This window comes from Streptomyces sp. HUAS TT7 (assembly GCF_051550175.1).
Taxonomy (GTDB): Bacteria; Actinomycetota; Actinomycetes; order Streptomycetales; family Streptomycetaceae; genus Streptomyces.
On sequence record NZ_CP196175.1, the window covers coordinates 8,207,755 to 8,900,169 of the forward strand.

A 692,415-nucleotide genomic window follows, 5' to 3' on the forward strand; every position below is an offset into this window, starting at 1 on the left:
GCACGCAGGGCGGCCAGCTCGACATCCACGAGCACGACGGGCAGGCCGCTCTGGAGGCGGCGGGCCTCACCGCCGAGTTCCGCGCGATCATCCACGAGGGCGGCGAGGCCCTGCGCGTACTCGACCAGCACGGAAAGGTGCTCCTGGACGAACCCGACGACGGGAACGGCGGACGGCCCGAGGTGCTCCGCGGGGACCTGCGGCGCGTCCTCCTCGACTCCCTGCCCGGGGAGACCGTCCGGTGGGGGAAGAAGCTCACCGGTGTGGCGGCACTCGGCGACGGCGGCCATGAGCTGACGTTCGCGGACGGATCCGGCGTGAGCACCGAACTCCTCGTCGGCGCGGACGGCGCCTGGTCGAGGGTCAGGGCGCTGCTGTCCGACGCCAGGCCCGAGTACGTGGGCACCACGTTCGTCGAGACCTACCTGTACGACGCCGACGAACGCCACTCCGCGGCGGCCAAGGCGGTCGGCGCCGGCTCGATGTTCGCGTCGGCCCCGGGAAAGGGGATCGCCGCGCACCGCGAGGCGGGGAACGTCCTTCACACATACGTCCAGCTGAACCGCCCCGCCGAATGGATCGCCGGCCTCGACTTCGCCGACTCCGAAGCCGCGACCGCTCGCGTCGCTGCCGAGTTCGGTGGATGGGCCCCGGAGCTCACCGCCCTGATCACCGACGGCGAGACCGCGCCGGTCCCGCGCATGATCCATGTGCTCCCGAAGGCCCACAGTTGGGACCGGGTGCCCGGTGTGACCCTCCTCGGCGACGCCGCGCACCTGATGCCGCCGTCCGGGGACGGCGCGAATCTGGCGATGCTCGACGCCGCCGAGCTCGGCCAGGCGATCTCGGCGCACCCCGGCGACATCGAAGCGGCCCTCACCTCCTACGAGGAGACGCTGTTCCCGCGCAGCGAGTCGGCCGCCGCGAAGGCGCACCTGATCCTGGAGCTCTGCGTCGGTGACCGGGCGCCGTACGGAATGGTCGACCTCTTCACCGGCACCGCCGCCGAGGGAGCCCTCTGAGGACTCCGTACCGCCCGACGTACTTGCCGTCCAAGCGTCAACGCGCGAGGAACGAGCGCAATGCGGCGGTGAGTTCGGTGGGTGCGTCCAGTGCGATGAGGTGGGCGGCGGCAGAGAACTCGACCAGGGTGCTGTCGGGGATCTCGGCGGCGTACCGGCGGGCGATGTCCTGGAAGTCGGGGACGTCGAGCTTGCCGATCCCTACGAGGGTGGGGACGGAGATGGCGGCGAGGTCACCGTTGCCGGGGCCTTGGGAGTGCTTGCCCACGATGTCTTGGTTGACCAGTGACGTCCTTACCGGGCCGCGGAGTTGGTCGGCCAGACCCGGGGCGACGTCCTCCCATCCGCGGGCCGGCCCGCGCAGCCACATGTCCAGGTTCACCTGGACGGCGGCGTCCAGGTCGTGCGCGTCCAGGGCCGCTGTTTCGGCCTCGTCGTAGGCGACCATGTCCGCGGACCAGTCGTATCCCGGCCACGGCGGGGCGAGCAGCGCCAGGGAGAGCACCCGGTCCGGGTTGGTGAGCGTGAAGTCCACCGCCACGCGCCCGCCCCAGGAGGCGCCGACGAGCCGGACACGCTCGTGGCCGAGGTGGTCCAGGAGCCGGCGCAGGTCGTCGCCCTCGCTGAACGGTCCGGTCGGGGGTTCCGACTCACCGAAGCCGCGCAAGTCGTAGCGGATGACGGTGTGCTCTTCGGCGAGGGCGGGCACGACCGCATCCCACATACGGTGATCGGCGACGCCGGCGTGCACGAGCACGAGGGGCGGTCCGTCGCCGTCGAGGACATAGGAAAGGTGGCCAAGATCGTCTGGGCATATGTGCATCCGCAGATGCTGACAGGACGACGGCGCATGCGCCACCCGGACAAGGGAACGTCAGACGTCCCACTCTCGCTTCGCTGTCACGGTCGAGGAGTGCTCAGACGCGTTTGATGGCCTTGCGCAGGACGAAGAGGGCGGCGCCGAGGGCGAGGACCGCCGCGCCGGAGGCGGCTGATGCGGGTGGCAGGGCGAAGGCCAGGGCGATGCAGCCGGTGAGGCCGAGGACGGGTACGGCGCGTGGTGGGCGGGCTTCGGCGGGGGAGAGGGTGAGGGCGGCGGCGTTGGCGATGGCGTAGTAGGCCAGCACCCCGAAGGAGGAGAACCCGATCGCCCCGCGTACGTCGACGCTCGCGGCGAGTACCGCGACGACGGCCCCGACGGCCAGTTCCGCCCGGTGGGGGACGTGGAAGCGCGGGTGGACCGAGGCCAGTACATGGGGCAGATGCCGGTCGCGGGCCATCGCGAGGGTGGTGCGCGAGACGCCGAGGATCAGGGCCAGCAGGGAACCGAGGGCGCCGATGGCGGCCCCGGCGCGCACCACCGGCGCCAGTCCTGGGACTCCGGCCGCGCGGACGGCGTCGGCCAGCGGGGCACCGGAACCTGACAGTTCGTCAGCCCCGAGCGCGGTCAGCGTGGTGACGGCGACGGCCGCGTACACCACGAGGGTGATGCCCAGGGCGATCGGGATCGCGCGGGGGATGGTGTGCGCGGGGTCGCGGACCTCCTCGCCGAGAGTGGCGATGCGGGCGTAGCCGGCGAAGGCGAAGAACAGCAGCCCGGCGGCCTGGAGCACCCCGCCGGCGGTGCCGTCCGTGCCGATGTCCAGCCGGGTGCCGTCCGCGGTTCCGCTGCTCAGGCAGGCGGCCACGACCGCGACGAGCACGGCCAGCACGACGGCGACGACGGCCCGGGTCAGCCAGGCCGACTTCTGCACACCGGCGTAGTTCACCGCGGTCAGCGCCACCACGGCGGCGACGGCGACCGCGTGCTCCTGCCCCGGCCACACGTAGGAGCCGGCGGTCAGGGCCATCGCGGCGCACGAGGCGGTCTTGCCGACCACGAAAGCCCACCCGGCGAGATGGCCCCAGAAGTCCCCCAGACGCTCGCGCCCGTACACATAGGTGCCGCCGGAAGCGGGGTAGCGGGCGGCCAGCCGCGCTGAGGAGGTGGCATTGCAGTAGGCGACCACGGCGGCGAGCGCCAGGCCGAGCAGCAGGCCGGACCCGGCAGCACCGGCGGCCGGTGCGAGCGCGGCGAAGATCCCCGCCCCGATCATCGAGCCGAGTCCGATGACCACGGCGTCGAAGACCCCCAGCCGACGGTTCAGCTCGGAGCCACCTGCTGAGGGCGCTGGCGTATTCAACACTCACTCCTTGAGCGGTGGCCGCGCGGGCCCCGCATCCGTACGGCCGTCGGTTCCGGCGCACGGTATCGAGTCAAGGTGTCGTGCAGGGGCACGCCGTCCATCGAGGCAGTGCCTGCTTGCGACTCTGTGCCTGCTCGCAAGAGCCCGCCAGTCGGTCGTGCCGACCTGCCCGCGTCGAAGGCGCGGACACGGCCCGGCAGGGGCATCGGCGGAGCGCACCTCTCCATTCCAAGCCCCGCGTGGAGGCGGTTGACGCGTGGCCGGATCGCGCATGCCGAGATCCGCGATCCGGCGGTGGTGCTGGTAGCTTCCGCAAGTTGATCTTGCTGCTCGCCGGTAGTGGCGGCCGCGCTCCCCCGAACAAGGAATCCCGAATTGGCTCGTCATCCGCGAAGGCGCCCGTCCGCTCTCGTCCTCAGCATCGCTGTCCCGGCCGTTGTGGCCGCCCTGCTGCCCGCGGCCCCCGCTACGGCGGCTACGGGGCCGGCCGCCCCGCACCTGGACGCCGTCGAGCAGGCGCTCCGTCAGGTCTCTCCGGGACTCGAAGGGCGGGTCTGGGAGCGTACGGGGGGCAACACCCTCGACGCGTCGACAGCGGGTGGAGGCGACTGGCTGCTGCAGACTCCCGGGTGCTGGGGCGACGCCACGTGTGCCGACCGGCCCGGAACGCGGCAGCTCCTCGCCAAGATGACGGAGAACATCTCCCGGGCGACCGGAACCGTCGACATATCCACCCTCGCGCCCTTCCCCAACGGCGCCTTCCAGGATGCCGTGGTGGCCGGGCTCAAGGCTTCGGCAGCGGCCGGCCACAAGCTCAAGGCGCGCGTGCTGGTGGGCGCCGCGCCGATCTACCACCTGAACGTCGTCCCGTCGAAGTACCGCGACGAACTCGTCGGCAGGCTCGGTAAGGACGCGGCCAGTGTCACCCTCAACGTCGCGTCCATGACGACGTCGAAGACCGCCTTCTCCTGGAACCACTCCAAGTTGCTCGTGGTCGACGGCCAGTCGGTGATCACGGGAGGCATCAACGACTGGAAGGACGACTACCTGGACACGTCCCATCCGGTCTCCGATGTCGATCTGGCCCTGAGCGGGCCGGCCGCCGCCTCCGCCGGCAAGTATCTGGACGAGCTGTGGTCCTGGACCTGCCGGAACAAGAACAACATCGCCAGCGTCTGGTTCGCCTCCTCCAACGGGGCCGGATGCATGCCGTCCCTGGCCCGGGACACCGCCCCCGCGGCGCCCTCGGGTGACGTGCCCGTGATCGCGGTGGGCGGACTCGGGGTCGGCATCCAGCGCAACGACCCCTCATCGGCATTCCGGCCCACCCTGCCCAGCGCCCCTGACACCAAGTGCGTCGTCGGCCTGCACGACAACACCAACGCCGACCGGGACTACGACACCGTCAACCCGGAGGAGAGCGCCCTGCGGGCACTGATCTCCAGTGCGGGCCGGCACATCGAGATCTCTCAGCAGGACCTGAACGCGACCTGCCCGCCGCTGCCGCGGTACGACATCCGCACGTACGACGCCCTGGCGGCCAAGCTGGCGGACGGCGTCAAGGTCCGCATCGTCGTCAGCGATCCCGCCAATCGCGGCGCCGTGGGCAGCGGCGGATACTCGCAGATCAAGTCACTCGCCGAGATCAGCGACACCCTCCGCGACCGACTCGCCCTGCTCACCGGCGACCAGGGTTCGGCACGGACCGCGATGTGCTCGAACCTCCAACTGGCCACCTTCCGGAGCTCGTCGAGCCCGAAGTGGGCGGACGGTCATCCCTACGCGCAGCACCACAAACTGATCTCCGTGGACGGCTCGGCGTTCTACATCGGATCCAAGAACCTCTACCCGGCATGGCTCCAGGACTTCGGGTACGTGGTGGAGAGCCCCGCAGCCGCCAAGCAACTCGACACCCAGCTGCTGGCCCCGCAGTGGCAGTACTCCAAGGCTTCCGCGACCGTCGACTACGAGCGCGGAGTCTGCCAGGGCTGACATTGAACTCACCCTGAAATAAGGGGAGTTGGTGAACCAGGGCCTGTCCGGCGGAACTTGCCGGGCAGGCCCTGGTTCCGAGTGGGCTCAGCGCTTGAGCGTGAAGGTGAAGTCGCCGGAGAGCTTGCCGCTCAGCCGGACCGCCGACACGAGGTTCCCCTCGGTGATCAGCCTCTCGACCTCGGCCCGTGAAAGGCCGAAGCCTTCGGCGATCAGTCGCACCGGCCGGACGGGGATCCGCGCCGCGAAGCGGACCGAGATGTCGATGGCATCCCGGTCCAGGTGATCCGATCCGCCGGTGTCGAGGTGCCAGGCATTGGCCCAGTCGAGGGCGATGCGATTGCGGCGCCGTACGGCCGGATCCTGGAGCAACTCGGCCGCCAGATCGAGGTCGTTGTCATGCATTCGGTCAAGGAGCTCGGGCCGTAGGGAGCGCACGTTCATCCGCTCCAGGACCGTGAGCTTTGCCGTTTCCCCGCACCCCGTGCAGAGCACGAGGAGCCAGGCGTCGAGGAGCTTGTGGTTCGCGTTGACGCGGAATTTGCCGTTCGCCCGGAAGCGGTCGGACGCGCAGGCGTGGCAACGGCGGAGGACGAGCGGCAGGCAGGTGGGTGCGACCACCCAGTTTTCGAGCACAGAAGTACACCGATCTCAGTGAGAAGTCCGCAGCAAAAAGCGGCGCGGCGCGAACGTGCGCGACGCGCGACCAATCAGCACTCGGGGGGTCTCACACGGTGTACAACGGGACGTCCTTGCCTGGGCGACTTGGTTCGGCAGCACGGTAATGGCGCACGGCGGCGCCGTTCCACTGAATTATCACCGGCTCCCAGGGGGCCGCTCGTGGAACCAAGGAGCCCGGCAACATCGTCTGTATCGGCGGAAGTTGACGTGTCTCTGCCACGGCTACGTTGTGTGACAGGGCAGTTCTCGCGGGCTCACAGGGGGCATGGATGAGTGGGGATTCGGTGCCGAACCAGGACCACCTCGACCGGGACGGGGTCGCTCAGCAGGTCAGTGCCGCTGCGGCACGGGAGGGGCTGGGGGCGCATCGCGCGGCCTATCCGTCGATCGCGCAGGCTCAGCGTCAGCACGTCAAGCGCGTCCAGATCGCGGCCGCGGTGCTGGCCGTCCTCGTGGTGCTCTGCCTGGCGACCGGCTACGTTCCGCTCGCCTTCGTCGTGGGGCTGCCGCTGCTGATATGCCTGTACGCGATCATGACGTACAGCAGCGCCGCCAACCGGAACGAAGGATCGCGGCTCGACCTGTTCGAGCACGGGCTCACCTCGGCCCATCGCGGTGGTGTACGAGTGGTCCGCTATGCCGACACGAGCGTGCTGCAGAACATCGTCCGGCACACCCAGTACGGCCAGACCACCAGGATCACCTACGCCTACACCGTCACGGACACCACGGGTGCACAGGTAGTTCTCCGGGCGGGCTACGCGCAGCCTCACGAGTGGGGGCCGGCGATCCAGCAAGCCGTCACGGAGGCCCAACTGCCGCAGGCAGTAGCCCAGTTGAACGCGGGCCGACGGCTGGAGTTCGGCCCGCTGTGGCTGACGCCCACGGAGATCGGATCGGGCAACAAGTCCATGCCCTGGCCGCAGGTCGAGGACGTCGAGGTGAAGGACGGATACGTACGGATCCGTGTCGCCGGGCGGTGGAGCGCCCTGTCGATGACGGCGGTGAGCCGCATCCCCAACTTCTTCGTGTTCCGCGCCCTCGCCGATCACCTGCGACGGGGGCCGGCCTCCAGGGGGTGACTGGCCCGCCACCCACCGGCTACGCCTGGTTGAACCGTACGCTGTGCGGGATGGGCTCCCCGAAGACACGTTGATCGCTCGGGGCCATCGTGGTCTGCCGCTGTGCGCAGCCCTGGTCGGTGAAGAGAACGGCGGTGGCGTTCGTGCTGTTGACTGCGCTGATGGCCCCTTGCAGCAGCAGTCGGCACTCCCCGTTGGTGGGGTTGGTGATGTCGAGGCCGCCGGACTCCGGCGAGACGTAACTGAACGTACCGGTGGTGGCGTGCGCCGAGGTCGGCATCGCGACTGCGAGTGCGAGGGCTCCGAAGACGGCGGTGACGGTGCGGCGAAGGCGCATGGGATCAGGCTCCGTGATGTGGCGGGACTACCAACGCGCCGAGGCTTTCCACTGCCTTGGCTCCTCAGCCACGAGAGCGGGAACGTAACGATTCCTCGTCACTCGTTCGGCCTACAGTGCAGGCCAGTTGTCACCTTCGTCAGCCGGCTGCGCGCACATGCCGAGGAGGTGACGGAGTTCCTCGCCGTAATTCGCTTGACCCGGTCATAGGGGCAACGTTGCACTGTGGCCGGGCATCACGCGTCGTGGTGTCGGCATCCCACGGAGGCTCCGTCTACCTCGGCGGCACCGCCCCGAGCACGCTCGTACGTGCCGGACACATCCGCGCCCACCGCCCGGGTGCGGCCACCCTCGCCGACGCCCTCTTCCGCGCCGAGCGCCCGCCACACTGCCTGCACTGGTTCTGACCGCGCGAACTCGGCGCCCGCTATGGCCATTTGATGAGGGAAGCAGGCCGAGAACATGTCATGAAATCTGCCCTGGGCAGGCTACTTTTTCAGATAGATCCACCGTACTTCGCACATCCGCCCGCCTCAGGGCACAGATCCGAAGGAGTACCACCTCTTGACCACTCACCTCCAACACGGCCTCGGCCGCAGGATGTTACGGGCCCTGACCGTGGCGCTCTGCGGGATCCTCGGTGTCACCGCGCTCGGCACGACCCCGGCGGCGGCAGCCGATCAGCGCCACGCGATCTACGCCATCGCGCACCGGGTCGACACCCTGGACGGCGTGGACGCCGCGCTCAACCATGGCGCCAACGGCATCGAGATCGACGTCTGCGCCTGGTGGAACCCGAATGAATGGCGCGCCTATCACGACTGTTCCTCCGCCGGTGACAACCGCTACGGCCCGAGCTTCGACAGCATGATCGACCGGATCCTTTCCAACGCCAAGGCGGGGCGCAAACTGACGCTGGTCTGGCTGGACATCAAGGACCCCAACTACTGCGGAGAAGCGCCCAACCGCGCATGCAGCGTCGCCGGCCTGCGCGACAAGGCGCAGCGGCTGACGGCCGCCGGAATCCAGGTGCTCTACGGATTCTTCGAGTACCACGGCGGAAGCGACCCGGACGTCGGCGGCAGGGGCTGGAAGAGCCTGGAGGGCAAGCTCGGCAGCCTTGAGGGCATCACGAGCACCGGGACCCGCGACCAGGTCGTCGGCGCCTTCGACCGGTCCGGTTCCGGATTCCCGACCGGTCACCGGGCGATGGACTACGGCGACTCCGACATCACCAAGGGATTCGGCAACTGCACGGAAGCCACCTGGAACACGTGCGCCGAACTGAAGAAGGGCGCCGGCGACCGTGCCGCCGGAAGGCTCGCGGCCACGCTGTCCTGGACGACCACCTACAACGACCCGTGGTACGTCGACAAACTGCTGGGCGACGCGCGTGTCGACGGCATCATCGCGGGCTACGGCGCCTTCAACGGAGTGAAGGAGTACGACAACTCCTGGCAGTGCGCCAACGCCATCAAGCTCGTCCGCGACTGGGTGAACCAGCACGGCGCCACGCACCGCATGGCCACCAGCGGCGACCGCCTGTTCAGGTAGCCCGGGCGTCGGCCGGGTCGGTCGTGGTCAGCACACCCTGTTCGTCGCGGAGCCGCCCGACAGAGCCGCGTTGAGCTCGCTGACCAGGATGCGGCCGACCCTGGCCTGGGCATCCGTCGTGGTGGCGCCGATGTGTGGAGTCAGCACCACGTTGTCCAGAGCGGCGAACTCCGGGGTGCCGTTCTCCTGGCTGTGGACGTCGAGGGCGGCACCCGCGATGGTCTTCTCGCGCAGCGCCCGCAGCAGCGCGGCCTCGTCGACGACGCCGGCGCGGGACACATCGACGAGGTAGGAGCCGGTGCCCATCAGGGCGAGTTCCGCCTCGCCGATCAGCCCGCGCGTGTGCTCCGTGAGCGGCACGGACAGGCACACCGCGTCGGCGGTGGCGAGCAGCTCGGGCAGGTCGACCCGTTCGACGCCGCGCTCGCGCAGTGCGGCGTCCCGCTCGGCCGAGGGCCGGGCCACGGAGGCGAGTACGCGCATGCCGAGGGCGCTGGCGAGCTCGGCGATGCGTGACCCGATCGGACCCTGGCCGACCACCCCGAGGACATGGTCGCGCAGTTCGGGGCCCGCCAGGTTCGGCTTGTCCCAGATGCCGTCCCGGATCTGCCGGTCGGCGCGGGTGATGTTGCGGGTCACCGCGAGGAGCAGACCGAGGGCGAGTTCGGCCACGGCTCCGGCCGAGGCACCGGGGATGTTGAACACCTGGACTCCGGCTTCCCGGGCGGCCTCCAGGTCGATGTTGTCGGTGCCGGAGCCGGCCCGCGCCACCACTCTCAGACGCTGCCCCGCGGTGATGACGTCGGCGGTGATGCGTACGCCGCTGCGCACCACGAGGGCGTCGGCCCCGGCGGCGAGGGCCAGGAGTTCGTCGTGGCCGGGGCGGATCCGCACCTCGACCTCGTGGGTCTGGGCCAAGGCGTCCAGGGCGTCCGGATCGACCGGGTCGAGTACGACGATGCGCGCTCTGTTTGTCATTGCTCGCTGTCCATTCCTCTGCGGGCTTCCAACGTGGCTTGATCCTCTCAGGGCGGCGCCGCCACACCGAGGGCACCGTCGAGGTGGTGCGCTTGTCGGCAGTTCCGGCCGCGTGGGGCCGGCCGGGGGGGGCGATGTCAGTGGCGGGCCGCCGTGATGAAGGCGCGGATCAACTCCGTTGATTTGACGCCCCGTTCGCTCTCCACGCCGCTGGAGACGTCCACTCCCCAGGCGCCGGTGACGTCGGCGGCCCGGCGGACGTTGCCCGGGTGCAGTCCACCCGCGAGCAGCCAGCGCCCGGTGGGGGCGGCGAACTCGGGGGAGGCCCAGTTCCAGGGCTTGCCCGAACCGGGGTCGGGCGCGTCGAGGAGCAGCAGGTCCTCACCCAGCTCGCCGAGCCCGGCCGGGACCTCGGTGGCGGCCGTGGCCCGGATCAGCGTGCGGCCCGGCGCCCGCAGCGCCTCGTAGTACTCCGAGCCCTCGTCGCCGTGCAGCTGGACCGCACGGACGCCGCTTTCCTCCGTGAGGCGTCGCACCTCGTCGAGCGGCTGGCCGCGGAAGACCCCCACGGTGAGGATATGTGCCGGTACGCGTTCGGCGAGCCGCCGTGCGGTGGCGGCGTCGACCGTACGCGCACTGGTCGCGAACACGAACCCGACCGCGTCCGCGCCCGCCTCGACGCAGGTGTCGACATCCTGCGCGGTCCGCAGACCGCAGATCTTGACGAAGAGATCACTCATGCCCCGAGTCAATCAAACCGCCTGCCCGCCCGGCACCGGAGGTGGGTCATGCCCCGAAATATCGGGTCGCCGCACGCCGGGGCGCGTTGACCTGGCCCCCTGCGGATTCCGGGCTTGTCCCTTGGCGCGATGATGTCGCCGGTAGGTTCGAGCCGAGCACGTTCCGGGGGGCCTTGCGATGCACTTGAGGCTGTTCGACGTCCGCTTCGACGATCCCGTCCACCAGGAGTTCCTGGTGGGGCAGGAGACGGCGTACGCCCAGCGCGGGCATGCACCGATGGCGAGGTTCGCCCCAACACCCCGTGTTTGGGACGGCATCGACGTCGCCACGCTGCAGCTCGACCGGACGGACCTGACCGGGATGGCCATCGCCAGGCACTGGCCGAACCTCGCCTTTCTCCGGCGGATCGGGGGAGGCGCCTCGTTCGAGGAGGGTGCTCGCAAACTCGTCGTGGCGTCCTCGGCGATCGGTGTCCTGAGCATCCCGGGCACGACACCGGACGCGTACGCGCGGGGAGGACGGGCGCTCCAGCGACTGTGGCTGACCGCCACCTCGCTCGGTCTGGGGGTACAGCCTCTCACCCCGCTGCTCTATCTCCTGGCACGCGTGGAACGAGGCGGCGCCACCGGGCTCGGCACCGACGAGATCACGGACCTGCGAGCACTGCGTGCCAGGCTGGCCAAGGTCCTGCCGCACTGCCCGGCCGACGCCGAACTGCTGCTGTTCCGGCTGTCGTACGCCCTGGCACCCGCGGTCCGGGCGCTCCGCCGCGACGTCGATGCGTGCCTGCGCTTCGCGGGCCCCGCCTGACAGGGCGGGTTCGCCCCGACGGTTCGGCTCAGTGCGCGAGTGGAGGGTTCGACATCACCGTGCGCACAACTGGTCCAGTGCCGACCGGCTCTCGTCGTCCGCGGCGCGGTAGATCACCAACCGTTGGTCGGGATCTTGAAGTGGCACGAGTACTTCGAAATGCACGGCGATCACACCGGCGTGAGGATGCCGTATCGCCTTGTGCCCGCGGCCGTTGACCTTGATGTCCCGCTCGGCCCACAGGCGTGCGAATTCCTCGTCGTGCGTGGTGAATTCGGTGATGAGGTCGGTCAACGCCCGATCGTCCGGATGCGCGGCCCATGCGGCGCGCAGATGGGCGATTCCCTCCCGCACGACGCGTTCCCGGTCGACGTAAAACTCGCGTATCTCCGGATGCATCAGGCACAGCCACATCGCATTGCGCTGCGGCGGAGGCAGGGTGCCGAAATCAACCAGCAGCTTTGCCATTTCGACGTTCCAGGCCAGGATGTCGTAGCGGTGGTTCATCAGCATGGCCGGCAGTGGCGACAGGTCGGTGACGAGGTGGGCCAGCGGCGGCGCTGCCGCGGTGGCCGGCTTATCGGTGGTGCGGGGGCGCTGCCGGGCCAGGTTGAAGAGGTAGTCGCGTTCGGCGGGAGGCAGGCGCAGCGCCCTGGCCAGCGCCTCCACCACGTTCGCCGAGGGCCGCAGCCCGCGGCCCTGTTCGAGCCGCACGATGTAGTCGGTGCTGACCCCGGCCAGTTCGGCGACCTCTTCGCGGCGCAGTCCCGGGGTCCGCCGGGCCTGCCGACGCGACGGCAGACCGAAGTCGTGCGGGTCCAGGCGCTCGCGACGGGTCCGCAGGAACGCGGCCAGCTCCTCTGTCGGGTTCACGGTGCGGGTCATCACCTTCGATGAACAGCCAAGGGTAGGACTGGCATTCCCAGGAATTTCTCTCCCTTATCCCCGGCTCGCGGCGGTCACAGACTTGTCTCCGACAACGGATCACAAGCGCAGGAGGACACAATGTCGCTCACCCTCGACAGCTACCGGCTCCTCGGCCGCTCAGGGCTGCGGGTCTCCCCGCTGGCGCTCGGCGCGGCGACCTTCGGCACCGAGTGGGGCTGGGGCACCGAGCAGGACGAGGCGCGCAAGCTGTTCGACCTCTACGTCGAGCGCGGCGGCAATTTCATCGACACCGCCAGTACATATACCGATGGCAGCTCCGAGCGTCTGCTGGGCGAATTCACCCGCGACAACCGCGAAAGCCTGGTCCTTGCGACGAAATACTCGACGTTGCGCCGGCCCGGCGATCCGAACTCCGGGGGAAATCACCGCAAGGCCCTGTTCGCGTCCGTGGAAGCCAGCCTTCGACAGCTGAATACGGACTACATCGATCTGCTCTACCTGCACGTGTGGGACTTCACGACACCGGTCGAGGAGATCCTGCGCGGCATGGACGACCTGGTCCGGCAGGGCAAGGTCTTGTACGTGGCGATCTCCAACGCCCCGGCCTGGCAGGTGTCGCGCATGCAGGCGATCGCCGACCTGCGCGGCTGGTCGCCGCTGGTCGCGCTGCAGATCGAGTACAACCTGATCGAACGCACCGGGGAACGCGATCTGATCCCCATGGCACGGGAGATGGGGTTGGGGGTGGTCCCGTGGTCACCGCTGGCCGGCGGGGTGCTCACCGGCAAGTACGGGCGCGACACCCTGACCGCGCCGAGCGTCGCCTCCGACGACGGCACCCGCAAGAGCGTCACCATCGCCAGTGGCACGCTCACCGAACGCAACCTCGCCATCGTGGATGTCGTGAAGGAGGTCGCCTGCGAGCTGGGCCGCACACCCGCCCAGGTCGGGCTCGCCTGGACGCTGCGGAACCCGGGCGTGACGGCACCGATCATCGGCGCCCGCACGCCCGCACAACTGGAGGACAATCTGGGTGCCTTGGAGGTCGACTTGACCACCGCCCAACTGGCCCGCCTCGACGAGGCCGGCGCGATCGGACTCGGCTTCCCGCACGACATGCTCGCCAGCGACAGGGGCCGCGCGTTCACCCGCGGCGACCTGAAGGTCGAACCCCGCCGCTGACACCGAAGGACCGCCTTCATGCCCAGCCCGCCGACAGGAAGGGCGGCAGGAAGGGGGATAACTCGCAGAGCCCGGCGGCCAGGTCACCGGCATGGGCGGCGCTGCCACTGCGCAGATCAGCAAACCAGGCCGCGCACCACGCACGACCGCACTCGGTCAGGAGTCCTTCGGCACCATCCGGTGCAGTCCCTTGCGGTCGTAGTAGGAGGCCGCGGCCAGGCCGAAGGCCAGCGCCACCACCGCCCCGACGGAGATCATGACCCAGGCACGGGTGAGTCCGGCCTCGGCACGTGCGTCGAAGTACAGGATGGCTCGTACTCCTCCGCCGAGTTGTCGCATCGGTTCGAACACCGACAGCCAGCGGTAGAAGCCGGGCAACGCCTCCAGCGGAATCGTCGTACCGGAGGAGGGCAGGGCGAGCACGATGAAGACGAACATGCTGACGAGCTGCCCGATGCCGCCGAACGCCGCGTTGACGGACTGCACTCCGAGGCCCACGGTGGCGCTCGCGCAGAACGAGAACACCCACAGCAGCCACAGGTGTGAGGCGTCCATTCCCAGGATCACCACGCAGGCCAGCATGATCAGAGCGGACGTCAGCGCGGCGATCGCGACGGACATGACCCACTTGACGATCAGGGTCCGGGTGCGATTGATCGGTACCACCGGGCGGCGGGTGTGCCAGGGGCCGATCTCGCTGTCCGCGTAGCCCAGGCCCACATCGACGCCGTTGCTGATGATGTTGCCGCCCATGAAGCCGGCGAGCACAAGGAGCAGCGCGTAATAGAAGGCGGTCAGGCCAAGACCGCTGTGCGCCCCGATCGGGTGGCCGACCTTGACGGTGACGCCGATCGGGTCGGCGAGCAGCAGCTGTGCCGCGCTGTTCCCACCGGCAGCAGCCGTGGTGAGCGTCTTGCCGAGTTGCAGTGAGGCCTGGTGGGCGGCCGTCTGGTTGATGTTGCTGGCAAAGGAGGAGGCGAGGCTGCCCACGCCGGGGTTGGTGAGGACGATCATCGTGGGCCGTGCGATGGTCGCCGCCGCGCCACCGGGGAGCGCCGCCACCGCCGTGGTGAAGCCCTCGGGAATCTCAAGGACCCCGTACAGCTTGCCCGTGGCCAGCTGCTGTTGGGCCGCGGACAGGTCCAGCTGTCTCCAGGAGACCCGATCGTCGGGGGCCTTGGCGATCGAGTCGGTGATCTGCGCACCCAGATTGGTGTGTCGCCCGCCCATGACGGCACCGCGGTCGGCGTTGACCAGACCGATGGGCAGATGGCGCATATGGCCGTTGGGGTCGACGATGCCGCCCATGTACAGGAGCGAGAGCAGTAGCACGGCCAGCGAGACGATGACCGTGGGGAACTTCCAGATCTTGGGGTTGCGCAGCACCTGGCCCGGGCGTGCCTGGCCCGGCTTCGCCTCGGCCGCAGGGGGCTGGACAGGGGAAGACATGGCTCTCCAGGGGCTTCGGTGGGCAGCACCGGCAAGCTAACTGCGGCCGCGCCCCCGTGCCCGGCGCCCCGCGCTCGCCCCGCCCGGCGGTTCCACCCGACGGCGCAGCGCATGGGTCGGTGCTGCCCGGGCCGGGCTACCGGATCAGGTGGTCACACTCCTCGACGGTGCTGTCGTAACTGCCCTGAAGGAAGGCGTGGATCGCCGTGAGCTGGTCGTCGGAGAAGGTGGCCGTCAGCAGGCGGCTGCGGGCGTCCATGTGCTCGTAGAACGAGGCGATCCGTTCGAGCCCCGGGGCAAAGGCTTCGACGAGTACGCGGCGGCGGTCCTGAGGGTCCGGTTTGCGCTGGACGTAACCCGCCTTCTCCAAGCGGTCGATCATGTGCGTGACCGCGCCGGTGGAACGCCCGAGCTGAGAGCTGAGAGCTCCGGCGGTACAGGCTCCGGCGCGGTTGAGGATGTGCAGGCAGAGCAGATCGGTCTGCGCGATGCCGAGACGCTGGGCGATCAGGTCGTTGAGCCGTCCCAGGGCTCCGGCGAGGTCCGTCAGGGACGCGATGATCCGGTCGGCCGGTTCGTCGGGCCGGTCGTCCTGGTGGTTGACGCGCATGCGGGGTTCCCATTTACCTTCGTGATTAAGATACTTGGCGATGCAGCTACTGTATCCGGTTCGCTGCCTCCCCGACTTGGCGGGGCGGCGACCGGTCCTGCTCCGATTCGCCCTGTGGGCCTTCGGGCCTGTGGATCCTTGGACCTCTGGAAGGAGTCCTGCCATGGACGGCTGGTACGTGGACGATCGCTGCACCAACTGCGATGTCGCCCGGCAACTCGCGCCCGACCTGATCGTCGAAGCCGACGGAAAGTCGCGGATTCTGCGTTCCCCGCGGGACGAGGCGGAGGCGCGGAGCCTTCACGCCGCGGTCTTCGCCTGTCCCACACGCTCGATTCGAACGACGGCCGGGCGGATCGACCGGGCGCGTGACCCATTTCCGATGGTTCTGGACGACGGCCTGCTGTTATGCGGACACAATTCCCAGCACACCGCAGGGGCCAACTCCTACCTCCTGCTGCGACCGTCCGGCACGGCAATGATGATCGACACGCCGCGCTGGAGCCGTGAACTCGCCGAACGCTACGCGGCGTTGAGCCCGGTCACCGATGTGCTGCTCACTCACCGGGACCATGCCGCACACGGCCGCCATTACGCGGACCACTTCGGCGCGCGCCTGTGGATCCATGAGGGAGACCTCGACGCGGCACCGGACGCCGACCAGGTGATCCGGGGCCTCGAACCTGTGGAGATCGGGGAGGGAGTCATCGCCCACCCCCTCCCCGGCCACACCCGGGGGAGCGTGCTCTACCTCGCGGACGACCGGTACTGCTTCAGCGGTGACAGCTTCTACTGGTCGCGTGCCACCGGCGATCTGGAGGTTGCGGACAGCGTGACCTGGTACTCCATCGAGGAGTTGGCCACCTCCCTGGCCAGGACGGCCGGACGGCTGCGATTCGAATGGGTCCTGCCCGGCCATGGGGACCGGCACCGCCTGGCGGGCGACGAGATGTCCCACCGGCTGCGGGCGCTGGCGGAACGCACACGACTGCTCAGGCCCAGGCCGATCGACTTCACGGCCGTCCGCTGGTGAGGGCGTGCTCCGCTCAACAATGGGGCGCTGCACCCGTCGCCGAGGTGAAGGCCCCGCCTTGACCTGAGGTCGCTTCGACGCCTCCTGCTCGCGCTGACACCGCCCGGCGCTCCCGCGACCTACATGGCATTCGAGTGGCCGGGACCATGTGCGGTCGGCACGGCGATGAGTTTCACAGCCGTGCCGGGTCTATGACTGCGACAGTCCCCGAAGCCCGGCCGAGGAAGAACTTCTATCTGCTTCGCCGCGCCGGTCGACCGCACGTGAGGAGAGCGACATGACCGCCACATACACCTTCGACGTCTTTTCCAGCCTGGACGGCTTCGGTGGCGCCAGCGCCAACTGGACCGGCTACTGGGGCAAGCAGGGCCCCGAGCTGCTCGACCACCGCCTCGCCCTGTACGTACCGGAGCAGCGGATGGTCTTCGGGGCCAACACGTATCGGGCTTTCGCGCAGATGCTGGCCGAGAGCACCGAGGATTCCGATGTGCGTGACCCCTGGGTCACGCGGATGAGGAGCCTGCCCGCCACGGTGGTGTCGACGACACTGGAAGGCCCCCTCGACTGGCCGGACGCCACCGTCGTGAGCGGTGACGCCGTCGACGTGGTCGCCCGGCTCAAGGAGGAGTCCGACGTGCCGTTGCGTTCGCACGGCAGCCTCTCGATGAACCGGGCGCTGATGGCCGCCGGCCTGGTCGACCGCGTGCAGGTGACGCTCTTCCCCGTCATCACCGGCCAGACCGGCCTCGACCGGATCTTCGAAGGTGCGGCCGACTTCGACCTGGAGCTGCTCGAACACCGGACGCTCGACGGTCACATCCAAGAGCTCGTCTACCGGCCCACCCTCCACTGACCCCTGGGGGTGGACGCGTGGCGGCAGGCCATCTCCACCCTCGGTTCCACCCGTGGGTCCAGGTGCGTGAGGCCGGTCGGCAGCAGTCTTGAGGGCATGACAACGACCGACTGGATCACCGACATCGCGCTCGTCCTCGTCGTCTTCCGGCAGCTGCGGGAAGGCCGGCTCGACCTCAAGACCTTCCTGATCCCGCTGGGGATCGTGGCCTTCGTCGCCCACACCTACCTTGACTCGATCCCCACCGCGGGCAACGACCTGGTGCTCATGGGAGCGCTGATGGCCGTGGGCGCGGCGCTCGGCATCGCAGGCGGCGTCTGCACCCGGATCCGCGTCGCGGGGGAGCATCTGCTGATCAAGGCCGGCGCGGTCTCCGCGGTCCTGTGGGTGCTCGGCATGGGCGCCCGGATGGGCTTCCAGGTGTGGGTCGAGCACGGCGGCGCCGACGACGTCGCCCGGTTCAGCATCGCCCACCACATCACCACGGATCAGGCGTGGGTGGCCGCCTTTGTCCTGATGGCGCTGACCGAGGTGGTCACGCGGCTCGCCACAATCTTCCTCCGCGGCCGGATGGTCGCCCAACGGCAGCCGCTCGCGGCGGCGGCGCGAACCGCCCCCACGCTCGACCGTACGGCCTGACCGTGGACTATGGTCACGCCGTGCCCGAAGCCCAGAAACCCCAGGCTCCCGGGCCGGCCTCGCACCACGAGGACGGCCCCCGGGTCGTGCCCGGCCACGACCCGCGCATGCAGTGGGCCGTGACCCTGTTCGTCATCGTGTCCGCGATCTGGACGGTCCGGCCGCTGGACCTCAGCGGCCGGGGCCTGGCATGCGGCGCGCTGCTCCTGGTGAACTGTGTCGCGCTGGCGGCCCGGCACCTGCCCGAGAACAGGTTTCCCCCACGCGTCGCCCTGGTGTGGCTGACCGCCTCCATCGTCGCCGCGGCGGCACTGCTCGGCGTCAGCACCAGCGGATCGAGCTACCTCTTCGCGTACTTCCTCGTCGGGCACATCGGGTTCCGCCTCCAGACCAGACGGGCCCTCGCCCTCGCGGCGCTGTGCAGTGTGCTGTGCAGCGGCGTGCTGTACTTCCGCCTCGGCTCCGGCCACGATCTGCTGCCCTGGGCGCTCGGCCTGACCACCGGCGGCCCGGTCCTGATCGGCATCCTCAACCGCAGCAGCCGGCAGGCCGTACTGGCGGCGATCTCGGCGGCCGAGTCCGCGGAACGGGCCGCCCGCGCCGAAGCCAAGACCGCCGTACTGACCGAACGCGGCCGGATCGCCCGCGACGTGCACGACGTCCTGGCCCACTCGCTTGCAGGCATCAACATGCAGCTGGAGCTGGCGGACGCGCTGATCGACACCGGCGACCTGGACAAGGTCCGCGAGGCGAACAGGAAGGCGCACAGCATGGTCAAGGAGAGCCTGAAACAGGCTCAGTGGACCGTGCACGCGCTGCGTGAGGACTCCCTGCCGCTGGTGGAGAGCCTGACCGCGATGCTGGAGTCGTCCGGCCACCGCGACGCGCTGACCATTACGGGGACGGCCCGCGACGTGCCGTCCCGGGTGACGCAGAACCTGCTGCGGATCGCACAGGAGGCGCTGACCAACACGGCCCGGCACGCGCCGGGCGCCGATGTGCGCGTGGAGCTGACGTACGCCGCGGAGTCCATGAAACTGACGGTGAGCAACGGTGCGGCGACCCGCAAGGTGAGCCCGGGCGTCGGCAGCGGTATGGGGCTGATCGGCATGCGTGAACGAGCCGCCCTCCTTGGCGGAACGATCACGGCGGGCCCGGTGATGGCCGGACCGGACGAAGGTGGCTGGCAAGTGGAGGCAGTGATCCCGGGATGAGTGAACCGACGCAGAACGAGCAGCGGTTGAAGGTGATCGTGGCCGACGACCAGGCCGCCGTACGGGAGCCGCTGGCCGCGGTCCTGGGCCTGTCGGAGGACATCGAGGTCGTGGCGGCCGCCGCCGACGGGACCCAGGTGCTCACCGCGGTCGCCGCGGAGCCGGTGGACGTCGTACTGATGGACCTGCGCATGCCGGTGATGGACGGCATCGAGGCGACGCGACGGCTGACCGAGGAGCATCCGGAGGTCGCCGTGGTCGTCCTGACCACCTTCGCCGACGACGACTCGATCCTGGCCGCGCTGAGCGCCGGGGCCCGCGGATACCTGACCAAGAACGCGGGGCGCGAGGACATCGCCCGCGCCATCCGCGCGGCCGCGGCGGGCCAGTCCGTCCTCGACCGCGAGGTCCAGGACCGGCTCCTGGCCACGGCCCGCACCAAGGCCCCGACGCCCGAACAGCCGCTGCCCGGCGACATCACACCGCGCGAACGCGAGGTGCTGACCCTGATCGGCCAGGGCCTGCCGAACCGGGCGATCGCCGAGAAGCTGTTCATCAGCGAGGCCACGGTCAAGACCCACATCAACAACCTGTTCGCCAAGGCAGACATCAGGGACCGCGCCGACGCCGTGCGCCGCGCCATCGCAGCGGGCCTGGCCTGAACCGGCATCGCGAAGGGGCGGGTCGCCCTGCGGGAAGGATGGGGCATGATGAGACGTCAGCAACCGTACAGAGAAAGGGAGTTGATATGTGTCACGCGGACAGACGCGCCCGCTCGGCCCCTCGCCCCTGCGGTGGGCGTCGTGGGTTGCGGGGGATGACGGAACGTCGCCTTGACGCAGGTGCTCGGTCGACGCCGCCGACCGGGCTGACCGTGATGGCCGGCCCGGGCAGGAGGCCGTGGTGAGTGGATCGGATCCCCATCCCTTGAACCGCCGTGGGCTGCTCGCGGCGGCAGGTGCGATGGCCGCGGCAGGCGCGGCAGCGAGCGCGGTCGGCCCGCCGGCTTCCGCGGCTGCCGCGGAGCCCGGCGCGGCGACGGGGGAGTCGACAACATTCGGGCCGGTGGCGGTCCGTCCGGGAGACACCCGTTACGAAAGCCTGCTGCGTGGCAACAACTTCCGCTTCGTGGGGCGGCCGGACGAGATACGTGTCGTCGGGTCGACGGAGCAGGTGGTGCGCGCGGTCGCCGACGCCGTACGGTCCGGGCGCAGAGTGGCGGTGCGCAGCGGCGGACACTGCTTCGAGAACTTCACCGCCGACCCGGCCGTGCGGATGCTCCTGGACATGTCGCCCATGGACGCCGTCGGCTACGACGCGGCGCGCGGCGCCTTCGCGGTGCAGCCGGGTGCCACGCTCGGGCACGTCTACCGGACGCTGTTCAAGGGCTGGGGCGTGACCATCCCCGCGGGCGGCTGCCCGGAGGTGGGAGCGGGCGGGCACTTCGCCGGTGGCGGGTACGGACCGCTGTCCCGCCGGTACGGATCGGTGGTGGACCATCTCTACGGCGTGGAGGTGGTGGTGGTCGGCCAGGACGGCACCGCCCGCGCGGTGGTGGCGACGCGCGAGCCGGACGACCCGCACCGCGACCTGTTCTGGGCATACACGGGCGGAGGCGGCGGGAACTTCGGGGTAGTCACCCGGTACTGGCTGCGTTCCCCCGGCCCGCGCGGGAGCGACCCGTCCCGGCTCCTGCCCGCCGCACCGCGCGAGCAGCTGGCGTACCTGGTCACCTGGCCCTGGGACGAGAAGATGACCAAGGAGGCGTTCACCAGGCTGCTGCACAACTTCGGTACCTGGCACGAACGCAACAGCGCACCTGGTTCACCGTACGCAGGCCTGTACGCGATCCTCATCCCGATGCACCACAAGGCCGGCGGCTTCCTGATGACCGTGCAGATCGACGCGGACATACCGGGTGCCCGGAACATGGTGAGCGAGTTCGCGCAAGCGGTCGGCGCGGGCACCGGGCTCGCGGGTCAGGAGACCTGGCTGTCGATGCCCTGGCTGCACCCGACCACCTGGCCGGGCACCGGCGAGCCCGGCAACGTCGGCACCCGCCGCTACAAGATCAAGGCAGGCTATCTGCGGCGCTCGTTCACCGATGCCCAACTCGCCGCCATTCACCGGAACTTGACCAACAGCTCCGGTACGGCGGGCGGTGGCATGCTCCTGGTCGGGTACGGAGGCCAGGTCGGCGCCGTACCGGCCGACGCCACCGCGGTCGCCCAACGTGATGTGATCATGAAGGCCGTCTACCAGACGATCTGGTCCGACGAGCGCGACGACGCCACCAACCTCGCCTGGGTCCGCAACCTCTACCGTGATGTGTACGCCGACAGCGGCGGCGTTCCCGTGCCCGGCGCGGTCAGCGACGGCTCATACATCAACTACCCGGACACCGACCTGGCCGACCCCGAGTGGAACACCTCCGGCGTGCCGTGGCACACCCTCTACTACAAGGACAACTACCCGCGCCTCCAACAGGTCAAGGCCCGTTGGGACCCACGCGACGTCTTCCACCACGCACTGTCGATCCGGCCGCCCACCTGACCGGGGCGGCCGGGCAGGTGGTGCGAGGCCTTGATGACGCGACTGGCCGGGGGTGCCGACGGTCACGACCGTGCCGCCCCCGCCGCACACCCGGCCCTGCCGGCCGATGTCGGCCAGGTGGGCGTCGGCGCGGACACCGCCGACGCCGCTGGATTACGGCCGAGAGCAGTCCCGGCATGGCCCGCTCCGCGAGCTTGTGCCGGAACCGACCGGTGTGCGTCAGCCTTCCTCGGCCCAACTGATAGGGCCGATAAGGGGAGTTGATGGCCTCTGCGGGTTTGGGTGTTCGTGTGTGTCGCTGTGGGGTCACGACACCGAGGTCGGCTGCTCCGGTGCCAGCGAGTTGCCCGGTGGGATGTGTCCGCAGTCGGACGGAGCCGGCTTGCCCGCGAACCGGTCTCCCAGCCAGCCGATCGCGCCGGGTGCCCAGGCCGCGGCCACGGGGACGTGGCTGAGCAGGTTGTACTGGTGGTAGGCGATCGAGCCGTTGCCGGTGGCGCAGTACTGCCGGGCGAGCGCGCGGACGTCCCCGGCGACCATGACCCCGTCGCCCGTCCCGATGCCCGGCGGGTTGCCGAACGTCCCCTCGACCACGCCTCCGTTGCCCTGCGCGATGAATCCGGGAACGGTCGGGGTGGCGGCCGAACCCAGGTTGATCTTGTTGACCGCCTCGACGAACGCGGTCACCGAATTCGGATCGGCGTACTGCGGCTTCGCCAGCTTCTTCCAGGTCAGACCGGGGTAATGGCCGAGTGCGTCGAGGAGCGAGCCGTGCTCAAGGTCCCGGTACACCTGCTGACCGTAGCTGTTCATGTACTGCTTCAGGTCGATGCCGTATGACCTGGCGACCCCGATGATCGCCATGGGGGTGACCCCGGACCACACGAGGGAGCCGTCCACGTACTTGAGGTTGTGCGCCGGATCCACGAGCAGGCCGCCCTCGGCGAAGCCCACCAGCTTCTTGTTGACGTCGGGCGCGTACGTCGGTGCCAGCGCCGCCGCCCAGTTGGTCGCGATGGAGCCGCCGGAGTAGCCCATCAAACCGACCCTGGTGTCGGCGTTCATGCCCGTCCCGGCCTCGGGATCGGTCGCGGCGCGGATCGAGTCCAGCGTGTTGGTCGCATACTCCGGTCCGGCCCCGAAGTTGGCGGTCTGCCCTTCGGTGTCGGGGATGACGACGTTGTAGCCCTGCGTCAGCAGCGGCACCAGGAAGAGGTTCTCGGCGTTCGCGATGACTCCGCCCAGGGTGAGGTTTCCGGCGATGGCGCGGGAAGGTCCGTCCTGGGGGTTGAGGGAGTCGTAGAACGACTGGTAGGACACTGCCTTGCTGCTGTCACCCTTGATGCTGCGCACCACGGTGGTCACGTTGGCCGCCGGGCGGCCCTGAGCGTCGCGGGTGCGGTAGAGCAGCTGGATCGCCTTGACCGGAGTGGGTAAGCCGACGATGTGGTACTGCAGCGTCCGCTTCTTCAGCACGGTGCCCGGCGCGTACGAGGACAACGGTGTGCTGCTGTCGTAGGTGTAGAACGGGTCGCTCTTCCCGGCCGTCGACGGCGTGGCGGCGGCCGCGCCCGCCGCCGGAACGACGGTGGCGGCCAGCGCCGTGGCAACTGCGGTCGCCAGCACCCGTGCGGTGTGTCTGAACATGGTTCCCCCGTGGATCGCCAAAAGAGTGACAGGAGTGACCTCAGGAAAGTTACCTAGAGGTAACTGCCCTGTACAGAGCCGCGACTGGTATTTCGTGACCGGGTGCCGGGCGGCCCGCTGTCCGGTTTCAGAGCATGATGAGCAGGCGCGTCTTCGGCTTGAGTTTCCTGTTCACCGAACGGCTCTGCACGTACACCTCCAGCGCGGGATTGTTCCCCGCCTTCACCGAGACGGTCCCCTGGACTCCCGTACCGAACAGAAGGCTGCGGGCCGCATCGCCCGTGTAGGCGCGGTCGGTGTCCTTCTCGACCACGACGACTTCCTTGTTCTGCTGAACCTGAGCCCGGGCGCCCAACTGGTAGTAGCACGCGCCACGTTCGTACACCACTCCCGGATGCGAATCGACGAAGGGGCGGATCTCGATCTCCTTGTCGACCTTCAGGAGCCGGTACTTGTCGGCCGGAATCGGTTCGAGGTTGGCCCGCACCTCGTCCACCGATATGTCCTGACCGACGGCGAACAGGTTCTTCGTGCCGCGCACCCCCTGCTCGCGGCCCCGGAGGAAGCTGGTGGCGGCGGCGCGCACGGTGCCGATCGCCTCCTCGACCCCCTTCTGGGAATCCGCGTCCCAGATGGCGATGTTTCCGGCCGGGAAGCCGTAGTTCTGGGCGGTCCGCTTGGCCAGGGAGTTCGGCACGAGGATCGCCGAAGTCCAGTGCCCCGGAAGCCCGCCCATCGTCGCGGCGATCCTGTCGAGCCAAGGGCCGAGGATGGCCGGGTCGCCGTCGTGCCGCCTGTCTCCGCCGGACGCGTTCTCCTCACCATCCGTCACCACGATCTGCAGGAAGCTGTGCTCGCCGTACTGCTCCCAGATGTGACCCAGGTCGTCCAGGGACTTCAGCGAAGCCTCGATGAGGGCGGTAGCGCCATTGTTGACCTGGTACAGCCCCCGCATGGACGGCAGATGCTTCACGTCCATGTCCCAGACCAGGTTCTTCCTACGGGATGGCGAGGGCGTACCGACCCGGTTCGCTGAGCGAACAGCAGCTCGCCGAGTTCGGAATGGGCTGGGTGGGGGATGTTGGGTGACCGGGGCTGTGGGGGGGGGCGTTGAGCCCGGCGCACATGGAGAGTGCACCAGGGTCCCGAGGCCTGACCAGCCCCGGGACCCGGCACGCCCACGACCCCACCGGCCGGCCCCGCACGCCCGTCCACAGGCGGCGGGGACACCAGACCCCGCCCCTCCGTACTGGTCTAAATGGGCTTAATTTGTGACGTTTTCATCCTGCTCCTCGTTCTGGAGGGCGGCAGGTTTCCCACCGGGCGGACCTGCCACCCCCGCTGATCCACCGAATGGGAGCACAACCGTGATCAAGCAGGTTCTCGCCGGGGCGGTCTTCGCCACGGCCGCAACGATGGCCGTCGCGAGGGCGAGGGCATCGGCGGACACGCCCTCGGCGGACCCAAGGCCGCCTGCAACATCGCACCCGTCGACCAGTACCAGGCCCCACAGAAGCTCCTCTGACCCACCAGAACCCCTGATCCCACCCCACAGCCCCCTGCCCCACAGGGGGCTGTCCGGCATCCCGGACAGCCCCGCAAACCCGAACCAACCCAAGCCCGCCTCCGCCGCGAGCAGCAAAGCCGTAAGAAGCAAGGCGGCGGATGCAGAACCATGTGAGCGGACTGCCCGGCGGCAGGCCAGCGGGCCGGCAGTCATCAGGTCGGTCAGTCGTCAGCGGTGCATCTGGGCCCAAAACGTCTGGGGCGGGTGGTCGGCAAGGCTGCCGACCACCCGCCCCGAATTCCGCAACCCTCATGGACTACACCCAGTCCATTCCGAGTTCGGAGAACCGCGAGTGCCGTTCTTCGTTCAGTTTGTCGGCAGGGTCTCCTGGTGGGAGACTCGTACGCCCAGCTGTACGTCAGAGCAGCTTCTGCGGGGCCTGGAACTGGTCGGCGGGGGCGATGTTGCACTCGTTCTTCAGGCTGCCGAGCCCGTGGCCGCCGATGCCCTCGCCCTCCGGCAGCGGGACCAGGCAGCGTCCGTCGACGCGGCCGAGCGGGGCACCGTGATTGTTGAGGATGCCGCCCGACTCACCGGTGATGGAGGTGTCGCCGTTGATGGTCCCGAAGCCCGTCGCACCGGTGCCGCCGGCGGTCGGACCCTGCACGACACTCGTGGCGAGGACCCTCTGGAGCGCGTCGGTGGGGGACTTGTGGGGCTGGGGCGCCGTGGTGTGTGCCGAGGCCGAGACGGGCATGGCGACAGCCATCGTTGCGGCGGTGGCGAAGGCCGCCCCGGCGAGAACATGCTTGATCACGGTTGTGCTCCCATTCGATGGGTTGGTGAGGAGTGACAGGCCCGCCCTGTGCAACCTGCCGCCCCTAGAACGAGGAGCGGGGAGAACACGTCACGAATTGCGCTCATTCGGACCAACGCTCAACTCGCCGGCCTGATGGTGATCTCCCACCGACACCCCTTCCGCCGTTGGCCAGTAGGCCTGGTTGACGGGGGTTGTGAGTGCGCAGGGTCCCGGGATTGTGCGCATGTTCCGCATCCTCGGGTGAGCGACCTGGTCTTCCACCTCTCGGACAACCTTCAACTCCCGTTCGACAACGGCCTGTTGTCGTTCGCCTCGTCCTCCGGCGAGGTACCGAGATTCGGGTGGGTCGGCCGCCGGTCCCACGGCGGTGGCCGACACGGAGACACGACGGGGCAGGAGCAGGACCGTGGCTCGCTTCCCCGGCTGCCTCCTGTCCCTGTCCGGCAGAGAGGCACGTCCGCCCGTCCCTCTCCGGCAGAGAGGCCGTCCGCACGCTTGGCTGACTGGGCGTGCGCTGAACGGGCGTACGTGGCGCGGCGTATGCGAACACCGTGCGGCGGGCTGTCGAAGCTGGGGTCCTTCCAGCCCCATCGCCGCCCCGTCACCAGGAGGTGCGCACACGATGCGCCGATTCCTCAAGGCCGCAGGCACTGCGCTCGCCGCAGCGGCCTGCCTGGCCGCCTCTGTCCCCGCCGCCTCCGCGGCGGGCCCCACGCCGAGGCATGGTGCCGTCGAGGACCAACCTGCCTCGCCAGCCGACCCGTTGGGCGGCCTGGGAGTGGTCGGCTTCGCCCCGGCCCTGCTGGCCTCGGTGCCGGATCCCGACCGCTCCCCGGCCGGGACCAACGACTTCAGCTGCAAGCCCTCGGCCGCCCACCCCTACCCGGTGGTGCTGGTCCACGGCACGTTCGAGAACGCCTTCGACAACTGGAGCGGGCTCGCCCCGGTGCTGAAGAACGCCGGTTACTGCGTCTTCGCCCTCAACTACGGCGAGACCAGACCCCACGCGCTGATCAAGGCGGTCGGCCCGGTTCCTGCCTCGGCCAGGCAGTTGGCCGCCTACGTCGACCAGGTGCGGGCCGCGACGGGGGCGGCAAGGGTCGACCTGGTGGGCCATTCCCAGGGCGGCGGTGTGATGCCGCAGTGGTACCTGCGCTTCGACGGCGGTGCCGCGAAGGTGCACCAGCTGGTGGGCATCAGCCCCAGCAGCCACGGCACCACCCTGCTCGGCCTGGTCCACGTCGCCGATGCGGTCCTGGCAGTGGCGGGGAGTGCCGGCAAGCCACTCGGCCTGGACAGCCCCGCGGCCAGGGACCAGACGGTCGGCTCCCCGGTGCTCAAGCAGCTCTACGCCAAGGGCGACACCGAGCCCGGCGTCACCTACACCAACATCATCACCAGGACCGACGAGGTCGTGACCCCGTACACCAACCAGTACCTCACCGCCGGACCCGGTGCGACCGTGCACAACATCCTGCTGCAGGGCGTATGCCCGCTGGACCTCACCGGCCACCTGGGCAGCTCCTACGACCCGAACGTGCACCAGCTGGTACTCAACGCCCTGGACCCCACCCACGCCCGTCCGGTGCGCTGCGCCCTCATGCTGCTCCCGGTGTGACCCGCACCGGACCGTGGACACCTTCTCCGTTCCACTGTGGTGCGGTGAAGAACGACTCCCTTCCCGATACCGGGCTCGCCCTGCGTACAGACAATCGCAACGAACGTTCTCAGCAAGCCCTGACCCGCCTTGGCCCGGTCTACGAAGGAACCCCCTCAGACCTCGGGAAGGGACGGATCGGGTGTCCAGGGGTTCGGTGCGGTGGTGGCCCAGCGTTCGTGGTCCCGCCAACCCCCGTCGATATAGAGGTAGTTGGGCGAGATCCCTTCGTAGCGGAAGCCCAGTCGCCGGACCAGGGCGAGGGATGCTTTGTTCGCCGGCTGAATGTTGGCCTCCAGGCGGTGGAGCCGCAGGTCGGTGAAGGCGTGCTGCAGCGTGGTGGTCAGCCCTTCGGTCATGTACCCGTGCCCTGCGGACGGGGCGAAGGCCGCATAGCCCAGGGACGCACCCTGGTAACGGCCCCGGATGATCGAGTTGATGTTGACCGTGCCGGCGGCTGCGCCGGTCTCCCGGACGCGGATCAGATAGCCCCGGTTGGTGCCGTCGACAAAGCGGCGCATCCAGACATGGAACTCCTCTGCGGTCGCGGGTAGTTGCATCCATGGGCGGTGCAGCTCGGAGCTGGCCTGCACGAGCGTGCAGAACTCGTCCTGGTCGGAGAGGGTGAGCGGCTGTAGTTCGACACGTGACGGCATAGTGGGCATGGACCAACGTTAGAGCCTGTGCGTGACGTGTCGCCCGCGTGATTCACCACAGAGGCGATCTCCGTGTGGGTCGTGGTGGTTTGACCGGCTGCGCAGTGGCCCGCGCTGCAGAGACATCCTGGAATGTCCCGGCAGCGGTGCTCACTTGGGGGGCCGACCATGCCGGCCACAAGGCTGGCCCACAGGCCGGAAACGGAGGGACCGGGCAGACTGCTCGCAGCGTTCCGTGAGACCAGGTAGCCGGTTCCGACCACCAGCCCGCAGCCGAGGGCGAGCAGCCCGTCGACCACCGCCGCGGTGTATCGGCGCCACAGGGTTGCCGAGGTGGGACCAACCACCGTGCCGCTCAAGTGTGTTCCGCCTTGGCTGAGTGCCGTGGCCCGCCGGACGACCGTATCCCAGCCAGTCGTTCGCAGGCTGCCGGGGGCCCCAGTCAAGGACCCAGTGGCGGGTCAGTCCCACCAGAACGACCAGAGGACGGCACGTACGTCCATGCCGCGGCAGGGCCCGATCTGCGCGCGGTACCCGTGAATGAGGCTGTCGTACCCCGAGCCACTCCGACTCAGGCGGACGGGCCCTTCGCCAGGGCCTCGATGTACTCGTCGAACGTGGCGACCCTGTCGGCGGGCGGGATCTCTGCCTTGAGGGAAGTGCCGTACTCCGAGTACTCCTCGACGATGCGTTCCTGTCCCTTCTTGCCGGAGCTGACCTCCTGGGACTTGGCCACGAGGTCGTCCTTGCCGATCCACACGTCGATGACGGCCTGCTCCTTGCCGCCCTTGCGCATGACGTCGACGTACCAGTCGTGGCTGTCCTTGTCCATGGCGGGACCCTGGTACTTGGCGAGTTCGGCGATGGTCACGGTGCCCTGGTAGTGGTCGGTGGGGCGCCCGCCGATCTGCTCGGTGCCGACCCACTTGGCGCTGCCCGTGGCGTTGAGGGCGCCGAGGAACTCCGTCAGCAGTCCCCGCGATCGCGACCGGTCGGTCTTCTTGTCGCTGGACGGATCCATCTTGAACCAGTCCTTGCCGGGAATCCTGTCGGTCTTCGTGTATGCCCCGTCGGCCGTGTCGACGAGGTATGTCTCACCGCTCGGGTTGTCCTTGGTCTTCTTCCCGTGGACCTGCATGGAGGAGTAGAAGGGCGTCCGCTGCCAGGCCATGTCGGTGACCCCCTCCTCGGAGGCGCCGCCTGACTGGCGGGTCTTGTACGAGTTCTGCTCGCCGGTCTTCTTGGCGGCGGCTGCGAGTGCGGCTCGCGCGTCCTTGGGCTGCGACGCGCTCGCCCCGCTCTTGTTTCCGTCGCCCCCGCTCTTGCCACCACCGCCGCCGCAGGCGGTCAACCCCATGGCGAGCACGAGCGAGCCGACAACCGGCACAGCGAACTTCTTCATCTTGCGGACGACCTGCACGTTCCCCACCCTTTACCAATTCCTTAACCAAACCAGGGGGAGCATATACAGACGCGGCGCATGGGGCGGAACCAGGAATCAGGGATCAGGAAACGAGGGGGAGTGGGTTGAGGGCTCGGCGTCCTGCGGCCTGTCGGCGGCTTGTCGGTGCAGACACCTGGTTGTCGGTGTTCTGTCGGTGACGCTGCCGAGGATGGGCGCATGGCACCGATTCGGGAGGTCACCATGACGAACAGCATCCGGCCGCACCACTCACGCCCCACCTCGGTCCTCGTCTCCGGCGCGGGCATCGCCGGCACGGCCCTGGCGTACTGGCTGGCGCGCTACGGCTTCCGTGTCACCGTCGTCGAGCGTGCCGCGGACCTTCGCGGCGGCGGACAGGCGGTGGACGTGCGCGGCAGTGCGATGGAAGTCGTCGAGCGGATGGGCCTGTTGGAGGAGCTGCGGGAGGGGAGGACGGGCCTGCGCGGGATGTCGCACGTCGATGCCGATGGTCGCGAAGTGCGGCGCACCCTGGGGTGGACCGCCAGCGGCGGACCCTCGGACGGACCCGATGTGGAGATCCTCCGGGACGACCTGGCCGCATTGCTCGCTCGGGCCGCGGGGAGCGGGGTGGAGTACCTGTTCGGTGACTCCATCGGCACGCTGGTCCAGGAGGACGACGGTGTCCGGGTCCGCTTCGCGAGTGGCGAGGAGCGATCGTTCGACCTCGTGGTGGGCGCCGATGGTCTCCACTCGGCGACCCGTCGACTGGTCTTCGGCCCTGAGGCCGACTATCTGCATCCGATCGGTGTCTACATCGCGTCGTGGAGCGCCCCCAACCACCTGGGCCTCGACCGCTGGGAGGTGTTCCACCAGCCGGGTGTCGACGGCATATGGGGCTGTATGGCCATGACGGTCCGGGACAACACCGAACTGCGTGTCTTCGTGGGCTTCACGTCCGAGGAGGCGTACGAAGAGATGCTGCCGCGTGACCTCATGGCGCAGAAGCGGCTGGTGGCGGAGCGCTGCGAGTCCCTGCGCTGGGAGGTGCCGCGCTTCCTGAAAGCCATGTGGGAGACCGACGCCTTCCACTACGACGTGGTGGCGCAGATCCGGATGGACCGCTGGTCGCGGGGGCGCGTCGCGCTCCTGGGTGACGCCGGATTCTGCTGTTCCCCGCTCACGGGGCAGGGCACCAGTGTGGCGCTGACGGCGGCCTACGTCCTCGCGGGGGAGCTGCACCTGGCCGATGGCGACCACGTGCCCGCCTATCGTGCTTACGAGGAGCGGCTGCGCCCTCATGTGACGGCCAATCAGGCGCTGCTCGGGCTGGGTCAGGAGATGCTGGTCGCCGAGACGGGAGCGTCCGGGCCGGAGGGGGACACGGACTCGGCGCGTCCCGATGGGCCTGGCCGCGAGGACTCGGCGGAATTCCGCGCGGCTGTCGCCTTCGATCTGCCGGACTACTGAGGTGCCTTCGAGGCACGCGGCCAGGCCCGCTCGGCGGCAGGACGGTGCCGCCCTGCCGCCGCCCGTCAGACGGTACTGAGCGGATGGGCCGCCGTGGCGGAGCGTGGCGGCCAGGCGCGGGGGGCGAGGATGCCGAGTACGTAGGCGCGGGCGACGAGGGCGGGACGGGTGTCGGCGCCCAGGAGTTCCCGCAGGCGGCTGAGGTGGTAGTCGACCGTCTGCCGGGACAGCTTGAGCGAGGTGGCGATGTCACCGTTGCTGCTGCCCGCCGCCAGCAGGGAGAGGATGCGGATCTGGGCGGGGGTGAGTGACGGGTGGGGGGCGTGGGCGAGGCTCTGGTGGGTGACGACGGCCCAGACGTGGCGGGCGCGGCCGGCGCAATGGCCGACCGTGGTCAGGTGGAGCTGTGCGCGGCGCTGCCGCCCCTGGGCATCCACGAACACCGCGGACGTCTCCACTCGTCGGGTGCGGCGTGCTATCAGACCGTTCCACCGGCGGTGCAGCCCGTCGAGGCCGGTTTCGGGGGCGAGCAGGGTGTGGGCGCGGCGCCCGACCAGGTCGGACAGGCTGAGGTCGAACAGCTCGGCGGCGGCCCAACTCGCGGTGACCACGCGTCCGTTCGCCGATAGGAGCGCGCAGGGCAGGCCGCTGTGGTCGCGCAGTGCTCGTAAGTCGTCCTCGGCCTCTTGCCGCTGGACCATGGCGCGCAGGTGATCGGTGATGTCCACGTAGATTCCGGCGACGCAGATCCGCGCGTTCTCCCGTACGGGGAACCGGTGGCCCACCGCCTGGCCCGCGCTGCCGTCCGGGCGCCGGTAGTCGAGGGTGTGCCGCACCGGCGTCCCCCGGGTGAGGATCTCCTGGTCGAGGGCGCGGAACTGGGCGGCCTCGGTAGGGGCGTCGTACTCCTCGATGTACTTGCCGACGAGTTTCTCCGGAACGGTGCCGTAGAGGTGTGCGTACGCGTGGTTGGCCCACACATAACGGCCGTCGCTGTCCCGGATGAAGGCGGCCGCCGGGGAGAGGTTGACCAGGCCCGCGAAGGCCGCGTACTGCCGCGGGATTTCAGGGTGGGCGTCGACCTCCACGGCGAGGCCGTGCGTACGGTGGCCGGCGCCGCGCTCGTCCAGGGGCCAGCTCACATCGAAGGTACGGCCGTCGAACCGGGCCTGCCAGCGGCCGCCCTGCGGCGGGTGCCCCGGGGCCGCGAGCTCCCGACGTATCCGGTCGAGGAAGCGCTGTGCCGTTTCGGTGTCGGCGAACGCGCCGCCTCCCCTCTCGCGCACCTGCCACGGTTCGTCGATCTCCCACCAGAACACCGGAAGGTGTTCGAGCAGCGCCTTGAGGCTGGAGTCATCCACAGCGGTCTCTCCGTCCGTATACGGTCCGTACGCAACCGGCTGACGCACTGTCACATCGCCATGGGTATCCCGTCCCGATCCCGTGCATGCTCGGTTCTCGGCCGAAGTGGAAGCCGTTCGGTGAGCCCTCGCGGTACCTCTCGATGCCTCAACCCGGCCTGTGAATCAGGCATTTGCCTGAGGGGCCGGCGTCCCTCGGGGCGATGTGGGCGCCGGTTGCCGTGGTCCCCTTGAGTGTGCGGGTGATTACGCCCCGATATAGACGAATGGAGACGAACTTCAGTGAGCAAGGTGCTGTTAGTGCATGCCAAGGGTGGTCCGCCGCTCGGTCACGTCCTGTCCCGGGCGGCCGCTAGGGCGGAAGTGCACCTGCTGGCGCTCAGCGCCCTTCCTCCCGTTGCGGCACGCACCGCCCGGAGACTGTGCGCCTCGGTCGTGACACCCGCCGGCGCGGAGCGCTCCGACCTGGTGTCCCTGATCGTCTCGCGGGCCGAGGACGTGGGCGCGGAAGCGGTGCTCACCTTCTCCGAGTACGCCGTCGTGGCCGTCGCCGAGGCGTGCGAGGCGCTCGGGCTCGCCGGGGCCGGCGGCGCAGCAGCGCTCGCGCGCGACAAGCGGCTGATGCGCCGCACCTGGCAGGAACGCCGGCTGCCACAGCCCGAGTTCCGTGCCGTGGACACCGAGGCGGACCTGTACGGGGCGGCCGATGCCCTGCCCTTCCCGCTGCTCCTCAAGGCGGCCTGGAGCGCCGGCTCCACCGCGCACCAGATCGTCCACGCCCCGCACGAACTGTCCGCCGCCTGGCACCGCTCGCGTGAAGTCATGGCCGAATCAGCCCAGTTGGGGTACGCCGAACTCCACGTCGCCGAGGCGCAGGGTCACTTCGTGGTGGAGCAGATCGTGACCGGCACCGCGTCGGACTGGTTCGACGAGCCCGGCTGGGGCGACTACGTCAGCGTCGAGGGAGTCGTGGCGGACGGCACCTTCCACCCGGTCTGCCTCAGCGGTCGGATGCCCACCGTCGAGCCGTTCACCGAACGCGCCGGCATCACTCCCGCCCTGCTGTCCCAGGAGGCCCAGGACCGCGTGGTGGCGCTCGCGCGGGAGGCGGTCGACGCCCTCGGCCTGCGGGACTGCGGAACGCACACCGAGATCAAGCTCGGCGCGGACGGCAGCATGTGGCTGATCGAGACGGCCGCCCGGTTCGGCGGCGCGATGACGGTGCCGCAGATCGAGGACGTCTTCGGGCTCGACCTCGTCGGCATGCTGGTGGACCACCTCGTCGGGCGTCCGGTCCACTGGCCCGAGCAGGCCCTCACTCCGGCGCAGGCGCGCGGCGCGGCCGGCTCTCTCGTCGTCCTCGCGGTCGACGGCCGGGGCGAGGCCTGGCGCCACCGCAAGGTGTGGGACTTCCCCGTTGTCGCCAAGGACGTGCCGCTCAGCCGGGGCAGCGAGCTGTCGGTGGTCGAGGAGAGTTCGCTCGCCGACGGAAGCGTCGTACCGGTCTACGACCCGGCCGCGGGCGCCAACACCATGGCGGCCCTGTGCCTGCTCTCCGGCACCGACGCCCGCACGGTGCTCCGCGACTTCGAAACGCTGGTGGATGCCCTGCCGCAGGTCCTGCCCGCCGCGCGGCCCGAGGAGGTCTCCGCGTGACCGCCCAGCTGTTCACCGGCGCCTCCGAGCCGTCCACGGACCGTACCGTCGTCGGCGAGAACCTCTCCCTGCCGCTCTTCCGCACCCTCTCCGGAGTGCTGGCCGGCCACCCCTACCTCAAGGTCGTCGTCGACCGCGTCGAGAACACCTGGCACCTCCTCGACACGGCGGCGCACCCCTTCCACGTCAACTACATCGCCACCCGTGTCCTTGGCATGGAACTCGCCGAACTGGACGCGACCCTGGACGCGTTCAACGCCTCCGTCTACGCCGACCCGGCACGGCGCTTCCTCCTGGGTGTGCTGTCGCTGCACACCGACGAGGACGCGGAGGGCCGCGAACGCACCTTCCTCGTCCTGGAGACGACCGAGGCCGACACCATGAACGGCCAACTGCTGCAATTCTTCTACGAGTTCGTACGGCAACGGGTCGACGGCCGGCTCCCGGTGCTGCTCAAGCCCGCCAACCACGGGCAGGAGGAGGAACTGGCGGCGATCAGCGAACAGCGCCTGCCGCGCATCCTGAGCCACGAACTCTTCGGCTCCCGGGTCCGCACGCCGCTGAACCCCGGCGAGGCCGTCGGGCGGCTGCGGTTCTTCCGGACGGACGAGGAGTACGCGGCCGCGGCGGGCGAGCTCGGCTGGGCGGACATCGTGGCCATGCCGTGCCTGCCGGACGACGTTCCCCGGACGGCCGGATTCCTCAACACCGCGCCGATCACCCCCCTTTCCCACACCAACGTCCTGGCCTCCGGCTGGGGGATACCCAACGCCATCGTGCGCGATCTGGAGCAGCTCGTCGAGAAGGACGACCTGGACGGCGCGTGGGTCCGCTACCAGGTGCGCGAGGACGAGATCTCCCTGGAGCGCCTCGACCGGGAACCGGCCCTGCGGGCGCCGGCCTGGCACCAGCAGCGCATCCGCCTCGAACCGCCCCTGCTCGAAGACGCCCCCGTCCTGTCCCTGCACCGGCTGCGCGGCGCCGACCGTGACCGCTACGGCACCAAGGCGGCCAACCTCGGCGAGCTGCACCACGTACTCGACAGCCGCACCGCCGACCTGACCACCTTCTACGGACAGCCCCGCCCGCCGCGCGACGACCTCTACGGGCACCTCGCCGCCCGGCTCGGCCTCGACGCGCCCCACCTGCCCCAACTCCGGGCCAGGGCGGCAGAGTTCGCGTCGGCGACGGTCGGCGCCCCGGAGGGCGTGGCGCTCCCCTTCGCGCTCCAGCAGCACTTCCTCGCCTCCTCGCCCGCCATCCAGCAGGGCATCGGCAAGCTCAAAATGGCACTCGAACTCGACGCCACCGACGTCCTGGACCCGATCTGTCTGCAACTCCAACAGCTGATCCGGCACACGCCGGTACCCGAGTCCGTCATGCGGCAGATCAGCCAGGCCTTCCCCGCGCCGCCCGCCGAGCACGGGCGTCTGGTGGTGCGCTCCTCGTCCAACGCCGAGGACCTGCCCGGGTTTTCCGCGGCCGGCGTCTACGACTCCGTGACCACGGTCCACGGCACTGCCGAACTCCTGGACGCGGTACGCCAGGTGTGGGCCTCCCTGGTGTCACCCCGCAGTGTGCGACTGCGCCACCAGGTGGGGATCTCCCTCGACGACACATACATGGGTGTGATCATCCAGGAGTACGTGCCCGCCTCCCTCGGCGGCGTCCTGGTGACCTGCGACCCGACCCGGCGCGCGGACTTCCGCAACGTCTACCTCAACTGTTCCCCCGGCTCCCCGGAGCGGGTCGTCGAGGGCTCGGTGCTGCCGCAGCAGTACCTGTACAACACGGTGGAGGGCGGTGGCCGCACCGTCGCGCTCGGATCCTGGGGCGACGACCTGCCCGCCGCCACCCGTGCCCGGCTCGCCGACCTGTCCCTGACCGGGCGGCTCCTGCAGTCCCACTTCAGCGAGGCCGACGTGGACAGGCCGCTGGACATCGAGTGGCTCATGACCGAGCGGGGCGACTTCCGGCTGGTCCAGATCCGCCCGTACGCGCTGTGATCCCGGGCCACACGGATGCGCGGACCGGTCCGACGCACACCGCCCGCCGGATCATCCGGCTCAACTACGGCTTCCAGCTGCTGTTCAACCTGCTGTGGTGGATGCCGGTGTTCTACGCCTACCAGAAGCAGGCCGGACTCTCCGACGGCCAGATCTTCGGCATCCAGAGCATCTACTACGTGGCCTTCTGCCTGTTCGAGATCCCGACCGGGCTGATCGCCGACCGGATCGGCGCCCGCAACTGCCTGCGGGCCGGCGCGGTGGTGATGACGGCGGCCAACCTGGCTCCCGTGGCCAGCGCCTCGTACACCGGCTTCCTCCTCCACTTCCTCGCCATCGCCATGGGCCGCTCGCTCACGTCGGGGGCGGCGAGCGCCTACCTGTACGACGGGCTGCGGGCCGAGAAATGCGAGGAGTACTACCTCAAGGCGGAGGGAACCGCGCGGGCCTGGGGGTTGGCGGCGAAGGTCGTGTGCTGGCCGCTGGTCGGGCCTTTGATGGCGGTTGCCCACACGGCCCCGTACGTGCTCAGTGCCGCCAGCGCCGCGGGTTCCCTCGCCTGCGCGGTCGGGCTGCCCCGGCTCGCCGGGACGGATGGAAGTACGGACGGCAGCACGGGGGAGGCGACCGCCGCTCGGAAGAACGGAGGGCGCAGGGGCCGGGCGTTCCTGCGGGACGCGGGTGCCGCGCTGCGCTGCGTCGCCTCGTCGCGGTGGCTGGGCCTGGTGATGGTGCAGGGCGTGGCGGTCTTCACGCTGTCCCGTATCTGCCAGGTCAACCTGTTCCAGCCGATCCTGCTGGACCACGGCATCGGGGAGGCCTCCCACGGCGGAGTGCTGGCCGCGATGACGGTGGCGGAGGCGGTGGGCTCGGCCCGCCCCCAGTGGCTGAGCCGTCGAGTGACGCCGGTCGCCTGGGTGTCGATCCTCAGCCTCGCCCTCGCGGGCACGCTGGCGGCGATGACGCTGAGCGGCCCGTGGGCCGTGGTCGCCCTGCTCTGCCTGTTCGCCGCGGCGACCGGCTTCGTGTACCCGGTGCAGCGCAAGCTGGTGAACGACGCCGTACCAGCGAACGCCCCGCGCGCCACGCTCCTGTCGGCCGAGAGCATCGTGGACCGCGCGGTGTGCGCCCTGGCCGCGATCGCCGTGGGCGCCTACGTCTCCGCCGGTCACCTGGACGCTTTGCTCTGGCACAGCGCGCTCGCGACCGCGGTGCTGCTCGGGGCCGTTCAACTGCTGCTGCGCAGCGGGGTGGTGAAACGGGACCGAGCCGCGGTCCGGACCCCGGCGGCGGACGTGTGGAGCAGCTGAACGACGGCCAGGGTCAGAGGGTGAGCAGCCGGACAAGCAGCACCGTCACCGTGCCGACAGTGAGGAGCGATCCCAGCACGGTGAACAGCTGATCGACACCCCTCGTGTCCCAGCCCTCGATCGCGAACCGGCGTGGATTGTCCGGGTCGTACCGGACCACGACATGCGCTCCCACGCCGAAGTCACGTCCGACAGTTCCCCGGCCGAACCTGGAGGAGTGCTCGTACGTGCGCCCGTCCCGCGCGGTCCAGGCCGCCACCGGGTGGTGATAGGCGGCGCCGTCGTCGTCCCGCCTGACGTCGTGGCGGACGATCCGAGCCCCGGCAGTGACACCTCTGCGGCGGAGCACGTCGGCGCGGCGGAGGCCGTACACGCCGAAGCTGAGGAAGAGCACGCCGATCGTCAGGGGGATGAGGGAGAAGAGCCATTCACGTTCCACGTGTTGCTTGACGTGTGCATGGGGCTGTCGGTTGCGCGTGGTAGTCGCGCATGGACGGATTGAACGCGTCTTCGTAGGCCAGGAGGCGGTGCTCGACCTTCTCGGTCAGCCGCTCCCCGGTGACCATGAGCCCCGTCCGGAAAGCCCGGACCGCACCGGCGCCGTCGCCGCCACCGGGGCGGCATACTCATCTGTGCGGGGCAAATCCCGTACAGACGCTCGCCCACGGCGGGGCACGGTTCGCCTGACCTCTGGTCGAGACCGGCTTGATCGACGAGTACCGCCTTCTCGTCCACCCGGTCGTCCTGGGCGCGGGCGCGCGGATCTTCGTCGCACCGCTCGTCATCGAGCCGATCAGCACCACCGCCTTCAGGGGCGGCACCGTCGGCCACGTCTTTTCGGCGCATCCGTGATTCCGATGGGTGGCAGCAGTGGAGTCGCGTGATGGAGATCTTCAGAATTCCGCTTGAGCGCCGGTCGGAATGCCCGCGCGGTGACCATCGGTGGGGGCAGGGGGCGTCCCGTGTGCACGGGCGCAGGTGATGGCTCGGCCACGTTCGCCGCAGGTGTGCCACCGCCCGTCCGTGCTGTCGTGCACTCCACCCTGACCTGGGATTTTGCGATGTTGGGCCGTAGCGTCTCCCCTGACGGAAGGGGAACTGTATGGACCGGAACATCTACCGGGTCGAGGACGTGCTGAAGCTCCTGGACGGCCTGTTCGCACCCGAGGCCGATCGCTGGACGAGCAGTGCGGCCACCTGGTGGGACGACTTCTACACCGACCGTTCCAAGCCTGTGCCGTTCTTCGTGGCGAAACCGGACGAGAACCTGGCTTCCTACCTCGACCGCGAACTGATCACTCCGGGCCGGGCGCTCGACCTCGGCTGCGGCCCCGGGCGCAACTCCCTCCACCTCGCCTCACACGGTTTCCAGGTGGACGCCGTCGACCTGTCTCCGACGGCCATCGCCTGGGCCCAAGAACGCGCTCTGCAGGCCGGAGTTGACATCCGATTCCGCTGTGCGGACGCCTTCAGCCTCACTGCGGCCGAGCTGAACGGCTCCTATGACCTCATCTACGACTCGGGCTGCTTCCACCATCTGCCACCCCATCGCCGCCTCAGCTACCTCGATCTCCTCGACCGATTCCTCGCCCCCGGCGGCCATTTCGCCCTCACCTGCTTCGCCCCCGGAGAGAGCGGCGCTTCCACGCTGCCCGACGCGGCCTTCTACCGCGACGCCCGCCTCCACGGCGGACTCGCCTACACCTCCGAGGACCTGCGCAGGATCTTCTCCCACCTCGCCGAGGCAGAGATCCGGCGCATGCACGACGAACCCGCCGAGTCCGCCCACTTCGGTGAACCCTTCCTGTGGACAGCCCTGTTCCGCCGCGAGGCCCAGGTGTATCCGGGGACGGCGGGATCAGGGTGTGGGGCGGAGGCGTGCGGCGGCGGTGGTGATGGCCGGATGGTGGGGGACGGCGGACAGGGAACTGCCGGTGAGCCACTGCTTCCAGGTGAGGTTCCAGTCGCCGTAGCCGTTGTCGAAGACGGTCATGGGGGTGCCGTAGCCGTGGATGACGTCGACGATGTCGCCGGGGCTGATGGTGTCGTAGAACCAGGCGGCATCGTCGCTTGACATGCCGGTGCAGCCGTGGCTGACGTTCTCGGCACCCTGGGATTCGAGGGACCAGGGGGCTGCGTGGACGTACTCGCCGCTCCAGGTGAGGCGGGTGGCGTAGGAGACGGGGAGGTCGTAGAAGTCGCTGGTGCCGCGAGCGATGCCGATCGAGTCGCCCCGCATGCGTACCGTGCGCTCCTTGCCCAGGACCACCTTGATGCCCTCGCGGGTGCGGAAGCCCGGCTTGCCGGTGGTCACCGCGATCGTCCTGATCGTGTGGCCGTTGCGCTTGACGGTCATCTCGTGCGCCGCGACGTCGGTGATGGCTTCGATCCGGTCACCGGTGGTGAGGGTGAGCGGCTGTGAGGGTCCGCCGTACAGCTTGTCGGTGACGTGGACCCGGTCCAGGCCGCTGCGGACCTGGATGGTGGCGTGGGCGGGCCAGTACGTCTGGGGCCGGTAGTGGAGCGTGCTGTCGTTCACCCAGTACCAGCTGCCCTGCACGGCGGGCTCGGAGGTCACTTGCAGGGACCGTTCGACGAGCCTGCGTGCCTGGCGGTCGGCTGCCGGGACGGGCTGGGACAGTTCGGCGACGACGGGCTGCCCCACCCCGTAGACGCCGGGCGTGGGTCCGAAGGCGGCGGTGAGCCTGTTGCCCGGTGGTGGCGGCGCGGTCTCCAGGGCCCAACTGGCCTGTCCGGGCAGGCCGTCCTCGTCCTCGGCCATGGCTCGGAGGAGGTAGCGGGTGCCGGCGCGCAGCGGTGTCGTGCTGTGCCAGCAGGTGCCGTCGTCGCTGATCCGACCCGCCAGGTGTCGCCCCTGCGTATCGGTGACGCTCACATCCGTGAGCTGGCCGTCCGTCCTCAGACGGATCGTCAGCGAGTCGGCAGGATCCGCCAACGGCATCACGGACTCCGGGGCCAAGTCCACGCGCTGGATCGGCATTTGACGTCGTTCGTCGTCATCGGTCGTATGCGGCCGGTCGTCGCCCCCGGACCCCACGGCCCCGCACGATCCGACGGGACAGCTGTTGGTGCACTGACTGCCCGCAGGTTCCTTCCCCGCCACGGCTTCCAGTGCCGTGTCCGCGAGGAGGGGCACTGTTGAGCGGGGATGCAGCGATGGAGTGAGCATGGGCGACGCGGCGGCCATGGTCATGGCACCTGCCGCGACGAGCGCCATGCTCCAGTTCCTGACCCGGGGTCTCACCGTGCGGCCCTCCCAAGCATCGACAGCGGGATGGCGTCATCACAGCAGACCGCGGGACGACCATATGACCGCGTCGTTGCCGATGGGTCCGAACGGGTGCAGCGGACCGCCCGGTTGAACCAACGGCCATGGGCAGGGGGTGGTTGGTCCTGGCCGGTTGGCGGCGGGAGCCCGTCCGTGTCCGGGGCGGGCAGGGTGCGAGGGCTGGTGTCGGCGTCCGGTCCACCGGGGCACGGTTGAGGACCGGGCGCCGACCAAAGTGCGGCCTCCCCCACGGACGGCCGCTCACGCAGCATGTCACGAGCCTCGCGTGCCTGGGAAACATAAGGCATCCAAGTGACTGAAATCGTGTCATGTCTGTGATGAGTGCCCTGCGTGGGTGTCGGGGCTTGGGCAACGTCAGCTCGTCTCTTCGGAGTTGGGTCCTTCGGGGCGTATAGCCAGGCCGGGGCGCCTTGTCGAGGCGTCCAGGGTCGTGGCGCCGAGCGGAGGGGGGCGGCGGGGCCGGGTTTCGGGATGCGGCGGGGCGGGGGAGATCTCTCACGTGGACCTCATCCCCACCGTCGATCTGACTGCTCCCGACCCGGCCCGTATCGACCGCGCTCTCCGGAACGCCGGCTTCCTCCTGGTCAAGGGCCATGGCATCGACCCGTCGCTGCCCGCCGCCATCCGCGAGGCCGCCCGCGCCTTCTTCCGTCTCCCCGCCTCCGCCAAGCAGCCGTACGCCGTGAAGGTGGGCGGGCGGGGGTGGCTCGGCCCGGGTGCCGAGGCCAATGGCTATGCCGAGGGCACCGAGACTCCGCCGGACCTGAAGGAGTCGCTGTCCTTCGCCGCCGAGCAACCCACCGGGGACGCGGCCGTCGACGCGGAGTGGTTCGCGCCCAACACCTGGCCCTCCGAGGCCCCGGACCTCAAACCGCTCATCGACGACTACCTCGCCGGGATGAAGGCGCTCTCCGACCGCCTCCTGGAACTCCTGGCCACGGCCCTCGGCCGCCCCGAGGACTTCTTCACCCGGCACACCGGCCACCCCACCTGGGGGTTCAACATCAACTGGTATCCGGGGACGGACATCGTCGGCGCCCCGCAGCCGGGCCAGTTCCGGATCGGACCGCACACCGACTTCGGGACGGTGACGGTCCTGGACCGGCAGCACGGAAAGGGCGGGCTTCAGGTCTTCACGGACCGGCACGGCTGGCAGGACGCCCCGTACGACCCCGCCGCGCTGACCGTCAACATCGGTGATCTGATGGCCCGTTGGACCGACGGCCGCTGGAAGTCGGGCCGTCACCGGGTACTGCCACCGCCCGCCGACGCCCCCGCGGAGGAACTGCTGTCGCTGGTGTACTTCTACGAGTGCGACCCCGGCACGGACGTCCGGGGCATCGATTCCCACACTTACCTGCGAGCCCAGCTGGACGCGATCACGGCCGGCTGACACAGCCGCCGCCTCCGAGTCCGGTCGGCCGTCCCACGAGCGGTGATCCATGCGGTTGCGGGACTGGTCGGACTGGTCGGACAGGTCCGCCAGTTGCGGCCTCGCCGGCCGGCTGGAACGTGGCCGGGAGTTCCGGGTGAAGGGCTTGAAGCTGCCGCTGCGGCAGCCTCTACCGTTCTGAGCAGGGCCGGAGAAACCGGCCCGGTGAAGCACTCGTGGGGGAGGCGGCGATGGCCTGGCCGATCGCGGAGGTCGCCCGGATATCGGGTGTGACGGCCCGGACGCTGCGGCACTACGACGAGATCGGCCTGCTGCCACCCGCCCGCATCGGCACCAACGGCCGCCGCTACTACGAGGAGCGGCAGTTGCTGCAGCTTCAGCAGATCCTCGTGCTGCGGGCCCTGGGCGTGGGGCTGATGGAAATCGGCCGGGTCCTGGCCGAGCAGGTCGACGAACTGGAGGCCCTGCGCGGCCACCACCGCCGACTCCTTGCCGAGCGCGACCGGCTGGACACCCTGGCCGTCACCGTCGCCCGCACGATCGCCGAACTGGAACGGTCCAGGAAGGACGGCACACCCATGACCAGCATCAACCGACCGGAAAACCTCTTCGAGGGCATCCGGCCCGCCCGCTACATGAAGGGCCTGCGTGACTTCCCGGAACTGGTCGGGGCCATCGAACGGCACCACGCGACGCTGAGCGAGGCCGAGATCGAGGCCGACGAGCGCGAGCGCACGGCACAGATGATCCGGCTGGCCGAGCTACTGGCCGCCCGTCTGCCCGCCGACGCCGATGAGGTACAGGCGGAGATCGACACCCAGTACCGCACGCTGGCCCGGATCCGGCCGGCCACTGCCGAGGAATACCGGGCGATCGGGCGTTCCTGCGTGGAGAACGAACACTGGCGCGCCGCGTACGAGTCGATCGCGGCGGGCCTGGCCGCCTACCAGCGCGACGCCATCGACACGTACGCGACCACGCGGCTCGGCTGAATCGGCCCGGGCCGCCGCCACGAGCCGACCTCGCGGCGACGGCCAGCTGAAGGATCTGCCGTGTCTGGGGCCGGCGGTGCCAGGAGCTACGCGTCCGTCCCGGGGGCGTGTCATCCGCTCGCGGCGTCTTCGGGCTCCCAGCGCAGCAGGTCGCCCGGCTGGCACTTGAGTACCTCGCAGAGTGCGGCGAGTGTGGCGAAGCGCACCGCCTTGGCGCGGCCGTTCTTGAGTACCGCGAGGTTGGCGGGGGTGATCCCTACGCGGTCCGCGAGCTCGCCCACGGACATCTTCCGCCTTGCCAGCATCACGTCGATGTCGACGGTGATCGGCATCAGATCACCTCGTCCAACTCGGCCTGCATGCGGGCGGCTTCGACGTCGCGCGCGACCGCCTGGGCGAGCAGCATCCGCAGCACGAGCACCATGAGCGCGACCCCCAGGATCGCCACGCCGATCCCGGCCATGATGACGCTGACGCCCGGGTCGTCCCGCTGGCCCGGCGCATTGACGATCGTGACCGTGAACCACACGAGGGCCGCCGCCACGATCGCTCCGATCAAGATGTCCACGTACCGGAAGGCGGCGTGGGAGAACACGGTTCCGCGTCGCACCATCGCCACCAGCCGCCATACGCAGACCAGGGCGACCTGGGCCGTCATCATGCCCAGGATCGTGATCACGCGCAGCGAGGTCAGGGGGAGTGACCCGTCCTCCGGGTCATTCCCGGTGACCAACGCCCACACCATTCCCGCCTGTACGAACACGGTGCCGGCGAGCACCACCGCGAGCACGGCGCGCAACGCACGCACTGCCAGTTTTCCCATGACCGCTCCTTCCATCGACTTGCGATGGGAATCTATCGAGTATCGATAGGTGGAGCAAGGGCTGGAACGGCAAGGGCTGGAACGGAGGGTGGGCAGCGGCTTCGTATTCTCCGTGTCGGGAGAAGTCGGCCACCCCCCCGGACCGAGGAGCTCCTCGCACCGGGTGTCGGGCTGGTCGACCGAATCCGGGACTTCGTCACCGGCCGCGGCAAGTAGTCGGCAGCCCTTACCGGGGCGGGGGAGCGTTCGCTGCTTACGACGACCGGTGGGGCGAGGCCGCCGAGGTCAGGTGTGCAGGCGGCTGTTGGGTCCGTCCTGGTCGGCGGGGGTGTCGTCGTCGTTGAACCAGTAGTCGCCGGCGGCCAGGTATCTGAATGAGTGGCTGCTCTTGCTGGGCAGCTCGATGGTGACGGCGCGGCTGCCGTCCTCGCGGGGCGTCAGGGTGTGCATGCCGGGCCGCCAGTTGTTGAAGTCGCCCACCACGCTCACCGGTCCGGGTGGTGTGTCGGCCGGGAGGACGAATGTGACTTCGGTGCGGTTCTTGCGCGGTGTGCGGTTCAGCACCAGCGGGCTCCTGAGGGTGGCGGCGACGGGGATGGGGGACAGGGTTCCATCGTCGGCGGCCTGCGCGCCGGCCGCTCGCCGACACCACCGGAAGGAGCCCGGCGTCAATCGCCCGGCCCAGCCGGTGCACATGCGGTGAATCGCCGGGTTTGGCGGCGCCCACAGCGGGCTGCACGCGTGATGCCGCGACCGCTCGTCGCAGCCGTGGCCTGACCAGCGTTTCGCCTGTCACCGCCCGACGGAGGAGAGATCGATGACCGACACTTCACGTGAGCCGACCACCAGCGATTCCGGTGCTCCGGTGGAGAGTGACAAACACTCGCTCACCGTCGGCCCTGGTGGACCGATCCTGCTGCAGGACTCCTACCTGATCGAGCAGATGACGCAGTTCAACCGGGAGCGGATCCCCGAGCGGCAGCCGCATGCCAAGGGGAGCGGTGCCTTCGGGCATTTCGAAGTGACCAGCGATGTCAGTGCCTCCACCAAGGCTGCTGTCTTCCGGCCCGGTGCCAGGACCGAGCTGGTCACCCGGTTCTCCACGGTCGCGGGCGAACGCGGCAGCCCGGACACCCCACAGCGGCTACCCGCTGATCGTGGTGGGCCGGATGACCCTGGACCGCAACCCCACCGACCACCATGCGGAGATCGAGCAGACGGCCTTCCAGCCGAACAACCTCGCTCCCGGGATCGGCCCCAGCCCGGACCGGATGCTGCTGGCCCGGCTGTTCTCGTACGCGGACGCACACCGGCATCGGATCGGCGGCAACTATCAGCAACTGCCCGTCAACGCCCCGGTCGTTCCGGTGCACACGTACTCCAAGGACGGAGCGATGGCGTATCGCAAGACCGTCGACCCGGTCTACGCACCGAACCTGACGGGAGGCCCCGTGGCCGACACCGGCCGGTACGGGAACCCGCCCAGCTGGCACACCGACGGGGAGATCACCCGGTCGGCCCATGTCTCTCATGCCGAGGACGACGACTGGGGCTGAGCGCATCGAACGGGGGGTGCGCGCCAAGGCGGACGGGAAGGGCCCCAAGGCCGCGGAGCAGAGCAACTCTGCGCGGCGAGACATGCAGGAAAAGGCCTGACCACAGGAACAGGGCCTCGTGGTGTTCTGCGGGCGGCCGCCCGAGCCGGGAAGGCAGCCGTCGGCTGCCCATGGTTTTGGATTCGGCGCGACCGCCGGGGTCGCGGGTGGTTGCCGGTACGGTCGGCCGTGGGACGGGTAGTTACTGGCCATGATCACCATCGGGGTCGAAGAGGAGTACCTGCTGCTCGATCCGGCCAGCGGACACCCTGTGCCTCTGTCGGAGGAGGTGCGCCGCGCCGCGGGACTCGATGCGCTGGCCGAGGACGACGAGGTACAGCTGGAGCTGTTGCAGGCGCAGGTCGAGGCCGCCACGCCTGTGTGCGGCAGCCTGGCCGAAGTAGCCGGCCATCTGCTGCGACTGCGCCATGATCTGGGCACGGCCGCGGAGCGGGCGGGGTGCCGTCTCGCCGCGACCGCCGCCGCTCCGGTGGCGGGCTCGGGGACCGTTCCGGTCACGGACAGGCGCCGGTATCTGGAACTCCGCAAGCAGGGCGGCCATCTCATCGACGGCATGCTGATCAACGGGATGCATGTGCATGTCGGGATGCCGGACCGGGAAGTGGGCGTGGCGGTGCTGAACCGTCTCCGGATCTGGCTGCCCGCACTTCTGGCCATGTCGGCGAACTCGCCGTTCTGGGACGGCAACGACACCGCCTTCGCGAGCTGGCGCACGCCCGTCTTCAGCCGTTGGCCGGTCAGCGGGCCGCCACCGCCCTTCGCCGACATAGAGGACTACGAACGACGCACCGACGCACTCACCGCGTCCGCGACCATCGCCGACGCGGGACAGCTCTATTGGCAGGCACGTCTCTCGGAGCGATACCCCACCCTCGAAGTCCGCTGCATGGACGTCCAACTGCGCGTGGACGACGCCGTGATGCTCGCAGGAATCGTCCGCGCCCTGGCCGCCACCGCCATCCGCGAGCACAAGGACGCCATCCCCGAGCCGGCCTGCCCTCCCGAACTGCTCCAGGCCGCCATGTGGCACGCCGCCCGCCACGGCCTCGGCACCACTCTCCTCGACCTCGGAGGCCGCCCCCGCCCCGCCGGTGACGTCCTGGTCCAGCTGGCCCGGCACATCGCCCCGGCTCTTGAGGAACACGGCGACGGCCGCCACGTCGATCCCCTCCTCCACCGCCTGCTGCGCCAGGGCACCGGCGCCGACCGCCAGCGCCACGCCCTGGCCGAGGGAGGACTCCCTGCCCTGATCGACTTCATCATCGACGAAACCGCCTCCGCCTGAACCGACGTCCACCAGGGCTTTCAGCGGTCAGGCGGGTTCGACCGTTTGCATGAGGCGCTGGAAGGCCGTCATACAGGCCAGGCAGTGGTGGTCGGTCTGGGTGTCCCCGCCGAGGTCGAGGGGCTGGCCGCACAGGGTGGCGCGCTGGCCCTGGGCGACGACATGCCACACCTGGCCGGCGCCGCTGACAGATATGCCGACGTGCATTTCGTACATGACAGTCCTCCGTACCGTGACAACACTCCACGCCATCACGGCTGCGGGTCCCGCGCTCCCTGGCGTGGCATTCGGGTGACCCGTGGACGGCCGCGCCCCTGCTCCCGTGTGATCAGCCGCTGTCGGACAAGGCGGCCAGGCGACGGCGGGCGGGCGCGAGGGAACGGCCACGGCGCAGCGTTTCCCGCCAGGGATCGTGTCCGAGGCGTTCGGACATCGTCGAGTTCGTCCACCTTTTCGCGGTCAGGCCCGGTTCGTTCAGCTCCGACCAGGCCAGGGGTGCGGCGACGGGGGCGCCGGGCAGCGCCCGTACGGCGTACGGGGCGACTGCGGTCTGGGCGTAGGCGTTGCGCTGTACGTCCAGGTAGAGGCGGCCGTGCCGGGCCTGCTTCCTGGGCTCGGTGGTGAGGCGGTCGTGGTGGCGGGCGGCGAGCAGGTCGGCGGCCTCGCGGGCGAAGGCGTGGAGGTGGCACACCGCGGTAGTACCCGGCGAGGTCGGCCTTGGTGATGCCGTCCTCGGGGAACAGCACCTTGTCCGGGCGGTTGATCTCGACCGTGCGGCGGCCGGCTCGCAGCTTCGGCGCTTCACTCATGGTGAATCCTCGCGTCGGCCTCCAGTGGACCACTTGGGCGGCACGCTTGTCATCGCGTAGGCCTAGCAAGCAGGGGTGGCGCAGCAGCCGGCCGATCACTGGCTGCCATGGCGACCGTCCGGCCATGACGGTCGGTGATGGTTCCGGTAGGCGCCCTCGTCCCAGATGATGCCGCGACCGGCGCCGTACTCGCCCTTTGTGTCGGGGGGACGAGCCGGGTTCTTCCTGGGACGCTGGGTATACGCAGGTAAAGAGGTGAGACGGCTCATGAGTGAGAACTGGCCCCTTGATCGAGCCATCTCTCGTCAGCCAGTCCTTCGGCTGCACACCGATCGGCACGCCCCCTCGGTCCGACCGCCAGGGCCGGAGCCGCCACCACGATCGCCGTCGCCGTGGCCGTACTGGTACCGCGTGTGATGCCGACGCTCGACCAGTACCTGTGGGCCTCCGGTGTGCGACTGGGCACGTAGAAGTGCGAGGAGAACCTCATGGACTCGAAGCAGATGGCACGTCAGGTGCTGCATTCCTACGGCGAGACATATGCGCGGGAGGCGGGCATCCGACTGCGCGACACCCCGGCGCCGCTGTACCAACTGCTGGTGCTCTGCGTCCTGTTCGCGGTGCCGATCCGCGCGCAGACGGCACTCGCCGCGGCCCGGGAGCTGTTCACCGCCGGGCTCCGCACCCCACGGGCCATGGCTGATTCCAGCTGGCAGGACCGGGTGGACGCGCTCGGCCGAGCCCACTACCGCCGGTACGACGAGAGCACGGCCACCGCGCTGGGCGACGGCGCGGAGCTTGTCCTCGAACGCTGGCACGGGGACCTGCGCGTCCTGCGGAAGCAGGCCGACGGCGACCTGGGACGGATGCGGGAGCTGCTCCAGGAGGTGCCGCGAATCGGCCCCACCGGCGCCGACATCTTCTGCCGGGAAGCCCAGGCGGTCTGGCCGGAGGTGCGGCCCTTCTTCGATGCCCGAGCCCGGAAGACGGCCTCCGGCCTCGGCCTGCCCCGAAGCCCCAAGGCCCTGGCAGACCTCGTCCAGCCACGCGAGCTGGTCCGGCTCGCGGACGGCCTGGTGCGGGTCGGGCTCACACCCGAGGCGACGGAGAAACTGCGCCACACGTGACACGTCGAGGGGCTGAGTGTGAGGTGCGCGGGGTGGTGTATGAGGGGTGGTGTAAGAGGGGTGGCCGCCCCCGCGCTCATGCCTCCGTAATGGCCTGTTGAGCTTTTGTTTCCTTCTGGGAGTGGGAGGCGGTGGGCCGCTCGGGGCACGTTCCGGGCGGCCCACCACGCCTCATTCCGTCCCGGCGGCTGCGAGGTCGCACCATGCGATCGCGTCCTCCACGAGGCTGCCCAGTACCAGCCGGCCGTCGCGCTCCGCCACGCTCGTCGCCATGCGATAGCGCCGCCCGGCACCCCTTACTTCGCGAACCACTCGGCCGTACGCGTCGATCTCCACGACCTGGGCAGCGTGCGGCGGAGGGGCAGGCAGACGGCGGATCCCGGCCGCCGCCACCCGGCGCACCGGCGGTCCCGTGCGGTGCAGCCGTTCCAGGAGCGGGGTGCGCGGCGCGGCGAGTGCGACCCACAGGCCCCCGCGAGGGCTGAGGGAGATGTTGTCCGGGTAGCCGGGAAGGTCGTCCGCGAACGTGTCGTGCCGACCTGACTCGGGGCCGGTCAGCCACCGTCGGGTGAGCCGACGCGCACCGGTCTCCACCACCACGGCGTACGACTCGTCGGGCGCGAGGGCGACGCCGTTCGCGAACTGGAGCCCGTCGAGGAGGACTTCGGGTTCGCCGCCGGGTGCGAGCCGCAGCAGCAGGCCGGTGGGCCGGTGCTCCACGATGTCGGACAGCCACTGGTCAAGTCCGTAGCGGCGGCTGGAGACGGTGAACAGGACCGTGCCGTCCGCGGCGGCCACCGCGTTGCTGCAGAACCGCAGGGGCGCTCCGGCCACCGTGTCGGCCAGCGCCTCGATGTCCTGCCCGCCGTCCGGGTCCAGGCACAGCAGGCCGCGCTCGGCGTCACACACCAACAGGCGTCCGTCGGGAAGCACTTCGAGCCCGAGAGGCCGGCCTCCTGTACGGCCGACCTCCTGTATGTGGGAGTGGCCTCCGGGGCTCTCGGGCAGCTTGATCCGCAGGATGCGGCCGTCCGCGACACCGGCCAGCGCCCGGCCGAGGCCGTCGAAGACGACGTCCTCGGGCCCGTCGCCACCCCGCAGCGTGGCGCGGGCGGCCTCGGGGTGCAGGCAGGCGGTGAAGGCCATCGCGGTGAGCGGGAGCACCCCGAGGAAGCTGTGGATGTGCTGCTCGATCGGGCGGATTTCGCACTTTCCGGTTGCGAAGCTCACGTCGTAGAGCGCGGTGGCGCCGTGGGCGAGGGCCGCGCCGCCCATGACGGAGAGGACCAGCGGGTTGATCTTGGCCAGGAGTCCCACGGCCACGGGGATGCCGGCCTCGGTCATCAACAGCGCGTGCACCGCCGACTCGCGCGCGCCCGAGGTGTCCTCGACCCTGGTGCGCCGGTGCATCCACCAGCCGGCGATCCCTGGCACGACCCACATCGGCAGCAAGCCGTACGGTCCCGCGCGCCGAAAACCCCTCGGATGAACAGTGGCCGGTCTCCTGCGGCCGCGACGGCGCCGGACGGCAGCCGAGCCGTTTGGAGCCGCGTCCCTCGGCCGGCGGTGTGTGCGCCGTGATGACCCAGCGGCGGGGTGCGGAGCCGTGCGGGGCGTTCCAGAGTGGAAGGTGACCCGGATATCACTGGGTGGTGAAGGAGACAGCATGCCTCGTGGATCGAGTTCCAAGCGGGAGCGCCAGTACGAGCACATCAAGGGGAGCGCCGAGGAGCGCGGCGAGAGCACGAAGCGTGCCAAGGAGATCGCGGCCAGGACCGTCAACAAGGAACGGGCCCGCGCCGGCGAGTCCAAGACCGCGAGCAAGAGCTCCGTTCAGGACATGTCCTCGTCCAAGCGGGGCGGTCAGCGCTCGCACAGTGGCTCACAAGGACCGACGTACGACCAGCTCTATGCGGAGGCGCAGCGCCGCAACATCCATGGCCGGTCCAACATGGACAAGGCCCAGCTCAAGAGGGCCCTCGGCGGGAGCTGAGACAGTCGCCGGGCAGGCCCGGGACCGTTGCGACGACCACGAGAACGGAAGGCGTGCGTCAGCGGCCCGGGCCTTTCGCCGTTCTCAAGGCAGAGCGATTCCTCCGACACGGCTGGCAGCCATGCCTTCCTGGGCTGCGTGCCTTGTCGCCGACTCTTGATCGGTGGGAGTTCTGCGACGAGGATGGAGACGCGGAAGGCGAGATCATCCGGGGGAGGCGTAGTGGGTCTGGGGACGGTGGCGCTGACCGGCGCGGCGGGCAACATCGGCTCCTTCGTACGCAAAGAGCTTCGGCGTGAAGCAACGCGTGTGATTCTGCTCGACCAGGTGCCACTGCTGCCGGAGGCCGACAACGAGGATGTGCACACGGTCGACTTGCGCGACTTGGCCGCCGTGATGTCGGCACTCGCCGGCGCTGACCAGGTGATCCATCTGGGCGGTGTGCCGGACGAAGCGCCTCTCGCGGATCTTCTCGACGCCAATGTGCTCGGCACCCATCATGTCTTGGAGGCCGCGCGGCGTACCGGCATCAGGCGGGTGGTGCTGGCCAGCAGCAACCGCGTCACCGGGTTCTACCCCGTTGCGCACCTGACGGGGCCAAGGGAGCCCGTGCGGCCCGACGGCCTGTACGGGGTGAGCAAGGCAGCCGTCGAGGCGCTGGGACAGCTCTATGCCGACAAGTTCGGCCTGTCCGTCATCAGCCTGCGCATCGGCAGCTTCGAACCCGTTCCCACCGAACCCCGGCATCTGGCGACGTGGCTCAGTCCGCGCGACACCATGGGCTACATCCGGGCCGCTCTGACCGCTCCGCCCTCCACCCGCTTCGTCACCGTGTATGCCGTCTCGGCCAATACCCGCCGTTTCTGGGAACTCCCTGATCCGGCGGTACTGGACTACGCGCCCGTCGACAACGCCGAACTCCATGCCGGCGACATTTCCGGAGCCGACCTCCCGGCCGACCCGGCAGCGCCTCAAGCCGGCCCGTACGCCCTGCCTGACTTCACCATCCCCCACCTCCGGCCCTGACCCGACGCACCGGCGCGCGGGTGGCCACGGTGCCACGGTCGCCCCGCCCGGTGTGTGCCGCGCACCGCAGGGCAAGTGGGCTCGTGTGGGGTGCTTCGGTCCGGTCCACTATCGGTGTCTCGGGGGGTGCGTAGTTCAGTCGATGCGCCGGTGCGATGCCCGCACACCAGCTGGGGCTGTGAGGCCTCGTGGGCTCAGTGTCCTGGCCATGGCCTCGTCGTTGACGAGGCATGACGAGAACTATCAGACTGCGCCACCGTCTTGCGGTGACGCTCGCAGGCCCGCTGTCCCTCCTGCTGGCGTGCGCGGCCACCACGGCCGCGCACGCCGCCGTTGAACCATCCGAGAAGATCAGCCCTGTCGGCGGCTATGCGGCCCTGGGGGATTCGTTCGCCTCGGGCGTCGGTGCCGGTCGCGCCGACGGGGACTGCCGTCGCAGCTCCCTCGCCCACCCCGCGTTGTGGGCCGCCGGGCACCACCCGGGACGGTTCGACTTCGCCGCCTGTACGGGGGCGACCAGCGCCGACGTCACCGCGACGCAGCTGTCCGGGCTCGACCGCAGCACGACGCTGGTCAGCATCACCGTCGGCGGGAACGATGTCGGTTTCGCAGATGTCATGAGGACGTGCACCTTGAGCGGCGAGAGCGCCTGCCTGGAGAGCGTTGCTCGATCCGAGAAGGCCGTGGACCATGACTTGCCCGGAAAGCTCGATGCCGCCTACCGCGCCGTGAAGGCCAAGGCGGCACACGCCCGGGTGGTGGTGCTCGGCTACCCGCACCTGTTCACCCAAGACGCCTGCCTGATGGGGCCGGTGACCGGGCGGGAACAGTCCGCGCTCAACACCGCGGCCGACCACCTCAACAGCGTCACCCGGGACCGTGCCCGCGCGCACGGGTACGTCTTCGCGGACGTCACGGCAGCCTTCGCCGGGCACGAGATCTGTTCTGCCGACCCATGGATCCATGCTCCGTCACTCCTCACCGCGGACGTGGCCTACCACCCCACCGAGGAAGGCCAGCGCGAGGGCTACCTCCCCGCCCTGGCCAAGGCGGCCGGCTCCGGCCATGCCTGACGGGCACGGCGAGGGGGAGATGCTCGGGCGCACCCCGGTCGAGATGCCGACGGTGTCGGCGGCGAACGGCTAGCAGAAGGCGGGTGTGCCGTCCCGGGACCCTGACCGGTCCCGGGACCCGGGTGTGCGGCTGCTTCCTTGACGTCCCGTTCAATGACCCGCAGGTTTCGCTCACGGTCACTGTGTCCATCAGCTCGGCTGTGAGGAACTCCCGTACGGTTCTGGGGAGTTGAGCATGTTGTCCCGCAACTGATCGAGCGTCACCTTCACGGGCGGCGGGGTGCTGCTTCCAGGTGTTCGCGGGCTTGGGTGCGGAGCCAGGTGTGGGCCTGGTCGGTGTCTTAACGGTGGTGCCAGGCGAGGTTGATGCAGACCGGCGTGAGGCTGAGGGGGGGCCAGCAGGGTCGGGCCGAGCTGGACGGCACGATACTCGTCGATCGACCCGCCGGGGTTTCTACCTACGGACCCGCACGGTTGTGCGGACCCCGCCGTCGTGGCCGCTGACCTGGTGGCGGCAGGGTTCACGGTCGAGGAGCAGCAGGAGCTGACGCTGGAGCCCGCGCCGGGCGCTGCCCCTTCTCGCGGGGCTGGGGCTCGGTCGCTGAGCTGCGCCATTCGGGGGAAAGGGGGACAGACGGCCGCGGGTCCGGTCGGCGGGGGGAGGAGAGTGGAGGTGTGAGCCCGCCTGTGGGGTGGCCGTCAAGGGGAGTTGCGGGTGAGCGCTTCGCTTTCGGATGTCCAGCACCAAACGATTGCCGCGATCGTCCGGGCCGTGGGCGAGGGGCGCGGGCACTGTGTCATCCGGCTCCTGGACGAGTTCGTGCAGGAGGCCGACCTGGCCGCGCTGTTCGCCTTGCGCGAGGCCCTCCACGACGCCAGACCCAGCCCCGGGCACCGCTCCCGGACCGTCGGCTCACAGTAGGAACCACTGCTTACGCTGCCGGCAGACGGAGGACGAAGGTGGTGCCGCCTTCCGGGCCGCGGGCGGTCGCTTCGAGGGTGCCGTTGTGGCGGGTGGCGATGGCCAGGCCCAGTCCCAGGCCCGAGCCGCCGGCGTCGCGGTCGCGGGCCTCGCCGAGGCGGGTGAAGCGCTCGAAGACGCGCTCGCGGTCCTCGGGCGCAATGCCGGAACCGTCGTTGTAGACCCACAGCCGGGTGGTGCCGTCCGTCTGGCCGACGGTGACGGTGACTGCGGTGCGGGCGCGGCGGGCCGCGTTGTCGTGGAGGTTGCGTAGCAGGCGGTGCAGCTGGAGGGGGTTGCCCCGGACGGGTGCCGTCTCGGGGAGATGGTTCGTGGAGTACGGGCCGTAGGGGTGGCGCAGGCGGAGCTCGTGGGTCAACTCGCCTGCTGTGCCTGCGAGATCGACCAGGGCGGGGGCCGCCTGCTGTGCGGCCGGCCGGGTCAGCGAAGAGCAGGTCTTCGGTGAGGGCGTGCAGGCGGCGGGCGGCGGCGAGGGACTCGCTCGCGGTCCGCGGTCAGTCGGTTTGTGCGGCTTCGGGCAGGGCGAAGACGTACACCGTGAAGGTTCCCGGCGGGCCTCCGGAGACGGTCTTGTCGCCGGGTCCGGTGGTGATCGCGGCGCCCACCGCGGTGAGGCCGCGGTGGGCGAGCCGGACGGACTCGGCCGGTGGTGGGTTGCCGTCGTGGTCGGCCGTTGCCGCGCCGGTGTGGACGGTGACCGTGGAGCTCCAGTCGTTGGAGGTGCCGACGGGCGCGGAGGACCGGTGGCCAAGAAGGTCCACGACTTGCTCACCGTCGGCTCACTCGTCGAGGTCAAGGGGTCCAGCAGCACGGTGAAAACTGACCCCGGCAACGGTCTTGAAGACTGGCAGGAGACCTGGCAGCAGTGGCAGGACCGCAGTGCCGGATCCTTGGCCGGGTAGCGTCCGAGCTGTGGTCGATTCTCCTTCCGGAGCGACGGATGAGCTGAACTGTCGTCTTCCCCGGAAACATCGGCGGGGTCACGGTGGCATTCGACGCTGTGCGAGGAGTTCCTGTTGAATCGGCGTGTTGAAGTACCGTTCTGACCGGGGGAGATCCACCCATGACCGCTACCGTTGACGCCGAGTTTCTTGCCGCCGCCAGGAACCCCACCGCTGAGTGGCTGGAGTCCTGTTTCGGTCCCGGCGTCCTGTGGCGCCCGAGCCCGGAGTCGCTGCCCGAGGGGCTGAAGCACGTCGGGACCCGGGCGTTCCTCTCGGAGGTCGGCATCCCGGCCACGCGGAATGGTTTCACCGGGTTCGACGGCAAGGACCTGCCCGAGAACGGCCTGTGGGAGGCGGACCCGGACGAGATCTTCGGCCGCCGCTACCCCGACGACGACACTCCGCCGGAGAGCTACGCCTACTGCGTCGGGCTGGTCGACGAGCTGCACCTGATGGTCGACGGCGTCACGGGCTCGGTCGAGGCGTACGACCCGAACGGCTGGGACCACGCCGCCGGCCACGTGGGCTACGTGGCCGACTCGGTGCCGCAGGTGCTGGCCGCGTTCGCTCTGCTGGCCCTGTACGAGGAGCGCTTCGACGACGGCGACGCGACGGCCCTGGCCGAATTCATCGAGCTGCTGGAGCAGTTGGACCTGGACCCGGAGGACGAATTCTGGCAGAACGTGGTGAACGAGCTGCGCGATGGCTACCTGGACGTCGACTGACGCCCTCTCGCTCCCCGAGAGGGCATGAACCCAGGCCTCCGATACCTCGTCCGAGTGGCTGTGGGCGTTCCGGCCCGGCCTCGTCCAGTGTGCGCGAGTCTCGTGCCTGTCGGGTTTCCTGCTGTCCGGGTGAAGTCGTGGAGGCGTGGGTTGGCTCGTACGCGTCGGTCAGGGGGCGTATGCCACGGGGTCACCATGGCCCGGCCTGACGACTCGGTCCCGACCGCCTTCGTGACCCAACTCAGGGATGCATCAGCGGAGTTCGGAGAGCTGTGCAGTCCCGCTGCGTCGTGGTGCACCGTCCCTCGCCGAAGCGCCTTCGGCACCCCGTGATCGGCTTCGTCCCACGAAACAGGACCTGCTCGGGAATTCGCCGGTGCGCACTCGACAGAGGCATGCACCCTCCACGTTGCCGACACCGTGACCGGCGTGGTGCGTGAGGAGCGGTGCCCCGCAGGGGAGCGTCATGGGCTTCGCGATCACGCCGTACGGCACCGGCGCCGTCGCCCTCGACGCCGGCGGCCCAGCTCCAGGAAATTGCGCCGCGCCCTGCTCCCTGATCTGTCTAACCTGTCTGACCCGATGAACTGTCAAGGAGCACCCTCGTGCAGAAGATACCGACCCTGTTCGTGCGCGATCCGGAGGACCGCCGTTACGTCCTCGACCTGGTCACCCCCGGCTGCGAGTGGGTGGCCGCCGGCGAAGGCGTGGCCACTCGGAAGTACGACGGAACCTGTGTCATGTTCGACGGCGCGGCCTGGTGGGCGCGGCGCGAGGTGAAGCCGGGCAAGACTCCGCCGTCCGGTTTCCGGGCCGTCAGTACGGACGGCGTCACTGGTCGCACCGTCGGCTGGGAGCCGGTCGGGCAGTCGTCGTTCGCGAAGTTCCACAGCGAGGCGCTTGCGAACATCGACCGGCTGGTCGGCTCGTCGGAATCATTCAGTCCCGGCACCTACGAGTTGATCGGCCCGAAGATCAACGGCAACCCGGAAGGCAAGCCCGGGCATTGGCTCGTCGCGCACGCTGAAGCCGACGTCATCTCCCTGCCGGGGCGGACGTTCGAGGAACTCCGCGCAACGGTCTTGAAGCTCGCCGAACTCGACCGTGTGGAAGGCCTGGTCTTTCACCACCCCGACGGCCGGATGGCGAAGATCAAGGCGAGGGATTTCCCGGCCTAGGCCGACGGGGCCAGACCGGTGGGATCAGTCCGGCGCGATCAGACCGGCGAGGCAGGCCGTTGGGGTTACCGTCGGGTAGGCGGTGGGGGCCCAATGCCAGCTCCTGGGTCTCCTCGGCACGGCGCACCAGGCGGGGTGATGGCCGTGGCAGTGTCGCCCCGGCCCTCAGTGCCGTACCGCCAGCACCTCGCGTGCGGACGTCTCCTGACGGAGTTGCAGCGCGCTCCAGTTCGTCAGCAAGGCCGAGTGCTGGGTGAGCCAGCTCTTCTGTGCTGCGTCCAGACGGGTGTAGGCGGTCCTCAGGTAGCCCGTGTGCTCCTTGCACCGCACATCGGCCTGGGCGAGGGGGTTGTGGGCGAAGTCGGTGTCCCGTGGGAGGCCGTACATCAGCGCGGCCGGGTCCTTCTGGTCGTATCCGGCGTCGTGCAGGCAGCGGCGCCAGCGCTCCGTGGCCGTACGGAACTGAGGGTCCTGTTCCAGCTGTTGGCGTGCTTCCTTCTCTCCGTCGCCGAGCTGGATCCGGTACTGGAGCCAGTGCAGCCGGTCGCCTCCGAGGAGGCGCTGCTCGGCCTCGGCCTGGCAGCCGTCCGCGGGGCGGGTGACCCGGATCGTCCTGCCGGCGGCGGAGATCCGCTTGTCGGGGTCGCCGAACAGCGCGCGGGCGAAAGCCGGGTCGTGGGGCTCCTCGGCCGGCGCCGCGGCGGGAGGTGCCGATCGCGGCGGGGTGAGGGACTCCAGGCCGAACGTGGTGGGCTGCTCGTCGGCGGAGTCCGCCGGCCTCGCCACCGGAACCGGGCGGTAGGTGAAACCGTGCTGGGCCATGCAGTCGACGGCGAGGTGTCGCTGGGCCTCGGCGACCTGGGTCTGGGCGGTTGTCCGCTCGTAGAGGAGCCCGAAGAACGGCAGGCGCTGGGCCAGTTCGGCAGTGCTGGGGCCGGTGGGCGGCCGTGTGGTGGCTTCCGTCCGGGAAGTGAGCATCCAGGCGGCCGCGCCCGCCGTGAGCACCAGGACCAGGAACACGGCGGCGACCGCACTCCGGCGTGACACCCGCTTCGGCATCTCGGTTCCTCCTTCCGGCCGGGGACGGCGGGCGGTGGCCCGCCGTCCCCGGCCGCCTGCGGGTCAGTAGCAGTGCGTGGACGTCGTCCCGGTGAGCCGGAGCGAACTGGCCAGGTTCGCCTGGCCGCTGGGGAGGTACTCCACGTAGCTGCCCGGGTTCACGCAGAACAGGAAGCTGTTGTAGTTGATGTTCAGGTAGTAGTGGCTCTCGTATCCGCCGGTGGAGGAGTTGCTGGCGGACTCCACGTTGTCGTTCACGTTCTGGCCGTAGCCCGCGCCGCCGCTCACCTGGTTGAAGGTGTCGTTGGTGAAGTTCGCGTCACTGTTGAAGTACGAATGGCGGGCCGAGTTGAGCCCGGTGTAGAAGACGCAGTGGTACCCCGCCGCGCAGTTGGGACCCGCGGACGCGGGCGCCGCGGACACGGCCATGCCGGTGACGACCGCGGCCGCCAGTGCGGCGAGGGTGCCGATCTTCCTGCGCAGCCCCGTTGTGGTGGTGCTCACTGATGTCATGGGTCGCCCCTCCAGTGCGTCGGCCCGTACCAGGGCAAGGACCGGCGTGGCGCCTCGTGCACCATGCACACGCCAGGCTGGTGGTGCGGGACAGAGGCGGCGAGTTCGTATCAGGCCTACTCGGACGGGGATCGGCCCGGTGACGCAAAGGGCATCGGTCACCCCTGTCCGAGCGAGTGCAAGCGGAGGGCGGGAGCCGTCGGAACGGGGTGGCGGCAGTGGCTGATGGCGGCACGGAGCAGCGGAAGAGCCCGTACGCAACGGGAACACAGCGCTACGAATGACGTGCCAGACGAATATGTCGTGAATCGGCGGCATGGGTGCACCCGCGGCCGCTGAGCCTCGCAGCGGGCTCGGCGTCGACAGCGCGGCGCGGGGCCGCCGCTTGTGAGACAGGTCCGTCGTGGTGAAGTGCCCCTGACAGATGGGCACTCGCCATCCGCTGTCGATCACCCATCATGCAAGGCACTGTTCAGAGTTGCCCGTACCTGTTCTTTTCGGCCGGGGGCATGACACATGGCATGCGCTTTTCGGACGTGTTGTTGCCCGGCCCGCACGGCGCATGCGCTGATTCACGCCACTTACCGGTGAAGCCCCTTACTGACTTTGCGGGGGCGTCACGCTCTGAACAATTCGCCCTTCGCATCGGACAGTGGAGTGTTCATGACGCGTACTGGTTCCTCTGCGCCCGTGCTCATCGAAAGTCCCTCGGTCAAGTTCTCCAGCGCGCCTCAACGTGCCCCGCTGCGGCACCTGGGCAGGCCCTCCCTGCGCACGTCCGCCTCGGGCACCCGGCGCCTCGCCCGGGGAGAAGCCCCTCGCGTACTGCTCCTCGTGCCCTCGTACACCCGGGTCGTGGAGCCCTCCCCGGAGAGGAGCAGCTTCCGGGCGCTCGGCCTGGACACCTTCGAGGTCATGAAGCGCGCGGGCACCCCGATCGGCCTGCTGCGCATAGCCGCGAACGCCCGGCTCGCCGGGTTCGACGTCCGCATCGTCGACTCGCCCTTCGCCGGCTGGGAGCAGGAGCACCGGCTCGTCGACCTCGGCGGCGGCAGCAGCCTGGTCCGCTACGGCCTCGACGACTCCCAACTCCGCTCCATCATCGAGGAGTTCGAGCCGGATGTGGTCGGCGTCCAGTGCATCTACACCGTCCAGTGGGGCAACGCACGGGCCCTCGCCGAGCTGATCAAGGACATCGACCCGGCGATCGTGACCGTCACGGGCGGCGCCCACCCCAGCGGAGACTGGCAGTACGCCGTCCCGGACTCACCCTTCGACCACGTCGTCATCAACGAGGCCGACCAGACCTTCACCGCCCTCCTGCAGGCCCTGACGGAAGAGGGCGGCGACGTCGACGCGGTGCCGGGCATCGCCTACCGGCGCGCCGACGGAGCCGTGGTCCGCACCTCCGCGATGTCGCCGTACATGCGGATCCTGCCCAAGCGGCAGGGCCTGGACCAGCGGCTCGCCATGATGCCGCTGCCCGACTTCGGGATGCTGGACATGCGCCAGTACGAGCAGGCGTACCACTCCTCGGGCAAGCGGGTGCGCGACCACGGCTCCTGGGCGCAGATCTTCTCGACCATCGGCTGCAACGTCGGGTGCGACTTCTGCTACATCCCGATGGTGAACGGCCCCTGGCGCGCGCTCGGCACCGACTGGTTCGACCTGCACCTCGCCGAGATCACCAAGCAGGGCGTGACCGAGGTCCTCATCGAGGACGACCACCTGCTGCACGACCCGCTGTACGCGATGCGGGTCTTCGAGCTCCTGCGCAAGCACGATCTGCCGTGGGTCGAGGAGGGCGGGCTGAGCCTGTTCAACCTCGTCCTGCTGCACCTGGGCGCCGAATTCGCGGACGGCATGGACGAGGCAGAGCGGCGCAACCCCAACTTCCGCAATGTCCTGGCGGCCATGCGCTCCGGGCTCACCTGCCGGGACCTGATCAAGGCGATGGCCCAGGGCGGCTGCTACAGCGTCTACCTCGCTGTGGAGAGCGCGAACGAGGACAGTCTGCAGAAGTCCGGAAAACCCCGGCTCAACGCCATTCAGCGGGCCACCGGCGAGATCGTGGAGATGTTCACCGAGTACGGAATCCAGGTCACGGGCGGTTTCATGCTCGGCTTCGTCAACCCGCCCGAGCGGCCCGGGGACGCACCGTACATCGAGTCGCTTGAGCAGATCGAGAAGACCATCGACTACGCGGTCACGCTCATGGACCACGGCATGGCGTACGCCAACCCGTTCATCGTCACCCCGCTGCCGGGCACGAAGATGTGGGACTTCCAGAAGGACTACGTCGTACGCCACTACGACAACGGCTGGTCGCACGAGAAGGCGACGATGGCCACCGACAAGTGGAGCGCCGAGGACGTCGAGCGCATGCGCCTGGAGCTCCTGGTGCGGGCCAACGGCGCCGACAAGGTGACCGAAATGGTGCGCCGCGGGACCTGGCCGGTGGACGCCTGACGCGGCCGGGCCGGGCCCTTCCTCATGGCCGGCGGGGTCCGGCTCGGCGTCGGCGGCGCGCCGAGCGCAAGGTGTCCGACGAGGCCAGCACGGCGCCGCCGGCGATGAGCACACAGGCGACGGCGACGGGCCAGCTCGCCCGGGCCCGTCCCGTCGCGACGAGCAGTGACGTGGACAGCAGCGGGGCGAAGTACGACAGGGTGCCCAGGAGGCGGATGTCGCCGTGCTTGGTGCCGTGGTCCCAGACGTAGAAGGCACCGCCCACCGGGCCGAGGCCCAGGGCAAGCACGGCGAGCCACTGCCAGCCGTCGGGCCGGACCGTGGTCTCGAAGAGGAGGTGGCAGACGGCCGCGAGGGCGGCGGTGGCCAGGCAGAAGAACGCGACCATGTCCGTGGGGACTTGGGGATAACGGCGATTGGTCACCGAGTACGCCGACCACACCAGCGCGCAGACGGCCGCCGCGATGTACCCGAGCAGGTACTCCCCGCGGAAGTGCACCCCTTGGCCGCCGGTGACCAGCAGGAACGTGCCACCGAGCCCGAGCACCGCGCCCGTGATGTGCCACCAGCGCAGCCGCTCACCGGGCAGCAGCGCGGAGAACACGACGATCAGCAGCGGCCACAGGTAGGCGATGAGGCCGGCGTCCACCGCGGGGGCGTTACGCAGGGCCAGGAAGTAGAAGAAGTGGTAGCCGAAGAGGCCGCCGATGCCGAGCGCCCAGGCGCCGACGGGCAGCCCTCGGGCCGTCGCTCCACCGCCGCGCAGGGCCCGGGGCAGGCCGATGATCCCGCCGACCGCAAAGGCCATCGCGGTGAGCTGGAACGGCGGTATCCGCCCGGTCAGCGTGGTGAACAGCGCGAGTGCCGCCCACAGCAGCACCGCCACGGCACCGGTCCCGGTGGCCCTGAGCCGACGCGCCGGGTGTGTCTCGGTGCCGGCCCGGTTCCCCGCCGCGATGAGATCGGCCTCCGTGTCCATGCGCCCCCCAGTACGTCCGTCTCCGGCGACTACCGAGGCATCGTAGTGACGCGCGCCCGATCCGCCCGCGTTTTCCGGACAGCCGACGGAACGGGGGCGGGCTGTGGTGCCCCCGCCCCTGGGGTTGTGGCCTCTGCGCGCCCAGAAGGGCGGCGGCCGGTCTGTGGCCGGGGCGTCAGCGGACGACCTTGCCGCCGAAGTGGTTGCCCAGCCCGGTCCGGCCTCGACCCGGGTCTGCTCGCGCACGGGTGCCCGCCCCGCCGAAGTCGTGGTCCCGTCGCCCCGTCACGCGCGGTCGGGGCGGACCGCGCGGAGGATTTCCTGGAGCTTCGCGCGGCGGGGCTCGTCCTTGAGGGGGCCGGAGTCCGTGACGAGTTGCTGCGAACCCGCCTCGTCCCCGGCGAACCTGCGCTCACCGGTGCCGAGGAGGGCGGTGGCGTGCTGTTCGCACTCCGTGCGGATCGTGTCGAGCTGGTCCCGCAGGGTGCGGCGGCGGGCGCCCGCGGCGGAGCGGATCTGTTCGCGGACCTGCCAGGCGTGCCCGTACAGCGCTTGCACCAGCTGGTAGCGGGCCTCCACGTTGCCCGGATCTGTCTCCCACAGCTCGCGCAGTTCGCCCGCGAGCGGGCCGGCGTCGGCCCCGTCGGGGCGGTCCCGGTGCGCGGCCATGGTCGCCGCGACGACCAGGACCCGGCGGCTGTCGACCGTCTCGGGGTCGCTCCACCGCGCGAGGTCCTCGGCGATGCGCCGGGCCGGGGGCACGTGCCGGCCCGAGCTGATCCAGTGGTTGTACGCCTCGATCAGCAGATAGCGCAGCCGCTCGTCGTCGGAGCCGCCGTCCAGGAGCGCTCGTATCTGCGTGACGGCGTCGGCGTACTCGCCGCGGGCGATGTCGTGGCGGATGAACGACACCGCGAGTCTGCGGCGCCCGAGCTCGCCGAACGCCTCGCGGCGCGCCGTCGAAAGCACCTCCAGGACCTCGTCGTGCCGGTCGAGGCTGGTGAGCAGCCTGGCCAGGGCGCGGGCGGGGCCGGTGGCGCCGGGCAGCCGTGCCACCCACCGTTGGAGACTGGTCACGGCGGCCTCGACGACGCGGCGCTCGGCCTCGTCGCCCGGCACCGCCGATGCCTCCAGGATGGCGAACGCCGACCGGGCGGAGGGATGGTAGAGCTGAGTCGGGTCGTCGAGGAGGTTCGCGTACCGCTCGGGAATGGCGTCGCCGTTGCGCCCCCAGGAGCGGGCGATACGCCGGAACCGCTCGGGGAAGTCCTGGGTGACGGCGCCGGTGGAGGTCTCCTCGGCCGCGTCGTAGATCCGGCCCAGCGCGAAGTTGCAGGCGAGCTGGGCGAGTTGGTTGTGGCGCCCGATGATCTCGGCCGGATCGCCCTGAATGCCGAGGAGCCGCGCGGCGCGCTGCACCACCTCGTTCGCCGGGTCCAGCGGAGCCGCGTCGACGAGGCGCAGGTTGGCGATCACATCGCCGGAGTACTCGGTGAGCGGCCACTCCGCCTCCGCTCCGGTCAGCGCTCGCACAAGCCGCAGCCGCCACAGGATGCGCCCGCGCACCCACTTCTCGTGAGCCTGCTCCTCGGCCTCGTCGCCGGGCCTGCGGGTGCGCCCGTGCGTTTGTGACGCCTCTCGGTACGCCTCCTCGATCCGCTGTCGGCACAGCTTCGCGAACGGCTCCCGCACCCGGGCCGGCAACTCTCGTACGGCCGCCTCGACGGTCTCCGTGCTCCGGTCGCGGGCAGCGGCCAGCTCGGTCTCGGCGACCGAGCGGCCGACGCCGAGCAGGAGGGTCGGACTGCGGTGGGAGAGCGTGTGGTTGAGCTCTTCGAGGCGCAGATGGGCGGTGGCGATCGCGACCTTGCCGGTGCCGGCCAGGACCGGCGGCACCTCGCGCAGGTCACCGTCGAGTTCGCTGTCGGGCACCGACCCCGCGCACAGCGGCGCCGTGCCGAAGGATCCCGCCAGAACGCGGTGCACCTCGGCGCGCTCGGCAGCCCCCCGCCGGATGTCGCCGTGGGCCAGGTCCTTCAGGTACAGCGCTTCGAGATGGCGGCGCCACGCCTGCGCGGCCGGGGCGAGGTCCCCCGCGGAGGTGTGTGCCACCGCGAGGTTGCGCAGTACGCCGGGGTGGAGCGGGTCGTCCTTGAGCATGGTGCTCCAGCGCCGCCGGGCGGCCCTCGTACGCCCCAGGCGCAGATCCGACTCGGCCTGCTGCCCGCCGAGATAGGCGCGCAGCAGCGTGACCGCCTCCCGGTGCTTCAGTTCGGGCGGATAGGCGTCCAGCGTCCGCCAGGCGTCGTCGAAGTTGGCGTCGAGGCGGGCCTCGGCGGCTTCCAGGGCGTGGGCGACGCGTTCACGCGGCCCGGCGTGGGCGGGCGGCGGCGCGGGAGCGGGGACCCGGTCGGCGGGCGGAGCGCCGGCGGCTCCGGTCGCGGTCCCCGGGGGCTGCTCCGTCTCCAGTGCCGACAGGCGCTCCCCGAGGGCCAGCGCGTGGGCGGAGGGAGCGGGCTCGGCCCCCGCGAACTCCTTTGCCCTGGCGGCCAGTTTGCGCTCGACCTTCTTGGCCAGGATGCTGCGCAGACTGCCCAGCGGCTGCTGGAACAGCGCCTCGCACTCCTCCACCCGCCGACGGAACTCCTCGAACTCCATGACCAGACCGGCCGGTTCGGCGTCCTTGAACCGCTGGAGCGCCTCCAGCCACGCCTGCCGCACTCCCTCCAGACGGCTCACCAGGCCGGTCAGGACCTCCTTGTCGCCCGAGGCCCGGGCGAAGTCGGCGGCGTCCCCGAGGGCGCCCTTCGCGAGAGCCTTGGCGTGGCCGAGCGCGTCGTCGCTGAGGGCACCGAGCCGGGCGGCCGCCTCCTCGAACACCGAGAGCTGTTCATCGGGGCCCGCCGGTGCCTCCGCGGAAGCGGCCGGTGCCACCACGTCCCGCATCGGCTCGGGCGGCCCCGCGCCGAGCGCCTTCGCCGCGGACAGCAGGGCCTTCTCGTGCCGGCCGGGGTCGCCGTCCGTGAAGGCCCTGGCCGCTGCGTGGGCACCGAGGTCAGGGAAGCGCAACGGCCGCCAGAACAGCCGCTGCCGATGGATCAGCGCGGCGAGCGTGTCGGGCAGCGACCCGTCCGCGAGGCAGGCCGCGAGCCGCTCGGGAAGTTCGGCGCGGTCGGTCTCGAACAGGTCGCAGACCAGGCACAGCAGGCGGATCGCCGGCCCGTCCTGCTGCGGCAGCCGTCGCGCCAGGCGGCGTACGGTCGCGGTCGGATAGCCGTACACCATCCACTGCACGGCGAGCACGGTGAACGCGGCCGTCCCGCCCCGGCGTCGGCCCGCGAGTTCGGCGATGTCCGCCAGCTCGACGGCGAGTACGTCCCGGCTCCGCTCGGCGGTCCGGCCGCGCAGCCGCCCGTCGGCCGCCATGTCGCGGATGCCGGACCAGCGGCACTCGCCGGGCCGCAGCAGCGGCAGCACGGGTGTCGCGGCCTCCGGCTCGAAGTCGTCGCGGCCCGCGCGGATCGTGTCGGCGATCGCCTCCGCGCGGCTGCGGTCGTCGCCGTTGTAGCCGTCGGATCCGGTGCGGGCCTCGTCGAGCTGCCGGTGCGCGAGGCTCAGATGGGCCCAGACCCGGTGGTTGGCGGGAGACAGTTCGGCGGCCGCCGTCAGCCAGCGGACGGCGGCCTCGATGCGTCTGTGCCGCAGATAGAGCAGCCCCACGTGGTAGGGGTGCTTGGGGTTGGCGTTGTCCAGGCGGTGGGCGCGGGCCAGCAGGGTCAGGGCCTGCGCGGGCTCGGTCCCGGGGTGCACGCCGATCCGGAAGCAGGCCTCGACAAGGGCGTCCAACTGCCCCTGGGTCAGCGGGAGTTGCTGCTCGACGTCGACCCACAGCTGCCCGGTCATGCGCCACAGCACATCGGGCCGGCTCTCCAGTGCCCTCGGTGACTTCACGCCCGCTTCCCCTCCGCCGGGCCGCCGCCCAGCTCCTCGGGCGGCACGACAAGGATGCGTTCGCCGTCCGACACCGCGGCCCGCAGCCCGTCCGCGGACAGGGTCATCGGATGCCTCGACACATACGTCGTACGGCCCTCGCGCACCAGCGCATGCGCGCCGTCGGGGTATTCGAGGACCAGCAGCCATCCGTCCCGGGCGGCGGCCACCGGCCGGGCGCCCGGCACCGTGTGGAAGCCGACGCGTACCGCCAGTTCGGCGTCGAAGCAGACCCCGTGGCCCGCCGCGTCGACGATCGCGGTCAGCTCTCCGCCCGCCAGCGTCCCGGTGACCGCCCCGACGGGCTGGGAGACCTGGAGCAGCCGCCCGCCGGCCGGGTCGAGGCGGTGGATCCGCCGCTCGCCGACGACCAGCACGAAGTCCCGCACCCGGGCCATGGCGAGCAGCAGCGGCTCCAGGGTGTGCTCCGCCCCGGCCCGGCCGCCCGTGTACCGGGTGAGCACGCCGTCCAGGCCGCCCACCAGCAGGCCGTCGCTCTCGGCCGTCAACACCTGCACGCCCGCGCGGTGTTGGAGCACCGGCTCCGGACCGCCGCCGTCGAGCGGCAGGCTCCAGACCGTCCCTCCCCACAAGCCGATGTACAAGGTGTCGTCCGGGCCGAAGGCGAGCGCTCCCGGCACGTTGAACCGCGCTCCGTGCCGCGCCGGCAGGTCCACGGCGCGGACCTCGCCGTCCGGGTCGGCGAGGACCACCCGGCCCGACCAGTCGGCGACGGCGAGACAGCGCCGCCCGCGCGCCCACAGCCGGGGCCGGTCCCGCAACTGAGCGGTGCCGGCGGCCTCGTACCCCGCCGTGTGGACGGTCAGGGTCCGGCCGTCCAGGACGGCGAGTGCCCGGCCGTCGGGGAAGAACACCGGGCGTCCGCGCGCGGCGAGGGCGGGCCGGTCGGCCTCGTCCCAGGAAGGCGGCTCCTCGGGCGCCCGGACCGGGAAGGCCGCGGTGGTGGCGGGCTCGCAGCCCGGGGCGGTCGCCACGAGCCGCACCTCGGCCGAGGCGTTCCGGAACGCGAGGTCGCTGAACACGGCCGCGTTCCGCACGACCGGCGCGGCGAGCGTGCCGGTCAGCTCGGCGTCGGCCGGCTCGGCGCTGACGGTGACCGTGGCGTCGACCGGCCACGGCGGGGTGCCCTCCGGCACGGACCCGGTGACGCTCACGGGCGCCAGCGTGTGGCCGACGACCGCTTCGGTGACCGAGGTGTCGAACCGCAGGGTGGTGCGCGTCCCGGCGGGGAGCAGCCCCACGGCCCCGCGCACTTCGTCGATCCAGTGCGGCCGCGAGGTGGGGATCCAGTTGATCCGGTTCACGATGTACGGAACCTTCGCGGCGGCGCCCGGGTCGATGAGCAGCGGAACGAGCCGCCCGCCCTCCGGAGGGTTCAGCTTGTACGCCTCGTGCAGCTCCCACTGGCAGACGGGCTTGTCGAAGTACGTCTGCGAGTAGAGCGCGACCACATGGCGGCTGCGCGGCAGCGCCTCTTCGAGGAAGCTCTGCCAGTCCGCGCCCAGCGGGGTGCCGCTGGTGCGGGACACGTCGAGGTAGATCCTCGGCGCCCCGCCGTGCGCGGTCACACAGGCGCTGAGGGCGTCGTGCAGGTCCTTGGCCTGGATGTAGTCCTCGCGGGCGTAGCTGATGAACACGTCCCACTGCCCGGCGCCGTCCGCCGCCCCGGCGTTCTGGCCGGCCGTCGTCATCGCAGCGTCCTGGAGATCGTCGCGATCAGTTCGTCGAGCAGCGTCTGGTCGCGGGAGTCCAGCGTGCGCTTGGCGTCGCGGCGCAGCCGGCGCGCGTCCTCGACGATGCTGTTGAGCCGGCTGCGCACCGTGTACGGATCGGCGCGCAGCCGTGCCAGAGGCTCGGACTGCTGCTCGGCCAGTTCGTTGAACCGCCGTACGAGATCGGAGACTTGGATGCCCGCCTTCACCTTCTCGACCTCCGACCGGCGGGAGACCACCAGGGCTGCCAGTTCGTCGAGCTGGTCGCCCGCGCCCTTCCTGGCCGCCTTGCGCGCGCTCTTGACCTCCGCGGCGATCCCGTCCAGCGCGTGCCCGAGCCGGTCCGCGTCGCGCGCGTCGGAGATGCCGCCCTTGACGGTGGACATGAGGCGGTCGTACTTCTCGTAGAGACCGCCCACGACCATGGCGTCGGCGACCTCCACGAGCCGCTGTCCGATGGCCTGCCCGAGCTCGCGGACGATCTGCGCGCCCGTCTCGCTGCGGACGGACGAGGACAGGGCGGGCAGGACGCCCTCAAGCCCGACCAGCCGTTGCCGCAGCGTCCTCAGACGTTCGACGCTCACTCCGCCGCGCACGGATTCCATCGCGGCGACGTACTCGTCCACCACGGGGTTGACGAGCGAGGCCTCCTGCCAGCTCCTGATCGTCTCCAGAAGCTCGCGGGCCTGGGTGAGCGTCGGGTCGCGCAGCGCGATCTCGGCACAGGCGGCCGCCCGGTCCGGGTCTCGCAGCAGCCGGTAGAGGCAGGCGGCGTAGAGGAAGTTGATCCATGGGAAGCGGGGCACCAGCGCGAGCACGTGGGCAAGGAGCCGCTCGGCCTGTTCGGCGCGTCCGGCGCGCATCAGGTCGGCGGCGCGCTGCCCGTCGGCGTCGGCGATCAGCGAGTACAGGTCCTCGGTGCGGTCGGCGGGCAGCCGCGGCGCCGGGGGAGCGGCACGCCTGTCCGCCCGGCCGAGCAGGAGGGCCAGATAGGCGTCGAAGTCGTCGACGGCGACGCTGCGGCGCCACCGGGGTTCCATCCGCGCCAGCTCGCGCCGGGCGCGGTCCAGGTCACCCGTCTTGAACGCGGAGACGGCCGGCGCGGCATGGGGCGCGAGCAGGGCGAGCCGCAGTCTGCGCGCGAAGGCGGCCACCTGCTCGCCGTCGACGTCCGCCTGCGCCGCGCCCCGCTCCGCGGTGTCGAGCGCCCGTTCCAGGTCACCGCCGCGCGCCTGGCCGAGGGCGAGGAGGTAGGACAGGGTGCCCTCCTCGGGGGCCAGCTCCAGGAACGCCTCGACGCGGGCCAGCGCGCCCCGGGGGTCGGTGCGCACGGACTGGGTGTAGGCGGTGACTTCCGGCGGGGTGAGCCGGCGGCGCAGTTCATGGCGCAGCTCCCTGATCCGGTCGCGCAGGCCGTCGTCGGCGAGGGGCTCGTCGCGCAGGGGGCGCAGGATGCGCAGGGCCTCCAACTGGCCCTGCCCGTCCAGGTGGTAGAGGCAGTAGGCGCGCAGATAGCGCCCCTCCTGGTGCTCGGGATGCGCGCCCAGGTATTCGTCGAGCAGCTGGAGGGCGAGGTCGTACTCCTGCGCGGCGGCGTTGGCCCGGGCGTCCTCCAGGAGGTCCTCGTCGCCGCTGCCGAGGTCGAGGGACATCTCCCCGAACTCGGCCAGTGGCGGCGCGAGGACCAGGGCGGTCTCCGAAGCGGCCGCGGCGGCCGCCTCGCGGGCCAGCTCCTCCAGTCGCCGGTCGTGCTCGGCGAAGTCCCCGTGCCCCGTGACCTCGGTGAACTCGAAGTCAGGCGCGTGGAGCGACTGCACGGGGCGGATTTCCTGGAACGTGTGGTCACGGCCGGTGCCGGTCATGCGAGGTGCTCTCCCTCCTGCGGTGCCTCGCCGGGGTCGGGGACCGTGCCGAGCGCGTGCTCGGCCAGCTCCCGGCACAGCAGGTACTCGGCTTCCTGGTCCACCTTCACCAGCAGGAGCAGCACCCGCGCGAGCGAGCTCTGCTCGAAGAGCTGGTCCTCGTCCGCCGCGGGTTTGTGCTCCACGGGCGGCAGCCGGTCGAGCAGCCCGGTGTGGTCGGCCGCCGGATGCTTGCGGGGCAGAAGTCCCTTGAGCAGTCCGGGAGTTGCCCCGGACCGCCGGCTAGGCAGATTCCTGGTCATGGATGTCCTCGGGCTCCTCGGGCAGCAGGATCTCGCCGGTACTGGTGATGAGCTTCCGCTCGGCGCCGTGCAGGATCTCGGCGCCCTCGGCGTAGACCCCGGAGGCCCGGTCGAGGTCGTCGAGCAGTGCCCGCAGTGCGCGCTTGGCCGGGGCGTCGTCGGGTAGGTCGCGGATGCGCGGGTAGACGATCAGCTCGATCCGCCGGCGCAGCGCCTGGGAGCGGCGCCGGTGGTCGTCGGGCGCGGCCCGCTGGTGCACAACGGCACCTTCCTCCAGGTCGCCCGGGTCACCGAACGGCGTGAACTTCGCTTTGAGGCGCCGGAATTGGGCCCGGTCCTCCTCGGAGCGGTCGGGGTCGTCGAGGAGCTCCGCGACGAGGGTGAGATAGCGCGAGAGGGCGTCCCCCTCCCCGCCGAGCGCGCGCTCGCGTTCCATGAGGTCGAGGACCTCGGGCAGCATGATGCCCTTGGCCAGCCCGGTGCCCTCGTCCAGGACCGCGAGGGCCTGCTCGCGCTCGGGCTGGCCGAGGGCGAAGTAGTAGCGCACGAGCCCGTCCACGAGGGCGGCGTCACCGAGCTCGGGGTCCGCCGCGCGCACCGCGTCCACCCGCCGCCGCAGCTCCTCGAAGCCGTCCGCCGAGGGCGCCCCGGACAGCGCGGGCCCGGCCAGCCACTCCCGCAGGAGTGCGACGAGCCGCAGGACGGCGATGCCGGTACGCAGCCGCTCCGCCGTAGCGCGATCCTCCTCCGAAAGGGAGTCCTCCTCGCCCCCGTGCTCCACCTGCTCCGCGAGCCGCCCCAGCCACTCGCCCAGCTGCGCGGGGTCACCGTCCGCCCAGTCGCAGACAAGGAGCCCCAACTCGGCCTGGAACGTGGGCACTTCGCGCTCAACCGCTCTCTCGCGGGCGTCGGTGAACGCCTCCCGCGCGTCGTCGCCGCGCCCGTCGAACACCGCCTGTACGCCCTTGACGAGCTGGAGGTCGTTCACCTCGGGCGGGATGTTCTCGGTGAGCTCGCCCAGTTCCCGGACCCGGTCGAAGTGGTGCAGGGCGCCGTCCGTCTCACGGCGCCGCCAGTGCCCCACGGCCAGCTGGAGGTGCGAGACGGCGGCGATGCGGCGGCTCTGCGGCCGGGCGTCGAGCAGGGTGTGGTGCTCGACGTACAGATCGGTGACGCGGTCGTGGTTGCCGAGGCGCGCCTGGACCCACAGATTCAGGTAGGCGGTGTCCGGCGTGGGCCCCTCGGCGGCGATCAGCTCGTCGAGCACGGTCGCGGCGGCGCCGTAGCGGGCCGGTTCGTAGGTTCCCAGCATGGCCCGCACATAGGCCTGCGCGAAGCGGATCCGGTTCAGCGCCCGGCCCCGTGGCCCCTCGTTGACGGCCTGTCCGAGCAGCCGGTCGGCGCGTTCGAGGGCGTCGCGGTCGTCGCTGGCGAGCAGCGCGAGGGACTCCTCGTACGGCAGCCGCCAGCGGCTGGGCAGGACGAGGAGGAAGTAGCCGGCGCTGGCGACACTTGTCAGGAACAGCACCGGCAGGAGGACGAAGAGCAGAATGGTGGTCACGCGCGTGCCTTCCCGTCCCGGGCCTCGTGCAGCCGGAGGTCGAAGTCCGCGAGTCTCATGCCGTGTTCGTGGATCTCGCCCCGGTCCATCTGGCCGTTCTCCCGCACGCGCCGCAGTCCCGCCCTGACCTGTCCCGAGAGCTGGGCCGCGGCGTCGAGGTGGCCGAGCCCGAGGAAGGTCTCGCCGTAGTCGATCATCAGGTCGAACCGCCACCACATCAGCGTGTCCCCGTCGTGCAGCCACTGGTGCACGAAGGCGTTGGCCTCGGCCAGTTCGCCCTGGCCGAGCAGGCAGGAGGCCATCTCGTGCGCGTGCTCGCGGCGCAGCTCGTGCGGCAGCCGGCCGAAGGCCGCCCGGGCCGTCGCCTGGAGCCGACGGGCGTAGGAGTCGTCGGTGGCCCCGGCGAGGCGGACCTGGACCGCCGACCAGCCGCCGATGATGGACAGCTGTGCCGCGTACGCCTCGGTGCGCTCCGGGTCCGCCTGCACCGCGCGTTCGAGGAGCGACAGCGCCTCCAGGGGTTCGCCCAGGTCCTGGTGGGCGATCTCGGCGGCGAGCAGCAGCAGCGCGTAGCCGGGCCGGTCGACGAGGGCCGCGTGGGCGAGCCCGACCGCCCGGCGTGCCTCGCCCGCGTCACGCAGCGACCGCACCGCCGTCAGCGGGTCCATGGCGCGGCGTGCCCGGTCGAGGGAGTCGGTCAGCTGCCGCACCGCCGCCTCGTCGAGCGCGGTGGCCCGCGGCCCGGTGAGCGAGCCCAGCTCCTCGCGCACCGCGCGTACGGGCTCCACGCGCCGCATCCAGGACGCCAGCCGTCCCTCGCGCCGCGGCGGGGCGAACACGGCGGCGCAGGCGGCGCGTTGGAGCAGTCGCTCGGGGTCGTCGTCCGGCAGGGCCTCGAAGCAGCGCAGCGCCGCGACGCCCAGGCTGTGCAGACCGGGGTCGCGGGCCCCGGCCGGCAGACCACGAGCCCCTTCGGGCGTCAGATGCGCGATCCGCTCCGGCTCGGCGAAGACCTCTGCGAGCGACGGCGCGCCCCAGGCCGGCAGCGGGAGCAGCAGCGGGCGGTGTCCGGCCAGCACGACGTCGGCGGGCAGCGCGACCAGGCCGGCGCCGATCGCCTCGCGCCAGCCGGGGAACGCCCGCAGCGCGGCGGCCACCGAGGCGATCCGGTAGGCGGGCTCGTGCTCGGCGAGGGCGTCGGACAGACTGCGCCCGGCGTCCGTCTCGTAGCTGACGATCTGGAACCAGCGGTCGGCGAACTGCCGCTGTTCTCCGCGCTCTTCACGCACCACGGGGACCAGGTCGGGCCGGCGGGGCCGGGTCTGCCAGGCGAGCAGCTCGGCCCGCTGTTCCCCGCTGACCTCCTCGACCGGGATCAGCCGGTACCAGCGCCGGCGCCGGGGTGCGCGGTAGAGCGAGCCCCACCAGCCGGCCCCCGCGTACTCGGCGCCCAGCTCCTCCTCGATGACCCGTGTCCGGTCACCGACGGCTGTCGTCATATGCGTCCTCTAGCCGGTCGGCGAGATCGTCCAGGGTGTCCTCGTCCTCACCGGCGCGCACGCCGTCCAGGAACGCCCCCAGCGCATCGGTGAGCGCGGCCGGCGCCTGCCCGTCCTTGGCTGCCCGCAGCGCCTTCTTGACCACACGCCGGTACTCGGCCGGCACGTCACCGGGGTCGGTCTCGGCGACGGGTACCGGAGAGGGGGCCGGCACCGGGACGGGACTCGGTACGGGCTCCGGTACGGAGGCGACGGGGCCCGGGAGCGGCGCGGTGGCGGGCGGGGCGACGGGCGCGGGGACAGGCGCGGGGACGGTGAACGCCCCGGGGCCGGCGTCGGGCCCGGTATCCGAATCCGGCCCGGTGCGACCTCGCCGGGGCGCCGCTCCGCCGGGCCGGACGGTGGCGTACAGACCCACCAACACCGCGCGCCGCTCGGCCAGTTCGTCGACCTTGCCGATGGTGGTGCTCTGGTCGAAGGTCGCCTGGTACTCGCGCCCGGTGTTGGTGTGGGTGACCTGTACCCCGAGCAGCCCGTTCACGTCGAGCGAGAACTCGACCTCGAACTGGTGGTAGCCCTCGGGGCGCGGCTCGATCTCGTCCAGGTGGATCGTGCCGATCAGGGCGTTGTCATAGACGTACTCGCCCTCGCCCTGGTAGATCGCCGCCTCGATGCGGTGGGCCTGCTCGGGATTGGTGTACGTCTTCACCTGGCGGGCCGGGATCTTGGTGCCGCGCGGGATCAGCGCGTTGAACCGGCCCTGCTGGACCCCGACGCCCAGGGTGTGTTCGGTGATCAGGGTGACGGTGTAGTCCTGTTCGTCCGCGGACCGCTCGGCATTCGGCCGGGTGGTGAGGTCGAACGCGGGCGACGGCTCGAACCGGTTGGCCACGATGGCGGCGCCCCGGGCGACCAGGGTGTCGGGGTTGGCGTCGCCGCGCACGAACCCCTCGTCCTGGTCGAAGTAGTCGAGCAGCATCTGCTTGACCCGGGGGATGCGGGTGGAACCACCCACGAGAAGCACCGCGTTGATGTGGTCGCGCTCCACGCCCTTGGCGGTCCTGGCGAAGTTCAGCGCCTCGTCGACCTGGCGCAGGGAGCGGTCGAGGATGGGCTGGATCAGCGCCTCGAAGCCGGCCCGGTCGAGTTCGAGGGGGGCGGTGCCGGAGCCGAGGTCGATGGTGGTCGTGGAACGCAGGGACAGTTCGCGCTTGGCGACCTCGGCGGCGGCCTTGATCCGCAGCCGGTCCATGTCCTTCGGCAGCGTCTCGCCGAGGCTCTCGGCGATCCACGTGGCGACCGCGTCGTCGAAGTCGCCACCGCCCAGACGCTGGTCACCGGCGGTCGCGATGACCTCGATCTCGTCGTCCCGGGTCTCGATGATCGACACGTCGAACGTGCCGCCGCCCAGGTCGAAGACCAGGTAGATCTGCCGCTCGGACTCGGCCCGGTCGACCCCGTAGGCGATGGCGGCGGCGGTGGGCTCGGGGATGAGCTGGCGGGGGTAGAGCCCGGCGAGCAGGGCGGCTTCCTCGGTGGCCTTCTTCTGCCGCTCCATGAAGTACGCGGGCACGGTGACGACCGCGTCGTGGATGTCGGCGCCCAGCGCCTGTTCGGCGATCCGCTTCATCCGCATCAGGACCAGGGCGCTGATCTCCTGCGGCCGCAGCCACTCGGTGCCGAGCCTGGCCCGTACCGGGTCGCCGACGGCGTAGCTGCCGTCGGCACCGAAGTGCTGGAGCAGTTCCGGGGTGAACACCGCGCCCATCTCGCGTTTGATCTCCACCAGCGCGTCGCCGGCGCCCGCCTCCTGGCTGATGGCGTCCTTGGCGTCATGGCCGACGACCAGCGCGCCGGTGGCCGGGTCGATCCGTACGACCGAGGGCGTGGCGACGGCGGCCGCACCCTCGTGTTCCGGGTCGGCGAGGATCTTGGGCGCGAAGTCGTCGGGGTCGTAGGCGGAGACGGCGGAATAGGTCGTGCCGAGGTCGATGCCGACGACCCGGTGCAGCTCTTCTTCCATGCGGGATCCTCCGGGGTCAGTCGTCGTTCACTCGTCGGCGAAGCCATCGAGCACGTGGGTGCGGGTGAAGTCACTGGTGAAGTCGGTGCGGGTGGTGTCCATGGGGTGATGGACGCTCTCGCCGGCCGCCGTCAGAAAGGTCTCGATCTCCCGGCGCAGCACGGTGAGCCCGGCGTCCCGGTCGTCGAGGACGGGCTCCCAGGTCGGTTCGAGGCGCAGCAATGGCAGCGGCGGAAAGCGCGCGTCGTGCAGGGCACGGGCCTCGGCGCTCTCCAGGCTGACGGCATGTGCGGCGACGATCTCGTCCTGACTCGCACCGCGAGCCTGGAGCTGGGCGTCGTAGCGGGCGGCGGCCGCGCGGATCTCCTCGGCGGTGGCCTCGGGCGCCACGCCGAGCCGCGCGTACTCGGTCGCCCGCGGCACGACCATGGGCAGCCCGAACAGTTCCCCGCCGCCGGCATCGGCAACCGACATCCCTGAGCCCCCGTTCCCCGTACCCGTACGCGCCCCGCACTCGTACCCGTGACCCGCTCCCGCCGATCCGCGGGCTGGTTTCGTGCCGGGTCGGCCTGCCGTCACTTACGTTCGTCGACATCGGTTGACGCACCACGACCTCGTACGGCCGTGATGTTGCCGTCGATTGTAGAGGCGTGGGACACAACTTGCCTCAGATGTAAGCCAGTTGGGGCGGGTGAGGCGGATGTGGCTGAAACTGATCGTGTCTGGGGGAGCGGCGGTTGTCGCGGACGGCTGGGCGGAATGACGCCCCCGCCCAGTCCGAACGGGGTGGCGCAGTCAAAGCGTGGCGGCCGCGCGTTCGCGCACCTTGGCGCGCAGCCGGTCGGCGTCCGGCAGGCCGAGGTCGTCGAACAGTTCCAGGGCACGCTGCCAGGCGTCGAGGGCTTCTGAGGGCCGGCCTGCCGCGTCCAGGGTGTCACCGAGGTAGGCGAGGCACACTGCTTCGCTGCGGCGCTCTCCTGTCTGCTGGAACAGGGCGAGGGCGCGGTTGTAGCACTCGACGGCCCGGTCGTGCCGAGCGAGGTGCCGGTGGACGTAGCCGAGGCTGTCCCAGGTGTGCGCCTGCCCGCTGAGGTCGCCGATCTCCTCGACGAGCGGCAGGGCTTGGCGGCAGTACACCAGAGCCTGCCCGTAGGCGCCGAGTGCGGCCAGGTACCAGCCCATGTCGTTGAGTGCGATCGCCTGACCGCCGCGGTCGGACGCGGCCCGGAAGTGCTCCAGGGAGTGGCGGGAGTGGTCCAGGGCTTCCTCGTGCCGCCCCTGCGCCCACGCCATCTTGGCCAGGTTCTGCCGGGTGCGGGCCTGGCCCGCGTGGTTGCCGGCGTCAGCGAAGAGGCCGAGGGCGAGCCTGTAGTGCCGACGGGCCTCGTCCGTGTGTCCCTGCTGGAAGCGGGCGAGGCCGAGCCCGCGGTGGGCGGCGGCCTGCCCCGCCCTCTCCCCGCTGCGCCGCGCGGCCTCCAGGGCGGTGCCGTGAGCGGCTGCGAGGGCCTGCCAGTTGCCCTGGCGCTCCAGGAAAGTGGTCAGGGCCGCGGCGAGCTGCCAGGCATGGGCGTCGAATCCGTCCGGCGTCCGCTCCACAGCGGACAGCAGTACGGAGTGTTCGGCGGTGAACCAGGCCAACGCCTCGTCATGGTCGCAGGGTTGACCCGGCAGCGATCCGGTCACCGGCGGCGCGAGCGTCATCGGGTCGCATCGGCGGGTCAGGAGCGCGTCGGCCGCGTACGCCGTGTGCAGGTAGTGGTCGAGGAGGCGGCGGGTCGCCTCGGTGCGGGTGGTCTCGCTGTCCTGCTCGACACCCCGTTCGGTGGCGTAGACGCGCAGCAGGTCGTGGCAGGTGTATCTGCGCGGCCAGTGCTCGGTCAGGAGGTGGGCCGCGGTCAGCTCGGTGGCCAGCTCCCGCGCCCGTTCCGCGGTCACTCCCGCCAATGCGCCCAGTGCCGTCGCGTCCGCGTCGGGTCCGGGATGGAGGCCCACGCATCGGAACAGCCGCGCGGCCCGAGGGCTCAGCATGCGGTACGACCACTCGAAGACCGCCCGCACCCCGGTGCCCGGATCTCCGGTCTCCAGCGGGTCGAGCCGGCAGATCGCTACACCCAACTCATCGGCGAACAAACCCAGTTGTCGATCCGGACATGCGGCCGCCCGGGCTGCTACGACCGCGAGGGCCAGGGGCAGTCCGGCGCATCGCACGACGATCTCGTCCACCGCAGTCGGTTCCGCGGCCACCCGCGCGGCACCGAGGCGGGCGGCCAGCAGATCACGGGCCTCCGCCGGGGCGAGCAGACCCACTCCCAGCAGGTGAGCGCCCTCGGCGGCCGCGAGCCCCGTCAACGGGTTGCGACTGGTGATCAGCGCCAGACAGCCGGGCGCGCCGGGCAGCAGCGGGCGGACCTGGTCCGCGTCGCGGGCGTTGTCCAGGACGACCAGCATCCGTCGTCCGGCCAGCAGGCTGCGGTACAGGCCCACTTGGGCGTCCAAGGTGCCCGGCATGCGCGCGGCGGAGACGCCCAGGGCCTCAAGGAAGTCCCGTACGGCACGCTCCGGACCGACCGGCGTCCCGCCCGGGTCGAAGCCCCGCAGATTGACATAGAGCTGCCCGTCGGGGAACTCGCTGCGCACTCGCTGCGCCCAGTGCAGGGCCAGCGTCGTTTTGCCCACCCCGGCCATGCCCGACACGGCGGAGATCACCATGGCTGTCGGTTGCCGTCGTGCCTGGGCCAGAATCCGGTGCAGCCGGGTCAGTTCGTCCACCCTGCCGGTGAATCCCGGCACAGCCATGGGGAGTTGGGCGGGAACGATGGGCGGAGGGTGCTTTGTGTGTCGCGGCGGAGCGGACGGGTACAGGGCCGCGGGCGGCATTCCGGATGCGGGCGGGCCGATGCTGCTGAGCCTCGGCGTGGAGAGAGCGGCAGGGGCGGGGGAAACCGGTAACGGCGCAGAGCGTACCGGTGTAGTTATCACACGCCTCGCGTCGCGCGGCGGCTGTCCCCGCAGGATGTCCTGGTGCAATTCCTGCAGTCGCCTTCCGGGTTCCGTGCCCAGCTCCTCCACGAGGTGCCGCCTGGTCCGCGCATAGCAACGCAGCGCCGAAGCGGTGTCCCCCGTAGCGTGCAGGGCCCGCATGAGTGCCTCGGCCAGCGGTTCGGTGAACGGGTACTCCCCTTGGAGGTCGGTCAACCGGCTCGCCGCCGCGGCGGGTTCACCGCTGCGCACCTCGGCGCCCGCAAGGCGTATGGCGGCGTCCACGCGCTGTCGGTGCCATGCCTCCCGCACGCGCGCCACCCATGTCCCGTGCAGCCCGGTCAGGGGTTCGCCGCGCCACAGCTCCAGGGCGCCACGCAGCAGAGCGGCCTGCTCGTCGTCGGCCAGGCCGCTCTGTCCGGTCGGTGAGGTCAGGCGTTGGAACCGGTGCAGGTCCACCAGGTCCGGGTCCAGGGCCAGTTGATAACCGCCTGCCCGGCGCAACAGCGACCACCGTCCCTGTCCCGTGCTGTCGAGCCGCTCGGCCAGCCGCCGCAGCCGGGCGACGTGGGCGTACAGGGCACGGCGCGCGCCCCGTGGAGGATCGGCTCCCCAGACCCGGTCGATGAGGACCTCGACCGGCACCGGACGGCCGACGTTCACGGCCAACGCGGCCAGGACGGTGCGGCGTTGAGGGGGACCCGACTCCACCGGCCCCTCTCGGCCCACGAACTCCACCGGCCCTGAAAGACACAGTCGCAGCACCTCTTTCACCCCCCGTGCACGTTGCCTCCACAGTCCTCGCCCCCGCGCGCCGCGACAACCTTTCGGCAACTTCCCGGCCCATGCGCGGCCTTCAGTCTGGAGCGGAGGAGGCCCCGACCCGTGCCGGGCAGCCGGTACAGCCCGCACATCTGCGTACACCCACGAAGGAGGGCACCATGGAGTCGTCCACACCGTCCCGCGGGGACAGCGAGCGTGCCTGTACGCCTCCCGTTGCAGGCGCCCGCATGCGCCGCACCGATCCTCTGACCCTCCTGACCGCAGAGTTCGACGGCGTCCACGACGTGTGGCGCTCGGCGTCGGGCGCGGTGTGCGTGGCCGGTCCGGAAGCCGCTCGTGACGTGCTGGGCAACCGTGCCGCCACCGTGGCCGAGACCTCGGACTTCTACCGGACCCGCCGCGGCGTCTTCGGACCGCGCGACGCGCAGGTCCAGATCGCCCGCTCGGCCCGTGCCCTGCTCCGCCGCCACCTCGACCTACGACGACCCGACCTGCCGCGTCTGGTCGCCGACCGGCTCGTACCGACGAGTGCCTGGCCGGACGCCGGGAACCTGCTCGTCTTCCAGCACCTGCGCGACGTACTGCTGTGCCGGGACGCGCCCGACGAACTGCACGCCGTTGTCGGCGAGATCGTGGCCCGCGCGGTCCTCGCGGGCGCGCGGGCACGGCACTCGGCGCCCTCCCGGCTGATCTTCCGCCGCCGGGCGCAGCGGACACTCCTTGCCGAGATCACCGCTCGTCGAGCGGCACTGCGCCGAGTGCGGCCGTCCGGACAGCAGGCGGAAACCCGCGACCTGCTCGACGCCGTCCTCGTGGGGAGCGGACCCACGGCCGACCCCCGAGATCTCGTCGAGGTCTACCTGTCATTCCTGTTCGCCACCGCCGGGTCCATCGGCTTCGCCCTCGGCTGGTCGGTCTACCTCTCCGGCATGCATCCCAACTCACCTGTTGTGGAACCGAGTTGGACGGTTCGCGAGGCACTGCGGCTGTGGCCGGTGGCCTGGCTGTTCGGCCGTACGCCGAGCCGGGTGCACGACCTGGGCGGGACCACGGTGACCCCGCGCGACCAACTCGCCGTGTGCACCTACCTGGTGCACCGGCACCCCGCCCACTGGGAGCGGCCCGACGAGTTCGTCCCCGAACGCTGGGCGGATCCCGCCGCCGACCCCGCCTTCCTGCCTTTCGGGCATGGGCCGCACAGCTGCGCGGGCGCGACCGTCGCCATGCGGCTGCTCGAAGACCTCGTCCACGTCATCACTCGCGACTGGCACCTTTCGGTCGACCCTGTCGGCGACGGTCCCCACGTGGGCCCCTCGCTCGCTCCGCCGCGTTTCACCGCGGTGCTGAGCGCCCGCGCCGATCGCCCCTGAAGGAGGTGAACCACCATGCGTGCTCTGTATCGCCAGACCATGTCGGCCCTCAACATCCGACGCCTGTACGAATACTTCTGGTACCTGTACCACCACATCTGACCGGCCCGGCGCGGGGAGCCGACGCCCGGTCGGCTCCCCGCGCCCCACGAGGGGAATGCTCACGATGACCACCCCGCAGCACCCCGGCGACTTCCTTCGCCTCATGCGGATGCGCAGTGCCGAGGAGGACGGCATCTTCTGGATCGACGACGAACGCCTCGCCGTCTTCGAGCCGGAGGCGGCCCGCCACGTCAGCGCCACGAACTGGCACCGGTTCGTCATGCACGACCGCCTCCTCGACGTCGTACGCAAGCGCACCAGCACCCCGGTCCACTGGAGCCGGATCCGTTCCGCCTGGATGACCCAACTCCACGCGCTCGCCACCGAGGAGCACCACGGCCGGCTGATCGAGCGCATGCAACGGATCATCGATGCGCGACTCGGCGAGGACACGGACCTGGTGATGCTCACCCAGGACATGGCCGTACGCTCCCTGCTGCCCCTCGCGCTCTCCGGCCTCACCGCCCGCGAGGCAGACCTCGTGGTCCTGGACCTGCACTTGAAACTGCTGCGTCTGGTCTCGCCCGAACCGGGCGGGATCGGGCATCTCCTTCGCTTCAACGCCGTCCAGGTGCGCTCAGGCCTGGTCGTGCGCAGGGTCCTGCGCGAGCGCGCCGGCGGCAAGCGGAATCGTGAGCCGGACCTGGCCGACCCGTTCGTCGACCTGCTGCCCGACCTCGGTATGGACCGCGCGCTCGACGTGGTGACCGCCGTCCTCACCGCCATCGCAGGCCCACCGGGGACGGCCGCGGCGAGCCTGTTGTACGAGTTCGTCCGCAACCCCGAGTGGCAGCAGCGGCTGACCGCCGAACTGGCGGGCGTGGATCCGGCCGCCTTCCGCGCGGCGCCGACGCGGGCGGCGCCGGTGACGCACCGCTTCGTCAAGGAGGTGCTGCGCATGTGGAGCCCGCCGTTGCTGCTGGTACGGCGGTCCAAGTACGCCTTCGACCTGGGCAGCACCCGACTGGAGCCGGGCCAGTGGTACCTGCTGAGCCCGCACATGATCCACCGCGACGAGCGGGTCTGGAAACAGCCCGACGTCTTCGACCCCGACCGGTTCCTGCCCGGCGCGCCGCACGGCCCGGCGGACCGCACCTGCTACGTCCCGTTCGGCTGGGCACCCAAGAGGTGCATCGGCGCCGACATCGCGACGGTTCAACTCATGGCGCTGTGCCACCTGTTGTGCACGCGCTACCGCCTGACGGTCGCCGACCCGGCTGCCGTCACGATGGCCCTCCGCTTCGCCCCGGTCCCGGAGAACTTCCAAGGCCGCCTCACCCTGCGGTAGGCAGCGATTCCGACGGTTGTCCTGCGGATATCCGAGAGCTTGCCCCCGAGCCGCCGGTCGGCGTGGGACGGGATCGACGCGGACGGGGTGCTCAGCGCTCTCCGTGCACACCGCCGTCGTCACCCTTGCCTGGTACCCCGATGCCGGTGGCTGCCCGAGCGCTGCTGAGGGATCCGCGGCCTCCCAGGAGGCATCCCGCGCCGCCCCGGACGAATAGCCGACCACCCCGGCGGCTCCTCGTCCGAAGACACCGGGCAGGGCGGTGGTGCCGGTCCCAGGACGCCCGCCCGCGCCTGCTGCTCGTGCGGCTTGTCGCGGGGCGCGGCGTGGACGTAGCCGACGACGCCGTTCGCCCCGGTCGCGACCAGGCCGTTGCCGGGCGGCACGGTGCCCAGGGACCCGCCGAGCGGCAAGGCGAGGTGCCCTTCGTGTGGACGGCATCCACGCCCTCGTACGGCAGGCCGATCTGCGACCGGAACCGGGACCACAGGCGCCGGCGGCTCCACCCGACCTCGGCCGCCGGATCCTCGACCCTGACCCAGCCCCGGCTCACCTGCCGTCCTACACCTGACGGGCCGGGAGCGTTGGCGGGTGAATGGGTTGGGCCGCTCGGGGGCTGCAGGCCCGCACGTGTCCTGGTGGTCGGGTTTGGTGGGAGTCGTCCCGTGTACGCCGAACCAGGAGCTTTCATGCGTCGTCTCGTTGTTGCCACGGCCCTGGCGGCGGTTGCCGCTGCGGGGTTCGTTCCCGCTGCTGTCGCACTCGACGGTGATCTGCAGATCCCCTCCTATCCGATGGGGCACCACCCCAGGCCGGGTGATGTCGCCAGGGGCGGCGGATCTCCGTACTCGGTGACTCTCAGGAAGGACCGGAAGCCACCCTGCTGGTACCAGCACGGCGACGGAACATTCTCGGCGTACGACTACAAGCAGAGCACTGGGCGGTGCCCTTGGCCGGGCTATGTCGAACTGGCCTGACGGCTCCGCTCGGCCCTCACTGCCCGCGGCGCTGCGCCCAGGCTCTGGAGCACAGGACGTCGCTGGGGCCGAAATACTGCGCCGCTGTCGCGTCGCCGCACGGGGTGGAGTACAGATACGTGGCGTGACCTGTAGCGACGCATGACCGAACGGGAAGCCATTTCGTCGTGTGCCGGGCCGGGCCCTGTTCCCGTGTGCGGAGAGAGCTGGATGCCACGCTCGGGTGCGGGACTGGCCGTGCGGGAATGCCCTTCAGAGCAGGCCCGGCTTATCTCGACCCTGCGGCGCCGCCTGGGGCCGGACGGCGCCGCAGAGGGAGCCGGAGGTCTCCGCCGGGCCGGCTCCGCCAACGCGGTCGGCGAGCCGTGAGGGCACGCGGGCCCGTCGAACGGCAGCCGTGCCCGTTCAGCCGGATGGGTTATCGTGCCTGTTCGACCTTGACCGTTCGCGAACGGGAAGCAGAGATGGAGACGACCGCGGTGTCCGATCTTGGGCGGCTCGTCGCCGACCGGTACCTGCTCGTGGAGCGCGTGGGCAGTGGCGGCATGGGCACCGTGTGGCGCGCCGAGGACAAGCTGCTCGGCCGCCACGTCGCTGTGAAGAAGCTGCGCATTCCGCCGCACCTGCACGACGACGAGGTCCACACGCTGCACGAGCGCACCCGCCGCGAGGCCCGCAGCGCCGCCCGGATCACCCACCCCAATGTGATCGTGGTGCACGACGTGGTCGACGACGAGGGTCTGCCGTGCATCGTCATGGAGTACATACCTTCGCTCACGCTAAGCGATGTCCTGGAGCGTCGGGGTGCGCTGCCAGCCGATGAAGCCGCCCGGATCGGCCGGGCCGTGGCCGCCGCTCTGCATGCCGCCCACGATGTCGGGGTCCTGCACCGGGACGTCAAACCCGCCAACGTTCTGCTGGGAGACGACGGGCGGATCGTCCTCACCGATTTCGGGATCGCCATCGAGTCGGGAACGTCCTCGCTGACCAAGTCCGGCGAGCTGATCGGCTCCATCCGCTATCTGGCGCCCGAACGCCTCAGGAGCGCCGAGCCCGGTCCCGCCAGTGACCTGTGGGCCCTGGGGGCGACGCTGTACCGGGCCGTCGAGGGGCGGCACCCGTTCCACCGCGCCACCCCGATCGAGATCGCGTACGCCATCGCCGCCGAACCGCACGAGCCCCTGCGCAGTGCCGGGAACCTGACCGCGGTGATTGAGGGCCTGCTCGTCAAAGAGCCGGAACAGCGTATGGACGTGCTCGCGGTGGAACGCCTCCTGGGCGATGTGACCGGTACGCGAACGGCTCCCGTCGATACCCTCGCGCGGTCGGACCGTGCCGGCGACGCCGAACCTCCCGGACGAGCCGGACGAAAGGGCAGCGGCAACCGCCGTCGTACGGCGGTGTGGACGGTTTCGGCAGTGGCCCTCGCCGCCTGCGTGGCCGGCGGTTCACTGTGGTGGCTCAAGGGCGGTGCCGATGGGCCGAGTACCGACGCACCCCGGACCGCTGCCTCCACTCTGTCTCCGAGTGCCAGCCCCGCCCTGCCGCCGCTGCCAGCCGGTTATCACCTCGAAAAGGCGGACAGTCGCTTCTCCGTTCCCGTACGGGACGGCTGGACCAGCAAGACGCTCGCCGGTGGTGAAGTCGCCTACCTGGACCCGTCCGGCCTGGTGGGCCTGAGGATCAACGTCGTCCGGTTCGCGGGAACCGATCCTCTGCAGCACTGGCGTCAGACGGAGGAGGCCCAGACTCGTCGCGACAACCCCGGCTATGAACGGGTGAGGATGGTCCCAACCACCTTCCGAGGACGGCCTGCAGGGTACTGGGAGTTCACCTTCAACGGCAGGGCACGGAAATACCGCGCGGCGGAGGTGTCTTTCGCCGACGCCGACGGCACCCAGTACGTGATCTACCTTTCCGCGCCGGACGCACAATGGCAGCAGTACCGCCAGGTCTTCGACACCGCCGCCAACGGAGTCCATCTGAGCAACAACAACGCCTGACGTGGAAGGAACTGCCCGTCGACGTCGGCGATGACGGCAACCCCGAGGGACAAGACGGCACACACCTTCGCCACCTTCGTCTCCGCCATCGACTGCTGTCAGGAACTGGCCGTGGCGGGCAAGGGGATCCCCGGGCGTGTGGTGGGACGTCCCACCACACGGTCCACCACTCCTCCCACCACTCGTCCGACGATTCCGCCGCTTGGCAGCCGAACGGTCGTCCGGCAGTGCCTCGTCGCTGGACACGCTGCGCCGCGCGGCCCGCTGGGAAGCGCTGGCCATCCTTGTGGCGTTGTCCGTGCTGGCGGCGATCTTCAGCTAGTGGCTGTTCACGCAGCCGTGGTCCGGTGGTCGGCTGCATGCCGGCCGCCCGCGAGTGAGGTTGCCGGTGGCTAGCCGACGTAGTGGATGCAGACGCTGAGCGGGGCGCCCCAGCCGGTGTGTACCCGGACGAGGATCGCGCTGTTCACCACGGTCACGTTCTCCGAGTAGATGTGTGCATCGCCGACGCCCTCCCCGTACATGACGCCTTCAGAAGCGGATGCCACAACGGCCTGTGAGGGGGTGACCGGGGCGCCGTACCAGGTGAGGACTTGTCCGTCGTTCACCCCGGTCCAGCAGTTGGTCTGCGACAGCGACGCTGCGCTGAAGGATCTCTTGCTCACCAAAGTGGGCTGTTTGGGAGCGGGCGGCGGTGCGGCGCCTGCGGATGCCGACTGGGTGAGGACCGCGCAGCTGACCACGACCCCGAGGCCTGCCAGCAGTGTCACGAACCGGGACCTTTTCATGATCCTCCCTCGCCAGGACGCTCAACGGTGTGAGTGAGAGTGCGCACCCAGGGTCCTGCGGGCAGAGCCGAGACGGGAAGGCATCTGTCGGCCGTGAGACGTGCCCCGTTTCAGGACAGAGCCCGGGTCCGCGCGTTTGCTGTCGCGGCGCGCTCAAGTGCCCGGGCGGCAGTCCGTCGACGGCTTCGGTGGCTCTGTTCACGAGAAAAGCGAGAAAAGGAAGAGTTGTGCAGCGGGCCGATCGTGATCGCTGTCCGTGCGGCCGCCGACCGGTGCGTAGGAAGTTGAGTGCTGGGGCTTGAGGCTGCCGCAGCGGAAGCCTTTACCGTGCTGAGCGGGGCCGGAGATTCCGGCCCGGTGAAGCGTGTGTGGGGGAGGCGGCGATGGCCTGGCCGATCGCGGAGGTCGCCCGGATGTCGGGTGTGACGGTCCGGACGCTGCGGCACTACGACGAGATCGGCCTGCTGCTGCCGGCCTGGATCGGTGCCAACGGCCACCGTTACTACGAGGAGGGCCAACTGCTGCGGCTGCAGCAGGTTCTCGTGCTGCGGGCGCTGGGCCTGGGATTGCCCGAGATCGGCCGGATCCTGGCCGCGCAGGTCGACGAGCTGGAGGCGCTGCGGGGCCATTACCGTCGGCTGCTTGCCGAGCGCGACCGGCTGGATGCTCTGGTTGGCACCGTTGCCCGCACGATCGCCGAACTGGAGCAGTCCAGGAAGGGCGGGAGAGACGTGATCAGTATCAGTCGGCCGGAGAATCTGTTCGAGGGCATCCGGTCTGCCCAGTGTATGAAGGTCCTGCGTGGTTTCCCGGAGTTGGCCGGGGCCGTCGAGCGGCGTGCTTCGGCGTTGAGCGAGGCCGAGGTCGAGGCCGAGGAGCGTGAGCGCACGGCGCAGATGATCCGGCTGGCGGAGCTGCTGGCCGCCGGTCTGCCCGCCGACGCCGACGCGGTGCAGGCGGAGATCGACACCCAGTACCGGACGCTGGCCCGGAGCCGGCCGGCCACCGCCGAGGAATATTGCGCGATCGGACGCTGCTGCGTGGAGAACGAGCACTGGTACGCGGTGTACGAGTCGATCGCGCCGGGCCTGGCCCTGTACCAGCGGGCCGCCATCGAGGCGTACGCCGCAACTCGGCTGCGCTGAGCCGGACGGGGACGGGGCCGCCGCCACGGGGGAGCGGCGGCCCCGCCGGGGCGGGCCACTTGCAGGTTCCGCACCGCCACTACTCGGCTCGGCGCCATGTCGATCAGCGGGACCATGGCCAACTCCGCGGGCAGGTCGTGTCCGAACGGGCCAGGCCGACCGTGCCGTTCCACAACACGGCTTGCAGGCATTCCTGGACGGCGCGCACCACTGGCCCCTCGCGCGGCCTGCTCCCATTCCAGTACGACTGCCAGAAGGGGGCGGTGCCCTGCGGAAACCGGAATCAGCGGCAGTCGCTCAGTTCAGCCGGCCGCAGCCGGTCGCCGCGGGCCAGCGGATCGTCGGCGCGCAGGACCATGCCGACCGGATCGCTTTGCAGCGCACGCACCGTCAGGGCGGTCTCGTCGAACGGCGCCCGGGTGAGCGACGCGAGCACCGCGCAGCACAACCCGAATCGGCGTGAGCGGCACCGAGATGAACACCAGCGCCGAGCCCACCAGCCAGCCAGGGGCCACCCGCCCAGCGACAACGGGCCGCTGCAACTCGCCGCAGCAGCCAGCAGGAGACAGCCAGTGGCCCATGAGGATGCACGGGGGCGGCTGGACTTTTGCATCACTGTCTGTCGCTCAATCATGCCCGACCTCCGGGCGCGTGCATTGGTGGGAGCACAGGGAGATTGTGCCTCTGGGGGGAAGCGGGGTGGACCACCGTCGGCCGGAAGCATCACGGCCCCGCCCACTGGGGCGGGGCCGTCAGGGCGAGAGTGCCCCGGAACCGGCCGACGGGTGCCGCTACCCCCTGCGGCTCGGTGGTCCACTCGGGAGGCCCACCGTGGTCATTCGACCCGGGGCGCCCCGGCGTGGGCCGGAGACGGCCGGACCGTCCGGGGGCGCGGTTCACACCTCCAGTTCTGCCTCGATCTTCTTCAGCTGGTGACGGGCCATGGCGAGGTTGGCCCGGGTCTTGTCGAGGGCCAGGTAGAGGAAGAGTCCGGTGTGGTTACGTCCCGTCAGGAGCCGGATCAGGTGGTACTGGGAGCCCAGGGTGATCAGGATGTCCTCGATCTCGTCCTTGAGCCCGAGCAGTTCCATGGTGCGGACCTTGGCGCGCACCACATCGGTGTTGCCGGCGGCGGCCACCGAGAGGTCGAGGTCCTTGCTGCCGCCCAGGGTGCCGAGGGCCATGCCGCTGCTGTAGTCGACGAGCGCCACGCCGATGGTCCCTTCGATCGTGGACATCGCTTCCTTGAGCGCGGCTTCCGTGTTGGCCATGGGATTCGTGCTTCCTTTCCGCTGTCTGCCGTTCGAGGTGTTCCCGGGCCGGTCGGCACGGGGACGAGTGGGAGTCATGGGGTCTCCAGTCGGCCGAGGCTGTCGTCGACCAGGTCGCCGATCCGGGCGCTCGCCCGGCGGGCTTCGAGATGCAGCCGACCCACGTTGATGCGGGGCTGGGCGAGGAGGGTGAGCACGGCGGACGAGCCCGCCGCATAAGTGGCGACGTAGCCCTGGTCGCCGCGCAGGAGGAGTTCGTGGAAGGCGCCCTGTCCTGCTGTGTCGGTGAGACGCCGGGCGACGCCGAGGGCCGCTGCGGTGAGTGCGGCGAGCGGCTCGGCCTCGTGCGTCGAGTCCTGGGCGAGCACCAGCCCGTCGACGCTGGCCGCCAACGCCCCGCGAAGCTGGGGCAGTTGGAGCCGCAGCCTGCGCAGCTCGGTGAGCACCTCGGCCTCGGCTGCCATCATCTGTTGTCTCCTCTCGGCGCGCTGCCTCCGGGCGCGGATCACAGCGCGGCCTCCAGGCCGTCACGCAGTCGGCGCAACAGAACGACGTCCGCCGCGGTTTCCGCTTCGGCCGATGCCCGCGCCATTGGGACGGGCATTCCCTCGCGAGGAATGGTCGCCAGGGGTGTCTCGATCGCGCCGCCGGCCGCCAGCCGGCGGACGTCGACCAGGGTGTGGAAGGCCGGTCGGCCGAGCAGGCGGGCCATGTCCTGAGGGGTGCGGACGCCGTCGGCCAGGGCGAGCAGCGGCCGCTGGCGGCCTGTGACCGGTGCCGGGGACGAGTTCCGGGCGCGGACCACGGGGGCGGTGTCGACCTCCGGATGCGGCCAGAGCCGACGCAGCAGTTCCCGGCGACGTGCGGCCTCCCGGGCCACCGAGTGCGCCGGGACAGCAACCACCGGGCCGATCCAGTGCGCCACTCCGTAGCGGAAGCGGGTGGGGCCGCTGCCGGGGGAGAGGGCGAAGAACGCCGCGTCGAACAGCGCGCCCAGATGGCACAGTTCGAGTTCGCCGCCCGGAACCTGGCCGCTGTCCACGAGGAAGCGTCCCACCTCGCCGGTGGGTCCCGCCTGGTCGACGGCCCATTGCCAGCTCTCGGGGTGCAGTCGGCCGCCCACCGTCAGGAGCACGCCGATGCCGGGAGCGGACGGACTCTCCGCGTGGACCACCTGCCCGTCGATGAGGTAGAGCGTGCCGCTGTCGCGCAGCAGCGCGCCGGTCGCGTGCTCGGCCACCAGCCGACGGAGCATGGGTGAGAGATGTCGGCCGTCGGCGGACTCCGTGGTCCGGTTCACGCCAGGACCAGCCGTTCGGCCAGTTCACGCAGTCGCAGCCGGGCCAGCGCGAGGTTGCCCAGCTCGGTGTCGAGCCAGAGGTACAGGAAGACGCTGCTGTCGTGGGCCGTTCTGACGAAGCGCAGGAGATGGTAGCCCTCGTGCGTGGCGACGAAGACGTCCTCCAGCGGCAGCAGCCCGCCAGAGGTGTCCGCGGTACCAGGTATGAACACGGGGTGTTCGGCGGCGCTCCTGGCGAACTCGGCGGTTTCCGCTGCGGCCGCTTCGTGGTCCCCGCCCGGCGAATCGCCGATGGTTCCGAGCGCGAGCCCGCTGGTCCAGTCGACGAGTGCCGCTCCGAGCGCGCCGGGCAGCCGCATCGTCTCCAGCAGGCACTCGTCGATTCCGGGCACGCGGAACTCCCCTCCCTGGGGTCACTCGGGGCAGGCGCCGCGGCGCTACTCCGGTGCCGCAGTGACGGAGAAGTTACGCCCGGTGTAGTGAGAAGGAGGAGGTTCTGGCATTTTCCCGTGGGACATGCCGTGGATGGATACGATCCGCGCGTACATCACGCCGGAGCAGCTCCGCCGACCGTCCACGGCTCCTTTCAGGCAGTCACCCCGGTCCCTCAGGAGAGGTCGGGCTGGGCCGCCCTCGCCAAGCTTGCGCTCGACCGTGTACGAACCGATGCGGCCGGCACGTCCGATGTGCCCTTCATTCCCCTGCCACTCCGTCGGGCCCACTCGGTCCCCGAATCCGTTCGACCTGCCCCTCCCCGGACGGGAGATCGTCCCACCCCACGGATCACAGAGGACACACAGGTGCCGTCAACTTCCGGTGTTCGCTGAGGTGTCACCGCCGATGGACAAGCCTTCTCCTGGCGGTCCGGCGGCAGGGGATCTGTCCTCTCTGCAAGCAGGCGCTGATGGTCGGAGCCGCCTACGAACCGGACAGCGCGTGAGGGGGAGGCCGAGTGGGCTCAGTCCGTTGTGCGCTCTTGGAATCCCATCACGGCCGCGCCGTGCTCGTGAGCCCATTCGGTCAGCACGGCGATCGGCTTCACCAGCGTCCGGCCCAAGTCGGTCAGCACGTACTCGACCTTCCCGGCCTCGGCGTGGCGGTCGACCAGGCCGTACCCCTGCAACCGCCGCAGCGTCTGGGTCAGCACTTTCCGCGAGATTCCACCGATCAGGTCGACCAGCTCGCCGTGTCTGCACGTACCCCGGCTCAACGCGAACAGCACGACCACGGCCCACTTGTCGGCGATGATCTCGACTGCCAGCCGAGCCGGGCAGTCGGCGAGGAAGACGCTGCCGGAGTACTCACGCATACCCCGACGGTAGCCCGCTGCCAGGAACCTCCAGGTACCTACCGCCTCACTAGCGTCCACGGCGGAAGCTGCCGGGAAAGGGGAACCGCATGAGAGCAGTAACCGACTGGCCGGGCGGGCGGAAGGTCGTCGCGCTGGTCACCGTCGCGTTGGAGCTTTGGTCACCAGGGCACTGGCCCGCCTACGCGCCGATGGCCGCGGCGTGGCCGCTGTCCGGCATCGACGACACGCACAGCACCTCCTGGGCCAACTATGGTGTCACCACCGGCATTTGGCGGCTGCTCGACGTCCTCGGTGACCTGCCCGCCACTGTCGGCGTCAACGGACTGGTGGCCGAGCGGCACCCCGAGACCGTCCTGGCCGTGCACGAGGCGGGTCACGAGATCGCCGCGCACTCCTGGGCCCAGGACGTGGTGCCCGCGCTGCTCGATGTCAACGCCGAGCGGACCAATGTCCGTCGCTGCACCGACATCCTTCGACGTGTCACCGGCGTTCGCCCGACGGGCTGGATGAGCCCACGCGCCACCGGTTCGAGGCACACGTCCGACCTGCTCGCCGAGGCCGGCTACCGCTGGACCGGCGACCACAGCGACCGCGACCTCCCTCAGGTCCTGTCCACCACTCACGGTCCTCTGGTCTCCCTCATGCACAGCGACCACTCCGACGTCCGTGACGCCGCGGCCGGCCCGTACGCCTACCGCGACCTGCACCGTGAGCTGCTGGACCAGCTGCTCGCCGCCCCCGGCCCGGGCGTCTTCCGCCTGACCGTCCACGCCCACGTCGCAGGCCGGCCGCTCCTCGGGGGCATGGTCGGCCAGATCCTCGACCACATCCGTGAGTCCGGCGACGTCTGGGTCGCCACCCACGCCCAGGTGGCCGAACACATCCTGACGCACCAGGGAAGAACCCCATGACCCACATCCTCGTCGTCGGAGGCACCGGAGCCATGGGCCGTCACGTGGTCCGACACCTGCTGGCCACCACCGACGCCACCATCACCGTCCCCACCCGCCACCCGGAGTCCGCCCACGCCACCGAACTCGCCGCCGTCGCGCCCGACCGCGTGCAACTGGTCCGCTCCGACCAGGCGGACCTGGAGGACCTGACCGGACAGGCCGACCGCGTGTTCGCCAACACCGACTTCTTCGCGACGGGGAGCGCCGTGGGCGAATACCGGCAAGGGCTGCGCTGGCTGGCCGCCGCGGAGCGGACCGGCGTGGAGCGTTTCATCTGGTCCTCGTTGGACAGCGCGGTGTCCCTGACCGGCCACCCCGTCCCGCACTTCGACAGCAAAGCCGCCGTCGCCGCCCAGATCGACCTGATGCGGTCGGAGGAAATGCTCCGCAAGGAGACCGACGGCTGGTACACCAGCCACGTCTCGGTACTGACCACGGCCCCTTACTTCGAGAACCTGCGGGACCGGCTCACCCCCCGACCGGACGACCGGGGCGGCCTGACCTTCAAACTCCCCCTCGGCGCCGCCCACTACCCGCTTGTCGCCCTCGACGACATCGCCTGGTTCACCTGCCACATGTTCGACAACTGGCAGTCCTGGGGCGCCCGCGACCTCGCCGTGATCGGCGACAGCCTCACCGGCAACGAGATCGCCGCCACTTTCACCCAGGTCACGGGCACCCCCAGCACCTACATCCCGATGCCGTACGACGAACTGCGCGCCGCAGTCCCCGACTTCGGCCACGACTACGCGGCGATGTTCCAGTTCTTCGCCGACCGTGATCTCTACGCCCGGGACCGGGACATCAGCCTCCTGCGCCGCCTGCACCCCGACCTGATGACCTTCGAGGACTGGCTGCACCACACCGGATGGACAGGATGACCACCCACCACGCCAGGTCCCAACGCGAGCACATACGACAAGGATCGTCACGCAAGGGCCGTTGACCTTATATCGAACCGGCGGCGAGCCGGCCGTGGGTGCCAACGCACCGCAGGTGCACCACCGTGCGGCTGGACAGGGCGAGCGACGAAGGGTAGACAGGCACACAAAGCTCATGGCGCACACGGTTGATCCTGCTCGACAACCCGTCAGCCATCAGCTTCATCGTTGTGCAGACGTGTCCAACTCGCGGTCACCACCGCCCAGTTGGAAGAAGCCCAGTGTGTGTCCGCGATCGCCGGCACGCGCTGTCCGCCGCGGCTCAGCTGAACCACGCGGGCCCCGCCGCCGGATCACGCGGCGTTACGGGCCTGGCGGCGATCGCCTCGTCGGCGACCACTTCATCAAGGTGCTTGGCCGACTGTCCCGTTCAGCCCGGTAGTCCCCCCTGGCGCACTTGCCGAATACCGGCCACGGTCCCGAACGACAGCCATGGCGCGATGCCGTTGATGCCCTCTTCGGGGCCGTGCGGCCCCGCTCCAACCGACCAGATTCAGTCATGTCGACATGCGGGCCGATGAGCCTTCGCGTCACGTCCGCCCCAGAGCTGGCGGGCATGCGGAAGAGCTGGGCGGACCAGCGGCCGCCTCGTGCTCGCTGCCGGATGTACCGTCCCATCAGCGAAGATGATGATCCGCTGAGGTAATCCGGGTGATCCGGGCTGACCCACCTCGATTCAGCCACCGGAATGAGAAGTTCCGGATGACGTACCTTGCTGCCGCTGAGGCACTCGATTAACCTCCTTATCGCCAGCTCGCAAATTTGATCGGTTGGACTGAGGAGTGTGACCATGCTCGCAGTGCCGCACGGATGCGGCTGTGGTCCTTTCTCCGCCATGTTGTGTCAGAGATAATTAAGCGACTGTGCGCCTCCGCTTTCCTTCGCCCTCCATTTGTAAAGACAAGTCAACGGGATATTATTTCCGATGGCTGCATTCTTTTGTGCTCGAAAGCAGAGCGGCTTGAAAACCGCCAGTCAAGGCTGCCGTGGCAGCTTTTGCACTGGCTGCCGCACTCGCGATAAGTGGATCAGCTCAAGCAGTGAATGCCAAACTCTCCGGCGAGTTCCTCGATCACTGCCAACGCCGCACACAGAAACGTGAGAAACTTCGTTGAGCTTGTCAACCGCCGATTACTCACCGCTCGATCCTTCTGATCTGAAGGAGCTGCGCGCAAATTTCTCAGGCGAACTGATCTCGCCCCGGGACGCTGAGTTCGACGAATCCCGCCGTATCTGGAACGGAATGATCGACCGCAGGCCCGCGCTGATCGCGCGGTGCCGTTCGACGTCCGATGTCAGTGCGGCCGTCCGATTTACTCACCGAACCGGACTTCCGATATCCGTGCGCTGCGGCGGACACAATGTCGCAGGCACCTCCGTGGTCGACGGCGGTGTGGTGATCGACCTGTCGCTGATGCGCGAGGTGCGTATCGACGTCGAGAACCGGATAGGCGAGGCGGACGGCGGGTGCCTGCTGCGCGACGTCGACATCGCCACCACCGCACATGGCCTGGCCTGCCCCGCCGGCGTCTTCTCCTATACCGGCCTCAGCGGGCTCGCGCTCGGCGGCGGCTACGGCTGGCGGGCCCGTAAATGGGGTCTGACCTGTGATCACATCATCGGCGCCGAAGTGGTGCTCGCCGACGGCTCGGTGGTCGAGGCGTCCGAGGAACAGCACCAGGACCTGTTGTGGGCCCTGCGTGGCGGTGGCGGGAACTTCGGCATCGTGACCAGGTTCCGGCTGCGTCTGCGTCCCGCCGACCGGGTGCTCGTGCGTACCGGTCTGTATGCGGGCGACAATGCCGCCACGGCACTGCGGATCTACCGGAAATTCACCGCCACCCTTTCCGATGACTTCCATCTGCTCGGCGGACTGCGCCACGCAAGGCCGACGGATTCGCTTCCCGAGGATCTGCGTAGCCGTCCGGTCCTTGACTTCCTTTCCGTGTGCTCGGCGGATGACGAAGCGAGCCGGGCTGAATCCGAGGCACTTTTCGCCGCGATGCCGGAAGGCGCCACCACCGAGACGGTGATGACCTACCTGGAACTCCAGGCGATGTGTGACGAGAGTGCGCCCGACGGACGCCGTTACTACACCAAGTCGGGATACGTATCCGAATTGGACGACGAAGCCATCGACCGGCTGGTCGCGGCGGCCGCCGCCAATCCGTCGAGCACCGGATCGATCGACATCGAATTCCTGCTCGGCGAGATTTCACGCGGCAGTGCGGACGACTCCGCCTTTCCGCAGCGCCAGGCACCGTTCATGGTGAGCGCGTACGGATCGTGGGACGACGCGGAACTCGACGGTCCCGGAATCGCTTGGGCGCGGCAGACCGTGGTTGCGTTGCGGGAATGGGAACACCCCGGCGGATACGTCAACTACATCTCCCTCGAAGACAATCCGGGTGATTCCGTCGAGACTTACGGCAAGGAAATTTACGCCCGGCTGGCGCGAGTCAAGCAGCACTACGATCCGCAGAACTTCTTCCGTGGCACCCGTGCCGTAGCACCGGCCGCCAACGGGAACGCCACGTGACGGGGCTGGCCGAGGACGTGCTGGCGCTCGCGGCCACCCAACCGCGGGCCCCGGCCCTGCGGTGGCGAGGTTCCGACGTGACCTACGCGGAGCTCGCCGGCCTCGTCCAGCACGCCCATGACCACCTCGCCGGGCATCCCGGCGACGGCCCGCTCGCGGTCGTGGCTGCCAAGTCGCCCGAGACGGTCGCGTTCGTACTCGCCTGCGGCCTTGCCCGCCGCGCCGTGCTGCTGCCCTCACCGGACCTCGGCCGTACGGCGCTGGCCGAGCTGGTCGAGCGGGCGGGCTGCGAGCATGTGGCGACGGCCACCGCGACCGGGATCGAGGTACGGAAGACGGGGTCGCCCGCCCGACCGAGCGGCGACGTACGGTTCCTGCTCACAACCTCCGGGTCGACGGGAAAGCCGAAGATCGTGCCGGTCTCGGCCGGATCCACCGACCGGTTCATGAGCTGGGCCGCCGAGACGTTCGGGATCGGGCCGGGCACGCACGTGCTCAACTACGCGCCGCTCAACTTCGACCTGTGCCTGCTCGACGTCTGGGCGACACTGCGGGCCGGCGGCAGGGTGACGCTGGTCGAGACCGACCACGCGGTGAACCCGCGCCATCTCGTCGAGCTGCTCGAAGCCGATCAGCACGTGGTGCAGGCCGTCCCGATGTTCTTCCGGGTCGTCGCAGACGCCGTGCGGTCATCGGGCGCCCAGTTCCCCGGCGTGCGGCACGTCGTACTGACCGGGGACCACACCTCTCGCCCGCTGCGCGCCGAGCTGCCCAAGGTGTTTCCCGGCGCGCGGTTCCACAACATCTACGGCTGCACGGAGACCAACGACAGCTTCATCCACTCCTTCGACGGGCACGAGGCCGCCACGGACGAGGTGTTGCCGCTGGGCAGACCGCTGCCTGGCGTCCGCGCGCGGCTCATGACCGACGACGGCGAGCTGACCGGCCCAGGCACCGGCGAGCTGTGGGTGGCCACGCCGTTCCAGACGCGAGGCTATCTGCACGAGGACGGCGGGCGGTTCGTCACCGGACCCGACGACGCGACGTACTTCCGCTCCGGTGACCTGGTCTCGCGCGCCGAGGACGGCGTACTGAGGCTCGTCGGCCGGACCGACTTCCAGGTCAAGGTGCGCGGGGTGCGGGTCAGTATCGAGGACGTCGAGCGCGTCATCGCCGAACACCCGGAGGTCGCCGAGGTCGGCGTCGTGGCGATACCGGATCCCCAGGCGGGACAGCGGTTGCACGCAGTCGTCCGGCGCCGGTCCGACCGGCTGGCCGGGCTGGGGCTGCGGCAGCACTGCGCGCAACGGCTGGTGAGGGCCGCGATCCCGTCGGCCTTCCAGCTCGTCGACAGCCCGCTGCCGCTCACCTCGACCGGCAAGGTCGACCGGAAGCTGATCAGAGAAGAGCTGCTGGCAGGAGAGGCATGACCACCACCGAAAGCATCACCGAAGCCGTCAAGGCACACATCCTCGCGGAGTACCTGCCAGGAACACCGCGCGAAGAGCTGGAGACCTCCTACGACCTGCTCGACAACGGCGTGGTCAGCAGCCTGGACCTGCTCGTGTTGATCACGTGGGTAGGGCAGCGTTTCCAGATCCCGATCGACGACGTGGAGCTCTCCCCGGATTCCTTCCGGACGATCGACACGATCAGTGAATTCGTCGAGCGAACAACCGGAAAGTGACAACTGACTTCTTGGAGGAAGCGAAATGATCGTCAAGAAGAGAGGCGAAGTCAAGGTCGTCGAGTGGGGCAACGGGACAAGCCACCGTTTCCTGCTCGAAGCCGACGGCATGGGCTTCACGGTATGCCACACCGTCGTGCGGGCGGGCACGAAGTCACGTCTGCAGTACCGCAACCACCTGGAGGCGTGTTACTGCATCGCGGGCCGCGGATCGGTCGTCACGGCCGACGGCGCCGTCACACACGAGATCACGCCGGGGGTGCTGTACGCGCTGAACGAGCACGACGCGCACTTCTTGATTGCCGCGCCGGACACCGACCTCGACCTGATCAGCATCTTCAACCCGCCGTTGCACGGCAACGAAACGCACGAACTCGACGCCGATGAATTCTCCGAGTACTAGGACGGACCTTGCCGCAGGCGAACGACCACCAGCGCGAGCTGCGGGAGGCGATCCTCGCGATCGGCCCCGCGCTCGGCGCCGAGCACATCGCACGCGACCACACCGGCACGTTCTCCGAGGACGGGTGGAAGCGGCTTGCGGAGGCTGGGCTCTTCGGCCTGCCGTTCGGTGAGGATTTCGGCGGGCTCGGGCAGGACCTCCTCACCACGATGCACGTCCTGGAGGCACTCGGTGAGAGCTGCCGCGACGGCGGGCTGAGCTTCTCCGCCTCGACACACATCGTGAGCGCGGGCGTCCCGCTGCAACGGTTCGGCCGTGCCGAACTGAAGTCCAGGTACCTGCCCGGGATCTGTGCCGGAACGGCGATCGGCGCACATGCCATCACCGAGCCCGAAGGCGGCTCGGACATCATGCGCATGCGCACGACCGCGGTTGCCGACGGCGACACCTTCGTGCTGAACGGCACGAAGGCATTCGTCAGCAACGGCCCCATCGCCGACCTGATCGTGGTCTACGCCCGTACCGGCAAGCCCGAGAACCCGGCGGGAATCACCGCGTTCCTGGTCGAGCGTGACACTCCGGGAATCACCACCGGCCAGCCGATCGAGAAGATGGGTCTGCGGACGTCACCGCTGTGCGAGCTCTTCCTCGACGACGTCCGCGTACCGAAAGCCAACGTCATCGGTTCGGTCGGCGCCGGATTCCTGGTACTCGACCACGTGATGAAGTGGGAGATCCTCTGCGGCTTCACCATCAACCTCGGTGAGATGCAGCACCGCCTGGAGCGCTGTGTCGAGTACGCCCGCACCCGCACCCAGTTCGGAGCGCACATCGGCTCCTACCAGTCGACGGCGAACCGCATCGTGGAGATGAAGGTCGACGTCGAGACGTCGCGCAAGTGGCTCTACGACACCGCCGAGAAGCTCTCCTCGAACCAGAACATCGCAACCGACCTCGCGATCACCAAACTCGTGACCAGCGAAGCCAACGTGCGGTCGGCACTGTCGGCGATCCAGATCTTCGGCGGATACGGCTACACCGCCGAGTACGGCCTGGAGAAGGAACTGCGCAACGCCGTCGCCGGCACCATCTATTCAGGCACCACGGAGATCCAGAAGCAACGGATATCAACCCTCATGGGTCTGCACCGCGCCGCCACACCGAAAAGGGTATGAGCAGCAATGGATTCTGATCTGCACCGGCTCACACGCCCCACCGAGTACCTCGACCACGAGTCACCGACCGTGCGGGCGTTCGTCGACAAGACACTGTCGGCAACCGACGCGAAGACCGACATCGACAAGGCGATCGCGCTCTATTACGCGGTGCGCGACGACATCCGCTACGAAGTCTACGGCGCCGACCTCTCACGGTCCGGGCTCAGGGCGAGCTCGATCATCGAGGCCGGATTCGGCTTCTGCGTCCACAAGTCGATCGTGTACGCGGCCGCCGTCCGCTCCGTCGGGATCCCGAGCCGGCTCGTCTACGGCGACGTACGCAACCACCTCGCCTCCCCACGGCTGCGTGAGCTCGTCGGCGGCGACGTCTTCCGCTACCACAGCCTCACCTCCGTACACCTGGACGGGAAGTGGGTGAAGGCCACCCCGGTCTTCAACAAGCTGCTGTGCCGGCTGTACAAGATCGCGCCGCTTACCTTCGACGGCCGGTCGGACAGCCTGTACCACCCCTACGACGATCTCGGCCGCAGGCACATGGAGTTCCTGCAGATGCACGGCGACTTCGACGACGTGCCGTACGAGCAGGTCGTCGGCGGCATCCGGCAGGCGCACCCGCTGCTCTTCGCCAGCTCCAGCACGACCGCCGCGGGTTCACTCGCGGACGAAGCCGGCCCCAACCCCACCGCATAGCACACGCGAGCAAGTAAGGACGAACGTGGACAAGATCAAGTACCAGCTCGACGAGAAGGATCTCCCGGCGACCTGGTACAACATAGCCGCCGACCTGCCGGGAACCACCCAGCCCGCTGCGCTCAACCCGAAGACCGGACAGCCGCTGACCCGCGACGAGTTGCTGCATGTGATGCCCGAGCAGCTCGTCGACCAGGAGACCAGCACCGAGCGGGAGTTCGAGATCCCCGAGCCGGTCCGCCAGCTCTACGCGCACTGGCGGCCGTCGCCGCTCTTCCGGGCCCGCCGACTGGAGCGCGCGCTCGACACCCCCGCCCGCATCTACTACAAGTACGAGGGCGTCGCACCGACCGGCAGTCACAAGCCGAACACCGGCATCCCGCAGGCCTACTACAACAAGCTCGCGGGCAAGACCGGACTGGTCACGGAGACCGGCGCGGGCCAGTGGGGCAGCGCGGCCGCGCTGAGCGCCTCGTTCTTCGGCATGACCGCCAAGGTCTTCATGGTCAAGGTCAGCTTTGAACAGAAGCCGTACCGCCGCGCGTTGATGGAGTCCTTCGGCGCCGTCTGCATCCCCAGCCCGAGCATCGAGACCGCGGCCGGCCGCGCGATCCTCGCGGACGACCCCGACTCACCGGGCAGCCTCGGCATAGCCACCTCCGAGGCGCTGGAGGTGGCGGCGCAGGACCCGACGCTGGGCTACACACTGGGCAGCGCGGCCAACCACGTACTGGCGCACCAGACAGTGATCGGCCAGGAAGCGCTGCTGCAGATGGACATGGCCGACGACTACCCGGACATCGTGATCGGATGCTCCGGCGGCGGCAGCAACCTCGCGGGCCTGTCGTTCCCGTTCCTCGGCGAGCAGTTGCGCGGCGGCCGCAAGGTACGGGTGATCGCGGTCGAGCCCGCCGCGTGCCCCACCCTCACGAAGGGCGCCATCGCCTACGACTACAGCGACACCGGCCGGCTCGGCCCGCTGTTCCGCATGCACACCCTCGGCCACACCTTCGTGCCGCCCGCGGTGCACGCGGGCGGTCTGCGTGCGCACGGCATCGGCCCGCTGATCAGCCGCGCCGTCGAGGAGCACCTGATCGACCCGATCGCGGTCGGCCAGCTCGGCTGCTTCGAGGCGGGCGTGCAGTTCGCCCGGACCGAGGGCATCCTGCCCGCGCCGGAATCGACCCACGCGATCCGCGCGGCCATCGACGAGGCGAACCGGTGCCGTGAGGAGGGGCAGTCGCGCGCGATCCTCTTCGGCCTGTCGGGCCACGGCCACTTCGACCTGACCGCGTACGACAAGTACTTCGCGGGCCAGCTCGACGACGAGATCGTCGACGAGAAGGAGCTGATCCGGGCTGCCGCGAGCATCCCCGAGGCGGCCACCCTTCGATGACCGACCTGCCCAGGACGCGGCTGAGCCAGGGGCTCCTGCCCCTGACGAGCTTCGCGTTCCTCACCGCAGCCCTCGACGTCTTCGCGGGCAACCAGCTCCAGGCACACAGCCCGGCGACGGTCGCGGCGATCTCGTTCACGCTCGCCACCGTGTTCTTCCTCGGCGGCGGCATGATCCGACAAGGTGTGGCGGCCACGCTGCGGCCGATCCGCGACAACCGCTACGACGTGATCATGATCAACGTGACGACCGCCGTGACGTGGCTGTCGATGCTGTACGCCTTGAGATTCCTGGAACCAGCGGTCGTCAACGTGGTCGGGCTCGCTCTGGGACCGTTGCTGACCGTGCTGGTGAGTCCGGTGCTGCGTCCTGGGACGACGGTGCTGCGCACCGAGATCATCATCTCGCTCATCATCGGCGTGATGATCGCGATGCTGGTGTGGGGCTCGTTCACCGGCCGAAGCGCGGTCGGTGAACGCTCCATGACCGACACCGCGATCGGTATCGCGCTCACGCTGATCACCGGGCTCGGCTCGGCGACCAACGTGATCTACTCGAAGCGGCTGAGCGAGGCGAAACTGAAGCCGCAGTCGGTGCTGGCGCTGCGGTTCTTCCTGATGATCGTGGCGGCCTGGGCGCTGGTGGCCTTCGACGACCGGCGCGGTATCACGGCGGCGTTCGTACCGTCCCTGGTCATCGCGGTGATCGGCGTCGCGGTGCCGCTCTACCTGCTCCAGGTCGGCATCAAGCACACCGAGCCGATCACCGCGTCCGTGCTGCTCACGCTCTCGCCGCTGTTCGCGTTCTTCCTGCAGCTGACCGACCACCGGCTCACCTGGTCAGTGCTCACGTTCGTCGGCGTCATCGGCATCGTGTCGCTGGTCGCCATCAGCACAGTGGCACGGGCGAAGCACGATGCGAAGGCCGTGTCCGAATCCACCGAGGAAGCAAGGATCAGCTCATGAAATGCGCCATCGTCGACGCGTACGGCATCGGCCGGTTCCTGCCCGCCGCGCTGCGCCGATACGGCGTCGAGCCGCTGCACGTCCGCTCCCAGTTCCCCGACGTGCACCTGAGCTACGAGCCGGCCGACTTCGAGACCGACATCCAGCACTCCGGTGACCTGGAGGCCACCGCCGCCCGGCTGCGTGAGCTCGGCGTCGGGTTCGTGGTGGCCGCGATGGAGTCGGGCGTACTGCTGGCCGACGCGCTGTCCGCCGCGATCGGCACGCCGGGCAACGGGTCGAGTGATCCGCAGGCTCGTCGCGACAAGCACCGCATGGTGCGGGCCGCCGAACGGGCCGGTCTCGCCGTGGCGGACAGCTTCGCCTCGCCGGCCGCCGACGACGTCGTCGCCTGGGCCGAGACCCGCGGTCAGTGGCCCGTCGTGCTGAAGCCGGTCGCGAGCGCGGGCATGGACAACGTGCACTTCTGCCACGACTCCAAGGACATCAGAGCCGCGCACGCGAGTATCCGCGCAGCCACCGACCGGTACGGCAGGGCCAACGAGACCGCGCTCGCCCAGGGTTTCCTCGACGGCGACGAGTACTTCGTCAACACCGTCAGCCGGGAGGGCAAGCACCACATCGTCGAGATCTGGCGCTACCGCAAGCACCGCATCGACAGCAACCGCTCCATGGTCAGCAACGAGCACCCGGTGCCGTTCAACGACCCGGACGCCAAGCAGGTCGGCGAGTACGCGCTCGGCGTGCTCGACGCCTTGGAGATCCGCAACGGCGCCGCCCACACCGAGATCATGCAGACCGCGCACGGCCCGGTCCTGGTCGAGTGCGGCGCCCGGCTCGGCGGCGCGCACCTGCCGGACCTCGTCACGCGCTCCATCGGCACGAATCAGGTCGACCTGCTGGCCCTCGCCATCGCCCGGCCCGAGGAGGTCACAGCGGGCAGGCTGCCGACCTACCAGCTCCTCAACCACGTGAGGTTCATGAACCTGATCGTGCCGCGTGACGGCGTGATCCCCGACGAGGCGGGCTGGGAACCGGTGCGCTCGCTGGAGTCGTTCCTCGAACTCGTCGTCACCCAGCCGACGGGCAAGCGGATCGAGCGGACCGTCGACCTCGCCACCTCCCCCGGCTACATGTACCTCAGCAACGACCAACCGGACCGGCTCGAAGCCGACTACGAGCGGGTGCGTGAGCTGGAACGCACCGGCCTCTACCAACCGAACCACTGAACCACCGCACCGAGATGGGATTGCTGAAGATGACTGAGACAATCGCCCGGCTTGCCGACATTCCGTCCGACTACGTCCACACCGAGAAGTCGATCGTCCCGGCGGACGACCTCGCCCTGCCCGGCGCCCACCTGAAGTGGTACGACATCTACCTCGCGGGCCGCGAAACGCCCGACGAGATCCGGGAGCAGGCACGGAAATTCCTGTCGACCGAGGTCGAAGCCGGCCGCCTGGAGTTCCGCGACGAGCTGGGCTACGCCATGCTGCACCTCGACGGCGAGGGCTACTTCCTGCTCGTGGTCGCCTGGCGCAACACCAACGAGATGTGGCAGACGCTCTACGGCCGTGACGACAACGGCTTCCACCCGTATCCGCCGAAGGAGGGCGCGCTCAAGCCGACCCAGAACATCTTCGAGCTGGACTGCACGGCCCACGAACGCCGCGCATGGTCGCGTTTCCTGAGCTCCCCCCGCGATGAGGCCGCCAAGCAGGCCTACATCGACGACAAGTGCACGGGCATCCTGGTCTGACGCATCCGAGGGCTCGGCGGACTGTGGGTCCGCCGAGCCCTCAGGCATGTGGGTGGGGCGGCACCCGGTCCTGATGGCGGTGATGGTGTGTTGGCTCCTCCAGGAGAACCCCTCGGCCTCGCTGCGTCAGATCGCTGGACAGGCCGGGGTGTCCCTGAGCACCGCGTCCGACGTCCTCAAGAGGCTGAGCCGGGGCGAGAGCCCGCTGCCGTCGCCCGGGCCGGCGTCACGTACCGCCCACGTGAGGAGAGTCCTGAGCCTCGTCAGCGTGCACAACGAAGGGGACCCGCTGGAGGAGATCATCGTCGGCACGACGGTGGGCGCCCGGGTGCCCCGCGCCGATCGCAGCGCCTTCGCCGTCGAGTACGCCGGCGACTACGACAGCCACCGCGACCGCGACTTCGGGCACTCGGGGGCGGTGGCAGGGCTTCCGGTGACCGTCGGCCTCCGACGCCTGCGTCTGGTCCCAGGGCCTGCGCGGGGTACTCTGCCCGCCGACACGGGAGTGAGGGAGCCTGCTGATGACGTACGCGACGACACCCGACGGGTCCCGCATCGCCTACCAGCTCCAAGGTGAGGGAGCGCCGCTGGTCCTGCTGGCGGGCCAGGCCAACAACCATCACTGGTGGGACCCGGTCCGCGCCGACTTCCACCCTGCCCGCAGCACCCTCACCCTCGACTACCGCGGCACCGGCGACAGCGACAAGCCCGACACCCCCCACAGCACCGAACTGTTCGCCCAGGACGTCATCGCCGTCCTCGACGAACTCGGCATCGACCGGGCCGACATCTACGGCACGTCCATGGGCGGCCGAGTGGCCCAGCAACTCGCCGCCCACCACCCGCACCGAGTCGGCGCCCTGGTCCTAGGCTGCACCTCGCCCGGCGGCCCGCACAGCATCGAACGCGGCAACGACGTCCGCCAGGCCCTGGCCCAGTCTCAACCCGGAGCCGCACGGCAAGCCCTGCTGGACCTCATGTACACACCCCGCTGGCTCGCCGACGACCCCGGCCCTCACCACACCCTCGGCGACCCTCGCATGCCCGCCCACTCCCGGCGCCACCACCTCGCAGCCAGCAATCGGCACAACGCCTGGGACCTCCTGCCCGGGATCAGCGCACCCACCCTGGTCCTCCACGGCACCGACGACCTGCTCAACCCCACCGCCAACGCACCTCTGCTCGCCGGCCGCATCCCCGACGCCCGACTCCACCTGATCCCCGACACCCGCCATGCCTACTTCGAGGAAGCCCGCACCCACGCCAGCCCCCTAGTCCTGGACTTCCTCACCAGTACCTCGCCCCAGCCCTAGAAGCGCGGCGAGCCACCCGCCGCTCAACGGCCACGGCCGCGCCCTGCCCCGATACAAGAAGTGACAGCGCAACCAGCCGGATTCATCAAACCGCTCATGCCGTCCTCCGAGAGGTTGGGGAGCCGGAGGCCGGAGGAATCGTGCCTCCGGCTGCGAACCGAGCGTGCCCGCGAGGCCGCCGCAGTCCCCACCGCAGGGCACAGCCATGGACAGGCGCCATGGTCGGCACCCGCCAAGCGGCCGAGGTCGACCTCAACCCAGCCAGTAACAGCCGTCAGATTATGGGTAGTTGAGCCAGGAATGCCTGCGGAGTCACTTTGCGCAACGCTGCCCCAGCCTTCACTCAACCTGACTTCACCGAGTCTCGGCGTTGTGCCTTACTGGGGGTGCGCTACGCGCGTTGCGTACTTCCACCACTACGTCAGGAGAGTCCCGGTGAGCCCCACGCGCCGTCTCATACCTACCCTGGCCGCAGGCGTCCTGGCCGCGGTAGGCGCCCTCACGCCTGCCGCCGCCCACGCCGCAAGCACCTACTCCCTGGTCGTGCTGCCGGACCAGAAGGAGGGCGCGATCCACGACTTCGTCAACTCGGCGAAAACATCGGTCGACGTGACGATTTACGAGCTGCGCGACACCACCCTCGTCGACGACCTGGTCAACAAGCAGAAGGCGGGCGTAAAGGTCCGCGTGATCTTCGACTCCCAGCACGCCTCCGTCGACGGCGCCGCCTACAAGGCGCTGTCCGCGGCCGGTGCGGGGGTGACGTACTCGTCCTCCGCATACGTCTACACCCACCAGAAGACCATCACCGTCGACGACTCCACGTCGTACATCAGCACCGGCAACTTCGACACCACGTACTACGCGACCTCGCGTGACTACGGTGTCTTCGACTCCGACAAGGCTGATGTCGCGGCGATCGAGAAGGTCTTCGGCGCCGACTACGCGAAGACCTCCGTCACCCCGCCCGACGGCACCGATCTGGTCTGGTCGCCCACCGACTCGCAGAGCCGCCTGCTGGCTCTGATCAACGGGGCCCAGCACAGCCTCGATGTCCAGGAGGAGGAGTTCGGCGACTCCGCGCTGGTGAGCGCGGTCGTCGCCGACGCGAAGCGCGGCGTCGCCGTTCGGGTTGTCGCGGAGAACCAGTCCTCCAAGTACAGCGAGCAACTGAAGGAGGTCATCGCGGTGGGCGGCAAGGTAGCCACCTTCACCAGTTCCACCGGCTACTACATCCATGCCAAGGCGATCGTCGCCGACTACGGCACCTCCTCCGCGAAGGTGTTCGCCGGCTCGGAGAACTTCTCCGACAACTCGCTCAACCACAACCGCGAACTCGGCCTCATCGTCAGCGACTCCGCAGTTGTCACTGGCATCGAGAAGGCGATCAACGCAGACTTCCTCAAAGGCTCAGGCACAGTCTGACCTGCCCAACCTCCTGGCCGACCGTTGGCGCAGCGGGTCGGCCGGGGGGCCGGACGCCCGAGTCGATCCCGGCGGGGTGAGTGATGCTCGACGGGGGGCGGTCTGCGCGCGATACCCCCGGAACGGCCCCGTGCGGCGGGCGTGTGCCGTAAGTCGCCGTGCGGCAGGCGGGTGTTCATCCTTTGGTAGCCGCCCCGGAGACCTTTGACCGACGGCAGCGCCCTGGTGCCCGCGGCAGCCTGAGGGCGGGTCGGGAGCAACCGGGCGGCGGCCGTAGCAGGGAGACAAGGAGACGTCATGCGGGGCGACGGGATGGGGCGGGGTCGGTTTCTGGCCGGGGCGGCCGGGGTGGGAGCGGCGGCGGCCGCCGGGGCGTTGCTGCCGTCCGGTCCCGCGCGGGCGGCGGGCCGGCAGCGGACGGGGGCCGCCGTCGGCCCGGACGCCGGCGGGCGGGGCGGGCTCGCCCACCGCGGTGTCGTCTACACGGTCGGCGCGGGCGAGACGCCGGGTACGGCGTGGAGCCCGGTCCGGATGCGCGAGGACATCAAGGTCATCGAGGCGGAGCTGTGCGCGGACTCGGTCGAGGTCACCGGGAACGGCGTCGACCGGCTGATGTCGACGATGTCGCAGGCCGTCGAACGTGGCCTGCACGTATGGCTCCAGCCGACCCTGGGCGACCGGCCGGAGCGGGAGATCCTCGACCACCTCGGCGAAGCCGGACGGCAGGCCGAGCGGCTGCGTCGGCAGGGCGCGCGCGTCGACCTCAGTGTGGGCTGTGAGTTCTGGCTGTTCGTGCCCGGCATCGTGCCGGGCGCCGACGCCCAGGAGCGGATCGAGAACCTCCTGAAGGGGGCCTTCGACCCCGAGGTGATGATGCGGCGGCTGACCGAGTTCACCGCGCGGGCGGCGATGGTGGGAAGGTCCGTGTTCGGCGGCCGGCTGAGCTACGCGGCGGCCCAGGACGACGAGGTCGACTGGAGCCTGTTCGATGTCGTGGGCATCGACTACTACTCGTACTTCCCCCACCGTGCCGACTACGTGAGGGAGTTGCGAAAGTATCAGCGCTGGGGCAAGCCGGTCGCGATCACCGAGTTCGGCACCTGCGCCTATGCGGGGGCGCCGAAGGCGGGCGGCATGGGCTGGGACGTCGTCGACCGCACCAAGCAGCCGAACGAGATCAAGGGCGGCCTGGTCCGCAGTGAGCGCACCCAGGCCGCCTACGTCGCCGACCTGCTCGACGTCTTCGAGTCCCTGGGGCTGTACGCGGCGATGGCCTTCGAGTTCGTCACGCCCGACGCCCCGCACCGGCCAGAGCCCCGCCTTGATCTCGACATGGCGAGCTACGGCATCGTCAAGGTGATCAAGGACAGGCCCGACGACCCGGCGTCGGGCTGGCACTGGGAGCCGAAGCAGGCCTTCCACGCCCTGGCCCGGCACTACCGCCGGGGGCGACACTGAACCCCGCCCGCGCGGTCCCGCCGCGCTCGGCCGATGAAGTGCGCCGGGGGAGTGCGGGGGTGGGGCGTGCGTACGGCCGCGCGACGGCTGGGTAGGGTACGGGCGGTATGTACCGACAAGGGGTGGGGTGGACAATGAGCCGTCAGCACACGTGGGCCGCAGCGGGTTTGGCCTTGGTGATCGCGCTGGGCGCGGTCGGCTGTTCCAGCGGGGACGGCAAGAAGTCCTCCGGCGACGGGAAGACCTCGCCGTCGGTCTCCGCGTCCGGCGGCGCGACGGGTGCCGGCGGCGCACCGGGGGGTGTGAAGGCGCTGCCCGGCCTGCCCACCGTGTCCACCGCGCGCACGGACCTGGCAGGCCTGAAGGTCGCCCCGGCCAGCTCGATGGCGGGGTACAGCCGTGACAAGTTCCAGCACTGGGTCGGCCAGGGCGGCAAGTGCGACACCCGTGAGACCGTGCTGAACCGGGACGGCACCGGGGTCAAGCAGGACGCCGAGTGCAAGCCGGTGTCGGGCAAGTGGGTCTCCCGCTACGACCACCTCACCTTCGACAGCGCCTCGAAGATGGACATCGACCACACGGTCCCGCTCGCCAACGCCTGGCGCTCGGGCGCGAGTTCGTGGACGGCCGAGCAGCGCAAAGCGTTCGCCAACGACCTCACCCACCCGCAGCTCGTCGCCGTCTCCGCGACCAGCAACCGGGCCAAGGGCGACCAGAGCCCGGACCAGTGGGCGCCGCCTGCCAAGGACTACTGGTGCGCGTACGCCGAGTCGTGGACCGCGGTGAAGGCCACGTACAAGCTGACCGTCACCCAGGCCGAGAAGGCCAAGCTGACCGAGATGCTGAACATGTGTGCCGCCTGACGGCCGAGTACGCGTCCGGGCAAAGGGCGGGGCAGGATGGACGGCATGAACGGAAACCAGGAGCACCCGGCCGAGGGCGCGGCCCCGCAGTCGTTCACCGGTCGGGTCACCGCGGGCCCCGGCGGGGCGATGACGGACGAGGTCGGCGTGATCACCGGCGATCTCACCCTGACCACGAGCGTCGGCAAGGACGACTTGGCCCGCTTCGCCATCCAGTACACCGAGGCGGACGAGTGGTACACCCTGACGGGCAGCCCCCGGCCGCTTCCGCCGGACGGCCTTGAAGCCCTGCACACCCGCACCCTGGAGGCGATTCGCGCGGGCGGCGCCGCCGAAGCGCCGACGACGTAGGCCCGGCGGCCCCGGGTCCCGTGGACGGGAGCCGCCGAGCAGGCTCGATCCGTCAGGCGCGGCGTCCGGTGAGCCGGGTGCGCGTCAGCACCTGACTGATGCCGGCTCAGATCGTGGGAGCGCATCACGGCCGTCAGCTGCAGCTGGATGCGGCCGGCGTGCTGACGCGGCAATCGCCTAGACGGGGCGCACCTGTGCCTGCCCACGGCGGTGCGACCGCGGTTGCCGATGTCGGTCGTCACTTCCAGCAGCTCCTCGCTCCGCGTGATCCGTTCAGGCGGGAGGCTCATGCGTTTCGGCCAGACCGGCAGTTACCGCTGTGGGTCCGTACCCGCAATGGTTCACGATGTCGGTGCGGAGCGCCGGCGCTCCGCCGCTCACCAGACGTCCGAGAGGTGGCAGCCCCATGACGAATCAGGATCTCGTCTTCAAGACCGCTCGTGAGCTCGTGGAACTGATGGTGACCCGCCAGGTCTCCGCACGTGAGGTCCTGGAGGCGCACCTGCGGCAGATCGAGCGGGTGAACCCCGCGGTCAACGCCGTCGTCACCTTCGTGCCGGAGACCGCGCACGACATGGCGGCGCGGGCCGATGAGTCGATCGCCCGCGGTGTACGGCTCGGTCCGCTGCACGGCCTGCCGACCCTGCACAAGGATCTCGCCGCGACCAAGGACATCCGCACCACGCAGGGCTCGCCGATCTTCCAGGACGACGTGCCCACGTACAACACGCTCGTCGTGCAACGCATGGTCGATGCGGGCGCGGTGACCATGGGCAAGACCAACACCGCTGAGTTCGGGACCGGTTCGCAGACCTACAACCAGGTCTTCGGGGCCACCCGCAATCCGTATGACACCAGCGTCACCTGCGGCGGATCGAGCGGAGGCGCCGCGGTGGCACTCGCCTGCGGCATGGCGCCGATCGCCGACGGCTCCGACATGGCCGGCTCGCTGCGCAACCCGGCCTCGTACTGCAACGTCGTCGGTCTGCGCCCGTCCATCGGGCGGGTGCCGGTATGGCCCGTGCCACAGAACCACTTCACGCTGGGTGCCTATGGTGCGATGGCGCGCACGATCGGCGATCTCGCCCTGCAGATGCAGGTCATCGCCCGCCCCGACGGCCGTGCCGCGCTCAACGCGCCCGTCGTCGACTTCACCCGCCCGCTGGAGTGCGGCGTCGAAGGGGCCCGTATCGCCTGGTCCGACAGCCTGGACGGATTACCCGTCGACGCACGCATCTCCGAGACGCTCGCCCCCGCCAAGCAGGTACTGAGGGACCTCGGCTGCCAAGTGACCGACCGGGAACCGGACTTCAGCGGCGCCGACGAATCCTTCACCATCCTGCGTGCCGCCTACTACCGGCAGGCGTTCGGACAGCTCTTCCAGGATCGCCCCGACGACCTGGGCGACTCCACGAAGTGGGAGATCGAGCAGGGTCTCATGCTGACCGTGGACGACCTCGGCCGCGCGGAAGCACTGCGCTCCGAGGTGTACGACCGGCTCTACGCCTTCCTGACCGAGTACCGCTTCCTGGTCGCCCCGGTCACCCAGCTGCCGCCGTTCGACGTGAACGAACCCTGGCCGAAGACGGTGGCCGGGGTGAAGCAGACGTACTACCGCGAGTGGATGCGCATCTGCTCACGTGTCACGCTTGCCGGACTCCCCGCGATCTCACTGCCGTTCGGCTTCACCCCGGAAGGCCACCCGACCGGGCTCCAGATCATCGGCCGACAGGGCGACGACCTGGGGGTGCTGCGCATGGCGGCAGCGCTGGAGGCTGCGACCGGCACCTGGAAGCGACGCCCGCCGATTGCCCAGTGAACAGGGCCGGTTCGGCGCACCCGTACGGGTCGGCTGAGCCGCGGGCCGCACTGGGCCGCTCGGCGCGGCGGCGCGCCTCCCCGCAACGAACTCCGTAACCCCGCTGTGCGCTGAGGCCCCGCCCGGGATGCAACAACCGGCCGGGGCATCCACGGCCACACCTCGGGGTCGGACGCCGCGCCGGCTGGAGCAGTCGGCGGAACAGCAGCAGGATCGTCGCGCTGGTGGTGAGGGGGGCGGGGCGGCCAGCCCTGCCCGGAGCGCCACCAGTTCGGCCAGGAATGCCGTCGGCATCGGCCCGGTGATGAAGCCGAGGCCGGCCAGGGCGGCGTCCAGGGGCCACCCGCCGTACACCACGTCCATGGACGCGGCCACGCCCGTCAACCGTCTGACTGCCGGGGCAGGTACTGGTGCATGCGGACGTGAGCTCCGAGCACGGGCCGCTGTAGTCGTGCAAGATCCGCTGCCGGCTGCCCAGCCGGATGGGTGTGACGTCTCAGGCACCATGTACGACGGCGGCGGCTCACGGATGCGTTCGTGGTTGCGGCAGTTGGGCTCCGGTACTGGCGGGCCGTCAGTTGTGTCCGCTGCGGGTGAGAGCGGTGCGGGCGGCCTCGGCCCAGTGCGGGGCGCCCGCACGTTCGGCGATGGAGAGCGCGTGGCGGTGGTGCGTGGCCGCTTGGTCCGGCCGGCCGAGGCAGTGGGCGAGCTCGCCGAGGTAGTGGGACACGGGGCCGAGGGTCACCACACCGCTGCCCGCACCGGCCAGACAGTCGGCGGCGGGCAGGAGTTCCTCGTAGACCGACGTGGCCATCTCGCGGTCGTCGAGGGACACGGCCAGAATGGCGGCGAGACCGAGGCGGGCCTCAAGGAGATAGTCGCGGGGCAGTTCCCGCGCAGCCGAGGTGACGGCGCGCGCCTGTGCGGGGTGGCCCTCCGCCAGCAGCATCAGGGCCTTGCCACGGGCGTAGTTGGAGCCCCAGCGCCGGTACTGCTCGTCGGCCTCGTCGGCCAGGTCGAGCAGGGTCCCGTTCTGGATGTAGAGGCAGAACAGGGCGAAGTGCAGCAGATCGCGTTCGATGCCCCACATCCAGGACTCGCCGAGCTGCTCGGTGGTCCGGCGGTAGGCGGTGTCGGCGTCCGCGAACCGGCCCGCGATCGACACCCGCATCGCGCGGTACCAGCCGAGCAGCGTGCCCGGCAGCGGAAGGTCGTAGCGGTCCGCCAACCGCTCGACCGCGTCGGCGTGTTCATCGGCCGTCTCCGGCTCGGCGAGCGCGGCATGCGCCTGGGCGAGGATCACATGGCCGAGCACCTCCACGGCGGCCAGGTCGTGGCGGACCCCGAGGGCCAGCAACTCGCGGCCGATGGCAAGGCGTTCGGGGGCGAGCCCCGCGCGGTGGTAGGCGTGCGCGTGCCGGGCGTTGAGGGCCTGCGCGAGCAGATCCGGCCGGTCCAGGCCACGAGCGAGGGCCTCGGCCTGATGCGCGGCCTGCCTGCCCCGGTCGTCCTGGGTGCCGTCGAGTTCCAGGGCCAGCGTGGTGAGCACGCGGCAGCGCGCTTCCCCGGCGTGCGGGGGCAGGAGGCACAGGACGCGCTCGACCGCATCCACGACCTGGTCGTCCTTGGCCGCGTAACGGCGGTTGGTCCAGACGGTCGGTACGTCGAAAGCGGAGATCAGGTCCGCGGTGAGCACGGGGTCGCCGAGCTTCTCGGCGTCGGCGATGGCCGCGTTGCGCCGCTCGCGCGCGGCGACCACGTCACCGGCCAGGGCGAGCGCTCTGATCGTGCCCATGACGAGGCCGAGGCGGGTCCGTTCGTCGTGGACGCCCGAGCGGTCGTGGGCCGTGAGAGCCTGCTGCCACAGCCGCGCCGCCTCACGGTGGGCGAACCGCCATGCCGCCTGTTCAGCGGCCGCCCTCGCATACCGTGCGGCGCGCGGGGCGCTCGCCCGGTCACCGGCCGACAGGAAGTGGTAGGCCAGCAGGCTCACTTCGGTGGGGCGCAGCCGCTGGATCTCGGTGCCGGCCCGGGTGTGCCAGCGCGCCCGGCGCAGTTGCGGAGCCTCCTCGTAGAGGGCGTCGCGCACCAGGATGTGAACGAAGCGCACCTGGTCGGGGCCGTCCTCCACGAGCAGCCCCGCGTCCAGGGCCGTCTCGACGGCGGTGGCCACGGTCTCGGCGCTGCTGTCGGTCATGGCGGCCAGGATGTCCAGGTCGACTTCGCGGCCGAGTACGGTGGCCTGCCGTAGCAGGGCCTGGGCGGTTTCGGGGAGCCGGGCGAGGCGCTGCCGGACCACCGCGTGGACCCCGGCGGGCACTTGCGAGAGGGCGTCCTCGGCGCCCGCCGCGCTGATCAGCCGCGCGGTCTCGCACACGAAGAACGCGTTGCCCCCGGTCCGCTCGGTGATCGCCCGTACCGTCGCCTCGTCCAGTTCGGGTGCCCCGGACCGCAGGAGCTCGGCGACCGCCTCCTCGGACAGTCCCGCCAGCTCGACGCGGACCGGGGCGTAGCGGGCGAGCCGGCCGAGCGCGTCCCGCAGCCCGGGCGACTCCTCGTGCGGCCGGAGTGTCGCTACGACCAGGACAGGCGCGCCGGAACCGCTGTCTACGAGGTGGGCCAGCAGGTCGAGCGTCTCCTCGTCGGCCCGGTGCAGGTCCTCGACGACGATGAGCAGCGGGGCCGTACGGGCCGTGGCAGTGAGGTGGCTGACGACCGCGTGACGCATTCGGAACCGTCCGCCCGTCGCGTCGTGGGAGGTGTGCGCGGACGCGCTCTCCAGGAGTGGGGCCAGCACCCGGGCCGCATCGGGGGACGGCTCGTGCCCGGCGTCCGCGAGTTCGGACAGCAGCTCGGTCCACGGCCAGGCGGCCGGTGCGCCGCCGCTCTCCGGGCAGCGCCCCCGCACACAGGTCCAGCCCCGACGGGCGAGTCCGGCGCTGACCTGCTCGACCAGCTTCGTCTTGCCCACCCCCGGCTCGCCGGTGACCAGGGCCAGGGTCAGCCGCCCGGCGGCGGCCACCGCCGCGGCTTCCTCAAGGCGGGCCAGCTCGTTCGCGCGCCCCACGAACGGCGGGGCCGCAGGGAGGGTGGGCTGTGCAGCAGGGGGCGTGACCGAGGGGGCGAGCCGCGCGGTGGGCCGGGCGATGGCGGCCGGTTCCAGGCGTGGCGCCTGGGCGAGGACGTCGGCCTCCAAGCGGCGCAGTTCCGCGCCGGGTTCCACTCCGAGATCGTTCATGAGCACGCGCCTGACGCGGCGAAGCGCAGCAAGCGCGTCACCCTGGCGCCCGGCCTGGTAGAGGGCGAGCGCGAGCAGCCGCCAACTCTCCTCGCGCAGCGGGTGGTCGAGGACCTGCGCTTCGAGGTCGGGCAGTGGCTCGGCGGCACGTCCGAGCGTGATCAGAGCCTGCGCCCGCTGCTCCACCGCCCGTGCACGGAATCCTTCGAGCCGGGCCGCCTCCCGTGCGGCCCAGCGCGCAGTGGCGAACTCGGCGTAGGCGGAGCCGCGCCACATGGCCAGCGCGTGGTCGAGCTGCCGCAGCACCGCCTCCGGAGGAGTGCCGCTCGCGCGGGTTCCGCGCACCGCCGCCTCGAAACGCCAGGCGTCCACCGCTTCTTCGGGTACGCGCAGGGCATAGCCGGTGGGGGCGGATATCAGCAGCCGCGGTGGTGTGCGCGGGGGCCGGTCAGGCTCCAGCGCCTTGCGCAGACCGAACACGACGGTCCGCAGGACGCCGGTGGCGCGCAGCGGCGGCACTCCGTCCCACAGGCCGTCGATGAGGCTCTCGACGGACACCACCTGGCCCTGCGCGGCCAGCAGCCGTGCGAGCATCAAGCGGCGCTGAGGTCCCTGCACCGCGACGAGCCCGCCGTTCCCCGCCACTTCCAAGGGCCCGAGCACCCTGAACGTCAGCATTGAAACAGCCCCCCCACCTGCCCCGGAATCCAGCCGCACCATGACCGTGCGGCTGACAACCCTGCCACGCGACGGCCACGGGCTCGCATACCAACCGGCGGGTATGTGCTCGGCGAGCACGCTGCCGGATCCGCGATCACCTGTAGTCCCGGCCGGCGGGAGCAGCCGGCCCCCGCCGAACCGCAGCGGTACGCCAGAGACATGACGAACCGCCAGCCCTGCCAGACCGACCTGTCCGAGGCCCGGTGGGCGCTGCTCGCCCTCCTGCGGATGGTCGGCTGTATCTCGCCACCCCGGTTACCTGACGGGGAGTGAGGGCTCCCGTGCCCGGGTCAGGCCCGGTCGAGTTGGTCCGGGATGACCGAGCCGTCGGCGCGTCGCACGGGGCCGTGCGTGCCGTCGGGGTACGTGGCGCCGGTGGTGGCGCACGGGTAGGCGCCGGACTTGCGTGGCAGCGGGTCGATGAACATCGGGTTGGCCACCCAGCGGCCGTCCGCGTCGTCGAAGGCCCGGCACATCAGCTCGGACTTGTTGCGGTTGATGGCCACGTGGGCACCGGTGGCGTCGTCGACGAAGGTGACGTCGGTGTCGGCGTCGCCCGCGCCGAGGGCGATGCGGTGCGCGAAGTCCTGCTTCTGCCAGGCCCTGGCGCCCTTGATCTTGAAGATCTCCTGGTTGATCATGCAGCGCTTGCCGTCCATGTAGGGCAGCGCGTCGCCCCGGCCGGTCTCGACGCCGCCGCAGCCCTTGATCTCCGTGGTGAGACGGCCGTGCTTGGTGACGCTGCGGATGCCGATGGTGTGACCACGGTCGAGGCCGACGCCGCTGGACCACGCCTCGGCGATGGGCTCGGAGGAGGCGGAGACGATGTAGACATCGAAGCCGGCCGCCTTGAGGGTACGGATCAGGTCCTTCTGCTGGTCGTAGTAGCGGACGTAGCCGGCCAGGGTGTGCGTGCCCACGGTCTGCTTGGTACCGACCGGCGCGGAGAGCTGCTCGGCGCGCGCCTTCTTGGCGAAGGAGGTGAGCTGCGCCGGGGTGTGTCCGGCGAACAGCTGCGGTATCCAGGCGTACGCGGGCACGGTGCGGCGGTGGTTCCAGTCACCTGCGAAGGCAGCCTCGCCCGCCATCGTCTGCGACTTCTCGCGGATCTCGAATATCTCGTCGGCGCAGGCCGCGTTCTTCGAGGTGGGCAGGGGCCGGCCGGCGCGCACCTCGGTGCCGCACGCCTTGGTGAGGGCCTTGTCCGCGGCCGGGGTGAGCCAGGCGCTGGTGTCCCGCCAGCTCTTGGGCCGGAGGATCTTGTCGTGCTTGAGGGCCCAGGCGAGGGTCGCGTCCGTGATGTCGTTCTTGACGACGGTGTTGTCCCAGTCGAAGGCGGCGACAGGGCGGGGGCCGCCCTTGCCGGAGCAGGTGCCCCGCTCGTCGATCATCTTCTGCAGCTTGGCGCGGTTGGCACCGGCCCAGGAGAGGCTCTTGGCGAGCTGGGGGCACTTGGCGCTGGACGAGTGGGCCGGTGCGGCGGTGGCGGGGACCGTGGCGGCGAGGGCCGCGGCAGCCAGGAGGCCGACGACGATGGCGGGCTTCTTTCGCATGCGTTCTCTTACGTGTGAGGGGTGGCAGGACACGCCGGGGCCGACGGGTGGCCCGCCCCGGCACTTGATCATGGACCCTACACAGGGTTCGCACAGCCGCCCGCGATGCCGCCGTCGACGAGGAACGCGGCGGCGTCGACGAAGCAGGAGTTGTCACGAGCCAGGAGGCGCTGACCTCATCGGCTCCATGCTGTCCATGGTGCGCAGCCTCACTCAGCCGGTGGCACTCCCGTCCCTGAAGCCTGGCAGCCTGTCCGGGCACCGAGGACGCCGAGGTGATGCTGTCGCGGAGGCCGACCACCTGTGAACCCTGCCTCTGCCCCCCTGGCCTGCGCTGGTGGGTGCGCGACGCGAGGGGAGTGCGGTACGCGCGTGAGTGTGGCGGCAACTCGGCTTGAGGCGGGTGGAATTCGGCGCGGTTGCGGCGGGTCCACCGTCAGCCGAGCGGCGATGGCCCTACTCCTGGAGCTCCCTCTTGATGGCATCGTCGAGCCTTGCTCGCAAGGGCGTCACCTCAACGCGCCATCTCTCCACAGCCGCTTCCGCCCCGGCTGAGGTCAAGGTCCGGTCGACAAAGATGCACTGGATCCATAGGGCCCCAATGCTGCGCTCCACTTCATCACCTGCCACCATGCGAGGCTCGTGGTGCCCACTGTGAAGCTCTTCGAACGCTTCCCTCTGTTCGGTCGCATCCCCGCTCGGAAGCGAGCGGCGGAACCGGTCCAGAGCGCTCTGAAACCGACCGTATGCGGCGTGCTGCGCCGTTCGTCTCCATACCTCTCTATCGGCTTCGCTCTGACGCTGAACCAGTTCAAGGGCGTTTCGGTGCATCTCCTGCGCCGCGGCCAAAGCTGCTCGATGCGAGGCTTCTGCCACTTCCAGGGCCTGGCGATGGCCAACCTCCGTCTGTTCCAGGGCAGTTCGACAGGAGGTCTCGGCTTGCAACAGGGCAGTCCGTCTCTGCCAATGGGCGACGACGAGCGTGGTGGGTATTCCCGCAAGGGCACACAGGGCTGCGATACCGGACAGGTCCATAGCCGACCATGATGGCTCGGGCTGGAGAATCAGTCACCGGGTGCTGCCTTGTGTCCTCGAAATCCTCCGGTACGAGGACCTGGCCCGGGAGCTGAACGTCCTGCGCTTACAAACAGCGGATCCCACGCTCTGTGTCTCTCAGGACCTCTTCCCGCCGCCCGGCCAACGGATGACAGAGCCCCAGCAGCATCCGGCCCTGTTGTGGATCTACTGCGGCGGAACCGGCACCAAGATGTCGTACGTGCTGCGGCACCAATTCATCAAGGCCGGCCTGGCCGTCCAAGTCGACAGGCGTGATCCCTGGGTCGGCTTCCACCCCAGGCTGGGCACCGTCTACCACACCGCCCTGGCAGACACCGTCGCCCGTCACAACACACTGTCACCCGTGACCGACGACCCGGGGATGCACCACGCGGTGGGCACCCTCGACCGCCTCGCCGATCTGATCGACCTGCCTGTGACCCCAGCCCTCCAGGACACCCGGGCCGCCTATGCCCATCTGACGCTCCGCGCCGTGATCCGACCCGAGAGGATCGCCAGCGTGCCCGTGTCCCGGTTGGTGGACTTCCGGCAGAGGTACGTGCCCGAGCTCGCGGCCTTTCACGCGCACATCGACTCGCTGGCAACCGAAGTCGAACAGATCGCCGCCGTCGAGAACTCCGAGATCGCCCAAGCCCATCCGACGGCGCTCCATGAGCGGACCGCCAAACCGCAACTGGACGGACTACGCCGTGCGCTGCGCGCATTCGGTGTCGAGTCGACGGTGGGCACGTTGGGGTTGAAGGTGGACCTTGGGGCTGTTTCCGGCACGGTACTGGGCACCCTGGCTGTCTCCGGAGGCCACCCGGCCATAGGAGCCGGGGCGGTCGCACTCACCGTCGTTCCGTATATCGCGGGCCGTCGTCCGCGACATCCGCACCGGGACTGTCCGGTCTCGGTCCCAATCGATCTGGTCCGATTCGCTTTTCGTCCCAGGCGATCCGGTCCGCCGGAGCTGCTCGGTCGGTCGCATTCAAGCAGCTGAAACGTGCCCCTTACGGCAGGGAGCGAGTGAGCCACACCAGTTCGCCACGATCATCGGCCGAGACATGGTCGGGCTCGAACCCGAGCTTTTCGAGGACGCGAAGTGACGGCGCGTTCCAGGGACGCACCGTCGACCAGAGCCGCTTCCGTCCGGTCGCGATCGCGGCGTCGAGCACCGCGGAAGCCGCCTCGGTCGCATAGCCGTGTCCGTGCACGTGTCGGAACAACTCGTACGCGATCTCGGGCTCGTCGACGGAAGCCCGACCGACCGTGAGCCCGCAATACCCAATGAAGTCGCCCACATCGCGGCGGATGACGGCCAGCAGAGCAATGCCTTTCAGTGCCGAAGCAGCGCGCTGATCCTCGATCATCCGCCGGTTGTGCTCGATTGACGGCATACCATCGCCCCGTTCGGCGACGAGCTCACGATGGGAGTCGACGTCGGACTCGGTCCACGGACGCAACGTCAGCCGAGCGGTTTCGAGTTGGAGCGGCATTGGCGGATACGGCACGGCGACACTCTATCGACGCTCCCTCGGGCCGAGCCAGATCAACTGAGACGCCCCCTGCCATCTGTGAGTCCGGAACCAGATCAACTGAGGTTTCCGGCAACCTGGCGTCTCAACCAATCTGGTCGCCGCAGGTCACAGGATCACCCACACCCCAGATCACACGCGACGGGACAGGGACCCTCACGCTGCGTGCCACCGCCGCCCGCCTGCGTTTCTGAGCCACCAGCTGACACCCGGTTGTCAGGGGTGGGGCGTATGGCGCGGGCATGGACCAGGCCAAACGCACGTTTCCTCTGGCCCTCCGGTTCGAGGCGACCGGCAGGGCGATGGAGGGTACTTGGGCGAGCCGGGCCACCGCCGATTACAAGCTCCGGTACTGGACCGGCGTGTACGGCACCGCGGCTGCCACAGCGACGATCCGACTGTGGGAGCCGCGCCCGGACGGCCGGGAACACACCCTCGGCGTATGGCTTGGGGACAAGGCCTGACCGACGACTTGAGGGCGTGACCGGCGCTCGCCTTCGGCTCTGCGTCCACCGGTCCGGGTCGGGTCCGCGAAACCGGCACCTTCGGCGTTCGGGCAGGCCAGAATCGGCGGGACACACCGCACGGGGCACGCATGGCACCGGCAGTGGTCGGATTCCACAGGGCCAACCAGACGACCGGCCGTCAGATCACCGCGGTGGTCACCCAGTCCGGCTTCCTCCACAAGAGCTCCGGACCGTTCGGCATGGTCGGCCGTCTCCACTGCGCCCGCGACCTCAACCGCCACCCGCCCCGCCCCGGGAGCCATCCGGTGCAGGAGGCGGTGATGGAGCTGCTCCGGCTGCACGAGACCCCAGCAGCACACCTACACCCGGGTCATGATCGCCCCGGCCGCGGTCCGCCTGGAGGAAGGTGTCGACGTACTCGACCTGCACGCCGCCCTCACCGCATGGCTGCGCCTGAACCCAGACCAGACGTGACACCCCGGGAAGAGACCGGCGAAGAAGAACTGCCCCACCTGCCGGGCCCTGCGCCGGGAAGCGGCCAGGCCCGGCGCGCCGATCGCCGACCTCCTGGTCCGCGTGGCGCTGCACGAACGGTTGACAGATGTCGGTGATGGTCGAAAGGGTTCAGGCGTCGCCGACAGACAGAGTGCCGGGAGCGCAAACCCACGGTCGGGCAGCCGTGTCCGGCCAGGTCAGGAAGCCGCGAGTGGAAGAGGCGCGTCCCTCACGGGTGGAGACCGCATAGAGGGTGTCACGTCTGTTTCTGGTAGCGGCCTCGTCCGGGTTGGGTGAGGGTTTCTTGCAGTGTGAGGCAGGTGCGGTTGACGCTGATGGTGGGAAGGGCGAGTTGGTCTGTGTCCCGCTACGTGTCTTCTTCTCGCCGTGCCGTTACCAGGTAGGCGGTGCCCAGCCAGCGGCGGGCTCCCCTGCTCACGGTCCTTTCGGGATGGTTGCGCCATTTCTGGCTCCGGCGGCGGACCGGCCGGTCCAGCGGCGGGACCAGGGGTGTCACGTCGTAGTGGACCGCATCCCGCGGCGGCAGTCCGGTCGCACGCATCATCCGGCGGAGTCGAGCCAATGGGATCGCTCGGATGCCGGACACGGCCGCGGCGTGCCGAGGCACGCCGAACAGCCCTTCGATGCGGCCGAGTGCACGCACCAGCGGCCAGTAGACGAACCATTCGACCAGGCGATACGGGCTGAGCGGGTTGAGCATCGTCACCACGACCAGGCCGCCCGGCCGTACCACGCGTGCGATCTCGCGCAGCCCCTCAGCGGCGTCGGTGTACTCCAGGACGCCCATCGCGACGACGACATCGAAGTGCCTGTCGGGATAGGGCATCTTCTCGACGCGCGCGACGCTGAACTCGACGTCGTCGCCGGAGCCCTTCGCCCGAGCGGTGGCGGCGTCGATCATTGCCGGGGACCGGTCAATTCCGGTGATCTGGAACTCCCCGGGGCGGATGTCGAGAAGCCGTTGCACCAGCATGCCGGGCCCGCAGCCCACGTCCAGCAGGCGACCGTGCGGGGCGGCACGAAGCGCTTCGTCGACCACATGCAGCCGGGAGCAGTAGTACCGTGCCGCCGGCCGCCAGCCGTCATATGACGCGGCATAACGAGCAGCGTCGTCAGGGGTCAGATACTGCGCGGCTACAGCGGCGTCGCGTGCTGCAGCTTCGTTACCACGATTCGCCCGTGCCGTCTTGGAAGACGCCATCACTACTCCCAGGGCTGATGCAAAGTCCGGTCGGGGGTGTTGCAGACCTGGTCAGCGCCCGTGACGGAGACGGTGTGCTGCTCGCGCTGGACGGGGGTTATGGCCCGTTCGGTGGTTTTGCCCCCGGTGTCGGCCGCGGGCGTGGCACTGCTCGCGTTCCAGCGGATCACCGGGCTCGCTGCGCCCGGCGTGCCGGTGACGGCGGACGGCACAAGGTGTTGTGCCGGGCCCCTTTCACGGGAGGGGGCCCGGCGATCGGTGTGGCCGGTGGCTGGTCCTCGACGGGGAACCAGCGTTGTTCGGGGGTGTTGTTGCAGTGGCGCGGGATGATGGCGTTGTGTTCGCTTTCGTCGGCGACACACTGTGCGGGCCGGGGGATATGAAGCTGATGAAGGGTGCGCCGCCGTCGTGGCGGCGGTCGTAGTCCCAGTACTGTCCGCCGTTGTCTTCGCGGCAGTCTTCCGGCTTGGCTTCGTGCCCGAAGCCGCAGCCGGTGATACAGAGGTCGGCATACAGCTTGCTTTCGATCTGGTAGCCGTCGCGCCCGGGCCGCAGGTAGAAGTCCTGGGCCTCGGAGTATTGGGTTTTTCGGCCTTGAGGATCCCGTTGCCCAGGGCGTCGAGTCGGCGGTGGGTGGCGGCGTTCTCGGAGTGGTCCCACTTGGGGGCCGTCGCGCCGGGCGCGCTGGGGGTGGCGGCCAGGGCTGTTGCGGTGGTGCCCCAGCCCAGCAGGCCGGTACTGAGCAGCGGGGCCACCGACAGGGCAATGCCGGTGGACCTCTTCAGGGGGGCCACGGAGTCCTCCTTGCCCGTGACGGGGGCTTGTCACGGGGTGGGTATGAGAGGCGCGGCGGTTCAAAGCCCGGGTCTCGCAGGCACCGTAGAGCCGCTGTCCATGGGGCGAGAAGCGGTATTCGGGACATCGCCTCGTCTCCGTCGCCAAGCCGTCCGCCCACGTAGCCGTGAGGTTCCGGTCGACGGCACGGCCTGGGGGCGGTCGAGGCGGGACTGCCTGCCGGTTGCCGTTCAGCCGTTCGCGGCGCGGCCCCGGGGACAGGCCACTGGGCTTGTTGCGCCGTCAACGAGCCGTCGGTCCAGCTACGTTGCGGGGGCTACGCGGGGAGAGGGGGATGGCGGACCGTCCCGGTTTTGGACACGCCCGGCCCGCTCGTGCCGGCCGTCGGCCGATGCGGTTCACTGCGGAGGCACTTGGCTTGAACCGATACCGCCGTCGCCTGGATGCAGGGCCTGGCGGTGAGGCACTCGGGGCCCCGCGCAGTTGCCTGCGTGGGGTCCCGGGCTGAAGCCCGCATCAAGATCGCGACCTGGATCACCGACTGGTGCAACCCACGCCGCAGGCATTCGGCCTGCGACTGGCTGTCACTCATCGACGAAGCTCGGAAACCAGCTGCTGTGCTGCAGCTGCCCATTCGGATTACCCCCCAACCGCAACATCGTTCACCTGGACACGCATATGGACAAACGCAGAACACGACGTGAGCGGAGCCCTCCCGGCTCAGATGCCGTTCGTGTTCGCCTACTCGCGACAAAGCGGCGCGCTGAGTCACATGACCAAGGCCTTCGGTCGGCAGGGTATGCACGCATAAATCGATCAGCCGGATCGACGACAATGCAGTTCACTCATGTGAGGTAGGCAGGGCGTGGGCTATCGCAAACGGACTGCTCATCCCGGTCGGTGTGGTGCCTGACCAGCCCAACGGGCGACGGCCAAGGGAACGAGGAACGCCGCGCCGCCCTCAAGGAGATGGTCGCCTTTCCGCACCGCGCGCCCGGGCCTGAACCCGCCCTCTCCGGGTTCATGAGCGCACAAAGGGCGGTGGGTTCGCCGTGGGACCGCCGCAGGATTCGGCGAACCCACTGGGTTCCCGAGTCCCGGCTTCGATCGTCGCGGCCACCCCGTGCAGGGCGAGCGCAGGCAGTGCCAGGACCTGCTCGGCTTCGTACGGGGTGCGGTCCAGGTAGCGCAGGGCGCCGGTCTTGGGAACAGTTCGGGTGTCTCGGTGGACGCGGGTCGTAGGCACTTGCATCCTCGCCCTTGATCGCTTGGAGGGCGGTTGAGGTCGATGGTGTCTCGCAGTCGAACTCCTCGATCGCGTGATGCGTCGTGGGTTGGAGGACGCCGGCCCCGGTCCTGACGACGACGGACAGGTGGAGCGAGCGCCGCATCCGTCGTCCAGGGCGGGGCGTTGCACTCCGGGGAGCTCGCCGCCGACCGGCGGGGACGGGACACGGAGATTGTGGCAGCGCCGGCAGCGGGTATCGGATGAGGATCGTCGCTGCGTGCCTATATCAAGCCGTCGCTCAGAACACGATCGAGTGCTGCCCGGCCTGCGGGTCCCCAGGCCGGCTTGCCGCCGGGAAGGCCTTGGTCGCCGTTCTGGCCCATGAGCATGAGGAACAGGCTTTTTAGGGCGGCCAGCCCGCGGGCGCGCCGGATCGTCGCGCCGTCTGCCCGCGCGTACACGTTGAAGAAGCGTGAGGCGCAGCCCGCGGGAAGGAGCACCCATGCGGCGGCGAGGTCCCACGCCGGATCGCCGGCGAACAGGGCACCGAAGTCGACGATGCCCGAGAGCGTTCCGTCCGAGACGACGACGTTCGCGGGATGCAGGTCGCCGTGCACCCACAGCGGCGGGCCCTCCCACTCGGGCGCCGCGACGGCGTCGTCCCAGACGGCCCGGACCTCGTCGGCCAGGTCGCAGGGGACGACGGCGTGGAAGAAGCGGTCGAAGCCGTCCGCGCACTTCTTGGGGTGAGCGCCGAAGTCCGAGCTGATCGGCGCCTCGGCGGGCGCCTCCACGTGGAGCGCCCTGAGGAAGCCTGCCAGTGTGTCGGCCGCGTGGGCGCTGCGGCTGATCGAGGCGTGGTCCAGCGGCTCGCCGGGAACCCACGTCATGATGGTCCAGTGCTTGGGGAAGCGCTCGGACGGTTCGCCGAACCGCACCGGGATCGGCACCGGGAGCGGCAGGCGCGGGGCCAGCACGGGCAGCCACCGCCGCTCCTTGAGCTGGAGCTCCGGGGTGGGGTCCATGCGCTGCATGCGCACCGCCAACTCGTCCCCGAGGCGCCACATTTGGTTGCCCCAGCCGCCCGCCACCTCGCGGATGGCCAGTCCTGCAAGATCTGGATGTTGCTCCCGCAGCAGGTCGCGGACCAGGTCTGCGGTGATCTCGATCTCGGAGTCGGTCATGCGAAGCCACACTACTGGGGCAGGATTTTGGCTGCGCTCGTGATCCGTGACTGGCTGGCTGCCTGAGCCGTGGGCCGGCGGCGGTACCTCGACGACGAAGAACAGGAATTGGGGTTGGTCGACAGGTCCTTGAAGCCGTCCGGGAACAGTTCGCGGGCGGCCGGTTCGGGCTGCGGCTCGCCGATGACGCAAAGCCGGGTGCAGTACCAGCGACGCGACTACGTCGTCGAACGTCCCGTCGCCGAACGGCAGAGGGTCGATATGGATCCGATTCTGTTCCCCGCCGCCACAGCCTGTTTCTTTGCTCTTCTTCCGGCTCTCCGAGGTGCCGCCGAGTTCGAGCCATCCGGTGATCTTCCCGACCTCCCCCCCCCAGCACGACAACTGCACCGTCCCGGTGACGCGGTAGCTGCGGGCGCCAGTCCAGGTGAGGTCGCCGTCGAACGATGCCCTGCCACCGTAGTTCCACCTGCCGCGGTCGACTTCCTGGTGGAGGGGAACCACGGTGAACTGTTCAGCGGACTTGGTGTCGGCCTTTGCTGCCGGCGCCGCCAAGACGGTGGTGGCTCACATGAGTGCCGCAACGGATAAACGTCGCAGGGCCCTGCTCTGCATCAGGTTCTCCTTGAGTGAACGCGATTCTTCCCGGCCCGGACTTCACGTATTTCCCCCGGTCCTGGCCTCGCCCTTGTCTACTTGATCAAGGTCCTGCCCGGACGACCTTGCCGAGGATGGAGGCCGTGCCTCTAGTCGCCACCGTCCCCGCCGCCGCTGTCTCCCCCGTCTCCGTCGCCCCCGCTCCCGTGTCCGCTGCCTCCGTCTCCGCCGTCGGAGCCCCAGCCGTCTGAGCCACCCGGTTCGTTGTCGTCGCCGCCGCTGCCCAGGTTGCTGAACCAGGGCCGGTCCCAGGCGTCGTCGGTGGCGACCGGCTCGCCGGCGCTGGTGTGCGGGCGTTGGAGCCGGAAGCGGGCCGTGCCCGTGGTGTCGCCCAGGCCGAAAGCGACCGCGAAGGCCTGGGCCATGACGGCGTCGAGCGGGTCCGGGCTCTCGTAGTGCACGGGCGCCAGGGGCAGCAGCACCGTGCCGGTGTCGAGGTCGGGGTGGCGCGGCGGTCGCTGTAGCAGGGCGACCCGCTGCTCGTCGCGCAGCAACCAGGAGCTTGCGTAGTTCGCCCGGCGCAGCTCCCAGACGCCCTGGGGAAGCCGTGCCTGTGCGTAGCTCTTGGACTTGCGCAGCTTCTTCTTCAGGACGAGGGCGGCCGGTACGTCCCCGACGGTCATCCGCAGCCCCTGCGCCTGGTCAGCGGCGCTGCTCAGGAAGCCGTGCGGGGCCCGTATCCGTACGGGTGGAGCGCCTGGCCCCCACACGTCCACGCGCACCAGCCGACGGTCTACGGCCACGACTACCTGGCCGGCGGGTCCGTGGGCGTACCGGCGGGCCATCCACAGGGGCACGCCCTCCGCCCGCGCCTGCTCGGCCATGGCGTTCAGGTGCGCGGGCCCGCCGCAATGCCGTACCGCCAACTCTCCGAGCGACTGGGCGAATTCGGCGGCCTGGCGTACTTTCACGAGAGCAGTGGTGCCGGTGACGCGGGTGACCGGGACGACGCCACTGCCTGTGGCCAGCAGGTCCAGCGGACGTTCCGTGCCGCCACCGCCGAGCCAGTGGCCGCGCTGGAACGCCTCGGCCATGGCCGGCAGGTTCAGCTCACGCAGCGGCGTGACCTTGCCGCTGCGACGCAGGTTTTCCTCCGTGAGCTCAACGGTCCGCGCCAGCGGGTTCCACGACCGTTCCGTATAGAGCGCCTGGCTCATGCCATCCCCTCGTGTCCGTGCAGTACAGCGACCGAGCCTATCGAGCCTCAGGACGTGCTCGAACAGCGTCCGGTTTCCGGATCCCCCGGTCACAGTCGGCGGCTGAGCTGGGCGAATCCGAGGGCGGGGGTAGGTGGGGGCAGGCCAACCGGATCCGAACCGTAGTCCTTCCGTACCGGCGGGCGTTGCTGGTTGATGCGACGTCAAGCGCGGGGAGGCAGAGCGCGGGCCTGGCAGGGGCGTAGCCAAGCCTTGCGTGGCGCGGTCCTTGCCCGGCCCGGAGGGGCCTGCCCGCGGCTGCTGTTCAACCAGAAGACATCGGCGGCGATGAGCACCCCGTACCTCTCCGCCCGTGCACACGGTGTCGTCGCGCACGAACAGAGACCACACTCCCCATCAAGATCCACACTCGTGCACACCAGGTGCGTCGTCCTCGACCAGATGGCCATCGACGGAGCGATCACCAAGGCACCTGGAGGCGGGGAGGCCACCTGACGCTAACCGGTCGACCGTGGCAAACAGGGACTGAAGTACTTGGGCATGACGGATGGATTCGGCATTCCGCTGGGCCGCGTCCTGGCCGGTGCCAACCGTCACGACTCTCCGTTGCTCGCCCCGACTCTGGACCGTCTGGAGGGCCTCGGCCCGTTGCCCGACATCATCACCGTGCACCTGGACCCGGCTACGACTCGGACACCGCTCGCGCTCTGCTCAGCGAACGCAGTCTGCTCAGCGAACGCGGTCTGCAGGGACGCATCGCGCACAAGGGGGAGAAGGCGCCCATTCAGGCCAGTCGGCGTTGGCACGTCGAACGCACTCACGCGTGGCAGAACGCCTTTTGCCGTCTCGCGCGGTGCTACGAGCGGCGCGTCACTGTCATCGATGCCTCTTCGACCTTGCCGACACCGTCATCACCGTGCGCAGCCTGATCCGGCGGTCCTGGACACCTCATCGCTGGGACGAACGCCCGAACCGCCACCGTGATCCTTCAGCCGCCTCGCTCCGGTCACTTCGGCAGATCGGCGGAGAGGAAGGGAGCAAGGAGCGCGAACAACGCGTCGGGGCGGTCGAGGGGGATGATGTGGCCGCAGTCCTGGAGATGGTGTCCGACCAGGTCATCGGCGATGGGACGGAGTTGGCGTTCGAGCCCGGCGCCGACGGGGTGAGAGCCGACGGTCATGGTGGGCATGGTCAGCCGGGCCGTCGCGACGGCGTCCTGGATCTGCTGCGCGCTGGTGGGCAGGGCCCGGTAGTAGGAGAACGCGCAGCGCAGGGCCTCGCTCCCGGTATACGCGTGGACGAAGGCCTCACGGATGTCGTCGGGTACCCCTCGCCCGAGCGTCCCCGAGTTGAGGAACCAGTCGATGTACGGGGCCTCGTTGCCGGCCAGAACGGTCTCGGCGAGGCCGGGGACGGTGTGGAAGCCGAACCACCACGGGGCACCGCCCGTGACGACGTGTTCGGCTCCGGGCAGGCGGCCGAGCAGTGCCTCCATCACGGCCAGGCGCCGGACGAGGCCGGGTCGGCGCAGCGCGAGCAGGACGGCGGGGGCGGTGCCCGCGTCGATGCCAATCACTGCTGCCGAGGGCTCGCCGAGTGCGTCGAGCAGCCCTTCGGCGTCGGTGGCGAGGGTGCCTGCGTCGTACCCCTCCACGGCACGTGCACTGGCACCGAAGCCCCGCAGGTCCGGGGCGATGACCCGGTACTGCCCGGCCAGTCGGCCCATGATGCCGCTCCAGAGTTGCCAGGTGTGCGGGAAGCCATGCAACAGGAGAACCGCAGGTCCGTCCCCGGCGATTGCGACATTGAGTTGGACGCCGTTCGTCGTGATGCGGCGCAGGTGGAGTGCGGTGGTGACGGGCATGACGGCTCCTCGGCTGGTTACCATTGGTGACCACCAAACGATAGGTAACTGTCCGATCGCCTCCTAGACGGCACTTTCAGGGAAGGTGGTGAGCCACAGGTGACCACCCGAGGAGCCCGGGCCGCCGGTCGCGGGGTGCGCGGCGATCTGTTCGATCCCCATTGCCCGACGCGGCAGTTGCTGGACCGCATCGGTACGAAGTGGACGTCCATGGCCGTCAAGACGCTCGCCGACGCCGCACCGGACGAGGTGCGCTTCGCGGAGCTGAGGCGCCGGATACCCGGCGTCTCGCAGAAGATGCTGTCCGTGACGTTGCGAAGCCTGACCCGCGACGGGCTGGTGTCGCGCCGGGTCGAACCGACCGTGCCGCCAAGGGTCTTCTACCGACTCACCGGACTCGGGCTGTCCCTGGAAGCCGCACTTGCGGGGCTGCGGACCTGGGCGGAGGAGCACATGGCCGAGATCGACCGCGCCAACGAAACCGCCGACCAGGAAGCCAACGAGGGGTAGGCAGGCCGGTTCCGCGCTCAGGACTGGTGGCTCGGGTACTCGATGCAGCCGGCGTCGCCGCCCTGACACGGTAGCGCGCATGCCAATGCCCGGCCTCGCCTCGGATGCTGCCGCCTTCTACGCTGCCCAGAGCCCGTTCTCCGACCCTGGGGACCTGACACCGCTCTACGCCGCCCTGCCCGCCGATCCGCGCGAACTTGCCCGAACTGCGCGGGACTTGATGGTCCACCGCTTGGAAGGCGACCTCTTCTCGTGCACCATCCCGCAAGATCGCCTCCATAACGATGCACCCCCCCCGCGAGGACGGCAAGCACCTGTGGCGGTTCTACGCCCCGCTCTCCCTCCCCGCCGACGGCGCGGAACTTGCCTCGGTCGGCCGACGGAGGGGCCCAGAAACCCCGCCCATGGCCAGTGCCCACCGTCAGGGAACAGAAGGCCTCCACACCGTTCCCGATCCCTGGAAGCCGGCCGCACGCCCGGAGGCGTACGCGCTGCCGGAAATGGACGAGAGCGCACAGGCCGTCCGCGCCGATTTCGCCCGCTACTTCGAGCAGCATCTGACACGGCTGATCCGGCACTTGATGCGGCAGGGGGCCGGTGCTCATGAGGCTGCTGAGGCGGCGCAGGCTGCCTTCGCTGAGGCATTCCCCCGGTGGGGGCACATCTCCCATCCGGCAGCCTGGCTGCGTCGGGTCGCCTTCCGTCTGTATCTGCGCCAGCCCGTCCGCGGCGAAGAACTCACCGGCGAGCCACCGGACGTACCGGGCGGGGTGTGCCCGCTGCGGGTGGTGGAACTGCGGGAGGAGGAACGGTGGGTCTACGCGGCTTTGGGCGGACTGCCGCCGGCTCAGCGCCAGGTGCTGGCCTGGAGCCTGGACGGCTTCAGCACTTCCGAGATCAGCGCGGAGCTCAACATGGCTGCCGACGCCGTGCGACAGAACCTGAGTCGGGCCCGGGCACGGCTCAAGGTCCAGCTGGGGCTAGCCCACGGAGGTGGACAGTGACGTACCTCGACAGCGAGGCCGCGCTCGACGCATTGCTCACCGCGGCAGACGACGAGGTCCTGGCCCGTCTGGACGACGCCGTGGACATCGATGGTGGCTGCGCGGTCATCTTCACCCAAGAACAGCACCCACCGGGAGTACCGGATGCCCGAGACGAACGAGATCTCTTCGTCGACTGGGTCACCCCCGACTTCAGGACCAATCAGTTCCTGGTAGTCACCCGGCTCGACGACTTGGACAACCGGGAGCACAACTTCCAGGTCATCCGGGTGGTGGACGCTCTGGCCCGGGTGGTCATGAAGCTGGAAAGCCTAGCCACCTGGTTGCGCCGCCACGACTTCAGATACCGCGGCCAAGCCCTGCTGCTCCGTCCTAGGGGGGAGATCGGCCGCCTGCGTCAAGGCATCGCGGCCAGGGACCTGGACCGCGAGGATGCACTTCGCATCCTTGCCGAGACACAGCGGAACCTGCAGAGGGTCGAACAACTCGTGCAGCGCAGGGGCGACGAGAACACCACGAGAGGGTTCGTCGCACGGGAGGCGCACCTGCGCGAGCTGCTGGCCGAGGCACAGGCACTGGTTGTGAGGCTGTTTGCTGGCGACGACCAGAACATTCCCGTCCCGCTGCAGTGACCCCGGCGGAATTCCCGTGCCGTCGGCTCACCGTGCGCCACACGCTGCCACGGGATAAGCCGTCCTGACAGCGTCCGCTCCGCCTCCGACGGTTCCCACGCCGTCCATGAAGCAGGTCCAGTTCATGCGGGTCGTCAGCTGGACCGGGGTTGTCGGGCGGACCACGACGCCTTCAATCGTGGCGCCCTTCACGTCGGCGATCGTCTGCGTGAGCTGGTCGCCCTTCAGGGTCCAGGTAGCCTTGTGGGTGTGCCCGGCCGTGTTCTTGATGTCGAGCCGCGTCATGCCGCCGACTACCTTCCCGTCGGCATTCAGGATCCGGACGCCGGGGCTGATTACCAGAACGAGGTCATCCCTGCGCTGCGCAGCGCATCGAGGCTGGCCACCACAATGGCCGCCGCGAAGATTCCGGCCAGGTGCGCTTTGCGGCGCAGTGCCCGCTTCGTTCGGCGGGGGCCGGCGGCAAGCCAGGCCGCATAGGTCTCCACGTCCCCGAACTCACCCTGTGCCGTCAGCCCCGACGTGCTCGCCAAGTGGGAGCGGACTTCTGCCACATGCTCACGTGCCTGGTCCGCCGGGATGCCGTGCGGCCCCCGCAGCAGCCCGTCCAGATGCTGCATCCAGCCCACACGCCGTCGCGGACCCAGTGCACCGCCGACAGCACCAGTGCCCACAAGCCCGCCATCGTGAGCGCGTCGGTGAACCGCTCGCCGGGCGTTGCAGCGCCCAGGTCCTGCCCGCTCTGGTGCGTCTCATCGATCCGGTCGGCCGCGACACGGGCCGCGTACGCCCGCGGCTCACCGAACAGGTCCCGCGCCGGCTGACCGGTCTCGGCCACCGCCTCGTGGACCTCGGACAACACCTGGTCCACCAGCCCCTTGGGGGGATGGAACTCCGTGACGAAGCGCAGCTTGAAGGAGGCGGCCCACCTCTCGTCGTCCTTGCGCGCCCACCGGATTCCCGCCGTCGCGGCCATCATTTCGTCCCCTCTGCGAGCGCCGTCACCGTGGTCTTGAAGTCCCCCCACGCCCTGCGCTGATCGCCAAGCAGGGAACGTCCCTTTTCCGTGATGCTGTAGTACTTGCGTCCCGGACCGCTCTCCCCGGCTGCCCACCGAATCTCCACCGTGCCCTCCTCCGCGAGACGGGTCAACGCGGGGTAGAGAGTGGCGGGTTTCACGGTGTCGAGCCCAGCCGCGGACAGGCGGCCGAGCAGTGCGTAGCCGTAGCTGGGCCCTTCGGACTCCAAGACGCCCAGCAGACACAGCTGCAGCAGCGCACGTGCCCACGCCCCTTGAGGTGAAGCCACCGGCCCACCCCCCTCTCCGGAGACTCAACTAGTACGGAATTCGGAATAGTGGAAGAAGTGAATGAGTGTCACCCTCGGAGCCTGCACGGACGGCTTGGCAGGCCCGCCGAGTCTCCCGCCTGGCCCCAGAGTGCCGACTGGCGGCACACGCGCCGACTGGCGTCACACGCTGCGCACCTGGATGACCCACGCGGCGCGCGACCGCTCCGTCCGACGCTCTTCGGCAGGTGCGGCTGTGATACCTCGGGTCCGCGTCAGGGCCAGACCGCGTTGGCCCACGTTGGCGCCGGGGGTGTGGTGGAGGCGGGGGTGGTGCGACGCCGTCGTCCATCAGGCCACGCACGACGTCTGCAGCGTCCCGCCCCGCCGAGCCGCCGACCACACCGGCCGCCCACGATCCGCCGGTCGATCCGGTTCTTGCCGCGAGCCCGCGGGTGGTCGACCGCCTCGCGGCGGCCGAATTTGAGTGGGCTCATCTCTAATTCAGTGTCCACTCAGTGCTAACGACCTGGCCTCGGCAGACCGGCATTCTGGGGCAACAGGATGGTGGGCACAGGTGATCACGGTGCCGGGGGCATCCGGCCCGCGAACAACCACCTGTGTCCAGACCGACGGCCTTTTGACCTTCAAGGAGTATGACCGTGAGGAAGTTCGCGCGGAGCGCGGTAGTGGCCGGCACGGGGTTCGCGCTGGCGGCGGTGTTGTCGCCGGTCGCCCACGCGGCCGGCCAGGCCCCGGCCTCCAAGGCGCAGGGGCAGATCTGGGTGCACGCCTTCGAGAATGCCCCGATCTACGAGGAAGCCACCACCCATTCCCCGAAGGCGGGCCGGGCCGTACGGAAGGGCGAGAGCGTCCCGGTCCTCTGCATGTCCACGACCGGGTGGTACAAGATCCCTGACGCGAGCCAGGATCCCGTCTGGGCCGAAGCGAACCACTTCGACTCCGTGGTCCACATGCCGAAGTGCTGACCACCTGACCGGCAGTGCCCTCGCGCTCCGAGGGGGGCGCGAGGGCACTACCGGTCGGGTGGTCAGCGCCGCGACCGTCGCGGCAGACGGAACAGGCCTACCGGGCTGGAAGTCCGTTTGGGCGGTGGTGCGAAGCAGTTCTGTTCGGGCAGCGACCTGAGTCTGGCCCTTACAGCCGTGGTGGTGGCTCCGTCCTTGCGCCGCACCTCGGCGGGGTTGCCCCAGCGCCCGCCTGCAGGCATGGGGCCGATCGTGAGATCCCAAGTCGGCGGGCGCTGATGCCGGATGAACGCCTCGCCGGCCGAGTGCACATGGACGGCGGGGACGGGATGGCTGCTGCCGCCGCCCACTGGGTGGTCCTGGCCGAGGCGACCGCGGCAGGCTGTGACCTCGACCAGGACGATGCCGAGCCCTCCGGGCCGACCCCGCACGTCCTCATCGAAGACTCAATCAACCCCGGCGAGGACGGCTGGCCCGAGCCGTATGCGATCGAGGAGAAGTACATGCGCGACGGCAACCACCCCGCCGTCAACCACAAGGTGTACTGCAACGACGGCCGTTCCTCCGCCCAGGGGCTCGTATGCGACTGGCTGACGCCCGGGTATGCCGCGTCACGGGCGACGCGGCATACCCGGTCAGCCGTCTCTTCTGGCGCACGAGTTGGCTCACGGTCGTGGCGGGCTCGAAGGAGCAGGAGGCCGGTCGGTCGACGCGGGGGCGACCTGGTCCACGGGCGGTGGGGAGGGCGGGACGTTCAGGGCGACGTCGATGGTGTTCGATGCCGTCGGCTGCCCCGGGTGCAATGTGCTCGGGGAGGTTCAGTGTGGTGTGACGGGCTGGAGTTCGTGGAGCGGGTCTGGTGGAGGGCCCGGTTTCTCCCACTGAAATCCTGGCGGCCGGGCGTGGCCGTTTCCCTTTCTTTGTGGCATGGGTGCAGGGGCGGGGGGTTGTGCTGCGGGCCGGTGCGCGCAGGCGGGGCATCGAGCTCCCGCAACGGTTACGGCCGTTCCACGGCATCGACCACCTGCTCAAGTGCGTGGACCAGGCTGTCACGGCCAGTACGGCTGAGCCTGCTCCGCCGCGCTCAGAACGGCACTTCCGTCGAGCGTGGTGGACGTGGCGTCGATGCCCATGTGCTGCCACTCGACGACGAATTCGAAGGGGCCGGACGGCGGGAGCGGCCAGAGCCAGAGCCGCCGGTCGCTGGTGTACAGCTGGTCGTTGCTGCTGGTCTGGCTGTCGGACTCGATGAGAAGGGGAGATTCCGGCCCGGAAGCGGGCTGCACCCTGCTGCGGACGGTACGGCCGGCGGTCGTGGTCTTCGAGCCGTCCGGGAAGCACACGCCGAATTCCGGGCCGGTGTCGGCCGATGTGTCGCGGGGGTCTCTGCCGGTGCCGCTTTCGAGCAGCTCCCTCCAGGCCGACGCGTCCAGAGAGCCCCGCCGGACGGCCACCTGCACGCTGAAGGCGCAGCCCTCGGGAAAGGCCACGACCTGCTGCAACGCGACGACCACGTGGTCGGTCCGGGCTGCGAACCGCTGGATCGGTACCGGATGGCCCAGGACGTCGCTGGGCGGACCGTGCCAGGCAGAGATATGCATGGTCCCCACCGTAGCCCGAGGGCAGCGGTGAACGCAGGGCGCTTTTTTGCACACATGGGCGACATCCAGCCGGAATCGGCAGTTAGCTTGCGTAGCTCCCTTCCCACTCCCACATAGTGGTCACGCGGGGGGTCACGGCGGATTGCCAGCGCATTCGCTTCATCCTGGCTCAGCGTACGCAGCTGCCGCCTGCGCTACTCCCTCCTCTCCTCACGTCTCGACAGTGGAAAGGACTCACGCGCAATGACTGTGACTCGGAACCTGACCAGGAGATTCATCGTTTCCGCCGTGGTGGCGGGCACGCTCGGCAGCTCTTCGGCCGCGTTCGCCGCCACGGCAAGCGAGCCGTCACCCGCCGCGAAGACCGCGGTCGCCCAGCCTCAGGTGCTGAAGCAGGGAATGAACGTGGTGAGCTTCAACGCGGCAACCGCCAAGGCCCACGGCTACAAGATCGTCACGTACGCCAACGGTGACCAGCAGTCCGTCCCCGTCGACCCCAAGTCGAAGCTGCCCAAGAGCCCGATCCTGCACCACGGCATGCAGCCTCTCAACTCGGACTACGACCGGGTCGTGGGCAACTGCGGTGTCTCGTGGATCTCGGTCCGTCAGACCGCTGCCAGCCAGGTCCAGGTCGGCAGCGGATTCACGGTCTCCAGCCCGGCCATCTCCTACAACTGGACCATCTCCCTCAGCGACCGCAACGGCACGTCGCACCAGAGTTCCTCGGGAGGACTCTTCTTCAAGGAGACCTGGGCCCGCGTCTGGAGCAACCTCAACCAGCACGGCTACACCTTCGACTACGTCTCCAGCGGCCTGGCAGAACTGGCGAACGGCACCGTCTGCTACGCGGGGCGTCCGAGCGTCTCGATCAGCGGCCTCAGCTGACGGCGCGGGACTGGACGAAGGCCCCTCCCGCCCGACGAAATCCCTGGTGAAGGGCACCGATTCGCCGCGTACCCACATGTGGGTACGCGGCGTTTCTGGCCAGCCGGGTCGCCAACGGTCCGTGGGCGCACCAGCTGTGATGCCTCATGAGGTTGGTGCCACGGCCGCCCTCACTGCACGGTCGGGAGGTCGTCGCTGCCGGGCAGTCCCTACTGGCGCGCGAGGAGGCCGGAGGTGGCCAGAAGATCGGCCAAGTGGTCCCCGCGATCTCGCGGCGTGCCCTCATCGGGGTGGGGTGCCTGCTCCAGTTCGGCGATCCAGTCCGCGATCTCCGCGTCCAGCAGATCGAGCAGGACCGCCTCGCGCGATTCGAATAGCAAGATCGTGCCCTCGCAGGGGCCCGAGCAGGGGGCGGAACCCCTGCTGTCCGCGGCGACGAGCCCCACCGTCACCGCCGGCGACTACTACGGGCCGCGATGGGGGATGGCCGGCCCGGCGAAGCAGGTCGCACTTCCGCGACCGGGCCGGAACAAGAGCGCCGCGGCACGCCTGTGGGCTGAGGCCGAACGCCTCACCGGCGTCTCCGCCCCCGCTTGAGGACATCAACCAGCCGCCCCGGGAGGCCGGACGTACTGTGCCGGGTTCAGCCCGCGTACGGGTCCGGTACCGTGCCCGGCCGGGCGAGGAAGGCGAAGTCGCAGCCCGTGTCGGCCTGGGTGATCTGCTCGGCGTAGAGCGCCCCGTAGCCGCGTTCGTACCTTGCGGGCGGCGGCGTCCAGGTGGCCCGCCGCCGCGCCAACTCCTCGTCGGACACGTGCAGATGGAGGCTGCGCGCCTCGACGTCGAGGGCGATGGGATCGCCGGAGCGGACCAGCGCCAGCGGCCCGCCGACGTGGGACTCGGGCGCGATGTGCAGCACGCACGCCCCGTACGACGTACCGCTCATCCGGGCGTCGGAGAGCCGCACCATGTCCCGCACGCCCTGCTTCAGCAGGTGGTCGGGGATCGGCAGCATTCCGTACTCCGGCATGCCGGGCCCGCCCCGGGGGCCCGAGCCGCGCAGCACCAGCACGCTGTCCGCGGTAATGCCGAGCGACGGGTCGTCGATGGTGCGCTGGAGCTGGAGGTAGTCGTCGAAGACGACCGCCGGGCCGGTGTGCTTGAGCAGGCGCGGCTCGCAGGCGATGTGCTTGATGACCGCGCCGTCCGGGCACAGGTTCCCGCGCAGCACCGCGAGCCCGCCCTCCGCCGCCACCGGTTCGGCGCGCGGACGGATCACGTCGTCGTGGTGGACGGCTGCCGTGGCGAGCTGCTCGCGCAGGGTGCCGTGCGCGACGGTCGGCCGGTCCAGGTGGAGCAGGTCGGCGATCCTGGAGAGCAGCCCCGGCAGCCCGCCCGCGAAGTGGAAGTCCTCCATGAGATACGTGTCGCCGCCCGGCCGTACGTTCGCGAGCACCGGCACCGTCCGGGCGATCCGGTCGAAGTCGTCGAGGGTCAGCGCGACCCCCGCCCGCCCGGCCATCGCGATCAGGTGGATCACCGCGTTGGTGGACCCGCCGAGCGCGAGGACCGTGGTCACCGCGTCCTCGAAGGCCTCCCGCGTCACGATCTGCGACAACCTCCGGTCTTCGTGGACGAGTTCGACGATCCGCAGCCCCGACGCCGCCGCCATCCGCTCGTGCTCGGAGGACACCGCCGGGATCGAGGAGGCCCCCGGCACGGTCACCCCGAGCGCCTCCGCCGCGGCGGTGAGTGTGGACGCCGTACCCATGGTCATGCAGTGGCCGGGGGAGCGGGCCAACCCCTCCTCCAGACCCGCGAGTTCGCAGTCGCCGATCAGTCCGGCCCGACGGTCGTCCCAGTACTTCCACATGTCGGTGCCCGAGCCGATCACTCGGCCGCGCCAGTGGCCCGGCAGCATCGGCCCCGCCGGTACGAACACGGTGGGCAGGTCCACCGAGAGCGCGCCCATCAGCAGCGCGGGCGTCGACTTGTCGCAGCCGCCCAGCAGCACCGCCCCGTCCACCGGGTACGAGCGCAGCAGTTCCTCGGTCTCCATCGCGAGGAGGTTGCGGTACAGCATCGGGGTCGGCTTCTGGAACGTCTCCGACAGCGTGGCCACCGGGAACTCCAGCGGGAAGCCGCCCGCCTGCCACACGCCCCGCTTGACCGCCTGGGCACGGTCGCGCAGGTGGACGTGGCACGGGTTGATGTCCGACCACGTGTTCAGGACCGCGACGACCGGCTTGCCGAGGTGCTCCTCGGGCAGGTAGCCGAGCTGCCGGGTGCGGGCCCGATGGCTGAACGAGCGCAGCCCGGACGTCCCGTACCACTGGTGGCTGCGCAGCTCCCCAGGAGGCCGGGGCCCCGCCTCCCCGGGTCTCATATGCCCCACTCCTTGACGATGGCCGCGACCTCGGCGGCCTCCGCCGCGTCCAGCGGTCGGCCGGGGGAGCGCACGTCGCGGCGGCACAGGCCGAGTACGGCGAGGGCCTCCTTGACGACGCTCACGTTGTTCGCCGACGCGTCGGCCGCCCGCAGCTCCTCGAACCGCCGGATCCGCTCCCAGACGCGCATCGCGGCCGGATAGTCGCCCGAACGAAGCGCGTCGAGCATGGACAGTGAAAGGCCGGGGTGGACGTTGACGAGCCCCGAGGTGAAGCCGGTCGCCCCGGCGGAGAAGTACGAGGGTGCGTACGGCTCGGCGAGTCCGGCCACCCAGACGAACCGCCCCAGACCCGCTTCCCGGGCGAACGCGGCGAACCGCGCCGCGTCCGGCACCGCGTACTTCACCCCGATCACGTTGGGGCACGCCGAGCCGAGCGCCGCCAAGTAGCTGCCGCCGAGACGGGAGTTGCGGATGTAGGGGACCACGCCCAGCTCGGGGACGGCCCCGGAGATCTGCCGGTGGTACTCGACCCAGCCCTCGGCCGCGATGTACGGATGTACGGGCTGATGGACCATCAGCATGTCGGCGCCCGCGTCCCGGGCGTGCCGCGCGGTGGCCACGGCGGTTGACACGTCGTGCCCGACCCCGACCAGGATCGCGGCCCGGCCGGCTGCTTCGGCGATCGTCAACTCCGTTATGGCATACCGCTCTTCGGGTGCCAGGGCGTAGAACTCTCCGGTGTTGCCGTTCGGCGTCACCGTCCGCACCCCGCCGTCGAGCAGCCTGCGCAGCAGCGCCCGGTAGGCGTCCCGGTCGATGGAGCCGTCCTCGGCGAACGGGGTCACCGGGATCGCCACTACATCGGCCAGCGCGTCCCGCATCGCGTCGAAACCCGTGCTCATCTTGGTGTTCCCTCCTCCCGGGCCTCGGGGAAGGCCCGCTCGACGAACGACGCGATGTGCGCGTGCAGGGCGCCGGAGGCGCCGTCCGCGTCACCGGCGATCGCCAGCCGCAGGATCTCGCGGTGCTCGCCGGCTTCCCGTTCCCATGACGGGTCGGCAGCCCAGGCCACCGCGGAGACCAGCGCAGCCTGGTCGCGCACCTCGTCCAGCATCCGAGCGAGCAGCGGATTGCCGCACGAGGAGTACAGCGCGCGGTGGAACTCCCGGTTGGCCAGGGATCGTTCGGCGGCATCCGCCGCGGCGTCAGCGCGTTCCAGCGCGTCCCGCGCGGCGTCCAGGCCGACCGCGCCCCGCACGGTGCGGCGCAGCGCCTCGGGTTCGAGGAGCAGCCGCACGTCGTACACCTGGCGTGCCATGGCCGCGTCCACCATGCGCACCGTCACGCCCTTGTACTGGTTCATCACGACGAGCCCGGTGCCGGCCAGCGTCTTGAGCGCCTCGCGCACAGGAGTCTTGGAAACCCCGTACTGCGCGGCGAGTTCCACCTCGACCAGAGCCTGCCCCGGAGGCAACTGGCCCGTCAGGATACGGTGCTTGATCGCCTCCAGGACGTACTGCGTCCGGGAGGGAATGGGAGTGGGCACAGAGGTCATGCGCGCCTCTCGACTGTCACGTATCGACTTGCGTGTCACGTATCGACCTGCGCCGGCCTCCGCCGACGCTCGCGTATCGCGTCTCATATATGGCGCATCAGGTACGACGCGATGAAGGTAGAGGCGATTCCCGGGCCCGTCAACGGTTCTGACGGTCCTTCGGCAGTCATCCGGCAGCCTTTCCGGAACCTGACGGCGGATCGGCCCGGGGCGTTGACGGGAAAGTGCGTGCACTCGACGTTCCATTCACCAGTGTGACCCACGGCGCTTCGGCCGTGCGGTCCGTGCTGTGGTGTGGGCAGTTGCCGGTCCACCGCCAGCCGCCGGACGAGGGCTCCAGCGTCACTTCGGCCGTTCCGCCGCACAGGTCGAGTGCGCCACTCGTCCGTGCCGCTGTGGTCGCCGGGCGGCTGACGGCTTCGGGCCACTTCTTTCGGGCGCCTTGCCGGGTGATGCCCCACACGGCACCCATCTGTTCATAGCTCGCGCCGTAGGACCCGGCGGTACCTGCTGCGATCGCCGTCAGCCGTTTGACTTCTGCGTCCACCACCTTCCAAGCGGCCAGTACGGACAGTGTCGCCTCGACGGGGTCCGCTTCCCACATGCGGTCCTCGGGCAGCCCCGATGCCCGGGAGTGCAAGGTCGATGCGAGGGGGGTGAGGGCGTCGTAGAGGGCCTTGTCGAGCTCTGCCTGTTCTTCGGGAGTGATCTCAAACGAGGTCATGTGACAACTCCATTTAACGGTTGCGGAGTTGTGAACCTTGGTTATCGGGAATGGGCGGCTGGTCCGCGCTTCCATGATCTGGATCGGGGCCCTGCGCCGGCCGCTTGATCACGACTCGATCCGCCCCCGGCTGAGGACGGCGCGGCATGGCAGTGAAAGCTCGGGTGCTTCGGGCACTGCTCCCTTGTGGTGGTGCCGGGAGGATATGGCTACGGTGGACATACCGTAACGGAGCGTGAGGTCATATCGGGGGGGCAGATGATGGGTAGCGCATCGTCGCAGCCCCTGCGCATCGTCGCCGTGGACGGGCTCGATGCCGTACTGGTGCAAGTGCATGGTGAGCTCGATGTGGACAGCGCCCCGACCCTGAGGGCAGCGCTGGCGCCCTGGCTGCATCGCCGGGTCGAACTGGACCTGACAGGAGTGACGTTCCTGGATTCGTCCGGGCTCAACGCGCTCCTTGCGCACCAGCGCCACAGCATTCAAGCCGGCGGACACATGGTCGTCATCCACGCGTCCTCGTTCGTCCAACGGATCTTTGCATTGACCGGAGTTGCCGAGTACCTCACTGAGGCTCCCGAGCCGGACCGCCCCGAAAACACGCACCCGGAGTGGTAGCCGCCCCCAGCCGAATGCGTAGGGGACATGCCCGCAACCGCGCGGCGCTCTCCCCTGGTGCGTGTGGAAGGCTGCCTTCAGGAACGCCCCGGCCGGAGTCGGCGTCTAGCCGCGGCGTGCAGGGCTCCCGCTGGCGCGGGCTGCCTGCGGCGGGCCCCGCCCCGGAATGCTCCCTCTCCCAGGACGGGACCCGTCCCTCGACCCGGAGCCCAGGAGTGCGGGAGAGCCTACTGACCGGCGCGGCCCCGGGGAGCCATCGCTGACGCGCTTCCCCCCACCCCTCACCGAGTAGGCCGCCTGCTTCCCGCGAAACCGAGGAAACCGAAGGGCTCGTGTATGTCCGTGAGTCGTCGTACGGGGTGGTGCGGGGGTTATTGGCCGCGGCCGGTGACGTAGTCCCGGACCCGGTCGACCAGTCCGATGCCGGGGGGGCGAGGAGCTTGTTGGCTGGTGGGGTGGTCGCGGCTGCGGGGAGCTCGATGGTCAGCTGGTCGGCCAGCTGCTTGCGCTCCGCCGAACCCGGCATGGTCTCCTCGATCCGGCGGACGAGGTGAGAGGTCCACCGCTTCACGGTGATTGGCTGTCAGTTCCGCGAGGACATCGGGGCTGTGCACCACCGCGCATACTGCCTTCCGCGGTCCGGGGGCGGCCAGCTCCCGGCACGCTTCCAACACTTGTGCCCCATGCCCCGGCCCGTAACGCCCCGCTGAAGGGGTTGCGCCGCACGGCAAGCTGGACCACGGTGTCGATCCGGTTGAGCGGGTCACTGCTGGTGGGCCGGGGGTGGTGGGGTGGTGTCGCTGTCTGGTTGGGGGGCGTAGGGCTTGGGCTGCGGTGCGGGCTTGGGTGGCGCGGGTTTGGTGGTGGGCGGCTTGCCGGGGGGGGCTTGGTGGTGGTGGCGGGCGGGGGCTTCGTGTGCTCGCGCAGGGCGGTCGCTGCCGAGGTCGTCGCGTGCCTTCGCGGTGACTGCCTCTCCTCGGCCTGGCGGGCTGCGTGATCAACCGTTGTTAGCCGCCTGCGGCGGCGCCGTCTCTGCGGGGGTCGGCGGCTGCCAGGAGTGTGCCGGTGGGGGTGATTTCTACGAGGGCGGCTCCGCTGCGGAGTGGTACTGCGGTAGCGCAGGGGTGGCCCAGGGTGCGGAGTGGTGGCAGGAAGCGTTCGGCCGCGGTGCCCTGTTCCACGTCGGAGCGGGCGTCCCGCAGGCCGGCGCAGTCGTCCGTCGTGGTCTGGCCGCTGAGGTGGGCGTGGGTGAGGGCCTGGTGCGGGTTGAGGCCGTGGACGAGGACGTCCAGGACCTGGTGGGCCACGTAGTCGGGGATGGGGCCGCCGCCTGCCGAGCCGGCGACCAGGCGTGGCGTGCCTGCGGGGTCGAAGGCCAGGGTGGGGGCCATCGATGTGGTGGGGCGTTTGCGCGGTTCCATGAGGTTGTGGCCGCCGGCGGTTGCGGGTGCGAAATTGGTGAGTGCGTTGTTGAGCACCATGCCGCGTGCCAGGAGAGCGGACCCGAAGTTCTGGTTGACCGTGGTGGTCATGGACAGGGCGTTGCCGTATCCGTCCACGATGCTCACCTGGCTGGTGGCGTCATGGTCGTCGGCAGCGTGGACGGTGTCGGTGCACAGCCCGGGACGTACGGGGTGGACGGCGGAGCGGGGGGAGATCTGCGCGGCTCGCTGGGTCAGGTAGGCGGGGGAGAGGAGCCCTGCGGCCGGGGTGTCGCCGAAGTCGGGGTCGCCCGCGCAGGCGCGTGCGTCGACTCCGGCCAGCCGTCCGGACTCGATGAGCAGATGGGCATGGCGCAGGGTGCCCGGTGTGAGTGCGGCGACTCCCGTGCGGTCGGCCAGGGCCAGCACGGAGAGGACGTCGATGCCGCCGAACGCCGGCGGCGGAGCCGTGCACACCCGGTATCCAAAGGCTGGTCCGCACACGGCAGTACGTTCGTGGGCCCGGTAGTCCGCGACGTCCCGCACGGTCATGAGCGAAGGGATCACCGCAGGTCCCCGGCTGTCCGTACGGGGTGTGACGACGCCGTCCGCAGCACGTGCCACAAGGGCCGGTGCGATCCTGCCCCGCGGTGCGTAGAAGGCATCGGCTCCGACGGCCGCCACCTCGCGGAGGACGGAGGCGAGTTCAGGGTTGACCACCTTGGCCCCGACCGGCACGGGCGTGCCGCCGGGGCAGTAAAGGGCCCGCACATCGGGATAGGCACAGCCCTCCTGGGCCATGGTGTGAAGGTAGGGGCCGGCCGGAAAGCCATGAGCGGCCAGCCGGACCCCCGTACCGAAGAGCGATCCCCAGGGCAGACGGCCGAAGGCGCGGTGCAGTGTGCCGAGGACCCGCACGGTGCCGGGAACTCCCACGGCGCGCCCGGTGTGCTCGACGCTTTCATCGAAGGCCTGGACGCCGAGACGCTGTTCGTCAGCGGTGGGCACGCGCAGTCCTTCGGTGGCCACGGCAGGCGCCTGGGCGAGCCCTTCGAAGAAACGGACGCGATGGTGGCCGCGGTCCCAGTAGAGAACCTGCGTGCCGCCGCCCAGCCCGGAGGACTGCGGTTCGACCACCGCCAGCACCGCCTGCACGGCGACGGCGGCGTCCGCCGCGGTGCCGCCGCGCCGCAGCACCTCACAGCCCGCCCGGGCCGCCAGGGGACTGGCAGCGGCGACCATGAACCGCGTCCCCCGCGCGGGCCCGGCAGAGGAACGGCCGATGACCGGTGCGCACACGTGGTCCTCGCCTGCGGAGCCGACGGGGAAGAGCGGCCGGGGGCTCCCGGCCCGGGCGCCTGGCACGAGGAGTGGAAGGGAGAAGAGGACAGCGGCGAGTGCGTGAGACGCACGGCGGCGAAGAGACACGTGGCCTCCGGAGCGGGGTCGGCCGGCACGCGCTCGCCGAGCCCGCAGCGGGGAGAGTCTGACGGGGCTTGCCCCAAGGCCGGGTTGTTGACGTTCTTGAGGGTCACGCAACGAACTTGAACGATTCTCGATCTGGAGCAACGGAGCTCGTTGGCGCTGGCAGTCGTCCATGACAGTCTGTCTTGTACCCGGGGAGCTCAGTGAATTCCGTTGCCTTCGCATTGTGTCCTGCCGCCTGTGCTGGCGACCATCACCCGTACGGGCACGGTGGTCGGGAGCCGCTTCGCGCCAGGGCATCTGGGGGAGCGATGGCGGGGCGTCCCGTTCGAGCCCGTGGACACGGCCCTTGTGGAGACGCGGCCGTGCAGTGGCGACTGCGGGCGGCAGTCCGGGCACGTCAACGCCGCCTCTCCGCGGGTGTGCGCCGCCATGCGTAACACCCCGCTCTCCACGCTCACTTGCTCCACCAGTACACCGCTCAGGTGCGGCATGTGCGGCCAGTCATTGATGTAACGGGAGGTGACCGTTGTCGGCTGGGAGTCGCGGGTTCGTGGCCGGTTGTCCGACTGGCGTTTTCCGGTACGAGTCAGCGCCTCCTGCGGTGCGGGTCAGGCGAGGCGCCTGGCGAGTTCGGTGAACATCTCGTCGGTGGCGGCCTTGGCGGCCGGGGAGACGCCGAAGAGGTTGAGGTAGGCGTGGATGAGGCCGTCGTAGGTGCGGTGGAAGACGTCCGCTCCCGCCTCTTCCAGAGCGGCTGCATAGGCTCGGCCCTCATCGCGCAGGGGGTCGTACTGGGCAGTGCCGATGATGGCCGGGGCGAGCTCGCGGTGGTCGGTGGCGAGCAGCGGGGAGAGCTGCCAGGAACGGCGCGTTTCGAGGTCGTCGCCCGCGTAGCCGGTGCGGAAGTCGTGCAGCAGGTCCTTGGTGAGGAAGTAGCCGTCGGCGTTCTCGGTGACGGAGGGGTGGTCGGTGGTGAAGTCGGTGGGCGGGTAGGCGAGCAACTGGGCGGCGAGTGGGAGCTGTTCGTCGCGGAAGGTGAGGGCGGCGACGGCGGCTTCGTGGGCGCCGGCGCTGTCCCCGGCGACGGCCAGGCGGTCGCGGCGACCACCGTAGGCGTCGATGTGGTCGGCGACGTGGCGGGTGACGGCCAGGCAGTCGTCCATGGCGGCGGGGAAAGGGTCCTCGGGGACGCGGCGGTAGTGGACCGCGACGACCACTGCGTTCACGTCCCGGCACAGCAGGCGGCAGACGTCGTCGTGGGTATCCAGGTCGCCGGTCACCCAGCCGCCGCCGTGGAAGAACACCACCGTCGGGGACCGGTCCGTCCGTGGCGGGCCGGTAGACGCGTACCGGGATCGGGCCGGCAGGCCCCGGCACCGTGCCGTCCGCCACCGCGCCGACCTCGATCGGCTCGGGCAGCGGGGACGCCTGGACCATCTGCCGGTTCACCTCGCGCATCTGCTCCGCATCGCCCACGGACCCGTCGAAGCGGTTCGGCGGCAGGGCGTTGATCTGTTCGAGCAGGGCGGCGATGGCCGGGTCGACGGGCATTCCAGGGGCCTTCCGCAGATGGTGATCGGTCCTGCCAACGACGCTAGACCCGCACCGCCGCACCGCCCGCCCGGCTGGGCCAATAGAGGCATCCTGCCCTCCTGAACAGGCGACCGGCGCCAACACCTCTGCTGTGCCGGGCCTCCGATGTGCGGGGGCACTGCTGTTGCGGAAGTATCGGTACGGGCGGTATCCATCCTGCGGATGTGCGGGTTTTCGCCCCGGAACCGAACCATGCTGCAGTATTCGGGCCCGGTGGTGGTGTCTCACCGGCGCATCGTAAGGACAGCATCGGACCGCTGCGTGCGGAGGCCGTCAGGATTGCCCGTCGCGGGCATGGCCTGGGCAACGAGCGCCGAGGACTTCCGGGCCCCGGACGCGACGGACAACCGAGCTGCGATCCCTCGGTTTGGTGACAGTGGTGTGAGAGACAGCGGGCCCTGGTGTGTTGATGCTGGTTGGGGGCTGTTTCGGGGCCCGGGGCCAGGTCGAACTGCTCCACCGTCGACGGTGGCGGACACGAATGGAGCTGTCCACGGCGCTCTTCGAGTACCTGGAGATCTTCCATAACAGGCAGAGGAGACACTCGGCGCTGGGCATGCTCGGCCCGGTGGAGTACGAACTCCGCACACCACCGGTAGCGTGAAACCAGGTAACCCGACTCCACCCAAACGCGGGGCATTCTGGCGACTCCACCCAACTCGGGGCACTCCGAGTTCTCTGCCGAACCCGGAACGGTTCAGTCCGTGCTGGCCTGGTCGGTGAGGGCGGCGCTGGCCGGGGTGAGCTGGGTGACCAGCTGCCGCAGTTCCTCGATCTCGGTCCGACGACGGCAGCGGCGAGGGGGGAGGCGGACCGACCGGGCGGACCGAGTCCCATGTGCGGCGCGCCGGCCTTCACCGCGTCCTGGCGCTATAGGACACCTGCTGTCCTGAAGCCTCCTACTGTGGGAGTCGTCCGCAGGAGCAAAACGGGAGGATTCCGTGAAAATCGCTGTTCTCGGTACCGGTGGCGGTGCCCGTGCCCACATCGCGCGGCTCGCCGGGCTCGGTCACGAGGTCCACGTCGGCACCCGTGAACCGCAGGCCACGCTCGCCCGCACCGAACCCGACCCCATGGGCACGCCGCCGTTCAAGGACTTCCTCGCCGGTCACCCCGGAGTCCAGCTGCACACCTTCGGTGACGCGGCGGCGGCCTCCGACGGCCTGGTCATCAACGGCCTCGACGGCCACAACGCGGTGGCCGCCCTGTCCGCCATTGCCGACCGGCTCGCCGGCAAGACGCTCGCCGACTACGCCGTCCCCACGTCTACAACCCCGGCATCGAGCGCCCCTGGCCCACCCCCTGGGGCGTCAACCCCATCCTCGACCCCTGCGACAGTGACAGCCTCGGCGAGCAGATTCAGCGTGCCCTGCCATCTGCCCTTCCACCTGGACCTCGCCTTCGACGACGTCCAGGCAGCCGAGAAACACCTGCTGGAACTGGGCGCCACCAAGCCCGCCCACCAGCCCGGCGGCACCCTCTGGACCGTCCTCCTCGACCCCTCCGGCCAGCCCTTCTGCATCCACGCAACCCACTGACACCGACGACGTCCACGCGGACACGCACGCCCTGAGAGCCCATCACGGCTGAGTCGGCCGCCAGAGCAGTCGAGTTGGCGCTCAGCGTGCTGCGCTGGTGGATCGATCGACCGGGACAGCGGAATCCGGCATCGCGTGGACGAGTGCCGCGCCGGAGCGGACTATGCGATCACCCAGATGTTCTTCGACGTCGACACTTATCCGTGGTTCCGCGACAGAGTGGCGGCGCTACTCGCAGGCGACGACCGAGATCTACCAAGAACCTCGGTCTCACCGGCTGAACCGCAGGTACCCGGCTCGGGGAGCGGGGCAGGCGGTCGGGTCGGCATCTGCGTGCACGCCGCGCAAGCGCACCTGAGAAACTGCGTCCCATGAGCACGGAACAGCGCCGGATTCTTGTCATCGGCATCGGAGCAGGAGACCCTGACCATCTGACCCTTGGCGCGGTCAAGGCGATGCGCAGGGCGGACGTCTTCTTCATCGTGGGCAAGGGGCCCGACAAGGCTTCCTTGACGGACTTGCGTCACCGGATGGTGGAGGAGCACGCCGAGGGCCCCTACCGGGTGGTGGAGGTTGAGGATCCCAGCCGGGAACGCCGTTCGATGGACCGCGGTGAATACACCATGGCCGTACAGGACTGGCGCGATCGGCGCGGGGAAATGTTCGAGCGGCTGATGCGGGAGGAGATGACGGAAGGGGAGACCGGAGCGTTTCTCGTCTGGGGCGATCCTTCCCTGTACGACAGCACGCTGGGCATCCTTGCCGACATCGAGGCCCGCGGCTCGATCCGTCCGCACGTCGAGGTCGTCCCGGGCATCACGAGTGTCTCGACGCTGGCCGCGCGGCACCGCATCCCGCTGAACCAGGTCGGTCGTCCGGTACACATCACTCCGGCCCGGCGACTGTCCGACGTGGCGCAGAACGACGACGGCGACATCGTGGTCATGCTGGACGCGCACGAGTCGTTCACCCAGGTCGACGGGGACGACGTGTGGATCTACTGGGGTGCCTACCTCGGTACCCCGGACGAACTGCTCGTCGCGGGTCCCGTGCGTGAAGTCTCCGAGCAGATCCGGCAGGTGCGGGCCGAAGCACGCGAACGCCACGGCTGGATCATGGACACCTACCTCCTGCGCAACGTCGGGACGTCGCAGCCCGACCCGACGGGCTGAAGCGCAGGGCTCCCGCTGCGTGTTCGAGTCGCACGTCCAGCCCAACCATGACCACCCGTTCAGGCAAAAGGGGGATCAGAATGGCTGGACGGGCCCAATCGCAACACATCGTCTCCGACGGCCAAGAAATGATCCTTGAGTTGGGCGGGCAGATATGGTCTCGGTTGGTGTGTCGCTGGGCCCCATAGGAAACGGCAGGACGGCTTCGGCGGGGTCGTAGTGGATCGACGCGGCGATCTCCTCGGCCCGGGGGGGGCGCGGGACGGCCCCCTGCTTGCGGTTCTCTACCCCGCGGCCGTAGGGGGATCAGCACGGTCTTCTGGATCGCGGCGTCCAGGTGTACGAAGTGCCCCGTCCTGACAGCGTCCTGGAAGGGTGTCGTACCGGGCCGGACGGTGCCGTGGCTGCGACCACCGCCCGGCCCGGGGTTTTCAGGGGCCAGCGACGAGTGAGGGGTGCTCGTGCTCGCAGGTGTCGTCGATGCCGCAGGTGTCCCAGGCGGGGAACGGGTCCACGGTCGGCACGCTCTCTCCGTCCGCCATGAGGCAGTCGGCCAGGGCCGCTTGCAGGGCGTCCGCGTTCAAGTCCGTCCCGATGAAGACCAGTTCCTGAGCTTCTGGGCTCTCGGTGTCGCGGGCGGTGGACGGTTCGAAGCGGGCCACGGAGCCGGCCTGTGACCACAGGCCCGTTACATGCGGGCGGCTGGCCAGGGTGAAGAAGCCCTTGGAGCGCAGGATCTGCCCGTAGGTTCCGGTGTCGAGTTCCTCGGTCACGAATGTCCACAACCTGCCTGGATGGAAGGGGAGTTGGGAGCGGAAGGCGGTGGAGGAGATGCCGTATTCCTCCGTCTCGGGTACGTGATCCCCGTTGAGTTCCATGACCCAGCCCGGCGCCTGTTGGGCCCGCTCCAGGTCGAAGAGCCTGGTGCCGAGGACATCACCAAGTGGTACGCGGCCATGGGTGGCGGGGACGATCCGTGCGGCCGGGTTGAGGCGGGCGAGTGTCGCGCGGAGCCGGTCGGCTGTCTCGGGGTCGGCGAGGTCGAGCTTGTTCAGGACGATGACGTCGGCAAACTCGATCTGGTCCATCAACAGGTCGCTGACGGTGCGTTCGTCATTCTCGTACTGGTCCAGGCCGCGCGCGACGAGTTCGTCCCCGCTCGCCAGTTCGGGCAGGAAGTTCGCCGCGTCGACGACCGTGACCATGGTGTCGAGGCGGGTCAGATCGCCGAGCGTGGCCCCGTCGTCGCGGGGGAACGCGAAGGTGGCGGCCACCGGCATCGGTTCGGAGATGCCGGACGACTCGATCAGGAGATAGTCGAACCGCCCCTCGCGGGCCAGCCGGTCGACCTCCTCCAGCAAGTCGTCGCGCAGGGTGCAGCAGATGCAGCCGTTGGTCATCTCCACCAGCCGCTCCTCGGTGCGCGACAGGGCGGCCTCGCCGCCGCGCACCAGGGCGGCGTCGATGTTGACCTCGCTCATGTCGTTGACGATGACAGCCACCCGCAGGCCCTCGCGGTTGCCGAGGACGTGATTGAGCAGCGTGGTCTTGCCGGCGCCGAGGAAGCCGGACAGGACGGTGACGGGCAGCCGGTCGGGGCGGTCGTGGGCCACCATGCTCAGCCTTCGGGGTGCAGCAGGCCGCGCTCATACGCCTTCACCAGCCGCTGGGGCACCAGATGGGAGGTGCCGTCCACGGTGATCGGTACGAGCTGCGTCGTGCTGGCCTTCCACTGCGCCCGGCGGTGACGGGTGTTGCTGCGGGACATCTTCCGTTTGGGCACGGCCATAGGAGTCTCCTCGGTGGATGGGTCAGTAAGGGGAAGCTATATGAAAATGGGTACCATTACCAACTGCGCCTTGCCTGGGTCGTCGGTCGTCGGTCGTCGGTCGTCTGGCCCGGGCAAGGGACGGATGAAGGTCTTCTTCTCTGCTTCTCTCCATGTCCGCCATCAATGGACACACAGGGCCGGATGCTGCGCTGGCCGCCTGGCCGGACTGAGGGGGCAGGCGGGACACGCGAGGATTGGGGAGGCGCACGGCGATAAGACGTGCAGAGACGGCATGACGTTCACCATCGTAGAAACCTGGTATCTGACCGACGAAGCCGCCCACGACGCGACGCAGACCATGCAGATCATCGACGACGCCATCGGTGAGAACGCGCACCATCACCCTGGATGGAACGGGCACGCCACCTTCCTCCAGGACCGGCGGGACCCGAATGTCGTCACCTGGGTGTACCCGTGGCGCAGCGAGCAGGACCACGTCAGCCTGCTGGAGACGGAAGAACCCTTAGTGCAGCCCCTCATCGACAAGTACCGCACCAAACCGCGGACGATCCGCTACACCACGGAACTGACGGTGGAGGCAGAGCATGACCACCACTGACCCCGCGCCGTCCGTGGGCGACTGGACACCGCAGGCGCTCAAGGAGAACGGGCGCCTGCTGCTGTCCTGCCTGCGGAGGCACTTCGAGGATCTGCGCGCGCTGCCGGTCACCACAGACCGGTCGGCCCAGGAGATCCGCGCCCTGATCGACGAACCGCTCCCCACGGAACCGGAAGCATTCGGCGACATCGTCGAGCAGACGTGGCGGGACGTACGCCCCCATCTCACCCTGTGGAATCACCCCCGCTTCCACTGATGGAAGCACTCGGCCTCGACACCGAGGAATCCGTTCCCGAACACGAACAACACGGCTGACGCCGACTGGGGCGGAGCCGTCTCGTGGCTCTGCCCCAAACCCGAGCGTGAAGGGGCCCCATGTCTCGCATTCTGATCATGCTGTCTGCCGCTTCCCGGATGTCCCTCGCCGACGGCAGCTCCCGGTCCATCGGATTCTGGCCCGAGGAACTCGTGGAACCGGTCCGCGTGTTCGGCCAGGCCGGTGCCGACGTCACTCTGGCGACACCGGGAGGGAAACCGGCCGTGGCCGATTCCGCGGGTTTCACACCTGAGGGGCAGGTCTTTCTGCTGCCCGTTGCGACGAACCGCGTCGTTCCGTCGGCGCCCTCAAAAGTCAGCTGGATGCTCCCCAAGGAGCTTGCTCTCTGCGCCTTCTGACGGCGCTTCAAGTCGATAGCCCGTACGCAGTGCGGCAGGCGTCGCGTTGCCGGATGAGCTGTAGGCGGAAGCTGTTTTCTGTCGGTGAAAAGCCCCAACCCTCACTGGTGTTGAGGGTTGGGGCTTTTGCCGTCCTACTGCTGGGCTGCGGGGTGGTCGGGGCCGTAGCCGCTGGTTTTCTGGTCGTACCAGTCGGGGCGCCGGCCGGTGGGCGCCGGGGCGGTTTCGCGCATGGTGGCGCCGTAGGCGCTGGTGGCTTTGTGGGTGACGGGGTCGGCAAGGGGGGCGGGCCAGAGTTGGAGGAGGTAGGTCTCGACGGGGTCGCCGGCCTCGCGAACGTCGCCGTCGTCGCGGTTTTTCCCGTGGACCAGGAGGCGGTAGCTGCCGGGGCCGGGGAGGGCCAGCACGGGCGCTTCGGCGGGTTCTTCTTCGCCGGGGCCGATGGAGATGCGGGCCGTGGTCCAGGTGAAGGAGACTTCGGCGGCGTCCTGCCAGTCGTCCAGGTACAGGGTGGGGGGGCCGTCCCAGAGTTCGGCGGTGACGTCGATGTCTCCGCCTTCCACGGCGCAGACGATCGCGGCGTAGTCCTCGCGGGCGGCGACGAGTCCGTTGGCGGTGTGATCGAGGGGGATGTCTTCGAAGGTGTCGAGGTCGATGAGGTCGAGGGTGCCGTGGGCGATGAAGAGGTGAGGGTCACGGACGCGGTCGATGAGTGAGGCCATGGCAGGGCTCCTTGCGACGGAAGGGGGACAGCACTTTCGCTGTCCCCCCAGGGGTTTCACGCTACGCGGCTGGTGTTACGGGCACTGCACCAGCGGGTGCATCGCGGCGTCGCTCTGGACGGTCGGGATGTTGGTGACGTTGACCCAGAACTTGTCGTTCTCCAGAAGCCGGTTGGCGTTGTACCAGGACTGCCGGGCACGGCCTTCGAGGCGGTTCTGCGCGGCGGGGAGCATGTGGCAGGAGAAGTCCGGGTTGACGCTGGCGCCTTGGTGGGTGGAGGCGAAGGGGTATTCGTCGCAGCTCTTCCCGGCCGGGCGCGGTATCGAGGACGGGCAGGCGGTACGCCGGTTGGCGCGGATCAGGGTCTGGTTCATGGTGCGCGTCAGCGCGGGGCCGTGGCCTTGCCATCCCCAGTGGTTCTTGAGGTTGTGCTGGGCCCAGTCGATGTGCCAGGCGACCTGGTCGAAGGGGCCGGTGACGGAGATGTTGTAGCTGGGGGTGTAGTCGGGGTAGACGCATCCCCCGGCGGCGGCCGGGCTCATGCGGGGGGTGTTGTCGCACCGCACGTTGAGTTTGGGGCCGAGGTCGATGCTGACCGGCGTGTAGGGGGCGGCCTCGTAGTTGAGGTGCGGAGCCTGAGCGTCGGTGTTGGTGACCGCTCCGGGGGAGTCGATGACGATGTCCCAGTTCCGCGTCGTGCCCGGGGTGGTGATCTGCGGGGTGCCTCCGGTGGAGGTGCAGTGGCCGCAGGTTTCCGTGATGGTGGCGATGCCGAGTTCGGCGGCCGGGACGGTGGTGGACAGCAGACGCAGGGTGACCTTGTCGGTCCAGCGGTGCCGGTTGCGGGCGTCGAGCTGGACGTTCGAGGTCCATGCGAAGTTGGCGCTGCCTTGGTACTGGTGCTCGGGCTCGATGTAGAAGTCGACGCGGAGACCGCCGGAGGCGCACGAGCTGGTGCGGTCCGTCCGGACCTGGCCGACGGTACAGGTCACGGCCGCGTCGGTGGCGACGTTCTGCGTCGTCAGCGGGGTGAGTTGGGCGGTGGCGCTGTGGCCGGGCTGGGGTGTGGGTGGGGCGGTGTCAGCTGTGGCGACTCCTGTGAATGCCGAGCTGACCGCGACGAGCGCGGCCAGCAGGATTCCCCCGCGTTTGATCATTTTCACCGTGCATGATCCTTTCTTGGGGACAAGGCGGGGTCATGTTTCCGGCGTGAAAAGCGGTGCGTCAATGTCCGTTGAAGCGTGTGGGCTGGTTTCGGCCAGCGCGTACCGCGTGAAGGGCGATTTCTGTGTGCTGGATATGTGGTGGATCTGCAGGTGGTAGCCCTGGGGATCGTTGTCCGGAATCTTGCTTCCCGCATGTGGAAGCAGTGTGTCTCGGCCTTCACGGCCGGTATTTTCGGTGCCTTCGCGGACGTCGATCGGCTCTACGCCCGGGGTCTTGGCGGCAGCGTGCAGCGGGTTTCAGGATGGGGTGGTCATTTTCTCGGCTTCCGCTGCGGTCGGGTAGCCGGCCTGGCGGGAGAAACAGAGTTCTGCCGGGAAGGGGTTGGGGTCACGCAGGGAGTTCATGGACGCCTATTCGGATGGTGCTGTATTTGACGGCGACGAATAATGAGAACCCGTCAGGGATCCCTGGCGGTGGCTGCCTCGATGAGGAGCCCACCCAACCAAGTGCTGCGTGCTGCTTGGGTGTATCGCGGATATCCGCAACGTACCGACATCGGAGATGTGCATCGCTGAGGCAGAGCGGGCGGTCGGACTTCGGTGGCGGTCCAGCGGGCGGCGGTGACGCGAGGCGCCGCCATGGCGCGAATCGTGGGATGTGTGTCGTTGACGTCGTCCTGCCCGCTCCATCAGGCTCATGACGTGCAACAACGTCGCATTGTCTTCGTGGTTTTCGACGGCTTCCAGGCCTTGGATCCGGTCGGCCCGCATGAGGTGTTCCAGCATGCGGGGACGCTGCCGGGTCCTGGCGCCGACTGCCGGTCCGGTCCGGTCGAGCAGCGGCCTGCCTGCGTACGCCGGACACGGTGTGGCCGACCTGGACCCGCAGGGCGTCGACACCCTGGTGGCGATGGGCGGCAAGGGCGTCGGCCGAGCGGCAGGGGGCAGGACACCGACCGGGTGGTTCGCGGCGGCCGGGGAATCGGTCCGCCGTGTCACGTCGGTGTGCAGCGGGGTCTTCCTGCTGGCAGCTGCCGGGCTCATCAAGGGCCGTCGGGTGACCACCCACCGGTCCCGGGCCCAGCGGCTCGCCCGGCATCATCCTGACCTGCGGGTGGACTGCGACCCGATCTCCCTCAAGGGCGGGCGGGTGTGGACCTCGGCCGGTGTGACGGCCGGCATGGACCTCGCACTCGCTCTGGTCCAGGACGACCTGGGCCGGGACATCGCCCATGCCGTCGCTCAAGAACCGGTGCTCTTCCTGCGCCGGCCCGGCCGCCAGGCGCAGTTCAGCGTGCCGTTGTGGCCGCGCCAGCCGTCCACCGTTCCGGTCCGGGCGGCGGTGTCGCGGAGACGCTGCGGCGCTGCTCCACCGGCACGTCGGCGTCGCGCCGTCCGAGTACCGGGACAGATTCCGATCCAGCAAGGAGTACGCATGACGGCCTATGGGCTGCTGTTGTTCGAGGGAGCCGAGGAGCTGGACTTCGTCGGCCCCTGGGAGGTGTTCACCGCCTCCGCGATGATCCGCGAGCAGAGGGGCAGCACCGAGCAGCGGGACACCACCGTACTGATCGCCGAAGAGCCTGGCGCCGTCCGCTGCAACAAGGGCATGCGGGTGCTGCCCGACCACACCTTTGACGGGCACCCGCCGCTCGACGTGCTGCTGGTGCCCGGTGGGAACGGCACCCGGACCCAAGTGTCCAACCCCGTGCTCATCGAGTGGATCCGCAAGACCTCCGCTCAGGCCACCTGGACCACCAGTGTGTGCACCGGAGCCCTGTTGCTGCACGAGGCCGGCCCGGCCCGCGGCCGCCGCGTGGCCACGCACCACGCCTTCGAGGACACCCTTCAGGCACGCGGAGACGTCACCGTGGTCCGTGACGCACGCTATGTGGTCGACGGCCAACTGGCCACCAGCCAGGGCGTGTCCGCAGGAATCGACATGGCTCTCTGGCTGGTCGGCCGACTGCACGGCCGCGACCACGCGCGCGCCGTGCGCCGTTACATCCAGTACGAGCCCGCCCCTCCCTACCTCGCCGACGAGCCACAGCCCGCGGCCGAAGGAGACGGCACATGGCCGACGTCGCAGACCTGATCTGTCACCCCGTCAAGGGCTGCAAGGGCACGCCCATGGGCGAGGCGTTACTCACGTCGGCGGGCCTCGCGCACGACCGCAGCTTCATGGTCGTCAGCGAGGGCGGGGCCTACCGCACCCATCGCCGCCACCCCCGGCTCGCTCCGGCCGCCCCCCCCGGTGGAGTTGTCGGAACTGGCCTTGGGCATCGTCGGGGGCACCGCCGGTGGGATCGTCGACGAGCAGGCGCTGGCCGACGCACTGAGTGACCTGGCACGTTGCCTTGCCGGGCTGGGGGAGTGGGATCCGGAAGTCAGGTAGTCGTTGGCGCTGGGGTGTTCGCCGGCTCGGCCAGGTGCTCGGGTTCGAGTACGAAGACCGGGATCACGCGGTCGGTCTTCTCCTGGTATTCGGCGTACGGCGGATACGCGGCGACCGCGCGCTGCCACCACTGGGCCCTCTCGTCCCCGGTGAGCTCACGGGCCGTCATGCCCTGGCGTTCGGGGCCGTCTTGGAGATCCACGTGAGGATCGGCCTTGAGGTTGAAGTACCAGACCGGGTGACGCGGGAAGCCGCCCTTCGAGGCCACCGCCGCGTACCGCCCCGCGTGTTCCACCCGCATCAGCGGAATCTTGCGGATCCTGCCGCTCTTCGCGCCGCGCATCGTGACAATGACGACCGGCAGGCCCGTGTCCCAGAGCGTTGTGCCCTGTGTGCCACCCGAACTCTCGTACAGCTCGACCTGTTCGCGAATCCACTGCGCCGGACTCGGCTCGTACTCGCCCTCAAGAGGCATCGCATTCCCCCATTGTCGTGTACGGATTGTCGTGTACGGATTATGTCGGGACAGTCCAGCACAAGCCTCGCATGAAGGGGAGACCGCCGTTCCCGCTTCCCCGACAACGTCAAGGGAGACGGCAAGGTTCTGTGTCGCACCCGGTTTGCGGTTACCTGCCGGTGGGGTCCAACGCGGGTGGAGGGGCGTGCGAAGGCGGGCGACTTCAAGGCTGCCTGCGATCCCCGTTCGCATCGCAGGCAGCCTTGTGAACTCAGGTGTCCGGTCGTCGAGTTGTTGCGCCAGATGACCTGACTACCGCCTCCGGTCCACCACTGCGCGCAGCTTCCCGCTCGTCGCCGTGCGGTCCAGATCTGCTCCGTCCACTACCTCGACCGCGAAGTCAAGGAGCCGCTCGTCCACGGCCGAGCGGACCTCCGGGTATTCGGCGAGGAACGTGTCGCGAGCCCGGTCCGCGTCCGGCGCCTTGGAGGTCTCCAGGCGGAGGGCGAGGCATTCGCGGGCGGGCCCGCTGGTCAGGACGGCCTGGAGTTCGCCGCTGTAATGCAAGTGTTCCTCGGCTATGGCCACGAACCGGCGGTAGTTGAGGAAGTACGTTGCCACGCGCATCACTTCACCGAGGCGGCCGAGCAGTTCGAAGCGCGGGGCGCGGCTGCCGCAGGGGCAGTCGCCGGGCAGGAGCCGGCCGAGGTCGCCGATGACGTAGCGGTCGAGGTGCTGGCCCCGGCGGGCCCGGGTGGTGAAGACGAGCCGGCCGGTCTCACCTGGTGCCACCGGACGGTCGGCGTCGACCGCGACGATCTCCAGGGTGTGCAGGTCGGCGTGGAGGTGGTGGACGCTGCCGCCGCTCTCGACGCACTGGTAGCCGAGAGGGCCGAGGTCGGTGCTGCCGTAGGTGATGGAGCGGACGGTCTCGATGCCGAACGTCTCGGTGAGGGTGCGGCGCTGCTCCTCGGTGAAGTGCTCGCCCCCGTAGAAGATCTTGCGGATGCCGCCGTAGGAGCGCAGCAGGTCCGCTTCCTCGTGCAGGAGCTGCCACAGGTAGGAGGGCATGCCGAAGAGGGTGTCGACCTCGTACGCGACGATCATCTCGGCGGTGGCACGGTGGTCGGAACCGGCGGCCATCGGCATCTGGACGCCGCCGAGGCGTTCGAGGATGGAGAAGAAGCTGATGAACCCGCCGTACATGCCGCCGCAGTAGAAGAGGTTGGCGGTGCGGTCGCGGGCCGGGTCGTAGCCCGCCGCGAGCAGTCCTCGGGCGGCGGCGTGCATCTGTGCGTCGTAGTCGTCGTAGCTGAACAGCGACAGGGCGGGGGTGCCGGTGCTGCCGCCGCTGCGGAAGTACAGCTCGGCGTCGCGTCGTTCGACGTCCCGGTTGAGTTCCTGGACGGCGGCCTTGTCGAGCAGCGGGCCGGCCGGCTGCGGGAACGCGGGCCGGTGGACCAGGTCGTCGAGGCAGGCGGTGGTGGCGAAGCGGGCGTCGGCCTGGACGGCGACGCGGCGGCTGTAGCGCTGGAGCGCGTACACACCGTCGTGCGGCTCGCCCACGTACCCGGAGGTCATGGCGCCCACCGGGGTGACCCGGGTGGCGCCGGCGGCCAGGACCGCCGCGGAGAGCTCGGCGATGTCGGTGCGGGTGCCCGCGATGCCCGCGGTCTGCAGATAGCGGCGCATGGGCCGGAGCGTGGCGATCACGTTCTTGCGCGGCAGCGGCTTGACCCAGACGCTGCGGTGCAGCGGCGACGCGTTGAGTGCCGGGCGTGTGTCGGCCATGACGCGCCAGGTGCCGTCGGGGGCGGCCAGGACGCGGGTCAGGCCGAGGTGTTCCTCCAGGCGTGCGAGGTGCTCGGTGGTGGTGAGCTCCGCGTATTCGGCCGGGTCGAGTTCGTCCTCGACGGGCGGCGGCTGGACGGCCAGTGCGGAGGCGAGGCGGTCGGCGAACGTGTGCAGCTCGCCCTCGTCCTCGGTGTCGAGGTAGACGACCTGGGGGCTGGAGCACGCCTGCTGCTCGAAGACGCAGATGTCCTCGGCCAGCGCGGCCAGGGTCGCCTCGTCCGCCCAGGCGTCCCGGGTCAGATACGCGAAGGAGATCTTGTGTCCCCACTCCACCAGGCGGCAGCCCGCCGGGACATGGGCGGCCACCCCCTCCACGGCGGCCTCGCCGCCCCAGACCGCGACCGCGTCGGCGGGTGCGCACATCAGGCGCAGCCAGTCCGTGCGCGACGAGGAGAAGCGCAGCACGATGACCCGCTCGGCGAGGGCGCCGCTGGGGTCGAACGCGGCGAGTTCGGCGAGCAGGTGCTGGGTGAGGAGGGTGTCGGCGCTGCTGGTCTTGAGGATGTTGACGTTGCCGGCGAGCAGTCCCTCGATCAGGCTGAGCGGGGCGACGGTGGCGGCGTTGCCGGGGGCGATGTGCGCGACCAGACCGACAGGGGCCCATGCCTCGTACACCGTCTCCTTGGCGTCCGGGCGGCTGAGACGCTGCGGTGCGGTGCCGCCGAGTTCGCGGCGGAGCTTGCGGGTGAGCGCGTCGCGGCCGAGGAACGCGGCGAGTTCGGCGAGGAGTTCCCCGGTGCTCTCCGCGTCGCCGCCGGGCAGGTGCGGGGCCAGCCGCTGCCGTACGGGGTGGCCGGGGTCGCGCAGGGCGCCCGCGAGTGCGTCGCAGGCGGCCAGGACGGTCTCGGTGTCCAGTGGGGTGGCGAGCGCGGCCTCGACGGTGGCAGGCAGCGTGGCAAGACGTCGGGCGGCCTCGTCGTCGCCGATGAAGGTGCCCTGCCAGTAGTGGTGGTTCATCACGGTCTCTGCCTCGGTCATGACATTCCCTTCATCAGTTCGGCGGCGGCCACGGCACAGCTCTTGTTGCGGCTCACCCCGGCGCGGCCGTGGATGGTGAACCAGTCGGTGTCCAGCTCGCAGCCGCACTCCTCGCCCGGGTGCAGCGAGGCGAGGTCGCCCATGACGACGCTCTGCGCCGGTACCGAGGTGATGTACGGGGACACCAGGTGCAGATAGCCGCGCTCGCCGTACGCGAGGGGTTCGAGGGTGCGCGTGGAGCGGATGAAGACGCGCGACCACACGGGTGCGTGCAGGTTGTGGTGCGAGCACTCGATGTACGGGATGCAGTGCTCGACCGAGCCGAAGGTGTCACGGATTCGTTCGGAGGGAATGCCCAGTTGCTCGGTGACACGGGCGTACAGCTCGTGCTTGCCGATCTGCTGGTCGGTGTGGCCCTTCCAGCCGCCGCCGAGGATGATCAGGGAGTCCTCGGGCAGCCGGAGCGGCGGCAGGCCCATCGCGCGCATCCGTTCCAGCGTGAACCAGAGGAAGGCGGGGAAACCGAGGATGCGCACGGGCGCGTCGTCCTCGGCGAAGCGGCGCAGCGCGGCGACACAGCCGAAGGGGTCGAACTCGTGCCCGTTGCCGGTGGCGCGCAGGGCGTACTCGACCTGGCGGGCCGGTGCGAAGTCGCACAGGTAGTTGTCGGTGAACGCGGTGCCCAGTTTGAGGTCGCGGGCGGGTTCGTAGCTGTAGAGCAGGTAGTTGACCGGCTGGTCCGGGGTGATCCAGCCGTTGCGCTCGAAGATGCGGGCGACCATGCGCTGGGCGGACCGGATGGTCCACTCGTCGAAGAACATCTGCGACTTCTGCCCGGTGGTGCCGGAGGAGGTCAGGTGCAGATGGACGTCGCCCCGGGGGATGGACAGGACCTCGTGGCGCTTGAAGAAGTTCGCGTGCACCAGGGGAGCGTCGTACGGGGTGTCCTGGCGCTCACCGTCGTACAGGCTCCGGAAGAACGGGGACCGCTCGCGGTGCCAGGCGTTGGACTCCGCCATGGCGGCGGCGAACAGCTCTTCCTCGGCGGGCCCGCGGACGTACGGCTCGGTCAGGTCGCAGAGCCGCTGCACCTGGGCCAGGGCCGCGGCGTCCGGGACGTCGACGGGCGCGAGATGGGGATTCGAGGGGGTCATGAGGCAACCTCACGGGAGGGCAGATAGGTCGACGCCCAGGCCGACACATAGGAATCGAGGAAGGGTTGGAGCGGTGTGTCGACGACCACGCCGTGGAAGTCGATGTGCTCGGTGGTACGGGACATCACCACGTAGTCGTGGAAGCCGTCGTCGTCCCGGCGCATCGCGGGATACAGCGCCCCGGCGATGAAGCCCTGGGCGCCGAACGCCGAGAGCGCGGCGTGGTGTTCCAGCGGCACCAGCGCTTCGACGTATCCGGCGCCGGCCCGGGTGAGGGTTCGGGTGACCGACTCCAGCCAGCCCGCGGCGAACGCCGGGTCGGGGTGGGCGGTGACCAGCGCGCAGTACCGACCGGTGCGGTTGAGGTACGCGTACACCTCGAAGCCGCCGTCGTCGGGGGTGAGCAGGATGTTGGGGGTGTGCAGGGGGTAGAACCAGCGGCCGGGTTCGGGGAAGCGCTCGTGGAAGCGGCGGCGGACGAACGCCGGTGCCTCGACGATCTCCAGCGGAGCCTGCGCGGCCCCGGCCGGCGCGGGCTGCGGCGCGGTGGGCCGGGTGTCCGCGTAGCTGATGCCGAGGCTTCCCTCGACCGTGCGCAGCAGGGGTGCGAGTGAGGCGGGCACCTCGGTGACGGGGACGCGGCGGTCGAGGACCCCGGGTGAGTGACGCGCGTAGAGTGCGAGGCTTTCGCGGCTGCTGAGATCCACGGCGTTGGGCAGGATGCCCATCGGGCGGAAGCCGTTGCGGGCCACGACGCGCTGCGGTCCGGCGCTGACGGTTCGGACCGTGGCGTACACCGAGTCGAGCTTCCCCGCCCCCAGGGTGCGGGCGCACAGGGCTTCGGTGAGCTGCCCGGCGAGCCCCGAGCCGCGCTGGTCCGGGTGGACGGCGAGCCCTTCGAGCCGGCCGATGCGGCTGCCGGGCTCGCCGTGGACCGCGGCCGACCCGGCGAGCGCCCCGGTGCGGGCGCAGCGGGCGACGAGCCAGAGGGTGTGCGGGTCCCGGATGAGCCGGGACATCTCGGCGGGGTCGGTGCCGAGGGCCGTGGGGTAGTGCGGCCCGTACACGGCGTAGTAGAGCTGGCGCAGGTCGGCGACGTCCGCGGGAGCCGCCTGCTCGATCGTGGCGGTCATCGCGCGCCTCCGGTGGTGGCCGGTTCCGGCGCGGCACCGATAGCTGACGATTCGTCAGATTCGTCTGCCGCGTTCGAGTTGTCGCCCAGCAGCCCCAGGAACGCGGCTGCGGGCACCAGCCCGGCAGCCTGGATCAGGCACAGCGTCTGGGCGGACAGATGGTCGCCGAAGAGGCCGAAGAGCAGCGAGGCGACCGGGAAGGTCGCGCCGAGGACGGCCTGCATGACGGCGAAGAACGCGGGCTTGTCGGCGGCCGGGACGAGGCGCTGGAACAGCGCCACGAAGCGGACACCGATCACACCCACACACCAGCCGGTCACCAGCAGGGAGCCCGCGATGACGGGCCGCGCGGCGACCAGGCCCGGCACGGCGAGCGCGACGGCCATCGTGGCGAGGCAGACGGAGCCGACCGTGGTGGGCCGGCCCGGCACGCGTGCGCCGGTGAACGAGCCGATGAGCGTGCCCGCGCCGAGCGACGCCTCCAGGAGCGCGACCGTGCTGCCGTCGCCGTGCAGGACCGAGGCGGTGTACAGCGGCATGACGACGAACACGGCGGTGGTGAAGAGGTTGGCGGCGGCGAAGCAGAGCAGGATGGCGCGTACGTAGGGCAGCGCGCCCAGGATCTGACGCAGCGTCCGCTGTGACGCCGCTTCCTTGGCCGCGTCCCCTTCCGCGTCGGCGGTGTCGTCGGCCTTACGGAAGCGTGCGGCCGCGATGAGGAGTGCGGCGGCCGCGTAGGCGGCGGCGCAGCCGACGGCGAGACCGGCCACCCCCGCCTTGTCCACGATCAGGGCGCCGAGCAGGGCCCCGCCGAGGCTCGCCAGGGACTGGGTGGACAGCTCGAAGCCGGTCGCGGCCTCGATGTCCTCGTCGTCCACGAGCTCGGGCACGGAGGTGGTCAGACAGGGGTCGAAGAACGCCTGGCAGGTGGCGAGGGCGAGGGTCGCCGCGTACGCCGCCGCGACGGGCAGGTCGCTCGCGCAGGCCCAGACGGCCAGAACGGTCGCGACGGCTCCCGCACCACCCGCCGCCGCGCGCAGCAGCGAGCGGTGGGCGAAGCGGGCGATGGTGCGGGCGACCAGGGGCGCGAGGGCCACGGCGGGCAGCGTGCTGACCGCCATGAACAGCCCGGACGCGAGGCCGCCGGCGCTGGTCGCGGCATAGGCGATGAGCCACCAGGAGATACCCACCTGGAACATACGCACCGCGGCCTGGGTGAACACCTGCCCCAGCCATACGGTCCCGAAGGCGCGGTTGCGCAGGACGAGCGGGAGGCGGCGGCCGGCGGTCGTGGAGGCGGTCATGCGGTCGGCCTCTCGTCGATCACGCGGACGAGCTTGCCGGAGCGCGGGTTGACCACCAGGTCGCGGTGGCGGGCCCATTCGACGCGCAGCGGGTGGACGAATCCGGCGGCGGCGCTGTCGGGGTAGAGGGGGCGTGCGTCGTTCAGCTCGGTGACGACCGCCTTGGCAAGCACTTCAAGACCCGCCGGGTCGTCGTCGCCGGGGGCGGTGGCCAGGCGCAGTACGAGTCCGTCGCGGCCCTCCCAACGGCGTACGACGAGCTGCATGCCCATGACGCGGCCTTCGGTGTCGGCCGCGGCGACGGCGGCCTGGGCGTCCTGTGAGTACAGCGACACGGGGCCCACCCGCACGCCTTCCTCGGCGCGGCCGAGGATGCGGAAGACACCACCTTCGACATCGGTCCACTCCGCGCGGTCGCCGGCGGGGTAGCGGATGACCGGCATGAGGCGTCGGAAGAGCTGGGTGACGACAACGCGTCCGGCCCGGCCGGTCTCGCGGATCGGCTCGCCGGTCGACTCGTCGAGGATCTCGACGACGGTGTGCGGGGCGAACGTGCGGTGGGTGCGCGGGTCCGGGCCGGGAACCGGGCGGCCGAGAAGGCCGCCGTCGACGCTGGCGTAGCCGAGCGAGCGGGGTTCGGCGTTGGGGAAGGCGGCCGAGAGCAGGCGGCGCTGGTCGTCGAAGAGAGCCTCGCCACCGAAGAACAGCAGCTCCACGGCGGGCAGTTGACGACCGAGCGAGATCAGGTGCTCGGCGAGGCGGCACAGGGTGGTCGGGGTGCCTGCCACAACCTGTGCGGCGAAGTCCTCAAGGGTGGGGACCGTCGACTCCAGCGGAGCGCCGCCGCCGATGGGAAGCCGTACGTTGGCGACGGGGGCGTGCGCGAGCGAGTCCAGGATGAACAGGAAGCTGGCGTAGAGCTCACCGGCGTAGAAGAGATCGGCCACCCGGTGTCCGGGACGCAGACCCGCGTCGACGAGCCCGGCGCCGAACGCGGTCACGAACTCCTGCCATTCCTCCCGGGTGTAGCAGGAGAACTTCGGCGCGCCCGTGGTGCCACCGGTCTTGAACACGACAGCCTCCCCGAGGGGAGCGGTCAGGACACGGTTGTCCTGCAAGGTGTTGGCGGCCCAGAACTCGCTCTGGTCCACCACCGGGAGGTCGGTGATGCGGTCGACCTGGGGCGGCAGGTCCGCGTAGAGATCCGCGTAGAAAGGAGAGTGGTCACGGGCGAAACGTATGAGGTCCGAAACTTGATGGACGGGCATGCGGCGTTTTCCTAAAGAGAGGTGAAGACAAGAGAGGCGGGGCAGGCACGGGCGAGCCAACAGACCGGGGGCACCCCCGACCCACCTGCTTCACCGTTCAACTTCCTTCGGGATGCGCACACTTCACGCACCCGGGCAGCGCAGGCCCCCCGCCTGACGCTTGTCCACATCATGGAACACGGTTGACACTGGATCAAATCGAGTGTGGCCTTCGGTGTTTCTGGTGGCTGAAAGAGATACCCTTTGATCCGTGGGTAGAATTGCGCATACGGGGAGCTTCCGAAGGTTCATCGGTCAACAACCGCCCGGCTGTTCCTTCCCTTGGGGCGGGGCGCGCCGTAGGCCTGAGCGGGAGCGCACGGGTCGGCTCTGGAGTGAGGGTGGGGAGGGGGTGTCATCCCTCCGTCGCGCCTGAGATGTGTGAATTCCGGTGCGGCATGGGGTAGTTCGGCACGCGGTCGACGGGATCCATGACGAATCCGGCCACGCCGCGGTACGGAAGTCATGCGCGCCTACGCCGGCCGCCGTGCTGCAGAAGGGCAGGACGTGTGTGCTGTCCGCGGCTCTGCCGGCCAAGCCCATGTCCGCTCGCGGTGCGCGTCTGCCGAGGGGCGCCCGCCCCCAGGTGTCCCGGGCGGCGTCCCGCTCGCAGAACGCCGGCCCAGCCGCAGCCGACTTCATCGAAGCTGCTCGGTCCGGGTGTTGATCACGCTGTGGTCGTGTCCGTTGCCGCCAGTACCCCTGTCAAGAACCGCCGGATGGTGTCCTGTTCGCCGACGTCAAACCCGTCCAGCACCTCCACCACCCCCTCGATCAGCGGGCCGAAGAACTCCCAGCCCAGACGCACCGCCTCCGACTCGACCCGCAACAGAACCCGGCGGCGGTCGTGCTCGTCACGGATTCGCTTCACATGGCCGAGTCGCTCCAGACGGTCGATCACCGCAGTCGTTCCCGCCGAATTGAGACCCAGGCGGGTGCCGAGCAGGCCCGCGGTGGCCGCTTCCTCGGCGCGTGCCGCGTCGAGCAGACAGATCAGAGCCCGTACATCAGTGGAGTGCATGCCGTTGCGGGCCGCGAACTCCGCCTGGCGGAGCCCGAACTCGACGGTCACCGCCCGCAGCAGGTGCACCAGTTCCAGGTTGTCGTTCATATCGCCTCCGCTAGAATATCTCGCTGAACGAGATTATCGCCTGGCGAGATATTGGAGTTCATCGTGTCAGCTGTGCCCGTTCAGTTCCGCACCGCCTACGACGCCGTCCTCGCCCAGTGGCCCACCTCCGTGGAAAGCCATGAACTTCCCACTCCCTACGGCCTCACCCACGTCAACAGCTGCGGCCCTCTCGCCGCGCCGCCTCTCGTGCTCCTGCCCGGCGGCGGGGCCACCTCTACCGTCTGGGGAGCCGCCGTTGCCGCAGGGCTGAGCCGGACGCACCGGGTGCATGCCGTGGACCTGGTGGGGGAGCCCGGTCTCAGTGTTCCAGCCGAGGGGAGGGCGATTCGGAGTGCGACGGACCTGGTCAGTTGGCTCGATGCGGTCCTCCACGGCCTCGACACCCCCGGGCCCGTCACGCTCGCCGGCCACTCCTACGGCGCCTGGATCGCGGCTCACTACGCCGCCCTGCACCCCCAATCCCTGGCCCGTCTCGTGCTGTTCGACCCCGCTCAGGTCTTCGCCGGGCTGCGCCCCGGCTACGTACTGCGCGCCCTGCCCATGCTTCTGCGGCCCACCCCCGCCCGGATCCGGCGCTTCCTGGCCTGGGAGAGCGGCGGGGCCGACCTCGACCCGGCATGGCTGCGACTCCAGGACGAGACGGCTCGCTTCCCCACCGTCAGGCCCGTCACCGGCCCACGCCCCGACCCGGCCGGGCTCGACCGGGTTCCCCTCCACATCCTCTTCGCCGAGCGCGCCCGCTGCCACGACTCCGCCCGGGCGGCCACGGCCGCTCGCGCCGCCCTGCCGGAGGTACGGGTCGACATACTCCCCGGAGTCTCACACCACGCCCTGCCGCTCTCGGCAGCCGAGGCCATCACCCAGAGCCTGGCTGCCGGGAGCGTCGAGAATCAGGTGGGCACCCGCTCGGAGGGGACCCCTGATGGACACGGAGAACGGTCACCTGACCGAGGAGGACGCTGACGGCGTATCGGGTACACGGACGTTGACGGTGCCGGAGTGACATCGAGGACGGCGGCCGTGAGCCGCCTGGCGGCAGCCGCGCACGGGCTGAGCTCTCAGCTCCTGGACGAGCTCACGCGGCATCCGATGCGCCGGCTGTTGAGGCCGAGCCGGAGCTGCACCTCGCGCAGGAGGCCGGCCGCTCCGTGCATGCAGCCGGTGGGCAGGACTGGCTGAACGAAGGAGGGCTACCGGTCTTGAATGCGTCGCCGGTCCGCCTGGCCCTGGACCTCGGGCCGTCGGCTTGCCCTGCCCAGGGTGCGAGTTGGTCCGTGTGGCAATCAGCTCACCAGGGCCCGGTGGTGAACGTCGCGGATGACCTGAGCGGCGGTTTGTTCAGGCGTGAGCGACGCGGTGTCGAACCACCAGCCGACATCGCCGAGCTCGCGCTTCATTGCGGCGTCGAGGCCTTCATAGCCATCGAAGTCGAACCGCTCGTGCGGGTCCCTGATGGTGTTGCGGTAACGGCACACCTCAATCCCCGGCACGAGGACGACAAGCAGGACCTGCCGAGCCGGGAGGAGGTTTACGAAGAAGTCCAACTGCCTGCGGTCGGGAATTATCCAGTCGATCACGGGCGTGAAACCTGCGTCGGAGACGTTGTTCGCCAGCGTGCACAGGTTGCGGTTGCACAGGTCCACTTGCCGCGCTGCTTCGTCGGCCGGCTCACCAAGGGCCCCGACGCGGCCGCCGACAATCAGCCTGCTGATCTGGTCACCGTCGAGCCGCGCAGAGCGTGGCAGCAGGCTGGAGACCAGCCTGGTCACTGTCGACTTCCCTGCCCCGGGCATGCCCGTCACGATCAGACAACTTGGCCTCTCAGCACCGATCACGCCGGACAGCGTGTCAAGGCGCGTGCCAGCCGGCAACCGCATTTCCTGGTGCGCTCCTCGGCAAGCCGGACGACCACCGAGTGGGAGCTGAAGGTGGCCGGGCGTACAGGCGACCTCAGGAGGCTTGGTCAGGCGCCGTCCCAGACCGGGGCGTCCGTTCCCCACAGGCCCGGCGGGCGCTGCCAGTTCACCGGGCCTCCCTCGTACGACACCGGAGGCAGCGCGTGCCGCAGTCGGCCCATGGGGCTGTCGGTCTCGGTCAGCCAGTGTTCGGCGTCGAAGCCCTCGCGCTCGCCCGGAGCGGGTGCCAGGTCGTGGATCAGCCAGTGGGCGGTCTGCGCAAGGGCCAGGCGGAGCAGCCGGGTGCCACCCGTGCGGTGCTGCTCGATGAGCGCGCGCAATACCCCGGCCGCGAGGAGATAGCCGGTGCCGTGGTCGAGCGCCTGGGCGGGCAGTGCGCCGGGCGAGTCCGGTGAACCTTCCAACTCGGCGATTCCAGTGGCCACTTGGACCAGGCTGTCGAAGCCGCGCCGTTCACGCCACGGCCCGTAACGGCCCCAGGCGGAGAGCTGGGCGATCACGAGGCCCGGACGGCGTTCGGCGAGCGCTTCGGGGCTCAGTCCCAACTGCTCGACGGAGCCCGGCCGGTAGCCGGTGACCACCACGTCTGCCGTGTCGAGCAGTTCGTCGAAGCGCCTGCGGTCGGTGGCTTCCGTCAGGTCCAGGAGGGTTGAGCGTTTCCCCATCCCCGTGTCGTTGTGGGCTTCCTGGGTTTCCGGCAGTTGTGGGGCATCGATCCGCAGTACGTCAGCGCCGAGCAAGGCCAGTGTTCGGGTGGCGACCGGGCCGGCCAGCACGCGGGTCAGATCCAGGACGCGCAACCCCGCGCAGGGTAGGGCGGCGCCATCGAGCCTCCGGCCCGGGGCGTCGTCGATACGCGCGGTCGTCAGCAGCGGCTGCTCGGCGACCATGGCCCCCTGCTCGCTCTTGGCCCACTCCTCGGGGCTGCGTGCCGCAACGGCCAAGCCACCCGCCGCGCACACGGTCTCCTCCACCTCCAGCGCGGTGAGGCTCGCGACGACCCGTGCCACCTCGTCCACCGCCTCCTCGCCGGCATCCCCCGGTAGCCCGAGAGCGGCGAGCAGCCGGGCCCGGTGGTGTGGATAGTTGGCGTGTGTACGAACCCATCCGTCGCTCGCCCGCCAGAACCGGGACAGAGGCTGGAAGGTCGACCATCCTTGCCCGTCGACCCGCACCAGACGGTCGCTGAGAAACGCCGTCGCGACCGCCTCGTCATCGACCCGTACGCGGGGCACGGGGCGCCCGGAACGTACCGACATGAGCTCGGCGGCGGCGAGCGAGCACACCGCGACGGTGGCCCGCGCCAGCTCCATGACCGGCAGGCGTGCCGACAGCCCTCCGCGGCGGCCGCCGTAGGACACCCGGTCGAGTAACGAAGGACCGCCTCCCAGCGCTGCCCAAGCCTGCGAAGTCCCGGAGATGATCGGAGAGTTCATGCCCGCACTATGGCATTGAGTGACACCCATGGGGAGGGCGGCGTCACCGGCTCGCTTCGTCGACGTGCCACCGGGACATGAGGTGGCGGCGCCGTGCCTCGCCGGTTCTCGGCAACTCCAAGGCGGCGCGGGCTCAGTGCGGGCGGGTGAGGGTGCGGCCGGACCAGACGTCGATCACTACCTGGTGGTTCGGGCGATGTGCCGATGCCACGCCCGCGGCGTAGTTGCGGTCGACCTGCGCTGCCTCGGCCGCGTCGGGCTTGGCGTTCGTGCAGGACGTGCCGGGGCCGTGGCCGGACATGAGCTCCGAGCACGGGCCGCTGTAGTCGTCGGGCAGCCCCAGGATGTGCCCGGTTTCGTGCGCCGTGATCCGGGTCGCGTCGTAGCCCTCGTCCACCGCTTGCCGGCCCAGCTGTACGTCACCGCTGCCGCCGGGAAAGACCGGCCCCAGAGTGGCCTGCGGCCAGCCGCTGGTCGCCTCGTAGACGTAGTCGGCCGAGCCGGGACTGCTCGCCGGTTCCAGGCGCACGTTGTGCAGCGCGTCGTTCCAGTTCCGCACAGCCTGATCGATCGAGTCCGCCCACGGGCCGGCCGCGCTGGCGTCATAGGTCAGGGTCACCACCGCTGCGGGCGCGCGCGGCGCGGAGTGTGCCGGCGCGAGACCGACCGCCGTACTCAGCAAGGCCGGGATGAGTGCCGCCAGGACGGCTGTTCGCTTGCTCATGAGACCGCTGCGCCTCCTTGAGTCTCAGCTGCTGCCCGCAGTAAACAAGTTCATCGCGAACATGACAATATCCTCGACGGCGCTCGGTTCCGGTAGCCGTCACGTTGGCTCGAAATGCGCCTCCATGCCCCCACCGAGCCGCCCTCCAGTCCGCCGAGGTGCCCCGGAGCCGACGCCGCCCGGGGTCCGCCATGGCGTCCTGACCAGACCGGCAGCGAAAGACATGCCGACGCATGCCGGCAGCCGAGGTGTGGTGCACGAAGTACGGACCCACCGACTTCCCCACCCGCGTCGCGTCCGCAGTTGCGCAAGGGCCAGCAGGCTGCGGTCAAACGGGGAGTCCCGCCGGTGATCGAGACCGTGCCGGGCGTCGGATACCGCATCGCGTCGTGGGCCGGACCCGCCTCGTGAAGCGGCCCGCCGCACTGTCCCGGCCACGAAGCACCCGGGCTCGTCCCCGCAGCCGACGCCCGCCGCCGGCCTGCCGGTGGACCCGGCCCTGCTCAGGGTGCCGCGGACCATGTCGCAGGAGGCGGTGGGCGCGGTGCTCCACCGGTTCCTGGCCGCCGCCCCTCTCCGGGAGGCATCAACTTCCGCACCGGCAAAGCTGGTTGGGTGCCTAATCCTGCGGACGGGGGCGGTCCGGTCGTTCGTAGCAGTCGTAGTTGCGCTGGGAATAGATCCCTCCGTCGCGGAATTCGAGGAAGACGGCGATGTGGGCGCGGAGTACGTGGCCGGCGGGGAGGTCGCCCAGCGGCGAGGCGAGGGTGCCGGTCCAGGTGACTTCCAGGGCGACCTGGTCGCCGTCCGCGACCGCGTGGTGGACCTCGAAACGCTGGCGGCTGAGGGCCTTGCGGCCCCGCTCCGCGGCCTGGAGGACAGCGGGCAGATCACGGCGGACGCCGTCGGGGAAGAGGAGGTTGGGGAGCTCCCGCTGCACCGCGTTCTCGTGAAAGAAGGGAGCCAGTTCCTCGCCGGTGGCTCTGCGGGAGACCGCTTCGTGATACCGGACGGCGGTGCCGATGTTGGGGTTCTGCGGCATACGGCTCAGGGTAGGCGGCACCCACGGAATCCGGCAGAGCACACCTCTCACGGTCACGTGTACGCCCGCATTCGGCTCCGTGCGAGGCCCCTCCGCCCGCAGCAGGGCAGCCGTCGCCCGCTCGTCCAGCGGCCCCATCACCGGTGTCGCCGCCCAACTTCGCATCACCGAGAACGAACCGATGGGGAATCGCACGAGCCATCAAACGTGCCCGGGTCATGACGTTGGTAGAGGAGATGGAGGCCGTCGGGGAGCCGGTGATGTTCGCGGAGGTCCGCCGGCGCGCGAAGGTCTCCAACTGGCTGGTCCACGCGGAAGGTGTCCGCGAGCACATCGACAAGGCCCGCACAGCTACGCGGACTTGGCGGTGCGGGTCGACGAGCTGGCCGAAACCGCTCAGCGGACGTCGCGGGCCGGTGTCCGGGGCCTGGTCGCCAGGCGGTAGGCGGCCAGCGCGACCAGGCCCGCGGTGTCACGGCACGGTGATGACGATCTTGCCTCGTGCGCGGCCGGTGGCGCTGACGTCGTGAGCCGTGGCGGTCTCCTGCAGCGGGAATACGGCGTGCAGCGGGACGGTGAGGTGGCCGTGGTCGGCGAGATCGGCCGCCCATGGCAGTCCTGCCCAGCCCGGAGACTCTCCTGCTGGGGAGCGGGAGAACCGCACGCCGTGGCGGTCGGCGTCGAAGTCGGCGAACGTCACCACGCGGTGCGGGCTGCCGGCGATGGTCACCAGTTCGGCGAGAGAGCCTTTGCCGGCCGCGTCCAGGACCACGTCGATGCCGTGTGGGGCCAGGGGGGCCAGGCGGTCGGCCAGCCCCGCCCCGTAGGTGACCGGGATGACGCCGAGCCGGTCGAGGAAAGCGTGATTGGTTTCGCTCGCGGTGCCGATCACTGTGAGGCCGCGCGCCTGGGCGAGTTGCGCGGCGATGGTACCGACGCCTCCTGCGGCACCCTCGATCAGCAAGGTCATTCCCTCGGCGGCTTCCAGGGCTTCCAGTCCACGCGTGGCTGCGTCGATGTTGCCCGCTGCGCCACCCGCTTCCTCGAAGGACCACGACCGAGGCTTGGGTGCCCACGCCTCCAGCACGGCGTACTGGGCCGCGGCGCCTCCATGATCCGCGACGGGGACGAGGCCGAAGACCTCGTCCCCCACAGCGGTGCCGGTAACCCCCTCTCCCACCTCATCGACTATCCCGGCGGCGTCCATGCCGGGGATGTGAGGGAAGTCCAGGGAGGCGATGTCCCGCAGCATCCCTGAACGCAGGTACCAGTCAGCGGGGGTGACGCCGGTGGCACCTACTGTGATGCGGATCTGACCGGGCCCGGCGTGCGGCTCTTCGACCTCCTCCATGCGGAGGACTTCGGAACCGCCGTAGCGGTGGTATTGCATGGCAAACATGGACAACCTCCGTAACTTAGCAAGTCGTTCAGCGGAAGAGCTTGCGGTCGCTCACCTCTGTGGCGCCGTCAGATTCGCGTTTTTTCTCGGCCGGTGAAGAAATTGATCATCTGCTGGGGCGTGGGTTCGTGGGCGACTGCGGCGGCGGCCGCGGCGCCGCGGGGAAACATCGCTTGCTCGTACTCGGCGAGGGCGACCCGGATGTCGTCGGGGTGTGCGGCGAGGGCCTCGCCGAGTTCGGCGCCGTCCTGCATGGCCAGGCCGGCGCCTTCGCCGTTGGGGGTGGCGAGGTGGGCGGCGTCGCCGAGCAGGGTCACGCCCGGCACCCGCTCCCAGCGGTGCCCCACCGGCAGGGCATGGAGGGGGCGCAGGACCGGCACGCTCTCGTCGGCGGTGATCAGGGCGGTGAGTTCCGGTGCCCAGCCGTCGTACTCCTCGGCGATCTGCGCGGCGGCCACGGCGGCATCGGTGAAATCGATGGTGGCGAACCAGTCCTGCGGTTTGGTCAGGGTGATGTAGGCGTGGAGGGTGCCGCCCTTCTCCCGGTGCGCCACGAGCCACTTCCCCTTCTCTTCCGGGTCGAGCGCGACGAGCGTCCCGCCGCCGACGGCTTTCGAGGTGGCCGGGTGTCGGGTGTCGGCGTCGTGCAGGCAGGTCTCGACGAAGGACCGGCCGACGTATGCGGGTGTGGCATCGGAGAGCAGCGATCGGACGCGTGACCAGGCGCCGTCCGCGCCGACCAGGAGGCTCGTGACGGCGGTGGTGCTGTCTGCGAAGGTCACCTCGTGGCGGCCCTCGCCGAGCGCGAGGACGGCGGTGGCCTTGTGGCCCCACCGGACAGTGCCGTCAGGGAGCGAGTCGAGCAGGATCTGGCGCAGTTCACCGCGCTGTACTTCGGGGCTTGCGCCCGTGCCGTCGTCAGCCTTGTCGAACAGGACAGTCCCGCTACGGTCGAGGAGCCGTATCGCTTGGCCGCCCTCCAGAACGAGGGTGTGGAACTCGTCGATCAATCCGGCTGCCTTGAGGGCGAGTTGGCCGTTGTGGGGGTGGATGTCGAGCATCCCGCCCTGCGAACGCGCGGTCGGGGAGGGATCGGCCTCGTAGACCGTGACCGGGATGCCGTGGAGGTGTAGGACGCGGGCCAGTGTGAGGCCGCCGAGTCCGGCGCCGATGATCGTGACAGGAGTGTGCATGGGGCTCCTTGCGTGTCGCACACCTGCCGGGGGTCGGGCAGGGACGCTGGAAAGAAGGCAGGCAGTTTGCCGGGCCGCGGCAACTGCTCAGGACACGGTTCGGACGACGATGACCCGGCGTCCACGCGTGTGACCGGCCCGGCTGTCGATGTGCGCCGCCGCGGCCTCGGCGAGCGTGTACGACTTCTCGACCGGGATGTGGAGCCTGCCCCGCGCGATGAGGTCGACGGCCTCCGCGAGCGCTTCCGGCACGTTCCCGGTCACGCCGGAGTACCGGACACCGAACTCCGGCGCCCCCAGGTCGGCGATGGTGACCACCCGCTGCGGATCCCCGGTCAGCTCTACGAGTTCACGGATCACCCCCGAGCCCGCCAGGTCGAGGGCCGCGTCGACCGCGCCCAGCCCGCGCACCCGCTCGACCCAGCCCTCGCCGTACGTCGTGGCGAGGGCGCCGAGGCTCCGCAGGTAGTCCTGGTTGGCGGCGCCGGCCGTGCCGATCACCGTGATGCCGCGGTCGCGGGCGATCTGCAGCACCGCCGACCCGACCCCGCCGGAGGCGCCGCTGACCAGCAGCGTCTGTCCGGGCTGCACACCGGCCTGGCGCATGATGCGCAGCGCGGTCTCCACCACGGAGGGGTAACCGGCCGCCTCTTCGAACGTCAGCCCCTCGGGCATCGGAGCCCAGGCCGCCAGCACGGCGAACTCGGCATAGGTGCCCGAACCCCGCCCGAACACGTGGTCGCCGACCGCGACCCCTTCGACGCCCTCGCCGATCTCGTCCACCACCCCGGCGGCGTCCTGCCCGACCCCGGCGGGCAGCTCGACCGGGCGGGTCTTGTGGAACTGGCCTTCGCGGATCCGCCAGTCGACGGGGTTCACGCCTGCCGCCCGCACGGCCAGGCGTATCCGGCCGGGCCCCGCGTGGGGCTCCTCGGCGTCGGTGAGGTGCAGGACGTCAGGACCGCCGAACTCGGCGTAGCTCACTCTCTTCATGCCGTCGACCGTAACACTAACAAGTAGCTTTTTAGAACGGTTACGGATTTGCATTTGATAGCGTCAGGGCATGACCGAGCCCACCGGACGCCGTGAGCGCAAGAAGGCCGCGACCCGCCAGAAGATCGCCGACACCGCCCTGCGGCTCTTCCTGGAACGCGGGTACGACGCGGTGGGCATCCGTGACGTCGCCGCCGAGGCCGACGTCGCCGTCACCACGCTCTTCTCCCACTTCGCCTCGAAAGAAGCCCTGGTCTTCGAGCAGGACCAGGACTTCGAACGACGCCTCACCCGAGCGGCCACCGGACGGGCCGCCGACGAGCCGCTCATCCCCGCACTGCGCCGCGAGACCCAGGACCTGGTGCGCCACTGCACGGCGGACAGCAACGCCCCGATCTGGCAGATGATCGACGCGACACCCGCCTTGCGGGAGTACGAGGAGTCGATGCGGCTGCGCCACGCGGAATCCCTGGCCACGGCCATCGCCGCCGATCTCGGCCTGCCACCGGCCACCACCGCGTGCCGGGCGATCGCGCGGTTCGTGATCGACGCCTACGCGGTGGCTCGTGAGGCGGACGACCCGCAGGCTGCCGTGGACGAGATCTTCCGGATGATCGAGGCGGCCTGGGAGACCGCCTGATCTTCTGCGAGCAGTCGCCCGGGCCCGGTTGGCCGCGGTCGACGGCGCGTGCCACCCGTCGGGGGCCCCTCGCCACGCTTTGTGGTCCTGGCCGTCGATGACGATCCGCCAGGTGTGCTGACGCGGAATCACGGTCGGCTGCTCACGTGTTGTGTGGCGGGCTTCCGGGTGCCGACGGTGGGCCATCGGGTCATGATGCATGGATGTGCGGGATTCTGAGGGCGTGGGTGATCGGTCGGTGGCGTGCGGAACGGCGTGCCAAGGCTGCGCGGCCTTGGGTTTCGGAACATCACCGGCGGCGGCTGGTGGTGGCAGCGCACTGGACGATCACCACGGCTCAACGGGCCGTGCGGCCGGACGAGCCGGTGCGCGTGATGGTGGCGGACGTGCAGCGCCGGGCGGTCGACGACTTCGGCATGACGGTCTCAAGGGATGACGCGGCGGCTGTACTGCGGGAGCGGCTGCGCTCGCTCGACGTCGAAACCGACGCGTTCGGTACGCCATCGAGTTGACGTGCGGCGGTGCGCGGAGACGTACCGGGCGGCGGGTGTTGCCGCGGGGCTGTGCGGGAGGGCGTGACCACGTCTCAGACATGCCTCAGTACCAGCGCTGGTTGTCGCCGTCGTTGCATCCGTTGACGTAGATGCCGGCTTCGTTGGCGTCGAAGCACTGGCCGTCCCAGCCTTCGTCGCGGGCCTGCTGGTTCCAGAGCGGGCGCCTTGGCCGGTGTTGTCGGTGATCCGGCTGTCGCTCCAGGAGTCCTTCCCGCTGGTCTGGCACCGTGTGCGGGCAGCGTTCGCTGTCGCCGGGAAGCCGGGCTTGCCGTGGGGTGTGTACCGTCCGGCGGTATCCGGGTGGCGGCCATCGTGCCGCGGGGCGAGGCTGGGAGTCCCTGGCCATCCGAGAACGCCGGGGCGGTCGAAGGGGGCGCCAGGACGGGCGCCGCCTTCGACCGGTTCTGCCTCCGCGGCCGCGCACCGCGTCTGGTGCCCGGTGGGATCCTTTCGCCGTCCCCGCCGTAGTCCGCCGCCATGGCGCCGACCTTCTCACGGAGCTCCTGGACGATCCGGAGCAGGCGATCGACCGGTCCGTGCATCGCTGTCCCAGGACGCGGATCCTCCACGGTGCTGATCTGGATGACGCGCCCGCCGCCAGACGTCCGCAGTGCGGGGATGGCCGCCGCCAAGGTGGTGAGGGTGGTACGCATGTTGGTGCTGAAACCGGCCCACCAGTCGACCGGAGAGGTCTAGGACAGCGGGCCCGGTGGCGTCCCGGACAGCTCGCCATCCGTGAACACACACCCGGCTGCCCGTCTACGACCGCACAAGCGCCGTGCGCTACGGCGCACTTGGCTCCCGGCCCACAGGCGAACGAGTCGTCCACCGACATCAAGCCGAAGCAGGGGTGGCGCGCGCACGAAAGGCAGATCGACGGGGGAGATACGGGGCATGGTGCGGGAACCGGTGGGAATCGGCAGGCAGGACGGTGGCGGGGGCAGGCGCACGGCGGGAGGCCGCAGTCTGTGGGCGGCCACGGTGGGCAGCGTGGTCGAGACGTTCGACTGGACCATCTACGCCCTGCTGGTCCCGTTCTTCTCCGGCCAACTGGTCGCGCCCGGTGCGCCGGGGATACTGGTTTCCTACACCGGATTCGCCGTGGGCTTCCTGGCCAGGCCGCTGGGCAGCTTACTGCTCGGCCGGTTCAGCGACCGCCGGGGCCGCCGGGCGGCGATGCTGCTGTCCATGACGGTGGTGGCGGCCGGCTGCTTCGCCCTCGCGGCCCTGCCCATCGCCGACGGCTTCGGCGCGGGCTCTGCGGTGCTCCTGGTGCTGATACGTATGGTCCAGGGCCTGGCCGTGGGCGCCGAGAATTCCACCGTGGCTGCGTACGTGACCGAGACGGCTCCGCCGCGGCGCCGGATGCTCTACAGCGGCATCTCCTACGGCGGCGTGATCCTCGGCACGGTTCTGTGCTACCTGGTATTGGCGGCTCTGCTCGCCCACTTCGGGCCCGCGGACCTGCGCGCGGGCGGCTGGCGGGTCGGATTCGCCGTGGGCGGGCTGCTCGGTCTCACCGCCGTCCTGATCCGCCGCTGGGCCGCGGAATCCCCGGAATTCCTGGCCTGCACCCGCTCCGGCCGCGAGGACGGTGACGGACAGGACTCCCGTTCCCGGCGCCTCGTCAGGCGCAATGCCGCGGCCGTCTTCCTCATGACGGCCGGCCTCACCTCCGGCTTCTACCTGACCATCACCTACCTGCCGGAATATGTACGGCACACCGCAGGGCCGGCCGACGCGCGGGGCACCGCGGCGATGGTTGCACCGCTGCTGATGCTCCTCGTCATGATGGCCGCCACCGGAGCGCTGGCGGACCGCGTCGGCGCCCTGCCGGTTTTCCGCACCGGCCTGCTGCTCACCGCGCTGGCCATGGTCCCCGCCTACGCGGCGGTCGGCGCACAGCGCCTTCCGCCGTGGATCGCTGCGACCCTCGTGCTGGCCTGCCTGGCGGGCCCCCTCGCCACCGCCAACGTCTTCTTCGCCCGCCTCTTCCCCGTACGCATCCGCGTGCTGGCTATGGGCCTGCCCCTGACCCTCTCCACCGCCCTCTTCGGCGGCGCCTTCCCCCTCATGGCCGAAGCCCTGGCCGACGCCGGACGCATCCACCTGGTCCCTTGGGCCGCGACCGCCGCCGCCGTCCTCTCCCTCGCAGCCACCTGTCTGGTACACGAACCCGCCCAAGTCTCGGCGCCGGGCGCCGTTGGCGGCAGGACGTCGCGAGGCGAGAGCCGATAGCACGCCCGGATTCGCAGGCTGGACGACGGTTCAGGCACGGGTCGGCACGCCCGCACCGCCGGTTGCGGAGTGGGACGGCAGGCGATGGAGGAACGCCCCTACGGTCCCTACCTGTTCCCCCCAGCGCGCACGGTGGCTGAACCAACTCGCGTATGTGTGAGGGGTGTTGAGCACGCTGTGGCGCCTTGGGTAAGCGGGTTGACAACAGTTGGGGTTCGTTGAGCGGTGTCCACCGGCGCGGGCCGCCCTCCAACGCGCTGGTGGGGCGGTATGCAGGCCCCGACATGCGGGCTTCGACGTGCTGTCCTAGCGTGGAACGCGGCGCCAACAGGACCCCGTCCTTGAGGAGCAGACCCATGGCCGTTCTGTGCAAGCCGGCAGGCGCGGTCCCCGATCACCTCGTCACCCCTGAGGGAAACCTCGAACGGGGGCGGAGGATGCACCATGACTATCCGCAACGTGATCTCGCACTCCGGCTGATCGAAAATAGCCGGAGTTCTCATACTGCACATCGTCCAGCCACTGGAAGAGGTGTCGAGCCATCCCGGAGTAGAGGCCCACGGTGCCGTCTACCAAGCGGAATCCAAGGCTCGTGTTCCGGCGGTAGTGCGCCAGGCGCCGGAACGTGTTCGGCACGGGATCGCCGCCGTAGTGGTCCCGGGCAGGGCCGGCACCGGCGTTCGCCTGGAACAGAACGCTCCATACCTCAACCCGAACACACAGGACCGGATCTCCTACGTGGTCCGGATCCACCAGCTTCCGCTTCCAGCTGGACAAGCAGCTGGACAAGCGGATGCCGGGCACGATGGAGCACCCCACCCCCGGCTTTGCGGGCCACGCGTCTTCGACGACCTGAGCCGCTTCCTGGACGCCCGGTCCGAAGCCTTCCCGCTCAGCCGCGCCACGCTCACTGAGCACGGCAACATCGCCCGGCGCTGTGGCGCTCGACTCACTGGCACGCCCTGTTTGACGAGGCGTCGGCCCTCGGCTCGCACAAGGGGTTGCAGGTCGGCTCAGGTCCCGGCGCCACCGCCGAGATCTGCCTCGGCACTTGGATCTTGGACCAGGCGGCTTGAGTCCGCGTCCGCACCGAGCAGGAGGTACGCATCATGAGCAGTCAAACGGACGAGCCACCGGTCCGCTTCTGGAGCGTTGACGACGTCGAAGCCCTCGACTTCGACCCGGCGATGCAGGAGATGCTGGAAGACGGCGGACTCGCCCGCATCCGGATGCCGCACGGCGAAGGCGACGCGTGGGTGGCGACGAAGTACGAGGACGTCAAACTGGTCACCAACGACCCGCGGTTCAGCAGGGCGGAACTGGCCGGTCGCGATATCACCCGGATGGCCCCGCACTTCATCCCGCTCGACGACGCGGTGGGTTTCACCGATCCTCCGTACCACACCGGGCTGCGCAAGACGGTGGCGAATATGTTTTCCCGCCGGCGCATCGAGGAACTGCGCCCGCGCGCCGAGAAGATCGCCGAGGACCTTCTGGACGCGATGGAACAGGCCGGAGCGCCGGCCAATGTGATGGAGCACTTCAACACGCCCTTCTCGGTGGCCGGGATCAGCGAGCTGATGGGTGTGCCGGAGGAGGACTGGTCCCGGATCATTGGCTGGACCCTGCTGGTCATCTCGTCGGCGCAAGGCCGCCGGCGCAGCGAGCAGGCCAAGGAGGAGATCGGCGCCTACTTCGACGCGCTGGCCACCCAGCGGATGGCGGAGCCCCGCGACGACGTGCTCAGTCACATGGCCGCCGCCGAAAGGGACGGCCGGCTCTCCCGGCAGGAATTGGTGGCCTTCGCTGTGCTGATGGAGGTCAGTGGCATCAACTCGGTGCGGTTCAACAGTGCCAACATGGTGTATCTGCTGCTCACACACCCGGAGCACCATGCCAGGCTGCTGGCCGAGCCGGACTTGCTGCCGCAGGCGGTGGAGGAGTTGCTGCGTTACATCCCCCACCGCAACGCGGTGGGCATGGGCCGCATCGCCACCGAGGACGTGCAAGTCGGCGAGGTGACCATCCGGCGCGGCGAGCCGGTCTATGCCTCGTATGTGGCGGCCAACCGCGACCCGGAGAAGTTCGACAACCCGCACAGCCTCGACTTCGACCGCTCCTTCAATCCACACCTGGCCTTCGGCAACGGACCGCACTACTGCGCCGGACCCTGGCTGGCCCGGATGGAGATGCAGGTGATGCTCCGCGGTCTGCTCGACCGCTTCCCCGGCTTGCGGCTCGCTGTTCCGCCGAGTGATATCCGCTGGCGGCGAGGCGAGCTGATCCGGGGTCCGGAAGCGATTCCGGTGACCTGGTGACGTGGGACGGAGGACTTCCCGATGAGTGAACTGACGACGCACACGATGGACGGCCTGGTGCTCCCGCCGGGCGCGGGACGAACCCTGGTCACCAGCGCCCAGGTGGTGACGATGAAGGTAACGGGCGAGCGCACCCAGGTGGGTTCCCTCTTCGAGGTGGTGGTGCCTCCCGGGTTCGACGTGGGCGCACACGCCCATGCCAACAGCGAGGAGGTGTTCTACGTCCTCGAAGGCGAACTGGAGATACTCGCCTTCGAGCCCCGGGAACGCACGCCGGACAACTGGCAGCGGTGGGAGTCCCGTTCCGGAGAACGGCCGGTGCGAGCCACCCCGGGCTCGGTGGCGCATGTGCCACCCGGCTGCCCGCACGCCTTCGCCAACCGGACGGACCGGAATGCCAGGATGCTCGTGCAGGCGGCTCCGCCCCCGAACCACGAACGCTACTTCGAGGACTTGCTGGAGATCCTGAACGCCGACGGCCCCCCGGACGAGGCGGCCGTATCCGCCCTGCGCAGGCGCTACGGGATCGATCAACTGACCCCCTTGCGCACCCGGCTCAGCGGGCAGCCGTGATCCGGTCCCCCTCCGCGACGACGTGGTCTCAGGTGTTGAAGACGGTGAGCCTGACGTCCGTCGTCACGAACGCACCAGTACGAGATCACAGCGGTTGCGTCGGATGCGGTGGTTCATGTGTCCGACCCTACCTGTGGCGCAGGGCGGCGCAATTCAGATAGTGCAAACGGTCGTACCGGTACGTCTGCCGGCACACCGTCCGACGCCACCACCCTGCCGACGGCGAACGTCGGCGCCGCTCAGCCGATGGAAGGTATGGACCGGTGAAAGCGCTCGTCATCGAGGAGTTCGGCGGCCCGGAGGTGATCCACCTCGCGGAACTGGCCGATCTCGAACCGGGGCCCGGCGAGGTCCGGGTCCGCGTGTCGACGGTCGTTGTCGGCCGCACGAAGGACATCGCGACCCGAGCCGGACGCCCTCCTTTCGCGCAGCAGGTGCCGGGATTTCCCCATGTACTCGGCAGCGAGCACGCCGGCGTGGTCGACGCCGTCGGTCCCGGCGCGGACCCGGCGCTGATCGGGAGACGAGTAGCTGTCTCGGCAGTGCTCTCCTGCGGAAACTGCCGCGCCTGCCAGGACCGCCGCGAGGAGGCGTGCTCGTCGTTCGGTCTGATCGGCGTACACCGGCAGGGCAGCTACGCGCACTCGTGCGTGGCGCCACAGTCCAACGTCTCGCTGCTGCCGGACGACGTCCCCTTCGCCCAGGCGGCGGCTCTGGCGGGCAACGGGCCTGTCGCCAGAGCACAACTCGACGCAGGCCATGTCGGCCAGGGCAGCAACGTACTGGTGATCGGTGCGGCGGGGTCGCTCGGCGCGACCGCCGCATCGCTCGCCGGCTTTCGCGGGGCCCATGTCATCGGTGTCGACCGGCTGGCCGTTAAACCGGGCTGCATGGACGGCCTGCCACTGCGAGCGGTCCTCGACGGTGACGCGGAAGACCTCGCCGACGCCATTCGCGAGGTGACCGGCGAGTGGGGTGTCGACTGCGTCATAGACAACCTCGGCATCCCGGCGGTCTGGCAGAAGTACCGCGAAACACTGGCTGACATGGGCCGGATCGTCGTGTCCGGAGCGATTTCGCACGAGCCACTGCCTGTGTCGCTGCTGCCGTTCTACCTCCACAGCCAATCGCTCATCGGGGTCCGCACCGGCAATCGCGCGGAGATCACCGCCTTGTGGCGGGACGTGGCGGACGGCTTCCGCATCCCGGAGGCATTCGTGGAGCCCAGGCCATGGGAAACCGTGGGTGATGCCCATCGTGCCGTCGAGGCAGGAGTCTCCCGCGGCCAGGCGGTGCTCGAAGTGGGCGACTGACCGGGCAGCGGACAAGCCTGAGCTCAAGACGCCGAAGCACGACGGAACGCGCGCCGCCCGCAGCGAAGAACGCCGGCATCCGGTTGTCCGGACGCGAGTGGGACGCGCCCAGGAGGTATGGCGGGGCGACCTTTGTCGGCCAGGTGGGCGAACACGGGCGCGGGCGCACACATCTGGCCCCCGGACCGGGAAAGCAGTCAGGCAGTCATCGAGTCACGTAGGCGTAGGCGGGGGCGCTTACCTGGACGAAAAGGTTCCCATGTCTGCCACCCGACGCAGGCGCACCGGCGCGCCGTCAGTCCTGGGCGCGCTGGCCGCGTTCACCGCATCCGCCCTCGCCCTGGCCGGTTGCGGTGCCCCCGTCGGGCACCGCGCCGACGGCCATGCGGGAGCCCCTGGCCGCGCCGACGGCCATACGGGCGCCCCGGACCGTGGCCACTGCCCCCGGCTGCAGCGCCCGGTCGCCACGGCGGACGCCGACTGGCAACCGGTGGCCAAGGCGCTGGGCCGCACCGGCGCGTTGCGGGAGAACGTGGTCTTCGGGATCTCGCTGCCCCGCAGGGATCTGAAGGTCACCAGCCGGGGAGTGGACATCGGGACGTCGCTCGCACTCAACGGCAGCGCGGACTTCGCCCGGTACTGCGACGGCACCATGCTCATGGGCGACCTGGTGCTCACTGAGGACGAACTCCCCAAGGCCACCGAAGCTCTTCAGGAGGCGGGCATCGAGCAGACCGCTCTCCACAAGCACCTGCCCGAGCAGTCGCCCCCCATCTGGTGGACGCACTTTCACGCCATGGGCGATGCGGTCACCCTCGCCCGCAAACTCAAGACAGTTCTGGAAGTCAGCGGCGACCCCATCGCGGTGCCACCGCCGGCGAGCACTCCGCCCATCGACCTGGACACCGACGGGATCGACGAGACGCTGGGCCGCAAGGGCATCGCTGAAGGCCGGACTTACAAGTTCTTCCTCGGCCGTGCGGAGACCGTCACCTCACACGGCCATGTGCTGCCCGCACCCATCGGTGTCGACACGGTGATCAAGTTCCAGGCCCTGGGGGAGGAGCAGGCCGCGGTCACCGGCGACATTGTGATGACCGCAGGTGAAGTGCAGAACGTCATCCGGATCCTGCACCGGGGCGGCTTCGAAATCGTCGAGCTGCACAACCACATGCTGGATGACCAGCCCCGCCTGTTCTACGTGCACTACTGGGGAGTCGGGGACGGCGTCGAGCTCGCCGAGGGCCTGCGTCCGGCCCTGGACGCCACCAATCTGGCGCCGCCCGCCCCGGCGTCATGACCGACGCCGACGATGGACTGACGGTCGGTGCTGGGTGTGACAGAGATTGCCATTGAGGTGAACGCCTGCCCGGGCGGCCCCTGGCGGCCCGGGCACCGGGAGGTCTCCTGGCCCGCGCCCGCCCCTCCCTGCTCGTACTGGAGAAGTGCGCCAACACTGCCCAGGAAACCGGTGCCGAGACGACAACCCGGCCGTCCCCTGAGGTGAGGAATCTAAGGTAATGGCCGATTTACCCGCCATTCGGGGGATAGCTGCGATATAGTGCCGATTCTGTGCGGTGGGTGACTCTAGCGTGGGAACATGTCTGCCACCGAGCCCCGGACTCCGACCGTACAGATTCCCGAGGCGGTGCATTCCCGCCGCTGGGCGATCCTGACCGTGCTGCTTTTCAGTCTGGTCGTCGTCGTCCTCGACAACTCGATCCTCAATGTCGCGATGAAGACCATCGCCCAGCCGCCCCCCACTGGACTCGGCTCCACTCAGAGCCAGCTGCAGTGGGCGATCAATGCGTACACGCTGGTCTTCGCCGGGCTGTTGTTCACCTCCGGGCTTGTCGGCGACCGGCTGGGACGCAAGAAGACCCTGATCTTCGGCATGCTGGTCTTCGGCACCGGCTCCCTGCTCTCCGCGCTCTCCGTCTCCTCCGGCGAACTGATCGCGTTCCGTGCTCTGATGGGCTTCGGCGCCGCGTTCGTCATGCCCAGCACCCTGGCCATCATTGCGAACGTTTTCGACCGCGACGAGCGGCCCAAGGCCATCGGCATCTGGACCGGCACGGTCGGCTTCGGCATCGCGCTCGGACCGATCGTCGGCGGGCTGCTGCTCCAGCACTTCTGGTGGGGATCGGTGTTCCTGGTCAACGTGCCCATCGTGGTGATCGGCGTGATCGCGATGGCTGCGCTGGTCCCGGACTCCAAGGACCCCCTCCCGGGCCGGCTCGACCCGGTCGGGGTACTGCTGTCCATCATCGGTCTGGTCCTGCTGGCGTACGGCATTATCAAGGGCGGCCAGCTCGCCGACTTCACCGCGCCCGAGTCGTGGATGACGATCGTCACCGGTGTCGCCGTTCTGGGCGGCTGGGTGCTCCATGAGTACCGAAGCGACCACCCGGCATTCAACATCGCGTACTTCCGCGACCGGCGCTTCTCCGCCTCCGTGGTCGCCATCGGCTTTGTCTTCTTCGGGCTGGTGGGTGTGACCTTCTTCAGTGTCTTCTACACCCAGAGCGTGCGCGGCTACACCCCCTTGCAGTCCGGCCTTCTGATGCTCCCGCTCGCCGCCGCCCAAATGATCTTCGCGCCGCGGGCCCGCCTGGTCGTCGCCCGGTTCGGCGCACGCGCGGTGTGCGCCACTGGGTTGGCCCTGGACGCGGTCGCGTTCCTCGGCTTCCTCCTACTCGGCACCGATACACCGATTTGGGTACTTGAGGTGGTGTTCTTTCTGATGGGCACGGCGATGGCGCATGTGATGCCACCCGCCACCGTCATGATCATGTCGTCGTTGCCGCGCGAGAAGGCCGGTTCCGCCTCCGCGGTCAACAACACCTTCCGGCAGGTCGGCGGTGCGCTGGGGGTCGCTGTACTGGGCTCGCTGCTGTCCACCGTCTACCACAGCGGCATCGACAGCCATCTCGCGGCGGTCCCCGGCCTGTCCGAGAACCTGCAGCGCACAGCGGGCGAGTCGGTGGAGGCCACCCTGGCGGTCGCGCAGGAGCTGGGGTCGGCGGGTAGGGCGCTGGTCCAGCCCGCCAACGACGCGTTCGTCCATGCCATGCACGTCACCGCGACCGCATCGGCCGGGGTCGCCGCTCTCGGGGCGGTCGTAGCCCTGGTCTTCCTGCCGCGCCGCACTCCTCAGGAGCCGCCCGCCCACGAACAGGAAAAGGTGAGCGTGAGGAGCGAAGAGTAGGAGCGGGACCCACGGCCGGCACAGTCGCTCGCACCCCGAGACCAGCGGTCCGCTTGCCGATCGCCCCAGTTCGCGGCCGGAGGCATGCCTTCACGCTGATGGTCCGTGACCTCGGCGGAGCAACGCTCAGGGTGAGTCTGCTCTCGGTGGCGGCGGCGGTTGTGGTGACCGCCACCGGTTGGTTGTCGTCGCTGCGGGACTGTTCTTACGGTCGGCGAACGTGACGTTGCCGTCAGCGGCAGGGCGGATGCCGAAGGGGTTCGCGCCTCGCGGCGAAGGTGCCCGCGTTCTTCCCAGCGGTATCCACGGTGACCACGCTCCTGGCCCACTGTCGTCCCGGTCGTGGTAGGGCGCGGTGGCCATCGGGGCGATATCCATCTCCTTGCCGGCGTCCACCAGTTGGTCAAGGCATCCGCAGTGCTCGTCTGGGACCGACTCAACACCCATCTCTCCAGCAAGATGCGGCAGTTGGTCACCGAGCGCGACTGGCTGACGGTCTTCCTGCTGCTTGCCTACTCGCCGCAGCTGGATTTGGTGGAGCGAGCCTGGGCGCACATCAAAAGCAGCCTCGCCAACCTCGCCCTCGGCCACATCGAGGGCACTCGTACGCGACCGCCTCAAACACCTGCAATACCGGCCCCACGTCCTCAACGGCTACATCTCCGGAACCAGCCTTCCCCTCGACACACCAACCTCCCCCTGACACGCCGAGATCAGTAATTAATGCAGACGGCGACCGCTCATGGCAGTGTGAACGCCCAGGGGGAACCCCACAGATCGCACACCGCGTACCCAGGAGTGGCGTCATGAACCCCGAACACGGCAGACACGGACAGTCGGACATGGACCTTCAGGGGTGGGAAGCCTGGCTCTACCAAGACCCGGGATCCCTTGACCGGGAGGAGAACAGTCGCCGACGCACGGACGACCCACTGCACCAAACGGATGACACCCCAGACAGGAGCTGCTGACACCGCCTCACTGCTGTGTGGGTGGGGACACACTCACACGCAGCAGACTCCCCGACCTGCAGACATGGCCTGCGGGGTCCAGCCCACTGCGAGCCCCGCACCGCCTGCTGAGAAGGCACCTCACGATGCCAACGGGTCAAGCTGTGGCTGCGAGTTCGGTGGGGAAGGCGATGTTCCCGGCGAACAGCTTCCCCGGGTCTCCGGGCGCCGGATGCTCGAGGTGCTGATCGGCGGCGAGGTCGACCGGGCCCGGCCGGGTGATCCGTGGCCCAAGGGAGTGCTCGGCCAAGCCGCGCTCCCGGCCTGCCGCACCTGTCCGCGTACTGACTCATCTGGCCAGGGCCAGAGAACCAACCTAGTACGCCGACACACACACGCAGGCATCGCTATGTCTATCCCCCCTGTGCGAGAAGGCCGGACGGGAGTCCGGGCGCCTACGAGCACATCACCGTCGACGATGGCGTTCGTGTGGTCGCCATCGACGAGCGTGACCAAGTCGCCTTGGTCGACCGTGACTTCTACCTGCAGAGCCAGCGCGTCCTTCACCTTCCTGGCGGTGGAGTCGGAGGCCAGGAGCCAGGCCGGACGGCACGTCGCGAACTCGAAGAGGAGACGGGGCTCATCGCAGGCGAGCTGCGCCCCCTGGCCGCGATGGACCCACCCCCGGCGCGACCGCTGAGAGTACTCACCTTCCCGTCGCCACCAACCTCCGTTCAGGTGTCGTATGTAGGGACGCAACAGGGACATGGCCGGGGGGTTGGCGACACTCGGCGATGCGGTGGACGCGGTGCGGTCCGCGATCGAGGCGGCGCACATGGTCTTCTGCTGGCCGGTGTGACCTACTTCGGCACGTCCGAGTCGGCGGTTGATGTCAGTGGCGCCTGCCACAATTCCCTGACACCACCGCGATGGGGAGAAGCACGTGGGTACTTGGGACGTGGGGCCCTTCGGCAACGACACCGCAGCAGACTGGTGCAACCATCTCGACGATGCCTCCGCGGAGGCACGCGAGGGCGTCATCCGCGACACACCCGTCCGCGCAGCCGGCACCACGGACTACCTTGACGCGGACGTCGCCGAGGAAGCCGTCGCCGCAGCGGCGTTGGCCGCCGCGCAATGCCCTGGTGGCGAGCCCATCGACTCCGTCTACGGGCCGGAGCACCCCCTCCCCGGCCTCACCGGTCTGTCCATCCATGCCCTGGAAGTCCTTGACCGTGTTGTGGCTGAGCCGTCCGAACTGCTGGAACTCTGGGACGAATGGGATGGCACCCCCTGCCGGTCAACCATCAACCGCCTCCGCATCACACTCCACCCCAACCGCCGGGCGAACAGCCCCACCTGAGCTGACCCACCGCCGACAGCACCACCACCAACCGCCGCCCACCGGAAAGGTACGCATGAGCTGGGACGTGCTTCTCCTCCACCTGCCCGACGACGTCGCCTCAGTACAGGACATACCCCACGACTACACTCCACCCTCGCTGGGCCGACAGCAAGACATCCTCGCGGCCGTGAGCGAGGCAGCCCCCGAAGCCGACCTCTCGGACGCAGCGTGGGGCGAACTCCTCGGCCCCGCCTGGTTCATGGAACTCAACATCGGCTCGAAAGATCCCGTGGACTCGATCATGCTCCACATCCGGGGCTCCGGCGACGACGTGCTCGTCTCCATCGTCCGTCTCGCGAAAGCCCTCGGTTGCAAGGCTCTGGACACCTCCACAGGAGGCCTGATCACTTCGCAGGACGCGTCGGGCTGGCACGAGTTCCAGGGCTACCGCGATCGCGTGACCGGCGCCGCTGAATGACGCCCAGCAGACCGGCCAGCGGCCCGAAAACGCAAAGTCGGCCTGCGCAGGTTCGGGCCCGCTCAGAGACATGACCGGTCCTGTCCTCACACTCAGTGTTCGCCGTCATGGAGGGGGCATGACGGCGTATCACCGGACCGTGGCCCACTGTCAGAGAGCACGCTGGGCTAGTAGTCGCCCGCGTGGTTCCGCGTGGCGGTGGTGACTGAGGCGAACCCATAGTCGAGCATGTCCCTCTCGTAGGACCGGACGGCGTCGGGCAGGGGTTGGCCCGTGACCAGTCGGGAGGCGAGGAGGCCCGCGTCGTGGAGTGCGACGCCGGCGCTGAGTCCGGCCGGGGGCATCGGGTGGGCGGCATCGCCGACCAGAGTCACTGGCACGCTCGGCCACGACTCCGGGCGCCGGGAGGTCTGGACGCTGCCGGGCACGATGTATTCGGGGTCTCCCAGCCGGGTGAGGGCGCTGAGTGATGGGTGCCAGTCCACGAGGGTTTGTGCCGCCAGCTCCCGGAGTTCCGTGGCGGCGAGCCTGAAGAGTTCGGGACCGTAGGTGCTGGCTGGGGCGGTCAGGCCCCACATGAGGTAGTCGTCGGCCGACGGCAGTCCGAAGTCGGCCGGGTTGCGGCGGAAGCGCTGGGCGGCCAGTGCGAGACGGCGGCCGTCCGGGCCGATCACTCCCAGGAAGCCGTCGAGTGCCGCCGGCGGCGTCAGCTCGCGTGCCTGGTCGGTCAGTGGTGTGCGGCCGTAGATCAGTTGGGTGTCCTGCACGGTGACCGGGAAGTCGGGCAGGAGCCGGCGCCGGACTGGGGAGTTGGCGCCGTCGGTGGCGACCAGCAGGTCCCCCTCGGCGGTGGAGCCGTCGGTGAGGAAGACCCGGACGCCGCCGTTGTCCAGCAGTTCGTAGCGGGAGAATCCGGCGCCGAACCGGGTCGCGTCCATCAGGTCCCGCAGCATGAGGCGGCGCAGTGTGAGCCGGTCGGCGGTGAGGCCCGCGGCGTCGGGGGGAAGCGGGATGTCGGTGACGTCCCGCAGGTCGGGGCCGGTCATGCTGACGCCGCCGCCGGCCCGGCAAGACGTGGAGTGGGCCTGCTCGTAGACCTCGGCGGGCAGCCACTGGCGCAGCGCCGCGTCCCCGTCGCCGTTGATGTGGATCCGGTATCCCTGGGCACGGGCGTCGATGGCGGCATCCCGTTCGAAGAGCTCGACATCGATGCCGTGGCGGCGCAGGCCGTGGGCGAGGCAGGGGCCGGCCAGGCCGGCGCCGATGATCAGAACACGCATACTTCACCCTCACATGAGATCGTCTCACTTGAGATGGTCTTAGGAAGGTAGCATTCGTGTCCATGGAGGCTCAACCGACCGATCCGATGGCCCTCGGCCTGCTGATGTTCCGCGCCCACCAGCTCGCCCGCGCCCAGGCCAACCAGGCGGCCCGGCCGACCGGCATCGAGCTGCACCACGCCAACGTGCTGGCCGCGGTCCAGGCCGGCCAGGCCCGCAGCCAGCGCGAACTGGGCACCGCGCTCGGCATCGACAAGTCCACCCTGGTCCGGATCGTGGACGACTTGGAGCGCCGGCACTTGCTGGAGCGCCGGCGCTCGGCACACGACCGCCGGGTCTACGAGATCGTGATCACCGCCGAAGGTGAGCGGGGCCTGCAGGAAGCGGGCGAGCTGTACCGCGCCGCGATGGTGGGACTGCTGGAAGTTTTCGACGCACCCGAACAACACCAGCTACACGACCTGCTGACCCGTTTCGTCACGCAGGAACAGAGGTAAGGGCCGGCCCAGGAAATGGACACGTGCCAGAGACGGGAACGTGGCCATCGGCGTGAGACAGACGGGAGACCCATGGGCCACAGCCTCGCGATATGACGCGGGCGTTGAGATCCCACACCTCTTATGGGTTCCACAGATCGCGCCATTCTTTCAGCGGCGAATGCATCTTCGGACCACATATGGCGTCGCGCTGAGACGCGCGGGTCGGCTGCCTCACCCGTTTGCGTGGTGAAGGTCGGTTGCTCCGGCTGCCGGGACCGGCGAGCCTCTTGCTCCCGGTCAAACGAAAGGCTGCGCCCGCGATGTGTCCCGATCTCCTTTCTCATCGACTGCGTTGTCCGTCCCACGAATCGGTCGACGATCTCGGACGCGGTGCGCTTACGTCCGAGCTTGGCCAGACCCGCGGCGTCCACGCGACCGGACCCCCGGCCTAGACACCGCCCTCATCCTGCGCACCGCCGCGCTCGGCCACCGCCGCAGAGCCTGGGGTGTGGTCCTTGGCATCCAGTCCGGCACCTTCATCTGGGGGGGAGTACTCTCCTCGCTCGGCATGACCACACTGCTCTCCGCATCACACCTCCCCTCCGCGCGACGGCTGCTCGACCGCGTCACCGGCATGGTCATCGTCGGTCGGCATCCGCCTGGCCATCGGCGACTGAGCTCCTAAGCCTTGATCCACTGGCCGATGCCTGCGAGTGACTCTTCGGCATGTGAGGGGGTGCCTTGCGACCTGAGATGAAGGAAGTTCTTGAGGCTTCATCAGGGCCATGAACTGGCCGAACCGCGTGGACAAGAAGACGACAAGGCACGCACCGTAGACGCAACGCCTCCCACGGCGTCGACGGGATCGGTACTCGCCATGACGGTCGGTGCCGCCCGGGTGATGCTGTAGCTGTTCCAGGATTTCCAGGAAACCCGCGGCAGGACGACAAGCAGCAGCGTGACCTGGTCCGACCCGGTGTCGTTGACCCGGCCATGAAGAAGATCAGCGCGCTTGCCGCGCTCACCCTCGCTGGTCTCGCCCTCGCCACCCCGGCCCATGCCGACAACGGCAGCGACTTGGGCCGCGGCATCAATGTCGCCGGCCACCAGCCCCTCTCCACTGCCAACCTCTGCAAGGAGGCACTCGGGCTCGTCCCATTGGCCGCACCGTGGGCCGACGCCGTGGACGACGCCTGCAACAACCGTGATCACATCCATCGCGAAAGCAACTAGAAATCCTTGATGGTGCGGGTTGCGTGGGGCCGTGACGGCTGTCGCAGGCCCCCTCGCATCATCACCGTCCAGGGCAAGGGCTTGGCGCAGCGCGGAGCATCTGATTGGGCGGGACGTCCCACCGATGGCGGGCCTTACGCAGGATCTAGCCGATGTAACCCGTACGTCGGCCTCGGGGTGATGGCGGCTCAGCTCGGGATCCAGCACGCAGTGAACTGCGGTACGAGAGTGGACACATGGCTGTGAAGAGGGCACTGCCCGCGATATCCGCCGCGCGTGAGACCGTCTCGCGCGCCCTCGGCGTCCTCCTCGTCCTCGCGCGCTCGGCCTGTTCCTCCCAAGGCCGAGCCACCAGCCCCCAAGAGGTACGCGAACTCGCAGGACGCCCCAGGCTCAACAAGCTCGAAAGCAAGCTGAAGACCGCCTCCGGGCCATCGTGAACGAGTACGCCCAGAACACCTCACTCGCCCTCGGCCACTGTGGCTGCCTTCGCTCACACCCTGTCGTGGGACTCCGTACGCAGCAGCCCGAAGACGTTGGTCAGGGAACCGAGTGCCTGCCTGTGGGAGCTGCCGGACTGCGTAAGGCGGTCCCTCGTTGGCGTGGGGGACCGCCGCTGCTTTCTGCCTCCCGGGTGTCGAAGCGGTCGGACTAGGTGCGGATCAGTCGGCAACCCGTCGGTGCGGTCGCAGCATCGGTCAGGGCTGCGAAGGCTCCGTTCTCACCTCCACAGGCACGCTTTGAAGGTGCACTGCGGCGGAGCGGTGGCCCGTGGTGTGGGCGAGGGTCAGGGGAGGGCGCGGGCCTGGCCGGTCGTCGGCCAGGCGGTGTGGTCTGTGGGCGTGCTCGTTGGCGTGCTGGGGTGCGGGGTGGGGGTGTCGTCGGTGAGGAGGTGGGCGAGGAGCAGGCCGGCGGTGCGTTCGCTGAGCCGGCGGGCGGCGTCGAGGAGGCGGGGGTAGCGGCGGACCGGGAGGGACAGGGCGACGCAGGAGGCCCGGCCCGGCAGGCCGAGGGAGTAGGCGACGCAGACCTCCCGGTAGGAGTACTCCAGGAGGTCGAACTGGGCGGCGTAGGGGCCATGGCCGTCGAGCGACTCCAGGAGAGCGCGGGGGTTGGTGATGGTGCGCTCGGTGAGCTGGATCGAGGGGTAGCGGGCGAGGTGGTCCATACGCGAGTTGAAGTCGAGCTGGGCCAGGAGGCTTTTGCCGACAGCGCTGGCATGGGCGGTGTCGCGGAAGGAGACCCACTCCTTGACGGCCGGCGCGGCAGGGCTGTGGGCCGATGTGAGGACCTGGACGTCGCCGTCGGCGTAGGTGCTGATGTAGACGGCGGCGCCGAGCTGGTCGCGCAGACCGGCCAGGGTCTGTTCCAGCAGCAGACCGTGCCCCTCGTGCTGGGTGGCCATTTTCATGACGGGGCCGACGAAGTGGACGCCCGCGACGGTCTCGACCAGGTGCTGGCTGCGCAGCCAGTGCAGCAGCCAGGCGGTGGCAGCCAGGGACATACCGCCCCGGTGGGCCAGGGTGCGAGTGGTGATGCCGTCGGCGGTGCAGACCTGTTGCAGAAGATCCCGGGCACGCTGCGCGGTCTGGGTTCTGACGGACGTGGCGGCCGGGTCGGGCTGGCTGCGGGCGATGTTGTTGAGGATCGCGGGGCGCAGGGCGCTCGCCGACCAGCACGGCTCATCATCGCCCGGTTCGGCGGCAGCTCTCGCCGCGGCCGCGGCGGCGACGACGTCAGGAGTGAACTCGGGCAGAGGCTGGAGAATCCCGGAGCCTTGGCCGCCGGGCACCGATGCCAGGTAGGGCCGGTCCGGTGCGGGCCGGGGCATAGCGACTCGGGGGAGAAGCGGCCCATCGGCGTTGGGCAGCAGAGGAGGGGGGATGCGGACGAGGCGCAGCCGGCTTTGCCGGGTTCCAGCAGTGGGGGCGCTGTCGGGCGCGGGCAGCAGTACGTCCTCGGGGATGGCGAGGCGTTCGCGGATCTCGTCGAAGAACTGCGGATCCTCGATCAGTACGGGCCCGCTGACGGGTCGGCGGCGGGCGGTGCCGGCGAGCAGGCGGCGGGCATCGCCGTGTCCGTGCCGGGCAGCCTCGGCGATGAGGAACGTGGCTTCCTGCTCCCAGTCCTCGCCGGCGCGCAGCGCGACCACGGCCAGGCGGAAGAGCGCCCCGGGATGACCGGCGGAAGCCGCTTGGCCGAGCCAGTGCGTGGCGGTGGTCAGCTCGTTGCGGACCAGAGCTTTCGATCCGAGGCGGAACAACGAGTTCGCCCGCTCCAGGGTGTCCCGGTCGAGCTGGTAGGTGCTGGTGAGCGGGCCGAAGTCGCCCTCGGGCCGGTCCCAGTGGTCTGGCGGTCCGGCCAACTGGTCGGCGAGTTCGAGCAGTTCCGCGGGGATCTGCGGAGCCGGGCGGCCGCTGTTGTCCTCGTTGAAGCGGCTCACATCCCTCACCTGTCCTTCCTCAAGCGTGTCTTCTTCTGGTGTCTGTGGCGGATGAACGCGGACAGTGCGCGGCGCAGTTCGATGACGGCGTTGTAGCGCTCCCGGTGGACGCGGGCGGCTCCTATGCCGAGGGCGGCCGCGATCTCGATGTCCGTGAGCCCCTGGCTCTGCAGCCGCACGACCTGTCGCCGTCCGCTGACCGGCATCGCGTCGATCGCGGGCATCACCAGGTCCTTGAGTACGTCCACGTCCGCCGCCTCCGGCGGCGCAGGTACGGACGTTTCCATGCCGTCGCCGTTTGTCAGCTCCAGGCGCCGGTCCCCTCTCAGCACATCCAGCGCCAAATTCCGTGCCGCCGTCTGCACATAGGCCGCCAGGTTCACCCCGTCATCCAGGTCACCTGCCGCCGCCTTCCTCAGCACCCGGACGAACGCCTCCTGGGCACAGTCCTGGCAGGCCTGCAACGACAACTTCCGGTCGGACATCTTCCGCAGCACCAGGGGTTCCCTGGCCATGAACGTGTCGTACAGCGCCAGCAGTTGCTGCCCGGTCCCCGTCTCCACCGCCGTCGGCTCACGCGCCTCACCGCCTACCACGGACTGCGCTCTTCCACCCATGGCCGCGCACCGTCCGCGACGGGCGCCACGACCGCCGGTGCGAGTCGGACCATGACGGCTACCGCGGGATTCTGGGCGGCCTCGACGTGAACTATCGCTACGGCGGGCCCGCACCCGCACGATGCGGCCGCTCCATCCGGTGCCGTCCGGGCCCGGGCACGTCGCCAGTCCCAGCACGCGTGCAACAGGACGACGAGCGAGTGCACCGTGCTCACGGTGGCTGTCACAGTTCCGAGCCAGTCCAAGAACCGCGTCATGTGAGTCGATCTCCATGTGCTCGAGGTGGACGCGGAAGGCGCCCATGTCCCCCTGACGTTCGGGGCGCCCCAGATCTCCCTCAGAGACCAAAAGCCACTGGAATTGACCGATCCGGCGACCGAAGCCGCCCATCCCTGAACAGACTCCGGTTCCGAGGCTCGTGCTACTCCTCAGCAGCCAGCCAACTCGCTCCCCAACACGAGGAGTTCGCCCGACTCCGCGAAGCTGCCGCCGGAACAACCCAAGTCAGGCGGCTCCCAGCGTCACGAACCACAGTGATCGGGGATCTGCGACTGAAATGCTCGCCGTGATCTCGAGGCGCTCCGCATCGCCGATCACCTCGCTGTCGGTTCGCCCGCACCGCTGTCGGATCCGGACTCCAGATATCGGCGCAGAGCTTCCCGCCCTCCCGGAACGAAGCACCATTGATCAACTACTTCGCGCAGTTCACCCATGGTTAGCCAGCCGTGCCAGTCGATCTCACTCGGATCCGGGACCAGGGTCTCCGACACGACGGCCTCATGCACCCCGAGCCAGATGGGGCTGATCCCCTCCCGGAAAAGCAGCTTGAACAGGAAGCGTACCGGCACACGAACGCCCAGTTCTTCAGCCAACTCGCGGACCGCAGCCTCCTGATACGACTCGCCCACGTCCACGGCCCCGCCGACCATCGCGTCGTAGTAGCCCGGAAACCGGGACAACGTCTCGGCCCGCCGCAGCACCAGGATCCGCCCTTCGCGATCACGACAGATCGTCGCCGCGATGCGATGCAGCCAGTTCTCACGCACCGCCTCATCCCGCTCGACGATCCCGAGTACGCGGTCGTGCTCATCGACATGCTCGACCAGTTCGCTCACGGATGCACGATCTCAGCCCCCACTGACAATTCGGCCCCACGAGCAACAGCGATGAGTGACCGGCGCCGTAGGAGACCTCGCAAAATGCAACACGTTCGACGAGTTGGATCGCGAACGCAGCCTCGACCCCTGGCCTGCTCAATCGCAAACGGATCTTCAGCTGCGGGTGCTGCTGGACACGGTCGGCAATGAGCCGGTGGGTGCGCCGATGCCCGATCTCGACGAGGTCCTTGCCCAGATGGCAAGGGAGTTGGAGGGAATCCGGGACGTGGACGTGAGGCTGGTGCCGGTCCGGGGAGGCAGGGCGTGAGCCACTGCCGTCGAGGCCGATGCCTACCTGATGCCCGAGCCGGCACCCGACTCACCGATCGTGCTCGCCCCGCATGTGCGACCGGTGTACGCGTACCTCAACGGCCGCTACCAGGACCCCGTCCGGCCGCTCGCCGCGCTCACGGAGAACCCCCAGCCGTCCCTGGAACAGATCCAGTGGCGCCGCTGCCCCACGGCCTTGCGTCCGAGGTCCGGCGTGGGGCGTGGGGCCTGGACGATGATCAACAGCGAGTTGCGACCCACGTTCCTTTCCGGGCGCGGCACCCGGTTTGACCTGCGTCTTCCGCGCCGTCTCGGGTTGCTTCACCGATGGCCGTCTCAGCTGCACTGCCCACACAGGGACCTGCGCATTCTGGGCTGCGACTGCACGCGTTCGGGGGATTCCGACGTGATCCGCGGCTCGCCCTCGACGGATACCTGGTCGTACGGCCTACTTCGGTACCTGGAAGCCGCCGATTTTCTGCTCGAGCAGTTCGGCCAGCCGCAGCGGGGTGCGGTCCTCGAACATCGGGCCGATGAGCTGCACTCCCACCGGCATGCCATCGGGGGACCGGCCCGCTGGTATGGCGGTGGCGGGCAGGCCGGGCATGGTGGCCAGGCCGGCCCAGACGAGCTGGTCGAAGTAGGGATACTCGACGCCGTCGATGTCGATCCGGCGTTCCAGCGGATTGGGGCCGTGGTCGTGCGGGAACGCGGGAGTGGGCGTGATCGGGCACACCACGGCATCGAACTCGGCGAACAGTTGCCGCCAGCCGTGGCGGTGCAGTTCGCGGCGGTTGTTCGCCTGGAGCCAGTCGCGGTGGCTGAACACCATGGCGCGCAGCCGTGCCGCGTCGAGACTCCGGTCGTCCGCGCTCAGCCCGGCGGCGCGGGTCTGCAGCCGATCGTAGGATTCGACGGGGAACCGTGCGACGGCGCCCGAAACCAGCAACTGGCTGTAGAGCGTCCCGGCCTCGGCCAGATCGGGTAGCAGCGGACTGTGCCGTTCGACGCGGGCGCCGCCGTCAACCAGCGCGTCGGCGACTCGATTCACGCCCGCCCTCACCGCCGACCCGGTTGGAATGAGCGGATGTTCGTCGAGGACCAAGACCCGGAAGTCGCGGAGCCGTTCGTGGCGCGCGGGCGGCAGCGTCACGTCGTACGCCACACCGTGCGTCAGCGGGTCCGGTCCGGCCATGACGTCGAGCAGGAGCGTGAGGTCGCGGGCGGTGCGCGCCATAGGACCGACGACGGCGAGGTCGAGGTCGACCGGCCAGGCCGGTGCGGACGGCGGGACCATACCGCGGTTGGCCGCAAGCCCGAGTGTCGGCTTGTGTGCGTAGACACCGCAGAAATGTGCCGGGGTGCGCAACGACCCGGCGAGGTCGGAGCCGATGGACAGCGCTCCGAATCCGCGCGCCAGGGCCGCGGCTGATCCGCCGGAGGAACCGCCCGACGTGCGGCTGTGGTCCCATGGGTTGTTGGTGGTGCCGTAGATTTCGTTGAAGCTCTGGATGTCTTGCAGCCCCAAGGGCACATTGGTCTTGCCGAGCACCACCGCGCCGGCGGCCTTGAGCCGCGACACCTGTACCGCGTCCTCGGCCGGCACATAGTCCCGGTGTTGCGGCATGCCCCAAGTCGTGGGCAGCCCGGCGATGTTGTAGGACTCCTTGACCGTCACCGGAATGCCGAGCAGCGGCCGGTCCTCGCCGCGGGCACGCGCCTGGTCGGCGCCGCGCGCGGCGGCCCGCGCGCGATCGAAGTCCGGCACACAGATCGCGTTGATCTCCTTGTCGTCCCGCTCGATACGGGCGATCGCCTCGTCGGTCAGTTCCGCCGAGGTCACGTCACCGGCACGCAAGGCAGCCGAGAGTTCCTCGGCCGTCTGAAAATTCCATTCCATGAATCGGACGTTACGGGGCCATGGGGGAAGCCACGAAATGCCGCTTCGCGCAACGGGGTAGGTGCTTCCGGACACAGGTAGTTCTCCCGGTAGTTATCCCGGCCCATGAGGATCGCGATGCGCGGTGGCTTCGCCTGTCTCCGAGCAGAACGGAGACTGACAGTCATGGTGGACTTGAGGCTCGACCTCCCCGCCCTTCGTCAGGCCGCATGGCCACGATGCTCGTCCACGCCGGGGAGGGGAGGAAGCCGGGTACCGGTTGCTGTCAAGCAGAAGGTGGAGCAGGCTGAACAGCGAGTCTCATCCGCGCTTCACATGTGCAGCTGATGTGTAGCCGGGCCTGAGATGGTGAAGCGGGTTTTTTGAGGCCCCGCCCCTCGTGGCTACGGCGCTGCGTTCCACTTCTGCCACCCGAGAGGGTGCCTCCGGCCCTCGTAGCTGACATACCACCGAGCTATCGCCCAGGCCTGCCGTGCTGGTCAGAGCCCCGGCGAGGCGGGGGTCTGTTCGCTGGGAGCAGCTGCAACGGGAGCGCGCAGTCCCGGGGGCGGGCTGCGGTCCGCGGCCCGGTGCCGGCGCAGGAATTGCGCTCAGCCGGTGAGCTGGTGGCGGCAGGCGCGTACGACCACGACGAGGGACCGCATCCGTACGACCGATGGGTCGACTCCGGTGCCTTGTGCCCAGTCGCCGCAGGGGTTCTTTCAGACTTACCAGCGATCCGCGGTCTGGACGGCGTCGGGAGCCGCCGCGGTAGCGGCCGAGGCGTAGGTGCCGGCGCGGTCGCGGCGGATCGCCTCGATGCCCTGGGAAGTCCCGGAGGCGGGCAACCTTCGCCCGCTGGCCCGCCGACCGACCAGCACACTGCCGTATCCGGGAGCTCGGGTGCGGCAGCAGGGACTTCAACAGGTCCTCACACGCCCCGAGTGTCCGCGACGCAGTGACGGAGCGATACGGGCGCACAGAGGCACGGACCGGCTTCACGGAAATCTCGGATGAGCCCCGCTGATTCCCCACGCGAGTCCAGTTGCGGAGCAACGTCGCGCAGTCAGAGAGGATCTAACCTTCGGGGTAGAACAGAAACAGAGTGCAGCCCGTCGTTGTCTGCGGGATGTGCGAGGAACCCGCAGGGGCATGGATGAAGGAACCGGCGGGGTAGTCCCGATCGCCATCGTTGAAGGTGCCGGAGACCACGAAGACCTCCTCGGGGCCCGGTTCGTGGACGTCGATTCCCTGCCAGCTTGTGTTCGGGTCCATCTCCAGCACGTAGGCCTTCGCGCCGTTGCCCCCGCTCCACAGCGGGCGCAGGCGGATCCCGGGGAAGAGCTCGTGGACGGGGGCGTCCTGCACGGCGGACCACACGTAGGCGGGCGTGTTCTGTTCGGTCGTCATAGGAGCCAGCCTGGCGGGTAACTGCCATCCCGCCGAGTGTCGGGAAAGACATCATGAGGTACTTTCCTGCCATGCATCGGGTAACGGCACTCGTCCACCCATCACAGTCGACGTTCGAACTCGCCTGCGCGGCCGAGGTGTTCGGGATCAAGAGGCGAGGACTTCCTCCGCGGTACACGTTCAGCGTGTGCGCGGAGCGACCCGGCCTGGTCGCCACCCGCGCCGGGTACGACATGTGGGTGGCCGATGGGCTGGACGCACTCGATCGCGCGGACACCGTGGTCATCCCGGGGTGGCTGCCCATCGAGGAGCCGCCTTCACCCGCGGTCGTCCGGTCCCTGCGCCGCGCGCACTCCCGCGGGGCACGCCTCGTCAGCATCTGCTCAGGCGCCTTCGTCCTGGCACACGCCGGTCTGCTGGACGGACGGCCGGCGACCACGCACTGGGCGCTGGCGCATGATCTCGCGGTGCGTTTCCCGGCTGTCCGGGTCGACCCGGACGTGCTGTACGTGGACCACGGTGACGTCGCCACCAGCGCGGGCTCCGGGGCCGGCATCGACCTGTGCCTGCACCTGGTCCGCGCCGACCAAGGCGCCCAGTACGCGGCACACGTCGCACGGAACATGGTCATGCCGCCCCACCGAGAGGGCGGGCAATTGCAGTACGCGGCACCGCCGCATCCCGTGCAGCTCGACAGCTCGCTCGGGCCGCTGCTGGACTGGGTCACCGTGAGACTCGGTGAACCGTTGGCCATCGAGGATCTGGCCGCGTACGCGGGCGTGTCGACGCGTACGCTCGCCCGACGGTTCACCGATCAGCTCGGCACCAGCCCGGGGCAGTGGCTGCTCGCCCAACGGATCACCGCAGCCCGGGAGTTGCTGGAGTCGTCCGACCTGCCCGTGGACGCCGTAGCCCGCCGCGTCGGCCTCTCCTCGGGGACCAACCTCCGCAGGCGCTTCCTCAGCGCCCTGGGCACAACGCCGGGTGCCTACCGCCGGGCGTTCCGGGCAGAGCCGGTGGGTCGCCGTGTTCATCGTCATCCGAGAGGGTGACCACCGCTGCAAGCTCCCGCCGCACCAGCGTGACCTGGTCGGCCGGGTGTACCTGTGCCAGCACGGATGCCCTCGCGAAGCTCGCGGCGGGCTTCGGTATCTCCGTCGGTACCGCCCGCGCCTACACGGCAGCCGTCGTCGACCTGCTCGCCGACCGCGCGCCCGGTCTGCTGCGTGCGCTGCGTGGAGCCGACCCGGACTACGTCCTGCTGGACGGCACCCCGGCGGAATGTGACCGGGTTGGTGACAGCTGGGCCGACTTCTCCCACAAGCACCGCCGACACGGGGTAAACGTGCAGGTGGTGGCCGACCCGGTCGGGCAGCTGCTGTGGATCTCGCCGACACTGTCCGGCCGCGCCCACGACCTCACTGCGGCCCGCGCCCACCGCATCATCCGGGTCTGCGAACGCCAGGGCATCCCGATCATCTCCGACCGCGCCTACATGGGAGTCGGCCCCTGGATGACAACACCCTCCGGCTCCCACTGAACCGAGAACTCACACCCACCCTGGCAAAGCGCCAACCGTGCGCTGCCCGCAGCACGGGCGCCGGTCGAGCGCGGCGTCGCACGACTGAAGGCGTGGCAGATCTTCCGCCGGTCCCGCTCCACCCTGAATCGAATGTCGTCAATCTCCGCGGCCGTCCTCACCGGGGAGCGACAACGCTGATAGAGCTCAGTGAAACGAGAGGGGCCGCGCAGGAGGGTGTTTCTGCTCACCCCGTTCGAGTGACAGACGCATGTCTACCCGCCGAGTCGGGCAACCATGCGATAGCTCGAACAATCCACTGGGTCAAGCCCCACTGCCTGGACAGGAAAGGGAACCTCATGCGCCGTATCGCCGCAGTTATCCTCGGAACTGCCTGCATCTTTGGGCTCACCATCACCACCGCAATGGCTGCCCCTTTTGACGGGCCCCTCGACGATGGCGGTGACACCGTGCTCATGCTCCCCGGCTTTCATGGTGTCCGGTAGTTCTGAAGCGCGGGCCCGGTTGATGCTCGGGTGACGGTAGCAGAGTGCGCAACGCGCGGGGCTCCCGTGCTGTTGGGGGAGGTGGTTCGAAGTCTCAACTCATCGGCACAGGAGCCGCGTTAGTCTCCTACCCGTGCCGCACTCGTCCTGCCCCATGCCCTGGTCGAGTGGGTCACCATGCTCATCGTCACCCGTGAGGGTGGCCGTCGTTGCAAACTCCCGCCGCACCAGCACGCGCTGGTCGCCCTGGTGCACCTGCGCAAGCACGACACCCTCGCCCAGATAGCCACCGGCTTCGGCATCTCCGCGGGAACGGCACACGCCTACACCAGCAGCGTGATCGACCTGCTCGCCGGCCGCACGCCGGTCCTGCTCAAGGTCCTGCGCACGCACGACCTTGACTACGTGCTGCTGGACGGCACACTCGCCGAGTGCGACCGCCTGAGCGAGGGTAGGACCGACCACTCTGCCAAGCACCGCCGGCACGGCGTGAACGTGCAGGTCGTGACCGACCCGGCTGGACGCATCCTGTGGACCTCACCGGCCCTGCCAGGTCGGTGCGTCGGACGCGTAATGGCACGACTCAAGTCCTGGCGGATCTTCCGCAGCGTTCGGTGCCGTCCGGGCTGCCCTTCGCGGTGCGGGTGTCGGTGAGCAGGCCGAAGCCGTCCGCGTCGTTGCCGAGGCCGTTGAACGTCCAGTCCATGTATAGCTGGGCGCATTTGTCGCCGTTGGCGACCTGGTTCACTCCGCCAGGGAAGCCTCCGCTTTCGTGGGGCTGCGCTGTCGTGGGTCTGGTCACCGGGTGGTGAGGGGGCTGCCCTGGCTGGTAGTGCCCGTGGTGGTCTGGGGGACTGTCGTCGCAGGTATGGGGTGGCTCCTGTGGTTCCTCTACAGGACCTGCGCCAGGGATGTGTTGGAGCGGTGGCTACTGGCTTTGGCGTACCTTGACGCCGCCGACCAGCGAGTACGCGCGGACCTTGACCACCGCGCCGCCGGGCTCGCCCGCCAGGCTACGGCTGCGCCCGCCGGCCAGGGAGAACCCGCTGACCTCGACGGTGGTGCCGGCCGGAACTGTCAGGTCGACCCCGCCGAATACCGAGAAGGCATCGACCTCGGCACAGGCGCCCTCTGGGTAGGCCAGTTCCGCGCCGCCGATCAGGGCCGCTTTGATGAGGCGGGTCGGACCGGCCGGGAGTGTCGCGTTGGTGTGGTCGAGGTTGGCTCCGCCGATGGCGGCGACATGCACGGTGCGCTCGCGCGCCTGGAAAGTGCCGCGGTGCTTGAGTCCGCCGAGGAGCGACAGGCTCCACTCGGTGCGGCGGGCCGGGGACGCGGTGTTCTTCGTGATCTCCATGTCCCCAAAATTACGGCCGCGGCCTGACGCGCCAACAGTGTCCGCGGGTACGAACTCCGCATGACAAACGTCATCGTGCGCAGATGACGCGGGGAGGCGCCCCTGGACCGCCAACCATTCAAGTGACGGCCGGACCGAAACAGGACATGGGTGACGTGGCTGTCGCGAGTCGCCGTGGGCTTGAGGCGCGCACCGGGGCACCGCGGATCGCATCCTGGATCGCACAACTGAGGGTGGGCGGGCTGTCCGCCGCGGGCTGTGTGTGCGGCCGCTGCGCATGGTGCGATGAAGGTTCTCAACTGTTCCTCGGCTTTGGTGTGTTCGTCCGGGGGCAGGGTGCGTCGGGCGCGGAGTTCGCTGATCTCGACGGGACAGCTGCGGTGGTCCGTGTCGGGCCAGGGCGGTTCCACGGTGTAGAGGAGGTGTCGGCCGTGCGTGGTGGCCCGCCACCGCTGTCGGCTGCCATCGCCGTGACTGCCGAAGTGGTCGACGGACATCTCCCCCCACGTCGTCGTCGCAGGGGAACCGAGGGCCGCTCGCCGGCAGGCCTCGTCCTTCAGGCAGACGATGAGCCGCCATGCGGGGCGCGGCGCCTGGTGGCGGGGGTGCGCGCGGCGTTGGTGGTCGGTGCGCCCCACGCCGAGCCGGTGAGCCTCGTCCAGGTGGTGGTCCTCGAGGCGGCGCAGGGCTCGGCGTACGGCGGACCGCTGGGCGTCACTGGGCTCATCCACGGCGTAGACGATGCGGGCGAGTTCGGTGACCGAGGCGAACCGCGGGGGTGCCGTCCAGCGTGCTGCGGCCGTACGGCTCACCGTGCAGGTGGGCGAGTACGGCGCGCCGGACGCGCCCGGGTACCCGGGACCTGCCTCCAGCGTGCATCGTGACCCGGACCCGAGTAACGAACACTTGAGGGCGCCCGGGCGCATCCGGGTCAACCCTTGCGCTGCAGGCAGCTTCCTGAATCCGATCACCCCTGCCCGCCACTTCGGTGGAGGAAGCCCGGCGACTTTACGGAGGGAAGGATCCGCGTCCGGCGGGCCCCACACGTCCCAGGGGTCCACGTGGATGCTGGCTCGGGGTTGTTGAGGTTTCCGCCTGCAGGGGGGCGGTTGTCTATGCGTGGCCGGGTGGCCCACCCTCGCGCCTGGCTGATCGGATCTTGGCTGACCGCGTCGGACGGTCTCTGGGGCGGCCTCTGTCGAAGTGGACAGGGGTGGGCCAGAGTTGAGCCCAGGTGCCGTGCGGCTGACGGCAGACGTAGATCGCGGCGTGGTGGTTCGTCTCCTCGTCGTGCACCCCGTTCATCCGGATCGGGGCGACTTCGGTGACCTCGGACCACGCCCGGTGCAACTGCGCGGGGCCGAATTCGCCCACGCACAGCGCGATGTCCGGGCGTCCGGGCGGCGAACCCCAGAGTACGTAGGTGTTCTGAGCAGTGAGAGTACTGGCTGGTGCAGGCCCTGCGCCGGGCCCAGGACGGTGAGTGCGCCCGCCTCGCCGTAGTTGCTGGTGAAGACCGGGGTTCCGGGTGGCAGCGCGGTTGCGGCCTGCCGGACCTGATCGACGAACCCGGGCCATCCTGGTCAACCCGCTCGCGGGGGAGAGGTCACCGAATCCGCGGTGATGCCGGGGGAACACCGGACCGGCTGAGGTGGGTGGGTGGCCCCGGGGTGTGGCGTTCCGTCACGCCGGCATAGGGCCGCTCGCCTGCCCCGGGGCGGGTGCAGCATGGCATGTACCGGCGGCGCGCGGCGGACCGATCCGTGAGGATGGCTTGCAACTGCCGTGCAGGCAGCGACTTTTCGGTGACGTGTACCGGTCGGGCGCCGTGGCACTGCCCGATCAGACCGGCGTAGCCGTGGATCGTGTTCAGCCCCCACGCGGAGGCGCGGCCATTCGACGACCACCGGGAGGGAAGGGGACTGTAACGATCGTCCGGCGCGTTCTGCTGACAGTTGGGCCCTGTGCTGGACGAGGTGGGGCAAGAGTGCCGCCGAGGACAGCGTCGCCCAACGATATGAGTGACACCCAGACCTGACCCGACACTGTGGTCATCGTGCCACGCCTCCGATCTTTCAGACAGTCTCGCTGTGATCGGTGTGATCACGGCGTCCGAACCGTTGGTCCGGCCGGCGATCAGGCGTCTGGGTTCTTGCCGTTGGCGGCGGCCTTGATGCGGTCGACCTGGCGTTTGGCGAACTGCTGCAGGTCGGCGGCTTTGGTGACGTTGACGCCTGCCAGGTAGGCGACGACTGTTCCGACGCGCAGAACGGCGCTGGAGGAGTCGCCGGTGGTGTAGGCGTCCGTTTCATCAGCCCCGGACTGGATTTTGAGCGCGGTCGACTTGCCGTCTTCCTTGTGCGCGGACGTGGCGACTCCCTTCATGCCTGCTTGGGCGTTGCTGACGCCGTCGTAGGCGAGCAGGGTGAACCGCATCTTCGGGCTGGAATCCGCCTCCGAACTCTTCGCCTCGTAGAGCGAGTTCCCCATCGCTGTCGCTCCTGCGCACGCCAATTCCTGGTAGCCGCAGTACTTCAGGGCCTCGGCGCCTGGTAGACCACCGGCTCACTGCCCCGCCACCCTTGAGGGGCGCCGAGCTTGCCGGGCATCGCCTGGCTGAGCTGGGAGGGAGTGAAGGGTTTGGCCTCGGTGTCACCGCCCTGTTGTGAACAGGCAGTCATCCCCAGTACCAGCACGGTACCCATGTACCAGCACGGTACCCATCACGGCACCGCAGATCCCCCGACGCACCTGTCACTCCTCACTGTCTTTGATCACTTGTCATGTATACGTAACACCACAGACTCCAGTACCTCCAACTTCCTTTCGGGCCCTGGCACATGGCAGACCAGCACCGGCCGACTCGGCTTCGACGTCGGGTCGAGGGGTAGATTTGATCCGCCTGTCTGCGCGTCGCCCAACGGCACGTGAGCAGGCGCCCTTCCCGGTCGGCGACGCAGGCCAGTCTGCTCAGGACTCCCCGGCCGCCTGCATCTGCACTGTCAAGTTTGGGCCAGGCGGATTGGGCGTGAACTGCACTGGCGGGTAGTCGTTGCAGTGCTCGACTATGGGGGAGGTCCGGGTTCTCCCGGGCCGTGCGGAAGTGGGCGGCCCCGGCTCCTGTAAAGAGTCGGGTCGTCCGTTCCTTGGACGGCCTCGCTGCGATCGGCAACAGTTGGGGATCGGCTCAACTCCGTTGTGGGCGCCCGGCACAGGAGTGCGCGCGGCAGCCGGGACGGCCCTGTCCTCCCGCGGCTGCGGCGAAGTGCCAAGTAGCTCAGCGTGATGCAGCGGCCTCGGCTCGGCGGCCCGCATGGCACGCGACCGACGTGGGTTCGGCGGTCCGGCTTCGCCTTCGTGCGGGACGGTGAACTGTCCGCACGCCGCCGCCGGAGCAGTTCGAGCCGAGTGGGAGCCACGCCATCTCGGGGCGTCGTAGTCTCTCGCGCATGGATTCGATGAAGGAGTTGTGGGCGCGGCTCGAGGGGCGCGTACCGCAGGGGCTGGCGCCCGGCGCGACCGATGAGGAGATTCGTTCCGCGGAAGAGCGGATCGGGGTGAGGTTGGCGGTGGATCTGCGCGCCTCCTACCGGCTGCACAACGGCGGCCCGATGCCCTTCGTCGCCGGGCGGGACTGGGACGTGTGGGAGGCGCTGACGCTGGATCAACTCGTGGGACTGCACGAGGGGTTGATGGAGTGTCGTGAGACCGGATGCGAGCACGAGGCCGGCCTGGAGGACTGTGGGTGCGAGTGGCACCGGCGCAACGGCCACCCTGTGCGTCAGGGCAACTCCTGGTACCGGGGGTGGCTTCCGGTCGTGGACGGCGGTGACAGCTCGTACACAGTGGTGGACATGTCGCCGCTGGCCGACGGCACGGTGGGGCAGGTGATCGCGGTGGACTGTGCGGGGCCGGCTCCGGAAGTGATCGCGGGGTCCTGGCGGGCGTACGTGCAGGGCGTGGCGGACGGCCTGGACGCGCTCGGAGCGTGACCGGCACGCAGGAAACCGGGTTCGGTGTACGACCGGCGAGCCATGCGGCGGAGTTCGGCCTCGCGGATTTCGGTGCCCGGGCCGACGGGCCCATGCATGTGAGCACGTGCTGCTGACCGCACTCGGTCGCGCACCGCCCGTTGGCACCGGGCTCGCCGCGTCGCGCTGGAGGCCACGTGTCTTCACACCCCGGCGATGCCACCCAGTCTCCGACGTGCCGGGCACCCGGTGACCCGTGATCCCGGGCCTGCCCGCGACGGGCCCGGGATCACGGTGGTGGTCGGTCGTTCCAGTGCTGGAAGTCGACGCGCCACTTCTGGGCGTCGGTGCCATTGAACGTGTACTGCTGCACGTTGGCGCTGTTGTCCTTGGAGCCGCCGGTGATGTGCTCCACCTTCACGGCGTGCCGATGCCGGCCCGGGCTCGTGCGCCACCAGCCCCGTGCCCGCTGGGACAGCGTGAGACCAGCCCCGCTCCCACCGGCCCTCGTGAATTGTCTGCAGTCCGAGCCCGCCCGACCTCCAGGTTGACGCGGCCGAAGGCTTACCCGACCAGGCGCACTTGGTCGCGTCGGCGGTGAAGTCCCTTGCCGTGGCGTAGATGTATCCCGGCACAGCCTGGCCCCCCGTTGGAACGACGGTAAAGTCATCTGCATACGGATGGACCAGAGGGGACCTCAACAACGAGCGCGCTGGCCGATGCTCTGGACTCCGTGCTGGACACGGTTGGCCGCGCTGCATCGGATGCCGAGTTCATGGCCTCTGGGTCATGGCCCGGTGTCGTGGCGGCCGCACGGGATGCACTGGCCACACTGACTGAGTAGAGCGAGTTCGCTCGGCCCGCGCGACACATGCAGGCGGGCGGGGGCGGAGGCCGAGGCCGTGGGGTTCAGGGTGTTGGTTGTCATGACTGGCTCCTCCCACCTGGAGAGCGATGGTGAGAGCAGCAGGAAGAGGAAGGTGTACATGGTGCCCCGGCTTCGTCCGGGGGTGTCGCCTTACCCTCTGGTTCCTGGCCGGGCGCCGGTAGGTGGCAGGTTGACGTATGCATAGGACGGCTCTATGGGGTGGCGAGGCTGGAGGGGCAGTGTGCGCCTCCCAGGGCCGTTCCCGGGCAGGGGAGGCGGTACCCGGCTGCGGGAACCCTGGGAGCGGCTTTCCCTCTCACAGCCGCCGGCCCGGTGTGCCGGTGCTTCGAGGGGCGGCAGACTGGCGGGCGATGGCGACCAGGTCGCGAGCGGGTCCCGTGGGGCGGTGACCGGTGGGCCAGACGGCGCGCAGCACCCGGTCCAGCTCCAGGCCCGTCACGGCGGGGGACCTGAGCGAACCGCTGGCCAGCTCGGCCGCGACCGCGAGCGAGCTCAGCACCGCGGGGCCGACCCCGCCCGCCACCGCCGACTTGATCGCGGTCGTCGAGGACAGCTCCAGGGCGGCGGACGCCTGCCAGTCGGGCAACTGCTTGAGCACGGCCCGCTCGAAGGCGGTCCGGGTGCCGGAGCCGGACTCCCGCTGGATGAGCTGGCTTTCGGCCAGTTCGTCGAGGGAGATCGTGCCGCGCCGCGCCCACGGGTGATCGGGGGCGACCACGACGACGAGCCGGTCCTTCGCCACCGGCTGGCTGTGCAGCCCCTTCGGCGCGCGCGGGCTCTCGATGAACCCGATCTCGGCGCGCCCCTCCAGGACAGCCGCGCCGACCTCCGACGAGTTCCCGGACTCGAGGGCGACAGTGGTCGTGGAGGTGCGGCCTCGCAGCGCCACCAGCCAGCGCGGGAAGAGGTATTCGGCGATGGTCTGGCTGGCGGCGACGCGCAGCCGGGAGTGTCGACTGTCCCGCAGGGCTTGGATGCCCACGTCCAGCTGGTGCGCCGAGTCGAGGACCTCCTGAGCCCATTCGGCGATCAGCGCGCCGGCCGGGGTGGGCCGGGAGCCCAGCGTCGTACGCTCGAGGACGGGGACACCCACCAGCTTCTCCAGATAGCGGATGCGGGAGCTGACCGAGGGCTGGCTGATCCCGTGCGCCTCCGCGGCCCGGCCGAGGCTGCCGAGCTCAATGACGCTGAGCAGCAGGTCAAGGGCTGAGAGGTCGGGGACGTGAGGAGACAAGCGCATAGGTTCATTCTATGGACCCATTGGTCTGCTCCCTCTACCGCACACATGGGGCACGCCGCAGGGTGGGGCCATGAGCACCAAGATCGCACCTTCCGCCCCTGCGCAGCGCCGCCTGCTGCGTGACCTTGAGCAGCCCCGGGACGCCTTCCGGCACCTCGGCCCGAACTGGTTCGCCTCCGTGATGGGCACCGGCATCGTCGCCAACGCTGCCGCCACCCTCCCTCTCCAGTTCCCGGGCCTGCGGACCGCTGCCACGGTGGTGTGGGCGTGCGCCGCGCTGCTCCTCGTGGTGATGACCGCCTCCTGGACCGTGCACTGGGTGCGCCACCGGGACATCGCGCTGGCCCACGGCAACAACCCCGTGATGTCGCAGTTCTACGGTGCTCCGCCGATGGCCCTGATGACCATCGGCGCCGGAACCCTGCTGCTCGGCAAGGACTGGATCGGCCTGGACGCCGCCGTCGCCGTCGACTGGACCCTGTGGCTGGCCGGCACCGTGCTCGGACTGCTCGCCGCCTTCACCGTCCCCTACCGGATGATCACCCGGCACAAGGCCGCCCCCGACGCCGCCTTCGGCGGCTGGCTGATGCCGGTCGTACCCCCCATGGTGTCGGCCGCGATGGGCGCCCTGCTCATCCCGCACACCCCCGCCGGGCAGCTGCGCCTCACCATGATCCTGGCCTGCCTCGCGATGTTCGGCATCAGCCTGTTCGCCGCGTTCATCGTCATCAACATGATCTTCTCGCGGCTGGTGCACCAGGACATGCCTCCCGCGGGGACCGTGCCCACCCTGTGGATCGTGCTCGGCCCGCTGGGCCAGTCGGTGACCGCCGCGGGGCTGGTCGCCAACGCCGCGCCGAGCGCCCTGCCCGGTGAGTACGCCCGCGGCCTGGCCGTCTTCGCCGAGGTCTTCGGCGTCGTCACCTGGGGCTTCGCGATGATCTGGCTGGCCATCGCCGCCGCCGTGACCATCCGCACCGCCCGCACCACCGGGCTGCCCTTCAACCTCACCTGGTGGGGCTTCACCTTCCCCGTGGGCACCTGCGTCACCGGCTCGATCGGCCTGGCCGCCCGCACCGACGCCAACCTGTTCCGCTGGGCCGCCATCGCCCTGTACGCCCTGCTCGTCGCCGCCTGGGCCGTGACCGTGGTCCGTACCGCCAGGGGCGCCCTGCGCGGCACCCTCTTCCTGCCCCCGCCCACCCCTGTTCCCGCCGCCGTTCGCGCCGTTCCCGCTCCCGCGCTCAAGGCCGCCTCGTGAACCTGGCTCTCGCTCCGGAGACCATGGCTCGCTGGCAGTTCGGCATCACCACGGTCTACCACTTCCTGTTCGTACCCCTGACGATCTCACTCGCCGCCGTCACGGCGGGACTTGAGACCGCGTGGGTGCGGACCGGCAAGGAGAAGTACTTCCACGCCACCAAGTTCTGGGGCAAGCTCTTCCTGATCAACATCGCCCTGGGCGTCGTCACCGGCATCGTCCAGGAGTTCCAGTTCGGCATGAACTGGTCCGACTACTCAAGGTTCGTCGGAGACGTCTTCGGCGCCCCGCTCGCCTTCGAGGCGCTCATCGCCTTCTTCCTGGAGTCCACCTTCATCGGGCTCTGGATCTTCGGCTGGAACAAGCTGCCGAGGAAGGTCCACTGCGCCTGCATCTGGCTGGTATCGCTCGGCACGGTCTTGTCCTCGTACTTCATCCTGGCGGCCAACGCCTGGATGCAGCACCCGGTGGGGTACCAGCTCGACAAGGCCACCGGCAGGCCCCGACTGGCCGACCTGTGGGCCGTGTTGACCCAGGAGACCGTGCTGGTCAACGCCTGGCACACACTCAGTGCGTCGTTCCTCACCGGCGGCGCCTTCGTCGTCGGCATCGCCTGCTTCCACCTCGTCAAGGCCAGGCAGGCGCAGGACCGGGGCGAGGAACCCGGCGCCGGGCAGCGCAAGCGGACCGCCGTGATGCGCACCTCGCTGCGCCTCGGCCTCGCCGTCGCGGCGGTCGCCGGCCTCGCCACCGCGGTCAGCGGTGACAGCCTCGGGCAGGTCATGTTCGAGCAGCAGCCGATGAAGATGGCGGCGGCCGAAGCTCTGTGGGACTCGCAACAGCCCGCGCCGTTCTCGGTGTTCGCCGTCGGCGACCTGGACGAGGGCCGCAACGACGTCGCCGTCGAGGTGCCCGGCCTGCTGTCCTTCCTCGCCCACCACAACTTCGATGACGCCGTCCCCGGCATCAACGACATCGCCCGGCAGGAGGCCGCCCGCTTCGGCGGCGATCCCAAGGAATACGTCCCCAACATCTTCATGACGTTCTGGGGCTTCCGGCTGATGATCACCTTCGGCATGGTGTCGTGCGGTGCCGCGGCGGCCGGCCTGTGGCTGACCCGCAGGAAGTGGTGGCTGGCCCCCCGGCTGCGTACGGCCGAGGACGAGGTGCCCCGGCTCACCCTCACCAAGGAACACGAACTCGCCCCGTTCTTCGCCCAGTGGTTCTGGCGCGTCGGCATCCTCACCATGGGCTTCCCGCTCGTCTCCAACTCATTCGGCTGGATCTTCACCGAGATGGGCCGCCAGCCCTGGGTGGTGAACGGCCTGATGAAGACCGGCGACGCGATCTCACCCGGCGTCTCCACCGCCTCGGTCGTCATCTCTCTGGCCGTCTTCACGCTGCTGTACGCGGCGCTCGCGGCGGTCGAGGTGCGGCTCATGGCCCGGTACGCCAAGGCTGGACCGCAGACCGACGAACTGCCACCGGGGAAACGGCAGTTGCAAGACAACGTCCCCGATCGGGTCCCGGCCCTCACCTACTGACCGCCGAACCTGCCCAACCGCCCCACCGCACCGACCTGTTCAGGGACCCCCATGCAACTCCACGACCTCTGGTTCGTGCTGATAGCCGTTCTGTGGACCGGCTACTTCTTCCTCGAGGGATTCGACTTCGGCATCGGCATCCTCACCCGGGTCGTCGCCCGCGACGAGGAGGAGCGCGGCGTTCTGCTGGCTACGATCGGCCCGGTCTGGGACGGCAACGAGGTATGGCTGCTGACTGCCGTCGGCGCGACCTTCGCAGCCTTCCCCGACTGGTACGCCACGCTGTGCAGCGGCTTCTACCTGCCGATGCTGGCCGTGGTGACCTGCCTGATCGTTCGCGGTGTCGCCCTCGAATACCGCCACAAACGCGACGACGCACCCTGGAAGCTCGCCTGCGACCGTGCGATCTTCTGGTCGTCCCTGGTCTGCGCCTTCCTGTGGGGAGCGATCTTCGCGAACCTGGTGCACGGGACACCGATCGGCCCGGACAAGAACTTCACCGGCACCTTGCTCGACCTCATCGGCCCGTACGGCCTGCTCGGCGGGCTCGTCACGCTGTGCCTGTTCACCCTGCACGGCGCGCTGTTCGCCGTGCTCAAGACGGACGGCGAGATCCGGGAGCGGGCCCGTTGGACGGTTCGCCGGGCCGGCGGGTTCGCCGTGACGCTCACCCTCGGCTTCCTGCTGTGGACCCATGTGCGCGACGGCAGCGTCGCCACCCTGGTCCTGGAAGCCGCGGTCATCGCGACGCTGGTGCTCGCCGTCGGGCTGAACGAGAAATCCCGGGACGGCTGGGCGTTCGCGATGTCGGGGTGCGCGGTCGCCGCCCTCGTCACGCTGCTCTTCCTCGCCATGTTCCCCGCCGTCATGCCCTCTTCGCTCGACCCCGACTGGAGCCTCACGGTCACGAACTCGGCCGCAGGCCCTCATACATTGAAGATCCTGACCTGGGTCGCGGGCTTCATGACCCCGGTCGTCATGGGCTACCAGGCCTGGACGTACTGGGTGTTCCGCAAGCGCGTCGGCCTCGCCCGCACTCCGACGCCCGCCCTGCCGCGTGTGGGGGACTGAGGGCTGCGGCCTCGACATCGGCGGCCGGGGCCCGGCCCCGGCCGCCGTACCGGCTCGGCCTGTGGCTCACCCACGCGTACGCCCTGGCGGCGCGGGACCGGCTGACGAGCCCGTTCCAGCAGTCCCCGCCGGGGCTGACGGCGCCGCTCGCGCCGGCCCCGGACGGGGAGAAGCGGGTCACGGCGTCGGCCGCTGCTCCGGTCCTGCGGTGGCGGCGTCGTTCCGGGTGACGATGACGAACCGCAGATCCCGGCTGCCCACCGGCAGGAGTACCTGGCTGGTCACCTCGACGACCGCCCCTTCGTGCACGGGCAGCCGGAGCCGGATGCGGTGGCCGTCGGGGTGCTCGACGACGGCGTGTTCGTCGGACCAGATGCGACGGCAGTCGGCGTCGGTCAGCAGGTCGCCGATGAGCGCGCGCAGGCGTGGGCTGCCGGGGTTGCGGTTGGCCGCGATGCGGAGCATCGCCAGATAGACCCGGGCGAAGTCGTCCTCCCAGTCCAGGAGTTGGGTGCGAGCCTCCGGGGCGAGCAGGACCCAGCGCATCAGGTTCGGCCGCGGCTCGCGCACCCACGGGAACCAGCGCGCCATCGTGGCGTTGGCGGCGACGACGTTCCACGACTCGTCGGAGAGGTAGGCGGGGTGCGGGTTCTGCACCTCAAGCAGGTCGAGCACGGCCGCCGGGGGAGGGGACGGCCGTGCCGTGTGCTCCTCGGGCGGGCGTCGGCCCGACACTCCCAGGAACAGGGTGAGCCGTTCGGCCTCGTCGAGGCGCAGGACGTCGGCGACCGCCTGGAGGAAGGCATCCGAGAAGTCCCGCCGCGTGCCCGTCTCCAAAGCGCGGTACCACCCTTCGCTCACTCCGGTGAGACGGGCCACGTCGGCTTGCGAGAGCCGGCCGCGCGACCGGTGGGAGCCGCCGAGCGAACCGTGCGCGGACCGGCGGTCCATGCGGTGCCGCCAAGCCCGCAGCAGCCGTCCTACGGCCTGTCCTTCGGCCAGCGGTGCCGTCAATTCCAGGACCGGACCTTGGTCCCGGGCGTGCAGTGGACTTTGGTCCCGATTACTCATACGGATCCTTTACGCAAAGGGGGTGGGAACTGTTCCGGTTCGACGCCGAACAGAGAGCGGCCTGCGCGGAATTGGCCTAGAAAACACTGGGCAGGCGCTGCGGCCGCCCCGGATCCGTGTGCTTCTTGCGCAACCACGGAAAAGGATCGTAACTCCTGGTCCCGACACTGCAAGTGGCGGCCCCCTTCACGCAGAATGGGTCCGCCAATTCGGCCCGCGGCGATTGCCCGGCGAGCGGCGCTTATCTCCCGAGAAACGGGCCCGGTATGCGAATCCGCTTCTTCTTCCCGAAGCCCACGGCCGCCGCACCCTCTGATCGGAGATGAAATGAGCAACCCATTCGACGACGAACGCGCTGCGTTCCTGGTTCTCGCCAACGACGAGGGTCAGCATTCGCTGTGGCCGGTCTTCGCGGAGCCGCCGGCCGGCTGGCGGGTCGTGAAGGGCGAGGACACCCGGCAGGCGTGCATCGAGTACGTCAACGCCAACTGGTCCGACATCCGGCCGCAGAGCCTCGTCGATGCCATGGCCGGGAGCGCGGCATGACGCACCCCGAGATGACCCGTCCCGCCCGGCGGGCCGCCGACGAGGCGTTCCCGGCGCGGACGGTGCCCGGTCTGTTCGCCGCGCAGGCCGCCCGCACGCCGGACGCGGTCGCCGTGGTCGGCGCAGGGACCACGCTCACCTACGCCGAACTCGACGCCAGGGCCAACCGGTTGGCGCACCGCCTCGTGGACATGGGCGTCCGCCCCGACGCCCCGGTCGCGCTGCTCATGGAACGCGGCCCCGACCTGGTCGCCGCGATCCTCGCCGTCCTGAAGGCGGGCGGCGGCTACGTCCCGCTGCGCGCCGACTTCCCCGCCGACCGGCTCCGCTGGATCACCGCCCAGGCCGGCGCCGCCGTCCTGCTGCGCGACCCGGCCTCCGCCCACGTCGCGTTCGAGCACGCCGCCGCCGAACTGCTCCTGGACGAGGGGGCCTTCGCCGACCGCCCGGGCACCGACCCGGCCGTGCCGCTCTCCGGTGATCACCTCTGCTACGTGATGTACACCTCCGGCTCCACCGGAACGCCGAAGGGTGTGGCCGTCACCCACCGCGACGTGACGTCCTTCGCCACCGACCGCTCCTGGCAGTCCCACGACGAGCACCGAGTGCTCCTGCACTCCCCGCACTCCTTCGACGCCGCCACCTACGAGCTGTGGGCACCCCTGCTCAACGGCGGCACCGTGGTGGTGGCACCCCCGGGCCCCAACGACACGCACGACCTGGCCGAGCTGATCTCCGAGTACGACGTCACCGGGCTCTTCCTCACCGCCGCCCTGTTCGACCTGGTCGCCGCCGAGCGGCCCGAATGCCTGGGCACAGTGCGGGAGTTGGGCACCGGCGGCGACATCGCACCGCCCCAGGCGGTCCACCGGGTCCTGGAGGCCAACCCGGGCATCACCGTCCGCAACCTGTACGGCCCCACCGAGGCCACCGTCGCCGCCACGGCCCACCCCGTGCGCTCGGTCACGGACGTCGGCCAGGTGGTCCCCATCGGCCGCCCCCTGGACAACTCCCGGACCTACGTCCTCGACGGCGAACTCCAGCCGGTCCCGGCGGGGGTGGTGGGTGAGTTGTACATCGCGGGTGCGGGTCTGGCGCGTGGTTATCTGGGTCGGCCGGATCTGACGGCGGAGCGTTTTGTTGCCTGTCCCTTTGGTGGGGTGGGTGAGCGGATGTATCGCACGGGTGACTTGGCGCGTTGGAATGCCGAGGGTGAGTTGGTGTTCGCGGGTCGGGTGGACGATCAGGTGAAGATCCGTGGGTTCCGGATCGAGTTGGGGGAGGTGGAGAGTGCGCTGGCGTCGTTCCGGGGTGCGGCCCAGGCCGTGGTCGTCGTGCGCGAGGACCGGCCCGGGGACAAGCGCCTCGTCGGCTACATGACGGGAACGGACCTCGACGTCGCCGATGTCCACGCCTTCCTCACCGGACGGCTCCCCGCCTTCATGGTGCCGTCGGCGATCGTCGTCCTCGACGCCCTGCCCCTCACCGGCAACGGCAAGGTGGACCGCAAGGCGCTGCCCGCCCCGGCGGCGGCCACGACCGCCGAAGGACCCCGCCGTGCGCCGCGCACCCCGTACGAGACGACCCTGTGCGCGCTGTACGCCGAACTGCTCGGCGCCGACCAGGTGGGCATCGACGACGACTTCTTCGCCCTGGGCGGCCACTCCCTGCTCGCCACCAAGCTCGCCGCGCGCATCCGGTCGGCGCTCGGCGTGGACGCATCGGTCCGGGACGTCTTCGCCCTTCCGACGCCGATCCACCTCGCCGCACACCTGGAATCGGCCCGGGCCTCCGAGCGGCCGGCTCTGCGGCCCACGCCCCGCGACGGCGACATGCCCCTCTCCTTCGCCCAGCGACGCCTGTGGATCCTCGACCGGCTGGAGGGCCCCAGCGCCACCTACAACCTTCCGTTCGCCCTCACACTCACCGGACAACTGGACCTTGAGGCGCTGCGGGCCGCACTGACCGACCTGGTCCGGCGCCACGAGGTGCTGCGCACCGTCTACGTCCAGGTGGACGGTGAACCGCGACAGCGGATCCTGCAGCCCGCGCCGGTGGATCTGCCCGTCGAAGAAGTCGACGAACAGGAGCTGGCGGCCGCGTACTCCCGCGCGAAGAGCCACGTCTTCGACCTGACCCGGACTCCACTCGTGCCGCGCTTGCTGCGCACCCGGCCCGACGAGCACGTCCTGCTGCTGACCGTGCACCACATAGCCGCCGACGGCTGGTCGGTGGACCCGCTCCTGCGCGACCTGGCCATCGCCTACGCGGCCCGCCGCACCGGGCGGGCCCCCGGCTGGGAACCGCTGCCCGTCCAGTACGCCGACTACACGCGGTGGCACCCGGAGCTCCTCGGTTCGGCCGACGATCCGGAAAGCACGCACTCCCGTCAACTGGCGTACTGGCGACGGGTGTTGGAGGGTGCACCCCCCGAGCTCGCCCTCCCCTACGACCGCCCCCGCCCCGCCGCCCCGACCCAACGCGGCGGCGACGTGCCGCTGGTCCTCGACGCCGCGCTGCACGAGCGGCTCCAGCAGGTCGCGCGCGAGACCGACACCACGCTCTTCATGGTCCTGCACGCCGCCCTGGCGGTCCTGCTGCACCGTGTCGGCGCCGGCGAGGACGTCCCGGTGGGCAGCCCGATCGCGGGCCGCACCGACGAGGCGCTCACCGACCTCGTCGGGTTCTTCGTCAACACCCTGGTGCTCCGCGCCGACCTCTCGGACAACCCCACCTTCCGGGACCTCCTGGCCCGGGTGAAGGACGCGGACCTGGACGCCTTCAGCCACCAGGACGTCCCGTTCGACCGGCTGGTCGAGGAGCTCGCGCCCGACCGGTCCGCAGCACGACACCCGCTGTTCCAGGTCATGTTCGTACTCAACCAGGCGATGCCCGACCCGGAGCTGCCCGGCCTCGACTGCCGCACGGAGCTCCTGCGGCTCGACTCGGCGAAGTTCGACCTGACCGTGAACCTGGTCGAGAACCGGTCCGCCGACGGCCGGGCCGCCGGGATCACGGGTGCGCTCGAGTACGCCCGTGACCTGTTCGACCACGACACCGTCCAGGGCCTGACCGAGCAGCTCGTGCGCGTCCTGGAAACGGTGGCCGGCCAACCGGACACCCGCATCGGGCAGTTCGACCTCCTGTCGGCCGCCGACCGCGAGCGGATCCTCGTGGACTGGAACGACACCGCCCTGGACCTGCCGGCGGCCACGCTGCCCGACCTGTTCGCGGCGCAAGTGGCCCGCGACCCCGCCGCACCCGCCGTGATCGCCGACGGGGTCGAGGTCGGCTACGCCGAACTGGACGCCCGGGCCGACCGCCTCGCCCATCTCCTGGCGGGCCGCGGCATCGGTGCCGAGGACACCGTCGCCGTGTCGATGCCGCGCTCGCTGGAGTGGATCACCGCGGTGCTCGCGGTCGCCAAGACCGGAGCCGTCTACGTACCGGTCGACCCCGCCTACCCCCGCCGGCGGATCGAGTACGTCCTCGGCAACAGCGCACCCGCCCTGCTGCTCACCGTGACGGGCCTGGAGCAGACCCTGCCCCCGGTGGACGTGCCCCGTCTGACGCTGGACACCCTCGACGATCTGCCTCCCGGGGAGCCGTTCACCGCGGCCCACCGGGTACGGCCGCTGAACGCCGCCAACGCGGCGTACCTCATCTACACCTCCGGCTCGACCGGCCTGCCCAAGGCCGTCGCGGTCAGCCATACCGGCCTCGCGAGCCTGGTGGCCCACCAGGTCCGGGTCTTCGGGGCCGGACCGGGCAGCCGGGTCCTCCAGTTCGCCTCGCCCAGCTTCGACGCGTCCGTCCTGGACCTGTGCGGCTCGCTGCTGACCGGAGCCACCCTGGTCCTGGCCCGCGCCGAGGACCTCGAAGTGGGACAGCCGTTGGTGGACACCGTCGCCCGGTACGGCGTGACCACCGCGCTGATTCCCCCTGCCGCCCTGGCCGTCCTGCCGGAGGGCTCACTGCCCACGGTGCGCACCCTGGTCGTGGGCGGGGACTCCTGCCCGCCGGAAGTGGTCGCCCGCTGGTGCCGCGACCGCCGCATGATCAACGCGTACGGCCCGACCGAGAGCACCGTGTCCGCGACCATGGCCGCGCCGCTGCGCGCGGACGGAGCCGTGCCGCCGATCGGCGTGCCCGTCGCCAACACCCGCGTGTACGTCCTGGACCAGTGGCTCCAGCCGGTCCCGGCGGGGGTGGTGGGTGAGTTGTACATCGCGGGTGCGGGTCTGGCGCGTGGTTATCTGGGTCGGCCGGATCTGACGGCGGAGCGTTTTGTTGCCTGTCCCTTTGGTGGGGTGGGTGAGCGGATGTATCGCACGGGTGACTTGGCGCGTTGGAATGCCGAGGGTGGGTTGGTGTTCGCGGGTCGGGTGGACGATCAGGTGAAGATCCGTGGGTTCCGGATCGAGTTGGGGGAGGTGGAGAGTGCGCTGGCGTCGTTCCGGGGTGCGGCCCAGGCCGTGGTCGTCGTGCGCGAGGACCGGCCCGGGGACAAGCGCCTCGTCGGCTACATGACGGGAACGGACCTCGACGTCGCCGAGGTGCGTGAGCACCTGGCGACCCGGCTTCCCGCCTACATGGTGCCGTCCGCGATCGTCCTGCTCGACGAGCTGCCGGTGACCAGCAACGGCAAGACGGACCGCAAGAACCTGCCCGCCCCGACCGCGTCCACGACGGACTCGCGGCCGCCTCGCACCGGGCTCGAACGGACCCTGTGCGCGCTGTACGCCGAGCTGCTCGGCACCGTCGGCGTGGGCATCGACGACGACTTCTTCGCGCTGGGCGGCCACTCCCTGCTCGCCACCAAGCTCGTCGTCCGCATTCAGGCCGAGCTCGGCGTCGACGTCCCCGTCCGCACCGTCTTCACCTCCCGGACCGTGGCCGCCCTGGCCCGAACCGTCGAGGGCGGCGCGGCCGACGACGTGGACCTGGCGGCCGAGGCCCGCCTGGACCCGTCGATCACGGTGAACCCCGCCAACACACCGCGTCCGCACGACCCGCAGGAGGTGCTGCTCACCGGCGCGACGGGCTTCCTGGGGTCCTTCCTCCTCGCAGAGCTCCTGCGCGTCCACCCCGACGCCACCGTGATCTGCGTGGTCCGGGCATCCGGGCCCGACGAAGCGGCGACCCGCGTCGAACGGAGCCTGGCCCGGTACGGCCTGTGGGACGAGAGCCTGCACAAGCGGATCAACGCCGTCGCAGGCGACCTGGAACAGCCGCTGCTCGGCCTCCCCGAGGGTGAGTTCACCGCCCTCGCCGACCGGGTGGACGTCATCTACCACAACGGCGCACGCGTGCACCATGTGGACCCGTACCAGCGGATGAAGGCCGCCAACGTCCTGGCCACCCAGGACGTCCTGCGCCTCGCCGCGCGGGGCGGCGGCGTCCCCGTGCACTACGTGTCCACCGGCAGCGTCCTGGTCGGCACCGGGGACAACCCCGCCGAACTCGCCGAAGACCGCCGCGTCGCCCCCGAACTGGTGCTGCCCAACGGCTACATCCAGACCAAGTGGGTGGCCGAGGACCTGATGCGCGAGGCGAAGCGCCGGGGCATCCCCACCACGATCCACCGGCCCGCCCGGATCAGCGGCCACACGGCCTCCGGAGCCGCCGGCACCGACGACTCCTTCTGGAAGTTCGTCAAGGCCTGTGTGGAACTCGGCGCCGCACCCGACGCCGAAGGAACCCTCGAACCCGAGGACCTGGTGCCGGTGGACCACATGGCCGCCGCCATCGTCCACCTGTCCCGCCGGACGGTGCCCGAGGGACCCGTCGTCTCCTACACCCTGACCAACCCCACACCCACCCGACCCGAGGACGTGCTGCGACAGGCACGGCTCGCCGGTCACCGGATGGAAGCCCTGTCCGGGCCGGAGTGGCAGGCCGCCCTCACCGCCGCCGCCGTCGACGCCCCCGAGGACAGCGCCATCCCGAGCATCGCCCTCCTGTACGGCGACTCCCCGGTCACCCTGCCCGCGGGCCACACGCCGCCACGCTTCGCAGGCGGCAACGCCCTGCGGGACCTGAGCGGTTCGGGCTTCAACTGCCCTGTAATCAATGATGAGTTGATCCAGCGCTACCTCGCGTACTACGCCGACACCGGCTTCCTGTCCCGGCCGGGCTCGGGTACGGAGGCCATGCCCGCCGGGACGTGATCAGCCTCCGGGTGCGGGGCCACGGACCGCCGTGGGCCCGCACCCGGCCGGGCCCCGCCCACGCATGATGACGAGACCCGCTCAGCCCGCACACCGTGTGCGGGCTGAGCGGGTCGTTTCGTGGTCTCGGCACGTGATGGCTGGGGTCGTGCGCGCCCTCTGGTCAGAGGGCGCGGAAGTCGGTCAACTGCCGTGAGTTTTCCCAGGGTTTGACCCACACCTGAGCCTCGTACCGAGCCGTCCCGGAGGGGCCGGCTGCCTCGATCGTGAGGATGTAGCGGGTACCGGCGACGATCTGCTCGTCGGCATCGACGACCTGGCCGAGGGCCAGCCGCTGACCGGACTGCCTGTCGTGCTCGGCCACGGCGAACGCGGCGGCCTTCACCACTTCGGGGTCGTCGGCCGGGGTGCCGGACCGGCCGCCCACGGTGTTCGTCCAGGGGACGCCCAGGTGCGGGTGCTCCGCGGGCCGGGCGGACGCGGCCATGGCGATCCCTCCGGTCGCGACGAGTACGGACAGGGCGGCGACCGGGACACGGGCACGCATGGTCGGGCAGACCTCGAATCTGACGGAGTGGGTGGACAGGAGCCTCGAACCACCAGGCGCGTATCGGTCGCCTTCGCCGGGCTCGCTTCCCCGAGGGAAGGGGACCGAAGGGACTGGCCTTCGGGATCGCTCCCCCCGGTGTGGGGACGGTGGCGCGTGGTGCGTACGGGCCGTTCAAACGTAAGAGGGAGCGGTGATGACGAAAGGGGCCGAACGCGTAAACCATCGGCCGCTGTGGGAGAGGCGCGTGGACCTTCGGCGGGGAGTCGGCCCAGGTGCGGTGAGCGTCGTAGAGCAGGGTTGAGCCCGGACCGCTTGTGGCGGTCCGGGCTCAACCCTGCTCCAGCTACTCCGTCATGACTCGATGAGCGCCCGGATCCGTGGCGTGGCCAGTGCCATGCCGAGGCCGACCAGGACTGCCAGGGTGCCCAGCGTCGAGTAGAGGGACACGCCGTCCAGTCGTGAGGCGACCTGGCCGCCGATCGCGTCGCCGGCCGAGGCGGAGAGGAAGAACAGCCCCGCGAGCTGGGAGCCCATCCCCGCCGGGGCGAGCTTGTGGCTCAGGGAGAGGCCGGTGGGGCTGAGGAACAGTTCACCGAGGGTCTGCAGGAAGTACAGGCCGACCAGCCACAGCAGGGAGATCCGCACGTCCCCGACGGCTCGCGCCGCGGCGACGGAGAGCAGCAGGAACGAGACCCCGCACAGGAGCAGGCCGGTGGCGAACTTGGCCGGCGCCGAGACGCTGACGCGCTGCCAGACCACGGCCAGCACACCGGCCAGCAGGATGATCAGGACCGGGTTCATGGCCGCCTGCCAGGTGACGGGCAAGCCCATCATGTCGACGTGCTCGCTGGCGAAGAGCTGCACATTGGAGGCGGCCAGGTCGTAGATGCACCAGAAGACGACGGCGGATGCGAACAGCCAGGCGTACGCCTTGATGCCGGAACGTCCCCGGTCGCCGAGGTCGGTGCGCCGCAGCAGCTTGACGAAGTACCCGACGGGCACGAGCACGGCGAGGACGGTGAACGCGGTGAGGCAGTGCGGCAAGGTGAGCCCGCCGGTGAGCGTGGCCAGCAGGACGAGCACGACGGCCGCGCAAGTGCACAGGAGCATCCACTTGCGGAGGCGGACCGTCTCCTGCCGGGTCAGGGGGCGGGCGGGCTGATCGTCGACGCTCCGCAGGCCACCGCTCAGTACGAAGACGATGAGGCTGAGCCCCATGCCGACGGCCGCGGCGCCGAAGGCGATGCTCCAGCCGAACGTCACGCCGAGCCAGCCGACGAGCAGGGTCGCCACCAGCCCGCCGAAGTTGATGCTGGCGTAGAAGTTGCTGTACGCCGCATCCCTCTCGCGGTCGTCGCGGTCCGCGAACAACTTGCCCACGAGAGCAGTCATGTTGGGCTTCTGCAGCCCGGTGCCGAGGGCGACCAGGACGAGGCCGGTGTAGACCGTGGCGGCCCCGAGGTCGAGCGCCAGCGACACGTGCCCGAGCAGGATGACAACGCCGCCGAGCAGAGCCGCCCTGCGGGCGCCGAGCAGCCGGTCGGCCACCCAGCCGCCGGGCAGCGCGGTGAAATAGCAGGCGGACAGGTAGGCGCCGACGAGCGCCGTGGCCGTGCCGGAGCTCATGCCGAGGCCGTGGACCCGGTCCACCAGGAAGAGCGCGAGCACCGCCCGCATACCGTAGAAGGATCGCTAGGAGAACCGCTCTGCTGCCTCACTCAGACAAAGCGGCAGCAGGCCCTTGCGGGCGCGGTTCTCTGCGATCACCTCCACTCTGTTCGAGGTGAGCGACATGTGTGTCTTTCCTGTTCTTCGAGTTCTTGGCCAGGAAGCCCGGGGGCAGCGGTGACCGCAGGCCTCGCGCCGGTCCATGGAAGGAGGAAGATCCTTTGGAGATCCCCCTCATCAGGGTCCCGGCCGGGACCCTGAGCAGGCAGGGCCGAAGGCCTCCGGGAGTCCGGGACGTTGTGGTGCGAAGGAGGGCAGGCGATGGCCACTTTCGTGGCGGTGTACGGCCGTTCGGCTCGGCGGTGAGCCGGTCGCCCGGGCCGTTGCTCAAGCTCCGCCCCTCGCGCACCGCCACCGTCGCCGCGTCCGCCGCGCTGGTGTTGGGCTTGACCCGGCGTCGTGCCGATCCGGCCGCAGATGCTGTTGCGGGAGATCCCGCGGCGCACCCCGAGGCGAGACGTTCGTGCACGCCGTACGAGGCCGTGCTCGTCGCCCGGTTCCTCGCGCCCGCCCGCCTCAGCGATCGCTGGGTGCGAAGCGGGCCTCGACGCGGAACCCCCCGTCCGGGGTGGCCGCGGTGGTGAGGGTGCCGCTCAGCTCCTCGGACCGGGCGCGCATCCCCGCGAGGCCCGAGCCGGAACTGGGCAGGGCGTTCGAACGCGCTGCGCAGCCGGGCCCGTTCACGATGGCGAGGGCCAGGCCGCCGCCGACAGCGGCTGCGGTGACTGTTACGCGCGCGCCAGGCGCGTGCTTCGCGGCGTTGGTGAGCGCCTCCTTGGCGACGCACTCCGCGGCCGCGCGGTGGCGCGGATCCGCCGCCGCGAGCACGTCGTCGAGACCGGGAGAGGTCTCGATGCGCAGTCCGACGCCGCGCATCGACGCGCACAGCTCGGCGACGGACACCGACGGCGGGGTGTACTGCACGACGGTCAGCAACTGCTCCAGCGCGGACCGGCTCTGGGCGGCGATGTGCTGCAGTGCGGGCCCCGTCTGCTCCAGACAGGAGCAGGGTGTGCCCTTGCCGAGCCGGGTCAGGAGGTTCTCGGTGAGCATGATGGTCGCGGTGAGGTGGTGCCCCGCCAGGTCGTGCATGTCCTGGGCGATCCGGCGGCGCTCGGCCGAGACGGCTTCCGCCTTGTGGCGGGCCTCTCGTTCGGCCGCCAGCTCCTGCTCATGGCGCTGCATCCGGATCTGCATGCCCATGGCGGTCGGGCCGAGTGCGGTGATCACGACGACCGCGAGGTAGTCCTCGCCCGAGAGCGTGTGCCAGGTGAAGTCGGCCGTCTGGACCCGGGACAGGAGGGGGAGCACGGCGGCGACCGCCGCGGACCCCCAGGCCTGCCGCGTCGGCAGCCAGCGGCCGGCGGCGTACGCGACGAAGGAGAGCGCGGTGTTCTCGCCGGAGAGGGTGAACCCCAGGCAGGCGACCACCAGGGGCAGCGGGAAGGGCCCCCGACGCAGGGCTACGGCGACCGTGCCGGCCACGAGGCCGCCGACCGCGATCGGGCTGGAGGTCCCCAGCGGCAGGACGAACAGCAGCGACAGGGCGGACGCCGCGACGGCCGCGGCGAGGTCCCACTGCAGGGGCGTGAGTCCGCCGAACAGCACGGCCGGCCGAGAGCGGACAGGGGCGGGCAGGGAAGGCAAGAGGGATTCTCCGAAGGAGGGCAGGAGTGGAGTGGGCGGGACTCTCCCGAAGCGAGGGGGAGGAGTGTCGGCCCGGCGGAGATCACGCGCTGTCGCGGAGCCAACGGGTGAACTGGCAGGAGAGCAGGGCGCCTTGGGTCCGGTTGGACAACTTCAGCTTGGCCAGGACCCGGGACACGTACGACTTCATCGTGCCCTCGCTCACCACCAGTTGCTGGGCCATGACCGCGTTGCTGAGACCGTCTCCGAGCAGCATGAAGACCTGGTGCTCGCGGCTGGACAGCGAATCGATGCGGCTGCGGGCGGTGGGCCCGATCGTGTCGTCGCGGCGGGCCAGCGCGCTCTGCATCAGACAGCGCAGTACGGGCGAGGAGACCGCCGCGTGGCCCTCGGCGACCGCGTGCACATGGCGCAGCAGTTCACTGGGCGAGTCCCCCTTGAGTACGAAGCCGGACGCCCCGGCCTCCAGCGCGTCGTACACCTGGCCCCCCGCGCCGAATGAGGTGAGGAAGACCACCGGGGGAGCATCCGGGGAACGCCGCAGCTCCTTGAGCGCGCCGAGCCCGTCGAGGCCCGGCATGTTCAGGTCCATGGCGAGTACGTCCACGTGGTGCCGCCGCACGATGTCGAGGGCGCCCCGGCCGTCGTCAGCCTCGGCCACGACCATGATCTCCGGGTCGGACTCAAGGATGGAACGCAGGCCGACCCGCACGAGTTCTTCGTCGTCCACCAGCGCGACGCTGAGCATTTGTCATCTCCTCGGGATTCCTGGCGCGGTCCGTTACGTCACTCCCTCCTGGGAGCGGAACGGTCGCAGGACCTCATTCTTCCTGACCTTGAAGAGGGGAATGCGCTACTTCAGTCCCACCGGCATCCGGGAGAAAGTCCCTGACCTCATGGGACCAAAGTCATGAAATCCTCAAAAGGAACACGGGCGTCGAATCTCAAATGTATTTGTGCTGCACACGCAGCGGCCCGGCGGTCGTATGCAACCGCCGGGCCACCTTGCTGAACCGGGTCAATGCCAGACCTGCCCGGCGCCGCGTAGGGGCGCCGGGCAGGAGTGCGGTGCACCCCGTCCGGCAAGGCCGTCGTCCATGCGCGCACCCCTTTTTGTGTCGTCCACGACCCCTGTATTCCCGATTTGCGAATCCGGCGCGGACTGCGTTGCCCATGGCCGCGATCCCGCCGCAGGCCGTCTGATGAGCGAAAAAGGGCGGCAGCCGGGGGCGGTGAAATTCTTCGACGGAGAGGCCATTGCGCCTTGTTTCGCGCAAGCGCCTGTGCTCAATGTGCGAAGAAGAGGCGGATGCTGTCCTGAGGAAGGGGAAGCCGACCGTCTGAAACCCATACTCGGACAGTGTTGTCCCGCCCGGTAGTGGCACATTGTTTATGCATGCATAAAGCAGGCTTATGAGTGGGGGCCCACCTGCCTTGTCACCGTTGGCGCGGGGACGCCGCACCGATCTCCCGCCCGAAGCAGGCGTCCGCGCGGCCCCTGACCCGTCCCTCGGCAGCGGCATGGTGAGGCCGGCGCCCTCGGCGAGCGGCCACTGCTCCCGGCCAAGGCGGTTGTCATGGTCAACCGCTGTTCACGGATGCCTCGTTCGAGGTGGTGGCTGCAGCTGACGCGGTGGAACGATGCGGCGCCGCGGAGCCTTCCGCGGGCTTGGACCTCGCCAGCCACAGGCCGGTGAACACGGCAGTGGTCAGGGTGACGGTGCCTGCCGCGACGAAGGCGCTGTTGAGGCCGGTCTCGAAGGAGGCTCCGCCGGATTGCCGGGTGCGGACGATGGCTCCGAGTACCGCCACGCCGAGCACCGCGCCGATCTGCCGGGTGGTGCTGCTGATGCCTGAGGCGAGGCCGCCTTCCTGCGGGCTGACCGCTTGGATGGCGGCGCCCGTCAGCGGGGACATGGCCAGGGCGAAGCCGATGCCGGCGAGTCCCAACCGCCACCACACGTTCCCGTAGCCGGTGTCGGCGTGCACCACACCGAGCGCCAGCAGTCCCAGGCCAGCCAGGGTCAGGCCGGTGGTGACCACGATGCGGAAGCCGTACCGGGCGGCGAGCCGGCCCGCGTACGGGCTGACGATCACCATGGCGAGGGATACCGGCAGGGTCTGGAGGCCGGCGCGCAGGATTGAGCTGCCCTGGACGTACACGAAGAACTGGGAGAAGAAGAACGACGAACCCATGAGCGCGAACCCCACCACGACCATGGCGGTGTTGGACACGGTGAACAGGCGCTGGCGGAACAGCCGCAGCGGCAGCATCGGAGCGGGACGGCGCGCTTCGACGGCGATGAAGGCAGCGAGGAGGATCGCCGCGGCGGCGAAGCTGCCCAGGATGACCGGTGAGGTCCAGCCTCGGGCACCGCCCTCGATCAGCCCGTAGGTCGCTACCCCTACCGCCAGCACGGACAGCACCGTGCCCGGGATGTCGATCGCGGCGGCGCTCGGGTTGCGGGACTCGCTCAGGTGGCGCAGGCCGACCAGCAGCAGGATCACGCCGATGGGCAGATTGACCAGGAAGATGGCGGGCCAGCCGAAGGCTTCTGTCAGCACGCCGCCGGCCACGGGGCCCGCAGCCAGACCTATTCCGCTGAATCCGGCCCACAGCCCGATCGCCTTGATTCGTTCTTGCGGTACGGGATAGGCGGCGGCGAGCAGGGCGAGCGAGGCAGGGCTCAGCGCCGCGGCCCCGATGCCCTGCAGCGCCCGGCCGGCGACCAGCCAGCCGACCGAAGGCGCGAGGCTGCACAGCAGCGACGCGGCGGTGAACGCCGCCGCGCCGGTCAGGTACACCCGCTTGCGGCCGAACCGGTCGGCGAAGACACCGCCGGACAGCAACAGCATGGCGACCAGCAGTACGTACGCGTCGACGATCCATTGCAGACCGGTCAGCTGAGTGTGCAGCCGGTGCTGCATGTCGGGCAGCGCCGCTCCGACGATCGTGTTGTCGAGCAGGACCATGAACTGGCCCAGGCAGGTCACCGTGAGCAGCACGGCCCGGTTTGATCGACTGCCTGCGGTCGCATGCGATGCGGCCATGGAGATCCCCCTCAATCGGTAGTTGCGCCGGCCGCGGCCGGCGCGGGTGGCGATACACCCCGAGCGCTCTAAAGCAGCCCGTGGCTGCGTTAGGTGACTGTAAGGAGGGCCGCCTCGCAAACGCAAGTCACAACTGCGTTAAGGTGGGGACATGAACGAGCGACAGCGAGCCCGGCGGCCCGGCGGGCGCAGCGCCCGGGTAGCCGCGGAGGTGCACCAGGCCGTCACCGACCTGATCAGCGAGCGCGGCTACGGCAACTTCACCGTCGGCGACGTCGCAGCCCGCGCGGGTGTGGCCGACAGCAGCATCTACCGCCGCTGGGGCAGCCTGGAAACCCTCCTCACCGAAGTGGCGCTCACCCGCCTCAACGCGCAGTCGCCGATGCCCGACACCGGGAGCCTGGCCGGCGACCTCCGCACCTACGCGGCTCAAGTAGCCCGCGAGATCACCGGACCCGACGGTCTCGCGCTGGTGCGCCTGGCCGTCGCCCTGTCGAACAACGGTGAGAAGGGCCTGCAGGCTCGTGACGACCTCCGCGACGAACGCACCCGGCAACTGCAGTCCATGCTCGACCGCGCCCGCGAACGCGGAGAGGACGCACCCGACGCGCTCGGCGTGCTGGACCACATCCTGGCCCCGATGTACATCCGCGTCCTGTTCGGCATGGGACCGCTCACCCCGGACTACGTCGACGGGCTGGTCGACCGATTGCTGTGACCGCAGCCTGGTGTGGGATCAGCCCTCGGACGCGGCACCGTGAGGTGCTCGCCGACACGCGCCCGGACCGCTCAGGCATCCGGCCCTTGGCCGGCCCGCCCCGAACCGCCCGATTCGGCGCCCGGTTCGCCGCCTACGGGCGCCCATGTCGCGCCGGAACACCGATTCCCGCAGCGTGACCGCGGTTCGGCCGCCGGGGAAACGGGCAGATCCGGGCGAGCCGAGAAGGGGAACGGGCCGGTCCCTGGCCGAGCCGCGGCGGTATAAAGCTCTGGCGGGCCCGTTCGGGCACCGGATGCCCGAACGGGCAAGGAGGGGTGGGTAGGTGGGATGCGTTCGGAAGAGCGGCACCACAGGCTGCTGACCCTGGCGCGACAGGAGGGCCGGGTCGAGGTCGCGGGAGCGGCGGCGGACTTCGGCGTCGCACCGGAGACCATCCGCCGGGACCTGAGCGAACTGGAACGACAAGGCCTCGTACGCCGCACACACGGCGGCGCCTACCCCGTGGAGAGCGCGGGATTCGAGACCAACCTCGCCCAGCGAGTCACCCTGCACGTCGAGAACAAGCGCCGCATCGCCGCGGAAGGGGCGAAGCTGCTCGGCGGGGCGGAGACGGTGTTCGTCGACGAGGGCTACACGCCGCAGATCCTCGCCTCCCTGCTGCCCACCGACCGGCCGCTGACCGTGATCACCGCGTCCCTGTCGACGGCCGCCTCGGTCGCCGAGTCCGCCCACACCACCGTCCTGCTCCTCGGCGGCCGGGTCCGCGGCCGCACGCTGGCCACCGTCGGTTCCTGGGCGTGCTCGATGCTCTCCGGCTTCGTCATCGACCTCGCCTACCTCGGATCCAACGGAATCTCCCGGGAGTTCGGGCTCACCACCCCCGACCCGGCCGTCGCCGAGGTGAAGGCCAAGGCTCTGGAGGTCTCCCGGCGACACGTCTTCATGGGGCACCACGGCAAGTTCGGCGCGAGCAGCTTCTGCCGGTTCGCCGAGGTGTCCGACTTCGAAACGATCATCACGGACACCGGCCTGTCCATCGCCGAGGCCCGCCGCTACACCCTGCTCGGCCCCCAGGTCGTCCGGGTCTGATCCGCGAGGCCGCTCCTTGGGCCGCAACCGAGGCAAGAGAGCCGTACCAGGCTGTCCGAGGCATGCCCGCAGTACCGAGGAAGGACTGATCCACGTGAGGACAAGCAGGCACACCGCCCGCGCGGGCGGCGCAGCTCTCTGCGCCGCCCTGGTCGCCGCGTGCTCCGGCGCCGGCGGCGCGGGCGGGGGCTCCGGCGGGCACTCCATCAACGTACTCATGGTCAACAACCCGCAGATGGCCGACCTCCAGAAGCTGACCGCCGACCACTTCACCCAGTCCACCGGCATCAAGGTCAACTTCACGGTGCTGCCCGAGAACGACGTACGCGACAAGATAAGCCAGGACTTCGCCAGCCAGGCCGGGCAGTACGACATCGCCACCATCAGCAACTACGAGACGCCGATCTACGCCAAGAACGGCTGGCTCGCCCCGCTCACCGACCGGGCCAAGGCCGACACCGCCTTCGACCAGGGCGACATCCTGCCCGCCATCCAGCAGTCCCTGACCGCGTCGGGCCAGATCTATGCCGAGCCCTTCTACGGCGAGTCGTCCTTCCTCATGTACCGCAAGGACGTGTTCGCGGCGAAGAACCTGACCATGCCCGTGCACCCGACGTGGACCCAGGTCGCCGACCTCGCGGCCAGGGCCGACGGGGCGAAGCCCGGGATGAAGGGCATCTGCCTGCGCGGGCAGCCCGGTTGGGGCGAGGTGATGGCGCCGGTCACCACCGTCGTCAACACCATGGGCGGCACCTGGTTCGACAAGGACTGGACGGCACAGGTCGACAGCCCCGCCTTCGCCAAGGCCGTCGATTTCTACGTGAACCTGGTGCGCGCTCACGGCGAGGCCGGGGCGCCCCAGGCCGGGTTCACCGAGTGCCTCAACGACATGACCCAGGGCAAGACGGCCATGTGGTACGACGCCACCTCCGCGGCCGGTGCGCTGGAGGCGAGCGGCTCACCCGTGGCCGGCAGGATCGGCTATGTGCCCGCCCCCGTCGAGCAGACCAAGAGCTCCGGATGGCTCTACACCTGGGCCTGGGGCGTGCAGAAGGCCAGCAAGAGCCAGGACGACGCCTGGAAGTTCATCTCCTGGGCGTCCGGCAAGGCTTACGAGAACCTCGTCGGCGCACAGCTCGGCTGGTCCAAGGTCCCCGCGGGCAAGCGCACGTCCACCTACGCGAACTCCCCATACGTCGCCGCTGCCCAGGCGTTCGCCTCCGCCACCAAGGACGCGCTGACCACCGCTGACCCGGGCAACCCCGGCGTGCAGCCCAGGCCCGCCCCCGGCATCCAGTTCGTCGGCATCCCCGAGTTCACCGACCTCGGCACCCAGGTCTCCCAGGAGATCAGCGCCGCGATCGCGGGGAAGACCAGCGTCGCCGACGCGCTCAAGGCGGGCCAGACCCGCGCCGAGGCGGTCGCCGGCAAACACCGGGGGCAGTGACATGACCGCCCCCTCGCTCGCCCGGCGCGTCCGCCCGGCGGAAGGAGCGCGCGCCCCAGCCGGCCGGCACATCCGCCGTGGCGGCGCCTGGTCCCGCCGGGTCCCGCTGCTGCCCGCACTGGTCTTCCTGATCGTGGTGACCCAACTGCCCTTCGTGGGAACGCTGGTCATCTCCTTCATGCGCTGGAACGCCCTCGAACCCGACGCCAAGGGATTCGGCGGCATCGCGAACTACAGGACCGCGCTCACCGACCCCAGCCTGCGCTCGGCCCTGGTCACCACCGTCGTCCTCACCGCAGCCGTGGTCGTCGTCAGCCTGCTCATCGGTTTGGCGCTCGCTCTGCTCCTCGACCGACGGTTCAGGGGCCGCGGCGCCGTACGCACCCTGCTCATCGCCCCGTTCCTCGTCGTCCCCGTGGCCTCCGCCCTGCTGTGGAAGCACGCCCTGTACAACGCCTCCTACGGCGCCATCAACGGCTCCCTGACCTGGCTGTGGAGCCTGTTCGGGAGCGGCAACGCCCCGCAGCCCGACTGGATGTCGGCGATACCCCTCACTGCTGTCGAGGTGTCGCTGATCTGGCAGTGGACCCCGTTCATGATGCTCATCCTGCTCGCCGGACTGCAGAGCCGGCCCCCGGACATCGTCGAAGCCGCCCGCGTCGACGGGGCGAGCACCTGGCAGGTCTTCCGCCACCTCACCTTCCCCCACCTGCGCCGCTACCTCGAACTCGCCGCCCTGCTCGGCAGTATCTACGTCGTCCAGAACTTCGACGCCGTCTTCACCCTCACCTCCGGCGGCCTGGACACCGCCAACCTGCCCTTCACCGTGTACGAGACCTTCTACAAGGCGCACGACTACGGCCAGGCCTCCGCCGAGGGCGTCCTCGTCGTCCTGTTCACCATGGTCATCGCCACCCTGGCGCTGCGCACCGTGTCGTCCCTGTTCCGAGAGGAGACGCTGTGACCGCCTTCCTGCGCCGCGGGATCTGGGGCTTCCTCGCCTGGGTCTGCGCGCTCGCCTTCTTCCTGCCGTTCGCCTGGATGGTGCTCACCTCGCTGCACAGCGAGCCGGACGCCGCGACCAACCCGCCGAGCGCGGGCGCCGCCCTCACCCTCCAGGGCTACCGGGAGTTCTTCGGCGCGGGCACCGGCATCAGCCCCTGGCCGCCGCTCATCAACTCCCTCACAGCAAGCGTGAGTTCAACCGTTCTGGTGCTCGCCCTCGCCATCCCGGCGGCGTACGCGCTCTCCATCAAACCGGTACGCAAATGGACCGACGTCCTGTTCTTCTTCCTCTCGACCAAGATGCTGCCCGCCGTCGCCGGACTGCTGCCCGTCTATCTGATCGCCCAGCACACCGGGATGCTCGACAACGTCTGGCTGCTCGTCATCCTCTACACCTCCATGAACCTGCCGATCGCGGTGTGGATGATGCGCTCCTTCCTCGCCGAGGTACCGGTCGAGATCCTGGAAGCCGCGTCCATCGACGGGGCGGGTCTGCCGACCGTGCTGATCCGCATCGTCGCCCCGGTAGCCGCGCCCGGCATCGCGGCCACCGCCCTGATCTCGTTCATCTTCAGCTGGAACGAGCTGCTGTTCGCCCGGGTCCTCACCGGCGTCGTCGCCGGCACCGCCCCCGTCTTCCTCACCGGCTTCGTGACCAGCGAGGGCCTCTTCCTCGCCAAGGTGTGCGCAGCCGCCGTCTGCGTCTCGCTCCCGGTGCTGATCGCCGGGTTCGCCGCCCAGGACAAACTCGTCCAGGGCCTGTCCTTGGGAGCCGTCAAATGACCCTCCGCCATTGCCTGTTGACCTATGGAGGAGCCAAGTGAAGGCAGCCGTCGTCAGCGCGCCGGGCACCGTGAGAGTCGAGGAGGTCGACGATCCGGCGCCCGGCCCCAGGGAGGTGGTGATCCAGGTCGCCGCCTGTGGCCTGTGCGGAACGGATCTGCACATCCTCCAAGGCGAGTTCGCGCCCCGCCTGCCCGTCGTGCCGGGCCACGAATTCGCGGGCGAGGTCGTCGCGCGCGGTGCCGAGGTCACCGAACTCGCCCTCGGCGACCGGGTGGCCGTCGACCCGTCCCTCTATTGCAACGAGTGCCACTACTGCCGCCTGGGCCGCAACAACCTGTGCGAGCGGTACTCGGCGATCGGCGTCACCGTCGCGGGCGCGGCTGCCGAGTTCGTCGCCGCCCCCGCAGCCAACTGCGTCCGCCTCCCCGAGCACATCCGCACCGAGGACGCCGCGCTGATCGAGCCGCTCTCCTGCGCGGTCCGCGGCTACGACGTGCTCCGCTCCCCGATGGCCAGCAGCGTGCTGATCTACGGGTCGGGAACCATGGGCCTGATGATGCTGGAGCTCGCCAAGCGCACCGGGGCGACCGCTGTCGACATGGTGGACATCAACCCCCAACGGCTCGCCACCGCACGCCAGTTGGGCTGCACACACGCCGCCGCCTCGGCCGACGAAATAGAGCGGGCGCGCGGCTGGGACGTCGTCATCGACGCGACCGGCAGCGAACGGGCCATCCAGGACGCCATCGGCCGGGTCGCCAAAGGCGGCACCTACCTCCAGTTCGGCGTGGCCGACTACGCGGCCCGCGCCACCATCGAGCCGTACCGCATCTACAACCAGGAGATCACCATCACCGGTTCGATGGCCGTCCTGCACAGCTACGAACGGGCCGCCGACCTTTTCGCGACCGGCGTGCTCGACCCGGAGGTGTTCATCAGCCACCGGCTGCCGCTGGTGGACTACGCCGCAGCCCTCCAGCAGTTCCAGGCCGGTCACGGCCGCAAGATCCTGGTCGTGCCATGAGCGGGGCGGGCCGGGGCCCCTGGTTCTCGGCCTCGCCCATGTGCACACGGGGTCGTTGGCCACGGCGCTGGCACCCGGAGCGGACCATGCCCTGAAGGCGGTCGAGACCGCCCGCCGGACCGCCACCGTTTCCTACGACCCCAACCTGCGGCCCCTGCTCCTTGGCACACCGGCCGAGGAACGCCCGCGAGTGGAGCGGTCCGTCGAGCTGAGCGACCTGGTGGAGGCCGGCAGGGAGGACCTGGACTGGCTGTCCCCAGGGCGGTCCTGTGACGAGATCGCGGATGCCTGGCTGAAGACGGGACCCGCGCTCGTGGTGGTCACACTCGGGCAGGACGGCGTTCTCGCGCGATGGCGTGGCGGCCGCCCGGCACCAGCACGCGGTGCATCTCGGCGAAGACGGCGGGCTTGTCGGTGGACAGGTTGACGACGCAGTTGGAGATGACGACGTCGATGGCGCCGGCGGGCAGCACGAGGAGGGCGGGACGTCTTCCATCGGCTCGCGGCGTACGGCGGGTTGCCCGGGGCGGCCGGATCGGCGGCATGCGGGCGAACTCTGCCCAGAACGGCGCGGACAGCGCCGTCCGGCGCAGCCGGGATGGACTCGCGGCGCTCGGCCAGTACCGGCCGTAGTGCCGCGATCGCTGAGCAGGGCCGGTATCCCCTCGCTACGGTGGAAGGGGACCGCTGCCCTTCCGGCGGATGCGTGCGGAGGCGCTGATGACTGGGGACAGGGAACGGGAGCCCGGGCGGCTGCCGCGGCTGCGACTGGACGAGCTGCTCGAAGAGCTGCAGGCCAGGGTCGCCGCCGTGAAAGGGACCCGGGACCGCCTGCACACCCTGCTGGAGGCGGTGCTTTCCGTGGGGAGGGAATTGGACCTGCCCCAGGTCTTGCGACGCGTCGTCGAGACGGCCGTGGTGCTGGTGGACGCCGAGTACGGGGCGCTCGGGGTCATCGGGCAGGAGAAGAAACTCGCCGAGTTCCTGCCGGTGGGGATCGCCGACGAGCTGCGGGCCCAGATCGGTGACCTCCCTTCGGGGCACGGCCTGTTGGGCGAGCTGATCCGGCACCCGGAGGCGCTGCGCCTGGCGGAGCTCTCGGAGCACCCGGCCTCCTCCGGCTTCCCGCCCCACCATCCGCCGATGCACTCCTTCCTCGGGGTTCCCATCCGGGTGCGGGGCGAGGTCTTCGGAAACCTGTATCTGACCGAGAAGCGCGGAGGCGTCCAGTTCGACGAGGAGGACGAATCCGTCCTCACCACGCTCGCGGTGGCGGCCGGGGTGGCCATCGAGAACGCCCGGCTGTACGAGGAGACGCGGCTGCGCGAGGTGTGGCTGGAAGCGAGCGCGGAATTCACCGGCGGCCTGCTCTCCGGGATGCCGGAGGCCCGGGTCCTGGAGGCCATGGTGGAGCGGGCCCGGCAGATCACCTCGGCGGACCTCGGCGTCGTCGATCTGGTGGTGGAGGGTGTGGCCGAGCTGAGTGGCGTACTCGCGCTGGGGGTCGGGGCCGAGGCCCATCGCGGGCGCGCTGTGCCCACGGAGGGCACCCTCGCGGGCGCGGCGCTGTGCCGTTCCGGTCTGGTGGTGTCCTGCGACGTGGCGAACGATCCGCAGATCACCTTCGAGCCCGAGCGGTGGAAGGGGCTGGGGCCGGCGGTCGCCGTGCCGATGGGTGTCAGGGGCGTGCTGGTGCTGGCCCGGGTGGAGGGGCGGGCGCCGTTCAGCGACGCGGAGACGACACCGCTGTCCGGATTCGCCGGGCAGGCGGCACTCGCCCTGGAGCTCGCCGACCGGCGGCGCGACGCCGAGCAGGTGAGCCTCCTGGAGGACCGCGACCGCATCGCGCGGGACCTGCACGACCTGGCCATCCAGCGGCTCTTCGCGACAGGGATGACGCTGCAGAGCGCCCAGCGTTTCGTCGAGCATCCGCAGGCCGTCGAGCGCCTGCGGCGGGCCGTGGACGACCTGGACGAGACCATCAAGATCATTCGGTCGAGCATCTTCGGACTCCGCGCCCACGAGGCGGGCGAGCCCGGTTCCGGGCTGCGCGTGCGGGCGGCGCGCGCAGTGGAGGAGGCTGTGCCGGCGCTCGGGTTCACCCCGTCGCTGCGCATGGAAGGGCTGCTCGACACGGACGTACCCCGCGCTGTGGCGGACGAGGCGCTGGCCGTCCTGGTGGAGGCGCTCTCGAACGTCGCCCGTCACGCTCAGGCGACGCGCGCCGATGTCGCCCTGACCGTCCGGCGCGGCACGCTCACCGTGACGGTGGGCGACAACGGGGTGGGCTGCGAAGGGGGCGGGCGCCGCAGCGGCCTCGGCAATCTGGAGGAGCGGGCCCTGCGGCTCAAGGGGGAGCTGACCGTCGGAACGGGTACCGAGGGCGGCACCCGGCTGGAGTGGTGTGTTCCGCTGAGTGGGCTGTCCTGACCGTGCGGTCAGTCCCCTTCACGCGGCTCCGGACGGACCTGGACCGCCAGCACCGCCGCCTGGATACGACGCTCCACGCCGAGCTTCGCGAGCAGCCGCGAGATGTGGTTCTTCACCGTCTTCTCCGAGAGGTACAGCTCCTTGCCGATCTGCCGGTTGGTCCTGCCCTCGCCGATCAGCGCGAGGATCTCGACCTCGCGCGGGGTGAGATGGGCCAGCGCGCCCTCTTCCTGCGACGTCTCCGGCGCGTGGTCGTGGCGCAGGCTGCCCATCAGCCGGGCGGTCGTCGCCGGGTCGAGCATCGACTGGCCCGAGGCCACGGTCCGTACGGCCGTGAGCAGATCGGTTCCCTTGATCTGCTTGAGCACGTAACCCGCTGCTCCGGCCATGATCGCGTCGAGGAGCGCATCGTCGTCGTCGAACGAGGTCAGCATCAGGCACGCCAGGCCGGGCAGGCGCGTGCGCAGTTCACGGCACACGCTGATGCCGTCGCTGTCCGGGAGCCGGACATCCAGGATGGCGACGTCCGGCCGCAGCGCCGGGACCCTGGCCAGGGCGTGGTCCGCGGTCGCGGCCTCGCCGACCACCACGATGTCGGGCTCGGCGTCCAGGAGGTCGTGCAGACCTCGCCGTACGACCTCGTGGTCGTCCAGCAGGAACACCTTGATCGGTGATTCCTCCGAGAAGGACGGTGTCTCGGTCATGGCTGCCCCTCAGGCACTGTGCGAAGCGGCCCCTGTGGCCCCGGCGGCCTGTTGCCGGTGCCCGGCCGTCTCAATCGTCCGCCCCCGGGAAGATCCCCGCCGAAGCGTCGCGAGGGCCGTTCAGCGTCGACTCGATCCGCACCACGCCCGGTACGGCCTGGATCAGGCGTATCGCGACCGGTACCAGCCTGGGGTCGTTCAGCGTCCCGCTCAGTGCCACGACCCCCTGGCGGACCCGGACGTGCACGTCGCCGCCGGACACCGCGGCCAGCCGTTGCAACACGCCCGTACGGATCTCGGCGGCGAGGTCCTCGTCGGTCCGCAGGAACACCTTCAGCAGATCCGAGCGGCTGACCACGCCGCACACCCGCCCCTCGGCGTCCACGACCGGCAGGCGCTTCACCTTCTCGACCGCCATGATCCGGGCCGCCTGGGGCAGCGTCATGTCCTCGTGGACCGTGATCGCCGGGCTGGTCATCAGGTCCTCGGCGGTCGACGCTCCGGCCTTGGCGAGATCCACCGGGCGGCGCACCCGCCCGGAATCCTTCGAGGCCAGGCCGCGGAACTCCTCCTTCAGGAGCAGATCCGCCTCGGACACGACGCCCACGACCCGGCGCTCGGAATCGAGCACCGGCACGGCGCTGACCCGCCACCGCGCCAGCGCCTCGGCGATCTCCTTGAACGGCGCGTCGCGCACCACGGCGACCACCGGGCGGGACATCACATCACTCACGAAGTACGGCGACTCGTTCACGGCACATCCCCTCAGGGCAGCGGCAGCGTATTGCCGCTGCCGTAAGGACCGTACAGATCGAGCAGGCGGACCCTGGCGGCGCGCAGCCGGTGGCCCACGACTTCCGCGACACCGCGTGCGAGGGCCTGTCCCAGCACGGGGTCCTCGTCGCACAGGGCGCGCACCGCGACGGCGTCGAACTCCAGGGCGTGGACCTCGGTGGCCGCCGTGGCCCCCAGCTGCCAGGTGTACGGCGGGAACAGCCACGACCAGCCCACCAGATTGCCGGGGACGAGCGATTCGACCACCGGGGCCTTGCGGCCCGGCACGTGGACGTCCAGCTCGACGCGCCCGTTCTGCACGACCCAGAACCGGTCGGCGTGGCTGCCCTCCGAGAAGATGCGGGTGCCGGCCGGGAAGGTGACCTCGCGGGAGAGGGCGAGCAGTCGTTCACGAGCCTCCGGCGGCATGGCGTCCAGGAGCTGTCTGGTCCCTTTCATGAGTGTCTCCGTCCCCGAGGCCACGCGTTGTCGCGGGACGGCCTCGTCGTTGCGATCTCAGCCTGCGCTCCTACCTTGTGGCACGGCAGGGCCGAGTGGCCCCGGCGGTGGGCCGAACGGCCTCGTGGACCCCCGCGCACGCAGCCGCTCAGCCGTACGGGACGACCGCGACCGGCGCCGAGGAGTGGTGGAGCACGGCGTGGGCCACCGGACCGATGTGTGGTCCGACGGGCGCACGTCGGTGCCTGCGGCCGACGACGACCAGGGACGCGTCGCGCGATGCGTCGATCATGCAGGGGCCCGCCCCGCCCATCGACGTCTGTTCGATCACCTCGACAGCCGGGAACTTCTCGCGCCAGGGACGCAGCGCGTCGCCGAGCGCGTTGCGCACCTGCCCACCCAGTTCGGAGGCGAGCGTGGGGTCGAGCGCCCCGCCGTAGCCGTAGAAGTAGGGCGGCAGCGTCCAGGTGTGGACCACCCGCAGGGCTGCTCCGCGGCGTGCCGCGGCCTCGAAGGCGAACTCGGTCACGGCGTCGACCGGATGCTCCAGATCCAGCCCGACCACCACGTCACGGAACGGTGAGGCGGCGGAAGGGAGCCCGGCGGCGTCCGGCGGACGGTGCTCGTCCTCGGCGCGTTCCCCGGCCCGCACGAGAACCACCGGACACTCGGTGCTCGCCACGACCGCGAGTCCCACCGAACCGACGAGGAAGCCGGTGAAGCCGCTCAGCCCCCGCGATCCAAGGACCAGCAGGTCGCTCTCCCTGGACGCGGCTAGCAGGGCGGGGACGGGCGGCTCCGAGATCCGGTCGGTGGTGATCCGCAGCCCGGGGTGGCGGGCCGACAGGTCGGCCTCGGCCTTGCGCGGGACGGACTCGGCCCACAGGCGCTGCTCCTCGGCCACGGGCTCGGGGGCGGAGACTCCCGCCATCGGCGTGTAGCTGTAGGGCGGCTGCCACACCCAGGCGTGCACGAGCCGCAGCGGCACCGCACGCAGCAGGGCCTCACGTGCTGCCCAGTCGGCGGCGGCGAGGCTCTCCGGGGAGCCGTCCAGACCAACGGTCACGGTGCGTGTCATCAGCGGGCCTCCTTCATGGGATGGCACTCACGGGATGTCACTCCAGTCCTGCGTGCCGGAGGACAGTCTTGTGCGGCGCCGGACCCGGCGGCAGGGGCCGCCCGGTCCCTGCCGGGGGGCCGTTGGGTCCGAGATGCCGCGCCACCGCGGTCGAGTCAGCGGTTCTCCTCCGGTGGCTGGTGGACCTGGGCCACGAGCACCGCGGCCTGGATGCGCCGTTCCACCCCCAGTTTGGCGAGGAGCCGGGAGATGTGGTTCTTGACGGTCTTCTCCGAGAGGTAGAGCCGCTTGCCGATCTGGCGGTTGGTGAGACCGTCCCCGATCAGGTCGAGGATCTGCCGTTCGCGCTCCGAGAGGCCGGCCAGGCGCGGGTCCTCGGCCGCGGTCTCGTCCTGCGCCGGGCCGCGCAGGCTGCTCATCAGCCGGGCGGTGGTGGCCGGGTCGAGCATCGACTGGCCCGAGGCCACGGTGCGGACCGCCTCGATGAGATCCGAGCCCTTGATCTGCTTGAGGACGTATCCCGCGGCCCCGGCCATGATCGCGTCCAGCAGAGCGTCGTCGTCGTCGAACGACGTCAGCATGAGGCAGACGAGGCCCGGCATGGCGGACCGCAGTTCACGGCAGACGGTGATGCCGTCGCCGTCCGGCAGCCGGATGTCGAGGATCGCCACGTCCGGGCGGAGCGCCGGGCCACGGGCGAGCGCGTGCTCACACGTGCTCGCCTCGCCGACCACCTGGAGGTCGGGTTCGGCGTCCAGCAGGTCGTGCACTCCACGCCGGACCACCTCGTGGTCGTCGAGAAGGTAGACCCGGATCGGGCGTCGTGCAGAGAACGCGGGTGTTTCGGGCACGTGGCAGTCCCCCCTGGCGACTGGTCGTCCTGGTGTGAAAGCCCCATGGTGCTGTCGACGGACGGCCGGGCGACAGGGGCCGAACGGCCCACACCTCCTCAACGCTCGGAAAATACGGGGGAGTTGCTCGCCCAGAGGCATGTCCACCGCTCGGTGCGCACCGGCCAGGATCCGCAGGAGGACCCGTCCCGTGGGCCCGCCGGTGCCCTCTCCGATCCGGACTGCTTCCGCGCCTTCGGGCAGCGAGCGCAGGGTCGCAAGTGCCTCTCCGGCGACCTGGGGCGCCACGAAGGCCACTACGCCTGCGATCCGCGCGCACGGCACCGACCTGCCCGAGGTCGCCGACTGGAGCTGGACGGACTGACGGCGGCAGGTACAACTACCGCACCTGGCGGTCCTGTTGGCCCCGGGCGCCCCTCAGCCCCGGGCGAGCGTCGCCGAGTGGTCGGGCACGTACGACTGGAGATCCCTCGGCGGGCGCTCGTAGCCGGTGGTGGGCGGGCGCTCGGGGAGGGTGAGTTCCGGCGGTGCCACATCGCGGTACGGCACGGTCGACAGCAGATGGGCGATCATGTTGAGTCTGGCCCGGCGTTTGTCGTCGCTGTCGACGACGTGCCAGCGCGCCTCGGCGATGTCCGTGTGGACGAACATCTCGTCCTTGGCCCGCGAATAGGCCTCCCACCGGGTGATGGATTCGAGATCCATCGCGGACAGCTTCCAGCGCCGCGTGGGATCGTCGAGGCGGCGCCGGAACCGCTGTTCCTGCACGGCGTCGCTCACCGAGAACCAGTACTTGCGGAGCATGACGCCGTCCTCGACCAGCATGCGCTCGAAAACGGGGCACTGCCGCAGGAAGCGCTGGTACTCCTGCTGGGTGCAGAATCCCATCACATGCTCGACACCGGCCCGGTTGTACCAGCTCCGGTCGAACAGCACGATCTCCCCGGCAGCGGGGAGGCGCTCGCAGTAGCGCTGGAAGTACCACTGGGTGCGCTCGCGCTCCGTGGGGCGCGGCAGGGCCACGATCCGCGCCACCCTCGGATTGAGGTGCTCCGCGACCCGTTTGATCGTGCTGCCCTTGCCTGCCGCGTCCCGCCCTTCGAAGACCACGACGAGGCGGGCGCCTTCGAGCCGGACCCACTCCTGCAGCTTGACCAGCTCGATCTGGAGCCGGAAGAGCTCACGCTCGTACACCGCCCGACGCAGCGTGCTCACCTCGGCGAGAGGATGAGCATTCGGCGTCCTGTTCCTGCCACCCGCCATCGCCCGAACCTCCCGCGGACCGTCCCCGGAGAACCCGTCCTGCTCCGGTACCGGGAAGAGCGTCCCGCCCCGGCCCGGGGTGCGCCAGTGCAGGGGCCCTTGAACAGGGCTATTCGGCCCCCTTCTCGTACCCCGGGAAGTCCCTCGGTGGCCATCGGTACCCCGGCCAGTGTGGGGACAAGGGAGGCCAGGGCGCTCCACCTCGGCTGCGGGCGGCACTGTTCAACCTGCGGGTCGCCGTCGCCCACCGCGGCAGGTATCCCCCGGGCCGACCTCCTGCCCGACCCGTCGCGGCCCGACCTGCTCGCGACCGTACGGCCGACGGACCGAGCCGCACCGGCGGACCACATCGTGTGAACGGGCCCGGCTCCACGCCCAGGCGGGGCCGAACGGCCCGAACCAGGGTCCCAACGGCCCCTCCGCGCAAGGCGCTTGGCGTCGGATGCTGGATATCGAGAGGGACGGACCGCCCTCCCGAGCGGGTGTCCCGCCGGATCCTCTCGGCCGGAGGGCTTCCCCCGAAAAGCCCTCCGGGGTCCTTGCGGCGCGGCATATAGGGGAGCGGCCGCCGCAAGGACCCATCGGCCGGACCGCGACTGCCTCGCATCGCGCGTGACTCCCTCGCGAAGCGGCGGCCAGGGCCGACTCGGCCCGGCCCGTCGAATCCCCGGCTGCCCAGCACCAGCAGTTCCGCCTGCTCAGCCGCGGCGACCAAGGCGCGGGGCGGGTGTCGTGGGCAGGTGGGTCAGAGGGTCAGGGGGAGGGCGGCCAGGCCGCGGGTGAGGCGGGTTCGGCGCCAGGTCAGGGATTCCGCGGGGATGGCCAGGCGGATGTCCGGGAAACGCGTCAGCAGGGTGCGCAGCGCGATTTCTGCCTCGGCGCGGGCCAGGGGGGCGCCCGGGCAGCGGTGGATGCCGTGGCCGAAGGAGAGGTGGCCGCCGGCGTCGCGGTCGAGGTCGAGGCGGTGCGGGTCGGGGAACGCCGCCGGGTCGCGGTTCGCGGCCCCGGGGGCGATGAGCACCGGGAAGCCCGCCGGAATGTCGACCCCGCCGACGCGCAGGTCCTCCGTGCTGTGACGGAAGGTGGCCACGCTCACCGGGGAGTCGAAGCGGAGCAGCTCGTCCAGGGCGCCGGGGATCAGGTCCGGGTCCCGGTGCAGGCGGTCGAACGCCTCCGGGTGCCGGAGCAGGGCCAGGACGGCGTTGCCGATGAAGTGGGTGGTGGTTTCGTGCCCGGCGACCAGGAGCAGGGCGGCCAGAGAGACGGTCTCGTCCCGGTCGAGGCCGCCCTCGTCGCAGTCGCGCAGGAGGGAGTGGAGCGGGCCGTCACCGGTGGTGGCGCGAGCCGAGTCGACGAGGTGGGTCAGGTAGTCGCCGATCCGGTGCGACGCGGCGTCGATACGGCCGTTGTCGGTCGCGTCGAAGAGGTCGTGGGACCAGCCGGCGAGCGTGTCGCGATCGGATTCCGGCACCCCAAGGAGCTCGCAGACGACGGTGACCGGCAGGGGTACCGCCAGGTCCGCCACCAGGTCCACCTCCGTGCCCGGCCGCCACGCTGTCATGAGGTCGTCGACGACCCGGGTGATGAACGGGCGCAGTTCCCGGACGCGTCCGGTGGTGAACAGGGGCGTCGCCACGCGCCGTTGGCGGGTGTGCGCGGGCGGGTCGCTCGCCAGCATGTTGCGGGAGATCGCCGGGTGCAGGTCGCGGTTCGAGGGCCGGCCGGCGAAGAAGCGGGCCGTGTCCTTGGACAGACGGGGGTCGGTGAAGGCCTCGCGGGCCTCGGGGTGGCCGGTGATCAGGTACGCGTGGTGTCCGCCGGAGCCGGTGGGGATGCGCTGCACCGGGCAGCCTTCGCGCAGCCGGTCGTAGGTGGGGTAGGGGTCGGCGAAGAAGCGCGGGTCGCGCAGGGGGTCCTGCCGCGGGGCGGTCATGAGGCCACCCCCGCGTTTTCGCGTGCCGGGCGGCGCGCATAGGCGTCCGCCACGAGCAGCAGCCACGCGGTCTCCGCCGGGAGGTCGCCCTTGCGGGAGCGGGTTCCGGCGGCGGGCGGGGCCTCGTCGCCGTCGACGGGGAGTCCGGCGCGCTTCGCGTCGACGGCCGCGGCGATGACCGCCGCCTCCACGTCGGCGTCGCCCTCGGGGGTGTCGGCCGTGCCCCGGCGGGCGGCCTCGGCCGCCGCGGCGTCCCGTACCGATGCCTGGCGGTAACGGCGCAGGGCCAGCACGCAGTCGTTGATCTCGATGACCCGGCGGTGGAGGTGGAAGTCGAGGTCGTGGGTGTCGGCCTCGGTGCTGCCTGGGTCGAGTACGACCTCGGGCACCGCCGAGGTGACCTCCCGCCACAGGGGTTCAAGGGCGGCGAACGAGTTCCGTTCCCAGCGACGGCGGCGCAGTTGGCTGAGCGGCCACAACAGGGCGGGGAGGGTGAGTCCGACGGTGATGAGGAGGACGCCGACGGCGGGCGCGGTCACGCTGAACGTGCAGCGGAAGGGGGTCAGCGGGGTCGAGCACCGGGCGTTTTCCGGCACGAGCCCCAGGCCGAGCCCGATGGAGACCAGGGTGAAGAGTTTGTACACGGCGTAGACGAGGGCGAAGCCGCAGCCGACCGAGGTCGTGCGCAGGCCCCAGCGCTGACTGCGTCGGGTCGAGCGCTTGGACTGGGCCCAGGTCTGCAGCAGGAAGTCCTTGGCCGTGTATCCGAGGTAGGAGATGTAGATGAGCACGTAGCACGCGTACAGCACCGGGTTGCGTCCGGTGAGTTGTTCGGCGGCGAAGAACGCGGTCATGCCGGCGACGGAGATCACGAGGGCGATGACGTGCAGTCGGATCTGCCGGTGGGCTCGTTCGCGTTCCAGATTGAGCTGGAAGAGGAAGGCGAGGACCGAGGTGGCCGCCGTCAGGGTGAAGGTGTTGCTGAGGAGCCGGGAGACGTCGGGGACCACCGATTCGACCGCGCGTTCCACGGCGGGGGCGTAGGAGGCGAAGGCGAGGGCGAACGAGGTCAGCAGCGCCGCCATCGCCCAGGTGCCCGTGGGGCGGTGTCTGCCGCGTCCTCGCACCCAGTAGGCGGCGAAGCACAGCAGCACGACGGCCGTGCCCGTGAACACGATGTTGATCATTTCCGGTGGCGATTCTTCCTGTGTGGCTCGGCGAACAGCGCGTCCCAGCTCTCGGCGCCGCTGGCGGGTCGGCTCGGCGGGCTCTCGCGTCCCCGGTACATGAGTTGTCGGATCACGCTGGCCATCACCTCGGCCTCGCGCTCGTCCTCGCTGGTGTAGCTGGTCCGGCCGGACATGCGCCGGACGAGCGTGGGGTTGAACCCGATCGCGCGCAGGGTGTCCTGGTCCAGTTCCAGGCTGCCGGGATGGTCGCAGATGATGTGGCTGATCTCGTGGGCGAGGATGTGGTTCTGGTGGAGGGGGGAGGTGGCCTCCTCGTAGAACAGCAGGTCGGCGTCCGGGGTCTCCAGACGGATGCCGCACGGAGCGTCCATGGCGCCCAGGGTGCTCAGGGGGCGCAGGACGATGGGGCGTCCGCGCTGTTCGGCCACGGCGTCGCGGAGGTCGCGGGTGCTGAAGCGGTGCGGGAGCCGAAGCGCCTCGACGCGCGCCTCACACGTGGCGCGAAGCTGCTCAAGATCCATGTCCTCACTCTGGTGACGCCGGTCGGGGCTGGCCGGGGAGCACCTGCCCCCGGAAGCCCGGTACGCGCGTATGCGCGCCCCATGCTGACATGATCACTGCTCCGCTTCGAGGGCGGGGTGCCGTGTCGGGGCGCGGGTGCCGCGTGATCGCCGTCCGGTGCGCGGGTCAGTCGTCCAAGTCGAGGTCCTGCGCGGGGTCTTCGGTGGTGAGCCCTTCGAGTTTCCGGGCCTGTTCGATCACTGTGGACAGCATCCTCAGGCTGTCGACGCTCAGGCCGTTGGCGCGCAGGGCCACCTTGCGGACGTCCCTGTCGCGCATGGCGGCGAGCAGGTCGATCTCCGCCTTGGTGCGTTCGGCCGCCGCGCTGTCGACGAAGTAGCCCGCCGGTACGCCGAAGAAGTCGGCCAGGGCCTTGATGGTGTGGCGCGTCGGGTTCCGCTTGGCACCGGTGCGCAGTTGCTGGATGGCGCTCGCCGTCACTCCGCGCCCCTCTCCCGTCGAGGCCTTGCGGATTCCCTCGGCGACCTCCGCGTAGGTGTAGGGCCCCCGGGAAGGGGGGTGCACCTCGCGGAAGAGGTGGTCCAGGAGCTGGGCGAAGGTGGGCGACTGGTCATCCTCCACGTACACGACCTCCTTGGTGTGATGCCGAGTCTTTGCCCACCACAGTGTGTCTCGAAGCCCCTAAGGCTGGCCCCGGCAACACTTTGGTTGACGCCGGACGCTTACTCTGGTGTACGTTACCAACGCTTCGTCACCACTGAAGTGTCGAGGGGGGGAGTGGTGGCGGTGCACGCCGGGTCGAGGTCGAGCTGCACGGGGGTGAGCTCGGCCTCCGGCCCGGAGCGCAGTGGCCGCCGCGCCGGACGGGTTCACCCCGGCCGGCGCGCGGCTACGCGGGGGAGGCGCGGGGCCGCGTGCCGCACGGTCAGCGCAAGGAGCGGATCGCCGGGCTCGCGGCGACCAGGCCGGCGCAGGCCAGGACGGCGCTGCCACAGACCAGGAACAGCGTCGTCGTGCCGTACGGGAGCAGCACGCCGGCGACTACGTAGGAGAACGGGTCGAACGCCACCGTGGCCAGAACGACAAGGCTGAGCACGCGGCCGAGGAGTTGCTCCGGCACTCGCTCCTGCAGAGTGGCCACGACGACCACTCCGAGGAACCCGGACCCGAGGCCGATGAGCGAGACCACCGCCGTCGCGGCGACGACATGGGTGACGGCGGCGAGCCCGGCCATGCCTGCGCCGATCGCCGCGACCCCGCCGGCCACGGTCCAGCCGCGCCGGGCGGGCGGCCGCCACCCGGCCGTGAGCGAGCCGGCCAGTGACCCGGCACCGAAGCCGGAGAGCACGACGCCCAGGGATCCCGCGCCGCCGAGGCGTTGATCGGCGAGCACCGCGCCGCCCACGAGCACGGGGCCCACGACCGCAATGTTGATCAGGCCGATGGCCGCCAGCATCCCTCGCACCAATGGTTGACGCCAGGCGTATCGCAGGCCCGCGCCGAGGGCACGTACGCTGCTGAACCGCTCCTCGTCGTTGGCGTCCGGACCCGCGCCGTCCCGGGCACCTTCGCCGCGTCGGACCACGCGGATGAGCGTGCTCAGAGCGAGGGCGGCCAACGCGGCCACCGCCGTGATCCCACCGAGCGTCGCATCGAAGCCGACCGCGGCGATGACTCCGGCGGCCACCGCCGGGCCGACCAGATCGCCCCCCGACTCCACGCCCTGCACCAGCGCGTTGACCTGCGGGAGTTTCTCGGTCGGCACGACGGCGGGCAGCAGTGCCAGGGCCGCCGGGAAGTATGCGGCGTCGGCGGCGCCGAGCAGCCCGGCGAGCAGCGCGACCGCCGTCACCGATGGCGAGGTGAAGGTGACCAGGGCGCCGAGGGCGAGCAGGACGGCGGCCCGGAGCCAGGCGGCGCCGGCCACGACCCGGGCGGCGCCGAGGCGGTCGACCAGCACTCCCGCGGGAAGCAGGAGTGCCGCCCGCGGCAGCGCCACGGCCACCAGGACGAACCCTGTGGCCATCCCGGGTCCCGACAGGTCAAGTACGAAGAGGGTGAGCCAGATCAGGAACAGGGCATCCACCACGGCCGCCAGCCCTTGGCCCACGACGAGGCGGCGCAGGTGCGGATGGCCGAGCGGTTCGCGCGGAAGAGAAGGGGCGGTCGGCTCCGTCGTCATGGCCGGCTCCCCGGGCCGTCACCCGCAATGTGGTGGCGCCCGGTTGCGCCGAGACGGACCTGACCGCATCGCGCACTGGTCAACAACATGAACCCGTCCGCTCGCAGAGTCTGCGTGTCTCTATGCGATGTGCGTGCCCCCATCGACCACCAGGGTGGTTCCGGTGACGTAGGACGCCGCGTCGGAGACGAGGAAGACCAGAGCCGCAGCGAGTTCCTCGGGCTGCCCGATGCGGCCCGAGAGCACCCGCGGCATCATCGCCTCGACGTAGCCCTCGGCGTAACCGTCGGTCATCGCCGAGGTGAAGAGGCCCGGCGCGAGGGCATTCACGCGGATGCCCTTGCCGGGGGTCCACTGCTGGGCGAGATCGCGGGTGAGCCCGAGGACCCCGGCCTTCGACGCCGAGTAGGCGGCCTGCGGCAGACCGCCCGTGACCAGCGCGAGGATGCTCGACACATTGACGATGGCACTGCCGGGCGCCATCACCGCGCCCGCTGCCTGAGCCATCCAGTAGGAGCCGTTGAGATTGATGTCGACGACCTCGCGGAACTGCTCCGGTGTCTCCGCCGTCGCGGGGTGTTCGCTGCTGATCCCGGCATTGTTGACGAGAATGTCCACCCGCCCGAATGCACGCACAGCCGCGTCGACCAGCGCGCGGCAGTCCTCCGGCTCGGCGACGTCGGTACGCACGGCGACGGCCCGGCGGCCGAGCTTCTCGACGGCCGTGCGCACCGCCTCCAGCCTCTCGACGCGCCGCGCCCCGAGCACGACATCGGCGCCGGCCTCGGCCAGCGCGGTGGCGAAGGCGATGCCGAGGCCGGAGGAGGCGCCGGTGACGACGGCAACGCGACCGTCGAGCCGGAAGCGATCGAGGACGCTCATGGCCGCCTGACCCTCGGTCACCGGTGGTCGGCGATGTCGACTCCGGCGGCCTCTTCGGGCATCTCGGCCCTGGCCCTGAGAACGGCGGTGTTGTTCACCTCGGGTTTCTCCTTCATCGGTCGGGGTGGCGCATTTCGGTACGGAGGTCAGAGCCCGAGGCGCCGTCGGTAGGTGAGCAGGGTGCGCAGGAAACCCTCCATCTGCTCCTCGGTGTGGCCCGCGTGCGGGAACAGGCGCAGCAGGGCCTGGTTACGTGCGACGGCCGGGTAGGAGAAGACGGGCACGAGGTAGCCGTCATCGACGAACCACTCCCGCATCTGCAGGGCGGCGGCGTCGTTTCCGATCGGTACCGAGAGCATGTAGGAATCGGTGGGCGTCGTCGGCGTGTTGACCTCGTGCATCTGTCGGCGAAGGCGGGCGGCATGCGCCAAGTAGTCGTCGACGATCCCCGGATTGCCGGCGAGGGCGTCGATCGTGCGCGTGGCGGCGTAAGCGGTGGGCGGCTGGATGGCGGCCGTGAACATCGAGGTGCCGGAGAGCAGTTCGAAGGCGTCGATGGCCTCCGCAGGACCGGCGATCGCGCCGCCTTCCAGACCGATGGCTTTCGAAAGGGACACCATGACGAAGTCCGCCCGGTCCCGGATGGCAGCCGCCTCGCGGGCGTACGGGCGGTTCTCGGGCCCGTACACCATGAAGCCGTTCGCGTCGTCGATCATGCTGACGGCGCCGTGCCGGTCGCACTCGTCGAGGATCTCCACGATCGGCCCCATGGTGCCGTCGGCCGAATAGATGCTCTCGGCGATCACCACGGTCTTGCGGGTCCGGACCCGGTTCAGGACGCGTGCCAGGTCGCAGACGTCGTTGTGCCGGAACGCGTGGACCTTGCGGCCGTAGCCAAGTCCCTCCAGGCCCTTCCAGATACTCCAGTGGACGTCACGGTCGACGACGAAAACAGTGTCGTGATTACGCACCTCGATCCCGGCGTCGAAGTGCGCGGAACTGCTCATGGCGTGGACGAACCCGATGTTGGCCAACAGCCCCGTGGCGAAGCTGATGGCCCGCTCCTTGCCGGTGTGGCGGGCGATCGTCTCCTCAAGGACCTGGTGCGGGCGGCAGATCCCCTGGGTCATCCGGGACCCACTGGTGCTCAGGCCGTGGGCGAGCGCCCCCTCGGCGAAATAGCGCCGTACCGGGACGTGGCGCTCCAGATCGAGGAAGCTGATGCTGGCGAAGTTCACCAGCTCGCGGCCGTTGCGGACGATGGTCGGCCCGACGGGACCGTCCACCACGGGCGGGCGGTAGGCCGTCTCGTGGGTGTTCGCCTCGACGAAAGCACCGAAGGCCCACGGGGCCAGACGGTCCACGGACTGTGCGGGGGCGTGGGACGCGGTCATGGTGAGGTTTCTCCTCCACGAGGGGCGCGGGGCGGTAGGGGCTCCAGGGCTGCGGCAAGGTGACCGAGCGAGGCCGTTCCCGCCAGCTCGTCCGACGCGATCCCGGTGAACCCGGACAGGTCGAGCAGCGCCAGTAGCCGAGGGACGGCGACCAGGGTGACTCCGTGGTCGGCGAGGCAACCGTTCATGTCCACTGCGGCAAGGCCGTTGAAGGAGCCGGAGCCGGGTCCGACAGCGACGACGGCGGCGGCCAGAGCCCGTTCGGCATCCGTCGCGGGCGCGCGCGAGGGGACCCGGGGGGTGCTTGTGCCCCCGATGGCGGTGGGGGAATCGCTGGCGGAGCGGCCGGATTCGAGGCCGGCCGGGGACAGGACGTATCGCCGCGGTGCCACGAGGCCGGGCACTTCGCCGAGGTGGTCCAGGACGTGGCCGTGCAGGTCGTCGGAGGTGACATCCGGGGCGACGCGGGCATGCACGACGAGGTGCGGTTCGTCGCCTTCCCCCGCCGAGTCCCCGCTGGGCGTCACCGTCACGTCGAGCACTCCGGGATGGCCGCGCAACACGTCTTCGACGTCGGTCAGGCACACCCATCCCTGCGGGGCGCGCCACCACCCGGCGGCGGCCGGTGTCAGCGCGTGCGCCGGAACCGGGCACTCTGCACCTTCGGCGACCGCGCGCAGAAGACCGCACAGACGCACGGGCAACGCCATGGCCTGCTCGGTGTCGAGCAGGTGGTCCCCGACGGTGACATCGAGGGTGAGGACCCCCGCGTCGCGGCTGAGGTCGACGTAGAGCGTGTCGCAGGGCTCATCGGGCGCGCTGCTGATCCAGGTGGCGGGCCCGTCCGGTGGTGTGTTGCAGGCGGGGACCAGGTAGTCGCGCGGCCATGAGTAGCAGTTGTACTCGATGGTGGGTACGGTCACCACGCCGCGGCGGCGGTCCATGCGGGCCTGGGCGGAGACCAGTTCGGCGGGACACCACTGACCGTGCCGGTAGGCCGCGGCGGAGGCGGCGGCGACCGAGGCGACCACCTCGCCGAACGCGGCTCCCGGGCGGAGGCCGATCTGTACCGGAACCGTCAGGGCCCGCACCCCGATGCTGCTGCGCAGAGCGGCCCGGGCCCGGTTGGAGACCACCACCGACGCGAGGAACCGGTGTTCGCCGGTACGGGTGGCGACGTCGTGCGCCAGCGCCGCCAGCATGACGACCTCCGGGCTGACCCGATGACGCCGGGCGACACGGTCGAGGTCGTCGTACGCGCCCACCGAGCGGTGCTGGAGGCGGTGGCGCCCGCCGCCCTTGTCGGTCCCGCCGAACGGGGCCAGCACGCCGGTCGGGTTGCTCGCCAGACGCGTGAGCCACTCGCGCTCCGCCGCGCGGGCGCGTTCCGGGTGCTGGGCGGCGACCATGTCGAGCGGATGCGTGGATGCCTCCGCCGGTGCGGGCCCACCGCGCAGTTGATCGTGGAGTTGGTCGATCAGTACCGCAAGGCCCCATCCGTCGATCACGATGTGATGGGCGGCCATCAGGACCGCACGCGGCTCTCCTCCTTCGAGCAGAATCCGGGCGCGCCAGGGCGGATTTCGTTCGGGATCGATCGGCAGCGCAGCCAGCGCCGCTGTGGCGGCTTCCAGGGTGCCGGCATCGGCGGCGGGGACGTCGAGGCAGTCGACCGGCAGCGGGGCCCAGTCCGCGGGGCGGACGTGTTGGACCGGGCGGAGCGGGTCGACGGTGGTGCGCAGCGCCTCGTGGCGGGCGGTGAGGGACGCGAGCGCCAGGTGGATGTCGGCGACGGTTGCCGGGGGCGGGACATGGCAGTGGTCGGCGAGCGGGGTCGGGTTCACCCGCCGTGGTGCGGGGATGGTGTGCTCGAACCAGTGCCACTCCTGTACCCAGGTCAGCGGCCCGCTGCGGGTGACGGTGGCGGGGCTCGGGACCGGTTCCGGAAGGTGATGCACGGCCGGGGCCCTCATACTGCCCGGACCACGAGAGCGGCATTGTGGCCGCCGAAGCCGAACGAGTTGCTGAGAGCGATCCGCATGCGCTCGTGGTGCTGCGCCCGGTGCGGCACGAAGTTGATGTCCGGGTCGATCGGCTCGTCGCAGTTGATGGTCGGAGGGACGTCACCGGTGCGGAGGACCTGGATCGAAGCCACGAGCTCCACCGCTCCGGCGGCACCGATCATGTGCCCGGTCATCGACTTGGTGGAGCTGACCGGGATCCGGGTGACACGATCGCCGAGGACCTTGCGCAGGACGGCCGTTTCGGTGGCGTCGTTCAGCAGCGTTCCGGTGCCGTGCGCGTTGACGTAGTCCACGTCCGACCCCGATATCCCCGCGTCGCGCAGCGCTGCCTCGACGGCGAGGCACGCGCCCCGTCCCTCCGGGTGCGGGGCGGTCCAGTGATGGGCGTCGGAACTCGCTCCGTACCCCGTGAGTTCGGCCAAGGCCGTCGCCCCTCGCCTGTCGGCCACCTCGGAGGCCTCCAACACCACCACGGCGGCTCCCTCACTCATCACGAACCCATCGCGGTGCACATCGAACGGCCGGCACGCCGCGGTCGGGTCGTCGTTGCGTCGGGACAGCGCGCGGGCGTTGCCGCTGCCCGCGAGGTCGACGGCGGTGACACAGGCGTCGGCGCCGCCGACCAGGACGATGTCCGCCTCCCCATGGCTGATCATGCGCATCCCCGCGCCCACCGCGTCGGCGCCGCTGGCGCACGCCGTGCTCTGGGCCCGGCTGGGCCCCTGGGTGCCCAGACGCATGCTGATTTCGCCGGCAGCGCTGTCCATGGCGGTGGTGACCTGGGCGAAGGGGCTGATGGCCCGTGGCCCTTTGTCCCGCAGCGTGTTGGCGGCACGGTAGATCGACCCCACCGGGCCGTATCCACTGCCGATGATCACGGCGACCCGCGGCGCCAGCCGCTCGTCGACGACGAGTCCGGCGTGCTCGCAAGCCTCCAGCGCCGCGGCGAGGGCGTACTGCGCGTACGGGTCGGTGCGTCGGCTGACAGGTGTGGGCATGTAGCGGCTGGGTGTGAAGTCGCGGACCTGGCCGCCGATCCGGACTCCGAGACCGGTCACGTCAATCGCGTCCACGGTGTCGATGCCGCTGCGCCCGGCCAGCATCGCCCTCCACGTCTCGTCGACGCTGTGGCCCAGCGGCGTCACCGCCCCGTACCCGGTGACCATCACCTGGCGTCGAGACCGGCCGCACCCGGCGGCGCCTCGCACCCCTGCGTCCGTCACTGGGGCACCACCTCGGCGTCACGGATGGGTGGGGGGATGTCGTCGGGGGCGACCGGCACCATGAGCACGGCCGTTCCTCCCCGGGAGCAGAACCGTCGCGCGGCAAGAATCTCGCTGGTCAGCGTGGACTTGTCGCGCAGCACCCGACAGCGGATGTCCGGCCCGTCCACCACGGGCGGCGGTGCTCCCGGGCGGGTGAAGGGGTAGCGGTCGGCGTCGAGGCCGAGGCGGGCGCGCTGGGCGTCCAGCCAGCCGTAGCCGCCGTTGCACAACACCACATACAGAACGCCACCGTGGGCCGGAGCGGCGACGGCGATGTCCGCGCGAGCCGCGAGGAACGCCCCGTCCCCGATGAACGCGGTGACCTCGTGGTCCGGGGCGGCCCGCTTGACCCCGATGGCCGCGGCCGCCCCGAAGCCCAAGGGGGTCTGCTCCGACGGGACGATGGACCCGCCACCGACGTGGAAGGGGAAGCAGTAGGACCACATGTCCTGCAGCCCGTTCTCCTGGACCAGCACGCGTGCCTCGCCGGCGGTGGCGTCGAGCGCGGCGAGCAGCTCGGCGATGCGGACCCCGGGCAGCGTCGCCGCGCGGACCAGCTCCGCTTCCACGTCGCGCGACATGGCCTTGCGGGCGTCGGCGATCCTGCCCGCCCACACCTCGGTCTTGCGGTGTTCATCCAGCGCCCGCGACCAGCCGAGCACGGCGTGCCGGGCGTCTCCGAGCACGCGCGGACCCGGGAACTCGGCCGATAGGCCGCCCGGATCGACATTGACCTGCACCACCGTGACCGAGGGCCATGGCGTTCCGCCTTCGACGACCGTCTCCTCCAGTCGCCCGGCGAGCGACACCACCAGGTCACACGATGACCACAGGGCACGGGCGGGGGCCGCGGCGTAGAGGCCCGCCACGCCGCAGAACAGCGGGTGGCGCTCGTCGACGGCACCACGGCCGGACGCGGTGGTGAAGAGCGCCGCGCCGAGGTGTTCGGCGAAGCGCTCGACCGCACCGTCGTCGTTGCGGTGCCGCATTCCGCCGCCCACGAGGACGACCGGACGCCGGCTCGCGCCGATCGCCGCCAGCGCCGGTCCCCACGTCACGGGACCGGGCTCAAGGACCAGTGGTTCGGGCAGTGTTGGCCGCGGTCCGGTGACGAGGACCTCCGCCGTGCGGACGTCGTCGGGTATCTCCAGGTACACGGGTCCCGCCGGCGGCCCCACGGCTCGGGTCAGTGCCGTCACCGTCGCGGGGACGACCCGGTCGGGATGACCCACCCGGTGCGCCCATCGCACGAGGGGCGCTGTCACGGCGACCTGGTCGAGTTCCTGGAATCCACCGCTGCCCCGGCGTCTTTCGGGCACGCCGGCGGCGAGCACGAGGACCGGTGCACCGGACTCCCGCGCCTCGAGCAGCCCCGTGGCCGCATGGGTGACCGCCGGCCCTTTGCCCAGCGCGCATACGGCGAGCCGCCCTGACTGCAGCGCATAACCGGTCGCCATGTACATCGCGTTGCGCTGGTCACGGCACGGTACGAGGTCCAGGCCGGCAGCGTCGAGGGCGCGGAGCAACTCCAGATCGTCGCCGGGTAGCCCGAAGCAGGTGTCGACCCCGTTCGCCACCAGCAGGTCGACGATCGCGGACCACGCGTCGGCGTACCGTTTGCTCGCCTCGGTCACTTCCCACCCACCGCGACAGGGGCAGCCGTCGGGAGATGCTGCGCGACGGCCTGCGACACGAGCAGTGGTTCGGCGTGCCGCTCGCCGCCGTAGGAGATGTAGTTCGCCATCATCCCGAATCCGCCGAACGGGCGGTTGCCGTCCTCGGCGTCGAGCAGCGTGTGGTTGACACAGGTCTGGTGACGCCTGGCTAGGACTTTCACCGTCTCCGGATCGTTTCCGTAGACCATCGCTCCCAGCGCGCGTTCGCTGAAGTAAGGGCTCGACAGCCGTTCACGCAACCGCCTGGCACTGGGGTAGGCCACGACGTTGAACACCGGGGCGAACATCTCGTCGAGGGGCATCTTGTCGTCGAAGTCCCACAGCAGCACGGTCGGCTCGATCCTGCGGGACGGTAGATCGATGCGTCCGCCGTGCCGGATGCGACTCGCATGACGCACCAGGTAGGCCGAGCAATTCACCAGCGCCGAGGTGTAGTAGATCGGACCGTAGTCGGCAGCGGGGTCGCTGTTCTGTCCGAAACGCAGTGAATTCAGTTCCGCGGACAACACGTCGATGAATTCCTCGGTGCGGCCCTGCGGCGCGAACACGACGTCGGGACCGAAACAGTCCTGGCCCGAGTTGTAGAGGCGGATGTTCGTGACGTCATGTGCGGCGCGCGTGAGATCGGCGTCGGGTGCGATCACGAAGGGGTTGATGCCGCGACCGAAGAAGAGAAAGAGCTGGTCTTCCGCCAGCCCTTCGCGGATGGTCTCGGCATTGGAGTAATTGCCGGTGAAGACGATGAGGTCCGCCTCGCGAACCGGTCCCGTCACGAACTTGCGCTGGCTGAGCTCGGAAAGCTTGATGGGTAAGCCGTGAACCGGCGCCAGCAGAGCATGCAGGCGTTGCATCTGGCTTTTTATCTCGGACGATGGGCGAAAGGTGATGGTGTCGCTGTAGAGGGACGCCACGAGCGTGTACAGCGCGTAGGAATACAGCGGGATGTTGGAGGGCATGAAGACCGCGGTCCGGGGCACGCGGCCGGGCCGGACCCGGCGGATCTCGTCCTCCGCCCCATCGAGGGCCGCGAGGAACGAACGAATCTCGGCGCCGGCGGTCTGGTGGGGCGAGATTTCGGTGAGAATGCTCAGCACCGCGTCTTCGTTGTCGGCCACGTACCGGCGCACCGCACGCAGCCCATCGACACGGTCGGCGAAGGGAATGCGGTAGTCGGTTGTGCCGAAAGTCGAGCCGGAGGCGGTTGTTTCGGTGGTCGTGTGGTGCGACACGGGCAGCGAGGTCACAGCAATTTTCTCCAGAACGGCCAGGTTGGGCTTTCCCGTGTTCGTGAGGGGCAACGCGGGAAGCACGACAATGTGGTCGGGCTGTTCGTAGCGGGCGAGCACAGGGCGCAGTACGCGCTTCCAGTGCGCGGGCTCGTGATCGTCCGGGTCCGCGATCACGAACACCAGGCGACAGCCCAGACGCTCGTCGGGGACGGCGACGACCTCCGTCTGCGCGCCGGCCGACTCGGCCCGCTCGGCGAGATGGTCGGGATAGAGGGTGTGGCCGTCACGGTGCACGGCCCGTTTGCGCCCGACCGGGAAGACGCGGCCCGCGTCGTCGAGCAGGCCGATGTCGCCGGTGCGGTGAACGGGACCCGAAACCGGAATGATCTCGCCGTCATCGCCCAGATGACCGGTCATCAGGCCCTCACTGCGTACGACGAGTTCGCCGAGCTTGCCGTTGGGAAGCGGCCTGCCCTGGTCGTCGTGGACTTCGACGACCACGCCGGGCAGTGGCGTGCCGCACCCGACCGGATCGGTGTGCGACGCCAGCGCGATGTTTCCCACCTCGGTCGCCCCGTAGCCGTCCAGCAGGTGCCGGCCCGTGCGGGCGTGGAACCGGGCAGCCAGGCTGCGTCCCAGCGGCGCACCGCCCACACACCAGGCTCGTACCGCCTTCAGTTCGTCGGCCAGAGCGGGACGACGGTCGAACAGGTTGAGCAGGCTGTAGTAGGTCGACGGGGCCCCGTCCACGACGGAGAGGCCGTGGCCCGCGCCCACTTCAAGCGCGCGGTCCAGGCGCGTGGTCGGCCCGTAGACCACCAGCGTTCCTCCGCCCAGCCACCAGCAGAGGACGAGCGACAGACCATATTGGTGGGAGTACGGCAGGACGGGCAGGAAGACGTCGTCGGGGCGGTAGCCCATGCGTTCGGCGCTGACTGCGAGGTTGTCCAGAATCGAGTGACCGGAGCGCACTATCCCGCGGGGGGTGCCCGTCGTGCCCGACGACCACGAGATCGCGGCGTCCTGGCGCCGTGCCCAGGTCGAGACATCGGGCACGGCCGTCGTGTTCCCCGCGGGCCGTCGCTCCGCGGTGTCGCCCATGTCGTCGCCGGTGTCGAGCACCACGCGCGCCTGAGCGCGGATCTGCGATCGCTGCGACGGGGAGGCTCGGTGGTCGGCCAGAACCACCGAAGCGTCGAGATGAATGAGCGCGAGCAGACCGACGACCCATTCCGGGGAATTGGCCCCGCTCATCATCACCCGCGAACCAGGTTCAATACCGCGGCGTGCAAGAAGTTCGGCGGTATCGAATACACGGGCCGCGATTTCGTCTGTGTCCCAGATGCATCCCTCGGGCGAGATTAAGCACCTGAAAATGGGCACACGTGCTCCTTAACGCCAGGCTGTGTGTTCGGCTTCCAGGACGTGCACGCTTGTAAACCCAAGGTCCCGCAATAACGTCTACTTCTGTCTAGAAAATTCCATCTAAAGACCATCCCATACCCGCAGGCCGGTGTCGAGTGCCCCAACGGAAGTAGTTGAATGTGGCGCGTATGGAGTCATCGAGTGCCTCGTGGCGGAAGGGAAACGTGACAAGTGGCCAGTTCTTTTCGATGACCTCGTGGCGCGATTTTGCCTACGATTTCGCGAAGAGTTGACTGGTTCCTGTCGGACCGTTCATGACATCTCCCGCGTACTCTCCTGACTTCTCCGGCCGTCGGCCTCCGGGCCCGGCGGGGCTTCCCTGATGTCGATGAGCCAGCGGCGGTGGGCCAATCGCAGGAAGGATCCGGCGATGTCGGGCCGGGCAGAGCTCCTCGTGACCGGCTGAGGCTTACACGTGGCCAACGGGCCGTCACTCTTGTCCGCTGCGGCACCCAGAAGAGAAGAGCCCGACTGGAAACGGTGCAGATCCTGTGACCGCCTCGCCAGGGGCGAGTTCTCGCTTGCTGCCTTGATCGTTTGGTTCGTAGGGTCTTGAACGGCGGAACGACCAACCGCCGATTTCACAGCACAGCACAGCACCACCTCCAGTACCGCGCCGACACTCACGGGGATGTGAACGACCTGCTGGCAAAGCCCGGCACGGACACCACCTTTGGGCGGGACACGTATTGGACGATCTCGGCTTCGGCCGGTTGAACTCGGAGTAGTCATGACGGCAGCTGAATTGAAAGCAAACCGTGTGCGGTCCACGGCGGTTGCGGCATCCGCAGGTGTCGCCGGTGTCCTGGTGGCCAAGGGCGACGGCTGGCTGAGCTGGGTGCTCGCGGTCGCTGCCGCAGCAGGGATCGGGGGAGTGGCACGCTGGTGGCAGCGCCGGTAGACGAGGCAACAGGGCGTTGAGTGAGACGCCGGGTAGCCGGCCGTGACCCCTTGCGCCACGGACGCCTCAACCTCGGCGGCGGACTTGACGGCGGCGGCTTTCGTCGGAGGGGTCGCGTCCGTTCGCGCCCCTCTCTAGCCTCGCGCTCATGACTTCAACTCGTCGGCGTCTGTGGTTGGTTGAACTCTTCGCTCTCGTCGCCGCCATCCTCCTCGGCGTCCCGGCCGCTCATGCCGCTGAGGAGGCCTCGCTCACCCCCGACCGGATCGGCTACGACGTGGCGTTGCGCTCCGATGCCACGGGCACGAACTGGGCCGGGCGGGAGCGGATTTCGTTCACCCACACGGGCACGGGCACGGGCCCGGCCTTGCGCGAGGTGTACGTACGGCTGTGGGGCAACGGCGCCGACGGTTGCGGCGGTCCCGGCTCGCCGTCGCCGGTCCGCGTTTCCCGGTTCGAGGGCGGGACCGCCGACGCCCTGTCCGTGAACTGCACCGCGCTGCGCATCAGCCTGACGCATCCGCTCTCTCCGGGCGCCCGGACGTCCGTGTCCTTCGACGTGTCACTCACCGTGCCGGGCCGCATGGCGCGGTTCGGCAGCGGCGGTGCGTACCGCTATCTCGGCAACGCGCTTCCCGTCCTGTCCGTGCGCGACGAGGACGGCTGGCACCTGGCGCCCGATGTGGGATTCGGGGAGAGCTACTTCACCCTCGCCGCGGACTTCCGGGTCGTCCTGGACCACCCGTCGGAGCTCTCCGTGCCGGCGACCGGTACGACGACGACCCACCCCGGTGGCGCGGGGCGCTCCGTCACGGTCTCCACCGCGCACCACGCACGGGACTTCGCCTGGGCGGCCGGCCCGTTCCGCACGGCCACCGCCACCAGCCCGGGCGGCGTGACCGTACGGGCGCACTGGACCGCGGACACCGATGCGGGCGGGGTCACATCGGCCCGGAGCGAGGCAGCCCGGGCCGTGGACTTGTTCGGGGAGCGGTTCGGCCGCTACCCGTACGGTGAGCTGGACATCGTCCTGAGCCCGGACTTCACGTTCGGCAGCATGGAGTACCCGGGCTTCGTGCTGGTGTGGACGGGGCCGGACGGCAGTGCCGTGGTCCACGAGATCGCCCACCAGTGGTGGTACGGGATCGTGGGCAACGACGAATACACCTCTCCTTGGCTGGACGAGGCGTTCGCCACCTACGCGCAGGATCTCTTCTACGGCGAGAACGGGCAAGGCTGCTGGGCGGATGTGCACTGGCCCCGCCCCGACGCCGCGATCACTTCCACGATGGGCTACTGGGCCCGTCCACCGGGCAACAACGGCTGGTCCTTTGTCGTCTACCGGGCGGGCTCGTGCGCGCTGCACGACTTGGAGCGCGAACTCGGCAGCCCGGCGATGGAGCGGATGCTGCAGCAGTACGCCCGCGACCACTGGTACGGCGTCTCCACCAACGCCGCCTTCATGCGAGCCGCGCAGGAGGCGTCCGGCCGTGACCTGACGCGGTTCTGGGAGGAGCACCGGATCCGGGCGCACGACAGCTGACCCTGCTTGCCGTGCGCCGGGCCGGCGGCGAGGCGGAAGCGGGTGTGCAGCTCCCCGGAACGCACTTTGTCATGCCGTCCGCCCCGCTCGTTCAGTCTTGCTCGCCCTTCAGTAGATCCGCGCACTTCTCCCCGATCATCATCGTCGTGATGCATGGATTGACCGCCGGCAGGAACGGCATCACCGATGCGTCCGCCACCCGCAGTCCGCGCACGCCCTTGACCCGCAGCTGCGGGTCGAGAGCCGCGTCCGCGTCGTCCGGCGCGCCCATGCGTACGGTGCCCGCCGGGTGGTAGACGGTGTTGTGGGTCTTGCGGATGTAGTCGAGGAGCTCGTCGTCGGACCGGGTGTCCGGGCCCGGGGCCAGCTCCCTGCCGGCCCAATCGGCCATCGCGGGCTGGGAGATGATCTCCCGGGCGAGCCGCAGGCCCGTCGTCATCACACGTACGTCGTGCTCGTCCGTGAAGTAGCGCGGGTCGACGCGCGGCTTGTCGCGGAAGTCGCGGGTGCGCAGCCGGACGGTGCCCATCGAGCGGGCACGGGTGACGTTCGGGGTCAGACAGAAGGCGTTGTCGGAGGTGGGGTAGCCGCGCCGGTAGGTGTTCATGTCGAACGGCATCGAGCCGTAGTGGAACATGAGGTCCGGGCGGTCCAGGCCCGGCCGGGTGTCGGCGAAGATGCCGATCTCCCACCACTGTGTGGACGTGGTGACCATCGGGCGTTTCGCCTCCCACATGATCACGCCCTCCGGGTGGTCCTGCAGATGCGAGCCGACGGCGGGGAGATCGACGGCTACGTCCACACCGGCTTCGCGCAGGTGCCCGGCCGGGCCGATGCCCGACAGCATCAGCAGCTTGGGGGAGTCGATCGCGCCGCAGGAGACGATCACCTCGCGCCGGGCGCCGACGCTCCCGGTGTGGATCAGATCCGGGGCCTGGTACTCGACCCCCGTGCAGCGCATGTCCGCGTCGAACACCAGGCGTTTGGCGTGGAGGCCGGTGCGAACCTCCAGGTTCGGCCGCTTGCCCAGAACGGGGTGGAGGTAGGAGACCGAGGCCGAGGAACGGGTGCCGTCCGGGCGGCAGTTGATCTGGAACCAGTGCGCGCCGCGCTTGACCGTCGTACCGGTGTTGAACGGCGTGACGGGGATGCCGGTCTGGGCGCAGGCCTCCAGCAGGGCCGATCCGCACGGGTCGTTCGGCGGGACGGTGCGGATGGTCACCGGGCCGGTGCGGCCGTGGTGGTCACCGGGCGCGTCGTTGGTCTCCAGGCGCTGGTAGAGGGGGAAGCAGTCCGCGGCGCTCCATCCGGTGCAGCCCAGGGCGCCCCACTCGTCGAGGTCCTCGGCCGGGGCCCAGAAGGCGATGCAGGAGTTGTGCGAGGAGCAGCCGCCGAGCACCTTGGCCCGTGCGTGCCGCATGAAGCTGTTGCCGTTCTCCTGCGGTTCCACCGGGTAGTCCCAGTCGTAGCCGGATTCCAGCAGTCCCATCCACCGGTCGAGGCGCAGGATGGCGTCGTCGCCGACGTCGGAGGGTCCGGCCTCCAGGACGCAGACGGTGACTGACGGGTCCTCGGTCAGCCGTGCGGCCACCACTGCCCCGGCGGTGCCGCCGCCGACCACCACGTAGTCGAACTCCTCCACGTCAGCTCCTTCTTGTCGCACGATGCGCTCTCACGCGCGGTCTCACGCTCCGCCGTGGGCCGGTGGGGGCTCCGGAGGTTCCCCGATGGAGTGTTCGGCGAGAACGCCGGTCTTCCCGCGTTGGACGAACCAGTAGTAGGTGAAGCCGCCGGCCGCGACGACGCCGACGAACAGGACGCCGCCCCAGCGCAGGTACCAGTGCTGGGGCCCGGTGACGTTGTAGACCTCGGCGCGCGGCCACAGCAGGTTGACCGTCATCGCGGTGCCCCAGAGCACGGCCAGGATGTTGACCGGCAGGCCGAGGCGGCCCAGCGAGAAGTGGTCGGTCGCAGACGTCCAGCCGCCGCGCAGCCGCTGGACCAGCATGGGGATCGTGACCAGCAGATACGCGACGTAGATCATGACGATGGCGATGCTGGTGACGACGGAGAAGATCTGCGGCTGGTTGATGTTGACGACCAGGATGGCGATTGCCACGAACCCGATGAGACAGGTGGCGAGCACCGGTGTCTGGAACCTCGGGCTGAGCCTGGCCAGTTTCGATCCGGCCGGCAGGTTGTTGTCGCGGGCCATCGCGAAGGCCAGCCGCAGACCGGCGGTCTGTACGGACAACGCGCACACGGTGATGGCGATGGCGACGCACCACAGCACGGCCAGGCCGACCGATTTGCCGAGCGCGGCCTTCACCACGTACTGCAGACCGTCCACGGACAGCTGCTTGGCATGCAGATCCGGCGTGGCAAGCAGAGCGAAGAGGAGGATCAGGCCGCCGAGCACGAAGGAGGCGATGAGCGCGCGCAGGATGGCGCGTGGAGCGTTGCGTGCCGGGTCGATGGACTCCTCACCGAGCGAGGAGGCGGTGTCGAAGCCGTACATCACATACGCCGAGGCGAGCGAGGCGGTCAGAAACGCGCCGAAGTAGCCGAGCGTCTGCCCCTGGCCGAAGCCCGAGGTCTGCACGATGGCGCTCGGTCCGCGGGTGATGTGGGCGGCGAGCAGCACCACCAGTACCACCGCGGCGATCAGCTCGATGAAGACTCCGGCGGAGTTGATGGTGGCCATCAGCTTCACCCCGAAGGCGTTGACCAGGGTGGTGAAGACGATCAGGATCGTGCCGAGCAGCACGGCGTTGGCGGCCGCGTCGTACTTGCCCGTGCCGTCCCCGACGACCTGGAAGACGCTGGAGATCTGAGGCAGCGTCAACTGGTAGGCGAGCGCCACGGCGGCCAGTGACACCATGGTCGCGATCGTCATCATCCAGCCCGCCAACCAGCCGACGTGCGGACCGCCGGTGTACTTGGACCAGTTGTAGACCGACCCCGCGACGGGGAAGCGCGCGGCGAGCTCGCAGAAGCACAGCGCCACCATCAGCTGGCCGAGGAAGACCATCGGCCAGGACCACCAGTAGCCGGGCCCGGCGAAGCTGACGCCGAAGTAGAACAGCTGGAAGGTGCCGGTCAGGATCGAGATGTAGCTGATTCCGGCGGCGAAGGTGTGGAAGTTGCCGAGCGTGCGCTTGAGTCCGGGCTTGTAGCCCAGTTCGGTGAGTGCCGCGTCGTGGTCCGAGCTGTCGCTCGCGGCTGGTTCCGGTCGGTCGGGCGGGACGTCCGGCATGACGGTTCTCCTGGTTCCGTACAGGAAGGGTGCGGGGCGGCGGGGTCACGCCCGGGGCCGCGGGGTCACTCGAACCACCGCTGCGGCCGGGGTGCCGTGTTGCGCCAGATGTGCTTGGCCTCCTGGTACTCCGCGAGTCCCGCCGGTCCCAGCTCCCTGCCGAAGCCGGACTGCTTCATGCCACCCCACTCGGCCTGCGGCACGTACGGATGGAAGTCGTTGATCCACACCGTCCCGGCGCGAAGCCGGGACGCCACCCGGTGGGCGCGCTCCGCGTCCTGTGTCCAGACCGCCCCGGCCAGGCCGTAGACGGTGTCGTTGGCGAGCGCGACCGCCTCGGCCTCGTCGCGGAACCGCTCGACGGTCAGCACCGGGCCGAAGGACTCGTCACGCACCACCGACATGCCGGGGGCGCACTCGTCGAGCACGGTGGGCGGATAGTAGAAGCCGCCGCGCAGCGCCGGGTCGTCGGGGCGGGCACCACCGCAGCGCAGGACGGCACCCTCGGCCACTCCGGCGGCCACATACGCCTCGACCTTGTCGCGGTGCGCGGCCGAGATCAGCGGTCCGGTACGGGCGTTCTCGTCGAAGGGGCCGCCGAGCCGGATCTGCCGTGCCCGGCGCACCACCTCGTCCACGAACGCGTCGTGCAGCTCGTCCTGGACCAGCAGCCGCGCGCCCGCCGAACAGACCTGCCCGGAGTGCAGGAAGACCGCCATGAGGGCGTAGTCGACGGCGGTGTCGAACTCGGCGTCGGCGAAGACGATGTTCGGGTTCTTGCCGCCCAGCTCCAGGGCGATCTTCTTCACCGTGGGGGCGGCCGCTGCCATGATCCGCCGACCGGTGACCAGGCCGCCGGTGAAGGACACCAGATCCACCCGCTCGTCGGAGCTGAGCGGCGCGCCCGCGGTGGCGCCGGCGCCCAGTACCAGATTGGCGGCGCCGTCCGGCAGCCCTGCCTCGGTGAGCGTCCGCATCAGCAGGATCGCGGTGTGCGGGGTCAGTTCGCTGGGCTTGAGGACGAAGGTGTTGCCCGCGCCGAGGGCCGGGGCCACCTTCCAGGCGGTCTGCAGCAGCGGATAGTTCCAGGGGGTGATCAGCGAGCAGACGCCGACCGGCTCGTGCACGACCCTGCTGTCCGCGGCCGGGCTGCCGGTGTCGACGACGCGGTCGGTGCCGCCCGAGGCGACCAGATTGCCGAAATAGCGGAAGCAGGCCGCGATGTCGTCCATGTCGTACTGGCTCTCCACCAGCCGCTTCCCGGTGTCCAGGGATTCGGCCCGGGCGTACGCCTCCTTGTCCCGCTCCAGCAGGTCGCCGACGCGCAGCAGCAGCCGGCCGCGTTCGGCGGCCGGAGTGTGCGGCCACGGCCCCCGGTCGAACGCCTCGCGGGCGGCCGCCACGGCCGCGGCCGCGTCCTTGGGCCCGGCCTCGTCGACGGTGGCGACAAGGGTGCCGTCCGCTGGACAGCGGATCTCGCGCACCTCGCCGTCGACCGCGGACTCCCACTGGCCACCGATGAACAGCTCCGGCATGGCATCCCTCCGGGCTCGCATGAGGAAGCAAGGCGACCGGCGAATACGGTCCGTGACGAGCTCCGGGCTCAGCCTAAGTGGCCTGGATCACAGTGGCGACATGTGCGCCGCCAGTCGGCCCAGCCCGCGGATCAGTTCTGACAGCGGGCGAGTGTGCCGCCGTCCACGGTTGATTTGTCGCTGAATATCCAGCCTTCAGTGTGCGTGCCGTCGATACGGGCGTAGATCCACTTGTTGGCTTGGGCATTGGTGACATAGCAGTGGTAGTAGACCTTCGTGCCGGACTTGAGCGCGGTCACGTAGGAGCACGCCGCGTACGGCCCGGTGTAGAGGTGGGTGCCCTGGGCCGCGTGGCCGTAGCCGTCGCTGCTGTTCGAGTGGGCCCAGCCGGTGCAGGCCGTCGACACCGGGGTGGGCTCCTTCACCGTGGCACTGGGAGTTGCCTTTGGAGGGGCCGACGGGTGCCCGGTCGGCTTGTCACCTCCGGCGCTGGGCGCCGACGTGGGACTTTTCTCCCGGTCCTCGGCCTTCTTCGAGGGGGAGGTGGACGGCCCGCCCGCGTCAGACGTGGCACCGCCGGCGGGGGTGCTCGCGGTGGGAAGCGCCGTGTTCGACCCACCACCCTCGACGCCTCGCGTGTCCATCAGGGCGTAGGCGACTCCGCCGCAGGTCAGGACCGCGGCAGTCGCCACCGCGACGATGGTACGAGTGCGGCGCCGGGCGTTGACCGTCGTGGCACGGGTCTCGGAACCGCTGTGGTGACCGGCGTGTATGCCGGGCGCCATGCCCGGCTGCGCGGCGCCCGCCGGCGGAGGGGAGGCGTACGGGCCGGCCGACATGTAGGGAGCGGCGGGCTGGGGTGCGGGCGGGGAGAGCGGCGAGGCGAGGGCAGGTCCGAAGCCCGGCGGAGTGACGGGCTGGGGCGCCGGTGCCGCCGCGACGTCCGCGCCCGTGCCCCCGGCGACCGCCTCCAGCATCTCGCGCGCCTGCCCGGCGTCGGGCCGTTGCAGCGGGTCCTTGGCCATGAGGGCCTGCAGCACCGGGGCGAGCGGTCCGGCGCGCCGGGGCTCCGGGAGCGGGTCGCCGACGATCGCCGCCAGCGTGGACCACACCGACGTACGGCGGAAGGGCGATGCGCCCTCCACGGCCGCGTACAGCGTCATGCCGAGTGCCCAGATGTCCGACGCGGCACCCGGTACCTGGCCCTGTGCGCGCTCCGGCGGCAGAAAGTCGAGCGAGCCGACGATCTGACCGCTCTGGGTCAGCTTGGCCAGGGCCTCGTCGCCGGAGGTGTCGATGCTGGCGATGCCGAAGTCGGTCAGTACGACCCGGCCGCCGCGCTCCAGCAGTACGTTGCCGGGCTTGACGTCCCGGTGGAGGACCCCGGCCCGGTGTGCCGCGTCGAGCGCGTCCATCAACTTGGCGCCGATCGCGGCCGCTTCGCGGGGATCCAGTGAGCCGCGCTCCGCCAGCACGTCGTCGAGGGAGGGCCCGTCGACCAGCTCCATGACGATGACCGGAAGCCCCTGCTCCTCGACCACGTCGTGCACGGTGACCACACCGCTGTGACGGATACGGGCGGCGGCCTGCGCCTCCCGCTGCATCCGGTCCCGCAGCTCGGCCAGCTCGGCGGGGGAGGCGTCGGTGTAGGCGCGGAGGATCTTGACGGCGACCTCGCGGTTCAGCAACTGGTCCACCGCCCGGGCGACCACGCCCATGCCACCGCGGCCGATCGTCTCGGTCACGCGGTACCGCCCGCCCAGAACCTCGCCGGCCAGATCCGCGCCGTTCGCCCCCGTCACCTGTCACATCCCGTTCGTCGCACTGTTCGAAATTCGCCACGTGGCGGGCACCAGGGTAGGGGTTCGCGTATGTGCGAGTGCGCACGGCCCGGCTTTCGGCGAGCAGGGGGCACCCCCAACCGACAGTGCGGGCCCCTGCCGACTCGACCGGGGCCCGCGGTGCAAACAGCAGAGGAGCGCCGGGACTTGCCCTCGACGAGCAGCATCCCGTCCCACTCGGCTTACCGTCTGCTGTCGGCCTGACGGTCCGGCCTCACTTCAGGTGGCGGGTGAAGAACTTGGCCGCGGCGTCCCCTGCGAACTGCGGGACGCCGGTGTGCCCGCCCATGTTGGCGTGCAGGGACTTCTCCTTGGAGCCGAAGGCGTCGAACAGGTCCAGGGCTGCCTGCCGGTCGTTGCCTTCGTCGTCCCACTGCAGCAGGACGTGCAGCGGAATGGTGACCCGGCGGGCCTCCTCGAACGTGGCGCGGGGGATGAAACTCCCGGCGAAGAGCCCTGCGGCCACGATGCGCGGCTCGACCACCGCAAGGCGGACCCCGATGGAGATCACTCCTCCCGAGTACCCGACCGGGCCGCCGATCTCGGGCAGCGACAGCAGGGCGTCCAGGGCGGCCTGCCATTCCGGGACCGCCTTGTCGACGAGCGGGAGGATGAGGGCGTCGATGATCTCGTCGCCGATCGGCTCGCCGGACTCCTTGGCCCGGCGCAGGTCTGCGCGGGCCTGCTCGGCGGCAGGCCAACGGGGCCGGTCACCGCTCCCGGGGAGCTCGATGGTGGCCGTGGCGAAGCCATCCGCCGCGGCGCGCCGGGCTCGCGCCACCAGCCGGGGGTACATCCTTTGCAGTCCGAGCGTGGGGTGGCCGAGCAGGATCAGCGGTGCCGGCGCGGATGCGGATTCGGGCGTCCACAGGATGCCGGGGATCTCGCCGAGGGTGAATTCGCGCTTGAGGACACCGTCGCCGAGGCGCTGTTCAGAAGTGAATTGCATGGTCGTGCCTTTCGGAAGGGCTCATAACGGCGCTCCCGGACGACCTATCGCCCGACCGTGACTCCAGAGGAGAGCACCCATGTGAATACGTTCACGGGTACCACCTCCTCGTTCTCTCGCACGGCCTCCGGAAGGCTAGCAATGCTCGCTGTGACGCGCCAACGGGTTTTTGCGAGGGGAGTGCGGATCACCTGACCCGGCCCAGCCAATCCCACGGTGCTCCGCCTCGCACCGTGGGATTGGCTCAACTACGTCCGACGCCCTCGCTGGTGACCCTCAGAAGGTCGCGGTGAGGGTGTCGTCGTGCCAGTCGAGGACTCGGGACGGGGAGTGACGCATGGCGCCGGGGTGGCAGTGGGTGCCTGCTCCTTCCTCGCGGGAGGCCTTCGGCGAAGTCCACGACGGGAATGACGACTTTCTCCCAGTCCGGGCGGAAGACCAGGCCCTGGTGGTGCCGAGGTCCTGGCTGTCCGGGTCCGTCGAAGGTCAGCGCGGTGCAGCCGCGTTCGACAGCCGCCAGCGCATCGCTGAAGTGCAGTTCCTCGGCGGTTCCGTCGAAGCCGCTGTGCATGATCAGGGTCGGCCGCGGCGCCCTGGTGGTGTCGGCCCGGTAGAGGCCGCCGGGCGGAGCCTCGTAGGGGATGCGGACCCATTCGATGCGTGGGGTGTACAGGGCCGCCGCAGCCTGGAAACTGGCCACGCTGCGGTCGTAGGCGTGGTCGTGGCGGGGGTCGCACGGGTGGCCGTGGAGGAAGAACTCGGCCCAGCGGTAGTAGTGGGAAGTGGTGGGAGGCCCGCAGGAATCCGTCCCGGGCGCTGACCGTGCGGCGGCGTCCAGAGCCTGCTAGCGGGCCTCCTGGGGGAGTCGGGGTGAGGGTCAGCGGGCGCTGCCGAGGTTCCGGTCGGCTTCGGCGCCCTCAAGCATGAGGGTGGTCTCCTCGATGCGGCGGAAGCGGCCGTCGGGGGCGAACTCGGCGAAGACGTAGACCTCCATGCGGACCGTGGAACCGTCGGTCTTGGTCACCGTCACGGTGTGGCGGTCGGCATAGCGGTCGCCGTCCGCGAGCTCGTCGTGGACCTCGACGGAGCCGTCGGCGACGACCCCCCGCAGGTGGGCGATGTGGGTGAGGAACTCGGGGCGGGAGTCCCAGCGGCCGTCGGTGCGCTGGCGGTAGTCGGGCGCGAAGTGCCGGTCGGCTGCCTGGTCCAGGTCGAGCCCGGGGGTGAAGAGCAGGTCGGTGACGGCGGTGCGGATGTCGGTGTGGTTCATGGGGATTCCTTCGGTTGCGTGCGGGAGCGTCCCGCCGTGGATCGATCGATTATGCGTGCCATAAGCACGCTTATGACTGTAGCAGGAAAGCGTGCTCGGCGCACGCTAATGTTGGGGGATGCCGAACTCGACAGGACACGACATCGCCGACGCCCTCGGGCTGCTCCTGCGGAGGAGCACGCGCGCCCGCCTCTACGCCCGACTGACCGAGGGGCTTGGAGAGGCCGTCGACGACCTCACCTACCCGGTCCTCAGCGGACTCGCCCGGACCGGCCCGTGCAGCGCGGCCGACCTGGGCCGCGAGATCGGACTGGACCGCACCACCGTCACGCGCCGCGCCGACCGCCTGGAACGGGCCGGTCTGCTCCAGCGCCAGCCCGACCCCGCCGACGGCCGCGCGACCCTGCTCGCGCTCACCGATGACGGTCATGTGGCCATCTCGGCCACCAGGCAGCAACTGGCGGCCGCCATCGAGGACTCACTCGACACCTGGCCGCGCGCAGACGCACAGGCCTTCGCCCGCCTTCTGCGCCGCTTCGTTGACGAGGGGCCCTTCGCCGCCGACCGGAACCGGCGGCAGGGAGAGTGATGAGCGGTCCGGTCCCGGTCGGCGCAGACTCAACGCCTACGGTTCCGGCTGCCGCACCCCAGCACGGTGGTCCCGCAGCGGGTCCGGCCCGTCCGGGGCTCGGCCCGCCCGAGGTTTGTGGCGGTGAACACGCGACGAAACGGCGGAGCGGTGCCCGGGGCTCCGACCGGCGGGCCGGAAGGGCGTGTCGGGCACAGGCAATGTCCCTCGCCTCCCGACCAAGTCTCCCGACTCGGTGTTCGCCGGGCGGGCGCCGCCCCGTTTGGGCGCATTCGGGCGAAATCCCGTTGACCGGGAGCCGTCAGCGGCGTCCGCGCGGCTGAGGCACGCTATTCCTGTCCGGTGACCAAGCCCGCACCTCGTACAGCCGAAGCCGAGATCTCGCCGCCGACGACCAGGACCTCCACACGTACGGCCAGGATCCGGCCCCGTACGCTCTCCGCCCTGGCGATGTCCGCCGCCGTCCTGCTCACCTGCTGCTTCGGTACCGCGGCGGACGCCGTGCCGCAGCAGACAGCCGTGCCCGAACTGGACGCGAGCGTGTCGGACGTCCCGACCGCCAAGCTCGGCGACAGCTGGCATCCGGGATGCCCGGTCCCGCCGTCCGGACTCCGGCTGATCCGGATGAACCACTGGGGCTTCGACGGCCGGGTCCATCAGGGCGAACTCGTTGCCGGCGAGCAGGCGGTGGCCCCGCTCCTCTATGTCTTCGGACGGGCCTTCGAGGCGCACTTCCCGATCCGGCAGATGCGGGTGATGGCCGAATTCGACGGCAACGACGTGGCCGCGATGGCCGCCGACAACACCTCCGCATTCAACTGCCGCTCCGTCACCGGGGATCCCACCGAAGTCTCCCAGCACTCCTACGGCGACGCCGTGGACATCAACACGCTGGAGAACCCGTACGTCGATGTGAACAACGTCGTGTATCCGCCGGCCGGTGCCGACTTCCTCGACCGGGACAGGAACGACCAGGGCATGATCCACCGAGGCGATGTCATCAGCACGGCGATGCGCGAGATGGGCTGGCAATGGGGCGGACGCTGGTCCCCGCCCGACTACCAGCACTTCTCGGCCAACGGCCGCGCAGCCACGGCCGGCCGGGCAGGCACGAACGCCGAACGGGTCCGACTCCGCCGAACGCACCCACTGTGGGAGCAGAACACCTCACGATGAAACTCGACAAGGCGGGGGCGTCCCGCGGGTGCAGGCCGAGCGTGTCGCCCCGTGCGCGTAGGTGAGGAGCCCGCGGCTGCCGACACGGTCTCCACGTACGCGGCAGCCCGGCCGTTGATCGGTCACGTACCTCAGCCGCAGGAGGCCGGGGGTTCAGTGACTACCGCGCGGCTCGAAGCAGCCGCTCTCCATGAACCGGCCGTTGACGGTGACCTGGTAGTTGCTCGGCTGAGTGAACGCGGTGACGCAAGCGCCGAGTAGGACCCGCAGCGCTATGCGGGCGCCTTCGGGTACGACGGGGTGGGTGTCGGTGAGCCCGAGTCGCGTTCCCATGTCCTCCATGACGAGCGTTCCACGGCCCTCGTCGCGGTCGGGGGCTTCATTGTTGTAGCCGAGCTGGAGCAGCACCGCCCGCACGCGCTTCGGGTCCCACGCTTTGTCTTCCCGGACGTCGTACTCGACGTGCGGTGCCGACACACGGCGGACTTCTCCGGGGTCAGACCGGCGTCCGGGCCCGGCAGCGCGGGCGCGCCCGCCCGGCGGCGTACCCCGATGTGGTTGACCACCTGGCCCGCGGTGTGCAGCCGGCAGATGACGAGCGCCTCGATGTCGGCCCAGGGTGCGAACGCGAAGGCCAAGCAACGGTTGGCATTCTCACGTGAGTCAGCACGGATCTCCCGACGCAGCTCCCGAGGCCGCACGTGTGTGGCGGGTTCCGTTCAGTACGGAGTCGAGCAGGCCGGGGAACAGTGTGTCCAGGTCGTCGCGGCGCAGCCGCACCAGTCGGGATCGGCCCTTGACCGTTGTCCAGGTGACGCCCGCCTCGCGCAGTACCCGGTAGTGGTGGGACAGCGTCGTCTGGTGGACATCCAGGTCGCTGCCGATGGCATTGCAGCTCTCCTCGCCGGTCACAGCGAGCCGTTGAACGATCTCCAGCCGCACCGGATCGGCCAGCGCCCGCAGCACTTCCACCATCCGGATCGCGCCGGTCGCCGGTTGGGACACCTCACGCATCGCTTCTCTCCGTCCGTGACGGGTGCCGTGGGCGCGGGCATCATCACGTCCGCCGCCTCCAGCACCGCGGCCGCCATCGCTCCGCCGGAACGCCGGGGCCGGGCACTGGCCTTCGTGCTGGGCGGTCTGACGTCGGCGACCGCGCTGGGACTGCCCCTCGGCACACTGATCGGCCGCGCCGACTGGCGCATCACCCTGTGGGCCGTCGCCGGGATCGGCCTAATGGCAGCCGTCGGCCTGCCCGGGGTGACGCTCCCCGCAGCCTCACTGTCCGACCGCCTGCGACCCCTCAAGCAGGGTCGCGTACTGACGCTGCTGGCCGTCACCACACTGGCCTTCCTCGGTGCCTACACCCTCTACACCTACATTGGCCCGACCCTGCGGGACGCCACCGGCGGCAATGAATCGCTGCTGACCCTCGTCCTGCTGGCCTGGGGCGTCGGCACCCTGGCCGGGAACATCACCGGCGGACGCCTCGTCGACCGCCACGACTCCGCCCGCGTCCTCACCGGCACCCTCGCCCTTGCCGCGCTCGTCCTGGTGCTGACCCCGCTGGCGACCCGCGCCCTCGCGCCCACTCTGGTCTGGGCGGCGGTCTGGGGTGCGAGCGTCGGCGTCATCGTCGTCCCGCAGCAGCACCGGATCATTTCCCTCAGCCCGGCCGCCGCGCCGGTCCTGCTCGGCCTCAACTCCTCCGCGCTCTACGTCGGTGTCGCCCTCGGCGGCGGTCTCGGCGGGCTGGCGCAGGAGTGGTGGGGGCTCGCCCCGGCCGAACTGGGGCTGCTGGCCGCCGGCGTCACCGCCGTGACCCTCATCTGGCACCTGGGCACCGCGCGCCGCTCCGCCGTGCCCGCGACACCTGCGACGGCCGCGGCCCATCCCGAGAAGTCCAAGGCGTAACCGGCTCGTCCTGCTGCGCGTTCCCTGAGTCGGCGCACACTTCTTAGGCTCGCCCGTATCGGCGCGGGCTTCGACCCCCGAGGGGTTCCGGGGGTTGCGGGTGCGCTCGCGGATCGTTGTGATCGCGTGCCGGATTCGACGCTGCGTACGGGGGAGTTGGCCGGGGCGTACGGCCCATCGGCGCCGGTGTACTGGATCGCGATCTTGCCCGTTCGGCCCTCGAAGTCCGCGGCGTTCAGGATGTCCATCGCGATGCGGGCCGTCAGGTCCCCGCGGGTCGCCGACGGTGAACGTCGTTGTCGGCGGCTGGTCCGCGCGGGCTCGACGAGCAGGACGTGTCCGCGTCGCCAAGTGGGTGCCGCTGCAGCCCGGTTCCCGACTTTCCGGCATGTGAGCCCCCCAATTCGCTACCGTGTGTGATGAAATACAGGCATCCGATTACCCTACGTGGTCGCCACTGTGCTGCCCCGCGCTGCGCACAGCGTCCCGTGTTCCCACGAGGAGTCCCATGTTCCGCAAGGGGATCCGCCGCAGGGGGAGGTGGACGTTCGCGGCCTGTGCCGCGGTCGTCGTCCTGTCCGCCACCGCGCCTGTCGCGCTCGACCCCCACCAGGCAGGCTGGCGTCCGTTGGGCGTCCGGTCGGTCCAGGGTGCCAATTTGGTGCCGGAAGTGGTCTGGCAGCACGGGAAGTTGGGACCGTGCGGCCACCAGGGCGGCGCCCGGCCCGCCGTTTACGGGCAGCCGCCGCACCTGCGCCTCACTTTCGACACGTTCGACTACGTCGAGCACGCGCGGTGTGCCGAGCGGGTCCCGCAACCGCTCGTGGGCATCCTCCCGGTCTTCCGTGGCCGGGGCGCCGCTGGGGAAACGCAGGACGCGAAGGGCGGGCATGTCCGAGCCGACGAGCACGTACGAGGTAAGGAGGCGCGTGAAGGGACGCGCGAGGGGGAGCGGGGAGGCGGGGTGTCGGTCGGCGAAGCCCCGTCCGTCCGGGAGCCGGCCGCGGACCTCGCGAGTGGCCCGCGGTACCAGCGGGTCCTGCGGGCCCCGGGCGGCCGGAGCGCGACGGAACTGCCGGAGTCGGGTTCGGGCCGCGTGAGACAGACCGTCAGGCCGGCGCCCGGCGCACCCCACTCGACGAGTCCTGGGCGGGGCGCGGGCGGCAGCTCTGCCGGTACGGACAGATCCAGGGGACCTGCCGGGGCTCCGGCGTGGGGCAGCCACGACAGTCGCCCGGCCTCACAAAACGGCAGCCCGAGCGCTCCGGCGAGGAATCGCGGCGACAGTTCGCGGAGCTGGCCGGTGCGGCCGGTCTACAGGGTGCCGATGGCTCCGGCGTACGGCCCCGGCCGCTCGCCCGGCTACCGCCCCTGGGTGGGGCAGCCTCCGTCGTGGGGCCAGGCCACGGCCACGGCGACGTCCACGGCGACGGCGTGGAGCGGACCGGCCGCACCCCGCTGAATCGCCTTCGGGCGCCGGGTCATACGCGCCGGATCGTCCCGCTGCGGCCGGTGCGGAGAGCCACTGGGCATCGGCCCCATGGCCTGACATTCGCTCGCCGATCGCTGAAGGCCCCCGCCGAGCGCGGGCCTTCAGCGATCGGCGAACAGGGGCGTTACGCCTGCAATTCCGCCTGATCGGCCGGCACCGGCTCTCTCACGATCGCCACGCGGGCCAGCCCGGGGCCAACTGCCATGGCGATTGAGGCAAGGGCCAGGGCGGTCCCCGGTCCTGACTTCTGGGCCACCAGACCGCTGACCGTCGTTCCGGCGGAGCCGCCAAGGGCCATGAAGGCACCGATCCATGACTGCGTCTCGGCCGCCATATCCGGTGGGGCGAGACCGCCGGCCGTGCTGTGGAGGGCGACGAAGGTGGGCCCCAAGGCCAGTCCCGGAATGGCCGCGGCCCCGATGAGGACGCTCACGTACGTCTGACTGGCTGCCGCTACCAGGGCAGTTCCGAGGCCGGAGATGTTGCACCGGCGCCCGCCCCACGCTGGAGCCAGGCGCCGGTGCCATCCCTCCCCGAGCGCCTACCTCGGCTGCGCTACCTCGGGACCGCTGCCCTGCGCCGGTATCTTCCACCGGAATTCGGCACGGTGCCTCGGCATGGAGCAGCGTGCCGCCGCGCCGCGCCTGAGCTTTCCCCGGCCCCGGTTGGGCGGGCGGGTCAGCGCAGGCCGGCGAAGAGGTCGTTCTCGGGGACGGCCGCGCCGGTGGCGTCCTGGACGCGTACGAAGGTCTCCATGCCCATCAGCTCTCCGAACCTCTCCTTGCCCATCCTGAGGAAGAAGATGTTCTCGCCCTGACTTGCGTGCGCGGCCAGCGCGTCGAACTTCTGACCGCTGAATGCCGTGGTGTCCACCCACGTGGTGATCTCATCGTCGGGGAGGCCGATCTTGGCCAGCGCGGCGGCCTCGGCAGGATCCGGCTCCGGCATGTCCTCCTGGAACTCGCGCATGATCTCCCCGAATCGCTGCATCATCGAGCGGGGCATTGTCGTCCAGTACACCTTCGGTGTCAGCGTGGTCATCTCCAGCGCGGCCATCGTGATGCGGTGAGCCTGGATGTGGTCGGGGTGACCGTAGAAGCCGTTCTCGTCGTAGGTGACGACCACATCGGGTCGGTAGTGCCGCATGAGTTCCGCGAGCCGGGAGGCGCCTTCCTCCACGGGGGTCTGCCAGAAGGAGCCGGGGGCGTCGTTGCTCGGCCAGCCCGTCATCCCGGAGTCGGCATAGTCCAGCATCTCCAAGTCGCTGATCTTCAGGGCTTCGCAGCTCGCCTTGAGTTCCTGACGGCGCATCAAGGCGACGGCCGCCGGGTCGTGCCCGGGGTCGCCCGGCTTGGCACCGCCCGGTCCGTCGCCGCAACCGCCGTCGGTACACGTCACGAGAACCGTACGGATGCCTTCCGCCGCGTACCGCGCGAGGACGCCTCCGGTTCCCGTGGCCTCGTCGTCGGGGTGGGCGTGCACTGCCATGAGAGTCAAGGGGCGGTCAGTCATGACTAAGTCCTCCTGCGGAAGTACGTCTTGGTCCGAGTGCGCGGCGGGCGTGCCGCGATCCCGGGGCCCGGTCCTGCCGGAGCGGATGACTTTGTTCCCACCCGTGCGACGCCGGTCCCTCGGTCGATGCAACAGTGTCGGCCGGACCGGCTGTTCCCGGCGCGGCCACTTGGCCTTGCCGGGTGTCTAGGTACTCGGATGCGGTACAGGCACGTGTCCCTGCATCTCTCGGCGCCACATCGGATTCGACTCTCCTCCGGTACTGGTTGCAGAGCTCCGCACTGATCCCGAACAGGCCCAGCTCGCACGCCAGATGCATGCTGCGGGCCACCTCGCCCCCAGCATCGCCGCCATGCTCAAGGCCGCAACATGGACCCTCTACCGCCCAGCCCGGAAGCCTTCGGGCGTTGTCGAGGACGAGAGGGCTGACAGCCGGCACACCACCCCTTTCGAGTACGGGCTCAAGCGGACGGCGTTTGCGGGGACCGCAGGCCGAGCCACTGCTCGGCGTCCCAGGCCTGGAACCGCTCTACTTCGGTGAACCCCAGCTTCGCCGCCAGGCGCATGGAGCCGACGTTGGCACTCTGGGTGGTGAGCACCACCGGCTCGCCGGGAAGGACGCCGTCGAACCAGTCGAGCGCCGCCGCGCATGACTCGGCGGCGTACCCGAATCCCCACGCCCGCGGCAGGAACAGGTAGCCGAGATCGGCCTTCCCCGCGGCAGCCGGGCGACTGTGCCCTGTTGCTCTCCTGAGCAGGATCTGGCCGATCATCGCCCCGTCGAGTTCGACGACGAAGCTTCCGGGCCACCGCTGGGGCGTCCCGGGCAACTCGCGTTCAAGCTCGTCACGCGGCCGGGGGCCGCCCAGGTAGGTGTGCACCTCTGGCGAGGCGAGCAGCTCGATGAACGCCGCACGGTCCCGGGGTTCGGGCTCGCGGAGCACGAGCCGCTCGGTCTTGATCGGGGCAGGTGGCCAGGTGACGGACCCTAGTTCAGTCATGGCGGGCAACCTATCGCGCGCCCGCAAACGCGCTTCGGGAGCAGACGCTGGACGCATACATGCGCCACGGCTTCTCCCGTCCCTACGTACTCGTCGCGGCGCTGGGGCTGTTCACCGCGTTCGCGTCCTTCGATCTGCCGAGCCCGTGGAACACCCTCGCCCTCCTGGTGGGAAACGGCCTGACCCTGGGAGGGCTGTATGTCCACCAGCGCCGGGCACCCGTCCGCATGAGGTGCAACGGCCGGGAGACGCTGTTCGGTGTGGCCATGGCGCTCCCTCTTGTCCTGCTGTTCGGGACGCTGGCGATCGCCGCCTACTTCCTCGGCCTGCCGGCGTGGCGCACCGTCGCCGCGGCGGTCACCGCCCTGGCGTACGTGGGCGGCTCGTACGCGCTGCGCCCGGTCGTCGCGGGGATCATCCGCAGGAACGGGCACGGCTGATGGACCCGGACTTCGATGGATTCCTGCACGATCCGGCACGGCTGTCGATCGTCGCGCTGCTGGCTCCGGCCGACTGGGTGGAGTTCGGCTTCGTCCGGGACACCGTGGACACCAGCGACTCAGCCCTGTCGAAGCAGGTCGCCGCGCTGGCCGACGCCGGGTATGTCGAGGTGCGCAAGACGCGGAACCACACCGGACGGCACACCCACCTCCGCCTCACCCCGCACGGCCGTCATGCATTCCAACGGCACGCCTCGGCCCTGGAGAGGATCGTTGCGGCGGCCCGCGAACCTCTGAAGTGAGCGGAGGAACCAACCTGATGGTGCCCGGTCCGCCCGAGCGCACTCGATTACGTCAGCGTGAAGCCCCGGGAGCGTGCTCTCGCCTCACAGCACGGTCGACCAGAGCCGTTTCCGCCCAGTCGCGACAGCGGCCGCAGTGGGTGGTCCGACTCGGCCCACGGCCGCAGTGTTCACCTGGAAGGCCGGTGCAGCAGGCCACGTTCGAGGGCGACGACCACGGCGCGCGTCCTGTCGTTCACATCGAGCTTGGCGAAGAGCCGCAGCAGATGGGTCTTCACCGTGGCTTCCGCGATGACGAGGCGCTTGCCGATGTCCGCATTGGTGAGGCCGTCGGCGACCGCGTTCAGTACTTCGGCCTCCCGGGTGGTGAGCGGGACCTGTACCGGCTGCCGCATCTTGGCGACGAGTTTCTGGGCCACCTGCGGGGCGAGCACCGTCTCCCCGCGCGCCGCCGCGCGAATGGCGTCGGCCAGCTGGTCGCGGGTGGTGTCCTTGAGCAGATAGCCGATGGCACCGGCCTCGACTCCGCGCTCGATGTCGGCGTCGGTGTCGTACGTCGTCAGGATCAGTACCCGGGTCCGCGGATGCCGGGCAACGATCTCGGTCGTGGTCGCGACCCCGTCGAGTACCGGCATCCGCAGGTCGATCAGCGCGACATCGGGGTCGTGCCGTTCGACGAGTTCGAGCGCCGCGCGGCCGTCGGAGGCCTCGCCGACGATCTCGATGCCGGGTTCGGAGGCGAGCAGGGCGATGACTCCGGCGCGCATCACCGTGTGGTCGTCGACCACGATGACGCGGAGTTCCCTACTGGTCATGCCGTCACTTCCTGCTCCGTGGCAGTCATGGGGATCATCGCGAGAACGCGCGTACCGTCGCCGACCGAGCTGGTGACGGTGAGCTGCCCGCCCAGTTCGGCGAGACGCTTGCGCATCCCGTCGAGCCCGAACCCCCGTGACCGCCCGATCACGAAGCCGCGCCCGTCGTCGGTGATTTCCAGCTCGACGCCGTACGGCTGCGACATGAGCACGACGCTCACGGTGGAGGCCGCCGCATGCTTGCGCACATTGGCCAGCGACTCCTGCGTACACCGGAGCAGCGCGACCCTGGTCCGCTGGTCGCACGCCGGGTCCGCCAGTTCCGCGACAACAGTGAGACCGGTGTCCTCCGTGAACCGGTCCAGGGTCCGGCGCAGCATCTCGGCCACCGAGCCCGCGGCCACCCGGCTCTGCTCCGCGGAGCCCACCAGTTCGCGCGCCTCGGCGAGGTTTTCGCGCGCGGTGCTCTCGATCGAACGCAACTGCTGGGCGCTCCGCTCCGTATCGCCGGCGCCGTCGCTGTCGAGCCCCGCCCGCGCGGCTTCGGCGAGTACGACGATGGACGCGAAGCCCTGCGCGAGCGTGTCGTGGATCTCCCGTGCCATGCGCTCCCGTTCGTCGGCGGCACCCTGCCGCTGGTGGGCCTCGGACAGCCGGAGCTGGGTCTGCTCCAACTCCTCGATCAGTCTGGCGCGTTCGCCGCTCTGCGCCACGACCGAGTGGACCCACAGCCCGATCAGCACACTGGCGGCGACCACGACGAGGGTGGAGACGACCGTGGAACCGAGGAACTCAGGGCTCCAGCCCTTCCGCAGCCAGCTCCCGGTCAGGGTCGACAGGGTGGCCAGCCCGGTGAAGACCAGTGAGGACCGCACCGTCCTGGCGAACAGCCAGAAGTGCGGCAGCGTCACGATGAACAGCGCCGCATAGCCGCTCCAGAGATACGCCATGCCGCCGAGCCCCAGGACCAGTACCCACAGATAGGTGTACGGACGGAGCACGGAGTTGCCGGGGAACCGGTCGAGGACCGCGTAGCAGAGCACCAGTGCGGCAAGGAGCAACAGCGGCCAGTACGTGTCGCCGTCCAGGTACTCGATCGTGGCAAGACCGGCGGCCAGCGCGCCGAACAGCACCCAGCAGACCGCGTTCCACCGGCGCAGTGTCCTGGCCCAGAACGGGTCGGCGGGGTGGCCGAAGGCCGTGCCGCTGAAGGAGTTGGGACGGCTGTCGGCCCTCGACCACGGAATCATGTGGATCAACCTACTTCGACCGGCACAGCCGCAGCCTGTGGTGCCCGCCTCATGCCGCGCGAGGGCCACCAGCTCATCTCGCCGAGCAGCAGCATGACCGACGGCAGGATCATGATCCGGATGATGAAGGCGTCGAGCAGCACGGCGGCCGCCAGCACGAAGCCGATCTGCTTCATCTCGATGATGTGCAGGAAGACATAACTGGCGAAGACCGTCACCATCACCACCGCGGCGCTGGTCACCACGGCCGCTGAGCTGCCGATCCCGTCGAGCACCGCCTTGCGGGTCGGTACACCGGCAAGGACGGCCTCCCTGATCCGGCTGACGACGAACACCTGGTAGTCCATCGAAAGGCCGAAGAGGATCACGAACAGGAACAGCGGTACGCGGGAGCCGATCGACCCGGTGGAGTGGAAGTCCAGCAGACCCTCGGCCCACTTGGCCTGGAACACCAGGACCAGCAGTCCCAACGCGCCTGCCGCGGACAGCAGGTTGAGTACGACGCCGATCAACCCGAGCACCACGGAGCGGAACGCCAGCACCGTCATACCGAAGGTGACGAGCAGCAGCGCCCCGATGACCAGGGGCAGCTTGCCGTTCTGGTGGGCGGGATAGTCGGTGGTCCGGGCGACATCGCCGGTCACCCCGGTCTCGGCCTCCGGTATCCGGCCGACTGTGGCGGGCAGGTAGTCGCCCCGCAGGCGGGCGAGGGACTTCCCCGCCTCGGCGGAGTTCCCGAGGTAGGGCACGGACACCTCCAGCACGCTGATCCGGTGGTCGTCCGATGTCCGCAGCCGGGGGCGGCCCGTGAACAGCGGGTCGGCCTGCGTGCGCCGCCCGAGCTCCTCCAGCGCCGCGGCCACCTCGGCGGCGCGGTCCGGCCGGGCACGTACGACGACCTGATGGGTGACCCGCAGCTCCGGAAAGGCCTCGTTCAACCGGTCGTACGTCTGCATCGCGGGGATGGCGCGCGAGTGCGTGTCGCGGCTCATCTCCTCCAGCTTCAGCCCCGCCAACGGGGCGGCCAGGCCCAGCAGGACGAGCACCGAGACGCACAGGGTGACCGCGGGGTGCGTGCTCGCCGGCCGCATCAGCGCCGCCCACACCCGGCCGGTTCCGTCCTGCCGCGCCCTTCGTGGCGTACGTGTCCCGCGGGCCGCCCGGCGCTCGGCCCGCTGCCCGGTCTTGACCAGCAGCGCGGGCAGTACCGTGAGTGAACTGGCCACGGCGACCAGGACGACGACGATGGTGCCGGTGGCCAGCGACGAGAAGATGACGTCGGAGGCCAGATACAGGGTGGCCGTGGAGACGACCACCGCGAGTCCGGAGACCACGACCGCCCGCCCCGAGGTCGCCGCGGCCAGCTCCACCAGTGCCTCGGAGCCGAGTCTCCCGCCGGAGCGCGTCCGCTCCTCCCGTTCGCGCTTGAGGTAGAAGAGCGTGTAGTCGACGCCGACCGCGAGGCCGATCAGGATGATGACGTTCGTGCCGACCCCGGCGTCGGGGGAGAGGTGCGAAACCACCATCGACAGGCCCATGGCCGCGGCGATCGAGGAGAGCGCCAGCAGCAGCGGCACGATGGCCATGAGCAGAGAGCCGAACACGAGCAGCAGGGTGATCAGGGTGACCGGCAGGGTGATCGCTTCGGACAGTGCCAGGTCGCTGCCGCGCTGGGCTTCCACACCCTGGCTGATGGAGGGGCTCCCGGTCTCCTCCACCAGCAGATCAGGATGGCTCTCCTGCACCGCGGCAGTCTGCGCGTGCAGCGGATCGACGTGCTTGGCCGCGCCCAACTCCGGCCCCTTCATGGTCACTTGGACCAAGAGGACCTTCCCGCTCGCCGAGGTACGTGGCTCGGCCACGCCCTCGACCTCGGGCAGCTTCTCCATCCGGGCAGCGAGGTCCCGCGCGGCGGCTTCCGCGGCCCGCTGGTCCAGAGCGCCGGACCTCGCCGACACCAGCACCTGCTCGACGGGCTTGCGCTGCAGATGTCCTTCGGATGCCATCGCCTCCGCGCGGCCGGCCTCACCGACCCGGTAGTCCTCAGTGGTGGCGTTGTGGGTGCCGACCGCGATGCCGAGGCCCAGACACAGCACCACGAACACCAGCCATCCGGTGATCGCGCGCCAGGGGTGCAGGGCGCTCCAGCGAGCGGTGCGCACAGGTAGCTCTTTCATGGGGAAAGCGTCGCCGGTCCCGCCATGCGTACAACAGCATCGCCTGGTTGGACCTTCCGTCCACCGGTCGGTGGACCCTTCTGGTGGGGTTGCCCCCCCCGGAATCGTGAGCAGCGAGATGGCAGTTTCGGAAGGCGGAGGCCGGGTGACGGTCTTGCGGTCTGGGGCCGCCCCTCCGACAGGACATCGCTCCTGGTCACGCGAGAGAGGGGAGCCGTCCGCGTACCCATTCAGGATCGGGGTGGCCGAGGCGACCCTGCCCGGCCCGGTGGGTCAGCCGCTCGGTTCGCGCTCGGACCCCAGCTTGCTCGCCTCCTGAACGGTGTGGATGTGGATCAGGACGTCGTAGGTGTGGCCGATGGCGATCTCAGGTGTCTTGTCGTTCGGGTACTGCGTGCCGATGCTGTGGGTCGGGCGCGGGACGGCCAGCCAACTGCGGGCGGCGGCAGGGGCCTTGCGCAGGTCGGCGTAGTAGTCGCGGTACCGGACCCGGTCGAGCGTGTACTCGTTCGTGCCCGGACCGGCCGGGTCGACGGTGAACTTCTTCCAGTCGCCGCCGAGCGCCGCGTCCTTGGAGAGGAAGGAGCCCTCGTCGAAGGTGGTGCCGACGGCGAGGTAGTGCGCGCCGAGGGTGTCGCGGAGGAACGAGCCCTGGGTCTTCGGATACGTCGTGGGGTCGGAGGCCGCGTAGCCCGCGTGGTCGTTGTGGGCCGACAGCAGGATTCTGCTGCCGGTGCGCCGCTGCCACCATGCCGTGGTCTCGGCCATCACCTGGTCACGGTAGCGCTCCATGGCCGTCAAAGATTTCTGGTCGCCGGGGTCGAGGGTCAGAAAGGTGTAGGTCTGGGCGATGTTGCGGGCGTTCTGGAGAGCGAACTCGACGTCCTCGCCGCCCCCGGAACTCTGACGTTGCACAAATTCCAGTACCCGCTGCGCCTTGGCCGCATTCTGCTGCCGCTCGGCGAGCGGCCGGCCCAGATAGGCGATGGCGTCGTCGAGCGGGCGCAGGCCTGTGAGGAGCTCGTTCAGGCGTGGCAGGGACTCCGGATGCGTTCGCGACACGTAGTCGGTGACGATGTCGAAGACCCGCTCGTCGAGCCTGGGCGCGCCGATGTCGTCGCCCAGGAAGTGGACCGGGCGGTCGGGGCGTTGGCGGTTGCGGTCGCGCATCCACTGGACGAGGGTCACGAACTCCTCGCGGTCCCAGGGGGATCCGGCCATCACTTCGTGGACGACCCGCCGTGCGTCGCTGTTGCCGTGCTGGAGGTAGTCGTCGATCCGCAGACCCGCCGACCAGCTGATCTCCAGAGCGAAGGTGGTGAATCCCTTCTGCTCGACGAGGTGGCGGAAGAGCCGGTCCTTGAGGGCGAAGAACTCGTGCGAGCCGTGCGTGGCCTCGCCCACGCCGACCACCTCGGCGTCGCCGACCATCACCCCCAGGGCCTGCAGATCGGCCGTACCGGTGCCCGGCTCCGTCGACCGCAGGGGATGGGCGATCCGGTCCAGCGCGCGGACCGGGGCCGAGACGACGGTCGATGCGGACGCCGCCGGTGCGGACGCCATCGGTGCCGCGTACGCGGCCGCCGACGGGGTCAGCGTCGCGGCCAGGGCGAGAGCCGCCGCCACGAGACGCTTCCTGTTGCCGGTCATGTGTTGCCGCCCATGTGTGATCACTTCCCAACGTGCTTGGTGTCACGTGCTGCTGAGAAGATCGTCACGCGCGTGGCAGCCCGGGCGCGCTGGGGCCCGCCCGACACCTCCCCGGGGGACAACCCCAAGACCCGACCCCGAGATCAGTCGCGCTGGGCCCTGCGAGGGCAGGGGGGAATGGCGGGTTGAGGAGGGGGGATTGTGGCATCCACGGGTGCCACCAACGCCCCCGTATCGGCGCTCACGGCAGGACCGGTGTCACGGGCGCACAGGCGTGGTTCAGGTGGACACAGGAGTACGGGACAGGGCCGTGCGCAGCGCGAAGGCGCCGAGCAAGCCGCCTGCCGTGAACCGCTGCGCGGTCATGGCGCGGGGACGGGCGGCCAGAAACCCCGACACTCGTGCTGCGCCGAGCATGATCAGAGCGTTCACTGAGATCCCCACGACGATCTGCACACCGCCGAGTTGGAGCAGCTGTCCCCAGGCCGGGCCTGCCTGCGGGTCCAGGAACTGCGGCAGCAGAGCGGCGTACATAAGAGCGATCTTGGGGTTGAGGAGGTTGGTCAACAGCCCCATCGCGAACAGGCGGGCGTCGGAGACCGGAGCCAGGTCCTGGGCGGGGTCGAAGGGCGAGCGGCCCCCGGGCTTGAGCATGCCCCAGGAGAGGTAGCCCAGGTAGGCGGCCCCGGCAAGCTTGACCACGGTGAACGCCACCGGCACGGCGGCGAACAACGCGGACAGGCCCGCAGCCGCGGCCAGCAGGTAGCACACGAATCCCACGGCGGTCCCACTGAGGCTGACCAGGCCGGCCCTGCGGCCTTGGGTGATCGCGCGGGAGGCGAGGTGGATCATGTTCGGTCCCGGAGTCAGGGCCATGCCCAGTTCGACCAGGGCCACTCCTCCGACTGCGGTCAGAGTGATCACCGGTCAACCTCCAGGTCGTTCGTCGGGTAACGGGTACTGGGTACCGGGTTCCCGGAGTGTCGAATCGCTCGGCTGCAACGGACGGCTGCGACGCATCAGCAGCGTCTGCCTCGCTTCTGCTCTGCAGGATATGTCCTTGCCACTCGGCGTCTGCATGCGCCCCTGACCTCGTGCTTGCGATGGCTGACCCGATGAGGCGGGTGGGGCCTGGTTGACTTGTCCGGGGCGGGAGTTGAGGCTTCGGTCCGGTGAGGGAGCGTAGCCGTGCATCGTGTGGGATGTGCTGGGGGATCGCCTGGAGCCGTTGCTGCTGCCGCGTGAACACAGGTTCCGGTGTCCCGGCCGCGGGCCGCCTCGTCACCCACCGACAACTCGGCTCACTGTGTTGGCCGTCTTGCCGACTGCGGCGCACTGCGGACCGGCAGCGATCCGGTGCATGCCGCGGACGCCTGCTGGGCCCTCACGACGACCGCAGTGTTCGCCAAGCTCACCATCGAGGCCGGGTGGGACGGCGCCGCCTACCAGCGATGGTTGGCCGACGTGCTCACCGCCACCCTGCTGTGAACCGGCCGGTCCGAGTCGGCCCGCACCGAGCGCTGTCCCAGCAGGGCTTCGTGGACCTCGGAAGAGGAGCGGGTGGCACTCGGCCGGCGCCGGCCACGTGCAGAGGATGCTGACCCGGCATCAAGTAGCCACGTACGTCACGGAGTTGAGGGCAGCCGCGCGCAAGGCCGTTGCCGTACGAGCCACCGGCTCGGTCGGTCTCAGGGAGGGCGGGAGAGAAGGGAAGGGCAGAGCCGAGGCGAGCAGCGCCAGGGCGAGGCTGCCGGGGTGCAGGGCGCGCACCAGCGCAGACCTGCCGCCCTCCCGGCCGACGGCCGATGGGCGAGGTGTGCCGGTTCTGTCAGGCGACTAGGGGCTGTAAGGCCGCAGTTCCAATCGAGTGATGTTGGGCCCCGCCTGTGTCTCCATGGCTGGACGGCGGTAGTCAACTCCGGACACTTCAACAAGCAGGAAGGTAGGTTCATGCGACGAATTGCTACGGCCGTCGTCTGCGCGGCTGCGCTCCTCGCCCTCGGCGCCCCCGCCGTCAACGCCGCGAGCGTCCCGGCCCAGGACAACCAGGACAGCAATCTGCTCGACAAGCTGCTGGGCTCGACCGACCCCGGCGAGGGTCCCGTTGCCCAGACGCAGGACACGCTGGACGGGGTGTCAACACTCCATGGGCTACTCGGGGTGTCCCCAGGTACGGAGTGAAGCAATCAAGTGACATGCCGGCCAGGGCATGGCCGGCATGTACCCCGCGGGTGCCATGGGCCCATGCGCCAGAGACCCGCGGGGGCCGCAATGGGCGCCCGATCAGGTCATGTTGGCCGTGCACCCCGGCCATCGTCGACCACGGCTGTGCCTCTGGAGCCACGGGCTGGCCGAGCCCTCACGGAATGCGTGGTCACAACCCCGTGGTTGGCCGGTCTGGCCAACTGGCTGCTCGCTTCCCCGCCGGAGGGAGGTTCGTCCGTCGGCAATGGCCTGCCGGTCCAGGCCGTTGAGCGCCCTTCGATACCGGTGTCGAGGCAGACGCTGCCGTCCACGGGGTGGATATGGTGGCCGGCACCGTCCAGATCGTGCCGGTCCGTCGACGCCTCGACCTTGTCGCCGGCCCGCAGCCGGAACACTGGAGCGGGCTCCAGCGTCCCGCAGACGCCGCAGCCCACGACGTAGGCATGGATCCGCCCGTTGTGGTGACGCGTGATGGCCTTCGGCGACGGCGCAGGAATCATCCGCCGAGGCTGACGGCCGGGTCATGCCGACTGAGGTCCGGGGCGGTGTGCACGCCGAGCGGCGCGCGCCGGACGACTCGCGGCGCCGGCGTCATCCAGCGTGAGTCGAACGCCGACCTTGCCCGCGCGACATTCGTCACCCGACGGTCAGGGAACGTCGTCCTGCGGGGCCTGCAGGAAGCCGGACTGATCACCCGCCCCGCCACCGCCGATCATGGCCGTGCCCTGCCCGCCCGCCTGACCGAAGAGGGCCGGACACGTCTCGCCGAGGTCCAGGCCGCCGTGTACGCCGTCGAACAGCGCATGATCGAGGCGATCCCGCCCCGGCGCGTCGCGGCGCTCCTCTCGGATCTCGACCGCATCGCGGCAGCCCTGGAGGGCTGATCCGCCAAGCGGGAGGGAAGACGCCCGACGACGGCAGCGAGAAACTCGGGACGGCGGACTGTCCTGCGAGGTCAATTGCCCCGTGGGGCTTCCTTGTTGAGGTGCTGCTGGTCAGCGGTCGACGCCGGACGGAGCGCCGAGATGAGTCCGCCGGGCCCATCCTCGTGCTGTGGCGGGGTGTTGATCGGGCGGCCGTAGGCGGCAGCGCGTTCGCGCAGGGTGTGGCTGGTGGCTTCCCAGCCGTGACCGGCCAGCCAGCCCACCGGGTCGTCGGGCATTTCCGATACCCACATGGACGCCGGCGATCCCGGCACGGCGTCCGCACCGAAGCGCTCGATCACGCCGCGCGTGCCCAACGTCAGCCCCATCCGACTGCCTGCCGCCGACTGCGCGCTGATCCGGGCCAGCAGCAACTCCACCGCGTCCTCGGGCAGATAGATCAGCAACCCTTCGGCGATCCACACGGTCGGCAGGGCCGGGTCGTGCCCCGCGGCGGCCAGCGCGCCCGGCCAGTCGTCACGCAGATCCACCGCGACGGTGATCCGCTCACAGCGTGCGACGGCCTGCTCCTGGCGCAGCACCGAAGCCTTGAAGTCCAGTGGCGCGGCGGTGTCGACCTCGAAGAGCCGGGTGCCCTCGGGCCAGTCCATCCGGAAGGCCCGGCTGTCCATGCCGGCGCCGAGCAGCACGACCTGCCGGACCCCGGACGTGGAGGCCTGCTGCAACAGGTCGTCGAGGAACTTCGTCCTGATGACGATGGAGAACGCCACGCCCAGCCGGCGGCGTCGCGCGGCCTCGTCACCGGGTGGCGGCGAGGCGGGCCACAGGCCGCCGGCTGTGGCGAAGGCCTGCGCCAGTGGGTCGCGGAACAGCGCGTTCTCCCGCTCGGTCTCCAGCGCCCGCACCCTGGCCACTCCCACAGCCGTGGCCCACACTCCCGACGGCTGCACCTGCTCCTGCTCATCAGTCATCGCGCCAGCCTAGTGTTCTGACCGCATACGTTCACAGGGGAGGGCTGATCTGTCGTGCCGTGGCCGTCCCCACTCCGAGTCCGTTCCGCTTCACGCATCCGTCTTGCGGCGCAGCTCCTTGGCGGCCCGGGTGGCAGCGCGCGCCTCCTTGCGGTGGCCGTGTCTGCGCAGCCACCAGCCGAGCCAGGCAAGGGACTCCGCCAGGGATTCGACATCGTTGCCGGGGCCCAGCGGGGGATTCTGGTCCAGGAGTTCCACGGCTTCCATGGTGGGGGCGAGCACCTCGTCGTCGCGTCCGACGCGGGCCAGCCGCAGGCCGAGATTGGAGAGGCCGTGGATGAGCCCGGCCAGGTGGTCGTCGGGCTCTGCCGCACTCAACTGCCGGTAGATCTTGAGTTGATGCCCAATCTGCGCCGCGAGCCGATCGTGCTGCCGGGCTGCGGCCACTGGACCCAGCAGGAGCGGCCCGAGGAAGTCAACGCTGCGCTGATCGAGTTCCTGACGGAGCTGCGGAACTGAGGTCGGTCCGGGCCGGCTTCCAGGGCCGCGCAGCAGTCGATCATCTCGACGAGGGCCGAGCTCACCGGGTGCGTACCCGAAGCCCGCATCGGCATCGCTCGCTCGGCGCGATTGCGGGGTTAGGCTGCCCGTAGTGACCCCGGCATAAGCCGGTGAGGAGGCGGGGCACATGGATTGCAGTCACAGTGGGCAGGGCCGGCGCAGGCCCCGCATCCACACGTCCACCCGCCCTTCCGGCACGGGGTAGCCGACACCTCGTTGCGCCGCGTCCGCTGGACCGCCCTGCCGGTGCAGGGTACGAGGAGGTTGCCATGGCTGACCTGACCACCTTCGACTTCGCCCTGCGGCTCGCCGTGGGGGTCGGCTGCGGCGCCCTGATCGGCGTCGAACGGCAATGGCGCGCCCGCATGGCCGGGCTGCGCACCAACGCGCTGGTCGCCGCCGGGGCCACCTTGTTCGTCCTCTACAGCGAGGCGGTCGGCGACACCGGCAGCCCCACCCGGGTCGCCTCGTACGTCGTCTCCGGCATCGGCTTCCTCGGCGGTGGCGTGATCCTGCGCGACGGAGCGTCCGTACGCGGCCTCAACACCGCCGCCACCTTGTGGTGCTCGGCCGCCGTCGGGGTCCTGTCCGCCTCCGGCCGCCTGGGGCTGGCCCTGATCGGCACGGTCGCGGTCCTCGCCGTCCATCTGGCGCTGCGGCCCGCCGGACGGCTCATCGACCGGGTTCCCCAGCACGACCCCGACACCGAAGGCGTACGCGCCACCGTCCACCTCGTGTGCGACCGCGGTGAGGACGCCCACATCCGCGCCCTGCTCCTGCAGTCCATGGCGGGCAGCGGGCTCACCCCCACCGGACTGCGCGTGCGGCGCGAGGACGACGACACCACGGAACTGCGGGCAGTCGTCGCGGTCGGCGGCGACCCCGCCCGCGCCCTGGAACAGCTCATCGCCCGGCTGTCGCTCGAACCCGGCATCCACGACCTGCACTGGCACCTGGACGCAACGCCCACCGAAGCCGAACGGGACGCAGTGGCGTGAACGACCACGACCTGCCCGCGGAACGCCGACGAGGAGGGCTGTGACTTCGGGGGACAGACCCAGGCGGCCGACGAGCCAGGCCGTGTCGCGGGCTCGCCCTCGCAAGGCCGCCGGACCCCTGCGGCGTCAGCTGTGCGGTCAGGCGCAGGGCCGCTTCGAGCAGGGCCGGGACGCGCGGATTCGCGCCGCGGTAGAGCATGCGGGTGCCGTTGCGGCGTACGGTCACCAACCCGACCGCCCGCAGCCGGGCGAGGTGCTGGGGGAGACCGCGGCATGGACGGGTGACGGAAAGGTGACGTCAGGATCCGTAACCGTGTGTATGGAAGGGCCTCCTTGTCGGCTGGGGCTTGCGCGTCCGGGTGTCGGGTTCACGGTGCTGGTGCCAGTGCAGGTCGCGCACGCTGGGCTCGCGGGACAACTGATCCACCAGTTGGTCCAGAAGCATGGTTCCCGGACCGTCCAGGGCCACCGCAAGTCGCAGACACGCGGTGGCCGCGTCGTGGCGGTTGACGTGCAGGCCCAGGAGGTGCGCGCTGGGCTTGGTGAGAGCCAGCACGCACAGTGCGCGCACCTTGGTCTCCGCACGCCGGCCGCAGTGGATGTGAACGGTGGCAAGGGACGCAGCCGAGGCGGCAGGCGGCCCTGCCCTCCTCACCCGCACACGGGGCAGGAATCGCACGTGGACACCTCCTTGAGGCGTGAGTACCGCCGGGCGAAGGCGGAGGGGAGCGAGTCAGTCACCCATCGCGGGCAACGCCGCGGTGGGTGACGGGTCGAAGGCGTAGCCGACCTGCCGTACGGTGCGGATCATCGTGCGGTGGCTGGGGCCGAGTTTGCTGCGCAGACGCGCGATGTGTGTATCGATGGTGCGCATGTCGCCGGAGGGGCTCTGCTGCCAGACGAGTTCCATCAGCTGTCGGCGGGTGTAGACGCGGTCCGGGTGTGCGACAAGATGGGCGATCAACTCGAACTCCATACAGGTGAGGCTCAGCTGGCGCCCTTCGGTTGAGGCGCGGCGGGTTCCGCAGTCGACGACGAGGCCGCCCGCACGGTGCACCGGGGCCTTCGGCAGTTCTGGGGCTTCGGGCCGGGACGACGACTGCGGTGCGGGCTGGGTCTGTCGGCGCCACCCTTTCCCCGTGGGCGCGGTCAACAGGTCACGGTGAACGCGGTGGACCAATCGGTAGTTCAGGGGCATGTCCCCTCCTGTGGAGTCAATGCGGTGTCAGTGTCATGGTGCGCAGTCCGGGAATCAGAGCTCTCTGCGGGCCGACCTCGCGGGCGAGGTGCGCAGTCAAGCCACACCGCGCGGCGTTGTCGCCTGCTGGGGGCCGGTGCTAATGCCAGGTGGCTTCGAGGTGGCGTCGACCGTCGGAGCCGGTGACGGGGTGCCAGTGGGCGTGCGGGGCCGAACCGCTGCGGGCGCGTGCCGAGGGAGTCCGCGCCGCCGCCGGGCCCGGGGCCGCGCGGATGACGGTGCTGTCCAGCGGGCTGTCGGCGAGTCGCCGCAGAATGCTGCTGAACAGCTCGCGGAGCCGACCGTGTTTGCGGGGCGTGGCGCGGTGGACGGGGAAGTGGATCGCGGTCAGGACGGACATGGGTGATCACCTCCGTGTGGGGCGCAGGGCGCGGGCGGGAGAAGACGGGAAGCCGGGCGGGGTGCCGGTGGCGGCTCGGCTGATGCGGTGGGCGGCCGCCAGCGGCAGGTCGGTGAAGTGGGCCAGCCAGCGGGCCTCACGGCCTTGGCGGGCGAGCAGGTAGGCGAGGTGGACGCGCGGGTGGTACGCGGCGTGCCGGGCGTGCGGGCCGGGACAGCCGGCCGGGTCGTCCAGGAGATAGGTGCGCGGGGTGCCGTCGAACAGCGTCAGGGGCAGCGACGGGCAAGTACATCCGGCCGGTGAGAGACGGCGGACGGGGGTTGTGGTCGGTTTCGAGAGGTGCTGGAGGAAACGCATGGGTCCTCCCTCGTTCAAGGGGAGTTGACGACGGTCTGGCTCTTGAGCCGCGGGGCGGTGGTGTCCGCCGCCCCACGCGGGGTTCACTGGCCGAGGGCGACCTGGACGATCTTGATGACGGCCAGGATCATCGAGATCAGCAGGTGCCCAGCCGCTGTGGACGCTGCTGCTGCTCGTGAAGGTGCGCAGCAGCAGTCCCTCCTGCGGGCACGCAGCACCGACACCCGGCACGGCGAAGCCGCACGGGTGCGTGGGGGAGTGGGGATGCGCAGGGGAGGTGGTTACCGCGTACCGGAGGTCAGAGAAGACAGACGGAAACGGGTATGGGGCCGACTGTGGCCCGGACTACTGCAACTACCGTCCATGTCTCTCGCCTCCTCCCGGCCGGGGCACCCGCAGTGCCGCATCGACTCGGCAAGGAGCGGACCCACCTCGCGGGTGGGTTCACCCCAACTCGTCAGAGCTTTGGCACTGCACGGCGTAATCCCCTTGCCGGGGAAGCCACTTGGGGCCCACCCCTTGAGCCGGGGAGACCTGTCCCGCCCCTGGGCGTCTCTCGACGTCGTGGGGTCGGTGGCCTGTGTCCGCGCGGACGCCTCACCGAACGAGGTGCCTTCTTCAAACCTCGAAAAGCATAGCCCCCTTCTTGCGCGATCACGCAAGTACTTGGGGAACTCTTGACGCGGGCCGAATGCCCAGCCTGCGGGGTGGCACCGTCGCCGGACGCCGCCCGGGGCGCGGATGGGCTGCTCAGTGCCTCTGTGGGGCATGGCCTGTACTGGCGTGGGGGTGATCCGCACCCGGCGTGCCCTCGTCGCCACGCCGCTCGCCCTCGGTGGGCTCGTCGTCGAAGCGTTCGCAGAACGCGGCTAAGGTGGCGGCGAGGTGGTCGACGGACTGTGCGGCGAACACGAAGGGCGTCTTTTGGCCGCGGGCCGCCGCCGCGAGGGCGTTGCGCCGCGTCAGATAGTGGGGGTCGTGGAGGCCAGGGTGCCGGTTGTCAGGTGCGGCCGGGATCGGTCCCGAAGCGGGGCTCATGGCACGTACTGTTCCCAGAAGATGACGGAGCGTCAGCAGGCCGCGATCGAGGGCAGTGAAACCTGGCCCGCCGACCAGGCAGGTGTCCTGCACTGTCAGCGGCCGACCGCGTAGCAGTGCATCCCCCGCGGGCTGGCGGCGGAGGAGAGGACACCCGTGTCCGGGTCCCGGGAGACCGCGCACACCCGTCCCTGCGACCACGGACCGGCGACGGTGACGTCATGTCCCCGGGCGCGCAGCTCGGCTATCTGCGCGCGTCGCCGATGCGCGACTCGACGGTGAGGCTGCCGGGACGCATCGTGCGCGGGTGGAAGGAGCTGGGAAAGCCGTCGGTGTGCCATTCGGGCGCGTCGATCGCGTCCTGGAGGCCGAGGCCGCCGAGGGCGACTCCGAGGAAGAACTGCAGGGACCATTGGTCCTGCTGGTCGCCGCCAGGGGTGCCGAACGCCATGACCGGAACGCCCTCGCGCAGCCCGAGGGAGGGCGAGAGCGTGGTGCGTGGACGGCGGCCCGGGGTCAGCGAATTGGGCAGGGACGGCTGTAACCAGGCCATCTGCAGGCGGGTGCCGAGCGGAAAACCGAGCGAGGGAATCACCGGGTTGGACTGGAGCCAGCCGCCGCTGGGCGTCGCGGCGACCAGGTTCCCCCAGCGGTCGACCACGTCGATGTGGCAGGTGTCGCCGCGGAACGCCCCGTCCGAGCCGACGGTCGGCTTGCCCTCCCCGATCAGGCATGCGTCCCGTCGGCTGTCCGGTGAGTGGTGGCCGGGCAGGCGCGGCGTGCGCCCGTCCGGGCTGCCCGGGCGCAGTTCGTACGACGCCCGATCGTCGATCAGGGCACGCCGCCCGTCGTTGTAGGGCCTGCTCAGCAGGTCGGCCACGGGGACGTCGGCGGCGTCGCCGTACCAGGCCTCCCGGTCCGCCATGGCGAGCTTGGTCCCCTCCACCAAGGTGTGCAGGCAGTCGGGCGAGTCATGGCCGAACCCGTCGGGGAGGAGGGCGAGTTGCTGCAGAAAGACCGGGCCCTGGCTCCAGGGACCGGGCTTGCAGATCGTCCAGCCGTTCCAGTCGTACGTCAGCGGGGCTTCGTACTGCGCCCGGTAGCCGGCCAGGTCGTCGCCCGTGAGGGTGGACGCGTGGCGCTCGCCGGAGCTGTCCAGGGCGGGCCTCGCGGCGAACTCGGCGAGCGCTTCGCCGATGAAGCCCTCGCGCCAGATCGTGCGGGCCGCCTCGATCCCTGCCTCGCGGGAGGCTCCTGCGGTGCCCTTCAGCAGGGTGTGCCAAGTCGCGGCCAACGCGGGGTTCCTGAACAGGGTGCCCGGGCGGGGTGCGGGCAGGTACAGCTCGGCGGACGTGGTCCATTCCGCCCTGAAGAGTCCGCTCAGCGCCCTGACGGCAGCGCTGACGCCCGTGCCGACGGGATGCCCCTGCTCGGCGTAGCCGATGGCGTACTTCAGCACCTCGGCCAGGGACTTGGTCCCGTAGTCACGAAGCAGCAGCATCCATGCGTCGAAGGCGCCAGGGACTGCGGCGGCCAGTGGACCGGTCCCCGGTACGAGGTCGAGCCCGAGCGAGCGGTAGTGCCCGATCGTCGCCCCCGCGGGGGCGGGGCCCTGCCCCGCCAGCACCCGGACCGGCCCTTCCGCCGGGGCCACAATGATCGGCACCTCACCGGCCGGGCCGTTGAGGTGCGGCTGGACCACGTGCAGCACAAACCCGGCGGCCACCGCCGCGTCATAGGCGTTGCCGCCGTCCTCCAGCACGGCCATCGCCGACTGCGAAGCGAGCCAGTGCGTGGTGGCCACCATGCCGAAGGTTCCCTGCAGAGTCGGACGCGTGCTGAACGTGCCCATGCTGGTCGACCTCTCCACCGCTCGGCGAACAGTACTGATCGGACGCCGTCAAAGGTAGTTCGCATCCTGCGAGTTCGAACAGACAGCGGGCTTGGGCCGAGCTTCGCACGTGGCGGTGGCTGCACTGCCGAACTCGGCTGCTGCTGGGCCAGGGTCCCGGATCCCGCCGGCGGTCCGAGCCGGCCGGACACAACGCGACGAGGGCGGCGCTCCCCGTTCGATCTCGTCGGCGAGTGGGACGTGCGGCGCCGGTACCGGTCCAAAACTCCGGGCACCTGCTCACAGAAGGTCTGTGGGCAGCCGCTCGTAGGACACACCAGACGCCGCACCCGCACGCGAACCACCACCCGACGGCCATCGGTCGGAACGTCGGTCCCCCGCTGGGGATCCAGGCTCTTGTCAGCGCAGGGTGGTCAGTGCCGCCCCTTGATACGAGGCTCCGGCGTTCCAGAGCAGGAAGGAGTTCATGCCGTCTCCGGCCGCCGCTCTGATCTGGTCGGCGACTTCGGTGGGGCCGTAGTGGACGCCCAGGGAGAAGTCCTGGAGCCAGGGGACGACCGCGGCCCCGGTGCCCTTGACCTGCTTGGTGAAATCGGCCAGCGACCGGTTGACGATCTCGTACGGGCTGGCGTTCGGACTGGCGACCCCGTACTCACCGGCGGCCCAGTGCGAGGGGTAGACCATGGGAGCGATGTAGTCGGCGTGTTGGGCAATGGCGGGGATGTCCTGGGCGATTTCGGTGGGCCGGGTGGCGGCGATGCCGAAGACCGAGACCCCGAGGTATTTGCCTTCGGGCTGGATGCGGCTGCGGGTGTCGGCGACGAACTCGGCGATGGACTTCTCGGGGGTCTTGTCGCCCAGGCCGGGGAAGCGCAGCGTGGAGAGCTTTCCGTCGGGGCGGCGCACGTAGTCGTACAGGATGTCGTCGAAGCCCAGCTTGGCCGCTTCGGTGGCCAGGGCGATGTTGTACTGGCGGACCTCGGGATCGGCGAAGTTGGTGAACGAGAGCGTGCCGTAGTGGCCGCCGTCGTACGGGCTGCCGTCAGGTGCCAGGACCAGGCGGTTGTCCTTGCCCTGCTGATGGGATGCCTGGGCCAGGATGGGGTCGCGGAAGGCGACGATGCGGCCGATGACGCGGGCTCCCATGCCGTGCAGGGTGTCGATCGCCTTGTGCGCGTCGTAGCGGTTCTTCACGGCGCCGATCTCGCGGGCCAGCGGTACGGAGGAGTCGTAGCCGACCTCGCCGTTTTCGTCCTTGATGTCGAGCTCGACGGCGTTGAGCTTCTTGTCTTTGACGAGCTGGAGAACCGGGTCGCGGACCTCGGACGAGGACCAGCCGATGGCGGTCAGGTGCGCGGCCCGGGTGAGGGGGTAGGGCGCGACCGCGTTCACGTGCTCTCGGGTGACGTTGCCGGCCTGGTCCGTGGCCGTCACCTCGACACGGGCGGGGGGCTTTTCGAGCCGGTGGGAGAAGGTGCCGTCCTTGCCGACGGGCACGGGCGCACCGGCTATGGAGAGCTTCACCTGCCCGGCGTCCTCGACCCGGCCGCTTACCGTCATCGGTGCGCCGGGCTTGGCGGCCTGGGCGGGGGACAGCCGCAGTTTCGGGGCGGTGGTGTCCACGGTGAACGTCCGGGATATGTCGTCCAGGAAGGACAGACCGCTGTGGGATGTGGCCGTCAGTTCGTGCTTGCCCTCGGCGAGCGAGGGGGTGTCGAGTACGAGGCGGCCGTCGGCCCGGTGGGTGTGCACCGGTTTCCCGTCGAGCAGCACCTCCAGGTCGGCCAGGTCGGCCCCGTCCTTGGCCGTGATTGCGAGGTGCGTCTTGCTGACGTCGGCTCGGCCCAACACGTCCTTGCTGCTGAGTCCTTCGACCTGAAGCTGGTGGGAGGAGGACTGTATCGCGAAGGCCCCGAGCGCCGCGCAGACCGGCACCAGCAGGGATATGGCTATGACGGCGTATCGCGTTCGGGGTCGTTTTCCGCGCATGTTCACTCTGCCGTTCTCGAAAGAGGGTTCCTTGCGATATGACATAGCCGCCACGCCGACTGCCCAAGAGGTTTCGAGCGGGTAATCATGCATTCGGCCCATCAAGCCGGGGTGTGGGTCGCGCTGTTGCCCGAGGCTGAGGTGACGGGAAGCGTCTCGTTCACATCCGGAGGCATCATGCGTCAATCCCACCGAAGCGGCGGCGCGGTCGTCGTCGCATCGGCCATCCTGCTGCTCACCGCCTGCTCGGCAGCCCAGTCCCCGCCGGAAGGGGGCCAGGTCGGGCCCTCGGGACGGGCGCGCAAGGCCGCCGGGCAGGCACCGGTCGCCGACCCGGCGGCAGTGCAGGCCAACGAGCTCGGTGCGGTCCCGGTGCTGATGTACCACCAAGTGGTGGCCGAGCCCAGGAGTGTGTACGACCGCACGCCGCAGGACTTCCGAGCCGAGCTGGAACGGCTGGCAGGGGAGAAGTACGTACCGGTCACCGCGCGGGAATTCAGTAGCGCGAAGATGGACATTCCCGCCGGTACTCACCCTGTGGTGCTGACCTTGGACGACTCGACCGTCTCCCAGTTCCGGCTGGGCGCGGATGGCCGGCCCGCGTCCGACACTGCGGTGGGCATCCTGCTGGACGTCGCCCGGAAGCACCCCGGATTCCGCCCCGTGGCCACCTTCTTCGTCAACGCCGACCCGTTCAGCGAGCCAGGCGGCCGGAAGTCGCTGGACTGGCTCGTCAAACACGGATTCGAGGTCGGCAACCACACCCTGCGGCACACCGCGCTGGGGACGGTGGACGACGACACCGCCCAGAAGGCCATCGCCGACAACCAGAAGGCGATCACCCAGGCCGTACCCGGCTTGTCGGTGGTGTCGATGGCACTCCCCAACGGCTCGATGTCCCGCTCCCGGCAACTGGCGCTGAAGGGAGCCGCCGACGGTGTGAGCTACCAGCACCAGGGCGTCTACCTGGTGGGGGCCGACCCCGCCCCTTCCCCCTTCTCGACCACCTTCGACCCGGGAGCCATCCCGAGGATTCGCTCCCAGGCGGCGACCGGCCCCGAGGCCCAGTTCACCTCGACGGCCTGGCTGGACAAGCTCCGGGACGGGACGGTCAAGCGTTACACCTCGGACGGAGACCCGAAGAAGATCAGCTTCCCCAAGGCCGAGGCGGCTCGCCTCGCCCCGGCCCACCGGCAGGCCGCCCGGCCGTACTGAACGGAGAACGGGGGCTGGCTTACCCGCGAACGATCACTCCGCTGACCTGGGGTTTTTGCGCTGGTTGGCATGGAAGCGCGCTTTCTTCTGACGATTCCCGCATGTGTTCATGTCACACCATTTGCGGGTGCGGCTCTGGCTGGTGTCGAAGAAGGCGGCTTGGCAGGTGGGTGATGCGCACAAGGCCAGCTTTCCGTCTCGTTCGCCTGCGATGATGTTGATCGCGTCGGCGGCGATCACGCTGAGGGCGTCTTCCACGCAGGAAGCCGAGCCCAGCCGCCATTGCCGCTGGCCCTCGGGCGTCAGGATCGCTGCGGCCCGGCCCTGAGCGCTGCAGTCATTGATGACTCGGACGGCGGACGCAGGGAGAGCGCCCTGGATCGCGGCCGCTGTCGCGGCGGCGTGGATCGACTCCCTCAGTTCCCGGGCGCGGTCGAGCTGGGCAGTGGTGCAGGAGTCCACGGCGAGGCCGTTCACTGTCAGCCAGTCGACGAGTCGGTGCGGCGTGGGAATGCGCTCCACGGCGTCGCCATGACGCTCCGACAGAGTCCCCGTGAAGCGGCCCGGCTGGTCGAGGAGGCGGTCGGCGAAGCCGGCGGCCTGCCCCCTGCTCTCCCACGCACTGCTGGAAACCTGGCGCCGCCGCCGCGGTCGCACCCTGGAGGCGTACGAAGCCACCGGCGGCCTCCTCCATGGAGCACTGGCTCAGACCGCTGAGGAGCTCTATGCCCGCCTCCCCCCCCCGGACGGGCCGAACTCGCCCGCCGCATCCTGTCGCGTCTGATCACCCCTGGAGAAGGAACCCCCGACACCCGGCGCCCCGTTGACCGCAGCGAACTGGCCGCGGGCGACCGGGACGACACCCGCGATGTCCTGGGTACCTGGCCCAGGCCCGCCTGATCACCCTTGACAAGGGCATGGTCGACCTCGCCCACTCGGCCACGAGGCACTCATCACTGCCTGGCCCCCGGCTGCGCCGCTGGATCGAAGAGGACTGCGAACACCTTGTGGCTCACCGTCGTCCGACCGAAGCCGCCCAGGTATGGGAGGAACTCGACCGCGACACCGGCGTGTTGTACCGGGGAACCCGCCTGGCCGTCGTCCGGGACTGGACCGGGAGCACGGCCGCGCGCCGCCTCTCCCGCGAGGAGTGGGCGAGATTTGCCCCCGAGGCTCCGTACCACCAGACCTGCCAAGGAGCCCCGAACTATCGTGATCCACGGGGCCAGACAGGGACACCGCACAGGGACGTTGAGACGGCCGTGGAGCTCCTCGGCGCGAGGAGGGGCTCCGCAGGTCCTCTCTTCGGCCCGTGGCGGTAGTCGGCAAGCGTCCCTTTGGCGCAGGGAATGAGAGCGGTCGGGCGTCGACGAGGAGTTGGTGGCTCTGCGTTCCTTCGCGGTGATCGGCGAGGACGGGCTGATCCACCACTTCGCCCTCACCAAGAGGTTGTCGGGGCAGGTGTTGGTGGGGTGGTGGAGGGGACGGTGTACGGGAGGGGGGAGCAGCGAGCGGACCCTTCCTCGCTGCCGCCCGTCCTGGCCGGTTATGCCGCTCCGCCGCCCCCGTACACCATCCGGGGCCCCACACACTCGGCGCCCGACTCACCTACCCTGCGCCTCAGTTCACGATCCGAGGTGACGACGACGCAGGGCTGCCCGGAGTGCGCGGCCCGGGCGGCCAGCTCGACGATGTGGTCGTCACCGCTGCCAGGGGCCGATTCGACGCGCACCCCCGGTACGGACCCCACGCCGCGCGCGGCGCCCTCGACGACGAGTACGACGTCCACGCCTCGCCGCTCGCCGTACCCCACGAGGTGGTCCCGCAGCCGCTCGGCCGCGCCTCGGCGGTCGCGCCACCAGCCGTCGGGGACGGAGCCGACGACGTTCGCGGCGTCGACGACGAGCAGGCTTGGTGCGTTCATGAGGTCAGGGTCGCATGGATCAGTAGCCGACCTCCTCGCTGAAGCGCACGGTGCCCGCCGGACCGCTTGTGGCAGACACGCCGAACCTGATGCTGACGCCCGCCCCGCGAGCGATCACCTGTGTCCAGACCGGTGAGCTTCGGACGTTCAAGGAGTGGCCCACGCGGCTGACTCGCTTCCGGGTGACGGAGGCGAATCGCGGGGTGCCGTCCAGTGCGCTGGGGGCCGTACGGCTTGCTTCGGAGGTGGGCGGGGATGGCGCGCCGGATGAGTCCCGGCCCGCGACGTACTAGCGGAACTTGCACCACCAGAGCACAGACCACCCTTTGGATGACCGATAGCGGACCGCAGGGTTCGTGTGCGGGAACTCAGCGGAGGCTGTCGCCCAGCGATGGCCCCAGCTCGAAGACTTCGGCGGGACCCGCTCTGAAGGCCGAGTTCGCGGCGTCGGCGGCGGCCATGTGAGGGGTTCGGTCGTGGGCGTCCAGAGCCTCCCGGGAGGCCCAGCGTTCGAGCAGGACGAAGCGGTCGGGGTCGCCCTGGACAGGGTGGAGGTCGTACTGGATGCAGCCCTGTTCGGCGCGTACGAGCGGAGCGAGTTCGGCGAAGGCGTCGATCTGGTCCTGGCCGCGGCCGGGAAGGGTCTGGATGAGGACGAGGAGATGTATCTGCATCTGCCGGACGGTATCCGCAGGAGACGCGGCGGGGTCGGGGGTTTCCAGGATGAGAGACGGGAGAAGGCCACCGTCAGCAGCCGCTTCGCCGGACGCCCTTGCATGTGCGCGGAAGACGCGAGTGCCCCGGATTGTTGGCGGGAGCATGAAGATCGGTGAAGCAGCGCGCCGCAGCGGCGTCAGCCCCCGGGCCCTGCGCTACTACGAAGAAGAGGGCCTGATTGAGTCGGGCCGCTCCAGCAACGGCTTCCGCGACTACTGCCCAGCCACGATCGAACGCGTACGGGTCGTGCGGTCGTTGCTGGACACCGGTCTTTCGGTACGGCTGGTCCGGGAGGTCATGCCGTATCTGGCTCAGGTGTCCCGCGAAGGCCGGGTGTGCCCCGAGTTTCTGGCGGAGGTGCGGGAGTACCGTGACCGGCTTGCCGCGCGGATTGCCCAGCTCAGCGCCACGCAGAGCGCGCTGGACGCGTTCTTGGACGAGAACGGTGCTTGACCTTGACGCTTACGGCAGGTTTTTACAGTCGCCGCATGAACGCCAACGACACGATGCGCGCGCTGGTCCAGGGGTCACACAGGGGGCCCCAGGACATGACACTGTCCACCGATGTACGCCGCCCCGTTCCGGGGCCCGGCGAGTATCTGATCAAAGTGGGTGCCGCCGGGGTCAACTTCGCCGATGTCATGCAGACCTACGGCACCTACGAGGGCGGCCCGCAGCCCCACTACACGGCGGGATTCGAAGCCGCCGGCGAGATCGTCGGCTCCGGCCGCATCACCGGCACCCCTTATCCCGAGGGGACCCGCGTCATCGGTACCGGGCTGGGCGCCTTCGCCCAGTACATGACGATGCCTGCCCAGGCCGTCCTGCCCGTTCCCACTGGATGGAGCGACGCCGAATCTCTCGGCCTGGTCATCAACTGGGCGACCGCGCTGGCCGCGCTGAAGCCTCTGGGCGAGATCGAGCAGGGTCAGAGCGTCCTGATCTACGCCGCCGCCGGTGGGGTCGGCCAGGCCGCCGTACAACTGGCACGCCACTACGGTGCCGAGGTCATCGCCGCCGCCTCGCCCGACAAGCACGAGGCGGTCGGGAAGTTGGGCGCGCAGACGGTCCTGGACAGCCGCGGCCCCGACCTGAGTGCGCAGATCCTGGAGGCGTCCCGGGGCGGCGTCGATCTGGTCCTCGAATCCGTGGGCCGGGCCACCTTCGAGACGAGCCTGGCCGTCGCCAAGCCCTACACCGGCCGCATCGTCGTCTTCGGCGGCTCCTCGGGGGACGCGACGCTGACCACGCGGGATTTCGTCTTCCGCCACTACAGCCGCCTCATGGGCCTGCACATCGCCACCCTCGCCGCGAAGGCCCCTGCCATCTTCCAGGGCCTGCTGACCGAGCTGGACACCCTCATCAAGGAGGGCGTCTACACCCCCACGCCCCCCACGGTGCACCCCCTGGCCGACGGCCCCGACGTCCTGGTGCGGCTCGGCGCGGGCCGCACCACCGGCAAACACGCCCTGGATCCCTGGCGCTAGAGCCACCGTGCAGAAGCGGGGCCATCCCGACTTCCGCTGCTGTCTGCCAGGCCGCCCTGGGCACAGGACGTGAGCCACGGCACGTCGAGACCATGTGAGAGCTGCATCTCGCTCCTACCAAGCTGCCATTTCACGCGCAGCGGTGTTCGAGGCCAGTTGGTCGAGGGCGAGCGGGGTCGTGTTCTGCCGTGTGTCCGATCCAGCCCCTGTCCATCCATCCGGCTGCGGGGGCGGGGTTGCCGCACCCCGTCACTCCGCCCTGCACAGTTCCGGTGCGCTCTCTTTGAGGCCGAGGAGCCGGTAGTAGTTCTCGCCAAGGGCGATATCGCGGAAGGCCCGGTCGTCCAGCGCCTTGTTGATCTGGCTGGTGACCTCGAGTTCTTGTTCGTAGACGTGGTAGTCCTTGTTGCGGGAGGCCACGAAGTCCGTTCCGGGGATGGCCCGGGTCGGGTGCCGGTCGAGGAACGCGGCGTATTTCTGCCTGGCTCCCGGCCTGCTGAAGTAGTTGTCCTCCAGTACGCGCCAGCTGAGGTCCAGGGTGAGGTTGGGGTTCTCGTCCAGGAGTCTCGTCATGATCCCGATGTGCCGGTCGGGGTCCATGGTGGTGAGCTCTTTCGACAGGCCCATGTGCGCCCACACGATCTTGTTCCGCGGATACAGCCGGAGTGTCTCCTCCATCAGATGGAGATACTTCGTCTGGTCCGCGTTGCTCCCGAGATCCGAGTGGATCGTGATCGGGATCCCGCGGTTCCGCAGCACCTTCATGAACGGCGCCCAGTTCTTGATGTTCTCACTCGTCGCGGGCGTGTGGTGGTTGGGGAACAGCGCCTGCTTGACGAGGTTGACTTCCCCCGCCCACCGGAACACCCCGGGGTACTCCTTGTCGTAGAGGGCGATTCCGGGTGGGATGGTCTCCGGGTGGTTCAGGTCCATAAAGGTCATGGAAACCGTGAGTTCGGGGTCCTTGGGACTCGCCTCCATGTAGTTCTCGGCGTTGGCGAAGTCGTTCTTCATGCTCGGCACCACGGGAGTGCCGGGACAGTCCAGGTAGTACGTGCAGTTGGAGTTCGCCGGCAGCATCTGCCCGATGCCGTACATGCTCGCGTGCCGGACACCGCTCTTGTGCAGATACCCGGTGAGTTCCTCGAAGGGAATCGCCTGCCCGCCGAACGGGCGGAAGTGCAGATGGCTGTCGACCTGCGAGGTGTAGGGCTCTCTCGCCCGGTCGAAGCATCCCGTCCCCGCCACCGCCGAACCCGCCCCCGCCGGGGAGGCGACGACGGCCACCGCCGTCAGTGCCGCAGCGGCCACGCCGAGGCGCCTGCTGATCCGTGACATAACGATGGTGACCTCCGGTTGGCACAGTTGTCCGTCGTGACCCGGGAACAACGCCGGACCACTTTGGTACAGGGACATGAGCCTTGGGAGGCTGCCCAGGGAGCGATCCTGGAAGGCCTCACCCTCAAGTCCGGCGTCCGCGTGAAGGTGTTCGACAAGTCACCCGGAGGCCGGTCCCGTCGGGCCCGGTCTTCGGGAAGCCCCGGCTGTCCGCGGGAAACAACCCACGCAAGCCCGGGGGCTGGGCTCATTGCGGCATCCGGGCCGCGGCAGTGAGCGAGGAGAGCAGGCAAACCGGTTGTCACGGGCGGTACACGAGGGTCCACTTCTGATTCGGCAGGCCCGCGTTGCCGTTGGTCACCACCGGCGACTCGTTCGCGCCGCCCCAGCCCCGCTGCGGGTCACCATGTGATAGCGGCCCCGGCCGTCTGGAACCAGGTCCCAGAGTTGGTACGCCTCCGTGGTGCAGTTCCACACCCGCATCCGGTCGTCACCAGCCGGCATCCCCATGCAGCGGCCCGTGCCCTGGTTCCTGATCTGGGACGGGCCGACCGCCGGGGCCGATTCTGCCCGAGCCTGTGGTTCGGCCGCCCCGACACCGGGCGTGGCCGCGGCAAAGGTGGCGGCGAGCACCGCCGCGAGCACGGCGAATCGCTTGAGTGAATCCACGAATTTCCCCTGTCCGACGGCCCCCGAGGCTTGAGCGCAGGTTCTCGTGAGGCGCGCCGCTCGAAAAGGGAATTCATCGTGAAACACCTCTAAGAGGTGATTTGGGAGCCCCCTTGCCGCCACGGGGCGCGCTGGGAGGAGAGGTCGTTCTCGTTGCGCAGGTGGTCCGTCAGGGCCAAGGAGAGCCGCCCGTGCGCCGGCTGAGCGGGTGGCGGCGCACGGGCGGGCGGGGCTGGCGCAGAGCTAGTTGACGGTGACCGCCGACCATGCGGCGGCGACCGCGTTCTGCTCGGCGCTGCCCGCGCCGTACAGGTCCTTCGCCGCGTTCAGGGTCGCCGTGCGGGCGGCCGCGTAGTTGGTGGAGGACGTCATGTAGACGGTCAGCGCCCGGTACCAGATCTTGCCGAGCTTGTCGTGGCCGATGCCCGAGACCGAACTGCCGTTGCAGGTCGGGCTGTTGTAGGACACCCCGTTGATCACCTTCGCGCCGCTGCCCTCCGACAGCAGGTACGCGAAGTGGTTGGCGACGCCCGAGGAGTAGTGGACGTCGAGGTTGCCGACCCCCGAGCTCCAGCAGTCCGCGGAGTGGCCGTCGGTGGACGGCTTGTCCATGAAGCGCAGCGCGGGCTTGCCGAAGCCGGGCTTCACTATCTTCTCGCCGATGAGGTAGTCGCCCTGGTCGGAGCTGTTGTTCGCGTACCACTCGACGAGGGTGCCCATGATGTCGCTGGTGGCCTCGTTGAGGCCGCCGGACTCACCGGAGTAGGTCAGGGCCGCGGTCTTGGCGGTGACACCGTGCGACATCTCGTGCCCGGCCACGTCGAGGGCGACCAGCGGCCCGAATGTGGTGCCGTCGCCGTCGCCGTAGGTCATGCAGAAGCAACTGTCGTCCCAGAAGGCGTTGTTGTAGTTGCTGCCGTAGTGGACGCGGTTGTACGAGCCTTTGCCGTCGCCGCCTATGCCGGTCCGCCCATGGACGTTCTTGTAGTAGTCCCAGGTGGTGTTGGTGCCGTACTGGGCATCGACGCCGGCCGTCGCCCGGTCGGAGTTCGTGCCGTTGCCCCAGTGATTGTCGGCGTCCGTGAACAGCACGGCGGGCGCCCGCACGAAGCAGATTCCGAAGAAGCACAGGTCGGTCTTGTTCTGTGCGTCACCCGTGTAGGTGTTGCCGCGCGTCGGGTCCTTGAGCTGGTACGTCGACCCCGACTGGGTGGTCTCCAGCGGGACGGTGCCGCTGTAGAGGGACTGCCCGTCGCCCGTCACGGTCTCGATGGAGTCCCAGGCGTCGATGCGGGCGCCGGTGCGGGCGTCGGTCAGCACGACCCGGGCTACTGGGTTGCCGAGTGAGTCCTTGGCCGCGGTCTGGGTGCGCCAGGCGAGCTTCGGCGTGCCATGCAGGGCGTCGACGACGAGCCGCGGCTCGGCTGTCAGCTGCTTGAGTGTGCCGTGGTGGGCCGTGCGCAGCTCGGCGGAGGCGAGGTCGGCGGCCTTCGGCGCGGAGACCTCGGGAGTGGTGCTGGGCACGGAGAGGTCGTTCGTCACCGCCCGGTCGGCGCCGTTGTAGGCACCGGCGGGCGTGAGGTGCACCACGAAGTCGCCGCCGAGTACGGGTAGTTGGCGGAAGGTGCGGTCGTACCGCACGTGCTGGCTGCCGTCGGCGTCGACGATCACATCGCGTACCGAGGTCTGCTGGGCGGCGGTGAGCGCGAGCTGGGCGGCGTGCGCGGAGCTTGCGGCGTTCGCATTGCGGATGGCGGTGGCGCGGTCCGGTGTCGGGTGTGCGGCCCGTGTCCCGGTTTGCGTCTGGGGGGCGCTCGCGGCGGACGCGCCGGTGGAGAAGGCGGCGGCGAGCAGGGTGGCGGCCGTTACGGCCACGCCGGCGGTGGTGAGGCGCGATGTTCTCCGGTTCGGTCTCATCGGTCTCCTCTGAGAGGCGGCTCAGGTGTGATGCTGATGCCGTCTCAGATTTAAGGGGGCATGACAACACACTGTCCATAGGTCGTCCACAGCCTTTTCTGGACATCCGGTAACTCGGGGTGTTGTAGGGAGAGTTGATGCCAGAACGCAGGACCCTCGTGGCCGGAATGCGACTCGGCCGCACGCCGAGGCCTTCTGCGGCAGCCGGTAATTCTCCACGCCTTGCTACGGCCACTGCCCGACGGGTCGGCTAGCCGTCCGCCGGTAGCCGAGCCGGTCGGCAAGGCAGGCTCGCGTGTGCGGGACCGGGACGGTTGGCCGGTTTGTTCGCCAAGGGTCGCCTGGGGAGGTGGGGCCGCTGTCACCTCGGCGAACAGGTGGAGCCGGCTCTTCCAGGTTCTCGATGTCGATCACCCAGCGCTGATGAGGTGGTGGGAGGTTTGGCGTTGTTCAGGGGCGACTGTCGTGCCCGATCGGGAGACAGCGTGGGAGCGCGCCCTTTTGGGTGGGACCGCCGAGCCTCCCGGTGCGTCCCGGTGCGTTGGCGATCACCGCGCGTTACACCGGGCAGGCACCCCCACCCCACGAGAACGGGAGAAAACCGATGCGTGTCCGCTCGATCCTCGCCGCCCTGCTCATGGCCGGCGCAGCCGTCATCCCCCTGTCCAGCCCGAGCGCCGCAAGGCCCCACCCGACGCCCTTCGGGTCCTGCGAGCGGGAAGGGAGCATGGCCGTCGGAGAACGGGGGTTCTACACCTGCTCCCAAGGCCGGTACATCCCCCGCGACTGCATCCCCGGCGCCCGGCCCGTACAGATCAGCCAGGACACTGTCATGTGCACCGACGAGTAGCGACTGTTCCCAGCGCGGGGCCAAGTACGCCGCGGGCCCGCACCCACCAGCGGTGCCCGGCCAGATCCCGGGACCGGCCACGGTCCCGGGACAGCACACCCAGGCGGCCGCCTTCCCGGACCGCCTCCGGGCCTCCGCTGTCGGCAGAGGCAACACCCGCCAGTCACAGGAGCGAGCCAACTGCCAGAACCATGGCAGCGGCGGCCGTACGGATACGCAGCCGACCCTCGCCATGCCCATAGGGTGCAGCCTGGGGGCTTCTTCAGCGCCTACCCGTGCTCAACCGGCATGCTTGCTGCGGTCGTGCAGGGTGTATCCGCCGTCGACCACCTTCGCGTCGGCGGCGGGTGCCATGCACTTGGTGAGCAGCGGGTCGCCCTTCTTGGTGGCTCCGGAGAGCCCGATACGGGCCTGGCCGGTCTCCGGTACGTAGAAGCTCACGCCCATGCGGGTGTGGGGGTCCAGCGTGGTGAGCCAGGGGTGGCCGGGGCTGGTGCGGACCAGGCGTCCGGTGACGGTGGCGGTGGGGCCGCCGGTGGTGAGGCAGTCGACCTGGAACTCGCCCCAGTAGAGCTTGCCGTCCTGGGCGTGCGAGATGCGGAATGTGCCCCAGGAGCGCTGCGGGATGCTGCCCACGCCGTATGCGGAGTGGGCGTCGACGGACACCCGTACCTCCTGGTCCGCGACGGGGTAGTCCATGCGCGCGTCGCCCCTGAGGGAGGAGACGGTGGCGCTCGCCCGCGCGGGAGGTGCGGACGGGGCGGGCGCTGCGACGGCGACGGGCGCGGTGACGGCGACCACGAGGGCGAGGAGGGCAGTGGCACGCAGGGTTCTGGTCAGCATGTGAGGCTCCGTTCGACGGTGCGTTGGAAGACCTCCAGATCATCGTCAACGCCCCTGCGGCCAGGCATCGTTCGCCAGCAGGGTCCGCCTCCGCCGTGCGGCGGAGGCGGATCACGTAACAGTCCCGGCCGACATCGATGAACTCCGGCACAGGGCAACCTGGTTGGAGCATCAAACGTCCAATTGACCGCAGTGCTCGACGGATCCGGGCTGTTGTCGAAGCTTCCCGGGCGGCCGACCGGGAGCTGACCTGAGCTCTCAGCCGACGTGGCCGAGATGTTCTGCCGGCACCCTCTGGTGCGGACGATCCGCACGTCGGACGAGGCCGCAGATGCCGACGGCCAGCGCCCAGAGCAGGAGAGGGAAAGCGGCAACCCGTTCCATGCCTCCCATTCCGAGGCCGAGGTAGTGCCGGGAGAGGAACAGTCCGAAGGCCGTGATCGCTGTGACGCCCAGCAGGCTGGCGCCCCACCGCAAGGGAGCCGCAACGTGTTCTGCCAGGCTGAATCCCGTCAAGACCAGGCCGATGTTGCCCGTTGCCATGATGAGGAGGGCGCCCAGGACATGCTGGTTCTCGTTGACGTCGGCGGGAGCCAGACCGGCCAGCACGAATCCCGCGCCGACGCCGGCGAGCAGCAGACGGGACACGGCAGCGGCCCGGCCTCTGCGCCACAAGGCACCGCCGGCCAGGGCGGCGCCGGCAACGAACAGCACTCCCAGGGTGACGAACGAACCGTTCATGAGGTCGTGCTCGGGGGAACAGATATACCGTGGCTCGGGCTCCGGCTGAAGTGCGCAGTGCGCGTTGCCCAAGTCGCTGATGTTGTTCCGTGCCCAGCTGTACGGTCTGGCCCAAGCCGACTCGGCAATCACGTGGATGACGAAGAACTGCACCACGCCCACGATCCATGCCGAGTACCCGATCCGGACTCTCACCTGTCCACCTTCCGTCTCCGTCACGCGAATCCCGTGCGGACAGCCGATCATGCGGTGCCGGATTCCGGCACTCCGACCAGCCCCCTGGAACTCACCGCTCGCCAGCGGGCTCCCGCCCTCCGCCACCGTTTCAAACAGTCAGGTATTCAGCAGTGCAAGGGCCCTGTCGAACGCCGAGTCCCGCTGATTGTCGAACTCCTCCTGGGTGAAGACCGGTTCGTCGTATTGCGGGGGTATTCCCTTGCCGTCGAAGGACTTGCCCGCCCGGGTCAGGAATTCCTCGTTCGGCAGCGAGAAGGTCCAGCCGTTGGGAAGGGTGCGTTCCAGGGCGTCGGAGAAGAGGCCCTGGGTGGGCTCGCCGACCCGGACGGTGGGGCCGGGCCGGTCCATGAGGGCCTGTGTGAAGGTCTCGCCGGCGCTGAACGTGGAGCCGCCGGTCAGCACCGCGACCGGCCCGGTGTAGCGGGGGGCCGGGGAGGGGCTGACGTACAGAGGCTGTGGGGTGGTGTGGCGGTTCGGGTCGGCGGGGTCGTTGCGGACGCGCTTGGCGTAGGCGAAGTAGGGACGGTCGGTGAGGCGTTCGGCGACGCGCAGGCCGAGGTCGTCGGAGCCTCCGCCGTTGATCCGCAGGTCAAGGATCAGTCCCCGCAGGTGGGAGGTGCGCCGACTGGTGAAGATCCCGTCCAGGGCCTTGTCCAGTTCGGCCCGGTCGGCGGCGTACGTGGCACCGTGCCCGGCCAGCCCGCTGAACGCGGAGATCCGCAGATAGCCCTGCCCGCCGGGCAGGTCGGCGTAGCTGATCCTGCCGCTTGCGTAATCCTGAAGCGCCACCTCGGGTCCCAGGTCGCGATGCTGGATGTACGCCTTGATCTTCGTGTCCAGGCCCGGACGGGGCACGACAGTGCCCGGGCGGCCCTGGCCGAAGAAGCGGTCACCACCGTCCGAGACGACCACGTGACCGTCGTACAGCGGCGCCACCATGTCACGGAAGATGGCGAAGAGCTGGTCGTCGCTCATGCCTTGGTGCACCTTGGGCCGGTACTGGTCGCGCACCGCGTGCCAGTCGATGTGCTTGGCGGCGAAGAAGGGGTAGTTCTCCTCGAAGGTCTGCCAGAAGGTGTCGAACGTGGCGACGGGACCGCTGTCCGCCGTGTGTCGGCAGGCGTCGGGCAGCGCGGCGATCCGTCGCAGACCACGGTCGCCGACGGATCCGTCGATGTGCAGAGCAGTGTGGTCGTGGGTGGTCCCGGGCCTGACACGGAAAACGGTCTGCCCGCCGCTGGTCTCGAAGGTCGTCGGGCCGGAGCGCTGTGCGCTCTCGCCCTTGAAACAGCTGACGGCGGTGGTCTGGTACTCCTGGAGCGTTCCCTGCTGGAACGATAGCACGGTGCCGTAGCCGTCCATACGCCAGTAGCCGTCCAGGGCCGGCTGCTGGGCGGCTTCGGCGGGGGAGGTGCCCGGTACGGCCCCGCTCGCGAGAGCCAGCGCGATGGCGGCTGTGACTGCCTTGGTGGGAGAACTCCCCGTTCGCATGATCTTGCCTTCCCGGTACGTGACTTTCTCGGCAGGACCACGATCACCGACACGGGACCCTCCGGGCCATCCGGCTTCCCGGAAGATCGTCGTAGGGGTAGCCCCCGTACCCGCGGCACCCTGGCTCGGCTTCTCCCTCATGTGCCCCCGAACGCCCCCGCGCGTGCCGCGAGATGGGCCGCCTCCGCGCTGGTGTGGACCAGGCGTGACATCGGGAAAGGGCATCGGCGGGGTCGTCCTGAGCCCGGCGTTCGGGGAAGTCGGACGGAACGCTGCGAAGTCCGTCTACGACACCCGCTTCAAGGAGATCCCGGCTGCACTGCGCGAGATCATGCCCCGGTCTGGACAGGAACCCGCCGTCTCGGACCCGCCTTCCCAGTCCTCAGCGACCTCGGCTTCGACACCGCCCGCCACTACGGCTCGCCTTCGACCTGACCGACGAACTCGCCGATGTCCAAGGCAAGTTCTGCTTCCACTTGAACGAGTTGCGGCAGCTCTCTCGGACACCCATCGTCGGCTCAGGCGACAGGTGGTGAGATGAGGGCGTGGAGGTGTTCGTCGTGCAGCTGCCCGTCGCCGAACCGCTTGGCCATGCGCAGGGTCCCTTCGAGTTCGAACCCGGCCTTCTGCGCCACCCGGCAGGAGGCGGTGTTCTCCACACCATGGGTCAGGACGATGCGATTCAGTCCCAGCTCGCTGAGGGCCCAGCTGACGACGCTGCGGACGGCGGCTGTGGCAACGCCTTGACCACGGGTCCAGCGGGCGATGCGATACCCCACTTTGGCTTGGGCGTTGACCTGGTCGATGCCGTGCAGGGAGATGTTGCCGGCGTACCGTCCGCTGTCCCCGTGCACGACGGAGAATGTTGCATGACTGCCGTCCGACCAGTCCGCACCGGTGAGGCAGTCTTGGATCGCGGAGGCCTCGTCGGTGATCTGGCAGCGGGGGTTCCACATGCGCACGTCCGAGTCCAGACCCAGCTCTGCCACTGCGGGACTCTCGTCCACACTCGGGGGCCGCAGAAGGAAGTCTCCAGCCGTCAGGACAACTGGCTGTACAGGCGGTTCAACGGTCACCCGAGAAGCATGCCAGTCCCCGCGTGGGCAGCCGCAGGCAGGCCCCTCGGGCAAACCCGAACCGACCGGCAGCCGGCGCGCCTATTGGGAGTCGGACGCTTGACCTCCGGTGGTCACCACCGTCACGTACGCCATCGAACAGCGGGCCGCGCGGCCGGCAAGGCGCCCTGGCCTCCCGGCGCACCAGAGCCGCAGTCGCATCCCCGCCGCCGCACTCGGCATCCTGGGGCGCTTCACCACCCGCCACAGGAAGGCGGTTGGGGCCTCGCGGGCCAGAACGGCAAACTCCCGGTCATCCTTTGCTCCGGCCCCTATCCGGAATGTCGCGCACACGCCAAGATCTGCCCCGCGTCGGGCCTTATGCGGTGCCCGGCGCAGGGAGGAGAGCGCATGATGCCCCAACGGCATCGGCGACGGTTCATCACCTGCACCGTCGTGGCCGCCGCGTTCGGACTGCTGGGCACCCAGTCGTTCGCGGCATCCGGTGACATCAGACCCCGGCCCTGGAACGCGCGCCACCAGGCCGACATCGCCAAGCAGCACACCAAAGCCGTGCACGCGGGCAAGGGAATGTCCGCGTTCGCTGAGTCCGGGAGCGGCGACGGCGGCTCGGACGAGGCGGAGAACTCCGCCGAAGGCACCGCCCAGTACACCGAGGCCCGCACCGCCCCCGGCGTGGTGGCGCCCGGCGCGTACGGGGCGGCTTGGGCGCAGCTCCAGTCGATGCGGCACACCGCGGGCGACTGGGACCACGTCACGAAGAAGGCGTACGACTCGGACGACCCGCGCTACCGCGACATCAACTCCAACTCCAGTGGCGGATCGGGGAAGGTGACGGGCCGGATCACCGGGATCGCCGCCGACGACCAGGGCTACGTGTACGCGGGCGGCGCCAACGGCGGCGTGTTCCGCTCGACGACCGGCGGCGGGCACTGGGAGTCGATCGCCGACAAGCTGCCCTCCCTGTCGACCGGCACCCTCGCGCTCGACGGCTCCAGACGGCTCTGGTACGCGACCGGCGAGTCCAACACCGGCGCGACATCCTTCGTCGGTACGGGAGTTTACGTTCTGGCCGATCCGCAGCACGGGCAGTTCCAGCCGGGCGGCCGGGTGGGCGGGGCCGAGCTGGAGTCCACGGTCATCCACGCCCTGCGGTTCGCCGGCACCAAAGTGTGGGCGGCCACCAGCCGGGGTGTGTGGTCGCACTCCACCACCACGCTGTCCGGCCCGTGGAAGCTGGAGTTCGCCCCCAACCCGGACTATCTGCCGGGTGGTTCGAAGGCGGGCGACGAGTCGGCCCCGTACAAGAACATCGCCAACGACATCGCGGTCGACGCCAAGGACCCGAGCAAGGTGTTGCTCGCCATCGGCTGGCGCGGTGGCGACACGTATAACGGGTTCTACTCCCAGCAGGCTGACGGGAGTTGGAAGCCCGCCAGCGGTCTCGGTGACCTGCCGGCCAGCAGTGACGACGTCGGCAACGTGACGTTCGGGGCGGCGGCCGACGGCTCGCGCCTGTACGCGGTCGACCAGTCACCGGCGCAGACCAGCAGCAACCCGGACAGCGGCCTCAAGGGCGTGTACGTGTCCAAGTCGGGTTCGCCGTTCGGGCCCTGGACGCAGATCGCCGACTACACCAAGCTGCGAAATTCGGGCTCGGCGCTCCAGGGCGCGGGCTACATGCCCGGCATCCAGTCCTGGTACAACCAGTTCCTCCAGGCCGACCCGAACAACGCCGACCACGTCTACCTGGGCCTGGAAGAGGTCTTCGAGACCAAGAACGGCGGCACCAACTGGATCACTCCCGGACCGTACTGGAACTTCCCGTTCCCCTGCTGGAGCATCGACCCGGCCAAGCAGACCGGCGACTGCTCGCCGACCACCCACTCCGACCAGCACGCGGTCGCGGTCGGCAGCTACAAGGGCAAGTCGTACGCGTACGTCGGCAATGACGGCGGCATCTACCGGCGGCCGCTGAACGGCGCGGTCGACTCGGGGGGCCACGCCAAGGACTGGCAGTCGCTGAACGACGGCACCCTCGACGCCCTGCAGTACTACTCGGTCGGCGTCGGCAAGGACCTCGACCACGGCGGCTTCTCGGTCACCGGCGGCCTCCAGGACAACGGCCAGTCGATCCTGCGCGGCCACGACAAGGTGATGGGCTCCAACTTCGGCGGCGACGGCGGCGACACCATCACCGACCCGGCCAACGGCTGCAACATCGCGAACGAGTACGTCTACCTCGACATGTGGGTCACCCAGAACTGCGGTGTGAACAACGGCAGTTGGGTCAACGACCCGACGAAGGCCACCGAGTACGAGGTAGCCCCGCCCGACAAGGACCTCGGCGGTGCGGGCGCCCGCTTCATCGCCCCCATCACCTCCGACGCCAAGGACACCAACACCTGGGTGGCCGGCGGCCGTCACGTGTGGGTGCAGACCAAGGGCTTCGCGATCCGCTCCGGCGCCGAGTGGAAGAACGCCTACGACTTGGGCGGCGGCCACGTGGCCACCGCCGTGGCGTCCTCGGGCGGCACGGTGTACGTCGGCTGGTGCGGGCCTTGCAACAACCAGGGCTTCAGCCGCGGCATCGCGGTCGGCAACGTCGACGGCACCGGCTGGCACCAACTGAACCTGCCCATCGACGGAACGATCCCGAACCGCTACATCTCCGGTTTCGAGATCGACCCGGCCGACGCCCAGCACGTCTACGTCGCGGTCAACGGCTTCTCCCGGAAGTTCACGGAGGGGCCGGGAGCGGGCGTCGGTCACGTCTTCGAGTCCCGTGACGGCGGCGGCAGTTGGACGGACATCTCGGCCAATCTGCCTGACGTGCCCGCCGACTCGGTCAGACTCCTGCCGAACGGCGGCCTCGCGCTCGCCACCGACCTAGCCGTCTTCTACCGGCCGGCCGGTGCGAGCCAGTGGCAGGTCCTCGGCAAGAATCTGCCCACCACCGCCGTCCTCCAGCTGCGCCTCGGCCCCGACGGCAACGTGTACGCCGCCACCCACGGGCGCGGCATCTGGTCATTCGATCCGCGACGCCTGAAGGGGCGCACGGGCTGATCTCTTCGCATCCCTTCACACCCGCGACTTCTCGGTGCGGGCGGCCGGTGCGGACCCCTTTCCCGGGGTGCGCACCGGCCGTTCGGCGCCAGCCCACCCCGGCGCGCGTCAGGGGTTCTGGTATGCCGCAACTTCCAGGCGCAGGGTGAAGAGCTCCGCTCCCTGCGTCCTCCAGGTGACCATGGCCGCGCCCGTCCGGGCCGCGCGGACCGTGACCCGGACAGTGCCGTCCGGGTCGCCGGCCGTCCCGGTGACCGTGGCCAGCATGGGACTGCTGCTGTGCGGCGGTGGCCACCCGCCGGGGCGGGGCGGGAGGACCACCGTCACCGTCGCGCCGGGGCGCACGCACAGCTGTTGGACGGCCGCGTCCTCCGCGCGGTGATGGATGGTGATGGCACTGGCGACACAGTCTGGAGCGGTGGGCGAAGGCACGGTTCTCGTCGGCGTCTGCTCGGGCGTCGTTCCCGGCGAGGGCGCTGTGGGCTCTGGCGGGGTGGAGGCAGGGTTCCGGTCGCCAGGCCCGGTCGTCGTGGTGGCGGGGGGCACGTCGGCGGAAGGGGGCGGAGGAGCGGCGTGCGGCCGTGAGCCCGTGGCTCCGGTGCCGCAGGCGGCCAGGGCACAGGACACGACGACCAGAGCCGGCCCGAACCACGGCCGGGGCAGCCGAGGCCTGCGTCCTCTCCCGTCGAGCGGATCCATCACGGCGTCCTCGCTCTCGGCCACATGCACGGCAGCGTGCCGCTGTGACGTGTCGGCCTGCCGCCCGGTTCCGCATTCCTCCGACCGGTGTGGCCGCACACCCTGCCCTGCCCTGCCCTGACCTGCTCCTGCGGACGGCGGGAGGACGCACCCGGGAGTGTTCTCGGGTGCGCCCACGAGAAGTGCCTATGGAAGCTCGTACTTGGCCGCGCAGCTGCCGGGTTGATGTGGCGTTTATGCCTACGTTGGGCGGTATGAACACCATCGAAGCCGAGATCGATGACTATCTCGCCCGCTACGCCGACACTCTCACTTCCTACGACGCCCAAGCAGCGGCCGACCTGTGGGGGAGCCCGGGCATGATCCTCAATGACCAGCACGGAGCCGGCGTCCTGGAATCCCGGGAAGCCATGGCCATCGGGCTGGAGCAGTCGTACCCCCTCTACCGCGAGCTCGGCCTGGCCTCCGTCGGATACGAGCGCCTGAGCCATGAACAGCTCAGTGACACGATTGTCCTCGTCCGGGTCCGGTGGCTCTTCTACGACAACGACGGCAGCCAGTTGACCGACAGCTTCGCCAGCTACATCCTGCGCCGCGGCGACGAGGGCCTGCGGGCGTTCGTGTGCGTCCCCGCCGACGACGCCGAGAAACTGCGAGCCCTCGCTGCGAAGAAGGGCATCGATCTGTTTGACGAAACCCCATAGACCAGCCGTGACGGCCGCGAAGACCGACGTGGTGCGCACCGCGCACCTGGAAGGTCCGGGTGAATCGCAGCCCTCGCCCACGAACTCGGCGTCGCTCGCGGCTCCATTCGCACGGCCGTCGCCGACCTCGTGCCCGAGCAGCCCGCCACCGAGCAGGACAGGCCGTCCACCGGCTACGGCGAGGCTCGGCGTGCGGTCGACTGCCCGGCTTCGACCGCGAACGCGACAAGTGCCGTACGGCGACGACATGGGTCGCGACCAGCACACGCATCGGACCCGCTCATCCGGCGACTGCTGGTGCCAGCCAGTCGGCCATCGCGGCGGTGATCGCTCCTGCCGCGCGACGGTCGTAGCCTTCGAAACAGGGCATCGCGTTGGCTTCGAGGAAGTACCACTCGCCGGTGGCTTCATCGATCTTGAAGTCCACTCCCAGTAGGGGGAGCCCCGTATGCGTGGTGAGGCGGGCGCAGCCGCGGACGACGGAGTCCGGGAGCGTGATGGGGCGGTAGTCGTTGACGTGGACGGCCGTGCGGTAGTCGATCTCGGGTGAGTGGATCGCCTCCCCGAATGCCTGGTCGCCGACCGTGTGGACTCGTACGTCCGGACCGGCGATCCGTTCCTGGAACAGCACCGGTACCCGGCCCAGCCGGTCGAGCAGCGCCTCGTGGCTCGCCTCGTAGACCTGGGCGAAGGTCTTGGTCGCCGACGAGCCTTTGAAGATCACCCCCTGTGGGCAGTCGGCGATGAAGGCGCGCGCCTCGTCGGGGTTCGAGGTCAGGCAGGTCCTGGGAACCTGCCAGCCGCCGATGGCAGCCATCGTCACCGCGTGCAGGACCTTGGTGAAGCCGGTGGCCTCGCGCAGCGGAGGGTTCATGACCCTGACGGACAGGTGCTCGAACAGCCGCAGGAACGCCTGATAGTGGCCGGCGGCGGCTTCGCGGTAGCGGGCCGGGGCGTAGGGGGACACATCCAGCAGTCGGCACCAGACGGCGGTGACCCCTTCCAGGCAGATGACCTGGCGGCCGGTGTGGATGGTGGTACTCGACAGGTCGTCGAGGGGGATGTGTACCGATCCCCGCATCGCCAGGGAGGGGAGGTCGACCGCCCTGTGGGGCAGGCGCGCGGTTCGTACGGCGTGAAGTCCGGCCAGAAAAGTCGGGTCGGCGGCTACACCGACGCACAGGATCACCGGACCAGCCGATCCAGCAATGCCGTATAGGCGGCGTCTTCCACGGACCTGAACTGGTGATGGTTCGCCCACGGGGAGGCTTCGAGGAGCCGGAGTGTGCCATGGGGGCTGTCCATGGTGTCCACGGTGACGATCGCGAAGTCCGTCTGCTTGGCCTGCAGCCACCGGCGGATCACGACGCGGTGAGCGAGGTCCAGCTCGTGGCCGGGGCCGTTTACCTCAAAGGTGCTTGCTGCGGCGAAGAGGAGCTGGTGGGTTCGCCGCTCGTCGATCTGCGTGAGGTGGACGACGTCGTACACGTCGCGTGCGGCGGGGTCCAGTTGGGTGTAACAGCTGGTGCGGTAGGCGTGGTTCCCGGTTGCGTCCCGGCCGTTGGTGATGGTGCCGGCCGGCCGGATGCCGGGCGATGAGGACGCGAGTTCCAGCGGGTCCAGCCTCGCCGGGTATCCGTGCACGGTGGGTCGGTTGATCACCGGTCCGGGCCACAGGGCCAAGGCGGCCCAGAGGGTGGCTTCCTGCTCGCTGGCCGCGAACCGCGCGGCCGGCGCCGACGAGGGCGAGGAGCCGAGCCGGCCCCTGCAGAATATGCCGACCGGGGGATAGCCGTCGACGAGGACAGTGCTGTGAGAGTTCAGATCGCGGGACACCGTGACGGTGACGGCGAGGCGGTCGAAGTCGGCGACCACGAGGGTTTCGACGCCCCCGTCCGAAGCGAAGCGGGCGAAGCGTATGGCGGTCTCATCCCCGCTTTCCGCCAGCACCAGCAGCGTCATCACCCTCCTCAAAGGCGAGCAGGGCCTCGGCGACCTGCCAGGCGCGCACCCCTGTCCCACTCACCACGTCCGGCCGCGCCTCGGGCGGCATGAACAGCGACTCCTCGTCATACGTCGGCTTGTCTAGCGGGGTATCCATGTCAGCTCGGTCCCCGGCCCGCCCGGCAGGCAGTCCACTCCCCAGCCGCGCTCAACTTCCTTGTACTCGCTGCGTTCGGTGGTCTCGCTGTTCTCGCTGCCCTCGGTGAATTCGCTGCGCTCGCTGCCTTCGCTGCCCTCGGACCCCTCACTGCCCTCGGACCCGGTACGCGAAGCCTCGCCGAACGACCCCGTTGCCTGCTCACCGAGAAACAGCAGCGCCCGCTGCCTAACATCGACCGGGAATTCACCGAATGCGCGCCCACTCATCGCTCGTCCCCCCCTTGTTCCTGCTCCCGCCATGCTCCATGGAACCGCTCAACGACACGGCAGGCAAGGGCAGTTGAGCCGTGCAGACGACCAGGTCAGGCACTTCTGCGACGTCCGGGCACGGCGGGTCACGAGGGCCGTGGCAGCGTCGGAATTTTGCGTGGGCTTTTCGTATCCACGAATGGGCACGTGAGAGGCGTGGCCTGCTGAGTCGGTGCGTCGGCGCCCCAGTCCCACAGTGCCTGCGACACGGGGCCCAACTGCCGCCCGTGCGGCGTGAGCCGGTACTCGACCAGATCCTGCAGGAGTGGTGTGCGGCGTCACTGGGGCGACGCGATCCCGTATCTGCGGACCTGTACAGGAGAAGGGCTGACCGGTGTCCCGGGGCACGGATACCTTCGTAGTCCCGCGGAAATGGAGGTGTTGGCATGGTCCTCTACGTCGCGCCTCTGTGGCTCGTCGGCATCGTCGCTCTGATTGCCGCGATCGTTGAGGGGCCGCTGGTCATCGGCAGCGCCGAGATACCCCACCTCGGCACGAAGAAGGCGCGGGCCGCCGTCGGCTGTGTGGGAGCCGCCGCGCTCGTGCTCGGATTCGTGCTGCTCTTCCACGACACATGGGCGTCGGCCCGCCCTGGGGCCGCCTCAGCGCCGAGCCCGGTTCCCTCTTCGTCGCCGAGCCCCTCGGCATCGTGGCCGACGGAGTCGCCCGCGCGCCCGACGGCCACGACGTCGGCCTCCGAACCGCCTGCCGCGGACCCATCAACACCGGCCCCTCAACCGTCTCCGTCCACGGCTTCGCCTGTCGTGCCGCCGCCGCCCGTCGTCCGGGAGCGTTGGAAGGGCACGCTGGTCCTGCCCGCCCGTGACGAGGCCGGGATGATCCAGGGTTGGTTCGTCGACGATCCCCCGCCCACGCGGGCGCCGGGCGGTTTCGCTGACATTGAGGGGGGTATTCCCGGGGAGCTGTACGGCCACGGTCAGCTCGCCCGGTGGACCGGCTCGGGCGCGCCCAAGAAGCAGGACTGCTCAGCCCTCCTCAACTCCCGTCCCGGCCAGCGGAAGACGGACGTGAAGGTGGGAGACCGGGTTTGCTTCACGACGGAGAAGGGCCGCCTCGCCTCCCTCGCGCTCGTCGACCAGCAGGGCGCCGAGATGACGGTCGACGTGACCGTGTGGGAGCGGTGAGGAGCCATCAACCCCCGCGAGGACAAGGCCACGCCCACCCCACCGCCTGCCCTCACCCCGCGACCCCGGCCATGGTCGAGATCGCCCGAGGCTACGATCTGCGGCTCTGCGTCTGCCCGGAAGCGCCGGACCATCCGCATACTGCCCTGATCCAGTGAGATGCTCTCTCCGCGACCGCCGCAGCCACACCGCCCACGGGCCGGTTGTCGACGCGCCTTGGAAAAAGTCGTCGGCCGCTGTCGATCCGGCCACGTCCCGTTCGACGTCATGTTGGGTGGCGCCTCGCCACACGATGCCGCGACAGGACCTGACGAGGAAACACATGGATCAACTGCTGAGAGTCATGAACTTCAATGTTTCGAGTGACGGAATCGGTGCCGGCGAGCACCAGATTCTCGAGCGGCCTTTCGGCCTTGACCATCCCGAGAGGCTGTTCGCCTGGGCCGGAGCCACAGCGAGCTGGCCCATGCGCACGGATTCCGGGGGGAGCCGGGGCCTCGACGACTACTTCACGCGAGACTTCGCACGCAACATCGGTGCCGAGATCATGGGCCGCAACAAGTTCGGGCCCCAGCGCGGGCCCTGGCAGAACCATGAGTGGCGCGGCTGGTGGGGGGAGGAACCCCCCTTCCACACGCCGGTGTTCGTCATGACCCACCACAAGCGTCCGTCGTTCACGCTCTCCGACACCACGTTCCACTTCGTTGAAGGCGACCCGGCCGAGGTCCTTGCACGGGCGCGAGAAGCGGCGCGGGGCAAGGACGTCCGACTCGGCGGCGGGGTCACCACCATCCGGCAGTTCCTCGATGCCGGCCTCGTCGACACCATGCATGTGGCGGTCTCGCCGGTGAAGCTCGGGTCCGGACTACGCCTGTGGGAGTCCCCCGATGAGCTGCTCGACCGGTTCCACCTGGAGGTCGTGCCCAGCCCGAGCGGCGTCACGCACCACCTGTTCTGGCGAAGGTGACGCGAGAGCCTACTCGCTGGTCGTTGTCCATACCTTCTCCCGTGCACCGGCGCGGTGCACGGGAGAAGGGTGGCCCGATTGATGAAGAGAGAAGGAAGGCGAAAGCGGGCTGATGAAGCGCGGGTTGCACTCCTGCGCCGCGACGCCGGCATGCAGCGCCCTTCAGGCTTGGGTATGGACCCGATGGTTCTGCCCCGCGCGCCCATCGGGGTTCCCCGAAAAGCATTGGTCCAGGCCGGAGTTGAGCCCTACCGTGCTGCCGGTGACAAGTGACCCCCGTGAACCGGCAGAGTCTCCTTCCCCACCCGGAATCTTCTCCCGTACGTATCTGGCTGCCACGGCGAGTTTCGCCGCAGTGATGTTCTTGACCGGGTTCGCGGCGCTGGCAGTGATGCCGTTGCTGCCGGTGGCGGCTCGGGACCTCGACGGAGTCGGTCTGTACCCGCTGGTGGCAGGGGCGTTCGTGGCTGCGAGCTTGCTCGGTGGTGTGCTGGGCGGGGCATGGGCGGATCGCGACGGGGCCCGGCGACCACTGACGGCCGGGGTGGTCTTGACCGTCGTGACACTCCTCGTCTCCGCAACCAGTACCAGCATCTGGCAACTGGGCCTGGGACGCTTCACCGACGGCATTGCGGCGGGCCTGGTGGCGGTGTCCGTCAACGCGGCCATCGGGCAGTCCTACCCGGATCATCTGCGCGCCCGCGCCCTGTCCCTCATGAGTGCCTGCTGGATTGTTCCCTCACTGGCCGGCCCCCCACTCGCCGGGTTCGTAGCCGAGTTGTGGTCCTGGCGTGCGGTGTTCTTCGGCCTCGCCGGGTTCACTCTGATTCCCGCGGCAGCTGCGGTACTGCTCCTTCGTGGACGTCCAGCACATCCGGGAGCATCGCAGGAACCTGAGAGTTCCGGGGCATCCCTGCGGCAGCCCGCGTTGCCGGCGGCAGTGGCGGTGAGCGTGGCTGCGGCGCTCACCCAGTACGGCGTTTCTGCCTGGAACGTACGTCACGCGGTGTGCGCGTCGATCGGTGTGGCGCTGCTTGTGGCGTTCGCCCCGAGGCTGCTGCCACCGCATACCTGGCGAGCCGGGGGAGGATTGCCCGCCACGGTGCTCCTGCGGGCGCTGACCTCTGGTGCGTACTTCACGCTCGAAGCCTTCGTCCCCCTGATGCTCAGCACGGCGCGACATGTACCGGGCATTGTGGTGGGGCTGGCATTCACCGGGGCGGCACTTGCCTGGGCGGGAGCCTCCTGGGTGCAGAGCCGCCTGCAGAACCGGGTGCGGCGGCATCGGCTTGTCGCCGTCGGGGCCGGGATCATGGCGCTCGCGGTGGCGGTAGCGGCACTGTGCACCGTGCCGGCGGTGCCTCCGGCCGTAGCGGTGTCCTCGATGGCGATGGCCGCCGTCGGCATGGGGCTCGCGGCGCCGTCACTCACGCTCCTGTCGCTGGCGCATGCTTCGGCCGACAAGCAGGGCTATGCAAGTGGCGCGATGCAGACCTCGCAGAATCTTGGCCAGACCCTGGTCCTGGCCCTGGCGTCGGCTCTGTTCACGGCACTCTCGGCGGTGTCGACGAGTCAGCTGCCCGCGTTTGCGGGCGCATTCGCGCTCCTGGCAATCCCGATTGCGGGGGCTGTCTGTCTGGCAAGCCGGACACGCATCGTGGCCACGGACCAGCAACGTGACTCGGAGCCGTCCATCCCTACGACCAATGCTGGAGTCGGCAAGGAAACTTAGGGGTTCGGGGGCCATCGTGCGCATGACCATGTCGTTTCAGGACCCACGACCGGTGGCCGTCGGCAGAGGACCACAGCTACGGTGGGTCGATGCCACTGATGCCGCACCGTGCCGCGCTCCTCGTCATCGACATGCAGGACGACATGTTGCCCAAAAGGTTGACTTCAGGGCGCCGGAGCCGGGTACGGCTCATACAGGATTTTCGTAGCCGTTGATCGATCCGGCTGAACGTGACATCTCTCTGTGTCAGCAGGCGGGCAAGGCGAAGCCTGGCTCCGGGAACGGCACTTCGTCGTCTTCCGGCGGTGGGAACGGTGCCGGGACCGGCGCGGGGAAGAGCAAGTTCTGCCGCACGAGCGACCTGACCATCGAGGCCGTGGACAGCTCGCCAGACAAGAAGACGGGCGACGTCACTGTCCGGATGACCAACAAGGGCGCCAGCACCTGCTCGGTGACGGGCTTCGCAGGCGTCGACCTGAAGGACATGGACGGTACCTCCGCTCCCGTTACCCGCGGCCATGAAGCGTGTCCCTGAAGTGGCCCGCGGAGGCGCTGCCGCTGGCCGGCCCCTACGACGACAGGATTCAGGTCCACCCGGTCGGCATGGCCAACTGAGCCTGGCATCTACGCCCTCTGACGTCGCCGCCCTCGACCGGTCCCGCGCTACTCCGCGCTGGGTGAGGACAGTCGCTGTGTGATCCGGCCGAACAAGTCCGACAGAGGCTCGCCGACATCCTGGCCGAACTCGGTGAGCCCGTAGGTGACTTGGGGTGGCGTTGTCGGTTCGACCTCCCGCCAGACCAGGCCGTCCTTGACCAGTGCGCGCAGGGTCTGAGCGAGCATCTTCTCGCTGATGCCCTGGATGGTGTCGCGCAGCTCGTAGAACCGAAAGTCGTTGCTCCGCAGGGAGATCAGCACCCAGATGCCCCACTTGCTGGTCACATGGTCGACCACGTCGCGTGCGGGGCAGTCGGTGTGAAACACGTCATACCGATTGCTGGTCTCGGCCTGTGTCAGCTGCGCGCCTTCACTCATGTCCGGAGCTTACCTCTGGGTATGTCCTTACGGAAAGTAAGCCTGACTCCTAGCGTCAACTGCCGTAGTGCACAACGGACTAGGAGCTGAAGATGATCGTGGTGACCGGGGCTACCGGGAACGTGGGCCGGCCTTTGACGAAGGCGCTGGCCGAGGCGGGCGAGCAGGTGACGGCGGTCTCGCGGCACGCGGTGGCAGTGCCGGAGGGAGTCCGGCATGTGGCCGCCGATCTGGCTGAGCCGACGAGCCTCACGCCCGCGCTGGACGGGGCGAAGGCGCTGTTCCTGCTGCTGTCCGGCGACCTGCACGCCCCCGGAGCCGGGCCGGCCGACATCATCGCCCTGGCCGCGGCCAGCGGGGTCCGCCGGGTCGTCCTGCTGTCTTCGCAGGGCGTGGCGACCAGGCCGCTCGGCCCGTCGCGGGTCGCGATGCGCGCGGTGGAGGACGCGTTGCGGGAATCAGGCCTGGCCTGGGCCGTCCTGCGACCGGGCGGCTTCGCCTCCAACGCCCTGGCCTGGGCGGAGTCCGTCCGTACGCGAGGGACGGTCGCCGCGCCTTTCGGCGACGTCGGGGTGCCGGTCGTCGACCCGGCGGACATCGCCGAGGTGGCGGCGGCCTGCCTGCTGGACGACCGGCACGGCGGCGGGGTGTACGAGCTGACCGGGCCGGAGGTGATCACGCCGCGTCAGCAGACGGAGGCCATCGCCACCGCGCTCGGCTCGCCGGTGCGGTTCCACGAACTCACCCGCGACGAGGCCAAGGCCATGATGACCCAGTTCGTTCCGGCGGAGCTCGCCGACGACACCCTGGACATCATCGCTGCCCCTAACCCCGCCGAACTGCGGATCAGCCCGCACGTGGCACAAGTCCTCGGCCGGGCCCCGCGCCCCTTCAACGACTGGGTCGCCCGCAACATCGCCGCCTTCCGCTGAGACATCACTCAACTGAAGCCCCCGGGCTGCCTCGTGCGACCACGGTCGCACGAGGCTGGCTGCCTTTGTATGCCGCCGCCCTTGCCGGGTAGGGCCCGAATCAGCGCGGGTCACACGAACCCGGCCGATTCACGGCAGCCTGAGTCTCGTCTGCCACAGGCGCAAAGCCCTCACGCGCGTTTACCGTCGCCAGAGAGGTGAGCGCGGCCGGGGCGGCACCGGCGGCTCATGGAAGGCGTTCTGTCGCCCACGGAGCTCGGCGCGTAGCGTGCGTCCATGACGAACGGGACTCCGCACAACGCTTCGACGTCGGCGCGGTCGCGTCGCCACACCTTCGGCGACGATGCCGAGGAGTACGACGCGTTCCGGCCCGGATACCCCGCTCAACTGGTCGATGATGTCCTGGAGTTCGCCGACCTTGACGACGGTGACCCTGCCGTGGAGGTGGGGGCCGGCACAGGCAAGGCGACGCGGGCTTTCGCGCAGTCCGGCGTACCGGTGACGTGTGTCGAGCCCGACACCCGGATGGCGCGGGTGCTGCGGCACCGCTGCGGCGGGCTGCCCCAGGTGACGGTCGAGATCGCCGGGTTCGAGACCTGGCGGCCCGCGCGGCGCTACGGGCTGCTGTACTGCGCCCAGGCATGGCACTGGGTGGACCCGGCCGTGCGCTGGGCCAGGGCGAAGGCCGCGCTGTCGCCGGGCGGAGCGATAGCGCTCTTCTGGAACCACTGGTCTCTGGAGTCCGACGAACTGAGAGCCGAGCTGACCGCCGCCCACGCCCGACACGGCATCGATGTTCCCGAGTACACCATCCTGGATCCCCGCCCCGGCCCCGCACGCCACGGGGCCGACGCCCGCCAGTGGCGTGACATGGTGGCGGCCGGGTTCGTGGATCCGGACCACCGACTGTACGAATCCGTACACGACCGTTCCCCTTCCGCTCTGATCGGCCTGCTCGCCTCCTACTCGGGCTACCGGGTACTTCCGTCCCGCACCCGGGAGCGCGTCCTCGCTGACATGGCGCACACAGTGGCCGAACAGGGCGGAAGCGTACGAGTGAAGGTGAAGACGAGTCTCTTTCTGGGGCGGGCGAGCGCCGACTGACACCCATCCGCGCTGAGGTCAAGGCGTTGCCGCGGCATCATGGGTGTCCCTCCGCCCGTCCGTCCGTAGCATGTGTCACTGCGGGGCAACTGTCTGGGGGGACATGCGAATCGTCGGGCGAGAGACGGAATGCGCGCGGTTGGCCGTACTGCTGGACGAGGCGCGCGCGGGACACGGGCGCAGCGTCGTGTTGCGCGGTGAACCGGGCATCGGCAAGACGGCGTTGCTCGATCATCTCGCAGAGAACGCGGACGGGTGCACTGTCGTGCGGGCGACCGGTGTCGAATTCGAGTCGGAGCTGGCCCTCGCGTCGCTGAGCGAGCTGGTCGGGCCGCTGTTTGAGGTGCTGCGGGAATTACCGGCCCGATACGCCGACGTGCTGACGACCCTCGTGCCGCAGAAGGCTGACGACACTGCGGAGCCACCGGTGGCGGCGGGCGGTCGGCATGCGGTCTACGCGGCGACGCTCGCATTGCTCACCGCGGCTGCCGCGCGCCGGCCGCTGTTGTGCCTGATCGATGACGCGCACTGGATCGACGACGTGTCGGCGGCCGCTCTGTTGTTCACGGCGCGCAGGCTGCTCGCCGACCCGGCATTGATCGTGTTCGCGACCCGGGACGTCCCCGAGTTCAACGCGCCCGGCATCGAGACACTGCGCCTGGAGGGTCTGAACGAGCACGCCAGCCTGCAACTCCTGGCCCGCAACGCAAGCGTGCCCGCGCTGGTCGGCGCGCGACTGGCCGCGCTGACCATGGGCAACCCGCTCGCGCTCCTCGAACTGCCCAGGGTGCTGTCGCTGGAGTCCGCGGCCGGCCTCAGCGAACTGGTCGAACCGCTGCCGACGACGAAGCTGCTGCAACGCGCCTTCGCGGCGTCGCTGGTGTCGATGTCCGCCCGGCAGCGGCAGGCGCTGCTGGTGTGTGCCGCCGCGGGGAGCGCGGAGCTTGAGGTGGTGGCGCGGGCCCTCGGTGCGCTCGGCATTCATCTCGCGGCCCTGGACGAGGGCACCGTCAGCGGTCTGGTGCAGATCACCGGGCGTACGGTGACGTTCCGGCATCCGTTGATCAGGTCGGCCGTCTACTCGCAGGCCGGGCCGGGTGAACGGTGGCAGGCGCACGCCGCGCTGGCCAAGGCGTGCACCTCACCGAAGGAGGCGGACCGCAGGGCGTGGCATCTCGCCTGTGCGTCGGTCGGCCCGGACGAACAGGTCGCGGCCGCGTTGGTGGCCACCGCCGACCGCGCCCGGCGGCACGGCGGGATCGTCGCGCAGGCCGCTGCCCTCGAACGTGCCGCGGAGCTTACGGGGGAGCCGGTGCTGCGGGCCAGGCGGATCTGCGCCGCCGCGACGATCTGGTCGGCCGCCGGCGCGCTGGACCACTCGGAGGCGCTGCTCGACCAGGCGGAGGCGCTGGCCGGGGACAATGTCGGCGCGCGCGTCGAGGTGTTGGGCGACCGCGCCTACCACGCCGTGCTGCGCGGGCGGACCGGCGACATCTTCGACATGCTGGTCGCGGAGGCGGCAGGCGCCGGACCTGAGGACCGGCTGGCGGCCGGCCGCGTGCTGAGCCTGGCCATGAACGCACCGCTGGCCAGGTGGGATGTCACCGCGACGCTGGACGTCTGCACAAAGGTGATGGCGCTGACCGCCCCGGACGGTCGCCCCAACCCCTCTTTCCCCAAGGGGGCCGTGCGCCTGGCGCTGGCGCAGGTGCTCGCCGGGCAGGCGGCCGGCGCCGAGCTGGCCAAGGCGTGTGTCGCGGTCTGCGAGCGGCACGTGTCGAACGGGGCGTGTGCCGAACTGGCCGAGGTGCTCATGTACGTCGAGGACTACGACTTGGCGCGCCGCATGATCGATCACGATGTCGCCGCCGCCCGAGCCGTCGGCGACATCGCGCTGCTCGGCTACGGCCTGCGGCGTCGGGCCCAGTTGGAGATCCGCGTCGGCCGGCCGCTCATGGCTTACTCCGACGCTCTGGAATGCGCCGGTCTCGCCGACGCGATGGCGCAGCCGACCACGATCGCGGCCTCCCGCGCGACGCTCGCCATGGTCACCGCCGTTCTCGGCCGTGCGGACGACTGCTCGGCGCATGCCGAGGAGGCGATGCGCCTGTGCCCGGACGACCTCGAGACCGAGGCGCGGGTCCGGTACGCGGTGGGCCTTGCGGCGCTGGCCGGGGGCAGGATCGATGACGCCGTCGTCGAACTGCGCCGCGCGGACACGGTGCTGCGCGCCGTCGTCGAGCCGGCCGTCGTTCCCGTGACCGCCGAACCTGGCCGAAGCGCTGGTGCGGGCCGGTCGGCCCGACGAGGCGCGGCGCGTTCTGGACCGCCTTGACGCAGCCGTCGCCGCGACGGGCCGACGTGGCCGACGGGCCGCCGCACTGCGATGCCGCGCGCTGCTGGCACGTGGCGGGGGTGCGGGGCCGCTGTTCACCGCGGCACTCAAGGCGCACCGGGACGTCGACGAACCGCTGGAGCGGGCCAGAACCCTGCTCTGCCAAGGCCAGTGGCTGCGCCGCTCCAGACGTCGCCAGGATGCCTACCAGCCGCTCGCGGCGGCGCTGGAGGTTTTCGAGTCGGCCGAGGCCAAGCCGTGGGCCGAGCAGACCCGCCACGAACTGACAGTGCTCGGCCTGCGCACCGTACCGAGTGCCGACCGGCCGGATCTGGGCGCGCTCACGCCGCAGGAGTGGCGGATCGCGTGGGCGGCGGCGCAGGGGCGGACCAGCAGGGAGATCGCGGCCGAAGTGCTGCTGTCCGTACGCACGGTGGACTACCACCTGGGAAACGTCTATCGAAAACTGGGCGTCTCGTCACGCCGGGCGCTGATCCGGCAGCTCGGCGGATCCGCAGAACTACCGACCTGACGCCCGATCATGGCAGGGGCCGTGGCCGCCGGAAGGCGGCCACGGCCCCTTTCCGCTGCTCAACGGCCGCCCATTTTTCTCTGGCAGCTCTACGGATCCGCAGTGCGTGACGGCTCAACACACTGGGTTCCATCGAGACCGGGTTCTCACCCGACCAAGATGTCTCGCGCCGCTTGCAAAGGGGAGTGCAATGAGGACAAGCAATTTCTCGGGGAGGGCCGCGGCCTCGGCCGCCGTCGTTCTCGCCGTCGTGTTCGGGTCGGCCGGGGCGGCCCACGCTGTTGGTGGGTCTTCGCCGGCCGCTTCGGCGCACGACGTTTCTTCGGTCCATGGGCGTCTGGCAGCCCCGGGGGCGACGCTGACGAATGCGTCGATCACGTTCTTCACGCTGGACGACAACAAGGACAGCGACACACTGCTGTCCATTCAGGTCCTGGACCGCAACAACAAGGTGGCCGCCTCGGCGACCGGATTCTTCGGGCAGTTCGGCGACGGCACCACCCGCCCGGTCACCTTGAAGGTGCGGTCGGGTTTCACCTGGGACGCATTGCAGGCAGGTCACCTGCGGCTGAACATCCAGCCCCACGGTGACGACACCTGGAAGTTCGGATACGAACTCGACCTGACCTTCTCCGACGGGGATTTCGCGCCGACCATCCAAAGCCGGCTGTCCCTGAGCGAGGACAACAAGACGCGCCTCGACCCGCTGCAATTCTGAGCGGACCCCAGCCGCTGCGTTCGGCGGCTGCCCTGGGTCGAGCCCAGGCGCGCGTGCTCCTCCGCCTCTTCCGAGGGGGAGGAGCACGCCGGCGCCATCTCCTGCCCAGGCGGCTTCAGCGCTTCCCGTGCGGCGCAGTGCTCGCAGGGGCTTAAGATCTCCAAGTTCGGCCGGGGGGTCGATTCATGGATTCTTTCTTTTTTGGGGGGGCGACACCGTGGGTGTCATCGTGGGCGCAGTCATCGCCGTGCTGATCGCCGTACTGGCCTGGTGGCTGGTGCGTACCTACAACAGGCTGGTCCGGTTGCGCAACCAGACGCAGGCGTCCTGGGCGCAGATCGACGTCCAGTTGAAGCGGCGGCACGACCTGATCCCGAACCTGGTAGAAGGTGCACGGGGCTATGCCGCGCACGAGCGGGCCACGCTCGAAGCAGTCGTCACCGCACGCGGGGCGGCCGTCGACAGCGGCCTCGGGGTCATGGACAAGGCGGCCGCGGAGGACGCGCTGACCGCGTCCCTGGGCAGGCTGATCGCGCTGGGCGAGAGCTATCCGCAGCTGAAGGCAGACCGGCACTTCGCCACGCTGCAGGATGAACTGACCACCGCCGAGGACAAGATCGCCTACGCGCGGCAGTTCTACAACAGTGCCGTACAGAGCTATCACAGCGCTCTGGAGAGTTTCCCGGGCAACATCCTGGCCGGTCTGGGCGGCGCGCACGCGCGCAGGGACTACTTCGAGGCAGGCGCGGCTCCGCAGGACGCGGTGCAGGTGAGATTCGCGTGACGTTCGAAGCGGAGATGTACTGGGGCGGCGCCGTCCTGATCGGCGTGTGGCTCGCGATGTTCGGGCTGGCCCTGGCGGCCACCCGCAACGGCATGGTGGAAACCGGGCCCGCCACGCAGGAGTTCGGGCCGGACCCGGAGTCCCCGGCTGTCGTCACGCTACTGGCGAACCGGTGGCGGTCCGTCGACCGTGCCGCCGCGGCCACTCTCCTGGACCTCGCGGCCCGCGGCCTCATCGAGGTGCGCCAGCCCGACGACGACCCGGCACACAGCACCGTGCACGTCACCGGCAAGGACGCCGGACCTCTCATGCCGTACGAGCGGCGCGTCCTCGACCGTGTGGTGGAACGCGCCGGGGACGCGGGCGCCCCGATCGGGGCCATCGCCTTCCGCGCCGAGGAGCGCGCGAAATCCTGGAACAGCGAACTGCGCCAGGAGATCGTCGCGGAGGCGCGGCTGCGCGGTCTGTCCCGCGCCCGGTTCGCACCACCGCTCGCCACCGCGTTGTACGGGACCGCCTTCGCCCCCGGTGTGCTGTTCTCGGTGGCCGTCGTCTCCGGGGGACACGGCATCCGTGGCGCCCTCTTGATCGGTGCCGCACCGGCGGTCGCCCTGATGTGGCTGCTGGCCCGGGTACTCGGTGAGCGGGCGACCCCGCGCGGGCTCGAACGGGCGGGGCACTGGGCGGGAGTCGCCGCCTGGCTGCACGCACACGAGGAGTTCGCCCAGTTGCCGCCCGCGGCTGTCACGGTGTGGGACCGCTACCTCGGCTACGGAACCGCCCTCGGCGTCACCAGCCGGGCCGGACGCCTGCTCGGCTTCGACGCGGGCGACAAGCGCAAGGTCTGGTCCGCCTACGGCGGCACCTGGCGTCCGGTGCGGATCCGATACCCCCGGCTGCGCCCCGGCTTCGGTGCCGCCACCCCCCGACTGCTGCAACTGGCCTGCGCCGCAGGCGTGGTGGCCGTGGGCCTGTGCCTGTTCGCGGTGCTGCGTCAACCGGACTGGGCGGTCACCGGCGGTCTGGACACGACTCACTCCCTGCGGCGCCCCGGGCTGGTCCTGAGTGCCGGCTGGGTGGGCGTCGCACTGCTCGGCGTCGCCATCGCGGGGCGTTTCAGCCGTTGGACGCTGTTTGTCGCGTTCCTTGCGATGATGCCCGGCAACTTCGCCGACTCCCACGACTGGCTCGACCGGGCCATGGGGGAGCAGCTGGTGGCCGAGACGGCCGCGGTCGTCTGCTTCGGCGCGCTGGCCGTGTACTACCTGGCCCTCGCCGTACTGGAGCGCCGTGCTCCGCAGACCGTGACCGGTGAGGTGCTGCGCATGGAGCCGCGCAGGCGCGAGAAGGCGCCGCGCTTCCTCGCGCTGGACACGGGTGACAGGGACCGGACCGTCGCCTGGGCGCTGCCGCCAGGGGTGTCGGCTGTCGCGCCGGGCAGCACGGTGCGCCTCGAAGTGTCACCGGCTACGCGATCGGTGCGCTCGGCGGCCGTGGTCGCCGGCTGATCGGCGAGCACGGCACCGCCGCGCCCACGGTGGTGGCACGACCGGGAGCCCGTGTCCCGGGCCGGTGCGCGGGAATGTGGCCGACATGAGCCCTGGTCGGCCTGACGGCCGCCGTGGCCTGGGTGCGGCCGAGGGCCGGGCCGCCCCCGCCCGTCAGTGACCTCCGCATGGGTACGCTGGGCCGGTGGTTTTGAACGGCAGCCAAGGAGGCAGTTCGCGGTGTTCGGGAACATAGGACCGGTGGAAGTTGTCCTGCTGACTGCGCTGGCCTTCGCGTTCTACCTGCTGCCGACGTACGTCGCGTTCCGCCGAGGCGTGCACAACCGTTGGCTGGTGCTCGCCATCAACATCGTCCTGGGAGCGACCTTCCTTGGGTGGTTGGTGGCTCTGTTCCTGGCAACGCGCCCGGTTCAGCCGCGACGGCTTCCCGCCTGATCCGGGGCCAGCCTGGCCTGACCGCACGCTGCCTGGTCCCGCGGGCGGGTGCTCGGAGTCGGCGGTGGGGGGAGTTCGCACAGCGCGCAGCCCTCGGCCGGGCGTACGGGCAGGGGCGTGTCGAGCCAGTAGGCCTCGGAGAGGGAAGCGAAAGGTACGGGGGCGCGGCCATGGTCGCTGGGAGAGGTCACGCTTGTTCAACGGAGTTGCCGGGTGCCCGGGCACGATGGCGCGGTACGTTCGGGCTGCGGACCGTCGCTTTCCGGCCGTAATCCGCGGCTGGTTCCGGCAACGGGCGTGGCGACCGGGACGTTGGGGGCGCTCCGCCGCCCCGCGAACGCCTCGCGGTGACCGCGGTCGTGGCGCAACGCGCGCCGGGCACAGATGGGCAGGGCAGTGGCGACAGTGCCGACAGGGCCCGGCCCGCCGGTGGCCAATATGGCGATCAGAGAGGTGATCAGCAGACGATGGCAATCACCTGAAGCCGGGCTCGCTTCCGAATGCCACGTTCGGTATCTCGGGAGTTCGGCGTCTGATTGCCTAAGCGGCTGGATCGGCTGCTGCACAGCCGGCTCTTCGGCCGGCTCGTACCGCCTGGGGAAGCGCCTGAAGGCGGCGTTCGGGCGCACACGGGGCCGGACAACGGGGCCTGGACTTCGGGCTGTTCCGCGCGATGGCCCGTCGGCGCTGGTAGCTGCGGTGCCGACGGCAGCGAAGGTGTGTCCACCCTCCCGGGGGCGGATCGCAATCCGCCTTGTCCGGTACCAGCGCCCGAAGACGCTTGGCGCGGGCCTTGTCCTGGCCAGAGTTTCCCGAGGTTGACCGAACTCAACCGTCGCCCGTCCTCATGCGCGCCACGTTGCCTGGGTGCGAGGCGGCCGATACGTCCTCCGAGTGAGGGCTCAAGCCGGGCTTGCGACCGAGTCTCCGACGAGGCGTTCCACTAGAGGGAAACGGATGCCAGAGGAGTCCTTGAAGACGTGGACGCTCGCGGACCCACTGGGGAGACCGGTAATCCGGCGTTCGGTGGACTCGAGGAGGACGTGTCCCCTGCAGTTCTTCTGCCGGAGGATGCTGGCTCGGTAGCCATGGGGAAGTTCGATGGTCTTGATGTCCCGCGTCAGGTTGACGCACGCGTTTCCCGCCCGGGGACTGATGGTCAGGACGCCTTCGCCAGTGGCGTGGGCGGCTGGGGTCACCAGCATGGGCACGAGGATGAGTGGGGCCGTGAACAGCATTTTCTTCTTCATGGCCTGACAACGAAAAAGTTCCGTTGAGGAAACCGACCCTGGCTGGGCCGTCCGGTCGGCGGGCCCTTGGGCTGCTGGATTGTCGCGACGACCCAGTCCGTGCGCGACGGTACGTGAACCACGCCGACATGCGCCGCAGTCGCGAACAGGTCAGCCGCTTCGGCTCGGTTCGTCCGGGCCGCTGAACTGCCCTCGCGCCCCGGCACGGAGCTCTCCAGGGAATACTGCGGTCACGCCGAGGCGTGTGCGGACCCGAAGCAGAGCCCTGTCCCGTCCACGGACCGGCACGGCCACCGGCTCGCAGACTTCGTGACGGTCCAACCCGTCACCATCGAACGGCTGGATCTGAGATCAGTGAGTACCTGAGTACGGAACTGAGTACGACGGCTCAGGTCCCTGCCCGGCCGGGAGACGGATGCTGGGGCCATGACAACACCGCCTTCCGTCTGCCCGCCGCCCCTGCCGCCGACGCCTCCGCTGCCATATGGGCAGCGGCGAACTCGGCCCGCCTGGACCGTCGCCGCCATTGGCGCGCTGGTTCTGGTGCTTCTCGCCGGGGCGGCGGTGTGGTGGCTGACCCGGGACGACGACAGTTCCCCGCTGGCCGGGCGACCGCGCGTGACGGACACCGCGGCCGGCCTCTCGTATGCCGTGCCGGAGGGCTGGAAGAGCAATGACGGCAAGAGCCTGATCCAGGCCTTCACTTCCTCGATCACTACGAAGGGGCCCGACGGCCACGGGGGAGCCGTGGTGCTCGCCGGACGGGGCGGGCCCGTCGACGAGTCCACGCTGCGGCAGCGGACGGAGACAGCGGCGCGTTCCAACGCGGAGTTCTTCTACCCGGACGGCAAGTCGACGGTGGAGGAGTCCCGGGCTACGAAGGTGAGTGGGCGTTCCGCGTACACGGTGGTGCTGAGCACGCGCGACGACAGCGGGAGGGCAGGCCGGATGCGTCTGACCGTCGTCGCGAAGAGCAGCGACCAGTCGGCCTTCCTCCTCGGGGTCACCGAGTCGCCCGAACCGGCCGCCAGCCGTGAGGTCGACGCGGTCCTGGCCAGCGCCGCGGTGGTGTAGCTGCCAAGGTGCCGCCCCGGTGCCGCCTGCCGGGCCTTCTGGCCTGGTTCGATTCGCCTCTCCCGGCGTCTCTGATGATCTGGTCCGCCGCCGTGCGCGTCGAGCACGAGGGAGGGGGCTGGCTGGAAGCGGTCCGTACGGGCCGTGCCCCGGCGCGAGTTGGGCCGGCGCAGGCCCTCCTGCTGGCGGATTGAGGTGTGAGGGAGCACACGATCTCGTACGCGCCCCAACCACCACCGCGCCGGAGTCGCCGGAATCGACTCCGAGGACCACCCCATCCGCCAACTGCGTGTCGTATGTGGTTGCCTCAACCCGGTTGGAAGAATGCCAGCATCTTCTGGGCGGCGTCCGGAGACGTCAGCAATTCCTGCATGTCCGCGGACATCCGGGCGGCGGCACTGGTGCGTTCGAACATCTCGCGTTCGTATTCCTTGACGGCGGCGGGGAAGTCGTCCGGGTGCGCGGCCAGCGCGAGACCGAGCAGGGCGCCGTCGAGCAGCGCCATGTTGGCGCCCTGGCCCACCGGCGGCATCAGGTGCGCGGCGTCGCCGAGCAGCGTGATGTCCGGCGTCGACGGCCAGGTCAGGCCGGCCGGGAGCGTGGTGATCGACCGCGGCACGACCGTGTCGTCGCAGGCCGCGATCAGCGCGGTGAACCGTGAGTCCCAGCCGGGGAGCAGTTCGATCAGCCGTGCCCGGGCGGCGGCCGGGTCGTCGAACGGGATCCCACTGGTGGCGAACCAGTTCTCGGCGGTGTTGTAGAAGCTGAGGCCGATGCGAACGCGGCCGTCGCCGTTGCGCTGCGCTCCCAGGGATATTCCGTTGCCGAGCACCCAGTAGTTGCCGCGCCCGACCATCGCCGCCAGGTCGGGGTGTGTGCGGTCGATATCGGGGATGCCCACCTCGACGACGTTCTGGCCGATATGCGCCGGGCGGGCGTCGGTGAGCAGCGCGCGGACCCGGGACTGCGCGCCGTCCGCACCGACCAGCAGGGCATACGTCGCATTGCTGCCGTCGGCGAAGTGCAGCCGGCCGTTGTCGGCGGATGTGAACGCGTGCCCCCAGCGCACCACGTTTTCGGGGAGGGAATCCAGCAGCAGGTTGCGTAGATCGGCGCGGTCGACCTCGGGTCGATCGAGCGGGGCGCCGTCGGGTGTGTCCTCCTGGAGCAGCAGGGTGCCATCCGGCTGGAGAAGGCGCATGTCCTGTCCCTCACCCCGGGCAATCGCGTGGAATTGGTCGATCAGGCCGGCTTCGCGCAGTGCCCGCTGGCCGGAGTGGATGTCGAGCATGCCGCCCTGACCGCGCGCATCGCGTGACGATTCACGTTCATACACGACGGCGTCGATGCCGTTCACGTGCAGCACCCGGGCAAGGGTCAAGCCGCCCAGACCGGCTCCGACAATGGCGATGGTCATGGTTGCCGTCCTCCGACTCGATACGACTCGATACGCCGCACTGGTCGATACACTGTATCGCTCGATGCGGTGTATTGTCAGCGGCATGTTGGTGTGGGAGAGGCCGGAGCCACCGAATCGACCTGTGCCGGCTCCGTTGAGCCGGGAACGGATCGTGCGGGCGGCAATTCAACTGGCCGATGCGGACGGCCTGGACGCGGTGTCGCTGCGCAAGGTCGCCACCGTGCTGGAAGTCCGTCCGATGCGGCTGTACGGCTACATCGCCAGCAAGGAGGAGTTGCTCGACCTGATGGTCGACGCCGTCCACGCCGAGATCCGGCCGGTCGGAGACGGCTGGCGAGAGGTGCTCCGGTCGCTTGCCGAAACCACTCGGCACGCCGTTCACGAGCACGAATGGCTCGCCGATCTACTGGGTGGCCGACCCCAGCTCGGGCCGCACGCGCTGGCAACCGGAGAGGCAGTGATGGCCGCACTGGGCGACGTCGACGTGGACGCCGTCATGCCGGTGGTCTCCGCCGTCAATGCGTACGTGATCGGCGCCGTGCGTCACGAGACCGCCGAGCGGCGTGCCGAGCGGGCCACCGGGATGGACGAGAAGCGGTGGCAGGCCACACTCGGGCCCTACCTGGTACGCACCTTCGCCACCGGCCGATTCCCCGCGCTGGCCACGGTGGTGCGCGATGCCGCCCACCTGGACGCCGACCAGACCTTCCAGATCGGCCTCGACTTCCTGCTCGACGGCATCGAAGCCCGTATCGCAAGGTGACGCGTCGCGCGGCCAAAGGACCGGACAGGCCGACGGCGTGAGGTAACGGCGCTTCAGCGTGGACGCTCCGCGACATGAACTGACGACCATCATCGGTCAGTGGCCCGCGCTCCGGTTCGCACTTCGATTCACGCTCCGATGAAGGTCACTGTTTCTGCCATGTCCGCCCGCCCGGTGCGCAGCCGAGGCACGCCTTCCTTCTCGAAGCCCACCGCGACACCGCAGAACAGCGCGAGCCTGTCGTCGGCTCCGACTATGTGACTGACGGTCTTGCGATACATGGTCCACATCACTTGAGGGCAGCTGTGCAGCCCTTCCGTCCTCAGTAACAGCATGACCGTCTGCAGGTACATCCCCGCGTCCCCCCACTGCCCGGGCCCCATCGCTTGGTCGAGGTAGCAGAACACGACGACCGGCGCCCCGAACGCCTCCGAGTTCAAGGCGGCGATTTTCCTGGGCCGGTCGGGGTCGTCGCGCTCGATTCCCAGTGCTTGGTAGCGCTGGGCGGCTGCGGCGGAAAACCGGTCCAGATACGGCGAGTTGAGTTCGGCCGGGTACATCGGGTACTCGCGCTCGTCACCCGGGTCTCCCGCCAGGGCCCTCGCCGTCGCGCGGCTCTTCAGTTCGGCCAACGGCTCGCCGGTCACGACGTACACGTGCCACGGCTGGAGGTTCCCACTAGACGGGGTCCGCGTCGCCGCAGCCAGTACTCGTTCGAGCACCTCTTTGGATACCGGCGTATCGCTGAACGCCCGTACGGCCCTGCGGCTGTCGACGGCTTCATACACATCCACGGCCTTCCGCCCTCTCACCTCATGGTGCGCAGCGACGACACGAGGATGAGCATCGCATCAGGCGAGCAGGCCGGGCGCAGCTTTGACGCTGTCCAGGGCCCGGAGTGGATCGCGGGACAAGGCCTGGCAGACTCGTCCAACGTCCGGAACACCGGGCCCAACCCACGTGGCCCCGAGACTCGTGGCCTGAAGGAGGACGAGCAACGTGAAGATCGCGGTGGACGACCTCTCCGGCCCCGAGATCGCCGACTTCCTCGACGAGCACGTCCGGCAGATGCAGTCCATCACGCCGCCGGAGAGCAAGCACGCTCTCGACCTTGATGCCCTCCGCAAGCCGGAGATCACCTTCTGGTCGGTGAAGGACGGCGGCACTCTCGTGGGCTGCGGTGCCATCAAGCGGCTCGACGGGAGTCACGCGGAGCTGAAGTCGATGCGCACCGCGCCGATACGCAAGCGGAGCGGGGTCGCATCCCTGCTGATGGAGCACATCATCGCCGAGGCCACGCGCATGGGTTTCTCCAGGTTGAGCCTGGAGACCGGCACGGCCGACTTCTTCCTGCCGGCCAGGAAGCTGTACGAGAAGTTCGGGTTCACCCGCTGCGAACCGTTCGCCGACTACGAGCCCGACCCGAACAGTACGTTCATGACAAAGAAGCTCTGAGTGGCCGGCGATCAGGACTGCCAGGAATTGGGCGCCTGGTGATCAGGGGTGTGCCAACCTGCCTTGGAAAGCCCGTGCTTGGCAGGCGGGGTGTACGCGACGATACGGGCCAGGAGGACCGCCGTGATCGCGGTGAGTTCCTCGGGAGCGGCCTGGCCTCGTTCGATGCGTACGACCGTATTGCGCACGACCTCATCGCTTATGACGGTGATGGCGTTCATAGCGTGAACTCCCTTGCTGTTGCGGCAGTTTGTCGTGAGCGCCGGACGGCAGTCATCGACCAGGACCCGCTCGGCCGAGTAGTACGGATGCATCAGCTCGGCGTTGTACTCCTTGACCGTGCGCGCCCGCATCGCCTCCGAGTCGTCGGTGTCCGCGATCTGGCGGTGGAAGATGACAATGGCGGCGCCCTCGGCGCCCATGACTGCGATCTCGTCCGTCGGCCAGGCGTAGGTGAGGTCGGCGCCGATGGACCGGGCATCCATCACGATGTACGCGCCCCCGTAGGGCTTGCGCAGGCTCCGCGAGATCCGCGGCACCGTCGCGTTGCAGTACTCCTACAGCCGCTTCGCGCCGTGCCGGACGGTCCCATCCTGCTCCTGCGACACCCTGGCAGAAACCCGGATACGTCCAAATGGGTGACGATGCCGCCGTTTGGCCCTGCCCACGAGAACGAGAGCAGATGTTCACGACGTAGGGAGGCGCCGGAGCACACCGGGGATGCGAACGCTGCGTGAGAGTCGCACGGGCGGCCTCGACGTGCTCAGTGATCGCCCGTGCGCGGGCCCACGGGGCGTGGCAGCGGCTGACGCCAGTCGCCCAGCGCCGTGAGGAGAAACTGGCGGGCGAGAGAATGTATTGCGTCCCACGCCGGATCCGTGGCCAGGGCGCTGCCCAGAGGCCGGTGCGACAGGCGGCATCGATCTCGATGATCGCATCTGGCTCCCGCCACACCGTGTTCGATGGCGTGAAAGGGCGGCAATGGTCGGCGCGACGCCTGCGGAGGTTGAAGCGCGCATGCTGCCGAGCGGGCTCCGGTGCGCATCGACGACTTCCGCGAGGCGTTCCCGGAGCGTGCGGTTGTTGGTTTCGTCCCCGATGGAGGGGTGGGGGGTCTTGATCCGCTGGGTCACCCTGCTCGGTCGGCGACCACGGCGCCGGGTCTGCCCGCCGTGCCGATTCCGGTGTTGGTGGAGTCTCGTCCCGGAACATCCGGGATCGTCCGAAAAGCTTCTCGCCCCATGCCGGAACATCCGGGACTTTGGCATCGCAGACGGCGGCCGGCCCCTACGAGCCGTCAACCGACCTACGGGCCAGCGTGGTTGAGCCCGTACCCACCACACCAGTGGGCATCAGCGAAGGAGCACCACATCATGGTGCGGAAAAACACAAAGCGGATGGCCGCTGTCGCGATCGGCGCTGCCTCCCTCGTCGGGGGCAGTCTCGTAGCGGCCGCTCCGGCCAGCGCCCAGGCCAGGCCCGTCGGCCCCGGTCTTGCGGCGAGCGGGGGCTACTTCATCAACGTCGACAGCGGCAAGTGCTTGGACGCCGTGTGGAGTCACAGCAATGGCACCGTCGTGAACCAGTGGGACTGCTATGGGGGTGCGACCCAGCAGTGGAGCTGGAACGGCCAGGAGATAGTGAACGCTGACAGCGGCAAGTGCTTGGACGCCGTGTGGAGTCACAGCAACGGCACCGCGGTGACCCAGTGGGACTGCTACGGCGGCGCAACCCAGCAGTGGACGCTGCGGCTGGTGGGCAGCGGATACGAGGTCGTGAACGTGGACAGCGGCAAGTGCCTTGACGCCGTGTGGAGTCACAGCAATGGCACCGTCGTGAACCAGTGGGACTGCTACGGCGGCGCAACCCAGCTCTGGCACGGGTGAAAGCCGCCGCGTACGACATCGCCACCGCCAAGCTGGACTCACTCAAGACCACCTTCGACAACTGGCGGGAAGCAACCCTCAGCGCCGACTTCCCCCTGGAGCAGACCGCGAGCTGACGGCGCGCCCCTCGGGCTACGTGGTGCGGCGGAGGCGCTCAGCGCGTGGATCCCGAGCCGATCGGCCGGCGGACCTCGTTGCGTACCCTGACGGTCAGCTCGGCCGCCTGGTCGACATCGACGTCGGAGGGCTTCTGCCCGGCTGACGCGGGGCTGACGACACCCACGCTTCCCACCGTGTTTCTGTCGCCCCAGGCGCACATCGGGAACGTGACGCTGAAAGCACCCTGCGACTTGGTCAGTACCTGGCAGGAGATCCGGACGTCCGAGCCCGCGGGCGTGGCGTCCCTGGGCGGCATCGCGACGGTGACGCCGTCCGCGTTCCGGCCGCCCCGGAGCATGCTGTCGCGCTGTTTCTCGGGGGCCTTTACCCTGCCGTAGATGCCGGAAAGGACCAGCGACGTACCGTCGCCTTTGGCGCCCGAGTACTGGCCCGCGGCTGCCTGAGGGTCGCGGACGTCTGCCTGGGAGGCGTTCTTGAGGCCGTCCTGGCTTTTCTCGGACAAGTCCTGTGCCAGTGTGTACTGGCCGTTCAGGAGTGTGGGCGGCACGGTGAGCCGGTACTTCGCCTCGGGGAAGCCGCCGGCCGCCCCGGCGAGCTTGCTCACGGCGAACCCGAGACCGCCGAGCAGCACCAGTACGACGGCGATGATGCCGATCACCAGACCGGTGCGGTTCCTTTGCGGGGCGGGCGGCCCCATCGGGGGCATTCCCCAGCCCTGCTGCTGCGGGAACGGCTGCTGGGCAAAGCCCTGTTGGGGGTACGGATGCTGCGGCCAGGGCTGCTGTACTCCGTAGGGGCCGGGTGCCGGCTGCCCGGGCGGCGGGGCGCTGTACGGGCCCGGGGGCTGGGGCGGAGGTGGCATGTTCATGCTGCTGACGCTACTTCACCTCGGCCGTTGCACAGTGGGCGGCTCGGATCGGGGAGCCCGCAAATGGCTGGGTGCCAAGCTGCTTGCCCGTCACCGAGCCGGGTACGGCGACCGCAGGACTGCCGTCGCGCGGCGCTTGGTTGTGCAGATGCTATAGAGCCAGGAGGTGCGTAAGCGCAAGACGATCGCGAGCGCTGCAGGGGCCGCCCTCACCGCCACGCCCTGGTAGGCGCGCTTCTCCGAGCTCCGCCTCAGCCATGACGGCCCGACGTACACGTCCAGAGGCCGGTGTACAGCCAGGCGGTGAGGGCGAGGAAGGGCGAGTCGCCGGTCGCCTCCGACGGCTGGCCTGGATTCCGCTGTTACGGCAACGTGTCAGGGCGGCTGGCAGAGTTGCGACTTCCACCGGCAGATGGCCAAGGGGCACTACTTCCTTCGGCAGGTCACCAAGTGGAAGGGGCGCCAGAGCACGCGAACCAGCAGCGAAAAGGTGATGGTGACGTCCTGACCGCGCTCGTGATGCCGTACGGAACCGGCCGCAGAAGTGGCCGGTTCCGTACCGTCGCGCCCGGGGTTCACCGACATTCGCCGCACACGCCCCCGGGACCGCCCTGCTTCCGTACCACCTCGGCTGCCGCATCGGCGAAGGCGCGGACGCGGCCGGTCTCCGTCGCCGTACGCCAGACCAGGCCGTACTCCAGCGGTGGGGCGTCGGCGAAGGGGACGTAGGCGATGTTGGGGCGGGCGTAGTACCGGGCCTCGTGGGCGGCGGCCGGATGCACCCCTCGCCCTGCCCCGACCAGGGCAAGGAGCTCCTGCCGGGTCGCGGCCTCCTCGCCGCGCTCGACGGGGAGACCGCCGGGGGTGGTGCGGGGCAGCAGAGCGTCGAGCCAGTAGTCCGGTACGGGCCCCGAGAGGCTGAGCACCTTGTCCCTCGCGAGGTCGTCGAGGCTCACCGAGGGGCGGCGCGCGAAGGGGTGCCGGGTGGAGACGGTGAGGACGCGGCGGTCGGAGATGAGGACGGGCCCGGTGGACAGGTCGGGCTCGACGACGGGGAACTGGGCGAGCAGCAGGTCGAGTTCGCCCTCGCGCAGCAGCCGGAAGGGGTCGGAGAGCGGGGCCTCGTGCAGGACGACGTCCCCGGCTTCCGGGTGGTTCGCGCGGTACGCGGAGGCGGCGAAGAGCACCAGTTCGCCGGAGAGGGGACTGGTGAATCCGACCCGCAGCGGCTCGGCCAGACCGCGCCCGGTGGCGACGGCACGGGCGACGCCGTCCTTGATCAGCTGGTACCCGGGGCGTACGTCGTCGAGGAGCCGCTGTCCGATCGGCGTCAACTCCACACGCCTGCTGGTCCGTTCGAAGAGCGAGGCACCGATCCGTCGCTCCAACTGCTTGACGGTCTGGCTGACCCGGGCCTGGGAGACATGCAGCCGCTCGGCGGTGCGGCCGAAGTGCAGCTCATCGGCGAGAGTCAGGAAGATCTCCAGGTCACGGCGTTCCATAACACTGAAGTTATCAATCGCTGCGAACTCCGTCGTTGTTCGCCCCCGCAGAACCCCCGAAGCTGAACGACATGACCACCACGAACACCACACCCACCACCGTCCACCCCCTCGCCGTCATCACCGGAGCCAGCTCGGGCATCGGCGCCGCCACCGCCCGTACCCTTTCCGCACTCGGCCACCCCCTGCTCCTGCTGGCCCGCAGGGTCGAGCGGATCGAGGCGCTCGGCCTCCCCGACACCCTCTCCCGCTCCGTCGATGTGACCGACGCCAAGGGGATGGCCGCCGCCGTGGCGGAGGCCGAGGCGCTGTACGGCCCCGCCGACCTGATCGTCAACAACGCGGGCGTGATGCTGCTCGGCGAGGTCGCCCGGCAGCCTGCCGACGAGTGGGAGCGGATGTTCGACGTCAATGTGCGCGGGCTGCTGAACGGGATACGAGCGGTCCTGCCCGGGATGATCGAGCGCGGGCGCGGCACGGTGATCAACGTCAGCTCGGTCGCGGGCCGCAGGACCTACGCAAACCACACGGTGTACAGCGGCAGCAAGTTCGCCGTGCACGGCATCTCCGAGAGCCTGCGGGAGGAGGTCGCCGGTCACGGGGTCCGAGTCGTCACCATCGCTCCGGGAGCCGTCGAGACCGAACTGCTCTCGCACACCACCGACGAGGTGGTGAAGGCCGACTACCAGGCCTTCAAGGACTCCTTCGAGGTGCTCGCCCCCGAAGACGTGGCGACGGCGATCGGCTACGTGTACCAGCAACCCCAGCGTGTCACCGTCCGCGAACTGGTGCTGGCGGCCACGGCCCAGGCTGCGTGAGGTCCAGGTCCGCGCGCCGCTCCGCCATCAGCTGGCCCTTGAGCCGGAGGCTGCGCGCGATGTCAGTCGCCGGACGGCGTTGAGGCACCGGCCGATGCGCGGCGGCGGGCCAGGGTGAGGACGAGCAGCAGGACCAGGCACAGCACGGCGACGGCGCAGGCGAAGTACTGCACGGCGGCGAGCAGTCCGGTCACGGTGGCGAGGAGGCCGACGGCGATGACGGGCAGGCCGACGCCGAGGTAGATGATCACGTAGAAGCTGGACAGTACATCGGCGCGGTGGTCGGCCGGGGTGGCTCGGTTGACCGCTGTGAGACCGCCGAGGAATGCCAGGCCCTGGCCGGTGCCGGCGATGACGGTCGCCGCGAGCAGCAGGGGCAGGGAGGAGAGCCCGCCGGCGAGGGCCAGCGTGGCCAGTCCGGTGGCCAGCAAGGGGAGACCGGTGAGTTCCAGGGTTCGGGCGGGCCTTGCGTAGCCGATGAGTTGGGCGAGTGCGGAGCTGAGCAGCATCAGTGCCACAGCTGCCCCGCCGAGCAGCAGGTTCCTGCTGCCCGACAGTGTGGCGACGTAGGTGGGCACAAGGGCGAGGAACAGCCCGATCACGGCGAACGCGAGATGGCAGGCCGCCCCGCTGGTTGCGAATACCGCTCGCATGGCCGGGGGGATCTCGGGGCGGCGAGGGTGCCACCGCGTCGTCGAGCGTCGTGTGGGGAGGGCGAAGACCGCTGCCGCCGCCGGGACCAGCAGCACGATCTCCACGGCGAAGGGCAGGGTGTGTGGTGCTGGGGCGTATTGGGCGAGCGCGCCGGCCAGAACGGGTCCAAGTCCGAGGCCTGCCACGGAGGTTACGGTGGAGACCAGTGCCGCTTTGCGATGGTTGCCGGTGGGTTCGAGTTCCGTGAGGGCCGCTGTCAACGGCCCCGAGGCAGCGCCGAGTGCGGCTCCCTGCAGGATGCGGGCGATGAACAGCCACCCTGTGCTCGTGGCGAGGGCGAAGAGCAGTGATCCCAGTGCGGCCACGACGACGGCCGGCAGCAGCACGCGGCGATAGCCGAGTGCGTCCGCGGCGGAGCCCGCGACCAGCAGTGAGGGGATCAGCGCGGCCACGTATGCGGCGAAGATCAACGTGATGACCAGGGGTGAGAAGCCGAACCGGGCTGCATAGCCCCGGTATAAGGGCGTCGGCAGGTTCGTTCCGGTCAACAGGATGAGCAGCGCGTAAGCCGTAGCCCAAAACCGCCACTGCCTTCCCGGCGTGGGCTGTCCGTCCAGGTCCGTGCCGTGCGGGTGGGACCGGCTCGCGGGGCGGTTGCGGCGGGCGGTGGTGAGGCGATCGAACGGCATCCATTCCTCCACGGCAGCATGTTCGGGTTTTGCGAACATAGCAGATGTTCGCGGATGTCGAACATGAATGGCTATGCTGTGGGTCATGGCCAGCCGCACCGCAACCAGACTCGTGCACCCCGACCGCATGGAAATGCGCTTCACGACAGTGCTGGCCGCCCTCGGCGACCCTGTCCGGCTGGCCATCGTCGCCCGCCTCGCCGACGTCGGGCCCGACGGTGAACTGGCATGCACGACCTTCGCGTTGCCGGTCAGCAAGTCCACCCAGAGCGGCCACTTCAAAGTCCTCCGCGAAGCGGGACTCATCCACCAGCGGAACGAGGGAACCCGGCGCTTGAACCGGCTGCGTCGGGACGACCTCGACGCCCGCTTCCCTGGCCTGCTCGACATCGCCGTCCCGCAGGGCCGCGAGGTCATCGCCAATTGGTGAGCGCAGCCGTCTCCTGCTCTGCCATGGGCGGTGCCGTCCCGTGGGGTTGAGCAGCCGTCGCCGGCGGCAGGCTTGTGGCATGCGGTGCTGCCTACGGGGCAGGCCATGCTCTGCGTGAGCGGGCCCGGCTGGACCGCCGAGCGGTACCGCAGGCAGTTCGTCACCAGAGAGCCCGATGATCACTCACCGATTCACCGTGGACCACAAGCGGCACGTGTGCCCGGCGGGCAGATAGTAGGACTCCGTTAGGTCTTTCCGTACGCGCTGCTCGGGAGCATGTTGGTTGTGTGGACATGCAGCAAGTTAGGTCGCTGCGGGCCGAGTTGGCGGCGTTCGTGGCGGACGTGTTCGCGTCGGTGGCGCGGAAGGACCAGCGGGCCAAGGACGACTGCTATCTGCGGGGTCTGATGTTGGACGGGCGCCGCAAGTCGATCCAGGCGATGGCTTCCCGGCTGTCGGACGGCAACGAGCAGAACCTGCAGCAGTTCGTGAACCAGTCCCCGTGGGACCCGGTCCCGGTACGACGGCGGATCGCCGAGCGCATGCTGCCCCTGATCTCCCCGGCGGCCTGGGTCATCGATGACGTGTCGTTCCCCAAGGACAGGGGGCATGTCGGTCGGCGTCGCGCCGCAGTACTGCGGCGCGCTCGGCAAGGAAGCCAACTGCCAGGTGGCGGTGAGCGTGCACGCTGTGACCGACACCGCCTCCTGTCCGCTGGGCTGGCGGTTGTTCCTGCCCGAGCAGTGGGCCACCGACACCGAACGCCGGCGCAAGACGAGAGTGCCTCAGGAGGCGGGGCACCGGGAGAAATGGCTGCTGGCACTTGACATGCTGGACGAGCTGGACAACTGGGACCTCATGCCCCCCGTGGTGGTCGCCGATGCCAACTACGGCCAGAACGCCAAGTTCAGGGCCGCGCTCCAGGAGCGACGTCTGGCTTACGTGGTGGCGGTGCGGGCGAACATCACCGCGCACTCCCAGGACGCGGTGCCCGTCGCACCGCGACGGCGGGGCTCCACCGGATGCTGGCCGCAGCCCTGCTACCGGCAGGCCCCACTCGCGTGGCAGCCCTCGCGACCGGGCTCGGACGCGAGGCGTTCACCGAGGTCACCTGGCGCCCCGGCTCCCGCGGCCGGCTCCGCTCCCGCTTCGCCGCCGTGCGCGTACGGCCCGCCGGGCGGGCGGTCCAACGCCCGCTGCGGACCCGGGCCTCGGCCGAACTCGGGTGGTGGGACGGAGTGCTGCCCGATCTGTGGCTGCTGGCCGAGTGGCCGGCGCAGGAGGAGGCACCGACCGGATACTGGCTCTCCAACCTCCCACCTGACACGCCCGTTGCCGAGCTCGTCCGGCTGGCGAAGATCCGCTGGCGGATCGAGCACGACTACCGAGAGCTCAAGCACGGCCTGGGCCTGGACCACTTCGAAGGCCGGTCCTGGCCCGGCTGGCACCACCACGTCACCCTCGTCACCGCCGCCCACGCCTTCCTCACCGAACAGCGACTGAACCCAAAAGCCCCCGGGCCGGACTCACCCTCTACCAGGTCCTCGACACCCTCCAGGACGTGCTGAGGTGCTGGACCGGCACCTGCACCACCTGCAACCGCCCGCTGCCAGGACCTGGGCGCAGACGCCCCGCCTACCCGTACTCAATGAGCAGATCCGACCGGTACTCATCGCGGTAGCGGTCCAGTTGCAGCCGGAGCATCCGTCCACCAGCCGGTACGCGATCCAGCAGCGACGCCCAACCGACAAAGCGCACCTGGTCAGGGATCCTGACCAGGCCGGTGACGGCGATCCAGAATGCGTTCCAGTTCCTCCCATAGAAGTACGGGAAGTCGAACTCCCGCTTCAGGAGGGCGTGCAGCTCGTCCTCCGAAGAGACGGAGGAAACGTCGATGGTCAGCATGAACAGCCAGCCTAGGGCGACGATCACACCATCAAGATCGGCAGACCTAAAGGAGTCCTAATAGTGGACAACCGGCTTGCCTGTTCGGGCGAAGCTCGCCCACAGCGCGACGATTTGCGCGCCGAGATGCGTGTGGTCGCTGCCCTTGAGCAGCGGCTTGCCGCCGATGTCGAAGAGGTAGGGCAGATCAGTGGTGTGGGCCGGGTGATGCGCATGTCGGTCGCGGTGACTTGGCTGAAGTTGGGTGTGTCCCGCGCGGATCGTCGTTGCCGACCCCGGCCATTACGTTGACCAGCACCTTGTCGCCGGCCACCCTCAGACCTGCCAGTGCTTCGTGCCGGTCTTCCCGGAGTACGGCGATGATCACCAGCTCGGAGCGGTCCACGACCTCTTGGTTGTCGGTGCACACGTGCACGGTCTCGTAGCGTCCGGCCAGTTCGGCGGCCGTGCGGGCGCCGCTGGGGCCCGGTGGCCGACGCTGTTGTCATGGTGTGAACGTCGCAGTTGATCTGGCTCAGATGATCCTCAACTCCCTTCATCGTGAAGGAGCATTGCGAATAGCGTCGACCTGGCCAGAGGGGCGGACCTCCTGCCCCAGAGCCACTCTGCGAGAAAATCACAGAGAACGTCGGGGACCCCTTGTATGGGTCGGTGCTCTCACCGCCATGCCGCACCCGAGGGCTGTCCCTCCTGGAGTGACGGCTCTCTCGCCGTTGGGTTAGGTGCTGAGGCAATGACACTGCGCGGAATCCCAGTGGTCAGCAGTGGCCCCAGTACCGGGCGTTGATCACGAGGAGCGTGGCTGTCGGGGATGGCGGGCGGTGACGCCATTGCTGCAAGAAGCTCGCGAAAGCCGCCACGTGAGATCTTCTCCGAGCGGGACAGACCTAGGCCGCGACAGTCGTGAAATTCGGCGTGTCACGGAGGAGTTGGGGCATATTTCGCACTAGCTTTCATGGTCGTACGAAGTCGATCAACTTCTGATCGCTTCCGTTCGACCTACCGGAGACAAAATTGCGCAAGCTTCGTAAGGCTGCCGTTGTGATCGTCGTACTGGGCAGTGTTGGCCTCCTCGGCGCAGGTACCGCGAACGCCCATGGTGGGAGCCGGGGCGGGACGAACTCCTTCTTCGGAGACGGGGAGGGCGGCGGCAAGGCAGGCAGGAGGGGTGACGTCTTCAACGTCTCTCAGGCCACCCAGTGCCGGTCGCACGACCTGAACATCGACGTCCTCGGTTCGGTCGGCCTCCTCAACGGCGTACTCGGCGGCGCGCTCAACGGCGAGGGTAACGCGGGTGCGCAGGAGAGCAAGCTGGGGTCCAGCATGGGTTGTAACAACGCCGCGTTCGAGAAGTAAGGACAGGTAGTGGTCCCGGTGCCTGGGCACCGGGACTCACCGAGCGTCTGGTCTGCGCTCCGTCTGGGTGTTGCCGGACGGAGCGCAGACCATGCCCATGACCACGGCTGCCAGGGGGCGTTGGCGGTTGCCCGGGCGGGTGCCTGACTGCGTGCGAGGCGCGAGGCTTCGCCGAGGGGAGCGGGGTGCCTCGGCGGGGCTGCTGTTGCGGGAGGGAACGGCCCAGCGTCCTGGGGGAGTCGGTAGGTGTGTTGACCGTGGCTTGGCGGTTTCAGAGGTCGGCCAGTGTGGTTGCGCGGCGGAGCCGGCTCCGGACCGTCGCGCGGGCAGGTTGAGGTGCTGGGCGAGCTTCCGGTGGCCTCGCCCGTCCGATGGCCTTGTCCGTCGGCGCGGGCGCGCAGGGCTTGCGGTGCGATGGCTCCCTCTCATCGCGTACTGCCTCACCACGCAGTCAATCCCCACAAGGCCAGGCGCCTGTTTTGCGGGACCGGTCTGCACACCGGCCCCGCCGGCAACTGGCTGCTCGCGTGCCTCGTCGGCTGCCCACGTTTGTCGGGACCCTCCTGCTCTACTGGCCGGTCCGGTCCGCGTACTGATGACGCCGCGGGTAATGCAGTCTTCGCGCGGGACGGCGACCCCCGCCCTGGGGCTGTCCCCACCCCCGATCCGGGCGGTTGCCCCATCGTGCCGCCAGGCATGTCCCGGACACCATGGGAGTGGCGCAGGATGACGTGTCATCCCGAGTACGACGCGTGGCGCCGCACCATGACCGCACTCACCTCCGAGGACGCACACATGACCCGATACCGACGCGCGTTGGGCGGCCTGCTCGCACTGGTCGCGGTGGCCGGCGGCACGGCGTGTGCGCGCGGCGACGATGCTTCGGCGTGGCAATACGCCGCACACGCCACCACCGACGAAGCCCCCGCCGACTACCCCGGGCTCCGCGCGCTCCTGCACCGGCTCACCACAAAGGACGGCGGTCCCGGTGCGCTCGTTGCGCTGGGGGGACGGCCTGGCGGCGCGGTGCTGACCAGCGGCGTCGGGGACGTGAATAGCCACGCACTGATGCGCGGGGACAGCCTGTTCCGGATCGGCAGTATGACCAAGCCGTTCGTGGCGACCGTGGTGCTTCAACTGGTGGGCGAGGGCCGCGTGGTACTTGACGCACCGGTGGACCGCTACCTGCCCGGCGTCGTCCGCGGCCACGGCAACGACGGACGCAGGATCACGGTCCGTCAGCTCCTCCAGCACACCAGCGGTATTCCCGACTATTTGGACTACCTCAAGCCGGAGGACGTCCTCAACGACCCACTGGCGCACTACGACACCCGCGATCTCGTGAAGCTCGCGCTCGCCCACCCCCCGGCCTTCGAGCCCGGCACCGACTGGCGCTACTCCAACACGGGTTACCTGCTGGCCGGCATGCTCATCGAGCAGGTGACCGGCCACCCGTACGGCGACGAGATCCGCCGCCGCGTCATCGAACCGCTCGGCCTGCGTCAGACGTCCGTCCCGGACGACGTCTCGGAGATCCGCGGGCCGCACGCGCGCGGCTACGCCCGGCCGGGCAAGGACGCGCCGCTCAAGGACATCACCGCACTCAACCCCACCGTCGCGGGCCCGAGCGGCTCCATGATCTCCAGCGGTGCCGACTTCAACCGCTTCCTGGACGCGCTCCTGCGCGGCAAGCTGCTTGCCCCGACCCAGCTTCACGACATGATGAGGACTCGTCCGACCGGCGACCCGGGCGGCGGGGCCTACGGCCTCGGCCTGGAGAGCCACCCCCTGCCCTGCGGCGGCCTCGCCTGGGGGCACGACGGCGGCATCCCCGGTTACCAGACCACGGGCGCCGCCACGGCCGACGGCAGGCAGGCCACGGCCATGGTGAACCTCTACCCGGGCGGCACAAACGCCCAGAACGACGACATGACATCCGCCGTGCAGGCGGCACTCTGCGGGTCCTGAGTGACGTCCAACCAGAGGTGCGGTGTTCGTCCCACGAGCCCGCGTCCTTCACATCGGGGATCTGACGGTGTGTACCACGCGCACCGCCTGGTCGGCGCGCCGTACGTGACCTGTGGCGGTGCTTGCCCTGCTGCGACGGATCTGGGGAGCGTGCCTGCATACGGGCGCTGGTTGCGCGGCGGTCAGGTCGTGGCTCGCCGGACTCGGTAGTTCCAGTACGTCAGCGAGCGGACGACCGCTTCCGCGCCGATCGGGTTGGCGCTGTGAACGAGAATCGCGCCGATGTCGTAGGGCCGTCCGTTGAAGGCGGCTTCTTCCAGCAGCGTCACCACGGGCATGATGCTGTCGTCGCCGCCGAGGTCGTGGTCGAGCCACAGTTCGTCGATGAAGGCGTCGCGGTGCTCCCGCAGGAGCTGGACACCTTCGCCGCTGGTGCGGGCGATCCGCGTGGCGCGCGGGAGGTGCCGTAGGTCGTCGATGATGAGGATGATGGGGGTTGGCGCGGCTGGGTTTCCGTTCACCGGGCCATCATGCGGCCGTGCCACCTGAGGAACAAATTCCTTTTCGTGATTCGCTTCGCCGGGCCGGGCTGGCAAGGAGAATCGCGTCGGCCATGCTCGTACACGCTCAATCTGGCTGGCTGCCAGGGGTGAGGCTCTCCGGTTGGCGAGACTGAACAGCTCAGAGGATGCTCAAGATCATTGCATTCGCTACGGGTGCGCTGATTCGCTCTCTCTGCGTCCCGCGATACGGAGCTGACCTTCCGCGGCATGAGGGGGGCTGTCACCTGCCCGTTGTCGGCGAGCCCTGAGCGTGGGGGAACACCTTGACGTTCAACAGAATCGCCACGCTGACCGCTGCCGTCGTCACAGCGGCCATATTCGCCGGCCTCGGCGGGGTCGCCGCGGACCACACGCGGTCCACCAACGCCTCAACCGCCGTCGCGCTATGACTGCTGCGCCGAGCGTTCCGGCGGAGGAGCAGAAACTCATGGACGCCCTGAGTGTCATCGAGGCGATGCCGGACAGCGTCGTCGCACAGGGCGACAAGGCCGTCCAGGCGTACCTGGCTCAGTACCTGCCCAAGCCGGCGACGGTGCAGGCCTTTGGATGGTGGCAGACCACCAAGTGCGTCGCCGCGATCACCCTGGCGGTGGCCAGCGCCGCCGTACCGGCCGCGAAAATCCTCAAGTTGAAGGCGTTCATCAAGAAGGCGGGCAGTGTGACGAAGGCCGCCTACCCACTTGTCCGGGTGGCCAAGGGCGAGGAGGAGATCAGCGGGCTGGGCGCGACGCTCGGCGGTCTGGCGGGATCCATTCTGGGCATTGACAGCATCAAGAAGCAGTGCAGGTAAGGCCGGAGGACGCTCCCACGATGAACCCCAGCAAGCAGGAGATCACCGCACTGATCACCCCCGTGACGGCAGAGGTCCAGGGCGAAGCCCGTGCTCTCGCCTCCGAAGGCCGTGAAGCAAAGGCGCTGTCCCGGCTGCACAAGGCGTCGGGGCCCGGCCTTCTGGAAGCGCGGGCGGCCCTTGCCGTGCTCGACCCGGGCCGCACGCTGCCCGTGGACTACCCCGGGCGCGGGAGGACCTGCGGTCACTCGCCCCTGACCTGGCCGCCGAAATGACCGCACTGCTCGCCGCGGGTGACCAGACAGCAGCCATCAGACTGCTACGGGACCGGACCGGCATCGACATGGCCGGTGACTACCACCTGACCCAGGAACTGGCCGCCCGCCAGGCGTAGTCGAGTGCCCCGGCCCCATCCCCGTCCCGTGCTTCCACACGGCGTACGTGGGTGGGGCCAGTGGCTTTCGGCCCGGTCCACCGACCCATGGGGAGGGCAGCTCGGTCCAGGAATTGCCGGTCCTTCGCCGGTGGCTTCCGATGCGACCTTGATGTCGTGAATGCCCGATGGTGGTCCAGTCCCGGCTGCTGAACGGCGGCGAGAACTGGCTGATCGATCTGTACTACACCGCGCCGGGCAAGGAGGAGGGCGCCATCCTCTGCATCGGCGACGGCGCCAACCGCTGGGCGCTGGTCCATATCGACGACATCGCGGAGCTGTACGTTGCCGCGCTCACGGCGAAAGCGGGCTCGGGCTACGTCGGTGTGGGCGGGGTGAGCCCGACCGCCAAGGACGTCGCTCTGGCCGTCAGCCGAAGGCCGGGGATCGACGGCAAGGTCGAGTCGTTCTCCCTGGCGCAGGCTCGTGAGCGCATGGGTGTGGTCTCGGACGCGTTCACTCTCGACCAGTAGATGACGCTGGCCAAGGCCCGGACCGAGCTGGGGTGGACGCCAGCTCACACGGACCCGCTGACGGTCCTCGCGCGTGGCTGAGCCCGGCCTCTCGACACTGCAGCGCGGCCGGGAAGCGATGCACTGGGGCTGGCGGGGGCCGGCGGGTGGATTCGGGACCAGCGCCTTGGCCGCTCCGGCAGGTCCGCAGAACGGATCTGTCCCAGCAGGCGCGGGCGGGTCCGGTGGGCGTCACGGCGAGAAAGCGCACGGTGAGTCACAGTGGACGTCGATCTGCGAAAGTTCCGCCATTTCGTGGCGGTGGCCGACGAACTGCACTTCGGACGGGCGGCGGAGCGTCTGCACATTGCCCAGCCCGTGCTCTCCCGGCAGATCCGCGCCCTGGAGGACGAACTCGGGGCGGAGTTGTTCGCCCGGGACCGCCGGTGCACGTTCCTGACTGCGGCGGGCGAGCAACTGCTGGAGGACACACCCTCCTTGCTGTCGCGTCGCAGGCGCTCCTCAGGCGCGTGCTCCGCCGCCGAGGACACTGCGAGGTTCACGATCGGTTTCATCCTCGGCATCACGGTGACCTCCGCGGTCCTCGCGCTCACCGCCTGGCATCCGAAGCTCGATGTGTGGCTGCCGCGCACCAGTTGGGACGACCAGGTGGAGGTCCTGCGGGACGGCCGGGTGGACGTGAGCGTCGTCCGGCTCCCCGTCGACCAGCGGGATCTGCTACCCATCGAGGACATCGGACCCAATCGGGTCTGTCTCGCGTGGGTGGCGACACGGCGTTCGCCGCTCATCCACGACTTCGCCGAGGCTGCCGCGCAGACGATCGGGGCCCCCGACGGACACGTCGGCCTGACCGGTCGGATCTGAAAGCCCGCGCCTTCGAGGGCTATCAGCCGGCTCTCAGATCTTCGAGGAGAAGGCGAAGGACGCGTAGAGCGGGCCCGAGTGGTCGGGGAGCCGTCGCAGGTGGCGTAAGGTTGGGTTCACCGACGCGGGGTGGAGCAGCTCGGTAGCTCGCTGGGCTCATAACCCAGAGGTCGCAGGTTCAAATCCTGTCCCCGCTACTGCACGAAGAGGCCCGGATCCCTGTGGATCCGGGCCTCTTCACACTCCTGCCAGGGTTGGGCGTCGGCGCTTGCGCCGCCGACACAGCGCGAGGTGGCAGGCTGCCGCCCTGGGCCGTTCGCGCAGCGGGCCGACCAACAAGGTTCACCCGGCCTCCGACCGGAGAGGGCCGAAAGGCGGCTGGCTGGGCTCCAGTTCAGGGGTTCATTTTTTTAGGATCCGCAGCCTCCGAGCCTTCAAATGATCTCAACACCGAATGATCTCAGCACCGAACAGGCCCCAGCGCGGGGCGGCCGGCCACCGGGAAGGCGGCCGCAATTCGGGTAGCCGGCGCGTGTCCATCCACCGGCTTGAGCAGTCATGCGGCAGCTTGGTCCAGTGACCAAACCACCCTCAACTACCACAACAGCAAGGGGAAATCCCTCATGCGCCGTACTGCCGCAATCCTCCTCGGCACCGCCAGCCTCCTCCCCATCATCATCAAAACCGTCACCGCGCTCGGAGCCCTCAGGTGACATCGGCGAAGCCGCCGACACCGTCACACCTATCACGTCAAGGCCGGCCCTCTGGAAGATCCGGAGGGCAAGCCTGGGACGGGCACCACAGCGCTGCCGGCAATGCTGAGGTCAGCCTCGCCGCGCACGAGGTGTTCTCGCGCGTCCCCGGCACGGCGATGGCATTCATGCGGCGAGTCTCCCCGCTGCTCCATTGGTGTGGATGACGTGCCTGATCACCGCCCCTCCCGGTTAGGAAAGCGACTCGATCAACTGCCGAGCCGAACACCACGCCCTCCTTCGAAAGGCATGACACCATGCGCCGTATCACCGCCGTGCTTCTGGGAACCGCCGCACTCCTCGGTACCCTCGCCACCCCCGCAACTGCCGCACCCGGAGTCGGCAACACGTCCACCACCGTCCAAGCCCTCCTCGCCACGGCCCAAAACACCATCACGGGAGCCCAGGTGACCGTCAGGAACATGACCGGCGGTCTGTAAGCACCCCCGGATCCGACACCACCACCCGCCCTCGCGCAGCCCCGGCCGCGGGGGCGGGCGTTTCCGTCTCCTGGACCACTCCGATCAGACCGCGCAAGCATCTCGCCCATCTTCGCCCGAGGTGAGCCGCCACCTGTCTGGGCTGCACACCGGGCAGCCCGCGTCCGGCTCTGCCTCCGAAAGCAGGACGGTTGAGGGCGGCAGAATCCGGCATCAGACCGACCTGGCCCTCAAAGGGTCGATGCCAGGAACTGGCGGACATCGGAGCCCATCCGTTCTAACTCCTGCCCAGAGCCCCGGAGTTGACCCGAATCGATGCGTGCGGCGCTCGGCCAAATACCAGGACATGCCCGTAGAAGCCGAAGGCCACGACCGAGGCACTCCTCGCAATCGGCGACCGAGCCTCCCCGGGGGCACCGCTGCGATGACGCCAACCGCAGCCCAAGCCTCAAGGCCGCTTACACGTGGAAGGCGGTGGTCGCTTCGAGGGCGGCCCGCTCGGTCGTGACTCGGTTCACCGGCGCGCTCGCGTCGGCGTAGCCGAAGGAGACGCCCACGAGCAGCTTGCCTTCTGTGACGCCGAGTTCGGTCCGGATGGTGTCGCCGTAGAAGCTGAGAAGGCCCTGCGGGCAACTGTCCACACCGTACGCGGTCATGGCCAGGAGCAGTGTTTGCATGTAGGCGCCGACGTCGGCGGCCAGTCGCGCTCCGCCGTCGCCCGTGACGAACAGGAACGCGGCATGCGGTGCGCCGTAGAAGCGCAGGCTCTTGGCATCGTAGGCCGCGCGAGCTGCATGGTCGTCAGGAGCGATGCCCAGCGCCCTGTACAGGTCGGCGCCGAACGCTGCCCGCCGTTCCCGGTGGATGGGCGCGTACATGCCCTCGGAGTACGGGAAGTCGGCTGAGGTGCGCTGCTCGGAGTGGGCAGCTTGCAGGGCGTGCGCCAGGCGTTCGCGCTTGGCGCCGCCGACAACCTCGACGCGCCACGGTTGTGCGTTGGAATTGGACGGTGCGGCGCCCGCCAGGGAGAAGATCGCGCGCATGGTGTGCTCGGGCACGGCTTCCGGGCGGAACGCACGTGTCGCGTGGCGGCCGCGAATCAGCTTCTCCGCGTGATCGCTCAGCTCGATGGAGACCAGTCCGCTCATGAAACACCCCTCAGAGATCCCGTACGTAAACGATCGCGTTTACCTATGGGTGACTTTAGCGAGCCATCTCCTCTTAAGTAAACGGGCACGTATACTTCGCTCATGACTACGCTGCCTACGGTGTCTCGACGGCAGGGGCGCGGAGGGCGCGAACGCATCCTGGCCGCCGCCGCCCAACTGTTCGCCACCCAAGGGATCAACGCGACCGGCATGGAACAGGTCGCAGAGCAGGCGCCTGTGTCCAAGCGGACTCTCTACGCGCACTTTCGGACCAAGAGCGACCTGGTCATCGCCCATCTGCAAGACCTCACCTCGACAGGGCGCACCGTGGAGAGCGCGCTGACTCGCGAGGATGTCCCGGCGAGAGAGCGGATCCTCGGACTGTACGCCCTGCCTCCGGCGGACGCGGCTCCGGTGCGCGGATGCCCCTTCATCGACGCGGCTGCGGAGTTCCCCGACCCGCAGAGCGCGGTCCATTCCTACGCCCGCGAACAGAAACTGCTGATGGTGCGGTTGGTCACCTCACTGGTGACGGGACTGGGCTGCCGCGAACCCGCCGCACTCGCCGAGCAACTGGTCACCCTCGCGGACGGGGCCGCCAGCCGCGCCATGGTGCTGGGCGACGCGGACTATGGACGACACGCACGGGCAGCAGCAGAAGTCCTCCTGGAACACGCTCTGCCAGGCACAAACCAGTGAATCGCCCGCCGCCCCGGGTGACCAGAAGCGGCCCCTGTCCACGAACGACTGACGGCAGAGCGAATGTCGTCGCCGATCGTTTGTCGACCCGCCATGGTGGTCCGTGGTGGGCCTGGTGCGGCTCGCGTCGGCTCCGGTGGAGGTCAGGCCGGCCGCGGCGACTACAGGTGTTCAGCGTCGTGGTGGGTGCGGCCGGTGGGGAGTTGGTCGCCGAGGAGGGCGACGGAGGAGGCAAGGCGTCGGTCGAGGCAGTCGGTGAGGATCCGGTAGGGAGCTGCCGCCGGACGTCATGACGACCTCAGTGCTGCCCTTCCACACCAGGACGCGTGGCGAGCGCCGGGCCGAGTCGTCACTCTCCCCGTGACGACCTTCTGCCGGCGCACGCCCGAGCACCACTCCGGTGCCCGGGTCGCGCCAAGCTACTTGCTGATGGCGAAGCGCATCAGCGCATGCTCGTCACCCTGCTTGATCTTGCCCGTCACATTGATCACTTCGAGCTTCCAGGAAGCCCCGGCCCGCGTTGCCTTGGCCACGGCACAACCGTTGTCCTGGGTCAGCAGGCTGGGCCAGATGTCGGCGACCTGTTGCGAGCTGCCTCCGGTCGCGTCGTAGACCTTGAAGCTGATGTTGCGGGCCTTCTGGAAGGAGCTGCCCTTCTTGAAGGCGGCGGCAACGAACACGATCGACGTGATGTTGGAGGGAACCCGCGCGAACTCCACCGTGACGGTTTCGTCGTCGCCATCCCCGCGACCGGTCTGGTTGTCACCGCTGTGGACCAAGGAACCGTTGCCCATCGGGTCCAACGAGTCGAGGCCCGCCAGACGCACCGGGTCTCCGCCCTGCATGGCGATGGCGATCAGGTCGAGGTCGGTGCCCGTCTTACGGCGGAGCAGACCAACTACTCCACCGCTGCTGCCGGCTGTGGGGTCCCAGGACACACCGAGGGACAGATGAGTGACTCCGTCCAGGTCCGCAGGCCCGGTTTCCTTCGTCAGCGTGATCATGCGTCAGTCATCCCCTGATAGTCGGTAAAGGACCATAAAGAACAAAGTGTGCACAATGCGCTCGCGGAGCCGCACAGCGGGTCCGGTTGCGAGTACTCCGCCATGGCCCGCACCGGGAGTGAAGCGGTGATCGACGCTGCCGATCGCCACGGGCAGGCCAGTCACGGTGCAGCCCGGCCACGTAATCCACCTGGCCGGGCTCCGCATGGCCCAACTCCTTGGCTCCCTGCTGGAGTTGACTGGCTGACCCGGGCCAGGAGCCTGCCGGTGGACCGGCGGGTGCCAAGTCGCGAAATGTGATGCCGTCCGAGGTGATCGCGAAATAACCGGATGCAAGCCAGCCTGGCCGATCCCTACGCTGAAGCGATGGACTTGGTGGACTCGGTACAGGTCAGGCCGATGCATGAGGACGATCTCACCTCGGCGGAAGGTGCATCGGCGTTGACCTTCTTCGAGGCGGATCAGAGCACCAGGCGGGTCGGCGATCCGGAGGTCGAGCCGCGTTCGGCAGATGCCTCGAAGCAGTGGATCGACCGAATGCGCTTCTACTTGAGCGTCGATCCGGGAGGGTGCTGGGTCGCGGTGAAGGAGGATTCTGAGGTCGGCGGAGTAGTCGGATTCGCCATTTCCCAGAACCGCGGCCGTCTGTGGTTCCTCGCGACGTACGGCGTGTTGCCGAGCCATCAGGCCCAGGGCATTGGGAAGCGACTGATGGGTGCCGCTCTCGACCATGCCGGCAGCCGCCCTGGCATCTTTTCCTCCAGCGTCCACGCGGGCGCCACCCGTCGGTACCGGCTGGCGGGATTCTCACTGCACCCGCAGATGCGGATGGTCGGCACCGTCGACAGGTCCACCCTTCCCGCGATTGACGGCCTGCGGGAGGGCCGAGCCGACGACTTCGAGTGGATGGACCGGCTGGACCAGGGCCTGCGCCTTGCGGGCCACGGTCCTGACCACGGCTACATGCTCGGCACCATGCGGCTGGTCGTGTCCGGGGACATGACGAAGCCGGGTTACGTGTACATCGACGACCACGGACGAGCCTCACTGCTGGCCGCCGCACACCCAGAGACCGCACAGAACTTGTTGTGGGAAGCCCTGGCCTCATCGCAGGGAAGAACCTTGGTCAACTGCATCACCACCCAGAACGAGTGGGCGATCGACGTCGGCCTGGACGCCCGTCTCGACATCGGGCAAGAGGGATACATCGCCGTCCGTGGAATGCCCGTACCGGCGCCTTACCTCGCCAGCGGCCATTTCCTCTGACCGGTCTCAACGCTGTTGGCGTCGCAACACCGCACGTAATAATCCTGGACTTTCCGGGAGGCAGGGTGTGAGTGGATGTCCCGAGTTGCCCGACACGAACGTGCGCAGTGGCCCGGACTGAGCCTCGATCGGGTCGGCCCACGACGCGCTGGTCGGAACCACGGCGATTCTTGGCTTCGTCTTGAGTGCGGTCAGGGCCGCAGGAGCCTGACCGCGAGGAAGCACGGAGCCTGGTGGAGCTTGTTGTAGGCGGGTTCGTCGAGCTCTCGCAGGCTGGGCGTCGGGCGAGGCTCGATGAGTTTTTCAAGCACGAATCCGGCGGCCAGCAACTCGTTCAGGAACGTTTCCAGCGGCATGCGTTGGTAGTGGATCGCCAACGAGCCCCCGGCGAGAGGGAGGTCGACCCAGTCGTCGGCGTAGTACGAGCCACCGAATTTCTGCCAGTCGGCCGTCGGGTGGGTCGTCGAGACCAGCAGCCACCCGCCAGGGCGCAGGACGCGTCGTAGTTCGCCGAGGAGACGCTGCCGGTCGGCGATGTGGTGGAGAAGCAATGCGCACACGGCTCCGTCGAACGATGAGTCGTCGATGAAGTCCAGCGGCTCCTCGGCGTCGTGCAGGTGCAGTTCGGCCCGGTCGCCCAATCGCTCCCGCGCGTGACTCAGCAGAGTCGAGCTGCCGTCGATTCCCACTACCTCGGCGCCACCCGCGAGGAGCTCGGCCACGTAGTGCCCGGCACCGCAGCCGATATCGAGAACCTTCAGCCCGGCAACGTCCCCTGCAAGCGCCAGCATCGCGGGCCGGTCGGTGTACGCGTTATAGGGGCTGCTATCGGCGTTCTTCGCGAAGTAGTCGCCGAGTTCGTCGTGGTACGCGGTGTGTGCGGGCATCGTGACAGCATCGCGCCGGTGGCTGCCAACCGCGAGCGGTTTTGTGCAACTGCCGTCATCGGGGCGTCGGCCGAGTCGACTTGGGGTCTGATTGTGGTGGGTTCGTTCAGACCTGGGTGTGGTTCGCGGCTGGCAGGCATGCGCGAGTGCGCGATCCGGTGGCGGTCGCCGATCCGCTGGTTGCACTCGATGAGGATCACCGTGTGGTGTGCAGCGGCCGGTTGGTGTGCTCATCCTGTGGCTGGCCGGGGTCCGGGAGGGGGGAGTTGCTCGTGTCCGAAGGCGCCCGGGGTCACCTGCGTACGGGCCGAAGTTCCTGGCTGCCTGCGCGGGGAGCTGCCGAACTCAGCTGCCCCTTTCCTCGCCTGCCAGAGTGATTGCGAGCGCTGGGTAGTCACGGTCAAGGTGGCGGGAGGGCGGAGGTGAGGCCGGGTCACCTGCGGGCTGCGGTGTCGGAGGGCAGTTCGGCGAAGCGGGCGCGACAGTCGCCGGCGAAGCGGCCAAGGTGTGAGACGCCCCACCGGTAGGCGATCGTGCCGACGGGGTCGGTGGAGGTGAGGATGTCCTCACGAATCCGGTCGAGCCGCCGGTTGCGGACGTACGACATGGGGGAGAGGCCGAGCCGGCTGCGGAATGCGGAGCTGAGGGTCCGCGCCCACCAGCAGCGCGACCTCCGGACCGACCCGTCCGACAACCGCACGCGGACCAGTGCCCCCTCCTGATCCACCGCGGCAACGGTCGCTCTCTGACGTACCACTACGCCGCACCTCTCGGCTTCCGCGCACAGGATGCGGTGCAGTACGGGGCGCGCGATACCGACCGTCGCCGGCCGCCGCGCACCGATCAAGCCCGGCAACTGGACCTCGCCCGCGGGCTCGCCGTTCACGGCCAGGTGCGTGATCGTGCTCATGCCGTAGCCCTCGGCCAGACATGCGTCGGAAAGCCCCAACTCGTCCAGCGCGCGCAGCGAAGGACCGGTCAGGCACAGCCCCATCCGGAGGCGGGCCGAGGACGAGCGTCCGTGAACTTTGGGGTTTCAGCCAGTGCCGCAGGTCCGGACGGCGCGGCCGGGCGGTGGCGGGCCGGCTCGATGTGACACTGGTACCTCACCTTTCCCGGTTCCCCGGAGACACCCATATCGGGGCTCAGACATGGGTGTCTCCGGTCGCCTCGTTGGTGCCGGGAGGGGTGTAGCAGAAGTCGATCCCCGTCGCGACCACGTGCAGGCGGCTCGGTCGTGGGCCTGGTCGAGCGGGCCGGTCGGGGTCAGTCGCGCTTGCTGGCGTAGGGGAGGAGGGCCATCTCGCGGGCGTTCTTGATGGCTGCGGCGAGTTGTCGTTGCTGCTGTGCGGTGACGTGGGTGACGCGGCGGCTGCGGATCTTCCCCCGGTCCGAGATGAACCTGCGCAGCAGGTCGGTGTCCTTGTAGTCGATGTAGGTGATGCCGGCCGCGATGAGGGGGTTGGACCGGGGTTTCACCGGCTTGCGGGTGTTGATGGGTCGGGTCATGTGGGTTCCTCGGGTGGTCAGTCGGGAGGTTGGTTGCTGGGTACGGGTTGCCGGGTCACGTGGCGTCGAGCAGGGAGTCGAAGGCCGCGGGCAGGTGTCTCCATCCCGCAGGTCCGGCTGCGTACTCGGTGTCGGTGAGCAGGCAGGAGTGGAGGAGTTCCTCGACGCCGGTGCGGTCGAGTCCGGGGGAGGTGAAGACGAGGTGCTGGCAGCGGTCGCCGTGTTCCGGGTGCCAGTCCAGGGCGGCCGCCGCTCGGCGCACGGGTGGGACCAACTCCCATGCGGCGTCGGGCAGGGATGCGAGCCAGGGGCCCGCGCTTTCGACGCAGAGTGCGCCGCCTGCGGCGTCCCAGGCGAGCAGGGTGTCGGGGCGGTCGGCGAGCCAGAACCGTCCTCTGCTGCGTGCGGCCGCGCAGCACAGATCTTCCAGTGCCTGGTAGAGGCGTTCGGGGTGGAAGGGCCGGGTGTGGTGCCAGACCAGGGTGGTCACTCCGGCTTCGTCGGCCTCCTGCGGCAGGAGTGCGCAGGCCGGATGCTGCGCTGTGGCGGCTGCTTCCACATCGAATCCGGCGAAGGCCAGCTGTGCGAGCTCGCCCGAGGCCGCGTCGACATGGCGGGCGGTGGGGTGCAGTTGGGCCAGCAGGGCGCGGTCCTGATCGTCCGCCTCCTCGCTGTCCACGAGGGCGAGCACGGGTGCGTATTCCAGTTGGCGTGCCCAGGTGTCGCCGATGGTGCGCTGGTCGGTGGCGGCCGCGGCGAGTCCGGCTTCGGCGAGGTCGTCGCCGTTGGCGAGGCAGGGCAGGACCAGGGCCGGGTCGACCGCGGTGATCACGTTGGTGAGCCTGAGGTCGTCGCCGCTGTGGGCCGCGACCACCTCTGCCATCGCCTTGGGCTCGACCGAGTCCCACAGTTCGACGACCGCGAGCCGGGTCAGGCCGTGGCCGGCCAGGCGCTGGAGTTCGGGGACGAGGTCCTCGCGCAGGGCGCAGCAGGCACAGTCGTTGAACAGCGGGGCTTCGCCCGACGACAACTCACCCGACGCGTCACGGACTTGGCGCCGCACGGTTCCCTGGCCGGCGGTGGAGAGGTCGTGGTGCAGGGCGACGCTCCCCGGTACTGCCGTGAGCAGGCGGTCGACGACGTACCGGCGGGCGTCGGTGTGCAGGCCGCCGACGATGACGACCGGCAGCCGGCCTTCCTCGCGCATCAGCGGCCCTCGAATCGGGAGTAGCGGCGCTCGAAGCGCTCCACCCGGCCCGCGGTGTCGAGGACACGTGCCGTACCGGTGTAGAAGGGGTGGCTCGCCGAGGAGATCTCGACGTCCACGACGGGGTAGGTGTGGCCGTCCTCCCACTCGATGGTGTGGTCGCCGGTGAGCGTCGAACGGGTGAGGAAGGCGAAGCCGCCGGCCTTGTCGCGGAAGACGACGGGACCGTACGCGGGGTGGATACCGGACTTCATGGCGGGCCTCCTGGGGTAGTGGGTGTTGTTCGGGTCAGCGCTCTTCGCGGAAGTCGACGTGTCGCCCTGCGACCGGGTCGTACTTGCGCAGGACCAGGCGATCCGGGTCGTTCCGGCGGTTCTTGCGGGTCACGTAGGTGAATCCGGTTCCCGCGGTGGAGCGGAGTTTGACGATCGGACGTAGCTCGTTGCGTGCCATGGCGCTACTATATGGGAACGGTTTCCATTATCAATAAGGACTCCCTCAAGAACTCGCCCAAGGAGAGGCAGGTCACTTCCGTGTCCGCTCACTGTCAACTGACCGGCGCCCAGCCGGGCTTCGGCAACCACATCTCCCACTCGCACCGGCGCACCTCCCGCCGCTTCGACCCGAATATCCAGCGCAAGCGGTACTGGCTTCCCAGCGAGGGCCGCCGTGTGCGCCTGACCCTGAGCGCTCGCGCCATCAAGACCGTCGACGTCATCGGCGTGGAAGCGGCCGTCGCGCGCATCCGTGCCCGGGGAGGGAAGGTCTGATGGCCAAGCGGAGCAAGATCGCGAAGAACGAGAAGCGCAAGGCCGTCGTCGAGCGGTATGCGGCCCGGCGAGCCGAGCTCAAGGAGCTCATTCGCCGCCCGTCCTCGACGGAGGAGCAACGCAGCGCCGCTATCGCCGAACTGCGCAGGCAGCCGCGCGACGCCAGCGCCACCCGTGTGCGCAACCGCGACAGTGTAGACGGCCGGCCCCGAGGGCATCTGCGCAAGTTCGGACTCTCCCGGGTCCGCGTAAGGGAGCAGGCCCACGCGGGCCTTCTGCCGGGCGTCACCAAGTCGTCCTGGTAAGGAGCGCCCTCCGTCATACGTGACGGTGGGGGGCAGGGGGCGCGGCTGCGGTGGCCGGTCGCGCCCCCCGCTCGGGGCGGTACTGGCAGATGCGGACGCCGTCTCGGCGTGCTCGTGACCGCCCCCGAGGGAGCGAGGTCGGAGGTGGAAGAAGCCATCTGCAACAAGACCAGGCAGGGGCGCATGTGTGAGTGAGGCCACCGGAGGCGGCAGAGCTCGTCTCTTCAGCCTCGTCGTCTGCGCTCCGTGCCGGGTCGACACCGATCAGGTGATGGAGGGGGTGCGTCGGCGGCGACGGGCGGAGTGCAGAGGTCGAGCGTCGGTGCCGACCCCAGGACACGGGCGACGGAGACGATCGCGCCGGTCGAGGTGGGCGCGAGGCCGCCGACCGAGCCGTACCCGAGCATCCACCCGAAGATCTGCCCAGCACCGGCGAATCCGCCTCGGCCCTGCGTGTACTCCTGCGCGCTCACACCACTCGCTTCGCTGTACGACATCCCGAGCGCGCCGCACCCTCGCGAAGGGGGCTGTGTGCCTGCGGGCTCACCGCGCAAAGTGAGCCCGCGGCTTCGGACTTTCGCGTACTTTAGGCGAACGGCTCGGGCCTTTCGTCGGCGGCCTGCATCAGTTCCAAGTCCGCTGCCCGGGGACGTGCGGGGCCGGGCAGCGCGCGATCGCTCCGGAACGGCTGCGCTCCGGACGAGGGCCTGGCGGTTTCAGACAGCCGCAGTGGCCTGTCGTCGATGTCGGGCCACTGCGTCGTCCAATTGCGTCCAATGGTGTTCTGCAGCAGCCAAGCGGCTGGTCAGTGGCGGTCGGTCAGGAATACGGAGCGCAGCTTGAGGCGGTCCGTGGCGGGGTGCCCGTGGGGCCTCAGCGTCCAGGAGTTGCCGGTGCAGTTCGGCTCGGTGAACACCATCACCCAGGTGTCGGTGTTGTTGTGCGGGGCGAACGCGGGCTCGGAAGAGCCCGGGTCGGCGACCTCCGGCAGGGTGATGCAGCCGGGGCTGGCCGGGTCGTGGAGCGTGACCGACTGAGGCGAGCCGTCCAGGCCGACAAACTTGTAGGAGAAGTCGCCGGTCGCGGCGCTGGCCGACGTCGGTACGGTCACCAACAGGGCGAACGCGCCGAAGGTGGCAGCCACGGCGGTACGAAGACGCATCACAAGCTCCTTTGTGCAGGTCGGGGTTGCCGGTCGAGCCTGCCCCGGAGGCCTGTGGCAAAGGAGGATTCCGCCGAGTGTCACCCCAACGGGACGCGCAGGAACGATCTTCTTTGGTCCATACGAGGGATGGGAGTGTGATCGCTCCCATGCTGCACGGACTGCCGGAGGGTGCTAAAAGAGGCACTCAACTCTGGGCAAATGTACGGGGGTTGAACACCGCGCGCCTGGGGCGCGACACAGGACGCTGCAGCGAAGACACCCCGACACCTGCCGAGACATGGAGACCGCCCCGTACAGGGGAGGGGCCGTGGACTTCGACACCCGACGACGGCCCTCATGCCCATCGCATCCCGATCACTGAAAGGTGCTTGATCCGCTCGGGGGTCTGTGCCGCTCCACGAAGCACACAGACGTCGCGGGTGAGGGCGCTCGGGGGCAGGCGTCTCCTTCTATCCAATTCCCTGTGCCCGATGGCCAGGCATTAGGAGGGTGGGAGGTTGGTCTGCGGGTCCGGCGCGGATGGGTGGCCGTGGGTGGGGTGGTTGCGTGGCCATCGGGGGCGTCCATGTTGCCGGCAGGCCCTGGCGGTCCTGGAACGACGGTAGGGCCCCGCTCCATGTTCGGGGCCCTACCGTCGGTGTGCACCTACCAGGGGGCGGGTTGCTCAAGGACTGGACGGGGGCAGGTTCCGGTTGGCTGCCGGACGGGGCACCGGGGCGGTCGCTCTTGCAAGCGCTACGCGTGGTTGCCCGTCCGCCCGATGCTCAGAACGCTGAACAACTGCGGTCCGGGTATGGCTGACAGTCCCTGTGCCCCGTGCCCTGACCAGGTAGAACACCTGGACAAGGCGATGCCCGTCGAGCTGTGCATCGGCAGGCCACTGGCCCGGCCCTCCTGACGCGCCGTCCGTTCGGGCGTGTGTCGTTGAGGCGCGAACCTGCGGCGCTCGTCCAGGCAGCGTGAGGGTCGGCCTGTCCCGATGAAGGGTCAGTTCTGGTCGATCATGGCGGGTCCGCTGGAGCCATTGCCCATGGAGCCATTGCCCAATCCGCTGGGGCCGTTGCCCATGGACTGACCTGCGCCATCGAGGTTGAGCTGCATGGTGCCGTCAAGGGATGACGAGGGGGGCATGGCGTCGTCAGCGGTGGCCATGCCGGCGCCGCCGAGGACGGCGGTAGTTGTGAGGGCGGCTGCGATGAGGGTGGATCGGATGCGCATGTCTTCTCTCCTGATTGGTCAGGGACGCCGTGTGTCAACGTCCATCTGAAGGCATGCGCGGAAGGGCGAGGTGTTACGCCGGTTCCGGAAGAACTGCACCCGACCAGGTCAGCCTGGAGGACGTGACGGGTGAGAGCTCTGCTTGCGTGTCGGAACGGGGGGCGGGCGCTGTCCCGGGTCTGTGGTTTCCCGGGCTCGGCGAGCTGGGCGAGTCGGGTTTCGTGCACCTGGGCGCACCGGCCTCTCTGGTTGGCGATCCATGCACTGGGGCGTACGTCGTGGTCCTGGCGTCCGGAGTGACGTGTTTGGTGTGCCGGCGGGGAATGACGGTGTGTTGCTCCCACTGGATGTACAGGGCGAGCGCCGCAACACTCCGGGTGTCACCGATGAGGGCACGCCCTGCCTGGCCACGATCGTCGACCTGTCGTCCCGCCGTCTGCTCGGCCGTGCGGTGGGCGAGCGTCACCATGTCGAACTTGTTGTTGCGTCTTCGCAGCTGGCCGCGGCCAAATGCGGGGCGGGTACACGCGAAGATCTCCACACGTCGAGGGGACTGACAGGGGGCGGACGTCACCTCACCGGAGCAGCCTGACCCGGCAACCCGGCCGGTCCGGCGATGCATCGCGGTCACGGTCAGCCGTGGAGCGCGACGCCCCGCCGGGCCAGATAGCTGACGGGGTTGATGTCCGAGCCGTATCCGCGCCGGGCCCGGATCTCCAGGTGCAGATGCGGGCCGGTGGCACGCCCGGTGCTGCCGCTGTCCCCGATGCGGGCTCCCGTGGGGATGGGGGCGCCCTTGCGCGTGCGGATGCGGTGCAGATGGGCGTAGACCGCGTAGTGCCCGTCGGGCATGCGGACGGTCACTGCGTTGCCGTACGACCCCGACCGGGCTGCGAGGACCACGGTGCCGCCGCCCACGGCGTACACCGGCGTCCCGCGCGGCACCGCGAGGTCGACGCCCGTGTGGTGCCCGCTGGCCCAGTTGCCTCGGACTCCGTAGCGCTCGGTGACCCGGTAGCCCCGCCGCAGCGGCAGCACGCCTTTGGTGGGCGGACCGAACCGGGGCGTATCGTCCGGCAGCTCGGCTTCCGCCAGGGCGAGCGCCTCCTCGAACTCGGCGTCGTACTCGATCAAGCAGTCGTCATCGGGGGGCGCGGTGGCCTCCGGCGCCGCCATCCCCACGGCGAAGGCGCCGCCCAGCAGCGCCATGGCCATACCCAGAGCATCACGTCGTGTGGTGCCCGCTTCACGCGGGCGTTCTATGTGGTAGCCCATGCCCGTCAGGACATCGCCAGCGAGCCTCACTCGCAACGCTGGCTGGGCCGTACGAGTATGACGACACCGCGAGCCGGGGGCACGGCGTGACGACAGACGCGTCGTCGTTCTTCGGTTCTCGGCACGCCAGGCATGGGCAGAATCCGTGGCCCGCGCCGGACCGGAGCACCCGTCGTCGCACCGACGGGAAGGAGTGCCGGGCCTGCCGCCGTCCCCGCGCGCCGGGCCAGGCAGATGCGTTCCTCGTCCGTGAGCGTGGCAGCAACTCATCCGCTCCGGAGTCGGACGCCTCGTCGGGTCAGTGTCCTGGGCATCTTTTGCCGCCAGCAGGGCGTCACGGCCGTTGATGGCACCTGGATTCGGGCAGGGAGCAGATCCTGACGTTGCCTGATCCCTCCGGCCCGACATGAATGCGTATCAAGGTGGCCCCTGGTCTGCACGCCCTCATCAGGCCAGGCCCACGGCTATGAGACCGAGTCCGGCTGCATCGTCGGCGACCTCTGGACCGGCATCAGCTCTACCTGACGCTCTGTCCCGTGCCCTGGGTATGCGTGTACACAGGGCCCCGGGTCGTCATCCAGGGGAGAGCCAAGATCCTTGCTTCGTTGTCCGAACTGCTGGGGAACAGGGAGATGTGTACGGCGTAGTGGCGGCTCTGACGTCACTGAGTGGCCCTGAAATGGCGGCCTTCGGGGCGTGCTGTGCGAGGCGGACCGTCGTCAGTGGCGGATCACGCCCATGCGTTTGACGGTTGCCAGCAGCGGGGTGGTGTCGATGCCGGTGGCCGTCTCCCAGAGGCCGACGGTGTCGCTGAACAGCCGACTGATCGACAACGCCCTGTACCTGGTGGAGCACCTGGTCCCGGCCGCGGACTGGGACCAACGCATCGACCCACCTCACCGGCGAGAGACACCTGTGCGGCTCCCTCACCCTCCGCCGCCTCGCCGACATCACCATCTGGGACCGCGACCCTGCGAACTGCCCCAGCGACACCCTGCGCGACCTGAACCCGACCCACACCTTCGTCGGTGGCCGCCTGGTCGCGCACGTCGGCACGAGGTAACACCCACCTCATGGCCCACCTCGATCGTCGCCGGCGGCGGCGAGGACACCCCTTGGCCGGAGCCCGTCACCGACGAGGAGTACGCCGATGTGGGCGCGAGTTCTGCGGGGTCCTACAGCCGGCCCTACAGCCACCCTCGCCGTGCCGCTTGAACTCCCGCCTGGAATCTGCTCGTTGCTGCCAGCCGACCCAACAGCACCGACATCCGCCGTCGCAGGCTCCGCTCACTGATGCGGAGTTGGCGCGCGATCGCCTCGTCCTTCAAACCCGCGGCCAGCATCGCCAGCAGCACGTCATCCGGTGCCGGTGCCGGTGCCGACGCAGCCGGCGCGCCATCGCCGATTCGTGCGCCGTCCATCGCTCCCAGCGGAGCGCCCCGCTCCCACAACTGCTCGAACAGGGCCACCAGCGCGTCGGTCAACGCCGAGTGGCGTACCAATACCGCGCTGTCCATCATCCGGTCGGCACGGGTGGACAGGGGCAGCAACGCCCGCCGCCGGTCCGCGATCACCAGCTTCACCGGCACGCTCGGCAGCACTCGTATCCGCTCGCCCAACTCCGACAGCCGCTGAGCCTGGCGCCAGCCACCATCCGCGGCGAGAACCTCCGCGGCGTGCACGGCCCGGCACTCGACGCCGCGCTCCAAGAGCCGCTGCATCGGGGCCAGACTGTCATCGGCCGGGTCCAGGAAGGGCGGGCCGACCAGCGTCAGGAGCTCCTTCTCCGTGCCGGCCAGCAGGTCCTGCACCCGGGCGTACTGCGCCGTGCCGCCTCGTACCACCTCGGTCAACCGCCCGGGGTCGTCCCGCAGTTGGGCCTCGCGGTACTCGGCGGACAGCTCGTCCACCGACTGCCGCATGCGGTCCAATTCCGTGCGGCGGCGCCGTAGCAGCGCGCCGAGCGCCACCTGCGGATCCGCCGACACCCACACTTCGGCGTCGGCCCCTGCCGCATCGTCGCGGGCACTCGGGTCGACGGGCGTGACCAGCCCGAAGCCGGCCAAGCCCCGCAGTGCGGCTCGGACCTCGGCCTCCGCCAAGCCCGTTTCCGCCGTGCACTCCCGGGCCGTGCCTCTGCCGAGCCGCACCAGCGCCCGGTACACCCGTTCCTCGGCCTGACCCAACCCCACCGCTTCCCACACTCTCGCAGGTTATCCGGCCGCCACCGGTCCCGACAGAATCCGCCGGCGGCCTGGACAACCCGCCAGCCGCAGCGCGTCCGTGCAGACTGCGTCAACCGGTCGTCAGGGCCAGCGAGGTGGCCTGGGGCAGCCCGTCGGCGTCCAGAGTCGCGGTGGTCCTGCCGGCCTCCAGGTCGATCGAGGTGATGCCGCCCTTGTTCTCCTGCGCCTGGAACAACTGCTTGCCACTGGGCGCCAGAGCCAGCGTGCCGAAGGAGTCGGGCACGGCGATCCGCCGGACCTTCAGAGTGCGGGTGTCCACCACCGAGACACTGCTCTTCGCGGTATTGGCCACGAGCAGGCTCTTGCCGTCCCTCGACAGCTGTGCCTTGAACGGCTGCCCACCGACCTGCGCCTGACGGGGCTTCGCCGCCGGATCGTCCACCTGGTACTCCGAGACCGTGCCGCCGTAGTAGTCGGTGGCGTACAGCGTGTTGCCGTCGCGGCTGAGCAACACCTCGCGAGGTGCCTTGCCGCCGGTGTATGAGGCAGTCACCTGGTAGTTCGACAGGTCCATCCGGTCGATCCGGTTCCTGGAGTAGATGCCCAGGTACGCGGTTCTTCCGTCAGGGCTGATCGCCACGCCCTGCGCGGGTGCACCGAGGCCGACCGTCCTGACGACCCTGCCGGCCGTGAGGTCCACCACCGAAAGGGACTGTGCGACCATGCTGGTCACGTACGCCGTCCGCCCGTCGGGCGAGAGCGTTATGGCGTCGGCGTCCACGCCCAGCGGGATCTCGTTGAGCAGCCGGTGCCCGACCAGGTCCGCCACGGACAGCGTGCCGCTGTGATGGTTCGCGAGGTAGGCGGTGCGCTGGTCCTTCGACAGGGCGATCGCCCAGGTCTCGGCCTCCTTGCCGATGCCGAAGCGCGCCACCTCTTTGCCGGTGGTGGGGTCGATGCCGACCAACTCGGTGTTGTCGTCCTTGCTGATGGTGCTCGGTGTGGTCCACAGCGTCTCGTGCCCGGAGCCGTGCCGGCCATGCTGGGCGTTGCCCGGACCCGCTGTGGCGTTCGCGCTCATCGGAGCCGCGCAGACCAGCGCCGCCGCGAGCGCGGTGGCCGCAGCGAGGGTGCTTCGACGTGTACGTCTCATGGGGATCCTCCAGCGGTGGGGGTGAGAGTCTGCCCCGCACGCTAGACAGCGTGCTCACGCTCTGTCGATGGCTTCGCACCACCTGACTTGGCCGCAACCGGCCCCCGGCCGAACCCGGCCATGTGGAGCTCTCGTGTCGCCCGAGCCCTGTGAGCGCAGTGGCGCCCAACCGACCTTCGAGCCCCGGGCCAGGTCAACTCGCCTTTGCCGCACGCCGGCGGCCGACGATCTCCGTAAGCCGTGCGGTCGGCAGTGATGAGTTCACCGTACGCGGTGGTGGTCACGTCGCAGTGGATGAGCGCGTAGACTAGGCCGTTGCGATCGACGACGGGGAACTCGTCCCCCGACTGCTGGCACAGGCCGCGCTCTACGGCCTGCAGCACCGCGCACGGAGTGGTTGGCCACCAGCCGGATGAAGTCTCGCCGACACTGGTGTGGTCCCTGACGGGTGGTCAGATATCCTCGATGCGCTCGCGGTTGAGGAGATAGGTGGGCAGATGGGCCTGCTGTCGGTCGAACGGGATGTCCCAGTCGAAGGCGAGGCTCGCCATCGCGAGCGGACCGAGAGCCACGCGGGCGCGTGGTGCGGTTGATGCGCCCCAGAAATCGGCGTGATTCTCGATGGCTTCGGTGAGCGTGGTGGCGAACCCGGTGTGGTCGCCGGTGATGAGGCGGTGGAAGAGGGCGAACGGCTGGTAGTCGATCCGGTTGATGAAGTCCGTTGGCGCGTGGGTCACGGCGTCCGGCATGGATGTCTTCATCGTGGCGGTCAGTGCCTGCACCGTGTTGTCCATGGGGCCGTTCGAGAAGTAGGTCTGCAGGGTGTCGATCCAGTGCAGGACGTATTCGTCGACCGAGTCGTCCTCGCGCAGCCGCTCCAGCGGCACCTCGCACAGCCGGCGGATCCGGTCCATCTTCCGGCACACCACCGCCAGGTAGAGGGCATCCAGCCAGCCCCGGGCGTCCGCGGGCGGTTCGGCGCGCAGGGCGGGGAGGGAGGCGACGAGGTCTCCGCCCAGGTGGCACTCCTGTGGCTCGGCACCGGTGAACCGCGCACAGCCGAGCTGTAGTGCGGTGGCCCAGGCGTACCAGGTGTCGACGTGCGCGGCTTGAGGATCGTCGGCGCAACGGGCGTGGGCCAGGGCGGCGGCCGCGCCGAACGCCTCACCGAGCCGGGCCTCGTCCTGCGCCAGGCCGTCGATCAACCCGGCAGCCAAGCGCGCAAGTTCGGCATCCTGTGGTGCCTGGGACGCCATGCGGGTAGGCAGGCGCCCGGCACGGTCGAGGCGCGTCAGACCCTTCACCAGAGCGAGCAGCCGCGGCGGCAGGTCGAAGGAGAAGGTGCGGGTGTCGGGGTCGATGACCGTGAGCGAGGTGAGCCGTCCGCGGTGCCACCAGTACACCCGCGGGGACAGCGCGGCCCTCCCACTGTCCTCGTACGCACCCAGCGCGTATGCGGCCAGCCTGTTGAGGCCGTCGACCACGGAGCCGTCGGCGATCGGGTAGTAGACGAAATTGTGCCGACTGGGCACCACCACGAGCGCGCCGTCGTCCGGGAGCGGCTCGCCGGTGGTCCGCCGGACCGCTTCGGACAGATACAGAGCCTGACTCGCGACGAAATGCGAGTCACCATAGACGGTGTGCAGCCGGACCCCATCCTCGAACGGCACTTCGTCGTGCTCGACGGGAACCCGCATGAGGTTCGCGTACGCCGCCGCGCCCAGGGCCTCGATGCCCACCCGCTCCACATCCCGATCCGTCAGGATGCGCACGCTGGTCGGCCGGTCCAGGGCATAGGCGAAGACGAGTCCCTCGGCCACCACCCGCGCGTACCGCAAGGCCCCGGCTATCTCGGGGGTGAGCGAATCGAGGGCCAGCAGCCGGACATGCGCGCCCCGCAGCAACTCCTCGACGCTCTCGTCACCCTCGCCGAAGGCGTTCGGGCCGGACTCGTGAACGTGCTGTGATGTCATCCCGGCAACTCTACGACGTACCCACAGGGAGACGGGATGCCAGGTCATCGCGTCGGGGCGACGTCGCTGGCTGGACGTGTTCGGCCAGCGGCCGGAGTTCGGGACGTATTCGATCTCCTGGGTGGCGTCCGTGCGGCCTCCATGCGGGCCGGCCCCGCCCCGATGGTTTCCGGCCAGTAACATGACTGCTCTTAGCCGATCGGCGGGATTATCCGAGGAGGGGGAGCAGCGCCATGGCCGTACTCAAGAGGGCCGGACTCGACGGGAGGACCGCCTTCCGGTCTCTGCTGTTCCTGGTCGGCGCGGCCGGCCTCACCGGTGAGGCGTACAGCAGTATCGCCGATCCGGGACCGGCCGACTTCTGGATCTACTTCACCTTCCAGTCCAACCTGATCCTGGCGGTCTGCTTCGGCGCCCTCGCCTGGAGCGGTCTGCGCGGCGGCCGCGGGCCGTCGCCTGCCGTCAAGGGTGCGGCCACCCTCTACGCGCTGATCACCGGGCTGGTCTTCAACCTCCTGCTGGCCAACCCGGCCAGCCCCTTCTACACCGTGCAGGAGGAGTCCCACTATCAGTGGGACAGTGTGCTGCTGCATGTGCTCGCGCCGCTGATGGCGCTGGCCGACTGGCTGCTGTTCGGCCCGCGCGGACAGCTGCGCGCACGGCACGCCCTCTACTGGCTCGGCTACCCGCTGGGCTATCTCGGGTTCGCGCTGATCCGCGGTGCGATGGTGGGCGGCGACACCCGCTACCCCTATCCCTTTCTGGACCTCACCCAGCACAGCGGACTCATGGTGACCATCAACTGCGTGTGCCTGGCCGCCTTCTTCTATCTCCTCGGGCTGGGGCTGTCGGCGGTTGACCGGCTGGTCGGGCGACGCGAGGAGCGCCAGGCGGGCGGGCTGGACGAGGCGCAGGCCGTGTCGGAACCCGTGTCGGCGGATCCCAGCTGAACCGAATGTGAGCGGCCGAGGCAGCCGTCCGCGCGATGGTGCACGAGAAAGGCCCGGATCCAGTAGCGGATCCGGGCCTTTGTGCTCGTTGTCGACGGACGCAGAGGGCTGAGGCGCACCGCGGGTCCCACCGTGGAGCGCACAAAGGCGGTGGCTGTCCCGGCGAGTGGGCCCATGATGCAGGTCGACCAGGGTCACCCAGTGCTCCGGACGGCCAAAATCACGGACGAGGCGTACCGGCGCCACCTTCGAGACCAACCGCGAGGCTCACCCGGGCCGGCCCGAGGGTTCAGTCGACTGGGCCCTGCATGTGCTGGCTGATCCACTGGATCATGCCGCCGGTATCCATGTTCGGGAGGTAGGTCGCGCCGTTGTGCTGGCCGCCCTGGATGACATGGAGTTTGGTCTTGATCGGGCCCTTCCCGTACTGGGATATGAAGCTGTCGATCTGCTTCTTGTCGTTCGCCTCGCCCTTGCCGTCGCCGATCTGGAAGCCGAGGTAGACATCCGGGCCACCGCGCTCAATGAGCTTCGGGGCGAGGACCCGGGGGTTGTTCGCCGCCTTTTCCTTGTCGTGCCCCGCCCACAGCAGGGAGTCCGGAACGATGTCGGGGCCGTTGGCGATCACCGCTTTGAACTTGTCCGGTTTTTGCAGCACGGACTTGAGTCCGGCGAAGCCGCCTGTGGAGTTGCCCATGAAGCCCCAGCCGTCGCGGGCCTTGATCGTACGGAAGTTGGCTTTGATCAGGTCAGGAACGTCCTCGGTGAGCCAGGTTCCCATTTTGGGCTGACCGGGGATATCACTGCCGTCCCAGTACCGGCCGGGGTGCGGGGAACCCTTCTTGTCGGTGTCCTCCGGGTTGAGTACCGGCATGGCCAGGATGAACGGCAGGCTCTTGCCCTCCTTGACCCACTTGGCTATGGACGACTCCAGCTTTATGGTCCCGTTGTCAAAACCGAAGTAATTGTTCGGGAATCCCGATCCTCCGGGCAGGGCGATCAGCACAGGAAATCCACTGTTCTTGTATTTCGGCTCGTCGAAGTACTCCTTGGGTGCCCACACCCATACCTTGCCCGTGAAGCCCGACTTCTTTCCCGTGAGGGTGGTGACACTGATCTTGCTGCCGTCGTCGGCGTGCCCGGAGATCTCGAAGGACGCCTCGGGGCCCGTCGCCATCTGCGCCTTGGAGTCGGCGGCCTGGGGGCCGTCGCCGCGACCGGACTTGGCGAAGGAGATGCTGTCGCCCTTGTCCGTGAAAGGAGGTATTTCGTAGTACGCCATGACCTGCCAGGCCGCCACCCCGAGGCAGGCCGTGCCGACCAAGCCGATCACCCAGCCCTTGGTACGGGAACGCCTGCGGCGGGGCGGTCGCGGGCTGGACTGGGGCGGCTGGGTGAGCGTCGGGGGGTGCGTCATCGGGAGCCTGTTCCTTGTATCGGTACCGCCCCTCGTCTCCGTGGGGCAGGGGTGTTGGTCGCGCATTACAAGACGAGAAGGAAACGGGGACGGTTGCATTGTGTGACACTGCGCCCATCTCGCTATCTCGCCATCTCGTCCGAGAGTGGGGTCGTTCGGCGGACCGATGGCGTTCGCCACGACACTTCGCCGCTGGGCACGGGTGTACCCCCTGAGCTGGTGGGCGTGATGTCGTGGGGGCGGGGCCAGTGCTGCTCGGTCAGGGGTGTCACACCAGGTCGCCGGACTGTTCGTGCTCTTCGTGCGTGGCCTGGAACCTGCTGGAATCTGAAGGAACGCTTTTGCGCCGGACGTCATCAGATAGACCAACTACCCGTATCAGACGATGACTTCAGGCGGAAGATCACCGTGGACAACCAGACAGTTCCCCCTGCCCCTTCCCACTCCTCCACGCGTCCGGAGGAGAGACGCCGGACTCGCTACAAGGCCGCGATCCACTCCGTGTCACCCGCAGCCCACCAGAACACCTTCGAAGACCACGAGGCGTGCTTCCTCGGGGTCAGCCTGGACAACAGCAGCTTCGCCCCGGCCAAGTTCGACAGCATGCTCAGCTGGGTCTCCCGGCGCTTCACTCGCTGCACTGTGCTGATCGGCGACAGCATCCACCGTCTCACCTTGGCCTCGACCCGCGGCATGAACCCCGACCAGGCCCTGGAGCACGCCCTCGATCTGGGCCGGCAGTTCGTCCACGCCCAGCAACCGGTCCTGGACGCCTACCGTGCGGTGACCGACTTCACCGTCGTCACCTGCAGCGAGGTCCAGGAAACCGAGGAGTACGCGGAGTTCCACTACGAACTGTGCACCCTGTTCACCAAGGACGATGCCTTCCGTGCCTCGGTGGAAGCCTTCGGGCGCGCCTACCACGCCAAATACTCGCCCATGGTGAGTGAGGCCGAACGCCGTCAGCGCATCGATACGTCCAGCGCCTACTTCCTCGAAGAGTTCGCTGTCTTCTGCTGCCTCACACGCCGCGACCTGCCCGTCATGGTCTATCCCGGACAGTTCATCACCCTTGCCGAAATAGCCGCGGGTCACCACCCCCAGGCCCCCGACGAACTCCGAGACCTGATCCTCGTCTCCCTCCGTCTCCGAGGCCGATAGCGGGCCGCGCGGAACAGGTGCTCCGCCGTCATCCGGCCGGGCCGCACTCGGACCCTGCCCGGCGGGGGACAACGCGCCGTCCGGTCGGGTGACCCGGGTGATCGGGCACGCGCGCGGTCGGGGTGGCCTCGCGGCCTTTCGCGGTTCCTTACGGGCGGGCGAAGGCCAGTACGGTGTTGTGTCCGCCGAAGCCGAGCGAGTGGCTGAGGGCGAGGTGGATGGCTTGGCGGCGTGGGCTTCTGGTGATGATGTCGAGCCCGGCCGTTGTCCGGTCCGGTTGGCTGAAGTTGGCTGTGGGTGGTGCTGCGCCGCGGTCGATGCTGGTGACGGTGAGAGCGGCTTCGATGGCGCCGGCGGCGCCCATGGTGTGGCCCAGGACGCCTTTGACGGAGGTGACGCTGGGTGTGGTGGGACTGAACATGTCCCGGATGGCACCGGCTTCGACCTGGTCGTTGAGGCGGGTGCTCGTGCCGTGAGCGTTGATGTGGTCGACGTCGGCAGTGTTTGCGCCACTGCTGCTGAGGGCTTGGGTGAGGGCGCTGCGCAGGCCTCGTCCTTCGGGATGGGGTGCGGTGGGGTGGTGGGCGTCGCTGGTGGCGCCGTGGCCTGTGAGAACGGCGAGGGGGCGGGCTCGGCGGGCCTGGGCGTGCGCGGCGCGTTCCAGGACGAGGAGGCCGGCGCCTTCGGCGAGGACGAAGCCGTCGCGGTCCTTGTCGAAGGGGCGCGAGGCTGCTGACGGTTCGTCATGGTTCGTGGAAAGGGCGCCCATCTTGGTGAAGGCGGCGGCGCACAGTGGGGTGATCATGGCGTCGGTGCCGCCGGCCAGGGCGATGTCGCACTGGCCGGTGTGCAGGAGAAGGACTGCGGTGATGATGGCGGTGGCTCCGGAGGCGCAGGCGCTGGAGGTGTGCAACGCCGGGCCGGTGACGCCGAGTTCGAGGGCGAGGTGGGCGGCGGCCATATTCGGCAGGTAGGCGGTGAGGGTCAGCGGGGAGAGGGTGCCTGGTCCGGTGCTGAGGAGTTTGCGGTGCTGGGTTTCCAGGGTGGCGATGCCGCCGGCGGCGCTCCCGATGACCAGGGCGACCCGGGAGGCGTCCCAGGTCCGGGGTTCGAGCCCGGCATGGTGGACGGCTTCGTAGGCGGCGGCGAGCAGGAATTGGGTTGCGCGGTCGTAGCGCCAGGGCTGTCGTGTCGGGAGGAGGGCTGCGGGATCGAAGCCGGGCACGCGGCAGGACAGGTGGACGGGGGGTCCGTCGAGTTCGGGGTCGCGACGTGCCGCGGACTTGCCGGCGCACACGCTGTCCCAGGTGGTGTCGGTGTCGGTGCCGCCGGGAGTGACCAGGCCGGTGCCGGTGACGACGATGGCGGGGTTCACTGCTCCGACCCGTGCCCGTCGTGGTACTCGTCCTGAAGATTCTTGACGGCCTGGGTGACCTGGTGAAGGGTGAGTTCGGGCTTGGCGGTGCTGTCGTCGAGGGGGATCCTCCAGTGGTCCTGCAGAGTGACGTACAGCTCGACGAGGGCGAGTGAGTCGAGTTCGAGGTCGCCGAGGGTGGCTTGAGGTGACACACGGTCGGGCGGCACTTCGAACTTGGTGGTCAGTGTGGTCACCAGGTGCTCGTAGACGGGGTCCATGACAGACACTCCCATTCGCTGCGCGAGCCCCACAGGGGGGCGGGAAATTGTGGGTGGGTCGTCCGGCGAGCCCGGAAGGGGGCTGGTGCCGGGGGGCGACTCGTTCCTCGTGGCTTGCGTGCTGGTGCCCAGCCCGCAGTGGGCGGGGACCTGGACGCTCGGAGACCGGGCGGTTCGGCAGCACGAATCCGGTACCGGCTACTTCCTGACTCCCCGTAGCCCTTCATTTTCGGGTCAGGCTCCCTGCCGGTTCGCTGGATTGTTCGGGGTGGGTGAGTGGGGTGGCTGTGGGCCAGGTCAGGGCGATGGATGCCCAGGTCAGGCCGCCGCCGAAGGCCGTGAGGAGCGTCCGGTCGCCGGGTGCGAGCGATGCGTGAGGGGCGGGGGCGGCCATGACGATGGGGATCGAAGCGGCTGCCGTGTTGCCGGTCTCGTGGATGGTGCCGAACCGGTTCTTGCGCGGAATGCCCAGGCGTTGGGCGACGGAGTCGAGGATCCGCTGGTTGGCCTGGTGGCCGATGAAGGCGCCGAGGGACTCGACGGGCCAGCCGGCGTGGTCGAGGCAGGTGCGGGCGGATTGCGTCATGCGGCGTACGGCATGCGCGTACACCTCGCGGCCGTGCATGTGGAAGTAGTGGTCTGTGGTGGGTTGGGGCAGGGGGTGGGGGTGGCGCGACCCTCCGCCGGGGATGGTGATGAGGGGGTGTTCGCTGCCGTCGGAACCGAGGTGGGCGGCGCGGATCGCGCCCGGAGTGTGTGCCGGCCCCGGGCGCAGGACGACCGCTCCCGCGCCGTCGCCGAAGAGGGCGGCGGTGTCGCGGTCGTGCGGGTCGATGATGGTGGAGTAGGTGTCGGCGCCGATGACGAGCGCGCTGGGGCACAGGCCGCCGCGGAGCAGGGCGGTCGCGGTGGCCATGGCGTAGAGGAAGCCCGAGCAGACGGCGGCGAGGTCGTAGGCGCCGATGGTGCCGAGGCCCAGGCGGTGGGCGACGTCGGGGGCGGTGGCCGGGCACGGGTGGTCGGGGGTGCTGGTGGCGAGCAGGAGCAGATCAGGTGGGCGGCCGCCGTCCGATTCCAGTGCGGCCCGGCCGGCCGCGACGGCCAGGTCCCCGGTGCTGGTGGCCGCGCCGGCGCGGTGCCGGCGGGCGATGCCGGTGCGGGTGCGCAGCCAGTCGTCGGTGGTGTCGAGGTGACCGTCGGCGATGACCTCGTCGTTGGTCACGGCTCGGTCGGGCAGACAGGAGCCGATGCCGGTGACGACGGCTGTGGTGTCGTCGAAACGCATGTGGACCCTCCGAAGGACTCGGTCGGTCAGGCGGCGAATGGAGAGGGAGGTTTGGGAATGCCGGCCAGTCCGCCGTCGGGCAGCGACAGACCGCCGTCGAGGACCAGTGCGTGTCCGGTCATGAAGGAGGAGGCGCTTGAGGCGAGGAAGAGCACGGCGTGCGCGACTTCCTCGGGCTCGCCCCAGCGGCCCATGGGCACGTGGCTCATCAGCCAGTCGGACACGGGGGCGGCGGAGCTGGCGAATTCCGTCATGGCGGTACGGATCCAGCCCGGGCACAGGGCGTTCACCCGGATGTTCTGCCGGGCCCAGCCGACGGCGAGGCACCGGGTCAGGGAGATCTGGGAGGCTTTGGTGGCTGCGTAGGCCTCCATCATGGGGGTCCCGACCAGGCCGGCGGCCGATGACATGAGGATCACGCTGGCGTGCCGGGACTCGGCCAGGTGGGGATGGGCGGCTCGGCACAGCGCGGCGGTGGCGTTGAGGTTGAGGGACACCACCTTTTCCCAGTCGTCCTGGGAGGACTGGGAAAAGGGCACCATGACGGGCGTGTGGTCGTCGGCCAGGGGGAGGGTGCCCGCGTTGTGCGCGACGATGTCCAGGCCGCCGAGTGCGGCCGCGGCGTGGTCGACGAGGTCGGCCGCGGCGCCGGGGGTGGCGAGGTCGGCGGTGATCACGGTGGCCTTGCGGCCCCGGTCCTCGACGGCGCGGACGGTTTCGGCGAGGGCGGCGCTGGTGCGTGCGGACACCACGAGGTCGCATCCGGCACCGGCCAGTGCCTGCGCGGTGGCCTGTCCGATGCCGCGTGAGGCGCCGGTGACCAGGGCGCGTCGCCCGTCGAGGCGGAAGGGGTCGGTGGTGGGTGAGGCGCTCACGATCGGGCCCTTTCGGTGGCCGGGCGGGCGGCCGGGCGGGCCGGCGCGGGGGCGAGGTGGATGGCCGGTGCCCCGTTCCAGGTGAGCAGGGCACTGCCCCAGGTCATCCCGGCGCCGAACACGGTGATCAGCACCCGGTTGCCGGGATGGATCGTGTGGCGTGAGGCCGCGGCCGCGAGTGCGTAGGGGGCGCTGGCCGCGCCGATGTTGCCGACCCTGTCGCCCACGATGACCAGGCGGTCGTCGTCGAGGCCGAGGTCGTGGCCGAGGCGGCGCAGCAGGACGGGGTTGGGCTGGTGGGCGATGACGCAGTCGAGATCGTCGAGGGTCAGGTGGTTGCGGTTCAGGGCTTCGTGGACGAGGCGGGGAAAGGTGGTGCGGATGAAGTGGCTGACGGCTCGTCCGTCCATGTGGATGAAGTGGTTGCCGGTGCGCAGGGTCGTGGGGGTGGCGGGGTTCCGGCTGCCGCCGGCGGGGATGAGGACCTTGTCGGCGAGCAGGCCGTCGGAGCCGAGAACGAAATCGGTGAAGCCGCACGGCTCGGGGACGGGGCCGAGGATCGCGGCCGCGGCGCCGTCGGCGAACAGGACGGACGTGCCGCGGTCCTGGGGGTCGAGGAACTTCGAGTAGGCCTCGACCCCGACGACGGCGGCGTACCGGGGACGCCGGTCCTGGCTGAGCCAGTCGTGGGCGACTTTGACGGCGAAGAGCCAGCCGGAGCAGGCGGCGCTGACGTCGAGGGCCACGGCGAACCGCGCTCCGGTCCGGGCCTGGATGCGGCAGGCGGTGGCGGGCCCCAGCTCGTCAGGGGTGGAGGTCGCGCAGATCAGCAGACTGATGTCCTGGGCGTCGATGTTGGCGGCCGCCGCTGCCGCACGGACGGCGGCCGCCGCCAGGTCGGAGGCGGCTTCCTCGGGTGCGGACACGTGGCGGGTGTGGACGCCGGTGCGTTCATGGATCCATTCGGCGCTCACCCCGACGGTGTCGGCGACCTCTTCGTTGGTACGGATCCGACGTGGCAGGTACGTGCCCATGCCGCAGATGCCGATGGGGCGTGATGTGCGGGGTGCGTTCACGGGGTGCCTCCGCGCTGCCAGCCCAGTGAGTTGGCCAGCGCATCGTTGAAGTCGGGGGCGGCAAGGGGTGCGGAAACGATGGCCTGCGGATAGCTGAAGGCGTCGTCGAGGAGTGGTAGGTGCGGCATGATCCGGTCGCACAACTCATCAACCTGTTGCGAGAGCCGGTCCAGATCCTCGGGGCGTATGGTCCGGGCCGCCAGCAGGGAGCCGGCCCAGCGACGGGTGGCGAGCAGCCCGTGCAGCGCGGCCAGCGGCTCCAGGACCGCGGTGAGAGCGGCATCGTGCAGGGACGCCAGGATGCGGGACACATCGTCCGCGGCCATGGCGGCGGCATGGATCTCGCCCAGTTCGCCGGCGGCTCCCAGCAGGGGATTCCATACGGCGAAGCCGTCCGGATCGCTCCGGGCCCGCTCGTCGCGCCGTCGGCGCAACTGCCCGGCCAGGCGCTGTTCGTGACGTCGTGCCACGGTCGGCCACCAGTCCGGATCCGAGGGGCCCAGGGCGGTGGGCAGGGCTTCGGGTGCCTCGGCGTGGTCTGCTTCGTCGGCCAGGGCGCGGCCGAGGTCGTAGTAGATGAGCTGGCTGTCGCCGCCCGCGGTGTCGAAGGCGTGGTGGAAGCCGTGATAGGCGGCGAGTTTGTTGATGTCGAGGTGACCGGAGAACCCGCAGTGGCGCTGGCACACGGCCGTGATCTCGGCCGCGGCGCGGACCGCGTGGGCCTTGTAGGCGGACAGGGGGCGGCTGACCGCGGCCCAGGGGGTGAACGTCATGTCTGCGGTGCCCGTGCCGTTGCCGGTGGTGGCCGACCACAGGGCGCGTGCTCCGTCGGCGGCGCAGGTCAGGGCGAAGGCGTTCGCGAAGGAGCCCAGGACCGCGTACTGCTGGGTGCGATAGGCGAGCAGCGACGTGCCCGGTGCCAGCCTGCTCTGGGTGCGCCGCCGGCGGGCGTAGCGCAGGGCGAGGACCGCCGACTGCCTTGATGTCGCCGCGGCGACCGAAGGCAGGGCGCCCCACAGGTCCTGCCCGACGCACAGGGTGCGTGCCAGACGGGCGTCGGTGGAGCCGAGCGGATCGTGGAACGTGCCGTCGGCGTCTAGGGTCGCACTGTCGCTCAGCCAGTGCGCGAAGGGCAGCCGGACGGTCTCGAAGCGGACCTGCGCGTAATCCAGCGGAACCGCGTCCAGAGCCAGCGGGGTGGACATGACGATGCCGGGCAGCAGCCCGGCCTCGTCGGTGAGGTCGACGAGGAACGTGAACACGCCGTGGTCGGCTCCGGCGACGACGAGCCGGGCAAGGACGGCCGCGGTACGCGGTGCCCCGTGGGTGCTGACACCGGCGAACTTCGCCGCGGCCCGGTCCGGCGTGCTCAGGACGAACTCCCGCGTCGCGGGGTCGAACACGGCCTGGGTGCGCGGCGCCAGATGACTGTTGGCCTGCCCGGCCTCGGTAATCAGATAGGAGCCTTTGACACGCCCCGATTCGAGCGCGTCGAAGTGGGCTTTGAGCGCCTGGTGTTCGGGCGCCAGACGGTGCAGGGAGCCCAGGCAGAGCACGTGATGGGTGATGAGGGCCATGCAGAGGGCCGGTTCGGCCACCGCCGACCAGGCCAGCAGGGCGGCGAGCTGCTCGGGCGCCTCCAGCATCTGCCGGGCGGGCGGGAGCGCGCGGGCCAGGCGCCGTAGACGTCCGGTGATGCGTTCCTCTCGGTGGCCGGGGCCGGCCGGACAGGAGGGGGGATCGTCCGACAGCGCGTCCCGCAGGGCGTCCAAGAAGTGTTGTTCGCAGGGGCCGTGGAGGAGCCGGTGCAGTTCGGGGCGGGGGAGTGTCGATGTGGCGGGGCCGGTCACGGGGGCCTCCGTTTCGCGGCAGGGGGCGGGTTCGGTGGTCACCAGGCATAGGCGGGGTCGGCCAGCGGGGCGTGGACCGAGACCTGCGGACGGCCGGCGAGGACGCGCCGGACACTGCGGGACAGGGCACTGCCGGTGCCGGCTTCGAAGAACGCGTTCGCCTGCCGGTGTGCGGTGAGCGTGTGCAGCAGCCGCGGGAGGTGAGCCGGGCGCACCAGACAGTCCGCCAGGCGGCGCGGCAGATCCTCGTTCTGGGTGTAGACCCGCCCGGCCACGGCGGAATACACGGGGCTGCGGGCCGGGTGCACCGTCCGGGACCGCAAGGCCGCGGCGAACTCCTCGGCCTGAGGGCCCAGCGCCGGGTGGTGGGAGGAGAAGGGCAGCCGTAGCCTGGCCGCCGCCACATCCCGGCCCGCGGCGTACTTCTCGACGGCCTCCAGCTCTGCCTCGGGGCCGCTCACGATGGTCTCCTGCCCGTCGTTGACGACGGCCACGACTACCTGGGCGGTGCCCAGACTGTGCAGGATCGCCACCGCTGTCCGCTCGGAACAGGCCAGCAGCGTCAGGCCCCCGGGGCAGGTCGCGAGGATCCGGGTGAGGTCGTAGGCGATCCGGGCACCTTCGGCCACCGAGTACGCGCCCGCGGCCGCGAGTGCCGCGATCTCCCCGAAGCTGACCGCGACCAGGGCGGCGGGAGAGCCGTGCGAGGCAGCCAGTGCCTGATGAACCGTCAGGGAGGCTGCGTACAGCGCGAGTTGCAAGGTGCCCGTGGGTGCCTCGCTCAACTGGCGGGTACTGGGCGGGTTCGGCCCAAGGAGCCACGGGGTGAGCGGGGGCAGCCCGTGTTCCGCCCCGGCGCGGTCCACCTCCGGGAGTACGTCCTCGGCGGGCTGTCGCAGCGGACCGCCCTGGCGGCAGGCTCGTACCAAGGCGCTCACGGTGAAGTCGCCCTGGCCGGCAAACAGATGGATTACGGCCGGCTCGCGTCCGGTGGCCCGATCTTCGGGGTCGGTGGCCTCGTTCACGACGTCCCCGCTCCGGGGCGCGGGACGCCACTGCGTACCAAGAGGGCCGGTCCGCCCCGGGGCGGTGCTGCTCCGGGCACCGCCGGGGATCGCGGGCCGGCCGCCGGGCCGCACCGAACCGGCGCCGCGAACTGCCTGGTCCGGGCGCTGCCGTCGGCCGTGAAGCATTCACAGGACCTCCGGGCCGGTTGCCCGGCAGCGAGATTGCACGACACGAACTCCTCCCTCCTCCTGGGGCACACGGGCGCGAACCAGACCAACAAGCGGCGCGCGGCACCGAACACCATCGCGATGCGTGTGCCGATGTACGCCCTGTCGAGGACCAGGCCGCGCGCCTCAGTCTGAGAGTGCTCAGCTCGCCCCACCCGCAATACGACAGACATCGCCGCCGGTGTTGAATCAAAACGGACGTTGAACCTCCGCCTGCTGAGGTCCGCGAGCCCCCGCCGGAGAAAGGACCGCCATGCGACCCGCTCGCGTCCCCAACCAGGCCCTGCGCCGCCTACTGGCGGAAGCGGGCTGGAGCGGCGCGCGTCTGGCACGCGAGATCAACCGCGCCGCCGCCGAGAACAGCCTCGAAACCCACTACGACCGCACCACGGTCGGACACTGGCTGGCCGGCACCCGGCCCCGCCGTCCCGCGGCCGAGCTCGCCGCGGAGGTTCTCTCCCGGCACCTGGGCAGAACCGTGACACCGGGGGAGACCGACCTGGTCGCCGCCGCGGCCGAGGACCGGCCCGCGGCGGCTCCATGGAGGGAGGATGCCGTGGAGCACCTCGAACGGCTCGGCGCCTTCCGGGAACGGTGCGGCCTCACCCTGCTGGGCGCCTACTCCCTGGCCGCGCTCACCGTGCCGAACTGGTCCACCCGGACAGCCCCCGCCCCGGATACCGCCCAGCCGCGCCAGCGCAGCGCCGCGCACGACATCGACGACGCACGCACCATGCTCGCCCTCTTCTCCCGCCACGACGCCTCATTCGGCGGCGGACAGGTCCGCCGGGCCCTGAGCGGATACCTCTCCACCACCCTCGCCCCCTGGCTCCGGCGCGACACCAGCCCCCGCCTGCGCCGTGACCTGGAGACCGTCGCAGGCCAGCTCGCCTATTTATGTGCCTTCGCCCACTTCGACAGCAATCTCCACAACCAGGCGCAGCAGTACTACCTCGTCGGCCTCAGCCTCGCTCAGCACGCCGGCGACCGGGTGGGCTACGCACTGGGGCTGCGCGGACTGAGCGTGCAAGCACACGCCCTGGGGCACATCCGCCATGCCGACCGCCTCGCCGAACAGGCCGTGTCCGTGGGGACCCCGCATGCCCCGGCCCACCAACGCGCCTTTCTGCTCGGCCAGTTGGCCGTCACCCAGGCCGGTCTCGGCGCGGCCGACGCCGCCGGCCGCTACCTCGTCCTGGCCGAGAAATCCCTGGAGAGAGCCCGTACCGGAGACACCCCCATCGGCGCCTTCAATCAAGCCTCCCTGGCCCTCCAGCGCGCCGCCGTCGCCACCGAACTCGGCGACCGCCACCGTGCCGCCCAGGCCCTGGCCGTCTCACTTCGCCACCGGCCCCCCACCGAAAGGCGCTCACGGCTCATCAGCCTGGCCGACCTCGCCGAAGCCCAGCTCGGCCTCGGGCATCTCGACCGCGCCTGCCTGACCTGGAGCGCCTTCCTCGACCTCTACCCCACCGTCAGCAGCGCCCGTCTCCACCAGCGACTCCGCTCCCTGCATGCGCTGCTGCGCCCCCACCGTGCCTACCGGCCGGCCATGCTCCTCACCGAACGTGCCGAGCATGTACGCCGGAACATCGCCGCGGAATTGGCGGAATTGGCGGCGGTTCGCGCGCCGTCCGCACCGCCCCCGGGGTATGCATGACCGAACTGCCGTACTCCGCCCGCACCCAGACCTCAGCGCGTCCTGCGGAACCCACCCCCGGGAACAGAACTGATGAACCGCAGTGTGCTCCTAGAGACCTTCTCCCACCCGCTCCAGGCGCCCGGAGCGCTCACCGTGGCTCGCTCATGGGTACACCCCGAACGCGGCCCGGTGGACTGCCCGGCCCACCCGCTCCTGGCTGCCGCCGCCGAACGGGACGGCTTCCGCGTACGGACCACCTCCCTGACCGCCCCCGACCCGGACGGCCGCCCGCACGGCACCGTCTTCGCCGTCTCCTACCAGGACCCCCACGGCCCCGTCCGCGGACTGGCCATCGGCGCCCACCTGGGCAATCCACCGGCCCTGGCTTACGCGAACCGGCAGATCACCGCCTGGAGCAGCGCGCTGCGCACCCGCAGAATCCTTCTCCTGTCCCCGCCCGCCGCGGCACCCGCTCCCGGAACACCAGCTGCCGCAGTTCCCGGCCAGTCCACGCCTGGTGGCGCCGCGCCACCCTGGCGGGCCTGCGGCTGTGCACACCAGGCTCTCTGCCCCGCCGTGGACCGTGCCGCCCACGCCATTCGCGTCTTCCAGGCCCAGTCCGTCCATGTCGCCCTCGTAGGGCGCCCGGTGTGGCAGGTACCCCACGCCCTGCCCCTCACCCCGCACGAACACAGCCTGCTGCTACCGCTCACCAGCACCAACGCCGTGACCGAACTGGATTCGCTGGATCCTGACAGCATTGCCTTTGTCGTGGCCCCGGGCAGCAGCACCGATCAGGTATCGGAGATCCTCACCAGACTCCGTGCCCGCTTCCCCCGCGTCCGCGGCCAGCACCCCGACCAGTGGTGCTACACCATGACCGACCAGCTCAACGCCGCCCGCTCCGCCCTGGCGGAGAGTGACAGCCTCCTCCTCTGCGACTCCGGCGCCACCCCCACCACCGCGGCCGCCGTCGAGGCAGCCACCGAGGCCCGCCCCACCGTCCCCACCCATCGGATCGGCACGCTCGGCCGACTGCGCCCGCAGGACGTCGACGTAGCAGCCATCACCGCCGTCGACTCCACAGGCACCACCGCGCTCCTCGACGCCCTGTCCGGCCTCGGCCCCCTCAGCGTCGTGCTCAGACGAACGCTTTCCACCACCGTCGCAACCCACCAGTCCCGCGCAGGTGCTGACGCGCGCGGTGGCCTGGCCCCGGGCGACTGTGGCGTCGGCCCGGGGCCCTCGGTGTGAGTAACCGCGTCAGCCGTCGTTCTCCGCCGACGGAATGTAGGCGCCCGGCACGTCGTTCGGTGCGTAGATCTTGTTCTCGCCGGGGTAGGGCTTCGTCCAGCCGTGGGTCTGGTACCAGGTGAAGTGGTTCATCTGGGCGGGGTTCGCGAAGTCGGGCTTGGCGTCGGGGCCGGTGAGCCGCTGTTGGGACTTCCAGGTGTCCCACTGCGCCGCGAGCGCCTGCTTGTCCGCCGGTACCTTCGTCGAGGGCACGGCCGCCGCGCTCGGGTTCTGCGGCGCGGGGGTGTCCACGCCGCACGGGGGCGGGGTCTTGAGGCCGTCGGTCAGCGAGGTCCGGTTGGGCAGCGCGGTGAACGGTGTGAAGTCCGGCTTCTTGGTGAAGGCCGCGGTCATCGGGCTGGCCGCGCTGTCCTTCTGGTTCATCGGGTGGACTCCGAGGATCTGCTCGATGGTGCGGATCATCGTGATCTGCGAGTAGTAGTGGTTGTCGACGACGCCGTGCTGGGCCCAGGGGCTGATGATCTGGATCGGGGCACGGTGGCCGTCGACATGGTCGAGACCGGCCTGGGAGTCGTCCTCCACCACGAAGATCGCGGAGTCCTTCCAGTACTTGCTGTGCGAGATCTCGTCGACGAGCCTGCCGGTCGCGAGATCGTTGTCCGCCACCTGGGCAGGCGCGTTGGCCGGGCCACCGGTGTGGTCGCTGGAGAGCCAGAACATGTTGAGGGCCGCAGGCCCGTTCTTCTCGAAGTCGCGCTTCCAGACCTCGTTCCGGTAGATGTCCGGGACGCTGGTGTCGAACTTCGGGAAGCCGTGCACCGAAACGCTGTTGAGCGACGGGATCGGCGAGGACGAGACCAGCGGATAGGCGGTGTCCTGGCCGGTCGACGCCATGTTCTTGGAGTCGCAGTACAGGTTCTGCCAGCTGGCCGCCGCGGGCTTGGCCAGGAACTCCTGGAACTCACCGAAGTCCCGCACGGACTTGCCGACCGCCTGGGCGCCGGTCCACAGGAAACCGGTCCGCTGGTGACCGAGCGCGTCGTCCTCGGTGTCGTAGCTGCGCGCGTACTCCCCGGCCGAGGACTCGGTGTACTCCGGGTCGTCGGCCTGCATCAGCCAGTTGTGCCCCTCGGCGGAGTTCGTGCCGATGTCATACGTGTTGTCGTACAGGCCGAACTGCTTCGCCAGCGCGTGCTGGTTCGGCGTCACGTTCTCGCCGAACTCGGCGAGCGAGGGGTCGCCGTTGCCCTGCGGGATGTCGCCGTAGAGCTGGTCGTAGGTACGGTTCTCCTTGACGATCAGGAACACGTGCTTGATCGTCGACGGATCGCCGAGCCGCGCCGGCACGGGCACCGGCTTCGCGTGGCTCAGCCCGTTGGCCTTGTCGACCGAGCCGGGGGTCCAGCCGTTCTGCTGGAAGACCTTGGCCGTCTGGGACTTGATGACGCGGTCGCTCGGCAGCGTGAACCGCTGCACGCTCGAAGTCGTGTCGTGCGTGTTGTGCCCGGCGCTGCCGGTGGGGCGGCGGGCATCGATCCCGCGGGTGTTGGAGACGACGACCTCGTTGCCGACGGTGGCGATCTCCGTGGGGAAGTAGTCCGTGGGGAGCAGGCCGACGTAGCTGACCGGCTCCTGCGGGTTCGTGTACCGGTAGACGGCGACCGCGTTGGCGCGGCCGAGCGTCACCAGCAGATGGCCGTCGCGGGTGAGCGTCACCGCGTCGGGTTCGTAGCCGACCGATGCCTCGGGCCACGGCTTGGTGGAGATGGTCTGTACGACCTTCTCCTTCGCTGTGTCGATGACCGACACGTCGTTGGTGGCGGTGTTGGTGACGAACAGGGCCCGGTCCTTGGCGTACAGGGCTGTGGGGTGCAGACCGACGTCGATGCTCGCGACGGCGCCTGCCGGGTGGCCCAGATCGATGACGCTGACCGTGCCGGTGGTGGTGGCCGCGGTCACCGGGTCGGCCGGTACCGGAGTGTTGTAGGAGTTGATCGTGGTGTCGCCGGGCCTCGCCGGACGCCCGCCCTCATTGCTGACGTAGAGCTTGGCGCCGATCCTGACCATGTCGCGCGGTGCGTTGCCGACGGCCCAGCTCTGCCGAACGGCGCCGGTCGCCGCGTCGATGGCGACCACCCGGTTCTGCCCGTTGACCGCGCCGTACACCGTCGAACCGTCGGGAGAGAAGACCGCCGCGCCCACCAGCGCGTGCTTGGGCCCGTCCGCCGGGATCTTGACCGGCGTCGGGTTGGCGAGACTGCCGTCCGGCTTCACGGTGAACCTGGTGTAGCCGTCGCTCTGGCCCAGCCACAGCTGCCTGCCGTCGGGGGAGTAGGCCGGGCCTTCCTGGCCCACGTCGTTGCCGCTGATGCGCAAGTCCGCCGACGCGTTGTTGCCTACGACCTGCTGCACCTTCCGGTTCTTCAAGTCGACGATGTCCAGCGCCATCCCGCCGTCGGTGACCGAAGCCGCGAGGTGGCTGCCGTCCGGGCTGACCGAGGACGACATGATCTTGCCGTTGTTGACGACGAGCCGGTCGCCGTAGGGGGCTATGTACTGGTCGCTGGAGATGACCTGGCCACGAGGGGTGACCTGGCCGACTTGGTCGGTACCGAACTGGTGGGTCTGGGCGAAGGCGGTGCCGGCGACGGCCAGCGCGAGAACGGCGGCGCCCGCCGTGGTCAGAGGTCTCCGGCGGCCGAGGCGTCCGACGAGTGAGCCGGAACGCTGCTCCTCGACACGCCTACGGCGGCGTGTTACCTGCATGGAGTCATCCCTTCGGGGTGGCGGAGAGCAGCTCGACGTTGCCGTCGAACTGCCAGAGCGGGTTCGGTGCGTCCCCGTTCGGGGTCCGCACCAGGAAGTAGCCGTTCACTTCCTTCGGTCCGTCGCCGTCGGCGACGTACCGCCCGTCTGCGGCGACGTCGAGCTGGTAGATGGCTTGCCCGGTGGCCTCGACGTCGGGGAGGTGCCAGGACACGACGCAGCGCCAGTCATTGCCCGGCCCTTGGGCGCCGGTCCGCACGCTGCCCTTGGTACACGCCGCCGTGGCCTTCAACTGCGCCTCGGTGACGTCGGGACGGTGGAGCTGCTCGGTCTGCATGCGATAGAGATGCGCGAATGCCGTGGCGACCGAGCGCTGCACCTTTTCCTGCTCGATGCCGTCGCCGGTGGCCGGGCTCGCCGCGGCGACGACCGCGACCGTCATGGCGAGGAGCCCGACGAGGGGCAGAGCGCCGGTGGTGAGCGCGCGGCGCCCCGAACCGTCGTCGGTCGGATTGGTGAAGTCGCGCCGCACGAAGAGCCGGTAGGCCAGCGTGGTGGCTGTCACCGCCCACAGCAGGCTGACCACGACGCCGATCAGGAGCGGGCCGACCTGCGCCGGGCTTGTGAACAGCCCGTTCCAGGCGATGAAGGCATAACCGGGCAGGGCGAGGCGTACGGCGGCGGGCAGCGGCAGCATCTGGGCGAATTGCATCGCGAGCGCTACGAGCGTGGGCATCAGCAGGCCCATGGGGGAGTTGCCGAGGGCGATGGATCCGAGCAGTCCGATCGCCGCGAGGGCCAGTGTCGGTGCGAGTACGCAGACCCAGGCGAGCAGCACCTTCCCGGCAGCGTCCGAAGGAGACAGCGCGTGCCCGTCGAGGCCGACCAGCGGGTGATTGCCGACCGCCGCGAGCCCGCCGGCCGTGCTGGAACAGGCGAGGCCGGCCACGAGCAGCAGGAGCAAAGTGAGGCCGGCCAGCGCCTTCGCTGCGAAGATCCGCCGCGGCGACCGCACCGCCACGAGGAGGTGGCGCCAGGTACCGAGCCGGTCCTCGGAGGCGAACACGTCACCGGCGGCCACCGAAGTCAGCAGGGGGAGCGCCCAGGTGCCCGCGAAGCCCAGTGTCACCAGCGGGCCGGCCCACCCCGTGGCGAGCATCCAGCGCCCGAAGAGGGTGTCCGTGGGGAGCGTGCTCTGCTGGCTCACCGCGGCGACGAAGACGGCCGGGGCGATCCAAGAGGCGAGGAGCAGCAGGCGTATCCGCCACTGCGAGAAGAGCTTGACCAGCTCGAAGCGGTAGCCGCGTGCCACGGAGACACGGCCGGTACCGGGAGCCTGCCGGGTGGCGACGGTGGTGGTCAACGTTCCGCCTCCCGCGGCTCGGTGTGCGGCTCTTCCTGCGAACGGATTCGCTGTTCGGTGGTTGGCTTGGTCGAATGCGCGGTCAATTGCTCGGCGGATCGCGCCGATTGCGCCGATCGCTCGGTGAGAGAGAGGAAGGCCGCTTCCAGAGGTGACACCACCGGTGTGAGCTCGCGCAACGCGGTGCCCGCGAGCACGAGCTGCCGTACGAGTTCGTCGAGCGCGGGCACCAGGGCGCGAACGACGAGCACGTCGGGGTCGTGCCGGCGATGTGAGTCGTCGACGATCCGGATCCCCTCTGTCTCGGCCGCCAGTCGACGGGCGGCCTGCGGGTCGGAGGTGAGCAGTCGGTAGTCGAGCTCGCGGTTCTCGGCGGCCAACTTGCCCAGCGGGCCGGAGAAGACAACCCGTCCGGAGGCGAGGATGGTGACCTCGGAACACAGTGCCTCAAGGTCGTCCATGCGGTGGCTGGAGAGCACGACGCCGGTGCCGTCCGCGGCGAGCCGAGTGAGGACGCTGTGCACGTGCCTCTTGCCTGCCGGGTCGAGACCGTTGGACGGCTCGTCGAGCACGAGCAGCCGGGGCTTGGTGAGCAGGGCGGCGGCGAGCCCGAGCCGCTGGCGCATGCCGAGGGAGAAGCCGCGCGCCCGGTCGCCCGCGACATCGGTGAGACCGACCTGTTCGAGTACGTCGTCGATCCCCGCCGTCCGCGCGTCGTACCCGCGGAGGGCAGCCAGTGCGGCGAGGTTCTGCCGGGCGGTGAGCGTGGGGTAGAGACCGGGCCCGTCCACGAACCCGGCGACACCGTCGGGAGCGCTGAGCGCCCGCCCGACCGGCGTACCCAGGACCTCCAGGCGACCGCCGTCGGCGACCGCCAAGCCGAGGAGGAGGCCGAGCAAGGTCGTCTTGCCGGCGCCGTTCGGTCCGACCAAGCCGTGGATCTGACCCTGTGTCACATCCAGATCTACGCCATCGAGCGCGACGACGTCACCGAAATACTTGGTGATCCCGCGTGCCTGGACTGCCTGCGGTGTGTCCATGCGCCCCTTCTTTCGAAGAACCCCCAGGACCATAGGGGAGGGCGGACGAAGCAGGCGGGGACGGTCGGTTGAACGCTCTCGGAACGGAAGGTGACCGTCATGCGTCGTGCCGACAGCAGAAGAGCCGCGTTCCCGGCCATCCGGCGCGGTGGAGGCGGCAGGCGATCCGCTACGGGCCGGAATGGGGGTTTTGGCAACTGCCCGCGGGTCACTGGCCCAGGAGCTTCCGGCCGCCCGGTCGGCCGCGGTAGGAGTCGCCCATCGGATGCCGTAGCTCGCATGATGAATGAGGAACAGGAACCAGACCCGGCTACGGCAGTCTGCCGGCCGAACCGTTGGCCCCCGGCGCCCTCGCGCGACTCCGTGCGCCGGGGGCGTGGTGCGGCCGGGCGCCGCGCGATTGTCAGTGGCCGGTGCCAGACTGAAAGGCGACCGGGCAGGAGCGTCTCCGCATCCGCGGCGACCGCCCCGGCGACGACCTTCGAAGGAGCACACCACCATGCTCACCACTGACTTCGTGACCGGCGCGCCCAACTGGCTCGATCTCGGCAGCCCGGACACGGCGGCCTCCGCCGCCTTCTACGGCGAGGTGTTCGGCTGGGACTTCGGGTCGGCGGGGCCGGACGCCGGGGGATATGGCTTCTTCCAGAGGGACGGCAAGACCGTCGCGGGCCTCGGCCCCCTTACCGAGGAAGGCGCGTCACCGGCCTGGACCGTGTATTTCCGCACGCCCGACGCGGATGCCACCGCCAAGGCCGTCGAGCAGAGCGGCGGCACGGTGCGCGTCGCGCCGTTCGATGTGATGGACGCGGGGCGGATCGCTTGTCTCACGGACCCGTCCGGTGCTGAATTCGCCGTATGGCAGCCCGCCGCGGTCACCGGCCTGGAGGTCGCCTCGGAGAGCAACACCCTGTGCTGGGCCGAGCTGCACTCCGCCGACCCGACGGCCGCCTTCTCCTTCTACCGCTCGCTGTTCGGGTGGCGGAGCCAGGAGATGGAGACGGCAGGTATGGCATACACGGTGCTCTCCACGGCGGAGGGCGACCAGCAGGACGCGTCCTTCGGTGGCCTCGTGGCCGCAGCTGGGGACAGCGAGACACGCTGGATCCCGTACTTCACCGCCGACGACACCGACGCGATCGTCACCAGCGTGCAGGAGAACGGCGGCTCGGTTTTGATGCCCGCCGCGGACGTGCAAGACGTCGGCCGCATCGCCTGGCTCGCCGACCCCGCCGGGGCGCCGTTCGCCGTCATCAAGCCCAACCCGCCCGCTGCGTGAAGCATCACCTGCGACAGAGCCCGACCACTCATCCTGGGGCCCGAGCACTCGGCCTTCGGTGCCGTTACCTCTCGGCGGCCAGGAGCACCAGTGCACCGCATGTGACGGCGTAACCGAGGAGTGCGAGCCAGGCGCCGCGGTAGCTGAGGCGTTCGGCCCTGGCCGGGGAGCCTCCCGCGATCGTCCAGCGCCAGGAGAGCACGGTGGCGACCACTGCCGCGAGGAGGAAGGTCAGCGTCGTCAGATGGAGGTAGTCGATGAGTGTCAGGCCGTCGGTGCTGGTGATCACCGTATTCGCCTGTTGCATGTTGAGCACCGCCACGAAGAGTGCTCCGCCGAGAACGGCGAGTCGGTTGTACAGGGCGTCCAGCCGCTCGGCCGGGCCCAGTTCCTCATGGCGGAAGGAGAGCAGGAACGTGGAGGTGGCGACGAGCACGGCGAGGTAGATCGGGGCGGTCAGCTTCCAGAACGTGGTGGCGTCGCTGCGTTCGAGGTCGATCTGGATGCGGACCCGGTTGTAGGTGCTCCCGTCCTTGAGGGTCCGGTTACCGTAGGCGGTGGTGTAGTGCTTGTCGACGGTGGCCAGGCGGAAGCCGGTGACGTGCCAGCCCTGCAGGCGGATCTCCGGGTTGAAATCCGAGTCGGCATTGTTCACGGTGAATCGGAAGTGGCTGGTGTCGTCGGGGGCGGTGAGGAGCACTTCGATCCGGTGGTGGTCGAAGGGGAAGTCGCTTACATCCCAGTCCTGCCGGAATGTGCTCTGCAGCCTGACCTGGTCCAGGACCTGGCCACCCTGCACGACCACATGGGGGTCCGTCGTGTGGGGCTCGTCGGCGTTGGAGTAGGACACCTGCGGCAGAGGGTCGACACTTCGGTCCGGACACAAGGTCCACAGCCACAGCCGGGCAGAGAACCGGTCCTTGGCGGGGTCGATGTCGTAGAGGTCGCTGAGGTAGGTGCCCAGTTCGCACCGCGCAACGCCAGCGGGGGCGGCCGGAGCCGCAGCCGCGGGAGGAACACTCAGCAACCAGATGGCCAGCGCGCCGAGGAGTGCGAGCAGAACGGCGGCAGGGGCGGGAATCGGAGTGAGGGAACGCGGTCGCTGGAGAGGTTCCGCAGCCATGGGACATCATCGTCGCCCGTTGCTGCACGACGGGGGCAAGGCCGGCTGACCACGTACGTCGGTGTAGGTGACGCCATGCACTGCTGTTCCCTCCCGACGTTCGAGGAATCCCGCCTTCCGCTCAGGCAGCACCTCAGCGGGCACCGACAGCGGCAACCTGGCGGGCTCTTCCTCGGTAACGGCCTGTGTTCTATGGGGAGTTGGGGGAGGGGCGGGCTCTCTCGGCATACGCTGAACGCGCACATGGACTTGTCCGGCCATCCGCAGAAGGATGGCTGCGGGAGGACGACTGGTGACGTACGCAGGCAGGTGGATCCGCCGGTCGCTGACTGGCTCGTGGTCCCACGGGAGCCGGGACGCAGACCGCTGCTGCGCATGGCAGACAAGTAGGTCGCCGGATGCGGGTCAGGCAGTCTTCCGGAACACCATCCATGGATCACGGCACGCTACCGCCGGCCGACCGGACGTGGTGGGCGTGTGACCGGCCGGCCGACGCCCACGGTGCTGCGTCCACCGCTGCGCGCGTGGCTCGGGCTCATCGCGGCCCTCGCCGCGGCGGCGGTCCTCGTGCTCGGGGTCCGGTACGCCGGCCGCAGCCGGCCCGGCATGGTGGACGGGTGGATCCAGCCGGCGGTGGACGGTGTGCAGTCGCCGTGGCGGCAAGTCGCTCTGGCCATGGACTTCTTGGGGGAGCCCGCCGGAGCGGCGACACTGGTCGTGGCCACTGTGACGGGCTGCCTGCTGCTTCGGCGTCCACGCGCAGCGGTGCTCGTCGTCGCCGGCGTCGGCATCACCGTGGGGACGGCGACGCTGCTCAAGCACCTGGTGGGGCGCACCATCCACGGCGACGACAACCTGTCCTACCCGAGCGGGCACACCGCTTTCGCCACCGCACTCGCTCTCGTGGTGGCGCTGCTAGCGACCGGGTGGATCGGCCTCGGCAGGACGGCCGGCACGTTACTCGTGCTCGCCGCGGCGCTGGTCGCCGGCGCCGCCATGGGCTGGGCCGAGGTCGCCCTGGGCGCGCACTACCCGACCGACGTCCTCGGCGGCTGGTGCACCGCGCTGGCGGTGATACCGGCGACCGCGTGGCTGATCGACCGGGCGGCCGACCGGCTGGGCGATCGGACGCCCGACGCCGGTCGGCGGGAACGTCGCTGACGCCACGTCACACCCGGCGGCGGAACACGGGCTTCACCGGCCGCCCGGCCAGCCAGGGGGTGGGGTCACCGGAGTCGAGTGCCTTCCGGTACACCGCACACGCCTGGGCCACCGCGTCGACGGTGTGGTCGATGTCGGTGTCGCTGAGCGCGCTGCTCACCACGAACGACGGGGCCAGCACTCCGCCCGCGAGCAGCCGGCGCAGGAACAGGGTGCGGTACTGCTGCGACGGCTCCCGGTTCTCGTCGAGGGTGGCGAAGACCAGGTTGCTGGCCCGGCCCCGGACGACGATGTGGTCGCCGACGCCCATGGCGGCCGCGGCCTCCCGGACACCGGCGGCCAACCGCTCGCCGAGGGCGTGCAGGCGGGCGGTGACGCCCTCCTCGACGTAAGTGGAGAGCACCGCCATCGCGGCGGCCAGCGAGTGCGTTTCCGCCCCGTGTGTGGTGGACAGCAGGAACACCCGGTCGCCGGGGTGCCGCAGCCCGCCCCGCTCCATCAGCTCGCGGCGCCCGGCCAGCGCGGAGACGGCGAACCCGTTGCCCAGTGCCTTGCCGAAGGTGGAGAGGTCGGGGACGACGCCGTACAGGCCCTGGGCGCCCGCCTCGGACCAGCGCAGGCCGGTGATCATCTCGTCGAAGATCAGCACACAGCCGTGCCGGTCGGCCAGTTCGCGCAGGCCCGCGAGGTACCCGGGCGGGGGCTCGGTGTGAGAGGCGGGTTCGAGGATCAGGCAGGCGACCTCGTCCTGGTACCGGGTGAGCAGTTCGTCCGTGGCGGCCAAGTCCCCATAAGGGAAGGCCACGGTGAGCTCGGTGGTCTCCGCCGGAATGCCGGCGGACATCGGCGTCGTACCGATGAACCAGTCGTCGACGGAGAAGAACGGTTGATCGCCGCAGATGGCCACGCGCGGGCGCCCGGTGACGGCGCGGGCGAGGCGCACCGCGGCGGTGGTGACGTCGGAGCCGTTCTTCGCGAACTTCACCATCTCGGCGGTGGGCACCGTGGCCAGGAAGCGTTCCGCGGCGGCGAGTTCCACGATGGACGGCCGGACGAAGTTGCTGCCGCGGTCCAGCTCCCGCCGCACCGCCTCGATCACGCGGGGGTGGGCGTGGCCGAGGCTGACCGACCGCAGTCCGGAGCCGTACTCGATGTAGCGGTTGTCGTCGACGTCCCACACGTGGGCACCGCGGCCGTGGCTGATGACCGGGGCCAGGTTCTCGGGGTACTGGTCGTCTCCCTTTGCGTAGGTGTGCGCGCCGCCGGGGATCAGGGCGTGCAGCCGCTCGTTGGCCTGCCGCGACCGGGGCAGCGGGAACTCTTCGGTGTCCAAGCCGACTTCACCCTTCCTTGTGCTTGAGGACGTGCTTCAGGGCCTCGGCGAGGCTTGGTGCCTCCCGGTCCCGCCGGGACATCGATGTGACCGGCAGCGGCCAGGGAATGGCGAGCTCCGGGTCGTCGAAGGCGATCGTCACGTCCTCGGCCGGATCGTGCGGGCGGTCGATCCGGTAGGAGGTGTCGGCGGTTTCGGTGAGCGCCTGGAAGCCGTGCGCGCACCCCGCCGGGATGTACAGGGTCGCCTGCGTGTCGCCGGTGAGCTCGAAGGAGGCCACGTTGCGGTAGGTCGACGAGTCCGTTCGCAGGTCCACGACGACGTCGAAGATCTTCCCGTACGAGCACCGCACCAGCTTGGCCTCGCCGGTGCCGGAGCGCAGGTGCAGGCCGCGCAGTACGCCCCGGACCGAGCGGGACACGCTGTCCTGGACGAAGGCGTCCGGGTCGAGGCCCACCGAGCGCACCACGTCGGCGTCGAACGTGCGGCAGAAGAAGCCGCGCTCGTCGGCGTACGGCGTCGGCTGGAACAGGAACGCCCCGTCGATCGCCGGGACTTCGATCACTTTCATGGTGACTCCTGCATGGCGTGGGCGTGGTCGGCCGCCGGGAACAGGGCCGAGGTCAACGCGGTGAACTGGTGGTCGAGTTGCCGGACGGTGACCAGGTTCCGCTCGGTGAGCGTCCGCCGCAGCTCCGACGATCGCTGCTCCAGCGCCCGGAACTGCTCCAGCAGCCGGTCGGCGTCGACCTCGCGAGCCGGGTGGCAGTACGCGGCAAGGCCCATCCGAGCCATGAGCGCATCGCTCTTCGCCGCATAGCTGAGTGCGAGGGTCGGCACGCCGGCCTTCAGCGCGCAGACGAGGTTGTGGTAGCGGGTCGCCACTACGGTGTCGGCGGCCGCCATCTCCTTCATGAGGTCGGCGAGCGAGGCTGCCCCGGCAGCGGTGACCAGCGGCGAGTCCACCGCGTCGAGGATGGCGGCGACCACCGGCGCGTCGCACTCGTCGCCGGTGAGCAACCGGACCGGCCTGCCGTCCTCAACGAGTGAGCGGACAAAGCGAGTTGTGCCGTCGAGGTAGCGCCGGTGGATCTCCTCGGCCCGGGCACGGTCGTCGTCACTGCCGTGGAAGTCCATGACGCCGACGCAGACCGGACCCGGCCGGCCCTGCGGATCCGAGGGCGTGCCCGTCCGCGGCGTCGGCAGGGCGAAGGCGAGGTCCGGGTAGACCCCGTCGCGCGCGGTGTCCACGCCCATCTCGCGCATCGCGTCGCGGGACAGGTCGTCCCGGTAGGACCGGTACGTGGCAAGCCGCGCCGACCAGCGCACCAGGGCCCGGGTCGGCCGCTTGCCGATCGGAGCGGCGCCGACGCCGACCAGCGCGACCCGGGTGCCGAACAGCCGGCCGGATGCGCAGAGCAGGAACAGCGCGTACGGGAAGCCCCACGGCCGGAGCGGCAGAGTGGCCTCCAGGACGCCCATGCCCGGCACGATCACCACGTCGTGCCTGCGCACCCAGGAGGCGGTGCGGACGGCGTCGACGAGTTTGCCCAGGCCCTTCGCCGCGATCGCGCCCGCACGCGACGCGGTCCGGTACTCCCCGCGGTACCAGTGCAGCCGCGTCGCGGGGATCCGGTACCGCGTGGCGACGACCTCGGGTCCGCCGCACAGCGCGTCCACGACCGCCTCCGGGTGCTCGGCGCGGAGGTAGCCGAGTACGGCTTCCAGCGACCCGTCGTTGCCGAGGTTGCCGGAGCCGAGCAGGCCGAACACCCCGACGCGCACCGGAGTTCCGTCTGCGGACATCATGCCTGCCTCCCCTCACGTCCGGCGACGAGGGCGTCGACGGAGACGGTGATCCGGGCGGGGTCGACCGGGGCGCGGTCCTCGACCCGCTCGCCGGCGCCCGGCCGGACCCGGCTGGTCATCCATGCGGCCAGGTGTCGGTAGCACGCGCGCCGGTCGGCCGGGGACAACGGCGCCCGCCGGATCGCGGAGGCGAAGCCCCAGACGTACTCGGCGAGCAGCCGGGGCGTCGGGTGCAGCAGGCCTGCCCGGCGCGGGTCCAGGTTCACGCACCGGGAGCGCTTGCCGGGGTTCGCCCGCTCGGCACGGGTGGGATGGTCGCGGCGGAAGTACAGCAGCTCCGGCACTTGGTGGAAGGGCCCGTGCAGGACGATCTCGGCGACGAACGTGCGGTCCGCGTGGTGATAGCTGTCGTGCGGCCTCACCCGGCGCAGCATGTCGGCCCGCATCACCCCGTAGAAGTCGTCACCACCGGGCTCGAACAGGAAACTGCGGAAGCGCTCCGGCGCGTGCGGCGAGTCGGTGGCGATCTTGTACTCGTACGGGACCTTCACCTGTCCTTCGCCGTCGATGACTGCCTGACCGGAGTGGGCGAGGACCACGTCCGGCCGCTCGTCGAGGGCCTCCACGCAGCGGCGCAGCAGGTCCCGGGCGTACAGGTCGTCGTGCGAGGCCCACTTGAACAGCTCGCCGCGGCACTCGGTGAACACGTAGTTGTGGTTCGGCGCGGCGCCGATGTTCCGGGGCAGCCGGAGGTACCGGATGCGGGAGTCGCGCGCTGCGTACCAGCGGCAGACGACCTGAGTCCCGTCGGTCGAGGCGTTGTCGGAGATGACCAGCTCGAAGTCCTCGTAGGTCTGGCCGAGCAGGGCGTCGAGGGACTCGGCAAGGTACTCCTCGCCGTTGTACACGGGCAGGCCGATGCTCAACCGGGGAAGGGCGGTCATGGTGTCCTCGCTTCGCGGATGGGGGTGCGGTGGTGCTCGCGCAGGGCGGACCGCAGCTGCAGCCACCACACGGCCGAGCCGCAGACGGTCGCGGCGGCGACGCCCCAGGCCGAGCCGACCGTGCCGGCCACGGCCGCTCCGCCGAGCCCGCCGCCGACATAGAAGGCGGAGGCGAACATCTGGCAGCGCAGGCTGCGCCGGGCCGCGGCGAGCGCGCGGAGCCCGGCCGCCGCGCCGGTGCCCAGGCCTGCGCCCGCCACGCCGAGCGTGACCGGCACGATGAGCGTCGAGGCGGAGCTCCAGACGTCGCCGAGGACGAGCTTGCCGAGCCGGTCCGGCATCAGCAGCAGCGCCGCGCCCCACAGCAGCGCGGCGACGGCCTGCACGCCGCCGAGGACGAGACAGAAGACGCCGAGGCGGTGCGGGGTGCGGCGCAGTACCCGGGCCGCTTCTGCGACGGTGACCAGTGAAAGGCCCATCAGCACGGCCATGAAGGGGCCGAGCAGGAGCTCGGCGCCCCGCACCACGCCCACCGCGCTGACCCCGACGATCGCGCCGAGCCCGTACGCCCGCAGCTGGCCGGCGCCGCTGACGCCGACGTTCTCGACCAGGTAGCGGTAGCCGAGGTCGCGGTGTTCGCGGAGCCACTCGCGCGCTCCGGTCATCCGGGGCCGGATGCCGGACTGGACGCAGCCGTACGCCGCGGCCACCGCGGCGGACGCGCCCCAGGCGAGCACGAAAGCGGCCACGCTGCCCACGCGGGCCGCCACCACCATGGCAGGGACGAGCGCGATGCCCCACACGATGTCGTTGACGAAGGCCTTGCGCCCGGTGCCGGCGGCGAAGAACGCGTACCGCCAGGCGTCCTGCAGCAGCAGCCCCGGCAGCATGAAGCCGAGGCAGGCGAACGCGGGCCCCACACGCCCGCCGAGAGCGAGGCCGACCACCACACATGCCGCCCCGACGGCACAGCCGACGCCGAGCGCGGTGCCCGACGACCGGGCCACCGCCCTGCGCCAGGACCAGTCCGGCACGCCGCTGAAGCGCACCACGAGAGGGTCGGTTGCCAGGCCGCGGGAGACGCTGAGCACCACGCCGTAGGTCACCCAGGCCAGGCTGAACACGCCGAACGCGGTCAGTCCCAGCGAGCGGGCGACGTAGATGCCCACCACGAAGTTGGACAAGCTGGAGGCCGCTTGGTCGGCAAGGCCCCAGGACAGCCGGCCGAGGACGGCCCGCTTGGCGGTCCGCCGGGCGTGTCGGGCCGGGGCCGCCGCTGTCGTCGTCCTTCCCCCCTTGGTGGTCATCGGCGTCATGCCTTGATCAGCCCGGCGCCGCGCAGGGCGTCGGCCGCGACGGCGACGGTGTCGAACGGCAGCCCGGACCGCTCGGCGACGTCAAGGAGACTGTGCTCGCCGTCGGAGAGGCTGAGCACCCAGAGCATGGCCATCTGGGCCTGCTTCGCATCGCTGCGGCCCCCGAGCGAGTCGTACAGCCCGCGTCGGCCCAGCTGCGGTTCGCCGTAGGGGCTGAGGTTGACGTACCGCAGGTTGCGGTCGAGGACGGCGAACGCCTCGCGGCACACCGCAAGGGTGTCCGCCATCGCCTCCGGGGAGACGAAGCCCGGGTTGTCGGCCGAGGTGTGGTACTCGGCGTAGCCGGCGTACGGGGTGCGGCTGAGCGAGCCCACGCCGAGGTCGAACCCGGGGGAGCAGTACTGCCGCTCGTCGTAGCCGTATGGAGTGAACTCGGTGACCCGGTGCGGGCGTTCGGAGGCCAGCAGCACATGCCGCATCACCCGGTCGATCTCCGCGTCGCCGCGCCTGCTCTGCTTGTACGTCAGTTGGCCCCGGTCACCGGCGCAGGCCAGCACGAGCCCGTGCTTGACCCTTCCCCCGGCACTCGGCGATGCCCCATTGATCCGCTCCGCATTGCGGGCCAGCCAGGTGATCGCCCCGATGGTGCCGGGCGCGTAGATGAACCGGTAGGTGTAGTACGGGGTTCGCTCCGCCAGCGCGCGGGCCAGGAACGTCGCCACCGCGATGCCTGCCAGGTTGTCGTTGGCCAGCGACGGGTGGCAGACGTGGCAGGAGACGATGACCTCGTCGGGGATCTGCCCCGGGATCACGCACTCGGCGTAGGTGAGGTGGCCGTCCGCGAGCGTGGAGTCGATGCGCACCTCGTAGTCGCCGTCCGGAAGCGCGTCCAAGGTCGCCTGGGCCAGGCAGAACCCCCATTCCGGTTTGTAGTAGCTGGTGCGGTACGGCACCCAGTTCGGGTGGTCCGGCAGGGTGTGCAGGTGCGGGCGCAGCTCCGCCAGCGGCATGGTCCTCGACACCGGCACGCTGTAGCCGAGCACGTGCAGGCTGGACGCGGTGAAGTCGACGACCCGGTTGCCGGCGGTGTCGGCGATGTACGCGTCCCGGATGTTCCACTCCTGCGGCACCGTCCAGTCGAGCACCTGCGTCCCCGTCGCCACCTCGTGCACCTGCAGCGGGACGTACTCGCCGACGATGTCCAGGGTGGCGCGCACCCCGTCGCCGGTGATGCTCCGGCAGAGCGGGTACAGCCGCTCCACCAGCGCGTGCATCTGCTCGCCGGCCGAGGCCATCGGCTGTTCGCCGGACGCGGTCATCGGCGCCACCGCAGGGTGTCGTCGACGGCACCGGCCTCGGACGCCGCGCGCAGCACGGCGAGGCGGGTGAAGCGTCGCTCGAAGTCCTCCCGGGTCAGCCCGAACTTCCGGTAGGCGTCGGCGAGTTCGAGGGCGCCCTGCTTCACCGTCCACTCGCAGTCGAAGCCGGGCACCGCGGCGCGGTACCGGGAGAAGTCCACCCGGTAGGAGCGCGGGTCGGCGCCGGTCTCGCCGGTGATCACCACCTTCGAGCCTGCCACCGCCTCGGCGACCTGCTCGGCGATCTCGGCGACCGTGACGTTGTTGATCTCGCTGCCGATGTTGAACGCCCGGTCGTGCACCGCATCGCGCGGCGCGGTCAGCGCGGCCGCGAAGGCCCGTGCGATGTCGGCCGCGTGCACCAGCGGACGCCAGGGCGTGCCGTCGGACATCACCAGGACTTCGCCGGACAGCAGTGCGTGGCCCACCAGGTTGTTCAGCACGATGTCGGCACGCAGCCGGGGCGAGAAGCCGAAGGCGGTGGCGTTGCGCATGAACACCGGGCTGAAGTCGCCGTCGGCGAGCGCGTGCAGGTCGTCCTCCACCCGCACCTTGGACTCCGCGTACGGCGTCACCGGGCGCAGCGGGGCGTCCTCGGTCACCAGATCGCCGCCGCCGGCGGCGCCGTAGACGGAGCAGGTGGACGCGTACAGGAAGCGCCGCACTCCGGCGTCCTTGGCCAGCCGGGCAAGCCGTACGGAGGCGTGGTGATTGATGTCGTACGTGAGGTCGGGCGCCAGCGATCCCAGCGGGTCGTTGGAGAGCGCGGCCAGGTGGATCACGGCGTCGAACCCGGCCACGTGGTCGGCCGTGACGTCGCGCAGGTCCACCCTTCCCCAAGCTCTCGGCTCCGCTTGAGCAGGGGATACCCCAATCCCCGGCGGGTCCGAGGGCGGTGGGCCAAGGACGCAGTCGGCGAACAGGCCGGAGTCGAGGCCGACGACCTCGTGCCCGGCGGCCGTGAGGACCGGGGCCATCACGGTGCCCAGGTAGCCCTGGTGTCCGGTCAGCAGTACGCGCAAGGTTTCATCCCCCCAGATTGAGCGTGAGTTTGGTGACGGCGAACGCCTCGGCGTAGCGCGCGTGGCATTCGATGCCGCGGATCCGGGCAAGGCCGAGGAAGGCTTCCCGGTCGTACCAGGGCCGGTGGCGCTGCGAGGGATAGTGCTCCTGCAACAGCCGCACTTTCCGTTCGGCGATCTCCGTCGACAACGGCTGGTACGCCGCCGGACGGCCGAGATCGCCGTCCCACTTGACGATCTCGTAGCCGAGAACGAGGTGGTCGCGGAACGCGGTGGTCACCAGCTTCGCCAGGCCGCGGTGGTCCTGGTGCGCGTCATCGGTGCGCGGGGCGAGGACCAGATCCGGCTCGGTCTGCTCGCGCAGTTCCTCGACCGCTGCCTTGGCCTCCTCCCAGTGCGCGGGCATCCGGCCGTCCGGCAACTTGAGTACGGTCAGCCGCAGTTCGGCGCCCGGGCAGAAGGCGGCGAGCGCGGCCTGCTCCTCCTGCTCCCGCTCGGTGCCACCGCCGGAGAGCACCAGCGCGTCGATGCGGATACCGGGCCGCGCGAGGCACACCGTCAGGAGCGTGCCGCCGGCGCCGATGGCGATGTCGTCGCAGTGTGCTCCTACCGCGACGATCCGGTCCAGCCCGGCCCCGAGCCGGATCACGCCCTCGCTCCGGAGCTCGCGCCGTCCCGTTCCCACACGGCCCACGGGCGGTCGCCCCGGGCGTACGCGTCGTCGAGCGCGGCCCGCTCCTTCACCGTGTCGGTCGGCTTCCAGAAGCCGCGGTGCCTGTGCGCCACCAGCCGTCCTCGCTTGGCCAGTTGGGCACATCCGTCGGCGACCAGGTCCCCGTTCTCAGGGATGTGGTCGAAGACCTCCTGGCGGAGCACGAAGTAGCCGCCGTTCTCCCACAGCGGCAGTTCGCTCACCGCGGTGATGCCCCCCACCAGGCCGTCCTCGCCCAGCTCCACGCAGTGGAACGACGACTGCGGCGGCACCACCATCATCGACGCACCCGCGTCGCGCCGGGCGAACCGGTCGATCATCTCCGGCAGCGGGGCGTCGGTGAGCACGTCGGCGTAGTTGGCGAGGAACATCTCGTCGCCGTCCAGGTGGTGCCGCACCCGGCGCAGCCGCTCCCCGATCGGTGACTCGATGCCGGTCTGCGCGAATGTGATCGTCCAGTCGGCAATGTCGGTGGACAGCAGCTCGGTCTTCCCGCCCCGCAGCACGAAGTCGTTGGACGTCGTCTCCTCGTAGTTGAGGAAGAAGTTCTTGATGTGGTGGGCCCCGTATCCGAGGCACAGGATGAATTCCGTGTGCCCGAAGTAAGCGTAGTAACGCATGACGTGCCAGATCAGCGGCCGCGGGCCGACCATCGCCATCGGCTTGGGCACGTCGTCGGACGCCCCGCTGCGCATCCGCAGCCCATAACCGCCGCAGAACAGAACAACCTTCACGGCTTGACCTCGACAATGCTCAGTTCCGGGATGGGAAAGACCAGGCGGCCGCCCCAGTCGTGCACGAAGGACAACTGCTCGACCAGCTCGGCCCGCAGGTTCCACGGCAGGACGAGGACGTAGTCGGGCTTGTCGGCGGCTATCTGCTCGGGCGGCAGGATCGGAACGCGGGTGCCCGGGGTGAACCTGCCGTGCTTGTACGGGTTGCGGTCGACCGTGTACGGGAGCAGGTCGGGCCGGATGCCGCAGTGGTTGAGCAGGGTGTTGCCCTTGCCCGGGGCGCCGTACCCGACGACCGTCTCGCCGCGCTCGGCCGTCTCGATGAGGAACTTCAGAAGGTCCCGGCGCACCTTGGCCACCCGGGCCGAGAACTCGGTGTACCCGGACAGCTCCCGCAGCCCGGCGGCCTTCTCCCGGGCCAGCACGTCGGCCACCCTTCCCCCAGCTCTCGGCTCCGCTCCAGCAGGGGACACCCCGTCGGCCGGCTCGCCGGCGACCTCGTTCGGCCTGGCCCAGAGCCGGATGGAGCCGCCATGTGTGGGCAGCAGCTCGACGTCCACGAGGGTGAGTCCGCCGCTGGCCAGCGCCCGGATCGCGGACGCGACCGTGTAGTACTGGAAGTGCTCGTGGTAGATCGTGTCGTACTGGTTCTCCTCGATCAGGGTCAGCAGGTGCTGCACCTCGATGGAGACCCAGCCGTCGTCGGCGACCAGGGCGCGCAGCCCCCGGGTGAAGCCGACCACGTCGGGGATGTGCGCGTACACGTTGTTGGCCACGACCAGGTCCGCCGGGCCGTGCTCGGCGCGGACGGCCGAGCCGGTGTCCGGGCTCAGGAACTCCGTGAGGGTGGGCACACCCGCATCGCGCGCCGCCGCGCCGACGTTCACCGACGGCTCGATGCCGAGGCAGCGGATCCCCCGGTCCACCACGTGCTTCAGCAAGTACCCGTCGTTGCTTGCCACTTCGACCACGAAGGCGTCGGGACCGAGACCCACCCGCCGTACGGCATCGGCGACGAACGTGCGCGCATGCTCCACCCAGGAGGTCGAGTAGGAAGAGAAGTACGCGTACTGCGTGAACGTGTCCTCCGGGGTGATCAGCGGAGGGATCTGCGCGAGCCAGCAGTCGGTGCAGACCCGCAGGTGCAGCGGGTACGCAGGTTCCGGCTCGTCCAGTTGGTCCGCGGCGAGAAAGCTCTCGCACGGCGGGGTCGCCCCCAGGTCGACGACGCTCTCCAGCGCCGCCGAGCCGCAGAGTCGGCATCGTGTCATCTGGTGCCCCCATTCCTGCTCGTGCGGGTGCCCCGCCACGAGCCAGCGTTTTCGTTCCCTGCCGGCGGCGCGCTTTCCCCGCCGCCGGACCGACCCGCGATCGCGGTGCGGTACCCCTCCACCAGGCGTTCGAGGCCGACGGCCGGGCTGAACCCCTGCTCGTAACGGCTCCGGGCCGCCCGGCCCATCTCCCGGTTGCGGTCCGGCTCGGCCGTGACCCGGCGCAGGCAGGACGCGAGCGAGGCCACCTCGCCCGGCCGGTGCAGCAGCCCGGTCACTCCGTCCTCGACGAGTTCGGCGAAGGCGCCGTGACCGGCGGCGACGGCCGGGACCCCGGCCGCCATCGCCTCCACGACCACCAGGCCGAACGCCTCCAGCCACGTCGAGGGAGCCACCACGGCGACCGACCGTGCGATGGCCTTCTGGCACTCCGCCGTGTCGTACAGGCCGACGTAGCGCACGTCGTCCCGGCCCGCTGCCCAGGCGATCACCTCTCGTTCCAGCGGCCCCGTGCCTGCGATCACGAGCGGCACGCCCACACCGCCGCCCGCCGCGATCTCGTCCCACGCGGCCATGAGCAGCCGCACGCCCTTGGCCTCCGCGAGCCGGCCGAGAAAGAGCACATGCTCGCCGTCGGCCGTTCGGCAAGTGCCGGGCTCCGGCACGAAGTTGTGCTTGACTGCGAGCCGCTCGGCCGGCATGCCCGCCCGCACCAGGACGTCGCGCTGCGCCGCGGAAATGCAGAAGAACCGCTCCACGCCGGACCACCACCGCCGCCGATTGACCGACAGGCTGACCGCGAGCGGCACCGTCGCAAGCCGGGAGTTCCGGTAGCAGCCGTGCCGGACGGCGGGCAGTGGCGCCGACCCGACGCACTCGGTGCACGGCCGGCCGTCCCGCTGCAGCGTGCCGGGCGGACAGATCTGGGTGTAGTTGTGCAGTGTGGCGACGGCGGGCACGTCGGCGTCGGCGCAGGCGGCGAGGACCGCGGGCGACAGGAGCGGGAAGACGTTGTGGATGTGCACTACATCCGGCCGCTCGGTGCGAAGGCGGGCGGCGAGTTCCCTGCGGACCGCCGGGTTCCACGGCACGAGCAGCGGCACCGCCGCCTTGCCCGGCAGTGACCGGGCGGCGATGTCGTCGCTGCGCCGCTCGAACACCTCGACCCGGTGGCCTGCCGCGCGCAGCAGCTCGGCCTCCTGGCCGACGACCTTGTTCTCCCCGCTCGGCTGCGCCGAGGAGTAGCGGTTGTGCACTACGAGGATGTGCATGCTTGAGGTCACCTCCGATCCTTGGCCCAGCGCGGGAGATGCCGCGGAGGGGCCCCGGACGTCGACAGGGGAGTGGCCGCGGCGGGTGCCGCGAGGAGCGAGACGGCCACGGCCAGATGCAGCAGATACGGCGAGGCGTCACCGAGGCCGGCCTCGGTGTACGACGCGATCGCGCAGTAACTGATCAGGAAGATCGCACAGGCCCTCGACAGCGACGGCGGCCGCAGCAACGCGACGCCGGCAAGGACGATGAAGATCGCCGCTACCAGCCCGATGCCGGTCAGACCTTGCTCGTTGTAGACGGCCAGCCAGCTGTTGTCGATCGGCAGCCCGCCGAACGACTTGTCGCCCAGGCCCACGCCGAACAGCTGCTCCGAGGTCGTCCGAGGGGCTGAGAGGAGGGCGTCCCAGACTTTTTCCCGACCGGTGAGGCTGGAGAAGTTCTCCTGGCTCTGCCCGCGCAGGAACCACGCCTGCAACGCGGAGTTGAAGCCCACCGCGGCCACGGCGGCGCACAGCACCGTCCAGGTGAAGAACCGGCGGGCCGCGGCGCTGGTCAGGACGAGTGAGCCGATCGCCAACGCCAGCCCGATGAACAGGCCGAGCGTGGCCGTCCGGGTATGGGTCAACGCGAGCAGGACCAAGGACGGCACGATGACCACCGCCGCGCTGGCCCTGTCGGTCCGGCGGCCCAGGACGAGCAGCACGGCGAGCCCGATGATCACCGCGGCGTACTGTCCGATCTGCGGCGGCGTGAGCGGCCACAACGCGCCGACAAGGCGCCCGCCGTAGAGGCCCGGCATCGCCGCGCCCGGTGAGACGACCAAGCCGGCGGCCACCGACGCGAGCACCGCGAAGTACATCCGGATGTGGTGCCGGACGAACGTCAGGCCGCCGTCCCACCAGCGGCTGAGCAGCCACAGCGTGCCGACGAACAGGGCAAGGCGCGTGCACCGGAACAGCGCGCCGAACCCGGACTCCAGGTGCGCACTGGAGATCACGCTCGGCACCAGCAGCAGGGTGAGCAGGAACAGGAAGGCGCCGGCTTGGATGCGCACCCGGAGATTGAGGGCGAGCGCCAGAGCGAACGCACCGACCAGTGAGCCCATGGTGACCAACTGGATGAGGGAGCGGGGCAGCGGGACGATGGTCTGCGCCCCGGCGGAGCCGAGCGTGTTGAGGACCAGCAACCCCCAGACGACGCCTACGGTCCTCGGTGTGCCGGCCGGGTGCGGTTCGGCGCCGAGCCGCGCGCCCGCCGTGTCCGGCCCGCCCGGCGGCCCACCGGACGTCAGGTTCCCGCCCATCTCAACCACCGGCCCGCGGGGCGAGGGTGCTGCCCGCGTCCTGCTGGTACGGCGTGGCCTGCCACTGCCCGAAGTCGAGCACCCGGCTCGGGTCGTGGGCGACGAATTTCCACGGTCCGACGTAGACGTTGTCGCGCCAGCGGTTGTTCTGCTTGAGCGTGACCGCCTCGGCCACCCGTTCGCCCTGGTACGGCGACCAGTCGGGGTAGGTGCCGTAGTTGGCCAGCAATGCCATGCGGTCGCACTTCTCCGTGCACTTGACGACGGACGTGTCAAGGACGAAGCGGTTGTCGTGGATGTCCACCCGCTGGGTCTTCCACCGGCAGTCGGTGTACAGCGGTGCGGCGGCGATCGAGGGCTTCGCGCACCGGTCGGGCTTCGGCACCAGGAGCGTGCAGTCGCCGGACGAGGTGTTGGCCGGGCTGTTGCAGAACCGGTCGGCGTTCTCCCACAGGGTGATGCCGGACCAGTTGTTCTCCAGCACGTTCCGGGAGATCTCGATCTTGTCCGTGCGGGCTTTCACCCGTGGCTCGCCGCCGGACTCCGACACGTAGACGGTCGGATAAGGGAAGGTGTCGCCGCGGTCGGCGTACTTGCGGCCCTCGACCCAGTTGTTCCGCAGGATCGTGTTGTTCCGGACGACCGCGTTGTAGCTGGTCTCGTAGATCAGCGCGGCACCGTCGTTGGCCTCAAGCACGTTGTTCTCGATGAGGAAGTCGTTGTTGTTGGTGTCCGCCCACAATCCGGTTCCGTGGTTGTCGTGCACCCAATTGCCCCGTACATCGGCGCCGTTGACGGCCCAGAACTTGACGCCCCCGGTGCAGCCGCAGCCCGGCTTCCGCCGCTCCCAGTCGTCGGTGTTGTTGGCCGCGATCTCGTTGCCCTCGACCACCAGGCCCGTGAGGGGGGCACCGGCCTTGTACGCGTTCATGCCGTACTGGCCGTTGCCGCGCAGGCAACTGGCGCGGACCTGCTGTCGGGCACCGGCCATCAGTCCGGCGCCGGAGTTGTTCTGGATCGTCGCGTGCTCGATCACCCACCCGTCGGCCGATTCGTGGTTGACCACGCCCTCGTCCTGCGGCGCGACGAATCCCTGGACGGTCAGGTAGCGGATGGTGACGTTGCGGGCGGCGCCGCCGAACGCGTACTGGTTGGTCTTCCGGCCGTCGAGCACCGCGCCCGGCGCGCCGAGGTAGCTGTCCCCCTCCTTGGGGATGACCTGGGCGTAGCGGTCCGGTTCGAGGGTGTGCTTGCCCGGGCGGAGCCAGAACGTGGTGTTCGGGGGGCTGCTCTTGGTCTTCGCGGCCAGGTCGCCGACCACCGCGGGGTCGACCGTCACCGCTCCGGCCGGCGCGTTCGCCGGCCCGGCCGCCGGCTTGGCGCACACCCGGGCCACGGACGTGGCGGGCACACCGGACGCGGAGGGCGTACCGGACGGCTCCGCCGGGGCGTCCGACGTGCTCGTACAGCCGGTCGCCGCCAGCAGGGCCAGCGCCAGAGGTGCCGCCGTCGACGCCCAGTGCCGCCTTTTGATCCCCACGCGCCCCCCCTAGCCGCGGAACTTGAGCACGGTGGTGAACCCCTGCGCGCCGTCGGCGAAGCCGGTGCCGACCAGCGTGGTGGTGGGTTCCTTGCGCCCGAAGCCGGGGGAGTACCAGCCCAGCGGAGGGTCCGTCTCGCCGCGGTGCGCCCGCCAGCACAACTGCCCGGGCAGGTCGAGCACCGCGGAGCGGTCCTCGCCGTCCCGGGTCCAGGTGAGCACTGCCCGGTTCTCCACGAGGTCCGCGTCGATCGCCGGGCCGAGATGGAACGCCAGCTGCACCGCCCGGCGCGGGCCGCGCACCTCGTCGACCACCCGCAACTCCTGACTCGCGGCAGTCAGCTCCACCTGGCGGCGGTGCACGGAGGGCTGGTAGCCGTCGTGCTCGGCACACCAGCGGGCCACCTGCTCGCCGGACGTGTCCGCGACCAGAACGCGGCTGCGGGCCTGCCGGGTCCACAGGAACGGGCCGCCGGAGACGGACTGGTCACCGCCGTCCAGCCGCAGGGTGTTGTGGCCGAGGGTCGACCGGAAGTACTGCCGCCATTCGGGCTGCCCGTGGTAGCAGAACGTCCCCGGGTCGGCGAGCACGTCGACCCCGTCGTGCCGGACCTCCACGGACAGCGCGTCCGCGTGGGCATGCGCGGCGATGGACAGGAAGCCGTGCGGACCGCCGTCGCAGCGGCACCAGATCTCCCCCGGACCGCGCAGGATGGTCATGCCCGCGTCGGCGAAATGAGCCGGCCGGCTGGCCGGGCGGGCGACGGACAGTGCGGTTCCATCTTTCGGGTACGGGCGGATCAGCGCGGCAAGGAGCGGGGTGCGTACATCGGTGCCGGCCACCTCCGGCCACCAGTCGAGCCGGCCGAACACCGCGTCACCGGTGGCCAGGAGCGAGCCCCAGCGGTCGGTGCCCGCGCCGTCCACGACCAGACCGTGCCCGTCGTCCGCGTCCCCCTGGCGCGGCGGCCGTAACCGGCCGTCCACGACGGCCGCGAGCGCGTCGGTCATCCGCAGCAGCACCCGCCGGACGGACTCGGGGACCGGCACGCCGGCGGCATCCGCTTCGGCCACCGCGGCCAGACCGAGCTCCAGCACAAGTCCGTGATATTCGGTGGCCAGCTCGCGGTTGAGGCCGGAGGCGAAGGTGTTGCCGCGCAGGTGCCGCTCCAGTGACCGCAGCGCGCCGAACCGCCAACGCGCCGAAGAGGGGAACCATCCGAACGAGCAGGCCGCTGCGAACTGTCCGGCGGTCTCGGCGATGACGTGGTTGTTCGCCGAAGACCCCCGGCTGGGGAAGGCGGCCAGCCAGCGCTGATGGTGCCAGATCTGGTTCACCGCCACCGGGTTGCCCTCGAAGAGACCGGCCGCGCCCGGCCAGCCGTCGAGCAGCCGGCGGACCCACACCCAGGAAAGCAGCCGGATGCCCAGCTCGATGCCGCTGATCCAGTGCACTCCGCGCAGCGGCGGGTTGGCCGCCCACCAGGACCTCAGGTGCTCGGCCACGCGCTCGGCGTACCGCTCGTCCCCGGTGACCGCGTAGGCGGCGGCGAGCACGGTGAGGTACTGGTGCCGGGACAGCTCCCAGATCTGTTTGATGTCCCCGACCTCGTCTTCGCTGCGGTACGGCACGTCGAAGGCGTAACCGGCCGGAGCCCGGCGCCCGGTCTTCGGGTCGCACCACCAGTCCGGGTCGGCCAGGTCGTCGCGGACCACCCCGAAGTACTCGGCGTGCCCGTACATCAGCCGGTCCGCCTCGGCGACGAGACGTTTCGCGGCGTCCGGGGGTATCGCGGCGAGCGTCCCGGCGGGCAGTACCGCGGTGAACCGGGCGCCGCTCACGCGCGGGCAGTCGGGCACCGACGACCGCCACCGCCGTCTGCGCACCGCGTCCCCCACCCGGCTGCCGACCTCCCGCGGCCCCATCCGGGAAAGGCGTCGCAGGTACCAGCCCGCGCTCATGGTCATCGAGCCCTCACCAACGTCACCGGCGCGCCGCCGGCCAGGGAGCCCTGCACGGCGAGGGTGGCCGACGTGGTGGTGGCAAGGGACTCCAGCGGCACCGGCATCGGCCCGCCGGTCCGCACGGCCTTGATGAACGCGGCCAGCTCGGCGTTCTGTCCCTTGTCCCTGGCCTTGGGCAGCCGCGAACTGACCCACTTCCTGGGCCCGTACACCGAGGCACGGACGAAGTCGTCGAACCGCAGCACCCTGCCGTCCGCGACGAGGTCGAGCGTCTCCTTGGGGAAGCCGGCCGCGCCGGTGGTGACGTAGCTGATGGTGGCGGTCGACCCGTCCGGGTAGCGCAGCACGACCTGCAGGTCCTCGTTGCCTGGCGTGGCGACCGCGTACACCGAGACCGGGTCGGATCCGAGCAGCCAGCTCGCCGTATCGATGAAGTGCCCGCCCTCGCCGGCGAACCGCGAGCCCTCACTGCCCTGCCGGAGGTACCAACTGCCGTGCTGCAGGCGGCCCGCGTTGACCAGGTAGCGCAGGCTCGCCGGACCGGTCCGGGTGCTGAACCGCTCCTTGGCCTCCCGCAGCAGCGGCGCGAAGCGGCGGTTGAAGCCCACCTGCAGCCGGTCGTTGCCGGATTCCTCCACTGCCGCGAGTACGCCGGTCAGCTCCTCCTCGGTGAGGGCAAGGGGCTTCTCCACGAACACCGTCTTGCCGGCAAGCAGCGCTCTGCGGGTCAGTTCGGCGTGCGAGCTGTGGCGGGTGACCACGCAAACCGCGTCGATGGACGTGTCGCCGAGCACGGCGTCGAGATCGGTGGTCGCCTCGGCGAAGCCGAACTTCCGCTGCGCGTTGGCCGCGGACAGCGCCGTCGTGGTGACGACGGTCGACAGCTCGACGCCGTCGCGCTGTGCCAGGTGCGGCAGCAGCATCGACGTCGCGTAGTTTCCCGCGCCGACGAACGCGAGCCGCACCGGCGACTTGGCGGCCCGGGCCGGGGCGGGAGCCCCGCCGCCGCGTCGCACCGCGGGCACTGCCACCGCCGGGGCTTCCGCTTCCCCCTTGTGGTCGGGGTACCGGAACAGCACCGCCACGGCTTTGAGGCCACCGTCCTTCAGGCGCTGGTATGTCTCGACTGCGTCATCGAAGTCGGCGATGTGGGAGACCAAGGGCTCCACGTCGACGCTGCCGCGAGCGAGGAGATCGAGGAAGCACGCCAGGTTGCGGCGCTCCGTCCAGCGGACGTAGCCGATCGGGTAGTCCCGTCCGTCGAGCTCGTACGCCGGGTCGTAGCGCCCAGGGCCGTACGAGCGGGAGAACCGGACGTCGAGCTCCTTCTCGTAGTACGCGTTCCACGGCAGGTCCAGGCGGCACTTGCCGATGTCGACGACCCGGCCGCGGTCCCGGCAGAGACGGGCGGCCAGCTCGACGGGCTGGTTGCTGCCGCCGCCGGCGGCCAGGAACACCTGGTCCACGCCGTGACCGGCGGTGAGTTCGGCGACGGCGGCCTCCACGGCCGCGGACGCGGGGTCGCCGCAGGCCGCGGCGCCCAGGCGTTCGGCGAGCTCGCAGCGCACCGGGTCGGGGTCGACCCCGACGACGCGGACCCCCGAGGCGGAGAGGAGTTGCAGCACCAGCTGCCCGATCAGTCCGAGGCCGATGACAAGCGCCACCTCGCCGAGCTGCGGCTCGCCTTGGCGGACGCCCTGCATCGCGATCGACCCGACGGTGGCGAAGGCCGCGTGCCGCGGCGCGAGGCCGTCCGGTACAGGGGTGTAGAGGTTCTTCGGCACCCAGTTCAGCTCGGCGTGCAACGCGTGCTCATTGCCGGCGCAGGCCACCAGGTCGCCGACCTTCACGTCGTCGATCCCCGAGCCGACCTGCTCGACCACCCCGCACAGCGAATAGCCGAGCGGTGTGTACGAGTCCAGCTTGCCCATCACCTTGCGGTAGGTGGCGGGCACTCCGTTGGTGGCCACGCTCTGCATGACCTTGGCCACCTGGTCCGGCCGGGAGCGGGCCTTGCCCAGCATCGACATGCCGGCCTCGGACACCTTCATGAGCTCGGTTCCGGTGGATATCAACGAGTAGGCGGTCCGGACCAGGACACCGCCCGGCTTGCACCCCGGTACCGGCACGTCGAGCACCGCCAGCTCGCCGCTCTTGTAGTTCTGCACGACCTGTTTCACCCGAACTCCTCTGAATTCCTAAGCCGTTAACCGAGTGCTCTGGCCGGACCCAGAGGTCGCGTCGCGATACCAGTACTCGAGGGTCAGCACGTGCCACAGTTGCTTGGAGAAGTCCCGCTGCCCGGCGGCGTCCTCGGCGACCATGCGCGCCAGCGCGTCGCGGCGCAGGAGCCCGGAGTTGACGAGCACGCCGTCGTTCACCACCTCGCGCACCAGGGGTGCCAGATCCCGGCTCATCCAGGCGCGCAGCGGGGCACTGAACAGGCCTTTGGGCCGGTACACGATCTCCCGGGGCAGGATCGAGGTGGCCGCCTCCTTGAGGACGGCCTTTCCCTGCCGTCCGACGACCTTGCGATTGCCGGGCACGGCGAACGCCGCCCTGACCACCTCGACGTCCACGTACGGCACCCGCACCTCGGTCGACGCGGCCATGCTGGAGCGGTCCGTGTACGCGAGGTTCAGGCCCGGCAGGAACATCCGGGCGTCGCCCAGGCACATGCGGTTGACGAAATCGTCGAGGTCGTTGTCCTGGTAGATGTCCGCGTGCTCGGTCAGCACGTCCTCGACCGTCCCGGCCAGGTCGGGGTCGACCAGGGCGAGCAGTTCGTGCTCGTCGTACATGGTGTAGCTGCGCCGGAACGCGGTCTCCTCCGGCAGATCCGCGAAGGAGAGGAACCGCTTCGCGAAACGCACCGACCGGTACCCGCGGCGGGCCGTGGCGACCGGCAGCCTGTCCACCGTCGCCGATATTCCGCGCCGCAAGGGCCTCGGGACGCGCTGGTAGCGCAGCGCGAGCAGGTTGGCCAGGTGCTTGCGGTAACCGGCGAACAGCTCGTCCGCCCCCATCCCGGAAAGCATCACCTTGACCCCCTCCTCCCGGGCGGCCGAGCAGATCAGGAAGGTGTTGATCGCGGCGGGGTCGCCGATCGGCTCGTCCAGGTGGTACGTCATCCGCGGCAGCAAATCGAGCACGTTCGGGGCGATCTCGATCTCGTGCAGGTCGACGCCGAACCGCTCGGCCACGTGCCGGGCATGGCGCAGGTCGTCCGGCATCGACTCGAACCTGGCGTCCTCGGCGCGGAATCCGATCGTGTAGGCGGAGATCCCGGGCCGGTCGCGGGCCGCAAGGGCGGTCAGATAGCTGGAGTCGAGACCGCCGGAAAGGAAGGTCGCCACGGGTACGTCGGACAGCAGGTGCTGCCGGGTCGACTCCTCGACGATGGCGGCCAGATCGGGCCGCTCGCCGCTCTCGGCCCGCGACCGGCCCTCGGCGGCGATGTCCTTCAGGTTCCAGTACCGGCCGCGCTCCACCCGGCCGTCGGGCCGGATCTTCAGCCAGCTTCCCGGCGGCAGCTTCTCCGCCTCGCGGAACGCGCACCGTGAATCCGGCACCCAGTAGTACAGCAGCGAGGCCACCAGCGCCGCTTCGTCCACCTGCAGTGACCCACCGGTGGCGGTGGCGAGCGCCTTGAGCTCGGAGGCGAACATCAGGCCCGCGCCGCGTCGGAGCAGGAACAGCGGCTTGATGCCCAACTGGTCGCGGGCCAGGACCAGTTCACCGGTTCGCTCGTCGAAGATCCCGAACGCGAACATGCCGCGCAGCCGGGGCAGGCAGTCCGTACCCCAGCGCCGCCAGGCCTCCAGGAGCACCTCCGTGTCGGAGGTTCCGCGGAAGCGCACCCCGGCTGCCGCCAGTTCGGCACGCAGCTCGGGCGCGTTGTACAGCTCGCCGTTGTACGTCAGGGCGAGTCCGCCCGAGACCATCGGCTGGGCGCCGGTCTCGGACAGGTCGATGATGGCCAGCCGGCGGTGGCCGAGGTGCACTTCTGCGTCACCGGCGGGATGGCTGTATCGGCCCGCCCCGTCCGGACCGCGGTGGGCGAGGGTGTCGGTGAGCCGGTCGGTCACGGCCTTCCCGTCCGCCCATCGGTAAGTCCCTGCGATGCCACACATGTTCTACCGGGCCTCCTGGTCGTTGTCCGGGACGCATCCCCGAGCTCTCAACTCCGTTCGAGCAGGGGAGGCCCCACTGGCCAACATCGGCGGCCGCTCCGTCCGCCGCAGGTCCTCCCCCACTGCCTTGACGGCGTGGGAGGTACCCCCGGCGTTCTGCCGGGTCGGCCGCTCGTTGTGGCCGCGCAGCGCCGTGTGCAGCCCGTCCCACAGCGTGCCGTCGGTCCGGTCGCGCGGATCGGGGTCGATCAGCACCACACCGATCACCGGAATCGTCAGGTCCGCGAGCTGTCGCGCCACGGTGTGCAGCCAGGCGGCACTGCCGTGCCCCGCACGTACGACGAGCACGGTCTGGGCACCGAGGTACGGGAGGTCGGTCCACGCCGTGCCGGGCGCGACCGAGCCGACGCCGAACCGGTACTTCTCAGGCGACACAGCCGCGGCACGCCCGCTGTTGACCACGGCCGGGCCTCCCGGCCTCTGGCGGCGGTTGGCGAGCGGCAGGCCGGGCAGGCCATCGATGATCACCACTGGCCCGTCCGTTGCCAGCGCCTCGGCGAGTTCCAGGGCCATCGCGCTCGCGGTGCGCGCACAACCCAGTTCGAGCAGCGACACCGGTTCCGCGGAGTCGCGCACGGTGCGGGCCAGGGTCGCGGTGAGCCGTTCGCGTGCCGCCGGGATCCGTCTGCGCCGCCACAGCCTGCCCGGACTGTGGGGCAGCTCCGCAATGACCGAGGCGCCCAGGTTGGCCGCGATCTCCCGGCGCAGCACGGGGCGGTCCGCCACCACCGTGCCGACCGCGGCCACCGCGAGGCCGAGGACGAGCCCGAGGACGAGCCCGATCGCGGCATCGGTGCCGGCGGCCTTGGGAAGGGAGTGCGGCACCGTGCGCGGGCCGTCCACGATCTGCGTGCCGGCGACGAGCCTGGGCGTGCCGGTGCGCGCATCCGCGGCGCGCTGGTCGAAATCGGTGATTCGCGAGGTGAGTTCGGCCCGGCGGGCGAAGAGCGACTCGATGCTCGCCGACGCCTTCGGGTCGCTCCCCGGCGATCGGTCCCCGATCGCCTTGTTGACCTGGGCGAGGTCGTCCCGAATGCGGTCACGCTGGTCGAGCAGGGCCTTGGCCTCGGCCGCCGCGGCCTCCTGCATCCGGCTCACATGGTCTGCGACGAACGCATCGGCCAGCGCCTTGGACCGGGCCACCGCTTCCGCGTCGCTGGCACCTGTCGCATCGATCTGCAGCAGGTTGTTGGTCAAGCCGGTACCTCGGTAGTCCCGTATGAAGTCCTCCGGTTTTTCCGGGGACTTGAGCGCCTGCAGGGCCTTGTCGGCGATCCGCGTGGTCCCCAGCAGGGCGACGTCGGTGCGGATCAGCGTTCCGGGGTCGTTCGGCTGGTCCGCCTGATGCGCGACCAGCACCTTGGTCACCGCGGACGGAGGTGGCGGCAGCAGTACCGCTGTCGCCGCGCCGACCAGCAGCCCGAGCAGCGCCATGGAGCACCAGAGGCGGCGGCGCCTGCGCACCGCCACCACCAGCGCTTGCAGGTCGAGCAGCGGAGCGGCGGCCGACGCCTCCGGAGTTTTGCTCGGCGTCACACAGAACCCCCCTTCTCGTGACCGCGCACCGCGAGTGCCGGAGCGGCCTTGTCCGGAGGGTGGCCGGCGGGTCGCGTCGGACGGGCCCGGACCGCGCCGGCGGCGACGAAGCCGACGACCTCGTGCCCTGCGTCCGCACACGCCTCGGCGACGGCGGCGAGCTGCTCCGCGGTCCAGCTGCCCGGGCTGAGCACGACCAGGGCGCCGGACTCGGTGTCTCGGTCCGGCACCATCGGCCGGGACACCGAAACCCCCACCACGCGCAGCATGGGGTATTCCCTGTTCGAAGAGCTTGGGGAAGGGCCGCTCTTGGCTTCCGTGGCGAGCTGCTCGGCGGCCCGGCGGGCGATTTCGTCTCCGTCCAGTACGACGGCCAACAGCCGCCGGGGAGCGGTGAGTTGGTCCCGGAGGCGAGCACACACCCGCTGGTAGCGGATCCGCCGGCCGGCCTCGTCGCCCGACATCCGCGGGGTCGGTACGTCCCATCGGGTGTCGATGCCCATCAGCCGGCGGAGCCAGGCCCGCGGGCGCCCGCCTTCGGGTCGGTGTGCGGACCGTTCACCAGGTACGTCGACGGTGCCGAGCAGCACCGAGCCCAGTGCTGCGGCGATCTCCGGTTCGGTGCGCAGCCGGCGATTCGCCCGTGCGGCGGTGAGATGGCCGATGACCGTGAGAAGGAAGGCCAGCAGCGCCCCCGCGGCGATGAGCTGCACCCTCGTCGGCGGGGCCTCGCCGGTCGGCCGGGCCGCCGGTCCCATGACGACCATGCCGGCCTTGTTGGCCGTCGGGTCGGTCTGGTCCAGTTTCTTCATCGCTTCCTGCAGCGTGGTGCGCAGCTTTTCGAGTTCGGTGCGGGCCTGCACGCTCTCCACGGTCTGCCCGGGATTGGCGGCGTTGGCCAGGTCGGTGATGCGGCGGTTGGTGTCCGCCACCTGCTGCCGCAGCGCGTCGGGCCCCGTAGTCGTGTCGGCGGCGGTGCTGTCGCCTGCGATCCGCGCGGCGAACGTGACGAATTGCTGGGCCAACTGGTCGGAGAGACGTTGCGCCCGCTCCGGGGTGTCGGCCGTGCCCGAGATCTCGATGATGTTTCCGTCGGAGGCTTTGGCGCTCACCCGGTCCTGCAGCTCGCCGACGCTGACGCCCTTCCAGCCGAGCGCGGCGGCCGCACGGCCGACCACCGCCGAACTGGTTGCGATCTCCGCCTGGGTCAGCAGCGCGCGCTCATCCCACTGCCCCGGCAGCAGTACCGATGCCGACGTCGTGTACCGCGGCGGAAACAGCATCGAGGTGCCGTAACCGACGAGCGCGCCCACCACGGTCAGGATGGCGAGAAGCCGCCAGCGCCGACGGAGAATCCGACCGATCGTGACCAGGCGTATCGTGTCATCGCTCAACGGCGCGGCCTCCACCCCGTCCGCACCGGGGCGCGGGCCGGCACCGGAGCGTGGCCACGGCATGCGGCGGCGTAGGCGGCGAGCAGCGACGTTTGAGAGTTCCGCCAGGACAGCTGCCCGCCGATCCGCTCCTCGCCGATCCTGCCCATCCGGGCCCGCTTCTCCGGATCGTCGAGGAGCAGCGCGATGAGCTTGGCGAACTCGGCCTCGTCGTTGGCGGGCGCGTAGACGGCGGCGTCACCGGCGGAGACGCGCGCCTCCCGGAGGTCGAAGGAGACGATCGGCCGCCCCATTGCCATGTACTCCAGGACCTTGTTCATGGTCGACACGTCGTTGAGGGGATTGCGCGGGTCGGGGGAGAGGCACACGTCCGCGGTGGACAGGTAGCGCACCAGATCGGCGTCCGGGATACGGCCGGTGAACTGCACCTGCTCGCAGAGCCCGAGTCGCCGGGACAGCTCCACCATCGCGTCGAAGGCGTCGCCGGAGCCGATGAACACGGCGTGCCAGTCGGTCCGACCCAGCTCGTCGCGCATCTTCGCAAGAGCGCGCAACGCGTAGTCGACGCCGTCCTGAGGGCCCATGACGCCGAGGTAGCACAGCAGATGAGGCTTGCCGCGCTTCAACTCCGGCTCGGGCGGGACCGGTTGGAAACGGTCGGTCTGGGGCGCGCTGCGCACCACGAAAACATCCTCCGGCCGCCGACCGCCACGGCGCACCGCGACGTCCCGGTAGCTCTCGTTCGTGGCGAGCACGACGTCCGCGGCCCGGTAGGTCAGCCGTTCCAGCGCGCACACGGCGCGGTAGAGCAGATCCTCGCCGCGGTCGAACCGGGACAGGTACAGCTCCGGCACCAGGTCGTGCTGGTCGAAGACGAACCGCGCGCCGCGCCGCTTCAGCCACAGCGCCGGCAGGAACAGCAGGTCGGGCGGGTTGCAGGCGTGGACCACGTCCACCGGGCCGACCTTGCGGGCGAGGCGGGCCGTGTGCCACAACGCCGATCCGTACTCCCGCAGGTAGCCGGCGGGCCCTCCGGTGGCCGCGCGCAAGGGGTAGCGGTGGATCCGCACCCCGTCGATCAACGCCTGCGGCTCCGTGTCCCGTTTCTCCCCCCGGGGACAGATGACGTGCACCTCCCAGCCCGCGTCGCGCAGCGTCGTGCACTCCTGCCACACCCGCCGGTCGAACGGCACCGACAGGTTCTCCACGAGGATCAGCGCACGCCGGCGCCCGACGCCCGTCTCACCAAACGATGTGTCACCAAGCAAGGCCCACGTACCCCGGTTCGGCCCGGCGCGCCGCGGCGTCGGGAAGGTGGATGAGGTCGATGATCACCGGGCCGTCGCCATGGGGCAGCGCCGAAAGGACGGCCGGATCCCTGCTCCCCACCAGGCACACCTCGGCGTGTTCGAGTACCTCGCCGACGGACTCGGCGAGCAACTGCGCGAGGTGGGGCAGCCGGGTCTCGATGTACTCGCGGTTCGCGCCGAGCAGCCGGGAGAGGTTCACGTTGGGGTCGTAGATCCGCAGGTCGTACCCCTTGCCGAAGAGCCTCTCCGCCAGCTCGACGAGCGGGCTCTCGCGGAGGTCGTCGGTGCCGGGTTTGAAGGAAAGACCGAACAGGCCCACCCGGCGTTTGCCGGTGCGCTCGACCAGCTCCACCGCACGCTGCAGATGGTCGGAGTTGGAGGGCAGCACGTGGGCGAGGATGGGCACCGAGACGTCGGCCCGCCGCGCCGCGTGGACCAGGCTGCGTAAGTCCTTGGGCAGGCAGGAGCCGCCGAAGGCGAAGCCGGGCCGCAGATAGGCGGGGCTGATGTTCAGCTTGCGGTCGGCCAGGAATACGTCCATCACCTGGTGCGAGTCCACCCCGAGCGCCTGGCACACCGCGCCCAGCTCGTTGGCGAAGCCGATCTTGAGGCCGTGGAAGGCGTTGTCCGCGTATTTGATCGCTTCGGCTGTCGGGACGGGCACCCGGAAGACCTCGCCCGGCAAGTCGTCGTACAACGCCGCCACCACGTCGCCGCTTGCCGGGTCGAGCTCGCCTATGACGGTCTTGGGCGGATCGAGGAAGTCCCGCACGCTCGTGCCCTCGCGCAGGAACTCAGGGTTGACCGCGACCCCGAAGTCCACCCCGGCCGTGCCGCCGACGTACTTCTCCAGGATCGGGACCAGCAGGTTCAGGCAGGTGCCCGGGAGCATGGTGCTCCGGAACACGATGGTCTGCCGCCCGCCCCGCTCGGCCACCGCGGCGCCGATCTGCTCGGTGACCCGTTCCAAGTAGGTGGTGCACAGACTGCCGTTGGGCTCCGACGGCGTGCCCACGCAGACCAGCGACACCTCGCTGCTCATGATCGCTTCGCGCACGTCGCCGGTGGCCCGTAACGCTCCAGTCCGTACGACCTGGGCGATGAGCTCGCCGATCCGCTCCTCGACCACCGGGGCTCTGCCGTCGTTGACCAGGTCGACTTTGACCTGGTTCACGTCCACCCCGATGACCTCGTGTCCCATGCCGGCCAGGCACGCGGCCGACACGCAGCCCACGTAACCGAGCCCGAAAACGCTGACCCTCATGACCCGTCTCTCCCCCCAGGCAGGCCCTCTTGGCCTGCGGTCCGCGCACCGGCCGGACGACGATCCCCGCGCATCAATACGCCCCCTGGCCGTAGAGCACCGCACGCAACGTCTTCCACAAGATCACTGTGTCCAGGGCGAGCGACCAGTCCTCCACGTACCGCAGGTCGAGGCGGACAGCCTCCTCCCACGGCAGGTCGCTGCGTCCGCTGATCTGCCACAGGCCGGTGAGCCCGGGCTTGACCAGCAACCGCCGCCGGATGTCCGGGCCGTACGCGGCGGACTCCTCCGGTAGCGGAGGGCGCGGACCGACGAGCGACATCGATCCGGTGAGCACGTTGAAAAGCTGCGGGAGTTCATCGATCGAGTACCGGCGCAGCACTGCTCCCACTCGGGTCACCCGCGGATCCCGGTGGAGCTTGAACAGCAGGCCGGCACCCTCGTTGAGGTCGGCCAGCTCGGCACGTGCCCTGTCGGCCCCGGCGACCATGGTGCGGAACTTGAGAATGGTGAACTCGCGGCCGTCCTTGCCGACCCTGCGCTGGCGGTAGACCGCCCCGCCGCGGCTGTCCACAAGCACGAGCAGCGCGACGAGCACCATCAGCGGCGCGAACAGCATCAACAGGATCGCGGCCCCCATCCGGTCGACGACCTCTTTGACCGCCCGGCGGCCTCCGGTGAACGTCGGCATGGTGACCCGCAGCAGCGGGATTCCGAGCACCGCGTCGACGTGCAGCCGCGGGCCGGCCACCTCCATCAGCACAGGGGCCACGACCATCTCGGCGTCGCTGCCTTCGAGGTTCCACGCCAGCCGCTGCAGCCGGTCCGGTGACCAGTGCGGGTGCGGTGTGACCGCGACGACACGGTAGCCGTCGTGGCGGACGTGGTCGGCGACGTCTGTCAGCCGGCCGACAACCGGTACCCCGTCCAACTGCTCACCGTCGAGCCCGTCGGTCGTGCACACCGCGTCCACCCGCCAGCCGAGGTGCGGGAACTTGCGGGTTCGGGCGATCAGGTCGCGCACGGTGGCTGGGCTCCCGGCGGCGAGCACCGGGCGCAGGCACCGTCCTTCTTTCCGCTGTCTGTGCAGCCACAGGCGCAGCAGATAACGCTCGATCATGGTGATGAGCGCGATTGCGGGGATCGCGACGAAGATCCATAACTTGATGTTGCGCGAGGTGAGGGCGATCCCACCGAGCGCCAATACGACGACCGCCGTGAACAGCGAGCGTCCGAGCCGGCGGAATTCCTCGGCGCCCTGGCCGAGCACGGCCGGAGCCCATGCCCGGCTCACCGCAAGCGCTCCCAGCACCAGCAGCTCGGTGCCGAAGGCGAGAATTCCCCATTTCTCGTGCCAGTTGGCCGCGTCCCGGACTCCGAAGAAGCTGCCGGTCGCCGTCACCACGACGGCGGTCGCCACGGTATCGCTGGTGATCACAATGCGGCGATACCGCTGCTCCCAGTCGATGGCGGGCCGGCTGATTGCCCCGTCCGCCGGACGTCTTCGCGCCGACGGAATCGGGCTGACTAATTCCCCCTGCCGCACAGGACCCCCCAGGTCGCCAGTGGTTCGACGTGTTCGCCCGTCACTGTTCCTCCCCCCACGGGAGGCCCCCGCCTCCCCGCGCTCTCTCCCCTCGGGAGGCCCCCCGCCCCCCGAATGGCATCCCGGCCATTTCGGTGCTGCTTGCACAACTCACTCCGTCGGCAGCGGACTCGTACGCCCGGCCTCGTGGTTGCGCGGAACCCGTCGAAACCTCGGATGCTCCCCGCACCCAAGGCACCCTGTCGGGCCCCAAGAATTGATCACCCCCACGTATGGCGCCGGGGACGCGATTGCTGGCTGTCCGTGGCGCCGGATCTATAGATCATTAACCATTGTCAATGGTCGTCTCGTACCTGAGCAGCTGAAGCACCGACAACTTAGACCACCGGAGGGAATATGTAGAGGGGTTGTGTGTAATTCGTGCTCAGCTTTGAGACGGAATCCGGCGGCCGGTGACCGCATACGGTGGCTTGATGTCGCCGTGTGCTCCAGCTGCTCGCCCGGCTCGTGGGCGCCGCTCATGCGCGGCGGTGATCGGCGAGCCGTGCTGATGTTCGCGTTCGCGAAGTTGAACACCGGGGTCGGGTCGCCCCACACGGCACGGCGCCAGCCGGCGCTGCACACACAGGGATTGCGGAATTCCGGTGAGCCGGGCCGGGGCGGTGGGCGCGGTGGCGGCCGGCGTGTGCGAGCCGTCCACGGCCCTGGCCAGTGCCAACCATGGCACCCCGCAGTGGGCGGGCGCACGAAGTGCGGCGCAGGCGCGCATCGCATGGCCCATGCCCTGTTCTGTGGAGGTTGTGCCACCATGGTGGCCTCCATGCGGTCTGGAAACGTTGCGTTCATGACCAGCACACGCAATCCGGCGAGGCGCCTCGGTCGCCTGGCCCTGACCGTGAGTGCCGCCCTCGCGTTGTTCGCCGCGCTGCCGATGAGCACACCTTTGTCCACAGCCCCTGATGCGTCCGTCCAGACGAGATCACCCCGCCGGGGCCCATTTTCGATCGCAATCGACTTCATCGTTGCGGTCCGACGTCAGCGGGGCTCTGAAGGCGTTGCCCGCGCAGTCCATCCCCTCGCCGTCGCCCAGCAGCACGAAGCCGCTGGTGCCCGTGAGCGTCACCGGCGCGTCGAGGGGCGAGTGGCAGATGGTGGCGCCGGGTGCGGCGGCATGCGGAGACGGACCTCTCGGCCTGGATGGAGGTGATCGTCTTGCCTGGGCCAACTGGGGCGTGGAGACACCATTCTGACGGATCGTCCGCTGTAGGGGGCCTCGACGTGCTCGACGTTGTTCCCGGACCCGCGATCAGCAGCACCCTTCCAGTTCCCCGGCAGCGACAGCGAACTGGGTGCTGTCAGCGGTCCGTCAGTTGCCCTCGTGAGAATCAGGGACGTCGCGACGGATTCCACTCCGGTTCTTGAGCAGGTGGACCCACCGGCCTGTCCAGGCGGTTGTTCCATCCGTGTCGAACCTACCTCGGCCGACCGCCCTGACCCCTGAGACGAGAGGGAACGACCGTGTCCCAGCAGGCCCTCCAGCATGGCGCAGCCTCTGTCGCCATCCGCAGCGCCGCCTGGTACATGCCCGAGCACACCCTGCCGATCACCGATGTACGGACGCTCGACGAGACCGAGCGGGCCACACGCGACGGTCTGGGCATCGACACGGTCCGGGCCGACGACCGGCTGAGTTCCGTCACTCTCGCGGAACGCGCCGCGCGCCGGGCGCTCGAACAGGTGGGGCTCGAAGCGCGGGACCTGGGCGCCCTGGTGATGGTGGAGTCGCGGGTCCAGGAGACGTTCCTCAGCTCCGAGGCGACCCGGCTCCAGCACCGACTCGGGGCCGACAACGCCACCACTTTCTCGGTCGGCGGGCTCGGCTGTGTCTCGATCACCCCGGCCCTGCTGACGGCCCGCGGACTGCTGGCCGCGGACCCTGCCCTCGACCATGTCCTGGTCGTGCACGGCAGCAAGCCGGCCGCCGCCCTGCGCTACCGCCACCCCGTCACGGTGAACGGCGACGCCGGGCAGGCACTGCTGCTCTCCCGCAGCGGGCGCATCCGAGTACTCGACATCGCGCAACTGACCAACGGGCGCTACTGGGACCTCTTCCACGTCGACTACCGGGACCGCCCCACCACTCAGTGGCGGGAACAGTGCACGGAACCCAGCACCTACACCTTCCGCCTGGCCATGGAGACGCGCAACCGCCTCTCCGCGATGCTGGACGACCTGCTGCGGCGCAACGGAATCGGCCGGGGGGACGTCGCCGGCTTCGTCAGCCAGAACCTGTCCGCAGGGAGCTTCACCTTCATCGAGGACTCCCTGGACATCGAACTGCTGCCGGCGTGCCGGGAGAACCTCCGGCAGTACGGACACCTCGGCCCCAACGACGTCTTCCTCAATCTCCGCACGGCACTCGACCGCAAGGAGCTGGCCCCCGGCGGCCTCGCGGTCCTGATCAACGTGAGCCCGGTAGCTGCCTGGAGTCTGCTGCTGGTCGAGACAGGTCCACAGGAGGACACGGCATGAACGACGTCACCTCGCAGATCACCGCCTTTCTGAGCACGGCTCTTCGCCGGCAGGTCGAGCCGGACGACGACTACTTCGCCAGGGGCCTCGCCGACTCACTGTTCGCACTGGAGCTGGTGACCTTCGTCGAGAGCCACTTCGCCGTCACCGTCGAGGTCGAGGACCTGGATCTGGACAGTTTCAGGACCGCCCACCGCATCACGGAGTTCGTCCGGCGCAAGACCGCGGCGCCCGAGTCGGGAGAGGCACATGCAGCCCACGGTTCCTGAAAGCGGCCCCGACGACACGACGACGGGTCTGCCGCCTGTGGAGCCCGTGGACCCCGTGGACCTGTCCCGAGCCGCGGCCGATCTGGCGGCCGACGCACATGACCGCGCCTCCCGTTGGGACCAGGACGGCGGACTGCCCGATTCGGTGCGCAGAGAGGTCGCCGCGTCGGGGCTGCTCGCCGCGGACCTGCCCAGGCGGTACGGGGGCGCCGGCCTCGATCCGCTCACGCTCGGGGAGATCACCGCACGGATCGGTGGTGAGTGCAGCGCGCTGCGCGGGCTGCTGACCGTACAGGGCATGGTCGCGGCGGCACTGATGCGCTGGGGCACCGAGGCGCAGCGGGCCGACTGGCTGCCCAGGCTGGCCGGTGGCGAGCTGACCGCAGGCTTCGCGGCGACGGAGCAGGGCGCGGGAAGCGCGCTGGGGTCGGTGGAGACCCGCATCGAGGCGTCGGGCCGGTCGGACCAGCAGGAGCTGGTCGTGAGCGGCCGCAAGAGGTGGGTCACCTTCGGTGCGGTCGCAGACGTGTTCCTGGTTCTCGGCACGTACGAGGGAAGGCCGGCCGCCGTGCTCGTGGACGCGGACCGGGCCGGTGTCGAGCGCGAGCAGGTGAACGGCCAGCTCGGCATGCGGGGCGCCCGGATCGCCCATCTGTCCTTCGACGGCGTGCGGGTGCCCCGGCGTCAGCTCGTCGCTCCTCCCGGCCTTGGGCTCTCCCACGTGGTCGCCACCGCGCTCGACCACGGCCGGTTCACGGTCGCCTGGGGATGTGTGGGCATGGCGGAGGCGTGCGTCGAGGACGCCGCCACCCACGCCGCGGTCCGTCGGCAGGGCGACATCCCCCTGGGAGACCACCAGTTGGTCCGGTCACTGCTGGCCAGGGCGGCGGTGGCCGCCGCCGGGGCCCGGGAACTCTCGCGCAGGGCCGCGGAGGCGCGGGCCCTTGGTCCGGGACGCGGGGTGGCGGAGACGCTCATGGCCAAGTACGCGGCGGCTTCCGCAGCGGCGACGGGCAGCCGCGACGCCGTACAGGTGCTCGGCTCGGCCGGCTGCGCGCCCGACAGCAGGGCGGGCCGTCACTTCCGGGACGCCAAGGTCATGGAGATCATCGAAGGAGCACAGCAAGTGTCCGAACTTCACATAGCCGAGAGGTTGTTGCGGCGCTTCGGTGATGCCGCGCGCGGCACGGACCCCGCCGTCGGGCTCCGGCTTCCCGGGGAATCGCTGTGACGGCAGCAGGCGCGCCCACCGTCAAGTGCCTGGTCTGGGACCTGGACGACACCCTGTGGGACGGGGTGGTGCTGGAGGGCGACGATCCCGCCCCCTTCCCTCCGGCGCTTGAGACCCTGGCCGAGCTGGACCGCCGAGGCATCCTGCATGCCGCCGCGAGCCGTGGCGAACGCAGCGTCACCCAACGCCATCTGACGGATCATCGGCTGGCCGACTGGTATTGCGCGATAGAGGTGGGCTGGGGCACCAAGTCCGCTGCGGTGCGCCGGATCGCGAAGGCGCTCAACATCGGTCTGGACACCATCGCGTTCGTCGACAACGACCCGCTGGAGCGGGCGGAGGTCGCCGGCGAACTCCCCATGGTCCGCTGCTACCCGGCGGCGGAGGTCGAACGGCTCCCGCAGTACCAGGAGTTCCGGCCCGAGCACATCACCGCGGAGGCCGCCGGGCGACGCCGGCTCTACCAGGCCGAGTGGCGACGCCAGGAGGCCGAAGGGGAGTTCACCGAAGGACGCCAGGCGTTCCTCGACTCGCTCGGCCTGGTCATGGAGGTCCTCCCGGCCACCGAGGAGGACCTGTCCCGGGCCAGCGAGCTGACCGTCCGCACGCACCAGCTCAACAGCACGGGACTGACGTACGGCATCGACGAACTGCGCCGGTTGAGCTGCTCGCCGGACCATCAGGTGCTCCTTGCCAAGCTCCGTGACCGCTTCGGTGACTACGGGATCATCGGCCTGGCCGTCACCGCGCTCGTCGGGCGGGACGCGGTCCTGCGGTTGATGCTCATGTCCTGCCGAGTCGCCTCGCGCGGTGCGGGGAGCGTGCTGCTGCACCATCTGATCCAGCAGGCCCTGGCGGCGGGCCGGCGCCCCGTCGCGCACTTCGTCCCGACCGAGACCAACCGGAACATGCTGGTCACGATGCGCTTCGCCGGCTACGGAGCGACGGTCACCGACGGGGACCGTCTCGTGCTCGCTGTGGACCCGGAGCGTCCCTTGCCCAAGGCCCCCGGCCACACGCGCGTGATCGCCGGTGCGGCATGAACGGCACAGGAAGCGAGGCCGCGGTGCCCCGACGTCCCGGTGGCTCCGATCGGTTCGCTCCCGCGGACGCCCCGACGGAGGTACGGCCGGTGTGGGCCGCGTTCCGAAGCCAGGTGGCCGGGGCGCCCGAGGCGACCGCGCTCATCATCGGCGGAGTCTCGATGACGTACCGCGAGCTCGACCTGGCCTCGGCCGGTCTCGCACGGCTGCTGTGGCAGCACGGGCTGCGGCCGGGCCGGGTCGTCTGCGTCCGGACGCAGCAGAGCGCGCTGTCCGTGATCGCCATGCTGGCGGCACTGCGCACCGGTGCCACCTGGGCGGTCCTGGAACCGGACCTGCCCGTCGGGAGGTTCGAGGCGCTGTGCCGGGACGTCGACTGCGCGGTGGTCCTGAGCGAGGGCGATGACGCGGTGCCGGCCTCCACGCTCTCGGCGATGCCCGCCCCGCCGACCGTCGTGGATGCCGCGGACCTCGACCCGGCGCGGCTCGTCGAGGCGGGCCGGGAACTGCCCACCGACCCGTACCCACCGGTCACCGAGCAGAGCCCCGCCTACGTCGCCTACACCTCGGGATCCACCGGTGTGCCCAAAGGCGTGATGGTCGGCCGGGGCCAGTTCGCGGCGTCCATCGGTTGCCGGGGGCCGGTCTACGGCACCGAGCGCTCCGTCTTCCTGATCGCGTTGCGGCTGTCCTTCGACGGGATTCTCGGCGGCATGTTCTGGTCGCTCACCGGCGGTCACATGCTGGTGCTGCCCGACCCCCGACAGCTCGTGCACGTGGGGCAGTTCACCCGGCTGGCCAGGGACCACCGGGTGACGCACCTGTTCAACATCCCCTCCTACTACCGGGCGGTGCTCCAGGATCCCGGCGGCCTGCCCGACACACTGCGGCTGGTGGTCGTGGGAGGTGAGGAGTGCACCCAGGCGATGGTGGCCGCGCACCACGAGCGGCTGCCGGGGGTCCGGTTCGTCAACGAGTACGGGCCCACCGAGACGACCATCGCCTGCACGGTGGAGACCGATCCGGACCCGACCCGGGACCGCATCCCCATCGGGCGGCCCTGGCCGGGAACGCGGACCCTGGTACTGGACGAGCGGCTGCGTGAAGTCCCGGCCGGGGAGCGGGGCGAGCTCTACGTCGGTGGCTCCCTCGTGGCACTCGGCTACGCGAACCAGCCGGCTCTGACGGCCGAGCGATTCGTCGCGGACCCGTACGGGCGGCCGGGCGGGCGCCTCTACCGCACCGGGGACATCGCCAGCGTCGACGAGCGGGGCGCGCTGCACTACCACGGCAGAACGGACGACCAGGCCAAGATCCGCGGTACGAGGATCGAGCTCGGCGAGATCGCGAGCGTGCTGGAGAGCCATGCGGGCGTCGAGCAGGCCGTGGTGCTCTGCGAACGTGCCGGGCAGGACGAGCCGCAGGTGATCGCCTTCGTACTGCCCACACCTGGCAGCGGGCCGCCGGACGTCTCGCAACTGCGCGAGCACTGCCGAGGCCGACTGGTGGAGCAGGCCACACCGAGCGTGTTCGTGCCGGTCGACCACATGCCGCTCGACCGCAGCACCAAGGCGGACCGGGCCGCACTCCGCGCGCTGATCCCGACAGACCGTCAGGCCTCTGGAGGCACCGCGGGCGGGGACTGGAGCGGCCACCGGCCCGCCGTCGGCCGGATCTGGGCGGAGGTCCTCGGGCACTCCGGCTCGGGCCCGGACGACAACTTCTTCGCCGTCGGCGGGAGTTCGATGAAGGTCATCGACCTGCACGACAGGCTGGACAGGCGATGGCCCGAGGCGCTGCGGGTGGGCGAGCTGTTCGACTGCGTCACCATCGCCGCCCAGGCCCAGCGCATCGCCGACCACCTGGGCGAGCGCGCACAAGGCGAGGAACCCGCCCCACCGGCCGCCTACGAGCTCTGACACACGCGAAGGAGAGGTGACATGAGCGGTACGGACGTGACACACGGCAGACCGGCCGTCGCGGTGATCGGCATCGCCACACGGTTCCCGCAGGCGGACTCCCTCGCCGCCTTCCGGGAGAACCTGCGGGCGGGGCGCGACTCGGTGCGCCCGATCACTCCGGAACGGATCCGGACCACAGGCCTCGATCCCCGCAACGACTATCCCGAGCAGGGCTACCTCGACCGGATCGACCTCTTCGACCACCAGCACTTCGGTCTGTCCCGGCGTGAGGCCGAGGTGACGGATCCTCAGCACCGGCTGGCACTTCAGCTCACCGAGGAGGCGCTGGAGAACGCCGGATACGCCCCGTCCGGGCTCCGCGACAGCCGGACGGCGGTGATCTTCAGCTCGCCGGGCAACGGCTACGCACCTCTGGTCCGCGAGCACGGCACCCTCGGCATGAGCGGAAACATCCCCTGCGCCCTGCCCGCCAGGATCTCCCACCTCTTCGGCTTCACCGGCCCCTGCTACGGCGTGGACACCGGCTGCAACGGCTCACTCGTCGCCGTTCACCAGGCATGCCGTGAACTCGCCGACGACGACGCGGACTACGCCGTCGTGGGCGGGGTGAACCTGCACCACATCGTGCGGCCGGCGGCCGCGGTGGCCGACTTCCCCGGCATCGCCTCGCCCACCCGCCGCTCCCGCGCCTTCGACCGTGCCGCGGACGGCGCGGGCGCCGGCGAGGGCGGCGGGGTGGTGCTCCTCACCACGCTGGAACGGGCGGTGGCGGAGGGCGCGTTCATCCACGCCGTGATCCGCGGCAGCGCCGTGGTGCACAACGGCCGGCACTCCGCGACCATCAGTACCCCGAGTGCCCGCTCGCAGGCACAGGCCATCACCAAGGCGTGGCGCAATGCCTCGCTGGACCCGGCGACCGCCGGGTACATCGAGACACACGGTTCGGGCACCCGGCTCGGCGACGCGGTCGAGGCCGAGGGCCTGGCTCTCGCCCGTCCCGACGGCGACCGCACGGTGAAGGTGGGCTCGGTCAAGACCAACATCGGGCACCTGGACCACGCCGCGGGAATCGCCGGGCTGATCAAAGCGGTCCTCAGCGTGCGCCACGGCGAGCTGTATCCGTCGCTGCACTTCGAGGAGCCCGCCGACGAGGTGGACCTCGCAGGTGCTCGCCTTGAGGTCGTCACCTCGCTCCAGGAGTGGGACGACGAGACGCGCCGGGCCGGCGTGAGCTCGTTCAGCCTCGGCGGCGTCAACGCGCACTGCGTCGTGGAGCAGCCCCCGGCGACCGCCCCGGTACGCCCCGCCGTCAGTGCCCCGCAGCTGATCGCGGTGTCCGCCCGCAGCCGGGCCGACCTGCTCGCCCAGTGCGAGCAGCTGTCGCTCGAACTGCGCCACACCACCCACCCGTTGCCCGACGTCGCGCGGACGCTGAACGAGGGACGGGACCACGACCCCCACCGTGTGTGCGTGATCTCCCGGGACACCTCGGAGCTAGCGGCACGCCTGGCCGCCGAGGTCACCTGGCGTCGGCTGGAGGCGGGCGAGGCGGCCGAGGAGACTGCCACCGGCTCCACGGCAGCACCTCGGGTGGTCTTCCTGCTCTCCGGGGACGCCACCCCCTACGAGCCGCGCGATCAGCAGCCGGACCAGCTTCCGGACCGGTTGCCGGACGAGCTGCCCGCACCGGCCGACCGCGCCGCGATGATCGGCGGGCAGCTCGCGACGTACCAGCGGCTGGTCCGGGCCGGCGTTTCGCCGGACGGGCTGATGAGTTCGGGGATCTCCCGCTACACCGCCCGGTACCTGCGGGGCGATCTCAGCGCCGAGGACACCGCCGCGCTGCGGCGAGCGCACAGCGGGCAGGACCCGGCGGTGGCGGGCGACCCGCTGCGGGTGGAGCAGCTCCACGCGGCGGCGGACGAGCAGCTCTCCCAAGGCCCCGTGGTGTTCGTGGAGCTGGCCTCCCGTGGCGAGATCAGCGACCGGCTGACGGCCCACCTCCACGCCCGCCCGGACGCCCGCGTGCTCCGTCTGCGGCCCGGTGCCGCCGACGCCGAGGCCGCCGTCCTGGAGCTCCTGGGCAGGCTGTACGAGGAGGGCGTCGGCCTGGACTGGCCGGCGTTGCGGGCCCACCCGTCGGCGGGCCGGGTTCCGCTGCCGGGACATCCGTTCACCGGCGTCCGCTGCTGGGCGAGGCCCCTGGGTGAAGTGGTGTCCTTCGACGAAGCACTCCATCGGCCCTCTGCTCCGGCTCCCGTGCCGGTGCCTGCGCTTGCGCCTGCTGCCGAGGAACCGGTCCGCGCACCCGGCGAGCAGAGGACCGAAGGGTCCCGGACCGTACTGGACTGGCTGCGGGACACCCTCGTCGAGCTGCTGCACGCGGACGACGTCCCGGCCGACGCCGACTACTTCTCCATCGGCGGCAACTCCGTCATCGCTCTCCAGCTCGTGGAGCGCGTACGAGTACGGCACGGGGTCCGGCTCAAGCTGGCGGACATCTACGACCACCCCGTCGTCAGCTCACTCGCGGAGGCCATTCACGAGCGGGCCCCGCACGCGCCGACGGCCCCGGTCGTCCCCGAGGTGCCCGACGCCGAGTTGCCGCCGATCGTCCCGGGCGGCGAACCGGTGCTCTCGTACGGGCAGGAGCGCATGTGGCTCCACCACCAGATCGACCCGACGACCACGCTCTACAACCTCCCCGGCGCCTCCCGGTACCGCGGCCCCCTGGACGTCGAGAGGTTCCGGCTCGCCTGGGAAGACCTGGCACGCCGCCACGAGGTGCTGCGGTCCAATTTCGCCGAGGCCGACGGCAGGCCCGAGCTGGTGATCCGGCCCGAACTGGGCGACTTCTTCACGTACTTGGACGTCTCGGGCGAGGACGCCCCGATGACCGCGGCGGGCGCGGTCGTCACCGCCGCCACACGCGGGGGCTTCGACATCGCCTACGAGCCGCTCGTACGGGTGACCGTCGTGCGGCTCGGTGACGACGACCACATCGTCTGCTGGTGCATGCACCATGCGGTGAACGACGGCTGGGCTCCGCAGATCCACCTGCGGGACCTGCTGGAGTTCTACACGGCCCGCCTGGAGAAACGGGCGCCCGACATCGAGCCGCTGCCGGTGCAGTACGCGGACTACGCGCGTTGGCAGCGCGAGCTGGTGGCCGGCTCCCGCCTCGACGGTGAACTGAGCTACTGGCGTGAACGGCTGAGCGACCCGCCCACGCTGGAGCTGCCCACCGACCGGCCGCGTCCCGGCCGGATGGACTTCGCGGGTGCGACCCACGGGTTCACCATCCCGGGCACCCTGGTGCAGCGGCTGCGCGAGGTGGGCGCCCAGGAGAGGGCCACGCTGTTCATGGTGCTGCTCACCGCGCTCAACGTGTTGCTCGCGCGCCGGTCGGGCCAGCGGGACATCGTCGTCGGCACCCCGACCATCGGTCGTAACCGGCCCGAACTGTGGGATCTGCTCGGCTTCTTCAACAACACCGTCGCGCTGCGCACCGACCTGTCGGGCGCCCCGAGCTTCCGCGAGCTGCTGCGCCGGGTGCGCGCCGTGGTGCTCGGAGCCCTCGACCACCAGGAGATCCCGTTCGACAAGGTCGTGCGCGAGGTCGCGGTCGACCGCGATCCGCGTCGTAACCCGCTCTTCGACGTGATGTACGTGCACCAGACGCTGCCACCGGCCGCCTCCTTCGGCGAGATCGTCGTCGGACCGGCCCACGACCCGGAGGTCATCCCGCATTTCCCCGGACTGCCCCCCGGCACCGCCAAGTTCGACATCTCGATGGTCGTCGGCGAGCTGGCGGACAAGGACGAGATCGTGGTCATGATGGAGTACGCGACGCGGCTCTTCGACGCAGACACGATCTCCGCCCTGTCCGAGGCGTTCGTCGAACTGCTGTACGCCGTCGCAGACAACCAGGACACGTGCTGCGGCGACCTCCCCGGTGGTCCTCCGCCGTCCACCGGACCGGTCGCGGACCGACCGGGCACGCCGCCTGCCCCGGCCGTCCCGGTCGCCACCCCCGTCGTCAGCTGTCTGGAGCTGCGTGGCGAGGTGCGGCTTCCCGTGCTGCGCACGGCGCTGGAGGAACTGGCCGAGCGGCACGAGGTGTTGCGTGCCAGGGCCGTCGAAGCCGTAGGGCACCGCTCGCTGCTCGGCGACGGCTTCCTCGCCACCGCGGACGTCTCCGGCGAGAGCGAGCCCCTGTTCGCGGCCAGGGAGATCGCGCAGGCCGAGGCCGCACTCGTACTCGATCCGGCATCGGGTCGCCGGCTCCACGCACTCCTCGCGACGACGGGGCCGGCCGAGCACGTCCTGCTGGTGACCACCCACCAGCACGCCTACGACGGTGGTCAGCCGGAGGTGTTCTTCCGGGACCTGCTCGCTCTGTACGGCGCCCGCCTGGACGGACGCCGCGCCGAGCTGCCCGGACTCCCCACGCCGTCCGGCGAGCACACCGAGCCCTGGACGGGCCCGCAGAGAGAGGACCAACTCGCCTACTGGAGAAGGACATTGACGGGGCTGGCCGACGGCACGCCCCCGCTGGACCGAGCCCGGCCCGCCCACGGCACTCGCGTCACCGCCACCCTCGGGTCCCGGATTCCCGGCGACCTCGCCCAGGCGGTGGGCCGTTCCGGGACCAGGGAGAGCGTGCTGGCGGCCCTCGCCGCCCTGCTCGCCCTGCACACGGAGGCGGACGAGGCGCTCATCGGGCTGACCGGCACGGCCCTTCCCCTCCCGGCGGCCCGCACCCGGGTGGGTCCCTTCACGCGGAGCCTGCCGCTGCGTCTGGACCTGGCCGACGACCCGTCCTTCGAGGAGCTCACCGACCGGGTACGGCGCGCCGTCGCCGGCGCGGAACAGCACCGGGACGTGCCGCTCGCCGACATCGTGCGGGCCGCCGGACTGCCCGACGAGCCCGGCAGGGCACCACTGTTCGACGTGGCGTACTCCTACCGGGCGCTGCCGGCGACACTCGGCTCGGCGGCCGGAGTGGAGGCGGCCCCGCTGCGGTGGCCCGGCACGGAGGCGGGACGGCTCACGCTGCCGCGCGGCCGCAGCGACCTCGACCTCTCCTGGTCCGTCGTAGAAGGGCCGGGGCGGGACGAGCTGTCCGTCTCGCTGGACTACCGCACCGAGCTCTTCGACCGGTCGAGTGCCCGCGCTCTGCTCGACGGACTGCTCGCGATGCTGCGTGCGGCCACCCGCGCCCCCGGCGCACCGCTGTCGAGTCTGTGGCCCGCCCGCCCCACAACCAGCACAAGCACACCTGCGAAGCCGACCACGGCACGGCCCGCGCACACCGTCTGACGCGGCCCGGCCTACGAAGGAGACCTGCAACAGTGGGCGATCAGACCGACGTTCAACACATCATGCAGAGCGCCCAGACCGTTCCGGACGGGTCACCAGTGGGCATCGTCGGCGCGGGCACGATGGGGATCGGCGTGGCGCAGTGCTTCGCCGAAGCCGGCCTCCCCGTGGTCGTCGTCGACAACGACCCCGGGGCGCTGGCCTCGGGACCGGCCCGGCTCCGCGCCGGGATCAGGACGGCCACGCTGCTGCGCGGCGGGGCCCGGCAGACGCGTGCGGGCGCGCCCGCATCCGACGCCGAGTCCCTCGTGACCTGGTCCGCCGAGCTCGCCGACATGGCCGCCGCTCTCCTGGTGGTGGAGTGTGCCCGGGAGGACGAGGACATCAAGGAGGGGATCCTCCGCGAGCTGGACCGGATCTGCCGAGCCGAGGCGATCTTCGCGTCCAACACCTCCTGCATCCCGGTCAGTCGCCTCGGGTCCTTCACCGCCCGCGCCGACCGGGTCATCGGCACCCACTTCATGAACCCGGCGCCGCTCAAGGACGCGGTGGAGGTCATCCGCGCGCCGGAGACCAGCGACCTCACCCTGGAGCGCACGGAAGCCTTCCTCACCCACATCGGAAAACACGCCCTGGTGGTGCGCGACGCCCCCGGCTTCGTGACGAACCGGGTGCTGATGCTGACGCTCAACGAGGCGGCCGCCGTGCTGGGCGAGGGAACCGCCGACGCCGAGACCGTGGACCGGATTTTCCAGGACTGTTTCGGTCACCCCATGGGGCCGCTGCGCACGGCCGACCTCATCGGACTCGACACCGTCGTCGACTCGCTGGAGGTGCTGCGCAGGCACACCGGCGAGGACCGCTTCAGGCCCTGCCCCCTGCTGTCCCGTCTCGTCGCCGAAGGCAGGGTGGGACGCAAGTCGGGCAGCGGCTTCTACACGTACCCGCCACAGCACCTCGTATCGCGAGGAGGAACCGACCGTGGCTGACCGTGAGGGCGCGGCCGCTGACACGTCCGCCGGCGGACAGGACGCCCGGCATGTCGTACGACACTCCGGTTCGGGGCCCACCGCCCCCGGCAGCCACATCGCCCAGCTCGTGGAGATCCACGGCGACCTGGACCTCGACACGCTGCGCAAGGCGGTCGCCCACGTCATGGCCGAGACCAGCGCACGGCCGGTGCGCCTCGCGGGCGGGGAACCGGACGCGCCTGCCCCGGAGAGCTCGGACAGCCTGCGGGTCCCCGTGGTGGACCTGAGCACGGAGGCGGACCCGGGGGGCGCGGCCGACGCGTGGACACGCGCGGCGCTCAAGCGGGGAGCGGAGCTCGCACCGGGTGGCGAGGAGACGGAGCGGCTCTCGTCCACCCAGGCGTTGCTGCGGCTGGGCCCGGACCGCCACCACTGGTTCCACCAGCACCACCGTGCCGCTGTCGACCGCTTCGGCTGCGCGCTGATCACCCGCCGGGTCTCCGAGGTGTACACCGCGCTCGCCGAGGGCCGCCCGGCCGCCGACGGCGCCCTGGCCACCCGGGCCCACCTGGCCTCGGAAGCGGCCGGGTACGCCGGATCTCCCGTGCAGGCGGCCGACCGCGCCTACTGGCGCCGGCAGTTGGCCGATCTCCCCGAGCCGGTGACCTTCGCCGCCGCTCCCGTCCAGGACGCCGACGGGTCGCGGGCGCCTGTCAACTCCCGCCCGGTGACGCTCGGCACCACCGACACCGAACGCGTACGTGCCATCGCCCGCTACGGCGGCGTGCCGGCACGGGCGGTGCTGTGCGCCGCCGTGGCGGCCTACACCCACCGGCTGAGCGGCGCCACGGACGTGGTGATCGGCATGCCGCTCGACGGCCGGCCGAGCCGGGTGAGCTGGCGCGTCCCGGACGCGAGCGACCACATCGTGCCGCTCCGGCTGACGGTACGGTCCGCCACCACCTTCGCCGAGCTCGTCCAGGACGTCGCACGGGAGTCGCGCGAGGCGGTCCGGCACCAGCGCCTGGGCCACCGGGGTCTGTGTCGCGCGGCCGGGGCGCCGGACGACCGGCCCCGGCTGTTCGGGCCGATCGCCGACATCCGCACCCCTGGGACCCACGTGCGGTTCGGTGAACTGTCCGTGGCGGTCCACGACCTGGTGCCCGACCCGGTCCACGACATACGCGTCGTACTCGACGACGACCCCGTGACCCAGCGGCTGCGGGTCCTCTTCAGCGGTGCGGCGGACCGCTATCGCGCCGCCGAACTCGACGCGCACGCCGAGCGTTTCGGGCGCCTGCTGTCGCTGGCCGTGGCCGGCCCGGGGAACCCGCTGGGCACCCTCGACCTGCCGGCGGAAGACGGGCGGGCGGCCGTTGGCTCCCCGACGAGCGGCACCACCTCCGGAGCGCCCCGCCGGACGCTCACCGACCTGCTGGAGAACGCCGCCCGGAGCCACTGCGACGCGGTCGCCGTCATCGGCGCCGACGACAAGCTCACCTACGCCGAACTCCACGAGCGCGCCAACCGGCTGGCCCGGCTCCTGCTCGACCGGGGTGCCGGCCCGGAGTCGGTAGTCGGGCTGCTGCTCCCGCGGTGCGCCGGGACACTCGTGGCCATGCTCGCGGTGCTCAAGGCCGGCGCCGCGTACCTGCCGCTCGACCCCGCCTACCCCGCCGAGCGGCTCCGGTTCATGGTCCGGGACGCGGCACCGCTCTGTGTGCTCACCGACACCGCCACCGAGTCGTACGCCGCGGACGTCGCGAGCCGGTGGACCACGACCATCCGGCTCGACGACCCCGCGATCGCGGGGGAGTTGGAGCACTTCCCACCCACGGCGCCGTCCGACGCCGACCGCCCCGAGCCGCTGCTGACCTCGCATCCCGCGTACGTCATCTACACCTCGGGCTCCACCGGTACGCCCAAGGGGGTCGTGGTCCCGCACCGTGGTGTGGTCGCGCTGGTGGACTGGGCGGCCGCCGGGTTCGGCGCCGAGTCGCTGGCGCACGTGCTGGCGGCGAGCTCCTTCACCTTCGACGTGTCGGTTGCCGAGATCTTCCCGGCGCTGGCGGGCGGCGGCAGCGTCGAGGTGATCGACAGCCTCCTGTCGCTGCTCGACGGCGACCCGCCGCGCTGGTCGGGCGGTCTGCTGTGCGCCGTCCCTTCGGTGTTCTCCCGGCTGCTGGAGACCGGCGGTCTCGACGTGTCGGCCACGACGCTCTCGATGACCGGTGAGGCGCTCTCGGCCACCCTCGCCGACCGCATCCGGGAGATCATGCCCGGTACCCGGGTACTCAACGTGTACGGGCCCACCGAAGCCACCGTCCATGCCACCGCGGCCACCGTCCAGGCCACCGCCCCGGCGGGCGACGGTCCTGTGCCGAAGGGCGCACCGCCCATCGGACGGCCGCTGGACCACGTACGCGCCTACGTGCTCGACAGCTCGCTGCGCCAGGTGGAGGCCGGCCGCCAGGGCGAGTTGTACCTGGCGGGAGACGGCCTTGCCCGGGGATATCTGCGCCGGCCCGGGCTGACCGCGGAGCGTTTCGTCGCCGACCCCTTCGGCCCGCCCGGCGAGCGGATGTACCGGACCGGCGATCTGGCCCGTCGGCGCCCCGACGGCCTGCTCGACTTCCTCGGCCGCGCGGACGCCCAGGTCAAGGTCAACGGCTTCCGCATAGAACTCGGCGAGGTGGAGGCGGTGATCGCCCGGCACCCCGCCGTCACCGAGGTCATGGCCTGTGTCCGCAAGGGGCCGAGCGGCGACGCCCGGCTCGTGGCCTACCTGGTGCCCGCGCAGGGAGCCCGCATCCCCGGCCGCCACGCGCTGGGGGACTGGGTGGCCGAGCGGCTGCCGGCACATCTGGTCCCGGCCGAGCTGATGGCGGCCTCCGCGCTGCCGCGCATGGGCAGCGGCAAACTCGACCGCGAGAAGCCGCCGGTGGGACTGCGGCCGCTTGAGGCCGACCTTCCCCCAGCCTTCGTCCGGGGGGACCCCCATCTCGCTTCGCTCGCCACCGAAGGAGCGGGGGAGGGACACATGGCGCGGGAGGAGCGTGTGGCGCGGGGGTTCCGCGAGGTGCTCGGGTTGCCCGAAGTCGCCACGGACGTCAGCTTCTTCGACCTCGGCGGCGACAGCATGATGTCGATCCAGCTGCTGAGCCGACTGCGTCGGGCGGGTCTTGTCCTCACACCGCAGGACATCTTCGAGCACAAGACGGTCGGAGCGCTGGCCCGGGTCGTGCGCGAGGCGAACGGGACGAAGAGCACTCGGGCCGTGGACCGTACGAAGGCGGAGGACAGGGGGCGAGCGGCCCGGGTCGGGCTGTACACCACCACCGAAGCGGCGCCCCGGCGGCGAGGCACCCGGGAGAGGTCCGACGAAGCCGGCAGCGGGGTCCTGTTGCCTCTGCGCGAGGCGGGCGACAAGCCGCCTCTTTTCTGCGTGCACCCGGCGGCGGGCTTCTCCTGGTGCTATGCGGGACTCACCTCGCCGCTCGGCACGGACCGGCCGGTGTACGGCCTGCAGGCCCGGGGCCTGGACGGCCCCGAAGCCCTGCCGGCGTCCCTGCGGGAGATGGCGGCGGACTACCTGGACCATGTCAGGTCCGTCCAGCCCACGGGCCCCTACCACCTTCTCGGCTGGTCCTTCGGCGGGGTGGTCGCTCACGAGATGGCGGTACAGCTGGAGGAGAGCGGCGAGTCGGTGGAGACGCTGGCGATCCTGGACGCCCACCCCGCGGGCACGAACGTGGCCGACGCCGCGGCCTCGGCCGAGGCCGCGCCGGGTTCGCTCGCCGGCCGGGACGTCCTCTCGATGCTTCTGGAATTCTTCGGCTACGACCCCTCCCCGGGGGCGGGCGAGTCACTGACGTATCCGCGGTTCGTGGAGATCGCCCGTGCGCAGGGGGGACTGCTGGCCTCGTTCGACGAGCAGCGGATCGCGGCGCTGGCCCGGACCTTCGCCAACAACGCGCGGATCGCCGGCCTGCACGAGCCCCGCCCGTTCGGCGGGAACACCGTGATGTTCACTGCGCGGGAACACCCGGCCGAGGCCGCGCTCGGCCTGTGGCGCCCGCTGATCAAGGGGTCGCTTGAGGTCCTGCCGGTCGACTGGACGCACACGGAGATGGGAGGCCCCGCCGCGCTCCGCGACGTGGGCCGCGTACTCGTCGAACGGTGGGCCGCCGAGGCACCACAGAAGGGGTCGGTGAACACTCCGTGAGGAACGAGCCGGGGCATGTGCACGCGGCGGGTCACCCGTCGATACCGCTCACCACGAGGCAGCACGGCATCTGGGTGGCGCAGCAGCTGGCGCCCCCGGCCCGGTTCCAGCTGGCGAGTGCGTTCGACGTCGCCGGAGATCTCGATCCGGAGCTGTACGAGGCCGCCTTCCGATTCGCCGTGACGGAGACCGAGCCGTTCCGGTCCCGGTTCGCCGTCACGGCCTCCGGGGAGCCGAGGCAATGGGCCGACCCCCTCCCCACCTGGCACGTTCCCGTCGTCGACCTCCAGCGGGAACCCGCGCCGATGGCCGCCGCGCTGGACTGGATGTGGGCGGACATCCCCCGCCCGCTCGACCTGGCGAACGGTCCGGCGTTCAGGACCGCGTTCCTGCGCCTCTCCGAGGACCGGGTCTGCTGGTATCTACTCGTCCACCACCTGGTGGTGGACGGCTTCGGCCTGGCGCTGTTCGCCCGGCGGCTCGGCTCGATCTATGCGGCGCTGGAGCGCGGCGAGACCCCGGAGGCCGGCCACCAGGTGCCGTTGGACACCCTGCTCAACGCCGAGCGGGCCTACCGCTCCACGCCCGACTTCGCAGCCGACCGTGAGTTCTGGATGGCGAAGATGGCCGGTTGGCCGGGAGCCCTCGGGCCGGGTGTGTCCCGGACGGGCTCGGCGGGCCGGGACACACCAGGACCGACGGACATCGGAGGGACGGGCGGGGCACCGGTGCGCGGCGCGTCCCGCATGCCCGCGCACCGGGTGGCCGCCCTCCGCGCACGCGCACGCGAACTCGACGTCCCCTGGACGGTGGTGGCGACCGCCTCCGCCGTCCTGTTGGACCATGCCCGTACCGGCGGGGGCGATGAGGTCGTCGTGGGGTTCCCGGTCGCCGGCCGCACCCCCAAGACAGCCGGCGCCGTGACCGGTGCGGCGTCGAACGTGCTCCCGTTGCGGGTACCGGTCGACCCGCGCCGGCCAACCGCCGACCTGATCCGGACGGTTGCCGAGGCCACCGCGCTGTGCCTCGACCACCAGCGCTATCGGTACGAGGACCTCCGCCGTGACCTCGGCTTCACCGGGACCGCGCAGGCTCCGTACCAACTGACCGCGAACATCGTCCCCTTCAGCTTCGGCCGCGGTTTCGCCGGGCGGCCGATGACCCTGAGACAGCTCAACACCGGCGCGGGAGAGGACCTCTCCGTCATGGTCCGGCCGGAACACGGCCGGGCCGGCCTGATGGTGGAGGTGCACGCCGAGGCCGGGCGGTACGAGCCCGAGGAGGTCGCCGCCGAGGCCGACCGCTGCGTCCGCCTGCTCGACCAGCTGATCGACGAACCCCGGCGCCCCGTCGGAGAGCTGGACCTGCTGGCACCGGAAGAGCGCAGGCTGCTCGTACCGGGAATCGGCACCCCCGCACCCTCCTCGCCCCGTACGCTCCCCGAGCTGTTCGAACACTGGGCCGCACTTACGCCGCACGCCCCGGCAGTCGGCCACGGCGACCGGCAGCTCACCTATGCCGAGCTCAACGCGCGCGCCAACCGGCTGGCCAGGACGCTCATCCGGCGCGGCGCAGGACCCGAACGCACGGTCGCCGTCCTGCTTCCCCGCTCCGAGGACGTGGTCACCGCAATCCTGGCCGTGTCCAAGACCGGCGCGGCCTACCTCCCGCTCGACACGGCATGGCCGCCGGAGCACACGGAGCGGATCCTCGCCGACGCCCAGCCGGTATGGGTTCTCACCGAGACGGACCCGACGGGAGCCGCCGCGGCCACGACCGCGTCACCGACGAGCGACGCCGACCCGACGGACAGCGACGCCAACCCGACCGACGCGGACCGCACGGGACCGCTGACACCCGACCATGCCGCGTACGTCATCTACACCTCCGGATCCACCGGCCGCCCCAAGGGCGTGGTGGTCCCGCACCGCGGTCCGGTGGCGCTGTTGCAGGCTGGAGCCGCCGAGTTCGGCTTCGGCCCCGACGAGACCTGGGCGATGTTCCACTCCTGTGCCTTCGACTTCTCGGTGTGGGAGATGTGGGGCGCCCTCGCGCACGGTGGCCGGCTGGTTGTCGTCCCCCGCGAGGTGAGCCGCTCTCCCGGCGCCTTCCTCGACCTGCTGGCGCGGGAACGCGTGACGGTGCTCAATCAGACCCCCTCCGCCTTCCGGTCGCTGGAGCAGGCCGACGCCGAAGAGCCCGAGCTGGGGCGGAAATTGGCTCTGCGGTGGATCATCTTCTGTGGTGAGGCGCTCTCTCCTGCCGTCGTGCGCTCCTGGTACGGGCGGCACCAGGACGCCGCGCCCGTCCTGGTCAACATGTACGGCATCACCGAGACCGCGGTCCTCTCGACCCGGCTCGACCTGGACCACGGGCATGGCACGGCGCGGGCCGTCCCGATCGGCAAGGCCATCGCCGGCACCCGGCTGTACGTATTGGACAACCGGCTGCGCCCGGTGCCCCCCGGCGTGGCCGGTGAGCTGTACGTCGCGGGTTCCGGTGTGGCCAGGGGCTATCTGCGCCGTTCCGCGTTGACGGCGCAGCGCTTCGTGGCCGACCCCTTCGGCCCCGCCGGGTCCCGGTTCTACCGCTCGGGCGACCTCGTACGCGCCCGCCGGGACGGCTCGCTGGAGTATCTCGGCAGGGCGGACGACCAGGTCAAGATCCGTGGCTTCCGGATCGAACCCGCCGAGGTCGAGGCGGCACTGCTGGCCGCCCCCGGTGTGGCGGGCGGCGCCGTCCTCGCGAGCTCCGGTGTTCCGCACGGTCCGGCCCGCGCCGGGTCGGACGGCGATCAGGGAGCCGACGGGGCCGCACGGCTGGTGGCCTATGTCGTCCTCACCCGGGAGGCCGCGGCGGACGATCCCGGGCCGGCCCTTGCCCGGCTGCGGGGATGGCTGCGCGAGCGGCTTCCGGCGCATCTGGTCCCGTCCCTGTTCGTCCCGCTCGACAGGCTGCCGCTCACCCCCAACGGGAAACTGGACCGGGCGGCGCTCCCCGCCCCTCTCGCCCGCGCGCACACGCCGTCACGTGCCCCGGACACGCTGCTGGAAGCCGAACTGGCCGGGCTGTACGCCGACGTGCTCGCCGTGGAACAGGTGGGCGCCGACGACGACTTCTTCGACCTCGGGGGCGACAGCCTGCAGGCGACGAGGCTGGTCACCCTGGTGCGCCGGGCCGGCCTCGGCGCCCGCGCGGAGCTGGACGTCAGGGACGTCTTCCTCCACCCGACCGTCGCCGGGCTCGCCGCTCATCTGGGCGACGCCGATCATTCGGGCGACACCTCCATGGCCTCGGGGCCCCGGCCCGTCCCAAGGCTTCCGCTCGCCGAGGACCGGGGCGCCGAACCGGTCCCGCTCTCCTTCGGCCAGCGGCGCTTCTGGTTCCTGCACAAGCTCGCCGGCCCCGACAGCACCTACAACGTTCCCCTGGCGCTGCGCTGGGACGGGGAGCTCGACCGGGAAGCGCTTCGTGCCGCCCTGGGCGACCTCACGGACCGGCACGAAACCCTGCGCACCCTCATCCAGCAGCGGGACGGCCAGGCGGTCCAGCACATCCTGCCGGTCACGGCCGCGCGCCCGGCACTCGCGATCCAACCCGTCGCCCCGGACCAGCTGTCGGCCGCGTTGAACGCCGCGGCCGGCCGCCCCTTCCAGCTGGAGCGCGAACTCCCCCTGCGCACGGTCCTTTTCACCACGGAGGCCTCGCGCAGGCAGACGTTGCTCCTGCTCCTCCACCACGTCGCCTGCGACCGCGCCTCGCTGCACCGGCTGTTGGACGACCTCACCACCGCGTACCGGGCCCGCGTCAAGGGTGGCGCCCCCGACTGGTCGCCGTTGCCCACGCAGTACGCCGACTTCACCCGGTGGCAGCGCGAACTGCTCGGCACCGACGGCGAGCCCAGCGCCCTGCGCACCGGTCAACTCGCCTACTGGAACAAGGCCCTGGCCGGTCTGCCGGAACGCATCCCGCTCCCCACCGACCGTACGGAGCGGAAGCCGTCCGGGCGTCCGGCGCACACCGCCGGCGACACGGTCGCCTTCGCCGTCCCCGCGGACGTACACGGGCGGCTCCTGGAGCTGGCCGCGGACGAGCAGGCCAGTCTCTTCCTGGTGGTGCACGCCGGACTGGCCGCGCTGCTCACCCGCCTCGGCGCGGGCACGGACATCCCGATCGGCACGGCGGTCTCCGACCGCGCGGACGCGGAACTCGACGCCCTCGTCGGGTTCTTCGTGAATACGCTCGTGCTGCGCACCGACACTTCGGGAGAGCCGACCTTCCGTGAGCTGCTCGGCCGCGTCACACAGGCCGATCTGGCGGCCTTCGCCCACCAGGACGTGCCCTTCGACCTGGTCGTGGAGGCGCAGGGGCCACGGCGGGCGGCGAGCGGGCGGGCCGTGTTCGGCCGAGCCCTGTTCCAGGTGATGCTGGTGCTCGCCCCGTCCCTCCCCGAACGGCTGGAGCTACCGGGCGGGTCCGCCACAGTGGACCTGGTCGGCAGGGGTTCCGCCGGGTTCGACCTGACCTTCGGCCTGTTCGAGCGGCGGGACGCCGACGGCACCTGCCGCGGACTCGACGGTGTGGCCGAATACCGCACCGACCTGTTCGACCGGCCCACCGTCGAGGCCCTCTGCTCCCGCTTCACGCGGCTGCTGCGTACGGCCGCCACGACCCCGGACATCCCGGTCCACGACATCGACCTGTCAGGGCCGGAGGAGGGGCGCAGTACAGCAGGGGACACGGGAGCCGGCGGCGCGGGGTGATGTGAGGTCCTCGCTGCCAGAACTGCTCACGCTCGTGGAAGCCCGGCCTTGGGTGCGGGGTTGTCGCGGCGGGCTCCGATCAGCAGTAGGGCGCAGGCGAGCGCGATGAGCGGCCAGGGCGTGAACGGGAGGACTACGGCGTCGACGACGCTCCAACTCCCCAGCGCCCAGGCGATGAAGGCCGGTGGGGTGATGCCGCGGCGGTCCAGCCACAGCACCATCAGGCCGACCAGGACGAGCGGTGGGCCGAAGCTTTCCAGGCTCAGCCAGTACGCGCTGCCCGCCGGGCTCATGTCGGCAAGGTCCTCGCTCCACAGCCCGCCGCTGAACCATGTCCCGGCGTGGCGCCCGGCTTTCTCCACGGTCAGGGCGAGGAGTGTGTGCGCGGTTCCGAATAACGTGATGATCCAGCCTGCCCACTTGATCATCTCGGTTCTCCGTTCCTGTCGTGAAGCCGCGCGGTGCGACTTCGTCGCGGTCGTCCCTGCGTGGCAGGGGTGCGAGATCTCCGGAACGTTAGTTCCGGTACTTCAGTTTCGGTACTCTCGTTCCGTATAGTGCGGGCATGACGGCGAAAAGGCAACGGGGCGGACGTCCCCGGGACAGTCGCGTGGATGACAAGATCCTGCAGACCACGCGTGAGCTGATCGACGAGGTCGGCTACCCGGCCCTGACCGTCGATCAGATCGCGGCACGTGCCGGGGTGGGCAAGGCGGCGATCTACCGCCGCTATGCGTCCAAGGCGGAGATGGCGTTCGCTGCCACCATGTACGAGGAGAAGTTGCCCCCGTTGGCCGGCACCGGCTCGCTGCACGGGGACCTGCTGGCGCTGGTCCGCGCGTTTCACGTCCGCATGGCCACCCCGGCGGCCCGGCAGCTGGCACCTGCCCTGATCAGCGAGATCGCCGTCAATCCCGGGCTGGACAAGCGGTTCCAGGACACCTTCCTGGCCGCCGAACAGTCCCTCTTCGCCGAAATCATCGAACGGGCCGTGGCCCGCGGAGAGTTGGCCGGGACCGTCGACCCCGCCATGGCCCACCTGCTGGTGCTCGGCTCCCTGGCGTCCGCTCTTTTCATCGTCAACCTGCCCGTCGACGACGCGATGGTCACCGACCTCGCCACGGCCGCCACGGCAGGGATCACCGCCCTGGCCGACCGCTACCACAGCGACCCCGACGGAGCGGCCGAACCGCACTGACGGGGCCGTCAGGGCCGTTTCTCTGTCACCCCCTCAGCACACCGGCGTCCCGGCTGCGCGCGATGCCCGGGGAGCCGTCGGGGGAGGGGCCGAACGCGCCGCCCCCGTCGGTTAAGTCGCCGATCCCGGGCGGGAGTTGGCCGGTTCGCCTCGGCGGACGGAGCCGGGGGCGCGGGCGGCGGGGTGGTCGGCGTGGGCGGCGGAGGTCAGCTGCCAGGGGACGCTCGTCACCATCACGCCCGGGGTGAACAGGAGGCGGCTCTTGAGCCACAGGGCGGACTGGTTGTGCAGCAGGTTCTCCCACCAGTGGCCCACCACGTACTCGGGTATGAAGACGGCCACCACATCGCGCGGGCTCGCGCGCCGCATCGTGCGGACGTACTCGACGACCGGCCGGGTGATCTCCCGGTAGGGGGAGGCCAGCACCTTCAGCGGGACGTCGACGTCCAGGTCCTGCCAGCGGCGCTGCAGGTCGCCGGTCTCCTCCTTGTCGACGGCGACCGTCAGCGCTTCGAGCTGGTACGGCTTGAAGGCGCGGGCGTAGGCCAGGGCGCGCAGGGTCGGCTTGTGGATGGTCGAGACGAGGACCACCCCCAACACCCTTGAGGGCGGGACGAGTTCATCGCGCGGGTCCTCCACGGCCAGCTCGGCCGAGGTCCGGTCGTAGTGGCGGCGGATGCCGCGCATCATCACCCACAGCACGATCGCGGCCACCACGGCGAGCCAGGCACCCTGGGTGAATTTCGTGATCAGCACGATCACCAGGACAAGCCCGGTCACACAGGCGCCCAGCGCGTTGACGACCCGCGCCGACTGGTGGCGTCGCCGCGTCGCCGGGTCCGGCTCGGTGCGCAGAGCGCGGTTCCAGTGCCGCACCATGCCGAGCTGCGACAGCGTGAACGAGGTGAACACGCCCAGGATGTAGAGGTGGATGAGGCTGGTGACGTCCGCCTTGTACGCCCAGAGCAGCGCGCCCGCGACGACGGCGAGGGCCAGGATGCCGTTGGAGAAGGCGAGCCGGTCGCCCCGGTTGTGCAGCTGGCGCGGCAGATAGCGGTGCTGGGCCAGGATCGAGGACAGCAGCGGGAAGCCGTTGAAGGCGGTGTTCGCGGCCAGGATCAGCACCAGCGCGGTCGCGGCCTGGATGACGAAGAAGCCGATGGAGTGGTCGCCGCCGAAGACCGCCGAGGCCAGCTGGGCGATGACCGTCTTCTGCGTGAAGGCCTCGCAGTCGCCGCCGATGCCGGTCAACTGGCAGGAACTGTCGGTGATGTGGACCTTCGCGATCAGCGCGAGGGCCGTCACGCCGACGAACATGACCACCGCGATGATGCCCATCGCCGCCATCGTGCCCGCCGCGTTCTTCGCCTTGGGCTTGCGGAAGGCGGGCACACCGTTGGATATCGCCTCCACGCCGGTCAGCGCCGTACAGCCGCTGGAGAAGGCGCGCAGGACCAGCATGATCAGAGCCATCCCGGCCAGGTTCTGGTTGCCGGGCTCGGGGTGGATGCCGTACGCGGCCGACTCGGCGACCGGCGCGTCCCCGAGCACGTACCGGATCAGGCCGGTCGCGACCATGATGATCACGCCGCCGATGAAGAGGTAGGTCGGGGCGGCGAAGGTGCGGCCCGACTCGCGGACGCCCCGCAGGTTCATCGCGGTGAGGACCGCGACGAAGGCGAGCGCGAGCAGCACGCGGTGCCCGGCCAGCGAGGGGATCGCCGAGATGATGTTGTCGACGCCGGACGCGACCGACACGGCCACCGTCATGACGTAGTCGACGAGCAGCGACGCGGCCACCACCAGACCGGCCGCCGGGCCGAGGTTGCGCGACACCACCTCGTACGAGCCGCCGCCGCTGGGGTAGGCGTGCACGACCTGGCGGTACGAGAGCACCACCACCGCCATCAGCGCGACCACCCCGGCCGCGATCCACGGGGTGAAGTGGAGGTAGGCCAGCCCGCCGAGGGTGAGCACGAGCAGGATCTCCTGCGTCGCGTACGCCACGGACGACAGCGGGTCGGAAGCGAAGATCGGCAGCGCGAGCCGCTTGGAGAGCAGGGTCTCGCCCAGCTCCTCGCTGCGCATGGCGCGGCCGATCACGAGGCGCTTGAGGACGCCGGTCACGTTCAACACGGCGTGAGCCTAGGAAAAGCGTCGGCGAGTTGGCTGTTAAGAGCCCGTCAAGGTTCTCGAAGATGCCTGCATAACGGGATGAAACGCCTACTCGATGCCGGAGACCTTGAACACAGTGCGGGCCGTCTCCTTGTCGATACGGGCCGCCATCTGCCGCAACGCCGTCTCGCCGCAGCGGAGCAGGCCCCGGTCGACGCTGGTGCGGGCGTCGGCGTCGAGGACGTGCCACAGCGGGGGATTGGCGACGAGCACCTTCGGGTCGAGCTCGGCCCGGTTGCCGTCGGCGTCCCGCAGGACGAGGCGCTGGGCGACGCCGCTGGACCAGCGCACCGAAACCAGCCGGTCGGTGCGTACGGTGCGCTCGCCGCACAGGCTCCGCGAGACGAGCCGGCCCCGCCCCACCGACACCCGGGCCGGCCACAGCACCAGGAGCAGCAGGACGCCCAGGCTCAGCCACAGTGCGGCGCGCAGGTCGGTCAGGGTGTCGGCCAGTTCGTCGACCGTCAGCAGCAGGGCGAACAGCAGGGTCGCGTACCCCACGGCGGAGCGGGCCTCGCCCGCCCAGGTCGTGTCGTACGCGAGCGGCACCGCCCGGTCTTCCCGCATCGCATGCGTCGTCCGTCTTCCCATGCCGGGACCGTAAGGGCGCGGGGTGCGGATGTCGTGGTGCGACGGCCAGTCTTGATGGGGGTCTGACGACTTCCTGACGCCGGGGAGATCAGGCGTCCGCGAGCCGGGCCTCCTCCAGGTCGAGTGAGCGCTGGAGGCGGCGGCGCGTGGTCTCGCTTATGCGGTGGTCGTCGTAGAGGCGCTGGAGTTCGGTGGCTTCCTCCACGATCAGATCACGGCGCAGCTGGCGGTAGACGTGGTCGGCGGTCTCGGTCCGGCCGTTGGCGCCGCCCATGTCGTCGAGGCGCTCGCGGGCGTGTTCCTGGCGGGCGAGCAGGGCGCGGCGGAGCCGGTCGGCGACCACGTCGGGCACGGCCTCCAGCTCGACGATCTCCTCCAGGCGGCGCAGCGCGGCACCGGCGAGGCTGAGCCGGGCCTGGGCCTCCTCGCGTTCGGTGTGGTCGGGTTCAAGGGCTATGCCGGAGCGGCGGACCACCGACGACAGGGAGAAGCCCTGCACCACGAGGGTCACCACGACCACGGCCGTCGTGAGGACCAGAACCAGCGGGCGCCCGGCGAGCCTGCTGCCGTCGGGCGTGACGGCGGGGATGGACAGCGCGGCCGCCAGTGGCATCACGCCGCGGGTACCCGCCCACGAAAGGACCACGGGAACCCGCCAGTTGGTCTTGGTCCGGCCGCTCCTGTGCTGGATCAGCGCGGAGAGCGGGAAGATCCACAGCATCCGGATCGCGATCAGGGTGCCCGCAAGGGCGAGCGCGTACAACGGCCACAGCCGGTCGCCGTCGCCGAGTTCGCGGATCAGGCCGGGCAGCGAGAGCCCGATCAGGCTGAAGACCACGCTCTCCAGGAGGAAGACCACCGTGCCGTACACGGCGTGCAGCTGGAGCCGTATGCGGGAGCTGGTCAGCCGGTCCGAACGGCCGCCGAGCAGCACCCCCGCGACCACCACCGAGGTGACTCCGGACGTGTGGGCGGCCTCGGCAAGGACGTAGGCGGCGTACGGGGTGACGAGGGCGATCACCGTCTCAAGGACCGGGTCCTCGGTGCGCCGCCGGATCAGCGCGACGAGGCCGGCGGTCGCGGCTCCGATGAGGGTGCCGCCACCGGCGAGGAGTGCGAACTCGCCGCCCGCGCCCGGCCAGGAGACGGCCGACGCGGCTACCGCGACGCTCACCGCCACCTTGAACAGGACCAGCGAGGTGGCGTCGTTGAACAGGCTCTCGGCCTGGACGAGGACCTGGACCTTCGGAGGAAGGGCCAGGCGTCGGCCGAGCGCGGTGACCGCCACCGGGTCGGTGCTGGCGAGGACCGCTCCGAGGACCAGTGCCATCTGCCAGGGCAGGGGAGTCAGTACGGACGCGACGAAGCCCACCACCGCGGCAGAGGCGAGTACCAGGCCGAACGCGAGGACCCCCACCGGCTTCCACACGGCGCGCAGCTCCCGCCAGGAAATCTCCTCGGCGCTGGCGTACAGGAGCGGCGGCAGCACGACGAGACCGATCAGCTCGGGCGTCACCTGGATCGCGGGGCTGCCCGGCATCAGGGCCACGGTCAGACCGGCGACGACCAGGAGCGAGGGGGCGGGGATGCGCCATCGGCGGGCGCCCGTGGCCACCAGCGTGGCGAGCACCACGAGGAACAGGACCGTACCGACGCCGCGCATGCCGCCCCCAGGAACGAATGCGGGCCCCGCTGGCCCGCAACGCCGACCAGACTTCCCGGCACACCACCTTCACCCTATCGATACGCGGATCATCAAACTGTGCGTGGCCGGATGCCTCCTCGGATACCTGATTTTCGCGCTGATCCACCCGGACCGGTGCTGAGGACGACGCACTGATTCGGCCGGTCGCGGCAGCCCCGCCGGCCGCCCGGGTCAGGAACGTGTCAATGTCGTGTGCCCAGGCTGCTCTCCCGTGCGCTGTCCGGCGATGATCGGAGTGACACATCGGGCCCCGGCCGTGCGGGGACTCCGCGGGGCGGGGTGCGCGTACGGCGTGAGGAGGCAGGTGCTGTGGTGGTGGAGCCGGATGTCCCGCCCGGAGGGGATGTTCCGCGTGGAAGGGATGCCCTGTCCGGAGGGGATGTCCCGCCGGGGCGGGTGGGTCGGTTGAAGGTGTATCTCGGGGCGGCTCCTGGGGTGGGCAAGACGTACCGGATGCTGGATGAGGCGCGGCGCCGGGCGGATCGCGGCACGGATGTCGTGGTGGCGTACGTCGAGTGCCACAAGCGCCCCCACACCCTGGCCAAACTCGCGGGCCTGGAGGTCCTGCCCAGAGCTCAACGCACCTATCGGGGTGGGGAGTTCGAGGAGATGGACCTCGACGGGGTGCTGGAGAGGCGTCCCGGGGTGGCGGTGGTCGACGAGCTGGCCCACTCCAACATTCCCGGCGGTCGGCATGCCAAGCGGTGGCAGGACATCGAGGAGCTGCTCGCCGCCGGGATCGATGTCGTGACAGCCGTGAACATCCAGCACCTGGAGTCCCTCAAGGACGTGGTGGAGAAGATCACCAGGGTGCCGCAGCAGGAGAACGTCCCCGACGAGGTGGTGCGGCGGGCCCATGAGATCGAGCTGGTGGACATGCCCGCCCCGGCGCTGCGCCGCCGCATGGCCCACGGCAACATCTACGCGCCGGAGAAGGTGGATGCCGCCCTCGCCAACTACTTCCGGGTCGGAAACCTCACCGCGCTACGGGAGTTGGCGCTTTTGTGGGTGGCGGACAGCGTGGACGACGCACTCCAGAAGTACCGCTTCGAGCACGGTATCGACCGGGTGTGGGAGACCCGGGAACGAGTGGTCGTGGCCCTGACCGGCGGGCCGGAGGGGGAGACCCTGATCCGGCGGGCGGCCCGGATCGCGGACCGGTCGGTGGGCGGAGACCTGCTTGCGGTGCATGTGGCGCGCAGCGACGGGCTGGCCGCGGGGTCCTCGCCGGCGGCGCTGGCCCGGCAACGGGCGCTGGTGGAGAGCCTCGGCGGCAGTTACCACTCGGTGGTCGGCGACGACATCGCCACCGCGCTCCTCGAGTTCGCCCGGGCCGAGAACGCCACCCAGCTGGTGGTGGGCACCAGCAGCCGCGGCCGCCTGGAACGGTTCGTGACCGGACGCGGCATAGGAGAGACGATCGTCGCGCTTTCCGGGGACATCGACGTCCACATGGTCACCCACGAACGGGCAGGCAGAGGACGGCAGTTGCCCTCACGCCGCCGCACCCTGTCGACCCGCCGGCTCATCGCCGGCCCGGTGGTCGGCCTCGTCCTGCCGGTCCTCCTCACCCTGCTGCTCGACGGGACGAGGGGAACGCTGAACCTGACGAGTGAGGCACTGCTGTTCCTGCTCGCGGTGGTTGCGGTGGCGTGCGTGGGCGGTGTGGTGTCCGCGGTGGTCGCCTCGATTACCGCGTCGCTGCTCCTGAACTACTGGTTCATGCCGCCGGTGGGGCAGTTCACTTTTTCCGATGTGAACAGTGTGCTTGCGACAGTGGTGTTCGCGGTGGTGGCGGGGACGGTCGCGGCGGTGGTGGACCGTTCGCTGCGGCTTTCGCGCCGCTCGGCGAGGGCGACGGCGGAGGCGGAGACGCTGTCGTCGCTCGCCGGATCCATCGTGCGGGGCGACCAGGCGATTCCGGCCCTGCTCGAACGTACGCGGGAGACCTTCGGGATGGATTCGGCCGAGCTCACCTCCGCACCGGTCACCGACACGGCCGCCGTACAGGTGCCGATCGGCGAGGAAGCGCATCTGGTGCTGCGGGGCCGCACCCTGCCGTCCTCCGAACGCAAGGTCCTGGCCGCGTTCGCCGCACACGTCACCGTGGCCGTCGAGCGGGCCCAACTGGCCGAGGCCGCCGCCGAGATCGAACCGGTCAGGGCCGCCGACCGGATGCGCACCGCGCTGCTCGCGGCCGTCAGCCACGACCTGCGCACCCCGCTCGCCGCCGGGTGGGCCGCGATCGCCTCGCTGCGCAGCCGGGACGTGGAGTTCACGGACGAGGACCGTGACGAACTCCTGGCCACCGCGGACGAGTCGATGGCCCGGCTCGGCCGGCTCATCGACAACCTCCTCGACATGAGCCGCCTCCAGGCCGGCGCACTCAACCTGAACCTGCGGGCCACCGCCCTGGAGGAGGTGCTCCCCACTGCTCTGGAGTCGCTTCCTCCGCAGTCGCGCGTCGACATCCCGTGTCTGAACGCCGTCCCGGCGGTCCTGGCCGACCCGCCCCTCCTGGAGCGGGTCGTCGCCAACCTCCTGAGCAACGCCGCCCGCCACACCCCACCGGATCGGGCTGTCCTGCTCACCGCGAGCACCCTCGACGACCGGGTCGAGGTACGGGTCATCGACCGCGGCCCGGGGCTGCCGGCCGAGGACCGCGAGCGCGCGTTCGTGCCGTTCCAGCGGCTGGGGGACACGGACAACACGACAGGCGTCGGCCTGGGCCTGGCCCTGGCCCGCGGCCTCACGGAGGCGATGTCCGGCACGCTCACCCCCGAGGACACCCCGGGGGGTGGCCTGACCATGGTGCTGTCCCTGCCTGCTGCCGACCTCGCGCATTAGGCCGCATCGGGCAGTGGCCGCCCCGTCGTCGGCGGCGCAAGCGGACTGATGGCAGCACCGTGAGGTCCGGGGGGCGTGGGGTCACGCGCCCAGTTGTGCACGAATGAGGGTGTCGAGTCGCTGCCATGCCGGGGACGCGGCGTTGACCGTGCCCTGGATGAGGGCGGGGATGTCGGACGTTGCATCCAGTTCGGGCGGTTCGTGGGGGCCGTAGCGTTCGCGGGTCGCCTTGACGATCCGGCGGGCGAGGTCGTCGAGGCGGGGATCGCCGGCACTGAGGTCATGTGCGCGGTCGTAGTCGAGGAAGAGCTGCCGCAGTGCCGGGTCGGCCAGGGTTTCGGACTGGTCGTGGAACAGTGTGATCGCGTGGTCGGGGTGGGTGGCGAACACGAGGATCCACAGGTCGCGTTGCAGATCCACCCATCGAGGGGTGAATCCCCAGCGGGCCAGGCGCTTCAGATGTGCGTCGACCTCGGTGGGGAGCGCTGCCAACTGCCCGGTGGCGAGTTGGCGCAGGCGACCCTGGGTGGCTCGCAGGCTCCGGATGCGGTCGGTGAGTTCGTCGTCGATCTCGCGCAGGGCCTGCTGGAACTCCTCGTCGGAGGCCGATCGCAGGTCCCGGATGCGGGCCAGGGGGACGCCGGATTCGGCGAGGGTGCGGATCTTGATCAGGTCGATGGCGTCGTTCGCGCCGTACCCCCGGTAGCCGGACGCATCCCGGTCGGGCTCGGGGAGCAGCCCCTTGTCGTGATAGACGCGGATGGTCTTGACCGACACTCCGACGTATCCGGCCAGCTGCCCGATGGTGATCACTCGGCCATCGTGCCACTTGACCCTTCCCCTGGGGCAGGGTTGCAGCATGGCGTCATGGCGAACATGCATGTCGATGGGGACACCCTCCGCGAGCTGGCCGACGAGGGCAACGAGACCGCTCTGGACCGGCTGGCCGATCTGGCCGACGCAGCCGGTGACCTCGGGGAACTGAGTGAACTGCTGGACGAGGGCTCCCTGTACGCCGGGTCGATGCTCACTCGGCGCGCGGTCGCGGCCGGCGATCTGCGCGAGTTGCAACGGATCGCCGACGCCGGGTACGACGAGGCCGCGAACGAGCTGGAGCGGATGTTGGAGGCACCGGTTGAGGGGCATCCGGGCTGAGGAATCCAGTGGCCACCTTGCGGCGGGCTCAGTGGTGCCGCTGTCCGCCCATGGCATGTCGACGACAAACGTCGCCGCCGTGACAGTCGAAACGTGAAGACACCGGATGACGTTGGTGCCACCCCAGGGGAGCCATCCCCTGGCGTCCTTGCACCACCGTGCGCAGGACGGCCCACCTTCGACTTCACCATGGACAACCTCCACGGGTACGGCCTGCCCGCGCGCGGGACAGCCCGTGACAAGGGCACGACGAACCGATGCCGCGCCGGTTCAGCGGCTGATCCCGGCCGGAGAACCCTGGGGAGTCTGGTGGCTGGTGTCTGGCATGCAGGATCCCGGGACTGTGGCTGTGGCCGTGTCCCGGGACCCTGTGTGTCTCTATGCTCCTTGGCCACCTGTGTTCTGTGGGTGGTGTGGGGAAGAGTGGGGGTGGGTCAGTGCCAGTTGCCCACGCCGCTGTCCTGGTTGAAGTTGAAGTCGTTGTCGTGGCAGCTCTGGCCGCACTCGTCGGCGGGGGTGCTGGCGGTGGCGGTGTGGGTGGGGACTGCTGCTGTTGCGGCGGTGGCGGTGAAGCCGAGGAGGCAGGCGGCTCCGAGGATGATGGCGGCGGTACGGCGCATGGGAAGGTTCTCCTTTTCTGTCGGGTCATTGGGGTTGGCTCGATGGCTGGCCCGGCCCTGGGTGTCCGTGTGGACGGGCGTGCGCCGGTGGGGCGCCAGGCGACGGTAGCCGTGAGCCTGTTGTTCATGGTCAGCCTCTCCCCGGAACTCCTGCTGCGACAGCGGAGAGCGGCTGAATGAGTGAAGAGCAAGATTCCTCCCTGGAGCCTGTCGGGAAGCGAACGCCGCCTGTGCGGGTGTGCGGGGAGGTGGCGAGCCCGCGCGGGCTTTCTTCCCGTCTCCCGCTCGGGCAGTTCCCCGCGCGGGCGCTCCCCCGCCCGTCCCGCGCGCGCCTGGAAAGAGTGCGCTCCCGCTCCCCGGGGAGGTTTGCGGGAGCGCACGGCCCACCACCGGTGAAGCGTGGTGTCCTGCCGGGGGCCTGCCGGTGCTCCCGTCTCACCGGTCGTGTCTGGGGGGCTTGCTTGGGCGGGACGCCCTGCGGGGACACCCTGTGGCAGGGGCCGTGCAGTTCGGCGCCGGATCCGCCATCGGTCGGCGGGAGCGGCCTGCATGTCCGTGGACGGGTGTGGGCTCGGATCTGCTGTCGGCAGCGGGTCGGCGGTGCCGGTGTCCGGCAGCACGGAGTCCCGGGGCCACGCCGTTCCCCGGGACTCCTGTGCAGTTCCACTTCCTTGAGCCACCGGTTCAACAACTGGCCGCGGTTGCGGTCACCCTGACGGCCTACGCCCAGTCGATGCCGAGGTCGGCGAGTTGGGCGAGTTGCTGTTCGTTGAGTTTGCCGCGGCGGGTCTTCTGGTTGGTGAACCACACGCCGAGGCGTACGTCGTGGTCCTGGCCGTCGATGGCGATGTGTTCGGTGTGCTGGCGCGGAATGACGGTCCGCTGCTCACGCCGGCCTCCCGCAGGGAGCTGGAATGCGTACCACCGTCGACCATTTCACCACCGCCCGCGAAGCTGCCCTGGCAACCGCGCGCGGGCTGGCCCGCACGATCGCCGACACCCTCACCGCCATGTACCCGGGCGCCGCCTACCTCGTCCTGTCCCGGGACGAGGACGACGACGTCCTGTGGCTCCAGAACATCCGGGACCCGGGGCGACAGCCGCGTGCGGCTGGAGTCGGGGCGCCCGTCGCGCGGCAGTACATGACCCCGGAACTGTGATGGTCCCGGGGCCATGTGTGTTTCCGTTTTCCGATACCGGCCGAACGATCAGGCGATCAAGGAAAAACGTGGGTGCGAGTCAGTGCCAGACCCAGCCGTCGACCTGGCTGTCCATGTTGAAGTTGAAGACGTTCTCGCAGGGCCCGACGCCGCAGGAGTCGACGGGAGCGCTGGCGGTGGTGCTAGTGCCGGGAGTGCTGGGTGCTGCTGTCGCGGTAGTGGCAGCGAGACCGAGGAGACAGGCGGTGCCGAGTATGACGGCTGCGGTACGGCGCATGGGAGGGTTCTCCTTGAGTCGGTTGGGGGTTGGCTCAGCGGCTGACCCGGACCGCCATACGGCCGGGACGAGGCGCCGGAGACGACCGGCAGCCGTGAGCCAGTTGTTCATGGTCAGCCTCACTCCGTGCCTTCCGGCGTGACAGCGGGAGGCGGCCGAATGGGTGAAGATCAAGACCCCTGTTTCGAACGCGCAGACGCATGGTCTGCAGGCGGAATCCGATGGAATGTGGAGTATGTGACAAATCCGTTGGTGGTCACTGGATGGGCGACGTGTTGACGTGGGGGTCTAGTGATCGTTTCGGGATGTGTGGCGGTGTCGAGTTCTTTGAGGGTGATGTTTTCGCTGCCGGTGCGGATCGCGGTGACGGCGGCGGTGGGGATGACGTGGGCGAGGCCTTTGAAGTAGCCGCCGGTGCGCCGGTGGAGTTCGACGACCCCGACCTCGACGCCGGCGACGGCGGCCCACCCGACACTCCCGCCGCCCGGACAGTACTTCCCGTCGCCGTCCCGCCCGGATCCCGCGCCAGTGAGAAGCGACAGCTATTTGACCTCAAGGTCAAAAATGGTGTTACGGTAGCGCCATGGGCAGGCCGAAGCAGTTCGATCCGGACGTGGCGGTGGAGCGCGCGATGGGCGTGTTCTGGCGCAAGGGGTACGCGGCGACGACGCCTCAGGACCTTGTGGATGAGATCGGCATCGGCAAGGGCAGTCTGTACAACACCTTCGGCAGCAAGCATGCGTTGTTCGAGCGGGCGCTTGCCCGCTACCGCGACTCGCAGGCAGCCTGGCTGGCAGAGCTCCTCGACCACCCCGGTTCGGCAAAGGATCGGCTGAGGGGTGCGCTGGAAGCCCTGGTGGAACTCGACCTGGGCGACCAGGACCGGCGCGGCTGCATGGCGGTCAACACCGCCGCCGAGCTGGCTTCCTCGGACGCCGGGACGGCCGACGTCGTACGCAAGATGTTCGCCCGCAGCGAGAGCGCGTTCCGGGCAACTGTCGAGGAAGGCCAGCGAGCCGGCGAGATCGACGCCGGACGCGACGCGGCAGCGGTGGCCGCCTGGCTGCTCGCGACGGTGATCGGCATGCGGGTGTTGGCGAAGACTGCCGAGGGCCCCGCCCAGTTGAGGCGGGTCGTGGACGCGGCGATCGCATCGGTGTAAGCAGCCACTATTGGTGCCGGTTTTTTGCGGCCTTATTTTGTACCTGTAGTTCAAAAAGTTCTGAGGAGTCTGACGTGGAACTCGATCTCGCCGGGAAGACAGCGGTCGTCACCGGGGCCAGCCGAGGCGTCGGCCTCGCGATTGCGCGGCAGCTCATAGCCGAGGGGGTACGAGTGGTCGGCGCGGCCCGCACGATCACGGCCGAGCTGAAGGAAGCCGGAGCCCGCCCGGTCGCGGCCGACCTGAGTACACCCGAGGGCGCCGAGGAGTTGGGGGCACAGGCGCTCGCCGAACTGGGCGGCGTGGACATCCTGGTCAACAATCTCGGCGGCGGGGACACGTTCACCCTGAACGGGTTCCTCGCGACCGACGACGCCCTGTGGGCGCAGAGCTTCGAGGTCAACCTGTTCGGCACGGTCCGGGTCACCCGACGACTGCTGCCGAGCATCCTGGAACGCCGCGGCTCCGTCGTGAACATCTCGTCGATGAGCGCACGCCTGCCGGGCACCGGCCCGATCGAGTACGGCGCCGCGAAGGCGGCCCTCAACGCGTTCGGCAAGGCGCTGTCCGAAGAGTTCGGCCCCCGGGGCGTACGCGTGAACACCGTCTCTCCCGGCCCAACACGTACCGGCATGTGGGAGGACGACAACAGCTTCGGCGCCCGCCTTGCCGAGGCGAACGGCGTCGGGCACCGCGACTTCGTGTCCGGGGTGCCCGCCGCGATGGGCATGACCACTGGTCGCATGGTTGAACCCGACGAGGTCGCGGCCGTGGTCGCGTTCCTCGCCTCGGACCGTGCGGCGAGCATCACCGGCGCCGACTACGTCGTTGAGGGCGGCGGCATCAAGACGGTGTGACGCATCCTGGTGGCCGCATGCGCGTGCTCGACGGTAGGCGGACGGCGTCCTGTGGGGTGAGGCTCTATCCCGCCTCCCGCACAGGACGCTGTCCTGGTCGTGGAGTCGTGGAGGGGAGGCCGCCGGCTGACGGTGACCACACCGGCCCAGTGTCCGCACTGCTCAGCCAGCCCGGCCAGATCCTCTGCGTCGACGAGGTCCGTCCGCGCCGGATGACAGCAGAAGACGGGGCCAGCGCCGACGAGTTGCAGAAGGCAGGCCTCAAGGTGGCGTTCGCAGATGACATTCGGGACGACGTGGAACGACGCCCCCATTCTCGGTGCAGTGAAGGGACGTGCGGCCCCGGCCGCCGGCTCCGGGGTGGCCAGGGGCCGCGCTTCAGCCATGCGTCAGTACAGGCCCCGGTAGGCGTTCCAGCCGCGGCCGAGACTCACACGGGGACGGAAGCCGCCTGTGCCCGTGCCCTGGTAGCTGAACAGCTCGCCGTCGGAGCTGACGGCCAGCAGGTCGCCCTTGCCGTCACCGTTGATGTCACCGATGGCCGTCAGACGGATGTACTGCTGCCAGCCACCACCGAGGCCGACCCGATCCTTGAAAGGCGCCTGCGGATTGCCCGTCCCCGGATACAGATACAGCGCCCCAGCAGGGGTCCGGGCGAGGATGTCGGCCCGGCCGTCGCCGGTGTAGTCACCCGCGCCGACGATCGCGTCGTACGCGTTCCATCCGGCACCCAGCTTGATCCTGTCGGCGAAGTGGAACTGAGGATAGGTGCTGACACCCGGGTAGAGGTACATGACTCCGGCGCTGTCGCGCGCCAGGACATCGCCCATGCCGTCTCCGGTCAGGTCGCCGGGCCCGGTGAAGCTGGTGAAGCCGCCCCACCCGAAACCTTGCTGCTCCGAGCCGGTGCCCCCGGTGTACAGCAGGTCGTTGCAACTGGCGATGAGGTCCGCCTCGCCGTCCATGGCCAGGTCGGATGCGAAGGCGAAGCGGGTGGCCGGGTTCGTACCGCAGTAGTACGGGGTGGGATCGCGTCGGCGGTCCGAGAGCTTGCCGTTGTTGAGGGATCGGTACGAGTAGAGGGCCCCTTGGCTGTCGACGCCCAGGACCCTGGGCTTTCCGTAGGCCGGTATGCCACCGGCAGTCGCGAGCACGTCCGCTTCCTGCCAGCCCGAGGGCCGGCGGAACGTGGAACGGTCACCGAAGTGGCCCGTGCCGTCCCCCGGGTAGATGTACAGGGTGCCGTCCTCGGTGCGGCCGACCAGGTCGCCGATGCCGTCGCCCGTCATGTCGTCGCCGCCGGCGATCTGGTTGTAGGCGTTCCAGCCGTTCCCGACCTTGACCGGCGGCTTGAACATGCCGGTGGGGTCGCCCGTACCGGCGAAGAAGTAGAGGTCGCCGCCCGGGGTGCGGGCGATCAGATCGCCGATGCCGTCGCCGTTGGTGTCGCTGACTCCGACGAGCTGGTCGTATGCCCCCCAGCCCGAGCCGACCTTGAGTCGCGGGCCGAAGGGAGCGGAGAGGTTGCCGGTGGACGGGTAGAGGTACAGGTCTCCGTCCGGTGTCCGGGCCAGCAGGTCGGGACGGTGGTCTCCGGTGAGGTCTCCGGTGGCGAGAACCTTGTTGAACTCCTGCCAGCCGCCGCTGGACCACGTCGTCGCCGACGTGTAGGCGGGCTGTGTGGTGCGGTACATGGTGAGGGTGCCGTCGGCCGACAGCGCCATGAACTGGAGTCGCCCCGCGGCGTTCCCGTCCTGGTTGCCCACAGGGATGATGTCCTTGTAGACGTCCTGGTCGGGGTGCTCGCGATTGATCGTGAAATCGCTACCGAGGGAACTGCCGCCGTACTTGAGGCTGAAGGTGTGGCTGGCTCCCGAGTACGAGAGCAGATCCCCGAGGCCGTCTCCGTCGAAGTCGGAGCGTGGTGCCGTCTGGACCGGAGACGGCGGGACCGTGCCGCTGGCGACCGCAGGGCCGGTGGTGAGCATGCCGGCGGACAGTGCGAGACCGACGCATGCGGCGATGCGCCGGGCGCGTCTGCCGCGTGCCCGGGTAAGAGCGTGGAAAGTCAAGTTCCCCCCTGGGAAAGTTGGATGCGCGTTCTCGCGGTGTTTCCGCGTGTCGCCACGGGCACAGCAAACAGCACGAAGTCCGGCGAAGCTCCGGCGCCCCCCGGATGGGGCAAACGTCTTGGTGCTCTCGACCTTTACGGGCGTGGATCGGATGACCGGTACGAGGACGAGGCTGAAGTTCGCTGGACCGCCCATGGCCGATTGGCTCACCTGCTTCCGATCACGTTGGCCGGGTGGCGATTCCGCGATCCGGCATAGGGACTCCGAGCGGTGTGGCATCGCCGCCACGTCTGGGCGTCGTGCTTCCCAGCCTGCGCCTGTGTGGCACCGGAGCCGATGGGAGTGGCGCAGGGTCTGAAGTGGCTTCACCTGCTGAAGCGTGAGGTGCCGAGGGTGACCTGGAATCCGGGGAGGCCGATCTCGACGCCGTCCGGGCTGGAGCCCTGTCAGGGAGAGCTCGTTGCCGGGTGCCAGCAGTGTCGCGGTGCTGTTCAGGGCGGCCCCGCCCGCCGTGCCGGTGACCCTGATGTGTGCGGCCTGGCCGTCTGATCCTTCGACGGGTGAGGCCTGGAGGACGCCGCCGTGGCTGGCCAGGCGGGACACCAGATCTGAGGTGACTGGGGACAGGCGTGTGGCTTGAGCGGCAAGCGCTGCGATCGCCGGGAGCTCCGGGGACTTCAAGCCGAGTGCGGCACGCACCGGTTGCATGCCCAGGGCCAGCGGGCCACGTTCGAGTTCGCGGGTCGGTTTCGTCGGCCAAGACGCGCCGGGTTCGGACGATGCGTGCAACGGGTATCCCCGCGATGTGGCCGGGCACCACGGCCTGCACGGCCGCGCACGCGTACAACGGGCCACTTGGTTGCTTGTACCCGGTGAGGAAGCGGAGCGGGATCCCTGCAGCAGGGCGGCGCCCAGCTCGTCCACCGTGTAGTTGCCAGGCAGGGCGAACAGCTGCGGATCTTCGGTCACGGGGGTCCAAGGCATCGGCCTGAGCGATCCTATGGGCCACCGCGCAGGAATACACGGAGACCATGCGCGGGTGCATGCCCACCCGTTGCTCGTCGCCCCGTTCCCCTGTCAGGGGATCGAAGCGCGTACGCCATGCAAGCCCCAGCTCGCAGAGACGATTAACAAAGGGACTTCCAACAAGGACTCTTCCTCTTCCCGAGCTGCACATCTGGGCCGAAGTGTCCGGGACGGACGTTCCGTCACCGGCAGGGTTGCCGGCCACCCGCCCCGGACTCCGCAACTCTAATGGCCTACACCCAGTCCATCCCGGGCTCGGCGAGGTGCGGGTTTGGCATGGTTCTGCGCCTGTAGCGGGCCTTGCCCTGCCCGCCGGGGCGCCGGATGAAGGTCAGCCGAGATCCCAAATGACTGCATTAAGTATGTATATGCTCACATTAAGTAGTTCGATCAAGGCTTCGTGCCCAAATAGGGAAGAGTCGAATGATGCGCAAGTTTCAGCGGGTAGCGGTCGTAGCCGCAGCGGTCGTGGGGCTGTCCACCCTCGGTGCTGGCGTCAGTTTCGCCCACGACGGCGGCTTCGGTGGGAGCACTGCGGCGGACCACGGCCGGGATGACGGCCAGGGTCAAGGCCAGGAGCACGGCCGGGACCAAGGCAGGGACGACGACCATCAGGGCCGGGACGACGACCAGGACCATGGCCGGGATAACGGCCAGGGCCGGGACGACGACCAGGACCATGGCCGGGACAACAGCCAGGGCCGGGACAATGACCAGGAGCACGGCGGCTCGGACGGTCAGGAGCACGGCCGGGACAACGGCTCTGACAACGGGGACGATTAGTAGGGAAACGCCGACAGCTCGGTGCGTACGTTTCGGCGGGCGGCGGATACCCGCAGGTGAGACCGCGTGGGGGGCGTCCGTTTCTACCGGACCCCGCGCCCCATTGATCAAGAAGATGGGACGCGGGGGCTTGGTCTGGCGGGCGTCGGCGGGGATCGGGCGGCGCTGGTGTTCCTCGCGTGCGACGGGCGGGGCCGTGTGCGATGCCGGAATTCACGGCGGAAAGGGTCAGGGGCGGTCCACCGTTCCGTACGCCGAGGCAGGGCTGGCCAAGGGCCACGGCAGCCTGGCCGGCGCGGACTGGAAGCGGATGGTCGGCGAGGCTGTCGAACTCGGCGTCAAAACCCCGGCCACCTCGTACTACGCCGACACCGACGACGGGCACGACGCCCTGACCGGCCGCGACGGCAGTCACGCCGCGACCCGGGCGAACATCATCGAGGCCCGCCGCGGGGTGTCGCAGACACGTCGGGTGTGCGGACCGCGGCATACGGACCGGACCTGGTGGTGCGCGAGCAACGGGCCCTGCGGCTGCCGCCGCTGCCCCTCCATCACTCCAAGGCCCGCCGCTTCCTCGCCGTGGCGGCCTATCTCGTCTTCGCCCTGTGGCCATTACGCACGCCGACGACGAATGGGGAGGCGCCGTTGTGTACGGGCTCGTCCTGCCTCCGTTGGCAGCCGGCGCCATCCTGCGGGTCTGGCGGGGCCGGTACCGTGACCTGCTGAATCTGCGCCGGCGCGGCATCGCAGTGCCCGGCCAGTTCCTCCGCAGCGAGTGGGTACACCGCGACGGCGAGAGCGAACAGCGCCGCGTGTACGAGTACGTCCCCTGCCGGTGTGCGCGGTCAGCAGGGCATCCGGGTGAGCGGACACTCCAGGTCGGGGTGTGCGGACAGTCTGTCCCATGTCGCCTGTTCCGTGGACCTTGTTGCCGGTGTTCAGGGTTGGTCGGTGCGTGTGAGGACGCCGGTGACGCTGTTTCCTTCGAAGGGCTCGCGTTTGGTGTGCGGCAGGGGCACTTCGACGAGTTTCCCGTGGTAGATCATCCATAGGCCGAAGCAGGAGTCTTCTTCGTCGCGTACGAGGACCTGGACGGAGTGGGGGTTGGGCCAGGGGAGTGACTCGAGATGAGCCAGCAGGCCACGCCAGTTGAGGCGGATGAACTGGATGACCCACGTATAGCACTCCCGAGAGGGCATCCTGTCCCCGGCGTACATTCCGTCGTCGACGCGGGTGAAACACTGATGCCACTCGCGGCTGTCGTCGGGCCGGGTCAGAGGCTCCATGATCTCCTCAGCACCTTTTGCCAGCACGAGGACTCGGCGAATCTGCTCATGGACGCAGTGTCCCAGGACGCTCGCTGGTCAGCAGGGGAGTTATCCATGTGGAGTCCGGGACGAGGGAGCTTCCCACCGCTTGGGTCGTTTCGCCTCCTGGCTCCGAGGGGGAGGTCTGCGCTGGGCGGCACGGGCCCAGGCTCCGAACGCCCGGTCCCGGGGAGGCAGTTGTGGCAGTGCCGCCGTTGAATGCCGACGCCGAGTACGGCCCTCGCCCGGACTTTCCGCCGAAGTTTCCGCCTCCGCCGAAGAGTCGGTCGAGCCGCCCCGCCCGGAAAGCGTCACGACCGCTTCCGTGTCGGTGCGGCCGCGGCTTGCGGCGCGGATCGCGAACCGGCGGGCGGCGAACTGGACGTTGGAGAACGCCCCCTGGTCACCCGCCAAGGCGGGTCGGTACGTGATCGGGAAACCGGCCGAGTGGGGCTACCGGCTGGACGCCGGCCGGGAAGGGGATGTCACCGCGGTGACGGTGCTGTTGGCCTGGGCGGCCCTTGCCGATGCCCGGCCGGCGGATCAGCCTGCACCTGGCCGATCAGGACCACCAGGCCCTCATCCTCGTCCTCCAGCACCAGAGCGGTCAGGCACCCGGGAGCGAGGACCTGCTCCGCGAGGTGACCACGCTCGGGATCGTCTCCTGCGGCACCGACACCGACCAGACAGACGGCGGGCGCCGCCGCTGGGCCCTGAGATCTCGCTGGGTGAGCCTTCGACCGCGCCATGCCCACCCTGGTCCACCGCACCCACCCCTGGGCAGACCACAGCGGTCGCCTTCACTAACACCGCGGCGCCAACGCCGGGTTGAAGTGGCTCATACGCCGAATGGTCCGTGTCGACGGCCGCGGAAACGTGCAGGCCGGGTTCGACACCTGGGTACAGGGTTCTGGATCCAGGGCCCGCAAGGGCTCTCAAGGTCGCCGCGTTGTCGAAGTGCATTCCTCAAGGTGCCGTGTTGGGCTGGAATTACTCCACCATCCTCAAGGTTGTCGTCATGGTTGAACAGGCTGAGCAGCAAGGTCAGCCCCCGGTTGCGATGAATTCCGAAATACTCCTTCAAAGGAGAAGCGGAAAGCGTTCCGATGGGGAGGGACGGCAGCACTCTGAGGAACTCGCCGCAGACGCCATGGGCGCCGCATCGGGGGGCGATGAGGAAGGAAACGTCGAAGCCGGAAAGTAGCCACCCCGAGTCTTGGCGATCCCCGTCACCGGGGTGGTGGGGGCTGGGCCGTAGGCGGAGGCGAACGGCTGTTGGGGAAGCGCGGCGTGCCCCTGGAAGACGCCCCGGATGTGAACGCCCCGACCTTCACCCGGCACTGGCAGCCCGCTTCGCGGGTGCCCGTCATGGTGTGTCGGGCCCACGAAGAATGGCGGGAACGTCGGCGCGGCGATGACCGTATCGGAGATGTGTACGCCGTCTGTTCATCGGTGAGTGCCGAAGAAGTGGCACGGGACAGGGAACGCTACGGCCGTCAGGACAGCCGGGAGCTGTCCTGACGGGCCTCATCGAAGCCATAGCCGGATCGCGGCGAGGGTCCTGGTCGCGGTAGCCGACCCGGCCTTCGCCGGGGCCCTGGCGGATGACAGCGGGTCCTGTGGATGACCCGGTACGCCCATCGGCCGCAACCGTGACGGGAACCGCGTCACCGTCGAAACTGGACCGTGTTCCGTGTGACGGTCGCAGCTGGCGGGCGACTACCGTCCGGCTGGCCGTTGAGACCGGCCCGGGCGATGACGGCGCCCCGGTCTTTACGATCATGCAGTTCGACGAGGCCTTGGTGGGCACTTTCGGGCACGGTATGCCTCCAGCGGGCGGGCCAGTCACCAAAAGGGGTGGCGGGGTGGACGGGTGATGGCCCGGTGCCCGGCGGCGGCAAGGCCGGGGCGGCGCGGTCAGCGTTTGGTGCCGCAGGATGGGCAGAAGGCCGAGTTGTCCGGTACCACGGTCTGGCAGGAGGCGCAGTGCGCTTGCTGGGCGAGGCGGTGTCCGCAGGTTGCGCAGAATGGTGCGCCGCGTGTTTCGGCCTGGCACTGCGGGCACACCAGCTGCCGTGCGGCCGTGGGGTCGTAGTCCTCGCCCTGCACCTGCCCTTGGGCGTACGCCTGCTGCGAGGCCATGTCGTTGACGCCCCGCCTGCGGGCGGCCTCGGCCTCCGCTGCCGTGTCGGGAGCACAGCTCAGGCACAGGCCATGCTCCGGGTTCCAGCAGCGGTCGCACATGTAACTGCTGCACCGTCCGCACCGGTTGAAGTGTCCGCGCGCCGTGTCGACCGCCCGCTGGAAGGCCGCGTCGCGGGCACCGCCCCAGCTGGCGCCCGCGAGCCCGTCGGCAGCACTCGACACGCCGCTGCCGGCCCGCCCGCCGATCACGCTCCACGCGGCGGTCACCCCCCTGGACAGCCAGCTCGCCATGCGGCCCGCGGTGAAGTTCTCGAACGACGAACGCCAGGTGTCGAAGCAGCGTGAGCAGTGGAACTCGAACTGGAAGCCCGCTCCGGTGCCGTGCTGCTCGCACAGGTCGCGGTAGTTGTTGGAGAAGTAGATCTCGGAACTCATGGCGCTCGCCCCCGAGTGGTCGTGACCGGACCCGCTGTGAGACGCGGGGCGGGTGGCCCCGGTTTCACCGGAACCGCCTGCCCTCGCGGATTCGACAGCGGACGTCCAAATGGTGGCAGAACAGGGCGAGTTCGGCCACGGGACGTACGGGTTCCACGTAAGGTCCCACACTGCCTGGCCAGTGCTCCGGAGGCCTCGGCCCCTTCGCCCCGACAAATCCGTTGGTGATCACTAGATGCGTCAGGCGCTGGCGGGGGGAGTGATTGTTTCGGATTGCGGTGATTAGTGCGGGATTCGGCTTTTGTCTGCGGGCTGGGCGGCCTGCGGGCGGGTGTGGGGCTGTGGAGGGTTTCAGGGGTCGGCCGGGTTCTGGTCGAGGGTGTCGAGGAAGGCGGTGAGTTCGGTGGTTTCGGGGGCGTTCAGCTCGCCGTGGATCGCGAGTGCCTGCTGGGCGTGGTTGCGGGCGGTGTCGGGGTCGTCCGGGGCCAGGGTGTCGGCGATGCCCTGGTGGGCGCGGGCGATCTGTGGGCTGCTGTCGATGGCGCGGGCGATGTCCAGTGCCAGCTGGTGTCGGCGGTGGGAGGCGTCGCTGCGGCCGGCCGCGTGGTAGGTGGCACCGAGGTCGTTGAGGACTTCGCTCTCGGCGCGCCGGTCGCCCATCCGGCGGCTGAGGGAGAGCGCCCGTGCGTGGTGGCCGACGGCTTCAGCGAACTGGCCCAGCTGCCGGTAGCCGGTGCCGATGTTGGTGAGGGTGAGAGCTTCGCCCCACGGATCACCGATGCTCCGGTAGCGCTCCAGCGCCCGCCGGTGGTGGTCGAGGGCCTCCGCAGGCCGCCCGAGCCGGGCGTAGACCGCGCCCAGGCTGGTCAGGCTCAGAGCCTCGCCCCACGGGGCGTCGATGCCGCTGTAGAGAGCCAGGGCCTGCTGGTGGAGGTCGATGGCCTCCTCGCTCTTCCCCAACTGCCCTTGAACTATGCCGAAGTTGGTGAGGACGACGGCCTCGCCCCACGCGTCGTCGATCTCCCGGCACAGGGCCAGCGCCTCCATCCCCCGGTTGAAGGCGTCCTCGTGCCGGCCGGCGTACCAGCAGGCGACGGCGAGGCTGGTCAGGGTCTCGGCGTGGGCCAGGCGGTTGCCGAGGCCTTCAGTGGCGGCCAGGGCGAGTTCATGGGTGTTGACCCAGTCCAGGGTGCGCCCCCGGATGTCGAAGAAGTGCTGGAGGACATGGGTGTACTGCCAGACGTGCTCGCTGCTGCCCCGCGCGGCGGCGTGCGTGATCAACGCGACGAGGTTCGCGTGCTCGGCCTCGTACCAGGCCAGAGCCGAGGCCCGGTCGCTCACGTTCGGGGTGTCGGAGGGCGGGCAGGCGATCTCGAAGGGGAGCAGCCGCTGTCCCGGCGCCACCAGGGGGCGGGCGTTGAGTGCGGTGCGCAGATAGTGGTCGAGGAGCCGGCGCTCCGCCTCTTCCCGCTGTGCGGGCGGCTCGGTCTCGCCCAGGACCTCCTGCGTGTGCCGGCGGAGCAGATCGTGCAGTTGATAGCGGTGGGGTTCGTGCTGCTCCAGCAGGTGGACGTCGACGAGTTCCTCCAGCCACTGCCGTGCCGTCGCCACGTCCGTGTCCGCCAGGGCCGCGGCCGCGTACGCGTCGAGATCGGCGCCGGGGTGCAGGCCGAGCAGCCGGAACAGCCGCTGATGGCCGGGGCTGAGGCGCGCGTAGGAGAGGGCGAAGGCCGCGCTCACCGCCTGCTCGTTGCCGCCACGGCCGGAGGGGCGGCGGCCCGCGCGAAGCTCGGAGGTGAGGTCTTCCGCGCTCCATGCGGGCCGGTGGGCGAGCCGGGCCGCGGCCATCCGGATGGCCAGCGGCAGGTAGCCGCACAGCTCGGCGATCTCGGCGACCGCCTCGGGCGCGTCGGCGACCCGGTTGTGTCCCGCGATCCGGGTCACCAGCGCGCACGCCTCCACCTCGGGCAGCACATCGAGCGAGAGCGGGACGGCACCCTCCAATGACAGGAGCCGCCGCCGCGAGGTCACCAGCACCGCACACGAGGCGGAGCCGGGCAGCAGTGGACGTACCTGCTCCGTGTCGGCGGCGTTGTCCAGCACCACCAGCGCCCGCCAGCCCGACAGTGTGGTACGCCACAGAGCCGACCGCTCCTGAAGGGTGTGCGGGATCCGCGCGCCGTCGACACCTGCCATGCGCAGCAGTGCCTCCAGCGCCGGCGCCGGGCCCATCGGGGCGTACCCCGGGGTGAAGCCATGCAGGTCGCAGTAGAACTGGCCGTCCGGGAACCTTCCGGCCAGGAGATGGGCGGCGTGCACCGCCAGCGTGGTCTTGCCGACGCCCGCCATGCCGTCGATCGCCGAGACCACCACCGCGCTCGCGCCGCCGCTGACCAGCTCCACGAGCCGGGCCACCTCGGCGGTGCGCCCGGTGAAGTCCGGTATGCCATACGGCAGATACCGTCGGCGCCCGAAGGGTCCGGACTCCGCCGCCCCCTCCGGCTCGTCGGCCGCAGCCATGGCGAGCAGGCGCCGCTGGTCGTCCGACCCCAGTCCGAGCGCCTTTGCGAACTCCCGCACCGAGGCCATACGGGGCACCCGTCCCTGCCCGGACTCCAACGCGCGGACGGTCCGGGCCGACAGCCCCGCCCGCTCCGCCAGCTCCTCCTGGGTGAGCCCGGCCCGCCGCCTGTAGCCGCGCAGCACCGTGTCGAACCGTTCCGGCATGTCCTCCTCCTCGCCCCGCAGGCTCGGGCCACACCGCTCCACTTCCCTGCGCGACTGTGGCCGACCCGGAAGAACGTCCGCTAAACGTCCGCTGGACGTCCTGTCGGCGTCAGGGGGACAGACGGCAGCATCGTACGTGCCCCGCCGACCAGGGGCAGGCCGTCAACCCGCAACGTGGGGACGCCCGTTGAAGCGCCGCCAGCCCGTTACGTGGTCGACGCATCCACGCATCTCGTCAACAACTGGGAGGTCTGCATGATCAAAGGTCGTATCGCAAGGACAGTAGCCTTGACGGCGCTCGTCTTGGGGGGAGCGCTGTCCCTCGCGCCGAGCGCTGCAGCGGACAGCGGCTCGTCACAGACCGCTGTTCCTGTGTCCAGTAACTCGGCACTGCAGTCATGTTGGGGCCAACGGGTGTTCGGCAGCGCGGGCCACCATGGGAACAAAACCTGGTGCGACTCGGGGCGATACCGTGAGGTGATCACGTGTGAGACCCTGGGCGGCTATCAATACGTGCACTACGGTCCCTGGGTATGGGCGAGCGCGGAGAGCACCGCATGGTGCAACCTCGGCGACGAGATCATCGGAGACTCGACGCAGGTGGGGTGAGTCGAGGCTCCACGGATGCCCTAGCGCCGACCCGCCCGCCCCCTCATCGCAGACCTCTGCCAGACCTGGTGGGTTGTTGCGCCCGCTTCAACGGCCAGCGCTCACAACACAGCCCCGGGGCTCGTGTGCACTTCACTGACCGTCGGTTCAACAACTCTGTGGCCCTGCGGTCACTGTCACCGTCACCGTGCTCAGCTGCTCGGCGCCTACTGGTTGGGCAGTTCCGCCCACTGTGCCGAGGGGCACCGTTGTGAGGGATGCGGTCACTGCACCGGTAAGGCCGTCGGCTGTGCGGGTGCCGGGCCTGTGGCTCGCCATGATGGCGCTCGCGGCCGGCTCGGTCGTTGGCGCCATGGTGGCGGTCCTGATGATGTGAGGAGTGTCAGCTGATGGCCGCTGGACTATGGGACTGGGCCGGCCGCATCAGGCGGGGTTGTCGGAGGTGATGCGGGCGAGCAGTTCGCGGGTTTGCTGGGCTCGGTGGTGTCCCGGAGGCAGGAACTGCTCGCAGTCCGTTAGTGCCTGGCGGACCTCCGCTTCAGCCTCGCTACGGCGGCCGAGGCCGTGCAGGGCGGTGGCGGCGCCGAGCCCGACGGCCCCGGCGCCGCCCCGGCCGTATTCCGGTACCGGCTTACGGGCCTCGGTGAGCGCCTCTGCGTGGCGGCCTTGGCCGTTGAGGCTGCGGACCAGGCTGCAGCTCAGGGCCATGACGGCATCTCCCTCGGCACGGGGCAGGGCACCGCGGGCGACAGCTTCGGCCTCCTGGTGGCGGCCTTGGCCGTTGAGGGCGTGCACCAGGCAGTGGAGCGCGGCCAGCTCCACCTCCACGGAATGCTGGGCGATGCGGGCCAGAGCGTTGAGGACGTCGCGGCACTCACTCTCGGCTTCGCCGGGCCGCTTCAGATGACAGAGCGCCTGCGCACGGTTCACCCGGACCGCGAGCGATGTCGCGTAGTGACGCATGCTCGGCGGTTCGGCCAGCTCGGCCAGCAGCCCGTCCAACTCGGACAGGGCCTGCGCGGGACGTCCTTGCGCCAGGACGGCGCGTGCGGCCAGCAATGAGGCGGCCACGTTCGCCGGGTCGCCCCGCCCCGGGTCGCCCCGCCCCGGGGCGCGCCGTGCGGCACCCTGGAACGTACGCGCCCGGGTCTCGGCCTCCTCGGCACGGCCCGCACGCAGGAGCTCTTTGATACCGCGCAGCACCAGCGCCGAGGCCTGGTCGACTCCGCCCGTGGCCGACGCAGGCTTCGCGCGGGCCAGGAGGTTTCGTAGGGACTTCACGGACCGGAAGGCTACGCGGAGCAGCTCATCGGGGATCGACGGGGTGCTGCCGTGTCCCAATCATTCGTATCCGCCGGTCAGCGGGACGTTCTCCCGGGCTGTCGCCGCAGACCCGAGGCACGTTCCGACACTCACCTCAGATCTTCGAGGGATCGTCCTCGGTGACGTGCTTGCCGGTCATCTGGAGTCCGTGTCGGCCGGGCCTGCACAGGAAGATCAACCACTGATGAACTGCCACTTGCTGGCCACGCGGTCGTTCTTCTCGCACCATGCGGTCGAGCCCCGGCGGTCGCCCAGCCAGCGCCACTGGCCCTGGTGCTCGCCGCCGTGCCTGCAGGTGATGGTGGCACGGTAGCTTGCGGGGCCTCGGCCGTCACACCAGCCGGAGAACCTGGTGGTGTTCTGCTCCCAGACATGACACTTGGGCGACGCTTCCGCCTGGGCAGCGGGTGCCATGGTGGCCGCGCCTGTGCCGATCAGCACGGCAGATGCTGCTAACGAGGCGATCCTGAGCTTTCGCACGGTGTGCTCCCTGTCTCATCGCGGGTAGTGCGGTCAGCACACGACGCTAGGGGCAGAGCCGGGCGAGCCGCGTCCTGCCGCCGGATGAGCGTCCGCTCCACCCAGCGCGTCAGCGGGTAAACCTTGGCGGTATGCGGTGGCGCATCATCCACCGCGCGCAGCACCGCTTTTTGGCCTTCAGGGCCGCGAGACTCAGGTCAATGGGCTGCGCGGGAGCCTCGCTCGGGGACATACATCAGCGGGTAGTGGCTGGTGGATACGTACTCGCCGTCGCTGTCTGCCGCCTCCACGCTTCGCTTGCGCGGGCGCAGTGTCGTCGTGGCGGGTTCATGAACGAGGCCCCTGTCCCGGCGATGTAGTCGCGTGCCGCCGTGGGCCGTCTTGTCAGCCGCTGCCGTGTTCGCGCTGCTGGCCGCCGCACCTGCCAGCGCCGACAGCACCCAGACGTTCCAGCACCGGGCCACCGGTAAATGCCCGGACGCCAACGCCAACGGGGGCGGCTGGACCGTCTACGTGAACAACTGCAACGGCGGACTAGCAGAAATGGATCGTGCACACCTGGAACGACGCAACCAAGCAGATCGGCAACAAAGCCATCGCCGGGCTCTGCCTCGGCGTCAACCCCGCCAATCACAACGTCGGCGCCTGGGGCTGCAACTCCGAGAAGGGCGACAGCTGGATCACTGACAACACCGGCCAGGGCGTCCGCTTCTGGAACCAGCAGGCCCGCGACGAGGGCTGGGACGGCCGGTGCCTCGACGCCAACGAAGCCGGCATCTACCTCAACGGATGCAACGACGGCGACAACCAGCGCTGGTACTCCCCCCCACACCCCAATCGAAACCCTGTTGCTGGTTGTCGTGCCCGGGGTCCGGGACGCAGCACCCCAGACCCGTTGACGCGGGAACGGCAAGCGGGCTGTTGCGCCGCACTCCCACCACAGCGAGCCGGAGCCCGCTTCGGACACGGCCGCCTCGTTAAACGCCCCGAAGCTCACGCAGCCTGAACTACGGCACGATCCGCGGGATTTGGCCCTTCCTCGTGGGGGCCGGCCGGCCTCGAGTGCTTGGTCGTAGCGAGACTGTCACCGTTCCGAACACGGTGGCCAGCAGCCGCTGATGACCGGTCTCCAGCCGCGGGCGGAGCAGACCTTCGGGGCCGGTCACGTGCGGCCGTCGCTCTTCCGCGGCTTCCTGTTCGCGTCGCGCGCGCAGGTCCAGATGGTCCTGGAACAGCTGTCGCAGCAGGTCACGGCCCCTCATCTCGAGGAGGTCCGCCACCTCGTGGCGGGGCAGTTCACCCACGGCCGGCAAGGCCAGGTCCGCCACGAGCGCGTCGAATAATTTCGTCGCTGTCTCAAAGGAGTCAGCACCCGATGGGGTGTCGTACCGTTCCATCGCTCTTCTTCCTACAGGCGTTTTGGTTGGCGCCTCCGAACGTAGGAAGAAGAGGCCTCAGTCGCCAGGTCCCGGACTGAACGAGCCCGAGCCTTTGGTGCGTTCGAGCAGCGCGAACAGGCCCGGGCTGTCCTCAGTGAGCCAGCCCAGCCGCGCCAGCCGCTTCAACTTCAGCCTCACCGACTCGACCTTCGAGGCTCCGTAGCCCCAGCCGATCGCCCTCGAGACTGCCTTCGACCGCATCGGCCGCCCCGCGGCCCGCAGCACCTCCGTGATGTCCTGATACGAGGACGGCGGCACCGGCATCTCATGCCCGGCACCCACTGCGGCACCGTTGTCACCCCGATCGGCGACACCACTTCCGCCTCCCGCGGCCCCGCTTCTCCTCGCGAAGCCCGCACATCGGCAGCCACGTCGTCGAGGACCTCCCGCACCACCATCCGGGCGATCTCCACCTGCGACAGCATGTCCTCGAACGCTTCCAGCTGGCCACTCAACTCCGCGACCTGGATGCGCAGTTCAGTAGCCCGCTCCCGGATCGCAGCCTCACGCCGTTCCAGCTCCTCCGGCACGGACACCATCACACACCCCCTCACCAGAGAAGATAGGAGCGATCAGTACCCGCCACCAGCCCGCCACGCAAACGCCAGCTCAGCTCAGTCACTCAAGAAGAGCCGGACCCATACCTGCACGGACCCGAGGGACGCCTTCCTCTTCAACGCTCCGTCCGTGGTGACGTCCTGGGTGAGCTCGGCCAGGGCGCGACGGTGGTGGAGCGGCTTGTGCCCGCCGCACAGCCTCCCGGATCGTGGAGGCGCAGTGGAGCTGCTGTGCCGGAGCTGTCGACTTCATCGTTCAGGAGTGAAGAGTTAGTTGATCTAACTGAACCCTTTTCATCCCGGCTCTGATGGGGTGTACGTGCTGGTCAGAGGGGTTGGGTGACGAGGCAGGGCCCCTGGTCGTTGGCATGGTGATCTCACTCATCACACCGGCGTCCGAGGGGCCCTGTTGGTTGCGTATTCTTCCACGCTCGATGTCCCGCACGGCCTCGTTGAGCATGTTTCTTGGCTGCTCCACGCCCGCCGGCAGGAACTTAACTCGCCTTGGCGGAGACTGGGTTGTTTCAAGCAGGCCCTCCTGGCCCTGGCCCATCTGCGGCAGAACGAGACGTTCCCGCAGCTCGCGGCCGGTTCGGTGTCTCCACCACAACCGCCCGGCGGTACGTCGACGAGACACTCGACGTCCTGGCGGCGTGGGCACCGGGCCTGCACGAAGCCCTGGTGGGACTGGGTGAAGGCGACTTCGTCATCGTTGACGGCACCCTCATCCCCACCGACCGCATCAAGGCGGACGAGCCCTACTACTCCATGAAACACAGAAAGCACGGCATGAACGTCCAGGTCATCGCCCGTCCCGACGGCACACCACTCTGGTTTTCGCGTGCGCTGCCCGGCCGGACGCACGACCTGACCGCGGCTCGCGCCCACGGGATTGTGCAGGCCTGCCTCACTCGGCAGATCCTCGTCCTCGCGGACCGGGCCTACCAAGGCGCCGGCGCCACCGTCCGCACCCCCTACTACCACCACCGCGAACAGCCAGAGCACTACCAGCAGTTCAACCGCGACCACGCACGACACCGCGCACCCGGCGAACGCGCCTTCGCCCAGCTGAAAACCTGGCGCATCCTGAGGCAGGCACGCTGCTCCACCAACCGCATCAGCCGGATCATCAAGGCAGTTCACACCCTGATGACCTGCAGCTATTCAGGATGAAAAGGGTTCACTCAGGTGATCCTCAACTGCCTTCTTTTCGAAGGAATGTTGTGAATAGCGTTGGGCGTGCCAGAGCGCGTTTCTCCTGACCAGAGCCGCCCTGAGAGAAGATCACAGAGAACCGTCGGGGAAATCTTCCATATGAAGCGCATTGTTTCCGGCATCCTATCCGTTGCCGTGCTCAGCGGGACGGTCCTGGCCACCGGCACCGGCACCGCCACGGCCGCCACGGCATCGCCGTCGGTCGCCCGCATGGCCCGGCCTGTCGTCGCGGTGGACCCGATCGGCGAACGCCGCTCGATGTGCACCGTCTACAAGGACGAGACCGTTGTGGCCGGCGGGGCTGCCTGCCTGGCCTCATTCGCCTGACATGAAAGGCGCTCCCATGACCGTCAAGATCATCGCCACGCTCGTGTGGGCGGCTGTGCTGGTCGGCGTGACCATGCTCCTCAGAGACGTGGAGTGGGCCCAGTACGCGGCCACTTTCGTCCTGGCGGGTGTCTACGCCCTGATCATCAACAAGCTGGGCGGCGCGTCCCGTCAGAGCAGCCGTCTGTAGTCAGGGCCGGTTGCAGCCCGTCGGTGCGACTCCAGCGTCATCGAGCAGCACACGGTTTGCCCGAAGGCTTGGCACCCCTGCAGAGGCGCCAGGCCTTCGGGTTCTGCTGTTGCCGACGCGTTGTTGGAGCCCACCAATTACCACCTCGTAAGCGCCCGGCACGCGCACGGATTTGACGAAGTCCTCGGCGCCGTAACAGCGTGAGCAGCATAGGCTCCGCATCCGATGACCCATACGGCGGGCGCAGACGGGCAGTTGGCTGCCCGGTGCCGGGGGCGATGGGCCTCAACGCGTTGTCAGCGCCCGTTAGCCGGTCACGACGGGTATGCCGTTCGGGCGGTTGGTGAGGAGGGCGGCGATGTGGTCCGCGCAGCGAAGGGCCGCAGTGGCCATGGCGTTTCTGGTCATCCCGGCGACATGCGGGGTGAGCAGGGCGTTCGGCAGGCCGAAGAGGGGTGAGGCGAAGGCGGCGTGCTCGTGCTCGAAGGTGTCGACGGCGGCTGCCGCGAGGGGGTGTGCGGGGTCGCGCAGCGCATGGGCCAGCGCCTGCTCGTCGACGATCCCGCCCCGGGCGGTGTTCAGCAGGATCGCCCCCGGCCGCATCAGCGCCAGCTCCGCCTGACCGATCAGCCCTCGGGTCTTGGGAGTGAGAGGAAGGTGCAGGGAGACCACGTCACTGGTCCTCAGCAGTGCGCTGAGGGAGCCGGCCAAGGGCACCGGTGCCTGGGCCGGGCGCCGGGAATGGCCGTGGACCCTCATGCCCAGAGCGGTCGCCCGCCCAGCCAGTGCCAGGCCGATGCGGCCCAGCCCGACGATGCCCAAGGTCAGTTCCGACAGCTCTGCCGCCGGTGCGGCCGGTGCCCGCCAACCACCCTGATGCGCGGCATGGTTGTGCGCCGGGAGGTCTCGGGTCAGGGCGAGCAGCTGGGCCAGGGCGAACTCGGCGACCGCGTTCGCGTTGGCCCCCGGGGTATGGGTAACCGCGACACCGTGGCGGGCGGCGGCCGGCAACTCGACGTGATCGGTGCCCGCCCCGGCCCGGCCGACCACGCGGAGCCGGTTGGCCAGCACCGGATCGGTGGCCGCCGCGAGGAAGGTGGCGCGCAGCGGCACACCGGCACGGGACTTCACCGCGTGGTAGCCGAGCCCGCCCCGCACGGTCTCGGCAACCAGCGCGGACTCGTCGAAGGCGTCGAAATCGGTGAAGTCCACCCGGCCGCCCCAGGCAGCATGCGCCCCGGCCTGATCGTCCACCCTCCGAAGATTCAGCGTGATCGCCAGCCCATGGCCGAGCAGACGCCCCAACTCCAGACCGAGCAGCTCGCCAGGAGCTGCATCCAGCAGCAGAACCCGGCTCCGCTCCATGTGACACCCCCTCCCTGCACCGACCCTACTGGGAGCCAGGCACTGGCCACCGAGAGCCCCAACACCCCGTGGACGTCAGGGAAGGCCGCCCGGCATGTGACGGGGAAGCTGGGGGAGTGGGGCTACCGGCTGACCGGGGACCGAGCCGGCAGCATCACCGGGTGACCGAACTCCACACCCGGGCGGCCCTCACTGACGACGGCCGCCGGATCGGCGTCCAACTCGCCGACCAGGACCACCAGGCGCTCACCCTGGTCCTGTCCCGCCAGGCCGGTCACGCATCGGAGGGGGGAAGACCTGATGCCGTGAGGTGACCGCGTTTGGTGTCGTCTCCTATGGCGCGGACACGGATTGAGAGGACAGCGGCTGCAGGTGGTGGGCTCCGACTGACCCTGGCGGGTGACTGGTGTCATTTCGATGCCGTGGCCGGTGGCACGCTGGCGAGGCCCCGCAACCACTGCCTGGTGCTTCGGGGTCCACACGGCTGCGGGGTTCCAGGTCATCCCTGCGGTTACCATTTCCCGTCGGGCAGCCGAAATCAGCCGGGGGAATGGTCGTACATGAGCAGGGAAGAGCAGGTGGTCTCGGGGATGGGTCTTTCCTACCGGCTGACAGCAGAGGACTTCAAGGAGGCCCTCCGCGCCCGTGCGAGGGCCTCGGCCGCTGCCCGTCGTCAGCGCGTCATCATGCTGGTGTGCGGCTCGGTGGCCCTGGTGAGCGGGATCATGGCGTTGGTGACCGGCGGCAGCCTCCCCGTGCCGATGATGGTGGGCATCGTCGTGTTCGGTGTGCTCATGGTCGGCATGCCCTACCTCCAGGCCCGCCAGTTCCACAAGCTCACCGCGAACCATGGCGAGTACCGGGCGACGATCGCGGACACTGGCGTCACCATCGCGCATCAACAGGCCGCCACCACACTGACCTGGCAGGCAGCACCCCGATATGTCGAGACACCGCACCTGTTCGTGCTGCTGAGTACGGACAAGAACGCGTCCTGCCTCACCATCCTGCCCAAGCGAGGCACCCGCGACGTGGACACCCTGCGGGCAGCACTCGACCGGCATGCAGCGCGCGTCTGACTCTCGAAGCGGTCGGACGGGTCGGAGACCTTCAGTCCGTCGCTGTTGTCGGTGCCGGCGACAGGGCCTTTACGCTGCTGGATGACGTGGGTGAGCTCGTGGGCCAGTGTGCGGCTGTCCGTACCGCCGGCGCCGGTGACGACGTGGTTGCCACTGGTGCAGGTGCGGGCGCCGACTTCGGCGGCGGAGGATCTGGCCGACCAGGACTATCTCGCGTCTCGAAAAGCGCCCGCCGCCGAACAGGCCCTGGACGCGTTCGCCGCCTCGGAGCTGGGCGAACGCTGCCCGGCGGTGGCCCGGACCTGGCGCTCGGCCTGGCCCGAGTTCACGCCCCACCTCGCATTCCCGCCCGCGACAAGGGGGGTCGTCTACTCGACGAACATGGTCGAGTCGATCAACGCCCGCCCGTGGAAGGCCACCCATAACCGCAGCCATTTCCCGTCGGAGCGGGCCGCGTTGAAGGTGCTCTCCCTCGCGGTCCGAGAGCAGATCACACCGAAGGCGCGCGACGTCGACCACGTCGCTGCACACTGGAAGGAGGCACTGAACCAGTTCTCGCTGTTCTTCGAGGACCGGCTCAGCATCCAGTAACCCCAAGGCACTTACACAAGATCACAGACATGCTCGAGAGTTGAGCAGAGCGATACCCATGGGGGTGGGGCTGTGTAGTGCCGTATTGCGGTGTCGAACGGTGTGGATCAGTCCGGCCGCGCGCAGGGTGGTTGCGTGTTCGCTGGCGCTGGGGGGTGTCATACCGGTGAGAGTGGCGAGTTCTTTCGTTGAGCAGCTGGGGTGCTGGGCGATGGCGTGGAGAACAGCGGCGCGGGTTTTGCCCATCAATGAACCCAAGGGTGTTTGTGCTCCGGCCGGGGCCGGCAGCGCAAGCACAGGTGGTGGGCCCGAGTCATGGCCGACGGGGTACCTCACCACGGGCTGTGGTTCGGCGTCGATATCGATGGCGGGCGTGCCCACGCCGAAGACCGAGGGAACGAGTAGCAGCCCGCGGCCCTCAAGGCGCAGTTCGCCGTGCTGAACGACAGGGTGCGTGGCGACAACGCACTGGGCCGCACCGAACAGGCATGGAGTGCCTGCATGGCGAAGGAGGGCTACCACTTCTCCACACCGGATGAGGCGCGAAACGCGATCGCCCAAGCCATCGGAAAGGCATCCCAGCCCACCACGGAACGACTGCGCCAGCGGGAGATCGATCAGGCAGTCGCCGACGCGACATGCGACCGCATGGTGGGGCGCTCCCAGCTCGCCCGTACGCTCGTCGACACGTATGCCAACCACATCCTGCACGACCGGGCACCACAGATCACGAGTTACCTGAGCCTGCGTGACCGAGCGTTGGCGGCCTTGCCGCCGAAGCCGTAGTAGCCCTCACGGATCGTCGGCGGCTCTGGGAAGTTGCTGGTGGGTGTCAGGGTGAATCGATCTCGCCAACGGCTGCATGTTCATTCCGATCGTGGCGGTCAATAATGGCTGTTTGACCATTCCCCGAGTTTGTAGGCCTTTGGGGGCGTCGCGGGGTGGGCCTCCTTGCCCGGCCTCGTGCGGCAGGCGATGCTGGATCATCGATCTTCGGGGGGGCTGATGAGTCTGAAGGACATATACCTAGGTATTGCGGCCCGGGCGACAGAGCTGCTGGCGGCGCCGGAGGTGGCCGCGTCGTAGGAGCAGCCCAGCGCGTTGGCGGGGTTGGCTGTGAGCGGTTTGGCCGGCCATCTCGGATATCAGATCTTCAGCGTCGCCTCGGCGCTGAGGGAGCCCGCATCCCTGATGGAGACCGACCACGAGGACTACAGCGCCTACACGTCCCGCGAGTTGAGCGAGATGCGGGGCGCAGGGGATCCGGACCACGAACTGCCCGACGGGCTGCCGCAGGAGGCCCGCGAGCTCTACCGCCGCCTGCTCGGGCAGATGATGACGGACTGGCCGCCGGAGATCCGGGAACCGCTCATCGACCGCCACGTCAGCCCGGGGTGGATCATGGACGGGTACAAGGTACTGCCCCACCGCAGCCGGTTCCTCGACGAAATGCGCCACGCCGGACCGCTGCCCGACGTGTCCCTGATCCTTCTCACCGCCATGGACATCGACGACTTCAAGAAGGCCGTCCTGATCGGCGAGACCGAGCGACAACCGCGCCAGGAGATCAGCGACAAACGACGCCTCTACACAGACCTGGCCGCCTCCGTCCCCCACGGTGAGAACCGCCTCGTCGAGGAAGCCGGGCACGCCTCGATCCACTGGCGCCGTCCCGACGCCGTGCTCCAGGCGGTCAAGGATCTCCTCGGGCGGTGACCACCCCCGCAACCGGATTTCCGGCGATCCCCGGTCTGTGCCGGCCGGGGCCGGGGTGCCGGCCGGGTTCAGTCCTGGCGGCAGGCAGGGGCCGAACGTCTTCGCCTCCGGCTACCCGGGTCCGGCCGAGCTGCCCGCTGGGGCAGCCGACAGGGTGGCCCCGCCCTCCCGGCCACCACACGGTCCACAGGTGGCCGCACCGGCGACCAGCCGAAACGATGACCACAGTCAGTCCTTCCGGACTGCGGGCCGATGTTCCACGGCGCGACCCTGCGGGGAGTCATCATCGCGGTAGTGGTCTTCTTGACGTCCAGGACCGTGCGCCCCGTGCGCCCCGCCGCCCCTGCCAGTCGGACACAAAGGGGTGTCAGCGAGGAGGGGTTGGGGGCGCGTCCATCTTCGCGTCGGGCAGGTCGGCGAGTTTTCGGGCCTGGCCGCACGGCGTCCATGCGATGACGCTGGAAATGGATGCGCCGCGCGGACAACGGGACGAAGCCCGGAACGTCCAGCCAGGAGAGGGCGGAACGACGGGAAGCACGCCGTCGGATCAAGGTGCTGGAGCAGCAGATCGAGGTTCTGCGCGGGGCCGCGGCCTACCGCAGGAGCATGAGCGCCGTCGGAAGTTCAGTGGACAACGTCGCGGCGGAGAGCTGGATCGAGGCTGTGAAGCCGGAGACGCTCAAGGGCGCGAGAGTGCGGCCCACCCCCGCCACACGAGGCTCGCGGCGTCCCGCTGGGCGAGCTGATACGACACCGTCCCAGGCAGCGGACGCGATAAGCCCCCGCCGGCCCGGAGTCCGGCAGAGGCTTCGTATCGGGGATCAGTGGCCGAAGACGACTCGGCGGCGCCGTGCCCACCGCTACGGCACAGGGCGGTAAACAGGCCGGGTGGCTGGCCCCGGGGGAGTCCCGGGAACCGCAGGTCCCCGGCCTGCGCGCGGGTGCTTCCGTGCAGGCCCGCCTGGCACCCCCGTTCGCTACGCGCCATCCCACCCGTGCCTCGCCTCGGGTGCTGCCTGGTGTGCCGGAGCAAGGCTGCCGGATCAGCCCACGGCGAGTGAGAAGGGTCCGGCCAGCACCGAGTAGCCGTCATTGGCCAGGTAGTACACGTCGTAGTTGCCCGGGCCGCTCAACTTGCCGGTGGAGAAGGTCGACGCGCCGCTGGAGTCGGGTGCGTAGGCCCAGGCCAGGGACGACTGCTTGCCGGGGGCGACACCGGCTGGGTAGATGCCGATCCAGTTCTTCGCACTCACCTGCGTGGCGGACGGCACCGAGTACCGGAAGGTGACGTTGCCGCCGTTCGCGACCGAGTTCAGGTCGCCGGTGAGAGTCGGCGCCGTCCCGGTGTACGGCGCGAAGGCCGCGTTGAGCGGCGTTGCGTAGGTGTCATTGGCAGTCAGGCCGGGCAGGCCGAGGGCTGCTTCGACGGTGCGGGCGATGGCGTAGTGGTCGTAGTGGGCGGGACTGGTGGTTGCTGCCGGAACGGTGCCCTGGGAACCCACGAGCGTGGTCACGATGTGGTTGTACGCCTCATTGTTGGACTCGTCCCAGGTCAGGACGAGCAGTGAGCGCTCCTGGGTCCAGGCGGGAGAGGTCAGGACCGGGGCGAGGGTCTGCTTCAGCCAGCCGTCCTGGGTCTTGAGGCTGGTGGCGTTGCCGTTGCCGGAGGCCTCGCCGTCGTAGTAGTCGTCGGCGGCGATCCAGGAGAAGTTCGGGGTGGTCGAAGCCGATCGGAGGTCGGTGGCCAACTGCGTGGTGTCGAAGAGGTGCGCGGCACAGCGTGACGCGTTGCCGCTGACATTGGTGTAGTTGATGAATGGCGCGTCGTCGGGCTCGTAGTAACTGTCGTTGTTGTTCTTGGTGTTGCAAGGCGTGCCCATCCCCTGTTCGTAGGCCTTCCAGCTCTTGCCAGCCGCCTCCAGGGTGTCGCCCAGGTGGTGTTGGGGCGAGTTGATGTTGGGCCAGTAGGTGGCGCCCTTGGCGTAGGTGTCGCCGCCGGCGACGGCGAGGTAGTTCTCGTCGCTGGGGTGGTAGACGCCGTGGAAGTCGGTCAGTGTCGCGCCCTGATCCATGAGGCTGTGCAGGTAGGGCGTGTCGGCCGGATCGTTCATGATGGCGGAGTAGTCGGTGTTCTCCATCATGACCATGAACACGTGGTCGTAGCCCGGCACTTTCGACACGGGAGGAGTGAGCGGGGCCGGCGCAGTGACCGGTGTGTTCAGAGTGAGGGAGAGGTTGTCGACGTAGCCGGTCTCGTGTGACGTCGACAGGAACTGCACCTCGACCTGGATCGAGCGGGTACCCGCAGGTACCGGACCGGTGGTGCTACGGGCGAGGAACTTGGTGGCCAGGGCCCGGTCGGAGGCGGAGACCGTGGGCAGCTTGGCGATGCTGCCCAGCGGACGGCCGTTCGCGTCCTGGAAGTGCAGGTTCACGGCGGCGTACCCGCTGTAGGTGGTCCAGCCGCCGAGCCAGCCGGAGAGGTTGTAGCTCACCCCGCCGCCGTCCACCGCCGCGGCCGCGGAGGAGACGTCGACGGTCTGCGACATCGAACCGTCACCGAAGTTGCCGGGCCCGAAGAAGGCCTTGCCGGGAGCATTGCCGTCGCTGGGCAGCCCGAACGAACCGGCGGTGTGGCACATCACATTCACCCCGCCGGCCTGAGCGGTCCAGTCGGGCACGGTGGTGGCCGCCGCCCAGTCGTCAGTGCAGTAACCCCCAGCCTCCGCATCGCCGTTGACGATGAGATTGCCGCTGCTCCCAGCCGCGTGAGCCGGGGGAGGGGAGAAGATCAGCAAGCCGAGGAGGGCGAGCCCCCAGCTGAGGAGTCTTCGGCGCAAGTGCATTGGTGTACCTCGTCCCGTGTGAAAAGGGTGTCATGAGGGAGCGGGCTGTTCGGCCCCGGCCGTGCAGGATGAACGGGACATGGATATCGACCTCCGCCGTCAGACGGAAGAACCAAGTCCAAACTTGATTAGACAAGTTGGCATGGTGATGGTCATAGCTGTCCTGGCGGGAATCCGTGCGAGGCTGCGCAGGCCGGTCTCATCGCCGGTGGCGGCCGACGACGGCGGCCTGCCGGGCCCAGCGCTCGGCCTGGCTCTCACCCCGTTCGTGCAGCAGTTTCGCGAGCGCGTACGCGGCGCCGGCAGGCCGGCGAGCCGCGCACAGCCCGCGGCCACGCGCGGCGCGACAGAGCCCTCCAACTTCGAGAAGCCGTCGCGGAGGAAGCGGGCGCCAGCCGACGACTGCCGCCCTGACCCGCGGCAATGTGATGTAGGGGTTCGACGTGCTCTCGGAGTTGGAAGCGCAACTACGCAGCCGTGAACTGCGTGGCGGGCCAGGTGCAGGGGCCGGTAGCCGCCGCACCCAACTCCCTGTCGCTGCACCATGCGTACGAGACGCTCGGCGGCACGGGATGTTGGGAGCCGCGCTACTCGCTGGGCACGTTCCCGCTGTGCTTCCCGCGGGAGGGGGAGCCGATGCGAAGGAGTAGCCGGCTTGAACGCGGGCACCGACGGAAACTTGAACCGGCCCTCAACTTGTGGCTAAAGTTGAGAGTAGGTTCAAGTTATCTGCTGCGACCGTCCCACCGCCTGCGGCGGGAGGGTACGCACGCCCTCTCCCCTTTTCGGAGTTGCGCCATGGCGACACTGCTGCACATCGACTCGTCCGCGTTCGCGGGCCAGGCGTCCACCTCTCGGGCCGTCACCGAGGCCTTCCGCCGTACGTGGCTGGAAGAGCACCCGGGTGGCGAGGTGATCTACCGGGACTTGGCCGCCGAGCCGGTCCCGCACATCACCGCGGACGCCCACACCGCCGGGTCGCTCGACCCGGCGGAGCACACCGACGAGCAGGCTCGGGCCTTCGTCGAGCGCCTGGCTCTGATAGCGGAGCTGGAGGCGGCCGACGCGGTGGTCATCGGCGCGCCGATGTACAACTTCTCGGTGCCCTCCACCCTCAAGGCGTGGCTGGACCAGGTGATCCTGATCGGCCGCACCGCCGGCTCGCCGGAGTCGAAGGTGAAGGGCACACCGGTGACGGTGGTGACCAGCCGCGGCGGCTCCTACGCCCCCGGCACGCCCCGGGCGCCGCACGAGCACGTGCTGAACTATCTGGAGTCGGTGCTGTCGGTGATCTTCGAGATGGAGGCGACCTTCATCGTCGCGGACCTGACGCTGGCCGCGCAGATCCCGGCCATGGAGCACCTGGTCCCACTCGGTGAGCAGTCGCGGGCCGATGCGTTCGAGGGCGCCGCGAAGGCGGCCCGCGCCGCGTAGTCGCGCGCGACGACAGTGTCGGTCCCGTCTCGCGGTGCCGACACCGTCGGCGTTCCCGGCCGTGCTGAGGTCGTCGTTGCCGGCCGTGATCAGCCGGGCAGCGGGCGACTGCCGGTGCGGGCGTGCAGGCCCTCGAAGAGCAGGGCGAGGACGCGGCGGCGGCCGGCGTCGTCACCGGCCCGCACGAGGTCACCGTTGACCTGGAAGAAGCGGGCGATGTCGTCCATCCGGGCGTCCTCACGCAGGGCCCCTTCGGCGCGGGCGTCGGCGGCCAGCTCGGTGGCGAATGCCAGGGACCGGTCGCAGACCGCCTTGAGAGCTGGGGCGTTGGGGTAGCGGCGGGAGAACGCGTCGTTGAACGCCGGGTCGTCGGCCTGCGCCTGACAGATGGCCTCGACGTAGGCCAGCAGCCTCTCCCACGCGCTGCCCGCCGTGCCGTCCGCGATGGCCATCGCCGCGCGCACCTGCCGGTCGGCGAGTTCGTTGACGACCTGGTCCAGCAGCGCGTCACGGCTCCCGAAGCGGTTGTAGATCGTGCCGACGCTCACCCCCGCCAGCTTCGCGATCGTCTCCAGCGGCGTGTCGAGCCCGTGCTCGGAGAAGGCGTCCGCCGCGGCCTGGCGCAGCTTCTCGACGTTGCGGCGGGCGTCGGCGCGCAGCGGCGGCCGCTGGGGTGCCTCGGGCACAGCGCTCACCTCTCCCTGAATTGAGGAATCCGTCATGGTGTGGGCACGTTGGTTGGGGGCAGTGAATTTGAGACTACCTTCACCTTGCGGCCCACCGCCCCACTACCGCGCCCGCGCTGCCCCTACCAGGAAGAGCGCCCCATGGCGCCCGGGCTTGTCGCCGGTTGTCGTTCCGATGTTCCTCAACCCCCGGTTGGGGCGCAGCGCTGGACATGGGACTGGTCGGCTATTCACCAAGTGCGACCGGCCAGTCACCATGAGCACGGCAACGGGTCGACATCTCAGCCCTCCGAGGGCCCTACTCGCGAACAACGCATCGCCCAGTTTGTGCGACGAGGCCGGCTTGGTCGAGCAAAGTCCGTCGGTGCCGGCGTTCTGCCAGTCCCGGCGCCATCGCTGCACCGAGCAGACCGTGATCCGTAACCCTTGGTGATGTCCGCATTGCAGACACCGGCGGCGAACCGCTCGGCGGCCTCGATGCGGATCCGCTCACGAAAGGGGACCTGCTTGTCCTGCCGACCCCGACGGGAGTCCCTTCCGCCGTGGCTACGTTCCTCTGCAAGCCGGGCCGACTCGCCTTCCGACGGTGGCGGTTGATGACGCTCCTGTGGGTGCTGGTCTTCGCCGGAGTCGGCTTTGCCGCCTCGGTCGCCACCACTCCGCCGGCAGACTCCATGCCCGGCACCGAATCCCAGAAGGCGTTCGACCTCCTCCAGAAGAAGTTCCCCGCCGTCAGTGCCGAAGGCACCAGCGCCCGCGTCGTCATCCGTGCACCTCGGGGCCAGAAGCTCTCCGGCCCCGAGGCGAGGAACAAGGTCGAGATTCCCGTCGCCGACCTCAAGAAGGCTCCTGGCGTCATCGGCGCCGCCGACCTGTACCAGGCCAAGTCCGTCAGCAAGGACGGCACCACCGCCTACAGGTTGTCACCAAGAATTCCGCCCTCACTCATCAGCCTCAGACCGCCAGAAGCGGTCTTCTCGGCCGCGAGAGCGGCGAGTTCCTCCTATGGGCTTTCCCAGGCGGGGCGGGCGCCGGCAGCGGTTTCGCCGAATCTGCCCGCCGTCGAGGAGGGCAGGCGGCCATGGCAACTGAAAGGGCACGGGATCGAAACCAATCCCCAGGGCCGGCTCAGGGATATCCCCTTGATGCCGCCCAAGAACCCGAACCCGCATGGCGCGACGTCATTCGCCGGGGTCGCACAGGCGTTGGGGTGTGAAGGTCTGCCCAGTTCCGGGGCGCGGCTGGGTGAACCATGGGCCGCTCTGCCGGACACCCGGCACGTACCCCTGGAGGACTCTCCCCACTTCCCCGCACGCCAGCTGGAAGCACAATCCCCTTAGGGTGTGGCTCTTCTCCAGTGAGGTGTCTTGACCTGCGTGGTTGCTGACCGGGGTGTAGTTGCTCGATGGTCGTGGTGTCGGGTGACCGGATTCCGGGGGTGGCGGCGATGGTGTCGTGGCTGGAGGAGATCGAGCGGCGGGAGGCTGCCGCGCGGGAGCGGATCGACGAACTGCAGGCTCGGATCGCGGAGTTGTCCGAGAGTCTGACCGAGCAGGAGGCGGTGCTTTCACGGCTGGAGATCACCCGGGAGACGATGTCGGAGATCTTGTCGGGTGGGGAGGCGGTCGGGGAGCCGGAGGTGGTCCCGGTGCCGGGTGGGCCGGAGGAACCGCCGGAAGCAGGAGCGGAGGAGCGTTTCTCGGTGGGCTCGCCGGTCGGGGTGAAGCTGGTGCCGCAGTGGTCGCCCGAGCTGGAGGCCGGGGTGCTGCCGGATGCGTACCAGGACATCGTCGAGGTGCTCCGGGACGCGGTGCATCCGATGCGCGCACACCAACTCTGCGCGGTGCTGGGGCTGTCGACGGACAAGAGCAAGGTGGAGGGGTTCCGGTCGAAGCTGAAACGGCTGGTGGAGCGGGACTGGCTTCAGGAACCGGGTCCGGGACTGTTCGCTGCGCGGGGCGGCAATCCGGCGGGTTCGGGTGCGCCGGAGCGGGATGGACCGGCTGCCGGACGCCGCCGCGCCGGTGTGGCATCGGGCCCTCGCCCCTAGCGTCGAAGGTGCCACCCAGTCGACACCCGAAGGTGAGAGCCCGATGAACGGAGCGTATGAGGCCGCCACGGCGGCTGACCCCTTTGCCCGAACCGTTTCTTTCCTCACTTTCCTCATCTCCTCCCTCTCCAGCCCCGAGGTCCTGCAGTTGCCACATGACCAGGTCGAGGAGAGCGCCGAGACGGGAGCCCGGGAGCTGGGCCGCCTCCTCCTGCAGGCCCATCTCGATCTTCGCGCCCGCGTTGAGGAAGCGGCCCTCAGCGGCCTCAGCTCTTCGTCCCGGGCCGCGTTGGCCGACGGCCGCAGCCGGTTGGAGAAGAACCACCGGCGGCAACTGGCCACGATGGTCGGAACGGTGACCGTGGCTCGGTGCGCGTTGCGCGCACCGGGCCGGACCAACGTCTGCCCGGCCGACCGGGAACTGAACCTGCCGCGTGGCCGGCACAGCCTGGGCCTGCAACGACTCGCCGTACTGGAAGCCTGCCGCGGTTCCTACGACACCGCCCTTGAGGCGATCGACCGCCGTTGCGGAGCACGTCTGGTCAGCAAACGGCAGGCCCAGGAGCTGGTGCGGGCCGCCGCGGTGGACATCGACGCCTTCTACACCTGCCGCACCCCCGTGCCCGCCGGCCACGAGACGCTGCTGGTCCTCAGCTTCGATGGCAAAGGCATCGTGATGAGGCCGGGGCATCTGCGTGAGGCGACCCAGAGGGCCGCCGAGCGGGCAACGCGGACGTTCCGCACCCGCCTTTCGGCCGGGGAGAAGTCGGGCCGCAAAAGGATGGCCACGCTCGCCGTCGTCCACGACGCGGAGCCCGCCGTTCGTCGTCCGCACGACATCATCGCCCCGCCCGGCGGCCGCACCGGCCACCGCACCCCACGTCCGGGGCCGAAAGCCCGAGCGAAATGGCTCACCGCCTCCGTCGAGCACACCCCCGACCACGTCATCAGGACGGCCTTCGACCAGGCCGAGGCCCGTGACCCGCAACACCAAAGGTGCTGGGTGGTCCTGGTGGACGGCGCCACCCACCAACTCGGCCTCGTCCGCGCAGAAGCCGCCCACCGTGGCGTCACCATCCACATCGTGCTCGACATCGTCCACGTGATCGAGAAGCTCTGGGCGGCCGCACGCTGCTTCCACAGCGCCACCGACCCTAAGGCCGAGACCTGGGTGGGGACGAAAGCGGCCCGGATCCTGGCCGGTGACGCCGCTGGAGCCGTCTTCGACATCCGCTCCGAAGCCGACCACCGCCGTCTCACCGACGAGCAACGCGCGGCCGCGGACACTGCCTGCCGCTACCTGGCCAACAACGCCGACCACGTCCACTACGGCCGGGCGTTGGCAGCCGGCTGGCCGATCGCCAGCGGAATCGTCGAGGGAGCAGCACGGCACTTGATCGCCGACAGACTCGATATCACCGGCAGCCGGTGGAGCCTCGGCGGCGCCGAGGCGGTCCTCACCCTTCGCGCGCTCATCAGCAACAACGACTTCTCCGAGTACTGGATCTTCCACACCAGGAGGGAGTACGAACGCCACTATCCCCAGCCTGGCCAGCACAAGTACGGCCTCACGGCCTGATCGGTGATCTCACTCCGAAAGAGCCGCACCCATCCCCTTATGCTCCACCCCTGCCCTCGGGATGGTCCACGGTCAACCTGTTCGGCTGCCCCAAGACCCTCGGTGAGGAGAGGGACGACCGGTTCCAGGAGCAGCGCATCACCGAGTTCCTTGCCCGCTACCCGACCCTGGAGGGCTGGCAGTTCCAGCCCCCCGACGGTGCTGGACGCCCAGAAACGGGACAAAGGACACCAGGCTCACTTCCGAGCACGCTCTACGTCCCCTACCAGCCCAACCCCCGCGCCCCAGTGGAGACCATCCTCGGAACCCCCTACCGCGAAGGAATCCACTACGTCCTCCCCGCCCTGCAGGGAAACCAGCGACCGCTTCACCCCCTGCTCACCTGGTGGGGAGTGCTGTACGCCCTCGCTAGCATCGCCCGCTACGAACCTCAGAGCTGGGCCAAGTCGATCAACGTAGACAAGAGAAACGATCGCATAGCCAACGCTATCGAACACCTCCTCGAAATGGCCCTATCCGCCATCCCTGAACTCGTCACCCGCGAACTCCACCGAATGGACCGCCAGAGCCTGACCAGACGAGGTGGTCCGCCTGCCCCACGGGGCCCACCACTAGGCCACCGGTTGTTGCCCATCGGCAGTAGCCAATGATTGTCGAATGCGTCTCTGGGCCCGCCGTGAATTACCGATCGTGGTGTTCGGCCTACGGCGTTCTCCGCGAAGCCTCTACGATGCACGACACAGGCCTCTGGGCCTGAACGCCCGTTTGTGGCGAGGTAGTTGTGGCAGTGCCGCCGCTGGTCACCCGGGAAGGCAACCCGACGGCGAAGCTGGGGGAGTGGGGCTACCGGCCGGCCGAGGAGCGGGCCGGCGGAATCAACGCGGTGACCGAACTCCTGGGCAGCCCTCATGGACGGCGGCCAGCCTATCGCCCGCACCTTGCCGATCAGGACCACCAGGGGCACGGGTGGTCCCGCTGAGCGACCAGGTGGAGCCGGTGTATGGCCGTGTGCCGCTCTCGTGTCAGTAGCCGGGCGGGTTTTTTGTGCCGACTCGTGTCAGCGGGGGCGGACACGAAGCCGCCGCATAGCTCAGGAGGCGGGAAAAACCGTGTCGACTCCACGAAGTCGAGCCCGCATAGCCCCCCCTCGCCCCGGAGAGGGCAGCCGCCGGAGAGCACGGCTGCCCGCCGCCGAAGTGCCGAGGCGTCAGCTTACGGTCTCGCAGGCGCCCTGGCGGGAGGTGTAGGTGAAGGACGTGGCGCAGTAGTACCCAGGCGTCACGTTGTTGTCGAAGTTCCAGATAAAGCTGTACCAGCCGCCGCTCTCGTAGAAGTTACCCGTCTGAGCGATCACCCCCGAGGGGCCGTTGATCTGCATGTTCACCGTGCCGGCGCTGGGGAAGTGCGTCAGATTCTCGATGTAGTACACGAACTTCCCGCTGCCGTTGATGTTGATGCAGACCTCGAAGCTGCCACCCGCGCAGCCGGACGCGGAGAAGGGCCGGACCCGCGCAGCGGAGTCCCGGTAGATGTCGAGCGTGCCCTGTGCTGTCTTGACCTCCTTGACCAGCACCGAACCCGTAGGAGCAGCCACGGAGTGAGCCGGTGTCGTGCTGCTGACGCTCGCCGCGTCGGCAGCCGCTGCCCCGGTCGCACCGACAGTGCCCCCCAGGGCCATGGCGACCGTCGTCGCCTTCACTGCGGTCGACGCCCATCTCTTCGACATGAACTTTTTCGTCATCTGATCCCCGTTTCCTTTTGTTGTGCGGGAACGGCTGGATACCGCACGGTGACGCTACGGACACGGGTCCTTCGGTCGTCCTAGATTCGTCCTAGTGCGAGGTCAGCCGGGGGGAGAGAGAAAGAGCCGGCGCTGGTCGTGAAGTGCCGGGGGGAACATGAGGTTCGGCGTGCTGGGGCCGTTACCCGCGCAGATCACCGGGCGCGAGGTCCGGCTCGACAGGCCGCGGCAGGCCAAGATGTCGGCCGCGCTGCTGGTCGACGCCAACAACGTCGTCGCCATGGAACGGCTCATCGCCGTGATGTGGGACGGGAACGCACCCGCCCCGCGCTTCGCCGGGTGCAGGACGCTGTCTCCGGGCTGCGCCGCAACCTCGCCGCTTGCGAATCACCCGCCTCCTTGATCAGCACGCGGCGCGGCGGCTACCAGATCCACCTGGCCCCGGATCAGCTCGACCTGCTGAAGTTCCCGGGTAAGCGGCCCGGGTGGTCGACGTCCCGGCGTCCGGCGTCCGGCCGCCGCGACGGATCCTGTTCGGCGGGGGCGCAGTGGTCCCGTTGAATACCCCGGCGGAGCCGCTGTACGCCCTTCTGGTGGCTTCGTAGCAGCGATCGGGCCCGATGCATCCCGTGTCAGCGAGGCGCACACGGCGGCACACGAGGGCCGGGCCCGGGTTCCCAACAGGAAGCCCGGGCCCGGCCCTTCGGCATGCGCTGTTACCAGCGCATGCCGAGTGCGTCGAGTTCCGCGCGCCGCTCGGGTGTGTCGTCCCAGTGGGTTTGAGCTGACGGTTGTGTTGGCGGAGTTGTGACCTGCGGTGCTGCAAATTTTGGGACGGGTTGGTTCGGGGCTTGGGGCTGTTGTTTTCTGGGTTTCTCAGTGGGGCTGGGGCTTTGACCTGGTGTGCTGTAGAAATTGGGATTGCTCCACAGCGGTTGGGATTTCTTGGGGTGTTGTAGCGGGGTGTGGGTTGCGTGTGGTGGTTCGGGATCGCGGCCGAGGGCCGGACCGCGCCCGCGATCGCGTCGGTCGTGGAGAGGCACGTGGTCACGGTGCGCAAGGCCCTGCACCGGTTCCTCGACGGAGGGTTCGAGGTGCTGGCGGATGCACCGCGTCCGGGGCGTCCGCCGCGCTGGAAGCGCGAGGACCTGCACGCGCTGGAGGAGATGCTGGACGATTCCGCGGCCCGGGGCGTTACCTGGACGTTGCCGGCGCTGGCCGAGTGGCTGCGCCGCGAGCGCGGAGTCGGGCTGCATTCGTCCTGGTTGTCGGTGCTGCTGCACCGGGACGGCTTCCGCTGGAAACGTACTCGCGACAGCATCCGGCATCAGGCCGACCCGGCCCTCCAGGCCGCCGCGTGGAAGCGGCTGGAGGGTCTGCGGCTGTGCGGCTGAGGTCCAAGGCCGGTGTGGAGGACCTGCACTACCTGGACGAGTGCGGGTTCTCCCCGACCCTGCCGACCGGATACACCTGGGTCCGCACCGGCACCCGGGTGGTGGTGAAGCGCGAGGACACCAGGAACCGGCGGGTCGTGCTCGGCGCGCTGAACGGCACCGGCTCGGAACCCGAGCTGCTGTGGACCGCCGTCGAGCACAAGATTGATGCGGCGATGGTGCTCGGCTTCGTCTGTGCCCAGATAGCGCGCCTGCCCGGCGGGGCGGACCGGCTCGGCAGTCCGCCGCCCGGCTGGAAGCGTCCCCGGCCCTGCACCCTCGCGCTGGACAATGCCTCCATCCACCACGCCGACGTTTTCAAGGGACGGCGCGAGGAGTTGGCCGCCATCGGGGTCCACCTGTTCTACCCACCGCCCAGATCGCCTAAGCTGAACCGCATCGAACGGATCTGGCGCTCGGTCAAATACCAGGACTTGCCCGTCCGTGCCCTACACCACCACCCATGAACTCCGCGCCGCCGTCGACCGCGCGCTCACGCGGCGCGCTGCCACGATGGCACCAGCCGCATCCCCCACACGAGACCGCTCAGCTGTATGTGATGCGCTCGACCTCGATCAGATGGGCGGCGCCGATGCGGCCGTCCTCCAAGGAGAGCAGCCAGGGCAGCAGTTGGGGTGTGGCGTGGAACTCGTCGTAGAAGCCGAGATGGAGGTCGGCGAGTTCGCCCTCGAAGAGCCAGTGGTCGAGCGCATCGGCCAGGTGCAGGTCTGACGCCTCGGTGCGGGTCTCGGTCCAGGCGGCCAGCCAGGGGGCGAGGGTACCCGTAGTGACCGAAAGCGTCTCCAGTATGGAAGCGATGTCTCCGGTGCTCGGGTGGGTGTGCAGAGCTGAGCGCCACCAGGCATCCCACAGCTCCTCCAGAGCCATGCCTTCCGGTGCGGGCCAGGTGCGCCAGTCGGCGGCGAGGAGCCGGGAGGCGACCATTGCGTGGTCGAGCTGGTCAGCCGTCAGAAGACGCACGATCCGGGGTGTCAGCCGGCGGTACAGGCCGGGGAAGTCGTCCCAGTGGTCGGGCGTCTTGTACGCGACGGAGAAGAGCAGTTCCTCCGGCACCCGGTGCACGCGGCCGGCCAGGGCTTCGAGGCCGGCCGCGGTGTAGCAGTGGGTGCAGCCGCCCACGGGAACGAACAGTTTGGACAGTGGCGCGAAGGCAGTGTCCAGGCCGTCGAGTGCATTCTGGAACCGCTGGTGTGGGTCGATCATGAGGGGCCTGACAGGACTCCGTCCGGACACGCCGGAGGAGAGAGCGACGCTACCACGGGCATGGCTCCACACAACTGCCGGACGGCTGCGTCCCCAAGCCGCACAACAAATATCCAAGATCGCTTAGACTCATGTTTGGCAACCTGAGCATGAAGGGCCCCAGCGGCAACGCGAACGAGTAAAGAGGCAGCAGTGCCCCGGGAGTTCCCGCCCAGTTGGCGCTGGTCGTCGCAGACCGTCGGCTCCGGGGTGGGCATCGGTTGCCGCAGGTGTCGAGCATCTCGCCGAACGCCGTCTTCTCCGCCTCGGTGATGTTCAGCTCGTAGATGTCTTCACGTCGATCCAGGCGCGGGAGTAGGTGCACCAGTGCGTCTTCAGTGGGGGCTTCCACAGGTCTGGGGTCTGGTCGCCTCTGGACCGGTTGGAGGCGGCGGAGACGGCGATGAGCTGGGAGTGCACCAGGTCGTTGGTGAAGGCCTTGCGCTTGGCGGTGTCCCACTGGTCGGCGCCGGCCCGCCACCCGGCGGCCAGCGGCACCATGTGGTCGATGTCGATCTGGCCGGAGGTGGTCGGTGTCTTGCCGTCGTACTCGCTGTACCAAGTCCCGGACACGGCACGGCACTTGGCGTCCTGGACCACGTTCTGCCCGTCGCGCTGCAGGATGGCTTCGCGGGTGTCGCGCTCGCCGTACTGGCTGGCTCAGTGGGGGAACTTGGCCCGGCTGTAGCCGGTCATCGGGTGCGGGGCCTCGATGTTCAGGTCGCTGAGTGCGTTGCGGGCGACTTCGGCGGGAGGCGGTTCCGGCAGGGCTCGCCGCAGCGCCGGGGCGAGCTGTGACGTGGCCGCGGCGGTTGTGGCAGATGCCGGAGCGGCGGGTACGAGGACGGCGGAGAGACCGACCAGGGTGATGGCGGCGCGCAGCCACCGGCGAGAAGTGATCGTGCGACAAGAGGTAGCGGCTCGTGTCCGCGTGCAAGGTCGCGTACAGCTCTATTCCACCCGTATGAGGGGTGCGGCCTCCATGCCGGCTGACTCCCTGGGCCGTTGCGGACAAGCTCTGAGCGCCCCCGGGAACTGACGGCACGTCTGATGCCCGCCTTTCGGAGCGAACGGCGGGTGTCGGCGCAGGAACTGCTGTCAGCGGCCGAGTTGCTGGCGGCAGGCGCGGACGACCGACGGGCCGAGGCGGATGCTCTGCGCCGAGGAGCAGACGGCACCGGGGTCGTACTCGGGGCGGGGCTGTGGGTGGGCCCGGTGAGGGGGTGCGGAGTGCCGGGAGGTGCTCCGGCTCCGGTTGTGGTGGGTAGGAGCGGCCGCAGGCCGCGGGCGGTCACGACCCGGCAGTTCCGGCGGCTCTACGCTGCCGGCCGGGGTGGGGAGTCACACCATTCCGAACGGTCGAATCGTCACCCCGGGCACGGCCGAACAGGGCCGTTCGGCAGGACCGTGTGACGGGCTCAAAGGGTCGGTCTTACATTGGCCTTGCACCCCTGAGGGGTGTCCTCGTCGTTACCACGGCTGTTTGGTGACGGTCTCCACCGCGCCGTTGATGACGTACACCCATCCCTCGTCGTGGAACTTCTCGTCCCGCCACGCGGTGAATGCGTGCGCGACTCGGTCCGCGCCCTTCTTCGTCTCCGCGTCCACGTTGGGTGCTTCGAGGTGGGGGTCGTAGTCCGTGAGGACGTTCGCCTCCCTGTCGCCGCCCGGGCAGTCGCGGAGCTTGGCGTCCTTGACGTGCTCGGTGAGCCCGGTAGCCCCCGACAGCTTCAAGTAGTCGCGGAACTCCGCCAGTACAGATTTCCAGGGGCCGGCCCCACTCGGCTTGGTCTCATCGCAGGTACCGGGCCCTCCGGAGGGCTGCGGCTGCGCTGTCGCCGAGCGGGATTGGGCCGGGTGACCGCCATTGCCGCCGTCACAGGCGGCCAGCGTCACCAGACACACCAGAGCGGCGCCCGGCAGAGTAAGCCTTCAGCTGTGCATGACTGTCCAATCAGAACGTGTGCCACGGTGCCCGGACGTTTCGCCCGGGCACCGCGTGCGCTACTTCTTGGGGGTGACGAGCGGGTTGTCCTTGCCCAGGCCCTTCTCGTCGCCGTCGGTGTAGAGGGACAGCTCGCCGTCCGACCAGCACACGACCAGGTCCCAGCCGTCGTTGCCCGTGTAGTCCCCGGAGCCGATCTCGACCGCGTGCTTCCATGTCTCCGCCTGGGGGGGCTTGGGCGTCACGGCGATGATCTGTCGGCCGAGCGTCGTTCCCGTGTTCTGGTAGATGGTCATCTCGCCGTCGGTCCAGCGGACCACGAGGTCGTCCACCTTGCCGTTGCCGCCGAAGCGGCCGACGGTCATCGCGGTAGCGTGCTTCCAGGTCTCGTCCGGCTCCGGCTTGTGCAGCCGCACCTCGCCGTGGAAGCCCTCCTCGGCCACCGACGGGTACAGCGTCACCTCACCGTCGGTCCAGCGCACGATCAGGTCCGAGCCGCTGTCCCCGGCGAACCGGAGGATCCTCGACCAGCTCGCCGCGCTGGAGTGCGTGCACGACAACATTGCCCGGTTCGGCGGGGATCCGGACAACGTCACCAACGCCTCTCCCTCAGCCTTGACCGGCAGAACTACCGCCTCACTGCTGGCCCCGGGCCATCACCTCAGCGGATCCGCACCCACTTCCATTCGCGGGGCCGACGGAGTGATGCATGGGCGAGCCGACGTCACTTTCCGTAGCTGATCATCATGATCATACGATGCACTCCTCGACGGGTTTGGGACTCCAACAGGTGTGGCCGGGCAAGGGCATGCAGGCCCATCGACTCGGACACGGAACGAAGGCTCCACCATGACCAGGACTCCCCGGCGCCGCGGCCTCAATGAGCGAGCGCGTCGCCACCTGGCGACCTCGCTCACGTCCTCGGCTCTCCCAGCAGCCGCCCTCCTGGCCTCCCCTGGCAGCGTCCAGGCCGCACAACAAGACGGCATACCCACTGGCGCAGGGGCCCATGGCGAAGCACCAGGACCGACTGAAGGTCAGAGAGGGTGCCGGTCGGGGCAGTCCCGCAGGGGAACCCCACCGCCCCGCAGCGGCACGCCGGTTCCTATGAGCCTGGGGCCAGAGCCCGTCAGGCCGGGCGGGCCGGGCAGGCTCGGCCGGCGGCACGCTGCTGCCCGTCACCGTGCCAGAGCAGGGCCCCGGCATACCCCAGCGGCCACGGCAGACCGGCGACGAACTCCCCGACTGGCTGCCCTGGACCACCGGACTCCTCCTCGCGGGCGGCGCCGCCCTCATGTACGCGGCACGCCATCGCTCCAGCTGACACCGCCCGGACCCGAACGGTCCCAGATCGAAGAAGGCAGGACAGTGCAGACGAACACCACGCCCCCCACACTCCGGCACAGACGGTGTGGGTCCCAAGCCATGGCGCTGGCCATCGCGGTGCTCGCCTCTCACGGTCACCTCCTCCGCCCTGACCGCGCCGTCACGCGCAGTCGAAGAACCGCCCGCACCCGCCGCCCGCATCGACGAGGGCAACGGCCAAGCGAAGGGTGCCAGGGGCATCCACGCTTCGGCTACGCCGCAGGGGTCGTGCCACACGTACAGCTGCACCGCGGTCGGAGAGAACCCCACGAGGCCGGTCAAGGTCTGCCCCCTCACCGGCAAGGCCACAGACATCAGGAGCTCGTACGCGGCCCCCATCGACCGGACCACCCCCGAACCGGTCCTCACCGACGCACGGTTCGACCCGGGCAATGGCTCCTGGGACGACTGGGCGGCCCACCCCAAGGACGGCCTGCTGTACATCCCGGACGGCTCCGCCCCCAGCCGTGTGGACGACTTCAACCGCACGAGCAAGCCGCAGCATCTGGCCTAGAACCGGTTTCAGGGCCTGTACTACCACTCGGCGTTCTTCGACGAGATCGGCAACTTCTACATCACCGACCCGCAGGGCAAGGTCTACCAGCGGGACCTGACGGCTTCCACCGTCCGGGCTCCGATCACCGGCGACCGGGTGCCCGAAGCGAAGACTCCCATCGGCGTCATCGCGGGCGCGGGCAACGGCGAGGTCGTCGACGCCGCGGAATGAGTGGTCACCACAAGAGCTCCGGCGACGCCCCGGACCCGTACCACTCCACCTCCGACGGCGCCGGGCCCTACTCCGATGTGGACGAAGACTTCCACCTCGGCAAGAGCAAGACCGTCGAATCCGACGCCCATCGCCCCATCGACGCCGACGGCAAGCCCGCCCACTACAACGGCCTTGGCGACCGGGTCTAGCGTTCACCGCACTGCCCGTCATCGACGCCCGATCCGCCGGTACGAGGGCGCCGTGAACGCGCCGCTGCCCACCGGCGAGTAAGAAGGCGGGCGAGGCCGAGGACTACCCGGTCAAGGCCGAACGCGCCCGAGGCCGACCTGGACCTGACGAAGACCTCCTCCTGAAACTCCGTGACCGGACGGCCTGTTCCCCTCGCGGGCGGCCCGGTCCGGATCACGACCGTCGATGTCCCCGGACAGCGGCCGTACCCACCCACGCCACGGCGTCGAGGGCACCGCCGGGCCTCCCGACAGGCGCCCGAACAGCCGTGGCACGACCGAGGAAGAACAGAAACCCACATGACGACGACCAAGAGACGGTGGCACCCGCTGCCAGTCACGGTGGTGGCCGCGCTCGCCTGCGCAGTGCTGTGGTGCGCCGCACCCGCCGTCCTCGCCGAGACAGCAGGCCTCCCCTCTCCCACCAGGCACGGCGCCGACCTGTCCATGACGGCCACGACAGCACTCAACGGCCTGCGCGCGCAGAACCCCGTCCCCCCGGGCGGCACCGTCACCTACACCCTCAAGGCCACGAACATCGGCCCGTCCGTCGCCAAGAATGCCAAGGTCATCGATACCCTCCCCACCGGAATGACCTTCGTCTCCTCCACGGACGGCTGCACCGCGGCAGGCCAGAAGGTCACCTGCGGCCCGGTGGGCCAACTGGCCGTCGGAGCGAGCAAGACATGGACACTCCAGGCCCGCATCGCCTCCAGCTACACCGGGGGCGGCAAGGACCTCAAGAACAACGCGGTCATCTCCTCGGACACGGACGACCCCCGGACCACGAACAACACCGCCTCCGCCGCGCTGCCCGGCGACGGCACCGTCGGCAAGGCCACCGCCGACCTCACTACGAAGTTGGTGGCGGTGAGCCCGGAGAAGGTCGCGCCGGGTGAGGAGTTCGAGTACACCGTCACCACGCAGAACGCCGGGCCCTCGGACGCCGTCAAGGTCGTCGCCACCGACACCCTGCCCACACCCCTCACCTTCGTCTCGTCGAAGGACGGATGCACCGCGAAGGGCCGGACCGTCACCTGTACGACCGACACCATCAAGAACACCGCCGCCAAGGCCTGGACGTTCAAGGTCAAGCTCGACCCGGCCTACACCGGCGACGGCAAGGACCTGAAGAACACCGCTTCCTCCAGCTGCGGGACCGAAGACCCCAACCCCGGCAACAACGAATCCACACCCGCCGACCCGCCCGGCGGCGGCGTCGCCGGACCCAAGGCCGACCTGGAGGTGACCAAGACCTCCTCCTGAACACCTCCGACCAGCGGGTCCAGCGCCCAGGCACTGGACCCGCCCGGGCCTCGTCCGCCGCGCATCACGAGTCGCGGTCCCGGGCAACGCGGCCCGCAGCGCGGGGAAGCCCCGACGGCACTGCAGCCGACCTTCACGCTTGGCGCCTGGCCCCTCGGTTTTCATGCCACCGGTCGCCGACCTGTATGGCATTGGGCAAGGCACGGCGGACGGCTTCGGCGTAGACGGGTGATCACGAGGGCGTCGGCCGGGAAGCGGATGCGAGCAGGCCCTTGGCGACCGCTGCGTCCCTGACTTCCTGATACAGCGTGGTGAGGGCCCTGCTCGCCTCTAGGCGGGGCAGTTGGAGGCGGTCCAGCGCCCCGGCGTCCGCGCCGACGTCCTGCCATCCCTGACCCGTGAGGTAGCGCATCAGCGCGGGGTTGAGCCTGTCCACACCCCGCACGAGCCGGGCCTCGGGCGTGCTGCCTGCCTCGTGCTCGTGCCACAGTTCCAGGAACAGGCACCTCTTGAGCATTTTCTCCAGGTTCAGCGTGTGCTCGTACTCCCGCTCGAACTCGCGGTGCAGGACCCAGCAGACCAACGCCAGATGCCACGAGTGCTCGGCCACGCTCTCCTTGCGCTCTGGGGTGGCGTTGTTGTGCCGTTCCACCTCCCGAAGCCGGGGGCCCGGCAGGGTAGGCGGCAGGCCCGGGCGAGGGGGGCACGTCCTATATCAGCGGTCAGCGAGGCCCGGTTCCGCGCGGCGGTCCGGGAAGGCCACGGCTGACGAGCTGCGCGCGCGAAGGCCCCGGCTCCGCCGTTTCCGGCGGGAACCAGGGCCATCAGCTGTGCGGGTGTGCTGTGCTTGCGTCAGGCGGCCAGCGAGTGCCGCTCCGACACGTCCGTTGCGAGCATCAGGTTGACCACCGCGACGACGCTCTCCAGCAGGGCCTGGGTACCGAGGACCAGTTGCTCGTCCGGAGTGTGCTCCAGGTTCGAGTGGCTGTAGCCGCCCGTACTCGGGACGAAGATCATGGCCGTCGGGACCTTCGTGCTCATCACGCTGGCATCGTGCCCGGCGTAGCTCAGCATCCGCTCGAAACGCTCGGAGTTGCGGACGCACACCTGCTCCACCGCGTCGACGAGCCGCGTGTCGAACTCTGCGACGGGCTTCGCCGACGTCGTGCGCAGCTCTGCCGTGCACTTCTCCTCACCGGCGATCCGCTGCAACTCCTCGGTCAGCAGCGCCTCGATGCCGTCGAGGGCCTTCTCCGAGCCCGCACGTACCTCCACCTGCACGGTGGCCCTGCCCGGCACCACGTTCGGCGCGTTCGGCTCCATGGCGATGGAGCCCACATTGCCGATCGAGGTGCGGTCGACGGTCTGGCACACGTCCCGCACCAGTGCTCCGAAGCGCGTCGCCACCCGCCCCGCGTCGGCACGCAGCTCGAACGGTGTGGTGCCCGCGTGGTTCTCCTGGCCGTTGACCTCGACGATGTAGCGGCGCACCCCGACGATGCCGGTCACAGCGCTCAGGTCCAGATCGGCGCGCTCCATGCGCGGGCCCTGCTCGACGTGCAGTTCGAGGTAGCCCAGCAGCTCCTTTATGTGGGGGTTGTTGCTCAGAGCCGTCGAGCCGACGAGACCGCCGTTCGACTGGAGGGTAACGCCCTCCTCGTCGTAGAACGCGACTGTCTCCAGGTAGTCGGCGGCCGGGTGGCTCGCCTCGTGCAGGGTGCGCAGGACCTCCATGGCCGCGATCACTCCGTACGCACCGTCGAGGTGACCGCCGCCCGGGACGGTGTCGGCGTGCGAGCCGATGAGCAGCCAGGGCCCGTCGCTCTCGGCACGGCGGCTGAATACATTGCCGATCTCGTCGCGCCAGGTGTGGAGCCCGGAGACCCGCATCGTCTTGTCGATCCAGTCACGCCCGGCCAGGTCGGCGGCGGAGCCGGCCACCCGGTACAGGCTTCCCTTGGGGTCGGCACCGATCTGGCCGAGGTGGGTGATGTCGGACAGCAGGCGCTCGGCGTTGATGGTCGGGAAAGACATGGCGGTATTCCTGATCCTTGTTCGTTGAGCGGAAATTGCGAAGTTGAGATACGCCGCGGTGGGCGTTCGACGGCAGCGGGACGTGCTGTTGTGCGCGCCGTCCCGGACGGTCTGGGGTCTGGGGTCTGGGAGAGATCAGGCCGTCGTGGAGCGTGGGCCCGGCCCGGTGGCCGGGAGTTCCTGCCCGTTGGTTCCGGTTGACGCGGCGCGCTGGGCCGTGGCACCCGAGCCCAGGGCGATGCCCACGATGATGAGACCCATGCAGGCGACCTGGATCGGTGTCGTCGGCTCGCCGAGGGCAAAGAAGGAGACGACGGCGACGAACACGGGCTGCAGGTAGTAGATGAATCCGGCGCGGGTGGCGCCGATCAGATCGATGGCCTTGTTCCAGGTGAAATATGCGACGGCCGACGAGCACACCCCGATGTAGAGGAGCGCTCCGACGGTCCCGCCACTCGGCGTGAAACCGCCCTGGGTGCTGAGGCTGACCGCGTAAACGGGCGCCAGCATGAGCGTGCCGAGGACGAACGTGGTGAAGAGGAACGCGAGCCCCGTCAGCCCCTGCGGCTTGCGGCGCACCATCGCGCTGTACCCGGCGAACGTCGCCGTGGCCACCAGCATCAACAGGTCGCCCGTGGAGAACTGCAGACCGAGCAGCACCGAGAGCGAGCCCTTGCTGACGAGCGCGATCACCCCCAGGAGCGCGATGACCAGACCTGCGGCACGCCGCCGTGAGACGCGTTCACCGCCGGTGAGCACGCCGAACCCCACGATCATCGCGGGCGACGTGGCGGCGATGAGTGCCAGGTTGGTGGCCGAAGTGCTGCGGCCCGCCTGGTAGATGAGGGTGTTGAACAGCGTCACCCCGAGCAGGGCCGCGAGGGTGAGGAAGCCCAGGTGCTTGCGTATGAGAGCCCGCTGCCGCCACGTCTGCGCGGCGGCCAGCGGCGCCACCGCCAGCATCGCGATCGTCCACCGCCAGAACGCGGTCTGGATTGGGGGGACGGTCTCGTGCAGGGCGCGTGCAATGACGAAGTTGCCCGACCAGATGAGCGTGGCCGCCGTGGCCAGGATCGGCCCCAGCCACAACGCGAGCGATCGCTTCGCGGACCGGGACCCGGACTGCGCCGGGGCGATGGACGGCGTGCCGGCGGAATCCGTCTCGGCGGCTTTCGTATCGAGGGCCACGGTGGTTCTCGTTCCTGATCGAGGGGGCAGAAAGTACGGTCGAAGGCGGGAGTCCTGCGGACGGTGATCGCGGGGCCGCCGCGACGGAGGAACCGCCGGGAGCAGCCGCTCGCGCCGCCATCCGGAGCGCTTTCGACGACTGAAGACTCCACGGCGCCGCTCCCGATCCGTTACCGCCTCGCTCCCGCACCGGGACCGCACGGTGCCCGGGCGGCGGGAGCGCGACAGGAACGCCTCCGTGGCTCACCGAACTTCTCCCAGGAAGCCCTGGCTTTCGGGCTGGGGGAATGGGGCCTTGGACCGGAGCCGCGAAGCGGAGGAGTTCAACTGTGCCCGCCAGGGACAAGAACTCCGCCCGCGTGAGGCTCGTCCGGGCTGGTCTCAAACCCGGCTAGTGCTGATCTTGTAAGACCCGCCCCCTGCCAGGAGCCAGGCAAAGTGAGCTGGGAATCCCCGCCCTCCGCTTCAGGGTCGGGAGGTTTCAACAGCCAAGACGGCCCTGTACCGCCTCGCAGGCAACCCCCTATGATCGCGGACGAGCCTCTGACCAGGACTTTGTCAGGGGGGGAACGGGGGACACGATGACTGCGTACGACGGCGGGGGACCGCGCTTCAACGTCCTTGGTCCGCTTGAGGGCTGGGCGGACGGAAAGCGTCTGCGTCTGGGGGGAGCGATCCACGAGCGCGTACTCGCCGGACTGCTTCTGGAAGCGGGCCGCACGGTTCCCGTGACCCGTCTCGTCGAGGCCGCGTGGAACGACGACCCGCCGGCGACCGCCGCCCATCAAGTACGCAAGGCCGTCGCCGAGCTGCGCCGACGCATACCGGACGGCGGCGATGTGGTCGTCACCGATGGCCCCGGTTACCGGGTGGTCCTCGGCGAGGGGCAGCTGGACCTCACGGAGTTCACCGCCGGGGTGCGCCGGGCCGGCCACGCCACCGAAGAGGGACGGCCCGGCCGGGCCGCCGACGAACTGCGCCGGGCCCTCGACCTGTGGCGTGGGCCCGCCCTGTCGGGCACGGGCAGCGACCTCCTCGCATCCGTTGCGACCACACTGGAGGAGCGCCGCGTCGCCGCCGCCGAGCAGCTCGCGGAGCTGCGCCTGGCGGCCGGTGAGACCGGCGATCTGGTGGCCGACCTGCGCGACCTGGTCGCACAGCACCCCCTGCGGGAGACCTTGCGCGGTCACCTCATGCTCGCCCTGTACCGCGGCGGCCGGCAGGCCGAGGCCCTGGAGGAGTACGGCAAGGTCCGTGACCTCCTCGTCGAGGAACTCGGCATCGACCCCAGCTCCCGGCTGAGCGGCCTGTACGAGGCGATCCTGCGTGCGGCGCCCGAACTGCGGGCACCGCAGCCACAGCCCGCACCCCGGCAGGCCGATGAGCCCGCCGAGCACCCCGTGCCCGAGGCGGCCGGGACAGCGGAGCGACGGGATGCCCCGGAACAACCCGATACGCCCAAGGCGCCGTGCACCCTGCCCTACGGCCTCGCGGACTTCACCGGCCGCGAACGTGAACTCACCGCACTCCTCGCCGCCATGACCGGCCCCGGCGAACCGGACCGCACCAGCGCCATCGTGGCGATCGACGGCATGGGCGGCAGCGGCAAGACCTCCCTCGCCGTACACGCCGCCCACAAGGTCGCCGCCGACTTCCCCGACGGCCAACTCCACATCGACCTGCGCGGATTCACCCCCGGCGAGACCCCGGTGACGCCGGCTGCCGCGTTCGACGGGCTGCTCCGTGCGCTCGGCACGCCTGGTGACCACATCCCCGACGACGTCGCGGGCCGCACCGCGCTGTGGCGCTCCACGCTCGCAGGCCGTCGCGTGCTGCTCCTGCTCGACAACGCCGTCGACGCGGCACAGGTCCTGCCGCTGCTGCCCGCCTCACCGGGCTGCCTGGTGCTGGTCACCAGTCGCGAACGCCTCGTCGACCTCGACGGCGCCGAATGGATCTCGGTGGGACCCATGTCGCCCGAGGACGGGGCCCTGCTCCTTGAGGAGGTGCTCGGCCGAGCCCGCGTCGCCGCCGAACCGCAGGCCGCCGAGGAACTTGTGCAGCTGTGCGGCCGGCTTCCGCTCGCCCTGCGCATCGTCGCCGCGCGGCTGCGCAACAGGCCGCGCTGGACGGTGAGTTACCTCGTGGACCGGCTGCGCGACGAGACGCACCGCCTGGAGGAACTGAGCGCGGGCGAACGCAGCGTCGCCGCCACCCTCCAGCTGTCGTACCAGGCCATGGAGGAGGAGCACCGCGCGGCGTTCCGCGTCCTTGGCCTGCATCCCGGCGCGGACATCGACGCGTACGCCGCCGCCGCGCTCCTGGACACCGACCCGCGCGGCGCCGAAACGGTCCTCGAACGGCTCCTCGACGTCCATTTCCTGCAGCAGCCCGACATCGGCCTGTACCGCTTCCACGATCTCGTACGGACCTTCGCGCAGGACCAGAGCCGGCCCGCCACCCAACACGACGACGCCGCAGCCGTCCGCCGGCTGCTCGACTACTACCTGACGGCGACCGAGGCAGCCTGCACGTGCCTGTTCCCGAGCCGCAACCAGCGCCCCACCCAACTCCCGCCCTATGGAGGGGAGTTGCCCCGCTTTACCGACATGGAACGCACCCGGCGCTGGTTCGACCACGAGCACACGAGCCTCGTCGCGTCCGTGTCCCTCGCCGACCGCCACGGCCTCGACCGGCACACCGTCAGCCTCACCCGCAACATCGTCTTCCGGCTCAACGCCCTCGGACGCTTCGAGGAATTCAAGGACCTCAGCCAGATCGCCGCCACCGCCGCCCGACGCACCGAGGACCTGGCCGTGCTCGGCGTCACCCTCTCCAATCTCAGCGTGGCCTGCTGGAAACTCGGCCACCTCGAAGAGGGCATCCAGGCCGCCACCGAAGGCCGTGACATCGCGGCCCAACTCGGCGACCAGCTCACCGAGGCGCACGGCGAGTCCACGATCGGGCTGCTGCTCACGGTCCTCGGCCGGCATGCCGAGGCGCTGCCCCACCTGGAGCGCGCCCTCTGCCTGGAGCAGGCTCTGCAGGCGCCGCGCGCCCAGGCCGAGACCCTCACGAACCTCAGCACCCTGTACGCCCAGTGGGGCAGATACGACGAAGCGGCCGCCATGGCCCGTGCCGCACTCACGGTCCACGACGGCCTCGACTACCGCGACAGCCATGTCATGGCACTCACCGACCTGGCGTTCGCCCAGGTCGGCCTCGGTGCCCACGAGGAAGCCCGCGACTGCCTGCGCCGGGCCCGGGAGCGCTGCCACCCGTCGAGCCCACCGGGCGACGTCGCGCTCGCCCTCGCACTGTCCGCCCAAGTAGAGGACCGGTTCGGCGGCACCGCCGCGGCGCAGTTCGCGGATGAAGCCCTGCGGCTGGCCCGCTCGTGCGGCACTCCCACCCGGCAGGCCAAGGTCGAGAACCTCATCGGGCGGTTCCGCGCACAGCGCGGCGACCACGAGCGGGCGGCTCTGCTGCACCGCCACGCGCACGAGCTCGCGGCGGCGATCCACTACCGGGCCGAGGAAGCCTGCGCGCTGTACGGCATGGCCCAGGCCGCCGAGGCCTCGGGGGACGCGGCTGCGGCGGTGAGCCATCGGGAGGCCGCCGAGGCGCTGAGCGCCTTCATGGGGCGCACCGCACCGCTCACCTGCTGACCGGCAGCGCCTGGGCGACCACGGTGGGGCCCTTGCTGTCGGCCAGCACCGAGGTCGGGCCCTTGCTGTCCGCGAGCACCGGGGCGGCGGAACCCGTCGAGGCCGCACCGGCGACGCCGAGTCCCAGGGCGAGGACGGCCGCCGCGAAGACGCCGACGAACGTGGTGAGGGAGCTGCGCATGGTGTCGTCCTTCAGGTGAGGGATGGTGCGGGGTCGCTGTGACATCCCTGATGTTCGTGCGGCACCTTCCCGAACCGATCCCGCTCCGTTCCCGGCGGATTCCCAGGCCTTCCGCGCGGGCCCCTCGGGAAGCGGGAACCCATGCCGAGGGAGTTCGCCCCGCGTCCACCACGGTCAGTTCGACAACAGCCACGGCCCGCGCGGCGAGCGTCCCGCAAGCACACCCAGCACGTCCACGACGATGTCCCGCCCGGCACCGTTCCCGGCCGTCGGCGGGACCGACCCCCCGGCCACCTCCACGTCCGCGATACGCGGCCCCACCGGGGCCAGCACCACACGCGTCCGTACGAAACCGAACTCCAGCCCCACGAGGTCGAGCAGCGCCCGCACGGCGCTCCGGGCCGCCACCAACCGCCCGGCAGGCGAGGCTTCCATACCGGGCCCAACCACCCTGCCGGATACGGCACTCACCCCGATCATCTCGTGCATCCCCGCATGGCTGAACGTCTCCACCACCACCTCGGGCCCGGCAAGGTGCTCCTCCACGACGCAGGGCATACGGGGCGGCCGCTGTGCCCACGCCTCCAGCTGGGCCCTGCCCCCGATGACCTCGCCCGGGCCCCGTCCCGTCCCGTTCTTGATGGCGAATGGGTACGGGAACCCTTCGGACCAGGCCAGGGCAGCCGTCACCGACGAGACCCGCACGGCACGCACGACAGACACTCCGCCCTGACTGAGCACCCGCCGCCGTACAGCCGGATCGGTGAGTCCCTCAAGGGCCCTGCCGTGCCCCGGGTGAAGCTCCAACAGGGCCAGCCCGACGGCGAGTCGGGGGCCGGGCAGATCCCCGAAGTACAGGATCTCCGTGATGCCGAAGGCACGCGCGGTTTCGACCAGCAGGGTGCGCAGGGCGCCGACGTCATCGGCGTCGCCCGCCAACTGCCTTTCGGCGGCCACCCCTTGGACCGCCACGCCCTGATGGGCGGACCTCACCAGCCACGCATCCAGCCCCAGGGCCGCGACTGCCTTCAGCACCCGTGCTTCCGGCAGCACGAGCAGCACCCGCCGCACGTTCCCGTTCATCGCGCTCTCCTCCCAGCACAAGACATGCCAGGAAGGTGTCGCCCTCCCTTCCCGTCGCCGTCCCGCCCGGATCCCGCGCCGACGCAATGTGCCCGACGAGCCGCGGCAGAACAGGAGGCTTGCCGTGCGCGATCACCGAATACCGGGCGCAGCCCTCTTCGGGGCAGCCCTTGCTCGCCTTCGCGGCCCCGGTGGCCGTCGCCGCCACCCCCCACAGGGGCCCTCCGCCACCGTGAACCCCACGACGGCGAAGCCCGGACAGAGCGTCACCTTGACCCTGCGCAACTGCAAGAACCCCAGTCAGGGAGGCCGCGCCGAAGGCGCCGTGATGGGCAAGGGGGCCACCGCGAGAAGCCCCATCGAGGCCACTGACCTCAAACCTGGCCCCAAGGGAACGCTCGTGGGAACCGCCACGATCTCGTCCGGCGCGCGGCCCGGCAAGGCGGACATCAACTTCGCCTGCGCATCGAAGCCCGACGCCGTGGTCACGGTGTCCAACACCGTCCGTTCCGCGACGCGCACGTCCGTGACACCCAGCACAAGTCGCCGTCGGCGCCGTCATGCCATCAGTCGACGAAGCACTGACCAACTGCCGCTCGTTATCCCGCGCCAGGCCGCCGTAAGGGCCGTCCCCGTCGACCGGTATCCCTTGGCGGACTGTCTACGGGTTCTTTGAGCGATGCTTACCGCGCCGAGCCCGCGCATCGCACCGGATGCCCCGACCACTGGCGCCGGATCGGCACCGGACCGTAAGAAGGCGTGAGCCGGGGCCAGCACGGTGGAGTGGGGGAGGGGCCCGTGGCGGCCGCCACCGCGAGTGGCTGTGGCATGCCCCGCTCCTGCCGGCCTCTCGTGTGGCGTTCCGGCGGGCTGGACTTCCACCCCCGCGGGGAGCGGGGGGATCTGCCACCGGGCGCTGCCGGCGGCGGGCCATCCGGGGAAGAACGGCCTCTGGGGGCTGGTCTGTGCGGCTGGGTGTCTTGTGCCGCTGTTGAGCTGTTCGGCGGCCTAGTGCTCTGACCGCGCAGGTCGCCGGGTGCACGCACGGATCACAGCTCACGGCCCACCAACCTGCAGCTCCTGACCTGGCCTTCTTCCGCACCGGGATGAACGGGGGGGGACCGAGGGCCTGGCCTTTGGCCATCGCTCCTGCGGCGGCCGGCAGCACCGGTCCGCCGACAGGTCCGGGGCGTGGGCAGCCACCACGCGAGCGGCTGAGGCCGCGGCTCCCGATCGGATTCGCCCCAGAGCCGGATGCCCCGGCCACAGGGCATAACCGGAGGCCCCCGGCGTCTCGTCGCTTCGGGCTCAGCCACCCAAGGGGCGATATGCCGAGTTGATACGGTCGAGAGCCCACCCTCCGCCGCCAGGGCGGCAGTTCAGCGCGGTGTCGGCTGTGCGCGACGCGTTGGTTCCGGTATTGAAGTTGGCATTGGGGCTGTTGGGCAGGAGGCCCATGTAGTACTGCCCGCTCGAAGTCCACACGCACTGGTGCAGGTTGAGGTACCGGTTGTCGGCCAGGTCGAACGACTCGACGGCGGAGTTGGCCAGGAGTAGCCGCCAGCCGGCTCCACCAGGGCCACAGTTGAGCTTCGTGTCGGCTGTGTTGGAGACGTTGGTGCCGGTGTTGAAGTTGACGTTCGGGGTGTTCGGGAGCACGGCTGTGTAGTGCTGCCCCGGAGAGAAGTACACGCACTGATGCACGTTCAGGTACCGACCAGCGGTGAGGTCGAAGGCCTTCACGGCGGAGTTGGCGGGCGCCGGCCTCCAACCCCCGCCCCCCGGCCCGCAGGAGAGCACACTGTCTGGCGTGTTGGAGACGTTCGTACCCGTGTTGAAGGCGGTGTTCGCCGTGTTCGGTAGCACGTTCGTGTAGTGCCCGCCGCTGCCGACGTAGACGCACTGGTGGAGGTTCAGGTAGCGCTCGGCCGGCCGTGTCCCTGGCTGCTCTGCCACAGCGGTGCTTCCCAGGGGCAAGCTGATGGCTCCTGCAACTGCTGCCGCGACAACGGAAAACCTGCGCATGGCACGCCCCTCCCGAAACGACGCCGCCCATCTGGGCATGTACTCACCAAGCTACTGATGCGAAGCCCAGAGGAGTACGCGAGTGCCAAGAGGTACCCCGTATGGCCTAGTTGCGTTGGTCGCGAACGAGCGCCGGGTCGGTTGATCAAGTTGCCGTGTGGTGGGGTCGGCCCCAGCGGTGCTGGTGTTCGGATCGGATGCGGGCGCGTTCGCGGCGCTGGGCTTCCAGCACGCTGGGGTGTCGGCGGTGTTGGTTGCGCCAGCGCAGGTAGGCGTGCAGGTCACGGGCGAGTGCGGGGTGGTTGGGCGGGTCGCTGTTGCCGAGGACGAAGCCGCGCAGCGGCCCGAAGTGCTCAATGGGGTTGGCCCAGGATGCCTGGGGCGGGGTGAAGCATGGCTCGGTCCTGTGCTCGGTCCCGGTGCGGATGGTCTGGGTCTTGTTGCCGGGCCAGTTGTCGAGGATGACGTAGAGGGGGGCGCCGTCGAGGCGGGCGGCGCGGATGCTCTTGAGCGCAGCCAGGGTGCGGCTGCGCATGGTGGAGCTCTGGGCGGCGCCAGCGCGCGGCACACCTCCCGCGTACCGCGCAGGCGCAGGCCGAGCGGGGTGTGGTGATGTTCACCGGGTCGAGTTCACGTCCCCGTGTCGATTGGCTCTCGTGTGCTGCGCGTTTGGCCAGGTGACACTGCCCGCATGCACCTGGCCGCGGGCTCACCGATCACATATGCAGGACTGGTTGCATTCCAGCAAAGGAAAAGGACCTGTGCACGACAGCCAAGACAACGCCAGAGTGGCTGGCGCCCGGAACGGGCGCACTCCGGTCAATAAGCCCGCAGCCGGAGGCGGGACACCACCCCAAGGCCCCCTCGCGCTTCAGGCAAGCGCGGGCAACGCCGCTGTCGTCCAGTTGCTGCGTCAGGCTGGCCACTCCTGGGCCCAGGAGCAGCACCAGCATTCGGCTGGGTGCGGGCACCAGCAGACCAGGCAGCCCGCGCATGCGGTGCAGCGGTCCGCTGTCCACGAGGTCCTGCGTGCCCCCGGACGGCCGATGGACGACGCCACGCGCACCGACATGGAAGCACGCTTGGGCGCGGTGACAGTCCGGGCCTGGTGGTCTCGGTCCGCGCGAGCGGGGCTTGGAAGCCTGGGAGTTCGTGAGGTCTGCCACGGTGACGAGCCTACGACCCGGCACCCGTCGCCGGGTGTCTGACGGCAGTGCACACCTCGTGCGAGTGCTGATCGCCCTGGTCCCCACGCTGGGGTCGGGCTCATTCGCGTCTGTACGGAAGTCCGGGGCCTCTGGCACAACTTCCGCGGACCCGTGACAGCGGTTGCCGGTGTCACGGATGAGGATTCGTCCGGGGTGGACGATGTCTCTACCTTGAGTCGGAGCGGGACGGCGCGCAGTCCCGCAGGTTGCGGTGCCGTGGCAGAGCGGACCATTGCGATCGACGTGGGGGAGGTCCCTCTCACGGCGATTGACGGAGACGGGGCGGACCCCGACGGTTCAGCAGGCGAGTTCCGAAACGGTCTCAGAACCGCGACCACCGTCGAACCTTCCGCAGCCTGACGGCCGGCTGCGGAAGGTTTTCGCCTCGGGGTCACTACGGGGTCACCTGCCTCGGTGCCCGGCTGGTGGCTGGGGCGCCGAGGCAGGTGGTGGCTTTTACTTGCTGAAGGCGTTGTTGTTGCAGCCCATGCTGGAGCCCATGGAGGTCTGCTGCGAGCTCGGGTTGCCTTCGCCGTTGAGTGCGTTGCCCAGCAGGGCGTTGAGGATGCCGACTTGGCCGAGGATGTTGAGGTTCAGGTCGTGCGACTTGCAGGTGGTGCTCTGTCCGATGTTGAAGCGGTCGCCGCGCTTCCCGTGCCCCCCGTCGTGTGCCTGGGCTGTGCCGGCGGCCAGCATTCCGAGGCTGCTGAGGGCAGCGACCAGCACGGCGGCCTTGCGAAGCTTGTGCATGTCATCTCCGGTGGAGAAAAGTGGACGCGATCTGCGACAGATCGACTTCGTGTAGTTGCAGAGGTAATACGTCGTATTCCTCAAGCGCCTGGCGGCGCGCCGAATTCGGGGAATCCTCACCGCCTTGGTCGGCACGCCAGGCAGTGGGCCGGGCCGGAATCGGCGGTGAACCACAGCACGAGGAGGGCGCACGGCAATTGCGGCCGTCGGATTCCGCAGGGCCCGCCAGGCAACGGGCCGTCAGGTCACCGCTGGTGTCACCCAGTCCGGCTACCCCACAAAAGCTCCGAGCCGCTGCGCAGACCCGCCTCGGCCTCCTGCACCGGGTGGCTGTTGGGGGCCGGAGGAAAGGCGTGTCGTGTCGCGAGGGCGGGTGAGGCGTCCGGCCTCCGCACGCGGGCCAACCGGCCCTATGGGTGGGTCCCTTTCGGCGGCTGGCCGACAGCAGGCGCCGGGAGGACGGTGGATCCGGGCTCGAAGAGCAAGCCGGGCGTATCTCCCTCCCACGCCGACCGGCCGGGCAAGCCTTCCTGCTGGAAAGGGTGTTGTCCCGAACCGGCCCCGTGCGGACCGGAACGCCCTGGAGAAGCCTTTGCGGCGCCGCGAAGGCGAGTCCGCGCCGGCCCGGCCTGGATCGGCGGAATGCACCTCCGCCCTGCGACGAGGCTGGCGTCTGCGCCGACCGGGAGTGGGGCGGTGACGATCGGGCGGATGCGCGTCGGACTTCTCGCGTTCCGGGGGGACTTCTCGCGTTCCGGTGGGGTGGGATGCCCGGTCTGACGCGCGGTGACCGCTGATGCACCGGGACGCATCGGGAGGCCCGGCGGTCCCACTCGAATGGTGTGTGTGGGCGAAGTGCTGCGAGCAGCCGGGTAGTTGTGGTCACCGAGGTGGGGGTGGCGGGTAGTCGGCGGCCGTGCTCGTCCGGCTCACTCACCGCTTCCGGCGGTCGGTCTGTTTGTGGCCGAGGGCCGGTGGGTGGTCGCCAGCCTCGCGGCGGTCGTACGCCGTCGGTGCGCTGGTGCCCGAAGTCGCCCCCGCTTACTTGGCGGATGATGAGGCCGCAGGTAGTCGCGTGCCGCCTCGCCGGCAACCGGGTCCCGCTCGCCGCGGTCGTCTACCACGACGACATGTATGTGGACGCCGGGCTCTCCCTGCGCACCGCGCGCGACATCGGCGCCACCCGAGTCTGGGTCACCAATGAATGGGAGCATGACGGAATCACCGCGTCCGGAGGCCGTGTCCTGGCCCGCATCATGGACATGGCCGCAGGCCGCGTGTAGCCCCTTGACCCGTCCCTGCCTTTGCCTCGATCGGAGAGACATGCCTGCCCTGCAACTGCGCCCGCTCGTCGCTGCCGTCGCGCTCGTCCCCTGCCTCGCCTTCCCCGCGGAGGCAGCCACGCCGGCATCGGCCAACCCGCCCTCGTCCGCCGCGAGTTGCGCGCTCCCGGGAAAGACCGGCTGGACGGACGAGGGACACGACACCGACCGCGTCCAGTTCCAACGTGCCACCGGCACCCATCGCGTACTGACCCTCTTCGTGGACTTCCCGGACGCCCCGGCCACCGGTTCCACGGATGCCTACGCCGCCCAACTCGCGCCCGCCGCCGACTGGATGGACAAGGCCAGTTACGGCCGCTCCCGGCTCGACATCAGGTCCCTGCACCGCTGGGTCCGCATGCCGGCCGACTCCACCTCGTACGGATTCCAGCGCGGCCTCACCTTCGAGGCCCACGAGAAGTACGTACGGGACGCGATCACCGCCGCCGACCCGTACGCGGACTTCTCCCGCTACGACATGGTCTATGTCGTCCCCGCCAAGTCCGCCGCCGCGATCTCCTTCTCGCCGACGTACCTCTACGACCCGACCACGCCCGGCGTCACCGCCGACGGCACCCGGCTCAAGTGGGCCGTCACCTTCGGCCAGGACATGTGGCACTGGGGCCACAAGGTCGCCGACCACGAGACCGCCCACACCTTCGGCCTCCCGGACCTGTATGCGTTCACCGGCCCCACCCACCAGTACGCCGGCGGCTGGGACGTCATGGGCAACATCGCCGGACCCGCCCCGCAGTACTTCGGCTGGCAGTCCTGGAAACTCGGCTGGACCCGCGACGACCAGGTCGCCTGTCTGCCCGCACCCGGGCACCGCACGGTCCACCTGACCCCGGTCGAACGACCCGGCGGCACCAAGATCGCCGTATTGCGCACCAGCGAGACGACGGCGTACGTCGCCGAGTCACGCCGCGCCGAAGGCAACGACCGCTCCGCCTGTTCCACCGGCGTCCTCATCTACAAAGTCGACTCCGCCGCCCGGACCGGCGAAGGCCCCCTCCGCGTCCTGAACGCGAATCCCGCCGCCACCCCGCCCACCGGTTGCACCCCACTCGACCTGGCCGCCTTCGCCCCCGGCCAGACCTTCACCGACCCCACCACCGGCGCCCGCATCGATGTCCTCACGGACGGCAGGAACGGGGACACGGTACGCATCAGCAAGGCGTGACCGCCTGCCGGGGTTGTCCGGTGCGGGCACCAGCGGGTGGTGAGCAGGAGCGAGTGGAGGCCGACCGCCCGTCCGAGCCCATGATCGACATCTCAAACACGACTTGGTTGTCCGCCATGGAAGCCCCGCCGATGAGTTTCAGGCGGTTGTACGGTCTACCCGTCGATGAAGGGAGCACACACCATGCGCAAGATCATCGTTTGCACGTTCCTGACGCTCGACGGCGTCATGCAGGCGCCGGGCGGTCCGGACGAGGACGCTGGGAGCGGCTTCAAGCACGGCGGCTGGCAGAAACCGGTGGCCGACGATGAGGTCGGCACGGCCATCGCCGGTTGGTACGAGCAGTCCGACGCGATGCTGCTCGGCCGCAAGACGTACGAGATCTTCGCGTCGTACTGGCCAACCGCTGATCCCGGCAACCCGTTCACCGATCGGATGAACAGCATGCACAAATACGTGGCGTCTCGGACCCTGACGTCCGTCGAGTGGCAGAACTCCACGCTGCTGGAGGGCGACGTCGTCGATGCCGTACGCGAACTGAAGGCGTCCGACGGCGGCAACATCAACGTCGTCGGCAGCGGCGACCTCGCCCAGACCCTCATGCGGCACGGCCTCGTCGACGAGTACCGGCTGACCATCCACCCGGTGATCATCGGCACCGGCAAGCGGCTGTTCGCCGACGGCGCGATCCCCACTGCCCTGGAGCCGGTCAGCGTCTTGACGACGAAGGGCGGCACCGTCGTCGGCGTCTACCGGCCGAACGGTAAGCCGAGCTACGACAGTTACTAAGCGATCTTGGTGATGTGTCGTGTGGCTTGGGCTCGGCCGGGATCTGTTACTTCTGACGTCCCCGCTGTCCAGCGCCCGCTGGCTGCTCAAACGGATGAGGTCGCGGCGAGGCGCCATGAATGACCTGTCACACGCCGCGGCCCTGTCTGTAACCACCCCTGGCCCGGCCCCGACCTCCCCATCGCGATCCCGGATGGCCGGGACAACATCTGAAACCTACCCGCCCGATGACGAGAATCAGGCGAGCACCGCAGGTCAGACAGAGCCTGGTCATGACGCACATTGAGCGAGACGGGACATGTTTCCTGGCCCCGCGGCGTCCGTAACACCACGGGCAACTCCTGATCTCTCGCTTCGAGGTTGCCGAACGGATCACTACGCCCGGGCCCGGCTGGCGGGGGAGCGTTGCGATGGCGGCGTCGGCACGGTTGGCTTCTCCGGCCACGCTGCCATCGCCGCGTCGGCCACACGGTTGAGTGTTTCGCGTCCCGTGCCGTCCCAGGCCTGTTGGTTCATCCCCTGGATGACCGCCGCGTAGAAGGCGGCCAGTCCGTCGGCGTCCGTGTCCGAGGGGAGTTGCCCCGCGTCGATGTCGGCGCGGATGCGGGCGGCGATGGCTGCCTTGGATTCCTCGCGCATGCTGCGCAGTTTGGCTTTCACTTCCTGCGAGCCGGGGGCGCAGTTGGTCGCCCCGGTGATGATGAGGCAGCCCGGCGGGTGGCTCGGGTCGGTGTAGTCGGCGGCGAGGTGTCGCAGCATCGCGGCGATCGCCGTGCGGGCGTCGGGGCCCTTCAGCGGGCCCGCCGCATAGGTCCGTACGTACAGCTGGACGGCCTCGTCGAACAGCTGCCGCTTGTCGCCGAAGGCGGCGTACAGACTCGGCGGGTTGATGCCCATCGCCTTGGTGAGCGAGGCGATCGACGTCGTGTCGTAACCGTGCGTCCAGAACTCTTCCAGTGCGGTGGCCAGGGCTCTGTCGCGGTCGAAGGCGCGCCGGGCGCGTCCGGGCGAGGGCTTCACAGGCTTCGTCTTCTCGCTGCTCACGGGAGAAGACTACCGCCTCCTGTAGCGATCGCTATAGATCGTCTGCTACCGTCCGGGCGTCAACATCTTTAGTGATCGCTAAAGGTGGGATTGTTCGGCTCGCTGCCGATGTCACGAGGGGATCCACCATGACCACCGCGCCCGCACCCGCCGCCTTCGCCCGAACCACCCGTGGCTCGGGCCCCGGTCTCCTGCTCGCCCATGGCGCAGGCGGCGGCATCGAGGCCAACTACGGGCCGATCATGGAGGGGCTGGCCACGGCTCACACCGTCGTCGGAGTCGACTTCCCCGGGGCCGGCGAAACCCCGAAGTCCCCGGCCCCGCTGGACGTGGACGATCTGGTGGACCAGTTGGTCGCAGCGGCCGACGCAGAAGGGCTCGACACCTTCGCCGTCAGCGGGTACTCGCTCGGCGGACCCGTAGCGATCCGCCTCGCCGCACGTCATCCGGAGCGGGTCGACTCCCTCGTGCTGAGCGCGACGTTCGCCCACGCCGACACGCGTACGGAGCTCGCCGCCTCCATCTGGCAGCAGCTGTACGAGTCCGGTGAGCACACGCTGCTCGCCCAGTACCTCAACCTGATGGCCTTCAGCGAAGGCGTCCTGAACTCCCTCACCCCGCCCCAGGTTCAGGCCGCCGTCGCGCAGATCGTTCCCGCCATCCCGTCCGGTACGGGCGACCACGTCGATCTGGTTCGCCGCGTTGACGTGCGTGCGGATCTTGCCGGGATAGCGGTACCGACGCTCGTGGTCGTCACCACTGCCGACCCGCTCATCTCCCCGGCTCTCCAGCGGGAGCTCGCCGCCGCCATCCCCACCGCCGAGGTCGCGGAAGTCCCCACGGGACACCTGCCGTTCGCCGAACGCCCGCAGGAGTGGCTGAAGCTCATCAGCGACTTCCTCGCACGGAGCTGAGCGCCGATGCCGGGCACGCCCTCGCTCCGTCGCCCCGGACTACAGGCGGGCCGGTGGTCTCGTCCCGGTAGCGTCGGTGCGAGGCTTTGCGCGGCAGCTCCAAGGAGCCGGTTGGCTGCCACTCGGGCAGAGCCATTGGCTTACGGACCCGGTCAGTCCTCTTCGGTGTCCAGCGGAAGGGCGAGTGTGGCCTGAGCTCCGCCGTCAGGGGCGTTGGCGAAGGTGAGCTCGGTGTGGATGAGCTGGGCGTGGCCTTGGGCGATGGTGAGACCGAGGCCGCTGCCTTTGCCTCGCCCGGGGGCGCCGGTGCGGAAGGGGCGCGGGCCCTGGGCGAGGAGGTCGGCGGGGTAGCCGGGGCCGTGGTCGCGGATGGTCACGGTGCCCTGGTGGAGGGTGACGGTGACGGGGGGCTCGCCGTGGCGGTGGGCGTTGGCCAGGAGGTTGGCGACGATCCGTTCCAGGCGGCGGGGTTCGGTCAGTACGGCGGTGTCGTCCACGACCTGGAGCTCGGCGGGGAGTGCGGTGGAGGCGATCGCGCGCTGGAGTACTTCGGTGAGGTGGTGGGGTTCGAGGGTGGCGGTGTCCACGTCGGCGTCGAGGCGGGAGACCTCGAGCAGGTCCTCGATGAGGTCACACAGTGCCTCGGCCCGGCCTCGTACGAGATCGGCCTCGTGGGAGTCGGGCAGGATCTCGGTGGCCGCGAGCAGTCCGGCGGCGGGGGTGCGCAGTTCGTGGGTGACGTCGGCGGCGAACCGTTGCTCGGCGCGGAGCCGGTCCTGGAGGGCGGCGGCCATCTGGTCGACGGACGCGGCGAGTTCGGTGATTTCGCGGGAGCCGTGTACGTGTCCGATGCGGGCGTCGAGGCGGCCGTCGGCGATGGTGCGGGCGGTGGCCGAGACCCTGCGCACGCGGGCGCTGAGCGGTTTGGCGAGGAGCAGGCCGGCCAGCGAGATGGCGGCGGCGCTGCCGACGGCCAGCACCATGATGGTGCGGTCGAAGCGCTGGTCGGCCTTGCGTTCCAGGCGGTAGTCGCCGCGTACGGACACGGTGTGCGTGCCGATGCCGGCGGCCGCCCACAGGGCCGGGCCGCCGGGGCCGTCGACGAGCTGGGTGGCGATGCGGCCGCCGGAGACGCGCCGGGCGAGGTCGGGTGGCAGCCCCGGGGCGTCGAGTGCTACGTCGTCGCCGGAGATGGCGGAGGTCTGCGCGTAGGTGTTGAGTGCCTGGTCCAGGCGGCTGAGGACGATGCTGCGGTTGAGGTCGAGGCGTTGGGCGGCCGAGGCGGCGCTGGTGAGCAGACCGAGTGCGGCGGCCAGCAGGCAGGCCACGGTCGCGATCAGCGCGGCGAGCCGCAGTTGCAGGCTGCCGCCGGGCCTGTTGCGGCGGTTCTCGGGGATGGGGCTATGGGGCATGCCGGGGTCAGCCGACGATCTTGTAGCCGAAGCCGCGGACCGTCACGATCCGCTCGGGCCCGACCTTGGCGCGCAGCCGCTGGATGTGAACGTCCACCACCCTGGTGTCCCCGCCCCAGGCGTAGTCCCAGACCTCCCGCAGCAGCGTCTCCCGGCTGAGCACGATGCCCGGGACCGAGGTCAGTTCGAGCAGCAGGCGCAGCTCCGTCGGGGTGATCGGCAGCAGACTCCCGCCGACGCGCACCTCCATCGACTCGGCGTCCAGCTCCAGGTCGCCGACGCGTCGGACGTCGCGCGGGGGTGAGGCTTCCGGCGCCGGTTCCGGGGTGGTCTGCGCCGGGTGCGCGGCGGCCCGGCGCATCAGGGCGCGCAGCCGGGCGGCGAGCACATTGGCCCTGAACGGCTTGGTGACGTAGTCGTCGGCACCGGCTTCGAGTCCGGCGATGACATCGATGTCGTCTCCGCGGGCCGAGATCATCAGGAGGGGTACGGTGCTCTGCTCGCGGATCGAGCGGGTCAGGCTCACCCCGTCCAGCTCCGGCAGCATCACATCGGTGACCACCGCGTCCGGCGGATCGGCCCTGAAGCGGGCCAGGGCCGAGACGCCGTCGGCGACAGCGATGACCTCGAAGCCGAGGCGGGTGAGGGAGACCGTGGTGGCCTCGCGGATCACGTCGTCGTCCTCGACGACCAGCACGCGCGGGGCGGATTCCGGGGCGGGGGATGTGCTCATGGTGTCTTCGGCGCTGCTTTCGAGGGGGCAGTGGTGGACATGGGAGCGACCACGCTGGAGTGCAGTTCCAGCTGGTGCAATTGGCTGTTCCAGCGGTAGCGGTCGGTGGTGAGCTGGCTGGTGCTGCCGGGCCAGCCCCAGGGGTCGGCGATGCGGCGGATGACGAGGTCCCGCTCCTGGAGGTCCACCTGGGTACCCTTTCCCAGAGAATCGGCGTGGACCTGGAAGACGCGGCCGCCGTCCGCCCAGTAGACGTACAGCTGCGTGTCGAGCGGCAGCCCGGTGTCGGTGTCCGCCGTGTGCCGGGGGTCGGGATCGATGAGCACGAGGAGCTCGGGCCGGCCGTCTCCGGTGAGGTCCCGCAGCTCCGGGCGGCGCAGTCCGCAACCCGATCCGGGCAGGCAGTCGGCCGCGGCTCGCTGGAGGTCCGGGGTCACGTTCGGGTCCTTCGCGATGATCTCCTGGGCGCTCAGACTGCGCAGGTCACCACCCGGCGGCAAGGACACACCCGGCAGCGGCTCGGGCTGGTCCGGGGGAGAGGCGAGGGGGGAGGGGGAGCCGGACGGCTCCGCGGCCACGCTCCACAAGGGCACCGGCAGCGGCGGCGCGCTCACCGTCGCTCCCGCATCCACGACTGCGGCGGTGTCACCGCAGCCGGACAGGACGACGGTGGCGAGAGCCGCCCCGGCGGCAGCCCACAGGGAGGCACGGCGGCGGTGCCTGCGGGTCTCGGCGGCAGGGTTTCGCAACGCTTCCTCTTCTCGTACGGCCGGGCCGGGGTCCTGGCCATGATCGCACCGGCGGCGGGGCAGGGCCTTTGGGGTCAGTTGGCCGGGTGGACGTTCTCCGGCGCCGTTGTCGGTGTGGCGCAGTTGGACGGTCACACCTTCGTCCCCCGGCTCGGCGCTCGGGTCGCTCTTGCGTCACAGTCGTTCGGCCGTTGCTCATCACTCGTGTAACAACGAGGCCGGGCACGGGTTGCGTGGCCGCGAGGGCGTCACGGTTCGTTCCGGAGTGCCCCGGGGGTCCGGCCCGAGCCTGGTAGTGGGCCCGGATCCGGCCGCTGCGACCAGGCCCTGGCGCGGGTGCTCATCGCCGCCGAGCAGCACCCGTCCCCACCCAGCTGACCAGCACCTATACGCCCTCACCGCTTGACATCGGCCTCACTCCGCACGAACCGCGCTCAGGGGGTGTGCGGGCCTGTCGGCCGGCTCGCGTCCCGGTTCCGGCAGGAAGTGGACCAGGACACTGCTGAGCAGATGGAGGGCCGCGTAGATCCAGATGACGCCCTGGACTCCGCAGGGGCCGATGAACAGCGTGCCGATCAGGGGGCCGAGGGCCACACTCGCGCCGGCCCCCAGGCTGTAGGCCGACATGACCTGGCCCTTGCGTTCGGGAGCCTGGGCGGTCATCAGCGGGGGCAGGGGCACGTAGCCGGCGAGACCCGCGCCGTAGGCACCCGCGGCGAGGGCGGCGACCAGGAAGTCGGCGCCCGCCGCGAGCGGCAGATAGTAGAGGGCGAGGCAGCTGGCGGTGCACAGGACGCCGCCGCACCACATGATCGTTTTCTTCAGGCTCCAGCGGTCGCCGAGGGTGCCGAAGATCAGCACGAACACCAGGTTGGTGCCCATCATGACGGTCAACAGCCGAAGCCACTGGGAGAGTTCGAAGCCCAGGGTGTCGGTGAAGAACAGGGGCAGGAACACCCAGAGGCCGAACTGTGACGTGGTGTTGATCAGGCGGATCACGGCACCGACGCCGACGGTGGGCTTCGCGAGGAGGATGGTGACGCTGCCGGTGAGGGTCTTGCGCAGGGAGCGCTGCCCCTCGGGCAGCAGCCCGTGGAATCCGGTGCGTTCGCGCAGGAGCACCAGGGCGATGGCGCTTCCCGTGAGGACCAGGACCAAGGAGATCCACAGGGTCTCGTAGGCGCCGACCGCGGGCACGAGCACGGAGGCGAGCAGCGAGCCGAGTGTCGGCAGACCCAGGGTGAAGCAGAACCAGTACCAGCCGAGTGCGGCACCGATCCGGCGCCGGGGCGCGGCCGCCATGATCCAGACCATGAAGCCGTAGGCGAAGAGCGGATAGCCGAGGCCTCGTATGCCGTACGACACCATGATCAGCGCATAGCTGCCGAGCGGGAGGGCCACAGCGAGCAGCAGCACATGGAAGACCGCCCAGAATCCGGCGCCGATCGCCATCACCCGACGCGGCCCCCAGGAGTCGGCGAGGGCTCCCGCGAGAAACGCGCCGATGGCCGCCGCCACTCCGTACACCGTGAAGACGGCGCCGACCGCGCCCTTGGAGTAGCCCTCGTCGACGAGGTACGGCGACAGGTAGCCGGCTTCGATGCCGTCCCCGATCATGAACAGGATCAGCCCGGCATACCCCCAGGCCAGGCTGCGGGGCAGACCGACCCGGTCGAGCAAGGAGCGCGCTGCGGGCGCGTCCGCGGCCGGTTCCGGGGGCGGATCGACGGGGGGTGTCGCCGTGGGGACGTCATGGGGCCGGGCCTGGGACATGAGGAAGCCGCCTTTGCGCGGGGAGCGGATTTCGACGACGTGCGGACGCCGTGGTCGGACACACGGGCCCGGTTGTCGCCGCCCTGATGCAAGCTCTCATCACAGATTATGTCAATGGGGTTGCCAAAATATCTCAGAAAGTGTGTGATGAATGGGTGCTCGCCGCAGTGAGTGCGCGAGTTCGTTCCCGCCCCTGCCAGTAGGGGCACACCGAGCGGAAGTGACGGGGGAGTGGCATGGCTGTGAGCCGCGGTACCGAGGCCGAGGTCGAGCAACGTCGGCAGCTGCTGCTTCGCCGGGTCATCGAGCAGGGCGGGATGCGGATCGACGCGCTCGCCGACGAGCTCGGTGTCAGTGCCATGACCGTGCACCGTGACGTGGCCAACCTGCACGGCCGCCAGCTCCTGGCCAAGCGGCGCGGCATGGCCGTCGCGCTGCCGAACCTGACCATGGAGACCGCGACCCGGTTCCGCGAGCCCCGGCAGGCCCGGATCAAGGAGGCGTTCGCCGACGCGCTCGTGCGGGAAGTGCGGCCGGGTCAGACCGTCCTGATGGACTGCGGCAGCACGCTGTTCCCGCTGGCGCACAGGCTCGCCCGGATCGAGGGGCTCACCGTGGTCACCAACTCGCTGCGCATCGCCGGGATCGTCGGCCAGGACGCGGCCGACGGCACCGAGGTGATCCTGCTCGGCGGCAGCTACCGCGCCGACTTCGAGTCCTGCGCCGGCGCCGAGACCCTGCGCGGCCTGTCCCGGATCCGGGCGGACGTGATGTTCTCCTCGGCCACCTCGGTGCAGAACGGACGGCTCTACCACCCCGTGCGCGAGTGGGCCGACTTCAAGGAGGCCCTGCAGGGCGCCGCCGACCGGCGCGTACTGCCGGTCGATCACACGAAGTTCGGCCGCACCGCCACGCACGGCTACGGCGACATACGCGGTTACGACCTGGTCCTCACCGACGCAGCCGCCCCCGAGGACGAGGTGCGGGCCATCGAGGAGCTCGGCGTGCCCGTGTCGGTCGTCGATGCCGAGGGCGCGTCCGTGACGAGCGACGATCCGTCCGTACGTTCCGAAGCCGAAGCCGAAGCCGAAGCCGAAGCCGAAGCCTCCGCCGATCGGTGACCGCGGCCCCGTCGGCCGGTCCACCCAAACACCCGCCAGTCCCGCCCAGAAAGGCAGCCACACGACATGCGCGCACTCGTCGTAGAGACCCCCGGAACGTTCTCCGTGCAGCAGGTACCGGACCCGGTACCCGGACCGGGTGAGGTGGTGATCGCTGTCGCCGCGGTCGGGATATGCGGTACCGACATCCACATCGTGGACGGCGAGTTCGCGCCGACGCCGTACCCGATCATCCCCGGGCACGAGTTCACCGGCGTGGTTGTGGCCCTCGGTGCGGAGGTGAACGGGGTGCGCGAGGGCGACCGGGTCGCCGTCGACCCGTCACTGTTCTGCGGGGCCTGCCACTTCTGCGCCATCGGCCGGGGCAACCTGTGCGAGCGCTGGGGTGCGATCGGCGACACCGTCGACGGGGCGATGGCCGAGTTCGTGAAGGTGCCCGCAGCCAACTGCCATCGATTGCCCGAAAGCGTGGACCTCGCCCAGGGCACGCTCATCGAGCCGCTCTCGTGCGCCGTGCACGGCTTCGACGTGCTTCCGCGCGACCTCGGCGCGCACTACCTGATCTACGGCGCGGGCACGATGGGCCTGATGATGCTGCAGCTCGCCACCCGTGCGGGGGCAGCCTCCGTCTCGGTGGTCGACCTCAATCACGATCGCCTCGAAGTCGCCGGGCGACTGGGCGCCGACGCGGTGGCGGACCGCGCCGACGCGTTTGAACGGCCGCAGGGCTGGGAGGTCGTGATCGACTGCACCGGCGTCGTGCCGGCCATCGAGGACGCGTTGAGCCGGGTGCGGCGCGGCGGCACCTTCCAGCAGTTCGGCGTCGCCCCTTCCGAGGCCACGGCGCGCTTCTCGCCGTTCCGTGTCTACAACGACGAGATCACCATCGTCGGGTCCATGGCCGTGGTGCACAGCTTCGGGCGCGCCGTCGAGCTCATGGGCAAGGGCGCCGTGGACGCGGACACCATGATCACGCACAGCTTCGGGCTCGATGAATTCCCGGACGCCCTCAAGGCGTTCCGTGAGGGCGCGGGCCGCAAGATCCAGATCCGTCCGGCGGCCTGATCCCGCTCGGCCATCCGCTCCCACCCGGCCATCCACAAGCCACCGCCGCACACGCCAAGGAGAAGGGGCGCCATGCCGACCGTCGCCGGAATCGACTCCTCCACCCAGTCCTGCAAGATCGTCGTTTGCGACGCGGACACGGGAGCCGTCCTTGGCCGAGGGCGCGCCACGCACCCCGAAGGCACCGAAGTCGACCCAGAGGCGTGGTGGCAAGCCCTGCGGCAGGCGGGCCAGGGCCTGTTGGACGAGGTGGACGCAGTCGCCGTTGCGGGTCAGCAGCACGGGCTCGTCACCCTCGACGCCGCGGGCCGACCCGTACGCGACGCCCTGCTGTGGAACGACACCAGCTCCGCCGGCGCCGCCGCCGACCTGGTGTCCGAACTCGGCGGCGCCCAGGCATGGGCCGACGCGGTCGGCACCGTGCCGGTGGCCGCCGTCACCGTCGCCAAGCTGCGCAGAATCGCCGACACCGAACCGGAGACGGCCGACCGCACGCACACGGTGCTCCTCCCGCACGACTGGCTCACCTGGCGGTTGCTGGGAGGAGCCGAGTCGGGCGCGGAGCCGGTCACCGACCGCGGCGACGCCTCCGGCACGGGCTACTGGTCACCGGCCGAAGGCCGCTACCGCACCGACCTGGTGGAACTCGCCCTTCGCGGTCGTACGCCCCGACTGCCGCGGGTACTCGGCCCGGCAGAGGCAGCCGGGCGCACCCCGAGCGGCACGCTGGTGGCGGCGGGCACCGGCGACAACATGGGCGCCGCCCTCGGCCTCGGGCTCACACCGGGCGACGCGGTGATCTCGCTCGGTACCAGCGGCACCGTGTTCGCCCGCGCCCCGCACCCCACCGCCGACCCGAGCGGCGCGGTCGCCGGATTCGCCGACGCCACCGGCCAGTTCCTGCCCCTGGTGTGCACCTTGAACGCGGCCCGTGTGCTCAGCTCGACGGCCCGGATGCTCGGCACCGACCTGGAGGAGATCGACCGTCTCGCCCGAGCGGCCGAGCCCGGCGCGGGCGGCCTCGTCCTGCTGCCGTACCTCGGCGGGGAGCGTACCCCGAACCTGCCTGACGCGTCCGGGAGTCTGCTCGGCATGCGCAAGGCCAACATGTATCCGCACAACATCGCGCGGGCCGCCGTCGAGGGAATGCTGTGCGGCATGGCCGACGCCCTGGACGAACTGCGCGGTCAGGGCGTGGCCGTGAACCGTCTGCTGCTGATCGGGGGCGCCGCGAAGGCGCCCGTGGTCGGCGAGGTCGCGGCCGGGCTCTTCGGCATGCCGGTGACCGTGCCGCACCCCGACGAGTACGTCGCCCTCGGTGCCGCACGGCAGGCCGCCTGGGCACTCAACGGCACGCCGGAGCCGCCGAGTTGGCGATCCGCCGAAGGCGTCGAGGTCGCTCCGCCCGTCAAGGGTGACGCAACGGGTCAAAGGGTCCGCGCCGCGTATGCGGCGGCCTGGGAATCGCTGTACGCCTGCTGACAACGTGCAGGGCACGGGCTTCGGGAGTGCGCGTGCGTGACGGCCGGGATGCGCCCGCCCGAAAGCGCGTGACGGTCGGCGTGTGCCCGACCGAACCCGGCGCGAGGTCCTCGCGATGCAGAGGGAATCCCCAGTGTGCTCTGCTTTCACCACGCCATGGATCGAGCCCTGGCCTGGACCACCTTCCCCCAGTGCGCGGACGATCCCGTTCATCCCGCCGAGCGACTGCTCCTCCTTCCACCACAGCCAGACCTCTCTGTACTCGCGGCACCCGGAGCGGGTCCAGGCCGGACGGTGAGGTGCCGTGCTGCTACTGCACGGGCAGGTCCGCGTGTGGCGACGGGCTTCAGTTCGGGAGCCGGTGGGGCTGATCGGTTTTCGGGAGGCGGCTGAGCGGGTTCTGTTACATATCTGGTGAATCACCGAGATGTCGCGTTCCTACCTTTCTCGTGTCGCAGGCGGCCTGGCCGGTCTGCGGCTACGAATCCGGAACGCTGCAAAGGATCTGCTGATGACTGCCTCCCGCCGCCGTACCCTCATCCGTGCCTCCGCCATAGCCGCCGTGGCCGGCTCCGCGCTGCTGATGCCCGTGGCCGCGGCATTCGCCGACGGTCCGGCACCGGTCACGGGTGCACCCGGTTCGGGTGCACCCTCCTACCCGGCGGACAAGCCCGGCTCGGATGCGCCTTCCTACCCGGGGGACCTGAAGGTCACCAAGAAGAGCGTGGAGAAGGGCCATGCCGTCTACACCCTGAGCACCGGCCACACGGTGGAGATGACCACGGACAGGAACGAGCTCTCCGCTCATGTCCTTGGGGACGGAAAGCACGGCAAGGGCGAAGGGAACCTCGGCACCAGGGGCGACAAGACCTACACCACCCCCGACGGCGTGAAGTTCGAGTTCCACGCCGCGGCCACCCCGACCGCCGCGAAGGTCACGGCCGCCTTCGGCGGCCAGGCCGTCGACCTGAACTTCCCGCCCGCCGGGCAGACCGGCAAGCCGGAGAGCAAGCCGGGCAGGACCGCGGAGGCGCTGAAGGTCACGAAGAAGGACGTCGGCAGGAACAGCATCACGTACACGCTGAGCTCGGGGGACAAGGCCGAGCTGTCCTGGGTCGACGGCAGCCCCAGCGCCAGGCTGACGGGCGGCGGCGCCGAGGGCCATCTGAGCTTCCCCGGCGGGGAGAAGGAACTCGTGTCGAAGACCGGCGTGACGTTCTTCCTGTTCATCCCGGCCACCGGCAAGGAGCAGCCGCGGGTGGAGGCCACGAAGGGCAAGGACAGCGTCCAGCTGGAGTTCCCGGCGCAGTCCGCCTCAGGCAAGGGCGACAAGGACAAGGCCAAGGCCAGCAAGGGCAAGGTCATCCCGAAGGGCGGCGTGAAAGCCGGCGCCGAGGGCGTCCAGCACAACGACGACACGATGCTGCTGGCGGGTGGCGGTGCCGCCGCGGCCGCCGCGGGCCTGGGCTTCACGATGCTGCGCCACCGCAAGACCGCCGCAGACAACTGACCCAGCGTCAGGCACCCCGCGCGCCCGACCCTTTACGTAGGGCACCTCCTCACACCTGGCCTGCTGCGACGGCGCTCCCCACCGCTGGCCTGCTGCGTCAGGGGCCCTCAACCCCGGCGTCGGGGCGGCCGGCCCTCTGCCCGAGAGCCGGCCGCCCCGACGCCGCCCCATGGTTCCGTCCGCCGTGCCCCTTCATGCCTCTTATCTCGCACCTCTTATTAGTCTTTGGAGTCACCGTGAATCTGTCCGCCCTGCCTCGTCTTGGCCAGTTGGCGGCCGCCAGTGTCCTGGGTCTCGTACTCAGCGGTGGTTTGGTGGCCTGCGGCGGTGGCAGCGAGCCCGCCCCCGACGTGACGGTCTCGAACACCGCCTCCGCCCTGGCCGAGAAGTCAGGCGGGGCAATGAAGGCGTCCAAGCCCACCCGCCTCCAGATCCCCTCCGCCGACGTGGACACCGGCCCGGTGCTTCCGCTGAGCGTGGACAGCTCCGGCGAGCTCGGCGTGCCCCCGGTCGACCAGGCGGACAAGGCCGGCTGGCACACAGCGGGCGTCACCCCCGGCGAAAAGGGCCCGGCCGTGCTGGTCGCCCACTACGACACCGCCAAGGGCCCCGCCCTGATGAAGAACATCAAGAAGGTGAAGGTCGGCGACACCATCACGGTAGGCCGCGAGGACGGCACCACCGCCACCTTCAAGATCCGCGAGATCGAGCAGGTCGACAAGAAGAAGTTCCCCACGGACAAGGTCTACGGCGACACCAGCGGCCCCGAACTGCGCATACTCACCTGCGGCGGCCCCCTCGTCGACGGCCACCGCGCCGACAACATCATCCTCTACGCCAACCTCGTCAAGTAGCCATCCGATCTGCTGTAGGAGCCGGAAGTCCTCGGTCAGGCGCCCTTAAGCTCTCCATTTCGGGCGTATCACGCTAGGGCCTCTCGCTGGAAGCTTTGCTTTCCAGTTCTGCTCCCCCCCCCACGATCCCTCCCCGTTACTGCGGTTGCTCGACGTGCGGCCTGGCAGGCGAAGGCGTGCCAGGCCGCACGTCGGGTCGGGGTGACAGGTCCCGACACGGCGCGTACCGGCCCATCGTCGTCCGCTGGAACAGAGACATGCTGCCGACCCTCCTGGTCGACGGGTACGTCGCCGGTGTGTGGCGCCCGACCGAGAAGGGCATCGAGGCGACGGCCTTCCACCCCCTGCCGGCCGGAGTACGGGACGAACTGGGCGCGGAGGCACACGCGTTGACGGAGTTCCTCGTCGACCGTGAACCGGACGTCCACCACCGCTACCGCCACTGGTGGGACAAGTTCGCGGACGAGGGGGCCGAGACCCGGGTACTGGGCACACATCGGCCGGAAGGATCCCAGTCATGGCCCGCGCGTGGCGCACTCTGCTGGCCGCGCCCGTCGCCGCCTCGGTGGCGGTGCCGGTGGCCGGCGCAGCCTGCCCCACCGCCGTGCCGGCTCCCGCCCCGGCAGCGCTCGCCCCCTTCAGTACCGCTGATCTGGATACCCGCTGTGCGGCAAACCGCGACGGCATCCGCGCCGCCGAGAAGACTGCCGCCGACTGCGGCAGCGCCGCTGCGCTGCGCGCCGGCGGCCCCGGACCGGCACTTCATGAGCTTCGACGGCAGGGATGGCGGCCGTACCGCCGAGGTATCGCCGCTGCCCGGGCTCACCGATCTGCCCGCCCTCCTGGAGGAGGCGGAAGCCGTCGGCCTCCACCCCAGCCTCCATATCCACGGCGCACCGGCTCCCGGCCCAGCCGATGACCACCGCACCCGGCAGCAAGCATCCGGATCGGCGGCCCACTCCCACCAATGGGGATGGGCAAGCGAGGCGGCTCGCTCCCGTCTGCGGGGACGACGGAGCTCCGCAGTTGCAAGGGCGGGGCCCGTCGAATGCCTCGACATGAGGGCCGCGCGCGGCCTCCGGCTGGCCGGACGGACATGTCGGCCCTGCCCGAATGGACCAGGTCTTGTCGGAGGTCTGTAACGGCGGTGTCGGGGACGCAACGGGCCGGGGCGGGCGCTCATCTGGCCTGTCAGTGAAGCGCGTTGGGCGAGTTCACGACAGGGGAGGGTCGCCCCCGCGGGGCGATCCGCAGGAAGGAAGTAGTCCATGACCAGGACGAAGAAGACAGCCGTGCGCGCACGCAGCAGCCAACTCGCTGTGCTCGGTGCACTGGGGCTGGCAGCGGTGACGCTGGCGGCGACGCCAGCCTTCGCCAAGGGCAATGTCGACATCTCCGCGCAGCGTACGACCCACGTGGGCGAGACCTACCGTGTCACCGGTCACGGCGACGACGATGCCGCACCGTTCCTCCGCGTCTGCATCGAGGACCGCAACAGTGGTGGAACCTGGCAGCAGATCTCCTGCGGCAGCGTAGTCACCGCAGGCACCGAGGCCCAGAACATCACGCAGATCAAGGCTGCCCACACCGGCATCGTCGAATACCGCGCGGTGGTCTACGGACTGACCACGCCCACCGACCGCCACCCCGTCCGCGAACGCACCTCCGACACCGCAGCCGTCAGCGTCCGCTGAATCCAGCACAGTCGCGGGCGGCAAGTTTCGTTTGCCGGGGCGGCTTGTCCGAGTCGGCCGAGTACACCACGCTGAGCCCTAAGCACGACGTCTACCGGCGAGCCCAGGTCGCGCACCGATGAGTTTCCCGCGCCGCGCCGGTCTATACGCCGGGCACCCACGGACGGAAGGCTGGGCCATGCGGAAACTGATCTACGGCATGAACCTGACCCTGGACGGCTACATCGCCGCGGCCGGCGACGACATCGGCTGGAGCGGACCGCCGAGCGACGAGCTGTTCCGGTGGTGGCTCGACCAGGAGCGGGCGAGTGGCCTGTCGCTGTATGGGCGCAGGCTGTGGGAGACGATGAGCTCCTACTGGCCGACCGGCGACCGGCAGCCGGGCGCCACCCCAGCGGAGATCGAGTTCGCGCGGAACTGGCGGGACACGCCGAAGGTGGTGTTCTCCTCGACGATCGACAAGGTCGACTGGAACACCCGCCTGGTCACCGGCGACGCGATCGCCGAGATCACCCGGCTCAAGGCCGGGGACGGCGGCCCGATGAACATCGGCGGCGCAACGCTCGCCGGGGCGGCCATGCGCGCCGGGTTGATCGACGAGTACGTGATCGCCGCCCATCCGGTCCTGGTGGGCGGCGGCACGCCGTTCTTCACCGCGCTGGACAGCTGGGTGAACCTGAACCTGGTGGAGACGCGGACGTTTCCCGGCGGCGTGGTCCTGACCAGGTACGAGACGAGGCGCTGAGCAGCAGCTGTGCGTTCTCAACGAACCCCGTCGATGTCAGCCGACGGACCTGGGCGGAGCAACTTCGCTGAGACGCCTGCTCGCCGCCCGGAGCCTCATCTCCCTGCCACCGACCTGCCACCGACCTGCAGCGACTGTGGATTCGTTGAGACGGATCGGTGCCGACTCGGTTCGATGAGACGGGACAGCCGCACCCACGCGCCAGTCTCCCGGTGATGTCGTATACGACTACGACATCAGTACGACACGGCCCGTGAGATTACGACGTCAGCCGCGAGACCCTACAACGATCAGCTCGATCACCCCGTCGGGAGCGCCCGAGCCTCGTAATACGGGAGCAGACCGGAGCGGCTTCCGTCGCCCATCGCGACGGCAATCCGCTGCAGCCGAGCCCCCTTCAGGTCACCGGCTACCAGCACCCGCGGGTGCTGCAGCTCCGGCGGGCAGTACCCGTCCGCAGCGACGACCAGCCCGTCCAGCGCAGCCGGTTTGCTGCCCATGTTGCTCAACACCCGGTCAGTGGTGAAGGTGTGACTGCCGCCCGCCGGGTGGTAAGCGGTGATCCGGAACCGGTCTCCCGGGATCGCCGCGACTGCGACCCGTTCCACCAGATCGAGTCGGACCCTCGCCTCGTCGACGACTTCGTCTGTCTTGTACGCGTCGGCCACCGGGTACAGCACATCCAGGTGTGTCGCTGTGTCCGGGTGGGCCCGCAGCCAGGTGCCCAGAGGCCGGTCCGCGCCCAGCACCATGCCATGGCGGTCGGCCAGGTCTTCGGGCCCGGCCCGCCACAGTGGCGGCGCCGTAAGGTCTGCCGGCGCCTCGATCCACGCGACGTCCTCGACGCCCAGCGTTGCCACTCCGGTCGCCACCACCACCGCGCCCGCCGTCAGCACCCGCCCGTCGTTCAGGACCACCTCGGCCCGGTCGTCGTGCCCCGCCACCCGCACGGCCCGCCCCGCGAGCACGGTGACACGCCCCGCCGCCTGATGCCGGGCGAGGTCGGAGGCGAGCGCCTCGGCCAGCGCCGCACCGGTCGTCCATCCGCCCGGCACGTTCTCCAACGCACCGATCGCCGCCACCTTCGAGCCCACCGCCACAGCCTCGACGACGATCGTCGTCATCCGCAGGCTCGACGCCATCACCGCGGCCGCCACCCCGGCCGGGCCCGCACCGGCCACCAGCAGATCCGCATCCCACGAAGCTCCGGTCATGAACGGCTCCTTCAGGAGGTACAGCCCCAAGTGAGCCAGAGCCATGCTGCCCCACCGCCGCCGATCCCAGTACCGAATCGTGCGGCCTGTCACCTGGGATACCCACATCATCCCCTCAGCAAGTCCAGACGTCATTCCCATGCGGTGAGGCTGAACTCCAGGCGCTGGGAATTCCGCACGACACATCAGTGAACCCTTTTCATCCTGAATAGCTGCAGGTCATCAGGGTGTGAACTGCCTTGATGATCCGGCTGATGCGGTTGGTGGAGCAGCGTGCCTGCCTCAGGATGCGCCAGGTTTTCAGCTGGGCGAAGGCGCGTTCGCCGGGTGCGCGGTGTCGTGCGTGGTCGCGGTTGAACTGCTGGTAGTGCTCTGGCTGTTCGCGGTGGTGGTAGTAGGGGGTGCGGACGGTGGCGCCGGCGCCTTGGTAGGCCCGGTCCGCGAGGACGAGGATCTGCCGAGTGAGGCAGGCCTGCACAATCCCGTGGGCGCGAGCCGCGGTCAGGTCGTGCGTCCGGCCGGGCAGCGCACGCGAAAACCAGAGTGGTGTGCCGTCGGGACGGGCGATGACCTGGACGTTCATGCCGTGCTTTCTGTGTTTCATGGAGTAGTAGGGCTCGTCCGCCTTGATGCGGTCGGTGGGGATGAGGGTGCCGTCAACGATGACGAAGTCGCCTTCACCCAGTCCCACCAGGGCTTCGTGCAGGCCCGGTGCCCACGCCGCCAGGACGTCGAGTGTCTCGTCGACGTACCGCCGGGCGGTTGTGGTGGAGACACCGAACCCGGCCGCGAGCTGCGGGAACGTCTCGTTCTGCCGCAGATGGGCCAGGGCCAGGAGGGCCTGCTTGAAACAACCCAGTCTCCGCCAAGGCGAGTTAAGTTCCTGCCGGCGGGCGTGGAGCAGCCAAGAAACATGCTCAACGAGGCCGTGCGGGACATCGAGCGTGGAAGAATACGCAACCAACAGGGCCCCTCGGACGCCGGTGTGATGAGTGAGATCACCATGCCAACGACCAGGGGCCCTGCCTCGTCACCCAACCCCTCTGACCAGCACGTACACCCCATCAGAGCCGGGATGAAAAGGGTTCACTGGGGCGAAGAGCGAAACTGAGGGAAATTCGGGGTCTGGTGGAAATCTCGGGACGGTCACAGCGATAGCTCGGTCGGGGCCTGTCAGAGGCGTCTGAAAAGGTGCACCCTGTGGACACCTTCCAGCAGTTCCTCGACCGCATAACTTTCGGCAGCCTGACATGGTCGCAGCCGGGTTCGTGGATCCGGACCACCGACTGGCGTCCGTCAGGGTTTTACGGCGACCGCGCCGAACTGGGGGACCGCGGCAGCGGAATTGGGCTCGGCGCGCCATTGTGAGCACGACACCAGACCGGGAGCGAGCAGGTCCAAGCCGTCGAAGAAGGTACTGATCTCCGCGCGGCTGCGGGCGGTGATCGGTGGGGTGGCGTTTTCGTTCCAGAACTTCATGGCCTCGACGTTGCCCTCGCCGCCGAGGCCGGTGTCGGTGGTGGGGTGTGTCAGGGCGAGATAGCTGCCGGAGGGAACCGAGGCCATGATGCGGCGCACGATGTCCCGTGCCTGCCCCGTGTCGAGGACGAAGTTGAGGATGCCCAGCATTATGACGGCGACGGGCCGCTCAAGGTCGAGGGTCGCCGAGGCGCCCTCGATGACGTTGTCCGGGTGGTGGACGTCGGCGTCGATGTAGTCGGTGGCTCCCTGGGGAGTACCGGTCAGCAGACTGCGGGCGTGGACGAGCACGATGGGATCGTTGTCGACGTAGACGACCCGGGACTCGGGTGCGATCCGTTGGGCGATCTCATGGGTGTTGTCCAGGGTCGGCAGCCCGGTGCCGATGTCCAGGAACTGCCGCACCGAGCAGTCGGCGGTGAGGAACCGGACCGTACGGCCGAGGAAGGCGCGGTCCGCGCGGGCCACGTCCCGGATCACGGGGAACATCCTGGCGACCTGGTCACCGACCTGCTGGTCGACCTCGTAGTTGTCCTTGCCGCCGATCCAGTAGTTCCATACCCGTGCGTTGTGCGCGACCCCGGTATTCAGCCTGCCCGACACATCTGACGGCTGCTGGCTCTCACTCACGTCTTCCCCTTCTTCTTGCTCACCCACGAGTAGTCCTTGACAGGCAGCCACGCCACGGCGACGGCAGACCGTTACTGTCATGGTGATGCTCATGGATCACGACGTCCCGGGATTCGGCCATCCCAGCCGAACGGTACCGGTAGTTCGGATATTCGACTGCGCGGAATTGCGGAGTTGTGGAATTGCCGTCAGGCCGTTCCCCCGCAGGCGCAGTCGCATCCCCACCCGGCCGGCGGCAGAGCCGCTCGCACAGTCCGCCAGTCTGTCAGCTGATGGGATGGGGCGAGAGCACACTGAACCAGAGCAGCGCGATGGTGGCGACGCCCATGGCCGGGGTGAGTATCTCCGTCTCCAGCTTGTTTCCGCTGCGCTTGATCACCACGATCTCGTAGCGGGTCTTGAGCGGCCACAGCCACGGGGCGCCGCGCTTGGTGATCGAGTCGCCCAGCAGGTGCGCCAGGCATCCCAGGCCGATGGCGTAGGGCAGCCAACCGGGCGCCGACGGGATGAACTTGGCGATGGCGGCCGTGCCGACACCGGCCATGGCAACGATGGTGCCCCAGGCGTGGAAGCCGTGGCCGGGCGGGCAGATGTTGAGGGCGCGCACTGCGAGGGCAAGGAGAAAGAAGGTCATGCTCAGGGTGAACGGCCGGCCCAGGTAGGAGACTCCGGCCCAGCTGCCCAGAGTCATGAAGGCCACGAAGAACAGCGAATGCGTGGCGTGCCGGTGGCCACCGGAGATCCAGGCGACGAACCGGCAGAGGAACTTGGAGACCGGACCCAGGAAGTTGGCGATGGTGCCGTCGTGGTGATCAAGGTCTGGCAGCAGTGCGGCACCGGCGCACAGCACGGTGCCCATCAGGATTTCCTGTGGCGCGAGATGCGTGTGCAGTACCAACGGCGGTAGGTACGGTGCGGTCCCCGCGAAGAGCAGGGCACCGCTGACCGCGTGAGAGTGGCCCATCATGGCGTGTTCGTTCTCCCCCGATCGGGCGCCGCCTCGGCGGCGCGCTGTTGAGTCCAGCAGACGCTCCCAGAGCGACCTGCCCGGACGTGAAGGTTCTGCTGTGCCCGTCGACGGCTGTCAACTCCACCAGGGAGTCGCCAGCATGGGGCGCACGGGCGGGTATTGGCCTAGAGGTTGGTGAGCCTTTCACTCTTGAGGTCTTCGAGGGTGTGGTCCACGCACACCGCGAGGATGATCAACAACGTCGAGTCCTGCTCGCTCAGCACATCAACCGCGTAGGCGTCGCGGATGCTGAACCACCGCCGGGAGACGTGCGCAAGGGTGGTGCCCGCGTGCTGGATGTCGAACTCGCGGTCCCAGAAGTTGCCGACTACTTTCAACCGCCTGCCGTCCCGCAGGCTGACCTTGAACCGGTCCCCGAAGAGCCGGAACCTCCGCTTGCTGATCCGGCCCACTGCCTTGCCGTCGTGCCGGATGAGGATCGTGTGGTGGAGGGACACCGTCTTCTTGACGATGCTGGCCACCTGGTCGCCGTGGGTGTCCACGAAGTGGAAGGTGGTCCGCAGGCGCAGCAGTTTCCTGTTGACCTTGTACAGCTTCTGCCGCTGCTCGGTCTCGATCCAGGCTTCTTCGTGGAAGGCGAGCATGCGATCGCGTACCAAGTAACGCATCAGGTCCCTTCCCTGTCAGTCACGTTCCCAGGCCATGCGAGTCCAGCGGCATGGCCGCCGACCGTGAGCAGGGAACCCCCGTGCCAGGCATGATAGTTGCCGGATTGCGCAAGGGTGAAATCGGCTTGGGGGAGGTCGCCCACGGTAGCTCCGGCAGCAGTCCGAGGGGCGCGGAGGGCGCGGTGGGATCTCGCATTACTTCGGCAACGTCAAGAAGGCCCGGAGCTTGGAAGCTTCGGGTGCGCCGGAGGCGCGGTGGGCGGCAGAGCGAGGACTCGGCCCCCCCAAACGACTCTCGGACCTGCTGATCGACGCGCTTGAGCCGGTCGCCCACCCGCTCCGGCGGGAAAGCGGAACCAACTGCGTTCTCATGACACGGGGGTTGGGTGTGTTGCGTACTGCCGCGTACGGAAGGTGTTGCGCCCATCGCTGTGCGGAAGCCAAGCAGAGCTGTCGCGCCAGGGTCAATCAATGGACTGCGCCTCTCCCGTCTTCTCTTGGCGGACACCTGCGTCAGCCTGACCACACCGGACCGAAACCTCTACCGGTACATGGGTGGAGGCAGGCGGTTGCCCCGTGGCGAAATCCCATCGGTCTGCGCACGGTGTCGACTTAAGCCGGATCACGTGCAATTCTCCTACTACAACGGCATATTCGAAGTCGTCGGAGTTGTAGGTGCGACATGACGGGGTGGCTGCGGACTTCGGTCTGGCGGATGGGTGTGGTGGTGGTGCTGTGCGTGCCGACGGCTGCGGCGTGCAGCAGCACCGGCTCGCCCGGAGCCGACAAACCGACGGCTCCGCATGCGTCGGACGCCTCGGACGCCGGGTCGTCGTCGGGCGGCGCAACCTCGTCGGGTGGCGGCACTTCATCGGTTGGCGGCAACTCGTCAGGCAGCGAAAGCTCATCGAGCGCCAGCACGTCATCCGGAGGCACGACCTCGTCCGGCGGCAGCACCTCGTCCAACGGTTCGACCTCGTCGGGTGGGGGAACCTCGTCGGGTGGCGGCACTTCATCCGGCGGCGGCAACTCGTCCGGTAAGAACGGGTCTGCCTCTGGCGGCAGGAGCAGCGGGGGTGCGGGCGGGCCCACCGCGCCGGGGTCGCCGTTGCACATCCCGGCGTTCGGACGGTTCGGCCTGCCCATCAATGTGGAGGGTCCCGGTACCACCTGGGACGAGCTCAAGCAGGAGTTCGTCAAGGAGTGCGGAGGAAAGCTCTGCGTCAAGCTGGTCCACGTCTACCGATCGGCGGGCCCGGACAGCACCCCGTGCGGTTACGTGGGGATGGACCCGGCCGAAGGCGCCCGATTCTACCGGGGCGACACCATCAAGGTGATCGGTGCGGCACCCTGTGGCACGGGTTCTAGCCCCAAGTCGCCAAGTCCTCCTAAATCCCCATCTGTTGAGCCGGGCACGCAAAGCCCTTCGACCTCGCCGACACACCGCACGCCCACCGCCTCCGCCTCTGCCTCATGAGCGAAGGGGCACCGGCTGCGCCCGCAGCCGCACCTGTACGCAGGCTCGGCGCGCTCTTCGGCGCGGTGGTCGCCCCGACCAGCTTCGTCTCGGCGCTGCTCTACTACTTCGGCTACTGGCACGTGTACTGGTTCTTCGCCTACTTCGGCGTCAACTCCACCGTCCTCGACTTCGGCACGGTCGACTACCTGATGCGCAGTCTCGACGCCCTCTTCATACCGATGGTCGTCGTCGCGGCGGGCGGCCTCGCGGCGTTCTGGGGCCACGACCTGCTGCGTACGAGGATCGCCGCGGGACCGGAGGTGCGGCTGCTGCGGTACGCGCTGCCCACCGTCGCCGCGACCGGCGTCTTGCTGGCGTTCGGCGGCCTGTACAGCATCGCCAACCGGCAGTTCTTCCTCAACCACCACCTAGTGGCAGCCCCCTTGAGCCTCGCATCCGGCGTGATCCTGCTCGCGTACACACTCCATCTGCATCGCACCGTCCCACCGGCGGCGCCGGCCGGAGGCCCCGCGCCGCCGCCGGGGGGCACGGACCCGCCGCCGGAGGGCGAGGACCCAACTCCCCTACCCAGCCCAGCTCCCCGACCGGAATGGGCGGCGCTCGCCGAATGGGCCGTCGTCTTCGTCCTCATCGGACTCGGCCTCATCTGGGCGGCCAACGACTACGCAGCTGCCGTGGGCCGGGGCCGCGCCCAGCAGCTCGTCGACGAACTGCCGTACTCCGACACCACCGCCCTCTACAGTGACCACAGCCTCTCGCTCACCGCGCCCGGAGTGCGCGAAACCCACTGCCGCAACGCCGATTCCGCCTACCACTACCGCTACGACGGCCTCGTCCTCATCCTCCAGTCCGCGAATCAGTACGTGCTGATTCCGCAGAGCTGGACCACCTCCACCGGAGTAGCCCTCGTGCTGCCGCGCAGCGATGCCGTACGCCTGGAGTTCGCGCCGCACGGGCCCGGAGGCAGCACCAGCCGCTCCCCCGTGTGCTAGCGGTGGTCTGTCATACCGGGCATCTTCCGGGTCCACCTTCGTCGTAGAGGTTGGCCAGGGCGTTTCCCTGGAGGAGGAGGGTCAGGCCGCTGAACATCTTCTTCGCGGTCACGCCCTCGGCTTCCAGGCGTTCCATGACGCGTGCTGCCAGTACTTCGTCGTAGGCCATGGCTCCACCGTGGGGTCGGGCTCGCGGTGCCCAGTCCGGGGAGACGGCCGCACGACGAAGCCCCAGGCCGATGACCTGGGGCTCGGGGTGTTGACGGGAACCGGACCCGTGCGCGGTACGGGTGCGGGTCCGGTTCTCAGCTGGGGGTCGTGCCTTTTACCGGTTGAGGATCTGCTGGACCTTGTCGGCCACCTGCTTGGCCTGGATGTCGCGTCCCTTCTCATTGGGGTGTGCGTACCACGGGAGCTTCTGGCCGAGAAGCTCGACTTGGGAGTTTTCCAACAGGCCGCCGATGCCCCGGTTGGCGCCGTCGCAGGCTGTGTTGCTCCCGGTGCGGTCGTAGAGGTCGACGAAGTCGGCGCCGGCGTCCGCAACGGCCTTCTTCATCGTGTCGTCCAGCCGCTTCTGGATCTGGTCCAGGACCGGCAGGGCGTCCTGGGGGATGTCGGCGAACGGCAGCTCCGTCTGACCGGGTGCCGCGGTGAGGCACTTGGCGGTGTCCGCAGGTACGAGTCTGGGGTAGCCGACCAGGACGGGCTTCGCGTCGGGGGAGAAGTACCGGATGCGGTCGAGCATCTCCTCCAGCTCCGCTCCGACCCGCTCGAACTGACCGTCCAGCCACTCCTTCCCGTCGCCGGACCCGAAGAACTCACGGCACTTGGCGGCCGGTGTGTCCTCGTCCACCGGCCCTCCCGGCAGCAAAGCCCCCTCATCGCCGCGGAGCCTGTCGGAACACTGCTTCAGGATGCGGTTGAAGCCCACCGTGTTGCCGCCCATGCTGCCCACGGCCAGCCGGGTGTCGTCCTTGAGCGCCTCCTGCTGCGGCGGGAGCTCGCCGAGACCGAAGGGCAGCTCCTGCTTCTCCCAGAAATGGTGGACGAGTGCGCCTCCACAGGAGACGTCCGCCTGGACGTCGAGCGTGATGCCCTTGTCGGCGAGGTGCCGGGTGGCGACGGCGGGATAGTTCTCCTTCGCCTGGAAGCAGAGGAGCTTTTCGCTGTCTTGGTGGTTGACGGGGGCGATGCCGTAGTTGGCGGTGTAGGAGTCGCCGAAGAAGACGGTCGGTACGGGGTCGGCGGGGGCCGCGCCGGCGCTTGTCGCCGGGCCGACGAGCGCCAGGCAGCTGCCCAGCGCGGCAGCCGCGGCGGCCAGCCGCCGTGTCACCGGAGCCTTCGTCGTCTTGCGCATGGCCGAGGACATGGTTGTGCCCTTTCGTCGAGGCCCACGAAGAGGGGCCAGCGAGCGGAACGCTGCGTATTCACCCATGCGCGGAACGTAATGTTCCAGTAAATGCGAACCAAACCAGGTGTTCCTGGACAACCCCTCACGTGTGTCCATCTCGCCTGTTCAGCAGGGGTGTTGGGGAGGCGTGGCCGGCGAGGCCGGATGCGATCACGCCCCGAAAGAGGAGGAGCCTGCCCGGCTACCGCGCGAGCCCGGCGGCGCGGCCGTGCGCTGAGGGGGCACAGGGGCCTGGTCTACAGTCGGCCCGGCCGCACAGGGGAGCGGCCGTCGGAGATGAGTCTCGTGGCCGGCGTAGCTGCCTCTGCGTACTTGGCCAAAAGACCGTCTGAGGCGTGGGCCCAGCTCGGCGGTCCGTGGGTGGGGAGTCGCAGAGCCTCATCAAGGGCGGTGCCCCCGAGCAGTTCGCCGCACTGCGCCCAGGGCGTCCGACCGCCGCTCTTTCTCCGGTACCACCACCCGTGCCGGGGCGCTGTCCCCGGACTTTCCGGCCGCACTGGCAGGCGAGGCGATCGAGGCTTGTCGCGACCCCGGTGTACACCGCCGGACCGTCGTGTGTGAGGAGACTGACCGGAGCGTGATCCGTGACCGGCTGAGTGGGCGGCCTGAGGCGTAGGTCCTACGAAACCGCGGACAACGCGAACCCCCGGGTATCTGCCGGACGGCCCGGGGTCTCTGTGTACTTGGCTTGGCCGTCGGTTCAACGACCGGCCGTACGCCGTGTCACGCCCAGTCGATGCCCAACTCGGTGAGTGCGGTGCGTTGTTCGGGGGTGAGCTTGCCCCGCCGCGATTTGGTGTCGGGAGCCATTGTTCTTTGCGCCAGTCTTCGAGTCCTACGGTGCGTAGGGCTTTGCGTTGTTGGCGGACCCATCTGCCGAGCGGGAACTTGTGGGTGACGCCCACCGTTGTCTCGGTGTCGCAGGGGCCGGCGTAGAGCCCGGTGATCTCACGGTCGCGGCGCCAGCGAAGGAGTGCTTGGTAGCCCTCGAGCCACACGAGCGATTCGGGCCGGTAGACCTGTGTGCGCAGGAACGCCGCGACGGTGGCTGCGTCCCTGGGGGTGGAGAAGTGGAGCAGCGCTGACTCGACCGTGGCATCCACACCGTCCTGCTCCTGGACCTGGCCGTCACTGTCACCGTCGGTCCCGGTTTCGGTGATGCGGCCGTCCTTGTCACGCTTGATGTGTACCCGTCGCCGGTGTTTCTTGTGGGTGAGGGCGTGGGAGGCGAGTTGTTCGACGACGCGTTCGTCGTGGGAGCGCAAGCCCTGGAGTACGGCGACGAGCGGTTTGAAGCTTGCGGAGGCGACCATGCCTTTGGGGTCTTCGTCGGGTTCGAGGAAGACGGGCACGATGATGCGGGCGGTCTTGGTGGTCCCGTCGGGGTTGGGCCGCAGCGCCCGGCCGACGTTCTGCACGATCTCCACCTGTGAGCCGGGGTGTCGGCGAGGCAGGTCACCTCCACGCCACGGTCGCCGACGATGTCGACGCCTTCGCCCAGCACCCGGACGGAGGCGAGGAACGCCCGGTGCACGCGGCGCCCCGCCGCGTTGGTGCTGTTCGCGAACTGGCGTAGTGTCTCGCGTCGTTCGCTGACGAGGTGGTCGCCGCAGAGCCGGGTAGCCCAGACGCGCTCTGGCGGGGCGTGCCGGCCGTCCTCCAGCTCATAGAACTCCGCGTCGATGGGCGCGGTTCCCACGGAACCAGTCGCGGCTATGGGACGTGCGTCGTTGAGTGGGGGGGGAGAGGGCGGGGGTTGTGCTGTTCAACGGGTGGGCAGTGCCGACGGCTCGGACGTAGACGGGGCTGTCGCCCGGGGGCGAGGCGGTGTCCGTGTAGGTGATGAGGCGCTCGGGCAGTCCTTGGCCGTTGTTGTGTGTGGGGCCCGGGTGCCGTTGCGGCGGGCGGGGAGCAGGTTGGCTTCGCCGACCAGGCGGGCGACGTCGGCATCGGCGGGCTCCTGGTAGAGCTCTGCGGATGGTGCCTGTTGGATGATCTGGCCCAGGCGCATGACAGCGATGGTGTCGGCGAAGGAAAGGGCCTCTTCCTGGTCGTGCGTGACCAGGACCGCAGTGGTACCGGCACGGCGCAGGGTGGCGGCGACCTCGCGCAGAGCGGCGTCGAGGGCGGAGAACGGCTCGTCCAGGAGCAGGAGTTCGGGCTCGGGGGCGAGGGTGCGGGCGCGGGCGACGCGTTGCTGCTGGCCGCCGGAGAGCTTGTGCTGGCGGCGGTCGCCGAGGCCGCCCAAGTCGATCAGGGTAAACGAACGGAACGCCCCGTCGTGATCGCAGTTGTGGAGCACAGTCATCTCGCGCCGTGGACCCTGGCGCTGCTGGAAGAGGAACTCAGCGCCCGCCTCGCCCGGTTCACCGACGTTGGGCCGGACGGCGTCGGTGCGGGCCGGGCAGGGGCTGCCGGTCGTGTTCGAGCGCGCCGCGCGCCCATAGAGGGCGGTCGCCTCCAGCCGTCCAGAGCTGTCCATCGACTAGAGGCGACCGCCGGTCCAAAACCCCGCGGTTAGGGGGGCGGTGTGCGGTCCGGCTGCGTGGCCCGCAGGTCGGCCAGCAGCTCGGCCTGGCCGGACAGGACGCCGGACAGGATCGAGCGGGCCACTGCGAGGAGGTCGGCCAGTTCCGGGCTGGCCAGCGCGTAGGCGACGGTGGAGCCTTCCCGGCGGCTGATCACCAGGTTGGCCCGGCGCAGCACGGCCAGCTGCTGGGAGAGGTGGGCGGCCTCGACTCCGACCTCGGGCAGCATTTCGGACACCGTGTGCTCACGCTGGCTGAGCAGTTCCAGCACCCTAATCCGCACCGGGTGGCCCAGTGTTTTGAAGAACTCGGCCTTCAGCTGATACAGTGGCGCGCTCACCGTGCCGCCCCCTCTCCGGTGCAGCACTGCGGCCGCACCAGCTGGTCCCTGGCGTATCGAATCGACCCACTCATCACGAACATGGGGCCCATCCTCGCGCGTGAAACCGGCCAGGCCGAACCCGTGTATCAAGACAGAACCAGCGGAATCCAGGGGTGACGACCTATGGAGTTGCTAAGATTAGCAACTCCATAGGCTTCATGAGGGAGGCTTGCGTGAGAATCACCCCGCTGCGCGGCCAGGGTGTGGCCTGGCTCAAGTGCCCCGCCTGCCGCCTCAAGTGCCGGCCCACCGCCGTCGGGGCGGACGGGCTGTGCCCGCGCTGCGGCAAGGCCCGCATGCTCAAGCTCGCCTTCGGCGGCCGCCTCAAGCCCCAACCGCCCACCACCGAGGAACGGGAAGACGGCCGCTGACCGGCCCCCATGCGCGAACACATCTGGTGGGCGGAACAGCCCGGCAAGGGCGTCCGCTTCGACTGGGGCATGCAGGGCGCCGTCCGGCTCGCCGACCCGGACGGCTGCCTGGTGGTGGTGGACGTGCTGTCGTTCTCCACCACGGTGAGCGTCGCCGTCCAGCTGGGCACCCATATCTACCCCTGCGCGCCCGGTGATGAGATCGCCGCGGCCTACGCACGCCGCGAAGGCGCGAAGCTCGCGGTCGCCCGCCACGACGTGACCCCCCGAGCCCCGTGGTCGCTCTCCCCGGCCGGGCTGCGCATCGCGCCTCCCGCCGCGCGGCTGGTGCTGCCCTGTCCGGACGGCTCGGCCATCGCCGCCCTGGCCGCCACCACGGGGGCCATCGTCGTGGCGGCCTGCCTGCGCAACGTGGAAGCGGTCGGCAGCTGGCTCATCTCCCAGGGGTACGGAACCTCGGCCCGCCCCGTCACCGTGATCGCCGCAGGCGAGCACTGGCCCGGCGGCAGCCTGCGCCCCGCGACCGAGGACCTGCTCGGCGCCGGAGCCCTCATCGCCGAACTGGTCGCCCAGGGAGCCGGTCCACTGTCCGTCGAGGCGGCGACCGCCAGGGCCGCCTGCGAGGCCACCGCCGACCTCGGCATGGCCATCGCCGCCTGCGCCACCAGCCAGCACCTGGCCGCGCTCGGATACGTCGAGGACGTCGTGATCGCCGCCGGCGTCGACTCATGCAGCGTGGTGCCCGTCCTGGACAGCGAAGGAACATTCACTCCCGCTCGCTGACGCTGGTGGAGACGAGTGCCCCCGATCGAGTTCATCCCAAGGGTGCGGTGCTCTCCGTCTTGTCGGACGCCGGTCCCTGGAAGAACTCGCGTACGGGCAGAAGGAGACCGGCGAGCGACAGCGCGATGAAAACGACCTGGTGTACATGGTCCTTGCCCGGTGGCAATCCGCCCACCAGGTGCACGACCCAGAAGGCGGGATAGAACCACAGCACCCACCACGCCCAGCGTTCTCGGCGGCGGAACGGGATCAGGGTGATGAGCACGCCAAAAAGGCCCATGCCGATCGACGCCACACCGTCCGCCCGCATGAGCCGCCCGTCGTCGGACAAGCGCGATGTCGCAGCGACCAGACCGAAGATGAGGATGCCGGCACCGGTGATAAGGAGGCAGATCCATCCCGCCTTCACACGGAAGCTCTCACGCTGCACGCAGGGAACCTACCCCCGTGACGCGTCCCAGGCGCCTACGCATCCATCGAGACTTTCGATTTCGGCTGGATTTACTCGCCCCACCGCTGAGCGGCGCGTCATCAGGGCACTGCCTGAATGGACCCGAACGGCCCTAGGCAGTAGGGCCGTTCGTCCCCTCTGCCAACCGCCGTGATCGGGCATGTGCGGGCCGAGAGGCCCGGCACATCCCGCCTGCGGTGAGCCTGCCAGGGCGTGGACGGGATCCACGGGCCGCAACAACCCACCCACCACAAAGGCACCTGAGGCGCCAGCTGCCGTGCGGGCGGGCACCGCTCCCACCGCTGCAGCGTCCTTCAACTACCACTCAGCCACGGTGCCAACGCCATGGGGCCCGGCCCGAGGTATTCGTCGTGCGCCAGCCGACGCGGTCCGGAGTGACTTCCGGCTCCCGTCAGACCCGCTATGGCGACCAGAACTGCTCGGACTCGAAGACTCCGGCGTCCACAGCATCGTCAACACCGCCAAAGATGTCCGCGGCGGCGGTCGGGTCGAATCCGGGCGGGCTGTCCTTGAGCGCCAGACCCATACTGGCCAGCTTCGCCTTGACCTCCTCGATCGACTTCGCACCGAAGTTGCGGATGTCGCTCAGGTCGGCCTCGGAGCGCGCCACGAGCTCACCCACGGAGTGGATGCCCTCACGCTTGAGGCAGTTGTAGGAGCGAACGGTGAGCTCGAGCTCCTCGATCGGCACCGCCAGGCCGGCGGCCCGAGCGGCGTCCGTGGGGGACGGGCCCAGGTCGATGCCCTCGACGTCGGTGTTCAGCCGGTGCGCCAGGCCGAACAGCTCGACCAACGTCTCACCGGCCGATCCCATGGCGTCGCGCGGGCGCATGGTCTGGTTGGTGGTGACGTCGACGATCAGCTTGTCGAAGTCGGTGCGCTGCTCGACACGGGTCGCCTCGACCTTGTACGTGACCTTGAGCACCGGGGAGTAGATGGAGTCGACCTGGGTGCGGCCGATCTCCTGGCCCGCCTGTTTGTTCTGCACGGCCAAGGCGTAGCCGCGGCCGCGCTCGACGGTCAGCTCCATCTCCAGGCTGCCGTTGCCGTTGAGTGTGGCGAGGACGAGGTCGGGGTTGTGCACCTCGACACCGGGCAGCGGGGCGATGTCACCAGCGGTGACCAGGCCGGGCCCCTGCTTGCTCAGGTAGATCACGACCGGGTCGTCGTGCTCCGAGGAAACGGCCAGCTGCTTGACGTTCAGGACGAGATCGGCCAGGTCCTCCTTGACGCCCGGCACGGTGGTGAACCCCTGCAGGACGCCCTCGATCCGAACGGATGTGACTGCGGCACCGGGAATCGAGTACAGGAGCGCGCGGCGCAGGGAGTTGCCGAGCGTGTAGCCGAAGCCCGGCTCCAGCGGCTCGATGACGAACCGCGAACGGAACCCCTCAATGATCTCTTCGGTCAGTGCAGGACGCTGAGCAATCAGCACGAAATGTTGCCTTTCCATATCGGCGCCCGCCTTATGACGCCGTCCACACTGCAGAAATAGGGGCGGTACCGCCTCACCGACGGCCACGCCATCTGGCTGCGCTTCTGCACCGGCCCCGCCGACGAACCCGGCTCATCCACCGAGCCGGCTTGTCTGCCCGGTGGTGCTGAAGACGTTCCTGCTGCTCGCTTACCTCGGGCTCTGGTTCGCCGCTTTCCACTCGCCGGGCCAGTCGGCGGTGCGCCACTGGCGCTGTTCCTCGGAGACTTGGTGGGCGGTGAGGGCTGCGGGCAGGTCGCAGTGGACAGGGATGGGCGGGTGCGTACCGTCGGGGACGATGGAGCCGTCGGCCGGGATCGCGGCGACTTCCAAGGAACGTCCCTGTACGGCGAGTTGGCTGGCGGCCTGGGCGATGGCGAGCTGACCGCCGGCTGACCAGCCGCGCAGCTCGGTCAGGTCGAGCACTACTGGTCCGGTACCGCGCGCCATCACCCAGCCGATCGCGCCGGTGAACCGGTCGACCGCGTCCGGGCCGAGGTGCCCGGCGACGGACAGGACGCCGAGGTTGTCGTGGGTGGTGTAGCGCCATTGGATGGTCATGCTCGCTGCCTCATTCGTGCCGGTACCTGCGGGAGCTGAGGATGTTCACAGAGGGAGGGTGATCCAGATGCTCTTTCCCTTGCCGTCCGCATCGCCGCGTACCACCGCGGTGCCGCCCAGGTTGAGGGTGAGTTCCATGACCATGCCCAGCCCGCTGCCACCGATACCGGTGACCGCCGAGAACAGGGCAGGCTGGTAGGGGTGGCGGTCGTGGACGGCGAACGCGAAGGTGTCCGCGCCCGCCGCGTAGATCACGGTGATCATCGGAGAGACGTCGGCGGCGTGCTGGATGCTGTTGGTGACCAGCTCGCTGAGGATCAAAAGCGCCGGATCGACGGTGGGATGGCGTCGGCTGATGCCCCATTCGGCGAGGACCTGTTCGGTGGTCTCGCGGGCGATGCGGACGGCGGAGCCCATGGGGGGCAGGGTCAGCACGTGCCGGTGGGGCAGGGTTTCGAGCGGAATGGTCATCGGACACTCTCCGCATGTGCGAGGCGGTAGCCCGTCACGTGCTGGGGCTGGATGCGAACGAGGGTGTCGTGCGGGCCGTGCGCCCAGCCGAAGAGCGTCCGCCGGTAGTGCGCGGCCTCGTCCGGGTCGGTGATGACCTCGGCGGGGCCGACGGCGGTGACCGTCCAGCCGGTGCCGCCCGCAACCTTGATCTCGTCCGCCTGGTAGGTGAGGGTGGCTCGGCCGGAGAGCGCGGTGGCCTGGGCCGGGGAACGGACGATCAGGCGGCCGTACTCCAGGCGGTGCGTGGCCGGACGCACTACCGCGCTCTCACGCTGGATGTACACCAGCCGTCCCTGGACGGCGCCTTCGAGCAGCCACAAGGCTTCGGTCCCGGAGACCTCGACCATACGACGGGGTGTGGGGATGGTCATCGGACGTGCTCCTGGACGCTGGTGCGGACCGAGTGGGCAGGGAGGGCGGGCAGCACACCGGCGTCCTCCAGGTAGGTGTGGGCCCCGATGATGGCTTCGGGGGTGCTGGCGTACTCGCGACCGTCCAGGCGCAGCAAGTCCAGTGCGCCGACGGAGTCGAGGACTTGGCGCTGGCCGGGCCGTATGCCGGAGGTCATCACGACGATGCCGCGCCGGTTCAGCTTCTCCACCGTGTCCTTGAGGACCAGGGCGCCGGTGGCGTCCATCGTAGTGATCCGCGACATCCGCAGGATCACGATGCGCACGTCGGCGACCTCGCTCAGTTCGAGGAGGAAGCGGTGGGCGCCGGCGAAGAACAGCGGCCCGTCGAGGCGGTAGGCGACGATGTGCTCGGCCAGCAGCGCGTGTTCCTCCGCGCTGTGTTCTCCGGGCAGGTCGGGGATGAAGTCGACCTGGTCCATGCGGGCCTGTTGGGCCACCGCCCGCAGGGCGAGAGCTCCGGCCACGACCAGGCCGATGATCACCGCGTAGACCAGGTCGAGGGCAAGCGTGGCCGCTGCGGTCAGGGCCAGTATCAAAGCGTCCGAGCGCGTCGCCTTCGCCATCGCCCGCAGGGAGCCGACCTCCACCATCCGGATCGCGGTGGCGATCAGCACCCCGGCCAACGCGGCGAGCGGGATCTTGGAGACCAGGGGTGCGGCCGCGAAGACGATGACCGCAAGGACGGCGGCGTGGGTGAGGGCGGCGAGCCGGGAGGAGGCACCGGTGCGGACGTTCACCGCGGTCCGGGCGATGGCACCGGTGGCGGGGACGCCGCCGAACATCGGCGCGGCGATGTTGGCCAGGCCCTGCCCGAGCAGTTCCTTGTCCGGGTTGTGCTTCTGCCCCACCGTCATCCCGTCCGCGACCTGCGCCGAGAGCAGCGACTCCAGCGCGGCAAGCGTGGCGACAGCGACGGCCGGGGCGAGCAGCGAGCCCACCGCGGACAGGTCCAGGAAGCCGAGCGCGGGGGCCGGGAGCCCGGACGGCAGGTCACCGATCGGCTTGGCGGCGTCCAGCCGGAAGAGCTGGGCGACGATCGTCGCGCCGATCACCGCGACGATGGAGAACGGGACGGTGGGCCGCAGCCGGGCGCCGACCAGCATGAGCACCGTCACGCCCGAAGCCAGGGCGACGGCGGTCCAGTTCGGGGTGCGGGCGAACTCCTCGACTGCGCGCAAGGTCACCACGAGCACCTTGTCGCCCTCGGGCTTGGCCACCCCGAGCGCGTTGGGGATCTGCTGGAGGCCGATGACGCAGGCGATGCCGAGGGTGAAGCCCTCCACCACCGGGGCGGGCACGTACTGCATGTACTGGCCCGCCTTGAGCACGGCGAGCGCGACCAGCAGGAACCCGGCGATCAGCCCAACGGTCAGAACTCCGGTCGGCCCGTACTGCGCGACGATGGGTACCAGTACGACGGTCATCGCCCCGGTCGGCCCGGACACCTGGAGATTGGAGCCGCCGAAGACCGCCGCGAGCGCGCCCGCGATCACCGCGGTCGCAAGCCCCGCCTCCGCGCCGAGACCGGAGGACACCCCGAAGCCGAGAGCGAGCGGCAGCGCAACAATCGCCACGGTCAGACCGGCCAGCAGATCGCGGCGCGGACTGCGACCCATCTCCGCGAGATCAGCGCGGGCGGGCAGCAGGGAACGGACCCGCCTCCACACCCGGACCCGCAACATCCGGGCCAGTGAGGTGTTCATTTCGCCGCGACCTCGGCTTCCCGCAGCTCGGTCAGGAGCTCGTTCTGCCCAGCCAGCATCTCGGTCAGGATCCGCCGCGCGGCCCGCATCAAATCAGCGACGTCACCACCGGCCAGCTCGTACACCACGGTCGAGCGCTCACGGACCGAGGTGACGATCCCGGAGCGGCGCAGGACTGCCAGCTGCTGCGACAGGGCAGACGGTTCGATCTCGATAGCGGAGAGCAGGTCCCGTACCGGCATCGGCCCGTCCTGCAGCAGCTCCAGCACCCGTATACGCACCGGGTGTCCCAGCATCCGGAAGAACTCGGCCTTGGCCTGATACAGCGGAACCGACACGAAACCTTCTCCTTCATGCAGTGCTGCGCCCCCGGCTACCTAGGGGCGCAGCAGAGCACAGCATCTATTGAATTGCAGAATTTTGCAATTCAGATAGTTGGCGTGAGATGGTCGTCCGGTGACTGAGAACCTGCCCCCCTGTCCCGAATGCTCCAGCGCGCACGCCTATGAGATGGGTGCGCTTCTGGTCTGTCCCGAGTGCGGCCACGAGTGGTCGCCCGCATCCGACGAAGGTGCGGACGGCGCCGAGGACGGGGTGATCAAGGATGCGGTCGGGAACGTGCTCGCCGACGGCGACACGGTCACCGTGGTCAAGACTCTGAAGGTCAAAGGCAGCCCGTCCGGCATCAAGGCGGGCACCAAAGTGCGCAACATCCGCCTGGTGAACGGTGTGGACGGCCACGACATCGACTGCAAGATCGACGGGTTCGGCCCCATGCAGCTCAAGTCCAGCGTGGTCAAGAAGGCCTGACCCGGCACACCGGCCCGTATCGGGCCGAACACAGACACAGGTGGTCCTGTCCTCGGCGGCTGCCGGGGTGGCGTCCATGGAGCGGATCCCTTTTTCGACACCACCCACTCAACCCGAGGGTTGATATCTGCCGGGCCGGATCCCCACACCGCCGTAACCCCGGGCCCTGTTAAGGGCTCGCAGAGAATCAACATGCGGATTTGGTCGCTGGTGAGGGTCGGTTGCCGTATTTGTCGAGGTGGGCGGCTACGTCTGTCGGGGTGCGGAATCGGGCGGTTGACGGCGGGATCGTGTGGCCGTGCTCGGCCAGGACGGGCCGTACTTCCTGGACAGCCCGTGTGAGGGTGCTTCCGGTGACGCCGAAGAGCTGGGCGAGCAGGTCGTGGGTGCCAATCTTGCGGTGGCAGAGCACGGTCGCCAGGATCCGGTCGTCATCGGAGAGCTTGTCCTTGGCGCCCGCACCGCGAGCCCTTCGGCGCTCACCTCCACGGCGCTCGTGGCGAATCTGTTCCCGCCGTCGCGCCAGTTCCGGGATCAACTCATCTACCAGGGCGTCCAGTTGCGGAACGGTCATGCCGGTCAGCTCCGGGTTGCGGAGAGAGCCGGCGTCGACGCCGTTCAGAACCGCGGTCGGCCGAGCAGCCGTACGGACCTCAGTCTCCGGCTCTGGCTCATGTCGTGGGGCGGGAAGAGGCCGGGTGGGGTGGAGGGTGTAGTTCCAGTCGCCGTGGAAACGGTACCTGTCCATCGCGAGGGCGTCGATCTCGGCGTCGGTGACCTTCACGCCGGTGTCGTAGGTGCCCGTGTCGAGTTCGGCCCGGACTTTCAAACCGGCGCGGGTAGTGGTCGCGGCGATGCTGTTCACGATGACTTCGTGGCTGGTCAGCGGTCTGCCGCGCCAGTTCATGGAGATGTGGGAGAAGAGTCGGTGTTCCACCTTGTTCCACTTCGATGTGCCCGGCGGCATGTGGCAGACGGTGATGTCCAGGCCGGTCTCGGCGGCCAGGGCGGCGAGTTCGCTCTTCCAGGCGCGGGTGCGGTAACCGTTGGAGCCGCCCGCGTCAGCGGTGATCAGCAGTCGTGCGGCGTGCGGGTAGTCGTGTCGGCCGACTGCCTGCCACCAGCGGCGGATGGAGGCGACCGCGAACCCGGCGGTGTCGTGGTCGGTGCCGACGCTGACCCAGCCGGTGTTCGCGACGACGTCGTAGATGCCGTACGGGATGGCCTTGCCCGGCCCCTGTCGGTCCAAGAAGTCGTGCGTCTTGACCTGCACGGGCTCGTCGGCCGGCATCCACTCACGGCCGCCGTTCTTGTACTGGCCGACCAACTCCTTCTTCTTGGTGTCCACGCTGATCACCGCGTCCCCGGTGTCCCGGTGGGCGCGGGCTTGTTCGTTGATGTACCGGAACTGGGCGTCCCGGTCCGGGTGCTGTTTGCCCTCGATCGTCTTGGCGTTGGCCTGCAGGCTGAAGCCCTCCTCACGCAGCAGGTCGCCGACGGTGTCCGCCGAGACACGATGTCCCTGCCGGGTGAGTTCGTCGGCGAGTTTGCGCGTCGACTTCGTGGTCCAGCGCAGCGGTGACATCGGGTCTCCGCGCATGTCCGGCTCGACCAGCGCCAACAGAGTGGGTCGCAGGCCCGGGTCCACTTCGGCGGCCTTCTTGCGGCCGCCGCCGGGGCGGCGGACCCGGCCCAGCGGCTCCGCGCCCGCTTCCATTTCGTCGACGCCTTTGCGGACGGTTGTCTCGCTGACCTCAGCCGTCTGCGCTACGGCCCGGATCCCGCCGTGCCCCAGGATCCGGGCTTCCGCCCCCATCAGCAGCCGGCGCTGCCGCTCGTCCAGATGCGGGAACAACACCTCGAACCTCACCGCGAGTTGACCACGGATCTCATCAGGGATGCGCATACCACATCAACGAACCGAATCACGTGAGGCAACAGGTTGATTCTCTGCGAGCCCTAACGAGTTGGCCCGCCATGGCCATGGCCATGGATGGGGGCTGACCGGCGTACGGCGGAAACGTGCCGTTGGGGCAAGAGTTCGCAGTTCAGCAACTTGTGACGCCGTGTCGGCCTGTCGCAGCAAACTGGGCGTTTGCCGCGACAGTGGCTTCGGCGATCTGTGGAAAGGCGGCTCCGAACGAAGGTCAGGTGCCCGCATTTACCTCGGTTTCCCCTTCCTGACGTCAGTTTTGGCCCCCCTGTACCGCAGGCTCAGTCGGGCCACCAGGGACGACGAGCAGATCCTGGCTTCTCGTCCGGCCGCCGGAACGGCCCGCACCACCGGGACACCCTTGCAGCCGGCGCTCTCGGCGGCTACCGACGTGATGCGGTCATGACCAGCTTGCGCAGTCCGAGGGTCGCGCCGAGCGACGGCCGGGCACGATACCCCGGCGGCGGGCGCAGCACCCAGCGGGCGGCGATGGAGGCGAGCGTCAACACCGCCTCGGTCTCCCCGAACTGGTCGCCGACGCATTTGCGGGCGCCCGCTCCGTACGGAAAGAACGCGTCGCGAGGAGGTTTGCCCTCGGCCCACCGGTCGGGGTCGAAGCGGTCGGGGTCGGGGTAGAGGTCGCCACGTCGGTGGATGACGTACGGCGAGAAGACGACGGTGGAGCCGGCCGACACGTGGTGCCCACCCAGGGTCGTGTCGGCTGACACGACCCTGGTGAGCAGCCACGCGGGCGGGTAGGCCCGCAGGGTCTCGGTGACGATCCGGTGGGTGACGGCGAGGTGCGGCAGGTGTTCCACGGCGGCGACGCCTCCGGCCAGGACGTCGTCGACCTCGGTGTGCAGCCGCCGTTCCAGCTCGGGGTGGCGCGCCAGAAGGTAGAGGGCGTTGGTGAGGCCGTTGGCCGTGGTGGCGGAGCCGGCCAGGAACAGCGTCATGACCTGGTCCATGACTTCGGCGTCGGAGAGGGCACGCCCGTCACCGGCCTCGTCGCGGGCGGCCAGCAGCGCCGACAGGAGGTCACCGTGGTCACGGGTGCTCGCCCGCCGCTCGCTGATGACCCGGCCGAAGGTACGCCGGAGCCGGGCCATGGCCTGCCAGTAGCGGCGGTTGGCCGGAGTGGGCAGCGTGTCCAGCGGCCCAGGTGTGACCATGCGGCGGGTCATCCCGAGGATGACGGCCGTGACGTCGTCGACGACCGTGCGGAGCTGCTCCGGCGTCAGCGCCGCGGCCACCATGGTCTTGGTGAGCGTGTGTACGGCGATTGTGTGTGTCTCCGCGGTGACGTCCAACGCCTGGCCGTCCCGCCACGCCCCGACCCGCTCGCCGATGGCCGCGCTCATGGCGGCGGCGTAGCCGGGCAGCCGGGAACCGTGGAACGCCGGCTGGATGAGCCGCCGCAGCCTTCGGTGCCGCGCGTGCAGACACGTGCCCACACCGGACTCGCCCATGCTCTCCCGCACTCGGTCGTAGAACGGTCCGCCCCGGTCGAAGGTGGCGTCGTCGAGCAGGACGGTGCGCGTCAGCCCGGGGTCGCACACGACGATCGCCGTGAGTGGGCCGACCCGCACCCGTACCAGGTCTCCCTGGGCGGGCAACGACGCCAGGAACGCCAGGGGCTCCCTCAGGATCCGCAGCGTGTGCCCGACCAGGGGCAGTGCCCCGGCCGCCAGGGGGATGCTGTCGCGGCGGGTGATGGCCCGGGATGCGCTCACTGCGTCCTTCCCCTTCCGGATTGTCGGCACCACGCTGTCGGACCGGTCTCCCGCGGCGCCGCCGGGTGTGCGGCGAGTTGATCCCACCACCACGCGATCGACGGCAGCTCCGAGAGCCCGGCGGGCGTCACGGGCGTCGGCAGGGTCGTAGTGATGGCCTGGGTCCGGTCGCGCCAGCCCGGGGCCTTGAGGTAGCGGGGGACGGCCAGGCCCCAGTCGAGGTTGCCCCGGACGGCGTGGCCGAGATTGTCGACGTAGCGCCGCAGCGCAGGATCGGCTGCCTCCGCTGCGACGCGACGGGAGAGGCTGAGGAAGGCCACCATGACCTGGTCGCGCAGCAGCACCGCTGCGCCGATCGTCTCGCCCGGCGCCGTGGCGCCTGTGTGGACGGCGAGCACAGTGAAGATGTTCTGTCCCACCTCTCCCAGGCAGGTCTCCTTGCCATAGGACTGGAGGTCGTTGTCGAGCCCGATGATCAGGCGGGCCATCTCCGTCAGTGCCAGCACGCCGGGGTCCTGGAGCATGGTGTCGGTCAGCTCGTCGCCGTCGGCGAAGTCGAACATCGCCATCACCACCGGCAGGCCGGTGGTGGCGCGCCGGAAGACGAGGAAGTCGTCGAGCGGGGCGACGGTGCCGCGCTGCGAGTAGGAGTTCTGCCATGCCACGGCGTCGAGCCAGTGCCGGTGGCCGTCGACCCAGCGCCGCCGCTGAGCCGGGGTGGCCGGGGTGCCGAGGTCACTCAGGAGGCTGCGGAGAGCGGAGGCGAACGGGTCGTCCGGGCCGGCGTCGCCCGGCCGGACGAGGCTCTCGGTAAGCCGGGAAACCAGCTCCACGAACCGGGCGAGGTCGCTGCCATAGGGCTCGGTGTCGCACTGATGGTCGTCGAAGAGGAACCCCCAGTACACCCATTGAGCCATCAGCAGTACCCGGTCCTGACGGGCGTGGGGCACGAGCCGGGACACCCACGCGGCGCCGCGGCTGTCGAGCACGGTCGCCCGGTCCCGGCCGGTCCGGCCCAGCCCCTGCCGGCCAAGCCAGCGGACCGCCTGGTCGTGGACCGCCGCGGCACAGGGGTTGATCGCCGGGGGAATCGGGCAGAACACCGGAGGAAGCTTCGGGCTGACGGATATGACCGCGCTTCCGGGCGACGTCATGGCGTAGGTCCTAAGGACGATGTGGTCACCGGGCAGTCCTCCGTTTCCCGTCGTTACCGCGAGGCCAGAGCCGTCGCATCGCACACTGGCCCGTGTCGTCGTGCATGGCGGTGGTGCCGAGCCCCCTGCCACCCACCGGTGGTGCCGAGCCCCCTGCCACCCACCCACCTCTCGGGTGTGGCATCCGGCACGTGGTTCTCACGGCCAAGGCTGCGAGGTGCCCGCACTTGGCGAAGAACGCGACAGGGCCTGTGTGGTGTTAGGTGGTCACCGCCGAAGATCCGGGGCAATGCGGCTTGCAGGGCAGTCAGCTTGCCATGCCGCATCCAGGACGGCACAGCTCGCGCTCGGGGCACGGAATCGGCGTGCGGGCCGCAGAAGCGCGCCCCTATGGGTTCCGCGAGGCCGACGCCGTGTTTCCACGGGGCGCCGAAGCCACTGTTGCGGCAAGCGCGCGGTTTACCGCGACAGCCGACACGGCGTCACAGGCTGCTGAACTGCGAACTCTTGCCCCAACGGCGCGTTTCTGTCGTACTCCGGTCAGCCCTCACTTCGGCGGGGCCAGCGCCCGGATCGTCAGCGCGGTCACCCCCAAATGCCTCGACGTCAACAACGGCCAGCACTCCGGCAACGGCGACTACCTCAACATCTGGCGCTGTGCTGAGACAGCGCAGTTCAGCGTATTCACCATGTCGAGTGTCGGCATCCGGACCTCGGCCCCCACCCGTAGGCCGTTGACCTGCGGATGGGCGTCAGTGTGGGTCCAGTCCCGGGTAATAGCCGAGTTGGTACTCCGACAAACTGGAGGGGTCCAACTCTCCCTCGCCTCGGCAGATAGGGCAGACCTTCGTGGTGCGGCATACGCCGCATCGGCTTCTGCGGTGGGTCTGGCCGAGTACCCACCCGCGGCCACCGCATCGGGGACACCAGCAGAGGCCGTCGCACTCGTAGCAGAGGACGTAGCCAGGTGTGACGGTCTCCGGCGTTCGCACCGGCTCCTGCTGCTGGACTGGCTGCGGCGGGCACAGTGCCAGCGCCGGCGTCTGACCACGAAACACCACGGCGGGTGTGTCATCGCTCGTGAGGATGCGGATGTTGTTGCCGTCCCGGTGGGCGACGATCACTGTCCAGAGTCTCCCGTCGTCATCCTCCTGTGATGCCGTGACGTCCCAACCGGCCGTGCGGAGGAGGAGGGCCGCACGGGAGGCCGTCTCGGCAGCGGTAGCGGTCGCCGGACGATTGCCCTGGTACCCCGTCGCATAGTGGTAGCGCAGCGGCTCGCTCCGGTCGGCAACCTTCGGCTCGTCGAGGGACAGCCGACGGAGGTGAACACGAATGGTCAAATCGGTGATGAGCGCGACCAGTTGCCCGCACAGCAACCGGCCCAGCCGGTCCAGTTCGTCACGCGCTTTCGAAGTCTCGTCCATGTCGGCCCCTTGGCTGTCCGCGAAGGTGACGTCGGCCGGGTCGGCCTCGGCCCAGATGGGGTGGTATCGGGATGACGTCCAGGCGTCGACGGCGGTGCGCAGCACGATCAATGAGTTCGTCCACGGACACGGAATGCGCCGGTGTCGCTATCGCAGCAGGGACAGGGCCCACGTCCAGCACGTTCTCACCGCCATCGCGATCAACATTGAACGAATCAGCGCACAGGCACCCGGAAGCCCAAAATTCCATCCCCGGCAACCGACCGCCTTCCAGAACTACTTGGACCACCGAGGCTTCGCGCGGCCCCGTAGATGGCGTGCCACCGTCTGACCCGGCCTCCAAGATTCCCGACAGAGTCAGGCACTCAGACCTGCCCGCGACGCCGGAGACGCATGGCCAGGGCCGGGCACTGGTTGACGACGCGGCGGGCGCCGTGCTCCTGCCAGGGGGCGACCGGGATGGTGGTGGAAGTGGGATAGCCGTGTGGGCCTAGGCGAATGAGGTCGGGGGTGAGCACGGCGCACAGACCATGGCCGGTGCAGCGTGACCAGTCCACCTCCAGCCGTGCGCCCTTCGCGGGCGGGAGGGGCAGTACTCCGCGTACGGGGCGGCCGCAGCCGGGGCTGGACAGGTGGGCGTCGACGTCCTCGGAGAAGACGTGCAGAGCGGTGAGCAGGAAGCGGGCCGTGCCGTCCGGGTGCGAGCAGGCGCCACCGGCCTGGGCCGCGCCGAGGGCTCGCCGGGCGTCCTCCAGTACTGCGGGCTCGGCAGCACCGGCGGCCAGCATGGCCAGGGCCTCGGCGGCTTCGGGCAGGCCGCGTTTGCACGGTCCGCACTGGCCGGTGGACTCGGCCGCCAGCCAGGCCGCGACCCGGGCGGTCTCGCCGAGCGGGCAGGTGTCGGCGGGGAGCGTGGCGATGGCGCCCGCGCCGAGGGTTCCACCGAGGCCGGCGAGTCCGGCGCGGGAGAGAGGCGCGCCGACGGCGTCCGACGGGTGCAGCCAGGCACCGTGGTAGCCGCCCACCAACACGCCGATGCCCGGCCTGAGGCCGCAGGCGTCCAGTACCTGGCCCAGCGGGGTTCCGGTCGGAACCTCGACGACGAGCGGATCGGCACCTGGCCGGTTGACGGTGAGCAGGATGGTGCCGGGTTCGGCGGCGGTGCCGACGGCTGCGTAGGCGTGGGGTCCGAGCCGGGCCGCGATGGCGAGTTGGGCCCATGTCTCGGCGTTGGAGAGCAGCGTCGGACGACGACGCACCCCGCCCGCTGCGCCGTCGGCCGCGCGGGCCTTCAGCGGCGCCGGTGCCACCGGCAGGCCGTTGATGCCCCGGATCAGAGCCCCGGACTCGCCGGAGACGAAGCGTTCGGGGAGGCATACGGTCCGGGCCTTGCAGGGAAGTTCGCGCTCGGCGAGGGCTGCCGGGACCGATATCTCGCCCGGGCTGCCCGCGGCGACGCCGATCACGATCTCCTCGGCGCCGAACGCGGCCGCGGCCAGGCAGGCGCCGTCCAGGACCAGGTGAGGCGTGCGGGCGAGCAGCATCTTGTCCTTGGCGCTGGCCGGTTCGCCCTCCGCGCCGTTCACCACGATGACCGGCGGCGCGCCGGTGCGGTCGGCGGTGGCGAGTGTGGCCCGGGCCTTGCGGGCGAACGGGAAGCCTGCGCCGCCGCGGCCGGACAACTCGATGGACTCGGCGAGGGCGAGCAGACCGTCCCTGTCCAGTTGGCGCAGCGGCGGGTGGACACGGGTGTGGGCGGCGAGGTCCAGGCGCTGGTAACGGTCCAGGCCGGCGGTCAGCCGGGCAGTATCCAGCCAGCGCACTTCGGGCAGCTCCAGCGGGGCGTTCTTCACTCGCTGCCCCCCGGCCGAGCCAGGTACAGCGGCCTGGACGCTGGTCTCGCGTGCTTGGGCTGCCTGGGCAGGCCGCCACTCTGAGCGGACCGGCGAGTCGCTGTCGTCGCTGCAGCGGACTGGGCGGCCCAGGCGATCGGGCGGATGCCGGTTGCGGACCGGGTGGACAGGGCGGTCAGCGCGGTCGGACGGACGGTGGCGGGCCGATATGCCTTGGCGCCGCGCCGACGTCGGCTCAGGGTCCGATGGCGGCCCAGGTAGGAAAGGACACGGACCATCAGCGCGAGCGCCATCAAGGCCGCGCACAAGCCGTATCCCCAGAGCACCCACACGTGCGCCTTGCGCCCCGCCGTCAACCCGTGCGCCAGTGAGACCGGCCAGCAGAGGTACGCCATTGAGTGCAGTACCCGCCACAGCCAGGCGTGGCGGATGCCGGCGAACCGGCCGCGGAGCACGCCGGTGGCCGTGATCAGGACGAGCAGGTCGGTGGCGATGGTGCCCAGGCTCACCGCGAGGGCGGTGCCGCCGGTGAAGGGGGCCACGGCGGTCTGCGAAGCGGCGTGCCGCTCGACGACCTTGACCGCGATGTGGGTGGCGAGGAAGCCGAGTGCTGCGACGGCGCTCGCCCGGTGCACCGACTGCACGGCCACCCGCATCCGGGGGGTCAACACCAGCCGGTCGGTGGCGGCGAGCCCGCATGTCACCACCGCGGTCAGCGAGAGCAGGGTGAAGACTCCGGCGAAGTAGTCCAGGAAGGCCATCATCCGGCTGGCCACTCCGGCCGACGCGGCGCCGGTCACAGGACGGGCGAGCAGGACGACACTGGACATGGGGCACCTTCTTCCTTGTATTTCGGGTCACGCACCAGGCCGTGGCACGACCGGATCGGGGTTCGACATGCACACGTCGGGAAAGGGCGCCGCCGGGAAGCATGGCATCGGCGGCCGACACGACAGGGTCATCGTTAGCCCGTACCGCAGTCTGATCACAATGGTCCCGGTACGGCCCAGGGTCGTAGCAAGGCTCGCGACGGCCTCGGTTTCCCCGGCATGGGGCGGCCTTTCTCATCCACGGCCGTGTGTAGTAGACGCCGGAAGCAGCGTGACCAGACTCACCGCGGGAAAGCCAAGGCCGTATCGAGATCCTGGGCCAGGCGATCACGGGCCTTGGGAAAGCTTCATCCTGGTCTTGCCCCACCAGTCCGGTCACGCGCCCGAAAAGGAAGATCTGTTGCATCAGCAGGACGACGCATGGGGAGCCGTCCACGATGATGGGAGGCGTGGAGAATGGGTCGAAAACAGATGAAATGGAGGCCGTGCTGGACGCCGAGGGCGCGCTGGCCTGGCTGCATGAGCGACTGACGCCCAGCACGGACGTGTGGGAACACGTCGTTACCGAGGTCGTCCCCGGGGGATTCTCCGCGTACGTACGCGTCTTTCATGCATGGACCGTGGAGGAGGACCCCGGGCTGCGCCGGACATGGCGGGAGATGGCTGAGGCCGCCGGGGCGTACTACCACGGCGAGCTGGCGGGCGGGCCACTGCGACAGGAAATGCTGACCCCGCCCGTCGGAGATCAGTGGGAGACCACGGAGGGGGAAGCCGACCCTGTAACCCGCCGTGGCCTGGCGGATGTCCTGATGGGTGCCACCGCCGCAGGCCAGGGAATCTATTTCAGCTATGAGCTTTCCAGAGCTGTCTTCGACGAGGAGACCTTGGTCTGGAAGTCCTCACTGGCCGCTCTGGAAGCAGTCCGTTCACAAACAGGCGAGGAGTATGCGGGGCCCGAGCACTGGTGGCCGGAAGACCGCAGCTGGGTGGTCGGCTGCGACTGGGATCTGTGCTCGACCTACATCGCCTGCTCCGAGGAGCTGGCCGACCAGCTCGTCCGCAGCAACCTCGTCGAGGCCCTCAGGGTTGCCCCTACTGCCCGCGTCGACGACGGCTCCGACAGCATCAATACCTCCTCGTAGCCAAGCCACCCCGGCGGCGCCCTGCTGGAACGCAGGGTGATCAACCAACCCGGCGTACGCTCGCGGGCAGAGCACTTGCGGCCGAACAGCCCTGCCGGGACGCGGCTCTGGGGTCGCTGCCAGGCGCGTTGGATCTCGGGCTCCGTACGCCAGAACAGGCGGAAGGGGACCGCACTGGCCGGCGCGGTCCGGCCGCCAGCAGGAGTGCTGCGAGTTCGTGGCCATTGCGGAACCAGAGCCGCTGCGTATGCCTGGGTAGGCAAACAGAAACGGGTGCAGGAACCGCAGCCCTGGGCGAGCCGGGCCACCGCCGAGTACAAACTCCGAGAACGGAACGGCCTGTACGGCACAGCGGCTGCCACAGCGGCGATCCGCCTGGGAGCATCGTCCGGACAGTCGGAAGCACCCCCTCGACGCATGGCCTCGGAACAAGAACTGACCGACACCCGCAGGGTGTGACCGGCGCGCGCCGTCGGCTCTGCGCCCACCTGACCGGGTCGGGTCCGCGAAACCGACACCCTCCGCGTTCGGGCAGGGCCAGAACCGGCGGGAGACACCGCACGGGGGCGCGCATGGCACTGGCAGTCATCGGATTCCGCAGGGCGAATCGGACAACGGGCCGTCAGATCACCGCGGTGGTCCCCCAGTCCGGGTTCCTCCACAAGAGCTCCGGACCACTCGGCAAGGCCGGCCGTCTGCTCACTCGGGGCAGCCCGGTCACCGCCCGGCACCACGGCACCGGCTACACCGTCACCCCCGACGCCGTACGCTCGCACTACCGTGAACCCGCCCCCGCTGGACCGCGCCCAGGTCCTCGACCTGCACGCCGCCCGCGGGCGTAGCGTTTGACGGTGTTCAGGGCGAGTTGGAGACGCGGGCGCATTCGAGCAGGCCGACACCCTGGTCGAGGAGGCCGTGGACCTGGTGCCAGCGTTCCAGGGTGGTCTGGGCGCGGGGCCCGCCGTAGATAGGCGCGTCCAGCACCGTGGCCCAGCAGGCGCTGTGCGCCTTGACCTCGCTCAGGGCGGCTTCTCACAGGTTCTTCCACAGATGCCGGCGATCACCGACCTGGACCGCGTCGGGCAGCGCGCGGCGGATGGCCTCGGCGTAGGTCGCCCGAGCCGTCACGGCACACGACCTCGATGCCCGGACGCTCGCGCAGCCACGCCTCCAGCGTGTCGGCCTGGCGTCGGGCAGTACGTCGATCCGCTCGTGGGTCTCGGCGTCGATCACCACGGTGGCATAGCGGTGGCGCCGGCGCAGAGCGAAATCATCAACGCCAATCACGCGGGGTAAACGGGATCCGCAGCTGCGCGCGCAGAGCCGTGTGACGCGACAGGCTCACCGCGAGTACCGCCGGCAGACGTGACCCAGCTCGGCCTGCTAACTCCTTGACCACAGCCTGGACTTGCCTGGTCAGACGAGTCGTACGCCGCTGGTATCGGTCCAGCACGCCGGGCAACTGCTCGCGGAAGGTGTGTCGGCAGCCACGCGTGGGACACACCAGACGCCGCCCCCGCACACGGACCACCACCCGACGCCCGCCCACTGGCACATCGGCCATCGTCCGCCAGTGATACCCGTGCACGCGTCCCGACGAGACCCCGCACAGCGGGCAGACCGCGGTGTCCTGCGGCGTCCGTGCTTGCACCAGGATCCGCTCACCCTCGTCGGCCGCATCCTCGATGACCAGCGGCGACAGGCCCGAAAACACTGTCTGCGCAAGCTCGTTGACGTCCTTCACTCGAATGTCAACGAGCCCTCACGACGCTGCGTCACCACCGAATGTGAGACAGGGCCGGTGAGCGTACAGACCCATCTTTAGCGGTATAACCCATGCGTCGTACGGCGCGGGGGCGGTCGGGGCCGGTCACAGGGAACGCTGTTGCGGAGCGATGGCGGTAGCGATCGCGGGGAGAGCGGGCTCAGGGGCGGCGTTGAGGCTGCCGCTCAGCGTGTGCCGGGCGGCGGACACGGTCGCCCGGGGTGGCCGAGGCGGCCCCGCTGGCAGCGTGAGCGCGGCATCTGGCCAACGAGGTCGTGTGCATTGGCCAGGTGGGCGCGGCATTCAGGCTGCTGTGGCGAGGGCCCGGGCGGGCTGTGTCTGCTCGTAGGCGTGGCCGACCCGCAGGAGTGTGGGCTCGCCGAGTGGGCGGCCCAGCAGTTGCATGCCGATGGGCATGCCCGCCGCGTCGTGGCCGACCGGAACGGTCAGGGCGGGGACTCCGGTGATGTTGGCGGGGGAGCTCAGGCGTACGTAGGCGTCGGAGACGCTCTCGACCGTGCCGTCGGGCCAGGTCACCGTTTCCTGGCCGACCCCGACTGCCGGCATCGGGACGCTCGGGGCGACGATCACGTCGACGTCCTCCAGCATCCGTGCCCACTCGGCGCGCATGAGCGTGCGGGAGCGCTGGGCGCGCACGTAGTCGCCGGCACTCATCAACTCGCTTGCCTCCAGGAGGATGCGGACGTCCTCCTCGTACAGGCCGGGGACCGTGCGCAGGCTGCCTTCGTGGTAGGCGCCGGCTTCCGGCACCATCAGGCCCCACTGGGTGGCCTGGACGTAGCGGGTCATCGGGATGTCGACCTCGACGAGCTGGGCGCCCAGGGCTTCCAGTTGCCCGACGGCGTGCCGGACGGCGGTTTCCACCTGCGGGTGGACGCGGTCGAAGTAGTAGGTGCGCGGCAGACCGATGCGCAGCCCTGTCAGGTCTGTGCCGGCACCGGGCCGGTAGTCCACGGCGGGCAGAGCGAGTGAGGCGGGGTCGCGCGGATCGTGTCCGGCCAGCGCGGTCAGGACCAGGGCCGCGTCCTGGACGGTGCGGGTGATCGGGCCGACGTGGTCCAGTGACCAGGACAGGGAGGTGACGCCGTGACGGGGGACGAGACCGTAGGTCGGCTTGAGGCCGACGACGCCGTTGAGCGCGGCGGGCACCCGGATCGACCCGCCGGTGTCGGTGCCCAGGGCGAAGGTCGCGGTGCCCGACGCCACGGCGACCGCGGAGCCGCCGCTGGAGCCGCCGGCGACCCGGCCGGTGTGCCAGGCGTTGCGGGTCTGAGGGGTGGTCAGGCCGAACGCGAATTCGTGGGTGTGGGTCTTGCCGAGCAGAATCGCGCCGGCCGTGCTCAGACGCGCGGCGACGGTGCTGTCCGCCGTGGCGCAGTGGTCGGCACGGACCCGGGAGCTGGCCGTGGTGGCCATCCCGTCGACATCGATGAGGTCCTTGAGTCCCATCGGGATGCCGTGCAGTGGTCCCCGGTAACGGCCGTGCATCACTTCGTGTTCGGCTTCGCGCGCGGCCCGGCGTGCCTGCTCCGCGGCGACCGTGACGTAGGCGCCGAGGTGCGGCTCAGCCTTCTCGATCCGGTCGAGGACGGAGTCGACCAGTTCGACGGGGGACAGCCGCCGGTCCCGTATCGCGTCCGCGGAGGCGGCGAGGGACAGCTCATACGGCTGCATCGTGCTTCTCCTGTACGGGGTGGTAGGCGGCGGCGGGCGGGACGTCCGCGAAGTCCAGCTCACGCAGGACCGAGACGACGCTGTGGATGTGGTTGGCGACCGCGGCGACCGCGGCATGGCGCTCGGCGGGCAGGTCGAGTCCGGCGCGGGCGGCCCAGCGGGCGGCCTCGGGCGGTGTGAGTTCGGCGGCGGACATGGATGTTCTTCCTGTCGGTGGGGGTTGGGGCGGCGGTGTGGCCGACACTCTGAAGGCGGAGGTTTTGCGTGGGGCAGCTGAGGACGCCGCGGCGGCCTGTGCGGGTGCGGCCGGTTGCGCGGTCAGGCCGCGGTGGCCGGGATCTCGGCGGCGTGCTCGGCGAGCAGCCGGTAACGGCCGTTCTCCCGGCGGACGGTGCCGGCCGTGGGCTGCGGGAAGTGGGTGCCCAGGAGCAGCGCGTCGGTGTCTGCCAGAGTGTCGAGCAGCCGAGCGCGGGTGCGGATGGCCTGGGCGGGGTCGATGTCGACGCAGCTGTGCACGTGGGGGTGGGAGAGCTGCACGGGGTGGTGGATGCTGTCGCCGGTGATCAGCGCGTGGCGGTCGCTGCCGCGCAGTTCGACGGCGACCTGTCCCGGGGTGTGGCCCGGGGCAGGGATGAGCAGGACGCCCGGCGCGACCTCGTGCCCCTGCTCGGGCACGTCCACGAGGTCGTACTGTCCGGCGTCGTGTACGGGGGTGACGGAGTCGCGGAACATCTGGCGTCGGGCCTCGTCCAGGTCGGTGGCGGCCCAGTGGTCCCATTCGGTGCGGCTGGTGAGGTAGCGGGCGTTGGGGAAGGTGGGAACCCAGTCGTCACCGTAGAGGCGGGTGTTCCAGCCGACGTGGTCGGTGTGCAGGTGCGTGGTGATCACGAGGTCCACGGACTCGGGCGGGAAACCGGCCGCCGCCAGGCGCTGCAGGAAGTCGGTGTCGAGTCCGTTCCAGGCCGGGTTGGCGCGCGGCTTGGCGTTGCCGATGCCGGTGTCCACGACGATCCGCAGCCCGCCCGCCTCCACCGCGAAGCTGTGGCTCGCCAGGCGGGGGACATCGGCGTCGGCGAAGTCGGGGCGCAGCCACGACGCCTCGTCCAGCACCTCTTTGGTGGCGTCCGGCAGCAGCCAGGGTCCGGTCTGGCGCGGCAGTTCGATCTCGTCGACACGGCGTACGGCGATGTCGCCGAGGCTCCATCCCGTGCGGGTGGAGGAAGCGGCCTGACCGGGCGTGGTGGTGCTCATCGGTGGTTCCTTTCGGATAAGGCGCTGCGGTGCGGTGGGACGGCAGGATCCGGTCAGCCGGTGATCGGCTGCCGCACGGAGCGGACGAGGCCGGTCAGGGCCAGCAGGCTGACCGTCACGGTGTAGAGGAAGACAGCGGTCTGCAGGCCGTAGAGGTTGGGCAGGAGGCCGGCGAGGACGGCGGGGATGCTCATGGCCAGGCAGCTGAGGAGGAGTAGGCGGTGAGGGTGCCGGCGCGTTCGTCCGGGGCGGCCGGGGACAGCAGCAGGCGCAGGGCGCCCTGTCCTGGGCGGTCGGGGTCCTCGAAGTCGAGCAGGGCGGCGCTGGTGGCGACGGCCGGTGGCCAGGCTTTGCAGGATCCGGGCGGCGATCAGCGCCGTGATGCCCTGGGCGGTGGCGAAGGCGGCCATCGCGGCGACTTCCGCGAGCAGTGCACCGATCAGGACGGGGCGCCGGCCCAGGTGGTCCGAGAGAGTGCCCGCCGTCAGCAGTGCCCCGAGCAGGGTGAGCGCGTAGGCGCTGAACACGACGGGTGACCGTCAGCGCCGAGAAGTGCCATTCGGCCTGGTAGAGGGCGTAGAGAGGGGCCGGCGCGCTGGAGGCGGCCAGCAGGCGACCGGGATGGAGGCGTGGAGAGGGAAGGCGCTGCAGCGGCCCGGAACGGGCAGGCGGCAGGAAGGGGACGGCAGGGCCAGGACGCTGAGCACGGAGCACCTCTCACACCTAAAGGCAAACGCTTTGCGTTAGGCAGACTAGGCTTTATGTGCCCCAAAACGCAAACCCTTAGCTTTAGCCGCCGGAGTGAGCGGCGCCCCGGCCGAGCGCCGACGCCACGAGCCGGTCGGTGTAGGCCGACGGCAGGTCCGAAGGACGGAACAGAATGCGGTACATGAGGGGGGCGACGACGACGTCCAGCAGGGTCTCAACATCGGGCACGGCCTCCCCGCGCCCGGCCGCGCGCACCCCGATGGCCTTCAACTGCTCGGCAGCGTAATCGGAGCAGCGAACCGCATTTCCCTGCTCGGGGTCGCCCAGCAGGGCGTCGCGGATGTACGTGCGCCCCGCCGTCGAGGCCATCTCCTCCGCAAACTGCACCGCCCACGCCTCCAGGTCCGCCCGCAGGCTGCCGTGGTCGGCCGGAGCACCGTCGGGGCGCAGCCGCTCGACGGCCACATCGGACAGCAGTTCCCGCAGATCCCCCCAGCGCCGGTAGACGGTGGACGGCGTCACCCCTGCGCGGGCGGCGATCAGCGGCACGGTCAGCGCATCCCGCCCCGCCTCCGCCTCCAGATCGCGGACGGCCTGATGCACAGACTGCTGGACGCGGGCGCTGCGCCCGCCGGGGCGTGTGGTCGCTCGGGCACTCATGCGTCCAGCTTAATGCGAAGAAGTTGCGTCCGGGCCGACTGCGCCCCCGGGACTCTGCCCGTGCACAACACGGCAGAACCCGCCGTCCTGCCGACACGGCACCGCCCTGGGCCGGGCACCACGTACAGCCGAACGCGTTCATGCGTACGCCGACACGCAGCGCAAATCGTGCACACCCCGGCTCCCGGAGCCGCGAGCGCCCGGCTGCAGGACCGCCGCGACCGCTGCACAGCCCACGGCTGGCCGCCCGGGCGACCGGCGGAGCGATGGCCGCAGCAGGTCCTCCCCGGGCTGCCCGACAACACGGTGGGGACATGGCATACGACGAAGTGCTGGCGAAGCGCATCAAGGAGCGGCTGGAGCCCGAGGGCGTGGTCGCGAAGCAGATGTTCAGCGGCCTGGCCTTCCTCTTCCGGGGAAACGCGCTGGCCAACCTCTACGACGAGGGCCTCATGGTGCGCGTCGGCAAGGACCGGACCGGCGAGGCCCTGACCCGCCCCGGCGCCACCCCGGTGGTGATGAGGGGGCAAGGAACAGCGAGGCTGGGTCCTGCCGGCAGAGGAATCCCTTGACGACGACGTCCTGGACGACTGGCTGGCGTGGAGCGTCGGGGTGCTGGGCCGGAGCGTTGCGGCGAAGTCGGGACTGCGCTGAGCGCGCTCCTGGAACGTGGCTGGCTCGCGGCCTGCCGCCTTGGCGACGCCGCTCTCACCGGTGCACACCGCATCGGGGCGACGGCTGTACGGCCTCGGGCAGCTTCGGCTCGGGTGCTGTGGCGTGGAGGGCGACGCCAGTGGATGTGCAAGGGAGTAACAGCGCCGCGCCTTGGCTGACTTCCTCGACGGCCGCTGGTCCGCGCCGGCCGCGTGCCGGTCTAGCGCTGCGTGGTGGCCCGGGTGGCTGGCCGGCTTGGGTGGCGGCCCTGGCCGTCCGGGCGCTTTCCGCGCGGTTCGAGGCATGTGCGACGGACGGTGCGCAGTCTCATGGTGTCGTGGCGCGGTCCGTCCGGCGTCGCCGGAAAGGCAGCCAACCCGGCCTATAATGTCAGTATGACGATTACGAAGGCGGAGATGGTCGCCGCCTCCCGGGAGGTCTCCCTCGCCCTCTACGGCCGCCCGGACGCCGAGCTGCTGGTCGATTTCGAACCCCGGGAGAGCTACCCGTACATCGAGATACGGGATGGGGTGGTTCACGTCATCGTGCGGGAGTGCGGGAAGGAACTCCCGCACGCCATCTACGAAAACATCGACGACATCATGTTCATGATCGCGGAGACGGAGACGTCCTCCCTCGCCCGTTCATGGGAGTCCGAGCACCGTGTCGAACTGGCGGAAGACAAGGAGCGTGACTCCCGCATCCCCCTGGTTGCCAAGCAGCTACAGCTCCTGAACCGCGTCAGCCCCGTGTGGGCGGAGCGGTTGCGCGCGATCATCGCGAGGCCGGACCGGTACAGCGGCATCACCCTCGAACAGGTCGACGCCTACCGGGTGAAATGAAGCGGGGCACCAACGCATCCGGGGGAGGGGAGGGAACGCCACGGCGCGCTCTCCCCCCCCGGGGGCTATCGGCTGGAGCCGATCCACAGGACCGCTAGACGAGTAGTTCCGATTGCTGGGTTCTCAGACGTGGGGAGGGTGTCCAACATCGGGTTGTGACGACCGATTTGGACACCCTCTTGACGGCACTGTACGTGCATGTCGATGACCGTCTGAAGACCCTGCGACGGCGCGGACGACCGCCTCGGCTGACCCAGGCGGAACTGGTGACACCAGCGGTGGCCCAGGCCATCCCCGGCTTTCACTGCGAGGCCCGCTGGCTGCGCTTCGCCCACGCCCACCTGCACGGGATGTTCCCGTACCTGCCCCAGCGCCCGGCCTACAACAAGCGCCTACGGGCGGCTCTGCCCCTGGTCAGCCAGACGATCCGGTCCCTGGCCACCGACACCGACCTCTGGCTGGACAACCTGTGGATCGTGGACTCCACCCCCGTTGAATGCGCCCGCTCCCGCGAGACCGTCAAACGCTCCGACCTGGCCGGCTGGGCCAACTACGGCTACTGCCGCTCCCACTCCCGCTTCTACTGGGGCCTGAAGCTGCACCTGGTATGCACCCCGGCGGGCTGCCCGTCACCTGGGCCCCGGCCGACCCCAAGCCCGACGAACGACAGGTCCTGGCCGCCCTCATCGACAACGAACCGCACCTGCCCGCCGACCGTCCCGGCCTGCTCATCCTGGCGGACAAGGGCTACATCGCCGCCGAACTTGACCGCTTCCCGGCCGCCCACGGCATCCACCTGCTGCGGCCCTCCTACCGCAACCGCGGCACCCCACGGCCGGGAGAATCCCTGCTCAAGACGGTGCGGCAGCTGATCGAGTCGGTCAACGACACCCTCAAAGGCCAGCTCGACCCCGAACAGCACGGCGGACGCACCATCGAAGGCGTCGGCGTCCGCGTGGCCCAGCGGATCCTGGCGATGACCTGCGCCATCTGGCACAACCGCACCACCGACGCACCCATCACCAGGTCACTCATCGCCTACGACCACTGAGCCACAACGGAACTACTCGTCTAGGGCTAGTCCACTACATTCTCGATGTACTTGTGCTCCAGGAGCCAAGTGACGTTGATCGACTCGGGCAGCTTGTACTGGACACCGCCGCCCGGCTGCTCGAACCACGGTGCGATCTTGCCGCCCTGGTTCTCGCCGTGCGCCAGGCAGGCCGCCGGGTGCGTGTCTTAAGTGATCTGGTCGCGGGCAGTGCGGCCATCGCGGCGGTGAACCGCTGGTGCTGCGCGGCGAAGACCTCGGCATCCGGCGCCTCCCGGAACTGGAAACGGTCCAGCACATCGGCTGCGGGCACGGTTTGCAGTGCCTCCAACGCCCCCCAGGGCACCGGATTGTGGACGATCACCGCGGCCGGCCGCAGTGCATATTTCCCCATACCCACCCAACCTCAACGGTCCATGCGCCGCACCGGCAACCACCTGCCGATGCGTCGTACTCGCTACAGCCCCCTATCCCGTCATCGGCCGCCGCAGACACATCGCCAGCCGCCACGGGGCGTGGCGGCGGGATTCCGGCCCGAGCCATGTCCAAGGAGTCTCATCAAGCTGGGGGAGCGACTCAGAGCCCCGCATGGCGAGGCTCTGAGTTGGTGCACCTACTGGGGTCTAGGCAACTGGTTCAACGAGTGCAGGGCCGGCGGGTCCGGGCAATGAGTCCGCCCGTCGCTGCCGGGTCAGGCCCACTCCACGCCCAACTCCGCCCTTGCCGAGTCCGCTTGTGCGGCGGAGGTTGGCCATGATCTGCCCGATGGGCAGAGGCTCGCCGTATTCGCCGTCGGCGGGCCAGGCGGCGTCTTGGCGGGGGGCGAGGTGTCCGTGGGCGGGCTGGTAGGTGGCCAGGGCGCGGAGTTTGGTTTCCCAGGCTTCCTCGCCCGGCTCCCACACCATGCCTTCGTCCAGCGGTCCATGCCGTGCAGCCGAGGAACCGGTGTCCGGTGGCACAGGGTCCCGGGGTTGTGTCCGGGCCTCGGGACCCTGGTGTGCTTCGTCCAGTCCTGCTGGTTCAACGGCCGTCCGCAGCCCGGGGCGCTGTGCTCTGCACCCTGTCGATTCTGGGCTCGGCGGGTTGCGTGAGCTGGTCTCCGGTCAGTTTGCCGTGGTGGCTCTTGGGGTGGGAGACCCGTTCGCCGGGCCGTGCTTCGTGGTCCTGGCCGTCGGTGCTGATCTGTTCGGTGCGCTGACGGGGAATCACGGTGTGCTGCTCCTGTTGGAGGCTGCGGGGTGTGCAAGGGGGCTGTACGTGTACTGCCGTGGGGCGGGGCCGGCAGCGGGAGGGTCAGAGGAGCTTCTGGGGGGCTTGGTACTGGTCGACGGGTGCGATGTTGCAGGCGGCCTTGGGGCCGCCGAAGGCGTGTCCGCCGATGCCTTCGCCCTCGGGGAGCGGGACCAGGCAGCGTCCGTCGATGTTGATGAGGGGGGCGCCGTAGGTGTTGAGGATGCCGCCCGCCTCGCCGGCGATGGTGGTGTTGCCGTTGCTGGTGGCGAAGCCTGTGGCGCCGGCGCCGCTCGCGCCTGCACCGGCGCCGGTGAGATCGCCGGTCGTACCGGTGAGGCCGCCGGTGAGGTTCCCCGTGGTGCCGGTGAGGTCGCTGACGACGCCCGTGGGGTTGGCGGCGGTGCTGCTGATGGCGCTGGTGGGGTTGGCGGCGGTGCTGCTAACGGTGCCGGTGAGGTTGCTGACGGTGTTGGTGGCGCCGCTGGTGGTGCCGCAGTTGCAGCCGGTGCCGGTGCCGCTCGTGGTCGGGTTCTGCGCGGCGGTGGCAAGGACGCTCTGGACTGTGTTGGTGGCGGTGGTGGTGGTCGGGGGCTTGGGGGCCTGTGCGGAGGCGGGGGCGGCGACGGCCATGGTTGCGGCGGTGGCGAAGGCCGCTCCGGCGAGAACCTGCTTGATCATGGTGGTGCTCCCGATTCGGTGGGTCAGTAAGGGGAAGTGGACAGGCCTGCTCTGGGAGAGTGGCGAACCTGCCGCTCCTTGGAACGAGGATGTGCACGAAACGTTACAGATTGTGCTCATTCGGACCAGCATGTGGTGGGGGCTGGTGCGTTCGCGGTCTGCCGGCGGCTGCCCGGGCCGCGGGCGGACTGGCACAGACGTGGGGTGCGGCTGTTCTTGGGTGACCGTGATGACGCAGCCTGATCACGGTCACTCAACAAGAGCCGCACCCCAAGGCGAAGGTCGTTGGCCGCCGGTGGCGCAGGTGTCGACGCGTATGTCCAGTGCCCGGTGCCCGGTCCGGCCCGGCGGGCGGGAGTGTGCCGGGTCCCGGGGCTGGTCAGGCCCCGGGACCCTGGTGCATCTGAGTCGGGCACAACGGGTCTGCGCAGCTCCTGGTCGCCCCGCTTCCCCGGCCCGGCCCATGGCGGGTCCGGCGGGCTGGGCGGGTTGTGCGGGCTGCTGTCCGTCCGGTCGTGTCGGGTTTTGTGGTGGGAGACCCGTATGCCAGGCGGTGTGTCAGAGGAGCTTCTGGGGGGCCTGGTACAGGGTGGTGGGTCCGAGGTTGCACTGGTTCTTGATGGTGGAGAGGCCGTGTCCGCCGATGCCCTCGCCTTCGGGCAGTGGGACCGCGCAGCGCAGGTCGACGGTGCCTTGCGAGGCGCCGTGGCCGTTGAGGATGCCGCCCGACCCGCCGGTGATGGTGGTGTCGCCGTTGCTGGTCCCGAAGGCGCCGGTCCCGCCCGTGGTGGGGCCCTGCGCGGCGCCGGTGGAGAAGACGCTCGTCAGCGTGTTGGCGGGGAGGTTCAGGGCCTGGGGGACCGGGGCCTGGGCCGAGGCGGGGGCGGCGACGGCCATCGTTGCGCCTGTGGCGAGGGCCGCTCCGGCGAGAACCTGCTTGATCACGATCATGCTCCCAATTCAGTGGGTCGGTAAGAGTGACAGGCCCGCCCCTAGGGAGCGGGGAGCCGTCGCTCCTGGAACGAGGAGCGTGCACAGCACGTCACAAAGTGCGCCCATTCGGACCAGAACAGGCGCGTAAGGCGTGGGGGCTGGCGCATCCGGGGTCCGCCGGGGGCCTCCCGGGGCTGCGGGCGCGGCCGCACATGCGAAGGGTGCGGCTCTACTTGAGTGACCGCGATCACGCGGCCGTGATCATGCAGCTTGATCGCGGTCACCCAAGAGGAGCCGCACCCGGAATCGAACGTTCTTGGCCGCCGGCGCCACCGGCAGGACGCAACTGTCCGGTGACAGGGCCTGGACCGGCCTGGTGGGGGTGGTGGGTGTGCCGGGTCCCGGGGCGACTGGTCAGACCCCGGGACCCTTGGGCGGTACTCACTCACGTGATCTTGCGCTGGTTCAACGAGGCGGTGCCGAGCCCGGTCACCCGGCTTCCCCCGCCCGGCCCATTGCGGGCCCGGCAAGCCGCGCGACCTGCCGTCCGTGCGGCTGCTCGCGCCGGCTCTTGTGGCGGGAGCCCCATACCCCGGGCTGTACGTCGTGCCAGTACGTCGTGGTCCTGGCCGTCCCGGGCAGTCCTCCCTAGCGGCCGGCCTGTTCGGTGTGCAATGCGGAACGGCGCTCTGGTGCGCACTGCGTACCGTCCCCGGGTGTGCGCACGGCCCCCTGCGTGCAGGGGGCCGTGGGCCAGGGGCAGTTGGTCGCGGGGGTGTCAGAGGAGCTTCTGGGGGGCTTGGTACTGGTTGACGGGGGCGATGTTGCAGGCGGCCTTGGGTCCGCCGAGGGCGTGGCCGCCGATGCCTTCGCCTTCGGGGAGCGGGATCGCGCAGCGCAGGTCGGCGTTGATGAGGGGGGCGCCGTAGGTGTTGAGGATGCCGCCCGCGCCGCCGGTGATGGCGGTGTTGCCGTTGCGGGTGCCGAAGTCCGAGGCGCCCTGCGCCGAGGCGGGGGCTGCGACGGCCGTGGTGGCGGCAAGGGCGAGGGCTGCTCCGGCGAGAATCTGCTTGATCACGATCATGCTCCCATTCGGTGGATCGGAGAGGGGTGGCAGGCCCGTCCGTGGGGCAGCCTGCCGCTCCAGGGGTCACGGCCGGGGTCGCGGCGTCTGGCACGGCACCTCGCCGCGTTGCCAAACATCTCTCATGGCTCCTCCCTCCAGGGCCTCAAGGGCCAAGGGGGGACCCCGATATGAGACGCTCCGGCGCCTTTCGATGCACCGCACCAGACGCCGCGACCTGATCCGACCCTGATCCACCGGACACCCCCTCGAACGAGAAAAAGGCATAACACGTCATAAACTGCGCCAGTTTAGTCCAAAAAAGCCACATCAGGGAGTCAGGGAGTGGGGGTTGGTGTGCCGGCTGTCTGTCGGTGGCCTCCCGGGGCCGTCGGCGCACCGGTAAAGGCCCAGGGTGTGGCTCATGTTGAGTGACTGTGGTCACGCGGACTGATCCCGGTCACGCCACAAGGGCCGCACCCGAAAGCGACCGTCCTGGGCCGCTGATGGCACGGCAGGACGCGTGTGTCCGGTGTCCTGGCCTGGTGGGTGGTGGGTGATGGGTGTGCCGGTCCCGGGGTCATGTCCGGACCCCGGGACCCTGATGCGTCTCCATCGGGTGCAACGGCTCTCTGCCGCCTTGGTCACCGTGCTTCCCCCGCGCAGTCCGTTCCGCGCCCGGCGGAGCCGTACGAGCTGCTGTCGGTCAGCTTGTGGCGCTTTGTCTTCTGGTGGGACGCCCATGCATGAGGCGCGCTTCGTGATCCTGGTGGTCGATGGTGGTGTGTTCGGTGTGCTGGGCTCGTAAGGCACCTCCAAGTCTCCTTCCGCGGCTGCGTCGTAGCCGGGGTGCTCTGCGCCTGTCCTGCTTGTCACCGAGGATCGAGCAGTCCCTGAAGCGCAGGGCCAACCACGGGCTGCCCCTGCGTGGGTGGGGTGCCGGATTCCCGGCGGGCAAGCCGTGCCCACCCGACGAGCGGCATTCAGCAGGGGGGAGGTCGCTTGCTTGCGTCGTCTCCCATGACCGGCTCGAAAACGTGGGAACTCCTGGACACCTTGGGCAAGTTGTCCGCGGCGAGCTCGGCTGCCGGGATGGTGGAAGCGGTTTGAAGATCCGCAAGGAGTTCACAAAGAGGGCTGTCAGTCTGCGTTCTCCCGTGGCCTGCAGATGCGGCTGCGGCAGTTTGCGGACGAGGAGAAGAACGTTTTGCGTGTGTCCCGGGTGTTCAGGAGCCCCCGGCGTGCGGCAGCCGCCGCTGCGCTGCTCGCCGCAATGACGGCGGCCATCACCGGCTGTTCGGGCCATGGAGCCCCGAACGCCTCGGGGGCATCACCGGCCGCCGCCGCGGCGCCGGCCGCTTCGGGTCCGTCGGCGCCGGGTACGGCTCGTTCGACGGCGGCGTCGTCGGGCGTGCTGTTCGGCGGTGACGCGCAGTTGTCCGGTCTGACGCATCTGGGCCGGTCGCTGGCGATCGTGCGGACCTACGACACCGTCGACACCGCCGGCGCGTTTCCCTCCGCGGAGGAGATCGGCGCCCTGCGCTCCGGAGCCACCCTGCTGGCCAGCCTCGGCACGGGGAGCAGCCGGGACTGGGCGTCGATCGCCGCCGGCACATCCGACGCCACGGTGCTGACATACCTGCGCGCGGTGAACGCCGCCGCCACAGCCCACCACCTGGACTCCCTCTACGTGTCGTTCAACCACGAACCGAATGCGAAGATCGACGCCGGGAAGGGAAGCCCCGCGCAGTTCGTCGCCGCCTGGCGCCATGTGTACCAACTGGCGGCCGACACGCACCTGAACGCCCGAAGTGGCGGCCACCTGCGCTGGGTGTGGATCCTCAGCGCGAACGGCTTCGGTCATCCGGGCGCCGCCGACAGCTTCTGGCCGGGCGCCGAAAGCGTGGACGTCGTCGGGGTCGACGGCTACGTGACCGGCAGCTGCTCGAACAAGGCGAGCGGCACCTACCTGGACCCGGCCAAGAGCTCCACGAAACCCGAGGCGGTCTTCGGCCCGGCCTTGAACTGGGGCACCGCCCACGCCGCGGGCAAACCGGTCTTCATCCCGGAGTGGGGTAGCGTCCCGTTCACCAGTCCTGCCCTGCGCCCCGCGTTCATCGAGGCGATGACCCCCTACGTGGCAGCTCATCCGCAGATCGGCGCCGTCCTGTACTGGAACGACCACGCCGCGCCGTCATCAGCCCAGCGGCCACCGGCCGCAGCCTGGAAGTCCTGGTCGACATCGAGGTCTCCGCCAACAACCTGGAGACCATCAAAACGCTGGAGGACACGCTGGCGTCGTACGAGGAAGTCGTCGAGCTGCGCCGGATGTTCGGCCAGCCCGACTACTTCCTCCGCGTCGCCGTCGCCGACCAGGCCGCCTACGAAGCCTTCCTCATCGGCAAACTCACCGGCCTTCCAGGGGTACTCCGAGTCCAGTCCCACCTCACCATCAAAAAGATCAGGTCAGACACCTAAGCCGCCTGCCCATGAGCGACTCCGGCTCAATGCGAGGCGACCGTCCTCGTCGTGGCTGTCAACGAGCGGCTGTGGCTGTCTCACGCCCCACTCGCAGCAGTTGTCAGTGCCTGGTCGTAGAGTGCGGTCATGCGGGCTGTAGTGATCGACTCCGACGGGCAATTCCACCTGGAGCAACGGCCGAATCCGGTGGCGGAGCCAGGAGATGTGGTGGTCCGTGTGCACGCCGCAGGTCTCAACGCCGCCGACCTCCAGCAGGCACGGGGGGACTATCCGGCGCCGCCGGGATGGCCAACCGACGTGCCCGGCCTGGAAATCGCAGGTGAAGTCGAGCGCGTTGGGAGAGCGGTTACTGGGATCTCCACCGGAGACCGGGTCATGGCGCTGGTCGGTGGCGGTGGTCACGCTGAGCGGATCACCGTTCCTGCCGATCTCCTGCTTCCGGTGCCCAACGGCCTGTCCTGGCAGGAGGCCGGCGGCTTCCCGGAAGCCTTCAGCACCGCCTGGGACGCCCTGGTCACCCAGGCCCAGGTCCGCGCAGGCGACCGTGTGCTGATCACGGGGGCGGCAGGCGGCGTGGGAACAGCCATGGTGCAGGTCGCCGCGGTTTCCGGAGCGCATACCGTGGCAAGTGTGCGCCGTCTGGAGCTTCACAAACAGATGAAGGCGCTCGCCCCGGCCGGCGCACGCGTCGACGTCGTCACTCCCTCCGATGAGGCGCAGCACGGACCGTACGACGTGATCGTGGAACTCGTCGGCGGACAGGACTGCCTGCAACGGGTCTCCCTGCTGCGCAGCCGCGGCAAGGTGCTCATCGTCGGCGTTCAGGCCGGCGCCACGGTCCCGCTGCGGATGTTCGACCTCATGCTGGTACGCGGCCACCTGATCGGAACAACTATCCGAGGCCGCACGCACGCGGAAAAAGCACTGCTCGCCAACCTCGTCCGCACCTCGGTAGTTCCCCTACTCGCCCGCGGTCGCCTGCGGGTCCCCGTCGACACGACCTTCACCCTTGACCGGTACGCCGATGGCTACGCCCGGCTCGCTGGTCCAGGCAAGTTCGGCAAGGTCATCCTGACATGCGGATGACAGCGCGCTGTCGATACACCCTCTGAGCCTCCGCCAACTTGAATTAGCAGATCAAAGGGCTGGTGTGACGCTCTTCCGCGGTCCTCGTGCTGGTCGTGGGCGGCAGTCCGCGGAGTAGATCGTCCGCCGGAGCGGTCGGCTTACCGGTGTCATTCAGCTCTGAGCGCGTGCCATCGAACCTCGGCGGACATGAGTTCGTGTTGGTGCCCCATCAGGCAACGTTTGCCACTTAGAAGCCGTATCTCTATCGATCAGGAGGGCGATTCTGAGCTACAGAGATACGGCTTCTCATACACCAGTGGTGCCGTCGATGCGCTCCCGGAGCAGGTCGGCGTGGCCGTTGTGGCGGGCGTACTCCTCGATCATGTGGACGTAGATCCAGCGGAGGCTGACATCATGCTCCATGAAGCGGCCGGTGTCAGTCAGAGCGCGGTCGGCACAGAGTTCGCGGGCGCGGGCGATCTCCGCATGCCAGGTGGCGAGGGCGTCGTGCAGTGTGGCGCCCTCGGCCAGTTCGAAGCCGCCGTCGGGGGCGGAGGGGTCGGCCTGCGGGTCGTAGATGGGCAGGGCCTGTTCTCCGGCGAACACTCGGCGGAACCAGTTCCGCTCCACCTCCGCCATGTGCTGGACGAGGCCGGTCAAGGTGAAGCCGGACGGTGGCACGGACGCGACGGCGGCCTTCTCATCGTCCAGGCCCTCGCACTTGATGGCGAGGGTGGAACGGTGAAACTCAAGCCAGCTTTCGAGCGTGGTGCGCTCGTCGGCGTTCAGGGGCGGCAAAGGGCGTTCGATGGCGCTCATCGGTCGATTATCGCCAGTGACCGAAGCCGGCGACAGGCAGGACCTCCGACAGGGCGAACGTTGCCTGATGCGGCACTAGCGAAGGTTGGCCGCCAGGGCACGGCCCCTCACCTGGCACGATGACTCCATGGATGCCAACGACACAGGGGAATCTGTGCCTACCGTTACTGAGCTTCCGGACGCGATGTCGTCAGCGCGATCTGGGCTGAGGTAGCCCAGTCGCGGTGAGGCAGTCGTCGATGAGGTCGCTGCGGTACTGGATCTTGCGTAGCCCGTGGCGGAGATTCCGGTCGAGGTGCTCGGGGTCGGCGAAGGCGGTGTTGGCCTGTGAGCTTCGCCGCAACAGAGACCAGATGCCCTCGACTGGGTTGAGATCGGGTGCGTAGGACGGCAGTTGGAAGGAAGTGACCCAATCCTGTTCGGCGATGAAGTCGCGTAGCCCGGCCGCCCGGTGGGTGCTGAGGTTGTCCCAGACGAGGATGAGTGGAGCGCCGAGCTGCCTGTGGGCCGTGCTCAGCAGGTCACGGAAGTCGGTCCAGGCGAAGCTGCGGCGCTCTCCCTTGGCTCTGCGGCCGGTGTCTTTATGCTGGCGCATTCGGTAGAGCAGGCGGGAGCGTTCGCCGGGCCGGTAGCAGCACATCGCGGCCAGAGAGATCCGGCAGGCAGAGCGGCCCCGCACCCGAACGATCGGGGTGTTCCCGCGTCGTGACCAAGTCCGTGTGGTGGGTGGTGTCATGGAGAAGGCGGCCTCGTCCTCGAAGACAACGTACGCTCCGAGCGCCGCCGCGGCGCTTCCACCGTCGGCCAGGTCTCCTTCGCCCAGCCGCTGATCTGGTGCTCGTCCCGTTCCAGGGCTCTGCGGGCCGGGACCTGACAGCTCCAGCCGTGGCGGTGCAGCATGTCCGCGATGGTCGACAGCGACAGGCTTTTGTGGAACCGGCGTCCGATCAGCGTCTTGATCCTCACCAGTGTCCACGTCTGGTTCGTCCATCCATGCGCGACCGGCCCCTTGCCCAACTCCGCCTCCAGCACCGCGAACAACGTATCGCTGAGCCTGGACCGCGCCGCAGGGCCCCGTGAGCGCAGCGCCTGCTGGCCGCCGTCATGCCACGGGCGGCGCCACCGCTGAACTGAACGCACGCTGACTCGTAGTTCCCTGGCCACCTTCGCGTTGTCCTGGCCGACGGCGAACCTCTCGGCCGCTTGCAAGCGGATGCGCTCACGGAACGTCCGCCGTTCAGCGGTCAAGCCACCCCCTTGCGGATACCTCATGCCTTCGATGTACCGCGGCGGCCACCAGCTGTCACCCCTACGACATCGCGCCCGGAAGCTCAGTAGTAGGTGTCTGAGAAGTCCCGTTCAGGGCAGGTGAGTTGGTGGTTCCTGCGCTGGTGGAGGCCGGGATGGTCAAGTGGCGACGCGCGTATCCAACGGATCTGTCTGACGGAGAGTGGGCGGTATTGGCGCCGCTCGTACCGCCGCCGAGACCGGGCGGGCGGCCGCCGAAGCATGAGCGTCGGGAGATCATCAATGCTCTGGCGTACTGGGTGCGGGCCGGCTGCGCCTGGCGCCTGCTCCCGCACGACTTCCCGCCGTATCAGACTGTCTACCACTACTGGCGCCAGTGGGGCGTCGAAGGCTGCTGGGAAGAGATCCTGGCGGCCCTGCGGGCGCGGGAACGCACAGGCCAGGGGCGTGAACCGACTCCGAGTGCCGGTGTGATCGACAGCCAGAGCGTCAAGGCCACCGAGCGCGGTGGCTGGCACGGCTACGACGGCGGCAAGAAGGTGCTGGGCATCAAGCGCCATCTCCTGGTGGACACCCTCGGCCTCGTCCTTGCGGTCTGCGTCAGCCCGGCCAACGTGAGTGACCGGGACGGCGCTGCCGTGCTACTGGCCCGCTCCGCCCACAAGTTCCCGCGGCTGCGGCATCTGTGGGCGGACCAGGGCTATCGCGGCGGTGAGTTCCTGGACTGGGTCCGTGAGGAGACCGGAGTCACCATTCAGGTCGTCCAGCGTAAGGACGGCGGATTCCGTGGCACCTGGGCCAAGACCGACGCCCCTCCACGCGAGGTGCCGATCTTCGCGGTAGTTCCGCGGCGCTGGGTGATCGAGAGGAGTTTCGCCTGGTTGGGACGCTACCGACGCCTGTCCAAGGACTACGAATACCTGGCCGCCAGTCAGGAGAACGCGGTCTACCTGGCCACCGTCATGCTCCTGCTGCACCGGGCCGCCAGAGCCCTGCCCTGAACGGGACTTCTCAGACACCCACTAACCGGCGCCTGTGGCACGCAGACGCCGTCGTGCTGTTCGACTGGCTGATGAGTACCGATCTGAACTCGGTACCGATCACGCATCCAGCTCAGAAGCAGGCGCTGGCCGACCTGCTATCCCGGTTCGAGTGGGCGGCTGACGTAGATGTCACAGGGTCTACCAGCGAGGAGATCGCCACCGCGCAAGCGGATGTGGCCAGGGCTATGGGCTGGTAGGGAACTGAGCCGCGCTCGACCTTCGCTGGCCACGAAGGTTCGCGGTCACTGGACCAACCGGTTCCTGCTCGTAGCGACCGGGCGGCCTTCTACGATCCGATGCATGCTGGATCCCGAACTGCTGGAACGGATCACCGCGCGGCGCGCGGAGCTGGATGAACTCGAAGAGCGGCTGGCCAAGCAGTTGGCGGAGGTGCGGGCCGAGCGGCACGAACTCGCTGTCGCCGAGCGCGTTCTTGAGCGGGTGAGCGAAGAGCTCGCCGGCGAGCGCGTCTCGGCCGCGCCCGTGCCCGGGCAGGTGGGCGGGCAGGCGGTGATGCTGGTCCCGCACCGCGTGCCGGGCGTGGAGGAGGCCATGCTCCCGCCGGACTATCAGCGCATCCTCGCCGTCGTGCGCAAGGCCGCCGGACCGGTCATGGCCCGGCAGGTCGGCGAGATGCTGGGGGTGGACGTCAGCGTGCGGGCGAAGCTGGAACCGCTGCGCGGGAAGCTGATCAGGCTGACCGACCGCGGCTGGCTGCGCAAACTGCCCGACGGTCGGTTCACCACCCGCCTGTGAGCCGGGGTGCCGTCGCCGCCCGAAACGGTATGGCGCGGGCGTAACCAGGGTGCCTCCGGCGGCCGTTGGATTTGTGTGACGACAACCAAAGTACGCGCCGAAGACACCTGCCCGACTATCTACCAGTGCCGCCTGCCGCTGTCCACGAGCACGGTCGGCCACCTCGCCGATCTGCTGCGACGCCATCTGAAGGCGATTGGGTCCCGGTGGCGGATCCTGCCGCCCGGGAGGATCGCGGTGATCGTCTTGGCCGTGCTGCGGCACGACCAGCGCCTGGCCGACATGGCCGGCAGCAACAACGTCTCCGAGTCCACCGTCCGCCGTTGGCGCGACGAGCTGATCGGACTGCTCTCAGCCCAAGCCCCGCGGCTGGACCGCGCCCTGAAGAGGATTGCCAAGCGGGGCGAAGAAGTGGTCCTGATCGACGGCACCCTCATTGCTACCCAGCACTGCACAAGCAAGGCCAACCGGCGGAATTACTCCGGCAAAAGCCACTGCCACGGCCTGCACTTCCTCGCCCTGACCGACGAGAGAGGCCGCCTAATCTGGATTTCCACCGCCCGGCCCGGCAGCACCAACGACATCACCGCCGCCCGCTACGACCACATCCTGGACCACCTGCGCGCCGCCGGTCTCGGGGCGCTGGCGGACCTTGGCTTTTGCGGCCTGGACAACGACGTATGCGACCCCGTGGTCGTCACCGGCTTCAAGGCATCCCGCTACCGCAAGCTCACCACCTGCGAAAAGGACGCCAACCGGGTTCTCGCTGCCGGACGTGCTCCCGTCGAACACGGCTTCGCCCACCTCAAAAACTGGCGGACCCTCACCAAACTCCGCACCGACCCCGCCCGCGCCACCCGCCTCCTGCGCGCCCTGCTGGTCCTGACCAACCTCGAAGTCCACCGCTGACAGACGTACTACTCCGCAGGCCGTCGCCCACGATCACAGTGAGCACCCCGAGAACCGCCATCGACCGCGCGGGCCGCTACGAGGGCCCAAGCGTGAGGAGTGCGGTAGTGATTCGTGTGCCCTGCGGTGAGCACGGACCGCCGTTCCATGAGATGCGGGGTGTCGGCCGGGAGTTGTAGTTGCGCCAGGAGGGCCAGTGCGGCCGTCGGCTCCGGGTCGCCGTAAAGGTCGTGATAGCTGGCGAGCAGGCCCTTGAACAGCGGTCCGTGCAATGCGGGGAGGCGCACCGCGGTGTCGTACGCCTTCTGCTTCACGGGCCAGAGCACGGGGCCCGAGCAGGCCAGAACCCGGGCGGCACGGCGGAGTGATGCGTCCGATCCCTCCGCCACGATGTGGTCGATGTCGTTCCCGAGCACTGCAGCGAAGGCCGTCGCGGCAGTGTCGCGGTCCTCGAACCAGTCGACCCAGAGCGAGTAGGTGACGGCCTCGGCGTCCCGGTGCGCCTCTAGCCGTTGGCGATAGCCGTCCCACAGCACGTCGGCGGGCAAGGGCCCCTTTGATCCTCGGTTCGCGAACCGGATCTCGCACGTCACCCAATAGTCGTCGAGGAGATCCAGCAGTCCGAAGTCCAGCCTCAGCTGCCCCGCCACGTCCAGGCCCCCGTCGGTGAATACCTCGCTGACCCAGGAGTGCGCGATCTCGTTGGCCGTGAGCGGCCCCTCCGACTCCTCGACGTCGGCCCACCCGTCACCAGCCTCGACAACACCCCGCTCGGCGAGCCAACGCCGAGCGTCCTCTACGGCTTGCATCTCCATGCGGAAAGTATGACAAGCCGCTGAATGTGTCCGACTGTCACGAACTCCCAGATGGACGATCTACTCCGCAGACTGTCGCCCACGACCAGCATGAGCACTCCGAGAACCGGTCACACCAGCCCTTTGACCTGCGGCTTCAACTTGGCTTATGTCCTCTGGGGCGCGTGGCTGTGAACCGCAGGGCGCACACTGGCAGTGCGCATTTCGCGTACAGATGCAGCGGGGCCCGGCGTTCCAGTTCGTCGGGCCTTGATGGCCAGAGCGACGCTAGTCTGCGGCATCGCACGCGAGGCGAGCGATGCGGTGCCGAGCATGAGCACGGGGCGCAGCGATGCTGAGCCACCCAGTGAGCAGCAACGCCAGAGCTGCAGGCGCCAGTGTCCATGCGTACAGGTCGCCCGGGCCGGTGCTGCCGGCGAGCAAAGCGCTGCCTGCGGCGGCCCCCGCGGCGGAACCGAGATACATGGCGGCCATCTGGAACGCGACGATCGGCATTGCCTGCTCGGGCCGGTTGCATCGGGGGGGGATGGCGTCTTCCTGGTGGTGGCGGTTGTGGGTGTCGTTTTCTCGGTGAAGGCCGCTGTCGTTTTCTGGTGAAGGTTGAGCGTCGTTTTGTATGGCGTAGTGCCGGTTGCCGAGTTTCTGGGCCCTTGGGTGACGGCTGTTGTTCGCGTGGCGTGGCGGACTTGTCGCGGCGGCTCTTCTGGTGGCGGACTCCTACTCCGAGCCGTACGTCAGTATCAATGCCCAACTGGGCGGGATGGCCCGTAGGTTGGGGGCACAGCCGAGGTCATGGTGACCCCGTTGCCCATGGCGCCGTCCTCCGGGTGGCCATGGGCAGCCTGTCCGACGTGCCGGGGGAGTGCGTTGGCCTGCTGGCCGGCAGCGGACTTCCGTGAAAACCACTGGCCCGGAGTTGAGTATGCGTACTCATGCGCGGTGGGGTTGGGGTCGGCATGCTGCGGCCATGACGAACGCTCTGTCGGGGTCGGCGCGTTGGCGTCCCTGGTCGCACCGGACGCATTGGGGGGCGGACCTTGCCGTCGCGATCCCGCTGTTCCTGCTGGAGATCGCATGGTTGGTGCTGGACTGGATGTTCGGCCTTGGCATGGAGATCTGGGCAGCGCAGGGCAAGCAGGATCGGATCGATGCGGCGGGCCTCGCGCACATCGGACGGGTGCAGGTGGCGCTGGTCGCCGTACTCGTCGTGGTGGTGCTGGCCGGGATCTTCCGTGCCTACTGGACAGTGCTCGCGCACCTGCTGGTGGCTCTGTTGGCCTGGCAGGTGCTGGTGGCCTCGCAGCAGCAGGTGGACCATGACCATGCGCCTGCACCCGGGTGTGTCCGCTATGACGCGCACTGCTGAGACAGAGGATCCCGGCGGTGGCCGCCTCTGTGTTGTGCCTGCCTGAGCCGCGGGCATGAGGTCTGTGTTGGTCCTGTCCCACCAGTCCGGGCACGCGCCCGAAACGGAGACTTCCTGCGTGAGGTGACCGCGCTCGGTATCGTTTCCCGCGGTACGGACACCACTCAGGCAGATGGACGCGTTCAGCCACCTGCGGTCCTATGGTGTAGGCCGTGTCGGTGGGGCCGTAACCCGCCGCCGGCACTTCTGGTTCGAGTGGATCCCGGCGCCCCGGACAGCAGCGCGGCGGCAGGACCCAGATCACCCGAACTCACCCGCCGGGTTCGGACGCCCGGCCACCGGCCCAGGACGAGAAGTCATCCTGAGCCGGTCGACAGCACCGAGGGAATGGTCGCCGTCCAGGTCGTTGTCTTGTCCCCTGAGGGAACGGGTGCGCGTGCTGCCGCTAGGCGCTGCGGGTGTTATGGGCAGTTGATGGTGCCGGTGTTGCGGCCGGTGACGGTGCATGTGTCCTGGCCGCTGGGGGTGTCGGCGCCGCCGTTGATGGTGCTTGAGTTGTTGCCCAGGACGGTGATGGTGTCTTTGCTGTTGGCGCCGCCTTGCAGGATGCCCTTGCCGTTGGTTGCGGGGGAGACGAGGTTGTCACCGTTGGCGGTGATGGTGTTGCCGGTCGGGGCGTTGTCGCCGGCGACGACTTTGCCGGTGTTGGCGATGAGGCGGGTGCCGCCGGGGGCGCCGTTGACGACAAGGTGATTGTTCACGCCGTTGACACCGGCGATGGTGCTGACCTTGTTGCCGATGCCGTCGGCGCCGCGATTGCGAGAGCTGGTGCCGCCGGTGCCGCCGGCGCCGGCGGTGGCACCGACCGTGGAGCTGGTGACGGAGCCGGCGTTGCCGTTGCCGCCTCGGCCGCCGCTGGCACGGACGGTGCTTCCTTTGCCGCCGGCGCCGCCGGTGAGAGTGACCGTGCCAGCGGTGATAGTGGGGAGGCCTCCTCCGAGGGAGCTGGCGCTGGGGTCGTTGCCGTCGCCTCCGGTGCCGCCGATCTTGGCGCTGGTACCGCCGCCGGTGCCGGTGATAGCGCCGTTCCCGCTGTTGCCGTTGCCGCCGAAATTGTTGATGCCGCTGCCGTTGCTGCCGCCGGTGCCGCCGGTGGCGTTGAGGGTCCCGCCGTTGCTGATGGTGATGGTGCCGTCGGGGCCGGCGGCGGCGCCGCCGCTGATGCTGGTAGCGGTGCCACCGTTGAGGGCGAGGGTTCCCCCGCTGAGGGTGAGGGTTCCGTTCGAACCGTAGCCGCCGAGTCCGTGGTCGCCGACAAGGCCTGCGCCGCCGGTAATGGTGCCGCCGGCGCCGGTCAGGTTGACCGTCCCGGCGTTACCGGGCTGGCCAGGGGTGCCGGGGGACCCCGTGGCCTCCAGGACGATCCCCGACCCGTTCAGGTTGACGGTGCCGCCCGAGGAGACAGCGGGCAGCGCCGGGGTGGCAGGCGGAGTGATGTTCACGTTGCACACCCCGCCGGTGGTGACATTCAACGTCCCGGCCACCGTCCCGATCACGTTGACAGCGGTGCACCCGTCGGCGGTCACGGTCGTATTGGCGGGAATCCCGTTCGGACAGGTCCAGACGCCGGCAGCCACGGTGCACGGATCGGCCGCGTGAGCCTGCGAGCCCGCCGCGACCAGACCGGCCACGCTCAGCACACCGGCGGATACCCCGGCGGCCACATTCCGCAGGCAACGCACAAGGCGTCTGCGGCGGTCTTGGAGTGGGTGAACTGGTGATGGTGCCATCGGGCGACCTCCCCTTTCCTCGCCGGCCCGCGCGGCGAGCCAGCAGCCGATTCCCCGCGTCAGCACACAGCACGCTACGTCCGGCATATGACGGCAGGCCAGATGCGAACACAAAGGTCATATCAAATGAAAAGCCGCAGTGGCCGCCTGCCGCTCGCCCTCCCACGCAGAGCTTCCGTGCCAGGCCGTCACAGCCCCGATCAGCGGGACCTCCGGCCCATGGCGTGCGTGCTCAGCTCCGCTGTCGATCTCACGCATGCGTACTCGTTCTGCCATCCGCACAGCCTTGACGGCTGCACGCCACCCAGGACGGGACCCGAGCCGCGCATCGCATCACAACAGGGCAAACGTTGGCTGCTGTGGCGCTAGTAGTGCTTCGTTAGGTCTGTTCGTCGGGGCTGATCAGGAGCGTGTTGGGTGGGTGGACGCACATGAAGTTGCCCATCTGCGGGCGGGCTTGGAGCTGTTCGTCAACGATGTGTTCGCCTCGCTGCCGCGCAAGGACCAGCGGCGCTGGGGCGAGTGCTATCTGCTGGGCCTGATGCTGGACGGTCGGCGCAGGTCGATCCAGCCGATGGCCGAGCGCCTGCCGGACGGGAACATGCAGGCCCTGCAGCAGTTCGTCGGCCAGTCGCCGTGGGACTGGGCGCCGGTGCACCGGTGGATCGCCGAGCGCCTGTGCCAGGTGATCAAGCCCGAGGTGTGGGTGGTCGGCGACGTGTCGTTCCCCAAGTGCGGGACGGCGTCGGTGGGAGTGGCCCGGCAGTACTGCGGAGCATTGGGCAAGCGGGCCAACTGCCAGGTCGCAGTCAGCGTGCACGCCGCCACCGACATGGCGTCCTGCCCGCTGGAGTGGGAGCTGTTCCTGCCTGAGGAATGGGCCGGCGATGCCCGGCGGCGCAAGGCTGCCGGGGTGCCCGATGGTGTCGGGCACGTGGCCAAGTCCCGCCTGGCCCTGGGGCTGTTGGACCGGCTGGCCGACTGGCTGGGGGCGTCGGTGCCGGTGATCGTGGCCGATGCCGGCTACGGCCGCAGTGTCGGCTTCCGGCTCACACTCGAAGAGCGCGGCTGGTCCTACGTGGTGGCCGTCGACCCCAAGGAGACCGCCCAGGCGGAGACGGCCGAGCCGCATCAGCCGCCCTATGGCGGGCTGGGTCCACCCACCCGGCCCTGCTACCGCACGCCAGGCCGGCCTCTGCCCACCCTGATCGATGCCGGGCATCCCCTTCCCGCAAGTAACCTGGCGCCACGGCAGCAAGGGCTACATGACCTCCCGCTTCGCCGTGCTCCAGGTGCGGCCCGCGGGCAAACTCGCCCGCCAAAGCGCCCGGGAACAGGCCGGTGGACGCGCTCAGTGGGACGGCGTGCTGCCCCTACGGACCCTGCTCGTTGAACAGGCCGAGGCCGAGTCGCGCCGACCGGCTACTGGATGAGCAACCTGCCCGCCACCACTCCGATCGCCGATCTGGTGCGGCAGGCGAAGATGCGCTGGCGCATCGCGCACGACTACCGCGAACTCAAACACGGCCTCGGCCTGGATCACTTCGAAGGCCGCACCTGGCGCGGCTGGCACCACCACGTCACCCTCGTCACCGCCGCCCAGGCCTTCCACACCCTCCGGCGCCTGAACCCAAAAGCCCGACCGCAGCCCGAGCCTCTACCACGTCCTCGACACCCTGCAGGACATGCTGCGGTCCTGGACCGGCACCTGCACCACCTGAGGCCAGCCCCTCACAACGAGCCGAGCCAGAACCTAACGAAGCACTACTAGGGCCTGACGGTCCCGCCCCGGTCCGTCCCCATCCGTCACTCACGGCGCTCGTCCTCGGCCCAAGGCGTGTCAGCGGCGCGACGCAGGGGGAGCTGACCCAGGCCAAGCTGATGGCTGCCGTCGCCAATGCCCTGCCGTACGGCTTCGGCACCGACCTGGGGGAGTTGTAGCACCTGGTTGACGTCGTCCCGCGGACCGACGGACTTGCCCCACCGCCGGTTCCAAGGGGGGGGGGGACAGCTTGCTGGCCTGGGCCTGTCGCGCCGTGAGGAACTCTCGCCGGTTGCGGGCTCAGTCGTGATGTCGTACCTGCCCGCTAGTCTGGCGCCATGTCCTTGATAAGCCACTCTGTGCTGACCAACCCGGAGTTCGTCGTCCCGCCGGTGCCCGACTCCTCACCCGATGGCGTCGCCTGGCTGAGGTCTTCCGTCGCGCGCTTCAGCAGTGGTACAGCCCACCAGCGAAGGCGTGTGCTGGCAGTGGACGAGTTGGCGTCCATCGACCCGGAAAGTCTTCGGCTGCGGGCAGCTGAGCGCGGGGAAGGCCCGGTCGAGGTGCTCGCCGAAGCACTCGGCCTGCCCGGGTGCGTCGCTGACGATGTCGCCGTGGTGGCGAAGTCCTACCAACCGCATACCGCAATTACCGAGGAAGCGGATCGGGCGGTCGCTCGGCTGGTCGAGGCCTGCGGCGGTGTCGCCGACGAAGCCGCGGCCAACCGGATCGGGTTGCTCGTTCAGGCCTGCGCCGCAACCAAGGCCCTGGTGGCGAACACATTGGCCGGTCGAACCGATCCGCCAGTGCCCCTGACCCGCCGAGTGGCGCCGGACGGCACGCTCGTGGAGGTCAGCCTCACCGAAGCGCCTTTCGGGGATGGCCCCCACGCATGCCCCGGCCGTGAGCACGCACTCGCGCTCGCGGCCGGCTTGGTGGAAGCGAGGACCCGGTGACCACCGAATTCCACGCATTGCATCACGCGGACCGGCCCTTGCTGTTGCCCAACGCCTGGGACTTCGCATCAGCCGCGGCGCTGGCCGCCGCCGGGTTCGCTGCCATCGGCACGACCAGCCTCGGCGTGGCCGCCGCCGCAGGGCTCCCTGACGCCGCGGGACTGGCCCGCGATGAGACCCTCGCGCTGGCGCGGAGGCTGGTCCGGCTGCCGTGTCCGGTCACCATTGACATCGAGGCGGGTTTCCACACCGACCCGGGGGAAGTAGGTGACCTGGTAGTCGAGTTGGCCGACCTCGGAGTGAGCGGGATCAACCTGGAAGACGGGCGTGGACACCAGCTGGCCGATCCCACGACGCAGATGGCGTTGGTCCGCACGGTGAAGCGCCGTGCGCCGGACGTCTTCCTCAACGCCCGCACAGACACCTACTGGCTGGGAGTCGACGCCACCGTGCCTGCGACGCTGGACCGCGCGCGACGGTACATGGACGCAGGCGCGGACGGGATCTTCGTGCCGGGCCTGGCCAGGGAGGAGGACATCGCCGCCGTGACCGCCGCCGTGCCTGTGCCGGTCAACGTGCTGCACCTACCCGCCCTGGGCCTGGACCGGTTGGGGGAATTGGGCGTGCGGCGGGTCAGCACCGGCTCACTGCTCTTCCGCGCAGCCCTGCACGCCACGGTCACCACGGCTCTCGCGGTCCGGGAAGACCAGCCACTGCCCCCCGGTATCCCCGGCTATGCGGAAATCGACGCACTCAGTCGCTAGATCGATTCCAGACGATCGCCACGGATGGCAGGCGTGAGTACGGGTCAAGGAGCCGGCAAACTCCCTTGGACAGAGACGGAGTTGAGAATGCTGGCGTGGAGCGGATGTTCTCGCATGGCTACGGCGCCTACGTGCGCTGGGGCTATGAAGTTCGGGGCCGATGGCCTCACCTTGCGAGTTTCGGACTGGGGCTACTCCTTCACCACCTGCCGAGGATCTTGGCGAGCAGCGCGAGCGGGATGAAGGCCGTCCAGAAGGCGATGGTGGCGAACAGCGGGGTGACGACGATGAGGAAGGCGAACCCGAGGAAGGGTTCGCCTTCGGACTCGATGCCCAGCAGGGGCAGTGTCCCGCCCGTGATGATGACCACGGTCCACCACAGTCCGAGCAGCATGGCTACGGCCGCGGTGCCGTACGCACCGGTCAGCGGCCAGTTGCCCGGTTTCTTGGTCACTGAAGTACCCCCAAAGCATGGCAAATGCAAGATCATCATAGTGTGTGCGGTCTTGCGCCCATTGCGTGCAGTCGCATGAGCCCGGGTCGTGTCCGCAACCAGGCTGCGGACAGCTGGCCTTGGACACGCCCTCGACACTGGCGGGAGGCGGAGTCGCACGCTGGAGAAGGACTGCTGGGCGCCCGCGAAAGCAGGCCTGTGTTACCGGCAAGCTGGCTGAGCGGGGCATCCGTTTGGACAAGGAATCGCGAGTCTGTGGCCCGCTACGGTGTGAGGGGCGTTCCGCCCACGTGCCACCCTGCTCACTGAGACGATCGACGCGCTGGGCGAAGCCGCGCTCATTGGCCAGGACTGACGCGCCAGCTGGTCGACGACCGATCCGCCTTCTTTCCGTGCGCCGGGGCCTTCCCCGGGGCCACGGCCGCTCAGTGGGTCGGGGCCGACCGCTATGACCCGGGCGCGATGGATGCCGAGGGCCGCTGGTGGCTCCAGTTCCGCGCGTACGCGATCCGCGGCGACAAGGGCCTCACCGTGGTGGACGCCGGGATCGGTCCGGCGGACGGCCCGGCCGCCGCGTGGGCGCCTGTGCCCGATGTGCTCCCCGAGTCGCTCGCCGCCGCGGGCATCGACCCGGCCGACGTCGACACCGTGGTGCTCACACATCTGCGCACCGACCACGTCGGGTGGGCGGTCGTGACCGAGACGGCCGTCCCCTCAGCGGGCGGCGCGGTGGACGGCAACGCTTCGACCGGCGGCCGCCGCCCGTATTTCCCGAACGCTGAATACCTCCTCCAGCGTGCCGAGTTCGACGCCCTCGACGCGCTCAACCCGCAGCTTCGCGAGACCCTCACCGACCCGCTCGAGGCGGGCCGGCCGGCTCCGGCTCCTCGACGGGGACACGCCACTGCGCGCCGGGCGCCATCACGCCTGGTCACACGCCCGGGCACCAGAGTGTGCTGGTCACCGACGGGCGCGACCTGGTGCTCGTCACCGGCGACCTCCTGGTGCACGCGCTCCAGCTGCTCCACCCCGAGCCCGCCTACTTGAATGGGAGCGGCCCTGAGGCGGCCAGGCACTCACGGGGATTTAGGTGAAACCTGGTTCACCGGCCCGCCCGGGGCTCTGGCGACTATGGTTCGCGCTGCCTGACGCTACGACTTCGGCTTCGTTGACATGCGCTCCGATCACGTCCACGGACGTGATCCTGGCCCCTCGCCGACTATTCCTTGACGGATCCGGGGCGCCGCCGTCGTCCCGTGGCGCGGCGAGGCGCTCCAGACCAGACGGCCAGCGCGCCGAGGGCGAGGCCGGTCCCGATGGCCCCCCACACTGCTGGGTTCTCCTCCACCCACATGCGCTGGTCGCTCGCCATGGCCAGGTAGCCGACGAGGCGGCCGTTGCGCCCGGGAACCAGGCACGCCAGAGCCAGGAACGCCACGCAGCCCACGGCTGCCGCGCCGATACAGCGAACCCACTGCCGCCGTCTCAACGCGGCTGCGGCCAGCACCCAGCAGCACAGAATGCCGCTGCCGCAGAACACGCCGAAGGCGAAGCCGGCACCCGGCCCGAGACCGGCCACCCAACGCCACAGGGGATCTCCCACGACCACCGATGCGGCGCCACCGAGGATGATGAGCCAGGCCAGTTTCGTGGCATGGCGTTCGGACATTCTGGCTATGAAGGACATCACGACAAGGCTACGGCACAGGGGTGGGCGGTTCTCAGGTGCGGGGAGTCGGCGTCCATGCCGGCTGTGGACCCGCCGGGTGACGGCCCAAGAGCTCGGACCCGCCAACGCGCACACGCTGCAGCGGACTTCAACCACAGCCGGCCCCGTCGTCTCGGTGAACCGGTTGAGCACCGAGGCGGGCGCCTTCGGCAACAGAGCCTGCTTCGCCATCGGCAAGTCCCGCACGACCAGGACATTCCCACGACGACCCAGGATCCCTACGGATGACGATCGAGCACGTCCGGTGAATGGGGCCGGCGAGTGAACCCGCATCACGAAACGGCAACACCCGCCCCGAGCAAGGCCGTTGAGCGGTCCGATAAGCCCCTCACCGTAGGGGGCCGTATGAACCACACCCGCACCGCCACCGTCCTCGCCGCCGCAGGGCTGCTCCTCACCGCATGCAGTAGCAGCCCGCCCAAGGTCGACGGTCGGCCCGCCACCCGCGCCGCCAACCCCAGCACCAGGACCGCGACGATCACGGCTAGTACCGATGACGAGGCCTACGTCCAACAGGTCCGCAACCACGACCCCGGCGACTTCGACAAGACCGACCCCAGCATCATCACGCCCGAGGGTCACACCATCTGCTCGATGCTCGCCAACGGGCAGACCGTCGAGACCGCCGCCGCCCGCATCCGGCAGGACTTCCAAGAGACCGCTACCCGGGCCCTGGTCGCCGCTGCGTCTGCCCTCTGCCCCGACCAGGCCAGCAAGATCAACACATGGGTGGCGGGCCCCAAGTAGACACCACACGACGAAGCCCACCACCCCACACGGGGCAGCGGCCCTTTCTGCTGTGAGGCCCTGGAACAGCGGCTACTGGTCGCCGAGTGTCGCTCTCCTCCTTGTAACGCTTGTAGTGGGGCTGAAGAGCCAGCGGAGGCGTGCACGCGAATGCCATGTAATGCGTTCGGGTGACATGAAGTTCGCCCAAATGGCGGACAGGGAAGCCCCCGTATGGACCCGAGAAACCTCGGGACGCCCTGATCACCAATCCACGCGGTTGAGCCAACGCCGCTGCCGCGAACGGACAGAAAGGGCCCGCCATGCGCCATACCCTCCGCACTCTCACCGCCAGCGGTCTGCTGACCCTGCTCGCCTTCAGCCTCGCCGCTCCAGCCCAAGCCGATGGTCCTGTCCCCTCACTCCCCGACCTCCCCGCAGCACCCGGCGTCCCCGGAGTCCCCATGCCCTCACTCCCCGACCTCCCCTCAGCGCCAGCCCTTCCTGCAATCCCCGCCATCCCGGGAGCCCCTGCACTCCCCATCTGAGGCAGGGCAGCTCCAGCCGCATCGGACACGGCCGCACACCTTCCCGGGGACCTCAACGCCCGGCAGGGTGCGCCGGAACGACAAAGCCCGCCAGCCTCAACTCGGGGCGGCGGGCTTCGGACTGTCGGGGCCCTTGTACCGCTTCACTTGTTATGGGGCTGGTGAGCCAGCGGAGGCGCGCTTCGTCAATGCGCAGCAGCCTGTTTGTGCGACATGCAGTTCGCCCATGTGACGGACAGGGAAGCCCCTGGGCCGATCCGAAAACCTCAGGGCCCCTGATCACCAAGTAGCGCGCGGTCATGACGTGTGCATTCCGCCGCTGCCGCGAACGGTCAGGAAGGGCCTGTCAGTGCGACGCATTCACCGCCCCCTCACAACCGCTGCCCTACTGGCCCTGCTCGGCTTCGGCCCCGCCGCCCCGGCCGAAGCCGACGATCCTCCTCCCAACCCCGCCCTCCCCTCAGCGCCCGCCGTACCCGGAACCCCCGCACTCCCTGCCGACTGAGGCAGGGCAGTTCCAGCCGCGGCCACGCCCGCACTCCGCCCCCGCCAGCGAACCCGGCCTGACCGGCTCCAGAAGGGAGGGCGCCGTCGTGCATCCCGAGGGCGATCAGGGAAGGCCTCGAAGCCGCTTGTCCAGGCGGGCTGGGGCACTGTCAGAGGCCGCTGAGAGGATGAGCGGCATGGCACAGAGCGCACAGAGTACGGGGCAGGCTTGTCAGGGCGCGGCGGATCTCGCGGAGGCGCTTTTCGCTGGTGAGGGTGCCGAGTTGGATCGTGCGTTCACGATCCTGGCGTATGAGCCGGGAGACGGGCTGGTCGAGCGTCGTGGGGTGCTGCGGCCGGTCTACGAGGCGATCGTGGAGCGGATCGGCCGGCCCACGCTGCTGGGCGGGACGGCCCAGGGGCCCAGCGTGCGGTGGAGCAGTGAGGAGCGGATCCTGCTGCTGTCCGGGGATCACCGTGAGACGACGCTGTCCGTGCACGAGGCACAGGCGTTCGTCCAGGACGAGTTCTGGAACTTCGATGCGGGCCGGCTGCCCTACACGTGGCAGCTGGACCGCCAGGGCCCGGGCGTTGACCACGGCTGGACGTTTAAGGGGCACGCGGCGGCGGAGACCTGGCAGTCGGCTGAGGAGTGGCTGGCAGGGATGCTCGCCTCTGGGCGGAGCACATGCCCGTGCAAGCCCCCGGCGACTGGGTGGCATGCACGATCTGGACCGCGCGGGACCGGGTCCGTAGCCTGGTTGTGTCGTTCAGCCCGTCGGACACGGGCCGTGAATTCCAGGCCGCCATCGACGACCGGGATCAGGAGCAGACGCCGGAGCGTGCCGCCGAGATGCGTGCGAGAGGCTGGCACTGTGTGAATGAGCACCGCTGGTGGCGTATTGAGCTGCCAGAGACCGATCCGACGGCCGCTGCTGAACTCGCCCGCGTGGTCATCGCCGATCTGCGTGCCCGCGGCACCACATGTCCTGACGAGGTCACCGCCTGGGACATCAGTGCCGGCGACGACGGCGAACTGTGGGTACCCGGGATCGGCTTCAACGTGCACCCCTACCGCGGAGAACACTATTAGCCGGATCTCGACATCTACCAGATCGGCGACCACCGCACGGCTCTTCCCTCGTACGAGAGACTGTTGCCGACTACTCCCGCGCCCTGGCGAAGAACAAAGTCCTTTGCGGATCCAACACGCACGCTGCGTCGCCCGCGTGGGTGCTGCCCCTGCCGGTGACGCTGCTCAATACCTTCAGGGAACAGACCGGGCACCGAGTATCAGCGGCGAGCGCCGCCGGTGAATCCGTCGGCCTTTGTTCCCTGAATGCTCGTGGTTTTCATGGAGTCCTTGTTCGTCCGAGTGCGGATGTTGGGTGCCCACCGTGCCGTTGCGCATACCTCTACTACGCCTCCCGGATGCGACTAAGGCGTGTTCGACGCCTTCATCGTGCCGCGTGGGGCTGCGGGCCTACTCAGACTTGTCCCACGGGGGACCGGCGCCCGCTGAGTAGATGTACTCAGGTGCGGTGCCGTCGTGGCCGCGGGCCAATCCCGTGACGACTGCTGGCCGGCTGCAGGATCACTCCCAACTGGTGCGGGCCGTGGTCGACCTGCCGAAGATGCCCGTCGAGGGGAACTACGTGGACACCGGTGCCTGTTACGGGGGCGGGTGGACTCAGATCGACGTGGCGCAGGACGGCGTGGTCAGCGTCGGCCACCACTGGCTGGCTGCGTTGGTGACACCGGGAGAGCACTTGTCAGCGGGTTCCGAGAGCGGACGATGACCTTGCGCCAGCAGAATGTTGTCGAGATCTAGCAGCACCGGCGCGTCGGCAGGCAAGGTTCCTGGCCGTGGCCGAGGAAGCAGGTCGAGCGGTCATCCGACGGCTCTGCGGGAGCTCTCTCCCGCAGAGCCTGGCCTGTAAGGCATGATCGCGAACATGAGCGAATCGGAACTGGACCTGCTCTCACGGCTGTGGGAAGAGCACATGCGCGCGCCATTCCCACCACACATGCGCGGTCGAGAGATCGAAGGCGAAGACATGGTGTTGCTCGACGCGGACATCGCCGGCTGTGTCCTCTCGTCGCTGTCTGGGCCCCTTGATGAGAAGCGCCACAAAATCCTTCTCATCTGCCTCGCGGCCGTTGAGAAGGTCCTGCCTTCGATCGATGATGAGGACGGCGCGACCGAGTACTACAAGCACTTGCGAGACACGGCTGCGTTGGCAGTCGAACTCGGAAAGGCAAATACCCGGTAGCGTCGAGTGGTGCGGGCGATGGATCAGCCGACGGCTTGCTGTTCAGCTCGGGCGCGGGTGGTGGCGAGGCGGTAGGAGTCGGTGCCGGTCTCGATGATGTTGCCGCCGAAGGTGAGGCGGTCGACGATGGCGGTGCTTATTTCGACTTCAACTGCCTGATCTAGCCGGTGGCCAGGGGATTTGTGTCGTGGACGGTTGTCTTTGACTACGAGCTTTCGGCGGCAAGGCGGGCTGCGCGGAGTTGGCCATGGGCTTGTGCGAGAGCATCGCGGAGCTGTTGGTTGCCCGCGTACGAGCTCATGCGGCCCTGGCAAGATTTCGGTAGGCGGAGATCACTGCGGGGAGAGGTCGGTTGGGTGCCGGTCAGGGGGAATACTCCTCTCATGTGCTGTTGAAGTCTTCGAGCTGCTTCCGCACTTGACGGCCGTGGTGGTTGAGTCAGCTGACTCCTTCGGCCCTGTGAGCGCGGCGCTCTCGCGTACCAGCGTGCTGTTCCACTTGACTGAGAGTGCCGTTCCCGCCCGCCGTCACGCCCCGGGTGCTGGGTGTGGACGACTTCGCGCTGTACCGCGACGTACAGGTCGGTGGCCGCCTAGTCGGCGTGCCGCTCCTGGGCGACGCGGGCGGCCTCGCCCAGGATGTCGAGGGCCTCGGCCGGCTCGGTGGCCTGCGGCAGGGACGGGTCTGCGTCCGGGCTGAGTTGGTAGGCGTAGATCACGTCGTGGTGGCGCCAGAACGTGGCGCGTGCGGCCGCGCGGCGGAGCCAGCCACGCACCGTCGTCGCAGGCCGGCGCAGCCGCTGGGCGATGCGGCGGTGGCCGTGCCCGGCTACGTGGTCCAGGAGCACCACGGCGATGGTGTGGACGCTGTCCGCGCGCCGGAGCAGGCAGTACGGCGACAAGCAGCACGTGTGTGGTGCGACAAGAGCCGCAGCGGGCCCGTCTCGGCCGCAGCCGCCGGAGGCCGCCTTCAGGCAGCCGGACCGCGCGCTCGCGGGCATAGCCCCACGGCCGCAGGGGCGCCTCGCGGGCCGGACACGACGGCAGCGCACTCGTCTCGGACCTCGCCACGGCGATCACGAACAGGGGCCTCCCGCATTCCACCAGCATCACCACGACCGAGCTGCCCGCGCCAGGGGCAGCTCGTGTCGCACGCTGCCCAGCCCGTTGATCGTCCACTCCGCATGGGACAGACGGCCCACTCGAAGGAACACGAGCGACAGGGTGTCGACGACGAGCAGGGCGGCCGCCAAGAGCAGGCCGGGGACGGAAAGTTGATGTGCACGGTGTCTCCGCACACGAACGACAACATGACGCACTCCGGCCGTGGTCACCGTGAATGTCACAGACCTCCACTTTTATGAGCACCTTGAGCGTCGCTCAAGACCCGGCTGTCCCTACTTCGGCAGGGCGGGACGTCCCAAGTCGCAGGTCACGGGCTGGGACGGGGATGGGACGATGTGCGGGAAGGGCTGGCTGACACTCGGCGGGCACCCCGCTGCATACGGTTGTGTGGAGCGCTGGCCGACCACTGGCGGTCCACTCCTCGTGCCTGGCCGCCTGCTGAGTAGCGGCGTGCGTACGGCCGAGCGGAAACACCTCACACGAGATAAAACGGGAGCTGTCATGTCACGTCTGCGTTTCGCAGGAACCACGTCCGCCGCGCTGGCTGTGGTGGCGGGAGCGATGCTCTTTGCCGCGCCGTCGGCCAGTGCGGCGTCCAACTGCCACGCCTGGACCGACAACAACGGAAACGGCATCGGCTGGTGCGACAGCGGCAACGGCCGCTGGAAGGTCCACGGCAGCTGTGCCAACGTCGGTGGCGTTCACACGGGCATGGAGGGCTCGGAGGGCGGCCGTTCCATGGGTAAGGAGTGGGCCTCGGTCCTGAACTGCTCGGCGGGCGGCGGCGGGGCCCTCGACATGTGGGTCGAGACCTACGGCTGACACACACCTGGATCACCTGATGTGCGGGCCTCCGGGCCTCATGGGGGCGCAGTCATTGGCTGCGCCCTCTCGCCGTTGACAGCGCCGACCCCGCCGACTACTCCGTGTCCCCCACGCACTGCTCACGAAGCGCCCCCAAGCGGGCCAGGTGGGACTGCGCCTGCTCCTTGCCCAGTGCCCTGATGCCGGCCCGTCCGGGTCTTCGCCTTCGCCGGCCCTGACGATCCGCCGGCCGGCTCGCGCAGAAATGTCGGCTCGAATCTCTCATCTGGTTGTCCTGCATGAGCGCGCCGACCTGGATGGTTTACGGTGAACGGCCTGTCCGGGCGGGACAATCAGGTGAAGGCAACCGAGACAGAATTCTGGCTTCGGAGCGCACGCCGCTTGTGCTGTGAAGGCGTCCTTGGGCCGGGGCCAACTCCCGTGCACCTGATCGCACTCTGCGGGTACGTCAGAGCCCGCCCGGGGAAGGGTATTGCGTCGGGCAGGATGGCGTCATGCCCTCGAAGACCAGCCCGCGTCCTGCACGGTGCCTGCGCTGCGGGGAGCTCCACACCGAAGGCGACGGGGGGGAATGTCGACTGGCGCCAGGGCCGGGCCACGGTCTGGTGTGCCCCACGTGTCAGACGCCCGAGGAGGCTGCCGAGGCGTAGGTGAAGACCGCCTACCTCGACTACGGCAACGCGGCCGTCGGCAGCGACGGAGCAGCGCGGGTGGCTGCCTTCGGCGGGTGGCACAGCGTTCAGGCCGCTCACCATCCCCTGGTCGACGACCCCGACATCCGTCCCGCGGTCACGGTGAAGAAGAGCAGGCTGCTCATCGCGGTTGCCGCCCACAGTGACGCCGGACTGCAGGCGGTCTTCGCCGACGGGCCGTGCACGACCGTGGCCCGTGAGGCACTCGCCAAGGCCGGAGCACGCCCACAGGGTCGGCGGATCACGGTCCAGCCCCTCGAGGGCTGGCCGCACGACAGCGTGATGCTCGCGGAAGACCGCGCTGGCCACCCGCCCGACGTCGAGGCGGACCTGCCCGCTGTCTGAAGCCTTGTGAACGCAGCCCTTCTGTGGGCCGTCTCATCTTGACGGATCCTTGAGATCATCCCGGGTTAGGCTCGTCTGATCAGCCATGTGACGGGGCGTGGGGGGGCATGTCGTTCGATCAGGAGTGGGCGGCGCTGAAGGCGCAGGCCCAGGTGCGGCTGGACAGTGTGCCCGGCATGGATCCCGGCGGGCCGTCGCCCGATGGTGCGGACCTGGTCCTCAAGTACGACGACATGGGGAAGATCGGGCACGCAGCCTTCCTGCTGCACCAGCATCTGTCGAGTGCAGGCAAGCACGCACGGCAGGCTAGCCAGGCCGCCGTGAAGAGCCTGGAGGGCGACGGGTTCGGCACGGGCGCCGCCCTGGCCAGGGCCGGTGAGGGCTGGCGGGGGCAGCTTCAGGTGCTGCTCGACGCCTGCGCGCAGATCTCCGACCATCTCGACTACTCGGTGAAGTCGTCGAACCAGGATGACCAGTTCATCGGCGCGCAGCTGCGGGTCTCCAAGATCTCCGAGTACCTGGACGTGCCGCCACCCGCTTCGGGTTCCGACGTGCCGCATGTGCCGAAGGCGGAAGGTCCCGTCATGTGACCCCTGTAAGGGGTGTGTGCGGGCGGAGGGATTCCGGAGCAAACCGGGGATTCTCCGGAACAACGACGGCGGCGACGCCGGGAATGGCAGGGGGCCGGGTCGGTGCCGACGTTCGAAGAGCTTCTCCACATCAAACTCGCACCGCTCCAGTCGGCGGCCGACGACTGGGCCGCCATGGCGGTCCTGCTGAAGAAGGTCGCCAGCGAGGCCGGGGGCATGCGCAGCCTGGCGCAGGGCACCGAGTGGAAGGGCGAGAACGCCGCCGTCACCAAGCCGTTCGTGGTCCGGGTCTCCGACGAGTTCACCGATGCCGTCACCGAGGCGGAGAGCATCGCCCACCTGCTGAGCTCCGCACACGACCAGATAAAGGCGGCCCGGGACGACCTCAAGAACCTCTACGAGAACCCGCCCGCCGGCATCACGATCCTCGCCGGCGGAACCCTGACCCGCAGCGTCCAGCCCCGCCGCATGTCCCACGGCGACCCCGTGGAGGTGGTGACCCAGGACGACGTGGACGCCCTGCAGCGGCGCATCGACGCGACCCTCGGCCGGGCGGCAGAAGCGGACTCGACCTGTTCCTGGGGCCTGGGGCAACTCACCAAGGACAACCACACGTTCGGCAGCGGTACTACGGCTTCCTGAAGGACGCGAAGATCGACGCCCAGTGTTCTGCTCTTCGCTGTTCTGTCGAGGTGCCCGATGCCCGCACGTCCCCGTTCCGGAGCGCAGATTCCGCCGATGACCGCGCGGGTGGCGCGGGCGAGCAACCCTGCCCTTGTCGAGTAACGCTGGCGGGGTGTTAGTTGGTGTGTAGGAGGGGTGGTGGCGAAGTGCTGCCAGCCCTGCCAGGTGGTCACCAGCCAGGCCCCGCCGGCTGGTTCCTCGTCGGCGGGCGTGTTCCCACCCGCCTCGCCCAGCGTGATCATGCCTGCCTTCGCCGCGGTGCCTGTCGCGCCAGGGCTGTTGCCCGTCACCATGTGAGGACTTCCGCTTCGGCGTTGTAGAGCCCGTACCCGGCCACCGGCGCAGCCAGCCGGTCCTTCCGGGGCCTCGTCCTCGACGGTGGACTCCGTGCCCTGGGCCTGCGCGTCCTGGTCGAGGTCGTCGAGGCTGTCCTGTCCCGTCTCCGTGGTTGCCGCGCTCAGTTCCTGCGCCTCTGGCTCGAGTTCGGGATGTGGTGGTGGGGGAGTTCGGGTGGGTGTGGTGCGGGCGAGGAGGTACCGCTCGGTGCGGGTGGCAGATCCGGTACGCGCGCGGCGCCTGAGTTCATCGAGGGCCTCGGCGAGATCCGCCTCGTACCGGTCATGGCCTTCGTGGCGCGTGGTGATGGTCTTCAGGTACGGCCAGGTGCGTTCGTTGAACGGCTGGTGGGCGTGTTCGCGGTGGATCCACGGGATCTCTGCCAGCCCGAGCCCGGGGAGGCGGACCCAGATCTGGCGGACGTCGTGCGGGTTGGTGTGGACTACCCATTTCCTGCCCCGGGCTGCCACTTCGGAGTCCTGGCCCCGATGCGGGCCCAGCAGGTCGCAGTCGTAGGTGCGGCGGTGCAGGCGGATGCCGCGGTCGGTGATGGCCTGCCACCGCACCGGCAGCATGCGCCAGGCGCAGCCACTGACCAAGACGTAGACGATTGCGGCGAACAGCATCTCATGCGGATCTGGGCCGACAGCGTTCGCGAGTAGGGGCACCGCGGCGGGCGCGTAGTGCAGGCAGCGATTCAGGTTGTCGGCGTGGCGCACAACTGCTTCTGCGCGGACGCGAGTTCGCGCACGGTCGCCATGTCGCTGAACGGCAGCAGCTGTTCGCCGACGATCTGGTACGGCTCGCTCCCCTTCCCCGCGACGAGGACGATGTCGTCCTGCCCGGCAGCGGACAGGGCGAAGGCGATGGCCTGCCTGCGCTCGGCGTACCGCTCGAAGCGAGTACCGCTCGTCACCAGGCCCGGGGTGATCTGGTCCAGGATCGCCTCGGGGTCTTCGTTCCGGGGGTTGTCCGAGGTCAGAACCACCAGGTCGGAGTGGGTGCCGGCGATCTCGCCCATCTGCGAGCGCTTGGTGGTGTCCCGGTCTCCGCCGCAGCCGAAGACGGTGATGACTTCGTTGGTGGCGAATTCCCGGATGGCGGTGAGGACCTTGTCCAGGGAGTCGGGCGAGTGCGCGTAGTCCACGATCACGGACGTACCGCGGGGGGTTTGGAAACGTTCGAAACGTCCCGGAACCGGTGGCATCCGGTCGAGCGCGGCGACCAGCCCCGCCAGGTCGTGCCCCAGAAGGTGACAGGCCGCCACGGTGGCGAGGGCATTGGCCACGGAGAACCGCCCGGGGACGGGGATGGCCGCCGGGTACTTCCGTCCGTCGTGGTGGAGGGTGAAGCGCGTACCGAAAGCGTCCATGCTCAGCTCGCTCGCCCGGTAGTCAGCCTCGGAGTCCAGGGCGTACGTGGTGACCTCGCCGGGCATCAGCGCCACGATTCCGGCTCCCACCGGGTCGTCGGCGTTGACCACCGCCCGTCGGCACAGCCCCTGGAACAGGCGCAGCTTCGCGTCCCGGTAGTTTTCCATGGTGCCGTGATCGTCCAGGTGGTCCTGGGTGAGGTTGGTGAAGATGCCGACGTCGATGAAGGCGTGGTCCACCCGGTGGTTCAGCAGGCCCATCGACGTGGCCTCCAGGACCACGGTGCTCACCTCGCGGTCGCGCATCTGACCCAACAGATACTGGAAGTCCGGTGATTCCGGTGTGGTGAGCACCGATCGCGGCATGGGGATCAGTGCGTCGCCGATTCGGTTGCCGGCCGTCCCGATCACCCCCACCCGTGCGCCTTCGGCGAGCCGCAGCACGGACTCGACCATGTACGAGACCGAGGTCTTCCCGTTGGTGCCGGTGACGGCCACCATGTCCATGTCCCGGCCCGGCTCGCCGTAGTAGCGGGAGGTGACGAATGCGGCCGCCGTCCGCGCATCCAGGACCCGTACGACACACACGGCCGCTTCCGTCGTCCACACCGAGGCCGGGAGGTCGGGTGTCGAGGCGTCGACGAGCACTGCGACGGCGCCGCGTGCCAGGGCAGGGCCGACGGCTTCGGGGCCGCCCTCGCGATGCCCGGGCACCGCGATGAACAGGGTCCCCGGTGAGACGCGGTGCGCGTCGAAGCACGTTCCCGCGGTGATCTGTGTATCCGGGTCGCCCAGGAGAACCTCGTGGTCGTGCCCGGCCAACAACTCGCTCAACTTCACAGGGGTCCTCTCAAGGGTGCGGGCCAGTCGGACGTCCGGCCGTCGCCGACAACGGCGACGGCACGCCGAGGAGCCGCGGGAATGGTGCGGGGGCGTGGAAGGGATGCGCGACAGACGGCTCAGTGGTGTGGCAACCGTGCGATGCGCGCGAACCGGAGGAAACGCGATGGAGAGAAGGCGCGGGCGGACGGCAGCGCGCTGCGTCCGGAAAAGGGGACCGGAATCGGAACCGTGAGGAAACGGTCGGCCCGAGCTAGCCGAAACCGTGCAGCGCGCGACAGCGGATCCGTGGCGCGGTGGGACACAGCATGCTCGGGGCGCCTCTCAGGCACTCCCCCACCGCATATGTGTAACCCATGGATGGAGTGTACGTCCCACAGCGCCGCACGGATCCCGCCTCCGGTCAGGGACGGGACGCCGGCACCATCACCCGGCGTACCGCGATGACCCACGCTTCGCTCGCCTTCGGAAGCACCGCCGGTACGGTGACATATCCGATCGACGCCGGTCGCGAGAGACGGGACACTCGTCCCATGCTTCTTGAAACCGCCCGGCTCCGCTTACGCCGTTTCCGGCCGGAGGACGCGCCCGTATTCGCCGCGTATCGCTCGGACCCGGCGGTCGCTCGCTACCAGAGCTGGACCGCACCGGTTCCGCCGGAGTCCGCGGCCGCTCTCGTGCGGAAGTTCGCCGGTGGCGACCCCGGGCAGCCCGGATGGTTCCAGTACGCGGTCGAACTCAAGGCCGACGGTTGTCTGGTGGGCGATGTAGGTGTGAATCTGCATGAGAACCGCATGCAGGCCGAGTTGGGCTTCACGCTCGCTGCGCAGCGACAGGGGCAGGGGTATGCCACTGAGGCGGTGTGGGCCGTGATGCGTGACCTGTTCGAGGGGCGTGGCCTGCGACGGCTGTCCGCGGAGTGCGACGCCCGCAACCTGGACTCCGTACGGCTCCTGGAACGGCTGGGTTTCCAGAACGAGGGGCGGCGCCCGGCAAACACCTGGATCAAGGGCGAGTGGACCGACGACCTGCTGTTCGGTCTGCTCGCCAGCCACTGGCGCAAAGCGGCATCCCCGGCAAGCATCTGAAGGCAACGACCGCCGCCCACGCCGGAGTGACTCGCCAGGCAACGGCCGGACGAGGGCCGGGAGATCGCTCCGGAGAGTCTGGCCCACACCTGGCTGTACCTGACCGAGCACATCAACCGGCTCGGCGACACCGCATGCGCGAGCACCGAGTCTCTCCGACTCGGCACGTCCTGTCAGCCGTCGTCCAGCGGGAGCTGAGCCACCAGGTGGGCCCCTGGCGCCGAGTCCTGGATGGTGAGTGAGCCGCCGAGGTGGGTGGCGATGTCGCGGGCGATGGCCAGGCCGAGGCCGGAACCGCCTTGGTCGCGGCTGCGGGCGTCGTCGAGCCGGGTGAAGCGTTCGAAGACGCGTTCGCGGTCGGCGGGTGGGATGCCCGGGCCGTCGTCGCTGACCTCCAACACCGCTGTGTTGCCGGCCTCGTCCACGCTCAGGGAGAGCAGGATCCGGTGGTTGGCGTGGCGTTGTGCGTTGTCCAGCAGATTGGTGACGAGCCGGGCGAGCCACAGCGTGCTCCCGCGCACGGTGATGTCCGGGGCGATCTCGGTATCCACCGGGACCGGGTCACCCTTGCGCGCACGGGCCGCCTCCCGGACGACTTCCGTGAGGTCGACCGCGGCGGAAGGGGGTGCCTGCGCGGTGTCGAGCCGGGCGAGCAGCAACAGATCGGATGCCAGGTCCTGGAGCCGGACGGTGTCCTCCAGAGCGCCGCTGAGCAGTTGGCTCCACAGGTCGGGGTCGGGGTGGGCCTGGGCCACCTCAAGTTGCGTGCGGAGCACGGTGATCGGGCTGCGCAGTTCGTGCGAGGCATCGGCGATGAACTGGCGCTGGCGGGTCACGGACGCTTCGAGGCGGTCCAGGGTGGTGTTCATTGTGGCCGCGAGCCGGGCGATCTCGTCCTGGCTGTGCGGCACGGGTACCCGGCGATGCAGATCGCGGTCGCTGATCTCGGCGACTTCGGCCCGGATCGCCTCCACGGGGCGCAGTGCCCAGCCGGTGACCCGCCAGGTGATGAGGGCGACGGTCAGAACGAGCAGGGGCACCGCGAAGATGAGCGCGGCTCGGATGAACTCGTCCGCCGCGTCGGCCTCCCGCAGCGAAGTGCCCGCGTACACGGTGACGAGGCCGCTCCCGGTGGCGGTGGTGACCTGGACGACGCGCTGGCGGTGTTCCTCGCGCACCGGCCTGCCGTTCCAGGTGTCGCGTACGGTGCCCGGCGCGCTGGGGCGGGCGGTCGAGACGGCGGGGCGGCCGGTCAGGTTGGGGCTGGCTGCGAGCACCCGGCCGTGGGCGTCGACGACCTGGAGGAAATCGGTGCCGCGCTCCGGCGCCAGCACGGGGTCGAGCCGGCCCTCGGCCGCGAGACCGGCGATGAGGACGGCCTGCCGTTCTGCGTCGGTCTGCGCGTTGCGCATCAGGTTGTTCTCCAGCAGCCCGAGCAGCCCGGCGGAGGCGACGCCGAGCGCCAGCGCGACCACGACGGATGCGCCAAGGGTGGCGCGGGCCCGCACGGACCGGGGCCGCAGACGCCGGGCGAGGTACCGGAGCCGGGCGACGACTCGGCGGGGCACGGCCCCGGGCTCGGCACCGCCGTGCTCGTGCCGCTCAGCCACCGTCGGCCGCCAGCCGGTAGCCCGCCCCGCGGACGGTCTCCACCGCGGCCCGCCCGAAGGGGGCGTCGATCTTGCGGCGCAACGCGCTGACATGCACCTCGACGACGTTCAGGTCGCCCTCATAGGCGGCGTCCCACACCTGCTCCAGGATCTCCCGCTTGGGCACCACCTCACCGGCGCGGCGGGCCAGATGCACGAGCACCGCGAACTCGCGCGAGGTCAGCCGGGCCTCGACCCCGCCCCGCGTGCAGCGCTGCCTGGCCGGGTCGATGACCAGGTCACCGAACTCCATGATCTGCGGGCTGCGCCGACCCGTGCGCCGGATGAGCGCGCGCAACCGGGCCACCAGGACGACGTACGAGAACGGCTTGGACAGGAAGTCGTCGGCGCCCGTGTCGAGGGCCTCCGCCTCGTCGTACTCGCCGTCCTTCGCGGTGAGCATCAGGATGCCCGACTCGCAGCCCGCGGCGCGCAGCCTGGCGCAGACCCGGTAGCCGTTGATTCCGGGCAGCATGATGTCGAGCACGATGACGTCGTAGTCGTGCTCGCCCGCCAGCCACAGGCCCTGCGGGCCGTCGTGGGCGACGTCCACCGAGAAGCCCTCGGCCTGGAGCCCTCGCTGCAGGGCCGCGGCCAGCCGCCGCTCGTCCTCCACCACCAGTACGCGCATGGGCCAAGGTTCTCAGGTCCCCTCGCCAGGTTGCTGAAGGCTTCTTCAGGTGGCTTCAGCAAAGCTTCAGCAATGTGCTCGCATGCTCTGTCCGAGCCGGGCGCGCGTCCGGTGGAACGCGAGGAGCAGCCAGATGACACAGTCCAATCCCCAGCCTCCCGAGCACCCCGTGGGTCCGGGCGAGGAGGCTGCCGGGCAGACCGGCAAGGCGGCGGGGCGCCGCGGCCGGTTCGCCAGGCTGACCCGTCAGGGCCGCACGCGATGGGTGGTGCTCGCCCTGGTGGTGCTGATCGGCGGCGGTGCGGCGGCCGTGGCGGTGGCGGAGCACCACCACGAGGAGCGCGGCGGCGGCCGGTTCGCAGCCGAGGGCCGAGGCCATCGCGGGGGACCGGAGGAGGAGGGCCGGGACGGAGGCAAGAAGGAGCGGCAGGCCGGGCCGGGCCAATGGGGTTCCGTCGCGGGCGGATTCGCGCAGGCCCCGGTGCCGCTGCCCGCGCTGCCTGCCGCACAGGCTGTGGACAAGGCGGCAGGTGCCGTTTCCGGTGGCAAGGTCGAATCGCTGCGGGTGGTCGCCCAGCAGGGTGGCGGCAGTGCCTGGCAGGCCGTGGTGCTCGGTCCCGACGGGGTCCGGCACGCGGTGACGCTGGCCGGCGCCGACGGCACGGTCACGAGCAACACCGTGGCCGATCAGGGCCGGGAAGTGACCCGCTGACCGCAGCCGTCATGAGCTGATCGACGCATCCGTCCAGCCCAGGCAGGGCGGATGCGTCGCGCTGGGACGGGACCGATGCCTGCGTCGAGACCGGGCGCGTACATCAGCGGGTGTAGGCGCGTTCAATCCCGGGGTGCACGGACGGCGACGCGATGTCGGTCCGTGGGCCGTCGTGGCGGCGGGGAGCCCGGGCCTAGCGTGAGCAGCGTCCGCCCGGCGGCTGGGACGCCCACGCCCTGGCTTGGGGCGTTTTCGTTGGATGCGGTGGCGTGTCCGACCAGTACGCCTGCGCGCGCTGTAGTCCCACTTCCCCGCGATGAATCGTCGGTGCCAGCTGAGCGGGGTGCCGGGCGTGACCGGGAAGACCTCGCGCCAACGACTCGAGGTATCCGCTCCGAGAGGGCAGCGAACCAGAATCGATCGGCCGGCTCGTAGCGGACCGGGCCAGCCAGCTGTCGGCGCAGCACCGCGTTCTCCTCGCGCCCGCATGAACAGCCAGCGACAGCAAGCACACGAAGCCGACGCCGTGATGACGACGCGTCACCCCGCCGAGCGAACCGAAACCGCCCCTACGTCCCCACGGTGAACGTCGTTCCCGTGCTCACCTTGAGCGTCGGTGAACAGGCCGTGCACGACATCCGTTCCGACGTCCGTATTGCCCCGACCCTGCACGTCGAGCCGGCCGCCGGGCAGCCGAGCGCACTGGGGGCCGATGCGGTGGTCGGTCCGTTTGTTGCCGGGGGCCGGTGGGCGGCCGAGGGCCTCATGGCGAGTGTGCATGCATCGGTGGGCTGATGCTCGGGGTCGCCCCCGAGATTTCATGAGGTCTGCGGTCGTTGGTAACTGTGTTGCGCGTGTGTCTCGTGGCCGTGAAGCTGGTCGTCTAGTTGATCTTCGGAAGTGAGAGCAGGGGGAGTGGCATGGGTGCAGTGGATTTACGTGCGGGCCGACGGCGGATGCTCGGGGTGGCGGTGGCTGCGTGTGGCGCGGTGGCTGTGACGCTGGTGCTGGCTCCGCAGGCGTTGGCCGAGGCGTTCGCCGGCGGTGGTTTCGAGTCGCCGTCGCTGATGCCCGGACAGTGCCGGACCGTGCATGCTGGCGAGCAGTTGGAGGCGTGGGCGGTGACGGCCGGTGATGTCCGTGTCTGTGACACCGCGGTGCTGAATGCGGCCGAGGGCAGGCAGTCCGTGCAGCTCGTCGGGGAGGGCACGATCCGGCAGTCCTTCGACACCGTGCCAGGTCAGAAGTACGCGGTGTCCTTCGCTCTGGCCGGTGACCCGGCCGAGCCCCGCACGGTCAAGGACGTGCTGGTGACGGCCTCCCCGGGCGGCGCCCGCGATTTCTCGGTCGACCCGGCCGGCAACGCGCCGCAGGACGTGGGCTGGGAGAACCAGACCTACCGGTTCACCGCGCGGACTGTGACGACCTGGCTGGAGTTCTCCAACAACACGTTCGACTACACCCCGGACAAGCCCGCCGGCTTCGCCGAGCACGGCCCGCTGCTCGACAACGTGCAGCTGACACCCGTAAGCGGCTGACAGGACACGCGACAGGACACGCCGCCGCTCGGCTCGTAGCAGGCCCTGCCCGGTCGCCGGGCCGGCGGATGTTGGTGAGCCACTGCCCGACCGGCTTGTCGAGCGCGGTGGCGTGCCAGGGCGCGGCCAGCGTGCCGTCCTCTGCGAAGTACGCCCGCACGGCTGCGAGGTTCTTGGCGAACTGGGCGTCGTCGGTGTCCCAGACGATGCCGTGCTCGTCGAGTTCGTCGGCCCGCTTGCTGGGCATCTGTCCGGCCCGCCAGACCCGCCGCTGATCCGCGAGCCACCGGCTCAAGGGGCCCCTTCGAGGTGTTCGTAGGGCCCAGATCACCCTCAAGCTCCCGGTAGCGGGACGCGGCCTCGTAGCCGCGCAACCAGTCCTGCTGCTCCGGGCGGGTATCCGGCGGTCGGCCTCCGACGCTGGGTACGGGCTGGGGCCAGGTCTTGGCGTCGCAGACGGTGGCTGGCTGGCCTTCGGCTTTGGGTGTAGCTCTCCTGTAGGGACCTGAGCGGACGGGTGTCGGCGTACAAGTGATCGTGGCCCCGGCAAGATTTCCGGGAAGACGGGGTGTGCCACCGTGCGCCGGTGACACTCCGTCACGGGTAGCGGCACTGTCGGCGAGTGTGATGACCTCGTACGGATCATGTCTCCGCACCTGGATGTGGTGCGGGTGGAGCGGGTGTGGGTGGCGGGCGGCGTGGTCCGTGTCGCGGCCTGTACCCGCGAGTTGACGGTGGGGTGTCCGGACTGCGGTCGTGGCTCTGCGCGGGTGCACAGCCGCTATGTCCGCACGCTGGCCGACTTAGCCGTCGGCGAGCGCCCGGTGCTGATCGGGCTGACGGTGCGGCGATTGTTCTGCGACGGCCCGGGCTGTGCTCGGCGGACGTTTGCTGAGCAGGTCGAGGGGCTGACCGTGCGCTACGGACGGCGGACGCCGCTGCTGCAACACCTGGTGGTCATGGCCGGGGTACTGCTCGCCGGTCGCGGCGGGGCTCGGCTGCTGCAGATCCTGCAGGTGCCGCTGTCGCGGACGAGTGTGCTGTTCCATTTGATGCGTATCCCGCTGCCGGCGGCCGCAACTCCGCGGGTGCTGGGCGTGGACGACTTCGCCCTGTACGCAGACGTCTACGGGACCCTGCTCGTGGATGCCGACACCCGACTGCCGATCGAGCTGTGGGCTGGGCGCGACGCCGAGCAGCTGGCCGCGTGGCTGCGCACGCACCCCGGAGTTGAGGTGGTCTGTCGAGACGGCTCGCTGGTCTACCGGCAGGGCATCACCGACGGGGCCCCGGATGCGGTGCAGGTCAGCGACCGTTTTCAGTGCGCCATGCGGCGCCTTGTCGTATCCCCGATTCAGTCGGGGGGAATTTGGAGGGAGATTCTCGGGTCTGATGGCTTACCCAATCCGGAAACGGTGATGGGGACCAGAGCATGCCAGGAAATCGATGACCGGGCTCAGGTTTCAGAGACGGGGTATCGAGGGACCCGCGTGACACGGTGAAAGCTAAACTGCCTGAACCCAAATTCCCAGGAGACTGAAGGTCGAGTCCGCCGGAAAGATGCCTGAAACCGGCGCCGTGCTCTGTGTCGAGGTGATGAAAGACTCGACGCAACCTCTGGAGCGCGGAGCGATGCCCAACGAGGGCATTCAAGGGGATGAGTTGGGCACCTACATCACGCTAGGACGTACGACGAGGACGAACATGGGATCGCCTAAGGGATGAGGTCTTCCTATGGCGACGGAGGCCCCGTAGTAGTCGCCGGAGTCACGACCGGCCAAGGAGGACGGGAAAGCCGTCCGCATCGGGCGAAGGGGTCCAGGTGATCGGACACTCAAGACTCGGGAGGTATGCGAAATGCAGAGCGCCGAAACGGTGCTGGGTGTCCTCCGTGAACGCGGCAGGCGTGGCCTGCCGTGCAATGAATTGTATCGACAGCTCTTCAATCCGCAGTTGTATCTGCTGGCTTACGGGCGTCTGTACTCCAACAAGGGTGCAATGACGCCGGGGGTCAACGGGGAGACCGTGGACGGCATGTCGCTGGGCAAGATCGGGCACGTCATCGACGCGCTGCGCCACGAGCGGTACCGATGGAGCCCAGCTCGCAGGGTGTACATCCCGAAGGGGCGGGGCAGCGCGAAGCTGCGTCCGCTTGGCCTGCCTCCGTGGAGCGACAAGATCGTCGGCGAGGTGATCCGCCTGCTTCTTGAGGCGTATTACGAGCCGACGTTCTCTAACTCCTCTCACGGTTTCCGTCCCCGCCGGGGCTGCCACACCGCCTTGCGTGATGTGGCTAATACCTGGACGGGAACAGTCTGGTTTGTTGAGGGGGACATAGCCCAGTGTTTCGACCGGCTTGACCATTCGGTCATGCTCGGGATTCTGGGTGAGAAAATCCACGACAACCGGTTCCTTCGGCTGGTGCGCAACATGCTCAAGGCCGGATACATGGAGGACTGGGTCTGGAACGCCACGCATAGCGGGAGTCCGCAAGGTGGGGTTGTTTCACCGATCTTGTCCAACATTTACCTGCATAAGATGGACGAGTACGTCGAGAACGTTCTGATCCCGGAATACACCCGGGGAAGGATCAGGAAGCCGAACCGCGCCTTCTTTAGGGTGTGGGCGGCCATGCAACGCGCCCGCAAGCGTGGCGACCACATTCAGTTGCGGGAGCTTCGCAAGCAACTCCGCAGCATGCCAAGCCAGGATACTCAGGATCCCGGCTACCGGCGGCTTCGGTATGTGCGCTATTGCGATGACACCCTGCTCGGGTTCGCCGGACCAAAGGCAGAGGCCGAGGAAATCAAGGAGCGACTGGCGCAATTCCTGCGTGACGAACTCAAGTTGGAATTATCGCCGGAGAAGACGCTCATCACACACGCCCGCACCCAGGCGGCGAGGTTCCTCGGCTACGACTTCACCGTGCACCACAACGACCGCAAGATCTCCGGCGGACGCCGTTCCGTCAATGGGGTCATCAGACTGCGCGTCCCTCGTTCGGTGGTATCTGCCAAGCAAGCCCAGTACATGGAGCGCGGCAAACCCGCGCGTCGGCCCGAACTGCTGAACCAGGACGACCACGTCATTCTCAGCACCTACGGGTCGGAGTACCGCGGCATCGTCCAGTACTACCTGCTGGCCGGCGACGTCTTCCGACTCGCCCGGCTGCAATGGGTCATGGAGACCTCGATGCTGATGACGCTCGCCAACAAGCACCGTTCGTCGGTGTCGAAGATGGCCCGCACGTACGCGGCCACCATCGAGACACCGCACGGGCCACGCAAGTGCTTCGAGGCCCGCATCGAACGCGTCGGCAGGAAGCCACTGGTCGGACGGTTCGGCGGGATCCCGCTGCGACGGAACAAGAAGACGGTCATCACCGACCGTCGGCTGGCCCCGGTCAACACCAAACGCAAGGAGCTGGTCACCCGGCTCCTCGCCGGACGGTGCGAGGCATGCGGGCGGATCGACGAGGTGGAAGTCCACCACGTCGCCAAGCTCGCGGACCTCGGACGACCGGGCAACCGGCCGCCGTGGGCAGATCTCATGGCCGCGCGACACCGCAAAACCCTTGTGGTCTGCGGAAGTTGTCACGTGGACATCCACGGCAAGAGACCCGTCGCAGCACCCACGGAGTAGTCACTGGAGAGCGACGTGCGGTGAAAGTCGCATGCGTCGTTCGGGCTGGGGGCCGTGGGAAAAGGACCTGCTCAGCAGGCACCTCGCTGACGGCCCACCAGTACTTTGTGGCAGGGGCTGTCGAGACGGGTGCAGGAGATCGCCACCGCACACAGGGGCTGCCTGCCCGCCGCGGCACCCGATCCCGAACCCGTCATCCCTGAGCCTGCGGAGGTCAGGGACCCGGAGGCGGCCGATACGCCCGCCCGACGCCACGCGAAGCGACTGTTCGAAGCGGTGCATGCAGTGACTGACACCGCCCGCGGCCGCAGCCACCACTCCATCGCCCGTGAACTCGGCCTGAACCGGCGCACCGTGCGCAAGTACGCGCAGGCCACGACCTGGCAGGAGTGCATCCGGCGCCGCTACCCGCGCAGGCCCACACCACTCGACCCGTATCTCGGCTACCTGCGCCAACGCTGGGACGAGGGCGAGCACAACGCCTTCGTCCTCCACGAGGAGATCGCCGCCAAGGGCTACCGAGGCCACTATCAGCAGGTGAAACTTGCCGTTCAACCCCTGCGCCGCGGTCTTCCGCTGGCAGAGGTCCACGAACGGGCACCCTCACCGCGGGAGGTCGCTCGCTGGATCGCCACTGCCCCTGACCGACGCGGCCTTCACGTCCGTGAGCGGCTGTCCCGCTTGCTGGACCAGTGTCCGGAGCTGCAGCGTGCCCACACGCTGGTCCGCGAGTTCGCCGCGATGCTCGACGCCCAGGACGCCGCTTTGCTGCCCGCCTGGCTCGACCGGCTCACCACCTCCCGCCTCCCGGCCCTGGCCAGCATGGCCAAGTCCATCCGCGAGGACGAGGCAGCAGTCGTGCAGGGGATCACCACATCCTTCAGCTCGGGAGTCAACGAAGGGCGCATCACCGACGTGAAGCTCCAGAAAAGGATCATGGGAGGACGGGCCGGTATCCCCCTGCTCCGGCAACGAGTCGTACTCATCGCACACCTCCGTCGCCGCTATCCAGGCTCCAACCCACCTGCCCCGCGCTGATCTCCGTCTACGAAATTCTTGCCGGAGCCACGATCACTTGTACGCGGACAAGCCTTCAAGATCCCGTCGATCGCTGCAACCGGCCCCGCCCTCCCACGGCGTTCCAGCAGTACCTCGACGCACGCGGCTTGCCACGACCCCTGTGGTGGCGCCAAGGCAAATGACCCCGGCCCTCAAGATTCCCGACAGCGATCCAGCGCGGCTTCGCCGTGCGCCGGAGGCACAGTAGATGGGTCGCTGTGCGCCGCACGCGTTCCTGTCCACCCTGTTACGAGATCGACGGTGCCGAGACAGTGGAACTGTCCGTTCCGGACGAGACCGACGACTCTGTGATGCCTCCGAGCTCGCACGACAGCGTGGTACTGAGGGCCGTCCACGGGAACCGTGGAGTGTTGCCATGAGCACGCGCGTCAGATTCTGCGTACTGCCTTGGCCCTCCCGGAACGGCGCCGCGACAACCTGAAACAGAAGAAGCGGAGACGTGGCCATGGATGTCCTTCACGAACGCTGCGCCGGCATCGACATCAGCAAGCGGGACGCCAAGGTGTGTGTCCGCACCCCCAGTCCCCGCCGCAAGGGGACGTTCACCCAGCAGACCACGACCTTCGGCGCGACCACCAACGCCATCCTCGACCTGCGCGATCACCTCCTCCATGCGGACGTCACTCTGGTGGTGATCGAGGCGACCGGCGACTACTGGAAGCCCTTCTACTACCTGCTGGCCGAGGAGTTGAACGTCGTCCTGGTCAACGCCCGCCAGGTGAAAAACCTGCCCGGTCGCAAGACCGACGTCTCTGATGCTGCCTGGCTGGCCCAACTCGGCTCCCACGGCCTGGTCCGGGCCTCGTTCGTGCCCCCGCAGCCCGTGCGCGAGCTGCGTGACCTGACCCGGGCACGCACCCAGCTCACCCGCGAACGCGCCCAGGTCACCCAGCGCCTGGAGAAGCTCCTGGAGGACGCCGGCATCAAGCTCTCCGCCGTCGTCTCCGACCTCATGGGCGTCTCCGGCCGCGCCATGCTCCAGGCCCTGATCGACGGCCAGCGCGATCCGCCGCTTCTCGCCGATCTCGCCAAGCGCCGGATGCGTAGCAAGATTCCTGAGCTGAGCCAGGCGCTGACCGACCGCTTCCGCGAGCACCACGCCTTCCTGACCCGCCTCTACCTCGACCAGTACGACCACCTGTCCGGTGTCATCGACCAGTTGACGGCCCGCGTCGAGGAGGCGATGGCCCCTTTCCGTCCGGCGCTGGACCTGCTGGACACGATCCCGGGAGTGAACCGGGTGGTGGCCGAGGTAATCGTGGCCGAGACCGGGGGTGACATGACCCGATTCCCCTCGGCCCAGCACCTGGCCTCCTGGGCCGGACTGTGTCCGGGGCACCACGAATCCGCCAGCCGGGTCCGCAGCACCCGGGTCCGGCCCGGCAACCCCTACCTGAAAGGGGCCCTCGGGATGGCCGCGTTCGGAGCGACACGCACCAATGACTCGTTCCTACAAGCTCGCTACAAGCGGCTGACCGCCCGCCGCGGCCCGATCAAGGCACTTGTCGCCGTCGAACACTCGATCATCACCGCGGTCTGGCACATGCTCCACGACAACGTGCCCTACCACGAGCTCGGCGGCAGCTACTTCACCCAGCGAGACCCCGAACGAGCCGCACGCCGAGCCATCTCCCGGCTCAACGAGCTCGGCTTCCGCGTCACCCTCGACCCGATGGAAGCCACTGGATGAACGAGCACGGCCGACACCCGGCGGAGACACCCCGACCGGGCCAACACTCCTGCCCGAAACCCCCAACCACCTGCAGTTATTTACGCGTCAGAGTCGCTCCGTGGTAAGCGGAGGTATCGGCCACCGGACCTATTTCCGCTTACCGGACCGGAATGCTTGGAGCTCGTCCGTAAGGGCCATGAGATGCTCCTGCTCGACAGCGGGAACTACGTAACCCAAAGACTCGGCCCTGGCCCGGAATTCTTCCGGAAGCACGGCATGGTGCCTGGAAACGTAGAACCAGAGGTCACCGCGCCAGACCCACTCTCCGTCCGTGAACATCGAACCGCCGCCCATGATGTTCTCGCCCGACCCGAGCACGTCGTCGACGACGCCCATGGAGGCGAAGAGCATATGCCCGCTGCGGAGATAAGAGGCGATTTCGCTCTCGTTCGGCTGCGGCGCATCCGCCACGAACGAGCGGATGCTGCTGGTGGCCTCCGGGCTCGACGGCCAAAGCTCGCTGTAGAAGCCGAGAACCTTCACCTTGACACTTCCCTTCAAGGACTACTTGGCAATGGGGAGGAAGGTCCTCCAGTATCCACCATTTTGCACCTCCGGTACTTGGCCCTTGGGCCGTGAGGGGTAGATACCCACTTCGTTCGTCGGAGCCATGACCGGAACACCCAGTTCGTTCGCCAGCTGCTGCGCCGCAGGGATATCTGTTATGCCGTCGCGAATCCGTCCCGTATGGCAAGAGATGAGCCTGACGGGCCCACCCTTGTAACTGGGATTGTTCCTGATGGCCTCGACTATGTGGGAGGGGTGCACCTCGCCAGGCGGGAAATCGACTCCAGCAGCATTCTTCCTGCCGGGCATGAAGAATCCCTTGTCATTGCCGTGAACGATCACGTCGTGGTAGCCGTCTAGCCGTGCCGTGAATTCCCGGTTCAATTGGGTCATGCTGTCGTAGCCGATTGTAGTCAGGTGCGGCTGCTGGTAGACGTGGTCACCAGTTGCCAGCACGATGTCACCGTGCTCCTTGGGTGGAGCGGGCAGCTTGGACTCCGGCGCGTCCGGCGGGACATAGTCCGACCGCATGGTGTGTGCGGGATCCGGCGCGGGCTCCGCCGCCCCGTGATCGGTGTCCTTACTGGCGGAGTGACCGGCATTGCCATGGTTGCCGTGTTCGCCAGTGTGCCCTTCGCCGCCGCTCGGCGTGTGGGACCCGCCGCCACCCGACGGCGTGTGCGAACCCGCACCGCTGCCCGAGCCGTCGCCGGTCGGATGGTCCGCGGCATGGCTGCCCGTGGACAGCGTGTTGTGCGTACCGCCACCCCGGGGTGGCTCATGCGCTGCGGTCGGGCCCGATACCGAGTCGCGGGTGGTGTTGTCCAGCGTTCCATGGCCGGTCCGTTCACCAGCGGCAACGAGCACGGGTGATTGAGCCCCGGGCAGGGAGGTCTCCGCCGCGTGCGGCAGGGAGCTTTTGAGCTGGGCGATCTGGTCGGCGGAGAGCTCGACATGGGCCGCGGCCTTGGTGCCGTCGGGGCGGGTGACGGTGTACTCGCCGTCCTTGAAGGAGAGTTTGGTGCCGTCGGGCCATTCCGCGTAGGTGTCGGTGACGTGGGGGAGGCCGGGGTCGTGGGTGAGGTGGGCGGCGTCCGCGAGCGGGCCGATGGACAGCCCCTTGAGGCCCTTGAACACATCGGCGACCTTGCCGACGCCGAACCTGCCGGCCTGGAAGACATACGTCATGGGGTCGACGACGCGTCCCACCTTGCCCAGGACGGAGACCGTTTTGGCGACCGCGCCGCCCTTGGCCGCTGCTCCGGCACCGCCGGTGAACACGGTCGTCAGCACGTTGAAGGCGACCCCGCCTGCCGCGCGGGCCGGGTTCTTGCCCCACTCGTCATAGGCGACCAGCGCCTTGCCGCTCTCCTTGAGCGCAGTGCGGGAATCGCGGAACCATTTCGGCATCATGCTGTCGGGCGTGGCCAGGAAGGCCTCCCGGGCACCGGGAAAGCTGACTATCACGAGGCCGGTGGCGAGTTTGCCCAGGCCCTTCCAGGCCTCGCCGGCCGCGTCCCACCCATCGCAGCCGAGCAGGATGTCGATGCCCTTGGCGGTGCCCACGATGCCGTCGATGATGAAGCCGTCCCACACGAGACTCTTGCCCTGGTGCCACAGCCAGCTCAGCCCGGTGTATTCGGGGTCCGCGTAGCTGCCCCAGGGTGCGTTGTCCAGGTGGTTGAGGTCGTCGGCACTGGCTCCGTAGGCGCTGGTGCCCTTGGGCAGCAGTTGTCCGCCGCTGAGTTTGCCCAGCACCAGGGTGCTGCCGCCGACCAGGGCGGTGATCTTGTTGTGGCAGGCGATCTCGGCTTCGTAGAACGCCTCCAGGGTGGCCTGGACCTCGTCCTTGAGGCCGTCGTTACGGTCCCGCTTCTTCTCATCACGCCGCCAGTGGTCATCACCCGCAATGCTGGCGGTGAACGCGAACGCCTGGCGCTGCAGGTCCTCGAGCCTCTTCGCCAGCGGCCGCACCTCCTGGCTGTAGGCGCTCAAAGCAGCCGACACCTTCTCCAGTTGCCCCGCGAACGCGGCGGTCTTGGCGGCCACCGGCGCGGTCGTTGCGAACAACTGGTCCGCCTCCGGCGCCTTGTAGAACGCCGCCGCCCCCTGGAAGTGGGAGTGGATACCCGCCCCGGCATCACGAAAGGCCCCGGCCTCCGTGCTCAGGAGCGCCGTGTCATGGTCGAGGCTGTCCAGGTCACCGGTGAACTGGGGGATACCCGAGGGCACGATCGCTTCGGGCTCACTCACTGACGGCCTGCTTCCCCGAGAACCCCGGCGGCGCCGGTACCGGCTCCTGGACTGCCGCGTGCAGGGCCTGCGCGGCCATCGTCAGATCGCCCTTGGCGTACTCGGTGGTCGCCTCCACCGCCCCGGTCAACGACTTGCCGGTGCGCTCCACGACGTAGCGCAGATCCTTCTGCCAGTGCTGCATGAACTCACCCAGCGCCGCCGCCACCGGACCCGTCGCCAGCGCCGGCCCGGTATACCCCGAGGCAACCGTGCCCGCAGCCGTCGCCGTCCGCGGCAACGTGTCACTCAGATTCGTCCCCGCCGTCGACAAATCCTCCGCCGACACCGCCGCCTTCTTGAGCGCACCCTGCACCCCCGACGGACTGATATCCCACCCGGTCACCGCAAACTCCCCGCTCCCCGTCGTCCCAACCCCCGCGCCCCGAAGGGCCCGTTCTGTACCTGCATGCCGCCTGTGCCGCTTCAGCCGATGGCGTCGACGGCGGCCTTGGCCTTGGAGAGCGTGGACTGGGCGGTGCCGTCGTTCAGTTCCAGCGTGCCGCGCACCAGGCGGATGATCTCGCGGACCTCGGCGGCGGCCTTGTTCCAGCGCAGTTCCTTGCCGTGGTACTCGTCCGAGACGCCGTCGGCGGTGAACTCGGCCATCGCGGCCTTCACGGCCCGGTCGCGGTCGTTGAGCACACGCTCCAGGTGCCCGACGATCCCGGCGAGACCGCCCTGCACCTCAGTCGATGCGCCGGTGTCGTAGCTGAGCCGGTCCAGATTCTGACCCATGTCTGTATCTCCCCCTGTGCTTAGTGACGTCCGCCGAAGCGGGCCGCGTCGAAATTGGCCGCCGACATGTTCTGGTGCGCGTTGGACTCCTGCTCGTGATCACCCGTACCGAACGCCGTGTCCATCCCGGACTGACCACCCAGAATGTCCTGCAGCGACCCGTTCAGATCACCTGTGATCTCGTCCGCATGATTCTTGAACGAGTCGAACGCGGCCTTCCCCGCCCCGTTGAACTTCCCCTCCAACGGCTCCGCCGCCGCCACCAACTGCCGGATCAACGCACCCAGATCACCACTCGAACCCTCGGTGCTCTTCCCCAGATCGGACAGCGTCGTCGACCCCATGTCGAACTTCACGCACACACCCCCGCAATCGTCATCTCCAGCGGGCGCCGGGCTCCCACGTACTGCCCCCTGCGCCTCATACGCCCCATCGGACCAGGTCAATTTCTATCGAACGGGCGTTGCAAACGCAACGCGGTTCCGAGCCAAGGCCTTGAAGTCAGGCCATGCCCCCTGCTGGGTGCGCGAACACGTTGCCCTGGCTGGTGGTCATCGTGACCACCGTTTCCATGACGCGCTGATCTTCCAGCGGCCCAAGCGGCAAGGGCGCTGCCTCGTCAGGCACCCCGGCAAACCAGCCATCACCTATCAGGCCGCAATCCACCTCGCCGCATACTCCTGTGGGTCCGGGGTGAGATCAGATCTGGCCCCAGGACTTCTACTTCCGCGGCCTGGACAACGACGTACGCGACCCCGTGATCGTCACCGGCTTCCATGCCAGCCGCACCCACAGGCTCACCGCCGGTCAGAAGGACGCCAACCGCGTCCTCGCCGTCGGACGCGCACCGGTCGAACACGGCTTCGCCCACCTCAAAAACTGGCGGACCCTCACCAAAGTCCGCACCGACCCCGCCAAAGCCGCCCACTTCCTGCGTGCCCTGCTCGTTCTCACGAACCTCGAAGTCAACCGCTGACCGGCTTCGTTTGCTTCCAGCAGCGGGCGTGGCCGGCGAGGCAAGTCCCTTGCCAACCGAGGGCGCTGATCGGAGTGCATGCTGCGTCTACTACAGTCCGGTGTGGGCCGCGACTGGCGCTGAGGTGGAGCACCACCGGGGAGCGGTCTGACGAGACGTCGTTGCCGTGCGCCTGGGCGAGTGGTCAGCAACGCCTGGAGGACGACCATGTCCGCGACTCAGACGGCCCAGCTCATGGACGGCACCGGCCTTGCCAAGCGCATCCTCAAAGAGGCTGCTGCCAAGGCGGCCGGGATCTCACAGCGCACGAGTACTGCCCCCTGTCTGGCGACGGTGCTGGTGGGAGAGGACCCCGCATCAGTCACGTACGTCCGCATGAAGCGGGCGCGGTGCGCAAAGGCAGGTATCCAGTCCCGGCACATCGCTCTTCCTGCCACCACCACGACCGTTGAGCTGATCGACACCCTCGCCGGCCTGTCCGGCGATCCAGCAGTGCACGGCATCCTGCTCCAGCATCCTTGCGGCCCGCACATCGACGAGCGCGCGGCGTTCGAGGCCATTGCCCCGGAGAAGGATGTCGACGGGGTCACGATGCATTCCTTCGCCGCTATGAGCTTTGGCCTGCCGGGCTTCGTATCCTGCACTCCGGGCGGAATCATGCGGCTGCTGGAGGCGTACGACGTCAACCCCGCCGGCAAGCACGCCGTCGTGGTGGGGCGCAGCGCGATTCTCGGCAAACCGGTGGGGATGCTCCTGCTCGCCAAGGACGCAACGGTGACCTACTGCCACTCCCGCACGGCAGACCTGCCGGCACTCGTCCGGGAAGCGGACGTAGTGGTGGCGGCCGTGGGGCAGCCCCGGCTGATCCGCGGTGAGGACATCAAGCCCGGAGCGGTGGTGATCGACGCCGGATACAACCCGGGCAACGTCGGCGACGTGGACTTCGACACCGCCCTCACCCGCGCCCGCCTGATCACCCCGGTACCCGGCGGCGTCGGGCCGATGACCATCGCCGTCCTGCTCGCACAGACCGTGGACGCCGCCGCCCACCAGCTCGGACTCCAGCAGTGAACCCGTGAACATCACCCGACAGTTGACCTGAGTCTCTCCTGCACGCGTGAACACCTGATGACGCAGCTCCGTGAACAAAGCCACGCTGACAGACGATCTACTCCGCAGCCTGCCGCCCACCACCAGTGTGAGCACTCCGACAGACCGTCACACCAGCCCTTTCACCTGCGACTTCAAGTTGGCGGAGGCTCGGTGTGATCGGTGAGGTGCGCACCCTAGGGTGAAGACACCGGTCGGCGGTGTCCCCCGTCATCGCCGACCGGCCCTCAGACGCGGTGCGCGAAGCACCGGCCGGAGCGGGGAACAGGGGAGAGGGAACCGACGTGGTGAGGGCCTGGCTTGTCGACGAGGGTGCACAGCTGACGGCGCTGGAGCTGCCCGCCGATGATGCGGGTGCGCAGTATGCGCACATCCGCAGCGCCGTGGGCGGGAGCGCGGAAGCCGCCTACTACCACCGCGGCTCGGTGCTGCACGTTCCTGCGACTGGCAGCACGGACGGGCTCAGCCCGAACCTTGCCGTGTGGGCACTGGCCTGCGGCTGGCGGAAGGTGGAACTGCCCTACCTGCTGTACGGGCCGATTGTGATCACCGGCCCCTATGACGTGGACGGCGCCGCGGTGAGCGAGCTGTCCGACCGGCTCACTGCGCATGTGCGCACCGTGTGCGACACGGTTAGGGAAACCGTGATCGGCTGGCGCACCCGGAGGCCGGCCTCGAACGAGGCAGCGCTGAGCGAGCTCCTCGCCTACGCCCGGCGTGACCTGGCCGCCGTGAGCTGACTGCGCACAACGGGCCGTCCACGCGAAGGGGTGCGCACTGGCGGTGCGCACCCGAACTCGCTGCGGAGCCGCCGACGATGCGCTGCGCAGTGAGATGGTGCAAGGGCCCCGGGCCTGCGCAGGTACGTCAAAGTCGTGTCGACCCTTGCTCGGAGTCGCCTTCCCCGGAGACGGCTTGACCGGCGGCAGGTCCGCGATGGCGGACGGGACGTCTGCCCGGCTACGTGCCGGCGGGCGGTCAACGTCCCGAGCAGTGTGGCACTGTCATCGCGCGATCATTCCCACGATGGTGCCGCAGATGAGGAACGGACCGTAGGGGATCGCTGACTTCGCATGGGCTTTGCGCAGCGCTATCAGGCCCAGGCCGAAGGCCGCAGCGAGGAGTTGGCCGGCGATGGCGCCGAGGGCGAGAGTGCGCCAGCCGTACCAGCCGAGCATGGCCCCGAGCGCGACGGCGAGTTTCACGTCGCCGAACCCCAGACTCCTGGGACTGATCAGGAAGAGCACGAAGTAGCCGCCGCCCAGGGCCAGAGCACCGCTCAGTGCGTTCGGCCAGGATCCGCCTGCGTTCGGGAAGAGAGCTGCGGCGCCGAGCAGGAGCAGCATGGCGGCCGTGAGGGGGAGGGTCAGGACGTCCGGCAGGCGGTGGACGGTGGCGTCGACCCAGGCGAGCAGCACAAGGATCGGCGTGAGGAGCAGCCAGACAGCCAGTTCGGGCCGGGGCTCCGTCGTATAGGCCAGAACACCGCACACCAGGATGGTGATCAGAGCAGCGACTGGAGCAGAGGGCCCGTACCAGCGGCGGGCGCGGGGAGCGGTCCGGTTCTCGGTGACGCAGTTCTTGCAGTGGGGGAGTCCGAGCCAGGCCGGTGCGGGGTGTCCGGCCGGGCACTGCGACCGCCAGCTCTCGCCCGCCGGGACGGCCAGTTTGTACACGGCGCGCGGCAGGAGCAGTCCGGCAAGGGCGCCGTAGGCGACGGCGAAGGTCACGAGCATGCGCACCGGCCGGGCCTGCGCATAGCGCTGACGGCACGGACGCCGCCCCGGTGGGCCGCGGATCCGCGCGAGGCATCAGGGCCTGGGCTCTGGACGGTTGGCAGACTGCGCAGGTCCTGGACAGCCGGACGCGCACTGCGCACCGGCGACTGCGCACGGTCGCTGGCCGGCGACCGTGCGCCTGCCTGCGGCCGGCGGATGGTTCTGGCTGTCCTAGAAACCTTGTGCACGCTGTCCCGCTCCGAGAAGGCTGTCGATGAGGTGTTCGGTCTCGGGGTCCAGCGGGCACCGGTTGTCGCGGCTGATCTGTTGGACGCGGGTGGAGGCGGTGAAGAGGCCGGGACGGCTTCCGGCGGCGTGCTCGATGCGCAGCCAGTCGCGGTAAATGATCTCTGCCGTTTCGTCCACTTCGAGTCCCGTGGCGACGGCCTGGCGGGCGGCGGCGAGGTCGTGATGGGGGCCGGGGGCCATGCGCCAGGTGGCGACAGTGTGGGCGACGTCGACGATCCGGGTGATCATCTCCTGCTGGTGCGGCAGGGCCCAGGGCAGAGCGTTGGCGCCGAAGGGCTTCCCGCGTACCAGGCCGAGGGCGCGCTCCAGGTCACCTACGCAGGCGGGCCCACCTGCCAGGGCCCACTCGGCGAGCTGCTCGAACTTGGTCCAGTCGCATCGGACTTGGGGGGAGAGGTTGTAGGTGTCGTCGCGGGCGGTGCGGCGCGGTACGTAGGGGTTGCCGTGTGGGTCGTCGCCGAAGCCGCGGCGGAGATCGCCCAGCCGGGAGTCGAGGGTCTTCTTCGACCAGGGGGTGAGCGGGTCCATGTCGACGCAGAGGGTGTCGGCGCGGCGGCCCGGCTTGAAGAACAGCAGGGCGGCGAGTTGGGCTGCGCGGGGGCCGTGGCCGGAGCTGGAGAGTCCGGGGGCGTGTACGGGCCCGAGCACGCTGATTTCGGGGGCGTGGAGATCATGGGTCTCTGCCGTGTCCCCCTTGCCTCCCTCGTCTTTAGTGGCGGGTGTAGCGCTCACGGTGGAGGGGGCCGGATCGGATGCCTCGGCCTCGGTGCCTGGGGTGGCGGGGGTGTCGGCGGGCTGCGGGCTGGACGCCGGGAGGCCGGCGGGCACGAGGTGGAGGGCGGCTGGGTCGGTGCTGGCGGTCACCAGTGCCGGGAACGCTCCCAGACTCGTGAGGGCAGGGGCCTGCGGGGCGGCCTGGGCCTTGGGGGCGGCGGAAGCGGGTTCCGGCTCGGCGGGCGTGGGCGTGGTGGGTGTGGTGGCGGGAGGGGTCTCGGGTTCGGCCGGCACGTTCTGCCAGGCACCTTCGGCGGGGATGGATGGTTGGCCGGAGATCCGGAGTTCGGCTGCGATCTGCTGGAAGGCCGCATCGTCGAGGCGCTGCAGTCGGATCGGCCCGATGGTGTCCAGGTCCTGGAGTTCGGATGAGGAGGCGTCGAGGATCTCGGCGTCGGGGAAGTGGTGGCTGGTCGGGGAGGCGGAGGCGACCAGGGTCACCGGGAGGTCGCCGGCCTTGTCGAGGGCCTCGGCGAGCTGCCAGGCGGTATCGCTGTCCAGCTCTGCCGCACACAGCAGGAGGTAGGGCAGGGCGGCTTCTTCGGGTTGTTGGTAGGCGGTGAGCATCCAGTCGCCGAGGTCGCGCACGGCGTGGGCGGGCTCGCGCTTGTGTGCGATGCGCGAGGTGGGCAGCAGGTGCGGCAGTTCGTCGCCGAACCCTAGCGTCACGATCTCCACGTGCTCGGCCCAGGGGCTCATCCCGAGCTCCAGCGCGATGGAGGTGCACGCCTCACGGATGTGCTCGACCGTGCCGTCCAGGAGGACGACGCGCGGGTGGGCCAGGTTGAGGAGCACGACGCTGTCGTCCTCGGTGGCGCCGATGGTGGTCAGGACCGGGTAGGGGGCCGCGACGGCTGCGGCCTCGTCACCGCTGAGCAGCGCCGCATTGGTGGGCAGCGTCCACCAGCCGTCCGCTCCCTCCACGAAGGGACGTTGAGGGGCGGTGTCCGCTTCTCCGGGCAGAACTTCTATGGCCTGCCGGCTGAGCCGGGCGGCTCGGATCACGGGGAGCGGCCGGTTGTCGGCCTGGGCGTGGTGGGCCAGGGTGCGTAGGGCGAGGTCGAGTTCGTCGACGAGGGTGGGTGCGGCGGCTTCGGACAGCTGGGCTGCTGCTGGCGAGGTTTCCTCGGCGATGGCGATCGTCTCGCCGGGTGCGCGGCGTCGGCGCTGGAGGATGCGGCGCAGGGTGAGGGCGCCGGTGATGGCGGCGGCCAGGAGCGCGAAGGCCCCGGCCACGGTGGTGAGCTGGACGTGCTGGCGTGCGGAGGGGCCGGGCTGCGCAGCCGGAGGAGTTACGGGTATGGCCGGGGTGGAGGGGGCTGTGGACGGGACCGTGGAGGGGGCGTTGGAGGGGGTCGAGGCGGGAGGGCGGCTGGCGGAGGGGGTGGCGGGGGCCTGCCGGGCTGGTGTTTCGGTCGGGGCTGCGGGTGTGGCCGAAGGGGCCTGCGGCCGCGGGGTGTCGTGCGGTGGGGCGGGGGCGGGCGCAGCCGGGGCCGGGTTCTCTGCGGTGGGCGGCGGAGTTGTGTGTCCCGGGTGTTCGGCTGCGGGCGCGGCGGGTGTGGGGATGTCGAGGCTCCAGCCCACTGCGAGTTCGTCGGGGTCGGTCAGCCGGCCGCCGGTGGGCTGGGGCTTGTCCCGGTTCGCGTCGAAGATCTCCTGGTAACGGGCGCCGTCGTGGTACTCGCGTTCGGCGATCGTCCAGAGGCTGTCGCCGGGGCGGACGGTGTCGCGGTGCGGTGTGCCCGCCGGGGTGGTGCCCGCGGTCTGGACGGTGGGGTGGAGCAGCGGCAGGTCGGCGGGAAGCTGGAGGATCCAGCCCGGCTGGATGGGGGAGTTGGTGCGGAAGGTCGTGCCGTCGGCCATGGTGAGGCCCTCGTTCGCGGCGGCGATCTTGGTGTAGAGCTCGCCGTGGCCGGTGAGGTGTTCGGCGATGCTCCACAGGCTCTCGGCGGGACGCATCTCGCGCACCGTGTAGGTGTGTTGGGCCGTGGGCGCCGGGGAGGTGTCGGCGGCCGGTGTGGTGGAGGCGGGCGGCGCGGCGGGATGAGCGGTGGGCGCGGGGGAGGCCTGGCCGGGGAGTTGGGTGGCGGTGACGGCGTGCGCGGTGGCCGGGGCGGCCAGGGCCGTGCTGGTGGGCAGCAGGACCAGGATGCTGCCCACCAGCGTGGCCGCGGCGCGCTGGCTCAGCTGCAGCCCCGGCAGTCGGGGCGCGCTGCGGCCCCTGAGCCGGGCCGGGATCTCCACGAGCAGCGAGACGACGAAGGACAGCCAGCCGGTCCAGCCGACGGCCGCGACGAACAGCAGCGCCACGCTGGTGGTGTCGGTGCGGGTGAACAGATGACTCAGTCCGTCCAGGCCACTGGGCAGCAGCGCAGCGGTGGCCTGCCACAGCAGCCAGGGCAGGCCCGCGAGGAGGGCCACCAGCGCGAGGAGCGCGGTCACGGCGCGCAGGACGGCGGGCAGCGTGCGCCGGCGGCGAGCAGCGGGGCGGGGGAGGGCCATGCGAGTCCCTATCGGTCCGGTTGGGTGATGCCGTGGAGGAGGGTGGCGGAGCTGGTGGCGTGCACCGTGAACGTCTTGGGCCAGAACGCGGCGTGGTAGCGGCCGGTGACGGTGACCGTCACGGTGTGCCCGCCGTCGGTGACGTGGACGGTGCCGGTGTCCCCGGTCTTGGCGAGGTAGACGCGGGCGGCGGCGGAGGCGCCGGCGGGGTCGGCGACGAAGGCCTTGCCGGGGATCGCCTGGGCGGGGTCGATGGCCTGCTGGGCGGCGCGCGCCGCCTCCACCGAGAGGTCGTCGGCGTGCTGTTTGGCGCGTAGGACCCCGAACGCGTCGACGGTGAGGAGCCCGCACAGCAGCAGCAGGGGTCCGATGATGAGGGCGACGAAGACCGGGATGGCGCCGCGGTCGTCCCACCGCGAGCGTCGGGCCATCAGTCGGCGCGGCAGGGTCGGGTTCATCCGCGCCCCCGGTAGGCGTCGACGATCGAGGTGAAGGTGGAGTGGACGGTGCGTACGCCGGGGCCGCCGCCGATGAGGACCAGGTCGCCGATCGGCACGGTGCAGGACACGGTGACGGTCACGGTGGAGACCTGCCCGACCGGCACGGCCAGGCCTTCCACCTGGGCCTGGACACTGGTGTGGCTGCAGACCTGGCCGCTGGAGGCGAGCGCGTCGGCGGCCGCGGTCTTGGCATCGGCGCCTGCGGTGGCGGGAGTTCGCGCCAGTGAGGCGGCGCGGGCGGCGGCCTGGGCGGCGGCGTCCGTCTTCTGCCCGGCCAGCGAGAGGCGGGCGCCGGCGACGAACAGCAGCACGAGCACGATCAGGACCGGGACGATGATGGCGGCCTCGATGGCGACGCTGCCCTGGTCCGCCGGGCGCACCGGCCGGGGTGCGGGGGTCATCAGGGGGCTCCCGCTGTCTGTCCTGTCGTGGGTTCGTCATGAGAGGACAGCTCCTGACAGCAGGGGTGCGCAGGTCGGCATGGGTTCATGTGGACTCCGGGCAATTCCGGTCGTCTCTCGTGATTGGTGAAGGTCCGTCGGTATACCGGGAGTTGTGGCGCTGACAGTGAAGTGAGGCAGTCATGACCCTGGCGGTAGTGAGATCGCTCAGCTCGGTTCGTGGGACGAAGACCTCCGAGGAGCTTGAGGACTTCGAGCAAGAGCTGCTGGACCGGTTCGCGCTCGCCGCTGCCGCCGCTGGATGCTGCGATTCCTACATCAGTGGTGACCGCGCCATGGTCTTTGAGTTCCTGCGCTTCCTTGGACGCCCGGTGTGGACCGCCAGTGCCGAGGACGCCGACCGGTTCTTGCACTACCTCCGCCATGAGCGTCGACATGCCCGGAGCACGGTCGCGGACAAGGCTGGAGCTCTGAGCCGCTTCTACACGTTCGCGGTGGGCCGCTACCAGGCGGAGATCCATGCGCTGACCGGCTACGTGATCAGCCAGCCGATCGACGAGTTCAACCGGCCTTCCGCCGCCGATTACGCGACCGTCCGGGTGCCGCCGTCCGAGGAGGAGACCGAGCGGCTGTTCGCCGCCTGGCGGGATTCCCTGGCTGGTACGCGGAAGTTCTTGCCCGCGGCACGCGACTATCTCGCGGCTTCGCTGTGGCGGCGGGCTGGGCTGCGCATCCAGGAGACGGCGATGCTGGACAACCGGGACTGGCGTCGGGACCTGGGCGAGCACGGCAAGCTCCACATCCGGTTCGGCAAGGGCAGCCGGGGCCGCGGTCCCAAGCCCCGCCTCGTTCCCGCGATCAACTCCGTGGACCTGCTTCTGGACTGGTGGGTGCGCGAAGTGCGTCATCAGTTCGGCGAGGACTGGGCCGACCCGGACGCGCCGCTGCTGCCCAGTGAGCGCCGTGACGCGGATACGGGCCGGTGCCTGCGCGCCGGCACGGATGCCCTGCGCTCGGGTCTGGAGCAGGCAGTGAAGACGTGGTTGCCGTCCTGGCAGGGGCAGCTGACGCCCCATCGATTGCGGCACTTCTGCGCCTCCAGCCTGTACGCCCACGGCCTGGATCTGAAGGCCATCCAGGAACTGCTCGGCCATGAGTGGCTGTCGACGACCACCCGCTACGTCCATGTCTGCGACGAGCACATCGAGCACGCCTGGGCGGATGCCAATGACCGGGTGGCCACCCGTCTGCTGGGAGGGACGAGGTGATCGCGTGCGCTGGAATCTGCGCATGAAGGCTGCGGAGCGCGGCATCTGGAAGTCCACCGAGATGCGCCGCCGCCTGTCAGAGGCCGGCCTCGACATCAGTGCCGGGAAGATGTCGGCGCTGTGGACCGGCACGCCCACTACCATCCGCCTGGACGACCTCGACGTGCTCTGTGCGGTCCTGGAGTGTGATCCGGCGGCCCTGTTGATCCGCGAGCCCGACAAGGTCGCCGCCCGTCGGCCCTCCGCGCCCGATGCACAAGCGGCCCGACCGCCCACGATGCCGCGCTTTGGCCGCCACCGCTCCCTTCCGCCGGCATGAGCAAACCCCGTACTTGTCCCGGCTGTCGCCAGGCGCCCGTTGCCTGGTCCAGGCCGCGCGTGGACTTCTGCTACGACTGCCTGCCCGGCGGCCCATTTGTGCCGCCGAGTTGCTCGCGGTGCGGTTCCGTAACCGGCTACTACTCCGCCGGGCTGTGTGAGCGCTGCCATCCCTGGTCCCCGCAACTCCCCGACTCCTACCGGGACTGCCTGGCCTGGGGTGTGATCCGCAAGCACAAGTGGCGCTGCTGGGGCTGCCGTTCGTGGCGCACCAAGTTCCCCCTGGGTACATGCGTCATCTGCCGCCGAGAGGTCCCCGTCAACGATGACGGCGCCTGTCGCCTGTGCTGGCGTCAGGTCGTCATGCGCCGCTGGCAGCGCCAGCGGGTAACCCTCGCCGAAGCCACCCGGCACGGACAGCAACTGTTCCTCGCCAACCTGCACCAGGGACGTGAACCACAGCGCCCCCGGCCAGTGCTGGCTCCGCCGGAAGTGGCCCTGCGCCCGCTCGGGCACCGCCAGCTCACGCTGTTCGAGCTGCCCCGTGATCTGCGGGCCGGGCGCCGCGCAGGGTTTCCTCCCCCGCTCGAGCCCGCCGTGGCCCGACGCCTGGGGCGTGAACTCGTCGACTACGCCACGACCCACGGCTGGAGTGCCCGGACCGGCAAGCGGGCCCGTCAAGGGCTGCAGGTCCTGCTCGCCCTGCAGGACACCATGGGGGCACCGATCCCCGCGACGTTGATCTACCAGCTGCCCGAGATCCATCTCCCGGCGCGGATCCTGCACGAGTTCCTCGACCGCTACGGCCTTGTTGACGACGACCGCACGCCCGCCATCGAGACGTGGTTCGCGCGGCAGATCGAGGGCCTGCCCCAGGCCATGGCCTCGGATCTGCGCACCTGGTTCAACATCCGCTGGCACGGCCACGATCGGACGCCCCGCTGCCTGGCCCGCTCGCAGAACACCGTTCGCGTCGAGCTGCGCTACGCGATGCCCCTCATCCGCACCTGGGCCGCCACCGGCATCCAGTCCCTGCGCGAGATCACCCCAGCACGCATCCGCATCGCTCTGCGGGATCCCAGCCTCGACGCCCACCACACCATCGCCGGGCTCAGATCCGTGTTCCGTACCCTGCACCGACACCATGTGATCTTCACGGACCCCACCGTGCACATGCCCGTCGGACATCCACCCAGTCGCACCCCTCTGCCCGCCAGCCTGCCGATGCTGCGCGACAACCTGCTCTCCCCTGACCCTGCCAGGGCCGCGATGACGGCCCTGCTCGCTTTCCACGCGCTGAGCGCCGGACAGATCCGTGCTCTGCAGCTCACCAACATCCACGACGGGCGCCTCCACCTGCCCGACCGCACCGTCGTCCTCGCCGAGCCGGTCCGTGTCCGCATCAGCGCCTACCTCGACCATCGCAACCGGACCTGGCCCAACACCGCCAACCCACACTTGTTCGTTCACCAGCGCACGGCACTCGGCGTCCAACCCGTCGGCGGCCGTTGGCTCGGCCTGGTCCTGGGCACTTCCGCTCGCGTCATCCGCACCGACCGCATCCTCGACGAAGTCGAGGCCACCGGCGGAGACGTCCGACGCATCTGCGCCCTCTTCGGCCTGTCCGTCCCAGCCGCTCTGCGCTACACCCAGACCGTCGAACCGCAACTGTCCTCGACCGCCACCAACGATGTCTGAGGCCCGCGGCACCGCGCCGGTTCGCGAACCCAAGGCTCTCAACCCCCCTGTCACGGGGCACCCCCACCCAGGTTCCCGACACCCGCACCGTCGGAATTCGCGAACCCACCGGGGTTCGTGGTCCACCGCTCGATGGGCCCGGACACGGTGGCCTGGACATGGATCCCCGGTATGCCCGGAATCATCGAGAGGGCCTGTGCATCGACGCGGACCCGCAGCCGCTCGGGCGTGCTGCCGTCGGTGGACACCGTCCGGTCGGTGAGCAGGCTGGAGCCCACCTCGTCGAGCACGCGCTTCGCCTTGGCGGCCCCGTCGCCGGGGGTGGCCCCGTACAGCCGGCCGGCCGCCACGCCGGCCCGGGCGGAGCTGTAGGCGGCGTTGCGGGCGTACGCCCACATGATCCCCTGCAGCAGGGTGAGGATCAGGATGATCACGAAGGGGTAGATGATGGCCATCTGGATCGGGTTCGAGCCCCGGTCCTCTCCCCAGGGTGTGTGCGGTGCGTTCACTTGCTGTCGAGGTCCACGTTGTCCACCTTGGTGGACGCCTTCGTGCCGAGCGCGACCAGCGCGGCGACGATGCTGAGGGCGATGCCGATGCCCGCGACCCACAAAAGCACGGTCACCACGGGATTGTCGCCGCGCTCACCGCGCTCGCTCATCTCCTCGTACGCCTCGTTGAGGTGTGCGCGCACCTTGCCGGTCAGCAGCGACACGGCGACGCCGGCCTTCAAGTAGGTGTCCTTCACGGCTTGTTCTCCTTACACAAATAGGGGGGATGGGCGGGCGTGAGGTGGCCCTGCCGTCAGGACAGCGCGAACAGTTTCAGCACCACGGGGAAGCCGAGCAGGCACAGGACGAGGACACACATCACGGCGCCGGGGATGTGCATCTTCTCGCTGTCGGCGTTCGCCTTGGCCACGGCGTTGGACAGCTGCTCATCGCGGGTGCTCTTGGCGCGGGCCCGGACGGGTGCGTAGATGGAGGCGCCGTCCTTGCCGGACATCTGGGCGAAGTCCGCGACGTCCCGCAGGACCGGGATCTTCAGCTGGGTGCCGAGGTCCTCCAGCACCTGCCAGGAAGAGATCTTCTCCATCCGGGCGCGCAGCAGGGCTTCTTGCAGCCGCACGAACGACCAGCTGGTGCCGACCCGGGCTGCTTCTTCCAGGGCCTGGTCGACGGCGATGTTGGAGGCCAGGCGCAGGGCGACCAGTTCGAGAAAGACGGTGACGGCGTGGGTGAACTCCTCCCGCGCCCGGGCGGCATCGCGGCGCACCATGAGGTCGGGCACGAACCACAGCACGGCGGCGGCCAGGACGCCGGCCACCGCGGGCACGAACAGCGGCAGCGTGATGTCGAGCAGGATCCAGGCCGCGCTCAGCACGGACGGCAGGACCAGCCCGACGAAGGCGAGCAGCACCTTGTTCAGCAGGAACTGCTCGACCGGCTGGTTCAGCAGATCCAGGTCGGCCCTCGGCAGCGGCGCCGGTACCCGGGCCACCAGCCACGCGCCCACGAGACTGTCCGCACGCTGCTCGGGCCGCGCGGTCCCGGCCGTCGGGGCGGGCGGGCTGAGCCGTTTGAGGGCCGGGCCCAACTTGGGCGGCGCCGGGGCGAGTTCCCGCACCACCAGGGCCAGGCCCGCGCCGATGAGACAGCCGAAGAGCGCCACGACCGCGGTTGTCGTCACGGGGCGACCTCCATCCGGGGCGGCTTGACGGGGCTGCGCGGGTCAGGAATCAGGACCCGGGCGGTGCGGCCGCGGCTGGCGTAACTGCGCGACCACACCAGCACGGCGACGAACGCCGCCGAGAGCAGGCCCAGGACCAGCTGGCCGAGCAGCGTCGCGAAGACATTGGTGATCTGGGGGACGGTGAAGCCCAAAGGCACCAGAGCCAGGGTGATGAAGGTGAGCGTGCGCACGACGGTGCGGGACTTCTCCCGCTCCGCCTCGATCTTCTGACGCGCGGTCACCTCATCGCGCAGGGACGCGGACATGTCCTGCATCGCCTGCGCCAGACCCGGTCCGGGGTCGGTGACCGACAGCTTCAGTGCGGCACACACCTTGTCCGCCGTCGGGTCATCCAGCGCGCGCCCGAAGTCCTCCACCGCCTCGCCCAGCGGCCACCCGGCATCCACCTTGTCGACCAGCTCCTCGATCTCCCCCTCCAGCGCCTGGGGAGCATGACGGCGGCTGGTCCTCAGCGCCTGCTCGATCGCGACGCCCAGGCGCAGTACTTCCGCCAGGCGCTGCGTCCACTCGGCGAGCGCGTCCCGCTTGGCCAGCTGCTCCTTGGTCGCCGCCACCGGGGCCGTCAGCCACGGCACGCCCACCACCGCGGCGGCCGCGATCAACGCGACCACGAACACCCCGCTCACCAGCCACACCCCAACCCCGGCCACCAGCGCCGCAGCGAACAGGGCCCGGCGGCGGGCCGCGTTGAGGGCGGCGGGACCCGACCGGGACCGCTGGCGCCAACCGGCCAAGAGCCCGGGCCCCTTGGGCGTGGTCGTACCGGCCAGCCCGGCCACCAGGGCCACCAGACCGCCGCCGAGCAGCGCCCCGGACAGCGCCCACCACCATCCGGTGATCATGCACCCACCTCGTGCGGCCAGGCAGAAGGCTGCGCCACCAGGTCCATGCGCAGGCCCGCGCCCTGAAGTCTCTGCCGGTTGCGCACCGACAGCGGGGCATACGGCACCGCCCGCAGGTCCCACTCGCTGGCCGGCCGGTAGATCTCGTTGTAGGTCGGGCGGCCGTCCGGACCCACGGGCCTGACCTCCCAGATGTGCGAGACGAAGCGCCGCTTGACGGGCCCGGATTCATCGACCGACAAGAACACCACGAAATGCAGACCGTTCGCGATCTGGCGGTAGGCCAGTTCCGGCGTGAAGTTGGACTGCGCCAGCAGGTACAGCTCCGCGATCCGGTCGAAGACCGCCTCGGGCTCGGAGGCGTGGATGGTGCACATATTGCCGGGCCTGTCCGACGTCATCGCCTGCATCATCGCGGTGATCTCCTCACCGCGGACCTCCCCGACCACCACCCGGGTCAGCGACATCCGCTTCGCGCTCTTCAGCAGGTCCAGCAGCGTGATCTCGCCCGCCGCCCGGCCGTCCACCCGCTCCCCGTTGGAGGCACGGGCCTCCATCGGCACCACATGCTGGTGGTAGCCGTTCTTGTGGGCCCACAGCTCGAACGTCGTCTCCAACGTGCCGAACCGCTCGCTCGCGGGAATCTCCCGCAACACCGCCCGCAGCATCGACGTCTTGCCCGAGGACTGCTCCCCGGCGAAGATGATGTTGCGCCGCGCCCGGATACAGGCGCGCAGAAAGTCGGCCATCTGCTCATCGAGCGCACCCAGGCTGACCATCTTGGCCAGGTCGGCGTCCTTGAGGCGGTGGCGGCGGATCGCGACGTGCGTGAACTCACCGGTCACCTCCGGGCCCAGGGCCTGGACCCGGGAGCCGTCCTTGAGGCGCAGCTCGACCTCCGGGCTGAACGTGGAGAACGTGCGCCCGCTCTGCCCACTGGCCCGGATCAAGTCCCGAACCAGCTCTTGCAGTTCGTCTTCGGAATCGGCGACCGGCGTGACCTGGACCGGCTCCGCGTCGTCGCTGTACTTGAGGAACACCTGGTGCGGGCCCTCGATCCAGATGTCTTCCACCAGGTCGTCGTCCAGGTAGCGCTGCAGCCGCCCGGCCCGGAAACACATGTCGAAGGCGAGTCCGGCCAGCTCCCGCTCCTCCGGAGGGGAGTAGCCGCCCCCGCGGCCGGCCGCGTCCGCCCAGATCGCCACCTGCTCATTGATCAGGGCGCGGCCACGCTGCTCCTCCGCCTCCCCGGCCAGCGACGGATTGCTCTTCTTCTCCTTCAGGAGCTGATCCACGACGATCCGCTTGATCTCCTGCGCCGCCCGGTAGTCGATCCGCACCTGGGGCACCGCCCCCTGGCCCACCATGCGCGGCAGAGCTGCGCCCGCACGCCCGCCGGGCAGCGCCGCCGGTCCGGTAGGGGCGGCCGGCGGACGCGGGGGATAGGGCTCTCCGTTGTAGACCGGTTCAGCGTGCATCGGGGCCTCCCATCAACCGTTGGTGCAGGGGCGAGGCGAGGCGGGCGCGCTGGGTGGCCACTCGCTGCCGGATCGGGGTCGAGGCGTCCAGGACGGCCCGCATCAGCTTGCTCTCCCGAAACCGCTTGCCCTCCGCGGCGCCATCGGACAGCACGGCGGCCTCCTGCGGCCGAAACGGCAGACTTGCCACCACCGGCACCTGCAAGTGCTCCTCCACCTCCCGCGCCCCATACGGCCCCTCGGTGATCAGCAGGACCCCCAGACGCCCCGAGCGCCGGCCCTCGCCGTCCAGCAGCGCGGTGAGCATCCTGGCGCGGGCGGCGGCCATGTGCAGGCTGCGCAAGGTGCTGCGCATCACCAGCAGCACCAGATCGGCACGCTGGGCCAGCACCCGGGCCGGACCGAAGGCCCCGTTGCGCCCCAGGTCAACCAGCACGTCATGACCGTGCTCCTCGATCCGGTCGATCCCGACGAACAGATCCGCGATCGCCCCCCATTCCGGTGCCAGCCCGGCGGCCTCCGACGGACTGGTCAGACCGGGCAGCAGCATCCGGGTGGGGTCATCACGCCGGTCCTCGTCGGAAATGCGCACGAGCTGGGTCCAGAACGCGTCCTGCAGACTGACACTGCGACGGGAGGCGGCCAGATTATGCAGGCCGCGGTCGGCCGTCAGCCTGCTCTGCAACGCCCCCGCCAGCACGGCGCCCCCGTCCGGGCAGCACTCGGCCAGCAGCACCCGCCGGCCGTGCTCCACCGGCCACATCCGCAGCAGGCCCAGCGCCGTCGACGTCACGCCGGGCGAGCCCGGCACCCCCACTAGAGCGATCACCGCCATCAGGAACCGGCCCCGCTCGCCGCCTTCACAGCCAGCGCCACCGTCCCGGCCGCGGCCTGAGCTGCCAACCGCGGCCCGTCCGCCGACTTGACCGCTACGTCGATCACTTGCTGGCCCGTACTGTCCTGCTTGGTGCCCACGCGGACGATCCGTGCATCCACGGTGGCCGGGCCGCTGTCCTGGCCCGGCTTGCCGTTCTTGCCCGGCGTGGTGGCACCGCTGTCGCCGGTGAACACGACCTGGACCTGGTCCTCCGGCTTCAGCGGGGAATCCGGCATCTGCCCCGGTTTCAGGTTCAGCCCGACCAGCTGCTCATCCTGGCGCACCAGCGTGCGGCTGGTGATCTGCCCCGGCGCGAGCAGCGCACCCGGCAGCAGTTCGACAGCGGCGCGCTTGCCGACCACCTGCGCGCGCTGCCCCGTCCCGATCGCCTTGAGCGCGGGATCCAGCGCCACCGACGCCTCCGCCAGGTCCGCGTCCTGGATCACCGTGCCCGCGGCCACGTCCCGGGCCATGACCAGGACCGGAGTGCGCTGGCCGTTCTGCGTCCAATACCAGTAGTTGCCCACCGCGCCCGCCGCGATCAGTGCCGCGGCCAGGGCAAGCACCCCCGGACGCCGGCGCCTCGCCTGCCACCGCAGGGACGGCGGGCCAGGCTGCGCCGGAATCTGGCCCGCCGCTGAGGCGGGCGCTGCCGTCTTGCTCACGCTGTAACGCCTTTCGCTCTCACACTCAGTTGCCGACGGCCTGGAGTTCCCCGACCCCGACCTGACTCTGGGACTGGCGGACCTCGGTGAACTGGCCCGTGTCCACGGCGCCGGCCGTGACCGTCCAGTCGACCTGCCACGTCGAAGTCGCCGCCAGCGCGAACTTCTGGCCGGACTGTCCAGCCGACGACTTCGCGAAGGTGTGGCCGCACGTCGGCGACGGCTTCATCCCGGACGACGCCTGGTACACGGTGCCGGGGCCATTGCAGGTCACCGACGTGCCGTCACCGAACTTCCAGGTGATGGAGGCGACCCTTGCGGTCGCTGACACCGTCACCGCGCCCGCGGACGCGGTCGCCGTGTTCGGACCGAACGTGGTGGGGGACTGGTTCACCCACAGCCACATCGGCACCCCGACCGCGTACGAGCCCGCCGCCTGCGGACTGGCGATGTCCGGTCCGACCAGCTTCATCGAATCGACCGCGCGGTGGGCCAGGACCTCGGGGTCGACCGGAGGCGCCGCAGGGCCGCCGTCCGGGATCCACGACACCCCGATCCGCATCGTGTCCGGGCAGTACACCTGATACACCGCACCCTTGTCGCCGGGCTTGTGCCCGTCCCAGCCCAAGTTGTCCGCCGGGGGCTGCGGGACCAGCTTGGTGTAGGTGCACGGCGGGGGAGTGCTGCTCCCACCGGTCTCGGCGGTGGACGATGCCTGGTGGTTGCTCCCGCCGGAAGTCGACGGGGTGCCGGGGTCCTGGGCGCACGTCGTGACCGCCAGCCACTGCCCCCGGCAGTTGGGGTCATTGCCGATGGGGTCCTCGCCCGCGTGGGCGGCCGTGGTGAGACCTGCGGCCAGCAGCAGCGCGACGGGAGCCGAACTGAGCAGCCTTCTCAGCATGTGCGGCTCCCATCCGGCACGAACTTGGTGATCATCCATCCGTTCGGCCACTTCTCGGCCGTGGCCGTGGCGATGTACCGCAACGGCTGAGCGGTCGGATAGGGGATCACCTTGTTGTCGGCCCGGGTGTCGATGGTCTGCGACTTGGACAGATCCATGCAGTCGGTGAGTTGGGCGGTCGGTGTCTTCGCTGAGAGATTGAGCGATGCCACGGCAGGGGTGTGGCCGAGCTCCCCCGTGACCGCCGTGCCGGCCTTCTTCATCCGGGCCAGGTCGATGCGGAACCGGCCCAGAGCATCCAGCGTGGCGTACTTCTCCAGGTCGGTGCCCGCGGCATCGGCCTTGCGGTAGGCCTTCATCTGCTCCACCCACATCGCGTTGTACGACGCGAGGACGGCCGCCTTCTCGGTGGCATCCGCAGATGCGCTCGGCGACGTCTGGCGCGGCGCGGTCGACGGTGTGACAGCCGTGCTGGGGTTCTTGTCCGAACTCTTGTCGTCCTTGGTACCGCTGCAGGCGCCCAGCAGGACCAAGGCGGCGACTGAGGCAGCAGCGGCCCGCCAGCGCAAGGCCGTGGTGTGACGGTGACGTCGTGGTGCGAGGATCAACTGGTCCTCCCCGTATGGCGCGTTGGGTCTCGCTTGCCTGGTTCTGGAACATGAAGCCCGGAACAACCCCTTGATGTGGAAACACAGTTACGTGTGAGGAGCGTCTTCCGGTTTTGCCGTAGAGAGGCACACTAGCGCCACGCTCCGTGAAGAAGCCATGCTGTTCCGGTAGCTATGCGGCGCAGTTCGGTACGTTTCGGTCCTAACTTCGTCACTGGTCAGTCGGGGTGCAGCCGATCAGCCGGGCCGGAAACCCCTGCTCTGGCGCAATGACAGGGGGTGACTGTCCGTACAGGTGATGGCATATGCGGAATCCAGACGGTTGTCTCAACTGCCACTTCCCTGGCAGGAGTTGCACCGGTAGCGGAGCAGGCCGACAGGGCCCGTGAGACCCTGTCGGGCAGCCGCGGGACGCAAGGGGGTGCGCGATGGAGCCGCTGGATGCGGGAGATCCAGCCAACATTGGCCCGTACACGCTGCGGGCGCGGCTCGGCAGCGGCGGCATGGGCACGGTCTACCTCGCCCGCTCGCGCAGCGGCCGCACCGTCGCCGTGAAGACGGTGCGCCCCGAACTGACCGGCGACAGCGGCTTTCGCGAACGCTTCCGGCGGGAGGTCGAGGCAGCCCGCAGCATCAGCGGCTTCTACACCGCCTCCGTCGTCGACGCGGACCTGGAGGCCGCGGTGCCGTGGGTGGCCACCGTCTACGTGGATGCCCCCGATCTCGCGTCCCTGATCACTGAGGACGGTCCGCTGCCCGAGTCCGCGGTACGGGACCTGGGCGCGGGGCTGGCCGAGGCCCTCGCCGCCGTCCACCGCACCGGATTGGTACACCGCGACCTGAAACCGGGCAACATCCTGGTCACGCGGGACGGGCCGCGCATCATCGACTTCGGGATCGCCCGGGCGCTGAGCGACGGCCCGGCGCTCACCACGCTCGGCGCCGCGATCGGCACCCCCGGCTTCATGTCGCCCGAACAAGCCCAAGGACTGGCTATCACACCGGCCAGCGACGTCTTCTCTCTGGGTGCGGTGCTCTGCTACGCCGCTACCGGGCACGGCCCGTTCGGTACCGGTACCGCGCACGCGCTGCTCTACCGCGTGGTGCACGACCGGCCCGACCTGACCGGCCTGCCGCCGGCACTGCGGCCCGCACTCCAGCGCTGTCTGGCGAAACAGCCGCACCAGCGGCCCTCGCCCGACGACCTGCTCGCCTCGCTCGCCTCTGGTGCCATGGCCCGGGCCCCGATGGATCCGGTCGGCACCGGGCGCGGGCCGTTGTGGTGGGAACAGACCACGGTGAGCGCCCCGCCCGCCCCTTCCACTCTGCTCCCTGCACCAGTGGCGGATTCGCCGCCGGTGCCTGCCGCGGATGCCGATACCGGTGTGGACATCGCCTGGTGGTCGACGGGCGGCGTGCCCGTGCTGGAGGCGACCGATCTCGCCGGGCCGGCTTTCCCGGTCGGGCAGCAGGCCCTCGATGCGCACCGTGAACGCCGCCGGATGCGCGACCGTGGGAGCCGTGGACGGGCCCCCGGCCCACGGGTGGATGAGCGGTTGGCCCCAGGGGACGTGGTCGAGCACGCGATGTTCGGGATCGGCACGGTGCTGGAAGTCCCAGATATTGGTCAGGTGTTGGTCGCGTTCGGGCCGCGCTACGGCGAGCGTCGCCTCCTGCTGCGCTACGCGCCGATGCGGAAGATCAGCAACCTGTAGGCCGAAGGCTCCGACGGTCGCGGCCAGGAACGGGGCGCGTGCGTACGGAGCGCGGCTTCGGGGCCCGTTCACAACTCGGTCCAGGAGCGGCGTTCACCCTGCCCGTTGAGCGGGGTCCACACGGGCCCGGTGGGGCCGTGCTGTTCGAGGTCGTCCAGGGTCGCGGCGCCGAGCGGGACGGTTCGTGCGAGTTGGGCGACGGCTGGGTGTTCGGCGGTCATGGCCTGAAGGTCCTCGATGCGGTGGACGAGGGTTGTGGGGCTGGCACCGGTGAGGATGAACAGGACGCGGGGGAAGACGGGGTACCAGCGCTGCCAGGCCGGCGGCGTGTTCGCCTGGGTGGCGCGGCGCCCGGGTGGACTGGGGGTGTAGGTGTGCAGGCGGGCGTAGTCGATGAGCTTGGTGGCCAGGCGCTCGCTGCTGGTGGTGGCGCGGTCGACTTCGACCAGGGCACGGAGCTTGGTGCGGCCGCCGTCACCGGCGTGCAGGACGTAGTACATCAGCGCGTCGGCGATGACGCGCTCACCGTCCCCGAGCGAGTGGGCGACCTCGGGAGTCCAGTCGAGGTGGCCGTGTTCGTCGCCGCGGCGGCGCGCGTCACCGACGAAGGCGAGGTGGGCACGGACCACCGTCAGGACGTGCGGTGTCTTCATCGAGGCAGCGGAGGCCGAGGTGATCGGGTAGGGAGGCCGGCCGCGCAGCTGGGGCCAGTCGCGGGTGATGCGGGCCCCGTCCGGGGTGAGGAACCAGGCGCGCCTGCCGTGGGAGTTGGGCAGCGCCGTGTAGCCGATCAATTCATCCTTGTGTAGCCGGTTGAGTGGGGTGGAGATGGACTGCCGGGCGGCCTGGGGTCGCAGCAGGTCCTGGAGTTGTTGCGTGGTGGCCATACGGTGCTGGGCCAGGGCGGCGAGCAGCTGGTGGGGGAGCGGTTCGACCGGGCTGGGCACGAATGCGGGCACTGCCCTCTTGTCGCCGGGGGGCGGCATATCGGTCATTGGAACTCCTTGGTGGACTTGGTGAGCGGGACGACGGCGGGGGCGTGCTCACGGAGGAAGGTCTGGACGCGCTGCTGCTGGGCGGCGGCGCGGGCGGTGAGGTCGGACAGGGGCAGGGCCCCAGCCATGCGGTCGGCGGCCGCTTCCAGGGCGCGGACTTTGCCGGACTCGCGGAGATCGTCGAACACCACGTCGAGCAGGGGGCCGTGCAGGAGGAGGGGGCCGATGCGGCGGCCGTCGACGGTGAACTGGGCGTAGTGGTCGTAGCGGTCGAGGTTGGCGACGTGAGCGGGGCTGGGCCGGTCGCCCCATTCCTCGGTGATGGCGGAGACCGCGGCTCGGGAGCCGGTGGTGGTGGACAGGGTGGAGGCGTTCTGGAGCAGCGACTGGCGTACGGAGAGGGGGAGTCGAGCCAGGATCTGGGTCATGCCGTGGATGTGGACGCGGAACTTGCGTAGGTCTTCGAACATCGCGGCGATGGACTCGGCGGCGGTGCCGGTCAGGGTGATGAGCTCGTCCAGGTAGACCCGGAACGCGACGCGTTGGTGTTCGGGAAGGTCGGTGCGGGAGCGGCCGGCGCGCAGCAGGTCCCGGGCGAGCAGGGCGATGAGGAGTCTGTCGGTGGGGCCGTTGCCGTCCGTGCACACCCACACGATCATCTGAGCGTCCATGGCGGCTCGGATGTTGTAGACACCGTGGCCCTGGCCGAGGAAGGCCCGGGTGACGGGATTGGCGGCGAGCCGGGTGAGCGGGTTGAGGAGGACGTTGAAGGAGTCGGTAGGCAGGGTGGGGAAGACGCTCTGCCACCAGGCCCGCGACTCCTCGTCCAAGTGGTCGCGCGGGGCGCTAAGAGCGCTGGTACGGAAGTCGGCGTCGGTGAGCAGGGCGCGGACGTGGAAGATGGTGGCCTGGTCGTGGGGGCGCTGAGCCTTGCAGGCCAGTTCGTTGATCGCGGTCAGGACGGTGAGGGCCTGGGTGAAAATGGCGATCGCGCGGGGCGCGTTGGTGTCGTCCCAGGTGAACGCGGAGGCGAACGCGTCGACGGTGTCCTCGACGACTTCGTGCCGGGCCCGCCCGTGGTGCATGCCGATCAGATTCCAGGAGCTGATCAGTGAGTCGGGTCCGGTGGCTTTGAGGTCGATCCGTGCGATGCGGCTCATGATGTGGTCGTGGGCGAGGTAGGGGGCGCCGCGCTTCCAGGAGTCGCGGTGCGGGTCGACGAAGAGGAGTCCGCCGCCGGCGTGCGCGAGGGCGATCGCCTGGGCCAGGGCCCGTTCGGTCTTGCCGCCGCCCGCCTTGCCCACGGCGACCTCGAAGAGGGTCTCGGCTGCGTGGGTGGCCACCAGGCGGCGCCGTCCGTCCGGACTCTGGTACAAGCCCTGCAACAGCAGGGACGGATCGTCGAAGGCGAAGGACGGCAGGTCGGCGGGGAGCAGCGGGAGCCGGCAGTGGACGGTGGGCGGCTTCAGGAGACCGAGGAGCTCGGTCAGCTGGACCCAGTTGGCGCTGGGTGGCTGGCACTGCCCGGTGCTCCAGCGCTGGTCGAACCGTTTGCGGTGGGGGAAGCGGTCGGCACCCAGCCGCCACGGCCCGATCTGCCATCCTTTTATGGCGAACCGGGCCGAGCCGCCGAACACATCCATGGCGGCCTGGATCCGGGCGAGATGAGCCTCGGCGCGGCCCGTGGTGTCGGAGGCGCAGCGCACCAGGATCTGCACCCGCACCAGGTGGCTGTCCTCGGCGAGCTTGCCGAAGGCCTTGGCGGTATCCACCCGGACCGGCGGCGGCGTCATGACCATGCGTCCGCCCTCCCGGGACCGGCGGCCGTCCGGGGTGAGTATCTGGCTGAACTGGAACAGCCAGGAATCCTCCAGGCGCTGGTGATCCAGGTGCATCCAGCGGGTCAGACGCGTGGCCTCGCCCCGCTCGCTGCGCCGGGCGGCATCCAGCAGCTGCCACCGGCGCGCCTTGAGCACCATTTTGGGGGCACGCTGCAGGTCGATGCAGAGTTCGGCCAGGTCGCCGAGGTGGGCGCGCAGGTCGGCGACGGCGTCCACGAGCGGCTGCAGGGGGTCCGGGTCGAGCGGGACGTCGCGCAGGGTGGCGACCGGGTTGCCGCGCAGCATGAACTCCGCCCGCACTTCGTGCTTGCGCTGCTTGTCCGCCAGCGGGGCGGCCTTGGTCACCTTGACGTGCGGGCCGAACGGCGTGGTCGACAGCAGCCGTTCGGCACCGACCGGCCCCTCGACCCGGTACGTGAGGGGGCTGGCGCCGTCGGCGCGCAGCCGGATCCGCACGGCCTTGGCGCGCCGCGGTGCCCACCAGGGCATGGAGGTGGAGGCCCGGGTTAGCTCGATGCCGCGGCGCAGGATCTCCTCGGCGGAGGGGTCGAAGTGCCGTGCCGGGGCCAGGTCGAGAGCCATGCGCTCCTGGGAGACGCGCGCGGCCAGGCGGCGTACGACATGTTCGCCGGCCACCGCGGCGGTCACCAGGACCAGGAGCGGCAGCCAGGCATGATCGGTGATCCACTCGACGCAGCCGACAAGCTGATGGAGAGCGCCAAGGACGGGTCCCGCAGCAGTCGGCGTCGGTGTCGGCGGTGGGGTCAGGACAGCGGTATGGGCATCCATACGGTCGCTCCGTTCGGTGAGGGAGTGCGGGTGAAGGACAGGTCGGCCAGGCGTCCGTCGGTGTAGGTGCCGCCGCGGTCGGCGCCCGCCCACACCAGGTGCACCACCGCCCGGTTGGGGTGGGCGGGGTCGGTGCGGGCGATGGCGGCCTGGACGCGGATGCGGGTGAAAGCCGGCACCACCACACTCCGTTCGCCGGGCGGGAACAGGGCCGGGAACGCGTCGCGGCCCACGCCGCTCGCATCGGCTGCCAGGAGCTGGCGTCCGGTCGCCAGGAGCTGCTGCTCGTCGCCCTTGGGCAGGTCGCGGGGCCAGGACTGGTCCAGGAGTTGCTGGATGGCCGGATCACTGGCCGGGCCGTCGCCGCGTGGTGGGACGGCCGACAGCGCGGTGGTGCTCGGGGAGGGGGAGGCCGCGCGGGACGGGGCAGCGGAGGATGTGATGAGCGGGCCCGTGCGGTGTGACTCCGCTGGATGCCGGGGCGTCACGGTCGGCGAGGGCTGCGTGCGGGTGGCTGTCGTGACGGGGGCTGCTGGATGAGGAGAAGGCAGCAGCAGGGCCAGACCGCCGCAGGCCAGCAGTGCGGTGGACAGGGCGAGCGGCCAGACGGGACGCGGCTTGTGAGGCTGCGGGTGTGGGGAGTTCACAGCAGCCTGGTCCCTCCCGCGAATCCCGACATGGCATCGACGGCGTCCAGGCGTACCGAGGCTCCAGGGCGGGGGGCGTTGATCATCTGTCCGTTGCCCGCGTAGATCCCGACGTGGTAGATCGTCGAGTCCCGGCCCGGGGCATAGGCGTAGAACACCAAGTCCCCCGGCGCCAGCGCGCTCTGTCCCTGCGAGGCGGGGATGCGCCGGCCGGCTCCGGCCTGCTCGGCCGCGGTCCGCGGCAGCCGGACACCGGCTTTGGCGTACGCGTACAGGGTCAGTCCCGAGCAGTCGAAGCCGGTGATGCTGGCCCCGGACCTTCCGCTGGGCGAGCAGCAGATCCCCGTGGTGGGGCCCGACGCGTCACCGCCGCCCCAGGAGTAGGGGACGCCTCGTTGGGACAGGGCTTCATCGAGGACGGTGCGCGCATTCCCGGTCACGTGGCTCAGATCGGTGCTGCTCTTGGTGGCGGCCCGGTACTGGTGGATCCAGCCGAGGACCTCGTCCGCGTAGGTGCCGGAGTGGTTGTACTGCAAGATCGCCGAGCGGAGTTGGGCCGGATCTTTCAGGTCGCGTCCGTTGCCGCACAGGTAGACGGCGGCGCCGAGGGCGGCGTCGTCGGCGTTGTGCGGGTCCTTGACACCGTCGCCGTTGGCGTCGCGGCCCGCGCTGTCATCCCAGGTGGAGGGCAGGAACTGGAAGGGGCCGACGGCTCGTTCGCCCTGCGCGGTGCCGTCCCACCGTCCGTGGTCGCTGTCGGCGACCGCGGTGGTGTTGCCGCCGACCCCCGAGCCGTTGAGGAGCACGCCGTAGATGCGCGGGGTGATGTCGCCGTTGGCGGCGATGCTGTGCCCGGCCGCGTGGTTGGACTCGATCTTCGCGATGCCGGCGAGGACCGGCCAGTCCAGGCCCCGGCAGCCCGGTACTTCGTGCCCGATGAGGGATGCAGCTTTCTGGTAGGCCTGGAGCATTCGGGGCGGGATGTCGGCGCTGGTGCCGCCTCCTGGGTCGTTGCTGGTGGTGGGACGCGTGGCGGCGAGCGCGGCCAGCGCGTTGAGGGTCCCGGCGAGCGGGGCGGCGCAGCACACCGCGGTGAACAGCACGAGCGTGAGCAGCACAGCCCACTTGGCCCGCCGGGGGCGGGGCAGAGACGGCAGTCTCATCCGCCGTCACCTCCCGCGTCCGGGTCGCCGAAGCGGCGGCGCATCTCGTCCTGGACGCGGCGGCGCGCCTCGGGCGGATCCCCGGCCCCGAGCCGGTCGATGATCCGGCGCCGCATCGCTGCCGGATCCGGGGCGGCCCCGGGGGGCGGCGCGGTCGGCGGAGCCGGGGGCGCGGGGGGAGTGGGCGGCACGGAGGGCGGGGAGGGAAGGCCGCTGCGCGGGGTCGCCGAGCGCAGGCTCCGGCCGGTGAAGGGAGCGGGCGCGCCCCGGTCACTGGGTTCCTCGCGCAGCCGCTGGGCGGCGGTACTGCCGGCAGCCGCCCAGGCCCGGCCGTCCTCGCGGACGGTGTTGCCCCAGACCTTCACCTGCTGGCGGGCGTCCTGGGTGTAACGCGAGCCGTGTCCGCGGCCGCGCCGGATGCTCTCCGGCAGGCCCCAGCTGGAGCCGTACGCGATCCGTCCCGTGCGATGCAGGATCCGGTAGCCGCGCAGCCGCACGAGACGGTTGTGGGCCCGGGTGGACAGCAGGGTGCGGTCCTGGTGCTGGTCGTGCAGCAGGGTTCCCGACTCCCGATCGGCGATGGTTCCGTCCGGATCCCGGTAGCGGTCTGCGGGCCCCCGGCGACGCGTCCGGCCCCTTGCGCCCACCTCCCCTTCCGTATCCGCGCTGTCGACATCGCCGGTGGGCTTGCGCCACCGTTCTAGTGCTGTGTCGTCCGGACGGCGGCCCACCACCAGCCCCCAGGCACCGCGGGCGCCGAGCCGAAGCCCGGTGGCGGCCAGAGCGAGCGGCGCAAGGCCTCGGGAGGCCTCGGCCCCCGCGTCGGCCAGCAGCCGGCCGGAGTCGACGGGCATGCCCGTCCCGTCCACCAGCGAGGCCAGGGAAGCCATCAGACGGTGCCGGGTGCCGAGTTGGCCATAGGAACCCGACAGCGCCAGGGAGCGCAGCCCACCGATTCCGAACCCGGCTCCTCCGGTGGAGTGCACGGCCAGGGCGGCGCCGATCTCCGAGGTGTCGCCGGGCAGGTGCGTGCCGCCGACCTTCGCGTAGCGCATCCGGATGGCCAGACGCTGCCCGAAGGAGGAGATCCCCCGCATGAGGGTGCGGTGGAAGGCCAGTCCGGCGATGCCCAGGACGTCCAGGACCAGCAGGCGTTCGGCCGGCAGCTCGGGGCCGTCGGTGAAGATCACGTCCACGCCGATGCCGTAGAACGGCAGGAACATGCAGCACAGGAACATGACCGCGACCGACATGACGAAGACGGCGGCCCACTTCCACACCACCTGCCGGCTGGGGCCGGGCAGCATCCCCCACACGAAGGAGACGCCGCCGACCGCGGCCGCGCCGGCGTCAGCGGCCTGGGTGCCGAGCAGGACCACCGACGCGGACAACGGGATCGCACAGATCAGCAGCGACGCGATGAACAGCATCAAGGCGCCCGCGGTGCGCCAGCCGGTCGGTTTCGCCGCGTACTCGGCGCAGGCCTTGCCGACCGGCCCGCCCTGGTCCTTGAGGTCCTTGAGAAAGGCGGCGAACTGCTGGTCTTCCTCGGTGAGCACCGGCTGGGACGCCTGCAGCAGGGCATCGCCGGTGGTGAGTCCGGGCAATTGGTCGGCGTCGGGGCCCGTGACCTGCCCGGCGGCTCCCTGCTCGCAGTACTTCAGGGCCGGTCCCCGGAGTAGATTGCAGGCGTCCTTGTTCTTCTTGGGCTGGTTCTCGGGCTTGTAGCCGCCGGAGACCCATTTGAGGTGGAGGGCGTAGGCCTTCTTGTCGGCGTCCTTGGCGGGGTCCAGGACGCGGCCGTACTCCAGCAGCATGTAGCCCTTGACGACCAGGGCGTTGGTGAGGGAGTCCTGGATCGGGCGGGCCACCTCGGACGGCGAGAGCGGTTTGGCCCCTTCGATCTGGAGGCACTTGAGTTCGGCGCGGCCGGCCATGCCTTTGCACGGCCCCTGATCGCTGGCGATCTTCCCGCCCCAGTAGTGGGAGTTGACGGTGTCGCGGGCGACTTCGGCGGCGGCCTGCTCGGTCTGGGCGAGCGGCCCGTTCTGGGAGAGCAGGTAGTCGGGGCGGACGAACGCGGACGCGGCAAGCGCGCCGATCACCAGGGTCAGGGCGATCTCGCCCAGGCCTTTGCCTGCCTTGCCGCGCACGAACAGGATCAGCCCGAACACGAACGCCCAGGCCAGCAGCAGCCCCTTCAGGCCGAGACTGTCGACGACGGCGTGGTTGTAGGCGTCGGCAGCCTTCTGCGCCGGGTCGGCCAGCATCTTGAGCAGCGGGAACCTGAAGGCGAACTCGATCGCCCAGCACGCCAGGCCGACCACCAGTCGCAGCAGAGTGAACAGACCCGACATGACGAAGGCGTACGCGTTGGACTTGAAGGAGAAGACGCTGCCGCCCTCGGCCGACAGCTCGTAGCCGTCGATGGGCACGCCCTCGGAGCTGGTGATGTTGAGCGGGGAGAGCATGTCGCCGCTGGTCTCGGCGGCGTGTGCGACCTGGGCGTTGACGAGCAGGAACACCACGGTGATGACCACCGTGAAGCCGATGGCCCGCAGGCGGCCGCGATCCAGATGCCGCATCAGCGCCCCCGCCGGCCGCTGGAGCGCACCGCGTACACGAGGACCAGTCCGACGGCGGGTACCGCCAGCCGCCAGACATCTGCTGCGCCCGTCCCGTCCTGGCGTGCGCCGGAGGGAGCGGGGGCGTGGGTGCAGGAGTCCTTGGCCGGTCCGGTGATCAGGGCACATGGATCGGCGGGCGCCGGGGACGGGGTGGGGTGCGGGCTGTCCGCGAACGCGGAACCGATCTGGGGCCACCAGGCATCGGGGACGCCGACCGTGGCGAACATTGTGAGGACGGCGGCCAGGGCGGTCAGGACCGCGAGGGTGCCGACGGTCTGGGCCCGGCGCCGGGAACGGTCCCATTCGCTTGTAGTCATCCCACCTGCTCCTTCGCCGTGTTGGCCGCGGTGAGGTTGGCTGTGGCGGGGGTGGGGGGCTGGCCGGGGGTGGTGGTGATGCCGGACTGGATGCGGTGCAGGCGGGGGATGGCGACCTTGACGCGGCAGGTGTTCAGGCGTGGCGCGGTCAGCAGCATTTCGCCCTTGCGGCTCTTGTCGCGCAGGGGGGAGAGATCGGTGGTGACGATCCGCAGCAGCTCGGGATCGGTGCTGTCGAGTCCGATGAACTCCAGGCCACGGCGGGCGGTCTTGTGATCCTGGGTGCGGGCGAGCGCGCGGTAGGCGAACAGGCCGCGGTCCGGGCCGAGTTCCTTCTCGTCCTGGGCGCCGGCGAACAGCCCGCCGTTGTGCTTGCGGCCGTCGTGGAGGATCTCGCTGATCAGCGCGGTGCCCTCGGCGGAGCCGGTCAGCCACCACAACTCGTCCGCGACGATGGCGCAGAACCGGCTCGGGTCGGCGAACGCGGTCTGCCGGGCGAGCGCCGCGATCAGATACAGCACCGCCCGGCCGATCAATGCCTCCAGGGGCTGCTGGCGCAGCACCTCGGGGTGGGCGAAGGCCTCTTGAGGCGGCAGGGTGAGCCCGGCGGTGGTGATCACGATGAGGTCCGAGTCCAGGTCCTGCTCCAGGCGGACCGGCGGCAGCGTCGGGTCGAACACCATCTGGGCGAGCGGGTTGGAGGAGACGATCCGCATCAGGTCCACCAACGTGGCAGCGGCCTCCTGACGGGCTCCCGCACCACCGTCGGCCATCGTCTGGAGTTCGACCGTCACCTGGTGCATGGACGGGGCGGCACTCTGGGCGGCCTGTTCCACGGCCCGGTGCAGGACTCCGCCGGCCGCGGTCATCGGCCCGATGCCGAGCTGGAGGGTGAGGTAGCTGAGCGCGTAGTGCGTGCCCTGAGTGGTGCCGGGGAACATGCGCAGCGGGTCGATGGAGATCCCGGCTGCGGCGGCATCGATGATCTGGCAGCGGCCCGGGGCGGCGGTGCGGGCGAAGGTGGCCCATTCGCGCAGCGGGGTGCGGTCGATACAGATCGCCCGACCGCCCCGGTCCACCTCCGACTGGGTGAGCATCTTCAGCAGCACGCTCTTGCCGCCGCCGGGGTCCCCGGTGACGGCGAAGGACGCGGAGGCATCCGCCTTGGGGGCATCCGCGACGTTCAGCAGGACCGGCCGGGTGGTGCCGGTGTCCTGGTCGAACCCGAGCAGCATCCCGTCCGGGTCGCCCGCTTCGGTGAGCGTCAGGGCGCCGCTCATCGCCCAGTCCTCGGAGACCTGGTGCTGGACGAACTCGCGGACCGTGTGCGGCCGCACAGTGCCGGGCAGACCGAGCGTGAAGAGGGCTTCTTGCAGGCCGGCCGGGCGCACCGCCCGGTAGTCCGCCCCGGCCAGCAGCGCGGTCAGCGCCCGGGCGCGGGCGTCGCAGTCGGCCGCACGGGCCGCCCATACGCTGAGCACGGTGACCGACTGCACCTCGACCTCGACGGAGGTCCGCGACAGGCGGGCATCGAGCTCGCCGAGATCCCGGGCGGCCTCCACCAGAGTGGAGGGCATGCCGGTGGGACGGGCGTCGTACTGGTCGGCCTGGTCGACGAGCTCGTTCTTCTTCCGCTGCACCTGGGCCTTGGCCTTCTCGGCCGGCACCAGGGTCAGGTCCACGACGTAGTCGACGGGAAACGCCAGCCCCTCCAGCTGAGAGAAGAGATCGGCTGCGTCGGCGCCGACCGCTGGAGGGCACTCGGCCAGCGCCAGGTGCGCCTGGTATCCGCAGCCGTCCTCCGTCTCCACCTGCAGCCAGCGCCGCAGCAGCGGGGAGGACGTGCCGCGCCGCCACCAGGGCCCGCGCCGCCCACCACCGGCATCCCGGTCGTCGTCCTCGTCGTCGACGGCGGCGTTCTCGACCTCCTCGATGCCGCCTTCCAGCAGGCGGACTTGACCGAGATCGGCGTAACTCGGCGAGCGCAGCTCACCCTCCTGCACACGGCCGCCGTACAGGGCGCTGGACTCCGCCTCGGCCAGCAAAGGCTCCGCCAGACCGCGGCGCAGCGCGTGCTGGAGCATCCACACCACCTCGGCCGGGCGGGCCGGACGGAACGCCACCGCACCCGCCAGCTGCGCCTCGACCTGTTCGGCCTGGCGCCGGTAGGCGCTCACCTCGCGGCGGGTGACGGGGGCCGGGGCCAGACCGAGTTGAGAAGACAGATCCGCCCACACCGCCCCGACGCCGGCCGACCACGTGAGCACGCCCTTCTCGGTGTTCAGCGGCACCGCCAGCCACAGCGTGCGGCGGTGCATCTCCTGGCCTGCCAGCAGGTCCAGCGCGGCCTCGGCGGTCTCCGCCCAGGGATGCTGGCCCATCTGGCGGGCCGCGCTGCCCGCCTTCGGGTCGACCCCCTCCAGCATCCGCAGCGCGACCTCGCCCGCATCGACCTGGGCGCACAGCCCGTACAGCCGCGGCGCCCCGGACAGCGAGCGCACCAAGTGCGCGGCCTTGGACAGCAGTTCTTCGCGCACCTGCGTCGGCACGTAGGTCCCCTGGACCGTCTCGGCGAGTGCTCCCTGAGCGTCGGGTCCGGGGTGAAGGCGGTAGATGGCCCACACCCCGCCCTGGGCCGACCACAGCAGATGCCCGGCGAGATGACGGATCGGCACCCTCACAACGAACTCCCCTGCTTCTGGCGCGCTGCGGCCTGGGCCATCAGGCGCTGTGCCGGTGAAGCCACCCGCAGGCGCGTCACCTCCGGACGGCGAGTGGCCGACCGCGGCTGCGGCCGCCGTCCCCGAGGCTTCGCCGGCCTCTGTGACCGGCGCGCTGGCCGCTCCGGGCGTCCCCTCGCGGGCCCAGTCGGCCGGGTCCGCGCAACCGGCACGGCCTTCAGGTCGGCCAGGTCCTCGATGACGAAGCCGCCGCGCAGCGGACGCGGTGCGCGATCCCGCGCCGGGTGGCCGCCGATGCGTCCGGCGGCTGGCTGCGTCAGCAGAGTCAGCCAGCCGACCGCCGCCGGAAGCGGCGCCCGCCCGGCGAACTTCGGACGGCGCACCACCCAGATCGCCACCACCCACCCGGCCAGCGGGAGCGGCCCCAGCCAGGACCACCACGTCACCGTCTCGACCAGCAGCAGCCCGCCGCCGGCCGCGACCGCGATCTGCGCGGGCGTGTACGGGCCGAGCGGAATCTTGAAATCTGCGACCTTCCCCAGCACCCACGGGTGGCGGCGGGCCGCCGTATAGAAGCGCCCCACGCGGGGAGCAGCGCTCGTACTCACAGCCCGCCCCCCGTCCCCGAGGACGTCGCATCCAGCGGACGCACGGGCACCACCACGGCAGGGGCCGACTTCTTGGTGGGGTTATTGACCTGGTCCTTGAAGATCCCCGCGAGATCGTCGCGGGCCTCGTAGAGCCCCAGCGCGATCGCCATCAGCAGCAGCGCCCCGATGCCCGCCTTGATGGAGAACCGCCGCACCATCTCGACGACGACGATCACGATCAGGGCGGCCTTCAGCCCCCGGGTGCCCCACGTGGTGAACATGTCGATCCACGAGTTGCCGAGGTCATCGAGCTTCCCGGCCAGCACCACAGAGTGCACCGTGTTCACGACCGGCCACCCCCGCCCGCGATCGAAGCGGTGGCGAAGGCGGAGACTTCCCAGCGGCCGGCCCGCGCGGTGAGCGTCAACTCGTAGGCCAGCGGCCACGCCCCGGCCTTGTCCTGGGCCTTGATCTGGACCCGCACCCGGGCCGTGGTGCCGTCCGCCGGAACCGTCTCGGCGGCCGCCGCCTCCTCGATGGCGCTCGCCTGCTCGACCTGGAGGTCGGTGTACGACGTCCCGGACAGGGCAGCGAGCTTCACCCCCGGAGCCAGATAGCGGTCCACCTCGCCGAGCCCGGTGAGATAGGTGCGCAGGAACTCGGCGACCGTGGAGGCAAGGGCGCCCTTCGCCGGCAGATTCACCCCGTACGCCGACTCCGGCGCCTTCGCCGACGCGGGGCCGGCCACCTGACCGGGCGCCCCCGTGACCGTGAACGAGCCCCCCGACGCGTCGGCCACGACAGGCACCGCGAAGTAGCGCACCGAGAAGTCGGCATACTGCGCAGCCACCGTCACCGACCACTGCCCGCCCTCGTGCTGCGCACTGCGCACCGCCACTGCGCGCTCCAGCACCGACTGCGCACCCGCCGGCTGCGGCAGCGCAATGGACGGCGCCATTGCCTGGGCGAGCCGCGCCTGCGCACTGCTCTCATCCGAAGCGGCACTGCGCAGCCAGGCCGCCAGGAACAGTTCGGCATACCCGGACGGGTCGGCGGCCGCCGCAGTGCGCACCGTGCTGGTCGACGGCGCCGGGGCCGTCGCCGCCGTCGCTGCCGGCGACGGCATGGCCGCCACGGCCAGGGCGAGGGGCCCGCACGCGAGCGCGGCCCACACCCCCCAGCGGCCGAGCCGGACCTGACGGCGCATCCGGGTAAGGCTCACCCCCGCAGCCATCGGCGGCGCCTCGCCGCCCGAAGACCCAGTCGCAGGAGACATGTGAAACTCCCAGGTAGAAGCGATGTGTTGCTACCTGGACGAAACCCGTCAGCCCCGACCGATTCGCCGACCGATCAGCCCCCTCCACGATCACGAAGCGGCCACAAAACCGTGGAGGGGGTGGCGGAGGGACCCCTCCACCGCCCCCTCCACGGCGGCTCTCGGGTCGGTGGTCGCGCGGTGGGCCGCAACTGTGCGGTGCCGGGGGCACCTCGGCGGTGCGCACTGCCTCGGGCGCCGGACGGTGCGCACGCAGGCGGGCCAGGTGAGCTGAAGCCGACTACACATGGCGAGCGGAGCCAACGGCACCGTGCGCAGCCATCCCCTCGGGGGAGGGAGCCGGGCCGGATTGGTTGCGCACTGCGCAGGGTGGTCCGGCGGGCCGACGGTGGCCAACACACCACGCCCCTCACCGCATGACTGCGCACCGACCGTGTAGACCTCGCAGTTCGTGGGGGTGTTCATGAGCGGCGGAACGGTTGCCAAGGAGATAGTTCCCCGGCGGTGAGGCGATCGCTGCCCGCCCGGCGCGGCTGCTCGGTTCGCGCCGGTCGGTGAGCTCGACCTGGCCGGGGAGGGTTTCTCGGGCTGGACGAGTTCGGTGAGCTCTACGTGATCGAGGCGCGGGTGGCTACCTTCGGTCGTCTGCCCCAAGCCTTGGAGAACTTGGCGTTGGGGTTCATGCCGGTCACGGTCGTCGATTGACACCGCGGCGCTCGCCTAGGAGGCGGTCTCAACTGGCTTGATCACTAACCTGTCGGCCGTGACGGCGAGGGTGGGGCGACTGGTGCCGGACGGGTTGTGGAGTTGTTCCACTCGTGGTTACCGGCTCCTGCCGGTTGAGCCGGGGGCGCACCACAGCGGTCGTCGGCCGGAGGCGCGGCTGCGCACAAGGCCCGGGGCTTGTACCGCAGACGCGGTTCAAGTCCCGGGCCGAGGGTCTGTGGACCCGGTGAACGCTCTCACCCGGCCACGTCGCTGACGCTCAGTGCGCGGCGGCGGTCACCGGCACAGGGGCAGCGGAGCCGGCCCCTGCCACGGTGTTGCCTTTGCCGCCACTCTCCGCGTAAGCGACCAATCCCGCGAATGCGCTGTTCCACACGACTCCGTAGGACGGGAAGGGGTTGACGCCGCCCTGCTGGAATCCGCCAATGCCGGCATACGCCGTGCCGGTGCTGTCGCTGAGCGGACCGCCGGACCCTCCGTCAGCGAAGGTGCAGTTGAGCTCCAGCTGGCTGTTGTCGCCGTTGAACCGGGTCGCCGGCGCGTTGCACGCGCGGGGGTCCTTGTAGTCGTGCGGGTAGCCGATGGTGTAGGTGGGGGTTGAGGCCGCGTTCACGCCTTGCGAGGTCTTCCACTTGTGGATCCCGACCACGTTCCCGATGTGTGCGCCGTCGGAGCGCGGCTTGATCACGTAGACCCCGAAGTCGGCGTCGGGGGCGTGACCGTCGTGCCAGTGCCTGGTGACGTAGCCGATGCTCTGAACCGACCAGGCGGCATGCTGTCCGCTGGAGTTGTCGTTCGGCACGAACTTGTCGGGGGTCGGGGCGTTGACCCAGATCCCGGGCGGCCCGCCGAAGGCGTGGTTCGTGCTGTTGTAGATGCAGTGGCCGGCGGTGGCGACGATGTCGGGGCCGATCACCGTGCCGGTGCAGTTCCAGTGCACGGGCCCGAGGTGGTAGTAGAGCTTGCCGACGGTCGGCTCGCCCGAGGTGGTCCGGGTCGTCCCGCCGTCGGACGGGGTAAAGCTCTGCGCCATGATGCTGGGACTGGTACCAGGAGCCATGCCCAGGCCCGTGGAGACACCGCCGGCCGGCTTGTCCTGCGTGATCCACAGAGCGCCGGTGTTGGCCTGGAACGCGATCCCCGGCACCCCCGAACCGCTGACCGTGTAGCTCGGGCTCGTGCCGCGCATCATGCCCAGGTGCAGGTCGGTGCCGGCGGTGGTGCCCGGCGTGATCCACAAGTTGCCGGTGTTGGCCTGGAACGCGATACCGAAATGGCTCTTGTTGTTGTAGTTCCTGGTGATGCTGGGGCTGGTGCCGTTCATCATGCCCAGGTGCAGATCGGTGCCGGCGGTGGTGCCCGGCGTGGTCCACAGGTCGCCGGTATTGGCCTGGAACGCGATCTCGACGTCGGGCCCGCCGGTGGAGGCGATGCTGGGGCTGGTGCCGCGCATCATGCCCAAGTGCAGGTCGGTACCCCGTCCGGTTTCCGAGTTGTAGCGCCACAGATCGCCGTTGTTGGCCTGGAACGCAACGTCGTACTCGATGTGGCCCGCGCTGTCGTAGTGGGCAACGATGCTGGGGCTGGTGCCGCGCATCATGCCCAGGCCCGTGTTGACGGTGTGTCCGTTCCCGGTGACCCACAGGTTGGTGGTGTTGGCCTGGAACGCGGTCCAGTAGACGCTGGTGTCCCGCCCCTGGCAGACGCTGCTCATGCTGGGGCTGGTGCCGCGCATCATGCCCAGGCCCGTGTTGACGGTGTGTCCGTTCCCGGTGATCATCCACAGGTCGGTGGTGTTGGCCTGGAACGCGGTCTCGCCACCGCTCCCGTTGCACCCGCCGAGCGCGGTGCTGGGGCTGGTGCCACGCATCATGCCCAGGCCCGTGTTGGTGGAGCCGGGCGCCGTTCCCCCCGACTCCCACAGACTGGTGGTATTGGCCTGGAACGCGATGGTGAACGTGTCTGCCGGAAACGCCGCGACAGCGCTGCTGGCGGATGCCGGCGCGGCGCTCAGGACCGGAAGCAGCCCGGCTGCCGCGACAGCAGGACCCATCAGGACGGGTACTAGCCGACCCAGCGCCCCGCGGCGCGGCGTTCCCGTGGCGCTCTTCGGCGCCCCGTGCCTTCTTGACCTCATCATTATTGTCCCCCGTTGCTCGTGACCGTACTTCGGCTCAGATCGGCCGTGCTGACGCGGCTGGGCGTGGCCGCCGGCCGGTGAGATGCTGCGGCCCTGCTGGCCCCCGGTCAGCCATGAGCCCGGGCTACTCCCGTAGTTGGGCCTGGGCTACTCCGGTAGTGGTGACAGCGGCGACGGCCATCGTCGCGACCACCACCGCTGCCTTGACCGAACGCTTCAATGCTGTTCCTTTCGTTGCGCGGGAACAGCTGAGTGCCCCACGGCGACGCTATGGGCACGGGGCCTTCGGCCGTCCTAGATTCGTCCTAGTGCCAGGTCAGCCAGGGGATCGGCGCTGATCGCGGCCAGCATCTCGGCCTGGCACCGTCCGTCGAGCCGGACCCCGCGTCCGGTGACCTGTGCGACACCGCCCCACCTCCGCCCCACCTCCGCCACGCTCCGCTGCCGATCCTCTTCGCCCCGCTGACGGTGGGGAACACACCCGAAGAGCAGGCCGCGCAGGGTCTCACGTCCTGTGGAGGGCCCCCTCCACAGGACCCTCCACGCAGGACGAACTCCAATGTCACCGGATCGTGACGCCTGGTGGGAGCATCCGGTCGGAGTTCCGGTCGGAGGCCGCGGGTGGACTCTGGGCATGGAACATGCGCACCACGCCTTGCCCCTCGCCCCGTACCCGGACGCAGCCCAGCGTCCGGGCTCCGCGCTCGCCGACTTCCGGCAGCCTGCCGTGGTTTCGGCGGGAGGCTCGCGATGAGCGGCTATGGGGCGGGGATCCGGCGCGGCGTGATGGCGGGCGACCGTTTCACCCAGATCTCCAACGCCCTCTTCCGAGACCCGAGGATCAGCTTCAAGGCCAAGGGCCTGTTCGGGCTGATCTCCACTCACCGGGACGGCTGGCGGGTCACGGTCGCCGAGCTCGCCAAGTGCGCCACCGACGGACGGGACGCGGTCAGCAGCGGCCTCAAGGAGCTGGAGCAGCACGGCTACTTGACCCGGGACCGCGCGCGGAATCAGGACGGGACGCTCGGCGAGGCCGTCTACTCCATCACCGACATGCCCGCCCATCTGTACGACCTGCTGGGGGACGCTGCCCCCACCGTCCTGGTGCCGCAAACACGCAGGTCGCAGCCAATGACGGGAAATCCAGCACTGGATAACCCTGCGCAGGCTGATCCGGCACCAAAGAAGACCAAGGGAAAGAAGACCAACAGGCAGAACACCAACTCCGTCCATCCGTCCGTCCGTACCGCGCCCGCGCGCGAACATGACGACGGCCCGGAACCCACCGGACGGCCACCGGCGCCGGACCCGATCGAAGTCACCGAGGGCGTGCAGTTCCTGCTCGCCCTCGCCGCCCAGCACCCCGAACTGCTGCTGACCGGACCGGCCCTGCGCGACCAGGGCGCGGTGGTCGCCGTTCTCCTGGAAAGCGGCTGGAGCACCGAGCAACTCCAGCACGTCATCGCCGGCCGCCCGCTGCCCTCCCCTATCCGTACGTCGGTCGGGGCGATCATCGCCGCCCGGCTCCGCGCCGCCCAGAGCACACCGGCGCCCCACTCAGCCCAGCGAGACGTCGGCGAACCGGTGAGTCCGCAGGGGGCTGCCGACCGGTCGCTAGCCGAAGCCCTGGCCCGCCGGGTGCATGTCGAATGCGCCGGATGCGGCAACCCGAGCCCGGTCCCGGGCGAGGACCTCTGCCCGGCCTGCCTCAACTGGCCGCTGTGCACCACCTGCAAGGGCCCCACACCACGCCGCGCCCACCCGAGCGGCAACGGCCGCTGCACCGCCTGCGCCCTCGCCGCCGCACCGCCCTGGGACCCGGCGGCCACAAGCGGCACGTGAACCTCCCCCACCCATTTCCCCAACGGACTGAGGAGATCATGACCACCGAACCCCGCCACCCCCTGCCGGAGCCGGAGCTGCGCCCCTTCGCCACTGAACCTGGGCGCTGGCGGCGTGAACTCCGGCGGACCCAGGCCCGGCTCACGGCCGCGGCCTTCGACGGAGGCCCTGACTACCGCCGGGAGGGCCACCGTGGGGAAGAGCTCGCCCGGATCGATGAGCGCACCGAGTGGGGATGGCTGCGCTGGCCGGCCCCGCTGTCCGAGGATCCGCCGGTGGTGCCGCTACAGATCGTTGTGCTGTCGCCGATGCCGTCCCGTGCCGCGCGGCTGGCCGGCCGTTGGCTCACCCGGCGTCCGCCTCTGCGGATCTACTTCGACGCGCGCTGCCGGTTCTGGGTCACCAGCACCACCGTGCTCGCCGCCTTCCTTTCGCTGACCTGGGTGGGCGCGGCGATGGCCAAGGGACTGCCGGCCGACGTCGGCGTGCCCTTGATGCTGCTCATCCCGGCACTCGCCGAGCATGTGCCCGGGCGCCTGGACGCGCGGGCCCGCGCGTATGTACGGATCGTCCAGGGCGAAGCCGCCCTGGGGCAGATGCAGCGCTTCGCCGCCCTCCACCAGAGCATCCAGGCCGCCGACGACCACGCCACCCCCGAACTCGATCGGGCGGTTGCACTTGGCCACCATCTGCTCTGGAACCTCGCCAGCCTGCTCACCCAGCGACCCGGAGCTCCCGCCCGCGAGCAGCTCCTTTCCAGCGAGCGGCTGCTTACCCGCCTGGCCCGCCAAGCCACGGCGACCAGGGCCGCGAAGGAGGAGCGGGACCATCTCGTCGCGCGCATCCCCGGAGCCGGCACGGCCGGAGCCGGCGGGCAGCCCGTCGAGAGCGAGCCGGCGGTGACCCTCCTGCCGGAGGCGCTGATCGAGGAGGCGACCGACGCGCTGGGCCAGGCGGAGACGGCATACCGCGCCGCCACGGCCAAGATCCGCCAGCTGGATCGCACGGTCCGCCCCGGGCAGACCGGGCCGGTGCGCCAGAACGGCGCCGGACCGAGAGCGACGCCCATCCGCATGACCGAATGATAGAAGCTTGCTATCATTCACTCATGCTGTACTCGATGCCGCTCCTCGCTCCCGCCGATCTCCAGGTCCTGGAGCAGGTCGACGCCATGCGGGACCAGCTGCGCCACGCGGTGCAGCAGGCTCCCATGAAGTGGACCCTCGATCTGCGCAAGGCGCTGACCGCGAGTGCGATCGCCGCCTCCAACACGATCGAGGGCTACCGGGTCGACGCCGCCGACGTGGCCGACCTGATGGACGGCGAGCGCGAGGGGGTGGACGCGAGCGAGGAGAACAAGGCCGAGACGCTTGCCTACCAGCAGGCCATGACCTACATCCAGTCCCTCCACGACGTCGAGGACTTCCACTACAACAAGGAACTCCTCAACGCACTGCACTGGATGCTCCAGGGCCACCACCACCCGCTGAAGACCGCGGGCCAGTGGCGCAAGACCTCCATCCGCATCACCGCCCCCGGCGACGAGCTCGCCACCGACTACGAAGGCCCCGACCAGGACCTGGTGCCCCATCTGATGGGCGAGTTCGTGGACTGGCTCAACGACGGCGACCTGGACCACCACGTGCTGATCCGGGCGGCCATGGCCCACCTGAACCTGGTGAAGATCCACCCCTGGTCGGACGGCAACGGACGGATGTCCCGCTCCCTGCAGACCCTCCTCATCGCCCGCGGCGGCGTCCTGGCCCCCGAGTTCTCCTCCATCGAGGAATGGCTGGGCATGCCCGGCAACACCTGGGAGTACTACAAGGTGCTGCGCGAGGTCGGCGGCCCCGTCTGGTCCCCCGAACGCGACACCCTGCCGTGGATCAAGTTCAGCCTCCTCGCCTACCACCAGCAGGCCCAGCGCGTGCAGTTCCGCGTCGACCGCTCCAACGGCTGCTGGATGCAGCTCATGGACGCCATGGACGAACTCGGCCTGAGCGAGCGGCAGATGACCGCCCTGCACGAGGTCGCGATGACGGGCCGGGTCCGGCGCTCGCGCTACGAGAAGGCCGAAGCCATCAACACCCAGCAGGCCACCCGCGATCTCCAGGCCCTGACCAAGGCTCAGGTCCTCACGGCGGTCGGCCAGACCAAGGGCCGCCACTACACCGCCGGCCCCCGCTTCCCTCAGGACGTCCTGGCCACCGCCCGACGGCCCCACACCATCGTCGACCCGTACGCCACGTAGCGAGCAGTCGCTCCGCCAAGTGTCAGCCGGCGGCGGGGAGTTTGCGCCCGGTGAGCTTCCCGTCGGGGGCGAGGGTGAAAGCAGTGGTGCGGCTTTCGTATGAACGTGCGGGAATCCTTGGATCGGGACATCGGCTCGAACCCACAGAAGTTCACTCTCGGTAGAGCATGCGATTGCGGACTGTGGTGAGCAATCGGATAATGAGTCTGTTCCCCTGACAGGACACTCACACGAGGAGTCCCTGCCCATGCGCAGCAACAAGCTCATCTCCATAGCCACGGCAGCCGCCTGTGGTGTGACTGTCTTGGGCGCCGCAGCCCCGGCCCTGGCTGTGAACGCATCACGCCAGTCCATCAACGTGGCGCACTCCGTACCGGCGGCGGCAGCACAGCCCATGCCGCCGGACCCGATTGAGGAAATTCTTAATCAGCTTAAAAAGACATCTCTGCAAATCAACGGGGTGCTCTTTCAGCTTGGGAATTCTCTTCCAGAGGCGTTCACCGACGCAGTCCAAAAAATCCAAGATGAGCTCCTGCTTCCGTGACTGATCGGGTGACGGCGACAGGGTGCGCAACGCGCGAGGCTCCCGGACTGCTTCGCCGGGCCGCCTCCCCGGTTGACCTGATCGCCCCCTGTCGGCGGCCTGACTAGCGGATACTCCTCGCGATGGATCAGTCGAGGGAGTATGGGGATCGCCAGGGCACGCCGTGGTGGTAACGGATATCTGGTGGTCGAACTCTCGCCAGGCAACAAGACCGTGGACCGAAAACTCAAGCCGCTGCTGTATGCCGAGACCGCGATCCCGCACTACTGGCGCCTGGAATTCGACCCGGCCCCCGCCTGATCATCAGCGAACTCGACAGCGGCCGGTACACGGAAACCGCCATCGCGCTCCCCGGGACCGTGACCCGGACCGAGGCCCCGTTCACCTTCGAGATCGACCCCGCCGGGCTCGCCCGGCAGTAGCACCGGACGGCTGCAGGTCCCACGGCGGTACTTCCACCGAGCCCTGGACACGCCCGCCCAGTCGGCTGCCCCGCTTGCGACACCGCGCGCCAGGAGCCGCTGACAGGGGCCCGGCCATTTCGCGCAGGCCCCGAAGCCAATGCCGCCCGTCGAGCGGAGCTACTCGGTGCGGGGCTGGACGCCGTACTCGTAGGCGACTTCCCACCGGACGTCGGGGACGACGATGTCGGCGGTTTCCACGGGGCGGCCGTCGGTGTCGTAGTAGGTGCGCTCGATGACCAGGACGAGGTCGCCGAGGCTGATGCCGAGCAGGTTGGCCTGCGTCTGTGTGGCACGGGCGGGCCGGGGAACCTCGACCGCGTCAGCGACGGTGATCCCGATGGACTGCATCCGTTCGACAACGCCCTTGCCGGCCATCGGCCCCATCTCCGGCAGCAACACCGGCGTATCCCCGGTGATCGCCATAGGCTCCCAGCTGACGGAGGTCTGTACGGGCTGGCCGTCGGCGAGGAACTCATAGGCGGTGCGCACGCAGAGGTCCCCCGGGGCGACGCCGAGCCGTTGCGCGATCTCGTCCGGGGCGGGCGTACGGGCCTGTGTATGGGCATCCCAACTGCCGTTGATGCCCAGCTCGGCCATGTCGGCCTCGAACGGGCTGCCTCCACGCCGCTCCCGGTGACGGGAGCGGACCAGGCGCCGCCGCTCGCGCGGCACCCGCACGTAGGTGCCGACGCCCGCCCGGCCCTCAAGAAGCCCCTCGATGATCAGACGCTCCTGCGCCTTCTGGAGGACGTTGGGACCGACCTTGTAGTGGGCGGCGAGCTGGGCGCGGGAGGGCAGCTTGTCGCCGACGGTCCATTCCCCGGCGGCCAGTCTGCGGCGCAGATCGTCGGCGACCTTCTGATGGGGCGGCGGCTCGTCGGGGACCATGCGGGATCTCCGTACTGCTCGGAACGACGGTGGTGGGGCGGGTGCTGACGTCCCGATTGACAAGCTAATGCATTAGGAACAAACTAATGCATTAGCACTACGTTATGTGATCAACCGCGTGCGGGGGGACTTGTGAACTCGTCGGCGAGGACCGCGGCCACCGCGCTCGCTTCGATGCTGAAAGCCGAACTCGGCACGACCCCCCGCACTGACGAGACCCCCGACCTGATCCGCATAGAGGCCGACGTGCCCGACGACCTGAGCGAGACGGCCCACACCAGGCTGCTCGCCACCCTCACCGCCGCGGCCGTCCGCTTCGGACACGACCTGACCGGTGAAAACAAGAGGTCGGTCTTATGGGTCGAGGTCGACCGGAGGAACGAACCGTGACCCTTCCCGGCTCTCCCGCAAAGGCCCCGCAGCACCACCGCGTCGCCGTCGGCCACGAGGCCGAGACGCCGGTGCCGCTGGATGCCGTCGAAATCAGCGCGACGATCGCCACCATCCTGGAACCCCGCTCCCGAGTGCCCTCCCGGGAGACGAGCACCCGCTGGCACCAGCGCCTGCGCGAGTATCTGAGCCTGCTCACCGCCATCATGGCCGAACGCATCGAGTCCGCGCCCTACGCGGGCACCCCGCACGCCGAACTCGTCGCGCTCGCCCTCCTCTTCATCCGCGACAAAGCCGCGGCCGGCCTGCCCGGCGACCCCGAACTCGCCCACGGCGCGGTGTGCGACCTCGCCCGCCAGTGCCGCACACTCCTCGGCCTGGTTGCTGACGAACCAGCAGGCCTGCAGTGAGCGCATACGCAGAGGGCACCACGGCAGACACCGGCGCCCCCAATGCCAGTGAGCAGCGCGCCATGAGCAGCCACACCGCACAGTCGGCACGCACTACCCACGCTGCGCGGCGAACCCGTAGCGGATCCACAGGTGCGCTGACCGACACTGCCCGTCCGGCCCTGAGTAGGGTCATTCCGCCTGGAGTCCTCGATGGCGATTGCCCCGCGGGCCTCAAGGTTCTCGCCACGCCGGAACGGGCAGTCCTGAACCTCTTGGTCATCGGCGGGACAGACGGCTCCATGGCCAAGGCGCTCGGCGCGGGGGCTGACGAAGTGTCGTGGTGCGTCCGTAAGTTGATCAAGCGGGTGGGGCATCAGACGACGCGAGCTGGTCTTGTCGCCCTCGCGCTACGCCACCACCTGGTCGCCCCACCTGAACCTCCGCACCCCGGGCAGCTTCCGGACGATGTGATGGCGCTGCTGTGGTCGACGGCCGCGGGACGGACCTTCAAGACCTTTGCGAAGGAACGGGGTGTCTGGGAGGCGGAGCGGATCCGTGCCGACTTACGGGGCCGACTCTGGGCCAACCTGCATCCCGAGCAGCCGCCGACGGCTCCGCTGACTCCCGGGCACACCGTGTACCTGGCCTGGCCCGCCCTGGCAGCAGAAGCCGGATGGAGCCCGGTTTAACGGCGGTGTCGAGGTACAGACCTTGTTCCTCAGCCACGTACATACGGACGAGGTCGACCGTTCGGCCGTCAAACGGCCAGGGGTCGCCAGCACTGCTCGGGGTCTATGTCAGCACCTGAGGCCGATGATGCCCCACCCGCGCACCGCAGCTTCGGTGACTACCTCCCCCCATTCGGTGACGAGGGCGGCAAACGACGAGAAGTCGTTGATCCGCCCCGTGGGTTCGGCGACGTGCTGTTCGAAGGGTTCGCGTAGGGACGGCAGGCCGGGCTCGACCTGGGTCCAGAAGTGCTGGAGGGCTGTTACGTCCTCGGGGAGGAGCCATCGCATGGCCTCTGGGCACCAGTGGTTCTCCCGTCCGGGGACGGCGGGGGTGAACGGAGGGTCTGCGGACTCCCAGTTGTATTCGCCCCAGAACAGTGGAGCACTGAACTCGTCAAGTGCTGTGCGGAGCTCGGGGCGGACGAACTTTCGCATCTTGTCCCAGCGTTCACCGGCCCAGAAGTGCGGCTTGTACGAGGTGAGGGTGTTGCGGAACTCGTAGCGTGCGTACCAGGGGCTGTTCTCGGTGTCCGGCCAGGTCCAGCCTTCCGGCTGGGCGGCCTCCCAGTCGTCGTCACTGCCGAACGCAGCGGTCTCCACCAGGTCGGCCTTCACCTCGGCCGGCGCCGCTTCTATGTACGTGCAGTCGATGATCAGGAGTTCCATGCACAGGCCCATGCAGCGAGCGTAGATCAGCTCTTTGCGGCATCCGGCTGCAGGCATGCACTTCAGCCCCCGCCCCTTTTGGTTGTCGCGGAGCAGCTGGCCTGTCGCGCAGCCACGCCCCTGGGGAGCCGGGCGGCCCCAGCTTTCCGGCGCTCGCGCGACCGCCCTGGAGGGTGGGGACGTGCCCCGTATCTCGCTGGCTCGCTGGCCGGGTTGGGGTGTGCGCCGACAGGCGGCACGACGCAGCCGTCGCTGTCGGCTGCCAGTGCCCGTTCTCCTGGCAACCGACAGTCGCTTCGTAGGAGGGGGGACGCGTTGTTGATCAGGTGAGTCGGGCGTGTGCGTATTCGCGGAGTTCGACGATCGGGCGCTCGCTGCGTTTGTCCAGGCGTGCGATGAGGGCGGAGACGTGGTCGATGCAGCGTGCGGCTCCGGTGTCGAGTGCGGTGTCGAGTGCGGTGCGGGCATCGGCGGCGGCTGCGGCGGCGTCATGACGGTGGAGGGCGCCTTCGGCTCGGTAGGTCAGGAAGACGGCTTTGGTGCGGGCACGGCGTGGGTCCAGTTCGACCAGGCCGGTGCCGATGGCGGTGCTGGCACTGTGGGGGTCGCCGAGGTCGAGCCAGCAGCGTCCGGCGTCTGCGTTGACGTCTGCCACGGACATCCAGGAGACGACCGCGGGGGTCGACTCGGGGCGCATCTGTTCCAGTTCGTCTTGTGCGGAGGCGAGGGCGTGGGTGGTGCCGGAGCGGTCTTTGAGGACCGCGCAGGCACGGGCGCGGCGTACGTCGAGCAGGGAGCGGACGGCGGGTGTGCGGGTTCGGGAGCTGGCGTGTTCCAGGACGCGCAGGGCGTCGGAGGGGCGGGCGAGCCAGGTTGCCTGGTAGGCGAGGTCGGAAAGTGCCACTGCGGCCAGGTTCCTGTCGCCGGCCTGGTGGGCGGCGTGGACGGCGGCGTGCCAGTGTCGTTGGGCATCGGCGTGCCGGTCGGCGTCGAAGCGGAGCCAGCCGGCCCTATGGGCGAGGGCGGCTGCGACGGCGTGCAGGCGTCGCCCCTGGGGGAGGGTGCAGCGGTCTTGCGCGATGAGTTCGATCGCGGTGTGCAGGTGGGCGTCGATGAGCGCGGGGACGGGCGAGCCGGGCCCACAGGCCATCGCGTTGAGCTCGCCGGCGCGTTGTTCCAGCCAGGTCAGCAGTTCGGTGTCGAGGCCGCGGCCGTCGAGGGCGTGGCAGAGGTGACCGGGCTCGATGCGGGCCCAGTTCGCGGCCAGGTCGACTAACGCGCTGCTGCTGAAGACCAGGAAGGATCGTCGGTCCATGCGGTTGACCTGAACCTCTCTCAGGGCTGCTCGGCTTCCCGACGGGCTGAATGCGGCGGGCTGTTCGAAGACAGGCAGCCAGAGGGGCCACCTGAGCTGGGCGATGACCGGGGCGGGCACGTCCAGGAGGCGGGCGAGAAGAAGCTGGCTTTCCGGTTTGGGAGTGGTGCCGGTTTCCCAGCGCCAGATCCGGTTGCGGTCGATGCCGCTGCGCAGCCCAAGAGCCCCGGCCTGGGCGCGCAGAAGCCGGGCGAGGTCGTCCATCGACCAGTGACGCTGCCAGCGCAGATATGCCAGCGGATGCCGGTCCATGTCCATGCCGCCCCCGGAGTGTCAGCATCGGCTCCTTCTCGTTCCACCATGCCGCAACGGACAGCGATGCGCGGGCGGTTGGTTGGGCGAGCACACACAGGACACACAGTTTTCCCCTGGGGCGCGCGCGGGTGCGCTGCTGTTCTGGGAGCGTGCCGCACACCGGGCGCGGCCTCGACGCATAAAAGGGGTGGAGCTGCGTGAACACCGTGGACCGCTTTGTTGATCTGAAGGACGCGACGGTGACCGTGACGGGCGGCTTCGGCCTGGTCGGCAGCCGCATCGTGCACCGGCTCCGCGCCCTGGGCGCCAGGCCCATGGCCGTGGGCCGGCTGGACGCCTACGGCTCCTGCGTCTACTCCTCCGTCTTCAACATCTCCCCGCGCGACCCGGATGTGATCGTGGGCGACATCACCGATGCCCCGCTGATCGACGACCTGGTCAAAGGCAGCGACTTCGTCATCCACGCCGCTGCCCTGGCCGACGTCGCGGCCTGCACTCGGAATCCCGCGGCCGCCCTCACCGCCAACATTCACGGAACCCAGACCGTGCTGGATGCCGCGGCCCGGCACGCGGCCACGCTCCAGCGCCTGGTCTTCGTCTCGTCGGCGAGCGTCTACGGGCTCGGCTCCAGATCAGCAGACGGCACGGCCCGGTTCAGCGAGAGCGACCCGCTCACGCCGGGGTCGGTCTACGCCAACACCAAACTGTGGGGCGAGCACCAGAGTGCCTTGGCCCTGAGCGGTGCGGCCGACTCGTACGCGATCGTGCGGTACTTCTCGGTCTATGGCGAGCCGCAGGTGGTGAAGGAGAACAGCCACAGCTGGGTGGTGGCCTGGTTCGCGATGCGAGCCGCGCTCGGCCTGCCCCTGCACCTCAACGGCGGCGGCGCCCAGGTCCGCGACTTCGTGCACGTCGACGACATCGCGCACGCGACCCTGCTTGCCGCCGTCACCGGCGCCGCGCACCGGGCGACGCTCAACGTCGGCACGGGACAGGCCACCTCCATCCGACGCGTCGCGGACCTGGTGCGCCGCCACTACCCCGAGGCACGGCTGATCGAGACGCCCCGGCCGCAGGACGACCCGCTCGGAGGCTGCGCGGACACCACGCGGATGCGCCAACTGCTCGGCTGGGCGCCCCAGGTGTCCGTCGAAGACGGGGTGGACCGCTATGTGCGCTGGCTGGAACAGACCCCCGAGGCCATCCCTGCCTGGCTGCGCACCGCTGCCCAGACCGAGGCCCCGGCCGCGGCATGAAGGGGTCAGATCACGGGCGGTCGGCCGAGGCGGGCCAGTTTCCACACGGTGCGCCAGCGCATCGGCTTGCGCCGCCCGCACTCGGTGCGCCATCCCTCGGCGAACCCGCCGAACCACGCCCTGAGCCCGCCAAGGCTGCGGGTGCGGGCCACCGTCAGCACCACCCACACGCCTAGATAGACCGGGACCAGGGGAGCCGGGAGGTGACGGCGGGCGAGGTAGACCCGGTTGCGCGCGTTGACCTGGTAGAAGAAGGCGTGCCGGGCCGGGGACGTGCGCGGGTGCTGCAACAGGAGCTGAGGCGCGTAGCGGACCCGCCATCCGGCGTCGATCGCCCGCCACGCCATGTCGGTTTCCTCGTGCGCGAAGAAGAAGGCGTCCGGCCAGTCGCCCACCTGGTTAAGCATCTTCTGCGACAGGACGTGCGCGCCGCCCAGGAACCCGGTCACCAACCCGCCGCGCATCGGGTCTGCGGCCCGCAGCCGCGGCACGTGCCGGCGCTGGGTCACGCCGGTCTCGTCCGCGATGCGGAAGCCGACGATGCCCAGCTCAGGTTCTGCCGCATAGAGCGTGTCGATGGTGGCGAAGACGTCGTCGGCAACCAGCAGGCCGTCGTCGTCCAGGTCGAGCACCAGGTCCATGTCGCGCAGGTGAGCCAGCGCCACGTTGCGGCCGCCGGTCACCCCGAGGTTCTCGCTCAGGTGAACTGTCTCGACCCAGGGCGGCAGTTCCGGCACCTCGCAGCCCTGCGCGACCACCACGGTCCGGGCCGCAGGAAGCGTCTGGCGATGGACCGAGGCCAGCAGATCCGCCAGCTCCTTGGGCCGCGTGCCCATGGTCAGGATCGCCACACCCAGCTTCACGCCCGCCCGCACCCATCTCTCGGTGGAAGGAACACCGTGTCCCCACGAGCCCCGCGGGCCCATGCCAGCCTGCGAGAACTCGCCCAGCAGCGCCGCCTGCCCGCCCACCAGCCCATGGACCACGTGACGCTGGAGTGGATTGTGAGCAACCGGCCGGCGAACTTCGACGCCGCACCCAGCTTCCCACGGCCCGGGCTGATGCTCGTACCTCCGTCTTCCTGGTTCACCCGCCAGGACCTTGCCACCGACTCCAACCACGGCGTGCGCCACAACGCCCGCGTCAGCCTGCTGGCCGCACTCCTGGCCCAGGAGCACCGGCTTGACGCAGACGACACGGCAGCAGCCTGCGCCGCGGGCGCCGTCCACGACTGCCGCCGGCGCAACGACCGCGACGACCCCGGCCACGGACAGCGCGCGGCCACCTGGCTCCTGCACAACGCCGACGCGGTCACCAACGCCCTCGGCCGCCCCGTGCCGCAAGAAGCCCTCCACCGCGCGGCGACAGCCATCGCCCTGCACGACGTGCCGCACGAACAGTTCACCGACCGGCAACAACGCGCCTACCGGGCATCCCCGCTGCTGGTGGACGTACTCAAGGCGGCCGACTGCCTGGACCGCTACCGCCTGCCGCTCCAGCGCTGGTGGCCAGACCCATCCCGACTACGCCGACCTCTGCCGCCCTGGGCCCCCGCTGCTGCCTTCGCCTTCGTCACCCGCAGCGAGCGGGCCCGCCTCGACGGCGCCGACAACGCCCACGCCCTGCACCACGCACACCAGACACTCACCCGCGGCCTGTAGGAGAACCCACCGTGGACACCGAACTCGACGACGCCCACACCGACCACACCCACGCACCGATCCGCCGGGCACCGTCCGGCCTCGCCCAGACCGAGACCGACTGGCAGCGCCACCTTCTCCACGACACCCCCAACGGCCGGCTCCTGACCGCCAACACCATGACCAAGACACTGACCAGCGGCCGCCCGATCCACCTGATGCACACCACGACCGCGCTCGACGCCATCCGCCGCAGCGGCCAGCTCCACGTCTCCTCCGGCTGCCTCGTCGCCGCCCTGTACTGCGCCCCACTGACACCCGAGCCCGCAGGCCTGCGCCCACACAACCTGGGCGCCTACCTCCTCCAGACCAAACCCCACACCCGAACCCTGACCATCCAGGTCACCCCCGCCCGCCCCGCCCCGGCCAAAGGCATCGACTACCTCCGCCTGGGCCGCATCCACCTGCGCAGCTACCTCCAACACCGCAGCTTCCTCACCGAGCCAGAAGACACCCGGCTGCGGCACACCGCCGAACAACAGATCCGCGCCACCGCCCCGTTCCTCGACCTGCTCCTGGCCAACGCCGCCGGCACCCGCACACCGCCGGCCGCCTTCGTCAACCAGCTCGCCGCCGCCGTACCGGGCCTGCCGTTCCTGGGATACCTGTACTTCGAGGTCCTCTCCGAGTACCTGATGCTGCACTCCACCAGCGCTGAGACCAGGCAATACGCCGAGGCCGGGGAGATGAACAACCGTCTGTACAAGCGGCTGGCTTTCTCGGCGGTGACCGGCATGGACAAGCTGTTCGACCTGTCCCGCTTCCACCCCGGCCACACCCGCCTGTGTGAACTCATCGCCCGCATCGAACCCCACCTGGTATCCGATGCCGCCGCCTACACCCGCGACCGCCTGGCCCACCTGTTCGCGGCCATCGCCCTCGCCCCCCACCAGGACGTAACCACCTACACCTTCCGCGAGGGGATGTTCGACGAACTCGCCCTGACCGCACCATCCCTGCTGGGGCAATCGGTCTTCCGCGAAATGCGGATCCTCGACAGGTACCCACAGCTCTACCTCGCCTTCGAGCAGGCCAAAGCCCTCCCGGCATGGAACTACTGGAACCGCAGCGGAATCGCGACGCCGTTCAACGGCTTCCTCCCCAAAGGAGAGATCGGCGTCAACCCCGCCTACCCCGACGCGGACATCAAGGTATGGCTCGCCGAGAGCTGCGGGCGCGGCCTCCTGCACCCCACCGAACAACTCGACGTCTCCTTCGTTCCACGCCTGGCCGACCTGGGCATGACTGCCATGCGCCGCGACGCCACCGGCAAAGCCGCCGGACACCCCGCCCCTGCCGGCGCACCCGCCCAATGAAGGCAACCTGCCTCGACGCCAGGAGACAGGCTCCAGCCCGGCAGCCCTACAGCTCCATGCGGTAGAACACCTTGTCGTTCTTCGGAGCCACGCCGTAGGCCTCGTAGAAGTGGAGTGCTGGCGGGTTGTCGGCATCCCCGGTCCACTCGATGCGTGAGCAGCCTGCCGCTGCTGCCTCGTCCTTCAGCCGGGCCATGAGCTGCTGGGCGATGCCGCGTCGTCGCGCGGGCTCTCGTACGTACAGCTCCTTGAGGTAGAGCGAGGTATCGGCCCCGGCTGCCGGCCAGAGCAGGGAGTAGGAGGCCAGGCCCAGTACCTGGTTGCCGTCGCGGGCGAGCAGGACGGTTGCGGCCGGGCGGTCGGCGAACAGGGCGGCCCGGATCTGGTTCACGTCACCGGGAGTCTCGGCGCCTCCGTAGTAGGCCTCGATCTCTCCGAGGATCTCCGAGATCGCATCGAGGTCTGCTTCGGTGGCTCGGGCGATTGCTACCGTCATCAGCTATCCCTCTCCCGCGGGTAGCGCCAGCACCTCCCGTAGCACTGTGCCTTCGGGCAGGGTCCGCGCGCCGGGGACTCTATCGGCCAGTTCACGCGCCCGGTAGATGATCAGCGGGCTCCGGTGTTCTTCCGGGAGTGCCACGATGGTGGCCGTGGCGTGGGCCGCGGCTGCGGCGGGGTCGCCGTCGATCGCGTGGCACATGGCCTGGTCGAGGCCGATGAACGCCCGGTCGGTGTGGTCGTCCAGTGGGTACAGCTCCAGGGCCCGCTCCTGCTCGGCACGGGCCCGCCCCGTCTGCCGTAGATGCGTCCAGGCGTTCCCGGCGTGGAAGCGCAGCTGCGACTCGGAGTACCCGAACGCCGACCCGGTGCGCAGCTCGCTGTCGAGCCGTTCAAGCGCCGCCTCTCCGGCCCGCAGCGCCATGGCTGTCTCGTCGCTTCGGCCGAGGCGGGCGTGGGCCCGTGCCTCCAGCGGAGCAGCCAGGGCAGGCCCGACGCAGGGCAGGCCGCCGGCCAGGTGGCGGGCGCGGCCGGCGAGTTCGACCGCGCCGTGCAGGTCGCCTCCGTAGTAGAGCTGGTAGGCCTCCTGCGCGTACATCCACGACAGGGTCGCCCGGTCCTCGGCGGCCGCGGCGGCTGCTCGTCCGGTGCGCCACCAGGTGCGGGCGGCGGGGTCGCCGAGCTTGAGCAGCGTGAGGGCCATGAGGCCGGACATCTGGGCGGCGGCCACCGTCAGGCGCCGTCGCACCGGGGCGGGGTGCCGGTGGGCCAGGAGCCGGTTGAGGTCGGCGAAGTCGGCGATCAGTTCGGGGAGTTGCTCGCGCTCGGCCCGGTAGCGGGTGGCCCGGCCGTGGCGGGCCACGGCGTACTCCACCTCCTCTATCGACGTCACCGTCAGCGGGCTCGCGGCGAGGGCGTCGAGGAGTCCGGCCTGGAGGGCGGCGGCCTGCGCGGACAGCGACGCCCCCGGTGGTGCGGCCGCCAGCGCGCGCAGTTCCCCATCCGCGCCGAGGGCGTCGTCGAGAGCCGCCGCCATCGCGGGAGACGGTGCCTTCCTGTCCTGTTCGAGGTCGCTGACGTAGCTCTTGCCGCAGTTCGCGAGGTGCGCCACGTCGCGTAGCGACCGGGTGCCGCGCAGGCGCCGGAGGGCCTGGCCGAACGACTCGTCCATGAGGTTCTTCCCGTGCTGTCCGTCGTGTCCGCCGGGCAGCGGACACGAGCGGACGCTCATTCCCTGTCCATCACGGTGCGTATCAGAAACGCTACTCCCAACAAGGGATCCAGTACCGGGACTTGAGAGAGGCCATCATGTGTGCCATCAGCACCGACGCCGAGCGAGAGGCCGCCGTCGCGGCGTGGCTGGCCGACAGCCTCAACCGACCGGGCGACGCACGGCAACAATGGGCAGGCGGACACCTCGCCGTCCTCGCGCTGGGGCGGCGGTTCTCCGCCGTCCGCCTGGCCGATGAGCTGGTCTACACCGTGGCGGCCGACGCGGACCCGGCGACCGCCAGCACAGTCCTGCGGTCGCTGCGCGGGCCCGTCATCCACGACCCGCGCAACCGCCGCTTCTACGCCCTGGTGCCGAGTTCCCCGCCCGGCCCGAGCCTCGGCCGCTATGCGACGCACCTCGGGCTCGGCCACTACATCGGCGTACCCAGGATCGGGGACAACGAGCCGGACGGAACCCGCGCGAGCTACTGGGCTGTACCCCCCACTGCCCCGGGCGCCCTGTGCGACCCCATCCGGCTCAACGCAATGATCGAGGCGGGCACCGCCGCACTCGACAGCCAGGCCGAGGCATGACCGCATCACAGGCACACCTCACCATCGAGCCAACCCCACAGCTCCTCCGGTTGCTCGCGTCAGACGGTATCTATCTCTGGGTCGCCACACGCTCTTCCCGCCACCTCGCGCACCTGCTGCTGACCCACCCGATCGGAATCCGACGCTGCGACACCGAGATGATCGAGGCCCGGATGCGAGGCCTGGCCGCAGCCCTCCAACTGACCGCGCCGGACCACTCCTTGCGTGACATCGGCGACCGGCTGCACCTGCACAACGGCACAGACGTCACCCTGCGCCTCGACGGATGCCCCCACCAGCTGCGCATCCCGACCAGCGGCCACTGGGTGCGCTGCGCCTTCGCTGGCGGACCGGTCACTATCGCTGTCGGTCTGGACGCCCTGCCCGTCCAGGTATCCCCGGCCGTGGTCCGGGACTACTGCGTGAACCGCTTGTCCGCCGGCCGCCTGCTGCTCGGCACGACCTGGGCCCGCACCACCCCATAGGCTCCCTCACTCAACCCCCGACGCACATCAAGGAACCTCGATGAAGATCGCCATTCTGTCGGCCGGGTCGTGGGGGACGGCCTTCGCGGCGGTCCTGGCCGACGCCGCCGGCAACGACGTGATGCTGCACGCCCGCCGTGACGAGATCGCCGACGTGATCAACAATGGTCACGAGAACCCCCGCTTACCTGCCCGGGATCGCGCTGCCCACGATGCTGCGCGCCACCACCGACCCCGCCAGGGCTCTTGCCGGGGCTGACTTCATGGTGGTGTCCATCCCGGCCCAGTCGCTGCGCGCCAACCTCACCCAGTGGGCGCCGCTGATCGAGCCGCAGACGGTCGTGGTGAGCCTGATGAAAGGCATCGAGACCCACAGCGGCCTGCGCATGTCCGAGGTCGTCACCGCGGTGACCCGGGTGCCCGCGGAGCGGGTGGCCGTCGTGTCCGGACCGAACTTGGCCCGCGAGATCGCGAAGAAGCAGCCCGCCGCCTCCGTCATCGCCAGCACCTATGAAACCGTGGCCAAGACCCTGCAACAGGCCTGCCTGACCCCCTACTTCCGCCCCTACACGAACACCGACGTCGTCGGCTGCGAACTCGGCGGCGCCGTCAAGAACGTCATCGCGCTCGCCGTCGGCCTGGCCGGCGGCATGGGTTTGGGCGACAACGCCACCGCCCTCCTCATGACCCGCGGCCTTGCCGAAACCGCCCGCCTCGGCGCCGTCCTCGGCGCCGATCCCCTCACCTTCTCCGGCCTGGCTGGCGTCGGCGACCTCATCACCACCTGCTCCTCGCCCCTCTCTCGTAGTCGTACGTTCGGTGAACACCTTGGTCAGGGCATGACCGTGGACGAGGCGACCGTGGCCACGAAGCAGACGGCGGAGGGCGTGAAGTCGTCCGAGGCGCTGCTGGCCCTCGCGCACCGCTACGGGGTGGAGATGCCTATCACCGAGGTCGTGGTTGACGTCATCAAGGGGCGTATCAACGTCACGCAGGCAGCTGACCGCTTGCTGGCCCGGGCACCCAAGCCTGAACGCTACGGTTCCTGAGCTGCCAGGAGGCAGGAGATCCGGCGTCGGCAAGGGAAGCCTCCGCGGTGGGCTCGGCCGTCAGCCAGAGCCTGGCGGGCGGACAGATAGGCAGAGTTGGGAGGAGCGTCGGCCGGGCCGCTCGTGGCCCCGCGCTCCCACCCAACGCGCGAGCGGCCGGTCGGCCGACACGCGGTCTCGATGCTGAGAGGGGCATCCAACCCTCTGACCAGCGGGGTGAGATGGCGGCCGCGCAGGTCCTGGGCCTGTGCTCTCGTGATCTGCTGGGGACACGGGAGCCCCATCGTGAGGGGCTGTCACCGTGTCGCAGGTTCGACGGTGGGAACGTGTGTCCGGGCGGCCAGGGGTTACAGCGCGTGTGGTGGGTCGGTGTGATCGCTGACGCCAAGGAGGAGCACGTGGTGCCTGAGGGTCTCGGTGATGCTGCCGGTGACCTTCTCGACGTCGAGGCGGAGTCGGATGCGCCGGGCGCCTTCGCCGTTGGCTGCGAGGGCGTGGTCCATTTCGTCATCGAGGCGGTCCAGAGCGGCCTCGGCTCCGGCGTAGTCGACAAGGCCGCGGGCGAGGAGCTGGCGGGTGGCAGGGTCGCGGAGCTGATAGCTGAGCATCGGAGATCGTGCTCCGACCGGTGGGGTGATCAGGTGGTGGGGTCGGTGAGCCAGCGGGCCGCGTCGTATCTGCTGCACTATCTGCTGCGGCATCTCCTGCATCATCTCCTGCACTATCTGCTGCACCCTGTTCCCGGTAGGTGGCACAAACACCGAGTTCAGGCACGTAGTTGGGTGTGGTGGGGGGTCAGGCATCCCCTTCTACCCGACTCCCTGCGCCCAATGATCAAAAAAGGAGGGTGGGGGCTTGGTCTGCGGGTGCGGCGGGGATGGGTTGTGGGGTTGGGTGGTGTGCTCGGCTGGGGGCCTCGCGCGGGGGTGGGGTGCTGTGGCGGCCTGCGTGGCCGTCTGTGGGCCTGGAGTCCGGTCGTGCGGGAAGTCCTGGGGGGATCGACTCGTGGGACTTCGTCGAGCTTGAAAAATCTTATTGACCTGTCGTTAGTGATGGTCTTAGGGTGCCCTGGTGGTTTCTGAGGCGTTGTTCGTGATGATTCATGTGGGGCAGAAGGTCGGGCACCAGCGGAACCTGGAGCACGGCGTGGTGACGCGTTCCTGGGGTTTTCCGAGGAAGCCGGACTGGTACGGCCGGCGGGAGCCGGATTTCGCGGTGCTGGTGACCGGGGCGGCGCCGCGGGTGCAGCCGGGGGAGTGGGAAGCAAAGTCGGTGCGGATGGTGCTGTGCAAGGTGCAGGTCGGTGTGTACGAGGGCACGGCGCCGCACTGGCCGGACGAGGTCGCCGAGGAGCGGGTCATCTACCCCTACCGGCTGGGCCTGGAGCCGCTGGCCGTGCTCGACGATGTGCCGCTGGGCCCGGCCGGGCCGCTCAGTGCGGAGGCGTCGCAGGCGGCGCGCCGGTCGGGGACCCAGCAGGGGGTGGGGTACCTGGTGGGGATGGACCCGCAGCCGTTGTTCGACACGGCCGGCATCGAGGCCGACTGGGCCGCGGACCATGACGTCGCGCTCGCCGCCACACCTGGGGTCACGCCCGAGCAGTTGGAGGGCCCCAACAGCGCCCGGCGCGGGCGGCGGGGCGCGGGCCGGCAGATGGACCCGGAAAAGCGCAGGGCGGTCGAGCTGTACGCCGAGGACAAGGCCGTCACCCACTACCAGGATCCCGGGCGGGGCTGGACGGCGCACAAGGTCGGCAAGCCCTACGACCTGCGCCTGGAGCGGGCAGGGCTGGAGCGGCGGGTGGAGGTCAAGGGCACCACCGGAGCCCCCACCAGCGTGGAGCTGACCGTGAACGAGGTCTTCCACGCCCGCGATGCCCGCCACACCGTCGACCTGTTCATCGTCAGCGACATCAAGGTCACCAAGACGGACGGCACATACCACTGCAGCGGCGGCGACGTCCTGCTGCTCGAGGACTGGCAGCCGGCCGAGGAAGACCTGCGCCCCACCCGCTACCAGTACCTCGTCCCCCAACCTCCTGCTGGCACCCAGCTGTAGCCCCGGTCCGGCCTGCACGATCGGGCCACCGGAACCCGGCGGCAGGGCTGGACGACACGCGCGCGTCCTGCCCGCGTGCGGCACACGCCCCGCCGGGGCCGAGCGGGGGACGGCCCCCTGCGGCCCGGCCCGGTCCGCGTGCCCAGGCAACGCCGCCCGGACCACCACCGGGCCGCGCTCACCCCGCGCGGGGCTGCCCGCGCTGCTGCATGAACCGCATTCGACCGAGGAGACGATGATGCCGTTACTGCGCATGCCCGTGCACGAGTTCGTCGACCGCTGTCAGCAGGGCACGGTGGCCGATGATCTGGCCGAGTGTCACCGGCAGGCGCGACTGGGCCGGCTGGAGGACGGGGAGATACGGTCCTGGCGCAACAGCCTGCCCGCCCTGGCCCGCGTGCTGGACGAAGCCGGACTGCAGCATGTCGAGGTACTGATCGAGTACCAGCTGGCGCTGTCCAGCCTGCGGGCCGACGTGGTGCTGGCCGGCTGGCACCCCCGCACCTCCCAGCCGTCCTACGTCATCGTCGAGCTCAAGCAGTGGACCCACGCCCGGGCCCTGCCCGACACCGAGGACCTCTGCCTGCCAGGGGCCGGCAACAACAACCGGGCGTTCCTGCATCCGGTCGCCCAGGTACGGCGCTACTGCCAGTACCTGCAGGACTTCACCACCGTGCTGGACGCGGAACCCGACGCGGTGGCCGGCGTGGCCTACCTCCACAACGCCGATACCGCCGGCGTGGCCGACCTGCTCGCCCTCGAACCCGACGCCCACGGGCGCCTGTTCACCCGCAGCACCCGCGACCAGCTGATCACCTACCTGCAGTCGCGCCTCTCACCCGCGCACGGCACCACAGCCGCCGACGAACTCATCGACAGCCCCCTGGCACCCAGCCGTCCCCTGCTGCGCGCGACCGCGGAAGAGATCCTGCACGCCGACCGGTTCGTCCTGCTCGACCAACAGCAGGTCGCGGTCTCGCTGGTGCGCCGCGCGGTGAAGAAGGCCCGCGAAGCGGACAGCAAAGAAGTCCTCATCGTCACCGGCGGCCCCGGCTCCGGCAAAAGCGTCATCGCCCTGCACCTGATGCGCCACCTCGCCCACGACCGCCACACCGTGGTCCACGCCACCGGATCCAAGTCCTTCACCCGCACCCTCCACCACGCCGTCGCCACCGACAACCCCCGCGTCCGCAAGCTCTTCGGCTACTTCATGAACTTCGCCGACGCCCCCAAGAACGGACTGGACGCACTGATCTGCGACGAAGCCCACCGCATCCGCGCCCACTCCGTCCGCCACCGCGGAGTCCGCCAGATCGACGAACTCCTCGACGCCGCCCGCGTCCCCGTCTTCCTCCTGGACGACCACCAAGTCGTACGCCCCGGCGAAATGGGCAGCCGCCAAGCGATCGACCAGGCCGCCGCCGCCCGAGGCCTGCGCCCACGCCACATCGACCTCAACGGCCAGTTCCGCAACGGCGGCAGCCGCGCCTACGAACAGTGGGTCCTGCGCCTGCTGCAGCTCACTGACGAGCCCGCCACCGAGTGGGCCGACGAGCGGACCTTCCACGTCCGCGTGGCCGACTCCCCCCAGCAGATGGAAGACCTCCTGCGCGCCAAGGAGGCGCAGCACCTCACCGCCCGCATCACCGCCGGCTTCTGCTGGAAATGGAGCGACCCGCTCCGCCGCAGTCTGGTCGACGACATCACGATCGGCTCCTGGCGCAAGCCGTGGAACCTGCGCGGCGACTCCCGCCTCGACGGCGTCCCCCCGTCCTGGCTGTGGGCCACCGATCCCGACGGCTTCGGCCAGGTCGGCTGCATCTACACCGCCCAGGGCTTCGAGTACGACTGGAACGGCGTCATCCTCGGAGACGACCTCGTCTGGCGCCAGGACCGCTGGCTCCCCAACCCCCGGGCCAGCAGGGACTCCGCGCTCAGCAGCACCGACCCCGCCACCTTCCTGCGCTTGGTCCGCAACACCTACAAAGTCCTCCTCACCCGTGGCATGTCCGGAACCCTCCTGTACTCCACCGACCCCGAAACCCAGGCAAGACTGCACCAACTCGTGCCCGCACCGAATGCGGCAGAGCCCGACACGGCTGTGTCACCGGTGAGTGCGTCGTGAGCCCAACAGCCCTGAGCGCGGGCGCAGTTGCACCTGGTGATTGCCCGCGCCCAATCGATCAGCATCAACCGTCCGAACGCCGTACGAGGCTTGGTCGCCGAACTGCCGTCAAGCCGGGCCGACGACCACGACCGGGAGGGCTGCTCGGACGATCTCTTCCAGGACCATGACGGCCGACGGTTGCGGTGGACACCTTGAACCCAGCGCCGAGATGGGCGAGCGTCTCGTTCTTACGCAGGTACACGAGCGTGAGTAGGGCCTGACGGAGGCAGCCGAGCCTGCGCCGACGGGAGTTCAGTTCACACCTTCGGGCAAGATGAGCCAGGAGACGTGCTCGACACCGAGTGAGGGACGTCGAGCATGGCACGGTACGGGGCCAATAGGGCTCCTGGGTCTGGACGTTGATGAGTGAGATCATCAACGGAACGACCAGGAGCCCTGCCACGTCACGAGCCCTCCCGAGCAGCTCTCATCACTCCTCAACCTGAGGACACTGACAACGTGGCTCTGCATGGGGTGAGCGGGCTGGATGTCAGTGCCGCCTGGTATTGCTGGGAGCATGACGATCGGATCTCTGCAGAAGTCGCTGGCCGACTTCGCCGCTGAACGCGAGTGGGAACAGTTCCACACCCCGAAGAACCTGGCAATGGCCTTGGTCGGTGAGGGCGGAGAACTCCTCGAAATCTTCCAGTGGCTGACGCCTGAAGAATCCACTGCCGTCATGGAAGATCCCGTTCGGGCGCCGCAGGTGCGCGAGGAAATGGCCGACGTCTTCGCGTACTTGCTCAGACTGGCCGATGTTATTGATCTTGACCTGGAGCAGGCTCTGGTTGAGAAGATCGAAGCCAACCGTCGGAAGTACCCGGCGCACCTCGCACGAGGCCGGGCGGACAAGTACACACAGCTGGGGGGATGAGTCAGCCGATGCGCATCGTCATGCAGCCGGCCAGGCGCTCGAGGAAGGTCGTCAACAGGCACTACCAGGACACGATCGCGAAACCGGTGGCCTTCGACGACTACGCGCATCTGCTCGACGCTCAGGTCCTGGACCAGCTCCACACGCTGTTCCCTGAGGGCTCTGCCCCCATGTGGGGTGTGGCTCCAGGAAAGAGGGACGTCAACGCCTCCAAGATCAAGAAGATGCGCCCGGGCGATGGGGTGGTCTTCACCGGCGACAACAAGCTGTACCTCGGTGGAACCATCGCGTTGACATGGCGCAACAAGGCCATGGCCATGCAACTTTGGGAGACCGAAGACGACGGCAGTACATGGGAGTTCATGTACGCCATCTCTGGCATCCAGGGCTTCGACATCCCCATGACGGAAGTCCGGAAGCTACTTGAATGGGACGAGAACCGGAACGTCATGGGGATAACCGTCCTCGGCAACGACGAAAGTGACACCCTCCACTCACTCCTGACGCTCGACCCAGCGCCGGCGGCGCCTGCGCCCGTTGATGAGCAGGAGGAAGAAGCGGCCATTGCCAACTTCGACGGGGAGTTGGAGCGCAAGTCTCAACGAGCCCATCGGGGCGAGCAGACCGCGCTGAAGCGCCGCCTCCTGCCCGGCAACACGGGTGAGTGCGCCCTGTGCGGGCGGCACCTTCCGGGCGCCTTCCTCATAGGCGCCCACATCAAGAAGCGCTCCGTGTGCGACGACGATGAGAAGCGCGACCTTGCCAACATCGCGATGCTCGCCTGCACCTTCGGCTGCGACTCCCTCTACGAACACGGCTACATCGCCGTCGCCCCTCCAGGCGTGATCCAGGTGAGCCCACTCGCTAAGGACCTGCCTGAAGTCGCGAAGCACATTGAGGAAAAGCTCGCTGGACGGAAGGTCACCTGGTGGAACGAGGACCGCGAGAAGTACTACCAGTGGCACCGCACCCACACGTTCAAGGACAGCCCGCCAGCATGACCGCGTAGGGTGCAACGGCCGCTGCCCTCCTGACCTACGGAAAAGCGGCCGTTTCAGCACGTTTTCTAGGGGAAACCAGCCCTCCCTGGGGAGCAATTGGGGAGCGCCGGAGCGGTCATCGACAACGCGTCGTGAACGCTCCGAAAGGCAAGACCTCCCAGCTCAGGACGATTTCGATCAGCATCTGGTGACGTTGACCGTGAGCCCGACCCGGGTCGTCTCCTTGTCCTTGCCTTTCATGGCGTTACTGAGCTTCCGGACGCGATGTCGTCAGCGCGATCTGGGCTGAGGTAGCCCAGTCGCGGTGAGGCAGTCGTCGATGAGGTCGCTGCGGTACTGGATCTTGCGTAGCCCGTGGCGGAGATTCCGGTCGAGGTGCTCGGGGTCGGCGAAGGCGGTGTTGGCCTGTGAGCTTCGCCGCAACAGAGACCAGATGCCCTCGACTGGGTTGAGATCGGGTGCGTAGGACGGCAGTTGGAAGGAAGTGACCCAATCCTGTTCGGCGATGAAGTCGCGTAGCCCGGCCGCCCGGTGGGTGTTGAGGTTGTCCCAGACGAGGATGAGTGGAGCGCCGAGCTGCCTGTGGGCCGTGCTCAGCAGGTCACGGAAGTCGGTCCAGGCGAAGCTGCGGCGCTCTCCCTTGGCTCTGCGGCCGGTGTCTTTATGCTGGCGCATTCGGTAGAGCAGGCGGGAGCGTTCGCCGGGCCGGTAGCAGCACATCGCGGCCAGAGAGATCCGGCAGGCAGAGCGGCCCCGCACCCGAACGATCGGGGTGTTCCCGCGTCGTGACCAAGTCCGTGTGGTGGGTGGTGTCATGGAGAAGGCGGCCTCGTCCTCGAAGACAACGTACGCTCCGAGCGCCGCCGCGGCGCTTCCACCGTCGGCCAGGTCTCCTTCGCCCAGCCGCTGATCTGGTGCTCGTCCCGTTCCAGGGCTCTGCGGGCCGGGACCTGACAGCTCCAGCCGTGGCGGTGCAGCATGTCCGCGATGGTCGACAGCGACAGGCTTTTGTGGAACCGGCGTCCGATCAGCGTCTTGATCCTCACCAGTGTCCACGTCTGGTTCGTCCATCCATGCGCGACCGGCCCCTTGCCCAACTCCGCCTCCAGCACCGCGAACAACGTATCGCTGAGCCTGGACCGCGCCGCAGGGCCCCGTGAGCGCAGCGCCTGCTGGCCGCCGTCATGCCACGGGCGGCGCCACCGCTGAACTGAACGCACGCTGACTCGTAGTTCCCTGGCCACCTTCGCGTTGTCCTGGCCGACGGCGAACCTCTCGGCCGCTTGCAAGCGGATGCGCTCACGGAACGTCCGCCGTTCAGCGGTCAAGCCACCCCCTTGCGGATACCTCATGCCTTCGATGTACCGCGGCGGCCACCAGCTGTCACCCCTACGACATCGCGCCCGGAAGCTCAGTAACGGTCTGAACCGGTTCAGGCACGAATTCCGTGAAGTCGATCGTGCTGCAGTGCGCCGGTGACACTCCGTCACTTTCGGGTGGATGCTGACCGCGTGTGAAGAGATCTTTCTGCTGCTTCCGCCTTGATGACCAACCGTGAGGGCGACCGGCTGCCGCACCGGATCGCCGACGTGTGCGCGGACGCGCAGTGCGACCTGACGAACTTCGCCGTCGGCCTGCTGTCGGACCTCGACGCCGTCGTCTTCGGCATGAGCACCGACTGGTCATCCGGGCCGGTCGAGGGCAGAGCCAACGACCTCAAGGCGCTCAAGTGCAGCATGTTCGGGAAGGCGAAACCACCCCTGCCGCGAAAACACCTTTTCCTGATCGCCGCAAGCCGCCGGTCACAGACCGCTACAAGCAACTGAGCGACTTCACGGAATTGAACCTGTTGGTGATGTTCGCTCGGTGAGGTGAAGCTTGCCGCCGCCGTTCCTATCGATCTATTCATGGTGGTCTTCTGAGGGGAGCGGGGCGGATCGAGCGGTCGAAGGGGAGGCCGCGATGGCGATGGGATCGGGGACCGGGCGGGTGATTCCGCCGTTGACGGTGCGGATGGCGCGGGCGAGCAACCCGCGGGGCACGGCGGCGATGTGGGTGCGGGACCGGCTGGACGAGCTGTTCACGGATGAGGACTTTGCCGACTGGTTCCCGGCGGACGGGCGTAAGGGGCTCTCATCAGCCCGGTTGGCGATGGTGTCGGTGAGTTCGGCGTTCTCCTTCTTCAACGCCTTGAGCTGGGCAGACTCCTCCGTCGTCCCCGGGCGCTGGCCCGCGTCGATCTCGTGCTGCTTCAGCCAGTTCCGCAGCGTCTCACGGGAACCGATGCCGAGCTTCTCGGCAACCGCCTGCAGAGCAGCCGTCTCGGTCGGGTAGTCGTCGCCTACCTCGGCGACCATGCGCACCGCACGACGGCGGAGCTCAAGCGGTAACGGGAAGGTCATGCCATGACTCGATCCTTTCACGAAATCGAGTCTCCATTCGAAGCGGGGCGGTTCAGTCTGCACGCCACATCGTGGTGGTGGCGCTGGTTGCCTTCACGACCACCTCGTCCGGCTGGTCGTGCGGGGCCGGCCACAGTTGGATGAGGTACGTCTCGACGGGCAGGTGTTCGTTGCGTGCTTCGCCGTCGTCGCGGTTGGTGGTGGCGACCAGCAGGGCGTAGCGCCCGGCCGGGAGCTCGGCTCCCAGGGGCAACTCGGCGGCCGGACTGGCGTCTTCCCCGAGCAGCGACGCCGGTCCACCTGGCCAGTCGATGGTGATCACCGCTATGTCCTGCCAGCCGTCCGGGTCCGAGGGCGGCTCGACGGGCCACGTCTGGGCGGTGATGCGAACGGCGTCGGCGTAGACCCCTGTGGCGATCACGGCGACCGTGCCCTCCTCGAAGGGCCGTGTCTCGGCCGGGGTGCCGAGCAGCCCGTTGCGGGGCAGGTCCAGACAGCCGGGCGGCGCTCCGGCCGTGGCGAGGGTGAAGCGGTTGTACTCCACGATGAGCAGGCCGGTGGTGCTCGTCGTGGGCAGGGTGGGACGAGGCATCGAACACGCCGTTCGTGATGCGGGTGAGAAGGAAATCGCCGCCCCGGGAGGTCAGTTGACCCGTCCGGGGCGGCGGGCTTGTCACCGAAACCGTACTACTGGACCCAAACCCGGAAGGGGTCGTTGTCCAGGACCCGGTTGGTCTTGTAGAAGCCGCCCAGGAACGCCCCTTGGTGGCTGTTGTCCGTGGCCGGGAGCATGCACGATGACCAGCCGTGCGGGCCGGTGGCCCCGGTCGGCACTCCCCAGGCGGCGTCCATCTCGCACCACTCGTCCCCGATCGGTGTCTTCTGGATCGGCGGTGCGAACGAGCGTGCCGTTCCCTGCGGGGTCGCCGACGCCGCCCCTTCGTACGTGGACCGCATCGGGTATTCGTCACACTGCTTGTTCGCGGGCCGTACCCACGTCGGCGTCGCCGGGCAGGCCCGGTCGCCGTTGGCCCGCTTCTTGGCCGAGTCGGTCAAACGGTGCAGAGGGTCGCCGGAGGGGTACTTGCCGGGCAGCCCGGAGTTCTGCGCCGCTTCCACGTGCCAGCCGACCGTCGGGTACAGGCCGTTTTTGTAGATCACCCACGTCGGTGTGTACACCGGCACCGCGCACCCGGCGCCGAGCAGTGCGTTCGGCGACAGCCCGGGGGTGTAGTCACCCATGTCGTTGCCGTCGGTGGAGAAGGCGTTGTCGCAGCGTGCCTGCGGCGGGGGCGGCACGGTGACCGTCTCGGAGGGTTCGAAACCGGCGGCGGTGACGAAGTAGTTCCAGGTGGGAGCCAGGTGCGTGATCGCTCCGAACTCGTCGTGAGTCGGCTCCCAGTACGACTCCCCGTCGTTGTTCTGGTCCCGCTTGTAGTTTCCGGGCTTGAGCCCGGAGTCGGAGATCGGCTTGCAGTCGCCTGAACAAGTGGCCCAGCCGTGAATCTGCTGGAGTCCCCAGAAGTCCAGTGTCCCGGCTCGCTCGGCGAAGTACTTGGTGAGCCGGATCTGATTGGCGAGGTTGTCGATGTCGCCGCTCATGTAGGCGAACGAAGTCTCCAGGTGTTTCGCGGTACCGACGTCGATGGGTTCACCATTGACGATCTCGAAGTACCCGACCGTGACATCGCGGATCTGGCATTCGTCCGACCGTGTGTACCACCAACCGCTGAAGGCGTGGTCGTAGCACCATGACGGCGGCTGGACGTAGTCCTTGGGCGTGACGTCCTTCGGCGTGACGGCGGACGGTTGCGCGCTCTTCAGGGCCGCCGACCGCTGAGCGCCCGTGCTCTCCGGGACGGAACGCGCCGTGCGGATCGCCGCGTCGCGCGCGGCCAGACTGGCCGTGGAGCCGGGGGCGTTGACCCTCGTACAGGTGACGACAGTCTTGCCGGCCAGCCCACCCGGTGCGGTCGTCGGCAGCGGCCTGGCCTTCTTGCCCTTGGCTTTGAGGGACGCTGGCGAACAGGTGTCCGAGGTGATCTCTTGTCCCCTGAACTGCTGCGGCGGCGTCTTTGCAGCCGGGGCGACGGGGGGCATGCCCGGGGCCGCCGCCGGGTTCGGGGGCGTCGCCAACGCCGCGCCGGAGGAACCGATCAGCGCCATTGCGCTCAGTGCGGCTAGCAGACCCAGTTTGAGCCGGTGCCGCCCGGATGGTTGTGCCCAAGCCGTTCGTACCTGCTGTCTCACGTTCTCCCCCTCGACGGAAGGTGGAATGAGATCCGCGACAGGCGCGCAGGGCAACGGGACTTATGCGTGATTCCTCTGGAGCGTCCCCGACATTCTTCCCCCGCTGGCCGCATCTCTCCCCTTACGGACGACAACCCTGCCCATGCCTCACAGGAACCATCAAGCCGGATTTCAGGAATGGCCGGATACGCCCACGCATGCCGACGAGCTGCTCCGGCGCGGTACCTGTGGCCGTGCTCCGGCAGCGATTCCCGGCCATGCACGGGCGGAATTCGAGTGTTGCCGGGGCTCACCATGGTTTCTGTGGGACGTGCTCGCGATGGCGTAGCCGATGGTCGAGCTCTGGCGGCCCAACTCGGCCCCGGGGGACCGGCGTGGTGAGGCGGCACGCCGAGCGGCCGCACGAGGCTCTGGAGCCGTGGAGCCGGCCCGACAGGAAGCGGCTCCAGGGAGACCGTCCAACGCCGGGTGGAGCAGCGCATCGGCAGCGGGCTGCGGACGCCCCGGCGACCCCACTCAGTCCCAGTCCATGCCGAGGTCGGCGAGCTGCGCGAGCTGTTGTTCGTTGAGCTTGTCGCGTCGGGTTTTCTGGTTGGAGACCCACACTCCGAGCCGTGCGTCGTGCTCGTGGCCGTCGATGGTGATCTGTTCGGTGTGCTGGCGTGGGATGACGGTCCGCTGTTCCCGCTGGACGTACTGCGCAAGGGCCGCCAGGCCCCGGGTGAACGCCTCCGCACCCCGCGCCGCCCCAGCTTTCGCCCCACCCTGCGCCGACGCCTTACGGGCCTGTGGGGCGGCGTGTACGCCGCACTCGGCGAGTCGCTTCTGCTGCTCGGTGTTGAGCCGGCCGAAGTCGCGCCGTCGGCGGGCGAGCCGCCGCCCGATGTCGTCCCCGCGCCAGGTCGCCCCGGGCACGATGCCCCCCAGCAGCGCCCCATCGTGCAACAGGGCTTTCAGGCCGACGTAGCGGCGCTGCCAATCCACCGTCCACCCCAACACCGCCGGATTCCAGTCCTCATCGACCGCCGCGAGCTCGGCGGCACGCCGTTCGGCGCGTACCGGGTCTTTGCCCAGCCCACCGGGACGGCGGATGTTGGTCAGCCACTGCCCCACCGGCCGATCCAGCGCGGTGGCGTGCCGGGGCGCGGCCAGTGTCCCGGCCTCCACGAAGTACGCGCGCGCCGCGGCCAAGTTCTCAGCGAACTGGGCATCAGCGGTGTCCCACGCGATCCCCAGCGCCTCCCTCGGCCCGTTGGCTGCTCATCTGCCCGGCCCGCAACGCCCGCCGCTGATCCGACAGCCACCGCCCCAAGGGGTAGGCGCCCTCCAGATGCTCGTACGGCACCTCCAGATCACCCACCCGGTCCCGGTACCGAACCGCAGCGTCATACCCGCGGATCCAGTCCTGCTGCTCTGGCTCGATCACCCGGAACTTGACCCACTTCGCGACCATCACAGGTCTTGCCGGTGCCGGCGGGGCCGTCGATGACCTGGTCCATCAGGCCGTCGAGGCGCCCGCTGTTGCGGTGGACCGCCTCGACGGCCGTCTCCTGCATGTGGGTCATCGCCTGTGTGGGCACCATCCGCAGATGCCGGCTACTACGAGTTGCCATTGCTGTCCCTGGCTGTGGTCTGCTTCATCAGCACCTCACCAAAGCTCATGACGGGCGTGAACCGGTAGCTGACTTCGGTGTCGCGGTCGTTCCGGGGGTGCTCGGCGTCAGGCCGGAGATGTTGACAACCGCCTAGTCCGGATTTTCGCTGGTGACATTGGCGGTATTCCACGTGCCCGGCCTTGATCGTGTTCCCCTCGTTCCAAGTGGTGGCCTGGACCGTGGCGTGCATGGGGGAAAGCATCTTGGCGTCGATGGCCACCACACCGACTGGCGCAGCCGCCGGCTTGGACCACCGCTTGAGACGGGTCGCGTTCTTGGACTTGGTTATATTCAGCTCCAGAAAGCTTGTGGCCACGCCCGGTTGGGGCGAACGCACGGCCAGCTTTTCCGCCCGCCGCGGGGAGAAAGCGAATTCGGCGACAGCGAAAGATGCCAACACTCGTCACGGATTCCGGCCGCCGGGGTCAGCCGTCCCCGATGCCGAGGACGACGTGGACGTCGCTCACCCCGGAGTTCACGCGAACGCTCCGAGCGTGTCCATGCCCGCACGATGCCGATGCCGTCGATCATGGCCTTGCCGCATGAAATCCGCATGAACCAGTCGAAAGGACAGTCATGTCGCGACGGACCCTGAGGCCGACCCGCGCCCAAGTCGCAGCGCTGCTCACCGCATCGGTGCTCGGTGTGGGCCTGCTCGCCCCGTCGGCTTCCGCGGATCCGCCTCCGCTCGGCCCGAAGGTCGACAGCAGCAGCGTCATCGACAGGGTCTGCCGGGAGGCGAACGCCGAGCCCGACGAGGGCCCGGCCTTGTCCTGCGAGCGGGACCTCGCACCGCGCCTCTCGCACCTCATCGGCCCTGGGAGCGGGGTCACCTGCCGGAACCAGTCCCCGAGCGCCATCGTCTGCCGCCGGTGATATTCGGCGTTGGGTTTTCAGTGGTTCGGTGTTGGGTTTCAGCTCGGTGTTTGCCACCACGCTCCTGCCGGCGCTGCCCACATCCGCGACAGCCTCGCCCCCGTCGCCCTCCTGCCGCGCATCCTGCGCTCCACGCGTCTGCTTGCTCTCGCAGACGAACTCGATGCCAAGATCCTCACTGTCTCCCTGGGCATGTCCTACGCAGGAGTCGCCCACTACCGCCCCAACCCGATCCTCACCAGACCGATGTGACGATGTGGGTGTCCCAGCCGCCTGGCCTGCGGAGCTTTTTTAACTCCGGTCATGGGTAAGCAAGTTGGTCGGGCACTGCGCAGTTGCACCGATCCGCGACAACCGCAGCCGTTGACGAGCGCCGGGGGTAACTGAAGGGGAAAGAGCTCGTACCATCCGGCCTCCGCCAGGGGTGTGAATGTGCGGGGTGGTGTCAGCGGGTTGGGTTGGGTGTGTAGCGTACTGAGCTGGCTTTTTCGATGGTGTTGTCTGTGGATTTTGGCTGTCGTGGGGTGAGTAAATCGTGTCGTGGTGTGCGAGTTGGTCCTAGCACACCGGGCCGGTGGCTGACGTGGGGATGCACATTGAAGCCCCGCCATCTTGAAGTCGCAGGTCATCGGGGTGGCATGGCGTCGTGCTGGGGTGCTCGTGCTGGTCGCGGGCGGCAGTCTGTGTCCTTGATCGCCAGGCAGCGGTCAACGCCGGTCTGCTCGTTTCCAGGTCGTCGTTTTCAAGTCGCGGAGGCGTACGGATCCGTAGGCTCGCGGGATGACGGAGATCAACGAGGTCGCCGAACGCGTCGCAGCCCGCCGGGCGGAGCTCGACGAGGAGGAGAAGCTCCTGGCCGGACGGCCCGATGCGGTCCGCGCCGAGCGGGAGGAACTCGCGGTGGCGATGCGCGTGTGGGAACGAATGCACGCCCCGCTCGACACGGAGAGGCCGTCGACGCAGGCGGAAACGGCTCAAGTGGGCGGTTGCGGTGCGCTGTTGGTCCCGCACTGGAAGGCCGGCGCGGGCGAGGCCATCCTGCCGCCGGACTACCAGCGGCTGATGAAGACCGTGCGCGATGCCGGTGGTCCGGTCCGGGTCAAGGACGTCGGCGTCGGGCTGGACTTCGAGGTCGAGGTGAAGGGCCGGCTGGAGCCGCTGCGCGGCAAGCTGAGCAAGCTCGCCGGGCGGGGATGGCTGCGCAAACGGCCTGACGGACGCTTCCAGACCGCACCGTAGGTACGGCCTCGTACCCGTAACCGGCGTGTCCCCGGCGGCCGTTGGCTCGACGTGTGCATGAAGAGGATCAACGAGCCTGCCGGGGACACCGGCTTCCCTGTCCACCAGTGCCGCGTCTACCAGTGCCGCCTGCCGGTGTCCCGGAAAACCAACGAATACTGCACCGATCTGCTGAGCCGTCACCTGGAGAAGATCGGCTCCCGCCGGCGCCGTCTGGCACCCGGACGGATCGTCGTCATCGTGCTCGCCGTGCTCCGCCACGACCAGCGCATGGCCGGCGGCAACCAGGTCGGCGACACCACCGTGCGCCGCCGACGCGACGAACTGATATCCCTGCTCGCGGCCCACGCACCCCGTCTGGACCGCGCGTGCAAGAGGAAGCTGCCGGATACGGATCACGCGACCTGCCCGGTCAGGGAGTGCAGGCAGTCGGCGACCCCGTCGCCCCGGGCCGAGGGGGAGCTGGCTGCGGAGGCTGTTCCGGCGAAAGTGAACGGAGCCCACGAGCCTCCGCCCGCCCGACCGGAGGGATCGGCGGCGGCTCTCATGCCGCGTACCGTCTCCAGGTAGTCGCCGATCGCGTCCCGGTTGCGGGTCAGGCAGTCGATCCGCTGCGTCAGGTGGCCGTGTTCGCACTCCACAACCCTGAGCATCTCGGGCGTCAGATCGTCGAAGTAGATGCTCCGGGGCTTGTCCAGGCAGGGCAGGATCTGCCGGATGCCCCGGGTCGGCAGCCCGGAGCCGAGCAGTCCCTTGATCTGCATCACACGGCCCACGTGAGTTCCCTGAGTCAACCTCTACGCCGTCAGGGGTGGTTCGACGGCCGTATTGATTTTGCCGTTGGCTTGGTGGATTGCGGGGTCGTAGCAGGCTCCGTCTCGCCAGCAGGCCCACATCACGCGGAGCCAGGCGCGGGCCAGGATGCGAACGGCATGGGGGTGTCGCTTCTTGCGGGCCCGTGCGTCGTTGTAGATCTTGGCGGCCCAGTCGTTGCCGTGTCGGCTGTTGTCGGCGAAGGTGGTCAGGGCCACGCGGGCTCTGCGGTTGGTCGCGAAGCGGAAGGCGACCGTGCGGGACTTGCCCGAGGCGCGGGTGACGGGAACGACGCCGGCTTCGGCGATGAGCTGTTCGCAGGACTGTGCTCGCTCCAGGATCGGGCCGATCTCACCGATGGCCTGGCCGAGGCTGGCTTTCCCGATGCGCGGCATGGTGGCGAACAGCGGTGCGTAAGGGTGCTTTTCGGTGGTCTCGCTGATGGCTTTGTCCAGGGTGCGGATGGTCGCGCGTGCACCCTGCACGAGTTGGACCTGGACGCAGATAAGCTGTCCGGCCGTCTGCTCGCTCAGGCGGGAGGCTGCCTTGGGAGCCGAGCGCAGGCGTTCGATCAGGACGCTGCCGGGCTTCTTGCCGGGGTATCCGTGTCGTTTGCACCACACTTCGAGGCGTCCGGCGGTGAGTTTGGCGGCGGAGGCCGGGGTGGGGAATCGCTCCAGGAAGGCCATGGCGATGTCGCTGTCGAGTTCGTAGAAGACGGCCTTGCCGCCGGGCCAGTGCTCGTCCAGGAGCGCGGCGAGCTGGTTGACGGCCGCGACCTTGGCTTCGATGTGGCCGGCTCGCTGCCTGTGATTGTGCGGTGTGGTGTCAGCGGGTTGGGTGTCAGCGGGCCGGGCTTCGGTGAAAGGGTTGTTGGCCTGCTCTTTTCGGGTGCCGTGGCAGGGCGCTGTGGCTGTCATGCCGTGAGGAAATGGCTGTCATGGCCTGCGAGTTGGGCGTAGCACACCTGATGGGCGGCTGACGTGGGGATGCCCATTCCTGTGCACCCGGTGCCAGCGTCCCGGTGTGCTGGTGGGTATGACTGCACGGTCCTCGCCACTTGCTGCCTCCGCCCCGACCTCGGGGGAGGAGGCGGAATCGCGATCTGCTTCCCCAGGGCTGGGCTCGCCCGTGCAGGATCGGGCGTTGATCCGCCAGGTGGTGGTGCGGCGTCTGCTGACTCTTCGTGAAGCGGGCATGCTGGAGACGGTCCATGTGCGGATCGCTGCGGACACGGCCGGGGTACATCTGCGGACGGTGTGGAACTGGCTGGCCCGAGCACAGGACACGGGGCGGGTAGAAGGATCACGCCGACGTGTGGCGTACACGGTCACGGACGAGTTGTGGGCCCGGCTGTCGGACCTGGGCGGGAACGTCAAGGCTTTGCACCGCTGGATGCAGGAACAGGCCGAAGCCGCGAACCCCGAAGGGGACGTGCCGGGCGCGAATCGGGTTCCGGCGCTGACGACGCTGCATGACGCGATCCGCCGCGAGAAGCAGGCCGGCCGTACCCTGGCGATCTCCCGCCCCGCTCATGCCCGCCGTACCCCCGAGCGTTACGACCGTGCCCTGGCCGAGCTCGCCCTGCCGGGCACCGTCGACGAGTTAGGCCGGCCTGCCCCGCCCGCTACCGAGCCCGGCGGGGGTGACAGCACTCGGGAACAGCCAGGCCCGTCCTCGTTCGGCTACGGGGTACGGCTCTACGCCCCGGGCGCACGTATGGTCTCCACCCTCCAACTCGGCGAGGTCACCGAAGTTCTCGCTCATACCGTCGCCGCCCGGGGTGTGCTGTGCGTGTACGGAGACACGGGGCACGGCAAGACCGTCGCCCTGGACCAGGCCCTGCGCCAGCTGCCGCGCCGTGTCCCGGTGCACCATGCGCTGGTGGCGGTGAAACCGGCCCTGCCGCAGTTGCGGGCCGCGCTGCTCACCGCCTTCGGCTTGCCCGCCACCGCGTTGACGAACCGCACGGATGCCGCCGACCGCACCCTGCTGGAGGCATTCCAGGCCCCGGGCGTGCTGGTGATCGACGACGTCCAGCGCATCGCCGCACCCGAGCTGGACTACCTCCGTCTGCTCGTGGACGCCCCCACTACCCAGACCTCTTTGGTGCTGTGCGGGGCCGGCGCCGAGCGCACCCTGGCCCGTGCTCCCGCGCTGGCTTCCCGCATCCTCACCTGGCAGCACATGCCACGCCTCACGGCTTCCCAAGCCCCGGGCGTGCTGCGCCTGTTCCACCCGCTGTGGGACGCCGCCGAGGATGCCGATCTACTGCACGCGGACGAGACGTGCGCCCGCGGGAACTTCCGCACCTGGGCCAAGATCACCTCCCACGTCTACGCGGCCGTGAACCGCCGCTCCGCCGCCGCTTTGGACCGTGCACTGCTGACCTGGGCCTGTGCCCGCCTCGGCCCCCGCCCCTGACCGGCTCACCACCGAATGCCAGCCCCCTACGAGCGGGACAGAAGGGCCCAGATGAACACGTCCACCCCGGACAACCCGCCACCATCACCGATTCCTTCCGAACCCGCCTTGGACGCGGTGTCGCTGACCGCCCTGCGCACCCCGGCCGTGCGACAGCTTCTCCAACTGCGCGCCCAGGGCAGGCTCAGTCGCGGCCATGTGGCCGCGACTGCCCGGTGCTTCAACGTCTCGGAGCGCACCGTGTGGCGGTGGCTGGCCGACGCCACCACCCCCACCACGGTTGCTTCCCCGGGCGCCCGCCGCGTCACCCGTTTCGAGATCACCCCCGAGCTGCGGGTGCTGCTGGCGTACTGGCACGGCAACGCCTCCGCGGTCCACCGCGAACTCCTCACCCGCGCCCGCCAGACCCCCGCCGCGCCACCCGCACCCTCACCAGACGCATACGCCTCCGACCCACGCCCGGCCACGCCCCCACCCCACTCGCCCCGCAGCGCGCTCCCGGGCGGTGCCCCGCCCACCGCTGTGCCGCTGCTGGATCCGGTCCCATCGCTGGCAACGTTCCTGCGGGCGGTGCGCCGGGACCTGACGGCGGGGGAGCGGGCCGGATACCGCAACGGCCCTGAGGCCGCCCGTGCCCTGGACGTGTTCGCCAAGCGTCCCCGGACCTGGCGCAACCAGGTGTGGGAGGCCGATCACGTCCAGGCCCCGCTCCGGGTGGAGGCCGACGGTGACCTCGTCGACCCGTACGTCACCTGGTTCATCGACTGCGCGACGAAAGCCGTCACGGGCGTCGCGGTCACGCCCGGCTGCCCGACCCGCGCCTCGGTCCTGGCCGCGCTGCGCTCCGCGGTCGTGCGTACCGAGCCGTACGGGCCGTTCGGCGGGCTGCCCGCCCATGTGCGGTTCGACCGGGGCAGGGACTTCCTGTCGCGCACGGTGTCCACCGCGCTGACCGCGCTGGACTCGGACATCACCGTGCTGCCGCCCTACAGCCCGCACTTGAAGGGCGGCATCGAGAACCTCAACCGCTGCGTGGGCCGGATGCTGTTCGCCGCCCTGCCCGGCTACACCCCCAAGGAGCACAAGCCCCGCCGCCGCCCCGTCCAACCGCCCGCCCCGGTGCCGGCGATGACGTTCCAGGCCTTCACCGAGGAGCTGCTGGCCTGGGTGTGCTGGTGGAACACCGAGCACCGCCCCGACGGCCTGCACGGCGCCACCCCGCTCGAAGCGTGGCAGGCCGATCCGACCCCGCTCAACGACGTCCCCGCAGCCGACGTGTGGTCCTTCACCCTCGAGGACGACGGCCGCACCCGCACGATCACCAGCCACGGCGTCCGCTTCCGCAACCGCGACTACATCGCCGGCTGGATGACCGGGCAGGCCGGCCGCGAGGTCAGTGTGCGCTTCATGCCGCACCACACCCACGAGATCGAAGTCTGCACACCCCACGGCCACCGCCTGGGTACCGCGCACCTCGCCGACCGGGCCACCGACGAACAACTCGCCGCGCTGCGCCGCGCCCGCGCCCGGCGAGCTCGGCGCCTGCGGGCTGACGCCAAGGCGGCCGAACAGCTGCGCCACGAACGCTTCGCCCCCGCCACGGCCCCCACCGACGCGCTGCGTCTCAACGCGGTCACCGCGGCCGAAGCCACCCGGGAACTGGCCCGCCACGATGAAGGCGACCTCGCCAAGCTGGCCCTGCCCGATCTGATCGCGCCCGCACCCCCGCCCCCCGACTGGCCCATCCCGGACTCTCTGAAGGCCCGCACCCGGCCCACCGGCTCGCCGCCCACCCCCGCTCACGAGGACACCCCATGACCCGTCATCTGCCGCCCGCGCCCACCGACCAGTACGTCGCCCTGCCCGACGCCCGTCTCGTGACCACCCGGGCGCTGCTCACCGCCCGGGAGAACCTCGCCGACACGATCAATGCCCGCGCGATGATGTGTATCCATGGCGGCGCCGGCTTCGGCAAGACGGTGGCGGTCACCAGCTGTCTGCGCGAACTCGAACCCGGCGAGGACATCCACCGCATCACCTTCCACGCCCGCGCTACCACCCGCGCGGTGCGCCACGAACTGTTCACCAGCCTCGGGCTGCCGGGCCAGCCCCCGCGCTACGCCAGCGAGTTCGACCACGTCCTCATGAACGAACTCGCCACGCATCCGCGCACCCTCGTCCTGGACGAGGCGCAGTGGCTTTCCAGCGACCAGCTGGAGTACGTCCGCTACATCTGGGATGACCCCTACACCCAGCTCGCGATCGTCTTCGTGGGAGGAGAAGGCTGCTACCAGGCCCTGCGCAAGGAACCGATGCTCTCCTCCCGGATCTTCATCTGGCAGCGCATCAGCCGTCTCACACCCGAGGAGGTCCTGGACGTCATCCCGCTCTACCACCCCATCTGGGCCGAGGCCGACCCCGACAACATCACCTTCGCCGACAGCCGCGCCGCGCACGGCAACTTCCGTAACTGGGCCCGTCTGACCGCCCACACTCATATCGCCCTCGAGCGCACCGGCCGTACCCGTGTCGACCAGGAAGTACTGCGGTGGGCCTTCAGCCGGCTGGGCCCCACCGGTTAGCCAGCAGCCCCCTCCTGACATCCATTCACTGCCCAACATGACTGCTGTTCCAGCTACTTGACGGAATATCAGCTGGGCAACCTCAGCCGACCCATGCGCTGAGGAAGCCCGGAGCACTCTCAGGGGACAGAACCGGAGATACGGATACCCCGAAACTTTTCTGCGAAGGAAGCACTGCGGCCCATCCGGCCTCCGCCAGGGGTGACCAGTCGGCTCGGGACACTACACAGTGCTGTGAAGTTGTTGGTGGGTGTCGCGGTGGGGTGATGGGGGCGTTTTTCTGTCACCGGGGTTGAGCAGCTCGTTTCGGTTTGTTGATCTAGTGAGTGTCTGTTCGGCGTGGCTCTGGTGGTGACGTGTCGTGTTGTTTCCCGTGACAGCGGGATGCGGTTTCCTGAGCGTTGATAGCTGGTAGGGGTGGGTCAGTTTGGGCCCGACTCGCCCATGATGCGTGCCCTGGTGCACTTGTTGATGTGGGCTTCCATTCCTTCAGCCTGGCGGTGGGCATTGCTGAGCTTGGTGTCGTCGGTGACCGAGGCGGTGAGGAGTTGTTCGACGTCGACGACGGTGATTTTCCCTCCGGTGGAGGTGTCGACGAGCTGTGCCTCGTGGAGGCTGGCGCCGTGTAGGTTCCCGGCCGTCAGGTGTGCGCCTCGGAGGTCTGCCTTGTGCATCAGCGCGTCGCGCAGGTCGGCGCCCAGTGCGTCCGCGTCCCGCATGTCTGCTTCGGAGAGCTGAGTTCCGCGCAGGTTGACGTTGTTGGCTTGGATGTGGCGCAGCGAGGCTCTGTAGAAGCTGCTGCCTGCGAGGTTGGCACCGGTGAGCTCGGCGCCGTCCAGGTTGCATCCGACGAAGAGTGTCCGTGGCAGACGGGCGTGGTGGAGATTGACGCAGGGGAGGTCGGTGTTGCTCAGGTCGATTTCTGATTCTGCGGCACGTTCAGGGCGCCGTCCGAGGACAGTCAGCGCGGCCCGTATGTCGTCGGAGGGCGGGTTTGGTTTGCTGCCGATGACCTGAGCACGGGAGCGGTCTCTTTTCGCGTATTCGCGTATGTAAGCGGCGAGGAGCTGGACTACGGTGTCGTGGTCTTTGGCTGAGTCCCGCATGATGCGTTCCAGGGCGTAGATTCCGCCCAGGCGCTCGGTGCGGTCTGTGTGAGCGAGGAGACTGACAGCCTTGATGTAGTAGTCCGTCAACTGGGCTTCGAGCGTGAGCTCCAACTGCCGTCGGTCTTTCTGTCGGTTGTGCTCCAGCGTCTGCTGGGTGATCTTTAGGTTCCGCTGCTGGAAGATCAGGCCGATCGCTCCGGCTGAGGCGACAGCGAGGGCGGCAAGGCCGGTGCGGAAGCCGGATACCACGGTGGCTTTCGGGCCTGGGTCATGGAGCCGCCCGAGTTCCACCCGGTCAAGGAACCACGGCGCGCGCCACATCACGGTGAGGACCAAGCCGAAGGCGACCACGATCGTCACGGCGATGACGGTCCATTGACGCCATGAATGCTGGTGGTCTGGGAGCGAAGGAATCTGGTCTGGATCGGGCATGAGAGCTCCGGGGAGGTCGGGCCGAGAGCGATGACCCTAGCCGCCGCCGTGCGTTCTGGGGCGTGATTCTGGTGTTGACGTTGCTTGCTGTCCGCCGACAGCCGACAGAGAAACATGGCTACCTGAGCGAGAGCAGAGGTTGAAGGCCGGAATCGGCTCGCAGCCGCACCAGTTGGGCTTGTACCACTCCCGTAGATCGGTGGCAGCTGTATGCGGTTTGCGGTGTGAGGTTTGCGCGGTTGGCGGTGTCATGGATGGTGTCGGCCTGCCGGTTCTGACGGTGAGGTGCTGCCGGGCGGGTGGACCCGAGGTGGTGATAGTCCATGGCCCAGGTGCCGGACATGGTGGGTGGTGGTGTGGTGCCGCCTGCGTTGGGGCGTGAGCAGGCTGTCGGGCGTCTGCTGGCGCTGGACGGGCGTGGGGAGCTGACGACGGCGCATGTCCGTCTGGCCGCGACGAGTGTGGGGGTGTCGCTGCGGACGGTGTGGCGGTGGCTGCAGGTGGCGCGTGTCGAGGGCCGGGTGGCGCGGAAACGGCGTGGTCGTTTCACGATCACGCCTGAGTTGCATGCCCGGTTGGCGTTGTGGGGTGGGAACGCGGCTGCGGTCCACCGGGAGTTGCTGGCCGAGTCCCGGGCGGTCTCGCCAGATGGCGCCGCGTACGGCGGTGATGGGGGAGAGGCAGGCCTGGGCAAGGGGGTGGGACCGTGCTCCGCGCCGTGTGTACCGGTGCCGTCGTTGGCGACGTTGCAGCGGGCGGTGGTGCGGGATCTGAGTGTGGGGCAGCGTGCGGCTCTTGTGGGCGGGGAGCGGGCGCGGCGTCTGCACGATGTGCATCTGCGGCGGCCGCGGGAGTGGCGGAATACGTGTTGGGAGGCTGATCACAAGCATCTGCCGGTCGAGGTGGTCCTGGACGGGGTGTTGGTGTGTCCGTGGGTGACGTGGTTCATCGACTGCGCGACGAACGCGGTCACGGGGGCTGCGGTGACGCCGCATCAGCCGTCGCGGGACGCGATCCTGGCTGCCTTGCGGATCGCGTTGTCGCGGGGCGGGGCGTACGGGCCGATCGGGGGACTGCCGGGACTGGTGAGGATCGACCAGGGCGCGGATTTCCTGTCGGACACGGTCGGGTCGGCCCTGGGCGCGTTCGCCGTGCCGGTGCAGCGGCTCCCGCCGTACCGGCCGGAGTTGAAGGGCACGGTGGAGAACCTGAACCGGTGTGTGGTGCGGATGTTCTGTGCTGCGCTGCCGCGTTACCGGCACGCTCCGAGTGCGACGCCCAGGCCGCGGCGGGCGGACCGTGATGGGGGTGAGGCGCTGCCGTTCACGGTGTTCGTCGAGTTGCTCCTGGACTGGGTGCATCAGTGGAACACCGCTCACATATCCCAGCCGTTGGGCGGCCGTACGCCGCTTCAGGCGTGGCAGGACGATCCGACGCCCGTCGAGGACGTGGATGCGGGGTTGTTGTGGGCGTTCACGCTGGAGGATGACGGCCGGGTGCGCACGCTCACCGCGAGCGGGGTGCGCTGGCGTAACCGGTATTACGTGGGGGAGTGGATGCACGGGCTGGGCCGCCTGCGGGTGCGGGTGCGGTTCGTTCCGCACCACGACCACGAGATCGAGGTGTTCGACGCCGCTACGGGCACGCATCTGGGGCCGGCGTTCCTGGCGGATGCCGCGACCCATGAGCAGCGCCTGGCGCTGCGCCGGGCCAAGGACGCGGAGCGGCGCCGTCTGGTGAAGGCGCTGGCGGCGGCGGACCACATGCGTTACCGGCGCTACGAGGCGGTCACCGAGCCGGTCGTACCGAAGCAGCTGGGCGCGCTGACCGAGGCCGAGGCACACGAGCGGCTGTCGCGTGCGGCAGAGACAGACCTGACTGCCAAGACGTTGCCGGACCTGATTCCGCCGAGCGCGCCGCCTGATACCTGGGCCCGCCCTGTGAACCGGCCCTCCCACAGCCGACCAACGGCCACGGCTGCCGACTCCGCTGGTCCTGCCGAGCCTGGCGAAGGCAGGGGACCCGTTGCAGCGCCCGCTCCTCCTCCTGACCTCCCGCAGGGGGAGCGGTGAGCGCGGCTGTGCGCCGGGGCCTGCTGCCGTCGGTGCGCGACGACCACTACATGCGGCTGCCCGACGCCCAGGTCGTAGCGACCAAGGCACTGCTCGCCGTGCGGGAGAACGTCCGGGCCGCGATCACGGCGAGAGCGATGATGTGTGTCCACGGCAACACCGGGCATGGCAAGTCGCTGGCAGTCAACGCCTCCCTGCGCGACCTCGCTCCCGAACAGACCTACCGGATCCAGTTCCGCGCCCGCCCCACCACCCGCGACCTGCGCCATGAACTCTTCTACGCACTGCGCCTGCCCGGCCGGCCGCCGCAGCGCCCGATCGAGTTCGACCGGACGCTGCGCGGGGCGCTGGCAGAGGAGTTCCGGGTGGTCGTGTGCGACGAAGCCCAGTGGCTTTCCAAGCACTGTTTCGAATACCTGCGCTACCTCTGGGATGACGTGGACACCGATATGGCCATTGTCTTCACCGGCGGAAACGGCTGTTTCGAGGTCCTGCAGAGCGAGCCGATGCTGGAATCCAGGATTTACGTCTGGCAGGAAATCCCGCGGATGTCCCTGGCGGAAGTCCGGTCGGTGATCCCCGCGTTCCACCCCTTATGGGCCACGGCTCCGGCCGAGCTGATCGCCATGGCGGACACCGAGGCGGCGCACGGCAACTTCCGGGCCTGGGCAAAGATCACCCACATCATGCTCCAGGGCCTGCGCGACACCGACAACAAGGTGGTCGACGAACAGCTCCTGCGCTGGGCCTACAGCAAACTCAAGCACAGGCGCGCCCCGTGATCCTCCTCGACCGCACCCCGGAACCGGTCACCGTGATCGTGGACCGCCGCGACGACCAGGCCTTCACCGCAGCCCTGCTCGCCTCCCACCACCTCGCCCAGGGCCGCATCACCGTGCATCCGCCACCCCCCAGGCCCAGCCCCACCGACCTGGCCTACGAAATCCTCGAGGCCCTCGGCAAGCCTGTCGTCCCCCTGAACAGACAGCGTTGGGGCGCAGCCCCGCCCTGGGCCGTGTCGGCCGCCTGGATCGCAGGACTGCCCGTCACCCGCCTGACCGTCCTGCGTGCCCACCTCCTGCCGCTCCCGGCATGGAAGTACCTGCTCCGGCTGCGCGAGGCCACCGCCGTGCCGCTGACGGTCGTCTTCCACGGCCCACAGCCATACGCCGCTCCCCGAGTCTTCGACGACGTACCGCACGCCCTCATCGACGACCTGGAAACGGTACGTCTGCTCCACCCGCCGGCTCCGCCCGTCCCACCGATCCGCTACCGCACGCCCGGCCGGTGGATCACTCTCCCGGCCCTGGACCGCCTTCCCCACGGCGGCTACTTCCCCGACTGCACCTGCCGTCATCCACCGCCGGCCGTGATCTCCCACGTCGCCCGCCTGAAACCGTTGACTCCCGCCGTACTGAGGGAAATCAGCCACCGGCTGGCAACTCGTACCGCGCACCCCTACCTGGCCGGAGCACTGGCCACTGCCGTCTTCACCGCAGCCGCCGAGTCCCAACTCGCCACCGTCCGCCTCCACGACTACGACCCCGACCGCTCCGAACTCACCCTCCACGACCCCAACCGGGTCACCCACCAAAGGCGTTGCGCAACCCACACCGTTCCACCCTGGGCCCGCCCCCTCATCACCGCCACAGCACACCTCGCCCTGGCCGCTGCGCCCCGCGCGGGCGCGGGGAGACTGCGGCTCTTCCACCCGCCGGCGTTCGCCACCACACCCCTGACCGAGTTCGCCGAACAGTGCCGACTCCGCCCGCCTCACCCCTGGTTCATCCAGCCGTGAGTGCGCACAAGGACCTGACCGGCGTGATCAGGGCTACCGCCCCCATGCGCGGGGCCGGCTTCCCCGCGGAGCTCGCCGTCCGCCTCCAGAGCCCCACGCCCTGACCGCCGGAGGAACACCTCGGTTTCAAGATCCTGTCCGCGCGCACTGGGTGAGACCCCATCCCATCGAGAGGCATGGTGGGGAGGTCAGGCATCCCCTTCTACCCGACTCTCTGCGCCCAATGATCAAGAAGGGTGGGGGCGTGGTCTGCGGGGCGGACAGGGGGCGGGGGTTCGAGTGGCGCGGCGGCCCAGGGCGTCGCGCTGAACGGCCCGAACCTGACCGAGGATGCAGCGAAGCCGATGCCTGGCCATAAGGGCCGGGGATCGGCTTCACTTGAGCAGGCGCGCCAACGCCTGGCTCGGTTTCCCTGCGCGCCGGTTGGAGCCAGTAGCAATCAGGGCGGCTACCGCGGGAGCTACAGGCCGCGTGCCGTGATGACTATGGTGGACCACCATCTCCAAGATCATTTCTCGGTAACCGGCACAATACTGAATCAATGCAGGTCGGAGTCATGCGCGACGGCGGTTACGGAACGTAAGTGTCGGTGCAATATCACTACGTCAACCATCCCCTGGAAGCCCAAAAAGATGCCTTGACCTGCGGTTTTCCAGTGCTGAGCCGCTGTCAGTGGCGCGTGGTAGAGCCTCCTACGAGGCCCTGACCTGCGTCTTTGTTGGTCAACATCGGGACAGACGGTCTTAGCCCTCGACGACGACGTGTACCCGGTGTTCGGAGAGAACGAGTTGGGGCGGTCCTGAGCCAACGGTTTGCTGGAGTGTCGTCTATGGCTTACGGGCTGCCACTCTGTTCGGAACAGGGTCCCCTCTTTGCGTGGAGCGCCAACTCCCTTGAACACAACGGGTGGACCGAAGGTTGGAGCCGAGTAGTACCGTCCGGCGATCTCAAGATCGCCGGACGGTGAAGAGGGAGCGCTACATGGGCGACATGCCCGCTGCCGCAGCAATCGCTGTGGCCACCACACCCGCGTCCAGCATCAACGCCATCACCAGGAGCGCCGCTGAGGCGCCCTCCACGCCCGACATGCCTGCGCACGCCCGCTTCGGGATGCCACACGCCCTGGTCATCATCGCGTGCATCGTCACCGCGGCCGTCCTCACCCAGGTGGGAATGAACGTCGCGAACGCCCTGGAGCTCCTCGCGGGGGCGGGAGGCATCGGCGCCATGATCGTGCTCCTGGTGGTCACCGGCGGAGGCCGCGCCCGCCGTCGCCTCGACCGCCTCGCGCAGGCCTACCGCGCCAGTGCGGAGAACTGACGTGTCCGCCGCAGGGAGGCCCGAAAAGCCCGTCGATCAAACCGTCCCCGCACGCGCGAAGCTCGCGAGCTTCCTGCGCGCCCGCAAGACCGAAGCCGGACTGACCTACCAGCAGATGGCCGACTCCGAGGAAAGCAAGTTCTCGAAGGCCACCTTCGAACGCGCGGCCTCCGGCACGATTCTCCCCTCCTGGAGCACCGTCGAGGCCTTCGTCACCATCGCCACGAACGAAGACTTCACAGACACGCTCGACACCGCTCTGCGCCACAGCCGGAAACTGCTGATCCTCGCGCGCCGCGCGGTACGAGCCCCCTACTACCTGCACAAGGCGCCCGATCCCACTCTGATCGGCGGGAAGGGACATCTTCTTCAGACCCTCCGCGATCAGCACGTGTGGGCCGGCTGCCCCACGCCGGGAGAGATGGAGCGCGAGGCAGGACCTGGTGAGCTGCCGAAGAACACGGCCCGCCGCATCATCAACGGCCGCACCCTGCCGGTCACTCCCCGCCAAGCCATCGCGTTCCTCAAGGCCTGCGAAGTCGCGGACGACGACCTGGAGCTATGGGTCAAAGCTGGAGCCGAAGCCCTCACTCGTGATAACGACCCCAAGAGTTACGAGTGGCGGATTGAAGCCGAGTATTGGACTCGAATCTCAACCCAACCGTCAGAGCTGAAATCTGTTGCGTAGTCAGCCAGAGGATTTTGTGGCCCTGAATCCCAGAGGCTCAGGGCCACAAGTCTCAGAAAGCACCGATCTGCGACAGGGGACAGTTGAATGTGTTTCTCTACCTTGCCTGTTTTTCGTGACTATACATGCTGCATCTTCTGCGGTGTAAGGTTCGAATTAGGGGGCCGTGTCTGTTGCCTGCATGCTGATACAGGAAGAGTGGGCGCGTGAGTTCCGGGAAGAAGGTGGATGTCGGCCATGACTGACGAGTGGTATGTCCTCATTGAGGAGGACACCCGGATATCTGAGCGTCCTGACGGTGTGGATCTGAAGTTGCATCGGTGGATGCTGGTGGGTGCTCACCGGATCGGTCGGGATGAGGCGGAGGCGGTTGTGGCGGCTGAGGACGCGGCGCTGCATTACACGCCACGTGTTCTGGCCCGGCATGCGCGGCCGGGGGATGAGCCGGGCCGGCATGTGTTCCTTGCTCAGGACGGTACGTGGGTGGTGCTGGTGAGGCAGCGTCATCGTGAGTGCCACTTCCGGGTGACCACGGCCCGGCTCATGCATGCGCAGGCAGAGAAGGAGGCACCACCGAAAAACCTGAAGGACAAGGTTCGTGGTGCCTTGGAGGGCCCGCCGCCTCTTGTGAAGCCGTGGGCTCCGCCAGGCAAACGAGAACAAGCCTGACCCCGAGCCCCTCTCTTTGTAGCCAGCTGGGCCCGCGGAGCGGGCCTTGGGCTTGGAGGCGGAGCCGGAAAGCCAGCGGGGGAGCGCAGCGAGTCCGCCAGGCCGAGCAGAGCGAGGCCAAGTCCTAAGCGAAGCGCAGGACTTCAGCTCCCGAAGGGAGCAGCCGAGCAAAGCGAGGCAACTGCATTGCGCAGCAATGCAGTTGCCATGCAGTTCACCAGGGAGCGCAGCGAGCTGGTGACCGCCCCGCGAAGCGGGGCGGTTCTCTGCTCAGCGCG

619 protein-coding genes, 1 tRNA gene, 39 pseudogenes and 2 riboswitches (1 of these 661 only partly in view) are annotated in these 692,415 nt (G+C 69.7%); of the genes and pseudogenes, 298 read left to right on the top strand and 361 right to left on the bottom strand.

All coding sequences use genetic code 11. From position 1 onward, the window contains the following. Nucleotides 1–1,022: the 3' portion of an FAD-dependent oxidoreductase gene (locus ACSHXC_RS37270; RefSeq protein ID WP_438295755.1), read on the top strand. The gene continues 118 nt to the left of window position 1, outside the view; only the last 1,022 of its 1,140 coding nucleotides appear in the window; its start codon lies off the left edge, out of view; its stop codon occupies nt 1,020–1,022. A gap of 37 nt (nt 1,023–1,059) precedes the next feature. Here ACSHXC_RS37270 and ACSHXC_RS37275 read toward each other — a convergent pair whose 3' ends face one another. Further along, a complete protein-coding gene (locus tag ACSHXC_RS37275) occupies nt 1,060–1,845 on the bottom strand; it encodes an alpha/beta fold hydrolase (RefSeq protein WP_438295756.1) in 786 nt (261 codons plus the stop codon). 94 nt (nt 1,846–1,939) lie between these two features. After that, nucleotides 1,940–3,205, bottom strand: coding sequence for an APC family permease (locus tag ACSHXC_RS37280; RefSeq protein WP_438295757.1), 1,266 nt, complete (start codon nt 3,203–3,205; stop codon nt 1,940–1,942). A 378-nt stretch (nt 3,206–3,583) separates the two neighbouring features. Between ACSHXC_RS37280 and ACSHXC_RS37285 the strand changes: the two genes are divergently transcribed. Next, entirely contained in the window at nt 3,584–5,200 is a 1,617-nt protein-coding gene (locus ACSHXC_RS37285) for a phospholipase D-like domain-containing protein (protein WP_438295758.1), read from the top strand. Between the two features lie 87 nt (nt 5,201–5,287). Here ACSHXC_RS37285 and ACSHXC_RS37290 read toward each other — a convergent pair whose 3' ends face one another. After that, nucleotides 5,288–5,836, bottom strand: coding sequence for a DUF1062 domain-containing protein (locus tag ACSHXC_RS37290; protein ID WP_438295759.1), 549 nt, complete (start codon nt 5,834–5,836; stop codon nt 5,288–5,290). 314 nt (nt 5,837–6,150) lie between these two features. On the opposite strand from ACSHXC_RS37290, the gene ACSHXC_RS37295 reads away from it, so the two are divergent. Next, nucleotides 6,151–6,963: a DUF6585 family protein gene (locus tag ACSHXC_RS37295; RefSeq protein WP_438295760.1), complete on the top strand. Its 813-nt coding sequence runs from the start codon at nt 6,151–6,153 to the stop codon at nt 6,961–6,963. A 19-nt stretch (nt 6,964–6,982) separates the two neighbouring features. Here ACSHXC_RS37295 and ACSHXC_RS37300 read toward each other — a convergent pair whose 3' ends face one another. Then, a complete protein-coding gene (locus ACSHXC_RS37300; RefSeq protein WP_438295761.1) occupies nt 6,983–7,300 on the bottom strand; it encodes a hypothetical protein in 318 nt (105 codons plus the stop codon). Nucleotides 7,301–7,566: 266 nt separating this feature from the next. Between ACSHXC_RS37300 and ACSHXC_RS37305 the strand changes: the two are divergent. Next, nucleotides 7,567–7,707, top strand: a pseudogene (locus ACSHXC_RS37305) (sterol carrier protein domain-containing protein); the annotation flags it as partial. 193 nt (nt 7,708–7,900) lie between these two features. Continuing rightward, a complete protein-coding gene (locus tag ACSHXC_RS37310; protein ID WP_438295762.1) occupies nt 7,901–8,854 on the top strand; it encodes a phospholipase in 954 nt (317 codons plus the stop codon). Nucleotides 8,855–8,881: 27 nt separating this feature from the next. Here ACSHXC_RS37310 and ACSHXC_RS37315 read toward each other — a convergent pair whose 3' ends face one another. After that, nucleotides 8,882–9,832, bottom strand: coding sequence for an NAD(P)-dependent oxidoreductase (locus tag ACSHXC_RS37315; protein WP_438295763.1), 951 nt, complete (start codon nt 9,830–9,832; stop codon nt 8,882–8,884). A gap of 137 nt (nt 9,833–9,969) precedes the next feature. Further along, nucleotides 9,970–10,572 carry a phosphoribosylanthranilate isomerase gene (locus tag ACSHXC_RS37320; protein ID WP_438295764.1) on the bottom strand — a complete coding sequence of 201 codons (603 nt, stop codon included), beginning with the start codon at nt 10,570–10,572 and terminating at the stop codon, nt 9,970–9,972. Between the two features lie 178 nt (nt 10,573–10,750). Between ACSHXC_RS37320 and ACSHXC_RS37325 the strand changes: the two genes are divergently transcribed. Continuing rightward, on the top strand, nt 10,751–11,383 hold the full coding sequence (locus tag ACSHXC_RS37325) for a hypothetical protein (RefSeq protein WP_438295765.1): 633 nt from the start codon (nt 10,751–10,753) through the stop codon (nt 11,381–11,383). Between the two features lie 54 nt (nt 11,384–11,437). Here the strand turns inward: ACSHXC_RS37325 and ACSHXC_RS37330 are convergent, their stop codons facing one another. Next, nucleotides 11,438–12,268, bottom strand: coding sequence for a helix-turn-helix transcriptional regulator (locus tag ACSHXC_RS37330; RefSeq protein WP_438295766.1), 831 nt, complete (start codon nt 12,266–12,268; stop codon nt 11,438–11,440). A 120-nt stretch (nt 12,269–12,388) separates the two neighbouring features. Between ACSHXC_RS37330 and ACSHXC_RS37335 the strand changes: the two genes are divergently transcribed. After that, entirely contained in the window at nt 12,389–13,453 is a 1,065-nt protein-coding gene (locus tag ACSHXC_RS37335; protein WP_438295767.1) for an aldo/keto reductase, read from the top strand. 156 nt (nt 13,454–13,609) lie between these two features. On the opposite strand, the gene ACSHXC_RS37340 is transcribed toward ACSHXC_RS37335, so the two are convergent. Together ACSHXC_RS37340 and ACSHXC_RS37345 are read right to left on the bottom strand one after the other, a co-directional pair. Next, nucleotides 13,610–14,902: a YhgE/Pip domain-containing protein gene (locus ACSHXC_RS37340; protein WP_438295768.1), complete on the bottom strand. Its 1,293-nt coding sequence runs from the start codon at nt 14,900–14,902 to the stop codon at nt 13,610–13,612. 136 nt (nt 14,903–15,038) lie between these two features. After that, entirely contained in the window at nt 15,039–15,512 is a 474-nt protein-coding gene (locus ACSHXC_RS37345; RefSeq protein WP_438295769.1) for a MarR family winged helix-turn-helix transcriptional regulator, read from the bottom strand. Between the two features lie 163 nt (nt 15,513–15,675). Here ACSHXC_RS37345 and ACSHXC_RS37350 point away from each other — a divergent pair, with 163 nt between their 5' ends. The 6 genes from ACSHXC_RS37350 to ACSHXC_RS37375 all read left to right on the top strand — a co-directional run bounded on the left by ACSHXC_RS37350 (nt 15,676) and on the right by ACSHXC_RS37375 (nt 21,804). Continuing rightward, nucleotides 15,676–16,545 (top strand): MBL fold metallo-hydrolase, encoded by an 870-nt coding sequence (locus ACSHXC_RS37350; RefSeq protein WP_438295770.1) that lies wholly within the window; start codon nt 15,676–15,678, stop codon nt 16,543–16,545. 277 nt (nt 16,546–16,822) lie between these two features. After that, complete coding sequence (locus ACSHXC_RS37355) at nt 16,823–17,398, top strand: dihydrofolate reductase family protein (protein ID WP_438295771.1); 576 nt, start codon at nt 16,823–16,825, stop codon at nt 17,396–17,398. A 96-nt stretch (nt 17,399–17,494) separates the two neighbouring features. After that, entirely contained in the window at nt 17,495–18,037 is a 543-nt protein-coding gene (locus ACSHXC_RS37360; RefSeq protein ID WP_438295772.1) for a hypothetical protein, read from the top strand. Between the two features lie 107 nt (nt 18,038–18,144). Further along, nucleotides 18,145–19,251, top strand: a complete 1,107-nt coding sequence (locus ACSHXC_RS37365) for a sensor histidine kinase (RefSeq protein ID WP_438297057.1) — start codon at nt 18,145–18,147, stop codon at nt 19,249–19,251. Then, a complete protein-coding gene (locus tag ACSHXC_RS37370) occupies nt 19,248–19,913 on the top strand; it encodes a response regulator transcription factor (RefSeq protein WP_438295773.1) in 666 nt (221 codons plus the stop codon). The genes ACSHXC_RS37365 and ACSHXC_RS37370 overlap by 4 nt, the downstream gene beginning before the upstream one ends. Nucleotides 19,914–20,178: 265 nt before the next feature. After that, nucleotides 20,179–21,804: an FAD-dependent oxidoreductase gene (locus tag ACSHXC_RS37375; protein ID WP_438295774.1), complete on the top strand. Its 1,626-nt coding sequence runs from the start codon at nt 20,179–20,181 to the stop codon at nt 21,802–21,804. Between the two features lie 306 nt (nt 21,805–22,110). Here the strand turns inward: ACSHXC_RS37375 and ACSHXC_RS37380 are convergent, their stop codons facing one another. From ACSHXC_RS37380 to ACSHXC_RS37390, 3 genes and pseudogenes are all read right to left on the bottom strand, one after another. Then, the gene (locus ACSHXC_RS37380; protein WP_438295775.1) at nt 22,111–23,451 is read right to left on the bottom strand and encodes a lipase family protein; all 1,341 of its coding nucleotides are present in this window, start codon (nt 23,449–23,451) and stop codon (nt 22,111–22,113) included. 127 nt (nt 23,452–23,578) lie between these two features. Next, nucleotides 23,579–24,454 (bottom strand): annotated as a pseudogene (locus tag ACSHXC_RS37385) (VWA domain-containing protein); the annotation flags it as partial. A 922-nt stretch (nt 24,455–25,376) separates the two neighbouring features. Next, nucleotides 25,377–25,775, bottom strand: a complete 399-nt coding sequence (locus ACSHXC_RS37390; protein ID WP_438295776.1) for a hypothetical protein — start codon at nt 25,773–25,775, stop codon at nt 25,377–25,379. A gap of 625 nt (nt 25,776–26,400) precedes the next feature. Here ACSHXC_RS37390 and ACSHXC_RS37395 point away from each other — a divergent pair. Beyond that, nucleotides 26,401–27,396, top strand: a complete 996-nt coding sequence (locus ACSHXC_RS37395; RefSeq protein ID WP_438295777.1) for an esterase/lipase family protein — start codon at nt 26,401–26,403, stop codon at nt 27,394–27,396. A gap of 155 nt (nt 27,397–27,551) precedes the next feature. Here the strand turns inward: ACSHXC_RS37395 and ACSHXC_RS37400 are convergent, their stop codons facing one another. Together ACSHXC_RS37400 and ACSHXC_RS37405 are read right to left on the bottom strand one after the other, a co-directional pair. Continuing rightward, nucleotides 27,552–28,100, bottom strand: coding sequence for a GNAT family N-acetyltransferase (locus ACSHXC_RS37400; RefSeq protein WP_438295778.1), 549 nt, complete (start codon nt 28,098–28,100; stop codon nt 27,552–27,554). A gap of 562 nt (nt 28,101–28,662) precedes the next feature. Further along, the gene (locus tag ACSHXC_RS37405) at nt 28,663–29,520 is read right to left on the bottom strand and encodes a hypothetical protein (RefSeq protein ID WP_438295779.1); all 858 of its coding nucleotides are present in this window, start codon (nt 29,518–29,520) and stop codon (nt 28,663–28,665) included. A gap of 216 nt (nt 29,521–29,736) precedes the next feature. Here ACSHXC_RS37405 and ACSHXC_RS37410 point away from each other — a divergent pair, with 216 nt between their 5' ends. After that, on the top strand, nt 29,737–30,963 hold the full coding sequence (locus ACSHXC_RS37410; RefSeq protein ID WP_438295780.1) for an FAD-dependent monooxygenase: 1,227 nt from the start codon (nt 29,737–29,739) through the stop codon (nt 30,961–30,963). Between the two features lie 65 nt (nt 30,964–31,028). On the opposite strand, the gene ACSHXC_RS37415 is transcribed toward ACSHXC_RS37410, so the two are convergent. After that, nucleotides 31,029–32,324 carry a PAS domain S-box protein gene (locus ACSHXC_RS37415; protein WP_438295781.1) on the bottom strand — a complete coding sequence of 432 codons (1,296 nt, stop codon included), beginning with the start codon at nt 32,322–32,324 and terminating at the stop codon, nt 31,029–31,031. A 435-nt stretch (nt 32,325–32,759) separates the two neighbouring features. Between ACSHXC_RS37415 and ACSHXC_RS37420 the strand changes: the two genes are divergently transcribed. Genes ACSHXC_RS37420 through ACSHXC_RS37430 form a run of 3 tightly spaced genes read left to right on the top strand, consistent with a single transcriptional unit; the run spans nt 32,760 to nt 37,296 of the window. Beyond that, complete coding sequence (locus tag ACSHXC_RS37420) at nt 32,760–33,980, top strand: ATP-grasp domain-containing protein (protein WP_438295782.1); 1,221 nt, start codon at nt 32,760–32,762, stop codon at nt 33,978–33,980. Further along, on the top strand, nt 33,977–35,986 hold the full coding sequence (locus ACSHXC_RS37425) for a PEP/pyruvate-binding domain-containing protein (RefSeq protein WP_438295783.1): 2,010 nt from the start codon (nt 33,977–33,979) through the stop codon (nt 35,984–35,986). The genes ACSHXC_RS37420 and ACSHXC_RS37425 overlap by 4 nt, the downstream gene beginning before the upstream one ends. Next, complete coding sequence (locus ACSHXC_RS37430) at nt 35,983–37,296, top strand: MFS transporter (protein WP_438295784.1); 1,314 nt, start codon at nt 35,983–35,985, stop codon at nt 37,294–37,296. Before ACSHXC_RS37425 ends, ACSHXC_RS37430 begins: the two co-directional genes overlap by 4 nt. Nucleotides 37,297–37,309: 13 nt before the next feature. Here the strand turns inward: ACSHXC_RS37430 and ACSHXC_RS37435 are convergent, their stop codons facing one another. Then, a complete protein-coding gene (locus ACSHXC_RS37435) occupies nt 37,310–37,735 on the bottom strand; it encodes a DUF3592 domain-containing protein (protein WP_438295785.1) in 426 nt (141 codons plus the stop codon). A 266-nt stretch (nt 37,736–38,001) separates the two neighbouring features. On the opposite strand from ACSHXC_RS37435, the gene ACSHXC_RS37440 reads away from it, so the two are divergent. Then, the gene (locus tag ACSHXC_RS37440) at nt 38,002–38,148 is read left to right on the top strand and encodes a hypothetical protein (protein ID WP_438295786.1); all 147 of its coding nucleotides are present in this window, start codon (nt 38,002–38,004) and stop codon (nt 38,146–38,148) included. 250 nt (nt 38,149–38,398) lie between these two features. After that, nucleotides 38,399–39,124, top strand: a pseudogene (locus tag ACSHXC_RS37445) (class I SAM-dependent methyltransferase); the annotation flags it as partial. A 30-nt stretch (nt 39,125–39,154) separates the two neighbouring features. On the opposite strand, the gene ACSHXC_RS37450 reads toward ACSHXC_RS37445, so the two are convergent. Next, nucleotides 39,155–40,297 carry an Ig-like domain-containing protein gene (locus tag ACSHXC_RS37450; RefSeq protein ID WP_438295787.1) on the bottom strand — a complete coding sequence of 381 codons (1,143 nt, stop codon included), beginning with the start codon at nt 40,295–40,297 and terminating at the stop codon, nt 39,155–39,157. A gap of 808 nt (nt 40,298–41,105) precedes the next feature. Here ACSHXC_RS37450 and ACSHXC_RS37455 point away from each other — a divergent pair. Together ACSHXC_RS37455 and ACSHXC_RS37460 are read left to right on the top strand one after the other, a co-directional pair. Next, nucleotides 41,106–41,999, top strand: coding sequence for an isopenicillin N synthase family dioxygenase (locus tag ACSHXC_RS37455; protein ID WP_438295788.1), 894 nt, complete (start codon nt 41,106–41,108; stop codon nt 41,997–41,999). A gap of 230 nt (nt 42,000–42,229) precedes the next feature. After that, nucleotides 42,230–42,991 carry a MerR family transcriptional regulator gene (locus ACSHXC_RS37460; protein WP_438295789.1) on the top strand — a complete coding sequence of 254 codons (762 nt, stop codon included), beginning with the start codon at nt 42,230–42,232 and terminating at the stop codon, nt 42,989–42,991. A gap of 110 nt (nt 42,992–43,101) precedes the next feature. Here the strand turns inward: ACSHXC_RS37460 and ACSHXC_RS37465 are convergent, their stop codons facing one another. The 3 genes from ACSHXC_RS37465 to ACSHXC_RS37475 all read right to left on the bottom strand — a co-directional run bounded on the left by ACSHXC_RS37465 (nt 43,102) and on the right by ACSHXC_RS37475 (nt 44,378). Further along, nucleotides 43,102–43,323, bottom strand: a complete 222-nt coding sequence (locus ACSHXC_RS37465) for a helix-turn-helix domain-containing protein (RefSeq protein WP_344379553.1) — start codon at nt 43,321–43,323, stop codon at nt 43,102–43,104. Continuing rightward, nucleotides 43,323–43,814 carry a DUF2975 domain-containing protein gene (locus ACSHXC_RS37470; RefSeq protein ID WP_438295790.1) on the bottom strand — a complete coding sequence of 164 codons (492 nt, stop codon included), beginning with the start codon at nt 43,812–43,814 and terminating at the stop codon, nt 43,323–43,325. Before ACSHXC_RS37470 ends, ACSHXC_RS37465 begins: the two co-directional genes overlap by 1 nt. Nucleotides 43,815–44,099: 285 nt before the next feature. Continuing rightward, a complete protein-coding gene (locus ACSHXC_RS37475) occupies nt 44,100–44,378 on the bottom strand; it encodes an isoamylase early set domain-containing protein (RefSeq protein WP_438295791.1) in 279 nt (92 codons plus the stop codon). A 253-nt stretch (nt 44,379–44,631) separates the two neighbouring features. On the opposite strand from ACSHXC_RS37475, the pseudogene ACSHXC_RS37480 reads away from it, so the two are divergent. After that, nucleotides 44,632–45,470 (top strand): annotated as a pseudogene (locus ACSHXC_RS37480) (catalase). Nucleotides 45,471–45,620: 150 nt separating this feature from the next. Continuing rightward, nucleotides 45,621–46,715, top strand: a complete 1,095-nt coding sequence (locus ACSHXC_RS37485) for a carboxylate-amine ligase (RefSeq protein ID WP_438295792.1) — start codon at nt 45,621–45,623, stop codon at nt 46,713–46,715. 27 nt (nt 46,716–46,742) lie between these two features. On the opposite strand, the gene ACSHXC_RS37490 is transcribed toward ACSHXC_RS37485, so the two are convergent. Next, nucleotides 46,743–46,931, bottom strand: coding sequence for a hypothetical protein (locus ACSHXC_RS37490; RefSeq protein WP_438295793.1), 189 nt, complete (start codon nt 46,929–46,931; stop codon nt 46,743–46,745). A gap of 112 nt (nt 46,932–47,043) precedes the next feature. Further along, a pseudogene (locus ACSHXC_RS37495) lies at nt 47,044–47,397 on the bottom strand (non-homologous end-joining DNA ligase); the annotation flags it as partial. Nucleotides 47,398–48,012: 615 nt separating this feature from the next. On the opposite strand from ACSHXC_RS37495, the gene ACSHXC_RS37500 reads away from it, so the two are divergent. Continuing rightward, nucleotides 48,013–48,651, top strand: coding sequence for an endonuclease (locus tag ACSHXC_RS37500; protein ID WP_438295794.1), 639 nt, complete (start codon nt 48,013–48,015; stop codon nt 48,649–48,651). Nucleotides 48,652–48,822: 171 nt separating this feature from the next. Here ACSHXC_RS37500 and ACSHXC_RS37505 read toward each other — a convergent pair whose 3' ends face one another. Then, entirely contained in the window at nt 48,823–50,085 is a 1,263-nt protein-coding gene (locus ACSHXC_RS37505; RefSeq protein ID WP_438295795.1) for an SMP-30/gluconolactonase/LRE family protein, read from the bottom strand. Nucleotides 50,086–50,317: 232 nt separating this feature from the next. Here ACSHXC_RS37505 and ACSHXC_RS37510 point away from each other — a divergent pair, with 232 nt between their 5' ends. The 4 genes from ACSHXC_RS37510 to ACSHXC_RS37525 all read left to right on the top strand — a co-directional run bounded on the left by ACSHXC_RS37510 (nt 50,318) and on the right by ACSHXC_RS37525 (nt 53,665). After that, entirely contained in the window at nt 50,318–50,644 is a 327-nt protein-coding gene (locus ACSHXC_RS37510) for a plasmid stabilization protein (RefSeq protein ID WP_438295796.1), read from the top strand. A gap of 222 nt (nt 50,645–50,866) precedes the next feature. After that, entirely contained in the window at nt 50,867–51,670 is an 804-nt protein-coding gene (locus tag ACSHXC_RS37515; RefSeq protein WP_438295797.1) for an NAD-dependent epimerase/dehydratase family protein, read from the top strand. A gap of 266 nt (nt 51,671–51,936) precedes the next feature. After that, on the top strand, nt 51,937–52,743 hold the full coding sequence (locus ACSHXC_RS37520) for an SGNH/GDSL hydrolase family protein (RefSeq protein ID WP_438295798.1): 807 nt from the start codon (nt 51,937–51,939) through the stop codon (nt 52,741–52,743). A 715-nt stretch (nt 52,744–53,458) separates the two neighbouring features. Then, nucleotides 53,459–53,665, top strand: a complete 207-nt coding sequence (locus ACSHXC_RS37525) for a hypothetical protein (protein ID WP_438295799.1) — start codon at nt 53,459–53,461, stop codon at nt 53,663–53,665. Nucleotides 53,666–53,675: 10 nt separating this feature from the next. Here the strand turns inward: ACSHXC_RS37525 and ACSHXC_RS37530 are convergent, their stop codons facing one another. Together ACSHXC_RS37530 and ACSHXC_RS37535 are read right to left on the bottom strand one after the other, a co-directional pair. Then, complete coding sequence (locus tag ACSHXC_RS37530) at nt 53,676–54,083, bottom strand: ATP-binding protein (protein WP_438295800.1); 408 nt, start codon at nt 54,081–54,083, stop codon at nt 53,676–53,678. Between the two features lie 136 nt (nt 54,084–54,219). Next, complete coding sequence (locus ACSHXC_RS37535; protein WP_438295801.1) at nt 54,220–54,486, bottom strand: hypothetical protein; 267 nt, start codon at nt 54,484–54,486, stop codon at nt 54,220–54,222. Here ACSHXC_RS37535 and ACSHXC_RS37540 point away from each other — a divergent pair. The 3 genes from ACSHXC_RS37540 to ACSHXC_RS37550 all read left to right on the top strand — a co-directional run bounded on the left by ACSHXC_RS37540 (nt 54,469) and on the right by ACSHXC_RS37550 (nt 56,572). After that, nucleotides 54,469–54,627 (top strand): hypothetical protein, encoded by a 159-nt coding sequence (locus ACSHXC_RS37540; protein ID WP_438295802.1) that lies wholly within the window; start codon nt 54,469–54,471, stop codon nt 54,625–54,627. The genes ACSHXC_RS37535 and ACSHXC_RS37540 overlap by 18 nt on opposite strands. A 161-nt stretch (nt 54,628–54,788) precedes the next feature. Further along, on the top strand, nt 54,789–55,394 hold the full coding sequence (locus tag ACSHXC_RS37545; protein ID WP_438295803.1) for an SUKH-4 family immunity protein: 606 nt from the start codon (nt 54,789–54,791) through the stop codon (nt 55,392–55,394). A gap of 605 nt (nt 55,395–55,999) precedes the next feature. After that, nucleotides 56,000–56,572 carry an RNA ligase 1 family protein gene (locus ACSHXC_RS37550; protein ID WP_438295804.1) on the top strand — a complete coding sequence of 191 codons (573 nt, stop codon included), beginning with the start codon at nt 56,000–56,002 and terminating at the stop codon, nt 56,570–56,572. Between the two features lie 165 nt (nt 56,573–56,737). Here the strand turns inward: ACSHXC_RS37550 and ACSHXC_RS37555 are convergent, their stop codons facing one another. Together ACSHXC_RS37555 and ACSHXC_RS37560 are read right to left on the bottom strand one after the other, a co-directional pair. Next, nucleotides 56,738–57,631 (bottom strand): hypothetical protein, encoded by an 894-nt coding sequence (locus ACSHXC_RS37555; protein ID WP_438295805.1) that lies wholly within the window; start codon nt 57,629–57,631, stop codon nt 56,738–56,740. A 63-nt stretch (nt 57,632–57,694) separates the two neighbouring features. After that, on the bottom strand, nt 57,695–58,144 hold the full coding sequence (locus ACSHXC_RS37560; RefSeq protein ID WP_438295806.1) for a hypothetical protein: 450 nt from the start codon (nt 58,142–58,144) through the stop codon (nt 57,695–57,697). 690 nt (nt 58,145–58,834) lie between these two features. Between ACSHXC_RS37560 and ACSHXC_RS37565 the strand changes: the two genes are divergently transcribed. Further along, complete coding sequence (locus tag ACSHXC_RS37565; RefSeq protein ID WP_438295807.1) at nt 58,835–60,613, top strand: B12-binding domain-containing radical SAM protein; 1,779 nt, start codon at nt 58,835–58,837, stop codon at nt 60,611–60,613. A gap of 22 nt (nt 60,614–60,635) precedes the next feature. On the opposite strand, the gene yddG is transcribed toward ACSHXC_RS37565, so the two are convergent. From yddG to ACSHXC_RS37615, 10 genes are all read right to left on the bottom strand, one after another. Continuing rightward, a complete protein-coding gene (gene yddG, locus ACSHXC_RS37570) occupies nt 60,636–61,592 on the bottom strand; it encodes an aromatic amino acid exporter YddG (RefSeq protein ID WP_438295808.1) in 957 nt (318 codons plus the stop codon). 285 nt (nt 61,593–61,877) lie between these two features. Continuing rightward, nucleotides 61,878–65,543, bottom strand: coding sequence for a hypothetical protein (locus tag ACSHXC_RS37575; protein ID WP_438295809.1), 3,666 nt, complete (start codon nt 65,541–65,543; stop codon nt 61,878–61,880). Next, nucleotides 65,540–67,294 (bottom strand): TIR domain-containing protein, encoded by a 1,755-nt coding sequence (locus ACSHXC_RS37580; RefSeq protein WP_438295810.1) that lies wholly within the window; start codon nt 67,292–67,294, stop codon nt 65,540–65,542. The genes ACSHXC_RS37575 and ACSHXC_RS37580 overlap by 4 nt, the downstream gene beginning before the upstream one ends. Next, nucleotides 67,291–69,177 carry a hypothetical protein gene (locus tag ACSHXC_RS37585; protein ID WP_438295811.1) on the bottom strand — a complete coding sequence of 629 codons (1,887 nt, stop codon included), beginning with the start codon at nt 69,175–69,177 and terminating at the stop codon, nt 67,291–67,293. The genes ACSHXC_RS37580 and ACSHXC_RS37585 overlap by 4 nt, the downstream gene beginning before the upstream one ends. Then, the gene (locus ACSHXC_RS37590) at nt 69,174–69,479 is read right to left on the bottom strand and encodes a hypothetical protein (RefSeq protein WP_438295812.1); all 306 of its coding nucleotides are present in this window, start codon (nt 69,477–69,479) and stop codon (nt 69,174–69,176) included. Before ACSHXC_RS37590 ends, ACSHXC_RS37585 begins: the two co-directional genes overlap by 4 nt. Further along, nucleotides 69,460–71,040, bottom strand: a complete 1,581-nt coding sequence (locus ACSHXC_RS37595; RefSeq protein WP_438295813.1) for a hypothetical protein — start codon at nt 71,038–71,040, stop codon at nt 69,460–69,462. The genes ACSHXC_RS37590 and ACSHXC_RS37595 overlap by 20 nt, the downstream gene beginning before the upstream one ends. Then, the gene (locus ACSHXC_RS37600; RefSeq protein ID WP_438295814.1) at nt 71,037–72,539 is read right to left on the bottom strand and encodes a hypothetical protein; all 1,503 of its coding nucleotides are present in this window, start codon (nt 72,537–72,539) and stop codon (nt 71,037–71,039) included. The genes ACSHXC_RS37595 and ACSHXC_RS37600 overlap by 4 nt, the downstream gene beginning before the upstream one ends. Beyond that, entirely contained in the window at nt 72,520–74,562 is a 2,043-nt protein-coding gene (locus tag ACSHXC_RS37605; protein WP_438295815.1) for an Hsp70 family protein, read from the bottom strand. The genes ACSHXC_RS37600 and ACSHXC_RS37605 overlap by 20 nt, the downstream gene beginning before the upstream one ends. A 27-nt stretch (nt 74,563–74,589) precedes the next feature. Next, nucleotides 74,590–75,036: a hypothetical protein gene (locus tag ACSHXC_RS37610; RefSeq protein ID WP_438295816.1), complete on the bottom strand. Its 447-nt coding sequence runs from the start codon at nt 75,034–75,036 to the stop codon at nt 74,590–74,592. A gap of 321 nt (nt 75,037–75,357) precedes the next feature. After that, entirely contained in the window at nt 75,358–78,252 is a 2,895-nt protein-coding gene (locus ACSHXC_RS37615) for an AfsR/SARP family transcriptional regulator (protein WP_438295817.1), read from the bottom strand. Between the two features lie 230 nt (nt 78,253–78,482). Between ACSHXC_RS37615 and ACSHXC_RS37620 the strand changes: the two genes are divergently transcribed. Both ACSHXC_RS37620 and ACSHXC_RS37625 read left to right on the top strand, forming a co-directional pair. Then, entirely contained in the window at nt 78,483–79,694 is a 1,212-nt protein-coding gene (locus tag ACSHXC_RS37620) for a cytochrome P450 (protein WP_438295818.1), read from the top strand. Between the two features lie 166 nt (nt 79,695–79,860). Next, nucleotides 79,861–81,084: a cytochrome P450 gene (locus ACSHXC_RS37625; RefSeq protein WP_438295819.1), complete on the top strand. Its 1,224-nt coding sequence runs from the start codon at nt 79,861–79,863 to the stop codon at nt 81,082–81,084. A gap of 454 nt (nt 81,085–81,538) precedes the next feature. On the opposite strand, the pseudogene ACSHXC_RS37630 reads toward ACSHXC_RS37625, so the two are convergent. After that, nucleotides 81,539–81,634: pseudogene (locus tag ACSHXC_RS37630) on the bottom strand (AraC family transcriptional regulator); the annotation flags it as partial. Nucleotides 81,635–82,525: 891 nt separating this feature from the next. Between ACSHXC_RS37630 and ACSHXC_RS37635 the strand changes: the two are divergent. Next, nucleotides 82,526–84,064, top strand: a complete 1,539-nt coding sequence (locus ACSHXC_RS37635; RefSeq protein ID WP_438295820.1) for a serine/threonine-protein kinase — start codon at nt 82,526–82,528, stop codon at nt 84,062–84,064. A gap of 392 nt (nt 84,065–84,456) precedes the next feature. On the opposite strand, the gene ACSHXC_RS37640 is transcribed toward ACSHXC_RS37635, so the two are convergent. Beyond that, nucleotides 84,457–84,834, bottom strand: a complete 378-nt coding sequence (locus ACSHXC_RS37640; protein ID WP_438295821.1) for a hypothetical protein — start codon at nt 84,832–84,834, stop codon at nt 84,457–84,459. 401 nt (nt 84,835–85,235) lie between these two features. On the opposite strand from ACSHXC_RS37640, the gene ACSHXC_RS37645 reads away from it, so the two are divergent. After that, a complete protein-coding gene (locus ACSHXC_RS37645; protein ID WP_438295822.1) occupies nt 85,236–85,997 on the top strand; it encodes a MerR family transcriptional regulator in 762 nt (253 codons plus the stop codon). Nucleotides 85,998–86,062: 65 nt separating this feature from the next. Here ACSHXC_RS37645 and ACSHXC_RS37650 read toward each other — a convergent pair. The 6 genes and pseudogenes from ACSHXC_RS37650 to ACSHXC_RS37675 all read right to left on the bottom strand — a co-directional run. Next, a pseudogene (locus tag ACSHXC_RS37650) lies at nt 86,063–86,424 on the bottom strand (LysR substrate-binding domain-containing protein); the annotation flags it as partial. A 469-nt stretch (nt 86,425–86,893) separates the two neighbouring features. Beyond that, complete coding sequence (locus tag ACSHXC_RS37655) at nt 86,894–87,268, bottom strand: hypothetical protein (RefSeq protein WP_438295823.1); 375 nt, start codon at nt 87,266–87,268, stop codon at nt 86,894–86,896. Nucleotides 87,269–87,342: 74 nt separating this feature from the next. Then, on the bottom strand, nt 87,343–87,732 hold the full coding sequence (locus ACSHXC_RS37660) for a roadblock/LC7 domain-containing protein (RefSeq protein ID WP_438297058.1): 390 nt from the start codon (nt 87,730–87,732) through the stop codon (nt 87,343–87,345). Nucleotides 87,733–87,773: 41 nt separating this feature from the next. Then, a complete protein-coding gene (locus tag ACSHXC_RS37665; protein ID WP_438295824.1) occupies nt 87,774–88,523 on the bottom strand; it encodes a transcriptional regulator in 750 nt (249 codons plus the stop codon). Nucleotides 88,524–88,564: 41 nt separating this feature from the next. Then, nucleotides 88,565–88,960: a hypothetical protein gene (locus ACSHXC_RS37670; RefSeq protein ID WP_438295825.1), complete on the bottom strand. Its 396-nt coding sequence runs from the start codon at nt 88,958–88,960 to the stop codon at nt 88,565–88,567. A 566-nt stretch (nt 88,961–89,526) separates the two neighbouring features. Further along, nucleotides 89,527–89,877, bottom strand: a complete 351-nt coding sequence (locus ACSHXC_RS37675; protein WP_438295826.1) for a winged helix-turn-helix transcriptional regulator — start codon at nt 89,875–89,877, stop codon at nt 89,527–89,529. An 89-nt stretch (nt 89,878–89,966) separates the two neighbouring features. On the opposite strand from ACSHXC_RS37675, the gene ACSHXC_RS37680 reads away from it, so the two are divergent. The 19 genes from ACSHXC_RS37680 to ACSHXC_RS37770 all read left to right on the top strand — a co-directional run bounded on the left by ACSHXC_RS37680 (nt 89,967) and on the right by ACSHXC_RS37770 (nt 109,620). Then, nucleotides 89,967–90,791, top strand: a complete 825-nt coding sequence (locus ACSHXC_RS37680) for a polysaccharide deacetylase family protein (protein WP_438295827.1) — start codon at nt 89,967–89,969, stop codon at nt 90,789–90,791. Continuing rightward, nucleotides 90,788–91,714, top strand: coding sequence for an NmrA family NAD(P)-binding protein (locus tag ACSHXC_RS37685; protein WP_438295828.1), 927 nt, complete (start codon nt 90,788–90,790; stop codon nt 91,712–91,714). Before ACSHXC_RS37680 ends, ACSHXC_RS37685 begins: the two co-directional genes overlap by 4 nt. Nucleotides 91,715–92,891: 1,177 nt before the next feature. Next, entirely contained in the window at nt 92,892–94,313 is a 1,422-nt protein-coding gene (locus ACSHXC_RS37690) for an FAD-binding oxidoreductase (RefSeq protein WP_438295829.1), read from the top strand. Continuing rightward, entirely contained in the window at nt 94,310–95,743 is a 1,434-nt protein-coding gene (locus ACSHXC_RS37695; protein ID WP_438295830.1) for an AMP-binding protein, read from the top strand. The genes ACSHXC_RS37690 and ACSHXC_RS37695 overlap by 4 nt, the downstream gene beginning before the upstream one ends. Next, entirely contained in the window at nt 95,740–96,000 is a 261-nt protein-coding gene (locus ACSHXC_RS37700; protein WP_438295831.1) for an acyl carrier protein, read from the top strand. Before ACSHXC_RS37695 ends, ACSHXC_RS37700 begins: the two co-directional genes overlap by 4 nt. A gap of 25 nt (nt 96,001–96,025) precedes the next feature. Further along, nucleotides 96,026–96,403, top strand: coding sequence for an ectoine synthase (locus tag ACSHXC_RS37705; RefSeq protein ID WP_438295832.1), 378 nt, complete (start codon nt 96,026–96,028; stop codon nt 96,401–96,403). 8 nt (nt 96,404–96,411) lie between these two features. Next, nucleotides 96,412–97,578: an acyl-CoA dehydrogenase family protein gene (locus ACSHXC_RS37710; RefSeq protein WP_438295833.1), complete on the top strand. Its 1,167-nt coding sequence runs from the start codon at nt 96,412–96,414 to the stop codon at nt 97,576–97,578. Nucleotides 97,579–97,584: 6 nt separating this feature from the next. Continuing rightward, complete coding sequence (locus tag ACSHXC_RS37715; RefSeq protein WP_438295834.1) at nt 97,585–98,271, top strand: transglutaminase-like domain-containing protein; 687 nt, start codon at nt 97,585–97,587, stop codon at nt 98,269–98,271. Nucleotides 98,272–98,296: 25 nt separating this feature from the next. Beyond that, on the top strand, nt 98,297–99,667 hold the full coding sequence (locus ACSHXC_RS37720; RefSeq protein ID WP_438295835.1) for a TrpB-like pyridoxal phosphate-dependent enzyme: 1,371 nt from the start codon (nt 98,297–98,299) through the stop codon (nt 99,665–99,667). Then, nucleotides 99,664–100,632: an EamA family transporter gene (locus ACSHXC_RS37725; protein ID WP_438295836.1), complete on the top strand. Its 969-nt coding sequence runs from the start codon at nt 99,664–99,666 to the stop codon at nt 100,630–100,632. Before ACSHXC_RS37720 ends, ACSHXC_RS37725 begins: the two co-directional genes overlap by 4 nt. Further along, nucleotides 100,629–101,861 carry an ATP-grasp domain-containing protein gene (locus ACSHXC_RS37730; protein ID WP_438295837.1) on the top strand — a complete coding sequence of 411 codons (1,233 nt, stop codon included), beginning with the start codon at nt 100,629–100,631 and terminating at the stop codon, nt 101,859–101,861. The genes ACSHXC_RS37725 and ACSHXC_RS37730 overlap by 4 nt, the downstream gene beginning before the upstream one ends. 29 nt (nt 101,862–101,890) lie before the next feature. Then, on the top strand, nt 101,891–102,391 hold the full coding sequence (locus ACSHXC_RS37735; RefSeq protein ID WP_438295838.1) for a hypothetical protein: 501 nt from the start codon (nt 101,891–101,893) through the stop codon (nt 102,389–102,391). A 46-nt stretch (nt 102,392–102,437) separates the two neighbouring features. Beyond that, complete coding sequence (locus ACSHXC_RS37740; protein ID WP_438295839.1) at nt 102,438–102,968, top strand: winged helix-turn-helix transcriptional regulator; 531 nt, start codon at nt 102,438–102,440, stop codon at nt 102,966–102,968. Then, nucleotides 102,913–103,704, top strand: coding sequence for an alpha/beta fold hydrolase (locus ACSHXC_RS37745; protein WP_438295840.1), 792 nt, complete (start codon nt 102,913–102,915; stop codon nt 103,702–103,704). Before ACSHXC_RS37740 ends, ACSHXC_RS37745 begins: the two co-directional genes overlap by 56 nt. 435 nt (nt 103,705–104,139) lie before the next feature. Beyond that, nucleotides 104,140–105,129 carry a phospholipase D-like domain-containing protein gene (locus ACSHXC_RS37750; RefSeq protein ID WP_438295841.1) on the top strand — a complete coding sequence of 330 codons (990 nt, stop codon included), beginning with the start codon at nt 104,140–104,142 and terminating at the stop codon, nt 105,127–105,129. Nucleotides 105,130–105,426: 297 nt separating this feature from the next. Then, complete coding sequence (locus ACSHXC_RS37755; protein ID WP_438295842.1) at nt 105,427–106,587, top strand: abortive phage infection protein; 1,161 nt, start codon at nt 105,427–105,429, stop codon at nt 106,585–106,587. Nucleotides 106,588–106,721: 134 nt separating this feature from the next. Then, nucleotides 106,722–107,450 (top strand): HNH endonuclease family protein, encoded by a 729-nt coding sequence (locus tag ACSHXC_RS37760; protein ID WP_438295843.1) that lies wholly within the window; start codon nt 106,722–106,724, stop codon nt 107,448–107,450. A 45-nt stretch (nt 107,451–107,495) separates the two neighbouring features. After that, nucleotides 107,496–107,801 (top strand): hypothetical protein, encoded by a 306-nt coding sequence (locus ACSHXC_RS37765; protein ID WP_438295844.1) that lies wholly within the window; start codon nt 107,496–107,498, stop codon nt 107,799–107,801. A gap of 406 nt (nt 107,802–108,207) precedes the next feature. Beyond that, nucleotides 108,208–109,620: an amidase gene (locus tag ACSHXC_RS37770; RefSeq protein ID WP_438295845.1), complete on the top strand. Its 1,413-nt coding sequence runs from the start codon at nt 108,208–108,210 to the stop codon at nt 109,618–109,620. Nucleotides 109,621–110,194: 574 nt separating this feature from the next. Here ACSHXC_RS37770 and ACSHXC_RS37775 read toward each other — a convergent pair. Further along, a complete protein-coding gene (locus ACSHXC_RS37775; RefSeq protein WP_438295846.1) occupies nt 110,195–113,536 on the bottom strand; it encodes a BTAD domain-containing putative transcriptional regulator in 3,342 nt (1,113 codons plus the stop codon). 332 nt (nt 113,537–113,868) lie between these two features. Then, nucleotides 113,869–115,131 (bottom strand): haloacid dehalogenase-like hydrolase, encoded by a 1,263-nt coding sequence (locus ACSHXC_RS37780; RefSeq protein WP_438295847.1) that lies wholly within the window; start codon nt 115,129–115,131, stop codon nt 113,869–113,871. Between the two features lie 654 nt (nt 115,132–115,785). Here ACSHXC_RS37780 and ACSHXC_RS37785 point away from each other — a divergent pair. Together ACSHXC_RS37785 and ACSHXC_RS37790 are read left to right on the top strand one after the other, a co-directional pair. Further along, on the top strand, nt 115,786–116,178 hold the full coding sequence (locus ACSHXC_RS37785) for a hypothetical protein (RefSeq protein WP_438295848.1): 393 nt from the start codon (nt 115,786–115,788) through the stop codon (nt 116,176–116,178). A gap of 220 nt (nt 116,179–116,398) precedes the next feature. Further along, the gene (locus ACSHXC_RS37790) at nt 116,399–117,190 is read left to right on the top strand and encodes a DUF6236 family protein (RefSeq protein ID WP_438295849.1); all 792 of its coding nucleotides are present in this window, start codon (nt 116,399–116,401) and stop codon (nt 117,188–117,190) included. 10 nt (nt 117,191–117,200) lie between these two features. On the opposite strand, the gene ACSHXC_RS37795 is transcribed toward ACSHXC_RS37790, so the two are convergent. Next, entirely contained in the window at nt 117,201–117,686 is a 486-nt protein-coding gene (locus tag ACSHXC_RS37795; protein WP_438297059.1) for a GNAT family N-acetyltransferase, read from the bottom strand. Nucleotides 117,687–117,967: 281 nt separating this feature from the next. Here ACSHXC_RS37795 and ACSHXC_RS37800 point away from each other — a divergent pair, with 281 nt between their 5' ends. Continuing rightward, nucleotides 117,968–118,189, top strand: coding sequence for a hypothetical protein (locus tag ACSHXC_RS37800; RefSeq protein WP_438295850.1), 222 nt, complete (start codon nt 117,968–117,970; stop codon nt 118,187–118,189). Nucleotides 118,190–119,054: 865 nt separating this feature from the next. Here ACSHXC_RS37800 and ACSHXC_RS37805 read toward each other — a convergent pair. The 6 genes and pseudogenes from ACSHXC_RS37805 to ACSHXC_RS37830 all read right to left on the bottom strand — a co-directional run bounded on the left by ACSHXC_RS37805 (nt 119,055) and on the right by ACSHXC_RS37830 (nt 124,930). Beyond that, a complete protein-coding gene (locus tag ACSHXC_RS37805) occupies nt 119,055–119,909 on the bottom strand; it encodes a class I SAM-dependent methyltransferase (RefSeq protein WP_438295851.1) in 855 nt (284 codons plus the stop codon). Nucleotides 119,910–119,911: 2 nt separating this feature from the next. Continuing rightward, on the bottom strand, nt 119,912–120,121 hold the full coding sequence (locus ACSHXC_RS37810) for a hypothetical protein (protein WP_438295852.1): 210 nt from the start codon (nt 120,119–120,121) through the stop codon (nt 119,912–119,914). Between the two features lie 1,604 nt (nt 120,122–121,725). Beyond that, nucleotides 121,726–121,950, bottom strand: coding sequence for a hypothetical protein (locus tag ACSHXC_RS37815; protein WP_438295853.1), 225 nt, complete (start codon nt 121,948–121,950; stop codon nt 121,726–121,728). Between the two features lie 263 nt (nt 121,951–122,213). Continuing rightward, the gene (locus ACSHXC_RS37820) at nt 122,214–123,116 is read right to left on the bottom strand and encodes an aminoglycoside phosphotransferase family protein (RefSeq protein WP_438295854.1); all 903 of its coding nucleotides are present in this window, start codon (nt 123,114–123,116) and stop codon (nt 122,214–122,216) included. A 66-nt stretch (nt 123,117–123,182) separates the two neighbouring features. After that, nucleotides 123,183–123,313: pseudogene (locus tag ACSHXC_RS37825) on the bottom strand (SAM-dependent methyltransferase); the annotation flags it as partial. A gap of 549 nt (nt 123,314–123,862) precedes the next feature. Further along, the gene (locus tag ACSHXC_RS37830; RefSeq protein ID WP_438295855.1) at nt 123,863–124,930 is read right to left on the bottom strand and encodes a hypothetical protein; all 1,068 of its coding nucleotides are present in this window, start codon (nt 124,928–124,930) and stop codon (nt 123,863–123,865) included. 426 nt (nt 124,931–125,356) lie between these two features. On the opposite strand from ACSHXC_RS37830, the pseudogene ACSHXC_RS37835 reads away from it, so the two are divergent. After that, a pseudogene (locus ACSHXC_RS37835) lies at nt 125,357–125,906 on the top strand (transposase); the annotation flags it as partial. A 30-nt stretch (nt 125,907–125,936) separates the two neighbouring features. Here the strand turns inward: ACSHXC_RS37835 and ACSHXC_RS37840 are convergent. Then, nucleotides 125,937–126,794 (bottom strand): alpha/beta fold hydrolase, encoded by an 858-nt coding sequence (locus ACSHXC_RS37840; RefSeq protein ID WP_438295856.1) that lies wholly within the window; start codon nt 126,792–126,794, stop codon nt 125,937–125,939. A gap of 99 nt (nt 126,795–126,893) precedes the next feature. Here ACSHXC_RS37840 and ACSHXC_RS37845 point away from each other — a divergent pair, with 99 nt between their 5' ends. The 3 genes from ACSHXC_RS37845 to ACSHXC_RS37855 all read left to right on the top strand — a co-directional run bounded on the left by ACSHXC_RS37845 (nt 126,894) and on the right by ACSHXC_RS37855 (nt 128,940). Beyond that, entirely contained in the window at nt 126,894–127,304 is a 411-nt protein-coding gene (locus tag ACSHXC_RS37845; protein WP_438295857.1) for a winged helix-turn-helix transcriptional regulator, read from the top strand. Nucleotides 127,305–127,588: 284 nt separating this feature from the next. After that, on the top strand, nt 127,589–128,308 hold the full coding sequence (locus ACSHXC_RS37850; RefSeq protein ID WP_438295858.1) for an RNA polymerase sigma factor: 720 nt from the start codon (nt 127,589–127,591) through the stop codon (nt 128,306–128,308). Then, nucleotides 128,305–128,940: a hypothetical protein gene (locus tag ACSHXC_RS37855; protein WP_438295859.1), complete on the top strand. Its 636-nt coding sequence runs from the start codon at nt 128,305–128,307 to the stop codon at nt 128,938–128,940. Before ACSHXC_RS37850 ends, ACSHXC_RS37855 begins: the two co-directional genes overlap by 4 nt. Nucleotides 128,941–128,967: 27 nt before the next feature. Here the strand turns inward: ACSHXC_RS37855 and ACSHXC_RS37860 are convergent, their stop codons facing one another. The 4 genes from ACSHXC_RS37860 to ACSHXC_RS37875 are packed head-to-tail and all read right to left on the bottom strand — an operon-like array spanning nt 128,968 to nt 130,248. Continuing rightward, nucleotides 128,968–129,225, bottom strand: a complete 258-nt coding sequence (locus tag ACSHXC_RS37860; protein ID WP_438295860.1) for a hypothetical protein — start codon at nt 129,223–129,225, stop codon at nt 128,968–128,970. A gap of 50 nt (nt 129,226–129,275) precedes the next feature. After that, nucleotides 129,276–129,428 carry a hypothetical protein gene (locus ACSHXC_RS37865; RefSeq protein ID WP_438295861.1) on the bottom strand — a complete coding sequence of 51 codons (153 nt, stop codon included), beginning with the start codon at nt 129,426–129,428 and terminating at the stop codon, nt 129,276–129,278. Between the two features lie 23 nt (nt 129,429–129,451). Then, on the bottom strand, nt 129,452–129,919 hold the full coding sequence (locus tag ACSHXC_RS37870) for a hypothetical protein (protein ID WP_438295862.1): 468 nt from the start codon (nt 129,917–129,919) through the stop codon (nt 129,452–129,454). Then, nucleotides 129,916–130,248: a PadR family transcriptional regulator gene (locus ACSHXC_RS37875; RefSeq protein WP_229853387.1), complete on the bottom strand. Its 333-nt coding sequence runs from the start codon at nt 130,246–130,248 to the stop codon at nt 129,916–129,918. Before ACSHXC_RS37875 ends, ACSHXC_RS37870 begins: the two co-directional genes overlap by 4 nt. 641 nt (nt 130,249–130,889) lie before the next feature. Between ACSHXC_RS37875 and ACSHXC_RS37880 the strand changes: the two genes are divergently transcribed. Beyond that, nucleotides 130,890–131,216 carry a hypothetical protein gene (locus tag ACSHXC_RS37880; protein WP_438295863.1) on the top strand — a complete coding sequence of 109 codons (327 nt, stop codon included), beginning with the start codon at nt 130,890–130,892 and terminating at the stop codon, nt 131,214–131,216. A 1,049-nt stretch (nt 131,217–132,265) separates the two neighbouring features. Here the strand turns inward: ACSHXC_RS37880 and ACSHXC_RS37885 are convergent. Beyond that, nucleotides 132,266–132,817 (bottom strand): hypothetical protein, encoded by a 552-nt coding sequence (locus ACSHXC_RS37885; RefSeq protein ID WP_438295864.1) that lies wholly within the window; start codon nt 132,815–132,817, stop codon nt 132,266–132,268. Nucleotides 132,818–133,060: 243 nt separating this feature from the next. Here ACSHXC_RS37885 and ACSHXC_RS37890 point away from each other — a divergent pair, with 243 nt between their 5' ends. After that, nucleotides 133,061–133,702, top strand: coding sequence for a hypothetical protein (locus ACSHXC_RS37890; protein WP_438295865.1), 642 nt, complete (start codon nt 133,061–133,063; stop codon nt 133,700–133,702). Nucleotides 133,703–133,911: 209 nt separating this feature from the next. Here ACSHXC_RS37890 and ACSHXC_RS37895 read toward each other — a convergent pair whose 3' ends face one another. After that, nucleotides 133,912–134,082, bottom strand: a complete 171-nt coding sequence (locus tag ACSHXC_RS37895) for a hypothetical protein (RefSeq protein ID WP_438295866.1) — start codon at nt 134,080–134,082, stop codon at nt 133,912–133,914. Nucleotides 134,083–134,086: 4 nt separating this feature from the next. Here ACSHXC_RS37895 and ACSHXC_RS37900 point away from each other — a divergent pair, with 4 nt between their 5' ends. Then, nucleotides 134,087–134,299, top strand: a complete 213-nt coding sequence (locus ACSHXC_RS37900; RefSeq protein WP_438295867.1) for a hypothetical protein — start codon at nt 134,087–134,089, stop codon at nt 134,297–134,299. A 46-nt stretch (nt 134,300–134,345) separates the two neighbouring features. On the opposite strand, the gene araD is transcribed toward ACSHXC_RS37900, so the two are convergent. The 4 genes from araD to ACSHXC_RS37920 form a co-directional block, all read right to left on the bottom strand. Next, nucleotides 134,346–136,088 (bottom strand): L-arabinonate dehydratase, encoded by a 1,743-nt coding sequence (gene araD / locus ACSHXC_RS37905; protein ID WP_438295868.1) that lies wholly within the window; start codon nt 136,086–136,088, stop codon nt 134,346–134,348. Continuing rightward, a complete protein-coding gene (locus ACSHXC_RS37910) occupies nt 136,085–136,993 on the bottom strand; it encodes a dihydrodipicolinate synthase family protein (RefSeq protein ID WP_438295869.1) in 909 nt (302 codons plus the stop codon). The genes araD and ACSHXC_RS37910 overlap by 4 nt, the downstream gene beginning before the upstream one ends. Then, nucleotides 136,990–137,646, bottom strand: a complete 657-nt coding sequence (locus tag ACSHXC_RS37915) for a GntR family transcriptional regulator (RefSeq protein WP_438295870.1) — start codon at nt 137,644–137,646, stop codon at nt 136,990–136,992. Before ACSHXC_RS37915 ends, ACSHXC_RS37910 begins: the two co-directional genes overlap by 4 nt. 166 nt (nt 137,647–137,812) lie before the next feature. Further along, nucleotides 137,813–138,445 (bottom strand): hypothetical protein, encoded by a 633-nt coding sequence (locus ACSHXC_RS37920; RefSeq protein WP_438295871.1) that lies wholly within the window; start codon nt 138,443–138,445, stop codon nt 137,813–137,815. A 183-nt stretch (nt 138,446–138,628) separates the two neighbouring features. Between ACSHXC_RS37920 and ACSHXC_RS37925 the strand changes: the two genes are divergently transcribed. Then, entirely contained in the window at nt 138,629–138,988 is a 360-nt protein-coding gene (locus ACSHXC_RS37925) for an STAS domain-containing protein (protein WP_438295872.1), read from the top strand. Between the two features lie 1,007 nt (nt 138,989–139,995). Here the strand turns inward: ACSHXC_RS37925 and ACSHXC_RS37930 are convergent. After that, nucleotides 139,996–141,651 (bottom strand): gamma-glutamyltransferase family protein, encoded by a 1,656-nt coding sequence (locus ACSHXC_RS37930; protein WP_438295873.1) that lies wholly within the window; start codon nt 141,649–141,651, stop codon nt 139,996–139,998. Nucleotides 141,652–142,445: 794 nt separating this feature from the next. After that, nucleotides 142,446–143,204 (bottom strand): alpha/beta hydrolase, encoded by a 759-nt coding sequence (locus tag ACSHXC_RS37935; RefSeq protein WP_438297060.1) that lies wholly within the window; start codon nt 143,202–143,204, stop codon nt 142,446–142,448. Nucleotides 143,205–143,839: 635 nt separating this feature from the next. Here ACSHXC_RS37935 and ACSHXC_RS37940 point away from each other — a divergent pair. From ACSHXC_RS37940 to cobF, 4 genes and pseudogenes are all read left to right on the top strand, one after another. Then, a complete protein-coding gene (locus ACSHXC_RS37940) occupies nt 143,840–144,034 on the top strand; it encodes an IS3 family transposase (RefSeq protein ID WP_438295874.1) in 195 nt (64 codons plus the stop codon). 469 nt (nt 144,035–144,503) lie between these two features. Further along, the gene (locus tag ACSHXC_RS37945) at nt 144,504–144,968 is read left to right on the top strand and encodes a VOC family protein (protein ID WP_438297061.1); all 465 of its coding nucleotides are present in this window, start codon (nt 144,504–144,506) and stop codon (nt 144,966–144,968) included. 102 nt (nt 144,969–145,070) lie between these two features. Continuing rightward, nucleotides 145,071–145,196 (top strand): annotated as a pseudogene (locus ACSHXC_RS37950) (methylenetetrahydrofolate reductase); the annotation flags it as partial. A gap of 143 nt (nt 145,197–145,339) precedes the next feature. After that, a complete protein-coding gene (gene cobF, locus ACSHXC_RS37955; RefSeq protein WP_438295875.1) occupies nt 145,340–146,140 on the top strand; it encodes a precorrin-6A synthase (deacetylating) in 801 nt (266 codons plus the stop codon). A gap of 431 nt (nt 146,141–146,571) precedes the next feature. On the opposite strand, the gene ACSHXC_RS37960 is transcribed toward cobF, so the two are convergent. Continuing rightward, entirely contained in the window at nt 146,572–147,756 is a 1,185-nt protein-coding gene (locus tag ACSHXC_RS37960) for a GTP-binding protein (protein ID WP_438295876.1), read from the bottom strand. Nucleotides 147,757–147,758: 2 nt separating this feature from the next. Beyond that, complete coding sequence (gene rpmF / locus ACSHXC_RS37965) at nt 147,759–147,929, bottom strand: 50S ribosomal protein L32 (protein ID WP_438295877.1); 171 nt, start codon at nt 147,927–147,929, stop codon at nt 147,759–147,761. 274 nt (nt 147,930–148,203) lie between these two features. Here rpmF and ACSHXC_RS37970 point away from each other — a divergent pair, with 274 nt between their 5' ends. The 3 genes from ACSHXC_RS37970 (at nt 148,204) to ACSHXC_RS37980 (ending at nt 149,205) form a co-directional block, all read left to right on the top strand. Continuing rightward, the gene (locus tag ACSHXC_RS37970) at nt 148,204–148,530 is read left to right on the top strand and encodes a hypothetical protein (RefSeq protein WP_438295878.1); all 327 of its coding nucleotides are present in this window, start codon (nt 148,204–148,206) and stop codon (nt 148,528–148,530) included. Further along, nucleotides 148,517–148,786, top strand: coding sequence for a hypothetical protein (locus ACSHXC_RS37975; protein WP_438295879.1), 270 nt, complete (start codon nt 148,517–148,519; stop codon nt 148,784–148,786). Before ACSHXC_RS37970 ends, ACSHXC_RS37975 begins: the two co-directional genes overlap by 14 nt. Before the next feature lie 158 nt (nt 148,787–148,944). Continuing rightward, nucleotides 148,945–149,205, top strand: a complete 261-nt coding sequence (locus ACSHXC_RS37980) for a hypothetical protein (RefSeq protein WP_438295880.1) — start codon at nt 148,945–148,947, stop codon at nt 149,203–149,205. Between the two features lie 134 nt (nt 149,206–149,339). On the opposite strand, the gene ACSHXC_RS37985 is transcribed toward ACSHXC_RS37980, so the two are convergent. Together ACSHXC_RS37985 and ACSHXC_RS37990 are read right to left on the bottom strand one after the other, a co-directional pair. After that, nucleotides 149,340–149,927 carry a hypothetical protein gene (locus ACSHXC_RS37985; protein WP_438295881.1) on the bottom strand — a complete coding sequence of 196 codons (588 nt, stop codon included), beginning with the start codon at nt 149,925–149,927 and terminating at the stop codon, nt 149,340–149,342. A gap of 75 nt (nt 149,928–150,002) precedes the next feature. Continuing rightward, the gene (locus tag ACSHXC_RS37990) at nt 150,003–151,085 is read right to left on the bottom strand and encodes a NucA/NucB deoxyribonuclease domain-containing protein (RefSeq protein WP_438297063.1); all 1,083 of its coding nucleotides are present in this window, start codon (nt 151,083–151,085) and stop codon (nt 150,003–150,005) included. Nucleotides 151,086–151,878: 793 nt separating this feature from the next. On the opposite strand from ACSHXC_RS37990, the pseudogene ACSHXC_RS37995 reads away from it, so the two are divergent. The 3 genes and pseudogenes from ACSHXC_RS37995 to ACSHXC_RS38005 form a co-directional block, all read left to right on the top strand. Next, nucleotides 151,879–152,241 (top strand): annotated as a pseudogene (locus tag ACSHXC_RS37995) (DJ-1/PfpI family protein); the annotation flags it as partial. Nucleotides 152,242–152,529: 288 nt separating this feature from the next. Continuing rightward, nucleotides 152,530–153,189 carry a DJ-1/PfpI family protein gene (locus ACSHXC_RS38000; RefSeq protein ID WP_438297064.1) on the top strand — a complete coding sequence of 220 codons (660 nt, stop codon included), beginning with the start codon at nt 152,530–152,532 and terminating at the stop codon, nt 153,187–153,189. Between the two features lie 35 nt (nt 153,190–153,224). Beyond that, nucleotides 153,225–153,437 carry an MOSC N-terminal beta barrel domain-containing protein gene (locus tag ACSHXC_RS38005; RefSeq protein WP_438297066.1) on the top strand — a complete coding sequence of 71 codons (213 nt, stop codon included), beginning with the start codon at nt 153,225–153,227 and terminating at the stop codon, nt 153,435–153,437. Nucleotides 153,438–153,481: 44 nt separating this feature from the next. On the opposite strand, the gene ACSHXC_RS38010 is transcribed toward ACSHXC_RS38005, so the two are convergent. From ACSHXC_RS38010 to ACSHXC_RS38040, 7 genes are all read right to left on the bottom strand, one after another. After that, nucleotides 153,482–153,964, bottom strand: coding sequence for a nitroreductase family deazaflavin-dependent oxidoreductase (locus tag ACSHXC_RS38010; RefSeq protein WP_438295882.1), 483 nt, complete (start codon nt 153,962–153,964; stop codon nt 153,482–153,484). Nucleotides 153,965–154,258: 294 nt separating this feature from the next. After that, the gene (locus ACSHXC_RS38015) at nt 154,259–156,778 is read right to left on the bottom strand and encodes an acyl-CoA reductase (protein WP_438295883.1); all 2,520 of its coding nucleotides are present in this window, start codon (nt 156,776–156,778) and stop codon (nt 154,259–154,261) included. Then, entirely contained in the window at nt 156,775–157,932 is a 1,158-nt protein-coding gene (locus tag ACSHXC_RS38020; RefSeq protein ID WP_438295884.1) for an acyl-protein synthase, read from the bottom strand. Before ACSHXC_RS38020 ends, ACSHXC_RS38015 begins: the two co-directional genes overlap by 4 nt. Next, nucleotides 157,929–159,065 carry an N-acetyltransferase family protein gene (locus ACSHXC_RS38025; RefSeq protein WP_438295885.1) on the bottom strand — a complete coding sequence of 379 codons (1,137 nt, stop codon included), beginning with the start codon at nt 159,063–159,065 and terminating at the stop codon, nt 157,929–157,931. Before ACSHXC_RS38025 ends, ACSHXC_RS38020 begins: the two co-directional genes overlap by 4 nt. Continuing rightward, the gene (locus tag ACSHXC_RS38030; RefSeq protein ID WP_438295886.1) at nt 159,062–160,369 is read right to left on the bottom strand and encodes an MFS transporter; all 1,308 of its coding nucleotides are present in this window, start codon (nt 160,367–160,369) and stop codon (nt 159,062–159,064) included. The genes ACSHXC_RS38025 and ACSHXC_RS38030 overlap by 4 nt, the downstream gene beginning before the upstream one ends. After that, entirely contained in the window at nt 160,366–161,637 is a 1,272-nt protein-coding gene (locus ACSHXC_RS38035) for a phenylacetate--CoA ligase family protein (RefSeq protein WP_438295887.1), read from the bottom strand. Before ACSHXC_RS38035 ends, ACSHXC_RS38030 begins: the two co-directional genes overlap by 4 nt. A gap of 706 nt (nt 161,638–162,343) precedes the next feature. Next, on the bottom strand, nt 162,344–162,787 hold the full coding sequence (locus tag ACSHXC_RS38040; protein ID WP_438295888.1) for a MarR family winged helix-turn-helix transcriptional regulator: 444 nt from the start codon (nt 162,785–162,787) through the stop codon (nt 162,344–162,346). A gap of 72 nt (nt 162,788–162,859) precedes the next feature. Between ACSHXC_RS38040 and ACSHXC_RS38045 the strand changes: the two genes are divergently transcribed. After that, entirely contained in the window at nt 162,860–163,771 is a 912-nt protein-coding gene (locus ACSHXC_RS38045; protein ID WP_438295889.1) for an alpha/beta fold hydrolase, read from the top strand. Between the two features lie 320 nt (nt 163,772–164,091). Here the strand turns inward: ACSHXC_RS38045 and ACSHXC_RS38050 are convergent, their stop codons facing one another. The 7 genes from ACSHXC_RS38050 to ACSHXC_RS38080 all read right to left on the bottom strand — a co-directional run bounded on the left by ACSHXC_RS38050 (nt 164,092) and on the right by ACSHXC_RS38080 (nt 171,511). Continuing rightward, nucleotides 164,092–164,685: an AAA family ATPase gene (locus tag ACSHXC_RS38050; protein WP_438295890.1), complete on the bottom strand. Its 594-nt coding sequence runs from the start codon at nt 164,683–164,685 to the stop codon at nt 164,092–164,094. Nucleotides 164,686–164,771: 86 nt separating this feature from the next. Next, complete coding sequence (locus ACSHXC_RS38055) at nt 164,772–166,160, bottom strand: CoA transferase (protein WP_438295891.1); 1,389 nt, start codon at nt 166,158–166,160, stop codon at nt 164,772–164,774. Between the two features lie 133 nt (nt 166,161–166,293). Further along, nucleotides 166,294–166,884, bottom strand: coding sequence for a snapalysin family zinc-dependent metalloprotease (locus ACSHXC_RS38060; RefSeq protein WP_438295892.1), 591 nt, complete (start codon nt 166,882–166,884; stop codon nt 166,294–166,296). A gap of 619 nt (nt 166,885–167,503) precedes the next feature. Beyond that, nucleotides 167,504–167,926, bottom strand: coding sequence for a nuclear transport factor 2 family protein (locus tag ACSHXC_RS38065; RefSeq protein ID WP_438295893.1), 423 nt, complete (start codon nt 167,924–167,926; stop codon nt 167,504–167,506). A 472-nt stretch (nt 167,927–168,398) separates the two neighbouring features. Beyond that, nucleotides 168,399–169,325 carry an NADP-dependent oxidoreductase gene (locus tag ACSHXC_RS38070; protein ID WP_438295894.1) on the bottom strand — a complete coding sequence of 309 codons (927 nt, stop codon included), beginning with the start codon at nt 169,323–169,325 and terminating at the stop codon, nt 168,399–168,401. Between the two features lie 68 nt (nt 169,326–169,393). Continuing rightward, nucleotides 169,394–170,518, bottom strand: a complete 1,125-nt coding sequence (locus ACSHXC_RS38075) for an FAD-dependent oxidoreductase (RefSeq protein ID WP_438295895.1) — start codon at nt 170,516–170,518, stop codon at nt 169,394–169,396. A gap of 87 nt (nt 170,519–170,605) precedes the next feature. Beyond that, nucleotides 170,606–171,511: an NADP-dependent oxidoreductase gene (locus tag ACSHXC_RS38080; protein ID WP_438295896.1), complete on the bottom strand. Its 906-nt coding sequence runs from the start codon at nt 171,509–171,511 to the stop codon at nt 170,606–170,608. Nucleotides 171,512–171,581: 70 nt separating this feature from the next. On the opposite strand from ACSHXC_RS38080, the gene ACSHXC_RS38085 reads away from it, so the two are divergent. Further along, nucleotides 171,582–172,151 carry a TetR/AcrR family transcriptional regulator gene (locus tag ACSHXC_RS38085; RefSeq protein WP_438295897.1) on the top strand — a complete coding sequence of 190 codons (570 nt, stop codon included), beginning with the start codon at nt 171,582–171,584 and terminating at the stop codon, nt 172,149–172,151. A 203-nt stretch (nt 172,152–172,354) separates the two neighbouring features. Next, a complete protein-coding gene (locus tag ACSHXC_RS38090) occupies nt 172,355–172,663 on the top strand; it encodes a hypothetical protein (RefSeq protein WP_438295898.1) in 309 nt (102 codons plus the stop codon). Nucleotides 172,664–172,748: 85 nt separating this feature from the next. Here the strand turns inward: ACSHXC_RS38090 and ACSHXC_RS38095 are convergent, their stop codons facing one another. Next, nucleotides 172,749–172,931: a hypothetical protein gene (locus ACSHXC_RS38095; RefSeq protein WP_438295899.1), complete on the bottom strand. Its 183-nt coding sequence runs from the start codon at nt 172,929–172,931 to the stop codon at nt 172,749–172,751. A 668-nt stretch (nt 172,932–173,599) separates the two neighbouring features. Between ACSHXC_RS38095 and ACSHXC_RS38100 the strand changes: the two genes are divergently transcribed. The 7 genes and pseudogenes from ACSHXC_RS38100 to ACSHXC_RS38130 all read left to right on the top strand — a co-directional run. After that, entirely contained in the window at nt 173,600–174,943 is a 1,344-nt protein-coding gene (locus tag ACSHXC_RS38100; RefSeq protein WP_438295900.1) for an MFS transporter, read from the top strand. Nucleotides 174,944–176,052: 1,109 nt separating this feature from the next. Next, nucleotides 176,053–177,261, top strand: a complete 1,209-nt coding sequence (locus ACSHXC_RS38105; RefSeq protein WP_438295901.1) for a cytochrome P450 — start codon at nt 176,053–176,055, stop codon at nt 177,259–177,261. Nucleotides 177,262–177,282: 21 nt separating this feature from the next. After that, a complete protein-coding gene (locus ACSHXC_RS38110; protein WP_438295902.1) occupies nt 177,283–177,834 on the top strand; it encodes a cupin domain-containing protein in 552 nt (183 codons plus the stop codon). A gap of 263 nt (nt 177,835–178,097) precedes the next feature. Then, complete coding sequence (locus tag ACSHXC_RS38115) at nt 178,098–179,147, top strand: quinone oxidoreductase family protein (RefSeq protein WP_438295903.1); 1,050 nt, start codon at nt 178,098–178,100, stop codon at nt 179,145–179,147. Between the two features lie 259 nt (nt 179,148–179,406). Beyond that, nucleotides 179,407–180,447 (top strand): DUF1259 domain-containing protein, encoded by a 1,041-nt coding sequence (locus ACSHXC_RS38120; RefSeq protein ID WP_438295904.1) that lies wholly within the window; start codon nt 179,407–179,409, stop codon nt 180,445–180,447. A gap of 300 nt (nt 180,448–180,747) precedes the next feature. Further along, complete coding sequence (locus ACSHXC_RS38125; RefSeq protein WP_438295905.1) at nt 180,748–182,355, top strand: MFS transporter; 1,608 nt, start codon at nt 180,748–180,750, stop codon at nt 182,353–182,355. A gap of 357 nt (nt 182,356–182,712) precedes the next feature. Beyond that, nucleotides 182,713–183,058 (top strand): annotated as a pseudogene (locus tag ACSHXC_RS38130) (transposase); the annotation flags it as partial. A gap of 404 nt (nt 183,059–183,462) precedes the next feature. On the opposite strand, the gene ACSHXC_RS38135 reads toward ACSHXC_RS38130, so the two are convergent. After that, nucleotides 183,463–183,615, bottom strand: a complete 153-nt coding sequence (locus tag ACSHXC_RS38135; RefSeq protein ID WP_438295906.1) for a hypothetical protein — start codon at nt 183,613–183,615, stop codon at nt 183,463–183,465. Nucleotides 183,616–183,794: 179 nt separating this feature from the next. Here ACSHXC_RS38135 and ACSHXC_RS38140 point away from each other — a divergent pair. From ACSHXC_RS38140 to ACSHXC_RS38150, 3 genes and pseudogenes are all read left to right on the top strand, one after another. Continuing rightward, nucleotides 183,795–183,971: pseudogene (locus ACSHXC_RS38140) on the top strand (NUDIX domain-containing protein); the annotation flags it as partial. 277 nt (nt 183,972–184,248) lie between these two features. Next, nucleotides 184,249–184,668, top strand: a complete 420-nt coding sequence (locus ACSHXC_RS38145) for a DUF4259 domain-containing protein (protein WP_438295907.1) — start codon at nt 184,249–184,251, stop codon at nt 184,666–184,668. A 55-nt stretch (nt 184,669–184,723) separates the two neighbouring features. Continuing rightward, nucleotides 184,724–185,128, top strand: coding sequence for a hypothetical protein (locus ACSHXC_RS38150; RefSeq protein ID WP_438295908.1), 405 nt, complete (start codon nt 184,724–184,726; stop codon nt 185,126–185,128). Nucleotides 185,129–185,295: 167 nt separating this feature from the next. Here the strand turns inward: ACSHXC_RS38150 and ACSHXC_RS38155 are convergent, their stop codons facing one another. Then, on the bottom strand, nt 185,296–186,408 hold the full coding sequence (locus ACSHXC_RS38155; protein WP_438295909.1) for an FAD-dependent oxidoreductase: 1,113 nt from the start codon (nt 186,406–186,408) through the stop codon (nt 185,296–185,298). Nucleotides 186,409–186,470: 62 nt separating this feature from the next. Between ACSHXC_RS38155 and ACSHXC_RS38160 the strand changes: the two genes are divergently transcribed. From ACSHXC_RS38160 to ACSHXC_RS38175, 4 genes and pseudogenes are all read left to right on the top strand, one after another. Next, the gene (locus ACSHXC_RS38160; protein ID WP_438295910.1) at nt 186,471–186,905 is read left to right on the top strand and encodes a MarR family winged helix-turn-helix transcriptional regulator; all 435 of its coding nucleotides are present in this window, start codon (nt 186,471–186,473) and stop codon (nt 186,903–186,905) included. A 445-nt stretch (nt 186,906–187,350) separates the two neighbouring features. Continuing rightward, nucleotides 187,351–187,485 (top strand): annotated as a pseudogene (locus tag ACSHXC_RS38165) (LysE family translocator); the annotation flags it as partial. Nucleotides 187,486–187,880: 395 nt separating this feature from the next. Then, complete coding sequence (locus ACSHXC_RS38170) at nt 187,881–188,120, top strand: hypothetical protein (RefSeq protein WP_438295911.1); 240 nt, start codon at nt 187,881–187,883, stop codon at nt 188,118–188,120. A 236-nt stretch (nt 188,121–188,356) separates the two neighbouring features. Beyond that, nucleotides 188,357–188,560, top strand: a complete 204-nt coding sequence (locus ACSHXC_RS38175) for a hypothetical protein (protein ID WP_438295912.1) — start codon at nt 188,357–188,359, stop codon at nt 188,558–188,560. Between the two features lie 347 nt (nt 188,561–188,907). Here the strand turns inward: ACSHXC_RS38175 and ACSHXC_RS38180 are convergent, their stop codons facing one another. The 3 genes from ACSHXC_RS38180 to ACSHXC_RS38190 form a co-directional block, all read right to left on the bottom strand. Further along, the gene (locus tag ACSHXC_RS38180; protein WP_438295913.1) at nt 188,908–190,572 is read right to left on the bottom strand and encodes an IclR family transcriptional regulator domain-containing protein; all 1,665 of its coding nucleotides are present in this window, start codon (nt 190,570–190,572) and stop codon (nt 188,908–188,910) included. After that, entirely contained in the window at nt 190,569–191,180 is a 612-nt protein-coding gene (locus tag ACSHXC_RS38185; protein ID WP_438295914.1) for an RNA polymerase sigma factor, read from the bottom strand. Before ACSHXC_RS38185 ends, ACSHXC_RS38180 begins: the two co-directional genes overlap by 4 nt. 593 nt (nt 191,181–191,773) lie before the next feature. After that, complete coding sequence (locus ACSHXC_RS38190) at nt 191,774–192,295, bottom strand: NUDIX hydrolase (RefSeq protein WP_438295915.1); 522 nt, start codon at nt 192,293–192,295, stop codon at nt 191,774–191,776. Nucleotides 192,296–192,350: 55 nt separating this feature from the next. On the opposite strand from ACSHXC_RS38190, the gene ACSHXC_RS38195 reads away from it, so the two are divergent. Then, the gene (locus ACSHXC_RS38195) at nt 192,351–192,605 is read left to right on the top strand and encodes a hypothetical protein (protein ID WP_438295916.1); all 255 of its coding nucleotides are present in this window, start codon (nt 192,351–192,353) and stop codon (nt 192,603–192,605) included. A 450-nt stretch (nt 192,606–193,055) separates the two neighbouring features. Here the strand turns inward: ACSHXC_RS38195 and ACSHXC_RS38200 are convergent, their stop codons facing one another. Together ACSHXC_RS38200 and ACSHXC_RS38205 are read right to left on the bottom strand one after the other, a co-directional pair. Further along, entirely contained in the window at nt 193,056–194,507 is a 1,452-nt protein-coding gene (locus ACSHXC_RS38200) for an amidase (RefSeq protein WP_438297067.1), read from the bottom strand. A 1,056-nt stretch (nt 194,508–195,563) separates the two neighbouring features. Then, complete coding sequence (locus ACSHXC_RS38205) at nt 195,564–195,896, bottom strand: cupin domain-containing protein (RefSeq protein ID WP_438295917.1); 333 nt, start codon at nt 195,894–195,896, stop codon at nt 195,564–195,566. 71 nt (nt 195,897–195,967) lie between these two features. Between ACSHXC_RS38205 and ACSHXC_RS38210 the strand changes: the two genes are divergently transcribed. The 3 genes and pseudogenes from ACSHXC_RS38210 to ACSHXC_RS38220 form a co-directional block, all read left to right on the top strand. Then, a complete protein-coding gene (locus ACSHXC_RS38210) occupies nt 195,968–196,948 on the top strand; it encodes a helix-turn-helix domain-containing protein (RefSeq protein WP_438295918.1) in 981 nt (326 codons plus the stop codon). Then, nucleotides 196,881–197,616, top strand: a pseudogene (locus ACSHXC_RS38215) (transposase family protein). The gene ACSHXC_RS38210 and the pseudogene ACSHXC_RS38215 overlap by 68 nt, the downstream one beginning before the upstream one ends. A 482-nt stretch (nt 197,617–198,098) precedes the next feature. Then, a pseudogene (locus ACSHXC_RS38220) lies at nt 198,099–198,554 on the top strand (transposase family protein); the annotation flags it as partial. 295 nt (nt 198,555–198,849) lie between these two features. Here ACSHXC_RS38220 and ACSHXC_RS38225 read toward each other — a convergent pair. From ACSHXC_RS38225 to ACSHXC_RS38235, 3 genes are all read right to left on the bottom strand, one after another. Continuing rightward, nucleotides 198,850–199,278 carry a hypothetical protein gene (locus ACSHXC_RS38225; protein WP_438295919.1) on the bottom strand — a complete coding sequence of 143 codons (429 nt, stop codon included), beginning with the start codon at nt 199,276–199,278 and terminating at the stop codon, nt 198,850–198,852. 2,136 nt (nt 199,279–201,414) lie between these two features. Then, entirely contained in the window at nt 201,415–201,768 is a 354-nt protein-coding gene (locus ACSHXC_RS38230; RefSeq protein ID WP_438295920.1) for a hypothetical protein, read from the bottom strand. 44 nt (nt 201,769–201,812) lie between these two features. Continuing rightward, nucleotides 201,813–201,983 (bottom strand): hypothetical protein, encoded by a 171-nt coding sequence (locus ACSHXC_RS38235; RefSeq protein ID WP_438295921.1) that lies wholly within the window; start codon nt 201,981–201,983, stop codon nt 201,813–201,815. 744 nt (nt 201,984–202,727) lie between these two features. On the opposite strand from ACSHXC_RS38235, the gene ACSHXC_RS38240 reads away from it, so the two are divergent. After that, entirely contained in the window at nt 202,728–203,270 is a 543-nt protein-coding gene (locus ACSHXC_RS38240; RefSeq protein ID WP_438295922.1) for an SMI1/KNR4 family protein, read from the top strand. 268 nt (nt 203,271–203,538) lie between these two features. On the opposite strand, the gene ACSHXC_RS38245 is transcribed toward ACSHXC_RS38240, so the two are convergent. Continuing rightward, on the bottom strand, nt 203,539–203,664 hold the full coding sequence (locus ACSHXC_RS38245; RefSeq protein ID WP_438295923.1) for an RICIN domain-containing protein: 126 nt from the start codon (nt 203,662–203,664) through the stop codon (nt 203,539–203,541). A gap of 769 nt (nt 203,665–204,433) precedes the next feature. After that, on the bottom strand, nt 204,434–205,378 hold the full coding sequence (locus ACSHXC_RS38250) for a LysR family transcriptional regulator (protein WP_438295924.1): 945 nt from the start codon (nt 205,376–205,378) through the stop codon (nt 204,434–204,436). A gap of 70 nt (nt 205,379–205,448) precedes the next feature. Between ACSHXC_RS38250 and ACSHXC_RS38255 the strand changes: the two genes are divergently transcribed. Genes ACSHXC_RS38255 through cydB form a run of 3 tightly spaced genes read left to right on the top strand, consistent with a single transcriptional unit; the run spans nt 205,449 to nt 209,254 of the window. Then, nucleotides 205,449–206,639 carry a TDT family transporter gene (locus ACSHXC_RS38255; RefSeq protein ID WP_438295925.1) on the top strand — a complete coding sequence of 397 codons (1,191 nt, stop codon included), beginning with the start codon at nt 205,449–205,451 and terminating at the stop codon, nt 206,637–206,639. Continuing rightward, a complete protein-coding gene (locus ACSHXC_RS38260) occupies nt 206,636–208,183 on the top strand; it encodes a cytochrome ubiquinol oxidase subunit I (protein WP_438295926.1) in 1,548 nt (515 codons plus the stop codon). Before ACSHXC_RS38255 ends, ACSHXC_RS38260 begins: the two co-directional genes overlap by 4 nt. A gap of 51 nt (nt 208,184–208,234) precedes the next feature. Beyond that, entirely contained in the window at nt 208,235–209,254 is a 1,020-nt protein-coding gene (gene cydB, locus ACSHXC_RS38265) for a cytochrome d ubiquinol oxidase subunit II (protein WP_438295927.1), read from the top strand. A gap of 177 nt (nt 209,255–209,431) precedes the next feature. On the opposite strand, the gene ACSHXC_RS38270 is transcribed toward cydB, so the two are convergent. Further along, entirely contained in the window at nt 209,432–210,268 is an 837-nt protein-coding gene (locus ACSHXC_RS38270) for a helix-turn-helix transcriptional regulator (protein WP_438295928.1), read from the bottom strand. A 384-nt stretch (nt 210,269–210,652) separates the two neighbouring features. Here ACSHXC_RS38270 and ACSHXC_RS38275 point away from each other — a divergent pair, with 384 nt between their 5' ends. Together ACSHXC_RS38275 and ACSHXC_RS38280 are read left to right on the top strand one after the other, a co-directional pair. Beyond that, a complete protein-coding gene (locus tag ACSHXC_RS38275) occupies nt 210,653–210,871 on the top strand; it encodes an MbtH family protein (protein WP_438295929.1) in 219 nt (72 codons plus the stop codon). After that, nucleotides 210,868–217,041, top strand: a complete 6,174-nt coding sequence (locus ACSHXC_RS38280; protein WP_438295930.1) for an amino acid adenylation domain-containing protein — start codon at nt 210,868–210,870, stop codon at nt 217,039–217,041. Before ACSHXC_RS38275 ends, ACSHXC_RS38280 begins: the two co-directional genes overlap by 4 nt. Nucleotides 217,042–217,204: 163 nt before the next feature. Here the strand turns inward: ACSHXC_RS38280 and ACSHXC_RS38285 are convergent, their stop codons facing one another. From ACSHXC_RS38285 to ACSHXC_RS38305, 5 genes are all read right to left on the bottom strand, one after another. Next, a complete protein-coding gene (locus ACSHXC_RS38285) occupies nt 217,205–217,588 on the bottom strand; it encodes a cystatin domain-containing protein (RefSeq protein WP_438295931.1) in 384 nt (127 codons plus the stop codon). A gap of 354 nt (nt 217,589–217,942) precedes the next feature. After that, entirely contained in the window at nt 217,943–219,268 is a 1,326-nt protein-coding gene (locus tag ACSHXC_RS38290) for a peptide MFS transporter (RefSeq protein ID WP_438295932.1), read from the bottom strand. 567 nt (nt 219,269–219,835) lie between these two features. After that, nucleotides 219,836–220,966, bottom strand: coding sequence for a sensor histidine kinase (locus ACSHXC_RS38295; protein ID WP_438295933.1), 1,131 nt, complete (start codon nt 220,964–220,966; stop codon nt 219,836–219,838). An 82-nt stretch (nt 220,967–221,048) separates the two neighbouring features. After that, nucleotides 221,049–221,714, bottom strand: coding sequence for a response regulator (locus ACSHXC_RS38300; protein ID WP_438295934.1), 666 nt, complete (start codon nt 221,712–221,714; stop codon nt 221,049–221,051). An 833-nt stretch (nt 221,715–222,547) separates the two neighbouring features. Beyond that, entirely contained in the window at nt 222,548–224,017 is a 1,470-nt protein-coding gene (locus tag ACSHXC_RS38305; protein WP_438295935.1) for an MFS transporter, read from the bottom strand. 151 nt (nt 224,018–224,168) lie between these two features. Between ACSHXC_RS38305 and ACSHXC_RS38310 the strand changes: the two genes are divergently transcribed. The 6 genes from ACSHXC_RS38310 to ACSHXC_RS38335 all read left to right on the top strand — a co-directional run bounded on the left by ACSHXC_RS38310 (nt 224,169) and on the right by ACSHXC_RS38335 (nt 230,089). Continuing rightward, complete coding sequence (locus tag ACSHXC_RS38310) at nt 224,169–224,735, top strand: TetR/AcrR family transcriptional regulator (RefSeq protein ID WP_438295936.1); 567 nt, start codon at nt 224,169–224,171, stop codon at nt 224,733–224,735. A 330-nt stretch (nt 224,736–225,065) separates the two neighbouring features. Further along, complete coding sequence (locus tag ACSHXC_RS38315; protein ID WP_438295937.1) at nt 225,066–225,827, top strand: DeoR/GlpR family DNA-binding transcription regulator; 762 nt, start codon at nt 225,066–225,068, stop codon at nt 225,825–225,827. 94 nt (nt 225,828–225,921) lie between these two features. Next, nucleotides 225,922–227,274 carry an ABC transporter substrate-binding protein gene (locus ACSHXC_RS38320; RefSeq protein ID WP_438295938.1) on the top strand — a complete coding sequence of 451 codons (1,353 nt, stop codon included), beginning with the start codon at nt 225,922–225,924 and terminating at the stop codon, nt 227,272–227,274. Nucleotide 227,275: 1 nt separating this feature from the next. Beyond that, entirely contained in the window at nt 227,276–228,238 is a 963-nt protein-coding gene (locus ACSHXC_RS38325) for a carbohydrate ABC transporter permease (protein WP_438295939.1), read from the top strand. After that, a complete protein-coding gene (locus ACSHXC_RS38330) occupies nt 228,235–229,062 on the top strand; it encodes a carbohydrate ABC transporter permease (RefSeq protein WP_438295940.1) in 828 nt (275 codons plus the stop codon). Before ACSHXC_RS38325 ends, ACSHXC_RS38330 begins: the two co-directional genes overlap by 4 nt. Nucleotides 229,063–229,099: 37 nt before the next feature. Beyond that, a complete protein-coding gene (locus ACSHXC_RS38335) occupies nt 229,100–230,089 on the top strand; it encodes a zinc-dependent alcohol dehydrogenase family protein (protein ID WP_438295941.1) in 990 nt (329 codons plus the stop codon). A 347-nt stretch (nt 230,090–230,436) separates the two neighbouring features. Here ACSHXC_RS38335 and ACSHXC_RS38340 read toward each other — a convergent pair. Then, a pseudogene (locus ACSHXC_RS38340) lies at nt 230,437–230,559 on the bottom strand (methyltransferase domain-containing protein); the annotation flags it as partial. A 250-nt stretch (nt 230,560–230,809) separates the two neighbouring features. Between ACSHXC_RS38340 and ACSHXC_RS38345 the strand changes: the two are divergent. Continuing rightward, nucleotides 230,810–232,519, top strand: a complete 1,710-nt coding sequence (locus tag ACSHXC_RS38345) for a GAF domain-containing protein (RefSeq protein ID WP_438295942.1) — start codon at nt 230,810–230,812, stop codon at nt 232,517–232,519. A gap of 8 nt (nt 232,520–232,527) precedes the next feature. Here ACSHXC_RS38345 and ACSHXC_RS38350 read toward each other — a convergent pair whose 3' ends face one another. The 17 genes from ACSHXC_RS38350 to ACSHXC_RS38430 form a co-directional block, all read right to left on the bottom strand. Then, nucleotides 232,528–233,223, bottom strand: coding sequence for a response regulator (locus ACSHXC_RS38350; RefSeq protein ID WP_438295943.1), 696 nt, complete (start codon nt 233,221–233,223; stop codon nt 232,528–232,530). A gap of 70 nt (nt 233,224–233,293) precedes the next feature. After that, the gene (locus ACSHXC_RS38355) at nt 233,294–233,977 is read right to left on the bottom strand and encodes a CBS domain-containing protein (RefSeq protein ID WP_438295944.1); all 684 of its coding nucleotides are present in this window, start codon (nt 233,975–233,977) and stop codon (nt 233,294–233,296) included. Between the two features lie 11 nt (nt 233,978–233,988). Next, a complete protein-coding gene (locus ACSHXC_RS38360; RefSeq protein ID WP_386005604.1) occupies nt 233,989–234,456 on the bottom strand; it encodes a cyclic nucleotide-binding domain-containing protein in 468 nt (155 codons plus the stop codon). 148 nt (nt 234,457–234,604) lie between these two features. Beyond that, complete coding sequence (locus ACSHXC_RS38365; protein ID WP_438295945.1) at nt 234,605–235,534, bottom strand: universal stress protein; 930 nt, start codon at nt 235,532–235,534, stop codon at nt 234,605–234,607. Between the two features lie 155 nt (nt 235,535–235,689). After that, nucleotides 235,690–236,385, bottom strand: a complete 696-nt coding sequence (locus ACSHXC_RS38370) for a response regulator (RefSeq protein WP_438295946.1) — start codon at nt 236,383–236,385, stop codon at nt 235,690–235,692. Between the two features lie 417 nt (nt 236,386–236,802). Further along, nucleotides 236,803–237,648 carry a polyphosphate kinase 2 gene (gene ppk2 / locus ACSHXC_RS38375; RefSeq protein ID WP_438295947.1) on the bottom strand — a complete coding sequence of 282 codons (846 nt, stop codon included), beginning with the start codon at nt 237,646–237,648 and terminating at the stop codon, nt 236,803–236,805. Between the two features lie 745 nt (nt 237,649–238,393). Beyond that, entirely contained in the window at nt 238,394–239,581 is a 1,188-nt protein-coding gene (locus ACSHXC_RS38380; RefSeq protein ID WP_438295948.1) for a cytochrome P450 family protein, read from the bottom strand. Continuing rightward, a complete protein-coding gene (locus ACSHXC_RS38385; RefSeq protein WP_438295949.1) occupies nt 239,578–240,768 on the bottom strand; it encodes an MAB_1171c family putative transporter in 1,191 nt (396 codons plus the stop codon). The genes ACSHXC_RS38380 and ACSHXC_RS38385 overlap by 4 nt, the downstream gene beginning before the upstream one ends. Then, nucleotides 240,765–241,292, bottom strand: a complete 528-nt coding sequence (locus ACSHXC_RS38390) for a regulator component (RefSeq protein ID WP_438295950.1) — start codon at nt 241,290–241,292, stop codon at nt 240,765–240,767. The genes ACSHXC_RS38385 and ACSHXC_RS38390 overlap by 4 nt, the downstream gene beginning before the upstream one ends. 166 nt (nt 241,293–241,458) lie before the next feature. Continuing rightward, nucleotides 241,459–241,914: a helix-turn-helix domain-containing protein gene (locus tag ACSHXC_RS38395; RefSeq protein WP_438295951.1), complete on the bottom strand. Its 456-nt coding sequence runs from the start codon at nt 241,912–241,914 to the stop codon at nt 241,459–241,461. 304 nt (nt 241,915–242,218) lie between these two features. Next, entirely contained in the window at nt 242,219–243,475 is a 1,257-nt protein-coding gene (locus tag ACSHXC_RS38400; protein ID WP_438295952.1) for an MFS transporter, read from the bottom strand. A 120-nt stretch (nt 243,476–243,595) separates the two neighbouring features. Continuing rightward, entirely contained in the window at nt 243,596–244,357 is a 762-nt protein-coding gene (locus ACSHXC_RS38405; RefSeq protein WP_438295953.1) for an SDR family NAD(P)-dependent oxidoreductase, read from the bottom strand. A 146-nt stretch (nt 244,358–244,503) separates the two neighbouring features. Then, entirely contained in the window at nt 244,504–245,751 is a 1,248-nt protein-coding gene (locus tag ACSHXC_RS38410) for an aminotransferase class I/II-fold pyridoxal phosphate-dependent enzyme (protein WP_438295954.1), read from the bottom strand. Next, nucleotides 245,748–247,709, bottom strand: a complete 1,962-nt coding sequence (locus tag ACSHXC_RS38415) for a condensation domain-containing protein (RefSeq protein WP_438295955.1) — start codon at nt 247,707–247,709, stop codon at nt 245,748–245,750. The genes ACSHXC_RS38410 and ACSHXC_RS38415 overlap by 4 nt, the downstream gene beginning before the upstream one ends. Before the next feature lie 11 nt (nt 247,710–247,720). Next, nucleotides 247,721–248,998, bottom strand: coding sequence for a beta-ketoacyl-ACP synthase II (gene fabF / locus ACSHXC_RS38420; protein WP_438295956.1), 1,278 nt, complete (start codon nt 248,996–248,998; stop codon nt 247,721–247,723). After that, entirely contained in the window at nt 248,995–250,674 is a 1,680-nt protein-coding gene (locus ACSHXC_RS38425) for a thiamine pyrophosphate-binding protein (protein WP_438295957.1), read from the bottom strand. The genes fabF and ACSHXC_RS38425 overlap by 4 nt, the downstream gene beginning before the upstream one ends. After that, nucleotides 250,671–253,328, bottom strand: a complete 2,658-nt coding sequence (locus tag ACSHXC_RS38430; RefSeq protein ID WP_438295958.1) for an aldehyde dehydrogenase family protein — start codon at nt 253,326–253,328, stop codon at nt 250,671–250,673. The genes ACSHXC_RS38425 and ACSHXC_RS38430 overlap by 4 nt, the downstream gene beginning before the upstream one ends. A gap of 772 nt (nt 253,329–254,100) precedes the next feature. Here ACSHXC_RS38430 and ACSHXC_RS38435 point away from each other — a divergent pair. Further along, nucleotides 254,101–254,271, top strand: a complete 171-nt coding sequence (locus ACSHXC_RS38435; RefSeq protein WP_438295959.1) for a hypothetical protein — start codon at nt 254,101–254,103, stop codon at nt 254,269–254,271. A gap of 148 nt (nt 254,272–254,419) precedes the next feature. Beyond that, nucleotides 254,420–255,814: a M1 family metallopeptidase gene (locus ACSHXC_RS38440; protein ID WP_438295960.1), complete on the top strand. Its 1,395-nt coding sequence runs from the start codon at nt 254,420–254,422 to the stop codon at nt 255,812–255,814. 91 nt (nt 255,815–255,905) lie between these two features. On the opposite strand, the gene ACSHXC_RS38445 is transcribed toward ACSHXC_RS38440, so the two are convergent. The 7 genes from ACSHXC_RS38445 to ACSHXC_RS38475 all read right to left on the bottom strand — a co-directional run bounded on the left by ACSHXC_RS38445 (nt 255,906) and on the right by ACSHXC_RS38475 (nt 264,665). Beyond that, nucleotides 255,906–257,456, bottom strand: a complete 1,551-nt coding sequence (locus ACSHXC_RS38445) for a GMC family oxidoreductase (RefSeq protein WP_438295961.1) — start codon at nt 257,454–257,456, stop codon at nt 255,906–255,908. A 42-nt stretch (nt 257,457–257,498) separates the two neighbouring features. Beyond that, nucleotides 257,499–259,070, bottom strand: a complete 1,572-nt coding sequence (locus tag ACSHXC_RS38450) for an APC family permease (protein ID WP_438295962.1) — start codon at nt 259,068–259,070, stop codon at nt 257,499–257,501. A 65-nt stretch (nt 259,071–259,135) separates the two neighbouring features. Further along, nucleotides 259,136–260,605 (bottom strand): aldehyde dehydrogenase family protein, encoded by a 1,470-nt coding sequence (locus ACSHXC_RS38455; RefSeq protein ID WP_438295963.1) that lies wholly within the window; start codon nt 260,603–260,605, stop codon nt 259,136–259,138. Between the two features lie 131 nt (nt 260,606–260,736). After that, on the bottom strand, nt 260,737–262,407 hold the full coding sequence (locus ACSHXC_RS38460; RefSeq protein ID WP_438295964.1) for a protein kinase domain-containing protein: 1,671 nt from the start codon (nt 262,405–262,407) through the stop codon (nt 260,737–260,739). A 253-nt stretch (nt 262,408–262,660) separates the two neighbouring features. Next, nucleotides 262,661–263,395 carry an alpha/beta hydrolase gene (locus ACSHXC_RS38465; protein ID WP_438295965.1) on the bottom strand — a complete coding sequence of 245 codons (735 nt, stop codon included), beginning with the start codon at nt 263,393–263,395 and terminating at the stop codon, nt 262,661–262,663. A 244-nt stretch (nt 263,396–263,639) separates the two neighbouring features. Continuing rightward, nucleotides 263,640–264,095 (bottom strand): hypothetical protein, encoded by a 456-nt coding sequence (locus ACSHXC_RS38470; protein ID WP_438295966.1) that lies wholly within the window; start codon nt 264,093–264,095, stop codon nt 263,640–263,642. A gap of 177 nt (nt 264,096–264,272) precedes the next feature. Continuing rightward, nucleotides 264,273–264,665, bottom strand: a complete 393-nt coding sequence (locus ACSHXC_RS38475) for a nuclear transport factor 2 family protein (RefSeq protein WP_438295967.1) — start codon at nt 264,663–264,665, stop codon at nt 264,273–264,275. Nucleotides 264,666–264,783: 118 nt separating this feature from the next. On the opposite strand from ACSHXC_RS38475, the gene ACSHXC_RS38480 reads away from it, so the two are divergent. After that, nucleotides 264,784–265,254: a MarR family winged helix-turn-helix transcriptional regulator gene (locus tag ACSHXC_RS38480; protein ID WP_438295968.1), complete on the top strand. Its 471-nt coding sequence runs from the start codon at nt 264,784–264,786 to the stop codon at nt 265,252–265,254. Between the two features lie 342 nt (nt 265,255–265,596). After that, entirely contained in the window at nt 265,597–266,430 is an 834-nt protein-coding gene (locus ACSHXC_RS38485; protein ID WP_438295969.1) for a M15 family metallopeptidase, read from the top strand. Between the two features lie 153 nt (nt 266,431–266,583). Here ACSHXC_RS38485 and ACSHXC_RS38490 read toward each other — a convergent pair whose 3' ends face one another. Both ACSHXC_RS38490 and ACSHXC_RS38495 read right to left on the bottom strand, forming a co-directional pair. Next, nucleotides 266,584–266,907: a hypothetical protein gene (locus ACSHXC_RS38490; protein ID WP_438295970.1), complete on the bottom strand. Its 324-nt coding sequence runs from the start codon at nt 266,905–266,907 to the stop codon at nt 266,584–266,586. A 186-nt stretch (nt 266,908–267,093) separates the two neighbouring features. Then, entirely contained in the window at nt 267,094–267,444 is a 351-nt protein-coding gene (locus ACSHXC_RS38495) for an ArsR/SmtB family transcription factor (RefSeq protein WP_438295971.1), read from the bottom strand. Nucleotides 267,445–267,459: 15 nt separating this feature from the next. Here ACSHXC_RS38495 and ACSHXC_RS38500 point away from each other — a divergent pair, with 15 nt between their 5' ends. Then, the gene (locus ACSHXC_RS38500; protein WP_438295972.1) at nt 267,460–268,344 is read left to right on the top strand and encodes an MFS transporter; all 885 of its coding nucleotides are present in this window, start codon (nt 267,460–267,462) and stop codon (nt 268,342–268,344) included. Nucleotides 268,345–269,960: 1,616 nt separating this feature from the next. Here ACSHXC_RS38500 and ACSHXC_RS38505 read toward each other — a convergent pair. The 3 genes from ACSHXC_RS38505 to ACSHXC_RS38515 form a co-directional block, all read right to left on the bottom strand. After that, on the bottom strand, nt 269,961–270,269 hold the full coding sequence (locus ACSHXC_RS38505) for a hypothetical protein (RefSeq protein WP_438295973.1): 309 nt from the start codon (nt 270,267–270,269) through the stop codon (nt 269,961–269,963). A 245-nt stretch (nt 270,270–270,514) separates the two neighbouring features. After that, nucleotides 270,515–271,348: a PIG-L family deacetylase gene (locus ACSHXC_RS38510; RefSeq protein ID WP_438295974.1), complete on the bottom strand. Its 834-nt coding sequence runs from the start codon at nt 271,346–271,348 to the stop codon at nt 270,515–270,517. A 461-nt stretch (nt 271,349–271,809) separates the two neighbouring features. Further along, a complete protein-coding gene (locus ACSHXC_RS38515; protein ID WP_438295975.1) occupies nt 271,810–272,349 on the bottom strand; it encodes a GNAT family N-acetyltransferase in 540 nt (179 codons plus the stop codon). A gap of 59 nt (nt 272,350–272,408) precedes the next feature. Between ACSHXC_RS38515 and ACSHXC_RS38520 the strand changes: the two genes are divergently transcribed. Next, a complete protein-coding gene (locus ACSHXC_RS38520) occupies nt 272,409–272,789 on the top strand; it encodes a hypothetical protein (RefSeq protein WP_438295976.1) in 381 nt (126 codons plus the stop codon). Then, nucleotides 272,789–273,091, top strand: a complete 303-nt coding sequence (locus tag ACSHXC_RS38525; RefSeq protein WP_438295977.1) for a winged helix-turn-helix domain-containing protein — start codon at nt 272,789–272,791, stop codon at nt 273,089–273,091. The genes ACSHXC_RS38520 and ACSHXC_RS38525 overlap by 1 nt, the downstream gene beginning before the upstream one ends. Nucleotides 273,092–273,261: 170 nt before the next feature. Here ACSHXC_RS38525 and ACSHXC_RS38530 read toward each other — a convergent pair whose 3' ends face one another. The 5 genes from ACSHXC_RS38530 to ACSHXC_RS38550 form a co-directional block, all read right to left on the bottom strand. Beyond that, a complete protein-coding gene (locus ACSHXC_RS38530) occupies nt 273,262–273,906 on the bottom strand; it encodes a response regulator (protein ID WP_438295978.1) in 645 nt (214 codons plus the stop codon). Continuing rightward, nucleotides 273,903–275,156, bottom strand: coding sequence for a sensor histidine kinase (locus tag ACSHXC_RS38535; protein ID WP_438295979.1), 1,254 nt, complete (start codon nt 275,154–275,156; stop codon nt 273,903–273,905). Before ACSHXC_RS38535 ends, ACSHXC_RS38530 begins: the two co-directional genes overlap by 4 nt. 5 nt (nt 275,157–275,161) lie before the next feature. Continuing rightward, nucleotides 275,162–277,333: an MMPL family transporter gene (locus tag ACSHXC_RS38540; protein ID WP_438295980.1), complete on the bottom strand. Its 2,172-nt coding sequence runs from the start codon at nt 277,331–277,333 to the stop codon at nt 275,162–275,164. 273 nt (nt 277,334–277,606) lie between these two features. Beyond that, nucleotides 277,607–278,983: an erythromycin esterase family protein gene (locus tag ACSHXC_RS38545; RefSeq protein ID WP_438295981.1), complete on the bottom strand. Its 1,377-nt coding sequence runs from the start codon at nt 278,981–278,983 to the stop codon at nt 277,607–277,609. A 279-nt stretch (nt 278,984–279,262) separates the two neighbouring features. Beyond that, nucleotides 279,263–279,907, bottom strand: coding sequence for a LysE family translocator (locus tag ACSHXC_RS38550; RefSeq protein WP_438295982.1), 645 nt, complete (start codon nt 279,905–279,907; stop codon nt 279,263–279,265). A gap of 333 nt (nt 279,908–280,240) precedes the next feature. Between ACSHXC_RS38550 and ACSHXC_RS38555 the strand changes: the two genes are divergently transcribed. From ACSHXC_RS38555 to ACSHXC_RS38565, 3 genes and pseudogenes are all read left to right on the top strand, one after another. Further along, on the top strand, nt 280,241–280,471 hold the full coding sequence (locus ACSHXC_RS38555; protein ID WP_438295983.1) for a hypothetical protein: 231 nt from the start codon (nt 280,241–280,243) through the stop codon (nt 280,469–280,471). 462 nt (nt 280,472–280,933) lie between these two features. Continuing rightward, nucleotides 280,934–281,164, top strand: a complete 231-nt coding sequence (locus tag ACSHXC_RS38560; RefSeq protein WP_438295984.1) for a hypothetical protein — start codon at nt 280,934–280,936, stop codon at nt 281,162–281,164. A 629-nt stretch (nt 281,165–281,793) separates the two neighbouring features. Then, nucleotides 281,794–282,072, top strand: a pseudogene (locus tag ACSHXC_RS38565) (MarR family winged helix-turn-helix transcriptional regulator); the annotation flags it as partial. Between the two features lie 71 nt (nt 282,073–282,143). Here ACSHXC_RS38565 and ACSHXC_RS38570 read toward each other — a convergent pair. Both ACSHXC_RS38570 and ACSHXC_RS38575 read right to left on the bottom strand, forming a co-directional pair. Continuing rightward, nucleotides 282,144–283,043, bottom strand: a complete 900-nt coding sequence (locus ACSHXC_RS38570; protein ID WP_438295985.1) for a class I SAM-dependent methyltransferase — start codon at nt 283,041–283,043, stop codon at nt 282,144–282,146. Nucleotides 283,044–283,133: 90 nt separating this feature from the next. Next, a complete protein-coding gene (locus ACSHXC_RS38575; RefSeq protein ID WP_438295986.1) occupies nt 283,134–283,421 on the bottom strand; it encodes a hypothetical protein in 288 nt (95 codons plus the stop codon). Nucleotides 283,422–283,436: 15 nt separating this feature from the next. Here ACSHXC_RS38575 and ACSHXC_RS38580 point away from each other — a divergent pair. Together ACSHXC_RS38580 and ACSHXC_RS38585 are read left to right on the top strand one after the other, a co-directional pair. Continuing rightward, nucleotides 283,437–283,562 (top strand): annotated as a pseudogene (locus tag ACSHXC_RS38580) (alpha/beta fold hydrolase); the annotation flags it as partial. A gap of 311 nt (nt 283,563–283,873) precedes the next feature. Beyond that, a complete protein-coding gene (locus ACSHXC_RS38585) occupies nt 283,874–284,602 on the top strand; it encodes an MgtC/SapB family protein (protein WP_438295987.1) in 729 nt (242 codons plus the stop codon). Between the two features lie 298 nt (nt 284,603–284,900). On the opposite strand, the gene ACSHXC_RS38590 is transcribed toward ACSHXC_RS38585, so the two are convergent. The 8 genes and pseudogenes from ACSHXC_RS38590 to ACSHXC_RS38625 form a co-directional block, all read right to left on the bottom strand. Next, a complete protein-coding gene (locus ACSHXC_RS38590) occupies nt 284,901–285,281 on the bottom strand; it encodes a hypothetical protein (RefSeq protein WP_438295988.1) in 381 nt (126 codons plus the stop codon). A gap of 54 nt (nt 285,282–285,335) precedes the next feature. After that, complete coding sequence (locus tag ACSHXC_RS38595) at nt 285,336–285,755, bottom strand: winged helix-turn-helix domain-containing protein (protein ID WP_438295989.1); 420 nt, start codon at nt 285,753–285,755, stop codon at nt 285,336–285,338. 184 nt (nt 285,756–285,939) lie between these two features. Then, nucleotides 285,940–286,200, bottom strand: coding sequence for a hypothetical protein (locus ACSHXC_RS38600; RefSeq protein ID WP_438295990.1), 261 nt, complete (start codon nt 286,198–286,200; stop codon nt 285,940–285,942). A 6-nt stretch (nt 286,201–286,206) separates the two neighbouring features. Beyond that, a complete protein-coding gene (locus ACSHXC_RS38605; protein WP_438295991.1) occupies nt 286,207–286,557 on the bottom strand; it encodes a hypothetical protein in 351 nt (116 codons plus the stop codon). Nucleotides 286,558–286,998: 441 nt separating this feature from the next. Continuing rightward, nucleotides 286,999–287,173: riboswitch (M-box (ykoK) riboswitch) on the bottom strand. Nucleotides 287,174–287,307: 134 nt separating this feature from the next. Further along, entirely contained in the window at nt 287,308–287,595 is a 288-nt protein-coding gene (locus ACSHXC_RS38610) for a hypothetical protein (protein WP_438295992.1), read from the bottom strand. Nucleotides 287,596–287,690: 95 nt separating this feature from the next. Further along, nucleotides 287,691–289,447: pseudogene (locus ACSHXC_RS38615) on the bottom strand (gamma-glutamyltransferase family protein). A gap of 143 nt (nt 289,448–289,590) precedes the next feature. Next, nucleotides 289,591–289,818 (bottom strand): annotated as a pseudogene (locus ACSHXC_RS38620) (ISL3 family transposase); the annotation flags it as partial. 28 nt (nt 289,819–289,846) lie between these two features. After that, complete coding sequence (locus ACSHXC_RS38625) at nt 289,847–291,436, bottom strand: putative glycoside hydrolase (protein ID WP_438295993.1); 1,590 nt, start codon at nt 291,434–291,436, stop codon at nt 289,847–289,849. Between the two features lie 177 nt (nt 291,437–291,613). On the opposite strand from ACSHXC_RS38625, the gene ACSHXC_RS38630 reads away from it, so the two are divergent. Continuing rightward, nucleotides 291,614–292,651 carry a polysaccharide deacetylase family protein gene (locus ACSHXC_RS38630; RefSeq protein ID WP_438295994.1) on the top strand — a complete coding sequence of 346 codons (1,038 nt, stop codon included), beginning with the start codon at nt 291,614–291,616 and terminating at the stop codon, nt 292,649–292,651. Between the two features lie 33 nt (nt 292,652–292,684). Here the strand turns inward: ACSHXC_RS38630 and ACSHXC_RS38635 are convergent, their stop codons facing one another. Beyond that, nucleotides 292,685–293,197 carry a CGNR zinc finger domain-containing protein gene (locus ACSHXC_RS38635; protein ID WP_438297069.1) on the bottom strand — a complete coding sequence of 171 codons (513 nt, stop codon included), beginning with the start codon at nt 293,195–293,197 and terminating at the stop codon, nt 292,685–292,687. Nucleotides 293,198–293,204: 7 nt separating this feature from the next. Here ACSHXC_RS38635 and ACSHXC_RS38640 point away from each other — a divergent pair, with 7 nt between their 5' ends. Beyond that, a complete protein-coding gene (locus tag ACSHXC_RS38640) occupies nt 293,205–293,435 on the top strand; it encodes an nSTAND1 domain-containing NTPase (RefSeq protein ID WP_438295995.1) in 231 nt (76 codons plus the stop codon). 133 nt (nt 293,436–293,568) lie between these two features. Further along, on the top strand, nt 293,569–293,973 hold the full coding sequence (locus ACSHXC_RS38645) for a hypothetical protein (RefSeq protein ID WP_438295996.1): 405 nt from the start codon (nt 293,569–293,571) through the stop codon (nt 293,971–293,973). A gap of 224 nt (nt 293,974–294,197) precedes the next feature. Here the strand turns inward: ACSHXC_RS38645 and ACSHXC_RS38650 are convergent, their stop codons facing one another. Together ACSHXC_RS38650 and ACSHXC_RS38655 are read right to left on the bottom strand one after the other, a co-directional pair. Then, the gene (locus ACSHXC_RS38650; RefSeq protein WP_438295997.1) at nt 294,198–294,575 is read right to left on the bottom strand and encodes an NTP pyrophosphohydrolase; all 378 of its coding nucleotides are present in this window, start codon (nt 294,573–294,575) and stop codon (nt 294,198–294,200) included. Between the two features lie 368 nt (nt 294,576–294,943). Beyond that, a complete protein-coding gene (locus ACSHXC_RS38655; protein ID WP_438295998.1) occupies nt 294,944–295,249 on the bottom strand; it encodes a putative quinol monooxygenase in 306 nt (101 codons plus the stop codon). Between the two features lie 145 nt (nt 295,250–295,394). Here ACSHXC_RS38655 and ACSHXC_RS38660 point away from each other — a divergent pair, with 145 nt between their 5' ends. Further along, on the top strand, nt 295,395–295,745 hold the full coding sequence (locus tag ACSHXC_RS38660; RefSeq protein ID WP_438295999.1) for a MerR family transcriptional regulator: 351 nt from the start codon (nt 295,395–295,397) through the stop codon (nt 295,743–295,745). 35 nt (nt 295,746–295,780) lie between these two features. After that, nucleotides 295,781–296,779: a zinc-binding dehydrogenase gene (locus tag ACSHXC_RS38665; RefSeq protein ID WP_438296000.1), complete on the top strand. Its 999-nt coding sequence runs from the start codon at nt 295,781–295,783 to the stop codon at nt 296,777–296,779. 249 nt (nt 296,780–297,028) lie between these two features. On the opposite strand, the gene ACSHXC_RS38670 is transcribed toward ACSHXC_RS38665, so the two are convergent. From ACSHXC_RS38670 to ACSHXC_RS38680, 3 genes are all read right to left on the bottom strand, one after another. Then, entirely contained in the window at nt 297,029–298,117 is a 1,089-nt protein-coding gene (locus tag ACSHXC_RS38670; RefSeq protein WP_438296001.1) for an amidohydrolase family protein, read from the bottom strand. A 357-nt stretch (nt 298,118–298,474) separates the two neighbouring features. Further along, entirely contained in the window at nt 298,475–298,786 is a 312-nt protein-coding gene (locus ACSHXC_RS38675; protein ID WP_438296002.1) for an RICIN domain-containing protein, read from the bottom strand. Between the two features lie 243 nt (nt 298,787–299,029). Then, nucleotides 299,030–300,703, bottom strand: coding sequence for a M4 family metallopeptidase (locus ACSHXC_RS38680; protein ID WP_438296003.1), 1,674 nt, complete (start codon nt 300,701–300,703; stop codon nt 299,030–299,032). Nucleotides 300,704–301,307: 604 nt separating this feature from the next. On the opposite strand from ACSHXC_RS38680, the gene ACSHXC_RS38685 reads away from it, so the two are divergent. Continuing rightward, nucleotides 301,308–301,553 (top strand): hypothetical protein, encoded by a 246-nt coding sequence (locus ACSHXC_RS38685; RefSeq protein ID WP_438296004.1) that lies wholly within the window; start codon nt 301,308–301,310, stop codon nt 301,551–301,553. 279 nt (nt 301,554–301,832) lie between these two features. On the opposite strand, the gene ACSHXC_RS38690 is transcribed toward ACSHXC_RS38685, so the two are convergent. From ACSHXC_RS38690 to ACSHXC_RS38705, 4 genes are all read right to left on the bottom strand, one after another. After that, nucleotides 301,833–302,396, bottom strand: coding sequence for a hypothetical protein (locus ACSHXC_RS38690; RefSeq protein WP_438296005.1), 564 nt, complete (start codon nt 302,394–302,396; stop codon nt 301,833–301,835). A 258-nt stretch (nt 302,397–302,654) separates the two neighbouring features. Beyond that, nucleotides 302,655–303,293 carry a DUF998 domain-containing protein gene (locus tag ACSHXC_RS38695; protein ID WP_438296006.1) on the bottom strand — a complete coding sequence of 213 codons (639 nt, stop codon included), beginning with the start codon at nt 303,291–303,293 and terminating at the stop codon, nt 302,655–302,657. 177 nt (nt 303,294–303,470) lie between these two features. Further along, nucleotides 303,471–304,865 (bottom strand): S41 family peptidase, encoded by a 1,395-nt coding sequence (locus tag ACSHXC_RS38700; protein ID WP_438296007.1) that lies wholly within the window; start codon nt 304,863–304,865, stop codon nt 303,471–303,473. A 518-nt stretch (nt 304,866–305,383) separates the two neighbouring features. Further along, on the bottom strand, nt 305,384–305,941 hold the full coding sequence (locus tag ACSHXC_RS38705) for a GNAT family N-acetyltransferase (RefSeq protein WP_438296008.1): 558 nt from the start codon (nt 305,939–305,941) through the stop codon (nt 305,384–305,386). A 390-nt stretch (nt 305,942–306,331) separates the two neighbouring features. On the opposite strand from ACSHXC_RS38705, the gene ACSHXC_RS38710 reads away from it, so the two are divergent. Next, a complete protein-coding gene (locus ACSHXC_RS38710; RefSeq protein ID WP_438296009.1) occupies nt 306,332–309,007 on the top strand; it encodes a glycosyl hydrolase in 2,676 nt (891 codons plus the stop codon). Nucleotides 309,008–309,115: 108 nt separating this feature from the next. Here the strand turns inward: ACSHXC_RS38710 and ACSHXC_RS38715 are convergent, their stop codons facing one another. After that, nucleotides 309,116–309,439, bottom strand: coding sequence for a hypothetical protein (locus ACSHXC_RS38715; RefSeq protein WP_438296010.1), 324 nt, complete (start codon nt 309,437–309,439; stop codon nt 309,116–309,118). Between the two features lie 521 nt (nt 309,440–309,960). Here ACSHXC_RS38715 and ACSHXC_RS38720 point away from each other — a divergent pair. Continuing rightward, nucleotides 309,961–310,410 (top strand): hypothetical protein, encoded by a 450-nt coding sequence (locus ACSHXC_RS38720; protein ID WP_438296011.1) that lies wholly within the window; start codon nt 309,961–309,963, stop codon nt 310,408–310,410. A 280-nt stretch (nt 310,411–310,690) separates the two neighbouring features. Here the strand turns inward: ACSHXC_RS38720 and ACSHXC_RS38725 are convergent, their stop codons facing one another. The 5 genes from ACSHXC_RS38725 to ACSHXC_RS38745 all read right to left on the bottom strand — a co-directional run bounded on the left by ACSHXC_RS38725 (nt 310,691) and on the right by ACSHXC_RS38745 (nt 313,085). Further along, entirely contained in the window at nt 310,691–311,491 is an 801-nt protein-coding gene (locus tag ACSHXC_RS38725; RefSeq protein ID WP_438296012.1) for an ATP-grasp domain-containing protein, read from the bottom strand. 104 nt (nt 311,492–311,595) lie between these two features. Beyond that, entirely contained in the window at nt 311,596–312,372 is a 777-nt protein-coding gene (locus ACSHXC_RS38730; RefSeq protein ID WP_438296013.1) for a hypothetical protein, read from the bottom strand. After that, on the bottom strand, nt 312,338–312,511 hold the full coding sequence (locus tag ACSHXC_RS38735; RefSeq protein WP_438296014.1) for a hypothetical protein: 174 nt from the start codon (nt 312,509–312,511) through the stop codon (nt 312,338–312,340). Before ACSHXC_RS38735 ends, ACSHXC_RS38730 begins: the two co-directional genes overlap by 35 nt. Beyond that, nucleotides 312,496–312,780 (bottom strand): hypothetical protein, encoded by a 285-nt coding sequence (locus ACSHXC_RS38740; protein WP_438296015.1) that lies wholly within the window; start codon nt 312,778–312,780, stop codon nt 312,496–312,498. The genes ACSHXC_RS38735 and ACSHXC_RS38740 overlap by 16 nt, the downstream gene beginning before the upstream one ends. Before the next feature lie 128 nt (nt 312,781–312,908). Then, complete coding sequence (locus ACSHXC_RS38745; RefSeq protein WP_438297070.1) at nt 312,909–313,085, bottom strand: winged helix-turn-helix transcriptional regulator; 177 nt, start codon at nt 313,083–313,085, stop codon at nt 312,909–312,911. A gap of 123 nt (nt 313,086–313,208) precedes the next feature. Between ACSHXC_RS38745 and ACSHXC_RS38750 the strand changes: the two genes are divergently transcribed. From ACSHXC_RS38750 to ACSHXC_RS38765, 4 genes are all read left to right on the top strand, one after another. Further along, complete coding sequence (locus tag ACSHXC_RS38750) at nt 313,209–313,967, top strand: hypothetical protein (protein WP_438296016.1); 759 nt, start codon at nt 313,209–313,211, stop codon at nt 313,965–313,967. A gap of 322 nt (nt 313,968–314,289) precedes the next feature. Then, nucleotides 314,290–314,934 carry a dihydrofolate reductase family protein gene (locus tag ACSHXC_RS38755; protein WP_438296017.1) on the top strand — a complete coding sequence of 215 codons (645 nt, stop codon included), beginning with the start codon at nt 314,290–314,292 and terminating at the stop codon, nt 314,932–314,934. Nucleotides 314,935–315,292: 358 nt separating this feature from the next. Further along, nucleotides 315,293–316,666: an MFS transporter gene (locus ACSHXC_RS38760; RefSeq protein WP_438297071.1), complete on the top strand. Its 1,374-nt coding sequence runs from the start codon at nt 315,293–315,295 to the stop codon at nt 316,664–316,666. 211 nt (nt 316,667–316,877) lie between these two features. Further along, the gene (locus ACSHXC_RS38765) at nt 316,878–317,201 is read left to right on the top strand and encodes a DUF4232 domain-containing protein (RefSeq protein ID WP_438296018.1); all 324 of its coding nucleotides are present in this window, start codon (nt 316,878–316,880) and stop codon (nt 317,199–317,201) included. A 128-nt stretch (nt 317,202–317,329) separates the two neighbouring features. On the opposite strand, the gene ACSHXC_RS38770 is transcribed toward ACSHXC_RS38765, so the two are convergent. Further along, complete coding sequence (locus ACSHXC_RS38770; RefSeq protein WP_438296019.1) at nt 317,330–317,701, bottom strand: winged helix-turn-helix transcriptional regulator; 372 nt, start codon at nt 317,699–317,701, stop codon at nt 317,330–317,332. A gap of 92 nt (nt 317,702–317,793) precedes the next feature. Here ACSHXC_RS38770 and ACSHXC_RS38775 point away from each other — a divergent pair, with 92 nt between their 5' ends. The 8 genes from ACSHXC_RS38775 to ACSHXC_RS38810 all read left to right on the top strand — a co-directional run bounded on the left by ACSHXC_RS38775 (nt 317,794) and on the right by ACSHXC_RS38810 (nt 326,049). Further along, the gene (locus tag ACSHXC_RS38775; protein WP_438296020.1) at nt 317,794–318,633 is read left to right on the top strand and encodes an SDR family oxidoreductase; all 840 of its coding nucleotides are present in this window, start codon (nt 317,794–317,796) and stop codon (nt 318,631–318,633) included. 276 nt (nt 318,634–318,909) lie between these two features. Further along, on the top strand, nt 318,910–319,737 hold the full coding sequence (locus ACSHXC_RS38780; protein ID WP_438296021.1) for a class I SAM-dependent methyltransferase: 828 nt from the start codon (nt 318,910–318,912) through the stop codon (nt 319,735–319,737). 103 nt (nt 319,738–319,840) lie between these two features. Next, nucleotides 319,841–322,072, top strand: a complete 2,232-nt coding sequence (locus tag ACSHXC_RS38785) for an AAA family ATPase (protein WP_438296022.1) — start codon at nt 319,841–319,843, stop codon at nt 322,070–322,072. Further along, nucleotides 322,023–322,604, top strand: a complete 582-nt coding sequence (locus ACSHXC_RS38790; RefSeq protein WP_438296023.1) for a response regulator transcription factor — start codon at nt 322,023–322,025, stop codon at nt 322,602–322,604. Before ACSHXC_RS38785 ends, ACSHXC_RS38790 begins: the two co-directional genes overlap by 50 nt. A gap of 190 nt (nt 322,605–322,794) precedes the next feature. Beyond that, nucleotides 322,795–323,322, top strand: coding sequence for a hypothetical protein (locus ACSHXC_RS38795; RefSeq protein ID WP_438296024.1), 528 nt, complete (start codon nt 322,795–322,797; stop codon nt 323,320–323,322). Nucleotides 323,323–323,539: 217 nt separating this feature from the next. Further along, the gene (locus tag ACSHXC_RS38800) at nt 323,540–324,106 is read left to right on the top strand and encodes a LemA family protein (protein WP_438296025.1); all 567 of its coding nucleotides are present in this window, start codon (nt 323,540–323,542) and stop codon (nt 324,104–324,106) included. After that, nucleotides 324,103–325,614: a DUF2207 family protein gene (locus tag ACSHXC_RS38805; protein WP_438296026.1), complete on the top strand. Its 1,512-nt coding sequence runs from the start codon at nt 324,103–324,105 to the stop codon at nt 325,612–325,614. The genes ACSHXC_RS38800 and ACSHXC_RS38805 overlap by 4 nt, the downstream gene beginning before the upstream one ends. 240 nt (nt 325,615–325,854) lie before the next feature. Then, nucleotides 325,855–326,049: a superinfection immunity protein gene (locus ACSHXC_RS38810; RefSeq protein ID WP_438296027.1), complete on the top strand. Its 195-nt coding sequence runs from the start codon at nt 325,855–325,857 to the stop codon at nt 326,047–326,049. A gap of 902 nt (nt 326,050–326,951) precedes the next feature. Here the strand turns inward: ACSHXC_RS38810 and ACSHXC_RS38815 are convergent. After that, on the bottom strand, nt 326,952–327,299 hold the full coding sequence (locus tag ACSHXC_RS38815; protein ID WP_438296028.1) for a hypothetical protein: 348 nt from the start codon (nt 327,297–327,299) through the stop codon (nt 326,952–326,954). Nucleotides 327,300–327,725: 426 nt separating this feature from the next. Here ACSHXC_RS38815 and ACSHXC_RS38820 point away from each other — a divergent pair, with 426 nt between their 5' ends. Next, entirely contained in the window at nt 327,726–328,373 is a 648-nt protein-coding gene (locus ACSHXC_RS38820; RefSeq protein ID WP_438296029.1) for a hypothetical protein, read from the top strand. Between the two features lie 307 nt (nt 328,374–328,680). On the opposite strand, the gene ACSHXC_RS38825 is transcribed toward ACSHXC_RS38820, so the two are convergent. After that, nucleotides 328,681–329,790, bottom strand: a complete 1,110-nt coding sequence (locus ACSHXC_RS38825; RefSeq protein ID WP_438296030.1) for an FAD-dependent oxidoreductase — start codon at nt 329,788–329,790, stop codon at nt 328,681–328,683. An 85-nt stretch (nt 329,791–329,875) separates the two neighbouring features. Between ACSHXC_RS38825 and ACSHXC_RS38830 the strand changes: the two genes are divergently transcribed. Next, complete coding sequence (locus ACSHXC_RS38830; protein WP_438297073.1) at nt 329,876–330,556, top strand: TetR/AcrR family transcriptional regulator; 681 nt, start codon at nt 329,876–329,878, stop codon at nt 330,554–330,556. 128 nt (nt 330,557–330,684) lie between these two features. On the opposite strand, the gene ACSHXC_RS38835 is transcribed toward ACSHXC_RS38830, so the two are convergent. Next, entirely contained in the window at nt 330,685–331,350 is a 666-nt protein-coding gene (locus tag ACSHXC_RS38835) for a nitroreductase (protein WP_438296031.1), read from the bottom strand. A gap of 205 nt (nt 331,351–331,555) precedes the next feature. On the opposite strand from ACSHXC_RS38835, the gene ACSHXC_RS38840 reads away from it, so the two are divergent. Continuing rightward, nucleotides 331,556–332,011 carry a GNAT family N-acetyltransferase gene (locus ACSHXC_RS38840; protein WP_438296032.1) on the top strand — a complete coding sequence of 152 codons (456 nt, stop codon included), beginning with the start codon at nt 331,556–331,558 and terminating at the stop codon, nt 332,009–332,011. An 11-nt stretch (nt 332,012–332,022) separates the two neighbouring features. Here ACSHXC_RS38840 and ACSHXC_RS38845 read toward each other — a convergent pair whose 3' ends face one another. Both ACSHXC_RS38845 and ACSHXC_RS38850 read right to left on the bottom strand, forming a co-directional pair. Further along, complete coding sequence (locus ACSHXC_RS38845; RefSeq protein WP_438297074.1) at nt 332,023–332,232, bottom strand: acyl-CoA carboxylase subunit epsilon; 210 nt, start codon at nt 332,230–332,232, stop codon at nt 332,023–332,025. Nucleotides 332,233–332,283: 51 nt separating this feature from the next. Continuing rightward, nucleotides 332,284–332,657, bottom strand: a pseudogene (locus ACSHXC_RS38850) (carboxyl transferase domain-containing protein); the annotation flags it as partial. Between the two features lie 727 nt (nt 332,658–333,384). On the opposite strand from ACSHXC_RS38850, the gene ACSHXC_RS38855 reads away from it, so the two are divergent. After that, nucleotides 333,385–333,897 carry an RICIN domain-containing protein gene (locus tag ACSHXC_RS38855; protein ID WP_438296033.1) on the top strand — a complete coding sequence of 171 codons (513 nt, stop codon included), beginning with the start codon at nt 333,385–333,387 and terminating at the stop codon, nt 333,895–333,897. Between the two features lie 154 nt (nt 333,898–334,051). Here the strand turns inward: ACSHXC_RS38855 and ACSHXC_RS38860 are convergent, their stop codons facing one another. Next, nucleotides 334,052–334,885, bottom strand: a complete 834-nt coding sequence (locus ACSHXC_RS38860) for a hypothetical protein (RefSeq protein WP_438296034.1) — start codon at nt 334,883–334,885, stop codon at nt 334,052–334,054. Between the two features lie 575 nt (nt 334,886–335,460). Continuing rightward, nucleotides 335,461–336,387, bottom strand: coding sequence for a LysR family transcriptional regulator (locus ACSHXC_RS38865; RefSeq protein ID WP_438296035.1), 927 nt, complete (start codon nt 336,385–336,387; stop codon nt 335,461–335,463). A 71-nt stretch (nt 336,388–336,458) separates the two neighbouring features. Between ACSHXC_RS38865 and ACSHXC_RS38870 the strand changes: the two genes are divergently transcribed. Beyond that, on the top strand, nt 336,459–337,205 hold the full coding sequence (locus ACSHXC_RS38870; protein WP_438296036.1) for an SDR family oxidoreductase: 747 nt from the start codon (nt 336,459–336,461) through the stop codon (nt 337,203–337,205). A 62-nt stretch (nt 337,206–337,267) separates the two neighbouring features. Here ACSHXC_RS38870 and ACSHXC_RS38875 read toward each other — a convergent pair whose 3' ends face one another. Further along, nucleotides 337,268–338,548: an MFS transporter gene (locus tag ACSHXC_RS38875; RefSeq protein ID WP_438296037.1), complete on the bottom strand. Its 1,281-nt coding sequence runs from the start codon at nt 338,546–338,548 to the stop codon at nt 337,268–337,270. Nucleotides 338,549–338,633: 85 nt separating this feature from the next. On the opposite strand from ACSHXC_RS38875, the gene ACSHXC_RS38880 reads away from it, so the two are divergent. Both ACSHXC_RS38880 and ACSHXC_RS38885 read left to right on the top strand, forming a co-directional pair. Beyond that, on the top strand, nt 338,634–338,978 hold the full coding sequence (locus ACSHXC_RS38880; protein ID WP_438296038.1) for an ArsR/SmtB family transcription factor: 345 nt from the start codon (nt 338,634–338,636) through the stop codon (nt 338,976–338,978). A gap of 287 nt (nt 338,979–339,265) precedes the next feature. Further along, a pseudogene (locus ACSHXC_RS38885) lies at nt 339,266–340,546 on the top strand (IS701 family transposase). 67 nt (nt 340,547–340,613) lie between these two features. Here ACSHXC_RS38885 and ACSHXC_RS38890 read toward each other — a convergent pair. Next, the gene (locus ACSHXC_RS38890; protein WP_438296039.1) at nt 340,614–340,883 is read right to left on the bottom strand and encodes a barstar family protein; all 270 of its coding nucleotides are present in this window, start codon (nt 340,881–340,883) and stop codon (nt 340,614–340,616) included. A 63-nt stretch (nt 340,884–340,946) separates the two neighbouring features. Between ACSHXC_RS38890 and ACSHXC_RS38895 the strand changes: the two genes are divergently transcribed. Continuing rightward, complete coding sequence (locus ACSHXC_RS38895; RefSeq protein ID WP_438297119.1) at nt 340,947–341,174, top strand: hypothetical protein; 228 nt, start codon at nt 340,947–340,949, stop codon at nt 341,172–341,174. On the opposite strand, the gene ACSHXC_RS38900 is transcribed toward ACSHXC_RS38895, so the two are convergent. After that, the gene (locus tag ACSHXC_RS38900) at nt 341,071–341,298 is read right to left on the bottom strand and encodes an NAD(P)-binding domain-containing protein (RefSeq protein ID WP_438296040.1); all 228 of its coding nucleotides are present in this window, start codon (nt 341,296–341,298) and stop codon (nt 341,071–341,073) included. The genes ACSHXC_RS38895 and ACSHXC_RS38900 overlap by 104 nt on opposite strands. Nucleotides 341,299–341,897: 599 nt before the next feature. Between ACSHXC_RS38900 and ACSHXC_RS38905 the strand changes: the two genes are divergently transcribed. Together ACSHXC_RS38905 and ACSHXC_RS38910 are read left to right on the top strand one after the other, a co-directional pair. Beyond that, entirely contained in the window at nt 341,898–342,239 is a 342-nt protein-coding gene (locus ACSHXC_RS38905) for a hypothetical protein (RefSeq protein ID WP_438296041.1), read from the top strand. Between the two features lie 726 nt (nt 342,240–342,965). After that, entirely contained in the window at nt 342,966–344,207 is a 1,242-nt protein-coding gene (locus ACSHXC_RS38910; protein ID WP_438296042.1) for a serine hydrolase domain-containing protein, read from the top strand. A 182-nt stretch (nt 344,208–344,389) separates the two neighbouring features. Here the strand turns inward: ACSHXC_RS38910 and ACSHXC_RS38915 are convergent, their stop codons facing one another. Then, nucleotides 344,390–344,728, bottom strand: a complete 339-nt coding sequence (locus ACSHXC_RS38915) for a cyclic-phosphate processing receiver domain-containing protein (RefSeq protein WP_438296043.1) — start codon at nt 344,726–344,728, stop codon at nt 344,390–344,392. A gap of 305 nt (nt 344,729–345,033) precedes the next feature. Between ACSHXC_RS38915 and ACSHXC_RS38920 the strand changes: the two genes are divergently transcribed. The 8 genes from ACSHXC_RS38920 (at nt 345,034) to ACSHXC_RS38955 (ending at nt 348,522) form a co-directional block, all read left to right on the top strand. After that, nucleotides 345,034–345,159, top strand: coding sequence for a hypothetical protein (locus ACSHXC_RS38920; protein WP_438296044.1), 126 nt, complete (start codon nt 345,034–345,036; stop codon nt 345,157–345,159). A 38-nt stretch (nt 345,160–345,197) separates the two neighbouring features. After that, on the top strand, nt 345,198–345,560 hold the full coding sequence (locus ACSHXC_RS38925) for a hypothetical protein (protein ID WP_438296045.1): 363 nt from the start codon (nt 345,198–345,200) through the stop codon (nt 345,558–345,560). Nucleotides 345,561–345,580: 20 nt separating this feature from the next. Then, nucleotides 345,581–345,835 (top strand): hypothetical protein, encoded by a 255-nt coding sequence (locus ACSHXC_RS38930; protein WP_438296046.1) that lies wholly within the window; start codon nt 345,581–345,583, stop codon nt 345,833–345,835. Then, the gene (locus ACSHXC_RS38935; RefSeq protein WP_438296047.1) at nt 345,832–345,954 is read left to right on the top strand and encodes a hypothetical protein; all 123 of its coding nucleotides are present in this window, start codon (nt 345,832–345,834) and stop codon (nt 345,952–345,954) included. Before ACSHXC_RS38930 ends, ACSHXC_RS38935 begins: the two co-directional genes overlap by 4 nt. A 167-nt stretch (nt 345,955–346,121) precedes the next feature. Further along, on the top strand, nt 346,122–346,466 hold the full coding sequence (locus tag ACSHXC_RS38940; protein ID WP_438296048.1) for a hypothetical protein: 345 nt from the start codon (nt 346,122–346,124) through the stop codon (nt 346,464–346,466). Nucleotides 346,467–346,727: 261 nt separating this feature from the next. Next, nucleotides 346,728–347,330, top strand: coding sequence for a LysR family transcriptional regulator (locus ACSHXC_RS38945; protein WP_438296049.1), 603 nt, complete (start codon nt 346,728–346,730; stop codon nt 347,328–347,330). Nucleotides 347,331–347,453: 123 nt separating this feature from the next. Next, a tRNA-Met gene (locus ACSHXC_RS38950) sits at nt 347,454–347,527 on the top strand. Between the two features lie 812 nt (nt 347,528–348,339). Then, nucleotides 348,340–348,522, top strand: coding sequence for a hypothetical protein (locus ACSHXC_RS38955; RefSeq protein WP_438296050.1), 183 nt, complete (start codon nt 348,340–348,342; stop codon nt 348,520–348,522). Between the two features lie 458 nt (nt 348,523–348,980). On the opposite strand, the gene ACSHXC_RS38960 is transcribed toward ACSHXC_RS38955, so the two are convergent. Further along, complete coding sequence (locus ACSHXC_RS38960) at nt 348,981–349,670, bottom strand: nitroreductase (RefSeq protein WP_438296051.1); 690 nt, start codon at nt 349,668–349,670, stop codon at nt 348,981–348,983. 102 nt (nt 349,671–349,772) lie between these two features. On the opposite strand from ACSHXC_RS38960, the gene ACSHXC_RS38965 reads away from it, so the two are divergent. After that, the gene (locus tag ACSHXC_RS38965) at nt 349,773–350,369 is read left to right on the top strand and encodes a TetR/AcrR family transcriptional regulator (protein WP_438296052.1); all 597 of its coding nucleotides are present in this window, start codon (nt 349,773–349,775) and stop codon (nt 350,367–350,369) included. Nucleotides 350,370–350,788: 419 nt separating this feature from the next. On the opposite strand, the gene ACSHXC_RS38970 is transcribed toward ACSHXC_RS38965, so the two are convergent. Further along, a complete protein-coding gene (locus tag ACSHXC_RS38970) occupies nt 350,789–351,373 on the bottom strand; it encodes a TerD family protein (protein WP_438296053.1) in 585 nt (194 codons plus the stop codon). 366 nt (nt 351,374–351,739) lie between these two features. On the opposite strand from ACSHXC_RS38970, the gene ACSHXC_RS38975 reads away from it, so the two are divergent. Further along, nucleotides 351,740–352,639 carry a GNAT family N-acetyltransferase gene (locus ACSHXC_RS38975; RefSeq protein WP_438296054.1) on the top strand — a complete coding sequence of 300 codons (900 nt, stop codon included), beginning with the start codon at nt 351,740–351,742 and terminating at the stop codon, nt 352,637–352,639. 191 nt (nt 352,640–352,830) lie between these two features. On the opposite strand, the gene ACSHXC_RS38980 is transcribed toward ACSHXC_RS38975, so the two are convergent. From ACSHXC_RS38980 to rpmG, 6 genes are all read right to left on the bottom strand, one after another. Next, entirely contained in the window at nt 352,831–353,526 is a 696-nt protein-coding gene (locus tag ACSHXC_RS38980; protein ID WP_438296055.1) for a class I SAM-dependent methyltransferase, read from the bottom strand. Nucleotides 353,527–353,959: 433 nt separating this feature from the next. After that, on the bottom strand, nt 353,960–354,520 hold the full coding sequence (locus tag ACSHXC_RS38985) for a helix-turn-helix domain-containing protein (RefSeq protein ID WP_438296056.1): 561 nt from the start codon (nt 354,518–354,520) through the stop codon (nt 353,960–353,962). A 272-nt stretch (nt 354,521–354,792) separates the two neighbouring features. Then, entirely contained in the window at nt 354,793–355,035 is a 243-nt protein-coding gene (gene rpsR, locus ACSHXC_RS38990) for a 30S ribosomal protein S18 (protein ID WP_438296057.1), read from the bottom strand. A 55-nt stretch (nt 355,036–355,090) separates the two neighbouring features. Continuing rightward, complete coding sequence (locus ACSHXC_RS38995; RefSeq protein WP_438296058.1) at nt 355,091–356,242, bottom strand: CobW family GTP-binding protein; 1,152 nt, start codon at nt 356,240–356,242, stop codon at nt 355,091–355,093. After that, nucleotides 356,242–356,496 carry a type B 50S ribosomal protein L31 gene (locus tag ACSHXC_RS39000; RefSeq protein ID WP_438296059.1) on the bottom strand — a complete coding sequence of 85 codons (255 nt, stop codon included), beginning with the start codon at nt 356,494–356,496 and terminating at the stop codon, nt 356,242–356,244. Before ACSHXC_RS39000 ends, ACSHXC_RS38995 begins: the two co-directional genes overlap by 1 nt. Before the next feature lie 34 nt (nt 356,497–356,530). Further along, nucleotides 356,531–356,695 carry a 50S ribosomal protein L33 gene (gene rpmG, locus ACSHXC_RS39005; protein ID WP_226599269.1) on the bottom strand — a complete coding sequence of 55 codons (165 nt, stop codon included), beginning with the start codon at nt 356,693–356,695 and terminating at the stop codon, nt 356,531–356,533. A gap of 80 nt (nt 356,696–356,775) precedes the next feature. On the opposite strand from rpmG, the gene rpmB reads away from it, so the two are divergent. Next, the gene (rpmB, locus tag ACSHXC_RS39010) at nt 356,776–357,012 is read left to right on the top strand and encodes a 50S ribosomal protein L28 (protein ID WP_438296060.1); all 237 of its coding nucleotides are present in this window, start codon (nt 356,776–356,778) and stop codon (nt 357,010–357,012) included. After that, on the top strand, nt 357,012–357,317 hold the full coding sequence (gene rpsN, locus ACSHXC_RS39015) for a 30S ribosomal protein S14 (protein WP_438296061.1): 306 nt from the start codon (nt 357,012–357,014) through the stop codon (nt 357,315–357,317). Before rpmB ends, rpsN begins: the two co-directional genes overlap by 1 nt. Before the next feature lie 224 nt (nt 357,318–357,541). Here the strand turns inward: rpsN and ACSHXC_RS39020 are convergent, their stop codons facing one another. The 7 genes from ACSHXC_RS39020 to ACSHXC_RS39050 form a co-directional block, all read right to left on the bottom strand. Next, nucleotides 357,542–357,790, bottom strand: coding sequence for a hypothetical protein (locus tag ACSHXC_RS39020; protein WP_438296062.1), 249 nt, complete (start codon nt 357,788–357,790; stop codon nt 357,542–357,544). Nucleotides 357,791–358,122: 332 nt separating this feature from the next. Next, nucleotides 358,123–358,479, bottom strand: coding sequence for a hypothetical protein (locus ACSHXC_RS39025; RefSeq protein ID WP_438296063.1), 357 nt, complete (start codon nt 358,477–358,479; stop codon nt 358,123–358,125). A 990-nt stretch (nt 358,480–359,469) separates the two neighbouring features. Continuing rightward, a complete protein-coding gene (locus ACSHXC_RS39030; RefSeq protein ID WP_438296064.1) occupies nt 359,470–359,700 on the bottom strand; it encodes a hypothetical protein in 231 nt (76 codons plus the stop codon). Between the two features lie 633 nt (nt 359,701–360,333). Further along, the gene (locus ACSHXC_RS39035) at nt 360,334–360,915 is read right to left on the bottom strand and encodes a M23 family metallopeptidase (protein ID WP_438296065.1); all 582 of its coding nucleotides are present in this window, start codon (nt 360,913–360,915) and stop codon (nt 360,334–360,336) included. A 1,247-nt stretch (nt 360,916–362,162) separates the two neighbouring features. Beyond that, the gene (locus tag ACSHXC_RS39040; protein ID WP_438296066.1) at nt 362,163–363,179 is read right to left on the bottom strand and encodes a helix-turn-helix domain-containing protein; all 1,017 of its coding nucleotides are present in this window, start codon (nt 363,177–363,179) and stop codon (nt 362,163–362,165) included. Between the two features lie 91 nt (nt 363,180–363,270). Then, nucleotides 363,271–364,314, bottom strand: a complete 1,044-nt coding sequence (locus ACSHXC_RS39045; RefSeq protein WP_438296067.1) for a cytochrome D1 domain-containing protein — start codon at nt 364,312–364,314, stop codon at nt 363,271–363,273. A 452-nt stretch (nt 364,315–364,766) separates the two neighbouring features. Beyond that, on the bottom strand, nt 364,767–366,287 hold the full coding sequence (locus ACSHXC_RS39050) for an immunity 49 family protein (RefSeq protein WP_438296068.1): 1,521 nt from the start codon (nt 366,285–366,287) through the stop codon (nt 364,767–364,769). A gap of 233 nt (nt 366,288–366,520) precedes the next feature. On the opposite strand from ACSHXC_RS39050, the gene ACSHXC_RS39055 reads away from it, so the two are divergent. Next, complete coding sequence (locus tag ACSHXC_RS39055) at nt 366,521–367,237, top strand: Pr6Pr family membrane protein (RefSeq protein WP_438296069.1); 717 nt, start codon at nt 366,521–366,523, stop codon at nt 367,235–367,237. A 289-nt stretch (nt 367,238–367,526) separates the two neighbouring features. Here ACSHXC_RS39055 and ACSHXC_RS39060 read toward each other — a convergent pair whose 3' ends face one another. Then, nucleotides 367,527–368,654, bottom strand: a complete 1,128-nt coding sequence (locus ACSHXC_RS39060) for an alpha/beta hydrolase (protein WP_438296070.1) — start codon at nt 368,652–368,654, stop codon at nt 367,527–367,529. Between the two features lie 501 nt (nt 368,655–369,155). Between ACSHXC_RS39060 and ACSHXC_RS39065 the strand changes: the two genes are divergently transcribed. Continuing rightward, the gene (locus ACSHXC_RS39065) at nt 369,156–369,815 is read left to right on the top strand and encodes a tRNA-dependent cyclodipeptide synthase (protein WP_438296071.1); all 660 of its coding nucleotides are present in this window, start codon (nt 369,156–369,158) and stop codon (nt 369,813–369,815) included. 148 nt (nt 369,816–369,963) lie between these two features. Here ACSHXC_RS39065 and ACSHXC_RS39070 read toward each other — a convergent pair whose 3' ends face one another. The 7 genes from ACSHXC_RS39070 to ACSHXC_RS39100 form a co-directional block, all read right to left on the bottom strand. Further along, on the bottom strand, nt 369,964–371,190 hold the full coding sequence (locus tag ACSHXC_RS39070) for a beta-ketoacyl-[acyl-carrier-protein] synthase family protein (protein WP_438296072.1): 1,227 nt from the start codon (nt 371,188–371,190) through the stop codon (nt 369,964–369,966). Continuing rightward, the gene (locus tag ACSHXC_RS39075; RefSeq protein ID WP_438296073.1) at nt 371,187–371,450 is read right to left on the bottom strand and encodes an acyl carrier protein; all 264 of its coding nucleotides are present in this window, start codon (nt 371,448–371,450) and stop codon (nt 371,187–371,189) included. The genes ACSHXC_RS39070 and ACSHXC_RS39075 overlap by 4 nt, the downstream gene beginning before the upstream one ends. Nucleotides 371,451–371,673: 223 nt before the next feature. After that, nucleotides 371,674–372,735 carry a beta-ketoacyl-ACP synthase III gene (locus tag ACSHXC_RS39080; protein WP_438296074.1) on the bottom strand — a complete coding sequence of 354 codons (1,062 nt, stop codon included), beginning with the start codon at nt 372,733–372,735 and terminating at the stop codon, nt 371,674–371,676. Between the two features lie 26 nt (nt 372,736–372,761). Continuing rightward, complete coding sequence (locus ACSHXC_RS39085; RefSeq protein WP_438296075.1) at nt 372,762–373,610, bottom strand: SDR family NAD(P)-dependent oxidoreductase; 849 nt, start codon at nt 373,608–373,610, stop codon at nt 372,762–372,764. Further along, nucleotides 373,607–374,686 carry a 3-oxoacyl-ACP synthase III family protein gene (locus ACSHXC_RS39090; protein WP_438296076.1) on the bottom strand — a complete coding sequence of 360 codons (1,080 nt, stop codon included), beginning with the start codon at nt 374,684–374,686 and terminating at the stop codon, nt 373,607–373,609. Before ACSHXC_RS39090 ends, ACSHXC_RS39085 begins: the two co-directional genes overlap by 4 nt. After that, a complete protein-coding gene (locus ACSHXC_RS39095) occupies nt 374,683–376,536 on the bottom strand; it encodes an acyl-CoA dehydrogenase family protein (RefSeq protein ID WP_438296077.1) in 1,854 nt (617 codons plus the stop codon). The genes ACSHXC_RS39090 and ACSHXC_RS39095 overlap by 4 nt, the downstream gene beginning before the upstream one ends. Nucleotides 376,537–376,574: 38 nt before the next feature. Then, the gene (locus ACSHXC_RS39100; protein ID WP_438296078.1) at nt 376,575–377,561 is read right to left on the bottom strand and encodes an acyltransferase domain-containing protein; all 987 of its coding nucleotides are present in this window, start codon (nt 377,559–377,561) and stop codon (nt 376,575–376,577) included. A 463-nt stretch (nt 377,562–378,024) separates the two neighbouring features. Here ACSHXC_RS39100 and ACSHXC_RS39105 point away from each other — a divergent pair, with 463 nt between their 5' ends. Together ACSHXC_RS39105 and ACSHXC_RS39110 are read left to right on the top strand one after the other, a co-directional pair. Then, nucleotides 378,025–379,431 carry a hypothetical protein gene (locus ACSHXC_RS39105; protein WP_438296079.1) on the top strand — a complete coding sequence of 469 codons (1,407 nt, stop codon included), beginning with the start codon at nt 378,025–378,027 and terminating at the stop codon, nt 379,429–379,431. Between the two features lie 72 nt (nt 379,432–379,503). Beyond that, nucleotides 379,504–380,667, top strand: a complete 1,164-nt coding sequence (locus tag ACSHXC_RS39110; RefSeq protein ID WP_438296080.1) for a 4-hydroxy-3-methylbut-2-enyl diphosphate reductase — start codon at nt 379,504–379,506, stop codon at nt 380,665–380,667. Between the two features lie 9 nt (nt 380,668–380,676). On the opposite strand, the gene ACSHXC_RS39115 is transcribed toward ACSHXC_RS39110, so the two are convergent. From ACSHXC_RS39115 to ACSHXC_RS39125, 3 genes are read right to left on the bottom strand one after another with little or no spacing between them, the layout of a single operon-like run. Further along, nucleotides 380,677–383,433, bottom strand: a complete 2,757-nt coding sequence (locus tag ACSHXC_RS39115) for an alkaline phosphatase family protein (RefSeq protein ID WP_438296081.1) — start codon at nt 383,431–383,433, stop codon at nt 380,677–380,679. Between the two features lie 4 nt (nt 383,434–383,437). Continuing rightward, a complete protein-coding gene (locus tag ACSHXC_RS39120; RefSeq protein ID WP_438296082.1) occupies nt 383,438–384,796 on the bottom strand; it encodes an ABC transporter permease in 1,359 nt (452 codons plus the stop codon). Next, on the bottom strand, nt 384,793–385,836 hold the full coding sequence (locus ACSHXC_RS39125; RefSeq protein WP_438296083.1) for an ABC transporter ATP-binding protein: 1,044 nt from the start codon (nt 385,834–385,836) through the stop codon (nt 384,793–384,795). The genes ACSHXC_RS39120 and ACSHXC_RS39125 overlap by 4 nt, the downstream gene beginning before the upstream one ends. Nucleotides 385,837–386,335: 499 nt before the next feature. Between ACSHXC_RS39125 and ACSHXC_RS39130 the strand changes: the two genes are divergently transcribed. Next, entirely contained in the window at nt 386,336–387,115 is a 780-nt protein-coding gene (locus tag ACSHXC_RS39130; protein ID WP_438296084.1) for a VOC family protein, read from the top strand. Between the two features lie 64 nt (nt 387,116–387,179). Here ACSHXC_RS39130 and ACSHXC_RS39135 read toward each other — a convergent pair whose 3' ends face one another. Then, complete coding sequence (locus ACSHXC_RS39135) at nt 387,180–388,238, bottom strand: hypothetical protein (RefSeq protein ID WP_438296085.1); 1,059 nt, start codon at nt 388,236–388,238, stop codon at nt 387,180–387,182. A 477-nt stretch (nt 388,239–388,715) separates the two neighbouring features. On the opposite strand from ACSHXC_RS39135, the gene ACSHXC_RS39140 reads away from it, so the two are divergent. Beyond that, nucleotides 388,716–389,399: a phosphatase PAP2 family protein gene (locus tag ACSHXC_RS39140; RefSeq protein ID WP_438296086.1), complete on the top strand. Its 684-nt coding sequence runs from the start codon at nt 388,716–388,718 to the stop codon at nt 389,397–389,399. Between the two features lie 7 nt (nt 389,400–389,406). Here ACSHXC_RS39140 and ACSHXC_RS39145 read toward each other — a convergent pair whose 3' ends face one another. The 21 genes from ACSHXC_RS39145 to ACSHXC_RS39245 all read right to left on the bottom strand — a co-directional run bounded on the left by ACSHXC_RS39145 (nt 389,407) and on the right by ACSHXC_RS39245 (nt 417,224). Continuing rightward, nucleotides 389,407–390,732 (bottom strand): glutamate-1-semialdehyde 2,1-aminomutase, encoded by a 1,326-nt coding sequence (locus ACSHXC_RS39145; RefSeq protein ID WP_438296087.1) that lies wholly within the window; start codon nt 390,730–390,732, stop codon nt 389,407–389,409. 7 nt (nt 390,733–390,739) lie between these two features. Further along, nucleotides 390,740–391,303 carry a dTDP-4-dehydrorhamnose 3,5-epimerase gene (gene rfbC, locus ACSHXC_RS39150; RefSeq protein WP_438296088.1) on the bottom strand — a complete coding sequence of 188 codons (564 nt, stop codon included), beginning with the start codon at nt 391,301–391,303 and terminating at the stop codon, nt 390,740–390,742. Continuing rightward, a complete protein-coding gene (locus tag ACSHXC_RS39155) occupies nt 391,300–392,541 on the bottom strand; it encodes a polysaccharide pyruvyl transferase family protein (RefSeq protein ID WP_438296089.1) in 1,242 nt (413 codons plus the stop codon). Before ACSHXC_RS39155 ends, rfbC begins: the two co-directional genes overlap by 4 nt. Beyond that, nucleotides 392,538–393,485, bottom strand: coding sequence for a glycosyltransferase family 2 protein (locus tag ACSHXC_RS39160; protein ID WP_438296090.1), 948 nt, complete (start codon nt 393,483–393,485; stop codon nt 392,538–392,540). Before ACSHXC_RS39160 ends, ACSHXC_RS39155 begins: the two co-directional genes overlap by 4 nt. Next, nucleotides 393,482–394,801 (bottom strand): hypothetical protein, encoded by a 1,320-nt coding sequence (locus ACSHXC_RS39165; protein WP_438296091.1) that lies wholly within the window; start codon nt 394,799–394,801, stop codon nt 393,482–393,484. The genes ACSHXC_RS39160 and ACSHXC_RS39165 overlap by 4 nt, the downstream gene beginning before the upstream one ends. Beyond that, nucleotides 394,798–396,096: a DUF4910 domain-containing protein gene (locus ACSHXC_RS39170; protein ID WP_438297075.1), complete on the bottom strand. Its 1,299-nt coding sequence runs from the start codon at nt 396,094–396,096 to the stop codon at nt 394,798–394,800. The genes ACSHXC_RS39165 and ACSHXC_RS39170 overlap by 4 nt, the downstream gene beginning before the upstream one ends. Nucleotides 396,097–396,116: 20 nt before the next feature. Beyond that, a complete protein-coding gene (locus tag ACSHXC_RS39175; protein WP_438296092.1) occupies nt 396,117–397,181 on the bottom strand; it encodes an NAD-dependent epimerase/dehydratase family protein in 1,065 nt (354 codons plus the stop codon). 4 nt (nt 397,182–397,185) lie between these two features. After that, on the bottom strand, nt 397,186–397,830 hold the full coding sequence (locus ACSHXC_RS39180; protein ID WP_438296093.1) for a PIG-L deacetylase family protein: 645 nt from the start codon (nt 397,828–397,830) through the stop codon (nt 397,186–397,188). Further along, a complete protein-coding gene (locus ACSHXC_RS39185; RefSeq protein WP_438296094.1) occupies nt 397,827–398,627 on the bottom strand; it encodes a glucose-1-phosphate cytidylyltransferase in 801 nt (266 codons plus the stop codon). The genes ACSHXC_RS39180 and ACSHXC_RS39185 overlap by 4 nt, the downstream gene beginning before the upstream one ends. Next, entirely contained in the window at nt 398,624–399,898 is a 1,275-nt protein-coding gene (locus ACSHXC_RS39190; protein WP_438296095.1) for a methyltransferase domain-containing protein, read from the bottom strand. The genes ACSHXC_RS39185 and ACSHXC_RS39190 overlap by 4 nt, the downstream gene beginning before the upstream one ends. Continuing rightward, nucleotides 399,895–401,169, bottom strand: a complete 1,275-nt coding sequence (locus ACSHXC_RS39195) for a glycosyltransferase (protein ID WP_438296096.1) — start codon at nt 401,167–401,169, stop codon at nt 399,895–399,897. Before ACSHXC_RS39195 ends, ACSHXC_RS39190 begins: the two co-directional genes overlap by 4 nt. Before the next feature lie 8 nt (nt 401,170–401,177). Next, nucleotides 401,178–402,476: an O-antigen ligase domain-containing protein gene (locus tag ACSHXC_RS39200; protein ID WP_438296097.1), complete on the bottom strand. Its 1,299-nt coding sequence runs from the start codon at nt 402,474–402,476 to the stop codon at nt 401,178–401,180. A 1-nt stretch (nt 402,477) separates the two neighbouring features. After that, nucleotides 402,478–404,016: a right-handed parallel beta-helix repeat-containing protein gene (locus tag ACSHXC_RS39205; RefSeq protein ID WP_438296098.1), complete on the bottom strand. Its 1,539-nt coding sequence runs from the start codon at nt 404,014–404,016 to the stop codon at nt 402,478–402,480. A gap of 9 nt (nt 404,017–404,025) precedes the next feature. Next, nucleotides 404,026–405,984 carry an alginate lyase family protein gene (locus tag ACSHXC_RS39210; protein WP_438296099.1) on the bottom strand — a complete coding sequence of 653 codons (1,959 nt, stop codon included), beginning with the start codon at nt 405,982–405,984 and terminating at the stop codon, nt 404,026–404,028. Continuing rightward, nucleotides 405,981–408,161, bottom strand: coding sequence for a bi-domain-containing oxidoreductase (locus ACSHXC_RS39215; RefSeq protein ID WP_438296100.1), 2,181 nt, complete (start codon nt 408,159–408,161; stop codon nt 405,981–405,983). The genes ACSHXC_RS39210 and ACSHXC_RS39215 overlap by 4 nt, the downstream gene beginning before the upstream one ends. Before the next feature lie 18 nt (nt 408,162–408,179). Then, on the bottom strand, nt 408,180–410,114 hold the full coding sequence (gene asnB / locus ACSHXC_RS39220) for an asparagine synthase (glutamine-hydrolyzing) (protein ID WP_438296101.1): 1,935 nt from the start codon (nt 410,112–410,114) through the stop codon (nt 408,180–408,182). Nucleotides 410,115–410,117: 3 nt separating this feature from the next. Continuing rightward, entirely contained in the window at nt 410,118–411,710 is a 1,593-nt protein-coding gene (locus tag ACSHXC_RS39225; RefSeq protein ID WP_438296102.1) for a Wzz/FepE/Etk N-terminal domain-containing protein, read from the bottom strand. Beyond that, on the bottom strand, nt 411,707–413,104 hold the full coding sequence (locus ACSHXC_RS39230; RefSeq protein ID WP_438296103.1) for a Wzz/FepE/Etk N-terminal domain-containing protein: 1,398 nt from the start codon (nt 413,102–413,104) through the stop codon (nt 411,707–411,709). Before ACSHXC_RS39230 ends, ACSHXC_RS39225 begins: the two co-directional genes overlap by 4 nt. Then, entirely contained in the window at nt 413,101–414,372 is a 1,272-nt protein-coding gene (locus ACSHXC_RS39235) for a glycosyltransferase family 4 protein (protein WP_438296104.1), read from the bottom strand. The genes ACSHXC_RS39230 and ACSHXC_RS39235 overlap by 4 nt, the downstream gene beginning before the upstream one ends. Beyond that, nucleotides 414,362–415,678 carry a nucleotide sugar dehydrogenase gene (locus ACSHXC_RS39240; RefSeq protein WP_438296105.1) on the bottom strand — a complete coding sequence of 439 codons (1,317 nt, stop codon included), beginning with the start codon at nt 415,676–415,678 and terminating at the stop codon, nt 414,362–414,364. The genes ACSHXC_RS39235 and ACSHXC_RS39240 overlap by 11 nt, the downstream gene beginning before the upstream one ends. Before the next feature lie 73 nt (nt 415,679–415,751). Continuing rightward, nucleotides 415,752–417,224 (bottom strand): sugar transferase, encoded by a 1,473-nt coding sequence (locus ACSHXC_RS39245; RefSeq protein ID WP_438296106.1) that lies wholly within the window; start codon nt 417,222–417,224, stop codon nt 415,752–415,754. Between the two features lie 1,581 nt (nt 417,225–418,805). Between ACSHXC_RS39245 and ACSHXC_RS39250 the strand changes: the two genes are divergently transcribed. Genes ACSHXC_RS39250 through ACSHXC_RS39290 form a run of 9 tightly spaced genes read left to right on the top strand, consistent with a single transcriptional unit; the run spans nt 418,806 to nt 439,502 of the window. Beyond that, nucleotides 418,806–419,756: a 3-oxoacyl-ACP synthase gene (locus ACSHXC_RS39250; protein ID WP_438297077.1), complete on the top strand. Its 951-nt coding sequence runs from the start codon at nt 418,806–418,808 to the stop codon at nt 419,754–419,756. Beyond that, nucleotides 419,753–420,025 carry an acyl carrier protein gene (locus ACSHXC_RS39255; protein ID WP_438296107.1) on the top strand — a complete coding sequence of 91 codons (273 nt, stop codon included), beginning with the start codon at nt 419,753–419,755 and terminating at the stop codon, nt 420,023–420,025. Before ACSHXC_RS39250 ends, ACSHXC_RS39255 begins: the two co-directional genes overlap by 4 nt. Next, nucleotides 420,006–421,256 (top strand): acyl-CoA dehydrogenase family protein, encoded by a 1,251-nt coding sequence (locus tag ACSHXC_RS39260; protein ID WP_438296108.1) that lies wholly within the window; start codon nt 420,006–420,008, stop codon nt 421,254–421,256. Before ACSHXC_RS39255 ends, ACSHXC_RS39260 begins: the two co-directional genes overlap by 20 nt. Next, nucleotides 421,253–422,299 carry an HAD-IIIC family phosphatase gene (locus ACSHXC_RS39265; protein ID WP_438296109.1) on the top strand — a complete coding sequence of 349 codons (1,047 nt, stop codon included), beginning with the start codon at nt 421,253–421,255 and terminating at the stop codon, nt 422,297–422,299. Before ACSHXC_RS39260 ends, ACSHXC_RS39265 begins: the two co-directional genes overlap by 4 nt. Beyond that, on the top strand, nt 422,296–424,218 hold the full coding sequence (locus ACSHXC_RS39270; RefSeq protein WP_438296110.1) for an amino acid adenylation domain-containing protein: 1,923 nt from the start codon (nt 422,296–422,298) through the stop codon (nt 424,216–424,218). Before ACSHXC_RS39265 ends, ACSHXC_RS39270 begins: the two co-directional genes overlap by 4 nt. Nucleotides 424,219–424,239: 21 nt before the next feature. After that, a complete protein-coding gene (locus ACSHXC_RS39275) occupies nt 424,240–429,543 on the top strand; it encodes a condensation domain-containing protein (protein WP_438296111.1) in 5,304 nt (1,767 codons plus the stop codon). A gap of 32 nt (nt 429,544–429,575) precedes the next feature. Continuing rightward, a complete protein-coding gene (locus tag ACSHXC_RS39280; RefSeq protein ID WP_438296112.1) occupies nt 429,576–430,532 on the top strand; it encodes a 3-hydroxyacyl-CoA dehydrogenase family protein in 957 nt (318 codons plus the stop codon). Beyond that, entirely contained in the window at nt 430,525–434,739 is a 4,215-nt protein-coding gene (locus ACSHXC_RS39285; RefSeq protein ID WP_438296113.1) for an amino acid adenylation domain-containing protein, read from the top strand. The genes ACSHXC_RS39280 and ACSHXC_RS39285 overlap by 8 nt, the downstream gene beginning before the upstream one ends. Next, a complete protein-coding gene (locus ACSHXC_RS39290; protein ID WP_438296114.1) occupies nt 434,736–439,502 on the top strand; it encodes an amino acid adenylation domain-containing protein in 4,767 nt (1,588 codons plus the stop codon). Before ACSHXC_RS39285 ends, ACSHXC_RS39290 begins: the two co-directional genes overlap by 4 nt. Before the next feature lie 26 nt (nt 439,503–439,528). On the opposite strand, the gene ACSHXC_RS39295 is transcribed toward ACSHXC_RS39290, so the two are convergent. Then, the gene (locus ACSHXC_RS39295; RefSeq protein ID WP_438296115.1) at nt 439,529–439,930 is read right to left on the bottom strand and encodes a DUF6463 family protein; all 402 of its coding nucleotides are present in this window, start codon (nt 439,928–439,930) and stop codon (nt 439,529–439,531) included. Between the two features lie 182 nt (nt 439,931–440,112). Here ACSHXC_RS39295 and ACSHXC_RS39300 point away from each other — a divergent pair, with 182 nt between their 5' ends. Beyond that, nucleotides 440,113–440,700 (top strand): TetR/AcrR family transcriptional regulator, encoded by a 588-nt coding sequence (locus tag ACSHXC_RS39300; RefSeq protein WP_438296116.1) that lies wholly within the window; start codon nt 440,113–440,115, stop codon nt 440,698–440,700. Between the two features lie 111 nt (nt 440,701–440,811). Here ACSHXC_RS39300 and ACSHXC_RS39305 read toward each other — a convergent pair whose 3' ends face one another. The 3 genes from ACSHXC_RS39305 to ACSHXC_RS39315 all read right to left on the bottom strand — a co-directional run bounded on the left by ACSHXC_RS39305 (nt 440,812) and on the right by ACSHXC_RS39315 (nt 445,129). Continuing rightward, nucleotides 440,812–442,788 carry an APC family permease gene (locus ACSHXC_RS39305; RefSeq protein ID WP_438297078.1) on the bottom strand — a complete coding sequence of 659 codons (1,977 nt, stop codon included), beginning with the start codon at nt 442,786–442,788 and terminating at the stop codon, nt 440,812–440,814. A 135-nt stretch (nt 442,789–442,923) separates the two neighbouring features. After that, complete coding sequence (locus ACSHXC_RS39310; RefSeq protein WP_438296117.1) at nt 442,924–443,466, bottom strand: hypothetical protein; 543 nt, start codon at nt 443,464–443,466, stop codon at nt 442,924–442,926. A gap of 88 nt (nt 443,467–443,554) precedes the next feature. Then, the gene (locus ACSHXC_RS39315) at nt 443,555–445,129 is read right to left on the bottom strand and encodes a Na+/H+ antiporter (RefSeq protein ID WP_438296118.1); all 1,575 of its coding nucleotides are present in this window, start codon (nt 445,127–445,129) and stop codon (nt 443,555–443,557) included. A 438-nt stretch (nt 445,130–445,567) separates the two neighbouring features. Here ACSHXC_RS39315 and ACSHXC_RS39320 point away from each other — a divergent pair, with 438 nt between their 5' ends. Then, complete coding sequence (locus tag ACSHXC_RS39320; protein WP_438296119.1) at nt 445,568–448,018, top strand: ATP-binding protein; 2,451 nt, start codon at nt 445,568–445,570, stop codon at nt 448,016–448,018. An 81-nt stretch (nt 448,019–448,099) separates the two neighbouring features. Here the strand turns inward: ACSHXC_RS39320 and ACSHXC_RS39325 are convergent, their stop codons facing one another. Further along, nucleotides 448,100–448,831 carry a MerR family transcriptional regulator gene (locus ACSHXC_RS39325; RefSeq protein WP_438296120.1) on the bottom strand — a complete coding sequence of 244 codons (732 nt, stop codon included), beginning with the start codon at nt 448,829–448,831 and terminating at the stop codon, nt 448,100–448,102. A gap of 54 nt (nt 448,832–448,885) precedes the next feature. On the opposite strand from ACSHXC_RS39325, the gene ACSHXC_RS39330 reads away from it, so the two are divergent. Then, nucleotides 448,886–449,173 carry a hypothetical protein gene (locus tag ACSHXC_RS39330; protein WP_438296121.1) on the top strand — a complete coding sequence of 96 codons (288 nt, stop codon included), beginning with the start codon at nt 448,886–448,888 and terminating at the stop codon, nt 449,171–449,173. A gap of 434 nt (nt 449,174–449,607) precedes the next feature. On the opposite strand, the gene ACSHXC_RS39335 is transcribed toward ACSHXC_RS39330, so the two are convergent. Next, entirely contained in the window at nt 449,608–449,793 is a 186-nt protein-coding gene (locus ACSHXC_RS39335; RefSeq protein ID WP_438296122.1) for a hypothetical protein, read from the bottom strand. A 720-nt stretch (nt 449,794–450,513) separates the two neighbouring features. Then, nucleotides 450,514–450,603, bottom strand: a complete 90-nt coding sequence (locus ACSHXC_RS39340; RefSeq protein ID WP_438296123.1) for a helicase — start codon at nt 450,601–450,603, stop codon at nt 450,514–450,516. Between the two features lie 104 nt (nt 450,604–450,707). Here ACSHXC_RS39340 and ACSHXC_RS39345 point away from each other — a divergent pair, with 104 nt between their 5' ends. Continuing rightward, entirely contained in the window at nt 450,708–450,953 is a 246-nt protein-coding gene (locus ACSHXC_RS39345; RefSeq protein ID WP_438296124.1) for a hypothetical protein, read from the top strand. A 79-nt stretch (nt 450,954–451,032) separates the two neighbouring features. Here ACSHXC_RS39345 and ACSHXC_RS39350 read toward each other — a convergent pair whose 3' ends face one another. After that, nucleotides 451,033–451,230 (bottom strand): hypothetical protein, encoded by a 198-nt coding sequence (locus ACSHXC_RS39350; protein WP_438296125.1) that lies wholly within the window; start codon nt 451,228–451,230, stop codon nt 451,033–451,035. A gap of 583 nt (nt 451,231–451,813) precedes the next feature. Here ACSHXC_RS39350 and ACSHXC_RS39355 point away from each other — a divergent pair. After that, the gene (locus ACSHXC_RS39355; RefSeq protein WP_438296126.1) at nt 451,814–452,392 is read left to right on the top strand and encodes a TetR/AcrR family transcriptional regulator; all 579 of its coding nucleotides are present in this window, start codon (nt 451,814–451,816) and stop codon (nt 452,390–452,392) included. A 74-nt stretch (nt 452,393–452,466) separates the two neighbouring features. Next, nucleotides 452,467–453,249: an oxidoreductase gene (locus ACSHXC_RS39360; protein ID WP_438296127.1), complete on the top strand. Its 783-nt coding sequence runs from the start codon at nt 452,467–452,469 to the stop codon at nt 453,247–453,249. A gap of 389 nt (nt 453,250–453,638) precedes the next feature. Here the strand turns inward: ACSHXC_RS39360 and ACSHXC_RS39365 are convergent, their stop codons facing one another. The 5 genes from ACSHXC_RS39365 to ACSHXC_RS39385 form a co-directional block, all read right to left on the bottom strand. Beyond that, nucleotides 453,639–455,237, bottom strand: coding sequence for an FG-GAP repeat domain-containing protein (locus ACSHXC_RS39365; RefSeq protein WP_438296128.1), 1,599 nt, complete (start codon nt 455,235–455,237; stop codon nt 453,639–453,641). 1,500 nt (nt 455,238–456,737) lie between these two features. Continuing rightward, nucleotides 456,738–457,094 carry a hypothetical protein gene (locus ACSHXC_RS39370; RefSeq protein WP_438296129.1) on the bottom strand — a complete coding sequence of 119 codons (357 nt, stop codon included), beginning with the start codon at nt 457,092–457,094 and terminating at the stop codon, nt 456,738–456,740. Between the two features lie 974 nt (nt 457,095–458,068). Next, the gene (locus ACSHXC_RS39375) at nt 458,069–458,416 is read right to left on the bottom strand and encodes a hypothetical protein (protein WP_438296130.1); all 348 of its coding nucleotides are present in this window, start codon (nt 458,414–458,416) and stop codon (nt 458,069–458,071) included. A gap of 1,938 nt (nt 458,417–460,354) precedes the next feature. After that, a complete protein-coding gene (locus ACSHXC_RS39380) occupies nt 460,355–461,017 on the bottom strand; it encodes a double zinc ribbon domain-containing protein (protein WP_438296131.1) in 663 nt (220 codons plus the stop codon). 351 nt (nt 461,018–461,368) lie between these two features. After that, nucleotides 461,369–463,744 carry an ATP-binding protein gene (locus tag ACSHXC_RS39385; protein WP_438296132.1) on the bottom strand — a complete coding sequence of 792 codons (2,376 nt, stop codon included), beginning with the start codon at nt 463,742–463,744 and terminating at the stop codon, nt 461,369–461,371. Between the two features lie 477 nt (nt 463,745–464,221). Between ACSHXC_RS39385 and ACSHXC_RS39390 the strand changes: the two genes are divergently transcribed. Beyond that, the gene (locus tag ACSHXC_RS39390; protein WP_438296133.1) at nt 464,222–464,353 is read left to right on the top strand and encodes a hypothetical protein; all 132 of its coding nucleotides are present in this window, start codon (nt 464,222–464,224) and stop codon (nt 464,351–464,353) included. A 423-nt stretch (nt 464,354–464,776) separates the two neighbouring features. Here the strand turns inward: ACSHXC_RS39390 and ACSHXC_RS39395 are convergent, their stop codons facing one another. Further along, entirely contained in the window at nt 464,777–465,634 is an 858-nt protein-coding gene (locus ACSHXC_RS39395; RefSeq protein WP_438296134.1) for a tetratricopeptide repeat protein, read from the bottom strand. Nucleotides 465,635–465,850: 216 nt separating this feature from the next. Further along, nucleotides 465,851–466,156 (bottom strand): hypothetical protein, encoded by a 306-nt coding sequence (locus ACSHXC_RS39400; protein WP_438296135.1) that lies wholly within the window; start codon nt 466,154–466,156, stop codon nt 465,851–465,853. A 550-nt stretch (nt 466,157–466,706) separates the two neighbouring features. Here ACSHXC_RS39400 and ACSHXC_RS39405 point away from each other — a divergent pair. Together ACSHXC_RS39405 and ACSHXC_RS39410 are read left to right on the top strand one after the other, a co-directional pair. Next, nucleotides 466,707–467,162: a hypothetical protein gene (locus ACSHXC_RS39405; protein ID WP_438296136.1), complete on the top strand. Its 456-nt coding sequence runs from the start codon at nt 466,707–466,709 to the stop codon at nt 467,160–467,162. A gap of 112 nt (nt 467,163–467,274) precedes the next feature. Beyond that, the gene (locus ACSHXC_RS39410) at nt 467,275–467,499 is read left to right on the top strand and encodes a hypothetical protein (RefSeq protein WP_438296137.1); all 225 of its coding nucleotides are present in this window, start codon (nt 467,275–467,277) and stop codon (nt 467,497–467,499) included. 111 nt (nt 467,500–467,610) lie between these two features. Here ACSHXC_RS39410 and ACSHXC_RS39415 read toward each other — a convergent pair whose 3' ends face one another. Continuing rightward, nucleotides 467,611–467,877 carry a hypothetical protein gene (locus tag ACSHXC_RS39415; protein ID WP_438296138.1) on the bottom strand — a complete coding sequence of 89 codons (267 nt, stop codon included), beginning with the start codon at nt 467,875–467,877 and terminating at the stop codon, nt 467,611–467,613. 643 nt (nt 467,878–468,520) lie between these two features. On the opposite strand from ACSHXC_RS39415, the pseudogene ACSHXC_RS39420 reads away from it, so the two are divergent. From ACSHXC_RS39420 to ACSHXC_RS39430, 3 genes and pseudogenes are all read left to right on the top strand, one after another. After that, nucleotides 468,521–469,325 (top strand): annotated as a pseudogene (locus ACSHXC_RS39420) (transposase family protein). Nucleotides 469,326–469,502: 177 nt separating this feature from the next. Next, nucleotides 469,503–469,694 carry a hypothetical protein gene (locus ACSHXC_RS39425; RefSeq protein WP_438296139.1) on the top strand — a complete coding sequence of 64 codons (192 nt, stop codon included), beginning with the start codon at nt 469,503–469,505 and terminating at the stop codon, nt 469,692–469,694. A gap of 16 nt (nt 469,695–469,710) precedes the next feature. Next, complete coding sequence (locus tag ACSHXC_RS39430) at nt 469,711–469,884, top strand: hypothetical protein (protein ID WP_438296140.1); 174 nt, start codon at nt 469,711–469,713, stop codon at nt 469,882–469,884. Nucleotides 469,885–470,190: 306 nt separating this feature from the next. Here the strand turns inward: ACSHXC_RS39430 and ACSHXC_RS39435 are convergent, their stop codons facing one another. Then, nucleotides 470,191–471,138, bottom strand: coding sequence for an NAD(P)-dependent oxidoreductase (locus tag ACSHXC_RS39435; RefSeq protein ID WP_438296141.1), 948 nt, complete (start codon nt 471,136–471,138; stop codon nt 470,191–470,193). A gap of 30 nt (nt 471,139–471,168) precedes the next feature. On the opposite strand from ACSHXC_RS39435, the gene ACSHXC_RS39440 reads away from it, so the two are divergent. The 3 genes from ACSHXC_RS39440 (at nt 471,169) to ACSHXC_RS39450 (ending at nt 472,328) form a co-directional block, all read left to right on the top strand. Beyond that, nucleotides 471,169–471,414 (top strand): hypothetical protein, encoded by a 246-nt coding sequence (locus tag ACSHXC_RS39440; protein ID WP_438296142.1) that lies wholly within the window; start codon nt 471,169–471,171, stop codon nt 471,412–471,414. Beyond that, entirely contained in the window at nt 471,411–471,563 is a 153-nt protein-coding gene (locus tag ACSHXC_RS39445; protein ID WP_438296143.1) for a hypothetical protein, read from the top strand. Before ACSHXC_RS39440 ends, ACSHXC_RS39445 begins: the two co-directional genes overlap by 4 nt. A gap of 246 nt (nt 471,564–471,809) precedes the next feature. Beyond that, the gene (locus tag ACSHXC_RS39450) at nt 471,810–472,328 is read left to right on the top strand and encodes a YcxB family protein (RefSeq protein ID WP_438296144.1); all 519 of its coding nucleotides are present in this window, start codon (nt 471,810–471,812) and stop codon (nt 472,326–472,328) included. Here ACSHXC_RS39450 and ACSHXC_RS39455 read toward each other — a convergent pair. Further along, nucleotides 472,265–472,528, bottom strand: a pseudogene (locus ACSHXC_RS39455) (eCIS core domain-containing protein); the annotation flags it as partial. The gene ACSHXC_RS39450 and the pseudogene ACSHXC_RS39455 sit on opposite strands and share 64 nt — an antisense overlap. A 31-nt stretch (nt 472,529–472,559) precedes the next feature. Here ACSHXC_RS39455 and ACSHXC_RS39460 point away from each other — a divergent pair. After that, nucleotides 472,560–472,919: pseudogene (locus tag ACSHXC_RS39460) on the top strand (transposase); the annotation flags it as partial. Between the two features lie 21 nt (nt 472,920–472,940). Here ACSHXC_RS39460 and ACSHXC_RS39465 read toward each other — a convergent pair. Next, nucleotides 472,941–473,165, bottom strand: coding sequence for a winged helix-turn-helix domain-containing protein (locus ACSHXC_RS39465; protein WP_438296145.1), 225 nt, complete (start codon nt 473,163–473,165; stop codon nt 472,941–472,943). A gap of 189 nt (nt 473,166–473,354) precedes the next feature. Between ACSHXC_RS39465 and ACSHXC_RS39470 the strand changes: the two genes are divergently transcribed. Both ACSHXC_RS39470 and ACSHXC_RS39475 read left to right on the top strand, forming a co-directional pair. Continuing rightward, nucleotides 473,355–473,705 carry a hypothetical protein gene (locus ACSHXC_RS39470; protein WP_438296146.1) on the top strand — a complete coding sequence of 117 codons (351 nt, stop codon included), beginning with the start codon at nt 473,355–473,357 and terminating at the stop codon, nt 473,703–473,705. 330 nt (nt 473,706–474,035) lie between these two features. Further along, nucleotides 474,036–474,635, top strand: a complete 600-nt coding sequence (locus ACSHXC_RS39475; RefSeq protein ID WP_438296147.1) for a hypothetical protein — start codon at nt 474,036–474,038, stop codon at nt 474,633–474,635. Nucleotides 474,636–475,678: 1,043 nt separating this feature from the next. Here ACSHXC_RS39475 and ACSHXC_RS39480 read toward each other — a convergent pair. Next, entirely contained in the window at nt 475,679–477,475 is a 1,797-nt protein-coding gene (locus tag ACSHXC_RS39480) for an alkaline phosphatase family protein (protein ID WP_438296148.1), read from the bottom strand. Between the two features lie 804 nt (nt 477,476–478,279). Here ACSHXC_RS39480 and ACSHXC_RS39485 point away from each other — a divergent pair. After that, the gene (locus ACSHXC_RS39485) at nt 478,280–478,915 is read left to right on the top strand and encodes an FMN-dependent NADH-azoreductase (RefSeq protein ID WP_438296149.1); all 636 of its coding nucleotides are present in this window, start codon (nt 478,280–478,282) and stop codon (nt 478,913–478,915) included. Between the two features lie 89 nt (nt 478,916–479,004). Here ACSHXC_RS39485 and ACSHXC_RS39490 read toward each other — a convergent pair whose 3' ends face one another. Beyond that, a complete protein-coding gene (locus ACSHXC_RS39490) occupies nt 479,005–479,601 on the bottom strand; it encodes a TetR/AcrR family transcriptional regulator (RefSeq protein ID WP_438296150.1) in 597 nt (198 codons plus the stop codon). Nucleotides 479,602–480,212: 611 nt separating this feature from the next. On the opposite strand from ACSHXC_RS39490, the gene ACSHXC_RS39495 reads away from it, so the two are divergent. The 4 genes from ACSHXC_RS39495 to ACSHXC_RS39510 all read left to right on the top strand — a co-directional run bounded on the left by ACSHXC_RS39495 (nt 480,213) and on the right by ACSHXC_RS39510 (nt 483,880). After that, complete coding sequence (locus ACSHXC_RS39495; RefSeq protein WP_438296151.1) at nt 480,213–480,941, top strand: MMPL family transporter; 729 nt, start codon at nt 480,213–480,215, stop codon at nt 480,939–480,941. 65 nt (nt 480,942–481,006) lie between these two features. Continuing rightward, nucleotides 481,007–481,651 carry a hypothetical protein gene (locus tag ACSHXC_RS39500; RefSeq protein WP_438296152.1) on the top strand — a complete coding sequence of 215 codons (645 nt, stop codon included), beginning with the start codon at nt 481,007–481,009 and terminating at the stop codon, nt 481,649–481,651. Nucleotides 481,652–481,694: 43 nt separating this feature from the next. Continuing rightward, on the top strand, nt 481,695–483,230 hold the full coding sequence (locus ACSHXC_RS39505; RefSeq protein WP_438296153.1) for an ISKra4 family transposase: 1,536 nt from the start codon (nt 481,695–481,697) through the stop codon (nt 483,228–483,230). Between the two features lie 287 nt (nt 483,231–483,517). Then, on the top strand, nt 483,518–483,880 hold the full coding sequence (locus ACSHXC_RS39510) for a YaaC family protein (RefSeq protein WP_438296154.1): 363 nt from the start codon (nt 483,518–483,520) through the stop codon (nt 483,878–483,880). 557 nt (nt 483,881–484,437) lie between these two features. On the opposite strand, the gene ACSHXC_RS39515 is transcribed toward ACSHXC_RS39510, so the two are convergent. Then, a complete protein-coding gene (locus ACSHXC_RS39515) occupies nt 484,438–484,824 on the bottom strand; it encodes a hypothetical protein (RefSeq protein WP_438296155.1) in 387 nt (128 codons plus the stop codon). A gap of 16 nt (nt 484,825–484,840) precedes the next feature. Here ACSHXC_RS39515 and ACSHXC_RS39520 point away from each other — a divergent pair, with 16 nt between their 5' ends. From ACSHXC_RS39520 to ACSHXC_RS39535, 4 genes are all read left to right on the top strand, one after another. Further along, on the top strand, nt 484,841–484,975 hold the full coding sequence (locus ACSHXC_RS39520) for a hypothetical protein (protein WP_438296156.1): 135 nt from the start codon (nt 484,841–484,843) through the stop codon (nt 484,973–484,975). A 165-nt stretch (nt 484,976–485,140) separates the two neighbouring features. After that, a complete protein-coding gene (locus ACSHXC_RS39525; RefSeq protein ID WP_438296157.1) occupies nt 485,141–485,374 on the top strand; it encodes a hypothetical protein in 234 nt (77 codons plus the stop codon). Between the two features lie 571 nt (nt 485,375–485,945). Next, a complete protein-coding gene (locus ACSHXC_RS39530; protein ID WP_438296158.1) occupies nt 485,946–486,365 on the top strand; it encodes a helix-turn-helix domain-containing protein in 420 nt (139 codons plus the stop codon). Next, the gene (locus tag ACSHXC_RS39535) at nt 486,356–486,871 is read left to right on the top strand and encodes a transposase (RefSeq protein ID WP_438296159.1); all 516 of its coding nucleotides are present in this window, start codon (nt 486,356–486,358) and stop codon (nt 486,869–486,871) included. The genes ACSHXC_RS39530 and ACSHXC_RS39535 overlap by 10 nt, the downstream gene beginning before the upstream one ends. Before the next feature lie 79 nt (nt 486,872–486,950). On the opposite strand, the gene ACSHXC_RS39540 is transcribed toward ACSHXC_RS39535, so the two are convergent. From ACSHXC_RS39540 to ACSHXC_RS39555, 4 genes are all read right to left on the bottom strand, one after another. Beyond that, nucleotides 486,951–487,628, bottom strand: a complete 678-nt coding sequence (locus ACSHXC_RS39540; RefSeq protein ID WP_438296160.1) for a hypothetical protein — start codon at nt 487,626–487,628, stop codon at nt 486,951–486,953. Nucleotides 487,629–487,943: 315 nt separating this feature from the next. Next, on the bottom strand, nt 487,944–488,240 hold the full coding sequence (locus ACSHXC_RS39545; RefSeq protein WP_438296161.1) for a GmrSD restriction endonuclease domain-containing protein: 297 nt from the start codon (nt 488,238–488,240) through the stop codon (nt 487,944–487,946). Between the two features lie 897 nt (nt 488,241–489,137). Next, nucleotides 489,138–489,401 (bottom strand): hypothetical protein, encoded by a 264-nt coding sequence (locus ACSHXC_RS39550; RefSeq protein ID WP_438296162.1) that lies wholly within the window; start codon nt 489,399–489,401, stop codon nt 489,138–489,140. A gap of 270 nt (nt 489,402–489,671) precedes the next feature. Beyond that, nucleotides 489,672–490,208: a hypothetical protein gene (locus ACSHXC_RS39555; RefSeq protein ID WP_438297121.1), complete on the bottom strand. Its 537-nt coding sequence runs from the start codon at nt 490,206–490,208 to the stop codon at nt 489,672–489,674. On the opposite strand from ACSHXC_RS39555, the gene ACSHXC_RS39560 reads away from it, so the two are divergent. The 5 genes from ACSHXC_RS39560 (at nt 490,162) to ACSHXC_RS39580 (ending at nt 493,200) form a co-directional block, all read left to right on the top strand. Then, complete coding sequence (locus ACSHXC_RS39560; protein WP_438296163.1) at nt 490,162–490,353, top strand: hypothetical protein; 192 nt, start codon at nt 490,162–490,164, stop codon at nt 490,351–490,353. The genes ACSHXC_RS39555 and ACSHXC_RS39560 overlap by 47 nt on opposite strands. A 442-nt stretch (nt 490,354–490,795) precedes the next feature. Next, nucleotides 490,796–490,936 carry a hypothetical protein gene (locus ACSHXC_RS39565; RefSeq protein WP_438296164.1) on the top strand — a complete coding sequence of 47 codons (141 nt, stop codon included), beginning with the start codon at nt 490,796–490,798 and terminating at the stop codon, nt 490,934–490,936. Nucleotides 490,937–491,023: 87 nt separating this feature from the next. Continuing rightward, nucleotides 491,024–491,491 carry a hypothetical protein gene (locus ACSHXC_RS39570; protein WP_438296165.1) on the top strand — a complete coding sequence of 156 codons (468 nt, stop codon included), beginning with the start codon at nt 491,024–491,026 and terminating at the stop codon, nt 491,489–491,491. A gap of 209 nt (nt 491,492–491,700) precedes the next feature. Continuing rightward, on the top strand, nt 491,701–491,895 hold the full coding sequence (locus ACSHXC_RS39575) for a hypothetical protein (RefSeq protein ID WP_438296166.1): 195 nt from the start codon (nt 491,701–491,703) through the stop codon (nt 491,893–491,895). Between the two features lie 339 nt (nt 491,896–492,234). Next, nucleotides 492,235–493,200 (top strand): hypothetical protein, encoded by a 966-nt coding sequence (locus ACSHXC_RS39580; RefSeq protein ID WP_438296167.1) that lies wholly within the window; start codon nt 492,235–492,237, stop codon nt 493,198–493,200. 232 nt (nt 493,201–493,432) lie between these two features. Here ACSHXC_RS39580 and ACSHXC_RS39585 read toward each other — a convergent pair whose 3' ends face one another. From ACSHXC_RS39585 to ACSHXC_RS39595, 3 genes are all read right to left on the bottom strand, one after another. Then, the gene (locus tag ACSHXC_RS39585) at nt 493,433–493,810 is read right to left on the bottom strand and encodes an HD domain-containing protein (RefSeq protein ID WP_438296168.1); all 378 of its coding nucleotides are present in this window, start codon (nt 493,808–493,810) and stop codon (nt 493,433–493,435) included. A 242-nt stretch (nt 493,811–494,052) separates the two neighbouring features. Beyond that, complete coding sequence (locus tag ACSHXC_RS39590) at nt 494,053–495,234, bottom strand: M20/M25/M40 family metallo-hydrolase (RefSeq protein WP_438296169.1); 1,182 nt, start codon at nt 495,232–495,234, stop codon at nt 494,053–494,055. A 135-nt stretch (nt 495,235–495,369) separates the two neighbouring features. Beyond that, nucleotides 495,370–496,422, bottom strand: a complete 1,053-nt coding sequence (locus ACSHXC_RS39595; protein WP_438296170.1) for a DMT family transporter — start codon at nt 496,420–496,422, stop codon at nt 495,370–495,372. Between the two features lie 581 nt (nt 496,423–497,003). Here ACSHXC_RS39595 and ACSHXC_RS39600 point away from each other — a divergent pair. Then, nucleotides 497,004–500,090 (top strand): AfsR/SARP family transcriptional regulator, encoded by a 3,087-nt coding sequence (locus tag ACSHXC_RS39600; RefSeq protein WP_438296171.1) that lies wholly within the window; start codon nt 497,004–497,006, stop codon nt 500,088–500,090. Here ACSHXC_RS39600 and ACSHXC_RS39605 read toward each other — a convergent pair. After that, nucleotides 500,080–500,271 carry a hypothetical protein gene (locus ACSHXC_RS39605; RefSeq protein WP_438296172.1) on the bottom strand — a complete coding sequence of 64 codons (192 nt, stop codon included), beginning with the start codon at nt 500,269–500,271 and terminating at the stop codon, nt 500,080–500,082. The genes ACSHXC_RS39600 and ACSHXC_RS39605 overlap by 11 nt on opposite strands. Before the next feature lie 174 nt (nt 500,272–500,445). After that, entirely contained in the window at nt 500,446–501,354 is a 909-nt protein-coding gene (locus ACSHXC_RS39610) for a hypothetical protein (RefSeq protein ID WP_438296173.1), read from the bottom strand. Nucleotides 501,355–501,586: 232 nt separating this feature from the next. On the opposite strand from ACSHXC_RS39610, the gene ACSHXC_RS39615 reads away from it, so the two are divergent. Further along, on the top strand, nt 501,587–502,030 hold the full coding sequence (locus ACSHXC_RS39615; protein WP_438296174.1) for a hypothetical protein: 444 nt from the start codon (nt 501,587–501,589) through the stop codon (nt 502,028–502,030). A 632-nt stretch (nt 502,031–502,662) separates the two neighbouring features. Here the strand turns inward: ACSHXC_RS39615 and ACSHXC_RS39620 are convergent. From ACSHXC_RS39620 to ACSHXC_RS39630, 3 genes and pseudogenes are all read right to left on the bottom strand, one after another. Continuing rightward, a complete protein-coding gene (locus tag ACSHXC_RS39620; protein ID WP_438296175.1) occupies nt 502,663–503,310 on the bottom strand; it encodes a hypothetical protein in 648 nt (215 codons plus the stop codon). 214 nt (nt 503,311–503,524) lie between these two features. Further along, a pseudogene (locus tag ACSHXC_RS39625) lies at nt 503,525–503,902 on the bottom strand (IS630 family transposase); the annotation flags it as partial. A 1,141-nt stretch (nt 503,903–505,043) separates the two neighbouring features. Further along, the gene (locus ACSHXC_RS39630) at nt 505,044–505,337 is read right to left on the bottom strand and encodes a hypothetical protein (RefSeq protein ID WP_438296176.1); all 294 of its coding nucleotides are present in this window, start codon (nt 505,335–505,337) and stop codon (nt 505,044–505,046) included. Nucleotides 505,338–506,416: 1,079 nt separating this feature from the next. On the opposite strand from ACSHXC_RS39630, the pseudogene ACSHXC_RS39635 reads away from it, so the two are divergent. The 3 genes and pseudogenes from ACSHXC_RS39635 to ACSHXC_RS39645 form a co-directional block, all read left to right on the top strand. Beyond that, nucleotides 506,417–506,620: pseudogene (locus tag ACSHXC_RS39635) on the top strand (alpha/beta fold hydrolase); the annotation flags it as partial. Nucleotides 506,621–506,660: 40 nt separating this feature from the next. Further along, nucleotides 506,661–507,842, top strand: a complete 1,182-nt coding sequence (locus ACSHXC_RS39640; protein ID WP_438296177.1) for a M6 family metalloprotease domain-containing protein — start codon at nt 506,661–506,663, stop codon at nt 507,840–507,842. Nucleotides 507,843–508,025: 183 nt separating this feature from the next. Continuing rightward, complete coding sequence (locus ACSHXC_RS39645) at nt 508,026–508,631, top strand: dihydrofolate reductase family protein (protein WP_438296178.1); 606 nt, start codon at nt 508,026–508,028, stop codon at nt 508,629–508,631. 375 nt (nt 508,632–509,006) lie between these two features. Here ACSHXC_RS39645 and ACSHXC_RS39650 read toward each other — a convergent pair whose 3' ends face one another. Continuing rightward, the gene (locus tag ACSHXC_RS39650) at nt 509,007–509,675 is read right to left on the bottom strand and encodes a TetR/AcrR family transcriptional regulator (protein ID WP_438296179.1); all 669 of its coding nucleotides are present in this window, start codon (nt 509,673–509,675) and stop codon (nt 509,007–509,009) included. 128 nt (nt 509,676–509,803) lie between these two features. Here ACSHXC_RS39650 and ACSHXC_RS39655 point away from each other — a divergent pair, with 128 nt between their 5' ends. Continuing rightward, nucleotides 509,804–510,589: an alpha/beta fold hydrolase gene (locus tag ACSHXC_RS39655; RefSeq protein WP_438296180.1), complete on the top strand. Its 786-nt coding sequence runs from the start codon at nt 509,804–509,806 to the stop codon at nt 510,587–510,589. A 152-nt stretch (nt 510,590–510,741) separates the two neighbouring features. On the opposite strand, the gene ACSHXC_RS39660 is transcribed toward ACSHXC_RS39655, so the two are convergent. The 4 genes from ACSHXC_RS39660 to ACSHXC_RS39675 all read right to left on the bottom strand — a co-directional run bounded on the left by ACSHXC_RS39660 (nt 510,742) and on the right by ACSHXC_RS39675 (nt 515,256). Then, on the bottom strand, nt 510,742–512,001 hold the full coding sequence (locus ACSHXC_RS39660) for a sensor histidine kinase (RefSeq protein WP_438296181.1): 1,260 nt from the start codon (nt 511,999–512,001) through the stop codon (nt 510,742–510,744). A gap of 7 nt (nt 512,002–512,008) precedes the next feature. After that, complete coding sequence (locus ACSHXC_RS39665) at nt 512,009–512,734, bottom strand: response regulator (RefSeq protein ID WP_438296182.1); 726 nt, start codon at nt 512,732–512,734, stop codon at nt 512,009–512,011. Then, complete coding sequence (locus ACSHXC_RS39670; protein ID WP_438296183.1) at nt 512,731–513,483, bottom strand: hypothetical protein; 753 nt, start codon at nt 513,481–513,483, stop codon at nt 512,731–512,733. Before ACSHXC_RS39670 ends, ACSHXC_RS39665 begins: the two co-directional genes overlap by 4 nt. Nucleotides 513,484–513,897: 414 nt before the next feature. After that, the gene (locus ACSHXC_RS39675) at nt 513,898–515,256 is read right to left on the bottom strand and encodes an MFS transporter (protein WP_438296184.1); all 1,359 of its coding nucleotides are present in this window, start codon (nt 515,254–515,256) and stop codon (nt 513,898–513,900) included. A 236-nt stretch (nt 515,257–515,492) separates the two neighbouring features. On the opposite strand from ACSHXC_RS39675, the gene ACSHXC_RS39680 reads away from it, so the two are divergent. The 8 genes from ACSHXC_RS39680 to ACSHXC_RS39715 all read left to right on the top strand — a co-directional run bounded on the left by ACSHXC_RS39680 (nt 515,493) and on the right by ACSHXC_RS39715 (nt 523,727). Beyond that, on the top strand, nt 515,493–516,377 hold the full coding sequence (locus ACSHXC_RS39680; protein WP_438296185.1) for a DeoR/GlpR family DNA-binding transcription regulator: 885 nt from the start codon (nt 515,493–515,495) through the stop codon (nt 516,375–516,377). Nucleotides 516,378–516,443: 66 nt separating this feature from the next. Continuing rightward, a complete protein-coding gene (locus ACSHXC_RS39685; protein WP_438296186.1) occupies nt 516,444–517,442 on the top strand; it encodes a zinc-dependent alcohol dehydrogenase family protein in 999 nt (332 codons plus the stop codon). A gap of 72 nt (nt 517,443–517,514) precedes the next feature. Further along, the gene (xylB, locus tag ACSHXC_RS39690; RefSeq protein ID WP_438296187.1) at nt 517,515–518,924 is read left to right on the top strand and encodes a xylulokinase; all 1,410 of its coding nucleotides are present in this window, start codon (nt 517,515–517,517) and stop codon (nt 518,922–518,924) included. A gap of 511 nt (nt 518,925–519,435) precedes the next feature. Beyond that, nucleotides 519,436–520,434 (top strand): hypothetical protein, encoded by a 999-nt coding sequence (locus tag ACSHXC_RS39695; RefSeq protein ID WP_438296188.1) that lies wholly within the window; start codon nt 519,436–519,438, stop codon nt 520,432–520,434. A 236-nt stretch (nt 520,435–520,670) separates the two neighbouring features. Beyond that, nucleotides 520,671–521,288 carry a class F sortase gene (locus ACSHXC_RS39700; RefSeq protein ID WP_438296189.1) on the top strand — a complete coding sequence of 206 codons (618 nt, stop codon included), beginning with the start codon at nt 520,671–520,673 and terminating at the stop codon, nt 521,286–521,288. A 176-nt stretch (nt 521,289–521,464) separates the two neighbouring features. Then, nucleotides 521,465–522,430: a DNA glycosylase AlkZ-like family protein gene (locus tag ACSHXC_RS39705; RefSeq protein WP_438296190.1), complete on the top strand. Its 966-nt coding sequence runs from the start codon at nt 521,465–521,467 to the stop codon at nt 522,428–522,430. A 126-nt stretch (nt 522,431–522,556) separates the two neighbouring features. After that, on the top strand, nt 522,557–522,982 hold the full coding sequence (locus tag ACSHXC_RS39710) for a hypothetical protein (protein ID WP_438296191.1): 426 nt from the start codon (nt 522,557–522,559) through the stop codon (nt 522,980–522,982). 178 nt (nt 522,983–523,160) lie between these two features. Then, nucleotides 523,161–523,727: a dihydrofolate reductase family protein gene (locus tag ACSHXC_RS39715; RefSeq protein WP_438296192.1), complete on the top strand. Its 567-nt coding sequence runs from the start codon at nt 523,161–523,163 to the stop codon at nt 523,725–523,727. Between the two features lie 299 nt (nt 523,728–524,026). Here the strand turns inward: ACSHXC_RS39715 and ACSHXC_RS39720 are convergent, their stop codons facing one another. From ACSHXC_RS39720 to ACSHXC_RS39745, 6 genes and pseudogenes are all read right to left on the bottom strand, one after another. Then, a complete protein-coding gene (locus ACSHXC_RS39720) occupies nt 524,027–524,941 on the bottom strand; it encodes an FAD/NAD(P)-binding protein (RefSeq protein WP_438296193.1) in 915 nt (304 codons plus the stop codon). Nucleotides 524,942–525,140: 199 nt separating this feature from the next. Next, nucleotides 525,141–525,946 (bottom strand): annotated as a pseudogene (locus ACSHXC_RS39725) (transposase family protein). A gap of 291 nt (nt 525,947–526,237) precedes the next feature. Next, complete coding sequence (locus ACSHXC_RS39730) at nt 526,238–527,050, bottom strand: SAM-dependent methyltransferase (protein WP_438296194.1); 813 nt, start codon at nt 527,048–527,050, stop codon at nt 526,238–526,240. A gap of 265 nt (nt 527,051–527,315) precedes the next feature. Further along, nucleotides 527,316–528,017, bottom strand: coding sequence for a metal-dependent hydrolase (locus tag ACSHXC_RS39735; protein WP_386003865.1), 702 nt, complete (start codon nt 528,015–528,017; stop codon nt 527,316–527,318). A gap of 167 nt (nt 528,018–528,184) precedes the next feature. Next, on the bottom strand, nt 528,185–528,688 hold the full coding sequence (locus ACSHXC_RS39740) for an LURP-one-related/scramblase family protein (protein ID WP_438296195.1): 504 nt from the start codon (nt 528,686–528,688) through the stop codon (nt 528,185–528,187). A 612-nt stretch (nt 528,689–529,300) separates the two neighbouring features. Further along, nucleotides 529,301–529,834 carry a hypothetical protein gene (locus ACSHXC_RS39745; RefSeq protein WP_438296196.1) on the bottom strand — a complete coding sequence of 178 codons (534 nt, stop codon included), beginning with the start codon at nt 529,832–529,834 and terminating at the stop codon, nt 529,301–529,303. Nucleotides 529,835–530,161: 327 nt separating this feature from the next. Between ACSHXC_RS39745 and ACSHXC_RS39750 the strand changes: the two genes are divergently transcribed. Beyond that, nucleotides 530,162–531,160 (top strand): hypothetical protein, encoded by a 999-nt coding sequence (locus ACSHXC_RS39750; protein WP_438296197.1) that lies wholly within the window; start codon nt 530,162–530,164, stop codon nt 531,158–531,160. A gap of 10 nt (nt 531,161–531,170) precedes the next feature. On the opposite strand, the gene ACSHXC_RS39755 is transcribed toward ACSHXC_RS39750, so the two are convergent. From ACSHXC_RS39755 to ACSHXC_RS39775, 5 genes and pseudogenes are all read right to left on the bottom strand, one after another. Then, entirely contained in the window at nt 531,171–531,329 is a 159-nt protein-coding gene (locus tag ACSHXC_RS39755; protein ID WP_438296198.1) for a hypothetical protein, read from the bottom strand. A gap of 156 nt (nt 531,330–531,485) precedes the next feature. Beyond that, a complete protein-coding gene (locus ACSHXC_RS39760) occupies nt 531,486–532,517 on the bottom strand; it encodes an SGNH/GDSL hydrolase family protein (protein WP_438296199.1) in 1,032 nt (343 codons plus the stop codon). A gap of 812 nt (nt 532,518–533,329) precedes the next feature. Beyond that, nucleotides 533,330–534,288 (bottom strand): annotated as a pseudogene (locus tag ACSHXC_RS39765) (DEAD/DEAH box helicase); the annotation flags it as partial. A 48-nt stretch (nt 534,289–534,336) separates the two neighbouring features. Next, nucleotides 534,337–535,053, bottom strand: a complete 717-nt coding sequence (locus ACSHXC_RS39770) for an ATP-binding cassette domain-containing protein (RefSeq protein WP_438296200.1) — start codon at nt 535,051–535,053, stop codon at nt 534,337–534,339. Nucleotides 535,054–535,088: 35 nt separating this feature from the next. After that, nucleotides 535,089–535,439, bottom strand: a complete 351-nt coding sequence (locus ACSHXC_RS39775; protein WP_438296201.1) for an ArsR/SmtB family transcription factor — start codon at nt 535,437–535,439, stop codon at nt 535,089–535,091. 215 nt (nt 535,440–535,654) lie between these two features. On the opposite strand from ACSHXC_RS39775, the gene ACSHXC_RS39780 reads away from it, so the two are divergent. Next, the gene (locus tag ACSHXC_RS39780) at nt 535,655–535,852 is read left to right on the top strand and encodes a hypothetical protein (RefSeq protein WP_438296202.1); all 198 of its coding nucleotides are present in this window, start codon (nt 535,655–535,657) and stop codon (nt 535,850–535,852) included. Between the two features lie 9 nt (nt 535,853–535,861). After that, the gene (locus tag ACSHXC_RS39785; protein ID WP_438296203.1) at nt 535,862–536,635 is read left to right on the top strand and encodes a 2-phosphosulfolactate phosphatase; all 774 of its coding nucleotides are present in this window, start codon (nt 535,862–535,864) and stop codon (nt 536,633–536,635) included. A gap of 31 nt (nt 536,636–536,666) precedes the next feature. Here ACSHXC_RS39785 and ACSHXC_RS39790 read toward each other — a convergent pair whose 3' ends face one another. From ACSHXC_RS39790 to ACSHXC_RS39820, 7 genes are all read right to left on the bottom strand, one after another. Next, nucleotides 536,667–537,065 carry a hypothetical protein gene (locus ACSHXC_RS39790; RefSeq protein WP_438296204.1) on the bottom strand — a complete coding sequence of 133 codons (399 nt, stop codon included), beginning with the start codon at nt 537,063–537,065 and terminating at the stop codon, nt 536,667–536,669. A gap of 442 nt (nt 537,066–537,507) precedes the next feature. After that, entirely contained in the window at nt 537,508–538,542 is a 1,035-nt protein-coding gene (locus ACSHXC_RS39795; protein WP_438296205.1) for a DNA-directed RNA polymerase subunit alpha, read from the bottom strand. Between the two features lie 189 nt (nt 538,543–538,731). Continuing rightward, nucleotides 538,732–539,142 (bottom strand): anti-sigma factor antagonist, encoded by a 411-nt coding sequence (locus tag ACSHXC_RS39800; RefSeq protein WP_438296206.1) that lies wholly within the window; start codon nt 539,140–539,142, stop codon nt 538,732–538,734. Nucleotides 539,143–539,187: 45 nt separating this feature from the next. After that, nucleotides 539,188–539,613, bottom strand: coding sequence for an ATP-binding protein (locus ACSHXC_RS39805; RefSeq protein ID WP_438296207.1), 426 nt, complete (start codon nt 539,611–539,613; stop codon nt 539,188–539,190). Next, nucleotides 539,610–540,026, bottom strand: a complete 417-nt coding sequence (locus ACSHXC_RS39810; RefSeq protein ID WP_438296208.1) for a pyridoxamine 5'-phosphate oxidase family protein — start codon at nt 540,024–540,026, stop codon at nt 539,610–539,612. The genes ACSHXC_RS39805 and ACSHXC_RS39810 overlap by 4 nt, the downstream gene beginning before the upstream one ends. Then, nucleotides 540,023–541,771: a SulP family inorganic anion transporter gene (locus ACSHXC_RS39815; protein WP_438296209.1), complete on the bottom strand. Its 1,749-nt coding sequence runs from the start codon at nt 541,769–541,771 to the stop codon at nt 540,023–540,025. Before ACSHXC_RS39815 ends, ACSHXC_RS39810 begins: the two co-directional genes overlap by 4 nt. Beyond that, a complete protein-coding gene (locus tag ACSHXC_RS39820) occupies nt 541,768–542,109 on the bottom strand; it encodes an ArsR/SmtB family transcription factor (protein ID WP_438296210.1) in 342 nt (113 codons plus the stop codon). The genes ACSHXC_RS39815 and ACSHXC_RS39820 overlap by 4 nt, the downstream gene beginning before the upstream one ends. A gap of 118 nt (nt 542,110–542,227) precedes the next feature. On the opposite strand from ACSHXC_RS39820, the gene ACSHXC_RS39825 reads away from it, so the two are divergent. Then, nucleotides 542,228–542,581 (top strand): zinc ribbon domain-containing protein YjdM, encoded by a 354-nt coding sequence (locus ACSHXC_RS39825; RefSeq protein WP_438296211.1) that lies wholly within the window; start codon nt 542,228–542,230, stop codon nt 542,579–542,581. Nucleotides 542,582–542,768: 187 nt separating this feature from the next. Here the strand turns inward: ACSHXC_RS39825 and ACSHXC_RS39830 are convergent, their stop codons facing one another. The 3 genes from ACSHXC_RS39830 to ACSHXC_RS39840 all read right to left on the bottom strand — a co-directional run bounded on the left by ACSHXC_RS39830 (nt 542,769) and on the right by ACSHXC_RS39840 (nt 547,401). Continuing rightward, nucleotides 542,769–544,487 carry an ISAzo13 family transposase gene (locus ACSHXC_RS39830; protein WP_438296212.1) on the bottom strand — a complete coding sequence of 573 codons (1,719 nt, stop codon included), beginning with the start codon at nt 544,485–544,487 and terminating at the stop codon, nt 542,769–542,771. 410 nt (nt 544,488–544,897) lie between these two features. Further along, nucleotides 544,898–546,247 (bottom strand): cytochrome P450, encoded by a 1,350-nt coding sequence (locus tag ACSHXC_RS39835; protein WP_438296213.1) that lies wholly within the window; start codon nt 546,245–546,247, stop codon nt 544,898–544,900. Beyond that, entirely contained in the window at nt 546,244–547,401 is a 1,158-nt protein-coding gene (locus ACSHXC_RS39840; protein ID WP_438296214.1) for a terpene synthase family protein, read from the bottom strand. The genes ACSHXC_RS39835 and ACSHXC_RS39840 overlap by 4 nt, the downstream gene beginning before the upstream one ends. Nucleotides 547,402–548,751: 1,350 nt before the next feature. On the opposite strand from ACSHXC_RS39840, the gene ACSHXC_RS39845 reads away from it, so the two are divergent. After that, nucleotides 548,752–549,159, top strand: coding sequence for a transposase (locus ACSHXC_RS39845; protein WP_438297080.1), 408 nt, complete (start codon nt 548,752–548,754; stop codon nt 549,157–549,159). A gap of 34 nt (nt 549,160–549,193) precedes the next feature. Here ACSHXC_RS39845 and ACSHXC_RS39850 read toward each other — a convergent pair whose 3' ends face one another. Next, nucleotides 549,194–550,681: an NADH-ubiquinone oxidoreductase-F iron-sulfur binding region domain-containing protein gene (locus ACSHXC_RS39850; RefSeq protein WP_438296215.1), complete on the bottom strand. Its 1,488-nt coding sequence runs from the start codon at nt 550,679–550,681 to the stop codon at nt 549,194–549,196. After that, nucleotides 550,678–551,511, bottom strand: coding sequence for a hypothetical protein (locus ACSHXC_RS39855; protein WP_438296216.1), 834 nt, complete (start codon nt 551,509–551,511; stop codon nt 550,678–550,680). Before ACSHXC_RS39855 ends, ACSHXC_RS39850 begins: the two co-directional genes overlap by 4 nt. A 476-nt stretch (nt 551,512–551,987) precedes the next feature. Between ACSHXC_RS39855 and ACSHXC_RS39860 the strand changes: the two genes are divergently transcribed. Continuing rightward, nucleotides 551,988–552,653 (top strand): hypothetical protein, encoded by a 666-nt coding sequence (locus ACSHXC_RS39860; RefSeq protein WP_438296217.1) that lies wholly within the window; start codon nt 551,988–551,990, stop codon nt 552,651–552,653. Nucleotides 552,654–553,508: 855 nt separating this feature from the next. Here the strand turns inward: ACSHXC_RS39860 and ACSHXC_RS39865 are convergent. The 8 genes from ACSHXC_RS39865 to ACSHXC_RS39900 form a co-directional block, all read right to left on the bottom strand. Then, the gene (locus ACSHXC_RS39865) at nt 553,509–553,637 is read right to left on the bottom strand and encodes a hypothetical protein (protein ID WP_438296218.1); all 129 of its coding nucleotides are present in this window, start codon (nt 553,635–553,637) and stop codon (nt 553,509–553,511) included. 48 nt (nt 553,638–553,685) lie between these two features. Continuing rightward, the gene (locus tag ACSHXC_RS39870; RefSeq protein ID WP_438296219.1) at nt 553,686–553,940 is read right to left on the bottom strand and encodes a transposase; all 255 of its coding nucleotides are present in this window, start codon (nt 553,938–553,940) and stop codon (nt 553,686–553,688) included. After that, nucleotides 553,927–554,397 carry a transposase family protein gene (locus tag ACSHXC_RS39875; RefSeq protein ID WP_438296220.1) on the bottom strand — a complete coding sequence of 157 codons (471 nt, stop codon included), beginning with the start codon at nt 554,395–554,397 and terminating at the stop codon, nt 553,927–553,929. Before ACSHXC_RS39875 ends, ACSHXC_RS39870 begins: the two co-directional genes overlap by 14 nt. A 324-nt stretch (nt 554,398–554,721) precedes the next feature. Next, nucleotides 554,722–556,113, bottom strand: a complete 1,392-nt coding sequence (locus tag ACSHXC_RS39880) for an amidase (protein WP_438296221.1) — start codon at nt 556,111–556,113, stop codon at nt 554,722–554,724. Further along, on the bottom strand, nt 556,100–556,309 hold the full coding sequence (locus tag ACSHXC_RS39885; RefSeq protein ID WP_190021410.1) for a hypothetical protein: 210 nt from the start codon (nt 556,307–556,309) through the stop codon (nt 556,100–556,102). The genes ACSHXC_RS39880 and ACSHXC_RS39885 overlap by 14 nt, the downstream gene beginning before the upstream one ends. Before the next feature lie 122 nt (nt 556,310–556,431). Next, nucleotides 556,432–557,364, bottom strand: a complete 933-nt coding sequence (locus tag ACSHXC_RS39890; protein ID WP_438296222.1) for an MBL fold metallo-hydrolase — start codon at nt 557,362–557,364, stop codon at nt 556,432–556,434. A 53-nt stretch (nt 557,365–557,417) separates the two neighbouring features. Then, nucleotides 557,418–557,891, bottom strand: a complete 474-nt coding sequence (locus tag ACSHXC_RS39895; RefSeq protein WP_438296223.1) for a hypothetical protein — start codon at nt 557,889–557,891, stop codon at nt 557,418–557,420. A 262-nt stretch (nt 557,892–558,153) separates the two neighbouring features. Further along, nucleotides 558,154–558,732: a TetR/AcrR family transcriptional regulator gene (locus ACSHXC_RS39900; RefSeq protein WP_438296224.1), complete on the bottom strand. Its 579-nt coding sequence runs from the start codon at nt 558,730–558,732 to the stop codon at nt 558,154–558,156. Nucleotides 558,733–559,046: 314 nt separating this feature from the next. On the opposite strand from ACSHXC_RS39900, the gene ACSHXC_RS39905 reads away from it, so the two are divergent. From ACSHXC_RS39905 to ACSHXC_RS39915, 3 genes and pseudogenes are all read left to right on the top strand, one after another. Then, nucleotides 559,047–559,304 carry a TfoX/Sxy family protein gene (locus ACSHXC_RS39905; protein ID WP_438296225.1) on the top strand — a complete coding sequence of 86 codons (258 nt, stop codon included), beginning with the start codon at nt 559,047–559,049 and terminating at the stop codon, nt 559,302–559,304. Nucleotides 559,305–559,781: 477 nt separating this feature from the next. Further along, a complete protein-coding gene (locus ACSHXC_RS39910) occupies nt 559,782–560,228 on the top strand; it encodes an Imm63 family immunity protein (RefSeq protein WP_438296226.1) in 447 nt (148 codons plus the stop codon). A 155-nt stretch (nt 560,229–560,383) separates the two neighbouring features. After that, nucleotides 560,384–561,279, top strand: a pseudogene (locus tag ACSHXC_RS39915) (IS982 family transposase). A 26-nt stretch (nt 561,280–561,305) separates the two neighbouring features. Here ACSHXC_RS39915 and ACSHXC_RS39920 read toward each other — a convergent pair. The 5 genes and pseudogenes from ACSHXC_RS39920 to ACSHXC_RS39940 all read right to left on the bottom strand — a co-directional run. Then, a pseudogene (locus ACSHXC_RS39920) lies at nt 561,306–561,428 on the bottom strand (TNT domain-containing protein); the annotation flags it as partial. 871 nt (nt 561,429–562,299) lie between these two features. Then, nucleotides 562,300–562,488 carry a hypothetical protein gene (locus tag ACSHXC_RS39925; protein WP_438296227.1) on the bottom strand — a complete coding sequence of 63 codons (189 nt, stop codon included), beginning with the start codon at nt 562,486–562,488 and terminating at the stop codon, nt 562,300–562,302. 84 nt (nt 562,489–562,572) lie between these two features. Next, nucleotides 562,573–563,190 carry a hypothetical protein gene (locus ACSHXC_RS39930; RefSeq protein WP_438296228.1) on the bottom strand — a complete coding sequence of 206 codons (618 nt, stop codon included), beginning with the start codon at nt 563,188–563,190 and terminating at the stop codon, nt 562,573–562,575. Nucleotides 563,191–563,748: 558 nt separating this feature from the next. After that, entirely contained in the window at nt 563,749–564,135 is a 387-nt protein-coding gene (locus ACSHXC_RS39935; RefSeq protein ID WP_438296229.1) for a hypothetical protein, read from the bottom strand. A 766-nt stretch (nt 564,136–564,901) separates the two neighbouring features. Further along, nucleotides 564,902–565,201 (bottom strand): hypothetical protein, encoded by a 300-nt coding sequence (locus ACSHXC_RS39940; protein WP_438296230.1) that lies wholly within the window; start codon nt 565,199–565,201, stop codon nt 564,902–564,904. A gap of 1,192 nt (nt 565,202–566,393) precedes the next feature. Here ACSHXC_RS39940 and ACSHXC_RS39945 point away from each other — a divergent pair. After that, nucleotides 566,394–567,806, top strand: coding sequence for a hypothetical protein (locus ACSHXC_RS39945; protein ID WP_438296231.1), 1,413 nt, complete (start codon nt 566,394–566,396; stop codon nt 567,804–567,806). Further along, nucleotides 567,794–568,753 (top strand): alcohol dehydrogenase catalytic domain-containing protein, encoded by a 960-nt coding sequence (locus ACSHXC_RS39950; RefSeq protein WP_438296232.1) that lies wholly within the window; start codon nt 567,794–567,796, stop codon nt 568,751–568,753. Before ACSHXC_RS39945 ends, ACSHXC_RS39950 begins: the two co-directional genes overlap by 13 nt. 288 nt (nt 568,754–569,041) lie before the next feature. Here the strand turns inward: ACSHXC_RS39950 and ACSHXC_RS39955 are convergent, their stop codons facing one another. Both ACSHXC_RS39955 and ACSHXC_RS39960 read right to left on the bottom strand, forming a co-directional pair. Beyond that, nucleotides 569,042–569,554: a DinB family protein gene (locus ACSHXC_RS39955; RefSeq protein ID WP_438296233.1), complete on the bottom strand. Its 513-nt coding sequence runs from the start codon at nt 569,552–569,554 to the stop codon at nt 569,042–569,044. 190 nt (nt 569,555–569,744) lie between these two features. Further along, a protein-coding gene (locus ACSHXC_RS39960) for an IS630 family transposase (protein ID WP_438296234.1) occupies nt 569,745–570,826 on the bottom strand; the annotation gives its coding sequence in 2 pieces (ribosomal slippage) (nt 569,745–570,380 and nt 570,383–570,826; 1,080 coding nt in all). Nucleotides 570,827–570,957: 131 nt separating this feature from the next. Here ACSHXC_RS39960 and ACSHXC_RS39965 point away from each other — a divergent pair. From ACSHXC_RS39965 to ACSHXC_RS39980, 4 genes are all read left to right on the top strand, one after another. Beyond that, nucleotides 570,958–571,803: an IS5 family transposase gene (locus ACSHXC_RS39965; protein WP_438290635.1), complete on the top strand. Its 846-nt coding sequence runs from the start codon at nt 570,958–570,960 to the stop codon at nt 571,801–571,803. Nucleotides 571,804–571,856: 53 nt separating this feature from the next. Continuing rightward, nucleotides 571,857–572,042 (top strand): hypothetical protein, encoded by a 186-nt coding sequence (locus ACSHXC_RS39970; protein ID WP_438296235.1) that lies wholly within the window; start codon nt 571,857–571,859, stop codon nt 572,040–572,042. A gap of 103 nt (nt 572,043–572,145) precedes the next feature. After that, nucleotides 572,146–572,601, top strand: a complete 456-nt coding sequence (locus tag ACSHXC_RS39975) for a hypothetical protein (RefSeq protein ID WP_438296236.1) — start codon at nt 572,146–572,148, stop codon at nt 572,599–572,601. 75 nt (nt 572,602–572,676) lie between these two features. Beyond that, a complete protein-coding gene (locus tag ACSHXC_RS39980; RefSeq protein WP_438296237.1) occupies nt 572,677–573,510 on the top strand; it encodes a transposase family protein in 834 nt (277 codons plus the stop codon). 8 nt (nt 573,511–573,518) lie between these two features. On the opposite strand, the gene ACSHXC_RS39985 is transcribed toward ACSHXC_RS39980, so the two are convergent. After that, a complete protein-coding gene (locus ACSHXC_RS39985) occupies nt 573,519–574,325 on the bottom strand; it encodes a hypothetical protein (RefSeq protein WP_438296238.1) in 807 nt (268 codons plus the stop codon). Nucleotides 574,326–575,292: 967 nt separating this feature from the next. Between ACSHXC_RS39985 and ACSHXC_RS39990 the strand changes: the two genes are divergently transcribed. Continuing rightward, nucleotides 575,293–575,691 (top strand): DUF6234 family protein, encoded by a 399-nt coding sequence (locus ACSHXC_RS39990; protein WP_438296239.1) that lies wholly within the window; start codon nt 575,293–575,295, stop codon nt 575,689–575,691. Between the two features lie 461 nt (nt 575,692–576,152). On the opposite strand, the gene ACSHXC_RS39995 is transcribed toward ACSHXC_RS39990, so the two are convergent. Continuing rightward, nucleotides 576,153–577,415: a hypothetical protein gene (locus ACSHXC_RS39995; RefSeq protein WP_438296240.1), complete on the bottom strand. Its 1,263-nt coding sequence runs from the start codon at nt 577,413–577,415 to the stop codon at nt 576,153–576,155. 487 nt (nt 577,416–577,902) lie between these two features. Here ACSHXC_RS39995 and ACSHXC_RS40000 point away from each other — a divergent pair. The 3 genes and pseudogenes from ACSHXC_RS40000 to ACSHXC_RS40010 all read left to right on the top strand — a co-directional run. Then, a pseudogene (locus ACSHXC_RS40000) lies at nt 577,903–579,170 on the top strand (IS701 family transposase); the annotation flags it as partial. A gap of 411 nt (nt 579,171–579,581) precedes the next feature. Beyond that, entirely contained in the window at nt 579,582–580,199 is a 618-nt protein-coding gene (locus ACSHXC_RS40005) for a hypothetical protein (RefSeq protein ID WP_438296241.1), read from the top strand. After that, the gene (locus ACSHXC_RS40010; RefSeq protein WP_438296242.1) at nt 580,196–580,963 is read left to right on the top strand and encodes an isocitrate lyase/PEP mutase family protein; all 768 of its coding nucleotides are present in this window, start codon (nt 580,196–580,198) and stop codon (nt 580,961–580,963) included. Before ACSHXC_RS40005 ends, ACSHXC_RS40010 begins: the two co-directional genes overlap by 4 nt. A 199-nt stretch (nt 580,964–581,162) precedes the next feature. Here ACSHXC_RS40010 and ACSHXC_RS40015 read toward each other — a convergent pair whose 3' ends face one another. Next, nucleotides 581,163–581,417, bottom strand: coding sequence for a hypothetical protein (locus ACSHXC_RS40015; protein WP_438296243.1), 255 nt, complete (start codon nt 581,415–581,417; stop codon nt 581,163–581,165). Nucleotides 581,418–581,768: 351 nt separating this feature from the next. Here ACSHXC_RS40015 and ACSHXC_RS40020 point away from each other — a divergent pair. Continuing rightward, nucleotides 581,769–582,499, top strand: a pseudogene (locus tag ACSHXC_RS40020) (MBL fold metallo-hydrolase); the annotation flags it as partial. A gap of 137 nt (nt 582,500–582,636) precedes the next feature. On the opposite strand, the gene ACSHXC_RS40025 reads toward ACSHXC_RS40020, so the two are convergent. Then, complete coding sequence (locus tag ACSHXC_RS40025; RefSeq protein WP_438296244.1) at nt 582,637–583,086, bottom strand: hypothetical protein; 450 nt, start codon at nt 583,084–583,086, stop codon at nt 582,637–582,639. Nucleotides 583,087–583,491: 405 nt separating this feature from the next. On the opposite strand from ACSHXC_RS40025, the gene ACSHXC_RS40030 reads away from it, so the two are divergent. From ACSHXC_RS40030 to ACSHXC_RS40045, 4 genes are all read left to right on the top strand, one after another. After that, nucleotides 583,492–583,893, top strand: coding sequence for a DUF732 domain-containing protein (locus ACSHXC_RS40030; RefSeq protein ID WP_438296245.1), 402 nt, complete (start codon nt 583,492–583,494; stop codon nt 583,891–583,893). A 1,701-nt stretch (nt 583,894–585,594) separates the two neighbouring features. Next, the gene (locus ACSHXC_RS40035) at nt 585,595–585,999 is read left to right on the top strand and encodes a hypothetical protein (RefSeq protein WP_438296246.1); all 405 of its coding nucleotides are present in this window, start codon (nt 585,595–585,597) and stop codon (nt 585,997–585,999) included. Between the two features lie 475 nt (nt 586,000–586,474). Further along, on the top strand, nt 586,475–586,705 hold the full coding sequence (locus ACSHXC_RS40040; RefSeq protein WP_438296247.1) for a hypothetical protein: 231 nt from the start codon (nt 586,475–586,477) through the stop codon (nt 586,703–586,705). Nucleotides 586,706–586,861: 156 nt separating this feature from the next. After that, complete coding sequence (locus ACSHXC_RS40045) at nt 586,862–587,179, top strand: hypothetical protein (protein ID WP_438296248.1); 318 nt, start codon at nt 586,862–586,864, stop codon at nt 587,177–587,179. 23 nt (nt 587,180–587,202) lie between these two features. On the opposite strand, the pseudogene ACSHXC_RS40050 reads toward ACSHXC_RS40045, so the two are convergent. After that, nucleotides 587,203–587,319, bottom strand: a pseudogene (locus ACSHXC_RS40050) (IS21-like element helper ATPase IstB); the annotation flags it as partial. Nucleotides 587,320–587,771: 452 nt separating this feature from the next. Further along, the gene (locus tag ACSHXC_RS40055; RefSeq protein ID WP_438296249.1) at nt 587,772–588,080 is read right to left on the bottom strand and encodes a hypothetical protein; all 309 of its coding nucleotides are present in this window, start codon (nt 588,078–588,080) and stop codon (nt 587,772–587,774) included. A 724-nt stretch (nt 588,081–588,804) separates the two neighbouring features. Between ACSHXC_RS40055 and ACSHXC_RS40060 the strand changes: the two genes are divergently transcribed. The 4 genes from ACSHXC_RS40060 (at nt 588,805) to ACSHXC_RS40075 (ending at nt 591,397) form a co-directional block, all read left to right on the top strand. Continuing rightward, entirely contained in the window at nt 588,805–589,125 is a 321-nt protein-coding gene (locus ACSHXC_RS40060; RefSeq protein WP_438296250.1) for a hypothetical protein, read from the top strand. Nucleotides 589,126–589,778: 653 nt separating this feature from the next. Next, nucleotides 589,779–590,165: a hypothetical protein gene (locus ACSHXC_RS40065; protein ID WP_438296251.1), complete on the top strand. Its 387-nt coding sequence runs from the start codon at nt 589,779–589,781 to the stop codon at nt 590,163–590,165. 107 nt (nt 590,166–590,272) lie between these two features. Beyond that, a complete protein-coding gene (locus ACSHXC_RS40070) occupies nt 590,273–590,755 on the top strand; it encodes a hypothetical protein (RefSeq protein WP_438290622.1) in 483 nt (160 codons plus the stop codon). Between the two features lie 102 nt (nt 590,756–590,857). Further along, nucleotides 590,858–591,397 carry a hypothetical protein gene (locus tag ACSHXC_RS40075; RefSeq protein WP_438296252.1) on the top strand — a complete coding sequence of 180 codons (540 nt, stop codon included), beginning with the start codon at nt 590,858–590,860 and terminating at the stop codon, nt 591,395–591,397. Between the two features lie 1,075 nt (nt 591,398–592,472). On the opposite strand, the gene ACSHXC_RS40080 is transcribed toward ACSHXC_RS40075, so the two are convergent. Continuing rightward, the gene (locus ACSHXC_RS40080; RefSeq protein ID WP_438296253.1) at nt 592,473–593,987 is read right to left on the bottom strand and encodes a UDP-N-acetylmuramoyl-L-alanyl-D-glutamate--2,6-diaminopimelate ligase; all 1,515 of its coding nucleotides are present in this window, start codon (nt 593,985–593,987) and stop codon (nt 592,473–592,475) included. A gap of 533 nt (nt 593,988–594,520) precedes the next feature. Between ACSHXC_RS40080 and ACSHXC_RS40085 the strand changes: the two genes are divergently transcribed. Next, complete coding sequence (locus ACSHXC_RS40085; RefSeq protein WP_438296254.1) at nt 594,521–595,075, top strand: GNAT family N-acetyltransferase; 555 nt, start codon at nt 594,521–594,523, stop codon at nt 595,073–595,075. A gap of 173 nt (nt 595,076–595,248) precedes the next feature. On the opposite strand, the gene ACSHXC_RS40090 is transcribed toward ACSHXC_RS40085, so the two are convergent. Together ACSHXC_RS40090 and ACSHXC_RS40095 are read right to left on the bottom strand one after the other, a co-directional pair. Continuing rightward, the gene (locus ACSHXC_RS40090) at nt 595,249–596,685 is read right to left on the bottom strand and encodes a sensor histidine kinase (RefSeq protein WP_438296255.1); all 1,437 of its coding nucleotides are present in this window, start codon (nt 596,683–596,685) and stop codon (nt 595,249–595,251) included. After that, nucleotides 596,678–597,355: a response regulator transcription factor gene (locus ACSHXC_RS40095; protein WP_344379586.1), complete on the bottom strand. Its 678-nt coding sequence runs from the start codon at nt 597,353–597,355 to the stop codon at nt 596,678–596,680. The genes ACSHXC_RS40090 and ACSHXC_RS40095 overlap by 8 nt, the downstream gene beginning before the upstream one ends. A 133-nt stretch (nt 597,356–597,488) precedes the next feature. Here ACSHXC_RS40095 and ACSHXC_RS40100 point away from each other — a divergent pair, with 133 nt between their 5' ends. Next, nucleotides 597,489–598,067: a hypothetical protein gene (locus ACSHXC_RS40100; RefSeq protein WP_438296256.1), complete on the top strand. Its 579-nt coding sequence runs from the start codon at nt 597,489–597,491 to the stop codon at nt 598,065–598,067. Between the two features lie 273 nt (nt 598,068–598,340). On the opposite strand, the pseudogene ACSHXC_RS40105 reads toward ACSHXC_RS40100, so the two are convergent. Next, nucleotides 598,341–598,579: pseudogene (locus ACSHXC_RS40105) on the bottom strand (hypothetical protein); the annotation flags it as partial. Nucleotides 598,580–598,649: 70 nt separating this feature from the next. Between ACSHXC_RS40105 and ACSHXC_RS40110 the strand changes: the two are divergent. Next, on the top strand, nt 598,650–598,862 hold the full coding sequence (locus ACSHXC_RS40110; RefSeq protein ID WP_438296257.1) for a hypothetical protein: 213 nt from the start codon (nt 598,650–598,652) through the stop codon (nt 598,860–598,862). A 125-nt stretch (nt 598,863–598,987) separates the two neighbouring features. Beyond that, the gene (locus ACSHXC_RS40115; protein WP_438296258.1) at nt 598,988–599,605 is read left to right on the top strand and encodes a DUF642 domain-containing protein; all 618 of its coding nucleotides are present in this window, start codon (nt 598,988–598,990) and stop codon (nt 599,603–599,605) included. Between the two features lie 67 nt (nt 599,606–599,672). Here the strand turns inward: ACSHXC_RS40115 and ACSHXC_RS40120 are convergent. Further along, nucleotides 599,673–600,251 (bottom strand): annotated as a pseudogene (locus ACSHXC_RS40120) (hypothetical protein); the annotation flags it as partial. Here ACSHXC_RS40120 and ACSHXC_RS40125 point away from each other — a divergent pair. The 4 genes from ACSHXC_RS40125 to ACSHXC_RS40140 all read left to right on the top strand — a co-directional run bounded on the left by ACSHXC_RS40125 (nt 600,250) and on the right by ACSHXC_RS40140 (nt 606,017). Further along, nucleotides 600,250–601,107, top strand: coding sequence for a transposase family protein (locus ACSHXC_RS40125; RefSeq protein ID WP_438296259.1), 858 nt, complete (start codon nt 600,250–600,252; stop codon nt 601,105–601,107). The pseudogene ACSHXC_RS40120 and the gene ACSHXC_RS40125 sit on opposite strands and share 2 nt — an antisense overlap. Before the next feature lie 355 nt (nt 601,108–601,462). Next, nucleotides 601,463–603,247, top strand: coding sequence for a reverse transcriptase domain-containing protein (locus ACSHXC_RS40130; protein ID WP_438296260.1), 1,785 nt, complete (start codon nt 601,463–601,465; stop codon nt 603,245–603,247). Between the two features lie 285 nt (nt 603,248–603,532). After that, nucleotides 603,533–604,285, top strand: coding sequence for a transposase (locus ACSHXC_RS40135; RefSeq protein ID WP_438296261.1), 753 nt, complete (start codon nt 603,533–603,535; stop codon nt 604,283–604,285). A gap of 487 nt (nt 604,286–604,772) precedes the next feature. Then, nucleotides 604,773–606,017 carry an IS110 family transposase gene (locus ACSHXC_RS40140; RefSeq protein ID WP_438296262.1) on the top strand — a complete coding sequence of 415 codons (1,245 nt, stop codon included), beginning with the start codon at nt 604,773–604,775 and terminating at the stop codon, nt 606,015–606,017. 129 nt (nt 606,018–606,146) lie between these two features. Here the strand turns inward: ACSHXC_RS40140 and ACSHXC_RS40145 are convergent, their stop codons facing one another. From ACSHXC_RS40145 to ACSHXC_RS40165, 5 genes are all read right to left on the bottom strand, one after another. Next, nucleotides 606,147–606,542, bottom strand: a complete 396-nt coding sequence (locus ACSHXC_RS40145) for a hypothetical protein (protein WP_438296263.1) — start codon at nt 606,540–606,542, stop codon at nt 606,147–606,149. 21 nt (nt 606,543–606,563) lie between these two features. Then, nucleotides 606,564–608,819, bottom strand: coding sequence for a hypothetical protein (locus ACSHXC_RS40150; protein WP_438296264.1), 2,256 nt, complete (start codon nt 608,817–608,819; stop codon nt 606,564–606,566). Then, nucleotides 608,812–609,204, bottom strand: a complete 393-nt coding sequence (locus ACSHXC_RS40155; RefSeq protein ID WP_438296265.1) for a DUF6507 family protein — start codon at nt 609,202–609,204, stop codon at nt 608,812–608,814. The genes ACSHXC_RS40150 and ACSHXC_RS40155 overlap by 8 nt, the downstream gene beginning before the upstream one ends. Nucleotides 609,205–609,284: 80 nt before the next feature. Continuing rightward, nucleotides 609,285–609,596, bottom strand: coding sequence for a pore-forming ESAT-6 family protein (locus ACSHXC_RS40160; RefSeq protein ID WP_438291678.1), 312 nt, complete (start codon nt 609,594–609,596; stop codon nt 609,285–609,287). Between the two features lie 20 nt (nt 609,597–609,616). After that, nucleotides 609,617–609,952: a hypothetical protein gene (locus ACSHXC_RS40165; RefSeq protein WP_438291677.1), complete on the bottom strand. Its 336-nt coding sequence runs from the start codon at nt 609,950–609,952 to the stop codon at nt 609,617–609,619. A 401-nt stretch (nt 609,953–610,353) separates the two neighbouring features. On the opposite strand from ACSHXC_RS40165, the gene ACSHXC_RS40170 reads away from it, so the two are divergent. The 3 genes from ACSHXC_RS40170 (at nt 610,354) to ACSHXC_RS40180 (ending at nt 612,422) form a co-directional block, all read left to right on the top strand. Next, on the top strand, nt 610,354–610,572 hold the full coding sequence (locus ACSHXC_RS40170; protein WP_438296266.1) for a transposase family protein: 219 nt from the start codon (nt 610,354–610,356) through the stop codon (nt 610,570–610,572). Nucleotides 610,573–610,671: 99 nt separating this feature from the next. Beyond that, nucleotides 610,672–610,757: riboswitch (ZMP/ZTP riboswitch) on the top strand. 22 nt (nt 610,758–610,779) lie between these two features. Further along, the gene (locus ACSHXC_RS40175; RefSeq protein WP_438296267.1) at nt 610,780–611,643 is read left to right on the top strand and encodes a bifunctional 5,10-methylenetetrahydrofolate dehydrogenase/5,10-methenyltetrahydrofolate cyclohydrolase; all 864 of its coding nucleotides are present in this window, start codon (nt 610,780–610,782) and stop codon (nt 611,641–611,643) included. A 326-nt stretch (nt 611,644–611,969) separates the two neighbouring features. Next, on the top strand, nt 611,970–612,422 hold the full coding sequence (locus ACSHXC_RS40180) for a hypothetical protein (protein WP_438296268.1): 453 nt from the start codon (nt 611,970–611,972) through the stop codon (nt 612,420–612,422). Between the two features lie 264 nt (nt 612,423–612,686). Here the strand turns inward: ACSHXC_RS40180 and ACSHXC_RS40185 are convergent, their stop codons facing one another. The 4 genes from ACSHXC_RS40185 to ACSHXC_RS40200 all read right to left on the bottom strand — a co-directional run bounded on the left by ACSHXC_RS40185 (nt 612,687) and on the right by ACSHXC_RS40200 (nt 617,886). Beyond that, nucleotides 612,687–613,418 carry a prepilin peptidase gene (locus tag ACSHXC_RS40185; RefSeq protein WP_438297081.1) on the bottom strand — a complete coding sequence of 244 codons (732 nt, stop codon included), beginning with the start codon at nt 613,416–613,418 and terminating at the stop codon, nt 612,687–612,689. Between the two features lie 213 nt (nt 613,419–613,631). Beyond that, nucleotides 613,632–616,985, bottom strand: a complete 3,354-nt coding sequence (locus ACSHXC_RS40190) for a LysM peptidoglycan-binding domain-containing protein (protein WP_438296269.1) — start codon at nt 616,983–616,985, stop codon at nt 613,632–613,634. Between the two features lie 8 nt (nt 616,986–616,993). Beyond that, a complete protein-coding gene (locus tag ACSHXC_RS40195; RefSeq protein WP_438296270.1) occupies nt 616,994–617,443 on the bottom strand; it encodes a hypothetical protein in 450 nt (149 codons plus the stop codon). Continuing rightward, on the bottom strand, nt 617,440–617,886 hold the full coding sequence (locus ACSHXC_RS40200; protein WP_438296271.1) for a TadE/TadG family type IV pilus assembly protein: 447 nt from the start codon (nt 617,884–617,886) through the stop codon (nt 617,440–617,442). Before ACSHXC_RS40200 ends, ACSHXC_RS40195 begins: the two co-directional genes overlap by 4 nt. A gap of 182 nt (nt 617,887–618,068) precedes the next feature. Here ACSHXC_RS40200 and ACSHXC_RS40205 point away from each other — a divergent pair, with 182 nt between their 5' ends. Genes ACSHXC_RS40205 through ACSHXC_RS40215 form a run of 3 tightly spaced genes read left to right on the top strand, consistent with a single transcriptional unit; the run spans nt 618,069 to nt 621,170 of the window. Next, nucleotides 618,069–619,154, top strand: coding sequence for a tyrosine-type recombinase/integrase (locus tag ACSHXC_RS40205; protein ID WP_438296272.1), 1,086 nt, complete (start codon nt 618,069–618,071; stop codon nt 619,152–619,154). A 4-nt stretch (nt 619,155–619,158) separates the two neighbouring features. Beyond that, nucleotides 619,159–619,473 carry a helix-turn-helix domain-containing protein gene (locus ACSHXC_RS40210; RefSeq protein WP_438296273.1) on the top strand — a complete coding sequence of 105 codons (315 nt, stop codon included), beginning with the start codon at nt 619,159–619,161 and terminating at the stop codon, nt 619,471–619,473. Nucleotides 619,474–619,532: 59 nt separating this feature from the next. After that, nucleotides 619,533–621,170 carry a hypothetical protein gene (locus tag ACSHXC_RS40215; protein WP_438296274.1) on the top strand — a complete coding sequence of 546 codons (1,638 nt, stop codon included), beginning with the start codon at nt 619,533–619,535 and terminating at the stop codon, nt 621,168–621,170. A gap of 50 nt (nt 621,171–621,220) precedes the next feature. On the opposite strand, the gene ACSHXC_RS40220 is transcribed toward ACSHXC_RS40215, so the two are convergent. The 9 genes from ACSHXC_RS40220 to ACSHXC_RS40260 are packed head-to-tail and all read right to left on the bottom strand — an operon-like array spanning nt 621,221 to nt 628,218. Next, entirely contained in the window at nt 621,221–621,679 is a 459-nt protein-coding gene (locus tag ACSHXC_RS40220; protein WP_438296276.1) for a pilus assembly protein, read from the bottom strand. Further along, nucleotides 621,676–621,918: a hypothetical protein gene (locus ACSHXC_RS40225; RefSeq protein ID WP_438296278.1), complete on the bottom strand. Its 243-nt coding sequence runs from the start codon at nt 621,916–621,918 to the stop codon at nt 621,676–621,678. Before ACSHXC_RS40225 ends, ACSHXC_RS40220 begins: the two co-directional genes overlap by 4 nt. 56 nt (nt 621,919–621,974) lie before the next feature. Then, complete coding sequence (locus ACSHXC_RS40230; RefSeq protein ID WP_438296280.1) at nt 621,975–622,859, bottom strand: hypothetical protein; 885 nt, start codon at nt 622,857–622,859, stop codon at nt 621,975–621,977. Continuing rightward, complete coding sequence (locus tag ACSHXC_RS40235; protein ID WP_438296281.1) at nt 622,856–623,764, bottom strand: type II secretion system F family protein; 909 nt, start codon at nt 623,762–623,764, stop codon at nt 622,856–622,858. The genes ACSHXC_RS40230 and ACSHXC_RS40235 overlap by 4 nt, the downstream gene beginning before the upstream one ends. Beyond that, nucleotides 623,761–625,242 carry a CpaF family protein gene (locus ACSHXC_RS40240; protein WP_438296283.1) on the bottom strand — a complete coding sequence of 494 codons (1,482 nt, stop codon included), beginning with the start codon at nt 625,240–625,242 and terminating at the stop codon, nt 623,761–623,763. Before ACSHXC_RS40240 ends, ACSHXC_RS40235 begins: the two co-directional genes overlap by 4 nt. After that, entirely contained in the window at nt 625,232–626,077 is an 846-nt protein-coding gene (locus ACSHXC_RS40245; RefSeq protein WP_438296284.1) for a hypothetical protein, read from the bottom strand. Before ACSHXC_RS40245 ends, ACSHXC_RS40240 begins: the two co-directional genes overlap by 11 nt. Continuing rightward, complete coding sequence (locus ACSHXC_RS40250) at nt 626,077–626,784, bottom strand: SAF domain-containing protein (RefSeq protein ID WP_438296285.1); 708 nt, start codon at nt 626,782–626,784, stop codon at nt 626,077–626,079. The genes ACSHXC_RS40245 and ACSHXC_RS40250 overlap by 1 nt, the downstream gene beginning before the upstream one ends. A 25-nt stretch (nt 626,785–626,809) precedes the next feature. After that, nucleotides 626,810–627,685: an ATP/GTP-binding protein gene (locus ACSHXC_RS40255; RefSeq protein ID WP_438296287.1), complete on the bottom strand. Its 876-nt coding sequence runs from the start codon at nt 627,683–627,685 to the stop codon at nt 626,810–626,812. Beyond that, nucleotides 627,679–628,218 carry a hypothetical protein gene (locus ACSHXC_RS40260; protein ID WP_438296289.1) on the bottom strand — a complete coding sequence of 180 codons (540 nt, stop codon included), beginning with the start codon at nt 628,216–628,218 and terminating at the stop codon, nt 627,679–627,681. The genes ACSHXC_RS40255 and ACSHXC_RS40260 overlap by 7 nt, the downstream gene beginning before the upstream one ends. A gap of 503 nt (nt 628,219–628,721) precedes the next feature. Here ACSHXC_RS40260 and ACSHXC_RS40265 point away from each other — a divergent pair. Further along, a complete protein-coding gene (locus tag ACSHXC_RS40265; protein ID WP_438296290.1) occupies nt 628,722–630,008 on the top strand; it encodes a serine/threonine-protein kinase in 1,287 nt (428 codons plus the stop codon). A gap of 68 nt (nt 630,009–630,076) precedes the next feature. On the opposite strand, the gene ACSHXC_RS40270 is transcribed toward ACSHXC_RS40265, so the two are convergent. From ACSHXC_RS40270 to ACSHXC_RS40320, 11 genes are all read right to left on the bottom strand, one after another. Then, nucleotides 630,077–630,994: a replication-relaxation family protein gene (locus tag ACSHXC_RS40270; RefSeq protein ID WP_438297083.1), complete on the bottom strand. Its 918-nt coding sequence runs from the start codon at nt 630,992–630,994 to the stop codon at nt 630,077–630,079. Nucleotides 630,995–630,999: 5 nt separating this feature from the next. Continuing rightward, nucleotides 631,000–633,633, bottom strand: coding sequence for an ATP/GTP-binding protein (locus ACSHXC_RS40275; protein ID WP_438296292.1), 2,634 nt, complete (start codon nt 633,631–633,633; stop codon nt 631,000–631,002). After that, nucleotides 633,609–634,280, bottom strand: coding sequence for a hypothetical protein (locus tag ACSHXC_RS40280; protein ID WP_438296293.1), 672 nt, complete (start codon nt 634,278–634,280; stop codon nt 633,609–633,611). Before ACSHXC_RS40280 ends, ACSHXC_RS40275 begins: the two co-directional genes overlap by 25 nt. After that, nucleotides 634,277–635,443, bottom strand: a complete 1,167-nt coding sequence (locus ACSHXC_RS40285) for an NlpC/P60 family protein (protein WP_438296294.1) — start codon at nt 635,441–635,443, stop codon at nt 634,277–634,279. The genes ACSHXC_RS40280 and ACSHXC_RS40285 overlap by 4 nt, the downstream gene beginning before the upstream one ends. Next, nucleotides 635,440–638,028, bottom strand: a complete 2,589-nt coding sequence (locus tag ACSHXC_RS40290) for a hypothetical protein (protein WP_438296296.1) — start codon at nt 638,026–638,028, stop codon at nt 635,440–635,442. Before ACSHXC_RS40290 ends, ACSHXC_RS40285 begins: the two co-directional genes overlap by 4 nt. Continuing rightward, on the bottom strand, nt 638,028–638,387 hold the full coding sequence (locus ACSHXC_RS40295; RefSeq protein ID WP_438296297.1) for a hypothetical protein: 360 nt from the start codon (nt 638,385–638,387) through the stop codon (nt 638,028–638,030). Before ACSHXC_RS40295 ends, ACSHXC_RS40290 begins: the two co-directional genes overlap by 1 nt. Further along, nucleotides 638,384–641,068 carry an ATP-binding protein gene (locus tag ACSHXC_RS40300; protein WP_438296299.1) on the bottom strand — a complete coding sequence of 895 codons (2,685 nt, stop codon included), beginning with the start codon at nt 641,066–641,068 and terminating at the stop codon, nt 638,384–638,386. Before ACSHXC_RS40300 ends, ACSHXC_RS40295 begins: the two co-directional genes overlap by 4 nt. Next, nucleotides 641,065–641,676: a hypothetical protein gene (locus ACSHXC_RS40305; protein WP_438296300.1), complete on the bottom strand. Its 612-nt coding sequence runs from the start codon at nt 641,674–641,676 to the stop codon at nt 641,065–641,067. The genes ACSHXC_RS40300 and ACSHXC_RS40305 overlap by 4 nt, the downstream gene beginning before the upstream one ends. Then, the gene (locus tag ACSHXC_RS40310; RefSeq protein WP_438296301.1) at nt 641,673–642,005 is read right to left on the bottom strand and encodes a hypothetical protein; all 333 of its coding nucleotides are present in this window, start codon (nt 642,003–642,005) and stop codon (nt 641,673–641,675) included. Before ACSHXC_RS40310 ends, ACSHXC_RS40305 begins: the two co-directional genes overlap by 4 nt. Beyond that, entirely contained in the window at nt 642,002–642,865 is an 864-nt protein-coding gene (locus ACSHXC_RS40315) for a conjugal transfer protein (RefSeq protein ID WP_438296303.1), read from the bottom strand. Before ACSHXC_RS40315 ends, ACSHXC_RS40310 begins: the two co-directional genes overlap by 4 nt. Before the next feature lie 1,054 nt (nt 642,866–643,919). Continuing rightward, nucleotides 643,920–645,713 carry a trypsin-like peptidase domain-containing protein gene (locus tag ACSHXC_RS40320; protein WP_438296304.1) on the bottom strand — a complete coding sequence of 598 codons (1,794 nt, stop codon included), beginning with the start codon at nt 645,711–645,713 and terminating at the stop codon, nt 643,920–643,922. An 837-nt stretch (nt 645,714–646,550) separates the two neighbouring features. Between ACSHXC_RS40320 and ACSHXC_RS40325 the strand changes: the two genes are divergently transcribed. The 4 genes from ACSHXC_RS40325 to ACSHXC_RS40340 all read left to right on the top strand — a co-directional run bounded on the left by ACSHXC_RS40325 (nt 646,551) and on the right by ACSHXC_RS40340 (nt 650,437). Next, nucleotides 646,551–647,642 (top strand): hypothetical protein, encoded by a 1,092-nt coding sequence (locus tag ACSHXC_RS40325; RefSeq protein ID WP_438296305.1) that lies wholly within the window; start codon nt 646,551–646,553, stop codon nt 647,640–647,642. 38 nt (nt 647,643–647,680) lie between these two features. Beyond that, nucleotides 647,681–648,727, top strand: a complete 1,047-nt coding sequence (locus tag ACSHXC_RS40330) for a hypothetical protein (RefSeq protein ID WP_438296306.1) — start codon at nt 647,681–647,683, stop codon at nt 648,725–648,727. A gap of 23 nt (nt 648,728–648,750) precedes the next feature. Beyond that, nucleotides 648,751–649,893: a Fic family protein gene (locus ACSHXC_RS40335; protein WP_438296307.1), complete on the top strand. Its 1,143-nt coding sequence runs from the start codon at nt 648,751–648,753 to the stop codon at nt 649,891–649,893. Between the two features lie 247 nt (nt 649,894–650,140). Next, a complete protein-coding gene (locus ACSHXC_RS40340) occupies nt 650,141–650,437 on the top strand; it encodes a hypothetical protein (protein ID WP_438296309.1) in 297 nt (98 codons plus the stop codon). Nucleotides 650,438–651,018: 581 nt separating this feature from the next. Here the strand turns inward: ACSHXC_RS40340 and ACSHXC_RS40345 are convergent. Then, entirely contained in the window at nt 651,019–651,789 is a 771-nt protein-coding gene (locus tag ACSHXC_RS40345; RefSeq protein WP_438296310.1) for a GntR family transcriptional regulator, read from the bottom strand. A 132-nt stretch (nt 651,790–651,921) separates the two neighbouring features. Here ACSHXC_RS40345 and ACSHXC_RS40350 point away from each other — a divergent pair, with 132 nt between their 5' ends. From ACSHXC_RS40350 to ACSHXC_RS40360, 3 genes are all read left to right on the top strand, one after another. Beyond that, entirely contained in the window at nt 651,922–652,179 is a 258-nt protein-coding gene (locus ACSHXC_RS40350; RefSeq protein ID WP_438296312.1) for a hypothetical protein, read from the top strand. After that, nucleotides 652,176–652,589 carry a DUF6415 family natural product biosynthesis protein gene (locus ACSHXC_RS40355; protein ID WP_438296313.1) on the top strand — a complete coding sequence of 138 codons (414 nt, stop codon included), beginning with the start codon at nt 652,176–652,178 and terminating at the stop codon, nt 652,587–652,589. Before ACSHXC_RS40350 ends, ACSHXC_RS40355 begins: the two co-directional genes overlap by 4 nt. Nucleotides 652,590–652,870: 281 nt before the next feature. Then, nucleotides 652,871–653,260: a hypothetical protein gene (locus ACSHXC_RS40360; protein WP_438296314.1), complete on the top strand. Its 390-nt coding sequence runs from the start codon at nt 652,871–652,873 to the stop codon at nt 653,258–653,260. Nucleotides 653,261–653,368: 108 nt separating this feature from the next. Here the strand turns inward: ACSHXC_RS40360 and ACSHXC_RS40365 are convergent, their stop codons facing one another. Both ACSHXC_RS40365 and ACSHXC_RS40370 read right to left on the bottom strand, forming a co-directional pair. Further along, complete coding sequence (locus ACSHXC_RS40365) at nt 653,369–653,980, bottom strand: hypothetical protein (protein ID WP_438296316.1); 612 nt, start codon at nt 653,978–653,980, stop codon at nt 653,369–653,371. Between the two features lie 310 nt (nt 653,981–654,290). After that, nucleotides 654,291–655,601: a helix-turn-helix domain-containing protein gene (locus ACSHXC_RS40370; RefSeq protein WP_438296317.1), complete on the bottom strand. Its 1,311-nt coding sequence runs from the start codon at nt 655,599–655,601 to the stop codon at nt 654,291–654,293. A gap of 194 nt (nt 655,602–655,795) precedes the next feature. Here ACSHXC_RS40370 and ACSHXC_RS40375 point away from each other — a divergent pair, with 194 nt between their 5' ends. After that, the gene (locus ACSHXC_RS40375; RefSeq protein WP_438296318.1) at nt 655,796–656,854 is read left to right on the top strand and encodes an NAD-dependent epimerase/dehydratase family protein; all 1,059 of its coding nucleotides are present in this window, start codon (nt 655,796–655,798) and stop codon (nt 656,852–656,854) included. Nucleotides 656,855–656,859: 5 nt separating this feature from the next. On the opposite strand, the gene ACSHXC_RS40380 is transcribed toward ACSHXC_RS40375, so the two are convergent. After that, on the bottom strand, nt 656,860–657,690 hold the full coding sequence (locus tag ACSHXC_RS40380; protein ID WP_438297084.1) for a glycosyltransferase family 2 protein: 831 nt from the start codon (nt 657,688–657,690) through the stop codon (nt 656,860–656,862). A 63-nt stretch (nt 657,691–657,753) separates the two neighbouring features. Between ACSHXC_RS40380 and ACSHXC_RS40385 the strand changes: the two genes are divergently transcribed. Both ACSHXC_RS40385 and ACSHXC_RS40390 read left to right on the top strand, forming a co-directional pair. Then, complete coding sequence (locus tag ACSHXC_RS40385; RefSeq protein ID WP_438296319.1) at nt 657,754–658,515, top strand: hypothetical protein; 762 nt, start codon at nt 657,754–657,756, stop codon at nt 658,513–658,515. A gap of 11 nt (nt 658,516–658,526) precedes the next feature. Next, nucleotides 658,527–659,870: a hypothetical protein gene (locus ACSHXC_RS40390; RefSeq protein WP_438296320.1), complete on the top strand. Its 1,344-nt coding sequence runs from the start codon at nt 658,527–658,529 to the stop codon at nt 659,868–659,870. A 46-nt stretch (nt 659,871–659,916) separates the two neighbouring features. Here the strand turns inward: ACSHXC_RS40390 and ACSHXC_RS40395 are convergent, their stop codons facing one another. Then, nucleotides 659,917–660,366: an N-acetyltransferase family protein gene (locus ACSHXC_RS40395; protein WP_438296321.1), complete on the bottom strand. Its 450-nt coding sequence runs from the start codon at nt 660,364–660,366 to the stop codon at nt 659,917–659,919. Between the two features lie 3 nt (nt 660,367–660,369). Beyond that, on the bottom strand, nt 660,370–661,599 hold the full coding sequence (locus tag ACSHXC_RS40400) for a helix-turn-helix domain-containing protein (protein ID WP_438296323.1): 1,230 nt from the start codon (nt 661,597–661,599) through the stop codon (nt 660,370–660,372). Between the two features lie 77 nt (nt 661,600–661,676). Between ACSHXC_RS40400 and ACSHXC_RS40405 the strand changes: the two genes are divergently transcribed. From ACSHXC_RS40405 to ACSHXC_RS40415, 3 genes and pseudogenes are all read left to right on the top strand, one after another. Further along, nucleotides 661,677–662,174, top strand: a complete 498-nt coding sequence (locus ACSHXC_RS40405; RefSeq protein WP_438296324.1) for a hypothetical protein — start codon at nt 661,677–661,679, stop codon at nt 662,172–662,174. Continuing rightward, nucleotides 662,171–662,659: a hypothetical protein gene (locus tag ACSHXC_RS40410; RefSeq protein ID WP_438296326.1), complete on the top strand. Its 489-nt coding sequence runs from the start codon at nt 662,171–662,173 to the stop codon at nt 662,657–662,659. The genes ACSHXC_RS40405 and ACSHXC_RS40410 overlap by 4 nt, the downstream gene beginning before the upstream one ends. A 40-nt stretch (nt 662,660–662,699) precedes the next feature. Further along, nucleotides 662,700–663,708, top strand: a pseudogene (locus ACSHXC_RS40415) (NAD(P)H-dependent glycerol-3-phosphate dehydrogenase). A gap of 347 nt (nt 663,709–664,055) precedes the next feature. On the opposite strand, the gene ACSHXC_RS40420 reads toward ACSHXC_RS40415, so the two are convergent. Continuing rightward, nucleotides 664,056–664,442, bottom strand: coding sequence for a hypothetical protein (locus ACSHXC_RS40420; protein WP_438296328.1), 387 nt, complete (start codon nt 664,440–664,442; stop codon nt 664,056–664,058). A gap of 361 nt (nt 664,443–664,803) precedes the next feature. Here ACSHXC_RS40420 and ACSHXC_RS40425 point away from each other — a divergent pair, with 361 nt between their 5' ends. Both ACSHXC_RS40425 and ACSHXC_RS40430 read left to right on the top strand, forming a co-directional pair. Then, nucleotides 664,804–665,766, top strand: a complete 963-nt coding sequence (locus tag ACSHXC_RS40425; protein ID WP_438297086.1) for a DUF3883 domain-containing protein — start codon at nt 664,804–664,806, stop codon at nt 665,764–665,766. Between the two features lie 238 nt (nt 665,767–666,004). After that, the gene (locus ACSHXC_RS40430; protein ID WP_438296330.1) at nt 666,005–667,891 is read left to right on the top strand and encodes a DNA/RNA helicase domain-containing protein; all 1,887 of its coding nucleotides are present in this window, start codon (nt 666,005–666,007) and stop codon (nt 667,889–667,891) included. A 166-nt stretch (nt 667,892–668,057) separates the two neighbouring features. Here ACSHXC_RS40430 and ACSHXC_RS40435 read toward each other — a convergent pair. Then, a pseudogene (locus tag ACSHXC_RS40435) lies at nt 668,058–668,253 on the bottom strand (transposase family protein); the annotation flags it as partial. A gap of 197 nt (nt 668,254–668,450) precedes the next feature. Here ACSHXC_RS40435 and ACSHXC_RS40440 point away from each other — a divergent pair. Together ACSHXC_RS40440 and ACSHXC_RS40445 are read left to right on the top strand one after the other, a co-directional pair. Continuing rightward, the gene (locus ACSHXC_RS40440) at nt 668,451–668,807 is read left to right on the top strand and encodes a nucleotide pyrophosphohydrolase (RefSeq protein WP_438296331.1); all 357 of its coding nucleotides are present in this window, start codon (nt 668,451–668,453) and stop codon (nt 668,805–668,807) included. 8 nt (nt 668,808–668,815) lie between these two features. Beyond that, nucleotides 668,816–669,808 (top strand): hypothetical protein, encoded by a 993-nt coding sequence (locus ACSHXC_RS40445; protein ID WP_438296333.1) that lies wholly within the window; start codon nt 668,816–668,818, stop codon nt 669,806–669,808. A gap of 270 nt (nt 669,809–670,078) precedes the next feature. On the opposite strand, the gene ACSHXC_RS40450 is transcribed toward ACSHXC_RS40445, so the two are convergent. After that, a protein-coding gene (locus tag ACSHXC_RS40450; protein ID WP_438296334.1) for an IS630 family transposase occupies nt 670,079–671,160 on the bottom strand; the annotation gives its coding sequence in 2 pieces (ribosomal slippage) (nt 670,079–670,714 and nt 670,717–671,160; 1,080 coding nt in all). Between the two features lie 192 nt (nt 671,161–671,352). Here ACSHXC_RS40450 and ACSHXC_RS40455 point away from each other — a divergent pair. Next, nucleotides 671,353–671,634: a hypothetical protein gene (locus tag ACSHXC_RS40455; RefSeq protein ID WP_438296335.1), complete on the top strand. Its 282-nt coding sequence runs from the start codon at nt 671,353–671,355 to the stop codon at nt 671,632–671,634. A 75-nt stretch (nt 671,635–671,709) separates the two neighbouring features. Here ACSHXC_RS40455 and ACSHXC_RS40460 read toward each other — a convergent pair whose 3' ends face one another. The 7 genes from ACSHXC_RS40460 to ACSHXC_RS40490 all read right to left on the bottom strand — a co-directional run bounded on the left by ACSHXC_RS40460 (nt 671,710) and on the right by ACSHXC_RS40490 (nt 676,515). Then, nucleotides 671,710–672,210 carry a hypothetical protein gene (locus tag ACSHXC_RS40460; protein ID WP_438296337.1) on the bottom strand — a complete coding sequence of 167 codons (501 nt, stop codon included), beginning with the start codon at nt 672,208–672,210 and terminating at the stop codon, nt 671,710–671,712. Nucleotides 672,211–672,262: 52 nt separating this feature from the next. Further along, on the bottom strand, nt 672,263–672,802 hold the full coding sequence (locus tag ACSHXC_RS40465) for a hypothetical protein (RefSeq protein WP_438296339.1): 540 nt from the start codon (nt 672,800–672,802) through the stop codon (nt 672,263–672,265). Nucleotides 672,803–672,897: 95 nt separating this feature from the next. Next, on the bottom strand, nt 672,898–674,376 hold the full coding sequence (locus tag ACSHXC_RS40470) for a hypothetical protein (protein ID WP_438296341.1): 1,479 nt from the start codon (nt 674,374–674,376) through the stop codon (nt 672,898–672,900). Between the two features lie 600 nt (nt 674,377–674,976). Then, entirely contained in the window at nt 674,977–675,696 is a 720-nt protein-coding gene (locus tag ACSHXC_RS40475) for a helicase associated domain-containing protein (RefSeq protein ID WP_438297087.1), read from the bottom strand. Beyond that, nucleotides 675,671–675,913 (bottom strand): helicase associated domain-containing protein, encoded by a 243-nt coding sequence (locus tag ACSHXC_RS40480; protein ID WP_438296343.1) that lies wholly within the window; start codon nt 675,911–675,913, stop codon nt 675,671–675,673. Before ACSHXC_RS40480 ends, ACSHXC_RS40475 begins: the two co-directional genes overlap by 26 nt. After that, on the bottom strand, nt 675,846–676,025 hold the full coding sequence (locus ACSHXC_RS40485) for a hypothetical protein (protein WP_438297123.1): 180 nt from the start codon (nt 676,023–676,025) through the stop codon (nt 675,846–675,848). Before ACSHXC_RS40485 ends, ACSHXC_RS40480 begins: the two co-directional genes overlap by 68 nt. 34 nt (nt 676,026–676,059) lie before the next feature. Continuing rightward, complete coding sequence (locus ACSHXC_RS40490) at nt 676,060–676,515, bottom strand: hypothetical protein (protein ID WP_438296344.1); 456 nt, start codon at nt 676,513–676,515, stop codon at nt 676,060–676,062. 176 nt (nt 676,516–676,691) lie between these two features. On the opposite strand from ACSHXC_RS40490, the gene ACSHXC_RS40495 reads away from it, so the two are divergent. Both ACSHXC_RS40495 and ACSHXC_RS40500 read left to right on the top strand, forming a co-directional pair. Continuing rightward, nucleotides 676,692–676,991 (top strand): hypothetical protein, encoded by a 300-nt coding sequence (locus ACSHXC_RS40495; RefSeq protein ID WP_438296345.1) that lies wholly within the window; start codon nt 676,692–676,694, stop codon nt 676,989–676,991. Between the two features lie 780 nt (nt 676,992–677,771). Then, nucleotides 677,772–678,230, top strand: coding sequence for a hypothetical protein (locus ACSHXC_RS40500; protein WP_438296347.1), 459 nt, complete (start codon nt 677,772–677,774; stop codon nt 678,228–678,230). 395 nt (nt 678,231–678,625) lie between these two features. Here ACSHXC_RS40500 and ACSHXC_RS40505 read toward each other — a convergent pair whose 3' ends face one another. Together ACSHXC_RS40505 and ACSHXC_RS40510 are read right to left on the bottom strand one after the other, a co-directional pair. After that, complete coding sequence (locus tag ACSHXC_RS40505) at nt 678,626–679,006, bottom strand: hypothetical protein (RefSeq protein ID WP_438296349.1); 381 nt, start codon at nt 679,004–679,006, stop codon at nt 678,626–678,628. Nucleotides 679,007–679,027: 21 nt separating this feature from the next. Beyond that, nucleotides 679,028–679,963 carry a transposase gene (locus ACSHXC_RS40510; RefSeq protein WP_438296350.1) on the bottom strand — a complete coding sequence of 312 codons (936 nt, stop codon included), beginning with the start codon at nt 679,961–679,963 and terminating at the stop codon, nt 679,028–679,030. A gap of 226 nt (nt 679,964–680,189) precedes the next feature. Between ACSHXC_RS40510 and ACSHXC_RS40515 the strand changes: the two genes are divergently transcribed. The 3 genes from ACSHXC_RS40515 to ACSHXC_RS40525 are packed head-to-tail and all read left to right on the top strand — an operon-like array spanning nt 680,190 to nt 684,049. Further along, on the top strand, nt 680,190–681,467 hold the full coding sequence (locus tag ACSHXC_RS40515) for an AAA family ATPase (RefSeq protein WP_438296352.1): 1,278 nt from the start codon (nt 680,190–680,192) through the stop codon (nt 681,465–681,467). 51 nt (nt 681,468–681,518) lie between these two features. After that, nucleotides 681,519–683,285, top strand: a complete 1,767-nt coding sequence (locus tag ACSHXC_RS40520; protein WP_438296354.1) for a transposase — start codon at nt 681,519–681,521, stop codon at nt 683,283–683,285. Then, nucleotides 683,282–684,049: an AAA family ATPase gene (locus tag ACSHXC_RS40525; protein WP_438296355.1), complete on the top strand. Its 768-nt coding sequence runs from the start codon at nt 683,282–683,284 to the stop codon at nt 684,047–684,049. The genes ACSHXC_RS40520 and ACSHXC_RS40525 overlap by 4 nt, the downstream gene beginning before the upstream one ends. 422 nt (nt 684,050–684,471) lie before the next feature. Here ACSHXC_RS40525 and ACSHXC_RS40530 read toward each other — a convergent pair whose 3' ends face one another. Next, a complete protein-coding gene (locus tag ACSHXC_RS40530; protein WP_438289511.1) occupies nt 684,472–685,590 on the bottom strand; it encodes a pentapeptide repeat-containing protein in 1,119 nt (372 codons plus the stop codon). Nucleotides 685,591–685,913: 323 nt separating this feature from the next. On the opposite strand from ACSHXC_RS40530, the gene ACSHXC_RS40535 reads away from it, so the two are divergent. From ACSHXC_RS40535 to ACSHXC_RS40560, 6 genes are all read left to right on the top strand, one after another. Continuing rightward, nucleotides 685,914–687,662, top strand: a complete 1,749-nt coding sequence (locus ACSHXC_RS40535) for a transposase (protein ID WP_438289510.1) — start codon at nt 685,914–685,916, stop codon at nt 687,660–687,662. After that, a complete protein-coding gene (locus ACSHXC_RS40540; protein WP_438289509.1) occupies nt 687,659–688,444 on the top strand; it encodes an AAA family ATPase in 786 nt (261 codons plus the stop codon). The genes ACSHXC_RS40535 and ACSHXC_RS40540 overlap by 4 nt, the downstream gene beginning before the upstream one ends. Next, the gene (locus ACSHXC_RS40545; RefSeq protein ID WP_438289508.1) at nt 688,441–689,460 is read left to right on the top strand and encodes a hypothetical protein; all 1,020 of its coding nucleotides are present in this window, start codon (nt 688,441–688,443) and stop codon (nt 689,458–689,460) included. The genes ACSHXC_RS40540 and ACSHXC_RS40545 overlap by 4 nt, the downstream gene beginning before the upstream one ends. A 981-nt stretch (nt 689,461–690,441) precedes the next feature. Beyond that, nucleotides 690,442–690,780, top strand: a complete 339-nt coding sequence (locus ACSHXC_RS40550) for a hypothetical protein (protein WP_438289507.1) — start codon at nt 690,442–690,444, stop codon at nt 690,778–690,780. 1 nt (nt 690,781) lies between these two features. Continuing rightward, on the top strand, nt 690,782–691,468 hold the full coding sequence (locus tag ACSHXC_RS40555) for a helix-turn-helix domain-containing protein (RefSeq protein ID WP_438289506.1): 687 nt from the start codon (nt 690,782–690,784) through the stop codon (nt 691,466–691,468). A gap of 237 nt (nt 691,469–691,705) precedes the next feature. Then, entirely contained in the window at nt 691,706–692,137 is a 432-nt protein-coding gene (locus ACSHXC_RS40560; protein WP_438296357.1) for a hypothetical protein, read from the top strand. The last annotated feature ends 278 nt before the right edge of the window (nt 692,138–692,415 follow it).

What these genes read in the sequence shown, in the direction of transcription:
- ACSHXC_RS39165 (WP_438296091.1), bottom strand. Translation starts at nt 394,801, where the DNA reads ATGACGCCGATGACCACCAAGGGGGGAAGGACGACGACAGCGGCGGCC.
- ACSHXC_RS40330 (WP_438296306.1), top strand. Translation starts at nt 647,681, where the DNA reads ATGACCACCGAACCCCGCCACCCCCTGCCGGAGCCGGAGCTGCGCCCC.
- ACSHXC_RS37330 (WP_438295766.1), bottom strand. Translation starts at nt 12,268, where the DNA reads ATGACCCGCACCGTGAACCCGACAGAGGAGCTGGCCGCGTTCCTGCGG.
- ACSHXC_RS37765 (WP_438295844.1), top strand. Translation starts at nt 107,496, where the DNA reads ATGAACGGAAACCAGGAGCACCCGGCCGAGGGCGCGGCCCCGCAGTCG.
- ACSHXC_RS39190 (WP_438296095.1), bottom strand. Translation starts at nt 399,898, where the DNA reads ATGACACGATGCCGACTCTGCGGCTCGGCGGCGCTGGAGAGCGTCGTC.
- ACSHXC_RS37545 (WP_438295803.1), top strand. Translation starts at nt 54,789, where the DNA reads ATGACCGCTACCGTTGACGCCGAGTTTCTTGCCGCCGCCAGGAACCCC.
- ACSHXC_RS39430 (WP_438296140.1), top strand. Translation starts at nt 469,711, where the DNA reads ATGACCGTCAAGATCATCGCCACGCTCGTGTGGGCGGCTGTGCTGGTC.
- ACSHXC_RS40460 (WP_438296337.1), bottom strand. Translation starts at nt 672,210, where the DNA reads ATGACCTTCCCGTTACCGCTTGAGCTCCGCCGTCGTGCGGTGCGCATG.
- ACSHXC_RS38770 (WP_438296019.1), bottom strand. Translation starts at nt 317,701, where the DNA reads ATGAGTGAAGGCGCGCAGCTGACACAGGCCGAGACCAGCAATCGGTAT.
- ACSHXC_RS39315 (WP_438296118.1), bottom strand. Translation starts at nt 445,129, where the DNA reads ATGCGCGGCGTCGGTACGGTCCTGTTCCTCGTGGTGCTCGCCACGCTG.
- ACSHXC_RS37370 (WP_438295773.1), top strand. Translation starts at nt 19,248, where the DNA reads ATGAGTGAACCGACGCAGAACGAGCAGCGGTTGAAGGTGATCGTGGCC.
- ACSHXC_RS38845 (WP_438297074.1), bottom strand. Translation starts at nt 332,232, where the DNA reads ATGAACGCCATCACCGTCATAAGCGATGAGGTCGTGCGCAATACGGTC.
- ACSHXC_RS38980 (WP_438296055.1), bottom strand. Translation starts at nt 353,526, where the DNA reads ATGCCCGCACACACCGCGTACCACGACGAACTCGGCGACTACTTCGCG.
- ACSHXC_RS39060 (WP_438296070.1), bottom strand. Translation starts at nt 368,654, where the DNA reads ATGACGCACCCCCCGACGCTCACCCAGCCGCCCCAGTCCAGCCCGCGA.
- ACSHXC_RS38345 (WP_438295942.1), top strand. Translation starts at nt 230,810, where the DNA reads ATGACTGGGGACAGGGAACGGGAGCCCGGGCGGCTGCCGCGGCTGCGA.
- ACSHXC_RS38055 (WP_438295891.1), bottom strand. Translation starts at nt 166,160, where the DNA reads ATGAACTCTCCGATCATCTCCGGGACTTCGCAGGCTTGGGCAGCGCTG.
- ACSHXC_RS38880 (WP_438296038.1), top strand. Translation starts at nt 338,634, where the DNA reads ATGGCCAGCCGCACCGCAACCAGACTCGTGCACCCCGACCGCATGGAA.
- ACSHXC_RS37470 (WP_438295790.1), bottom strand. Translation starts at nt 43,814, where the DNA reads ATGGGAAAACTGGCAGTGCGTGCGTTGCGCGCCGTGCTCGCGGTGGTG.
- ACSHXC_RS40395 (WP_438296321.1), bottom strand. Translation starts at nt 660,366, where the DNA reads ATGACGGTAGCAATCGCCCGAGCCACCGAAGCAGACCTCGATGCGATC.
- ACSHXC_RS38515 (WP_438295975.1), bottom strand. Translation starts at nt 272,349, where the DNA reads ATGACTGAACTAGGGTCCGTCACCTGGCCACCTGCCCCGATCAAGACC.
- ACSHXC_RS38610 (WP_438295992.1), bottom strand. Translation starts at nt 287,595, where the DNA reads ATGAGCCCCGCTTCGGGACCGATCCCGGCCGCACCTGACAACCGGCAC.
- ACSHXC_RS38060 (WP_438295892.1), bottom strand. Translation starts at nt 166,884, where the DNA reads ATGAGCAAGCGAACAGCCGTCCTGGCGGCACTCATCCCGGCCTTGCTG.
- ACSHXC_RS39275 (WP_438296111.1), top strand. Translation starts at nt 424,240, where the DNA reads ATGAGCGGTACGGACGTGACACACGGCAGACCGGCCGTCGCGGTGATC.
- ACSHXC_RS40175 (WP_438296267.1), top strand. Translation starts at nt 610,780, where the DNA reads ATGTCCGCGACTCAGACGGCCCAGCTCATGGACGGCACCGGCCTTGCC.
- ACSHXC_RS39660 (WP_438296181.1), bottom strand. Translation starts at nt 512,001, where the DNA reads ATGCCCCATAGCCCCATCCCCGAGAACCGCCGCAACAGGCCCGGCGGC.
- ACSHXC_RS38645 (WP_438295996.1), top strand. Translation starts at nt 293,569, where the DNA reads ATGGTCGACCTCGCCCACTCGGCCACGAGGCACTCATCACTGCCTGGC.
- ACSHXC_RS40520 (WP_438296354.1), top strand. Translation starts at nt 681,519, where the DNA reads ATGAACACGTCCACCCCGGACAACCCGCCACCATCACCGATTCCTTCC.
- araD (WP_438295868.1), bottom strand. Translation starts at nt 136,088, where the DNA reads ATGAGACCCGGGGAGGCGGGGCCCCGGCCTCCTGGGGAGCTGCGCAGC.
- ACSHXC_RS39000 (WP_438296059.1), bottom strand. Translation starts at nt 356,496, where the DNA reads ATGAAGTCCGGTATCCACCCCGCGTACGGTCCCGTCGTCTTCCGCGAC.
- ACSHXC_RS38700 (WP_438296007.1), bottom strand. Translation starts at nt 304,865, where the DNA reads ATGCGAACGGGGAGTTCTCCCACCAAGGCAGTCACAGCCGCCATCGCG.
- ACSHXC_RS37890 (WP_438295865.1), top strand. Translation starts at nt 133,061, where the DNA reads ATGACTGTGACTCGGAACCTGACCAGGAGATTCATCGTTTCCGCCGTG.
- ACSHXC_RS40500 (WP_438296347.1), top strand. Translation starts at nt 677,772, where the DNA reads ATGACGGAGATCAACGAGGTCGCCGAACGCGTCGCAGCCCGCCGGGCG.
- ACSHXC_RS38475 (WP_438295967.1), bottom strand. Translation starts at nt 264,665, where the DNA reads ATGAACCACACCGACATCCGCACCGCCGTCACCGACCTGCTCTTCACC.
- ACSHXC_RS38185 (WP_438295914.1), bottom strand. Translation starts at nt 191,180, where the DNA reads ATGGGTGGAAGAGCGCAGTCCGTGGTAGGCGGTGAGGCGCGTGAGCCG.
- ACSHXC_RS39580 (WP_438296167.1), top strand. Translation starts at nt 492,235, where the DNA reads ATGACGACGACCAAGAGACGGTGGCACCCGCTGCCAGTCACGGTGGTG.
- ACSHXC_RS37460 (WP_438295789.1), top strand. Translation starts at nt 42,230, where the DNA reads ATGGCCTGGCCGATCGCGGAGGTCGCCCGGATATCGGGTGTGACGGCC.
- ACSHXC_RS37770 (WP_438295845.1), top strand. Translation starts at nt 108,208, where the DNA reads ATGACGAATCAGGATCTCGTCTTCAAGACCGCTCGTGAGCTCGTGGAA.
- ACSHXC_RS40325 (WP_438296305.1), top strand. Translation starts at nt 646,551, where the DNA reads ATGAGCGGCTATGGGGCGGGGATCCGGCGCGGCGTGATGGCGGGCGAC.
- ACSHXC_RS40425 (WP_438297086.1), top strand. Translation starts at nt 664,804, where the DNA reads ATGATTCATGTGGGGCAGAAGGTCGGGCACCAGCGGAACCTGGAGCAC.
- ACSHXC_RS38310 (WP_438295936.1), top strand. Translation starts at nt 224,169, where the DNA reads ATGAACGAGCGACAGCGAGCCCGGCGGCCCGGCGGGCGCAGCGCCCGG.
- ACSHXC_RS38545 (WP_438295981.1), bottom strand. Translation starts at nt 278,983, where the DNA reads ATGACCGGCAACAGGAAGCGTCTCGTGGCGGCGGCTCTCGCCCTGGCC.
- ACSHXC_RS40400 (WP_438296323.1), bottom strand. Translation starts at nt 661,599, where the DNA reads ATGAGCGTCCGCTCGTGTCCGCTGCCCGGCGGACACGACGGACAGCAC.
- ACSHXC_RS38120 (WP_438295904.1), top strand. Translation starts at nt 179,407, where the DNA reads ATGTCTGCCACCCGACGCAGGCGCACCGGCGCGCCGTCAGTCCTGGGC.
- yddG (WP_438295808.1), bottom strand. Translation starts at nt 61,592, where the DNA reads ATGGACACGGAGGCCGATCTCATCGCGGCGGGGAACCGGGCCGGCACC.
- ACSHXC_RS39785 (WP_438296203.1), top strand. Translation starts at nt 535,862, where the DNA reads ATGCGCGAACACATCTGGTGGGCGGAACAGCCCGGCAAGGGCGTCCGC.
- ACSHXC_RS39985 (WP_438296238.1), bottom strand. Translation starts at nt 574,325, where the DNA reads ATGGAGATGCAAGCCGTAGAGGACGCTCGGCGTTGGCTCGCCGAGCGG.
- ACSHXC_RS38540 (WP_438295980.1), bottom strand. Translation starts at nt 277,333, where the DNA reads ATGAAAGAGCTACCTGTGCGCACCGCTCGCTGGAGCGCCCTGCACCCC.
- ACSHXC_RS39600 (WP_438296171.1), top strand. Translation starts at nt 497,004, where the DNA reads ATGACTGCGTACGACGGCGGGGGACCGCGCTTCAACGTCCTTGGTCCG.
- ACSHXC_RS37940 (WP_438295874.1), top strand. Translation starts at nt 143,840, where the DNA reads ATGCTGGTTGGGGGCTGTTTCGGGGCCCGGGGCCAGGTCGAACTGCTC.
- ACSHXC_RS39115 (WP_438296081.1), bottom strand. Translation starts at nt 383,433, where the DNA reads ATGCAGGTAACACGCCGCCGTAGGCGTGTCGAGGAGCAGCGTTCCGGC.
- ACSHXC_RS37450 (WP_438295787.1), bottom strand. Translation starts at nt 40,297, where the DNA reads ATGCCGATCCAGCGCGTGGACTTGGCCCCGGAGTCCGTGATGCCGTTG.
- ACSHXC_RS37315 (WP_438295763.1), bottom strand. Translation starts at nt 9,832, where the DNA reads ATGACAAACAGAGCGCGCATCGTCGTACTCGACCCGGTCGATCCGGAC.
- ACSHXC_RS37775 (WP_438295846.1), bottom strand. Translation starts at nt 113,536, where the DNA reads ATGCTGACGTTCAGGGTGCTCGGGCCCTTGGAAGTGGCGGGGAACGGC.
- ACSHXC_RS39295 (WP_438296115.1), bottom strand. Translation starts at nt 439,930, where the DNA reads ATGATCAAGTGGGCAGGCTGGATCATCACGTTATTCGGAACCGCGCAC.
- ACSHXC_RS38325 (WP_438295939.1), top strand. Translation starts at nt 227,276, where the DNA reads ATGACCGCCCCCTCGCTCGCCCGGCGCGTCCGCCCGGCGGAAGGAGCG.
- ACSHXC_RS39845 (WP_438297080.1), top strand. Translation starts at nt 548,752, where the DNA reads ATGAGCGCGACCAGTTGCCCGCACAGCAACCGGCCCAGCCGGTCCAGT.
- ACSHXC_RS39195 (WP_438296096.1), bottom strand. Translation starts at nt 401,169, where the DNA reads ATGCACATCCTCGTAGTGCACAACCGCTACTCCTCGGCGCAGCCGAGC.
- ACSHXC_RS38230 (WP_438295920.1), bottom strand. Translation starts at nt 201,768, where the DNA reads ATGGGGAACTCGCTCTACGAGGCGAAGAGTTCGGAGGCGGATTCCAGC.
- ACSHXC_RS38000 (WP_438297064.1), top strand. Translation starts at nt 152,530, where the DNA reads ATGACGGCCTATGGGCTGCTGTTGTTCGAGGGAGCCGAGGAGCTGGAC.
- ACSHXC_RS38785 (WP_438296022.1), top strand. Translation starts at nt 319,841, where the DNA reads ATGCGAATCGTCGGGCGAGAGACGGAATGCGCGCGGTTGGCCGTACTG.
- ACSHXC_RS38865 (WP_438296035.1), bottom strand. Translation starts at nt 336,387, where the DNA reads ATGGAACGCCGTGACCTGGAGATCTTCCTGACTCTCGCCGATGAGCTG.
- ACSHXC_RS37725 (WP_438295836.1), top strand. Translation starts at nt 99,664, where the DNA reads ATGACCGACCTGCCCAGGACGCGGCTGAGCCAGGGGCTCCTGCCCCTG.
- ACSHXC_RS40130 (WP_438296260.1), top strand. Translation starts at nt 601,463, where the DNA reads ATGCAGAGCGCCGAAACGGTGCTGGGTGTCCTCCGTGAACGCGGCAGG.
- ACSHXC_RS38410 (WP_438295954.1), bottom strand. Translation starts at nt 245,751, where the DNA reads ATGACCGCGTCCCACGCCCCCGCACAGTCCGTGGACCGTCTGGCCCCG.
- ACSHXC_RS38385 (WP_438295949.1), bottom strand. Translation starts at nt 240,768, where the DNA reads ATGATCAACATCGTGTTCACGGGCACGGCCGTCGTGCTGCTGTGCTTC.
- ACSHXC_RS38720 (WP_438296011.1), top strand. Translation starts at nt 309,961, where the DNA reads ATGAACACCATCGAAGCCGAGATCGATGACTATCTCGCCCGCTACGCC.
- ACSHXC_RS40285 (WP_438296294.1), bottom strand. Translation starts at nt 635,443, where the DNA reads ATGAGACTGCCGTCTCTGCCCCGCCCCCGGCGGGCCAAGTGGGCTGTG.
- ACSHXC_RS39740 (WP_438296195.1), bottom strand. Translation starts at nt 528,688, where the DNA reads ATGCGTTACTTGGTACGCGATCGCATGCTCGCCTTCCACGAAGAAGCC.
- ACSHXC_RS37320 (WP_438295764.1), bottom strand. Translation starts at nt 10,572, where the DNA reads ATGAGTGATCTCTTCGTCAAGATCTGCGGTCTGCGGACCGCGCAGGAT.
- ACSHXC_RS39025 (WP_438296063.1), bottom strand. Translation starts at nt 358,479, where the DNA reads ATGCGTCTTCGTACCGCCGTGGCTGCCACCTTCGGCGCGTTCGCCCTG.
- ACSHXC_RS38300 (WP_438295934.1), bottom strand. Translation starts at nt 221,714, where the DNA reads ATGCTCAGCGTCGCGCTGGTGGACGACGAAGAACTCGTGCGGGTCGGC.
- ACSHXC_RS38655 (WP_438295998.1), bottom strand. Translation starts at nt 295,249, where the DNA reads ATGCAGATACATCTCCTCGTCCTCATCCAGACCCTTCCCGGCCGCGGC.
- ACSHXC_RS38860 (WP_438296034.1), bottom strand. Translation starts at nt 334,885, where the DNA reads ATGAACATGCCACCTCCGCCCCAGCCCCCGGGCCCGTACAGCGCCCCG.
- ACSHXC_RS38275 (WP_438295929.1), top strand. Translation starts at nt 210,653, where the DNA reads ATGAGCAACCCATTCGACGACGAACGCGCTGCGTTCCTGGTTCTCGCC.
- ACSHXC_RS39910 (WP_438296226.1), top strand. Translation starts at nt 559,782, where the DNA reads ATGACGATTACGAAGGCGGAGATGGTCGCCGCCTCCCGGGAGGTCTCC.
- ACSHXC_RS38435 (WP_438295959.1), top strand. Translation starts at nt 254,101, where the DNA reads ATGACGGCAGCTGAATTGAAAGCAAACCGTGTGCGGTCCACGGCGGTT.
- ACSHXC_RS38995 (WP_438296058.1), bottom strand. Translation starts at nt 356,242, where the DNA reads ATGCGCGAGGAAGGCCGGCTGCCGGTCGTCATCGTCGGCGGCCTGCAC.
- ACSHXC_RS39050 (WP_438296068.1), bottom strand. Translation starts at nt 366,287, where the DNA reads ATGACATCACAGCACGTTCACGAGTCCGGCCCGAACGCCTTCGGCGAG.
- ACSHXC_RS40095 (WP_344379586.1), bottom strand. Translation starts at nt 597,355, where the DNA reads ATGCGCGTACTGGTGGTGGAGGACGAGCGGCGGCTGGCCGCGGCCCTG.
- ACSHXC_RS37355 (WP_438295771.1), top strand. Translation starts at nt 16,823, where the DNA reads ATGACCGCCACATACACCTTCGACGTCTTTTCCAGCCTGGACGGCTTC.
- rfbC (WP_438296088.1), bottom strand. Translation starts at nt 391,303, where the DNA reads ATGAAAGTGATCGAAGTCCCGGCGATCGACGGGGCGTTCCTGTTCCAG.
- ACSHXC_RS40380 (WP_438297084.1), bottom strand. Translation starts at nt 657,690, where the DNA reads ATGGGCACGCGGCCCAAGGAGCTGGCGGATCTGCTGGCCTCGGTCCAT.
- rpmF (WP_438295877.1), bottom strand. Translation starts at nt 147,929, where the DNA reads ATGGCCGTGCCCAAACGGAAGATGTCCCGCAGCAACACCCGTCACCGC.
- ACSHXC_RS39860 (WP_438296217.1), top strand. Translation starts at nt 551,988, where the DNA reads ATGGAGGCCGTGCTGGACGCCGAGGGCGCGCTGGCCTGGCTGCATGAG.
- ACSHXC_RS38315 (WP_438295937.1), top strand. Translation starts at nt 225,066, where the DNA reads ATGCGTTCGGAAGAGCGGCACCACAGGCTGCTGACCCTGGCGCGACAG.
- ACSHXC_RS39975 (WP_438296236.1), top strand. Translation starts at nt 572,146, where the DNA reads ATGCTGGATCCCGAACTGCTGGAACGGATCACCGCGCGGCGCGCGGAG.
- ACSHXC_RS39450 (WP_438296144.1), top strand. Translation starts at nt 471,810, where the DNA reads ATGAGCAGGGAAGAGCAGGTGGTCTCGGGGATGGGTCTTTCCTACCGG.
- ACSHXC_RS37625 (WP_438295819.1), top strand. Translation starts at nt 79,861, where the DNA reads ATGACCACCCCGCAGCACCCCGGCGACTTCCTTCGCCTCATGCGGATG.
- ACSHXC_RS37635 (WP_438295820.1), top strand. Translation starts at nt 82,526, where the DNA reads ATGGAGACGACCGCGGTGTCCGATCTTGGGCGGCTCGTCGCCGACCGG.
- ACSHXC_RS39540 (WP_438296160.1), bottom strand. Translation starts at nt 487,628, where the DNA reads ATGATCGACCCACACCAGCGGTTCCAGAATGCACTCGACGGCCTGGAC.
- ACSHXC_RS38825 (WP_438296030.1), bottom strand. Translation starts at nt 329,790, where the DNA reads ATGACCATCGCCATTGTCGGAGCCGGTCTGGGCGGCTTGACCCTTGCC.
- ACSHXC_RS40275 (WP_438296292.1), bottom strand. Translation starts at nt 633,633, where the DNA reads ATGGATGCCCATACCGCTGTCCTGACCCCACCGCCGACACCGACGCCG.
- ACSHXC_RS40465 (WP_438296339.1), bottom strand. Translation starts at nt 672,802, where the DNA reads ATGCCTCGTCCCACCCTGCCCACGACGAGCACCACCGGCCTGCTCATC.
- ACSHXC_RS39900 (WP_438296224.1), bottom strand. Translation starts at nt 558,732, where the DNA reads ATGAGTGCCCGAGCGACCACACGCCCCGGCGGGCGCAGCGCCCGCGTC.
- ACSHXC_RS39500 (WP_438296152.1), top strand. Translation starts at nt 481,007, where the DNA reads ATGGTCGTGGTGTCGGGTGACCGGATTCCGGGGGTGGCGGCGATGGTG.
- ACSHXC_RS37410 (WP_438295780.1), top strand. Translation starts at nt 29,737, where the DNA reads ATGACGAACAGCATCCGGCCGCACCACTCACGCCCCACCTCGGTCCTC.
- ACSHXC_RS37360 (WP_438295772.1), top strand. Translation starts at nt 17,495, where the DNA reads ATGACAACGACCGACTGGATCACCGACATCGCGCTCGTCCTCGTCGTC.
- ACSHXC_RS40335 (WP_438296307.1), top strand. Translation starts at nt 648,751, where the DNA reads ATGCTGTACTCGATGCCGCTCCTCGCTCCCGCCGATCTCCAGGTCCTG.
- ACSHXC_RS39810 (WP_438296208.1), bottom strand. Translation starts at nt 540,026, where the DNA reads ATGACCATCCCCACACCCCGTCGTATGGTCGAGGTCTCCGGGACCGAA.
- ACSHXC_RS38585 (WP_438295987.1), top strand. Translation starts at nt 283,874, where the DNA reads ATGGCTGACCTGACCACCTTCGACTTCGCCCTGCGGCTCGCCGTGGGG.
- ACSHXC_RS39075 (WP_438296073.1), bottom strand. Translation starts at nt 371,450, where the DNA reads ATGGACCCCGTCTACGAGCACCTGGTGACCACACTGACCACCAAGTTC.
- ACSHXC_RS39260 (WP_438296108.1), top strand. Translation starts at nt 420,006, where the DNA reads ATGCAGCCCACGGTTCCTGAAAGCGGCCCCGACGACACGACGACGGGT.
- ACSHXC_RS39830 (WP_438296212.1), bottom strand. Translation starts at nt 544,487, where the DNA reads ATGCGCATCCCTGATGAGATCCGTGGTCAACTCGCGGTGAGGTTCGAG.
- ACSHXC_RS38175 (WP_438295912.1), top strand. Translation starts at nt 188,357, where the DNA reads ATGGCTGTGAAGAGGGCACTGCCCGCGATATCCGCCGCGCGTGAGACC.
- ACSHXC_RS38360 (WP_386005604.1), bottom strand. Translation starts at nt 234,456, where the DNA reads ATGAAAGGGACCAGACAGCTCCTGGACGCCATGCCGCCGGAGGCTCGT.
- ACSHXC_RS39155 (WP_438296089.1), bottom strand. Translation starts at nt 392,541, where the DNA reads ATGATGTCCGCAGACGGAACTCCGGTGCGCGTCGGGGTGTTCGGCCTG.
- ACSHXC_RS40235 (WP_438296281.1), bottom strand. Translation starts at nt 623,764, where the DNA reads ATGATCACCGGATGGTGGTGGGCGCTGTCCGGGGCGCTGCTCGGCGGC.
- ACSHXC_RS37465 (WP_344379553.1), bottom strand. Translation starts at nt 43,323, where the DNA reads ATGCCGATCACCGTCGACATCGACGTGATGCTGGCAAGGCGGAAGATG.
- ACSHXC_RS39105 (WP_438296079.1), top strand. Translation starts at nt 378,025, where the DNA reads ATGCGACCCGCTCGCGTCCCCAACCAGGCCCTGCGCCGCCTACTGGCG.
- rpsN (WP_438296061.1), top strand. Translation starts at nt 357,012, where the DNA reads ATGGCCAAGCGGAGCAAGATCGCGAAGAACGAGAAGCGCAAGGCCGTC.
- ACSHXC_RS38050 (WP_438295890.1), bottom strand. Translation starts at nt 164,685, where the DNA reads ATGCGGTTGCCGGCTGGCACGCGCCTTGACACGCTGTCCGGCGTGATC.
- ACSHXC_RS40510 (WP_438296350.1), bottom strand. Translation starts at nt 679,963, where the DNA reads ATGACAGCCACAGCGCCCTGCCACGGCACCCGAAAAGAGCAGGCCAAC.
- ACSHXC_RS39350 (WP_438296125.1), bottom strand. Translation starts at nt 451,230, where the DNA reads ATGCGCCGTACCGCAGCCGTCATACTCGGCACCGCCTGTCTCCTCGGT.
- ACSHXC_RS38365 (WP_438295945.1), bottom strand. Translation starts at nt 235,534, where the DNA reads ATGACACGCACCGTGACCGTTGGTCTGGACGGCTCCCCGGAGAGCCTC.
- ACSHXC_RS37680 (WP_438295827.1), top strand. Translation starts at nt 89,967, where the DNA reads ATGAGAGCAGTAACCGACTGGCCGGGCGGGCGGAAGGTCGTCGCGCTG.
- ACSHXC_RS38210 (WP_438295918.1), top strand. Translation starts at nt 195,968, where the DNA reads ATGCATCGGGTAACGGCACTCGTCCACCCATCACAGTCGACGTTCGAA.
- ACSHXC_RS40440 (WP_438296331.1), top strand. Translation starts at nt 668,451, where the DNA reads ATGACGATCGGATCTCTGCAGAAGTCGCTGGCCGACTTCGCCGCTGAA.
- ACSHXC_RS39200 (WP_438296097.1), bottom strand. Translation starts at nt 402,476, where the DNA reads ATGGGCGGGAACCTGACGTCCGGTGGGCCGCCGGGCGGGCCGGACACG.
- ACSHXC_RS38225 (WP_438295919.1), bottom strand. Translation starts at nt 199,278, where the DNA reads ATGGAGATCACGAAGAACACCGCGTCCCCGGCCCGCCGCACCGAGTGG.
- ACSHXC_RS38100 (WP_438295900.1), top strand. Translation starts at nt 173,600, where the DNA reads ATGGTGCGGGAACCGGTGGGAATCGGCAGGCAGGACGGTGGCGGGGGC.
- ACSHXC_RS37970 (WP_438295878.1), top strand. Translation starts at nt 148,204, where the DNA reads ATGACGTTCACCATCGTAGAAACCTGGTATCTGACCGACGAAGCCGCC.
- ACSHXC_RS38935 (WP_438296047.1), top strand. Translation starts at nt 345,832, where the DNA reads ATGACCGCACTGCTCGCCGCGGGTGACCAGACAGCAGCCATCAGACTG.
- ACSHXC_RS39135 (WP_438296085.1), bottom strand. Translation starts at nt 388,238, where the DNA reads ATGGCTGCGGAACCTCTCCAGCGACCGCGTTCCCTCACTCCGATTCCC.
- ACSHXC_RS40410 (WP_438296326.1), top strand. Translation starts at nt 662,171, where the DNA reads ATGACCGCATCACAGGCACACCTCACCATCGAGCCAACCCCACAGCTC.
- ACSHXC_RS37605 (WP_438295815.1), bottom strand. Translation starts at nt 74,562, where the DNA reads ATGGAAGAAGAGCTGCACCGGGTCGTCGGCATCGACCTCGGCACGACC.
- ACSHXC_RS38125 (WP_438295905.1), top strand. Translation starts at nt 180,748, where the DNA reads ATGTCTGCCACCGAGCCCCGGACTCCGACCGTACAGATTCCCGAGGCG.
- ACSHXC_RS37745 (WP_438295840.1), top strand. Translation starts at nt 102,913, where the DNA reads ATGACGTACGCGACGACACCCGACGGGTCCCGCATCGCCTACCAGCTC.
- ACSHXC_RS37830 (WP_438295855.1), bottom strand. Translation starts at nt 124,930, where the DNA reads ATGAGCCAGGCGCTCTATACGGAACGGTCGTGGAACCCGCTGGCGCGG.
- ACSHXC_RS39310 (WP_438296117.1), bottom strand. Translation starts at nt 443,466, where the DNA reads ATGGGAAGACGGACGACGCATGCGATGCGGGAAGACCGGGCGGTGCCG.
- ACSHXC_RS39720 (WP_438296193.1), bottom strand. Translation starts at nt 524,941, where the DNA reads ATGACCGGAGCTTCGTGGGATGCGGATCTGCTGGTGGCCGGTGCGGGC.
- ACSHXC_RS39305 (WP_438297078.1), bottom strand. Translation starts at nt 442,788, where the DNA reads ATGCGCAGCGAGGAGCTGGGCGAGACCCTGCTCTCCAAGCGGCTCGCG.
- ACSHXC_RS39250 (WP_438297077.1), top strand. Translation starts at nt 418,806, where the DNA reads ATGCCCGAGCACACCCTGCCGATCACCGATGTACGGACGCTCGACGAG.
- ACSHXC_RS39440 (WP_438296142.1), top strand. Translation starts at nt 471,169, where the DNA reads ATGGCCGAGCAGACGCCCCAACTCCAGACCGAGCAGCTCGCCAGGAGC.
- ACSHXC_RS40035 (WP_438296246.1), top strand. Translation starts at nt 585,595, where the DNA reads ATGCCCGTGCAAGCCCCCGGCGACTGGGTGGCATGCACGATCTGGACC.
- ACSHXC_RS40070 (WP_438290622.1), top strand. Translation starts at nt 590,273, where the DNA reads ATGTCGTTCGATCAGGAGTGGGCGGCGCTGAAGGCGCAGGCCCAGGTG.
- ACSHXC_RS40205 (WP_438296272.1), top strand. Translation starts at nt 618,069, where the DNA reads ATGACCCTGGCGGTAGTGAGATCGCTCAGCTCGGTTCGTGGGACGAAG.
- ACSHXC_RS37500 (WP_438295794.1), top strand. Translation starts at nt 48,013, where the DNA reads ATGGACTCGAAGCAGATGGCACGTCAGGTGCTGCATTCCTACGGCGAG.
- ACSHXC_RS40290 (WP_438296296.1), bottom strand. Translation starts at nt 638,028, where the DNA reads ATGCGGCATCTGGATCGCGGCCGCCTGCGGGCCATCGGCTTCACGGTG.
- ACSHXC_RS39800 (WP_438296206.1), bottom strand. Translation starts at nt 539,142, where the DNA reads ATGACCATCCAATGGCGCTACACCACCCACGACAACCTCGGCGTCCTG.
- ACSHXC_RS38015 (WP_438295883.1), bottom strand. Translation starts at nt 156,778, where the DNA reads ATGACCGAGGCAGAGACCGTGATGAACCACCACTACTGGCAGGGCACC.
- ACSHXC_RS37840 (WP_438295856.1), bottom strand. Translation starts at nt 126,794, where the DNA reads ATGCCCGTCACCACCGCACTCCACCTGCGCCGCATCACGACGAACGGC.
- ACSHXC_RS37335 (WP_438295767.1), top strand. Translation starts at nt 12,389, where the DNA reads ATGTCGCTCACCCTCGACAGCTACCGGCTCCTCGGCCGCTCAGGGCTG.
- ACSHXC_RS38750 (WP_438296016.1), top strand. Translation starts at nt 313,209, where the DNA reads ATGGTCCTCTACGTCGCGCCTCTGTGGCTCGTCGGCATCGTCGCTCTG.
- ACSHXC_RS40200 (WP_438296271.1), bottom strand. Translation starts at nt 617,886, where the DNA reads ATGACCCCCGCACCCCGGCCGGTGCGCCCGGCGGACCAGGGCAGCGTC.
- ACSHXC_RS40295 (WP_438296297.1), bottom strand. Translation starts at nt 638,387, where the DNA reads ATGACTACAAGCGAATGGGACCGTTCCCGGCGCCGGGCCCAGACCGTC.
- ACSHXC_RS38495 (WP_438295971.1), bottom strand. Translation starts at nt 267,444, where the DNA reads ATGCGTGAGGTGTCCCAACCGGCGACCGGCGCGATCCGGATGGTGGAA.
- ACSHXC_RS38040 (WP_438295888.1), bottom strand. Translation starts at nt 162,787, where the DNA reads ATGAACGACAACCTGGAACTGGTGCACCTGCTGCGGGCGGTGACCGTC.
- rpmG (WP_226599269.1), bottom strand. Translation starts at nt 356,695, where the DNA reads ATGGCACGCAACGAGCTACGTCCGATCGTCAAACTCCGCTCCACCGCG.
- ACSHXC_RS40245 (WP_438296284.1), bottom strand. Translation starts at nt 626,077, where the DNA reads ATGGCGGTGATCGCTCTAGTGGGGGTGCCGGGCTCGCCCGGCGTGACG.
- ACSHXC_RS38160 (WP_438295910.1), top strand. Translation starts at nt 186,471, where the DNA reads ATGGAGGCTCAACCGACCGATCCGATGGCCCTCGGCCTGCTGATGTTC.
- ACSHXC_RS38400 (WP_438295952.1), bottom strand. Translation starts at nt 243,475, where the DNA reads ATGACGACGGAGCCGACCGCCCCTTCTCTTCCGCGCGAACCGCTCGGC.
- ACSHXC_RS39955 (WP_438296233.1), bottom strand. Translation starts at nt 569,554, where the DNA reads ATGAGCGCCATCGAACGCCCTTTGCCGCCCCTGAACGCCGACGAGCGC.
- ACSHXC_RS40560 (WP_438296357.1), top strand. Translation starts at nt 691,706, where the DNA reads ATGACTGACGAGTGGTATGTCCTCATTGAGGAGGACACCCGGATATCT.
- cobF (WP_438295875.1), top strand. Translation starts at nt 145,340, where the DNA reads ATGAGCACGGAACAGCGCCGGATTCTTGTCATCGGCATCGGAGCAGGA.
- ACSHXC_RS39675 (WP_438296184.1), bottom strand. Translation starts at nt 515,256, where the DNA reads ATGTCCCAGGCCCGGCCCCATGACGTCCCCACGGCGACACCCCCCGTC.
- ACSHXC_RS40195 (WP_438296270.1), bottom strand. Translation starts at nt 617,443, where the DNA reads ATGAACCCGACCCTGCCGCGCCGACTGATGGCCCGACGCTCGCGGTGG.
- ACSHXC_RS39385 (WP_438296132.1), bottom strand. Translation starts at nt 463,744, where the DNA reads ATGCCGGAACGGTTCGACACGGTGCTGCGCGGCTACAGGCGGCGGGCC.
- ACSHXC_RS39505 (WP_438296153.1), top strand. Translation starts at nt 481,695, where the DNA reads ATGAACGGAGCGTATGAGGCCGCCACGGCGGCTGACCCCTTTGCCCGA.
- ACSHXC_RS40370 (WP_438296317.1), bottom strand. Translation starts at nt 655,601, where the DNA reads ATGGACATGGACCGGCATCCGCTGGCATATCTGCGCTGGCAGCGTCAC.
- ACSHXC_RS40340 (WP_438296309.1), top strand. Translation starts at nt 650,141, where the DNA reads ATGCGCAGCAACAAGCTCATCTCCATAGCCACGGCAGCCGCCTGTGGT.
- ACSHXC_RS37555 (WP_438295805.1), bottom strand. Translation starts at nt 57,631, where the DNA reads ATGCCGAAGCGGGTGTCACGCCGGAGTGCGGTCGCCGCCGTGTTCCTG.
- ACSHXC_RS39170 (WP_438297075.1), bottom strand. Translation starts at nt 396,096, where the DNA reads ATGGCCTCGGCCGGCGAGCAGATGCACGCGCTGGTGGAGCGGCTGTAC.
- ACSHXC_RS37990 (WP_438297063.1), bottom strand. Translation starts at nt 151,085, where the DNA reads ATGATCAAACGCGGGGGAATCCTGCTGGCCGCGCTCGTCGCGGTCAGC.
- ACSHXC_RS38440 (WP_438295960.1), top strand. Translation starts at nt 254,420, where the DNA reads ATGACTTCAACTCGTCGGCGTCTGTGGTTGGTTGAACTCTTCGCTCTC.
- ACSHXC_RS37975 (WP_438295879.1), top strand. Translation starts at nt 148,517, where the DNA reads ATGACCACCACTGACCCCGCGCCGTCCGTGGGCGACTGGACACCGCAG.
- ACSHXC_RS40060 (WP_438296250.1), top strand. Translation starts at nt 588,805, where the DNA reads ATGTCACGTCTGCGTTTCGCAGGAACCACGTCCGCCGCGCTGGCTGTG.
- ACSHXC_RS37275 (WP_438295756.1), bottom strand. Translation starts at nt 1,845, where the DNA reads ATGCACATATGCCCAGACGATCTTGGCCACCTTTCCTATGTCCTCGAC.
- ACSHXC_RS39655 (WP_438296180.1), top strand. Translation starts at nt 509,804, where the DNA reads ATGACCACCGCGCCCGCACCCGCCGCCTTCGCCCGAACCACCCGTGGC.
- ACSHXC_RS39375 (WP_438296130.1), bottom strand. Translation starts at nt 458,416, where the DNA reads ATGGAGCCTCTGACCCGGCCCGACGACAGCCGCGAGTGGCATCAGTGT.
- ACSHXC_RS38780 (WP_438296021.1), top strand. Translation starts at nt 318,910, where the DNA reads ATGACGAACGGGACTCCGCACAACGCTTCGACGTCGGCGCGGTCGCGT.
- ACSHXC_RS38020 (WP_438295884.1), bottom strand. Translation starts at nt 157,932, where the DNA reads ATGACCCCCTCGAATCCCCATCTCGCGCCCGTCGACGTCCCGGACGCC.
- ACSHXC_RS39345 (WP_438296124.1), top strand. Translation starts at nt 450,708, where the DNA reads ATGCGTACCACCGTCGACCATTTCACCACCGCCCGCGAAGCTGCCCTG.
- ACSHXC_RS39855 (WP_438296216.1), bottom strand. Translation starts at nt 551,511, where the DNA reads ATGTCCAGTGTCGTCCTGCTCGCCCGTCCTGTGACCGGCGCCGCGTCG.
- ACSHXC_RS39605 (WP_438296172.1), bottom strand. Translation starts at nt 500,271, where the DNA reads ATGCGCAGCTCCCTCACCACGTTCGTCGGCGTCTTCGCGGCGGCCGTC.
- ppk2 (WP_438295947.1), bottom strand. Translation starts at nt 237,648, where the DNA reads ATGGCGGGTGGCAGGAACAGGACGCCGAATGCTCATCCTCTCGCCGAG.
- ACSHXC_RS38510 (WP_438295974.1), bottom strand. Translation starts at nt 271,348, where the DNA reads ATGACTGACCGCCCCTTGACTCTCATGGCAGTGCACGCCCACCCCGAC.
- ACSHXC_RS37665 (WP_438295824.1), bottom strand. Translation starts at nt 88,523, where the DNA reads ATGCTCCGTCGGCTGGTGGCCGAGCACGCGACCGGCGCGCTGCTGCGC.
- ACSHXC_RS37620 (WP_438295818.1), top strand. Translation starts at nt 78,483, where the DNA reads ATGGAGTCGTCCACACCGTCCCGCGGGGACAGCGAGCGTGCCTGTACG.
- ACSHXC_RS40525 (WP_438296355.1), top strand. Translation starts at nt 683,282, where the DNA reads ATGACCCGTCATCTGCCGCCCGCGCCCACCGACCAGTACGTCGCCCTG.
- ACSHXC_RS38660 (WP_438295999.1), top strand. Translation starts at nt 295,395, where the DNA reads ATGAAGATCGGTGAAGCAGCGCGCCGCAGCGGCGTCAGCCCCCGGGCC.
- ACSHXC_RS38350 (WP_438295943.1), bottom strand. Translation starts at nt 233,223, where the DNA reads ATGACCGAGACACCGTCCTTCTCGGAGGAATCACCGATCAAGGTGTTC.
- ACSHXC_RS38255 (WP_438295925.1), top strand. Translation starts at nt 205,449, where the DNA reads ATGAGCACCAAGATCGCACCTTCCGCCCCTGCGCAGCGCCGCCTGCTG.
- ACSHXC_RS38795 (WP_438296024.1), top strand. Translation starts at nt 322,795, where the DNA reads ATGAGGACAAGCAATTTCTCGGGGAGGGCCGCGGCCTCGGCCGCCGTC.
- ACSHXC_RS37610 (WP_438295816.1), bottom strand. Translation starts at nt 75,036, where the DNA reads ATGTCGGTTGCCGATGCCGGCGGCGGGGAACTGTTCGGGCTGCCCATG.
- ACSHXC_RS39665 (WP_438296182.1), bottom strand. Translation starts at nt 512,734, where the DNA reads ATGAGCACATCCCCCGCCCCGGAATCCGCCCCGCGCGTGCTGGTCGTC.
- ACSHXC_RS38065 (WP_438295893.1), bottom strand. Translation starts at nt 167,926, where the DNA reads ATGCCGCAGAACCCCAACATCGGCACCGCCGTCCGGTATCACGAAGCG.
- ACSHXC_RS38775 (WP_438296020.1), top strand. Translation starts at nt 317,794, where the DNA reads ATGATCGTGGTGACCGGGGCTACCGGGAACGTGGGCCGGCCTTTGACG.
- ACSHXC_RS38740 (WP_438296015.1), bottom strand. Translation starts at nt 312,780, where the DNA reads ATGAGTGGGCGCGCATTCGGTGAATTCCCGGTCGATGTTAGGCAGCGG.
- ACSHXC_RS38205 (WP_438295917.1), bottom strand. Translation starts at nt 195,896, where the DNA reads ATGACGACCGAACAGAACACGCCCGCCTACGTGTGGTCCGCCGTGCAG.
- ACSHXC_RS37340 (WP_438295768.1), bottom strand. Translation starts at nt 14,902, where the DNA reads ATGTCTTCCCCTGTCCAGCCCCCTGCGGCCGAGGCGAAGCCGGGCCAG.
- ACSHXC_RS39840 (WP_438296214.1), bottom strand. Translation starts at nt 547,401, where the DNA reads ATGACGTCGCCCGGAAGCGCGGTCATATCCGTCAGCCCGAAGCTTCCT.
- ACSHXC_RS37800 (WP_438295850.1), top strand. Translation starts at nt 117,968, where the DNA reads ATGGACCAGGCCAAACGCACGTTTCCTCTGGCCCTCCGGTTCGAGGCG.
- ACSHXC_RS38075 (WP_438295895.1), bottom strand. Translation starts at nt 170,518, where the DNA reads ATGCACACTCCTGTCACGATCATCGGCGCCGGACTCGGCGGCCTCACA.
- ACSHXC_RS37395 (WP_438295777.1), top strand. Translation starts at nt 26,401, where the DNA reads ATGCGCCGATTCCTCAAGGCCGCAGGCACTGCGCTCGCCGCAGCGGCC.
- ACSHXC_RS40255 (WP_438296287.1), bottom strand. Translation starts at nt 627,685, where the DNA reads ATGCTGAGAAGGCTGCTCAGTTCGGCTCCCGTCGCGCTGCTGCTGGCC.
- ACSHXC_RS37885 (WP_438295864.1), bottom strand. Translation starts at nt 132,817, where the DNA reads ATGCATATCTCTGCCTGGCACGGTCCGCCCAGCGACGTCCTGGGCCAT.
- ACSHXC_RS38090 (WP_438295898.1), top strand. Translation starts at nt 172,355, where the DNA reads ATGTGCGGGATTCTGAGGGCGTGGGTGATCGGTCGGTGGCGTGCGGAA.
- ACSHXC_RS39110 (WP_438296080.1), top strand. Translation starts at nt 379,504, where the DNA reads ATGAACCGCAGTGTGCTCCTAGAGACCTTCTCCCACCCGCTCCAGGCG.
- ACSHXC_RS38290 (WP_438295932.1), bottom strand. Translation starts at nt 219,268, where the DNA reads ATGCGGGCGGTGCTCGCGCTCTTCCTGGTGGACCGGGTCCACGGCCTC.
- ACSHXC_RS40140 (WP_438296262.1), top strand. Translation starts at nt 604,773, where the DNA reads ATGGATGTCCTTCACGAACGCTGCGCCGGCATCGACATCAGCAAGCGG.
- ACSHXC_RS38305 (WP_438295935.1), bottom strand. Translation starts at nt 224,017, where the DNA reads ATGGCCGCATCGCATGCGACCGCAGGCAGTCGATCAAACCGGGCCGTG.
- ACSHXC_RS40320 (WP_438296304.1), bottom strand. Translation starts at nt 645,713, where the DNA reads ATGGGTCCTGCTGTCGCGGCAGCCGGGCTGCTTCCGGTCCTGAGCGCC.
- ACSHXC_RS37980 (WP_438295880.1), top strand. Translation starts at nt 148,945, where the DNA reads ATGTCCCTCGCCGACGGCAGCTCCCGGTCCATCGGATTCTGGCCCGAG.
- ACSHXC_RS40125 (WP_438296259.1), top strand. Translation starts at nt 600,250, where the DNA reads ATGTCTCCGCACCTGGATGTGGTGCGGGTGGAGCGGGTGTGGGTGGCG.
- ACSHXC_RS38760 (WP_438297071.1), top strand. Translation starts at nt 315,293, where the DNA reads ATGTTCTTGACCGGGTTCGCGGCGCTGGCAGTGATGCCGTTGCTGCCG.
- ACSHXC_RS37760 (WP_438295843.1), top strand. Translation starts at nt 106,722, where the DNA reads ATGAGCCGTCAGCACACGTGGGCCGCAGCGGGTTTGGCCTTGGTGATC.
- ACSHXC_RS39680 (WP_438296185.1), top strand. Translation starts at nt 515,493, where the DNA reads ATGGCTGTGAGCCGCGGTACCGAGGCCGAGGTCGAGCAACGTCGGCAG.
- ACSHXC_RS40005 (WP_438296241.1), top strand. Translation starts at nt 579,582, where the DNA reads ATGTCCTTGATAAGCCACTCTGTGCTGACCAACCCGGAGTTCGTCGTC.
- ACSHXC_RS38605 (WP_438295991.1), bottom strand. Translation starts at nt 286,557, where the DNA reads ATGCGTTTCCTCCAGCACCTCTCGAAACCGACCACAACCCCCGTCCGC.
- ACSHXC_RS40495 (WP_438296345.1), top strand. Translation starts at nt 676,692, where the DNA reads ATGTCGCGACGGACCCTGAGGCCGACCCGCGCCCAAGTCGCAGCGCTG.
- ACSHXC_RS39045 (WP_438296067.1), bottom strand. Translation starts at nt 364,314, where the DNA reads ATGAGACGTACACGTCGAAGCACCCTCGCTGCGGCCACCGCGCTCGCG.
- ACSHXC_RS40240 (WP_438296283.1), bottom strand. Translation starts at nt 625,242, where the DNA reads ATGCACGCTGAACCGGTCTACAACGGAGAGCCCTATCCCCCGCGTCCG.
- ACSHXC_RS40485 (WP_438297123.1), bottom strand. Translation starts at nt 676,025, where the DNA reads ATGACCCACATGCAGGAGACGGCCGTCGAGGCGGTCCACCGCAACAGC.
- ACSHXC_RS37365 (WP_438297057.1), top strand. Translation starts at nt 18,145, where the DNA reads ATGCAGTGGGCCGTGACCCTGTTCGTCATCGTGTCCGCGATCTGGACG.
- ACSHXC_RS39990 (WP_438296239.1), top strand. Translation starts at nt 575,293, where the DNA reads ATGACGAACGCTCTGTCGGGGTCGGCGCGTTGGCGTCCCTGGTCGCAC.
- ACSHXC_RS37735 (WP_438295838.1), top strand. Translation starts at nt 101,891, where the DNA reads ATGACTGAGACAATCGCCCGGCTTGCCGACATTCCGTCCGACTACGTC.
- ACSHXC_RS39030 (WP_438296064.1), bottom strand. Translation starts at nt 359,700, where the DNA reads ATGCGCATCCGATCCACCCTCATCGCAGCCGCCCTCACAACTACCGCC.
- ACSHXC_RS38530 (WP_438295978.1), bottom strand. Translation starts at nt 273,906, where the DNA reads ATGACCAGTAGGGAACTCCGCGTCATCGTGGTCGACGACCACACGGTG.
- ACSHXC_RS39770 (WP_438296200.1), bottom strand. Translation starts at nt 535,053, where the DNA reads ATGGACAGCTCTGGACGGCTGGAGGCGACCGCCCTCTATGGGCGCGCG.
- ACSHXC_RS40530 (WP_438289511.1), bottom strand. Translation starts at nt 685,590, where the DNA reads ATGCCCGATCCAGACCAGATTCCTTCGCTCCCAGACCACCAGCATTCA.
- ACSHXC_RS37930 (WP_438295873.1), bottom strand. Translation starts at nt 141,651, where the DNA reads ATGGTCGCCGCTGCCAGTCCCCTGGCGGCCCGGGCGGGCTGTGAGGTG.
- ACSHXC_RS39130 (WP_438296084.1), top strand. Translation starts at nt 386,336, where the DNA reads ATGCTCACCACTGACTTCGTGACCGGCGCGCCCAACTGGCTCGATCTC.
- ACSHXC_RS39750 (WP_438296197.1), top strand. Translation starts at nt 530,162, where the DNA reads ATGAGCGAAGGGGCACCGGCTGCGCCCGCAGCCGCACCTGTACGCAGG.
- ACSHXC_RS40030 (WP_438296245.1), top strand. Translation starts at nt 583,492, where the DNA reads ATGAACCACACCCGCACCGCCACCGTCCTCGCCGCCGCAGGGCTGCTC.
- ACSHXC_RS38815 (WP_438296028.1), bottom strand. Translation starts at nt 327,299, where the DNA reads ATGAAGAAGAAAATGCTGTTCACGGCCCCACTCATCCTCGTGCCCATG.
- ACSHXC_RS39815 (WP_438296209.1), bottom strand. Translation starts at nt 541,771, where the DNA reads ATGAACACCTCACTGGCCCGGATGTTGCGGGTCCGGGTGTGGAGGCGG.
- ACSHXC_RS39715 (WP_438296192.1), top strand. Translation starts at nt 523,161, where the DNA reads ATGCGGAAACTGATCTACGGCATGAACCTGACCCTGGACGGCTACATC.
- ACSHXC_RS37560 (WP_438295806.1), bottom strand. Translation starts at nt 58,144, where the DNA reads ATGACATCAGTGAGCACCACCACAACGGGGCTGCGCAGGAAGATCGGC.
- ACSHXC_RS40480 (WP_438296343.1), bottom strand. Translation starts at nt 675,913, where the DNA reads ATGGTCGCGAAGTGGGTCAAGTTCCGGGTGATCGAGCCAGAGCAGCAG.
- ACSHXC_RS38005 (WP_438297066.1), top strand. Translation starts at nt 153,225, where the DNA reads ATGGGCGAGGCGTTACTCACGTCGGCGGGCCTCGCGCACGACCGCAGC.
- ACSHXC_RS40045 (WP_438296248.1), top strand. Translation starts at nt 586,862, where the DNA reads ATGAGCGAATCGGAACTGGACCTGCTCTCACGGCTGTGGGAAGAGCAC.
- ACSHXC_RS39380 (WP_438296131.1), bottom strand. Translation starts at nt 461,017, where the DNA reads ATGAGTTCCGAGATCTACTTCTCCAACAACTACCGCGACCTGTGCGAG.
- ACSHXC_RS38155 (WP_438295909.1), bottom strand. Translation starts at nt 186,408, where the DNA reads ATGCGTGTTCTGATCATCGGCGCCGGCCTGGCCGGCCCCTGCCTCGCC.
- ACSHXC_RS40455 (WP_438296335.1), top strand. Translation starts at nt 671,353, where the DNA reads ATGACCAACCGTGAGGGCGACCGGCTGCCGCACCGGATCGCCGACGTG.
- ACSHXC_RS38830 (WP_438297073.1), top strand. Translation starts at nt 329,876, where the DNA reads ATGTTGGTGTGGGAGAGGCCGGAGCCACCGAATCGACCTGTGCCGGCT.
- ACSHXC_RS37715 (WP_438295834.1), top strand. Translation starts at nt 97,585, where the DNA reads ATGGATTCTGATCTGCACCGGCTCACACGCCCCACCGAGTACCTCGAC.
- ACSHXC_RS39365 (WP_438296128.1), bottom strand. Translation starts at nt 455,237, where the DNA reads ATGCTCACCACCGGCCCTGCGGTCGCCAGCGGCACGGTCCCGCCGTCT.
- ACSHXC_RS40345 (WP_438296310.1), bottom strand. Translation starts at nt 651,789, where the DNA reads ATGGTCCCCGACGAGCCGCCGCCCCATCAGAAGGTCGCCGACGATCTG.
- ACSHXC_RS37590 (WP_438295812.1), bottom strand. Translation starts at nt 69,479, where the DNA reads ATGACCAGGAATCTGCCTAGCCGGCGGTCCGGGGCAACTCCCGGACTG.
- ACSHXC_RS38070 (WP_438295894.1), bottom strand. Translation starts at nt 169,325, where the DNA reads ATGTTTGCCATGCAATACCACCGCTACGGCGGTTCCGAAGTCCTCCGC.
- ACSHXC_RS37660 (WP_438297058.1), bottom strand. Translation starts at nt 87,732, where the DNA reads ATGGCAGCCGAGGCCGAGGTGCTCACCGAGCTGCGCAGGCTGCGGCTC.
- ACSHXC_RS37850 (WP_438295858.1), top strand. Translation starts at nt 127,589, where the DNA reads ATGCACCCCCCCCGCGAGGACGGCAAGCACCTGTGGCGGTTCTACGCC.
- ACSHXC_RS39035 (WP_438296065.1), bottom strand. Translation starts at nt 360,915, where the DNA reads ATGGCCATGGCGCTGCTGGGCGGCGCCTTCGCCGTGGGGATGGCGGCG.
- ACSHXC_RS38560 (WP_438295984.1), top strand. Translation starts at nt 280,934, where the DNA reads ATGCGACGAATTGCTACGGCCGTCGTCTGCGCGGCTGCGCTCCTCGCC.
- ACSHXC_RS37985 (WP_438295881.1), bottom strand. Translation starts at nt 149,927, where the DNA reads ATGGCCTCACTCATCGACCGCGTCCGTGACCCTCACCTCTTCATCGCC.
- ACSHXC_RS39125 (WP_438296083.1), bottom strand. Translation starts at nt 385,836, where the DNA reads ATGGACACACCGCAGGCAGTCCAGGCACGCGGGATCACCAAGTATTTC.
- ACSHXC_RS39575 (WP_438296166.1), top strand. Translation starts at nt 491,701, where the DNA reads ATGAGTGGTCACCACAAGAGCTCCGGCGACGCCCCGGACCCGTACCAC.
- ACSHXC_RS38710 (WP_438296009.1), top strand. Translation starts at nt 306,332, where the DNA reads ATGATGCCCCAACGGCATCGGCGACGGTTCATCACCTGCACCGTCGTG.
- ACSHXC_RS38110 (WP_438295902.1), top strand. Translation starts at nt 177,283, where the DNA reads ATGAGTGAACTGACGACGCACACGATGGACGGCCTGGTGCTCCCGCCG.
- ACSHXC_RS39330 (WP_438296121.1), top strand. Translation starts at nt 448,886, where the DNA reads ATGGCGAACATGCATGTCGATGGGGACACCCTCCGCGAGCTGGCCGAC.
- ACSHXC_RS37915 (WP_438295870.1), bottom strand. Translation starts at nt 137,646, where the DNA reads ATGACCTCTGTGCCCACTCCCATTCCCTCCCGGACGCAGTACGTCCTG.
- ACSHXC_RS39695 (WP_438296188.1), top strand. Translation starts at nt 519,436, where the DNA reads ATGACTGCCTCCCGCCGCCGTACCCTCATCCGTGCCTCCGCCATAGCC.
- ACSHXC_RS39745 (WP_438296196.1), bottom strand. Translation starts at nt 529,834, where the DNA reads ATGGGCAGGCCGAACCGTCCGAACGCCGGGATGTGCAACGGCGACCCC.
- ACSHXC_RS38200 (WP_438297067.1), bottom strand. Translation starts at nt 194,507, where the DNA reads ATGGAATGGAATTTTCAGACGGCCGAGGAACTCTCGGCTGCCTTGCGT.
- ACSHXC_RS39735 (WP_386003865.1), bottom strand. Translation starts at nt 528,017, where the DNA reads ATGATGGGCCACTCTCACGCGGTCAGCGGTGCCCTGCTCTTCGCGGGG.
- ACSHXC_RS37510 (WP_438295796.1), top strand. Translation starts at nt 50,318, where the DNA reads ATGCCTCGTGGATCGAGTTCCAAGCGGGAGCGCCAGTACGAGCACATC.
- ACSHXC_RS40185 (WP_438297081.1), bottom strand. Translation starts at nt 613,418, where the DNA reads ATGCTCGTGACCTTCGCCGTCGCCTACGGCGCCCTTGCCGGACTGCTC.
- ACSHXC_RS38105 (WP_438295901.1), top strand. Translation starts at nt 176,053, where the DNA reads ATGAGCAGTCAAACGGACGAGCCACCGGTCCGCTTCTGGAGCGTTGAC.
- ACSHXC_RS38030 (WP_438295886.1), bottom strand. Translation starts at nt 160,369, where the DNA reads ATGACCGCCTCCACGACCGCCGGCCGCCGCCTCCCGCTCGTCCTGCGC.
- ACSHXC_RS38725 (WP_438296012.1), bottom strand. Translation starts at nt 311,491, where the DNA reads ATGCGGGGATCGGTACACATCCCCCTCGACGACCTGTCGAGTACCACC.
- ACSHXC_RS38930 (WP_438296046.1), top strand. Translation starts at nt 345,581, where the DNA reads ATGAACCCCAGCAAGCAGGAGATCACCGCACTGATCACCCCCGTGACG.
- ACSHXC_RS39080 (WP_438296074.1), bottom strand. Translation starts at nt 372,735, where the DNA reads ATGCGTTTCGACGACACCACAGCCGTCGTCACCGGCATCGGCTCCTGT.
- ACSHXC_RS40430 (WP_438296330.1), top strand. Translation starts at nt 666,005, where the DNA reads ATGCCGTTACTGCGCATGCCCGTGCACGAGTTCGTCGACCGCTGTCAG.
- ACSHXC_RS38960 (WP_438296051.1), bottom strand. Translation starts at nt 349,670, where the DNA reads ATGAGCGGACTGGTCTCCATCGAGCTGAGCGATCACGCGGAGAAGCTG.
- ACSHXC_RS40100 (WP_438296256.1), top strand. Translation starts at nt 597,489, where the DNA reads ATGACACAGTCCAATCCCCAGCCTCCCGAGCACCCCGTGGGTCCGGGC.
- cydB (WP_438295927.1), top strand. Translation starts at nt 208,235, where the DNA reads ATGCAACTCCACGACCTCTGGTTCGTGCTGATAGCCGTTCTGTGGACC.
- ACSHXC_RS39590 (WP_438296169.1), bottom strand. Translation starts at nt 495,234, where the DNA reads ATGTCTTTCCCGACCATCAACGCCGAGCGCCTGCTGTCCGACATCACC.
- ACSHXC_RS37820 (WP_438295854.1), bottom strand. Translation starts at nt 123,116, where the DNA reads ATGACCGACTCCGAGATCGAGATCACCGCAGACCTGGTCCGCGACCTG.
- ACSHXC_RS37490 (WP_438295793.1), bottom strand. Translation starts at nt 46,931, where the DNA reads ATGTACGAAATGCACGTCGGCATATCTGTCAGCGGCGCCGGCCAGGTG.
- ACSHXC_RS38755 (WP_438296017.1), top strand. Translation starts at nt 314,290, where the DNA reads ATGGATCAACTGCTGAGAGTCATGAACTTCAATGTTTCGAGTGACGGA.
- ACSHXC_RS37700 (WP_438295831.1), top strand. Translation starts at nt 95,740, where the DNA reads ATGACCACCACCGAAAGCATCACCGAAGCCGTCAAGGCACACATCCTC.
- ACSHXC_RS37790 (WP_438295849.1), top strand. Translation starts at nt 116,399, where the DNA reads ATGTCGTACGTGCTGCGGCACCAATTCATCAAGGCCGGCCTGGCCGTC.
- ACSHXC_RS37705 (WP_438295832.1), top strand. Translation starts at nt 96,026, where the DNA reads ATGATCGTCAAGAAGAGAGGCGAAGTCAAGGTCGTCGAGTGGGGCAAC.
- ACSHXC_RS37580 (WP_438295810.1), bottom strand. Translation starts at nt 67,294, where the DNA reads ATGACGACGGCCGGCCAGAACGCCGGGGCGGCGGACGGCGCCGGGCAG.
- ACSHXC_RS38910 (WP_438296042.1), top strand. Translation starts at nt 342,966, where the DNA reads ATGACGTGTCATCCCGAGTACGACGCGTGGCGCCGCACCATGACCGCA.
- ACSHXC_RS39160 (WP_438296090.1), bottom strand. Translation starts at nt 393,485, where the DNA reads ATGACCGCCCTTCCCCGGTTGAGCATCGGCCTGCCCGTGTACAACGGC.
- ACSHXC_RS38285 (WP_438295931.1), bottom strand. Translation starts at nt 217,588, where the DNA reads ATGCGTGCCCGTGTCCCGGTCGCCGCCCTGTCCGTACTCGTCGCGACC.
- ACSHXC_RS38975 (WP_438296054.1), top strand. Translation starts at nt 351,740, where the DNA reads ATGGACTTGGTGGACTCGGTACAGGTCAGGCCGATGCATGAGGACGAT.
- ACSHXC_RS39255 (WP_438296107.1), top strand. Translation starts at nt 419,753, where the DNA reads ATGAACGACGTCACCTCGCAGATCACCGCCTTTCTGAGCACGGCTCTT.
- ACSHXC_RS38685 (WP_438296004.1), top strand. Translation starts at nt 301,308, where the DNA reads ATGCGTGTCCGCTCGATCCTCGCCGCCCTGCTCATGGCCGGCGCAGCC.
- ACSHXC_RS39210 (WP_438296099.1), bottom strand. Translation starts at nt 405,984, where the DNA reads ATGACCATGAGCGCGGGCTGGTACCTGCGACGCCTTTCCCGGATGGGG.
- ACSHXC_RS39410 (WP_438296137.1), top strand. Translation starts at nt 467,275, where the DNA reads ATGACCGGTCTCCAGCCGCGGGCGGAGCAGACCTTCGGGGCCGGTCAC.
- ACSHXC_RS37860 (WP_438295860.1), bottom strand. Translation starts at nt 129,225, where the DNA reads ATGACGCGGCTCGACATCAAGAACACGGCCGGGCACACCCACAAGGCT.
- ACSHXC_RS39630 (WP_438296176.1), bottom strand. Translation starts at nt 505,337, where the DNA reads ATGCACAAGCTTCGCAAGGCCGCCGTGCTGGTCGCTGCCCTCAGCAGC.
- ACSHXC_RS37325 (WP_438295765.1), top strand. Translation starts at nt 10,751, where the DNA reads ATGCACTTGAGGCTGTTCGACGTCCGCTTCGACGATCCCGTCCACCAG.
- ACSHXC_RS40535 (WP_438289510.1), top strand. Translation starts at nt 685,914, where the DNA reads ATGGCCCAGGTGCCGGACATGGTGGGTGGTGGTGTGGTGCCGCCTGCG.
- ACSHXC_RS39710 (WP_438296191.1), top strand. Translation starts at nt 522,557, where the DNA reads ATGACCAGGACGAAGAAGACAGCCGTGCGCGCACGCAGCAGCCAACTC.
- ACSHXC_RS38170 (WP_438295911.1), top strand. Translation starts at nt 187,881, where the DNA reads ATGAAGAAGATCAGCGCGCTTGCCGCGCTCACCCTCGCTGGTCTCGCC.
- ACSHXC_RS38650 (WP_438295997.1), bottom strand. Translation starts at nt 294,575, where the DNA reads ATGAACGCACCAAGCCTGCTCGTCGTCGACGCCGCGAACGTCGTCGGC.
- ACSHXC_RS38690 (WP_438296005.1), bottom strand. Translation starts at nt 302,396, where the DNA reads ATGCTGACCAGAACCCTGCGTGCCACTGCCCTCCTCGCCCTCGTGGTC.
- ACSHXC_RS38625 (WP_438295993.1), bottom strand. Translation starts at nt 291,436, where the DNA reads ATGCGCGGAAAACGACCCCGAACGCGATACGCCGTCATAGCCATATCC.
- ACSHXC_RS38730 (WP_438296013.1), bottom strand. Translation starts at nt 312,372, where the DNA reads ATGACGCTGCTGGTGCTGGCGGAAAGCGGGGATGAGACCGCCATACGC.
- ACSHXC_RS38925 (WP_438296045.1), top strand. Translation starts at nt 345,198, where the DNA reads ATGGACGCCCTGAGTGTCATCGAGGCGATGCCGGACAGCGTCGTCGCA.
- ACSHXC_RS38240 (WP_438295922.1), top strand. Translation starts at nt 202,728, where the DNA reads ATGGATTCGATGAAGGAGTTGTGGGCGCGGCTCGAGGGGCGCGTACCG.
- ACSHXC_RS38870 (WP_438296036.1), top strand. Translation starts at nt 336,459, where the DNA reads ATGACCACCACGAACACCACACCCACCACCGTCCACCCCCTCGCCGTC.
- ACSHXC_RS39485 (WP_438296149.1), top strand. Translation starts at nt 478,280, where the DNA reads ATGGCGACACTGCTGCACATCGACTCGTCCGCGTTCGCGGGCCAGGCG.
- ACSHXC_RS39465 (WP_438296145.1), bottom strand. Translation starts at nt 473,165, where the DNA reads ATGGGCAAAACCCGCGCCGCTGTTCTCCACGCCATCGCCCAGCACCCC.
- ACSHXC_RS37655 (WP_438295823.1), bottom strand. Translation starts at nt 87,268, where the DNA reads ATGGCCAACACGGAAGCCGCGCTCAAGGAAGCGATGTCCACGATCGAA.
- ACSHXC_RS39645 (WP_438296178.1), top strand. Translation starts at nt 508,026, where the DNA reads ATGCGCAAGATCATCGTTTGCACGTTCCTGACGCTCGACGGCGTCATG.
- ACSHXC_RS39055 (WP_438296069.1), top strand. Translation starts at nt 366,521, where the DNA reads ATGGCCGTACTCAAGAGGGCCGGACTCGACGGGAGGACCGCCTTCCGG.
- ACSHXC_RS40550 (WP_438289507.1), top strand. Translation starts at nt 690,442, where the DNA reads ATGGGCGACATGCCCGCTGCCGCAGCAATCGCTGTGGCCACCACACCC.
- ACSHXC_RS38820 (WP_438296029.1), top strand. Translation starts at nt 327,726, where the DNA reads ATGACAACACCGCCTTCCGTCTGCCCGCCGCCCCTGCCGCCGACGCCT.
- ACSHXC_RS38670 (WP_438296001.1), bottom strand. Translation starts at nt 298,117, where the DNA reads ATGTCACGGATCAGCAGGCGCCTCGGCGTGGCCGCTGCGGCACTGACG.
- ACSHXC_RS39760 (WP_438296199.1), bottom strand. Translation starts at nt 532,517, where the DNA reads ATGCGCAAGACGACGAAGGCTCCGGTGACACGGCGGCTGGCCGCCGCG.
- ACSHXC_RS38535 (WP_438295979.1), bottom strand. Translation starts at nt 275,156, where the DNA reads ATGATTCCGTGGTCGAGGGCCGACAGCCGTCCCAACTCCTTCAGCGGC.
- ACSHXC_RS38630 (WP_438295994.1), top strand. Translation starts at nt 291,614, where the DNA reads ATGCGTCAATCCCACCGAAGCGGCGGCGCGGTCGTCGTCGCATCGGCC.
- ACSHXC_RS38940 (WP_438296048.1), top strand. Translation starts at nt 346,122, where the DNA reads ATGGTGGTCCAGTCCCGGCTGCTGAACGGCGGCGAGAACTGGCTGATC.
- ACSHXC_RS39965 (WP_438290635.1), top strand. Translation starts at nt 570,958, where the DNA reads ATGGTCAAGTGGCGACGCGCGTATCCAACGGATCTGTCTGACGGAGAG.
- ACSHXC_RS39890 (WP_438296222.1), bottom strand. Translation starts at nt 557,364, where the DNA reads ATGAGCACCACCACGCCCGGTCAGGCCGCTTCCTCCACCCGCACGGGA.
- ACSHXC_RS37805 (WP_438295851.1), bottom strand. Translation starts at nt 119,909, where the DNA reads ATGGCGTCTTCCAAGACGGCACGGGCGAATCGTGGTAACGAAGCTGCA.
- ACSHXC_RS38280 (WP_438295930.1), top strand. Translation starts at nt 210,868, where the DNA reads ATGACGCACCCCGAGATGACCCGTCCCGCCCGGCGGGCCGCCGACGAG.
- ACSHXC_RS38035 (WP_438295887.1), bottom strand. Translation starts at nt 161,637, where the DNA reads ATGCCCGTCCATCAAGTTTCGGACCTCATACGTTTCGCCCGTGACCAC.
- ACSHXC_RS39930 (WP_438296228.1), bottom strand. Translation starts at nt 563,190, where the DNA reads ATGATCAAGCAGGTTCTCGCCGGAGCGGCCTTCGCCACCGCCGCAACC.
- ACSHXC_RS39640 (WP_438296177.1), top strand. Translation starts at nt 506,661, where the DNA reads ATGCCTGCCCTGCAACTGCGCCCGCTCGTCGCTGCCGTCGCGCTCGTC.
- ACSHXC_RS37960 (WP_438295876.1), bottom strand. Translation starts at nt 147,756, where the DNA reads ATGGTGGCCCACGACCGCCCCGACCGGCTGCCCGTCACCGTCCTGTCC.
- ACSHXC_RS40160 (WP_438291678.1), bottom strand. Translation starts at nt 609,596, where the DNA reads ATGGGTCAGAATCTGGACCGGCTCAGCTACGACACCGGCGCATCGACT.
- ACSHXC_RS40115 (WP_438296258.1), top strand. Translation starts at nt 598,988, where the DNA reads ATGGGTGCAGTGGATTTACGTGCGGGCCGACGGCGGATGCTCGGGGTG.
- ACSHXC_RS39685 (WP_438296186.1), top strand. Translation starts at nt 516,444, where the DNA reads ATGCGCGCACTCGTCGTAGAGACCCCCGGAACGTTCTCCGTGCAGCAG.
- ACSHXC_RS38970 (WP_438296053.1), bottom strand. Translation starts at nt 351,373, where the DNA reads ATGATCACGCTGACGAAGGAAACCGGGCCTGCGGACCTGGACGGAGTC.
- ACSHXC_RS40470 (WP_438296341.1), bottom strand. Translation starts at nt 674,376, where the DNA reads ATGGCGCTGATCGGTTCCTCCGGCGCGGCGTTGGCGACGCCCCCGAAC.
- ACSHXC_RS37350 (WP_438295770.1), top strand. Translation starts at nt 15,676, where the DNA reads ATGGACGGCTGGTACGTGGACGATCGCTGCACCAACTGCGATGTCGCC.
- ACSHXC_RS40270 (WP_438297083.1), bottom strand. Translation starts at nt 630,994, where the DNA reads ATGCCGCCCCCCGGCGACAAGAGGGCAGTGCCCGCATTCGTGCCCAGC.
- ACSHXC_RS37870 (WP_438295862.1), bottom strand. Translation starts at nt 129,919, where the DNA reads ATGATGGCCGCGACGGCGGGAATCCGGTGGGCGCGCAAGGACGACGAG.
- ACSHXC_RS38735 (WP_438296014.1), bottom strand. Translation starts at nt 312,511, where the DNA reads ATGGATACCCCGCTAGACAAGCCGACGTATGACGAGGAGTCGCTGTTC.
- ACSHXC_RS39805 (WP_438296207.1), bottom strand. Translation starts at nt 539,613, where the DNA reads ATGACCATTCCGCTCGAAACCCTGCCCCACCGGCACGTGCTGACCCTG.
- ACSHXC_RS38465 (WP_438295965.1), bottom strand. Translation starts at nt 263,395, where the DNA reads ATGCAATTCACTTCTGAACAGCGCCTCGGCGACGGTGTCCTCAAGCGC.
- ACSHXC_RS38380 (WP_438295948.1), bottom strand. Translation starts at nt 239,581, where the DNA reads ATGACCGCCCCGCGGCAGGACCCCCTGCGCGACCCGCGCTTCTTCGCC.
- ACSHXC_RS38150 (WP_438295908.1), top strand. Translation starts at nt 184,724, where the DNA reads ATGAGCTGGGACGTGCTTCTCCTCCACCTGCCCGACGACGTCGCCTCA.
- ACSHXC_RS38390 (WP_438295950.1), bottom strand. Translation starts at nt 241,292, where the DNA reads ATGGATCTTGAGCAGCTTCGCGCCACGTGTGAGGCGCGCGTCGAGGCG.
- ACSHXC_RS40315 (WP_438296303.1), bottom strand. Translation starts at nt 642,865, where the DNA reads ATGCGCCGTCAGGTCCGGCTCGGCCGCTGGGGGGTGTGGGCCGCGCTC.
- ACSHXC_RS38680 (WP_438296003.1), bottom strand. Translation starts at nt 300,703, where the DNA reads ATGAGACCGAACCGGAGAACATCGCGCCTCACCACCGCCGGCGTGGCC.
- ACSHXC_RS37780 (WP_438295847.1), bottom strand. Translation starts at nt 115,131, where the DNA reads ATGCGAAAGAAGCCCGCCATCGTCGTCGGCCTCCTGGCTGCCGCGGCC.
- ACSHXC_RS37400 (WP_438295778.1), bottom strand. Translation starts at nt 28,100, where the DNA reads ATGCCCACTATGCCGTCACGTGTCGAACTACAGCCGCTCACCCTCTCC.
- ACSHXC_RS39335 (WP_438296122.1), bottom strand. Translation starts at nt 449,793, where the DNA reads ATGCGCCGTACCGCCGCCATCATCCTCGGAGCCGCCTGCCTCCTCGGC.
- ACSHXC_RS39610 (WP_438296173.1), bottom strand. Translation starts at nt 501,354, where the DNA reads ATGAACGGGAACGTGCGGCGGGTGCTGCTCGTGCTGCCGGAAGCACGG.
- ACSHXC_RS37345 (WP_438295769.1), bottom strand. Translation starts at nt 15,512, where the DNA reads ATGCGCGTCAACCACCAGGACGACCGGCCCGACGAACCGGCCGACCGG.
- ACSHXC_RS38855 (WP_438296033.1), top strand. Translation starts at nt 333,385, where the DNA reads ATGGTGCGGAAAAACACAAAGCGGATGGCCGCTGTCGCGATCGGCGCT.
- asnB (WP_438296101.1), bottom strand. Translation starts at nt 410,114, where the DNA reads ATGTGTGGCATCGCAGGGACTTACCGATGGGCGGACGGGAAGGCCGTG.
- ACSHXC_RS37685 (WP_438295828.1), top strand. Translation starts at nt 90,788, where the DNA reads ATGACCCACATCCTCGTCGTCGGAGGCACCGGAGCCATGGGCCGTCAC.
- ACSHXC_RS38600 (WP_438295990.1), bottom strand. Translation starts at nt 286,200, where the DNA reads ATGTCCGTCCTGACCGCGATCCACTTCCCCGTCCACCGCGCCACGCCC.
- ACSHXC_RS40085 (WP_438296254.1), top strand. Translation starts at nt 594,521, where the DNA reads ATGCTTCTTGAAACCGCCCGGCTCCGCTTACGCCGTTTCCGGCCGGAG.
- ACSHXC_RS38405 (WP_438295953.1), bottom strand. Translation starts at nt 244,357, where the DNA reads ATGAGCGTCCTCGATCGCTTCCGGCTCGACGGTCGCGTTGCCGTCGTC.
- xylB (WP_438296187.1), top strand. Translation starts at nt 517,515, where the DNA reads ATGCCGACCGTCGCCGGAATCGACTCCTCCACCCAGTCCTGCAAGATC.
- ACSHXC_RS40360 (WP_438296314.1), top strand. Translation starts at nt 652,871, where the DNA reads ATGGCCAAGGCGCTCGGCGCGGGGGCTGACGAAGTGTCGTGGTGCGTC.
- ACSHXC_RS38010 (WP_438295882.1), bottom strand. Translation starts at nt 153,964, where the DNA reads ATGCCTCTTGAGGGCGAGTACGAGCCGAGTCCGGCGCAGTGGATTCGC.
- ACSHXC_RS38450 (WP_438295962.1), bottom strand. Translation starts at nt 259,070, where the DNA reads ATGCCGGACGTCCCGCCCGACCGACCGGAACCAGCCGCGAGCGACAGC.
- ACSHXC_RS38080 (WP_438295896.1), bottom strand. Translation starts at nt 171,511, where the DNA reads ATGAAGAGAGTGAGCTACGCCGAGTTCGGCGGTCCTGACGTCCTGCAC.
- ACSHXC_RS37310 (WP_438295762.1), top strand. Translation starts at nt 7,901, where the DNA reads ATGTTACGGGCCCTGACCGTGGCGCTCTGCGGGATCCTCGGTGTCACC.
- ACSHXC_RS37740 (WP_438295839.1), top strand. Translation starts at nt 102,438, where the DNA reads ATGTGGGTGGGGCGGCACCCGGTCCTGATGGCGGTGATGGTGTGTTGG.
- ACSHXC_RS40445 (WP_438296333.1), top strand. Translation starts at nt 668,816, where the DNA reads ATGCGCATCGTCATGCAGCCGGCCAGGCGCTCGAGGAAGGTCGTCAAC.
- ACSHXC_RS37920 (WP_438295871.1), bottom strand. Translation starts at nt 138,445, where the DNA reads ATGGAAGCGCGGACCAGCCGCCCATTCCCGATAACCAAGGTTCACAAC.
- ACSHXC_RS39240 (WP_438296105.1), bottom strand. Translation starts at nt 415,678, where the DNA reads ATGAGGGTCAGCGTTTTCGGGCTCGGTTACGTGGGCTGCGTGTCGGCC.
- ACSHXC_RS38025 (WP_438295885.1), bottom strand. Translation starts at nt 159,065, where the DNA reads ATGACCGCCACGATCGAGCAGGCGGCTCCCGCGGACGTCGCCGACCTG.
- ACSHXC_RS38085 (WP_438295897.1), top strand. Translation starts at nt 171,582, where the DNA reads ATGACCGAGCCCACCGGACGCCGTGAGCGCAAGAAGGCCGCGACCCGC.
- ACSHXC_RS39355 (WP_438296126.1), top strand. Translation starts at nt 451,814, where the DNA reads ATGGGCAGGCCGAAGCAGTTCGATCCGGACGTGGCGGTGGAGCGCGCG.
- ACSHXC_RS37945 (WP_438297061.1), top strand. Translation starts at nt 144,504, where the DNA reads ATGGGCACGCCGCCGTTCAAGGACTTCCTCGCCGGTCACCCCGGAGTC.
- ACSHXC_RS39755 (WP_438296198.1), bottom strand. Translation starts at nt 531,329, where the DNA reads ATGGCCTACGACGAAGTACTGGCAGCACGCGTCATGGAACGCCTGGAA.
- ACSHXC_RS37675 (WP_438295826.1), bottom strand. Translation starts at nt 89,877, where the DNA reads ATGCGTGAGTACTCCGGCAGCGTCTTCCTCGCCGACTGCCCGGCTCGG.
- ACSHXC_RS39905 (WP_438296225.1), top strand. Translation starts at nt 559,047, where the DNA reads ATGGCATACGACGAAGTGCTGGCGAAGCGCATCAAGGAGCGGCTGGAG.
- ACSHXC_RS37485 (WP_438295792.1), top strand. Translation starts at nt 45,621, where the DNA reads ATGATCACCATCGGGGTCGAAGAGGAGTACCTGCTGCTCGATCCGGCC.
- ACSHXC_RS39885 (WP_190021410.1), bottom strand. Translation starts at nt 556,309, where the DNA reads ATGTCCGCCGCCGAACTCACACCGCCCGAGGCCGCCCGCTGGGCCGCC.
- ACSHXC_RS37910 (WP_438295869.1), bottom strand. Translation starts at nt 136,993, where the DNA reads ATGAGCACGGGTTTCGACGCGATGCGGGACGCGCTGGCCGATGTAGTG.
- ACSHXC_RS37295 (WP_438295760.1), top strand. Translation starts at nt 6,151, where the DNA reads ATGAGTGGGGATTCGGTGCCGAACCAGGACCACCTCGACCGGGACGGG.
- ACSHXC_RS37755 (WP_438295842.1), top strand. Translation starts at nt 105,427, where the DNA reads ATGCGGGGCGACGGGATGGGGCGGGGTCGGTTTCTGGCCGGGGCGGCC.
- ACSHXC_RS38520 (WP_438295976.1), top strand. Translation starts at nt 272,409, where the DNA reads ATGCGCCACGGCTTCTCCCGTCCCTACGTACTCGTCGCGGCGCTGGGG.
- ACSHXC_RS38570 (WP_438295985.1), bottom strand. Translation starts at nt 283,043, where the DNA reads ATGACTGATGAGCAGGAGCAGGTGCAGCCGTCGGGAGTGTGGGCCACG.
- rpsR (WP_438296057.1), bottom strand. Translation starts at nt 355,035, where the DNA reads ATGACCCGACCCATCAACACCCGCAAGCCGGTGAAACCCCGGTCCAAC.
- ACSHXC_RS38235 (WP_438295921.1), bottom strand. Translation starts at nt 201,983, where the DNA reads ATGGGTACCGTGCTGGTACTGGGGATGACTGCCTGTTCACAACAGGGC.
- ACSHXC_RS39880 (WP_438296221.1), bottom strand. Translation starts at nt 556,113, where the DNA reads ATGCAGCCGTATGAGCTGTCCCTCGCCGCCTCCGCGGACGCGATACGG.
- ACSHXC_RS37585 (WP_438295811.1), bottom strand. Translation starts at nt 69,177, where the DNA reads ATGACCGGCACCGGCCGTGACCACACGTTCCAGGAAATCCGCCCCGTG.
- ACSHXC_RS40190 (WP_438296269.1), bottom strand. Translation starts at nt 616,985, where the DNA reads ATGGCCCTCCCCCGCCCCGCTGCTCGCCGCCGGCGCACGCTGCCCGCC.
- ACSHXC_RS39950 (WP_438296232.1), top strand. Translation starts at nt 567,794, where the DNA reads ATGCGGGCTGTAGTGATCGACTCCGACGGGCAATTCCACCTGGAGCAA.
- ACSHXC_RS40405 (WP_438296324.1), top strand. Translation starts at nt 661,677, where the DNA reads ATGTGTGCCATCAGCACCGACGCCGAGCGAGAGGCCGCCGTCGCGGCG.
- ACSHXC_RS37380 (WP_438295775.1), bottom strand. Translation starts at nt 23,451, where the DNA reads ATGTTCAGACACACCGCACGGGTGCTGGCGACCGCAGTTGCCACGGCG.
- ACSHXC_RS37925 (WP_438295872.1), top strand. Translation starts at nt 138,629, where the DNA reads ATGATGGGTAGCGCATCGTCGCAGCCCCTGCGCATCGTCGCCGTGGAC.
- ACSHXC_RS40365 (WP_438296316.1), bottom strand. Translation starts at nt 653,980, where the DNA reads ATGGGCCTGTGCATGGAACTCCTGATCATCGACTGCACGTACATAGAA.
- ACSHXC_RS38985 (WP_438296056.1), bottom strand. Translation starts at nt 354,520, where the DNA reads ATGGGGCTGTGCCTGACCGGTCCTTCGCTGCGCGCGCTGGACGAGTTG.
- ACSHXC_RS38890 (WP_438296039.1), bottom strand. Translation starts at nt 340,883, where the DNA reads ATGCTGACCATCGACGTTTCCTCCGTCTCTTCGGAGGACGAGCTGCAC.
- ACSHXC_RS38875 (WP_438296037.1), bottom strand. Translation starts at nt 338,548, where the DNA reads ATGCCGTTCGATCGCCTCACCACCGCCCGCCGCAACCGCCCCGCGAGC.
- ACSHXC_RS38250 (WP_438295924.1), bottom strand. Translation starts at nt 205,378, where the DNA reads ATGCGCTTGTCTCCTCACGTCCCCGACCTCTCAGCCCTTGACCTGCTG.
- ACSHXC_RS39270 (WP_438296110.1), top strand. Translation starts at nt 422,296, where the DNA reads ATGAACGGCACAGGAAGCGAGGCCGCGGTGCCCCGACGTCCCGGTGGC.
- ACSHXC_RS38480 (WP_438295968.1), top strand. Translation starts at nt 264,784, where the DNA reads ATGCCGAACTCGACAGGACACGACATCGCCGACGCCCTCGGGCTGCTC.
- ACSHXC_RS38455 (WP_438295963.1), bottom strand. Translation starts at nt 260,605, where the DNA reads ATGCCGGAGCTGTTCATCGGTGGCCAGTGGGAGTCCGCGGTCGACGGC.
- ACSHXC_RS38965 (WP_438296052.1), top strand. Translation starts at nt 349,773, where the DNA reads ATGACTACGCTGCCTACGGTGTCTCGACGGCAGGGGCGCGGAGGGCGC.
- ACSHXC_RS37300 (WP_438295761.1), bottom strand. Translation starts at nt 7,300, where the DNA reads ATGCGCCTTCGCCGCACCGTCACCGCCGTCTTCGGAGCCCTCGCACTC.
- ACSHXC_RS37645 (WP_438295822.1), top strand. Translation starts at nt 85,236, where the DNA reads ATGGCCTGGCCGATCGCGGAGGTCGCCCGGATGTCGGGTGTGACGGTC.
- ACSHXC_RS40265 (WP_438296290.1), top strand. Translation starts at nt 628,722, where the DNA reads ATGGAGCCGCTGGATGCGGGAGATCCAGCCAACATTGGCCCGTACACG.
- ACSHXC_RS37730 (WP_438295837.1), top strand. Translation starts at nt 100,629, where the DNA reads ATGAAATGCGCCATCGTCGACGCGTACGGCATCGGCCGGTTCCTGCCC.
- ACSHXC_RS38955 (WP_438296050.1), top strand. Translation starts at nt 348,340, where the DNA reads ATGCGCCGTATCACCGCCGTGCTTCTGGGAACCGCCGCACTCCTCGGT.
- ACSHXC_RS40025 (WP_438296244.1), bottom strand. Translation starts at nt 583,086, where the DNA reads ATGTCCGAACGCCATGCCACGAAACTGGCCTGGCTCATCATCCTCGGT.
- ACSHXC_RS37795 (WP_438297059.1), bottom strand. Translation starts at nt 117,686, where the DNA reads ATGCCGCTCCAACTCGAAACCGCTCGGCTGACGTTGCGTCCGTGGACC.
- ACSHXC_RS37600 (WP_438295814.1), bottom strand. Translation starts at nt 72,539, where the DNA reads ATGACGACAGCCGTCGGTGACCGGACACGGGTCATCGAGGAGGAGCTG.
- ACSHXC_RS38665 (WP_438296000.1), top strand. Translation starts at nt 295,781, where the DNA reads ATGAACGCCAACGACACGATGCGCGCGCTGGTCCAGGGGTCACACAGG.
- ACSHXC_RS38525 (WP_438295977.1), top strand. Translation starts at nt 272,789, where the DNA reads ATGGACCCGGACTTCGATGGATTCCTGCACGATCCGGCACGGCTGTCG.